The following is a 909,238-nucleotide window of genomic DNA, read 5'->3' on the forward strand; positions in this document are numbered from 1 at the left end:
CGCGAGCACGCCCGCACGATCTACGGCGACCAGCCCGCGTTCGCGGCCCTGCTCGTGGTCGAATTCGACGACGGCACCGAGCTGCGCGTGCGCACCGCGCCCGACGCCTGGCACTCGCATCCGTCGCCCGTGACCGCGAGCGGCATCTACGCGGGCGAGTCGTACGACGCCCGCCGCGAGCTGTCGGGCTGGTCGGAGCCCGGGTTCGACGCGTCCGCGTGGACGCCCGCCGTCGCCGGCCCCGACTTCGTCGTGCCCGAGGCCCGCACCTCGCCGTTCGTGCGGCGCATCGAGGAGCTGCCGGTGCGCGAGGTCATCACGACGCCCTCCGGCGCCACCGTGCTCGACTTCGGGCAGAACCTCGTCGGCCGCCTGCGCATCACGGTGCGCGGCGCGGCTGGCGACACCGTGACCCTGCGGCACGCCGAGGTGCTCGAGCACGGCGAACTGGGCGTGCGCCCGCTTCGTGCGGCCGAGGCGACCGACCACTACACGCTGGCCGGTGGCGGCGAAGAGAGCTGGGAGCCCGAGTTCACCTTCCACGGCTTCCGCTACGCGGAGGTCTCGGGCTGGCCGGGCGAGTTCGACCCGGCCGACGTGTCCGCGGTGGTGCTGCACAGCGACATGGAGCGCACGGGCTGGTTCGACACCTCGCACGACCTGGTGCGGCAGCTGCACGAGAACGTGGTCTGGGGCCTGCGCGGCAACTTCCTGTACGTGCCGACCGACTGTCCGCAGCGCGACGAGCGCCTCGGCTGGACGGGCGACATCCAGGTCTTCGCGCCCACCGCGAGCTTCCTCTACGACGTGCGCGGGTTCCTCGACTCGTGGCTCGTCGACCTCGAGATCGAGCAGGTCGACGGGGTCGTGCCGTTCGTCGTGCCGAACGTGCTCGACGACGACCCGCCCCCGCCGCGGCCTGGGGCGACGCCGCGACCGTCGTGCCATGGGTGCTCGCCGAGCGGTTCGGCGACGAGCAGGTGCTCGCGCGCCAGTACCCGAGCATGGTCGCCTGGACCGAGGCGATCCTCGCCGTCGCGGGCGAGCGGCGCCTCTGGGAGGGGCGGTTCCAGTTCGGCGACTGGCTCGACCCGGATGCCCCGCCGGAGAACCCGTTCAAGGCGAAGACCGACACCGACATCGTCGCGAGCGCGTACCTGTACAAGTCGGTCGACCTCGTCGCGCGGGCGGCCGAGCGGCTCGGCCACTCCGCCGACGCCGAACGATTCGGCCGGCTGCGCGACCAGGTGCGCGAGGCATTCCTCGCCGAGTACGTCACGCCCTCGGGGCGCATGGTCTCCGACGCGCAGACCGGCTACGCGGTGGCGATCGAGTTCGGCATCGCGCACGAGTCGCAGCGCCCCGCGCTCGGCGCCCGCCTCGCCGAGCTCTCCCGACGAGGCGGGTACCACATCGGCACCGGCTTCGTCGGCACGCCGATCATCGCCGACGCGCTCACCCGCACCGGCCACGTCGACACCGCCCGGCGCCTGCTGACCGCGACCGGCAACCCGTCGTGGCTCTACCCGGTGACGATGGGCGCGACCACCATCTGGGAGCGCTGGGACTCGATGCTGCCCGACGGTTCGATCAACCCCGGCGAGATGACCTCGTTCAACCACTACGCGCTCGGCGCGATCGCCGACTGGATGCACCGCGTGCTCGCGGGCCTCGCACCTGCGGCCGACGGCTACCGGGAGCTCCGCATCGCCCCCATGCCGCTCGAGGGCTTCGCGCACGCGTCGGCCGAACACCTCACGCCGTACGGCCTCGCGCGCGTCGCCTGGCGGCGCGACGGCGACGAGATCGCGGTGGATGCCTCGGTGCCGCCGAACACCACGGCGACCGTTCGGCTGCCCGGCGACGACGACGACCTCGAGGTGGGTTCGGGCGCGCACTCCTGGCGCGTGCCGGCCGCCCCGGCGTCCGCCGCGGCACCCGTGGCGGTGTCGCTCGACAGCCCGCTCGCCGACATCGTCGACGACCCCGAGGTGTACGCGACGCTCGCCGCGGCGCTCGACGGCGACGAGCCGGGCAGCTCCGGCTCGCTGCTGCGCAGCGTCAGCTGGGTGCCGGGTCGCGAGCTCGGCGAGGCGATCCGCATGCGCACGACCCCCGACCAGGTCGACGCCGTCGTGGCCGCGTTCGACGCACTCAACCGCGAGCGGGGGCTGGCCGGGTGACCGATACCGCCGTGCGGCGGGGCGGCATCGGGCTCGCCGCACTCGCGACCTACCTCGACGAGCGGCCCGTGCACCATCCGGACGACGGCCGGCAGGCGGCGCTCGCCGCCGTGCTCGGCGTGCCGGCGCACGATCCGCCCGAGGTGCGCGAGGTGGGCGGTTGGCGCACCGACGGCCTGCACGGCGGCGCGCTCGAGTGGAGCGCCGGGTACGGCCCGCCGACCGAGGCCTGGTGGGTCGCGCCCGAGGGCGACGGGCCCTTCCCTGCGGTCGTGCTGCTGCATGCCCACGGCGGCGTCACGCACGTCGGCGGGCGGCCGATGATCGACGTGCCGGGCGACGACGGGCGCATTCGCGCAGCCCGCGAGCGGCTCTACGCGGGGCTCGGCATCGGCAACGCGTTCGCGCAGGCCGGGTTCGCGGTCGTCGCGTTCGACACGTTCGGGTGGGGGTCGCGCGCGGTCCGGCTCCGGCCGGGGTCGTCGACGGCGGCGCTGCTCGAGGCGCTCGAGGCGACGGATGCCGCGAACGGCATGCACCTCGACGGGCTCGCGCTCGGCGACCGCGAGGCATCCGTGCTCGAGCCGTCGCTGGCCCGGGCCGCATCGCTGCTCGGCACGTCGTTCGCCGGCCTCGTCGCGCACGACGACCTCGTCGCGCTCGACGCCGTGCGCTCGCTCCCGATGGTCGACGCCGACCGCATCTCGCTCTTCGGCTACTCGGGCGGCGGGGCGCGGGCCGCATTCCTGTCCGCGCTCGACGGCGGCTTCGACAGCGTCGTGGTCGCGTGCATGATGACCACGTGGCGCGCGCTCGTGCCCGACCACGTCGAGGCGCACTCGTGGCTCGTGAACAGCCCCGGCCTGCCGCGGCACGCCGAGCTGCACGAGCTGCTCGCGGCGCCCGAGCGCCCGCGTCGCCTGGTGCAGTACGGCCTGCACGACCACCTCTTCACGGAGGGCGGGATGCGCGCGGCGCACGTCGCGCTCGAGGCATCCGGCATCGCCTACCGCGGCAGCTTCCACGACGCCGGGCACGAGCTCACGCCCGCGATGCTCGCCGAGGCGGTCGCGTTCGCCGGCTCCGGGGAGCCGCCGCGATGATCGCGCTCCCATGCCCTACACTCGCCGTCAGGTCGACGGGGCCGGAGGGAGGGCGGACGCCATGGCGGTGAGCGTGCGCGACGTCGCCCTCGCGGCATCCGTCTCGGTCGGCACCGTCTCGAACGTGCTCAACCGCCCCGACAAGGTCGCGCCGGCGACCGTGGAGCGTGTCCTCGCGGCGATCCAGGAGCTCGGATTCGTGCGCAACGACGCCGCACGGCAGCTCCGCGCGGGCCGCAGCCGCAGCATCGGCCTCGTCGTGCTCGACGTGCGCAACCCGTTCTTCACCGACATCGCCCGCGGCGCCGAGAACCGCGCCGCCGAAGACGGCATGAACGTGCTGCTCGGCAACTCCGACGAGTCGCAAGCGCGCGAGACCAGCTACCTCGACTCGTTCGAGGAGCAGCGCGTGCACGGACTCGTCGTCTCGCCGCTCGACGAGGACCTCACGCGCTTCGCCCGCCTCGCCGAGCGCGGCACGCCCGTCGTGCTGGTCGACCGCGAGTCGCCCGAGGAGTCGCTGTCGTCGGTCGCGGTCGACGACGTCGAGGGCGGGGCGCTCGCGGTCGAGCACCTGCTGTCGATCGGGCGCCGGCGCATCGCGTTCGTGGGCGGCCCGCACGGCATCCGCCAGGTGGCCGATCGCCTCGAGGGCGCGCGCAAGGCCATCGAGCAGGTGCCGGATGCCACGCTCGAGGTCGTCGCGACCACGTCGCTCTCCGTGCTGGAGGGGCGCCGGGCCGGCGAGGCGCTGCGCGAGCGTGCGGCGGCCGACCGGCCGGACGCGGTGTTCGCGGCGAACGACCTGCTCGCGACCGGCGTGCTGCAGGCCCTCGTGATGATGGGCGGACTCGCGGTGCCCGACGACATCGCGCTGATCGGCTACGACGACATCGACTTCGCGCAGGCGGCGGTGGTGCCGCTCAGCTCGATCCGCCAGCCCGCGGTGCTCATGGGCTACACGGCGGTCGACCTGCTCATGCGGGAGACCTCCGACGCGGCATCCGATTCGGCCCCCGAGCGCCAGCACGTCGTGTTCCGGCCCGAGCTCGTGGTGCGCGAGTCGACCGGCGGCGTCTCCTGAGCCCGACGCGGTGACGCGCCCGCGCCCTCGCCCGCGCCCGCTTCAGGCGGGGGCGGACTGCAGGCGCGCCGAGGCGGTCGCCATGTGGGCGGCCATGGCGGATGCCGCGCGGTCGGCGTCGCGCGCGGCGAGCGCGTCGTACACGGCCCGGTGCTCGGCGAGCGCGGTCGCGGCGTGCGACGGGTCCTGCACCGCCCGGTCGACCCAGACGCGCAGCAGCGAGCGCACGATCTGGAGCAGGTCGAGCAGCACGCCGTTGTCGGCGGCTCGGGCGAGGTCCTGGTGGAAGGCGAGGTCGGCGGCGACGAACGCGTGCAGGTCGTCGGCGGCTTCGGCCATCTCGTCGAGGTGGGCTGACAGGCGCGCGAGCTCGTCGTCGGTGAGGCGCTCGGCAGCGAGGCGCGCGACGTAGATCTCGAGGCCCGATCGCACCTCGAGCAGCTCGCTGGTGCGGTGCTCGCCGATGAGCATGCCCCAGCTGAGGGTCTGGGGGAGCAGCTCGCTCGCGGTGCCGCGCAGGTAGGTGCCCGAACCGGGTCGCACGTCGACGATGCCGAGGATCTCGAGCGCGGCGAGCGCCTCGCGCACGGCCGAGCGGCCGACCTCGAGCGTCGCGGCGAGCTGCCGCTCGGGCGGCAGGCGGGTGCCGGCGGCGATCGAGCCGCTCGTGAACAGCTCGAGGAGTCGCTCGGCGACGACCGCGACCGACGACCGCGCGGGCAGGGCGGTCAGGGCGGCGGTGATCTCCGCGGGGGAGTCGTCACGGAACACGGGCATGCGCACAACCTACCAACCGGTTTCCCGTCGGCCGAGGCGCCGCGCTTGAAATTGGTCAACCGGTTTGCTTGAATGGTGCGTGCCCGCGCACACCGCACCCGGGCACGCACCGACAGGAGACAGCGTTGACTCGACTCTTCAACGAGCCCGACGCGTTCGCCGACGAGATGATCGCCGGGTTCGTGGCGGCCAACCGGCGATACGTCCGCAGCGTCCCCGGCGGGGTCGTCCGCAGCACCCGCTCACCGCAGGGCCAGGTGGCCGTCGTCATCGGCGGCGGCTCGGGTCACTACCCGGCGTTCGGCGGCCTGGTGGGCCAGGGCCTCGCCCACGGTGCCGCGATGGGCAATCTCTTCGCCTCGCCCGCCACCCAGCAGGTGCACCAGGTCGCGCGCGCCGCCCAGCACGGCGCCGGCGTGCTGCTGAGCTACGGCAACTACGCGGGCGACGTGCTGAACTTCGACGCCGCGCAGGAGCAGCTGCGCGCCGAGGGCATCGCCTGCGAGACCGTCACCGTCACCGACGACATCTCGAGCGCGTCCGTCGCCGAGCGCCACAAGCGCCGCGGCATCGCCGGCGACCTCACCGTCTTCCGGGCGGCCGCGGCCGCTGCAGAGGCCGGCCACGACCTCGCCGACGTCGCCCGCGTCGCGCGCCTCGCCAACGAGCGCACCCGCTCCTTCGGCGTCGCCTTCACGGGCTGCACCCTGCCCGGCGCCGACGAGCCTCTGTTCACCGTGCCCGAGGGGCGCATGGCCGTCGGCCTCGGCATCCACGGCGAGCCCGGCATCGACGAGACCGACATCCCCACCGCCGACGAGCTCGCCGAGCGCCTGGTCGGCGACCTGCTCGCCGATGCCGAGCTGCCCGACGGCGTCGACACCCCGCGCGGCGCCCGCGTCGTGCCCATCCTGAACGGCCTCGGTGCGCTCAAGTACGAGGAGCTCTTCGTCGTCTACCGCCGCGTCGCCGAGTTGCTCGAGGTCGCCGGCGTCGAGGTCGTCGACCCGCACGTCGGCGAGTACTGCACGAGCTTCGACATGGCCGGCTGCTCGCTCACCCTGTTCTGGCTCGACGACGAGCTCGCCGAGCTCTGGGAGACGCCGGTCGACACCCCTGCGTACCGGCGCGGCTCGGTCGTGCCCGCCGAACTCGACGACAGCGAAGCGGATGCCCCTGGGTCGACCGACCCCGCCACCCCGGCGATCCCCGACGCGACGCCCGCCTCGCGCGAGGCCGCCCGCACCGTGCTCGCCGCGCTCGAGACCGTCGCGGCCACCGTCGACGCGCACGTCGACGCGCTCGGTCGCATGGACGCGATCGCCGGCGACGGCGACCACGGCATCGGCATGCAGCGCGGGTCGCACGCGGCCGTCACTGCGGCTCGCGAGGCCGTCGAGGCGGGCGCGGGCGCCGGCACGACGCTCGCGCGCGCGGGCGACGGCTGGTCGCACCGGGCGGGCGGCACCTCGGGCGCGCTCTGGGGGCTCGCGCTGCGCGAGGTCGGCGCCGCCCTGGGCGACGAGGCCGCGCCGACGCGCGACGCGGTCGCCGCCGGCGTGACCGCGGCCGACACCGGCATCCGCTCCTACGGCAAGGCCGAGGTGGGCGACAAGACCATGGTCGACGCGCTCGTGCCGTTCGCCGCCGCCCTGCGCCGCGAGGTCGACGCAGGCTCCCGACTCGCCGACGCCTGGGCGACCGCAGCCTCCGAGGCATCCGTCGCCGCAGCCGCCACCGCCGACCTGCTGCCCCGCATGGGACGCGCCCGCCCCCACGCCGAGAAGAGCCTCGGCACCCCAGACCCGGGCGCGCACTCGTTCGCCCTCATCGTCACCGCGGTCGGCGAGATGCTCGCCGCCGCCGCCTCCGCACCACCGAAGGGACCCTCGGCATGACCGACACCGCACCACTCCGCATCGTCATCGGCAGCGACGACGCCGGCTTCGACTACAAGGAGATCCTGAAGCGCGACCTCGAGGCGAGCGACGGTGTCGCGTCGGTCGTCGACGTGGGCGTGGACGCCGACGGCCACACCCCTACCCGAAGGTCGCCGTCGCAGCCTCCGAACTCGTGCGCGACGGCGAGGCCGACCGCGCGCTGCTCATCTGCGGCACCGGGCTCGGCGTCGCCATCGCGGCCAACAAGGTGCCCGGCATCCGCGCGGTGACCGCGCACGACAGCTTCTCGGTCGAGCGCGGGGTGCTCTCCAACAACGCCCAGGTGCTCACGATGGGCCAGCGCGTCGTCGGCATCGAGCTCGCCCGCCGCCTCGTGCGCGAGTGGCTCACCTACCGCTTCGACCCGACCTCGGCGTCGGCCGAGAAGGTCGCCGTCATCGACGCCTACGAGACCACCGGCAGCTGCTGATGCACGCACCCGTCTCGGTCGGCATCAGCCTGAAGATGTACTTCGGGCACGCCGACGGACTGCACTGGCTGCGCGAGGTCGCCGCGCGCGTGCCCGCGCATCCGGCGGTCGCCGACGGGCGGGTCGAGTGCTTCGTCATCCCGTCGTACCTGCAGGTGCCGGCCGCCGTGGCCGCGTTCGCCGGCTCGCCGGTGCGGGTCGGTGCGCAGGACCTCGCGACCGAGGACCGCGGCGCGTTCACGGGCGAGGTCTCGGGTGCCGAGCTCGCCGAGGTGGGCGCGACGTACGTCGAGGTCGGCCACGCCGAGCGTCGGCGGCTGTTCGGCGAGACCGAGGAGGTCGTGGCCGCGAAGACCCGGGCGGCGCTGCGCAACGGCCTCGTTCCCGTGCTCTGCGTGGGCGAGGGCGAGCGGATGCCTCCGGCCGACGCCGTCGCCGAGGTCGTCGGCCAAGTGCAGGGCGCCCTGTCCGGCGCGCCCGCCGGTCGCGTCATCGTGGCCTACGAGCCGGTCTGGGCGATCGGCGCCCCGTCGCCTGCACCTGCCGCCCACATCACCGAGGTCGCGCTCGGCCTGCGCGCCGCGGTCGCCGAGTTCGAGGGGCGCGACGGCTCCGGCGTGATCTACGGCGGCTCGGCCGGCCCCGGCCTGCTCACCGCGCTCGACGGCGCGGTCGACGGCCTGTTCGTGGGCCGGTTCGGCCACGACCCCGACGCCTTCCTCGCCGTGCTCGACGAGGCCGCCGACCTCGCCGCCGCCCGTGCCGCCGCCCGTGCCGACCACCCTTCCCGCGAGTCGCCACGAAATGTCGCTATCGGGCGCCCGATAGCGGCATTTCATGACGACTCGGCGGATGCGGATGCGGATGCGGGTGCGGGGGCGTCCGGGGAGCCGACGAGGGGGTAGTCGGGCGATGATCGGGCTCGGCACGTACGCGTTCTTCTGGCAGCACTCCGATCGGGTGCCCGAGCCGCTCTCCTTGGTCGGCGCGTTCGAGGCGACCCGGGCGCTCGGCGTCGACCTGTTCCAGGTCTGCGACTACGCGCCGCTGCTCGAGCTGACCGAGCGCGAGATCGGCGATGCGGCCCGCGCGGCATCCGACCTCGGGCTCACCATCGAGCTCGGCACCAAGGGCATCGCGCCCGACCACCTCGCGCGCTTCCTGCGCCTCGCCGACGCGTTCGACGCCCGGCTCGTGCGCAGCATGGTGTTCGGCGCCGACTTCCGCCCGACGCTCGCCGAGGCCAAGGAGCTGCTCGCGCGAAGCATCCGCGACTACGAGGCCGCCGGCGTCACCCTCGCACTCGAGACCTACGAGCAGCTGCCCACCGCCGAGCTGGTCGGACTCGTCGAGCGCGTCGGCAGCGATCGCCTCGGCATCTGCCTCGACCCGCCCAACGTGGTCGCGGCGCTCGAACTGCCGCGCGACACGATCGACGCCTGCGCCGCGCTCACCCGCAACGTGCACGCCAAGGACTCGGCCTTCGCCCGCCAGGACGGCTGGGTCGGCTTCACCTACACCGGCACGCCCATGGGCGAGGGCCTGGGCGAGTACCCGTACCTGTTCGAGCAGATCCGCCCGCGCGAGCACGGCATCAACGAGATCGTCGAGCACTGGTTGCCCTGGCAGGGCGACCCCGAGACCACCGTCCGCACCGAACGGGAGTGGACGGCCACCGCACTGGAGTACCTGAGGAGCATGTCATGACCGACACCGTGCAGAACCCCCGCAGTCCGACACCCACACCATCGCCGTGCTCGGCGCCGGCGGCAAGATGGGGATGCGCGTCAGCGACAACCTCGTCGAGACCGACCACACCGTCTTCTACGTCGAGGTCGCCCCGGCCGGGCGCGAGCGCGTCGAGGCGGCCGGGCGCACGCTCACCGACCTGGCCGACGCCGTGCGCGAGGCCGACATCGTCGTCTTCGCGGTGCCCGACCTCGCGCTCGCCCCGGTCACCGCCGAGGTCGTGCCGCAGATGAAGCCCGGCGCGATCGTGCTGACGCTCGACCCGGCGGCCGCGTACGCGGGCCTGCTCACGACCCGCGACGACGTGATCCAGGCGGTCGCGCACCCGTGCCACCCGTCGATCTTCCTGCAGCGCACGACGCCCGAGGAGTACGCCGACACGTTCGGCGGCATCGCGGCCCCGCAGGACGCCATCGCGGCCATCGAGTCCGACGACCCCGCGAAGCAGGCCATCGTCGAGGCGACCGTGCGCGCCATCTACGCGCCCGTCGTCGACGTGCACTGGGTCACGATCAAGCAGCTCGCGCAGCTCGAGCCGACCCTCGTCGAGACGATCGCCTGCATGATCGGCGCGCTGCTCAAGGAGTCGCTCGACGAGGCCGTCAACACGATGGGCGTGCCCGAGGCGGCGGCCCGCAGCATCCTGCTCGGCCACACCCAGGTCGCCCTCGCGAACGGCCTGCGCGGCGACAACCCGTTCAGCGACGCGTGCCTCATCGCGATGGACTACGGCAAGGAGTCGATCATCAAGGACGACTGGAAGAAGGTCTTCCGCGACGACGAGCTCGACAAGAACCTCGCGCGGATGCTCCACCTGGAGCGCATCGAGCGCTGACCCGCTTCACCCGGATCCACCGGCACGTGCCCGTCGTTCGGGCACGTCGAACTCGGTTGGGCACGCTGACTTCGACGTGCCCGAACGAGTTCGACGTGCCGAACCGGAGCCCGACGGCCCCGCGCCTCAGGCGGCGACGTCGAACTCGTGCGTGCCGCTGCCGACCGCCACGGGCTCGGCGCCGGGCAGCTCCACGGTCGCCGTCGCGCCCGTCGGCACGACGACCTGCACGTGCATCCGCCCGCCCTCGATGCGCCAGCCGATGGCCGCGCGCCCGTAGGGCGTCTCGTGCGCGGCCGAGGCGTGGGTAAACCCGCCACCGGGCTGCGGTGCGAAGCGGATGCTGCGGTAGCCCGGCGCCGCCGGCTCGAGCCCGGCGACCACCCGGTGCATCCAGTCCGCCACGGCGCCGAGCGCGTAGTGGTTGAACGATGTCATGCTGCCGGGGTTCACCGTGCCGTCGGGGCGCAGGCTGTCCCAGCGCTCCCAGATCGTGGTGCCGCCCTGGCGCACCGCGTACAGCCACGACGGCGCGCCCTCCTCGAGGAGGAGGTCGTACGCGGCATCCGAATGCCCCGTCTCGGTGAGCGCGTCGCTCACGATGGGCGTGCCGACGAAGCCGGTCGCGATGCGGTGGTCGGCCTCCTCGACCAGTGCGGCGAGCCGGTCGCCCGCAGCGGACCGCAGCGCGTCGGGCACGAGGTCGAACGCGATCGCGAGCGAGTACGCGGTCTGCGCATCGCTCGTCATCCGGCCGGAACCGTCGACGTACGCCGCCGTGAACGCCGCACGCACCTCGGCGGCCAGCGCGTCGAACCGCGCGCGGTCCTCCTCGAGCCCGAGCACCTCGGCCATGCGCGCGACGCGCTCGGCCGAGCGGGCGAAGTACGCGGTGGCGACGAGGTAGCGGTCGGTGCGGGCATCCGCGGGGTCGTGCGGGGGAGCGGCGGGGTCGAGCCAGTCGCCGAGCTGGAATCCGCCCTCCCAGAGCCGGTTCTCGCCGGCGAGCCGCTCCTGCAGCTCGACCCAGCGGCGGGCGCTGTCGAACTGGCGGCGCAGGATGCCGGCGTCGGCGAACCGCTCGTAGAGGGTCCACGGCGTGATCGCGGCCGCGTCGCCCCAGGCGGCGCCGGGCTGGATCGGCGTCCACATGCGCTGCGCGGGGATCACCGGCACGTACCAGGGCACGGTGCCGTCGGGCAGCTGCTCGAGCGCGACGTCCTTCAGCCAGCCCGAGAGCATGCCCGACACGTCGTACAGGAACGACGCGGTCGGCGCGAAGACCTGGATGTCGCCGGTCCAGCCGACGCGCTCGTCGCGCTGCGGGCAGTCGGTCGGGATGTCGAGGAAGTTCCCGCGCATGCTCCACACGACGTTCTCGTGCAGGCGGTTCACGAGCGCGTTCGACGAGTCGAACCAGCCGGTGCGCTCCATGTCGGTGTGGTACACCCGCGCCACGATGTCGCCGTTCGCGACGGCGGCGTCGAGGTCGCCCGGCCACTCGGTCACCTCGGCGTAGCGGAAGCCGTGGAACGTGAACCGCGGCTCCCACTCCTCGGTCCCGCGCCCCGCGAGCACGTACTCGTCGGTCGACTTCGCCGACCGCAGCGGGCGGGTGTAGATCTCACCCTCCTGCAGCACCTCGGCGGTGCGCAGCACGACACGGTCGCCGGATGCCCCGCTCACGCGGATCCGCATGCGCCCCACGAGGTTCTGCCCGAAGTCGAGCACGCGGGCGCCGCTCGGGGTGGTGAGCACCTCGACCGGCACGACCTCCTGCGTGCACCGCACGGGCGGGCCGTCGGGCGCGACGAGCGTCGCCGGGTCGCGGCGCGCGGCGACCACGCGGCCCCACCCGGAGTCGTCGAATCCGGCGCTCGACCAGCCGGCCTCCTCGAGGCGGGCGTCGTGCAGCTCGCCGTCGTAGTTGCCGGTGCGCACGATGGGGCTGGGCGCGGCGCGCCAGGAGTCGTCCGTCGCGATCGTCTCGCGAGACCCGTCGGCGTAGCGCAGCTCGAGCTGCGCGAGCAGCGACAGGTCGTGGCCGTACAGGTTGCGGAACCCGGTGTCCCAGCCGATGCGGCCGCGGTACCAGCCGTCGCCGAGCCACGAGCCGATCGCGTTCTCGCCCGCGGCGACGAGGTCGGTCACGTCGTAGGTGAGGTAGCGCAGCCGCTCGTTGTACGGGGTCCAACCGGGCGACATCGTGTCGGTGCCGACGCGGCGGCCGTTCAGCTCGACCTCGTAGAGGCCGTGCGCGGTGACGTAGAGGCGCGCGGCGACGAGCCCGGGGCGGGCGGTGAACGCGCGGCGCACGATCGACGGGCGGCGCTCCTCGGCGAGCGGGTCCTCCTGTGCGGCCGAGCCCACGGGGTAGGCCACCCAGTCGGATGCCTCGAGCAGGCCGGCCTCGACCGCGCCGGGCTCGCTCCATTCGGAACGGCTGCCGTCGGCGCCGGTGACGCGCACGCGCACGGTCGCGCGCTCGCGGGAGGCGAGGGCGGCGACGGGCCACGGCACGAGGATCTGCTCGTCGCCGGCGATCGGGTCGGAGGTCCAGCCGGTGCCGGCGCCCGGTGCGACGCCGTCGGTGCCGGGTGCGGAGGTGCCAATCGCGCCCGGCACGCCGTCGGCGCCGTCGCGCTCGACGTGCAGTTCGTAGGCCGCCTGGGTCCAGCCGGCCGGGGCCTGCGTCTTCCACGACAGGCGGGGTTCGGGGGTGCCGATGCCGAGCGCTTCGCGGTGGTGCTCGAACGTGGGTGCAGCGACGATGATGCTCATGGGGAGGTCTCCTGGTGCGCGGCCGGCGCGTCGGTGCGGGGCCGGGGTCGCTGCCCATCATGCCAGCCAATTGACACGTTTCAAACTCTGCGCGAGGATTGGTGCGATCAATCGACGAGGGAGTCACGATGCGCATCGCCGTCACGGGCAGTTCCGGCAAGCTCGGGCGGGCGACCGTCGAGCGCCTCCGAGCCGACGGCCACGACGTCATCGGCTTCGACCTCGTCGGCACGCCGGGCTTCGGATTCACCCGCGTCGACCTGCAGGACTACGGGCAGGTGCTCGACGCCCTGCTCGGCGTGACGGCACGCCACGAGGGCCTCGATGCGCTGGTGCACCTCGCCGCGCTGCCGGTGAACGGCCTGGTGCCGGATGCCGCGACCTTCACGAACAACGTCACCGCCACGTTCCACGTGCTGCACGGGGCCGTGCGCGCCGGCATCGACACGATCGTCACGGCCTCGAGCATCACCGCGATGGGGTTCCCCGACTTCGCGCACCTCACCGCGCTGCCCGTCGACGAGTCGTACACGGAGGCCAACAACACGTACGCGCTCGGCAAGGTCGCCGAGGAGGCGATCTCGGCTCAGCTCGTCGGCTGGCGCGAGGGCCTCAGCATCACGGCGCTGCGCTTCACCAACGTGGTCGACCCCGACGAGTACGGCTCGTTCGAGCGCGCCGGCGACCCCGAGTACCGCAAGGACCTCCTGCACAGCTACGTCGATTCGCGCGACGGCGCCGCCGCGGTCGCGCTCGCCCTGCGCCACGCCGCCCCGGGCTTCGAGGTCTACAACGTCGCCGCGCCCGACACGGGCATGACCGTGCCGACCGCCGAGCTCGCGGCCCGCCACTACCCCGACGTCCCCGTCACCAAAGACCTCGGCGAGTTCGAGACGTTCATGTCGATCGATAAGGCGAAGGACCGCCTCGGCTTCGCCCCCGCGCATCTCTGGCGCGACGAGTACGCCCGCTGGAAGGCCGAGCAGTCGACCCCATGAGCGACTCGCCGCGCCGTCAGCGTCTCCCAGCGAGTACGCAAAGTGCGGGAACCCGCGAGGGATTCCCGCACTTTGCGTACTCCGTCGCGCGGGCGAGTGCGCGGGCGCGGGCGGCGCGAAGCGCCGGCTCAGCGCGCGGCGACCGTCAGCGTCGCGATGCGGTACAGGCTGGTCGTCGCCGTGATGAACAGGTCGCGCCCCTCGGCGCCGCCGAACGTCACGTTCGACACGACCTCGGGCACGCGGATGTGGTGCAGGTGCCGCCCCGCCGGCGTGTAGACGTGCACGCCGTCGCCGGCCGAGGTCCAGAGCCGGCCCTCCTCGTCGATCGCGAACCCGTCGGACACGCCCGTCGGCACCTTCGCGAAGTGCGCGCCCGGGCCGGTCACGCGCACGCCGTCGGTCGGGTACGACTGGATGTGCGTGTCTGCCTCGTGCCCGGCGAGCGACCCGGTGTCCGACACGTAGAGCACGCCCTCGTCGGGCGAGAAGCCGATGCCGTTCGGGTGCACGAGGTCGGTGACGACGGGCTGCACGTCGCCGGTCGCCGGGTCGAAGCGGAAGACGTAGCATCCGTCGTATTCCTGCGGCGCCGGGTGCCCCTCGCGTCCGCTCGGGTCGAGTCCGTAGGGCGGGTCGGTGAACCAGATCGAGCCGTCGGATGCCACTGCCACGTCGTTCGGCGAGTTGAATCGCCCCTCTGCCCAGCGGTCGACGAGCGTCTCGGGGCCGTCGGCGCCCTCGCGCTCGATGGCCCGTCGGCCATGGCTGCACTGCACCACGCGGCCCTCGAGGTCGAGCGTGCGCCCGTTCGTGTACTCCGCGCCGTCGCGGAAGACGCTGAGGCGCCTCGTCGCGGCGTCCCACTCGAGGATGCGGTTGTTCGGGATGTCGCTCCAGCGCACGCGTCCGAGTTCGGGCAGCCAGAGGGGACCCTCGGCCCACTCGCATCCGGTCGCGAGCTTCTCGAGCTTCGCCCCGCCCGCGATGAGTCCGATTCCGGTCATGGCCGTTCCCTTCGCACTCGTTCCGGCACACGTTCCGCGCCGGGCATCCGCACCCGCTCGATGTCAGCGTAGCCCGCACCCACTCCCGCGAACCCCGCACCCACCCTGAGAGGACGCACTCCCATGCACCCCCGCTTCGCAACGGTCGAACTGGCCTTCGTCGGGCCCGCCGCTCCGATCCCCGCCGATGTCGAGCCGCTCAGCGTGCGGTTCGTGCACGCCGACGGCGCCACGGTCGACGTGCCGGGCTTCTGGGACGGCGACGACCGCTACCTCGTGCGCTTCGCCCCCGAGACGGAGGGCGCCTGGACCTGGACGAGCCGATCGGATGCCCCCGAGCTCGACGCCCGCACGGGTGGGTTCGACGTCGGGCCCGCCGCGCCGGGAGAGCACGGCCCGGTGCGCGTCGCGGGTCGGTTCCACTTCGCCCACGCCGACGGCACGCCGTTCCGCCCGGTCGGGGCGACCGCGTACAACTGGCTGCACCAGGAGGAGCCGCTGTTCTCGCAGACCGTCGAGGCGGTCGCCGGCGCCGGCATGAACAAGCTGCGCTTCATGGTGTTCCCGCAGGCGGGCGGGTACGTCGAGCGCTTCCCCGACCTGCTGCCGTTCGAGCGGGCCGCCGACGGCGGATGGGACGTCACCCGGCCCGTGCCGGCCTTCTTCCAGCGCCTCGACGGCGCCGTGCGCACGCTCGGCGCCGCGGGCATCCAGGCCGACGTGCTCATCTACAACGCCTACGACTACGGCCGGTTCGGCCTCGATGGGCTCACCGAGGAGCAGGACGCCGTCTACCTGCGGTACCTCGTCGCGCGCCTGTCGGCGTTTCCGAACGTGTGGTGGTCGCTCTGCAACGAGTTCGACCAGCTCGACCGCCCCGATGAGCGGTGGGATGCGGCGGGGCTGCGCCTCGCCGACATCGACCCGCACGATCACCTGCGCTCGATCCACAACCTGGCCCGCCTGTTCGACCACAACCGGCCGTGGGTCACGCACGCGTCGCTCCAGCTCGGGCAGGCGACGGAGGACACCGGGCGCGCCTCGCTGTTCCGCGACGCGTACCGCAAGCCGATCGTGCTCGACGAGATCAAGTACGAGGGCGATGTGCCCGACCGCTGGGGGCACCTCACGGCGCAGGAGCTCGTGCACCAGTTCTGGATCACCACGGTCTCGGGCTGCTACGCCTCGCACGGCGAGAGCTTCGTGATCCCGTCCGGCAGCCTGCACATCGTCGAGGGTGGACCATTCGTGGGAGAGAGCCCGGCGCGCCTCGGGTTCCTGCGCGGCCTCCTCGACGAGGTCGACGGCGCGGGCGTCGACCCGATCGACAACTGGTGGGACGACGCGTTCGTCGCGGGCGTCGACGGCAGCGTCTACTTCCAGTACCTCGGCCGCGAGGCGCCGGGGGAGTGGGCGTTCCGTCTGCCGATCGGCTGGCGCGGCGTGCAGCTCGAGGCGGGCGACCGGTTCGAGGTCGACGTGATCGACACCTGGCACATGACCGTCACGCCCGTCGGCCGGCTCTTCGAGATCGACGAGACGGCGAAGAACGACGCCTGGGCGCGCGCCGCGGACCCGGTCGCGCTGCCCGCGGGCGAGGCGCTCGCGCTCCGCATCCGTCGCATCGTCTGATCGTAATGACGAGCACAGTAGTCATTCGGCGCCAGAGCGACTAGCATACTCGTCATAACGAGGGGAGCCGTCATGGCGAAGACGTTGCCGACGGCGGTCGTCCGGTCGGCTCAGGAGATCGGCGCGGACTTCGCCGCGTGGCGGAAGATCCTCGGCCTGACGGCAGCTCAGGTCGCCGACCGGGCCGACGTGACCCGGGACACGTTGCGGAAGCTCGAGACGGGCGACTCGACCGTGGGATTCCACGTCGTGCTGCGGGTGGCCCGTGCGCTGGGAGTCCTCGATTCGTTCACGTCGGCGGTCGATCCGCTGGACACCGACCTCGGCCGTGCACGGGCGGGTCAGCTCGACCGGAAGCGCGTGCGGTGACCCTGCACGACGAACTCGACGTGCACGTGGAGCTGGCCGGCTCGATGGTGTTCGCCGGCCGCGCGCAGTTCCATCGGGGTCGGGGAGGCTGACCTCCACGACCTTCCAGTACGACTCCGGCTATCTCGGCGACACGTCTGCGTACGCACTCGATCCCGCCCTGCCGCTCGTCAGCGGCACGCAACGCACGAGCGGACTGCCGGGAGCGTTCGCCGACTCCGCGCCCGATCGTTGGGGGCGCAACCTCATCATGAAGCGCGAGCGCGCGATCTCCCGCGACCAGTCGCGTCGACCCCGGACATTCGACGACGCGGACTTCCTCGCCTGCGTCAGCGACGTGACCCGTCAGGGCGCCATCCGATACCGGGCCGCTGCCGATCCGAGCGGCCCGTTCCTCGACCCGGGACACGAGATCCCTCGACTGCTCCGGCTTCCCGAACTGCTCCGGGCCGCCGATGCGGCGGGGGCGGGTGGCGCGGAGGACCTCGAGGCCGTGAAGCTGCTGCTGGGAGCCGGCACGGGATCGCTCGGCGGCGCACGTCCGAAGGCCGCCGTGCTCGGCGACGACGGTCGGCAGTTGATCGCGAAGTTCCCCCACGGCGACGACGCCTGGGACGTCATGGCGTGGGAGGCGACCGCGCTCGCGCTCGCCGAAGCGGCCGGACTCCGCGTTCCCGTGAATCGGCTGGTTCCGGTCGATGGGCGGCACGTGCTCCTGCTCGATCGGTTCGATCGCGACGCCGACGGGCGCCGAATCGGCTACGTCAGCGCGATGACCCTGCTGGAGCGTCGCGACGGCGAGTTCGCCGACTACCTCGAGATCGCGGACCTGCTCGCCGAGGTGAGCGCATCCGCCACCGAAGACGCGCACGAGCTCTTCCGGAGGGTCGTCCTCAGCGTCGCGCTGAACAACACCGACGATCACCTCCGCAACCACGGATTCCTCCACCGCCGAGGAGGCTGGTCGCTGAGTCCGGTCTTCGACGTGAACCCGAATCCGGACCACGAGCAACGCCAGACCACCATCGCCGGCGCCGGCGTCCCCGCAGAGTCCGCGAGCGGGCTCGCCGAGCTCGCGGCCGCGTGCCGCCTCGCGCCGTCCGAGGCCCGATCGCAGGTCCAGGAGGTCGTGGAGGCAGTCGACGAGTGGCGCGAGGTCGCGATCGCGGTCGGTGTGCCGCGGGCTGAGATCGAGCGGTTCGAGGACGCCTTCGACGCGGGGCGGCGTGCGCTCCTCGATGTCTAGCCACTGAGGCTCGCGGGGGCGTTCGCCCGCTACTTCCGGGCCGTCGCGTCGCCGGGTCGGCGGGCCCGGCGCCGGGTCGCGCCCGAACCGCGTGCGCTGCGGGCGGCGGGCTCGGCGGGCGCCGTCCAGACGCGTCGCGGGAGCGGGATCGGCGAGGTGACCGCGACCTCCTCCGAGAACTCGGCGGGCACGGGCGGCTCGGGGCGCGTGCGGTGCGGCTCGGGCGGGTTCGCCGCGACCACCGCGATGGGGCTCGTGACCGCGGGCGCGGGCTGGCGCACGCCGTCGACCAGCCCGGGGGCATCCGCTCGCACCTGCCCGTGGTGGGTGACCGCGAGGCCCCAGCGTGCAGCGGGGTCGCGCACGACGCGGAGGCCCCGGGCGACGATCATCCAGGCGAGGCCGACGGCGCACGCGACGACGGCGGCGACGGATGCGGCGCCCAGCGCCCAGCGCGGCCCGAACTCGTTCGCGATCCAGCCGACGATGGGTGCGCCCACGGGCGCGCCGCCCATGAGGATCGCCATGTACAGGGCCATCACGCGGCCGCGCACGTCGGGGTCGGTCGTGGTCTGCACGTAGCCGTTCGCGGTCGTGAGCAGCGTGACCGCGGTGAATCCGATGAGGATCGTGGATGCCGCGAAGCTCCAGTACGTCGGCATGACGGCGGACGCGAACGCGGCGACGCCGAACAGGCCGGCGGCGACGATGATCACGCGCAGGCGGGCGCGGTCGCGACGGGCGGCGAGCAGCGCGCCGGTGAGCGAGCCGATCGCGAGGATCGACGAGAGCATGCCGTACTCGCCCGCGCCGCGGCCGAACTCGACCGCCATGGTCGAGGAGAAGATCGGGAAGTTCATGCCGAACGCGCCCAGGATGAACACGATCGTGAAGACCACGATGAGGTCGGGGCGGCGCCGCACGTAGTGCAGGCCCGCGGCGAGGTCGCCGCGTCCTCGCTTCCGTGGCGGCCGCGGCCGCAGCTGGTCGACCCGCAGGGCGGCCAGCGCACCGAGCACCGCCAGGAACGTGACCGCGTTCACGATGAACACCCAGCCCGAGCCGATCAGCACGATGAGGAAGCCGGCGACCGCCGGGCCGATCAGGCGGGCGGCGTTGAACGAGGCCGAGTTGAGCGCGACCGCGTTCGACATGTTGTGCTCGGCGACGAGGTCGGCGACGAACGTCTGGCGCGCCGGGGCGTCGACGGCGTTCACGATGCCGAGCGCGAGCGCGAAGGCGTAGAGGTGCCAGATGGTGGCGTGTCCGAAGATGAGCAGCGCGCCGAGCGCGAGGCCGAGCAGCATGAGCGAGGTCTGCGTGACCATGAGGATCTTCCGCCGGTCGAACCGGTCGGCGATGAGCCCGGTGATCGGCACGAGCACGAGCTGCGGACCGAACTGCAGCGCCATGGTGACGCCCACGGCGACGGCGTCGTTGTCGGTGAGCTCGGTGAGCACGACCCAGTTCTGGGTCGTCGCCTGCATCCAGCTGCCGATGTTCGACACGAGGGCCCCGATGAACCAGAGCCGGTAATTGACGCTCGAGAGCGAACGGAACATGGCACTCAATGCGTGACGATCTCCTCCATCAGTTCGACGGCCCGCGCGAGCACGGCGCGGTCCTCCTTCGGCAGGTCCTTCACCCGGGCGGTGAGCCACGCATCGCGCTTGGTCACCGTCTCGCTCACGATCGACGTGCCGGCGTCGGTCAGCGAGATGTTGGTCTTGCGGCCGTCGTCGGGGTCGGCCGAGCGCTCGACGTACCCGGAGTCCTGCAGGCAGTTGACGGTGCGGTTCATCGACGGGGCGGAGACCCGCTCGCGCTCGGCGAGCCCGGTGAGCGTGTGCGCACCGTCGACGTAGAGGGCCGCGAGCACCGCGAACTGCCCGTCGCTCATGCCGTCGTCGGCCTTCTGGGCCCGCAGCCGGCGCGAGAGGCGGAACACCGCCATCCGCAGGTCGGAACCCTGCTCCGCGATCGTCTTCTGCACGAACGCTTAGCCTAGCTCATTAGTCTTGCTAACGAAAGCCAGGCCCTGTCCGCGCGCGCGACCGGGCGCGGGCCCGACAGGGTACCGGGGCGGGTCAACCCCCGGCGCGGGTCCGGCGACCATCGGTAACATCGCCGTAATCGCATCCTGAAAGGCTGCACGAATGGCGACACTCTTTGACGACTACGCCGCGACCCGCAAGGGCAGGCGGAGGCGGAAGGGCGCGACGCCGTGGGACGAGATGTTCCCCTCCGACGAAGTCGGCGTCCGGCCCCCTACCGCCAGATCCACACCGCGCTCGCCCGCATGACGCAGGACGAGCTGCGCGGCCGCACCGAGGCCCTCGCGAGCTCCTACCTCGCACAGGGGGTGACCTTCGACTTCGCGGGCGAGGAACGCCCGTTCCCGCTCGACGCCGTGCCCCGGGTCATCTCGGCGAGTGACTGGGCCGGGGTCGAGGCGGGCGTCAAGCAGCGCGTCACGACCCTCGAGCGGTTCCTCGCCGACGTCTACGGGCCGCAGGCCTGCGTGCGCGACGGGGTGATCCCGGCATCCCTCATCTCGACCTCGAAGCACTTCCACCGCCAGGCGGTCGGCATCGAGACGCCGAACAACGTGCGCGTGCACGTCTCCGGCATCGACCTGATCCGCGACGAGGTGGGCGCCTGGCGCGTGCTCGAGGACAACGTGCGCGTGCCGAGCGGCGTCTCGTACGTCATCTCGAACCGCCGGGTCATGGCGCAGACCCTGCCCGAGCTGTTCGTCTCGATGCGCGTCAAGCCCGTCGGCGACTACCCGAACCGGCTGCTCCAGTCGCTGCAGGCCAGCGCCCCCGAGGGCGTCGAGGACCCGAACATCGTCGTGCTCACGCCCGGCGTCTACAACTCCGCGTACTTCGAGCACACCCTGCTCGCGCGCCTCATGGGCGTCGAGCTCGTCGAGGGGCGCGACCTGTTCTGCTCGGGCGGCCGGGTCTGGATGCGCACGACCGCCGGCCCCACCCGCGTCGACGTCATCTACCGCCGCGTCGACGACGAGTTCATCGACCCGCAGCAGTTCCGGCACGACTCCGTGCTGGGCGCCCCGGGCCTGCTGCTCGCCGCGCGCCTCGGCAACGTGACCATCGCGAACGGCGTGGGCAACGGCGTCGCCGACGACAAGCTGACCTACACGTACCTGCCCGACCTCATCCGCTACTACCTCGGCGAGGAGCCCATCCTTCCGAACGTCGACACCTGGCGGCTCGAGGAGCCCGGCGCCCTCGAGGAGGTGCTCGACCGTCTCGACGAGCTCGTGGTGAAGCCCGTCGACGGCTCGGGCGGCAAGGGGCTGGTGGTGGGGCCGGATGCCTCGAGGCAGGAGCTCGCCACGCTCCGCGCGCAGCTCCAGGCCGACCCCCGCGGCTGGATCGCGCAGCCCGTCGTGCAGCTGTCGACCATCCCGACCCTCGTCGACGACGGCATGCGCCCGCGGCACGCCGACCTCCGGCCGTTCGCCGTGAACGACGGCGACGACGTGTGGGTGCTGCCCGGCGGCCTCACCCGCGTCGCCCTCCCCGAGGGGCAGCTCGTGGTGAACTCCTCGCAGGGCGGCGGATCGAAGGACACCTGGATCGTCGGCGACGGCCCGGCGGCGCCCGTGACCGCGACGCCCGTCCACCGCGACGCCGGCCAGCTCGTCGGCGAGCAGGCCTCGGGCCCCGCGACCGGGGTACTCAACATCCTCGACCTCGAGAACGAGGAGGCCATGGCGCCGATCAGCGGCAACGGCCCGACGATCGAGCCGGCGCACGTCGCCCCGCCGCTGACGAGCGCCCCCGAGGACGAGGACGCCGACGCCCGGCTGCAGCAGCAACAGCAGCAACAGCAGCAGGCCAGGAGTGGAGGTGCGCCATGCTGAGCCGCATCGCCGAGTCGCTGTTCTGGATCGGCCGCTACGTCGAGCGCAGCGACGGCACCGCCCGCATCCTCGACGTGCACCTCCAGCTGCTGCTCGAGGACCCGTGGATCGACGAGGACACCGCGTGCCGGTCGCTCATGTCGGTCATGGGCTCCGAGCCCAACGACGACGTCGAGCTGAACCGCGCCGACGTGATGGACCTGCTGGCCGTGAACCGCGACCACGTGGCATCCATCGCCTACTCGATCGCGAGCGCCCGCGAGAACGCCCGGCGCGCCCGCGAGATCGTCTCGACCGAGCTGTGGGAGTGCCTCAACACCACTAATGCACGGATGCCTCGGACGGTCGCGAGCGACAAGACGCACGAGTTCTTCCGCTGGGTGCGCGACCGCGCCGCCCTCGCCATCGGCGTCGCCAACACCGGCGCGAGCCGCGACGAGGCGTGGCAGTTCTTCTCGCTCGGCCGGGCGATCGAGCAGGCCGACATGACCGCGCGCCTGCTCGCGACGAGGTCGCTGACCGAGGCATCCGGCCCGTCGTGGACCACCCTGCTGCGCAGCTGCGGCGCCTACGAGGCGTACCTGCGCAGCTACCGGGGCATGCCGTCGTCCGAGTCGGCGGCGGAGTTCCTCATCCTCGACCGGCTGTTCCCGCGCTCGATCCTGTATTCGGTGAGCCGCGCCGAGGAGGCGCTGCGCGAGATCGACCCGCGCTCCGGCCGCGTCGGCGTCGAGGACCAGGCGAGGCGCCTGCTCGGCCAGATCCGCGGCGAGCTCGAGTACCGGCCGATCACCGACATCACCGTCGACCTCTCCGGCAAGATGGAGCACATCCAGGAGGTCACCTCGGCGGCGAGCGAGGCCATCCGCAAGCGATACTTCCCGACGAGCGGGATGCCGGTCTGGACGGGGGAGATCACGTGAGCAGGCTCCGCATCGTCCACCGCACCGGCTTCACCTACGAGGAGCCGGCCAGCGCGTCGTACAACGAGGTGCGGCTGCTGCCGCACTCTGGTGGCGAGCAGTTCGTGCTCGCATCCAACCTCGACATCCGGCCCGCCGCGACCCAGCACGCGTACCTCGACTACTGGGGCACGCGCGTGGCGACCTTCGAGGTGCTCACCCCGCACCGCGAGCTCTCGGTCACCGCGTCGAGCCTCGTCGAGGTGCGCCCCGTGCCGCACGAGCCCGTCGACATCGCGTGGGACGACCTGCGCAACCTGTCGACGTCGACCACCGAGTTCGTCGAGCAGATCACCCAGACGGATGCCACGAGGCCGCCGGACGGCGTCGTGGAGCTCGCACGGTCGATCGCCGACCGCGGCGGTTCGGTCGCCGAGACGGCGCTCGCTGTGTCGCGCGCCGTCGGCGAGGCGCTCGAGTACATGCCCGGCGTCACGGGCGTGCACTCCACCGCGACCGAGGCGTGGGACCACCGCAAGGGCGTCTGCCAGGACATCGCGCACGTCACGCTCGGCGCGCTGCGATCGATCGGCATCCCGGCTCGGTACGTGTCGGGGTACCTGCACCCGAACCACGACACCCCGCTCGGCGTGACCGTCACCGGCGAGTCGCACGCGTGGGTCGAGTGGTACGCGGGCGACTGGCGCGGCTACGACCCCACGAACCTCATCGAGATCGGCGAACGGCACGTGCTCGTCGCACGTGGACGCGACTACCACGACGTGGCGCCGCTGCGCGGGGTGTACGCGAGCCCCGGGGCATCCGAGATGTTCGTGACCGTGAAGATCACCCGCGAGGCCTGACCCCTCTCCACCCTTCCCGAGTCGTCATGAACTGCCGCATTGCGCGCGTGCTTTGCGACAGTTGGTGACGACTCGCGGGTGGGGGCGCGGCGCTCTGCGAGGATGAGCGCATGGAGCGGTTCACCGACGCGCACGGCGTGCACATCCACTACGTCCGGCGCGAGGCGGCGGAGCCGCGGGCCGTCGTGCAGTTCGTGCACGGCGTGGGCGAGCACGTCGGGCGTTACGACCTGCTCTTCGATGCGCTGGTGGATGCCGGGTACAGCGTGTTCGCCGACGACCATCGCGGCCACGGGCAGACCGGGTTCGAGCAGCACGGCGGCGACCTCGCCCGCATGGGTCGACCCGGCCCCGGGGGCATCCGCGGCCTGATCGACGCGGTGCACCAGCTCACCGGCATCGCGCGCGAGGCGCACCCCGACCTGCCGCTCATCCTGATCGGGCACTCGCTCGGGTCGCTCGTGTCGCAGATCCTGCTGAACCGGTACCCGCACGACCACGACGCCGTCGTGCTCACCGGCTCGGCGTACCGCACGGTGCTGCACATGGAGTCGGGCGACCTCAACCGCAAGTTCCGGCACCTCGGGCCGACGCCGGTCGAGTGGCTGAGCCGCGACCGCACCGTCGCCGAGGCCTTCATGGACGACCCGTACTGTACGCCCGCGCCCACGCAGCGGCTGTTCGGGCTCGTCGACTCCGCCCGCCTGCTGGGCCGCCCGGCCCGCCACCTGCCGTCGGAGCTGCCGCTGCTGCTCATGGTCGGCGAGCTCGATCCGCTGGGCGGCGAGGACAGCAACGTGCGCCTCGCCGAGGCGTACGCGCGCCGCTCGGGCCTCACCGACGTCGAGCTCATCGTCTACCCGGGCGCGTTCCACGAGATCTTCAACGAAACCAACCAGGCCGAGGTGCGCGCCGACCTGCTCGCGTGGCTCGACGCGCGCTTCCCCGTGCGCGTCTGACCCGCCCGTTCCAGACCCGTCAAGAAGCTGCGCTCTGGCCCCGCTGAGCGCAGTCCATTGACGGGTCTCAGGTGCGGCGCGGTCGCGTTCGGGGATGACCCGTCAAGAAGCTGCGCTCCGAGCGCGGGAAGCGCAGCTTCTCGACGGGTCTCGGGCGCGGCGGGTGAGTGAAACGTTCGAAGGGCGCGGACCCCTTGACAGGGGCGGCGCGGCGGGCGGATGCTGGGGAACGATCGAGTCGTGAGAGCGCTCTCACGAGGCATCCGCCGCACCGACGCGGCCGAACAACGGAGTTCACCGATGACGAATCCCTCGATGACGAGGACCCGCCCGACCACGCCCGACGACCCCCGCCCACCGGGCGCACGAAGCGCACTGCGCGCCGGCCTCGCCGCCGTCGCGGCTCTCGCGCTCGCGACGCTCGCCGCCCAGCCGGCCCATGCCGCGAACGACGTGCTCCACCCGGGCGCCGACCTCTGGGCGAACCCGTCGAGCACGACCTACGAGGCGGCCGAGTCCCTCACCGGCGACGCACGCGACGACGCCCTGCTGCTCGCGGGCATCGGCTCGGCGTCCTGGTTCAACGGCGGCTCGCCCATCGACGTGAAGCAGCGCGTCAAGCAGGCCGTCGTGCACGCGCACGCGGCCGACGAGGTGCCGGTGCTCGTGGCGTACAACATCCCGTTCCGCGACTGCGCGCAGTACTCGGCGGGCGGCGCCACGACCGTCGCCGAGTACGAGGCGTGGATCGACGGCTTCGCCAAGGGCATCGGCAACAAGGACGCCGTGGTGATCCTCGAGCCCGACGGCCTCGGCATCATCCCGTGGTACACCTCGGTCGACGGCGTCGCCGAGTGGTGCCAGCCCGAGGAGGCCGACGAGGCGACCGCCGCTGACGAGCGCTTCGCCATGCTGAACTACGCGGTCGACGCGTTCGCCGCGCTGCCGAGCACGGCCGTCTACCTCGACGGCGTGCACAGCGGCTGGCTGAACGTCGGCGACATCAGCGACCGGCTGATGCGTGCCGGCGTCGAGCGCGCCGACGGGTTCTACCTGAACGCGTCGAACTACCAGTACACGGCGAACCTCGAGGCGTACGGTCGCTGGATCTCGTCGTGTATCGCGATTCTCACCGAACTCGGCGGAGGCGTCGGCGACTGCGGCAACCAGTACTGGAACGGCGGACCGGCGAACGGCTGGACCGGCGTCGCGATGAGCCCGTACGGCGAGTGGAGCTCCGGGGCATCCGACCCGACCCTCGACACCGCCGGCGTCGACTCGCGCTACGCGGCCTCGCTCGGCGACGTCGAGCCGTCGACGCACTACGTGATCGACACGAGCCGCAACGGGGTCGGGCCGTGGCAGGTCGCCGCCGGCACGTACCCCGACGTGCAGGACTGGTGCAACCCGCCCGACCGCGGCCTGGGCCTGCTGCCCACGACCGACACGGGCGTCGACCTGATCGACGCATACCTCTGGATCAAGGTGCCCGGCGAGTCCGACGGCGAGTGCTTCCGCGGCACCGGCGGCCCGGAGGATCCGGAGCGCGGCATGATCGACCCCGCTGCGGGCGCCTGGTTCCCCGAGATGGCGGCCGAGCTGATCGCGAACGCGGCACCGCCGCTCCCGTAGGCAGGGCCGAGCGGATGCCCCGGGCTGCACGCCGCGCCCGGGGCATCCGCCCGCATAGGCTGGGGCGCATGCACGGTGAGTACAAGGTGCCCGGCGGCAAGCTCGTGGTCGCGGACTTCGACGTCGAGGGCGAGGCGATCGCGAACGCCCGCATCTCGGGCGACTTCTTCCTCGAACCCGACGATGCCCTGGACGCGATCAACGGTGCGCTGAACGGCCTGCCCGCGGCATCCGATGCCCGCACCATCGCGGCGGCGATCACCGGCGCGCTGCCCGAGGGCGCCACGCTGCTGGGGTTCAGCCCCGAGGGCGTGGCGGTCGCGGTGCGACGGGCGATGACGGATGCCACGAGCTGGACCGACTACGAGTGGGAGGTCGTGCACGACGCGGCCGTGCCCCCGCGCCTGCACCTGGCGCTCGACGAGGTGCTCGCGAACCGCGTGGGCGAGGGGCGGCGCAAGCCGACGCTCCGCATCTGGGAGTGGGACGAGTCGGCCGTCGTCATCGGTAGCTTCCAGTCGGTGCGCAACGAGGTCGACCCCGAGGGCGCGGCGAAGTACGGCTTCGACGTCGTGCGGCGCATCTCGGGCGGCGGCGCGATGATGATGGAGGGCGGCAACGTCGTCACGTACTCGCTGTACGTGCCCGGTGAGCTCGTGCAAGGCATGAGCTTCGCCGACTCGTACGCGTTCCTCGACGACTGGGTGCTGCAGGGGCTGCGCTCGATCGGCGTCGAGGCGACCTACCAGCCGCTCAACGACATCGCGAGCCCGCTCGGCAAGATCGGCGGGGCGGCGCAGAAGCGCCTCGGCGGCGGCGGGGTGCTGCACCACGTGACCATGGCGTACGACCTCGACAACGCGAAGATGCTCGAGGTGCTGCGCATCGGCCGCGAGAAGATCAGCGACAAGGGCATCGCGTCGGCCGACAAGCGGGTCGACCCGCTGCGCAGCCAGTCGGGCCTCAGCCGCGGTGCGATCATCGACGCGCTGAAGGGCACGTTCACCCAGCTGTACGGGGCGACGCCCGGCACGGTCGCGCCCGACGAGCTCGCCGAGGCGGAGGCGCTCGTCGCCTCGAAGTTCGCGACGGAGGAGTGGCTCAACCGCGTGCCGTAAGATGCCCGCGTGGACTGGTGGGTGCTCCCCGCGATCATCGCGGTGGCCGTGGTGGCGGTGATCGTCGCGACCCGGCTCGGCTGGATCGACTTCTCGAACAAGGCGGGCCGCACCTCCGGCAGCGCAGGGCTCGTCGGCATCGGCGACGAGGTGTTCGCGCCGCGCAAGCACGAGGCGCAGGTCGAGCTCGACCGGCAGACGCTCCTGCCCGCACCGGCGCCGCTCCCCGGCGACGGCGACAAGGGCATCGTCGAGGCGGCGGATGCCGCTGGGCCGGACGCATCCGACGACGACGCCCTGCCGCAGCTGCTGCCCGAACCGCAGCGCCGCGCGGCCGCGCCCGACCGGTTCGCCGGTCGCATCCGCCTCGACGTCGACTGACGGTGAGCGGGGCCCTGCGGCAGACTGGGCGGGTGCCGCTCGACGGGCCCGACCGCATCATCCACGCCGACAACCTCGACGTGCTGCCCGGCCTGCCCGACGGGGCGTTCACGCTCGTCTACCTCGACCCGCCGTTCAACTCGGGGCGTGCGCAGGAGCGCCGGCCGACCACGAACGTGCGCAGCGCGACCGGGTCGGTCATCGGCTTCCAGGGGCAGCGCTACGAGCGCATCCGCGGCGACCTCGTGCGCTACGACGACCGGTTCGACGACTACTGGGGCTTCCTCGAGCCGCGGCTGGCCGAGGCGTGGCGGCTGCTCGCCGACGACGGCACGCTCTACCTGCACCTCGACTACCGCGAGGCGCACTACGCGAAGGTGCTGCTCGACGCGCTGTTCGGCCGCGAGTGCTTCCTCAACGAGATCATCTGGGCGTACGACTACGGCGGCAAGTCGAAGCGGCGCTGGCCGAGCAAGCACGACACGATCCTCGTCTACGTGAAGGATCCGAAGCGCTACTACTTCGACTCGACCGCGGTCGATCGCGAGCCGTACATGGCGCCCGGGCTCGTCACGCCCGAGAAGGTCGAGCTCGGCAAGCTGCCGACGGATGTCTGGTGGCACACGATCGTCTCGCCCACGGGCCGCGAGAAGACCGGGTATCCGACCCAGAAGCCGGAGGGCGTGATCCGACGCATGATCCAGGCGTCGAGCCGCGAGGGCGACTGGGTGCTCGACTTCTTCGCCGGCAGCGGCACGACCGGCGCGGTGGCGGCGGCGCTCGGCCGCCGGTTCGTGCTCGTCGACGAGAACCCCGCGGCGATCGACGTCATGCGCGGCCGGTTCGGCGAGATCAGCGGGGTCGCGTTCGAGGGGTCCGCGGAGGCGGGTTGAGTCCGGATGCCCCGGGGCCGGCGCGCGTCTAGGCTCGTGGGGTGACCGACGCGACGACGCCCGTGACCGCTCCCGACCCCGTGCACGCCGGGGGAGGTGCGGTGGCGTCGCCGCTCGCGGCGGCGAGTGAGGCGGGCGCGGCGATGCTCCGCGCGGGCGGCAACGCGATCGACGCGGCCATCGCGACCGCAGCCGCACTCTGCGTCGCCTACCCGAGCATGGTGCACCTCGGCGGCGACCTGGTCGCGCTGGTGCGCACGCCCGACGGGGCGATCCGTTGCGTGAACGCGACGGGCACCGCACCGCAGGGGCAGACGCGCGAGCGGCTCGTCGAGCGCCACGGCGACGCGCTGCCGCTGCGCGGCATCGACACGATCACCGTGCCCGGCGCGGTGCGCGGGTGGGAGGCGCTCGCCGCGTTCGGCGGACGCGTCGCCTGGGCCGACCGCCTCGCTCCGGCGGAGCGGATGGCCCGCGAGGGCGTGCCGCTGGCGCCGGCGATCGCGCGCGGCATCGAGCGCGGCCGCCCCATGCTCGAGCAGGACGCCGGGTTCCGCGAGGTCTTCCTCTCCGGCTCCGAGCCCGCGCGCGTGGGCCGCCCCCTCGTGCAGGCCGCGCTCGCGGACACGCTGGCCCGCATCGCCGCGAACGGCGCCGACGAGTTCTACTCGGGCGCCGTCGCCCGTCGCTGGGTCGCCGGGCTGGAGGCGCTCGGGTCGGCCATCTCCACCTACGACGCCGCGGCCTACGCGCCCGACGTCGTCGACCCGCTCTCGGCGCAGCACGGCGATCGAACGATCCACACCAGCCCGCCGAACACGCAGGGGTACTCCCTGCTGCGTGCGATGCGGGCGGTGGCGGATGCCGCGTGGCCCGACCCGCTCGGCCGCGACGCCGGCGCGCTGGTCGACGCCTTCCTCGCGAGCAACGACGTGCGCGCCGCCCTCCTGGGCGACCCGCGCTTCGGGGCGCCCGACGGTGCCGCGCTGCTCGCGGCGACCGCCCCGGACCGCGACGCCGACCTCGACCGTCACGCCGACGGCGACACCGTGGGCGTGGCCGTCGCGAGCGCCGACGGCACGGCCGTCTCGCTCATCCAGTCGCTCTACTACGGGTTCGGCTCCGGCATCCTCGAGCCGTCGACCGGCGTCATCTTCCAGAACCGCGGCGCGAGCTTCTCGCTCGACCCGGCGTCGCCGAACGTGGTCGCGCCGGGCAAGCGCCCCCGGCACACGCTCATGCCCGTGCTCGTCACGCGCGCCGACGACGTGGAGTACGTGTCGTCGTGCATGGGCGGGCAGGGCCAGCCGCAGATCCACGCCGAGGTGCTGCTCCGCGCGTTCGCCGGCGCGTCACCGGCCGAGGCGGTCGCCGCGCCCAGGTTCATCGCGGGCGCCGACGGCGACGACGACGGGCGCTCGGTCTCGGTCGAGGCGGACCTCGATCGCCTCGCGCGCGACGCGATCGCGGCAGCGGGGCATCCGCTCGTCGAGGTGCCCGCCCGCAACGACGGTCACGGCCACGCCCACCTGGTGCGCGTCGACCCCGACGGCTTCACCGCCGGCACCGACCCGCGCGCCGACGGCGCGGCGATCGTCGTCTGACGAGCGTCGGCGGGCCGAGTCAGGCCGACGCGCGCAGCACCAGCTCGGTGCTGAGCAGCGTCGTCGGCTCGACGTCGTCGCCCTCGATCAGGCGCACGAGCGTCTTCGCCATGGTCGTGCCCATCTCGAGCGACGGCTGGTGCACCGTCGTGAGGGGCGGCACGGCGGTCGCCGCGTAGTTGTCGTCGTCGAAGCCGACCACGGCGATGTCGTCGGGAATCGACAGGCCCGCCTCGCGGATGGCCGAGTAGGCGCCGATCGCCATCTGGTCGTTCGCGGCGAACAGCCCGTCGATGCGCTCGCCGCGGTCGAGCAGGCGGCGCATGGCGGCCGCCCCGGTGGTGGGGGAGAAGTCGCCGTACTCGACGAGGTCGTCGGCCAGGCGCTCCTCCTGCAGCGCGCGACGCCAGCCGGCGAGCCGGTCGACGCCCGGGGGCATGTCCTGGGGGCCGGCGATCGTCGCGATGCGACGGCCGCCCCGCGCGATGAGGTGCCGGGCGGCGAGCTCGGCGCCGTGCGCGTTGTCGACGTCGACCGTGTGGGTGACGCGCTCGGCCGGGTCGAGCGGCCGGCCGCCGAACACCACGGGCAGCGAGCGGCTGACGTGAGCGTACGAGTGATCGCCCGTGTGGTGCGAGACGACGAGCGCGCCGTCGACGTTGCCCCCGAGCAGGTAGCGCCTCGTCTTGTCGACGGCCTGCTCCGACTCCATGAGCATCGACAGCGTGTACTCGGTGTCCGACAACGCGAGCGCGACGCCCTGCACCAGGGTCGCGAAGAACGGGTCGTTGAACACGCGCGCGGTCGACTCGGGCACGACCAGGGCGATCGCGTGCGTGCGGCGGCTCGCGAGCGAGCGTGCGGCCCGGTTCGGCACGTAGTTGAGCTCGGCGATCGCGGCCTGCACGGCCTCGACGATCTCGGGGGTGACCTTGGGCGAGCCGTTCACGACCCGCGAGACCGTGGCCCGCGACACGCCGGCACGGGCGGCGACCATCTCCAGCGTCGGAGTGGCGCCCGCGGCATCCGCCTGGGTCATGCTCTGCTCCCGCCTCCCGGCACACCGGTGTCGGCCGGGTTGCCCCCCACCGTACTCGCCGTGACGGCCACGGGGCGGGATGCGGCGATGCGCTGCGCGTACCGGAGCGCGGAGTCCTTCGGGGTGCGCACCATCGTCTCGTAGTCGACGTGCACGATGCCGAATCGCTTGTCGTAGCCCCACGCCCATTCGAAGTTGTCGAGCAGCGACCACACGAAGTAGCCGCGCACGTCGGCGCCGTCGTCGATGGCGTCGGCGACCGCGTCGATGTGGGCGTCGATGTAGGCGATGCGGTCGGGGTCGTGCACCGCGCCGTCGGGGGAGACCTCGTCGTCGTACGAGGCGCCGTTCTCGGTGACGTACAGCGGCGGCAGGTTCGGGTACTCCTCGCCGAGGCGCACGAGGAGGGTGCGCAGCCCCTCGGGGTGCACCTCCCAGTCCATGGCCGTGCGCGGCAGCCCGCGCCAGGGCATCGTCACGTACTCGCTGCCGACGAACGGCGAGCGGCCGGGCTTGTCGGTGGGCTTCGCGCCGGGCACGTGGTCGTCCGGCAGCGGCCGGCCGCTCACGCAGTCGTCGTGGTAGTGGTTCACGCCGAGGAAGTCGATCGGCGCCGAGATCACCTCGAGATCGCCCGGCTCGATGACGTCCTCGAGCCCCTGCCCGCGCACGTCCTCGAGCAGGTCGGCCGGGTACGCGCCGCGCAGCATCGGGTCGAGGTACATCCGGTTCCAGATCGCGTCGATGCGCCGGGCCGCCTCGACGTCGGCGAGGTCGCCGGGGTTCAGCGGCACCGCGTTGGTGAGGTTCAGCGTGATGCCGAGCCGGATGTCGCGCCCCGAGGCATCCGCCCGCTCCCGCAGCAGGGAGACGGCCGTGCCGTGGGCGAGGTGCTGGTGGTGCACCGCGGCGAGGCCGGCACGCGGGTCGTTCAGGCCGGGTGCGTGCTCGCCGCCGACGTGGCCGATGAGGGAGGAGCAGAACGGCTCGTTGAACGTGGTCCAGTGCGTCACTCGGTCGCCGAGCACGTCGTAGGCCGCGTCGGCGTAGTCGGCGAAGCGGGCGACGACGTCGCGGTTCGCCCAGCCGCCCTGCTCCTGCAGCGCCTGCGGGAGGTCCCAGTGATACAGCGTGAGCCACGGCAGGATGCCCGCCTCGAGCAGTTCGTCCACGAGACGCGAGTAGAAGTCGAGTCCCTTCGCGTTCACCGAGCGGCCGTCGGGCACGATGCGCGCCCAGCTCGTCGAGAACCGGTACGAGTCGAGGCCCAGCTCTCGCATGAGCGCGACGTCCTCGCGGTAGCGGTGGTAATGGTCGACCGCCCGCTCGGGGGTGTCGCCGTTGGCGACCGCACCGGGCACGCGCGCGTACGCATCCCAGATGGAGTCGAGCTTGCCGTCCTCGTGGGCGGCGCCCTCGATCTGCGCGGCGGCGGTGGCCGAGCCCCAGAGGAACCCGTCGGGGAACGTGCGCGCCATCAGCCCTTCACCGCCCCGGCCATGATGCCCGAGATGAGCTGCTTGCCCGCGACCACGAAGAGGATCAGCAGCGGGATGGTCGCCATCACGGCACCCGCGAGCACGATCGAGTAGTCGATGTAGTAGCCCGACTGCAGCTGGCTGAGCGCCGTCTGCAGGGTCGGGTTGGTCGGGCTCAGCACGATCAGCGGCCACAGGTAGTCGGTCCACGCCATCATGAACGTGAAGAGGCCGAGGATCGCCATCGCCGGCCTGGCCGCGGGCAGTGCCACGTGGAAGAAGGTGCGGATCTGGTTCGCCCCGTCGACCCGCGCCGCCTCGATGAGCTCGTCGGGGATGACGTCGACCAGGTACTGCCGCATGAAGAACACGCCGAACGCGGTGACCAGGGTCGGCACGATGACCGCGCCGATCTCGCCCGTCCAGCCGAGCTCGCGCATGACCATGAACAGCGGGATGATGCCGAGCTGCGTCGGGATCGCCATGGTCGCGATCACGAAGATCATGAGCCCGTCGCGGCCGCGGAAGCGCAGCTTCGCGAACGCGTAGCCCGCGAGCGTCGAGAACGTCACGACCGAGATGGTGATGGTCGAGGAGATGACGATCGAGTTCCACAGCGCGAGCCAGAACGGGATGGCGTCGAGCACCTGCGCCGCGTTGGCGAGGAAGTTGCCGCCCGGGATGAGCGGGAGGGTCTCGCCGCGGGTCGCGTTGGTGCCGCTCGCGACGACGTACGACCACCACAGCGGGTAGGCGCCGCCGATGACGAACGCGGCGAGCAGGCCGTAGGTGAGGAAGCCGGGCCGGCTGCCGAGGCCGGCGTTGCCGGAGCCGCGGCCGCGGCGGGGGCGACCGTACTTGTCGACCTTCTCCCGGCGGTCGGGCGAGACCACGTCCACCTCGACGGCGGGGATGGGCTCGGGGGTTGCGGTGGTCATGCGTCGGCTCCCTTCCGGGCCGCGCGGCGCGCGGCGCGCCGCCCTCCTCGCGCATCGCCGGTGGCGACCCTGCGCGAGAGGAGGAAGTTGACGAGGCCGAAGGCCACGATGAGCAGGAACAGCAGCCAGGCCACGGCGGATGCCTCGCCGAAGTCGCGTCGGAAGAACGCGAGCTCCCACATGAACAGCACGGTGGTCTGGAACTGCCGATCGGCGCCGCCGATGCCGCCGGCGTTCGACACGTCGAACAGGCGCGGCTCGGTGAAGATCTGCAGGCCGCCGATGGTGGCCGTGATCACGACGAAGATGAGGGTGGGGCGGATGCTCGGGATGGTGACCGAGAAGAAGCGGCGCGCCGCACCTGCCCCGTCGATCGCCGCCGACTCGTACAGGTCGCGCGGCACGGCCTGCATCGCGGCGAGCAGGATGAGCGTGTTGTACCCGGTCCAGCGCCAGTTGACCATCGACGCGATGGCGATGTGGCTGAGGAACGTGTCGTGCTTCCACTGCTGGTCGGGGATGCCGACGAGGTTCAGCAGGTTGTTCACCAGGCCGTCGGCCTCGTTGAACACGCTCGAGAAGATGATCGCGACGGCGACCGGCGTGACGACGTAGGGGAGCAGGATGCTCATGCGCCAGAAGGTCTTCGCGCGCAGCCCCTGGTCGAGCAGGTAGGCGAGCAGCAGCGCCATCGCCAGCTGCGGGATCGCGCTCAGCAGGAAGATGCTGATCGTGTTGCGGATCGAGTTCCAGAAGAACCGGTCGTTCAGGATCGCCCAGAAGTTCTCCATGCCGACGAAGTCGCCCTGGCCCTTCAGCAGGTCCCAGTCGAACAGCGAGACCCAGAACGTGTAGGCGAGGGGGAACAGGCCGACGAGGCCGAAGAGGAGGAAGAACGGGGCGACGTAGGCGTAGGGGCTCGCCTTGACGTCGAAGATGCTGATGCGCTGGCGCCAGGTGAGGCGGCTCGCCCGGGGCGGCCGGCCGTCGTCGCCGTCGGAGCCGGTGCCGGTCGGCGGCGTGAGGGTGGAGGTCATCGCGGGTCCTGTCGTGCGGTGCGTGCGATTCGTGGGGCGGGGTCCCCGGGCGCTGTCGTCCCGGGGACCCCGCCGTGGTGGTGCGCGGTCGGTGCTAGCCGACCAGCTCGTTCAGCAGCACGATCGCCTCGTCCCAGGCCTCCTGCGTGGAGACCTCACCGCGGTCGAGCTTCTGCAGCGGCGGTCCGAAGACGTTCTCCTGGATGACGGAGTCGTCCGGACCCTTGAACTGCGCGACCACGCCGACCGAGCGACCCGCGAGGATCTCGCCGACCGGGGCGTCGTTGAAGAACTCGTTCGGCGTCGGGTTCGACGCGAGCTCGTCCTGTGCGGCGACGGTGCTCGGGAACGTGCCGGCCGCCTCGAACTGCGCGACCTGCTGCTCGGGCTGGGTCAGCCAGTCGGCCAGCGCCGCGGCAGCGGCCTGGTGCTCGCTGGTCTCGGGAACGGCGAGGAACGCGCCGCCCCAGTTCGCCGCGCCGCCGGGGAAGACGTCGGCGAAGTCCCAGCCGGTGGTGGCGTCGCCGCCGCCGGCCTCGGTGTTGCCCTGCACGACGCCGAGCATCCAGCCCGGGCAGACGAACGTGGCGAAGGTGCCGTCGACGAACGACTTGCCGCCGTTCCAGTCCCAGGCCGCCTGGGCGGCCGACAGGCCGTCCTCGGTCGCGGAGCCGAGCAGCTCGAAGCGCTCCTGCAGCTCGGCGTTGCCCTCGACGTTCAGCTCGCCGTCGGCGGTGTAGTAGCCCTCGTCGAGCTGGTTCACCATGGCGTTCCAGACGAAGCCGGAGTGGTCGTACCAGGCCTTGCCGGTGGCCTCCTGGTAGTCGCGGCCGACGTCGAAGAAGTGCTCCCAGTCGCCGTCGATGAGCTCGGCCACCTCGGCGCGGTCGCTCGGCAGGCCGGCCTCCTCGAACAGGGCGCCGTTGTAGCAGAGGCCCTCGGGGCCGATGTCGGTGCCGTAGCCGATGACGCGGCCGTCGGCGTCGGTGGCCTGGGCGTACTTCCAGTCGACCCAGTCGCCCGAGCGGTCCTCGATGCCGAAGTCGCGCAGGTCGACGAAGGTGTCGGAGACCTCCATGATCGAGCCGAGCCAGCCCTCCTCGATCGCGACGATGTCCGACAGGCCCGAACCGGCGGCGATCTTGGTGAACGCGTCGGTGCGGGCGTTGCCGCCGGTGTCGATGTTGGTCGCCTCGATCGTGATGTTCGGGTTCTCCTCCATGTACTGCTCGTAGAGGTCGTCGTAGCCGAACGTGCCGAACGTGGTGATCGTCAGCGTGATGGGCTCGTCGCTCGCAGCCTCGTCGGTGCCGCCTCCGTCGGAGGAACAGGCACTGGCGAGGAGGGCGACGGATGCCGCGCCGGCGAGTGCCGCCGCGACCTTCGTGTGGCGTGAGAGCTTCACGGTCACTCCTTTGTGTGTGTGCGTGGGGTCGGAATGCTGCTCGCCTGAGAGCGCTCTCTTCCACATCGTGAGAGCGCTCTCACGCTTGCGGGGACGATGCTTGCACGCCGATTCGGGCGCTGTCAAGAGAGCGCTCTCACGAATCTCGGAATCCGTGTCGATCGTGACCGTTCCGTGACCGGATCCGCCGCTGGGCAGGCGAGCGGATGCCCCTGAGGTGCTGTTCGCCCAGAGCGAACGCGCGACCCGCAGTAGGCTCGTCGGCATGGCCGCCGCTACCCGATCCCGGGCCTCGCGCCAGGGGCGCCGCACCACCACGATCGTCGTCTCCATCGTCGTGGCCGTCGTCGCCGCGCTCGGCGCGGGCGCGCTGTTCGGCGCATTCGGTGGGGCGCTCGGCACCTCCGCCGAGCCGACGCCGACCCCCACACAGGCGCCCCGACCCGAGCCCGCCGCAACGCCCACGGCCGAGGCCGTCGACACGTTCGATCGCCAGGCCAACTCGCTCGACGACCCGAACAGCATCTGGGTCGTGGTCAACAAGCTCAACCCGCTCGAGCCGGCGAACTTCGTGCCCGCCGACCTGGTGCAGGTGCCGGTCGCCCACACCTGGGTGCCCGAGATGCGACAGGAGGCATCCGATGCCATCGTCGCGATGTTCACCGCCGCCACCGACGAGGCCGGCCTCGCGCTCGCCTCGAACTCCGCGTACCGCAGCTACGACGCGCAGGTCGCGATCTACACCGGCAACGACCTGCTCACCGCGCGGCCGGGCTACAGCGAGCACCAGACCGGCCTCACCATGGACATCGGCGCCGCATCGGGCGTGTGCTCGCTCGACGTGTGCCTCGCCGACACCCCCGAGGGCATCTGGCTGCGCGACAACGCCTGGCGGTTCGGCTTCATCCTGCGCTACCCGGCCGACAAGACCGAGGTGACCGGCTACCAGTTCGAGCCGTGGCACTTCCGCTACGTCGGCACCGACCTCTCGACCGAGATGCAGGAGACGGGCGTCACGACGCTCGAGGAGTTCTTCGGGCTCCCGCCCGCCCCGGAATACCCGGCCGATCAGGGGTAGCGTGAGTCGCGGGGACCGATCGGGAGGCGACATGTCCGACGGGATGCACCGCGACCGACGCACCGACTCGCGTCTGGCGATGGGCGTGCTCATCACGAGCCAGTTGCTCGCCGGACTCGGCGTGGCGACGGGCATCGCCGTCGGCGGCATCCTCGTCGAGGACCTCACCGGCGCCGTCGCGCTCGCGGGCCTCGCGCAGACCGCGGTCGTGCTCGGCGCGGGCCTGCTCGCGGTGCCGATGGCCCGCCTCGCCGTTGCTCGCGGGCGACACGTCGCGCTCGGCGCCGGCTACGTGGCCGCGGCCGTCGGCGCTGCGCTCATCGTGCTCGCGGCCGTCACCGGGGCCACGTGGGTGCTGTTGCCCGGATTCGCGGGCATCGGCGCGGCCACGGCGGCCGGCCTCCAGGCGCGGTTCGCGGCCCCAGAGGTCGTGCGTCCCGAGTTCCAGGCGCGCGCGATGTCGATCGTGCTGTGGGCCACCACGATCGGCGCGGTCGCCGGGCCGAACCTGTCCGAGTGGGGCGATGCGGTCGGCCGGGGCGTCGGCCTGCCCGCGTTCGTCGGCCCGTTCGCGTTCTCGTTCGTGGTGTTCGCGCTGAGCGCGGTGATCGTCGCCGCCCTGCTGCGTACGCCGCCAGCCGGCACCCTGCAGGGCGAGGAGCCCGAGGCGGGAGCCGCCGCCGACGACGCCCCCGCGCCGACCGCGTTCCGCGCCCTCCGCACGGCCGTGCGCGAGCCCACCGCGCTGCTCGCGATCCTCGCGATCGTGTGCGCGCACACCGTCATGGTCGGCGTGATGGTCATGACCCCCGTGCACCTGCACGTGCACGGCCTCGGCATCTCGCTCATCGGCCTGGTCGTCTCGATCCACATCCTCGGCATGTACGGCGCGAGCCCGCTCATGGGCTGGCTGGTCGACCGCATCGGCTCGGTGCGCGTCATCGGAATCAGCGTCGTCGTGCTGGCCGTCGCCGTCACGGTCGGCGGTGTCTGGGGCAGCGGATTCATCGGTGCATCCCTCGCCCTCGGCCTGCTGGGACTCGGCTGGTCGGCGGGCCTCATCGGCGGCTCGGCACTGCTCACCCACGCGGTCGACCGGCGCCTGCGCGTACCCCTCCAGGGGGCGACGGATGCGGCTATGAACCTCGCCGCGGCCGCCTCGGCGGCGTTCTCCGGGCTGATTCTCAGCGCCGGTGGGTACGGCGCCGTGAATGCCGTCGCCGCGGTCATCCTGCTGCCGGTCGTGGTCGCCGCGATCCGCGTCGTGGTGCGGAAGTCGCCGGTCAGCAGCTGATTCCAGGGGCGGTCGAGCGGATGCCTCCGAGGCATCCGAATCTCGAACAGTGCTCATGTTCCACTCAGGAAACGTGACGGATTCGCCCAGACGGGGCTGGAACCGTGTCCGGCGGCCCGAATCCGCGCGACGCTGCGCCCCCTCAGCCCCCGATTCCTCTGGGCCCCCGAACCCCCTGGATCTTTCGTGCAGAACACCTCCTTCCACCGTGCCCGCGCACGGGTGGCCGCGCTGCCCGCGACCACCATGCGCCGTGTCGTCCTCTCCACCGCCGCCTTCGGCGCCGTCGCCGCGTGCGCCCTCGGCGCCGTCGTGACGAACGCTTGGGCGGAGCCCAAGTCGCTGACCGCTGCCGCGCAGGCCTCGCTCGAGAACGCCGCGCTCGTCGCATCCGTCACCCCCGCGCCCGCCGAACCCGTCGTGTTCGCCGGTGCGTCGATCGACGAGATCCCCGTCACCGGCGGCACCGAGGTGTCGGTCGAGGGCACCGACCTCACGATGGTCGCCGCGGTCGCCGTCGACGGCGACGAGGTCGCGATCACCGAGCACGCCGACGATGCCATCTCGTTCGAGGTGCCCGCGTCCGACGCCGGCCGCACCGGCGACGTCGACGTCACGTTCCTCGACGAGGACGGCGACGAGGTCTCAGTGGTCGACCCCGCCGCCGTCGTGGACAACTCGGCGTCGGTCGCCGGCACCGAGCTGGTGCAGGAGCTGACCGCCAACGGCGTGCTCGCTCCCGTCGCCGACGAGGCCGAGTCCGATGCCACCGAGGCGACCGCCTCCGCCGCCGGCGAGTCCGAGGCATCCGACGCCCTCGTGCTCACCTACGTGGCCGACCCGGCCATCGAGAAGCAGATGCGCTACGTCATGAAGTACTGGAAGTCGTACAACAGCGCGAAGTACATCGTGATCCCGGGCGCCGACTGCGCGAACTTCACCAGCCAGTCGCTCGCTGCCCGTGGCTGGAAGTTCACGTCCGACTGGTACTACACCGCCGCCGGCTACTCCCCGAGCTGGATCAGCTCGACCGCGATGCGCGACTACCTCGCGACGCAGACCAACCGCGCGACGAACCTCGGCACCGACCGCTCGCAGGTGAAGGTCGGCGACGTCGCCCAGTTCGACTGGGACGACTCGGGCGACCGCGACCACACCACGATCGTCAGCCGCGTCGAGCACACCGACTCCGGCACCAAGGTCTGGGTCGCCGGCCACACCAAGGACTCCGACTACTGGAACGTCGACGAGGCGATCGCCTCCGGCGGCTCCGTCTACTTCTGGAGCATCCACTAGCCCCGGCTACTTCCGCGAGTCGTCACGAAGAGTCGCTTCGGGCACCTGAATTCCGGCACTTCGTGACGACTCGATGCCCGGCGCGGTGGGTCAGACCGAGGCGAGCACGGCACCGGATGCCGCGGGCAGCACCAGGCCCGAGGGCGATACCGACGCACCGGCATCCGTCGCTAGGAGCACGTGGCCCGAGACCGGCACGGTGACCGGAGCGTCACCGAGGTTCGCGGCGACGGCGAGCGCGCCGCGGTGCAGCACGATCCAGCGGTCATTCTCCGAGTACTCGACGCGCACGGTGCCGAAGCGCGGATCGGTGAGCTCGGGCCGCGCCCGGCGCAGCGCGATGAGCTCGCGGGTGAGCGCGTGCGTGCGGGCGTGCAGGTCCCCGCCGTCGTCGCGATCGCCGTACGGCTCCGACCAGTCGAGCTTCGAGCGCGTGAACGTCTCGGGGTCCTGCGGGTCGGGCACGACCGACGGGTCCCATCCCATGCGCGCGAACTCGGCAATGCGGCCTTCCGCGGTCGCGCGGCCGAGCTCCGGCTCCGGATGCGACGTGAAGAACTGCCACGGCGTCGACGCCGCCCACTCCTCGCCCATGAAGAGCATCGGAGTGTTCGGCGCGGTGAGCATGAGCAGTGCCGCGAGCCGCAGCCGGCCCTCGTCGAGCGTCGCCGTGAGGCGGTCGCCGGTGGCGCGGTTGCCGATCTGATCGTGGTCCTGCGCGAACACGACGAGCGCCGACGTCGGCGTGCGCTCGCGGTCGATCGGCCGGCCGTGCGTGCGCCCGCGGAAGCTCGAGAACGTGCCGTCGTGGAAGAACCCGCGCTCGAGCACCTTCGCCAGCGCCCCCACCGAGTCGAAGTCGGCGTAGTAGCCGACGGTCTCGCCGGTGAGGTTCACGTGCAGCGCGTGGTGGAAGTCGTCGCTCCACTGCGCGGTCATGCCGAGCCCGTGCGCGGCGCGCGGGCGGATCATGCGGGGGTCGTTGAGGTCGCTCTCCGCGATGAGCGTGAGCGGGCGTCCGAGCGTCGCCGAGGCGGCATCCGTCTCGATCGCCATCTCCTCGAGCAGGTGCGTCGCGCGGTGGTCGAGGAGCGCGTGCACGGCGTCGAGCCGCAGCCCGTCGACGTGGTAGTCGCGGAACCACATCTGCACGTTGTCGAGGATGTACCGGCGCACCTCGTCGGAGTCGGGCCCGTCGAGGTTGACCGACAGCCCCCACGTGTTCGCCGACGCCTGGTGCAGGTACGGCCCGAACTCGGGCAGGTAGTTGCCGCTCGGGCCGAGGTGGTTGTAGACCACGTCCTGGATCACCGCGAGGCCGCGCCGGTGGCACGCGTCGACGAAGCGCTGGTACGCGGCCGGCCCGCCGTACGTCTCCTGCACCGCGAACCAGGCCACGCCGTCGTAGCCCCAGTTGTGCGTACCGTTGAACGCGTTGACCGGCAGCACCTCGACGAAGTCGATGCCGAGGTCGACGAGGTGGTCGAGCCGCTCGATCGCCGAATCGAGCGTGCCCTCTGGCGTGAACGTCCCGATGTGCAGCTCGTAGATCACCCCGCCCGCGAGCGGCCGGCCGTGCCAGTCGCCGTCGCCCCAGTGGTGCGCGCCCGGGTCGAACACGCGGCTGAGCCCGTGCACGCCGTCGGGCTGCCGGCGCGAGCGCGGGTCGGGCCGCGGGGTGTCGCCGTCGCCCAGCAGGAACCCGTAGTCGGTGCCGGGGGCGGCGGATGCCTCGGCCGACCACCACCCGTCAGCTCCGCCGGTCATCGGCACGCGCTCGTCGCCGGTCACCAGGGTGACCCGCTCGGGCGTCGGCGCCCACACGCGGAACTCGGTCATGTCGTTCCCCTCCAGTGTTCGTCTCGTCGCGCCGACTGCGGGTCGAGCGGATGCCGCGGGGCTGCACCCGCCCCCTCCGCACCGGTCACGCCGGCCCCAGCAGCGCCACCGGGTACGTCGCGAGCAGCTCGCCCAGCGGCACCGCGCCGCCCTCGAACCGGCGCCCGGTCAGCACGTCGACCGTCGGCCCCGAGTGCCGCAGCAGCACCGTGCCCGCCCACGGGTCGTCGCCGCGGGCGGCGAGCCCGACCGGCAGGCGCGTCGCCACCGCGAGCGCCCCGCCGCGGTCGAACGCGATCGCGTGGGCGGCCGCGGGTCCGGTCACGGCCATCGGCGTGTACCGCGTGAACAGCTCCGGACGGTCGCGCCGCAGCCGCAGTACCCGCGAGGTCGCGAGCAGCTTCGCCGCGCCGGTCTCGTCGACCGGTGGCAGCGCGCCCGCGTCGATCTCGGCGAGCAGGCGCCGGCGCTCGCCGAAGTCCACGGGCCGCCGGTTGTCGGGGTCGACGAGGCTCGTCTCCCACAGCTCGCTGCCCTGGTACACGTCGGGCACGCCCGGACCGGCGAGCTGCACGAGCTTCGCCGACAGCGAGTTCGACCAGCCCGGCGCCGAGAGCTCCGCGACGAGCCCCTCGACGATCTCGCGGGCGCGCGGGTCGTCGAAGGCGGCGTCGACGGCACGGTGCATCCGCTGCTCGAAGGCCTCGTCGGGTGCGGTCCAGGTGGTCGAGACGGATGCCTCGCGCGACGCCTTCTCGGCGTAGGCGTGCAGCCGCTCGCGCGACGCGGGCCACGACCCGACGATCGCCTGCCAGAGCAGCGCGTCGAACGGCCCGTCGCCCGTGGGCGCGATCGCGCGCAGTTCGCCGAGCGCCGCCGCCCACCACTCGGGCACCTCGGCGAGCACCGAGAGGCGCGCCCGCACGTCCTCGCCGCGCTTCGTGTCGTGCGTCGAGAGCGTCGTCATCGAGTGCGGCCACTCGGCCTGCCGCCGGGCGAACCGCTCGTGCAGCGTCGGCACGTCGATCGCGAACTCCGACGGGTCGGCGCCCACCTCGGTCAGCGTGCCGAGCCGGGTCGCCCGGTAGAACGCCGTGTCCTCGACGCCCTTGGCCATGACCATGCCGCTCGTCTGCTGGAAGCGCACGGCAGCCGGATGCTCCGGGTCGCCCAGTACCGCCGCGACCGCGTCGATCGTGCCCGCCAGCTCCGGCCGGCGCGAGCGCGCCTCGCGCACCGCGTGCTCCAGGTGTTCCCGCCCGTACGGCAGATACGACCGGTACACCGGGAAGCAGCTCAGTACCTCCGCGACCGCATCCGCGACCACCTCAGTCGACCGAGTACGCAAACTGCGCGAATCGTCGCTGCGTTCTGACACTTTGCGTACTCCGTCGGTCACGGCGTCGTGCGTCGGAGTACGCAAAGTGCGGGAATCCGCGGGCGATTGCAGCGTTCTGCGCACTCTGTCAGCGGGGGAGCGGCCGGGCGCGACGAGCTCGCGCGTGAGGCGCAGCACCTCGGAGCGGAGGATGCCGTCGGCGATCGCACGCTTCGTGCCGTGGATGAGGTCGGGCCAAGCGGGCGCGGGCGTGCCGCCGCGCAGTTCGGTGTCGAGCGCGTCGAGCGCCGCCTCGCCGGCGGGGTCGACGAAGACGCGGTCGATGTCGTCGAGCGCGTCGTAGCCGCTCGTGCCGTCGGCCTCCCAGTGCGGCGGCAGCGGCTCGTCGCCCTCGAGGATCTTCTCGACCAGCACGTACGCGGGCCCCGTCGCCGCGGCGAGGCGGTCGAGGTAGCCGCCCGGGTCGCGCAGCCCGTCGGGGTGGTCGACGCGCAGCCCGTCGGCGAGCCCCTCGCGCAGCCAGCGCACGATCTCGGCGTGCGACTCGTCGAACACCCAGGGGACCTCGACGCGGATCGCCGCCAACGTGTTCACCGCGAAGAACCGCCGGTAGTTGAGGTCGAAGTCGGCGCGCCGCCAGTCGATCAGCTCGTAGTGCTGCCGGTCGTGGACGGCGACCGGGTCGTCGCCTGCGACGGCGGTTCCGGATGCCACGGGGAACCGGTGGTCCCAGTAGTGCAGCTCGAACCGCGGCTCGTCCGCGTCGTCGTGCGCCGGGCCCGGGGCATCCGCCTCGACCAGCCGCAGCGACGCCACGTCCCCCGCTGAACCGAGCACGGGCAGCCGCAGCCGCCCGCCGCCGAACTCCCAGTCGATGTCGAACGCCTCGGCGAAGCGCGACGAGCGCCCGTGCTCGAGCACGTCCCACCACCAGCGCATCGCGGCGGGCGTCGCCACGCCGACGTGGTTCGGCACGGTGTCGACGAGCACGCCGAGGTCGTGCGCGCGCGCGGCCGCGACCGCTCGCGCGAGCCCCTCGGCGCCGCCGCGCGCCGGGTCGACGCGCGAGTGGTCGACCACGTCGTAGCCGTGGTCGCTGCCCGCCTCCGACTCCAGCAGCGGGGAGAGATAGAGCCAGTCGGCGCCGAGCGCGTGCACGTAGTCGGCGATCTCGGCGACCCGGTCGAGGTCGAAGCCCGCGCGTACCTGCAGGCGGTAGGTCGAGACCGGTCGGCGCATCAGTCCTCCGTGGGTGGTTCGGGTGGTTCGGTCGGGTCGACCGCCGCCGGCGTCTCCGGCTCGTCATCGACGGGCGACGGGAACGGCTTCGTCGGGGTGCGGCGCTCGCTCGCGGCATCCGTCGCCTCGACCGCGGCCGATGCCGAACGCGGCGACGCGACCCGGGCCGCCGCCTTCGCCTCGGCCTCCGTGGCGGCCTCGGCGACCGCCTCCGCCTCGGCGGCGGCCTCCCGCTCGGCGGCATCGGCCTCGGCGACCACGGCCGCCTCCGCGGCGGCCTCGGCCTCCGCCTCGCGCTCCTCCTGGCCGGGGTCCGCCTCCTCGGTCTCGATATCGCCGCCTCCGCCACCCAGCATCGCGTCGTACGCGGCGCTCGCCTGCACCGGAATCGCCCCGGTCTGCGCGCTGCGCACCGCGAGCGACGCGGCGACCGAGTGGTCGACCTCCGCCTCCTCGACGGCGTGGGCCCGCATCACGAGCAGCGACTTGCCCACGAGGGTCAACCGCTGGCCGGCGCGCTTGGGCGGGGCATCCGCCGACATGCCCGACGTGTCGAGGATGATGTCCCACTGCCGCCTGGTGCGGGTGGGGATCGTGAACTTCGCCGGCTCGGGGTCGGCGTTGAAGAAGAGCAGGAAGTCGACGTCGGTGATCGGCTCGCCGCGGGCGTCGCGCTCGCGGATGCCGTCGCCGTTGAGGAACGCGCCCACGGTGCGTGCGAGCGGCTTGTCCCAGTCGGCGGGCTGCATGCGCGTGCCGTCGCGGCGCAGCCACACGATGTCGGGCAGCTTCGCGCCCTCCTCGCTGTCGACCGGGCGACCGTCGAAGAACTGGCGGCGGCGGAACGTCGGGTGGTCCTTGCGCAGGCGCGACACCGCGGCGATGAACTCGATGAGCGGTTCGTCGGCGGTGTCCCAGTGCACCCAGCTGAGCTCGTTGTCCTGCGCGTAGACGTTGTTGTTGCCGAGCTGCGTTCGGCCCAGCTCGTCGCCGTGCAGCAGCATCGGCACGCCCTGCGACAGCAGCAGCGTCGCGAGGAAGTTGCGTTGCTGCCGGGCGCGCAGCGTGAGCACCTCGGGGTCGGTCGTCTCGCCCTCGGCGCCCGAGTTCCACGAGCGGTTGTGGGATTCGCCGTCCTTGCCGCCCTCGCCGTTGGCCTCGTTGTGCTTCTCGTTGTACGACACGAGGTCGCGCAGCGTAAAGCCGTCGTGGGCGGTCACGAAGTTGATCGACGCGAACGGCAGCCGGCCGCTGTTCTCGTACAGGTCGGCCGACCCGGTGATGCGCCCGGCGAACTCGCCGAGGCTCGACGGCTCGCCGCGCCAGAAGTCGCGGACCTCGTCGCGGTACTTCCCGTTCCACTCGGTCCACTGCGGCGGGAAGTTGCCGACCTGGTAGCCGCCGGGCCCGACGTCCCACGGCTCGGCGATGAGCTTCACCTGCGACACGACCGGGTCCTGCTGCACGAGGTCGAAGAAGCTCGACAGGCGGTCGACGTCGTAGAACTCGCGCGCGAGCGTGGCCGCGAGGTCGAAGCGGAACCCGTCGACGCGCATCTCGAGCACCCAGTAGCGCAGGCTGTCCATGATGAGCTGCAGCGCGTGCGGATGCCGCACGTTCAGCGAGTTTCCGGTGCCGGTGTAGTCGGTGTAGTACCGCTTGTCGTTCTCCTCGAGCCGGTAGTACGCGGCGTTGTCGATGCCGCGGAACCCGATGGTCGGCCCGAGGTGGTTGCCCTCGGCGGTGTGGTTGTAGACGACGTCGATGATGACCTCGATGCCGGCGTCGTGCAGCGCCCGCACCATCGACTTGAACTCCTGCGCCTGCTGGCCGAGCTCGCCGGTGGAGGAGTACTCGTTGTGCGGGGCGAAGAACCCGATGGTGTTGTAGCCCCAGTAGTTGCGCAGGCCCTTGTCGAGCAGCGTCGAGTCCTGCACGAACTGGTGCACGGGCATGAGCTCGAGCGCGGTGATGCCGAGGCGCTGGAGGTGCTCGATGACTGCGGGGTGCGCGACGCCCGAGTAGGTGCCGCGCTGCTCCTCGGGAATGGCCGGATGCAGCTGGGTGAGGCCCTTCACGTGGGCCTCGTAGATCACGGTCTCGTTGTACGGCGTCTTCGGTGCCCGGTCTCCCGTCCAGTCGAAGAACGGGTTGATGACGACCGAGTGCATGACGTGCTCGGCCGAGTCCTCGTCGTTGCGCGAGTCGGGGTCGCCGAAGTCGTACGAGAACAGCGCCTGGTCCCAGTCGAACGCGCCCGCCATGGCCTTCGCGTACGGGTCGAGCAGTACCTTGTTCGGGTTCGCTCGCAGCCCGCGCTTCGGGTCGTACGCGCCGTGCACCCGGTACCCGTACCGCTGCCCGGGCTGCACGTGCGGCAGGTAGGCGTGCCAGACGAACGCGTCGACGTCCTGCAGTTCGACGCGCGTCTCGGTGCCGTCCGCGTCGAAGAGGCAGAGCTCGACGCGCTCCGCCGCCTCGCTGAACAGGGCGAAGTTGGTGCCGCTGCCGTCGAATGTCGCGCCGAGTGGATACGCGGTTCCGGGCCACGCCTGCATGCAGTCCCCTTCCGATGCAATGCGTCATCATCGCACCCCCGTGTTACGGGGATGTGCGGCGCGCGGTCGTCAGCCCAGCGCGCCGTCGACGATGCGCTTGGCCTCGGCCTGCACCTCGGCGAGGTGCTCGGGCCCGCGGAACGACTCGGCGTAGATCTTGTAGACGTCCTCGGTGCCGCTCGGGCGGGCGGCGAACCAGGCGTCCTCGCTCGTGACCTTGACGCCGCCGATCGCGGCGTCGTTGCCCGGCGCCTTCGAGAGCTTCGCGGTGATCGGCTGCCCGGCGAGCTCGGTCGCCGCGATGGCGTCGCCGTCGAGCTTGCCGAGCGCGGCCTTCTGCGCGGGCGTCGCGGGCGCGTCGACGCGCTGGTAGGCGGGGTCGCCGAAGCGCTCGACCAGCTCGGCGTATAGCTGCGACGGGCTCTTGCCGGTCACCGCGCGGATCTCCGAGGCGAGCAGGCACAGCAGGATGCCGTCCTTGTCGGTGGTCCAGACGGTGCCGTCCTTCCGCAGGAACGACGCCCCGGCGCTCTCCTCGCCACCGAACGCGACCGACCCGTCGATGAGGCCCGGCACGAACCACTTGAACCCGACCGGCACCTCCCAGAGGGTGCGGCCGAGGGCGGATGCCACCCGGTCGATCATCGAGCTCGACACGAGCGTCTTGCCGATGGCGGCGTCCTGCCGCCACTCGGGGCGGTGCGCGTAGAGGTACTCGATCGCGACCGCGAGGTAGTGGTTCGGGTTCATGAGCCCGGCATCGGGGGTGACGATGCCGTGCCGGTCGGCGTCGGCGTCGTTGCCGGTGACGATGTCGTACTCCGCCGCGTGCTCGAGCACCGAGGCCATGGCCGACGGGCTCGACGGGTCCATGCGGATCTTCCCGTCCCAGTCGAGCGTCATGAACGACCAGGTGGCGTCGACCCGGGGGTTCACGACCGTGAGGTCGAGGCCGTACTTCTCCGCGATGGCCTCCCAGTAGTGCACGGATGCTCCGCCGAGCGGGTCCGCCCCGATGCGGATGCCCGACTCGCGGATCGCGTCCACGTCGATGATCGACGCGAGGTCGTCGACGTAGTTGCCGCGGAAGTCGTAGGTCTCGACCGCGCTGGCCTCGCGCATGTTCACGTCGCGCAGGTCGTCTGCGATGATCGCGTTCGCGCGGTCGGCGATCCACTTCGTGGCATCCGAGTCGGCAGGGCCGCCATGCGGCGGGTTGTACTTGAAGCCGCCGTCGGCGGGCGGATTGTGGCTCGGGGTGATGACGATGCCGTCGGCCTCGCCCTCCGCGCGGCGTTCGGGGTCGTTGTTCCACTTCAGGATCGCGTGCGACAGCGCCGGGGTCGGCACGTAGTCGCCGAACTCGTCGACGAGCACGCGCACGTCGTTCGCGACGAGCACCTCGAGCGCGCTGGTCTGCGCCGGGGCGCTCAGCGCGTGCGTGTCCGCACCGATGAACAGCGGACCGGTGGTGCCCTGCGCGGCACGGTACTCGACGATCGCCTGCGTGATCGCGAGGATGTGGTGCTCGTTGAAGGCGGTCTTGAGGCTCGACCCGCGATGGCCGGAGGTGCCGAACGCCACCCGCTGCTCGGGCACCGACACGTCGGGCTTCAGCTCGTGGTAGGCGTGGATGAGGGCATCGACGTCGATGAGATCGGATGCCTGGGCCGGGGTTCCCGCTCGCTCGTGCATGACCTTCATCCTTGCACCGGGGCGCGCGGGCGTCACGCCCTTGCGGGGCATCCGTCCCGCTCCTACCCTCACCGCCCGGAGGCTCAGCCGACCACGCCGTGGAGCAGCGTCGCCACCGTGAAGATCACCAGCCCCGCCAGTGCCCCGACGACGGTGCCGTTGATGCGGATGAACTGGAGGTCGCGCCCCACCTGCAGTTCGAGCTTCTCGCTGGTCTCGCGCGGGTCCCAGCGCTCGACGGTCTCGGTGATGACCCCGGCGATCTCGTGTCGGTAGGTGCGCACGACGTACGCAGCGGCATCGGTCGCCCAGCCGTCGACCTTCGCCTGCAGCGCCGGGTCGGCGGCCAGGCGCACGCCGACCTCGCGCACGGCGGAGCGGAGGCCCTCGCGCAGTTCGCTGGCGGGGTCGGTCAGCGCTGCGTCGAGCGAGGCCCGCACCGACGCCCACGCCTCCGCGGCGAACTCGCGCACGCGCGGGCTGTCGAGCAGGTCGTGCTTCAGGTCCTCGACCCTGCCGATCATGGCCGGGTCGTGCTGGAGCCGGTCGGCCAGCTCCGCCAGGGCGCGGTCGACGGCCGCGCGGAACGGGTGGTCGCGGTCGTCCCGGATGGCCCGAAGCAGGCCGAGCGCCTCGCGCTGCGCGCGGTCGTCCACCAGGCGGTCGACGAACCCGGGCAGCCAGCGGGGGAGCCGGTCGGAGACGGCGGTGCCGAGGGCGTCGGGGTGCGCCTCGAGCCACGCGGTGGCGTGCTCGAGCACCGCGTCGATCGCGTGCCGCTGCTGGCCGGCCGCGACCAGGCGCGCGCCGACCCGACCGATGGCCGGCGCCCACTCGGGCGCGAACAGGTGCCGCCGGGCGAGCTGCTCGATCACGTCCTCGACGTCGTCGTCGGCGAGCAGCGTCAGCACGCCGCGCGCGGCGACGGCCGCCTCGTCCGCGACGCGTCCCGCGTTGGCCGGCTCCCGCAGCCACTCGCCGAGCCGACGGGCGAGGTCGATCGAGCGCACCTTCCCGAGCACGACATCGTCGGAGAGGAACTCCAGCTCCACGAAGTCGCCGAGGGTGCGGCCGATCTCGTCCTTCCGCCGCGGGATGATCGCCGTGTGCGGAATCCGCAGCCCGAGCGGATGCCGGAACAACGCGGTCACGGCGAACCAGTCGGCGACGGCGCCCACCATCGCCCCCTCGGCGGCGGCGCGCACGTAGCCCAGCCACGGCACCTCGTCCTGCAGCGCGAACGCGACCGCGAACACCGCGGCCGCGAGCACGAGCAGGCTCGTCGCGATCCGCTGCATGCGCCGGAGCGCGGTGCGGCGCTCGTCGTCCGTGGGCGGTCGGCGCGCGGCATCCGCTCGAGCGCCTTCGACGTCGACCATCGGCGCCTCCTCTCCCGCCGCGCCCGCTCGTGCGGGGCCCGGCCGTCACCGTCACGCTAGCCCGGTCCCGCCGCTTCGCCGCCCGCGAACGCGTCCGCCGCCGCGCATGCACGGCCACCGCCGCTGGCTAGGCTGACCCCCATGACGGATGCCGCTGCCGACGCCCCCGACGCCTACTCGTACCTCGGGCCGGCGGGCACCTTCACCGAGGCGGCGCTGAAGCAGGTTCCGGATGCCGCGGGGCACCCGTGGAACTCGGTCAACAACGTGGGCGAGGCGCTGGCCGACGTCACGTCCGGCCGGTCGGTGGCGGCGATGATCGCGATCGAGAACTCGATCGAGGGTGGCGTCTCGGCGACGCAGGACGCCCTGGCGACCGTGCCGGGCCTGCGCATCGTCGGCGAGTACCTGGTGCCCGTGAACTTCGTGCTCGTCGCGCGCCCCGGCACGGCGCTCGCCGACGTGCGCACCGTGAACGCGCACCCCGTCGCGTACGCGCAGACGCACGGCTGGCTCGAGCGCGAGCTGCCAGGTCACGCGCACGTGCCGAGCTCGAGCAACGTGCAGGCGGCCGCATCCCTGTTCGAGAACGACGTGGCGGATGCCGCGGTCGCACCGCCCGGCATCGACGCGCACCACCCGGTCGACGTGCTCGCGACCGGCATCGGCGACAACCCGAACGCCGTGACCCGCTTCGTGCTCGTGAGCCGTTCGCGGGCCATCCCGCCGCGCACCGGCGCCGACAAGACGAGCCTCATCGTCGAGCTGCCCGACGACGAGCCGGGCTCGCTGCTCGCGATGCTCGAGCAGTTCTCGACCCGCGGCGTGAACATGAGCCTGCTCGAGTCGCGCCCCATCGGCGACGCGCTCGGCCGCTACCGGTTCGTCGTCGACCTCGACGGCCACCTCGAGGACGAGCGGGTCGCCGACGCGCTCATGGGCCTGCGGCGGTTCAGCCCGAACGTCATCTTCCTGGGCTCGTACCCGCGCGCCGACAAGCAGCCGAACGAGTACCACTCGAAGTACGACGACACGGTCTACGTCGAGGCGCGCGACTGGCTGCGCGGCCTGCTGAGCGGCGAGCCCGAGGCGTAGCGGTCAGTCGAGGTGCTCGCGGTCGACGCGGATCACGACCGCCGAGGCATCCGTCTTCGCCACGATCTTCACGACCTGCCCGAACTCGTCGCCGTCGACTTCGAGCTCCTTCGCGTCGTCCCCGAGGTCGAGGCTGAACGAGCGGCCGCGGAGGTACGCGATGACCGAGCTGCGCTCGGACCCCTCGGCGTCGTCGCGCATCTTGATCACGGTGCGGCCGATCGCCGTGCGGCGCAGCACGCGGTTCTCCCAGGTCACCCGCCGCCACACCTGCAGCCAGCCGAGGAAGCCCTTCGGCTGCAGCACGGCGACGTCGAGCCGGCCGTCGTCGACCTCCGCGTCGGGGATCATCTCGACGTTGCCGGGCAGGTCGCCGAGGTTGGCGATGAGCACCGAGCTCACCCGGGCGCGGTGGGCGTGGTCGTCGTCGAGCCGGTAGTAGACCCGGAACGGCTCGGACTCCGGAAGGGCGCGAACCGCTCCTCGACGTAGGCGAGCCAGCCGACGCGCTTCTTCAGGTCGTCGCTGGTCTTGGCGATCATGTCGGCGTCGATGCCGATGCCCGCCATGACGAGCGAGGCGAACGTCTCGACGTCGCCGTCGGGCCGGGTCACCTCGAGCATGATGACGTCGATCGCGCGGGGCACGCCGTGCAGGGCCGTCTTCAGGGCGCCTTTCGCGTCGTTGACCGGGATGCCGAGCGTGCGGGCGAGCAGGTTGCCCGTGCCGAGGGGCACCGCGGCCATCTCGACGCCCGTGCCGCGCAGTCCTTCGGCGACCGCGCGCACGGTGCCGTCGCCGCCCGCGGCGATCACCAGGTCGACGCCCTTCGCGACGGCCTCCTCGGCCATGCCCCTGCCCGGGTCGTCGGCCTCGGTCTCGATCCAGACGGGCTCGGCCCAGCCGGCCTCGTCGATGGCGGATGCCACGTCGCGACGCAGCGCGTCGACACCCTTCTTGGTGGGGTTGTAGATCACCGCGGCGCGCCGCTGTTCGCCGCCCGCGCTCGCCGCACCCGCACTCATGGCTCAACGGTACGGCATGCCGTGCGCGACATGTGACCCGTGGCGCACCGCGCGCCAGGGGGCCGCGAACCCGCCGGCGGCCCGCCGTTAGACTGGCTCGCGTGATCGACCCCGTGCTGCTCCGCGAGAGCCCAGATGTCGTCAAGCGCTCGCAGGAGGCGCGCGGCGAGTCTCCCGACCTCGTCGACGCGGCCCTCGAGGCCGACGCCGCCAGACGCGCGGCGATCACCGCGTTCGAGGCGCTCCGTGCCGAACAGAACGCGTTCGGCAAGACCGTCGCGAAGGCGCCCAAGGAGGAGAAGGCTGCGCTCGTCGCCCAGGCGCAGGAGCTCGCGGCGCAGGTGAAGGCCGCGAACGCCTCGTCGGGTGAGGCCGAGGAGCGGTTCACGGCCGCGATCGGCGCCATCGGCAACGTCGTCGTCGACGGCGTGCCCGCGGGCGGCGAGGACGACTTCGTGCTGCTGCGCGAGGTGGGGGAGCGGCCCAGGTTCGACTTCGAGCCGCGCGACCACCTCGAGATCGGTGAACTGCTCGACGCGATCGACATGGCCCGCGGCGCCAAGGTCTCGGGCGCGCGCTTCCACTTCCTGAAGGGCGTCGGCGCCCGCCTCGAGCTCGGCATCATGAACATGGGCCTCGCCCGCGCGATCGACGCCGGCTTCACGCCGCTCATCACGCCGACGCTCGTGCGCCCCGAGATCATGCAGGGCACCGGGTTCCTCGGCGCCCACGCCGAGGAGGTGTACCACCTCCCGGCCGACGACCTGTACCTGACCGGCACGAGCGAGGTGGCGCTCGCCGGGTACCACGCCGACGAGATCATCGACCTGTCCGACGGGCCGCTCCGCTACGCCGGCTGGTCGACCTGCTACCGCCGCGAGGCGGGCTCGCACGGCAAGGACACGCGCGGCATCATCCGCGTGCACCAGTTCGACAAGCTCGAGATGTTCTCGTACGTCGACCCGGCCGAGGCCGAGGCCGAACACGAGCGCCTGCTCGCCTGGCAGGAGGGCATGCTGCAGGACCTCGGGCTCAGCTACCGCGTCATCGACGTGGCCGCGGGCGACCTCGGCTCGAGTGCGGCGCGCAAGTTCGACGTCGAGGCGTGGGTGCCGACGCAGGGCGCGTACCGCGAGCTCACGTCGACCTCGAACTGCACGACCTACCAGGCGCGCCGGCTCGACATCCGCCACCGCACCGAAAGCGGCAAGACGGCTCCGGTCGCAACGCTCAACGGCACGCTCGCGACCACACGCTGGATCGTCGCCATCCTCGAGACCCACCAGCAGGCCGACGGTTCGGTCGTCGTACCCGAGGCGCTCCGCCCGTACGTCGGCGGCCTCGAGGTGCTGGCGCCGGTTGCGCGGTAGGGGCGAGCGGATGACATCGCCCTGGTTCGTCGCGCTCGACGTCGACGGCACCGTGCTGCACGAGGACGGCACGCTCGACCTGAAGGTGATCGAGTCCGTGCAGCGTGCCCGCGACGCGGGGCACTTCGTGACCCTCTCGACCGGTCGCTCGTGGAAGCACACCCTGCCGATCCTCGAGCGGCTCGGCATCGAGCCCGAGTACGTCGTGTGCGCGAACGGTGCGCTCGTCCTCCGACGCGACGACGGGCCCGACGGCGAGCGCGACGGCGGCTATCGGCGCGAGCACGTCGAGACGTTCGATCCGGCCGACGTGCTGCGCCGCATCCGCGAGTACCTGCCCGAGGGCAGCTTCATGGTCGAGGACCCGACCGGCTTCCGCCTCTACACGTCGGGCATGGACGACTGGGATCTCGAGGATGCCCGTGAGGTCGACTTCGACGACCTGCTGCACACGCCCGCGACGCGCGTGGTCGTCATCTCGCCCGGGCACGAACTCGACGACTTCCTCGCGATCGTCGAGCAGATGGGCCTGCACCAGGTGAGCTACGCCATCGGCTGGACCGCCTGGCTCGACATCGCCCCCGAGGGCGTGAACAAGGCCACCGCGCTCGAGCGCGTGCGCGAGTGGCTCGACTTCCCGGCCGACCGCGTGCTCGCCGTCGGCGACGGGCGCAACGACATCGAGATGCTCGAATGGGCGGGTCGCGCGGGGCGCGCGGTGGCCATGGGCCAGGCGCCCGACGAGGTGAAGGCGGCCGCGACCGAGGTCACGGACGACATCGACCACGACGGCGTGGTCGCCGCGCTCGACGCCCTGCCGGTTCAGGGGTCTCCCAGAACGGGTTGACAGGCTCGCAACCTGCGTTCGAGTAGAATCGGGCCGTTCGGGAGCGACGACGCCGCCGAGTGCGGCCGCGTCAGCGTGCCCGGCCGGGAGGGCTGTCCGAGCGGCCGATGGAGCTGGTCTTGAAAACCAGTGGGCAGCAATGCCTCGTGGGTTCGAATCCCACGCCCTCCGCCGATACGAACGAGAACGACACGACCAGGAGACCGGGAAGGAGCCGAGTGAACGAGGAGATCAGTCACAGCTCGCGTCGAGCTGCGAAGCACCCCACCGTCGCTCGGCACGGCCGACTCAAGAAGTCGAGCGCCTGGCGCACGCTGCTCAAGGTGACCGCGTCGGTCGCGGCCGTGCTCATGGTCAGTGGCGTGTCGGTCGCGGCATATGCGGCCTGGGACCTCGCCGACACGGTGCAGCCGTCGGTCACCCTCGGCAACGAGGAGGTGCTCGAGGGCGTGCCCGACGTGGGCGCCATCGACGGCGGCGTGAACTTCCTCCTCGTCGGCAGCGACAGCCGTCAGGGCCAGGGCACCGGATTCGGCGACCCGAACCAGGAGACCGCGGTCCTGAACGACGTGACGATGCTCCTCCACATCGCCGAGGACCACACGCACGCCTCGGTCATCAGCTTCCCGCGCGACATGCTCGTCGACCTGGTCGACTGCACGGACCCCGAGACCGGTCAGGAACTCTGGGACCAGTACGACGTCAAGATCAACACCGCGCTCGGCTACGGCGGCATGGCGTGCGTCGTGAGCACCGTCGAGAATCTCACGGGCGTCACGATCCCGTTCGCCGGCGTGGTGCAGTTCCTCGGCGTCGCCGGGCTCTCCGAGGCGGTCGGCGGCGTGGAGGTCTGCGTGGCCGAGCCGATCGAGGACCTCTACACGGGCGTCTTCCTCGACGCCGGCATGCACACGCTCAAGGGCATCGACGCTCTCCAGTTCCTCCGCACCCGTCACGGCGTCGGCGACGGCAGCGACCTCGGCCGCATCTCGAACCAGCAGGTGTTCCTCTCTGCGCTCGCCCGCACGCTGCAGAGCGACGGCACGTTCAGCGACCCCGTGAAGCTGTTCAGCATCGCCAAGGCGGCGCTGGCGAACATGCAGATGTCCGACAGCCTCACCGACCCGGTGCGCATGGTCTCGATCGCCGCGGCGATGAAGAACATCGACCTCGCGCAACTCGCGTTCATCCAGTACCCGACCGGGTACACCGCCAACGGCGGTGCGGTCGTGCCGACCGCGTCGGCCGAGGTCGTGAACCTCGCGCTCCAGAACGACACGCCCGTCGTGTTCGACACCGAGCAGGCCGACGCCAGCTTCGCCTCGCAGAAGGACGAGACGGCATCGCCCTCGCCGAGCGCGGAGCCCACCGAGGAGCCGGCCGAGACCACCGAACCGACCGAGACGGCGGATGCCGGTGGCGAGACCGCGACCGCTGCGCCGGAGCCGACCGCCGAGGCGCTGCCCAGCGACGTCTACGGCCAGACGGCGGCCGACACCCGCTGCTCCGCGGGCCGTACGCTCGCCGACCAGTAGCATCCGCTCGCCCTGCTTCTGCCTCGCCTTCTCCCGACTCGGGTGGGTGGACGCGGCACGAATCGTCGCCCGGGGGCATGTGCGGTTATGATGGCTGGCGTGCATCCGCGCGAGCGCCTGCACGAGGAGACGTCGCATAGTCCGGTCGAGTGCACCACCCTGCTAAGGTGGAGTCCCCGTAAGGGGACCGCGGGTTCAAATCCCGCCGTCTCCGCTCACTGAAACCCCCGGGTCATCCGGGGGTTTCGTCGCTTCCAGGTGCCTGTGCTTCGGGCAGTCCGTCTGCGGGCGATTCCTTCGCCTGAGTGCCGTGGCTTCCGCCCTCAGGCCGAGAGACGGCCCTCGAGCGCGCGGGCGATCGGTCAGCCCGCGCCGCACCGTTGCCAGGTTTGCTGCATGGATGCCGGAGAGAACACTCGCCCCTCACTGGCAGGGCCGGCGGAGCTCAGCGCACGGCTCGGGCGACGCGATCATCGGCGACGGAGATCGTCGACCGGCTCGTGTCCGCCGGGCACCTCGAACGTCGGCGCGACGACAGCGACGGGAGGCGCGTGCGGCTCGTGCCGACTGCGACGACGCGAGCGCTCGTGATGGCCGGCGCAGCCCGATTTGTTTTATCGACACTGTGTTGGGAAAATAGTTCCCATGACCACCGCTGTTGCGGGACGCACCGCTCCCACCACTCCTGCCCGATCGTTCTTCACCCGCGTGCTCGAAGTCTCGCTGCTGCTCGTCGCCGTCGGCGCCGTGGGCCAGGTGACCAGCGCTGCGTACGGTGCGTTCTCCCTGATGCAGGGGGTGCCGGTCGAGGAAGGCTTCGCAGCGCACCACCTGATCGGGTATGCCACCGAGATCGTGGCGGTGGTCGTGGTGCTCGCTCTGATCGCGGCCCGGCCCGGCATCCGGCTCTCCCTGGTCGTGCTCGCGGCCTTCGGGCTGCTGCTGCTGCAGCCGGTGCTCCAGCGACTCGACTCCGCGCTGCTCGGCGCAGTGCACGGACTGAACGCGCTGGCCATCATCGTGCTGTGCTCGGGGGCGGCGACGGCCCTTCGTGCCCGGCGTCGCAGCGTCGCCGCCCGCCCGGTCGAATGAGCCCGCGGATCGCGGAGGCGACCGTTCCGGAGCATCGGGCGGCGGTCGTCGGTCGGCTGCTCGATGCCTGCGGCGTCATCGCCGCGGATCGCGGCATCGACGCCATCTCGCTCGGTTCGGCGGCGGGCGCCGCGGGAATCAGCCGATCGTCGATCTACACGTACGTGGAGAACCGAGACGACCTGATCCGGATGTGGGGCGAGCGCGAGATGCGCAGATTCCTCGCGCAGGTGGATCTCGGCTTCGAGAGGCGGTCGGCGACGCCGGGCCGGGAGCTCGAGCGCCTGCTCTTCGAGGTGCTGACCGAGCTCTCGACACGACCGCAGGTCTCCGCCGCCAGCGAAGCGACGATCAGCGCCGAGTCGAAGGCGCTGATGATGGAGCACCTGAAGCCGCTCGCGGACCGTTTCGAGTACCTGCTCGAAGCGGGGGCGAGCGGCGGTGAGTTCCGCAGCGACGCGGCCGAGTCGCTGGCGTACCTGCTCGCCTGCCTCGACGTCGAGCGCCGCGCGATCGACGACGGGGAGTCTGCCGAGCGTTCGGCCCGACGGCTGGTGCGCTTCGTGCTCGCCGCGCTCCGGCGCCCCGACGATGCGGGGGCGGCGGAGGAGCGTCCGACGCGCTGAGGCCGTCGCGAGGTGCGCGGCGGGCGGGCCGGCCACCTCTCGGAGTCTGGCGCGCCCCGCTCCGATCGGGAAGGATGGCCGAGGATTGACCTCGGGGGACCCCCGAGTGGCACGCGCAGCGGAGGCAGCACCCGTGACGGAAGACCCCCAACCCTCTCGGCGGCAGAGTTCGCCGTGGGGTCGGTTCCGACGGCTCTTTCGACGCGAGACCCTCGGGAAGGACGCTGTCGCCGGCGTCGTGCTGGGAGTCGAGAGCGTGCCCGATGGGCTCGCGAGCGGGCTTCTCGCCGGGGTGAACCCGGTGGCCGGGCTCTACGGCTATCTGTTCGGGATGCTCGGGGCGGCGTTCTTCACGAGCAGCGCCTTCATGGCGGTGCAGGCGACCGGCGCCATGGCGCTCGTCGTCGCCGACACCGAACTCGCTGCACGTCCTGACCCCGACCGTGCGCTGTTCACCCTCGCGATGCTCGCCGGTGTCGTCATGATCCTTGCCGGGGTGCTGAAGGCAGGTCGGCTGCTGCGCTTCGTTCCCACCTCCGTCATGACGGGATTCGTCACTGCCGTGGGCGTCAACATCGTGCTCGGGCAACTGTCGAATCTCACCGGATACGAGAGCGATGCCGCCAACCGGGTCACCCGTGCGCTCGACCTGGTCGTGCACGTGTGGCAGGTCGATCTCCCGACGACGGTCGTCGGCATCGTCACCATCGGTCTCATCGTGTGGCTCACCCGCACCCGCCTGGCGTCGTTCGGTCTGGTGGTCGCGGTCGTCGTCGGCTCGGTACTCGCGTGGGCGAGCACCGAGCTGCTCGGGTGGTCGGTCGCGACGATCAGCAGCATCGCGGACGTGCCCGACGGCCTCCCGGCGCCCGCCCTGCCGTCGCTCGAGGACATCGCCTTCCTCGCGGTTCCCGCCATCTCTCTCGCGTTCGTCGGCCTGATCCAGGGCGCGGCGGTCTCCGCCGGCGTCCCGAACCCCGACGGTCGGCCTGCCGACCCATCCCGTGACTTCATCGGACAGGGCATCGGCAACATCGTTGCGGGCCTCTTCCGCGGCATGCCCGTCGGGGGATCGATGTCCGCCTCCGCCCTCGTCTCCGCCGCCGGTGCCCGGACACGTCTCGCGCTCGTATTCGCCAGTGGCGTGATGGCGGCGGTGATCCTCTTCGCCTCGGGCCTCGTCGCCTACGTGGCGATGCCCTCACTCGCCGCGCTGCTCATCGTGGTCGGGATCGGCGCGGTGAAGCCGGCGAGCATCCACTCCGTCGTCCGCATCGGAGTGCTGCAGACCACGGTGATGATCGTGACGTTCGGACTGACGCTGCTGATCCCATTGCAGTTCGCGGTGCTCGTCGGGGTCGGCCTGGGCATCGTGCTCTTCGTCGTGCAGCAGTCCAACAGGATCAGGGTGCGTCGGATCGTGATCGAAGCAGGCGGTCGGATGCGAGAGCTGGATCCACTCGACGAGGTTCCCGCTCGAGAGGTGGTCATGCTCCAGCCGTACGGCAGTCTGTTCTTCGCGAGCGCACCGGTGTTCGAGTCGCGCCTGCCGCGCGTGACCCCGGATTCGCGCGGATCCGTGGTGGTGTTGCGCCTTCGCGGAGTGGACCAGTTGGGCATCTCGCTCGTCGAGGTGCTTCGCCGCTACGCCGGTGAACTCGACGCCCGCGGCAGCGCGCTGCGCCTGGTGGCGGGCAGCGATCAGGTGGTCTCTCAGCTCAGAGAGGGTGGTGTCACTGCGATCGTCGGTGAGGACGGTGTCTATCGGGGCACCGCGTGGCTCGGCGAGACCCTCCGCGCAGCTCATGAAGATGCGCTGCGATGGGTGGACGCCCGCTCGGCAGCCTAGGCCGCCGTCGGCGCAGCCTTCCGGCCGACGAACGAGGCAGTCGGAAGGCCCACGACGATCTGCAACAGCAGGATGCCGGTGAGTGCGCCCAGGATGGCGGGGTCGTTGTCGAACGCGATGGCGACAGCGGCGAATGCCGGCCCGGAGTTCGAGCACGGCTGGATGAGCGCGGTGGCCCACCTGGTCCGTGTTTTGCCGACGGAGACGGCGTACCCGATGGCGATGACGACGACGGACGTGAGTGCGGCGGCGAGGATCACGAACGATCCGAGCAGATCGATGACGGATTGCCAGCTTCCCAGCAGCGCGCCTGAGAGCACGAGCAGGAAGGTGAGGTTCGAGATCTTGGCGGTGGATGCGACCCACTCGCTCGCCCGGTCGGGGGTCCAGTGGCGCACGAGCACGCCGATCACGAACGGCAGGAGCTGCAGCACCGCGACGGTCAGGATGAGCTCCCCTACGGGGAGCGTCACATCGTCGCCCAGGCCGGCCGCGCCGATGATGAGGTTCGCGGTCGGGGCGAAGGTGAGCGATCCGAGGGCGGCCATGAGCACCTGAAGCACGGCTCCGCTCTGTAAGTCCGCCCTCGCGGTCATCACCAGCTTGGCGCCGAACGGTGCACCGGGGCAGCACCACACCAGCACCATCGCGATGTAGGCGGGGATCGCCAGCCCGAACACCTCCGCGGCTCCCCAGCCGAGCAGAGGCCGGATGAGGAAGCCGACCGCGAGCACGAGGACGACCAGCCAGATCTGCGAGAGCACCGTGCGCAGCTGGGTGAGCGTCGTGTTGAACCCGGCGGTCAGCATCGTGGTGACGATGAACACCATCAGGACGATGTTGAACAACGCGGAGATGACATCCATGCGAGACCTCCCGGATCGACGACGATATGGATACCGTAGCGAGAGACGCCCAATCCGCAACGAATGGAGTGCGCGCTCATGGCCGATCGTCCGAACATCCTCTTCGTTCACGTCGACAACGTCAGCACCGGGGACTTCGGCTGCTACGGGGGCGGCATCACGATCGGTGCGACGACCCCGAACATCGACCGGTTCGCCGGCGGCGGGTTGCAGTTCACGAACTACAACGTCGAAGCCCAGTGCACCCCGACGCGGTCCGCCCTCATGACGGCGCGGCACTCCACGCGCACGGGATGCACATCCGCGCTTCCCGGCAGCGGGCTCGTGGCGTGGGAGGTGACGCTTGCCGAGCCGCTGAAGGCACTCGGCTACCGCAATGCCATCCTCGGCAAGTGGCACTGCGGTGCGGAGCCCGGGCGGTACCCGACCGACCACGGCTTCGACTACTGGTACGGCATCGAGGGCACCTGGGACGAGGCGATGTGGCCCGACGACAAGTTCTTCAAGGCGTCGGGGCTCGAGCCTTCGTACGTGGTCGAGTCGCAGGCATCCGGGGATCTCACGCACGTCAAGGTGCTCGATCGTGAGGTCCGTCGCGACATCGACCTCGACTTCCTCGAACGGGCGCGGACGTGGATGACCGAGGCTCGCGACGCGGATGAACCGTTCTTCCTCTACTTCAACCACTCGACCGTGCACTTCCCCACGCTCGCCCGTGACGAGTTCATCGACTCGTCGGACGGTGGCGAGGTCGCCGACTGCATCCAGATGCTCGACGCGGACTTCGGCACGCTCCTCGGCTATCTCGACGAGCTCGGCATCCGGGAGGACACGATCGTGATCTTCGCCGGCGACAACGGCAGGGACACCACCTTCCACGCCCCGAACAACCAAGGCTCCGAGGGGAACTGGCGTGGCGGCTACTTCTCCACGTACGAGGGGAACAATCGCACGGTCTGCCTCATGCAGTGGCCCGGGCGCATCCGCGACGGCCGCACCGATGAGATGTTCCACGTCGTCGACTGGTTTCCCACGCTCTTCTCATTGCTGGGCGAGCCTGGCTCCGTGCCCGCCGACCGGGTGCTCGATGGGGTCGACCAGGCCGGCTTCCTGCGCGGTGAGACGGATCACTCGAACCGCGAGCATTTCCTGATGTTCTTCGACGAGCTGCAGGTGGGCATGCGGTGGCGGAACTTCAAGGTCCTCACCCATCGCGTCGCGAACGGCGCCGCACCCATCGAGCAGCTCGCAACGCCTCACGTGTACAACCTCACGGTCAACCCCGATGAGAACACCCCGTACAACTACGGCGAGGTGCACAGTTGGGTGCTCTACAAGGTGTTCGCCCGCATCGCGGGCGAGTACCGCGCCTCCCTCGAAGGGGATGCCGTGCCCAAAGGCGCGCCCGTCGACTACGTGCCCGGGCATCGCGACTGAGCCCGCGCGGCGTTCCGCAGCGGCATCCGATCGGGGTAATGACAGGGCCTCCTCGCCGCTGCCCACCCGACCAGCGTGGAGGCATGACCATGCACCTCACCCTCAACAACGGCGTCGTGATGCCGGCCCTCGGCTTCGGCGTCTTCCAGACGCCGCCCGACGAGACGATCGAAGCCGTGCGCACGGCGCTCGAGACCGGCTATCGCCACATCGACACGGCGGCGGCGTACGCCAACGAGCGCGAGGTCGGCGAGGGCCTCCGCCGGTCGGGCGTGCCGCGCGACGACGTGTTCATCGAGACGAAGGTCTGGATCAGCGACTTCGGCTACGACGAGACGCTGCACGCGTTCGACAAGAGCGCCGGCAAGCTCGGCGTGGACACGCTCGACCTGTTCATCCTGCACCAGGCGCTGCCGTCGCGGTTCGACCTCACCGTCGGCGCCTACCGCGCGCTCGAGCAGCTGCTCGCCGACGGGCGGGTCCGGGCGATCGGCGTCAGCAACTTCATGCCCGACCACTTCGCGCGCCTCCTGGCGGAGACCTCGATCGTGCCCGCGGTGAACCAGGTCGAGGTGCACCCGTACTTCCAGCAGCGGGAGGTGCAGGCATCGGATGCCGCGGCCGGCACGATCACGCAGGCGTGGTCGCCCATCGGCGGCATCACCGCGTACCGGGAGGGCGGCGCGAGCGCGTTCGACGACCCCGTGCTCGGCGGCATCGCCGACGCGCACGGCAAGACGCGCGCGCAGGTCATGCTGCGCTGGCACCTGCAGCAGGGTCGCTCGGCGATCCCCAAGTCGGTGCGCCAGGAGCGCATCCGGGAGAACTTCGACGTCTTCGAATTCGTGCTCGCAGGCGAGGAGCTCGCGGCGATCGACGCGCTCGACACGGGCGAGCGTCGCGGACCCGCGCCCGAGGTCATCACACTCGAGACGTTCGGGCGCGAGATCCCCGAGGCCTGACACGGGGCCCGGGTCCGACGCAGGATGGGTGCATGGAACCGATGAGAGGTGCGGCTGCGCGAGGCATCCGCTTCGCCCTGACCGTGCTCGTCGCGGGGTCGGTGGCAGGTGCACTGATCGGATGCTCCGCAGCAGCCCCGCCCGAGCCCGCAGCGCCGACCGCGACCGACGGCGGCCCCGCTCCCGCACCGGCGCCCGCCGTCGGCGAGCCCGTCGACCTGGCGACGGGGCTCGCCGCACCGTGGTCGGTCGCGTTCCTCGCCGACGGCACGCCGCTCGTGAGCGAGCGCGACACCGGGCGCATCCTCGAGCTCTCCGAGACGGGCGAGGCGCGCGAGGTCGGCGTGATCGCGGGCATCCGAACCGACTCGGAGGCGGGCCTGCTGGGTCTGGCCGTCGACGAGGGCGACCGCCTCTACGTGTACTCGACCGGGGCGGCCGGCAACCGCATCCAGCGGTTCGTGCTGCGCGGCGACCCCGGTGGGCTGGCGCTCGGGTCGCCCGAGACGATCCTCGACGGCATCCCGGCGGCGAGCTTCCACGACGGCGGCCGCCTCGCGTTCGGGCCCGATGGCATGCTCTATGCCACCACAGGTGACGCGGGCGACCGGCCGGCGTCGCAGGACCTCGGGTCGCTGGCGGGAAAGATCCTCCGGATGACCCCCGGCGGTGACGTGCCGGCCGACAATCCGTTCGACGGGTCGCTCGTCTACAGCTACGGGCACCGCAACGTGCAGGGCATCGCGTGGGCCGACGAGGGCACGATGTTCGCGTCGGAGTTCGGGCAGGACACGTGGGACGAGCTGAACGTGATCGAGCCCGGCGGCAACTACGGCTGGCCCGACGTCGAGGGAACGGGTGGCGGCGACGGGTTCATCGATCCGGTGCAGCAGTGGAACCCCGACGAGGCGAGCCCGAGCGGCATGGCGCGCGTCGGCGACACGCTCTACCTCGCGAACCTCCGCGGGCAGGTGCTGCGCGCCGTGCCGGTCGCCGACCCGACGCAGCACGAGGACCTGTTCGCGGGCGAGTACGGGCGACTCCGCGACGCGGTCGCCGCGCCCGACGGTTCGCTCTGGGTGCTGACCAACAACACCGACGGCCGCGGCTCGCCCCGCGACGGCGACGACCGCGTCCTGCGGATCGAGGTCGACGGCTGAGCGCGTCGCTGACCGCGGGCAGCGTCAGGAGTTCGCGATGATGAGGCCGCCGCTGACGAGCACGATCACGAGGATCAGCAGGCCGATCGCGACGCCGATCCAGCCGAGGATGACGGCGGCCAGCGCGAGGCCGCGGCCGCGCTCGCCGGTGCGCTTGATCTGCGAGAGGCCCACGTAGCCGAACACGAGGCCGAGGATGCCCGTGAACCAGACTGTCACGAACGCGACGATCGCCCAGACGTTCCAGCTCTCGTTGGCCGGAGCGGGGGTCGGAGATGGAGTGGTCATGTGCTCACGGTACGGGGCCGCGCGCCGCGGCGACAGGGGCTTGCGCGGCGCGCCATCCAGCGCCGAGCCCGGCGAGCGTGCTCAGCCGAGCTTGCGGATGACCGCCGCGAGCTCGTCGGCGAGCGACGACGGGTCCGCGACGGGCTCGCCCCGCTCGGCGGCGCGCGCCCAGCGGAGGCCGACGTAGCGCATGAGTCCCGCGAGCAGGTGGGTCACGAGCTCCGCCTGCTCGGGCACCGCCGCGAGCTCGTCCTCGCCGGCGCCCTCGCGGATCGCGTCCTGGCGGAGGCGCAGCTCGAGGATCTGGCGGAGCTCGTCCTCGACCTGGGTCAGGCGTTCCATCTGCCGGGCGATGAGCATCGGATGCTGCGAGATCGCGGTCAGGCGCCGGATGATGAGCGCGGGGTCCGCCGGCAGCTGGTCGGGGCCGAAGCGCACGAGCCGGGTCGCCTCGGCGAGCAGCGGCCCGTCGGAGACGATGAACTCGCGTGCCGCGCGCTCGTCGATCATCGGTGCGTCACTGCCCAGCAGGGCCGCATCCTTCGTCTTGAAGTGGTTGAAGAACGTGCGCTGGCTGATGCCGGCCGCCTCGCAGATCATGTCGACCGTGACCCGGTCGTAGCCGTGCTCGGTCACGAGGTCGATCGCGGCGCGCTCGATCGCGGCCGTCGTCTCCTCGCTCGCGCGTCGGCGCGGACCGGGCACGGTCGACATGGTCCCCTCCTCGTCTACTCGTACCGTAGCGACTCGATCGGATCCTGGCGGGCGGCACGGCGGGCCGGGAGCACCCCCGAGAGGAACGCGACCAGCATGATCACGACGATCACCGCGATCACGTTCGCCGGCTGGAACAGCAGGATCGTGAGGCCCGGGAGGTCGGCGAGGAGGCTGCCCGAGAGGGCCGACGAGATGGCCGTGCCGAGTCCGATCGCCGCGACGGCGCCGATGGCCGAGCCGAGGAAGCCGATCACGACCGCCTCGAGGCTGAACAGCGAGAACACCTTGCCGTTCGACATGCCCATGGCCTTCATGAGGCCGATCTCGCGGGTGCGCTCCTGCACGCTCATCAGCAGGGTGTTCACGATGCCGAAGGATGCCGCGACCAGCGCGATCACGCTGAACGCGCTGAGCACCCCGATGATGCCGTTGATCACGGTCTGCACGACGCCGAGCTGGTCCTCGACCGTCTGGCCGGCGAGGTCGGCGTCCGCGAGCTGCGCCTTGACGTCGTCGATGTCGGTTGCGGTGACGGCCCCCTCGTCGCCGGTGCCCGCGATGGTCGCGACCGCGATCACGTAGGCATCCGGCTGGCCGGGAATCGCCTGCGCGTCGGCGATCGTGTCGGTGAGCGCCTGGTTCGCGCCGGCGCCGGCGGCGAAGAGGCTCGCGTTGGCGACGCCGACGACCTCGGCCTCGACGACCTGCGCCTGGCGCGAGGCATCCGTGTACCCGAGCTCGACGGTCTCGCCGATCGCGCCCTCGGCGTCGCCGTAGCCGAGCGCCTCGACGTACTCCTCGGGGAGCACCACCTGCGCGTCGGCGGACGACTGGTCGAGCTGCACGCCCGCAGCGAGGTCGCTGCGGCCGATCGACGACGTCGGGTTCACGTCGAGTTCGTACCGGTCGTCGTCCGATCCGCCCGCGGGCGCGACCCAGTCGACGCTCACCTGCCGCACGGGTTCGACCCGCTCGACGCCGTCCATCTCGGCGATCGCGTCGAGGTCGTCGTCGTTCAGCAGCGTGCCCGCACCCAGCGGGTTCGCCTGCGCCGACTGCTGGCGCCCGTCGGGGTCGTAGGCGTTCGGGCCCTCGGTCGTGTCGGTCGACGCGGCGGGGGTGACGAGCACGACGTCGCCGGTGCTGATCGTCGCGACCTGCTTCTCGACGTAGTCGTTCACGCCCGCGCCGAGGGCGGTCGTGAGGGTCAGGGTGAATGCGCCGACGAAGAGGCTCAGCACGGTCAGGGTGGTCCGCAGCTTGCTGCGGAACGCGTTGCGCGTGGCGCTGGTGATGACATCCGCGGTCCTCATCGCTCGCCCCCTCGACGATCAGGCCGTCGGCGATGGTGATGCGCCGATCGCAGCGGGCGGCCAGGTCGTCGTCGTGGGTGACGACGACGAGGGTGATGCCGCGCTCGCGCTGCAGGCCGAAGAGGATGTCCTCGACCTGGGCGCCGGTCGCGGTGTCGAGGTTGCCGGTGGGCTCGTCGGCGAAGATCACATCGGGGTCGTTGACGAGGGCGCGCGCGATGACGACGCGCTGCTTCTGGCCGCCCGAGAGGTCGGTGGCCTTGTTCTTCGCCTTGTCGGCGAGCCCGAGCGACTCGAGCACCGCCAGGCCGCGGCGGGTGCGCTCGCGCGGCGGCAGGCCGGCGACGAGCAGCGGCAGGGTGACGTTCTCGAGCACGGTCTGCTGCGCGGTCAGGAAGAACTGCTGGAACACGAATCCGAAGCGCTCGTTGCGCAGCGCGTTGACCCGCTTGGTGGTCGCGGTCGCGGCATCCTCCCCGTCGACCTCGACGATGCCGGAGGTCGGTCGGTCGAGCAGCGCGAGCAGGTGCATGAGCGTCGACTTGCCCGAGCCGGACTTGCCGACGATGGCGAGCGATTCGCCGCGGCGCACCTCGAGGCTCACGCCCTTCAGTGCGTCGAACCGGGCCTGGCCGGTGCCGTAGGACTTCGTCAGCGCGTCGGCGCTGAGCACCGGCGGGGCGCCGGCGGCGGGTGTGGGGGTCACAGGTTTCCCTTCATCATGTGCAATCTGAAGTGCAGTGACTGCAACAGTGACTGGTGAAGCTGGGAAGAGCCTCGGAGCCCGGCCCTCAGGCGATCGGCGGGTCCGTCCGCTCGACGATCTCCCGCAGTGCCGCGGCCGCGTTGGCACCACGCCCGTCGGCGATCGCCCGTGCCGCTGTCGCGTGCAGTGCGACATCGTGCGGGTCGGGCCGGTCGACGTGCCGCGCGCGGTCCTCGAGCGCCTCGTCGATCACCGCCCCGAGGCGCTGCAGCATGCGGTTGCCCGACAGGCGCAGCAGCTCGCGGTGGAACGCCTGGTCGGCGTCGAGGAAGGCCGGTCCGTCGGCGCGGGCGAGCCGCTCGGCCAGTTCGAGCAGAGCGGATGCCTCGGGGTCGGCCGCGTGTAGCGCCGCCGCCTCGGCCGCCGCCGGCTCCACCGCGAGCCGCAGCGCGACGAGCTCCGCGAGCTGCGTGGCGCGTGCGGCCCCGTCGCCGGCGAGTCGCCAGTGGATCACGCGCGGGTGCAGTACGTTCCACGCCTCCTCGGGCAGCACGCGCAGCCCGACGCGCTGCCGCGCCTCCACCAGATCGAGCGACACCAGCACCCGTACGGCCTCGCGCACGATGCTGCGCGAGACGCCGTGCCGGGCGACGAGTGCGTCCACGGTGAGCACGCTGCCCGCGGGCATCCGCCCGTCGACGATGCGGCGGCCGGTGTCGTCGAGCACCCGCTCGAACGCGCTCATCGCGCGCCGGCCGCCGCCGCGTTCGGGCTGATCACGAGTTCGTCGATGCGCACGTGCGCGGGGAGTCGAGCACGAACATCGCCGCGCGGGCGATGTCGTCGGGCGCGAGCATGCGGGTGCGGGCGTCGGCGTCGGGCACGACCGGGCGCTGGTCGAGGAAGTCGGTGGCCACGTCGCCCGGGCAGAGGTGGCAGGCCTGCACGCCGCGGTCGGCCTCCTCCGAGTTCAGCGAGCGGCAGAGCGAGCCGACGGCGGTCTTGCTGGCGCTGTACGCGACGCCCGCGGCGGGGGCGTGCTGCCAGCCGGCGATCGACGAGATGCACACGATGCGCCCACGGCTCGCGCGCAATGACGGCAGGGCGGCATCGATGACGGATGCCACGCCGGTGAGGTTCGTCGCCACGACCGCCTCGAACTCCGCCAGCGACTGGTCGGCCCAGGCGCGTCGACGCATGTTCAGCCCGGCCGAGAGCACGAGCGCGTCGAGGCGGCCGAACCGGTCGAGCACCGCGTCGCGCGCGGCGGCGACGCCGGAGGCATCCGTCACGTCGAGTCGCACGACGAGCGCTGTTCCACCCGCGGATTCGATCGCCGCCGCGACCTCCTCGAGCTGGGCGGTTCTCCGGCCGCCGACCGCGACCGACCACCCGCTCGCCGCCGCGCGTTCCGCCGTGGCGCGGCCCATGCCGCTGCCCCCGCCCGTGACCCAGAGCACCTTCGCCGTGTTCATGCGCCAATAGTATGCTTTTTCGCGCCGGGCGTCCCGCCCCGCAGCCGTTCGAGGAGGAACCGCATGCATCTGGACCTGACCGACCGCGTCGTCGTCGTGACCGGCGGCGGGCGCGGCATCGGCCGCGTGATCGCGGAGACCTTCGCAGCCGAGGGCGCGCAGGTCGTGGTGATCGACCTCGCCGAGGTGCCCGGCGACGCCCCGTTCGCCTCGCTCGCCGCCGACATCACCGACACCGCGCAGGTGCGGGCGGCCGTCGCCGAGGTCGTCCGCCGGCACGGCCGCATCGACGTGCTCGTGAACAACGCCGGCATCAACGTCGAGGGCCGCGTCGAGGAGCTCGACGACGACGCCTGGCAGCGCTGCCTCGACGTGAACGCCGGCGGCACCTTCCGCATGTGCCGCGAGGTCGCGCCGATCATGCGCGCGCAGGGCGGCGGCCGCATCCTGAACGCCGCCTCCTTCGCCGCGATCATCCCGAGCGTCGGCAGCGCCGCGTACGCCGCCTCGAAGGCCGCGGTGGTGCAATTCACGCGCGTGCTCGCGAGCGAGCTCGGGCCGTGGAACGTGACCGTGAACGCCTACGCGCCCGGCATGATCCCGACCGCGATGAACGGCTTCGCCGCCCTCGAGGGGAGGCGCGCGAGCGCACGCTCGACCAGCTCTCGATCCGCCGCTGGGGCGAGCCCGACGACATCGCGCGCCTGCTCGTGTTCCTCGCCAGCGACGAGGCGGCGTACATCACGGGCACCCTCGTCGACACGAGCGGCGGCAAGTTCGCCACGCAGTCGCCCGGTCGCGCGTACGATGCGGCAGCGGGGGACACGACCGCCCCGCCCGCACGACGGAAGGACTGACCGCATGGATCTCGGACTCACGGGGCGCGTCGCGCTCATCTCGGGCGGCAGCGGCTTCGTGGGGCGCGCGGTCGCCGCGGCCCTGCGCGACGAGGGCGCGGTCGTCGTGCTCGCCGGGCGCGACGAGGACCGCCTCGAGGGCGCGGTCGCCGACCTCGACGCCGGCACGGACCGCATCACCGCCGTCACCATGGACACCCGCGACGAGGCATCCGTCGCCGCCGCCATCGCCTGGGTCGTGCGCGAGCACGGGCGCCTCGACGTGCTCGTGAACACCGCCGCACCGCCGGCCGGCACCCTCGACCCGGCGCGCGACCACGACGCCGCCCAGGTGCTCGACGCCATCGACGGCAAGGCCATGGGGTACCTCAGAACCACGGATGCCGCGCTGGCGCAGATGCGCGCCGCCGGCTGGGGCCGCATCGTGCAGGTGAGTGGCCAGAACGCGCAGTTCACCGCATCGGTCACCTCGAGCGCGCGCAACGCGGTCGTGTCGGTCGCGTCGAAGACGATCGCCGACGAGCTGGTCGGCACCGGGGTCACCGTCAACGTCGTCGACCCGGGACTCATCACCAACACGCCCTCGACCGAGGTGCGCCTCGCTCGTGCCGGCGAGTCGACGCCGCAGCAGGTCGCCGCGGCCGTCGTGTTCCTCGCCTCGGAGCAGGCCGCCGCGATCTCGGGCGTCTCGCTCGCCGTCGGGCATCGGGCGCTCGGCGTGCAGTAGGGCGCCCGCGACGCGCGACGGCGGCGCGATACCCTCGGAGCCATGGATCCCCGAGGGGAGTTCGATCCGGCGGGTGAGGCGGCGGCCGAGGCGGCCCCGCCGGCCGGCGCGATGTCGTCGGCGCGGGCGGCTCCCCGTCGGCTCGCGATCGCGGCACCGTACCTCCGTCTCGCGGCGTGGTTCCAGCTGGCCTGGCTCGCCTGCGGGCTGACCGCGTACTGGGCGGGCGCGCCCGTGCACCTCGGGCTCATCGCCCTGATGATCCCCGTGCTCTGGGTGCCGGCGGCGCTCGCCGCCTTCGCCGACTTCCCGCTGCCCACCGCGGTGCAGGTGCACTACGGCGTCTTCCTGTCGGCAGCGCCGGTGCTCGGCAGTGCGCTGCTCGTCTACGGCCTGGTCCCCGGCTGGGACAAGCTCACCCACCTCGACTCCGGCGTGCTGCTGGTCTGGCTCGGACTGTTCGCCGTCGCCCGGGCCGAGTCGCAGATGCGCGCCGCCGCGCCCCGCTGGGTCGTCTCCGCCGCGGCGATCGTGACGCCGCTCGCGTTCGCGGCGACCTGGGAGATCGGCGAGTTCCTGACGGACTTGCTGTTCGGCACGCAGTCGCAGCTCGGCCTCGCCGACACCGTCGCCGACATGGTCGCCGCAGGAATCGGCGCGCTGCTCGGGCTCCTGCTGGTGATGCTCACGCGCTGGCCTCGGAGCATCCTGCCCCGCTCGTTCGCCGGCGAGGCGCGCCGCGCCGACGCACGCCGCCGCGCCCGAGCCCGCCTGCGCCCCTGACCCGCCCAGACCTTTCCCCGCACCGGCCCGCCGAAATCACACCGGCCCGTGCTGCAGCGCGTGCCCCTGTGATCTCGACGGGCCGCTGCGATCGGCGCACGTCGGCGCCGCCTACGCGAGCGCCCCGGCCGGGTCGCCCAGCACTCCCTCGAACGCGATCTCGGCGGCGCCGATCGCGAGGATGTCGGAGCCCAGCGCGGGCCGGTCGAGGCGAACGGCGTCGACGGATGCCTCGAGCCCGGCGCGCCGCATCGACGCGCGCAGCACGGGGCCGGCGCCGTCGAGCAGCACGCCGAGGAATCCGCCGAGCAGCACGAGGCTCGGGTCGAACAGGTTGACCGCGTTGCCGAGCGCGGTGCCGAGCACGTCGGCCTGCGCCTCGAGCTCGCCCGCAAGCCCCGCGGAGGGCCCCGTCGCGACCGCCGCCTCGAGTCGCGCGAGCGGGGTGTGCCGCGACTCGTCGGCCTCGGAGGCATCCGCCCCCAGGTGCACGAGCAACGCATCTCGGCGCACAAGCGCCTCCAGCGTGCCGGCGAGCCCGGCCGAGTCGCGCGCCGGAGCGTCGCCGACCCGCATGTGCCCGAGCTCGCCCGCGTAGCCGCCCGCGCCGCCGAGCGGCCGCCCGCCCGCGATCACGCCCGCGCCGATGCCGCTCGCACCGCCGTTCACGTAGACCAGGTCGTCGACTCCGCGCCCGGCGCCGAACACGCGCTCGGCCAGCGCGCCGAGCCGGGCGTCGTTCGCGGCCGACGCCGACAGCCCGGTGGACGCCTGGAGCATCGCGGCGAGCGGCGCATCCCGCCACCCGAGGTGCGGCGCGTGGCGCACGAGCCCGTCGTCGGCGCGCACGAGCCCGGGCACCGCGGCGCCGACGGCGGTGACCCGCGTGCCGGCGAACGCGCGCCCCCAGTCGTCGAGCTGCAGCCGCACGACGGCCACCACGTCGTCGGGCGTGGGCAGGGCGATCGGATGCCTCGCGCGAGCGAACACCGCACCGCCGAGGCCGACCAGGGCGAGCTCGACCGCGTCGATCTCGGGGTTCACGGCGACCGCCGCGACGTCGTCACGCGGCACGACGGTGGGAGACGGGCGGCCGGCCCGCGCGGTCGGGGAGGGTTCGCGTTCGTCGACGAGCCCGAGTTCGACGAGTTCGGTCACGAGCGCGCCGATCGTCGACCGGTTCAGGCCGGTCGCCCGGGTGAGCTCCGCACGCGAGACCGCTCCGCCGTGGTGCACGAGGCGCAGCACGGTGGCGAGGTTGTGCCGTCGCACCGACTCGAGGCTGTTCCCGCGCACCGTACCCGCCACCTGCCTCGCCTCCGTCATCCCGCCATTCTGGCCGCCGCCGAGCGCAGCCCCTTGCGAAGCCGAGCCTAGCCGGTTATGTTGTGCATGCCAACAAACTCGACGATGACGCTGGAAGGCGGCACCACCATGGCCCTCGCGCCCACTCGCGACGACAAGTTCTCCTTCGGCCTCTGGACGATCGGCTACAACGGCACCGATCCGTTCGGCGGCCCCACGCGGCATCCGCTCGATGTCGTGCACGCCGTCGAGCGGCTCTCCGAGCTCGGCGCCTACGGCCTCACCTTCCACGACGACGACCTGTTCGCGTTCGGCTCGACCGACGCCGAGCGCCAGACGCAGATCGACCGCCTGAAGGGCGCGCTCGCCGACACCGGCATCGTCGTGCCGATGGTGACCACGAACCTCTTCAGCGCGCCCGTGTTCAAGGACGGCGGGTTCACCTCGAACGACCGCCAGGTGCGCCGCTTCGCGCTCCGCAAGGTGCTGCGCAACCTCGACCTCGCCGCCGAGCTCGGTGCGAAGACCTTCGTCATGTGGGGCGGTCGCGAGGGTGCCGAGTACGACTCGGCCAAGGACATCCGCGCCGCCCTCGAGCGCTACCGCGAGGCCGTGAACCTGCTCGGCGACTACGTGACAGACAAGGGCTACGACATCCGCTTCGCGATCGAGCCGAAGCCGAACGAGCCGCGCGGCGACATCCTGCTGCCGACCCTCGGCCACGCCATCGCCTTCATCGACTCGCTCGAGCGCCCCGAGCTCGTCGGCCTCAACCCCGAGGTCGGGCACGAGCAGATGGCGGGCCTCAACTTCACCGCCGGCATCGCGCAGGCGCTGTACCACGGCAAGCTCTTCCACATCGACCTGAACGGCCAGCGCGGCATCAAGTACGACCAGGACCTCGTGTTCGGCCACGGTGACCTGCACAACGCCTTCTCGCTCGTCGACCTGCTCGAGAACGGCGGCCCCGGCGGCGTGCCCGCGTACGACGGACCGCGCCACTTCGACTACAAGCCGAGCCGCACCGAGGACGAGACCGGCGTCTGGGACTCCGCGGCGGCGAACATGCGCACCTACCTGCTGCTGAAGGAGCGCGCCGCCGCCTTCCGCGCCGACCCCGAGGTGCAGGAGGCGCTCGCCGCCGCGCGCGTGCCCGAGCTGTCGCAGCCCACCCTCGGCGAGGGCGAGTCCTACGACGACCTGCTCGCCGACCGCTCGGCGTTCGAGGACTTCGACGCGAACGCCTACCTCGGCGGCAGGGGCTTCGGCTTCGTGCGCCTCCAGCAGCTCGCGACCGAGCACCTGCTCGGCGCGCGCTGACCGGGCAGGGGCGCACGATGACGCTGGTCGCGGGGGTCGACTCGTCGACCCAGAGCTGCAAGGTGGTGGTGACGGATGCCTCGACGGGTCGGGTCGTCCGCACCGGCCGCGCGACGCATCCCGACGGCACCGAGGTCGACCCCGCCGCGTGGTGGGAGGCGCTGCAGGCGGCGATCGCCGACGCGGGCGGCCTCGACGACGTCGCGGCGATCTCGGTGGGCGGCCAGCAGCACGGCATGGTCGTGCTCGACGACGCCGGCCGGGTCATCCGCCCCGCCCTGCTCTGGAACGACACGCGCTCGGCGCAGGCCGCGGCCGACCTGATCGCCGAGGTCGGTGCGGACGAGTACGCGCGCCGCACCGGTCTCGTGCCGGTGGCCTCGTTCACCGCGACCAAGCTGCGCTGGCTGCGCGACGCCGAGCCCGACGCCGCGGCCCGGGTCGCCGCAGTCGCGCTGCCGCACGACTGGCTCACCTGGCGCCTGCTCGGCTACGGGCCCGAGGGCGACTCGGAGCGCGGCCCCGACCTGGGGGCGCTCGCCACCGACCGCTCCGACGCCTCGGGCACCGGCTACTGGTCGCCCGCCACCGGCGAGTACGACCGCGACCTGCTCGTGCGCGCGCTCGGCCACGATGCGATCCTGCCCCGGGTGCTGGGGCCGGCGGATGCCGCGGGCGCGACACCGACCGGCGTGCTCGTCGGCCCGGGCTGCGGTGACAACGCCGGCGCAGCGCTCGGCCTGGGCGCGCGACCCGGCGACGCGGTCGTCTCGCTCGGCACCAGCGGCACGGTGTTCGCCGTCACGTCGCATCCGATCGCCGACCCCTCGGGCACCATCGCCGGCTTCGCCGACGCGGGCGGCGCGTTCCTGCCGCTCATCGCGACGCTCAACGCCGCCCGCGTGCTCGACTCGACCGCCACCCTGCTCGGCGTCGACCACGACGAGCTCGGCCGACTCGCGCTCGCCGCGCCCGCCGGCGCCGACGGGGTCGTGCTCGTGCCCTGGTTCGAGGGCGAGCGTACGCCCGACCTGCCGACCGCGCGGGCCAGCGTGCACGGCCTCTCGATCGCGTCGACGACGCGCGAGCACCTCGCGCGGGCCGCCGTCGAGGGCATGCTGTGCGGCCTCGCCGAGGGGCTCGACGCGATCCTCGCCGCGGGCGTCGAGGCCCGGCGCGTGCTGCTCATCGGCGGCGCGGCCGCGAACCCCGCCGTGCGCGAGGTCGCCGCCACGGTGTTCGGCGTGCCGATCGACGTGCCCGAACCGGGGAGTACGTCGCCCTCGGCGCCGCCGCGCAGGCCGCGTGGGCGCTCACGGGCGAGCGCCCCGACTGGACCACCCCGGTCGCGGCATCCGCCGCCGCGGCCGGGGTCCCCGCCGTCCGCACCCGTTACCGCGAGGTCGCCGCCGGCGCCGCCACCCTCGTCCGCCCCTGACCCCGGGCTCGGTCCTCCGACCGCCCGTCCCCCCTCCCGAGTCGTCATGAAGTGTCGCTTTCCGCCTGCGGATAGCGACACTTCATGACGACTCGGCGAAAGGTGCTGGGGGAGCGGGGGTGGGGTGCCGGGCGGGACTGCGGGCCGGTGAGCCTGGCCGGCGCGGCGCAGCCTCACCCGTCGAGCAGGCGCAGCAGCGCGGCGTCGGGGCTTCCGTTCGGCTCCAGTACCGCCCCGGCGTCGAAGCGATCGAAGATCTCGGGGTCGACGTAGCTCGCCTTGGCGATGGCGGGGGTGTTGCCGAGCACGACGGATGCCGCCTCGAGCGCCGCGCGCCGGGCCCGCTGCCTGGCGCGAGCGCTGTCGGGCGTGCCGGGGGCGGATGCAGCGGCGAGCGCCTGCGCGGCCGCCACCGTGCCGCGTAGCGTGCGGAAATCTTTCGCCGTGGCATCCGTGCCGGTGCGCGACCGGATGTACCGGTTCACGTCCACGGCCGAGACCATGTGGCGCCCGGCCTCGTCGCGCCACGCGAACAGCCGAGCCGTGCGCGGAGCGTCGACGAGGGAGCCGACGCACGCCGCGAGCTCGGCGTCGACGACCTCCATGCGAGCGCGCTGGCCGCCCTTCGCCCGGTACGACAGGCCGACCGACGAGTCCGAAACCGTGGCGTGCCGCACCTGCAGGGTCGTCGCGCCGCGCGATCCGTTGGCCTCCAGGTACTCCTCCGACCCGACGCGCAGCGCGCCCAGGTCGAGCAGGCGGAACACGGCGGCGAGCACGCGCTCGCGCGGCAGCCCGTCGAGCCGCAGGTCGCGCGTCACGCCCCCGCGGGCGGCGGGGAGCGCGGCGGCGAGCTCGCGCATGCGCGCGAACTTCTCCCGATCCTTCGCGGCTCGCCAGTCGGGGTGGTACAGGTACTGCCGCCGGCCGGCGTCGTCGACGCCGACGGCGAGGATGTGCGCGTTCGGCCGGTCGGCGATCCAGACGTCGCTCCACGCGGGCGGCACGGCGAGGGCTCGCACGCGCTCACGCTCGTCGGCGTCCATGGCGGCGCGATCCGCGCGAACGATGCGCCCGGCGGGCGTGCGGTGGTACCCGCCCGAGTACGGCGTCACCCGCCGCAGCCGCACCATGCGCGGTCAGTGGTCGCGGAGCATCTCGATGAGCTCCTCGTTCTTCAGCTGCGGTGTGTCCGGCATCGGATGCCTCCTCCCCACGCGCGGCCGCACCCCACGTGCGCCGCGGCGACCACGCTACGCGCGACGCCCCACCCGACCGAGGGGCTTGACAGCCCCGCCGCACACCCCTGAGCACTCCCGAGTCGTCATGAAGTGTCGCTTTCACCCTGCGGATAGCGACAGTTCATGACGACTCGGCGAGGGGTCGGGATTCGCGCGGATTGCGTTCCGCATCGGCTCCCGCGGCGACACCGCGTGCCCCTACGATGAGCGCATGACGCAGCCGACCACGCGGGACGACCTCCTCGCCCAGTCCGAACTGCGCCTCTGGGAGCTGCTGCACCACATCGACACGATGAGCGCGTACCAGCGGCGCCACCCCCTCCCCGGCGAGGGCCGTGACCGCACGGTCACCGACGTGCTGGCGCACCTGCGCGCCTGGCACGCGCTGTTCGTGGGCTGGCTCGAGACGGATGCCTCGGGGCGCACGCCCGCCTTCCCCGCCGACGGGTACACCTGGGCCGAGCTCGACGAGCTGAACGTCGAGCTGCGCGAACGGTTCCGGCTCGACGACCTCGACGCCGCGATCGAGGCGCTGCACGCCAGCCACGCGGCCGCCGAGTCGGCGCTCGCGGGCCTCGACGACGAGGTGCTCGCCGACCCCGCGCGGTACCCGTGGCTGCAGGGGCATCCGCTCATCGGCACCGCCCACGAGTGCCTCGGCGGCCACTACGCCTGGGCGCGGGAGGAGCTGCGCTCGCGCTACGACGGCTCGGCCGGCACCCTCGTCGGCGACACCGATGCCGGACCGTTCGTGGGCCAGGAGGGCGAGCCCGCCGCCGACGCGCCCGACGGCCTGCCCGCCGACGCGGCCGAACCCGAGCCCGTCGAGCCCGGGGCATCCGTCACCGAGGCCTGAGTCCGCGCGAGCGCGCGCCTACACCTCCCCCGAACGGGGGTCAATCCCCTTACCGCGCCCGGCCGCCGCGCCTACCGTGACGAGCATGAACATTCTCCTCATCATCGTCGGGATCATCGCGATCGTCCTCCTGCTCACGGGCGGACTGGTCGAGTCGCTGCAGTTCCTGCTGTGGGTCGGCATCGTGCTCGCGGTGATCGCACTGATCGTCTGGCTCGTCAGGTCCCTGGGGGGACGCAACACCGTCTGACGACACCAGCACGGCGCCCGCAACGCGGGCGAGCGAGGGGCGGCCCACTGGGGAAGGCCGCCCTTCGTCGTGTCCGCACGACGTTCGGACTACTCCCCGAAGGGCTCGTCCTCGGCGGGCTCGGGCACGAGCTGCAGGCCGTTGGTGCTGTTCGCGGTGACCATGAGCTGCTCGAGCCAGACGCGGTTCAGCACGGGCCGCCGCGAGCCGTCGAAGACGAACTGCAGCGGGATCGACTCGTGGATCCAGATCGTCGAACGACCGCCGCCGTTCTCGGTGCCGTGGTCCCACGACATGGTGAAGCTCTCGGAGCGACGGAGCTTGTTGGTGATGGCCACCTTGAGGTGCGCCAGGGTGCGGTCGTCGATCGTGATCTCGCGAGTCGTCGCACCGTAGATGAGCTTGCCCATGGAGGAATGCTAATCCCCCGGGGGTACCGGAATACCACCGCTTCGCGCACGAGGGCCAGCACTGAAGACGGATGCCTCGCGCGCGAGGATGCTCGGCCTCGTGGCGCAACGGAGCGCCGGAAACGGAGCAGGAGCATGTTGACCCGGACGATGCGGAACCTGGGGGTCGGAATCGGCCTCGGAGCCGCGATGGTACTGGGGTCGGGGGCGGCTGCATTCGCCTTCGACTGCATCAACGACAGCAGGTCGGAACAGGGCAACGCCAAGGCGGGCGCCAACTCGAAGGTGTGGTTCACGGCGAGCGTCGAGGACTTCCTCGCGTTCGAGCTCGGACTCCCGTCGGACGTCGTGGACTGCACGATGGAGGAGTGGCTCTCGCAGGGCTACCCGGCCACCGTCACCATCATGGCCGGCGGCGCACGCGGGCAGGACGGCGTGATCGCCGGCAAGAACCCGAACCAGAAGGTCGTCACCGACGGCCGCGGCATCGAGCACCTCGAGGCCGCGTACATCCCGGTGATCGAGCCGATCATCGTGGGCTGCTCGCTCTGAGCAGCGCCGCAACCCGAACGGTGCGCCGCGCGGCCATGTCGTGCGGCGCACCTCCATGCCCGGGCGGTGCACAGTCGCGAGACGAGCGACGCGCACACGCATAGACTGGCCGCCATGTCGAGACGGCTGGCCGATGTCGCCCGCAAGGTCGGGGTCAGCGAGGCGACGGTCAGTCGCGTGCTGAACGACAAGCCGGGGGTGTCGGATGCCACGAGGCAGGCCGTGCTCACCGCCCTCGACGTGCTCGGCTACGAGCGCCCCACGAAGCTGCGCGGCGAACGGGCCCGCCTGGTGGGCCTCGTCATGCCGGAGCTGCAGAACCCGATCTTCCCGGCGCTCGCCGAGGTGCTGAGCGGCGGCCTCGCGCAGAACGGCTACACGCCCGTGCTCTGCACGCAGACCGCGGGCGGCATCAGCGAGGCCGACTACGTCGAGCTGCTGCTGCACCAGCAGGTCTCGGGCGTGATCTTCGCGGGCGGTGCCTATGCGCAGGACGAGGCGAACCGCGACCACTACGAGCGGCTGCGCGAGCTGCGACTGCCGACGGTGCTGGTGAACGCCCCGGTCGACGGCATGGGCTTCGCGACCGTCTCGTGCGACGACGCCGAGTCGATGGAGCAGGCGTTCGGCCACCTGGTGCAGCTCGGGCACGAGCGCATCGGCATCCTGCTCGGGCCGCTCGACCACATTCCGAGCCGGCGCAAGCTCCAGGCGGCCGAGCGCATGGCGCGTCGGCACGGCATCGAGCTCGGCCCCGATCGGGTGGCGCACGCGCTCTACTCGCTCGAGTCGGGCCAGACGGCGGCGACGAAGCTGCTGCAGGCGGGCGTCACGGGAATCGTCTGCGCGAGCGACCCGATGGCGCTCGGCGCGGTGCGCGCGGTGCGTCGTGCGGGCCTGCGCGTGCCCGAGGACGTCTCGGTGATCGGCTACGACGACTCGGCGCTGATGAACTGCACCGAGCCGCCGCTCACGACGGTGCGCCAGCCGATCGAGTCGATGGGGCGCATGATCATCGAGCTGCTGATGCGCCAGATGTCGACCGATCGCGAGATCGCCGACGAGCTCTTCTTCGCGCCCGAGCTCGTGGTGCGCCGGTCGACGGCGCCGCCCGCGTCGCACGTCCCGGCCTGACGGATCCCGCCCGTCACGGGCATCGAAGCGCAAGAAATTTACGTAAATCAACGCAAGTTGCTTACGCGCAGTTTCAAAGTTGCGCAACCTTGTTGCTATCCGTACGTTCGGTGCCACGACGCCGGCGTCACTCGGAATCCGAGGCCCGGCACCGCCCGCCCGGACCGAGGAGCACAGCAGCGTGACGATGCCCGCAGTCGAGACCGCACCCGACGCGCCGCAGCCCCACGGCGACGACCTCTGGTGGCGCAGCGCCGTCATCTACCAGGTCTACGTGCGCAGCTTCGCCGACGCGAACGGCGACGGCACGGGCGACCTCGCCGGGGTGCGCGAGCGGCTGCCGTACCTCGCGGCCCTCGGCGTCGACGCGATCTGGTTCACGCCGTGGTACCCGTCGCCGCTCGCCGACGGCGGCTACGACGTGGCCGACTACCGCGACATCCACCCGGCCTTCGGCTCCCTGCGCGACGCCGAGCTGCTCATCGCCGACGCGCTCCGCCTCGGCATCCGCACCATCGTCGACATCGTGCCGAACCACGTCTCGAGCGAGCACCCGTGGTTCCGCGAAGCGCTCGCCGCGGGCCCCGGCGCTCCCGAGCGCGAGCGCTTCTGGTTCCACCCCGGCAAGGGCGAGGGCGGCGCCGAGATGCCCACCGGCTGGGTCTCGAACTTCCAGGGCGAGACCTGGACCCGCACGACGAACCCCGACGGCACGCCGGGGGAGTGGTACCTGCACCTGTTCACCCCCGAGCAGCCCGACCTCAACTGGAACCACCCCGACGTGCGCCGCGAGCACGAGGACATCCTGCGCTTCTGGTTCGACCGCGGCGTCGCGGGCGTGCGCATCGACTCGGCGGGCCTGCTCATCAAGGACCCGACCCTGCCCGAGGTGCCCGAGCGCCCCGCGCCCGGCCAGCACCCCACGGAGGACCGCGACGAGGTGCACGAGGTGTACCGCACCTGGCGCCGCATCGCCGACTCGTACGACGGCGCCCGCGTGCTCGTCGGCGAGGTCTGGGTGCCCGACGCCAAGCGGTTCGCCGACTACCTGCGCCCCGACGAGATGCACACCGCCTTCAACTTCGACTTCATGTCGCGGGCGTGGGATGCCACGGAGCTCCGCACCTCCATCGACCTGATGCTCGACGCGCACGCGCCCGTCGGCGCCCCGAGCACGTGGGTGCTCTCGAACCACGACGTCACCCGCCCGGTCACCCGCTACGGTCGCGAGGACTCGACCTTCGCCTTCGCGAAGAAGCGCTTCGGTACGCCCACCGACCTCGAGCTCGGCACCCGCCGCGCCCGCGCCGCAGCGCTCCTGACCGCAGCCCTCCCCGGGAGCCTGTACATCTACCAGGGCGACGAGCTCGGCCTGCCCGAGGTCGAGCTGCCCCGCGAGCTGCTGCAGGACCCGATGCACTTCCGCTCCGACGGGGTCGACCCGGGGCGCGACGGATGCCGCGTGCCGATGCCCTGGTCGGGCGACGCGTCGCCCTTCGGGTTCGCGCCCGACGGGGCATCCGCCGACCCCTGGCTGCCGCAGCCCGCCGACTGGGCCGCCCGCACGGTCGAGGCGCAGGAGGCCGACCCGGGCTCGATGCTGCACCTGTACCGGGAGGCGCTGCGCATTCGCCGCGCGGAGCCGTCCCTCGGCGACGGTCGCCTGCGCTGGCTCGACGCCGCCCCCGGCGTGCTCGCGTTCGCCCGCCGCGACGTCGTGAACGTCACCAACCTCTCCGACGCGCCGGTCGACCTGCCGGCGCACGACGAGCTCCTCCTGGCCAGCGCCCCGCTCGTGGGCGACCGGCTCCCACCAGACTCCACGGCCTGGCTGCGCGTGCGGCCCGAGTCGTCGAGGTCGCGGCCCGATGCGCCGTGACGCACCCCATCCGCACCACCTGACGAGAACACAGCACCGAAAGGACCGACAATGAAGTCACCAGCCAAGGCCGCGATCGCGGGCTTCGCCGCGCTCGCCGTCGCCGGCGCGCTCGCCGGCTGCAGCGCCGACAGCGCGTCATCCGACGACGGACGCGTCGAACTGCGCGTCGCCACCTTCCCGCCCGGCGCCGACGCCGCCGCCTACGAGGCCTTCGAGTCGCAGGAGGCGCAGTTCGAGGAGGAGCACCCCGACATCGACGTCATCGGCGTCGAGTACGAGTGGGAGGGCCCGACCTTCGCGGCCCAGCTCGCGGGCGGCAGCCTCCCCGACGTCTTCACGGTGCCGTTCACCGACTCGAAGACCCTGCTCGAGAACGGGCAGCTCACCGACGTGACCGCCGAGGTCGAGGAGCTCGGGTACACCGACAAGTTCAACCCGATCATCCTCGCCGAGGTGCAGGATGCCGACGGCAACATCTTCGGCTTCCCGCGGCAGGCCTACGCCATGGGCCTGCACTACAACCGCGCGCTCTTCGAGGCCGCCGGGCTCGACCCCGACAGCCCGCCGACCACGTGGGACGAGGTGCGCGAGGCGGCGAAGGCCATCTCGGATGCCACGGGCAAGGCCGGGTTCATGGAGATGTCGACCAACAACACCGGCGGCTGGCAGCTCACCGCGGCGACCGTCGCGCGCGGCGGCTCGACGCAGGAGGACAACGGCGACGGCACGTACACGTCGACCATCGCGAACGAGGCGACCGCGGCGCAGCTGCAGTTCCTGCACGACCTGCGCTGGGAGGACGACTCGCTGGGCGACAACTACCTGCTCGACTGGGGCAGCATCAACCAGGAGTTCGCCGCCGGCAACATCGGCATGTACTCGTCGGGTTCCGACGTCTACACCGCGCTCGTGCGCGACTTCGGCCTCTCGCCCGACGACTACGGCCTGACCGTGCTGCCGACCGAGAACGGCGGCGGCACGCTCGGCGGCGGTGACATCGCGGTCGTGAGCCCCACGGTCGACGAGGCCACCAAGGCCGCGGCGGTCGAGTGGATCGACTGGTACTACATGCAGAAGCTCCTCGACGAGGACGCGGCCGTGCTCGACGCGAAGACCCTCGCAGACTCGGGCCAGGCCGTGGGCACCCCGGTGCTCCCGGTGCTCGACCGCGCCACCTACGAGGAGTCGCTGGTCTGGATCGAGCCCTACGTGAACGTGCCGCTCGACCAGATGGCGCCGTTCACCGAGGCCATCTTCGAGCAGACCCCGGTGGGTGAGCCGAAGGGCAGCACGCAGGAGATCTACGCACTGCTCGACCCGCTGGTGCAGGCCGTGCTGACCGACGAGAACGCCGACATCGACGCACTGCTCGAGCAGGCCGACGCCGACGCCCAGGCGATCCTCGACCAGGGCTGAGCCACGAGGGCGGATGCCGCTGCGGAACCCTTCCCGTTGCGGCATCCGCCCGCACCACCCGGCGCGCGGGCACCCTGGCCCGCGCGCCGCACCGGGAGCGGAAGGAGCACGGGGATGACGATGACCGAACAGGCGCCGCCCGACGAGGCGGCGCCCCCGGCCGGGCGCCCACCGGTGCGCGACGCGCGTGCGCCGCGGCGCGGCATCCGCTCGTGGATCCGCGGCGGCGGGCTGTCGACGCTGGTCTTCCTGCTGCCGATGCTGTTCGTGTTCGGCGTCTTCAGCTGGTCGCCGATCGTGCAGTCGGTGGTCATGAGCCTGCAGGTGACGAACCTGCTCGACCCGCCGGAGTGGGTCGGGCTCGACAATTACATCGCCGTGCTGAACGACCCGCTGCTCGGCAAGGCGGTGCTCAACACCCTGTACTTCGCGGCGCTCGCGCTGCTGTTCGGGTTCCCGCTGCCGCTGTTCATGGCCGTGCTCATGAGCGAGGTGCGGCGCGGCAAGGGCTTCTACTCGGCGCTCGCGTACCTGCCAGTGGTCGTGCCGCCGGTCGTCGCCGTGCTGCTCTGGAAGTTCTTCTACGCGGGCGGCGAGAACGGCGTCTTCAACACCGTGCTCGGCTGGGTGGGCATCCCGCCCCAGCCCTGGCTGCAGGATGCCGCGACGGCGATGCCGTCCCTCGTCATCGAGGCCACGTGGGCCGCCGCCGGCGGCTCGATCATCATCTACCTCGCGGCGCTGCTCAGCGTGCCGCCCGAGCTGTACGACGCCGCCGAGGTCGACGGTGCGGGCATCTGGAAGAAGGTGTGGCACGTCACCCTTCCGCAGCTGCGGGGCATCCTCTTCATCATGCTCATCCTGCAGGTCATCGCGACCGCGCAGGTGTTCCTCGAGCCGTACCTGTTCACGGGCGGCGGGCCGAACAACGCGACCATCACGGTGCTGCTGCTCATCTACAAGTACGCCTTCCAGAACAGCCTGGGCGGCGACTACGGCGAGGCGACCGCCCTGTCGGTCATGCTCGCGGTGGTGCTCGCGCTCTTCTCCTGGCTGTACTTCAAGCTGACCGACCGGTGGAGCACCTCGTGACGACGACCCAGACCCCCGCCCTGAAGCGCGTCGCCGCGATGCGCGATCGGTTCGCCGACCGCCGCGCCGCCCGCCGCGAGGGCGCCGACGACGACCGCGGCATCGTCTCGGCGTTCGACCTGCGCCGCCGCGGCGTGCGCGCGGGCATGCGGGGCGTGCACGTGTTCCTCTTCGCCGGCCTCGTGATCGCGGGCCTCGGGCCGATCCTCTGGCTCGCGAAGTCGGCCGTCACGCCCACGCAGGACACGCTGACCCAGCCCATGGCGCTCTGGCCGAACGGCATCGACTGGGCGAACCTGTCGACGGCGTGGAACGACATCCACATCGACCAGTACTTCTTCAACACCGTGGCGATCGCGCTCGGCGCCTGGTTCTTCCAGCTCTTCGTCGCGACGACGGCCGGCTACGCGCTCTCCGTGCTGCGGCCGAAGTACGCGCCCATCCTGAACGGCCTCGTGCTGGCGACGCTGTTCATCCCGGCGGTCGTGCTGCTCGTGCCGCTGTACCTCACGATCGTGAACCCGCCGCTCATCGGCCGCGACTTCTCGCTGCTGAACAACTACCTCGCGGTGTGGCTGCCGATGGCCGCGAACGCGTTCAACATCCTCATCGTGAAGCGGTTCTTCGACAACCTGCCGCGCGAGGTGTTCGAGGCCGCCCGCACCGACGGGGCGGGGCCCTTCCGCATGTTCTGGTCGATCGTGCTGCCCATGTCGAAGCCGATCCTCGGCGTCGTCTCGGTGTTCGCGGTGATCGCCGCGTGGAAGGACTTCCTCTGGCCGCTGCTCGTGCTGCCGAACCCGGCGGTGCAGCCGCTGTCGGTGCGCCTGCCGGCCGTGCAGTCGCAGACCGAGCTCGATGTGTTCCTCGCCGCGCTCGCGATCTCGACCATCATCCCGATCGCCATGTTCCTGGTCTTCCAGGGGGTGTTCCTGCGCAGCGCGGGCCTCGGCGGGGCGGTGAAGGGGTGACGGGCGGATGACACGCGCGGGCGCTCGCGCCCGATTGGCGCCGCGCGCCGGTGTCGGATAGACTCTCCGGGTTGCCCGCGGTGATCTGAACGCGGGAAACGCAGCCGGCGCCCGTAGCTCAATGGATAGAGCATCTGACTACGGATCAGAAGGTTGGGGGTTCGAGTCCCTCCGGGCGCGCACTGTGTTGAGACAGTAGCGAAGGGCCCGCGCATCGCGCGGGTCCTTCGTGGTTTCCCGAGAATTCCTGCGTCCTCCGCATTCATATGACGTCGGGTCGGGTTAGGCTTCCTGCACGCACCGCTGTCGCCTCCCGCGACGCGGTGCGTGCGTCGATCGCACCGGTCCAGGCAGGGGGCTTGGGTGGAACAGCGGCAGGTCATCGAGGTGGGGGAGGCGCCCCCGCCCCCATCGCCGACCCCGTCCGCGCGCCGGGCGGGGTGGCTGAGGAGCCCGTCGCCCGCGGTCACGGCGGCCATGCGCCGGGTGCTCGCCGCGCTCACGGCCCTCATGGTCGGAATCGCCGTCGATCACCTCGTCGCGGGCGAGGCGCCCATGCAGACCGTACTCGGGCTCGCCTGCGCCGCCGTCGCGGCGGCCTGCGCGTTCGTCGCACTGCTGGTCGCATCGGCCTCCGACGAGGGGCTCGAGCTGCTGCGGAAGGCGGGGCTCGCGCCGCCGACCCGGGGCGGGCGCGCGGCCATCGTGGCATCCGTCTGGTTCATCGTCGTGGGGCTCTGCGTGCACTTCGCTGGCGAGGCCTTCGCGCCGTTGCCGGGCGGTGCCTGGATCGCCGCGGCGGTATTCGGTTCCGGGCTCGCGGCGCTGACCTACCACGTGCACCATCGCGCGCTCGACCACGACGGCTACCGCACCTTCAACCTCGTGGCCATGGTGCTCGCGGCCGGCAGCCTCGCCGCGATGAGCACGACGAGCCACACCGACTGGTGGGCGCTGAACTTCTCGACGCTCGGCACGGGCGACGACCTCGCGGCGTTCTGCTTCAACGCCTGCATCGTGGTGGCGGGCACCGCGATGGCCGGCCTCGCCCGGGTGCTCACGCACTCGCTGGAGGACCCGCGCTACCGCGCCCGTCGCGGCGGCGTGGTCTTCGTGCGCACCTGCATCGTGCTGCTCGGCGCGTCGCTCGCGGGCGTCGGGCTCGTGCCGATCGACACCGCCACCGACCTGCACAACGCCTTCGCGCTCGGGGCTGCGGTGTGCTTCGCCGTGCCCGCGCTCGCCCTGAAGATCGCGGTTCCCGGAATCTCGAACCGACTCGTCGCCGTCTCGCTGGTGCTGGTCGGGGTCGAGGCCACCGCGATGGTGCTCTACGACGGGCTCGGCCTGTTCAACCTCACGGTCTTCGAGCTGGTCGCGTTCGCGCTCGTGTTCGTGTGGCTGATCGCGGTCGCGGTGCTCACGATGGTCACGGTCGACGCGACCCACGCCGAGCGTGCCGGCGCACGTGCGGAGCGTCGCGTGGCCCGGCCACTGCGCCCGCGCCAGCTACGCACGCTGCGCATGGCTCGGCTGCGGGGTCGGCAGGATCAGGTGCACCGGCGAGCGCGGGCGCTCAGCCGTGCGGCGGGCCGTGTGCCGCGGCCCAGGGTGGTTCGCCCACGGCGGACGCCACGACTTAGCACTCTCGGGTGGTGAGTGCTAATCTGGGAACAAGTTGAGTCGAGCTGACTCAACTTGTTCGGAGTCACCCGACCCCGAACCGTCATCACGACGCAGAGGAGACTGGAGATGGCAACCACCTACGACGCATTCCGCGACCTCGACCGTGTCGCGTCCGCGCTCTTCGACACTCGACGCGGCCCGCGGCGCATGCCGATGGACCTCTACCGCGACGGCGACCACTACGTGCTCACCGCCGACCTCCCGGGCATCGACCCGGGCTCGGTCGACATCGACGTCGACGGCCAGCTGCTGACCATCCGCGCCGAGCGCACCCTGCCGTCCGGAGAGGGCGTGAAGTGGATCACCCGCGAGCGCGAGGCGGCGAGCTTCCTGCGCCAGCTGAACCTCGGCCAGGGCGTCGACACCGAGCGCATCTCGGCCCGCTACGACAACGGCGTGCTGAGCGTGCAGATCCCGGTGAGCGAGAAGGCGAAGCCGCGCAAGGTCGCGGTCGAGACGACGGATGCTTCCGCCAGGGAGGTCACGCCGGTAGAGTCGTGACCCTGATGGGCGACGACGTGGGCACGGGCGAGCAGCTCACCTACGCGCGCAACGACGACGAGAGCCGTTTCGAGATCTTCCTCGGAACGGCTCTCGCCGGCTTCTCCGAGTTCAAGGAGCGCGGCGACCGCATCACGTTCCTGCACACCGAGGTCTTCGACCGGTACGAGGGGCAGGGCATCGGCAGCCAGCTCGCCCGGTTCGTGCTCGACGACGCCGTCGCCCGCGGGCTGCTGATCGTGCCGCGCTGCCCGTTCATCGCCGCGTACCTCCGCCGCCACGAGGAGTACGAGGACCACGTGCGCTGGCCCCCGCGCGCGCCCTGAGCCGCCCGGTCGCGAACGAGTCCGCGCCGCCCCCGTACGGGGACTGTCCGTGGCATCCGCCCGGTCGTAATCTGGCCCCACCGACCCCGGACGGGCGAGGTGCGACCCAGAGCAGCGACGGCGGCGGGCGAGCGATGCCCGCAGACACAGCCGCTCCCGGACGAAAGGGGATCGGGCCCGGTGCCCCGGGCTCGCCGCCGGCTCCGGAGTCGCGGCGGCAGTACCCGTGCCCCTGCGACACGTTGTCATCCGATGGGTCCGCGTTCACCGTCCCGGCTCCCGAAGTTCGGGTCGGGCGCCGGAACCGAGTCCGGGGGAGTCGAGGAGGGGTGAGGGGGTAGGGCCCTCGCCCCTTACTCGACGCGCGCTCAGTCGGTGGCGGCGACGCCGCTGCGCAGCTTGTCGCAGAGCGCGGTGAGCTGCGCGAGTTCGTCTGCGTCGAGCCCGTCGCCCATGTGGCCGGAGATGCTCTCCATGTGCTCGAGCGCCACGCGCCGGAACACCTCGAACCCGCTCTCCGTCAGGGTGACGATCGTGCCCCGCCCGTCGGCCGGGTCGTCGCTCTTCGCGAGGTACCCGCGCGCGGTGAGGCGGTCGACGAGCCGGCTCACGCTCGGCTGGGTGATGAGCACGTGCGTGTTGAGGTCCTTCAGGCGCAGCTGGTGGCCGGGATGCCGCGAGAGGTTGAACATCACGTCGTACTCGTTGAGCGAGATGATCTCCGAGGGGAACTCCGCCTGCAGCCGGCGCATCACCGTGACCTGGGCGCGGAACAGCGACTCCCACGCGGCGACCGCGGTCGTGCGCTTCGACACGGTTCCTCCCCTCGTTGCTCCCACAATAGGCAACGCCGGGCTGGTCGCGCTCTCACCCGTCCGGGTGGCACGAAACGAGGGTGTCGCGGACCCGGTACTGGAGACGGGTGAGGGCCGGTCGTAGAGGCTGACGACCGGCCCTCTCCCTTGCACCAAGAGTGTCCTGCAATCACATTCCGCGCCGCCTGCCACAGCAAACAGGTGGCGCACAACGAATATATAACGGAACGGTAACGGGCGCTAGTTATCAATCTGAGATTTTTCGACGAATCCGGATTCGTGCCCGTCGAGGGGTCCCCGGGCGCCTGGCCGCGATCCGGAAACGATGTGATCGTCCATTAACTTTTTCTTGCGCTCGGGCCGCGGCGCACGGCATGCTTGCCGCAGCAATGACGCGACCCTGGGAGAGATCCGTGGAACTGAGCGCAACGCAGCGTGCGGCCCTGACGACCATCTGCGACACCTTCGCACCCGGCGACGGCAACGGCATCCCGCCCGCGAGCGCGCTCGGCGCGGTCGCGCTCGCCGAGGGCATGGCCGGGTCGAACCCGCGCCAGGCGGAGATCGACCAGCTCGGGCAGATCCTGAAGCTGTGGAACACGCGCAGCTTCGGCATGCTGCTCGGCATCGGTCCGCGCCGGTTCGGCGACCTCTCGCCGGCGCAGCGCGAGACGGCGCTCATCGCGCTCGGCGACTCGAGGCTGCCGCTCAAGCGGGTGCTGTTCCAGAACCTGAAGTCCGCGGCGACGCTCTCGTACTACCTGTCGCCCGGCGCGAACGGCACCTCGCCGCTCTGGAGCGCGATGGGCTACCCCGGTCCGCTGGGGGTGCGGGCGGACGCCCCGGAGCGGCCCCTCTCCCCGGTCACCCCCGCGGCCGACACCGACCTCTCCTGCGACGTGGTCGTCGTGGGCTCGGGTGCCGGCGGCGGCACCGCGGCGGCCGTGCTCGCGCAGGCCGGCTACGACGTGATCGTGCTCGAGAAGGGCGGCTACTTCGACGACCGCGACTTCGACGGCGGCGAGCTGACCGGACTCACCACCCTGTATGCACCGGGCCCGAGCGCGACGGCCGAGGGGCAGCTGAGCCTGCTCTCGGCGCAGTGCCTCGGCGGCGGCACGGTCGTGAACTACTCGACCTCGTTCCGCACCCCAGATCACGTGCGCGCGGAGTGGGCCTCGCTCGGCGCGGCCCAGTTCGCGAGCGAGGAGTTCGACCGGTCCCTCGACGCGGTCTGGGCGCGCATCGGCGCGAACGGCGACTACAGCCGGCCGTCGAACCGCGACCAGATCCTCGAGCGCGGGCTCACGAAGCTCGGCTGGCACGTCGGCTCGCTCGAGCGCAACGTGCGCGCCTGCGACATGGCCATCGAGTGCGGCCGCTGCGGGTCGGGCTGCCGCATCGGCGCGAAGCAGTCGACCACGAAGACGTGGCTGCTCGACGCCGAGCGCGCGGGTGCCCGCCTGTACACCGGGGTCGACGTGCGCGAGGTCACGAAGTCGGGCGGCAGAGCGACCGGCGTCGTCGGTCGCACGGCCGCGGGCCACCGCGTGACAGTGCGCGCGAAGGCGGTCGTCGCGGCCGCCGGCGCGGTGCAGACGCCTGCGCTGCTGCGCCGCTCGGGCCTCGAGAACCCGAACATCGGCAAGCACCTGCGGCTGCACCCGGCCACCGCCGTCTGGGCGGAGTTCGACGAGGAGGTGCGGCCCTGGGAGGGCGGCATGCAGACCCGCTACTCCTCCCAGTTCTCCGACATCGACGGCTCCGGCTACGGTGTGGTCTTCGAGACGGCGGCCGCGAACCCGGCGATCTCGGTCGCCTTCCTCCCGTGGCGCGGTGCGGGCACCCACCTGGAGCGGATGCGACGGCTGGCGCACATGTCGAGCGTCGGCGTCATCACCCGCGACCAGGACTCGGGCGAGGTGAAGGTCGGCAAGGACGGCGAGCCGGTGCTGCACTACACGCTCTCCGACCGCGACGCCGGGCGCATGCGCGCGGGCATCGACGGTGCGGCGAAGGTGCTCGAGGCGGCCGGCGCGAAGTCGATGTTCACGGGTCACCAGGCGGGCATCACCTGGGAGCGCGCGTCGGGCGAGTCGGTGGGCGGCTTCACGTCGCGCGCGCACGCTGCGGGCTACGGGCCGGGTCAGTGCACGATGGCGGCGCTGCACATCATGGGCTCGGCCCGCATGGGCGGCTCGGCGGCCGACACGGCGCTCGACCCCGACGGCGCGACTTGGGAGGTGCCGAACCTCGTCGTGGCGGATGCCTCGTGCTTCCCGATGAGCTCGGGTGTGAACCCCATGGTGACCATCGAGGCGATCGGCCACATGAACGCGACCCGGCTCGCCGGGAGGCTCTAGGCTCTCGGAGGGCGCCGCCGGCGCGGCATCCGTTCACTCGCTGTTCTTTTGAGTCATTCAAAAGAACCGGCTAGACTGGCCGTGATGACGGACGAGCACGGCACTGCACTGCGCGAGGCGGGACTGCGGATCACCGCGGGCCGCGTCGCCGTGCTCGACGGGCTCGCCGCCATGCCGCACGTCGACGCCGACCGGCTGCTGCCGTACGTCGCGTCGCGCGTGCCGACCACCTCGATCCAGTCGGTGCACAACATCCTGACCGACCTGACCGAGGCGCGCCTGATCCGCCGCATCGTGCCCGCGGGCTCCGCCGCGCTGTACGAGCGCCGCATCGGCGACAACCACCACCACCTCGTGTGCCGCAACTGCGGCCGGGTGACCGACGTCGACTGCGCGATCGGGGCGCCCCCGTGCCTCGAGCCGTCGTCGACCGAGGGGTACGAGATCGAGTCCGCCGAGGTCACTTTCTGGGGCACCTGCTCCCAGTGCCTGGCGGATGCCGCGGGCGAGCCTCGCCCGTAGCCACCGACGTCCGGCCGCGCCGCGGCCGGAACATGGACCGAACACAGGAGGAGCCATGACCACCAAGCCGACCACGACCCAGACCGGCGCCCCGGTCCCGAGCGACGAGCACTCGCTCACCGTCGGCAACGACGGCACGACCGCGCTGCACGACCGGTACCTGGTCGAGAAGCTCGCGCAGTTCAACCGAGAGCGCATCCCGGAGCGCATCGTGCACGCCAAGGGCGGCGGCGCGTTCGGCACCTTCGTCGCGACCGGCGACGTCTCGCAGTACACGACCGCGGCGGTCTTCCAGCCCGGCGCCGAGTCGGAGACGCTGCTGCGCTTCTCGTCCGTCGCCGGCGAGCAGGGCTCGCCCGACACCTGGCGCGACGTGCGCGGCTTCTCGGTGAAGTTCTACACGACCGAGGGCAACTACGACATCGTCGGCAACAACACCCCGGTGTTCTTCATCCGCGACGCGATCAAGTTCCCCGACTTCATCCACTCGCAGAAGCGCCTGCCGGGCTCGGGCCTGCGCGACGCCGACATGCAGTGGGACTTCTGGACCCTCTCGCCCGAGTCGGCCCACCAGGTCACCTACCTCATGGGCGACCGCGGCCTGCCGAAGTCGTGGCGCCACCTGCAGGGTTACGGCTCGCACACCTACCAGTGGATCAACGCCGCGGGCGAGCGCTTCTGGGTGAAGTACCACTTCCACTCCAACCAGGGCGTGGAGCGCCTCGACAACGCCGAGGCCGAGGCCATCGCCGGTGCCGACGCCGACCACTACCGCCGCGACCTCTACGAGGCGATCGAGCGCGAGGAGTTCCCGTCGTGGGACGTCAAGGTGCAGGTCATGCCCTACGACGACGCGAAGGACTACCGGTTCAACCCGTTCGACCTCACCAAGATCTGGTCGCACGAGGACTACCCGCTGATTCCGGTCGGCCGCCTCGAGCTGAACCGCAACCCGGAGAACTTCTTCGCCGAGATCGAGCAGGCGGCGTTCTCGCCGGCGAACCTCGTGCCGGGCATCGACATCAGCCCCGACAAGATGCTCATGGCCCGCGTGTTCTCCTACCCCGACGCCCAGCGCTACCGCGTCGGCACGAACTATCAGCAGATCCCGGTGAACGCGCCGCACGCCGCCGACGTGCACTCGTACACGCGTGACGGTGCGCAGCGTCACCACTTCCCGCCGGCGACCGCGCCGAACTACGCGCCGAACTCGTTCGGCGGCCCCGTGGCCGACCCCGAGCTGGCGCGCGCCGGCTCGTGGGAGTCCGACGGCGCGCTCGTGCGCACCGCCGCGACCCTGCACGCCGAGGACGACGACTTCGGCCAGCCCGGCACGCTCTACCGCGAGGTCTTCGACGCCGACGCCAAGGCGCGGTTCCTCGAGACGCTGAGCGGCCAGGCGCAGGCCATCACGGTCGACGACATCCGCGAGCGCTTCTTCGTCTACTGGACGAACGTCGACGCCGACCTCGGTCAGGCGCTGCGCGACGCCTACGCCGGCGACGCCACCGCGGCGGCGTAGCCACCTGCGCGATCAGCCCCGTGCGGCTGCCGTCAATGCGGCGGCCGCACGGGGCATCGCTGCGCCCAGGCCCCACCGCTCGCCGAGCGCCTCGAGCGCGTCGGCGTCCGGCGCGATGATCCGCGCCTCGTCGACGTCGAACCCCAGCGACAGGTCGCGCACGACCTCGACCACCTTCGGGGCCACATCGAGGTAGCCGGATGCCTCGCCGAGCTTCGCGCGCAGCCGGGCGGACATCGCCGAGGAGGCATCCGTCGCCGCCGCCCGCACCCCGTCGAGGTCGCCGAACTCGCCCAGCAGGCTCGCCGCGGTCTTCTCGCCGATGCCGGCGACCCCCGGCAGCCCGTCGGAGGTGTCGCCGCGCAGCGCCGCGAAGTCGGCGTACTGCTCGGGCAGCACCCGGTACTTCTCCACGACGGATGCCGCGGTGAGCACCTCGAGCCGGCTCATGCCGCGCGCCGTGTAGACCACCCGCACGCCCTGCGCGTCGTCGACGAGCTGGAACAGGTCGCGGTCGCCGGTCACCACGTCGACGGGCATCGTCGCCTGCGTCGCGAGGCTGCCGATCACGTCGTCGGCCTCGTGGTCGGGCGCGCCCACGACCGGCACGCCGAGCGCGGCCAGCACCTCGCGGATCACCGGCACCTGCACCTCGAGCGGGTCGGGCACCTCCTCGACCGACGCGCCGGTCTCGACGACCTCGGCGACGCGGTGCGCCTTGTAGCTCGGGATCAGCTCGACCCGCCACTGCGGCCGCCAATCGTCGTCCCAGCACGCCACGAGGTGCGTCGGCTCGTAGTCGCCGACGAGCTTCGCGATGAATTCGAGCAGCCCGCGCACGGCGTTCACGGGCGTGCCGTCGGGCGCCCGCAGCGTGTCGGGCAGCCCGTAGAACGCCCGGAAGTACAGCGACGCGGTGTCCAGGAGCATGAGGCGGTCGGGCATACGCCGATCATGGCAGAGGTCGGGTGCACACTGGAGAGGTGCGAGCGGATGCGACGGTGAGCTGGATCCCGCGGCATCCGACCGATGTCGTGGCGACGCTGTCCCCGTTGCGGCGTGGCCCCGGCGACCCGACGCACCTCGTCGACGACGCGGGCGCCGTGTGGCGCACGACGCTCACCGACGACGGGGCGGCCACCCTGCGGGTCACGCGGCGCGGCGATGCCCTGCGCTGCGACGCGTGGGGTCCGGGAGCACGCGAGGCCGTGGCATCCGCCCCCGCCCTCGCGGGCGGCGCCGACGACCCGACCGGCTTCGACCCTATGACCCCGCTCGTCGCCGAGGCGCACCGCCGCAGCCCCGGCCTGCGGATGCCCCGCACCGGACGCGTCTTCGAGGCGCTCGTGCCCGCCGTGCTCGAGCAGCGGGTCATCACGCTGCAGGCGCACGCGTCGTGGCGGCACGTGCTGCGCCGCTTCGGCGCGGTCGCGCCCGGCCCGACGCCGCGCCCGATGCGGGTCGTGCCGTCGCCCGAGCAGTGGGCGCGCATCCCCTCATGGGAGTGGCACCGCGCCGGCGTCGACCCCGCGCGCTCGCGCACGATCGTGGTCGCCGCCCGCTACGCCGACCGCCTCGAGGAGGCCACGGCGATGGCGCCGGGCGACGCCCTCGCCCGCTTGCGCTACGTGCCCGGCATCGGCGAGTGGACCGCCGCCGAGATCGCCCAGCGCGCGTTCGGCGACCCCGACGCGCTGTCGGTCGGCGACTACCACCTGTCGAACTACGTCGGCCACGCCATGTTCGGCCGGGACATGACCGACGACGAGATGCTCGAGGCGCTCGAGCCGTGGCGCGGTCACCGCCAGCGGGTGGTGCGCCTGCTCGGTGCCGCGGGGGTTCCGGGCAAGCCGCGTCGCGCGCCGCGCGCGGCCTTCGTCGACCACCGCGCGCGCTGAGGCCGATCAGCCCCGGGGCATCCGCCCGACCGCTGCCACCGCGTCGTGCGCGTCGGAGTGCTCGGCGTGCGCATCGAGCCCTGCGCCGCGGAGCAGGGCGACGGATGCATCCGCCTGGCGTGCGCTCGTCTCGATGAGCACGACCCCGCCGGGCGCCAGCCAGTTCGGCGCGGCGGCGGCGATCCGCCGGTGCAGCGCGAGCCCGTCGGCTCCGCCGTCGAGGGCGACCCGCGGCTCGGCGTCGCGCGCCTCGCGCGGCATGAGGGCGACCTCGTCGGTCGGCACGTAGGGCGCGTTCGCGACGAGGCAGTCGACGCGCCCGAGCAGGTCGCGCGGCAGGGGTGCGTCGAGGTCGCCGACGCCGACGACGCCGCCGAAGTCGGCGAGGCTACGCCGCGCGAAACCGGCCGCGACCGGGTCGATGTCCGCCGCGGCCACGCGCACCGCGACCCCCGCCCCCGCAGCTCGGCCGCCGCGGATGCGGCGATCGCCGCCACCCCGCAGCACAGCTCGACGAGCACCGCCGGGCGCCCGTCGACCCCGCGGCACGCCGCCACCGCGAGCTCCGCGAGGAACTCCGACCGTCGTCGCGGCACGAACGCGCCGGGCCCCACGGCCATGCGCCGCCCGCGGAACTCCGCCCACCCGAGCAGGTGCTCGAGCGGTGCCCCGTCGACGCGTCGCCGCACGAGCAGCTCCAGCTCACGGGCATCCGTCGCTGCCTCGACCAGCAGGGCGGCCTCCTCGTCGGCGAACACGCACCCGGCCTGGCGCAGCCGCGCGACGAGCGCCGTCGGCGTGCCGCCCGGCACGTCGGACTCCGTCACCCGCTGGTGTCGATCACGTCGAAGCGGTTGCCCTCGGTGTCCTCGAGCACGATCCAGTCGGCGCCCGGCGGGTAGCGGTCCCAGTCGATGTGGCGCGCGCCGAGCCCGACGAGGCGGTCGATCTCCGCACGCTGGTCGTCGGCGTAGAGATCGAAGTGCATGCGCGGCGGCAGGCTCACGCGCGAGCGATCCTGCGACAGCGCGATCGACGTGCCGGCGTCCGCGCCCGACCGCGGATCGAGGATTACCCAGTCCTCGCGCGGCTCGCGACGCGGTACGTAGTCGAGCGCTGCGCACCAGAACGCCATCGCGCGCTGCAGGTCGTCGACTCCGAGCACGACGGTCCCGATGGTCAGCATGCGGTCACCTTACGCGCGGCCGGACGACCGGGCAACGACCTGCTCGCCGGCTCGCGGGGCGTCCTGCGCGGCGATCCACGCGGCGATCTCGGTGCGCCGGGCCATGCCGAGCTTCGCGAGGATGTGCTCGACGTGCGTCGACACGGTGCTCGGCGAGATCACCAGGCGCCGCGCGATCTCACGGTTGGTGGCGCCCTCGCCGACCAGCCGTGCGACGTCGACCTCGCGGGCGCTGAGCGGGCCGATCCCGCCCTGCGGGGCGTAGGTCGTCGCCGCAGTCGCGATGCGCTCGAGCAGTGGGCTCCCGATCTCGCGTGCCCACTGCAGGCCGGATGCCGCGTGCGCGGCCGCGTCCGCCGGACGGCGCGTGCGTGCGCAGGCGCCCGCCAGGTCCGCCTCCGCCTGCACGCCCTCCCAGACCCGACCGCGTTCCCGCCATCCTGCCACCGCGCGCACGAGCGCCTCGTGCGCCTGCCCGGTGCGCCCCTCGGCGAGCAGCAGCACGCCCTCGGCGTGGTCGAGCACCGGCAGCGTGCCCGGGATCCCCCGGTGCCGCACGAGCGCTCCGGCGGCGTCGAGGAACGTGCGCGCGTCGGCGGCTGCGTGCTGGCCGACCCGAGCGCGCACGCCCGTGAGCACGTGCGGGAACAGGTAGGCCGCGTCCTCGACCTCGAGCGACGCTGCGAGGCCGTCCGCGGTGAGCGCGACGGCGTCGGCGAGTCGCCCCTCGTGCAGCGCGAGCTCGGCGAGCCCCCAGAGCGCGGGGGAGAGCCGCTGCAGTTCGCCCATGCGCTCCCCGATCTCGCGGGCCTCCTCGAGATGCGCGCGAGCCGCGTCGTGGTGCTCGCGCCCGAGCTCGAGGTAGCCGAGCACGTGCAGCAGGGTGATCCGAGTCGTGATTCCGCCCTCGCCGTCGGCGAGCACGCGACGCGCCGTCTCATCGGCTCGTGCCCAGTCGCCCGTCGCCCAGCGCACGTGCGCATCGTGCGCGGCGAGGTAGTGGTGGTCGTTCCAGCTCTCGACGCGCGCCGTGTAGTCCATCCCGCGCGCGATCCACTCGGTCGCGCGCGGGTACTCGACCAGCACCGACGCGCTCGAGCCGACCATGCGGAAGCCCCGCGACGCCTCCGCCTCCTGGCCGACGTCGGCGGCCTCGGCCACGGCCGACTCGATCAGCGCCCAGCCCTCCGCGCGCCCGGCGAACACCAGGTCGCTGCCGAGCGTGGTGTCGATCTGACGGCGGAGCGCCGACACCTCGCCGGCGGGCAGCAGTGCGCGCGCCTGCTTGGCGTAGTCGATCGACGTGTCGAGCAGCCGACTGAGCATGGTGGCCGCGGCGAGCGCCGCGAGCAGGCCCGCGCGCACGTCGTCGCGACCGTCGAGACGATCGAGCGCGGTCTGCGCGAGTCGGCGTCGTGCGGGCAGGTCGTCGCCCAGCAGGTGCCGCACCGCCATGAGCGCAGGCACGAGCCGGGCGGCGGACACCTCGTCGCCGGCCTCCCGGTGGATCGCGATGGCGCTCGCGAACTTCTCGGCGGCGGCACGGTTGTCGTCGACGGCGGCGAGCTCCGCCGCGAGTCGTGCGCGCAGATCGGCGCGAGCCGGCACCGGAGTCGCCGAGGGCATCGTGCGCTCCGCCCGCCGATACAGGTCGACGGCCTCGCGATGGGCCGACACGCGAACGGCGTCCGCCGCCGCCGCGAGCGCGTGCCGGTGCGCCTCCGCCGCCAGCCCGGCCTGCTCGAACTGGTCGGAGACGAACGCGTCGCCGAATCCCGCGTCGAGTGCCGCGCGCGCGACCGATGCGTGCAGGCGACGGCGGTGCAGCGGCGGGATGGCCGCCCGGATCGCGTCTCGGATGAGCGCGTGCCGGAAGTCGAAGCGGCGACCGTCGCCGCCCGGCACGACGAGCTGGGCGGCGGCGAGCTGGGTCAGGCCGTCGTCCACCGCGTCGGGGTCGTGCGACGCGACCGCGGCGAGGAGGTCGACGTCGAACGACCGCCCGATCACGGCGGCCGCGTCGATCAGTTCGCGCGCGACCGGCCCCAGCCGCTCCGCACGGAGGAGCACCGCGTCCGCGACGGTGTCGGGAACGGCCGCGTCGTCGCGCTCGCCGGTCGCGGCGAGCAGTTCCTCGACGTGCAGCGGGATCCCGTCGCCGCGCTCGTGCAGTCGTCGCACCGTCTCCGTGGGGGCGATCCGCCCGGTGATCGACTCGATCATCGCGCGGGTCCCCTCGGTGTCGAGGCGGTCGAGTCGCGCCTCCTCGGCGGCGCGCCGCGCGACCAGGCGTCCGCGCCAGGCCCGCAGGTTCGACTTCGGGTAGAGCTCGTCGCTGCGGTACGTCGCCACCACCAAGCCGCCCGTCGGCACGCCGTCGGCGACGCGTTCGAGCACCTCCAGGCTGAGGTCGTCGGCCCAGTGCAGGTCCTCGATGGCGAGCACGGTCGGCCCGGTGGCGAGGAGGTCGAGGCAGGTGCCCGCGAGCTCACCGACGAGGATGCGGCGATGCCGCGCCGCATCCGACCGCTCGGCATCTGCGCTGCCGGCGAGCAGTTCGCGCAGGCGACGACCGCGCTCGGGGGCGTCGCCCGACTCGGAGCGGGTCAGCGCATCGGCGAGCGCGAGCAGCAGCCCGCCCGCGGCCTCGGCGTCGCGCGGGTAGGCGCCCGCGGCGTGCAGCGCGGTGCCCGCGGGCAGGCGATCGGTCACCTCGCCGAGCAGCCGCGTCTTGCCGATGCCCGCCTCGCCCGCGAACAGCAGCACGTGCCCCCGCTCGCGCGATTCGGCGATGCGGCGCTCGGCGAGTGCGAGGAGGTCGGCCCGGCCGACGAGCACTGGGCAGACCCGAGTCGGCCCACTCATCGGGAGCGACTCGTCTCGGGCGGCATGCGGCCAGTGTACGGATCGGCCGACCTCGCTCGTAGGGCGCCGACACATGATCGGTCGGATGGCCGATGCCTCGCGAGGTGCCCGACGGCATCGTGGGGTGCACGCAGTCAATCGAGATGAGAGCAAGGGAGCGTGCGATGGCACAGTTCATGGACGTGCACGAGGGCTTCGTCGGAGTGACGAAGGAGCAGCTGTCGGCGGCGCACGATGCCGACCTCGCGATCGAGGCGGAGGAGGGCGTGCACTTCGAGCACGCCTGGATCGACGCCGAGACCGGCAAGGTGTGGTGCCTGTCGACCGGGCCGTCGAAGGAGGCCGTGATGCGCGTGCACGAGCGCGCCGGCCACCCGACGGCGGAGGTCTACGAGCTCACCGCCGAGGTCTAGCCGACCCGGTGGCACACCGAGTCGTCATGAACTGCCGCTTCCGTCGACGGATAGCGGCAGTTCATGACGACTCGCGAAACCGAGCGGGCGGAACGGGACCCGAACCCGTTCCGTCCGTTCGCACGCGACGGGCGCGGGCCAGGAGGCGCCGCGCGATCAGAACACGTCGGGGCTGGGGGTCGACGCCTGGCGGATCGACACGTCGGCGTGCCGGTCGAACCGGTAGCCGACACCGCGCACCGTGCGCACGATGTCCTCGTAGTGGGCGAGCTTCGAACGAAGGCGACGCACGTGCACGTCGATCGTGCGCTCGTTCGGCGCGTCGTCGGCGTCGCCCCACAGGCCGTCGATGATCTCGTGGCGGTCGATGGTGCGGCCCTCGCGGAGCACGAGGTACTGCAGCAGCTCGAACTCCTTGTAGGTGAGCCCGGCCGGCTCGCCGTCGAGCAGCACGCGCTTGCGCGAGATGTCGATGATCACGCCGTCGGGGTGGCGGTCGGCGTCGGGCTCGTCGCCGCGCTGCTGGGCGAGCGCGGCCGGCTCCTGCAGGGCGAGGCGCACGACGTCGACGTCGCGGCCGCCGGCGCCCTCGGGCGCGAGTGCGACGGCGGCGTAGGTCTCGGCCGACGGGGAGAGCTGGGCGGTGAGCCGCCGCAGCTCGGCGACGAGCTCGCTGAGGCTGGTGCCGTCGGCGGCGGCCTTGGCCTCGTCGATGCCGACGTAGAACACGAAGCCGCGGGCCTCGGATCCCTCGGGCACGGCGCGGAGGCGCGGGGCGGCCGTGGCGGGTGCAGCGGCGGCGGCGGAAGCGGCCTCGCGGCGGTCGGCGAGTGCGACGGCGGGGCGAACGGCGACGGGAGCGGCGGGCGAGGAGAGCTGGGCGAGAGACATGATCGATCCTTCGGTGATGATGCGGGGCGACCCGGCGCGTGAGGGGCGCTGGAGCGGGTCGGTGTTGCGCGGGCCCCTGGAGCGGGGCGGGGCGGACGTGCCGGTCGGGCGTGTCCGGGAGCAGGCGTCAGCCGGGATCTCGGCGGTGGCTGCGTGCTCGGCGTGGACGAGTGGTCAGCGGCACATTCGACAGCACATGCGCGCGCGGCCGGGCATCATCATGCCGGCATGCCCGATCGCCTCGAAGGAGGTCAGGGTGCGCGTCGTGTCGGTCATGCGGGCAAGTAAAGCGGCAGCGGGGGAGTGTGTCAATTCATGACGCCCGGTCTGCGGGTGCGGGGGCGCAGCGGATGCGGCGGGCGACGCCCATCGTCGGCGGACTGCTCGCCCCGGGGCATCCGATTGCAGAAAGTGCGACGAACCAGAGATTCGGAAAAGTTTCCGCGACCCTATCGCCGGATGCGCCGAAATGGCCGAAGAACCTTCGTGGAGGTGTGCGTCCGGCGCAGGGTGTGCGACGCCGCGCACGGCCGGAACGCGTGCGGTCAGACCGTGCCGTACAGCCGGTCGCCCGCGTCGCCGAGGCCCGGCACGATGAAGCCGTGCTCGTTGAGGTGGTCGTCGACCGCGCCGAGCACCACGGTCACCTCGCGGCCGGCCATCGCCTGCTCGACGGCCTGCAGGCCCTCGGGTGCGGCCAGGATGCACACCGCCGTGACGTCCTGCGCGCCACGCGCGAGCAGGTAGTCGATCGCGGCGATGAGCGACCCGCCGGTCGCGAGCATCGGGTCGAGCACGAAGCACTGCCGGTCGGAGAGGTCGTCGGGCAGCCGCTCGGCATAGGTGGTCGGCTCGAGCGTCTCCTCGTTGCGCGCCATGCCGAGGAACCCGACCTCGGCGCTCGGCAGCAGCGTCGTCATGCCCTCGAGCATGCCGAGTCCCGCGCGCAGGATCGGCACGATGATCGGCTTCGGGTCGGCGATGCGCACGCCCGTCGTCGGCGACACCGGCGTGACGATGTCGACCGGCTCGACCCGCACGTTGCGGGTGCCCTCGTACGCGAGCAGCGTCATCAGCTCGGAGACCAGCGAGCGGAACACCGGCGACGGCGTGTCCTGGTCGCGGAGCACCGTGAGCTTGTGCGTGATGAGCGGGTGGTCGGCGACGTGGACTCGCATGGTCGCCAGTCTAGGCCGCCGCGGCCCGGCGGCGCACGGCGCGGATAGGCTCGGAACCGGGCCGACGACCGGCCGCCGGGACGGCCGGGACGAGGGGAGCGGATGCCGCACGACGCGCGCCACGACGAGTGGATGCGCCTCGCCCTCGACGAGGCCGCCGCCGCCCCCGCCACGAGCGGCGACGTGCCCGTCGGCGCGATCGTGGTCGACGGCGACGGCCGGGTGATCGCCGCCGCCCGAAACGAGCGCGAGGCGACCGGGGACCCCACCGCGCACGCCGAGGTGCTCGCGCTGCGCCGGGCCGCCCGGGCGACGGGCGATCGGCACCTTACGGGCGCCACGCTCGTCGTGACCCTCGAGCCCTGCGTCATGTGCGCGGGCGCCATCGTGGCCGCGCGCGTGCCGACCGTCGTGTTCGGCGCCTGGGATGAGAAGGCGGGCGCCGCGGGCTCCCTCTACGACGTGCTGCGCGACCGCCGCCTCAACCACCGCGTCGAGGTGTTCGCGGGCGTGCTCGAGGACGAGTCGGGCCGCATGCTCCGAGCCTTCTTCGAGGACCCCGCTCGCCGCCCCGAGCGCTGACCCCGCCGGCGCGGGCGCCGGGTCAGGCGGCCGAGGGACGCGCGCGGGCCTCGATCCGGTCGAGGTACTCCTCGAGCAGGGCGGCGGATGCCAGTTGCATCCGCTCGCCGTACTCGGCACGTTCGGCGCGCAGCTGCGCGACGCTGAGCCCGTACTCGGGCAGCTCGTCGCCCCAGAGCGCGATCCAGTCCTCGTGGATCTGCTCGGTCACCTCGGGGTGGAACTGCACCGCGAGCAGCCAGTCGCCGATGCCGAACGCCTGGTTCGGGTACTGCGCCGAGGCGGCGAGCCGCGTCACGCCCTCGGGCAGGTCGAACGTGTCGCCGTGCCACTGCACGACCGGCACGCCGGCCACGTGCCGCACCGGGGAGCGCGCGCCCGCCGGGGTCGGAGCGACCTCGAGCCAGCCGACCTCCTTCGACGGGCCGCGGTACACCCGGGCGCCCATCGCCTGGGCGACGAGCTGCGCGCCGAGGCAGACGCCGAGCACGGGCGCCTCGGCGGCGATGCGGGCCTGCAGCAGCGTCACCTCGTCGGCGAGGTACGGGTAGGCGTCGAGCGCGTACGCCGACTCGTCGCCGCCGAGCACGAGCACGAGGTCGTGCGCGAGCGGATCGACGCCCGCCACCGCGCCGGTGGGCGCGTCCGCGAACACGATGCGGTAGCCGCGGCGCTCGAGCACCGGGCCGAGGTTGCCGAGCCCGATCGCGGTGTCGTGGCGCACGACGAGCACCGTGCGCATGGCGCTCAGTCCAGGCCCTTGATGACGATCACGTCGGTCGCCGGCAGCGCCGCCGGGTCGATCCAGACGTCGGGCTCGAAGTAGATGATCCGCGCGACCGGCACCGCCTCGCGCACCCGCTTCTCGATCGCGTTCGTCGCCGCGGCGACCTCGAGCAGCCGCTGGTCGGCGCGGAACGCGATCTTCGCGGCGACCATGAGCTCGTCGGGCCCGAGGTACAGCGTCTTCATGTGGATGATGCGCTCGACCTCGTCGCCCGCGAGCACCGCCGCCTCGATCGCCTCGAGGTCGGAGGGGTTCGCGCCCTCGCCCACGAGCAGGCTCTTCGTCTCGATGCCGAGCACGATCGCCACGACGATGAGCAGGGTGCCGATGGCGAGGGTGCCGATCGCGTCCCACACGCCGTTGCCGGTGATGACGGTGAGCCCGACGCCGATGAACGCGAGGACGAGGCCGATCAGCGCCGCGACGTCCTCGAGCAGCACGACCGGCAGCTCGGGCGCCTTCGCCCGGCGCACGAACTGGAACCACGACCGGTTGCCGCGCACCTTGTTCGACTCGAGGATCGCGGTGCGCAGCGAGAAGCCCTCGAGCACCATCGCGATGACGAGCACGAGCAGCGGCAGCCACCACACCTCGAGCGGGTGCGGGTCGGCGAGCTTCTCGATGCCCTCGTAGATCGAGAACACGCCGCCGACCGAGAACAGGATGATCGCGACGACGAAGGCGTACACGTACCGCTCGCGGCCGTAGCCGAACGGATGCTCCTGGTCGGCCTTGCGCCGGGCCTGCCGGCCGCCCCAGATGAGCAGCAGCTGGTTGCCCGAGTCGGCGAGGGAGTGCACGCCCTCCGCGAGCATCGACGACGAGCCGGAGACGGCCCACGCGATGAACTTCGTGATCGCGATGCCCAGGTTCGCGAGGAAGGCCGCGATGATGGCTCGGGTGCCGCCGGACGTGCTCATGCGCCAATCCTAGGATGGAGCGGTGACCACCTCCGTCGTTCTGCCCACAATCGCATTCCTGGGCGCCGGGTCCATGGCGCGCGCCGTGCTCGCCGGCCTGCTCCAGCCCGGCGTCGAGGTCGAAGGAGGCGTCCGCGCGACCAACCGCAGCGCGGTCCGCGCGGCCGAGCTCGACGTGCACGAGACGGTCACGGCGTACTCGACCGAGACGGATGCCGGTGCCAATCGCGCGGCCGTCGCCGGCGCCCGCATCGTGGTGGTCGCCGTCAAGCCCGGCATGGTGCCCGACCTGCTCGACGAGATCGCCGACGCGCTCGAGCCCGGCGCGCTCGTCGTGAGCGTCGCCGCGGGCGTCACGGCCCGGACGTTCGAGCGGCACCTGCCCGAGCACGTGCACGTGATCCGCTCGATGCCGAACACGCCGGCGGTCGTCGGCCGCGCCGTGACCGGCGTCTCGGCGGGCACGCGCTCGACCGACGACGACCTCGCGCTCGCGGTCGCCCTCTTCGAGACAGTCGGCGAGGTGCTCGTCGTGCCCGAGTCGCAGCTCGACGCGCTGTCGACCATCTCGGGTTCCGGCCCGGCGTACGTGTTCCACCTGATCGAGCAGCTCACGGCGACCGCCGTCGCGAAGGGCTTCACGCCCGAGCAGGCCGCGCTGATGGTCGAGGGCACGTTCCGCGGTGCGAGCGAGCTGCTCGCGGCATCCGACGACCCGCCCGCCGAGCTGCGCCGGCGCGTCACCAGCCCGAACGGCACGACCGAGCGTGCGATCGCCGTGCTCGAGGCATCCGACCTGCAGGCAGTGTTCGACCGTGCCACCGACGCGGCACTCGCCCGCGCCCGCGAACTCGCCGCCGGGGCCTGAGCCGGCCGCACCGACCCGCTGCGAGGCCGACGGGCGCCCTACTCGAGCGCCGCGAACTTCTCGATGTCGCCCTCGGTGCCAGACACGATGATGAGGTCGTGGTTCGACACCACGGTCTGCTCGGTCGCGTAGGTGAACGGCTTGCCGGGGCTCTTCACGCCGACGACGGTGACGTTGTGCTTCGTGCGCACGCCCGACTCGGTGAGGTTCTTGCCGCGGATCGGCCGGGGCGGGTACATCTTCACGAGCGCGAAGTCGTCGTCGAACTCGATGAAGTCGAGCATGCGGCCGCTGACCAGGTGCGCGGTGCGCTCGCCGGCCTCGGCCTCGGGGTAGATCACGTGGTTCGCGCCGATGCGCTCGAGGATCTTGCCGTGCGACTGGCTGATCGCCTTCGCCCAGATCTGCGGGATCTTGAGGTCGACGAGGTTGGCGGTGATGAGCACGGATGCCTCGACCGACGAGCCCACCGCGCAGACGGCGATCGAGAAGTCCTGCGCGCCGATCTGGCGCAGCGCGTCGATCGACTTCGCGTCGGCGACGACCGCGTGCGTGACGCGCTCCGACCACTTCTGCACGAGCGACTCGCTCGCGTCGATGGCGAGCACCTCGCGGCCGAGGCGGTCGAGCTGCCCGGCCGTCGCGGCGCCGAACCGCCCGAGTCCGATGACGAGCACCGGCGCGTCGTGTCTGATGCGGTCAACCAACGATGGGCCTCTCTTCCGGCCGCTTGAACAACTGCCTCCGCTGGCTCGCGGCGAGGGCTGCGGCCAGCGTCACTGTACCAACGCGACCGGCCCACATCGTGGCGGACAGGATGTACTTCACCGAATCGGGCGACCGCGCGGGCAGGTCGGTGCTCAGCCCGCAGGTCGCGAACGCCGAGATCGTGTCGAAGAGCACGACGTCGAGGGGTTCCTTCGTGATGTGCAGGATCGCGATGGCCGCGGTCGCGACGATGGTCGCGCCCCACAGCACGACGCTGACCGACAGTCGCAGCACGTCGTTCGGGATGCGGCGCTCGAAGACGTTCATCGACTGGTCGCCGCGGGCCTCGGCGAACGCGGCGAGGAACAGCACGGCGAGCGTGGTCACCTTGATGCCGCCCGCGGTCGAGGCCGAGCCGCCGCCGACGAACATGAGCATGTCCATGCCGAGCAGCGTCGATCCGTTCATCTGCGACACGTCGACCGTCGAGAACCCGCCCGACCTGGTCATCATCGACAGGAACGTCGCGGTGATGGGGCGGAACCAGGGTTCCTGCCCGCCGAGCGTCGGCTGGTGGTTCCACTCGAGCACCGCGATGAACACCGCGCCGACGACCAGCAGGCCCAGGGTCGCGACGAGCGTGAGCTTGACGTGCACCGAGAGGCGGGCGCGGACGCGCACCTTGCGGGCCAGCGCGAAGATCACCGGGAACCCGACGCTGCCGAGGAACACGCCGAAGCCGATGACGGTGAGCATCCACACGTCCTCGGCGAACGGCGCCATGCCCTCGACGGTGGGCACGAACCCGGTGTTGGTGAAGGCGGATGCCGCGAAGTAGAAGCCCTTCCAGATCGCCGGCCAGGGCTCCCAGCCGAGGATCAGCAGGTGCGGCACGATCAGCACGGTCAGCACGAGCTCGATCGCGAGCACGCTCACCGCGACCGTCGTGAGCAGGCCGCCGATCTCGCCGAGGCGCACCGCCTGGCTCTCGGCGATCGGCCCGGCATGCGTGCGCATCGGGTTCGTGTCGCTGGCCGCGATGAGCTTCTGCCGGAGGCCCAGGCGCCGCGAGACGACGAGGCCGAGGATCGACGCGAGCGTCAGCACGCCGATGCCGCCGACCTGCAGGCCGATGAGGATGGCCACGTTGCCGAACGTCGACCAGTGCGTGGCCATGTCGACCGTGACGAGCCCGGTCACGCAGATGGCGCTCACCGCCGTGAACAGCGCGTCCGCCAGCGGAGTGGCCGAACGGTCGGCCGCCGAGATCGGCAGGGCCAGCACCGCGGTCAGGATGAGGATGAGGCCCGTGAAGATGAGGATCGCGAATCGTGCGGGCGAGCTCTCCGCGAGGCTCGAGGCGAATCCGCGCACGCGACCGGCACGCGTCCTGCGCTCGCCGACCTCCGTGCGCATCATGTCCCTCCGCGTATCCGCGTCGAGACCGCATCCCCCGGCGGTCTCACCGGTGAGTCATGGTACTCCTCAACGGGAATGACTAGCCTTGACCCATGGCGGACATCTTCGACGTGGTGGCGGATTCGACCAGGCGCGAGATTCTCGGCGTGCTCCGCGAACGAGCGGAGGTCGCCGGCGACGGCGTCGGCGAGCTGAGCGTCTCCGACATCGTCGCGGCGCTGGGGCTCAGCCAGCCGACGGTCTCGAAGCACCTGAAGGTGCTGCGGGAGGCGGGCCTCGCGCAGGTGCGCGAGGAGGGCCAGCACCGCTACTACCATCTGGTCGCCGAGCCGCTCGAGCACATCGAGGACTGGCTGTACCCGTTCCTCGCGGGTTCCGACGCCCAGCGGGTCACCGAGCTCGCGCTGCAGACGCTCAAGGACGAGCAGCGCGCGTTCGCCGAGAAGCTCGGCAAGGCGTATGCCGAGACCGCGCACCAGGTGCGCTCGACCACGCAGCGGGCGAGCACCGCGGTCAAGGGCGCGACCCAGAAGCTCAAGCCCTGACGTGCGGGCGCGAACTGACGGAGGCGATCGGCGATGGCGGGTGACCTGTCCGACGTGCGGTTCCTGACCGTGGCGGAGGTCGCGGCGCTCATGCGGGTGTCGAAGATGACCGTATACCGGCTGGTGCATGCGGGGGAGCTGCCCGCGATCCGCTTCGGCCGCTCGTTCCGCGTGCCCGAGTCGGCGGTCGCCGACGTGGTGCGCGGCGGCGTCGCCGACACTGCCTGAGCGGCGCGATCAGCGGAATCCGCTACACTACCCCGAGGCAATTCGCCTTCAGGCCGCGGCACGCCCGTTGCGGCATGCCCGGCCGGCCCCGAGACGTTCTGTGAGGTATTCCGTGGGTTCTGTGATCAAGAAGCGTCGCAAGCGCATGGCGAAGAAGAAGCACCGCAAGCTCCTTCGCAAGACGCGCCACCAGCGCCGCAACAAGAAGTAGTCGCACGCGACTGCTGCACTCGAGCCCCGAGCCGGAAGGCCCGGGGCTTCGTGCTGTCCGGGAGACGACCCGGACGCGACCTAGAGTGGACGACATGACGACCGACGCGCCCGGCACGGGCATCCGCATCACCCTGCTGGGCAAGCCCGGCTGCCACCTCTGCGACGATGCGCGCGACGTGGTGCAGGCGGTGCGCGACGAGGTCGCGGCGCTGCCCGACGGTCCGGAGGTGGCCTACGAGGAGGCGTCGATCCTCGACGACGAGCGGATGCGGGAGCAGTACGCCGAGCTCATCCCGGTGCTGCTCATCGACGGCGTCGAGCACGCACACTGGCGGGTCGACCCCGTGCGCCTGAAGGCCGCGCTGCTCGAGCGCGCCTGACCGCGGCCCCGCGAGGGCGGCCCTGAGACGAACGTCCCGCAGACGACGACGGGGGCGGTGCCGATACCGGCACCGCCCCCGTACGTTCGATCAGGCGATCAGGCCACGTTGTTCGTCTCGGGCTTGAGGGCCTTCTCCTTGAGGAGCGCGAACTCGGCGTCCGAGATGGTGCCGGCCTCGTGCAGCGCCTTGGCCTTGGCGATCTCGTCGGCCGGGCTGGTCGGCGTGGCGACCTGGCGGATGTAGCTCTCCTGCGCGTCCTGCGCCGCCGCGATCTGCGCGGCCTGGCGCTTGGCCATGCTCGGCCCGCGCGCGATCAGGTACACGAGCGCGGTCAGCAGCGGCACGAAGATCAGGAAGATGATCCACAGCGCCTTCCACCAGCCGTTGAGCTCGTGGTCGCGGAACAGGTCGACCAGGATGGTGAACAGCACCATCAGGTACGCGATCCAGATGAAGATCACGAACGACACCCAGATGATGTCCCAGAACGATTCCCAGAAGCTCATTACGAACCTTTCACGGAGTATGCGTCGGGGGTGGGGTCCCCGCCCAGACCCGACCGTAGCGCGGTTTCCGCCGCCGCGTCTAGGTTCTCGGGGTGGTGTCGCCCGATGGGCGCTCCGGTGGTTCCTGCCCATGCTGGTGCGGATCGGCCGGGGGAGCGGCCGCGGCCTGCTGCTCGCGGAACCGCCGGGCGAAGTACCCGGCGATCGGCACGTCCGTCGACGAGTGGGCGACGATCGAGATCACGATCGCGACGACGATGATGTGGAACATCTCGTCGGCTTCGGGCGCGCCCGACTGCAGCACGAGGATGCCGTAGAGCACCGAGGCGAATCCCTTGGGCCCGAACCACGCGGCGGTGAGGCGTTCCTGCCACGGCATGCCGCTGCCGATGAGCGAGATCTCGACCGCGACCGGCCGGGCGACGATGAGCAGGAGGATCGCGAACACGTACCCGCCGAGCGGCACCTCGGCGAGGAACATCGGCGAGATGAGCGCGCCGAACATGAGCACCGCGAGCAGCTTGATCAGCTCGGAGAACTGCTCGCCGAACTCGCGGTACGCCTCGCGCATCTCGGGGGCGACGCTGGCGATGGTGATGCCGGCCGCGAACGCGGCGAGGTAGAGGTTCGCGTGGGTGAGCTCGCAGATGCCGAGCACGAGCAGGCCGACGGCGACGGGGGTGAGCGAGGCGTACAGCGGGGTGCGCGAGAACATCTTCCGGCGCACGAGCCAGCTGACGATGAGCGGCACCGCGACGCCGATGAGGATGCCGAAGCCGAGCTCCTCGACGAGCTCGAGCGGTTCGGCGTCGGGCCCGCCGACGGCGGCGATGAGGAACAGCACGACCGGCAGCGCGAGCCCGTCGTTGAGGCCCGACTCGACGCCGAGGAGGTGCCGCACGCGGTACGGGATCTCGCCGCGGCCGACGATCGCCGACGCGAAGACGGGGTCGGTGGGTGCGAGCACCGCGGCGACGAGCAGCGCCTGCGTCCAGTCGAGGCCGACCAGCCAGACGCCCAGCAGTGCCGAGATCACGAAGGTCAGGGGCATCCCGAGCAGCAGTGCCCGACCGGGCAGCTTCCAGGCCTCGCGCAGCTCGCGGATGCCGACCTGCTGGCCGTCGGTGAACAGCACCACGAACAGCGCGAGCGACGAGATGATCTCGACCGTGGGGTCGTCGGCGCCGAAGTGCACGAAGCCGGCCATGCCGTCGCCGACGAGGAACCCGGCGACTAGGAAGAGCACCGTGGTCGAGAGCACCGTGCGGTGGGCGAACCCCGAGATGAGGATCGCGATCAGCAGGACGACGGCGAAGACGAGGAGGAGCTCCACCTGCCTACTCCTCCTCGACCCGCATCTCGGGCAGGCGGGCGACGAGCAGCCAGCCGGGGAGGATCAGCACGCAGAGCATCGGCAGCAGCGCGATGTCGCCGACGACCACGATCGCGATGAACAGCGACAGCCAGCCGTCGCGCACCACCACGAGGCAGACGCCGAGCACCGCCGCGGCCATCGCGACCGGCAGCGGGATGGCCGGCACGACCGCGACCGCGAGGATGCCGATCGCGCCGCCGATGAAGATGGTCGGGAAGATGCGTCCGCCGCGGAACCCGGCCGCCGCCGCGATGAGCAGCGCGACGATCTTGACCCCGACGATTCCGGCGAGCTGCCAGGCGTCGTAGTCGGCGGCGTCCTTCGTCAGCTCCTGCAGCTCGTCGAGTCCCTTGAACAGGGTGATCGGGCCGCCGATCGCCCCGAGGAGGCCGAGGATCAGCCCGCCGATCGTGAGCGGGATGATCGGGTTGCGCATCGCGTGGAACACGCGATGGAGCGGGCGCATGCCGTAGACGAGCGCGAGTCCGGCCGCGATCGCCACGAGCAGCACGAGGACGCCCCACAGGAAGTCGATCGCCGCGGGCGCATCGTAGGTCGGCGAGCCGGCGGAGAGGCTGTACGAGCCGAGGAAGTGCATCGTGATCGAGCCGGCGGCCGCGGCGGTCAGCGGCGGGAACATGCGGTCCCACAGCGGGCGCTTCGACGGCACCGCGATCGCGACGCTCGTCACCAGCAGTGCGGCGCCGACGGGGGAGCCGAACAGCGCGCCGACCGTGCCGGCGACGACGATGACGGTGAGCGGCCCGATCGGCAGCTGCGGGAGGAATCGCCTGCCGACCCACGCCGCGAGCGCGACGTTGATCGCGAGCGTCGGGCCCTCCGGGCCGAGGCTCACGCCCATCGACAGCGTGATGATCGCCGCGAGCGCCACTCCCGGCACGGCGGCCATCGCCATGGGGGAGGGGAAGAGCGACTCGGTCGCCGGATCCTCGCCGCCGTGGCCCGGCATGAACCGCACGATCAGGCCGGTCAGGAGCCCCGCGAGCGTGAGCACGCCGATGATCCACAGCGGTGCGTCGCCCGAGACGCCCGCCCAGCCCGGCACGACGTCCCAGAGGAACTCGTCGACCCACTCCGAGACGAGGTCGAGGCCCGCCAGCACGAGCGCGGAGCCGATGCCGATGACGATCGACGGGATCGCGAGCTTCAGCAGCAGCTTCGGGTCGGACCTCCCGGAGCCGTCCGGCGTCTCGGAGGCATCCGCCGCCTGCTGTTCGCGCTGCGCCGGTTGCTCGCCCTGCGCCTCGGGCTCGTTCTGTTCCTCGGCGGCTTGCTCCTCGGCCATGCGCCCTCCCGCAGGTTCGCTCCCGCGGGCAGCCTAGCGGCTACGGCAGCAGGCGCGTGGGGCCGCGGAACAGGTACGTCACCTCACGGATCGACGCCTCGTGCAGCATGAGCATCAGCACGCGCGCGAGGCCCATGCCGAAGCCGCCGTGCGACGGCGCGCCGTAGCGGAAGAAGTCGAGGTAGAACTCGAGCTCCTCGGGCTCGAGGCCCTTCTCCTTCGCCTGCGCGACGAGTACGTCGACGCGGTGCTCGCGCTGCGCGCCGGTCGAGATCTCGACGCCGTTGAACAGCAGGTCGTAGCTGTTGGTGAGCGACGGGTCGCCCTCGTGGCGCATGTGGTAGAACGGCCGGATGTTCGAGGCGTAGTCGGTGAGGAACACGAACTCGTGGCCGAACTCCTCGCGCACGTACGCCGCGATCTGGCGCTCGCCCTCGGGGTCCATGTCCTCGTCCTCGCGGGGCACGACGTAGCCGCGCTCGGCGACGATCTCCTTGGCGCGCGCGAGCGGGATGCGCGGGAACGGCGTGGGCGGCACGGTGACCTCGACGCCGAACAGCTCCTCGATCTCGGCGCCGTGGCGCTCCTTGACCGCGGTGAAACCGGCGACGAGGAGCTCCTCGTGCATGGCCATGACGTCCTCGTGCGAGTCGATCCAGCTCATCTCGGCGTCGACCGACGTGAACTCGGTCGCGTGCCGCGAGGTGAACGACGGGTCGGCGCGGAACGCGGGGCCGACCTCGAACACCTTGCCGAAGCCGGCGACCTGGGCCATCTGCTTGAAGAACTGCGGGCTCTGCGCGAGGTACGCCTTGCCCTCGAAGTACTCGATCTCGAACAGCTCGGCGCGTGACTCGGAGGCCGACGCCATGAGCTTCGGGGTCTGGATCTCGACGAACCCGCGCTCGACCCAGTAGGTGCGCCAGGCGTGCAGCAGCGTGGTCTGCACCTTGAAGATGAGGGCCTGCTTCGGGTTGCGCAGGTCGAGGAAGCGCCAGTCGAGGCGCTTGTCGAGGCTCGAGTCGGCCGCGATGGGGGTCTCGGGCAGCGCCTCGGTGACGACCTCGAGCGTGCCGATCTTCACCTCGAGCCCGCCGAGCTTCACGCGCTCGTCGTGCTTCAGGTCGCCGGTCACGGTGATGAACGAGCCGTGGGCGAGTGCCGAGATCTGCTCGGTGACGGCGAGGCGAGCGGATGCCTCGGGGCCGGCGTCCTCCGCGAGCTCGCGCACGGCGGGGTTCACGAGCTGCACCGCGCCCGACTCGTCGCGCAGGATGACGAACTGCACCTTCTTCTGGTCGCGGACGGTCTCGACCCATCCGGAGACGGTGACGGGGCCGTCCTCGAGGGCGGCGAGGTTCGTGACGAGGGTGCGTGTGCTCACGGCCGACCATCCTACCCGCGCGCGCCTGTGCGCGATTCCCGTGCGCCCGGGCACGTGCCGGTCGACCGGGCACGCCGTATCCGACGTGCCAGACCTCCGGGCACGTGCCGGGCCGACCCATCCGCTCTCGGCGTTCTCATGGGAACGCGCTGCCTAGACTGGATGCCGTGCCGGCCGACCAGATCCATCTCGTGCGCCACGGCGAGGTCTTCAACCCGCAGGGCGTGCTCTACGGCCGCCTCCCCGGGTACGGGCTCTCCTCGCTCGGCCGCCAGATGGCGCAGGCCGCGGCCGACGACCTCGCCGCGCGCGACCGCACGATCACGACCCTGTACGCCTCGCCGCTGCAGCGCACCCAGCAGTCGGCCGAGCCGATCTCGGCGGCGTTCGACCTGGAGCCCGTGCTCGAAGAGCGCGTGATCGAGCCGACCAACCGCTTCGAGGGCAAACGCATGACCGGCTCGGGCGGCGCCCTGCGCGACCTGCGCAACTGGCCGCTGCTCGTGAACCCGTGGGAGCCGAGCTGGGGCGAGCCGTTCGGTTCGATCGCCGATCGGATGCTGGCTGCGATGACGGATGCCGCCGAGGCGACCGATTCCGGCGACATCGTGTTCGTCTCCCACCAGCTGCCGATCTGGATGGTGCACCGCCGCGTGGCGGGCAAGCGCCTCTCGCACGACCCGCGCCGCCGGCGCTGCGCCCTGTCGAGCATCACGACGTTCGAGCGTCGCGGCGGCCGCTTCGTCGAGGTCGGCTACCGCGACCCGGCGGCGCCGCTCGCGGTCGCCGCGACCGACGTGGGGGCGGTGTGATGCGCCGTCTCGCCGCCGTGGCGCTGGCCGCGGCATCCGTCGTCGTGCTCGCCGGTTGCGGCTCCGACCCGCTGGCCGACCAGTACCGCGACGGCAGCGGCAAGAACTACATCGCCGGCGACGGCACCATCACCGAGATCGCGCCGGCCGACCGCGGCGAGCCGATCGCGTTCGCGGGGGAGTCGATCGAGGGCGAGCCGGTCTCGTCGGACGACTACGCGGGCGAGGTGCTGATCGTCAACTTCTGGTACGCCGGCTGCGCGCCGTGCCGCGCCGAGGCGCCCGACCTGCAGGCCGTGAGCGAGGAGTTCGCCGGCCGCGGCGCGGGCGTGCTCGGCGTGAACGTGCGCGACCAGGCGCCGACGGCGGCGAGCTTCGAGGCCGACTACGGCATCACCTACCCGTCGATCGTCGACACGAACGACGGCTCGGTGCAGCTCGCCTTCGCGGGCGACGTGCCGCCGAACGCGGTGCCCACCACGCTCGTGCTCGACGCCGAGGGGCGCGTCGCCGCCCGCATCCTCGGCCAGCTCAACCGGTCGAACCTGCAGACCATCGTCGGCGACGTGCTCGACGAGGGCGCCTGACGTGGGCGGCATCGGCGAGGTCGTGCTGAACGGCCAGCTGCTGGTCGCGATCCCGATCGCCGTCGCCGCGGGCCTCGTCTCGTTCCTCTCCCCGTGCGTGCTGCCGCTCGTGCCCGGGTACCTCGGCTACGTCGGCGGCTTCGCCGATGCGTCGGCGGATGCCTCGACCGAGCGCGCGAACCGGCGGCGCCTGGTGCTCGGCGTGCTGCTGTTCATCGCCGGGTTCACGCTCGTGTTCCTGCTCTTCAACGCCGTCGCGGGCGCGTTCGGGGTGTGGCTCAAGGTCTGGTCCGACGTGATCATCCGGGTCGCGGGCGTGCTGCTCATCGCGATGGGCCTCGTCTTCATCGGCCAGTTCACGTTCCTCCAGCGCACGTTGCGCCCGTCGTGGAGGCCCGCGACCGGACTCGCCGGCGCACCGCTGCTCGGCATCGTGTTCGGCCTCGGCTGGACCCCGTGCATCGGCCCGACGCTCGCGGTCGTGCTCACGCTCAGCGCCGACTCGGCGTCGGTCGGCCGCGGCGCGCTGCTCGGCCTCGCGTACTGCATCGGCCTCGGCATCCCGTTCCTGCTCGTCGCGCTCGGCTTCGGCTGGGTGACCGGGTCGCTCGCGTTCCTGCGCCGCCACATCCGCGTCGTCAACATCATCGGCGGGGCGCTGCTCATCGTGATCGGCCTGCTCATGGTCACGGGCATCTGGAACGCGTGGATGTACGACCTCCAGGCGGTGATCACGAGCTATGACCTCCCCATCTGACGGCGACGGCCGCACCGGTGCACCCGCCACGAGCGACGCCCCCGACGTGGCCCGCCCGAGCGACCACGTCGACCAGCCCGCGCCCCGCCCCGGGGCATCCGTCACCCAACCCCGCCTGGGGCCCGTCGGCTGGCTGCGCTTCGCCTGGCGCCAGCTCACGAGCATGCGCACCGCACTGCTGCTGCTCCTGCTGCTCGCGATCGCCGCGGTGCCCGGCTCGCTCGTGCCGCAGCGCTCGAGCGACCCGAACGGCGTCACGCAGTACTTCGTCGACAACCCCGACCTCGCACCCGTGCTCGACACGTTCCAGATGTTCGACGTCTACTCGTCGGTCTGGTTCTCGGCGATCTACCTGCTGCTGTTCACGTCGCTCATCGGCTGCGTCATCCCGCGCACCAAGCACCACCTCGACGCGCTGCGCGCGCGCCCGCCGAAGACGCCGGCGCGACTGTCGCGACTGGCCGGGTTCACCGAGCGGCGGGCGCCCGGCACCGCGGCCGCGGCGGTCGACGAGGCCGAGCGGATGCTCCGCCAGTCCGGCTACCGCGTCGAGCGGTACGACGTCGGCGACGTGGCATCCGTCTCCGCCGAGCGCGGGTACCTGCGCGAGACGGGCAACCTGGTCTTCCACTCGGCCCTGGTCGGCATCCTCGTCACCGTCGCGGTCGGCGGCGGGTACGGCTTCGCCGGGCAGCGGGTGGTCGTCGAGGGGCAGTCGTTCGTGAACACGCTCGCCTCGTACGACTCGTTCAACCCCGGACGATTCTTCGACGACGGCACGCTCGATCCGTACCGGCTCGGCCTCGACGACCTCGCCGTCGTGTACGAGACCGAGAACGTCGACGCGCTCGGCCAGCCGGTCGACTTCACGGCTTCGGTCACGGTGCAGGCCCGCGCCGGCGAGCCGGAGCCGGGCGAGGTCAAGGTGAACGCCCCGCTGCGCGCGCACGGCACCGACATCTTCCTGCTCGGCAACGGCTACGCCCCGACCATCACGGTGCGCGACGCCGACGGCGAGGTCGTCTTCACCGACGCCGTGCCGTTCCTGCCGCAGGACGCGAACCTCACCTCGCTCGGGGTCGTCAAGGTGCCCGACGGGCTCGACGAGCAGCTCGGCATGATCGCGTTCTTCTACCCGACGCAGGACGTGCTGACGACCGGCGCGTACACGTCGACCTACCCCGACCTCTTCTTCCCGGTGCTCACGCTCAACGTGTACTCGGGCGACCTCGGCATCGACGACGGCGTGCCGACCTCGGTGTACGCGCTCGACACCGACGACATGACCCAGCTCACGGGCGGCGACACGGGCGTCGACTCGATCGAGCTCGCGCCGGGCGAGTCGGCCGAGCTGCCGAACGGCCTCGGCACGGTCGAGTTCGTCGACGCCTCGCCCGCCGGCACCGCCGAGGGCGACACCTCGCAGAGCGTGCTGCGCTTCGCCTCGTTCGACATCCACCACGACCCGACCCAGGGCTGGGTGCTCGTGTTCGCGCTGCTCGCGCTCGGCGGGCTCATGACGTCGCTGTTCATCCCGCGCCGCCGGGTCTGGGTGAAGGCGACGGATGCCACTGAGCCACGCGGCGCCGACGGGGACGCGAGTACTGGCACCGTGCGTCTCGAGTACGCCGGCCTCGCCCGCGGCGACGACCCCGGCCTCGCCGACGCGGTCGCCGAGCTGGCCGACCGACACTCCGGCGCCCTCGGCGGCGGGTCCGCGCAGGACTCCGACAGCGTGCGCGCAGGCGCGCGGACGTAAGGTGGTTGCCGTGACGCTCGACCAGTACTCCGTGCTCGCCCTCTACTCGGCGATGGCCGTGTACGCGCTCGCGTTCATCGCGTACGCGCTCGACCTCGCTCGGCGTTCGGCCGCGGCCGGGGCGACGGCCGCCGACGTGTCGACGACGGTGCCGGCCGCGCAGCGGCGCGAGCGCGCGCTCGTCGGGCGCGCGGGCGCCGACGGTGCGGGCGAAGCGGGCGCCGGGCAGGCGCCGTCGGCCGGATCGAGCACGCCCGCCGACTCCGGGGCATCCGTCGCCTACGGCAAGTCGCCCTCGCTGCGCGTCGCCGTCGCGCTGACCGTCGTCGGCTGGTCGCTGCACCTCGTGGCGACCGTGCTGCGCGGCATCGCCGCCGAGCGCGTGCCGTGGGCGAACATGTACGAGTTCGCGATGACCGGCACGCTCGTGATCGTCACCGTCTACCTCGGCGTGCTGCTGTTCTCGAAGTTCGACCTGCGGTTCCTCGGCACGTTCGTCGTCGGCCTGGTGCTCGTCTCGCTCGGCGTGGCATCCGTCAACTTCTACGTGAGCGTCGTGCCGCTGCCGCCGGCGCTGCAGTCGGCGTGGCTCATCATCCACGTGTTCGTCGCGACCGCCGCCGTCGGGTTCTTCGCGCTCGGCTTCGCGCTGTCGCTCGTGCAGCTCATGCAGTCCCGCCGCGAGGCGGCGATCGAGACTGCGAAGGCGGCGAAGCGCTCGTTCCTCGCGACGCTGCCGAACGCCGACCAGCTCGAGCGCCTGGCCTACCGGGTGAACATCATCGGGTTCATCCTCTGGACGTTCACGCTCATGGCCGGCGCAATCTGGGCCGAGGCCGCATGGGGCCGCTACTGGGGCTGGGACACCAAGGAGGTGTGGACCTTCATCATCTGGGTGGTCTACGCCGGGTACATCCACGCGCGCGCGACGCGCGGCTGGCGCGGCTCGCGGTCGGCGTGGCTGGCGATCATCGGCTTCTCGGCGGTGCTGTTCAACTTCACCGTGGTGAACCTGTTCTTCAAGGGCCTGCACGCCTACTCGGGTCTCTAGGCCCCAGGGCGAGCGGATGCCCCTGGGTGGGCGTCAGCCCGCCGGCAGCAGCGTGACGGGCACGCGCTCGCCGACGCCCGTGTCGAACATGACCACGGGGTTCGCGCCCGAGCAGTCGTAGGGCGCATCGCTGACGGGCGACGCGGCGAGCAGCTCGTTCGCCATCGACGAGTCGCCGATCGGGGTGCCGTCGACCGTGACGTCGGCGAGCAGCGCGTGCACCTCGCTCGTGGTCGTGATGACGCCGTCGGTCGTCGCGTAGTCACCGCTCAGGCTGCCGCCGATCGTGGCCGACGCGGTCGCGCCGTCGACCGCGAGGGTGAGCAGCATGTCGGGCGTGTACGCGAACGTGTCGGCGGTGAGGCGGAGCCCGGACGTGCCGTCGACCTTCATCTCCATGCCGCTCGCCGCGCCGACGACCGAGTAGTACGCCTGCAGGTCGGACTCCGAGAGCACCCAGTCGCCGACGAGACAGTCGCCGTCAGCGCTGCCGTCGGCGTCGCCCGACGCATCTGCGTCTCCCTCGTCCGCGTCCGCGGTCGCGGTCGCCCCGCTCCCGTCGACGGTGGCCGAGACGTCGTCCTCGGGGGCATCCGCTCCACCGCCCGTGCACCCGGTGAGCAGCAGCGCGGCGGCCGCGATCGCGGGCAGCAGCAGGGACGGAATGCGCACGGGGCTCCTCTCGACGCGTGCCAGCGTAGTGCCGCCGCCCCCTCGGCGCACGGACTCCTCACAGCCCTCTGGACGGCCCGCAGCAAGCGCTTGCGAGACATTCTCACCTTGGGAGCGCGCTCATCGCGCGCATCGTCACGTTCCGGTCACGGCTTCGGGACGACGGAGTGGAAGCGCTTGCATTAACCGCGGCACCCGCGCTAGCGTCCTGCTCAATGTCGTTCGGCACGTCGTCAGTGCCGGGAATCGGGAGTCGAAGATGACGCAACGGGCGCTCGCGCGCAGATGGTTCGCCGCAGGCATCACGGGGGCCCTCGCGGCATCCGTGCTCACCGTCCTTCCCCTGGCCGCAGCGAACTCGGCCGAGGGCGACACCTTCGCGGTCGTCGGCTCGCTGCAGAGCGAGCTCGGCTGCCCGGGCGACTGGCAGCCCGAGTGCGACGCGACCGAGCTCGCCGCCACCGACACCCCGGGCGTCTACGCGGCCGAGTTCACCGTGCCCGCCGGCACGTGGGAGTACAAGGTCGCGGCGAACGACGACTGGGCGAACTCCTGGGGGCTGAACGGCGGCGGTGACAACATCCCGCTGTCCGTCGCGGGCGACACCGACGTGCGCATCCTCTTCGACGACGAGGCGAAGCGCGTCGGGCTCGAGCTGCTGAGCACCCGCGCCGGCTACGACGAGGCGACGGATGCCGCGCTGGTGGCCGCCCCCGCACGCCAGCCCGGCAGCGCCGAGAACTTCTACTTCGTGATGACCGACCGCTTCGCGAACGGCGATGCGGGCAACGACACCGCCGGCATCGCGGGCGACCGCCTCGACCACGGCTTCGACCCGACCGACAAGGGCTTCTACCACGGCGGCGACATCCAGGGCATCCGCGACAACCTCGACTACATCGAGGGCCTCGGCACGACCGCGATCTGGTTCACGCCGAGCTTCAAGAACAAGCCCGTGCAGGGCGAGGGCGCGAACGCGAGCGCCGGCTACCACGGGTACTGGATCACCGACTTCACGCAGATCGACCCGCACCTCGGCACGAACGCCGAGCTGGAGGCGCTCATCGACGAGGCGCACGCCCGCGGCATCAAGATCTACTTCGACATCATCACGAACCACACGGCCGACGTCATCTCGTACGCCGAGGGGCAGTACTCCTACATCGACAAGTCCACGAGCCCCTACACGGATGCCTCGGGCGCCGCGTTCGACCCGAGCGCCATCGCCGGCAGCCCCGACTTCCCCGACCTCGACGCGGCCACGAGCTTCCCGTACACCCCGGTCATCGCGCCCGAGGAGGCCGACGTCAAGGTGCCCGCGTGGCTCAACGACCCGACGGTCTACCACAACCGCGGCGACTCGACGTGGGAGGGCGAGTCGGTCACGTTCGGCGACTTCGTCGGCCTCGACGACCTGATGACCGAGGACCCGACCGTCCTGAACGGCTTCGTCGAGGTGTACCAGGACTGGATCGACCTCGGCATCGACGGCTTCCGCATCGACACCGCCAAGCACGTGAACTTCGAGTTCTGGGAGACGTGGTCGACCGAGGTGCTCGACTACGCGCACGCGATCGGCAAGCCCGACTTCTTCATGTTCGGCGAGGTCTACGACGCCGACCCGGCCAAGCTCGCGCCGTACATCCGCGGCACCGACATGAACTCGGTGCTCGACTTCACCTTCCAGCAGCAGGCCGTGAGCTTCGCCGCGGGCAACTCGGCGGGCAACCTCCAGTCGCTCTTCGCGGGCGACGACCGCTACACGACGCCCGACTCGTCGTCGACGGCGCTGCCGACCTTCCTCGGCAACCACGACATGGGTCGCGTGGGCAACTTCCTCGCGAACACGGGCGCCGCGCTCGAGCGGGACGAACTCGCGCACGAGCTGATGTTCCTCACCCGTGGCCAGCCGGTCGTCTACTACGGCGACGAGCAGGGCTTCGCGGGCACCGGCGGCGACAAGGACGCGCGCCAGACGCTCTTCGCGACCCAGGTCGCGGAGTACGCGAACCAGCCGCTCGTGACCGGCGAGAACGCCGGCAGCGTCGACCGGTACGACACGGATGCCCCGCTCTACGAGCACATCGCCGCCCTCGCGGCGCTCCGCGACGCGCACCCCGCGCTCGATCAGGGCGCCCAGATCGAGCGCTTCGTCGCCGACGGCCAGGGCGTCTACGCCTTCAGCCGCGTCGACCGCGACGACAAGGTCGAGTACCTGGTCGCCGTGAACAACGCGGGCACCGACCAGTCGGTCGAGATCCCGACGCTCACCGCGGAGGCCGAGTTCTCGGTGCTCTACGGCGACGGCGCGGCCGTGACGGCGGATGCCGCCGGCGTGGCATCCGTCACCGTGCCCGCCCTCGGCGCAGTTGTCTGGACGGCCGACCGTCAGGTCACCGCGCCCGACGCAGCGGCCGCCATCTCGGTCGACGTGCCCTCGGCGGGCGCCGGCGTCACGGGCAGCACGCCCGTCGCCGCCACGGTCGCCGACGTCTGGCAGGAGACGAGCTTCGCCTGGCGCGTCGCCGGCTCCGACGAGTGGACCCCGCTCGGCACGGCCGAGGACACCACGCCCCGCGTGTTCCACGACACCGATGGGCTCGCGAACGGCACGCTCATCGAGTACCGCGCGGTGGCGACGGATGCCGCGGGCAACCGCGCGGCCGCCTCGACCTACGCGTCGGTCGGCAACGCCGTCTCGCTCGTGGTCGAGGAGGAGCCGGAGACCGGCATCGACCTCGTCACGATCCCCGGCGACCACAACTCCGAGATGGGCTGCCCGGGCGACTGGCAGCCGGGCTGCGAGATCGCCGCGCTGACCGAGCGCGCCGACGGCGTGTACGAGGGCACGTTCGAGATCCCCGCCGGCACCTGGCAGTACAAGGTCGCGATCAACGGCGGCTGGGACCTGAACTACGGCCTGAACGGCGAGCCGAACGGCCCGAACGTGGTCTACACGACCGAGGGCGGGCCGGTGACGTTCTACTTCGACCCGCGCACCAACGTGTTCTCGTCGACCGCCGAGGGCCCGATCGTGACCCTGCCGGGCGACCTGCAGAGCGCGCTGGGCTGCCCCGGTGACTGGCGGCCCGACTGCATGGTGACCTTCGCGCAGGACGGCGACAAGGACGGCGTCTACGAGTTCTCGACCGACCAGCTGCCGACCGGCAACTACCAGGTCAAGGTCGCGCACGGACTCAGCTGGGACGTGAACTACGGCGCCGGGGGCGTGCAGAACGGCCCGAACATCGAGTTCAGCGCCACGACCGGCAAGCTGACCGTCTTCCGCTACACGCTCGAGACCCACGTGCTCGAGGTCGTCGTCGAGGACCCGCCGCTCCAGGGCGTGGGCGCCGAGCGCGCCTACTGGCTCGACGCCGACACGCTCGCCGTGCCGCCGTCGCTGCTCGGCGGCGCCGACGCGGCCGACCTGGCCTGGACGCTCGAGCACGCGGCCGACGCCGGCCTCGCGGTCGAAGGCGCCGCCGTCACGGGCGGCGGCGAGCCGGTCGCGCTCGAGCTCGACCCCGCCGGCATCGGCGACGAGCTCGCGGCGACCTTCCCGCACCTCGCGGGCCACGTGGCGCTGCGCCCGGTCGGGCTCGACCGCGCCGACGTCGCGTCGCTCGTGACCGAGCAGCTGCACGTCGCCCAGCGCGACGGCGATGCCCTCACCGCGTTCACGGGCGTGCAGCTGCCGGGCGTGCTCGACGACCTCTACGCCGACTCCGTGGCATCCGCCCCGCTCGGTGCCGTGGTCGACGGCGACGACGTCACGCTCTCGGTCTGGGCGCCCACCGCGCAGCAGGTCTCCGCCCAGGTCTGGGACGCCGGCACGACCGGTGACCCGACCCTGGTCGAGGCGACCTTCGACGACGCCACGGGCGTCTGGTCGGCCACGGGCGCGCCCATCGCGGTGGGCAGCGAGTACCGCTGGCTCGTCGACGTGTACCAGCCGACGACCGGGGCGATCGAGCAGAACTCGGTGACCGACCCGTACTCGGTCGCGCTCACCGTGAACTCGGCCCGCACCGTGGTCGTCGATCTCGACGACCCGGCCCTCGCGCCCGAGCTGTGGGCCACCACGCCCGCACCGGTCGTCGACCGCCAGGTCGACCGCGCGATCACCGAGCTGCACGTGCGCGACTTCTCGATCACCGACGAGACGGTGCCCGAGGACGAGCGCGGCACGTACCGTGCGTTCACGCGCAACAGCGCGGGCGCCGAGCAGCTGCGCGAACTCGCCGCGGCCGGCATCAACACGGTGCACCTGCTGCCGACGTTCGACATCGCGACCATCGAGGAGCGCCGCGACCAGCAGGCGACCCCCGACTGCGACCTCGAGTCGTTCGGTCCGGCGTCGGCCGAGCAGCAGGCGTGCATCAACGAGATCCGCGACCTCGACGGCTTCAACTGGGGGTACGACCCGTACCACTTCCTGGCGCCCGAGGGCTCCTACGCGGTCGACCCCGAGGGCGGCGCGCGCGTCGCCGAGTTCCGCGAGATGGTCGGCGCGCTGCACGCCACGGGCCTGCAGGTCGTGCTCGACGAGGTGTACAACCACACCGCGGCATCCGGCCAGGGTGAGAAGTCGGTGCTCGACAAGCTCGTGCCCGGCTACTACCACCGCCTGAACGCGTCGGGCGCGGTCGAGACCTCGACCTGCTGCCAGAACGTGGCCACCGAGCACGAGGTCGCCCAGAAGCTCATGGTCGACTCGATCGTGCTCTGGACGACCGAGTACAAGGTCGACGGCTTCCGCTTCGACCTCATGGGGCACCACTCGACGGAGAACATGCTCGCGGTGCGGGCGGCGCTCGACGAGCTCACGCTCGAGGCAGACGGCGTCGACGGCTCGGCCGTGTTCCTCTACGGCGAGGGCTGGAACTTCGGCGAGGTGGCGGACAACGCGCGCTTCGAGCAGGCCTCGCAGGGCCAGCTCGGCGGCACGGGCATCGCGACCTTCAACGACCGGCTGCGCGACGGCGTGCACGGCGGCAGCCCGGTCGCGGGCGACTCGAAGTACGAGCAGGGCTTCGGCACCGGCCTCGCGGGCGAACCGAACGGCCTGCCCGTGCGCGACGGCATCCGCGACCTCGGCCAGCAGACCGATCTCGTGAAGGTGGGCCTCGCCGGCAACCTGAGCGACTTCGAGCTCGTCGGCTCCGACGGCGTGACGAAGACGGGCGCCGAGGTGGACTACAACGGGTCGCCCGCCGGCTACGCCGAGCACCCCGAGGAGGTCATCAACTACGTCGACGCGCACGACAACGAGACGCTGTTCGACCTCGGCGTGCTGAAGCTGCCGCAGGAGACCTCGATGGCCGACCGCATCCGCATGAACACCCTGTCGCTCGCGACGGTGGCGTACTCGCAGAGCCCGTCGTTCTGGCACGCCGGCACCGAGCTGCTGCGCTCGAAGTCGCTCGACCGCAACAGCTACAACTCGGGTGACTGGTTCAACCGCATCGACTGGACCGGCCAGGAGTCGACCTTCGGCTCGGGCCTGCCGATGGAGGCCGACAACGTCGACCACTGGGAGGTCATGGAGGGCCTGCTCGCCGACCCGGCGCTGAAGCCCGCGGCGGACGACATCGCGGCAGCGGAGGCATCCGCTCTCGACCTGCTGCGCGTGCGCTCGTCGGTCGACCTGCTGCGCCTCGGCTCGGCCGAGCTCATCGAGCAGAAGGTCTCGTTCCCGAACAGCGGGGCGGATGCCACGCCGGGCCTGATCGTCATGCTCATCGACGACCTCGTCGGTGCCGACGTCGACCCGTCGGCGAAGGGCGCGCTGGTCGTGTTCAACGCCTCGGGTGAGGCGATCACGGAGCAGGTCGAGGGGCTCGAGGGCCGTTCGTTCAAGCTGGCCAAGGCGCTGCGCGACGGCGCTGACGAGGTCGTGCTCGAGACGAAGTTCACGGCCAAGTCCGGCACGCTGACGATCCCGGCGCGCACCGCGGCCGTGCTCGTCGAGGCGCAGCAGCCGAAGGGTCCGGGAGCGTCGAACGGCGGCGGCAACGGCAACGGCAACGGCAAGGCGGTCGCGAACGGGCAGGCGAAGTCGGGTGCCGGCTCGGTGCAGGCCGCGAGCATCCGCGTCGGCGGGCCGGCCGTGCAGACCGGCGCGACGCTGACCGTGTCCGGCTCCGGCTTCGCGCCGGGTGAGCCCGTGCAGGTCTGGCTCGAGTCGACCCCGCGCCTGCTCCAGGCCGCGGTCGCCGGGGCCGACGGCACGGTCGCGTTCGCGGTCACCGTGCCCGCCGAGACCGAGCAGGGCGCGCACCACGTGCGCCTGATCGGCGTGCAGTCGGGCGCCGAGGCGGTCACGCCCCTGACCGTGACCGGCTCGCTCGGGCTCACGAGCACGCAGCTCGCGCTCGCCGCCCTGTTCGGCGTCGCGCTGCTCGCCGGCCTCGCCCTGCTCGTGGCCCCGCGCATCCGCCCCCGGAGCCGCGCCCGCACCTGACCCCCGCACCCCCCTGCACGCCCGTGCACCCCTGGTGAGACCCGTCGAGAACCTGCACGCTCAGCCCTGAGAACGCAGTTTCTCGACGGGTCTCCCGCCTTCGTGTGCCCAGACCCGTCGAAAGGCTGCGCTTTCGCAGCCCAGAACGCAGGTTCTCGACGGGTCTCCCGCTTGTCAGGACGTGCGGGCGGCGAGCACCGCGTGGCACCGCTCGAGGCGCGCGATCCACCACGCGGTGCGGTCGGCGTCGGCGGCGTAGCGGTCGAGCAGCGCGGCATCCGCTTCGACCCGGCGCACGGCAATCGACCCCTCCTCGGGAGCGAGCGGATGCCCCGTGACATCCGCCGCCAGCAGTGATGCCGTGCCGAGCCCGCAGTCGTACTCGAGTTCGGGGACGGATGCCGCGAGGTGTGCGCCCATCGCGAGCCCGACGCTCGTGTCGAGGGCGCTCGACACCACGACCGGCAGGCCCGCGCGCCGGACCACGTCGAGCGCACGCCGGATGCCCCCGAGCGGCGCCGCCTTGATCACGAGCAGGTCCGCGGCCCCCGCCTCGGCAACCGCGAGCGGGTCCTCGGCCCGCCGCACGCTCTCGTCGGCCGCGATGGGGATGCCCATGTACTTCGTCCGCCGCCGGATCTCCGCGAGCTCCTCCACGCTCGGGCACGGCTGCTCGACGTACTCGAGGTCGAACTCCGCCAGCGCGTGGATCGCGTGCTCGGCCTCGTCGACGTTCCAGCCGCCGTTCGCGTCGAGCCGCACCCGCCCCTCGGGGCCGAGCGTCTCGCGCACCGCGCGCACCCGCGCGACGTCCTGCGCGAGCACCTGGTCGCCCGCGGCGACCTTCACCTTCGCGGTGCGGCAGCCCGGGAACCGCGCGAGCACGGCCGGCACCTCGTCGGCGTCGACGGCCGGCACGGTCGCGTTCACGAGGATGCGGTCGCGGTGCGCCGCAGGCGTCTGGCGCCACCCGAAGTCGATCGCGGCGGCGAGCCAGGCGGATGCCTCCTCGTCGTCGTACTCCGCGAACGGCGCGAACTCGGTCCAGCCCTCGGGCCCCTCGAGCAGCAGCGCCTCGCGCACGTCGATGCCGCGGAACCGCGTCACGAGCGGGAGCGCCACCACCCGCGCGGTCGCGAGCAGGTCGTGCAGGGGCGGCAGTGCATCGTCGCTCATGCCCCGAGTCTGCCACCGCGCCCGCCCCGCGTCTCCGTGCCCGCGCCCGCCGCCCGTGAAGCCGTCCGCCCCTTGCCGCCCGCGGGCTCTCGGGCTCTCGGGCGAAACGTAGGAGAAGTCGCCTCTCGCACGCACCCCGCCCGGCGCGTCGCGCAGAATCTCCTACGCTTCGCACGGAGGCCGGCAGCACGCGACGCTCCCGAATTCGCGGACGTAGGCTGGAGGCATGGGCGAGCAGGTCTCCGAACTCTTCGACGCGGGCGAGTGGGCGGATGCCGCGGCATCCGTCACCGGCGGCGCAGCCTTCACCGACATCACGTACCACCACTCGCGCGACGGCCGCATCGCCCGCATCGCGTTCGACCGCCCCGAGGTGCGCAACGCGTTCCGCCCGCACACGGTCGACGAGCTCTACGCGGCACTCGAGAACGCCCGCACGAACCCGCGCATCGGCGTCGTGCTGCTGACCGGCAACGGACCGAGCCCGCGCGACGGCGGTTGGGCGTTCTGCTCGGGCGGCGACCAGCGCATCCGCGGCCGCGACGGCTACAAGTACGCCGACGGTGTGGAGGCATCCGGCATCGACGCCGCCCGCTCGGGCCGCCTCCACATCCTCGAGGTGCAGCGCCTCATCCGCTTCATGCCGAAGGTCGTGATCGCCGTGGTCCCCGGCTGGGCGGCCGGCGGCGGGCACTCGCTGCACGTCGTCTGCGATATGACCGTCGCGAGCAGCGAGCACGGCCGGTTCAAGCAGACGGATGCCGACGTCGGCAGCTTCGACGCCGGCTACGGCTCCGCCTACTTCGCCCGCCAGATCGGCCAGAAGTTCGCCCGCGAGGTCTTCTTCCTCGCCGAGGAGTACTCGGCCCAGCGCGCCTACGAGATGGGCGCGGTGAACCGGGTCGTGCCGCACGCCGACCTCGAGCGCGAGGCCGTGTCGATGGCCCGCACCATCCTCACCAAGTCGCCCACCGCGATCCGCATGCTGAAGTTCGCGTTCAACGCCGTCGACGACGGACTGGTCGGCCAGCAGGTCTTCGCGGGCGAGGCCACGCGCCTCGCGTACGGCACCGACGAGGCGGTCGAGGGCCGCGACTCGTTCCTCCAGAAGCGCGACCCCGACTGGGCGCCGTTCCCGTGGCAGTTCTGAATCGGATGCCCCTGAGCAGCGCGCCCCACCGAGCCCGCGCGTCACAGGCCAGGCCATGACCCGCCCGCTCGTCGCGGTCGCCGCCGACGACGTCGACGGCCTCGTCGCGGCGGTGCGCGCGGCGATCCACGGGGAGGGGCGGCGGTGTTCCCGGCGCCCTCGGGGCACGCCATGGCGCCGGGCGAGCGGATGCCCCCGGGCGCCGTCGTCGGCGAGGTCGACGACCGGGTGGCTGCCGTGGTCGAGACGAGCGGATCGACGGCCGCGCCCAAGTGCGTCGCGCTCTCGGCCGAGGCGCTGCTCGCGAGCGCAGAGGCGACGCACGAGGCGCTCGGCGGGGCGGGGCGCTGGGTGCTCGCGCTGCCGGGCAACTACATCGCGGGGCTCCAGGTGATCGTGCGCGCGCTCGCCGCGGGCACCGCGCCGCTCGTCGTGCCGGGGGAGCGCTTCGACCCGGTCGCGTTCGCCGCCGCGGCCGCGCCGCTCCGCCGTATGCACGGTCGTGCATACACCTCGCTCGTACCGGTGCAGCTCGCGCGCGTGCTCGACGCCGCGGAGCACGACCGCGGCGTGCGCGAGGCGCTCGCACGCTTCGATCGCGTGCTCCTCGGCGGCCAGGCCGCCCCGCCCGGACTCGTCGAGCGCGCCGCGGCGCTGGGCGCACGCGTGACCCGCACGTATGGCTCGAGCGAGACGGCCGGCGGCTGCGTCTACGACGCGCGCCCGCTGCCGGGCGTGCGCATCCGCATCGCGGGCGGACTCGTCGAGCTCGCGACCCCGAGCCTCGCCCTCGGCTACCTCGACTTCCCTGACGCGCCCGCCGCCTTGGACGAGCCACCGTTCATCACGTTCGACACCGCCCGCACCGCCGCCGCCTTCACGACCGACCACGACGGCACCCGCTGGTACCGCACGGGCGACCTCGGCGACCTCGCCGACGACGGCACGCTCCGCATCCGCGGCCGCGCTGACGACGTCATCGTCTCGGGCGGCGTGAAGGTCGCCCTGGGCGAGGTCGAGCGCACCGTGCGCGCGCTCGACGGCTTCGCGCACGCGGTCGTCGTCGCCGCACCGCACCCGGAGTGGGGCGAGGCCCCCGCGGTCGTCGCCCCGGCGACCGACCCGGCACGTGCCGCGGATGCGCTCGAGCGGCTCGCGGCTCACGTGGCATCCGTAGCCGGCGCAGCCGCCCGCCCCGCGCGCCTCGTCGTGGTCGATGAACTGCCGCTGCTCCCCAGCGGCAAGCCCGACCGACGCGCGCTTGCGGAGCTCATCGCGAACCCATCGCCACCGCCCAGCGCACCCCCGGCCACCGCACTCCCGCCGAACTAGCATGGTCGGGTGGCACGCCCGACCCCCGACTCCCCCAGTCCAAGCGCTCCCAGACGTACGGCCGGTCCGGCAACCCGGCGAAGTCCGGCAGCACGAACCGCCCTGCGCCCGCGCAGCGCCGGGCCACCGCCCGCGACTGGATCTCGGGCGCGCGCCTGCGCACCCTCCCGCTCGCGATCGCGCCCGTCGTGGCCGGCACGGGCGCGGGCATCGTGGCGATCCCCGACGGCCCGTGGCATCCGCTTCGTGCCGTGCTCGCCCTGATCGTCGCGCTCGCGCTGCAGATCGGCGTGAACTACGCCAACGACTACTCCGACGGCGTGCGCGGCACCGACGAGCACCGGGTCGGGCCCGCGCGCCTCACCGGATCGGGCCTCGCGAAGCCACGAGCCGTGCTCGCTGCGGCCCTCGCGAGCTTCGGCGTCGCCGCCCTCGCGGGTCTCGCGCTCGTCGTGCTCACGCAGCAGTGGTGGCTGCTCGCGGTCGGGGCGGTCGCGATCGTCGCGGCGTGGTTCTACACCGGCGGCAGGCACCCCTACGGCTACTACGGGCTCGGCGAGCTGTTCGTGTTCGTCTTCTTCGGCGTCGTCGCGACCGCCGGCTCGGCCTACGTGCAGGCGCTCACCGTCAACCTCGAGGCGTGGGTCACGGGCGCCGGCCTCGGCCTCATCGCCTGCGCGGTGCTCATGGCGAACAACCTGCGCGACATCGGCCCCGACCGGGCGGCCGGCAAGCGCACCCTCGCGGTGCTCGTCGGCAAGGCGTTCGGCCGCGTGCTGTTCGCGGTGTTCCTGCTGGTGCCGTTCCTCGCGGTCGGCTTCCTCGCCCTGTTCTACCCGGCCGCGTGGCTCGTGTTCTTCGCGCTGCTCGCGGCGCTGCCCGCGGTGCTGATCGTGTCGACCGCGCGCACGTCGCGCGAGCTGATCATCGCGCTGCAGCTCGCGAGCGCGACGTCACTCCTCTACGGAGTCGGCCTCGGGCTGGCCTTCGCGCTCTAGCGATCGGCGTCGGTCGACTGCTCAGCGGATGCCCCTGAGCTGCCGGATCCCTCCGGCTCGGCGTCCGCGGCGTCGACCGCCGCGGCGTCGACCGCCGCATCCTCTGCCGCGTCGTCCTCGTGCACGGCCGGCGTCTCGCGGTTGCGTGCTGCGTACAGCTGCTCCGACATGGTGTCGCGCGGGCGCCGCAGGAAGATGACCGAGACGCTGAGGCCGAAGAGGGCCGCGACGAGCGCGGAGATCCACGGGCTCACGCCGGCGATGAGCAGCACGGCAAGCGGAACGGCGAACGCCAGGAGGCGCCAGGCCGTGTAGGTCACCCAGGTCGGGACGGATCGCACGCCCATAAGTGTAGGTCGGCCAAGCTGGCAACCCCTCCACCGAATCCACGCTCCCAGCCCACCCGCAGCGCGGACACCTAGACTGTCGGCATGGCACGCCTGCTCTTCGGACTCGGCATCGTCGCCGTCATCTTCACGGTGTACGCGATCGTCGACTGTGCGATGTTCGACCGCTCGCGCATCCGGGGCATCGGCCGCATCTGGTGGATCATCGTGATCCTCTTCGTGCCGATCATCGGCGGGGTGCTCTGGTTCCTCGTCGGCCGTGGTCGCAAGGGCCGGCCGCCGCGCCGTTCGCAGCGCACGGTCGCACCCGACGACGACGCCGACTTCCTGCGCGGGCTCGACCGCGACGCCGCCCAGGAGGAGCGCATCCGCCGCCTGGAGGAGGAGCTCGCCGAGCTCGACGACCGCACCGACCAGCCCGACCTCCCGACCGACCACCCGGACCACCCCGAGCACTCCGAGCGACGCCGCGACGACGACGGCGACACGCCGCCGAGCAGTCGCCCGAATGCCTGACGCGTCGCCCGCGCCGAGCCCGGCGAGCGACGTCGCACATGCCCTCCTCGAGGGGCTGGTCGCCGCGGGCGTCACCGACCTCGTCGTGAGCCCCGGTTCCCGCTCGCAGGCGCTGGCGCTCGCCGCGGCCGAGCTCGAGCAGCGCGGTCTCGTGCGCCTGCACGTGCGCATCGACGAGCGCGGTGCGGGCTTCCTCGCGGTCGGCCTGGCCCGCGAGTCGGGCCGCCCGGCCGTGGTCGTCACGACCTCGGGCACCGCCGTTGCGAACCTGCATCCGGCCGTGCTCGAGGCGCACCACTCGGGCGTGCCGCTCGTGGTCGTCACCGCCGATCGTCCGGCGGAGTTGCAGTGCGTGCGCGCCAATCAGACGACCGTTCAGCCGGGCATCTTCGCGGGTGCTGTTCGGCTCGAGCACGACGTGGCCGCACCCGAGGGGCTCGCGGGCGAGACGGATGCCGCCCAGGCGATCGCTCGCGACGCGGTCGCCGCGTCCCTCGGGCAGGGCGTCGACGGAACGTTCGTGCCCGACCCGGGACCGGGCCCGGTGCACGTCAACCTCGCCATGCGCGAGCCCCTGTCGGGCGCCCGCACGTCGCTCGCGGGCGGTGTCGAGGCGTCCGGCTCAGGGGCATCCGTCATCGCCGTCGCCCCGCACGCGTCCGCCGCCGTCGGCTCGCACGGCTCGCTCGTCGCCCACGGCCCGCGCACCGTCGTGGTCGCCGGCGCCGGCGCCGGCCCCGCGGCCGAGCAGTTCGCGCGCGACGGTGGCTGGCCGCTCTTCGCAGAGGTCGTGAGCGGCGCGCACTTCGGGCCGAACCTCGTGGTCGCCTACCGCGAGCTGCTGCGCGACGTCGTGTTCGCCGGTGCGATCGAGCGCGTGGTGGTCTTCGGGCATCCGACCCTCAGCCGCGAGGTGCCCGCGCTGGTCGCGCGCGACGACGTCGAGTCGATCGTCGTAGCCCCGTCGGGCATCGAGTGGTACAACCCGGGGCACGGCGTGAATCGCTTCCACCGCGCGGTGCGGGTCGAGCCGCGCCGCCCCGACGCGGAGGAGCGCGCGTGGGTGGGCCGCTGGGTCTTCACGAGCCGACGGATGCTGGAGCCCACGCCGTCCGAGTCGTACGTGCCGTCGGCCGAGCCCACTCCGCACGACCACGACCTCGACCTGGCCGAGCTCGACGAGCGCCGCGCGTACGTGCGCGCGAGCGTCGATGCGATGCGCGAGCCCGTGACCCGGCGCAGCCTCGTCGATGCGGTCTGGAGCGCGACCTGGCCGCACGATCGGCTGGTCTTCGGCGCCTCGCGCCTCGTGCGCGACGCGGACCGTGCGGTGGCCGGCCGCCGCGTCACGGTGCACGCGAACCGCGGCCTCTCGGGCATCGACGGCACCGTCGCGACCGCTGTCGGCGTCGCGATCGCGAGCCAGTTCCCGCCGCCCGGTACTTCCGACGCCCCCGAACCGACCACGGCCCGCGCCGATGACGTGGCCGCACTCGACGCCGCAGCCGCTGGCGGGCACTCCCGCGACGCCACCGCGCACGGGGTGACGCGCGCGCTCATCGGCGACGTGACCCTGCTGCACGACGCGGGCTCGCTCCTCGCCGGTTCGGGCGAGCGGATGCCCCGGATCCAGGTCATCGTCGGCAACGACGGCGGCGGATCGATCTTCGACGCCCTGGAGGTCGCCGGAACGGCCGATCCGGCCGCGTTCGACCGCGTGCAGTTCACTCCGCACGCCGTCGATCTCGCCGCGCTCGCCCGCGCCTACGGCTGGGAGTACGCTCACGCCGACACCGCCGGCGCGCTCGATGCCGCGCTCACCTCGACCCGCCCCGGCCCCGTGCTCATCGAGGTCCCCCTCACCCGCTGACCCCGCGCTCGCCCCACCGAGTACGCAAACTGCGGGAATCCGCCTCTCGTTCCTGCACTTTGCGTACTCGGCACCCGATCCGCCGCCGCACCGAGTACGCAAACTGCGGAAACCTCCCACGGAATCCGGCACTTTGCGTACTCCGTGCGCCCGCCGAACTGCGGACGTCACCCTCCGAATGGCCCCCGAACGGGGGAGACCCACAAAGGTGAGGGAGAGTAGCTTTCGAGGCATGACACTGCTGTCGCACTCTCGTCGTCCTGCAGTCTCCGCCGTCACGGCCGTTCTCGCGGCTGCGGCGCTCCTGTTCGGCGCCGCAGCGCCGGCCATGGCGGCTCCGCCGAGTCCGCCGCCCGTCGAGAAGCTCGTCGCCCTGGGTGACTCATACGCGGCCGGCCAGGGCGCCGGCGTCCCGCTCGACGGGTGCCTGCGCAGCACCGCCGCGTACCCGTACCTGCTCGACGCGCAGGAGGACGGCCCGAAGATCAACCTGCTGCGCCTGGCGGCCTGCTCGGGCGCGACCATCGAGGACGTGATGGACACGCAGCTCCCGCAGGTGAACAAGGGCACGACGCTCGTCACGATCACGGTCGGGGCGAACGACCTCGGCATCGATGCGGTCTACGCGGCATGCACGCCAGACCCGTTCTCCGACCCGTGCACGGCGGCACTGATCGAGGCGTCACAGATCCTCGGGTCCGGCGCGATCGCCACGGACCTCACCGACCTCCTGCTCGCGATCGCGGAGCGTGCTCCGCGAGCTCGGATCGTCGTCACCGACTACCCGATTCCGTTCGTACCCGAGTCGAACCCGTCGGCCCAGACCGTGAACCTCGCGACGCTCGCGCTCGACGAGCAGATCGCGGCCGGCGCCACGGCCGCCGCCGGCCTCGGGGCGAACGTCACGTACTCGAGCCTCGCCTACGCGTTCGCCGGCCACCAGGTCGGCAACGCTGAGCCGTGGCTCGGCGCGAACCCGGGCGACCCGTTCACGTTCCTGCACCCCACGGCACAGGGCCAGGCCGTCTACGCGGCAGCGGTGCTCGGCGCCCTCTGACCCACGCTGGGCGCGCCGGCCAACCACCGAGTACGCAAAGTGCGGCAACTCATCGTGAGTTGCCGCACTTTGCGTACTCGGTGCGTCGCGTCAGCGGTCGAGCGTGCGATGGGCGAGGAGTATGCGCGAGCGCGCGCGTCAGCCGATCGCGTCGACGATCGCTGCGAACTTGATCGTCGACTCGGCGAGCTCCTCGCCCGGGTCCGAGTCGCGCACGATGCCGGCGCCCGCGTGCGCGCGCACCGACCCGTCGGGCCCGATCTGCGCGCAGCGCAGCGCGATCGCCCACTCGCCGTCGCCGTCTGCGCCGATCCAGCCGACGGGCCCGGCGTACCGCCCGCGGTCGAACCCCTCGAGGTCGGCGATCGCGGCCGTCGCCACGTCGGTCGGCGACCCCGCCACCGCGGCGGTCGGATGCATCGCGGCGACGAGGTCGAGCGACGTCGATCCGTCGCCGAGCGTGCCGTCGAGGTCGGTCGCGAGGTGCCACAGGTTGGGCAGGCGCACGGTGAAGGGCTCGGCGGATGCCTCGAGCCGCGACGTGTGCGGCCGCAGCGTCTCGATCGCGCTGCGCACGGCGAACGCGTGCTCGTCGCGGTCCTTGGTCGACGTGGCGAGGCGCAGCTCGGCGTCGTGGTCGCCGTCGGCGCCGACGCCGCGCGACGCGGTGCCGGCGAGCACGCGCGCGCTCACGCCGCCGCGGTCGACGCGCACGAGCGTCTCGGGGCTCGCGCCGACGAGCCCGTCGACGGCGAACGTCCAGGTGTCGGGGTAATCGGTCGACAGCTTCGACACGAGCCGGCGCACGTCGGCGCCCCGGGGCATCCGCCCCCGCAGTTCTCGCGCGAGCACGACCTTCTCGAACTCGCCGCCCTGGATGCGCCGCACGGCGTCGGCGACGGCGGCCTCATACTCCGCGGGCGGCAGCGCGCCGTCGCGCAGCTTGACGCGCCACGGCGAACCGAAGGCGGTGGGGTGGGGGAGCGGCGGCAGCGAACCCGTGCCGCCGTCGATCGGGCGGATGCGGGTGATCCACGCCCGCCCGCCACGACGGCCGGCGACGATGGCCGGCACGACGAGCGCGCTGGGCGACGCGGAGTCGTCGGCGAACGCGAACGACGCGAACGCGACCAGGCCGGAGCCGGGCACGTCGACCGCGTCGGCGACCTCCGCGAGATCCGCGATCGCACGCCACGCGTCGGCGGCATCCGCGAACCGCGATGCCCCGCCGAACTCGAGCCGCAGGGCCTCGCCGATGCCGACGATGCCCTCGCCCTCGCGCAGCCAGGCGAGCGGTGCGGACGCGTCGGTGAGCGGGAGCAGCTCACCCGGATCGACGACGCCCCGTGTCTCGACGTGGAGCCGCGTGCGTGCCGTCGGGTGCGCCGCACCCGCCGTCGCGATGGGGCCCGTGAACGTCACGGAACCAGCCTACGCCGCGGATCTGGGGGCCTGCTCCGAGTGCGTGCCGCTGGAGGCATCCGCTCGCTCATGACCAGCGAGAACGGTCAGCTCGGCACGACCTGCACGCCCCGCCAGAACGCGACGTGCCCGGCCAGGTGCGAGGCCTTGGGGAGCGGCTCGGGGTAGGTCCATGCCGCGTCGGGGTTGTTCGACCCGTCGACGCTGACGTGGAAGTAGTCGGCGGTGCCCTTCCAGTGGCAGACGGTGTGGTTGCGGCTGTCGCTGAAGTACTCGGCGTTGATCGACTCGCGCGGGAAGTAGTGGTTGCCGTCGACGATGACGGTGTCGTCCGACTCGGCGAGCACGGCGCCGTTCCAGATGGCCTTCATGAGTGGTCCTTCCACCAGGGGGAACGTGGAAGGGCGGCGCCGGGTGGCGCGCCCCGAGGCCGACGGCCTCGTTCCATGCAAACGCATGGCAGCTGCCGGGCATTCCGGGCGAGCCTGAGTTTCGCCCGAACGTCCGCTGCGAGGCATCCGAACCGCAATAGGCTGGGGAGGTGATGCGCGCAGACCTCTCCAAGCGGCCCGAGCAGGTGTCGGCCATGTTCGACCAGGTCGCGGAGCGGTACGACCTCACGAACGACCTGCTGTCGCTCGGCAACGCGCCGCTCTGGCGCATCGCCACGACCCGCGCGATCGATCCGCGGCCCGGCGAGCGGGTGCTCGACGTCGCCGCCGGCACGGGCACCTCGAGCGCGAGCATCGCGCGCACCGGTGCGAGCGTCGTCGCCGCGGACTTCTCCCCGGGCATGATCGACGTCGGCATGCACCGGCAGTGGCGGCATCCGAACCTCTCCTTCGTCGAAGCGGATGCCACGAACCTGCCGTTCCACGACGGGGAGTTCGACGCGGTGACCATCTCGTTCGGGCTGCGCAACATCGTCGACCCGAAGGCGGCGCTCGCCGAGTTCCGCCGGGTGACCCGCCCCGGCGGACGCCTCGTGGTGTGCGAGTTCTCGCACCCGCCGGCGAAGCTCATGCGCACCGCCTACGGCATCTACCAGCGCACCGTGATGCCCGCGCTGGTGCGGCTCACGAGCTCGAACGACGACGCGTACGAGTACCTGAACGAGTCGATCGCGAACTGGCCGACGCAGCGCCTGCTCGCCGGCTGGCTGCGCGAGGCGGGGTTCGCGCGCGTGCAGTGGCGCAACCTCACGGGCGGCGTGGTGGCGTTGCACCGGGGCTGGGTGCCGGCGGCGTAGGGGGCCGCGACGCAGCATCCGCAACCCGACCGTGAGCGTCACTCACAGCCCGCGTGGCGGTTCGCGTGCGACGTGATCGGTAGGCTGAGGGGGTGAATCCGAGCGTGCAGGTGCCGCGACGCGGCTCGAAGCTGGCGTCGAGTCTCGGGATCAGCGAACGGATCTTCAGCACGAGCGAGGACCGGGCGATGGCCCGTGCGATCGACGAGGGGCTCGAGCTCGTCGAGGCGGGGCTCGAGCGGGAGGCGCGCTTCGCCGACCCGCTCGCCGACGTCGCGGGCCGCTACCTCCTCGAGGCGGGCGGCAAGCGCGTGCGACCGCTGCTGACGCTGCTCATCGCACGGCTCGGCGACGGCACGACCGACGAGGTGCTCACCGCGGCGCAGGCCATCGAGCTCACCCACCTCGCCTCGCTCTACCACGACGACGTCATGGACGAGGCCGACAAGCGCCGGGGCGTGCCGACCGCGCAGAACGTGTGGGGCAACTCGGTCGCGATCCTCACCGGCGACCTGCTGTTCGCCCGGGCCAGCCAGCTCATGGCGCAGCTCGGCGACCGCGCCCTGAAGCTGCAGGCCGCCACGTTCGAACGGCTCGTGCTCGGCCAGATGCACGAGACCGTCGGGCCCGCCGAAGGCGAGGACGAGATCGAGCACTACATCCAGGTGCTCGCCGACAAGACCGGCGCGTTGATCGCCGCCGCCGCGCGCGCCGGCGTGAGCTTCTCGGGCGCCGACCCGGCCCTCGAGCAGCCCGTCGTCGACTTCGGCGAGCGCATCGGCGTCGCCTTCCAGCTCGTCGACGACGTCATCGACCTCGCGCCCACCGGCGACGACACGGGCAAGATCCCGGGCACCGACCTGCGCGCCGGCGTCGTGACGCTGCCGCTGCTGAAGCTGCGTCGCCTCGCGGCATCCGATGCCGATGCCGCCGCACTGCTCGAACGCATCGAGCTCGACGTGGTCGGCGCGCCCGCGTCGGCCGACGCGCCGGGTGCCGACCAGTCGGTCGTCGCCCGCGCGGAACTGACCATCGCCGAACTGGGCGAACACCCCGTCACGCAGGAGACCGTCGACGAGGCGCAGCGCTGGGCGCGCTGGGCCGTCGAGGCGATCGAGCCGCTGCCGGCCGGCGGCGTGAAGAAGGCGCTGACCAAGTTCGCCGACACCATCGTGGAGAGAACGAGTTGACTCGCAGCAAGTTGCGCCTGGCCATCGTCGGAGCAGGCCCCGCCGGCATCTACGCCGCCGACATCCTCCTGAAGTCTGAGCGGAACTTCGACGTCTCGATCGACCTGTTCGATCACCTTCCCGCGCCCTACGGCCTGGTGCGCTACGGCGTCGCCCCCGACCACCCGCGCATCAAGGGCATCATCACCGCGCTGCGGGACGTGCTCGACCGCGGCGACATCCGCATCTTCGGCAACGTGCGCTTCGGCGACGACATCACACTCGACGACCTCAAGCGGCACTACAACGCCGTGATCTTCGCGACGGGGGCGGTGCAGGATGCCTCGCTGCGCATCCCCGGCATCGAGCTCGAGGGTTCGTACGGCGCGGCCGACTTCGTGAGCTGGTACGACGGGCACCCCGACTACCCGCGGGAGTGGCCGCTCGAGGCGCAGTCGGTGGCCGTGATCGGCAACGGCAACGTGGCGCTCGACGTCTCGCGCATTCTCGCGAAGCACGCCGACGACCTGCTGCCCACCGAGATCCCGGCGAACGTCTACGAGGGGCTGAAGGCCTCGCCGGTGACCGACGTGCACGTGTTCGGTCGCCGCGGCCCGACCTCGGTGAAGTTCACGCCGCTCGAGCTGCGCGAGCTCGGCGAGCTGAACGACGTCGACATGATCGTCTACGACGAGGACTTCGACTACGACGACGCGGCCCGCGCGGCCGTCGCCGGCAACAAGCAGGTCTTCGTGATCGACAAGGTGCTGAACCAGTGGCGCCAGCGCGAGACCGGCCACGCGTCGCGCCGCCTGCACCTGCACTTCTTCGCCAAGCCGCTCGAGGTCGTCGACGACGGCACCGGCCGGGTCGGCGCCTTCCGCTACGAGCGCACGCGCTCCGACGGCGAGGGCGGCGTGGTCGGCACCGGCGAGATCCGCGAGGTGCCGGTGCAGGCCGTGTACCGCGCGATCGGCTACTTCGGCTCGGAGCTGCCGGGCATCCCGTTCGACCGCGACTACGGCGTGATTCCGAACCACGAGGGCCAGGTGCTGCGCCACGACGCCGAGACCGGCGAGTCGGGCCGCATGTACGGCGTCTACGCCACGGGCTGGATCAAGCGCGGCCCGGTCGGCCTCATCGGCCACACCAAGTCGGATGCCATGGAGACGATCCGCCACCTCATCAACGACGTGGGCAACTGGTGGTCGCCCGCCTCGCCCTCCGAGCAGTCGGTCGTCGACCTGCTCGACGAGCGCGGCGTGCGTTACACCGACCTCGCGGGCTGGCACCGCCTCGACCAGCACGAGCTCGCCCTGGGCGAGGCCGAGGGTCGCACCCGCATCAAGGTCGTGCCCCGCGACGAGATGGTCGACATCTCGCTGGGCGAGCTCGCGCTGTAGCCGTTTGCGCTCGACGGTTTCGGGCGTGCCCGGCCGTGCGCTGCGCGCGCTACGCTGCACCTCATGCCCGCCGCCGTCCTGATCGCGCTCGCCGCGCTCGCGGGCGCCGTCCTCGGCTGGTGGCTGCTCGTCCCCTGGGCGGCCCGCAACCTGACCGGGGAGCGGATGCCGCTGAGGCGGCGGATCCCGAGACGGCTGACGCCGCGCCTGGCGGGCCGCCGGCCGCACCCCGCTGGTTCCGTCCGGTCGCAGCCCTCGCGACCGCCGCCGCCTTCGCCGCGCTCGCCTGGTCGCTCGGCCTCATCTGGCTGCTCCCCGCCCTCCTCGCGTTCGCCGCGACCGGTATCGCCATGTCCCTCGTCGACCTCGCCGAGCAGCGCCTCCCGAACCGCATGCTCGGCCCGTCGCTCGTCATCGTCGCCGCGCTCCTCCTCGTCGCCGGCGTCGCCACCGCCTCCTGGTGGTCGCTCCTCTGGGCCCTCGTCGGCGCCGTCGCGATGTTCGCGTTCTACCTGATCATCGCCGTGATCGCCCCGAGCGGCGTGGGCATGGGCGACGTGAAGCTCGCCTTCCTCGTCGGTCTCGTCGTGGGCTACTTCGGCTGGGCGATCTGGGTCCTCGGCCTGTTCCTCGGCGTCTTCGTGGGCGGCCTCGCCGCCGTCGGTGCACTGGTGGCCCGTCGCGTCACCCTGCGCGGCCACATCCCGTTCGGCCCGGCGATGGTGGTCGGGGCGACCTTGGCGTTGTGCGCCCCGGGCATCCTCGCCGGCTGAGCGTAGCGCCCCCAACGGCACCCCCGATGTGGGGGTACCCGTAACAGGGGGTGACTTCAGTACCGTGAAACAGGCCCCCTGGCCCCAAACTTCTTCGCTCGATCACACGAGGTCCCCATGCTCAAGCTGTTCGCGACTCTGCACGTGCTGAGGTCCGTGGTTCGCGATGAGGAACGTGGGAATGCAGCAGAGTACGCCCTGGTTCTCGGCTTGGTTGCGCTCGGCATCATTGTCGGTCTTGGTGGGCTTGCTCTGGCGTTGAACACGTTCTTCATCAACGCCGCGGCCGAGATCCCTAACGACGAGTACCCCCACAAGTGGGGAGTACTCGTCGTGTCTATGCGCCCGTAATGTTCTTCTCGTCGCTCGCGGGGCGGGCGGCGACCCTACTGACCGACTCATAGGAAGCACCCCGAAAATGCTGAAGTTCTTCGTCACCCTCCAGTCCATCGCCAACTCGATCCGCGAGGACGAGAAGGGCAACGCGGCCGAGTACGGCCTCATCATCGCACTGGTTGCGATGGGCATCCTCGTGGGTCTCGGCGCGCTCGCGCTTGCGCTCAACGGCCTCTTCACCAACGTCTCCACCGAGCTCGCGGTCTAGGCACGTCGAACCAACACGATCAATACGTCACTCCGACTTGGAGACCTGCGCTAGTGCAGGTCTCCAAGTCGGTTGCCGACTTGTCGCAACTCGGTCGGAGCGCTGAGGCAGTGGATCGAGCGGAATCGAACGGCGCCGAATCCACCGCTACGGCAACCTGGTCGATCTGGAAGCTGTCGATCCTGGATTGAAGGTTGAGCCCATGCTCCGACGTGAACGAGGTGCCGGCGCCGTTGAGTTCGCACTCGTGTTTCCGGTACTCATCCTGTTGGTTCTCGGAATTGTCGAGCTCTCCCACCTCTACAACGTGCAGATCTCGCTAAGTGGTGCCGCGCGAGAGGCCGCGCGTGTCATGGCGATCGAAGACGACGCGAGCGTCGCGCGCAGCGCAGCAGTGAGCGCAGCGCCGTCGCTGAACCCTGCACTCGCGGCCGGGCAGATCGCGATCACGCCGTCGTCTTGCGAGGACAACCCGGGAGCCCAGGTGCAGGTATCGATCGACTACACCGCGACGCTTCTTACGAACATCCTGCCGGCGCCGATCTCAGTGTCGGCGACTGGCGCCATGCGGTGCGGAGGCTGAACTCATGCGATGGCTCGGATTCCTTGGGAAGCGTGAACGTGGTGCCAGTGCGGTGCTCGTCGGGCTCATGCTGGTCCCTCTCGTCGGGGCTGGGGCCATTGCTGTGGATGTGGGCGCGCTCTATGCCGAGAAAGCGCAGCTCCAGAACGGTGCCGATGCTGCGGCACTGAGCGTCGCTGCGGAGTGCGCAATTGACGAATCCACCTGTGCTGGGCCGGCCGGAGGCATCGCCTCAACGTATGCGAATTCCAATGCGGTGGATGCGCTCGCTACGGCCCTCACCCCCTCCATCAACTTGTCCTCCAATACAGTCACTGTCACAACTGAGACGTTCTCGGAGGATGGGGCGATGCTTCGCCATCCTCTTGCCCAAATGATCGGAATCCCGTCGAGCACGGTGCGTGCGGCGGCGACCGCCGAGTGGGGAACGCCGGTGGTCGGGTCTGTGATCCCGCTGGCCATCGGGCAGTGCGAGTTCGCACTTTCTCCGCCGCAGGAGGGTGTGGCCAATCCCACCCGAATCCTGATTCAGTACGACACCGTCGACCGCAAAGAGTGCGAGGACATCTTCCTCTCGGGAGGGTTCGGTTGGCTTGACACCTCAACCCCGTGTCTTGCGATAGTCGACGTGAACGATCCGTGGGTGGGAAGCGATCCCGGGAACAGCCTCGCGAGTTCTGGCTGTGACGTCGACGCCGACATCGTCCCGCTTCTCGGCACGACAATCCTGATCCCGGTGTACGACGAGATTCAGGGGACCGGCCAGAACGGTCAGTTCCACATCTCAACGTTCGCGGCGTTCCACCTCACGGGATTCAAGTTCAGTGGTCAGAACACGTACACCGACCCACTCGCTCCCGAGTGCAAGGGCAATTGCCGCGGACTCCAGGGCTTCTTCATGAAGTACGTCAGCGTGAGCGATGCCTTCGAACTCGGCGACGGCATCGACGCCGGACTCACCGTCGTACGACTCATCGACTAGAACAACCCGAACACCTGACCGACGAGAACCAGCTGACAACCCGACGTCGGCAGAAAGCGTGACATGAGAATTAGGATCATCGGCGCTGTGATCGCCGTTCTACTCGCAGCGGTCGGCGGATACCTGCTCTGGATGTATGTACAGAGCGCGGATCAGCGGGCAGCCGATGGCGCTGAGTTCGCTCAGGTGTTCGTGGTGACCGAAGAGGTTCCCTCAGGAACGCCCGGCGAACTCATCGGTGACTACGTCGAGATCGATGAACTCCCTCAGCTGGCAATCCAACCCGAGATCGTTACGAACCTGGACGACGTTGCGGGTCTCGTCACGAATGCCGAACTCGTCCCCGGTGAACAACTCATCGAAGCACGCTTCTCGTCTCCTGCCGAGCTCGCAGCCCAAGGCGATGTCGCGCTTCCGGAAGGCTTCCAGGAGGTCACGCTCCCAGTCGAGGTGGCACGTGCAGTCGGTGGGGCAGTCCGGCCGGGATCAACCGTCGGCGTTGTCATTACGGTCGACAAGGATGTAAAGGCCGGGCCCGTTGAAGGCGATGCGCCTGGAGCGCCCACAACGGACGCGGAAGTCGAGGGGACGACTACCAAGTTCACCTTCCACAAGGTGCTCGTGACACGCGTGCAGGCCGGAACAGTCGTGACCACCAACGCGGAGGAAGAAGTCACTACTTCCGACGTCCTCATGGTGACCTTTGCGGCGAGTACTCCGCAGATCGAGCAGCTGGTGTGGGCCGCGGAACTGCAGGACTACAACGACAGCTCCGGAATCTGGCTCACGCTCGAGCCCGAAGACGCCGACGAGAGTGGCTCGCGCGAGGTCACGAGGGACAACATCTTCGAGTGAGCCGATATCTCCTGATCAGCCGCAGCGCGGAGTACGAGACTCGGCTCCGCCGCCTGTTGCGCTCGAAGCTCGAGGCCCTCCCAGGTGAGTATCTGGCGTTCGGACCCGATGAGACGCTCGCGCAGTTGCGGGGATCGCCTCGAGTCGCTCTGCTGGGCCCGCTACTGAACTTCGCAGAGTCCAAGGCAATCGCGTCGGCGCTTCAAGAACGGCACCCAGGCATCGGCCTGATCGTTGTTCGCGAGCAGCGATCCGATCTCGAGGACTGGGTCGATGGTATGGCAATCCACGCGGTTCTCAGCCCGGAAGCCACCGATCAGACGACGGTCGACCTGATTAGTCGGCTTGAGGAGTGGCTCGTCTCGCACGGAAAGCTGACTCCGGTGCGCGAGGAACCGGAAGAGGAGCAATCGCAAGCGGAACCTGATGCCGACGTCACAGGCCTCGGAGAGTTCGGTCTCGGCGCGATCGATGACAGCATCGCTCTCGAATCGACCGCGTCAGAGGGCGACTCGGACGCGGAGGACGAGCCAGCCGACACGTTGATACTTCCCGCTCCCCTCGATGAACACGTGCGCACTGAGGTGATCGCGGTGGTTGCGCCGAAGGGTGGACAGGGCAAGACGACGACCGCCATCAACCTCGCCACGGGACTCGCCGAGGTGGCGCCAAACTCCGTCGTGCTCGTCGATGCCGATGTCCAGTTCGGTGACATCGCCCACGCCCTCAATCTCGATCCGCACTACTCGCTCGCAGACGTGGCCTCCGCAGGCGACGATGAGATGGCGTTGAAGGCCCTCTTCAGCCACCACGAAGACGACTTCTTCGTGGTGCCGGCACCGCCTTCGCCTGAGTTGGCGGATGACATCGACGCCCGCGCGCTCGGTTCGATGCTTCGGAACCTATCCACGATGTTCCGCTACGTCGTTGTGGATACGACGCCCGGGCTTGGGGAACATGCTCTTGCGGCGCTCGAGAATGCAACCGATGGTGTGTTCGTCACGAACATGACCGTGCCCAGCTTGCGTGCTCTTCGCAAGGAGTTCGAGCTTCTGCTCGACCTCGACATCCTCCCTTCGAACCGACACATCGTGATGAACTTCATGGACAAGTCGAGTGGGCTTCTGCAGAAGGATGCCGAGGAGATCATGGGCGCGAAGGTCGACGTGGTTGTTCCGAGGTCGGGGGCGGTCGTGTTCGCAAGCAATCAGGGAGTTCCAGTGATCCACCACGACGTTCGCGATCCGGCAGCGAAGGCACTACGTGAGCTTGTGCAACGCATCGAGCCGTCGGCCGCGCCGAGCCGGCGACGCATCCATCGGAAGACGAGGACCCCATGAGACTCAGCGACCGACTCGATCAGGCGCGCGGCGCGCATCGCGCGAACGAGGAAGCAGGCGAGCAGTCGCCCGCTTCGGAGAACAGTGTCGAGGATGCCGCGACACCGTCTCCTGAGCAGCATTCCCCTGGCTCAGAGGCCGACGCACGAGTCAGCGACCTGCCAGAGTCAACTACGGTCCCAGGATCCGCGACGCCCGGTAGGGAAGATGAGCAGCACTCGTCCACCTGGGAGGCGATGCACGGGGAAACTCGGCAGGCGCCAGTCAGCGACGCCGTCAAGGAACTCAAGGAGCGGGCCGCACAAGAGCTGTTCCGGCGTATCGGAACTCGGCTCAACGACCCGAGTCTCACCGAGGAGCGCCTGCACCAGATGGCGCGGGAGGAACTTTCGCGAATCGTTGCGGCCGAGCAGGTGGCACTCTCCACGGTGGAGCGCAACCGGCTCATCACAGAGATCGGGGCCGACGTACTCGGATTCGGTCCGCTCGAGACGATGCTTGATGATGATGCCGTGACCGAGATCATGGTGAATCGACATGACCAGATCTACATCGAGCGAGCCGGTCGGCTCTACGAGTCGCGGTTGAAGTTCACCGGCGAGCCGCAACTGCGCCGAGTGATCGAGCGCATCGTTTCGCGGGTGGGTCGTCGTATCGACGAGTCGTCGCCGCTCGTGGATGCACGACTGGATGATGGATCGCGTGTCAACGCCATCATCCCGCCTCTCGCCGTGGACGGGTCGTCGCTGACGATTCGAAAGTTCTCGCGTACGCCGCTGACGGTCGACAACCTGATCTCGTATGACACGATGACCCGTGAGATGGCCGACCTGCTCGACGCGGCTGTACGTGGTCGGCTGAGCATCCTCGTGTCGGGCGGCACAGGTACCGGCAAGACCACCCTTCTGAACGTCCTCTCTGCGAACATCCCGAACGACGAGCGGATCATCACCATCGAGGACGCGGTGGAGCTCCAGCTTCAGCAGGAGCACGTCGTGCGCTTGGAGTCACGACCTGCGAACATCGAGGGCCGCGGGGAGATCACCATTCGCGACCTGGTCCGGAACTCGCTGCGTATGAGGCCGGACCGCATCGTCATTGGTGAGGTCCGTGGCGCCGAAGCACTGGATCTGCTGCAGGCGATGAACACGGGCCATGAAGGATCGATCTCGACGATCCACGCGAACTCCCCTCGGGACGCGATTGCACGACTCGAGACGCTGGTACTGATGGCGGGCATGGACCTGCCGCTCCGCGCGATCCGCGAGCAGATCGCGTCCGCCATCGACGTCATCGTGCAGATCTCCCGCATGCGGGATGGCACGCGTCGTGTCGTCAGCGTGACTGAGGTGCAGGGCATGGAGAGCGACGTTGTCACCATGCAGGACGCCTTCGCATTTGACTATGCAGCCGGCATCGACGAGGACGGTCGCTTCCGGGGCCACGCAATCCCGACTGGCGTGCGGCCGCGGTTCGTCGACCACTTGGCGGACTTCGGTATCGAGGTTCCGGCCTCGCTCTTCCAGAGCGCTCCGCCACCTTCGAACTACGGGAGGCGCTGATGTCTGCCGTATACGTACTTGGCCTCCTAGCTGCGCTCTTCGCGCTGCTTGCGCTCGTTGTCTTCGTCATCGCGCCGCCAGCACCCCGCGTGGCGCTCGACAGGCGTTTGGCACCAGGGACGCAGTACGAGAGCCGCCTCACACGGGCCACGAATCGAACCGTACGGACGATCGAGAAGACGATGCGCCGTCGCGAGCGTGGTGCGTTTGGCGAGGAGTCTCTGGAGCTTGCTGGGGTGCGGATGCAACCATCGGCATTCGTCCTCGTCACATTCTCGATCTCGGCACTGCTGGCTGCCATCGGCGTACTGATCGGCTTCGGGACTTGGTGGTCCCTCGTGCTCGGCCTGCTCTTCGCTTGTTTGGGGCCGCTCTTCGCGCGCCTATACCTCGCTCTGCGTGTGTCTTCCCGTCGGTCCAAGTTCGCTGAACAGCTGGATGACACGATGCAACTGCTCGCCGGAAATCTCCGCGCGGGTCACGGCCTGGTGCAGGCAATCGACTCGGTGGCACGCGATGGTGATGCTCCGACGTCAGAAGAGTTTGCGCGCGTGGTCAACCAGTCGCGAATCGGACGAGACCTCAACGATGCCCTCACCGACACGGCCGAGCGGATGCAGTCCGACGACTTCAAGTGGGCGGCCCAGGCGATCGCGATCAACCGCGCAACCGGTGGCAACCTTGCCGAAGTACTGTATGGCGTTGCTGCGACAATCCGAGAGCGAAACGAGATCCGTCTCAAGGTGAAGTCGCTCTCGGCTGAAGGCCGGCTGTCGGCGACGATCCTGTTGATCCTGCCCGTCGCCGTATTTCTTGGTGTGCTGATCATTCAGCCGAGTTACTTCGAGCCATTCTTCACAACCCTGTTCGGGTGGATTGCGCTTGTGGTGGCGGGGGTGCTCATGATCGTCGGTGTCGTGTGGATGCTCGCCGCGGTCCGCGTGCGGTTCTAGGAGTTGACGTGACCGAACTATTGCCTCTCATCGCCATCGGCGCGGTTGCACTGGGTGCCGCACTCCTGGTCTTCTTGGTGTTCGCCTCCCTCCCCCAAAAGGCTGCTGTGCGAGAGCTCCTCGAGCCCTCGCAGGTGCAGCCTCGACGAACCGACGACACGCGGCCGTTCTCTCAGAAGCTTGCCGACACCTTGCCGAACGGGTACACCGGCTGGGTGCAGCGACAGATCATCTATTCCGGCCGCACAGGGGATTGGAGCGTCGGAGGATTCGTGCTGCTCAAGCTCTTTGTCACGGCGTTCGGCGTGCTTGTCGGAGTCGGTGCAATCGTCATCGCTCAGAATGCATTGATGATCGGGGCGGGCGTCGTGATGATGCTGCTGTTCCTTGTGGCACCGGAGGTCATGCTCAACAGCCGCGCCGACGACCGACAGACGGCGATTCAGCGTGCTCTTCCCGACACCCTTGATCAGATGACTATCGCGGTCGAGGCCGGGTTGGGCTTCGAGGGGGCGATGGCGAGAGCTGCTCAGAACGGTTCGGGGCCCCTCAACGATGAACTCGTGCGCACTCTGCAGGACATGACGATCGGTCGTTCCAGGTCGGATGCGTACTCTGCACTGCTTGCACGGACCAATAGCGAGGATCTGCGTCGATTCGTACGTGCGATTCAGCAAGCAGACCGGTACGGCATTTCAGTGGCCGACGTGCTGCGCGTGCAAGCACGTGAAATGCGTGTGAAGCGTCGAGCTAGGGCCGAGGAATCGGCGATGAAGATCCCGATCAAGGTCGTCTTTCCCTTGGTGTTCGCGATCCTCCCCGTACTCTTCATCGTCCTGCTGTTCCCCGCCGTGCTAGGCATCGTTGCCGCCTTTAGCTAGGACACGATCATCCCGGGCGAAGTTTCCTCGGGTTCGTATGGGCCAACGAACGCGATAGCGTGAGTGCGTTCGCGCTCGTCCCCCTGCGGGCGCGGTGGGCTTCGCGATGCTGCGGCCCGATCGACCCTGAGCCGAGGACGAGCATCCCCCATGCGCATCCGAACCGGCGGTGCTGACGACGCCGCCCTGCCCGCAGACGACACGGCAGCGCGAGCCGCCGGCATGCAGCGCGAAGGCGGGGAGCGCGCATGAAGCCGATCGTGCTCGTCACGCGCAACACCGTCTACGACCTGCGCATGCGGCGGCTGTTCGAGGGGAAGCTCCGCTCCATCCCGGGCGAGTTCCTCGGCATCGGCACGTCGCTGGTGCTCGACCGCGTGGGAGACGCCCCGAAGATCGCGCTGCTCGGCCCCGAGCTGAGCCAGACCGAGATCCTCACGCTCGCGACGGGACTCGTCGAACGGCACCCGAGCATCGGGCTCGTCGTCGTCGAGGCGGTACCCAGCGACCCCGAGACCTGGATTGGCCGTGGCATCCACGCGGTCATCTCCGCCACCGCCACCGACCCCGAGAAGCTCGAGCTCATCACGCGGCTGCAGACCTGGCTCAATCTGTACGGCGGCGAGCAGGACCCGAGCGAGTTCGGCGGCATCGACGACGAAGCGGATGCCCCTGAGGCGGCCGTCGCGCCCACTGACGGAGCCGCAGCGGCGACGCCACAGGTCCCCGAGGACGATCGCGTCCAAGAGGTCGTCTGGGTCGCCGAGACCGCCGGGCGCGCGGGCTCGTCGGAGAGCGATGGAGCGGCCGCCCCGGAGCGATCCGCATCACACACGGCGGTGCTCGCACCCGAGCGCCCCGAGTCACTGCCGGCCGACCCCGATGCCCCGCCGCGGCTCGCTCCGCCGCCCCCGCCTCCTGCCAGCTGGGCAGCCGAGCCCAAGCAACAGTCCGTCGCGCTCCCAGTCGCAGCACCCGCCAGCAGCTCCATCGGAACCGAGACATCGGCCGACTCGGATGATCCCACCACCCCAAGCGAGATCATCGTCGTCGCTGCACCGAAGGGGGTCAGGGTAAGACCACCGCGGCGATCAACCTCGCCGTAGGACTCGCCGAGGTCGCTCCGGGCCAGGTGGTGCTCGTCGACGCCGACCTCCAGTTCGGCGACATCGCGAGCGCGCTGAGCCTGCCCGACTCGCGCACCATCGTCGGTGCACTCGACACGCGCGACGACGATGAGCTCGTCGACGGTCTGGTGCGCCACGAGGACGACTTCTTCGTGATGCCCGCTCCGCCCACGCCGGAGGACGCCGAACACGTCACCCCGGCCGATCTCGTCAAGGTCGTCCGTCGACTCAACGGTCGCTTCCGCTACGTCGTCGTCGACACGACGCCCGGCGTCGGCGAGCACAGCCTCGCGCTCATCGCCGCCGCGACCGACGGCGTCTTCATCGCGAACATCAACGTGCCGAGCCTGAACGCGATGCGCAAGGAGCTCCAGCTCCTCGACAGCACCGACGGCATGCCGCCGAACCGGCACATGGTGCTGAACTTCACCGACCGCAAGGCGGGCATCACACCGGCGAAGGCGGCGGAGGTCGTCGGCACGGCGTTCGACATCGAGGTGCCTCGCTCGGTCGCGGTGCTCTTCGCGAGCAACGAGGGCGTGCCGCTCATCCACCACGACGTGCGCGACGCCGCCGCGAAGGCACTGCGCAAGCTTGTGCAGCGCATCAACCCTGCTGCGGTACCGACCCGTCGACGCATCCACCGCCGCTGGCGCGCGCAGTGACACCAGGCTGCGGTTATCCACAGCCCTCGCGACGCCGATGCGAGCCCAGCGACACGCCACGACTACCCTTCCTCGCGTGACGGCGATACTCCTCGGTGGCGGCGCGGTCTTCGGCGCCGTCGCCGGTTGGTGGCCGATCGCCGGCTCCGCCCGCAGCGCCACGCACGGCACCCGTCTGTGGACGCGCCGCGCACGCATCACCGTCACGGTCGCGGCAGCCCTCGGCGGGCTTGCGATCTGCTGGGGCATCGGACTCTCGCCCGCTCTGCTGCCCGCCCTCGTCTTCCTGATCACCGGCACGGCACTGGCAGCGACGGATGCCGCGGAGCGACGCGTCCCGGCAGGAACCGTCTTCAGCGCCAGCGTCCTCATCGCCGGCTCGCTGGTCATCGCCGCGGCGATCGACGGCACGTGGTGGACGCTCCTCTGGGCTGGGCTCGGCGCCCTCGGCATGGGCGCCATTGCCGCCGCCGGCGCGCACTGGCTGCCGCGCATCGTCGCCTGGCGCGACCTCGGCCTCCCGATGCTCGCTGGGCTCGTACTCGGCGCCCTCGGTTGGCAGGCGTGGGTCGCGGGCCTCGCCGGCATGCTCGTGATCGGCTTCCTCGTCGCATCCGTCGCCCGACTGCGCGGCGACAGCACCACGCTCGCCGGCGCCGTGCCGCTCGGCCCGTCGATCATGGCGGCATCGGTGCTCGCCATCGTGCTCGTCTAGCGTCAACCCGCGGCCCGCGCGTGGCATACACCCGCGACCCATAGGCTGAACGCAGGGCGAACGGGGGTGGTCCGGCAGTGAGCAAGGCGAGCGAGCCCGACTGGCAGCCCGACCTGCTCGGCGATCGCTACGAGCAGGTCACGCTGCCGCTCGAGGCCGACGACGAGGGTGACGTCGTCGCAACCCTCGTGCGCTACCGGCCGAAGTTCCGGCTACGGCTCACGCCGGGTGCGGCCGCCGACTGCGACGTGCTCTACGTGCACGGGTGGAGCGACTACTTCTTCCAGACCGAGCTCGCCGAGTTCTGGGCGGATGCCGGTGCGCGGTTCTACGCCCTCGACCTGCGCAAGTACGGGCGGAGCCTGCGCGACGGCCAGACTCCAGGGTTCGTCACCTCGCTCGGCACCTACGACGAGGACATCGAGGCGGCGCTCGGCGCGATGGGGCGACCGGTCGACGGTCCGAAGTCGGCGCGTCCGCTCATCCTGCTCGGGCACTCGACGGGCGGACTCACGCTGAGCCTCTGGGCCGCGCGGCATCCGGGCGTGGCATCCGCGCTCATCCTGAACAGCCCGTGGCTCGAGTTCCAGGCGAGCCGCATCGGGCGCGAGGCGGTCACGCCGCTCATCGACCTGTCGGCGCGCGTCGACCCGCGCGGCGGCCTCCCGAACGTCGACCTCGGGTTCTACACGCGCGCGGTCGCCGAGGAGGAGGGCGGCGAGTGGAGGTACGACCACGCGTGGCGGCCGAACCGCGGGTTCCCGGCGTCGGCGGCGTGGCTTTCGGGCGTGCTCGCCGCGCACGCGCGGGTCGCGGCGGGTATCGACGTCGGCGCACCGGTGCTCACGCTGCTGTCGAAGCGCACGACGATCCTGGCCCGATGGAGCGAGGAGATGCGCTCGAGCGACAGCGTGCTCGTGGTCGACGAGATGGCCGAGCGCGCGCTGCGGCTCGGCCCGTCGGTCACGGTCGAGCGCATCGAAGGCGCCCTGCATGACGTCTTCCTCTCCCGCCCCGAGGTGCGTCGCGACGCCTACGACCGGGTCACCCGCTGGTTGCGCGGATTCGCGCCGGTGTAGCATCCGCTCGCCCTGCCCCACGAACTGGGCGGTGAAGCCGACCGCGCCGGCGATTAGGCTCCCACCATGCCCCGCCTGCCATTCGCGATCGTCGTCGTCGCGCTTGCCGCCATGGTGATCGTGCCAGGCATCGCGAGCCTGTCGCCGACGCCGACGTTCTTCGGCTGGCACATGTACTCCGGGTATCGTGCGCCACTGACGTTTGAGGTCACACACGAAGACGGCACACGAGTTGACGTCCCGTTGAACGATATTGCTGCTGGCCTTCGCGTGGAGGTCGCATACGCAAGAGTCGGGGCAGCGTTCCTATGTGAACGCGACCAATCGGCTACTACCGTTCGAGCCGTTCGAGTTGATGGGTCAGTGGACGTGGAGTACTCATGCAGCGACTTCTGACCAAGGAAGTCGATGCGCGACCTCTCGCGGTGTCTCGCATCGTCGTGGGCCTTGCGGCGATGGGCGTGAGTCTCGAATGGGCGATCCCGCTCCTTCGCTTGACTACCGGCGAGTATCTCAGGACACCCGTGCTTTGGGGAGCGCCAAGCCCGTCCGTTGCATTCGTGCTGTTCATCTACATCATGACCCTTGTAGGTGCGATGGGAATGGCACTGGGTGCACTCGGGAGGGCCGCCCCCTCGATGGTTGGCTTGGCCTGCCTCCTCGCTCTGCTTGCAGATCAGCAGGTCTACAGCAACCATGCGCTCTTGCTGCTCTTGCTTTCCATACTGCTCGCCCTGAGCGACGCGCATCGCACCCTCTCGATCCTGCGCCGGAACCGCGGTCCCGTCCAGGTCGCCTACTGGCCTGCATTCCTCATCCGCGCGCTACTCTCGTCGGTCTACCTCTGGACCGCGATCGCCAAGGTCAACGGCGACTACCTCGCGGGCGACGTCTTCGCTCACTTCGGCAACGACCTCATGGGCCTGCTCGCACCAGTGCTGCCCGCGCTCGCCGTCACGAGCATCGTCACCGAACTCTTCGTCGGCATCGCGCTCTGGGTCCGTCCGCTGTTTCCGCTCGCGCTGCTCGCGGGCATCGGCCTGCACACCGGCATCATCGTGACCCTGCACGACCCGTACCCGCTCGTGCTCTTCGCGATGCTGATGGCGCCGGCCTACCTCCTCGCCGGAGCCGAGTGGGTGCGCGGCGGCGGCGCGCTCGTCGAGCGCGCACAGCTTGCCTGGTCAGCAGTGAAGCGGCGGATGCCTCGCCGGCGAGGCGTCGCGAGCAGCGCCCCACCCGCCTGAGTTGGCCTGCCGGCCCAGCCCTACCGGAAGTTCACGAACTGCAGGTCGACGTCGAAGTCGGCGCCCTTCAGCAGCGCGATGGTGGCCTGCAGGTCGTCGCGGCTCTTCGACGAGACGCGCAGCTCGTCGCCCTGGATCTGCGACTTCACCGACTTCGGCGCCTCGTCGCGGATCAGCTTGCCGATCTTCTTCGCGTGCTCCTGGTCGATGCCCTGCTTGAGCGCGACCTCGAGGCGGTACTCCTTGCCCGACGCGTACGGCTCGCCCGCGTCGAGGCTCTTCAGCGAGATGCCGCGCTTGACGAACTTCGACTGCAGCACGTCGAGCACGGCCTTCACGCGCTCCTCGGAGTTCGCCTTCAGCAGGATCTTCTCGCCGCTGAACTCGACGGATGCCCCCACGCCACGGAAGTCGTACCGCTGGTCGATCTCCTTGCGGGCCTGGTTGACCGCGTTGTCGGCCTCCATCTTGTCGACCTTGCTGACCACGTCGAACGTCGAATCTGCCATGCCCGCCAGTCTAGCCAGCGCCCCTCCCGTGCCAATCGCCCGCCCGTCCGGCGCACGGTCCCCATCGCCTGAGGGCTGTATCTCGATTGAGGGCCGAGTCTTCCGCCGTCAGACCAAGATTCCGCCCTCAGGCCGAACTGGGCTGGCTCCGCGTTGGTGGGGCAACGGGTGCAGCGCCCAGGGGAGGCGGGCGACGGCTCCTGCACAAGCGACGGACGTGCGCCCGGTGGGCGCGGCGAGGGAACGATCGCCCGTGATCGGCATGTCCCCCCGAGGGTCGAGGCATGGCGAACGCGGAGAGCCTGGGCGCACCGCGCTTCCCGGCCGACGACAAGGGAATCGTCCTCGCGCGCAGCATGCGCGAGGTCGGGCAGGAGGCGGAACTGTACGCGGCGGTGCGGCGGGGCGATCTCGTCCGCATCCGGCCGGGCGCGTACCGCGTGCCCACGTCCGCGGACATGCGCATGTCTGCGCCGGAGCGCGACGCGCGTCGCCATCGGTTGCTCGTCCAGGCCGCCGCGATGAAGCTACGGCGCCCCGTCTTCACCGGATACTCCGCGGTCGCCGTCCACGGTCTCCCGATCGTGGGGAAGTGGCCGGACGTGGTCGAGGTGCTCGTGGCGCGGCCGACCGGGAGTCGCCGCCCGGGCATCCGCTACGTAGCGACGAAGACGGAGCCGCCGACGGTCACGGTGAACGGCATCACCGTCGTGACAATCGAACACGCGCTCGTGGGGCTTGCACGCAGCGCTCCGTTGATTGCGGCGCTCACGGCGACGGATGCCGCGTTGTGGCGCCCGCGCGAACGTGGCGCCCGGCCGAAGACGACGATGGCGCGCCTTCTCGAGACGCACGAGGCGATGCTGCCGTACAGGGGCAGCCGGCGTGTCGGAGCGGTGTTCGCGCGCGCAACCGACGGGGCGGAGTCTCCGCTCGAGACCGTCAGCAGGGTCGACTTCGAGGAGCTCGGCTTCCCGCAGCCGGAGCTGCAGCACCACATGGAGCTTCCGGAGCTCAAGCGCGACGCGGACGTCGACTTCTGGTGGCCGGAGCACGGCATCGCCGGCGAGGCGGACGGCGAGGGGAAGTATCGCCGCGAACCCGGAGTGGACGCCACGGTCGAGACGGTGCTCGCCGAGAAGGCGCGGGAGGACGCGATCCGACGCCGGGTGCGCGCGTTCGTGCGTTGGGCCTGGGCGGACGCCTGGGCCCGCGACCCCCTCCGCACGAAACTCGAAGAGGCCGGCCTGCCGATCGTGCGCCGTCCGCCGCGACTCATCCGCATCAGCTGAGCGCGGCGCCGTCCTGAGGGCTGAATCTCGTCTGAGGGCTGAGTCTTACTGGAGGGCTGAATCTATTGGCCTCAGACCAAGAATCGGCACTTAGTCGGGGATGGGGAGTTCGCGGGGGCGGCTGAGGCGTCGGCAGGCGGACGAGCGCGCCACGGACGAGCGCGCGCCCGGGGCCGGCGCTCAGCCTCAGGCGCTCGGGCGCGCCGTGCTCGAGCGCACGATGAGCTCGTAGGGCAGGCGCGTGTCGGCGCGCTCCGGCGGGGCATCCGTCGGCTGCAGCTGCTCGAGCAGGATGTCGACCGCGCGCTCGCCCTGCCGGCGGGGGAACTGGGCGACGGTGGTGAGTCCGAAGAACTCGGACAGGTCGTGGTCGTCGATGCCCGCGATCGACACGTCGCCGGGAACGCTCAGGCCGAGGTCGCGCGCGGCGAGGATCGATCCCATCGCCATCTCGTCCGAGGCGGCGAAGATCGCGGTCGGACGGTCGCGCGGCACCCCGAGCAGCTGCTTCGCCGCGTGGTAGCCGCCCTGGATGCTGAAGTCGGCGGGGGCGAACAGCGCCGGGTCGACCGCGTAGCCCGCGTCGACGAGCGCGGCCTCGTAGCCGAGGCGCCGGTTCGTCGGGAGGTGGAAGTCGAGGTCGAACTCGTGGGTGCCGCCGATGTGCGCGATGCGCGTGTGGCCGAGCGCGAGCAGGTGCTCGGTCGCGAGCCGGGAGATCGCGACGTCGTCGATCGTGAGCGTGCGCACGCCGGGGATCGGACCACCGACGCCGACCAGCGGCTTGTCCATCGCGTGCAGCCGGGTGACCTCCGCCTCGGTCAGCTCGAGCGACACGGCGATGACCGCGTCGACCCGCTGGCGCAGCAGGAAGTGTTCGAACACGCTGGCCCGCTCCGCCCCCTCGCCCGAGAGGTTGTAGAGCGTCAGGTCGTAGCCGTTGCGGAGCAGCGCGTGCTGCGCGCCCTCGAGCACCGACGAGAAGAACCACCGGTTGAGGAACGGGATGACGACGCCGATGTTGCGCATGCGGCCCGATGCCAGGCTCGACGCGTTCGACGAGACGACGTACCCGAGCTCGTCGGCCGCTGCGACGACGCGCTGCTTCGTGGCATCCGATACCGGGCCTCGACCGCTCAGGGCGCGCGACACGGTCGCCGTGGAGACGCCCGCGAGCTTCGCGACCTCCTCGATGCCGGCCATGTGCCCCTCCTGACGGTGACGGCGGCGGTGACGGATGCGGCGCAGCTGCGGGTCACCGACCGGGCACGCTGCGCCAGGGGCATCCTATCGACCCCGGCAATTCGACCGCGGAGGGCGCGGCGCGTTGGCGAACGGGGAGGGGGTGGGGTAGACAGTACGCAGTCGGGGCCTGCCCACCGGGGGCGGCTGGGCCCACCGCCGTACTCGAGAGGACAACGTGTGAAGTGGGTCAAGCGCATTCTCATCACTGCGGTGGTGGTCTTCGCCCTGTTCTACATGATCAGCAGGCCTGAAGACGCGGCCGGAGCGGTGCAGGGCGCCTTCGACGCCGTGTGGGGTGCCATCGAGTCGGTGGGGACCTTCTTCACGTCGCTGGTCTCCTGAGGCCTGGGCGAACGTAGACATGGAGCCGTTCGAGCTCGACCCGAAGGTCGACCGCCACCTGATCGCGGACGAGGGCGAGATCGTCATCGACGAGGTGCGCAAGCACTGGGCGGCGTACCTCGTGCCGGCACTCGAGGTGCTCGGCTCCCTGGTCGTGCTGTTCCTGCTCATCTGGACGCCGCAGCCGATCGACTGGGTGATCTCGTTGCTGAGTGCAGGCCTGCTGGTCCACGGCATCTGGCGCGCGGCGGGCGTGCACATGGACCGGTTCGTGATCACGAACATGCGCGTGTTCCGCGTGCACGGCATCTTCACGCGCAACATCGCGACCATGCCGATCCAGCGAATCCTCGACATCTCGGTGCACAAGCCGCTCATCGGCCGCATGTTCGGCTACGGCCACTTCATCTTCGAGTCGGCGGCGCAGGACCAGGGGCTGCGCGAGATCCGCTTCGTGGGCGACCCCGACGAGCGCGGCCTCACGATCCAGCGCGTCATCGCACGGTCGGGCCTGCGCGGCCGCCCGACGCAGTGGAACGCCTGAAGCGACGGATGCCGCGGGGCGGCGACAGCGCGGAGGCATCCGCTCTGTGGCATCCGCTCGGGGCTGTCGCCCTCGATTTCACGCTGGGCAGCGCGCCGAGTATGCTTGTGTGGCCCCGGTCGCGCTGTTGTGAGGCTGGGCGCACTGGCGAGTTACCCTAGCGGCCAAAGGGATCTGACTGTAAATCAGACGGCTCAGCCTTCGGGGGTTCGAATCCCTCACTCGCCACCATGTGCGGAAAGCTCCGCTGACCGGCCCGAAACCCCTCCCGACCTGCGTCGTGGAGGGGTTGGTCGTCTCACGCGGTGGAGGCCTGACCGATGCGAAATTATCCCGACGAACGCGCGGATCCTTGTGCTACGTTGATGACGGAAGCGCTCCCTGAAATAGCTGGGACTCCGCTCCAACTCGAGAAACCCACGCACTCGTGCGTGGGTTTCTGCGTTGCATGGCATGATCGAACCCGTGCTTCTGGCCTACATCGACGAGATCGGTGAGCCTGGGGCGTTCGTTTCGCGTACGCACGCTCGGTACAAGACCAGCCCGGCGTTCGGATACGCAGGCTTCGTGATTCCCGAGGGCAACGCCCGCCAGTTCGGCCGCGAGTTCACCATCGAGAAGCGACGGCTCTTCAAGACGGAGATCGAGGAGGCGCCCGACCCCGGGAAGTGGGAGCGAAAGGGCGCCGATCTCCTGCGGCCGCGCACGCCAGACACGCATCCGCAGCATACTCGCGTGTTTCGTGGGCTGGTCGCCGGCCTTGAACGACTCGGCGGAGCGTTGTTCTACTACGCCGACCAGAAGCCCATCGGGACCCCGAAGCAGACGCGGTTGGACGTCGGGTCGCGGGAACAGGCGGCCATGAAGGAGACGCTCAACCGCCTGTGCAGACACGCGGACGGCGCCGACGAGAACCTCCTCGTCATGATCGACCAGATCAATGAAGCAGACCGTGCGAAGCGGCTCCCGAACATGTACGGGCACATCCTCTCCCGGGCAGCCGAGCGAGAGGAGATGCTTCGGATCGTCGAGCCTCCGATGCACATCGACAGCGTGCTCAGTTCGAACATCCAGTTCGCCGACTGGGTGGCGGCCGCGGTGTCGCGCTCCATCGACTATCAGTTGATCGAAGACTCTCAGTACGGATGGGTGCCGGGCAGTTTCGGCCGCAGCCTCAGGGGAAAGTTCACCCACGAGTCGAAGCTGCATCTGTGGCATCGCTCCGTTCCCGACCTCAACCACTCGGACATCGTGAAGCGCACACGCCCCCTGTTCCCCGCGGTCGAAGGTCAGACGATCGGCTCGCAGTTCGCACCCCAGCTCGAGAAGGTGCATGAGGCGGCGATACGCGCCGCCAACCGCAAGTAGCAACTCGATCGCGAGAACGCAGCGTGGGCGATCGACCGTCTGAGCCCGTAGCGTGGCAGCATGCCTTCCCACATGGAACTGCTCGAGATCGCGTCGACCGTGGCGCAGCGCGCCGGGGCGTTCGCCGCAGACCGGCGCAGCCACGGCGTGAGCGTCGCCGAGACCAAGTCGTCGCCGATCGACATCGTCACGCAGGTCGACCGCGACACCGAGACGTTCATCCGCACCGCGCTCGCCGACTACCGCCCCGATGACGGGTTCTTCGGCGAGGAGGGCGATGCGGATGCCGGCAGCTCGGGGCTGACCTGGGTGGTCGACCCGATCGACGGCACCGTCAACTTCCTCTACGACATCCCGGCGTGGTCGGTGAGCATCGCGGTCGTCGAGGGCGGTGTCGATCCGGCGAGCTGGACGGTGCTCGCGGGCGCCGTGATCAACCCCGCGGCGGGCGAGCTGTACACGGCCGCGGCGGGGGAGGGCGCGTGGATGGGCGACCGCCCGCTGCACGTGAACGACGGGGTCGAGCTCGACCGGGCGCTCGTCGCCACCGGGTTCGGGTACCTGCGCGAGCGCAAGGAGCGGCAGGGTCGGCTCGTGGCCGAGGTGCTGCCGCGCGTGCGCGACGTGCGGCGCATCGGGTCGGCGGCGCTCGACCTGTCGGCCGTCGGCCAGGGGCGGCTCGACGCGTTCTACGAGACCGGGCTGAACCCGTGGGACCACGCTGCGGGGGCGCTCGTGGCCGCCGAAGCGGGGGCGCGCGTCGGTGGGCTCGCCGGGGCGCCGGCCGGTGCGGACATGCTGATCGCGGCGCCGCCGTCGCTCTTCGACGACCTGGAGCGCACGATCGCGGAGTTCTGGGAGGCGTGACCGGCGCTGCGTGCGGCCGCGAGGCGGGTGTTCAGCAGCCCCATCCGCGCCGTTTCGCAGGAATCCGGAGCGTGTCCGCATTAAGGGGGACGGAATCGGTCCACACGCATGGAAACCGCGACCGATTCCGGTTACCCTTTACCAACCCGTTATTTTGGCGCAGGCCAGAATGAGCACCTCCCCATCGTCCTCACGGACACTGACCTGACCCGACGCCGAAAGGCTCACGTGCCCGAGTTCCCCCTCGTGCCGGACGGTTCTGAGACCGGCACCACCCCCGCAGCGTCGCGCGAGCGACCGCTCACGCGACGGGAACTCCGGGAACAGCAGCGCCGTGAGCAGGAGGCGGCCGAGGCAGCCGCGTACGGGTTCGGCACGCCACTGCTCGATCCGTCGCGGTCGGGCGCTGCTCATGGTTCGCCCGAGATCCGGTCGACGGGTCAGGGTTGGAGCCTCGGCGGGGACGTCGATCCGGTGGAGAGTGCGCCGACGTGGCAGCCCGCGGCTGCGCAGGAGCGGGCACCCGAGCCGCAGGTCGAGCGGATGCCCCCTGAGCCGGCGCCCGCTCCCGAAGCGCCGCGGAACTGGGCCGAGGCGGCCCCGACTCTCGCGCCCGCCGACCAGCCGCTGCGACGTCGACGCGACGCACGCCTGCCCGCGGCCGACGGTGACGCGGCCGCATCCGGACCGTGGAGCCTGGACGCTCCCGAGGCGTCGGCGCCCCAGCCGCAGGCGGCGCCTGAGCCGGATGTCTCGTCGTGGTTCGCCGTGGACGCGGTCGAGCCGGTGGCCGACGAGCGGCCGACCAGTCGTCGTGCGCGTCGCGCCGCGGAGACCCCGGAGTCGGCGGAGCCGAAGCGCTCGGAGTTCCAGCTCTCGGTTCCCGAGCGCATCATTCACGAGCCCCGCGCTCACGAGCCCAGCGCTCCCGAGCCCGCAGCGCCCGAGCTCGCGCTGCCCGGCTTCCCGCCGACGCGCGTGCACGACGAATCGCACGCGCAGATGCAGCAGGGGAGGGACGAGCAGGCCGAGCACGAGCAAGCCGACGAGCTCGCGGACGCCGGAGCATCGCCCTTCGGCGACCTCGTCTTCGACGCCCCCGACGTGGTCGAGTCGCGCGAGACGCGGAGCCCGGGTCGGGGTGGCTTCCTCTCCCGCCTGCTGGGCGGATCGCGCGAGCGCGAGATCCCCGAGCGCCGACGCGGCACGGATCGTGACCGCAACGCCGACGTACCGTCGCCCGACGCGTTCGGCGCCGATACCCCCGGAACCGACGACGACCTCGCCGCCGATCTGTTCGGCTTCCGGTTCGACGAGGACGACCGCGACGACGCCGAGCCCATCGAGCACGCGCAGCCCGCGCGGGTATTCGAGGCGGAGCCGGCATTCGAGGCGGAGCGGACGTTCGAGCCCGAGCCGACGTTCGAGCCCGAGCCGGCGTTCGCGCCGGAGCCGCTCGTCGAGCCGGCACCCGCAGCAGCGCACGACGTCGCGCGCGATCCCGAGCCCGCATCCGTGCCGCAGCCGGAGGCCGACGTCGACCTCACCGGCTCGCTCTTCGCATTCGACGAGCCGCCCGCCCGCGGCACCGCGAGCGCCTGGTCGCTCGACGACGAGGTCGCGGACACCCCCGCGGCCGCGACACCTCGCTCGCACGCGCCGACCCGCTCCGTCTCACGCGCGGGCAGCGCCTCGCGCGCGGCCGCACCCGCACGCGGCATCGCGCGCACGCACCCGAAGGCGAAGCCCTCGCGCGAGGTGCGTCGCGCATCCCGCCGCCGCGCCGCCGCGGCGAAGGGCTTCTCGGTCGTCGCGATGGGGTTCGTCGCGATGATCACGGTCGCCACGTCGCTGCCGGCGAACTCGCTGCTCAGCGCCGAGGAGGTCGCCGCCGCGCAGGTCGCGATCCAGCACGAGGCGGGTCTCGAGCCGCAGGTGATCCACGCGCACGCCGGCGACGGCGACTCGACCGAGTTCACGGTCGACACCGAGAACTACCAGGTCGCGACGATCGCCGAGTACGCGGCCGCGTCGGGCATCCGCGTCGAGAACACGTTCACGAACAACCCGTTCGGCACGATCCAGTGGCCGTTCCCGGTGGGCGTGCACATCGGCAGCTTCTACGGCTACCGCAGCTGCGCCGGCTGTACGACGAACCACCACGGCATCGACTTCAACCCGGGCTACGGCGCCGAGATCCAGGCCATCGCCGACGGCACCGTGAGCGTCGCGCAGAACGGCGGCGGCTCGCTCGGCGTCGTCATGATGATCGACCACGTCATCGACGGCCAGGTCGTCACGAGCGTCTACGCACACATGCAGTACGGCTCCATGCGCTACCAGGTCGGCGACACCGTGAAGGTCGGCGACATCGTCGGCAACGTCGGCTCGACCGGCCTCTCGACCGGCCCGCACCTGCACTTCGAGATCCGCATCGGCGGCGTCGAGGGCTACTGGGTCGACCCGCTGGCCTGGCTCTACGAGAACACCGACTAGGGCCCCGCACCCCGAAGCGTCACCCCTCAGACACGAGAACGCCCGGCAGCCATCAGGCCACCGGGCGTTCGCGATCAGGTGAGGCGGATGCCTCCGGCTACTCCGCCCGCAGCCACACGGTCGTGTCGCCGGGCAACGTGCCGTCGTCGACGGGGCCGGACGCGAGCAGCACGTCTCCCGCGGGAATCGGCACCGCCTCGTCGCCGATGTTCGCGAACACCGCGACGTCGCCGTTGCGGAACGCGAGCACGGATCCCTCCGACGCCGGGAGCCACTCGACCGAGCCGGCGCCGAGCCCGTGCGAGCGGCGCAGCGACAGCGCCGAGCGGTACAGCTCGAGGGTCGATCGGGGGTCGCCCGACTGCTGGTCGCGCGCGTAGTCGGCCCACATGTCGGGCTGCGGCAGCCACGAGGCATCCGCCGGCCCGAAGCCGTACGAGGGAGCGTTCGACTCCCACGGGATGGGCACGCGGCAGCCGTCGCGGCCGTAGCGCTCGCCCTCGGTGCGGAACCAGGTCGGGTCCTGCCGGGAGTCGTCCGGCAGGTGGATGACCTCGGGCAGTCCGAGCTCCTCGCCCTGGTACACGTAGGCCGAGCCGGGTAGCGCGAGCATGACGGCCGTCGCGGCACGGGCGCGGCGCAGGCCGACCTCGCGGTCGGGGAGGCCGGGCGACTTCGGCCCGATGCCGTGGCCCTGCGGGCTGTCGGCGCCGAGCGCGTGGCGCGAGGCGTGGCGCACGACGTCGTGGTTCGAGAGCACCCACGTGCTCGGCGCGCCGACGTCGCCGAACGCGGCGAGCGACGCGTCGATCACGGCGCGCTGCTCCTCGGCGTCCCACGCTGCTTCGAGGTAGGCGAAGTTGAACGCCTGGTGCATCTCGTCGGGGCGCACCCACTTGGCGATGCGCGTGAGCGGGTCGACCCAGGCCTCGGCAGCGAGGATGCGCTCGCCGGGGTACTCGTCGAGGAGCTCCCGCCAGTCGCGGTAGATCTCGTGCACGCCGTCCTGGCCCCAGTAGGGTGCGCCGCCGTCGTGGTCGTGGTCGTCGGCCACGGGGATCTCGTCGTGCGCCGGCTCGGCGTCGAGCGCGGCCGCCGCGCCGCCGCCGCCCATGCTGCCACCCTCGGCGGGCGGGGTGTAGTCGGGCAGCCCGTCGGCCTTGATGAGGCCGTGCGCCACGTCGACGCGGAACCCGTCGACGCCGCGGTCGAGCCAGAACCGCAGGATGCGGCGGAACTCCTCCCGCACCTCCTCGTTGGTCCAGTCGAAGTCGGGCTGCGACGAGTCGAAGATGTGCAGGTACCACTGGCCGGGCGTGCCGTCGGGCTCGGTGACGCGGGTCCACTGGGGCCCGCCGAACACCGACTGCCAGTTGTTCGGCGGCTCGGCGCCGTCGGGTCCCTTGCCGTCGCGGAAGATGTAGCGGGCGCGCTCCGGGCTGCCGGCGGGCGCGGCGAGCGCGGCCTGGAACCACCGGTGCTGGTCGGACGAGTGGTTCGGCACGAGGTCGACGATGACCCGGATGCCCAGTCGGTGCGCCTCGGCCTGCATGGCGTCGAAGTCGGCGAGCGTGCCGAAGATCGGGTCGACGTCGCAGTAGTCGGCGACGTCGTAGCCCGCATCCTTCTGCGGCGAGGTGAAGAACGGGGAGAGCCAGATGGCGTCGATGCCGAGCTCTGCGAGGGCGCCGAGGCGCGAGGTGATGCCGCGGAGGTCGCCGACGCCGTCGCCGTCCGCATCGGCGAACGAGCGCGGGTAGATCTGGTAGATCACCGCGGTGCGCCACCACTCGGGGGTCTGGTCGGATGCCTCGGGGTCGGTGCGCGACGAGCGCGCGGCATCGGTGTGCACGATCATGGCGCCCACTGTACGGCACTTCCATGTCTACGCAAGCGCTTGCAACTCTGGCCCTCCCCGGTTCGGTAACGAACGCGTATCGAAGCGGGAATCTGGATTTGCAGGGGCGGGAAGTGCTGGGTATAACTGGAAGCGCTTGCATCACGCGAGTGTTTCCAACGGAAGAACGGCCTTTCGGCGCGGTGGGACTCGACCAGGACGGAATGCGTTCCGTCACCACCAGGCGATGAGGCCGGATCGAGACGACACCTTGAGAAAGGGACACCGATGAAGGTGAACAAGAAGGGCCTCCTGGCCGGTGGGGCGATCGCCATTGGCGCGACGCTCGTGCTGGCGGGCTGCGCCGGCAACGACACCGAGACCGAGGAGAGCGCTGCCGCCGAGGGCGGTTCGCTCACCGTCTGGGTCGACTCCGAGCGAGTCGACGCCCTGCAGGGTGCGGCGGACGCCTACACCGAGGAGACCGGCATCACGGTCGACCTCGTGGGCAAGGACAACAGCACCATCAAGGACGACTTCATCCAGCAGGTGCCGACGGGCGAGGGCCCCGACATCACCATGGGTGCGCACGACTGGCTGGGCGAGCTCTCGACCAACGGCGTCGTGGCTCCGCTCGAGCTGGGCGACTCGGCCGACGGCTACCTCCCGGTCGCCATCAACGCCGCCACCTACGACGGCACCGTCTACATGCTCCCGTACGCGGTCGAGAACATCGCCGTGCTGCGCAACGCCGACATCGTCCCCGAGGCGGTCGGCAGCTTCGACGAGATGATCGCCGCCGGTGAAGAGGCCGGCCTCGACCAGCCGTTCGTCGTGGAGCAGGGTGCCGAGGGCAACCCGTACCACCTCTACCCGTTCCAGACCGCGTTCGGCGCCCCGGTGTTCGGCAGCGACGAGAACGGCTACAACGCCGACGACCTGCAGCTCGGCAACGAGGGCGGCCAGGAGTTCGCGGCCTGGCTCGCGAGCGAGGGCAAGAACGGCACCGGCAACTTCAACACCGACATCGACGGCGACATCGCCAAGCAGTCGTTCCTCGACGGCACGGCCGCCTTCTGGCTGACCGGCCCGTGGAACGTCGGCAGCGCGATCGACGCCGGCGTGAACGTCGCGATCGACCCGATCCCCAGCCCGACCTCCGACGCGGCCCAGCCGTTCGCGGGCGTCAAGGGCTTCTTCCTCTCCTCGGAGAGCGAGAACAAGGTCGCCGCGACCGACTTCCTCGTGAACTACCTCGGCTCGGAGGACGTGCAGCTCGCGCTGTTCGAGGCCGGCAACATCCTCCCGGCGCTCACCGCCGCCGCCGAGTCGGCGTCGAGCGACGCGATCATCGAGGGCTTCGCGACCGTCGGCCAGGACGCCGTGCCGATGCCGGCCATCCCGGCCATGGGCTCGGTCTGGCAGTACTGGGGCATCGCCGAGGCGAGCATCATCAACGGCGAGGACCCGTCCGCGACGTGGACCAAGCTCGCCGAGGACGTGCAGTCGGCGATCGACGGCTAGTTCCCACCCGCCGATGAGGGGGCGGATGCCACGAGGCATCCGCCCCCTTCGGCACCTGACGAAGCACCGGAACCCGGGGAGTACCAGGCACCATGACCACCACGACCGACGAGGGCGTCGAGCGCGCGGAACGCGCGTCGGGCACGCCGCCCGAGAAGCCCACGAAGCGGCAGCGACAGGCGGCCGGCATCGCCGACCAGGCATCCGGCGGAATCGGCGTGCTGCTGGTGAAGATACTCGCGCTCGGCATCGTCGACGCGATCGCGCTGTACGCGCTGTTCATCCTCGTCGTGAACGCCGAGTGGCTGATCGCCGGCATCGTCGCCGCGGTCGCGATCTTCGTCAACTGGGTCTACTTCTCCCGCAAGCGGCTACCGGCGAAGTACCTGACGCCCGGCGTCATCTTCCTCGCCGTCTTCCAGATCTTCGTGCTGGCGTACACGAGCTACGTCGGCTTCACCAACTACGGCACCGGCCACAACGGCTCCAAGGAGCAGGCCGTCGGCGCGCTCATGAGTGCCGCGCTCGACCGCGTGCCCGACTCGCCCACCTACCCCGTCGCGGTCGTCGACCGGCTCGGCGAGCTGTCGCTCGTGGTCACCGGCCCGAACGGCGGCGTGTTCATCGGCGGCGAGGAGCGACCGCTCGAACCGGCATCCGGCGCCCAGATGGAGGGCGGCGTCGCCGTCGGCGTCGACGGGTACACGACGCTGAGCTTCCAGGAGATCGTGTCGCGCACCGACGAGATCACCGAGCTCGCGGTGCCGTTCTCCGACGACCCGAACGAGGGCGCACTGCGCACCCCCGACGGTCGCAGCGCCTACCAGTACACGTCGTCGCTGGAGTACGACGAGGCCGCCGGCACCATGACGAACCTCGACACCGGCGTCGTCTACACCGACATCGGCACGGGCGCGTTCACCTCCGAGGCGGGTGAGGAGCTGCTGCCCGGTTGGCAGATCACGGTCGGCTTCGACAACTACCTGAAGGCGCTGACCGACACGCGCCTCTCGGGCCCGCTGGCCTACGTGACGACGTGGACGTTCGCGTTCGCGCTCATCTCGGTGGCATCCACCTTCTTCCTGGGGCTGTTCCTCGCGATCGTCTTCAACGACATGCGGATGCGGGGGCGCAAGCTCTACCGCACCGTGTTGATCCTCCCGTACGCCGTGCCCTCGTTCCTGTCGGCACTCGTCTGGGCGGGCATGATGAACGAGAGCTTCGGCTTCATCAACCAGGTCCTGCTCGGCGGGGCATCCGTGCCGTGGCTCACCGACCCGGTCATGGCGAAGGTCAGCGTGCTGCTGGTGAACCTGTGGCTCGGGTTCCCCTACATGTTCCTGGTCTGCACGGGCGCGCTGCAGTCGATACCCGACGACATCGTCGAGGCGGCGACGGTCGACGGCGCGAAGCCGTGGGGCATCTTCCGGCTCATCAAGCTCCCGCTGCTGCTCGTGACGGTCGCGCCGCTCCTGATCGCGTCGTTCGCGTTCAACTTCAACAACTTCAACATCATCTACATGCTCACCAACGGCGGGCCGCGCGACACCGGGGCGCCGATCCCGGTCGGGTTCACCGACATCCTCATCACGATGGTCTACAAGGTGGCGTTCACCGGGCAGATGCGCGACTACGGACTGGCGAGCGCGTACTCGATCCTCATCTTCATCGTGGTCGCGGTGATCTCGATCATCGCGTTCCGACGCACCAAGGCACTCGAGGAGCTGAACTGATGAGTGGGCAGGCTGGCATGACGACGCGGGCGATGACCACGCAGCGACCCGGTGAGGCGGGCTCGACGGGCGGTTCGGATGCCTCCGGCGGAGGTCCGCGCGACACCGCGGGCATTCCGCGGCGACGTCCCTTCCGCTTCGACCGGTGGTTCCTCGCGACCGGGTGGCGGCACGTGGTCGGCATCATCATCACGGCGTTCGCGCTGCTGCCGCTGCTGTTCGTGTTCTCGGCGTCGCTGAACCCGCAGGGAACCCTGACCGGGTCGAACGCGCTGTTCTCGGCGATCGGGCTCGACAGCTACGTGCGCATCCTCACCGACCCGCAGGTGCCGTACGCCACGTGGTTCGCCAACACGCTGATCATCGCGAGCATCACCGCGGTGGCCACCGTGTTCCTGGGGGCGCTCGCCGCGTATTCCTTCTCGCGCATGCGGTTCACCGGCCGCCGGTTCGGGCTGATCACGATCGTGGTCATCCAGATGTTCCCGCAGCTGCTCGCGGTGGTCGCGATCTTCCTGCTCATGAGCTGGATCGGCGACCTGTTCCCCGCGATCGGCCTGAACACGCGGATCGGCCTGATCATGGTCTACCTCGGCGGTGCGCTCGGCGTGAACACGTACCTCATGTACGGCTTCTTCAACACGGTGCCGGCGTCGATCGACGAGGCCGCGAAGATCGACGGCGCCGGGCACGCGCGCATCTTCTTCACGATGATCCTGCGCCTGGCCGCGCCCATTCTCGCGGTGGTCGCGCTGCTGTCGTTCATCACGTCGGTGAACGAGTTCGTGGTCGCGAGCGTGCTGCTCATCGACACCGACCAGCAGACGCTGGCGGTCGGACTCACGAAGCTCGTCTCGAACCCGCGTTACGCCGACTGGAGTGCGTTCTCGGCGGGAGCCGTGATGGCGGCGCTGCCGGTGGTCGCGCTGTTCCTGTTCCTGCAGAAGTACATCGTGAGCGGGCTGACGGCGGGCAGCGTCAAGTAGTTCGCGGGGCTCGGGCGGCGAGCCCGCGGCGAGCCGGCGACCGGCCGGGCGGTCAGGTCGTGGTCGCCCGCGCCAGCTCCGCGAGCACGCCGGCGAGTCGCTCGGGGAAGTCGTGCGGGGTCTCCGCCGGGAGCGCGTCGACTGGCCACCAGCGCACGTCGTCGCTCTCATCGCTCACGATGGGGGTGGCGTCGCTTGCGGTCGTGAAGGCGTAGCCGACGTCCCAGTGGGCGGTGCAGTGGCCGAACCGCGAACTGAGTTCGTGGCGGTGCACGTCGACCGGGCGTGCGCGCAGGGGCTCGAGCTCGTGGAGGCCGCTCTCCTCGCGCGCCTCCCGGAGCGCACCTGCGGCGACGGTCGTGTCCTCGGCCTCGACGTGGCCGCCGACCTGCACCCAGAACTGCCCCTTGCGGTGGTAGCAGAGGAGCACGTTGCGGAGGTCGGGCGAGAACACGAACGCGCTCGCGGTGAGGTGCTCCGGGCCGCCGTCGCGGCGCATGGCGCCGGCGCGGTGCTCGCCGACGAACGCGAGGTAGCGGTCGCGCAGTGCCGCCTGGGCGGGGTCGAGCGGATGCCACGCTTCCAGTGCAGCCTCGATGTCATCGGCGAGCGTCGTGAAGGCGTGGTCGGTCACCCCGCGAGCGTACTGGGAATGCGACGAGTCGACCGAGCCCACGATCAGAACGGCGGCTCGTCGGGGAGCGGCGGGCCCTGTGCCGGCGGGTGCTGTGCCGGCGGGTCGCTCGAGTAGCGGCGCCCGGCGGGGAGCGCCACTCGATCGTGCCGGGGTCCGGTCCCGGAGCGGAACTCCAGCCGGTCTCGTGTTTCAGGTGATGATGCTTCGGGCAGACCATCGCGAGGTTCGTCGCGTCGGTGCGTCCGCCGTGCGCCCAGTCGGTGACGTGGTCGACCTCGCACTGCTCGGCGGCGCGGCCGCAGCCGGGGAAGCGGCAGGTCTCGTCGCGCGTGACGAGCGCCGCGCGCAGGTCGGACGGCACCGCGTAGCGGTCGCGTCCGATCGAGAGGCGCGCTCCCGTCTCGGGGTGGGTCAGGATGCGGATGAAGCTCGGCGCCCGACCCGCGAGCTCGCGCGCAGTGTCGGCATCGATCGGGCCGACGCCGTGCAGCTCGCCCGGCTCGTCGGTGGCGCCGAGCAGCGTCATGACCGGTACCGTCACGAACACCGTGGGCCGGGTGCGCGCGAACCGCGCAGCACTCGGGGTGTTCACGGCGCCGGCGACGCCGGGCTCGTGGGTACCCTCCTGCAGATCATCCGCCCGGCCGGTGAGCAGATCGCTCAGCACGTCGGCACGCAGCTGCGACTCGGTGCGCTGCTCTCCGTCGGGGCGGGCGAGGCTGGCGGCCGCGGCGCGCACGCGGGCGAACGCCTCGGCCGCGGGCGCGGCGGGGAGCAGCGCATGCAGCCACGCCATGCCGTCGCGAGCGGGTTCGAGCGACACCGTGCGGTCGTCGATGGCGCGACGGGTGCGCTCGGCGATCGAGTCGGGATGCATCCGCTCCCGCAGGCGACGCGCACGAGCGTCGAAGCGCGCCGGCGTGAGTCGAGCCGCGAGGGGGAGCGCCACCGACTCGAACTCAGGGCGGGTCCGGGCGGGCAGGCTCAGCGCGTGGTCGATCATCCGCTGCGCGTGGCGGTAGGAGATGGTGCCGGACCGAAGCGATTCGAGCGTCGCCGAGAGGTCGAGCGTGAGCGATTCGCCCTCGTCGATGAGCCGCTCGGCCGAGCGTTCCGGGAGGCGGAGCGCGCACGCGACTTCGGCGACCAGCGAACGTCGTTCGAGTTCGCGCACGCGGTGCTCGGGTCGCGGCGCCCGGTCCGCGGCAGCGGCGGTGACCGCAGCGCGCTCGTCGGCGTCGGCCGCGAGGTCGGCGAGTACCTCTGCACGCTCCGCCTGCAGCGCGGCGATCTCCGCCTCGATCGCGACGAGTCGGTCGAGCGCGCGATCTGGCGTCAAAGCGTCGAACGGGTCGGAGTCGAACGGGTCGGAGTCGAGAGTGGCGGAGTCGGCGCAGGTATCGGGATCGGCACAGGTGGCGGCGCTGGTGGCGGCCCCGGTGTTGGTGTCGGTCTCGGTGTTCGAGTTCGGCGAGTCGCCGGCGGCGTACGGCGCCGCCCAAGTGAGCGGGAGCTCGGGCTGGACGGTGACGGATGCGCGGGGCGGCGCGGCCGGCTCAGCGGCATCCGCTCGCCAACTCGACGACCCGCGCTCGAAGACCAGCCGCACCGGCGACTCGTAGTACCCGCGGCGCGAGCGCGCGAGCGACTCGGCGAGCAGCAGCTCGAGGAACGATACCGAGCGCGCGGCGAACGGCGTCGGCCGCTCGCGCCCGGGCTCGTCCGCTTCCTCCATGCCTTCAGTCAAGTGGCACCCACCGACATTCGGACGGTCGCGACCGGGGGAACGGTGGGCCGGGCGCCGGCCGACGACGGCGCCGAATGGGGCGCGGCGGCGGGCTCAGGGGCATCCGTCGCACCATGACGACGCCGGTTCGGAGCACGGCTCGGGAGGTGATATCCTCTTCTGGTTGCCGACTTGCGGCAGCGCGCCCCGATAGCTCAGTGGTAGAGCACTTCCATGGTAAGGAAGGGGTCGTCAGTTCAATCCTGACTCGGGGCTCGGTTCATTCGCCAGGCGGCGGATGCATCGCGGCGGGGTAGCTCAGGTGGTTAGAGCACACGGCTCATAATCGTGGTGTCGCGGGTTCGAGTCCCGCCCTCGCTACCACAGCGGCACTTAGCGGTCGGCGAGTGCCCATTCTGGCAGCAAGTATCGGTACAGCCGCAGGTCATCGCGCCAACTGCGCCCGCAGCCCGTGCAGGTCGCCCAGCACCCACGCACTCGCGAGGCGCCCCTGCTCGACGGTGAAGAACGCCGCCCCCGAGTACTCGAAGCGCCGCCCGGTAGCGGGCAGCCCGACCAAGTCGCCCGTGTGGGTGCCTGTGTATCGGAGGCGCGCAGCGGCCTCGTCACCCGCCACGACGAGGGTCACGATCTCGTTGGCGAAGTCGCCGGAGCCCGTACGGACGAGATCGCGGTAGGTGCGCCAGCCGTCGCGTCCCCTCGTCTCGAGGCCGAGGGATCCGCGGAAGACGAAGTCGGGGGCGAGTACGACGTCGACGGCGTCGTCGTCCCAGAGGTTCCAGAGGCGCGAATAGAAGGTCTCGATCAGTTCGGCAGACTCCATGTCGGGATCATCGCACCTCGGCTGCCCTTCCTGCGGAAGCGATCGGATGTCGTCAGTTGGCGTCGTCCATGCCCGTGACGTGCACGGCGTAGCCGACGCAGCCGGCGTTGCGCCAGTCGTAGTCGGCGCCGCTCGCGAGGTTCGGACCCCAGAGCGCCAGGTCGTACTCGTCGGAGTACGCGGGCCAGGCAGTGGGAGAGAACTGCGTGCGCAGCCAGCTCGGCGTGAACTCGTAGGCGAAGCCCTGCTCGAGCATGCAGTCCGCAGTGATGCCCTGCTGCGCGAGCCAGATCTCGGCGCCCTCGAGCTCCGATGCAGGCCAGTCGGCGGGCGGCCGCGGGATGGTCGAGATGTCGGTCGACGCGTCGTAGATCGGGTCGTCGGGGCCGACGACGCCGGCGGTTGCGGGCTCGTCGGCGGGCTCCTTCGAATCGGATGCGGCGGAACCGGTGCCCGGTCCCGATGTCGACCGATCCTCGACGGAGGCGTCCTCGACGTCCGACGCGGGGCGCGCAGCCGAACCCGCCTCGGCGGCAGCCGCCTGCGCAACCGCATCGCGCGCCTCGACGAGTGCGAGGCTCGTAGCCGCCGAGACCCCGAGGGTGCTGCCCGCGAGCAGCGCAAGCGCACCACCTGTCACGCCGGCGATCAGCGCGATGCGCGCACGTCGGCTCGGCGGTGCCGCCTCGTCGGCGCGGGCCTCGGCGAGCAGGTCATCGAGTTCGGGCATGTGCGGATCCTTCCGGTCGGACGGGTGCGTGGGGGTGCGCGCGCCCGGTTGCGCGGAACGCGCGGCGGCGCTCGAGCGACGTCGCGGCGCACGCGCCGCAGAGCAGCGCGAGGCCGCCGCCGATGAGCAGCGCGGCTGCGGGCCACCAGGTCGCCGCGTTGAGCACTGGCACGGCCGATGCGCTGACGACGTACAGGACCGGTGCGGCGAGCAGCGGCAGCAGCACGGACGCCGGCACGAGGAGCGCGGCTCCGGCCACTCGCGTGGCCGGCCGCGCGAGCAGCACGAGTGCGAACAGCGACGCGACGGCGAGCGCGCCGATCACGACCGAGTCGCGCGGCACGTAGCCGATGTCGCCGATCAGGAGTGCGCGCACGACGCGGGCGACCACGAAGCCGCCGCCGACCGCGAGCAGCACGCCGACCGCCGCGGTGGCGAGCAGCAGCGCTTCATGGGCACGCAGGCGGATGCGACCGGGCGCGCGCCCCTCCCAGGCGAGACGCTGCCGCCAGGCGACGTCGGCGGGGACGCCGAGCAGCGCCCGCCGGCGAATCGATCGCGCCAGCCGGGCATCCGACACCCCGGCAGACTCGGCCCACGCGGTCTGCTCGTGCAGGTCGGACAGCAGCTCGTCCTGGCGCTCGGCCGCATCGGTGGGGGAAAGCCCGCGGGTGTAGAACGCGACCCAGCGCAGGACGCTCGCCGCGGCTTCGCGCGACCGTCGACCGTCGGCGCTCACGCGAGCCGCGTCCGGGCGCGAGCGGTCGCCGGCGAGGCGGTCTCGGTCGATGCACGCGCGGCACCGTTTGCGGTTGCGGCCGCGGCTGCGGCAGCGGCACCCTCGGCGGTGACGCGGTACAGGCGCCGCCGCGGCCGGCCCTCGCGCTCAGCCGCCTCGGGCTCCTCCCAGTGCGACTCGAGCAGGCCCATCTCGGCCATGCGCGTGAGCGCCTTGTAGAGCGTGCCGTGGGCGGTCAGCGACCTGCCTGAGTCGTCGGCGAGGCGCCGGGCGATGGCGAAGCCGTGGAAGTCCTCGTCGGGTGCGGCGACCGCCAGGTCGAGGATCGCCAGCTCGAGCGGGAGCAGGGTGCCGGGTCGTCTGCGGGGCATGATCGCAAGTATAGGAAGATAGGTTCCGGTAGTGCAACCCGTGCCCGCCCAGCCTGTGGGAAGCACCCGCCGGCCACCGACGCTGGCTACGCTGGCCGGATGCGACGCAGCGACGCCCCGCGAGGAGACCGGCCATGACCGAGAACGTCTGGCCCCCGCCGCCCTACCTCCCGCCGGTCGGCGGCGAGCAGCCGGTGCGACCCGAGCGGGCGCGCAGCTTCGAGGGGCTCACCTACGCGATCGCGCCCGGGTACCGGCCGCTCCGGATGGATGTGCACGTGCCGGACACCGGCCCCGGGGCATCCGCTCGACCGCCCGTCGTGCTCTGGATCCACGGCGGCGCCTGGCTCTACGGCGACCGTCGGCTGCCGCCCGCGGTGTGGCCGCCCGGATCGCTGTTCCAGACCATCGTCGACGCCGGGCTCGCGGTCGCGACCATCGACTACCGGCACGCGGTCGAGGCGCCCTTCCCCGCGCAGCTGCACGACGCGAAGGCGGCGATCCGCTACCTGCGCCGCTTCGCCGACGACCTCGGCATCGACGCCTCGCGCATGGTCGCGTGGGGCGAATCGGCCGGCGGGCACCTCGCCGCGCTGGTCGGCCTCACCGGCGGGCAGCCCGAGTGGGCGGGCGAGGAGGGCGTGCAGGGCGGCGACACGACTGTGCTCGGCGTCGTCGACTGGTACGGGGTGCACGACGGCGAGCGGATGCCCGGAGGCGGCCTGCCCGCGGACCCGGCCGTGACCCCCGCAGACCACGTACGGATCCTCTCCCGGGCGCCCTACCGCACCCTCGTCGACGGGTCGCCGCTCGGCGCCGACGCGCCGCGGCTGGGTTCGCCGGTCGCCCACGTGCATCCGGACGCACCGCCGTTCCTGCTCGTGCACGGCGACGCCGACGACACCGTGCCGATCGCGCAGAGCGAGCTGTTCGCCGACGCGCTCGCCGCGGCGGGTGCGCTGGTCGAGTTCCGGCGCGTGCCTGGCGCCGACCACGTGTTCCTCGGCGCCGACCCCGTGCCGCTCATGCACGAGGCGGTCGCCTGGATCGCCGAGCGCGTGGGCTGACCCCGCCGGGAGTACATCCTGCGCGTCGCCCTGCGTCGGTGGACTTGTGGCAATGAAAGCCGCACGGCATACTGGTTTTGCGGCCCCGCCCAGCTGTGTGCGCGGTTGCAACGAGCGGGGCGCCCGTCGGGGCCGATGGCTCCGCAGGAGACGAGCAGTAAGGACGCCACGCGTGGTGAACGACGGGTACGGGTACGACTCGGCATCGAGGGACGAGGCGGCTGCGATGCTCGCCGGGGCGACCTGGATCGCGTTCCCCGAGGCGATTCCACCGGCGGCGGGGGAACGGCCGGCCTACGCCTTTCGCACGTCGTTCGTCCTCGAGGCACTGCCTCGTACCGCAGCCATCCACGCGACGGCCCACGGTATCTACGAGGTCTTCGTCAACGGTGTTCGCGTGGGCGATGAGGAACTCGCCCCCGGCTTCACCAGCTATCAGGCGACGCTCCACGTCCAGACGCTCCCGATCGCAGACCTGCTCCAAGTGGGGTCGAACGACGTCCGCATCGTCCTCTCGGACGGCTGGTATCGCGGCCGGCACGGCTACAACCGGGTAGCGGATTCCTACGGCACGCGCACGTCGGTGATCGCGCGGATCGACCTCGATGGACGCAACATCCCGACGGACTCGTCGTGGACGGTGTCGACCACCGAGATCGTCGCGGCGGACCTCATGGACGGGCAGATCGTCGACATGCGCCTGATCGATCGTGAGGCGTGGGTCGATTGCGTCGTCTCGGATGACCCATTGACCCAATTGGATGGACGCTTCGCGCGGAATCCCGCCCCGCCAGTGCGCCGGACCTCGACTCACGCGCCGACATCCGTCACGCGCCTCCCGTCCGGGCGCCAGATCGTCGACTTCGGCATCATGCTCAACGGCTGGGTCCGACTCGAGAGCCTCGGGGCGGAAGGCACGACCTCCACGCTGCTCCACGGAGAGGCGCTCGGTGCCGATGGCGACCTCGACATGCAGCACCTGGCCGCAATCCAGTGGCCGGCTGAGACTCGGCTCCCGACCGGTCAGATCGATCGTGTCACTTCGCGCGGGGCTGCAGGCGACGTCTTCGAGCCTCGTCACACCACCCATGGCTTCCGCTACGTCGCGATCGACGGACGTGCGGACGACGTCGCCGCAGACGACATCCTCGGCATCGAAGTGCGCAGCGATCTCGCCACGACGGGTCGGTTCTCGTCGAGCAACGACGACCTGAACCGGCTGCACGAGATCGCCGTGCAGACCTGGCGCGCCAATTCGTGCGATGTGCCCACGGACTGTCCGACCCGCGAACGATTCGGCTACACCGGTGATTACCAGATCTACGCTCACACCGCCGCGTTCATCGATGACGTCGACGGGTTCTCGCGCAAGTGGCTGCGGTCATTGGCAGATGACCAGAAGCCGTCCGGCTGCATCACGAACGTCGCTCCGAATGCAGGCGGCGTCCCCGATCCGATGTTCGTCGCCGACGGCGCCGCCGGTTGGGGGATGCCGCGACCGTCGTGCCGTGGGAGCTCTATCTCGCATACGGCGACGCGCGGGTGCTGGCCGAGAACCTCCCCATGATGACGCGGTGGGTCGACTACGCGGCCGGAATCGCGGCATCCGGTCGCGCCGAGAACCGGGCCGCCGAGCGCCCACAGCCCCTCCCTCACGAGCGCTACCTGTGGGACACCGGCTTCCACTGGGGAGAGTGGGCGGAGCCCGGTGTCTACGGCGGATTCGGGCCCGGCGGTGACCAGTCGATCGTCGCGACTGCCTACCTCTCGCGGTCGGCGCGCATCGTGAGCGATGCGGCGCGCGTGGTGGGCGACGACACGGCGGCCGCCCGCTACGCCGAACTCGCAGCCCGCTGTGCTGAGGCGTGGTTCGTCGAGCACTGGGACGGCAGCAGGCTTCGGATCGAGACGCAGGCGACGTACGTCCGAGGGCTCGCCTTCGGGCTCTTCCCCGACGACGTCGTCCCCGTTGCGGTGGCGCGTCTGGTCGAGCTCGTGCACGCTGCGGACGACCACCTCAGTACCGGATTCCTCTCGACGCCGATGCTGCTGCCGGTGCTCGCTGATCACGGCCACGCCGACCTGGCCTACCGCGTGCTGCTGTCAGAGGGCGAGCCCGGCTGGATGGTGATGCTGCGGCGCGGCGCGACGGCGATCTGGGAGTCCTGGGACGGAATCGCCGACGACGGCACGCCAAAGGACTCGCTCGACCACTACAGCAAGGGCGCCGTCATCACCTTCCTCCACGAGTACAGCGCGGGGCTCAGGAACCTCGCACCAGGCTGGAGCCGCTTCCGCGTGCGGCCGGTGCTCGGCGGGGGTCTGACGCATGCTGCCGTAGCGCATGACGCGTCCCATGGGGCTGTCAGCTCGTCCTGGCGGATCGCCGGCGACCGGTTCGCGCTCGACGTCACCGTGCCCGAGGGTTCGACGGCCGAGATCGTGCTTCCGGACGGAACGGTTCACGACGTCGCAGCGGCGGGATCGCACCGCTTCGAGTGTGCGCTCGACTGACCCGACGAGCCTGCGACGAAGGCCTGCGGTCCGTTCGGAACGCAGGCCCTCAGCGCGGCAGCGTTCAGTCTCCGACGACGATACGGGCGCGGATGACGTTCTCGGAGCGCGCGTGGCGGCTCGTCGCGTCGCCGTCCGTCTGCGCGGCGTAGCGCACGGCGAGGAAGTGCGTGCCGGTGACGTCGAACGTGCGTTCCCACTCGAGTGAGACCACCCGGGATGCCTCGAACTCGAACGGCTCGCCGATGCTCGTGGTTCCGTCCGGGGAGGTCAACACCTCGTAGGCCTCGGCGACGACGCCCTCCACGGCTTCGGCGGTCAGCTGCAGGGTCACCGGCTGCCCGACCCGCACCTCGCAGCGGGTCTCGCCGTTCGCACTGAGACTCGCGACAGGCTGGACCCCACCTCGACCGGACGCCTCCGCGGGGATCGACACCTGACCATCCACGATCGTGTAGTTCGTCGACGGTGACGGCTCGGTTCCCTTCTCGACCCAGGCGGCGAGCTGGCGCAGCGAGGCCTCGAGGGTGCCGAGGTAGGGCACGCTGTGCCCGGGGAACTCCTGCGGTCCCTCATCGCCGTGTAGCGCGTTCTCGTGCACCCAGACCCTGAGCTGGTCGTCGGCCGCCGCGCCCAGTTCCGAGCGGACGAGGCTGCGGTACCAGTCGGCTTGCCACGGGAACGCCTCGCGGTCGAGGCCGGCCTCGATCACGATCATCTTGCCCTGGATGCGGCCGGTCATCTCCACGCCGGTGGCGCCCTTGCTCATGAGCGGACCGAGCAGCATCGGACGCTGGGGATAGAGCGGTTCGCCGTTGTCGTCGCGGAACTGATCCCAGACGGGGAACCCGGGTCCGGGCACCTGGTGGCGGTGGTACGTCTGCACCGCGAGGAAGTTCGAGTTGTCGAGCACGACCTCGTCGCCGACGACGAAGCCGTCGGGCAGGGCGCCGTTCCACGCCTCGATGCGCGCGAGGTCGCCGTCGACGCCGGCCAGGCGCACGGCCTGGCCCGCGGCGTCCCCGCTGACGATCCGCAATTCGGCGCCGAGGATCCAGCCCGTCGCCGCTTCGGCGAGCCGGACCGCCGTGATCCTGCCGGTGGTCCCTCCGGCCTTGAAGGACTCGTCGACGCCACCCGACACGGCATCACCGTCAGCCTGCGTCTCGGGGACGAACTCGACGGCGGTGGTGCGAAGCTGGACGCGATCACGGTGCACGGAGGCGTCCGGGTCGGCGCCGAGGTAGCCGTCCACCGACCAGAAATCGGTGGTGTAGGTCGGGTCTGCGGCGATCACTCCCGGGTAGAGAGCGCTGAAGCCATGCAGGTCCATCGTCGCCCAGCCGAACCACGATCGCGGCGGGAAGCCCATCTTGGTCACCTCATCGAACGCGGCGCGCTCCTCGTCGGTCAGCTCGAGTGCGCCCGGATCACCGCCGGCGTCGTAGGCGTCGACGATCTCGGGGAAACGGTCGCGAAGGATGCGCAGGGCGTGCATGCGCACTGAGAAGACGTTGGGGATCGCCATCGAGCTGCCGATCACGTGCGGCGCGAAGCCGTCCCACGCTCCCACGGTGTTCTCCGCCGAGCCGATGGTGCGGTACCCGCCACCGCTGCCGCCGTAGAGGTAGCCGTAGACGCGGTGCTCACCGAACAGCGCCTGGGCGACGACGCGCGAGAATCGGGCGGACGCGGCATTGGCACGGTACGCCGAGATCGTCGGGTCGACTCCTGAGAACGGGTCGCCGGCCTTCGACCCTCCGCCGTTGGTCTCGACGAAGTAGGCGCCACTGGCGTGCGCGAATGCGACCTTGTTGTACGCGAGGGGAGTCTCTGGACCGAGGTGCTCACTCTGCGGGAACGGGGTGACGTGCTGGAAGAACCGGCCCTCGTACGCCTGGCTCGTCGGGAAGTAGAACGAGAAGAGCGTGTCCGTCGACTGGAACCCGCCGTGGATGTAGCGGTGCGGCACCGGGTGCTCGCGCAGTTCATCGACGTCGACGTACGGGCTCGAGAAGAGTTCGTCGTCGGTGTGGAAGTCCCAGTCGCGCGCGGTCATCGACTCCGACGCGATCGCTGGCAGGCCTTGGTCGATCGTCACGTTGTTTCCCTTCACGAACCATCTCGGGGACGAGGCCGTCGCGACACCGCTGCGGGTGTCCGGGACGCCTGCGTCCGTCCGAAGAGTTGAATCCAGCATGACATGCGGTATTGATCGAAGCAAGCCCATCGTCGACGAAAACCGCGCGACATCCTCATTTCAGCCGCCAGCGCGTGTCGGCCGCGGATATCGTGTACGCATGGCAGCACGGGGACCGTACGCGAAAGGGCGGGCGAAGCGCGCCGAGATCCTCGGAGTCGCCGCCGACGTGATCGCTCGCGAGGGGTACTCCGGCGCCACCGTCAAGCAATTGGCTGACGCCGTCGGGCTGAGCCAGAACGGGCTGCTCCACTACTTCGGATCGAAGGATGCCCTCTTCACTGAGATCCTCCGTTTCCAGGACGATCGCAACGTCGTCGACATCGACCCCGAGCACAGTGACTTCGCCGCCGATCTCGTGGAGCGCATCCTCATCGCGGTGGACCACGAGACGGCGTCACCCGGCATGCCGCAGCTGATGCTCCGCCTCACCGGTGACGCCACCGAGTCCGATCATCCCGCCCACGAGTTCTTCCGATACCGCTACGAAGCCATCCGCCGGATCGTCGTCTCGGCGGTGGAGGAGCTTCGCGCGCGAGGTGAGGTGCCCGACGATGCCGACCCGCAGCGCATCGCTGCGCTCGTCTACGCGGCCTGGGACGGTCTGCGCACCCAGCGGATGTTCGACCCTGAGATCGACGTGCGCGAGAACATGACCTACTTGTTGCAGCGACTCGGGCTCCTCGCGCGGTAATCACTGAGTGCCGGTGTTCAGTGGTCGCCGTCGGATGCGCAAGCCTCCGCATTCGCCACACGGCGCGTAGGCGGAGTTCTGCCGAGCGAGGTATGGTGATACTGCGTTTCGTAAATGAAATGGCGTGTCATCATCAACCGGGGAGGCTTCCTCAATGACCCAGCGCAATCTCGCATTCCTCGAAGGGGCGCTCGCCGACAAGACGGCCATCGTCACGGGCGCGGGGCAGGGCCTCGGGCGCGACATCGCGATCGCCTTGACGCAGGCCGGAGCCCGCGTCGCCGTCGTCGATATCAACCCCGAGACGGCTGCTGCGGTCGCTGGGGAACTCGCCGACTACGGCGCCGCGGGAGTCGCGATCACCTGCGATGTCAGCAAGCGCGACCAGGTCGACGCCACAGTCGAGAAGGTCGTCGCCGAGTTCGGTGGCGTCGACGTCCTCGTCAACAACGCCCAGAACGTGCGAATGGTCCAGAAGCCGTTCATGGAGACCGACGACGAGCACCTGTTGACGCAACTCACCAGCGGTCTTTTCGGCACCTACTACTTCTTGCAGGCCTGCTCTGAGACGCTGAGAGCGCGCGGCGGACGTGTCATCAACCTCGGATCCGGGGCCGGCGTCTCCGGCAACGTGAACCACTTCTCGTACGCGGCGGCGAAGGAGGCGATTCGTGCGACCACGCGCGTGGTCGCACGAGAGTGGGGCAGGGACGGCGTACGGGTGAACGCGATCTGCCCCGCAGCATTCGACACCCCTGCGATGAAGGGCTTCCTCGAGCGGGCGGGCGAGGAACAGCTCGAGGGGATGTTGTCGCAGATCCCGCTTCACCGCTTCGGTGGCGGCGACGAGGTCGCCTCGGTCGCGGTGTTCCTCGCGAGCGATGCGTCGAGCTTCATGACGGGGCACACGCTCATGGTCGACGGCGGATCCAACATGGATGCCGGGCGCTGAGGCGCGGCATCCCGAAGAGAAGGATGAGTCACATGACAGGTCGGGTCGACGGCAAGGTTGCACTGATCACGGGCGCCGCGCGCGGAATGGGGGCCTCCCATGCGCGGCTGTTGCTGGCGGAGGGCGCATCGGTGGTCATCGGCGACATCCTCGATGACGACGGTGCAGCGCTCGCCGCGGAGTTGGGCGAGCGCGTGCGCTACGTGCACCTCGACGTCCGCGACTACGGGCAGTGGGAGGACGCGGTTGCCACAGCGGTCGGCGTATTCGGGGGTCTCGACATCCTGATCAACAACGCGGGCCTCGTCAAGAGCGCACCGATCGACGAGCACTCGATCGAGGACTGGGACCTGGTGATCGCGGTCAACCTGTCGGGTGCGTTCTACGGCATCCGCGCGGCGGCTGAGGCGCTGAAGGCATCGGGTCGAGGCTCGATCATCAACGTGTCATCCGATGCCGGCCTCCAGGGATACGAGAAGATCACCGGCTACAACGCCTCGAAGTTCGGGCTGCGCGGTCTCACGAAGAATGCGGCGCTGGACCTCGGCCGCTACAACATCCGGGTGAACACGGTGCACCCGGGGCTCATCCGGACGCCGATGGTTGCGGGGATCGAGTTCCCCCAGGATCATGTTGCGCTGCACCGCGTCGGTGAGATGGAGGAGCTCAGCAAGCTCGTGCTGTTCCTCGCGAGCGACGAGTCGTCGTTCTCTACCGGAGCGGAGTTCGTGGCGGATGGCGGAGAAAGCGCCGGGCTCGCTCGCTACTGAGCGCGGATGGTGAGGCAATGGGTGGCGTCGGGGCGGAGTCCCCGCCTGTCTCCTGCCGTCACGTGAGGGTGATTGCTCGGAACGCCTCGTCGAGCACTTCTGAGAAGGGCGTGTGCGGATGGCTCGCCGACCACAGTTCGAGCGCAACATCGAGGCATCCGAGGGCTGCCGCGGCGGCCGTGTGGCTCGCGAGCAGCGTGAGGTGAGGTTCGCGCTCTGCGAGCGCAGCAGCCAGTGCTGAACGCCACGAGGTGCGGCGCAGCCACATCGCTGCACTCAGGGAAGGGCTCGTCCAGGTGGTTGCGAGCAGGTCGAGCGCCCGTTCCGACGCCCCGGACTGCGCCTCGACGACGTCGTCGAGCGATCGCCGCAATGCGGTCCACGTGTCCTCGTCGTGCGGACGCTCCCTCAACCTGTCGGCGACCCGGTCCCCGACATTCATCAGTCCTTCGACGACCGCATCCGCCTTCGACCCCACGTGCCGGAGGTACGTGCTGCGGGATACCCCGGTCGCTGCCGCGAGGTCTTCCAGTGTCACGTTCTCGTAGCCGCGCTCGCTCACCAGATCGAGGGTCGCCTGCACGAGGGAGTTCCTCACAGCGGTCTGTGCGATCACGCGGGTGGGTTCGGGCATGGGATGACTCTACGGGGCCGCGTCTCGCAAGGACGGCGGCCCGAGCGCAGGCGGCGCTGCGGTGAGGCGACTGTGCCGCTCGCGAACGGGAGCGGGAGCTCAGCGGAGGCTGAATCCTCGGGGCAGGGGATCGTCGTCGGCGAGGGCGAAGCTGCAGGTGCCGATCGGATGAGCAGTTCCGGCGATCTCGGGGATCACGCCATCGGGGGTCGTCTCGGCGATGCGGGAGTGGAACCGTGTTCCGATGATCGAGTCGTGCGTGAGGCGCTCGCCATCGGTGAGCGCTCCGGTTGATGCGAGCAGCGCGGTCCGCGCTGCCGTTCCGGACCCGCAGGGTGACCGGTCGACCTGCCCGTCGGCGAAGATCGTGACGTTGCGCTGCCAGGGGCCGGTCTCGTTCCTCCCCAGGTCATCGAACAGGACTGTCCCGTAGACCCCGCCGAGTCGAGGGTCTTCGAGTTGTGCGGCGGGGTGGTCGTTGAGTGCCCACTTGATCTCCCGTCCGATGGCGATCAGGTCCGTGACATGTTCCGGCTGCACCGTGAGCCCGACCGAGTCCGCGGCGAGCGTGGCGTAGATGGCACCGCCGTAGACGAGATCGACAGTCACGATGCCGCGGGTGGTCTCGAGGGTGATCTCTCGCTGCAGCACTCGGGACTCCACGCTTCGGAAGATCACGCCGGTGGTTCGTCCTCGTGTGCGTTGCACTCGCGCTTGCACTCGGCCGCTCGGCACGTCGATCGTGACGACTGCTTCGCCGTCGTCGGGAGCAGTGACGCGGCCGGTGGTGACCGCCCAAGCGCCCAGCGCCATGGTGCCGTGCCCACAGGCAGTCGAGAATCCGTCCTTGTGCCAGAAGACGACCCCGAAGTCCGCTCCCGCATCGTCAGGCGGAGTGATGAAGCCGCCGTACATGTCGTCGTGTCCACGTGGTTCGAGACACAGGAATCGGCGGACGCGGTCGGGCTCTCCCGCCGCGGCATGCATCCGCCGCTCGGCCACCGATTCGCCCTCCGTCTCGACCGAGGTGACGATGCGAAACGGCTCGCCCGCGGTGTGCCAGTCCTGTGTGGTGATGCTGGGAGTCATCAGCGGTCGGCCTCCGGGGCGTGAGTGTCGAGCCGGGTGGAGACGGCGGCTGCGATGACCAGATCCTGCCAGGCCATCCCGCAGGTCTTCACCACGCGCGGGGAATCGAAGTTCACCGACGTCGCACCAGACGCGATCGCTCGGATGGTGATCAGCTGGTCCTCGTGCAGATGTCCCTCGGCGATGGCCATGATCACGTCGCCGGCCTCGGCGGTCGCCACCGCGCGTCCCTCGACGATCACCTGACTGCGCTCGAGGAGTCCGCCGGGGAGCTCCCGACGGTGCGGCTCGTGTGAACCGATCGCGATCACGGTCGCCCGCGACGCAACGTCCCCCGAGGTGAGCAGCGGCTCGGTCGCCGTGGTCGCGCACAGCACGATGTCGCACTCGGCGGCGATTCCGGGCGCTGCGGCAACGGCCTCGATGCCTTCGCCTCTCCAGGTCGCGGCGGCCCGGGCGCCCCGGTCGGGAGTCCGCCCGATCACGTGGATGCGGGACAGGGGACGGATGGCGGCCAGGGCTTCGACGTGCCTGCGTGCTTGCGGTCCCGTACCGAACACCGCGAGGGAGGATGCGTCGTCGGGTGTCACCAGGTCGGCCATGGCTGCCGAGACCGCCGGTGTGCGCAGTGATGTGAGTGCCGCACCGTCCAGCACGGCGGTCGGCGACAGAGAGCTGGAATCGAACAGCAGCATCAATCCCTGGATCCGGTGCGGTGCGTGCACGTTCTGCGGATCGGCGACGGTCAGCACCTTGCACCCCGCAAACGATCCGAGCTCACTCGGCATCAACAGGAACTGTCCCCCCACCAGAGGCGGCGACGAGCGCGGCGGCTGCGCGTTCGCATCGACGAGCGCGAGGGCCCGACGTACCGCATCGATCGCGTCGCGCATCGGCAAGGAGGCGCGGATGTCCTCCGCGCCGATGACGCGAATGGAGGGGCGGTCGGACACGGGTGTCACCCTATCGGCGGTCACCTCGGGTGGTGCATGGTTGTTGCGCAATAGTCGGGCGCTCGATTGTCGCACATGAGCCAGCCATCTAGCCTCGGTCGCTGACCGCCGCCGCGCGAGCGGGGCGGAGCGCACACGCTAGCCGTGCGCAGCCCACCGATGAAGTTGGAGGAACCGTGACCCGAACATCCCCTGTGCGCCGCGCCCCTGTCGCGCTCGGCGCCGCAATCGCCCTCGCCGCGGCGATCCTGCCGGCGATCCCCGCAGCGGCCGAGCCCGTTGCCTGCGTGGATCCCGGGTTCGGATCGCCGATGCATGTGACCGCGGACTGCGTCGACCCGACCTACGCGAATCCCGTGATCGACGCGATGACCGACGAGACCTCACCCGTGCCGCACCACCGGGTGGCGGGTCACTTCGAAGGTACCGACATCCAGTTCACGATCTACCTTCACGCCGAAGCGGACAAGGTGAAGTGGGAGGGCCGGTTCTTCCAGTACACGTACCCGACCGTGTTCACGCCAGGCGTGAACTTGGCGGAGGCGACCGATCGCGCGATCGGATTCGCGCTGGCGAGCGGCGGGTACGCCGTGCAGGCGGGGAACACGTCGCTGTCGCTCGGCTACCGCCACGCGGCCGCTGCGGCCAAGTTCGCCGAGACCGTCGCCGCCGACTACTACAGCAGTGACGAACCGATCTACGGCTACCTCTACGGACCCAGCGGCGGGTCCTTCCAGACGGTGGGCGCCGCGGAGAACACCGATGGAGTGTGGCAGGGCTTCGTGCCGATGGTGCAGGCGGTGCCGACGCCCAACAGCTACAACTTCAACGGACGCGCTGCCGCAGAACTCATCCTGGCGGACAAGGCCGACCTCATTCGCGACGCGCTCATGCCGGGCGGCAGTGGCGATCCTCATGCGGTCCTGGACGAAGCCGAGAGCGCGCTGTACGAGGAGGTGGCCAAGCTCGGCATCCCGGTCAAGGCATGGGAGAACCCCGAGTACCTCTTCGGCTACGACGAGCAGTTCTACGGCACCGGGGGCCTCAGCAGCGACGACCCGCTGTCGTACGACCCGACCTACGTCGACGACTTCTGGAACTCGCCTGGATATCTCGGCACGGAGGACTCCCCGCTCGGAGAGCGCGTTCGTGCCGCACTTCTCGAGATGGGCGACAGCGTCGGACATCGCTGGAACATCGCCAAACGGTTCGCCTATCGCTACCAGCTGCCGGCCGACGGCACGGGGTGGATCGCCCTCGACCAGTTCCGCAATCCGGATGGCTCTCCGATCCATCCGCAGCGCGCCGTGGGCGAGCCCGGCTTCTCGGGGTTCGTGTCCGGGTTCGCCGCGTTCGACGGCTCGGTGAACGGAAAAGTGATCGCCGTGTCGAACCTGTACGACACCGACGCCCTGCCGATTCACACCGACTGGTACCGCCAGCGGATCGAGGAGAGTCTGGGCGCCGCAACGTCCGACAACTACCGCCTCTACTTCACCGACCACGCAGACCACCAGGATGCGGTTCCCAGCGGAGAACGAGCGACGTACGCGGTCGACTGGTACGGCATCGTGGAACAGGCGCTGCGGGACATCGCGACATGGGCCGAAGGCGGCGCCGCGGCGCCGGCATCCACCCGGTACACGATCGAAGACGCGCAGATCGTCATCTCCGACAAGGCGCACGAGCGTGACGGCCTGCAGCCCAGCGTCGACATCACCACCGGCGGCGGCCAGATCATCACTGCAAAGGTGGGCCAAGCGGTTCCGATCGTGGCGACTGCTCGCGCCCCTCGAGGCGGTGGGCTGATCATCACCGCGGAGTGGGACTTCGACGGGGACGGCACCTACGATGCCCGGGGAGTCGCCTCCGCGAAGAAGAACGCGACAGTTTCGACGAAGCACGTGTTCAGCGAGCCCGGCACGTATTTCGTGAGCGTGAAGGTCGCAGCCGAACGCAACGGCGATGTCGACGCCGAGTACGCGCTCCTGCAGAACATCGACCGCGTCCGCGTGGTCGTGACCGAGTAGGCGCCGGCTTCGGAGCGGAGGGGTGCTTGCCGGCCGGGGCATCCCTCCGCTCCGCGGTGCCTGCCGATGTCCCGGGGCCGGTTCGGGAACATCGACGGCGCGGCGGTGTGCGCGGCTCGCACGTACTCTGACGGCCGCGCATGACGCAGCGCCCCGAGCTGTTCGCTCGGGGCGCCGCGTGGGGATCTACGCTCGGTCAGTCGTTCTTGCGCCGGCTGAACGGTGCGTTGCGCTCGGTGCGCACCGTGCGCACCGCTTCGGTCCCGCCCACGGCAGAGCCGGGGGTGGCCTCGGTGGCGGACTGCTCGCGGCGCGCGATCACCTCGGCGCTGATCTCCTTGATGCGGCCTTCCAGACGGTGGTAGTAGAGCGCGACGATGCCGACGAGCGCCGCGAAGATGGCCGGGATCCAGCTGGCCAGTGCGACGATCGCCGACTCGGCTTCCGCGGACTGGACGTCGAGGACGCCGTTGTAGCCGGCGATCGCCAGCACCGCACCGCCGATGCCCGACGCGATCGCCTGGCCCACCGTCGAGGAGAACGAGTACAGCGCGCCGCCGACGCTCTCCAGGCGACGGTTGCCCTTCCACTCGTTGTAGGTGGAGTTGTCGATGATGAGGATCGGGGCGAGGAAGTTGACTGGCAGCGCCGCGAGTGCGGTGAGTACGGACGAGACCATGATGATCGGGATGTTGTCGCCGGCGAAGATCATCACCAGGAACCCGATCGCACCCAGGAAGCTCGACACCGCGATCATGCGCGAGACCGAGAACCTGCGGATGAGCGCCGGGAAGAAGAACATCAGCGGGATCAGCGCGACGAACGAGATCGCGACGATCCCCTGCAGGGCCAGGTCGCCCACGATGTAGCGGAAGTAGTACGAGAGCGCGACGTTCGCCGCGTAGATGCCCACCAGCAGGGACATCGCCGAGAGCACCCACATGTACGGGTTCGTGCGCAGGACGAGGAAGATGTCGCGCAGGCGCACGGGCTCGGCGTCCGACTCCGGGGCGTCGGGCCGCTCCTTGAACACCCAGAAGCGCACCAGGCCGATGAGGGTGAACGGCACCGCCATGCAGATCGCGACGAACGACCACGCCGCAGGGTCCTTGCCGGCCGCGCCCACCGCGATCGGCATTCCGACCGTGATGAAGATCGCCACGATCACCGTGATGAGGCCCATCTTCGCCGACACGTCGCCATACTGCGCCCGTCGAGGGAAGACGCGCGCCGTGTACAGCGCGTTGTTCGCGTTGAACAGCGGCATGAACAGCGCGGTGAGGAAGAGGTAGGACGTGAAGATCCAGGCGTACTTGGCGACGTCCCCCAGCGCACCCGGCGTGGAGAACATGAACGCCGTCAGAGCCCAGCACGCGATGACGCTGAGCTCGAACGGGCGCGCCTTGCCCCACCGTGTCTCCGGAGCCCGGTCGACGATCCATCCGCTGAGCAGCGCACCGACCGCATCGATGATCTTCGCGGCGACCAGCAGTCCACCCACGATTGCCGGGTTGAGGGCGAGAGTGTCTGTGGCGTAGATCGTGAAGTAGCCGGTCAGCACGATCAGGGCATTCATCGAGAATGCCGGTGCCGACCAGGGGATCACGCGCCAGATCGAGACGCGGTCCTGCTTGGCGAGCGCCTTCTCTGCCGCGCGATCCTCAGTGGAGGCCTTCGCATCGGATTCCGGGTTGCGTGTCGACGTCATCGTCAAGTCCTGTTCATCCAGTTTGGCCGCGCACACCGCGCGTCGTTGAAAACGGTACGTCATGCGTTATTCGTAGACAAGCCTTCGCCCGAAGATCATGTTCTTTTGCGCAAGAGTGCGTGCGGGTTCCCATCCCGACTCTCTCGCCGTGGCAGGGTTGGTGCGATCCCGTGGCTCTCTCGCGCGCTCGACGAGCAGGCTCGCCGTCTGCCTCACTGCGAGCGGCGGTCGAGCCCGCACTGGGCGTGAAACAAGGAGAAGCACACCGATGACCCGCATCCCCGGAACGCCCGCCGTGTCGTCCAAGTGGCACCTCGGCGAGACGCCGTGGCAGGTGATTCCGCCGGCCTCGCCGCCACACGCTCGCGTGATCATCGACAACGACTTCGCCGGCGACCCCGACGATCTGTATCAGCTCGTCCATCACCTGCTCTCGCCGAGCGTCCAAATCCCGCTCGTCGTCGCCTCGCACCTTCGCCCTGACGACCCGTTCGATCCCAGCGGCCGTGGAGCCGAGAACGCGGAGACCGTCGCGCGTGATCTGTTCGGACGGATGGGGCTCGCCTCGACCGACCGCATCGTGCGCGGGTCCAACGACGCACTCACGGAGTCGACGATTCCGCAGCCGGCGCCCGCCGTCGACGCGATCATCGCGGAGGCGCTGCGCGACGATGAGCGGACGCTCTTCTACGTGGCCGGCGGCGGCCTCACCGACCTCGCCTCGGCGCTGCTGACCGAGCCGCGCATCGCCGAGCGGATGACGCTCATCTGGATCGGCGGCGCCGAGCACGACGGTCTTGCGGTACCGCCGCCGAATGCGATGCCGGTCGAGTACAACCTGCTGATCGACGTCACCGCAGGTCAGGTCGTCTTCGCCTCCGGCATCACGATCTGGCAGATCCCGCGCGACGTCTATCGGCAGTGCCTCGTGTCGGATGCAGAACTGCGCATGCGCGTCGCGGCCACGGGGCCCCTGGGTCGGTACCTGTACGACGAGATCGTCGCTGTGACGGGTCTGGTCGGCTCGCACATGGGCGGTGTGTCCGAGTCCTACGCGCTGGGCGATTCGCCGCTGGTGCTGCTGACCGCGTTGCAGTCCGTGTTCGAGCCCGACCCGTCGTCGAGTCGTCACGTCACGATGCCCACCCCTGCGATCGACGACGACGGCGGATACCACCCGGTCGAGGGCGCTCGCCCGATGCGCGTGTACACGTGGGTCGACACGCGGCTCATGTTCGAGGACATGTACCTGAAACTCGCCGAATTCGGCCGCTGGCAGGACGCCCCGGGCGAAGTCTCCAAGGAAGCGCGATGAACACCGAAACCACTTCCGATCGCACGGTGGGCGCTCTGCGCCCTGTCGACGTACGCGTCGACGACCTCATCTCCCGGATGACCCTGGAAGAGAAGGCCGGCCAGCTCACCCAGTACTTCTACTTCGGAACGAGCGACGCGTTGACGGATGACGAGATCGAGGCGCTCCCCGGCGAGCAGCAGTCGGCCGCTCGACAGTCGAAGCTGGTCACCTCGGCGATCGCATCCGGCCGTGCCGGTTCCGCGTTGTTCGTGTCGGACCCGCAATTGGCAAACCGTCTGCAGCGCTACGCGGTCGACGAGAGCAGGCTGGGCATCCCGCTGATGTTCGGGTTCGATGTCATTCACGGGATGCGCACGATCTTCCCCGTGCCGATCGCTCTCGCCGCGTCGTGGAACCCGGAGACCATCGAGACTGCGCAGGCCGTCGCGGCGCGTGAGGCTCGCGCGCACGGGATCCACTGGGCGTTCGCGCCGATGATCGACGTCGCGCGCGACGCTCGCTGGGGGCGCATCGTCGAGGGCGCCGGGGAGGACCCCTATCTGGCTGCCAAGGTTGCGGCGGCTCAAGTTCGCGGGTTCCAGGGGGATCTCGGCTCCGACCGGATCCTCGCGGGTCCGAAGCACTTCGCCGGGTACGGCGCGGCACGTGGTGGTCGCGACTACGAGGACGCGGAGATCAGCGATTCCGAGTTCTACAACGTCTACCTGCCGCCGTTCCGCGCAGCGATCGAGGCCGGCGCCGGCAACATCATGAGTGCGTACATGGACCTCAATGGAGTTCCCGCAAGCGGTAATCCCTGGCTGCTCACGCAGGTGCTGCGCGGGGAACTCGGATTCGACGGGTTCACCGTCTCCGATGCGAACGCGGTGAAGTCGCTCCAGACGCAGCATTTCGCAGCCTCGTCACACGACGCCGCGGTGCGCGCCGTCAACGCCGGCCTCGACATGGAGATGTGCATGTTCGACCCGGCCTTTGCGAACCTGCCTGCCGCCGTCGCAGCGGGGCAGGTCGACGAGGCGGTGCTCGATGCCGCGGTGCGCCGCGTGCTCACCGCGAAGATCGAGCTCGGCCTCTTCGAGCACCCGTACGTCGACGAGACCGCTGCCGTCGAAGTGCTCGCCGACCCCGCGCATCGCGAACGGGCCAAGGACGCCGCGACGCGGTCGACGGTGCTGCTGAAGAACGACGCGATCCTGCCGCTGGATCCGGCCGCCCGCGAGTCGATCGCAGTGATCGGCCAGCTTGCCGACAGCCCACGCGACACCATCGGGCCGTGGGTGTTCGCCTACGACATCGACGAGACGGTCACGATCCTCGACGGCATTCGCGCCCAGGTCGGCGATGCGGCCACCGTCGCGCATGCGCCCGGCGCGAGCATCCCCGGCCGCCTGTATCCGTCGTTGTTCGACGGGTCCGACCGACACCTCGCCGTCACGCCAGCGGACTACGACGACGACGCCGAGATCGAACGCGCGGTGGCACTGGCGGACGCGTCCGACATCGCCGTGGTCGTCGTCGGCGAGCGACAGAACCAGATCGGCGAGTTGGCCTCGCGCTCGAGCCTGGATCTCCCGGGGCGGCAGCTCGAGCAACTTCAGCGGATCGCTGCGACCGGCACCCCGATCGTGCTGCTGGTGATGTCTGGACGCCCGCTCGACCTGCGCTGGGCCGACGACAACGTCCCCGCGATCGCGCAGGTCTGGTACCCGGGCACCCGAGGCGGCGAGGCCATCGCCGCGCTGCTGTTCGGCGAGGCATCGCCTGCCGGCCGACTGCCATTCACGTGGCCGCGTCACGTCGGCCATGTACCGGTGACGTACGCGCATCTGAACACGTTCGAACCGCAGAATGCCGACAAGCGGTATTGGGACGAGGAGTCGACCCCGCTGTACCCGTTCGGCCATGGACTCGGCTACGGCTCGTTCGAGTACACCGACCTGAGGGTGGACCGAGAAGCCATCCCCATCGGAGGTGCGGTCACCGTCGCGGTCGACGTCACGAACACGTCCGGTCGCGATGCCGATGAGGTCGTGCAGCTCTACCTGCATCAGCGGCACGGTCGGGCGTCTCGTCCAGTGCGAGAACTGAAGGGATTCTCGCGCGTGTCGATCGGCGCCGGGGACACCCGTACCGTCACGTTCGACATCGGCCCCGCCGAGCTGAGGTACTGGAGTGCCGCGACCCGGGAGTGGGTGCAGGATGCAACGGAGTTCGACGTGTGGGTGGGCGGCAGTTCGGCAGCAACGCTCGCGTGCGAGTTCGCGGTGACGGGCATCGCAGCTGAGGGGGCCGTCGAGTAGCGCTCAGCGTGGTCTCGTCGAGCCCCGCACGACGAGCGTGCACGGAAGCTCGATGCGGTCGTGCACGGCGTCGTCGTGGCGGCGCAGTTCGGGGACGAGCTCGATCGCGCGCGCCGCCATGTCGCGCAGCGGTTGGTGGACGCTCGTCAGCGGGGGCCGCGAGCTCGCGGCGCGCGGCTCGTCGTTGAAGCCGACGACGCTGAGGTCCTCGGGGATCCGCTTGCCCGCTCGCGCGGCGGCGCGATAGACCGCCAGTGCCATCTCGTCGTTGCACGCGAACACCCCGACGCGCGACTTGTCGGTCACGAGTTTCATCAGGTCGGCGGTGAGCGGGGAATCGGTCCAGCGCGAGTCGACATGTGCGATCTCCGCGTCCGGGCGGAGCTCGGCGATCGCCTGACGGAAGCCCTCCTCGCGCGCGCGACCGAATCGGTAGCGCGGCACGCCCGTGACCACGGCGAACCGTTCGACGTCGCAGCCGGCCAGGTGTGCGCCGGCGTCGTAGCCGCCCTGCCAGTCGGTGGTTCCCACGCTGGCGAGCTCGCCTTCGGGGTCCGACATCGGGTCGAGCAGCACGATCGGGATGCGCAGTCCGCGGATCTGGGCGAGCTGACTCGCCGTGGGGCGGATGATGCCGATGACGACGCCCGTCGGGCGGCGGGTGGCGACGCGGGTCGGCCAGTCGTCCGAGGGGTCCGGGCGGTCGAGGGTGAGCACCAGGTCGAATCCGAGCCGGAACGCAGCTTCGCGGGCTCCGGTGGTCATCGCGTCGGTCCACGCGTCGTCGAAGCTCCCGAGCACGAATTCTATGAGGCGGGGATCGAGGGTCGTCGGGCGGCCGCGGGGGCCGCTCGAGCGCTCGTAGCCGAGCGTCCGAGCGATCTCCGCGACGCGCTCCCGGGTACCTCGGGTCAGGTCGCCCCTCCCCGAGAGCGCGCGCGACGCCGTGCCGACCGACACGCCGGCGGCCTCGGCGACGTCCTTGAGCGTGACCGTCGTCGCAGGTTCCGACATCCCCACTCCTTCGTGTTTGCGCAAATATCGGCATCGAGGATACCGCGCCGCATGCTCCCGTGGTGGAACCCTCGTCGATCCGCCGTGAATTGCGCAAATTCAGGCGATCGCGTTGTCGCCCTCCAGCGGGCCTGCCTACCATCCTCCCGAACCACCGCGTCAGGAGACAGTCATGGCCGACCTCTCGGCACCTACCGCCCCGCGTTTCGAGCACCGCACGGACGCCGGTCCGGTGCTCGGCATCGCCACCCCGACCCCCGCCTGTCGTGGACGGTCGCGACCGCCCCCGCCGACTACCGACAGGCCGCGTACGAGCTCGACATCCAGCGCGATGGCACGTCGCGACGCTGGGTCGTCGATTCAGATGAACAGGTGCTCGTCGCGTGGCCGGACGCACCACTGGACTCGCGGGAGTCCGCCACGGTCCGAGTGCGCGTGCGCGGTGCGCGCCGGGACGAATGGAGCGAGTGGAGCCCGGCGGCGACCGTCGAGGCGGGGCTGCTCGGCGAGGCGGAGTGGAGCGCGCGATTCATCTCGCCGGTCGGCATCGGCGGTCTCCGCCAGGCAGCGCCCGAACTGCGCGGCAGGATCGACATCCCGGGCAAGGTCGCCAAGGCGCGCCTGCACGCCACCGCACACGGCGTGTACACCGCGCGCATGAACGGCATGCAGGTCGACGACACGGTGCTCGCCCCCGGCTGGACCGCGTACCAGGAGCGACTGCGCACCCGGGTGTACGACGTCACCGACCTCATCCACCAGGGTGCCAACACTCTCGACATCACGCTCGGCAACGGCTGGTGGCGCGGGCGCTTCGGCTTCCTCGGCAAGCGCGCGATCTACGGCGATCGGCTCGCTGCCCTCGCGCAGCTCGAGGTGACGACCGAGGACGGCACCGTGCACGTGCTCGGCACCGACGAGCAGTGGCGGGCACGGGCCACCGGCATTCTGTGCGACGACATCTACGACGGCCAGACCACCGACCTGCGGGTCGACTCGGACGCGCCCTTCGCGCAGCCGGTCGAATCGGTGGAGGCCGACCTCGCCCTCCTGGTGGGCGAGGACGGCCCGCCGATGCGGGTGACCGAGGTCATCCCGGCGGCATCCGTCTCGATCTCGCCGTCGGGCCGCACGGTCGTGGACTTCGGGCAGAATGTGGTCGGCTGGGTGCGCATCACCGCGCGCGGTGCTGCGACCGGCGACGAGGTCGTCGTGCGCCATGCCGAGGTGCTCGAGCGCGGTGAACTCGCGATCGAGCCGCTGCGCAGTGCCAGGGCCACCGACACGTACTACCTGAGCGGAGCCGGGTCGGAGACGCTCGAGCCTTGCTTCACGTTCCACGGCTTCCGCTACATCGACGTGACGGGCCTGGACGACGTGCGCGCCGAGGACTTCGACGCGGTCGTGCTGGGAAGCGACCTCGAGCGCACCGGGTGGTTCACGTCTTCGCACGAACTGCTCGACCGCTTCCACGAGAACGTCGTATGGGGCATGCGCGGAAACTTCCTCGATGTGCCCACCGACTGCCCGCAGCGGGATGAGCGACTCGGCTGGACCGGCGATATCCAGATCTTCGCGCCGACGGCATCCTTCCTCTACGACTCCGCAGGGTTCCTCACATCCTGGTTGGCCGACCTCGCCGCGGAGCAGGACGAGCGTGGCCGTGTGCCGCACGTCGTCCCCGACATCCTGCGCACCGAGCTCTCGTGGTCACCCGGGGCCGCGTGGGGGGACGCCGCAACCATCGTCCCGTGGACGATCTGGGAGCGCACCGGAGACCGCAACGTCCTGGAGCGCCAGCTGCCGAGCATGAAGGCGTGGGTCGACTGCATTCGAGCCGAGGCCGGAGACGACCTGGTGTGGCGCGGCGGCGCGCAGTTCGGCGACTGGCTCGATCCGACGGCACCCGAGGAGGACGCGGCGCGTGCCAAGGCCGATCCGAATGTCGTCGCCACGGCCCACTTCGCCCGGTCCGCGCAGATCGTCGCGTGGGCGGCTGAGGTGGTCGGGGCGGATGGCCTCGCGCAGGAGTACGACGCACTCGCAGCCGCGGTCCGCGCGGCGTTCGTGCGCGAGTTCGTCACGGGGTCCGGGCTGGTCTTCTCAGATGCCCAGACGGTGTACGCGCTCGCGCTTCATTGGAACCTGATCGAGGAGCCGGCGCTGCGCGCGCGAGCCGCGGCCCGGCTCGCAGACCTGGTCCGTGCATCGGGGTTCCGGATCGCCACCGGTTTCGTCGGAACGCCGATCATCTGCGACGCGCTCACGGACACCGGGTATGCCGAGATCGCCCACCGCCTGCTGCTCCAGACCCGGGTTCCGTCGTGGCTGTACCCGGTCACGATGGGCGCCACCACCGTGTGGGAGCGCTGGGACAGCATGCTGCCGGACGGCAGCGTCAACGGCAGCGGTATGACGTCGTTCAACCACTACGCGCTCGGCAGTGTCGTCGACTGGCTGCACCGACGCGTCGCCGGCCTCGCGCCGTCGAACGCTGGCTACCGGACCATCGCCGTCCGTCCGGTGCCGCCGAAGGCGCTCACGCGCGCAGCGGCCAGCCATCGCACGCCATACGGGATGGCGAGCGTGGCCTGGTTGCGCGAGAACGGCGAATGGACGCTGGAGGTCGAGCTCCCCGTCGGCACGACGGGGGTCGTCGAACTGCCGTGGGGTCAGCCGGCGGTGGAGGTCGGACATGGGCGCCACGAGTGGCGCCTCGCCGAACCGTCCATCGAGGCGGTCGCCCCGAAGACCATCCGCGACATCGTCGACGACGAAGCATTGTGGGACCGGCTCGTCGAAGTGTCGTCGGAGATGGGGGTCATCGACTCCGACGTGCGGATCGCCCGTCTGCTCGAACCGATGTACGACCACCCCGCCGCCGCGATCGGCGACGCGGTGTGGACGCGGTTCTGGCCGTCCGACGCGGCCAAGGACGCGCTCGCGAAGATCCTCGACTGACCACCTGACGAAATCGAACCCATGCGTCGCGACACGCCGTCGTGGTGCGACCCGAACAAGGAGACACACATGCCGACATTCCACGCCCGTTCGAACATCGCCGATGTGGTGGCGCAGGCCGACGCCCGGGAGGCGATCCGGGGGATTGCGCCCGAGGTGCTCGACTCGCCGCTCGCGAACGGCGAGACATCCTTCCCGCTCGCGCGCATCCTCGGTGTGATCCTCGATGGCGGCGACCCGCGGATCGCTGAGCTCGTCGCAGCGCTCGGCGGGATCGAGGACCGGACCCCGCGTCCGCCGGTCGGCGAGCCGATCGTCCCGACCTCCGACTACGAGGGCGACGACGTCGCGCCCGCGAGCGCCGACGTCACGCTCCCGGTGGGCGCGGCGGCGAATCGCATGGCCGAGCTCGCGATCGCCGGCCCCAGCCACGGCAACCCGTTCGTCGACGTGGACCTCACCGCGGTGTTCACGTTCGGCGAGCGCGAACTGCACGTCGGCGGCTTCTACGACGGCGACGGCCGATACCTGATCCGCTTCCTGCCGCCGGTTCCGGGTGCATGGACGTTCGTCACCGCGTCGAACGCGCGCTCGCTCGACGGGATCGACGGCGTGCTCGAGATCGTGCCGGGCGACGCCCCGGGCGCCGTGCACGCGGACGGGATGCACTTCGCGCACGCCGACGGGACGCCCTTCGTCCCGGCCGGGACGACGTCGTACGCCTGGACCCACCAGGAGGACGAGCGCCAGGAGCAGACCCTGGCCGCGTTGGCGCAGACATCCTTCAACAAGCTGCGGATGGGCCTGTTCCCCAAGCACTTCATCTACAACGAGAACGAGCCCGAGCGCTTCGTCTTCCCACGTGAGGGCGACGGGTGGGACACGACCCGCTTCGACCTGGACTTCTTCCGCCACCTCGAGAAGCGCATCGACCAGCTCGACGGACTCGGCATCCAGGCGGACCTCATCTTCTTCCACCCGTACGACCGGTGGGGCTTCGCGGAGCTCGGCGCAGCAGTCGACGACCGGTACGTGGCGTACGTCGTGCGCCGCCTCGCCGCCTACCCGAACGTCTGGTGGTCGCTCGCCAACGAGTACGACCTGCTCCTGACGAAGGATGCGGAGGACTGGGATCGCATCGGCACGCTGGTGCGCGAGAACGACCCGTTCGACCACCCGCTGTCGATCCACAACTGGGTCGACATCTGGGACTACTCCTCGCCGTGGGCGACGCATGCAAGCATCCAGTACGGAGAGCTGCTCGGCGGCAAGGTCCGGGAGTGGCGTCGGGCATGGAGCAAGCCCGTGGTGGTCGACGAGTGCGGCTACGAGGGTGACATCGACCAGGGGTGGGGCTTCCTCACCGCCGAGGAGGAGGTCGCGCGGTTCTGGGCCATCGCGATGAGCGGCGGCTACGCGACCCACGGCGAGACGTACTGGGCCGAGGGTGACGTCGTGTTCTGGGCCAAGGGCGGCGAGTTGCGCGGAGCAAGCCCTGCGCGCATCGCATTCCTGCAGTCGCTGATCGCCGACTCGCCGACCGGTCGCCTGGAGCCGCTGCCCTCCGACTTCGACGCCGTCCATGCCGGCGTGGCCGGGGAGTACGTCCTGATCTCCTTCGGTGGGGGCCAGCCCGCGTTCCGTACCGTCACGGTGCCAGACGGCGTGCGCGCCCGCATCGAGGTCATCGACGCGTGGAACATGACGATCGAGCCGGTGGCCGGTCTGCACGAGGGTGCGGTCCGCGTCGAGCTGCCCGGGCGTCCGCACACCGCGATCCGCTGGATCGCCGAGTCGGCTTCGGCCTGACGCACCCACCTCGAAGGTTATTGCGCAACAAGTGCAGGTGAGTTGCGCAATAACCAGAGAGGCCGTTGCACCCCGTTCGAGGCCCTCCGTACGGTCATCACCGGGAACAGCACACACCTGCACCGAGGTTCCTCCGCCGGCATGACGCCGGCGACCATTCCAACAAGGGAGTTGACATGCGAATCACCAAGCGCCGCACCCTCGCGGCCCTCGCACTGCCGGCTGCCGCAGTGATCGCCCTGGCCGGATGCACCGGCGACGACAGCGGCGAGACGACTGGCGGCGACGACACGTACGCGAAGCTGACCCTCGGCATGACCGCCGATCTCACCGGAGGCTGGGACATCGTCGACCAGCCGCCCTATCAGAGCTGGGGCATCGAAGCGGTCTACGAGCCGCTCGTGCGCTGCCTGCCCGGTGGGGAACTCACCGCCGCCGCCGCCGAGTCGTGGGAGATCAGCGAGGACAACCGCTCGTTCACCGCGACGCTTCGTGAGGGCGCCACCTACTCGGACGGCACGCCCGTCGACGCCGAGTCCGTCGCCGCCTCGTACGACGTCGTGAAGGAGACCGCATCCGACCGATACGGCGACATCACCTACGAGATCGCCGATCCGCAGACGATCACCATCTCGTGGCCGGAACCGCAGCCGCTCATGAACGTTCGCGTGTGCTCGCCGTACCTCGCGAGCATCGACTTCATCGAGTCGGATGACCGCGACACGAGCCCCGTCGGCTCGGGACCCTACACCTACGACGCCGCGGCCAGCACGCCCGGCTCCGCCTACACCCTGGTCAAGAACGACGACTACTGGAACACCGACGCCTACCCGTACGAGACGCTCGAGCTGCGTGTGCTCGAGGACGAGACGGCGAGCCTGAATGCGCTGAAGACCGGCCAGATCGACGGAACGATCATCTCGGCGACCACGTATGACGAGGCCGAGAGCTCGGGGATGGAGATCACCGGGGTACAGGCAGGGCTGCTGATGATCCACCTCACGGATCGTCTCGGCGAGGTCATCCCCGCGCTCGGAGATGTGCGGGTGCGTCAGGCCATGAACATGGTGATCGACAAGCAGGCGGTCGTCGACCAGCTGTGGGACGGCCACGCCGAGCCCATCTGGCAGCCGTTCCAGCTCAACAGCCAGGCGATTCTCGACATCGACGAGCCGTACCCCTACGACGTGGAGGAGGCGAAGGCGCTCATGGCCGAGGCCGGCTACGAGGACGGCTTCACGATGACGATCCCCACCATGGAGGGTCAGGGCTGGACGGTCATCATTCCCTACCTGACTCAGCAGCTCGCCGAACTCAACATCACGCTGGAGCAGGATGCGCTGAGCGGCCCTGACGCGATCGCGACGCTTCTGTCCGGCGACTACCCCGTGCCCGTGTGGCAGGTCGGCGGCCAGACGTCGGTCGAGGACATCACCGTGCACGTGCTCGACACCGGATTCTGGAACGTGCTCCACCAGCCGAACGAGACGATCGACGCGCTCTGGGAGGAGATCGTGACCGGCGACGAGGCGCAGCAGATCGCCGCGCAGCAGGAGATCAACCAGTACCTGGTCGACAACGCCTGGTTCGTGCCGATCCTGTCGCCGTACAACTACTACGCCTACAACGCGGACAAGGTCACCGTCACCGACGTCAGCGACCCGAACGGCCTCCACCCGAAGCTGATCGACTTCCAGTAGGCCACCGGCGGTCGAGGTTCAGGTTCCACCATGCTTCTCATGATTCTCAAACAGCTGGCGCGCGCCGCAGGCGTGTTCCTGGTCGTGACCTTCGCGACATTCGCCCTGATGTACGGAAACGGCGAAGGTGTCGCGCGGGCCACGCTCGGACTCAGCGCGAGCGCCGAGGACGTGCAGCGGCGCGTGGTGGAGCTGGGCCTCGACCGCCCCCTCCTCGTTCAGTACCTCGACTGGCTCGGCGGCGTGTTCGCCGGCGACCTCGGGCGGTCGTACTTCACCGGCCTCGATGTGACGACAGCGCTCGAGGTGCGGGTGCCGGTCACCCTGTCGCTCGTCATCGCCACGCTGCTCCTCACGATCGTCGGGAGCGTGCTGATCGGCGTCGCGGCGGCCTACTACGGCGGGTGGATCGACCGGACGGTCCAGTTCCTCGGCGGTGTCGGGGCGGCCATCCCGCCCTTCATCGTCGCCGTCGTTCTGGTCCTCTTCTTCGGTGTGGAGTGGCCGCTCTTCCCCGCAACCGGCTACATACGACCGGAGGAGAGCTTCACCGGCTGGCTCTACTCGATCACCCTCCCGGTCGCGGCGCTGCTGGTCGGCACGATCGCCGGCGGGGCATGGCAGATCCGCGGCGCTGTGCGCGACATGCTGTCACGCGACTTCGTCCGGACACTCCGTGCCCGTGGCATCTCGGAGCGAGCGGTTGTCCTCCGACATGTCCTGCGCAGCGCGTCGGGCCCGGGGATCATCGCTTTCGGACTGCTGGTGATCGGGATGCTCGGCGGCACGATCTTCGTCGAGCGGGTCTTCGCCCTGCCGGGGATGGGGCAGCTCGTCACCCAATCCGCCCAGGCGGGTGACATCCCGATGGTGATGGGGTCGGTCCTCGTCACGATCGTGATCGTCCTCGTCGTGAACGTCGCCGCAGACCTGGCCAACTCCCTGCTCAACCCGAAGGCGAGGAAGCGATGAGCTCCGCACCCGACACCGTCGCGATCGTCACGACCCTCGCGCCCAGGCCGAAGGCCCAGCCGGTGATCGTCCGGATCTTCCGCCACCCGATCGGTGCGATCTGCACCGTCTACGTCCTGCTGGTCGTCGTGCTCGGCCTGCTGGCGCCCGTCCTGTCGCCGTACGACCCGAACTTCACCGATCTCGGCAGCACGAATGCCCCGCCGTTCAGCCCCGATCACATCCTCGGCGGCGACGGTTCCGGCCGGGACGTTCTCGCGCGGCTGCTGTTCGGCGCCCGCGAGATGCTGCTCGCAGTCGTTCTCGTGGTTTCGGTGTCTCTCGTCATCGGCGTGACCGCCGGCCTCGTCGCCGGATACTACCGAGGCGCCGTCGAGCGGGTGGCCGACTTCGTCGCGGATTCGATCATGTCGCTGCCCGGCATCGTCCTGCTCATCGCCCTCTATGCGCGGACCGGTCCCAACATGGTCGTGGCGATGATCATCTTCGGTGTGATCATCGCTCCCACCTACTTCCGGCTCGTACGTGCCGTGGTCGTGACGGTGCGGACCGAGCTGTTCGTGGACGCGGCGAAGGTCGTCGGCCTCTCGGACGTCCGCATCGTCGGGCGACACATCCTGTGGGCGGTCAGCGGTCCCGTGGTGATCCACTCCGCCGGAATCGCCGGGGCAGCGATCGGCATCCAGGCGGGCTTGGATTTCCTCGGGCTCGGCGACCCGCGGATCCCGACGTGGGGTCGGGTGCTCGAAGAGGCGTTCCAGAACATCTACCGCAACCCGCTCGGCGTGCTGTGGCCTGCGCTCGCCATCAGCGTCACGATTCTCGCGTTCGTCCTGCTCGGCAACGCCTTGCGCGACGTCCTCCAGCCTCCGGGCTCGGCCCACGACTTCAAGCGGTCCCGTCGGCGGGCGCTCGCGAGAGACCTGCGCTCGGCCGCGCCTGAGGCCGCCCAGCCGACGGACGATGTCGTGCTGTCCATCCGCGACCTCAGGATGGGATACCCCAGTGGGCCCGACACGGTGCGGGAGGTCCTTCACGGCGTCGACCTCGACCTCCACCGCGGCGAGATCCACGGACTCGTCGGCGAGTCAGGGTCGGGGAAGTCGCAGATCGCATTCTCGATCCTGGGCATCCTTCCCAAGGAGGCGATCGCGCTCGGCGGGAGCATCGTTGCCGACGGTCGGGACCTGCTCCGCGACCGCGAGGCGCTGCGCGCGGCCCGCGGCAGGCGCATCGGCTACATCCCGCAGGAGCCCATGTCGAACCTCGATCCGTCGTTCACGATCGGCGACCAACTCGTGTACGGGCTCCGTGCCGCGCGCAGCATGTCGAAGAAGCAGGCGCGAGAGCGCGTCCACAGCTTGCTCGTGCGTGTCGGAATCCGTGACGCGGACCGCGTGATGAAGCTCTTTCCGCACGAGATCTCGGGCGGGATGGCGCAGCGCGTGCTGATCTGCGGCGCCGTTGCCGCGGACCCCGACATCATCGTCGCGGACGAGCCCACGACGGCGCTCGACGTGACCGTGCAGGCCGAGGTGCTGGAGCTGCTTCGCGAACTCAGCATCGAGCGGGGCCTCGCGATGGTGCTGGTGACCCACAACCTGGGAGTCGTGGCAGACCTGTGCGCGACCGTCAGCGTGATGAGGGAAGGCGAGATCGTCGAGCGCGGCGCGGTCGAGAAGATCCTCGCCGATCCCGAGCACCCCTATACGAAGGAGCTCCTGAGTTCTTCGCAGAGTGTCGAGCTGATGGAGGCGGGATCATGAGCGAGCCGATCCTCGAGGTCGAGGACCTCGTCGTTCGCTTCGGAGCGGGCAAGTCGCAGACCACCGTGATCAAGGGTGTCTCGTTCGACCTGCACGCCGGCGAGACGCTGAGCATGGTAGGGGAGTCCGGCTCCGGCAAGACCACGATCGGGCGGGCGATCCTCGGGCTCGCGCCCGTGTCGGAAGGGCGGATCGCGTTCAAGGGCACCGAGATCCACGCCGCGCGGCGTCGAGACCGCCGCAAGTCGTCGCGCGATGTCCAAGTGGTGTTCCAGGATCCATACTCGAGCCTGAACCCATCGATGCAGATCGAGGACATCCTCGCCGAGCCGCTCGCCGCGGCCGGGATCAGCGGCGGCCGCCAGCGTGTCCGCGGACTTCTGGACGCTGTGGGGCTGCCGTCGGACTCCGTGAACCGCTACCCCCGCGAATTCTCCGGCGGACAGCGGCAGCGCATCGCGATCGCGAGGGCGTTGGCGATGGAGCCGTCGGTGATCATCTGCGACGAGCCCACGAGCGCGCTCGACGTCACGACTCAGGCGAAGGTGCTGCAGCTCTTCAAGGAACTACAGGAGTCCACCGGCGTGGCCTACCTGTTCATCAGCCACGACCTCGGCGTCGTCCACAGCATCAGCGACCGGATCGCCGTGCTGTACCGCGGCGAGATCGTCGAGCTCGGGGACGCGAAGCAGGTCGCGATGGACCCCGCGCACCCGTACACGCGCAAGCTCCAGATGGCAGCACCGGTGGCCGACCCGGTGCTCCAGCGCGAGCGGCGCGAGGCACGCCTCGCCGCGATCGGGGCGGCAACCGATGACTGATGCCGCCGTGGCGCCCAGCACGACGGCCGTGAGCGCCGAGACGCAGCCCATCGTCGCCGGCTTCCACCCCGACCCGACCATCTGCCGGGTGGGAGACGACTACTACCTCGCGCACTCGAGCTTCGAGTACTTTCCCGGCGCGCCCATCTTCCACAGTCGCGATCTGGTGTCCTGGAAGCAGATCGGGAACATCCTCACCCGCAGGTCGCAGTTCCGCGCCGGCACGTCCGGCCCGTCGACGGGCATCTACGGATCGACGCTGCGCCATCACGACGGGCGGTTCTGGTTCGCGACGACGAATGTGAGCGACTTCTCCTCGGGGCAGGTGATCGTGCACGCGACCGATCCCGCCGGCCCCTGGAGTGAACCCGTGTTCGTCTCCGAGGCGATCGGCATCGATCCCGATCTGGTGTGGGACGAGGACGGCACCTGCTACCTCACCTGGCACGTCCTCGATTTCAGCGTGGGTGGGCAGGAGATCCGCCAGGCGCCGATCGACCTGAGCACTGGCCGACTGCTCGAGCAGAGCTACCCGGTCTGGCAGGGAAGCGGGATGCCGATGGCCGAGGGTCCGCACGTCTATCGCATCGGGGAGCACTGGTACATCGTGCTCGCCGAGGGGGTACGGAGCGCGGTCACTGCGTCACGGTCGCGCGCGGACCGAGCCCTCGGGGCCCGTTCGAGTCCTGCAGCTGGAATCCCGTGTTCACGCATCGGAGCAGCGCGCACCCGGTGCAGAACGTCGGCCACGCCGATCTCGTGCAGGGGCCCGACGGGCGCTGGGCCGCGGTCTACCTGGGCGTGCGCCCCCGAGGTTCGACCCCGGGCTTCCACGTGCTGGGACGCGAGACCTTTCTTGCCGGGGTCGACTGGGTCGACGGGTGGCCGGTGTTCGACGAGGCGCGCTACTCGGTGGCGCCCGACGGCGATGGCTTCGTCGACGACTTCACGTCCCGCGAACTCGATCCGCGCTGGGTCGCCGCCGACAGCGAGCCCGGCGCGGTCGCACGGCTCGCTCCTGGTGGCGGCCTGCACTTCTCGGGCTGGGGTGCAGCTACCGACGTGCTGTGCACGCGGGTGAAGGACTTCGCCTGGCAGGCCGACGCGACGGTGGAGACCTCCGGCGCGATCGGGCTCCGGCTCGACGACCGTCATTGGTGTGCCGTCGTCTTCGAGGAGGGCCGGGCGAGGGCGATCGTGCAGATCGGGGACATCCGCCAGCAGTTCGGCGAGCTCGAACTCGGCGGTGAGTCCGCGAGTCTGCGGATCTCGACGACATTCCCGCACTCCGCCCCGGTGCCCTTCGGCTACGCCGGGCCGGACGATGTCGTGCTCTCAGCGCTCCGCGACGGCGAGGCGGTCGAGATCGCCCGCCTCGACGGCCGATACTTCTCCACCGAAGTGGCGGCCGGGTTCACTGGACGCATGCTGGCGGTGGGTGCGCCCTCGCCCGCCGGCATCGTGCGGTCGGTGACGTATCGTCCGACAGCGGGGTGACCGTTCGCGTGGCCTGCGCTTGCGCAAAAGCGCGGGAATCGGCTGACCCGCGACGGTGGGCGTCGTAGTCTGAAACCCCCACCGTTCGCGGCGTTGGTGCGCCTGGGTCTTCCGGCAGCGCGCAGGGGTATGAGAAGGCTCCCAATGTCGCACGACACTCGTGGCGCGCGCACCGGCCAGACCCGGACCATCCGGGTGCGGCGGCACCGAACCCACCATCGCCGAGCAACGGGTCATGCACCGTTCCCGCGCCTCGGCCTCAGTGTGCTGGCCGCGGCGATCTTCGTCTCCATGTCCACGGAGTTCCTGCCCGGCGGGCTTCTCCCCGACATTGCGGAGACGTTCGATCGGCCCGTGACGCAGGTCGGACAGCTCGTCTCGGTGTTCGCGGCCGCTGTCATCGTCACGACGACGCCTCTCGCGATCGCGACCAGGCGGCTGCCGCGCAAGCCTCTCGCGATCGTCGCGCTCGCGGGCATCGCGGGCGCGACGACTTTGACCGCGCTCGCCCCGACCTTCGAGATCCTCCTCGTGGCCCGCGTGCTCGGGGAGTCGCGCACGGCCTGTTCTGGGCAGTCGCGGCTGCCTATGCGGCGGACCTCGTGCCGGCGGCGCAGTTGGGCCGGGCGACGGCGATCACCGCCGCCGGCGGCTCGGTCGCCGGAGTGCTGGGCGTGCCCCTCGGCAACCTGCTCGGGCAGGCGTTCGGCTGGCGGGCGGCATTCGGCGCGCTCGCCGTCGTGGCCGGTGTGGTCGTGGTGCTCATCGTGCTGCTCCTGCCGCCCGTCTCGCCGACCCCCGCTCCGCAGAGGAGTGCGAGGGCCACCCGAACGGACGCTGCAGCGCAGTCGGCGCTGCCCGGCATCCTGCTCGTGTGCCTGATCATCCTCTTCGTCGTGATCGGCCAGACGACGTACGGGACCTACTCGGTGGTGTGGCTCACCGACGTCGCCTCCCTCGAGCCCACAGCCATCCCTCTCTTCCTCTTCGGCACCGGGCTCGCCGCCTTCGTCAGCGTGACGTTGATCGGCCGCCCGGCGGATCGCTTCCCGAACACCACGGTCGTCGCCGGGGTGGCACTGGTCGTGGTGCTCAACGTCGCGCTCCCGCTCGCGGCGGGGTGGGGGCTGGTTCCGCTGATCGTCGTCGCGCTGGGGCAGGCCATGGCCTTCGCGATCGTGCCGCCGCTCCTCCAGATCCGCATCATGCGCCTGACACCGCCCCGCCAGCGATCCTCCGCCGCCGCGCTGCAGACCACGGCCTTCAACATCGCGATCGGCGGGGGCGCCGTCGTCGGAGCGGTCGTCGTGGGCGCCTGGGGGCTCGCCGCGCTGCCGTGGGCGGCCGCACTGACCGTCGCCGTGGGTCTGTGCGTGCTGTGCCTCTCGACCCTGGGCTCGCCGCGCGGCCGAACTCCGGGGAGCAGGCGGCCGCAGACGGGCCGTGAGTCGCTGAACCGAGCGGGATCGGACCGACCTCGCTTTCGACGCGGTCCGGCCGCCATCGTTCGCGCCACCAGATCCGGGTGCGGGACGTTCCAGGCTGGAGCCCTGCGAGAGGGCCGGCCGGGTAGGACTTGCCGGCGACCTTCGGATCTCCTACGAGGTCCGTGTCCATCACTGCGGGGGCGCCGACCGGCTCTTCGAAGCCGGCATCGACGAACGAACACGGGGCAGGTCCGTTCCGCCGAACGCGTGGGCTGAGGCGCCCCAGCGCGAGTCAGTCCTGCGTCTCGACGCCGCCGGTCGCGGTGGACGCCAGCTCAGGGGCATCCGTCTCGCTGCCGTCGGCCGCCGCACCGCGGCCGGACACGCGCGTCGCGCGCTGCTCGGCCTCGAGGCGCTCGGCCTCCTCGCCTCCGATGGCCTCGCCGCGGGCGACCAGGCCGGCCACGTCCGACAGGGGGATCTCCTTGAGGAACAGCGACAGCACGAACGCGATCGCGATGAACGGCAGCACGTACCAGAACACGGGCGCGAGGGCGTCGGCGTAGGCGTTCACGATGCCGTCGCGCACGACCTCGGGCACCTGGTCGAGGGCCTGCGGGTCGAGGGTCGCGGTCGCGTTCGCGGCGTCGGAGGCGGATGCCCCGGCCGACGTGAACACCCCGGTGAGGCCCTCGGTGAGGCGCGTGGTGAAGATCGTGCCGAACACCGCGGTGCCGAGCGCCGCGCCGACCTCGCGGAAGTAGTTGTTGGTGCTGGTCGCGGTGCCGATCTGCGCGGCGGGCACCGCGTTCTGCACCACGAGCACGACGACCTGCATGATGAGGCCGAGCCCGGCGCCGAACACGAACAGGAACACGCAGATCAGCCAGACCGGGGTCTCGGCGGTGAGCGTGGTCATCGCCGCGAGCGCGACGCCCGTGACGAGCGTGCCGAGGATCGGGTAGAGGCGGTACCTGCCGGTCTTCGTGATGAGCAGGCCCGACGCGATCGACGTGCCCATGAGGCCCGCCATCATCGGCAGGAGCAGCAGGCCCGAGACCGCGGCCGAGGTGCCGGTCGACATCTGCAGGAACGTCGGGATGAACGCGATCGCCGCGAACATCGCGATGCCGAGCGACATGCCGATCGCGGTGGCGTTCACGAAGATCGGGTTGCGGAACAGGCCGAGCGGGATGATCGGATCGGCCGCACGCGCCTCGGTGAGGATGAACGCGCCGATGGCCAGCAGCATCCCGAGACCCCAGGCCCACGTGGCGAGCGAGTCCCAGCCGTGGTCGCCGTCGCCGCCGAACTCGGTGAAGAAGATGAGGCAGGTCGTCGCGGCCGACAGGAACAGCACGCCGAGGATGTCGATCGGCGCGGTCGCCTTCTTAGCGGGGAGCTTCAGCGCGACGAGCGCGATGACGAACGCCGCGATGCCGATCGGGATGTTGATGTAGAACGCCCACTGCCAGGTGAGGTGGTCGACGAAGAAGCCGCCGAGCAGCGGGCCTGCGACGGCCGAGATGCCGAAGATCGCGCCGAGCGGGCCGAGGTACTTGCCGCGCTGGTTGGCGGGCACGATGTCGGCGATGATCGCCTGCGAGAGGATCATGAGCCCGCCCGCGCCGAGGCCCTGCATGGCGCGGAACACGACGAAGCTCCAGAAGTCGCCCGCGAAGGCACAGGCGGCGGATGCCACGGTGAACAGCGCGATCGCGACGAGGAAGAGGTTCCGCCGACCGAGCACGTCGCCGAACTTGCCGTAGATCGGCATGACGATCGTGGTCGCGAGCAGGTACGCGGTCGTGATCCAGACCTGGTGCTCGACGCCGCCGAGCTCGCCCACGATGGTCGGCATCGCGGTCGAGACGATCGTCTGGTCGAGGCTCGAGAGGAACATGCCGGCGATGAGGGCGCCGAAGATGATCCAGATGCGCCGCTGCGTGAGCAGGAAGGGCGCGTCGGTGGTCGTGGTCATGCGAGGGTCCGTTCGGGTCGTGCGGCTCGTGTGGTGAGGGCGGTTCGTGTGGTGAGGCTGGTGAGATCGGATGCGACCCGGCGGCGTCGGCGGGAGCGGAAGGTGCGAGCGAGGCGGCGTCAGGGACGCAGCGCGTCGCGGGCGGCGGCGAGCCGGCGCCGGTAGAGGGTGCGGAAGTCGGCCTCCGACTCCTCGAAGAAGTACTCGGTGATGGTCGGGCGCATGAGCGCCTCCAGGACGTGGACGAGGGCTGCGGCTCGCAGGTCGCCCGGTGCGACCCCGGTGCGACGCTCGGTGAGCTCGATGTCCTCGCGCTGGCCCTGGAGGGTCCAGTCGATGACGTGCGTGACGAGTTGCGGCTCGCGCTCGAACGCCCGCGCGATCTCGTGCGCCTCCGAGCGGTCGGTGTCCATGCGCTCCCAACGCGCGACCATGAGCTCGGCGAGGTCGTCGACCAGGTCGCCCGTCGGACCGCCCGCCAGGAACGCCTCGACGAGATCCGAGTCGTCCGTGCGCACCGGCACGCCGACGACGGCGTGCTCCTTCGAGGCGAAGTAGTTGAAGAAGGTGCGCCGCGAGACGCCCGCCTCCGAGCACACCTCCTCGATGGTGAACCCGTGGAGCCCGCGCGCCGCGGTCAGCCGGCGGGCCTCGGCGCGCAGCGCGCGCGAGGTCTCGGCCATGCGACGCTGCTGCGGGGTCGCGATTGCACTCTGGGACACAGAGTGCAGTGTTGCACTTTCAAGCCGAGAGTGCAAACGGCGCCACGGTGTCGCGCGGGGAGTTGCGCAACCGACTGGATCGTGCGCCGCGGACTTGGCAGAGTCGGTGGAGCGTGCGTCCCGCCCGGGTCGCACGCTGCTCCACGGGAAGGCGGCGGCGATGGCGCATCGGGCACTGGTCGTGCGCGGCGGATGGGACGGACATCGGCCGATCGAGGCATCCGACCTGTTCCTGCCGTTCCTGGAGCGCTCCGGCTACGACGTGCGCATCGAATCGTCGCCCGCGGTCTACGCCGACGCCGAGACCATGGCCGAGACCGACCTGATCGTGCAGTGCATCACTATGGGCGAGATCACCCACGAGGAGGTGAGCGGCCTGCGCGACGCGGTCGCCGCCGGCACCGGGTTCACCGGCTGGCACGGCGGTATCGCCGACTCGTTCCGGGCATCGGCCGACTACCTCCAGCTCGTCGGCGGCCAGTTCGCGGCCCACCCCGGCCGCGCGCCCGAACCGTCGGGCGAGCCGCGCGACGACGCGAACTTCCTCGACCACGTGATCGAGCTGACCGACCTCGGCCGCACGCACCCCGTCACGCAGGGCCTCGATGACTTCGCGATCACGACCGAGCAGTACTGGGTGCTGCACGACGATCTCATCGACGTGCTCGCCACCACCACGCACCCGGTGCGGCCCTGGCATCCGTGGCGGCGCCCGCTCACCTCGCCCGCCGTCTGGACCCGCGACTGGGGCGCGGGGCGCATCGTCGTCACGACGCCCGGGCACGACCCGGAGGTGCTCGACGACCCCAACGTGCGCACCGTGATCGAGAGGGGGATGCTGTGGGCGACTCGCACCGCGTCGGCATCGTAGGCCTGGGCAACATCTCGCGGGCGTACCTCGACACCCTCGCCCGGGTGCCGTCGGTGCGCATCACCGCGGTCGCCGACCTCGACCGCTCCCGCGCCGAGGCGGTCGCATCCGCCCTGCCCGAGGCCCGCGCCGCGACCGTCGACGAGCTCGTCGCGAGCCCCGACGTCGACACCGTGCTGAACCTCACCATCCCGGCCGCGCATGCCGACGTCGCACTCGCGGCGATCGCGCACGACCGCGACGTGTACGGCGAGAAGCCGCTCGCGGCCACGCTCGACGAGGCGCGTGCGATGACTGCGGCGGCGGATGCCTCGGGCGTGCGCCTCGGCTGCGCACCCGACACCGTGCTCGGCACGGGCACGCAGACCGCGCGGGCCGCGATCGACGGCGGACGCATCGGGCGTCCGCTCGCCGCGACGGCCGTGATGGTGACGCCCGGTCACGAGCGGTGGCATCCGAACCCCGACTTCTACTATCGGGCGGGCGGCGGACCGCTGCTCGACATGGGGCCGTACTACGTGGCCGCGCTCATCCACCTCCTCGGTCCGGTGCGGCGCGTCACCGGCATGTCGAGCCGATTGCGCGACGAGCGCGTGATCACCGGCGGCGAGCGCGCGGGCGAGCGCATCCGGGTCGAGGTCGCGACCCACGTGTCGGGCGTGCTCGAGCACGACGGCGGTGCGCTCTCGACGCTCACCACGAGCTTCGACGGCACCGCGACGACGGCCGCGCCCATCGAGGTGCACGGCGAGCTCGGCACCCTCTCGGTGCCCGACCCCAACCACTTCGACGGCGAGGTGCGTCTCGCGCCGCTGGACGACGCGGGCACGTGGCATCCGCTCGCCCCCGCCGCGGGCTACGTCGACGCGGCGCGCGGCGTCGGGCTGCTCGACTTCCTGCGGGCGGATGCCTCGCGGCCGGCCAGGGCCGGAGCCGACGTGGCGCTGCACAGCCTGGAGGTCATGACAGCCCTGCTCGAGTCGGCCGAGTCGGGGGAGCGGGCCGTGCTGACGACCACGGTCGAGCGACCGGTTCCCGTGCCGCTCGTGCCCGCCGCGGACTGGCGGCGCTGAGTCCCCTGTCTCTGCCCGTGGCCAGCCCATCGAGTCGTCATGAAGTGTCGCTTTGGGCCGCGAATACCGACATCTCATGACGACTCGCGGAGGGGGCGGGTGGGGGTACGGTCGGGGCATGGCGGTGCCGCGCGATACGGAGACGATCAGTCGCGACGAGGCGCGCCGCATCGCGGTGCGCGCGCAGCTGCTCGACGAGCCGCGCCCGACCGATCTGCTCGACTCGGTGCGGCACCTGACGTTGCTGCAGGCAGACATGACGGCGGCGATCGCGCCCGCGCCCGACCACATGCTCTGGAGCCGCATCGACGGCTACGAGCCCGACGACCTCATCACCGCGCTCGAGGTGGAGCGCGTGCTGGTCGAGCTGGAGGGGATGATCCGTCCGGCCGGGGACCTGCGGCTGTACCTCGACCGCATGCGCGCGTCGCCGCAGGGCGCCAAGGCACGCGACTGGCTGGAGGACAACGCGGAGTTCCGCGGCGACGTGCTCGCGCTGCTCGCCGACGAGGCGCCCCTCACCGCGAAGGAGGTGCCCGACACGAGCGTGATCGACTGGCCGTCGTCGGGGTGGAACGCCAACCGCAACGCCACGATGATGCTCGAGATCCTGGAGCGGCGGGGCGAGGTGGCCGTCTCCTCGCGCCGCGGGGCGACGCGCGTGTGGGACCTCGCCGAGCGCGTGCACCCGGCCGGCATCGAGGCGCTGCCCGAGGCGGAGGCGCTCGCCGAGCGCAACCGGCGGCGCCTGCGCTCGCTCGGGGTCATGAGGGTCGGCGCGTACGGGTCGCCCGGCGAGCCGCTCGACGTGGGCGACGCGGGCGAGGACGTGCGCATCGAAGGCATCCGCGGGCGCTGGCGCGTCGACCCGTCGGCGCGCGCGTCGCTGGCGGAGCATCCGTTCGCCGGCCGCACCGTGCTGCTCTCGCCGTTCGACCGGCTCGTGCAGGACCGCAAGCGCGCCGAGGCGATCTTCGGCTTCGAGTTCGCGCTCGGCATCTACACGCCGGCGCCCAAGCGCCGGTGGGGGTACTTTCCGCTGCCGATCCTGCACGGCGACCGGTTGGTCGGGAAGCTCGACGCGACCGCCGACCGTGCCGCCGGGCGATTCGTCGTCAACGCGATCCACGAGGACGAGCCGTTCGATGGGGCTCTGGCCGCAGCGGTCGACGCCGAGATCGACGCGCTGGCCGAGTGGCTCGAGCTCGAGCGGGGCTGAGGGACCGGCTCCCGTCAGGCGGGGATCGTCACGGCCGTGCCGCTCACCGTGATGCCCCCGCGCTCGGGCACGTGCACGCGCAGTAGGCTCGGCCGGCCCACATGCCGCCCCTGGTGGAGCACGAGGTCGGCGGGCGGGGCGACCGCGCCGGCGTCCCGCAGGAACGCGCCGAGCGCCGCGGCGGCCGCACCGGTCGCCGGGTCCTCGACGATCGTGCCGACCGGGAAGACGTTGCGCACCTCGAACTCGGCGTCGCCCCGGCGATGCGCCACGGTGACCGTCGCCTGCCAGCCCTGCGCGTCCATGAGCGCGCGCATCGCCGCCGGGTCGAACGCGACCCGGTCCAGCGCCGCCACGTCGGAGACCACGATGACCGGGTGCCGGTTGCCCGCGAACGCGATGCGCGGCGGCAGCGCGGGGTCGAGGTCGGCCTCGGTCAGGGCGAGCATGCCGAGCAGCTGCGCCAGCAGCGGGCCGTCGAACGGCTCGACCGCCGGCTCGACGCTCGTGAACGACGCCTCCATGCCGTCGGGCCCGGGCGCGGTCGTGATCGCCACCTCGCCGACGGGGGTGTCGAACGCGAGCCGTCCGGGTCCGTCGCGCTCGGCGAGCACCACGGCCGTGGCCACCGTCGCATGCCCGCAGAACGGCACCTCGGCGACTGGGGAGAAGTAGCGGATGCCGCAGCGCATGCCCTCGTCGTCGGCGCGCGCCGAGGTCACGAACGCCGTCTCCGCGTACCCGACCTCGGCCGCGATCGCGAGCATCGCCGCGTCGTCGAGCCCGCTCGCGTCGAGCACGACGCCGGCGGGATTGCCGCCCGCGGGGTCGGACGTGAAGGCGGCGAGGCGGAGCACGTCGGTCATGACGCCGAGGGTAGCCCGCCGACGTGGGCCGCGGCGCGGGCCGATCGGGAGAACCTGGCCCGGTCGGGCGTAACGTGGGTCGCATGGATCCCGCCGGTCGAGGGCGACGCGGGGGCGCCGGTGCACGCCCGGGCGTCCGGCTCGCGATCGCGGGCACCGTCGTGGCATCCGCCCTGCTCGTCGTCGTCGGCATCGCGCAGCTGCGCACGCTCACCTCGCCGCCGACCGGGCTCGCGGTCTTCGACCGGGAGGCGACGCCCGCCGACCGCCTGGAGGCGCCCGACGGCGAGGTCGACCTCGCCGAGGCGGCGACCCGCAGGCTCGGCGAGCTGCTCGGCTGGACCTTCTTCGGCACCCGCACGACCGACGGCGAGGTGTGCCTCGCGCGCACGGCGCCCGAGCAGGCGGTGCCGTTCGCCATCCGCTGCACGAGCGAGGACGCGTTCGCGGCCGAGGGCCTCACCGAGTGGCTGCGGCTCGACGACGTGCCGCTCGGCGAGCGGGTCGAGGGCGTCACCTTCCGCGAGGTGTTCGCGGTGCGCTGGGCGCCCGATGCGGCCATCGCGTGGGAGATAGTGCCCGCCTCCGAGGCCGAGCGGCGCGTGCGCATCGGCGTCGGGGTCATTCCGCTGCCGTGACGCACCATGACTCCACGCCGCGTTCACCTCGCGTTCGGCCGCGCGTGATGCGCTAGAGTCCCAGTCCGGCGGCCGACGGCGACCGCTCCCGCAGATCGAAGGACCAATCGTGACCACGCGCACGGCCGAACACCCCCGGCCGGATCACTTCCTGCTCCACATCTCCGACACCCACCTGCTCGCGGGCGGCGGCAGCCTCTACGACCGCGTGCCCAGCGAACGGCACCTGCGTCAGCTGTTCGACGAGTTCGAGGCATCCGGTGCCCGCCCCGAGGCCATCGTCTTCACCGGCGACCTCGCCGACCGCGGCGAACCCGACGCCTACGCCCGCCTCCGCCGCATCGTCGAGCCCGCGGCCGAGCGCGTCGGCGCCCAGGTGATCTGGGTCATGGGCAACCACGACGAGCGCCGCGCGTTCCGCCGGGGCCTGTTCGACGAGGTCGGCAGCGAGCGACCCGTCGACCGGGTCACCGACGTGAACGGCCTGCGGGTCATCACCCTCGACTCGACCGTGCCGGGCCACCACCACGGCGAGGTGACGGGCGAGCAGCTCGACTGGCTCGCAGAAGAGCTGTCGACGGATGCCCCGCACGGCACGATCCTCGCCATGCACCACCCGCCCGTGCCGAGCGTGCTCGACCTCGCCGTGAGCGTCGAGCTGCGCGACCAGGCGGCGCTCGCCGAGGTCGTCGAGGGCAGCGACATCCGCTCGATCATCGCCGGGCACCTGCACTACTCGTCGACGGCGATGTTCGCGGGTGTGCCCGTCTCCGTGGCATCCGCCACCTGCTACACGCAGGACCTCAACGTGCCCGTCGGCGGCACGCGCGGCCGCGACGGCGCCCGGGCGTTCAACCTCGTGCACGTCTACCCGAGCACCGTGCTGCACTCGGTCGTGCCGCTCGGCGAGTTCCCGGCGCTCGACTGGATCGACGCCGAGGAGTCGGCTGCGCGCCTCGCGGGCGACGGCATCGAGATCGCCGATGCGGCGACCCCGCCGGCGCCCGTCGAGCCGCCGCTCACGCTGCCGGTCACCGTGCTGTCGTAGCGCCCGTCGGTAGGGGCGATGCCGAGTCGCGGGTCGTCCACAGCGCGCGCGGGCACCCCGCCGCGTCGTGACAGGGTGGTCGGATGCACCGCACCGGACACCGCCGTCACGCCGCCGAGTGGGCCTGGGCCGGCGCCCTGGTGCTCGCGATCGCGGGGTACCTCGCGTTCCTGCCGACCGCGTTCGCCGCGGCAGAGCGCAGCGATGACGCCCAGGTCGCCGCGACCGAGGCGGCGGCCGTCGGGGCGCAGGAACGGCACGCGTTCGCGCTCGAGGCGGAACGTGCCGCGGCGGCGCGCGAGGCGGGGCCGGTGGCCGAACTCGTCGCGCTGCTCGACGACGGCGATGACGATGGAGAGATCGACGTGACGGCGCTCGCGGCGGCCGTCGACGAGCTGCACGCCGCCTGGGCGGGCACCGACCTCGCAGAGATGGCCACGGCTCGCGACGCACTGCGGACCGAGCTCGCGGCGTTCGCGGCCGAGGCGCACGAGCACGCGCTCGCCGCCCTCGACGACGCCGACCTGGCCGACGAGGACCTCGCCGACCGGGTCGCCGATCGGGCCGATCGCCTCGCCGCGGCGGTCGGCGCTCCGCAGACCGTGCTCGCGTACCGGTCGCTGCACGCGTCGATCGACGCGCTGCGGGAGTCGCACGACGCCGCGGTGGCGAAGGCGGAGGCGAAGGCGAAGGCCGAGGCGGAAGCCGCCGCCGCTGCGGCGGCCGCCGCCGCCGCAGGGTCCGGGTGGTCCGGGTCATCCGGTTCGACCGGAGCGTTCGACGCGAGCGACCTCGGCTGCTCCATCTTCAACCCCTGCTACGAGACCAACCCGGTCACGGTCACCGCGCTCGGCAACTACACGCCCGGCTGCTGGGGCTACATGAACGAGATCTACGACCAGTGGTTCGTCTGGGAGGGCGGCCCGGTCACGCTGAACTACTCGTTCGCGTACGACTACGAGAGCGGTGGCGGCGGGATCGTCGTCGTGCGCTGCATGCCGCAGCCCCCGGAGCCCGAGGCCTGAGCGGTTCTGGCTGCGCGCGGCTACTTGACCGGCAGCGTCACCGTCTGCTCGAGCGCGGTGACCTCGAGCGGCTCGGTCGTGGTGACGTAGGTCGGCGTCCAGAACACCGTCGTGTGCGGTGCGTAGTCCGCGGTGCACGCCGTGTCGGCGGGCAGCTCGGGCACGGTGATCTCGACCGCGTTGCCCTCGCCGGCTTCGGCGGTGACCGAGATGTCGGTGCCGACCCACGGGCATCCGGAGCTTCCCCAGATCGTGACGGCGAGCTGGCCGCCCTCCTCGAGCCAGAACACCTGCATGCCCGTCGACTCCGGGTCCTCGCTGGCGCGGTCGTACTCCTCGGGCACGCCGGCGTAGTCCTCGACCGGGCTGGTGCCCGGGTTGCAGGCGGCGAGCAGGAGCAGGGCGCCCGCGGCGATGCCGAGCGCGGCGGTGGTGCGGCGGAGCATCCGTCGGTCCATGCCCGTCAGCGTATCGCCGTGCGCGCTCCGGCGACAGGGGCATCCGCTCGCCCGGCCTCGGCGACCTCCTTCTCCCACGGCGCGGGAATCGGGAAGTACCGCTCGAGGAACTCGATCACGGCGGCCGTGCGCTGCTCGACCGAGATCTCGGGGAAGCTGCCGTCGTTCAGGCAGAACATGTCGTGGTCGCGGCGCTTCAGCAGCCGGCGCATCGCGGGCAGCGCCGTGCGCAGCGTCGTCTCGACGTACTTGACCGTCACGTCGGTCTGCGTCACCGCCCGCCCGGTCATGAGCGCGTAGTAGTGGTACAGCGAGTTGGTGACCGAGATGTCGGTCGCCGAGCGGAACCGGCTCGCGGCGGTGCGGCGGAAGTCGTCGGGGAACTCCGCCTCGAGCTCGGCGAGCACGCTCTTCCGCAGCGGCGCGGCGCAGTGCTCGAGGTGGCGGGTCGTGACCTTGCCGAACCGCTCGCGCAGCAGGCGACGGTTCACCCGGGCCGCGTTCTCGAACCCGCTGCGGCTCGGGTCGGACTCGCCGAGCCCGATGCGCGTGGTCGCCTCGACGAACTTCGTGACGCCGCCGGGGGAGAAGAACACGTCGGGCCGGAGGGGCCTGCCGAAGAACATGTCGTCGTTGGAATACAGGAAGTGCTCGCTGATGCCGGGGATGTGGTGCAGCAGGCTCTCGACCGCGTGCGAGTTGTGCGTGGGCAGCACTGACGGGTCGGGGAACATCGCCTCGCTCGGCACGATCGTCACGCGCGGGTGCTCGGCGAGCCAGCTCGGCGCCCCGGAGTCGGTGGCGATGTAGATGTGCCGCACCCACGGCGCGTAGAGGTACACCGACCGCAGCGCGTACTTCAGCTCGTCGATCTGCCGGAAGCGGGCCTCCGAGTCGTCGCCCGCGCCGACCACGTACTGCTGCATGCGCTTCGCGCGCTCGCGCTGGAACTCGTCGCTCGACCCGTCGACCCAGGAGAAGACCATGTCGATCTCGAAGTGCACGTCGCTCGCCAGCGGCGAGAACATGTGCTCGAGCGTCGGCCAGTCGCGGCCGAACCGGTGCACCGTGTCCTGCACCGCTTCGGCGCGCGGCAGCGTGCGGCGCATCAGCGCGTTCTCGAGCGGCGCGGTGATCTGGTCGTCGCCGAAGCGCCAGAGCTCGAGCTGCACGGCGGTCTCGGCGCCGTAGCGCAGGCGGCCGATCGGCTCGATGCGCGGCCGGTAGAGGCGCATCGCGCTGGCCTTGCGGTGGCCAGAGAGGTGCCCGTCGGCGAGCAGCACGGGCTCGACGTCGGCGACCTTGCGCGGCTCGATCGCCTGCGAGTAGAACGGCTCGTCCCAGAACGCGTCCGCGAGAGCCGCGGCGACCTCGCGGCGGCGGGCCCGGTCGACGGCGACGATCATGCGGTCGTCGTCGCCGCGCACCAGCAGGAACGGGATGGATGCGGCGTCGAGCGCCGACCCGATCGCGAGCAGGTCCTCGACCATCGACTCGTGCGGGGTGAGGTGCCCGTTGCGCAGTGCGTACAGGCCCTTGCGCATCACGATGTCGTCGCGCTCGAAGCGCGGGCGGCGATTGCCCGATCGGATGAGCACCAGCTCGGGGGCATCCACCTGCTGCGGTTCGGGGTCGGTCGTCACTGCACCTCGCGTCCATGGGTCCGGTCGCGCGGCGCGCGAATCGGTTGATTCTACGTCGCCGCGGCGACCGGCCCGCGCCCTGTCGCGCGACCGTCGACGCGCGTAGGCTCGGTGGTGGAGCAGCCATGGAACCCGACGACGAGCTCGACGCCCTGCGTGCGCGCCGGGGTGCGCTCGAGGCCGTGGTCTACGGCACGCCCGACGGGTTCGCGTCGGAGGCCGCCGGGGAGCTGCGCGACGTGCTGGCGCGCATCGCGGAGCTGGAGCGGGGGAGCGCGGCGGCCGTGCCGACAGCAGCGCGCGACGTCGAGCCCGACTCGGGGTCGCTGTTCGACGACCTGCTGGCGGATGCCGCCGGGCCGGTCGAGGCCGTCGAGCGGGCCGAGACGGCCGAGCTGTTGGGGCAATCCGACCAGACGGATGCCCCTGAGACGCCGTCTCCCGTGCCGCGCCGCCGACGAGGCATCCGTCGCGCCCTCATCGGCGGGGTCGCCGCGGTCGTGGCCGCCGCCTGGATCGCCGTGACGCTGACGCCCGCGCAGAGCACGGGGCTGGCGCTGTTCGAGCGCGAGCAGGTGGAAGCAGACCTGCTGCCGATGGCCGCGTTCCTCGGGGCGAGCGAGCGGCAGACCACCCGCCTCGTGGACGAGGAGTTGGGGTACGGGTTCTGGGCGTTCCGCGACCGGTCGGGGCGGGTGTGCCTCATCATGCTGCGGCCCGGCACGATCGACGGCGCCGACGCCGACTGCGCGGAGGAGCGCGCGTTCCTCGCCGGTGGCCTGAGCCTGGTGCTCGCGTACGAGCACGTGCCCGAGCGGATGCGCCCGGCCGGCATGCGCATGGGCGAGGTGCTGCGCATCATCTGGAACCCCGACGCCGACGGCGTCGAGTGGACCATGGACGCCGACGCCTGAGGCAGACTGGGAAGGGTCGACCCCGGGAGGCAGAACGTTGCGACCACTGACCGACGCCGAGATCCGCGACTCGCTCGTGAACGCCGTCGACGACGAGGCGGAGCAGCTGGAGCTGCCCCTCGACTACCCGCTCACCGAGTGGTCGGCGATCGAGTTCCTCGGCTGGCGCGACCCGAGGTTCCGACAGCGCGCCTACCTGGTGACCGTGCGCGAGGACCGGCCCGTCGGCATCGTGCTGCGCGCCGCGACCACCACCATGTCGCGCCGCCACTCGGCGATCTGCAACCTCTGCCACACCATGCAGCCGGCCGACCAGATCTCGCTGTTCTCCGCGCTGCGCGCGGGCGACGCCGGCCGCCAGGGCAACTCGATCGGCACCTACATCTGCGCCGACCTGTCGTGCTCGGGCAACGTGCGCCTGGGCGCCCCGCTCGCGCCGCACGAGGTGCGCGCCCCGGGGCAGATGGAGCGGCGCATCGCCGACACGCTGCGGCGCACCGAGGCCTTCGTCGACGAGGTGCTGGGGGCGGCCGCCGCCGAGCGCTAGGGTGCCGAGTGTGACCGACGAGACGCGCAGGCCGGCCTTCCTCGACTACTGGCGTGCACCGACCGCCGAGACCGTGGAGGCGAGTGCGATCGTCGCCGCCGCGGTCGCCTTCGTGGCCGCAGGACTCGGCATGCTGATCGTCGGCGGGCTCGACACCATCCCGATCACCGGCTGGGGGTCGGTCGCCGAGGTGTCGGCCTTCGCTGCGGCGATCTCCGCGGCCATCGCGTTCGGCATCGGCTACGTCGTGCAGGGCCTGCCGCTGAACCCGGCCTACGCCGAGCGCACGCCGACCTGGGCGCGCTGGGTCGACGCGCTCGCGCTCGCGTTCACGTCGGCGGTGCTGGTGCTGCTGCTCGTCGTCGGGCTCGGGTCGCTGCTCGGCGACGCGTTCCAGGGCGCCACGCTGTACGGCCTCACCGCCGCGCTGCTGGCCGGCGCGATCGCCGCCGTCACCTCGTACTTCACGTACCTGGTGGCCGCGGGGGTGTCGGCGAGCTCGATCGCGACGCTGCTGGCGTTCTTCCTCGTGAGCGGATGCCTCGGGAGCATGCTCACCGCCTCGGATCCGCTCTGGTGGGAGAAGAACCTCTCCGCCCTCGGCACGGTGCGCGACGTCTCCGGCTATGCGTTCGGCATCACGCTCATCCTCGGCGGGCTCGTGGTCACGGCGCTCGCGCGCTACATCGGCGGCGAGCTGCGGCAGTGGTCGACCGAGCGCGGGCTCGACGCGGAGCGGGGCATCCGCACCATCACCGGCGGCCTGGTGCTGCTCGGCATCTTCCTCGCCTGCGTCGGCATCTTCCCGGTCGACCTGCACTTCGGCATCCACAACACGGTGGCGTCGGGCATGGCCGTCGTCTACCTCGTCATCGTGATCGGCCTGCGCTGGTTCCTGCCCGGGTTCCCGAACGCGTTCCTGGTGCTCGGCTACGCGTTCCTCGGCATCATCTTCGTGACCGTGCTGTTCTTCTTCCCGTTCGGGTACTACAACCTGACGGCGGTCGAACTCGTCGCGGCGGGGCTCATCTTCAGCTGGCTGATCATCTTCATCCGCAACATCACCGCGTCGACCACCGACCGGCGGGTCGCCGAGGTGACGCGCGCGGTCGAGGGCGACCCGGCGGCCGCGCCCGTGCACGAGTACGAGGGGTGAGGTCTCCGCTCAGCCCGTGGTCGTCAGCGGCACCGGCTCGAGGGTGGGGCGCTTGGCGGTGCGGCCGTCGCCCGACGAGCGGCCGGTGAGGCGGCGGCCGATCCAGGGCATCACGAACTCGCGGTAGTAGGCGGCGGTGTTGCGGCTGCGACCCGCGGGTGGCGCGGCGGCGACCTCGGCGACGCCCCACTCGCCCGGCACGGGCACGCCGATCGCCGTGAGCACGTTGCTCGCGACCCGGGCGTGGCCGAGCGAGTTGAGGTGGAGCTTGTCGGCCGACCAGTAGCGGATGTCGCGCAGCCCGGCATCCGCCCAGTTGTTCACCGTGGTGACGCCCTCGAGCTCGCCCCAGCCGAATACCTCCTCGGCGAGTGCGTCGCCGCGACGGCCGAACACGCCGCCGAGCGGCAGGTGGTCGGTCGGGTTCGCGCCCGAGAGCAGCAGCACGTGGATGCCCGCCTCGCGCATGCGGTCGACCGCCCCGCGCAGGCGGCCCGCGACCTCGGGCACCGTGATCTTCGGGCGCAGGATGTCGTTGCCGCCGCCGTTCAGGCTGATGACCTCGGGGGCCAGCGCGATGGCCGGGTCGAGCTGCTCGTCGAGGATCGGGCCGAGCTTGCGGCCGCGGATCGCGAGGTTCGCATAGCGCACGGGTCCCGTCGCCTGCGAGGCCGCGTGCTCGGCGAGCCCGAGCGCGACGAAGTCGGCCCAGCCGCGCACCGTGCCGTCGGGGAGTTCGTCGCCGACGCCCTCGGTGAAGCTGTCGCCGATTGCCGCGTAGCTGTGGAACACCCGGCCAGACTAGCCGGACTGCGCCCGCTGCTCGGCGTCAGGCCGACCCGACGTGCTCGACCTCGCAGTCGGAGCCGGGGAAGATGAGGCTCTCGTGGCCGTCGTCGAAACGCACGAGGTACGGCGGTGCCCCGTCGTCGCCCCGCACCTCGAGGATCTCGCCGTGCCGTTCCGCCTGCCCGACCTGCTTGCCGTGGATGATGAGGCGCTCGCCCGTGACCGCATGCATCGTTGCATCCCCCTCCGCCTGCTCTCAGGGTACGCTCGGCGACTCGGCGCGGCCAGACCCCGGAGTCGCCTCGGCGGCGCCCGTCGCGAGGAGCGCCGCCCACAGGTCGGCGCGGGCGTGGAACGTCGAGAGGTCGCGGCCGAGCAGCCGCTCGGCGTGCTGCACCCGCGCGCGCACCGTGTGACGGTGCACCCCGAGGTCGCGCGCGGCGGCGTCGAACTGCCCGTTGCGCTCGAGCCAGGTGCGCAGGGTCGCGACCAGCGCCGTGCCCTCGGCGTCGTCGTGGGCCACGATCGGGTCGAGCGAGGCCCGGGCGATCTCGCGCGCGTCGGTGCCGGCGAGGGACGCGAGCACGCCCTGCCGCGCGATGTCGTCGAAGCGGACGACGCGCGGGTCGCGCGCCTCGGCGGCGCGTGCGTGCGCGCGTCGCGCCTCGTCGTGCCCTCGGGCCAGGTCGTGCCACGGCACGGGGTCGGCGACCCCGATCGCGACACGGAACGTGCGCGAGACCTCGTCGGCGAGCGGCCGGTCGGCCGGGTCGAGGCAGAGCAGGACGCGGTCCTCGTCGCAGGCGAAGAACAGGGCGCCCTCGCGGGCGTCGACCTGCAGCTCGAGCCACTCGACGAGGGCGTCGACCGACTCGGGCGCGGAGGCGACGGCCACGTGCACGGGCCCCGCGGGCAGCGGGCCCCACATCTGGCGGGCGAACGCATCGGGGTGGGTGGTATCGCCGCCGAGCAGCCCGTGCAGGAGCGCGGTGCGGAGCAGCCCGGTCGCCCGGTCGAGGTGGCGGTGCTGCTCGAGCGCGAGGCCGGCCATGGCGATCACGGCGGTCATCACCCCGCGCCCGGCCTGGTCGAGCCGGTCGGCGCCGCCCACGGCGAGCACGCCGCGCAGCGCGCCGCCGATGCCGAGCGTGTGCAGGCTCACGCGTTCGGGCCCGACCTGCACGATCACGCTCGCGCGCTGCCCGCGACGCAGCAGCTCGCGGGCGCCGTCGCGCACGACCTCGATGCCCGCTGCGTCGAGCTCGCCCGCCGGGTACTCGCGTTCGATGCGCCCGCCCGCGCCGACGAGCGCGACCCACGCGCCGAGCTGGCGCGACAGCTCGGCGAGCGTGGCGCTCAGCCCGTCGGGCCGGAGTGCCGCGAGCGCGAGCGCCCGCTGGGCCCCGAGCGCCCACGTGCGGCGTGCGTAGGCCTCGGCGGCGACATCGGCCGCCACGGCACGTTCGATCGCGATGAACGGGGTGGGGTAGGGCACCTCGACGAGCGGCAGGCGGCGCGACCGGCAGGCCGCGACGAGCGACTCGGGCGTGCCGTCGCGCAGCACCTCGGTGCCGAAGCCGAGGCCGACGACGCCGCGCTCGACCAGCCGGGCGACGTAGTCGTCGGCGAAGCCGGACTCGGCGCCCTCGAACTGCCGCCCGGTCGTGAGCAGCAGTCCGTTGCCGTCGAGGAACGGGGTCGGGTCGGCGAGGTCGGACGCGTGCGCCCAGTCGACCGGCGCGTCCAGCGCGCCCGCGCGCAACGCGTCCTCGTCGCCCACGAGCCGGAGGTCGAGCTCGCGGCGGTCGAGCAGGGTGCGCAGGGTGGGATGCATCGCGGGCTCCGGCGGTCGTCGGGCGGGGGCATCCGTACTGTACATCGCGGCGAGCGGTTAGCGCCTCGTTGTACACGGTGGACCGCCTGATTCACCTCGTGCGCGACCTACGATCGGTCGTGCCCGCGCCGACACGACGCAGAAGGAGCCCACGATGACGCTCACCGAACCCCGCACCCCCGAGGCATCCGCCACCCCCGCCACCGGCGGACCCGGCCTGCCGCAGGAGCGGCGCCTCGTCACCCCGATTCCCGGGCCCCGCTCGGCCGAGCTGCTCGCGCGCAAGGCCGAGGCGGTCGCGCGCGGCGTCGGTCACGCCGCGCCCGTGCACGTGGTGGCCGCGGGCGGCGGCGTCATCGTCGACGCCGACGGCAACTCGCTCATCGACCTCGGCTCGGGCATCGCCGTGACGAGCGTGGGCAACAGCAATCCGCGCGTGGTCGACGCTGTCTCGCGCCAGCTCGACGCGTTCACCCACACCTGCTTCACCATCGCCCCGTACGACGGCTACGTGTCGGTCGCCGAGGCGCTCAATCGCCTGACCCCCGGCGGCCACGCCAAGCGCAGCGCCCTGTTCAACTCGGGCGCCGAGGCCGTCGAGAACGCCGTGAAGATCGCCCGGCGCGCGACCCGCAAGCAGGCGGTCGTCGCCTTCGACCACGCCTACCACGGCCGCACCAACCTCACGATGGGCCTCACGGCGAAGAACATCCCCTACAAGCACGGCTTCGGTCCGTTCGCGCCCGAGGTGTACCGGGCGCCGCTGTCGTACCCGTTCCGCGACGGCCGGCTGAGCGGGGCGGATGCCGCTGCCCGCGCCATCCTGCAGATCGAGAAGCAGATCGGGGCCGAGAACCTCGCCGCGCTCATCATCGAGCCGATCCAGGGCGAGGGCGGGTTCATCGTGCCCGCCGAGGGCTTCCTGCCGGCGCTCGCCGAGTGGGCTCGCGCGAACGACGTGGTGTTCATCGCCGACGAGGTGCAGACCGGGTTCGGCCGCACCGGCGCGATGTTCGCGATGGAGCACGAGGGCGTCGTGCCCGACCTGGTCGTCACGGCCAAGGGCATCGCGGGCGGCCTGCCGCTCGCCGCGGTCACGGGCCGTGTCGAGATCATGGACGCGTCCGACCCGGGTGGGCTCGGCGGCACCTACGGCGGCAACCCGCTCGCCTGCGCCGCAGCGCTCGCCGCGATCGACGCGTACGAGCAGGACGGCCTGGTCGAGCGCGCTGCGTCGATCGGCGAGCTGCTGCTCGGCCGCCTGCGGGAACTGCAGGCCGCCGACCCGCGTATCGGCGACGTGCGCGGTCGCGGCGCGATGGTCGCGATCGAGCTCGTCGACCCGCAGACGGGTGCACCGGATGCCACCCTGACGGCGGCCGTCGCGGGCCACGCGATCGCCCACGGCGTCGTCGTGCTCACGTGCGGCACGTACGGCAACGTCATCCGCTTCCTGCCGCCCCTCACGATCTCGGACGAGCTGCTCCTCGAGGGACTGGGCGTGGTCGCCGAGGGGCTCGCCGCATCGATGGAGGTATCCGCATGAGCGCCACCGACAGCACCACCACCGCCACCCGCGAGGCCGCGCTGCTCGCCGGCATCCCGACGCAGCTCTCGATCGGCGGCGAGTGGGTCGACGCCGCCGACGGCGCCACGCTGCCCGTGCACGACCCCTCGACCGGCGAGGTGCTCGTGCGCATCGCCGACGCGGGCGTCGACGACGGCGCCCGCGCGCTCGACGCGGCCGTCGCCGCGCAGGACTCGTGGGCGGCGACCCCGCCCAGGCAGCGCGCCGAGATCCTCCGCCGCGCGTTCGACCTGCTCCAGGAGCGCGCCGACGACTTCGCGCTGCTCATGACGCTCGAGATGGGCAAGCCGCTCGCCGAGGCCCGCGGCGAGGTCACCTACGGCGGCGAGTTCCTCCGCTGGTTCAGCGAGGAGGCCGTCCGCATCCACGGTCGCTACGGCCTCAACCCCGAGGGCACCGGGCACATGGTCGTCTCGCAGCGACCGGTCGGTCCGTGCTTCCTGATCACGCCGTGGAACTTCCCGCTCGCGATGGCGACCCGCAAGATCGCGCCCGCGCTCGCCGCGGGCTGCACTGTCGTGGTCAAGCCCGCCGCGCTCACCCCGCTCACCACGCTCGCGTTCGTCGCGCTGCTCGAGGAGGCGGGCCTGCCCGGCGGCGTGGTCAACGTCATCACTACCTCGCACTCGTCGGCGGTGTCGTCGCCGATCATCGCCGACCCGCGGCTGCGGAAGCTCTCGTTCACCGGCTCGACGCCGGTCGGGCAGGCGCTGCTGCGCGAGGCCGCGAACGGCGTGCTGCGCGTGTCGATGGAACTCGGCGGCAACGCCCCGTTCGTGGTGTTCGAGGACGCCGACCTCGACACGGCCGTCGACGGCGCGATGCTCGCGAAGTTCCGCAACATCGGCCAGGCCTGCACGGCGGCGAACCGGTTCATCGTGCACGAGTCGGTCGCAGACGAGTTCGCGGCCCGGGTCGCCGAGCGCGTGCGCGCGATGCGCGTCGGCCGCGGCACCGAGAAGGGCGTGCAGATCGGCCCGCTCATCGACGACCGGGCGGTCGCCACGACGCGCGAACTGGTGGCCGACGCGGTCGGACGCGGGGCGACGGTGCTCGCCGGCGGCGAGGCATCCGATGGCCCCGGATCGTTCTTCGCCCCCACGGTGCTGTCGGGGGTGGCGGCCGGCTCGCGCCTGCTCGCCGAGGAGATCTTCGGGCCCGTGCTCGGCATCACCACGTTCGCCGACGAGGACGAGGCCGTGCGGCTCGCCAACGCGACCGAGTACGGCCTGGTGTCGTACGTGTTCACGCAGGACCTCGCGCGCGGGCACCGCATGATCGACCGCCTCGACACCGGCATGATGGGCCTGAACGCGGGCGTGGTCTCGAACGCGGCGGCGCCGTTCGGCGGCGTGAAGCAGTCCGGCCTCGGTCGCGAGGGCGGCTTCGAGGGCATCCACGAGTACCTCTCGACGAAGTACACGCTGATCCCCAGCTGACCTCCGGCCGACGACGGGTGCGCCCGTAGACTGTGCGGGTGCCAGTGAACCCCGAGCTGATGGGCCGCGAATTCGCGCCCACCGAGCCCTACCTCGTCGGTCGCGAGAAGGTGCGCGAGTTCGCGCGCGCCGTGTTCGCGACGAGTCCGATCCACTTCGACCCCGAGGCCGCGCGCGCGGCCGGCCACGCCGACGTGGTCGCCCCGCCGACCTTCCCCGTGGTCGTGCAGGAGCACACACTCGCGCAGCTGCTCGCCGAGCCCGACGCCGGCATCGACTTCAGCCGCGTCGTGCACGGCGACCAGCGCTTCAGCTACTCGCGCGCGGTCGTCGCGGGCGACGAGCTGACCGCGACCCTGGCCGTGACGAGCGTGAAGACGCTCGGCGGCAACGCGATGGTCACGGCCGAGTCGACGATGACGGATGCCTCCGGAGACCACGTCGTCACGGCGATCTCCACGCTCGTGGTGCGGGGGGACGACGCATGACCGCCGCATCCGCCGCCGCTGCCCCCGCGACGCCAGACCTGTCCGCGCTCGACGTGGGCGACGTCGTCGCCGAGCGCACCGTGCACGTCACGCGCGACTCGCTCGTGCGCTACGCCGGGGCATCCGGCGACTTCAACCCGATCCACTACCGCGACGACGTCGCCGCATCGGTCGGCCTGCCCGGCGTGCTCGCGCACGGCATGCTCACCATGGGCATCGCGGTGCAGCCGGTCGTCGACTGGGTGGGCGACCCCGCCCGCGTGGCCGACTACCAGGTGCGCTTCACGCGCCCCGTCGTGGTCGACCCCGCCGACGGCGCCGAACTGACGATCGTCGCGAAGGTCGGCCAGGTCGACGCCGAGGCCGGCACTGCGCGCATCGACCTCACGGTCAGCGCCGCCGGGGCGACCGTGCTCGGCAAGGCCCAGGTGCAGGTGCGGGTGGCGTGACCGAGGCCGCGCCCCTCGCCGAGCTGACCACCCTGCGCGTCGGCGGCCCGGCCGCCCGCATGGTCACCGCGACCACCGAGGACGAGCTCGTCGCGCTCGCCCGCGAGACGTGGGAGGCCGGTGGGCCGTGGCTCGCGCTCGGCGGCGGGTCGAACCTGCTCGTCGGCGACGAGGGCGTGCCCGGCACGGTGATCCGCATCGCCACCACCGGCATCGCGACCCGCGCGGGCGACGACCCGCACACCGTGCGGCTGCGCGTGCAGGCGGGGGAGCGCTGGGACGACCTGGTCGCGTACGCGGTCTCGCGCGGCTGGTCGGGCATCGAGGCGCTCTCGGGCATTCCGGGCAGCGTCGGCGCCGCGCCGGTGCAGAACATCGGCGCGTACGGGCAGGAGCTCGACGCCGTGCTCGTCGCGATCGACTTCCTCGCGGAGGACGCGGACGCCCCGCGTCGCATGACCGCCGACGAGCTCGAGCTCGCCTACCGCACGTCGGTGCTGAAGCAGGGGCTGCGCGGCATCGTCGTCGCGGTCGAGCTCGAGCTGCACGACACCTCGCCCGAGCGGGACGTGCTGGGCGGCGCGCTCGGCCGGCCGATCGCCTACCCGCAGCTGGCGAACGCGCTCGGCGTGCAGCTCGGCGACCGCGTGCCGGTCGAGCAGGCCCGCGCCGCGGTGCTCGCGCTGCGCGCCTCGAAGGGCATGGTGCTCGACCCCGACGACCCCGACACGTGGAGCGCCGGCTCGTTCTTCACCAACCCGATCGTGTCCGAGCACGTGGCGCGCACCATACCGTCCGACGCACCGCGCTGGTACGTCGAGCCGGAGGCGCCGCCCGAGGTCGTGCCCCTCACCGCGCTCGACGCGAGCCCGCTCGAGCAGTTCCTCGCGCACCAGGCCGAGGCCGAGGCATCCGATGCCGCCTCCGAGACCGAGACGGCGGGCGTCGACGACGACGTGCACGTGAAGCTCTCGGCGGCGTGGCTGATCGAGCACAGCGGCATCCACCGCGGCTTCGCCCTGCCCGGCTCGCGGGCGGCCGTGTCGAGCAAGCACACGCTCGCCCTGACCAATCGCGGCGGCGCGAGCGCCGAGCAGCTCGTGCAGCTCGCGCGGTTCGTGCGCAGCCGGGTGCAGTCGGAGTTCGGCATCGTGCTCGAGCCGGAGCCCGTGCTCGTCGGCACGGAGCTGTGAGCGTCGCGCGTCGACATCGGACAATGAGCGCGGCTCGAATTCGTCGGCCCCGGTAACGTCACGGTCACACGACACGGGTACCTTCGTCGGGTGAGCTCCATCGACACAGACACCCTGCAGTCCGGCCGAGCCGAGGCGACCGAGTCGGTCGACCGGCCCCTCCGCGCCGATGTGCGACTCCTCGGCGAACTGCTCGGCCGCGTGCTGAGCGAAGCCGGCGGCGAGCAGCTCCTGGCCGACGTCGAGCACCTGCGCGGTCTCGTGATCCGTGCCTACGACGGCGACGCGCCCGCGCTCGAGGAGGCCGAGGCGTTCGTCGACGGCCTCGAGATGGAGCGTGCCGAGCAGGTCGCCCGCGCGTTCACCGTCTACTTCCACCTCGTGAACCTCGCCGAGGAGCACCACCGCGTGCGTGTGCTGCGCGAGCGCGGGGCGAACGGGCCGGATTCCCCTGCCGACTCGATCCCCGGCGCACTCGCGCTGCTGGCCGAAGAGGTCGGCGCCGACGAGGCGAACCGGCGCCTGCGCGAACTGCGCTTCCACCCCGTGTTCACGGCGCACCCGACCGAGGCCCGACGACGGGCGGTCGCCTCGGGCATCCGTCGCGTCGCCGACCAGCTCTCGAAGCTGCACCTCGCGGTCGACGGCACGCCGGCATACGCAGAAGCAGAGCGGCGGATGCTGGAGGAGATCGACATCCTCTGGCGCACCTCCCCGCTGCGCACGACGCGGCCCACCCCGCTCGACGAGGTGCGCACGGTCATGAACGTGTTCGACCAGACGCTGTTCGAGGCCGTGCCGCGCGTGTACCGGCTGCTCGACGACGCGCTGCTCGGCGCCGACGCCGGCGTGAAGCCCGCCGAGGCGACGCCGTTCCTGCGGCTCGGCACGTGGATCGCGGGCGACCGCGACGGCAACCCGTTCGTGACCGCGTCGACCACGAAGGCCGCGGCCGCGATCGCCTCCGAGCACGTGCTGCTCGGCCTCGAGCGCGCCGCGACCCGCATCGGCAAGGCGCTCACGCTCGACACCGGCGACACCCCGCCCGACGCGGCGCTCGCCGAGCTCTCCCGGCGCCAGCAGTCGCTCGCCGAGGAGCAGGCCACCCGCATCGGCACGCGCGCACCCAACGAGCCGCACCGCAAGGCGCTGCTGGTCGTGGCCGAGCGCATCGCCGGCACCCGCCTGCGCAACGCCGACCTCGCGTACTCCGGGCCCGAGGAGCTGCTCACCGACCTGCGGGTCATCCAGGGCTCGCTCGTCGCCGCCGGTGCGGCGCGCAGCGCGAACGGCGAGCTGCAGCACCTCATCTGGCAGGTTCAGACCTTCGGGTTCCACCTCGCCGAGCTCGAGGTGCGCCAGCACTCGAAGGTGCACCGCGACGCACTCGCCGACGTGCGCTCGGGCGGCGAGCAGGCCGAGATGACCGGCGAGGTGCTGCAGGTGTACCGCACCATCGCCTCGCTGCAGCGCCGGTACGGCGTGAACGCGGCCCGCCGCTACATCGTCTCGTTCACCCAGTCGGCCGACGACATCGCGAACGTGTTCGCGCTCGCCGAGGCGGCGCTCGGGCCCGACGAGCAGCCCGTGATCGACGCCATCCCGCTGTTCGAGACGTTCGCCGACCTCGACGCGTCGACCGACATCCTCGACGCGATGATCGAGATCCCGCAGGTGCGGGCGCGGCTCGAGCAGACGGGGCGCCAGCTCGAGGTCATGCTCGGCTACTCCGACTCGTCGAAGGACGTCGGGCCGGTCTCGGCGACCCTCGCGCTGCACGACGCGCAGGCGCGCATCGCCGCCTGGGCCGAGCGCAACGACATCGAGCTCACGCTCTTCCACGGCCGCGGTGGCGCGCTCGGCCGCGGCGGCGGCCCGGCGAACGAGGCCGTGCTCGCGCAGCCCGCGGGCTCGGTCGACGGGCGCTTCAAGATCACCGAGCAGGGCGAGGTCATCTTCGCCCACTACGGCGACCCGACCATCGCCGTGCGGCACGTCGAGCAGATGGCCGCGGCGACGCTGCTCGCGTCGAGCCCGGCGAACGAGCGCACGAACTCGGCGGCCAAGGCCGACTTCGCGGGCCTCGCCGCAGACCTCGACCGGGTCTCGCGGGCGCGATTCTTCGACCTGGTCAAGGCCGACGGCTTCGCGCCGTGGTTCGCGCAGGTCACCCCCATGGAGGAGGTCGGGCTGCTCGCGCTCGGCTCGCGCCCCGCGCGGCGCGGCCTGTCGGTCGAGTCGCTGGAGGACCTGCGGGCGATTCCGTGGGTGTTCTCGTGGACGCAGGCGCGCATCAACCTCACCGGCTGGTTCGGGCTCGGCTCGGCGCTCGCCGCGATCGACGACGACTTCGTGCTGCGCGACGCGTTCGCGCGCTGGCCGCTGTTCCGCTCGATGATCACCAACGTCGAGATGTCGCTCGCGAAGACCGACCGGCGCCTCGCCGAGCGCTACCTCGCCCTGGGCGACCGCGACGACCTCGCGGCGCTCGTGCTCGACGAGATGGACCTCACGCGCGACCAGGTGCTGCGCGTGAGCGGCAACGGCGTGCTGCTCGAGGGCCGACCCGTGCTGAGCCGTGCGGTGCGCCTGCGCAGCCCCTACGTCGACGCCCTGTCGCTGCTGCAGCTGCGCGCCCTGCGCGCCGTGCGGCAGCTGGAGGAGCGCGACCCGACCGACGAGCACCACCGCCTGCTGCTGCTCGCGGTCAACGGCATCGCGGCGGGCCTGCAGAACACGGGCTGACGCCGGCTGACACGGGCCGAGCGGATGCCCCTGGGCCGGCCTTCCCGTCGGCCGACGCGGGTGTGGACAGTCCGTCACATGTCCCCCGAATGGGGGAGGATAGCCGGGTGCCCGTGACCCTGCGCCTGTCCCTCGTCCGTTCGCCGATGGTCTGGTTCGGGGCCGCGATGCTCGGCTTCATCCTGGGCGTGCTCGTGCCCGGGAACCCGTTCGTCGTGGTGCCGCTGCTCGCCGTCGCCGTGCTCGTCGCGGCCATGGTCGTGGTGCGCCTGCTGTTCCCGCCCGTCGTGGTCGATCTCGAGCAGCGCTCGGTGCGACTCGGCGGTGCGGACGTCTCGATCGCCACGATCGATCGCGTGACCCGCCGTGCGGAGCTCTCGTCGGGCGCCGCGTACCTCACGTATCGCCTCCACTCGTCCGACGGGCCGTCGGCCCGGGTGCTCGTCGCGGGCCGGCCGGTGCGCGGTCTCGACGAGGCGGGCGTCCGCGCGCTGCGCGAGGTCATCGCGTTCGCGCCGATCAGGGTGCCCGAGGGTACGGAGCTCACCGACCGGCAGGCCGCGATCGCGGCGAACCTGCAGGGCGACCGCGGCGCGCATCCGGCGGGCCGTGAGGTGCTCCTCGCGGAGCTCGACGAGCTCCTCGCCGGGATGTCGGCGCCCGAGGGTGAGCAGGCGGACGATGACCAGCCTGAAGCTGACCGGCCGGCCGCAGCCGCTCCCGCCGCCGCGCCGCCGGTCGTCTCCGTGCCGCTCGCCCCGCCGGTGCCGCCCGCTGCCGCCGTCGACGCGGTCACGGAGCCGGGGCCGATCCCGGAGCCCGGGCGTCCTGCGCCCACCACGAGCTCGACCGGTGCCGCGACACCGCGCGACGAGCTGTCTCCCGAGGCGGCGGCGTTCGTCGACGCGATCGACGCCGACCAGGAGGATGCGGACGAGGTCATCGCGAACCTCCCGGTCGGGCCCCTCGCCGCGGTCCTGGTCGGCATCCTCGCCATCGTCCTCGGTTCGCTCGCCCTCGCCGGCGGCGTCATCGCCGGTGTGGTCGTCGAGACCACGACGGGCGACCGCACCCAGGGCGACGTGCACGCCGCGATCGTCGCGTGGGTCTTCGGCGGCATCGCCGCGGGGCTCGCCGGTGCGGTCTGCTGGAGCATCGGCGCCGACCTGCGCACCGCGCAGCACCGCCGCGCCGCCGCCGCGTGGCTCGACGAGGCCGATGCCGACCGCCGCGAGCGCGGCCTCGCGCAGGCGTTCTGGCCTGCCGAGGGCGACGCGGCGAACCGCATGCTCACCATCGCCTGGTTCACCGGGCTCGTGGTGGCGCTGGCGGGTGCGCTCGCGCTCGTCGTCCTCCTCATCGAGGGACAGTTCGTCGGCATCGCGTTCGCCGCGTTCGTCGTCGCAGCGGTGAGCGGGGTGCTGGGCGTCCGCGGATGGATCGTCGCGCGACGGCGCAGGTCCGCGGCATCCGCTCGCCTCGCCGTGCTGATCGACCGGCGGATCGAGCTCGAGCAGGCGGTGCTCGGCCCCGCGCGCACGGCCTGACGTTCGACGCGTCCGCGCGGTGCGCGCGGGCACGCTCGATGTGCGCTCATCCGAGCAGGGGCGTAGAGTTCGCGGGGTGATTCCCGAGCACTGGCACCCGCACCACCGTTCCACCGACGATGAGCTCGTCGGCTACCTCGCACCCGTCGACGGCGTCGCCCGCATGACGAGCGTCGACGATGAGGGGTCGGTGGTCGCGATGACGCTGGTCGGCACCGCGCTCGGAGGTGTGACCGGTCCCGGTGTGGCGCGCATGGCGCTCGACGCCCACGGGCTCGAGGTGCTCGAGGAGCGCTGGTGGTGCCGCCTGCCCGAGCCGCTCGCGGGCGAGCGCGTCGATGCCGGCGAGCCCGAGGAGTACTGGGCGTGGCGGCCGGTCGTCATCGCGGAGTCCGCGTCGGCGGAGTGCGTGGTGCGGCTCGCATACCCGGGCGACGACGAGCAGGAGGCATCCGCCGTCGTGCCCGTACCCGCAGCCGGCCTGCTGCGCTTCGAGGAGCCCGAGCCCGCGTTCCAGTAGCCTGCCCGCGACCTGCCGCCTCGCGGGCCGGTAGGTTGTCAGCCATGACCGACGAGGCCTGGCCCACCGACACCGCGACCCTCGAGTGGGCCGACCCCGCGATCGGCCTCGCCTCGCTGCCCGAGCTGAGCGGATTCGACTTCCTCACCGGCATGCTCGAGGGGCGCATCCCGCCGCCGCCGATCGCATCGACCATGGCGCTGCAGCTCGTGTCGGTCGGCGAGGGCACGGTCGACTTCGAGGTGACCCCGCACGCGCGGCACCTCAACCCGCTCGGCATGGTGCACGGGGGCCTCGCCTGCACCGTGCTCGACACGGTGGTCGGATGCGCCGGGCACACCACGCTCCCCGCCGGCGTCGGCTACACCTCGATCGACCTCCAGGTCAGCTACCTGCGCCCGATCATGCCGACCATCGAGCCGCTGCGCGCCGTCGGCCGCGTCGTGAAGGGCGGCCGCCGCGTCATCTTCACCGAGGGCGAGCTGCTCGACCCCGCCGGCAACGCCCTCGCCACCGCGACCAGCTCGCTCCTCGTCATCGACCGCCGCGGCAACTGACCGCGGGCCCGGTGCTCAGTCCCGCGTGACCTCGAGTCGCAGGCGGGAGCCGCGGGTGGCGAGGCCGGCGAGGCCGGCGACGAACAGCAGGCCGCCGACGAGCACGATGCCCCACAGCACGAGGTCGTTCACCGAGAGGCCCCAGAGCCAGGCGGATGCCTCGCGCAGGCGATCCTCGTCGGTCGCGATCCAGAGCAGTGCCAGCGCCGCCGCCGCGAACGCGGCGCCCCAGATCACGCTCGCCCAGCGGATGGCCGGTCGGCGTGGGCCGGTGTCAGCGACCTCATCCGGCGCGCCGTGTTCCTGCGTCAGGTCGTCGTTCACTGGTCGTCCTCCCTCGATGCGTCGCCGGTCGCCACGTCACCGGTGGTCTCGAAGATGTCGATCGTCACCGTGCCCCGGTGCTGGTCGAGGTGCAGGGTGCCGACGGTCGTGGCCGAGCCCGAGACCGGACCCACGACCGTGCGCACGAACTCGGTCGTGGAGGCGTCGCCGTCCGCGCTCAGGAGCACCTGCTCTTCGAGCACCTCGAGGTCCGGTCCCCAGCGCACGAGTTGCACGTCGACGGAGCCGAACGCGCCGTCGAGTTCGAGTGCTGATCCCTCGCGGAGTTCGATCCGCGTCTCCCCGGACGCCTTGTGGATGGTGAGGTCGGTGTCTCGGGCCCGGTCGCTCGCCGCCCAGAGCCAGAGCGTCCCCGCGGCCTGCGAGTACTCGCCGGTGCGGCGCGCGTCGAGCGAGATGTTCGTGTCGGGCCAGAGGGGCAGGCCGCGCACCGGCGTCAGCATCGAGCCGAGCGCGCCGACGAGCAGCAGCACCGAGACGAACGACAGGAAGCCGGCGCGCCGACGGGCGAGTCCGGCGACGACCATCGAGACGCCGCCGACCGCGGCCGCGGCCGAGAGACCGGCGGCGAGCGCGGCGTCGGGCACCGCGACTGCCGCGGCCGCCCCGGCGAGCATGGCCGCGCCGAGCGCCACCGCGACGAACGCGAGGCTCGTGCGCGGGCGCTCGAGCCGCCGCACGCGCCGGCGCTCCGCCGCCTCGGCCGCGAGCGCTCGCGACTGCTCGCGCTGCTCGGCGCGCCACTGCTCCCGCGCCTCGCGGTTCGCGTCGGCCTCCGACCGCTTCCACGCGCGGTGCTCGGCGCGCCACGCCTCGTGCTGCGCTCGCCAGGCGTCGTACTCCGGACCGGCCTGCGCGCCGGCGTAGGCCGGCGGGGCGACCGGCGCCCCGGTCTCCGGGTCGACCGACGTGACCACCGCGCCGGCGGCGGCATCCGCGGACGCCGTCCGCGGTCCCTGCACGTCGCCGCCGGCGGGGAGTTCTCGGTGTGCGATGCCGACACGTGCTCGGCGACCGGTGCGGTGTCCGCGGGCTCGGTCTCAGGGGCATCCGCTGCCCTCGCCCTGGTCGCACCGCGCCGGATCAGCGCGATCACCAGCACGATCGCGCCGATGACGAGCGCGACCGTCGCGGCGAACCGCACGACGTCGGCGAGGACCGAGCCGCCGAGCACCGGGTTCGGCCACCCGCCGAACCACGAGCCGCCCATCCACAGCGGCAGCACGCCGATCAGCACCAGCGCCGTGATGCCGATCGCGGCGGGCATCGCCTCGCCGCGCAGCAGCCGCTCGAGGTGGATGCGCCCGTCGAGGTCGGGCAGCAGCAGCCACGCGACGCCGTACAGCAGCACCGCGGGCGCGCCGAGCACGGCGGCTACGGCGACCACGCCGCGCACGATGATCGGGTCGACCCCGATGCGTGCCGCGACGCCCGCGCAGACCCCGCCGAGCCAGCCGTCGAGCCGCGGCACGCCGAGCCGGCGCAGCCAGCCGAAGAAGCCCGGGTCGTCGTAGCCGTCGGGCCGCGCGGAGGTACCCGTCGGGGCGGGCGCAGCGGCGGTGGGCGGGTCCTCGGGCGGCGCGGTCTCGCCCGGCGGATCGGTCTGCACGTTCGTCATGACTCGATCCTGTCGAGGGCGGGCGAGCCACCGCCATGGGGTACGTCCCTGAGTCGACCCTGATTCCCACAGCCGGGTGCGGTGGGGGCATCGGCGCTCTGATTGGATACCTGCATGTCCTCCGACGCACCGCCCGTCGCCGCGCACGCGCCGGCGGCCGTCGCTCCGCTCACGCGGCCTCGCGACTGCGCGGTGGCGGGGGTCGCCGCCGGACTCGCGCGCCACCTCGGCGTGCCGGTGCTGCCGGTACGCGTCGTGTTCGCTGCGACGACGTTCGTCTTCGGCGCCGGCGCACTCCTGTACCTGTGGCTGTGGGCCTTCACTCCCTGGGATGAGCCGGTCGCCGCGGACGATCCGGCGCCCGGGGCGGCGCCCAGCCGCACCGTGCCGGTGGCGCGCATCCTCGTCGCGGCGGCAGCCCTCGCGCTGCTGGCGGCGGTCGTCGTCGCCGTGGCGGAGTGGGGTGCCCGGTGGCCCCTCGACGCGGGCAAGCCGCAGTGGGCGCGCACCGCGGGCCTCGGCATCGCGCTCGCCGTCGCCGCGGCTGCGTGGTCGGGCTTCATCGACCGCGTCGACCCGCGGCGCGGCCCGCGGAGCGATCGGGCGACCCGCGCAGCCGTGGTGGTGCTCCTCGCGGTCACCGTGATCGTGCCGCCGCTGAGCCCGTGGGCGTCGGTGCAGCCCGCGCCCGCGTTCCTGGTGTCGCTCGCGGCCGCGGTCGGCATCGCGCTCGTCTTCGCACCGCGCCTCGTCGCCCAGTGGCGCGAGCTCGTCGACGCGCGCACCCGGCGCATCCGCGACGAGCAGCGCAGCGAGATGGCCGCGCACCTGCACGACTCCGTGCTGCAGACGCTCGCCCTCATCCAGCACCGCGCCGGCGCCTCGAGCGAGGTCGCCCGCCTCGCCCGCGCACAGGAGCGTGAGCTGCGCGAGTGGCTGCACGCCGGCGACAGCCCGGCCGACAGCGACCTCGGCACCGACCTGCGCGACTTCGCCGCCGCGCTCGAGCTCGACTACCCGGTGACCGTCGACGTGGTCGTCGTCGGTGCGTCGGCCGAGCGGGCGAGCGGCGAGCTCGCCGCCGCGGCGCGCGAGGCGATGCTGAATGCGGCCCGCCATGCCGGTGGCGAGGTGTCGGTGTACGTCGAGGGCACGGCGCACCGCGTCGAGGTGTTCGTGCGCGACCGCGGGCCGGGCTTCGATCCCGCTGCGGTGCCGGTCGACCGGCTGGGCGTGCGCGAGTCGATCATCGGGCGGATGCGCCGTGCCGGCGGCCGCGCCGAGGTGCGCGCCGGGGCGGGTGGCACGGGCACCGAGGTGCACCTCGTGTTCGAGGCGCCGCAGCCTGCGCCTTCCTCGCCGCAGCAGGGAGAGGCCGCGCGTGGCTGAGCGCGCCGACGAGGCATCCGTCACCGTCGTCGTGGTCGACGACCACTCGATCTTCCGCTCCGGCCTGCGTGCCGACCTCGACGGCTCGGTGCGGGTCGTGGGCGAGGCGCACGACGTCGAGTCGGCGGTGGCGGTGGTGACGGATGCCGCGCCCGACGTGGTGCTCCTGGACGTGCACCTGCCCGGGGCATCCGTACCCGACGGCAGCACCGGCGGTGCCGAGGTGATCCGGCGCGCGGCCCCCGCGGTGCCTACGACGCGGTTCCTCGCGCTCAGCGTCTCGGATCGCGCCGAGGACGTCGTCGGCGTCATCCGCGCCGGCGCCCGCGGCTACCTCACGAAGGGCTCGTCCGGAACCGACGTCACCCGCGCCGTGCACGCCGTCGCAAGCGGCGACGCGGTGTTCTCGCCCCGGCTCGCGGGCTTCGTGCTCGACGCCTTCGGCGCCGCCGTCGGCGAGACCGCCCGTGCCGACGACGAGCTCGACCGGCTCTCGGCGCGCGAGCAGGAGGTCATGCGCCTCATCGCGCGTGGCTACGCCTACAAGGAGGTCGCGGCCGAGCTCTTCATCTCGACCAAGACCGTCGAGACCCACGTCTCGGCCGTGCTCCGCAAGCTCCAGCTCTCGAGCCGCCACGAGCTCACCGCCTGGGCGAGCGCCCGCCGCCTCCTCTGACCGGCTCCTACAGCAGGCCGAGCTCCATCGCGCGGGTGACGGCGCGAGTGCGGTCGGAGACGTCGAGCTTCTCGAAGACGTGCTGCAGGTGCGTCTTCACGGTGGCCTCGCCGATGAACAGCTCGGCCGCGATGGCGGGGTTGCTGCGGCCGTCGGCGACGAGGCGCAGCACCTCGAGCTCGCGCGGCGAGAGGCCGGGGGTGTCGGATGCAGCGGGGCCGGCGCCCGTGCGCACGCGCGCGACGAGCTTCGCGGCGATCGACGGAGCGAGCACGGTCTCGCCGGCCGCGACCGCGCGCACGCCGGCGACGATCTCGTCCTGCGGGGCGGCCTTCAGCAGGTAGCCCGAGGCGCCCGCCTCGATCGCGCCGATGATGTGGTCGTCGGTCTCGTAGGTCGTGAGCACGAGCACCCGGGTGGCGGTGCCCGTCTCGGCCGAGGCGGCGAGTATGCGCTCGGTCGCGGCAGCGCCGTCGAGCCCGGGCATCCGGAGGTCCATGAGCACGAGGTCGGGGGAGTGCTCGGCCGCGAGGCGCACGGCTTCGAGCCCGTCGGATGCCTCGGCCACGACCTCCATGTCGTCGAGCGCCGCGAGCATGCCGGCCAGGCCGCCCCGCACGATGGGGTGGTCGTCGGCCACGATGATGCGGATCATGCGGGCACCTCCGCTCCGAGTGGCACGACCACCGTGAGCGCCGTGCCGCCCGCCGGGCCCGGCTCGAGCGATACGGTGCCGCCCACGAGCGCGACCCGGTCGCGCATGCCCGCGACGCCGAAGCCGCCGTCGCCGCCGGGGTCGTCGCCCGGCCCGACGCCGTCGTCGAGTACCGTGAGCACGACCTCGCGCGCGCTCGCAGCGACCTCGATCGATGCGCGCGCGGCGTGCGAGTGCTTCCGCACGTTCGCGAGCCCCTCCTGGGCGCAGCGCAGCAGCACGACCTCGAGTTCGCGGTCGAGTCCCGAGGCATCCGCCGCCGTCTGCACCGCGACGCCCGTCTCGCGGGCGAACCGCTGCCCGAGCCGCGCAAGCGCCTCGGCGAGCGTCGACTCGACCCGCACGGGAGCCATCGACGCCACGAGCGACCGGGCCTCGGTGAGCGCGTCCCGCGCCATCTGCTCGATGAGTTCGACGTCTGCCTCGGCCGCCGCGACGCTCGCCGCCGACCCGCGAGCGAGCTCGTTGCGGGTGCGCTGGGCCACCATCACGAGCCCCGTGAGCGACTGCGCGATGGTGTCGTGGATCTCGCGCGCCAGCCGCTCGCGCTCGGTCGACACGCCCGCGTCGCGGTGCATCGCGGCCAGCTCGCCCTGCGCGGCCTGCAGCTCGTCGAGCAGCCTCGCGCGCTCGGCCCCGTAGGCGGCGATGCGCGAGATCCAGAACCCCAGCGCGAGCGACCCGGCGAGCGAGAGGACGGCGATCGCGAGGCCCAGCAGGAGGCCGTCGAGGCCCGCGCGGATGGCGTAGCCGAGCACGATCGCCGCGGCCGGCAGCAGGTTGGCGAGCACGGCGAGGCGGACGGTTGCGGCGGTCCACCACGCGAACGGGTAGATGAACGCCTGCACGATCGCGTACGACGGTTCGAACGCGACGCCGACCCCGAGCACGGCCGCGAGGGCCGCGGTGGGCCAGAGGTGGTGCAGCTGGGTCGGGCCGGTGAGCCACCGCCTGGCGACGGTCAGGTAGACGACGATGAACCCTGCCGTCGCCCCGATCGCGCCCCACTCCTCGGAGCCGTACGGCGGGTCGATGAACGAGAACGCCACCGCGGCGACGGCCGTAGCCGCCGCCGCGAGGTCCCACCAGCGCTGTCCGCCCATGACCTCAGCCTGTCACGCGTCCCGGCGGATCCAGCGGAACGTCACCCGCGAGATCACGAGTCCGACGACCAACCAGATCAGCAGCGCGATGGCGACGCCGCCCAGGTCCCAGGTGCCGGTCTGCTCGAGCACCTCGAAGTCCTCGGGCAGGAACACGGCGCGCATGCCCTGCGCCATCCACTTCAGCGGGAAGACGCTGGCGATGTTCTGCATCCACTCGGGCAGTTGGTAGAACTGCAGGTAGACGCCCGAGATGAACTGGAGCACCAGCACGATCGGGATCACGACCGCGGTCGCCGACTTGGCCGACCGGGGCACCGCCGACAGGGCCACGCCGAGCAGCGCCGAGGTGGCGATGCCGAGCACGAACACCCACGCGAACGTGACCCACTTCGACGGCTCCGTCGGGAGCGCGACGCCGAAGAAGATCGCGGCCACCGCGAGCAGCAGTGCTGCCTGCATGACGGCGGTCACGAAGACCTGGCCCATCTTGCCGATGAAGAACGCGATCGGCGACAGCGGGGTGCCGCCGAGGCGCTTGAGGGTGCCGTCGCCCTTCTCGCCCGCGATGTCGACCGCGAGGTTCTGCACGCCCGAGAGCAGCAGGCCGGCGGCGAGGAGGCCGGGCAGGTAGTAGGCGGCGAAGCTCACGCCCTCCTGGCCGGGCCCGGGGGTGATGTCGCCCATGGAGCTGAAGGCGGTCGCGAAGATCGCCAGCATCACCACCGGGAACAGGAAGGTGAAGAACACCGCGTCGGGGGTGCGGAAGTACCCCTTGGTCTCGTAGCCGACGCGCGAAGCGCCGGTGGTCATGATGCTCATGATGCTGCGACCTCCTCGGTCTGCTCCTCGTGCGACAGCTCGGCGGCCTCGCCGACGAGTTCCAGGTAGATGTCCTCCAGGCTGGGGCGCACGATCTCGAGGCCCGCGGGCTCGCGCCCGATGCGGTCCACGATCGCGGCGACCAGGGTGCCCGGGGTGTGGGTGCGCTCCTCGCGCGGGGTGCCGTCGGCCTCGTGCCAACGCACGATCGGCACCCGCGCCTCGGCGCCGCCGATCTCGTCGATCGCGCCGATGTCGACCAGCTTGCCGCCGGCGATGACGCCGGCCCGGTCGCTCAGCTGCGCCGCCTCGTCGAGGTAGTGCGTCGTGAGCAGGATGGTCGTGCCCTCGCGCTTCAGGTTGCGGATCAGGGTCCAGAAGTCGCGCCGTGCCTGCGGGTCGAAGCCCGTGGTGGGCTCGTCGAGGAACAGCAGCTCGGGCCGCCCGACGATGCCGAGCGCCACGTCGACGCGTCGGCGCTGCCCGCCGGACAGCTTGGCGATGCGGGTCTTGGCCTTGTGCTCGAGCCCGACCGCGGCGATGACCTCGTCGACGTCGCGCGGGTTCGGGTAGAACCCGGCGAAGTGGGCGAGCTGCTCGCGCACGGTGAAGGCGCCCTGCTCGCCGGTCGACTGCAGCACGATGCCGAGCCGCGCCTTCCAGTCGAGCTTGCCGTGGGCCGGGTCGACACCCAGTACGGATGCCTCGCCGCCGGAGCGCTTGCGGTATCCCTCGAGGATCTCGATGGTGGTGGACTTGCCCGCGCCGTTCGGCCCGAGCAGTGCGAAGGTCTCGCCGCGTGCGATCTCGAACGTGATGTCGTCGACCGCGGCGACGGACCCGTAGTGCTTGGTGAGGCCGCGCACGTACAGCGCCGGTGCCTCGTCTCGGCCGCTCTTCGCGGCATCCGTCTCGTTCATGCTTCCACGGTGGCAGCGACGGATGCCGCCCGGTAGCGCCCGGACGCCGGATTTCCGGCATCCACCGATCGGGGGATGCGGGGTCCGTGGAGGCGCTCAGCCGCTGCGTTCGACCGCGGGTGTGATCGGCGAGCGGATGCCTCGTCGGCGCCGCCTGCGCAGGTCCACGAGCGTCGGCACGGCCACGCCCGCCACGAGCAGCGCGCTGCCGGCGAGCTCCAGCGCGTTGGGCGCCTCGCCCAGCACGAGCCACGCCGAGGCGAGTCCGACGGGCGGCACGAGCAGCGTGAACGGCACGACGTCGGCGGCGGGGTAGCGGCTGAGCAGGGCGTTCCAGATGCTGTAGCCGACGAGGGATGCCGCCCCGGCGGTGTAGGCGACCGAGACGAGCGTCTCCCAGCCGAGCGTCGTGAACGCCTCGCCGACGGCAGCGGGCCCGTCGACGACGAGGCTCGCCGCGAGGGCGGGGAGCGGGACCACGAGCGCCGACCAGACGACCAGGCCGAGCCCGTTCGACGGGGGCGCGCTGCGCGCGACGACGTTGCCGATTCCCCAGCTGAGCGCCCCGGCGAGGCAGAGCGCGAGGGGGAGCAGCGCGGCGATGCCCGCGCCGTCCATGCGTCCGACGCCGACCACGACGAGTCCCGCGAGGCCGACCGCGGCGCCGGCGAGCTGCACGCGGGTGGGGCGTTCGTGCAGCACCATGGCGGCGATCGCGATGGTGAAGATCATCTGGCTCTGGAGCACCACGGGCGCGAGGCCGGTGGGGAGCCCGAGGTGCATGGCGGTGAACACGAAGGCGAACTGGCCGAGGCTCATGAACCCGCCGAGCGCGAGGATGGTGCGCCACGGCACGTCGGGCTTCGGCACGATGAAGACGAGCGGCACGGCGACCGCGGCGAAGCGCAGGGCGACGAGCACGAGCGGCGGGGTGTCGCGCAGCCCGAGGTCGATCGCGAGGAAGTTGACCCCCAGATGACCGCGACGAGCACGGCGAGCAGGGTGTGGCGGGTGGTCATGGTTCCATCGTCGCCCGCCGAATCGTGCAGCACCAGTTCCGATTCTCACCGCGTATCGCGTAGCATCGCTGCATGATCGACCCGCAGGGACTGCGCGCGCTCGTCGGCGTGGCACAGCACGGCAGCGTGGCCGCCGCTGCGGAGGCGCTCGGCTACACGCCGTCGGCGGTCTCGCAGCAGGTGAAGCGGCTCGAGGGCGAGCTCGGCGACGCGCTGCTCGAACGGCGCGGCCGCGGGGTGCTGCTCACCGAGCGCGGGCGCGTGGTCGCCCACGAGGGGCGCGCGGTGCTCGACGCCATGCAGCAGCTCGTCGCCGGCGGTGCGGGCACCGGCACCGGGGCCGCCCCGGTGCGCGTCGCCTCGTTCTCGACCGCCACGCGCGGACTCGTCGGACCCGCCGTGCAGGCGCTGCGCGCGGCCGAGGCGGAGGCCGGACAAGAGGCATCCGTGCCCGTCGACCTGCGCGTCTCGAGCGTCGACCCGTTCGAGGCGGTCGTGCTCGTCGACCGCGGCGACGTCGACCTCGCGATCGTGCACGACTGGGACTCGGTGCCGCTCGTCGTGCCCGACGGGCTGGTGCGCGAACCGGTCTGCCGCGACGTCGCCGACGTGGTGCTCTGGCGCACCCACCCGCTCGCCACCGGGCCGACCGTCGACCGCCACGCCCTCGTCGACGAGGCGTGGGGGAGCACCCCGCGCGGCGCGATCTGCCACGAGGCGCTGCTGCGCCTCTTCGCCGACCTCGGCCGCGTGCCGCGCATCGTCGCCGAGGACCCCGACTTCGCGTCGCTCGCGTCGCTCGCGGCGAGCGAGGTCGCGATCTGCCTCGTGCCGCGACTCGGCCGGTCGCCGCTGCCCGAGGGCGCCGTCGCCGTGCCGCTCGCCGACGGCAGCCAGGTGCGCCAGGTCTCGGTCGTCACCCGTGCCGCGCGCTCGGGCAGCCCCGCGATCCGCAGGGTCGTCGATGCCCTGCGGGTCGCGGCCGCCGGTGCCGGATCGGTCGCGGGAGGCTAGGCCCCGACGAGCAGGTGCGGATGCTGCGCCTCGACCACGTTCGGGTGCGCGCGCAGCCGGCTCTTCAGCCAGTTCTCGCCGAACACGGCGTGCAGCGGGTTCGCCGGGTCGTCGGTCGCGCCCGCGGCCTCCGCGGCGAGCGCCGGCGGCAGCTCGATCGACGGGATGCGCGCGTCGAGCGACGGGCCGTGGAAGTAGGGGATGGAGATGCGCTCGGTGCCGGGCTCGGGCGAGACGACCCGGTGCAGCGTGGCCTTCAGGTAGCCGTCGGTCGCGATCTCGAGCAGCTCGCCGATGTTCACGACGAAGGCGCCGGGCAGCGGGGTCACGTCGATCCACTCGCCGTCCTTCTCGACCTGGAGGCCCGCCTTGCCCTCCTCGACCGAGAGCAGCGTGAGCACGCCGAGGTCCTTGTGCGCGCCGACGCCCTGCGCGGGCTGCTCGGCCTCGACGCCGGGGTAGCGCACGACCTTCAGGTACGGCGTCGACGGCGTGAAGGCGGCGTCGAACGTGTCGGCGGGCGCCCCGAGCGCCTCGGCCCAGGCACGCAGCAGGCGGGTGCCGACCTCGTCGAGGCGCGCGATCCACTCCTCGGCGACCTCGCGCAGCTCGGGCAGCGCCTCGGGCCAGAGGTTCGGGCCCTGCAGCGCCCAGTAGTCGGGCACGTCGTCGCCCGTGGCCACGGCGGGACGCTCGGCGCCGATGTCGATCTGCTCGCGGATGTCGACGCGGCCCTGCGTGCGCTCGCCGCCCATGCGCGTGTACCCGCGGAAGTGCGGGCTGTTGACGTTCTCGATGGCGAGCTTGTGCGACTCGGGCAGGGCGAAGAAGGCGCGTGCGACCTCGTAGGCGCGGTCGATGAGCTCGGCGGGCACGCCGTGGCCCACGAGCGAGAAGAAGCCGACCTCGTGGGTCGCGCGGCGCAGGTCGTCGCGGAACGCGTCCTGCTGGGCGGGCGTGCCGTTCAGCAGGGAGAGGTCGAGTACGGGGATGCCGGTCATGATGACGGTCCTTTCAGGGGTGCCGGGAGAGGGTGCGCCGTCGATGCGGCCCCGGCATCCTGCTGTGTCTGCCTCGTGGCATCCGTTCGGGTGGGAGACCCCGGGAGCGGATGCCGCTGGGCGGACGCGGGCGCGTCGGATGCGGCGTGAGCGGGCTGCGGTCGGCGGCGCGGAAGAATCGCGCCCTGGGGTCGTCGGGGAGACGACCGCCTAGCGGCGACAGCAGCGACAGGAGAAGGTGCTCACGATGAGGTCACGGTAGCACGAGCGACACGGCGATCGCGAACATCACGATCGCGATGAACCCGTCGAGCACGCGCCACGCGCGGGGCTCGCGAGCACGCCGCCGAGCAGCCTGGCGCCGTAGCCGAGCGCGGCGAACCAGACGACGCTGCCGAGCACGGCGCCGAGCGCGAAGGTCCAGCGTTCGGTGCCGTAGGTCGCGCCGATCGAGCCGAGCAGCACGACGGTGTCGAGGTAGACGTGCGGGTTGAGCCACGTGAGCGCGAGGCAGGTGAGCACGACCGGCAGCAGGCGTGCTGCCTGGCGGGTGGATGCGGCGGTGGTGACGGATGCCACTGAGCCGGCGCCGCCCGAGGGCGCGGGCGCCTCCGAGGCATCCGCCCGGTCGTCGACCACGAAGCCCTCGTCGCTGCCGCGGATCGCGCGCCGGGCCGCGAGCACGCCGTACCCGGCCACGAACAGCGCGCCGGCCCACCGCGCCACGTCGACGAGCCACGGCACGGCCTGGATCGCCGCGCCCATGCCGCCGACGCCCGCCAGGATGAGCACCGCGTCGCTCGCCGCGCACAGCACCACGACGGCGAGCACGTGCTCGCGACGGATGCCCTGGCGCAGCACGAACACGTTCTGCGCGCCGATGGCGATGATGAGGGAGAGGCCGAGGCCGAAGCCCGCGGCGAGCACGGTGAGGTCCACGGATGCGACGCTAGGCGTCGACCGGCATGAAATCCAGCTCAGGATTCTCATGCACCATTAGCATCGCTTCATGGAAATTCCGCTCGACCTCGCCCGCACGCTCGCCGCGGTCGTCGACGCCGGCACGTTCGAGGCCGCGGCCGCCGACCTCTCGATCACCCCGTCCGCCGTCTCCCAGCGCGTCAAGCAGCTCGAGCAGCGACTCGGCCGCGTGCTCGTCGTGCGCGCGAAGCCCGTGCGCGCCACCGAGGCGGGCGAGCCGATCGTGCGGCTCGCGCGGCAGCTCGCGCTGCTCGAGCGCGACGCGCTCGCGGCGTTCGGCGGCGACTCCGAGGCATCCGACCGCCCCGCCGTCGTGCCGCTCGCCGTCAACGCCGACTCGCTCGCCACCTGGTTCCTGCCCGCGCTCGCGGGCGTGGAGCGCCGGCACCCGGTCGTGTTCGACCTGCACCGCGACGACCAGGACTTCACCGCGGGGCTGCTCGAGTCGGGCACGGTCATGGGGGCGGTCACCTCGCGGGCCGAGCCGGTGGCCGGATGCCTCGTGCGGCCGCTCGGCGTGATGCGGTACACGGCCGTGGCGACGCCCGACTACGTCGCCCGCTGGGGCGTCGGCGCCGACGGGGCAGCGCTCGCCCGCGCGCCACGCGTCGACCTCGACCGCCGGGACGACCTCCAGGCGCAGTACCTGCACGCCCGCGCCATCGACGCGGCCGGCTCGCCCCGGCACTTCGTGCCCGCCTCGAACGACTTCGCCGCCGCCGTCAAGCTCGGCCTCGGCTGGGGCCTGCTGCCCGGCTTCCAGTCGGACGCCGAGCTCGCCGACGGCAGCCTCGTCGCGCTCGGCGGGCCGCCGATCGACGTGCCGCTGTACTGGCAGCAGTGGAACCTCGGCTCGCCGCTGCTCGACGCCGTGGCCGAGGCCCTCGCAGTGGAGGCCGCTCAGAGGTTGTGACCGACGTCCCACAACCGGTCGGGCCGTCCGTCGATCGCCTCCGACACCGCGAACGCCTGGTCGTCGGAGAGCGAGGCGACGTAGTCGATCACGCCACGGCCGATGCCGAGCGCGCGCAGCGCCGACGCCTCGGGCAGCGGCACGCCCTCCGGCCGGTCGACGCGGATCGCGGCGTACCCGTCGATCGCGATCTCGACGAGCTCGCGCAGCCGCTGCGGCACGCGGTCGCGGTCGTCCTCGTCGTGGAGCCACGCCGTGAGGCCCTTGACCGCGCGGGTGAGCACGCGGCTGAGGCCGCGCTGGTACATCACGATGTCGGAGCGGTCGAGGATGAAGTGCCGGTGCACGAACTTCAGGATCTCGACCTCGTGCCAGGCGCGTCGGTCCAGCGTCACCGGGCCCGCGCGCACGACGTCCGGTGGAGCCGGCTCGACCGACGCCTGCAGGTGGCCGATCCAGCGGTTCGTGAACGACGACAGCGCGCGCTCCGACGCGATCGAGCCGTCGAACGGGCTCGCGAGCAGGCCGTCGACCAGGTCGTCGGCGACCACCCCGACGGCCTCGCGGAAGGCGTCGTCGTCGGCGATCCACGGGTCGCCGCGGCGGAGCTTCCGGCGCAGGCCCTCGAGCGCGCTGCCGGCCGGGGCCGTGCGCCCGCGCAGCGCCTCGTCGTCGAGCCGGCGCAGTGCCACGCCGTCCTCGATCCAGCCGCGGAACTCGCGCGCGACCGCGCCCTGGCCGAGGAGCCCCGCGCGGTGGAAGTCGTCGACGTCGTGGATCGAGTATGCGATGTCGTCGGCGATGTCCATGATCGAGCACTCGAGGGTCTGCTTCAGGGCCGGATGCCCCTGGCGGGCCGCCTGCAGGTCGGCGGCGTCGATGCCGTAGGCCGAGTACTTCGCCACCCGTGGGCCGCGAGGCGTGCGCGTGAGCCCGCGCGGGAGCGGGCCGTCGCCGAGCGCCGCGGCGTCGAGGTGCGCCGTCCACGGGTACTTCGCGACCGCGCTGCGCACCGCGGCGGTGAGGTTCAGCCCGAGCGGCGCGGCCTCGCTCACGTCGAGCGTGGCGAGGATCCGGTAGGTCTGCGCGTTGCCCTCGAAGCCGTCGGGCAGGCCCAGCGTGTCGCGCGCGAGCCGGTCGAGCACGCGCTCGCCGAGGTGCCCGAACGGCGGGTGCCCGAGGTCGTGGGCGCTGGCCGCGGCCTGCACGGCCACCGCGTCGCACCCGTGCTCGACCGCGAACGCGTGCGTCGGGGCATCCGCATCGACCATCGACACGGCGATCGCGCGCGCCACCGCCGTGACCTTGATGGAGTGGCTCAGCCGGTTGTGGATGAGCGGGCCCGCGCCCGGCTGGCCGATCACCTGGGTGACGGCCGACAGGCGCGAGAAATACGGCGAGAAGCGCACGCGCTCGAGGTCGAGGCGGAACTGCGAGTGCTCGCCGACCACGTCGGCGCTGCTCGGCGGCTCCGGGACGATGCGACTCGCGCGCGCCATCGGCGGGGCCTTACGCGAACAGGCGCTGCAGGCGCTGCACGCCCTCGAGCAGGGCGTTGTCGCCGAGCGCGTAGCTGAGCCGGAGGTAGCCGCTCGGGCCGAACGCCTCGCCGGGCACCGCGGCCACCTCGGCCTGCTCGAGCATGAGGTCGGCGAGCTCGAGCGAGCTGGTCGGCGTCGTGCCGCCCCACTCGCGGCCGAGCAGCCCGCTCACGTCGGGGTAGACGTAGAACGCGCCCTCGGGCACGGGCACGGTGACGCCGTCGATCTTCGACAGCTCGGCGACGATCGTGCGCCGGCGGCGGTCGAACGCGCGACGCATCTCCTCGACCGGCTCCTGCGGTCCGTTCAGCGCGGCGATCGCGGCACGCTGCGAGATGTTCGACACGTTCGAGGTGAGGTGCGACTGCAGGTTCGCGGCGCCCTTGATCAGGTCGGCGGGGCCGACCATCCAGCCCACGCGCCAGCCGGTCATGGCGTAGGTCTTCGCGACGCCGTTCACCAGGATGGTGCGGTCGGCCAGCTCGGGCACGGCCTCCACGATCGAGGTCGCGCGCGGCGGCGCGGCATCCGGGTCGCCGTCGATGTCGGCATAGGTGAGGTTCTGGTAGATCTCGTCGGTCACCACGAAGATGCCGTGCTCGAGCGCCCACTCGCCGATCGCGCGGATCTGCTCGGTCGTGTAGACGGCGCCCGTCGGGTTCGACGGCGAGACGAGCAGCAGCACCTTGGTGCGCTCGGTGCGCGCCGCCTCGAGCTGGTCGACCGTGACCCGGTAGCCCTGGTCGGCGCCCGCGAACACGTCGACCTGCGTGCCGCCGGTCAGCCCGATCGCCTCCGGGTACGTGGTCCAGTACGGGGTCGGCACGAGCACCTCGTCGCCCGGGTCGACGAGCACCTGGAACGCCTGGTACACCGCCTGCTTGCCGCCGTTGGTCACGACCACCTGGTTCGGCGCGACCTCGAGGCCCGAGTCGCGCAGCGTCTTCGCGGCGACCGCCTCGCGCAGGTCGGGCAGGCCGGCCGCGGGCGTGTAGCGGTGGTTGCGCGGGTCGCGCACGGCTTCCAGCGCGGCCTCGACGATGTGCTCGGGCGTCGCGAAGTCGGGCTCGCCCGCGGCGTACGAGATGATCGGTCTTCCCTCGGCCTTCAGGGCCTTCGCCTTGGCGTCGACCTTGAGGGTCGCGGACTCGGCGATCGCGGCGATACGGGCGGAGAGGCGGTGCTGCTCGGTCACCCGTCCAGCCTACCGAGCAGCGGATGCCGCGGGCAGGACGGCGAGTCTCGATGACGCACTGCGTCCGGACGGTTCGCCGGGGCGCCCGCCGGTTGCGAGAATGGTCACTCGATGCACACCACCACTCGATCGGATGCCACGGGCAGCCGCCGCCCCCGATGGCGGTCGGTCGCGCTGTGGTCGGCCGTCGCGCTCGTCGCGCTGGTCGTGGTCGTGCTCGCAGCCCAGTGGCTGCGCACCCTCCCGGCGATCGACGAGTTCATCGGCACCTACCCGGGCACGTCGGAACTGCCCGAGGGGGCACCGATCGGCATCCCCGCGTGGCTCGCCTGGCAGCACTTCCTGAACGCGTTCTTCCTCGTGCTGCTCGTGAAGACCGGCCTCGTGCTGCGGGCGAAGCAGCGGCCGAAGGTCTTCTGGCGGCGCGACAACACCCGGGGCATCCGCACCAAGGGCGCCCCGCGCCGCATCGGCATCGACCTCTGGCTGCACCTCTGGGTCGACGCGCTCTGGATGCTGAACGGCGTCGTCTACGTCGTGCTGCTGTTCGCGACCGGCGCGTGGATGCGCATCGTGCCCACGAGCTGGGACATCGTGCCGAACGCGATCTCCGCCGGCATCCAGTACGCCTCGCTCGACTGGCCGGTGCACGACGGTTGGGCGACCTACAACGGGCTGCAGCTGCTGTCGTACTTCGCGACCGTCTTCATCGCCGCGCCGCTCGCGTTCGCCACGGGCCTCCGGCTGTCGTCGGTGTGGCCGCAGGACGCCCCTCGCCTGAACCGCTGGTTCCCCGAGCGGCTCGCGCGCGCCCTGCACTACCCGGTCATGCTCTACTTCCTGGTCTTCACCGCGGTGCACACGGTGCTCGTGCTCACGACCGGCATGCTGCGCAACCTCGACCACATGTACCTCGCGCGCGACACCGAGACCTGGCTCGGGTTCGCGGTCTTCGCCGCGTCGCTCGTGGCGATGGTCGCCGCGTGGGTGCTCGCACGGCCCGCGCTGCTGAAGCGCCTCGCCGCGCGTTCGGGCCAGACCTGGGGCTGAGCCCGCCTCGGTTGGACTGGCCGCGCGGCATCACCTAGACTGTCTGAGGTTGTGAACGCAGCCAAGCTTCTCTGTGCCTGCAATCGGGTGCGAATCCCGGTGTGAAGCGCACGAGGAGCGAAGTCGTTCACACCCCGGCGGTCGCCTCGCACGCGACCGAAGGGCGGTGGCTCAATTGGTAGAGCAGCGGTCTCCAAAACCGCAGGTTGCAGGTTCGAGTCCTGTCCGCCCTGCGAGTCGGCAGGCAATGCCGGCCCATGAAAGGTGTACGAGGTGGCCCGAAAAGTAACCGACGAACCCAGCGAGGACATCGTCGCCAAGGCGAAGCAGGATCGCGCCGCACAGCGCAATCCGTTCGCCCGGATCGCCCTGTTCATCCGACAGGTCATCGCAGAACTGAAGAAGGTCGTCACCCCGACCCGGCGCGAACTGGTGAACTTCACCATCGTCGTGCTGGTGTTCGTGCTCATCATGATGGGCATCGTCTGGGGTCTCGACCAGGTCTTCAGCTGGGTCGTCCTCTACGTCTTCGGTACGCCGGGCGTCTAGATCCGGGCGGCCTGACGCGCGGATCGTTCCGCGCCCGAACCGAAATCGAAGGACTGAGAACACGTGGCAAAGACTGAGCGCGAGGACGTCGACTGGGCGACCGCTGCCGAGCAGTCGTCCGAGGACGACGAGGCCCAGGAGGGCAACTCGCTGCAGCGCGACGAGCAGTCCTCCGAGCCCGCCGAGCACCGCGCGGTGCACATCGTCGACGACGAGGGCAACGACGTCGACCTCGACGCCGTGCTCGACTCGCTCGCCGAGGCGGCGGACCCCGAGGCCGACGCCGTCGTCGACGACGCACTCGACATCGACAGCGCCGAGGAGGCCGAGGCTGCGGCCGAGGCCACCGAGGAGGAAGAGGAAGAGGCGCACGACCCCTACGAGGAGTTCCGCCGCGAGCTGCGCTTCCTCCCGGGCAAGTGGTACGTCATCCACTCCTACGCCGGCTTCGAGCGTCGCGTGAAGGCGAACATCGAGCAGCGTCGCGAGACCATGGCCATGGCCGACTACGTCTACCAGGTCGAGGTCCCCATGGAAGACGTGGTCGAGATCAAGAACGGCCAGCGCAAGATGGTCAACCGCGTGCGCATCCCGGGCTACGTGCTCGTGCGCATGGAGCTCAACGAGGAGAGCTGGTCGGTCATCCGCCACACTCCCGGCGTCACCGGCTTCGTGGGCAACGCGCACAACCCGACCCCGCTCCGCTTCGAGGAGGCCTTCGGCATGCTGAAGAGCCTCGTCGAGCCCAAGGAGGCGCCCGTCAAGGCCGGCAAGGCCGCGGGCGGCACCGCCGCGGCGCGTCCGATCCCCGCCGAGGTCGACTTCGAGGTCGGCGAGACGATCACCATCAAGGACGGCTCGTTCGCGGGCCTGCCCGGTTCGATCAGCGAGATCAAGCCCGAGAGCGGCAAGCTCACGGTGCTCGTCTCCCTGTTCGAGCGCGAGACCCCGGTCGAGCTCAGCTTCGACCAGGTCACCAAGCTCTAGCGGGCACCCGCCGCCGCAGAGCGACCACAGACATCCAGACCACCGCCGCCCGGACAGGCCGGGCGCGCGGGAGAGTGCCCCGCCTGGGGCGTTCGAACAGAAAGAGAGAAAACCATGGCACCGAAGAAGAAGGTCACTGGTCTGATCAAGCTTCAGATCAACGCCGGCGCCGCGAACCCCGCTCCGCCCATCGGCCCCGCACTGGGTCAGCACGGCGTGAACATCATGGAGTTCTGCAAGGCGTACAACGCCGCGACCGAGTCGCAGCGCGGCAACGTGATCCCCGTCGAGATCACCGTGTACGAGGACCGCTCGTTCACGTTCGTGCTCAAGACCCCGCCGGCCGCAGAGCTCATCAAGAAGGCCGCAGGCGTGGCCAAGGGCTCGGGCGTTCCGCACACGACCAAGGTCGGCAAGATCTCGCAGGACCAGGTCCGCGAGATCGCGCAGCAGAAGATGGCCGACCTCAACGCGAACGACATCGACGCCGCGTCGAAGATCATCGCGGGCACCGCTCGTTCGATGGGCATCACGGTCGAGTAAGCCTCGATCAGCGGATGCCTCCGCCAAGCGGCATCCGCTCGTCACCAGACATTTTTCGTGGCAGCGCCGGCCAGGCGCGATGACCACACACTCTTCAAGGAGAACCAACATGGCACAGAAGTCCAAGGCCTACCGGGCCGCGGCCGAGAAGATCGAGGCCGGCAAGTACTACACCCCGACCGAGGCGGTCGCCCTCGCGAAGGAGACCGGCTCGGCGAAGTTCGACTCGACCGTCGAGGTCGCGCTGAAGCTCAACGTCGACCCCCGCAAGGCGGACCAGATGGTGCGCGGCACCGTCATCCTCCCGCACGGCACGGGCAAGACCGCCCGCGTGATCGTGTTCGCGACCGGTGACGCGGCCGAGGCCGCCATCGCCGCTGGTGCGGACGAGGTCGGCGGCGCCGACCTGATCGCCAAGGTCGCCGACGGCTACACCGCCTTCGACGCCGCGGTCGCAACCCCCGAGCTGATGGGCCAGGTCGGCCGTCTCGGCAAGGTGCTCGGCCCGCGCGGCCTCATGCCGAACCCGAAGACCGGCACCGTGACCCCGAACCCGGCCAAGGCCGTGTCCGACATCAAGGGCGGCAAGATCGAGTTCCGCGTCGACAAGCACGCCAACGTGCACTTCGTCGTCGGCAAGGCCGGCTTCACCGCCGAGCAGCTCAACGAGAACATCGCGACCGCCCTCGAGGAGGTCGTGCGCCTCAAGCCGTCGAGCGCCAAGGGCCGCTACATCCAGAAGGGCTCGGTCTCGACCACCTTCGGCCCCGGCATCCCGCTGGACGTCAACAGCATCTAGTCGATCCGTCGACTCGCGCAAGGGCCCGCTTCGGCGGGCCCTTGTCGTATCTGGGGGCTTCCCCGGATCCCTCCCGGAAGCTCGGGGAGTAGGTTCCGGAGCATGGACGTCGCAGTCCTTGCCGGAGTCGTCGCCACGGCGATGTTCGCGATCAGCCACTTCCCGATGCTGCGGAAGGCGATCGTCACCCGAGACCTGCACTCCTACAGCCTCGGCAACCTCGTGCTGCTGAACCTCGCGAACCTGATCTACTCGTTGTACGTCTTCACCCTCCCGGTCGGCCCGATCTGGATCCTGCACAGCTTCTACGTCGCCGTGGCGGCCACGATGCTCGCGCTCTACCTCGGCACCGGGGCCCATCGTTCGGACCGCATCCGGGCACGTGCTCGGCGCGTGCGTCGCGCGTCCGCGCACGACGCCCTGCCCGTGTGACGTGCGCACCGCGGCGGGGCGGTGGGAGGATGCCGTCATGGGGGAAGTCACCGACTACATCGCCTCGCTCGACGGGCAGGACCGCGAGGCCGTGCAGCACGTCTACGACCGCGCGCGGGCGCTCGTGCCCGAGGCGGAGGAGGGCGTCGGGTACGGCATGGCGGCGCTTCGCTACCGGGGCAAGGCGCTCATCGCCGTGCAGGCGGCGAAGGGACACCTCGGCCTGTACCCGTTCAGCCCGGAGGCGGTCGCGGCGGTGGCATCCGATCTCGCCGGGTTCTCGCTCTCGAAGGGCACGATCCGCTTCTCGGCCGATCGCCCCGTGCCCGACGACGTGCTCGATAGGCTGATCCTCACCCGGCGTGAGCAGATCGACGGCGGCTGAGAGGAACGCGTGGCGGCATCGGAGTTTCGTGCACCGGGGTTCGTCGTGGTCGACGGCAGTCGCGCGGGGGACCGGCTCGAGGTGCCTCCCGGCCGCAGCACGATCGGTCGCAAGGGCGACCTCGAGCTGGTGCTCGACGACGCCGGGGTGAGCCGCGTGCACGCGCGCGTCGAGCGCACCGGCGACGCGGTACGGCTCACCGACCTCGGGTCGACGAACGGCACGACCGTGAACGATCGCCCGGTGACGAGCGCGCAGCCCCTGGTCGACGGCGATCGCGTCGGCATCGGTTCGGTCGAGTTGGCGTTCGAGGGTGCCAGGCATCCCGCGACGGGCCCGGGCGACACGAGCGGGCGCGCGGCCCCGCGCACGCCGGCCTCCGGACGCCGGCGGGTGCGGCTCGTGCGCGTGCTGGTGGTCGGCGGCCTCGTCGAGGCGGCGGTCGTCGTCGCGATCGTGGTGGGCATCGTGGCGACCGGCGGCGTGCTCGGCAGCGTGCTGCTCGTGCTCGCGCCGGTGCTGGGACTCGCGGCCGCGGCGGTGTCGATCGTGCGCCAGGAGCGCGCCGGCCGCGCCGCCGAGCGGCACGCGGTGCCCGCGGCTCAGCCCGGCGGGGAGCCGCCCACCGGCCGACCGGACGCGTCCGCGGGCCCGCGCACCGTCGCGACGCCCGGCGGCCCCGCCGTGCCGGCGCCGCCGACCGAGCCGACCACGCGCCCGCGGGCGAGGGGCATGGACTCGACGACCACCGAGGCGCCGCGCATCGACGCGGACACCCCGGCGAGCGGTGCGGTCACGGCCGCGGTCGCGGCGGTCGTCTCCGTCGCGGTCGTGGGACTCGCCGGCGGCCTTGTGGTTGCCCTCGTCGCACTCGTCGTGCAGGCGACCGGGGTGGTCTGAGCGAGCGGATGCTCCGGGGCATCCGCCCGCCCGCGCCTGATGGGGCGCTCAGCCGACGCGGATGAGCTTCTTGTTCACGAACTCGTCGGTCGCGAACCGGCCGAGCTCGCGGCCCGAGCCGGAGCGCTTGATGCCGCCGAACGGCAGCTCCGCGCCGTCGGCGAGCACGAGGTTCACGAAGACCATGCCGGCCTCGATGCGGTCGGCCACGCGGGCGGCCTGCTCGGGATCGGTCGAGTAGACGTACGAGCCGAGCCCGTACGGGGTGTCGTTCGCGATCGCCACGGCCTCCGCCTCGTCGGCGGCGCGGTAGACCTGGGCGATCGGCCCGAAGAACTCCTCGTGGCGGGCGTCGGCGCCGGCCGGCACGTCGGTGAGCACGCCCGGCTGCACGAACGCGCCCGAGCGTGCGCCGCCCGTGAGCGTCGCGCCCTGCGCGACGGCGCGGTCGAGCTGCTCCTGCAGGCGCTCGGCCGCGGTCTGCGACGAGAGCGGGCCGACGGCCGCGTCGGGCGAGTTCGGGTCGACCGCCTCGACGGCGGTGATGGCCGCGGTGAACTTCTCGACGAACGCGTCGTAGTGCTCGTCGAGCACGATGAACCGCTTGGCGGCGTTGCACGACTGGCCCGAGTTGTCGAGGCGAGCGTCGGCGGCGGCCTGCACGGTCGCGTCGAGGTCGTCGGTCGAGAGCAGGATGAACGGGTCGGACCCGCCGAGCTCGAGCACGACCTTCTTGAGGTTGCGGCCGGCGATCTCGGCGACCGCGGCACCGGCGCGCTCGGAACCGGTGAGCGACACGCCCTGCACGCGCGGGTCGGCGATGACCGTCTCGATCTGCGCGTTCGTCGCGTAGACGTTCACGTAGGCGCCGTCGGGGAAGCCGGCGTCGCGCATGATCTGCTCGATCGCGGCGGCCGACTCGGGGCACTGCGGGGCGTGCTTCAGGATGATGGTGTTGCCGACCACCAGGTTCGGGCCGGCGAAGCGGGCCACCTGGTAGTACGGGAAGTTCCACGGCATGATGCCGAGCAGCACGCCGAGCGGGCTGCGGCGCACGACCGCGGTGCCCTCGCCCGCGAGCAGGTCGATCGGCTCGTCGGCCGTGAACTCCTCGGCGTGGTCGGCGTAGTACGTGTAGATGTCGGCCGCGAAGTCGACCTCGCCGAGCGCGTGCTCGAGGGGCTTGCCCATCTCGCGCACGATGATCGCGGCGAGCTCCTCGCGGCGCTCGGTGTGCAGCTCGGCGACGCGGCGCACCAGCGCGGCGCGGTCGGCGAGCGGCGTCTCGCGCGACCAGCCCGTGAACGCGCCGTGCGCCCGGTCGATCGCGCCGGACAGCTCGTCGTCGGTGATGGTCGGGTAGGTGGCGAGGGTCTCGCCGGTCGCGGGGTTGACCACTGCGTAATCGCTCATGCGAACAGCCTAGGTCTGCGGGCGGATGCGGGTGCCCGACGTGTTGGCGGAAATGCGCGCGCGACCGTACAACGTGTACAGCGAAGGTCAGCCGACGCGGATGAGTTTCTTGTTCACGAACTCATCGACGGCGAACCGACCGAGCTCGCGGCCCGAGGCGGAGCGTTTGATGCCGCCGAACGGAAGCTCCACCCCGCCGTGCGCGCCGTTGACGAACACCATGCCCGCTTCGATGCCGTCGGCGACGCGCATGGCCTGTTCCGGGTCGGTCGAGTAGATGTAGGAGCCGAGCCCGAACGGGGTGTCGTTCGCAATGGCCAGGGCGTCTGCCTCGTCGGCGGCGCGGTAGACCTGGGCGATCGGCCCGAAGAACTCCTCGTGGCGGGCGTCGGCGCCGGCCGGCACGTCGGTGAGCACGCCCGGCTGTACGAACGCGCCCGAGCGTGCTCCGCCGGTGAGGGTCGCGCCCTGGGCGACGGCGCGATCGAGCTGCTCTTGCAGCCGGTCGGCCGCGGTCGACGAGGACAACGGACCGATCACGGCGTCGTCGGTGTTCGGGTCCGAGGCCTCGACCGAGGTCGCCCTGGCGGTGAACAGCTCGACGAACGCCTCGTAGTGCTCGTCGAGCACGATGAAGCGCTTGGCGGCGGTGCACGCCTGACCGGTGTTGCCGAGGCGTGCGTCGACCGCGGCCTGCACGGTCGCATCGAGGTCGTCGGTCGAGAGCAGGATGAACGGATCGGAACCGCCGAGCTCGAGCACGACCTTCTTGAGGTTGCGGCCGGCGATCTCGGCGACCGCGGCGCCCGCGCGCTCCGAGCCGGTGAGCGACACGCCCTGCACCCGCGGGTCGGCGATGACCGTCTCGATCTGCGCATTCGTCGCGTAGATGTTGACGTAGGCGCCGTCGGGCAGTCCCGCATCGCGCGTGATCTGCTCGATCGCGGCGGCCGACTCGGGGCACTGCGGGGCGTGCTTCAGGAGGATCGTGTTGCCCCTCCCCAGGTTCGGACCGGCGAACCGGGCCACCTGGTAGTACGGGAAGTTCCACGGCATGATGCCGAGCAGCACGCCGAGGGGGCTCCGGCGCACCACGGCTGTGCCCTCGCCCGAGAGGAGCTCGATCGGTTCGTCCGTCGTGAACTCCTCGGCGTGGTCGGCGTAGTAGCCGTAGATCTCGATGGCGAGCCCCACCTCGCCACGGGCTTGCGCGATGGGCTTTCCCATCTCGCGCACGACGATCGCGGCGAGCTCCTCGCGACGTTCGGCGTGCAGTTCGGCCATGCGATGGGCGGGGCGGTGGAAGACGCAGCGGCGATTTTCGGAGGTGGACCGTACAACGTGTACAGGCGGGCGGCGCGGGGACGCCGGATAGTCTGCGGTGCATGACCGACCGCGCGCCGCTGCGAGGCATCCGCGTCGCCGACTTCTCGCGCGTGCTCGCGGGGCCGTACGCGACCATGCTGCTCGCCGACTTCGGCGCCGACGTGGTGAAGATCGAGTCGCCCGAGGGCGACGGCACCAGGCAGTGGTCGCCGCCCGTGGACGCGCGCGGCGACGCCACCTACTTCGCGGCCGTGAACCGCAACAAGCGGTCGGTCGTGTGCGACCTCGCCACGCCGGAGGGCCGGGCGCGGGCGTGGGAGCTCGCGACGACCGCCGACGTCGTGGTCGAGAACCTGCGGCCGGGCGCGATGGCCTCGTTCGGGCTCGGCGCCGACGCGCTGCGGTCGGCGAACCCGCGGCTCGTCACCTGCGCGATCACTGGATTCGGCAGCGGCGCCGGCGCCGCGCTGCCCGGGTACGACCTGCTCGCGCAGGCGCTGGGCGGGCTCATGAGCATCACGGGGCCGGCCGACGGGGAGCCGGCGAAGGCGGGCGTCGCCCTGGTCGACGTGCTGGCCGGCATGAACGCGGTCACGGGCATCCTGCTCGCGCTGCGCGCCCGCGACGACCCCGACGGCGACGGGCTCGGCCGGCACGTCGAGGTGGACCTGCTGACCGGGCTGCTCTCGGCGCTCACCAACCAGGCCGCGGGCACGCTCGCGACCGGCACGCCTCCCGCGCGCACCGGCAACGCCCACCCGAGCATCGCGCCCTACGCACTGTTCCGCACCGCCGACCGTCCGATCGTGCTCGCGGTCGGCACCGACCGCCAGTTCCGCACGCTCGTGCGGCTGCTCGGTGCACCCGAGCTCGCCGACGACCCGCGCTTCGCTGCGAACCCCGACCGGGTCGCGCATCGCGACGCGCTGACGGCCGTGCTCGAGGAGCGGCTGGTCCGGGCATCCGCCGCGCACTGGACCGACGTGCTCGCCGACGCGGGCGTGCCCGCCGGGCCGGTGCACGACATCGCCGAGGCCTTCGCGCTGGCCGAGCGGCTCGGACTGCCGTCGGTCGTGGAGCTGGCCGGTGAGGACGGGCAGGCGCCGAGTCGCTCGGTCGCGAACCCGATCCGCCTCGACCGCGGGGGCGCCGCCTACCGCACCCCGCCGCCCCGGCTCGGCGAGCACGCGGATGCCGCCTGGCTCGACCCCCGCCCCGATCCGGAAGGACGCACCCCATGACCGATCCCGTCGACGCCGTCTTCGACCTCGACGCGCTGCTCACCGACGAGGAGCGCGGCTGGCGCGACCGTGCCCGCGAGTTCGCGCTTGCGCGGCTCGCCCCGGTCGTCGAAGCGGACTTCGATGCCGGGTTCTTCCGTGCCGAGCTCGTGCCCGAGCTGGGGGCGGCCGGCCTGCTCGGCATGCACCTCACCGGGTACGGCTGCGCGGGCGCGGGGCCCGTCTCGTACGGCCTCGCCTGCCACGAGCTCGAGTACGTCGACTCGGGCTGGCGCACGCTCGTGTCGGTGCAGGGCTCGCTCGCGATGACCGCGATCGCGAAGTTCGGCAGCGATGCGCAGCGCGAGGCCTGGCTGCCGCGCATGGCGACGGGCGAGGCGATCGGATGCTTCGCACTCACCGAGCCCGCGGGCGGCAGCGACCCGGCGGCGATGACGACGCGGGCGCGGTTCGACGGCGGCGAGTGGGTGCTCGACGGGGCGAAGCGCTGGATCGGGCTGGCCAGCGAGGCATCCGTCGCCGTGGTGTGGGCGCGCACCGACGCCGCCGGCGAGGAGGCGCTGGGGGAGGCGCCGGATGCCTCCGGCGACGGGCGCGTGCGCGGATTCGTCGTGCCCACCGACACCGCGGGGTTCACCGCGACGCCGATCGCGGGCAAGCGGTCGATGCGCACGAGCATCCAGTGCGACGTGACCCTCGACGGCGTGCGGCTGTCGGCCGACGCCGTGCTGCCGAGCGCGCGCGGGCTCTCGGCGCCGTTCACGTGCCTCGGCGAGGCGCGCTACGGCATCACGTGGGGAGCGATGGGCGCGGCGCGCGCGTGCCTCGACGCGGCGGTCGCCCGGTCGCGCTCGCGCGAGGTGTTCGGCCGGCCGATCGGGGCGATGCAGCTCACCCAGGCGAAGCTCGCCGACATGCTCGTCGAGTACGAGAAGGGGATGCTGCTCGCCCTGCACCTCGGCCGGGCGAAGGAGCGCGGTGCGCTGACGCCCGAGCAGGTCTCGGTCGGCAAGCTGAACGCGGTGCGCGAGGCGATCGGCATCGCGTCGCAGGCGCGGACGATCCTCGGCGGCGACGGCGTGACCGACGAGTTCCCGGTCATGCGCCACCTCGCCAACCTCGAGTCGGTGCGCACCTACGAGGGCACCGACGAGATCCACCAGCTCGTGCTGGGGCGTGCGCTGACGGGGCTCGCGGCGTTCTGAGCTCGCTCGCCCGAAGCGGACACGGGCGTCCCCCAAATGGGGGTACTCGGACTGCGGCATCCGTATATAGGTTTGCCTAAGTAACCTCTTACGCCTGCGACGGGTCTCGGCGTGCGCCCGGATCCGCGGTTCGACGGCGCTCTGCACACCACCACCATCACCACGAGCGAGGAGCATCTCGTGTCCACAGCGGACCCCACTTCCCCCGATCGGCGCGGAATGGATCGCCGGAGCGTCGTCAAGGCCGCCGCGTGGTCGGTGCCGGCCGTCGCCGTCGCCGCGTCGGTGCCGGCGTTCGCCGCGTCGACGCCCGACGACCCCTGCGTGCCGACGACCTTCCTCGACGGCCTCGAGCCCGGCACCTCGCCGAGCAGCATCTCCTTCTTCCCGTCGACCGTCATGGCGTCGCTGTCGTACACGTCCGACGGGCAGGGCGGCGACAACACCCCCGGCGGAACGGGCCAGGTCCTCACGGCCTCGGGTGCTCCGACGCCGTGGAACTTCCTCGAGCTGGAGATGGTCTCGCAGCTGAACGTCGGCGACTGGGTGGAGCTGACGATCACGTTGAGCCAGCCCGTCGTCGGACTGTCGTTCACGCTCCACGACATCGACTGGGTCGACGGCGCCTGGTACGACACGGTCATCGTCACGCCGGCGGGGTACACGTCGACGCCCGGCGCCAACGTCCAGGGCGCGGGCACCAGTGGCGACCCGTTCCGGCCGATCAACGAGGGCGACAACCCGATCTCGAGCGGCCTCGGTGACGTGACCGTCACCTACCCGCTCTCGGGCCCGATCTCGCAGGTCGTCATCCGCTACCGGGCGGGCATCACCGGCAACTCGGGCAACCAGCACATCGGGCTCGGCGACCTCAGCTTCGAGAACTGCCCGGTGGAGGAGACGCTCCAGGGCACGGCCCTGCGCAGCGCCCCGTCGTCGCAGCCGCGCCCGCGGCACGAGGCCAGCTCCGGCACGCCGAAGTTCGTGCCCTGCGACGGCACGGCCGACAGCTGACCCGAGGGTTCCCTTCACGGCCGAAGCGCCGGGCGGCCGCCCGGCGCTTCGTCGTTGGTGGCTCGGGCCTAGTTCAGCCCGGGGATCACGATCCAGCCCTGCTCGAGCACGAGCCAGGCGGCGATGAGCACGAGCGCGATGATGGTGAGCGTCATGCCGAGGCGGCCCCGGGTGACGAGGGCGACGACGAGCATGACGAGCAGCGCGATGCCGAGCACGAGCGAGCCGAACGGGATGCCCGTGACGAACAGCGACAGCAGGAACAGCGCCGCGACGACGATCTCGATGATGCCGACCACGGCGGAGCCGCGGGCGCGGACGCGCCAGATGCCGTCGATGAGGGCGAGCACGCCGCCGACGAGTGCGATGAGCAGGAGCCAGGACAGGGTGATCACGGTGGTTCCTTCCGGTCAGGGGTAGGCCGGGATGGCGGCCTGGGCCCGTGAGGCATCCGGCCGGGGGTGCTCCGGATGCGGGCCCGTCGACGAGCCCAGCCCGCGAACGGGCCGCCAGTCAGCGTAGGGGCGCCGCGGGCGCGCGTCGATTCCGGGCCGGGGGCTTGTGCGGCCGGCCCGGAATCCGCTATTTCGCGAGAGGAGCGCGCTCGGTGCCCGTTCCAGGGGCCCGAGCTCAGGCCACCAGTGCGTCGGCGCGATCGAGCGCCGAGTCGATCACGTCGAGGCCGCGACGCAGCTCGTCCTCGGTGATCACGAGCGGCGGGGCCACGTGCAGGCGGTTGAAGTGCACGAACGGCCAGACGCCGCCCTCCTTGCACGCGGCGACGACCTTCGCCATCGGCGCGGCATCCGCCCCGCTCGCATTGAACGGCACGAGGGGCTCGCGGGTCGCCGGATCGCGCACGAGCTCGATCGCCCAGAACAGGCCGAGCCCGCGCACCTCGCCGACCGACGGGTGGCGCTCGGCGATCTCCGCCAGGCGCGGGCCGACGACGCGCTCGCCGAGGTCGCGCACGCGCTCGAGGATTCCGTCGCGCTCGAACACCTCGAACGTCGCGACCCCGGGGGCGCAGGCGAGCGGATGCCCCGAGTAGGTGAGCCCGCCCGGGAACGGCACCGTGTCGAAGTGCGACGCGATGCGCTGCGAGATCACGACGCCGCCGAGCGGTGCGTAGCCCGAGTTCACGCCCTTCGCGAAGGTGATGAGGTCGGGGGTCACGCCGAAGTGGTTCACCGCGAACCACTCGCCGACGCGGCCGAAGCCGACCATGACCTCGTCGGCGATGTAGACGATGCCGTACCGGTCGGCGAGGGCGCGCACGCCCTGCAGGTAGCCGGGCGGGGGACGAGCACGCCGTTGGTGCCGACGATCGTCTCGAGGATGATCGCGGCGATCGTCTGCGGGCCCTCGAGCGTGATCACCTGCTCGAGGTGCGCGAGCGCGCGCTCGGTCTCCTGCTCCGGCGTCTCGGCGTGGAACGACGAGCGGTACGGGTACGGGCCCATGAAGTGCGCGACCGAGCCGTCGCTCGGCTCGTTCGGCCAACGGCGCGGGTCGCCCGTGAGCGAGATCGCGGTCGAGGTGCCGCCGTGGTAGCTGCGGTACATCGACAGCACCTTGCGACGCCCGGTGACCTGGCGGGCCATGCGCACGGCGTACTCGTTCGCGTCGGCGCCGCCGTTGGTGAAGAACACCTTGTCGAGGTCGCTCGGCGCGACCTCGGCGATGCGCCGGGCGAGCTCGCCGCGCACGTCGTTCGCCATCGACGGCTGGATCGTCGCGAGCCGCCCCGCCTGCTGCTGGATCGCCGCGACCAGGTCGGGGTGCTGGTGGCCCAGGTTCAGGTTCACGAGCTGGCTCGAGAAGTCGAGGTAGGCGTTGCCCGCGTAGTCGCGGAACGTCGCTCCCTCGCCAGACGCGATCGGCAGCGGGTCGATCAGCGCCTGCGCGCTCCACGAGTGGAACACGTGCCCGCGATCGTCGGCGCGCACGCGCGCGTCGGCCTCGCGATCGGGCAGCGGATGCACCGTGCCGTCGCGCCGGGTGTACGTCGCGCTAGTGACATCCGTCGCCTCAGGTGCATCCGTCGCCGTCATCGTGTCGGTCATCTCAGGGCTCTCGTTCGCTCGGTCGGGGGAACTCAGTGGTTGCTGGGGAAGCCCAGGTCGACCTGGGAGGGTGTGGTCGGGCCAGCGCGTGGTGACGACCTTGGAGCGCGTGTAGAAGCGCACCGACTCGGGGCCGTAGATGTGCGCGTCGCCGAACAGCGAGTCCTTCCAGCCGCCGAACGAGTAGGCGCCGATCGGCACCGGGATCGGCACGTTCACGCCGACCATGCCGACCTCGATGTCGAACTCGAACTGGCGCGAGGTGCCGCCGTCGCGCGTGAAGATCGCGACGCCGTTGCCGTAGCGGTTGGCGTTCACGAGCGCGACGGCCTCGTCGTAGGTGTCGACGCGCACGACCGAGAGCACCGGGCCGAAGATCTCGTCGTCGTACGCCTGCATGCCGGGCTGCACGTGGTCGAGCAGGCTCACCCCGATGAAGAACCCGTCGCCGTCGAAGGCCTTCGTGGTGCCGTCGACGACGACGGTCGCGCCCTCGGCGGTTGCGCCGGTGACGTAGGAGGCGACCCGGTCGCGGTGCTCGCGCGTGATGAGGGGGCCCATCTCGCTCGCGGCATCCGTGCCGTCGCCGATCGTGAGGTCGTCGATGCGTCGCGCGATGCCCGCGACCAGGTCGTCGGCGACGTCGCCGACCGCGACCAGCACCGAGACGGCCATGCAGCGCTCGCCGGCCGAGCCGTACGCCGCCGAGACGGCCGCGTCGGCCGCCGCGTCGATGTCGGCGTCGGGCATGACGACCATGTGGTTCTTCGCGCCGCCGAGGGCCTGCACGCGCTTGCCGTTGGCGGATGCCCGCTGGTAGATCGTCTTCGCGATCGGCGTCGAGCCGACGAAGCTGACGGCGTCGACGTCGGGGGAGTCGAGGATCGCGTCGACCGCGACCTTGTCGCCGTGCACGACGTTCAGCACGCCCGCGGGCAGGCCCGCCTCCTCGAACAGCTTCGCGAGGAGCACCGACGCGCTCGGGTCCTTCTCGCTGGGCTTCAGCACGACGGTGTTGCCGCAGGCGATGGCGGATGCCACCATCCAGAGCGGCACCATGACGGGGAAGTTGAACGGGGTGATCGCACCGACCACGCCCACGGGCTGCTTCACCGAGTGCACGTCGACGCCGCCCGCGACCTGCTCGCTGCGCTCGCCCTTCAGCAGGTGCACGAGGCCGGCCGCGAACTCCACGTTCTCGATGCCGCGGCTGATCTCGCCCGCGGCATCCGACAGCACCTTGCCGTGCTCGCTCGTGACGACCGCGGCGATCTCGGGCGTGCGCTCCTTGAGCAGCTGGCGGAGGCGGAAGAACACGTCGGCGCGCTTGATGAGGCTCGTCGCGCGCCAGGCCGGCAGTGCGGCCCGGGCGGCGGCGATCGCCTGCGCGACCTCGGCCTCGCTCGCCAGCGCGACCTCGTGCTGCACCGCGCCGGTGGCGGGGTTGTAGACGGGGGATCGGCGCTCGGCCGCCCCGGTCTCGGCGCCGTCGATGTGGTGTCGGATGAGGCTCACGGATGCTCCTGTGCGGGGTCTCACGACGCGCGCCCGGACATTCTGCCCGGGCGCCGTCTATGCTGGTGCACCAATACTTACATCGCCGGAGCGTGGTTCACGATGCCAGACCGTCGGGAAGATCCGAACTCCCGCACAGAACGTCCGGGGCTCGCGCCGGTCGGCCACGGGGTGCTGCCGACCGTCGGCGAGCTGCTCGCGCTGCCCGCGCTCGTGGAGGGCATGCCCGAGGTGCTGGTGGGCGAGCAGGCGCTCGAAGCGCCCGTGCGCTGGGTGCACGTCTCCGACTCGGCGGGGGTCGCGCGACTGCTCGAGGGCGGCGAACTGCTGCTGTCGACCGGGTCGGGCTGGCCCGAGGAGCCGGTCGAGCTGTCGGCGTTCATCGCCGGGCTCGTCGATGCGGGGCTGTCGGGCCTCGTGCTCGAGCTCGGCGCGCACTACCACTACGCGCCCGCGGTCGTCGTGCAGGCGGCCGCCACGCACGGACTGGCGCTCGTCGCGCTGCACCGCGAGGTGAAGTTCGTCACGGTCACCCAGGCGGTGCACAGCCGCATCATCTCGGAGCAGACGAGCGCGCTGCGGGCGCTCGACGAACTGCACGCGCTGTTCACGTCGCTGAGCCTCCGCGGCTCGCCCGCCGACTACATCGTGCGCCAGCTCGGGCACGCGCTGCGCTCGACGGTCGTGCTCGAGAACCTCGCGCACGAGGTGGTCGCGCTCGAGCTCGGCGGCGAGAGCGAGGAGGACGTGCTGACCCGGTGGGAGCCGCGCTCGCGACTCGCGCACCGGGCGACCGAGCAGCGATCGGCCCTCGGGCAGGCGGCGCGCTCGCCGGAGGACTGGCTGATCGTGCCGGTCGAGGCGCGGGGCATCCGCTGGGGGTCGCTCGTCGCGCTGCCCGGCCCACCGCACCCGGCCGGCCGGGCGAACGTGCTCGAGCAGGGGGCGATCGCGCTCGCGTTCGGTCGCCTCGGCGACGCGGCGCGCGACACCGATGAGTGGACCAGGCTCGGGCAGCAGCGGCTGGTCGACGAACTGCTCGAGGGGCGCTTCGGGGCGCGCGGGGCCGCGGCGGCGCGGGTCGACGCGGCCGGGCTCCCGGTCGACGGTCGCACCCTGGTCGGGCTCGCCGTGACCGGTGCCGGCGCGGCGGGCCCCGCCGTGGTCGCCGCCGCGCGCGAGCAGGGCGCCGCGGCGCTCGCCGCGGCCCGAGGCGACACCACCGTCGCGATGCTCTCGCTCCCGGGAGCGACTCGCTTCGACGACCAGGTGGCGACCCGGTTCGCGCACGACCTCGCCCGGCTCTCGGGCGCCGAGCCCGAGCGGGTGGTCGTGCACGTGGGCGGGCCGGCGCACGACCTGCCGAGCCTGCTGACGGCCGTGCAGGAGGCGATCGAGCTGTCGAGGTCGCGTCCGAGCCGCCAGCGGGGCCCGCTCGTGAAGCGCGTCGACGACCGACCGCTCGCACGCCTCGTCACGGCGCTGCGCGACGACCACCGCCTGCAGGAGCACTCCGAGCGCATGCTCGCCCCGCTCATCGAGTACGACCTCGCCCGCGGCGGCGACCTGCTGCAGGTGCTCGGGGCGGCGCTGGCGCATCCGGGCAATCGCACGGCAGCGGCATCCGCCTCGCACCTCTCGCGGTCGGTGTTCTACCAGCGCATCGCGCTCATCTCCGACCTGCTCGGCGCCGACCTCGACGACGGCGAGACGCTCACGGCGCTGCACCTCGCGCTGCTCGCGCGGCAGGCGGGCACGGGGCGATGAGTCGACGAGCCGATCGATTTACTTGCTATTGACAAGTTCAGTTGCGAAGAGCAAGCTGTGGGTGTCGGCGATCGCCGGCGACACCACCACAGGTGCGAACACAGGGGGAACCATGACGCACATCTTCGTGAACCTCGCGACCGCCGACCTCGACGGCGCGAAGGACTTCTACACCGCACTCGGCTTCGAGCTGAACCCGCTCTTCACCGACGAGAACGCCGCGTGCGTGGTCGTCGACGAGAACGTCTACTTCATGGTGCTGACGCGGGAGTTCTTCCAGGGCTTCACCGACAAGCACCTCACCGAGCCGAAGACGCACGCGCAGGTGCTCACGGCGCTCAGCCGCGAGTCGCGCGAGGAGGTCGACGCGATCGTCGAGCGCGGGCTCGCCGCGGGCGGCACCGAGCCGCGCCCCGCGGTCGACCTCGGCTTCATGTACTCGCGCGACCTCGAGGACCGCGACGGCAACATCCTCGAGTTCCTCTACATGATCCCCGAGGCCGTCGAGGTCGGGCCGCTCGCGTGGGCGGCCGAGCACGGCGTCGAGGCGCCGGCCTGACGGGCGGGGGTCGCCGATGGCGGTGCGGCAGGCCCGCGGGTTCGGGCAGTACGGCGGGGCGGCCCGCGCGCTCGAGCGCGTCGGCGAGCGCTGGGCGCTGCTCGTCGTGCGCGACCTGCTCGCCGGGCCGCGCCGGTACACCGACCTGAAGGCCGGGCTGCCGCGCATCCCGACGAACATCCTGAGCGACCGGCTGAAGGAGCTGCAGGAGGCCGGCGTCGTGCGCCGCGTGCCGATCGCGCGGTGCGGGCTCGTCTACGAGCTGACCGATGCCGGCCGCGACCTCGCCCCGGTCGTCGCCGCGCTCGAGCGCTGGGGCTGGTCGCAGCTCGGCGACGCGGGCGATGACGAGGCGGTGACGCGCGACGGCCTGGCGTCGGCCCTGCGGGCGGCATTCCGGGCGGATGCCTCGGAGCCGACGCCCGTCCGCACCGTGCTCCGCGTCGGCGAGGTCGAGGTGGCCGTCACCACCTCGGGCGACGACCTCGACGTCGTGCCGATCGGCGACGACGCGCTGCCGCAGCCCCTGCGACCGGACGCGCCGGAGATCGAGACCACGCTGGAGCTCGACCTCGACCCGTCAGGTCTGCGCGCACTGCTCGCGGGCGAGGCGGATGCCCCGGGCATCCGTGTCCGCTCGGGTGACCACGGCGCGCTGGCGGCGTTCGTCGACCGCTTCCGCATGCCGCCGGCGACGTCGCCGGAGCGCGTGTCCCGCTAGACCGGCCCGAGCGCCCGATGCGGGGCATCCGGCAGCTCGATCTCGATGGCGTCGCCCGCGCGCACCACGCCGCCCGCGGCGACGACGCCCATCACGCCCGAGAGCCGGCGCACGGTGCCGTCGTCGTCGACCTCGACGAGACGCTTCATGAGGCCCTGCTGCACGCCGTTGATCTGGTTGCACGGGGTGCGCAGGCCGGTCAGCTCGACCACGGCGTCGGAGCCGAGGCGGATGCGGGTGCCCTCGGGCAGCCCGAGCAGGTCGACGCCGCGCGTGGTCACGTTCTCGCCGAGCGTGCCCGGGTCGACCGCGAACCCGTCGGCCGCGACCTCGTCGAACAGCTCGGCGTGCATGAGATGCACCTGGCGGAGGTTCGGCCGGGTCGCGTCCTTGCGCACGTCGTGCAGGTGCCGCACGGTCGCGCCCGCGTGCGCGTCGCCCTCGACGCCGTGGTTCTCGACGAGGGTGATCTCGTCGCGCAGGGGCTTGGAGAAGTGGTGCCCGGAGTCACGGGCGACGGCGACGACGGTTGCGGTCGGTGCGGCTGCGCTCATGACGTCAGTCTGCCCGAAACGCCCGGCGCACCTCGTCGTGCGGCAGCGCCGGGCTGACGTGCCCGTCGCGGCCGACCAGGTCGCGCGCGGCGACGAGCACGTTCGCGACGGCCTCCTCGGTCGCCTGCACGACGGCCTCGTAGAGCGGGTCGATGTGCCCCAAGGGCACGAAGCGCGCGGACTCGTAGTCGTCGGGTCCGGGGTCGGCGGTCGGCATCGACGAGGTGAACGCGCCCGCGTTGGCGGTCGAGCAGGCGAGGAAGATGTCGCCCGAGAAGTGGCTGCCGCTCGTGCCGGTGCGGGCGAGGCCCAGCGGCACCCGGCGCGCGAGCGCCGTGCACTGACCGGGCAGCAGCGGGGCATCCGTCACCACCACCCCGATCACGCTGCCCGCCCCGGCGCGCGCCCGGGCGCGCTCGCCGTCGCGCACGAACCACTCCACGTCCTCGTACGGATTCGGCGCCGCCGACTCGCGCCCGAGCGGCCGGCCGACGAGCCGCAGCTCCTGGCGCGTGCCGAAGTTCGCCTGCAGGAACACGCCGACCGTGTACCGGTCGCCGCCGTGGTCGATCACGCGCGACGCCGTGCCCGAGCCGCCCTTGAAGCCGTAGCAGTTCATGCCAGTGCCCCCGCCGACGTTGCCCTCGGCGATCGGGCCCGACACGGCCGCCTCGATCGCGGCGACGGCGTGCTCGGGCCGCACGTGCCCGGCGTTGATCTGATTCAGGTAGCCGTCCCAGGTCTCGCCGACGACGGGCAGCATCCACTCGGCGCTGAGCTCGGGGTGCGCGCGGTGCACCCACGTGTCGACCCCGGTGTGCGCCGCGCCGACCGCGTGGCTGTTGGTCAGCGCAATCGGCAGCGCGAGCGTGCCCGACTCCTCGATCCAGCTCCGGCCGGTGAGCTCGCCGTTGCCGTTCATCGAGTACACGCCCGCGGCGCAGGGCACCCCTGCGTCGTCGCGCCCGCGCGGCAGGATCGCGGTCACCCCGGTGCGGGCGACGGATGCCTCGTGCGGCTCGCCCGTGATCAGCGTCTCGTAGCCCACCAGGACGCCCGGCACGTCGGTGATGGCGTTCCACTCGCCCGGGGTGCCGTCGAACGGCACGCCGAGGTCGCGGGCGCGCGGCGACGCGCTCACGCCGGGCATCTGCTCACGCCAGGTACACCTTGCGCAGCGGTTCGCGCACGGTCCACACCGTCTCCATGCCGTCGACGAGGCGCACGATCGAGCCGGCCTGCAGCTCGATCGAGTCGAGTCCCGTGTCGTGCCCGGGCCCGCCCGTGAACTCGACGGTCGCGTCGCCCGCGAGCACGACGAACACCTCGTCTGCCTCGACGTCGCTCATGGCGCCGACCGACATCTCCCAGACGCCGATCGTGACCGGTCCGCCCTCGTCGAGCACGAGGTGCCCGGTGGTCGGCTCGCCCGCCACGACCTGCTCGGCCGGCACCGGCTCGTGCTCGAGGGCGACGGATGCGGCGAAGACGACCAGTCCCGGGTCCAGGCGCGCGGTCACGAGTCGAACCCCAGTCCGAGGGCGTCGAGGGTCTTCAGCAGCACGTTGCGCTTCCCGTCGTTGTGGTCGGCGCGGTCGAGCGACCAGCGCGTGGCGTTGATGCCGATGGCGGCGGCGGGCTCGGGCGGGAACGGCAGCGGCCGCTCGCGCACCATCTGCAGTTCGGTGCGCTCGGTCTGCACGCCGGCGAGCCGGTCGAGCATGACCTCGGCGCCGAACCGGGTCGACGCGACGCCGAGGCCGGTGAAGCCCGCCGCGTAGGCGACGCGCCCCTCGCGGGCGGTGCCGTAGAACGCGCAGAACTGGGTCGACGTGTCGATCGCGCCGGCCCAGCGGTGGGAGAAGCGCAGCCCCTCGAGCTGCGGGAACGTCGTGAAGAAGTGGCTCGCGAGCCGCTCGAACGTCTCGGGCCGGCGCTCGTAGCTCGACCGCACGCGGCGGCCGTAGTGGTAGATCGCGTCGTACCCGCCGAACAGGATGCGGTTGTCGCGGCTCAGCCGGTAGTAGTGGAACTGGTTGGCCATGTCGCCGATGCCCTGCCGGTCGCCCCACCCGATCGACGCGAGCTGCTCGTCGGTCAGCGGCTCGGTCATGAGCGCGTAGTCGTACACGGGCACGGTCATGAGCCGATTGCGCTTCAGCAGGCTCGGGAAGACGTTGGTCGCGAGCGCGACCTGCCCGGCGCGCACCCGTCCGCGCTCGGTGGTGAGGGTGACGGATGCCGCGTCGGAATCGAGCTTCTGCACCGGCGACTCCTCGAACACCTCGACGCCCAGGTCGCGGGCGACGCGTGCGAGCTCGAGGGCGAGCTTCGCGGGGTGCAGGATCGCCGACGTGCGGCGGTGCCAGACGCCCGCGAGGTAGGTGGGGGAGTCGACCGCGGCGCGGATGGCGTCGCCGTCGAGGTAGCTGAGGTCGTCGATGCCGTGCTCGGCGGCATCCGCCATCGACTCGTGCAGCCACTCGACCTGGTGCGGCTCGACCGCCACGTCGAGCGAGCCGTTGCGCTCGAAGTCGAAGTCCATGCCGAGCTCTGCGACGGATGCCTCGATGGCGTCGAGGTTCGCCAGGCCCAGCCGGTCGAGCTCGGCGAGCTCGTCGGGCCAGCGCGACAGGCCGTTCTCGCGGCCGTGCGTGAGGCTCGCCTCGCAGAAGCCGCCGTTGCGGCCCGACGCGGCCCAGCCGATGCGCTTGGCCTCGACGAGCACGACCTTCCGGTCGGGGTCGCGGCGCTTCGCCTCGACCGCGGTCCACAGCCCGGTGTAGCCGCCGCCGACGACGGCGAGGTCGGCCTCGATGGTGCCGACGAGTTGCGGGTGCGTCGGCCGCTCGACGTCGTCGAGCCAGAACACGCGCTGCTCCGACTGCTCCAGGCTGTGCGCCACGACGGATGCCTCGGCCGGTCGGCGTTCGAATACGGTCGTTCCCACGGGTTCGCCTCCAGCGGATGTCTCGGGGTGACTCCATCCTCCCCCGACGCGCGCGGATCGCGCGCGTCGCGAGTGTCGCGACCTGCGCGGAGGGTCGCACGAACCGTCCGGCTGGACGGTGCACGCGACCTCGGGCTCAGCGTCCCGCAGCGCGCAGCATCCGCTCGATCGCGATGACCGCGAGGACGCTCCGCCGCATCGCGGTGGTGGCGCCGAAGTTCACCACGAGGTGGGCGTCCTGCACGGGGTCGTGGAAGACGTGCGTGGCGAGGATGCCGGTGTGGCCGACGGGTCGCGGGTACCGGCGCAGGAACGGGGAGAACTCGCCGAAGCGCAGCTGCATCATGCCGGTGCCGTAGTGGATGCCCGGGCGGAAGCGGTGCTGCATGGTGGTCATCGTCGCGAGCGTCGCCGGGGTGACGAGGCGCCCGCCGTGCAGCGCTTCGCTGAATGCGACCAGGTCGTCGGGGGTGCTCGCGACCCCACCGCCGGCCCAGTCGATGGTCAGGCTGCGGAAGCCGGCGATGTCGGTGCGGCCGAGCCGCACGGGCAGGATGCCGGGGTCGACGTCGACCGGCCCCGGCCCGTCGTTCGCGGCGCGCGAGCGGTAGGGCAGGAACGTGTCGTCCATGCCGAGCGGGGTGAAGACGCGCTCGTGCAGCAGGTCGTGGAAGGCGGTGCCGGTGCGCTCCTCGAGGATGCGGCCGAGCAGCACGTACCCGGTGTCGGAGTAGTGGAACGTCGCGCCAGGGCGCGCGACGGGGTGCTGGCGCTCGCGCGTGACGGCGAGCAGGTCGGCCGGGGCCCAGGAGCGGTCGGGCTCGTCCACCAGCAGGCGGTTCAGGCGCGGGCCGTCGGCGACGCGGTCCTCGAAGTAGTCGGCGACGCCCGAGGTGTGGGCGAGCAGCTGTCGGGGCGCGGCCTCGGCGGCGTGGTCTGTGCCGTCGCTGGTGAAGAGTCCGGCGAGCTCGTCGGCCGGGAGCAGGGTCGTGAGCGGTGCGTCGAGATCGAGGTCGCCGCGCTCGGCGAGCTGCATCGCGACGGTCGCGGTGAAGAGCTTGCCGACGCTCGCGACGTGGAAGCGGCCGGCGGGGTCGCCGACGCGCGCGTCGATGCCGAGACGCTCGGCGCGCACGGCGACCTGGGGCACGCCAGGGCCGGAGTCGTCGCGGGCGTACTTGGCGACGGCGGCGCTCAGTCGCTCGGTGAAGTCCGTGTTCGTGGTCGTCTGCAGGGGCATCCGTCTCACCTCTCGGTATATCACTAGTAGGTATATCCCGTAGAGTAGGCCCATGCAGGGTGGACGTCAATGGGCAACGTGATCCTCGGGCTGCTGCTGCTCGCGCCGCAGACGCTGTACTCGCTGAACCAGCAGTTCCGGCACGGCATCTCGCTCTTCTACCGGGCGAGCTACGGCAGCCTGCAGTCGGCGCTGCGCACGCTCGCGGCGAAGGAGTACGTGACCTACGCCGAGACCGTCGAGGGCGGGCGCAACAAGAAGGTGTACTCGATCACGGATGCCGGTGCCGCGGCCTTCCACGAATGGATGCGCGCGCCCGTCGAGGGCAGCGACATCGAGGTCGCCGCGCTGTCGAAGCTGTACTTCCTCGGCCTGGTCGACGAACCGGGGGAGCGACGTGCCGTGCTCGACGACGTCATCGCCGCGATCGAGCGCGACCGGGCGCAGCTCTCCTCGTTGGATGCCGCCTTGGACGAGATGGACGTGCCGGAGCAGTATCGACGCGTGTTCCACTACCAGCGCAAGGCGCTCGAGTACGGGCTGATGTCGACGGATGCGGCGGAGAGCTGGTTCCGGGCGCTCGCCGAGGAGACGGGGGAGGCCTGATGGAAGTGACGCCCGACGGACGCTTCGCGCTCGAGTTCGACGCGCGCTTCGACGGAGCGGAGCTCGACCGGTCGCAGTGGCTGCCGTTCTACCTGCCGCAGTGGTCGAGTCGTGCGCGCACGGCCGCGCGCTACGAGCTGCGCGACGGGCGGCTCCACCTGCGCGTCGACGCCGACCAGCCGGCGTGGTCGCCTGAGTTCGACGGCGAGGTGCGGGTGTCCAACCTGCAGACCGGGGTGCGCTCGGGGTCGGTCGGGAGCTCGTCGGGGCAGCATCCGTTCCGCGCCGGGCTCGTGGTGCGCGAGGCGCAGCCGGCCGAGTTCACGTACGCGCCGCGGTACGGTCGCATCGAGATCCGGGCCGCCTCCCGCGTGGGGCCGGGCGCGCTCGCCGCACTCTGGCTGATCGGCACCGAGGAACGGCCCGAGCAGTCGGCTGAGCTCTGCGTCTTCGAGATCTTCGGGTCGGATGTCGCGGACGACGGCTCGGCGGTCGTCGGCTGCGGGGTGCATCCGTTCGCCGACCCGACGATCACCGACGACTTCACGCAGGTGCCGTTCGACGCCGACGTGCGCGAACCGCACGACTACGCGGTCGAGTGGACGCCCGACGGCGTCGTCTTCGCGTTCGACGGCCGGGTCGTGAAACGCGTGGCGCAGTCGCCCGACTACCCGATGCAACTCATGCTCAACGTCTACCGGTTCGGGGCGGATGCCCCGGAGGTCGCGCCCGAACTGGTCGTCGACCACGTGCGCGGGTGGCGGTGGCTCGGCGCCTGACTTCGGGCGCCCGAGCGGTCAGGCGCGGGGCGCGTGCGCCTCGAGGAACTCGTAGACCTCGGTCTGGTCGACACCGGGGAACGTGCCGGTCGGCAGCGCCGCGAGCAGGCTCGTGGGGGTGCGGGCGGCCGGCCACGAGGCATCCGCCCACTGCTCTGCCAGCGCGTCGGGCGCGCGGCGGCAGCAGGTCTCGTCGGGGCAGCGGCTCACCGAGCGGTGCGGCGTCTCGCGGCCGCGGAACCACTTGACGTGGCCGAACGGCACGCCGACCGAGACCGAGTACTCGCCCTCCTTGGCCTTCTCGATGCGCGAGGTGCACCAGAACGTGCCCGAGGGGGTGTCGGTGTACTGGTACCAGGGGCTGAATCGGTCGGTCGCGTCGAAGACCGTGCGGGCGGTCCAGTTGCGGCAGACCGTGGTGCCCTCGACCGCGCCGAGGGCGTCGGACGGGAAGCGCACGGAGTCGTTCTCGTAGGCCTTGATGATGGTGCCCGACTCGTGCACCTTCATGAAGTGCACCGGGATGTCGAGGCGCGCCGTGGCGAGGTTCGTGAACCGGTGTGCGGCGGTCTCGTACGAGACGGCGAAGTGGTCGCGGAGCTCCTCCATCGAGATGCGGCGCAGGTTCTTCGCCTCGGTGAGGAAGCGCACGGCGGCCTGCTCGGGCAGCAGGATGGCCGCGGTGAGGTAGTTCGTCTCGACGCGCTGGCGCAGAAACTCGCCGTAGTTTCTCGGCTCGGCGTGGGCGAGCACGTGGCTCGCGAGCGCCTGGAGGATGGGGGAGCGCGAGTCGCGCGACGGCGACTGCGAGGTCGGCAGGTAGATGCGGCCGTTGCGCTTGTCGGTGACCGAGCGGGTGGAGTGCGGGAGGTCGCCGACGTAGTGCAGCGAGTAGCCGAGGTGACTGGCGATGTCGGCGACGAGCTGGTGGGAGACCGGCCCGCCGGCGTGGCCGACGGCCTGCAGCAGCTCGGCAGCGCGCTCCTCGAGCTCGGGGTAGAAGTTGTCGCGGGCGCGCATCTCCTGGCGGAGCTCGGCGTTCGTGCGGCGGGCCTCCTCGGGGGTGGCCGCGCGCTCGCGGTGCAGGCGGTCGATCTCGTTGTGGAGCGCGAGGATCGTCTGCAGCGTCTGGTCGTTCATCCCCTTGGCCACGCGGAACGGCGGCAGGCCGAGCGCCTCGAACACCGGGCCGCGCTGCGCGCGCTCCACGGCGATCTCGAGCGCGTCGCGCGGGCTCGGCGGCTCGGCGCGGAGCAGTTCGTCGACGGTGGTGCCGAGCGCGAGGGCGATCGTGCGGAGCATCGAGAGCTTCGGCTCGCGGCGGCCGTTCTCGATCATCGAGACCTGGCTGGGCGCGCGGTCGACGGCCTGGGCGAGCTGCTCGAGGGTCATGCCGCGGGCGGTGCGGGCCTCGCGGATGCGACGGCCGAGCGTCAGCGCGTCGATCTCGTCGTCGTGCTCGGCGTCGTCGCGGTGGGTCTCGGGGCGCGCCTGGGGCCCTGCGATGCGGGTCGGTGCGAGTGCGCGATCTGCGATGACCATGGATCGATGTTCACACGCGTTCGCAGTGGGTGCAAACAGAAGAAGTGCGAAATTTCTGTGAGCGGTGTGGTGGGGCGGGCGACGGTTGTTGCTCAATCGGCGTGCTCGGCGACGAGTTCGGCGAGCACGTGGCGCGCGCCGGCCGCGATCGGGGGATGGCGTTCGGCGACGTGGGCGAGCTGCGCGAGTGCCTGCAGCAGGGCCCAGCCGCGTGCTCGCGCCCACTCGTGGTCGTCGGCTCCGACGGCGGCGCGATAGGTCTCGCGGGCGTCGGGCTCGAGGAGGTTCCATGCGACCCGGTGCTCGCTCGCCGGGTCGCCGAGGCCCATGGTTCCGAAGTCGAGCACGCCGGCGAGACGACCGTCGGCGACGAGGAGGTTGCCGGGTGAGAGATCGCCGTGGATCCAGGTGCGGTTCGCCGGTGGGCGTGCGCTGCGTGCGGTGCTCCAGATCGCGTCCAGGTCGTGCGCGCCGAGGGCCGCGAGCTGCGTGTTGACGGCCGCGAGCCGCGCGCTGACGAACTCGTCCTCCTCGGCGAGCGGGCGCGGCCACGCGGTGGTCGGCGCTCCGTCTGGGTCGAGGTCGCGCATCGCGCGAGCGAAGGCGGCGAGGTCGCGGGCGAGGTCGTGCTGCCGGGTGCGCGTCGCCGGCGAGGCATCCGCTTCGCCCTCGACCACCGGGTGCTCGCCGACGAGCCATCGGCAGACGGTCCAGTGCCAGGGGTACCCGTCGGCAGGTCGGCCGAGGGCGAGCGGCAGTGGCACGGCGACGGGCAGCTGCGGTGCGATGCGGGGCAGCCAGCGGTACTCGCCTTCGAGGGTGCGGCCGCCCACGGCAGGCGTGGCAGGCGCACGGCGAGGTCGTCGCCGAGACGGTACATCGCGTTGTCGGTGCCCTGCGACGGTGCGGTGACGATCGGCAGGTGCGCCCACTCGGGGAACTGCGCGGCGACGAGGCGGCGCACCAGGGAGGCATCCGTCGGCACCTCGTCGGCGTGGGTGGTACGCATCGGCACACGGTAGCGCAGCGGGGTGTGCGGGGGATCGGCACGTGCCGAAACAGGTGGTGGCGGGGCGCCGGTTCGGGCGCCGGAGCGAGGCGCGCCGGGGCGGCCCGAATGTCGGTGGGTGCTGGTCGAATGAAGACGTGGAAGAGGCGGGCGAGGGCATGCGGGCGACACCGGTTGCGGTGCTGCCCGAGCATGCGTCCGACCCGGCGGCCGGCATGCCGGTCGCGCTTCCCGCACCCGACGAGCTCGACGCCGAGTGGGCGCTGTTCGACCGCGATGTCGAGGCGTGGTGGGAGCTCGAGCGGGCCGACGCCGAGGCCTGCGAGGCCGAGCACGGCGTGCGGCCCGAGCACCTGCTCGACCTCGAGGTCGGCGAGGTCGCATCGCTCACTCGACAGCTCGAGCGTGTCGCCGCGCGGCGCGCGCGGGTGCTCGAGCGGGCCCGACTTCGTGCGCTCGAAGTCGAGGAGGCGCGGGCGACGGAACGCGAGGCGATGGGGCTGCGCGTCGATGCGCCCTCGCGCCGGCGGGAGCTCGCGCACCGGTCGGTGACGGCCGAGGTCGCGTGCGCCACCCGCTCCGCGGAGGGCACGGTGAGCCGATGGCTGGCGGATGCCTCGCGGCTGGCCGACGACGCCGAGGCGACGCTCGACGCGGCGGAGTCCGGGCGCATCACCTTCGCGCACGCGCGCACCATCGCCGACGAGGCGGCGTCGCTGCCCGCCGCCGCTCGCGGCGCGTACGAGGCGGCCGTGCTGCCGCTGGCCGAGCACACGACGCCCGCGCAGTTCCGTCGTCGGGCGCGGCGGATGCGAGAGCAGATGCATCCCGACTCGATCGAGACCCGCGCTGAGGCCGCGGCCGCCGAGCGTCACGTGCGCATCACGCCCGAGCGCGACGGAATGGCCTGGCTCGGCGCCTACCTTCCGGCGCAGTCTGCAGCGTCGATCGATGCGCAGCTCGAGGACCTCGCGGGCGAGTTGGCCTCCGCCGAGGGCGAGCAGCGCACGATGGCGCAGTTGCGGGCCGACGTGTTCGCCGACCTGCTGACCGGCGGAACACTCCCCGATGCGTCCGTGGGGGCACTCCCCGATGCATCTGCGTCGGAGACCTCACGCCGTCGGGGCATCCGACCGACCGTGACCGTGACGGTGCCCGCTCTGACGCTGCTCGGGCGCGGCGACGAGTCGGCGGAGCTGGAGGGGTGCGGTCCGATCCCGGTCGACGCGGCGCGCGAGCTCGCCGGCGAGGCTCCGTCGTGGAAGCGGCTGCTCACGCACCCCGAATCGGGGGCCGTGCTCTCGGTCGGTCGCGAACGCTACGCCGTGCCACCCGACCTGCGTGCGTGGTTGCGGGTGCGCGACGGCACCTGCCGATTCCCGGGCTGCACGAGAACCGCCGCCGGGTGCGAGGTCGACCACACCGTCGACTGGGCCGCGGGTGGTGAGACCCGGCACGACAACCTCGCTCACCTGTGCGCCCGACACCACCACCTGAAACACGAGGGCGGCTGGCGCGTCGAACCGGCGCCGGGCGGGGTGCTGCGCTGGCGAAGTCCGACCGGCCGCGAGTACTCCACCGAGCCCGAGCGCGCCCTGCCTGCTCGCCCGCCCGAACCGGAAGTCCTCGACCCGCCGTTCTGACGTCGGGCCTGCCCGGAGCCGGCGCCGGCGCGGGCGCGCCGTCCACACCGCACGGAAACTCCCCAGGCGCCGTGGTTGACTGTCACTTCCGCGCGCCGGATTCGGCACGCATCCCCGACCGGAAGACCCTCATGCGCCGTACCGCCCTGCTCGCACCGCTCGCACTGGCCACGCTCCTGCTCGCCGGGTGCACCGGCGCGGCCGACACGCAGACGACCGAGGAGGCCTGCGGCGTGCTCAACCAGGCGGCCGACGAGCTCGCCACCGGCATGGGCATCGAGGACGCGTTCGCGGAGGCATCCGCAGACCCCATCGAGGGTGCCGAGCGACTCGGCGCGATCGCCGAGGCGCTCGCGACGACGGCGCAGGACGAGATCGGCAACGCCGACGTGCGCGACGCCGCCCTCGAGTTCTCCACCCAGGTCGGTGCCGTCGCCGATGTCATGGCCGAGGCCGCGAGCGACCCCGAGAGCGTCGACCTCGACGCCTTCACCACCACGCTCGAGGACTTCCAGGCGGCATCCGTCGCCTACGAGGAGATCTGCCCGGCCTAGGCGGAACTCACGAACCCGAGGCGTACACCCGCTCGCCTTCGACGAAGGTCTGCTCCACCGTGGTGAGGCCGATCTCCTCGTCGGGCCCGGCGAACGGGTCGCGGTCGAGCACCGCCAGGTCGGCGTACTTGCCGACCACGATCGTGCCGGTCACCTCGTCGAGGTGGTTCACGTAGGCCGAGCCCGCGGTGTACGCGGTCAGCGCGGTGCCGAGGTCGAGGCGCTGGCCGATGTAGAACGGCTCGTACTCGCCCTCCTCGAGGCCGGGCGCAGACTTCCGGTTCACGGCCGTGTGAATCGCCGACATCGGGTTCGGCGAGGTGACCGACCAGTCGCTGCCGGCCGCGAGCACCGCACCCGAACGCTGCAGGTCGCCGAACGGGTACTGCCACGCCGCGCGCTCGTCGCCGAGGAACGGCAGCGTGAGCTCCACCATCTGCGGCTCGTACGCCGCCCACAGCATCTGCATGTTCGCCACGACGTCGAGCTCGCGGAACCGGTGCAGGTCGTCGGGGTGCACGACCTGGATGTGCGAGATGTGGTGCCGGTGGTCGCTGCGACCGTTGCGGGCGATCGCGTGCTCCACGGCGTCGAGGCACTCGCGCACGGCACGGTCGCCGATCGCGTGGAAGTGCGCCTGGAAGCCCAGCGCGTCGAGTCGCGGCACCGCCTCGTTCAGCACCTCGGGGTCGATGAACGAGATGCCCGAATTGTCAGACGGATGCCCGTGCCCATCGCAGTACGGCTCGAGCATCGACGCGGTGAAGTTCTCCGGCACGCCGTCCTGCATCAGCTTGATGCTGGTCGACGCGAAGCGGCCGCCGCGGTAGGCCTCGCGCTTGGCGACCAGGTCGTCGATCTGCTCGAGCCCGCGCGTGCGGTCCCACCAGATCGCACCGACCACGCGGCCCGTGAGCAGCCCGCGCTCGGCGGCCTGCACGTACGCGGGCCCGGCGTCGCCCGCGTCGCCGTACGAACCGACGATCGCGTCCTGCCACCCGGTCACCCCGAACGAGTGCAGGAACTCCTGCCCCAGCAGCATCGCCTGCTGCAGCTCGTCGTCGGTCGTGCGCGGCAGCAGCCGGTTCACGAGCCCCATCGCACCCTCGTGCAGCGTGCCCGACGGATTGCCGTCGGCGTCGCGCTCGATGCGGCCGTCGGCAGGGTCGGGCGTGTTCCGGTCGATGCCCGCGAGGCGCAACGCCACCGAGTTCACCCACGCGCCGTGGCCGTCGCGGTTCGGCAGGAACGCCGGCCGGTCGGGCACGACGCGGTCGAGTTCGGCCGCGAGCGGCGTGCCACCCGGGAACGCGCTCATCGTCCAGCCGCCGCCGAGGATCCACTCGTCGTCGGGGCGCGCGGCCGCGTACTCGGCGATCATGTCGAGGTACAGCTGCGGCGTGCCGAACACGTGCGCGAGGTTGCACCGCATCAGGTCGAGCCCGCCCCACACGGGGTGCGCATGCGCGTCCTGGAACCCCGGCACGAGCATCCGCCCCGCCAGGTCCACCTGCTCGGTCGTCGGGCCGATCAGCTCGCGCACCTCGTCGTGCCCGACGGCGACGATGCGCCCGTCGGTCACGGCGACCGCGGTCGCCCGCGTGCGCTGGGTGGTGGCCGTGAAGACCGGACCGCCCGAGAAGACGACGTCGGCGTGCTGCATCGATGGTGCTCCGTGTTCCTGGTGGTGCGGTGGTGCGGCGGCGCTAGTTGCCGGTCATGGTGCGCGCGATCTGCGTGGCCGAGTCGCCGGCACGGCGCAGCACGTACGCCACGAAGGCGAGCGCCACGAGCGTCAGCAACAGCATCAGCGTCGAGACCGCGGCGATCTCGGGCCGCAGGCCCGTGCGCACCGCGCTCAGCACGTAGACCGGCCACGGCGTCGCACCCGACACCTGCACGAACGCCGACACGATGGTGTTGTCGAGGCTCAGCGTGAACGACAGCAGGAAGCCGGCGAGCACCGCGGGCATCGCGAGCGGCAGCGTCACCTTGAAGAACGTCTTCAGCGGCGGCGCATACAGGTCGGCGGATGCCTCCTGCAGCTGCGCGTCCAGGCCCGCGAGGCGGGCACGCACGATGTACGACACGACCGCCGTGGCGAACAGCGTGTGGCCGACGACGAGTCGGGCGATGCCGTTGTTGAACAGCGTCAGGCCGAAGTCCTGGCCCAGGGTCACGAGCCACGGCAGCAGCGCCACGGCGTCGACGATCTCGGGGGTGACCGACACCAGCAGCAGCAGCACGAGGAACCAGGCGACCCACTTGCCCGGCCGGCTCGCCATCGCGATGCCGGCGAGCGTGCCGAGCGTGGTCGCGATGGTCGCCGCGATGATGCCCGACTGGATCGAGACCATGACCGCGTTCTGGATCGCCGGCTTCTGGAAGATCGTGAGGAACGCGTCGATGCCGAAGCCGTCCCACGACACCAGCAGGCGGCCCGTGTTGAACGAGTACACGATGATCACGATGATCGGCACGAACAGGAAGCCGAAGACGAGCACGCTCCACACGGTGAGCGCGATGTCGGACGCCGACTTGCGGGCCGGCTTGATCGGGGAGCGGATGCCTCGGCGGCATCCGCCTGCCGCACCGCCGGTCGTTCGTTCAGAGCGGTCATGACTGTGCCTCCGTCGCCGCCGTCGGGATGCTGCGGGTGCTCGGCGCGTTGGCCTCGGCGTCTCCGATGACGAGTCGCGAGCGCATGCGCGACGGCATGGTCACGAGCCAGATCACCAGGCCCGCCACCGCCACGGTCGCCATGATCACGAGGATCAGCAGCACCGCCATCGCCGAGCCGAGCGCCCAGTTCTGCGCCGTCTGGAACTGGCTGGCCACGAGCTGGCCGACCATGTTGCCCTGCGCGCCGCCGAGCACGGTCGCGGTGATGTAGTCGCCCATGAGGGGGATGAACACGAGCAGCACGCCCGCGATGATGCCGGGGCGCGCCAGCGGCACCGTCACCGAGAGGAAGGTGCGGATGCGCCCCGCGCCGAGGTCCTTCGCGGCCTCGCGCATCGGGTCGCCGACGCGGTCGAACGCGACGAACAGCGGCAGGATCATGAGTGGCAGGTAGTTGTACACCACGCCGAGCAGCACGCCGCCGCGCGTGTAGAGCAGGTCCAGCCCGCCGAGCAGGCCCTCCGGGGCCAGCAGGATCTGCCAGCCGATGGTGCGCACCAGGAAGTTCGTCCAGAACGGCACCATGACCAGCGCGAGCAGCAGCCCGCGACGGTTCGGCGGCGCCTTGACCGCCATCCAGTACGCGACCGGTGCGCCGATGACGAGGCAGAGCACGGTGCCCAGCACGCCCACCCACAGGGTGTTCATGAAGGTGGCGAAGAACACCGGCGAGAACGCCTCGACGTACCGGTCGAACGACAGCACGTCGGTGGCGTGCGTGCCGAAGATGCCCGGCTTGTAGCCGAACGAGAAGTAGATCACCATCCCGACCGGGATGATGAAGAACGCGACCAGCCACGCCCAGGCGGGCGTGGCCAGCGCGAACTTCGGACTACGCACCAGCGGCGACCTTCGTCTTGTTCCAGATGTCGACGATCGTCTGCTGGGCCTCGTTGATGGTGGTCTCCTGCATGGTCGCGAGCTGCTCGGCCGTGAAGAAGATGAGCTCCGGGTACTCGATGCCGTACTCCTCGGCCGCGGACTCGATGCCCGCGCCACCGGTGTTGTAGCCGATGTAGTCGAGCTCGAGCAGCGAGTTCTCGGGGGTCAGCACGTAGTTGATGAACGCGTGCGCGGCCTCGGGGTGCGGGGCGCCCGCGGCGATGGCCCAGTTGTCCATCCAGATCTCGGTCGTCGGGGCGGGGAGCACCCACTTCCAGCGGTCGGGGTCGGCCGACTCCATGATGCCCAGGCGCGCGTCGCCGTTCCAGGTCTGCACGAGCGCGGCCGCGTTGGTCGGGATGATCGTGCCGCCCGGGTACGACTCGAAGGTCGAGATGTGCGGGGCGACGTTGTTGACCATGTAGTCCTCGGCCTCGGCGAGGAGCGCCTCGTCGGTCGTGGACTGCGACTCGCCGATCGACCACAGGTAGGCGCCCGCGATCGCGATCGGGTCGTCGAGCATCGAGACGCTGCCGCTGGCCTCGTTCTGCGCGGCGTCGAGGAAGTCGGCCCACGTGGTGAGCTCGCGGTCGATGACCGTCGTGTCGTAGACGAAGCCGGTGGTGCCCCACGCCTTGCAGATCGAGTACTCGTTCTCGGGGTCCCAGGCCAGGCCGAGGAACTCGGGGTCGACGTGCTCGATGTTCGGGATGAGGTCGAGGTTTAGCGGGGTGAACAGGCCGTTCTCGATCATCTGGGGGATGAACGGGCCGGTCGGCACGATGATGTCGTAGCCCGAGGTGCCGTTCGCCGCGATGAGCTTCGAGACGAGCTCCTCGTTCGAGTTGTACGAGTCGAGGCTGATGGTCGGGCCGAACTCGGTCGTGAAGTTCTCGATCACGCCCGGGTCGTCGTAGTCGCCCCAGGTGTAGATGGAGAGCGAGTCCTCGAGCTCGCCGCCCGTTGCCTGCGGGGCCGACGACTCGGCGCCGCCGGGCGTGCACGCGGCGAGGACGCCGGCGCCACCGGCCGCAGCCGCGAAGCTCAGGAACCGGCGACGGTTGAGGTGCTTCGCGATGACGGGCACCTGGCTCGCGGGAGCGAGGATCTTGAGGGGTTCGTTCTCGGCCATGGGGGACACTCCTGGTGATCGGGGCTGCAGGGGACTGGTGGTGCGGTGGTGCTGCTGTGGTGCGGGCTGGGTCGGGTCAGGTGGTCGGGAGCTCGACGTGTCCGCCGGCGTGGGCGGCCTCGTCGAGGGGGAAGAGGTGCACGCTCGACGGGGTCCAGCTGCACCACACGGTGCTGCCGACCGCGAGGCGCGGCGCCTCCGGGCTCGGGCGGCGGGCGATGATGCTCAGGTCGTGCCCGAGCTGCACGAGGTACTGCATGGTCTCGCCGAGGTGCGAGACGCCGATGAGCGTGCCCTCGACCGCGTTCGCGCCGGGCGAGGCCGGGGCGTCGGCGGAGATCGACACGAACTCGGGGCGCACCGCGGCCTGCGCGGGCGCGCCGGCGGTGACGGCGTCGAACGACCGGTCGCTGCGGATCACGCCGTGCGGGGTGTCGACCGCGTCGGCGTCGGCCGCGGCGGTGCCGGGGAAGAAGTTCTGCTGGCCGACGAACGCGGCCACGTACGCCGAGGCCGGCGCGCCGTAGACCGTGTCGGCGTCGGCGAGCTGCTCGATGCGGCCGTCGCGCATGATCGCGATGCGGTCGCTCATCGAGAGCGCCTCGCCCTGGTCGTGCGTGACGAACACGAAGCTGATGCCGAGCTTCGACTGGAGGATCTTCAGCTCGAGCTGCATCTCCTCGCGGAGCTGCCGGTCGAGCGCGCCGAGCGGCTCGTCGAGCAGCAGCACGCTCGGACGGTTGACGAGTGCGCGTGCGAGCGCGATGCGCTGCTGCTGGCCGCCCGAGAGCTGGGTCGGCTTGCGGTCGGCGAACTTGCGCATCTGCACCATGTCGAGCGACTCGATCACGCGCTCGCGGATCTCCGCCTTCGGGGTGCGGGTCTGCTGCATGCCGTACGCCACGTTCTCGGCGACCGACATGTGCGGGAAGAGCGCGTAGGCCTGGAACACGGTGTTGACGTGGCGCTTGTACGGCGGCACGCCGAGCACCGAAGCACCGGAGATGCGGATGTCACCCGCATTCGGCTGCTCGAACCCGGCGATCATGCGGAGGGTCGTGGTCTTGCCGCAGCCCGACGGACCGAGCAGCGAGATGAACTCGCCCGCCTCGACGCGCAGGCTCAGGTCGTCGACGGCCGTGTTCTGGCCGTAGAGCTTCGTCACGCGGTCGATGACGACCGTGCCCGTGGCATCCGTGCCGGTCTCGTCGGGCCGGGGCGCAGGCGCGGCCTGCTCCGACGTGTCTGCCACTGTCACGTGGGGATTCCTCCTTGCATACCGCCACCCGGCATCGGGTGTATCGGGTATTCAATGTCACGCCCGGCGGCCGGGCAATCGCCCGAAGGGCGAATGCGACACATCATCCCACCGGGGGAGCTGGTCGGACGAACCGTCCGGGAGAGCTTTACCGAGGTGTTACACAACGCTGCGGTTTCGGTAGTCGAATGGCGCTATGGCGGCTGACTTCCTCCGTCAATTCGAGAAAGCACGACGGATGCCGCTGTCGAGCGCGCGAACCGCCACGGCGGACAGAGTGCATCGAGGCGACCGGGCCGTCGCCGACCGCGCGAACCGGGCTTCTTCCGCGGCGCAGAAGAACGCACGGACTTCTCCCGGAGATTCCGGTTCGGGCGGTTGCCCCGGGCCGCATCGTGGATGCACCGAACGAACTTCGCGGCACGGCATCCGCCCGACCGCAGTCACCGATGAAGGAGACCCAGATGAGCACCGCACCGCAGCCCGCCCGCCCCGGCGACCAGGCCCAGACCGCCGACGAGCTCCGCCTCGAGTGGGATGCCGACCCCCGCTGGGAGGGCATCCGCCGCGACTACACCGCCGAGGACGTCATCTCGCTGCGCGGTCCGGTGCGCGAGGAGCGCACGCTCGCCAAGCGCGGCGCGCAGAAGCTGTGGGACGACATCCAGCAGAACACCGGCAACGCCTTCTCGCGCATGGAGGACCCGCAGTGGTCGGCCGCGCTCGGCGCCCTCACCGGCAACCAGGCCGTGCAGCAGGTGCGCGCCGGCCTCAAGGCGATCTACCTCTCGGGCTGGCAGGTCGCCGCCGACGCGAACCTGTCGGGCCAGACCTACCCCGACCAGTCGCTCTATCCGGCGAACTCGGTGCCGGCCGTCGTGCGCCGCATCAACAACGCGCTGCTGCGCGCCGGCCAGATCGAGGACGACGGCCGCGACTGGATGGCGCCGATCGTCGCCGACGCCGAGGCCGGCTTCGGCGGCCCGCTGAACGCGTACGAACTCATGCAGGGCATGATCGAGGCCGGCGCGGCCGGCGTGCACTGGGAGGACCAGCTCGCCAGCGAGAAGAAGTGCGGCCACATGGGCGGCAAGGTGCTCGTGCCCACCTCGCAGCACATCCGCACCCTGAACGCCGCCCGCCTCGCGGCCGACGTCTCGGGCGTGCCGTCGATCATCATCGCCCGCACCGACGCGCTCGCCGCGACGCTGCTCACGAGCGATCACGACGAGCGCGACGCGCGGTTCGTCACCGGCGAGCGCACCGCCGAGGGCTTCTACGAGGTGCAGAACGGCATCGAGCCGGTCATCGCCCGCGGCCTCGCCTACGCCGAGTACGCCGACATGCTCTGGGTCGAGTCGGCCGAGCCCGACCTCGACCTGGCCCGCCGGTTCGCCGAGGCCGTGCACGCGAAGTTCCCGGGCAAGCGCCTCAGCTACAACTGCTCGCCGAGCTTCAACTGGAAGAGCCACCTCGACGACGACCAGATCGCGAAGTTCCAGCGCGAGCTCGCGTCGATGGGGTACGCGTTCCAGTTCATCACCCTCGCGGGCTTCCACGCCCTCAACCACTCCATGTTCACGCTCGCCAAGGACTACGGCGAGCGGCACATGAGCGCCTACGTCGAGCTCCAGGAGGCGGAATTCGCCTCGGAGGCGGACGGCTACACGGCCACGCGTCACCAGCGCGAGGTCGGTACCGGCTACTTCGACCGCATCGCGACCGCGCTGAACCCCTCCAGCGCCACCCTGGCCCTCGTCGGATCGACCGAGGAAGCGCAGTTCACCGGCAGCCACTGAGGCTGCAGGTCATTCGAACCTGAGGAGAAGATCATGAACACCACGCCCACGTCGACCCTGGAGCGAACGGATGCCTCGCAGGCACCCGTCGGCTCAGAGGCATCCGGCACCCCCACCCCCGAGCCCCGCCCGGCGACCGGCTCGAGCTTCCAGATCATCCAGCCCCGCATCGAGGTCACGGCCGAGGTCTTCCCGGAGGACGCGGAGATCCTCACGCCCGAGGCGCTGCAGTTCCTCGCCGAGCTGCACGACCGGTTCGCCGGCACGCGTCACGACCTGCTCGCCGCGCGCCTGCAGGGACGGGTCGACGTGGCCAACGGGCGCGACCCGAAGTTCCTGCCCGAGACCGCGTTCATCCGTGACGACGCATCGTGGCGGGTGGCCGGCCCCGGGCCGGGCCTGGAGGACCGCCGGGTGGAGATCACCGGGCCGACCGATCGCAAGATGGCGATCAACGCGCTGAACTCGGGCGCGAAGGTGTGGCTCGCCGACCAGGAGGACGCGACCAGCCCCACCTGGGAGAACGTGATCGGCGGGCAGCGCTCGCTGTACGACTTCCTGCACGGCGAGCTCACCCACACCTCGCCCGAGGGCAAGCACTACGCGGTCACCGCGTCGGAGACCCCGACGATCGTGATGCGGCCGCGCGGCTGGCACCTGGTGGAGAAGCACATGCGCTTCCACGACCGGTCGGGGCGCGACATGAACGCGTCCGGCTCGCTGGTCGACTTCGGGCTGTACTTCTTCCACAACGCCAAGGCGCTCATCGCCGCCGGCCGCGGACCGTACTTCTACCTGCCGAAGCTCGAGTCGCACCGCGAGGCGAAGCTCTGGAACGACATCTTCACCTTCGCGGAGGAGTACGTCGGCATCGAGTACGGCACGATCCGCGCGACCGTGCTGATCGAGACGATCCAGGCCGCGTTCGAGATGGACGAGATCCTGTTCGAGTTGCGCGACCACTGCGCGGGGCTGAACGCAGGCCGCTGGGACTACATCTTCTCGATCGTGAAGACGTTCCGCTCGCGCGGCCGCCGCTGGGTCACGCCCGATCGCAAGACGATCACCATGACGGTGCCGTTCATGCGGGCATACACCGAGCTGCTCGTGCAGACCTGCCACAAGCGGGGCGCGCACGCGATCGGCGGCATGAGCGCGTTCATCCCGAACCGTCGTGACCCCGAGGTGACCGAGGCGGCGCTCGCCGCGGTGAGCGCGGACAAGCGGCGCGAGGCGACCGACGGGTTCGACGGCACGTGGGTGGCGCACCCCGACCTGATCCCCACGGCGCGCGCGGAGTTCGACGCGGTGCTGGGCGACCGGCCCAACCAGGTCGACCGCCTGCGCGACGACGTCGAGGTGACCGCGGCCGACCTGCTCGACATCCCGTCGGCCGGCGGCGAGGTCACCGAGCAGGGCGTGCGCGACAACATCTCGATCGGCATCCGCTACATCGAGTCGTGGCTGCGGGGCACCGGCGCCGCGGCGATCGACAACCTGATGGAGGACGCCGCGACCGCCGAGATCTCGCGCTCGCAGATCTGGCAGTGGCTGCACGACAACACCGTCACGGCCGAGGGCACGCGCATCGACCAGACGTTCATCGTCGGCGCCATGGGCGACGCGGTGCGCGGCCTGCCGCGCTTCGAGGGCGACCGGTTCGACGACGCGATCCAGGTGTTCCGCACCGTCGCGCTCGAGCCGGAGTTCCCGACGTTCCTAACGGTGGGGGCGTACGCGCGGTTCCTGTAGGTGCAGTCTCGCGTGGACCGGCCCGTCTCCTTCGAAAGGAGACGGGCCGGTCCGTCTCGTTGTGGAGAACGACCGAATCGGCCGATCCGGCAGGTAGCGTCAAAGCCCCGATCCCGTCGGGACCCGTGTTCCGATCGAAAGTGAATCCCGCGATGCCGCGTCTGCGTTCCTGGAGTGCGGCGGTCGCTGTGCTCGCGCTCACCCTCGTGCCCGCCACCGTCGCCACTGCGGAGGAGGTCGAGCCGACGGGCGGCTTCACCGGGACCGTAGTCGTGCCGACGCCCGCCGTGCCGGAGGACGTGTCGGTCATCGCGAGCCTGACCACCGGCAGTCAATCCGTCGGCCGGGCCTCCGTGGAGCCCGACGGCAGCTACACGCTCGAGGGCCTGGCCGACGGCTCGTACTTCTTGGAGTTCCACTACCTCGGAGTGGAGCCCGTGCTGTCGGAGTGGCACGGCGGCGTGTACCTGGATGCCGACGCGGTCGCGATCGACGTGGTCGGTGGGGCCCTCACCACCGCCGACGCAACGCTCGAGAACGGCGCCGTCATCACCCTCGATGTGACCGAGGACGGGCAGCCGCTCGGCCCCGTGAAGCGCCCGACCATCCAGTTCCTCGGCACCGGGGAGACCCACGGATCGCAGCCGCCGAACAGGGTGGGCACCCGATGGCTCGAGGACGGCCTGGTGACCTTGCCGATGATTCCCGGGTCCTATCGAATGGACTTCCTGGGCGACCGCTGGTTCGACGCGGGGCTCAGCATCGTCGTGGGCGAGTCGGGCGACGCCGACCTCGTGGTCGCACCGGGGCTTCCCGCGAGCCACGCGGTCGACCTGCAGCGACGCAGCACGGTGTCGGGCAGGATCATGATGGAGACGTCGGACGGGCCGGTGACGCGCAGCGGCCGCGCGACCATCTACGAGGCTTCGAACCCCACCGACCCCTACCCCGACAGCAACTTCACCCTGGAGGACGGGCGGTTCGAGCTCGACGGGCTGGAAGCGGGCGACTACCTCCTGAACTTCAAGGGCGGCATCCAGGCGATCTGGCAGTGGTGGAACGGCGCTCCGAGTCGCGAGACCGCAACGCCCCTGACCGTCGGCGAGGCGGAGCACATCGACCTCGGCGACATCGTGCTCGAGCAGGGCGGGTTCGTGGAAGGTCGGGTCGTCGCTCCGGACGGCGAGGGCGGGTTCCTGACCCCGACGACGACGATCTCGATCTGGGGGTTGGATGAAGCATCCGGCGTCTACTCGCCTGTCTACGAGAACGTGGCGAGTTCCGATGGGAGCTTCGGTGCGAAGCTCTCGCCGGGCACGTACACGGTCTACGCACGGCCGGAGGACCCGCTGCTCAACTCGCAGTGGTACCTGGGGGCGCGCTACTTCGTGCAGAGCCTGGACGTCGAGGTCGTCGCCGGGGAGACGACCGTGCTGCCGGATATGGTGCTCGCCGAGCGCACGATCGACATCTTCGAGCGTGTCGCCGGTGAGAGTCGCTACGAGACCGCGGTCGAGGTCACGCAGACCATGTACGCCACGGGCGAGCGCGCGCCGGTCGTGTACCTGGCCGACGCGCTGAACTTCCCCGACGCGCTCGCAGCCGGACCCGCGGCGGCGACCGTGGGCGGCGCGATCCTCCCGGTGCGTCGGGCCGAGGTGCCCGCCGTCGTCCTGAACGAACTCGAGCGCCTCGATCCGATGCGCATCGTCGTCGCGGGCGGAACCGCGGCGATCTCCGACACCGTGATCGACCAGGTGCGCGACCGGCTCGGCGACGCCGTGCCCATCGAACGCCTCGCCGGCGCCTCGCGCTACCAGACGGCCGATCTCATCGCCCGGGACGCGTTCCGCGACGGAGCCCCGATCGCCTTCGTCGCGACCGGGAGGAACTACCCGGATGCACTCGCCGCCGGTGCGGCGGCCGGCGCCATCGGCGCCCCGGTCATCCTGGTCAGCGGCAGCGCGTCGAGCGTCAGTCCCGACACCACGGCACTGCTCCGCGACCTCGGCGTCCGTCACGTGTACATCGCAGGCGGCACCGCCGCCGTGTCGACGGGCATCGAATCGGAGCTCACGTCCCTGCTGGGAGTGGAGAACGTGGTGCGCCTCGCAGGGGACTCGCGCTACGAGACCGCTGCGGTGATCGGCGCGGAGGTCTTCGAGTCGACCGAGTTCACGCTGCTCGCATCGGGGCGCGGGTTCGCGGATGCGCTCGCGGGCGGGCCCCTGGCCGCCATGCTCGGCGCGCCGCTCTACCTCGCCTCGCCGAACTGCATCGCGGGTCAGGTGCTCGACCAGATCTGGGCGCAGAACACGCAGGGCGTGGTGATTCTCGGCGGCGAGTCCGTGCTCGGCACCCGGGTTGACCAGCTCGCGTCCTGCTAGGCGGCGTTCGCAGGACTCAGCGTCTCGCCCAGGCGGTCGCGCGGCGGGTTGTGGCGGCGAGGTACTCGCGGGGGATGCGGCGCAGGCCCCACCGCGCGCTGCGGGCGGCGGTGCCTGCGCGGCCCCGACGGACGTCGGCGAGGGTGGACGCGGAGAGCCACTCGGCGGTGGCACGGCGGAAGCCCGCGATGTTCTCGCGGATCAGGGGCGGCGTGGCCTCGTCGCCGCGTCGCTCGGCCCATCTGAGCTGGGCGCGCAGCGCGCGCAGGAACGCCTCCGCGCTGTGGAGGCCGCCCGAGTGGTTGCCGGAGTGCCGGCGGTACCCGGCGAGGGGGCGGTCGACGGCCGCGAACCGTCCCTCCTGCAGCAGGCGCAGGGTGAGCTCGACGTCCTCCGCGTGGCGGAACGACTCGTCGAAGCCGCCGACCCGCTCGAACGCATCCCGCCGGACGAGCAGGGTGAGGACGTGGGGCAGCGGCCTCGACCCGCGCAACAACTCCTCGCTGGGCACGTCGGCGAACCCCGACGACGTGGCGGTCTGCGCGCCGTCCGCGTCCATGAACCAGTAGCCGGTGCCGCAGGCCACCCGGTCGCGGGTGCCGTCCACGGCCGAAAGCTGTTCGGCGAGCTTCTCCGGATGCCACTCGTCATCGTCGTCGAGGAACGCGAGCCACTCGCCGGTGGTCGCCGCCGCACCGCGGTTGCGTGCCGCCGAGACGCCCGCCGGGGCCTGCCGCAGGTACGCGACGCCGAGGTCGGCCGCGACGGCCTCGATGGGCGCCGGCGAGCGCGACCCGTCGTCGACGACGACGATCTCGGCGACCGGCACCGTCTGCCGCTGCACCGAGGCGATCGACCCGGCGAGGTAGGGTCCGCCACGATTGGTGGCGATCACCACGCTGACGCGATGGGGATGCACGGCTGCTCAGCCGGTCGTGCGGGTGTCGGATGCCTCGGGCTGCGGTGCACCCGGCTGCGGCGCCTCGGGCGAGGGCCAGGTCGCCGCCGTGCGACGCAGCAGCAGGTACGCGATCACCGTGATCACGACCGTGACGACCGCGGCCGGCAGGCCGCCCTCGGTGCCGAACTCGCCGCCGGTGAGCCAGTCCGGTGCGCCGGATGCGGGCTCGAGGTACACGAGGGCGGCGGACTTCGGCGGGAGCCCGCTCACCGGGATCGCGAAGATGTTGCCCATCGTCCAGTTCCAGCCCGCATGGAAGCCGATCACCCACCAGAGCGAGCCGGTGCGGAGCACGACGAACGATGCGAAGAGCGCGAACCCGAGAATGGTGACGAGCGCGAACGGCTTGCCGAGCACGCCGTGGGGGATGGTGAAGGCGAGGGCGGGCAGCAGAATCGCGAGCCAGCCCCACTTCAGCTTCCAACCCTGATTCTGCAGCAGGAAGCCGCGGGTCAGCAGCTCCTCGTTGCCGCCCTGCACCACCACCGTCGCGGCGAGGGCGAGCACGAGCGGCAGCGCCGACCAGCCGGTGGTGGCGGTGGCGGACGCCTCGACCTGCACGTAGCTGCCGGTGGCCCAGAGGAACAGGATGGGCACGGAGATGACCGCCGCGCCGCTCACGATGCCGACCAGCAGGACGCCCACGCCACGGCCGGGCCGGCCGAGGCCGAGCGAGGCGATGCTGCGGCGCTCGTAGAGCAGGATCCACGCGAACAGCACGAGGATCGACGCGAGGTTCGCGATCGCCTCCTGCACCTGGGACGCGGGGGAACCCGCCTCGACCGGGAACATCGCGGGCAGTCCGGTCCAGAGCGCGCCCTGCACGCCGAACAGGCAACCGAGGAAGATCAGGTACGCGACCCAGCCGCGGGTGACGCGCTTCGCGCTCGCCAGCTCCTGGACGAACGGGGAGGTGCGGATCTGCATGCTCAGGCCTCCGCCTCGACTCGGGACCGCTTCAGCGGGTCGGGCGCGAACACGAGGGTCTTCGCCGAGCCGTCGCGCCAGAGCAGCTTCGCGTACACCAGCACCAGCGTCACGATGAGCACCCGCGAGAGCATGCCCGGGATGCCGCCCTCGGGTCCGTAGGCACCGCCGTTCAACAACTCGTTGCCGATCGACTCCGAGTGCACCCATCCCGGCCACGCCGTGTTGCCGCTCACCGGGAAGCCCCACAGCGCCTGGCTCAGGTTCCACGACGTGTGCAGGAACACCGGCAGCCAGATCGACCGGGTGGCGACGAACGCGACGCCGTAGATCACGCCGCCGAGCGCGGTGCCGAACGCGCCGATGAGCGTCGCGTTCGGATTCGTGAGGTGCGTGGCACCGAACAGCAGCGCCGTTGCGCCGACCGCGATCCAGCGCCCCGCGGGCACTTTCCGCAGCAGGATGACCACACCGCTCAGGAGGAGCACCCGGAACAGGACCTCCTCGAACAGTGCGTACCCGAAGACCTCGCCGACCACGCCGCCGAAGGCCGACCAGTCGGTGGCGGGGGTGGTCACCCGGATCGCCCCGAGCGCGAGCTCGACCACGAACACGAGCGAGATCGCGACGAACGGGATCAGCAGGCCGACCGGGATGTCCAGCGGGGTCCAACGGTTGACGGTGATGCCCATGCTGCGCCAGACGGGACGCCCGTTGCGGGCGTACCAGACGATGGCGAAGACGCCGGAGGCGAGGGCGAGGGCGAGCGTGATCAGGAACGAGGCCATGCGGGGGAACCCTTCGTCGATGGCTCGAACCTAGCGAACGCGAGCATGGTTCGCGTGCGGAATCCGCGGGTGTGGATTCCACGAGAATCGATAGGCTCGCGTCGAGGTGCCCGCTCGGGGCATCCGCTCGCCCTTGCATCACCCCGACGGCATCACCCGACCGAATGGAGCGCTCACATGGACGTCAGCATCACCGCAGGACCCGCCTTCGCAATGGGGACGGTCACGTTGCCCGCGGGAGGGTCGGTGCGTGTCGAGGCCGGCGCGATGGCCATGACCCGCGGCGACATCGAGATCGAGACGTCGACGCGCGGCGGGTTCATGGCGGGCCTCAAGCGCACCTTCGGCGGCGAGAGCTTCTTCGTCAACGACTTCCACTCCGGCTCGGGTGGGCAGGTCGGCGTGACCGCGACCCTGCCGGGTGACATGGCGAAGGTCACGCTCGCGGGCGACACCGCGCTCATGGTGCAGTCGGGGTCGTGGAGCGCGTCCGACCCCGACGTCGAGGTGGACTCGAAGTGGGGCGGCGGCAAGGCGTTCTTCAGCGGCGAGGGGCTCATCCTGCTGCGCTGCTCGGGCGCCGGCGACCTGCTCATGTCGTCGTACGGCGCGATCATCGCGACCGAGCTCGCCGCGGGCGAGACCATGACGCTCGACACCGGACACGTGGTCGCGTTCGACGAGACCGTGCAGTACACGGTGCGCAAGGCGGGCAGCTGGAAGTCGACCCTGCTCGGCGGCGAGGGCCTCGTCACCGACTTCACCGGGCCCGGCCGGGTGTGGCTGCAGACGCGCTCGAGCGTCGACCTCATCGGGTGGATCAAGCGGGTCAACCCGCAGCGCTCGGGCTCCGACCGATAGTCGCTGATTAGCTGCCCGGCGCCGGGACGACCGTCACCTCGACCGGCACGACCGTGAGCTGCAGGCCCACCGGATCGGCGAACCCGGGCTGGAGCGCGTCGAGCAGGTCCTCGGCGGCGGGAGCGTCGCCCGATCCGGTGATCGTGACCTGCACCTGGGAACCGGACACCGCGACGTCCGTGACCTCGAAGCCGCTGTCCTCGCCGAGCCACTCCTCGGTCGTCTTCTGGACGTCGCGCTCGCGCGTCTCGGTCAGCAGGAGCCCCTCGGACGTGAGCATGAGCGGGATGAGGATGATGCCGGCGAGGATCACGAACGGCGCGACCGTCTGGAGGATCTGGCGCGGACGGTTGCGCAGTGCGTGCGGGCGGGCGAACCCCGTGAGCACGAACACGCCCGCCGCGGCGAGGACGATGGCGACGAAGTTGGTGAGGAAGAGCAGGCTCGCACCGGCGGCGTCGTCGAACCGGCCGCCGTTGAGGCTCACGCCGACCACCGCGAGGGGCGGCACCAGCGCGACCGCGATCGCCACGCCCGCGATGCCGCTCGCAACGCGCGAGTTGACCGTCGCGAACGCGCCCGCGGCGCCGGCGGCGAGCGCGATGAGCATGTCGACCGTGTTCGGCGAGACGCGCGAGACGATCTGCGCGTTGGTCGAGAACGAGACCGCGACGGGCGCCCACGCGGCGATGCCGTAGGCGAGCACGACCGCGACGACCGCGCCGGCGCCGACCAGCAGGCCCGACTCGAGTGCGCGCCGCCCCCATCCGTTCACCAGCGCACCGGCGAGGCCGAGGATCGGCACCATGAGCGGGGCGACCAGCATGGCGCCGATGATCACGGCGGTCGAGTCGGCGAGCACCGCGAAGGTCGCGATCGCGACCGAGAGCGCGAGCATGACCCACCAGGTGCCGAGCTTGGTGAGGCGCTCGGGGCGCTCGAAGTAGAGGCCGCCGGCCTGCTCGGCGCGGTCCTTGCGACCGACGTCCGACCCCTCGATCCAGTCCCACAGCACCTCGGGGATCGACAGGCTCGACGGGGCGACGTCCGAATGGCGGGACGCGTGCCGCAGGCTCCACGAGATGAGCAGCAGGCCGACCAGCAGCGCGGCCGTCGCGCCGCCGATGATGACGGTCTGCACGAGCGACGCGGGCACCGTGTATGCCAGCACGCCGACGACGACCGCGATCGCGCCGCCCGCGAGCGACGGCACGGGGTCGCGGTCCTTGCGCCGGATGAGCGCCGCGATGATCGTCACGATGCCGCGGATGCCGACGTACACGCCGATGATGCTGATGGTGAACGCGAGCGAGAGTTCCCCGACGCCCGCGTACGCGAAGAGCACCAGCAGGGCGGCGAACGCCAGCGCGGCGATCCCTCGGAGCGCGGCGAGGAAGCGGTTGATGCGGCGACCGAACCAGCGGCGACCGGTGAGCGCGTAGAAGAGGTCGAGCAGGCCGCTGACCGCGAACAGCGCGATCACGATGCCCGTCACCAGCGTGGTCGTCGCGTCGGGGAGCAGCAGCACGAGCAGGCCGCCGGCGATGCAGACGAGCCCGCGCAGCGCGACGGTGTTCGACAGCGACTCGATCAGGTCGCGCGCCTGGTCGCGCATGCGCGCGTTCGCGCTCGGATTGACCCAGTCGGCCTTGTCGTCGACCTCCACGTGCGTGCCCTCTCCCGAAGCCTGTTGCCGTGGGCTCAGCCTAGGGCGAGCGGATGCCTCTGGCCCGCCGTCGCCCGACGCGCCGCGTTTCTCCCTGAGCGAGCCTCATCTGTGAGTAACCTGCGAATCGCGAGATTCACAGGCGAATCTCAGAATGGAGCACGTTATGGACAGGCAGACGCTGAACAGCCGGGCCGGAACCGTCGGCGGCATCTACGGGATCATCGCCGCGGTGATCCTCATTCTGGGCGCGATCGCCGCGGTGATCGGTTTCATCCAGGCGATCGTCATCGCCGACGACGTCTTCGCGGGCATCCTCGCCGGACTCTTCGCGGCCCTCGCGATCGGCGTCTCGGCCATCGTGTCGTGGGCCGGCGTGCAGATGTTCGCGCTCGTCGCCCGCTACATCGAGTGGCGGTCGGCGGAGTAGCCGAGCGCCCGACGCGAACGCGCAGCGCCCGCCCGGAGTCGTCCGGGCGGGCGCTGCGCGCGCGGGCCGGGACGAGTCACCCGAGGCCGACTCGATAGGCCAGGGCGACGACCTGGGAACGGTCGTGGAGACCGAGCTTGCGCATGGCATTGCGCAGGTGCGTCTTGGCCGTCGCGGGGGAGATCGACAGCCGTCTGCCGATCTCGTCGTTCGAGAGACCCAGTGCGACGAGCCGGACGATGTCGAGCTCCCTCGAGGTGAGGTCGCCCAGCTCCTGCGCCGACCGCGGTTGGGAACGGGACGGTTGCTCACCCTCGACGATCGCGCGGGCCGCGCGTGGCGAGAGCGGGACCTCGTCGCGGAGCACCGCGTGGATCGCCTCGACGAGGGCCGTGGTGGACGCACCCTTTCCGATGAAGCCGTGGGCGCCGGCTTGCATGCACGCACGGACGACCTCCGGGTCCTCGAAGGTCGTGAGGATCAGCACACGAGTGCCGGCGCTCCGCGCGGGTGAGTGATTCGCGCGGCTGCACCCGGCCCCGACAGGCCGGGCATCCGCACGTCCAGCAGCACCACGTCGGGGCGCAACCGCTTCGCCTCCTCGACGGCCTCGAGTCCGTTCCGAGCCTGCCCGACGACCTCGATGCCGGGTTCCTGGCGCAGGAGCGCGCGGAGGGCCTCGCGAATGAGGTCCTGGTCGTCTGCCAGCAGGACGCGGATCGAGCGGGTCGTCATGCGCCCGCCAACGGGATGCGGGCGGCCAGCGTGAACACACCGTCCTCGAGCGTGGCGTCGACGGTGCCTCCCACGGCGGATGCCCGCTCCGCCATGCCGACCAGGCCGAGCCCGTTCGTTTCGGTGTCCGAGGCCGAGTCGGACGTCGGGTTGGCAACCGTGATCACGAGGTCGGTGTCGCGTTGCGCGACCGTCGCCGTCGCGGGTTCACCTGGGGCGCCGTGCTTGTAGGCGTTCACGAGCGCTTCCTCGAGGATGCGGTAGGCGGCGTCGTCGACAGCCGGATCGAGCTCGGGCAGGGCGGCCTCGGCGTGGTACTCGATCGGAAAGCCGCCTGCGGCGAGCGTGCGCACGAGCGCGGGCACGGCGAGCAGTCCGCTGGTCGCCCCTTCGTCGGAGGGCGGTCCTGAGCGGAGGTCCTTCAGGAGCGCCGCGATCTCGGAGAGGATGCGGCCTGCGCTCTGCTCGATGAGCTCGAGCGAGGCTTCGGCTTCCTCGGGCGACTGACGCACCCGACGACGAGCAGCCCCCGCCTGCAGGTTGATGACGGCGACCTCGTGGCCGACGACGTCGTGGAGGTCCCGCGCCGTACTGAGGCGCTGCTCCGCGACCCGGGTCGACGCGAGCGCCTCCCGAGTGCGCTCGGCCTCGGCGGCGCGACGGCGCGTCGACTCCATCAACCGATGGCGCAGCGCAGTCAACCGGCCGGCTGCCAGTGACGTCGCCAGGAATGCGGTGAGCGTGACGGGGTAGATGTTGGGGAAGGTCACATCGCGCTCGACGGCCGCGGTGACGACGAGCAGGAGCTCCACGGCGACCGCCGCGAGGATGGCGGTGCGTGCCGAGACCGTCGCAGCAACGGCGTACATCGCGAAGGGCAACGCCACGAGTACGCCCCAGCCGGGAGGCGACGTCGAGAGCTCGAGCGTGTAGTAGAAGTTCAGTGCCGTGGTGACCGCCAGGAAGACCCACGGCGCCCGGGACCGCAGGAGGGCCGCGCCGAGCGTCAGGACGACGGCGACGATCGCGGTCGGTTCGATGGGAACGAAGGCGGGGTAGCCGTCGATGAACTCGAACAGGCAGAAGGCGAGGATGAGCGCCATCAGCAGCAGCGTGTTCACCCACCACGTTGCTGACGCCGGCCAGGCGCGCGATGGGTCGGGTACGTCATCGGACACCTGCGAAGCGTAACGCGACAGGTGTCGGCTCCTCCCGCCGAAGGATGCCCGTGACCGCGTAGCTACCTCGGACGGGGTAGTGGTCGGGTACCACTGCCGTGGTATTTCCTTCCGGCGGCAACACGGCGGCGCCGGTCGTGGAGGCACGGAATCATGCGGATCCGGTCGGTCACCGGACTCGATGGCAGCGGCATGCCCCGGGTGACGCTCGCCCCGCCGCTCCCTAGCATGAGCCGCGAATGAAACCATTCAACTCACGTTTCACGAAGAGGTGGTCAATGATGACAACGTCCCAATCGGCTCGGACACGGCGGGGTGGGGTGCTCGCAGGGGGACTGTCGCTCCTGCTTGCGGCGACCGCGATCGCCGGTGCGGTGCCAGCGGTGGCCAGCCCCGGGGCATCCGGGCAAGCGCGCCCAGCGGCTTCTGCCGAAGGCTCGGCGTTCGCCCAACAGCTCGAGGAGTCCTACGTGGATCCGGATCGGATCTTCAGCTCCGATGTCCGCTGGTGGCTGGGCGAGGCGGCGCACACCGACGAGACGCTGCTGGAGGAGATCCAGGCGCTCTACGACGGCGGCTTCCGGGGCGTCGAGCTCGCGATGCAGAACGACGGTGCGGCCGACAACGCCGACTACGCGTACGGCTCCGAGATGTGGTCGCACAAGTGGAACCTGATGATGAACAAGCTGCTCGACCTCGGGATGAGCGTGTACCTGACGTCGGGCACGCACTGGGCGACCTCGAACGTGCCCGGGCTCGACCCGACGAGCCAGCAGGCCATGCAGAACCTGACGCTCGGCACCGGGACCGTGGACGCGGGAGCCGACCTGGACGTCGTGCCGGCGCCGGACGAGGGCGATCGTCGTGATGGCGCATCGTTCGTGACGGCGTACGCGTATCGCGTGGTCGAGGGCGACACGGTGGACCCCGACAGCTTCGTCGACCTGTCGGCGTCGGTGTCGCAGGGCGCCGACGTGTGGACGCAGGAACTCGACTGGACCGCCCCGGGCGATGGCACGTACCGCGTGTTCGGCATCTGGACGCAGGGCACGTTCCAGACGTCCAATCCGGCGACCGAGCCGAGCTACGCGACGAACTACTTCGACGAGCGGGGCGTGGAGGCGCTGCGGGAGTTCTGGGAGCAGCACTACCTCGCCGATCCCGAGCTGAGCGCGAAGATCCTCGAGGGCGACGTGCAGCTGTTCATGGACTCGCTGGAGATGAGCACCGGCAGCGGATTCACCTGGTGGGCCGAGGACATGGCCGAGGAGTTCGAGGCGCGGAAGGGCTACGACATCACGCCCCACCTCTTCCTCATCGACGGCATCTCGGCAACGCCCGACGTGCCGTACTACGGGATCGAGGACACCGGCACCTATCGGCTCGACGGCGACGAGGAGGCACGCCAGGGCATCGTCAACGACTACCAGGACGTGCTGACGCAGCTCTACATGGAGCGGATGCTGACACCGCTGAAGGAGTGGCTGAACTCGGTCGGCATCGAGACCCGGGCGCAGATCTCCTACGGCAAGCCGCTGGAGATCTCCGAGCCGATCATGGCGGTCGACTACCCGGAGGCCGAGAACTACAACCAGTACAACCAGGTGGACATCTTCCGGCTCTGGACCGGTGGCGCGAAGCTCGAGAACAAGGTGCTCTCAAGCGAGACGGGTGCGCAGCAGGCGCCGTTCAACGCCACCCCGCAGCAGTTGCTCCGCGACGCCTACTCGCAGTTCGCGGCGGGATTCCAGCGGACGATCTGGCACGTCTGGAGCGCCGGCTACGGATACGGCAACTACACGTGGCCGGGCTACACCACGCTGGGCGGACACACCGGGTTCCACTACCCGGGCACGCGGCACCCGACTTCGGCGGACTACGACGAGTTCAATGCGCACCTGGGCCGAGTCCAGCAGTTGATGCAGACGGGGGCGTCGCGCACGGACGTCGGGTTCATCCACCAGAACTGGACGCACGGTGTGGCCTACCTCACGGACATCGGCGACGACATCAACCGCATGAACTGGCAGTACGCGCATCAGGGCGTCTACTACCGGTCGACGGAGTTGCAGGACAACGGCTACACCTACGACTACTTCAGCCCGAAGTTCCTGTTCGATGACGACGTGTACTTCGATGAGGAGACGCAGACGATCGAGCAGGCCGGGTACAAGGCGCTGGTCCTCTACCAGGACTGGCTCGACGTGGATGCCGCGGAGCGGATCCTGGAGTGGGCGGAGCAGGGCCTGAAGGTCGTGTTCCTCGAGGATGCCGCGTCGCGTACGCCGTTCAACGACGGGCAGTCCGCGGAGCTGGCCGGGATCGTGGCGGAGCTGAAGTCGTTGCCGACGGTGCGGACCGCGTCCGTGGCCGATGACATCGACTACTTCAGCGCCACCCCCGGTGGGTACGAGGACGACGTGATGGAGCAGTTGCAGGACCTCGGGGTGTACCCGACGACCGGGTACTCGGAGTGGAACCACCAGCTGCTCACGCAGACCCGGGTGGACGGTGACGGCAACGAGTACGTGTACGTGTACAACTACTGCCCGAACGACTACCACGACAAGTCCCACAAGGAGGACGTGCAGTCCGAGGACCACGGCACGAACATCCAGACCGACATCGTCAAGGACGGCCTGTTCGTGCCGTACGAGATCGACGCGTGGTCGGGTGAGGTGACCGAGCTCGCGGACTACCGCTGGGTCGACGGGACGACCGTCGTGCCGGTGGACCTGGACTACAACAACGTCGCGTTGCTGGCGTTCGAGAAGGTCGACGAGGGGCAGTTCCACGTGGTGTCCACGACGGCTGATTCGGCGCACGCGGTGCCCGGTGGTGTCGCGGTTCGCGTCACCGAGAGCGGGAAGGTCGCGACGGAGCTGAGCGACGGGAAGCAGTTCCAGCGTTCGGTGCAGGTGCCGGAGGCGTACGACATCACCGATTGGGACCTGACCGTGCAGTCGTGGCGGCCGAACGAGGAAGCCGGCGACCTGGTGCGCACCGAGACGATCGGCGACCTCACGACGGTGAACCGGAAGACGTCGACGGTCGAGACGCCGATCGAGGTCGAGCTGGAGAGCCTGGCGACCTGGGACAACATTCCCGAGGTCGGAAAGGCGGTCTCGGGAACGGGCCACTACGAGGCGACGTTCGACTGGCGGGCCAACAAGGCCTCCGGTGCGTACCTCGACTTCGGTGACACGCTCGAGTCGAGCATGAAGGTCTGGATCAACGGGCAGAAGGTCGGCGGCGACGTCAGCACGAACCCGTCGAAGGTCCGGCAGGACGTCGGTGGTGTCGGCAAGGACACGATCGATGACGGGACGGGCACCCAGGTGCCGCTGGTCGGCGACGACCTCTACTCGGGCGGCGTGAGCTGGACCAAGCCGGTCGTGGACGTCAGCGAGTACCTCGTGCACGGTGAGAACACGATCGTGATCGAGTACAACTCCGTGCTGTCCAACGTGCAGCTCGATCGCGGCGTGATCACCGAGCAGACCCCGCTCGAACGACGCCGTGACACCCGCTGGTGGGGCAATGACCAGGTCTACCTGGACTTCGGCCCGCAGCAGGCGAAGATCGTGCCGTTCGTCGACGTGGAGTACCTGGAGACCCCGCGCGCGCACTCCCGCGCACGCTGACCCTCCACGCACCACAGGTGTCCCCTCGCCCCACGGGCGAGGGGACACTCGTGCGTCTGATGGAATGAACGGCATGACGCAGGTGGACTGGAGCAGCAGGCTGGGACGGATCGGGGTCTGGGCGGGGGTGACCGCGATCGATGCGGACGCCGCGGCGCAGATCGAGGGGCTCGGGTACGGCGCGGTGTGGCAGGGCGGGTCGCCCACGGCCGACCTGCGACGGGCCGAGCAACTGCTCGACGCCACGGAGGCGCTCGTGGTCGCCACCGGCATCGTCAACATCTGGAAGGCCGATGCCCACGAACTCGCCGACGCGTACCACCGCATCGCGGAGCGGCACCCGGGCCGCCTCGTGCTCGGCATCGGCTCGGGGCACCGCGAGGCGACCCCGCACCGCGAACGACCGCTCGACGCCGTGCAGCGCTACCTCGACGTGCTCGACGCGCGGGGCGTGCCGACCCGCGACCGGCTGGTCTCGGCGCTCGGGCCGAAGATGCTCGCGATCGCGGCCGAACGCAGCGCGGGCACTCACCCGTACCTCACCGTGCCCTCGCAGACCGCGGAGATGCGGGCGGCGCTCGGCGAGGGCGTGCTCATCGCGCCCGAGCAGACGGTGGTGCTCGACGAGGACGACGACACGGCGCGGGCCGCCGCACGTGCCTTCCTGCACCGGTACCTCCAGCTGTCGAACTACGCGAACACGATGCGCCGGGCGGGGTTCGGCGACCACGACATCGCCGACGGCGGCAGCGACGGACTCGTCGACCGGATCGTCGTGCACGGGTCGGCTGCGACGGTGGCGGGAGGCATCCGTGCCCATCTCGACGCGGGCGCCGACCATGTCTGCGTGCAGGTGGTGCCGGCGGGCGACGAGCTGCTCCCGCGGCTGGCCGCGCTGGCGAGGAGTTCGCGCCCGAACTCGCGGGAGCGCGGCCGCGCTAACCTGACCCCGACGGCACCGACGAGCGAGCGGGGGCGACATGATCGCGGTGATGGTCGTGCTGGTCGCCGTGATGGTCTGGAGCGCGCTCTCGCGCGTGCTCGACCGGCGGGGCATCACCGCGGCGCTCTTCCTCGCAGCGGTCGGGCTCGGGGTCGGGCTGCTCACGCCGCTGTCCGACATCGAGGTCGACATCGAGATCGCCGAACGCGTCGCCGAGATCGCGCTCGTGCTGCTGCTGTTCAGCGACGCCACCCGGCTCGACCTGCGGGCGCTGCGCCACCAGCTCTCGTGGCCGACGCGCCTGCTGCTCATCGGCCTGCCGCTCACGATGCTCGCCGGCTTCGGCGTCGGGCTCCTGGTCTTCCCGGGCATGGCGCTCGCCTCGGTCGCGCTGCTCGCCGTCATGCTGGCGCCGACGGACGCCGCGCTCGGGCAGAAGGTCGTGACCGACGACTCGGTGCCGCCGCGCGTGCGCCAGTCGCTCGACGTTGAGAGCGGGCTGAACGACGGGCTCTCGGTTCCCGTATTCCTCGTCGTGCTGTCGATCGCCAACGCCGAGCTCGAGTCGGGCGTCGCGAGCGCGATCGCCGGCAGCATGGCCGCGCAGATCGGCTGGGGCCTGCTCGCGGGCGTGTTCGCCGGACTCTTCGGCGGCGCGCTGATCCGCTTCGCCGACGACCGGGACTGGATCACTCCGGCGTGGAAGCAGGTGCTGCCGCTCGCAGCCGCACTGCTCGCGTTCGCGATCGCCGACCAGCTCGGCGGCAGCGGGTTCATCGCGGCGTTCGTCGGCGGCATCGTGTTCGGTCGCGTCGCCGGGCCGGTGCGGTCGGTCGTGACGCTGCTCACCGAGGAGGCGGGCGAACTGGCCGCCGCGGTCACCTGGTTCGCGTTCGGGGCGCTGGCGCTCGTGCTCGCACTGCCGCTGATCACGTGGCAGGTGCTGCTGTACGCGGTGCTGAGCCTCACCGTGGTGCGCATGATCCCGGTGGGGATCGCGCTCGCCGGCGGGGGCATCCGTCTGCCCACCATCGCCTTCATCGGCTGGTTCGGGCCGCGCGGGCTCGCGTCGCTCGTCTTCGTGCTCATCGCCGCGTCGCGCGGGGTGCCCGAGCAGGAACTCGTGCTCACCACGGTCGTGGTGACGGTGGCGCTCAGCATCGTGCTGCACGGGCTGAGCTCGGTGCCGCTGGTCGCGCGGTACCACCGGTGGTCGGCGGCGATGATGGCGGAGGACCCGAGTGCAGCCGAGTCGGTCGCCGCCGACATGCCCCGGACCCGTCGGCAGCTGCCGCCTCGCTGACCTCGAGATCTGGTATGTTCAGAATGTTCTGAACTGTGTATCGGATGCCTCGGAGGTGCGCGTGGACGACGAGCAGGCGCGTGCGTACGCGGGCGAGGTCGGCCTCGTGCTCGCGCAGATGGGCACGACCCCGGCGTTCGGCACGCTGCTCGGCTGGCTCATGATCTGCGATCCGCCGCAGCAGACGAGCGCGGAGCTGAGCGCGGCGACCGGCCTGTCGAAGGCGTCGGTCTCGACCGGAATGCGGGTGCTCCAGCAGTCGGGGCTCGTGCGACGGGTGCCGACCGTGGGCCGCGGGCACGCCTACGAGATCCACGAGGACGCGTTCGCGCTGGCCGTCGACCCGACCGCGAAGATGCGCGACTTCCTCGCGGTGGTGCAGGCCGGGCTCGACCTGATCGGCGACGACGACGCGCCGCGCGCCGCGCGACTCGCGCGCACCAGGGACTTCTACGTGTTCATGATGGCGCGGCTGCCGGAGCTGATGGACGAGTTCCGCGCGAGCCGGGAGGGAACGGAACGATGACGAGGGTGCTCGTGACGACGGTCGGCTCGCGCGGCGACGTGCAGCCGTACGTGGCGCTGGCGAAGGGGCTGCAGGAGGCCGGGCACGAGGTGAAGCTCGCGACCTGCGAGCGGTTCGGGCCGTTCGCCGCCGAGCACGGCGTACCGTTCGAGCCGCTGAGCGACGAGATCCTCCAGCTGCTCGACACCGACGCCGGGCGCGACGCGATCGAGGAGAGCACCGGCCTGTTCGGCATGCTCAAGACCAACGTCAAGCTCGCGAAGGCGGCCGGCCCGATCAACGAGCGGCTCATGCACGACGTGTGGCGGGCCGCGCAGGCCGTGCAGCCCGAGGTGATCGTGTACCACCCCAAGGCGCTCGGTGCCCCGCACGTCGCCGAGCGGCTCGGCGCAGCACCCGTGCTCGGTGTCGTGGTGCCCGCGACCGTGCCGACCGGCGACTTCCCGATCGTCGGCCTGCCGGCCTGGAAGCTCGGCAAGTGGTACAACCGGCTCACCTACCGGCTCGCGGCGCTCGGCTACGCCAACTACGAGAAGATGGTCAACCGCTTCCGCACCGAGACCCTGGGCCTGCCGAAGCGGAAGGGCGCGGCGCTCGCCGCGACGACGGCCGACGGCCGGCCGGTGCCGGTCGTGCACGGCATCAGCGAGCAGGTGCTGCCGCGGCCCGGCGACTGGCCCGGCCACGCGAGCCTCACGGGCTACTGGTTCCTCGACGCAGCAGACGAGTGGACGCCGTCGGCCGAGCTGGTCGAGTTCCTCGAGGCGGGCGAGCCGCCCGTGTACGTCGGGTTCGGCAGCATGGCCGGGCGGTCGCCCGAGCGGCTCACCCGCGCCGTGGCCGAGGCGCTCGAACAGGCCGGCCTGCGCGGCATCATCGCCACCGGCTGGGGCGGCCTCGACGCCGAGGGCCTGCCCGACACCGTGCTGCGCATCGACGAGGCGCCGCACGACTGGATCTTCCCGCGCGTCGCGGCCGTCGTGCACCACGGTGGTGCCGGGACGACCGCGGCCGGGCTGCGCGCCGGGCGACCGACCGTGGTCTGCCCGTTCATCGTCGACCAGTTCTTCTGGGGGCGGCTGGTCGCCGAGGCCGGCGTCGGCAGCGAGCCGGTGCCGCAGAAGAAGCTCACGGGCGAGCGACTCGCGGCAGCGCTGCGCGAGGTCACGACCGACGCCGGCATTCGCGAGCGGGCGGATGCCACGGGGCGGCGCATCCGCGCCGAGGACGGCGTGGCGGCGGCCGTGGCGCAGATCGAGGGGACCCTCGCCGAGGCGTGAGTCGCGGCCCGCCGGGTGGCAGGCTGGGAGCATGCAGCAACGACGCATCGGAGCATTCACCGTCTCGTCGATCGGCCTGGGGGCGATGCCCTCGTCGATGAACGAGGACAAGCGCTATCCCTCCCGCGAGGAGGCGATCGCCACCGTGCAGGCCGCGCTCGATGCGGGGGTGACGTTCATCGACACGGCCGACGTCTACGCGCCCGCCTGGAACGAGATGGGGCACAACGAGCGAATCGTGCGCGACGCGCTGCGCTCGTGGGAGGGCGACACGTCGGGCGTGCTCGTCGGTACGAAGGGCGGCATCACGCGCGGCGAGGGGGAGACCTGGGGTCGCGACGGCTCGTACGAGTACCTGCGCGCCGCCGTGCAGCGCTCGATGGAGGCGCTCGACGTCGAGGTCATCGACTTCTACCAGTACCACCGGCCCGACCGCTGGATGGTCTACGGCGACGTGATGGGCAACCTGCTGCGGCTGCAGCAGGAGGGGCTGATCCGCGCGATCGGCATCTCGAACGCGAGCGTCGAGGAGGTCGCGATCGCCCAGCAGGTGCTCGGCGACGGCAACCTCGCGGCCGTGCAGAACCAGTTCTCGCCCAAGTACCCGGGCAGCTACGGCGAGCTGCGCTACTGCGAGCAGCACGGCATCGCCTTCCTGCCGTGGAGCCCGCTCGGCGGGACGGGTGGCGGCGGACGCGGCGTCGGCGACCGGTTCGGCGTCTTCCGCGAGATCGGCGATGACCACGGCGTGAGCCCGCAGCAGGTCGTGCTCGCGTGGGAGCTGGCGCTGAGCCCCGTGGTCGTGCCGATCCCCGGCGCCCGGCGGCCTGCGTCGATCGCCGACTCCGCGAAGGCGGCGGACCTGACGCTCAGCGCCGACGAGATCGCGCGGTGCTCCGCGGCGGTCGGCATCGTGGACTGAGCGGGTCGGGACGGTTCGGCCCGGGAGCATCCGTCACCAGCGGTTGTGCACCTCCTCGGCGAAGCCGAGGATGTCGTCGAAGGCGATGACCTCGCCGTCGGCGGTGCGGAACGTGCCGAGCCAGTGGCCGAAGCACTGGTCGGTGGCGGATGCCACGAGCCCGAGGTTCGTACGGGTCACCTTGTCGAAGAACGGGGTGAACGTCGCGTCGAGCCCGCCGCCGGTGATGCGCCAGGGTGCGCGCCGGTCGGAGAGGTCGTAGCGCCACTCGAGCTCGTCGTGGATCTTGTGCAGGCGACCGTCGACGAGCACCGAGTTCTCGGTGGCGCCCGTGCCCTCGGTCCAGCGCCCGCCGACCTGGATGCCGATCACCCGGCCGCCGGAGCGGCCAGACCCGGCGCCCCAGTTCCAGCGCACGTCATACGGCCAGCGACCGCGACCGTGGTCGAGCACGGCCCACGACTCGTCGGCGGGCAGCGCGATGGTCTCGCCGTCGAGCGTGACGGTGCCGGTCGCGGGTCTTGCGACATCCTTCACCGTGTACTGGAAGCGGGTGTTGCTCCACGGCACGACGACGGCCAGGCGCTCGTGCCGATCGGGCAGCGCCACGACGACGTCGAACGAGGCCCCATCGATGCGCGCTCGCAGCCGGGTGCCGCCGGCGACCTCGTCGATGTCGATCGCGAGGCCCCTCGCCCGTGCGCGCGCCGGTCCGTCGCCGAGGCTCAGCGGCAGCTCGACGCCGCGCGACGGGATGCTCGTGGTCGCCTTCCCCCAGGTGCGGCCGCTCGCGCGTTCGAGCACCCAGACCTCGTGCACGGCCGCGTAGTCGATCGACGAGACCGTGAGGGCGAGGATGTGCGTCGGCGTCGCGACGTTCCAGTACTCCCAGCGCTTGTTGCGCCCGCGCCCGGCGCCGATGCCCGAGGTGTCGACGAGCGGCTGCCGCGCCCAGCCGACGGCGGCGGGGTGCAGGCGGCCGTTCGGGAGCGTCAGCGTAACGGGGCGGGTGAGTTCGGGGAGGAACGCGGTCCGGGAGTCGCCATCGATCGCCATCAGGCGAGCGTATCGACCGGCGGCACCGCCCGGACCCGCATCTCCTCGAGGTTGGGGAGATGCGCGCGCAGCTCCAGGTCGGCCGCCGCGAGCAGGTGCGCCGCCTCGGCGAGCGAGCGATCGGATGCCTCGACGACGGCGTCGCCCTGCAGGCGGTGACCCACCCAGCGCAGCCGCACCTCGCGCACCGCGGTGACGCCGTCGACGTGGGCGAGCGCGTGCTCGGCGCGGTCGACGAGGTCGGGGTCGATGCGATCCATCAGGCGCGCGCCGACGCTGCGCACCGTGCCCCACAGCAGCACCAGGATCGCCGCCGAGATCGCGAGCCCCACGATCGGGTCGGCGAGGGGGAAGCCGAGCAGCACGCCGACGCCGCCGAGCACGACCGCGAGCGAGGTGAAGCCGTCGGTGCGGGCGTGCACGCCGTCGGCGACCAGCGCGGCCGAGCCGATGCGGCGGCCCGCGCGGATGCGGTAGATCGCGACGGCCTCGTTGCCGGCGAACCCGATGACGCCCGCGGCGATCACCCAGCCGAGGTGGTCGATCGGCTGCGGTGAGACGAGCCGGTCGATCGACTGCCACGCGGCGACGACCGCCGAGAGTGCGACGACGAGCACGATGAACAGGCCCGCGAGGTCCTCGGCGCGGCCGTAGCCGTACGGCTGCCGGCGGGTCGCCGCGCGCCGGCCGAGCACGAAGGCGATCCAGAGCGGCACCGCGGTGAGCGCATCGGCGAAGTTGTGCACGGTGTCGGCGAGCAGTGCGACCGAACCGCTGATGGCGACCACCGCGAGCTGCAGCACGGTGGTCGCGAGCAGCACGACGAGGCTGACCTTGACCGCCCGGATGCCCTGGCCCGACGCCTCGAGCGCATCGTCGACCGAGTCGGCGGCGTCGTGGGTGTGCGGCACGAAGATCTCGCGCAGTGCGCCGCGGAGGCCGCCGTGGTGGTGGCCATGGTCGTGCGGATGCCCGTGGGCGTGGCCGTGCCCGTGGGTCTGCTCGTGCGCGCGGGTCATCGCCCGCGTCCGTCGGCCCGATGGTGCCGCGGCGTGCCGCCGAGTGCGTGCTCCGCCTGGTGGATGGCGTCGGTCACGAGCAGTGCCGCGTGCTCGTCGACGAGGGAGTAGTGCACGCGGGTGCCTTCGTGCCGGGTGGTGACCATGCGCGCGAGGCGCAGCTTGGCGAGGTGCTGCGAGACGGCGGCGGGCGACTTCTCGGCGATCTCGGCGAGTGCGTTGACGGGCAGCTCCCCGTGCTCGCGCAGGGCGAGGATGAGGCGCACGCGCGTGGCATCCGCCAGCATCGCGAAGACCTCGACCGCGAGCTCGACGTACTCGCTGTCGGGCATGCGCCCGCAGCGCGCCGGGTCGCCCGCGGGCGTCGTGCCGGGGGCATCCGTCACCTGCATATCTGCATCCATACGCAGATACTTGCACAGTTCGGTGACCGGCGCAGCCGCGGCATCCGCGTGGGTAGGGTGTGCGGGTGACGATCGAGATCCGACGGGCGGGGCGGGCGGATGCCGCGAGCCTCGCCGAGCTCGCTGCTGAGACGTTCCCGCTGGCCTGCCCGCCGCACGCCACCGCCGCATCGATCGCGGCGTTCATCGCGGAGCACTTCACGGTCGCGCGGTTCGAGGAGTACCTCGCCGACCCGGCGCGGATCCTGCTGGTCGCCGAGGACGACGACGCCTCGCTCGCGGGCGACGCGCTCGCGCCGCGACGGATGCCGGTGGGCTACGCGATGCTCGTCACGGGCGAGCCGGCCGACGCCGACGTGGTCGCGGCCGTCACCGCACGGCCCACGGTCGAGCTGAGCAAGTTCTACACGCGACGCACCGTGCACGGCACGGGCGTCGCTGCACCGCTCATGGGTGCGGTGATCGCCGCGGCGGAGGCGACGGGCGCGGCGACGATGTGGCTCGGGGTGAACGAGGAGAACGCCCGGGCCATCCGCTTCTACGGCAAGCACGCGTTCGCGCGCGTCGGCACGAAGCGGTTCCGGGTCGGGGAGCGGCTCGAGCACGACCTGGTGCTCGAGCGGGTGCTCGCGGTGGCGCCGGGTCGGAGCGTCTGAGTCGATTCCGGGCAGGCCTGCCGGCTCAGGGGCGAGCGCGCATCGGTAGGTCGACCCGCACCGGACCGCGCAACGCCTGCTCGCGCACAGTGACCACGAGGCGGTCGCCCTCGCGTTCGGCGAGTGCTCCGGGCGACGCCGTCGCCGCGTCGAGGTCGAGCGCGCCGCCGTCGGCGTCGAGCGGGACCGCGACGCCGGCGGGAGCGTCGACGAACGCATGTGCGAGGTCGCCGGTGCGCGTCCAACGCACCCATGGCTCGTCGGACGCACGGGCGACGGCGGCGTCGAGGGGGCGGGAGCCGAAGATCGCATCGCCGTGCGCGCGGTTCCACGCGCCGAGGCCGGCGAGGGTCGCACGCTGGAGTTCGGGGAGCTCCCCGGCCGCCGTCGGCCCGACGTTCAGCAGGAGGTTGCCGCCGCGGGCGACGATGTCGACGAAGTAGCGCACCGCGTCCTCGGCCGACAACGACTGCTCGGCATCCTCGAGTCGGTTGTACCCGAACGAGTAGCCGATGCCCCGGCAGTGCTCCCAGACACCCGACTCGAGATCCCGTCCGTACTCGTACTCGCTCGTGCGGAAGTCCCAGTGGGTGCGTCCCCACCGGTCGTTCACGACCCCGTCGGGAGACGCGCGGTAGAACCGGCGGAAGAGCTCGGCGAGCGAGGTCGGGCCGTCCGGCTTTCCGTGGTCCGGCCACTCGATGTCGCCCCAGAGGAGGTCCGGGGTGTAGCGCTCGATGAGGTCGGCGACATGGGCGAACGCGTAGTCGGCGTAGGCCGCGTCGACCGGACGACGTTCGTGGTCGGCGTCAGACGTGATGGCGGGTTGCCCCGTGGCGTGCCAGTCGAGGCCGCCCGAGTAGTAGGTGCCGAACCGGAGGCCGGCGCGGCGCGCGGCATCTCGGAACTCGCCGACCAGGTCACGCCGAGGCCCCCGGCGAACGGTGTTGCGGTCGCCCGTGCCCGGCGCGTCCCAGAGCGTCACCCCGTCGTGGTGCTTGGTCGTGGGTACGACGTACCGCGCCCCGCTGTCTGCGACCAGTCGCATCATCGCGTCGGCGTCGAACCGCTCGGCGCGCCAGGCGTCGAGGAAGTCGTCGTACGGCGCCCCACCGAACACCTCGGCCTGGTGACGCTGCGCCGGGCTTCCTCGATGCGGATGGTGTTGAAGTACCACTCCGCGTACGGGTTGTGCGCGTACCACTGGTGGGAATCGATCGTCCCGAGCGCACCGATCGGCTCGGCCCAGGCCGGAACGGAGTAGGGCCCCCAATGGATGAAGATGCCGAGCTTCGCCTCCGGGAACCAGGCCGGAGTCTCGCGCGCGAACGCGCGGTAGACCTCAGGGTGTTCGGGTTCGTGTGTGGTCATGTCGCAGTTTTCCTCGTGACTCGGGTCATCGGATGTACCGACCGATCAGGTGCGGTATGGCGGCCGATGCTAACACCGGGACGGGCAAGAGATCGGATGTCTCACGCTCACTCGCGTGGGGATCCGCAGAGGTCGCGCGGGATTGCGGCGCGATCGGATCGACGTGTGAGCGAAGTCGGGCCCGTCGGGCGCGATTCCACGCAGGGTGACTGCGTGGGCGGGCCTGGGCCGAGTGGCCCGTTCTGCCGCGGTTTCCGCGGGAGAACGGAGGTTCGGACGGGCGGAGATCCCATGAGAATCACTCAGTAGTAGTGATTGAAAGTGAGCGAACCAATCTATTGCGATCAGGCACAATCGCTCATACGCTCACTCACGAGTCGTGAACTCCGCACCCGAAATCCAAGGAGCATCCAATGCACACACGTCACGCATCGAGGCCGGTCCGCACCGCGGCGGCGGCGTCGATCCTCACCGCGGCAGCCCTCGTCGTGAGCGGCTGCGCGAGCGGCAGCAACAGCAGCAGCACCGACCCCGACGAGCCGGTGACCCTCTCGTACGCGATCTGGGACGGCAATCAGCAGCCGGCGATGGAGGCGATCGCGGCAGCGTTCACCGAGGAGCACCCGAACGTGACGATCGACATCCAGCTGACGGCGTTCCAGGACTACTGGACCAAGCTGCAGACCGCCGCATCCGGCGGTGGGGCACCCGACGTGTTCTGGATGAACGGCCCCAACTTCCAGCTCTACGCATCGAACGGCGTGCTGGCCCCGATGGACGGCCTCGACACGGCGGTCTACCCGAAGGGCCTCGTCGACCTGTACACCTACGAGGGCACCGTGTACGGCGCCCCGAAGGACCTCGACACCATCGGCGTCTGGTACAACACGGAACTGTTCGACGCAGCCGGCGTCGCCTACCCCGAGGCGGGCTGGACCTGGGACGACTTCCGCGAGACCGTCACCGCACTCACCGACCCCGACGCCGGGGTCTGGGGTGTCGTCGCAGCCCCGTACAACCAGATGGAGTACTACAACACCATCTACCAGGCAGGCGGCGAGGTCATCGACGCCGCGGGGACGCAGACCGGGTTCGGTACGCCCGAGGCGCTCGAGGGGGTCACGTTCTGGACGGACTTCATCGAGAACGGCGAGTCGCCGTCCGCACAGCAGATGACCGACACCGAGCCGAACTCGATCTTCCAGTCGGGCCTCGCGGCAATGTTCTGGAACGGATCCTGGGCCGGCGGCGGCTACGCGAGCGACGAGGCATTCGCCGACGCGGTGAACGTCGCCCCGCTCCCGGCCGGACCCGCGGGCAACCAGAGCGTCGTGCACGGCCTCGCCAACGTCGCGTACGCCGACGGCGAGCACCTCGACGTCGCCCTCGAGTTCGCCGAGTTCGCCTCGGGCGAGTTCGCCGCCATCACCCAGGCGGAGAGCGGCACCGTCATCCCCGCGTACGACGGCACGCAGGACGCCTGGGTGCAGGCGCTGCCGCAGTACGACCTGCAGGTCTTCATCGACGCCCTCGACACGGCCGTCCCCTATCCGGTGTCCAAGAACACCTCCGCCTGGGTCAGTGTCGAGGGTGAGGTCATCACCCAGATCTGGGCCGGCAACGTCTCCGCGGAGGAGGGTCTCCAGGACCTCGCCGCGCGAGTCCAGGACGCGCTCGACAAGGAGTGACCTCATGACGAACCTCGCAGCGCGCAAGCGCGCGACGGTCGCCATGTCGGCCCGGGGGAGCGCGAGCTCCCCGGTGCCGGCCGGCGGCCCCGCCGAGCCTCAGCCTCGCCCTGGTGGGCGCTGGTGTTCATCGGCCCCATGGCGATCGGCCTCGCCGCGTTCTACCTGTGGCCGACCGTGCGCACCTTCTTCATGTCGTTCACCGACGCCGGCCCGTTCAGCGGCGGATCCTTCGTCGGCCTGGACAACTACTTCGCACTGTTCCAGGACCCCGAGCTGCTCGGCGCACTGCGCAACACGGCCGTCTACACGATCATCGCCCTCGTGGGCATCCCCATCGCCGTCGCCATCGCAGCGCTGCTGAACACGGCGGGCCTGAAGGGGCGCGGCGTGTACCGCACGCTCTACTTCATCCCGGTGGTCACGATGCCCGCGGCGATCGGGCTCGTCTGGCGGCTGATCTACAACGGTGACTACGGCATCCTGAACCAGGCCCTCGGCATCATCGGCATCGAGGGGCGGTCCTGGCTGACCGACGGGAGCACCGCGCTCGCCGCCATCGTGGTCGTCGGCATCTGGGCCGGCCTCGGAACGGCGATCGTCATCTTCCTCGCCGGGCTCCAGGGCATCCCGAAGTCGCTCATGGAGGCCGCCGAGCTCGACGGCGCAGGGCCCGTGCGGAAGTTCTTCTCGATCACGATCCCGATGCTGAGCCCCTCGATCTTCTTCGTCAGCGTGATCACCGTGATCGGCGCACTGCAGGTGTTCGACCTCATCTACATGATGCTCGGCCGCAACAACCCGGCGCTGCCGGAGATCCGCACCGTGGTCTTCCTCTTCTACGAGGCCGGCTTCGTCGACAACCACCGCGGGTACGCGGCCGCGATCGCGATGGTGCTGCTCGTGATCATCCTCGTGCTGACCGCGATCCAGTTCCGTCTCCAGAAGAAGTGGGTGCACTATGAGTGACGTCGATCTCACCACGCGCGCGATCACGACGGGGAACGATGCGCCCCCAAGGAGCGCAGGCGGCGCGGGCACTGGCCCGTGCACCTGATCCTCATCGTCGGGGCGGTCCTGATGGTGTTCCCGTTCCTCTGGCAGACCCTCACCGCATTCAAGACCTACGCCACGTCGGTGCAGGTGCCCCCGGTGCTGTTCCCGGACCCGTGGACCATCACGAACTTCGTCGAGGTCTTCGACACGCTCCCGTTCGGCCAGATGTTCGTCAACTCCGTGCTGCTGACCATCGGCCGCACGGTCGGGCAGGTGGTGCTGTGCACCATGGCCGGGTACGCGTTCGCGCGGATGGAGTTCCGGGGACGCAACCTCGTGTTCATCCTGTTCCTGTCGGTGCTGATGGTGCCCACGCAGCTGTACCTGCTGCCGCAGTACGAGATCATCGTGCAACTCGGCTGGCTGAACACGCTGCAGGCGCTCATCGTGCCCGGCATCTTCAGCGCCTTCGGGACGTTCCTGATGCGGCAGTTCTTCATGTCGCTCCCCATGGAGCTCGAGGAGGCGGCCCGCCTGGACGGCGCCAACCAGTGGCAGACCTTCTGGAAGGTGATGGTTCCGCTGGCCAAGCCGGGCATCATCGCCCTCACGGTCTTCACGGTGCTGTGGTCCTGGAACGACCTGCTCTGGCCGCTGGTGGTCACCACCGACCCCGAGCGGATGCCCCTCTCGGTGGGCCTGTCGCAGCTGGTCAGCGTCTACAACACCGACTACCCCCTGCTGATGGCGGGCTCGCTCCTGGCGACGATCCCGATGCTCATCACGTTCATCGTGCTGCAGCGGCAGTTCATCGAGGGCATCGCCTTCTCCGGAATGAAGTGACGGTCTGACATGACACCCGCATCGGCCACGGCCCGCGACATCACCGTGGGCATCGTCGGCTTCGGCGCGCGCGCCGCACTCCACGAGGAGGTGCATCGCCCCGGACGCGGCTCGCGCGTCACGGCGGTGTGCGACCTCGCGGAGTCGGCGCGCGCCGCCGCGCAGCAGACGTTCCCGGACGCGCTCGTCACGTCGTCGCTCGACGAGGTGCTGTCGCACGGCGTGGACGCCGTGATGATCCTCACGCCGGACGACACGCACGCGTCGCTCGCGATCCGCGCCCTCGAGCGCGGTGTCGCGGTGTTCCTCGAGAAGCCGCTCGCGATCCGCATCGAGGACGCCGATGCCGTGCTCGAGACCGCGCGTCGAACCGGCTCGCGACTCTACATCGGCCACAACATGCGGCACATGCCGGTGGTCGGCCTCATGCGCCGGCTCATCCGCGAAGGGCGCATCGGAGCGGTCAAGGCCGTCTGGTGCAGGCACTTCGTGGGCCACGGCGGCGACTACTACTTCAAGGACTGGCATGCGGACCGGCGGAGCACGACCGGCCTGCTGCTGCAGAAGGGCGCCCATGACATCGACGTCATCCACTGGCTCGCCGGCGCGTACTCGGACCGGGTCGCCGCAATGGGCGCGCTCGCCGTCTACGGCGACATCGACGACCGCCGGGACCGCTCGGGCGAGCGCCTCGGCGACTGGCTGAGCCTGGACAACTGGCCGCCGACGGCGCAGACCGGACTCCACCCCGTGATCGACGTCGAGGACATCTCGATGATGCACATGCGCCTGGCGAACGGCGTGCTCGCTTCCTACCAGCAGTGCCACTTCACTCCGGACTACTGGCGCAACTACACGATCATCGGCACCGAGGGGCGTATCGAGAACCTCGGAGACACGTCCGGCTCCGTCGTCGGGCTGTGGAACCGGCGCCACCAGAGCTCAAGCGAGCCCGACGAGACGTTCGTCGTGCCGGCGGTCGCGACCTCGGGCCATGACGGCGCGGACGCCCTGCTCGTCGCCGAGTTCGTGCACTTCGTGCGCGAGGGAGGCGCCACCGAGACCTCGCCGATCGCAGCGAGGAGGCCGTCGCTGCTGGCGTGGCCGCGACCGACTCGCTGCGGGGCGACGGCTGCGCCCGCGACATCCCGTCGCTCGCCCCCGATCTCGTCGCCTACTTCGAGCGCGGACAGGTCGAGGGCAGCGCCTCCCGCTGACATGCACGCACCACACGGAAAGAGATCCATGACCGAGCACCACCTTCCCCCGCCCCGGGCGCCCATATGGCGGCCGAGCTCGCGAGCCAGCCGGAGACCTGGACCCGGGCAGCCGGCATGACCGTCGAGCAGCACCGCCTTCCGGCCGGCGGCGCCCGCGTCGCCGTGATCGGCTGCGGCACCTCCTGGTTCATCGCCCAGAGCTACGCCGCCCTGCGCGAGCGCGGCGGGTTCGGTCGCACGGATGCCTTCACCGCATCCGAACTCCCGCAGGACAGAGAGTACGATGCCGTCGTCGCACTCACGCGTTCCGGAACGACGACCGAGGTGCTGCAGGCGGTCGCGCGGCTGCGCGGACGCGTGCCAGTGATCGGCGTCGTCGGCGACGCCGACTCGCCCCTCGTCGACCTGGTGGACGACGTCGTGGCGCTGCCGTTCGCGGACGAGCGCTCCGTCGTGCAGACCCGTTTCGCGACGACCGCGCTCGCACTGCTCCGGGCGTCCCTCGGCGAGCGGCTGGACCGCGTGATCGCCGATGCGGAGACCGTGCTCGCCGAGGAGCTCCCCGAACACCTCGTCGGCGCCGACCAGGTCACCTTCCTCGCCTCGGGCTGGGCAATCGGCCTCGCGCACGAGGCGGCGTTGAAGATGAGGGAGTCGGCGCAGGCCTGGACCGAGTCGTATCCCGCAATGGAATACCGGCACGGCCCGATCTCGATCGCCGCCCCCGGCCGCGTGACCTGGAACTTCGGTTCGGCACCCGACGGGCTCGCCCGCGAGGTCGCGGCCACCGGCGCCACGTTCGAGCAGCGCGACCTCGACCCCATGGCCGAGCTCGTGCGCGCCCACCGGGTGGCCCTCGAACGTGCGCGACGCGCCGGTCTCGACCCGGATTCGCCCCGCAACCTCGCCCGATCGGTCGTGCTGGGCTCATGAGCGCACCGTCTTCGACGACCACCCTGCTCGGCGACGGGCCGGCGGTGCTCGCGTTCGACGTGGGCGGTACGCACGTGAAGTCCGCACTCGTCGACACCCGTGGGCGCATGCTCGGCGTCCGCCGCCACCCCACGGTGCGCGATGCGTCCGCACCGGGCCGGTCGGTGGTCGCCCAGTTGGGGTACCTCGCCGAGGCGCTCCGAGATGCGCATCGCGATGTGCGCCCGCTCGTCGCCGGGGTCTCGGTACCCGGCATCGTCGACGAGCGGACCCACCGGGCCATCTACTCCTCGAACCTGGGTTGGCGCAACGAGCCGCTGTACGACCTGGTTCGCAGTTCCCTCCGGCTGCCGGTCGCGTTCGGTCACGACGTGCGGGGCGCGGGTCAGGCGGAGCTGCGGCTCGGCGCGGCCCGCTCGCGCCGAGACGTGGTGATCGTCACGATCGGAACCGGCATCTCGGCGACCCTGATCGTCGACGGACGCGTCCGCGCCCGCGGCGGCTACGCCGGTGAGATCGGGCACATGCTGAGCGATGCGGCCGGCGCCGAGTGCGCATGCGGCTCGCGCGGATGCCTCGAGACCATCGCGTCGGCATCGGCGATCGCCCGTCGCTACTTCGAGCGCACGGGCGAGGCCGTCGCGGGCGCTCGGGAGGTGCGCGACCGCATGGCGGCGGGCGACCCGCACGCCGCGCGGATCTGGGACGACGCAGTGGATGCGCTCGCCGTGCAGCTGCAACGACTGTCGGTCGTGCTCGCACCCGAGCTGATCGTGGTCGGCGGTGGTCTCGCGGCGGCGGGCGACGCCCTCATCGTCCCGCTGCGCCGGCGCCTCGACGCGTTGATGGCGTCGGAGCGCAGGCCCCGGGTGGTGCGCACCGCGCTGGGCGACGACGCCGGCCTGGTCGGGGCCGCACTCGCGGCGCGCGACCTCGCGACCGGTGCGGCGGCGGGGATGTCGGCATGATCGTCACCGTCACCCTCAACCCGGCCCTCGACCAGACGTGGGAGGTGGACCGTCTCGTCCCGGGGAGAGTCACCGGGTCTCCACCGGTGCCTCCCGCGCCGGCGGCAAGGGCGTGAACGTCGCGCGCGTGCTGCACGCGACCGGGCACGACGTGCTGGTCGTCGCGCCCGTCGGCGGTTCGACCGGCAGCCTGTTCCTCGCGGACCTTGCGATGAGCGGCATCCGGAACCGGGTCGTGCCCACCCGCGCCGAGACCCGACGTTCGATCGCCGCGGTCGACACCGCGAGCGGTCAGGCCACGCTGCTGAACGAACCCGGGCTCCCCCTGCGAGCCGAGGACGCGGACGCCGTCGACGCCCTCGTGCTCACCCTGTCGCCACCAGCCGTCGTCGCGCTCTGCGGGAGCCTCCCCCGGGCTACCCGCCACGGCGCCTCGGACGGCTGGTGGCGGCGCTCCGCGCGCAGGGCACGATCGTCGTCGTCGACACGAGCGGGCCGGCCCTGATGGAGGCGTCGTACGCGGGTGCCGACCTCGTCGCGCCCAACCGCGAGGAGCTCGCGGCGGTTGCGGGCACCGACGACTTCGATGCCGGGATCGACGCCCTGCTGGCGGCCGGTGCAGGCGGCGTCGTCGCAACCGACGGCGCGGCGGGCCTGACCGTCGCGCTGCGCCGGTCCCGGTGCCGGGCTCGCCTCGAGTCGTCCGTCGAGCCTCGGAATCCGACCGGGGCGGGAGACGCCGCCGTCGCCTCACTCGCCGCGCACCTGGCCGATGCGGCGCCCACCGCCGGCGACGACGCTTTGGTGCTCGCGCGACGCGCGGCGGCCTGGTCGGCCTCCGCCGTCACCATGCCGCTCGCCGGCGAACTCGCCCCCGATCACGACGCATGGGCGTCGCGCGTCGTCGTGACCGTCGCTCGAACGGAGCCCGCATGCCCCTGACTCCCACACTCGACATCCTCCACGCGGCGCGAAGCGCCGGCGCGGGCGTGGGTGCGTTCAACGTGGTGCTGCTGGAGACGGCGGAGGCCCTCGTCCGCGCCGCAGAGTGCACGCGCATGCCGATCGTGCTCCAGATCTCGGAGAACTGCGTCGCGTATCACGGCGGCCTGCGGCCCGTCGCACGCGCGACGCTCGCCCTCGCCGACGCGGCGACCGTACCCGTCGCGGTCCACCTGGACCACGCCGAACTGCCCGACCTGGCGTTCGAGGCCATCGATCTCGGGTTCGGATCGGTCATGTACGACGGTTCCCGCCTCGCCGTCGACGAGAACATCGCGACCACGCAGCGGGTCGTCGCGCACGCGCACGCCGCCGGGGTCGCGGTCGAGGCCGAGCTGGGTGAGATCGGCGGGAAGGACGGTGCACACGCCCCGCACGTTCGCACCGATCCGATCGAAGCGGCGTGCTTCGTCGACGCGACCGGTGTCGACGCGCTCGCGGTGGCCGTCGGGTCCTCGCACGCCATGACCGCGCGGACGGCAGCGCTCGACGTCGACCTCATCGCCCGCATCCGCGCCGCGGTCGACGTGCCGCTCGTGCTGCACGGCTCGTCCGGGGTGCCCGACGACACCATCGTCGCGGGCATCCGCGCGGGTCTGGTCAAGATCAACGTGTCGACCCACCTCAACTCCGCGTTCACCTCCGTGGTTCGTGAGATGCTCGACTCCGACGAGACGACCGTCGACCCGCGCCGCTACATCGGGCGTGCCCGCAGCGCCGTCGCCGACGAGGCGGCGCGCATGCTGCGGGTGTTCCGGGCGGCGGGCGCGACGCTGGAAGGAGCTGTCGGCGCGTGAACCGGACCGAACGGCTGACCGCGGTGCTCGACCTGCTCGCAGTGTCGGGGCGGGTCGAGGTCGACGACATCGTCCACCGGCTGGGCGTATCGGTCGCGACCGCCCGGCGCGACCTCGACGCGCTGGCCCAGCAGCAGCTGCTCACGCGCACGCGCGGTGGAGCGATCGCGCATTCGGTGGCGTACGACCTCCCGCTGCGCTACAAGAACCAGCAGCGTCCCGAGGAGAAGCTCGCCATCGCCCGTGCGGCGGTGGCACTCATCCCGCGCGGTGCAGTGATCGGCCTCTGCGGCGGCACGACGACCACCGCGATCGCCGACGCGCTGACCAGCCGCCCGGACATCATGGAGCCCGCCTCCGACCCCGGGCTCACGGTCGTGACCAACGCCATCAACATCGGCATGCTCCTCTCGCCGCGCCCGCAGATCAAGACCGTGATGACCGGGGGCGTCGTGCACGCGCGCTCCTACGAGCTGGTCGGCAGCTACGCGGATGCGGTCATCGGGTCGATCTCGCTCGACATCGCCTTCATCGGGGCGAACGGGCTCGACGCCGAGGTCGGCCCGACCTGCCACGACGAGCAGGAGGCCGCGGTCAACGCGGTGCTCGCGGCGCGCGCCCGTCGGGCGGTCGTGGTCACCGACTCGGCGAAGATCGACCGCCGCGCCTTCGCGACGATCGGTCCGCGCGACCTGTTCTCGACCATCGTCACCGACGACTCGATCACGACCGAGCAGCTGCGGCGGCTCGAGGAGTCGGGGTACGAGGTGATCGTCGCCGGCTAGGCCGCGCGGCGCGACGGATGAACGGGGCGATCGGCATGACAGGCACCACCCGGCCCCCGCCGCGATCGGGATCGATGTCGGGGGCACCGCAGTCAAGGCGGTGCTCGTCGACCGCCACGGCGTGATGCTCGCGGAGGCGCGCCGGCCGACGACCTCGCCCGACCCGGCGGGTGCGGGCGTGCTCGATGTCGCGCACGAGCTCGTGAAGGAACTCGGTGGCGACGGCGACCTGCGGGTCGGCGTGGTCGTGCCGGGCATCGTGGACGAGGCCCGCGGCATCGCGGTGCGCGCGGTGAACCTCGGCTGGGAGGGCCTCGATCTCGCGCGCATGCTCTCCTCGCGGATCGGTCGCGATGTGGCGTTCGGTCACGATGTGCGCGCGGGCGCGGTCGCGGAAGCCAGGTGGGGTGCCGCCTCGGGCACCTCGGGCACCTCGGGCGTGGTCGTCTACGTCGCGATCGGTACCGGCGTCGCAGCGGCGGTGCTCGTGGAGGGCCGCCCGGTCGTGAGCGACGGGTGGGCGGGCGAGATCGGCCAGCTGCCGGTCGCGGACGGTCCACTCGCGACTCGCCGCATGGAGGAGGTCGCGTCGGCGGCCGCGCTCGCCCATCGCGCCGGCCTGCCGAACGGGCGCGCCGTCGCCGAACGCGCCGCCGCAGGAGATCCGCAGGCCCGCGCGGCGTGGGATGACGCGATCGGGGTGCTCGCCGACGCGTTCGCGGCCGTCACCGCGGTGGTCGCGCCGGAGCTGATCGTCGTCGGGGGCGGGCTCTCGCGCTCGGGCGATCAGCTGCTCGTCCCGCTCGCGGATGCGCTGGACGAGCGGCTCGGCACCTTGCGCCGACCGCGCCTGCGTACGGCGACCTTCGGTGAGTACTCCTCGGCGTTCGGAGCCGCAGCGCTCGCGCTCGGGCGCGCGTGACGCCGAATCCCGAGCAGGTCACGAGCGCTTGACCCGCTCGTAGGCCGCGAGCGCGGCCGCCCGGGTCTCCCGCAGGTCGACGATCGGCTCGGGGGAGCCGAACGCACCCGCATCCGGGGCCCACCGCCCCACGTACACGCCGTCGGGGTCGAACTTCTGCGCCTGCAGCTCGGGGTTGAACACGCGGAAGTACGGGGCGGCGTCGGCACCGGACCCGGCGACCCACTGCCAGTTGAACGGGTTGGCCGCGGCATCCGCATCGACCAGCGTGTCCCAGAACCACTCCTCTCCGTGCCGCCAGTGGATCAGCAGGTTCTTCGTGAGGAACGACGCGACCACCATGCGCACGCGGTTGTGCATGACGCCCGTCTGCCAGAGCTCGTGCATACCGGCGTCGACGACCGGGATGCCGGTGCGACCGTGCTGCCACGCCTCGAGGGCCTCTCGGTCGAGGTCGGGCCACGGGAAGGCGTCGAACCGGCGCCGCCAGTTCTCGGTCGCGAGGTCGGGCGAGTGGTACAGCACGTGCCAGGCGAACTCGCGCCAGCCGAGCTCGGAGAGGAACGTCTCGACGCCCTGCGCGGCGGAGGGTCGCTCGCGACGGGTGTCGACGGCCGCATGCCAGATCTGGAATGGACTCAGCTCGCCCCAGCGCAGGCGCGGCGACAGGCGGGAGGTGCCGTCGGCGTCGAGGCGGTCGCGGGCGTCGGCGTAGTCGTCCACGTCGTCGGCGAGGAACGCGCGCAGGCGACGGCTGGCGGATGCCTCCCCGGGCGTCCACGCGGACCGCAGGCCGCCTGCCCAGTCGGGCGCGGTCGGCAGCAGCCCCCAGTCCTCGAGGTCGTCGGACTCGGGGTAGGCGCGGGGACCGGACAGCGTGCGTGGCGCCGGGAACGGCTCGCGCGGCTCGGGGCCCGCCGGCACGCCTTCCAGAACGGGGTGTAGACCGAGAACGGCTCGTCCTGCCCGGTGCGGATCGTCCACGGTTCGAACAGCAGCGACGCCTGGTGGCTCCGGGGCGCGCGGCCGGCCTCGCGGAGCATCCGCTTCACGGTCGTGTCGACCTCGCGCTCGGGGCCGCCGTACCGCCGGTTCCAGACCACCCCGGCCGCGTCCACCTCGTCGGCGAGGGCGGGCACGACCTCGGATGCCGCGCCGCGACGCAGCACCAGCGGCACGCGGCGCGCACGCAGGTCGTCGGCGAGCGACGCGAGGCTGTGGTGCAGCCACCAGCGCGCGGCGCCGCCGAGCGGGCGGATGCCGGGGGACTCCTCGTCGAGCACGAACAGCGCGATGACCGGGCCGTCGGCCGCGGCAGCCTCGCGCAGCGCGGGATGGTCGGCGAGCCGCAGGTCGTCGCGGAACCAGACGATCGTCGGCTGCGTCATGCGGGCGACGATACCGGGCGGGCGTCGGGGTGCGACACGCGTCGCATGCATGCTCGGCGGATGCTCAGTCCAGGTCGGCGACCTTCAGCACGAGCTTGCCGCGCACGTGGCCCGCCTCGACCAGGCGGTGCGCCTCGGCGCCGTCGGCCAAGTCGAGCACGCGGTCGACGTGCACCCGCACCGACCCGTCATCGATGAGGCGCGTGATCACGGCGAGCGTACGGGCGTCGGGCGCCACCGACAGCCCGGTGGCGAGCACGCCGCGCTCCGCGGCATCCGCTTCGAGGCTCGGCCAGCTCTTCGTCGGCACATTGACGACCAGGCCGCCCGGTCGCACCACCTCGAGCGAGCGGGTGCCCACGTCGTCGACCACGTTGCCCATGAGGTCGATCACCGCGTCCTGCTGGCCGGCAACGTGCTCGAAGCGCTCGCTGCGGTAGTCGATGACGCGGTGCGCGCCGAGTGAGCGCACGAACTCGGCGTTCTCGGCCGAGCAGGTCGCGGTCACGCGCACGCCGAAGTACGCGGCGAACTGCACGGCGAAGTGGCCCACGCCGCCCGCGGCCGCGTGGATGAGCATGCGCTGCCCGTCGTGCGCCTTGGCGGTCTCGACCACGGCCGCCCACGCGGTGAGCGCAGCGACCGGCACCGCGGCGGCCTCGGTGAGCGACAGGCTCGACGGCGCGGTGGTCACGCTCAGCGACGAGACGGCGGCGAGCTCGCCGTAGCTGCCGGTCGTGCGGGGCACCCGGGTCATGCCGTACACGCGGGTGCCGGGTTGCAGCGGATGCATCGCCGTCGGCGTCTGCTCGACGACGCCGGCGAAGTCGAGCCCGAGCACGCTCGGCCACGCGTCGATCGCCCCCGAGACGCCCCGGCCCGCGCGCGTCTTCGCGTCGATCGGGTTGACGCCCGCGGCGGCGACGCGCACGAGCACCTCGTCGGAGACGCGCACCGGGTCGGGCACCTCGCCGATTCGCAGCTGTTCGGGATCTCCGGTCGCGTCGATCACCAGTGCCCTCATCGGCGGTTCCTCCGTGTGTTGCGTGGGGTGTGCACGTGGAAACCTAACCGCCGCGCGTTACGGCCGGTCGCGCGTGGTGTTTCGCCCATGAGTCGGTCTGGACGTGCCGCATGCCCCTCGGTAACGTCACCGTACATGCGCATCCTCGTTGCGACGACCGCGAACCTGGGGCACTTCCTGCCGACGGTGGCACTGGCCCGGGCGTGCGCGGCAGCGGGGCACGAGGTGCGGGTCGCCGCGCCCGGCTCGTTCGCGCCGGCGGTCGCAGGCGCCGGGCTCGCATTCGCGCCGGTCGGCGACCCGGACCCCGCCGAGATCGGGCGCACGTTCGGGTCGATCGCGCACCTGCCGATGATGGAGCGCGACGCCCGGGTCGTCGCCGACGTGTTCGGGCGCATCGACGCGCGGGCCGCGCTGCCCGCCATGTCGGAACTGCTCGACGGGTTCCGGCCCGACCTGGTGCTGCGCGACCCGGCGGAGATCGCCTCGCTCGTCGCCGCCGAGGTGCGGGGCGCGCCGCACGCGACCGTCGCGATCGGCACCACGTCGATGCTCGGGCTGTTCGCCGAGCGACTCGCCGAGCCGCTCGCCGAGTTCGAGGCCGAGCACGGGCTCGCGGCCGGCCGGCTCACCGGCGCCGCGGCCGCAGCGCCGCGGTTCACGCGCGTGCCCGCGTCGTTCGACGATCCGCCCGCAGCATCCGACCCGACCGTCGTGCGCTTCCGCGACGGTGATGCGGATGCCGTGCCGGAGGCGGCGCCGCTGCCCGAGTGGGGCGACGCTGGTGCGCCGTTGGTGTACGTCTCGTTCGGCACGGTCGCCGGGAACTTCCCCGACGCGGGAGATCGCTACCGGCGCGCGCTCGACGGGCTCGCCGACGTTCCGGTGCGCGTGCTGCTCACGACCGGCTCGGGGTTCGATCCGGAGGCGCTGCGGCCCTGGCCCGGCAACGCACTCGTGGAGCGTTGGCGTCCGCAGGCCGAGGTGCTGCCGCACGCCGCCGCCGTCGTCGGACACGGCGGATTCGGCACGACCACGGCCGCGCTCGCCGCCGGGCTGCCGCAGGTCGTCGTGCCGCTGTTCGCGTTCGACCAGCACCTGAACGCCGAGCGCGTCGCCGATCGTGGCGTGGGCGTGCGCGTCGCCGACGGGCCAGAGCTCGCCCACGGGCTGCGCGAGGCCGTGGCATCCGTGCTGGGCGACCCGGAGGTCGCGGCCACCGCTCGGCGTGTGGCCGACGAGATGGCGGCGCTGCCGACTGCGCCGGAGGTCGTGCCCGGGCTGCTCGCGGTCGCCGCGGGCCGCGCGGACGCCTAGCCGCGCAGGAAGCTCGCGACCGCGGCGCGCACCGCCTCCGTGTGCGCGGCCTGCCCCTCGTCGCGCGCCGGCACGCGTTCGAGGGGCGCCCCGAGGGCGCCGGCCCAGCGCTCGGCGAGGGCGAGCGGATGCACCGGGTCGCGCGGTGCCCCGACGACGAGCGACTCGATGCCGGCCGCCGTGAGCGAGGCGAGCTCGGCGTCGTCGCGGAACGCGCGATTGCGCGGGATCTCGGTGAGCCGGATGGCCCGGGCGGTCGCCTCGTGCACGCGGAACTGGTGCAGCAGCCCGACGCCGCCCGCGTGCGAGACCGTGTCGACCTTCTGGAACGCGCCCGTGCGGCGGAAGAAGCGCATGCCCTGGTACGGGCCGTACCGGCGCAGCAGCTCGGCGATCACGGGGAACGCCATCAGGTTGTCGGGCAGCGGCCGGTCGGTGAACGAGGGGCGCACGAGCACGAGCCGCTCGACCGGGAGCAGCGCGCCGAGCGCGATGCGCACTGCGAGCGCGGCGCCCAACGAGATGCCGACGATCGTGAAGGGTGCGGACTCGGCCGGCTCGGCCGGGTCGGCCCCGTCGCGGGCGTCGGCCGCGACCTCGGCGGCGAGGGCGTCGAGCGTGAAGCGGTCGGCGGTGCCGATGCGGTCGGATGCCCCGTGGGCGCGCACGTCCGGCGCGACGATGCGTTCCTCGGCGCCCGACACGTCGAGCACGACCGGGCCGAACAGCTCGAGCGGCGTGCGGCGGTCGGACCCGAGCCCGTGCAGCAGCAGCGTCGGCACGGCTCAGGCGGTGCGGCCGGAGCGGAGCATGGCGAGCAGGTCGTCGGCGCGGTCGACGAGCATCGCGATCTGGTCCTCGTCGCGGTCGACCCAGCGGCACTTCGGCTCACCCAGCGGCACGAAGTCCTCGTGCTGCTCCCAGACGACGAGCGTGCGCTCGGCGCCGAGCACGTACTGCTGCCACCACACCTGGCGCAGGTAGTGGCGGGGGATGCCGCGCCAGGCCTTGCCGGTCGTCTTGATCTCAGCGAGTTCCAGCACCCCGTCGTCGGTCACGCGCAGGCCGTCGGGCGTCGCGAGATGCCGCCGGTCGCCCGCGGCGTGGAACAGCAGCGAGCTGCCCCGGATGCCGTGGTGCTCGTGCATCCAGCGCGCGATGACGGGCTCGCGGATGCGGCCGTGGTCGATCGCGCGCCCGCCGGTGAACCCCGACGTGCCGTGCAGCTTCTCCCACGCGAGCTGGCGCACGGCCGTGTGCGACGCCAGCCGGGCCGCATCCGTCGCCGTGATGCCCTGCGACCGCGCCCGCAGCCAGGCCACGCGGTCCTTCGAGTCGGCGACGATGCGCGACTCGTGGGGGTGGCGCGGCCGGCCGGGCTCGGTCGAGACGGCGGATGCCGCGGGCAGCGTGTCGGTCACGCTTCGAGGCTACCCGTGGCATCCGTCGTCGGGGCAGGCGACGCGCGCCGCGATGGCCCGAACGGGCCATGCGGAATGGCCGGATCGCGCGATGAGGCGAGCGGGCGATCGGAGTGGAATCGAGGCATCGACACCGCACGAGACACGGGCGGCACGACACAGGGGAGCTGAGCACGATGATCACCACCACCACCTACGACACCGACACCGCCACCGACACCGCCGAGGTGCGCGTCGCCGCCTCGATGGCCCGCGGCATGCGCTGCGGCTGGTACCGCACGCTGTTCGAGCTCGGTCCGGTCACGGTCGACGCCTTCGCCGACGAGGTCGGCATCGGGCGCGCCGCGGCGACCGGCTGGATCGGCCGCCAGGTCGACGCGGACGTGCTCCGGGTCGTCGGCACGGATGCCACGGGCGAGCCGCTCGTGCTGCTGCCGGGCGAGCACGTGACCGCGCTGCTCGGCGACCGCGGCGAGGACGAGCTCTCGGGCGCACGTGCGATGGCGCTGCACTACCGCGACCGCATGGCACCCGTCGTGCGCGCGGTCGGCGACCACGGCCTGCGCGTGCTCGCCGACGCCGCCTGACGGGCGAGCCCTACACTGGGGGCCGTGGAGCCCGGGGATCAGCTGATCCGCTACGCCGAGGTCGGCGGCCGACAGGTCGCCTGGACCTCGGTCGGCTCCGGCCCGCCGCTCGTGCTCGGCGGCTGGTGGTGCAGCCACCTCGCGCTCGACTGGGAGCAGGCGCAGTTCCGCGACCTGGTCGCGACGCTCGCCGCCCATCGCACGGTGATCCGCTACGACCGGCCCGGCGGCGGCGCCTCCGGGCACGACGACCCGCCGCCCGCCGACCTCGACGAGGAGCTCGCGCTGCTCGAGGGCATCGTCGACGTCGCCGTGAGCGATGCACCGGTCACCATGTTCGGGGTCTCCTCGGGCGGCGCGGTGTCGTCGCGGTTCGCCGCCGCGCACCCCGATCGGGTCGACGCGCTCGTCATGTACGGCACGTTCGCGAACGGCGCCGAGATCGCCCCGCCGCAGGCCCGGCAGGGGCTGCTCGAGGTGATCGGCACGCACTGGGGCTTCGGGTCGCGGGTGCTCGCCGACCTGTTCCTGCCCGAGGCCACGGCCGCCGAGCGCGACGAGTTCGTCGCCTACCAGCGGCGGTCGGCGTCGCGGGAGTCGGCGGCGGCCTCGATGGCGGAGCTGTACGCCTTCGACTCGACCGGCCACCTCGGCCGGGTGCGGGCGCCGACCCTCGTGCTGCACCGCCGCGAGGACCGCGCGATCCCGTTCGCGCTCGGCGCCGACGTGGCCTCGCGCATCCCGGGCGCGGAGCTCGTCGAGCTGCACGGGCTCGACCACTTCCCGTGGCGCGGCGACCGGCGCGCGGTGACGGATGCGGTGCTGCGGTTCCTCGGGGAGGAGGCCGAGCCCGCACCGACGGCCGGCCCCGAGGCATCCGCTCCTGAACCGCCCACGACCGACCTGAGTGCGCGCGAGCTCGAGGTGCTGCGGCTCGTCGCGCGCGGCGACACCGACCAGCAGATCGCACAGGCCCTCGTGCTGAGCCCGCACACCGTGCACCGGCACCTCGCGAACATCCGCACCAAGCTCGGCGTGCCCTCGCGTGCCGCGGCGGCGGCCTGGGCCTCGCGGCACGACCTCATCTGACGAGGCGCGCCCGCCGGGGTGGGCACTTTTCAGGAACGTACGGCTGTCGGCAGTGCAGCTGCCGCAGGTTCTGCGGCGTGCGGCGGCCGCGCCGCAGGAGGTGCGGGCGAGTCGTGCCTGCCCGCAGCCTGTGCGGGGTGGTGCGGACACCTTCCTGAAAAGCGACGCACCACCCCGCGCTTGCGGGTCAGATCTCCTGCACCGATCCGCCCGCGATCCGCAGCCGCCGTTCGGCGCGCCTGGCAACCGCGGAGTCGTGGGTCACGATCACGAGCGTGAGCCCGCGGTCGCGCCAGAGTCCCTCGAGGAGGTCCATGATCTCGTCGCGGGTCTGCTCGTCGAGGTTGCCCGTGGGCTCGTCGGCCAGCAGCACGTCGGGCTCCTTCACGAGGGCCCGCGCGATGGCGACGCGCTGCTGCTGGCCGCCCGAGAGCTCGCTCGGCACGTGCCCGGCGCGCTCGGCGAGGCCGACCTGGGCGAGGGCGTCGGATGCCCGTCGGCGGCGCTCCTCGGCCGGCACGCCCTGCGGCTCGAGCGCCGTCTCGACGTTCTCCTGCGCGGTGAGCGTGGGGATGAGGTTGAAGCCCTGGAAGACGAACCCGATCTCCTTCGCGCGGAGCTTCGCGAGCTTGCGGTCGGGCAGCTTCGACAGCAGGTCGTCGCCCAGCTTCACGTCGCCGGTGGTCGGCCGGTCGAGGGCGCCGAGCATCTGCAGCAGCGTCGACTTGCCCCCGCCGGTCGGGCCCTGGATCGCGACCATCTGGCCGGCAGGGATGGTGAGCGAGACGTCCTGCAGCGCGGTCACGATGCGCGACGACTGCTTGTAGGTCTTGCCGACCTTCTCGAGGGTGTACATGGCGGTTCCCTTCGGGGTGGCCGGGGCGGCCGGGGCGGCCGGGTCGGCCGGTGCGGGGAGGGTGATCGAGGTCGTGCTCGCGGCGCTCATGCGACGCTCCGGAGTGCCTCGGCCGGGCGCAGCCGCGAGGCGCGCCAGCCGCCGATCGCGCCGGCGACCAGGCCGCCGAGCACGGCCAGGCCGACCGCGACGAGCACGACCGACATGGTCACGGGTGCGGTGAGCACGATGTCGGTGGCCGTGGACGTCGCCGCACCGAACGCGCCGCCTCCCGGCCCGGCGATCGCCACGCGCTCGCCGGTCTCCGCCGCGCCGGCCGCAGCACCCTGGCCGCCGCCGAACGCCTGCACCGAGCCCGCCGAACCCGACAGCGTGGGCTGGATGAGCGTGATGACGCCGATGCCGACGAGGCCGATGACGATGCCGAGCGCACCGCCGATGAGGCCCTGCACGAGCGACTCGCCCGCGACCTGGCCGACCACGCGGCGGTTCGACCAGCCGATGGCCTTGAGGGTGCCGAACTCGCGGGTGCGGCGGGTCACGCCCGACACCGTGAAGAGCACGGCGATGAGGAACGCGGCGGCGAGCACCGCGACCGACAGCCACAGGCCGAGCGACGAGACGAGCGTTGACGCCGAGGCGAGCGAGCCGGAGACCGACGACGCGAGGTCCTCCTGGGTGTTCACGGTCGCCTCGGGCAGCGCCTCCTCGAGGCTCGCCTGTACGGCGGTGATCTCGGTCGACGACGCGGCCTGCACGTAGACCGTGGAGACCTGGCCCTCGAGGCCGGCGAGCGCCTGCGCGGTGTCGAGCGGCAGGTACACGTTGGCGCCGGTCGAGGCGTCGGCGGTGTCGGCCGTCACGAGGCCGACGATCTCCATGGTCGTGCCGCCGACGTCGATCGAGTCGCCGACGACGAGCTCGGCGGTCGTGGCGTACGCGGAGTCGAGGAGTGCCACGTCGGCACCCGCATCCGTCGCCTCGAGCCCGCGACCGTCGGTGACGGCGGCCGACGACAGTGGTCCGAGCGCGGATGCCGCGGGGTCGATGCCGAGCACGGTGAACGAGTCGACGTCGAACGCGCTGCCCCCGGCACCGTCCGCGCCGCCGGCCGGTGGAGCCTCGCCGCCCGCCTCGCCGGGCGCGCCCCCGCCGCCCTGCTGCAGCTGCGAGAAGTCGGGCAGCTCGCCCGAGAAGGTCGTGTTCGTGAGCGACAGTGCCGCAGCGGCATCCGCCACCCCCTCGGTCGACAGCGCGGTGTCGAGGGCGGTGTCGTCGAAGGTGGCGGTGCCGATGCCCGCCGTCAGGCGCGAGTCGGAGACCGTGGTCGAGCCCTCGGCGTCGTCGGTCTCGCCGTCCTCGGCGCCGAACTCGAAGCGGCCGCCCCCGGGGCCGCCCTCGCCCGGGCCGGTGGGCGCCTGGGTGACGGTGATGTCGGTGCCGACGCCGTAGACCGACTCGAGCACGGATGCCTGTGCGTCGCGCACGCCCCCGACAGCGCGTTGACGATCATGACGAGGGCGATGGCGAGCGCCATGCCGATCGCCACGATGAGGGTCTGTCTGCGTCGGCCCGCGAGCTCGCGGCGCAGGTAGGTGAGGAACATCGGTCTCCTTCGTGGATGTGGGGCCCGACGGGACAGGGGCTCCCGCCGGGCATCGGCGACGCTAGGCGGCGGCGCTATGGCGGTACTCGGGCCCGGCTATGGGGTCGCTATGGACGTCTCGCGCAACTCCACAGGCGAGCCATAGGCGGGTCATAGGAAGATGCGGATACTGGTGTCATGCCCTCTTCCCTCAGCCGCGAGCAGCCGCACGCCGAACATCGCAGCCCCGCCATCGCCAAGCCCGACGGCAGCCCCGTGCGGGTGCTCGTCGTCGACGACGAGGCGCAGCTGGCCGACCTGCTGAAGATGGCCCTGCGCTACGAGGGCTGGGAGGTGCGCACCGCGGGCGACGGCCAGGCCGCCCTGCGGGTGGCGCGCGAGTTCCGCCCCGACGCGATCGTGCTCGACGTGATGCTGCCCGACATCGACGGGCTCGAGGTGCTGCAGCGCCTGCGCGCCGAGGGCGACGAGACCCCCGTGCTCTTCCTCACCGCGAAGGACTCGCTCGACGACCGCCTCGCGGGCCTCACCGCGGGCGGCGACGACTACGTCACCAAGCCGTTCAGCCTGGAAGAGGTCGTGGCGAGGCTCCGCGGGCTCATCCGCCGCTTCGTGCGCTCGGCCGCGGCGACCGACCCCGTGCTCGCGGTCGGCGACCTCACGCTCGACGAGGACTCCTACGAGGTGGCCCGCGCCGGCGAGGCGATCGAACTCACCGCGACCGAGTTCGAGCTGCTCCGCTTCCTCATGCGCAACCCGCGCCGCGTGCTCTCGAAGGCGCAGATCCTCGACCGGGTCTGGTCGTACGACTTCGGCGGCAAGGCCAGCGTGGTCGAGCTCTACATCTCCTACCTCCGCAAGAAGATCGACGCGGGCCGCGAGCCCATGATCCACACCGTGCGCGGGGCCGGCTACATGATCAAGGCGACGACGTGACGGATGCCACGGGCGGGCGCCGCCCCTGGACCCTCGAGCGCCGCCTGATCATCGCGCTCGTCGCGCTGCTCGCGGCGGTCAGCGCCGTCGTCGGCACCGTGAGCGTGGTGGTCGTGCACACCAACCTCGTCGACCGCGTCGACGACCAGCTCGCGTCGGCGACCGAGCGCGGCCGGGTCGCGATCATCGAGCCGCCGCCCGGCGCGTCCGGCGACGACGACGGCCGCGTGCTCGCCGCCCGCGGGCAGGCCGTCGGCACCATCGCGGGCATCGTGCTCGACGACGAGGTGCGCCAGGCCGCCGTGCTCGAGGAGGACGGCGAGATCGGGCAGCTCGACGCCGACCAGCTCGCCGCGCTGTCGAGCGTGCCCGCCGACTTCCAACCGCACTCGGTCGACCTGGGCGGCGACCTCGGTGCGTATCGCGCCATGGTCGTCGGCACGCCGGGCGGGGCCCGGTTCGTCATCGCGCTGCCGCTCGCGATCGTCGAGGCGACCACGGCGCAGCTCGCGACGGTGATCACGCTCGTCGCGATCGCCGGGCTCGCGCTGGCGGCACTCATCGGCAGCGTGCTGGTGCGGCGCGCGCTGGTGCCGCTGCAGCGGGTCGCCGCCACCGCCGAACGCGTCTCCACGCTGCCGCTCGAGCGCGGCGAGGTCGAGCTCGCCGACCGAGTGCCCGACTCCGACACCGACGAGCGCACCGAGGTCGGGCGCGTCGGTGCATCCTTCAACCGCATGCTCGACCACGTCGGCTCCGCGCTCAGCGCGCGCGCCGAGAGCGAGGCGAAGGTGCGACGGTTCGTCGGCGACGCGAGCCACGAGCTGCGCACGCCGATCGCGTCGATCCGCGGCTACGCCGAGCTCACCCGCCGCTCGACCGAGGAGGTGCCGCCCGACGCGGCGCACGCGCTCGACCGCATCGAGTCGGAGTCGCTGCGCATGTCGGCCCTCGTCGACGACCTGCTGCTGCTCGCCCGCCTCGACGAGGGGCGCGAGCTGCGACGCGACGAGGTCGACCTGTCGGCGCTCGTGGTCGACGTGGTCGGCGACGCGCACGTCGCGGGTCCGGGCCACCGGTGGGAGCTCGACGTGCCCGAGGAGCCCGTGCTCGTCTCGGGCGACCTGTCGCGCCTGCACCAGGTGCTCGCGAACCTGCTCGCGAACGCGCGCGTGCACACGCCGGAGGGCACGGCCGTATCGGTGGCCCTCGCGGTCGACGGGCCGGACGCCGTGGTGACGGTGGCCGACGACGGGCCGGGCATCGATCCCGACCTGCAGCGCACCCTGTTCGAGCGCTTCGCCCGCGGAGACGCCTCGCGCTCGCGCGCGACCGGCAGCACCGGGCTCGGCCTCGCGATCGCCCGTGCCGTGGTGGTCGCGCACGGCGGCACGATCGACGTCGAGTCCGAGCCCGGGCGCACCGTGTTCACCGTCAGGCTGCGGCGGGCGTGAACCGCTCGGCGGGCGTGCCCGTCGACACCCGACCCGCCGCGCGGGCCGGGTCCGTCATCGCCATGACCGGCACGCCGATGCCGTAGGTGACGAAGTCGCCCACCGGGCGCACCGCGACGCCCACGAGCGGGCCGTCGGGGCCGTCCTCGGTGAGGTCGAGCCCGTGGGTGAGGGCGTCCAGCGCCTCGCGGGGCATCCGCTCGGCCGGCACCAGCTCCGCGGTGCCGCGGAAGGTGATCGTCGCGTCGGGCACGCGTACCCACGGTGCGAACCAGACGCGTCGGTGGACCGGCGCGGTCACCGACACGTGCGGGTTGGCCGCGATGTGCCGGGCCTTCCACATGCGCGCGTAGGTCGTGAACCACACCACGCCGTCGGCCACGTGGGGGAGCACCCCCGCGGTGCGCGCCTCGCCGTGCGCGGTGGTCGTGCCCACCACGACGAACGGTCGCTTCGCCAGTTCTCCCCAGACCTGCTCGGTCGTCACGTCTGCCATGTGCCCGTCTCCCTCTGATCATTGGTTGACAATGTCAAGTGACATTGTCAAGTGGCACAATAGGCGGCGTTGGTTGACGTTGTCAAGTAGGCTGGGACGCATGGAACCCACCGCCGTGGCCGGCCGCGAGGCGCTGCTCGCCTCGCTCGAACGGCTCGCGCGCGAGCGCGGGCTCGCCAACGTCGGCCTGCGCGAGGTCGCGCGCGACGCCGGGCTCTCCCACGCGGCGCCAGCGCACTTCTTCGGCTCGCGCGAGGGCATGCTGCGCGCGCTCGCCGGCGAGGGGCTGCGGCTGCTCTACGAGGACGTCTGCGAGGCGCAGGAGACGCCCGGAGCGGTCGGTCGCGAGCGGCTGGTCGTCGACGCGCTCGCGTTCGTGCGCTTCGCCCTGGCGCATCCGGCCCACTTCGACGCGGTCTTCCGCACTCCCGCGGCGCTCCGCGGCGACGCCCAGTTCGAGGCGACGCGCGCCGAGGCGCTCGGGTCGCTGCGCGAGCTGGTCGAGCTCGTGCGTGCCGAGGGCGGGCTCGGGCCGGACGCCGACGTCGACACGGTCGTGCTGCAGCACTGGGCCCTGAGCCACGGGGTCGCGTCGCTCGCGATCGACGGCATGCTCGGGCCCGACGGCGACCCTGCGATCACCGAGGCTGCCGAGCGCATCGTGCGTGGGCACGTCGCCGGGCTGCCGTAGGCGGGCGCGTCGTCCGCCAGCGCCCATCGAGTGTCACCGGCCCTCGTTCGGGGGTGCTTTGTGCTGTTCAGGCGTCGTTATTCCTACGAATCCTGCGTCTCGGAGTTCGTGTTTGTTGTTTGATCCGCGCAACTTTTGCTTGACACTCGATAGAAGCCGCCATACAGTCGCAACATGATCAGCGGGGATCACATCGGGGCATCGTCTCGGCACCATCGCGCGCCGCACGCCCCGTCGCCCCGTCGCATCCGATCGGGGCTCGACCCCGCGAATCACCAGCCGCAGGCCGCCTCCCCGACGCCGGCCGCCTCCCGCCCCGCAGCGCCGTCGCGCGCGTGGGCGCACCGATCTCCCGACCGACCGGAGGCCGGAGCAGGAAGGAGGCGACGACCGCGCCTCCCGACGTGACGACGACCTGCTGCCCGGATCGCCGATGGCACCGGACAACAGGCGTCGCGCATCACCAATCCCAGCGACGACCACACCATCACTGACAGGGCGGAGTGGCGCGTCACCATTGAAAGGAATGCGACATGAAGTCTAGCCGAGTCGGCTTGACGGCCTTGCTCGCGGCAACCCTCTCGATCGGAGCATTCGGAGCCCCGGCCTTCGCCCACGACGGCGTCGACCACTCCGCGGAGCCCGGTGCCGAGGCGGCCCTCGACTGGTCGAACTACGAGAAGATCCTGCTGACGAAGAACGTCGGCGAACCCATCGGCATGTCCGTGATGCCCGACGGGACGGTGCTCCACACCGCACGCAACGGCGACATCCGCCACACCGATCCCGACACCGGGGTCACGCGCCTCATCAACACCATCGACGTCTACGCGAACTCCGAGGACGGACTCCAGACGGTCGAACTCGCTCCCGACTTCGAGGAGAGCGGATGGGTGTACCTCTTCTACGCACCTCGCGTGATGGAGGCGCCGTATCCAGAGACGACTCCGTCGGGCTCCGCACCGAACTCCCTGCCGGAGGGCGAGGACGACAGCTACTGGGACATCTGGAAGGGCTACAACCAGCTGACCCGCGTGCAGTGGGACGCGGGTTCCGGCTCGCTCGACATGTCCACCGAGCAGGTCATCATCAAGGTCGAGGTCCAGCGCGGGCAGTGCTGCCACGTGGGCGGCGACATCGACTTCGATGCCGACGGCAACGTGTACATCTCCACCGGTGACAACACGCCGGCGAGCACGCCCGGTTCCAACGGCTTCGCGCCGAACAACGACGCACCGGGCATGAACCCGGGGTTCGACTCGCGGCGCGGCGCAGGCAGCACCAACGACCTGCGCGGCGCGGTGCTGCGGATCACCGTGCAGGAGGACGGCTCGTACACCATCCCCGAGGGCAACCTCTTCGCGGAGGGCACCGAGAACACCCGCCCCGAGATCTTCGTCATGGGCCTGCGGAACCCGTTCCGCATGACCGTCGACGACGAGACCGGCGCCGTGCGCTGGGGCGACTACGGTCCCGACTCCGGTACGGCGAGCGCGGAGCGCGGCCCGCTGGGCTACGTCGAGTGGCAGAGCACGACCGAGGCGCTGAACGGCGGCTGGCCGTACTGCCACGGTCCGAACGCGAACTACAACGACTGGGACTTCGAGACGGCGACGCCGGGCGAGTTCTTCGACTGCGACGCCGGCGCGGAGAACACCTCGCGCTGGAACACCGGCCTCGAGACCCTGCCGGCCGCAACCGAGCCGCAGATCTACTACGGCGACAACCCGGGCGACCAGCCCTTCGACGAGATGGTGGAGTTCGACGCGCAGGGCGGCCAGGGCCCGATGGGTGGCCCGACCTACCGTTACGACGAGTCGAACCCGCTCGACTCGAAGTGGCCGGAGTACTGGGACGGCAAGGCGTTCTTCTACGAGTTCTCGCAGGACTACATCGCGGCGTTCACCAACGAGGACCCGAACGGTCCGGTGACGCACATCGAGCAGGTGCTGCCGAACGCCGAGCTGACGGCGAACCTCATGGAGATCACCGACAGCCCGATCGACATGGAGTTCGGCGCCGACGGATCGCTGTACATCCTCGACTACGGCAACGGCTTCTTCCGCCAGAACCCGGAGGCGGGCCTGTACCGCGTCGATTACGCGGAGGGCAACAAGAGCCCGACCGCGGTGATCGCGGCGGACCCGATCTCGTCGTCGACCGCTCCGCTCGAGGTGCAGTTCGACGGCTCGGGATCGTCCGATCCCGAGGGGGCCGAGCTCACGTACGACTGGGACTTCGACGGTGACGGCGTCTTCGACGCCAGCGGCGTCGAGGCCTCGACGACGTACACCGAGCTCGCCCAGTACACGGTGCGCCTGCGCGTGACCGACCCGTCGGGCCGCACGGGCATCACGTCGTCGGCCATCACGGTCGGCAACGTCGCTCCGACGCTCACGGCGGATGCACCGGCGAACGGCGGGTTCTTCAACTGGGGCGACGCGGTTCCGTACGCGTTCAGCACGAACGACCCCGAGGACGGCACGGACACGAACTGCGCGCAGCTCTCGTGGACGCTCGGCCTCGGGCACGACACGCACGCGCACCCCGAGGTGCTCGGCAGCGGATGCTCCGGCGCCTGGGCCACCCCGGCTGACGCACCGGAGCACGGCGAGACGGAGAAGCTCTTCGCCGTCATCGTGGCGACGTACACCGACAACGGCAACGGGGACATCCCCGCCGCCCAGGGCGAGACGTCGCTGGTGCTGAACCCGTTCGTGCAGGAGGCCGAGCACGCCGACACCCTCGAGGGCGTCGACGTGGTGGCCGACGAGACCGCCGGCGCGCTGTCGAAGGTGACCTCCTTCGACCCGGGCGACTCGCTCACCTGGGATCCGGTGAACTTCACCGGCATCGAGGGCGTCGAGGTCCGCGGTCAGGGCACGGGAACGATCGAGCTCCGCTGGGGCACGGCCGACGCGACGCCGTTCGCGACGGCGGCGATCGACTCGGCCGGCTGGTCGAGCGTGGCGGCATCCGTCACCGAGTTCCCCGTCGGCACCGGCGTGCTCGTGGTCACGAGCACGGGCGGCGTCGAGCTCGACACGCTCACCTTCCAGGGCGACGGTGTCGCGGACGTCACGCCCCCGAGGCGGCGGTCGCGATCACGCCGGAGGAGCCCGACGGTGAGGGCGGCTGGTACACGGTGCCGGTCACGCTGACGGCGGCTCCGACCGACAACGGCGCGATCGACGACTTCGAGGTCTCCGTCGACGGTGGCGACACGTGGACCAGCCTGCGGTGGCGGTTCTGGGCCTTCGCGCAGCGGTTCGACCCGTACGTGGTCGACACCGAGGGCGAGACCGAGGTGCTGTACCGGGCCTTCGACACCGGCGGGAACGTCTCGGACGTCGAGTCGGTCGTCGTGAAGGTCGACTCGATCGCACCCGACGTGTCCATCACCGGCGTCGCAGACGGCGACGAGCTCGGCTCGTCGGCGACCGTCGGGATCGGCGTGGACTCGAGCGACGAGACGTCGGGCGTCGTGAGCGAGGAGCTCACGCTCGACGGCGAGCCGCTGGAGGAGGGCGACCTCGACCTGTGGACGCTCGAGCTCGGCGAGCACGAGCTGGTCGCCGCGGCCGTCGACGAGGCGGGCAACCGCAGCGAGGTGTCGGTGGCATTCACCGTGACCACGTCGGTCGGCGACCTCGCGTCGAACCTCGAGCGCATCGAGGCCGACGGCGGCATCGACACCCCCGAGGCGGCGCGTCTGCACGCGTTCCTCGCCCAGGCGGAGCGCGCCATCGAGCGCGACCGTGCCGACCAGGCGGCCGCGGCGCTCGAGCGCTTCGCCGCCGCGACCGACGACGAACTGCTCGCACGCGACGCCCTCGCGCTCGCGGAGCAGCTCGGCGGCTGACACCCGGTCCGGGGGCGGGCGTCCCGCCCGCCCCCGGACCCCCACAGACCGCGGGCCGACCGGCCCGTGCCGCCCGGCCGAAGCGACCGGGCAACGACGGAAGGTGCGACCCCCGCACCGATCAAGGAGGATCAGATGTCCATCAAGACCCGAACCCGAGGTGCCCTCGCCGGTGCCGCGGGCGTCGCACTGCTCGCCGGCGGACTTCTCGCCGGTGGTCCGGCGCTCGCCGCGCCCGAGTCCGAGAACGCCAACCCCGCGGCCGACTGCGCGGGCCGCAGCATCCCGGCCTCGAAGGTCTCGTTCCAGATGTTCAGCCAGCTCGGCTGGCAGTTCGCCGAGGGCGACGTCGAGCCCGTGCTCGCAGCGCTGTCGGAGGCCGGCTACAAGAACATCGAGGGCTTCGGCAACCCCGGCAGCTTCTTCAGCACCTACGGCGACCGCACCGCCGACGAGTTCCGGGCGCTGCTGAAGGAGTACGGCCTGAAGATGCCGAGCGCGCACGGCAACACCAACGAGGCGACGTTCGACGAGACGCTCGAATGGGCGAAGGCGGTCGGCCAGAAGTACACCGGCTCGGGCGGCTTCCCGGCACCCGGCATCAACTCGGGCTACGAGAACGTGCTGCTGACGGCCGAGGCGATGAACCGGCTCGGCGAGCGCTCGGTCAAGGCGGGCGTCGGCAAGTTCTTCGGCCACAACCACCAGAGCGAGTTCACGACGACCTACACCGTGCCCGAGACCGGCGAGGTGAAGAGCGCCTGGGAGATCCTGGTCGAGAACACCGACCCGCGCTGGGTCACGTTCCAGGTCGACGTGTTCTGGGCGTCGGACGCCGGCGAGGGCGTCGACGTGCCCGCGCTGCTGGAGAAGTACGGCGACCGCATCGAGCTGCTGCACATCAAGGACGGCGACCTGAACGGCGAGGGCCGGGGCGTCCCGGGCAACGTCGGGCAGGGCGACATCCACTGGGAGCCGATCCTCGAGGAGGCGCTGGGTCACGTGAACCTCTACGTGATCGAGCGCGACGGCGCGCCGAACGACGCGACGTTCCTGACCGAGAGCTTCGACTACCTCACCTGCCTCGAGTACTGACCCGTCGGGAGCGGGGCGGCGGTCGCCGCCCCGCTCCCCGCACCCGCGCCGCCGACGGCGGCGTCCTCACCCCGCAACACTGCAAAGGAGCATCATGAACGACCTCATCGACCAGACCGACGATCCCGGCCTCGGCCGGGGCCTCGGCCTGACCCGACGCCAGCTGCTCGCTGCGACCACCGGCATGGCGGCCGCGGCCGCGCTCGGCGGCGCCGCGCTCGGCACCGGCACCGCGCATGCGTCGCCGGCCAACGGCGCGCTCGTTCCGGCGCCCCGTCGCGGCATCATCCTCTACACGGTGCGCGACGCGATCAGCCGCGACCCGCTGACGACCGACCTGCCGTCGGGCTTCCGCGAGGTGTTCGAGGAGCTGTCGCGCATCGGATACCGGCAGATCGAGTTCGCCGGATACCGCCAGAGCGCCAACGCCGACGGCGGCGACGTGAACAACCCCGAGGGCGCGCACCAGCTGCGCATGTGGCTCGACGACAACGGACTGCAGGCCGAGGGCAACCACGGCCGCATCCCGTCGGAGGTCACACCCGAGACGCTCGCGTCGTTCGACTACGACTGCGAGATCGCGAACATCCTCGGGTTCGGGCACATCGGCACCGGCAGCGACCCGACCCGCAGCGCGCAGAAGGCCGACTGGGACGTCGCCGCCGACGTGTGGAACGCGTTCGGCGAGCGGGCGCGCAGCCACGGGCTGAAGCTCTACACGCACAACCACGACCAGGCGTACGACTTCCTGCTCGACAGCACTCCCGACCCGGTCTCGGGCGACATGACGCGCTCGACCGGCAAGCGGCGGCTCGAGTACTTCCTGGAGATCACCGACCCGAAGTACGTGTACCTGGAGATGGACGTCTACTGGGCGCACGTCGCGCAGTACCGGCACACCGCGTTCACGGCTCCGGACGGTGGCTCGGTGGCGGACATCTTCGACCCCGCGGCCCTCGTGGCGGCGAACACGAAGCGCTACCCGCTGTTCCACGCGAAGGACGGCCGCCGCGACGACAGCCAGACCAACGGCTACGTCATGACGCCGTTCGGCGAGGGCGACATCGACTACGCGACGTTCTTCCGCGCGATCGGCGCGAAGGGCTCGCACAACCCGATGTGGGAGCAGGACACGGCACCCGGCGGCAGTGCGAACCCCGCGCAGTCGCTCGAGTACGCCGGCGTCTCGTACGCCAACCTGGCCGCGCTGCGCGGCTAGCCCCGCGGACGCACCAACACGAAGGGCCCGTCGGAAGACGGGCCCTTCGTGTTGCGCGGCGCGCCGGTCAGGTGCGCGAGGAACGACCCGCGAAGCGCTGCTGGAGCAGCACGGCCACCACGATGATCACGCCCTTCACGACCGCCTGCACCGAGGTGGAGAGGTTGTTCTGCGTGAACACGTTGGTGAGCGTCGCGAAGATCAGCACGCCGAGCACCGTGCCGAAGATCGTGCCGCGACCGCCGACCAGCAGCGTGCCGCCGACGACCACAGCGGCGATCGCGTCGAGCTCGTACAGCGTGCCGTGGGTCGACGTGCCGGCCGTGGTGCGGCCCAGCATCATCAGGGCCGCGACGCCGGCCGCGAAGCCCGCGAGCGCGTAGAGGGCCACGAGGTGGCGCTTGACCCGGATGCCCGCGAGGCGCGTGGCCTCGAAGTTGCCGCCGACGGCCACCGTGCGGCGGCCGAAGGTGGTGCGGCCGAGCAGGAACCACCCGGCGACCGCCGCGATCACGAAGATCCAGACCAGCCAGGCGATGCCGAGGAAGTCGCCGCGGAAGAAGTCGAGGAAGCCCTGCACGTCGACGAGCTGGGTGGACCGGTTCGACAGCAGTTCGGCGAGCCCTCGGGCGCCGACCAGCATGGCGAGTGTCGCCATGAACGGCACCACCTTGCCGTAGGCGATCACGACGCCGTTCACGAACCCGGCGGCGGTGCCGACTCCGAGCGCGACGAGCACCATCAGCAGCCAGCTGGTCTGCTCGGCGGCGGCCTGCACCCACGAGAGCGAGGCCACGACAGTCGCGAGCCCCATCACGGAGCCGACCGAGAGGTCGATGCCGCCCGAGGTGATCACGAAGGTCATGCCGATGCTGATCACGCCGATGATCGACGCGAACCGGATGATGGTGAGGATGTTGTCGAAGCTGGTGAAGCGGTCGCCCGCCGTCACGGCACCCACGACGACCAGGACGGCGAGGGCGATGACGAGGCCGAAGTTGCGCGCCGCCGGGCCATGGATGAGCCGGTGCCAGAGGCTCGGGGCGTTCTCGGCGGCAGCCGGGGCATCCGACTCGGCCGTTGCAGTGCTGTTCTGGTCGCTCATGCGGCGACTCCCTTCATGACGAGGTCGAGCACCCCGTGCTCGTCGATCTCCGTCGCGTCGACGGTGGTGAGGATGTGGCCGTCGGCGACGACGAGCACGCGATCGGCGAGGCCGAGCACCTCGTCGATCTCGCTGGAGACCAGCAGGATGGCGTTGCCCGCATCCGCGAGGCGGCGGATGAGGTTGTAGATCTCGGCGCGAGCGCCGACGTCGACGCCGCGCGTGGGCTCGTCGAGCAGCAGCAGTCGGGTGCCGTGCACGAGCCACCGGGCCAGCAGGATCTTCTGCTGGTTGCCGCCCGAGAGGGTGCCGGCGGCGCGCTCGCCGTCCGGCGGCCGGAGCTCCAGCGCGTCGATCTGCTCCTGGGTCACCTGGCGCTCGGCACGCTCGTTGAGCACCGAGAACCGCGCGAACCGGGTGAACGACGACAGCGTCACGTTCTTGAAGATCGGCTCCTCGAGGATGAGGCCCTGGCTCTTGCGCTCTTCGGGCGAGAGGCCCACGCCCGCGCCCACGGCAGCGGCCACCGAACCCGGCTTCAGGCGCGTGCCGTCGACCTCCACTCGGCCCGACGTCGCCTTGCGGGCGCCGTAGACCGTCTCGAGGATCTCGGAGCGGCCGGAGCCGACGAGTCCGGCGAGCCCCACGATCTCGCCAGCGCGCACCCGCAGGTCGACGCCCTCGAACAGGCCGGCGACGCCGAGTCCGGCGACGTCGAGCACGACCGGAGCGTCGGCGGCGATCGGCGTCCGCTCGGGGAAGACGTTCGCGACCTCCCTGCCGGTCATCAGCTTGATGAGCTCCGGCGTGGGGGTGTCGGCGACCTCGAGGCCGCTCGCCATCGTGCGGCCGTCCTTCAGCACCGTGATGCGGTCGCCGATCTGGTTGATCTCCTCCAGCCGATGGGAGATGTAGATGATCGCGATGCCCTGGGATGTGAGCTCCTCGACGACGCGGAACAGGTTCTTCACCTCGTCGGAGTCGAGCACCGCGCTGGGCTCGTCCATGATGATGAGCTTCGCGTCGTGCGACAGTGCACGCGCCATGCTCACGATCTGCTTGTTCGCCGCCGAGAGCGTGCCGACCTCCGTCGAGGGGGCGAGGTCGGCGTGGCCGAGGCGTGCCAGGAGCTCCTTGGTGCGGCGGGTCGCCGCACGCCGGTGGAGCGCGCCCCAGGTGGCGAGCTCGTGCCCGAGGAAGATGTTCTCGGCGACCGTCAGGCCGTCGACGACATCGAGCTCCTGGTACATCGTGGCGATCCCCATGTCGATCGCAGCGACCGGGTTGGGGATCTCGGTGGTCTCACCCTGCCAGGTGATCTCGCCGGCATCGGGCTGGTGGGCCCCCGCGAGCACCTTGATCAGGGTGGACTTTCCGGCACCGTTCTGGCCGAGGACGCAATGCACCTCGCCGGGCCGGACGTCCAGGCTGACGCCCTGGAGGGCCTTCACTCCGGAGAACTCCTTCGTGATGCCGCTCATCGACAGTAATGACGCGGCACTATCACCTTTGATCATGCGAAAACCATAACAGAACGGCGAGCGGCCCTCCAGAGTCCCTGGCGAAGCCGGGTCGGGTGTCCTTCAGTCTCGCGCGCGTGGTCACGCGCGCGCGAGCAGTGTCCCGAACCTGCCCGCTGATCATGCGGGATCCGCCGCTTCAGCGGTCGTGCATCCGGGACTTACGACGACAGAAGAAAAAAGTTGACTACTGATCGAGCGCTTATGCTACGTTGGCCATGTCAACGTGGACGACAGCTGCTCCTCCGGGACCGCCGCGGTTCACTCCGCGTGACACGTCCGCAACTCACACAGGAACGAGGAGAGAGCACATGCGTACGCGCTTGCGCCGCAACACCTTCGTCGCGCTCGGTGCGATGACGGCGGTCGTCGGCCTCATGGCCGGCTGCACCGCCGCAGAGACCACCGACACCGGCCCGACCAACAACGCCAACAACGAGGAGTCGGGCGAGACCGTTCGCATCGGCTTCTCTGGACCCGCCGCCGACCACGGCTGGCTGGGTGCCATCAACTCCGCCGCGATCGCCCAGGCGGAGACCTACGACGACGTGGAGCTGATCGTCGCCGAGGGCACCAACGACGCCAACCTGCAGATCAGCCAGATCGAGACCTTCATCAACGACGGCGTCGACGCCATCGTGCTGCTGCCCACCGACGGTGCGGCGCTCACCGAGGTCGCGATCAGCGCCATGCAGGCCGGCATCCCGGTCATCAACGTCGACCGCGAGTTCTCGAGCCCCGACGCCGCGCGCGTCACCATCCTCGGTGACAACTACGGCATGGGCGTGAGCGCCGGTACGTACATCTGCGAGCAGGTCGGCGACAACCCCGACGCCGTGGTGGCGGAGATCGCCGGCATCGACTCGCTGCCCCTCACGCAGGACCGCTCGCAGGGCTTCGCCGACGCGCTGGCCGACTGCGGCCTGTCGGTGTCGAACCGCGTCGCAGCGGACTTCACCATCGCCGGCGGCGAGGCTGCGGCCTCGCAGCTGCTCCAGGCGGCACCCGAGATCGACGCCCTCTGGAACCACGACGACGACCAGGGCATCGGCGTGCTCGCGGCCATCGACGCCGCGGGTCGCGACGAGTTCATCATGGTCGGCGGCGCCGGCTCGCTGAACGCCATGGAGGCCATCCAGGCCGGCGACTCGGTGCTCGAGGCGACGGTCATCTACCCCTCGACGCAGGCCGCCGACGGCATCGCGCTCGCTCGCCTCGTCGCCCAGAGCCGTGCGCTCGGCGACCTGGTCGAGCAGGACGTGCCGAACCGGATCGTGCTCTACGCACCGGTCGTGACGGCCGAGAACGTGGAGCAGTACCTCCCGATCGGCTTCGAGTCCTGATCGCCCGCCGGCGGGGTCCTCGGGGCCCCGCCGGTGCCGATCGGGTGCAGGTAGCGAGAGCAACGGACGCCGGGGGAACGCCTCGGCGTCCTCGACCGTCCCGGGTACGAGACGAAACGCCCGGGGAGTCTGGGGAAAGAGATGAGCACACTCCGGGTCGCGATGATCGGCACCGGCTTCATGGGCGCCGCCCACTCGCAGGGCTGGCGCGTCGCGCCGAGGTTCTTCGACCTCCCGGCGGACGTCGAGATGGCGGTGGTCGTCGGACGCGACGAGGGCAAGGCGGCTGCGGCCGCGCGCAAGTGGGGCTGGAAGGAGGCCTCGGGCGACTGGAGAGCCGTGCTCGAGCGGGACGACATCGACGTCATCGACGTGGTGACGCCCGGCGACTCGCACGCCGAGATCGCGACCGCGGCGCTGCGGGCCGGCAAGCACGTGCTGTGCGAGAAGCCGCTCGCCAACACCGTCGAGCAGGCTGCGGAGATGGCCGAGGCGGCCGAGCGTGCCGCTGCGAGCGGAGTGCTCGCCATGGTCGGGTTCACGTACCGTCGTGTGCCCGCGATCGCGCTGGCCCGCGAGCTCGTCGCCTCGGGCCGCATCGGGCGCATCCGCTCGTTCCGTGCCGAGTACCTGCAGGACTGGCTCGTCGACGAGGACGCGCCCCTCACATGGCGTCTCAAGAAGGACCTCGCGGGCTCCGGCGCGCTGGGCGACATCGGCGCCCACGCGATCGACCTCGCGCAGTTCGTCAGCGGCCAGCGCCTGGTGGAGGTGTCCGGCACGACCGAGACCGTGATCCGCGAGCGACCCATCGCCGCGGGCTCGACCGGGCTGTCGGCGACCGTCGGCGACGGCAGGGGGAGGTGACCGTCGACGACGTGGCGCACTTCTCAGGGAGGCTGAGCGGCGGCGCGCTCGGGTCGTTCATGGCCTCGCGCATGTCGACCGGTCGCAAGAACGCACTCCGGCTCGAGATCTCGGGTTCCGACGGCGCCGTGGCGTTCGACTTCGAGGACCTGAACGCGCTGCAGGTGTACGACGGGTCGGCCGACGCCGACCGGCGCGGCTTCACGAAGGTGATCGTGACCGAGCCGCAGCATCCATACATGTCGGCGTGGTGGCCCGCGGGCCACATGCTGGGATACGAGCATGGCTTCGCGCACCAGGCCAAGGACCTGGTCGAGGCGATCGCCGCGGGTGAGCAGCCGCGGCCGTCGTTCGCCGACGGCTACCAGGTGCAGCGCGTGCTCGGCGCGGTCGAGCGCAGCTCGGCGGCGCGTGGACTCTGGACCGGGGTCGAGTGACCTCGCGTCCGCGAGAGAAGGAGGAATCCGTGACACGACCGATCACGCTGTTCACCGGGCAGTGGGCCGACCTGCCGCTCGAGGAGGTCGCCCGACTCGCCTCAGGGTGGGGCTACGACGGGCTCGAGATCGCCTGCTGGGGCGACCACCTCGACCCGTGGCGCTGGAACGACGACGCCTACATCGCCGATCGCCTGGCGCTGCTCGACCGCTACGGCCTGAAGGTGTGGGCGATCTCGAACCACCTCAAGGGGCAGGCGGTGTGCGACGACCCGATCGACGCGCGGCACCGCGACATCCTCTCCAACCGGGTATGGGGTGATGGCGAGCCCGAGGGCGTGCGGCAGCGCGCCGCCGAGGAGATGCAGCACACGGCGCGGCTCGCGGCCAAGCTCGGCGTCGACACGGTCGTCGGCTTCACCGGCTCGTCGATCTGGAAGTACGTCGCGATGTTCCCGCCGGCCTCGCAGGCCATGGTCGATGCGGGCTACCAGGACTTCGCCGACCGCTGGAACCCGATCCTCGACGTGTTCGACGAGGTCGGAGTGCGGTTCGCCCACGAGGTGCACCCGAGCGAGATCGCGTACGACTACTGGACGACGGTGCGCACGCTCGAGGCGATCGGGCATCGCGAGGCGTTCGGCCTGAACTGGGACCCGAGCCACATGGTCTGGCAGGACATCGACCCGGTCAGCTTCCTCTGGGACTTCCAGGACCGCATCTACCACGTCGACTGCAAGGACACGAAGCTGCGCGGGCGCAACGGCCGCAACGGCCGGCTCGGCTCGCACCTCGCGTGGGCCGACCCGCGCCGTGGCTGGGACTTCATCTCCACCGGGCATGGCGACGTGCCCTGGGAGGATGCGTTCCGCATGCTCAACACGATCGGCTACCAGGGGCCGATCTCCATCGAGTGGGAGGACGCCGGCATGGACCGGCTCCGCGGCGCACCGGAGGCGCTCGAGTTCGTGCGCGGCCTCGCGTTCGACGCTCCCGACGCAGCGTTCGACGCCGCGTTCAGCACCTCCGACTGACGAGCTCCGAGCCCGCCCGCGGCGGGCGCGTCCGCCTCAGCGCGACGCGCCCGCCGCGACCATCGACTCGATGTTCGCCGGCGACAGCGCGTAGTGGATCGCGAGCACGCACGCGCCGATGACCGCGGCATCCGCCCCCACCCGCGACTGCGCGATCTGGAGGTGCTCGGTGGCCAACGGCATCGACCGGGTGTAGACGACCTCGCGCACACCCGCGATGAGGTGTTCGCCGGCCTGCGCGAGGCTGCCGCCGATGACGATCACCGACGGGTTGATGAGGCTCACGCAGGTGGTCAGCACCTCGCCGACGTCGCGGCCGGCCTGGCGCACGGCCTGGATGGCGTCGATGTTGCCGCGCTTGACGAGGTCGACGACGTCCTGGCTGGAGTTCGGGTCGAGCCCCGAGGCGCGCAGCGCGCGCGCGATCGCAGCGCCCGAAGCGAGTGCCTCGAGGCATCCGCGATTGCCGCACGAGCACGGGATCTCGGCGCCGCGCGCCACGTAGACGTGCCCGATGTCGCCGGCCGTGCCCTGCGCGCCGCGCTGCAGCACGCCGCCGGCGATGACGCCGGAGCCGATGCCCGTGGCGACCTTCACGAACAGCAGGTGGTCGACCTCGGGCCACGAGCGCTCGCGCTCGCCGAGCGCCATGATGTTGACGTCGTTGTCGACCAGCACGGGCACGTCGAAGACGCCCTCGAACCAGCCGGGCACGTCGAAGCGGTCCCACCCCGGCATGATGGGCGGGTTGATCGGTCGGCCGGTCTCGTGCTCGACGGGGCCGGGAAGGCCGATGCCGACCGCCAGCAGATCGCCCATGGAGCGGCCCACATCGGTCAGCAGAGACTGCGCTTCGGTGGCGATCCAGCCGAGCACGGCCTCCGGACCGTCGGCGACGGGGATGCGTTCGTGCCGCTCGCCGAGGACGGTCCCGGTGAGCGTGCTCACCGCGATGCGCACGTGCGTGGCGCCGACATCGACGCCGAGCACGACGCGCTCGCTCGCGGTGATCGCGAACTGGCTCGACGGGCGGCCGCCCGTCGAGACGGCGTCGCCGACCGAACCGACGAGCCCGAGCTCCATGAGCGTCTCGATGCGCAGCGCCACCGTCGACCGGGCGAGGCCGGTCATGGCGGCGAGTTCGGTGCGCGTCCGTGCGCGCCCGTCGCGGAGAATCTGGAAGAGGTCGCTCGTGACCGTCGAGCCGATTCCGGTGACATCGGTCTCGCTCGGTCCTGCACTTACGTCGGTCACGTTCTCAGTATCCCACGAATCTCGTTCGAAGAGCGCTCTCCTGTTGGCGCAAGCGGCACCCCATTCCGCGGGTCATCGGCGAACCGCCGTGATACCTGCGGCGTCGAGCACGAGGTCGCGCACGGATGCCGCGGGCAGTTCGTCGTCGCCGCGCTCGAGCGTCGCGAGGCCGGGGTCGGAAGAGAGCACCATCGGGGCATCCGCTCGGCCGTCGGGCAGGCGGCCATGGGTACCGCGCACCCACGACGGGTCGAGTGGCACGACGTCCATCGTGTAGCGGAAGCCGAGTGCCTTGCGCGCCAATCCCGCGCCGGCCCGCAGGCGCGCGAACCGATCGGCCGGGTCGAGGAACAGCTCGGCGGGGTCGTAGCCCGGCTTACGGTGGATGTCGACCCCGCGTGCGAATTCCGGGGCCCTAGCGTCGTCGAGCCAGTAGTAATAGGTGAACCAGGCGCCGGGGCGTGCGACCGCCACCAGTTCGCCGGAGCGTTCGTGGGAGAGCCCGTACCGCGCCTGCGCGTCTCGGTCGAGCACCTCGTCGACGCCGTCCAGCTCGGCGAGCACCGCACGGGTGCGGGGCACGTCGGCCGGGTCGGCGACGTAGACGTGGGCGACCTGGTGATCGGCGACCGCGAACGCGCGCGAGGTCGTCGGGTCGAGCAGCTCGCGACCGCGCTGCTCGTGCACCGCGAGGAGTCCGGCGCGGCGCAGGGCGCGGTTGACGTCGACCGGGTGGTCGGCCCGTGTGATGCCGTACTCGGAGACCGCGATCACGGTCGTACCCTCGGCGACCGCCTGGTCGAGCAGGGGGCGAGCGCCGCGTCGAGGTCTGCCGCCGCGCGGTCCGCCTCGGCCGACGCGGGTCCGAACCGCTGCAGGTCGTAGTCGAGGTGCGGCAGGTACGTCATCACGAGGTCGTCGGAGCGCTCGTCGAGCACCAGCCGGGTGGCGTCCACGATCCACTGCGTCGAGGCGAGGGATGCCCCGGGGCCCCAGTACTGGAACAGGGGGAACGGCCCCAGTCGGCGTTCCAGGCGGTCGTGCAGCGCGGCGGGGCGCACGTAGGCGTCGGGCGACTTGCGACCGTCGGCGTGGTACACGGGCCGCGGCGTGATCGTGAGGTCGGTCGACGCGCCCATCGCGTACCACCAGCAGATGTTCGCCGCCGAGAAGCCGGGGCGGTGCCGCCGCGCGGTCTCCCAGACCTTCTCGCCCGCGACGAGCCGGTTGTGCTGGCGCCAGAGCAGCACCTCGCCGAGGTCGCGGAAGTACCAGCCGTTGCCCACGATGCCGTGCTCGGCGGGTGCCGTGCCGGTGAGCATGGTCGACTGCACGCTGCACGTGACCGCGGGCAGCACGGTGCGCAGGGACGCGGTCGCGCCGGCGTCGCCCAGCGCGCGCAGCCGCGGCATGTGCGCCAGCGTGCGCGGGGTCAGGCCGACGACGTCGAGCAGCAGCGTGCGGCTCATGCGACGGCCTCGCCGGGCAGGTCGGACGCCCCGAGCAGGTGCCGCCGCACCCAGGCGAGCTCCCCGGCGACGCCCGCGATCAGGTCGTCATCGCCGACGTCGAGCACGCTCCAGGTGTAGGTCTCGACGTCGAGCTGCACGTCGTCGCCGCCGCCGGGGCCGGCGAGCACGGCGCGGTACGCCGCCTCGAGCACGTCGGTGGTCGTGGCGAGCGGGGCGGGCGCAGGGTGGTGCAGGGGCATGTGGAAGTGGGTGCGCCACGGCCCCGTGCGCGGCAGTTCCGACAGAGCGAGGTCGAGGTCGTCGGCGCGCACCACCTCGCCGCCCGGAGCGCGCAGCCGGGTCTGGTGCAGGTAGCGCGGCTCGGCGAACGCACCGAGCGCGTCGGCGGTCGCGGGGTCGGCGGGATCGTCGGCGTGGAGCGCCGCGGAGGCCTGCACCTTCACGACGCGGAGACCGGCGTCGAGCACCTCGTCGACCGCACGAGCGGGGTCGGCGAACGACACCGCGAGGTGGCAGGTGTCGAGGCAGACGCCGACGTGCTCGGCGTCGATGCCGCCGTGGCCGACCCGCGGGCCGAGCCAGCGGGCGATGTCGCCGACGTCGTCGAGCACGCACCCGGGCTCCGGCTCGATCGCGAGCCGGATGGTCCGGCCGAGCTCCGAGCGGATGCCACCGAGCACGCGACTCACGCGGGTCAGCGCGTCCATGGCGAGGCGGTCCTGCTCGGGGCCCCACGGCTCGCGCCAGCCCAGCGGCAGGGTGGAGATGCTGCCGGTCGCGCCCTCGGGCAGCAGGTCGGCGAGCACCGCGGCGCAGTCGAGCGTGTAGCGCTCGCGTTCCGCGGTGGTCCAGTCGGGCCGGTAGACGTCGTGCTTGACGACGTCGGCGTGGAAGGCGGCGTAGGGGAACGCGTTCAGCGTGCGCACCTCCAGCGACTCGGCGTCGAGCGCATCCCGGAGGCGCCCACGGGCGTGCTCGTCGGTCGCGAGCTCGCGGGCGAGCGCAGCCGGCAGCCAGAGGCCCACGCCGAGCCGAGCGAGGCCGGCACGGCGACGGATCGGGCCGGCATAGCGGTGCAACTGCGCGATCACGCCGTCGAGTGTCTCGGCCGGGTGCACGTTGGTGCAGTAGGAGAGGTCCATCAGGCGGGCACCCCGCGACGGATCGAGTTGCCGGCGAACTCGTCGGACCCGTGCACGGCGTCGCCGTCGGGGCCATCCGCCTCGTCGAGCACCAGCCGCCCGCTCTGTCCGTAGAACGCGACCGGGTTGCGCCAGAGCACCCGGTCGACGTCGTCGTCGGAGAAGCCCGCCGCCCGCATCGCGTGCGCCGACGAGACCGTCGTGAGCGGATCGGAGTGTCCCCAGTCGGCGGCCGAGTCGACGAGCATCCGGGTTGTGCCGTGCCGCCGCAGCACGTCGACCAGGCGACGCTCGTCCATCTTCGTGTCGGGGTAGATGGAGAACGCCATCCAGCAGCCCGAGTCGACGACCTCCTCCACCGTGATCTCGTTCAGGTGGTCGAGCACGACCAGCTCGGGGCGGATGCCGGACTCGCGGACCACGTCGAGCGTGCGCCTGGTTCCGGCGAGCTTGTCGCGGTGCGGGGTGTGCACGAGCACCGGCAGGTCGAACCGCATCGCCAGCTCGAGGTGCTCGGCGAAGACCTCCTCCTCGGCAGCCGTCATCGAGTCGTACCCGGTCTCGCCGACGGCCACGACGCCGTCCTTCGCGAGGTAGCGCGGCAGCACCCGCATGACCTCGCGGCAGCGCGGGTCGTTCGCCTCCTTCGGGTTCAGCCCGATCGTGCAGTGGTGGCGGATGCCGTACTGCGCCGCGCGGTAGCGCTCCCAGCCGATGAGCGCGTCGAAGTAGTCGGTGAAGCTGCCGACGTTGGTGCGCGGCTGGCCGAGCCAGAACGACGGCTCGACCAGGGCGCGCACCCCGGCGTCGCGCATGGCCGCGTAGTCGGCCGTGGTGCGGCTGGTCATGTGGATGTGCGGGTCGAAGATCCTCATCGTGCGTCCTCCCGGATCGTGGTCTGCGGTGGCGCGGACGGTGCCGCGCCGGCGACGCGGAGCATGTCGGCGCTCACCTCGCGGCCCGCCGAGCGCCGTTCCGCGACGAGCGCGGTGGCCATGCGGACCAGCTCGTCGTCGCTGCGTGCGTCGAGGGCGTCGACCGCGTCGATCGGCACGCCCATGAAGAGGAGCTTCAGCACGCCGTGCCGCCAGGCGTGCGGGTCGAGGTGGTCGGCGCCGAAGGGCCCCATCGCGGCGGCGACGAGCCCGGGGTCGTTCGCGCGCAGCGACTCGTGGACCGCTGCGAGGCCGGCGGCGACCACCGGCGGGGTCGGCTCGTCGAGCGTGTTCAGCCCGCGGAGCACGCCGCGGCGCTCGGCCGTGTCGCCGTGGTCGTAGAGGTCGCGCACGATCGCCGCGCCTCGATCGGGCGATGCCGAGGCGACGGCCGTGCGCAGCAGTGCCGCGCGGGCCTCGTCGTCGACGGTGCCGAGCCGCAGCCCCCGGGGTCGTGCTCGGGGTCGAGTGCGCCGCGGCCCACCATGCGCCCGCACGCCGGCGAGAACTCGGCGATGCGCTCGGGCTCGATCGCCACGGCGGCGAGTGCGGTGCGGAACCAGTCGTTCATGCTGCCTCCCAGGCGGCCCGGATGGCTCGGATGCTGCGGGCTGCGGCGCCGGGCGCGTCGTGGCCGTGCCGGGGAGCTCGACGGCCGCGATGCCCGTGTAGCCGGCCGCGGAGAGGGTGCCGAGCGCAGCGGAGAGGTCGAGCTCGCCGTCCCCGAACTCGAGGTGCTCGTGCACGCCGGACCGCATGTCGTCGACCTGGACGTTCGCGAGCAGTCCGCCGGCCTCGCCGAGCGCGCCGACCACGCCGCCGGGTTCGACCGCGACGCAGTGGCCGAGGTCGACCGTGAGCCGCAACGCAGCGGGGTCGCCCGCGGCGGCGCGCACCGCGAGGGCGTCGGCCACGGTCTCGACGAGCATGCCGGGCTCCGGTTCGAGCGCGAGCGCGACGCCGGCGCTCGCCGCGGTGGCCGCCAGCCCGCCCACGCGGGTGACGAGGCGGTCGAGCGCCTCGTCGGTCTCGGTGCCGCGGGGGAGGGTGCCCGACCAGAACGAGACCGCATCGGCGCGCAGCACGCCGGCCAGGTCGATCGCACGCTCCAGCAGCTCCACCCGGGCGGCTCCGTCGGGGTCGAGCAGGTTGGGTCGATGCTTGCGGAAGGGGTCGAGCGTGTACCTCCCGCCGGTCTCGATGACGACCCGCCAGCCCATGTCGTCGAGGCGGAGCCGGAGCTCGCGGGCGCGGTCGCGCGCGTCGTCGGCGAACGGATCGAGGTGCGGGTGCCCGAGCGTGAGCGCGAGCGCGCGGTAGCCGAGCGCGTCGAGCACGTCGAGCGCGTCGTCGAGCGGATGGTCGCCGAATCCGTTCGTGCCGTAGCCGACGACGAACGGGGCGCCCTCGAGGCGGGTCGTCGTGCTCATGTCACGTCACCGCCGGTGCGGCGCCGGGTGAGTGCTCCGAGCACGCCGGCGACGCCGAGCAGAGCTGCGGCGGCTCCCGTTGCTCCGGCACGCGCGGCGAGGGTCGCCTGCAACGGCACCACTGCCGTGAGCGAGGCGCGGGTCGCACTGCGCACGACGGCCGCGGTCGGCTCGTGCGCGGCCCGCAACTGACCGGGCAGCGCCGCCGCCAGGTATGCGGCCACGCCCCCGAGCGTCGCCGCGAGGGAGCTCGCAGCCCGGTCGCACGGGGCATCCGACCGCGCCTCGCTCGCGACCGCGGTTGCGTTCCCGGCGACTGCGCCGATCGCCGCCGTGCCGGTCGCCGCGATCGCGGCACGCGCCGCACCCGGGGTGCCGCCGTGGACCTCGCCGCGTGAGAGCACGGTCACGCCCAGCGTGTGCGCGGCGACGACGACGGCGGCGGGAATCGCCCGCGGAGATGCCGCCGCCCCCATCATCACGTCGAGCCCCCGGCACGCGGCCATCACGAAGGGGCCCGCCGACGTCTGCTTGGCGACGAGGTCGTAGGCGGCGATCGCGCCGACGAGGCATCCGGCCACTGCGCCCGACCTGCGGCCGCCGCCAATTCCCGCGAGCACCACGCCGCCCGCCGCGAGGGCCGCCGCGACGAGGGTCGCGGCCCGCACGCCGATGCGGCCCGACGGGATCGGCCGTTCGGGTCGTTCGACCGCGTCGAGGCGGCGGTCGGCGACGTCGTTCAGCGCCATGCCCGCCGAGTAGAGGGCGACGGATGCCGCGGGGAGCAGCCGCCGGCGTCGCTGCGCGCGCTGCTCGGGTGCCAGGTGCCGCATGCCGACGACGGCGTCGCCGACCACCGTGAGCGCGGCCGGCGCGCGCACGAGTTCGAGCACGACGCCGGGACTCACCGCTCCACGCCCGCGATCGCCTCGGTCGCCCGCACGCCGTTGGCGGCCGCCGTCGCGAACCGGTGCAGTGCCGCCGACTGGGCGTGGAACGCGTGCTCGTCGGAGTCGATCGGATCCTTGAAGAAGTAGCCGAGCTCGCTGATCGCCCCTGCACGCCCGGCCGCCTCCGCGAGTGCGAGCAGGCGCACGAGGTCGATCACGAGCGGCGCCGCGAGCATCGAGTCGTACGCGCTCCAGGTGGTCTGCAGCGTGATGCGCGAGTTGAGGAATCCCTCGGCGTGCACGTGGTCCCACGCGGTCTTGACGTCGCCGAGGTCGGGCACGTTGTCGATGTGCAGCGGTGCCACCACGCCGTCGCCGACGATGCTGCGCAGCCCGCGGGTCTTCGACGCGAGCTTGCTCCGCACGGCATCGGCATCGGCCAGGGTCGCCCCGTCGCCGCCCCCGAGGAGGTTCGCCCCGGCCCAGGACAGCACGCGCATGCCGCGGTCGACGAACATCGGGCCGAGCACGGTGCGCAGCAGGGTCTCGCCGGTCTTGCCGTCGCAGCCGGCGAAGCACGTGCCGCGGTGCTCGGCGCGGGCGCGCACGACGGGCAGGCCGATGCCCGCCGACGGCGTGAACCCGGCGAAGGCGCTGCCCGACTCGATTGCGGCGAGGGCGGCGAGCGAACTCGCGGGGAGCGCGGCGGACGAGGGGTCGGCGAGTCGTTCGGCGAGCACCCGCTCGTCGTGGTGCGCGGGGTCGTCGGCCGGCAGCGGCTCGGTCGACGAGACGTCGACGACGACGACGTGGTCGAGCCGGTTGCGCTCCCGGAAGGAGCGGATGTCGTCGGTCAGCCGATCGAGCGCGGCCCCCTGCGATTCGCCCAGCCCGGCCACGTAGCCGGGGCGGAGCTCGCGCTCGTCGGACGCGAGGTCCTCGGCGACCGCCTCGACGAGGTGCGTCGGCACCATGCCCGACGCCGCGAGCTGCCGCGCGCGGTCGAGCAGCGGCACGGATGCCACGTCGTGTCCGCCGACCACGATGTCCCCGATCTCCGCGAGCGGCGCCTCGGCGAAGGCGGGGCCGGCGGTGACGCAGCCGACCGGCCCGGCGAGGCCGCGTCCGATGGCGTGCACGCCGATGGCGGCGGTCGTGGCGACCGAGCCGCGGGCGCCGATGCACCACATGCCGACCCGGCCCACCGGGGCGTCGGTGCGGGGGCGGCGTCGTGTGCGGGTGGATCGATCTGCATGGCGTGCTCCTCGTGGTCGTTCATCGGTCTCGTCGGATCAGTGATCGGGCGGCCCGGGAGAGGTACTCGCCCAGGGGGCCGGGCAGTTCGCGCTCGGCGGTCTCGGCGGCCCGCTCGGCCTCGCGCCGTGCGGTCTCGCGGGCGGCGTCGCGCGCGCCGGTGCGCGTCACGATCGCGCGCACCTCGGCGATGCCCGGCGAACTCGCGCGCGGGTCGCCCAGCGCGGCGATCAGTCGTGCGCGGTCGGCGCGGTCGGCCCGCTCGAGCGCGAGGTGCACGAGCAGCGTGCGCGTGCCGTCGGCGACGTCGCTGCCTGCGGGCTTGCCGGTGTCCTCCGGGGCGCCGAAGAGCCCGAGGTCGTCGTCGGCGAGCTGGTAGGCCACGCCGAGCCCGTCGCCGACGCGGTCGAGCGCGTCGAGGGCGCCGGAGTCCGCGGTGCCGGCGGCGAGTGCGCCGAGTCGCAGCGGGAGGCGGAAGCTGTACACGGCCGTCTTGAGCCGTGCGGTGCGCAGCGGGTCGGGCGTCTCCGTGCCCGGATCGTCGCCGTGCACGTCGAGCAACTCGCCGGCGACCGTGAGCTCGATGGCTCGAACGGCCTCGAGCACCAGCCGCGCCCGCAACTCCGCTCCCACGGGCAGGTCGGCGAGCAGCCCGAGCGCGCCGGCGATGGCGAGGTCGCCGGCCAGGACGCCGGCGGTGAGCCCGTGGCGTCGAGCAGACGTCTCGCCGAGGCCCGCTGCCGCGGCGTCCCGCTCGGCACGCCCGATGGCGTTCGGTGCACCGTGGCGCACGCGGTCGCCGTCGATGAGGTCGTCGTGGGTGCAGAGCCCCGAGTGGAGCACCTGCACGGCCGCCGCGAGTCCGGCGAGGCAGGCGTGATCGCTGCCGCCGAAGCCGAGGTACCCCGCCGCGAGCAGGCGCGGGCGGAGGTACTTGCCCGCGGCGGAGGCGTCGGCGGCGTCCCGGAGCAGCCGGGCGATGGGTGCACCGCCCGCGGCGGAGCGCGCTCGTGCCCCGGCCCAGTGCCGGGCGACGGCGTCGCGCGCCTCCGGGAGCGCCTCGTCGACGGCGTCGGCGAAGGTCGCGGAGGCGACCGCCGAGCCGTAGGGGAAGCGCCGGTCATGTCTCACCTGTCCTCGTCGACAGTCACGTGGTCTGCGTGGCATCCGTTCGCCCGAGGCATCCGGTCGCCGTGTTCCAAAGATTACGTCTGGCGAAAGTCAACTGTCAATCAATCAGAACTTGCGTGTCACTCGGCGGAACCCGAGAGAAGAAGTTGACATCGGTCAACCATCGCCATATGGTTGACCGTCATCAACTTTCAGGAAGGGGTCACGTGACCGTCACCGCATCCACGCCGGTCGTCCCGGACACCGCGCACGCACCCATGTCGCGCCGCGCCACGCTCAACGCCATCTCGGGGCTCATCCTCGGCATGTTCGTCGCGATCCTCTCCGGCACGGTCGTGTCGACCTCGCTGCCGCGCATCATCTCCGACCTCGGCGGCGACCAGTCGAGCTACACCTGGGTGGTGACCGCCGCGCTGCTCGCGACCACGGTCACGACGCCGATCTGGGGCAAGTTCGCCGACCTGGTGAACCGCAAGCTGCTCGTGCAGCTCGCGCTCGGCCTGTTCGTGCTCGGGTCGGTGCTCGGCGGGTTCGCGCAGGACGCGTCGATGCTCATCGGCTTCCGCGTCATCCAGGGCCTCGGCGCAGGCGGCCTCATGGCGCTCGTGCAGATCGTGATCGCCGACATCATCTCGCCCCGCGAGCGCGGCCGGTGGATGGGGCTGATCGGCTCGGTCATGGCGGTCGCGACCATCGGCGGTCCGCTCATCGGCGGCCTCGTGACCGACGGCATCGGCTGGCGGGCGAACTTCTTCATCGCGCTCCCGTTCGCGATCGCCGCGATCGTGCTCATCCAGGCGACGCTGCACCTGCCCGCCCGCCCGAAGCGGAAGGTGAAGGTCGACTACCTCGGCGCGGTGCTCATCGCGACCGGTGTCAGCCTCCTGCTCGTCTGGGTGACCCTCGGCGGCAGCCAGTTCGATTGGAACTCCGTCGAGTCGTTCGTGATGATCGGCGGCGCCGTGCTCGCGCTGGTGGCAGCGGTCGTCGTCGAGCTCGTCGTCGAGGAGCCGATCGTGCCGCTCTCGCTCTTCCGGAACCGCACCTACGCGCTCTCCGTCGTCGCGAGCCTCTCGGTGGGCGTCGCGATGTTCGGCACGACCATCTTCATCGCCCAGTACATGCAGCTCGCCCGCGGGGCGACGCCGACCGAGTCGGGCCTGCTGACCATTCCGCTGATCATCGGCCAGATGGGCTCGTCGATCGTCGCGGGCCAGCTGATCAGCCGGTACGGGAAGTGGAAGCGCTACATGGTCACGGGCTCGGTGCTCGCGATCGCCGGCCTCCTGCTCATGAGCACGCTGCACTACGACACCCCGTACGGGTTCGTAGCGCTGTTCATGTTCGTGCTCGGGGCGGGCCTCGGCATGGTCATGCAGAACCTCGTGCTGGTCGTGCAGAACGACACCCCGGCGGCCCAGCTCGGCGTCGCGAGCTCGGGGGTCGCGTTCTTCCGCAGCCTCGGCGGCACCGCGGGCGTCGCGGTCATGGGTGCCGTGCTCGGCTCGCGCGTCGCCGACCTCGTTCGCGACGGGCTCGCGGGCCTCGACCCGGAGCAGCTCGCCGGTGCGCAGTCGCTCGCCGACGGCGGCATCCCCGACCTCGCCGAGCTCCCGGGTCCGGTGCGCACCGTCGTCGAGTCCGCCTACGGGCTCGGCGTGGCCGAGGTGTTCCTCATCGCCGTGCCGCTCGCCGTGGTCAGCCTCATCGCGATCTGCTTCCTGCCGAACAAGCCGCTCCAGACGGTCACCGCCGCCGAGCGCCTGACCGCCGAGGCGGAGGCCGCGAGGCCGGGCGAATAGGATGCCGACCATGACCGCCGACACTCCCGAACTCGAGCGCGCCCTCGGCGCCGTCGAGACCCAGCTCGGGGTGCTGTTCAACCGCGTGCGCGTGCTCTGGAAGGAGCAGGCCGCGAGCGTGCACCCCGACCTGCAGCCCGTCGGCTACAAGCTGCTCAGCGCGCTCGTGCGCGGCGGACCGGCTCACGCCGGCGCGCTCGCCGACCAGCTCGCGACCGACAAGTCGGTGGTGAGCCGGCAGGTGCGCATCCTCGCCGATCTCGGGCTCGTCGAGAGCCGGGTCGACGAGCACGACGCGCGCGCCCGTCTGCTGGTCGCGACGTCCGTCGGCGTCGAGCGCGTGCAGGAGGTGCGATCGGGCACGCAGTCTCGCCTGCGGGCGCGCCTCGCCGAGTGGCCCGAGGGCGACGTGGAGCGGTTCGCCGAGCTGCTCGCCCGCATGAACGAGGGGTGAGCGGATGCCCCGGGGCTGCGCCGGCCGTCGATTTGGTGCAGCACGGGGCATCCGTTAGCATTGCCTGAGCCAAAGACCGTCGGTCGTCGGCGCGCGGAAACGCGAGTCGATCGAAGCAGTGCGAAGCACGGGCCCACGCAGGTGACACGAATACGACTTCCGGGAATCATCCCGAATCTCCAGCTCCGTGCGCTTGCGCCGGAGCTTTTCTCATGTGCGCCGCAGGTCGGAAGCCGCATCACACAGCCCGTGGGGTGCGAAGAAGACATAAGGAGTGGCCATGGCGAACAAGGAAGCCTCGGTTGCCGAACTCACGGAGAAGTTCGAGGGTTCGACCGCCGTTCTGCTGACTGAATACCGCGGCCTCACGGTTGCCCAGCTCAAGGAGCTGCGCAACGCCATTCGTGAGGACGCGAGCTACGCCGTGGTGAAGAACACGCTGACCAAGATCGCGGCCAACAAGGCCGGGATCACCGCGTTCGACGACGACCTCCAGGGTCCGTCGGCGATCGCGTTCGTGCACGGTGACCCGGTCGCCGTCGCGAAGTCGCTGCGTGAATTCGCCAAGGCGAACCCCTCCTCGTGGTCAAGGGCGGCTATTTCGATGGCAAGCCCCTGACCGCCGAAGAGGTAGGCAAGCTCGCCGACCTCGAGTCCCGCGAAGTGCTGCTCGGCAAGCTCGCCGGCGCCTTCAAGGCCTCGCTGTTCGGAGCCGCATATCTGTTCAACGCACCGCTGTCGCAGGCCGTTCGCACGGTCGACGCGCTGCGTCAGAAGCAGGAGTCCGCAGCGTAGGCGCGAGCCTCGCATGCGGTGAGTACACCAACAAAGGAGATTAGAAATGGCAAAGCTGTCCACTGAGGAGCTGCTCGAGCAGTTCAAGGGCCTGACCCTCATCGAGCTCTCGGAGTTCGTCAAGGCGTTCGAGGAGACCTTCGAGGTCACCGCCGCCGCCCCCGTCGCCGTTGCCGCTGCCGGTGCTCCGGCCGCCGGTGGTGGCGACGCCGCCGCCGAGGAGGAGAAGGACGAGTTCGACGTCATCCTCGAGGCTGCCGGCGACAAGAAGATCCAGGTCATCAAGGTCGTCCGCGAGCTCACCTCGCTCGGCCTCGGCGAGGCCAAGGCCGTCGTCGACGGTGCCCCCAAGGCGGTCCTCGAGGCTGCCAACAAGGAGACCGCGGAGAAGGCCAAGGAGGCCCTCGAGGGCGCCGGCGCCACCGTCACGCTCAAGTAGTACGCGCCCCCACCAGGGGGCTCGCACGACGCCGAGGGCGTCGCTTCCGGATTCGTCCGGAGGCGGCGCCCTCGTTCGCGTCTCCGGGGCCGTGCAGGCCCGCCGTGGTCGGGCCCACGACCCTCCGGCGTGTCGTCGACACCCGTCGGAGAGCGCTTCCTCAGCACATTCTCAGAAAGCCATTTCTCGGTCACGAATGGGTCACGAGCCCGCATGAATTCTGGGAAAGCGCTTGCGCGAGGCATCCGCCGCTGTTAGAAATGTGCATCAAGTGAGATAGCGCTTTCTCACCGATGATCGACGAAGATGATCGGAGGCCGAAGTTGGCATCAGCACCACCCCGGACGGCTCGGCCGTCCGGCTCGAACCGCCCTCGGGGCATCGACCGGGGGTGCGCGCATGAGCGCCCTCGGCGAGCTCCGGCGCATGAAGCGCACGGGCGACGGCCCCGCGCCGGCAGCGCCCCGCGGGAAGAAGCAGAACAAGGCAGCGTTCCTGTTCCTCGCGCCGTGGTTCCTCGGCCTCTTCCTCATCACCATCGGGCCGATGGTCGCGTCGCTCGTGCTCTCGTTCACGCGCTACAACCTGCTGAGCCCGCCGCGGTTCAACGGCATCGACAACATCGTGCGCATGCTCGAGGACGGCCGGCTGCACAAGTCGATCGAGGTCACGTTCCAGTACGTGTTCATCTCGGTGCCGCTGCAGCTCGCGCTCGCGCTGCTGCTCGCGGTCGTGCTCGACCGGGGCCTGCGCGGCCTGTCGTTCTACCGCTCGGCGTTCTACCTGCCGTCGCTGCTCGGCGCGAGCGTCGCGATCGCGATGCTCTGGCGCCAGATCTTCGGCGTCGACGGCCTGGTCAACCAGGTGCTCGCCTTCTTCGGCATCGAGGGCCAGGGCTGGATCTCGAGCCCCGACACCGCGCTCGGCACGCTCATGATCCTGAACGTCTGGACCTTCGGCTCGCCGATGGTCATCTTCCTCGCCGGCCTCCGGCAGATCCCGGTCATGTACTACGAAGCCGCGTCGGTCGACGGCGCGGGGAAGTGGCAGCAGTTCTGGCGCATCACGATGCCGATGCTCACGCCGATCATCTTCTTCAACCTGATCCTCCAGATCATCGGCGCGTTCCAGTCGTTCACGCAGGCGTACATCGTCTCCGGCGGCACGGGCGGCCCGATCGACTCGACGCTGTTCTACACGCTCTACCTCTACGACCGCGGCTTCGCGAACCTCGACATGGGGTACGCGTCCGCGATGGCCTGGCTGCTGCTGGTCATCATCGCCGCATTCACCGCGCTCAACTTCTGGGCCTCGAAGTATTGGGTCTTCTACGATGACCAGGACTGACACCGTGACCGATCCCGAGCCGCTGACCGAGTCGGTCGTGACGGCACTGCCCGCAGACGACGTGCGGGAGGCCCGGCGCCGCCGCCGGGTGTTCCGGAAGCCGCTGCTCAGCCTGCTGCGCCACGCGGTGCTCATCGCCGCGGCCGTGCTCATGCTCTACCCGGTGATCTGGATGGTCGTGAGCTCGCTCCGGCCGACCGAGGTGATCTTCCGCGAGCCGGGCATCATCCTCGACAGCTTCGAGGTGTCGAACTACGTCGACGGCTGGAACGCGCTGTCGTACCCGTTCAACGTGTACCTGCTGAACTCGGGGCTGGTGGTGCTCGGATGCATCGTCGGCAACCTGGTCTCGTGCTCGCTGGCGGCGTACGCGTTCGCCAGGCTCGAGTTCACGGCCAAGCGCCTGTGGTTCGCGATCATGCTCGTGTCGATCATGCTGCCGATCCACGTGATCATCGTGCCGCAGTACGTGATGTTCTCCCAGGTCGGCTGGGTCAACACGTTCCTGCCGCTGATCGTGCCGAAGCTGCTCGCGACCGACGCGTTCTTCATCTTCCTGATGGTGCAGTTCATCCGCGGCATCCCGCGCGAGCTCGACGAGGCCGCGCGCATCGACGGGGCCGGGCACTTCCGCATCTACCTGCAGGTGATCATGCCGCTCATGGTGCCGGCCCTGGCGACCGCGGCGATCTTCACCTTCATCTGGACCTGGAACGACTTCTTCAGCCAGCTCATCTACCTGACGAAGCCCGACCTCTACACGGTGCCGCTCGCGCTGCGTGCGTTCGTCGACGCCGACAGCGCGACGAACTTCGGCGAGATGTTCGCCATGAGCGTCGTCGCGCTGCTGCCCATCTTCCTGATCTTCCTCTTCGGCCAGCGATTCCTGATCAAGGGCATCGCGACGACGGGGATCAAGTGACCGGCCACGCCGGTCGCGACGGCCGGGCGCCTGGACCCGCCCGGCGTTCCACCCGCACCACACCAACCGCACACACCGAAAGGACGCATCACATGCGAGGCATCACACGCCGCACCACCGTTGCCGCGGCGGCCCTGGGGGCAGCAGCGACGCTCGCCCTCACCGCCTGCGCCGGCGGCGGCTCGGGGGAGCAGGAGCTCTCCGACGAGCCGGTCACCCTCACCTTCACCTGGTGGGGCAACGACACCCGCCACGAGATCACCGAGCAGCTGATCGAGGTGTTCGAGGAGCAGAACCCGAACATCACGGTCGAGCCGCAGTACACCGACTGGTCGGGATACTGGGACAAGCTGTCGACGTCGGTCGCCGCGGGCGACATCCCCGACATCATCCAGATGGACGAGAAGCAGCTCTCCACCTACGCCGCCAACGGCGTGCTGCTCGACCTCGGGTCGCTCGAGGCGCTCGACACGGGCGACTTCCCCGCCGCGGTGCTCGGCACCGGCGCGCTCGAGGGCACGCAGTACGGCATCCCGGTCGGCATCAACTCGTACACCTACATGGCGAACCTCGACCTGCTCGACGAGTACGGCGTCGAGCTGCCCGACGACACCACCTGGACCTGGGACGACTTCATCGCCACCGCCCAGGCGGTCAGCGACGCCAGCGGCGGCGCGGTCGTCGGCTCGCAGTCGTGGGGCTTCGAGGACGGCGGCCTCAAGAACTGGCTGCGCCAGCAGGGCAGCGACCTCTACTCGGCCGACGGCGGCATCGCCGCGACCCCGGAGGACCTGGCCTCGTGGTGGCAGTTCCTGCTCGACTCGACCGACGCGGGCGCACTGCCCGACCCGTCGGCGACCATCGAGCGCGAGGCCGGCGGTCTCGCCGAGTCGTTCACCGCGACCAACGAGTCGGCCTTCGGCCCGTGGTGGTCGAACCAGGTGCAGGCGCTGCGCGACGCGAGCGGCCAGAACCTCGTGGCCCTGCGCGTGCCGGGCTCGGCCGACGGCTCGCCCTACTACAAGCCGTCGATGTTCTGGTCGGCCTCGTCGAAGACCGAGCACCCGGCAGAGGTCGCGCTCTTCCTCGACTTCCTCGCCAACAGCGAGGACGCCGCGGACCTGCTGCTCACCGAGCGCGGCGTGCCCGCCAACGAGGTCATCCGCGCCTACGTCACCCCGCAGCTGGACGACGTGAACAAGTCGGTCGTCGAGTTCCTCGACGCACTCGGACCGGAGGTCGGCGACGCGCCGCCCGCCACCCCTCCGGGCGGCGGCGCGATCGAGGACATCATCGACCAGAACACGCAGAAGGTGCTGTTCGGCGAGCTCACCCCCGAGGAGGCGGCCGACGCCTTCATCGAGGAGCTGCAGCGCGCACTCGACGACGCGATGTGACCTCCCCTGAAGACGGCCCCGGCCGTCTCGGAGCGGCTGCCGCCTTGTCCGTTCGCGGCAGCCGCTCCGGCTCGGATCGCCGCCCCGTGCGGCCCCCACCGGGCTCCCCGGCACTACCTTTGACACGACGAGAACACGCGGAGGACCCGTGACGAACACCTCGCCCCGACCGGTCACCATCGCCCAGGTGGCCGCCTTCGCGGGCGTCTCCCAGGCCTCGGTCTCGCGGGTGCTCAACCGCAACCAGACCGTGGACCCGACGATCGCCGCCAAGGTGCGCGACGCCGTGGAGAAGCTGAACTACTCCCCGAGCCCGGCCGCGCGCAACCTGGTGCGCGGCCGCAGCAACACGATCGCGCTGGTCGTGCCCGACCTGGAGAACCCGATGTTCCAGGGCGTGCTCAAGGGCCTCAGCCGCGCGGCCTACGCCGACGGCTACCGGGTGCTCGTGGCCGACACCGCCGAGCGGGTCGGCGACGAGGAGGAGGTCGTGCTCGAGGCGCGCTCGCGCTGCGACGCGCTCGTGCTCGTCGCCCCCCGCATGTCGAACGAGCGCCTCGAGTCGCTCGTGAGCCGCGTCGGCCCCGTCGTGGTCGTGAACCGCCCCGTCGCGGGCGACCCCGCGGCCGAGCTCTCGGTCGACTACGAGAGCGGCATCCGCGCGCTGGGCGAGCACTTCATCTCGCTCGGCCACACCCGCATCGCGTACCTCTCCGGCCCGCCGCAGTCGTACGCCGACGTGCTGCGGCGCCGTGGACTCGCCGAGCTCGTCGCACGGCACGACGGCTTCGAGGTCGTCGACGTGCCCGCCGGCTCGCAGGTGGAGGACGGCTACCGCGCCGCCGACGCGGTGCTCGCCTCGGGCGCGACCGGCGCCATCGCCTTCAACGACCTCGCCGCGCTGGGCCTGCTCGCCCGCCTGCGCGAGGTCGGCGTCGAGGTGCCGGTCGAGATCTCGGTCGCCGGCATCGACGACATCCCCCTGTCGCGGTTCTCCGCCCCGTCGCTCACGACCATGTCGGTGCCCCGCGTCGAGATCGGCGAACAGGCCTGGCAGCGGCTCAAGGGCGCGATCGCCGGCGCTGCGGCGACGCATCCGCTCTCCTACCGCCCCATCCTCGAGGCGCGCGGCAGCACCGGGCCCGCACCCGAGGCGACCGGCTGGCTGAGCCCCGGCCGCCCGCTGCTGCGCATCGGCGACGGCGTCGTCGCGCGGTACGAGGAGGGCACCGCGATCGACTCCGTGCTGTCGCCGCGCCCGTACCTGCATCCGGTCGAGACCCTCGGCGGCGTGCGCGTGACCGATAGCCACCCGACCGACCACCTGCACCACTTCGGCATCGGCGTGGCACTGCCCGACATCAACGGCACGTCGTACTGGGGCGGTCGCACCTACATCCAGGACGTCGGCTCGGTCATGCTCGAGAACCAGGGCCGGCAGCGCCGCGACGAGCTGCGCGTCGACGGCGAGCGGCTCACCGAGCGCCTCACCTGGATCGACGAGCGCAACGTCGCCCAGCTCAGCGAGGTGCGCACGCTCACCGGCTCGCCCGTGCGGGTCGGCGAGGGCGACGCCTGGGTGCTGCGCTGGCGCACCGTGCTCAAGGCGAACTTCGGTGCGCTCGAGTTCGGGTCGCCCGCCACCAACGGGCGCGAGGGCGCGGGCTACGGCGGCATCTTCTGGCGCTTCCCGGAGTGGAAGGCGATCGTGGTGACCGCCGACGGGCCGGGGAGGAGCTCGGGCACGGCTCGCGCTCGCCGTGGTTCGCCGTGGTCGACCCCGAGCGCAAGGTCACCGTGCTGCTGCACCAGCCCGGGGGCGCCCCGCTGCCGTGGTTCGCCCGCGTCGCCGAGTACGTCGGCATCGGCCCGGCGCTCGCGTGGGACGAGATCCTGCACGTGCCCGAGGGCGGCACCGTCGAGCTCGGACTCGACGCGCTGCTCATCGACCGCGTCATCACCGACCCCGCGGAACTCGCCGACCTTGCGGGCCGGCTCGCCGCGAATGGGTGAGCGGATGCCCCCGGGCGCCGTGCCGCGCATCGGCATCGCCGGCATCCACGGCCACGGGGCCACGCACGTCGTGGAGGCGCTCCGGCTCGAGGGCCTGGGGCGTGCGCGGCTGATCGCGGTCGCCGACCACCGGGCGCCCGAGTCGCCGGTCGGGGAGGCCGCCGTCTTCGCCGACGCCGCGGCGATGATCGCCGACGCCGACCTCGACGTCGTGGTGCTCTCGACCCCGATCCACACCCACGTGCCGCTCGCGCGGGCCGCGCTCGAGGCCGGCGCCCACGTGCTGCTCGAGAAGCCGCCCGCCCCCTCGCTCGCCGAGCTCGCCGAGCTCGACGAGGTCGCGCGGCGGGTCGGTCGCTCGGTGCAGGTCGGGTTCCAGAGCCTCGGGTCGTCCGCGGTCGGCGCGGTGCGCGAGCTCGTCGCCGGTGGCGCGATCGGCGCGGTGCGCGCGTACGGCGCACTCGGCACCTGGGTGCGGCCGGTCGACTACTGGACCCGCAGCGCGTGGGCCGGCCGGCGCGAGCTCGACGGCGTGCCCGTCGTCGACGGCGCGGTGACGAACCCGCTCGCGCACGCGGTCGCGACGGCGCTCGCCGTGGCCGGGGCGCGGTCGGCCGCCGATGTCGCAGGCGTCGAGCTCGACCTCCTGCGGGCGAACGACATCGAGGCCGACGACACGTCGTCGCTCGTCGTCCGGCTCGCGGACGGGCGCACGATCGCGGGTGCGCTCGCCCTCACGGCGTCGGTGCGGAGCGAGCCGTGCGTCACGGTCGAGGGGGAGTCGGGGCGCATCGTGCTCTGGTACACGCTCGACGTCGTGCAGGTCGTGCGCGACGGCGAGCCGTTCCCGGCCACCACGCGGCATCCGCGCACCTCGCTGCTCGCGAACCTCGTCGACCACGCGGTCGACGGCGCCCCGCTGCTCGTGCCGCTCGCGGCGACCGCGGCGTTCACCCGCGTGCTCGACGCGGTGCGCACCGGCTCCGACCCGCGGCGCATCGCCACGGAGCACGTGGAGCGGGTGCGCGACGACGCGGGCGAGCACCTCGTGGTGCGCGATCTCGAGCAGTGGGCGGCACGGGTCGTCACCGAGCAGGCGACGTTCTCCGCCGTCGGCGCACCGTTCGCTCGCTGAGGGCGCGTCGGCCCCGGGGCATCCGCTCGCCGAGCGTTCAGCGCGCCGGCGCGGAGGTGCTGGAGCGCACCACGAGCTTCACGGGCAGGTCGACGTCGTGCGGCGCCTGCTCGTCGTCGCCCTCGCCGAGCAGCGACATGGCCCAGCGCACCGCCTGCTCGCCCTGCTCCACCGGGCGCTGCTCGACGGTCGTGAGGCCGAACATGCCCGCGTTCTCGTGCCCGTCGATGCCGATGATCGAGAGGTCGGCGGGAATGCTCAGCCCGAGCCGGCGCGCGGCGATGTAGGTGCCGAACGCGATCTCGTCGCATGCCGCGAACACCGCGGTCGGGCGATGCGCCGGGTCGCCGAGCAGCTGCAGCGCGGCCGAGAAGCCCTCCGACATCGAGTACTCGGTCGGCAGGTACGGCGCGTCCGCCACGCCCGCCTCGGCCATCGCCTCGCGGAACCCGGTGACCCGGCTGCCCTGCACGCCCTCGCGGTCGCGCTCGGCCTCCTCGCCGCCGAGCAGCACGATGTCGCGGTGCCCGAGGTGCAGCAGGTGCCGGGTCGCGAGGCGGGCGGTCTCGCGGTGGTCGACGGCCAGGCGCACGGCCGCCGACAGCATGGTTCCGCCGATCGTCACCACGGGCCGACCGGTGCGGGCGAGCCGGTCGGACTCGTCGGGGCTCAGGTCGACGTCGACCCCGATGACCGCGTCGACGCGACGGCGCTGCACGTAGTACTCGAAGATGCGCCGGCGCGCCTCCGGCTCGACCGCGAGGTTGTAGAGCACGAGGTCGTACCCGCGCGCCAGCATCGCCCGTTCGAGGCCCTCGAGCACCTCGCCGAAGTACCAGCGGTTGACGAAGCGGATGAGCACGCCGATGGACTTGCTGCGACCCGTGACGAGGCTCGCGGCGTTCGGCGAGGCGATGTAGCCGATCTCCGACGCGGCGGCGACGACGCGGTCGCGCGTGGCCGGCGAGACCGCCCCGCGGCCGCTCAGTGCACGCGACGCGGTGGCTTTCGACACCCCGGAGAGGCGCGCGACATCCGCGATCGACGGCATCGACGCCTCCCTCCCTCGGAAGATGCACGGCCGAGTGTAGCCCCACGACCGGAGGAGCGGAACCGGTTCCACAAAGGAACCTCGGACGTGATCGTTTCGTGACATACCAGTCCTTGTGTCTCCATACCGGCCATGCATACCGTAGGGCTGGAACCGGTTCCGCTGAGAGCGGTTCCCAGGAACTCCAACTCAACGAGGAGATGAGAGATGAGCACCATTCGGAAGCGCCGACTGCTCCTGCCGCTCGCGGTGGCGGCCACGGTCGGCTTCGCGCTCACCGCCTGTACGGGGGACATCGCGAACGAGTCGGCGGAGGACGTCGACTGCTCGGAGTACGAGGAGTACGGCACGTACGAGGGGGCGAGCGTCACGATCGGCGGCACCATCGTCGACATCGAGGCCGACCGGCTCGTCGAGTCGTGGACCGACTTCTCCAACTGCACCGGCATCGAGATCGACTACCAGGGCTCGCAGGAGTTCGAGGCGCAGATCGCGGTGCTCGCCGAGGGCGGCAACGCCCCCGACATCGGGTTCGTGCCCCAGCCCGGACTCGTCGAGCGACTCGCCGACGGCGGCTGGCTGATCCCGGCGTCGGCCGACGTCGAGGCGAACGCCGACGAGTGGTGGACCGAGGACTGGAAGGCCTACGGCACCGTCGATGACGTGTTCTACGGCGCGCCGCTGATGTCCAACATCAAGGGCTACATCTGGTACTCGCCGAGCGAGTTCGAGGAGAACGGCTGGGAGATCCCGGCCACGCTCGACGAACTGCGCGACCTCTCCGACGAGATCGTCGCGGCGGGCGACCACAAGCCGTGGTGCGTCGGCCTCGAGTCGGGCGTCGCGACCGGCTGGCCCGGCACCGACTGGGTCGAGGACTACGTGCTCCGACTCCAGGGCGCCGACTACTACGACCAGTGGGTCACGCACGAGATCCCGTTCAACGACCCCGGCATCGTCGAGGCGTTCGACGAGGTCGGCGAATACCTCAAGAACGAGGACATGGTCAACGGCGGAATCGGCGACGTGTCGACGCTCGTGACCGAGGCGTTCGGCACGGCCGGGCTCCCGATCCTCGACGGCGAGTGCTCGCTGCACCACCAGGCCTCGTTCTACGAGACCTTCTGGAACGCCGAGGGTGGCGACGAGGTCACGGTGGCCTCGAACGGCGACGTGTTCGGATTCATGCTCCCGCCCGAGAACGCCGGCGACCCGCTGGCCGTCACGGGTGGTGGCGAGATCGTGACCGCGTTCACCGACGCCGAGGAGGTCGAGGTGGTGCGCACGTACCTCTCGAGCGACACCTGGGCCAACAATCGCGTGAGCCTCGGCGGCGTGATCAGCGCGAACCTCGGGGTCGACCCCGAGAACGCGTCGAGCGAGCTGCTCGTGCAGTCCATCGAGATCCTGCAGAACCCGGAGACCACCTTCCGGTTCGACGGATCCGACCTGATGCCCGGTGCCGTCGGCGCCGACTCCTTCTGGAGCGGCATCGTCGACTGGGTGACCGGCAGCGACACGCAGTCGGTGGTCGACGCCATCGAGGCGAGCTGGCCGAGCAGCTAGCGCGCCCCGCCGCGTTCGCGGCATGATCGAGGGGGCGGGGTCGTACCCCGCCCCTCGCATCCCCAGATTTCAATGACGAAACGGGAGAGACGGTGACGACCGAAGACCTCGTCGGGAAGATCCTGCAGGTGGTGATGGGCCTCGTCGTGTTCGCGGCGATCGTGGGCCTGCTCATCTTCTTCATCGACAAGGCGCCCAAGAAGGGGCGCGACTACTGGCAACTGGCGGGCTTCCTGCTCCCCGCCCTGATCCTCGTGGCGATCGGCCTCGTCTGGCCGGCGATCCGCACCACGTTCCTGGCGTTCCAGGACAACTCGGGCGCGTGGTCGCTCGACAACTTCGTCTGGATGTTCACGCAGCCGGCGGCGATCCGCACGCTGATCAACACGGTCATCTGGGTGCTGCTCGTGCCGACCTTCGCGACCCTCGTCGGCCTCGCGTACGCGATCTTCATCGACAAGTCGCGCGGGGAGCGGTACTTCAAGGCGCTGGTGTTCATGCCGATGGCGATCTCGTTCGTCGGCGCGGGCATCATCTGGCGGTTCGTCTACGAGTACCGCTCGGGCGACCGCGAGCAGATCGGCATCCTGAACGCCATCGTCGTCGCGTTCGGCGGCGAACCCGTGCAGTGGCTCCAGACCGACCCGATCAACACGATCCTGCTGATCGTCGTCATGATCTGGATCCAGACCGGATTCGCGATGGTCGTGCTGAGCGCGGCGATCAAGGGCATCCCCACCGAGCAGATCGAGGCGGCCCAGCTCGACGGCACGAACGCCTGGCAGCGGTTCCGGAACGTCACCGTCCCGGGCATCCGCGGCTCGATCGTGGTGGTGCTCACGACCATCTCGATCGCGACGCTGAAGGTCTTCGACATCGTGCGCACCATGACCGCCGGAAACTTCAACACGTCGGTCGTGGCGAACGAGATGTACACGCAGGCGTTCCGCGCGAGCGAGGTGGGACGCGGCTCGGCGCTCGCGCTCATCCTGTTCGTGATGGTGCTGCCGATCATCGTCTACAACATCAGAATCCTGCGCCAGCAGAGGGAGATCCGATGAGCACCACCGGAACCTCGTCAGTCCTGCCCCCCGACCGCGGCACGGAGGAGGAGCTCGAGCGCGGGCTCGAGCGGGAGGAGTCGAAGCCCGCACGGGTCAAGAAGCGACTCACCTCGCGCACCGCGACCATCGCGGCGCTCATCATCGCCGTGCTGTGGACCATCCCGACGTTCGGGCTGTTCCTGTCGTCCTTCCGGCCGGCGGAGCTCATCCGCACCACCGGTTGGTGGACCATCTTCCAGAACCCCGGGTTCACGCTCGAGAACTACCAGGACGTCCTGCTCTCGCCGTCGCTGTCGTCGCCGCAGCTGGGCGCGTACTTCGTCAACTCGATCGCCATCGCGATCCCGGCGACGATCTTCCCGCTCGTGTTCGCGTCGATGGCCGCGTACGCGTTCGCCTGGATCAAGTTCCGCGGCGTGCACGTGCTGTTCATCCTGGTGTTCGCGCTGCAGATCGTGCCGCTGCAGATGGCCCTCGTGCCCCTGCTGCAGTTCTTCTCGACCTACCTGCGACCCATGCAGGCGTGGCTGCACGACGTGGTGCCGATCATCCCCGAGCAGAACTACCTGCCGGTGTGGATCGCGCACACGATCTTCGCACTGCCGCTCGCGATCTTCCTGCTGCACAACTTCATCGCGGAGATCCCGAGCGACGTGATCGAGGCGGCGCGTGTCGACGGGGCATCCCACGGCCAGATCTTCTTCCGGATCGTGCTGCCGCTCGCCATGCCGGCGATCGCGTCCTTCGCGATCTTCCAGTTCCTCTGGGTCTGGAACGACCTGCTCGTCGCGCTGATCTTCTCGGGCGGCACACAGGACGTCGCGCCACTGACGCAACGATTGGCCGAGCTCACGGGCAGTCGCGGGCAGGACTGGCAGCGCCTGACGGCGGCGGCGTTCGTGTCGCTGATCGTGCCGCTGATCGTGTTCTTCAGCCTGCAACGGTACTTCGTGCGCGGGCTCCTGGCCGGATCGACGAAGGGGTGACCGCCGTCACGACCTGAACGCATTCCGAACCTGGGCGCGCCCGGCCGCGGTAGGGGAACCCGCGGCCGGGTTCCCTGCTGGTTGCTGCGGGAAATGTACTGTTCAGGACATGAATCCGGCACCGATTCGGGTGTTGACGATCGCTCGACTCCGGGCTAGCGTCGAAGGTGAGCACCACCGCAGGACTTGCCGGCAACAGGGGGCCGGCACCGGGGAAACACGGGCCCGGCCGACGCAGCGACGCGTTTCGGCCGGGCCCATTCCCGTGCCCGTCGGGTACGTGATCGTCCGCGATGCATGCGAATGTGCATGGAAAATGCATGCATAGGTGCATGTATCGCTTAGGGTGGGGTGCATGACACTTCACGGCCAGAGCGGCCCGCCCGGTGGCGGGCCCGGCGGACAGGTCGGGCGCTTCGGCAAGCCCCGCACCCGCATCAGCGCCGCCGACGAGGACGCGCAGCGCGCCGAGAACGCCGAAGCGCCGAAGATCCCGCACCTCGGCCGGCGCATCGCCGCCCTCTTCCGTCCCTACCGTCGCGGTCTCGCTGTGGTCATCGCCCTCGTCTTCGTCGGCGCCGCGCTCAGCGTCGTGCCGCCGCTGCTCACCGAGCAGGCCTTCGACGACGGGCTCTTCCCCGAGGGCGGCAGTGGCCCGAACCTCACCGTGCTCGCCGAGATCGTCGGACTCATGATCGTCATCTTCATCGCCTCGGCGATGCTCGGCGTCTGGCAGACCTGGCTCACCGCGAACATCGGCAACAAGGTCATGGGCGACCTGCGGGTGCGCCTGTTCGAACGGCTCCAGTCGATGGAGCTCGCGTTCTTCACGCGCACGAAGACCGGCGTGATCCAATCGCGCCTGCAGAACGACGTCGGCGGCGTGGCATCCGTGCTCACCAACACCGTCTCGAGCGTGCTCGGCAACACCGTCACCGTGATCGCGGCGTTCGTCGCCATGCTGCTGCTCAGCTGGGAGCTCACGCTCATCGCGCTCGTGCTCATGCCGTTCATGGCGCTCGCCCAGCGGCGCGTCGGACGGGTGCGCGCGAAGATCGCCGCGAAGACGCAGGAGTCGCTGTCGGAGATGACGGCCATCACGCAGGAGACGCTGTCGGTCTCGGGCATCCTGCTGTCGAAGTCGTTCACGCGCCAGGCCGCCGAGACGGCCCGCTACTCCGACGAGAACCGCAACCAGATCAGCCTCCAGGTGCGGCAGGTCATGTCGGGGCAGTGGTTCTTCGCGCTCGTGAACATCTTCCTGTCGTCGATCCCGGCGATCGTGTACCTGGTGTCGGGCTGGCTCATCACGGGCGGCAGCGCCGACATCACGGCCGGCACCATCGTCGCGTTCACGACCGTGCAGGCGCGCCTGCTGTTCCCGATGCTCGGCATCATGCGGGTCGCGCTCGACGTGCAGACCTCCATGGCGCTGTTCGCCCGCATCTTCGAGTACCTCGATCTGCGGCCGGCGATCACGGATGCCCCCGAGGCGATCGACGTCCCCACCGGCGACGCCCTCGGGCGGGTCGAGTTCGACGGCGTCTCGTTCGCCTACCCCGACGCCGCGGGCGACGCGCGCCCCACGATCGACGACATGAGCTTCCGCATCGAGCCCGGGCAGTACGCCGCGTTCGTCGGCCCGTCGGGCGCCGGCAAGACGACCGTGTCGTACCTCGTGCCGCGCCTGTACGACGCGTCCGGCGGCACGGTGCGCTTCGCGGGGAGGAAGTGCGCGACCTGCGCGCCGACTCGCTGCTCTCGCACGTCGGCATCGTCAGCCAGGAGACGTACCTGTTCCACGCGTCGATCTCCGACAACCTCAGGTATGCGAAGCCGGATGCCTCGGATGCGGAGCTCGAACGCGCCGCGCGCGCCGCGAACATGCACGAGACGATCATGTCGTTCCCCGACGGGTACGACACGCTCGTCGGCGAGCGCGGCTACCGCCTCTCCGGCGGCGAGAAGCAGCGCATCGCGATCGCGCGCGTGCTGCTGAAGGACCCCGAGGTGCTCGTGCTCGACGAGGCGACGAGCGCGCTCGACACCATCTCCGAGCGCGTCGTCCAGGACGCGCTCGACGACGCGGCGCGCGGCCGCACCACCATCGCGATCGCGCACCGGTTGTCGACCGTCGTGAGCGCCGACGTCATCTTCGTGGTGGTCGGCGGCCGCATCGTCGAGCGGGGCTCGCACGCCGAGCTGCTGGCCGCCGACGGCGTCTACGCGCGACTCTACGAACGGCAGGCGGAGGGCGCGCCGGTCGCGGACTGACCCTCGGACGGGGTACCTTGCTCCCAGTCGCGCGTGCGCGCGGCGGAGATTGGGGGATTTCCGATGTCAGATCCGCGACCCGAGAAGCGCGTGGCGGCGACGCCGCTCGAGCACGCGCCGGCCGAGACGCCCGCCGGGCCGTCGACCTTCGCGACGCTCGCCGCCGAGTTCTTCGGCACGTTCGTGCTCGTGCTGGGCCTCATCAGCGCAGCGCTGTTCGCCTCCGACTTCGGCGTGGGCGACAACGGCAGCTCGCTCGGCGTCGGGTTCGTCGGCGTCGCGCTCGCCGTGGGACTCGCGGTCGTCGCGGGCGCCTACACCTTCGGGCCGATCTCGGGCGGGCACTTCAACCCCGCCGTGACGCTCGGCCTCGCGGCGGCGGGCCGCTTCCCGTGGCGCGGCACGGTGGGCTACATCGTCGCGCAGCTGCTCGGCGGCGCGGCAGCGACGAGCATCATCGCGCTCATCGGGTCGTCGCAGGCCGGCTGGTTCGACGCGGCCCGCGAGGGAGGGTTCGCGAGCAACGGATGGGACGCGCTCTCGCCGGGCGGCTTCGGCTTCGGCGGCATGGTCGTGGTCGAGATCGTGTTCACCGCGCTGCTCGTCGCCGTCGTGATCGGCGTCACGCACCCGAGCCGCGGCAACCCCGCGTTCGCGGGCCTCGTGATCGGCCTGACGCTGACGCTCATCCACCTCGCGACCATCCCGATCGACAACACGTCGGTGAACCCGGCCCGCTCGATCGCGACCGCGATCTACGGCGGCGGCGACGCGCTGGCGATGCTCTGGGCGTTCATCGTGTTCCCGATCGTCGGCGCGCTGCTCGCGGGCTTCACGTTCCGGCTGCTGTTCGACGGCACCAAGCGGTAGCGGCGCGCGCGGAGACGCGCGCGCTCGTCAGCGGCCGGCTTGCGGCGGTCCGGTCAGATCTCGACCGGGCCGCCGCGATCGTCGAGCAGCCGGGTCATCAGGTCGATCTCGGCCGCCTGGCTGTCGAGGATGGCCTGGGCGAGGCTCGTGACGACGGGGTGGGTCGAGCGCGCCAGCAGCGCCTCCGACATCTCGAGCGCGCCCTCGTGGTGGCGGATCATGAGCGTCAGGAAGATGCGCTCGGCCTCGACGCCCTCGGCGGCGCGCAGCGTCTCGACCTGGTCGAACGTCGCGAGCCCCGGCATCGGGTCGCCAGGTGTGTGCGTCGACGCGTCGTGGTCGGCATGCTCGCCCTCGGCACCCGCCAGCGCGGGTCGGGTCATCCACGTCATCTGCGGCTCGCTGCCGGCCTGCGGCAGGCCCCACTCCTCGAGCCAGCCGTACATCTGGCCGGCCTGCTGCGCCTGCACGGTCGCCATGTCGTAGGCGAGGCGCTCCATGTCGGGGTCGTCGCTGGTGTCGCGGATGATCAGTGCGAGGTCGACGCCCTGGAGGTGGTGCACCTGCATGTCGCGCGCGAACCCGGCCTCGGCGCTGACCGTGGTCGGGTCGGCCTGGCCGAGCGTCGAGATGCGCCCGAGGGCGAACGCCACCGCGACCAGCGCGACCACGACGAGGGCCCCCACGACGAGTGCGCCGACGCGACCGAGGCGGCCGCGCTGCGCGGGCGCCTCGGGTCCGTCGGGCACCGGCCCGGGGGCATCCGTCATCAGGACTCGCGGCCGGGACCGTCGACGCCGCCGGTGCACAGTGCGCCCGGCTCGGGCACGAGGTCGCTGCGCCAGTACTCCTCGAGGTACTCCTCGATGCGCTCGTCGTCGGCCGACTCGACCTGCAGCTGCGTGTTCCAGCCGCTCAGCACGATGGGGGAGGGCAGGCCCTCGAACGGCGACAGGATGACGTAGCTCGACGGCAGCTTCGCGCGCAGCGCGGAGAGCTCGTCGTCGGCGAGCGACGGGTCGTAGGTGACCCAGATCGCGCCGTGCTCCATCGAGTGCACGGCGTTCTCGCTCGGCACCTGCTCGGTGTAGACGCCGCAGTTCAGCCAGGCGGGGTTGTGCTCGCCGCCGGCCGGCGGGGTCTGCGGGTAGTCGACCACGCCCTCGACGTGCAGCGACGTGTTCTCGAAGGTCTGGACGCCCTCGACCTCGGCGCCCGAACCGCCCGCGGTGTAGTTCGCGGCCTGCGGCGTGAGCACGATGGAGGTGACGATGACGGCGACCACGACGACCGCTCCGCCGATCGCGGCGCCGATGCCGATGCGCTTGTTGCGCTTCTGGCGGGCCTGCTCGCGCTTGTAGGCCTCGAGCTTCTTCGCTCGCTGCTCTGCACGCTGCTGCTTGACGGTCGGCTTCTTGCCGGGCGGGGTCGCACTCACGGGTGTGCCTCTCTCGAACCTGGGGGTTGCTCCATTCGAACGTATCGGACACGCGGATTTCTTCCCCGCGGCGGCATCCGCAGTGCATTCACAGGGGCGGGCGGGGCGAGCGGATGACACGTGCCGATCCGTGCCGCTAGAGTCGTAGCCGTGATCCCTTCGCTGTGTTGTCGCTGAACGTCGCTCATCCCGCCGGTCTCCCGGCATGACCGATCGCTCGCCGCATCCGGCCCGCGCCTCCGCAGCGCCCGGCGAGCAGACGTGAAGGACAACGAATGAAGTACGCAGAGAACATCGTCGAGCTCGTCGGCGACACCCCGCTGGTGAAGCTCCAGCACGTCACCGACGGCATCGCCGCGACGGTGCTCGTGAAGCTGGAGTACTTCAACCCCGGCGGCTCGTCGAAGGACCGCATCGCGACGCGCATCATCGACGCGGCCGAGGCCGAGGGCAAGCTGGCGCCCGGCGGCACGATCGTCGAGCCGACCTCGGGCAACACGGGCGTGGGCCTCGCGCTCGTCGCGTTGCAGCGCGGCTACCGGTGCATCTTCGTCTGCCCCGACAAGGTCGGCGAGGACAAGCGCAACGTGCTCACCGCCTACGGCGCCGAGGTGGTCGTGACGCCGACCGCGGTCGCGCCCGACAGCCCCGAGTCGTACTACTCGGTGAGCGACCGGCTCGCCCGCGAGATCCCCGGCGCGTTCAAGCCGAACCAGTACGCCAACCCGAACGGCCCGCGCTCGCACTACGAGACCACGGGCCCCGAGATCTGGCGCGACACCGACGGCACGGTCACGCACTTCGTCGCCGGCGTCGGCACCGGCGGCACGATCACCGGCACCGGGCGCTACCTGCGCGAGGTGTCGGATGACACGGTGCGCATCATCGGCGCCGACCCCGAGGGCTCGGTCTACTCGGGCGGCACCGGCCGGCCGTACCTCGTCGAAGGCGTCGGCGAGGACTTCTGGCCCGACGCGTACGACCCGACCGTGCCGCACGAGATCATCGAGGTCTCCGACGCCGAGTCGTTCGACATGACCCGGCGCCTCGCCCGCGAGGAGGGCATCCTCGTCGGCGGGTCGAGCGGCATGGCCGTCGTCGCGGCGCTGAAGGCAGCGGCATCCGCCCCCGCCGACTCGGTGTTCGTCGTGCTGCTGCCCGACGGCGGCCGCGGCTACCTCGGCAAGATCTTCAACGACAAGTGGCTGCGCGCGTACGGGTTCTCGAACGCGCCCGCCGGCCACACCGTCGGCAACCTGCTCGCCTCGAAGTCGGGCAGCACGCCCGAGCTCGTGTACTCGGCGCCCGACGACACGATCCGCGAGGCGATCGACCGCATGAACGAGACGGGCGTCTCGCAGCTGCTCGTGCTCACCGCCGAGCCGCCGGTCGTGCTCGGCGAGGTCGCCGGTGCGATCCATGACGACGAGCTGCTCGAGCTCGTCTTCTCGGGCCGCGCGAAGCTCACCGACGAGGTGTCGAGCGTGATCGGCCCGAACCTGCCCCTCATCGGCGTGAACGAGCCCGTCGCCACCGCGCGCCAGGCGTTCGGCGACGCGCCCGCGATGCTCGTGACCGACGGCGGGCGCGTGCTCGGCGTCATCACCCGCTCCGACCTCCTCACCTACCTCAGCGCCTGACCGCAAGGAACCACTCACATGACTTCGCTCGACCAGAACCACGGATTCGCCACGCGTGCGGTGCACGCCGGACAGGAGTTCGACCCCACGACCGGTGCGGTGATCCCGCCCGTGCACCTCACCTCGACCTACGTGCAGGACGGCATCGGCGGCCTCCGCGGCGGCTACGAGTACTCGCGCGGCGGCAACCCCACCCGCACGGCGCTCGAGACCCAGCTCGCCGCGCTCGAGGGCGGCACGCACGGCCTGAGCTTCGCGTCGGGCCTCGCCGCCGAGGACGCGCTGCTCCGCGCGGTCCTCGCGCCCGGCGACCACGTCGTCATCGGCAACGACGTCTACGGCGGCACGCACCGCCTCATCAACCGCATCCACGGTGCGTGGGGCATCCGCCACTCGACCGTCGACACGAGCGACCTCGACGCCGTGCGCGCCGCGATCGAGCCGGCCACCAAGGTGCTCTGGGTCGAGACGCCGTCGAACCCGCTCATGAAGATCTCGGACGTCGCGGCCCTCGTCGCGCTCGGCCACGAGGCCGGCGCGCTCGTCGTGGTCGACAACACGTTCGCCTCGCCCGCGCTGCAGCAGCCGCTCGCGCTCGGCGCCGACGTCGTCGTGCACTCGACCACGAAGTACCTCGGCGGCCACTCCGACGTGGTCGGCGGCGCGCTCATCACGAGCGACGACGAGCTCGAGGAAAAGGTGCGCTTCATCCAGTTCGCCGCCGGCGCCGTGTCGGCCCCGTTCGACGCGTTCCTCACCAGCCGCGGCATCAAGACGCTGGCATTGCGGATGCGGCAGCACTCCGCGTCGGCCCAGCAGATCGCCGAGTCCGTGCTCGACCACCCCAAGCTCACGCGCGTGCTGTACCCGGGCCTGCCGTCGCACCCGGGCCACGCGCTCGCCGCGTCGCAGATGTCGGGCTTCGGCGGCATGCTCACGCTCGACTTCGCGGGCGGCGCGGCCGCCGCGCGGAAGTTCGCCGAGACGACGTCGCTCTTCCAGCTCGCCGAGTCGCTCGGCGGCGTCGAGTCGCTCGTGAACTACCCGTCGGAGATGACGCACGCGTCGGTCAAGGGCACGCCCGCCGAGGTGCCCGAGTCGATCGTGCGGCTGTCGGTCGGCGTCGAGGAGACCGCGGACCTGGTCGCCGACGTCGTCGAGGCGCTCGACCGGCTGTAGGGCGGGCGCGGCGCCGCGGCGCGGCATCCGCTCGCCCCTGCTTCGCCCTGCCCCGGGCCGGGCCGCCTGCGCCAGCCTCTGGCGGGTCGCGGGCCGGTGCGGTATGACGGTCACATGAGGGAAGATGCGGTCACCCGCTGGGTGGAGCGGTACCGACGGGCGTGGCTGTCGAACGACCCGGGCGACATCCGCGCGCTCTTCACCGAGCACGCGGAGTACGTGAACACGCCGGGCACCGAGCCGTACCGAGGGCACGACGAGATCGTGTCGTGGTGGCTCGAGGAGGCCGACGGCCCCGACGAGACCACGTTCACGTGGGAGCCGCTGCTCGTCGGCGACACCCGCGCGATCATCGAGGGCCGCACCGTCTACCGGGGCTCGACGGCGTACCGCAACCTGTGGGTGATCGACCTGGCACCCGACGGGCGCGCGACCGCGTTCACCGAGTGGTGGGTCGAGGAGGAGGAGGCCGACGACCTCGAGTTCGACGATGAGGCGGATGCCGCGGGCGACGAGCCCGACGACGGGGACGACGACTTCGGCGACGACGACGATGCCGACGACCTCGACGAGGACGACGACTCCGACGACGACGAGTACGACTGGGACGACGACGAGGAGGAGTCGGCCGACGAGGGCGACGACGGGGACGACGACTTCGACGACGATCTCGACTACGACTACGACGACGACGTGGACGTCGACATCGACGGGGAGGACGCGCCGGACCCGGACGCCTCGCGCTGACGGCCTGCCGACCCCGCCGACCCCGGTTCGCGAGTCGTCACGAACTGCCGCTATCGCCGCGCGGGAGGCGGCATTTCGTGACGACTCGGGGAGGATGGAGACATGACCGCTCCCCTGCGCTCGCTGAACGACGGCAACTCCCTCCCGCAGCTCGGGCTCGGGACCTACAAGTTGAACGACGGCGAGGGCGTCGCCGCCATGGTCGCCGCGCTGGAGTCGGGCTACCGCATGCTCGACACGGCCGTGAACTACGGCAACGAGGAGGCGGTCGGCGCGGCCCTGCACCGGTCGGGCGTCGACCGCAGCGACGTCGCGGTCGTCTCCAAGCTGCCGGGCCGCGACCACGGCTTCGACGAGACGCTCGCCAGCATCCGGGGCTCGCTCGAACGGCTGGGGCTCGACTGGATCGACCTGCACCTCATCCACTGGCCGAACCCGAGCGTCGACCGGTACGTCGACACCTGGCGGGCCATGATCAAGGCGCGCGAGTACGGCATGGTGCGCTCGATCGGCGTCTCGAACTTCACCATCGGCCACCTGACCCGCCTCATCGACCAGACCGGCGTCGTGCCGGCGGTCAACCAGGTCGAGCTGCACCCGTACTTCCCACAAGGTGCGCAGCGGGCGTTCCACGCCGAGCAGGGCATCGTGACCGAGAGCTGGAGCCCGCTCGCGCGCCGTACCGAGCTGCTGGCCGAGCCGGTCGTCACCGAGATCGCCGAGGCGCACGATCGCACGCCGACCCAGGTGGTGCTGCGCTGGCACGTGCAGCTCGGGTCGATCCCGATTCCGAAGTCGTCGGATGCCTCGAGGCAGCGCGAGAACCTCGACGTGTTCGACTTCACGCTGGCGCAGGACGAGGTCGACGCGATCTCGGGCCTCGAGCGCGGCCGGCTGTGGGACGGCGACCCGGAGACGCACGAGGAGATGTAGCGCGGGCGGGGCGCTCGCGGTTCGCGAGCGGTCGCTCTCAGGGGCATCCGCTCGGGTGTCGTGGGCGTCGGCTCCGAGGCATCCGCTGGTCTTGCCGTATGCGTTCGTGAGCGCTAACATCTGATTCCGTTAGCGCTCACGAACCCGCTCGCGCCGCACGACCCACGTCGAAGGAGACCGCATGGCCCCGCCCGCGCCCCAGTACCCCGAGTTCGGGCCGGAGGTCGAGGCGTCCATCGCCGCGGTGCGGGAGGACGTCGCCCGCCTGCACGGCGAACTCACCCGCTACGGGCTCGTGATCTGGACCGGCGGCAACGTGTCGGGCCGCGTGCCAGGCGCCGACCTGTTCGTGATCAAGCCGTCGGGCGTCTCGTACGACGACCTCGCTCCCGACAACATGATCCTCTGCGACCTCGACGGCAACGTGGTGCCCGGCAGCGCCGGGTCGGAGCGCAACCCCTCGAGCGACACCGCGGCGCACGCCTACGTGTACCGGCACATGCCCGAGGTCGGCGGCGTCGTGCACACGCACTCGACGTTCGCGGTCGCGTGGGCGGCGCGCGGCGAGGAGATCCCGTGCGTGATCACGGGCATGGCCGACGAGTTCGGCGGGCCGATCCCGGTGGGGCCGTTCGCGATCATCGGCGACGACTCGATCGGCCGCGGCATCGTCGAGACGCTCACCGGTCACCGCTCGCGCGCCGTGCTCATGCAGAACCACGGGCCGTTCACGATCGGCGTGAACGCGAAGGACGCGGTGAAGGCGGCCGTGATGGTCGAGGATGCCGCGCGCAGCGTGCACTACGCCCGCGAGGCGGGGCCGCTCATCCCCATTCCGCAGGAGCAGATCGACGCGCTCTACGCGCGCTACCAGAACGTGTACGGCCAGGGCGGGGACGCACGGCGATGAGCGCGGCGGAGATGAATCCCCAGCTGGCTTCGCAGATCGCGGAGGGGCGCACCGCGCTCGGCATCGAGTTCGGATCGACGCGCATCAAGGCGTGCCTCATCGGCGACGACCCGACCGACGTGCTCGCCGTCGGCAGCCACGAGTGGGAGAACGCGTTCGTCGACCGCACCTGGACCTACGCGCTCGACGACGTCTTGGCCGGGGTGCAGGCCGCGTACGCCGACCTCGTCGCCGACGCGGAGCGCCGCCACGGGGCCGCGCCGACCACGTTCGGGGCCATCGGCGTCTCGGCGATGATGCACGGCTACCTCGCCTTCGATGCGTCGGGCGAGCAGCTCGTGCCGTTCCGCACCTGGCGCAACACCTCGACCGGCCCGGCCGCGGCCGAGCTCAGCGAGCGCTTCGGCCTCAACATCCCGCTGCGCTGGTCGATCGCGCACCTGCACCAGGCCGTGCTCGACGACGAGCCGCACGTGCCCGACCTCGCGTCGATCACGACGCTCGCAGGGTACGTGCACCGGCGGCTGACCGGCCGCGACGTGCTCGGGGTGGGGGACGCCTCGGGCATGTTCCCGATCGATTCCTCGACGGGCACGTACGACGCGGCGCTCGTCGCGTCGTACGACGAGCTCGTCGCCGAGCGCGCGCCCGGGCTGCGGGTCGCCGAACTGCTGCCGACCGTGCTGCCCGCCGGTGCGGACGCCGGATCGCTCACGCCCGAGGGTGCCGCGCTGCTCGACCCGACCGGTGCGCTGCGGCCGGGCATCCCGCTCTGCCCGCCCGAGGGCGACGCCGGCACCGGCATGGTCGCGACGAACTCGGTCGCGCCGCGCACCGGCAACGTCAGCGCCGGCACGAGCATCTTCGCGATGGTCGTGCTCGAGGGCGCGCTCGCCTCGGCGCACGAGGAGCTCGACCTCGTCACCACGCCCGCGGGCGACCCGGTCGCCATGGTGCACTGCAACAACGGGGCCAGCGAGCTCGCGGCCTGGGTCGGCGTGTTCGAGCGGTTCGCCGAGGCGGCCGGGCAGCCGGTGTCGACGGATGCCGCGTTCCAGGCGCTCTTCCGCGAGGCGCTCTCGGGGGCGGCGGATGCCGGGGGCGTGCTCGCCTACAACCAGCTCGCGGGCGAGCCGATCGCGGGGCTCGCCGAGGGCCGCCCGATGGTCGTGCGCACGCCCGACAGCGACCTCACGCTCGGCAACCTCATGCGCGCCCAGCTCTACGGCGTGTACGGCACGCTCGCGCTGGGCATGCGCGTGCTCGCGGCCGAGGGCGTCGCCATCGACCGCATGTTCGGCCACGGCGGCATCTTCCGCACGGCCGGGGTCGCGCAGCGCTTCCTCGCCGGGGCGCTCGACGCGCCCGTCGCGGTCGGCGAGACCGCGGCCGAGGGCGGTGCGTGGGGCATCGCGGTGCTCGCGCGGTACCTCGTGGAGGCGTCGGCCACCGGGGCATCGGCTACGGGGGCATCCGACTCCGGGGCATCCGGTCCAGGGGCATCCGCCCTCGACCTCGCCGCCTGGCTCGACGAGCGCGTCTTCGCGGACGCCGACGTCGAGACCGTCGCACCCGACCCGGCCGACGTCGCCGGGTTCGCCGCCTACCTCGACCGCTACCGCGCGGGCCTCGCTGCCGAGGCCGCCGCAGTGGAGGCGCTCTGACCCGGGGCGGGTGCGCCGCGGCATCCGCAAGCCCCGTCGCATCCGCCCCGCCCTTCTCTCCCTCGACCCGCACCACCTGACCCGCACCACCCGCACCACCGCCCGCAAGGAGACACCATGACCCGCACCCCGCTCACCACCTCGCTCGACGCGTACGAGGTGTGGTTCGTCACCGGCAGCCAGCACCTCTACGGGCCCGAGACGCTCGAGCAGGTCGCCCAGCAGTCGCGGCAGGTCGCCGAGACGCTGGGGGAGGCATCCGACGTGCCCGTTCGCGTGGTCTGGCTGCCCGTGCTCACCGACGCCGACGCGATCAAGCGGGTTGCGCTCGAGGCGAACGCCGCGCCGAACGTCATCGGCGTCGTCGCCTGGATGCACACGTTCAGCCCCGCGAAGATGTGGATCGCCGGGCTCGACGCGCTGCAGAAGCCGCTCGCGCACCTGCACACGCAGGCGAACGTCGAGCTGCCGTGGAGCGAGATCGACTTCGACTTCATGAACCTGAACCAGGCGGCGCACGGCGACCGCGAGTTCGGGTACATCCAGACGCGGCTCGGCGTGCCGCGCACGACGATCGTCGGGCACGCGAGCGACCCGCGCGTGCAGCAGCGGTTCGCGACCTGGCAGCGGGCGGCGGCCGGGCTGGCCGCGTCGCGGTCGCTCAAGCTCGCCCGCTTCGGCGACAACATGCGCTACGTCGCCGTCACCGAGGGCGACAAGACCGAGGCCGAGCTGCGGCTCGGCGTGCAGGTGAACACGTGGGGCGTGAACGAGCTGGCGGATGCCGTCGCGGCCGCGTCGTCCGCCGAGGTCGACCTGCTCGTGGCCGAGTACGAGGACCTCTACGACGTGGTGCCCGAGCTGCGGGCAGGCGGCGAGCGCCACCAGTCGCTGCGCGACGGCGCGGCCATCGAGCTCGGGCTGCGCGCATTCCTCGAGGAGGGCGGGTTCGGCGCGTTCACGACGTCGTTCGAGGACCTGGGTGCGCTGAAGCAGCTGCCCGGCCTCGCGGTGCAGCGACTGATGGCCGAGGGGTACGGGTTCGGCGCCGAGGGCGACTGGAAGACCGCGATCCTCGTGCGGGTCGCGAACGTCATGGGTGCGGGCCTGCCCGGCGGCGCCTCGCTCATGGAGGACTACACGTACGACTTGACGCCCGGCCGCGAGCTGATCCTCGGCGCGCACATGCTCGAGGTGTCGCCGTCGCTCACGACCGCCCGGCCGTCGCTCGAGATCCACCCGCTCGGCATCGGCGGCAAGGACGACCCGGTGCGCCTGGTGTTCACGGCCGACCCCGGCCCCGCCGTCGTGGTCGCGATGAGCGACCTGCGCGATCGGTTCCGCCTCACCGCGAACGTGGTCGAGAACGTCGCCTTGCCGTCGCCGCTGCCGAAGCTGCCCGTCGGCCGCGCCGTCTGGAAGCCCGCGCCCGACTTCGCGACGAGCGCCGCCGCGTGGCTCGCCGCCGGCGCCGCGCACCACACCGTCATGTCGACCGCCGTGGGCGTCGACGTGTTCCGCGACTTCGCGACCATGGCCGGCGTCGAGCTGCTCGTGATCGAGGAAGGGACCACTCAGCGCGGATTCGAGCAGGAGGTGCGCTGGAACCAGGCGTACTACCGGCTCGCGCAGGGGCTCTAGGCGGGGGAGCGGGGCCACATGACGACGGATGCGGGGAGGCCCGCGGGCTCCGCTGCCGGCGAGGCATCCGTGCCCACCATGTTCGACGTCGCGCGGCTCGCCGGCGTCTCGCACCAGACCGTGTCGCGGGTGCTGAACGGGCGGGCGGACGTCGCCGCGGCCACGCGCGCCCGGGTGCAGCAGGCGATCGCCGACCTGCGGTACACCCCGTCGCCCGCCGCGCGCGCGATGGCGAGCCGACGCTCGCGCTCGCTCGGGCTGATCCTCGCCGGGCGCCCCGATTACGGACCGACGAGCGCGGCCCTCGAGTTCAACCAGGCGGCGTACGCGGCCGGGTACACCGTCAGCCAGGTGAGCATGCGTTCGCTCGAGCCCGCCGCGCTGCGCGAGGCGGTGCAGCGGCTCGTCGTGCAGCGCGTCGAGGCGATCGTGCTCATCTCGGGTGAGCGCGGCGGCGTCGAGGTCGTCGGCTCGCTCGACGTCGGGGTGCCCGTCGTGGCCGTGGCATCCGAGCCCGTCGCCGGCGTGCGCCGCGTCTCGATCGACCAGGCCGCTGGCGCGCGGGCGGCCGTGAACCACCTCGCCGAGCTCGGGCACCGGGAGATCCGGCACGTCGCCGGGCCCGCTCGCTGGATGGACGCGGCCGAGCGCGTGCGCGGCTGGCGCGAGGCGATGACCGCGCGCGGGCTGCCTGTGGTGGAACCGATCGAGGGGGAGTGGCTGCCCGACTCGGGGTACGCGGCTGGCGTGGCGATCGCCGCCGACCGTGCGGCGACGGCCGTCTTCGTCGGCAACGACCAGATGGCGCTCGGCCTGCTCCACGCGCTCCGCGATGCCGGCCGGCGCGTGCCCGACGACCTCAGCGTCGTCGGTTTCGACGACGAGCCCGAGGCCGCGCACTTCGCCCCGCCGCTCACGACCCTCCGCCAGGACTTCGACGCGCTCGGCCGCGACACCATGTCCCTGGTCGCCGCCCTGCTCGCCGCGCCGGCCGCGGCCGGCCCCGCGGCGTCCGTCGCGCCCGCGCTCGCCGAATCCGCGCTCGCCGAACCCGCGCTCGCCGAACCCGCGCTCGCCGAACCCGCGCCGTCCGCCACCGACCCGGCCCCGCGCACCCCGTCGCTCGTGCTGCGCGCGAGCACCGCGTCCCCGCCCCGCCCGCGCTGACCGCCGCCACCGGCACGTGCCGGTAGATCCGGCCCGTTCCGCTCGTTTCGGCACGTTGAGTTCGACGTGCCCAAACGAGTTCGACGTGCCAGGCGGATGCGACGACCGTGCCTCCTGCACAACTGGCACGTCTCGCGACACCGCGTGCGCGGTCCAACGAGTTGCCCGTCCCGCGTCTGGGCTTCGCCACGCTCGCAGCATGGCCGACACGATCTCCTCCGCGCTCGAGCGCCTGGGCGAACCCGACTACGCCACGACCGCACAGCTTCGCTCGGTCGGGGTCGTGCCCGACGACGTCGCACTCGCGGTCCGGCGCGGCAGGCTGATCCGACTGCGTCGAGGCGCATACGTCGACGCGAGCAGGTGGGCGGCCATGCGCCCGGAGGCCCGGCACGCGCAACTGGTGCGCGCGACATCGGATTTCGCGCGAACCCGCACCAGCCCGGTCAGTCATCTCTCCGCTGCCGCCATGCACGGGCTTCCGATCGTGGGCCGAGTGCCCAGAGGAGTGCACGTATGGTCCGGGTCCGCTCGCGGGGGCAGCTCGTCGACCGGCCTCATCAGCCATCGCGCCGGGACGCAACCCGAGACGACGTCGGTCGACGGCATCGCGGTCACATCCCTCGCACGAACGGTGGTCGACGTTGCGAGCACTGAGCAGTTCGGTACCGCGGTCTGCGTGCTGGACTCGGCGCTCGGGCGTCCGATCGGTGGCTCCAAGACGATCCTGACCACCGACATGCTCGTGGCCGAACTCGATCGGGCCGGCCTCACGCACGGTCGCCGTGCGGCCGAGCGGGCGATCGGGTTCGCGGACCAGCGCAGCGGCAGCCCAGGCGAGTCATGGAGTCGTGCAGCGATGCACGAGCTCGGGTTCGTCGTGCCCGACCTCCAGGTGCGCTTCGAACGGGAGCATGGGCACGCCGATGTCGACTACTACTGGCGATCGCACGGAATCGTCGGCGAGTTCGACGGCAACCAGAAGTACGCGAGGGACGAGTTCCTCCGGGGGCGTGCTCCCGCGGACGTGGTCGTTGCGGAGAAACGACGGGAGGATGAGCTCCGCCGCCGTCCCGATGTGCGTGGGTTCGTGCGCTGGGACTGGCGGGTCGCTCGTTCACCGCGGCGACTGGCTGCGCTGCTCGACGGTGCGAGCGTCCCGCGACGGTGATCCGGGCGGCGCAGACATCGGCACGCTGAGATCGGTTCGGCACGCTGAGTTCGACGTGCCAGAACGACTTCAGCGTGCCCGCAGGGGAGACGGGCGCGGCCCGCACCCGGGTGAACGGGTGCGGGCCGTAGCGGGCGAGCGGATGCCGCGGGGCGGCGCGCTTGCGGGAGCGGAGCGGCCCCGCGGGCGGCGTGCCTGCGTCGGCGCCCGCGGAGCGCGCTACGCGCGGCCGGACGCGGTGCGCGAGCGACGCGACAGCGCGTCGACGATGACCGCGAGCAGCAGCACGGCGCCCGTGACCATGAAGCGCACCGACGAGTCGAGGTTCAGGAGCGTGAGGCCCGACGCGATCGACGCGATCACGAGGATGCCGAGCAGCGCCGAGAACGCCGAACCGCGGCCGCCGAAGAGGCTCGTGCCGCCGATGACCGCCGCGGCGATCGCGTTCAGGTTGATGTCGCCGCCGCCCGAGCTCTGGTTCGCCGCCGCGAGGCGCGCCGCGGCCATGAGGCCGCCGACCGCCGCGAACGTCGAGCAGAGCATGAACACCGACAGGTAGATGCGCTTGACCCGGATGCCCGCGCGGCGCGCGGCCTCGACGTTGCCGCCGACCGCGTAGACCGAGCGACCCCAGCTCGTTCGGGTGAGGAAGAAGTTCATGATCACCACGAGGGCGAGGAAGAACACGAACATCACGCTCACGCCGCGGCCGGTGTTGAGGTACCAGACGGCGATGCCGAGCAGTACGAGGATCGCGCCTGCGCGCAGCAGGATCGACAGGAGCGACGCGCTCGACAGGTTCGCCGCGGCGCGCCGCCGGCCCGTGAACCACAGCTGCAGCGCGTATGCCCCTGCGGTCAGCACGACGAGCGCGTAGGCGAGCCACTCGGGCAGGAACATCTGCTGGGCGAACTGCACGAGCCACGAGTCGAACGGGATGTTGATCGACCCGGTGCGGCCGAGCACCCAGAGCTGGAGGCCGAGGAAGCCGAGCAGGCCGGCGAGCGTGATCACGAAGCTCGGCACGCCGAACCGGTTGTAGAGGAGCCCGTAGAAGAGGCCGATGAGGAGGCCGGCGAGGATCGACGCGAGGATCGACACAGCGAGGGGCCAGTCCATCTGCACGAACGTCACCGCGAGGATCGCGGCCGACAAGCCCGACACCGATCCGATCGACAGGTCGATCTCGCCGAGCAGCAGCACGAGCACGACGCCGAGCGCGAGCGTGCCGGTCGCGGCCATCTGGAGGGTGAGGTTCACCAGGTTCGTCGGCGAGAGGAACACCGGGTTCAGCGCCTGGAAGACGCCCCAGATGATGATGAGGCCGATCACGACCGGCAGCGACCCGAGGTCGCCACCGCGCACGCGGTTGCCGAACTCGCGCACCGCGCCGCCGATGCCCTTGTGCTGGATCAGTCGTTCGTCGTGCAGGTCGGCGTACTCCGCCTGGAGCACCTGCGCCTGCTCGCCGGTCGTGGCGGGGGGCTCGTTGGTCGGGGCGTCCGTGCCCGAGCGGTCGGTGGTGCTCATGACTCAAGCTCCTCGTCGAGGTCGTCCCCGGGAACGGGGGTGGCGGCGGTCTTGGCGGCGGCGCGACGGGTGACGGCGTTGTCGGTGGCGCCGGTGATGGCCGAGATGATGGTCTCGCTCGTGACATCCGACACCCGGAAGGTGCCGTTGTTGCGGCCGAGGCGCAGCACGACGACCCGGTCGGCGACGGCCATGACGTCGGCCATGTTGTGGCTGATCAGGATGACGCCGTGGCCGCGGTCGCGGAGGCGCTCGACGAGGTTCAGCACCTCCGCGGTCTGCGCGACGCCGAGCGCGGCGGTCGGCTCGTCGAGGATCACGATGCTGGGCTCGCCGATGAGTGAGCGGGCGATGGCGACGGTCTGCCGCTGGCCGCCCGAGAGGGATGCCACGGCGATGCGCACCGACGGGATCTTGGCGCTCAGCTCGCGCAGCAGGCTCCACGAGCGCTGTTCCATCTCGACCTCGTCGAGGGTGCCGCCGCGGGTGAGCTCCTGGCCGAGCCAGAGGTTCGAGACCACGTCCAGGTTGTCGCACAGCGCGAGGTCCTGGTAGACGGTCGCGATGCCGAGGTCGCGCGAGTCGGTGGGGCTCTGGATGGAGACCGTGCGGCCCTCGAACTCGATCTCGCCCGAGTCCGGCGGGTGCACGCCGGCGAGCACCTTGACGAGCGTGGACTTGCCCGCTCCGTTGTCGCCGACGAGGGCGACGACCTCGCCCTGGTGCACGTCGAGCTCGATGTCCTTGAGCGCCTGCACGGCTCCGAAGCGCTTGCTGACGCCGCGCAGCCGCAGCACGTTCTCGTGCGGGCGGCCGCCGGCCTGCTTGGTGGGTGACGTCACTGTCATGTGTCTCATCCTCGTGACTCGGGTCCCTGTAGGGAAGGGGTGGCGGATGCCCCGCCGGGGCGGTGCGCGCGACGGGTCGGGAGGCGTGCGGCCTCCCGACCCGTCGCGAGGGCGGTACTACTCGATGCCGGCAGCGGCGCAGGCGTCCGCGTACTCGGCGGTGCAGATGTCCTCGACGGTGTAGAACCCGTCGGCGACGACCGTGTCCATGATGTTGTCCACGGTCACGACGACCGGCTCGAGGAGCGTCGACGGCGTGCCGTCCACGTCCACGTCACCGGTGACCTCCTCGCCGTTGGCGAGTGCGACCGCGATCTCCGCAGCGAGCTCGGCCTCGGCCTTGATCGCCTTGTAGATGGTCATGTACTGGTCGCCCGCGACGATGCGCTGGATCGCGGTGATCTCGGCGTCCTGACCGGTCACGACGGGCAGCGGGTCGATGTTCGCCGCACGCATGGCCGCGATCGCGCCGCCGGCCGTGCCGTCGTTCGCGGCGTAGACCGCGACGAGGTCGTCACCGAACTGCGTCAGCTGGCCCGCGACCCACTCCTGGGCCTGGTCGGGGCTCCAGTCGGGGGTGTCGAACTCGGCGACCACGTTCAGGTCGCTGCCGTCGATGACCGAGTGGGCGCCCGCCTTGAAGAGCGTGGCGTTGCCGTCGGTCGGCGAGCCGTTCACCATAAGGATGTCGCCGGAGCCGTTGCCGTCGGCGTCGAGCTTCTCGACGAGCGCGGTGCCCTGCAGCTCGCCCACCTTCTCGTTGTCGAACGAGATGTAGTAGGCCAGGTCGCCACCGGCGATGAGGCGGTCGTACGAGACGACCGGCACGCCCTGGGCGGATGCCGCGTTGACGATGCTCACCGCCGCCTCGGCGTCGACCGGGTCGAGCACCATGACCGACACGCCCTGCGCGAGCGCGGACTCGGCCTGCTGCTGCTGCTTGGCCGCGTCCTGGTCGGCGTTGGAGTAGACGATCTCGTAGTCGCCCAGTTCGGCGACCTTCGCCTCGAACAGCGGGCGGTCGAACGCCTCGTACCGCGTGGTCTTCGACTCGGGGAGCAGGAGCGCGATCGATGCGCCCTCGCCGGCTGCCGCGTCGCTGCCGCCGTCGTCGCTGCCGCCGTCGGTCGCACAGGCCGATAGGACGCCGACCGCGAGCACCGCCCCGGCGGCGAGTGATGCGAGTCTCTTGATGGACTTCCTCATTGAAATACCTCTCACTAGGCCGCCCTCGTCGGCGGTGGTCACCATGTTCGTCCGATCGACACTTTGGCGTCAAGTCTTGAACGCAGCAGTTTGGTAACGGGATGGTCACGGTCAGTTCTCGAACCCAAACGGCGTTCGAGGTTGCTCGGTTGCGCGCGCGGGCATGCCCTGGCGAGCCGCGCCCGGCGACTCAGGCGGGCGTCTTGTCGGCGATCTCGATCGGCATGGGCGCGTTCTCGATTGCCAGCGCGATCGCGCCTCGGAGCGCGGCCCGATCGGCCCACGAGGCCATCACGACCTCGGGGATGCCCTCGGCCGACGCGAGCGCGGACCGTTCGAGCGCATGCCGCAGCGGCGCGAGCAGCGTCTCGCCCGCGAGCCCGAGCTCCCCGCCCACCACGATGCGCTCGGGGTCGAACAGGTTGCTGAGGTTGGCCGCCGCGATGCCGATGTGGCGCCCCGCGTCGGCGATCACGCGCTGCGACGACGCGTCGCCGTCCTCCGCCGCGTGCACGAGGTCGCTCACCCGGTGCATCCCCGCGTCCTCGCGGAACAGGTCGAGCAGCGCGGGCCCGGCCGCGAGCGTCTCGAGGCACCCGCGGTTGCCGCACCGGCAGATCGGCCCGTTCTCGTCGATCGTCACGTGGCCGATCTGCCCGGCCTTGCCGGTGACGCCGTGGAAGGGCGTGCCGTCGATCATGAGCGCAGCGCTGATGTGATGGCCGACGTGGATGAAGGCGGCAGCGGATGCCTCGCGCGCGGCGCCGCTGCGCACCTCGGCGAGTCCGCCCAGGTTGGCCTCGCTGTCGACGAACACGGGCCGGCCGACCCGCGCCTCGAGCGAGCCGCCGACGTCGATGCCCTCCCACCCGCGCAGCAGTCCGGGCGTCGACACCATGCCCGTGCGCCGGTCGACCGGCGCAGGGATGCCGAGCCCGACGGCCAGCAGGTCGGGGATCGTGGTGCCGAGCGAGTCGCACATGTCCCCGAGCAGCAGCACGACGCGGTCGAGCTCGGCGTCGTGCCGGTGGTCGAGCGAGAGCGGCACGTGCGTCTCGGCGACGACCGCGGTGCTCGCGTCGGCGATGGCGATGCGCAGGTGGCGGGAGGAGAAGTGCACGCCCGCGACCAGGCCGATCTCGTGCGAGAGCGTGACCAGCGTGGCGCGCCGTCCGCTCCGCGACGTGACCGACGTGTGCAGCACGCCCGACGCCGACAGCTCCTTGACGATGTTCGACACCGTGGCGGGGGAGAGCCCCGTGGTTCCGGCGAGCTCGACCTGCGTCAACCGCCCGTGATGCCGGAGCGATTCGACGATTCTCGCCCGGTTGGCTTCACGAAGTGAAGTCTGCGAACCCGGCGTCGGGTTTCTGCGCGCCACACGCACACCCTACACACAGTGCGTGCAGGGGATGCATCCTGCGTTGCGGATCACGACTCAGGGACGGGCGCGCGACGACGGCGCACGGCCTCGAGTCCACCGGATGCCGCGAGCAGCGCGACGAGGGTACGGCGCGTGCCCGAGGCATCCGCTTCGTCGTCGCTGCTGCCCTGCTCGTGCGCGTCGTCGAGCGCGGTGCGTTCGAGCGACCGGCGGATCGCGCGCGTCGTTTCGACGAGGTCGTGTCCGTGATCGGTCAGTCGGATGCGCCGGACCCGCGCGTCACCCGGATCGGCGACGCGCTCCGCGTAGCCGAGCGACTCGAGTTCGGCGACGCACTTCGAGACGGCCTGCTGGGTGACGCCCAGATCTCGGGCGAGGTCGCCGACCGCCGGCTCGCCCGAGATCAGCGCCTGGATCACGTAGCCGTGCGAGCGGCGGGCGCCCGGGTGGCCGGACGCGCGCACGCGCGCGAGCACGTGCGCGTCGACGGCGGCGCCGGTGAGTGCGACGAGAGCCGGCAGGTCGATGTCGTCGGGGTCCAGGGGCATGGTGGCATCCTGTCACCGATCCATGCTGGACATCCAGAGTTGTACAACCTAGGTTGTGAGTATGGATGACTCGTCCACACAGGTCCTGCTCCGCTTCTATGATGCGATCGCCTCGGGCGCGTCGGGCGACGCGTTGCGCCCACATCTGGCCGACGATGCCGTGGTCGCGGAGCATCCGAATGCCATCGCGCCCACCGGCGCCGTGCGCGGGATGGAGGAGATGCTGGAGGCCTCCGCACGGGGCGCCGGGCTGCTCGCATGGCAGCGCTACGACGTGCGCGATATCGAGGCGCACGGCGACCGCGTGATCGCGCGGCTGACCTGGTCGGCGGAGGTCCTGCACGACGCCGGTCCGCTGGCGGCGGGCCAAGTGCTCCGGGCGCACATCGCGCAGTTCGCCCGCGTGGCGGACGGCCGCATCAGCGAGCTCGAGACCTACGACTGCTACGAGCCGTTCGGGGGCTGAGTACCGCCGCGTGGACGAACAGGGCAGTGTGACGCCCGAGTGGCTCGCCATCTGACCGTGTGAAGAACTACGGCAGCAGCGCGCAGTCCGGAACGGATGCCGCGAGACGAGCGTCGAGGGTCAGCAGCGAACATTGGGCGGCACGGGCGAGCACGACGTACATGGCGTCATAGGCGCTGACATTGTGCCGCAGGGCATGGGCGGCAGGCAGCATGGACATCATCGGCACCTGCTCGACGTCGAGCGCCTCGAGCTCGCGGAACGCGCGCAACGCCTGCTCGTCGGTGATCTGCTTGCTGAGCGACCATCCGCGGATGACGGAGGCGACCTCGACGGTGAGGTGCTGCGGCGCCAGAAGCTCGTGCCCGTCGATCAGCGCGGCCGCCCGTCGTCCTGCTTCGGTTCCGAACAGGATCTCGGCGACCGCAGATGCGTCGACGACGAGCGTCATCGACCGGGGCGCTGCTCGGCGAGCACCTGTGCTGCCGGCTCGAGCGTGGCGACGCCACGGCTCGCGATCCGCTCCAGCAGTTCGGCTCGGCTCGGACGTGCCGCCAGGCGGTCGAGTTCGCGCAGCAGGTAGTCACTCAGCGAGCGGCCCTCGAGCGCAGCCTTCGCCTTGAGCGCACGACTCGTCTCCTCCGAGACGTTGCGAACCTGGATCGTCGTCATGCAACTAGCATACGGCGCATGCCTACTGCATGCACTTGGATCGTCCTACCCGGTGCGAGACTGGACGCATGGCACTGCACATCACCGGTGACGACGCCGCCGACGAGCTGCTCACGAACGACCCCTTCGCGCTCCTGGTGGGCATGCTGCTCGACCAGCAGGTCGCGATGGAGACCGCGTTCGCGGGCCCGGCGAAGATCAGCGACCGACTGGGCACGACGGATGCCGCGGAGATCGCCGCGGTCGACCCCGACGCGTTCGCGGCCGCGTTCAAGCAGCCGCCTGCGGTGCACCGCTTCCCCGGGTCGATGGCGGGGCGCGTGCAGGCGCTCGCGACGGCCGTGCGCGACGACTGGGGCGGCGAGGCATCCGCCATCTGGACCCAGGGCGACCCGTCGGGTGCCGAGGTGCTGAAGCGCCTGAAGGCGCTGCCCGGCTTCGGCGACCAGAAGGCGCGCATCTTCCTCGCGCTGCTCGGCAAGCAGTGCGGGCTCGAGGCGCCCGGCTGGCGCGAGGCCGCCGGCGCGTACGGCGAGGAGGGCTCGTTCCGCTCGGTCGCCGACATCACGTCGCCCGAGTCGCTCGCCAGGGTGCGCGAGACGAAGCGCGCGGCGAAGGCGGCCGCGAAGGCGAAGTAGGGCTCCTCGAGCGACCCGCCCGTCCGGGGCATCCGACTGTCGGTGGGTAGTGGCAGCATGTCTGCCACAACACAACATCTAGTGGTCGAGCGGATGCCTCCGGGCCGATGCGCGACACGCCGAACGGCACTCCACAGGAAGAATTTCCACGGCCGTGCACAGGTGTGGATAACCGCGAGGATTCCGCGGAAATCCGCTGCTCAGGGGCATCCGTGCTTGTGCACAACCGGTGGAGAACTTGGTGGAAAACTACATCCGTGTAACTACATCATCTTGTGGTCGTTCCCCGGGGTGAACACTAGATGTAGTATCGGTCAGGCAGTTGCGGTACCAGGGGTCGGAGCCCCGTCCGGGGCCCGGAAATCAGAGGGGAACATCAGATGTCGGTGACGGTCTACACCAAGCCTTCGTGCGTCCAGTGCAACGCGACCTATCGCGCGCTCGACAGCAAGGGCATCGAGTACGACGTGCTCGATCTCTCGACCGACGAGCAGGCGCTCGCGCAGGTCAAGGAGCTCGGCTACCTCCAGGCGCCGGTCGTGATCGCCGACGAAGACCACTGGTCCGGGTTCCGTCCCGACAAGATCGCAGAACTCGCCTCCCGGCTCGCGTAACGAGGTCCCACGGGTCGGGAGTCGAATCGCCGGACCCAGCAGACCAGACACGACCGGAGGCGGACATGACGAACCTCGTCTACTTCTCCAGCGTCTCGGGCAACACGCATCGGTTCATCGAGAAGCTCGGCCGTGAGGCCGCGCGCATCCCGCTGTACCCCTCGGACGAGCCGCTGACGGCGGACGAGCCATACGTGCTCGTGCTGCCCACCTACGGCGGCGGCGACGGCAAGGGCGCCGTGCCGAAGCAGGTCATCAGGTTCCTGAACGACCCGCACAACCGCTCGCTGATCCGCGGCGTCATCGCCGCGGGCAACACCAACTTCGGAACGGGCTACTGCATCGCCGGCGACATCATCGCCGAGAAGTGCGCAGTGCCCCTCCTGTACCGACTCGAAGTCTTCGGAACGCCAGACGACGTCAGCGCCGTCAATGAGGGATTGGACGCATTTTGGACAATGCAGCTGCAACCGCAGTGATCGACGCGCCTCGCGCATCGAGTGGCATGGACTACCACTCGCTGAACGCGATGCTGAACCTGTACGGGCCGAACGGGGAGATCCAGTTCGACAAGGATCGCGAGGCGGCCCGCGAGTACTTCCTCCAGCACGTCAACCAGAACACGGTCTTCTTCCACTCCCTGAAGGAGCGGCTCGACTACCTGGTCGAGAAGGAGTACTACGAGGGCGCCGTGCTCGAGCAGTACTCGTTCGAGTTCATCGAGCGCCTGAACGCGCTGGCGTACTCGAAGAAGTTCCGATTCGACACCTTCCTCGGCGCCTTCAAGTACTACACGAGCTACACGCTCAAGACCTTCGACGGCAAGCGCTACCTCGAGCGCTTCGAGGACCGCGTCGTCATGACCGCGCTCGGTCTCGCGCAGGGCGACGAGGAGCTCGCGACCCACCTGGTCGAGGAGATCATCGCCGGCCGCTTCCAGCCGGCCACGCCGACCTTCCTCAACACGGGCAAGGCGCAGCGCGGCGAGCTGGTCTCCTGCTTCCTCCTCCGCATCGAGGACAACATGGAGTCGATCTCGCGCGGCATCAACTCGGCGCTGCAGCTGTCGAAGCGCGGCGGCGGCGTGGCACTCTCGCTCAGCAACATCCGCGAGGCCGGCGCCCCGATCAAGCAGATCGAGAACCAGTCGTCGGGCATCATCCCCGTGATGAAGCTGCTGGAGGACTCGTTCTCCTACGCGAACCAGCTCGGGGCCCGTCAGGGCGCCGGCGCGGTCTACCTCAGCGCCCACCACCCCGACATCATGCGGTTCCTCGACACCAAGCGCGAGAACGCCGACGAGAAGATCCGCATCAAGACGCTGTCGCTCGGCGTCGTCATCCCCGACATCACGTTCGAGCTGGCGAAGAACAACGAGGACATGTACCTCTTCTCGCCGTACGACGTCGAGCGCGTCTACAAGAAGCCGTTCGGCGACGTGCCCATGTCGGAGCACTACCGCGAGATGGTGAACGATCCGCGCATCAAGAAGACGAAGATCAACGCGCGCCAGTTCTTCCAGACCCTCGCCGAGATCCAGTTCGAGTCTGGCTACCCCTACATCGTGTTCGAGGACACGGTGAACAAGGCGAACCCGATCAAGGGCCGCATCAACATGTCGAACCTGTGCTCCGAGATCCTGCAGGTCAACACCCCGACGACCTACAACGAGGACCTGTCGTACGACCAGATCGGCAAGGACATCTCCTGCAACCTCGGGTCGCTCAACATCGCGCTGACCATGGACTCGCCGAACTTCGGCAAGACCGTCGAGACGGCCATCCGCGGGCTCACCGCCGTGTCGAACATGTCGCACATCACCTCGGTGCGCTCCATCGAGGACGGCAACGACAAGTCGCACGCCATCGGCCTCGGCCAGATGAACCTGCACGGCTACCTCGCCCGCGAGCACATCCACTACGGCTCCGAGGAGGGCCTCGACTTCACGAACATCTACTTCTACACGGTGCTGTTCCACGCGCTGAACACGTCGAACCTCATCGCGAAGGAGCGCGGCGAGACCTTCGACGGCTTCGCCGATTCGCAGTACGCCTCCGGCGAGTTCTTCCGCAAGTACACGGATGCCCCGTGGGTGCCCCAGACCGAGAAGGTCGCGCAGCTCTTCGCCGACGCCGACGTGCACATCCCGACCCAGGAGGACTGGCGCGAGCTCGAGGCATCCGTTCGCGAATTCGGCATCTACAACCAGAACCTCCAGGCCGTGCCGCCCACCGGTTCGATCTCGTACATCAACAACTCGACGTCGTCGATCCACCCGATCGCGTCGAAGATCGAGATCCGCAAGGAGGGCAAGCTCGGGCGCGTGTACTACCCGGCGCCGTTCATGACGAACGAGAACCTCGAGTACTACCAGGACGCGTACGAGATCGGCTACGAGAAGGTCATCGACACGTACGCCGCGGCGACGCAGCACGTCGACCAGGGCCTGTCGCTCACGCTGTTCTTCAAGGACACCGCGACGACCCGCGACATCAACAAGGCCCAGATCTACGCATGGCGCAAGGGCATCAAGACCATCTACTACATCCGCCTGCGGCAGCTGGCGCTCGAGGGCACCCAGCTGGACCAGTGCGTCAGCTGCATGCTCTGAGGCCTGATCAGGGATTTTCGAGGACAGGACGCGAACGATGACACTCACCGACAAGGTCAACTCGGCGGCGCACGACCCGGCGCACCAGGGCGGCGTGAAGCTCGTCAGCCAGGTCAACGCGATCAACTGGAACCGCATCCAGGACGACAAGGACCTCGAGGTGTGGAACCGCCTCGTGAACAACTTCTGGCTGCCCGAGAAGGTGCCGCTGTCGAACGACGTGCAGTCTTGGAACACCTTGAACGCGGGCGAGCAGGAGCTCACGATGCGCGTGTTCACGGGCCTGACGCTGCTCGACACCATCCAGGGCACCGTGGGCGCCGTCTCGCTCATCCCCGATTCGCTCACCCCGCACGAGGAGGCGGTGTACACGAACATCGCCTTCATGGAGTCGGTGCACGCGAAGAGCTACTCCTCCATCTTCTCCACGCTCTGCTCCACGGAGGAGATCGACGACGCGTTCCGCTGGTCGGTCGAGAACCCGAACCTGCAGCGCAAGGCCGAGATCGTCATGGAGTACTACCGCGGCGACGAGCCCCTGAAGCGCAAGGTCGCCTCGACGCTGCTCGAGAGCTTCCTGTTCTACTCGGGCTTCTACCTGCCGATGTACTGGTCGAGCCGTGCGAAGCTCACCAACACGGCCGACCTCATCCGCCTGATCATCCGCGACGAGGCCGTGCACGGGTACTACATCGGCTACAAGTTCCAGAAGGGGCTCGAGCGGGTCGACCAGGCCAAGCGCGACGAGCTCAAGGACTACACGTTCTCGCTGCTCTACGAGCTCTACGACAACGAGGTGCAGTACACGCAGGACCTCTACGACGGCGTCGGCCTGACAGAGGACGTCAAGAAGTTCCTGCACTACAACGCCAACAAGGCGCTGATGAACCTCGGCTACGAGGCGATGTTCCCGAAGGAGACGACGGACGTGAACCCGGCGATCCTCTCGGCGCTCTCGCCCAACGCCGACGAGAACCACGACTTCTTCTCGGGGTCGGGCTCGTCGTACGTGATCGGCAAGGCGGTGAACACCGAAGACGAGGACTGGGACTTCTGATCTCCCGATTCTGACCGAAACGGCTGGTGAGAGGCCCGGATTCGCAGGAGTCTGCGGATTCGGGCCTCTCTTGTGCCTTCTCTCGAGAGACAGAGGAGGACAGCAATGAACAGGAATGGCCGTTCGGTGTGGCACGGGGGTGGCACGCGCCCACCTTCGTCGAGAGAGCGGGGTGGCTCGGCATCCGGAAATCGGGTTCGTCGTGCCATCGGGCTCGTGCCATATCGTGCCACTTCATCCTCCAGTGGTCGGGAGAAACTCCTGATCAAAAGGTGTTCAGTGCGCTCCTGGGTATGCAGTGGCACGGAATGGCACGCCTGTCTACGTGAGTCCGCTCGTGACCACGGGAGGGCATGATGAGCCCCGCACGAAGGATCGATTCGTCGACGGCGCGTAGGGAGGCGTGGGGGAGTCTTCGGAAGCTCCCGTCTGGCCGCTGGCAAGCTCGGTATCCCGCCCCGGACGGCGAGACGTACACCGCTCGTACCGAGGACGACAAGCCGCTCACGTTCCTCACGAAGACGGATGGTCGACCGGCACTTCCGACGGTTCCGCACGAACCAGCTCTGGGTGGCCGACTTCACCTACGTGTGGACCTGGTCCGGGTGGGTGTACGTCGCGTTCGTGTTTGACGCGCACTCCCGCCGGATCCTCGGCTGGCGGGCCGCCACGAGCATGACCACACCGCTCGTGCTGGACTGCCTCGAGATGGCGTTGTGGACCCGACGCCGCGAAGGTATCGCCGGTTTCGCCGGGCTGACGCACCACACCGATGCGGGCAGTGTCTACACGTCGATCGCGTTCACCGACCGGCTCGTCGACGAGGGCATCGACCCGTCCGTCGGGTCCGTCGGCGACGCGTACGACAACTCCCTCGCGGAGTCCCAGATCGGGCTGTACAAGTCCGAGCTGATCCATCACGAGGGCCCGTGGCGCGACGTCGATCAGGTCGAGGCCGCGACCGCGGGATGGGTGCAGTGGTTCAACACCGACCGCACCCACGGGTCGATCGATGACCTCACGCCGCTCGAGCTCGAACAGCTCGACTACGCTCGCACCGAACCCCTCGAACGAGCGGGCTGACACCAGCAAAACACTCTCCGGACACGCCGGGGGGACTCATCCGGCGTGGTCTGTGGTGGCATGGATGCGTTAGGTGAATCAGTCCGCAGCCGAGCTGTCGACGACCGCATCCTGGGTCGCGTTCGACCGCAGCGTTGTCTCGTGGGCGAAGACTAGGTACACACTTGCCGTCCAGGTGTAGGCGCGGTCGCGGAGTCCTTCGCCGGTGATGGCGTCAAAGTTCTCGGCGAAGCCTGAACGCTCGCACAGGCGGCGGAACCGGCTGCTGACCTCGTCCGCCAAGGTGTCGTATCCGGAGCGACGCAGACCGTCTTCGATGAGCATGGTGGACGGCGCCCAGATGGGACCACGCCAGTACCCGTCGGGCTCGTACTCCTTGGTGTCCAGTAGCTGTGTGGCAGGCCCCCATTCAGTGAGGTGCGCCCCAATGCCTCGTGCGAGGACGTCGAGCAGTTCCCTCGGGAAGGCGTCGGCAGCGAGTACCGGCAACAGATTCAGAAGGCTCGTGCGCTTGCTCCGCGCGCCGGAGAGCGCCCCGACAGCGAAGAAGCCCTCGTTGTCTGAGAGTTGCGCGAGTAGCGCGGCGCGCAGTCTGGCGCGAGTAGCGCGCCATTCGTCGGCGCCATCGAGTGCGAGCTCATCCGCGAGGTCCGCGAGCACCCCGAGCTGCACGAGAAGGAACGCGGCGAGTTCCGGGGACTCGATGACACGGTCGGTATCGAACGTTGTGGAGTTGTCCCAGCCGCTGTCGTTCCCGTGCTGGTAATAGGGCAGTTCGTGACCCGGGGCGGTGCGGTAGTCGAGCCAGAATCTGGTCCACTTGCTGAGCCGCTCGTACGCCTCGACGAGTTCGTCTCGGCTCAGGGCGCGTGGGGACCGCTCGCGGAGGCGGGAGAACGCCCACCCGTGGATGGGGGGCTTGACGAAGTTGTAGAGGACTTCGGAGTGCGTGACGGAGTCGGGCATGGCACCGGACTCGTCCTGCAGGTCGAACGGGGCGAAGAACTGGTCCAGGGCGAGGTCGGGCAACCCGGGCGCGAGAGCGAGGGCGTTGAAGGCGTGGTCCCAGCTCCACACCTTATCCATCCAGTGCTTGGACATGAGGATAGATTCGCGGCGCAGGAACCCTGCCGGCTCAACGGTCGCCGACCACAGCACATAGGTGGCGAGGGCCACGGCGGGGGTTGCGTCGGTGCGCCAGCCGGCGATGGTGTCCAGGTAGGTGGTGAAGTCGTCGGCGGCGCGGGTGACCACGTCGTCGAATCGTTCGATGCTGGCGTACGGGGTGCGGGCGGCATCGATCTCTTCGATGGCGATCTCCCAGCCGGCGTCGCCGGACGCGGTGAGCGAGCGGGTGCCGGCGCCGAGCGCCTCGGTGCCTGTCGCCTCGAGCGTGCCGCGCAGCGCGTTGACCCGGTACCGGCGGCCGGTTTCATAGGACGTGAAGACGTACGAGCCGTCGATCGGGTCTTTGAAGAAGTAGGTGCCGGTGAATGGGGTCAGTTCATCGGCGGCATCGGACACCTCGAGGTCGGCACCGTCACCGGCGATCCGCACGATGCTGGTCGATTTGAACGCGGCACGCACGCGGGTGCTGTCGCCGCAGTCCCAGGTCAGCACCGACGGGTCGGAGGTGACCAGCGTCTCCAAACGCTTGCCGCCGCGGGTAGGGATGAGCTTGAGGACGGCGTGCATGCCGGTGACGTGGGAGATGAGGTGGATGTCGTCGGCTCGGCGGTGCAGGCCGGTGACGGGCGACAGGTTGAGCCACGAGCCGCGCCGGCTGAATGGGATCTCGCGCACGTCGAACGTGGGCAGTGTCGAAGACAATGCGGTGCCTTTCAGGGAGTGGAGGTCAGTCTTTGACGGCGCCGGCGGTGACACCGGCGGCGACGTAGCGCTGGGCGATGACGAGGAGGATGGCGGCAGGGATGGAGGCGACCACAGCGGTGGCCATGATGGCGTTCCAGTCCTGCGTGTTGTTGCCGATGTAGCGGTAGATGCCGATGGTGATGGGCTGCAGGTCGCCGCCGCGGTTGAGCGTGGAGGCGAAGATGAAGTCCGACCACGCCCACAGGAACGTGAACAGCGACACGGTGACGATGGAGTTGCGGCTGACCGGCAGAATGACGGACCGGAACGTCCGCCAGGGTCCAGCGCCGTCGATCTTCGCGGCGTTCATGAGCTCGTCGGGGATGCCGGCCATGAACGCGGTGAAGATGAGCACACCGAACGGGACTGCCAGTGTCGAGTCGGCGAGGATGAGGCCGGGGATGGTGTTGAGGATGCCCCAGTTGTAGAAGATGAGGTAGAACCCCATCGCCATGATGATGCCCGGGATCATCTGGGCGATGAGCAGGACGAAGTCGATGACCGTCCGTCCCCGCGGTCGGAGCTTCGCGAGCGCGAACGCGGCCGGGGCTGAGACGGCGAGGGTCAGCAAGACCGAGCCGATTCCGATGACGAGGCTCGTGCCAAGGTACGGGAGCTGGTCGGTGAGGACCCGCTCGTATCCGGCGAACGTCGGGTCTACGGGGAACAGGTCCGGCGGGTCTTTGCGGAGATTCTGCGGCTGGGTGAGTGAGACGTTCACCATCCAGTACAGGGGGAACAGCATGATGGCGGTGAGGATCACGCCGATGATGCTGGTGATGACGCGGCGAGTCATGACCGCTCCATTCGCCGCTGCGCGCGGATGTAGATGAGCCCGAAGATGAAGGCGAGGATGATGAGCAGGTTGCCGACCGCAGCCGCGGGGCTCAGGTCAGGAGACCCGCCACCGAATCCGAGCCGGTATGACCAGATGGCGAACGTCGTTGAGGAGTCGCCCGGGCCACCGCGGGTCATGATCCAGATGATGTCGAACACCTTCAGCGTGTACACCAGGCCCAGCAGGATCGTGATTGCCGCGACCGGGCGCAGCAGCGGGAAGGTGATCCGCCAGAAGGTCTGCCATCCATTCGCGCCGTCCAGCGACGCGGCCTCGTAGATGTCGGTCGGGATGTTCTGCAGGCCGCTGTAGAGGATGACCAGGTTGAACGGGATGCCGATCCAGATGTTCGCGATGAGGACTGAAATGAGCGACCACTGCGGTGAGGTGAGCCAGTTGACCTGGCTGAGGCCGATCGCCTCCAGGCCGGCGTTCACGATCCCGGACTCGCTGTTGAGCATCCACGCCCAGATGGACGCGGAGACCAGCAGCGGCAGCAGCCACGGCACGAGGAACAGTGCTCGCAGGGTGGATGAGAGCGGGAACTTCCGGAAGAAGAACACCGCGAGGGCCAACCCGATGGCGAACTGCACGGCGATGGAGCCGAACGTGAAGATCGCGGTGTTGATGAGGGCTGGGACGAAGGTGGCGCTGGTCAAGACTTCGACGTAGTTGTCGAACCACACGAACGGTGCGGTTCCGTCGATGAATGACCGGAGGGTGTAATCGCGCAGGCTCAGGTCGAGGTTGCGGTACAGCGGGTACGCGTAGAACAGCACCAGGTAGATGACGACCGGGGCGAGGAACGCCCAGGCGGTCAGCTGGGCCCTGCGCTTGTGTCGCTTGCGAGCCTGGTCCGAGGGGAGCGCGGGAGTCGGGACGCCCGCGCTCCCCTCGTGCTCAGGAGCTATGCCCACACGCTGCCGCGATTCTGTCCGTGTTGCCGACATGTCGTGGTCCTTCGTTCGATCTGTGTGCGTGCGGGCAGGAGCGGATTACTGGAGCTTCGCCTCGGCGTCAGCCTGAGCGCGGGCCAGGGCGTCGGCGGGGCTTGCCGCACCGCTGAGCGCGTTCTGGACGGCCGTGAACAGCTGCTCCGAGATGATGGGGTACGCCGTGGCGAGGTTGTCCGACGTGCGGGGCTTCGCGTCCGCGACCGCCTGGACCCAACCGGCGAGCGACGGGTCTGCCTCGAGCTGTGCCTCCTGGCCAGCCGCGGTCGGCGCGATGTAACCGAGCGCGTCAGCGCTGGTGTTGCCGTCAGTGAGACACTCCACGATCTTGATGGAGGTGGCGTACCGTGCTGCGTCCTGCTGAACCGGGATGGTCAGGAACTCGCCACCGGTGGGCGCTGGAGCAACCCCGCCGTCGATACCGGGGATCTGGATGGACTCGTAGCCCGCCGCGTCCGCGTCTCCCTTGAACCAGCTGCCGTTCTCGGCGAAAGCGTACTCACCGGTCTTGAACTCGTCCCAGCTGGTGCCCTGCGTGTTCTGCAGGACCGAGTTCGGGGCCAGGCCCTCGTTCACCCAGTTGGTCCACAACTCGAGCGATGCGACGCCTTCGGCCGAGTCGAGCTCGGTGAGGTCAGCGCCCGCGCCCCAGAACCAGGGGAGGAACTGGAAGGTGCCCTCTTCGGTGCCGACGGCGGAGAAGGTGATGCCCTTCTTGCCTGCGGCGACGACCTTATTGAGCGCGTCGGTGAGCGTGGCGTAGTCGGTGACGCTCGCGATGTCGACACCGGCAGCGGTGAGGACCTCGGGGTTGTAGTACAGGCCGAGGGTGTTCGCGCCGACCGGGACGCCGTAGAACTTCCCGTCGATCTCCCCGGCACCGAGGATGTTCTCCTGGATGTTGGAGACGTCCAGGCCGTTGTCCTCGGTCGTGGTCAGCAGCCCAGCTTCGGCGAGCGTGGCGACCTTCGGGTTGTCCACGAGCGCGACGTCGGGGAGGTTGGGGGCCGCGGTGGTGAGGTCCTTGACCGTGTCGCCGGTGTTGCCGACGTTGCGCTTGATGGTGATGCCGAGGTCGGTGGCGCAGGCGTCGATGACCTTCGCCCAGTCCGACGACGCGTCGCGCTCCGGGTACGGGTCCCACAGCTCGTAGGTGTCGCCCTCGGGGGAGGTGGTGCTTCCGCCGGTGCCGCCTCCGCTGCAACCTGCGAGGAGGCCGACGGCGACGGTGCCGATGGCAAGGGCGCTCAGGACGCGCTTGCGGGTGGTGTAGTGCTTCACAGTGATTCCTCTCTGAATGTGAGTGCAGTATTCAGTTGTCGAATCGGTTCGACGATAGGCCGCAAAAAGTCACCCTCGGGTGGGGCTGCGCGGCTACGCCGTACTGCCCCGATTCGTGATCTCCGGTTCTACGAACCTGACGACCGGAGGGGCATAGGTGGGGTCGCTGATGCGTCGAACGAGGTGTTCGATGGCATCGCGCCCAAGTTCGTCGGGGGACGTCTCGACCGCCGTGAACGGCAGCTGGAAGGTCCGGCCGAAGTCGCGCGGGTAGAGGCTGACGACCGAGAGGTCGTTCGGGACACTCACGTTGCGCTCGCGCAGCACCGCGGGCAGTGCCGCGATGGAAGCGTCGTTGTGGACGATGAGTCCGGTCGCGCTGGGACGCGCGTCCAGGATCGCGTTGAGGCTACGTTCGATGGCCGGCTGCTGCGACTCGCCGTAGTAGTGGAACAGCTGCAGCCCGTACCGCGCTGCGCGTTCGAGGGCGCCGTCGCGGAACCGCCACGCGTATGCGCCACCGCGCTCGAAGACGTGCCGAGGCGGGGAGACCAGGATGATCTCTCGGTGGCCGAGGCCGTAGAGGTGGTCGACGAGGAGGCGGCCCGCTTCACCGAAGTCAAGGTCGAAGACGTCGAGCCCGTCCGTGTCACGAGGCAGACCGATGAGCGCGCCCGGCTGGGGGCTGCGCGGAGCGCGTCGAGGCGAGGGTCGTCGTGGGTGACGTCCAGCAGCACGACACCGTCGACCATGTTCGACGACGTGATTCGCTGCACGGCACCCGCGCCGTCGGAGTCGGTGACCATCAGGATGTCGTATCCCTTGGCGCGCGCTGCGTTCGTAATGGCCAGGATGTACTGCAGCATCGCCGGCGGGAACTCGTCCTCGTGGAACTGCAGGAGGAGACCGATGACCATGGTCTGGGCAGTGGCCAGCGCCCTGGCCCCCGCATTCACGGTGAAACCGAGACGGTGGATCGCGTCGTCGATGCGGTCGCGCGTCTCGCGCGAGATCGGCCGGTTGCCTGAGAGCGCGTACGACACGGTCGAGCGAGAGACGCCTGCCTCTCGTGCTACATCACCGATGGTCGCCACGTTGCGCTGCCTTCCTCGTCGAACCGGTTCGACAACTGTACCGCGGTCTGAGGCGCCATGCAACTCAGATGTAGTCGAATCCACGAAACTCCTTCGGGGGAATGGCAGGGGCGCCCACCCTGATGGATGGGCGCCCCTGTGATGGTGCGGTTACTTGACCTTGAGGGTCTGCGTGACCGTCTGGGTGTTCCCGGCGATGTCGGTCGCCGAGACGCGGATCACGTACGTCCCCTTGGCAAGGCCGGTGGGCAGCGCCCACTTGCCCACCCATGCCGTCGACCCGATGGCGGAGTTCGCCGGCGTGGAGCCGACTGCCTTCACCAGCGTGGTGTTCGAGCTGTTGTAGAGGTTCACTGCGATTCGCTGCAGGCCGCCCGCGTCGAGTGCCGTCAGCGAGACGTCACCCGGCTTGTTGGCCTTCACCTCCACGCCCGCCGTGGGCTTGAGCACCACGACGACCGGCTTCACGGTGTCGACGGTGAACTGCCTGGTGACCGTGGACGAGTTGCCCGCGGCGTCCGTGGCCGAGACGCGGATGGTGTAGACGCCGGCGTTCAGGTTCGTCGGCAGCGCCCACTCCCCTGACCATTCATTCGCCCCGATAGGGGTGGCCGCCGGCGTGGAGCCGAGTGCCTTGAGCAGCGTGGTGTTCGACGCGTTGTACAGGTTCGCTGCGACACGTCCCAGTCCGTTCGCGTCAGACACCTGCAGCTTGACGGCACCGACGTTCGCCGGCGTCGTGACCCGGCGCTCGGCCGGGGCGACGATGGACACCGCCGGGCGGGTGGTGTCGACGGTGAACTTCTGCGTGACGGTCTTCGAGTTCCCGGCGACGTCTGTCACCGAGGCTCGAATCGTGTACACGCCGTCGGCGAGGTTCGTGGGCAGCGCCCACTCACTCGTCCAGGTCGTGCTGCCGATGGGCGTGTTCGCCGGCGTGGAGCCGAGCGCCTGGAGCAGCGTGGTGTTCGACGCGTCGTACAGGTTCGCCGCCGCCCGGTTCAGGCCGCCGGCGTCGGACGCGGTCAGCTTGACGACCCCGACATCGGCCGGGCGGGTCACGTGGGTGCCCAGCGGCTTGTCGATGGTCAACTCCGGACGGGTGGTGTCCGCGGCCGGGGCCGACGCCGTGTACGGCGTGACCGACAGCCGGTCGATGTTCGCCGCCCACTTGGATCGGAGCAGCAGCTCCGGCCAGACGTCGGAGGCGAGAGTCTCACCATCGAAGTTCGGCAGTTCCTTGGACGTGAACTTCAGGCTGTTCGCTCCGGCCTTCAGCGTGATGGGTACCGTCAGCTCCCAGAAGTTGTTCTCGTGGAAGCTGTGGGGGAACCAGATGCGCTGCGGCGCCGCACCGTTGACCGAGACGTCCGCGTAGCGTGCCAGCGGGTCCGGATTGTAGTGCGAGGCAGGCGACTGCTCCTCGTTGGAGTAGCGGATCGTGACCGCGTACGTGCCCGCCTCGGAAGCCTGCACGTTCGTGAAGGTCAGCGTGTTCCCGTTGCCGGGGTCACCACCGATGCCGGTCACTGCCTTGCCTCCGGAGGCCAGCGAGAAGGAGGTCACCGCGGCGGAGCCGTTGAGCGTGGCGTTTTCGGCCTCGTAGACCGTCGACGTCAGCGTTCCGGTTCCGGCGCTCGTGCGGACGCGGTCGACGACGAGGTCGCCTGCCGTGCCGGTGATGACGACCTTGTTGATGCCGCCATTGAGGTACACCGGGGCGCTGAGCGAGCTCGCGACGTCAGTGAACAGGTCGAGCCCGTTCACCGACACCTTCGCCGTGCCGGTGCCGCGCACATCGACGGAGAAGGTCCGCTCACCTTCGACCGGTGCGTACACCCAGAAGGTGTTGGCGCCGTTCTTCAGTGAGACGCCACCGGAGCCGGACGGCGCGCTCACACCATAGGCGGCGTGGGCGGCACCGCTGACGGTGGCGTGCTCGGCCTCGTACACGGCCTGCGTCGCAGCCGGGTTCCGCAGCGACAGGTCGATGCGGTCGATGAGAGCCTCACCTACCGTCGACTTCGTGCCGTTGAGCGACTTGGTCGAGATGCTGATGGTGTGAGCACCCTTGGTAAGTTGCAAGGTCGTGGAGGTCTGACCCCACACGATGTACTTGTAGCCGAGCGACAGGTAGATCTCCTGCTCCGCACCACCGTCGACTGTGACGAATACGTTCGTCGGCCCCTGCGCCTGGATGCTCTCCATCGTGTTGAGGGAGTTGGCCAGCACGTCGAGGTCGTAGACGCCATTCTCGGGCACGTCGACCGCGAAGTTCAGCTTCACGTCGGCGTTGGTGTTGAACCCGCGGACCGCGTGACGGTTGGACGTGTAGGTGCCGGAGGTGTTCGTCTGCCCGCCCTCGGGGCCCTGCACACCGTACGCACCGCCCATGTGGGCTGCGTCCTCGGCCTCGTACTTCGCCTTCCACAGTCGCGTGACCGGGGTCTGCACCTGCGCCGAAGCGCCGGGCGTTAGCACGATCTCGTACGCGGATCCGGCGTCCAGGGCCGGGAGGCCGGCGGTGCCGAACTCGAACTGCACCTTGCCGTTGTTCACATCGACGATGGCTTCGCCGATGACATCCGGCTCGGCCGAGTCGCCCAACTGACCGGTCCACGGGATCTCGCGGACGAGGGCGTGCACCTTGTTGCCGAACACGTCGTTGTTCACGCCGTCGAACTCGACGACCGTGGCACCGTTCTGCCCACCGAACAGGAGCTGCGCTCGCTTCTCTTCCGTGTCGACCGTGGCGACACCCTGGAGCGTGTAGCTGACTCCGGGCTGCGGGGGCGTGATCTTCACGGTCTTGCCGGTCATGTTGCTGTACCGGTTGAGGAGCCACCACTGGCCGTTGCCACGGTTGGATTCGACGGCGGTGTCGGAGATGTTGCCGTCGATGTTCCAGTAGGCGAGGTTGCCGTCGACCTTGGAGTCCTCGATGGCGGACACCCACTGGACGATCTCACCCGGGACACCGGTGTGGTAATTGTTCGCGTACTCGTTGAGATTGATGGGCAGCTCGGTGCCCTCGTACTCGGTTCCCTCGAACGCGTTGGCCTCCCAGCCGCGGTACCGCTCCACGGAAGTGCGGATCGTGGCGGGGCTGTCCAGCTCGTGCCAGGTGAACCACTCGGGGACGGTGTCGTTCGCGACAGAGTGCTCCAGGAACTCCCGGTTCCACTCGTACAGAGCGCTGGCGTTGGTCGCGGCGATCTTCGCGCTGGGCATGATGCCCTTGATGAGCGCGTAGACCTCATCCCACTTCGCGAAGAACTCCGCCTTCTCAGCCGGCGTCCCGAACGGGTTGCCACCCACACCCCACTGACCGTTGGACATCATGTTGCCCTCGGGTTCGTTGAACGGGATGAAGACGATGTTGTCCTGGTACTTCTCCTCGAGCTCGAGGACCTGCTGCACCTGCGTGGTGATCTTCGCCTTGTAGTCCGCCCAGCGCGCCGCCGGAGTCTCGCCCGTCACCTGGTACGGGAAGCCGCGATAGATGTCGGTCATGTAGATGAAGGTCAGTCCATCTGACGAGTCGGCGAGCTGCTTAGCGACCTCGAGGGCGTCAGCGCCGGGGTGCTGCGGGCCATCCTGCGCCTTCGTGGACACGGTGCTCAGATTCATCCCGTCGATGACATTCGCCGACGGGACGCCGTCGCCGTAGATGCCGTAGAGCGTGCCCGATGCGCCACCGTGCAGGTTGCCGGTCGTCTCAGCGAGATCGACCACCATCCGCGACTCGACGACGGTGATGTTCGCCGTCACCTCAGCGCCGCCCACGTGACCACGCACCGTGAAGGTACCCGGCTGCGCGTACGCGGACGGGGCGACCGTCTCCCAGGCGATGGCCTGTGGACGGACGATGCCGTCGGAGAAGTCTGCGTTCACCGTCGGGGGCAGCACCGGCGCGGTGCCCGCGAGGGTCTGCAGGTCGAACGTGTTCTTGTGCACGTTGCCCATGGTCGGCGCGCCGCCCACGAGGGTGGCAACCTGCGCGTCCGTCATCGCGACGTCGTAGACCCGGAAGTCGTCGATCTGGCCGTTGAAGAACGGATGTGCGTTCTCCCAGAACGGCTTGCCGAGGAAGCCCGAGTTGGAGTTGCCGGCGGCGTACATCGTCGCGGCGAGGTTGATGTTCGCCGTGGTGGAGCCAACGTTTACGCCGTTGATGTAGAACGTAATGGCCTGACCGGTGATGGTGGTCGTCAGGTTCAACCAGCGGTTCTGCGGCAGGGGGCCCGCACCACTGACGCCGACTTCCGAGTTGTATCCGCCGGTGACAGGCTTGATGGAGGTCTTCACCGCGTTGTCTCCAGCGAATGCCGGGGTGAGGAACGCCGCTGCGCCGCCGTCACGGCCGATGCAGTAGAGCCACTCGAACTGCTGGTTGCCTTCCCACTTCACCCACGTGGAGATGGTCGCGGTGTTCAGGTTCTGGAACAGTCCGTTCGGGATCTCGACGTAGGGAGCCGTCGTGTCACTCGGCTGTCCACCGCGGAGGTCGAGCGCGTCGGTGGACGAGTTGCGTCCCTCGACGATGCTCGATTCGCCGACGTTGACGATCTTGCCGTCCAGGCCGCGCGGCGAGAGGTCATCGACGGTCGCGCCGTCGACCGTGCCCTCGTCGAAGCTGTAGTGCAGCGCGAGGTTCGCGTCGAGCGATTCGACGCCCGCCATCTCCGCGATCTCCGCCTCGGAGAGTGCGCGGTCATAGACGCGGAACTCGTCGATGTCGCCGGAGAAGAACGGGTGCGAGTTCCAGAACGGCTTGCCGATGAAGCCTGAGTTCGCACCCTCGCTGAACGTTGCGGCGATGTCGATGTCGGCGGCGTCGGAACCGACCTTCACGCCGTTGACGTAGTAGCTGATGGTGTCACCGTCGAGCGTCGTGGTGACGAGGTTCCAGGAGTTGGCCGCAAGCTTGCCGTTGCCGGTGACGCCACGCTCTTCGTTGCCGTTGACGGGCTTTACAGCAGTGCGCTGAGCCTGTGCCCATTCGAACGACGGCGACATCATCACCGTCGCGTCGGCGTTCTTGCCCAGGTTGTACAGCCACTGCCAGTCGGCTCCGCCGTCCCACTTCGTCCATGCGGACACCGTGAGCGCGTCGACGCCGTCGAACAGCCCGGCCGGAACAGTGATGTAGGAGGACGTCTCGGAGCCCGCCGCGCCGCCGGTCAGGCTGATGGCCTGCGTGCCCGCGACTCGACCCTCAACGAGCTCGGAGCTCGCCGGGTTCGCCAACTGTCCATCCAGATCACTTGAGGAGAGGTCGTTGACGGTCGAACCCGCCACCTGCCCCGCCTCAAAGTCGTAGTGCAGGATGAGCCCGTCCGTGGGCGCCTCCTGCGCGATCGCAGGTGTGGCTGCGAGCGCCGCCACCATCACGCTGGCGAGGGCTACCCCGCACAGGCTTGTCGTCCTTCGTCGCAGAGACACGATGTCCAACCTCTCTGTGGTCCGTGTATCGGCCCAACGTCGGGCGAATGCTCCGAATCGTCGTCGAACCGGTTCGACACACGGTAGCGGAAAGCTGGTAAGTCGTAAAGGGATTCCTTTTATTTCAAGGAGTGAACGGTTGCACGGCACGGGCGATGTTCAACCGGTTCGACGATGAGCTGACGGGACTAGGTGCCCTACTCATCGGCCGCGTCAGATCCACAGCTCGTCTGGCGCCGGCCGCTCGGACAGCGGCTGACGTCGAGTCCCGCCGACCTGCACCGGCCCCGATTCGCGCGGACGCCAACCCCATTCGCGCGGCATGGCCCGCACGAGTGGGTCCCGCTCACGCGCATTGCTCGCAAGGGGATGCTTGCGGGCTGCTCTTTGGCGAGACCTATAGTCGGAGGCCGTTGGTGCGGCGTGCGGTCCGCTGCCTATCGAATCCGAACCGCACCGGCGGTCCCAGGCGCTCTCGGACCTCCCCGACATCCGGTTCGAAATGGCGCAAGAGCGACACATATCCGAAGTGCTGGTTGTAGGTGAGCGCGTACCCCGCGGAGTCGTTGCGGACGACGCGGTCGGTGGGGCTCTTGGGGATCTCCTCGTAGACGTATCCGTTGACCAGCGCGGCGTCCCGCGTCTCGTCGCCGTAGTCCCACTGCGACAGATGGCGGATTGCGGCCTCGGGTCCGTTCTTGTCGATCATGTCGAGCACGCCGTCGGCTTCCTCGCCCTGCATGAAGACGACGCTCATCCAGCGACGCTCGACGTTGACCTCAGGGTCATGAGGTGTGGCTGTTGCGGTGGTGCGATTGCTCATCGTGGGCTCCCTTCTCCACCTATGAGGTGCGCAGGGTCTACACGCGGCAAAGCCTGGGATTTCGTGTCGGCGTCTGGTCAATTACGCTTGCAATTGCGTGGCTCGCAGTCGACACCATTTCGGCGCGAGTGGCACGCAGATGGCACGAGGATCGCGCCGACCTAGATTTCCTGCATGATTCCGCGGGTAGCGACAAGAACTGGGACTTCTAGTCCTCCACCAGACGTCCCGGGCGGGGTCCGGGCGCGCACAGAGAGGGGGCGGATGCGGCCGGCATCCGCCCCTTCGCGTGCGTGGTGTGCATCCCCGCAACATCGGTCGCACCTCCCGGCTATGGTGGCCGCGTGACCAGGTTCGCGCTCGCCGTGCCCCACTGGGGGCCGTTCGGAGACCCGCGTGAGGCGGCGCGGATCGCGGAGCGAGCGGAGTCGGCGGGCTGGGACGGGTACTTCACGTGGGGAGGGTTCGTCTCCGATGACGCTCCACCGAAGACGTACGACCCGTGGGTGATCCTCGCGGCCGTCGCCTCGGCGACATCGCGGATGCGGATCGGCACCTGCATCGCACCGCTCCCGGCGTTCCAGCCGCACGTCGTGGCGTCGATCGTCGCGAGCCTCGACGTGCTGTCCGGCGGCCGGATGACCCTCGGCGTCGGGATCGGGGACGTGGCGCGGAGCTTCGAGGTGTTCGGCCAGAGCGGCGATCGTCGCACCCGTGCGGCGCAACTCGATGAGGCGCTCGAGGTGATCGTCCGGCTCTGGAGCGGCGAGCGGGTCGTCCACCACGGCGAGCACTACGTCGTCGACGGGCTCACCCTCGCCGCCGTGCCGGTGCAACGACCGCGCGTGCCGATCTGGGTCGGCGGTGACAGCGCCCCGGCGAAACGACGGGCTGCGCGGTGGGACGGCTGGATCGGACCCGACGAGCACCCCGCCGATGCGACGGCGGCCGACCTGCGGGAGGTGCGCAGGGAGCTGTCGAGCTCGACGCACCCGGTGGAGCTCGTGTGGGCGGGCGAACTCGATGACGTCGGAACCGCCGACTGGGCGATGGTTCCGCTTGTGGGATCCCGCGACGCGTGCGAGGCCCTCGTCGAGGCGGGCCCGCGTCGCGGCGCATGGTGATCAGTCGACGACGGCCGTCCACTGGGATGCCCACTGCCTCGCATCGAGGTCGCGCGGCAGGCTGCCGGGTGCGATGCCCGCACGGTGCACGGCACGCTGCGCATCGCGGGCACTCGAGCGGGTCGCATGCTGGACCACCCGTGCGAGCGCACCGCGTCCGCTCAGCGAGCTCCCTGCTCCGCAGTCAGTGCCGGCAGACGTCGGTGCCGCGCTGCTTCGCGCTAGTGACGAGGAGCGGTACTGACACCGTGGCCCACTACCTCGACAGCTCCGCGCTCGTGAAGATGGTCATCAGGGAGGCGGGGAGTCGCCTCCCGCGCTACGCCAGTTCGCGGGGCTCGAACCGACGAATGCTCAGGCTCGAACCGTGGTTGTGGAGCTCCGCACACGAAGCTCCGGTTTCAACTCACGATGTCGAGGGGTCGTCCGTCCGCCTCGGATCCGCTCCAACAACAGCTCGATTGCAATGCTCCCCATGGTCTCGCCGAACTGGGTGACCGTCGAAAGCGAGACGAGCGGGTGACCGGCCACTCGAATATCGTCGTAGCCGATAACCGACACGTCGGCTGACGTGAGGCCGAGGTCGGCGACTGCGCGCAGCGCCTCGATAGCGAGGGTGTCATTGCCCGCGAAGATCGCGGTCGTCTGCGGCCGAGCATGGAGGAGCTCGGTTGCAGCGACGTAGGCCGAGTCGCTCGTTGCGGCGCAGTAGGACACCGAAGGAGCGAGGCCGGCCTCGACAAGTAGGGTCTCGTACGTTTCGCGCCGGACCGTATGAGGCGGTCGTGCGTCGGGGCGCTCCGTTCGCATGCGCAGCGTGAGGTGCGCGATCTCTCGATGTCCCAGGCTGAGGAGGTGGTTGACCGCCAGGCGGGTTCCGGCCTCATCGTCGTTGGTAATGGTGTCGTAGTTCCGTGGGTTGTCGTGCCGTCCGAGCAGCACGACGGGCACGTCCCGCGCGAGCTCTTCGAGCCACTCCGGCGTCACCTCAGGTGAGATGGCGATGATTCCGTCGACCTGCCGGTCTGCCAAGTTCTCGAGAACCGGTGTTCCGCTCATCTCGCCAAGGCCTGGGGCGATCATCAGCTGGTACTTGGTGTTGGACAGCGCGATCGCAGCGCCGTTCATGATCTGGGTGAAGAACTCGCTGTCAAGGTTCGGGATCTCCATGCCGATGCTGAAGCTGGAGCCTCGCATGGCCTGCGCCGCGATGCGTGGGCGATATCCCAGCTCCCGGATGGTCGACTCGACACGTTCGCGCATTTCGGGGCTCACGCCGTAGGCGTTCCGGATCACCTTTGATACCGCGCCCTTTGAAACGCCGGCGGCGCGTGCGACGTCGTCCATCGAGGGTCGTCTGCGCGGCGTCGTCTCGCTGTCCACCTGTCACCTCTCCGTGTCGATCTGATGACAGCGTACCGCTCGAACGTGCATCGGTTTACATCCAACTTGTGTGTACCGGTTGACACTCTTGGGTCAACCCGCTATTTTTGGCGAAGCAGGCAGTCCGGTGATTGTGTAAACCGGTACACAAAGAGTCTGCGTCCATCGCGAAATCTCGCGGCCTTTACAAGGAGGTAATCGCATGTCCCGCATCACCAAGAGGGCAACAGCAGCAATCGCAGTCGCCGCAGTGGCTGGGCTGGCACTCGCCGGCTGCTCCACCGACACATCGAGCGAGGGAGCGGACGGCGAAGTCGTTCTGACGATGTCCGGTTGGGCAGACGACGGCATCGCCGAAGCGCTCATCGCACAGTTCGAAGAGGACAACCCCGGTGTCACCATCGACTACACGGGACTCCCGTGGCCGAACATCCTCACCCAGATCAACACCGAGCTCGTCTCGGGGACAGCGTCCGACATCGTTGTGGTGTTCCCCGGCAACGGCAACCCCATCACCGCGCAGACCCTAGCGAAGGGCAACTACCTCGCCGACCTGAGCGACTCGCCCTGGGTCTCCAACTACAACGAGGCGAACCAGGCCGTGATGGGGGCTGACGGCACGATCCTGATGGGCGCCAACGCGTTCACCATCATCCCCGCCATCTACAACACCCAGGCGCTCGAGGCTGTCGGCGCAACTCCTCCCACCACGTGGAGCGAGGTGCTCGACCTCTGCAAGACCGCGACCGACAACGGGAAGGTCGCCTACGCGCTCGCCGCGGTCGCCGGTGGCAACTACCACACCGTCCCGTACGCGCTGACGGCCACTCTGCTCTACGGCCCCGACCCTGACTTCGTGCCCGACCAGTACGCCGGGGACGCCACGTTCAGCGACTCCGACTGGAACGCGGCGCTCGACCAGTACACCGAGCTCATCGACGCGGGATGCTTCACCGCTGACGCCACGGGAACGGCGCTGGACATCGCGCAGGGTCAGGTTGCGAAGGGTGACGCGCTCGGCATGATCACGGTCAGCCCGCAGATCAGCACGATTCAGGACATGGCACCGGACGGTGCGACCTTCGAGACCGCTGCGTTCCCGTCGACGGACGACCCTGCTGACACCTTCCTCCCGGTCGGACTCGGCGCAGGGTACGGCGTGAACGCGAAGTCCGAGAACCTCGACCTCGCCAAGAAGTTCGTGGACTTCTACCTCTCCGAGGCCGGCCTCAGGATTGCTGTCGACAACGGTTCGATCTACCCGAGCGGTCCCGTCGATGGATACACCCCGCCCGAGACGCTGGCTGGTGTGTCGGACCAGGTCCAGAGCGACAAGACGGTCTCCTTCCCTGATCAGACCTGGCCCAACGCGGTCGTGAACGACGCGTACACCACCGGTCTGCAGACCTTCATCGGCGGCTCGACCACAGCTGCGACGCTCCTGCAGCAGATGGATGCCGCCTGGAACGGCTAGCCCCACCACACAACTAGGGGTCGCGGTGCGATGCTTCGCAGCGAAGTCATTGCACCGCGACCCTTCTCAACGAAGAGACATGAGGAACGACAATGGCCATAGCAACAGCCGTCCGCCTGAATGAGGCGCCGAAGAAGCGCCGCCGCTACCGCGGATTCGCATCCAGCGTCTGGTGGTTCGTCCTCCCGGCTCTCGCCCTGTATGTCTTCGCGGTCGTCTACCCCAGCATCCGTGGCAGCCTGTTCGCCTTCACAGACTGGGACGGCGTCTCGCCGAACCCGAGCTGGGTGGGCCTGGACCAGTTCGCCCGAATCCTCACCGACCCGAATGCGGTCGTCGCGGTGCGCAACACGCTGCTCATCGCGTTCGCGGTCACCATCATCCAGAACGCCATCGGACTGTTGATCGCGCTAGCGGTCAACTCCCAGATCAAGTCTCGCAACGTCCTCCGCGTCATCATCTTCGCGCCGGTGGTCATCACGTCCATCGCCGTCGGCTTCCTCTGGCAGAACCTCTACTCACCGGGCGGCGGCATCAACCAGCTGCTCGAAGCCATCGGGCTGGGCGCGCTCCAGCAGAACTGGCTCGGAGACCCCGACCTCGCGATCTGGTCCATCATCTTCGTCGTCTTCTGGCAGTTCGTCGGCTACTCGATGGTGATCTTCCTCGCCGGACTGCAGGGCATCCCGGAGGAAGTCCTCGAGGCGGCTGCCATCGACGGAGCTGGCCCCGTCCGACGATTCTGGTCCGTCGTCCGCCCCCTCCTGGCGCCGGCCATCACCATCAACGTGATGCTCTCCCTCATCGGTGGGCTGAAGCTCTTCGACCAGGTCTTCGTGATGACCGCCGGCGGGCCTGGCGGCGCGACGAACACCATCTCGACGCTCATCTACTCGAATGCCTTCTCGCTGGGTCGGTTCGGCTACGCCTCCGCACTCGCTGTGGTGTTGTCGATCTTCGTCGCGGTGGCATCCATCATCCAGTACCGACTGCTCGCCCTCCAGGAGCGTTGACATGAGGAAATACACCTGGCGAACCGGCATCCTCGAGGTCGGCACGATCCTCGTCGCCGTGCTCTTCCTCATCCCGATCTACATCCTGGTCAACCTGTCGTTCAAAGCGCCCGGCGACCAGAGCTCAACATTCGCGTTCCCGGAGCAGCCGACCTTCCAGAACTACATCGACGCATGGGGACAAGGCGGACTCGGGAACGCTCTCATCAACAGCGCCATCGTAACGGGCGGCATCGTTCTCTTCACGGTCATCTTCGCCGCGGCTGCCGCCTACCCGCTATCCCGGTTGGGGGCACGCTGGTCCAAGTTCACCTACCTCGTGTTCCTTGCTGGGCTTCTCCTGCCGGCTCAGCTCGCTCTGCTTCCGCTGTATCAGACGATCCGAGACCTCGGACTGCTGGGAACGCTCGCCGGTGTCATCATCGTCGGCGTCGGTGCCAGCATGCCGTTCTCGATTTTCCTGTACGCGGGGTTCATGCGCGCGCTGCCGGCCGAGTACGAAGAGGCGGCAGCACTCGACGGCGCCCACGCGTTCCGAACCTTCTGGTCGGTCGTGTTCCCCCTTGTCCGGCCCATCACCGGCACCATCATCATCCTGACCGCGGTCGCGAACTGGAACGACTTCCTCACGCCGCTGCTGTACCTCTCCGGGAGCGACCAGAAGACCATCACCGTCGCGATCTACGGATTCGTCGGACAGTACGGCGCGCAATGGAACCTCATCTTCGCCGGCATCATCATCAGCATCCTGCCGATCCTCATCGCCTACTTCTTCCTCCAGAAGTACATCGTCCAGGGCTTCGCCGGAGGGCTGAAGGGATGACCGTCGATAGCGTGCCCCTGCCGTACCTCGACCCCACAGTGCGCATGGAAGAGCGACTGGAGGACCTGCTCGCCCGGATGACGCTGGCAGAGAAGGTCGGGCAGATGCTGCAGCTCGACGCGCGAGGCGACCTGGAGGATCTCGTCGGCGGAAAGCTTGTCGGTTCGCTCCTCCATGCATCGCCCGAGCGCATCGTCGAGTCGCGAGCGCTGGTCGAACGCACACGCCTTCGCATCCCGCTCCTCATGGCCGACGACTGCATTCACGGGCACTCGTTCTGGCCCGGCGCGACCATCCTTCCAACCCAGTTGGCGATGGCCTGCACGTGGGACCCGGAGCTCATCGAGCGCGGGGCGCGAATGACCGCCGTAGAAGTGGCCGCGACCGGGTTGCACTGGACGTTCTCACCCGTGCTGTGCATCGCCCGCGACACACGGTGGGGACGCGTCGATGAGACCTTCGGTGAGGATCCCCACCTCATCGGAGAACTCGGTGCCGCGATGATCCGCGGCTACCAGGGATCCGGGCTTGCAGACCCGACTGCGGTCCTCGCCACGGCGAAGCACTTCGCTGGATACTCCGAAACGCAGGGCGGAAGGGACGCGAGCGAAGCGGATCTCAGCCCGCGCAAGCTGCGGTCCTGGTTCCTGCCACCCTTCCAGCGCGCGGTTGATGCGGGGTGCCGAACGTTCATGCTCGGCTACCAGGCCATCGACGGCGTGCCCATCACCGCGAACAAGTGGCTCCTCAGTGACGTCCTGAAAGGCGAGTGGGGATTCACCGGAACCCTCGTCACCGACTGGGACAACGTGGGCCGCATGGTCTGGGAGCAGAAGGTCTGCGCCGACCACATCGAGGCCGCCATCATCGCCGTCCAGGCGGGCAATGACTTCGTCATGACCACTCCGGAGTTCTTCGACGCGGCACAGGAAGCGGTGGCTCAAGGACGGCTCGACCTGGAGCTCGTAGACGCCGCGGTCCGCCGCATCCTCAGACTCAAGTTCGAGCTGGGACTCTTCGACGACGCACGCCTCCCGGATGCTGCACGGCAGTCCGAGATCGGCAGTGAGTCGCACGCTCGCACCAACCTGGAGATCGCCCGCCGTTCACTCGTCCTCCTGCAGAACGACGGAACCCTTCCGCTGCCCGCATCAGACGGTCAGTCGCGCTCCATCGCCGTCATCGGCCCGAACGCGGACGACCAGCACGCGCAGCTGGGTGACTGGGCGGGTGCGTCCGGTCAGATTCCGTGGCTGCCGGACGGGCACCCCCGACACCTGACAACCACCGTTCTCGACGGCGTGCGCAGCGTTGTTCCCGCGGAGTGGACCGTTACGTACGCACGCGGCGCCGACATCGGCCATGAGATCGTTGACCCGGCCGGCGAGGTGCTCCGCGACGGACAGCCTCGCCCGAAACTGTTCATCCCCGCCGCGCCCGACGATGACCAGATCGCCGAAGCGGTACGCGCGGCCAAGGACGCGGACTGGGCGGTCGTCGTGCTCGGCGACACGGTCGCGCTGACCGGCGAGAACAAGTCGACGGCGACTCTGGACCTGCAGGGCGCGCAGATCGCGCTGCTGGACGCGCTCGTGGAGACAGACACCCCCGTCATCGTCGTCCTCATCCACTCCAAGCCGTCCACACTTCCTGCATCGGCGGGTCGAGCGGCGGCCATCGTCGAGGCGTTCAACCCGGGCATGCAGGGCGGCCGTGCCATCGCCGAGCTGCTGCTCGGAGTCATCGAGCCCACGGGGCGCCTTCCCATCACCGTTCCCCGCCACGCCGGTCAACTCCCGGTCTTCTACAACAACGTCCGGGGCCAGCACGGCGAGCGATACGCCGACCTCACGCAGGCTCCGCTCTTCGAGTTCGGCGAAGGACTCAGCTACTCCACGGTCGAATACTCCGACCTGCGACTGGAACACAGCCAGCTCACCTCAGCTGACTCGGCGACCGCGCTGGTCACGATTCACAACACCGGTTCTCGGCCTTCCACCGAGACCGTCCAGGCGTACGTCACCGACGTCGTCACCTCCGTCACCTGGGCAGAGAAGGAACTGAAGGCGTTCACGCAGGTCACCGTGCAGCCGGGCGACTCCGTCGATGTCCGCCTCGTGATTCCGGTCCGTGAGCTGACCATCGTGGACGCGCGCGGCCGTCGCACCGTCGAACCGGGCGACTTCGAGCTGCGGGTCGGACGCAGCTCACGAGACGCCGACCTCCTCACCGCGCCGTTCACCGTCACAGCCTGACACCGACGCCAACCTCACAGAAAGCACGTCATGACGATCCCCGAGGCGCACTTCATCGCCGCGAACATCGAGCCCGACACCGCACCCATCTTCCGCATCGAGTTCGACCTCGAGCCCGGGCACGGCGCTGTCCGGTCGGCGGTGATCTCGTTGAGCGCGCTCGGGATCTGTGAAGCATGGCTCAACGGGCAGGCGATCTCAGACGCCCTCTACACGCCGGGCTGGACCAGCTACGAGTGGCGGGTGCACTACGTCGACCACGACGTCACTGCCCTGGTCGCCGACCGGTCCGTCTTGGGCATCCGGGTCGGAAACGGCTGGTACCGCGGCCGCCTCGGTTGGATCGAGACGGAGCGATACGGCACCGAGATCGCGGCCTACGCGCGGCTCGTCATCGACTATGCCGACGGCCACCGGCAGATCGTCGCGACGGATGCATCATGGACCGTCGGCCCCAGCGAGATCACCGCGAACGACTTCTACGACGGGCAGAGCATCGACGCGCGCTTGCACGATGACCGCTGGATGCAGAGCGGCTTCACGAGCGAAGCATGGGGTGGCGTGCATGTCGTTGCTGACATCCCGTCCCTCGAACTGGATCCCGCCCCGCCCGTGCGGCGTGTGGACACCCTGAGCCCCGTGAGGATCTGGGACAGCTCTTCCGGGAAGACGCTCATCGACTTCGGGCAGAACATCGTCGGGTTCGTCCGACTCCGTGTGCGCGGGACATCCGGCGACCAGCTCACTCTCCGCCACGCCGAAGTCCTCGAAAGCGGCGACCTGGCGGTACGAACCCTCCGTTCTGCGGCCGCGGTCGACAGGTACGTCCTGAGCGGCGGAGACGACGTCTTCGAGCCGACGCTGACATTCCACGGGTTCCGGTACGCGGAGATCACCGGCTGGCCCGAGGACGTGGACCTCGCGCAGGGCATCGAAGCGGTCGTCGTCTCCTCTGACATGGAGCGCATCGGACACTTCGAATGCTCCGTGCCGGAGCTCAATCAGCTGCACGCGAACGTCGTCCGGGGCATGCGTGGCAACTTCGTCGACATCCCGACCGACTGCCCGCAGCGGGACGAGCGGCTGGGGTGGACCGGTGACATCTCCGCATTCGCGCCGACCGCGGCGTTCCTCTTCGACGTGAAGGACTTCCTCACCGACTGGCTCCGCGACCTCGCCCTCGAGCAGAGCGCACGCGACGGCCTGGTGCCATACATCGTCCCCGACATCCTCAAGTACGCGAAGGTCCCGCAGCCCGGAGCCGGCGCGGAGGAGGCGGCAGCGTTCTGGAGTGACGCAGCCGTCTGGGTGCCGTGGGCGTTGTGGCAGGCGTACGGCGACCGTGAGGTGCTCGCCGCCGCCTATGAGTCGATGGTGGCCCACGGACGACGTGTCAGCACGCTCCTGTCCGAGAGCGGGGTTTGGGACAGTGGATTCCAGTTCGGTGACTGGCTCGACCCTGACGCGCCCGCTGACCGGCCCGAGGCGGCGAAAGCCGATGCCGGGGTTGTCGCCACCGCCTGCGCATTCCGTTCCGCCGTTACAATCCGCAAGACGGCGATACTCCTCGGACACACCCACACGGCCGTCGAGTTCGCTCTCATGTCCGAGCGCATCCGCGACGGGTTCCAGGAACAGTACGTGCACGGTGAACGGATCCAGAGCGATTGCACGACCGTGTACGCACTCGCCATCGTGTTCGGCCTGCTCGACGCCGACCAGCTGGAGTGGGCGGGGCGACGGCTGGCGGATCTCGTTGCGGCGAGCGGGTACCACATCTCCACCGGATTCGCTGGCACCCCGTTCATCGCCGAAGCGTTGAGCAGCACCGGACACGTCGCCACCGCGTATCGCCTCCTGCTCCAGAGGGAATGCCCCTCTTGGCTCTACCCGGTCACGATGGGGGCCACCACCATCTGGGAGAGATGGGACTCGATGCTCCCGGACGGGACGATCAACCCGGGCGAGATGACGAGCTTCAACCACTACGCGCTCGGTGCGGTCGCCGATTGGATGCACCGCGTCATCGGAGGCATCGCGCCACTCGAGCCCGGCTACGACTGCATCCTCATCGCCCCCCAGATTGCGGCCGGCATCGACTGGGCGCGCACCAGCCTGGACACCCGGCACGGTCGCGCCGCTGTCTCCTGGCGTCGGATCGGCCACGAAATCGCGTTCGAGATCTCTCTCCCGCAGGGCGCGATTGGGTTGTTCCGATGGGGGTCCTCGCCGGATCGCTCGCTGGCCTCAGGACAGCACGCGTTCCGCGTCTCAACCCGCGCCGTCGCACCCGAGAGTGCGGCATAGGGGTGGATCATGGGGCACTTCGTGACGACCGTGGCCCGAACATGGGCGAGCGCTCTCGTCCCCTGATCCAACCGACGATCGACGCAGCCAGGCATTCGTCACGGTGCCCCGGTGCGCCAACCTGGGGTCAGCGCCGCGGTTCGAGCCCGAACGCCTCGCGCAGCGTGCGGTCGACGAGTGCGGGCACGTCGAGCATGCCGGGGTGCAGTGCATCGAACGTCTGGAGCCCGTCCCACGTGGCGAGCACCACGGCCGCCCGCTGTTCGGGGCTCAGGTCGTCGGCGAGGTCGAGCTTGGCCCGCTGGCGGCGGATGACCCACGCGAACAGCGTGATGAGCCGGTCGTGGCGGCGCTGCAGCGTCTCGCGGGCCGGGTGGTCGCGGGTGCCGGCTTCGGCGGTCAGGGTCGAGAGGAGTTGCACGAGGCCGGGGGTGCCGCGGTTGCTCTCGGCTGCGCTGACGAACGCGTCGACGAGCGCCTCCGGGGTGAGGCGCCTCGGGAAGTCGGCGCGCAGCTGCTGCTGGTCGTGCCACTCGATGACGGCGAGCATCAGGTTGGTCTTGTTGCCGAAGTGGTGCAGCAGGGTCGAGTGATCGACGCCGGCGGCGGATGCGATGCTGCGCAGCGACGCGCCGTAGAACCCCTTCTGGGCGAACGCCTCGGCCGCCTTCGCGACGATCGCCTTCTTCGTCGCGCGGCCGGTGGCGTAGCCGTCTGATCGGGATCCGGGCTCTCGGTCGGGCACGGCGGCTCCTCCTATGTCCACCACGTGGTGGAACTTGCTTTAGACTGTACGACGTGGGCACTGCGAATACGATTCTGCCCCGTCAGGCGATGACGCTCGTCGAGAAGGCGTCGCTGATGTCGGGCGCGAACTTCTGGAACACCGAGTCGATCGATCGGCTCGGCGTTCGCTCGATCATGCTCACCGACGGCCCCCACGGCCTGCGCAAGCAGGTGGCGCGGCCGACCACCTGGGCCTGAACGCGAGCCTGCCCGCCACCTGCTTCCCCACGGCGGCGACACTGGCCAACAGCTGGGACGTCGAGCTGATCGAGCGGGTCGGCACGGCGCTCGGCGCCGAGGCCGCCGCAGAGCGCGTGAGCGTGCTCCTCGGGCCGGGGCTCAACATCAAGCGCAACCCGTTGGCCGGGCGCAACTTCGAGTACTTCTCCGAGGACCCGCTGCTGTCGGGCACGCTCGCCGCGGCGCAGATCCGCGGCATCCAGTCGCAGGGCGTCGCCGCCAGCGCGAAGCACTTCGCGGTCAACAGCCAGGAGACCCACCGCATGTCGATCGACGAGATCGTCGACGAGCGGGCGCTGCACGAGCTGTACCTCGAGGGGTTCCGCATCGCGATCACGCAGGGTGGCGCCTGGACCGTGATGAGCTCGTACAACCGGGTCAACGGCACCTACGCGAACGAGCACGTCGAACTGCTCGACGAGATACTGCGCCGCCGCTGGGGCTTCGACGGTCTCGTCGTCACCGACTGGGGCGGCAACAACGACCGCGTCGCGGGCCTCCGCGCCGGCAACGCGCTCGAGATGCCCTCGACCGACGGCGTCACCGACCGCGAGATCGTGCGCGCCGTCGAGGACGGCACGCTCGACGAGTCGGTGCTCGATGCGCGGGTCGACGAGCTGCTCACCCTGATCGACCGAACCGCTCCGCGAGACGCGGCGCCCGCGGATCTCGACGGCCACCACTCGCTCGCGATCGAGGCGGCGCGCCGGTCGATCGTCCTCGCATCCAACCGCGACGGGATGCTGCCGCTCGGCCGCGCCGCCGGTCGCATCGCCGTCATCGGCGACTTCGCCGCGACGCCGCGCTACCAGGGGGCCGGCAGCTCGCTGGTCAACCCGACCCGTGTCGACACCCCGCTCGACGCGTTGCGGGCCACCGACCTCGACATCATCGGATATGAACCGGGCTTCCGGCGACGCGGTGCCGCGTCCGGCCGTCTCCGGCGGCGGGCGCTGCGCCTCGCCGAGCAGGCGGAGACCGTGCTGCTCTTCCTCGGCCTGGACGAGTCGGCCGAGGCCGAGGCGGTCGACCGCACGCACATGCGCCTCGCGCAGAACCAGCTGGACCTCGCCCGCGAGCTCATCGCACTCGGCCGGAGGGTCGTCGTGGTGCTCGCCGGGGGAGCACCGGTGGAGCTCCCGTTCGCAGACGAGGTGGACGCCATGGTGCTCGGCTACCTCGGCGGACAGGGGCTCGGCCCCGCCATCGCCGACATGCTCACCGGCCGTGCCAACCCCGCCGGCAAGCTCGCCGAGACCTACCCGCTGCAGTACTCCGACGTGCCCGGCGCGGCCTCGTTCGGCCGCACCGAGGCGACCAGCGAGCACCGGGAGAGCATCTACCTCGGCTACCGCTACTACGACAAGGTCGGCGCGCCCGTGCGCTACCCGTTCGGCCACGGCCTGAGCTACACGACCTTCGCGTACTCCGACCTCGGTGCCGACGCGACCACCGCCCGGGTGACGGTCGCCAACACCGGTGCGGTCGCGGGAGACGAGATCGTGCAGGTCTACCTCGAGGCGCCGGATGCCGCGGCCGGCCAGGTCCGCGCGCCGCGCGAGCTCGGTGGCTTCGCGAGGGTCCACCTCGAGCCCGGCGAGCGCGCCACGGTCGAGATCACCCTCGCAGAGCACGCCTTCCAGGTCTTCGACACCGGCATCCACGACTGGCGCGTCGCCCCCGGTGCGTACACGGTGCTCGCCGGCGCGTCGTCCCGTGACATCCGTGCACGCGTCGCCGTCGACATCGAGGGCGAGCGCGTCGACCTCGGCGGGTCGCCGAACTACACGACCGGTCGGGTCACCGCCGTGGACGCCGCGGAGTTCGAGTCGCTGCTCGGCCGACCGCTGCCGCCGGCGACCTGGCCGACCGGCCGGCCGCTGACGCGAGACGACATCATCGCGCAGACCAAGGGGCGCGGCGGGTTCGCGAGCGTGCTGCACGCGCTCATCGAAGGCACGAGCCGCGCGCTGATGGCGCTGGGTCGCCCGCACGCGTCGAACAACGTGCGGTTCGCGTTCGACCTGCCCTTCCGGTCGGTCGAGCGGATGTCGGGTGGCACCGTCGACGCCGCGATGATCGACGGCCTTCTGCTGATGGTCAACGGCCGATTCTGGCGCGGCGCCCGCCGCACCCTGTCGGCCTGGTGGGCGCACCGATCGCGCCCCGCACGCACGGCGCAACGGATGCGCCCCGAAAGTGAGGACTGAGAGTCACATGGCAACCCGGAAAGAGATCCGCGCCGAGGCCCGTGCACGGGTCGCGGAGGAGCGGGCCGCGAAGCGAGCCCGACGCGCTGAACTGAAGGCGATGTCGCCCGAGGAGCGCAAGACCGCGAAGGCCGCCGACCGCGCCGCAGCACGCGAGGCGAAGCGTACGGCGAAGGCCGAGCGCAAGGCCGCTCGGGCGTCGATGACCCGCGCGGAGCGCCGCGAGGCGAAGCGCCGCGAACGCGCCTACCGGCGGATCACGCACCGCCCGCGCCGCCTCGTCGGCTGGGGCATCGCCGCGCTCGCCGTCGTGGGCATCGTGGTGCTCGTCGCACCCTACGTCGCGGGCATCTCCCGCGTCGCATCCATCACCTTCACCGACGACACCCCCGAGGCGGTCGCCGCCCGTGAGGCCGCCGTCCCGGTGGCGGAGGCGATCTCCGACGAGGGCATGGTGCTGCTGAAGAACGACGACGACGTGCTGCCGCTCGCCGACGACACGGTCAACGTCTTCTCCTTCGAGTCGTTCAACCTCCGCCTCGGCGGCGGCGGCTCCGGCGGCGCAGCGGGCGAAGGCGCGCCGACGCTCTACGAGGCGCTCGAAGCACAGGGCGTGCGCTACAACGAAGACCTCTACGCCACGATGGAGTCCGCGGGCGCCGAGCACGAGACCGGCTCCTCGAACGCGTTCGTGCAGATCCTCGGCGCACTCCTCGGCGGCGGCGAGACCGGCGAGCCCGCTCCCGACTACCTGACCGACGAGGTGCTCGAGCAGGCCGCCGAGTTCTCCGACAACGCCATCATCGTGGTCGGCAACTCCGGCTCCGAGGGCTCGGACTTCACCGCCGACACGCTCCGGCTCACCGAGAACCAGGTCGCGCTGCTCGACACGGTGACCTCGGTCATCCCGAACGTCGTCGTGATCGTCAACTCGGGCAACCAGATGGAGCTCGGCTTCCTCGACGAGTACCCCGAGATCAAGGGAGCTGTCTGGATGGGCACTCCCGGCCCGCGCGGTCCCGTCTCGCTCGCCAAGGTCCTCACCGGTGACGTCAACCCGTCGGGTCGCCTCACCGACACCTACGCCTACGACGTCGAGACCGCGCCGGCGACCGAGAACCTCGGCAACCACTCGTACGAGAACGTCGGCCGCGCATTCCTCGACTACGAGGAGGGCATCTACGTCGGCTACCGCTACTACGAGACCCGCTACGAGGACGACGAGGCGTACGACGAGATCGTGCAGTTCCCGTTCGGCTACGGCCTGAGCTACACGAGCTTCGACTGGGCCCCCGAGGTCTCGGTCGGCGACGACGAGGTCACGGTCGACGTGACCGTCACCAACACCGGCGACGTCGCGGGCAAGGATGTCGTCGAGGTGTACTTCTCGGCGCCGTACACCCCCGGCGGCATCGAGAAGTCCGCGATCGAACTCGCGGGCTACGCCAAGACCGAGGAGCTCCAGCCCGGGGCATCCGACACCGTGACCGTGACGTTCGACGTGCGCGACATGGCGTCGTGGGACACTGCTGCCGGCAACTACGTCCTCGAGGCGGGGAGTACGACATCGCGGTCGGCACCGACGTGCACAGCCCGCTGTTCACCGTCACGACCACGGTAGACGACGAGGTCGTCTACGCCACCGACGAGGTCACCGGTGCCGCGCTCGAGAGCCGCTTCGGCTACGTCGAGGGCGACCTCGACTTCCTCTCGCGCGACGACTGGGACGGCACGTACCCGACCACGCCCGGCGACGACACGGTCGCGTCCGACGAACTGCTCGCGCTCATGGACCCCGAGCACGTGCCCTCCACGAGCGGAGACGCGCCGACGTACGGCGCCGACAACGGACTCCAGCTCGCCGACCTCCAGGGCCTCTCCTACGACGACCCGCAGTGGGCGGAGTTCCTCGACCAGCTGACCCTCGACGAGCAGGCCGACCTGTTCTCGTACGGTGCCTACCGCACCGTCGCCGTCGACCGGCTCGGCATCCCCGAGATCACGCTGCTCGACAGCCCAGCCGGGCTCAACTCGCTGTTCAGCCCGCTCGACTCGGCGTTCTACCCGTCGGAGATCGTCATCGCGTCGACCTGGAACGACGACCTGGCCTACTCGGTCGGCGAGGCCGTGGCGGCCGAGGCGACGGCGTACGGCGTCGACGTCTGGTACGCGCCGGGCATGAACCTGCACCGCACCGCGATGGGCGGACGTGACTTCGAGTACTTCTCGGAGGACCCGCTGATCAGCGGCAAGATGGGTGCCGCGATGGTCGCCGGCGCCGAGGACAACGGCGTGCCGACCACGATGAAGCACTTCGTGCTCAACGACCAGGAGGTCAACGCGCGCTCGGGCATCAACGTGTTCGCGTCGGAGCAGGCGCTGCGCGAGCTCTACCTGCGGCCGTTCGAGATCACGGTCAAGGAGGCGGATGCCTCGGGCGCCATGTCGTCCTTCATCAACATCGGCGGCGTGTGGGCCGGCGGGAACGAGCAGCTCCTGCAGGACGTGCTCCGCGGCGAGTGGGGCTTCGAGGGCTTCGTCTCGACCGACGCCGTCCTCGGGGCCTGGATGGACCCGGTGCAGGCGGCACTGCACGGCAACGACCTGATGCTCGCCGCGCTGAACCCGAGCGGTGGCGCGTCGACGATCCGGGCCGCCGCGGAGGAGGACCCGATCGGCGTCGGGACCGCCCTGCGCGACCGCGTCCACGCGGTGCTGTTCACGGTGCTCGCGACGCAGCAGTTCGACTGATCGATGCTCCTCGGGCCGGCGCGGGCATCGCCGCGCCGGCCCGCTCCACCACAAAGGAACCCAGAATGACGACGACGTCAGACACGCCTGCCTTCGACACCTCCGCTTCGCGCACCCTCACCGCGCGGCGACCCGCCCGCCTGCTGTGGTGGGCGCTCGGCCTCACCGGACTCTTCATCGCCATGGGCGTGCTGGTCGCGCTGAATGCAGACGCACCATTCACCCAGCCGCTGGATGACGCGTGGCGCGCACTGGTCGGCGCATCGCCCGACAGTGCCGTCTACCAGCAGCCCCTCGCGATGTTCTTCCAGGAGCTGGGCGAGATTCCGGGGCACGTCGTGACCCTCATCCTGCTGCCGGTGGGGCTCGCGATCGTCGGCCGTTGGCGTTCCGCCCTGTTCTTCGTGTCGGCCGAGCTGACCGGCGTCGGCCTCTACTCGCAGGCGATGAAGAACCTGGTCGACCGCCCGCGCCCCGCCGCCGACGAGGCGCTCGGCCTGTTCGGCCCGCTCTTCCACACGGACCACGGCTCGTACCCGTCGGGCCACGCGATCTCCGCCGCAGTGGTCGCGGTCGGCGTGCTCGCGCTCATCCCGGCCGAGCGCCGCGTCCTGCGCACCGTCTGGGGCGTCTTCGGCGGGCTCATCATGATCGGCATGCTGTGGCAGCGCACCCTGATCAACGCGCACTGGTTCACGGACGCGCTGTTCGGGCTCGTCGCGGGCACCGGTGCGACGCTGCTCATCTGGTGGGCGTTCTGGCCGCTGCTGCAGAAGGACTATGGTCGACCGGTCTGGTTCCTGCGCCGACGGCGCGAGGCCGCGTCCGCCTGACGCGGCCGCGCGGTCACCGCGCATGCGAGACTGACGCGGTGACCGACATCGAGCTCGCGCGCATCGACGGCGGCACCGTGCGGCTGCACGACGCCCGGCGCAAGGTGCGGTGGAGCGTCGAGCTCGAGCCGTTCGAGATCGGGGTGTTCCCGGTCACGCAGGAGCAGCTCGCCGAGCTGCTGGGGGAGACCGCGCACCATCCGCGGCGGCCGGCGACGGATGTCAGCTGGCTGCGCGCGATCCGGCTCTGCAACGCGGCATCCGAGTGGGAGGGCCTCGACCCCGCGTACGCGTTCGACGGCGAGGACGTCACCTGGCACGTCGACGCCGACGGATACCGCCTGCCGACCGAGGCCGAGTGGGAGTTCGCGTGCCGGGCGGGCTCGACCCAGCCCCAGTACGGTCCGCTCGCCGAGGTCGCGTGGACGAGCTCCGACGGCGTGACCGCGCCGCAGGACATCGGCGGCAAGCTGCCGAACCTCAACGGCCTGTTCGACACGCTCGGCAACGTGTGGGAGTGGTGCTGGGACCTGCTCGACCCCGCCCGCTACGACGACTACCGGGTCTACCGCGGCGGTGGCTTCGCCGACGACGCCTGGAGCGTGCGCGCATCGACCCGGCGCGGGGGAGCGCCGCGCATGCACCACGAGGACGTCGGGTTCCGCGTCGCCCGCGGCGGGTTCGACGGCACGGATGCCGCGCAGGGATGGTCTGCGCAGGCCGATCTCGAGCGCGCCGACGTCGACGGGCCGCTCCCGTCGGGCTGGACGCCGCGCCGCTGAGCGCGGGCGCCGACGCGGGGCATCCGCTTGCGGGCCGGCTGATCGGCATGAATGCACTCGGCTAGATGTCAAAAATCGATGCGGCTGATAGTCAATTGTGCGCTAGGAGTCGTTCGTGGTGCAGGAGGTGCTCCGTCAGGTGACGTGGCTTGACGAGGTGGTCAGTGCAGGGCACTGGCGAACGAGGGACGACGACGACGTCGACCTCGTCCTCGAGCGCAGCGATGGCGCCGTTGTCGCGATCGAGGTCAAGGCCGGAGACCATGTCGACGGGCGGCAGGTCGCTCCGATGCGAAAGCTCCGCGATCGGCTTGGGTCGGCCTTCCTTGCAGGAATCGCCTTCCATCTGGGACGCGTGGGCTACGAGCTCGAAGACCGCATCCACTCCCTGCCCGTCGAGCGACTCTGGGTCATGCAATGACAAGACTGGAGTGCCGTTTCTGCGCGTGAGGGCCCGATGTTTCGCCCTCAGACCAAGGAATGGCCCTCAGGCGGTGGGTGAGCGCGCACCGCGGCGCTGAGCGCGGGCGCCGCCGCGAGGCATCCGCTCAGTCCAACGGCACGAGGCCCTGGCGGGCGGCCGCCGTCGCGGCCTCGGCGCGGTTGCGCACGCCGAGCTTGCGGTAGATCGCGCCCGTGTGGTGCATGACCGTCTTCGGGGTGATGCGCAGGTCGGTCGCGATCTCCTTGTTGCGCAGGCCCCGCACGAGGAGGGCGAGCACCTGGGCCTCGCGGGCGGTGAGCGCCTCGGCGGATCGGTTCGGTGCGTCGGCACCGGCCGCGGGCGACGTGTCGTCGATCTCGTCGAGGTAGGTGGCGAGCGCCAGCAGCGTGCCGTCGCGGCCGAGCGTCGCGCCCGCCGCCACGCCCGCGTCGAAACCGGTGCGGCCCAGCTGCATCCGCATCGACTCGAGGGCGCGCCGGTACAGGGCCGCGTGCGCCGGTGCCATGATCGCGAGCAGCGCCTCGGCGTGCGCGGCGACCGCGCCGTGCAGGCGCGCGCCGGTGCGCAGGTCGCCGCGGAGTTCGGCGACCTCCACGGCGAGCATGACCGAGATCGGCAGGCCGTACAGCAGGTCGAGGCGGCGCAGGCGTTGCTGCCGGGCGCGGATCCACCTGGCGGCGGCCGACGCGTCGCCGCGCTGCACGGCGGTGACGGCGAGGGTGGCGAGCACGCCCAGCTCGCGCTGCGCGTCGTCAAGTTCGCGGCTCATCACCAGCGCCGACTCGAGCGGCACGAGCTGTTCCGGGTGCGCCACGGCCGTCGCGGGCAGGGAGTGCAGCACGAGCGCGGCGTGCACGATCGTGCGACGGTCGTCGGTGCGCCGCGCGCGCTCGAGCCCCGCCGTGGCGTACTCGGCCGCCTGCTCGGGCTGCCGGAGGTTGCTGTGCATCGACGCCAGCGAGATCTCGAACCGCCCGGCCCAACGCGTGTGCCCGAGCTCGAGGGCGAGGCGATGCCCCTCGGTGACCGCGGCGACCGCGGCGGCCGCGTCGCCCACGGACGCGTAGGCCACGTACTGCGAGCGGAGCGCCTGCAGGAGCGGCAACTGCTCGTCGCGGGTCTCGCGGGTCTCGCGCGCGAGCTCGACCGCTTCCGCGACCCGCGCGGCGATGAGCTGCGCACGGTCGGCCGACGCCGGCCCCCAGCTCTCGAGCTGCACGAGCCAGAGCAGGGCGTCGCGCCGCGTGCTCGGGTCGCCGACCCCGCTCGCGCAGAGTTCGCCCATCAGGCGTTCGAGCGGCTGGATCTCGCCGCGGCGATGCGCGTCCCAGCCGAGATCGGCCGACAGGCGCAGCGCGGAGCCGGGGGCCCGATCGCCCAGCCAGGTCAGCGCCGCCAGGCACTCGGCGAAGGCGTCACCGAGCGTCTCGCGCGCGGCATCCTCGTCGGCGTCCTCCACCGCGACCGCCGCTCGCCGGGCGAGCCCCGCGTAGTGGGCCGCATGCCGATCGCGCGCCTCCGCGGCGCGGCCGGACGCCTCGAGACGGTCGTCCGCGAAGCCGTGCACCAACCGGCTCAGCCGGAAGTGCCCGTCGTCGTGCCCCGGGTCGAGCTCGACGAGGCGCAGGTCGAGCAGCTCGCCGAGCGCGTCGTAGCAGTGCGAGACGACCCCGTCGCTCACCGCCTCCATGGCCTCCAGCGTGAACGGGCCGCGGAACACGGCGAGCAGCTCGAGCAGGTGCTGCGCCTGCTCCGACGACATGCGCTGGCTGGCGAGCACCAGGTCGCCGACACCCGCGACGTCGGGCCCGGCCCCGAGCGGCGCGGTCAACACGCCGAGCGCGCGGCGCGGGTCGGAGAGCACCGCCTCGAGCACGGCGAGCGACAGGAACGACAGGCGGCACGCGGCGAGCTCGATGGCGAGCGGGTTGCGGTCGACGGAGTCGCAGATGCGGGCGATCAGTTCGTCGGTCTCGGGGGCGTCGTCGATGCCGGCCCCGACGGACGCCGCGGACCGGCGGAAGAGTTCGCTCGCGGCATCCGCCCCCAATGGTTCGAGCAGCAGGCCCGCGCAGCCGTCAGCCCGGAGCTCGGGCACCGACTCGACGAGCACGGTGAGCGCGCCGTCGTGCGCGGCGAGTTCCACGAGCTGCGGCGCCACGGGTGCGAGCCGGTCGCCGCGGTGGAGCACGAGCAGCGATCGACCGCCGCGCTCGGCGGGCGGCGTCACCGGCATCTGCGCCAGCACGTCGCGCACCGCTGCGAGCGCATCGCCCGGGTCGTCGCCGTGCAGTTCGAGCTGACGGATGTCGCTGAAGTCGCGACTCGCGAGCTCGAGCACGCTGCGCATGAGCGCCGTCTTGCCCACGCCGCGCGGGCCGGTCACGTTCAGCACGCGTGCGCCGCCCGGCCGGAGCCCGTCGTGGAGGCGCGTGCGCTCCGTGTCACGCCCGATCAACGGCGCGTTCACGGGTCACCCCACGCGTTTCGGCCGCTGTGCCATGGGTTGATCATGGCAGCCGCCGGGGCGGAATGGAATGGGCGGTTCAGTCCGCGCGCATGCCGGGCGAACCGAGCACGCGCTCGACGGTCAGTTCGAGCACGACCCGCTCGGGGTTCGGGCGCGGCTGCCGGTAGCGGGCGGCGTAGAGCTCGACGGCGAGGGCGACCGACTCGGGGTCGGTCAGGATGCGCACCGGGCCCTCGAACCCGATCCAGCGCCCGCCGTCGACCGACGCGACGGTCGCGCGGCCGCTGCGCTCGGCGTTCAGGAACTTCTGCGAGCCGCGGCTGCCGATCACGCGCACGATGCCGTCGCGGTACGTGATGCCGACGGGCACCGCGTGGATGCGGCCGTCGCGGCCGAGCGTGGACAGGGTGGCGAGGTGGCGTTCGGCCAGGAACGCGAGCGCGGCGTCGGTGATCACCGGGCCACGGTACCCCGTCAGGTGGCCGGCGGTTCGGGCTCGTCGACGCCGAGTCCGACCGCGCGGTGGTCCGGCTCGGTCTCGTCCGGCTGCGCCTCGTCCGGCTGCGCCGAACGCGGTTCCTCGCCTGGCTCGGTCTCGGTGCTCGGCTCCTCGAGTTCCTCGTCGGGCACCGCCTCGGTGTCCGGTTCGTCCGGTGTCTCCTCGGGAGCGGTGTCGTCGGCTCCGGTGGTGTCGGTCATCGCGGCCTCCGTAGTCGTGTTCGGTGCTCCCACCATGCAACGGCGAGTCGCCCTCCGCCAGCGGGTTGACCGACAACGGGTGCGAGGGTACCGGTCGACAGGGTGACTACGACGTCGCGCCGTACCGCTCGATGGCTCCGAGCAGCGCGACGAGCATCGCGTTCAGCGGGGTGGGGACGCCGTGGCGGGCGCCGGCCCGCACGATCGCGCCGTTGCGGGCGTCGATCTCCATCGGCCGCCCCGCCAGGCGGTCGGCGTGCAGCGAGTTGATGCCGTCGCCGGGGCCGGCCCGGTAGGCGGCGACGACCTCGTCGGCGAGGTCGTCGGGCAGGACGGCGCCCTCGGCGCGGCCGACCGCGACCGTCTCGCGGATGATCTCCCGCATGAGGTCGGCGACGGCGTCGTCCTGGGCGATCCGGGGCGGGGCGAGGGTCACCGCGTTGAGCGCGCCGACGGAGTTGACGCAGAGCTTGTGCCAGAGCGCGGAACGCATGTCGTCGGTCGTGCGCACGTCGAGCCCGCACCCGTCGAAGGCCTCGACGAACGCGACGCCGGCCGGCGAGTCCGGTACCGTCAGCACTCCGGGCCCCCGCTGCCGCACTACACCGGGCCCGATGCGCTCGGCCGGGAGGTCGATCATCACCGGGAGCAGTCGGTCACGGTCGACGAACCGCTCGAAGCGCTCGACATGCTCCACGCCGTTCTGGACGATCGCCACCCGCGTGCGCTCGCCCATCAGTCCCGGCAGCCAGCGAGCAGCCCCCTCGGCGTCGTACGCCTTGGTCGTGACCAGCACCCAGTCGACGGGCGCCCCCTCAGCAGGATCGGTGATGACGGATGCCTCAGCGCGCACGACCGACTCGCCGTCGTGCAGCTCCAGCTCGCGGAACGGCGTCCGCACGGCGACGACCACCTCGCGGCCCGCCCCGGAGGCGAGGCGTGCGGCCAGCGCGGTGCCGATGGCCCCGGGCCCGATGACGGCGATCGTGGGTGTGTCGGTGCTCACCGCCCCACGGTACCGGGTCAGGTTGCGCGCAGGCCCGAGATGCGGATGACGCCGGCGCGGAGCCCGTCGTCGGTGAGCTCGGACGTGCGCGTCAGCTCCGCATCCGACAGGTCGTAACTGCCCGAGAGGCGATGTCGAATCGCCGCCTCCTCGCCGTCGTCGCCGATGTCCTTGGCGTGCACCACCACGATGTCGTGCACCGTGCCGTCGTCGGCGGTGACGGTGACCGCCCAGCCGGAGTTCTGCCCGAAGTCGTTCAGGTGCGGACGGGCCACACCGTTCAGCGTGTCTTCCCCCATGGGGTCACTCTACGACTCCGCGCGCGCCGCCGCAGCAGCCCGTTCGACCCACTTCGGCTCGTCGCCGTAGCGCTGGAACGACACCAGCCGGCCAGCGGCGCTGTCGTCGATGACCTGCTGGAGCCGCCGGTCGCGGGTCGCCTGCTGCTTCGCGGTGAGCACCCAGTTGGTCACGGTCTTGCGGTACGAAGGCGTCGCCGCGTTCCAGAAGGCGGTGGCGGGGGCGGATGCCGCGAGCTGCTCGGCGTACTCGGGCGGCAGTTCCGTGAGCAGCGTCTCCGACGAGTACCCGGTGGCCTGGTCGGCACGCCGGCCCTCGAACGCGGCGGTGCCGGCAGGTCGCATCCGCCCCTCTGCCGTCAGCTGCTCGACGAGCGCGATGTTCACGGCCGACCACACGCTCGTGCGCTTGCGCGGGGTCCAGCGCTGGCGCCGGGCGTCGTCGTCGATGCGCTGCCCGACCGAGTCGATCCAGCCGAAGCACAGCGCCTCGGGCACGGCCTCCTCCCACGTGAGGCCACGGTCGGGAACGTGCTTCTTGTAGAGCCCCATCCAGAGCTCGGTCTCGGTCTCGTGGTTCGCCTCGAGCCAGTCGCGGAACTCGGCCGGCCCCGAGAAGAACAGCGCTGGGCGCTCGGGCGTGCCGCCGGGCGTGCCGATCTGGGCGGTCATGCATCGAGTCTTGCACCACCCGCCGACGCCCGCGCCGTTCGGCGCCCGAGTCAGTCCGCGACCGCCGTCGCAACCACGCAGCCCTCCCGGCGGATCGTGCGCACGCGGTAGCGCGTGCCGGTGCTGTCGATACGGGCGCCGCGCAGGCCGAACCGCACCTCGGCGGGATCGACCTCGAGCCCGCGCCCGTCGGCCTTCAGCACGGCCTCGACCCGCGTCCACCGCGCGAGCGGGTCGCCCCGGCCCCCGCCGGTGAGCGCCCGCGCCGCGTCGAGGCGGGGCGACGGGGTGTCCAAGGGCTCGGCGTCGATGCCCACGGGCGAGAACGCGGCCACGGCGAAGGCGCGGCCGGCGGCGTGCGCGATCGAGACGTGCACCGGCCGGCCCGGACCGGTGACCGTCGGGCGCCCGTGCGTGCCGCCGCAGCGGGGGCACGCCGCGTCGATCGTGAACGCGCCGGCCGGAACGCGGGCGAGGCGCGATGCCGCGGTGAGCGCCGCCCGGCGCCCGGCGAGGAAACGGGCGCGCTGTGCGGCGGTCGCGGCGTCGACCCTGCGGCGGTCGGATGCCCCGAGGCGATCGAGGATGCCCGGACCGTCGTCGCCCGTGGCGCTGCGCTCGCCGGAGGCATCCGCTTCGCTGAGGACGACCAGCATGGTCATGGGGGCGAGTCTGCGAGGAGCGGCCCGCGGAGTCAAGCCGATCGAGGCGTCGGTCAGGCCGGCGGGCGGGTCGACTCGCGCACGATGAGTTCGGGCTCGAGCACGAAGTGGTGGGGCTTCTCGCCCGTGACGATCTCCTGGTGCAGCATGCGGAACGTCTGCACGCCGAGCTCGCGGAAGTCGAGTCGCATGGTCGTCAGCGGCGGTGAGAAGAACGCGGCCGAGGGCATGTCGTCGACGCCGACGATCGAGTAGTCGCCGGGGGCGCGGATGCCGCGGCGATCCATCGCGCTCATGAAGCCGAGCGCGAGCTCGTCGTTCGCGGCGAACACCGCGGTGAAGGCGTCGGGGTCGGCGGCGAGCCCCGCGCGGTGGCCCGAACCGGCGTTCCAGTCGGTGGCGTCGCCGGCGACGAGTGGCTCGAGGGCGTCCTCGGCGAGCGCGTCGCGGTAGCCCTGCTCACGGGCCTGGGCCTCGTTGCGGGTGCCGGGGCCGGCGACGTGCAGGATGCGCCGGTGGCCCAGCTCGATCAGGTGCCGGGTCGCCTGGTGGCCCGCGGTGTACGAGTGCATGGTGGCGGCGTGCTCGGGCAGGATCGGGCGCTCGGAGACCACGACGACCGGGGTCGACTGCTCGATGTCGCCCAGCATGGCGTCGGCGTCGCGGATGGGCGTCGACACGATGATGCCGTCGACCGGGATCGACAGGAAGTGGTCGAGCGCGCGGCGCGCCTCGGCCTCCCAGCCGATCGCCTCGAAGTCGAGGTCGAGCTGACTGATCGACAACGTCACCTCCGCCTCGCGCGCGGCGAGGCTGAGGCCCGTGAGCACGCTCGCGGCGCCGTAGTTGAGCGCGCCCATGGTGAGCACGCCGATGGTGTCGGTGCGTGCCGCCCGGAGGTTGCGCGCCGAGAGGTTGCGGCGGTAGCCGAGCTCGTCGATCGCCTCGGCGACGCGTTCGCGCGTGTCGTCGCCGACGTAGCCGGTGCCCGTGAAGTAGCGGGAGACGGTCTGCGTCGAGACGCCGGCGAGTCGGGCGACGTCGGCCATGCTCGGGCGGCGGGTGGTCGTGCGCGCTGCGGGCATGCGGTCCGTTCCGGTCGATCACGGGAATGTAACGATGAGATAACGCTCCCGATCATTCTATAGGTTATCGTTCTCCCATCGAGTTAGGTTATCGATGACTTACCACCGGTCAACCGGTTTGGTCAGACATCGCATCACCGCACACCGCACCGACGCACGACGAAGAAGGTCAAGGATGACTCAGGTACCCGGCCCCGAATTCCGCACGCAGGGGTTCGACGTTCCGACGTGGAGGCTCGGCGCCGCGCCCTGGCAGGCGATCCCGTCGCACGGCCCGGCCCGGCAGCGCGTCATCCTCGACAACGACTTCTCGGGCGACCCCGACGACCTGTACCAGCTCGTCCACCACCTCCTCTCGCCGAACGTCGACGTGCGTGCGGTGATCGGCTCGCACCTGCGCGAGGGCGACCCGTTCGACCCGGGCCCCGACACCGCGCGCAACGCCGTCGCCGTCGCCGAGTACGTGTTCGCGCAGATGGGGCTCGCCTCGACCGAGTGCATCCACGAGGGCGCGAACGCCCCGCTGGTCGACCGCAGCACCCCGCAGCATTCGGCGGCCGCGCAGGCGATCGTCGACGAGGCGATGCGCGACGACGAGCGCCCGCTGTTCTTCCTCGCCGGGGGCGGGCTCACCGACCTGGCGTCCGCCTATCTCATCGAGCCCCGCATCGCGGAGCGCATGACGGTCGTCTGGATCGGCGGGCTCGAGCACGAGGGGCTCGCCTCCCCGCCACCGGACGCGATGCCGATCGAGTACAACCTCCTTATCGACCTCGTCGCGGGCCAGGTCGTCTTCAACGACTCCGACCTGACCATCTGGCAGGTGCCGCGTGATGTGTACCGCCAGTGCCTGGTCTCTGACGCAGAGCTGCGCCTGCGGGTCGCCGCGACCGGGCCGCTCGGCCGGTATCTGTACGACGAGATCGCGCTGGTCATGACGCGCGCGGCCGAGCAGGGACGTGGGCCGGCCGAGACCTACGCGCTCGGCGACTCGCCGCTGGTGCTGCTCACGGCGCTGCAGTCGCTCTTCGAGGCCGACTCGTCGTCGAGCAAGCACGTCGTGCGCCCGACCCCGGCGCTCGCGGACGACGGCACGTACGTCGAGGTTCCGGATGCCCGGGACATGCGCGTCTACACCTGGGTCGACGTCCGGCTCATGTTCGAGGACTTCTACCTCAAGCTCGACGAGTTCAGCCGTTGGCAGGCGGCGGGCTCGTGAGGCGGCGCACCCGACGCGTCGCGACGGGCCCGGGAGCGCCGGGCTCGCACACTGCACATCACAAGGGAACGGAAGCAATGATGCAACTCAATCGATCATGGGGCACCGTGGCCATGGGAGCGGCCGCCGTCATGGTGCTGGCCGGATGCACCGCCGGAGGGTCCGACGACGACGGAAGCACCGAGCTGACCGTCTGGCTGCCCACGCAGGAGGAGACCCAGGCGACCGCGATGGACGGGCTCATCTCGGCCTTCGAGGAGGCGAACCCGGGCATCACCGTCAGCGTCGAGGAGCGGGCCGTCGACCCGCACAAGGAGGCGCTGCGCCAGGCCGCCGGCACCGGCACCGGCCCCGACCTGTACTGGTACTGGGAGGGCTCGGGCCTCGGCGGCGAGCTCGTCGACGTGGGCGTGAGCCTCGACCTCACCGACTACTACGCGGAGTACGGCTGGGAGGACCGGTTCACCCCGGCATCGCTCGGCGGCATCACGCAGTACGGCGGATTCCACGGTGTGCCGTGGACCCAGCAGGGCGAGGGCCTCTACTACAGCAAGTCGCTGTTCGCCGAGGCGGGCATCGACACGCCTCCGACGACCTACGACGAGTTGGTCGAGGCCGCGGATGCGCTGGTCGACGCGGGCGTCGTGCCGATGAGCCTCGGCGGCACCGTGAACTGGCACGTCATGCGCCTGCTCGATGCGCTCATCGAGACAAAGTGCGGCGCCGACGTCGCCGACGAGCTGAACACCGGCGACGGCGACTGGGGTGCCGAGCCCTGCGTGACCGAGGCCTTCACCGAGCTGAAGACCTGGGGCGACCAGTACCTGAGCGACGGGTTCATGGGCATCAGCAACGACGACGCCAGCCAGCTGTTCTACACGGGCGAGTCGGCGATGCAGTTCGAGGGCACCTGGTTCAACGCCAACGTGGTGGAGAACGGCATGGACGCCGAGGACATCGGCATCATCATGTTCCCGACGGGCACCGACCGCCTCTACGGGTTCGGCGAGGCGTACTACATCAGCGCCGAGTCGGAGCACCCGGACGAGGCCGCGCTGTTCCTCGACTTCATCACCTCGACCGAGGGCCAGGAGATCGCCGGTTCCGCGTGGGCGGCGCTGTCGGTCAACGCCGAGGTGCCCGTCTCGACGGAGAACCCGCTGAACGAGGTCTGGGCCGGCCTGTTCAACGAGGCCGCCGGCATCTACACGAACAACGACCAGAACTTCTCGACCGCCGAGACGACCGAGTACTGGCGCATCCAGAACTCGGTGATCACCGGCGACATCGACCCGGCCGACGCCGGGGCGGAGTTCCAGGCCTACCGGGACGCCAACGGGTAGTCCTCGACGGAACCGGCGGGGGTCGTTCCGACGACCCCCGCCGGGCTCCACCAACCACGCGGGCCTGCCCGCATCCGGTCGAAGGAAGCAACACATGTCCACTGTCGCGATCGTCACGCGCGGGCGCTCCGCGCGGCGCGGTGACCCGGGTACGAACCGCCGCACCCCGAAGCACCACCGCCTCACCCTGGCGCTGCCGTACCTCATACCGACCCTCGTGCTCTACGGGTGGTTCCTCGTGTACCCGATGCTCGACGCCGTGCGGCTGTCGTTCTTCGAGTGGTCGGGGTTCCGCACCCAGGAGCAGACCTTCGTCGGCATGGACAACTACGTGCGCCTGTTCACGCAGGACGCCGTGTTCTGGACCGCGCTCGGCAACTCGGTGATCTGGGTGGTGCTGTCGCTGCTGCTGCCCACCGTGATCGCACTCCTGCTCGCGCTCGGCCTGAACCGCAAGATGGTGGGCCGCAACCTGATGCGCGCCGTCTTCTACATCCCCGCGGTGTTCGCCTCGATCACGGTCGCGGCGATGTGGCGGTGGATCTACAACCCCACGCTCGGGTTCGTGAACCAATTCCTCACGGCCATCGGGCTCGAGGACTGGACCCAGTCCTGGCTCGGCGACCCGCAGTTCGCGCTCGGCTCGATCTTCGTCGCGAGCATCTGGCAGGCGGTCGGATTCAGCATGGTGCTGTTCCTCGCCGGCCTCCAGACCGTGCCGGTCGAGCTCATCGAGGCCTCGAAGCTCGACGGTGCGAACGCCTGGCAGCGGTTCTGGGCCGTGACCATCCCCGCGCTGCGGCCGACCACGGTGGTCGTCGTGATCCTCACGATCATCAACGCGCTGAAGGTCTTCGACCTCGTCGTCGGCATGACCGGCGGCGGCCCGGCGCAGTCGACGCAGGTGCTCGCGCTCTGGTCGTACACGCAGTCGTTCACCAACCACCAGTTCGGCATGGGCGGCGCCGTCGCCACCGTGCTGCTGATCGTCACGCTCGCGCTGGTCATTCCGTACATGGCCTGGTCGATGAAGGGGAGGAGCGATGACGCAGACGCTCTCCACGAAGCAGGCGCCGCCGGCGCCGCGGCAGGCCGCCGAGCGGCGCCGCCCGCCCCGCGACTGGGTCGGCATCGGGCTCTGGGTCGCGCTCGCCGTCACGGCGTTGCTGTGGTTCCTGCCGCTCTACCTCATGTTCATGACCTCGGTGAAGTCGAAGCCCGAGCTGAACGCCCTGCCGCAGTGGTCGCTGCCGCAGACCTGGGAGTGGGGCAACTACGCCTCCGCGATCGAGATCGGCGACTTCTGGGTCACTGCCGGCAACAGCCTGTTGATCGCCGCGATCAAGGTGCCGCTGGGTCTCGCCATCGCGGCGGCGACCGCGTTCGCGCTCGCGCGCATCCGCTTCCGCGGCGGTCGCATCCTGCTCATGTTCATCGCGATCGGGTCGATGATCCCGATCCAGATCGGCCTCGGCCCGCTGTTCAGCACGATGCTCGACCTCGGCCTGCTCGACTCGCGCATGGGCCTGATCCTGCCGTACCTCGCGTTCGGCATTCCGTACCAGGTCTTCGTGCTCTACGGCTTCTTCCGGGGAGTGCCCGACGAACTCGAGGAGTCGGCCCGCATCGACGGGGCATCGACGTTCCGCATCTTCTGGCAGATCATCCTGCCGCTGGCCAAGCCCGCGCTCGCGGCGCTGTTCGTGCTCGACTTCGTCGCGACCTGGAACGAGTACGCGATGGCGACGACACTGCTGCGCTCGCAGGACAACTGGACGATCCCGCTCGCGGTGCAGAGCTTCTCGACGCAGCACGGCACCGACTACGGCCCTATGAACGCCTTCATCTTCATGTCGGCGATCCCGGTGCTCATCGTCTACCTGCTCTTCCAGCGGTACTTCGTGCAGGGTGCGCTCGCCGGCGCGGTGAAGGGGTGACGGGCTCGGGCGCGCCCTACCAGGATCCGACACTGGAGCCGGCGGACCGCGCCGCGGACCTCGTCGGGCGGCTGCCGCTTCGCGACAAGGTCGGCCTGCTGTTCCATACGCCGGCCATGTCGGACCTGGATGTGCCCGGTCCGTTCGGCGCACCGTCGACGCGTGACCTGCTCGACCTCGGCATCCGGCACTACAACTTCGCCGACGCGCCGACCGCTGGTGAGATGGCTCGCTGGCACAACGAGATGCAGCGCGAAGCGCTCGCACGCCCGTTCGGCATTCCCGTGCTCATGTCGAGCGACCCGCGTCACGCATTCACCGAGAACCCTGCGATGTCGCACCCGGTGGGTCCGTTCTCGCAGTGGCCCGAGCCACTCGGACTTGCCGCCATCGGGTCGGATGAGCTGGTCGGGGAGTGGGCATCGATCGTGCGCGACGAGTACCTCGCGGTCGGTCTGCGTGTCGCGCTGCATCCGCAGGTCGACCTGGCGACCGAACCCCGCTGGACCCGCGTGAGCGGAACGTTCGGTGAGGACGTCGAGACCGTCGAGCGCCTGCTCGTGCCCTACCTCGAGGGATTGCAGGGTACCGAGCTCGGACCTCGGAGCGTCTCGGCCATGGCCAAGCACTACCCGGGGGCCGGCCCGCAGCGCGACGGCCTCGATCCGCACTTCCCCGAGTCGCGCGAGCAGGTGTACCCGGGCGACCGTTTCCGGCTCCACCTCCGCCCGTTCGCGACGGCGATCGAGGCTGGAGTGACCCAGCTGATGCCGTACTACGGGCTGCCCGTCGGTGCCGGCGTCGAGGAGGTCGGGTTCAGCTTCAACCGCGAGGTGCTCACGGACGTGCTCCGCGACGAGCTGGGCTACGCCGGCATCGTGTGCGCCGACTGGTGGGCGCCGAGCCGCATGCCGTGGGGAGTGGAGCACCTGAGCTACGAGGATCGCCTGGTGCAGGCGATCGACGCAGGCGTGGACCAGTTCGGAGGAGAGTGGCGGGCCGACGTACTGCTCGGCCTCGTCGAGTCCGGGCGGATCTCCGAGCGCAGGGTCGACGTCTCCGTCACCCGGGTGCTGGAGCTCATGTTCCGGCTCGGCGTGTTCGACGAGCCGTTCGTCGATGCGGATGCCGCGGATGCCGCCGTCGGCCGTGCACCGGCGCGCGAGGCCGGCCGGCGTGCACAGGCCGCGGCGCATGTGCTGCTCGAGCACGCGGCCTCCGGACCGGCTCGCCTGCCGCTCGGACGGGGACTGCGTCTGTATGTCGAAGGGATGGATCCGCACGCCGTCGACGAATTCGCCGAGGTCGTCGACGACGCGACGCAGGCGGACGTGGCGGTCGTGCGTCTCGTCGCGCCCTGGGAGGACTTCGGCGATCCGGGCGACCTCAGGTCGTGGTTCCACTCCGGCTCGCTCGACTTCTCGGAGCAGGCCATCGCGCACCTGCGGGCGATCGCGGCGCACGTGCCCGTCGTGGTCGACGTGTACCTCGACCGTCCCGCGATCCTGGCGCCGATCGCGGAGATCGCGACGACGCTGCTCGTGAACTTCGGTGCGACGGATGGCGCGGTCGCCGATGTGCTCTTCGGCGCCGTGCGCCCCGAGGGGCGGCTTCCCGTCGAGGTGCCGCGGTCGATGGAGGCGGTGCGTGCGAGCCGCAGCGACGTGCCGTTCGACTCCGAAGCGCCGCGATACCCGTTCGGGTACGGGCTCGAGCTGGGCTGATTTGGTCAACCGGTTTGCAGCATGGGACGGGACGCGAAATGATGACCAACGGAGGTCACAGCATGAGTGAACGACTGCAGGGCAAGACGGCGATCGTGACGGGCGCCGCGTCGGGCATCGGCAAGCAGGTGGCGCTGCGCTTCCTGCGCGAGGGCGCGCGGGTCGCGTTCGCCGACCGCGACGCCGAGGCCGTGACGGCGCTCGTCGCCGACCTCGGCGAGGGCGCGCGGGCGGCGGTGATGGACATCTCCGACGAGGCATCCGTCGCCCAGGCGATGGAGGCGCTCGTCGCCGACGGGTGGAGCCCCGACGTGGCCGTCGTCAACGCCGGCGTGCAGCTGTTCGGGCACGACGCGAAGGCCGCCGACCTCGACCTCGAGGTGTGGCGACGCACGATCGACATCAACCTGACCGGCAGCTTCCTCACCATCAAGCACGTCGTGCGGGCGATGCTCGCGACGGGCGGCGGGTCGATCATCCTGACCGGCAGCCCCACCGGCGTGCGCGGCGAGGGCGCCGACTTCACCGCCTACAGCGCGTCGAAGGCCGGCATGCACGGGCTCGGGCGCACGGTCGCGGCGGCGTATGCCCGCGACGGCATCCGCGTGAACACCGTGATCCCGGCGTACACCGAGACACCGCTCGTCTCGACGCTCACGGGCGACGACGAGGCGCGCACCGCGATCGTCGGGCGCATCCCGATGGGTCGCGCGGGCAGCGCAGAGGACGTCGAGGGCGTCATGGTCTACCTCGCGAGCGACGACAGCGCGTTCGCCACCGGCGCGGCGTTCGCCGTCGACGGGGGGATGTCGACGCTGTGAGCCGCGAGTGCTGGGCCGCGGGCGAGGAGGCCTGGGGCGACCACGAACCCGAGCCGGTGCTGGTCTCGGTCGGGGACTGGACCCTCGAGGTGCGCGGCGACGAACTCGCCGATCTCGCGTTCGACGGGTCGGCGGTGCTGCGGAGCATCCGTGCCGTCGCCCGCGACCGCGACTGGGGCACGGTGCCGACCGTCGTCGAGGCGCTCGACGTGCGCGACGACGGGTGCGACCTGCGCCTGCGCATGCAGGGGCTCGGCGCCGACATCGCCGCCCGCGTCGAAGTGCGGGTGAACGACGGATGCCTCCGGGTCGGCCTCTCGGCCACTTCACGCACCGAGTTCGCGCGCAACCGCCTCGGGCTCGTCGTGCTGCACCCGCCCGCGCTCGCGGGCACCGCGCTCGACATCGGCGCGCCCGACGGATCGCACCGGCGCACCGCCTACCCCTACCGGATCGCGCCGCACCAGCCCGCGAAGGACATCGCCTCGCTCGCCTGGACCCACGACGGCGTCGCCGTGACGACCCGGTTCGACGGCGACGTGTTCGAGATGGAGGACCAGCGCAACTGGACCGACGCCTCGTACAAGACGTACAGCACGCCGCTCGCGCTGCCGTTCCCGGTGACGCTCGCCGCCGGCACCGTGGTCGAGCAGTCGATCGAGGTGTGCGCCGAGCGGGTCGACGCCGGGGCGCGGGTGACGGATGCCTCGCCGCAGCGCGACCTGCGCCTGACGGTGACCGATCGCGCGGTGCCGCCCGTCACGCTCGGCGCGTCGACCGTGCCCGACGCCGCGTGGGCCGCCGTGGCGCTGCCGCACGGCGTCGCGGGCCTGCTGGTCGAACTCGACGTGCGCACCGCATCGTGGCGTGCCGCGCTCGACCGCGCCCGCCGCGTGGCGCGCGACCTGCCGCTCGACGTGCGCATCACCGCCGACGACCCGGCCGACGTGGACGCGGTGGTCGAGGCCGTCGCGGCGACCGGGCGGGCGACCCGGCTCGGCGTCTTCTCGGGCACGACCCACGTGACCGAGCCGGAGCTGTGGACCGCGCTGACCGCTTCGGCGGCCCGGCACCTGACCGACGCCGGGCTCGTCGGCGGCGCCCGCTCGCACTTCACCGAGCTCAACCGCGAGCACGAGCGCCTGCCCGGCGACCTGCCCGCGATCGCGTTCGCCATGACCCCGCAGATGCACGCCACGGAGCGCGCGCAGCTCGACGAGTCGATCGCCATGCAGGCGCTCGCCGTGCGCGACGCCGGGCGCATCGCCGACGGCCGCCCGCTGCACGTCGGGCCGATCACCCTGCGCTCGCGGTTCAACGCGGTCGCGACGAGCGCGGCAGCGCCGAGCCCCGAGACGACGCTCGCCGACGGCTACGGCGCCGAGCAGGTGCCCGATGCGACCGACCCGCGTCAGGCGTCGCGGGCGCTCGCCGCTTGGGCGGTCGCGAGCTTCGCGGCGATCTGCGCGGGCGGCGCGGCGGGCGCCGGCCCGGTCGCGAGCGTGACCTGGTTCGAGACGCAGGGGCCCCGGGGCATCCGTGACGCCGACGGCTGGTTCCCGGTGGCGCGTGCGATCTCCGCGATCGCCGGGCTGCGCGGTGCGCGGCTGCTGGTGGGGGGCATCGACGGGCGCGACGGCGTGTGGGCGGTCGGCGGGCGGATGCCCGGCGGCGGCGTGCATGTGCTCGCGGCGAACCTCGGAGGCACCCGGTCGACGGGATCGGTCGTCGTGGGCGATCTGCGACTCGCGTACGACCTCGAGCCGTACGGCTTCGCCGAGCTCGCCGGCTGACCCGCGACCTCACCGGCGGCGCACGGAACGTGGGACGATGGAACGGTCACGCCCGCCGCAACCGGGAGGTGCCATGATCCGGGTACACGTGCTCGGCGTCGCGCTCGACGCGTCGGGGCAGCACATCGTGCTGCTCGAACCGCTCGAGGGCGAGGCAGGGGAGGGCCGCGTGCTGCCGATCTGGATCGGGTCGCAGGAGGCCACGTCGATCGTCATCGCGGTCGAGGGCGCACGGGCGCCGCGGCCGCTCTCGCACGACCTCATCACGACGCTGTTCGAGGCGCTCGACGCGCGCGTGGAGCGGGTCGAGGTGACCCGGCTCGACGAGGGCACCTTCTACGCGGAGCTCACGATCGTGACGCCGACCGGCACCCAGGTGCTCGACTCGCGGCCGTCGGATGCCATCGCGCTCGCGGTGCGCGCCGACGCGCAGTTGCTCGTGGCCGAGGAGGTGCTCGACGAGGCCGGCGTGCCGGCCGACATGGTCGACCTCGCGCGCGACGAGGAGAAGCTCGACGAGTTCCGCAAATTCCTCGACACGGTCGACCCGGAGGACTTCGAGGGCTGAGGACAAGACCGGCTCGCCGCATCCGCTGCTCAGTACCATCGGGGGATGCAGCGCGCAGACGTGGTCCGTTCCCTGTTCGACGATGGCTGGAACCGCGGCGACTTCTCGCCCACGGCCGCGTGGCTGGGCGACTACCGCGTGCATGTCGGCGGTCGCACGATGGAGCTCGACGTGCCCGCCACCGACGCGCTGCTCGCGCGCTGGCGCATCGGGTTCCCCGACCTGCGCTTCGAGGTGCACCGCATGGTCGACTCCGGCGATGAGATCGCCGTGCACCTGTCGCTCACCGGCACGCACCTCGGCGAGTGGAACGGCCGCCCCGCCACGGGCAACCGGGTGTCGGTGCCGCACGCGATGTTCTTCCGCTTCGACGGCGACCGCCTCACCGACATCTGGGAGGTCGTCGACACGGGGGCGATGGACGCGCAGCTCGGCGCCTGAAGGCTGAAGCCCCTTCGCGATCAGTACACGAAACGCTGTACTATCGGCGGCATGTCGACCTCGGCCAGCCTGACCCACACCGCGGCGCTCGCTCGTTTCGGGCACGCGCTCGGGGACCCGACCCGCACACGGGTGCTGCTGGCGCTGCGCGATGGGCCTGCGCGCCCGTCGGACTTGGCGGACGCCCTCGACGTGTCGCGGCAGGTGATGTCGAACCAGCTCGCGTGCCTGCGCGGGTGCGGCCTGGTCGAAGCGATCCCGGACGGCCGCCGCACCTGGTATCGGCTGGCGGACGCGCATCTGGCCCCCGCCCTGGACGAGCTCCTGCGCGTCGTCCTGCACGTCGAGCCCGACTGCTGCGACGGCGAGGCGTGCACGTGCTGACCCCGGGCACGGCCGAGCGGTGGGAGCTGCTGCATCGTCGCATCCGACTGATCGTGGCCATCACGATCGGCTACAACCTGCTCGAAGCCGTCATCGCGCTGCTCGCCGGCCACGCCGCCTCATCGGTGGCGCTGATCGGGTTCGGGCTCGACTCGGTGATCGAGGTCCTCTCCGCCGCCGCGGTGGCCTGGCAGTTCACCCGCCGCGAACCCGAACGGTGGGAGCGGCCCACCCTGCGGGTGATCGCCATCGCGTTCTTCGCCCTCGCCGCGTACGTCACGGTCTCCGCGATCCTGACGCTCGTCACCGGAGCCGCCGCCGAGCACAGCACCATCGGCATCATCCTGACCGCGCTGAGCGTCCTCCTCATGCCGGTGCTCTCCCTCGCCGAGCGGCGCGCCGGCCGGGAACTCGGCTCGGCGACCGCCGTCGCCGACTCGAAGCAGACCCTGATCTGCTCCTACCTCTCCGCCGCCGTGCTCCTCGGCCTGGCCTTGAACAGCACGCTCGGCTGGTGGTGGGCCGACCCGCTCGCCGCCCTCGTCATCGCCGCGTTCGCGATTCGAGAAGGGGTCGAAGCCTGGAAGGGCGACGCCTGCGCCACCTCGGTCGGCATGATCCTCGAAGACGACCACGACCACCTCGACCACCACGACGACTGATCGGTTCGCGGCCGAGATCTCGCCTCACAGGGTTCACCGCGCCGGCTGCGGTCAGGCGGCGCGCGCGGCCTCGAGTGCGGCGTCGCCGCTGCGTCGCCGGGCCACGCCCGCGAACGCGAGCCCGAGCCCGACGAACGTCCACACGCCGAGGGCGACGAGCGCGCCCCAGCCGGAGCCAACGTCGATCGCGGCGAGCAACAGCACGTCGCCCGACCCGGTCGGCAGGAACGCCGCCAGGGTCTCGAGCGCGTTCGGCACGGTCGACGAGGTGCCGACGACGAGCGCGACCACCGCCACGAGTGCCGCGAGCGTGCGGCCGACGCCGTCGAACGCGGCCGCCAGCCCGTGGTTCACTACCGCGTAGACCGCGCCGAGGAAGACGCAGGCGGCGCCGAAGCCGATCCAGTACGCCGGGTCGACCGCGAGGAAGCCCGTCACCGCGAGCGCCACGACGAGGCCCTGGCCCGCGCCCAGCGCCGCCGCAGGCCACGCGCCCGCGAGCATCAGCCGGAACGACGACGCCGACCCGAGCAGCCGGGCTGCAGGCACCGACCGCCACGCCAGCGCGATCACGAGGCCGCCGACCCACAGCGCGACGACCGCGAACAGCGGCACCGATTGCGACCCGGCCGCGGGCAGGTCGAGCTCGGCCGAGACGGGCTTCGCGACGACCGCGGACAGCGTCGTGATGTCGTCGTCGGTGTAGGTCGGGATCTGCTCGACCGCCTCGGCGAGCCCGTCGGAGAGCTGCGCGGCCCCGCTGTCGACCTCGGCGGCACCGGATGCGGCGGAATCGGCGCCCTCCGCCACCGAGGCGCCGCCCGCGGCGGACTCGCCGGCCCCGGCCGCCACCTCGTTCGCCCCTGCGGCCGACGCGTCGACGCCCGCCACGAGCCCGGGGATGCCGTTCGCGAGCTGCTGGTTGCCCGCCGCGACCTGGTCGGCGCCCGCCGCGAGGGCCGCCACGTCGCTGTTCGCGGTCTGCAGACGGCCGAGCGCCGCGGTCGCCCGGTCGCACAGGCCGCCCGGGCCGGGCAGCGCGCACAGGTCGGTCACGATCGTGGCGAACTCGGCCGTGGCCCCCGCGAGTGCGGCAGACCCGGCGTCGATCGCCGCCGCCACCTGCGCCGACCCGGCCGCGAGCTGCGCGGTCTGCCCGGGCAATGGCTGCACCGACGTGTCGAGCTGGGCGAGGCCTGCGGCGAGCGACTCCGCGCCGGCGTCGAGCGAGTCGAGCCCGGCCGAGAGCTGCTCGGCGCCCGAGGCGAGCTCGCCGGTGCCCGAAGCGAGCGACGCCGCCCCGTCGGCCAGCTGCGCGGCCCCGTCGGCCGCCTGCCCGATGGACTCGTTGATCTGGTTGAACCCGTCGTACACGTTCGACAGGTACCGCTCGGTGAGCTGCTGGTTGAGCGTCGCGACGGCCTGCTCCACGAGCACCGCCGTGAGTGCGGGGTCGAGGTACGCGGTCGCGGGCGTGGTGGTCACCTCGAGGCTCGCCGGCACGGCGTCGGCGGCCGGCCCCGAGATCGAGGTCGCGTTCGCCGAGAACGACGGCGGAATGGTCACCACCGCCGCGTACGTGCCCGCCTCGAGGCCGGTGCGGGCGTCGTCGTCGTTGGTGAGCACCCAGGTGAAGTTCGGTTCGGCGGGGGTGGGGGTGGCCGTGGCATCCGGTCCCGGATCGTCGGGCGCACCGAGCCCCGCGTCGCCGCCGATGAGGTTCGCCGCGAACTCCCGCCCGAGCGGCACGGTCTGCCCGTTGACGGTCACGGGCTGGTCGTCGTTGACGATCGCCGCGGTGACCCGCTCGAGGTGCTGCGACGGCGCCGACAGCGCCCACGCGAGCAGCACCGCGACGAGCACGGGCAAGAGCAGCAGGCCGACGACGGTCGTCCACGCGGGCCGCTCGACCCCGCGCGTCGCGTCGAACGGCGCCCTCACGAGCGCCCCCACGACTCGGCGAGCTGCGGTGCGCCCGCCAGCTCGAGCGCGACCCGGGCGGCACCCGCGGGCAGCAGGTCGTCGACGTCGGCCGGGTCGTCGCACGCGACGATCAGGGTGAGCGGATGCCCCGTGCGGGCCTCCGCCCCGCGCCGCGCGTCGTCCAGCACGGCGCGCAGCCCGTCGCGCGCGGCCGGGTCGGCCACCCCGTCGACGCCGTCGAGCGCCACGACGACCGCGTCGCCGTCGAGGGCCGTGCGCAGCGCCGCGACCGGGTCGTCGCCGACCAGCTCGGCCACCGACGACCGCCCGCGCACCGACGCCGCCCGCGTCGGCAGCACGAGGTCGGCCACCTTGCAGCGCCCCTCGGCGATGCCCAGCCGACCGGTGAGCGCGAGCAGGAGATCCGTGCGTGAGGCGGGGCTCCCCCGGAGACGACGAGCACGTCGCCCGCGGGCACGCGGAGGTCGAGCGCGTCGGCCTCCAGAGGCATCCGCTCGTGTCGGCACCCCTCGGCCGCGATTGCGAGCCGGTCGCCGGGCTCGGGCCACGACGCCAGCTCGTCCTCCTTCGTGAGCCCCTCGCCCTCGACGTCGAACGACGGCAGCACCCGGTCGAGCCACGCCGGCAGCCACCAGGCGTGCCGGCCGAAGGCCATGAGCACGGCAGGGATCAGGGTCATGCGCACGATGAACGCGTCGATCGCGACGCCCACCGCGAGCCCGAACGCGATCGGCTGCATCGACGCCTCGCCGTTCAGGATGAACCCGCCGAACACGCTCGTCATGATGATCGCGGCGGCCGTGACCACGCGGGCCGACGCGTGGAAGCCGCGCTCGACGGCGGGCCTGGGCTCGTGGTGATGCACCCAGTCCTCGCGCATGCGGCTGACGAGGAACACCTCGTAGTCCATCGCGAGCCCGAACAGCACACCCATCACGATGATCGGCATGAAGCTCGTCACCGACCCGACCGACTCGACGTTCAGGGGGCCCGCGAGGAACCCGTCGACGAACACGAGACTGGTCAGGCCGAACGCCGCGCCGATCGACAGCGCGTAGCCGAGCGCGGCCGTCACCGGCACCACGACGGAGCGGAACACCATCGCGAGCAGCACGAGCGAGAGCCCCACGACGAGCAGCCCGAACGGCAGCATCGAGGCGCCGAGCCGCTCGGAGATGTCGATGCCGAGCGCCGTGTAGCCCGTGACCGCGAGCGACACGGCGTACTGCTCGACGAAGTGGTCGTGCAGGCCGCGCAACCGCTGCACCAGCTGCTCGGTCTCGGCCGAGTCGGGCGCGCCGGTCGGGATCACCTGGATCACCGCGGTGTCGCCGGTCTCGTTCGGGGTCGACAGGGGCACGGATGCCACGCCGGGCACGTCCGCCACCTCGGCGGCGATGTCGTTCACCAGCGTGACCGGGTCGGTCGACTGGATGACCGAGCCGGTGAGGATGAGCGGCCCGTTCGCACCCGCACCGAAGTGCTCGGCGATGAGGTCGTAGGTCACGCGGCCGGGGGAGCCCTCGGGCAGGGACCCCGAGTCGGGCAGTGCGAGCCGCAGCCCGAGCGCAGGGAACGCGGCGAGGGCGAGCAGCCCGGTCACGAGCACGATCGTCACCGGCGGCCACTTCGTGACGGCGCGCACCCAGTGGCCGAAGAAGCCGCCGGGGCGGGTGGCGGATGCCTCGGGCTCGGCGTCGTCGGCGGGGGTGTCGTCGGGCGTCGCGGTGTGGTTCGCCGTGCCGGGGGAGTCCGCCGGCTCAGGGGCATCCGTTTCGCTGTCACCTTCGCTCGCGTCTGCGTCGGGCGCGTGCTTGTGGCCGGGCCGGTCGCGCCGGCGGAGGACGCGCCAGCCGGCGAAGCCGAGCAGCGCCGGGGTGAGGGTGAGCGCGACCGCCGCGGCTGCGGCGACCGCGAGCCCGGCGGAGATGCCGGTGACGGTGAGGAACGGGATCTGCGCGACCGAGAGGCCGAGCAGCGCGATGATGACCGTGGTGGCGGCGAACGCGACGGCAGAGCCGGCGGTCGCGACCGCGCGCGGGGCGGACTCCTCGGGCGGGATGCCGTGCTTCAGCTGGTCCTGGTGGCGGCTCACGATGAACAGCGCGTAGTCGACGCCGACCGCGAGGCCGAGCATGACCGCGAGCAGCGGCGCGGTCGACGTGACCGTCACCCATTGGGTGCCCGTGAGCACGATCGCGACCGCGACGCCGACCCCGGTGATGGCGGTGACCAGCGGCATGCCGGCGGCGACCAGCGAGCCGAACGTCAGCAGCAGCACGACCAGCGCGATGAGCAGGCTCGTCAGCTCGCTGATGCCGATGCCGGGGTCGACCTGCGAGTACAGCGCGCCGCCGACCGCGACCTTCGAGCCGTCGGGGAGCGCCTGCTGCAGCGTGGTGCCCGCGGACTGGAGTGCGTCGGAGGTCGACGGGTCGACCGCCGTCGCGACGACCGAGAGCTGGATCGGCACGAGCACCGCGGAGTCGTCGCTCGCGATGTTCGCGGTCGACGTACCGCCGTACGGGTCGGTCGCGCCCGAGACCTGCGGGATCGCCTCGATGGCGGTGACGGCGTCTTCCACCGCCTGCTGGAAGTCGGCGTCGGTGACGCTGCCGCCGTCGGGCGCGACCGCGACCAGCTGCGCCGACGTGCCCGAGAACTGCGGGAACGTGCGCGAGAGCGAGTCGAGCGCGTCCTGCGACTGCGTGCCGGGGAAGGCGTACGTGTTGTCGGTGCCGACGCCGACGAGCCAGGCGATGCCGAGCAGCGCGGCCAGCACGAGCGCCCAGCCCACGACCACGAGCCGCCGGGCGTGGTAGGCCCAACGGCCGAGTGCGAACAGGGCTGCGGACACGGTCCCGCCCCCAATCGGTCACCTGCGGGGGATTCGTCGAAGCCGAGCGCTCCTCAACCTACGCGGGGTGAGCGGGGCTCTGCAACGGTCGGGTCAGGAGCAGGGGAACCACTCGGCCGCCCGATCGGCGGCGTCGCGGTAGCGCGCGAACCGATCGCGCACGTCGGCGATCGCGTCGGCGAGCGGGAAGATCTCGCGCCGAACGAACAGCGAGTCGTCGATCGCCGCGACCGGGTGCCACCACACACCGTCGGCCGTGATCGTGACCTCGGGCACGAGCGACGCGGCCGTGAACTCGATGCCCTCCTCGGCGACCCCCTGGTGTGCGATGGCGCGGATCACGCGGTGCTCCGGCCGGATGCCGAGGTCGCCGAGGAAGTCGACGAACGGGGCCACCTCGTGGGCCTGCTCTGCCGGCAGCGTCGCGGCCACCTTGACGCCGAACCCCTCGTCGAGGGCGAGGCGGATGCCGGCGACGGCCCGTTCCCACGCGCGCGGCCCGCGGTGCGCGTCGTGCTGGTGCGGCGTGGCCGAGTCGAGGCTGATCTGCAGCATGAGCCGGTCGCGATCCATGCGTCGCAGGCGCTCGAGGCGCTCGCCGCGGAAGAGCATGCCATTGGTCAGCAGCGTCGTCGGCAGCCGGGCGGTGCACGATGCCACGAGATCGTCGATGTCGGGCAGGAGGAACGGCTCGCCGCCGGTGAGGATGAGCTCGCGCACCCCCGCGTCGACCGCCTCGGCTGCCAGGCGGTCGACCCGGTCGGCGCCCAGTGCCCGCCGGTCGGTCTGCGGCGACGAGGCCACGCAGCAGTAGTCGCAGTGCAGGTTGCAGTCGAAGTTCGTGTACATCCAGAGGCGGGTGCCGGGCAGGAGTTCCGGGTCGAGCGAGGCGAGCGGATCGCGCCGCCGGCCGTGCCGCACCACGACCGCGTCGGGTCGTACCTCGACGAGTTCGTTGCCGCTCGAGCGGCACCACGCCGCGACCAGGTCGGTGTTCGCCGCCACCTCTGCGGCGTCCGCGGCGCCCGCCGAGACGTCGAGTTCGACCGGGTGGCCCGCCGGAGTTCCGGCGAGCCGCTCGACCAGGTCGAGGATGAGCGAGTGGTTCACCATCGAGCCGGGATCCCCTGTTCCGCCACCGCCGCGAACAGGCCGGCGTACCCGTCGAGGTTCGGTGGCACCCACGCGCGGAGGCCCTCGAGCTCGAGGATCTCGCGGTGCTCCGGCCGATCCCACTCCATGGCCATGAGGTTCGCGACCCACGCCTCGGCGCGGTCGTCGGCGAGCGCGGGCATCGCCGTGAACGTGCAGTGGCTGTACTCGGGTGAGGTCCAGAACGCCTCGAGGGCACCGGCCATCACGTCGCCGCGCGCGACCGACTCCCACGTGTTGATGCCGATCGCCGCCGCATCCGCCCGGTCGTCGAGCACGGCCCGCATCGCGTCGAGTTCGCTGCGCCCGGTGTCGCCGTGCTTGCCGACATCGCTGTCGATGCGGAGGAACTCGACCTCGTCGTCGGGGATGCCCGCCTCGCGCAGGTAGTGCACGGGAAGGATCGCCGCCTGGGCGGAGTCCCGTGACCCCAGCGCGAGTCGGCGGCCCCGCGTCGCACCGATGCCGTCGTATCCCGCGCCTGCGCGCGAGACGAACACGGTGCGGAACACCAGGTCGGTGTCGCGCGATGCGAGCGCGCGACACGCGCCGTCGGTCTGCGCGACCGTGCGCACGTACGCAAGGTTCGTGTTCCACGCGATATCGACATGGCCCGCGACCAGGCTGTCGACGAGCCGCCCGTAGTTCGAGTAGAGCACGAAGTCGATCGGGGTGCCGGTCGTGGAGAAGTAGTCGCGCAGGCCCTCCCAGATCGTGACGACGTTGGGGGTGTACGCGACCGAGCCGATGACGAGCGGCGTCGGCGTCGTGGCATCCGCTTCGCTCGTCATGCTGCGGCCTCGCCGCCGGCCTTCGCGGGCTCTGCGTCGGCGGGCGGATCGAAGAGCGGACGCCCCGTGATGGCGCGGCCGTAGAACTCGTAGAGCGCGTCGGCGGTCGGCGCCATGACGTGCCCGGCGCGGGCGTCGCGGAAGTAGCGGTCGATCGACAGGTGCTGTGAGAACGCCGCCCCGCCGCAGACCCGCATTGCCGCGTCGGTGATCCGCAGCGCCGCGTCGTTCGACGCGGCCTTGCTGCCCAGCACGAACAGCGGCGTGTCCTCCTCGGGTGAGGCGACCTTGCCGGCGGCCCTGTCGAGGTAGGCGGATGCCGCGGCGAGCTCGATCGACATGCGCGCGAGCTGCGCGCGGATCGTCGGCAGCGCCGAGAGCGTCTGGTCGAGGTGCTGCAGGCGGGCGCCGGTCGTGTGGCGGATCGCCGCGTCGACGGATGCGCGGCTCAGCCCCAGGGAGACGGCGGCGTTGCCGAGGTTGAACCACGGCAGCACGACACCCAGCATGAGGTCCGTGCCCGCGCCGACCTCGCCGAGCCGGATGGAGTCGTCGAGGTCGACGTCGTAGGTCATCGGGCTCGACGCGTTGCCGCGGAAGCCCATGCCCGACCACGGCTGGTCGATGGTCACCCCGGGGGTGTCCGATGCGAGCGCGTAGAGGTCGACGCCCGTGCCGTCGGGGGTCTTCGCCGAGCTCACGTAGACGTCGGCGTACCCGGCCGAGGTGACCCAGCTCTTCTGCGCGACGACGTGCAGGCGCCCGTCGACCTCCTTCGGCTGGGAGACCGGCGACCAGAAGTGCGAGCGTGAGCCCTTCTCCGAGAACGCGAGTGTGCCGAGCGTACGACCCGACGCCATGTCTGCGAGCAGGTCCGGCATGGCGGACGGCACGGCCTGCGACAGCGGCGCGACGGCGGCGAAGTGCATGAGCGTGATCATCGCGGTCGAGCCGCAGGCGCCTGCGATCTCGCCGAGCACGTCGACGAGCTCCTGCGGCCCTCCGCCAAGGCCGCCGACCTCCGGTGGCAGGGTCAGCCCCATGAGGCCCGAGTCGCGCAGCGCCTGCACGGCCTCGTCGGGGAAGCGTCCGCGCTGGTCGACGTCGGTGGCGTGCTCGCGAGCGATCGCGAGCATCGGGTCGAGCCGGTCGTGCAGGTCCATCGGTATCCCTCTCGGTCGTCGGTGTTGCGGGAGTCGCGGTTCAGGTGGTGCGGTCGGATGCCCCGGGGTCGGGCGTCTCGGGATCGCGCAGCGAGCGACGGGCGAGCGCGACCGCCAGCAGCCCGATGCCGAATCCGCCGAAGGCGGCCATCGCGGAGGCGTCGCGGCCGAGCAGTCCGGGCGCCAGGTGCAGCGTGGCGAGCTGCACGAGTGCGGCAAGCGTGAGGCCGGCGCCGGCGATCCAGGTCAGCGCGGGCCGGTGGAACTCCCCGCCGAGCACCGCGAGCACGCCGAACACGACGAGCACGACGGCGCCCCAGAGGCCCACGCGAACGAACTGGGCCTCGGTCGGCAGGCCGGCCCCGAACACGTACAGTGCGACGAGCGCGCTGGCCGCGCCGAGCACCGCGGCTGCGCGGTCCAGGCGCGGCAGCTGAGCGCGTGCGAACTCGGCGTCGCTCATGACAGACTCCGCATCGTCCGGGCGAATCGGGTCTCCGAGCGCAGCCAGATCGGGCGCAGGACGCCGTCGACGCCGTAGCAGCGACCCGCGGCCACCGCGAACAGCGCGAGGTGCGCGAGGAACATGAGGTAGTAGGCCCAGTGCCACTCGTGTGGCGCGTTCAGCACCGACAGAAGGATCGCGACCGTCTGCGCCATGCCGACCACCGCCCAGAGCCGCGTCGCCAGACCGACGAGCAGGAACGCGCCGAGGCCGCCCTCGACGAGCAGGATGATCCAACCGACGAACTCGATGTTCGGCAGGAAGACCGTCTCGACGAACCAGGAGTACGGTGCGAGCACCGGGAACTCGACCGCCTGCCCGGCCCAGAAGTAGAGCCCGTTGTCGGCGGCTCGACCGAAGTCGAGGGGGCGCTTCCAGGCGACGTTCTGGATCCACATGAGGGCCACGCCGACGCGGACCACGGCGATGAGCGTGCGCGACACCGGAGACTCCAGCGGGTTCGCCGGAACGTCGGCCCCGACCGCGGTCATCATCGACCCCCTTCGACGCCCCCAGTCAACTCCGCTCGAGCGACGCGATCAATGCCGATTCCTTACGAACGGCTGACGGCGGGGTCGGGTCGGGTGTGCGTCAGCGTCGCTTGCGCCGCGCGCCCTTCGCGGGGTTGCGCGCGCGCTCGACCTCGATCACCTCGGTCATGAAGGTGCCGGGCTTCTCGGCGAGCCAGTTCTGCTCGACCAGCTGCACGGGGGAGAGCATGGTCTGCGCGCGCACGTTGATCACGACGAGTTCGGGGCGGTACTCGTCGGTCGTGATGCGCCACTCGAGCGACGTGCAGCCGACGAGGTGCTCGCCCAGCGCGACGCCCAGCGCGTTGATGCGCGTGCGCGGGTCGCTGCGCTCGGGCGGGTTGATGCGGCGCCAGCGACCGGCCCAGTGGTCGTACAGGGCGCGCACCTGGCCGGAGTCCGAGACATCGGTGCCCGTGCTCGCGACGAGCTGGAGGTGCGCGTCGATCCACTCCCGCTCCTGCTCCACGAGCTCCGCCAGGGGCGGCAGCACGCTGCGAGAGCGGTTTCCGAAGAGTGGCATCAGCCTATTCTGCCCGTTGCCGGTGAACCGGCCCTGACGCCTTTTCGGGGGGTACCGGAGGGGGTACGCCGCGTACTGCGCGCGGAGTGCGTCGAGCGGATGCCGCCGGGCACTACGCCGACCCGATGCGCACGTCGCCCGACCAGCCGTCGCCGGCCGGGACGCGCTCGGCCGCGATGCGCCCGTCGCGCGCGAACTCCGCCCACGCCGCGCGCAGCGGCGCACCGCCCGCGACCGTGGAGCGGCCGCCTGCGGGACGCAGCAGCGGGGCATCCGCCCACACCGTCGCCGGGAAGAGCAGCGGCACCTCGATGGCGTGCGCCGCGCCGAGCGGGCTGCCGTCGGGTCGGAGCGACACCTGGCCGACCTGCACACGCGCGCCGCCGCGGGCGAGGGTCCGCGCGAAGCGGCGGCCGTCGCGCGAGTACACGGCGCGGGTGAGGATGCGGATGAGGATGGCCCGGAGCATCCGCCCGACCACCGGCCGCTCGGCGAGCGCCCGCAGGCGCGGGTCGACCTCGACGAAGTACGCGGCCTCGTCGCGGTTCCAGGTGACGAGCACGTCGAGGCCCGCGGCGCGGTCGCGCCAGCGGTCGTGCATCTCGCCCGCCGCGGGGAACGGCGCGCGGCCGTACTGCGGGGCGAACGCCATGCTCGAGCGGAGCCCGTCGCCCGCGGCCGCCTCCTTCGCGCGGGCCTGGGCGGCGAGCACGTCGTCGACGGGCATGGTGGCATCGAGCGGGCCGGCCGCCCGGAGCATCCGCTCGTGCATCTGCCCGCGCCCGCCGAGGATGCCGAACGGGGCGCTCTGGATGATCGCGCGCCGCACGAGCCCCTCCGCGCCGTCGGCCGCGATGAGGTGCGCGACCGCGTCGGCGCCGGACGACTGGCCGACGACGGTCACCTGCTCCGGATCGCCGCCGAACGCCGCGATGTGCGCGCGCACCCAGCGGAGCGCCTCGATGAGGTCGAGGAGTCCGAGGTTCGCGGGGCGGCCCGCCTCGTCGTCGCCGACGAAGCCGAACAGGCCGAGCCGGCTCGTGACCGTGACGACCAGCACGCCCTGCTCGCGCACCATCGCCGAGGCGTCGTGACCGGCCATGTCGCCGGCGCCCGAGGCGTACGAGCCGCCGTGCATCCAGACGAGCACCGGCGCCGGGGCATCCGCTCGCTGTGCCGTGCTCGTGATGGTGAGGCGCAGGCAGTCCTCGTCGGGCACGGAGCCGCGCATCGGCTCGCCGACGAACGCGGCGCTCGGGCTCGCAGGCTGCGGGCAGGCGATGCGCTCCTGCTGGAGGCCGGCGCTCTCGGCGGGGTCGGGCGCGACCGGCTCGGGCGGGGCGAAGCGGTCGGCCCGCGCGTAGCGGATGTTGCGGATGCGCACGACGTCGCCGTCGGCCATCGCGGGGAAGGCGCCGAGCGGCGTGTCGACGTCGACGCGCTCGCCGGGCACCGCGGTCGGGTCGGTGCGTTCGGTCATCGGGAGTGCTCCACGGCGACCATGCTAGGCGGGCGCGCGGGTCGTGCCTGGACGGCCGTGGATGACCGCGTCGGCCCGGTGCTGCTCAGGCGCGGGTGCTCAGTTGCAGGTGGCGTCGACCTGGATGCTGTGGCTCTCGCCGCCGAGGTCCGTGAAGGTGCCGTCGACCTGCACCGTGCTCTCGGTGATCGTCACGCCCTCGGTGCCGGTGGCGCTGACGTCGATCGACGGGTCCTCGGGCGCATCGGTGTCGAAGACCGTGATCTCGTAGACCACGCCGTCGCCCGACACGCGGTCCTGCCCGCTGTCGTCGCGCACGTCGACGAGGAGCTGCACGCCCAGGCCGTCGACCGTCGTGAACGACGTCGAGCTGAACGAGTAGACGTCGCTGCCGGTGTTCGCGTAGCCGGTGACGCAGAGGTAGCTCGGGTACTCCCAGGTCTCGCCGTCGACCGTGACCGTCGCCGAGCCCGAGCCCGAGCCGCCGGAGGCGTCGCCGCCGTCGTCCTCGGTGCCCGAGTCGTCCGTGCCGGTGTCCTCGGTCGACTGGCTCGCCGTGTCGTCTTCGGCGGCGCCGTCGGTCGATGGCGACGACGCGCACGCGGAGAGCGCGAGCGCGCCGGCGGCGAGAAGTGCGAGCAGTGCGGAACGACGGCCGTTCATGAGGAACCCCCAAGTTGTTTGCGCCCCACCTTCCCGGCCGGTGGCGGATGCGTCATCAGTGCGTGCACCGACTGCGCCGCCGCGACGCGGCATGATGGCTGCATGAGCGCAGCGTTCCCCGGCATGACCGAGATGCCCGAACCGCAGTACGTCATGAGCGTGAACGGGCGGCGCCTCGCCACCTACCTGTGGGGGCCCGAGGACGGGCCGGTCGTGCTGTGCGTGCACGGGTTCGCGTCGAGCTGCCGCGACAACTGGGTGAGCACCGGATGGGTGCGCGACCTCACGCGCGCCGGGTTCCGCGTGCTCGGCGTCGACCAGCGCGGGCACGGGGCGAGCGACAAGCCGTACGAGTACCGGGCGTACGACATGGACCGACTGGTCGAGGACCTCGACACCGTGCTCGACACGTACCTCCTCGACTCCGTCCTGTACGTCGGCTACTCGCTCGGCGCCCGCGTCGGCTGGCAGTTCGCGGTCGCGCACCCCGAGCGGGTCGAGCGCGCGGTGCTCGGCGGCATCCCCGACGGGCGGCCGCTCGCCCGGCTGCAGATCGAGCAGGCGAGGGCGTACGCCGAGTCGGGCACGCCGGTGGAGGACAAGGTCACGCACAACTACGTCACCCTCGCGGAGCGGGTGCCCGGCAACGACCTGCGCGCTCTCGTCGCGCTCGCCGAGGGCATGCGGCACGGGCAGGCCGACCCCGACCCCGACGACCCGCCGCAGCAGCCGATCCTCTTCGCGACCGGCAGCGAGGACGCCATCCTCGAGCGCTCGCGCGCGCTCGCCGAGGCGACGCCCGCGGGCACGTTCGTCGAGCTGGCCGGCCGCCACCACTTCAACGCGCCCGGGTCGCGCGACTTCCGCCGCGCCGCCGTGGAGTTCCTCTCCGCGGAGTAGCGCGCGTGCCAGGGGAGGGTGCCGTGGGGTTCGACGTTCGGGAGTTCGCGCGCTCGGCGCAGGGGAGCCTGCGCGGGGAGCTCGACCTCGAGGCGTTCGCGGCGCACCCGCTTCCGCCGGCGGTGTCCGACGGCGTCGGCGTGCTCGGTCGACTCGAGGGCGCGACCATGGACGTGCTGCGCAACGTGCTGGTCACCGCGACGCACAAGGACGCGCGCGTCACCGCGTTCCTCGTGACCTGGGCGTACGAGCGGTTCTGGGTGGCCGACGCGTACGCGGCGATCGCGGCGGCATGCGGGCGGTCGGCGGGGGATGGGGCGGCGGCGTCGCGCGGGCCCGGGCCGGTGCGGCGCGCGTTCGCGGGGTTCGTGCAGGGACGGGCGATCGTGGGCGCGCACCTCGCCGCGCTGCTCGTCGACGACGTCGTGCTGGGCGCGATCGCCGCGCGGCTGGTCGAGGCGGCGCGTGCGGGGCAGGACGCCGTGGGCCGAGCGAACGGCGACGGCGGCGCGGGTGGGGCGGATGCGGCGACCGAGGCGTTCGCCACCGCGGTCGAGCGCGTCGGGCGCATCACGGCGAGACACGACGCGTTCCTGCGCGAGGAGGTCGCCGCGCGGCTGCGCGACGACCGGCGGGCGCGGCGGCTCGCGGCACGCGAGCTGCGGCGGTGGCCCCTGCCGCTCGGGTCGGGCGCCGTCACGGCGCGCGAGCGCGACGCGCTGCTCGCGCTCGCGTTCGGCGGGGACGGCGGCCGGGAGGCGGCGGCGGCCGTGGTCGCCGAGGTCGGCACGGTGCCGGGGCTCGACGCGACGGCACGGGTCGTGGCGACACGGCTGGGTGCGACATGGCTGGGTGCGGCGACCACGGGTGCGGACGCGACGCACGCGACCTAGGGTGAGGACAGGGCGCGGCAGCGCCGGGGAAGGCGCCGAGGGGAGGCATCCGAGTGGCCTTCGACATCGATCGCTACACCGCGACGTCGGTGCGGGTCGAGTGGGACGACCTCGACCTCGACGCATTCGCGAGCGATCCGCTGCCGCCCGAGTCGCTGCGCACGCTGCGGTACATGACCGACGTCGAGTACCACACGGTCTGCTACACGCGCGACCTGCTGACGACGCCGTCGCACCGAGAGGCCGACGTGAGCGCGTTCATGACCATGTGGAACCGCGAGGAGTTCTGGCACGGCGAGGCGCTCGCCGCGGTGCTCGCGCGGCACGGCGTCACGGTCGACTACGACGAATTGCGGGCCAAGCGCGTGAAGCTCGGCTGGAAGGACCGCATCGACCCGATCAAGCAGTCCGTCGCCGGGGCGCTCGTCGGCGCCGACTTCGTGGCGGTGCACATGTCGTGGGGCGCGGCGAACGAGTGGTCGGCGATCACGGCGTACCAGCGCATGGCGGAGCTCGAGCAGCATCCGGTGCTCGCGGAGCTGCTGCGGCGCATCGCGAAGCAGGAGGCCCGGCACGTGGCGTTCTACACCTCGCAGGCGAGGCAGCGGCTCGCCGCGAGCAGGCGCGCGCAGCAGGTGACGCGGTTCGCGCTGCAACGGTTCTGGGCGCCGGTCGGGTCGAGCATCATGCGTGAGGACGAGGTGCGGCACGTCATGGGCCAGCTCATGGCCGGGCCCGAGGGGCGGCGGGCGGCGCGCAAGGTCGACGACTCGATCAGCGCGATGCCCGGCCTCGGTGGCCTCACGATCGTGCAGGACGCGCTCGACCGCCTCGGCGTGGCTGCGTAGCCGGGCCGGGACGACGAACGGGGGCGAGGCCCAGCGGCCCCGCCCCCGTCGCCTCAGGGGATTACTTGATGGTGAAGGATGCCGAGGCCGACGTGTCGACCGAGCCGCCGACGGTCACCACGTAGGCGCCCGAGGCGGTCGACCAGTCACCGGCTGCGGTGTCCCAGTACTCGAGCAGGTGCATGTCGGCGAGGTCCTCCGCCGTCAGCGTGACCTGCACGTTCTGGTGCTGGCCCGGCTCGAGCGTGACGCGCTCCCAGCCGACGAGGCGCTTCGAGGGCTCGCCCGTGGCATCCGGCAGCTCGAGGTAGACCTGCGCCACCTCGGTGCCCGCGACGTCACCGGTGTTGGTGAGCTTGAAGCGCACGCGGATCTCCTTGTCGCCCGTGGTCGACTTCGGGGTCACCGTCACCTTGTCGTACGAGAACTCGGTGTAGCTCAGGCCGTGTCCGAACGCGAACAGCGGCTCGATGCCCTGCGCCTCGTACCAGCGGTAGCCCACCTCGAGGCCCTCGCTGTAGTCGACCTGCAGCGTGCCCTCGGCGTCGGCGATGCCCGGGTACTGGGCCTCCGACTGCGCCGTCGGCGTGTCGGCCAGCGACACCGGGAACGTCATCGGCAGCTTGCCCGACGGGTTCACGTCGCCGTAGACGAGACCGGCCAGCGCCGGGCCGAACCGCTCGCCCGAGTGCCAGGCGTGGAACACCGCGTCGACGTCGTCGATCCACGGCATCTCCACGGCCGAGCCCGCGTTCAGCACCGCGACGGTGCTGGGCGCTGCGGCGGCCACCGCGGCGATCAGCTCGTCGCCGTTGCCGTCGAGGCGCAGGTCGGGCAGGTCGGCGCTCTCACCCATGGTGTAGTGCCCGAACACGATGGCCACGTCGGCAGCGGCTGCCACGTCGGCGGCCGCGGCCGCGTCGGCACCGTTGTCGAACACGACGGTTCCGCCGGCATCGGTCACGCGCTCGGTGAGCGAGGTGAGCGGGTCGACGATCTCGTCGCAGTTCAGCACCGTGCCGCCTGGGCCGAACGGGAAGTCCCAGGCGCAGCCGGTCTTCGCGCTCACGCCAGCGGTCGCGGTGGTCGACGCGGTCTGCCCGATGACGGCGACGGTCAGGTCGCCCTCGGCGAGCGGCAGCACGCCGTCGTTCTTCAGCAGCACGGTCGACTGCTCGGCGATCTCCTGGGCCAGCGCCTTGTGCTCCGGCGTGGAGACGTCGGCGACCGGGACATCCGGCACCGGGTTGTCGAACAGCCCGCCGTCGATGTACGAGTGCACGACCCGGAAGGCCGCCTCCTCGATGCGCTCCTGCGTGATGTCACCCGCGGCGAGCGCGGCGTCGAGGCGCTCGGGGCTGAACCAGCGGGGCCGGTTGAGCTCCTGGTCCATGCCGGCGTTGAGCGACGGCGCGGTCGAGTGCACCGAGCCGAAGTCGCTCATGACGTAGCCCGTGAAGGGATAGTCCTCGCGCAGGCTCGTGGTCAGCATCGGGTTCTCGCACGCGTACAGGCCGTTGACCTGGTTGTACGAGCACATCAGGCTGCCCGGGTCGGACTTGCGGACCGCGATCTCGTAGGGGAGGTCGTAGATCTGCTTGAACGTGCGCTCGTCCATGTTCGACGAGCTCGACTGGCGGGCCTCCTCCTGCTCGTTCGCGACGTAGTGCTTGAGGTTCGCGACGATGGGCTTGTCGGGGTTGCCGTCTTCGAGGCCGCGCACGTTGGCGGCCGCCATGAGGCCCGAGAGCACCGGGTCCTCGCCGAAGTACTCCGAGCCGCGGCCCGAGAGCGGGGTGCGGCCCGAGGCGATGCCCGGGCCGAGGATGACGGCGCTGCGCTTGTCGAACGACTCGGCGCCGTGGGCGATCGCCTTCTCCTCGCCCAGCTCGAGGTTCCAGGTCGCGGCGACTGCGATCGGCCCGGGCCACGCCGTGGTGCCGGCCGACAGGTAGACGCCGTCGGGGCCGTTGGCGTAGATCACGAGCGGCGTGCAGGGCACCTGCTCGGGGTAGACGATGGGGTCCTCGCCCGCGAAACCGGGGTTCCAGTTCGTGCGGGTCGGGTCGTTCGCGGGCTGCTCCACCAGCCAGCGGTAGATCTGGTGCTGCTCGCTGGCGTCGAGCAGGGCGTTCGCACGCTCCTCGGAGCTCAGCGAGGTGTCCATCCACGGCACGGTCGAACAGTCGACCTCTTCGGCGGCCGCCGGAGCGGCCGTGGCGGCGAAGAGCATGGGTGCGGCGAGCGCGGATGCCGCGACGGCCGTCACCACCCCTCTCCGTCGGGCGCCGGGCCGTCGGCCCGTCGTCTGCGAATGCGTCATTGCGTTCTTCCTCTCATCGTCGAGAGCCCCGGGATGGGGTCCGATCGGTCGTGATCGCGTCTCACCTCGCCGCGCCGACCCAGACGTGCCCGTCTGAAGTGAAGCGGTTCAATGAAACGCTTCACAGCGTAGGGTGGGTCATGTCGGACGGTCAACCCCCTTCCGAAGATCGGAGCGAAGATGCCCGCGGACACCCCCGAGGCCCTGCGTCGCCACCTCGCGGCGGTGACGGGGGAGCAGGCGACGGATGCCTCCGGGCGGCCGCTCGACGCATCCGGCGACGCGACCGGTGACGGCGTGGGCGGGGCGACGGATGCCTCCGGCGAGCCCGCGGCCGACGGCACGACCACCTGGTGGTACGCGCCCGACCAGTACGAGCTCGGCGTGCTGCACCGCCTCGTGCGCGAGGGGTTCGCGGCCAACCGGTTCGTGCACTACGCGATGAACTTCGGCGCGACGGAACCGGCGACGACGTTCGCCCGCGACCTCGACGCCGACGAGACCGACGTCGAGCTCGCCGCATCCGGCTCGGCCACCGTCGAGGTCGACGGCGTGCGCGTCGAGGCCCGCGGCGGCGCCGGCGAGTTCCACGTGTCGCTGCCGGTCGGGGCCGCGCGCATCGAGGTCGTCGTGCGCACGCCCGAGGGCGTGCCCGCCGCGCTCGCCGAGATCGGCGGCGCCCATGCCTGGCACCTCCGCACCGCCGACGGCCTCGTGCCCGCCGAGCCCCGCCCGGGCACCGCGGCTACCGCCCCGCACGACGCCGGCGAACCGCTGGTCGAGGTGCCCGTGAAGCGGCTCGGGCCCGCCGACTGGGAGGTCGATCCGCCCGCGCTCGGACGCCCGTACGTCGAGAGCGCCGTGCGCCCGCGCATCGGCGTCGGCGAGACCGCCGCCGAGGCGCTCGCCACCAGCGAGGAAGCCCCGACTCCGAGACGCGCATCGAGGTCGTCGAGGCCGCCCCCGGCGTCTGGACCACCTCGCACGAGGTGGCCATGCGATACCTGCACGTCGAGCCGGGCCGAGCGTCGGCGGGCGGACCCGGTGAGCTCAGGGGCATCCGTGTCGAGGCCAGACGGCGACGGATGCCCCGTGCCGGCGCCTTCGCGTGCAGCGACGACGTGTTCACGCGCATCTGGGCGACGAGCGCGCGCACGCTGGAGACCTGCATGCAGTCGCTCATGATCGACGGCATCAAGCGCGACCGCATGCCCTGGATCGGCGACCACGCCCTCGGCATCCTCGCGAACGCGTTCGCCGCGGGCGACGCCGGGATCGCGCGCGACAGCCTCGTCGCGCTCGGCCGCCCGCGGCACGGGTTCGTCAACGGCATCGCCGACTACTCGCTGTGGTGGCTGATCGCCGTGCGCTCGTACGTGCGGCACTTCGGCGACGACGGCTTCGCGCGGCGAGAGGCGGCGCACGTGCGGCGCTTCCTCGAGACGATGGACGCGTTCACCGACGCCGACGGGGTGCTGCGCCCGGTCGCGGGCGAGGACGCGTTCGGGCCGGCGGGGGAGCGCGCGGTGTTCATCGACTGGGGCGTCGCGTTCGACGACGGACGCGACCCGACCGCGCTGCAGGTGCTCTGGTACTGGGCGCTGCGCGATGGCGCCGAGGTGCTCGACCTGGCCGGCGCGGACGACGCGGGCGCGTGGGCGGCGCGGGCCCGTGGCATCCGCTCGGTGCTGTTCGATCGTGCGTGGGACGCGGGCCGGGGCGCCTGGCGCACCTACCTCGACGACGGCTCGCGCGATGCCGGGCACGTCGACACGACCGCCGACGCCGCGCTCGCGGGCTACCCGAACTTCCTCGCGGTGCTGGCAGGGCTCGAGACGGATGCCGCGGAGCGACCCGTCGCCGGGATCGACGGGCGCGCCGCCGCGATCGCCGCGACGGCCACGGGCACTCCGTTCATGCAGGCGTTCGCGCTGCTCGCGCTCGCGCGGCTGGGGGAGCGCGGTGCGTCGGTCGCGCGCATCGGGTCGCTCTGGGGCGGCATGCTCGACGCGGGGGCGATGACCTTCTGGGAGGAGTTCGGCGTCGACGACGACGGCGCACATGCGGCGATGTACGGCCGGCCGTTCGGGCGGAGCCTCGCGCACGCGTGGGCGTCGGGTCCGGCGGCACTGCTGCCGGAGGCGGTGCTCGGCATCCGCCCACTCGAGGACGGGTGGCGGGTCGTGTCGGTCGCGCCCGAGCTCGGTGCGCTGGAGTGGGCGTCGGCGATCGTACCGACGCCGGCGGGCGACCTGTTCGTGCACGCCGACCGTGCAGGGGTGCGGGTGCAGGCCCCGGCGGGGGTGACCGTGCGCACGCCGGGCGGGGAGTTCGCCGGGTCCGGCGAGTGGGCTTCGGATGCTGCAGCGATCGGTATCGCTACCGGCTCGACGCCCGCGTCGTCGACGACCTGACCTCGATGCGGGGCTCGAGCACGACCCGCCGGTGCGTGTGCTCCGACGGCGCGGTGCGGAGCTCCTCGAGCAGCAGTTCCATCGCGGCCTCGCCGATCTCGAGGCCGCGCATCGAGATGGTGGTGAGCGTCACGTCGCCGTCCCACGACTGCGTGTTGTGGTCGCAACCCATGACGAGGAGGTCGCCCGGCACGTCGAGCCCGGCCGACTGCAGGCCGCGGATCGCGCCGATCGCGATCGCGTCGGTCAGGCAGAGCAGCCCGTCTGGTCGCTCGCCGGCCGGTGCCGCGGCGATCGGCGCCACCGCGGCCGCGCCGGCCTCGGGCGTGAGGCCGTCGGTCGTCACCGTGTCGACCGCAACCGCGTCGCCGGCCTCCTCGATGGCGCGGTGGATGCCGCGGCGCCGCAGCTGCACCGGCTGGAACTGGTCGCCCCCGCCGAGCACGGTGATGCGGCGGCATCCGCGCTCGAGCAGGTGGCGGGCGGCGAGGTAGCCGACCTGCTCGTTGTCGACCACGACGCGGCAGGCGTCCTCGTGGCCGTCGTAGTTCATGAGCACGACGGGGCGGCCGTGCGAGGCCATGCGCTCGACGTGCTCCGACGAGTCGACCATGGGCGCGAGCAGCATGCCGGCCACGCGCGCCTCGTCGAAGAAGCCGACGAACTCGCCCTGCGTGTCGTAGCTGTCCTCGCTGCCCGCGAGCAGCAGGTTGTACCCGGCCCTGCGGGCGACCCGCTGGGCGCCGCGCGCGATGTCGACGAACATCGAGTTGCCGAAGGCGATCGCGACCATGCCGATGTTGCTGCTGCGTCCCGTCGCGAGCGTGCTGGCGTTGGCGTTGCGCACGAAGCCCAGCTCGCGGATCGCGTCGTTCACGCGCTCGAGCGTCGCCGGGCGCACGCGGCTGGGGTGGTTCAGAGCGTGCGAGACCGTGCCGAGGGACACGCCGGCGAGGCGCGCGACGTCGGAGATGCGCGCCGGTCGCCGTGGCAACTGGTCGGTCACGGGGCCTCCGGTGAGGGCTGCCGCGCCTCGCGGCGCGGCGGAAAGCGGTGCCCATACTCTAGCCCCGTCGGCGCGATCGACCGGGGAACTGGCCCTCGGAGGTGGGGCGTGGGCGGTCCGGTTCCCGGTCGCCCGCCGCGCGTCGCCCGCCGCGCGTCGCCCGCCACGCGGCGTCCCCCGCTGGTCGGCTCGCCGGCCGTCGGCCTCTCATCGTCCGCTCAGCGCAGGTCGAGCCGCATGAGCACCCGAGGGAACCCGTTCAGCACCGACGTCGTGTCGGCCGCCTTCGTGAACCCGGCGCGCTCGAACAGCGCGCGCGTGCCGACGTACGCCATGGTCTGCTCGATCTTGGCGCCCGCGTTGTCGAGCGGGTACCCCTCGATCGCGGGCGCGCCGTACGACCGCGCGAACTCGACGGCGCCGGCCAGGAGCGGGTGCGAGACGCCCTGCCCGCGATGCCCGGGGCGGATGCGGATGCACCACACCGACCAGACGTCGAGGTCGTCGACGTGCGGGATCTTGCGGTTGCGCGCGAACTGCGTGTCGGCCCGCGGATGCACCGCCGCCCAGCCGACCACCTCGTCGCCGTCGTACGCGAGCACGCCCGGCGGCGGATCTTCGGCGCACAGCTCGCGCACCCGCTCGCCGCGCCCGCGCCCGCCCAGTTCGCGGTGCTCACGGCTCGGGATGCGGTAGCTGAGGCACCAGCACACGTTCGCGTCGGGCCGCTTCGGCCCGACCATCGTCGCGACGTCGGCGAACTCCGACGCCGGGCGCACCTCGATCGCCATGCGGCCAGTGTCGCACCGGCATCCGACACCGGGGGCCTGCCGGCGCGCGTCCCGCCGCTTCGCTGTCCCGCCCGCCCGCTCGCCCGTCAGCCGGCCAGCCGGCCCGCCGCTTCCGCTCGCCGCTCGCCCGCCGGCCCGCCGGCCCGCCGCTTCCGCTCGCCCGGCCGGCCATGGGGCGCAGCCCGCGCGTGCGACCCTCCACCGCCGTGTGCGAAACGTAGGAGATTCGCGCCCGCGCCGGGCGGGAGCTCGGCGTGTAGCGCATCGAGTCCTACGTTCGGCCCGGGTGGCGCGACAGGGTGCGAGCGGACCGTAGGAGATTCGGCGTCGCCGGAGGGCCGGGCACGGCGTGTCGTGCATCGAGTCCTACGTTCTGCACAGGGCGAGCGGTGCGGGCGGAATACGAGCGGGCCGGGTCGCGCTGGACAGGGTGAACGTGCGACAGGAGGCATCCGTGAGCGACTGGAACCAGGGCATCATCGACGAGTTCCGCGACAACGGCGGGTTCGTGAGCACCGCGGGCTTCGGCCGCAACCTCGTGCTCGTGCACCACGTCGGCGCGAAGTCGGGGGTCGAGCGCGTCTCGCCGCTCTTCGCGATCCGCGACGACGCCGGGTGGCTGATCGCCGCGTCGAAGGGCGGAGCCCCGACGCATCCGGCCTGGTTCCACAACCTGGCGGCGAACCCCGACACGGTGGTCGAGGCGCCCGGCGAGGGCGAGGTGCCGGTGACCGCGGTCGAGCTCGAAGGCGCCGAGCGGGATGCCGCGTGGTCGCGGTTCACCGCGAGGAGCGACGGGTTCGCGACGTACCAGGCGCGTACGGACCGCGTGATCCCGGTGGTCGAGCTGCGTCGTCGCTGACGCGGGGCGCCCGCCCGCGGCATCCGCTCGCCCCGTTCGCCGAGTCGTCATGGAATGCCGCATCGCAGGTGCCCGAAGCGGCAGTTCATGACGACTCGAGGAGAAGTGGGGGCGCGCATGCCGGGTGGGGAATGCGTCGGCGACCGGCGCCCGTAGGTCTACAGTCAGGGGGTGAACGCGGGCGGATGCCTCGCGGGGAGGTGACCCGATGGACACGGAGCGTGCCGCGCCCGACGCCGTCGCCGCGCCGACGAAGCCCGCGACCATCTACGACGTCGCCCGGGTGGCGGGGGTCTCGCACCAGACGGTGAGCCGGTACCTCAAGGGGTACGAGGGCATCCGGCCGGCGACGCGCGAGCGCGTGGAGCACGCGCTCAAGGCGCTCGACTACCGCGTGAACCTCGCCGCACGGTCGCTCGCGACGCGCAGGTCGAACCGGGTCGCGGCGCTCGTGCACGACATCGTGCAGGTCGGGCCGAGCAAGACCGCGCAGGGGGCGAGCAGCGGCGCGCACGAGGCCGGATACGTGCTCGACTTCATCGCGCTCGACTTCCGCGACCGCACCGCGATCGACGAGGCGCTCGAACTGATCAACCGGCAGGACCTCGCGGGCGTCGTCGCCCTGTCGTCGACCGACGACATGGCCGCGGCGTTCGCCGCGACCGACTTCCGCATGCCGGCGTACATCGTGCCCGAGGACGAGGACGACGACGACCTCGCCTCGGACGATCCGCTCACCGTGCACGGCCACGGCATGAAGGTGAGCGTCGACCACCTGGTCGAGCTCGGTCATCGGCGGTTCTTCTACATCGCCGGCCCGACGGGCTGGTCGTCGGCGCGCAACCGCACGGCGGCCTACCACTTCGCGCTCGAGCACCACGGCATCACCTCGCTGGGGCAGACGGAGGGCGACTGGTCGCCCGCGTCGGGGTACGACGCGGCGCAGCGGGTCGCGGTGCACACCGACGCCACCGCGCTCGTCGTGGCGAACGACCAGATGGCGCTCGGCGCGATGCTCGCACTCGAGGAGGCGGGCAAGCGCGTGCCCGACGACGTGAGCGTGGTGGGGTTCGACGACATCCCCGAGGCGCGGTTCTTCCGCCCGCCGCTCACGACCGTCCGCCAGGACTTCGACCTGCAGGGGCGCATCGCGTTCGGCCGGCTGCTGCAGCTGATCGACGGGCCGGGCGCGTACACGGCGCCGCCGAACGTTCCCGACCTCGTGGTGCGTCGCTCGACGGCGGCCGCCCTGCGCGCCTGAGGCGGCCGCGCGGCGCTGGACCGGGCGCGCCGGCCGGCGGGCGCGGGCCCAGGGGCATCCGCTCGCTCTCGTCCGGCCCCGCGCGCCTGAGCAGACGGTGCTTTTCAGGAGCCGCCGAGCGACCGGCGACGAACGTTGCGCGGCGAGTGCCCGGCGCGGCGACCTGCGTCCTGAGAAGTGCCGGATGCGGCGAGACGTTGCGCGCGGTCGCGCTCTCCGCCCCGGCAACTCCTGAAAAGTGCCCCACCCGCCGGCGGTGTTAGCGGTAACAACTTGATAACGAGGGACTTGTTAGCGGTAACAAACCGGTGTAGCTTCCCCAGCAGATCGTCACAGTCGACACCCCACCGCACGACAACGGAGTTCTGCAGCGCATGACCTCGCACCAACCGCACCAGCCCACCGGCATCCTCTTCGGAGCCGCCTACTACGCCGAGTACCACGTCGAGGAGCGCACCGCGCAGGACCTCGACCTGATGGTGGAGGCGGGCTTCACCGTCATCCGCGTGGGTGAGTCGGTCTGGTCGACCTGGGAGCCGCGCGACGGCGAGTTCGACCTCGACTGGCTGCAGCCGGTGCTCGACGGGGCGCACGAGCGCGGCATCAAGGTGATCCTCGGCACGCCCACCTACGCGGTGCCGCCGTGGCTGCAGACCGCCTACCCCGAGATCGCGGCCGACACCCGCACCGGCGAGCCCATGCCGTGGGGCGCGCGCCAGGAGGTCGACTACTCCCACCCCGCGTTCCGGTTCCACGCCGAGCGGGTGATCCGCCAGGTCATCGCCCGCTACGCCGACCACCCCGCCGTGATCGGCTACCAGGTAGACAACGAGCCCGGCATGGTGCTCTTCCACAACCGCGGCAGCTTCCAGCGGTTCGTGCGCCGCCTGAAGGCGCAGTACGGCGACGTCGAGACGCTCAACCGCGAGTGGGGGCTCACCTACTGGTCGCACCGGCTCTCCGACTGGTCGGACCTGTGGACCCCCGACGGCAACTCGCTGCCGCAGTACGACCTCGCCTGGCGCCGGTACCAGGCCGACCTCACGACCGAGTTCATCGCCTGGCAGGCCGACATCGTGCGCGAGTACGCGAGCCCCGAGCAGTTCGTCACCACCTGCATCGCCTACCCGCGGCCGGCGCTCGACGACGAAGAGCTCGTCGAGGCGCTCGACATCACCGCCGGCAATCCGTACTACGCCATGCAGGACCACCTCGACGCGACGAAGCAGCTCGACCCGGTCACGCCGTGGACCACCTCGGGCGTCGCCGCGATGTTCCGCCAGGCCGACCGCCTGTTCTCGTCGAAGCAGTCGCGCTTCCTCGTCACCGAGACCGACGCGCAGGCGATCGGCGGCTCCGAGTTCAACCTCCCGCCGTACCCCGGGCAGCTCCGCCAGGCCGCGTTCGCGTTCATCTCCCGCGGCGCGGCGATGATCGAGTACTGGCACTGGCACACGCTGCCGTACGGCACCGAGACGTATTGGGGCGGCATCCTCCCGCACAGCCTCCAGCCGGGCCGGGTCTATCACGAGCTTGCGGCCGTCGGCGCCGACCTCGGCGCGATCGGCGATGCGCTCGACGGGTACGAGCCCGACGGCGACGTGGCGATCCTGTGGTCGAACGACAGCCGCTTCGCGTTCGAGTTCTTCCCCCGCTCGCCACCGCCGACGGCGCGCCCGACCGCCAGTCGTACACGCGCATCTTCGACGCTTTCCACCGCGGCGTCGTCGACGCGGGCGCGCAGGCGCGCGTCCTGCACGCCGCCCAGGCGCACGCGCTCGGCGCCGCCGACCTCGCCGCGAGGTACCCGGTGCTCATCGCGCCGGCGTTCTACGTGGCATCCGATGCCGACCTCGACCTGCTGCGCGAGTACGCCGCCGCCGGCGGCCACCTCGTCGTCGGCATCCGCACCGGCTACGGCGACGAGGAGGCCCGCGCCCGCGTCGAGGTCGCGCCCGCCCGCCTCGCCGAGGCCGCCGGCGTGCACTACGAGGAGTTCTCGAACCTGCAGGCCGACGTGCCCGTGCACGGTGCCGACGACTTCGAGACCGCAGCGGATGCCGCGGGGCGGCTGTGGGCCGACGGACTCATCGCCGACGGGGCCGAGGTGGTCGCGCAGTACGCGCACCCGCGCTTCGGCGACTTCCCCGCCGTCACGACCCACCCGCACGGCGACGGCCGCATCACGGTCGTCGGCACGGTGCCGTCGCCCGCCCTGGCCGCCGACCTCGTGCGCAGCCTCGTGCCCGCGCCGATCGCCGACGAGCTGGCCGCAGGCCGCGCGCTGCCGGTCACGGTCTCGTCGGGCACGCTGCCCGACGGTCGCCGCGCCTGGTTCTCGTTCAACTGGAGCTGGGACGAGACCTCCATCACGCTCTCCCGCGACGCGGTCGACGCCGTCACCGGCACCGCCCACGCCGCGGGCACCGAACTCGCCCTCCCCGCATGGTCGACGCTGACCCTGCTCGACGGGTGACCCACCGGCATCCGCCGGTACCGGAAGACCAGGAACCCCTGGGACACCACAGAACAAGGAAGAGGACATGAGGAACGCACCAAGAACAGCACTGAAGCTGGGCTCCGTCGCCGCTGCCGCAGCACTGCTCCTCACGGCGTGCTCGTCGAGTGACGGGGGCGGCTCCGGCGCATCGGGCGACGCCATCACCGATGAGCAGCGCGAGGAAGCGCTCAACACCCCCACCGAGCTCACGTTCTGGACGTGGGTGCCCGACATCCAGAACGAGGTCGACCTCTTCGAGGAGGCCTACCCCGCGATCAGCGTCACGGTCGAGAACGTCGGCCAGGGCCTCGAGCACTACCAGAAGCTCCGCAGCGCACTCGAGGCGGGGCAGGGCGCACCGGATGTCGCGCAGATCGAGTACCAGTACATCCCGTCGTTCGTGCTGACCGAGTCGCTGCTCGACCTCGAGCCGTACGGTGCCTCCGACATCTCGGGTGACTACGTCGAGTGGGCGTGGAACCAGGTGTCGCCGGCCGACCAGACCTGGGCCGTGCCGCAGGACGTCGGCCCGATGGGCAACCTCTACCGCGAGGACATCCTCGCCGAGGCCGGCATCGACGAGGCGCCCGCGACGTGGGACGAGTACGCCGACGCCGCGCAGGCGGTGAAGGACGAGACGGGCTCGTACATCTCGAACCTCGGCGCGACCCAGGCCGGGCAGATGATCGGCTTCTTCTGGCAGGCGGGCGTGAAGCCCTTCAGCTACGACGGTGCCGAGACCGTGGGGATCAACGTCAACAGTGCGGAGGCCAAGGAGGTCGCCGACTACTGGACCGACCTGATCCAGGCCGACCTGATCTCGACCGACGTCGACTTCAACGACGAGTGGTACCAGGGCCTCGCGAACGGCAAGTACGCGGGCTGGCTCACCGCCGCCTGGGGGCCGATCTTCCTCCAGGGCACGGCCGAGTCGACCTCGGGCCTGTGGCGCGCCGCGCCGCTGCCGCAGTGGTCGGCGGGTGAGGCGGTCTCGGGCAACTGGGGCGGTTCGTCCGACGCCGTGCTCGCGACCAGCGAGAACCCGATCGCGGCCTACGAGCTCGCGAAGTTCATCAACCACGACGAGGAGTCGGCCTTCCGCCTCGCGACGGAGCAGTTCCTGTTCCCGCCGCAGCTGTCGGTGCTCGAGGACCCGGAGTTCGCGGGCCAGCAGCTCGAGTTCTACGGCGGCCAGGAGGTCAACGCGCTGTTCGCCGAGATCTCGGAGACGGTCGACACCGACTTCGAGTGGCTGCCGTTCATGGACTTCGTCTACTCCACCTACGAGGAGACGGTCGGAACCGTGATCGCCGCGAAGGGCGACATCTCGGCCGCACTCGACGAGTGGCAGACCGAGCTCACCGAGTACGCCGAGGCGCAGGGCTTCACCGTCGAGTGAGGCGAGGGCGTGCGGTCGGATGCCTCCGGCCGCACGCCCGCTCCGGGCGCCGGCCGACACCCGGCCGGCGCCCGCCCCGCCCGGAACCGCAGAGAGTAAGGAGCCGTCGTGTCCCACGCACCGGCGCTCGACGATGAGCGCCCCACTGCCGCCGCACCGCAGAAACGTCGCGTGAGCGCGAACCAGCGCAAGCTGAACCGCGCCGCATACCTGTTCATCACCCCGTTCTTCGTCATCTTCGTCGCGATGCTGATCGTGCCGCTCGGCTACGCCGGGTACCTCAGCCTCTTCGAGTCCCGCCTCATCGGCGGCGAGACGTTCGCCGGGTTCGCCAACTACGTCCGCGCCCTGCAGGACCCGGACTTCCTCGCCAGCATCGGCCGCATGGCCCTGTTCTTCGTCGTGCAGGTGCCGATCATGCTCGGGCTCGCACTGTTCTTCGCGCTCGCGCTCGACAGCGGTCGGGCACGCGGGTCGAAGGGCGCGCGCCTGCTCATCTTCATGCCGTACGCCGTGCCGGCGGTGGTCGCCACCCTCATGTGGGGTTACCTGTACGGCCCCGACTTCGGTCCGATCGCGCAGATCGCACGCAGCATCGGGTTCGGCACCCCCGACTTCCTCTCGCCCGAGAACATCCTCGGCTCGATGATGAACATCGTCACGTGGGAGTTCGTCGGCTACAACATGATCATCCTGTACGCCGCGCTCCGGGCGATTCCGTCGGAGCTGTACGAGGCCGCCGAGATCGACGGCGCCGGTCAGTTCCGCACCGCGTGGAGCGTGAAGATCCCGGCGATCCGCTCGGCGATCCTGCTGACGGTGATCTTCTCGATCATCGGCACGTTCCAGCTCTTCAACGAGCCGAGCCTGCTGAACACGATCGCGCCCGACGCGATCACCAATTCGTTCACGCCCAACTACTACGCGTACAACCTCGCGTTCATCAACCAGGAGCTGAACTACGCGGCGGCGATCGCGTTCCTCCTGGGCCTCGTGATCGCGATCGTGTCGTACGTCGTGCAGCTCAACGAGCAACGACGGGCGCGCAAGGAGAGGAGCGGAGCATGACCGATCTCGAGACCCGGGCCGCGGTCACCGTCGGCGCGAAGGGCGGCCGACGCAGCCCGTTCGGCCGCGGCGCCGCGACCGCCCGCCGCTTCGCCCCGGAGCGACGCCGCAACTGGATGCTCACCGTGCTGCTCTGGCTGTGCGTGCTCTACTTCATCCTGCCGCTCTGGTGGCTGCTCGTCTCCTCGACCAAGGACAACTCGGCGCTGTTCTCCACCTTCGGGCTCTGGTTCGGCGGCGAGCTGTCGCTCTGGGAGAACCTGCAGACGCTGTTCACGATCCGCGGCGGCATCTTCACGCGCTGGCTGCTGAACACCGTGCTCTACGCGGGCGTCTCGGCGGTCGGTGCGACCCTGCTCGCGGCCGCAGCCGGCTACGCGTTCGCGAAGTACCGCTTCCCGGGCTCCGCAGCGCTGTTCAGCATCATCCTCGGCGCCATCATGATCCCGCTCACGGCGCTCGCGCTGCCGACCTACCTGCTGTTCTCGCGGGCGGGCCTGACCGACACCCCGTGGGCGATCATCATTCCGTCGCTGGTCAGTCCGTTCGGCGTGTACCTCATGCGGGTGTACGCGGCCGACGCGGTACCCGACAGCATGATCGAGGCGGCGCGCGTCGACGGTGCGGGGGAGTTCCGCATCTTCTGGCAGGTCGGCCTCCGGCTGCTCGGGCCGGGCCTCGTGACGGTGTTCCTGTTCTCGCTCGTGGCGACCTGGAACAACTACTTCCTGCCGCTGATCATGCTGAACAGTTCGGACCTGTACCCGATCACGGTCGGGCTGGCCCAGCTCCAGTCGGCGGCGAGCGCCGGCGGCGGGTCGCAGGCGCTGTTCTCGACGGTGATCACCGGATCGTTCGTATCGATCCTGCCGCTCGTGATCGCATTCCTGTTCCTGCAGCGGTACTGGCAGTCGGGCCTCGCCACCGGCGGAGTGAAGGGATGAGTGCATCGTGACCATCTGGTACGGCGGGGACTACAACCCCGAGCAGTGGCCGCGCGAGGTGTGGGACGAGGACGTCTCGCTCATGCAGCAGGGCGGCATCAGCCTCGCGACCGTGGGCGTGTTCTCGTGGGCCCGGCTCGAGCCGCGGCCGGGCGAGTACGACTTCGGCTGGCTCGACGACGTGCTCGACACGCTGCACGCCGGGGGCGTGCGGGTCGACCTCGCCACGGCGACCGCCTCGCCGCCGCCCTGGCTGGCGAAGCGGCATCCGGAGACCCTGCCCGTCACCGAGCAGGGCGTGCGCCTCGCGGTCGGCAGCCGGCAGCAGTACTGCCCGAGCTCGCCGGTGTACCGGTCGTACGCGAAGCGCCTGGTCGAGCAGTTGGTCGCGCGCTATGCGGGGCATCCGGCACTCGAGCTCTGGCACGTCAACAACGAGTACGGATGCCACGTGAGCCACTGCTACTGCGAGGTGTCGGCCGACGCGTTCCGGGCGTGGCTCGAGGCGAAGTACGGCACGGTCGAGGAGCTGAACCGGGCGTGGGGCACCGCGTTCTGGTCGCAGCGCTACGACGCGTTCGACGAGGTGTCGCCGCCGTCGGCCGCGCCGAGCTTCCGCAACCCGACGCAGCTGCTCGACTTCGACCGGTTCTCGAGCGACGAGCTCATGGCCTGCTACTCGGCGGAGGTCGAGGTGATCCGCGCCGCCTCCGACGTGCCGATCACGACGAACTTCATGGGGTTCTTCAAGCCTGTCGACTACTGGAAGTGGGCGCCGCTCGTCGACGTCGTCTCCGACGACACGTACCCCGACCCGGCCGACCCCCGCTCGCCGGCGTACGCGGCGATGGTGCGCGACCTCATGCGCTCGCTCGGCGGCGGCAAGCCGTGGCTGCTCATGGAGCAGGCGCCGAGCGCGGTGAACTGGCGGGCCCGCAACGCGCCCAAGGCGCCCGGGCAGATGCGCGCCTGGTCGTACCAGTGCGTGGGGCGCGGTGCCGACGGCATCCTCTTCTTCCAGTGGCGGCAGTCGGCCGCGGGCGCGGAGAAGTTCCACTCGGGCATGGTGCCGCACGGCGGCACCGACACCCGTGTGTGGCGCGAGATCGCGCAGCTCGGGGAGAGCTGCGCGACCTGTCGGGCCCCGATGGGGGAGTCGAGGGCGGTCGGGTGCCTGCGGCGGTGGCGATCGCCCTCGACTGGGACAGCTGGTGGGCGATCGAGCAGCCGGCGTCGCCCACGACCGTGCCGTACCTGCAGGTGCTGTTCGCCTGGCACCGTGCGTTCACGTCGCTCGGGCACACGGTCGACTTCGTGCGCGCCGACGGCGACCTGTCGGCCTACGGCCTGGTCGTCGCGCCCGCGCACTTCGTGGCGACCGACGCGCAGGTCTCCGGGCTGGCCGCCTACGCCGACGGCGGCGGCACGCTCGTCGTCGGGTTCGGCACCGGCATCACCGACGAGGACCTGCGCATCCGGCTGGGCGGCTACCTCGGCGAGCCGCTGCGCGAGGCGCTGGGCGTCTGGGTGGAGGAGTTCGCGCCGCCGGCCGGGCCCGATCTCGCGGCGACCGGCGGGGGCGAGGTGCCGCCCGTCGGGCTGTCGGGTGAGGTGCTCGGGGCGGATGCCACGGGCTCGACCTGGGCCGAGGTCGTGCGCGTGACCGACGCCGACGTGCGCGCCACGTTCACCGACGGCGCGCTCGCGGGTTCGCCGGCCGTCACTCGCCGTGCTGCGGGCGACGGGTCGGCCTGGTACGTCGCCACGCTGCCCGACCCGGAGCCGCTGCGCGCGCTCGCCGCGGCGCTCGCCGCGGACGCGGGCGTCACGGCGCCCGAGCCCGCCGCGACCGGCGACGAGGTCGAGGTCGTGCGGCGCGGGGAGCTCACGTTCGTGATCAACCACGGGGCATCCGATGCCCGCGTGCTGCTGACCGGCACCGACGTGCTCACCGGTGCGGACGCCTCCGGCCTGGTGCTCGCGCCGCAGGGGGTCGCGATCGTGCACCCCTGACGTTCGGGGGTCGCTTTTCAGGAACTGGTTGCGACCCCGCGCACGGATGCTGCGTGGGGGCCCGGATCTCGGCCGGAATCGGCCGGATCCGGGCCCGTCACGCCGGGATCCGCCGTCGGGCCGGCTGGGGCTCCTGAAAAGTGACGGTCTTCGACGTCAGGCGGAGGCGCGGCGCTGCATCGCGAGGCGCACGGGGGCGCTCGCGGCGCCGTAGCCGTCGTAGCCGCCGCGGCGCTCGACGAGTTCGAAGAACACGCCGCCGATGGTCGGCGTGTAGAAGTGGATGAACTCGCCGCCCGAGCCGTCGCGGTCGTAGAGCAGGTCGAGCTCGCGCAGCTCGGCGAGCAGGGCCGGGTCGAGGTCGAACTGCGCGGCGAGGTCGTCGTAGTAGTTCGTCGGGATGCGGAGGAAGTCGAGCCCGGCGGCGCGCGCGGCCCGGGCGGCGGCGACCACGTCGTCGCAGCGCACGGCGACGTGCCGGTCGGGCACGGGCGCGGTCGGCGGTGCGAGGTTCATCGGCAGGCGCACAACGCCGTCGGCGGTGCGCATCACCTGGCTGAGCACCAGCCCCTGCGGGCCGGGCACGTCGGCCGACGACTGCGTCGTGAGCGAGAGCACGCTCGACGCGAAGAGCACGGCCTCGTCGAAGTCCTGCCAGCGGTAGCCGACGTTGGCGTGGTCGACCACACCCGACGCGCACGCGTCGGAGCCGGGGGAGCCGCCCTCGAACTCGGTGATCCACGAGGTGTCGGCGGGGCGGTCGCTCCAGTACACGACCGTGCCGTCGGGTGAGGCGACGCCGCGCAGCTCCTGCTCGCCCGCGTAGGTGCGCCGGAACGCCGCGGGCGCGCCGAGGGCCACGGCCCGGTCCACCGCGGCATCCGCGTCGTCGACCATCAGCCCGATGCCCGTGAGCCGCGGCGTCTCGTCGCGCACCTGCTCGTCGAGGATGATGCGCGCCTCGCCGGCGGTCCAGAGGCGCACGCGCTTGCTGCGGTGCCGGCCGCCGAACGCGAAGCCGAGCAGCTCGAGGGTCTCGTCGACGGCGGTGAGGTCGGCGCCGGCGATCTCGACGAAGTCGATGCCGCGCGCGACCTGCGGCTCGCCGAGCAGGTCGTCGGTCCAGCCGTTCGCCGCCGCGGTGCGGTCGGCGAGCCAGGTGAGCGACCGGCGGGCGTGGCCGGCGGTGCGCACGACGTCGGTCTGGCGGAACGTGTCGTTGAACACCTCGAGCGAGAGCGGGCCGGTGTACCCGGCGCGCAGCACGTGCGCGAGGAAGTCGGTCAGCGCGAAGTCGCCCTCGCCGGGGAAGAGGCGGTGGTGGCGGCTCCACGAGAGCACGTCCATGTCGAGCGCGGGCGCGTCGGCGAGCTGGAGGAAGAAGATCTTCTCGCCGTCGATCTCCTCGATGCCCGCGGGGTCGTGCCCGCGGGAGAGGATGTGGAAGCTGTCGAGGCACACCCCGAGATTCGGCCGATCGGCGCGCTGCACGATGCGCCAGGCGTGCCGGTAGTCGTCGACGAATCGGCCCCAGGCGAGCGCTTCGTAGGCGATGCGGATGCCCCGCTGCGCGGCCGCGTCGGCCAGGGCCGCGAGCTGTGCGGCGGCGACCTCGTCGTCGTCGATCGTGGCGGTGCCCGCGTTGCTGCAGACGAGGATGGTGTCCGCGCCGAGCCGCTGCATGACGTCGAACTTCGCCTCGGCGCGGCGGAGGTTGTCGGCGAAGACCTCGTCGGCGACGCCCTCGAGGTCGCGGAACGGCTGGAACAGGTCGATCGAGAGCCCGAGCCTCGCGCAGAGGGCCCGGATCTCCTCGGGGGACTCCATGGCGCCGATGAGGTCGGCGTCCATGATCTCCACTCCGTCGAAGCCGGCGTCGCTGCAGGCATGGAGCTTCTCGACCAACCCGCCAGAGAGGCAGACGGTGGCGATCGAAGTGCGCATGCATGTAATGTACCAGTTCGTACATACCGTGGGCAGGTCGAGTTCCGAGACCGGATCGAGACCTTCCGGGCTGGAGATCGACTTCGCGCGGTGCGTAATGTAATAACTGGTACGTATAACTGCGGCCCGAGGCGCTGCCGCCTCGACCGCCGGAACGGACAAGGGTGTTTCGTGACCGAACCTGAACGACCGCAGGGCAGGGTGCCCGTGCTGCGGCGCATCTCGAGGATCGTCTTCATCGCAGAACTCGCGATCGGGTCGATCGCGCTGCTGGCGATCCTCGCCTTCGTCTTCCTCCAGGCGCTGCAACGGTACCTGCCGATCGAGGGGTTCCCGTGGACGGGCGAGCTCGCCCGGTTCTCGCTCGTCTGGCTCACGTTCTCGGCGGCCGGCCTCCTCGTCACGAGCCGTGGCCACATCGCCCTCGAGGTCGTCGACGTTGCCCGCAACAAGATGCTCGTACGCATCGTGCAGGTGTTCGCGATGCTCGTCGTCGCCGCGACCGGCGTGGGCCTCACGCTCGAGGCGTGGGCGCTCATCGAGACGCAGGGGATCATCAAGTCGCCCGTGCTGCGCATGCCCATGTCGTGGGTCTACGTGCCCGTGCTCATCGGCGCCGCGAGCACCGCCATCCGCGCGACCATCGCCGCGATCGACGTGGCCGTGAACGGCCCCGTCATCAGCACCGACGCGTCCGCCGACGGCGCCGAGCCCGACCGGTCGGCCGGCAACGGCGAGCAGGAGGCGACCGCATGACGCTCGCGCTCCTCGGCCTCGCCATCGCGCTGCTGCTCGTGCTGCGCGTGCCCGTCGCATTCGCCTTCCTCGGGCCCGCCCTCGTCTACCTGGCCATCGAGGGGCAGTCCACAGGGTTCGCCCTCCGCCAGGTCACCAACGCCGCAGCCAGCTTCCCCCTGCTCGCCGTGCCCCTGTTCGTCTTCCTCGGCGCGCTCGCCAACCACGCGGGCATCGCCGACCGGCTGTTCCGGTTCGCACTCGCGCTGCTCGCGCGCCTGCGCGGCAACCTCGGCTACGTCGCGGTCGGCGTGAGCGTCGGGTTCTCCTGGATGAGCGGCTCGGCCGTCGCCGACGCCGCCGCGCTCGGCAAGGTGCAGATCCCGGCGATGCTCCGCGCCGGCTACAGCCGCCGGTTCGCGACCGGCCTCTCCGGCTCGTCGTCGCTCATCGCGCCGATCATGCCCCCGAGCATCCCGGCGGTCATCTTCGCGGGACTCGCCGCGGTGTCGACGGGCGCGCTCTTCGCGGCGTCCGTCATACCCGCCCTGCTCATGGCGGCGGGCCTCTGCGTCGTCGTCTGGGTGCTCGTGCGGCGCAACCCGAAGGTCACCCGCGGCGAGTTCGACCGCGCCGAGCTCGTCGCGTCGCTCAAGGGCGTCGTGCTGCCGCTCATCTCGCCGATCATCATCCTGGGCGGCATCCTCGGCGGCATCTTCACCCCCACGGAGGCGGCAGCGGTCGGCGTCGTCTACATCATCATCGTCGGCATCGTGCAGCGCTCGCTCAGCTGGCGCGGCTTCTTCGAGGCCGTGAAGGAGGCGGTGCTCACCACCGCGGGCATCATGCTGATCGTCGCCTCCGCGTCGCTGCTCGGGTACATCCTCGCGATCGAGCGCCTGCCGCAGCTGCTCGCCGAGTTCTTCCTCGGCATCACCGACAACCCGACGGTGTTCCTGCTGCTCATCGCGATCCTGATGCTGATCCTCGGCACGGTGATCGACGCGACCGCGATCCTCGTGCTCGTCGTGCCGATCCTGCTGCCGCTCGTACGCGACTACGGCATCGACCCGATCGCGGCCGGCGTGCTCATGATCGTCTCGCTCATGGTGGGCCTGCTCACGCCGCCCGTCGGCACCGTGCTGTTCGTGACCGCATCGGTCTCGAAGACGCGCGTCGGCGAGGTGTTCCGCGGCTCGCTGCCGTTCCTCGTCCCGTCGCTCGTGATCATGCTGCTGCTGATCCTCGTGCCCGACTGGGTGATGTGGCTGCCGGGGGTGCTGGGCCTGTGACGATCGATGCGCTGCCCGAGGTGCCGCTGCGGCGGGCCGTGCTGATCGGGCTGATCGGCGAGGGGGTCACCCCGTCGCTCACCCCGCCGATGCACGAGCTCGAGGGTGCGCGCCACGGCATGCACTACGTCTACCGCACGATCGACCTCGCGCCCGGCGAGAGCACCGAGGAGTACGTCGGGCGGCTCCTGGCCGACGCCCGGCGGCTCGGCTTCGACGGCCTGAACGTCACCCACCCCGTGAAGCAGACGGTGCTGCCGCTGCTCGACGAGCTGGCCCCCGCGGCGCGCACGGTCGGCGCCGTGAACACGGTCGTCTTCGACGGCGACCGCATGATCGGGCACAACACGGATGTCACGGGGTTCGGCGCCGCCTTCGACGAGACGCTCGGCGACGCCGACCGCGACCTCGTCGTGCTCGTGGGCGCCGGCGGGGCCGGTGCCGCGGTGGCGAGCGCGCTGGCCGCGCGCGACGTGGGCGAACTGGTCATCGCCGACGCGGCCGCGGGGCGGGCGGCCGCCCTCGCGGCATCCGTCGCCGAGGTCTCGACCGGGCGCGTGCGCGCCATCGGACCCGACGAGCTGGCCGACGTGCTCCCCGGCGCTGACGGCGTGGTCAACGCGACCCCGTTCGGCATGGCCGCGCACCCCGGCGCGGCGTTCGACGTGGGGCTCGTGCCGAGCCGCGCCTTCGTCGCCGACGTGGTCTACCGGCCCGTCGAGACCGAGCTGCTCGTCGCGGCACGCGACCGCGGATGCCGCGTCATGTCGGGTCTCGGCATGGCGATGCACCAGGCGGCCGACGCCTTCGAGATCTTCACCGGAGAACCTGCGGACCGCGAGGCCATGCTCGCGGACCTCACAGCCCTGGTCGCCGTCGAGGCGACCGGGACCCCACCCCCATGGCACCGATGAGAGGAAAGCACACCGTGAATGCACGACGCACCAAGCGAACGACGTGGATCGCTCTGGCGGCGGCGCCGGCACTGTTCCTGCTGGCCGCCTGCTCGAGCGGTTCCGACGGCGGAACCGACACCGGCGACGAGTCGGGCGAGCAGGAGACGATCGAGCTCACGCTCGCGCACAGCTACACCGAGGACCAGCCGCAGCACCGCTGCGGCGCGCAGGTCATCGCCGACGAGGTCGCCGCGGCCGACGTGGGCCTCACGATCGAGATCTTCCCGGCCAGCCAGCTCGGCGGCGACGCCGACCGCATCGCCTCCGTGGCATCCGGCGACATCGACATGGACATCCAGGGCGCCTCGGCGCTCGGCGCGGTGTACGAGCCGATCAGCGTGATGGACGCGGCCTACGTGTTCGACGGGCCCGACCACCTCGCGGCGTTCATGGCGAGCGACGACTCGGCCGTGCTCGTCGAGGGCTTCAAGGAGGCCTCGGGCGTGCAGACGCTCGGCGCCTGGTCGGCCGGCGCGCGGCTCTTCACCGCGAACACGCCGATCCGCACCCCCGAGGACCTCGAGGGCGTGCGCATGCGCTTCCCGGGCTCGCCGCAGTACCTGCTCAACGCGCAGGCGCTCGGGGCGGACGCGACCGAGGTCGCGTACGAGGAGCTCTACCTGGCGCTCCAGCAGGGCACGGTCGACGGGCAGGAGAACCCGATCACCAACATCGTCGCCCAGAACTTCCAGGAGGTGCAGGACTACGTCAGCCTGTCGGAGCACCAGCTCAACACGAACCTCGTCGTGATGAGCCCGATCTACGACGAGCTGAGCACCGAGCAGCAGGACGCGCTGACCGCCGCGGTCGAGACCGCGGTCACCGAGGTGACGGCCTGCGTCGCCGAGGACGAGGAGGTCGTGCTCGACGAGTGGCGCAACGGCGATGACTGGGAGGTCATCGAGGACGTCGACGTCGAGGCCTTCCAGGGCCCCGCGGTCGAGTTCTTCCTCGAGAACTTCGAGGGCGAGTCGCTCGCGGTCTTCGAGGCGATCCGCGCGACCGCCGAGTGATCGGACGCGACTGACGACGAGATGGTCCGCACGGTTCCGACCTGCACCGGCGAGGTGCAGGCGGAACGCCTCGGCACGACCCTGATCCACGAGCACCTGTTCGTGGGGCACCAGGAGCTCGACCTGAACCTGCCCCACCCCGAGTGGGACGAGCAGGATGCGGTGGAGCGGGCCGTGACCGGACTCGAGCGCCTGCACGCGCTCGGCGTGCGGACCGTCGTCGACCTCACGGTGCCGGGGCTCGGCCGCGACGTCGCACGCGTGCGGCGCGTGGCCGAGCGGGTGCCCGTCGAGATCGTGGTCGCCACGGGGTACTACACCGCCGACGTGCTGCCGCATGCGATCCGCCTGCACGGTCCGGGGCGCCTGGTCGACGGTCCCGACCCGCTCGAGCAGCTGTTCGTCGGTGACATCGAACGGGGCATCGCGGGCACGGGCGTCCGCGCCGGCATGCTCAAGGTCGTCACCGACGTCGAGGGGTTCACGCCGGACGTGCGGCGCGTGTGGGAGGCCGCGGCCGCGGCGCACCTGCGCACGGGCGTGCCGATCACGACGCACTCGCACGCGCGGTCGGGCGGGGGACGCGAACAGCAGCGGATGCTCCGCGAGCTGGGCGTACCCCTCGACCGGGTCGTGATCGGGCACAGCGGCGACTCGACCGACCTCGACCACCTGCGCGAGCTCGCCGACGCGGGCTCGTACCTCGGGTTCGACCGGTTCGGCATGGCGCACGTGGCATCCGATGACGACCGCGTGCGCATGCTGCTCGCGCTGCTCGAGCTCGGGTACGCCGAGCGCATCGTGCTCTCGCACGACGCCGCGTTCTTCAGCCGCGTGACGCCGCCGTCGTGGCGCGCCGCGCACGCGCCCGACTGGCACATGGAGCACCTCTTCACGGGCATCCTGCCCCGGCTGCGCGACGCGGGCGTCGACGAGGCGACGATCGAGCAGCTGCTCGTCGAGAACCCGCGGCGCGTGCTCGCGGGGGCGTGAGATGCCGGCGGCCTGCACAGTGCCCGTGCCGCTCCCGGGCGGCGGGGTCGCCGAGAACTAGGGTGGAATCGTGAGCGAACAACCGGTGGTCCGCCAGCGCGATCCCGAGCGCACCCGCGAGGACCTCCTCACGGTCGCCACCGAGGCCTTCGCCGAGTCGGGCTACTCGGGCACCCGCGTCGACGAGATCGCCGAGCGCACCCGCACGACGAAGCGGATGATCTACTACTACTTCGGCGGCAAGGAACAGCTGTACATGGCCGTGCTCGAGCGCGCCTACCGCAGCATCCGCGAGGCCGAGCAGGCCCTGCACGTCGGCGACCTCGAGCCCGTCGAGGGCTTCGCCGGCTCGCCGAGCTCACGTACGACCACCACCTCGCGCACACCGACTTCATCCGCCTGGTGTCGATCGAGAACATCCACCGCGGCAACTTCATCCGCCGCCTCGACTCGCTGCGCGAGCTCAACCAGCCCGCGCTCGGCGTGCTCGACGGCGTGCTCGAGCGCGGCCGCGCCGACGGCAGCCTGCGCGACGACGTCGATGCGCTCGACGTGCACCTCGTGATCAGCTCGTACTGCTTCTTCCAGGTCGCCAACCAGTACACGTTCGGCTACCTGTTCGACCGCGACCTGCTCGCGGCCGACCGCCGCGACCACTACCGCGCGATGATCGGCGACGTGGTCGTCGGCTGGGTCGGCCGCGAGCGCTGAGGTCAGCCGGCGGCGTTGGTCGTCTCGAGCCAGCCGCGCGGGTTCTCCTCGGTCTCGGCGTTGCGGCGCTCGAGCTCGGCCGCGAGCTCCGCCGCCACGTCGGGGTACTTCGCGAGCACGTCGTACGACTCGCTCGGGTCGGCCTCGAGGTCGAACAGCCACGGCCCCTGCGTGAACGGGCTGGCGAACGACGTGCCGCTGATCGTGTAGAGGTACGGCTGCTCCGCGTAGTACTTGAAGCGGCCGTCGCTCACGGCGAGCAGGCTCTTGCTCGCGTAGGAGTAGTAGTACTCGCTGACGGTGTCGCCGGTTCCCCCGAGGACCGAGGCCATGCTCGTGCCGTCGAGCGCGCGGTCGGTCGGCGCGGGGAGGTCGAGCCAGTCGAGCAGCGTCGGCAGCACGTCGGTGCCCATCGCCATGGTGTCGACGGTCCGCCCGCCCTCGAGGCCGTCGGGCCAGTGCACGAGGAAGGGCACGCGCGTGCCGCCCTCGGAGATCATGCCCTTGCGGCCGCGGTGGTCGCCGGCGTCGCCCTGGAACCAGGGCCCGTTGTCGCTCGTGACCATGATGATCGTGTTCTCGAGCTGGCCCGTGGACTCGAGCTCGTCGACGATGCGGCCGATGCCGTCGTCGAGCCCCTCGACGACGTCGCCGTAGAGGCCGGCGTCCGAGCGGCCCTCGTTCTCTTCGGCCGCGAAAAGCGGCTCGTGCGGGAAGTTGTGCGCGAAGTAGAGGAAGAACGGGTCCTCGGTCTCGGCGGCGTCGGCGACGAACTCCACCGCGCGGTCGGTGTAGAGCGCGTCGAGCTCGGTCTGGTCGACGGTCTCGAGCACGACCTCGTCGTTCTCGTAGATCTGGAACGGCACCATGTCGTTCGAGTACCGCGAACCGAGGAACGAGTCGAACCCGAAGTCGTTCGGGAGCGAGCCCTCGGTGTCGCCGATGTGCCACTTGCCGATCATGCCGGTCTCGTAGCCCGAGGCCCGGAGCACGTCGGGGATCGTGATCTCGGCCTGGGTCAGGCCGAAGGTGCCCGACACGACGTTGATCAGGTTGCTGACGCCCTCGCTGGGGAACAGCACGTCGGGCACGGCGGCGCGGGGCGCGAGGCGGCCGGTGAGGAGCGCGGCGCGCGAGGGGGTGCAGACGGCGGAGGGCGAGTGGTAGTTCGTCATGACGACGCCGGCCTCGGCGAGGGCGTCGAGGTTCGGCGTCTCGATAGGGGTGTCGCCCATGAATCCGAGGTCGCCGTAGCCGAGGTCGTCGTAGTGCACGAGGATCACGTTGGGCGACTCGCCGGAGGTCGCCGCCGTCGTGCTGAGGCGGTTGGTGAGGTACTCCTCCTTCAGTGCCTCGTGCTCGGGGGAGTCGTCGGGGCGGTTCGTGAGGAGCTCGAAGGCGATGTAGCCGAGGCCGGCGACGAGCAGCAGCGCGGGAAGCGCGAGCACGAGGCCGGTGGCCTTCAGGATGCGCCTGCCGAGCCCCTTCCGGTGCTTCCGCTTCGCGGTGGCGGGAGCGTCGTGGTCGGGTGTCGACGCAGGGGCGGCGGGCTGGTCGTTCGCCATTGAAGTCGGCCTTTCGGGGTTCGGCACGCGCGAGTGGGGAGCGTGCCGCTGGTTCGGGACCGGACAAGTGTGACCGGTAGGCGCTCCAAAACCAAATTGCCTTCTGGTTTCGCCTCGGACGCTCCGCGAGTCGTCATGAAGTGCCGGAATTCCGGCGCCCGAAGCGGCACTTCATGACGACTCGGCGAGGGAGCAGGGCGCCGCCGAGTCCCGCTGACTGGAACACGCTCCCGCTGGCTGGGACGACGCTGGCCGGGGCATCCGCTCGCCTCGTACGTTCGCCCCAACGGCCTCACGCAATCGATCAAGGGAGATCACAGTGGAACGACTCGTACGATCAGGAATCGGCCTGCTTGCCGCGGCCGCGCTCGGCGCGGGCGTGGTCACCGCGACCGCCGGCTTCGGGGGCAGGCCCCGGCCGCACCCGGCAACGGCAACGGCAACGGCCTCGGCGGCCAGCCGACCACCATCAGCGAGGTCTACCAGGACCCGATCACCGACTACGGCGTCTGTCGCGGCGTCGACCCGGTCTGCTACAACGACTGGGGCAACGGTTGGGAGGAGGGCGACGACGCCCCGCGCATCCTCATCTGGAGCCACACGCCGGGCCCGCGCCACGCGCACCTCGGCGACCGGCTCGGCGAGGGCCTGAACCCGCCGCTGAACGAGACCAACGTCGCCCAGGCGGCACTCGTCGAGTGGGCGGCCGATCGCGGCATCGAGGCCGACTACACCGAGGACCTCGGCAGCTTCACCCGCCTGAACAACTACAACGCGGTCGTGTTCCTCAGCGCGAACCGCGACACGCTCGACGACACCGCGCAGACCAACCTGAAGCAGTTCGTGCGGCGCGGTGGCGGCTTCGTGGGCATCCACAACGCCTTCGGCGCCGAGTACCACTGGCCGTGGTACGAGGGGCTGCTCGGCGGGGCGAACTTCTACGACCACGCGCCGAACCGCGACGGCACCGTCGAGACCATCAACGGCAACGACGTGTCGACCGAGTTCATGCCCGACGAGTGGGAGTTCAAGGACGAGTGGTACAACCTCGTGCCGTACCCGAGCTACGTGAACGTGCTGCTCGAGGTCGACGAGGACACGAGCCTCAACGGACGCGACTCCGGTCACCCCGGGCACGGCGAGGAGCACGCGGTGAGCTGGTGCCACTACTACGACGGCGGCAAGGCGTGGCTCACCACGCTCGGCCACAACGTCGACGTCTGGACGGGCGGCGCCACCAACGACGAGTTCTTCCAGGACCACGTCATGGCGGGCCTCGAGTCGGCGATCGGCATGCAGCCCTTCTGCACCCTCTGACGGTTCGTCCGTCGCACGCGGCCCGGCCCCTGGTTCGATCGGGGGCCGGGCTTCGGCGTGCGCGGGCCCGTAGTCGACGGCGAGTTGCGGGCGGTGCGAGCGGATGCCTCGGGGCCGGTCAGCCCCGCAGGCCCGTGGCGTACGGCATGAGCACGTCGTGCACGCCGCCGTCGACGAGGAGGTCGACGCCCGTCACGTACGACGCGCCCTCGCCCACGAGGAACGCGACGGCGTCCGCGACGTCCTCCGGCGCGCCCATGCGCCCGAGCGGGATGCGGCCGGCGCGGGCCTCGCGCAGCTCGGCGTCGTGCGCCGCGGGGGAGAGCGGGGTGAGGATCATGCCGGGCGACACGCTCGCCGCGCGCACGCCCGCCGGCGCCCACTCGAGTGCGAGCTGGCGCACCATGGCCGACACGGCCGCCTTCGACGCGCTGTACGCGCCGAGGGCGGGCAGCGGATGCCTCGCGGCGATCGAGGAGACCGCGACGAACGCGCCCCGGGTCTCGCGCAGCCACGGGTCGGCGGCGCGGGCGAGCAGCCAGGTGGCGCGCGTGTTCACCGCGAACGTCTCCTCGTAGTCGGCGAGGTCGGTGTCGAGCAGGCGGCCGGGGCGGATGATGCCGGCGTTCGCGACCACGACGTCGAGCCCGTCGAGCCCTTCGGCCGCCGCCCGCACGACCGCGTCGGCGGCGTCGGGCGTGCCGAGGTCGCCGGGGGCGTCGACGGCCCGCACGCCCGACGCGCGGAGGAGTCGAGCACCTCCGAGGCATCCGTCTGCTGCCGATGCCCCACGGCGACATCGGCGCCGTCGGCGGCGAGTCGGCGCGCGATCGCGAGGCCGATGCCGCTGGTCGCTCCGGTGACGAGTGCCTTCATGGGTGCCTCCCGCAGAGGGTGGTCGCGGCGATGCGTCCGAAGACGAGCGCCTTGGTGAGGGCCGAGCCGGTCATGTAGCCGGGGCCGTGGAAGCCGCCCGTGACCTCGCCCGCGGCCGTGAGTCCGCGTATGCGGGTGCCGTCGACGCGGACGACGTCGGCATTCGGCGCGATGCGCAGGCCACCGTAGGTCGACGACATGAGGGTCTTCGCGGGGTAGGCGTGGAACGGCGGGCGGTCGATCGGCGTGGGGGTGCCGCCACCGTTGACGAGGCCCGAACGGCCGGCCGACTCTCCGCGCGCGAGGGCGGCGTTGTAGTCGTCGACCGTACGCGCGAGGCCGTCCGGGTCGATGCCCGCGGCGTCGGCGAGCGCGGTGATCGTGTCGGCGGTGACGATGCGGCCCTTGCGTTCGAGGGCGCGGATGTCGGAGAGCGGCGCGCCGGGCACCGACTTCGCCATGACGCGGGCATCGAAGACCTCGTACCCCATGCCGCCGGGCTGCTCGAGGCAGCTCGCGCCGATGGCCTTGTAGCTGGACGCCTCGTCGGCGAAGCGCTCGCCGCGGGCGTTCACGACGATGGCGCCGAGGTAGAACGCCGAGAGCAGCTCGTGCTCGGCGTCGGTCGTGAGCGGGTGCGAGCCGAACGTGCCGGAGACGAATCCGACGTCGAGCACGTCGGCGCCGAGCCGCCACGCCATGCGCAGGCCGTCGCCGGTGTTGCCGGCACCACCGTAGGGGATCGCGGCGAGCTGCTCGGGGGCGAACCGGCGCAGCAGGTCGGGCGAGCGGCTGAAGCCGCCGGTCGCGAGCACGACGCCGCGCCGGGCCTGGATCACCTGGCCGGTCGGCGCCGCGGCCACGCCGGTCACCCGCCCCGAGGCGTCGACCACGAGCCGCTCGGCCGCGCGGCCGGTCAGCACGTTGGCCTCCGGGTCGTCGGCGAGGCCCGCGGCCAGCACCCGCAGGAGCCCCGCGATGTCGTAGCGGTGGCTGCGGGGCCGGCGCATGCCCGCGCTGATCGTGAGCAGCTCGGGCGCGAACCCGCGGCGCTCCAGCCACGCGCGGCTCGCGTCCTGCTCGGCGACGAGCGCGTCGAGCAGCGCGGAGTCGGCGAAGCCGGCGGCCTCCTCGGCGAGCTCGGCGCGGAATGCGTCGTCGTGGTCGTCGACGCCCGCGTCGCGCTGTGCGGGCGTGCCGGCGAAGGCGAACCATCCGCCGCTCATCGCCGTGCTGCCGCCCAGCTCGGGCCGTGCTTCGAGCAGGGTGACGGATGCTCCGGCCTCGCGCGCGACCGTGGCGGCGACGAGGCCCGCGAGCCCGCCGCCCACCACGACCACGTCGACTGTCATCGTGCGTCGCGCCCGGGGGTGCCGGGGGAATCGCGGAAGTCCGCGAGCTCGACGGTCGCGCCGCGCTCGGCGGCGAGCCGGGCGGCCTCGACGAGGGCGAGCGACTCGGCCGCGTCGGCCGCGCTCGCGATCGGAGCGGTCGCGCCGCGCACGACCTCGACGAAGTGGTCGAGCTGGCGCGAGTACGAGTCGCCGGCCGCCGCCTGCGCGTACCGGCGCTGCATGGGCCTGCGCCACTCGCCCTCGACGCCGGCCGGGTAGCCGTAGGCGGCGAGGTCGGGGATCGAGAGCGCGCCCGCGGTGCCCGTGATGCAGTACGCGTACGCGTCGCGCGTGAACGGGAAATCGGGGATGTCGCCGCTGCCCTGGTCCCACCCCCAGGGCGAGGCGCCGGCGTCGGTCGCGAGGAAGCTCCCGATCGCGCCGCCGGCGAAGGTCAGGTTCACGGCCGCGGTGTCCTCGACGGGCAGGTTGCGGATCGCGTTGCCGGTGGTCGCCTGCACGGCGGTCACCTCGCCCAGGAGGTGCCGCAGCAGGTCGAGGTCGTGGATGAGGTTGATGAGCATGACGCCGGCACCGGGGGAGCGGTGCCACTCCTCGTCGAAGTAGGCGTCGTGCTTGCGCGCGGCCCACATGCCGCTGACAGCGACGATGCGGCCCAGCTCCCCTGCGGCGAGCACCGAGCGGGCGGCCGCGATCGACGGGTGGTGACGTCGGTGGTGGCCGACGAGCAGGGTGCCCGCGGTGCGCGCGACGGCGTCGGCGAGGCGGCGCGCCTCGAGGTACGAGGTCGCGACGGGCTTCTCCACGAGCACGGCGACCCCCGCCTCGAGGCAGTCGATGGCGGTGTCGACGTGCAGCGCGTTCGGGTTCGCGATGACGACGGCGTCGACCGCGCCGGCCGCCAGCAGTTCGTGGTGGTCGGCGAAGGCGGATGCCCCGTCGAACGCGTCCGCGGCACCGGGGCGCGGGTCGGCGACGGCCATGAGTTCGGTCGACGGATGCCGCTGGACCAGCCGTGCGTGCTTCGCACCCATGAACCCCGCGCCGACCAGGCCGACGCGGATCGGGGACGGCTCGACGGTCATCTCGCGGGGATCGGGCGGTGCGCGACGGCGTCGGTCGCGAGCATGCGGTGCGCGGCTCGAATCGCCAGTTCGTAGCCGAACGGCCCGGCGCCCGCGATGACGGCGTCCACGACGCTCGAGATGATCGAGTGGCGGTGCAGGTCGTCGCGACGGTGGATGTTCGTCAGGTGCAGCTCCACGACCGGCGTGCGGAGGATCTTCACGGAGTCGAGCAGCGGCACCGAGCGGAACGACAGGCCCGCGGGGTTCAGCACCACCGCGGCATCCGTTCGGTAGGCCTCGTGCACCCACTCGATCAGCTGGTGCTCGGCGTTCGACTGGCGGAAGCGCAGGTCGACATCGAGCTCGTCGGCGATGCGCGTGCACTCGCCCTCGATCTCGGCGAGCGTCGTGGTGCCGTACAGGTGCGGTTCGCGTACGCCGAGCATGTTCAGGTTCGGGCCGTTGAGGACGTGGAGCGGCGGTTTCATGGGGAGCCCTTCGTTCAGGCGCGTGACGGGACGATCGGGGCGGACGGGCGGGATGCGGCGGTCGATCGCCGCCGCATCCCGTCGTCCTGGTCCGATCAGCCGGAGAACCCGCGGATCGTCTCGTACAGCTCGAGCGTCTCGCCGTCGTAGTACTCGAGGAAGTACTCCTCGGCCATCTCGCGGAACGCGTCGAGGTCGATGTCCTCGCGCTCCACGACCGTGAAGTCGGGGTTCGCGCGGTACTCGTCGAGCAGCTCCTCGGTGTCGGCCTCCTCGCAGCCGCGCACCTCCTCGCGGAGCTCCTTCACGGTGCTGAACAGCAGCTCCTGCTGCTCCTCGCTCATCTTGTCGAGCGTGACGTTCGACACGGTGACCCAGTGCAGGCCGTACTGGTGCTCGTTCAGGCTGAACGTGTTGAGCACCTCGTCGTAGCTGGCGTTGTGCGTCGCGGGGATGGGGTTCTCCTGGCCCGCGGCGATGCCCTGCTGCAGCGAGACGTACACCTCCTCATAGGCGATCGTCACGACGTTGGCCCCCATCGCCTCGGCGTTCGCGAGGAACTGCGGCGAGTCGGGGAAGCGGATCGGCACCGCCGGCAGGTCGTCCGGCGAGGTGATCGGCGCGTCGACCGTCGAGAAGGTGCGCGTGCCGAACAGCCACGGGTCGGCGAACGTGAGGTCCGACGCGGCGGTCCAGTCGGCCTGGAGCTGCTCGCCCTCGGCGCCGTCGTAGAAGGCGTAGAAGTCGTCCAGGCTGTCCCAGGCGTACGCGGCCTCGACGGTGCCGAGCGGCTCCCAGATGGTCGCCAGGTTCGGCGAGCCCTGGAGGTCGATGTCGATGTCGCCGGCCTGCAGCGCCGTGAGGCGCTCGGTGTCGGGACCGAGGGCGCTGGCGGGGAAGAGCTCGACCGTGAGCCCCACGTCCGCGTCCTCGAGACGCTCCTTCAGCAGCTCGACGCCGCAGTAGTAGTTCGGAGCGGTCTCCGGCTGGCTCGTCGCCACCCGGAGCGTGACCTCGGGGTTGGACGCGTCGCCGTCGCCGGGGTCGGTCGTGTCGCCCCCGCCGCTGGCGCAGCCGGCGACGAGCACGACGACGAGCGGGACGGCGGCGGCGGTTCCCAGCCGGGTCGCGCGCTGTGTTCTGCGTTGCATTTTCTCTCTCCTTCTTTGGGTGTGGCCGGCTCGGGAGTCGCCGACCCGGGGTCTAGAAGCCGAGTGCCCTGGGCAGGAACATCACGACGTCGGGGAACAGGTTGATGAGCACGAGCACTGCAGCGAGCGGGATGAGGAACGGCGCGATGCCGCGGATCACCACGTCGACCGGTTCCCTCGTCACGGAGCTCGTGACGTAGAGCACGCTGCCGACCGGTGGGGTGAGCAGGCCGATCATGAGGTTCACGATCGTGATCACGCCGAAGTGGATCGGGTCGATGCCGAACTGGATCGCGACCGGCATCAGCACCGGCACGGTGACGAGGATGATCGCGGTCGCGTCGATGACCGCGCCGAGGATGATGAACAGGAGGTTCAGCAGCAGCAGGAACACCAGAGGGTTGTCGGTGAGCGCGCCGAGCGAGTCGGCCACCGTGTCGGAGATGCGGGCGCGGGCGAGGATCAGCCCGAGCGCCGCCGCCGAGGCGAGGATGATCATGATGCCGCCCGTGATGAGCAGCGTCTCCTTGAGTGCGTGCAGCAGCACCTTGAGGCGCAGCGTGCGGTAGAACGCGCCGAGGATCAGCATCCACACGGTGGCGGTCGCGGCGGCCTCGGTCGGGGTGAACACCCCGGTGAGGATGCCGCCGAGGATGATGACCGGCGTGGCGAGTGCACCGAGCACGCGCACCGACGCCCGCCAGAACCGCCGCGCGTCGAACGGCACACTCGTGAACTCGGGGCGGCGGGCGGTCCAGATCGCGATGTAGATGAGCAGGCCCGTCGCCATGAGGGTGGCGGGGATGACGGATGCGGCGAAGAGGGCGCCCGTCGAGACCGCGGCCGTCGACGCGAAGATGACGGCCGGGATGCTGGGCGGCATGACCGGTGCGATGAGCGACGACGATGCGGTCAGGCCCGAGGCGAAGCCCATCGGGTAACCGGCCCGGCGCATCGCTGGGATCTGGATCTTGCCGAGGCCGGCGACGTCGGCGAGCGCCGAGCCGCTCATCCAGGAGAACCCGACCGCGGTGCCGAGGTTCACGTAGGCGAGGTTGCCGCGCACCCGGGAGAGCGCGGCGAGGCAGAACTCGAAGAGCCGCTCGGCGATGCCGAGGCGGTTCGCGAGCACGCCCACGAGGATGAACAGCGGCACGGCCAGCAGGGGGAAGCTGTTGACCCCGGTGAACGCGGTCGAGACGGTGTAGCCGACCGAGAGGCCCTGCTGCATCGCCCAGACCACGCACGGGCCGAGGATGGCGAGGCCCACCGGCACCCTGAGGAAGAGCAGCACCGCGATGACGAGCGCGAGGATTCCGACGTCCATGGTCAGCGCACCTCCGCCTCTGCCTCGACGGGCGCCGGGTCCTCGCGGTCGGCGATGAAGATGCGGTAGACCGCGCGGATCATGCCCGAGGTGAACCCGAGCAGGGGGATCACGTAGAAGTAGCCGACGGGGATGCGCGTGACCGTCGAGCTGCGGAACATGTTCTGCCCGATCAGCACGTACGCCTCGTAGGCGAGCAGTCCGCAGATCGCGGCGGTCGCGGCGGCGGCGACGACCTTCACGACGACGAAGGCGCGCCCCTTCGCGACGTAGTCGATGATCTGGATGGTGATGTGCCCGTTGTTGCCGACCAGGTAGCCGACGCAGACGAAGGTGAGCGCCACGAGGCTGAATCGGGCGATCTCGCCCGAGCCCGGCCAGCTCAGGACCGGCACGTAGCGCCCGAGCACCTGGGCGAGCACGCCCAGGAAGATGAGCACCAGGAAGGTGCAGCCGAGCGTCACCTCCACAGCCCCGAGTACCCGGAAGAACCGGGGCTCGGGCTTCGCCGGCTTCAGCCGGTGGCCCGCGGCGTCGACGACGGGGTCCTCGGGGGTCATCCAGTTCCTTCCGATCCTGTCCGGATCCCTGGATGCCCTCGTCGGCATGCGTCTCGTCGTCGAGTGGTTCAGGGCCGGCGCCGGCTGCACTGCCGACGGTGCATCCGATCCTGAGGATGCCGACCCCTCGGGACAACACGCAGTCCCAGTGAGTGGAACCAATGTACCGAATCGTTACTTAGGTCTTGCCGTGGCCCCCGATCGCGGCACATACTGCACACATGCGAACCGCTCAATCGGGCGAGCCGGTCTCCGTGCTCGACCGCATGATCGCCATCCTCGAGGTGGTGCGAGCGTCGGACGGATCAACGACGATCACCAGCGTCGCCCGCGAGACGGGCATTCCGAAGTCGACGGCCTCGCGCCTCGTCGGCGAGCTCGTGCGCCAGCGCTACCTCTGCCGCTCCGACCACGGCATCGGCATCGGGCTGCGGCTGTTCGAACTCGGCGCCCGTGCGGCGAGGCCCCGCCGGCTCAGCACCGCGGCGCTGCCCGTGCTCGCCCACCTGTTCAACGCCACCGGCGAGCACCTGAACCTCGCCGTGCCCGAAGGGCCGCACATGGTGTCGGTGCTCGCCGTGCGCGGCCGGCTGCAACCCGCGCCCTCGCGACCCGGGGTGCGCGTGCCGGCCGCCACCACTGCGCTCGGCAAGGCCGTGCTCGCCTTCAGCGACGACGAGCTCGTCGACTCGATCGCCGCCGAGATCGCGCCGCGCTCCCGGCGCACGTTCGCGAGCGAGCTCGCCGATGTGCGGGCCACGTCGATCGCCATCGACCGATGCGGCACGTTCCCGGGCGTCGTCGCACTCGCCAGCCCCATCCTGGCGCCCGACCGGCATCCCGTCGCCGCGATCTCGATCGCCGGGCCCGTCGCCGACATGGACCCCGTGCGCATGGTGCCGCTCGTGCGCCAGGCGGCATCCGCCCTCACCCGCAGACTCTCGCTCCAGACCGCATGAGCGCGACCCAGCCCGCGGAGGTCGGCGAGCCGTTCGGCGTGCTCGACCGCATCACCGCGATCTTCGAGGCGTTCGACGAGGACGACTTCGGGCTCGGCATCTCGGACCTCGCCGCACGCGCCGGGCTGCCCAAGTCGACCGTGTCGCGGCTGGTCGCCGACCTCGTGCGGCAGCGCTACCTCGAGCGCGACGGCAAGCTCGTGCACCTCGGCATCCGCCTGTTCGAGCTCGGCCAGCTCGCCGAGAAGCCGCAGGAGCTGCGCTACGCGGCGCTGCAGACCATGGCCGACCTGCGCAGCGTCACCGGCCACTCGGCACAGCTCGCGATCCGCGAGGGGCGCGACATGGTCGTCGTCGCGGTCATGCGCAGCCGCACCGCGGCCGCGACCGCGGCACGCGTCGGCGTGCGGATCCCTGCGGCCGCGAGTGCGCTCGGGCGCGCGGCGCTGGCGCACGCCCCGGCCGACGAGCTGGCGGCGGTGGCGGGCGCCGACCGGTCGGGCGAGGGCAGCGCGCTGGCCCGCGCGCTCGCCGAGGTGCGCCGTGCCGGCGTGGCGACCGACCTGCGCGGTGCGAACGGCGTGGCATCCGTCGCCAGTCCCGTGTTCGACCCGTCGGGCGCCGTCGTCGCGTCGCTCGCGGTCTGCGGGCCGGCCGAGGCGTTCGAGGCGGAGCGCGCGGCGACGGCCGTGCGCACGGCGGCGCTCACGCTGCGCGGTCGCCTCGGGGCATCCGCTCACCCCCGGTCTGAGCACGGGTGGGGCGGGCCGGGATGCCCACCCACGCGACCACCACGTCGCCGATCAGCTCCCGGCTGCGGTCGCGGTGCTCGGGCGCCGAGAGGTCGCGGCCGAACAGGTAGCCGAACGTGTACTGGTTCGCCACCTGGAAGAAGCAGTACGAGCTGATCACCAGGTGCACGTCGAGGGCGTCGACGTCGGTGCGGAAGCTGCCGTCGGCCCGGCCGCGGGTCAGCACCCGGTCGAGCAGGGTGAGGGCCGGCCGGTTCAGCGTGCGCAGGGCGTCGAGCCGTCGGATGAACGCTCCGCGGTGGATGTTCTCGATCGAGACCAGGCGGATGAAGTCGCTGTGCGCGACGTGGTGGTCGTAGGTCGACTCCGCGATGCGGTGGAGCGCCTGCACGGGTGCGAGGGTGCCGACGTCGAGCGCCTGCTCGGCGGTGCGGATGCTGCGGTAGGCGCGCTCGAGCACCGCCAGGTACAGCTCCTCCTTGCTGCCGAAGTGGTAGTAGATCATGCGCTTGGTGGTGCGCGTGCGCGCCGCGATCTCGTCGACGCGGGTGCCCGAGAAGCCGGCCTCGGCGAACGCCGCGGTCGCGACGTCCAGCAGCTCCGTGCGCGTGCGCTCGGCGTCGCGGCGTCGGGTCTCGGGCACGGTCATGGTCCGGCCGACCGTAGCCGCGGGCCGGGCCGGCGGGCAACGGGAGTCCCGGCCAGTGGGCGGATGCGGCGCGTTTGCGCGGCGGCGGCGGCTCGGAGGCCCACTCGGTGGGCCGATGCATTGCAGGCCCCCCGTACGGGGGATAGCTTGCGTGCCGATCCGAACCGATCAACGACGATCCAAGGAGCCGAACCATGCGAACACCTCACCGAACGGCCCCCGCGCGAGCGACGCGGGGACGAGAGCGAAGCGGACGAGCCTCGGCGCGATCGGGCTGGGCGCCCTGATGGCGGCCGTGCTCGTCGCCGCACCCTCCGACGGATTCGCCGCACCGAGCGACGGACTCACGGGCGTCGACCCGACCATGGCCGACATGCCGACCGTCGGCGGCAACCTGGGCAACCAGCACTACTCGGGCCTGACCCAGATCGACGCCGGCAACCTCGACGAACTCGCCCCCGCGTGGCGCACCCACGTCGAGGCCGTCGAGCCCGCCGGCGACCGCGTCGGCCAGCAGACCACGCCCATCGTGGTCGGCGGCGTCATCTACCTCGACACCCCGAGCGGCGGCGTGATCGCCGTCGACGGCGTCACCGGCGAATCGGTCTGGAAGTGGATGCCGACGGACTTCGGCACCTCGACCACCCGCCGCGGCGTCTCGGCGGGCGAGGGGCGCATCTACACGCTTGCAGGCGGCGACCGGGTCGTCGCACTCGACCAGGCCACCGGCGAGGAGGTCTGGGTCGTGCAGCCCGAGGCGGAGGCCGGCTTCGATCTCGGCCGCATCGACCGGGTCGCGACCGTGTACAGCGACGGCATCGTCTACGCGCACGCCGCGAACGGCGACCGCGCCGCCGTGTTCGCGCTCGACGCGAGCGACGGCAGCTTCCTCTGGCACTTCTTCGGCGGGCCCGATCGCGGCACGATCTTCACCGACGTCAACGGCAACTCGGTCGACGCAGGCGCCACCTGGGGGCCGGTGCTGCCCGACGGCACCGACTGCGCCCTCGAGGGCGGCGCCACGCCGTGGATGCACGGCGCCGTCGACCCGGAGCTCGGCATGTACTACATGACGTTCGGCAACGCGCGCAGCTGCACCTCGTCGCAGAACGGCTCCGAGCGACCCGGCGACAATCTGTTCTCGAGCACCATGGTCGCCGTCGACGCCGAGTCGGGCGAGTACCGGTGGCACTACCAGTCGATCCGCCACGACGTGTGGGACATGGACAACGTGCACCCGCCGACCCTCGCCGACATCGAGATCGACGGCGAGGAGCGCCAGGTGGTGTTCTACGGCAGCAAGTCGGGCCACCAGTTCGTGCTCGACCGCACCGACGGACAGCCCGCCCTGCCGGTGACCATGCAGGAGATGATCACCGACTCGCGGCAGCTCCACGCCGACACCCAGCCGTTCCCCGAGCAGCGCCTGCTGCCCGAGTGCCTCGTCTGGGAGTCGCTCGACCCCGAGAACATCCCGGGCGACCCGTGGCGCGGCGTGCCGAACTACAACGGCTACCAGCCCGACGAGAACGGCGACCTGGTGTTCAACCCCGACAGCTACGTGGCGGAGGACGAGCCGTTCCTGACCTACCCGGAGGGCTCCTCGGGCCACCGCGAGGGCTGCATGTACGACCCGCAGTGGGACGCGCCCATCCTGTCGACGACGAGCCAGAACGGCGGCGGCGACTGGTCGAACAACTCGTACAGCCACTCGACGAACCTCGTCTACTTCCCGTACGGCACCAACCCGGTGGCGCACTGGAACGGCGCCTCGGCGAACGGGCAGCGGGCCATGGGCCAGTACCAGACCGGCGGCATCCTCGCCTACGACGCCTCGACGGGAGAAGTGGCGTGGACCAACCACCTCGGCACGGACATGTCGCACGGCCAGGGGCCGATGACCACCGCATCCGACCTGCTCTTCGCGGGGCAGATCGACGGGCGCCTGCTCGCGATGGACGCGGTCGACGGCGACGTGCTCTGGGAGTTCCAGACCGGCTCGGGCATCAGCGGCGCGCCGGTGACCTACATGGTCGACGGCGAGCAGTACGTCGCCGTGCTCGCGGCCGGGGCCACGAACCCGTACGGCGGCTCGGTCACCCGCGGCGACTCGCTCTGGGCGTTCAAGCTCGGCGGCGACTACGTCACGGCCTCGGGCAGCCAGGAGGGACCGATGACGGCACCGCTGTCGATCCGTCGCCCCGTCAGCGGCGGGCCCGTCGCGGGCGAGACCGTGGAGGACACCGTGCTGCTCGCCCGTTCGAGCCGCACGGCCGACACCGCGTCGGCGCAGGACAGCACCTCGCAGTCGGCCATGCAGCCGACGCATCTGCAGGTGCCGGTCGGCACGACCGTGACATTCCTCAACCCGGGTGCGGAGACGTTCCCGAACTACCCGAACGTGCTCGACCACTGCGCCACGCAGTTCTTCGAGGGGAGTTCAACGTGAAGTTGGCGCCGGGCGAGAGCTACGAGCACACCTTCGATCGCGCGGGGGAGTACTTCTTCAACGACTGCACCGACCCGCGGCCGACCGGCAAGATCGAGGTCGTCCTCGAGCCCCAGGTGCTCGAGGGTGCGCTCCGGTTCACGCCGGGCACGCTCCAGCTCGCATCCGACACCGGCCTGTTCACGGGCGTCGACGGCACGATCACGGCGCGCCTCGAGCTGCCCGCCGGGTACGAGTACGAGAGCGGCGCCGAGCTGATCACGCCGCTGTCGGACTCGCCGCTGCCCGCGACGATCGTGTCGGCCAACAAGAACCGTCTGATCGTGAAGTTCGACAAGTCGGCCGTCGACAACAACGTGCCGACCGGTGAGACCTCGCTCACGCTGCGTGCGAACTTCCTGCACGCGGGCGAGCAGGTCCAGCTGCAGTCCACGGCGACGGTGGTGGTCGTGAAGTAGGGAGCACCCCCGCAAGACCCGTCGAAACCCTGCGCTCTCGCGGCTGAGAGTGCAGGGTTTCGACGGGTCTCGGGTTGGGCGGCGAGCGTGCGGGGGCTGGATAGAGTGAGCGCATGTCGGGAGGCGGCAGGGACGACCGCTCGGTCGCCGAGAAGCTCTTCGCGATCGCCGACGCGTTCGCGGGCGGCGAGGAGCTGACGCTCACCGACATCGCCCGGCGCGCGAATCTGCCGCTGTCGACCACGCACCGCCTGGTCGGCCAGTGGGCCGAGTGGGGCGGGCTCGTGCGCGCCGACGACGGGCGCTACCGGGTGGGCATGCGGCTCTGGCGCCTCGGCGTGCGGCAGCCGACCGCGATGCGGCTGCGCAACGCCGCCATGCCGTACCTCGAGGACCTGCTCGACGCGACGGGCGAGCACGTGCACCTCGCCGTGCGCGACGGGCTGGGCGTGGTCTACCTCGAGCGCCGCAGCGGCGACCATGCGGTCGCGATGGTCTCCGACGTCGGCACGGTGCTGCCGTTGCACGCCACCGGCGTGGGCCTCGCGCTGCTCGCGCATGCGCCCACCGACGTGTACGACGACGTGGTCGCTGCGGGCCTCACGCGGTTCCTGCCGAACACGATCACCGAGGAGCCCGAATTGCGCCGCCGGCTCGCCGAGATCCGCCAGACGGGCATCGCCACGAGCGTGCAGGCGCTCACCCGCGGCGCGTTCTCGGTGGCGGCGCCGGTGCGCGATGCGACCGGCGAGGTGGTCGCGGCGGTGTCGATCATCGCCCACGTCGAGCGGCTGGGCGAGCCGCAGTTCGCGCTCGGCGTGCGCATCGCCGCGCGGGGCATCTCGGCGGCGCTGGGGTACCGGCCGCCGGGCATGTGAGCGGATGCCCCTGAGTCGTCCAGCACGGAAAGCCTTCCACTCAGTGGAAATCGGCTCCCACGAGGCATCCGCCGGAGTCATCATCGACCACGTCCCACCCCGATGATGCGAGAGGCACCGAAGCGCACATGCACCCCAGCGCGAACCAGCCGGAACTGACCCAGGCCGACATCGACGTCGAGATCGCCGAGCGCAGCGCCGCCGAGACGGATGCCGCCGCGGGCGGCGCCCTCCCGTCGCATCCGCGTCGCGACTACCGCCCCTACCGGTCGACCACCCTCCGCCACCCCACCCACGAGCTCGTGCGCGCCGACCCCGAGGAGATCGAGCTCGTCTCGCCCGCGTTCGGCCACACCGACGTGGCGCCCGAGGAGGCCGACATGACGATCCAGCACGCGGGGGAGCCCCTCGGCGAGCGGATCATCGTGACCGGCCGCATTCTCGACGGCGACGGCCGCCCCGTGCGGAACCAGCTCGTCGAGATCTGGCAGGCGAACGCGTCGGGCCGGTACGTGCACAAGCGCGACCAGCATCCGGCTCCGCTCGACCCGAACTTCACGGGCGTCGGCCGCATCGTCACCGGCGACGACGGCTCGTACCGCCTCACGACGATCAAGCCCGGCCCGTACCCGTGGAAGAACCACCGCAACGCGTGGCGCCCCGCGCACATCCACTTCTCGTTCTTCGGCACCGCGTTCACGCAGCGCCTCATCACGCAGATGTACTTCCCCGGCGACCCGCTGTTCGGCCTCGACCCGATCTACCAGTCGATCGTCGACCCGGCCGCTCGCGAGCGGCTCGTCGCCGGCTACGACCACGACGTGAGCGTGCCCGAGTGGGCCACGGGCTACCGGTGGGACGTGGTGCTCACGGGGCCCAAGTCGACCTGGATGGAGCCGGAGGACGCCGACCATGCCTGAGCCTGAGTACCTGCAGACCCCCTCCCAGACCGTCGGCCCGTTCTTCGGCTACGCGCTGCCCTATGCCGGCGGCCCCGACGTGCGCGCCCCCTGGCAGCCCGACGCCGTGCGAGTGCACGGCACCGTGCTCGACGGGGCCGGCGACCCGGTGCCCGACGCGTTCGTCGAGATCTGGGGGCGGATGCCTCCGGCAAACCGTCCACCGAGCTCGGCTCGTTCGACCGCGACCAGCACGGGTTCGCGGGCTTCGGCCGGTCGGCCGCCGACCGCGCGGGCCACTACTCGTTCACGACGATCAAGCCCGGCGCGATGCGCGAGGGCTCGGCGCCGTACCTGCTGGTGGCGGTGTTCGGCCGCGGCATCCTGCAGCACCTGTTCACGCGCGCGTACTTCGGCGACGAGGCGGAGGCGAATGCGGGCGACCCGCTGCTCGGCCGCATCGACGAGGGGCGGCGAGACACGCTGATCGCGACGCCCGACGGCGAGCGCTCGTACCGGTTCGACATCGTGCTGCAGGGCGAGGGTGAGACGGTGTTCCTCGACTACGGTACGGAGATATGACCGCAGCCTCCTGGGGTCTGTTGGACCCGGCCGGTGCCGGCGCCTCGGCGACCGGCGACGACGCGGTGCTCCGGGCGATGGTCGACGTCGAGGCGGCGCTGCTGCGCGCGTGGGGCGACGTGCTCGGCGAGTCGCTCGACGCGGCGGCCGCGGTGCTCGACGCCGACGCGCTCGACCGCACGTCGCTCGTCGAGGGCGTGGCGCGCGACGGGGTCGTCGTGGTCGCGCTCGTGCCGCTGCTGCGCGCACAGCTCGAGGCCGCGGGTGAGCCCGCGGACCGGCTGCACCTCGGCGCGACCAGCCAGGACGTGGTCGACTCGGCGCTCATGCTCGTCGCCTCGCGTGCGCTCGCGTCGGCGCGCGAGTCGCTGCTCGCCACCGGGTCGGCCCTCGCGGCGCTCGCCGCCGCGGGGCACCGCGACCCGCGGGTGGCCCGCACCCTGGCTCGACCCGCGGCCCCGTCGACGCTCGGCGTGCTCGCCGCGGGCTGGCTCGACGGCGTGACCTCCGCGATCGCGGCCCTCGACGCACTCGAGTGCCCGGTGCAGTTCGGCGGCGCGGTCGGCACGGGGGCGGGGGCGGATGCCGCTGCCGGACGCTCCGGTGCGGCCGACGAGGTGCGAGCGGCGCTCGCCGCGCACCTCGGGCTCGCCGACCCCGGCCGCTCGTGGCACACCGAGCGCAGCGCGGCGCTCGCCGTCGCGCACGTCGCCTCGACCGTCGTCGCGGTGCTCGGGCGCATCGGACGCGACGCCACGCTGCTCTCCCGCCCCGAGTTCGGCGAGGTCGTGCTCGCGGGCGGCGGCGGATCGAGTGCGATGCCGCACAAGCGCAACCCCGTCGACGCCGTGGCGCTCACGGCGGCCGCGGTCGAGGCGCCGGGACTCGTCGCCACCGTGACCGCATCGGCCTCGGCCGCCGACGAGCGGCCCGCGGGGGAGTGGCACGCCGGATGGGGTGCGTTCCGACGGCTGCTCGCGCTCGCCGAGTCGGTGTCAGCCGCGTCCGCCCGGCTCACCGGGGGCATGGCGTTCGACGCCGGCCGCGCGGCCGAACTGCTCGCCTCGAGCGGCGTCGGCGATGCGGGCGAGGTCGAGCTCGGGGCATCCGACCGCATCGTCGACCGGGCCGTCGCCCGATTCGCCCACGTCAGAGGAGGAGACGCATGAGCGTGCCCGTGCTGCGCGGATCGTTCGCGCCCGGCACCGTCGCCGCCGGCACCCAGCCGCTGCTGGTGCTGCTGCCGTCGCTCGGCACCACGACCGCGCTCTGGGACGGCGTCGTCGCCCGGCTGCGCGCCGACGCCGCGGGGTCGCGCCTGCGCATCCTGCGCGTCGACCTGCCCGGCCACGGTGCGAGCCCCGTCGTGACCGAGCCGTTCACCGTCGCCGAGCTCGCCGACGCGGTGCTCGCGATCGTCGACGAGGCGGGCGGCGGGTCGTTCCACCTCGCAGGCGTCTCGCTCGGCGGCACCGTCGCGCTCGAGCTCGCCGCCGCCCACCCCGACCGGGTGCGCAGCCTCGTCGACTCCTGCAGCGGGGCCCGCATCGGCACGCCCGAGGGGTGGGCCGACCGGGCCGCGTCGGTGCGCGCGAGCGGCACCGCGTCGCTCGTGACCGGCAGCGCCGAGCGCTGGTTCGCGCCCGGGTTCCTCGGTGCCGACGACGGGGCGGGCTCGCGCGCGCTGCACGCGCTCGTCGACATCGACGACGAGTCGTACGCGCGCTGCGCGGAGGCGCTCGCTGCGTTCGACCGCACGGCCGACCTGCCCGCGGTCGACGTGCCGACCCTCCTCGTGAGCGGCGAGCACGACGCGGTCACGACCCCCGCGTCGATGCAGGCGATGGCCGACGCCATGCCCGACGCCGTGCACGTCGAGCTCGACGGCGTCTCGCACCTCGCCGTGCTCGAGGCGCCGGATGCGGCGGCCGACCTGCTGCTCGGGCTCCTGCTGCGCGCGGAGACCGGCGTCGAGGCATCCGCTGCCCATGCCCGCGGCATGCGGACCCGGCGCGGGGTGCTCGGCGACGCGCACGTCGATCGCGCGATCGCCGGCACGACGCCCGAGACGGCCGCGTTCCAGGACTTCATCACCCGCTACGCCTGGGGCGAGGTGTGGTCGCGGCCCGGGCTGAGCCGCCGCGAGCGGTCGATCGCCACGCTCGCGAGCCTCGTCACCGGCGGCCACGAGGCCGAGCTCCGCATGCACGTGCGCGCTGCGCTCCGGAACGGACTCAGCCCCGACGAGATCTCCGAGGTGCTGCTGCACACCGCGCTCTACGCCGGCCTGCCGCCGGTGAACTCGGGGCTCGCGATCGCGCGCGAGGTGTTCGCGGAGGTCGCCGCCGACGAGGCATCCGATACCGCGCCCGACTCGGCCGACCCCGCCGCCGAGCCGACCGCGCCTGACCAGGACTGACCCGGAGGAACTATGGACAAGACCTATGCGTCGGCCGACGAGGCCGTCGCCGACATCCCGTCGGGGTCGTCGCTCGCCGTCGGCGGGTTCGGGCTCTCGGGCGTGCCGATCGTGCTGATCCGCGCGCTGCTCGCCCGCGACGTCCACGACCTCGAGATCGTGTCGAACAACTGCGGCGTCGACGGCTGGGGCCTCGGGCTGCTGCTCGCCGACGGCCGCATCCGCCGCATCATCGCCAGCTACATCGGCGAGAACAAGGAGTTCGGGCGGCAGTACCTCTCGGGCGAGGTCGAGGTCGAGCTCACCCCGCAGGGCACGCTCGCCGAGCGGCTGCGCGCGGGCGGCGTCGGCGTCCCCGCGTTCTACACCGCGACCGGCGCGGGCACCGCGGTCTCCGACGGCGGGATGCCGCTGCGCTACGCGCCCGACGGCTCCATCGCCCTCGCGAGCGACCCGAAGGAGCTGCGCCCGTTCGACACGTTCGGCGCGAGCCGCGAGTACGTGCTCGAGCAGGCGATCCGCACCGACTACGGCCTCGTGCGCGCCGCAGTCGGCGACCGGCACGGCAACCTGCGGTTCGAGAAGGCCACCCGCAACTTCAACCCGCTCGCGGGCATGGCCGGCAAGGTCACGATCGCCGAGGTCGACGAGCTCGTCGAGCCCGGCGTGCTCGACCCCGACGACATCCACCTGCCCGGCATCTACGTCGACCGCGTCGTCGAGCTCACGCCCGAGCAGTCGGCCGACCTGCCGATCGAGAAGGTCACCGTGCGCACCCGAGGAGGCGTCTGATGCCGCTCACCCGCGACGAGATGGCCGCACGCGCGGCCCGCGAGCTCGAGGACGGCTCGTACGTGAACCTCGGCATCGGGCTGCCGACGCTCATTCCGAACCACCTGCCCGAGGGCGTCGAGGTCGTGCTGCACTCCGAGAACGGCATCCTCGGCGTCGGCCCGTATCCGTGGGAGGGCGAGGAGGACCCGAAGCTCATCAACGCCGGCAAGGAGACCGTCACGGTCGTGCCCGGCGCCGCGTACTTCGACTCGGCGTCGAGCTTCGGCATGATCCGCGGCGGGCGCGTCACGCACGCCGTGCTCGGGGCCATGCAGGTCTCGGCGGGCGGCGACATCGCCAACTGGGCCGTGCCCGGCAAGATGGTGAAGGGCATGGGCGGGGCCATGGACCTCGTCAACGGCGCCGAGCACGTGCTCGTCGTCATGGAGCACGTGGCGAAGAACGGCTCGTCGAAGATCGTGCCGCAATGCACGCTGCCGCTCACCGGCCGCGGCTGCGTCGACCGCATCATCACCGACCTCGCGGTGTTCGACGTGACCGACGCCGGGCTGGTGCTCATCGAGCTCGCGCCCGACGTGACGGTGGAGCAGGTGACGGATGCCACCGAGGCGCCCTTCACCGTCGCCGAGGGGGTCGCGGCATGACCGAGCTGCGCACCGCGGTCATCTGCGCGCCCCTGCGCACGCCCGTCGGGCGCCTCGGCGGGGCGCTCGCGCCCGTGCATGCGCGTGAGCTGGCCGTGACCGTGCTCGAGGCGCTGCTCGAGCGCACGGGTCTTGATCCGGCGGCCGTCGACAGTGTGATCGGCTCGCAGGGCTACCCGACGATGGAGTCGCCGGCGTTCGGCCGGGTCGCCGCCCTCGACGCGGGCTTCCCGGTGACGACGGGCGGCTACCAGCTCGACCGCCGGTGCGGATCGGGCCTGCAGGCCGTGGTCAACGCGGCGATGGAGGTGCAGACCGGGGCATCCGATGTCGTCGTCGCCCTCGGTGCCGAGTCGATGTCGAACGCACCCCTCTATACCGAGGAGGGGCGGCGCGGACTGCCCGCCGGTGGGCTGATGCTGCATGACGCGCTCGCGCGTGGTCGCGAGACCGTCGGCGGCGTGCGGTTCCCGACGCCCGAGGGCAACGTCGGTTCGGCCGAGCTGCTGCGGCGCGAGTACGGCATCTCGCGCGAGGCGCAGGACGCGCTCGCGCTGCGGTCGCACCAGCGGGCCGTGGCGGCGTGGGAGTCGGGCGCGTTCGCCGCCGAGACCGTGCCCGTCACCGTGCCGGGCCGGCGGGGCGACACCGTCGTCGACCGCGATGAGCACCCGCGCGCGGATACGACGCTCGAGGCGCTGGGCGGCTTGCGGGCGATCCTGGGGCGTACCGACCCCGATTCCACCGTCACCGCGGGCAACGCCAGCGGCCAGAACGACGCGGCGGCGGCGTGCATCGTCACGACGCCCGAGCGCGCCGCCTCGCTGGGGCTGACCCCCGTGCTGCGACTCGTCTCGTGGGCCGCCGCGGGCAACGACCCGCTGCGCTTCGGCGTCGCGCCCGTGCCCGCCGCGAACCGCGCGCTCGAGCGGGCCGGGCTCGGCTTCGCCGACCTCGACGTGATCGAGCTCAACGAGGCGTTCGCCGTGCAGGTGCTCGCGTGCCTCGCCGACTGGGGCCTCGACGCCGAGGACCCGCGCCTCAACCCGCGCGGCAGCGGCATCTCCATCGGCCACCCGATCGGCGCGACCGGCCTGCGCATGCTCGCGACCCTCGCCCACGAGCTGCCCGACCTCGACGGCGAGCTCGCACTCGAGACCATGTGCATCGGCGGTGGCCAGGCGCTCGCCGCGGTCTTCGCGCGCGTCTGAGGCGGCGCCGCTCCGCGGCATCCGCTCGCCCGTTCTCGCGTCGGTTGGACACGAGACCCGTCGAAAGGCTGCGCTCTCGCGGCTGAGAGCGCAGGGAATCGACGGGTCTTGGGGTGGGCGACGTATCCGACGATTCCTCTGGTAAGCGGGCCTTGCAATCCGCTACGCTCGGTCGCAACGCGCCGACGCGTGTGCACCACCTCAGGAGTGACGGACCGATCAGGGGCGGCCATGACCGACGAACGTGCACCACTTCCCGACGACAGCGGCGCGACGACGCCCGGCACCACCAGGCGCGGCGCACTGCGCGCGGTCGCATGGTCGGTGCCCGTGATCGCGGTGGCGGCGACCGCGCCGCAGGCGGCCGCCAGCGCGCCGCCCGACGACCCGAACTGTCAGAGGTACATCAACCTGATCGCGTGTCATCGGGACCAGGACGGCGACCTGTACGCAACCATCTGGGCGGAAGTGGTCAACCCGTGCGAAAGCCCCCTCGAGGTGCTGAGCTTCTCCCTGCGGGTGGGCGCCGACGAAATCCTGACCGGGTCGAGCTCGGTCATCCCGCCGTATGGCAGCGAGTACTACGACGTGTACGATCACCTCGTATTCAGCGACGACGTCGTCATCGAGGCGATCGCGGAGACGTCCTACGGCACGCTCTCCCAGTCGACGACACCCGACGCGGTGTGCTAGAGCCTGATTGCGGGGAACGCTCGCATCGGTCGTCGCGTTGTGCTGGGCGGGTGACCATCGCCGACGTGCGATGATCGCCCGGGCACGAGATTCGTCGTGCGCGCCGTTCCGACCCGGGAGATCCCCTGCCTGCCTCGCTCTTCGACCCGATCACGCTCCGCGGCGTCACCGCCCGCAACCGCATCTGGGTGCCGCCCATGTGCCAGTACCACGCGGATGCCCGTGACGGCATGCCGACCGAGTGGCACCACGTGCACCTCGGCGCCCTCGCACGCGGCGGGGCCGGCGCGATCATCGTCGAGGCGACCGCGGTCGTGCCCGAGGGGCGCATCAGCCCCCAGGACCTCGGGCTCTGGAACGACGACCAGCGCGACGCACTTCGCCCGATCGTCGACTTCATGCACGGGCAGGGCGCGCTCGCGGGCATCCAGCTCGCGCATGCGGGGCGCAAGGCGTCGACGTACCGGCCGTGGGCGGACGAGCGCGGATCGGTGCCCGTCGCCGAGGGCGGCTGGGAGGCGTTCGCGCCGAGCGCGGTCGCCTTCGACGGGTACGCGGTGCCGACGGCGCTCACCGTCGACGGCATCGCGGAGGTCGTGGCGGCCTTCGCGGCATCCGCTTGCCGTGCCGTCGACGCCGGGTTCGACCTGCTCGAGCTGCACGCCGCGCACGGTTACCTGCTGCACGAGTTCCTGTCGCCGCTGAGCAACCTCCGCACCGACGAGTACGGCGGCTCGCTCGCGAACCGCGCGCGCATCGTGCTCGAGGTCGTCGACGCCGTGCGCGCCGAGGTGGGGGAGACCGTGCCGCTGCTGGTGCGCTTCTCGGCGACCGACTGGACCGAGGGCGGATGGACGCCTGCGGAGATGGAGCAGGTCGCGCGCTGGGTCGCCGACCGCGGCATCGACCTCGTCGACGTGTCGTCGGGCGGCAACGTCCACGCGCGCATCCCGCTCGGGCCCGGGTACCAGGTGCCGTTCGCGTCGGGGCTGCGCGACGCGACGGGCGTGCCGACCGCTGCGGTCGGGCTGATCGACGAGGCGGAGCAGGCGGCCGAGGTGGTCGCGTCGGGCGCCGCAGACGTGGTGCTCGTCGGGCGCGAGGTGCTGCGCGACCCGAACTTCCCGCTGCGCGCCGCGCGCGAGCTCGGCGTCGCGGTCGACTACACGCCGCCGGCGTACGAGCGCGCCTACCGCTAGGCGGGGCTCAGCGGTTGGGGTTCGTGGCGGCGCCGTCGAGCCAGAGGGTGTCGGATGCGTCGCGATGCGAGCCGTCGGACCCCACGTGCTTCGCCGGCACGATCTTCGGGCCCTTGCTGATCACCTGCGCGAGCGCGTTCGCGTGCCCGTGGCCGAGACCGTACTCCGCCTTCAGCCACGCGACGATCGGGCCGACCTTGGCCCCCTCCTCGAACCCCTGCTCGCGCGCCGCGTCGATCAGCTGGCGCGGCGTGAGCCCGGTCTTCTGCTCGATCGTGTCGAGGTAGGCCTGGTACGACATGGGGTGCTCCTTGCTGGTCGAGTGCGGTGAATTGCGGATGCCGGTCGGCCGGCGCCTCAGCCCGGATGCTCCGGGTCGGCCCAGACCTGCACGATCACGGCCGACGCGTGGATGCACAGCACCTTGAGCCGATCGGTGCCGGCGTTGACGAACCGGTGCCACACGCCCGCGGGCACCGTGGCGGTGTCGCCCGGCCCGGCGACGAGCTCGCGGTCGCCCATCGTGATGCGCGCCGTGCCCTCGAGCACGATCCACGTCTCGGTGTAGGGGTGCCAGTGCAGCCCGGGCCCCTCGCCCGGTTCGTTATCGACCCAGAAGTACGAGACGTTCGCGCCGTGCTCGGCACCGACGAACCGGCGCGTCCGCCCCGTGCCGATGCGCAGCGCGTCGGCGGACACGATTCCGGGCGTCTCGGGCGCGGTCGGTGACGGCTGCTGCGTGATCTCGGTCGTGTACACCATGCACCTCGATTCGATGAGGGGTGCCGCAGACGCGGGCATCCGTTGCGGAAACTACCACTCCGGGGTGCGGGAGCGGCAGGGCTCACGACGAGATCTCGGATGCCGGGGCGTTCAGCGCGCGGAACGGGATCGCCGCTGCGACGTACAGCACGAGGAGGAGCGACCCCGCGAGCACGGCGACCCAGGCGCCGCGCGGGGAGTTCAGCGCGAGTACGCTCCCGGCGATGGCGGGCACCGTCGCGACGATCGCGACGAGGAGGGCGGCCGCGAGCACGCCGCACACCCAGCGGGCCCACGCGCGGCGCCCGCCGATCGCGTACCCCGCGGCGATCGCGCCGAGCGCTACGCCCAGCGCACCGCCGCCGAGGCCCTGGGTGAGGAAGTCGACGAGCGCACCGGGCAGGGCGAGCGGCACGGCCGCGAAGAGCAGGGGAGCGGATGCCGCCCAGCGCAGTGCCCGCCGATGCCGCACCGGATCGGCTGCGGCCGCAGCGCCGAGCGCCACCCCGATGATCGCGCCCGGCAGCAGCAGCGCGAGGAACGTGCCGACCCAGTGCACCGCGGAGATCGCGCCGCTGATCTCGGCCATGTACGCGCGGAACGACGCCGCCCACGCCAGACCGCACACGCCGCCGACGGCGGCCCATGTGCTCACCCGCGCTCGCGTCGTACGCATGCCGTGCCCCTCGCCCGCACTCTACGCCCGCCCCGCCGCCAGGCCCTCCGTGCGGGCCCGGGGCACCCGCCCGGCGCCGTGAAAACGCTCTCTGGACGTCCGCCCGCCGCGGGTCTACGTTGAGCGCATAGACGCGGACACCCCTTCCCTCCTCGGCCGCGAGCGCGAACTCGGACAACTCCTCGCCCTCGTCGCCCACGCGCGCAATCGCGCCGGCGGCGCCCTCGTGGTGCGCGGCGAGCCGGGCATCGGCAAGACCACGCTCGTCGGCGAGCTGGCCCGCCTCGCGCAGGGCGTGCGCGTGATCCGCGCCGACGGGTTCGAGGCCGAGCAGTCGATGCCGTACGCCGCGCTGCAGCGGCTCGGCAATCCGCTCGCGCGCCACCTCGACGCGCTGCCCGCCGGGCAGGCGACCGCCCTCCGCATCGCCGCGGGGCTCGCCGACGGCCCGCCGCCCGACCGCTTCCTCGTCGGCCTCGGCACCCTGTCGCTGCTCGCAGCGGCGGGAGAGCAGCAGCCCGTGCTCTGCATCGTCGACGACGCGCACCTGCTCGACCCGGAGTCGCTCGAGGTGCTCGCGTTCGTCGCCCGGCGCCTCCAGGCCGAGGCGGTGGCGCTGGTGCTCGCGGTGCGGCCCGAGGCATCCGTCGCCCCTGCCCTCGCCGGTGTGCCCGCGCTCGAACTCGAGGGGCTCGACCGGCGGTCGGCCGTGCGGCTGCTGACGGGCGCGGCGAGCGAACCGATCGATCCGTACCTGGCGACGCGCGTGGCCGAGGAGACGGGCGGCAACCCCCTCGCGCTCGTCGACCTCGCCCACGGGTCGCCGAGCGAGCTCACCGCACGGGCCGTCGCCGAGGAACCGGTGCCGATCGGCGAGCGGCTCGAGGCGCACTATGCGCGCCGGTTCGCGACACTGCCCGACGACACGCGGCTCTGGCTGGGCGTCGCGGCGGCCGAGTCCACGGGCGACGGGGCTGCGATCGCGGCTGCGGCTGCACAGCTGGGTCTGGCGACGGATGCCCCCGAGCCCGCCGAGCGGCTCCACCTGGTGTCCGTGCGGGGCGACGTCGCGTTCCGGCACCCGCTCGTGCGCGCCGCCGTCTACGACGCCATGCCGAGCGCAGACCGGCGCCGCGTGCACCGCGCGCTCGCCGACGTGGCGGAGCGTGACGGCCGCGAGGCATCCGCTGCGTGGCATGCCGCCGCCGCCGTCTCGGGCACCGACGAGGCGACCGCCGCTCGGCTCGTGCGCGCCGCCGACTCGGCGGGTGGCCGGGGCGGCACCGCGTCGCGGGCCCGGCTGCTCGCCCGGGCCGCCGACCTGACCCCGCGCGGCGCCGACCGGGACGGCCGGCTGCTCGATGCCGCCGAGGCGGCCGCGGCGGCGGGTGCCGTGCAGCTCGCCCTCGAGCTCGTGGCATCGCTCGACCCCGAGCGTCTCGACGACGTCGGCCGCGGGCGCGTGCTCGCGTTGCGCGCGGTCCTCTCGCTGTTCGTCGGCGACGCGCAGGGCATCACCGGCGGCACGGCGTCGATGCTCGAGGCCGCCGCCCTGTTCCACGCCGCCGACCCCGCGCGCGAGCAGCGCGCGCTCGTGACCGCGTTCGAGCTCTGCCTCACGACCGAGTGGATGATGCGCGATGCGACGCTGGCGGAGGTGGGCGCGCGCGTCGGCGCCGGCGTGGGCGTCGCCGACGGCGCGTTCGACGTGGCGCTCACGGCGATCGAGGCGCACATCCTCGCGCCGTACCGGGAGTCGGCGCCGAAGCTGCGCGCGGCCGTCACCATGCTGGAGGCCGCCGACGACGCGCTGCTGGGGGACTACACGACGTTCACGGTGGCGTCGACCATGGCGCTGTGGGACGAACGGGCCTGCCTCGACCTGCTCCGTCGGGCGGCGCGCGCCGCGCGTGAGGCCGGTGCGCTGCGCGCGCTGGACACGACGCTCTGGGTGCTCGGGCTGATCGAGCTCGCGATCGGCGACGTCGTCGCCTGCGGCCGCACGATCGAGCAGGTGCGCGAGCTGCGGCGCGCCATCGGCTACGACGCCGAGCAGGTGGTCAACGCCGGCTACCTCGCGTGGGCGGGCGCGCCGGTCGAGGTCGTCGAGCAGGTCGCGGAGGGCGCGCGTGCCGGCGGCTGGGGCGGGGTGTGGTCGCTCGCCGAGCACGGCCTCGCCGTGCGCGCGATCGCCGAGGGGCACTACCGGGATGCGTTCGAGCGGCTGCATCCGATGGTCACCGAGCGCGATTTCCTGCAGGTGACCTACCGGCACCTGCCCGACTACGTCGAGGCCGGCGCGCGGGCGGGCAGGGCCGACCTCGTGCGCCCGTCGCTGGCGCGGCTCGAGCACCAGGCCGAGGTGAGCGGCACGCCGTGGATCCGCGGGGTGGCCTCGCGGTCGGCCGCGGTCATGGCGGGCGACGACGAGGCCGAGCGGCTCCACCTCGACGCGATCGCGCACCTGTGCCAGACGCTCGCGGTCGGTGACCTCGGGCGGGCGCACCTCGTCTACGGCGAGTGGCTGCGGCGCATGAAGCGTCGCCGCGAGGCGCGCGAGCAGCTGCGCGAGGCGCTCGCGATCTTCCAGCGGGCGGGTGCGGTCGCGTTCGCCGAGCGCGCCCGCGTGGAGCTCGCGGCCACGGGCGAGCACGTGCCGCACCGTGAGCCCGGCGCCGCGGACGAGCTCACCCCGCGCGAGTCGACCATCGCGGAGCTGGCCGCCGCCGGCCGCACCAACGCCGAGATCGGCGCGACCCTCTTCATCAGCGCCAACACGGTCGACTACCACTTGCGCAAGGTGTTCCGGAAGCTCGGCGTCACCTCCCGACGACAGCTGGCCGAGCGGATGCCCCGGGGCTGACGCCCGCCCCCGTCCATCCGTCCGCGACGACTACGTGCACCACGTGGTTCGGCGACCCGCGCGTGGGGCGCAGCATCGAGGCATCCGCTGCACCAGCTCGCCCACGAGGAGGCCGCCATGCCGTACGTCACCACCGATGACGGTGCCGAGATCTTCTACACCGACTGGGGCTCGGGCGGGTCGCCCGTGATCCTGAGCCACGGCTGGCCGCTGAACTCCGACGCGTGGGCGGCCGCCGCGCGGTTCCTCGCCGACCACGGCCACCGCGCGATCGCTCACGACCGGCGGGGGCACGGACGCTCGAGCCGCACCTGGGACGGCAACGAGATGGACACCTACGCCGACGACCTCGCCTGCCTCATCGACCACCTCGACCTCACCGACCTGACCCTCGTCGGGCACTCGACCGGCGGCGGCGAGATCACGCACTACCTCGGCCGGCACGGCAGCGCGCGCGTCGCGAAGCTGGTGCTCGTGTCGGCGGTGCCGCCGCTGATGCTGCGCACCGACGACAACCCGGAAGGATTGCCGATCGACGTGTTCGACGGGATCCGCGCCGGCGAGGCATCCGATCGCGCCCAGCTCTACCGCGACCTGGCCGACGGGCCGTTCTTCGGCAACAACCGCAACAACGACGTGTCGCAGGGCACGCGCGACGCGTTCTGGCTGCAGTCGATGGCGTGCGGGCACCGCGCCGCGTACGAGTGCATCGCCGCGTTCTCGGCGACGGACTTCCGCGCCGACCTCGCCGCGGTCGACGTGCCGACGCTCGTGATCCACGGCGACGACGACCAGATCGTGCCGTTCGAGGTGGGCGGCAAGCGCTCGGCCGCCATGGTCGACGGCGCGACCCTGCTCGTCTACGAGAACGGCGCGCACGGCCTGCCCGACACCGAGCGCGACCGGTTGCACGCCGACCTGCTCGCCTTCATCGACTCCTGAGCTCCGGCCCCGGGCCGGCGCCCTGAACTCGCAACGCCCCCTGCCACCCACCACCACGAAAAGGACACATCATGACCGAGACGACCCCCGCCGCAGGCAGCCCCGACACCATCGTGCTCGTGCACGGCCTCTGGATGACCCCGCGCAGCTGGGAGGGCTGGAAGGCCCACTTCGAGGCGAAGGGCTACACCGTGCTCACGCCCGCCTACCCCGGGTTCGAGATCGAGGTCGAGGCGCTCCGCGAGCAGCCCGACGTCATCGCGAACCTCACCGTGCCCGAGACCGTCGACCACCTCGCCGGCGTCATCGAGGCGCTGCCGAAGCCGCCCATCATCATGGGGCATTCCTTCGGCGGCACGCTCACGCAGCTGCTGCTCGCACGCGGCCTCGGGGCATCCGCCGTCGCCATCGACTCGGCCCCGACCGAGGGCGTGCGCGTCACGCCGCTGTCGCAGGCGAAGTCGCTGTTCCCGGCGCTCAAGAGCCCGGCGACCCGGCACCAGGCGGTCTCGTTCACGCAGGAGGAGTTCCACTACGCGTTCACGAACACGCTGACGCGCGAGGAGTCCGACGCGGTCTGGGAGAAGTACGCGATCGGCGCGCCCGGCAACTGGATCTGGGCGTACGGCCTGCTCGCGAACTTCACGCCCGGCCACCAGGAGACCTGGGTCGACTACACGGCCGACCGTGCGCCGCTGCTGTTCATCGGCGGCGGGGCCGACCACATCATGCCGCCGTCGGTGAACAAGTCGAACGCGAAGCACTACGCCAAGTCGCCGGCCGTCACCGAGTACTTCGAGTTCGCGGGCCGATCGCACTGGACCTGCGCCGAGCCCGGCTGGGAGGCCGTCGCCGACCACGCGCTCGAGTGGGCGGTGGCGCACGCCCGGCCGGCCGTGGAGGCGGTCGCGTAGGCGGGCTGCGGGTTCGCGGATGCGGAGATCGCAGGCGACACACCGAATCGGATGCCTCGGGAGCGGCGTGTCGGCACGGGTCTCCGCATCCGCGTGCGAATCGTCGGACGGAACGGGCGCCACGCCGTGCGTCGCGGCCCGACACGCCGCGGGAGTCCTTCGTTTCGCACGGTCGACGCCCGCGCAGGCGTCAGCCGGCCGCGACGCGCTCCAGCAGCGCCGAGACGCGCGGGCCCATGACCTCGTCGAGCGAGATGACGGTGCCCGAGCGCTCGACGCCGTCGATCGCCAGGATGTCGGCCGTGATGCGCCGCAGGTCGGAGGTGTCGCGCGCGACGACCTTCAGCAGGTAGTCGGCGTCCCCGGTCGTGGAGTGGACCTCGACCACCTCAGGGATCTGCACGAGGGCGGACTCGGTGGCAGGGGCATCCGCCTGCCTGGCCTCGAGCGAGATGAACGCGGTGAGCTTCAGGCCGAGCGCGGCGGGGTCGATGCGGCGGCTCGTCGCGCCGAGCACGCCGCGGTCTGCGAGGCGGCGCAGGCGCGCGTGCGCGGTGTTGCGGGCGATGCCGAGGCGGCGCGAGAGTGTGAGGATCGTCGCGTCGGGTTCGTCGTCGAGCGCGAGGAGGATGCGGGCGTCGAGCGGGTCGATCTCGTCCATGCTGCGCATTCTGCCGCATCATCCGCTCCGATGTGAGCATCTGTCGCAGTCGGATGCACCTGAGTTGCGACACCCGGCAGGTCGAACCGATGATCGGTGATCATGACGACCGACTCGCGCCCCGCTGCCGACGCCCGCCCCGCCGACGCGCCCGCTGCGCCGGCCGGCGGCCCCGCGGCATCCGTGCGCCACTCGTTCCTCGACGACCTCACCGGCATGGCCACCGGCGTCTTCGTGGCATCACTCGGCCTGTTCCTGCTGAACAGCGCGCAGATGGTGACCGGCGGCACGGCCGGACTCTCGCTGCTGATCGGCTACGTCACGGGCATCCCGTTCGGCATCGTGTTCCTCGGCGTGAACCTGCCGTTCTTCGTGCTCGCGGCCCTGCGGAAGGGCTGGCGGTTCACGGTCAAGACCGCGATCGCGATCGTGGCGGTGTCGGCGCTGTCGTCGTTGCATCCGCTCGCCATGCCCGGGTTCGAGATCGACCCGCTGTACGGCGCGATCGCCGGCAACCTGCTCGCGGGCATCGGCCTGCTCGTGCTGTTCCGGCACGGTGCGAGCCTGGGCGGCTACAACGTCGTCGCGCTGCTCGCGCAGGAGCGCCTCGGCTGGCGCGCCGGCTACGTGCAGATGGCATTCGACCTGGTCACCGTGCTCGCCGCGATCGCCACCATCACCCCGCTGGGGCTCGTGTACTCGCTGCTCGGGGCGGCGCTGCTCAACCTGGTGCTCGCGCTCAACCACCGACCGGGGCGGTACTTCGGGGCGTGAGCGGCTCGGGCGCCTGATGGCGTGACCGGCGCCGGTGCCGGATAGTCGGCGCGGAAATCTCGCGCAACCCCGTGACGCGACCGGGCGCCGGCGGGAGAATCGGGGCATGGCGGATTCCCCGATCGTCCTCGGACCGATGCTGCGCTACACCGACGAGACCTCGGCCGCGGTCTGGGTCGAGACGGCGACGGATGCCACGGTCACCGTCCGCGCCGACGGTCGCGAGTGGCACGCACGAACGTGGGCGGTGCACGACCACCACTACGCGCTCGTCGAGGTGGACGGGCTGGAGCCCGGCTCCAGGCGCGAGTACGAGGTGCTCGTGGACGGTGCGCGGGCGTGGCCCGAGGCATCCGACGCCCCGCCCTCGGTGATCGCGACGCGGTCGACCGACGCCGGCCTGCGCATGGCGTGGGGGTCGTGTCGCACGAGCGTGAGCCACGACGCGTACGGCAACCGGCGGCACGGCGTCGACGCGATGCGGGCGTTCTCGCTCGCCATGGTCGACGACGACGGGCTGCGACCCGACCTGATCCTGCTGCTCGGCGACCAGGTGTACGCGGATGTCACGACGAAGCCGATGCAGGAGTTCATCGCCGAGCGGCGCGACCTCAGCGAACCGCCGGGCAAGGAGCTGCAGGACTTCGAGGAGTACGCGCACCTGTACAAGCTCGCCTGGTCGGACGACGCGAACCGGTGGCTGCTCTCCACGGTGCCGAGCGCGATGATCTTCGACGACCACGACGTGCGCGACGACTGGAACGCCTCGCTCACCTGGAAGCGGAAGATGGAGCGGACGTCGTGGTGGTACGGCCGCATCGTCGCCGGCCTCGCGTCGTACTGGGTGTACCAGCACCTCGGCAACCTGTCGCCGACCGAGCGCGCCGAGGACGAGCTCTGGCAGCGCATCGCCGCCCACGACGGCGACGACGAGCTCGACCTGAGCGACGTGATCGACGCCTTCGCCGCCCGCGTCGATCGCGAGCCGTCGACGTACCGGTTCAGCTTCGCACGCGACTTCGGCGACCTGCGGCTCGTGGTCGTCGACTCGCGCACGGCGCGCGATCTCGACCCCGACCATCGTGCGCTCGTCGGCCACGGCGAGTGGGAGTGGGTCGACGCCCAGCTGCAGGGCGGTTTCCGGCACCTGCTCGTCGCGACCTCGCTGCCGTGGCTGCTGCCGATCGGGCTGCACCACGTCGAGGCGTGGGACGAAGCGGTCTCGCAGGGGGCCTGGGGGCCGACCGCGGCCCGGGTCGGCGAGGTGCTGCGGCAGACGGTCGACCTGGAGCACTGGGGTGCGTGGCAGCACAGCTTCCAGGAGCTGGCACGTGCTGCGACGGAGGTCGCCGACGGCGAGCGGGGGATGCCCCGGAGACCGTGACCGTGCTCTCGGGCGACGTGCACTACTCGTACGTCGCCGAGGTCGAGCGCGACCACGGCAGCCGCATCGTGCAGGCGGTGTGCTCGCCCGTGCGCAATCCGCTGCCGATCGTGATGCGCTGGTTCTCGGTGGTGATGTCGTACGGCGTGGCGAAGCCGTTCGGCGCCGCGGCGGCCCGTTCGGTGAAGGTGCCCGACCCGCCGTTCGAGTGGCGCACGACGAAGGGGCCGTGGTTCGACAACAACCTGTCGGTGCTCGAGCACGGTGCCGACGGGCTCACGCTGTCGTGGCACACGGGTGACACGACCGGGCGTGCGCCCGAGGACCCGGTGCTCCAGGAGGTCGCCCGGGTGCTGGTCGGGCCGCGCGGAGCGCCCGGCTACGTCGAGCCGCCGAGCGTCGGCGACGGCCGCGCGAACGGCGCGGGGCCGCTGTCTCGGGCCGGACGCTGGGTGGGCGCGACCGCGGCCGATGCGCGCTCGCTGGTACGGCGCGGCTGAGGCCCGGTCGGCGTGCTCTGAGCGACGGGGAACGACAGCGACGACAGCAGCGACGAGCGGATGCCCCGGGGCCGCGTGGCCCCGGGGCATCCGTGTGTTCCCCTTGGTGTTCCCCTCGTGTTCCCCCGGTCAGTTGGCGATGCCGCCGCAGAGCACCGGCACGGTGGCCTCGAGCGGGATCGCGCCGCTCAGCGACGAGGCCATGCTCGCGAACGGGTCGTCCGCGTTGAAGGCGTAGGCCCCGTTGCCGTCGAAGTCGATGCCGTGCACGACGACCTGCACGGTGCCGGCGTCGGTGTAGCCCGGCACGTCGGTGAACGTGCGCTGGTAGTACAGGTAGCCGTTCGCGTCGGCGACGGCGAACCGGTCGAGCGCGAGCGCGCTGGCCGGGCTGGTGTCGCCGGTCGACGTGAGCGACGTGACGATGCCGCCGTAGAACGGGATGCCGTCGACCACCGAGACGACGCCGTCGACGCCGGCCGCGCCGGGTCCGGGGCAGGCCATGTCGGTCGCCGGTCCGGGCACGCCGTGCAGGTGCATCGCGTGCGGCAGGTTCGGCGACAGGCCCCACGCCTCGACGGTGACCTGCAGCTTGCCGTTCGGCAGCGCCTTCACGCGCGTGGTGCCGCTGGCGGCGCTCTCGGGCACGGATGCCGGCTGGATCGCGTCCAGGCTGTAGCTGTAGCTCGCCACCTTCGGCGACGGGTTCGTGTCGTGGGCGGCGTTCGCCGCGGTCGCACCGCCGATCGCCAGCGCGATGCCGGCCGTCGCGGCCAGTGCGGCTCGTGTTGCGTTCCTCATCGGGTACTCCTTCGTCCTGCTGAGCGTCGGGCGCCGTGCGCTCTCGCGTCGGGCGGGGCCCGTGACGGCGTCGGATCGGCCGTCAGGGAGGAGTTCGGAGCGGTCGGCCGGGCGGATTGGACGGCTCCTCGAACGGGCGCCCGACCGTAGGCTGAGGCGATGGAGCTGGATGGCCTGGTGGAGCGCGCGGCGGGGCTCGCCGGGGCCGCCGGCGCGGCCGGGGAGGGCGTGCCGTTCTCGGGATCACCGGGGCGCCCGGTGCGGGCAAGTCCACGCTCGCGGATGCGGTGGTTGCGGGCGCCGCGGCCCGGGGCATCCGTGCCGCCCTGCTGCCGATGGACGGGTTCCACCTCGCGGACGTCGAGCTCGAGCGGCTCGGCCGGCTCGACCGCAAGGGTGCGATCGACACGTTCGACGGGTGGGGGTACCTGGCCGCGCTGCGTCGCGTGGCCGAGTCGCGCGAGATCGTCTACGCGCCGGGCTTCGAACGCACGCTCGAGCAGCCGATCGCGGGGGCCGTGCCCATCGAACCCGGGGTGCAGCTCGTCGTGACGGAGGGGAACTACCTGCTGATGCGCGATGAGCCGTGGTCGCTGGTGCCGTCGGTGCTCGCCGAGACGTGGTTCGTCGACGTGCCCGACGATTTGCGGCGCGCGCGGCTGGTCGCACGACACGTCGAGTTCGGCAAGTCGCCCGATGCGGCCGAGGCGTGGGTGCGCGAGGTCGACGAAGTGAATGCGCGCGCGATCATCGCACGTCGTGGGGTGGCCGACCTCGTCGTCCGTGCGGACTGAAGGACCCGGGTGGCACGAAGCCGCGCCCGAGGTCGCCTCGTGCGGAACGTAGGACTCGATGGGCGACACGCCGGGATGGGGTGGCGGCACGCCCGGGATCTCCTACGTTTCGCACAACGCGGTCGGGTGGGCTCGTGCGAAACGTAGGACTCGATGGGCGACACACCGGGATGGGGTGGCGGCGCGCCCCGGATCTCCTACGTTTCGCACGCAGGCTTCCGCGCTCCGTTGCACGGCCGGCTCGCCACGCCTACACGGCCGGCTCGCCACGCCCCCCAACCCGCTCAGCGCGCCAGCGCGGCCTCCAGCCCGTCGAGGATCAGGTCGAGCCCGAAGTCGAACGAGCGGCCGAAGTCGTAGTCGGGCTGCATCACGTACTCGCCCGCGAAGCGCACCATGTGGGGGTACTCGTCAGGCGACATCGGGGTGATCAGCTGGTCGGCGATCTCCGACAGGTCGCCCTCGCGCTCGCCGAAGGGCAGCGCCGCCTCCTGTAGCGCGAACCCGTAGAGGTACGCGTCGAGCACCGCGCCCGCGTGCGCGATGAGCTCGAGCGGGAACCCGGCCTGGAACCACACGGCGAGCACGGCCTCGTGGTGGCCGAGGATGCTCGGGTCGGGGTTCGTGCGCGACTCCATGAGCGGCGGGGCCCACGGATGCCTCCGCAGCACCTCGCGCGCCGACTCGGCCCGCATCCGGATCGCCCGCTTCCACGGCAGGTCGAGCGGCGGGCGGGTGATCTCGTCGAACACCCGGCCGACCATGCCGTCGATGATGTCCTCCTTGTTCGCCACGTAGTGGTAGATCGTCATCGGCTTCGCGCCCAGCTGGTCGGCGAGGCGGCGGATCGTCAGCGCGTCGACGCCGATGCGGTCGGCGAGTTCGACCGCGCCGGCGAGCACCACGTCGCGGGAGAGCGAGCCGCGGGCGGGCGCAGGGGCGGGGGCGGGCGGATGCTCCGCAGTCTCGCGTCCGGACATCTCGTCGCCTCCCTCTTGACGTTCGTACTAAGTACGAGTACCGTCGACACTACCGCATCGTACTTAGTACGAAAAGCGCCCACGAACAGACACCGGAGCCGCACGGCTCGAACCGAAGGAGCACACCATGACCGTGGACACCCGCCACGAGACCCGCGCCGCCGGCGCGAACACCGCGCCCGAGGCATCCGCTTCGCCCCGCACCGCACCCCGCCCCGCCCGCATGCCCGGCACCATGACCGCCGTCGTGCAGCACCGCTACGGCGGCAGCGAGGTGCTCGGCATCGAGCAGGTCGACCGCCCGACCCCCGGCCCGGGCGAGGTGCTCGTGCGCGTGCGCGCCGCCGGCCTCGACCGCGGCACCTGGCACCTCATGGCCGGCCTGCCGTACCTGACCCGCCTCATGTTCGGGTTCCGCAAGCCCAAGTACCCCATTCCCGGCCTCGACGTCGCGGGCAACGTGGCGGCGCTCGGCGAGGGGGTCGACGAGTTCGCCATCGGCGACCGGGTCTTCGGCATCGCGATCAGCAGCTTCGCGGAGTACGCCGTCGCGCCCGTCGCCAAGCTGCAGCGGATGCCCCGGGGCATCGACTTCGACGCCGCCGCCGTGGTGCCGATCTCGGGCCTCACCGGGCTGCAGGCCGTCGAGGCCGCAGGCGTCACCGCCGGGCAGCGCGTGCTGATCACGGGGGCATCGGGTGGCGTCGGCAGCTACGCCGTGCAGGTCGCCGCGGCGGCCGGCGCGGAGGTCACCGCGGTCGCGAGCGCGGGCAAGGCGGAGTACGTCCGCTCGCTCGGCGCCACCCGCGCGATCGACTACCGCACCACCGACGTGACCACGCTCGACGAGCGCTTCGACGCGATCATCGACATCAACGGCAACGCGAAGGTACGCCGTATGCAGCGCATCCTCGCGCCCGAGGGCGCGCTCGTCATGGTCGGCGGCGAGAAGGGCGGCAAGCTGACCGGCGGGTTCCAGCGCCAGCTGAGCGCGCCGCTGCGCAACCTGTTCACCCGCCAGACGATCCGCGGCCTCATGTCGATCGAGTCGGGCGACGACATCGCGCGACTCGCGGGCGTGATCGAGCAGGGGTCGCTGCGCGCACCCGTGTCGGAGGTCTACCCGCTCCGCGACGTGCGCCGCGCGATGGACGACCTGGTCGAGGGGCGCCTCTCGGGCAAGGCGAGCATCCACGTCGCCGACTGAGCGGATGCCGCTGGGCGGGCGCCGACCGGGAACGCCGTGTTCCGGGCCGGCGCCCGTCAGCGTGCGGCGACGGATGCGTCGGGCCGGCGCCCGGCCGCGCTCAGCTCGCCGCGCTCTCGGCCGATCGCGCCGGCGCGCTCAGCGCGCGACGAGCTCAGCGCGCGACGAGCTCCGCGCGCGTGCGCTCGTAGCGCTTCCGGCCGACGGCTCGCCACATCAGGCGCACCGGGCCGGGGAGGTTCTTCCGCACCCAGTCGTCGCCGTCGGGCTGCGCGTCGATGATCGCGCCGAGCTGGTCCCACATGCGGCCCTTCGGGGTGGCCTTGCGGCCGTGCTCCGAGAACCACTCGAGTTCCTTCTGGGTGTACGTGGTCTCGATCACCGGCACGATGTTGGTCTCCTCGTCGGGCAGGTGCACCTCGAGGGCGGCGTTGATGCCGTCGAGCGCGGCGAGCACGTCGGCCGGGTCGCCGGCGGACGCGCGCCAGGACGGCAGCGCCGCGTCGAGCGCCCGCAGCTGCACGAGCATCGCCTGGTGCTGCTCCTTCATGCGCTCGACGTGCAGCGCGCAGCTCGGCGCGCGGGCCTCGAGCGTCGACCAGAGCCTCGCGTCCTCGCCCTCGTGGTGCGCGTGCAGGCCGACCGACATCAGCTCGAGCTGGCTCGCTACGGCCTCGGCGTGGGCGGTGTCGCCCGCGCGCACCCCGCGCACGAGCTCCGGCCCCTCGCCGAACCCGCGCTTGAACATGCGGTGGATCTCCGCCATGCCGCTCGCATCGCAGGTCTTCGCCTCCGGCGCCTCGCCGCTCGCAGGCAGTGGTGTGGCTGGCATGATGCCTCCCCGGTCGCGCCGGGATCGCTCCCGAACGCCGTCCCTCGGCCGCCTCGGGCGGGGCGGGCCGATGCGCACACGATAGCGCCGTGTCGGGTGCGACCGCCAGAGGGCGAGCGGATGCCCCGGGGCCGACGCTCCGCGCGATTGAGCCGGTCGACTTGACCGGTCGGCTCGCGGCGGGGTGTGCTGGACCCATGAGCGCGCACGACCACGACGACCTCGAGTACGACCACCACGGGCACGGCGAACAGGCGCACGGCGGACCGCACCGGCACTCGGGCGACGAGGCATCCGACTGGGACGCGAGCTACGCCGACTCCGAGCAGCGCTGGAGCGGCCGGCCGAACGTGCAGCTCATCGCGGAGCTCGACGGGCAGGCGCCGGGCACGGCGCTCGACGTGGGCAGCGGCGAGGGCGGCGACGCGATCTGGCTCGCGCAGCGGGGCTGGACGGTCACGGGGCTCGACCTCTCGCCGGTCGCGGTCGAGCGTGCGCGGCGGGCGGCGGCCGACTCAGGGGCATCCGTCGAGTGGATCGCGGCGAACATCGCGGACCGGCCGCTGCCGGGCCGCACCTTCGACCTGGTCGCGGGGCACTACCTCGCGCTGCGTCGCGACACGGCGTCCAGCGCGATCGGCGCGATGCTCGACGCGGTCGCGCCCGGCGGCACGCTGCTCGTGGTCGGCCACGGCGAGGAGCATCGGGCGACCGCCCTCGAGCACGGCTTCGACCCCGACGAGTACCTGCAGCCCGCCGACTTCGCGGCCGCGCTCGACGACGGCTGGACGATCGACGTCGACGAGGTGCGCGAACGCTCGGATGCCTCGGACCCGGCGTCGCACCACGTCTCCGACGTCGTGCTGCGCGCACGTCGCGCCTGAGGACGAGCGCCGTGGCGCGGTGCACGGGTCGGCTACGATCCGTACGACCCGGACACGGCGGTCGCGACGGAGCGGCCGGGAGGGAGCACCGATGAGCAGCACGGCGACGACGCGCATGCGGGCGGACGACCTGGACCCCGACCTGCGCCGGCCGTACCGGATGATGCCGCCTGTGGCGGTGCAGCGCGCGTGGCAGCGACGGCTCGCGAACCGCGCCATGCGGCTCGCCCCGGCGCCGCGCCTGAGCGACGGCACGACGTTCGAGGTCGTCGACTTCGACGTGCCCGGCACGGGGGTGCGCGTCTTCACGCCGGCGGGCGGCTCGGGTGGCGCGCTGCTCTGGATCCACGGCGGCGGGTACGTGATCGGTGCCGCCCAGATGGACGACCGGGCGTGCGCGGGGCTGGCGGCGCGGCTCGGCATCACGGTGGTGTCGGTGCAGTACCGGCTCGCCCCGGAGCATCCGTTCCCCGCACCGCTCGACGACTGTCTGGCCGCATGGGAGTGGCTGCAGGCCGAGGCATCCGTTCGCGGAATCGACCCCGAGCGTGTGGCGGTCGGCGGGCAGAGCGCGGGCGGGGGTCTCGCGGCGGCGCTCGTGCAGCGCCTGCACGACCGTGGCGGGGTGCGGCCCGTGGCGCAGCTGCTGTACTGCCCGATGCTCGACGACCGCACCGCCGCGACGCGCGCGCACGACCCGCGCAGGCACTTCGCCTGGACGAACCGCGACAACCTCCTCGGCTGGCGGTCGTACCTCGGCGCGGCGCCCGGCGGCGCCGACGTGCCCGCGTACGCGGTGCCCGGTCGCCGCGCCGACCTCGCGGGCCTGCCGCCCGCCTGGATCGGCGTCGGAGACATCGACCTCTTCCACGACGAGGACGTCGCTTACGCGGAGGCGCTGCGCGCGGCCGGCGTCGAGGTGACGACCGACATCGTGCCGGGCGCGCCGCACGGCTTCGAGACGATCGCGTGGTCGAGCGAGCTCGCGAAGGCGTTCCGCGGGCGCGCCGAGGTGTGGCTCGGCGACCGGCTGGTACGGGCCTAGTCGACTGGCGGGCCGAGCCCGCGATCGCGCGCCTTCGCCACCGCGGCTGCGCGATCGCGCACCTGGAGCTTCGTCAGCACGATGGACACGTGGTTGCGCACGGTCTTCTCCGAGAGCGAGAGTCGTGCGGCGATCTCGTGGTTGCCCCGCCCGACCGCGACGTGCTCGAGCACTTCGTGCTCTCGCTCCGTGAGCTCGGGGAACACCCGTCCGTTGCTCGGCGGGCGCGTCGCGTACGCGGCGACGCGGCGCCCGACCTCGCCGCTGAAGACGCTGCCGCCGCCGGCGACCGTCTGCACCGCACGCACGATCTCGTCGCGGTCGGCGCCCTTCAGCAGGTAGCCGCGCGCTCCGGCGCGCACGGCGTCGAGGAGGGCGTCGTCGTCGGCGTGCATCGTGAGCACGAGCACCCCGGGTGCGCCGTCGCGTTCCGCCAGCCGGCGGAGCATCTCCAAGCCGCCCTCGCGCGGCATCTCGAGGTCGGTGAGCACGACATCGGGCCGGAGCTCGTCGACGAGTGCGCGGAGCTCCGCGCCGTCGGCCGCCTCGCCGACCACCTCCACCTCGGGTGTCGCGGCCAGCGCTGAGCGAAGGCCGAAGCGGAACATCGGGTGGTCGTCGGCGATGACCACGCGCGGCGCGCTCACGCGACCCGCTCCGGCAACGGCTCCGGCAACGGCAGCGCGAGCGTGACGGTCGTGCCGTCCGGCGACGAGCGGATGCCGAGGCTGCCGCCCAGCCGCCGCGCGCGGTCGTGCATCGAGGCGAGCCCGATGCCGGAGCCGGGGGTGGTCGCATCGAATCCGCACCCGTCGTCGGACACCTGCATGACCAGGCCGGCGTGGTCCGACGCGAGCTCGACGACGATCCGCGTCGCCCCGCCGTGCCGCACGGCGTTGGCGACCGCCTCGTTCGCGATGCGGTAGGCGGCCTGCTCGACCTCGAGCGGAACCGCGTCCACGGGCTCCGCGTGCAACTCGACGTCGACACCGGGCGCGATGGATGCGAGGCTGCGGCGCAGGCCCTCCGCGAGGCCGCGTTCGTCGAGCGCGGCGGGTCGCAGGTCGTCGAGCACGCGCCGGACCTCCTCGACCGCGCGCGTGACCTCGCCACGGAGCGCATCGATGATGGCGCCCGCGCGTGCCGGCTCCGACGCACGGATCGCGTCGGCCGCGCCGTCGAGCCCGAGCCGGATGCCGGTGAGCGATGGCCCGAGGCCGTCGTGCAGATCGTGGCGCACGCGTTCGCGCTCGACGTCGCGCGCCCGGGCGCCCGCATCGCGCTGCGCCTCGACCTGCTCGGTGAGGTGCTGGGCACGCACCACGGCCGCGAGCTGGGCCGCGAGGGCACGGAGCATCCGCTCCTCTCTTGTGGTGTATCGGTCGCCTGGCCATCTGGTCGCGACCTGGAGGGTGCCGACGGGAACACCGCCCACCGCCAGCTCGGCCGAGAACCCCGTGGCGCGAAGATCACCCACCGTGGCGGCGACGCCGCCGTGCTCGTCGAGCAGCCGGGCGCCCGGCGCACCGACGGAGCGCACCACGGTCGCGAGCACCGCCCCGAGCAGCTCGCCCTCCTCGTTCGCCGCGACCCGCCTGCCGAGCTCGGCGACGGTGCGCATCGGGTCGGCGCCCGGGGAGGCGTCGATGCCGAGCAGGCGATAGCGCAGGAGCCCGACGGCGATCGCCAGGGGGAGCAGCGAGAGCGTCGCGACCTGGAGCACCTGCATGGCAACGCTGTCTCCCGAGACGTTGACGAGCAGCAGGAGCACCACGCTGCCGAGCAGCCACGCGAGCTGCTGCCGCCTCGGTGCCGGCGCGCGCAGCAGCCGCACGATGGAGAGGATCCACACGACCCCGGCGCCGCCGAGGTACACGACGATCGGCGCGGTGCCGAGCACGTCGTCGAGCCACGACCCCGCCGAGGTCGGAACGAACTGCACGACGAGCCACTGCGCCTGCATCAGCGTCGCTCCGAGCACGACGACGCCGACCGGCCATGCCCACGCTCGCCGGGGGAGCCGTCCCTCCGGGTACACGGCGGGCAGCACGCCGAGCATGGCCAGGAGCGCCCAGCCGCCGACGAGCGTCAGCGCGAGCCCGACCGGTCGACCCGAGTAGTCGTCCGCCCCTGCGTCACCGAGCCAGCCCGCGCCGGCGCACGCCGCTTCGGTCATGGCCGCCTGCGTCAGGGCACCGACGACGACGAGCATCCAGCCGACCGCATTGGCTGGCCGCATCCAGGCGAGCACGCCCCCGATGCACGTCCATCCGAGCGCGACCGTCGAGCTCGCGACGGTCAGTGCGAGCGGGGTCGGTGGGTCCGATCCGCCCGCACCGGTGGCGACGCCGAGCGCCGCGGCCGCCCCGATCGCGAGCGCCACCGTCATCGTGACGGTCAGCACCACCGTCGCTCGCGCGGCCCACATGGAGTCAGTGTGCTGGCCGCAGGGCGTGAGCACCAGTGCGAATGTCCCGGATCGCCGGGCCGTTCCGGCCGGCGCGCCCGGGACGAGCGCATCTGGCACCCGGGTCATCGGGCGCGCGACCGTGTGGCTCTCCGCTCCATCGACTCGAAGGGAATCCCGAATGTCCGAACTCACCGTCGAGGTGGCACCGGCCACCCGCGTCCGCCGCTTCATCACGTTCCGCGTCCTCGCCGTCGCGATCGCACTGCTCTTCCTCGTCGGATTCGGCGTCTGGCTGTCGATCCTCACCCCGTGGCTGGCGCTGCCCGACGAGGTCGATCACGGATGGACGCGCACGCCCGAGCTGCACCGCCTCGCCGACAGCGCGAGCTCCGTGCTGATGGCGGCCATCGCCGCCGCGGCCGTCCTGCTCGCGGTGCGACCGCGCGGACGGTCCGGCGTCACCGCGTGGCTGCTCGGGCTCCTCGCAGTGGTCGGCGTCAACAGCCTCGTCTCGTCTGCGATCCAGGGGCAGGACCTGATCGGTGCCGGCGTCTTCACGCTCGGCTGGCTCGTCGTCGTGGTGCTGCTGCCGTACGCCTTCGCGCCCGACCGTGCGAGCCTGGCGAAGGGTGGGCTTCGCGACGCATCGGCTCCGGGCACCGCGCTCACTCGCGTGTTCGTCGCGGTCGGCGTGGTCGGCGTGCTGATCGCGGTGACGGCGGTCGTCTGGCGGCTGGCCGGCGGCGTGTTCGAGAACCCCCAGGAGGACGACGTGATCGGGTTCGTCCTCTACGGCCTCGCATTCGCCGTCGGGGGCCTGCAGTGCGCACGGGCGCGAGCGGGCTGGCGCACGCTGGCGGTCATCCTCGCGGCGGTCGCGGCGTACTCGGTCGTGGCAGGGCTCTCGCTCGCACTCGGGTAGCGGCGCGGGGCACTCCTGCTCTCGTGGCAGGGGTGCCCCGTCGCCCGCCCCCGTTCCGGGGCCTGTCGCCGCGAGGCATCCGACCCCTACGCTGGGTGCGTCAGCGGACGACGGCGAACGACCGACGGGATCGGGGGATCGGCATGGGCGAGACGACGGTGCGGATGCGACGGGGGCTCGTGCGATGAAGGTCTTCTGGCGCGTGCTGCTCGTGCTCTTCGGGGTCGCGCTCGTCGCGGCCGTCGCCGGCGTGGCGACGCTCGTGCGCGGCTTCCGCACGCAGGACCCGCGGATCATGCAGCCGATGCGGCGCTTCCTCAACGAGACCGTGAACCCCGAGGCGCTGAAGCGCGCAGGGAAGGCGGGCGAGGAGACGGCGGTCATCCACCACGTCGGCCGCACGAGCGGCACCGAGTACTCCACGCCCATCGGCGCGAAGCCCGCCGACGGCGGGTTCGTCGTGGCGCTGCCGTACGGGTCGGATGCGCACTGGGTGCGCAACGTCGTCGCGGCGGGCTCGGCCGTGCTCGAGCTCGACGGCGAGACCCACGTGGTGCACGACCCCGAGATCGTGCCGATCGAGGACACCGCGTTCGCGACCGACGAGGCGTGGATCATGGGCGTGTTCGGGGTGCGCGAGGCGCTGCTGCTGCGCGTCTGAGCGCACGCGGTCGACGAACATCGAACGGCGCGGACGCGCCGAGAAGGGGCGAGCGGATGCCCGAGGGCGACGAGACCACCAAGACCGCGGTCGTGACCGGAGGAGGTCGTGGCATCGGCGCCGCGGCGGTGCGACGGCTGGTGCGCGCCGGCTGGACGGTGACCGCGGTGGTGCGCGACCCCGATCGCGCGGGGGAGGTGCTCGCCGACGTCGAGGGCGTCACGATCGTGCGCGGCGACCTGCACGACGCGGCCGAGCTGCACGAGGTCGCCCGCGAGTTCGACGGACGACCGCTCGACCTGCTCGTCGCGAACGCCGCCCGGTTCGCCCCGTGGGACCAGACGGCGTCGAACGCCGACCTCGACGACGTGCTCGACTCGTTCGAGGTGAACGTGCTCGGCACGTGGCGCACGCTGCAGGCGTTCCTGCCCGCGCTGCGTCGCGCGAAGGACCCGCAGGTGATCGTGGTCGGCAGCGGCGCCGGGTCGCACTCCGACCCGCAGTTCGGCATCACGTCGAGCCCCGGCGCCGCGGGCTACGCGGTGTCGAAGGCGGCGGTGCACGCGCTCGTGCGCAAGGCCGCGACCGAGCTCGCCCCGGAGGGCATCGAGGTGTACGGCGTCGACCCCGGCCTCACCGCCACGGCGCCCGGCATGGAGGAGATGGGCGCCCGCCCGCCGGCGGTGGGAGCGGAGAGCGTGCTCTGGCCCGCGCTGCTGCCCGGCAGCGTCGACCCCGGCACGCTCACCCGCGACGGGCGCGACCTGGGCTGGTGACCGCCCCGCGGCATCCGCTCGACTGAACTCGGGGCCCGGCCGGCTGTGGGCCCGACCTGCGCCGGGTCAGGACGCCGGGGGAGGCGGGTCGACCGTGAGGTCGACGTGCTCGCCGCTCACGAGGATCTCGGCCGACAGGCGCTCGAGGTGCGCGCGGGCGAGGCCGGCGAAGTCGAGCGTGCCGCCTGAGAGCACCCACTGCAGCTGGAGCCCGTCGGAGACGGCGATGCACTCCCGCGCGATCGCCTCGTAGTCGCGGTCAGGGCGGAGGGTGCCGGCATCGACGCCCTCCTGGAAGCGCTGGGTGAGGTCGGCGATGACGCGGTCGTAGCGCGCGACGAAGAGCTCGTGCGCGGCGCTCGTGCGGTCGGCCGCCTCGCCGCCCATGTGTACGAAGAGTTCCATGAGCCCGGGCTGGGTCGTGAACAGCTGCCGGAGCCGATACATCAGGCGCAGTGTCCCCGTGCCGTCGGTGTCGGTCGGGGACTCGAACGCGACGCGCGCCGACTCGTCGAAGCGGCGCTCGGCGACCGCGAGCAGGAGGTGCTGCTTGGTGGGGAAGTGGTGCATGAGGCCCGGCGTCGTGATGCCGACGTCCTTGGCGATGTCGGCGAGCGAGGTCGTCGCGTAGCCGGTCTCCATGAAGCGCTCGGTCGCCCGGTCGATGATGCGCTCGCGTCGCTCGATGCCCGTCGCGTACTTGCCGCGCGGTCCCGTGGCTGCCATGTCGACACCCTAGTCGGGGCATCCGTTTCAATCTCGGATTCAATTGTGAATGCGTATGGTTTTCAGTCGTCGACTGTGACATGCTGGCACCTGAATCAATCCTGAATCGATTCAGTTTTCATCGATCACATCTCCACGGGAGGAACCTGTGTCTCAACGACGTGACCCAGTACGCACGAACCCCCTGGCGGCCGACCCACCGCCCGCGGCATCCGCCACCCGTCGCCGCGCGGTCGGCGCGCTCTCGGCGACGGCGCTCGCAGCCGGGCTGCTCGCCGGCGTGACCGTCACGGCACCCGCATCCGCCTCGACCGCCGACGCGGCCGGGAAGGACTGGGGCTTCAACCCGGTCACGGCGCTCACCGCCGAGACGTTCGCGAACCCGCCCGCCACCGACCTGCCGTGGGCGCGCGTGAACATGCCCGCTGACGCCGACCCGGCGCTGCTCCAGGAGCAGATCGAGCAGGCCGCGGCCGCGAACCTCGGCGGCCTCGAGTACGGCCAGGGCGCCTACCCGAACAATGAGCAGCTCGTCGCCATACTCGAGAAGGCCAACGAGTTGGGCATCAAGGTCAGCCTCAGCCACGGCCCGACCCAGTACCCCGAGGGCTACACGGTCGACGACGACCACGCGCGCAAGACGCTCGTCACGAGCCGCGCGGCCGTGGCCGGCGGCGAGACGTTCGACGGCGCGCTGCCCGCCCCGTCGGCATCGGCGAACCGCACGACCGTCGTCGCGGTGGTCGCCTACGCCTGCGACGGCGCCTGCGACGCGAGCGGCGAGGTCGTGCTCGACCCCGACTCGGCGATCGACCTGACCGCCACGCTCACCGGCACGAACACCGACGGCGTCGAGGGCGGCACGACCGCCGGCGACCTGTCGTGGACGGCCCCCGAGGGCGACGATTGGCAGGTCGTCGTGTTCTGGTCGCGCGGCGTGTTCAACCAGCCCGACCCGTTCTCGAGCGAGGGCACGACCAGCTCGTCGCGAGCATGGAGGCCGCCTGGACGCCCGAGATCGTCGCGCTCATGGAGGAGAACGGCGGCGACCTGTTCTACGACTCGCACTCGAGCGACCGCGGGTCGCCCGACGAGCTGTGGACCAACGACATGGCCGAGGAGTTCTCGGCACGTGCCGGGTACGACCTCACCACGAACCTCGCGGGCCTCTTCCCGGCGCAGTTCAGCTTCACCGATGGCACTGCCGAGCGGGTCTACAACGACCTGATCGAGGTGCGCACCGACCTGTGGATCGAGAACCACATCGAGCCGCTGCAGGAGTGGATCCGCGACTACGGATGGGTGATGCGACTGCAGCCCGAGGGTGAGCGCAATCCCGACATCCCGATCTACGACCAGGCCTACGTGGCGTCCCAGCTCGACCGGCCGGAGCACGAGTCGCTCTTCGCGGTCGACGAGGTCGACAGCTACCTGCCGATCGCCTCGGCGAACCACCTCACGGGCAACCCGTGGTACTCGACCGAGTGCTGCGCCGTGCTGTTCGGCGCGAACTCCGAGAGCCTCGGCAGCGTGCAGGCCCGCATGAACAAGAGCTACGCGGGCGGCATCACGAAGATGGTCTACCACGTGCTGCCGTACGCCGAGAGCGCGAGCAGCCAGTGGCCCGGCTACCACAACTTCGGGGCCGTCGGGTTCTCGAACGCGTGGGGCGACCGGCAGCCGAACTGGTTCGCCGACGGAGCCGAGGTGAACCTCGACCTCGCCCGCAACCAGCAGGTGCTCACGCAGGGCGACGCGAAGGTCGACGTCGCGGTGTACCTGCAGAACTACCTGTACAACCAGCCGTCGACCGTCGACGACGGGTTCCGCATGTGGCGCGACCCCGCGCTCGAGGAGGCCGGCTACACGCGCGACTACCTGAGCCCCCGCCTGCTCGACCTGCCGAACGTCGTCGTCGACGACGAGCGGCTGGCGACCGAGGGCCCGTCGTACGGCGCGCTCATCATCGACTCGACGCTCGAGCCGGCTCGCTTCCCCGACAAGACGGCCATGCCGCTCGACGCCGCCGAGAAGATCCTCGGGTTCGCACGGGACGGCCTCCCGGTCATCGTCGTGAGCGACCCGCCGGACCACACCACGGGCAACACCCCCGAGGACGACGCGGCCCTGCAGTCGGTCATCGCCGACCTGCTCGCGCTCGACAACGTGCACCAGGTCGCCGACGAGGCATCCGTGCCGGCAAAGCTCGCCGAGATCGGCGTCGACCCCGCCGTCGACCCGAGCGAGGAGAGCGGGCTGCTGAGCGTGCGACGCGTCGACGAGGCATCCGGCACCGACTACTACTGGCTCTACAACCAGGGCATGGTCGGGGCGCCGTCGGGCAGCCCGCGCGGCTACCAGCAGAACTTCGAGCCCGGCTGGGCCTGCGTCACGCCCGGTACGTTCACCGCGTGCGTCGACCAGGGCGAGGAGATCTCGCTCGAGGTGGCGCTCGAGGGCGACGGGTACCCGTTCCTGCTCGACGCATCGTCGGGGGAGATCACGCCGATCGGCGAGTACCGGGTGGAGGACGGCCGCGTGGTCGTCGCACTCGAGCTCGGCATCGACGAGGACACCATCATCGCGCTGGCCGACGACCCCGCCCGCTTCGGCGACGCGGCCCCGGCAACCTGGGTGACCTCGACCGAGGCCGACGGCGCCGTGGTGAACGCTGCGGGCGACCTGGTCGTGCGCGCCGACGCGAAGGGCAACTACGCGACGACGCTGAGCGACGGGCGCACCGTGCAGACCCCGGTCGGCAAGGTGGCATCCGACATCGAGCTGACCGAGTGGACCCTCGCCGTCGAGGACTGGAAGCCGGTCAACGACTACGCGACCACCTTCGGCCTCGCCGCGACCGAGACGTCGAAGGACGTCGTCGAGGTCGAGCTCGACGGGCTGCTGCCGTGGCCCGAGATCCCCGAGCTGCAGGATGCCTCGGGCGTCGGCACGTACACGACCACGTTCGAGCTGTCGAAGTGGGGCGGCGCCGACGGCGCGTACCTCGACCTCGGGCGCGTGTTCGACACGTACGCGCTCTGGGTCAACGGCCAGCAGGTGGGCGTCGACCAGCTCGACACCCGCGTCGACGTGAGCGAGTACCTCGTGAAGGGCGAGAACACGGTCGAGGTGCGGGTCGCCACGACCCTGATCAACCGCCTGCGATCGCTCGACTCGGGCGCCGCGGCCCGCACCGCCTACAATTACGGGATGCTCGGGCCGGTCGTGCTCGACACGTTCGCCGAGAAGGCGATCCCCGGCGGGAAGGGGTAGCAGGCACGACATGCGCGGGCCGCCGGGACCCCTCGGTTCCGGCGGCCCGCGCCGTCGCGCGCGGGTCGTCGGAGACCTCCCCATCGGGCGGCCCGAATCGGCGAGAATGGAAGCCGACGTGGAGGTGCGCATGGGTGAGCTGACAGAACCGGCGATGGAGCACGGCCCGGGGCACCACGCCATCGGCTGCCCGGAGTGCTTCGAGGAGCTGCAGCGCAACCAGTTCTGGTGGAAGGCGCGGCCAGACGGCTCGCGGCTGGTGGGGCTCGTGGTCTCGCGCGACGACATGCCGCCCGTCTACGAGCAGCGCATGGACCTCGCTCGGTTCGGCGTCGACATCCTCGACTTCCGCTACCCCGCGCCCGAGACCGAGGAGAACTGGGAGCAGCGGCTCGGCCGCCTGTTCGACACGCTCCAGCCGGGCGACGTGCTGGTCGTCGCGAACGAGCGCGCGCTGGGCCGGCAGTCCGACGAGGTCACGCGGACGATCCGCGCGCTGGCCAAGCACGGCCTCGTCGTGAAGGTCGTGAACCACGGGGCATCCCACCTCGAGAACGCCCAGGTGTGAGCGCGCGGCTTCGCGTGGTCGTGTCGGGCACGCACGCGAGCGGCAAGACGACGCTGATCGACGACTTCGTCGACGCGCACCCCGGCATCGGACGGTGGGGTGATCCGTACGAGTTGGTCGACGACGCCTTCGATGCACCGGATGCCGCGGCCTTCGCCGAGCAGCTCGCGCTGAGCGCGCACCGCCTGCTGCACGACGACGAATCCGGCACGGTCATCGCCGAGCGCGGTCCGATCGACTTCCTCGCCTACCTGGCGGCGCTGGTCGAGCTGGGACGCGCCGCGGCCGGCTCGCTCGACCGCGCCCGCGCGAGAACCGCCGAGGCGATGCAGCGGGTCGACCTGCTCGTCGTACTGCCGCTGCCGTTCCGCGACGACCTGCCCGTCGCCGCCGATGAGGACCCCGAGCTGCGCGCCGCGATGAACGACGCCCTCCTCGACCTCGTAGACGACCCCGCGCTGGTCGGCGACGCGCGCGTCGTCGAGGTGTCCGGCGACCGTGACGCCCGCCTCGCGGCGCTCGAGTCGGCGGTCGCGTCGCTGCTCACCTGAGTCATCCACCGCGGCTTCCTAGACTGGCGGCATGCTCGGGAGCATCGTGCGGGAGATCGTCATCGGCGCGTTCGCCGTCGCGATGGTCGGTTGCGCAACGGCCGCCCCTGAGGGGGCCGTTGCACCGTCGGAAGCGGCCCCGATCGCCGATTCGCCGACCTTCGCCGCAGTCGGCGACTCGATCACCGACGCGAACAGCCCGGACTTCGCGGCGGGCGACCTGGGGTCGGAGTCGTGGGCGACCTACGTCGCCGCCGCCGGGTTCGCGTTCGCGGGCGGGTGGGCCGAGTGGGGCGCGACGACCGAGCGGATGGCGGCATCGGTGCTGCCGGTCGACGCCGACGCGCTCGTGGTGCTCGCCGGCACCAACGATGTCGCGCTCGACGTGCCGTTCGACACGTCGGCGGCGAACCTCGACGTGATCGTCGGCACGGTAGGGATCTCCGAGGTGTTCGTGGTGTCGATCCCGCCGCTCGAGCTGGCGCCGGGGAAGCCGAGACCTACAACGACGCGCTCGCGGCGCTCGCCGAGGATCGCGGTTGGCGCTTCGTCGACGCATCCGCCGGCCTGCGCACCTCGGACGGCGCATTCCGCGACGGCATGAGCTTCGACGGCGTGCACCCGTCGATGCGCGGCGCGGAGGTGCTCGGCGTCGCGATCGCGGAGGCGCTCGGCGAGGAGTGAGGTCTCGCCCAACCGGGTCAGTCGGTCGCGATGCGGCGGTGCAGGTCGTCGGTCGCCCCGGCGGGGACCTCCTCGGTGAGCCACGGGCCCGTGCCCTCGCTCGGGTCGAGGATGCCCTCCTCGAGCCAGGCGTAGTCGCCTGCGAGGAGGTGCTTCGCGAGGCGCTCGTCTGCGGCATCCGTGTTCTGCCAGAGCTCGTCGAGCAGGCGCTCGGTACGATGACGCGACTGGCGGGCGAACGTGTCGGCGAGCTGGAAGGCCGACCGGCCCCGCTCGGGGCGCTCCTCGGCGATCATGGCGGCGCGCACGCACGCGGCGGATGCGGCGAAGAGCTCGGCGCCGATGTCGACGACCCGTGCGAGGAAGCCCTGTTTGCGTTCGAGGCCGCCCTGCCAGCGCGCCATGCCGTAGAAGGTGGCGCGCGCGAGCTTGCGGCTCGTGCGCTCGACGTAGCGCAGGTGCGGCGCGAGCGCGCCGAACTCGTCGTACGAGGTGGGCAGGTCGCCGGGGCCGGTGACGAGCTGCGGCAGCCACTTCGCGTAGAAGCCGCTGGCGGATGCCGCGGCCTTCAGGCGCTTCGACAGGTCGAGGTGCGGGTCGATCATGTCGCCCGCCGCGCGCAGGTGCGCGTCGACCGCCTCGCGCGCGATCAGCAGGTGCATGATCTCGGTCGAGCCCTCGAAGATGCGGTTGATGCGCAGGTCGCGCAGCAGCTGCTCGGCCGGCACGGCGCGTTCGCCGCGGGCGCGCAGCGATTCGGCGGTCTCGAAGCCGCGGCCGCCGCGTACCTGCACGAGCTCGTCGGCGAGCGTCCAGCCCATCTCCGACGCCCAGAGCTTCGCGAGAGCCGCCTCGATGCGGATGTCCTTGCGATCCTCGTCGGCCAGCACGCCGGTCAGGTCGACCACCGCCTCAAGCGCGAACGCGGTCGCGGCCAGGAACGACAGCTTGTGCGCGACCGCCGCGTGCTCGCCGACCGGGCGGCCCCACTGCACGCGCTCGGCCGACCACTCGCGGGCGATCTTCACGCTCCACTTCGCCGCGCCGGCGCAGATCGCCGGGATCGCGAGGCGGCCGGCGTTCAGCGTGGTGAGGGCGATCTTCAGCCCGTCGCCCTCGCGGCCGATGAGGTGATCGGCGGGCACGCGCACGCCCTGCAAGGACGTGAGTCCGTTCTCGATGCCGCGCAGGCCCATGAACGCGTTGCGTCGGTGCACGGTGATGCCCGGGGCATCCGCCTCGACGACGAATGCGCTGATGCCGCCGCGGTGCCCCTCGGACTTCGGCACCCGCGCCATCACGACGAGGAGTTCTGCGACGACCCCGTTGGTGGTCCAGAGCTTCACGCCGTCGAGCACGTACTCCGAGCCGTCGTCGCTCGGCACGGCGGTCGCGCGCAGCCGTGCGGGGTCGGAGCCGACCTCGGGTTCGGTCAGCAGGAACGCGCTGATCGCGCCCGCCGCGCAACGCGGCAGCCACCGGCGTCGCTGCTCGTCGGTGCCGGCGAGCTTCAGCGGCTCGGGCACGCCGATCGACTGGTGCGCCGACAGCAGCGCGCCGAGGCTCGCGTTCACCGAGCCGACCATGACCAGCGCGCGGTTGTACGCGAACTGACCGAGCCCGAGCCCGTCGTACTCGACCGGGATCTTCATGCCGAACGCGCCGATCGCCGCGAGCCCGCGCACGACCTCATCGGGAATCAGCGCATCGCGCTCGATCTGCGTGAAGTCGACGCTGCCGAGGAACGCCTCCAGCTCGGCCAGGAACGCCGCGCCGCGCTCGGCCTGCTCGGACGGCGGTCGAGGGTGCGGATGGATCAGCCCGACGTCGAACTTGCCGAGATACAGGCCCTTGGCGAAGCTCGGCTTCCGCCACTCCTGCTCGCGGGCCGCCTCGGCGACCGCGCGCGACTCCTGCTCGTCGACCGCGCGGGAGTCGTGCTCGCCTGCGGGCCGGGCCGTGGTTGCTCGAGTGGCACTCACGTGAACCTCCTCGTTCACGTTTCACCGTACGCCCGGGCGGCGCGGCGGGGAAGGTCCGGCGGCCGGCAGTGGCCTGCCCGCCCGCTCATGCCTTGACGGGCGCGAGCGGACAGGAGTAGCGTCGAGGGCAGAATTCGATCGATCGATCGAACAACTCCGGGAGGCGCACATGCGTTCCGAGACGACGACGACGGGCATCCGTTACTCGGTGATCGGCGAGACGGGGCCGGCGATCCTGCTGCTGCCGGACCCGTCGACAGGAACGCGGCCCACCTGGCAGTTGCAGGAGACGTACCTTGCACGGCACTTCCGCGTGGTCGCCTTCGAGGCGAGCGGTGCGGAGCCCGTTCACCCGATCGCGCCCGATGCCGGAGTCCGGCTCGCCGACGCCGTCGCGGTCGTCGACGCGTGCGGGGCGGACGCGGTCGTCGTCGTCGGCGCGGCGAGCGGTGCCGCCCTTCCGCTGGAACTCGCGGCGGCGCATCCCGAACGAGTGCGCGGAGCGGTCTCGATCGCGCGCGACCAGCCGGTTCGGCTCGATCAGGTCGCCCCGCCGGCCCTGTTCATCCAGGGCACCGATCACGAGGACGCGTCACCGGGGAGGTGAACCGAACCCTCTCCGACGGGGTCGATTCGCTCGTCCTCCACGGGGCCGGGAGGGCACCGCACGCGACCCGCCCGGTTCGGGTGAACCATGCGATCCGCGCGTTCGCCGATCGGGTGTTCGGCATCCGTCGAGACGAGGCGACCGCTTGGACCGCGCCGGGCCCTGAGTCACGCGTCCTCTACATCTCGTCGCCGATCGGGCTCGGTCACGCCCGTCGCGACCTCGCGATCGCGCGAGCACTGCGGACGCAGCATCCGGATGTCCGAATCGACTGGCTCGCCCAGGACCCGGTCACCCGCGTGCTCGAGGGGGCGGGCGAGCGCCTGCACCCCGCATCCGCGGCGCTCGGCAGCGAGTCGGCGCACATCGAGCGCCGGAGCGAGGACCATCGGCTCGCCGTCTTCAGCGCCATGCAGGAGATGGGGCCGATCCTCCTGCACAACTTCCTCGTGTTCGAGGAGGTCGCGGCTGCGGGCGACTACGACCTGGTCGTCGCGGACGAGGCCTGGGAGGTCGACTACTTCCTCTTCGAGAATCCGCGCCTGAAGCGGGGCGCACTCGCATGGATGACGGACTTCGTCGGGACGATGCCGATCGAGTCGCGCGGCGCGCGCGAGGCGCAGGCGGTCGTCGACGACAACCGCGCGATGCTCGAGCGCGTCGAGCGGAACGGTCGCTTGCGCGACGCTGCAGTATTCGTCGGTGCGACGGACGACATCGTGCCGTACACGTTCGGGCCGGGCCTGCCGAAGATCCGCGAGTGGACCGAGCAGCACTTCGACTTCTCTGGCTACATCACCGGGTTCGATCCGGCGGCGCTCGGCTCGAAGGCCGAGTTGCGCGAGCGGCTCGGCTACCGCGATGACGAACGCGTCGTGATCGCCGCGGTCGGCGGATCGGGCGTCGGCGTCGCACTGCTGCGGCGCGTCGTGGAAGCCGCCGACGCCGTAGCCAGGGCCATCCCCCAGCTGCGCATGATCGTCGTGACGGGTCCGCGCATCGACCCCGCGAGCCTGCCGCAGGTGCCGGGCGTCGAGTACCGCGCGTTCGTCCCCGACCTGCACGAGCACCTCGCCGCTTGCGACCTCGCGATCGTCCAAGGCGGCCTGACGACGACCATGGAGCTGACGGCGGCGAAGGTGCCGTTCATCTATGTTCCGCTGCGCGACCACTTCGAGCAGCGCTTCCACGTGCGCGCGCGACTCGAACGGTACCGCGCGGGGCGTTGCATGGAGTACGAGGATCTCTCGCCCGACGTGCTCGCATCGGCCATGGCCGAGGAGATCGATCGGCCGATCGCGTACCTCGATGTCGAGACCGACGGGGCGGCACGGGCGGCAGCCCTGCTCGACTGCCTCCTCTGACGGGCAATCGGCCGAGCCGGCCGCGTTGCCGGCGGGAGCCCTCGCCTGTCACGGCCCTCAGGCGGGACTACGAGAGATCGACGCGGATGTTCCCGAACGTGAAGCCGGGCAGCGTCGGCACACCGCCGTCGAACTCGAACGGGATCGTCCAGAACGAGACGTGCGTCACGATGAGCCAGGCGGCCACCACGCCGATCATGACGAGCGCGGCGTGATCGAGGATGCGGATCGCCGACGCCTCGTCGGTCGCCCGGCGCAGTACGCGGCCGATCGCGAACAGCACGATGACCGCAATGGCGAGATACGCGATGCCGCTCGGCTGGAGCGACAGCGTGACGCAGTTGACCGCGGCATCCGTCGCCTGGCCGCCGTTGTCGGCTGGGCCTGCGGGGTCGGCGCAGTAGCCCTTCGACGCGGAGCTCAGCACGCTGTACGCGAGTGCGGTGACGAGCCCGGTGATCAGCAGGCGACGGGTGCGCCGGAGGACGGCCGCGCCGGGGAGCGTGCTGAGCGCCGCACCAGGTGCGCGGTCGAGGGTGTCGGGCATCGGGCCTCCTGGTCTCGCGACTTGCGTCGTGGGCACATCGTCGCAGCCCGAGCGACGACTGCACAAGGGCGCCCGGGTCCGGTTAGGCTCGGGGCGATGAACGACCTGACGCTGCGCGTGGTGCTGTGCGTCGTCCTGCTCGGGACGGGCGCCTTCTACGTGTGGATGGCGGGCGCGGCGGCGACCGGCAGGCTGCAACGCAACCGTTCGGCGGGAATCCGCACGCGGGACACGTTGGCGAGCGACGAAGCCTGGCTTGCGGCGCACGTGCGCGCGAGGCGCGCCCACACGCTCGCGGGGATCGCGGCCATCGCCATCGGCCTGATCGTGCTGCTGCCGATGCCCGCGCCCATGACGGCGATCACGGCCCTCGCGGGCGCCGTGATCGTGCTCGGGATCGTGTTGTATGCCGACCGCGCCGGCCGCCGCGCCGCTGCCGACGTGGTTGCGATCGGCCGTGCGTCCGGCTCCTGGGCGGGGCGAACCGTCGACGGAGAGACATACGTCGAGCAGACGCGCTCCGGTCGTCGAATGGACGATTCGACCGGTCGATGAGCATACTCGCGCCGCCTGCTGATCTCGGTCGGCCGCGCTCGGTACAGACGTCCGCTAGCCGACCTGCTCTGCCAGCGCCACGATGATGCCGGCCGGCCCGCGCAGGTAGCAGAGCCGGAACTCGTCCTGGTAGTTCGCGACGCCGCGCAGCGGCTCGCCGCGGAGTGGACGCAGTCGTTCGAGGGTCGCGTCGAGGTCGTCGACGGCGAACATCACGCGGTGGAGGCCGAGCGTGTTGGGCGGCGGCTGCGCCGGTGAGGGGGCGGATGCCTCGGGGTGGTCGTACCGCGTCAGCTCGAGTCGCCCGTGCCCATCGGGCGTGCGCATCATGGCGATCTCGCTGCGTACGCCGTCGAGCCCCACGGTCTGGTCGGCGAAGTCGCCCTCGATCGCGGCGCGCCCCTCGAGCGTCAGCCCGACTGCGGTGAAGAACGCGACCGCCGCGTCGAGGTCGTCGACCACGATGGCGACGTTGTCCATGCGTTGGATGCTCATGGTCGCGAGGCTAGCCGGGGGCGGTGACACAGGCCGGGCACGACGAGGGCGGCGGATGCCCCTTGGCATCCGCCGCCCTGCTCATGCCGTTCAGCCCGCGAGGCGGTTCATGAACGCGTCGCCGCTGTTGCCCGCGCCGTGCGACTTGCCCGGCGTCGACACGCCGTTCACGGTCGACGAGTCGTACGCGAACGTGATGACCGCGGTGGCCAGCGCGTCGGCGTTCACGTCGAGCGCGAAGGCGTTGACGTTGTCGATCGTGTCGCACGGCTCGTGGTAGCACTGGTCGTACGACTCGCCCGCGATGCCGCCGTAGAGCGCGGCCTCCTCGGGAGTCTTCACACCCTCGGCACCGGTGAACAGGCCGCCGGCCGGGATGCCCACCGCGATGAACGGGCCGTAGTCGCTGCGTCCCGAGAACTCCGAGTCCTGATAGGGCAGGCCGCGGCTCTCGTAGAACATCTCGAAGACGTCCTCGATCTCGGCCGAGCCCGGCGGGATGAAGCCTTCGGGTGCGGTGCCGCCGGAGTTGTCGCCGTCGTAGACGCCGAACATGTAGTTCGGCGAGCCGATCATGTCGAAGTTGAGGTAGAGGCCGATGTCCTCGATCTCCTCGTCGCTCAGGTTCTCGACGTAGTACTCCGACCCGAGCAGGCCCTCCTCCTCGGCGCCCCACCACGCGAATCGCACCGCGTTGTTGAGCTTCGTCTTCTGCAGTTGGATCGCCGTCTCGAGCAGGGCTGCGCTGCCGGAGCCGTTGTCGTTGATGCCGGGGCCGTCCTGCACGCTGTCGAGGTGTGCACCCGCCATGACCACGTTCTCGGTGCTGCCCGTCGACGTCTGTGCGAACACGTTGTAGGCGGTGCGGGTCTCGGCCTCGTAGTCGACGGTCACGGTGACGATCGTGCCGGGGCTCGTGGAGTAGAGGTCCTCGCCGACCGCCGAGGTGGTGAACACGGCCGGGATGGTGAGTCCGGTGGCGTCGCCGATCATGTTGAGCAGTCCGTCGCGTCCCGGCTGACCCTCGTTCATGATGATCACGCCCGATGCTCCGGCCGCCTGCGCGTTGAGCGCCTTCAGCGCGAACCCGCAGGTGCCGCGCTGCATGAACGCGATCGCCCCGACGGGGAACCCGATGAAGTCGCCCGGCTCGCACCCGCTCGAGTTGCTGTTGGGCGGCAGGGCCCCGGCGGGGACGTTCACGTCGACCGGGTACAGGGTGCCCGTGGCCGTGCCCTTCGGCGACCCGCTGTCGAACGCGTTCCGCAGGAAGTCGTCGTTGTTGACGTAGTTCGTCGGCAGCGGGCTGATCCTCGCGAGCTCGCTGTTCTCCTCGAAGTAGTCGAAGTCGAACGCCTGCACGGTCGGGTCGTAGCCGGCCCCCTCGAGCTCCTCGACGACATAGTCGACGGATGCCGCATAGCCGGGGCGTCCCGCAGCCCGGTCGCCGTACGTGTCGGCGATGTCCTGGAACGCCTCGAGGTGCTCGTAGACCCCCTCGATCGTCACGGCCTTGGTGAGCTTCTTGGCCGAGTTGATGCTCGGTGCCGCGTAGGCCGGAGCCGCCACCAGTGCGGCCGCCGCGAATGCGCCGACCATGGCGACGCTCAGCATGCGCCTGTTCCTGTTCAATGTGCCCGCCCTCTCTGCCGGCCGCTGCCCTCGGGCCGGACGTCAGTACCTCGGATTCTGGCACTCGGCGACCGGCGAAAACAGATCTAGAAATCGTGCTCGACCGGGCGTAACGTCTATGGCCGCGCGCTGCGCTGAGTCGGGTTGTTGTGTTGCGGATGTTGCGCGTCCGGCGGTCCCGCGCATGTTCGATGCGCGACACGCACCGATCGTGCAACACCGGTGAGTGATCCTCAGCGCACGTGCTGACGGACGGGCACAGCCCGCGGCCGAACGCGTCTGAGCGCCGTTTCTTCGTCGGAGGGCGGAAGATCTCGCCCTCAGGCCGAGGAACGGCCCTCAGGGCGCACGCCGGGCCAGCCGCGCGGGCCCGTCAACGCGACCGCACCGACAGTTCGTGACGACTCGGGGAGGGGGACGAGGCTCAGCCGAGCTCGCGCAGGTGCGCGGTGCGCTCGCTCGGGGTGTCGCCCGTGTTGACGGTGCCCTGCGGCTCCACCAGGATCGCGGCGACCTCGCCGTCGGCCCTCGGGCAGTGCTCGATGCCGCGCGGTACGACGTAGACGTCGCCGGGGCCGAGTGTCACGTCGCCGTCGCGCAGCTGGATGACCAGCTCGCCCGAGATGACGAGGAAGAGCTCGTCGGTGTCGGGGTGCGAGTGCCAGGTGAACTCGCCCTGCACCTTCACGACCTTCACGTCGTAGTCGTTGACGCTGACGAGGCGACGCGGCTGCCAGTGCTCGGTGAACGACGCGAGCGCGTCGTGGATGTTGCGCACCTCGCCGGTCATGCGAGTCCCGCCGCGCCGCTGCCGGGCATCCGCTCGCTCAGCGCCAGAGGACGGCGATGCCCGCGTTCGCGAGCGTCAGCACGCCGATCGACCAGAAGATCGCGGGCGGCACGGAACCGCTCTTGCGCTGGCGGCCGGCGCCGATGCCGAGCAGCGCGCCGATGACCACGAGGATCACGAGCTTCACCGCGAGCTTCGTGTAGTCGAGCTCCCACTCGATGCCCCACGGCGCGGCGAGCGCGATGCCGGCGACCGCGGCGATCGCGAGCCCCCAGTGCATGACGCGGTTGATGCCGCGCTTGCCGAACACCTCGACGACCCAAGCGCCGAAGAGGGTGGCGAACCCGACGAGGTGGATGAGGACGACGATGCCGCGCAGGATCTCCATGGCACTCACGTTAGCGCGCCGGGACGTGCCGCAGGCGGCATCCGCTCGGCTCCGCTCAGGCCTTCGGCGCTGCGACCCGCTCCGGCTCTTCCGCGGCGGCGCGCCCGTTCGCGTCGCCGCGGATGAAGACGAGCATGACCAGCGCCCCCACGAACATGAGGACCGTCGCGGGAGCCACGAGGCCGATGAGCACGTTCGTCGTCTGGACGTTCTGCTCGTCGACCCCGCCCGTTGCGAGCATCGTGGTCGGGTCGGTGAGCGCGTGCAGCACCATCGCCCAGACGATGCTGCCCGTCACCCGCATGACGAGGTACATCATCAGGCCGAAGCAGAAGGTGTAGAACAGGGTGCCCAACACCGTCTGAGGGTCTTGGCCGGTGAAGAAGTTGACGCTGTGCAGGGCCGCGAAGAAGAGCGCCGAGAGGAACGCGACCACCCACTCGTTGTGACCCGCTCGTCGCAGCAGGACCACCACGACGCCGCGCGTGAGCAGCTCCTCCGAGAACCCGACGAAGGCCCCCGTCAGGAACACCGTCGCGATCACCGCCACGGAGTACTGGCTGTAGTCGGTGCCGAAGGCGCGCAGCAGGATCGGGATGAGGATGAGCGCCGGGGCGAACCACATCCACCAGCGGCCGCGCACGGGCTGCCGGCCGAAGAGTGGCACGGGCAGCCAGCGCACGGTGAGTGCGAACACGATCAGCAGGATCGAGCCGATGACGAGGGGCAGCATGATGCCGAAGAACACGCTCGCCGGCGTCTCGAGGGCGCTGTCCACGTCGAGCGCGTCGCCCATGAACGGCTGCGCGAGGAACGGCAGGTACGTGTAGGCGGCCAGGTAGACGGCGACGAAGAGGAGCGCCTTCCACCACCCGCCGCGGTCCCAGAAGGACTTCCACGGGTTGGTGCGTGCGGGGGTGGCCTGCTCGGTCATCGTCTCTCCGCTGGTCGGTGGGCGGGCTGGGATGGCGCGTGCCGGCAGCGGTGCCGACGGGGTCAGGCTAGCGAAGCGGATGCTTCCGGGCGGGGCTCCACACCCGGGTCGCCACGGACTACGCAAGGTGCGGAAACGTGCGGCGGATTCGCGCGCTTCGCGTACGAGGTCGACACTCAGGCGGTCGGCGGCGCAGTAGTTGCGCGCTCGACGAGCGCGACGCGCAGGTCGGGGCCGACGGTCGGCGGCTCCGGGAGTTCCTCGACGGTCGCGAGCGCGAGCTGGGCGAGGAACCGGCCGAGGCCGACGGTGTCGACGCGGATCGTCGTGAGCCGCGGCTCGAGCATGCTCGCGAGCGGGGTGTCGTCGTGGCCGATCACGGAGAGGTCGTCGGGGACCCGCAGGCCGGTGCGGTGCGCGGCGCCGACGAGCGCGGCGGCCACGTCGTCGTTGTAGGCGACGACGGCGGTCACTCCGGCGGCGCGCCAGCCGTCGAGCGCGGCCTCCGCCGAGGCATCCGTCAGCTCGATGTCGGCGGTGGGGAGCGGGTCGAGGGCGAGCTCTGCAGCGGCCGCGGCGGCGATGGTGCGACGCATGGCGACCAGGTCGACGATGCGCGGGTCGGCCGACCCGGCGAACGCGATGCGGCGGTGGCCGAGCTCGACCAGGCGGCGCACCTGGAGCCCCGGACCCTCTTCGTGCCACTCCGCCTGAGGTGGCGCGTCGGGATCGGGGATGATGCGCGTGACACCCGCGGCACGGATGGACTCGACCTGCCCCGGCGCCCAGGGTGCCATCGCGAGCACGACGTCGGGTTGCAGCGTCTCCCAGAGCGGGCGTGCGTGCCCGGTCGGGTGGGGCGTGTACGTGATGAGCGCGTAGCCCGCCTCGTCGAGGGCCAGCGAGGCCTCCTCGATGTTGCGTCGGAGGTTGAAGTCGAGCGGCCAATCGGGGAGAACGAGGAGGACGATTCGGCTGCGGCCGCTTGCGAGAGCGCGGGCCGCGATGTGCGGACGGTAGCCGAGGCGCCGAGCCTCGTCGAGCACGCGCGTGCGCGTGGCTTCGGAGATGGTCTGGCCGGGGGTGTCGTTCAGCACGAAGCCGACGGTTGCGCGCGAGATGCCGAGGGATCGCGCGATGTCGGCAGCGGTCACCCGGCGTGCTCCGGTCGTCTGCGACATCCGTCCCCCGTTCTCGCGAGTGCGGCTTGCGCGCGCTAGTGACTCACGCTAGCATCAGCACCATCCACTAGCACGCGCTAGTAAGCCGGGCGGCGAAACCCGAGCCGTACATCCCCCGACAATGGAGTCCCCATGAACGCACCGAACGACCACGACGGCGAGTCCCTGCCGGCGCCGAGTTCCGCGGCCATCCCGGCCGCGACCGTCGACCCGGAGAGCCTGGCTGAGCAGGCTGCTGCCGCTCCGCGTTCGGGTGACGACCTGCCGAAGGTGAACGCCCGCTACATCTGGTTCATGGTCTTGGCGCAGTTCGGCGTCTTCATGGCCTTCATCACCCCGCTGGCGATCTCGCTGTCGATCCGCGTGAACGAACTCGCGCCGGGTCACGAAGAGGTGCTCGGTTACATCACGGGCGCCGGTGCGCTCTTCGTCATGCTCAGCGCACCGTTCATGGGCATCTGGAGCGACCGCACCCGCACGGCCATCGGCCGCCGCCGTCCGTTCATGATCGGCGGCATGATCGTGGGCGTCGTCTCGCTCGTCGTCATGGCGCTCGCCCCGAGCGTGTTCCTGCTGGGCGTCGGCTGGGTGCTCGCGCAATGGGGCTGGGGCACCACGCTCAGCAACCTGCAGATCTCGACAGCCGACCGCCTGCCCGAGGAGCAGCGCGGCAAGGTCGCCGGCCTCACCGGCTTCGCCACCCAGGTCGCGCCCGTCTTCGGCGTCATCCTCACCGTCGGCGTCACCGGCAACCCGCTGCTGCTCTTCCTCATCCCGGGTGCGGTCGGCGTCGTGCTCGTCACCCTCTTCGTCACCCTCGTGCACGAGGACGACAGCCGCGGGCTGCCGAAGGACACGCTCACCATCGCCGGGCTGCTGCGCAAGTACCTGTACAACCCGGCCCAGTACCCCGACTTCTCGTGGAACTGGCTCGGTCGCTTCCTCTTCTACTTCGGCCTGACGCTGAACACCACCTTCACCGCCTTCTTCTTCGCCAACCGGCTCGGCGTCGACGTGACCGAGGTCGCGGGCATCATCGCGACACTCGGCGGCGTCGGCGTCCTCGCCGTCACGGCCGGCGCACTCGGTGGCGGGTTCCTCTCCGACCGGTTCCGCCGCCGCAAGGTGTTCGTCGTCGCGGGCGGCGCTCTCATGGCCGTCGGCATGCTGCTCATGGCGTTCTCGACCGACCTGCCGCTGCTCATCGCCGGCTCGCTCATCGTGTCCGCCGGCATCGGCATGTTCTCCGCCGTCGACCAGGCGCTGCTGCTCGACGTGCTGCCCGAGAAGGCGACCGACGCCGGTCGCTTCATGGGCATCACCGGCTTCGCCACGTCGATCCCCCAGTCGGCCGCCCCGCTCATCGCGTCATCGATTCTGCTCGTGGGCGTCACCGGCGGCGAGAAGAACTACACCTTGCTCTACGTGATCGCCGCAGCACTCGTGCTGCTGGGTGGCCTGGTCATCCTGCGCATCCGCTCGGTGCGCTGAGGCAGCGGTCCCATGAGCTCCACCGATACGACCTCCCGGCGCACCGCCGGCGTCGACGACCTCGTCGCGCAGCTGACGCTCGAAGAGAAGGCACTGCTCCTCGAGGGCGTCGACTCCTGGCGCACCAACGCGATCCCCCGCCTCGGTATCCCGTCGCTGTTCCTCACCGACGGCCCGCACGGTGTCCGGATGGTGCGGGACGACGGCGGCGCGTTCGGCGTCGGCGACAACCGGCCCTCGACGTCGTTCCCGACGTCGGCGACGGTCGCGCACTCGTGGGACCCCGACCTCGCCCGCCGAATGGGCGCCGCGATCGCGCGCGAGAGCCGCGACTTCGGCGTGCACGTGCTGCTTGCGCCCGGCGTGAACATCATGCGCAATCCGCTCTGCGGCCGGAACTTCGAGTACTACTCCGAGGACCCGCTCGTCTCGGGCGCCTTCGGCACGGCGTTCGTGCAGGGCGTGCAGGGGCAGGGTGTGGCGACCAGCGTCAAGCACTTCGCCGCGAACTCGAACGAGGACTACCGGTTCGTCGGCGACAGCCTCGTCGACGAGCGCGCCCTCCGCGAGATCTACCTGAGGGCCTTCGAGCGGATCGTCCGCGACGCTCGGCCCGCGACGGTGATGTGCGCATACAACCGGCTGAACGGCACGTTCTGCTCCGACCACCGCGAACTGCTCACGGGCATCCTCCGCAACGAGTGGGAGTTCGACGGCGTCGTGATGACCGACTGGGGCGCCATGCACGACCGGGTCGCGAGCCTCGAGGCGGGGTGCGAGCTCGACATGCCCGGCGAGGTCGCCCACAATCGCGCGGCGATCATCGACGCGGTGCGCGACGGGCGGCTCGCACCGGAGGTGCTCGACGAGGCGGTGCGGCGGATGCTGCGCCTGATCGAGCGCGCGACGCCAGACGCCGCCTCGCCCGCCGAGCCGCACGACCCGGTCGCCCACGCGGCCCTCGCCCGCGAGATCGCGATCGACAGCGGCGTGCTGCTGGCCAACGACGGCACGCTCCCACTCGACGCCGGCGCACCTGCCGGGTCGCTCGTCGTCGTCGGCGAGCTGTTCGAGAAGATGCGCTTCCAGGGCGCCGGCTCGTCGCTGATCCTGCCGCCGGAGGTCGTGACCCCGAAGGACGCGTTCGACGCCCGCGGCGTCGACTACGCCTATGCACGCGGCTACCGCACGCTCACCGCCGAGCGAGACCCGGCGCTCGCCCGGGAGGCGGTGGACGCCGCCCGTGTCGCGGAGACCGTGCTCTTCTTCGGCGGGCTCGACGACTTCGAGGAGAGCGAGGGGTTCGACCGCACGCACCTGCGCCTCGGCGAGCCGCAGGTCGCGCTGCTTCGCGAGCTGCTCGACACGGGCGCGCGCGTGGTGCTGGTCCTCTTCGCCGGGGCGCCCGTCGAAGTGCCGTTCGCCGAGGAACTGGCGGCGGTGCTCGACCTCGCACTGCCCGGCATGCACGGCGGCGAGGCCGCAGCCGCGCTGCTGTTCGGGGAGGCGAACCCGTCGGGCAAGCTCACCGAGACGTGGACCCGCACCGCGACCGACGCCAGCTCCGGCGCGGACTACGATCGCGGCGTGATCGCGCGGTACGCCGAGTCGATCTACGTCGGCTACCGATACCACGACGCCGCTGGCACACCGCTCGCCTATCCCTTCGGGCACGGCCTCTCGTACACCGGGTTCGCCTACCGCGACCTCGATGTGCGGGTCGTGGGCGACCGGGTCGAGGTGGGCGCGACGATCGCGAACACCGGCGGCCGCGCTGGCGCCGAGGTCGTGCAGCTCTACGTGGGCAACAACGACGGCGCCGTGTTCAAGGCCGAGCAGGAGCTCCGCGCCTTCGCCAAGGTGCCGGTCGCGGCGGGCGCCGAGGAGCGCGTGACACTCTCGTTCGAGCTCGGCGATCTCGCCTACTGGGATGTCGCGGCGCACGACTGGGTGTTGGAGGACGGCGAGTACGAGATCCGCGTGTCCGCGTCGGCCGCCGACATCCGCCTGCGTGCCCCGCTGACGGTCGACCGCGGCCACACGTCGCGGTCGCCGTATCCGGCAGCGGTCGATGCCGACTATGCCACGCCGCCCGTGGGCATTCCCGCGAGCTTCCCCACGCTGCTCGGCCGGGAGGTCCCCGAGGAGGACCGCTCCGGACGGCTCACGTTCGAGACCCGCCTCGGCGATGCGGGCCGTTCGTTCATCGGCCGGGCCGTGCTGGGGGCCGTCCTGGGCTGCGTGCGCAAGGAGTTCCGGGCCGCGCAGGCGATGCCCGACTCGGCGGAGCGCGACGCCAAGCTCAAGAGCACGCACTTCGTGGTGCGCATGATGCCGAGCATGTCGCTGCGGAGCCTCGCGATGTCGTCCGGCGGGGCGATGCCGTACGGCCTCGCCGCGGGCCTGGCGGAGATCGCCGAGGGTCATCCGCTCCGAGGCATCCGACGCATCTTCGGGCGCCGCCGCGCTGCGACCGCCGACCGGCCGACCACGTAGTACCGACCCGCACGACCGACCCGCACGCACCACCCGGGAGTTGAACCATGGAGATCGCCCGCCTGACCGTCGATGGCCTCGAGACCGGACGCATCGTCGACGAGCCGCCCACGATCGCGTTCGCGCTGGCGTCCACGACGCCGGGCGAGGCGCTCGACACCGCCCACGTGCGCATCGGCGACTGGGAGACGACGACCCGCGAGCAGGTCGGCATCCGCTACGGCGGCACCCTCGAGCCGTACACCGAGTACCCGGTGCGCATCGAGGCGACCGGCATGAGCGGTGCGACCGCGACCGCGCAGACCTCGTTCCGCACCGGGCGGCTGGACCGCGCCTGGGTCGGCCGCTGGATCACCGACGCCGCCTACGAGACCCCCAAGCAGCAGTCGCCGGTGCCCATGGTCTTCCGCACTGCCTTCGACACGACGAAGCCCGTGCGCCGCGCGTGGATCGAGGCGACCGCGCTCGGCGTGTACGAGCTCGAGCTGAACGGCGCGAAGGTGGGCGACGAGTACTTCGCGCCCGGGTTCACGTCGTACGGTCACCGCATCCAGGTGCAGACCTACGACGTGACCGCGCAACTCGCGGCCGGCAACACCCTCGTGGCGACGGTCGCGGGCGGCTGGGCCGTCGGGTCGTTCACCCACAAGCGCAAGAACATGATCTACGCCGACCGCCAGGCGTTCCTCGCCGAGCTGCACCTCGAGTACGAGGACGGCTCGGGCGACATCGTCGCCACCGGCCCCGAGTGGGAGGTCGCGACCGACGGCCCCGTGCGCATGGCCGAGTGGTACGACGGCGAGACCTTCGACGCGACCGTCGAGCCCGACGCGATGACCTGGAAGCGAGCGGATGTCACGGCGCCGCGCGGCACGCCCGAGCTCGTCGCACAGGTCGGCCCGCCGGTCCGTGCGCAGGCCACGATGGCCCCCGTCTCGCGCACGGTCGCCCCGAGCGGCGAGGTCGTCTACGACTTCGGCCAGAACTTCGCGGGAGTCGTCCACGCGCGGCTGCGGGGCCGCCGGGGCCAGGAGGTCGTGTTCCGCCACGCGGAGGTGCTCGTCGACGACGAGCTGTTCACGACGTCGCTGCGCACAGCGAAGGCGACCGCGACCTACACCTGCGTCGACGGCGAGCAGGAGTACTCGCCGCGCCTGACCTACATGGGCTTCCGGTACGTGGGCGTGCGGGGCATCGACCCCGAGGACCTCGAGCTCACCGCGCTCGTGCTGCACTCCGACCTCCCCGAGGTCGGCGAGTTCGAGTGCTCCGACCCGCTGCTGAACCGCCTGCAGGACGCCATCCGCTGGGGTGGCAGGTCGAACTTCGTCGACGTTCCGACCGACTGCCCGCAGCGCGACGAGCGCGAGGGCTGGACCGGTGACCTGGCCGTGTTCGCGTCGACCGCCGCGTTCAACTTCGACATGAGCCGCTTCCTCGACAAGTGGCTGCGCGACGTTTCGGCCGAGCAGGCGCGCGGCGGCGGCATCCCCATGGTCGTGCCGAAGGCCGGCAACCCGTTCCCCACGATGGCGACCTCGGTCTGGGGCGACGTCTGCATCCTGGCCCCCTGGGCCGAGTACCTCGCGCGCGGCGACCTGGGCTCGCTCCGTCGGCGGTACCCGACGATGCGCCGATTCCTGAAGGCCGCCGGCTGGTGGGCGCGGCTCTTCTCGGTGCGCCCCGACCGGCGCCGCGTCTGGCGCTTCCCGTTCCAGTTCGGCGACTGGGCCGCTCCGACCGGCGGCGCGAAGGACTGGCTCGCCCGCGGCAAGTGGATCGGCACGGCGTACTACGCGAACTCCTGCGCGATCGTGGCGCAGATCGCCGACCTGCTCGGCGAGCACGAGGACGCGGCCCGCTACCGCGCGCTCCGAGAGGACATCGCGCGGGCGTACCGCAACGTCTTCACCGACGGCGCGGGCCGCCTGAAGGACGAGTTCCAGACCGGCTACGTGCTGCCGCTGCACTTCGGCCTCGTCGAAGGCGCCGAGCGCGAGGCGATGGCCGACCACCTGGTGCGGCTGGTCGACGAGAACGACGGCCGCCTCTCGACCGGGTTCCCCGGCACGCCCTACATCCTGTTCGCCCTCTCCGACAGCGGTCGCGTCGACGAGGCGTTCCGCCTGCTCCGGCAAACCGGCTGCCCGTCGTGGCTGTACATGATCGAGTCGGGCGGCACGACGATCTGGGAGCGCTGGGACGCGCTGCGCCCCGACGGCACGGTGAACGTGTCCGAGCTGATGGCGGGCGGCTCCGACGAGGAGTCGGGCGGCGGCATGGTGTCCTTCAACCACTACGCCGCCGGCGCGGTGGGTGACTGGCTGTACCGCCGCATCGCCGGCCTCGAGCCCACCTCGGGCGGGTACCGCACGTTCCGCGTGCGGCCGCTGCTCGGCGGCGGGCTGACCTCGGCCCGGGCGAGCACGCGCACCCCGTACGGCGTCGCGTCGTCGTCGTGGACCCTCGACGACGACCGGTTCGCCCTCCGCGTCGAGGTGCCGGTCTCGACCACCGCGACGGTCGTGCTGCCCGACGGCACCGAGCACGAGTGCATGAGCGGCGTGCACGAGTTCGCCTGCGACGCTCCCGGAGACCTCGCGACCGGCGCCCCGGCACTCTCAACGGATCGTGGCTGAGCGCACCGGTGACCGACCAGGTCGTCCCGGAGACGGCCCACGGGATCTTCGACCGTCCGGGGACGCCCGCGTTCGATGCCGGGATCACGCGTCTTCGGCGGGCGCTCGGCGCTCGTGCGGTCGAGCGCCGGCGAGGTGAGACCCGGATCACCGACGAAATCGAACGCCCGGCCCCGGCCGGGGAAGGAGTCACATGACCCGCACCAGAGTCCTCCTCACCGGCGCGACCGGCAACTGGGGCCGCGCCGCTCTCCGCGAGTTCGCTCGGCGCGCCGACCGCGTCGACGTCGTGGCGTTCGCGATGCCGACCGAACGCGACCGCGCCGCGCTCGCCGAGTTCGACGGCATGGACACCCTCGAGGTCGCCTGGGGCGACCTGACCGACCCGGCCGCCGTCGCCGCCGCGATCCGCGGAGTCGACGTCGTGCTGCACGTCGGCGCGGTCGTCTCGCCGCTCGCCGACGAGCAGCCCGAGCTTGCACACCGGGTCAACGTCGGCAGCATGCGCAACATCATCGACGCGGTGCGGGCGCTGCCCGACCCGGCAACGGTCGCGGTCGTGGGCATCGGCACGGTTGCGCAGGCGGGGAGTCGCAACCCGCCGCACCACTGGGGTCGGGTGGGTGATCCGATCCGGGTGTCGCACTTCGACGAGTACGGGCAGAGCAAGGTGATCGCCGAGCGCCTGCTCGTCGACTCCGGCCTGCCGAAGTGGGTGCAACTGCGGCAGACCGGCATCTTCCACCCGGGGATGCTCGAGATCCGCGACCCGATCATGACCCATTCGCCGTTCGGCGGCGTCATGGAGTGGGTGAGCGACGAGGACTCGGCGCGGCTGCTCGCCAACATCTGCGAGCCCGACGTGCCGGCGGAGTTCTGGGGCGGCGTCTACGACATCGGCGGCGGCGACGGATGGCGCCTCACCAACTGGCAGCTCCAGACGGCGCTCGGCGGGGCGATGGGCGTGCGCGACATCCGCCGCTGGTACGACCGGAACTGGTTCGCGACCCGCAACTTCCACGGCATGTGGTACTCCGACAGCGACCGCCTCGAGGAGCTCGTGCCCTTCCGCGAGGACACCTTCGACGACGCGATCGCCCGTGCGATCGCCGCAGCGCCGGCGTCGGTGCGTGCGGCCGGCCGCGTGCCGTCCTGGATCGTGAAGCACCTCGTCATGAAGCCGCTCACCCGGCAGCCGCGCGGCACCATGCACGCGATCGCCGACCGGGACGAGGCCGAGATCGCCGCGCACTTCGGGTCGCTCGACGAGTGGCGCGCCATCGGCGACTGGTCGAGCTTCGAGCCGCCGAATCCGTCGCGCATCCCGACCGAGCTCGATCACGGATACGACGAGTCGAAGGCGCCCGCGGGCTGGTCGGCGCTCGACTACCTCGAGGTCGCCGCGCACCGCGGCGGGTCGCTGCTGAGCGCCGACGTCTCGCGCGGGGACGTCGCGACACCGCTCGCATGGGCGTGCGCATCCGGCCACGAGTTCGCGGCGAGTCCGCGTCTCGTGCTGACGGCCGGGCACTGGTGCCCGGTCTGCGTGACCGACGTCGCCGGCTACGCGCGGCAGGCCGAGGCGAACGCGTTCCTGCGGCAGGTCGTCGATGCCTGAGCAGGCGAGCGGGATGCTCCGGTTGACGGTGGATGCTGCTGCGGCGACGGCGACCGCAATGCGGTACCTCATCCGGCATTGCCACCGACTGGGGCATCGTACTCGAGAACCCACGCCAGCGGCCTCGACTGCGCGAGTCTTCAGGCATGACCGACGGCAGCCTGTCCGATGCGTACACGCAGGCGTTCGACGCGTGGAGCGACGGCGACTGGGACCTGACGATGCCCGACGGGCTCGTCCCCGAACGGTAGGACGTACTCGGTCGGGGCGCGCTCAGACCGGCAGCGGGCGATCGTCGACGACGGTCTTCATGACGAGGGTCGACTCGACGCGGCGCACGCCTGGCAGGGCGGAGAGGCGGTCGTCCCAGAGGCGCTGGTACGACGGCAGGTCGGGCACGGCGACGCGCAGCAGGTAGTCGGGGTCGCCGAAGAGGCGCAGCGCCTGGATCACCTCGGGGATCTCGGCGACCGCCGCGTCGAAGTCGGGCACGGTGGCGCGGTTCGCCTGGTCCATGGTGATGAACACGAGCGCGCCGAAGCCGAGGCCGACCGCGTCGGGGTCGATGACCGCGCGGTAGCCGGTGATCGCGCCCGACTCCTCGAGGGCGCGCAGCCGCCGGTGCGTCGGCGACATGCTGAGCTGCACCCGTTCCGCGAGTTCGGTGAGGCTCAGGCGGCCGTCCTGCTGCAGCTCGGCAAGGATTCTGCGGTCCGTGGCATCCATGGGGTGGATTCTTCCACGATCGGCGCTTCAGGTGGCGATCATCGGCAGCGACTTCCACGCCGACTTCCGTAGATTCCTTCCATCGAGGAGATGGGAGACGCCGTGGACGTGCAACTGCTGGTCGCGTGCTCGGTCATGATGACGCTCATGGTGCTGGTGCCCGGCCCCGACTGGGCGTACCTGATCGCGGCCGGCACGCGCGAGCGCACCATCCTGCCGTCGCTCGTCGGCATCCTCGCCGGGTACCTCGTCGTCGTGGCCGCGGTGGCAGTCGGCGTGGGCGCGGTGGTCGCGGCGCTGCCCGGGTTCATCGCCGCGCTCACCATCGCGGCCTCGGTGTACCTCACCGTGCTGGGCGTGCGGGTGCTGCGTGCGCCGCCCGTCGTGGCAGTCGCAGGCGGGGCGGATGCCACGGGCGGCACGTCGGGCGCGGCGATGACGGGGGGCGGGCAGCCCGAGGCATCCGCTCGCCCCTGGCTTCGCCTGATGCAGGGTGCCGGGGTGAGCGGGCTGAACCCGAAGGGACTGCTCGTGCTCGTGGTGCTGCTGCCGCAGTTCACGGATGCCGCGGGGGCATGGCCGCTGCCGGTGCAGCTGGCGGTGCTCGGGTGGGTGTTCGTCGCCGCGTGCGCGGTCGTGTACTCGGTCGTCGGCTACGGTGCGCGCACGGTCGTGCGGCTGCGTCCGTCGGCGATGCGCGTCGTGTCGCGCGTCTCGGGGGCCGCGATGATCGTGCTCGCGGTGGTGCTCGTGGTCGAGCAGGCGTCGCACGTGGTCGCCGGCTGACCGAGTACGCAGAGTGCGCGAACCCGGCGCGCGATATCGATTTCTGCGTACTCGGTGGGCTCGGCGGGCGACGCTCAGCCGTTCGCGGGCAGCTCGTCGGCGACGGGCAGGATGCGCTGCACGACGTCGGTGAGCGTGACGATGCCGAGCAGCTCGTCGCCGCGCTCGACCACGGCGAGCTGCACCCGCTCGTCGCGCATGCGGCGCAGCAGCTCGTACGCCGGTGTCGCGGCGTCGACCCGGAACGAGGGGCGCGCGAACGCCTCGGCCGGCTCCGCGTCGTCGGCGAGCAGAGTGTCGCGCACGTGCACGACGCGGGTCAGGCGCCCGTCGCCGTCGGCGAGGAGGATGCGCAGGTGGCCCGATGCGAGGGCCGCGGCGCGCACGTCGGCCACCGTGGCATCCGCTTCGGCCGCCGTGGGCGTCGCGTTCGGCGTCGTGATCGCGTCGACCGTGAGTTCCTGCAGCGCGATGACCTCGGAGATCTGCGACTGCAGCTCGGGCTCGAGCACGCCGACCTGGGTCGAGTACTCCACGAGGTTGCGGATGGTGTCGGCGTCGCGCCCGCCCACGGCGGCCCGGTCGACGGGCTCGACCCCGGTCTTGGCGACGAGCACGTTCGCGATGCGGTTCACCCACAGCAGGAACGGCCGGAACACGCGGATGAAGCCGCGCGCGGGCAGCCCGATCAGCTTCGCCGCGGCCTCGGGGTGCGCGATCGCCCACGACTTCGGCGCCATCTCGCCGATGACCAAGTGCAGGAACGTGACGAGGAGGAGCGCGAGCACGAACGCCGCGCCGCCCGCGAGCCACTCGGGAAGCCCCCACGAGGAGAACACCGGCCCGAGCCAGTCGTCGACCGCGGGCTTCGTGACCGCGCCGAGCGCGAACGTGCAGGCCGTGATGCCGAGCTGCGCACCGGCGAGCATCACGGTCAGCTCGTTCATGCCCCGCAGCGCCGCGCGGGCGGCGGCGCTGTCCGCGGCATCCTGCTCCAGCCGGTGGCGCCGCGCACCGATCAGCGCGAACTCGATGATCACGAAGAACGCGCTGAGCGCGATCAGCCCGATAGTGACGGGGACGACGACCCACGCGCTCATCGCTCCACCTCCGCATCGACGAGGAGACCCTGACGACGGATGGCACGTGCCGTTCGATCTCGACGACCTCGACGCGGATGCGCGGAGCGACCGGTTCGTCCTCGGCCAGGTCGGCACCGCTCACGGGCAGCTCGAGCTCGAGGCTCTCACCCGCATCCGGCAGCCCGCGCCCCTCGGCGATGACGAGCCCGGCGATCGTCTCGTAGTCGCCGCGCGGCAGATCGTGGCCGATGAGGCGCGAGACCTCGTCGAGGTGCACGTCGCCGTCCATGACCCACGCGCCGTCGGCGTCGAGCTCGGCGCCCGCCCCGGGCTCATCGTCGTGCTCGTCGCCGATCTCGCCGACCAGCTCCTCGGCGAGGTCCTCGATGGTGATGACGCCGACGAACCCGCCGTACTCGTCGATGACGCACGCGAGCTCGTTGCGCGTGCGCGTCAGCTCCTCGAGCGCGTCGGGCATCGGCATCAGGTCGGGCACCACGAGCGGGTCGCGCATGATCTCGCGCACCGGGCGCGGGTCGCCCGGCTCCGCGCGCATCACGTCGGCGAGGTGCACCACGCCGATCGGCTCCTCGCCGTCGCCGAGCACCGGATAGCGGGTGTGCCCGCTCGCCATGAGCGTGCGCAACTCGCCGATCGCGACCTCGGGGCCGACGACGTCGACCCGCACGCGCGGCACCATGGCGTGCTCGACGTCGCGATGCGGGAAGTCGAGGATGCGGTCGAGCAGGATCGACAGCTCGTCGGGCAGGTCGCCGCTCGCGCGCGAGTCGTCGATGATGTGCTCGAGGTCCTCCGCCGTGGCGCTCGAATCGACGTCGTGCACCGGCTCGACCCGGATCAACCGGAGCACGGCGTTGGACGCCGCGTCGAACAGGGAGATGAGCCAGCCGAAGACGCCGAGGTAGATCTGCGTCGAGCGCGCCAGCCCGCGGGCGAGCGGATCGGGGTTCGCGATCGCCAGGTTCTTGGGGAAGAGCTCGCCGAAGATCATCTGCGCGACCGTCGCGAGCGCGAGGGCGAACACGGTGCCGATCGTGATGCCGACCGCCTGCGGCACGCCCGCGATGCCGAGCATGGTGCCGAGCGATTCGCCGATGAACGGCTCGGCGACGTAGCCCGCGAGCAGGCCGGTGACCGTGATGCCGAGCTGCGCGCCCGACAGCATGAACGAGGTGCGGCGGGTGACGGCCAGCGCGCGCTCGGCGGCCGCGTCGCCCCGCTCGGCCTGGGCGCGCAGGCGTGCACGGTCGACCGACATGTAGGCGAACTCCTGCGCGACGAAGTAGCCGTTCGCGGCGATGATCAGCGCCGTGAGCACGAGGCCCGCGAGCAGCAGGAGCAGTGCGCCGATCACGAGCGTGCCGGTTCGTATCGCGTGGCGGACGGGTACGGACGGTCGACGGGGTTGGGCACGGTGTGCTCGACGCCTCCAGCAGGTCGGTGGTGTCGTCGAGCGTACCGGGGACCGCTTCGAATGCGATGTGAGCGCGCGGCGGACGTACCCTGACCTGATGGATGCCTGCGCCGCGCTCGCCGAGTCGATCGAGCGGCTTGCCGGCCTCGGGCACTCCGATCGGCGGTTCCTGCGGGAGCTCGGCCGCGTCGCCGGGGTGCGCCGCGGGCCGCTCTGGCTGACGGATGCCGCGAGCGGCGGCCGCAATCGTCTCCGTGGCCGGGGGTTCCACCCCGCCGTCGACGACGACACCGACGGGCAGGCCCGGCACTTCGCCGGAACGGTGGCCGTGGCCGCCCGCGTCGGCGGGCCCATCACGAGGTGGCTCACCGTGCACGTGCTGCGCGACGGCCCCGACTCCGCAGACGGCCGGCTGAGCGAGCAGGCGATCGAGTTCGCGCGACTCGTGCGATCGGGCGAGCTCGCCCAGGCGGATGCCTCGGCGTGGGTGCGGCGACGGATCTGCCACCCGGACCGGGCAGCGTGAGGGCGGGCGGATGCCTCGGAGCATCCGCCCGCCCTCACGTGACCGAGTACGCAGAGTGCTGATTCGCGCGTTGCGTTCCCGCGCTCTGCGTACTCGGTCGTTGCGCTACCCGACCGTGAGCGGGTCGGACGCGGTCGTGCCCGCGTCGTTGGAGAACTCGATCACGAACTCGTGCGCGCCCTCGAGGCCGGTGAACGGCACCTCGACGTGCTGCGCCGCGGGCGTCGCCGCCTCGAGCGTGCCCGCCGCCACCTCGACGCCGTCCTGCAGCAGGCGCCACGCGTCGGCGTTCGTGCCCCACCACAGGTCGGCCGAGAGCGTGAACGTCCCGTCGCCGTCGTAGTCGTCGTGCGAGAGCACGGGCTCGCCCGGCGAGGCATCCGTCACCTTCACCCGGATCACCTTGGTCGGCGTCGTGCCCTGCGAGTTCGCGAGCTCGCCGCGGAACTCGTAGGTGCCGTTCGGCAGTCCCTCGATCGGCACGACGGCGTGCTGCGCGGCAAGGGACGCGGGCTCGAGCGGCACCGACGCGATCAGCGCGTCGTCCTGGTAGAGCCGGAACCGGGTGGCGTTCGTGCCCCACCACAGGTCCATGCGCACCTCGAAGTTGCCGTCGTCGAGGCCGTATGCCCACCCGCTGGTCGACGTCAGCGACGCCTTCCCGGGGGCATCCGTCTCGTCGTCGTCGGGCAGCACGTCGGCGAGGCACGCCTCGTACGCCTCGGGCGTGGGCGACCAGCGGAACCAGTCGAACTCGCCGTCGATCTCCTCGGCACCCGTGGCGCCTCGGAAGGCGTACGGGCCGATGTGCGTGAACCCGGTCTCCGACAGCAGGAACGGACGGCCGTAGTCGCTGAACGATGCGCCGTCGTACGAGACGCTCGACTGGATCTTCACGCCGTCGCTGGTCATCCGCAGCCACACGGTGTCGGCCTCGGGTACGGCGGGCGCCGCGGTGTCCTGCCGGTTGCTGCCGTTCAGGTACTGCACCACCTCGAGCGTCTTGCCCGGGGTCGCCCGGCCGAGGTCGAACTTGCCGTAGGCGGTGTCGGATGCGTACAGCAGCAGTCCCGCCTGCTGGAAGCGTTCGGCCACGTCGATCGTCACCTTCGTGGTGACCTGCCACGGCCCCTCGGGCAGCTCCTGCTGGGGGAGCGAGGCGCCCGACACGCCGCTCGGGTACGCCGGGATCGACAGCACGCCGTCGGCGACGACGTGGCGGGCGGTGTCCTCGCGCACGACGCGGTCCCAGACGTTCGACAGCCCGGTGCCATCGAACTCGTCAGAGCCGTCCGCCGCGCACTGCTCGAACACCGGGTTGTCGGGGTCGACGGGCCATGCGACCGGGTCGGGGCCACCCGGGCCCTCGACGCCGGGGCCGGCCTTCGCCCACGCGATGGTCGCGCCGAGGCGGTCGCCCGACTCGTAGAAGAGGTAGCTGAACTCGCCGTCGGTCACGATCTCGGGCGCGGCCGTGCGGCCGACGTCCTCGCCGACGCCGCTCGACTGGTGCAGCAGCTGCGACGGGCCGACCTCGGTGAGCGTCTCGTCGATGGTGCGCGCCATGACCCTGCCCGTGGAGTTGTGGTAGATCACGTACAGCTGGCCCTCGTGCTCGTAGAGGTTGCCGCCCGACACGTTGCCGCTGTCGCCCGACTCCGGGTCGACGAGGGTGCCGGGGCGCACGACCCAGGTCTCGCCGTCGACCGACTCGGCGACCTTCAGGCGCCGGTGGTTGTCGGAGAAGTTCGCCATGTAGAACATGGCGTAGGCGTAGTCGGATGCCTCGTCGGGGTGCTCGAACACGCGCGCGTAGCTCGTCTCGGTCGATCCGCCCATGGCGTTCGTCACGGCGGTGCCGCCGTAGTCGAAGCTCACGCCGTCGGTGCTCGTGGCGTAGCGGGTGATCGAGTTCTCGCCGTGGAAGTAGAGGTAGACCTCGCCGGCCTCCTCGTTCCAGATCGCGTCGGGCGAGGAGACGTGCGACACGTCGTAGTACGGCGCCCACTCGCTCGCGATGATCGGGTTCGCCTCGTACTCGGTCCACGGCCCGTCGAGGCTGTCGGCGTACATCAGCATGATGCCCGCCGGCCTGTCGTGCGGCGCGAGGTAGAGGTACCACTCGCCCAGCGGGTCGTCGAGGTACTCGCCCGCGTGGAACACGCTCGGGAAGATGAACTCGTTCGTCGGGTTGTAGAGCATCTCCGACTTGTCGGTGATGACCCCCTGGTAGACGAACTCGGGAAACGGCTCGACCGCGTTGGCGGGTGCCGTGGCGGCGAGCGGGGCGACCACCAGGGCGGCGATCGCGGCGGTGATGGCGGCGCGGAAGCGCCGGCGTGCAGACATGCATAGCTCCTTCGATACGCGATCCGGATCCGGCAGCGGCGGCCCACAGGACCGACTCGAGCGGATGCCCCGAGGGATCCTCCGGCGGCGGGCGGCGACTTCCGGGGAATCCTGAACTCGGGGTTGCTAATCCGTATTAGCATCCGGTACGGTCAACGCTAATGCGGATTAGCACCGCAGATCAAGACCCCGAAGGATCTCGATGACGACTTCCCAGACCTCGCCGCGGCGCATCACGCAGCGGCGCATCGCCGAGCTCGCCGGCGTGAGCCAGGCGACCGTCTCGCTCGTGCTGAACGAGAAGGCCGACGCGACCTCGCGCATCCCCGAGGAGACCCGCGACCGCGTGCTCCAGGTGCTCAAGGAGACCGGCTACGTGGCCGATCCCGCCGCCCGCCGCCTCGCCGGCCTCGGCAACAAGATCTTCGGCGTCTTCACCTACGAGCCCGCGTTCCCCACCGCGAGCCAGGACTTCTACGCCCCGCTCCTCAGCGGCATCGAGGGCACAGCCGAGGAGCTCGGCTGCGACCTGCTGCTGTTCACGAGCGCCCCGGTCGTCGATGGCACGCGCCGCCTCCTGCACGAGAACAACCGCCTGCGGCTGGCCGACGGATGCCTCCTGCTCGGCGTCGAGATGGACCCCGACGAGCTCGCGCGCCTCGTCGCCGACGGCTTCCCGTTCGTCGCGGTCGGTCGCCGCGACGTCGACGGCGTGCCCTACGTCGCCATCGACTACACGACCGGCGCCGCGGAACTCGTCGGCACCGCGTGGGAGCTCGGCCACCGCCGCTTCGCCTACGTGCACGTCGACAGCACCGGTGAGTCGGTCGTCGATCGTCGCGACGGCGTCGTCGGCGAGCTGGAGCGGCGCGGCGGCGCCGAGTCGGCAGCCGACCTGCTCGCCATCCCCGCCGACGGCGCCGACGACGAGGCCCTGCGCGCCGCATGGCAGCAGGTGCGGGCGAGCGGATGCACCGTGCTCGTCGTCGAGACGCACGAGACCGCCCGGCGCCTCCGCGTCATTGCCGAGGCATCCGGTGTCGCAGTGCCCGACGCCCTCTCGATGATCGTGCTCGGCGACGCGGCCCGCCCGAACGGCGACGCGAACGACTTCACCCGCCTGAGTCCGCCGCGCACCGCGCTCGCGAGCGCCGCGACCAACCTGCTCGCCCGCATGCTCGACCCGCACGACGACGTGCCCGAGGTCGAGCTGCGTCAGACCCTCGCCTGCCCCGTGATGGCAGGCGCCACTCTCGTCGCCCCGGAGGACGCCGCATGACCGCCCGACCCGCAACCGAACTCCACGCCGACGTACTGGTCGTCGGCGGAGGCCTGGGCGGGGTCGCCGCAGCGATCGGCGCGCTCGAGGACGGCCGCACGGTCGTCCTCACGGAGGAGTACCGCTGGCTGGGCGGCCAGCTCACGAGCCAGGGCGTCCCCATGGACGAGCACACCTGGATCGAGTCCTTCGGGGCGACGGCCCGCTACCGGGCCGCTCGCGACGGCATCCGCGACTACTACCGCCGGCACTATCCGCTGACGGATGCCGCGAAGTCCGACCCGCACCTCAACCCCGGCGCCGGTCTCGTGGGCCGCGTCTGCGCCGAACCCCTGGTCGGCGTCGCGGTGCTCGAGTCGATGCTCGCGCCCTACCGGGCCACCGGGCGGCTGCGAATCCTCCAGCCCGCCGTGCCGGTCGCCGCCCACGTGGACGGCGACGTCGTCGAGGCCGTGACCCTGCGCGGCCTCGACGACGGGCACGAGACGGTCGTCTCGGCCGCCTACGTGATCGACGCGACGGAGCTCGGCGACCTGCTGCCGCTCACCGGCGCCGAGTACGTCACCGGGTTCGAGTCGCGCGCCGACACGGGGAGCCCAGCGCCCCCGAGGTGGCGCAGCCCGACAACCAGCAGGCGTTCAGCTGGTGCTTCATCGTCGACCACGTCGACGGCGACCACACCATCGACCGTCCCGAGCAGTACGACCGCTGGCGCACCGCGCAGCCCGACTACTGGGGCGCGCCGATGATCTCGCTCACCGGCCCCGACCCGCGCACCCTCGAGACCGTCACCCGCACGTTCACCCCGAACGCCGAGCCGATCGGCGACCTCGTCGCCGACCAGCGCGAGGACGCCGGCGACCGCGAGCTGTGGACGTTCCGCCGCATCATCGCCCGCCACAACTTCGCGCCCGGCACCTACGAGAGCGACGTGGTGCTCGTGAACTGGCCGATGATCGACCACGTCGACGGCACCATCATCGACGTGCCCGACGACGTGCGTGCGGCCCGCGAGCACGACGCACGGCAGCAGTCGCTGTCGATGCTGTACTGGCTGCAGACCGAGGCGCCGCGGGCCGACGGCGGCACCGGGTTCCCGGGCCTCCGGCTCCGCCCCGACCTCGCGCAGGGGCCCGACGGGCTCGCGATGGCCCCGTACATCCGCGAGTCGCGGCGCATCCTCGCCGAGACCACGGTCACCGAGCTCGACCTGTCCATCGAGGCATCCGGCACCGACGCCCCGGCCACCTTCGACGACTCGGTCGGCGTCGGCATGTACCGCATCGACCTGCACCCCTCCTCCGGCGGCGACAACTACCTCGACCTGCCGTCGCGTCCCTTCGAGATCCCCCTCGGAGCCCTGATCCCCCGCAGGCTGGAGAACCTCCTGCCAGCGGGCAAGAACGTCGGTACCACCCACATCACCAACGGGGCCCTCAGGCTCCACCCGGTCGAGTGGAACATCGGCGAGTCGGCGGGCCGCCTGGCGGCCTTCTGCCTCGATCGTGCGTCCCGCCCCCGCGCGATCCGCACCACACCTGGACTCCTCGAGGAGTTCCAGTCCCTGCTCACACAGCGAGGCGTCGAGCTGCACTGGCCGCACGGCGTCTCCGGCTACTAGGAGAGAAACCACTCATGAGATCAGCAAAGGCGCTGTCGGGTCTCGCACTCGGCGCGGTGGCTGCACTGACCCTGTCCGCATGCTCCGGAGGCGGCGCGGCACCCGATGAGGACATCGAGCTGCGGATGACCGTGTGGACGTCGAACGAGGACCACCTGGCCCTCTTCGACTCGATCGCGGACGCCTACATGGAAGAGCACCCGGAGGTGACCGACGTCACCTTCGACCCGCTGCCGTTCGAGGACTACACCTCGACCGTCACGACCCAGATCGCGGGCGGTCAGGCTCCCGACCTGGCGTGGATCCTCGAGAACGCGGCCCCCGACTTCGTCGACTCGGGCGCGCTCATGCCGCTCGACGAGACGCTCGAGGCCGACCCCGACTACGGGTTCGACGACCTCTCCGAGTCGGCGACGGCGCTCTGGCACGACGACTCGGGCGCGCTCGTCGCGTACCCGTTCTCGACCTCGCCGTTCGTGATGTTCGCCAACGACAGCCTGCTCGCCGAGGCCGGCCTGCCGTCGGCCGCGGAGATGCAGGCGGCCGGCGACTGGAACTGGGAGGGCGTCTCTGCCGCGGGTTCGACCGTCAACGCCGAGACCGGCAAGGCCGGCTTCGTCATCCGCGACTTCGACTACACGACGTGGGACAACCTGGCGTCGGTGTGGATGGGCTGGGGCGCCGCGCCCTGGAGCGCCGACGGCGCGACCTGCACGTTCGACTCGCCCGAGATGGTCGAGGCGTTCGAGTTCCTGCACGACGCCGCGTTCGAATCGACGTCGATGCCCGGCCCCGGCACCACCGCGGACTTCTTCGCGGGCGAGTCGGCCTTCACCGTGACGCAGATCTCGCGGGCGTCGCTGCTCGACGGCTCGTTCGAGTTCGACCTGCTGTCGCTGCCCGAGGGCCCCGTCGGCGAGTACTCGATGGTCGGCCAGGCCGGCATCGGCGTGATGTCGTCGGGCGCGCACGCGCAGGCCGCCGCGGAGTTCCTCGCGTTCTTCACGAACCCCGAGAACTCGCAGCAGCTCGCGCAGTTCTTCCCGCCGCCCCGCAACTCGCAGCTGAACGTCGAGACGCTCGCCGCGACGAACCCGACGCTCACCCCCGAGCAGATCGAGAACGTCGTGATCCCGGGCATCGAGATCGGCGTGACGCGTCCGAGCCACACCGACTCGGCCGAGATCGGCCAGGAGGTGCGCAGCTCGCTCGACGCCCTCTGGGTGGAGGACGCCGACATCGCCGGTACGCTCGCCGACACCTGCACCGCGATCGACCCCCTGCTGGGCTGAGGAAGGAACCCCCTTCGATGGCCGACGCCACCACGGTGACTCCGGGTCGGGCTCACGCCCGGCCCGGGGCCGCCCCCACCCCGCCGAGACGACGCTTCGTGCCGTCGTACGCGCGGCGCGACCAGCTCACGGGCTACCTGTTCGTCGCCCCGCAGGTGCTCGGCATCACGCTGTTCGTGCTGCTGCCGCTCGGCCTCATCGTCTGGTACTCGTTCCACGAGTGGAACGTGCTCGCCGGCACGTTCCGCTGGGTCGGGCTCGAGAACTTCGAGAAGCTCGTCACCGACCCGAAGCTCGCCCCCGTCATGCAGGCGACCGCGGTCTTCTCGATCGGCCTCGTCGTCTTCAACCTGGCGCTCGCCCTGCTGCTCGCGGTGCTGCTCAACCGCAAGGTGCGCGGCATGACGTTCTTCCGCACCGTGTTCTTCTCGCCGGTCGTCGTCTCGCTCGTGGCGTGGACCATCGTCTGGTCGTTCCTCCTGCAGGACAACGGCGGCATCAACGGCATCCTCCAGCTCGTCGGCATCGACGGCCCGAACTGGCTGCGCGAGGGCCCGACCGCCATGGCGTCGGTCATCGTCGTGCAGGTCTTCAAGAACGTCGGCCTCAACATGGTGCTCTTCCTCGCCGCCCTCCAGGGCGTGCCGCAGGAGGTGCAGGAGGCCGCGCGCATGGACGGAGCATCCGATCGCCAGCTCTTCTGGCGCATCACCGTGCCGCTCATCTCGCCGACCATCCTGCTCACCTCGATCATCACGATCGTCGGCTCGCTGCAGGTCTTCGCCCAGATCGCGGTGCTCACGCAGGGCGGACCGGGCATCTCGACCACGGTGCTCGTCTACTACCTGGTGCAACAGGCGTTCGACTTCCACCACTTCGGGTACGGGTCGACGCTCGCCATCCTGCTCTTCGGCATCGTGCTGGTGCTGACCATCGCGCAGTGGCAGCTGCGGAAGAGGTGGGTCTTCTATGAGAACTGACGCCCGACTGCGCACCGCCCCGATGGGCGCACGCAACAACGCCGGCGAGGATGACACCGTGGCCGTGACGGTTCCGCCCGAGACATCCGCCGACGCCCGTGCCGGCCGCCCCGTCGGTCGCCGTCGCCCGGTCGGCAGCCCCTGGCGCAAGGTGCTCTTCTACGGCGCGCTCAGCGTGCTCGCGGTGCCGTTCGTCTTCCCGACCTGGTGGATGTTCACCTCGTCGCTGAAGCCGATCAGCGAGATCTTCGCCTTCCCGCCCGAGCTGTGGCCGTCGAACCCCACGCTCGAGGGGTACGTCGGCGCGTTCACCGAGCAGCCGTTCGCGCTGCAGTACTGGAACTCGATGTACATCGCCGTGCTGGTGACGCTCGGCACGATGCTGTTCTCGTCGATGGCGGGGTACGCGTTCGCGCGCATCCGCTTCCCCGGTCAGGACCTGCTGTTCCTGGTGGTGCTGACGGGCCTGCTCATTCCGAGCGAGGTCACGATCGTGCCGCTGTTCCAGCTCTTCAACTCCTGGGGCATGATCGACACCCACTGGCCGCTCATCCTGGTGACGACGTTCGGCGCGCCGAGCGTGCTCGCGACCTTCATCATGCGGCAGTACTTCATCACCCTGCCGGTCGAGCTCGAGGAGGCCGGACGCATCGACGGGCTGGGACGCTGGCGCATCTACTGGAGCATCGCGCTGCCGCTCAGCCGCTCGGCGCTCGCCGCAGTCGCGATCTTCACGTTCCTGAACGTGTGGAACCTCTACCTCGAGCCGACGGTCTACCTCCAGACGCCCGAGCTGTTCACGCTGCCGCAGGCGCTGACCCGCTACACCGACGCCTACGGAGGCGAGATGTGGAACATACAGCTCGCCGCGGCGACCCTCACCGCGCTGCCCGTGCTGATCGTGTTCGTGTTCGCGCAGAAGCAGTTCGTGGAGGGCCTCGCGCAGACTGGCCTGAAGGGCTGAGGCCCCCTTCGCGAGTCGTCATGAAGTGTCGGAATCTCGCGCGGAAAGCGGCATTTCATGACGACTCGGCGAAGGGCCGGTGGGCAGGGGCGTGGTGGGATGGGGCATGGCATCCGCGACGCGACGACCCGAACGGGCGGCCCGGCACGGGGTCGTCGCGCGGGTGCTGCACTGGCTGACGGTGCTGGCGCTCGTCGCGCAGTACACGGTGGGGTACGCGATGGCCGGCGCCGAGGGGCTGCTCGAGCCGTGGGTCGAGGAGGCGTACGACGGCGACGAGGACCTGCTGCTGCCGGTGCATGTCGCGATCGGATGCAGCATCCTGGCGCTCACCGTCGTGCGATACGTGTGGCGCCGAATCGTCACGCTGCCGCCGTGGCCCGAGACGCTCTCCGCCGCCGGCCGCCGGTTCGCGTCGTGGACCGAGCGTGCGCTCTACCTCCTGCTCATCGTCATGCCGTCGAGCGGACTCGCGCTCGTGCTGCTCTCGGGCGAGGACTTCGAGGTCGCCGCCCGCGCCGAGTGGCAGGCGCCGCTCGACCTCGTCGACGACGACCTGCTCGTCGGCGTGCACGTCGCCTCGCAGGTGCTGCTGCTCGTCGCGATCGCGCTGCACGTCGGCTTCGTGTTGAAGCACCAGTTCGTCGACCGCGACCGCTTCCTGCGGCGCATGCTCTGATCGGTCCGATGCCGCTGGCCGAGGCATCCGCTCGCCCCACCGAACTGGACCCGCGAGTGGTCATGAAGTGTCGGAATGACGCCCGCCGAAGCGGCACTTCATGACGACTCGGTGGAGCACCTATGCGGGGAGGCGGCGGGCGCCGCCACGACGACGCCGAGCGACTCGGCGAGGCCGTGCAGTGCGGGGTTGTCGACCTGGGCGACGAGGAGGGCGGCGGCCTCGGCGGCATCGGTCGAGCCGAGCGCGACCTTGTGCAGCTGGGCGCGGGCGAGCAGCTCGACCATGCCGCGGCGGCCGGCGAATTCCTCGAGCTCGTCGGCGAACGCTGCGGCGTCGGGCAGGCCGCGCGACACGGCGAACGTGCACAGCGCGTCGAGGCCGTGGCCCTGCACCCAGTCGTGCGTGTCGGGGATGCGGCGTGGCGCGCGCGGCGCCGCGGTCAGCAGTTCGAGTGCGCCGGCATCGTCGCCGCGCGCTGCGGCGAGGAGGCCCCGACCACGCAGCGCGTAGCCCTCCCAGCAGGGGTCGCCGATCTGGCAGGCGAGCGCGTACGAGTGCTCGGCCGCATCGGCGCCGCTGTCGAGGTCGCCCTCCTGCAGGTGCACCTCGGCCACCAGCGCCCGCGGGAAGGGGAGGAACGAGGTCCAGCCGATCTCGCGCACGGTCGCGATCGCGAGTTCGAGCTCGGGGCGGGCGAGGTCGGGTTCGCCGCGCAGGAGGTGCACGCGGCCGAGCATCGTCGACGCGTACGCGAGGGCGCGCATGTCGCCGCCGGCGCGGGCGTGCGACTGCGCCGCCTCGAGCGTGGCGCGGGCGTGCGGGTAGTCGCCCTGGTCGGTGCGGCCGATGCCGGCGTACACGTCGATCCAGGCGAGGATGCGCGCATCGCCGTCGGCGAGCCGGCGCGCCGTGGCGAACCATGCCTCCATGCGCGGGTAGTGTGCGCGGAGCGTCTCGACGAGCCCGAGCTCGAGCGCCGCGCGCGCCGCGACAGGCCGCGCGCCGCACTCGGTCGCCATCGCGAACGCCCGGTGCAGCACCGTCACGGCCTCCTCGTCGCTGCCGCGCACGCCGTGCACGAGCGCGAACCCGAGCGAGTACAGCGCCTGGGCGGTGAGCTCGGGGTCGCCGTCGTCGGTGATCACGCGCCGTAGCGCCTCGATGGCGTGGTCGTACGCGCCACCCCAGGATGCCCCGGTGCCGAGGTCGATCGCGGCGAGCAGGTCCGACCGGCTGCTGCGCCCGACCGCTGCCGGGCGCGGGCGCAGCGCCTGGAACAGCGCGGGCGACGGCTCGTGCCCCAGTTCGTCGGCGAACAGGCGCCGGCAGGCGTCGACCCGGGCCATCGCGGCCTCCTCGTCGCCCGCGGCGACGAGGGCGCGCACGAGCAGCTCGTGGGCGCGCTCCTCGAGTGGCGTGGCGGCGACGAGGCGCTCGGCCAGCGCGATGGCGCCGGCGGTGTCGCCCCGGGCGAGTCGGCTGTGCGCGCCCTCCTGGAGGATCGACGCGGTCGTGTCGGCGAGTCGTCGGCGCTCGTTGGCGAGCCACACCTCGAACGACGCTCCGGCGCGCAACGACACCCCCTCGAGCAGCGCGCCGCCGAAGCTCGGCAGCTCGACCGCCTCCGACCACAGGCCGCCGAGCACCACGTCGAGGTCGACGACCGTGTCGGCCGCCGGCTGCCAGCGCACCGGGTCACCGCTGACGTCCGCAGCGCCGCCGAGCGCGCGCCGCAACTCGGAGAGGCTCCAGCGCAGCGCCGCCGCGGGGTCGTCCGCACCGTCGAACAGCAGCTCCATGAGCCGGGCGCGCGGCACGGGGCGGCCGGCGAGCACGAGCACGGCGAGTACGGCCCAGCACTTGGCACCCCGCGGCGCCGGCGCGGCGGTTCCGTCGACGAGGATCCCCGGGCGACCGAGCAGGGCGATGCGAGTGGCCACCGCGACTCCCTCCTGAGGCATCCTCGGGCAATCCTCCCACTCGAGGAGCCCCATCGGGCGGGGCCGTGTGAATGAACGCTCGCATACCCGACGCGCCGTCACACGCCGGCTCACACGCCACGGCACGACTCTGGGGTCACGGCCGAATCCGCCGCATCCGCCCCACAGCCCACCGACCGTGGGCCCCCGAGAGGAACCGCACATGAGTGAACTCGACCTGGCGCTGTCGCCGAGGCATCCGCTCGCCAGCACCGCAGCAGGCGACGACGGCCTCACCGAGACGTTCCGCACGCTGCTCGACGCGCCGTCGCGCCCGGTCGCCGTGCTGACGGGCCGCGACGACCACGGCGTGTGCTGGGGTCTCACCGTGACCGCGTTCACGGTGGTCTCCGATCGGCCGCCGCTGCTCGTCGTCAGCGTGCCCGGCGCCTCCCGTTCGTGGTCGCGCCTGCGCCCGACCGGCCGCTTCGTGCTGAACCTGCTCACCGCCGGCCAGGCGGAGGTCGCCGCGACGTACGCCGAGCCCGGCACCACGGTCGCACCCGGCATCCGGCCCGGCTGCGCCCGCCGCTTCACCCTCGACGGCCTGCCCGTACTGGCAACCACGCGCGGCTCACTGCGCTGCACGACCACCACGGTGGTACGCGGTGGCGAGCAGGACGTGGTGCTGGCGCGCGTCATCGCGGGCAGGGTCGATCGAGCGGATGCCCCGCTGGCCGCGCACGCCCTCGACCTCGCGCCAGAACCGGTCGAGGTGGGATGATGACGCATCGGATCGCACGGGGAGGGCTGCGGTGACCGACCTCCCTCGCGTGCGCCCGGTGAGCGACGGGGTGCGCGATGCCCTGACCGTCGTGATCGCGTACATTCCGTTCGGGCTCGCGCTCGGCGCGACCCTCGCGTCGCTGAATGTGGACCCGTTCATCGCGTGGACCTCGTCGCCGCTCATCGTCGCGGGTGCCTCGCAGCTCGTGTCGGTGCAGCTGCTCTCGGAGGGCGCGGCGCCGGTCATCGTCGTGCTCACGGCATTGGTCGTGAACTCGCGTCACCTGCTCTACAGTGCGTCGCTCGCACCGTACTGGCGCGACTGGGGGCGCGGTACGCGCGCAGCCGGCGCGTACTTCCTCGCCGACCCGATGTACGCGCTCGCGATCGCCCGCTACGAGGGCCGGGCCGAGGACTCGACCGCGCGCCTGCGCTACTACTTCGCCATGTCGCTGACGGCGTGGGCCGGCTGGATGATCCTCACCGGGGCCGGCGTGCTGCTCGGCGCGGTGCTGCCCGAATCGCTGCCGCTCGAACTCGCGGCGCCGCTCACCTTCCTCCTCCTGCTCCTGCCGACCCTCAAGGGCCGCCCCGCTTACGTCTCGGCGGCGACGGCGGGCATCGTGGCGATCATCGCCGCGCCGCTCCCGCTCGGTCTCGGCCTCATCGCCGCGGCGATCGTGGGCATGATCGCGGGCGCACTGACCGAACGGATGCAGTCATGAACGAGTTCCTCACCCTCGTCGTCATCGGCGTCGGCACCTACGCGATGCGAGCGGCGTTCCTCGTCGGCCGCGAGGCGAAGCCCCCGAAAGTGCTCGAGCGGTACCTGCCGCACGTCGCGCCGGCCGTGCTCGCGGCGATCGCCGCGCCCGCGCTCGTCGCCCCGCGCGGCGAGATCTCGCTCACCGAGACGCTGCCCGCCCTCATCGCCGCCGCCGCGACCTGGCTCGTCTGGGGCCGGACGCACCAGATGGCCGTCGCCCTCATCGCGGGCCTCGGCCTCTGGTGGCTGCTCCTCTTCGGCCTCTCCTTCGTCTCCTGACGGATCCGCTACGACGCCACGACGGTGAACGGGGCGGCGAGGAGGTCGTCGGCGCGGGAGGACGGCCCCACGAGGAGCTCGAACGTGCCGGGCTCGACGATTCGGCTGCCTGCGGCATCTACGAGCGTGCAGTCGGCGACGGGCACCTCGAGCGACACGACCCGCGACTCGCCGGGCTCGAGATCGACGAGGCGGAACGCCTTCAGCTCGCGGTCGGCCCAGCTCACCGACGTCACCTGGTCGCGCACGTACGCCTGCACGACCTCGCGCGCCGGCCTCGCGCCGGTGTTCGTCACGCGCACGGTCGCCCGCACGACGTCGTCGGGCCCGAACGAGCCGCCGACGACCCGCAGCGCCTCGTACGAGACGGTCGTGTACGTCAGCCCCTCGCCGAACACGTGCGCCGGGCGCTGCGTGAGGTCGGCGTACCGCGTGCCGTGCTGCCCGCGGATCTGGTTGTAGTACGTCGGCTGCTGTCCGACGTGACGGGCGAACGAGATCGGCAGGCGTCCGCTCGGCTCGACGAGCCCGAGCAGTACCTCGGCAATCGCGCGCCCGCCCTGCATGCCCGGGCTCGCCGCCCAGAGCAGGGCGGCGGCGCGGTCGGCCGACGGCGGCAGCACGAGCGGCTTCGACGCGAGCAGCACGACCACGAACGGCGTGCCCGTCGCGGCGACGGCGTCGAGCAGCGCGATCTGGTCGCCCACGAGCTCGAGCGTCGCGGTCGATCGGCTCTCGCCGACGAGCTCGACGCGGTCGCCCACGACGACGACGGCGACGTCGCTGCGCGCGGCGGCGGCAGCAGCCTGATCGATGAGCGCGGCATCCGGAGCACACGGCACGACCACCGGCGGCCGCGGCTGGCCGTCGGGGAAGGTCGCACCCTCCGGGTCCTCCTCGAGGGTGAGGATGCGGGCGCCCTCGGCGAAATCGACCGACCAGTCGGCGGGCACGGTGTCGCGCAGTCCGTCGACGACGGTCGTGATCATGGCACGCGGATGCCCCTCGGGCAGCCAGTCGGCCTGGCCCGAGTTGCCCGCCCAGTCGCCGAGCTGCGTCTGCGCGTCGTCGGCGAGCGGGCCGATGACGGCGACCCGGCGCGGCGCGCCCTCGTCGACCGCGCGCCCCGAGGCATCCGCTGCCCGACCCGACGCGAGCGGCAGCAGCCCGTCGTTGCGCAGCAGCACGAGCGACCGGCGCGCGGCCTCGAGGTTCAGGGCCGCATGCGGCGCGTTGCCGACCGAGGCGGCGATGCGGGAGGCATCCGGCCGCCTCGGGTCTTCGAAGAGCCCGAACTCGAACTTCAGCAGCAGGATGCGCGAGACCGCCCGGTCGAGGTCGGCCTCGGCGAGCAGGCCCCGCTCGATCGCCTCGATCGCGCCGCGGAAGAACCCGGGCGTCGTCATGATCATGTCGTTGCCGGCCTTCACCGCGGCCGCGGCCGCGTGCACGATGTCGGGCTGCACCTGCTGCTCCCACACCATGCGGCCGACGTTGTCCCAGTCGGTGATGAGGGTGCCGGTGTAGCCCCACTCGCCGCGCAGCACGTCGTTCAGCAGCCAGTCGTTGACCGTGATCGGCACGCCGTCGGTGGTCTGGTAGCCGAGCATGAAGGTGCGGCAGCCCTCCTTCGCCACGCGCTCGAACGGCGGCAGGAACCAGGAGCGCAGCTTGCGGGGGAGAGGTCGGCCTCGGAGGCATCCCGCCCGCCCTGCGTCTCGGAGTACCCGGCGAAGTGCTTCGCGGTCGCGAGGATCGCGGTGTCGTCGTCGGGCCCGCCGCCCTGGTAGCCGCGCACCATCGCCGACGCGAGCTCGCCGATGAGGAACGGGTCCTCGCCGAAGGTCTCGTTGATGCGGCCCCAGCGCAGGTCGCGGGCGATGCAGAGCACGGGCGAGAACGTCCAGTGCACGCCGGTCGCCGACACCTCCTCCGCGGTGGCGCGGGCGACGCGCTCGAGCAGGTCGGCGTCCCACGACGCGGCCATGCCGAGCTGCGTCGGGTAGATGGTCGCGCCCTCGTAGAAGGAGTGGCCGTGGATGCAGTCCTCGCCGACGAGCAGCGGGATGCGCAGGCGCGTCTGAGCGACGAGCTCGTGCGCGAGGGCGAGCCGCTCGGGCGACGCGTGCAGGATCGACCCGACGTGCTGGCGCAGCACCTGCTCCTCGACGTCGTCGCGGGCGTCGAGCTGCAGCATCTGCCCGACCTTCTCCTCGACGGTCATGCGCGAGAGCAGGTCGGCGATGCGGTCGGCGACCGGATGCCTCGGGTCGAGGTAGACGGGGGTGGCGATGTCGGCCGTGGTCACGTGGTGGCTCCGGTCTTGGTCGAGGTGGTCTCGGTGGTCTGGGTCTGGGTCTGGGGCGCGGCGGCCGCCGTGGTGGTGGACGCGTCGGCCGCCGCGGGCTCGGTGGTGGGCACCGACCGCACCGCGGTCACGGTGTCGTTCACGCTCATGCCCTTCTTCTTCATCGCGCGGGCGCGCTCGCCCGCCGACCGCAGTCGGGGGTTCACGTACTCGTCGATGCCGAAGTTGATGAGCGACAGGGCGACGCCGATGGCGGCGATGCAGAGGCCCGGGGGCAGGTACCACCACCACTGGTTCTGGCGGAACGCGCCCTGCGCGCTCGCCCAGTTGAGGATGGTGCCCCAGTTGTAGGTCGTCACCGGGATCACGCCGATGTACGACAGCGTCGTGAGCGCGAGGATCGCGGCGGTCACGGTGCCGACGAAGCTCGCGGCGATGAGCGCCATGAGGTTCGGCAGCATCTCGATGGTGATGATGCGGCGCAGCGGCTCGCCATTGGCGCGCGCGGCCTGGATGAAGTCGCGGTTGCGCAGCGACATCGTCTGCGCGCGCAGCACGCGGGCGCCCCAGGCCCAGCCGATGAGGCCGAGCACGCCGGCGATGACCACGAGCGGCGGATCCTCGAACATCGACGCGACGATGATGATGAGCGGCAGGCCGGGGATCACGAGGAACACGTTCGTCAGCGCCGACAGGCTCTCGCTGCGCCAGCCGCGCACGTAGCCCGAGATCACGCCGACGACGATCGCGATGAGCGTCGCGATGATCGCGGCGAGGAACCCGACGACGATCACGCCTCGCGTGCCGTAGATGACCTGGCTGAGCACGTCCTCGCCGATGTGGGTCGTGCCGAGCCAGTGCTCGGCCGACGGCGGCTGGAACCGTGCGGTGTTGTCGAGCGCGGTCGGGGAGTAGGGCGCGAGCACGTCGGCGAAGATCGCCACGAGCACGAAGAACCCGAGGATCGAGAGCCCGGCGATCGACTTGCCGTTGCGGAACATGGCGAAGGCCGAGCCGAGCTTCGCGCCGAAGCCGGCGCGCTTCGGGGCTCGGGGCGGTCGGATGCCTCGCTGGTGCGGATCGTCGCGGTCGCCGGCACGCCCGCGGGGCGCTTCGTGGCTCGCTCGTTCACGATGGTGTCCATGGATCAGCCCTCCGTCTGGCGGGTACGCGGGTCGAGGAATGCGTAGGCGAGATCGGCGAGGAGGTTCGCCAGCAGCACCGAGATGGTGATCACCAGGAAGACGCCCTGCATCAGCGCGTAGTCCTTCGCATTGGTGGCATCCAGCAGCAGCTTGCCGACGCCCGGGTAGCTGAAGACCATCTCCATCACGATCGTGCCGCCGACGATGAAGCCGATCGACAGCGCGAAGCTCTGGATCTGGGGGAGCACCGCGTTGCGGGCCGCGTACCGCCAGAGCACCCGGTGGCTCGGCATGCCCTTCGCCTCGGCGACCATGACGTAGTCCTCGTCGAGCACGGTGAGCATCATGTTGCGCATGCCGAGCATCCAGCCGCCGAGCGACGCGATGATGATCGTCACCGCCGGCAGCGTGCCGTGGTGGATCACCTGGCCGATGAACTCCGGGCTGAACGTCGGACTCACGCCGACGCCGTAGGCCTTGCCGATCGGGAACCAGCCGAGGTTCACCGAGAACAGCGCGATCGCGAGCAGACCGAGCCAGAAGTAGGGGATGGTGCTGAGGAACGTGGTGATCGGCACGAGCGCGTCGAGCCGGCTGCCGCGCCGCCAGCCGACGATCGCGCCGCCGATGGTGCCGATCGCGAACGACACGATCGTCGCGAAGCCGACCAGGCCGATGGTCCACGGCAGCGACTGGCTGATGACCTCGGTCACCGGGCGCAGGCCGTGCAGCAGCGAGACGCCGAGGTCGCCGCGCAGCAGCAGTGCCCAGTAGTCGAGGTACTGCTGCCAGAGGCTCTTGTCGGTGTCGAGGCCGAGCAGCGAGCGCAGGGCGTCGGCCGCCTCAGGCGTGACGTTGCGGTTGCGGGACAGGTACTGCGTGACCGCGTCGCCCTTCATCATGCGGGGCAGGAAGAAGTTGATCGTGATCGCCGCCCACAGCGTGAAGGCGTAGAAGGCGGCGCGCCCGCCGAGGAAGCGCCACGGCACGCGCGAGCGGCCCTTGGTGACGCGGTGGGCGGTGGTGCCGGCTTCGACGGCGTCGGGCGTGCGCTCCGGGGCATCCGTCGAATTCTCGGTCGGATGCGGGGGCTGGACCGCGGTCATGCTGCACCTCCGTGGTGGCCGGTCGTGGTCGCGAAGAAGTGGTCGGGGTCGGGGGAGGCCGCGCGGAGGGCCTGGGTGTACGGGTCCTGCGGGCGGAGGATCACGTCGTCGGCGGGGCCGCGCTCGACCACGCGCCCCTGGTTCAGCACGAGGATCTCGTCGCTGAAGTGGCGGGCGGTGGCGAGGTCGTGCGTGATGTAGAGCACGCCGAGGCCCTCCTCGCGCTGCAGGTCGGCGAGCAGGTTGAGCACGCCCAGGCGGATCGACACGTCGAGCATCGAGACCGGCTCGTCGGCGACGAGCAGCTTCGGCCGGGAGGCGAGCGCGCGGGCGATGGCGACGCGCTGGCGCTGGCCGCCCGAGAGCTCGTGCGGGCGGCGGTCGATCACGCTGTCGGCGTCGAGGCGCACGCGTTCGAGCAGGCGCCGGACCTCGGCATCCTCCTGTGCCTTCGGCACCACCTTGTCGAGCCGCAGCGGCCGCTGGATGTGGTACCGGATGGAGTGGTACGGGTTGAGCGACGCAAACGGGTCCTGGAAGACCATGCGCAGCTGCTGACGGTAGGCGCGCAGGCCCCTGCCGCGCCGGGGGATGGGGGCGCCGTCGAGGCGCACCTCGCCGCTCGTGGGGGTCTCGAGCTGGGTGAGGATCTTCGCGATGGTCGACTTGCCGCTGCCCGACTGGCCGACCAGGCCGATCGTCTGGCCCGATTCGAGCGTGAAGCTCACGTCGTCGAGGGCGGTGATGTGGCCGGCGCCGCGCACCGAGTACACCTTGGTGACGGCGTCGAACTCGAGGGTGGTCATCGCAGCACCATCCCCTTCTCCCCGGTGAGCCGGGGGAACGACTCGAGCAGGGTCTTCGTGTAGGCGTCCTGGGGGTCGTTCCAGATGCGCTCGGCGGTGGCGAGCTCGACGATCTGCCCGTCGCGCATGATCGCGATGCGGTCGCTGATCTCGAGCAGCAGGGGGAGGTCGTGCGTGATGAACACGACCGAGAAGCCGAACTCGTGGCGGAGCGCCGAGATCTGCTTGAGAATCTCGCGCTGCACGAGCACGTCGAGCGCGGTGGTCGGCTCGTCCATGACCATGAGCTGCGGCCGCAGTGCGAGCGCCATCGCGATCATGACGCGCTGGCGCATGCCGCCGGAGAGCTCGTGCGGGTAGGAGCGGTAGCGCTGCGCGCCGACCTTGACGATCTCGAGCAGTTCGACGACGGCCGCGCGGCGCTCGGCGCTCGTCATGCCCGGGCGGTGCACCTCGAACACGTCGTCGAGCTGCGCGCCGATCGTCGCGACCGGGTTGAGCGAGTTCATCGCGCCCTGGAACACCATCGACACCTTGTCCCAGCGGAACCGGCGCATGGCGTCGGCGTCCAGCGCGTTGACGTCGATGTCGTCGCCGGATGCGTCGTGGAAGGTGACCGACCCGCTCGTGATGACGGCGGGTGCCTTGAGCAGGCGCTGCACCCCGTAGGCGAGCGTCGTCTTGCCGCATCCGCTCTCACCGGCGAGGCCGAGGATCTCGCCGCGCTGGAGGTCGAGGCTGACGTTCCGCACCGCCGCCACGGGCGGGTCGACGTCGTACACGACCGAGAAGTCGCGCACGGACAGCAGGGTGTCGGTCATCGAGTCGTTCCTTTCGTGATGCCTGACAGGTGGGCGGGGCGGATGCCTCGAAGCATCCGCCCCGCCCTCAGGGGGATCAGCCCGCGGGCTGGAGCTCCGTCAGGATCTGCACGATGCCCGGCTGCGTCGGGTCGGCCGAGGCGTAGAGGTTGCCCTCCTCGGGCCAGCCGACGTAGTTGCGGGTGTTGTACTCGCCGAGCAGCGGGTGCGAGCCGAGGGGGATGGCCGGCACGTTCTCGACGAACGCGGTCTGCATGACCTCGAGCGCCGCCTGGCGGTCCTCGTCGGACGAGGCGTTCGCGTAGGTGTTCAGCGCCTCGGTGACGGCAGGGTCGTCGAAGCGGCCGAAGTTGAACTGCGCGCGGTCGTCGACGATCCACTTCGGGTCCATCGTCGAGGTGTACAGGCCGTAGGCGTTGCCCGTGTCCTCGAGCCAGTGGATGATCGCCTGGAAGGTGCCCTCCTGGCGAGCGGCGTCCCAGCCGCCCCAGTCGGGCTGGTCGACGTTGACCTCGATGCCGAGCGCGGCGTCGAGCTCTTCGGCGATGAGCGCCTGCTCGGTGTTCCAGTCGCTCCAGCCGGCCGGAACCGAGATGGAGAACGACACGGCGTCGCCGTCGGGGTCGATCAGCCGCTCGTCGTCCCAGCTGTAGCCGGCGTCCTCGAGGATGCCGCGGGCCGTGTCGACGTCGACCGAGTACTCCTCGCCGGCGTACTCGGGCAGGATCTCCGACTCGAGCAGGCCGCTGAGGCCGGTGACGCTCCAGATCGGCGTGCTCGCACCCTCGCGGGCGATGTCGACGTAGGCCTGGCGGTCGATCGTGTAGGCCAGCGCCTTGCGCAGTGCCGGGTCGTCGAACGGCTCGGTCTGCAGGTTCAGGAACAGCGTGCCGGCACCCGCGGTGGGGGAGGCGAGGAAGTGGTTGTCCTCGTCGGCCGACAGGTAGCTGTCCTCGATCTGCGGAATGAACGCCTGCGCCCAGTCGGCCTCGCCCGAGACGAGCGCGGTGGTGAGGGCCGCGTTGTCGCCGTAGGAGACGTAGTTGAGTGCGGGCACGGCCAGGTCGCCGCCCCAGTAGTCGGGGTTCGCGGTCAGGGTGACCGACTCGGTCGACCAGTTGTCGAGCACGTATGGGCCGGTGCCGACCGCCGTGCCCTCGGCGGTGAGGGGGTCGGTGTTCGGGTCGGCGATGTTCTCCCAGATGTGCTTCGGCACGATCGGGGTGTGCAGCACGCGCGACTGTGCGACGTACTTCGAGTCGGCGAAGGTGAGGGTGATCGCGTCGCCGTCGACGGTCGCGCCCTCGTAGTTCAGGCCCGAGGTGTCGGTGAGGGTGCCGTTCAGATACATGTCGAACGTGAAGACGATGTCGTCGCCGGTGAAGTCGGTGCCGTCGCTCCACGTGACGCCTGCGCGGGGCACCACGGTCAGTGCGGTGTAGTCCTCGTTCCACTCGACCGACTCGGCGAGCCAGGGGGTGGTGCCGAGGTCGCCGGTGGGGTTCACGAGCGCGAGCGGCTCGAAGATGACCTTGGCGTAGCCGTACTTCGAGGCCGACGAGTCGCCGAGGAACGGGTTGTGCGACTCGGTGCTGATGGTGCCGTCGGGCTTGGCGATGGTGAGGGCCGCGCCGCTCGCTGCCGGGGCGCTGCTGTCGGTGTCGCCCGCGGCGCAGCCGGTGAGCGCCAGTGCGGCGACCGCGCCGATGGCGCCGAGGGTGCCGAGGGTGGAACTGAGCCTCATTGCTTCTCCTTCGTGGTGGTGGCAGGGCGCCGGGCCTCCCCGAAGGGTCGACGCCGGCGTCGTGGTGATTGCTGAGTTAACTTACAATCAAGTCAGTAAGTTTTGCAATGCCGCAGAGATCATTGTGCGGTACGGCGCCTGCGTAGACTCTCCACGCAGGTGTTCCCTGTTGAGGAGGTGTCACGATGACGGAGACTGTGAGCGGTCAGCGCCGTCAGCCGCGCTCGCGCCCCGCGACGCTCGCGCGCCGTCGCGACATCCTCGACGCCGCGATCGAGATCTTCGGCAACAAGGGCTTCGCCGGCGGCACGCTGCAGGAGATCGCCGATCAGGTGGGCATGACCCACGCCGGCATCCTCCACCACTTCGGCTCGAAGGACGCCCTGCTGCTCGAGGTGCTCGACCACCGCGACGCGACCGACGTCGAGGGCCTCGAGGAGCAGCACATCCCGGGCGGCATCGAGCTCTTCCGCCACCTCGTGCGCACCGCGATGATCAACGCGCACCGCGCCGGCATCGTGCAGGCCTTCGTCGTGCTCTCGGCCGAGTCGGTGACCGACGACCACCCGGGCCGCGAGTACTTCCTCAAGCGCTACTCGGTGCTGCGCGGCCAGGTCGCCGACGCGTTCCGCGAGGTGTGCGCCGAGCGCGGCGTGGCCGCGGGTGAAACGATCGATCTCGCCGCGGCGTCCATCTTGGCGGTCATGGACGGCCTGCAGGTGCAGTGGCTGCTCGACCCCGACGCGGTCGACCTCGCCCGCGCCTCCGAGTTCGCGATCGAGGCGATCGTCGACTCCGTGGTGTCGCCGGCCCCCTCGCCGCTGGCGTAGCTACCCACCCTCCCGGGGTTCCGCGAGTCGTCATGAACTGTCGGAATCGCCGGGGTCGAAGCGACATCTCATGACGACTCGGCGTCGGGATCCCACCGCACGCCCGTCAGTCACGTGCCGGAACTGCGCACCATCCTGCGCTCTGCCGCTTCATTCATCGACGGTCGGGTCGTTCGCGACGAACTCGGCCAGCACCTCGCGCACGAGCTTCGACGGTCGGATGCCTCGGGCTGCGGCGATCTCCTCGAGCTTCGCTCGCACGTCGTCGGGCAGGCGCACAGACAACGCCCGCGAGTGCGACCCGTCGCCGTTGAGCGACTTGCCACCGGGAACGAGGTTGGCTCGGCGGACGTCCTCGACGATCTCGTCCACGCGCTCGTCGGTGAGCGGCTCCCCGTGGAAGATCACGTCCACGGTCTCGACGGACTCGAACTTCGGCTCATCGGGCAGCGTGAACCGGCGCCGGGTGGGTGCGTTCATCGGTTCCTCCTGTAGTGCGTGGGCATTGCGTGAATGATGGTCCATCCGTCTCGCCGGTCGTCAGGGACGAGGACGATCTCGAGCCCCACGCCATCCCCGTCGATTCCGATGATCCGGATCGCGTCACCCTCCTCAGATCGCGCGACTTCTGTCTCCAGCGCCGCCTTCATCCGTGCAACGGTGACGTGATGTCTTCGCGCCGATCGCGCGACGCGTATTGATTCCTCCACGTTTCGAGCATGTCTGACACCACCGACACTACTCCGAAGCAGAACGATCGCAAGAGACTTGGTCGCTAATCCCGCCCGCGCCTTCCCAGCACCCCGCCGAGCACCGCGTGCAGCAGCGGCACCGCCGACACCCCGACGAGCACCCACCCCCACACGGGCGCCTCGTCCCGCAGCAGCAGCCCGCCCACGAACAGCCCCACGAACACAACCGCCGACACGAGCCGCCGCCCGATCCGCTCGAGCCGCGCCACGCGACGCTCCAGCGCCGGCGTCGCCACCGCGACTCGCCCCTCCTCGAATCGCGTGACCAGCGCATCCACCCGCCCCGGCAGCCGCGCGGCGGTCGTCACCTGCGACCACGCCTCGCGCCCGAGCGCCTGCACGAACCCGCCGCGCTCATCCGCGAGCAACCGAGCCGCATACGGCTCCACCGCGTCCCAAATGTTGAACTCAGGATCCAAAGAGCTGCACATGCCCGACGTCAGCGACATGGCGCGGATGATCAGCAGGAAGTTGTCGGGCAGCTGGAACGGCAGCCCGCGCACGACCTCGCCGAACTCGATCGCGAAGCGGCGCAGCTCGCGCTCGTCGACCTGCTGCAGCTCGGCGAAGCCCATGCCGCCGAAGCGCGCGAACAGCTCGGTCATGGCCCGCTCGAGCTCGGCGGTCTCGGCCGACGGCAGCAGCACGCCGACGTCCTGGATGCTGCGCACCATCCGCTTCCCGTCGCGCGCCGCCACCGCGATGAGCAGCTCCTGCAGCCCGCGCCGCAGCCCGTCGGGCACCTCGCCCATCATCCCGAAGTCGATGAAGGTGAGCTGCCACGCCGGCCCGGCAGCAGCCCTGGCAGACGACTGGGCGGATGCCCCTGAGCCGCCGGCTCGGGCCGCAGACGCCGGCTCAGAGGCATTCGCCCGCCCCTGCACCGGGGTGACGAAGATGTTGCCGGGGTGCGGGTCGGCGTGGAAGTAGCCGTCGCGGAAGAGCTGGTCGAACATGACCGCGGCGAATTCGTGGGCGACGGCCTTCGGGTCGATGCCGGCGGCGATGAGCGCGTCGCGGTCGTTGATCTTGATGGCGGTGACGTCGGCGAGGGTGAGCACGCGGCGCGTGGTGCGCTCCCAGACGACCTCGGGCGCAGCGACGCGCGGATCGTCGGCGAAGGACTCGGCGAAGCGCACGGCGTTGCCCGCCTCGTGCAGGTAGTCGATCTCCTCGAGGCTGGTCGCGGCGAACTCCTCGACGAGCGCGGGCGCGTTGACGCGGCGCGCGACGAACCGCACGCGGCTGAGCCAGCCGGCGATGCGGCGCAGGGCCGCGAGGTCGACGTCGACGATCGTCTCGATGCCGGGGCGCTGCACCTTGACGACGGCGTCGTCGAGTCCGGTGTCGGCGGCGTCCATGGGGGAGAGGCGCGCACGGTGGGCTTGGCCGAGGGATGCCGCTGCCAGCGGATCCGCGTCGAACGACGTGTAGGCGCGCTCGAGTGGCATCCGCAGCTCTGCCTCGGCGAGTGCGCGGAGTTCGTCGAACGTCACGGGCGGCACCTCGTCTTGCAGGCCGGCGAGCTCACGGGTGATCTCGGGCGGCAGCACGTCGAGGCGCGACGACATGTACTGGCCGACCTTGATCATGAGGCCGCCGAGCTCGACCGCGAGGTCGTGGAAGCGTCGGGCGACGCCGGTCAGGCGTGCGGCCCGGCCGTTTGCGGCGAACTTCGCGAGCCCGAACCGCGGCAGCACGAGCTCGAACCACCACGTCTGCACGATGACCCGCGCGGCGAACCGCAGGATCCGCCGGTACCGCCTGCGCGTGTTGGTCACACGGGGCATCCTGCCTGTCTGGGGGCGATGTGTCGAGGACGCCGCGCGACGCGTTGTTGCAGAAGTCGGCAGCTATTCGCGGTAAAATCCCGTATGCCTAATCAAGAGTCAACTTGGAGGAGCGCGACTGACATTGCGGTCCTGGTGCGGTCAGCTCGACGAGCCCGCGGCTTCTCGCAACGTGAGCTCGCCGAGCGTGCCGGTCTCTCACAGAGTCGAGTCGCCGTCATCGAGGGCGCGCGCGAGGATCCGCGCACGTCTACGGCCAGTCGCCTTCTCGCGGCTTCCGGGCATCGACTCTTCGCGGCACCTACCATTCGCGACGATGTCGCGACGATCGCAGCCGAGATTCGGCGGGCGCTCGCAGTCGACGATCTCCAGTCTGCGTTGCGGTTGTTCATTCAGATGAACGACAACCTCGTCGGCGAGCGCGGTCTGCTCCGCGGCGTCCTCGCAGTGACCGAGCCTGAGCTGACCGGCGCGAAGACCTGGGACGCTGCCATCGCCGCGCTCGTCGAGTATCGCCTGAACCAAGATGGAGTGCCGGTACCCGAGTGGACCGGCTCGGCATCGAGGCGTCTCGAGCGGGCCCGCCCGCTGCGGACCGGACCATATGACGTGGTTCCGGCGCGCAGCGATGTCCCCGCCGAGTTCCTCGAACATGGCGTGCTGGTCTGGCGTGACACCCTTGAGAGCGTGTGATTACTCTCGACCGAGGCGACCTCATCGATGGGCTGTGTGCGGGTATCACTCTGATACCACGCGGTAGCATGGTGCCCGACGGAAGGAGTGCGCCGTGGCGATGACCCTGCGACTCGATGAGGCTCACGACGAACTGCTCGCGGAGCTCGCGACGAAGTTCGGGCGCTCGAAGACCGAGGTCGTGCAGATCGCGCTCGACGACTTTGCGGCCCGTGCCGACAAGTCCGCGCGCACGCGTTCGGCATTCGATCGCATCCGAACCCGCGACGCCGACCTGCTCGACCGCCTCGCGCGGTGACCTCGGGCCGGGAGGTCGAGTACCTCGACCCCGAAGACGTCGAGGCGCTGCTCGACGACGAGGGGTTCCACTTCAAGGACGGTGCGCGCGGACGGAACCTGATGCTGTCTGCGCTCGCCGCGCCGATGCCGGTGTTCGGCGAGGAGGTGCATCCGACGCTCGAGGAGAAGGCCGCGGCGCTCCTGCTCGCGGTGATGCGCAACCATCCGCTGGCCGACGGGAACAAGCGACTGGCGTGGTTCGTGACGGTCGCGTTCCTCGAACTCAACGACAGCGACCTCGTGGTCGACGATGTCGCCGAGGCAGACCGGTTCATTCGCGAGGTCGCGGCGGGCGCTGTCGACCTCGACGGGGTGGCGGCGTGGGTTCGCGCCCGCATCCGCCCGCTCGTCTGACACCACCGAGGAGGTCCTCCCGCCGCCTCCTCCCGTAGACGGCGCCTTCCGCGTGCGCAAGGCTGAGCGGCGAAGGTGAGCGAGGGAGCATCCTATGACGATCACGCAGTCCGACCGCAGTACCGGCGACACCCTCGGGTTCGTCGTTTCCGGCGACGTGACGAAAGCTGACTACGACGTCCTGACGCCCGCGGTCGAAGCCGCAGTAGAGGAGCACGGCACGGTGAAGCTGATGCTCGACCTCTCCGACTTCCGCTGGGAGCGGGTCGGCGCGTGGGGTGCCGACCTGCGCTTCGGCCACGAGTTCCATGAGAAGGTCGCGCGCGTGGCCATCGTCGGCCGCGCGAAGTGGGAGGAGCACCTCGTCCACCTCGCCGCCCCGTTCTACGCGCAGGAGGCGGCGTACTTCGACGACCAGAATGCCGCCTGGGCCTGGCTCCGGAGCTGACACCGAGGCGCCGGAGACACGGTGGAGCGGTCCTGGATCTACGAGACCAACGCCGACAACTCCGCGCGGTTCGTGCTCGGCACGGTCGGCCAGAACCCGCTCGTCTGCTTCGGCGTCAACCCCAGCACGGCCGAGCCGGGCGCCCTCGACCAGACCGTCACGAAGGTCGCCGGCTTCGCATCGAGGAACGGCTACGACAGCTGGGTCATGCTGAACCTGTACCCGCAGCGCTCAACCGACCCGAACGGGATGCACCTGCAGCCCGACCCCGACCTGCAGGCGCAGAACGAGCGACAAATCGACGAGTTCATCGGTGGCCGCACGCTGTCCCTGCTCGCCGCGTGGGGTGGTGTCATCACGAAGCGGTCGTATCTGCCGCAGATGCTCGCGAACATCGTGAAGATCGCCGACCGCTCATCGTGCGAGTGGAACTCGATCGGCGACCCCATCGCTGCTGGCCACCCACGTCACCCCTCGCGGCCCGGCTACGCCACGCCATTGCAGAGGTTCGACACTGGTGTGTATCTGCGCCGTCTGAAGTGAGCGGGCGGTCCGTGGCATCCGCATGCCGCTGATGTCACGAGAACGCCCCAGCGCGCCCGCCGCGACGCACGACCACAGGACGTACTGACAGTGCCTGTCTTCGCTCAGGAGAGACGCCTAGCGTGGGCCCATGGACAACCGCACCCTGGTCCGTGAGGCCGCCCGCAACTCGTTCGGCCGTCGCTCCGCATGACCGTCGCGGCACCTCCGCGCACCGCCGAGCGCATCATGTGGGCCGTTGCGGCCGCGTTCTACGTACTCGGCGTGCTCTTCATCACGCTCGTGCCTGTGCCGTGGACGATCCGGAGCGCGCAGGTGGAGCACGGCGTGCTCGACCCGCAGTCGTGGCTGCTCGCCTCCACATGGACCACGGGCTCGCCGCGCGAGGCGATCGCCAACGTCGCCATGTTCGTTCCCGTCGGGTTCCTCGTCGCGCGCGTCGCCGCCTGGCTCGGCGTTGTCGTCGTCATGCTCACCTGGACGATCGAGATCGTGCAGATCCCGCTGCTCGATCGCATCTCGGACCCGCGCGACCTCGTCGCCAACCTGATCGGCGGCCTCGTCGGAGTCGCCCTGGCGCTGGCGACGCGTCGCCGAACCCGCAAGCGGGTTGTTTAGCATCCCGTACAACTTCCGCCGGCCTGTCGTGCGGAGCGAGGCGATGGCTGGGCCGGGCCCCGAAAGGACCCGACCCAACGTGATCGTCAGTCGCGAGTCCTCAGCCATTCCGCGAACTCGCTTGACCGATCGCTTTCCATGGCCTCGGCGAGATCCTCGATGAAGCGGGTCAACTCGGGCGGTGTGTCGGCAGGAATCGTCCTCAATGCGCCATCCGGCGAGAGCTGGCCTGCGAACTCGAACCGGTCGATGTGGACCCAGTCGGCGTGCCAGACCATCTCGTCGTAGGTCGAAGTGCCTTCCGCCAGGAGCTCATCGGTACGCCAGTCGACTACCTCCCATAGGGTTGTCCCGTCCGCGTTGTAGGGGCCAATCTGACCGCCCGAAACAACACGCAAGCCTTCACGCTCACGGGCCTCAACCCAGCTCTCTTCGGCTTCGTCCCATTCGATGTCCGCTGTCTCCAGCTCGACCGCATGCTGGATGAGCACCCGCCCGACGAGCCTCTCAAACGCTTCGAGCTGGCGGGATCGCGTCCTCCCGGCGCCCGCGGCGTCGGCGGTTTCCTTTGGCTGGCGCCCAATCAATCGCCTACGAGCCTCGGCGTAGGGGATGCCCTCACGTGCCGCGAGCTCGCGAACCTTCTTCTTGAACGCAGCGTTCGATGTCATCATCTTCTCCCTTGCGGAGATACAGCGTCTCGCGCCACTGCATCGCCTGAGAGTGGTGATGTCTGTCCCGATCCGATGGACCTTGGCTCAGATGTACTAGGCATTGCGCGAGGCTGGCCATGTACGTCGCGGCAGGCGTGGGAACGCCTGCCCCAACCATACCTGTGCCGGAGTCGCCTGGCGGGGAACTGTTGAGGCTCCGAGGTGAATGGTTCGGAATCACGCCCGACTACTCGAAGTAGTCCTCGTCGATCTCGACGATGTGCACGGTTTGCTTCGTCTGAACACCGATCCCGAACCGGATCATCAACGAGGTCAGCCGTTCGCCGTCGATCAAGATGATCCGTGTCGGCACGGACTCGGCGTATTGGCGCGCCCCCGGACTGAAGCGCCCCGTCGTGATGAAGACGCCGCCGTCGGCCTTTCCGCTAAGCGCGCCGACGAAGCCCTGCACGTCGGGTCGGCTCACTGCGTTGTCGGTGGAGTAACGCTTGGCCTGAACGTAGACGCGGCTGAGCCCAAGAGTGTCTTGGTCGATGACTCCGTCGATACCGCCGTCATTCGACATCGAGGTGACGCGGGCTTGTCCGTCCGCCCCGCCATACCCCATGGCCACAAGCAGGTCGACAACGGTCTGTTCGAAGAACGCAGGAGACTTCGACATGAGTCGCGTCAGGAGTTCGGTGGAAACTTCCTCCTGAATCTGTCTGATGCCTTGGTCGATGAGCTCGGCCGGGTCGAGCGATTCGACATCATTGTTCACCGGCCTTGAAGGCTCTGTGACGACGCGAGATCGACGGTATCCCGTGACGGTTTCCACGTTGCTGCGGGTCACCGCCGGGTAGGTCGCAAGGAGAGTACGGCCTTGCTCGCCGATCACATAGTGCCCCCGTTCGGGGCGTGAAAGCGCGCCGGCCTTTGTGAGATGCGATATCGCCCATCCGACACGGTTCGCGTACATCGGTTGCCCGGTGGTGAGCGTGACATTCCGTTCGGCCTCCGTTAGGCGAACGTCGATTGCAGCTGCATCTGTGATCTCACTGCGGTCGCGGATATGCCCGTCGCTCATGACGCGCAGAATCGGGCCCATGAACTCGTGCCACTTGGGTATCGCCAATGCGTGCTCCTTCGCGTGCGACAGGTCCCGCCATTCTTGCAGGCAGCGTCAGAAGGGGGCGCCCCTCGGCGCGCCAGGGGTTGCGTCAGCCCTGTCTGGAGCTTCGACGTCAGTTAGTACCTGAACCTCCTGTGGTGGGTGGCATCGAACGCGTCACCCCTCCGCAAGAATCCCGTACAACTTCCGCCGCGCCTCCTCGAGCACCTCGACCGCCTGGTCGACCTGCTCGGGCGTGCCCGTGCGCCCGACCTGCGCCGCCGCCTGCGCCAGCTCGATGCCGGCTTTCGGCAGCTTGCCGCCGACGCCGTAGTCGCGCCCGCTCGACGTCTTCCACGGCGGGGTGCGGTCAGCGGATGCCCCCGCCTCGACCTTCCCCGCCTCGGTGAGCGAGTACGTCTTGCGCCCGCCCGACTCCTCGGCGCTGATGAGCCCCTCGTCGGCGAGCAGCTGCAGCGTGGGGTACACGGATCCGGCGCTCGGCTTCCAGGTACCGCCGCTGCGCTGGGCGATCTCGCTGATGATCTGGTACCCGTGCATCGGCTGCTCGGCGAGCAGCGCAAGCACCGCCGTGCGCACGTCACCCTTGCCCATGCGCTGGCCGACCTTCTGCTCGAACATGCCGCGAAGCTGCTCCATGGCCTCCCAGAGATTCGGCCCTTGGCCGCCTCGGCCCCAGCTACCGGATGCTCCGGGGAACCCTTCGCCCGTGAATGAACCGCTCATGATCGACCTCCCGTTGTGCGGGGCCCTGATGGGTCTCGACGATATGTCAACGATATAGCGTTGAACGCCTTTGCAAGAACCGAAATGGTCCGCCGATGCCAGACTCGGGTGTCACGAGACTGTGTGAGTCGATGGGCCAAGGCAACTTGGCGCTCGTGCAAGGGCGCTACTCGCAGAAGTCAACTGGTCACCCGTGGCGGTGGCGATTGCGGCCCGGCCGAGGATCAGGGCTGCCACGGCACCCGGTATCCTGAGCGTCTCAGCCGAATGACGATAAGGATGGGAAGGGGACTATTGGCGGCCGAGTGCGGTGAGCGCCCAATCCGACCTCGCATCGTCACGGGTCTGTCCTATTGCCTTGCCTGAAGTGCGATTCGTGTATTGCCGCCCCAAACAACCTGCTCGTGAGCAAATACGCGGCATGGCTCGATTGGTGCTCTCGCTTGGTGGCAGATACGCCCCATCCGCCGATGAAGTGGTTGATCGTACGTCCTTGAGCACCACTTGCAGTACTCCTTGTTGTAGCTGTCAGGGATCCGAAACTAGCTTTGCGTCCGATCCCGATAGTAGTGTGCATTTGCTTAGTAGTGTGCTTCTGCTTCGATTGACGAAGTTGATGGCGGCGCCGATCGATTCGAACCAAGCCCCAATGCGTGACGGCGCGGGCGCCAACAAGAAGCCCTGAGGAACAAGTCGCCGACCATTGCCACGCGAGACGGTCACCGATAGGAGAGAACGGCATTGTCCTTTGACCTATTGACAGCATTCCTGATGCTAGTCATTCTGCCGGTGGCATGGATGACGTTCCGCACCATCGGGCGTTTCGCGAAGCGCCACGTCCGCCAGTTCCTTGAGGGTGCCCTGTGGCACGTAGGGCGTGGGCTCAGCCGGGATGTTGGCGCGTTGATGAGCCTTCGACAGTATGCGCGACTTCAGCTCGGTGAGAACTGGGGCCGGTACCTGCAGGTACCTGGACAGACCGAGACACTTAGCCTCGAGATCGACACAATTTACGTCCCGCTCGAGCTGGAATCTAGTCTGCTGACGAGCGAACGTTGGTCGACAGAGAACGTCCTGCAGGCGGGATCTCGCCTTGTAGTAATCGGAGACCCTGGCTCAGGCAAGTCAACAATGATGAAGCGCCTACATAGAGGTGTCTGTCACATGGGCCTGGCGCGGCGAGGTAATAAGTCGCCACTGTCAGTCGCGATCGAACTCAAGAATTGTAAGGTCCCGCCGAATCCATCGTCTGACTGGCTCCTAAGCCAGGTTCGGTCGGTTGTTGCTGGCACGCACGGCTTCGACATGCACACACTTTTTGATGTGTACGCGAACTCGGAGGGCGTGGTCGTGCTTCTGGATGGACTAGATGAGGTTGCTAGTACAAACTACACGGCAGTCCGTGACGGAATCCGTGGCCTTAGCGACGAGCTCGTGAGAATGGGCGCGAACAATCAGGTCGTCCTAACGATGCGGTCAGGCTTCTTTCACCAGGTTCGATCTGACTTTGACGAGACGTTTCCAACCACCCTTCGCGTGAAGCCTCTGTCTCCGGCGGAGGTGTACACGTTCCTTGGGCGATGGCCATTCGATAGAGACGCGGAGCGGCGGGCGAACCATATCTACAAGGAGCTGACGGAGACGCCCGCGTTGAGAGACTTGTGCGCAAATCCACTAATTCTGGCGATGTACGTCGCCCGGACGGGGAGACCCTGAACTGAACGCGCCAGACACGCGAACTCAGTTCTACGTGACAGTGCTAGACGAGCTGCTGGCGTACAGGCGTGGAAGGCAACTCCAGTCCTCCACTCGGTCGGCTTTGCTCGAGCAGCGCTGGAACATCGTGGGTGAACTTGCTGCACAGAACATACGCGATGAACGTCAAGATGCAAACTCGATCTCCTGGGCATCGGTTGTCGACGTCGTGGCACGTGTAGCTGCAGTTGAATCCGCTAGGGCAGAGGAACTGCTCAACGAGCTAATTCGGGACACGGGGGTGCTTTCGATAGGTCGCGTGCGTGAGACAGTCCATTTCATGCACCTGACATTCTGTGAGTTTGCCGCCGCGCACTACGTCGCGATGAGTCTTCAGGATGGAATTAGCCGACTTCTAGAGAGTTACTCACGATTTGTAAACTCTGATAAGGCTCAACTGCGAAATAGACTTGACGAGGTGGTGCCGTTCTCTTGTGCACTTACTGCGCCGCGTGACCGGGCTGATGCGCTCTCAAGGGTTCATTCGGTGGTATCCGATCCATTCGTAGTTGCGCGGACGGTTCTGGAGAGCCAGGCATACGAGCATCCGATATTTGCGTCGTGGCTCGACCACGAGTCGCTTCTCTTGACTTCGACAGTCGAGAGTGACTGGGATCGAGTTTGGCTGCGCCGCCTCCAGGTGCTCACACGCGTGCTGCGCGACTCCGAGGAGCACGCACGCGTACTTGGCAAGACCCCCGGGGTGACTGCCAGTGCGGTTCTAGAGGGTCTCGTGCAGGGTTCGAGCGAGAGACTTACACTCCTCTTCGGCGAGGTCGCCCAGAACGACCCGGTCGCTGCATTCAATCTGGCCGAGGATCTAGGTGTCGATTTTGTTCGCGGTGACCCTGAGATACTCGTTTCTGCGTGCGAGAGCCCGGCGTTCCTCGCTCGAGCAGTCGATGTTTCAAGGTCGGCGAAGGATGACGCCTTTCTGTGGGCGGCCATCTTCGTCGAAGCCGCGCAACGGTATCGCATGGTCGCATGGAGGCTTCGGTACACCGCATCGTCGGGTGCGATCCAAACTGCGGCGCATCGTGTTTCGTCCTCTGAGCAGTGGAGTCCGGAATCGCCTGGAAGTGACTTTTATGCTGACTGCCTTACGGTGGCGGTGAATGGTGCGCATCAGTTGAACTCGGAATCCTCCTTGCAGTGCCTACTGCGCCTCCCCGGTCTGGTGCATGTCGGGCGACGGAAAGTGGCTGCATTTTGGCGCAGGGCATCCATAATCGGAACTATTGTTGTATTGCTGACACTTGGTGTGTTCGTCTACCAGGTGGTCGCTTCTAGTCCGGACCTGGATGGCGCCCCGGATTTCTTGCGCTTCTTCTTGCCTGTGCTTGCGTTTGTGTTTTTGGTGCAGCTAGCAACGATGGGCTTGGATGCATACATTGTTCTTCGCAGATCTTGGTTCTCGCGCGTGCGGAACCTCGATTCGTATTGGGACTATCTCGTCAGGCTGCCCTGGTCGGTATTCATGGGGCTTCCGTCCTCAATTCAGCGTCGTCTTCGTACCGAGCGACAGATCCGAGACCTCGAAGCTCTTCGCATGGATGGATAGCAAAAGCAAGTTCTCAGGGTGCGCTTTGGCTGCGTCCAGATCGCGCGGTTGACAGCGATCTCTTGCAGCCGTCAGATGGTGTGGCCTCCGGTGGCCTAAACGATTGGCGAGTGGGCGCACGCCGTTTTGCCGGCGGCAGGGCTCCGGCTCCTCGAGGTCTGCGCCGCGCTCGGCGGAAAATGGGCCTGCCCGAGGGCGATCGAGGGGGACGTCGGCGGCTCCCCGGAAGGCCGTATCGCCTAAGACCCCGACAGCCTCGCAGCGTGTGCCGCTGACGAGGAGTGAGTGTGGCGACGATTGTCAGACGCTCCGCGAGGCGTCGGATGACCTTGTGGACCGCAGCTGAGGCCTAGACATAGTTCCCCCGGGCTCAGTGGCGAAGTTTCTGCGGGAGGTGAGGAGATCATCCAACGCACAGGCCTTCAACGAATCGTGTGGCGATGGTGCAGTTGTCAGACCCCACGGTTGAGGGGCGGCTTGGGCATGCATATCGGAGTCTGAGGACCTGGCACCCGGGGTCTTGTCGTCGTTGATTTTGCCCCTTGAGACGCCGATGAGGGAGTCCCAGCAGTGCAGCGCGACCGGCTGAGTACCTCTCGCTAAAGGGTCGATCGCCAGTCGACGATCTCATTGCCATTGAGTGCGAGCAGAATCTCGGAGTGCGCTTTCGCGCGCGCGCTCGCCTCACGCACGGCCTCGTCCATTGAACTGTGCCTTCGATGGGCGCGTTTGGCCGATGGGCCATACTCCGGCCACCGGGTCCCATCGCGCAGGATGCGGCGAACACGAAGTTGCGCCCCCAGACCCGGCTTGACGACTTCTCCTAGGCACATGAGGTGGAGTGCATGCGAGATCGCGATGTCAACGAGCATCGCAGCAAGCTTTACATTGCGCGTCGTCGTGCTCACCGCGATTGGGTCCAGAACCGCGTCGACTTGGTGTGCGGCGGTGTGCCGTAGTCGAGCTAGCCTATGCACGATTGATTCTGCCGACGAGTTTCCCGGAAATCTTGGGTCGAGTTCTTTCCATGCTGAAGTGACTTCACTCCAGCTCTTGGAGTACCCGACTAGGTCAAGCATCCCTTGCACATCTGCCGTCTGTATGTTGCTTCCACTCCAGGCGAAGAACAGTTCGTGACCGACGAGGTTTCCGTATGAGAACGAGGTCAGGGTCTTGGCGAGATCCTCCACAAGCGATGTGCGAGAAGAGTCATCGAGGTCCCGGAAGCGTCTCGGCAACGTCTGGACGATCCGGTCGGAGTAGGGAACGATGCCGCCGGCAAGTCGCGACGCGGGAATTCTTGCCTGCGTTAGCGCTTCAGACCACTCCACGCCGCGTTCTCGAAGGAATTGCTCGAACGCGGACAGTCCTTGGATGGCGACCGACCTGGCTGCGTTGTCCACTACCGGTGTGGGCACACTGGCTGGCGGCGATGCGATGAAGTCCAGCACCTCATCAAGCCGAGCGAGTCTCTGGAGTAGCTGATCGACCGCGGCCATCGCTTCTATGCCTCGAGCAGGTCAATCATGGCCCGCACGCGGTACCGGACTCTGGCCGAAGTGTTGGTACTCAGTCGGACCGAACTATCGAAGTCGGGGTCCTGAAAGAGCCTCTGAGTACGACCCAAGACGCGCTGCGGACTTGCTTGCTCCAGTTGTGCATCGCTGACAACGTCGATTGCGACCATCTGGGCGTCGTAGACGCCACCGATCATCTGATCACGCCATTGGGACCCGTCGTGCCGCTGAAACGCGTGCACTCCCCACAGCCGCTCCGCCCAGCCGATAGCTCGATAGAAGCGTTCGCTTAGTTCTGCGATGCGAGATGGCCCTGCTTCGTAGTGCTGCTGCATGAATTCATCAAGCGCGTTGCGGAGACTTCCTCCAAATAGGCGCCAACTGGCCGACAACGCAAAGAACCGCAGGACGGTCTCCACGTCAGACATGTCTGCGTATGCTGCCGATTCCTGCGAACTGATCTTGAGCTGCCGATGGAGGAAGGGGTGCTCTGCCAAGCGAATGATCCGGTCGTTGAGCGGGCCGGCGAAAGCTACATTCCGGATCTCTTGGGCATTTAGTGGTTGCCCACCGCGATTCAGGCGAACAAACACCTCATGCTTTACCCAATCCGGCGTCTTTCGAAGGATCGTGACTGCCCGCAGCGGTCGCATGCCAATAGCTGCTGACGCCTCAGCTGTCAGGTCCCGGAATCGCAATCCCTCAAGGTCGGGCCGTAGCTGAAGCTTGGTGAGGGCAAACTCGTTATTCAGGAACTGGGAAATCGCGGTTAGACGCTGCTTTCCATCGATGACTGCAAAGACGCCGCGGGCCTCTTCGGCTAGGTACACCGGCGGTACGGGTACGTTGAGTAGGAAAGACTCAATCAACTGGCTTTGTCGATCGCGATCCCACCTGTTTCTTCGTTGGTACCGCGGGCTGAGGTCAAGTGAGCCTGAAGCGTGCATCGATGCGATATTTAGAAGGGCCATGTCACTTGACTGGACCACAAGGTCATCTGCTCGTGCCTGCGCCATACTCTGCCAATCGACTCGGTTCTTGGAGTGTTCCTGACTGTACTGGAGGACGTCAGGTGAGGTCTCTTGGTCTCCGGTCATTCGCTGGAGTGCTGTAGCTAGGGTCTCCTTCTGTATCCGACGTGGCAGCTAGGGCTGTCTGCGGCCTGGAATACGGCAGTTGAGGTTGCGGTTTTACTTGAGTACACCACACTCAAGTTTGCACAGGAGGACCCCAGGTGCCCAACGACTTCAACCCCGAGACCGGCGGCAACTCGTTCGATGAGTTCCTCGCCCGGTACCTCGCGGGCGAGCAGGCGCGGCAGGCACGGTCGATCGACCTCAGCCGCTTCCTGACCGCGCGCACGCAGGGCACTCTGCAGCGCGCCGGCCGCTTCGCGCTCGAGCGCGGGCAGACCGAGCTCGACGCGCTGCACGTGCTGCGCGTCATCGTCGAGGACGAGACCGTCGCGCAGGCGATCACGCGCATCGGCGTCGACCCCGAGACCATCGTCACGGCGACCGAGGCGCGGCTGCCCGCGGCATCCGACACCGCCGACGTCGACGCGGCCAACATCACCCAGTCCGCGCAGCGCGCGCTGTTCCACGCCTACCAGGTCGCGCGCTCCAGTGGATCGACGTACATCGAGCCCGAGCACCTCTTCTTCGCGCTCGTCATCAACACGGATGCCCCCGCGGGCCAGGTGCTCGCGCGCGCAGGCGTCACGGCCGAGGCGCTCACCCAGGGCGTGCGCGAGACGGTCGCGCCCGACGGCGCGCCGACGGAGCAGGGCGCGAGCTCAGAGGCATCCGCCACCCCCACCCTCGACAGGTTCGGCACCGACCTGACGGCGCTCGCGCTCGACGGCGAGCTCGACCCGGTCATCGGGCGGGCGAGCGAGATCGAGCAGACCGTCGAGATTCTCAGCCGGCGCACGAAGAACAACCCCGTGCTGATCGGCGAGGCGGGCGTCGGCAAGACCGCGATCGTCGAGGGGCTCGCCCAGGCGATCGTCGCGGGTGACGTGCCCGAGCAACTGCTCGGCAAGCGCGTCGTCGCCGTCGACCTGCCCGCCATGGTCGCCGGCACGCGCTACCGCGGCGACTTCGAGGAGCGGCTCACGAAGCTCATGGACGAGATCGCGTCGCAGCAGGGCGAACTCATCGTCTTCATCGACGAGGTGCACACCGTCGTCGGCGCCGGCGGCCCCGGTGACGGCAGCGGCATGGATGCGGGCAACATCCTGAAGCCCCGCCTCGCGCGCGGCGACCTGCACCTCATCGGCGCCACCACGCTCAGCGAGTACCGCAGCATCGAGAAGGACCACGCGCTCGAGCGCCGGTTCCAGCCGGTGCGCGTCGGCGAGCCGTCTGTGGAGGACGCGATCCTCATTCTCCAGGGGCTGAAGCCCGCGTACGAGGAGCACCACGGCGTCGAGTACACGGATGCCGCGCTGCGCGCAGCCGTCGAACTCGGCCACCGCTACCTCACCGATCGTGTGCTGCCCGACAAGGCCATCGACCTCATCGACCAGGCCGGCGCGCGGCTGCGGCTGCGCCTCGGCGCGAAGGTCGACGTGTCGGCGTTGGTCTCGCGGCTCGGCGAGCTCGAGGCCGACAAGAACCACGCCGTGCAGGCCGAGGACTACGAGGCCGCATCGCGGATTCGCGACGAGATCGGCCGCGTGCAGGGCCGGCTCGACGAGGTGACGTCGGGCGAGGCATCCGCTCGCCGTGCCTCTGGCGACGCCGTCATCGACGAGCCCGAGATCGCGGCCGTCGTTTCGCGCGCCACGGGCATCCCGATCAACCGCCTCACCGAGGGCGAGCGCGAGCGCCTCGCCAACCTCGAGGCCGAGCTGCACGCCCGCGTGATCGGGCAGGACGACGCGGTCGCCGCCGTGGCCCGCTCGGTGCGCCGCAACCGCACCGGCATGGGCGACGCGGGCCGGCCCGTCGGCTCGTTCCTCTTCCTCGGACCGACCGGCGTCGGCAAGACCGAGCTCGCGCGCGCACTCGCGGCCTCGCTGTTCGACGACGAGGGCGCCATCGTGCGCTTCGACATGTCGGAGTTCGGCGAGCGCCACACCGTGTCGCGCCTGGTCGGCGCCCCTCCCGGCTACGTCGGCTACGACGAGGCCGGCCAGCTCACCGAGCGCGTGCGCCGCAACCCCTACTCGATCGTGCTGTTCGACGAGATCGAGAAGGCGCACCCCGACGTGTTCAACCTGCTGCTGCAGGTGCTCGACGACGGCCGCCTCACCGACGGCCAGGGCCGCGTCGTGGACTTCCGCAACACCGTGGTCATCATGACCTCGAACCTCGGGTCGGAGTTCCTCGCATCGCGCTCGGGCGCGCTGGGCTTCGTGGCGTCGACGGATGCCTCTGGGTTCGCGTCGTCCTCTGATGTGCGCGCCCGCGTGATGGCGAAGCTGCGCGAGGCCATGCGCCCCGAGTTCCTGAACCGCATCGACGAGATCGTGCTGTTCCAGAAGCTGTCGTCGGCGGAGATCGCTTCGATCGTGGGCCTGATGCTCGAGGCGACGCGTGCGCGGCTTGGCGCGCGCGGGGTCGGCTTCGAGGTGACGGATGCTGCGGTGTCGTGGCTCGCTGCGCACGGGTACGAGCCGGAATACGGCGCCCGTCCGCTGCGCCGCCTCATCCAGCGCGAGGTCGACGACCGCATCGCCGACCTGTTCGTCGCGGGCTCCGTTTCGGATGGCGCCGGCGCCGTCCGCGTCGACGCCCGCGACGGCGCGCTCGTGGTGTCGCCGGCGCCGGCCGCGCCGCTCGCCGCGGCGGCGTAGCGCTCGCGCGCCGCTCCCACCTACCGAGTACGGAAAGTGCCGGTATCCCTGACGGATACCCGCACTTTGCGTACTCCGTCGCGCGTCGCGCGTCGCGCGGAGGCCGCCCCGCGGCATCCGCTCGCTCACCCGCCGTCGCCGGTCCGCAAAGTGCGGGTATCCACGTCGGATACCCGCACTTTGCGGACCCGCGCGCTCGCGTCGCCCGCGGCTGGTGCGCAAAGAGTGGTACTACCCCGCAAATGGCCACGAATTGCGCACCAGCGGTGATCCGCTCGTGGGTCGGCGGCTGATGGCAGGCTGGGCGCATGCGACGCATCGGTGCGATCTTCCAGCCCGCCTTCCCGCCCGAGCGGCTGCGGTCAGCCGTCGAGGCGGCCGACCGCAGCGGGGTGCACGAGCTGTGGGTGTTCGAGGACTGCTTCCGCGAGGCCGCGTTCTCGCAGGCGGCCGCGGCGCTCGCGTGGAGCGAGCGAGTGCGGGTCGGCATCGGCATCGCGCCGATGCCGCTTCGGAACGTCGCGCTCACCGCGATGGAGATCGCCACGATCGAGCGGATGTTCCCGGGCCGCCTGATCCCCGGGCTCGGGCACGGCGTGCTGTCGTGGATGGGCCAGGCCGGCAGCCGCGTCGCCTCCCCGCTCACGCTCATGCGCGAGTACGTGCCCGCGGTGCGGGCGCTGCTCGCGGGAGACGAGCTGACCCTGTCCGGCCGCTACGTGTCGCTCGACGGCGTGCGGCTCGACTGGCCGCCCGCCTCCGCGCCTGCGGTGTACGCCGCCGGCCAGGGGCCGAAGACGCTGCGGCTCACCGGTGAGGTCGCCGACGGCACCGTGCTCACCGAGGGCACGACCCCGACGATGCTGCGCGACGCGATCGAGCTGGTGGAGGCCGGCCGCGAGGCATCCGCTCGTGGTGGTCGCAACGACATCGTCGTCTACCTGCTCGCGGCGTTCGGCGGCGACGACGCCCGGGCGCGCATGGCGGGCGACGCCGAGCGGTGGGGCTTCGACGACGATCCGGCGAAGTTCGTGGCGGGCGACGTCGACGAGGTCGCCGCGGCGGCCGAGCTGCTGTTCGACGTGGGCGCAGACAGCGTGGTGCTCGAGCCGACGCGCGACGAGCCCGACCTGGAGGCGTTCATGGAGCGGGCGGGGCGGGTGGCGAGCGCGATTCAGGGCTAAACCTGATCCGGCGCCTGAGGCGGCGGCGGCACGTTTGGCGCAGGCGCTGGCGTTCGGCCTCGCCGTGACGGTGATGGGGGTGGGCGATGGCCACGAACGACGGGACGCGCGACGAAGGTCGATTCATCATCGATCCGAAGATGCTGTCGAAGATTCAGATCGTCGACGACGAGGGACGGGTGCGGATAGTCCCCGATGGCGTGCTGTACCTCAGCTCGGACAGCGCGCTATACCTCAGCTCAGATAAAGACGGCCCCGCGATCTTCAAGCCGATCGTCCCGGAGACGACCGGCGTCGGCGGCGGCGGGGTGGCGCCCTCGAAGCCTGAGTCGCCCGCGACCGAGAAGGCCGACGGGTCGAGCGAGGCAAAGGCGCCTGAGGCCACTGAGATCACCGCCGGAAGCACCGCATCGACAGTCGATGTGATCGCGGCCCTCGCCGCAGCCCGGCGGACGACGACTGCGGTCGATGCCCAGATCGATGCGCTCGGAGATGCTGGTCTGCGCGAGCGATACGTGTCCGCCCTGATCGCAGAGCAGGAGGACCTGGATGCATCCATCGCATGGGCCGCATCGAGTGACGCGCAGTTGCTAGGCGCCGTTGGCGAGTCGCGACGCGGTGGCATCGCCGAGGAGCTGCTGCGCGCGAAGTACGGTGTGCGCCGGGAGGACGCCGCGCTCGCGTCGAAGCGCGTGGAGTTCGAGGAGCAACGAGTTCGGCTGTTCGAACAGCTCGTCGAGTACTCGAAGGAGTTCATAAAACAGCGCCGCGCATGGCGCAGCCTCAGCAAGTGGGCGCCCTGGCTGCTGCTCCTCATGCTGCTCGCCTCTATCGGCCTATCGATCGCGGTCATCTCGCTGGTCGGCGCCGGGCGAATCGACGGATGGCAGGGCGGACTGCTGATCTTCGTGCTCGCGCTCATGGCGGTCTCACCGGCCACGCTGCTGCTCATCGAGCGTCCGCTGCAGGGGATCGACTCGTGGAAGCCGACCGAGCTCAAGGCGCCATCGACGGGCGCAGGCGGCGAGTCCGACTCCGATGGTGCGGATGCAGACACGGCGGGCGAGGATGCGGAGGGCGACGCGGGCAAGCCGGCCGGCGCGCCCGGCTGACATCGGGCGCGCCACCGGTCACGCGACCGCGGCGGACTCCGAGGCGGCGGGACGCGGGTCGAGGTGCACGCCCGCGAGCATGCAGCGCACCGACCCGCCGGCGAGCTCGATCGTCGGCACGTCGAGCGGGAGCAGCGTGCATGATGCTTCGATCGCCGCGCGCTGGGCCGCGGTGAGGGATGCGACGCCGCGCGCCGACATGGCGAGCAGGCGCCCGTCGGCGCCGGTCAGCTCGATCGCGTTGCCCGCGAAGTCGCGTACCTGCTGCGGCGTGAGTTCGATCACGGTCCGTCCGCGGGCACCCAAGCGATCCAGCACCTGCGCACGCCGTGCCTCGTCGCGGATCATGCTCGAGCCGATCAGCACGAAGTCGGACGCCACGCACATCAGCACGTTGGTGTGGTACACCGTGTTGCCGTCCTCGTCGATCGCGTCGAAGGCCATCGGTTCGAACCCGAAGTTCGTGCAGAAGCGCTCCAGGGCGACGGGGTCGGCGCGGTTCGACCGGCACACGAAGGCGAGGCGGCTCACGTGGTCAAGCACCATCGCCCCCGTGCCCTCGAGGAACACGCCGTCCTCCGCAAGTCCCGAGTAGTCGATGACGTCCTGCACGCGGTACTCGCGCTTGAGCATCTCGATGACGTCCCACCGGCGCTCCAGGCGACGGCTCGGGTTGTACATCGGGTAGATCGCGACGTGGCCGCCGGCGTGGGTCGAGAACCAGTTGTTCGGGAAGACGCTGTCGGGTGTCGCATCCGCATCGTCCTCGAAGAGGTGCACGTCGACGCCATGGGCACGCAGTCGCTCGACCGCCTCGGTCACCTCACGGTAGGCAGATCGCGAGATCACGTCCGAGCGATCGGCGTCGCCGCGAGCCTGGAACGTGTTGTCGGCCTCGGTCTCGGGGTTGGGGCGGAAGCGATGCGGTCGAACCATGACGACCGCGGAAGGGGCGTGCACGTCGTCACACTACCGGCGAGTAGGCGCCGATGAACCCGAACAGGTCCTTCGGGTCTTCGGGCTCGGCGACGAGGTCGATGCGCTGTGCGAAGTCGGTGCCTGCGACGTCGTCGCGCAGGTAGCGCAGTGCCGAGAAGTCCTCGATCGCGAAGCCGACGGAGTCGAAGACGGTGATCTCGTCCGTCGCCGAGCGCCCGGAGGCTTTCCCCGCGAGGACACGCCAGAACTCCACGGGCGCGAACTCCTCGGGCATCTGCTGCAACTCGCCCTCGATGCGGGTCTGCGGCTCGTGCTCGACGAATACCCGGCCCCGCAAGAGGATCTCCGGGTCGAGCTCCGTCTTGCCCGGGCAGTCCCCGCCGATCGCGTTCACGTGCGTGCCGGGCGCGACGTCGACCGACTCGAGCACGCGCGCCTGGGCCTTGTCGGCCGTGCAGGTCGTGATGATGTCCGCGCCCAGAGCGGCATCCGCCCCGCTCGCCGCGACGTGGAGCTCGAAACCGAGGGGGAGCAGGTTGCGCGCGAACTTCGCGATGGCGTCGGGGTCGGTGTCCCAGACCCGCAGCGACCGGATGCCGAGGCGTTCGCGGAACGCCATGGCCTGGAACTCGGCCTGGCTGCCCGTGCCGATCATCGCCATGGTCGTGCTCTCGGGGCGCGCGAGGTGGCCCGCGACCATCGCCGAGGTGGCGGCCGTGCGCAGCGCGGTGAGCAGGGTCATCTCTGCGAGGAAGGTCGGGTAGCCGTTGTGGACGTCGGCGAGCACGCCGAATGCGGTCACGGTCGGGAACCCGCGGGCGGGATTCGACGGATGCCCGTTGACGTACTTGAACCCGTAGGTCTCGCCGTCGCTCGTTGGCATGAGCTCGATCACGCCGAACGGAGTGTGGCTGGCGATGCGCGGGGTGCGCTCGAAGCCCTGCCAGCGTCGGAAGTCGGCCTCGATCGCGTCCATCAGCCCGCGGAGGACTGGGCCGATGCCGCGGCTGCGCACCCAGCGTGCCATGTCGTGCACGTCGACGAATCCGGTCATGCGGCTGCCTCCCGATCGGATGCAAGTGAGAGCAGTGCGTCCAGTTGGCGCGGTGCGGCGGGACGGACGAGGGGAGGTGCACGCCGGCGGCGCGGTACTCCGCGATGCGGGCACGCACGTCGTCGATCGTGCCCGTCGCGGTCAGCCCGGTGACGTAGGACTCGGGGATCGCTCGGGCGAGTGCCTCCTTGCCGCCTGCGGTGAACGCCGCCTCGAACCCGGCGAGATCGTCGCGGTCGATGGTCGGCTCGCCGACGGTGAGCTTGGCGCGCGGCGTGCTGCGATAGGTGAACTTCGTGGCGACCTCCCAGCGCATGGCGTCGATCGCCGCCGCACGGTCGTCCTCGATCGACGTGTTGACCAGCTGAGCGATGCGCAGCCGGTCGGGGTCGCGGCCGGCGCGATCGCTGCCCTCGCGGAGCACGGCGATGGCATTCGCGGCGTACTCGGGCGAGGCGCCGGCATCGAGCAGCGCGCCGTCGCCGATCGCGCCGGCGTTCAGCAGGCCCTTCCGCGTCGTCGCCGCGATCCAGATCGGGATCTCCGGGCGAACGGGCGTGAAGTTCAAGCGGGCGCCCCGCATCTGCACCTGGTCGCCGTCGAGATCGACCGTCTCCCCGCGCAGCAGCCGCCGAATCGCGTCGACGTACTCGTTCAGCGTCGGCAGCGGGTCGGTGAGCGGTACGCCGTTCCGGTCGGCGTGCTTGGCCGTGTACGCGCCGAGCACCAGCACCATGCGTCCGCCCGACAGTTCGTCGAGGGTCGCCGCGGTCTGCGCCATCACCAGCGGACTGCGCAGCTTCACGACCTGGGTCGTGCCGAGCTGCACCCGGGACGTCGACAGGGCCATCGCCGAGAGCGCGGAGGCCGAGTCGCGGTTCGTGAAGAGCGTCTCCGAGAAGAACGCCATGTCGAACCCGTGCGCCTCGGCCGCCGATGCCACGTCGGCGAGTCCGCGCACGTCGACCGAGGGGTCGTAGCCCGTCGCGAGCCCGAGTGCATCATGGGGGAGTGCGGTCATAGTGGTGCGTGTGTCCCTTCAGGGTATTGCGGCGGGATGCTCGAGCACGAGCTTGCCCAGGAGGCCCCCGTGCTCCATGCGGCGCTGTGCGTCGTCGATGTCTGCGATGTCGTAGGTGCCCGCGATGGCGGGCGCGATGCGTCCGGCGCGTACGGCCGGCCAGAGGTCGCGGCGCACGCCGGCCATAGCGTGGCGCCGCTCGTCGGCGGTCAGGCTGCGCAGTGACGAGCCGGTGAGCACCAGGCGACGGCGGATGACGCTGCGCAGGTCGATCTCGACGGTCGAACCGCCGAGCAGGCCCACCGAGAGCCAGCGGCCCCGAGCCGCCAGCGAGGTCGACGCGATGAGGGCGACCTCGACGCCGCCGACGAGATCCATGATGACGTCGACCTCGGGGAGGCAGCCGTCCGCGACCGGCGTTACGAATACCGACTCGGCACCGAGTGCCCGCAGCGGCTCGACCCATTGCGCGTCCCGTACGAGCGCGATCGGCATCGCACCCAGCGCGCGGGCGGCCTGCACCGCGAGGTGACCGACGCCGGAGTTGGCTCCCGTGACGAGCACCCGGTCGCCCGGAGTCACGCCGCCGAGCGCAACGAGGTTCCACCATGCCGTCGCGAGTGCCTCCGGGAGCACCGCGGCGACCGCCGGATCGATGCCGGAGGCGTCGAGCACAAGACCGGGGTCTGCGTCCACCCACGTGCCGTACCCGCCGCTGCCCAGCAGCGCGCAGACTTCGTCACCGGGAGCGAACGTGCCGGTCGGGTCTGCCTCGACACGGCCCGCGCATTCCAGCCCGGGAACGGCGGACTCACCGGGAGGCGGACGATAGTCGCCGTCGCGCTGCAGCAGATCGGCCCGGTTGACACCCGAGTGCGTCGTGCGAATCCGTACGCGGTCCACTACGCCTGCCACCTCGGGTCACGGAACTTCGAAGGCGCGACCGCTCGGCCGTCTCGCACCCGCACGACGCCGTCGCTCAGCACCGTCTCGACGGCGAGCGTCTCGGGGTCGAGCACGAGAAGGTCGGCTGCGGCCCCGGGGCGGACCAGCCCGAGGTCGCCGCGCTGCAGAGCTTCCGCGGGGTTCGCCGTCACGAGCCCGAACGCCTCTTCCAGCGAGAGGATGCCCTCGCTCTCGAGGGCCCGCACCGTGCCGAGCAGGTCGAGGTGCCGGTCGTAGAGCTCGTATGAGCCGTCCGCGATCTCGCGTGGAACGGACGCGTTGCCGTCCGTCGAGAGCGACAGGCGTTCCAGCGGTACTTCGGCATCGAGCAGACGGCGCACCGCCTCGACGGGCGAGAGCGCCCCGGCCACGCGCCCCGGGCGCAGCAGCGGGTTCACGTCGACGCGGCAGCCCGCGCCGCCGAGCCGGATCGCGGCCGCGAGCGTCTGCTCGGTGTAGTTGGCGTGCGTGACCTGCACGATGGGCCGGTCCACGCCGGACTCGACGAGCGCGACCTCGAGGTCGCGGGCTGGGTCATCGCCCATTCCGAGGTGGGCGTGCAGGAGGGCGGCGCCGCCGGTCATGCGGCCCACCCACTCGAGCTCCCGCAAGAGGGAGACGAGCTCTGCGGCATCCGGTGCCGTGGCCAGGTGCTCGCCCAGCGCCACCTTCACGCCGACGAGGTCGGGGATCAGGTACACATCGGAGCGGATTCCTCCGGTCAGCGTCCGCGGCGGCCAGATGAAGCCGCCGGTCATCGCGACGGCGCGAACGCCCTGCTGCCGGTAGGCCCGCGCGAGGGCGAGCAGCCCTTCGAGCGGGCGAGTGAGCGGGTCGACGCCGGGCATCGCCACGCACGTCGTGATACCCGCCTCGAGTACGGCATCGACCGGCAGTTCCGGGATTCGGCTGGCGTAGCCTCCGCCTCCTCCGCCTCCCATGATGTGGAGGTGGCCGTCGACGAGTCCGGGAGTGACGAGCTTTCCGGTGCAGTCGAGCTCGATCGCATCCGGTGCGCCCGGGGGAACGGCCTCAGGGCCGGACGCATGCGGCCCGACCCCGAGGATCGTGCCCGCGGCGGTCCAGACGTCGGCCGGCACGAAGCCGGTCGGCGAAAGCACCGAGCCGCCGCGGAGCACGTGGAACTGCATGGTGGGACTACTCTCCGCCGTTGATGGTGACCGCGTCGACCAGCAGGTCGGACAGGCCCCACGTCTCGCCGATCTCGGCGTAGGTGCCGTCGTCGATCAGCGACTGGAGTGCTGCGGCGACCGCGTCGCGCAGCTCGGTGTTGTCCTTCGCGACGGCGATGCCGACCGGGATCTCCGAGAGCGGCTCGTCGACCAGCGCGTAGGTGTCGGGCTCGAGCTCGCCGGCCATGTACCGCACCGACTCCGCACCGCGGATGGTGGCGTCGGCACGACCCTGCTCGAGCTGGATGAGCGCATCGGCGGTGCTCGAGGCGGGGATGATCTCGATCGGCTCGTCTGCCGCGCAGCGCTCCGCGCTGACCGCGTTCACCGCGTCCTGGTAGCCGACGTCACCCACGTCGATCACGACGCTGCCGCCGCAGAGGTCCTCGACCGTGGTCAGGTCGGTGCGGTCGATCATCGTGAACAGCTGCGGGCCCGTGCGGAAGTAGTCGACGAAGTCGACCGTCTCGCGACGGCTCTCGAGGTCCTGCATCGCCGACTCGACGAGGTCGAGGCGACCGGTGGCGAGCGACGGCAGGTACTGCTCGTACGGCTGCTGCTCGAACACCGCCTCGACGCCCAGTCGCTCGGCGATGGCGCGGGCGAGGTCGATGTCGAACCCCTGGCGGTTCTCGGGGTCCTCGTCACCCTCCGGCAGGAATGCCATCGGGGGTAGACCGGGCTGTTGCCGATGAGCAGCTGCCCGGAGTCGGCGATCGCGGCGGGCAGGCCGAACTCGCTCGCCTCCGTGGTGGTCTCAGGGGCCTCGGCGTCGGTCGTCGCACAGGCGGTCAGCAGGACGCCGACCCCCAAGAGCGCGGCGGCTGTGGCGATGGTGCGCATGTGTTGCTCCTTACTGTGCGGCCCCGCAGGGCGGGCCGCGACTGGTGAGAGTCGGGTGTTGGTGCTGGGTTATGAACACCCTGCACGCGCTCGATCGCCGGAGTCACTCACCATCTTGTCGAGTTTTCGCCTCGTACCTACACTGATGGTCCATCTTCGCACCGAGTCGGGAGTCTCCCATGGTCGTGAGTATCGAGCGCATCGCCCGCCTGCCCGAGTTGCGGTCGCCCATCGTCGCAGGTGCCCGGGGCGCGGAGCGTGAGATCCGGTGGGTGCACGTCTCAGAAGTCGAGGACCCCACGCCGTGGCTGCAGGGCGGCGAGCTCCTGCTGACGACAGGTTTGCGCCTGCACAGCGGCGACGAACTCGCCGCCTTCGTGCGGCGGTTGTCGGACGCCGGCGTCGCGGGGATCGGCTTCGGCATCGGCCTCGAGCACGAGACGGTGCCCGATGAGATGCTCCGCGAGGCAGACGAGCTCGGCATCCCGCTCCTCGAGATTCCCGTCGACGTGCCCTACATCTCGATCTCCGAGGCGGTGTCGAACATGCTCGCGGCGGAGCGGTACGAAGCCATCACGCAGGCGTTCGAGGCGCAGCAGGCGTTGACGAGGGCCGCGCTCGCAGGCTCGGGAGAGACGCTCGTCCACGAGATCTCCCGCCAGCTGCGCGGGTGGGCCGTCAGTACGGACGGCTCCGGCCGCCCTACCGCTGCCTGGCCGAACGCGGCCGCCGCGAATGTCTCCGAACTGCTCCCCGACCTGATGCGCGCCCGTCACCAGGCGTCGCCGACGGCCACCGCGATCGTCGCCGACGGTGCATCCACCGTGATCCACTCGCTCACCACCGACGGGCTTCCCCGGGGCTTTCTGATCGCCGGCGTCGACCGGTCGATGGGCACGTTCGAGCGCCTCGTACTGCAGGCGGCCGTCTCCCTCCTGACGTTGGAGTCGGAGCGTACCCGCGTACTCAACTCGCGTCTCCGGCGTTTGCAGGCAGATGCGCTGCGTCAGCTCCTGCGCAGCAGGAAGCCTCCGTTCGACGCCGGCCGCCAGATCGCCGGCTGGAATCTCGACCCGCTCGAGCTGCGCGTCGCGGTGGTCGCCGTGCCCAACGATGCCGCGCCGACCGCGCTCGACGGACTGTTCGGCGCGCTCGCCGACCACGAGTTGCCGGGCGTCGCATGTCAGGTCTCCTCCGATTCCCGAGGAGCCCAGCTCGCTCTGCTCGTCGGCAGCGACCTCGACCTCGACATGCTCTTCGACGCCGCGGGGCTCCCCGGCAGCACGGTGATCGGCATCGGCGAGTCTGTCGCGGTCGACGAGCTGCACCGCGGGTACCGCACCGCGGTCAACGCTGCCTCCATCGGCCGCCTGGAGCGGCGGCGAACCACTCGCTTCGACGAACTCCCGGCGCTCCAGCTGCTCTTGCGTGGCGAGGAGTCCGCCACGGTCCGCTCGTTCGCCACTCGTGTGCTCGGTCCGTTGGCCGCGCCCGTCACCGATGCGAAGTCGATCGAGTTGCGCCGCACCCTCGACGCGTTCCTCAGCGCGAACGGGCATTGGAACGAGGCCGCCGCTTCCCTCGGTGTCCACCGGCACACTTTGAAGGCACGGATCGGCCGCATCCATGAGTTGACCGGCCGCGATCCCGACTCCGCATACTCGCGGATGGAGCTCTGGCTCGCGGTGGTCGCGGAGGGTGCGATCGAAGCAGACGACTAGGTTTCGACCGGATGCACACCTCGTGCGACCGAATCACGACATTCTGTCGACTGCGCGCGACTCGCTCGATGGGTTTACTGGACTCACCCGAGAGGAGCACGGATGACCGACCCCAACGACCTGCTCGACGTGCGACGGCATCGACGTCGCCACGTCGGACGATGGCTCTGGGCCGTCGTCATCCTCGTGGCCGCCGCGTGGGTGGTGCGCGCCTTCGCCCTCGGTGATATCGAGTGGCCCATCGTCGCCCAGTACTTCACCGCCGACCTGATCCTCCGCGGGCTCGTCAACACGATCGTCATCACCATCACCTCGATGCTGCTCGGCATCGTGCTCGGCGTGATCGTCGCGGTCATGCGGCTGTCGAGCAATCCGGTCGCCCAGGCGGTGGCAGCCGCCTACGTCTGGTTCTTCCGAGGCGTGCCTGTGCTGCTCCAGCTGCTGCTCTGGTACAACCTCGCCCTGGTCTTCCCGACCATCGGCATCCCGGGCATCTGGGAGGAACGCACCATCGTCCTGATGACACCGTTCCTCGCCACACTCCTCGGACTCGGGCTCCACCAGAGCGCCTACACCGCGGAGATCGTGCGTGGCGGCATCCTCTCGGTCGACCGAGGGCAGACCGAGGCCGCGAACTCGCTCGGCATCAGCGGCGTCGCCGTACTCCGGCGGATCGTGCTCCCGCAGGCGATGCGCGTGATCATCCCGCCGCTGGGCAACGAGGTCATCTCGACGTTGAAGACCTCGTCGCTGGCTGCGGTCGTCACCTATGGCGAGCTGCTCCAGAGCGCGCAGCTCATCTACTACGCCAACAACCGCATCATCGAACTGCTCATCGTGGTGACCATCTGGTACCTGATCATCGTGTCGATCCTCGCGGTCGGGCAGTTCTTCCTCGAGCGCAGGGTCGGGCGCGGGTTCGCCCGCCGAACGCCCGGTGTCGGTCGAGCACGCGGTCGCACCGGCAAGGTGCTCGCGGGAAGCGGGAGCGAAGCATGACGCAGGCGATCGTCCAGGCGCGCGGCGTGACGAAGAGCTTCGGACACCTCGAGGTCCTCACAGGTATCGATCTGTCCGTGGGCCGCGGCGAAGTGGTCTGCCTGATGGGGCCGTCCGGGTCGGGCAAGAGCACGTTCCTGCGGTGCATCAACCGACTCGAGAACCCGGACGGTGGGGTGATCGTGGTCGGCGATCACGTCATGGGCTGGCGCGAGTCGGGCGGGGAGCTGTACGAGCTGTCGCCGAAGGAACTCGCACAGCAGCGCGCCGGCATCGGCATGGTGTTCCAGAGGTTCAACCTCTTCCCGCACATGACCGCGCTCGAGAACGTCATCGAGGCGCCGGTGCAGACGAAGCAACTGACGAAGCGCGATGCCGTGGAGCGTGCGCGCACCCTGCTCGAACGGGTCGGGCTCGCGGAGAAGGCCGACGCCTACCCCTCGGAGCTGTCGGGCGGCCAGCAGCAACGCGTCGCGATCGCACGGGCGCTCGCCACAAACCCCTACCTGATGCTCTTCGACGAGCCGACGTCAGCGCTCGATCCCGAGCTCGTCGGCGAAGTCCTCGACGTCATGCGTGGCCTCGCCGCGGAGGGCATGACGATGATCGTCGTCACGCACGAGGCGTCCTTCGCCCGCGACGTGGCCGACCGGATCGTGTTCATGGACGGCGGTCGCATCGTCGAGGAGGGCGCGCCCGACGAGATCCTCGTGCATCCGCAGCATCCGCGCACTAAGGACTTCCTGGCCCGCGTCTCGGGCGCACACGGCCCGGCCAACCACTGAACCCCGACCAGAAAGGTCACGAATGACGTCCTCCACGACTCCCCGCGCCTACGACCTGTGGGGTGTTCCCTTCGACGGCGGCTCCACGCTCGGCCGGCCGGGTTCGCGCTACGCGCCGGCACGCATCCGCGAGTCCCTCGGCTGGATCACGCAGCGCATCCAGGGCGACGAGGTCTACTCGCTCGAGTCGAACTCGGTGCACGTGCTGCGTACCGACATGATCGACGACCGCGGCAACGCTGAGTTGCAGGAGCATGACCTCGAGGCATCCCTTCGGAACTGCTCGCAGGTCGTCTCGGAGTCGCTCGGTCGCGGCCGCGTGCCGATCGTGCTCGGCGGCGACGACTCGCTGCTGTTCCCCGTCGCGCGTGGCATGCACGACGCGCTCGGCGGCCGCATCGGCATCATCCACTTCGATGCGCACCTCGACCTGCTCGACTCGAACCCGCACCAGGGACGGTTCAGCCAGTCCAGCGGCATGCGTCGCAGCCTCGAGCTCGATCGCATCGGGCCCGCCGATTGCATCCAGGTGGCATCGCGTCACTTCAACTTCCCGTCGTCGGGAGCGTTCAAGCACGACCATGGGCTGGCGCACATCACCGCGCGCGAGTTCCAGTCGCTCGGTCCCGCTGAGGCCGCGCGTCAGATCTTGGACCATGTCTCGGGGGCCGACCACTTGTTCCTGTCGTTCGACATCGACGCGATCGACCCGGCATTCGCGCCCGGGTCGGGTGCGCACGAACCCGGCGGGCTGACCTCGGGGAGGCCCTCGAGGTCGTGCGCCTGCTGGCGCCGCACTGCGAGGCGCTTGCGATCACGGAGGTGAACCCGATGGTGGACCTCGCCGACGCGACCTCGACGCTCGCCGCGTACCTTCTGTTCCACTTCGCGGTGTTCGGCTCGCACGGTGCGGTTCCCCAGGTATCCGGCGACACGGCGGCGGTCGAGGCTGCGTCGTGACGGAGCCCGCGGGGTACGACGGGTTCCGCGGTGAGGGCGGGCGCCTCGCCGAGGCGCAGCTCGATCACCTGCAGACGCATCGCACGAGCCTCCTCGGCGACTCGCTGCCCTACATCCACGAGTTCGACAAGGCGCACCTCGTGGCCCTCGCCGAGGCCGACCTGCTGACGTCCGACGAGGCATCGGCGCTGCTTTCCGCGATGCGGGAGATGGAGCGTGAGGGCATTGCAGAGGCGCGGGAGCGCGCGGGCGGCGGCATGCACTCCGCAGAGCACTACCTGATCGGCCGCTTGGGCATCGCGCTGGGTGGGCGGATCAACCTCGGTCGCAGTTCGGGCGACCTGATCGAGGTCGCGCGGCGACTCACGGTGCGCTCGCAGCTCGACGTCCTGCTCGGACGTCTCGCAGGCCTCCGAGCGGCGTTGCTGGCCCTCGCGGAGGCGCACGCCGAGACGGTCATGCCCGGCTACACGCACGGACAGCACGCGCAGCCCACGACGCTCGGCCATTGGGCGGCCATGTTCGAACGCGCGCTGGCACGCGACACGGCGCGCGTGGAGGAGGCGTACGCGCGAGTGAACCTCTCACCCGCAGGCGCCGCGATCATGACCGGGAGTGACTTCCCGCTGGATCGCGCCCGCACTGCGGAACTGCTCGGCTTCGATGCGCCGCTCGCGAACACGATGGACGCAATCCTCAGCCACGACCTCGAGATGGAACTCGCTGCGGTCTACGCGGTCGACGGTGCGACCCTCGGTCGCATGGCGGACGACCTCTTCCTCTGGACCACGGTCGAGTTCGACTTCATCGAACTGCCCGATCGGTTCTGCGGCACCAGCTCGATCATGCCCCAGAAGAAGAACCCCGATGCGCTCGAGGCAGTCAAGTCGGCCGCGGGCCAGTCGCTCGGTGTGCTGGTCTCCATCGTCTCCGCCGAACGGGGGCCCACCGGGTTCCCGATCCTCGAGCGGCGCTCGACCCAGGACGCGCTCTGGGCGACGGCGAAAGACCTCGCGACCAAGGCCGGCGACCTGACCGGGATCATCGCCGACATGTCGGTGCATTCCGATCGCATGGAGCGTGCCGCGGGTTCGCACTGGGCACAGGTCACCGACCTGTCGAGCGCCCTGGTGCGCACGACCGGCATCGATTGGCGGCGGGCACACCAGATCGTCGGGCGATTCGTGCGTGACTGCATCGACGCGGGCGTGACGCCGGGCGCAGCGACGGTTGCGCACTTGGATGCGGTCACAGCTGAGGTGCTCGGTGGGCCGAGCGGACTTTCGGAGGCTGAGTTCGCCGAGGTGATGTCGGCTCGAGCGTTCGTCGAACGCCGGGTCATGTTCGGGGCGCCCGCGCCGTCGGCAGTCCTTCGAGAGGTCACGAGTGCGCGCATCGAACTCAAGGCACTGGTCGCCCGCAACGGCGCGCGCGAGCGGCGTGCCGTGGAGGCACACGTGCTCCTCGAGCAGGAGGTCGACCGTCTCACCGCGTGACGGCGGCGCGGCGTAGCGTGTGAGGCGTGGCCGACGCGGAGAAGTACGACGTCAAGCGGGCGCGGCGCGAGCTCTACGGGGCATCCGCTCGCGATTTCGTGCTCGTGGACGTGCCGCCCATGCGGTACCTCGCCGTCGACGGGCACGGCGACCCGAACACGGCGCGCGCGTACGCCGAGGCGATCGAGGCGCTGTACCCGGTGGCGTACGCGGTGAAGTTCGCCTCCAAGCGTGCGGGCCGCGACTTCGTGGTGGCGCCGCTCGAGGGGCTGTGGCGGGCCGACGACCCGTCGGCGTTCGTGCGCCGCGACAAGAGCGCCTGGAGCTGGACGATGCTGATCGCGCAACCCGACTGGGTGGACGAGCAGATGGTGGCGGATGCCGTCTCCGGCGCCCGCGCGAAGGCCGATCGGCCTGCGCTCGACCTCGTCGAGCTGCGGGAGGTGCGCGAGGGGCGGTCGGCGCAGATCCTGCACGTCGGGCCCTATGACGCAGAGGGACCGACGCTCGCATGGCTGCACGACGAGTGGATGCCCGCGCACGGGCTCACCTTCAACGGCGACCACCACGAGATCTACCTGGGCGACGCGCGGCGCACCGCGCCCGAGAAGCTCCGCACGATCCTGCGGCAGCCGGTGCGGCCAGCCTGAGTGACACCTGTGCAGGATTATTAGCTACAGCTATAATTGGCACATGTCTGATCTGATCCGCACGACCCGAGCCGACCTCGGCTGGTCGGGTGCTGCGCTCGCCGAGCGTCTCGGCGTCACCGTCGGTGCGATCTCACAGCTCGAGCGCTCGGAGCGGGAGGGCACCATCAAGATGGACTCCCTCGAGCGTGCGCTCGCCTCCATGGGTCGGCGGCTCACGCTCAGTGCCCGAGCCGACAGCGCCCTCGGCGACTACACGCCGGCGGCGGTCACCGACCAGGTGAACGACGCGCTCGATGACCGGGACGGCAGTTTCGCGCTGCGGATCATCACCCACGCGGCATCCGTGTTGCGTGATGACGTCGACGGGTTGAGCGACGCGGAGCTGCGTGAGCGGCCGTCGCAGATCAAGGACCAGCGCTGGGAGCAGCTGTTCCGCGCGGTCTACGGGGGTGCGATTCCGCCCGAGCGTCGCCCCGACTGGGCCGAGCCCCAGCGACTCAACCGTCGCTGGTACGTCTCGCGGTTCGCCCGCTTCGCGAGAAGGCGAAAGTGACCACGCCAGAGCGGCTTCGTGCACTGAACATCTTCATCGACGAGAACTCGCTGGCGACGCGATGAAGCGCGAGTTCGACACTTCGACCGTGCGCGAGCTCCTCGATGAGCTCGTTCGGCGGTTGGAGGCGCGCGGCGTCACCGGCAGCATCCGCGTCGGCGGCGGCGCCGCGATGCTGCTGCGATTTCCGGATGAGCCGGATGTGCGTGTCACGAGCGACATCGATGCGTTGATCGAACCCGACGACGAGGTCGAAGCGGTCGTCGCCGAGATGGCCGCCGATCTCGGTCTGCCGTCGCGCTGGCTCAACGCGGCGGGCCGTTCCTGGCTGCGCGTCGAGACAGAGCGAACTGACGATCCTGTATCGGTGACCGTCGCAACCGAGCGCGAGCTCATCGCCATGAAGATGGCCGCGGGTCGCGACAAGGATCTCGTGGACCTGAGTATCGTCGCGCGCCATCTCGGCATCAGCGAACCGGACGAACTCGTTCGCATCGCGTACGACGTCTACGGGGAGGACGCGGTGGAGTTGCCTGACGGACGTGACTCGTATCGGTGGTTCGCCGAAGCGGTGATCGCGGAGGCGAATCGACCTCGGCGCGGGCGCAGGCGACGCTGATCGCGGCCGCTGGTGCGCAGAGTGTGGCGTTCCGGGGAGTTCACCACTGTTCGCGCACCAGCAGCGAGCGACGGGCGCTGCCGATGGTGCGCAAAGTGTGGCGTACCGGGGCGTTCACCACGATTTGCGCACCAGCGGCGGCGGGTGCGGACGCGTCAACGCGAGAACAGGCGCGAGAAGAACCCGGGCTCGGCCGCGTGGCCCTCGCAGCGCCGGCTGCGGGGGACGCCGCGCATGACCTGGTCGACGTGCTGGCCGCATCCGGCCCAGGTGGTCTTGCCGCACTTCCGGCAGGTGACTGCGCTGCACATGTGATGGATCTCTCCGTCTCGTTCGGGGCAGGGTGAAAATACCTAGGGGGTATTGCCTCCCAAGATACCCGAGAGTATCGGATGCCACGAATCGGCGCCCGCGCGACGGTGCTACTCCGGCCCCATCTCACCCGTGACGACGGGGCCGGCGAGGGAGTAGGTCGCCGAGAAGGCGCCGCTCTCGTACGTGCGAGGCGGGCCCGCGAGCGAGTAGGTGGCTGGCATCGCGCCGTCGAAGAGGCGCTTGCCCGAGCCGAGCGCGACCGGATACACCCAGAGCTTCAGCTCGTCGACGACGCCCGCGTCGAGGAGCGTGCGCAGGAGGTCGCCGCTGCCGATCACGTGCACCCGCTCGAAGCGGTCGCGGAGGGCGCCGGCCTGCTCAGCGGCATCCGTCAGCATCTCGGTGCCCGCCCAGGCGGGCTCTGTCAGTGTGCGCGAGGCGACGAACTTCGGCACCGCGTTGAACTTCGCGGCGATGGGATTCGAGTCGCCGAACGCGGGCCAGTAGGCGGCGAAGATGTCGTAGGTGCGGCGGCCGAGCAGCAGCGCGTCGAGGCGCTCGATGTCGGCGAGGATCTCGGCGCCCGACTCGGCCTCGGCGAACGGCGCCTGCCATCCGCCGTGCGCGAACCCGCCCGACGGGTCCTCATCCGGCGCGCCCGGCGCCTGGTACACGCCGTCGATCGTCGTGAACATGCTCGCCATGATGATGCCCATGCGGCGCCCCCTTTGTGACCGAACGGCACGGCCCGATCGGATGCTACGCCCCTCCTCCACAGGGCGCATCGCCTTCAGGTCGACGTCGCGTCGACGCGCCCGGGGTCGCTCAGCTGGCGGACGCGACGAAGCTCCTCTGCGACGGAGGGAGCGAAGCGCATGCATAATGTAAGCATGCCGAACGTGCTGATTCGCGACCTGGCGCCCGAGGTGCATGCGGCGCTCGTCGAGCGTGCCGAGCGGCGCGGACAGTCGTTGCAGCAGTACCTGTCGCAGGAATTGGCGAAGCTCGCCGCCCGGCCGACCGTCGCCGAGCTGTTCGCCGAGATCGAGGCACGGGGTGACGGCGTCGCCCTCGAACGCGCGGACGTGGTCGACGCGATCCGTGCCGGCCGCGAGCGACGCACGTGATCGTGGTCGACGCGTCGGTCGTGGTCGAGGCACTCGTGGGTGACAGCGGGGCGGATGCCACGCGAGCGCTGCTCGCCTCCGACGAGCTCTGGGCGCCCGACCTCCTCGATGTCGAGGTCGCATCCGCGCTGCGCGGGCTGTGGCTCGCGGGCCGCGTCGACGAGGGCCGGCTCGACCGTGCGGTCGACGATCTCGCGCGGCTGCGAGTGGAGCGGCATCCGTCGGCCTCACTCGTGCGTGCGGCGCTCCGGCATCGGAGCAACCTCACGACCTACGACGCCATGTACGTTGCACTCGCCGAGGTGCTCGGGTGCGCACTCGTCACCGGTGATCGGCGGTTGGCGGCAGCATCCGGCATCGACTGCGACGTCGAGGTCGTCTGAGCGCTGCCTCGGCCGAGCAACACCCCGGCTGCGTGCCAACACTGGACGCATCGACCGCGTCGGATGCGCCGTGGGAGCATGGTGGCAACCGAGGGGGCGCGGTGAGCGAGTCGACGAAGAAGCGGTGGTGGATCATCGCGGCGGGGGCCGTCGCGACGGCGTTCCTCGGCGCCTTCGGCGCATGGCTGTGGAACGAGCTCGCCGGCCCGCGGTTGGCCGACGCGTTCGGCGGCGACCCGATCGCCGTGCACGTCTCCGACTGGCAGGACGGATGCAACGCATTCGCGGTGCCCGAGTCGCTGCTCGAGTCGATCCCGGCTGAACCGAGTGATCGTGAACTGTTCGTCGCCGAGATCGACGGCGCCTGGGTGGTCGAGCACGGAGGCATCCCGCTCGCACCGCGAGTGATCGAACTGACCATCCACGGGCTCGACACGGGCGTGGTGACCGTCCACGACATCGACGTGGTCGACTTCGAGGAGGTCGAACTCGACGAGGACGTGGTCGTGGTGCGCGAGTGCATCCCGCACGGCGGGCCCGGCGACGTGTCGCTGCTCGCCATGGATATGAGCAGCACGCCACCGGTCGTGGGACTCAGCGACCCCGAGCTTCGGTTCCCATTCGAGGTCGCCGTCGATGATCCGGAGCACTTCGACCTCGAGGTGCTCAACTCGGGTGACGGATGCTACTGCCGATGGGGGCTCGAGGTGGCGTGGAGCGTGGATGCCGAGGAGCACACTCTCGCCGTCGAAGGGCGCGAATTGGGGGTCTCCACGGCGGTCTACTCCAGCGACTGGGAGGAGTACTGGTTCATCGACGGCGCGTGGAGCACCGACTACTTCAGCGAGTGAAGCCGGCGTGCGTGCCGGAGCGCAGGACCGCCGGCCGAGTACGCGAAATGCGGGAACCGCGGGGAGGTTCCTGCATCTTGCGTACTCCGTGGCCGTGGAGTTGCACCGAGCCGGCGTCAGTCCGTCGGGTCGGCGTGGCGGTGCACCACGCGCCAGGCGCCGTCTTCGCGGCGGTAGACCTGCGTCGAGCGCACGGTCATCGTGCGCGTCTTCCCGTTGACGTCGCAGGTGATGCGCTCGTAGCCCGCGGTGAACGCCATGTCGCCGACGACGTCGGACGAGATGAGCTCGAGCGAGTACGCGGAGCAGTGCGAGAAGGTCGTGGCGAGTTCCTCGAACGCGCCGACGAGTTCCGCGCGGCCCACGGCGTTGCGCCACGCACCGAGCACGCTGACGGGTTCGGTCGAGGACCAGATCGCCCTGCGGGGGCCGTCGTCGCCGTTGAACAACGCCCGCTCCGCTGCCACCAGATCACCGTGCACCCACGAGAGAAATTCCTGATGATCGCTCATGCCCTCAGCATCCTCCCGTGCGCGCGCAGGCACAACCGGGCGCGCGGGCGGGTGCATGCGGCAGGCACTTTTCAGGAAGCCGCGATCGGCTCGCGATACAGATCGGCCCCCGCCCCAACGTCACGCACGATGGCTGCACGATTCGTGCAGGTGTGCATGAATCCGCACTCGGCCACGCGGGCGTTCCTGAAAAGTGACCACACCGGGGAGGCGGGGTGGCGGTCGAAGCGCGGTCAACGGGGCCTGGGCAGGGTGCGGGCGCCGCCGGCCGCGTCCTGGCGTGCGGGAAATCGCTCTCCCCAAAACCGAGCAAGCCTCCGGCATTTGAACCGCTTCAACCAATTTGCATGAACCGCTTCAAATCCGGCCGGCATCTCGCTATGGTGGGCGCTGAACGAGCCTGAATCGATTCAGGCAGCGGAGCGACGCGGCCACCGGCCGCGCCGCCCGCACGCACCGGAACAGCTCAAGGGAGAGTGACGATGTCCACACATCCACGTTGGCGGCACACATGGAGGGCGGGCCTCGTCGGCGTCGCCAGCTGTGCACTGGTCGCCGGAACCGTGACCGCGACTTCCGCGGCCGAGCCGCCGAGCAGCGCGACCACAGCAGCGTCCTCCGCATTCGCGCAGACGCTCGAGTCGGCCTACATCGACCCCGATCGCGTCTTCAGCTCCGACGTGCGGTGGTGGCTCGGCGAGGCGGCCCACACCGACGAGGTGCTGCTCGAGCAGATCCAGACGCTCTACGACGGCGGCTTCCGCGGCGTCGAGCTGTGCATGCAGAACGACAACGCCGCGCCGAACACCGAGTACGCCTACGGTTCCGAGCAGTGGACCCACAAGTGGAACCTGCTCATGAACAAGATGCTCGACCTCGGCATGGCCGTGTACCTCACCTCGGGCACCAACTGGGCGACCTCGAACGTGCCGGGCCTCGACCCGACCAGCCAGGCCGCCATGCAGAACCTCACCCTCGGCACGGGCACGGTCGCGGCGGGCGAAGAGCTCACCGCGCTGCCGGCGCCGGCCGAGGGCGACCGCGAGGAGGGGGCATCCTTCGTCACCGCCTACGCGTACCGGGTCGTCGACGGCGATGCGGTCGACCCCGACAGCTTCGTCGACCTCGAGGGCCTCGTCAGCGAGGGGGCGGATGTCTGGGAGCAGACGCTCTCGTGGACCGCACCCGACGACGGCACCTACCGCGTCTTCGGCATGTGGACGCAGGGCACCTTCCAGGAGGAGAACCCCTCGGCCGAGCCGAGCTTCACGACGAACTACTTCGACGAGCGCGGCGTCGACGCGCTGCGTGCGTTCTGGGAGGAGCACTACCTCGCCGACCCGGCGCTGCGCGAGAAGATCCTCGAGGGCGACGTGCAGCTGTTCATGGACTCGCTCGAGATCGAGACCGGCGAGGGCTTCACGTTCTGGTCGGAGGACATGCTCGAGGAGTTCGAGGCGCGCAAGGGCTACGACGCAACGCCGTACCTGTTCCTGATCGACGGCGCGAGCGCGACGTTCAACATGCCCTACCACTCCGTCGCGACGACCGGCACCTACCGCCTCGACGGCGATGAGAGCCTGCGCCAGCGCATCGTCAACGACTGGATGGACGTGCAGACCCAGCTCTACCGCGAGCGCATGCTGCAGCCGCTCAAGGAGTGGCTCAACTCGGTGGGCATCGAGACGCGCGCGCAGATCTCCTACGGCAAGTCCATGGAGCTGTCCGAGCCGGCGATGGACGTCGACTACCCCGAGGCCGAGAACCTCAACCAGTACAACCAGATCGACATCTTCCGCTCCTGGACGGGCGGCGCGAAGCTCGAGAACAAGGTGCTCTCGAGCGAGACCAGCGCGATTCCGATCGGCTGGAGCGCGACGACGCAGACGCGCCTGCAGGACGCGTACTCGACGTACGCGGCCGGCTTCCAGCGCATCGTCTGGCACGTCTGGGCGGCCGAGTGGGGCTACAGCGCACCCGAGTGGCCCGGGTTCAACCCGTCGCCGCTGCGCTTCCTACGGTTCCCGCTGCTCGGGGCCCGCGACCCGGGCGCCGAGAACTACGACGAGCTGAACGCGCACCTCGGTCGCGTGCAGCAGCTCATGCAGACCGGCACCTCGCGCACCGACGTCGGATTCATCAACCAGAAGTGGATCCACGGCATGGTCTTCGGCGGTGGCACGGGCGACGACAACAACCAGATGAACTGGCAGCTCGCGCACCAGGGCATCAACTACCGCTCGACCGAACTGCAGGACAACGGCTACACGTACGACTACTTCAGCCCGCGGTTCCTGTTCGACGACGACGTCTCGTTCAACGCCGAGACCCAGACGATCGAGCAGGCCGGGTACAAGGCGATCGTGCTGTACCAGGACTGGCTCGACCCCGACGGTGCCGCACGCATCCTCGACTGGGCGAAGCAGGGCCTGAAGGTCGTCATCCTCGAGGATGCCGCGTCGCAGACGCCGTACAACGACGGCCGTGACGCTGAGCTCGCCGCCATCATGGACGAGCTGACGTCGCTGCCGACCGTGCGCACGGCCGAGGTGTTCGACACCCCGGCGGCGGGCTACTTCAGCTCGGAGCCCGGCGGCTACGACGACAACGTGCTGGAGCAGCTGCAGGACCTCGGCGTGCACCCGTACAGCGGCTACGCCGAGGAGAACCACCAGCTCCTCTCGCAGACGCGCCAGGACGACGAGGGCAACCAGTACGTCTACCTCTACAACTACGACGACGGCTCGTACCACCAGTTCAGCCACAAGGAGGAGGTGCGCAACGAGGACCACGGCACGAACATCCAGACCGACATCGTGCAGGACGGCCTCTTCGTCCCGTACACCATCGACGCTTGGACCGGCGAGGTCACCGAGCTGGCCGACTACTCGTGGGAGGACGGCAAGACGATCGTTCCGGTCGACCTCGACTACAACGACATCGCCCTGCTGGCGTTCGAGAAGACGGATGCCGCGCAGCTGCGCGTCGAGTCGACGAACGCCGACTCCGCTGCATCCGTCGGCGGCGACGTGGTGGTGCGCACGACCGGAGGCGGTGCGGTCGAGACCGCGCTGAGCGACGGCCGCGAGTACACCGACCAGGTCGACGTGCCCGCAGCGTTCGACATCACCGACTGGAACCTCACGGTGCAGTCGTGGCGTCCGAACGACACCCTGGGCGACCTCGTGCGCAGCGAGACGGTCGGTTCCTCGAACACGACGAACTACACGACGTCGACCGTGAAGACCGCGATCGAGGTCGAGCTCGAGACGCTCACGACGTGGGACGAGATTCCCGAGGTGGGTCGCGCGGTCTCCGGCGAGGGGCGCTACGAGGCCACCTTCGAATGGGATGCGGATGCCGCGAGCGGCGCGTACCTCGACTTCGGCGACTCGCTGGAGGAGACGATGGCGGTCTGGATCAACGGGCACCACGTGGGCGGCGACGTCAGCACGAACCCGACGAAGGTCGCCAAGAACGTCGGGGGAGTCGGCAAGCCGACCATCGACGACGGCACCGGCCAGCAGGTTCCGCTCGTGGGCGACGACCTCTACACCGGCGGCGTCAGCTTCATGAAGCCGACGGCCGACGTGAGCGAGTACCTCGTCGACGGTGAGAACGAGATCGTCATCGAGTACAACTCGGTGCTGGCGAACGTGCAGCTCGATCGCGGCATCGTGCGCGAGCAGCAGAACGCCAGCAACTGGTGGGGCTACGACGTCGAGTACCTGTCGTTCGGGCCGCAGCAGGCGGTGCTCGTGCCGTTCGCGGAGGTCGTGTACCCGGCCGCCACGTTCGACAACCTCGATGCGCTGATCGATTCGCTCGAGGCATCCGGCGACCTCAACGCCAACCTGGCGGCCAACCTCCGCAAGGCGGCCGACAAGGCCGAGGCCTTCGCGGCGGCGGGCAAGACGCAGGCGGCCGAGAGCCAGTTGCGGGCGCTGCTCAACTCCATCGGCAACGCGAAGGAGGGTCGCGCCTCGGCCGAGGCCGCGGACGACCTGACCCAGCTCGCCGGGGTGCTGCAGCGGATGCTCCGCGCGGAAGGAGGCCCGCAGTAGGGCCTGCGCACAGGCACGGCGGCGGCCGCGGGGAAGCCTCCTCGCGGCCGCCGTCGCGCGTGTCAGCCGGCTGCGGCGACCGCGCGGCGCACGTCCTCGCCGACGAGGTCGGCGTTGATCGCGGTGCCCGCCATCGAGCCAGACGCCATCGCCCACGGCACCGACGACTTCGAGCCGATCACGTTGCCGGCGGCGTAGAGGCCGCGCACGCTGGTCTGCCCGCTGTCGTCGACGAGCGTCCAGCTCACGCCCTGGTCGCGCATGGTGCGCGCCGACAGGTGGCGCAGCACGGCGTCGCTCGGCACCGACTTCGGCGCGACGAACAGCACGTCGACGGCGCGTTCGGTGCCGTCGGCGAAGCGGATGCCCGTGAGCTGCCCCGTCTCGTCGGACAGCACGCGCTCCACCTCGGCCGGTTCGAGGGCGATGTCGCGTGCGTCGAGCTCGCCGCGCACCCGCTCGGTGATGGTCGCGCCGTCGGCGAGGAAGGTCACGTCGCCCGCGACCTGGCGCATGAGCTGCGCCTGGTACGGGTCGGGCCGCGCGGTGCCGAGCACGGCGACGCGGCGGCCGCGCTGCTCCCACCCGTCGCAATAGGGGCACATGAACACGCCGCGGCCCCACTGGTCGGCGAGCCCCGGAATGTCGGGCAGTTCGTCGACGAGTCCCGTTGCGACGAGCAGGCGCCGGGCCGTGTACCGCTCGTCGCTCGAGAGCAGCACCTCGAAGCCGGGCACGTCGTCGGCGAACGACGTGGCGCTGGTCACGGTGCCGGATGCGACGGAGACGTCGTACCGGGTCAGCTCGGCGCGGCCCGCGGCGAGGAGGTCGCCCGGGGGCGTCTCGTCGCGCCCGAGCACGCCGTGCATGTGCACGGCGGTGGCGTTGCGGGGGCTGCCGGCGTCGATCACGAGCACCCGGCGGCGCGCTCTTCCGAGGATGAGCGCTGCGCTGAGGCCGGCGGCACCGCCGCCGACGATGATCACGTCCCAGTCGTGGCGCTGCGGCGCCGTGGCATCCGTCATCGAGGCTCCTCCTCCGCTGATTCCAGCGTACTCGCGGGTCGCGCCCCGGCGCAGTGGGTCACGACCCGCACGCGACCGAGTACGCAACGTGCGGAATCGCCGTCGCGATTCACGCCGTTTGCGTACTCGGTGGGGACGCCGCGCTGCGATCGAGTGCGCGAAGTGCGGGAATGCTCGCGCGATTCCCGCAGTCTGCGTACTCCGCGCAGAGCTGCGGATTGATGCGGTGATGCCGTGATGCGGTGATGCGGTAGCATCGACGCATGCGAACGACTCTCGACCTGGACGCCGGCGTGCTACGCGCTGCGCGCGCGCTCGCTGACCATGAGCGCATCTCGCTGGGGGCTGCGGTGTCGGAGCTCGCGCGGCGTGGAATGGTGACCGGGCCGGGTGCAGTCGCACCCGACGGCTTCCCGATCCTTGCGCAGGGCTCGGCTGACTTCGTGATCACGTCCGACGTCGTCGCTGACTATCGAGACGACGAGGGATGACCGCACCGGCGCGGCTCCTCGATGCGAACGTGCTGATCGCGCTGGTCGCTCCGCAACACGCGCACCATGCAGCCGCGCACCGCTGGTTCGCTGGCGTGGATGCATGGGCGACGACCCCGCTGACGGAGGCTGCGTTCGTTCGTCTGGTTGCGAACCCCGCGGTCACGGGTGCCCCGCACACGCCTGCCGAGGCGTTGGACCTGCTGCGGCGGCTGCGGAGCATTCCCGGCCACACCTTCGTCCAGGATGATGTCTCGCTGGTGGACACGTCGGTCGATCTCGGTGCGCTCGTCGGCTATCGCCAGGTGACGGACTTCCACCTGCTCGCGCTCGCAGCCGCGAACGGCCTCGTGCTGGCAACCTTCGACGCGCGGTTGCGCGCGGCCGTGGCCCCCGATGACCAGGGCTCGATCGAGCTGATCCCCGTCTGAAACGGCGGGCGGCCGACCGCGACCGCAACATGCGGAATCGCCGCCGCGATTCCCACCATCTGCGTACTCGGTGGGGCCGCGGCGCTGCGGGGTGTGCGAGGCTGGCCGCATGCCGGAGTCGCCGGAGGTGCAGGCGCTCGCCGAGGAGGTCGGCGCGCGGCTGGCGGGGCGCTCGTTCGCGGACGCGGACGTGCTCGAGTTCCGCGTGCAGAAGACGCGGGCACGACCGCTGTCGTCGCTCGTCGGCGAGCGGGTCGACCGGGTCGAGCGGCACGGCAAGTTGCTCGACGTCGCCTTCGCGAACGGGGCGCACCTGGTCGTCTCGCTCGGGCGACACGGCTGGGCGAGATGGGGCGGGGCGGATGCCCCTGAGTCGACGGATGCCTCCGAGAAGACGGATGCCTCCGAGACCACGGGTGCCCTTGAGCCGGCCAGCGCCCCGACCGCACCCGACCCCGCAGAACCCCCGCCGCCCGCGCTCGCAGCTCTGACCTTCGACGACGGATCCACCCTCGAACTGACCGACGCCGGCGGCTGGGTCTCGCTCGGCTGCTGGGTGGTCGACGACCCGCACGACGTGCCCGCCGTGGCGAAGCTCGGGCCGGACCCCGCCGACCCCGCCTACGACCGCGACGACTTCGACCGTGCGTTCGGCACGCGCCGCAAGCAGGTGAAGGCGGTGCTGCAGGAGCAGGAGTCGATCGCGGGCATCGGCAACGCGTACTCCGACGAGATCCTCCACGCGGCGCGCGTGTCGCCCGTCGTGCACGCGGCGGCGCTCGACGACGACGAGCGCGACCGTCTCTTCGCCGCGACCGTCGAGGTGGTGCGCGAGGCGATCGCGGCTCGCCGGGGCATCCGCATCGCCGATCTCAAGGCCGCCAAGGTCGCCGCGATGCGCGTGCACGGCCGCGCGGGCGATGCCTGCCCGCGATGCGGCGACGAGATCCGCGACTTCACGTTCGCGAGCACGACCGCGCAGTACAGCCCGACGTGCCAGACCGGCGGCGAGGTGCTCCCGCTGCGCGACGGAGGCGACTAGCGTCGAGGTCGAACCCGCCGCTCCGACGCGGTGGCGAACGCGAGGGGGCGCGGTGGGGGAGTCGAACGGGCAGCTGCCGCGAGGCATCCGCGTCGATCGTATCGGCGAGCACGTGCACCTCGCGCACACCCCGCACGTCAACTGGGTGATCTACGCCGGGCCCGATGGCGTCACCCTCGTCGACTCGGGCTACCTCGGGCAGCGTGACCAGCTCGTCGCCTCGCTGGCAGCGGTCGGATGCCGCCCCGACGACGTCGATGCCGTGCTCATCACGCACGCGCACGCCGACCACCTCGGCGGTGCGGCCTGGCTCGCCGACACGTTCGGTACTCCGGTGCACGCGGATGCCGCGGAGCTGCCGAACCTCCACCGGGACGTGCTCGAGCAGGTCGGTCCGGGCGACGTGGTGGGCAATGCGTGGCGGCCGGGAGTGCTGTCGTGGGCCCTCGCGATCACGCCGCTGCTGCGCGGACGCGCCGACCTCGGCATCGACCGCGCGACCGTGCTGCCCGAGCTCGACGGCGTCGTCGACGTGCCGGGCCGGCCGCACGTGCTGCGCGTCGCGGGGCACACCTCCGGCCACGTCGCGTACGACTTCGCCGACGCGGGCGTGCTGGCGGCGGGCGACGCGCTCGTCACGCGCCACCGCACGTCGCCGGCGGCCGGGCCGCAGCTGCTGCCGTCGATGTTCCAGCACGACCTCGAGTGGGCGCGCGAGTCGGTCGAGCACCTCGGTGCGTCCGATTCGCGCACCCTCGTGCCCGGGCACGGCGAGCCGTGGATCGGCCCCGCGTCGGCCGCGGTCGACGTCGCGCTCGCGGCGGGCGCAGCCTGGTGAGCGCGCCCGACGCGGTGGTCGTGGTCGACGTCGCCAACGTGATGGGGTCGCGGCCCGACGGCTGGTGGCGCGACCGGGCCGGCGCCGCGGCGCGGTTGCTCGACCGGATGCCGGGGCTCGTCGGCGAGGTCCTCGAACTGCCCGACACGGATGCCTCCGCCGAACCCGCGCCCCGAGCCGCGCACATCGCGCGCATCGTCGCCGTCGTGGAGGGCCAGGCCAAGGCGGTCGAGGACGTGACGGGCATCGACGTGGTGCGCGCCCCGGCCGACGGGGACGGCGCCATCGTCGAGGTCGCGCGCGGGCTCGAGGCATCCGCTGCATTCGTCGTCGTGGTGACTGCCGACCGCGGCCTGCGCGCGCGGCTCGGTCCCGACACTCGTGCGGTCGGGCCGACCTGGCTGCGCGACCTGCTGGATCGTTGAGGCGATCGAGCGTCGGTCCCGGGGGCGCATGCGGACGCCGATCGGTGACTCTTCCTCAGTTGCCCTTGTTTTCGGACGGTCGGCTCCGCCACACTGAGCTTCGGGGCGCCCATCGTCGGGCTGCAGGGGGTAACGATGTATCGCAGGGTGTTGTCGACCGTCATCATCGCAGGGCTGCTGGTCACCGGCGCGGCGCCCGCACTCGCCGCTCCGGGCGGTTCGTCGGGCGATCCGGGATCCACGGGCAAGTCGCTCGGCACGGAGAAGGGCAAGGGCAACGGCAACGGCTCGGCCGGCGGTACCGGCACCGGTACGGGGCAGGCGATCGGCAAGGCGCCTGCGCCGATCGTCGCGACGCCCGAGACCCAGCCCGCCTACACCCTGCCCAACTGGGGCGACGGCGTGTGGGGCTCGTCGAAGAACTACGAGACGATCCAGACCGGCGACCTCGACGGTGACGGCGACGCCGAGCTCATCGGCCGCTCCAGCGTCGGCATCGAAGCCTGGGACTTCGACGTCACGATCGGCCAGTGGGAGCCGATCGTCACGTCGAACACGCTCGACTGGTCGGACGATGCCGGCTGGGACCAGAAGCACTACTTCGAGACGATCGGCACGGCCGACGTCGACGGCGACGGCACCGACGAGCTCTACACGCGCACGAAGGACGGCCTCCTCGTCGTGCGGCTGGAGCCCGCGGGGGCGCTGACGGATGCATCGTGGCAGCCGCTCCCCGCGACGGGTGCCTTCCTGTCGGCAAACGGTTGGGACGACCCCTCGCAGTACTCGACCATGCAGGCCGCCGACATCGACGGCGACCATCGGGTCGAGATCTTCGGCCGGGGTGCCAACGCCATCGAGTTCATCGAGTTCGAGAACGGCGGATGGCTCCCGCAGACGCTCGAGCACTTCACGAACGCAGAGGGGTGGGACGCCGAGCAGTACTACAGCACGATCCAGGCCGCCGACCTCGACCACGACGGCAAGGCGGAGGTGCTCGGTCGCGGCGCGGACGGCATCATCGTGTGGGGCCTCGAGGACGGGCCCTGGGTCGAGCAGGCCGCGTCCGGCCCGTTCACCGACGCCGAGGGCTGGAACGAGGTGCAGCACTTCCGCACCATCCAGACCGCCGACCTCGACGGCGACGGCTCCCACGAGGTGATCGGCCGCAACGGCTCGGGCCTCTACGCCTACGGGTTCGCCGATGCGCAGGGCAAGCCGAACGGCGCCACGTGGACGCCGCTGCGGGAGTTGGGCGCCTTCGACAATGCCAACGGCTGGGGCGACGCGTCGAACTACCTCACCATCCAGGCCGCCGACGTGGACGGCGACGGACGTGACGAGATCCTCGGCCGCCAGAACGACACGATGGTCGTCTACGGCATGCAGCCCAACTGGGGCTTCTGGGTGGCCGAGCAGCGCGTCGACGGGCCGGGCTTCACGAACACGCTCGGCTGGAACCACCCGCGGCACTACACGACGATCCAGGCGGCCGATGTCGACGGGGTGACGCTGAACGGCCAGCCCGGCTCTGCCAAGGCGCCGCGCGCCGACCTGATCGGCCGCGGCCCGCACGGCATCCAGACCTACCGGTTCGATGCCGGTTCCGGCAGCTGGACCTCGCCGTCAGCCACCTTCCCGACATTCACGGGCACGGCGCAGACCATCTACGAGACCATCAGTCACGACCTCGACCCGCAGACCGACGACATCCGTTCGATGTACGACGCCGACGCAACGGACATCGGGAACTGGATCAAGGCGTTGGGCAAGGTGCAGCGGGCCGCCAGCTGGCCGCTCGCGACCTTCCGGCAGGTGACGGGGCAGATCAGCGATGAGCTGACGTGGGCCCAGGCGGTCGCGATCGCCACCGCGAACCGGTCCGCCCTGATCTCCGATATGACCGACCTCAAGGGCCTCGACGATACCGCGGGTCACCTCAAGTACGACACATCGAGTTCGAACAGCTCGAAAGTCGTCGCCGACGCGTTGCTGCTGTCCGCCGGCATCGTCGACGCGGCGTCGAATCTGGCCGGACCCGAGGCTCAGGTCACACTCGGAGCGCTGGACGCGATGGTCTCCTTCGCCACCAGCGAGGGTCAGGGGTCGTCCTCGACGTTCGAGGGCACCTACGTCGAGATGAAGGGCGCCGTCGAGGGCTGGTGGGGAGACACGCAGACGGCCAACACGAACGCGAAGGAGGCGATCGTCGCCGACTACGGCCTGCTCAGCGCGGTCGGCGGCTTCTACGAGGACGACGTCTGGATGCAGGTCGCGAAGGGTGATCAGGCATACAACGCCGCCACCGAGGCGAGCGCTCGTGCGTACTCGCTGTGGGTGTGGCAGGTCGTGTCGCCGGTATTGCCCGAGCCGTGCGACTTCGGCCAGATCTGCGCCGGCTGGATCGTCGGCGAGTGCAACGCCGGCGATTGCCTCTACCACCACGAGGGGTACGCGTACACCCTGCGGGTGTCGACGTGCACCACCGCGTCGGACTGTCCGGCATATGAGAAGAGCGCCTTCTCGCAGCAGGTCGCCGTGGGGCAGGCGCTGATCGAGAACTCCCTGCTGAAGCAGCTCGTGGGCGACATATCGGCCTCCTGCATGAGCGGTTGGAATCCGGTCACGTGCGACTACGGCGCTCGTCCGGTCGAGGTGATGGCGGGGCTGGACGGCTGGCAGTACTACTGCAGCGCCTGGAGCGCCGAGCAGGAGAAGTTCCTTCCGGAGGCGTTCTGCGAGAACCTCCTGCTGGTCCGCCACCGGTACGGCTCGCGCGGGTAGCGGCGGGCAGTCCGCGGGCGGGTGCACCCTGCCGCGGACTCGTCCGCGACACTTGTCGTGCACCATCGCGCTGCGGAACACTGGGGACACGTGGCCGGATGTCCGCGGAACCGGGGGAAACGATGCGCCGCACTGTCATCTCGTCCGTCCTGATCGCAGGCGTGCTCGTTTCGATCGCCGCAGCTCCGGCGATGGCCGCGCCCGGTGGGTCGTCCGACGACCCGGGCGCGAAGGGCAAGGCCGTCGGGCAGCAGGGCGGCAACGGCAACGGCAACGGCAACGCCGGTGGGAACGGCAACGGCAACGGCTCCGGCGGCTCCGGCGGCAACGCGCTCGGCGCGGCCCCCGCCCCGACCGTCGCCACGCCCGACACCGAACCCGCCTACACGCTGCCGGCATGGGGCGACGGCCAGTGGGGCTCCTCGGAGAACTACGAGACGATCCAGACCGGCGACCTCGACGGCGACGGCGACGCCGAGCTCGTCGGGCGCTCGGTGCGCGGCATCGAGGCGTGGGACTTCGACCAGACGGCCGGGCAGTGGACTCCCATCGTCACGTCGAACACGATCGGCTGGTCGGACGACGCCGGGTGGAACCAGAAGCAGTACTACGAGACGATCGGCATGGCCGACCTCGACGGGGACGGTCGCGACGAGATCTACTCGCGCAACGCCGAGGGCCTCACGGCCGTGCGCCTCGTGCCGCCCGCGAACTCGCTCGAGAACGCGTCGTGGCAGGACCTCCCGCAACTGCATGAGTACGCGACCTCGGCGGGCTGGGACATCCCGCAGTACTACGCCACGCTGCAGGCCGCGGACCTCGACGGCGACGGCCGCGACGAGGTCTTCGGGCGAGCCGCGGCGGCGGTCATCATCAGCTCGTTCGACGGCACGGGGTGGTCGGTGACGTCGTTCCCCGAGTTCACCGACGCGGGCGGGTGGGACAAGCCGGGCTACTACGACACGATCCAGGCCGCCGACCTCGACGGCGACGGGCGCGCGGAGATCTTCGGGCGCGGCTCCGACGGCGTCCAGGTGTGGGGGCTCGAGGGGGCGACCTGGACGGATCTCGCGGCATCCGGCCCCTTCACCGACTCGGAGCACTGGAGCCGGGCCGAGTTCGCCTCGACCATCCAGGCCGCCGACCTCGACGGCGACGGCGACCACGAGGTCATCGGCCGCGGCACGAGCGGCCTGTACGCCTTCGAGTTCGCCGACGCGACCGGCAAGAAGAACGCCGGCACCTGGACCGAGCTGCCGAAGCTCACTGCGTTCAGCAACGGCAACGGGTGGGCCGGCGCGAACCGGTACGCGACCATCCAGGGCGCCGACCTCGACGGCGACGGCCGCGACGAGATCATCGCGCGCGACAACCTGACCATGGTCGCGTGGGGCTTCACCGCGTCGAGCAAGACCTGGGCGAACGAGCAGTTGGTCGACGGCCCCGGCTTCACCGACACCCTCGGCTGGGACCTGCCGCGCTACTACGAGACGATCCAGGCGGTCGATGTCGACGGGGTGACCGCGAACGGCCAGCCCGGGTCGGCGAACGCGGCCCGTGCCGACCTCATCGGGCGCGGTCCGAACGGCATCCAGACCTACCGCTTCGACGCGAAGGCCGGCAGCTGGACCTCCCCGTCGGCCGCGTTCCCGGTCTTCACCGGCGCCGCGCTCACGGCGTACGAGATCATCAGCCACGGCATCGACGTGACCACCGACGACATCCGCAGCATGTACGACGCCTCCTCGTCGGACCTCGACAACTGGATCAAGGCGGTGCCGAAGGTCACACAGCCCGACGGCATGCCGGATGCCACCTGGAACCAGGTGCAGACGCAGATCATCACCGAACTGACCTGGGCGAAGGCCGCGGCCGACTCGGCCCACAACCTCACCGACCTGATCGACGCGGTGAAGGGGATGAAGGATTCCGACACGACCGCGAAGCACCTCGACTACGTGACCACCCAGGCGAACACGTCGTCGATCATCGCGAACCTGCTCGTGATGCTCGCGGGCTTCGCCGACGCCGCGTCGAACCTCGGCGAGCCGGGCCTGCAGTTCGCGCTCGGTGCGCTCGACGCGGCCGCCTCGTTCGCGGCGTCGGAGGGGCAGAACGCGAGCTCCTCGTTCGAGGGCACCTACCTCGATCTCGAGGGTGCGATCGGGGGCTGGTGGGGCACCGCAGAGACGGCGAACGAGAACGCGAGGGCAGCGATCGTCAGCGACTACGGGCTGCTCAGCACCGTCGGCACGCTGTACGGCAACGGCACCTGGACGCAGTTCGCCGAGGGCGGCCCGGGCTGGGCGGCGGCGGTGAACGCCCACGCGAAGGCGTACTCGACCTGGGTCTGGCAGGCGCTCACGCCGACGCTGCCGAACCCCTGCGGCTTCCTCGAGATCTGCACCGGCTGGGTCATCGCCGAGTGCGAGTCCGACTACTGCCCGTACACGCTCGACGGCACCGACTACAGCCTCTGGGTCACCGCGTGCGACAGCGCGCAGCAGTGCGATTACGTCGACGACGGGTTCGTGCTTCAGATCCAGGTCGCCCCGAAGGTGCCCGAGTCGCTGCTGAAGCAGATCTTCGAGGACCCCACGCCTGCGTGCGTCTCGGGCTGGGACGCGACCACCTGCAATCTCGGGGTCGAACCGTACGAGGTGATGGCCGGGCTCGACGGGTGGCCGTACCAGTGCAGCCTCTGGCGGTCGACGTTCTGGACCGACGGCTGGAACCACGAGTCGTTCTGCACGAACCTCGAGGACGTGCGGGCGCGCTACGGCACCTGGTGACGCGGGGCGGGTGACGGCTTCTGGCATCGCAGCCCTCGGGCAGGATGGAACCGTGCACCGAACCGCCGACGCCCGCGCCGAGCTCGCCGCGCTGTGCGAACGCGGGCTCGCCTGGAACCCGCTCATCACCCCGAGGGCGACGGATGCCTCGGAGCCGCGCCCGGCTGCGGTGCTGGTGCTGTTCGGGGAGCTCGACGACGCGCCCGCGCGGGCCGGCGCCTCGCGCGTCGCGCGCGACCTCGACGTGCTGCTGCTGCGGCGCGCGGCGACGCTGGGCAGTCATGCGGGGCAGGTCGCGTTCCCGGGCGGCCGGCTCGAGGCATCCGATACCGGGGCCATCGACTGCGCCGTGCGGGAGGCGGTCGAGGAGACGGGGCTCGACCCGGCCGGCGTCGAGCCGCTGGGCACGCTGCCGTCCATCTCGATGCCGGTCAGCAACCACGTCGTCACCCCCGTGCCGGCCTGGTGGACCAGACCGTCGGAGGTCGTCGCGGTCGACCACGCCGAGTCGGTCGACGTGTTCCGGGTGCCGGTGGCCGACCTGCTCGACCCGGCGAACCGGGGGAGCACGGAGCACCCCACCGCCGGCGGCGGTCGCTACCGCGCACCCGCGTTCAGCGTCGGCGGCAACGTCGTCTGGGGGTTCACCGCGTTCGTGCTCGCGTCGATGTTCGACGAGCTCGGCTGGTCGGAGCCGTGGGACGCGGGCCGCATCGTCGAGCGCGACGACCTCGATCGCTGATGAGCTCGACGGGCGACGGCGGCGCGCCCGAACCGCCTCCGGGGGTTGACCCGATTGCCGCCCCGTCGGTGCGGCTGGGAGGCTGGCGCCGTGAAGCAGCAGAACCCAGAGACGACCCGTACGACCCGCCTCGTGATCGGCGCCGGCCCCATCGGGTCGGGCCTCGCCCTGCACCTCGCGGAGGCGGGTGACCGCGTGCGGTTGCTCAGCCGGTCGGGCCGCGGCCCGGAGCATCCGTCGATCGATCGCCTGGCCGTCGACGCGACCGATGCGGTCGCGCTCACCGAGGCCGCGGTCGGCGCGGCGACCATCTTCAACTGCGCGAACCCCGGTTCGTACGAGCACTGGGAGAAGGAGTGGCCGCCACTGGCCGCGGCGATCCTGGCCGCGGCCGAGGCATCCGGTGCCGTGCTCGTGACGTTCGGCAACCTGTACGGGTACGGCGCCGCCGACGGGCCGATGACGCGGCACTCGCCGCTGCGGCCGAACGACCACAAGGGTGCGCTGCGGGCGCGCATGTGGGAGGACGCCCGCGCGGCGCAGGAGGCGGGGCGCGTGCGCGTCACCGAGGTGCGCGCCTCCGACTACCTCGGCCCGACCGAGCCGACCACGAACGGCATGCTGCCGCGCTACGCGAACGACACGTTGCGCGGGCGCCCGGCGACCGTCTACACCGACGTCGACCAGCCCCACTCGTGGGCGTACGACGGCGACATCGTCCGCACGCTCGCGGCGGTCGCCGACGACGAGCGCGCGTGGGGCTCGGCGTGGATCGTGCCGACGAACCCGCCGGTCTCGATGCGCGAGCTGCTGCGCGAACTCGGCGCAGTCGTCGACGCGGGCGAGCCGCGACTGCGGCGCGTGCCCCGCTGGCAGGTCGCGGCGCTCGGGGCCATGGTGCCGGTCGTGCGGGAACTGCGCGGCGTCGCGTACCAGTTCGACGCGCCGTTCGTCTCCGACGGGTCGGAGACCACCGCGCGGTTCGGGGTCGAGCCGACGCCGTGGGCGGACGTGCTGCCCAAGACCGCGCGGGCGTGGCACGAGCGGGCGATCGCGGGCTGAGGGTCGGGTTTGGCGGGCGGTGGTCGGAACGGGGCATCCGGCCGTCGCAGAATGGACGGGTGACCCCCTCGATCGCCCTCGGCGACCTCGCCGACCCGCGCGTGCTGCGCCTGCTCGACGACCACCTCGCCGACATGCACGCGACCTCGCCCGCCGAGAGCGTGCACGCGCTCGACGTGTCGGGCCTGCAGGCGCCGGGCATGACGTTCTGGGCGCTCAGCCTCGGCGCCGAACTGGTCGGCTGCGTCGCGCTGAAGGAGCTCGACTCCACGCACGGCGAGCTGAAGTCGATGCGCACCGATGCCGCCGCCCGCGGGCGAGGTCTGGGGCGGATGCTTCTGGAGCACGTGCTCGCCGAAGCCGGGCGTCGCGGCTACTCGCGCCTCAGCCTCGAGACCGGCGCGGAAGACTTCTTCGCGCCCGCGCGCGCCCTCTACGCCCGCTACGGATTCACGGAGTGCGGCCCGTTCGCGGCCTACCGGCCCGACCCGAACAGCGTGTTCATGACGCGGGAGCTGGGCCGCGAATCCATCGGGAACGCATAGGCGCGGCATAGCCGTCGCCCACCGGGGCTTGCGAAGGTGGGGCCACGACACGGGAGGGCGACATGGCTGCACGAGGGAACGACACGCGATCGGATGTGACGGAGGAGGTCGACCCGCGCTGGATCGACGCCGACGGCAACGTCATCGACGAGGACCACCGCGGACTCGTCTACGACATCCGCACGCTCGTCGACCGGCGCCTCGCGCTCGGCATCTTCGGCGGCATCGGCCTGTCGACGCTGCTCGCGGCGTGTGCGCCGGCCGACTCAGGGGCATCCGACCCCACTTCGACGGGCAGCGCGGATGCCTCCGGCGGCACGTCAACCGCGACCGCGACGCCGTCCACCACCGACGGTGACCTCGTGGAGGTGCCCGACGAGACCGGCGGACCGTACCCCGCCGACGGGTCGAACGGGGTGAACGTGCTCGACGACTCGGGCATCGTGCGCAGCGACATCCGCTCGAGCTTCGGGTCGTCGACGACGACCGCCGAGGGCGTGCCGCTCACGATCGAGCTCACGGTGCGCGACGCGTCGACGGGGTCCGCGCTGGTGGGCGCCGGCGTCTACCTGTGGCACTGCGACCGCGACGGCAACTACTCGCTGTACAGCCAGGGCCTCGCGAACGAGGACTACCTGCGCGGGGTGCAGGAGACCGACGCGAACGGCACCGTGCGGTTCACGTCGATCTACCCGGCGTGCTACTCGGGGCGGTGGCCGCACATCCACTTCGAGGTGTACGAGGACGTGGCCACGGCGGTCGCCGCCGGGCCGATCGTGAAGACCTCGCAGCTCGCGCTGCCCGAGGAGGTCAACGACGTCGTCTACGCGACTCCCGGCTACGAGCAGAGCGTGCGGAACGCCTCGCAGGTGACGCTCGCGTCGGACAACGTGTTCGGCGACGACGGCGGCATCCACCAGATCGCGAACATGTCCGGCTCCGTGGCATCCGGCTACACCGCGTCGCTCACGATCGGCGTGTAAGCGCGTCGACCGAGTACGCAAAGTGCGGAAACGCGGCGCGCGTTTCCGCACTCTGCGTACTCCGACCCGCGGAGCTGGCGCGACCGAGTACGCAAAGTGCGGGAACGCGGCGACGATTGCCGCCGTTTGCGTACTCGGTGGGTCGCGAGAGTCAGGCGCCCCGCCACCACCAGGGGGCGCTCACCGCGAGCACGCCGCGGGCGACGGCGTCGGGGTCGCCCGCGGCGCCGCCGAGCAGCCAGTGCTCGATCGCGCCGACGGTGCCGGCCGCGCCGTAGGCGGCGTAGAGGTCGTACAGCGCATCGCCGGTGAGTGCGCCGTCGGGCTCGGGCGCGACCTCGGGGTGCTCGGCGAGGTAGCCCCGCAGCGAGACCTCGACGCGCTCGAGCAGCATCACGCGCACCGGCGAGGCGAGGCGCGGCGACATCGCGTGGAGGTAGACGGCGCGGCGGCCGGCGATGTGCGCGAACAGCGCGTGCTCGGCGGTCTCGAATCGCTCGCGACCCGTGCCGGGCGCCGCCGCGAAGTCGGCAACGGCGGCGTCGAGCTCCGCGCCGAGAGCGGCGGCGAGCAGGTCGGCGACGCTCGGCGCGTGGCGATAGAACGTGTCGCGGCTGATGCCCGCGGCACGTGCCGCGTCGGTGACCGAGACGTCGCTCAGGGGCATTCGCTCGATCAGTTCGAGGACCGAGGCGTGCAGCGATCGCTGCGTACGTGCCTGTCTCGGGTCCATCGCGTCCATCCTGCCCCGGCGCCGGCGTCCGCACCACTGTCGGACAATTGTCAGATAGTAGCGTACGATGTCTGCTCGGTGTGCCCAGCGCGGCGCACATCGACACGAAAGGACCCCACATGCGAGCAGCCGTCTTCCACGCCCAGGAGGATCTCCGGATCGAGGACGTCGCCGAGCCCACCCCCGGACCCGGACAGGTGAAGCTCAAGAACGCGTACGCCGGAATCTGCGGTTCCGACCTGCACGTCTACTACGCCCCCGAGGCCGCCGGCCTCGACCTGGACAACCCGCACCCCGTCACGGGCGCGACCCTCCCGCAGATCCTCGGCCACGAGTTCTCGGGCACCGTCGTCGAGCTCGGCGAGGGCGTCGAGGGCGTCAGCGTCGGCGACCGCGTCGCCGTCTGGCCCATCTACTCCTGCGGCACCTGCGCCGCGTGCGCCAAGGGTGCCGTGAACGCGTGCCGCACCATCGGCTTCCACGGCCTGATGTCGGACGGCGGGGGCATGGCCGAATACACGACCGTGGATGCCTCGAAGCTGCACGTGCTGCCCGAGAACGTCGACCTCAAGCTCGGCGCGCTCGTCGAGCCCATGGCCGTCGCGTGGCACGCCGTCGCGCGCTCCGGCGTGAAGGCCGGCGAGACCGCCCTCATCGCCGGCGCCGGCCCCATCGGCATCGGCGTCTGGTTCGCGCTCAAGGCGCAGGGCGTCGAGCGCGTGCTCGTCTCCGAGCCGAGCCCCGAGCGTCGCGCGGCGATCTCCGCACTCGGCGCGACCGTCGTCGACCCCGTGAACGCGGACCTCGGTGCGGCCGTCGACGCGCTCACCGACGGCAACGGCGTGCAGGCCGGCTTCGACGCCGCGGGCGTCGGCGTCGCCGTCTCGTCGGTGCTCGCGAACCTCGGCCCGCTCGGCCGCATGGTCATCGTCGCGCTGCACGAGCGCACGATGGACTTCTTCCCGACCCAGCTCGTCATGGGCGAGACCGAGGTCGTCGGCGCGCTCGGCTACACCCAGGCCGACTTCGACGCGGTCATCGCCGCGATGGCCGCGGGTCACTACGACACCACCGGCTGGGTCGGCGAGACCGGCCTCGACGGCGTGCTCGACGCGATCGGCGACCTGCGCCAGGGCCGCGGCATGAAGGTGCTCGTCTCGAGCGCCGCGTAGCCGCCCGCACCCCTGCGACGATCGGGCCGCCCCCTCCGTGGGGGCGGCCCGTTCGTCACTTCACTGCTGGTGCGCAAGTCGTGGCTGTGAGACGAAGTCGCCACGGTTCGCGCACCGGCGGCGTGATCGCCTCGCGTTGCAGGTGCGCACAGTGTGGCGGAACCAACGGCTCGCAACACTTTGCGCACCAGCACCGCTCCGGGCGTCGGCCGGGGCGAGACGCCGGCGCGTCAGGCGGTCAGGGCGAGGTCGGCGTCGAGCAGTTCGAGCACGAGGGCGGCGGATGCGGCGGAGGCATCGCCCGTGATCGCTGAGACGACCCACTGGGGAGCGGGGGAGGCGAGCGGTCGCACCGCGAGGCCCGCAGCCTGGGGCTTCGACGCCACGTGCTGCGGGACGAGCGCGATGCCGAGCCCGCGCTGCACGAGGTCGATGAGCGTGTGCACGTCGTTGACCGCACAGCGCACCTGGCGCCCGACGCCGGCGGCTGCGGCCGCCTCGTCGCTCACCGCGCGAACCGCCCACGACTGCTGGAAGTCGACGAAGTCCTCCCCGCGCAGGTCGCTCCATTCGACCACGTCGCGAGCGGCCAGCGGATGCTGCGGGGGCGCGAGCAGCACCATCGGCCGCCGCCCGAGCTCGTGGTGCACGACGCGCGGGCCGAGGTCGTCGCCCGCGACGAACGCGAGGTCGACGGTGCCCGCCTGCACGGCCGCGACGAGGTCGCGGGACCCCGCCTGGGTGAACTCGATGTCGACCAGCGGGTAGCGTCGCCGTACCCGCTCGAGCAGGGCATTCACGTCGACGAAGCCGAGGCACTGCTCGGCGCCGATGTGCAGGCTCCCCGACAGCTCGTGCGTCGTGCGGAGCACCGCGTCGCGTGCGGCCGCCGCCTGCGACAGCATGGTGCGCGCATGGGGGAGGAGCGCCAGCCCCGCCTCGGTGGGCTCGACGCGACGTGTCGTGCGATGGAACAGGGGGTTCCGAGCTCGTCCTCGAGGCTCCGGATCGCCGCGGAGAGGCCGGATTGGGAGACCCCGGCCACGGCCGCGGCGCGGGTGAACTGCTGCTCGTCGGCCAGGGCGACGAGGTACTCCATCTGGCGGAGGTCCATCTATCTACATTCCTTCTGAATCGCATCAGAATAACTTGTTGGACTTCTAGGCTGCCGCGATCTAGCGTGAGAGCGCAAGCCCGGACCCTCGCGAAGGAGCGACCCAGTGAAGACCATCCCCCTCGGCGGAACCGATCTCGCAGTTCCGAACATCGTGCTCGGCCTCATGCGCATCCCCGACATGACCGACGACGCGGTGCGCGAGCTCGTCCGCACCGCGCGCGACGCCGGCATCGACTTCATCGACCACGCCGACGTCTACGGCAACGAGCTGCACGGCTGCGAGCGCCGCTTCGCCGAGGCGATGCAGCTCACGCCGTCGCAGCGCGACGAGGTCACGATCCAGACCAAGGCGGGCATCGTGCGCGAGGGCCCGTATTTCGACTTCTCGTACGAGCACATCATCGAGTCGGTCGAGGGCTCGCTCGAGGCGCTCGGCACCGACCGCATCGACGTGCTGCTGCTGCACCGGCCCGACGCACTGGTCGAACCCGACGAGGTCGCGCGCGCGTTCGACGAGCTCGAGGCCTCCGGCAAGGTGCTGCGGTTCGGCGTCTCGAACCAGACACCGGCGCAGATCGAGCTGCTGAAGAAGTCGGTGCGGCAGCCCATCGTTGCGAACCAGCTGCAGCTGTCGGTCACCCACGCACCGCTCGTGATGCAGGGACTCGCGGCCAACATGCAGGGGCTCGACCAGTCGATCAGCCGCGACTCGGGGCTACTCGACTACTGCCGCCTCAACGACATCACCGTGCAGGCGTGGTCGCCCTTCCAGGCCGGGTTCTTCACCGGCACGTTCCTCGGTTCGCCCGACTACCCCGAGCTCAACGAGGTGATCGACGGGCTCGCCGCCCAGTACGACGTGCCGCCGATCGCCATCGCCACTGCGTGGATCACGCGTCACCCCGCGAACATGCAGGTCGTGCTCGGCACCACCACGCCCGAGCGCGTGGCCGGTGCCGCCCAGGGCTCCGACATTCCGCTCACGCGCGCCGAGTGGTACGAGCTGGTGCGCGCGGCGGGCTACCGCGTGCCCTGATCGGTTTCGGGGGCGGGCGGATGCCTCGGGGCATCCGCTCGCCCTCATCGTGCCGGCGGCTCGACGGTCCAGTCCTCGACGAGCAGGCCGGGCACGCGCGCGAACTCGCGCACGTTGTTCGTGACGAGCGTGAGCCCCGCGCTGCGGGCGTGGCCGGCGAGGAGCACGTCGTAGGCGCCGATCGGCGTGCCCGCCGCCGCGAGCGCCGCACGGATCTCGCCGGCATGCTCGGCGGCGCGTTCCTCGAGCGCGAGCCTCGTGGTCAGCGCGAGCAGTTCCTCGGTCGCGCGCCGGTTGCGCGCCGGGTCGCTCGAGCGCTCGACGCCGTACGCGAGTTCGGCGACGCTGATGGACGACACGGCCATCCGTCCCGCTTGGGCGCGCATGCGCTCGCGCAGCCCCGGCGTGCGATTGCGCAGCGCGAAGATCAGGATGTTCGTGTCGAGCAGGACCCTCGCGCTCACAGGCCGGGCCGCTCCTGCTCGCCCTGATCGCGCTCGGCGAGGAAGTCGTCCGTCACCGTCACGCCGTGGTCGAACCAGAAGTCGATCGCGCCTCCGACGGGGGTGAGGATGCGGGCGTCGCCCACGACCGTCACGTCGACGGCGCGCACGTCATCGGGCAGGGCGACCTCCTTCGGAAGCCGCACCGCCTGCGTGCGGTTCGTGCGGAACACGCTCGCTCGGGTCATCCGCGTCCTCCCGTCGTGTATACGCACAGTATATACGTGCCGTCTCGTGCGCGACGGAGTACGCAAAGTGCGGGAATCGCCGCGGGCAAGCAGCAGTTCGCGTACTCCGTCGATTCGGGCTCGTCGCCTGCCAAAGCGGGGGTTCGCCCCCGGGCCCGGCGACGGCCGCCGACCTAGGCTGGCCGTATCGACCCGAGGAGACGCGCTCATGACGTTCCAGCAGTCCATCCAGACCGTGTTCCGCAAGTACGCGGACTTCGAGGGGCGCGCGAGCCGCTCCGAGTTCTGGTGGTGGGTCGTGCTGTACGCCCTCGCGGTCGCGGCGACCGGCCTGTTCGGCGTCATCCGCTTCGACTACGGCGGCAGCCTGGGGAGCATCCTCACCGGCCTCTGGACGATCGGCACGCTGCTGCCGACCCTCGCCGTGACGGTGCGCCGCCTGCGCGACGCCGACTACCCGTGGGGCCACGTCTTCTGGTACCTGCTGCCGATCGCCGGGCTCATCGTGCTCGCCGTGCTCTGCGCGCAGCCGGCGAAGTCGTATGCCCCGCAGGTGCAGCCCGCCCCGGGCACCGAGCCCCCGGCTCCGCCCGCCCCGCCGGCACCCCCGGCGGCGCCGGCACCCCGCGACGACGCGTAGCCGTCACGAGCCGAGCAGGCGCATCCCGTAGCATCCGTCCCATGACCGAGGAGTGGATCGAGCACCGCAGGGGCGACGGCGAGCTGGTCGGGTGGATGCTGCCTGAGGACGACGGCTTCGTCGTGATCGACCTGCTCGGCCGCCGCGTGACCGACGTCGTCGACTGGGGCACCGCCGAGGAGACCCTCGACGAGGCGGGCCTGCGCTACCTGGCCGAGCCGTACCTGCTCGACCGCGGGGACGACGAGCCGCTGCGCGTGCGCATCGTCGAGGCGAGCCGCGACCGCATCCTCGTCACCGAGGACTTCGGCGGCGCGATCGGCGGGCCGGTCTCGCGCATCGAGCTGCCGTTCCCAGCGCCCGAGACGCTGCGCCTGCGCCTCGGCTGACCTCGATCGGGTGCAGTTCGACGCACGGAATTCGCCGATGCCCCCTTTCGGTCGATCGATCGACCGAGTACGATGACTCCCATCGGCCGGCAACGGGTTCGCGCACAGGACATGCGAGCCGGGTGCGTTCGCCGGCACCACGCCGAGGGGAGCGAACGATGAACAGGGGAACCAAATCTGCGGTGGCGGGGGCCGCCGCTCTGGGGGTCGTGGCGATCATGGCGCCGATGGGCGCGATCGCGGATGACACGGAGGACGTGCCGGTGACGATCTCGGTGCTGGGTTCCGGCCCGAACGCGCTGACACTCAGCTTCACCAAGGAGCAGTTCGCTCCGGGCAATCCGGAGATCGACGGCGCCAGCGCAGAGCCGGGTCAAGTGCTCAACGGGTACCTCGGCCGGATCACCGTCGAGGACTACCGCACCGCCGCCTCCGGAGGCTGGACGCTCACAGCGACGGTGGGCGACTTCGAGGGCTCCGGTGGGGCCGTCATTCCGCGCGGCGATCTCCAGACCTCCGGAGCCTTGTGGGACCCCAGTGCCTCGTACTCCGCCGTGACCGTGTCGACGGCCCCGGAGACCGGAACGGTGCGCTCGGTGGCCCAAGCCGGAGGGGCGGCGACCGACGTGACGTTCGACTTCGACGTCTTCAGCAGGCTCGACATTCCGGGTGCTGCCGTCGCCGGCAGCTACACGAACACGTACACGCTCAACCTCGTGGGCTTCTGAGGCACGGGCGGCGCTCGTGAATGTGCGGCTGCCGCTCGTCGCGCTGCTCGTGACCGCGGGTGCGCTCGTCGCGGCGGTTCCCGCAGCGGGTGACGAGGTGGGCCCGTCGACGCCGATCGCAGGCGGAGTCGGCGTGAGACCCGCGGACGGCGACCGCACGGGCTTCGAACTGGCCGCGGACCCGGCCGGGCGCTACGAGGACACGATCGAGGTGCTGAACCTCGGGGACGAGCCGCGGGACATCGAGGTGAGCGCCTCCGACCTCGAGATGTCGGAGGGCGGCTTGTACGGGCTGCCCGATCCGGGTGATGCCTCCGTCGGCTCAGGCGGCTGGGTGAGCTTCGACGGCGCCACCAGCGTCGTGGTGCGTGTCGGGGCTCGCGAGTCGACACGGGTCGACTTCGCGGTCGACGTGCCGGCCGACGCGCAGCCGGGAGACCACGCGGCCGCCGTGGTCGCCTGGACCGCCGAGGGCACCGAGGTGGGCACCGTCATGGTGCGGCAGCGCGTCGCGATCCGCCTGCTCGTGCGCGTGGCGGGCGAGCAGGCGCCCGAGCTCGAGCTCGAGGATGTCCGCATGGCGTACGCCGGGGCGTTCGACCCGTCGCTCGGCAGGGCGACGGTCGAGTTCACGCTCCGCAACACCGGCAACCTCGCCCTCGCCGCCACTCCCGAGGTCGTGCTCTCGCAGCTCGCCGGCACCTGGACTCGGCACCGGACGGGTGAGCCCACGAACCTCATCCTGCCAGGCGCCTCGGTGGTGCAGTCGATGGTGCTCGAGGAGGTTCCGGCACTCGGGCTGATCGCGGCGGAGGTCACCGTGGCGACCGAGGTCGCGCCGGGAGCGACGGCACCCGGCGCGCTACCGGCGCCGAGCGCTTCGGCTCAGGTGCTCGCCGTGCCGTGGACGATCGTGGTGGGCATCGCCGCGGTGCTGCTCGCGATTGCGCTGACCGTCGTCGCATCCCGTGGCCGCGCCGCGGCGCACGAGCGGCGGATCGAGGAGCGCGTGCGGCGGGAGCTCGAGCACCGCCGCTGAGGTGGCGGCGACCGGGGCCACGGCGACCTGCGCAGTCGTCACCACCTCAGAACTCGCCAGATCGGATGCCGCGGGGCGTCGTGCCCGCGGCATCCGATCGTCTCGTCGCTCAGCCGCGCACGGTCAGGTCGACCCAGACGAGGCGGTGGTCGCTGCTCGGGAACGGGAAGGTGCCCGTGAGCGCCGAGAGCGGGTCGGACGAGACCGGCCAGAACACGCCCGCGTCGTCGACGGCGAGCTTGCGCGAGGGCAGCACGTAGTCGGCGCGCAGGTTGCCCGGGGCCGGGTTGTCGTTGAAGTCGGCCGTGTCGGTCGCCGGGTCGCCGGTGTGGGCGAGGTTCGCGCGGCCCTGCAGGAGCGCCGCCTCGACGCCGCCCTCCGACGTCGGCTTCGGGTCGACGATCCGCGTGTTGTCGAGCAGCTGGTCGATCGCGTCGTCGGTCGAGTCGCCGTCGAACGGGTCGGCGTTCTGGTCGCCCATGATCACGAACGGCTCGCTCGGGTTCAGTCCGCCGGTCGTGCCGGCATCGTCGTACACGTAACGGTTCGCACCGGGCGTCACGTAGTCCGCCCAGAATCGGATCTCGTCGTGGTTCCGGCGGCCGTTGCGGTCCTCCGGGCCGTCGAAGGTCGGGGGCGTCGGATGCGACGCGAGCACGTGCACCGTCTCGTTGCCGATCTCGATCGGCACGTCCCAGTGCGACTTGCTCGACAGGCGCACGACCGCGAGCTCCTCCTCGGTGAACCAGTCGGCCGGGGCATCCGTCGTCGGATCGTCGGGCAGCAGCGCGCCCGGCATGTCTGCCCAGAGGAAGTGCTGGAAGGTGCGGATGTCGTCGGTCGCGATCGGGTACTTCGACAGCACGGCCATGCCGTACTGGCCCGGGAAGAAGCCGAAACCGAAGGCGTCGTCGGCGCCGCCGACCGCGCCGTCGTTGTTCAGGTCGTACCCGCTCGGGATGCCCGTGTTCGACGGGGCGACGAACGCGTACGGGTACTCGACCGGCGCCGCGCCGTTCTGCCCAACCTCGAGGTAGTCGGTGCGGAACAGGTCGATCGCCACCTCACCCGCGTCGTAGTCGAACTCGTTGAGCAGCAGCACGTCCGGGTTCGCACGCTGGATGATCTCGGCGATCACCTCCGCCTGCGCATCGCCGGCCTCGAGGTTCGCGACCAGGTCGCCTTCGTTGAACCGGTTGAGCGAGGCGTTGAACGTGGCAATGCGCAGCGACTCGGCGTGCGGTCCGCCGCGGCCGTGGTCGCCGGCGGCTTCGGGAGCCGCGACTGCGGCGGGTGCGATCGCGACGGCGCCGGCGACGGCGAGGCCGATCGCGGCGGCTGAGGTGGACTTCCTGCGGGTGGACATGCGCTCTCCTTCGTCGGGGTGCGTGCGGTGTCGCCGCTGGTGGCGGCCGTGCGCCCCAAGCTATGCGGTTCCGATGACGAGGGGAAGAACCCCGGGTGACCGGTCGGCGGTCGTCGAGCGGTCGTCGATCGGCCGGCCGCGGTCAGCCCTCGGCGTCGGCGCCGAACGCCCGCAGCTCCTGCGCGCAGCGGCACGCGGCCGCGATCTTCCCCGCCCAGACGAGCGCCTCCTCGCGCGTCGGGACATCGACCACCGTGTAGCCGCCCTCGATGCGCGCGGTCTCGGGGTACGTGCCCTCGGCGACCGTCCCGTCTCCGTGTACGAGCACGGGCGGCACGCCCTCGTCGATGCCGCCCGCGAAGACGAGGACGCCTGCGGCTTCCGCTTCGCGCACCACCGCGTGCGCGGCCTCGCCCACCGCGGGCAGCTCCTCGGGCGACACGTCCATCGCGCCGCTCGGGAACGAGATCAGGTACTTCGTCATCGCACACCCCTGTCGCCGATCGAGACGGAGCCATCCTCCCGCCCGGGTCCGACATCGCACCAGCCCCGCCCGCGAGCCGGCGGGCCGAGGGCAGGTGGGCGGATGCCCCGCCACCGAAGTCGGGGGTCAGCCCCCGCGTGCCTCGCGGCCGGTCTGGCTACCGTCGAAGCAGGCGAGCGAACAGGGCGCTCGAAGAGGGGAACACGAGATCATGGACAGCACGACGACCAGCACGACCAAGCGGGCGACGCGCATCCTGGCGGCGGTCGCGGCCGGGGAGCAGCGACCGTCGCCCTCGCCGGCTGCGGACTCGTGGACCGTCTCGGCCCGCCACAGTCGTTCTCCGACGACGCGACCGTCACCGAGCGGGTGACCGCGATCGAGATCGACGAGCCGGCCGGCTCGGTGGCCATCGAGGCCACGCGGAGTGCGACCGACATCACGCTCGAGCGCACCGTGCGCTACTGGGGTATCGACCGCGACGTCGACGAGACGCACGAGGTCACGGGCGGCACGCTCGTGCTGCACGGCTGCGGCCGCAACTGCACCGTGAGCTACGTGCTCGAGGTGCCCGAGGGGCTCGACGTCTCGGGCCGCACCTCGAACGGCGCGATCGAGTTGACCGGCGTCGCAGACGTCGACGTGGCGACGTCGAACGGGCGCATCGAGCTCGACGACGTGACCGGCACCGTCGAGGTCGAAACCTCGAACGGGCGCATCATCGGCAACGACCTCACCGGCGACGGCGTCGACGCGAGCACCTCGAACGGACCCATCGAGATCGAGCTCGGCACTCCGCAGGACGTCACGGCGCGAACGTCGAACGGACCCATCGAGCTGCGCGTGCCCGGCGGCCCCTACGCCGTCGAGACCGACACCTCGAACGGCCGCGTCGACGTCGACATCGCCACCGACCCGAACGGCGAGTTCACGCTCGACCTGCGCACCTCGAACGGGTCGATCGACGTCACCGAGTCCTGACCCAGGACTGCGAGCGGATGCCATCGCGAGCGGCTCCGCTCTCCGTCGACGGTTCGCGACGTGTGTGACGCCGTGTGAATCACAATTCACTTCCCATCGTCGCGCGGAGCCGCTACGCTGCCCGCATGCCCACCGCACGTGCCGCCCTCGTCACCGCCGCCGGGGGCGGATTCTCGCCCGCGGAGATCGAGCTCGATGACCCGATCGGGCGCGAGGTGCTGGTCGACGTGCGGGCCGCGGGGCTGTGCCACACCGACTTGACGATGTCGCATGCCGATCTCGGCATACCGCTCCCCGCCGTGTTCGGGCACGAGGTCGCGGGCGTCGTCGCAGCGGTCGGTCCGGACGCGACCGGCGTCGCAGTGGGCGACCACGTCGTCGGATGCCTCGTGCAGCACTGCGGCACCTGCGACCGCTGCCGTGCCGGCCGCGCCACGCTCTGCCGCCAACCGGGCGCGACCCTGCGCGACGCCGAGGCGCCGCCTCGCCTTACCCGCGACGGCGCGCCGCTGCACCAGATGGTCGGCATCGGTGGCTTCGCCGAACGCGTGCTGGTCGACGAGCGGCAGCTCGTGGTCGTCTCGCGCGAGCTGCCGTTCGCGCAGGCGGCGCTGCTCGGGTGCGGCGTGCTGACGGGCGTGGGCGCGGTGCGCAACGCCGCACGGGTGCGGGCCGGCGACGCGGTCGCGGTGATCGGCGCGGGCTGCGTGGGGCTCAGCGCGATCGCCGCGGCAGCTGCCGCCGGAGCAGACCGCATCGTCGCGGTCGACCTCGTCGCCGAGAAGCTCGAGGCGGCTCGCTTGTTCGGTGCGACGCACGTGGTCGACTCGTCGGTCGCCGACGACCCGGTGGCGGCGGTGCGCGCGGCGACGGGCGGCGGCGCCGATTCGGTGCTCGACGTGGTCGGCGTGCAGGCGACCGCCGAGCAGGGCCTCGCGATGACCGCACCCGGCGGCGGCCTCTACGTGGTCGGCGTGATGGACCCGACCGCGCGCATCTCGCCCCGCCTGTTCGGCCTCATCTCCGCGCAGCGCCGCATCCAGGGCGTGTACATGGGCGCGGCAGACCCGCGCCGCGACATCCCCGAGATCGCCCGCATGGCCCGCTCGGGCGCACTCGACCTCGGTGCGCTCGTGAGCGCCGAGGTCGGCCTCGACGACATCGACGAGGGGTACCGGATGCTGCGCGACCCGAACGTGGTGCGCGTCGTCGTCGGGTTCTGACGGCGCACGGTCAGCGATGCGCGGGCGCGCCCTCCGGGAGAAACCGCGACGGCACGTCGAAGTAGCGCGGGTCGCACTGGTGCGCGCGGAAGAACGTGAGGATGAACCCCATGCGCTCGTCGAAGTCCTCCCAGATCGGGGCGTCCGAGTGGGTGGCGTCGCCGCCGGGCGACTGGTGGAAGCGCAGGAACAGCAGCACGAGCTCGGGGTCGGCGAGCGCCGCCAGGCTGACCGGGAACTGCGCGCCCGCGAGGTAGCCGGGCGGAGCGACGTCGTCGGTCACGTCGATCGGGCCGTCGGGCGTCTCGAGGTGCACGAACCGGGTCGTGACCAGCCCGAACAGGCCGCCGAGCGGCATCGCCTCGTCGATGAAGCGGTCGACGAGCTCCTGCTCGTGGGCGCCGATGAGCGCATTGCCCAGCAGCACGCGCTCGGCGATCTCGCGTTCGAGCTCGGCGCGATGGTCGGCCGAGCAGGTCGAGGCATCCGCTGCACGTGCCAGCATCGCGGCCCGCTGGTAGCAGCGCACCGCGGCCGCGAGCCCCGGCCGGCCGTCGAAGACCGGGTCGACGAGCGCGCGCCCCATCGCCTCGGGCGTGGCATCGCCGGTGCGCTCGACCTCGGTGAGCCAGCGCAGCAGCGGCGGCGCGACGTCGCGGATGATCGCCAGGTTGCCGGCGGCCACGCCCTCCGAGCCGAGGCCGAACGACGCGCCATCGCCGCGGATCACCGCGCCCGCCGTGCCGCTCGCCCACGCGCCGAACGCGAACCAGTTGAGATTCGCGCGCCCGATCACGTCGGCCAGCGCGAACGCGATCTCGCGGTAGCAGAGCGTGATGAGCCGGTTGCGCGCCGCCGGGTCCTCGGTCGCGACGACTTGCTCGAGCACCGCGGTCGCGGTCTGCGTCGACGTCATGTGCACTCCCGGCGGTCGCCCCGGCCGGACCCGTCGCCCCGGCCTGGCGCCGATGCTAGCGCGGGCACCCGCCCGGCGGCATCCGTGCTCGCCCTGCCGGGTTAGGGTCGAAGGATGAGTCGTACCGTCTGGACCGTCATCGGCGTGATCGCCGCCGTCGCCATCGCCTGGGTGCTGGTGGAGGTCGTGTTCAGCGTGCTGTGGTTCCTCGTGAAGTTCGCGATCGTCGCGGTGGTCGCCGTGATCGTGTTCTTCCTGCTGCGCGCGTGGGCGACGAAGGACCGCGGGGCGCGCTCGATCGAGCGCTGAGCCGAGGCGAGCGCTCAGACGTCGATGCGCAGCCGCACGCCGACGGAGTCGTCGACGTCGAGCCCCTCGGCCTCCTGCACCCACTTCTTGATCGGCACGATGTAGCCGCCGTCCTTCGGCCAGAGCGACGTGGTCCACTCGCTGCCGCCGACGCGCACCGCGACCGGGATCATGCCCCAGCCGTACGTGACTGCGGGCGCGACCTCGTGGATCGCCTCCGCCTCGGCCGGCGGCACCGTCACGAAGTGGAACGGCGCGGGCCCGCGCCAGTACCAGAGCACGCCGCTGAACCTCAGCTCCATGCGCGCCAGCATAGCGGTGCGGCGCTTTTCAGGAACGGCCGGGTGGGCCATGCACGAGATGTGCGTCGGTGGGCGACTTCGCGCCCGAATCGTGCGCTCCCTGGGCTCGCGTGCTGCATTCCACCGGCCGCCTGCGGCCGGCTCCTGAAAAGTGCCGCATCGCGCGCGGTCAGGGGCGGGCGGATGCCTCGTCGGCGGCCAGCACCCGGCGGGCGAGCATCGTCGAACCGGCGACCGCGGCCGGCATCGTGAGCACGGCCCCGCCGGGCAGCATGAACAGCAGCTGCGTGGCCACGCCGAAGCCGAGCATGCGAGCGCGGTGGCCCCGGAGCATCCGTCGCCGTTCGGTGCCGTCGATGCCGCGCGCATCGAACGCGCGGCCCGTGAGCTCGCGCGCCAGCAGACGGCCAGACAGCACGACGCCGAGCACGGCCGCGGTGACCGACCCCACGACGGGCACGAACCCGACCAGCAGCACGAGGCCCGCGTTGAGCGTGCCGACTCCGACGAGCACCGCACCCGACGCCGCGGCCTTCCAGAAGCCCGGGCCCTCGTCGGGCACCTCGCCGCCCTCGTCGATCTCGACGGCGCGCCAGATGCGCTCGTAGAACGGGTCGCCGACGGTGAGGGTCACCGCGGTGAACGTGACGGCCGCGAGCAGGATCGTCGCACCGAAGAGGGCCGCGCCGACCGCGACGCGCAGGGCGATCGCCCAGCCGGCGTCCCAGGCGTCTGCGAACGGGGTCATCCAGGTGACCAGGTCGCCGACGGTCGCGCCGAGGGCGACGAGTGCGGCCAGCACGAGGAGCGCGACGATCGCCGCGGGCACGAGACCGAGTGCCATGGTGCCCGGGCACGTGCGCCACATCGCGAAGCCGCGCAGCAGGTCGCCCGCGCCTGCGAGCAGGGAGCGGATCACGCGGCTGGTTCCGCGGCCGAGTTCGCGACCGGCTCGGTGAAGGCTGCGGCCAGGATGCGCCGCCGCAGCGCATTCGCCCGCTCGGCGAAGCCGCGCTGGCGCCTGACGTACTCGGCCTTGCCCTCGGCCGTCTCGATCGCGACCGGCTCGGCGCCCCACGGGCGCACGTCGTACGGCGACGCCGCCATGTCCAGCCAGCGGATGTCGCGGGCCAGGTCGAACGCGTCGAGCAGCAGCTCGCCCGGCACCAGCGGCCCGAGCTTCACGGCCCACTTGTAGACGTCCATGTTCGCGTGCAGGCAGCCGGGCTGCTCGAGTAGGGCCTGCGTCTCGCGGGTCGGAGCGAAGCGGTTGCGCGGCACCGCCTCGTCGGTGAAGAACCGGAACGCGTCGATGTGCGTGCAGCGCAGGTCGTTCGCCTCGACGACCTCGTCGGTGCCGCGCTTGCCGAGCCGTAGGGGCACGTCGTGGCGGTGCTCGGCCTGCCGGTAGACCATCGCCCACTCGTGCAGGCCGAAGCAGCCGAACGATGCCGGGCGGGCGGCGGTGAGGCGCAGCATCCGCTCGACCGTGCCGAGCAGGCCCGCTTTCTCGGCGGCCATCGCTTCACGGTCGACCACGAGCGAGCCGGGCGCCCTGCCCGTGGCGTACCAGCGCCACTCGGCGCGGGGCGTGTCCGAGGCATCCGCCAGCTCGACCCCGGCACCCGGATGCCACCGCCGCAGCACGCGCGGCGAGTACGAGTAGTACGTGAACAGGAAGTCGTCGATCGGATGCGACTCGCCCGCCGCGACCCTCGCCCGGCGCGCGGCCGTGAGGGCGCCGGCCCGCTCCGCGTGGGCGCGCTCGCGCTCGCGCCAGTCGGCTCCTTCGAGCCGCACGGGCGCGGCCTGCGTCGGGGCCGTCGCGGTCATGCTCACCCGACGAGGATATTCGCCGACCCTGCGCCCGCGCGTGGGGGCGGCGCTTTTCAGGAGGCCCGGCTGGGCGCCCGGTGGATGGCTGCGTGCCGGGCGCGTCGGCGCTCGATTCCGTCCGGATCGGCAGCTCCACCCGCCGGAATCGTGCACCGCCCGCCCGGCGCTCCTGAAAAGCGACGTCCTTCCCCGGAGGGTCGGCGGGCGGTGGGAGGATGGCCGCGTGCTGCTCCAGGAGCTCGTCGACACGGCCGCGGCGGTCGCCGCGACGCGGTCGCGGCTGGCCAAGGTCGACGCGCTCGCCGGGATGCTCGGGAGACTGGGGGTCGACGAGATCGCGCCCGCGATCGGCCTGCTGCTCGGCGCCCCGCGGCAGGGGCGATTGGGCGTCGGCTGGCGCGGGTTCAGCGCGCAGCAGGTGGCGCCGGCCGCCGAGCCGACGCTCGCCGTCGCCGACGTCGACGCGCGGCTCGACCGCCTCGCGGCCGTCGCGGGGAGGGCTCGGCCGCAGCCCGTGCCGCGGAGCTGGGCGACCTGCTCGCCCACGCCACTGCCGCCGAGCAGGACTTCCTCGGCCGCGCCCTCCTCGGCGAGGTGCGCACGGGCGCGCTCGCGGGCGTCGTCACCGATGCGATCGCCCGCGCGTCCGACCTGCCGGGGGAGACCGTGCGCCGCGCCGCGATGCTGTCGGGCGACCTCGGGGAGACCGCACGCCTCGCGCTCGCGGGCGAGCCCGGCGCGGTGGCGGCGGTGGGCCTCGAGGTCATGCGACCGGTGCAGCCGATGCTCGCGGCCACCGCGGCATCCGCTGCGCTCGCGATCCAGGCCGTCGGCGAGGCATCCGTCGAGTTCAAGATGGACGGTGCGCGCATCCAGGTCCACCGCGCGGGCGACGACGTGCGGGTGTTCACGCGCACGCTCGCCGACATCACGCACCGCGTGCCCGAGGTCGTCGAGGTGGTGCGGCGGATGCCCGTGCGCGACGTGATCCTTGACGGCGAGACGCTCGCGCTCGCCGACGACGGCCGGCCGCGCCCGTTCCAGGACACGATGGCGCGCTTCGGCGCCGAGGTCGCGCGCGAGGCGACGCTGCACCCGTGGTTCTTCGACGTGCTGCACGTCGACGGGCGCGACCTCCTCGACGAGCCGCTCGCCACCCGGCTCGCCGAGCTCGCACGCATCACCGGCCCGCACCGGATGCCCGGCGAGGTGACGGCCGACCCGGACGCTGCCGAGCGGGTCGCGGCGGAGGCGCTCGCCGCGGGCCACGAGGGCGTCGTCGTGAAGGCGATCGAGTCGGCGTACGCCGCCGGCCGCCGCGGCTCGAGCTGGATGAAGGTGAAGCCCGTGCACACCTACGACCTCGTCGTGCTCGGCTGCGAGTGGGGGTCGGGGCGCCGCGAGGGCTGGCTGTCGAACCTGCACCTCGGCGCGCGCGACCCCGAGGGCGAGTTCGGCGAGCCCGGTGGGTTCGTGATGGTCGGCAAGACGTTCAAGGGGCTCACCGACGAGCTGCTGCGCTGGCAGACGGAGCGCTTCCCCGAGATCGAGGTGCGGCGCACGGCGCACACGGTGTTCGTCGAGCCGGTCACGGTCGTCGAGATCGCGATCGACGGGGTGCAGCGGTCGAGCCGCTATCCGGGCGGGGTCGCGCTGCGGTTCGCGCGCGTCAAGCGCTACCGCGACGACAAGGCGGCAGGCGAGGCGGACACGATCCAGGCGCTGCGCGGCCTGCTGTGGGGCTGAGGCCGCCGCGAGGCATCCGCTCGCCTCTGTCACGACCCGGCAACGATCTGCTCACGAACGACGGATGCGGCGTGGAGCATCCGCTACCCGAGGAGTAGCGTCGGCCGCGCGAGCACCATGTGACGTTCGTCGAGGGAGATGAGCACATGCGCCTGGGGGTGGCGTCGCGCACGGGGAGCGGCTTCCGCGCGCCCGCGATGCCGCACGGCGAACGGTCAGCGCGTCTTCTTCGGGTCGGTCGAGCGACGCACCACGAGCTCCGGCTGGAACACGGTCTGGCGGGGGATGGACTCGGGGTCGTTCGCCTCCTCGAGCAGCGTGCGCAGCGCGGTGCGGCCGATCATGCCGCTCGGCTGGCGCATCGACGACAGCGGCACGGCCGCGGCGCCGGCGAACGAGATGTCGTCGAAGCCGATGATCGCGATCTCCTCGGGCACGAGGATGCGGCCCTCGACGACGAGCGCCTGCAGCAGGCCGAGCGCGATGAGGTCGTTCGCGGCGAACAGCGCATCCGGACGCTGCGCGCGGGGTCGCTCGATGATGCGGGTGCCAGCGGCGACGCCCTCCGCGACGGTGAGCTCGGTGGTCGCGACGACCTCCAGGTCGACCGGGAAGCCGGCGTTCTCGGCTGCGGCGCGCGCACCGGCGAGGCGGTCGGCGACCTGGTGGATGTCGAACGGGCCGCCCACGTACGCGATGCGACGACGACCGGTATCGATGAGGTGCTCGACCGCCATGCGGCCGCCCGACACGCTGTCGACCGAGACGGAGCTGAAGCGCCCGTCGCCGCTGAAACGATCCACCAGGACGGCGGGGATGCCCCGCTGACGCAGGCGCTCGAGCCTGGTGTGCACGTCGTCGTACGGCGAGATGAGGACGCCCCGCACCTGCTGCTCCTCGAACAGGTCGAGGTAGAGCCGCTCGCGCGCGACGTCCTGGTCGGTGTTGCCGTAGAGGATCGCGATGTTGTGCTTCGATGCCTCGTCCTCGGCGCCGCGCACCACGTCGTTGAAGAACGGGTTCTGGCCGTCGAGCACCACGAAGCCCACGGTCGTGCTCGTGCCGGCGCGGAGCTTGCGGGCGGCATCGTTGCGCACGTACCCGAGCTCCTCGATCGCGCGGTTGACGCGCGCGATCGACTCCGCCGAGACCTCGCCCGGGCGGTTGAGCACGTTCGAGACCGTGCCGACCGATACACCGGCGTGTTGAGCAACGTCCCTGATGCTCGTGGCTGCCATTGCGGTTCCTCGTCGTCGATGAGCTGCGTGGTGGTCGGGGAGGAGGTGACTTGACCTCGGCACCCGCCGTCCATAGAGTAGCCCTGAACTTGATCTGAATCGATTCAGAGACATTTCAACCCGTACACAGCAACACCTCGACGAGGAGGAGCAATGGTGCAGACGAGCACCTCAGCCAGCGCGGCACCCCCGCGCTGGAGCTCTCACGAGTCGTGAAGTCCTTCGGAGCAGTCGTCGCACTGAGCTCCGGCAGCCTCACGCTCGAACAAGGATCCATCCACGCGCTGATCGGTGAGAACGGCGCCGGCAAGTCGACGCTCGTGAAGATCGTCGCCGGCCTCTACCGCCGCGACTCGGGCGACTTCCGCCTGCGCGGCGAGGACGTCGACTTCTCGAACACGGCCCAGTCGAAGGCAGCGGGCATCGCCGTCATCTACCAGGAGCCGACGCTGTTCCCCGACCTGTCGGTCACCGAGAACATCTTCATGGGCCGCCAGCCCACCAACCGGTTCGGCCGCATCGACCGCAAGGCCATGCGCACCGAGGCAGTCGAGATCTTCGAGCGCCTCGGCGTTCGCCTCGACCCCGACCGCCTCACCGAGGGCCTGTCGATCGCCGACCAGCAGATCATCGAGATCGCCAAGGCCATCTCGCTCGACGCGCGCGTGCTCATCATGGACGAGCCGACCGCGGCGCTCTCGGGCGTCGAGGTCGAGCGGCTGTTCGCCGTCGCGCGGAGCCTCCGCGACGAGGGCCGTGCGCTGCTGTTCATCTCGCACCGCTTCGACGAGGTGTTCGACCTGTGCGACACCGTCACGGTCATGCGCGACGGCAAGTACATCGACACCATGCCGATCGCGGAGACGTCGATCGACGAGCTCGTGCGCCTCATGGTCGGCCGCGACGTCACCGAGATGTTCCCGAAGCTGCCCGCCGAGATCGGCGACGACGTGCTCGTGGTCGACGGGCTCACCAGCACGGGCGTCTTCCACGACATCTCGTTCACCGTGCGCTCGGGCGAGATCGTCGGCCTCGCCGGCCTCGTCGGCGCGGGCCGCAGCGAGGTCGTGCGCGCCATCTTCGGCGTCGACCACTACGAGACGGGCAGCGTGCAGGTCAACGGCCAGCCGCTGCGCAAGGGTCGTCCGACCGCGGCGATGGCGCAGGGCATCGCGCTCGTGCCGGAGGACCGCCGCAAGCAGGGCCTCGTGCTCGACCAGAGCGTGACGCGCAACGTCACGCTCGCGATCCGCAAGCGCCTCGCCAAGTGGGGCCTCATCTGGGGCGGCCTCGAGAACGCGTCCGCCGAGATCTGGGCGAGCCGACTCGAGGTCAAGACCGCCGCGCTCGACGCGGAGACCGGCACCCTCTCGGGCGGCAACCAGCAGAAGGTCGTGCTCGGCAAGTGGCTCTCGACCGAGCCGAAGGTGCTCATCGTCGACGAGCCGACCCGAGGCATCGACGTCGGCACCAAGGCCGAGGTGCACCGCCTCATCTCGAAGCTCGCCCAGGAGGGCCTCGCGATCATCATGATCTCGTCGGAGCTGCCCGAGGTGCTCGGCATGGCCGACCGCGTGCTTGTCATGCGCGAGGGCCGCCTCACGGGCGAATTCGATCGAGCGGATGCCACGCCGGAGGCCGTCATGTTCGCCGCGACCGCGGAAGGAGCGGCAGCATGACCGCCGTCGACACCAAGCCGTCCGCCGGCAACGCCTTCGCGCGCAGCATCGGGCACGTGCTCAAGGCCCGCGAGACGGGCATCGCGATCGCGCTGATCGCGGTCATCGTCGTCGCGACGGTGAGCAACCCGAACTTCCTCTTCTCGTCCGACGGGTTCCGCGACCTGCTGCTGACGCCGTCGCTGCTCATGGTCGTGGCCGTGGGCCAGGCGATCGTGATCATCACGCGCAACGTCGACCTGTCGGTCGGCTCGGTCCTCGGCCTCACGGCCTACCTGACCGGCCGCCTGTTCATCGACATCCCGGGCATCCCGCCGATCCTGGTGTTCGTCGCCGGTGTCGGCCTCGGCGCCCTGCTCGGCCTCATCAACGGCGCGCTCGTCGCGTTCGCGAAGGTGCCCGCGCTCGTGATCACGCTGGGCACGCTGTACATCTACCGCGGCATCAACGTGGCGTGGACGGGCAGCGACCGCATCAACGCGTCCGACCTGCCGGCATCGTTCCGCGACCTCGGCACGGGCGAGCTGCTCGGCATTCCACTGCTGACGATCTTCGCGGTCATCGTGCTGGTCGTCGCGGCCTGGTACCTGCGCAACCTGCGCAGCGGTCGCGAGCTCTACGCCATCGGCTCCGACCCGGCCGCCGCGCACCTGTACGGCCTGCGCGTCACCCGCCGCGTGATCGCCGCGTTCGTCGTGAGCGGTGCGCTCGCCGGTGTCGCGGGCGTGCTCTACGCCGCCCGCTACGGCACGGTGAGCTCGAGCGCCGGCCTGGGCCTCGAGCTCCAGGCGATCGGTGCGGCCGTCATCGGCGGTGTCGCGATCTCGGGCGGCGTGGGCACCGTGTGGGGCGCCGCGATCGGCGCCTACCTGCTGCTGACCATCAACCGCGCCCTGCCGATCGTCGGCATCCAGGACTTCTGGCAGCGGGCCGTGGTCGGCGTGCTCATCATCGGCGCGATCGTGCTCGACCGCGTGCTCGCGGTGCGCCAGCATCGACGACTCATCGAACAACGGGAGGAGAAGCCATGACGTCCGCGATCGACACCGAACACGGCCGACGCACCTACTCGGCCCACGCGCACCCGCTGTGGCGTCGCCTGCTCGTCACGCGCGAGTCGGCCATCATCGGGCTGCTCTTCCTCGTCGTGCTCGTCGCCACCATCGCGGTGCCGAACTTCGACAGCCCGCTGACCCTCACGTTCCTGATCCGCGAGATCGCACCGATCCTGCTGATCGCCCTGCCGATGACGCTCATCATCATCACCGAGGAGATCGACCTCTCGGTGGCGAGCATCGTGGGCCTGTCGAGTGTCATCACGGGCCTCGGGGTGCAGGCCGGCTGGCCGCTGCCGTTCGCGGCGGTCGTCGCGATCCTCGTCGGCACGGTTGCCGGTGCCATCAACGGCGCCCTGGTCACGTTCGTCGGCCTGCCGTCGCTCGCCGTCACGATCGGTACGCTCGCGCTGTTCCGCGGCATCGCCGTGGGCCTCCTCGGCACGACCGCGATCAGCGACTTCCCGGAGTTCTGGACCGACCTGACACGCATGAACATCCCCGGCACGCCGATGCCGCTGATCATCGTGCCGTTCCTCGTGCTCGCGATCATCTTCGGGGTGCTGCTGCACTTCACGCCGTTCGGGCGCTCGCTCTACGCGATCGGCCTGAACAAGGAGGCGGCCGCGTTCTCGGGCATCAACGTCGGGCTCACGAAGTTCTGGCTGTTCGTCATGAGCGGCGCGGTCTCGGGCTACGCCGGCGTGTACTTCACGCTGCTGTACAACAACGCCCGCGGCGACAACGCCACCGGCCTCGAACTGCAGATCATCGCCGCGGTGCTCCTCGGCGGCGTCTCGATCTTCGGTGGTCGCGGTGCGCTGCCCGGCGTGATCGCCGGCGTACTGCTCATCGGCACCCTGTCGAGCGCGCTGCGCCTGGCCGGCGTGACCAGCGACATCATCAACGTCATCACCGGTGTGCTCCTCGTGGCATCGGTGGTGTCCGCAAGCTTCCTCGCCTGGCTGCGCACCAAGCGCGTCTCGGCGATCGGGAGGAAGAAGGGCCGAGCTGAGGCATCCGATGGCTGAAGGCCCCCTGTCACCAAGACCGGAACAGTAACGCACCAAGGAAGGAAACAATGATGTTCACTCTCAAGAGGAAGCGCTTCGGCGTCGGGCTCGCGGCGGTCGCCGCGACGGCCGCGCTCGTGCTCACCGGCTGCTCGTCGGACGGCTCGTCGGACGGCGGCTCGTCGGACGGCGGCTCGGACGCCGGTTCGTCGGACGTGTCGATCACGATGCTGCCGAAGAACCTGGGCAACCCGTACTTCGACACCTCCACCGGCGGTGCCGAGGAAGCGGTGTCGGAGATGGGCGGCACGTTCGAGGAGGTCGGCCCGTCGGAGGCGTCGCCGACGTCGCAGGTGCAGTACATCCAGACCGCTGCGCAGCAGGGCGTGGGTGGCCTGATCGTGTCGGCGAACGACCCGGAGGCGATCTGCGACGCGCTCGACGAGGCGCGCAGCGTCGGCGTCAAGGTCGTCACGTTCGACTCGGACACCAACCCCGAGTGCCGTGACCTGTTCATCAACCAGGCCACTGCGGAGGGCATCGCGCAGGTGCAGGTCGACCTGATCACCGAGCAGATCGGTGACGAGGGCCAGATCGCGATCCTGTCGGCCTCGGCCAACGCGACGAACCAGAACGCGTGGATCGAGATGATGGAGGCCGAGCTCGAGGCGAACCACCCGAACGTGGAGCTCGTCGAGGTCGCCTACGGTGACGACGACGACCAGACGTCGTTCGACAAGACCGCTGCGCTGCTGCAGACCTACCCGGAGCTCAAGGGCATCGTGTCGCCGACCACGGTCGGCATCGCGGCCGCGGCTCGCTACCTGCAGACCTCGGAGTTCCAGGGCGAGGTCGCGCTGACCGGTCTCGGCACGCCGAACCAGATGCGCGAGTACGTCGAGGACGGCACGGTCACCGCGTTCGCGCTGTGGAACCCGGCCGACCTGGGCTACCTGGCCGCGTACGCGACCGCCGCGCTCATCTCCGGTGAGATCACCGGTGCCGAGGGCGACACCTTCGACGCCGGCACGCTCGGCTCGTACGAGGTCGGCGCGGACGCCAGCGTGCTGCTCGGCGACCCGTACGTGTTCGACGCGGACAACATCGGCGACTTCGACTTCTAAGCCGAACCGCTGCACCGGAGCGCCCCGACGGACCACGTGTCCGCCGGGGCGCTCCCGTCTGCGCGGGCGGGGCAGGCGAGCGGATGCCACGGGCGGGCGCCCGCGCCCGGCGCGCGCTCCGCGCCGCGAGGCATCCGCTCGCCGTGCCCTCAGTGGTAGCGGCCGCTGTAGGCGTTCAGCGCGGGCTGCCCGCCGAGGTGGGCGTACAGCACGTTCGAGCCCGCCGGGATGTCGCCGTCGCGCACCAGGTCGATGAGGCCGGCCATCGACTTGCCCTCGTAGACGGGGTCGAGGATGACGCCCTCGAGTGAGCCGACCAGGTGCATCGCGGCATCGGTCGACTCGACCGGGATGCCGTAGAAGTCGCCCGCCCAGCCGTCGAGCACGGTGATCTCGTCGTCGCGCAGGTCGCGCCCGACGCCGATCAGTTCAGCCGTGTTGCGCGCGATGCGCCCGACCTGATCGCGGGTCTCGGCGAGCTTCGCCGACGCGTCGATGCCGAGCACGCGCCGACGCGGCCCGCCGAAGTTGTGCTCGAGGTCGGCGAACCCGGCGATCATGCCGGCGTGCGTCGAGCCGGTCACCGAGCACACGACGATCGTGTCGAAGAAGACGCCGAGCTCGCGCTCCTGCGCCGCGACCTCGTGGGCCCAGTTCGCGAAGCCGAGCCCGCCGAGGCGGTGGTCGGATGCCCCGGCCGGGATCGCGTACGGCGTGCCGCCGGCCGCCTCGACATCGGCGATGGCCTCGCGCCACGAGTCCTTGAAGCCGATGCCGAAGCCCGCGGGGAGAGGCGCACGTCGGCGCCCATGAGGCGCGACAGCATGATGTTGCCGACCCGGTCGTTCACCGAGTCGGGCCAGTCGACCCAGTGCTCCTGCACCAGTACGGCTTTCACGCCGAGGTGCGCGGCGACCGCGGCGACCTGTCGGGTGTGGTTCGACTGCACGCCACCGATCGACACGAGCGTGTCGGCCCCCTGCGCGAGCGCGTCGGGCACGAGGTACTCGAGCTTGCGCACTTTGTTGCCGCCGTAGGCGAGGCCGCTCGAGACGTCCTCGCGCTTCATCCAGATGCGGGCGCCGCCGAGGTGGGCGCTGAGCCGGTCGACCGGGTGGATCGGGCTCGGCCCGAATGTCAGTGGGTGGCGGGGGAAGTCGGCGAGTGCCATGGTGCTCCTTCTTCTACGGGGTGGTCCGCGTCGAGCAGGCGCCCGAGCGTGGACCAGTTGTCGCGGGTCGCGATGCCGGCCGCGCCGGCGTCACCGGCGGCGCAGAGGTCGATGATGCGGTCGTGGTCGGCGACCGAGCCGCGACCGGCGAGCGAGGAGAACCGGGCGCGTTCGAGGCGGCGCAGCAGCGGGGTCACCTGCTCGAGCATCGCCGGCAGCAGCGGGTTGGCGCTGGCGCCGACCGCCACCGCGTGGAAGTCGTCGTCGGCACGCACGGCGGCGTCGACGTCGTCGTCGCGAAGCGCCGCGGCGAACCGGGCGTTGGCGTCGCGCATGGCGTCGAGGTCGGCGGCGGTGAGCTGCGGCACGGCCTCGCGCACGGCGAGCTCGTGCAGCGCGGCGGCGATGCGCTGCGCCGCGAGCGCGGTGCGCACATCGAGCGGGGCGACCGTGGTGGCCTTGGCGCGTCGGGTCTGCACGAGCCCGGCGAGCTCCAGCCGCGCGATCGCCTCGCGGATCGGCGTGCGGCTCACGCCGAGCCACTCCTCGAGCTCGGGGTCGCGCAGCCGTGCACCGGGTTCGAGCGCGCCGCTCACGATGGCGTCGCGCAGCTGGCGGTAGGCGTAGTCGCGCAGCGAACTCGGGCGCTCGGCGGGCGCGGGACTCAGCAACATGCAATATATTGCAGCGTTTGAAGGGCTGGCTGTCAAGTCGTGCGCGGGCGGGGGCTCAGCGCCGCCGGCCGGCCCCGGCGGCGATCTCGGCGCCGAGGTTCTCGCGCAGCCAGTCGCACCAGATCGAGACCGTGCGCCACTGGTCGCGCACGATGTCGAGCGCGTCGGGCGTCCACATCCAGTCGGCGGGCGGCTCGGAGCGGCCGATGGCGAGGTGCTTCAGCCGCAGCAGCTCGATGCGCGGGTGGTCGACCGAGTAGCCGCGCGGCGCGGTGCGCAGGGCGTCGTCGCGCATGGGCGAGAACCCGTCGGCCGCCGTCTCCTCGAGCGTCGCCTCGAGGTCGCCCGCGAGCTTCGGGTCGTCCACGATCTCGCGGAACCGCGCGAGCGCCTTCGGCGGCACCTCGAAGCTGCCGCCGCCGACGAGCAGTCCGTCGGCGCTGAGCTGGAGGTAGTGCGCGACCGACGCGCGCGACACGAGCCCGATCTGCACCTTGTACGGCGACTTGTCGGCGCTGAACCGCACGTCGCGGTACGGGCGGAAGATCTTCACCGGGCCGAACTCGACCGCGAGCTCCTCGCCGAGCGCCGCGAACGGCCCCCGTACGCGCTCCTCGTACCTGGCCTTGTGCTCGGCCCACCACGCCTTCGTGTTGTTCGCCGCGAGTTCGGTGAAGAACGCCGGTGCGTCAGGGTCGAGTCCGGTGAATGCCCCCATCCGCCGATCGTAGCGCCGGGATTCACGCGAGTGGTGAGCGATCGTCACCTCGGTGAAACACGGCGGGCGGATGCTGGGCGCAACGCAACAGGCACGAGGGGAGGGCGCATGGACGACGTCACGGTCGCGCTGGCGATCGCGCTCGCGGCGGCATCCGTCACCCTCGGCGCGCTCGCGCACGCGGCGCTCTGCCCCTACGTCACGCGCACGACCCGGCACCGCGCGCTCATGCTGCAGGCCGCCGCGCCGGTCGTCGGCAGCGTGTGCTGGCTCTGCTACGGGGCCGTGCTGCACGCGCGCGTGCAGTGGGCGGTCTTCGCGATGACCCGCTGGGCACGCATCAACGGGTAGTGGTCAGGCGCCGGTGACGGCGATCACCACGAGGGCCGTCACCGCGACCACAGTCGAGAGGATGCCGCCCAGCACGAGCGGTCGCGCCCCGGTCGCGCGCAGCGCACGCACGTCGGTCGAGAGCCCGATCGCCGCCATCGCGGTCGTGATGAGGAACGTCGCGGCCTGCCCGAGCGCCGCCTCAGCGGCATCCGGAATCACCCCCAGCGACGCGATCGCGGCCATCACCAGGAACCCGACGAGGAACCACGGCACCAGCCCGAGCACGCGGCGCACGGTGAGCGGCGGATGCTCCGAGCCCGCCTCGCGCACGGCCCGGCGCCGCACGTGCACGGCCAGCCCGACCGTGATCGGAATGATCATGAGCGTGCGCACGAGCTTCACCACGATCGCGCCCTGCAGCGCGACCGATCCGTACACGGCGGCCGTCGCGACCACCGACGACGTGTCGTTGACCGCGGTGCCGGCGAACAGCGCGAACGCCGCCTGGTCGAGGCCGAGCGCGTGGCCGATCAGCGGGAAGACCGCGACGGCGACCATGTTGAAGAGGAAGATCGTCGAGACCGCGTAGGCGATGTCCGCGCTCGCGGCGCCGATCACGGGCGCGACGGCGGCGATGGCGGATGCCCCGCAGATGCCGGTTCCGACGCCGATGAGCGTGCGCAGGTCGCCCACGACACCGAGCGCGCGACCGACGAGCCAGGCCGCGCCGAGACACGCGGCGAGCGTGATCAGCATGATCGGCAGCGACTCGAGCCCGACGTCGACGATCTGCGCGAGGGAGAGCTGCGTGCCGAGCAGCACGACCGAGAGCTGCAGCACGCGGCTGCCGGTGAACGCGACGCCCGGCTGCAGCACTCGGCCGGGCCGGCGCACGAGCGCGATCGCCAGCCCGATCGCGATCGCGGGCAGTGCGCTGCCGAGGAGCGGCAGCGCCCGCCCGATCAGGGTCGCGACCACGGCGATCGCCAGCGCGAGCGCGAGCCCCGGCAGAAGGCCGACCAGGCGCCGCGCGGTGCCCTCGGACGGTTCGGTCATGGGTCGAGCATCTCGCGAACGCCGCGGAATTGCCCCTGCCGCGCCGCAACCGACCGGCGTAGCCTGCTGGGGTCGGAGGAGGATCGGACATGTCCAACCTGGTGGTGCACTTCGAGATCCACGGGACGGAGCCGCAGCAGCTGATCGACTTCTACTCGAAGCTGCTCGGGTGGACGTTCACGCAGTACGGCGAGATGGAGTACTGGAGCATCGACACCGGCGACGGGTCGATCCGGCCGAGCGAGGGTGCAGCGGGGCACGGCATCAACGGCGGCCTGCTGCGCCGCGAGGGCTCCGCGCCGATGCCGGGCGCCTCGGTGAAGGGGTGCAACCTCGTGATCGCCGTCGACGGTATCGACGGGCTCATGGCCACCGGCGTCGAACTCGGCGGGAGCGTCGCGCTGGCCGCCGAGGACATGCCGGGCCTCGGGCGGCTGGGGTACCTGCTCGACCCCGACGGCAACGTGTTCGGCATGCTCCAGTCGACGCTCTCCGACGGCACCCCGGCCATGTAGTCCGGCCGGCTGGTGCGGCGCAGTCCCGCGGAATGTCGGTGGTGCGGCGGAACATGGAGGCATGGACACCACCACCTACATCACCGGGCGCGAACTGCGCCCCGGCGACATCGTGGTGAACCCGTACGGTGACGCGTTCCCCATCACGAAGGTGCGTGCCATCGGCGCGGGTCGCCGCGTGACCTACGAGCGCAAGGGCGGCAAGGCCGCCAGCTTCACGGTGCCGGCTGACGGCCTGACCCGGGTGTTCCTGCCACGGCGCAGTGCGCTGGCCGGCGCGGACGCCTGATCCGCCGGCGCCCCGCGCGCGGCTGCTTGCAGCCGCAGGGTCTCTCGGCCATGATTCCCACATGGGCGGCACGCGACCGCCGGCGAACAGAGGAGCCATGGCCGATTCCGAGTCCCGCGACGAGACGGGCGGCACGTCCACCGCAGCGGCATCGAAGCCCGCGAAGACGAAGCTGTCGGCGAAGAAGTGGGGCAAGAAGCAGCGCTCGTTGATCGACATCATCGCGGTGTTCGTGCTGTCGATCACCGCCGTGCTCACCGCCTGGTGCGGCTTCGAGGCGTCGAAGTGGGGCGGCGAGATGTCGATCGCGTTCAGCCAGGCGTCGTCCTCCCGCATCCAGTCGACGAACTTCGAGGGCGAAGCGCGCGACGCGCGCATGTTCGACCTCGTCATCTGGGCGTCCTACGTCGAGTCGGTCGCGAACGACGAGCCGGCGCTCACCGCCTACATCGAAGAGCGCTTCACCCCGCACTTCGCCGTGGCGTTCGAAGACTGGGACGCGAGTGGCCGCGAGGAGTCGGGCCCGTTCGTGATGGAGTCGTACGTGCCGCCCGGCACTGTCGAGGCCGCCGAGCTCGGCGAGCGCGCCGACCAGAAGTTCCAGGAGGCGCTCGACAACAACCAGCGCGGCGACAACTATTCTCTGCTGACGGTGCTCTTCGCCCTCGTCCTGTTCCTCAGCGCCATGGCGCAACGCGACATCTCGCCGAAGGCGGCGTGGGGGCTGCTGGGCCTCGCGATGGTGGTCGCGGTGGTGGGCATCGTGATCCTCACCACGTTCCCGATCAAGATCTGAGGCGCGGCGCCCGGTCGGGCGGCGTGGTTCAGGCGCCGGCGCGGGCCTTGGCCTCGAGGCCGTCGAGCACCAGGTCGAGCGCGAAGCCGAACTCGGTCGCGTCGTCGCACCAGCCGATCGTCGAGTCGGGGTCGTCGTGCGCCACCTCGGCGAACATCGCGACGAGGTGCGGCGTGCGCGCGGCGAGCGCCTCCGCCGCGGCTGCATCCGGCTGGCTGTCGTCGGTCACCAGCTCCTGGCTGAACCCGAACATGCGGCTGCCGAGCGCGTGCATCGCGTGGTGGATGAGGTCGTACGAGAACCCGCCCGAGCGCAGCGTGCCGACCACGGCGTCGGCGTAGCCCGCGGTGATCGCGCCCGGGAAGGCCCGCGTCTGCATGATCACGGTGGCCCACGGATGCCGCAGCATGACCTCGCGCGCCGTCAGGATGCGCGCGCGCAGCGACGCCTTCCACTCCGGGTCGCGCTCGGGCACCGCGTAGCCGCCCGTCGCGGCCTCGACCTCGTCGAACACCAGCTCGACCAGGCCGTCGAGCAGGGCGTCCTTGTTGGGCACGTGGTAGTAGAGCGACATCGGCTCGACGCCGAGTCGGTCGGCGAGGCGGCGCATGGTGACGGCCTCGAGGCCCGACTCGTCGGCGAGTTCGAGCGCGTCGCGCAGCACGCGGTCGCGCGTGAGCGGCGCGCGCCTGGTGTCGCGCCCGGCCGTGGACGTCATGGCGACCTCCTTCGTCCCGTACAGCGTACGGCGAGGGGTTGACGACCCCGCTGCGACTCGCTATCTTACAGCGTAAGTCGTACAACGTAAGGTTACGACTCGAGGGGAGCCAGACATGACCACCACCACACGCCGGACCACGTCCGCCGGCACCGCATCCGCCGCCACCGACACCATGCGCGCGGCCGAGTACCGCAGGTTCGGCCCGCCCGAGGTCGTCGCCGTCACGCGGGTGCCGAAGCCGGTGCCCGCGCCCGACGAGCTGCTCGTCCGCGTGCATGCGAGCACCGTGAGCATCGCCGACCACCGCATCCGCAGCCGACGTGTGCCGCGCGGCCTGCTGCCCCTGGTCGCTCCCTCGATCGGCGTGTTCCGCCCGCGCAACCGCGTGCTCGGCATGGAGGCGGCCGGCACGGTCGAGGCCGTCGGCGCCGACGTGACGCGGTTCGCCCCCGGCGACGAGGTCGTGCTCATGCGCGGCTCGCGCTTCGGCGGCCACGCCGAGTACGTGACCGCGCGCGAGGCCGGCACGGTGGCGAAGAAGCCCGCCGCCCTGTCGTTCGAGGAGGCCGTCGCGATCGTGTTCGGCGGCTACACGGCGGTGTCGTACTTCGGCCGTGCCGAGATCGGCGAGGGCACGCGCGTGCTCGTCAACGGGGCATCCGGCGCCGTGGGCACCATGGCCGTGCAGCTCGCCGCCCACCGCGGTGCGATCGTCACCGGGGTGACGAGCGGCCGCAACGCCGAGCTCGTCCGCTCGCTCGGCGCTGCCAGGGTCATCGACTACGAGACCGAGGACTTCGCCGCGGGCGACGACACCTGGGACGTGATCGTCGAGTGCGTCGGAAACGCGCCGTACTCCCGGGTGGCCGGCTCGCTCGCCCCCGGCGGCGCGCTGCTGCTGGTCATCACCGACCTCGCCGGCATGCTCCGCGCCAAGCGCGACTCGCGCCGCAGCGGCGGGGTGGTCACGGCATCGGGCCCGGCCCTCACGCAGGAGCAGTTCGCCGACCTGCTCGAGCTCGCCGCGAGTGGCGCGATCCGCCCGGTCATCGACCGCACCTACGACCTCGACGACATCGTCGAGGCGCACCGCTACGTCGACACGGGTCGCAAGCGCGGCTCGGTCGTCGTGCGGGTGCCCTGACCAGGGCAGAAAGGGCGGGCGGATGCGCCTGGGCGCGCGCCCGCCCGGAGGCATCCGCTCAGCCGTGCCAGAGCCCGAGCTTCGCGGGGTTGCGCATGATCCAGAGGTCGGTGACTCGCTCGCCCGCGACCCGGGTCGAGATGACACTGTCGACCGCGCCGCCGACCGAGACGACGAGCACCAGCCCGCCCGGGCCCTCGCGGAGGTCGAACTCGAGGCCGTCGCCGGCGCGCTTCTCCTGCAGCCCGAGCAGGTAGCGGGCGACGCGGTCGGCGCCGACCACGGGCCGCCGGCCCGCCGAGACGACGCCCCCGCCGTCGGCCCGCAGCACCACGTCGGGGTCGAGCACCGCCGTCAGCGTCGCGAGGTCGCCCGTGCCGGCCGCGGCGAGGAACGCCTGCACGACCCGGTCGTGCTGCTCCCGGGTCGCCGTGCCGTCGCGGCGCTCGCGCACGTGCCGGCGGGCCGACGATGCGAGCTGCCGGCACGCCTCGGGAGAGCGGCCCACGACCTCGCCGATCTCGGCGAACGGCATCGCGAACACGTCGTGCAGCACGAACGCGACGCGCTCGGCCGGGCTGAGCGACTCGAGCACGACGAGCAGCGCCGTGCTGACCGAGTCGTCCAGGGTGACCCGGTCGAGCGGGTCGGGAGCGGGCGTGCTCGCGAGCACCGAGTCGCCCGGCACCGGCTCGGGCAGCCACTCGCCGACGTAGCGTTCGCGGCGCGCGCGGGCCGAGCCGAGGTGGTCGAGGCAGACGCGGCTCGCGGCGCGGGTGAGCCAGGCGGCCGGGTTGGCGATCGCGTCGCGGTCGGCCGCGGGGAGGCGGTACCAGCGGGCGTAGGTCTCCTGCACCGCGTCCTCCGCGTCGGCGACCGTGCCGAGCATGCGGTACGCCAGCCGCATCAGCCCCGCGCGCTCGGCGTCGATCGCGGCGGCGTCGAGGCGCGAGGCATCCGTCTCGCGCGCGCTCGTGCTCGCAGCGGCGCTCGTACGCTCCGACACGTCGCCTTCGGCGGCATCCGTCTCGCTCGGCCCGTGCGCGTCGCCCGGTTCGGTCTCCATCGCCATGTCCTCGTCCCCACCATCCCACCGCGCGCGCCGGCGCGCGAGCGTCGTACTGGTTCGACGACGTAGCGCCCGCGAACGTGAGGTGCGACCGCCGCATCCGCCCCGGCTCAGAATCACCTGTAGCGAATACATGCAACGCCGCGCGACACGCCTCGTCCGTGCATGTTCCGGCCGCCAGATGTCTGATCTGCATGTTCTCGCTACGCGGGCACCTCACGTTCGGCGCGGCTGCGTCGTCGGACATGATGAGGGCGGAGCACCGCCCGCAGACCTTCAGGAGGGCATGATGCGCATCGCAGTCGCCGGCGGAACCGGCACGATCGGATCGGAGGTCGTCGCGGCGATCCGCGCGCGCGGCGACGAGGCGGTGGCGCTGTCGCGCTCGACCGGCGTGGACGTGCGGACGGGCGAGGGGCTCGTCGCGGCCCTCGAGGGCGTCGACGCGCTGGTCGACACGGCGAACGTGAGCTCCCTGTCGGCGAAGGGGTCGACCGCGTACTTCACCGAGACCACGCGTACGATGCTCGCGGCCGAGCGCGAGGCGGGCGTCGGGCACCACGTGCTGCTGTCGATCGTCGGCATCGACGAGGCGCCGCACGGATACTACGCCGGCAAGGTCGCGCAGGAACGCGCGGTCGAGGCGGGCGGCGTGCCGTGGACGACGCTGCGGGCGACGCAGGTGCACGAGTTCGCGGGGCAGATGCTCGACGCGCTCTCGATGGGCGGGCTGCACCTGGCGCCGGTCGCGCGCACGCAGCCCGTGGCGGCGAGCGAGGTGGGGCGGCGACTGGCCGAGTTGGCGGCGGGTGCGCCCGCCGGGCGGGTGCGCGACCTGGCCGGCCCGCGCGAGGAGCGCCTCGACGAGATGACGCGCGCATACGCCCGGGCGCGCGGCCTGCGCGGTCCCGTCGTCTCGGTGAAGCTGCCCGGGAAGCAGTTCCAGTCGATGCGTGCCGGCGCGGCGCTGCCCGGCCGGGACGCCGACCTCGTCGGGCCCACGTTCGACGAGTGGCTCGCGACGCAGGGCGCCGAGGAAGCGGTGCGTTCGCAGCGCGCTTGACCGCATCGGCACGGCGTGGTCGCATGAGGGGATGGCATCGGCGACCCGCGAACGCCCACCGCTGATCGAGGAGGACGCGCTCGACGACCTCGTGCGCGCCGCGATCGGGCGGGTGCGCGGCCGCGTGCTCGAGGTCGGCGCGGGCGAGGGCGAGAACTTCAGCGCGTACGATCCGTCGGTCGAGTGGCTCGGTCTGGAGCCCGACGCGGAGCGGCGCGCCGAACTCGACCGTCGGGCGCACGAGTGGAGCCACCGCGACCGAACGCCGTTCGACGCGGTGTGCGAGTCGATCCCGCTCGCGGACGCATCCGTCGACGCCGTCGTGGGCACGTACATGCTCTGCTCGGTCACCGACATGGCCGCGGCGCTCGCCGAGGTGCGGCGCGTGCTCGTGCCCGGCGGTCGGGTCGTGTTCGCCGACCACGTCGTGTCGCCGCCGCGCACCCTGCACCGCGCCGTGCAGCGCGCCGCGACCCCGTTCACCGTGCGATTCGACGACGGGTGCCACCTCGATCGCGACACGCACGCCGCGCTCGACGCGGCAGGGTTCGTCGCCGATCGCGTGACGGAGGTGCGGGTCGGGCCGATGCTGCGCGTGCCCGTGTTCCTCTTCGAGGGCCACGCGCCCTGACGGCGGGGTCGGGTACGTTGCCCCCGTGATCCACTCGTTCGACGTACCGCTGCCCGACGGCGGCGTGCTCCGCGCCCACGACAGCCGGGCGGATGCCTCGGACGGCCCGGCGCTCGCCTGGCACCACGGCTCCCCGCAGACCGGCGCTCCGCTCGAACCCGTGCTCGCCGCGGCCGCCGCGCGCGGACTCCGCGTGATCTCGTACGCGCGGCCGAGCTACGGCGGGTCGTCCGCCCGGCCCGGTCGCGACGTGGCGTCGGCGGCCGGCGACCTCGCCGCCGTGGCCGATGTCCTCGGCATCGACGCGATCGTCTCGATGGGCGCGTCGGGCGGCGGGCCGCACGCGCTCGCGGGGGCGGCGCTGCGCCCCGACCTCGTGCGCGCGGTCGTGACACTCGCGGGCATCGCCCCGTTCACCGACGCGTTCGACTGGTACGACGGCATGGCCTCGCCCGGCGGGCTGCGTGCCGCCGCGCGCGGGCGCGATGCGCGGGCCGCGTTCGCGGAGACGGAGGAGTTCGACCCGAGCCAGTTCGTCGCGGCCGACTACGCCGCACTCGAGGGCGGGTGGGCGGCGCTCGGCGTCGACGTCGGCCGGTCGGAGGCGTTTGGCGACGACGGGCTCATCGACGACGACGTGGCCTTCGCCACGTCGTGGGGGTTCGAGCTCGACTCCATCGAGGCGCCCGTGCTCGTGGTGCAGGGCGGGCTCGACCGGGTCGTGCCGCCCGCGCACGGTGCCCACCTGGCGGCGGAGCTGCCGAACGCCGAGCTGTGGGTGCGCCCACACGACGGGCACGTCTCGGTGCTCGACGCCGTGCCCGAGGCGATGGACCGGGTCCTCGCGATGCTCGGCTGACGTGTACGGCAGCCCGGTCGCCGTGGAGGGGTCCGGCCGGCCGCCGCGTCAGCCCACGGGCATCCGCCCCGGCTCGGCCCCGCCCCGGCCTCAGCCCAGCGCCGCGACCAGGTCGTCGTGCAGGTCGTCGACGTGCTCGAGGCCGACGGACAGGCGCACGAGCCCGTCGGGAATGGTGGGCGCCTCGCTCGGCCAGCGACGCCGGCGCTCGAGCGTCGACTCGACGCCGCCGAGGCTCGTCGCGTGGATCCAGAGTCGCACCCGGTCGATGAACGCGTCCGCGTCTGCCGCCCCGCCGCGCACCACGAGCGACACGATCGCCCCGAAGCCCGGGTAGCGCACCTCCTCGAGTGCGGGGTGCCCGTCGAGGCGTCGGGCGAGCTCGCGCGCGTTCTGCTGCGCGCGCTCGAGCCGCACCGGCAGCGTGCGCAGGCCGCGCAGGGCGAGATAGCTCTCGAGTGGTGCGGGAATCGCGCCGCCGAGGGCGCGCCGGGCCGCGAGCTGCTCGGCCACCGAGGCATCCGACGCCACGACCGCGCCCATCAGCACGTCGCTGTGCCCGGCGAGGTACTTCGTCGCCGAGTGCACGGCGAGGTCGGCGCCGAGGGCGAGCGGCTGCTGCAGCAGCGGGGTCGCGAACGTGTTGTCGATCGCGACGAGGGCGCCGTGCGCGCGGGCCGCGGCGACCAGCGCGGGGATGTCGGCGAGCTCGAGCGCGGGGTTGGTGGGCGACTCGAACCAGAGCAGGTCGACGCCCGCGCAGGCCGAGGCGACGGCGGCCGTGTCGGTGATGTCGACGAGCACGCAGCGCAGTCGCCCGGCGGCCTCGCGGTCGCGCAGCTGGGCGATGGTGCCCGTGTACGAGTGGCGCGGCACGACGACCGTGCCGCCGTGCGGCACCAGGTCGAGCACGGCCGAGATCGCGGCGATGCCCGAGGCGAACGAGACGCAGGTGCCGCCCTCGAGCGCGCCGAGCACGGTCTCGAACGCGGCCCACGACGGGTTGCCGTAGCGGCCGTACTCGCGCTCGCCCCCGGCGACGAAGGTCGACGCGAGGTGCACGGGCTCGTTGAGCGGCGCGTCCGGGTCGCGCGCGGGCCGGCCCAGGCTCACCGCCAGCGTCTCGGCGTGCGACGAGTGGAACGAGCTATCGGACATCGGTGCCTCCCTCGACCGAGGGTACGTCACCGCTGGTGGTGGCGCTTTTCAGGAACCGCAGGGCGGGTCGCGCCGGAAGCCGCCGAAATGGGCCGGCGTGTGCAGGAGTGTGCCGAATACGGCTCGGTGCGGTGCCGATCGTTGCGCGGGCGCCGCCGGGCTCCTGAAAAGTGACGCTTGAAGACGTTGCTCAGCGGTCGGCGGAGACCTCGGCCTCGGCGTCAGCGGCGGCCGCCGCGCGGCGCCGCACGACCACCCGCTCGGTGACGATCATCGCGGTGACGGCGAGCACCCCGGCGAGGAAGAGCAGCACGATCGGCAGCACGTCGCCCGTCGGCGCCTCGAGCGCGCCGGTCTCCGACTGCCACGGCCACAGCGCGCGCAGCGACCCGGCCATGAGGCCGGTCATGACGGCGAGGGTCGCGGCGTGGTGGTGCGCGAGCAGCCACTGCAGCGTCGACACGAAGGCGGCGAGGCCGACGATCGCGCCGAGCGCGAAGGTGCCGAGGTAGGCGAGGTCGCGGTCGTTCACGGCGTCGAGCGTGGGGGCGTAGATGCCGATGACGACCAGCACGAACGACCCCGAGACGCCCGGCAGCACGAGCGCGCAGACGGCGAACGCGGCGGAGATGAAGACGAGCCAGAGCGACGGGTCGGCGTCGTCGACGGCGGGCAGCCCGGTGAGCAGGAACGCCGCGATCGCGGCGACGACGGCGAGCAGCACCTCGCGGATGCCCCAGCGGCCGACCATGCGCGCCGGCACGACGAGCGACGCGACGATGAGACCGGCGAACACGGCCCGCGTCTCGACGGGGTACTCCTCGATGGTCGGTGCGAGCAGCGCCGACGCGAGCACGATCGCCCCGAGCATGCCGATGCCGAGCGGGATGAGCACGCTCCAGCGCACGAGCCGCAGGTGCTCCCGGGCGCGCGGGCGCAGTTCGGCCCGGAAGACACCGCCGACCGCGAGCAGCACGCCGCGCACGAGGTTGCCGGCCGAGGTGATGATCGTCTCGTAGACGCCCGTGATGAGGGCGACGGTGCCGCCCGACACGCCGGGGATGATCTCGACGGTGCCGATGAGGGCGCCGCGGATGAGGTCGACGAGCCAGCGCAGGGCGGTCATTGCGTTCGGGGGTCCTCTCGGGCGGGGCGCTCGTGGCGAGCGGGGCGCGAGTGCGCCAGCGGCGATTGTAGCGGGGCGCGCTGGTGGCGAGCCGATGAGCGGATGCCACGCCTGCGGCGAGCGACCGATGCTCCGCCTGCGGCGATCCGGGCGACGGATGCTCCGCCGCATCCGCTCACTGCCCGCTACGCTGACCGACCATGACCGGCACGCCGCGCACCGCCCCCACCCTGCTGCTCGACTTCGACGGCACGGTCGCGCTCGGTGACGAGCCCGTGCTCGCCTACGCGCGCGAGCTCGCGCACGCGGCCGACGCGCCGGACCTGGTCGAGCGGGTGCACGGTTTCCTCGCGACGGGCCGCGACGACGTGCACGCGGTCGACGACGGCTACCTGTTCGCGCAGGCGCTCGGGCACGAGCTCGGCCTCGACGGCGCGCGCATCAGCCGTGCGTACCTCGACAGCCGCGCGGGGGTCACCTCGGGAGAGGTGCCCCTGCACGCCGCCCCGGGCCTGCGGGACGCGTCAGACGCCGTGCGCGCGGCGGGCGGCCGGGTCGTGCTGGTCACCAACGCGCCCGCCGACGGGCTCGACGGGCTGCTCGCGCGCATGGGCGTCGCCGACGCGTTCGACGCGGTGGTCGGCGATGCGCGCAAGCCCGGAGGCATGGGCGCGATCCTCGACGAGCTGCTCGCCGAGGGGTGCCCGCCGGCCGCATCGCGTCGGTCGGCGACATCTGGCGCAACGACCTCGAGCCCGCGTTCGAGCGCGGCTGCCGAACGGGGCTGATCGATCGGTTCGGGCTGCGCCGCGGCCCGGCCGACTGGGTCGCCGCCGACCTCGCCGGCCTCGTGCCGCACCTCTCCGACTGGGCCCGCTGAGCGGAAGCGCCGACGGAAAGGCCTGACGGCGGTTTGTAAACATCTGGCTACGAGCGGATGAATCGGGCCGCTTCGCGCCGACCGCGCGGATAGGTTCGAAGAGCCGTCCGGTGCGCTCCACAGCCGCCCCGGACGTGTTCCCCGAACCACAGCAGGCGGCACGCGTGCGCGGCCGCTGTTCATCACGCAGCACTGAGGAAGAGGCACATGAGACACCGCAGATTCATCACCACCGCCGCGATCGCGGCGGGCATCGCGCTCGCCGCCACCGGATGCGCCTCGGGCGACTCCGACACGGGCGAGGACGCCGCTCCCGAGGCCCCCGAGAGCCTCGTGCTCGGTCTCGTGCCCTCGAGCGACGTCGACCAGGTCGTCACCGACGGCGAGGTGCTCGCCGAGCTGCTCTCCGACGAGCTCGGCATCCCCGTCGAGGTCGAGGTGACCGACAACTACGCGGGCCTCATCGTCGCGATGCAGGCCGACCAGGCCCAGATCGGCATGTTCGGCCCGATCGGCATGGTGCAGGCGCAGGACGAGGCGGGCGCGGTGCCCGTGCTGCAGTCGGTGCGCTTCGGCGGCAGCACCTACGTCACGCAGTGGTTCACGAACGACCCCGACCGCTTCTGCCTCGACGACGTCGTGACCGTCACCGACGACGACGGCTTCGACTTCACCTACTGCAACGGCACGGATGCCTCGACCGAGGGCCCGATGGGCGAGGACGCGCTCGCGCTCGTCGAGCAGGACGAGCTCATCGCGTTCGTCGACGAGGGTTCGGCCTCGGGCTACTACTACCCGGCGACCCAGCTCGGCGAGCTCGGCCTCGACCCGTTCGACCTGTCGGGCGCGTTCTTCGCCGGCGGCCACCCGAACGCCGTGCGTGCGGTCTACGACGGCGACGCCGTGATCGGCACGAGCTTCAACGACGCCCGCGGTTCGGTCGTCGAGGAGGCCAACGACGTGGGCGAGACCGTCACCGTGTTCGCCTACTCGACGCTGATCCCGAACGACGGCGTGGCCGTCTCGGGCTCGCTGTCGGAGGAGTGGCAGGAGATGATCACCGACGCGTTCGTCTCGATCTCCGAGACCGAGGAGGGCGCCGAGGCGCTCTACGCGGTGTACGAGATCGACGGCCTCGTTCCGGCCGACCTCGACGCGCTCGACGCGGCGCGGGCGGTCTACGAGAACTTCGGCGACCAGTAGCAGTTCCCATCGGTGATGGCCACGCCGCACGCATGCGGCGTGGCCATCACCGTTCGCACGGCAGGATGCACACATGATCCGATTCAGCGACGTCTCCGTTCGCTACCCGACGGGCACGCTCGGGCTCGACTCGATCGACCTGGAGATCCCCGACGGCCAGTTCGTGGTCGTCGTCGGCCTCTCCGGAGCGGGCAAGTCGACGCTGGTGCGCACGATCAACGGGCTCGTGCCCGTCACGAGCGGCACGCTCGAGGTCGGCGACCGCACCGTGAGCGGCGCGAGCAAGCGCGCGTTGCGCAAGCTGCGTGCCGAGGTCGGCATGATCTTCCAGTCGTTCAACCTCGTCACGCGCACGAGCGTGATGAACAACGTGCTCCTCGGCCGGCTGCACGCCACGTCGACCCTGCGCTCCCTGGTGGGCGCGTGGAAGGCGTCGGACGTCGAGCTCGCGTTCGAGGCGCTCGAGCGCGTGGGCATCGTCGACAAGGCGTACGTGCGCGCCTCCCAGCTCTCCGGCGGACAGCAGCAGCGCGTCGCGATCGCCCGGGTGCTCGCGCAGCAGCCGCAGGTGATCCTCGCCGACGAGCCGGTCGCGTCGCTCGACCCGCCGACCGCGAACCAGGTGATGCGCGACCTGCAGCGCATCAACCGCGAGCTCGGCATCACCACGGTCGTGAACCTGCACTTCCTCGACCTCGCCCGCACCTACGGCCAGCGCATCATCGGCATGCGCGCGGGCAAGGTCGTCTTCGACGGCACCGCCGACCAGGCAGACGACGCGGTGTTCGAGCAGATCTACGGGCGCTCGCTCACCGCCGCGGACGTGCTGCCCGGCGACGAGGCGCCGCCCGTGTCGACCACCGGCGAGGGTCAGGCGCCATGACGTCGACGGCCGCTCCGACGCGCGGGCCCGAGGCATCCGCCCGCCCCCGCAAGCCGGCACCGTCGTGGGCGCTCTGGGCCGGCATCATCGCCGCCGCCGCGATCACGGTCTGGTCGGCACTCGGCATCGAGTTCACGCTCGCGCCGCTGTTCACCGACGCCACGCGCGGCTGGTTCGTGATCCAGGAGTTCTTCGCGCCGAACTGGGGCTTCATCTTCCAGGTCGGCAACGCGTGGCTCGAGACGCTTTCGATCGCCGTGCTCGCGAGCCTCATCGGCTGCCTGCTCGGCCTCATCGCGGCCATGCTCGCGTCGAAGGTGACGCTCGCGAACCCCGTGGCCCACCAGGCCGTTAAGTGGGTGCTGTCGGTGATCCGCTCGATCCCCGACATCGGCTGGGCGTTCCTGATGGTCGCGTTCGTCGGCGTGGGGTCGCTCGCTGGCATCCTCGCGCTCGTGATGTTCAACATCGGCATCATCGCGAAGCTCACCTCGGAGTCGATCGACGCGGTCGATCCCGGTCCGATCGAGGCGGCGGATGCCTCGGGCGCGAACAGCTTCCAGCGGGCGCGCTGGGCGGTCTACCCGCAGGTGCTGCCGAACTTCCTCAGCTACAGCCTGTACGTCTTCGAGCTGAACATCCGCGCGTCGATCGTCATCGGCCTCGCGGGCGCGGGCGGCATCGGCAACGTGCTGCTCGTGCAGCTCGGCCGGTTCGCATGGGAGAACGTGTCGGCCATCTTCATCGCGACGTTCGTGGTGGTGCTCGCGGTCGACCTCGCGTCGCAGGCGATCCGGAGGCGCATCGCATGACCGCCGCAACGCGCCCCACGGCGCCGACCACGAAGCGCCCGACGCCGCCCAGCAAGTGGCCGCACACGATCGGCCTGCTCATCAGCCTCGCCGTCGTGATCCTGGCGGTCTGGCTGGTCGACGCGAACTGGATCCGCCTCGCCGACCTGCCCGCCTCGATCGGCAACTACGTCGTGCTGATGGGGGAGGGACTCACCCACAACCCGCTCGAGGTGCCGTGGAGCGAGTACTGGGTGCTCGCGACCCAGCGCATGCTCGAGTCGATCCAGATGGCGTGGATCGGCACGCTCATCGGCGCGGTGCTGTCGCTGCCGCTCGGCTTCCTCGCCGCGCGCACGGTGTCGCCCGCGGGCGTCGTGTTCGTCACCCGCCAGTTCCTGAACGCGGTGCGCGCGCTGCCCGAGATCATCCTCGCGATCGTGCTGATCATGCCGATCTTCGGCCTCGGCCCGCTGACCGGTGCCCTCGCGCTCGGCATCGGCTCGATCGGCACGCTCGGCAAGCTCACCGCCGAGGCGATCGAGTCGATCGACCCCGGTCCGGTCGAGGCGGCGCTGGCCGCGGGCGCGCGCCCCGTGCAGCGCATGCGCTGGGCGATCCTGCCGCAGGCGCTGCCCGAGATCGTGGCGTTCTGGCTGTACCGGTTCGAGATCAACATCCGCGCGAGCGCCGTGCTCGGCGTCATCGGCGCGGGCGGCATCGGGTCGCTCCTGTCGCAGCTGTTCAACCGGCGCGAGTGGGAGCAGATCGGCATCACGCTGGTCGTCATCATCCTGGTGACCATCGCGGTCGACTCGATCTCGGGTGCGGTGCGTGCGCGCATCATCTCGGGCGGTGGGCGCAGGCTGGCGGCGCGGGAGCGTCACGACGAGGCATCCGCCATCGTCTGAGGCAGCGCCGAGGGCAGCCGAGCGGATGCCCCGAGGTGAGGTAAGCCTTACCTGAAAAGTGCCTCTGACCGGCCGAAACACGCGTCCCGAAGGGCTGGCGATCGGGCGATCGCGGGTCTAGCATCGGGCTCAGGACGCACGCTCGCACCGACATTCGGAGGCCGCCATGACCATGCTCGCCGATCTTCCCGCCGTCACCGAGTGCTCGGTCGAGGGCTGCTCGTACAACGACCACTCGCACTGCCACGCCGCCGCCGTGACCATCGCGGGCTCGAACGGCGACGCGCAGTGCGCGACCTTCATCCCGCTGTCGACCAAGGGCGGGCTCGACAAGGTCGTCACCCACGTGGGCGCCTGCCAGCGCGCCGACTGCGTGCACAACTCGTCGCTCGAGTGCACCGCGCCGGCCGTGCGCATCGGCGCCGGGCAGGACGCGGCGGACTGCCTCACGTACGACGCGCGCTGAGTTCGGCGTGCTGACCTGCCCTTCCGGAGTCGGTCAGGACGCGGTCGGCGCCGCCTTCGCGGGGTGGCATGCGGTGGCGGTCATGCGACCCTCGGGGTCGAGTCGTTCGAGCAGCACGCCCGCGAGCTCGTACAGGCGGTCGAGGTCGTCGGGGCCGAGCGCGTCGAGCACGTAGTGCCGCGCGGTCTCGAGGTGGCCGGGTGCGGCGTCGTCGAGCAGTTCGAGGCCCGCGTCGGTGAGGCGCGCGTTCGTGGCTCGGCGGTCCTCCGGGCAGGGGAAGCGCTCGATGAGCCCGCGCTGCTCGAGGCGCTTGGCGACGTGCGAGAGCCGGGGGAGCGTCGCGTTCGTGCGCGACGCGAGCCGCGTCATGCGCGACGTGCGGTCGGGCGATGACGCGAGCGTCATGAGCACCAGGTACTCGAAGTGCGTGATCTGGGCGTCGCGCAGCAGCTGCGCGTCGAGCACGCCCGGGAGCAGCTCGGTGAGCGCGACGAGGCGCACCCAGGCGGCCTCCTCGGTGTCCGTCATGGCCGGGTCGGTCACGGCTGGGCCGGTCGTCGCAGGGCCGGTCGCCTCGGGCACCGTCGCGCTCGTCGTCTGCAGCTCCATGCCGCCAGTCTAGCGAAAGTTGACGCGTCAACCAATCTGTGTCTACTATTCAGTTGTTCCCACAACCAAATGGACGGAGACCAGCAATGACCACGGTCAGCATCATCGGCAACGGCAACATGGGCCAGGCGATCGGCGCAGTGCTCGCCGACGGCGGCACCAGCGTGCAGTACGTGGGTCGCGAGGCCGGCCCGATCGAGGGCGACATCGTCGTGCTCGCCGTGCCCTACCCCGAGGTCGCCGCCATCATCGCGACCCACGGCGCTGCCCTCGCCGGCAAGGCCGTCGTCGACATCACCAACCCGCTCGACTTCTCGACCTTCGACTCGCTCGTCGTGCCGGCCGACTCGTCGGCCGCGGCCGAGATCGCGGCCGCACTGCCCGACTCGAAGGTGCTGAAGGCGTTCAACACGAACTTCGCCGGCACGCTCGCCGCCAAGACCGTGGGCGGCGTGCCCACGACCGTGCTCGTCGCGGGTGACGACGCCGATGCGAAGCAGGCGCTCGCCGGCGTGCTCGAGGCCGGCGGCCTCACGGTGATCGACGCGGGCGCCCTGTCGCGGGCCCGCGAGCTCGAGTCGATCGGCTTCCTGCAGCTCACGCTCGCGGTGAGCGAGCGCATCGGCTGGACCGAGGGCTTCGCCGTCGCGAAGGCCGCGTAAGGTCCGACCCGGTTCCGGGCGGTGGCGGGCGTCGAAGCGCCCGCCACCGTCACGCGGGCGGTGCGCTCGGCGAGGCCGGCGAGACCGGCGCCTCCTCCGGCGCGCGCAGCTCCACGTCGTCGACGCGGGCGCGCGGCATCGCCACCGCGGCGAGCAGCGTGAGCACGGCCGCCACCATGACCGCGAGGAACACGGCGGATGCCGCCTGCTGGATCGCCTCGGGAGAGTCGCTGCCGAGCCCCGAGCGGGCGATGATGGCGTTCGCCACCGCGCCGAACACGGCCGCGCCGACGGCGCTGCCGATCGAGCGGGTGAACATGTTCGTGCCGGTCACGACCCCGCGCTCGTTCCACGGCACCGACGACTGCGCGGCGATGAGCGTCGGGGTCGCCACGAGGCCCATCCCGACGCCCACGACGAAGCACGCGATGGCCGAGAGCACGGCACTCGGCGAGGCGGCGAAGAGGTACAGCATGGCCGTGCCGACGACCGTGATCGAGAGCCCGATGAACGCGGTCGGTCGGAACCCGATGCGCAGGTAGAGCCGGCCGGACTGCGACGCGGCGATCGGCCAGCCGAGCGTGAGCGCGGCGACGGCGAGCCCGGAGACGAGCGGGGTCACGCCCGCGGAGGTCTCGAGGAAGGTCGGCACGTACGACGTGAGCCCGATGAGGGCGGCGCCCACCCCGAGCCCGATGAGCGAGGTCGTGAGGATGAGCCGGCGCTGGAAGATCCAGAGCGGCAGCACGGGCTCGGCCGCACGACGCTCGATGAACCCGAAGACGACCAGCAGCACCCCGCCGGCGCCGAACGCGACCGCGCTCTGCCACGACAGCCACGCCCAGGCCTGGCCGCCCTCGAGCAGGCCGAGGATCACGAGCGTGAGGCCCACGGTCAGCGTCGAGGCACCGGCGATGTCGAGCCGATGCCGACGCGGCTCGAGCTGCTCGTGGTAGTTGCGGAGGAGCATCCACGCGGCGATGAGGCACAGCGGGATGTTCACGAAGAAGATCCACCGCCACGACAGGTACTCCGAGAACAGGCCGCCGAGGGTCGGCCCGACGACCGACGAGATCGCCCACACGCTCGCGAGGTAGCCCTGCGCCTTCGCCCGCTCGCGCACCGTGTAGATGTCGCCCGCGATCGTCACCGAGATCGGCATCACCGCACCGGCGCCGAACCCCTGGATCGCGCGGAACACGATGAGCGAGCCCATGTCCCACGCGAACCCGCAGAGGATCGAGCCGACGAGGAACACCCCGACGCCGAACAGCATGAGGGGCTTGCGGCCGATCGTGTCGGCGAGCTTCGCGTACACCGGCGTCGAGACGGCCTGCGCGAGCAGGTAGATCGAGAAGAGCCACGGGAACTGCGAGAACCCGCCCAGGTCGTCGACCACCGAGGGCACCGCGGTCGCGAGGATCGTCGCGTCGATCGCGATGAGCCCCGTCGACAGCATCAGGGCGATGAGGATGGGACCGCGATCGGATCGGAAGCCCACGGAAACGGTCTCGGCCATGCGCCCCCTCGTAACGATGCGAACCCTTGGTGCAACGCGACGACGGCACGCGCATTCCCGATGCTACGTGGAGGCCTCCAGGTCCTCCACGCGCACGCGGGGCATCGCGATCGCCGCGCCGACGGTGAGCACCGCGGCGACGAAGGCCGCGAGGAACACGGCGCTCGACGCCTGCTGGATCGCCTCGGGCGACTCGGGCCCGCCCATCGATGCCAGCACGATCGCGTTGGCGATGGTGCCGAACACCGCCACGCCGACCGCGCTACCGATCGAGCGGGTGAAGCGGTTGGTGCCGGTGACGACCGCGCGCTCGTGCCACGGCACCGACGACTGCGCGGCGACGAGCGTCGGGGTGGTGGCGAGGCCCAGGCCGAACCCGACGAACAGGCACGAGATCGCGGTGGTGACGGGGTTGGGCCAGGCGGATGCCACGAAGAGGGCCGCCGTGCCGAACATCGCGACCGCGAGCCCGATGAAGGCGGTCGCACGGAAGCCGATGCGGGTGTAGATCTTCGCCGACTGCGACGACGCGATCGGCCAGCCGATGCTGATGCTCGCGACCGCGAGCCCGCCGATGATCGGGCTCACGCCCGTGGTGACTTCGAGGAAGGTCGGCACGTACGAGGTGAGGCCGATGAGCGCGGCGCCGACGCCCATCGAGATGAGCGACGTGGTGAGGATGAGCCGTCGCGACAGGATCGCGATCGGCAGCACCGGCTCGGCCGCGTGCCGTTCGACGAACGCGAAGACGATGAGCATGACCGCGCCGAACCCGAATGCGGTGAGCGACTGCCACGACGACCAGGCCCACGCCTGCCCGCCCTCGAGCAGGCCGAGGATCACGGCGGTGAGGCCGAGGGTGAGCGTGACGGCGCCGGCGACGTCGATGCGGTGCTGCCGCGGCTCGAGCTGCTCGTGGTAGAGCCGCACGATCATCCAGATCGCGACGATGCACAGCGGGATGTTCACGAAGAAGATCCACCGCCAGGTCGCGAACTCGGCGAACAGCCCGCCGAGCGTCGGGCCGACCACCGATGCGGCCGCCCAGACCGAGCCGAAGTACCCCGTGACCTTGGCGCGCTCGCGCACGTTGTACAGGTCGCCCGCGATGGTCACCGCCATCGGCATGACGGCGCCTGCGCCGAGCCCCTGCACCGCGCGGAACGCGATGAGCGCGCCCATGCTCCACGCCACGCCGCACAGGATCGACCCGACGAGGAACAGGCTGATGCCGACCAGCATGATCGACTTGCGTCCGATCGTGTCGGCGAGCTTGGAGTAGACCGGCACGGTCACCGCCTGCGCGAGCAGGTACGCCGAGAACAGCCACGGGAACGACGCGAACCCGCCGATGTCGGCCACGATCGTCGGCACCGCCGTGGCCAGGATGGTCGCCTCGATCGCGACGAGCCCCGTCGAGAGCATCAGGGCGATGAGCACGGGGCCGCGCTGCCCGCCGAATCCCACGGTGTCCGTCGTCGTCACTGCGCTCCTCGCTCGTCGCCCGTACCGGTCTACCACCGGCGAGGTTGCAGGGGCGTTCGGCTCAGGCTGCAGCGTGCACGAGGCGCTCGACGTACGGCGTCGCGGGTGCCCGTCGCAGGTCGTCGAGCGTGCCGCGCTGGGTCACGACTCCCTGTTCGAGCACGGCGACCTCGTCGGCGATCGCCGCGTCGGCGAGGCTGTGCGTGACCAGGATCGTCGGGCCGGCGAAGCCGCGCACGTGGTCGGCGAGCTCGCGGCGCAGGTCGGCGCGCACCTCGACGTCGAGCGCCGAGAGCGGCTCGTCGAGCAGCAGCGCATCCGGGTCCGCGGCGAGTGCGCGGGCCACGGCGACGCGCTGCTGCTGGCCACCCGAGAGGGCGAGCGGATGCCTCGCGGCGAGGCCGCCCGCCCCCACACGCTCGAGCCAGCGGTCCGCCGCCTCGCGCGACGCGCGGCGCGAGGCGCCCGCCATGCGCGACGCGAACGCCACGTTGTCGCGCACGCTGAGGTGGCCGAACAGCAGGTAGTCCTGGAACACGACCCCGACGCGCCGCGCTTCGGGGGCGAGCGCGCGCCCGGTCGAGGCATCCGCCAGCACCCGATCGCCGAGGCGCAGGCGCCCCTGCTCGAGCGGCACGAGCCCCGCGATCGCGGCGAGCGCGGTCGACTTGCCCGCGCCGTTCGGGCCGAAGAGCGCGAGCGTGCGACCCGGGGCGACGTCGAGGTCGATCGTCACGTCGAGCTCGCCGCGGCGGGCGGTGAGCGTGCCGGCGAGGCATCCGTCGCCGTTCACGCCCGCACCCCCGGAACCCAGCGGTCGCGCAGGAGCAGCAGCACCGCGACCGCGACCGCGAGCAGCACGAGCGCGATCGCGATCGCCTCGTCGGGGTCGGACTGCAGGGCGAGGTAGCTCGCGACCGGCAGCGTTCGCGTGACGCCCGGGAGGGAGCCGGCGAACGTGATGGTCGCGCCGAACTCGCCGAGCGCGCGCGTGAAGCAGAGCACCGCGCCCGCGGCGACTCCCGGCGCGACGAGGGGGAGCGTGACGTGGCGGAACACCTGCCAGCGCGAGGCGCCGAGCGTCGCGGCCGCCTGCTCGACCCGGCGGTCGGCGCCGCTCAGCGCGCCCTCGACCGCGAAGACGAGGAACGGCATCGAGACGAACACCTGCGCGATGATCACGGCGCCGGTCGTGAACGGGATGGTGACGCCCCACGTCTCTGCGAGCCACCCGCCGATGAGTCCGCGGCGACCGAGGAGCAGCAGCAGGGCGATGCCGCCGACGACCGGGGGAGCAGCAGCGGCACGGTCACCGCGGCGCGCAGCAGGCGGCGGAGCGGGGCGGGCGCGTCGGCGCTGTGGGCGAGCAGCATCGCGAGCGGGATGCCGAGGGCGAGGCACGCGACGGTCGCGATCGTTGCCGTGACGAGCGACAGGCGCAGCGCCTCGAGCACCGGGGCGCTCGTGACGAGCGCGGGCAGGTCGGCCCACGGGGCGCGCACGACGAGCGCGACGAGGGGGAGCACGAGCACCGCGAGGGCGAGGATCGCGATCACGACGAGGGAGGCCGGCATGCGGCCGCGTCGGGCGGCGGCGGTGCCGCGGGCGGGGCGGATGCCGTGGGGCCGGCCGGGTCGTGGCGGCGCGCCCGGGCCCGCCTCCGGGTCAGGGCGCTCCGAAGCCGGCATCGGCGAGCACCCCCTGCCCGGTGTCGGAGCGGACGAACGCGATGAACTCGCGCGCGACGGCGCTCTCGGTGGTGCCGACGGCGGCGATCGGGTACGCGTTGACCGCCGCATCCGTGCCCGCGGCCTCGACCTGCTCGACCGCGTCGCCCGCCGCGACCACGTCGGTGCGGTAGACGAGGCCCGCGTCGGCCTCGCCGAGCACGAGGCGCGTGAGCACGGCCTTGACGTCCTGCTCGAGGGTGTCGGGGGCCGCGACGATGCCGGCCGCGTCGAGCACGGTGACGGTCGCCGCGCCGCACGGCACCTCCGGTGCGCAGAGGGCGATCGCGAGGTCGTCGTCGGCGAGGTCGGCGAGGCCCGTGACGCCGCCGGGGTTGCCGGCGGGCACGGCCAGCGCGAGCGCGTTCGTCGCGAACACCTCCGGTTCGGTCGCGGTCGCGTCGGCGTCGACCACTCGTCGCATGGTCGCCTCGTCTGCCGCGGCGAACACGTCGGCAGGGGCGCCCTCGAGGATCTGGCTCGCGAGCGTCGCGCTGCCGCCGAACGAGAGGGCGACCTCGACGCCCGGGTGGTCCGCCTCGAACGCGGCCTCGAGCTGCTCGAAGCTCTCCGTGAGCGAGGCTGCGGCGAACACCGTGATGGTCGCCCCGGGCGGGTCGCCGGGCGTGAACGCGTCGCTCCCGGAGCATCCGCTCAGTGCGGCCAGGGCGACGACGGATGCCGCTGCGGCACCCGCACCCCGACGGTGCCGACGCGTCACGGGCGCTCCGTGCCGGGCACCTCGACGACGACGGTCGTGGCCTTGGCGCTCGCCGCGGCGAGCATGCCCGGGGCGAGGCCGAGCTCGTCGGCGGCCTCGCGCGTCATGAGCGAGACCACGCGGAACGGACCGGCCTGCAGGTCGACCTGGGCCATCACGCCGTCCTTCGTGACGGCGGTCACCAGCCCGACGAAGCGGTTGCGCGACGAGGCGCCCGCGAACGGGAACGCGTCGGCGAGGGCCGCGCCCGGGCCCGACTCGCCGAGCAGCGGCACGAGGTCGGTGCCCGCGATGACCTGCATGCCGTTCGCGGCGCGGTGCACGGGCACGCGGCCCTGGTCGGCCCAGCGGCGCACGGTGTCGTCGCTCACGCCGAGCAGCGCGGCGGCCTCGGCGATGCGGAACTCCTTCATGGCTCGCTCCGATCCGTGGATACGGTCTCTCTCGCTGATTCTAGCCGTGTGTGCGGTGCTTCGGGTCGATCGGCACCGATCCGGCACCCGGCGGGCGCGGGCTTGCGAGAATCAAAGCATGCCTCCCGTCGACCCGGCCTCCCCGCGGTACCAGCGCCAGCGCATCCTGCCCGGGGTGGGCCCCGCGGGGCAGGAGGCGCTCGCCGCCGCCCACGTCGTCGTGCTCGGCGCGGGCGGGCTCGGCAGCGCGGTCGTGCCCGTGCTCGTCGCCGCCGGCGTCGGGCGGGTGACGATCGTCGACGACGACGTGGTCGATGAGACGAACCTGCACCGGCAGATCATGCACGGCCCCGGCGACGTGGGGCGCGCGAAGGTCGAGTCGGCGGCGGACGCCGCGGAGGCGCTCAGCCCCGAGACTCTCGTGCACCCGCACGCCGCGCGCTTCAGCGAGGCGAACGCCGACGCGCTGCTCGAGGACGCGGACGTGGTGGTCGACGGCACCGACGACATCCGCACCCGGTACGTCGCCGTCGACGCGGCGGCGCGCCGCGGCGCCCCGCTCGTGTGGGGCTCGTCGGCGAAGTTCTCCGGCCAGGCCGGGGTCTCGTGGGAGGCGCGGGGCGTTGCGTACCGCGACCTGTTCCCCGAGGCGCCCGCGCCCGACGCGGTGCTGAGCTGCGACATCGACGGCATCCTGCCGAGCGTCTGCACCGTCGTCGGCGGGCTGATGGCCGGCGAGGTGCTGAAGCTCGTGACCGGCATCGGCGAGCCGATGCTCGGACGGGTCGCGACGTTCGACGCGCTCTCGGGCCGCACGCGCGAGATCGTCTACCGGCGCGCGGATGTACCGGAAAGCGAACCGAAACCCGTTGCGCGCGTGGCCGCGCCGGCACCGGCGGCACCGGCGGCACCGGCGGCACCGCCGGCCCACTCCCGCCGGGAGCACGTCGCGCACGACACCCTGAGCGCGCGCGAGCTGGCCGACGAGCTCGCCCAGGGGCATCCGCTCACCATCGTCGACGTGCGCGAGCCCTGGGAGCTCGACGTCGCCCGACTCGACGGTGCCGTGAACATCCCCCTCGGCGAGCTCGCCGCCCGCGTCGACGAGCTCGACCGCGAGGCGCGCATCGTCGCGATCTGCCACCTCGGCGTGCGCTCGCAGCACGCGCTGCACGTGCTCGACCACGCCGGCTTCGAGGACATCCGCCACCTCGACGGCGGCATCGACGCCTGGTCGGCGACCGTCGACCCCGCCCTCCCGCGCTACTGACCGCGGAGTTGGCAGAATCGTGGGCATGAGCCGCATCGGGGTCGACGAGCACGCGGGGTACGTGCGCAGCCTGCTGACCGGACTGTCCGCGAGGCCCGCCGAACGCGTGGCGCTCGCCGACGCCCTCGGTCGCGTGACCGTCTCGCCGACCGCGTCGCCGATCGCGCTGCCCCCGTTCCGCAACGCGCAGATGGACGGCTACGCGGTGCGGGCGGCCGACACGACGGATGCCCCGCTGGCGCTGCCCGTCACCGGCGAGGTCGCCGCCGCGCCCGGCGAGCCCGCCCCGCTCGAGCCCGGCAGCGCGGTGCGCATCATGACCGGCGCGCCCATGCCCGAGGGTGCCGACGCGGTCGTGCGCATCGAGGACACCGATCGCGGCACCGAGCAGGTGCGCATCGGCGCGCCCGTCGCCGCGGGCACCTACGTGCGCGAGGCCGGCTCCGACCTCGCGGAGGGGGACGACGTACTGCCCCCGGGCATCCGCCTCGCCTCGCGCCACCTGGCCGCCGCCGCGGCGAGCGGCCTCACCCACCTGCTCGTCCGCGAGCGCGTCCGCGTCGCGGTCGTCTCCACCGGGTCGGAACTCGTCGAGGCCGGCACCCGCCTCGCGCCCGGCGAGCTGCCCGACGCGAACGGCGTCGCGCTCACCGCGGCCGTGGCGGCGACCGGTGCCGCGGTCGTGCATCGCGGACGCGTGCGCGACGATGTCGATCGGTTCCGTGCCGAGCTCGACGCCGCCGTCGACGTGGGCGCCGAGCTCGTCATCACCTCGGGCGGTATCTCGCAGGGCGCCTACGAGGTCGTGCGCGAGCTGCTCGAGCCGCTCGGCGCGTGGGTCGGGTCGGTCGCGATGCAGCCCGGCGGGCCGCAGGCGGTCGGGGTGTACCGGCGCGTGCCGGTCGTCGCGTTCCCGGGCAACCCGGTGAGCGCGCAGATCTCGTTCGAGGTGTTCGTCGCGCCGGTGCTGCGGGCGATCGCGAAGCTGCCCGCTGCTCGCGAGGCCCGGCTCCCGCTCGCGGAGCCCGTCGACTCGGTCGCGGGCAAGCGCCAGTTCCGGCGCGGACGCCTGACCGCAGACGGCACGGTCGCACCGGTCGGCGGCCCCGGCTCGCACCTGGTCGCGGCCCTCGCGGCATCTGACCTGCTCTTCGTGGTGCCCGAGGACGTCACCGAACTCGCCGCCGGCGCCCTCGTGGATACGGTGGAGCTATGAGCCTCACCCACCTCGACGACGACGGTCGCGCCCGCATGGTCGACGTCGGCGCCAAGGCCGTGACGCGCCGGGTCGCCGTCGCCGAGGGCCGCCTCGACACGACCGCCGAGGTGCTCGCGCTCGTGCGCGCCGACGACCTGCCGAAGGCCGACGTGCTGCCGACCGCGCGCATCGCCGGCATCGCGGGTGCCAAGCGCACGAGCGAGCTCATCCCGCTCGCGCACATCCTGCCGCTCGAGAAGGTGTCGCTCGACTTCGAGCTGGGGGAGACGTCGATCGCGATCCGCGCGACCGTCGCCGTCACGGGCAAGACCGGCGTCGAGATGGAGGCGCTCACCGCTGTTGCGGTCGCCGGCCTCACGCTGCACGACATGATCAAGGCCGTCGACCCGGGCGCGGTGCTCGGCGGCATCCGCCTGGTCGAGAAGACCGGCGGCAAGCGCGGGCACTGGCGGGCGGATGCGGGTGAGCAGGCCGGTTCGGTCAGCGCAGCGGATGCCCCTGAGCCGGCCGAGCCTGCACAGCGAGCGGATGCCCCTGAGCCGGCGCCGCCCGCCCGGCGCACCGCCGAGGTGATCGTGTCGTCGACCCGTGCCGCGACCGGCGTCTACGCCGACGAGACCGGCCCCGTGATCGCCGCGCGCCTCGCCGCCATGGGCTTCGACGTGGCGGAGCCGACCGTGGTCGCCGACGCCGACATCACCCCCGCGATCGCCGCGGCCGTCGCGCGCGGGCCGCGGGTGCTGCTCACGACCGGCGGCACCGGCGTGCACCCGGGCGACCGCACTCCCGAGGCCACCGCGGCGGTGCTCGACCGCGAGCTGCCCGGCATCGCCGAGGCGATCCGCACCGCGGGCCGGGCGAAGACCCCGACCGCGGCCGTCAGCCGCGCCCTCGCCGGCGTCGCGGGCGGCACGATCATCGTGAACCTGCCCGGCTCGCGTGGCGGCGTCGCCGACGGGCTCGACGTGCTGGCCGACCTGCTGCCGCACGTGCTCGACCAGCTCGACGGCGGCGACCACCGCGCCGGCGGCGGGCACGGCTCGCACCACGGAGGCTCCCATGCCTGACGTGTTCGCGTTCGTCACCACCGAGCCCCTCGACCGCGCCGCGATCGAGTCCTTCGTCACCACGCGCCAGGACGGCGCGGTCGTGACGTTCGAGGGCGTCATCCGCGACCACGACCACGGCGAGTCCGTGAGCTCGCTCGAGTACCAGGCCCACCCCGACGCCGAGCGCTTCCTGCGCGAGACGTGCGCCGAGGTCGCGGCCGAGACCGGGCTGCGCGTGGCCGCGGCCCACCGGTACGGCGCGCTGGCGATCGGGGACGTGGCCCTCGTGGCATCCGTCGCCGCCCCCCACCGCGCCGAGGCCTTCGCGGCCTGCGCCGCCCTCGTCGACCGCATCAAGGAGCGCACCCCCATCTGGAAGCGCCAGCACCTCGCGGGCGGCACGACCGAGTGGGTGAACCTGTAGCGCTACCGCCCTCCGCGAGTGCCCCGTCGCTACACTCGACGCATGACCCTCCGGGTGCGTGTCGACCGCGACGCCGTCGCGGCGGTGTGTCGTGCGCGGGGTGTGCGCCGGATGCGAGTCTTCGGCTCTGCGACCGGCGACCGGTTCGATGAGGTGCACAGCGATGTCGACCTGCTCGTCGAGTTCCAGCAAGGGGTGGCTGACCCGTTCGACGCGTACTTCGGGTTGAAGGAAGACCTCGAGGAACTGTTCGGGCGACGGGTGGACCTCGTCATGGCGGACGCGATCCGCAACCCGTACTTCGAGGCAGGTGCGGTCGCGACGGCCGAGGAACTCTATGCGGCCTGAGTCGGCGGCGTTCCTCTGGGACGTGCGCAATGCGGCCGACCGGATCGCCGCGTTCATCGCAGGCATGTCGGCTGAAGAGTACTTCGGCGACGACCTCCGTCGGTCCGCGGTCGAGCGTCAATTCGAGATCACAACCTGGCACCTCAGCGCAGGCTGAAGCCCAGGGGCAGCGGGTCGCCCGGCGCCTCGGTGAAGGTGCAGGTGCCGACGGGGTGGGCGTTGCCGGTGACCTCGGGGATCACGCCGTCGGCGACCGTCTCCGCCACGCGGGCACGGAAGCGCGTGTCGACGATCGAGTCGTGGGTGAGCCACTCGCCGGCGGCGAGCTCGCCCGAGTCGGCGAGGAGGGCCACGCGCGCCGCCGTGCCCGAGCCGCACGGCGAGCGGTCGACCTCGCCGTCGGCGAAGATCGTCACGTTGCGCTGCCACGGACCGTCGTCGGCGCGGCCGAGATCGTCGTGCAGGATCGTGCCGTAGACGCCCGAGAGGCGCGCGTCGTCGAGCCGGGCGGCGGGGTGGTCGTTCAGGGCCCACTTGATCTCGCGTCCGAGGCGGATCAGCTCAGGGGCATCCGCTCGCCGCACCTGGAGGCCGAGCGCGGTTGTCGGCACGCTCGCGTAGACCGCGCCGCCGTACGCGAGGTCGACGTCGACGGTGCCCCGCGAGGTGTCGAGGCGGATGCCTCGTTGCAGCACGCGCGACGGCACGCTGCGGAACACCACGGCGGTCGTGCGCCCCGCCTCGCGCTGCACGCGCGCCTGCACGCGACCGCTCGGCACGTCGATCGAGACGACCGCCTCGCCGTCGTCGGGAGCCGGCACCCGGCCCGTCGCCACCGCCCACGCGCCGAGCGCCATCGTGCCGTGACCGCACGCGGTCGAGAAGCCGTCCTTGTGCCAGAACAGCACGCCGAAGTCGGCGCCCTCGTCGTCGGGCGGCGTCACGAATCCGCCGTACATGTCGTCGTGGCCGCGCGGCTCGAGGCAGAGGAAACGGCGCAGGCGGTCGGGCTCGCCGGTCATCGCATTCGCGCGGCGCTCGGCGACGGTCGCGCCGACGGTGTCGACCGACGTGACGATGCGGAACGGCTCGCCGGCGGTGTGCCAGTCCTCGGTGGTGATCGTGAGGGTCATGCGGGGGTGCCTCCCGTGGGTGCGCCGGCTCGCTCGGCGACCGCCGCGGCGACCACCACGTCCTGCCAGGCCATGCCGCAGGTCTTCACCACGCGAGGCCGGTCGAAGTCGACCGTCGCCTGGCCGGTCGCGAGGTCGCGGGCGGTGAGCAGGCGCGCCTCGTCCAGCGCGCCGTCGGCGATCGCGAGGATCACGTCGCCCGCCTCGGTCGCGGCGACCCGGTGCCCCTCGACCACGACGTGGCTGCGGCCGAGGAGGTCGGCGGGCAGCTCGCGGCGGTGGGGCTCGTGCGAGCCGATCGCCACGACGGTGGCGTGCGCGGGCACGTCGGCGGAGGCGAGCACCGGCCGGGCGGCGGTGGTCGCGCAGACGATGAGGTCGGCCTCGGCGACGATGCCGGGATCGGCGGGCAGCACCTCGAGGCCATCGAACGCCCAGTCGGCCGCGGCCGCGGCGGCGCGCTCGTGGGTGCGCGCGACGACGAGCACCCGTTCGATGGGCCGGATCGCGCGCATGGCCTCCACGTGCGATCGTGCCTGCGGCCCGGTGCCGAACACGGCCAGCGTCGAGGCATCCGTCGGTGTCACCAGGTCGGCGATCGCCGCCGACACCGCCGGCGTGCGCAGCGACGTGAGCGCCGCGCCGTCGACGATCGCCCGCGGCGCGAGCGTTCGCGCGTCGAACAGCAGCATGACGCCCTGGATGCGCTCGGTCGCCTCGGGCGCGCGTTCGGGGTCGGCGACGGTCAGCACCTTGCATCCGGCCACCGCACCGAGCTCGCTCGGCATGAGCAGGAACTGGCCGCCGCTGAGCGGAGCTGCGACCCGGGCCGGCTGCGCGTCGGCGTCGACCAGCGGGAGCGCCCGGGCGATCGCGTCGATCGCGCCGCGCATCGAGAGCGCCCCGCGCACCGCGTCGGCGCCGATGAACGGAGGCGAGCCCTGGTCGACCACGCTGCCAGCGTACGCGGCCGGCCGCCTCACTCCGCCAGCAGCTGCGCCCGCACCTGCGCTCGCAGCACCTTGCCGATGAGCGAGCGCGGCAGGTCGTCGAGCTCGACGACGCGGCGCGGCACCTTGTAGGCGGCGAGGCGCTCGCGGCAGTGGTCGCGCAGCCCGTCGGAGTCGAGGAAGGCGCCCTCGCGCAGCACGACCGCGGCCACCACCTCCTCGCCGCCGCGCGGGCTCGGCAGGCCGACCGCCGCCGATGCCACGACGTCGGGGTGCGTCTCGAGCGCGCCCTCGACCTCGGACGGCGAGACGTTGAAGCCGCCCGTGATGATGAGCTCCTTGATGCGGTCGACGATCGTGATGAACCCGTCGGCGTCGGCGGTGACGATGTCGCCGGTGCGCAGCCAGCCGCCCGGCAGCAGCGCCGCGGTGGTCTCGATCGGTCGCCGCCAGTACCCGCCGAACACCTGCGGCCCGCGGATCAGCAGCTCGCCCGCCTCGCCGAGTCGGCGGTCGACCGACGTGTCGTCCGGGTCGACGATGCGGATCTCGGTGCTCGGGAACGGCACACCCACCGTGCCGGGCCGCCTGGTCGGCCCCATCGGATTGCCGACCGCGAGCGGCGAGGTCTCGGTCATGCCGTAGCCCTCGACGAGGAGGCCCCCGGTGACCTCCTCCCAGCGCGAGATGGTCTCGGCGGGCAGGCTCATCGCCCCCGAGATCGCGAAGCGGACGTGCGACAGGTCGACCTCGCCACGCGACGCCGCGTCGGCGAGCCGGTCGTAGATCGGCGGTACCGCGGGCAGGAAGGTCGGGGGCTCTGCTTCGCGGCGGTCGTGACGAGCCCGACGTCGAACGTGGGGAAGAGCACGAGCTTCGCCCCGATGCTCATCGCGGTCGTGAGGCACAGCGTCATGCCGTAGGCGTGGAACAGCGGCAGCACGCCGTAGAACGTCTCGCCGCCGATCTCGAGCCCGGGCACCCAGGCGACGCCCTGCATGGCGTTCGCACGCAGCGCCCGATGCGTGAGGATCGCCCCCTTCGGCGTGCCGGTCGTGCCGCTCGTGTACTGCAGCAGCGCGGTGTCGTCGATCGCCGGGCCGGGCACGCGCCGCGAGACGCGCCGGTGGTCGAGCAACTGCTTCCAGGCGAGCGGATGCCCCTGGGGCCGCCCCGTCAGCTTGGCGCGCGCCGCCCGTGCCTTCGGGATCGGCAGGCGCAGCGCGAGGCGCGTGCGCAGCGGCATCGCCTTCGTCAGGTCGACGCTCACGACGTGCTCGACGCGCAGGTCGCTCGGGAACCCGGCGATCGTGTCGACCGTCTTGTCCCAGACGATGGCGACTCGCGCGCCGTGGTCCTCGAACTGGTGGCGCAGCTCGCGCGCGGTGTAGAGCGGGTTGTGCTCGATCACGATGGCCCCGAGCCGCAGTGCGGCGTAGAACGCGACGACGTGCTGCGGGCAGTTGGGCAGCACGATCGCCACCCGGTCGCCCGCCGTCACCCCGAGCCGGCGCAGTCCCTCGGCGGCCCGCGCGACCTGCTCGCCGAGCTCGCGGTAGGTCGTGACCGCCCCGAAGAACTCGAGCGCCGGCCGCTTCCCGTGCGCCGTCACGCTCGCCGCGAGCATCTCGGGCAGCGTCTGCGTCGGCTCCTCGATCTCGGGCCGCACGCCCTCCGCGTACGCCGACAGCCACGGCCTGGACTCGAACGGGTTGCTCGTCACATGCCCCATCCTGCCCCGTCGGCCTTCCCCGCGGCAGCATGCGCCGTCGCTAGGGTGACCGGTATGAGCAGCACCGAACCCGGCCGCACGCGCAGCCCGCACGGGCTCGTCCCGATGACGGGGCGCAACCCGAAGGACCCGCACCGCGCGGCCACGCCGCTGGAACTCCTGTACGACCTGACGCTCGTCGTCGCGTTCTCGATCGCCGGGTCCGAGCTCGCGCACAGCCTCTCGGCCGGTCACGTCTGGACGGGCATCGCGGCGTTCCTGTTCTGCATGTTCGCGATCATCTGGGCGTGGATGACGTTCGCCTGGTTCGCGTCGGCGTACGACACCGACGACTGGGGCTTCCGCATCGCGACGATGGTGCAGATGCTCGGCGTCACCATCCTGGCCCTCGGCATCGGCGACCTCTTCGCGGGCTTCGACGAGGGCGTGCTCGACAACGACGTCATCGTCACGGGCTACGTGATCATGCGGCTGTCGATGGTGAGCCTCTGGTTGCGGGCCGCGCGCAACGACCCCGAGCACCGCCGCGTGCTGCTCGGGTACGTCTGGCTCATCTCCGCGGCGCAGCTGGGCTGGATCGTGACGGCGTTCGTGCCGCTGCCGATGCCCGCGGTGCTGGTGCTCATGGGCACGCTCTACCTCGTCGAGGTCGGCGGCTCGGCGCTGCTCGAGCGGCAGGAGGGGCGCCTGCCCATCCACCCCCACCACATCGCGGAGCGCTTCGGGCTGCTCGGCATCATCACGTTCGGCGAGGTCGTGCTCGGCACCACCACGGCGGTCGGCGCGCTCACGACCGAGGTCGGCTGGACCGTCGACGCGGGCGTGCTCGCGTTCTCGGGCATCGCCATGGTGGTCGGCATGTGGTGGGTGTACTTCTCGCTGCCGCACGGCGAGATCCTCGGCAAGCGGCGCGACCTCGGCGTGCGCTGGGCCTACTCGCATCTGGCGATCTACACGACCATCGCCGCGGTCGGGGCCGGGCTGCACGCCGTCGCCTACTACCTGGAGCACCACAGCGAGCTCGACGAGGTCGCGACGACGCTGACCGTCGCGGTGCCCCTCGCCCTCTACGTGCTCGCCGTGTACGGCGCCTTCCACCTGCTCCTGCCCGGGCGCGACGCGGTGCACACCTGGTTGTTGGTCGGCACCGTGGTCACGATCGTCGCCGCGGTCCTGCTCGCGATGGCGGGCGTCTCGATCGCGTGGCCGATCCTCGTGCTCACGGTCGCCCCGTGGATCAGCGTCGTCGGCTACGAGCTGTACGGCGACCGGCACATCAGGCGCGCGCTCGACGCGCTCTGAGGGCGGGCGGATGCCTCTGGGACATCCGCCGTCCACACGGGTGACAGGAGGTCAGGCCGGGCGGTCGGCCGACTCGAGTGCGTCGGGCTCGTCGTCGCGGGCGCGGCCCGAGCCGAGCGAGAGCGTCGCGAGCAGGCCGACCGCGAGGAACCCGGCGGCGGCCAGCGCGGACCAGCGGGTGGCGTCGCTGAACGCCTCGCGCGCGGCATCCGCCGCCTCGGGCGACTGCGCGTCGAGCGACGGGATCGCCGACCCGGCGCTGTCGACCACGAGCGAGACGAGCTGCTCCCGCTCGGCGTCGGGCAGGTCGCCCAGGCGCGAGTCCATCTCGGTGCCGAGCGAGCTGAACAGCACCGTACCGAGGATCGCGATGCCGAGCGCCGAGCCCACCTGCCGCGAGGTCGACTGCGTGCCCGACGCCTGGCCGCTGCTCGAGACGGGCACGTCGACGAGGATCACGCCGGTGAGCTGCGCGGTCGCGAGGCCGACGCCGAAGCCGTAGACGAACAGGCCGATCACGATCTGCCACCACGGGGTGTCGACCGAGATCACCCAGGCGATCAGCAGCAGTCCGACGATCTCGGAGCCGATGCCGACACGCACGACCCAGACGGGCGCGATGCGCCCGCTCGTCGAGCCCGCGACGCCGCTCGCGACGAACGAGCCCGCCGCGAGCGCGACGATGACCCAGCCGGTCTGCAGGGCGTCGTAGCCGAGCACGTTCTGCAGCCAGAGCGGCAGCGACAGGATGATGCCGAACTCGCCGAGCGACACGAGCAGCGCGGCGATGTTGCCGTTGCGGAACGACGGGATGCGGAACAGCGAGAAGTCGAGCATGGTGCTGCGCCCGATGCGCTGCCGGTGCAGTCCCCACCAGATGAATCCCGCGATGCCCGCCGCCGACAGGGCGAACGCGATGGGGATCGGCGAGAGCGCGAAGGGCCACGCCCAGTCGCCGAAGGCGAGGTCCGGCTCGGCGAGCCACCAACCGTAGCTGCGGCCCTCGATGAGGCCGAAGACGAGGCTGGCGGATGCCACGACGGACAGCGCCGCCCCGACGAGGTCGACCTTCACCGGGTGCTCGGCCCGCGACTCGAGCACGAACAGCAGCGCGCCGATCACGACGAGCACGCCGAGCGGCACGTTGATGCCGAACGCCCAGCGCCAGGAGAAGTACGTCGTGAGCCACCCGCCGAGCAGCGGGCCGACGGCCGCCATGCCGCCGATGGTCGAGCCCCACACGGCGAACGCGATGCCGCGGTCGCGCCCGCGGAAGGTCGAGTTGATGATCGACAGCGTCGTCGGCAGGATCATCGCCCCGCCCACGCCCTGCACGACGCGCGAGGCGATCAGCGCGTCGCCCGTCGGCGCGAGCGCCGCCACGACCGACGACAGCGCGAAGATGGTGATGCCGATCAGGAGCATCCGTCGCCTGCCGAACCGGTCGGCGAGCGTGCCGAACACGAGCAGCAGCGCCGCGAACACGAGCGTGTAGCTCTCCTGCACCCACTGCACCTGCGTCGAGGTGAGCGACAGCTCGTCGACGATCGACGGGATCGCCACGTTCACGATGGTCGAGTCGACGATGATGAGGGCGACGGCGACGCTGATGACGACGAGGCCGATCCAGCGGGTGCGGGGGAGGTCACCCTCCGATTATGCGCCCGCGAACGCGCACGACGGCTATCCGCCCGCGAACGGGGGCAGCACGTCGACCGTGCCGGCGAGGGGAGTGGACGGGGCGCGGCTCACGACCCCGTCGACCAGGAACGAGCCGTTCGCCACGACGCGCGCCATCGCGGGGCCGTAGCGCTCCACCAGCGCGTCGCGCAGGTCGCCGACGGTCGCGACGCAGTCGAGCTGCTCCTCCTCGCGCCCGGCCGCCTCGGCCGCGGCCGCGAAGTAGCGCACGGTCACGGTGTCGAGGGCGACGGATGCTTCTGGACGGGCCGATCCGCTCGCGAACGACTCAGCCACCGATGCCTCCCATCGTGCGCACGGGCCGCACGAACGACCGGTCGTCGATGCCGTGCCCGGCCTTCTTGCCCCACATCGCGCCCCGCCAGTACTCGGCGATCGTGGCGTCGTCGGCGCCCGAGCGCAGCAGGCCGCGCAGGTCGGTCTCCTCGTCGCCGAACAGGCACGAGCGCACCGAGCCCTCGGCCGTCAGTCGCGTGCGGTCGCAGGCACCGCAGAACGGACGGGTGACCGAGGCGATGATGCCGACCGTGGCGGGGCCGTCGTCGACGAGCCAGTCCTCGGCGGGCGCGGCGGGGTCGTCGCGGCCGACGGGCGTGAGTGCGAAGCGCGCGCCGAGCACATCGAGCAGCTCGCGCGCATCGACCATGTTCGCGCGCTGCCACGCTTCGTCGGCGTCGAGCGGCATCTGCTCGATGAAGCGCAGCCGGCAGCCGTGGTCGATCGCCCAGGCGAGCAGGGCGGGGGCGTCGTGCAGCGTCTCGCGCATGAGCACGGCGTTCATCTTGATGGGGCCGAGTCCGGCGCGGTGCGCGGCGTCGATGCCGGCGAGCACGGCGGGCAGGCGGTCGCGCCGGGTGAGCTTGGCGAAGTGCGCGCGGTCGAGCGTGTCGAGCGACACGTTCACGCGGCAGAGCCCCGCCTCTACGAGCGGCTGCGCCTTGCGGTCGAGCCCGATGCCGTTGGTCGTCAGGGCGAGCGGCGTGCCCGGTGCGGCCTCGGCCGAGCGCCGCACGATCTCGACGAGGTCGGGGCGGGTGAGCGGCTCGCCGCCCGTGAAGCGCACCTCGCGCACGCCGAGGTCGCGCACCGCGAGGCCGACCAGCCGGGCGATCTCCTCGGCCGACAGCAGCTCGTCCTTCGGAATGACCGGCAGGCCCTCGGCGGGCATGCAGTACGTGCAGCGCAGCGAGCACACCGAGGTGATCGAGACGCGGAGGTCCTGGGCGACGCGCCCGTACCGATCGACGAGCGCGCCGGTCTCGGGGCGGCCGTCCATCGACGGCATCGCTCCGGGGTCGCGGCGCACCCGCGGCAGGCCGAGCGCGATCTGGGTCATGGGTTCCAGCCTACGGGCGGATGCCGCGGGGCGGCGCCCGTGCGTCTTACCGTGCACGAACGTCCCTGCCGTCGTTCTCGCGAGTCGTCATGAAGTGCCGCTTCGAGGCGGGCCGAAGCGACACTTCATGACGACTCGGGGATTGCGTCAGCGGGAGGCGAGCAGCACCGGCACGGTCTGGCCGACGGCGACCTCGGTGACGTCGGCGGGCACCACGGCGAAGCCGTCGGCGGCGGCGAGGCCGGTGACCAGGTGCGAGGCCGATCCGCCGGGGTACGCGGGCACGGCGACGAGCGACGCCACCTGTGCGGTCACCGCGACGGGCATGACCTGCACGCGACCGGCGGGGAGCGCCAGCCCGCGCCCACGACGAGCGGCACGGGCGTCGGTGCGCGGCGACCGAGCAGGCGCAGGATCGCCGGGCGCACGAACATCTCGAACGACACGTGCACGGCCACGGGGTTGCCGGGCAGGCCGAACACCGGCGTGCCGTCGGCGAGGGCGCCGAACGCCTGCGGGCGGCCCGGCTGCATCGCGACCTGCTCGAACACGACCTGCCCGGTCGCGCCGAGCACCGCGCGCACCACATCGTGGTCGCCGACGCTCACGCCGCCCGAGCACACGACCAGGTCGCACTCGGGAAGCCGGTCGAGCCAGGCCCGCACCGCGTCGGGGTCGTCGGGCAGGCGACCCGCGGCGACCACCTCGGCGCCGGCGTCGGCGGCGAGGCCGGCGAGCAGGGTCGAGTTCGAGTCGGGGATGCTGCCGTGGCCGAGCGGCTCGCCCGGCGCGACGAGTTCGCTGCCGGTCGCCGCGATCGCCACTCGCGGGCGTGCGACCACGTCGAGCGCGGCGTGGCCCGCCGCGGCGGCGGCGGAGAGGTGCCGCGGCGCCAGCACGGTGCCCGCGGTGAGCACGGCCGCCCCGCGCCGCGCGTCCTCGCCGGCGCGGCGGATGTGCCGACCCGCGATCGGCTCGACCTCGACGCGCACCTGCTCGGTGCCGCCGTCGGTCGCCTCGACCGCGACCACGGCGTCGGCGCCCGACGGCACCGGGGCGCCCGTCATGATGCGCACCGCCTGCCCGCGAGCGAGCGCCGGATCGTTCGATGCACCCGCCGGCAGGTCGGCCACGACGTCGAGCGTCACGGGGGCCTCGGGGCTCGCGCCGCGGAGGTCTGCGCGCCGCACCGCGTACCCGTCCATCGCCGAGTTGTCGAAGGGCGGCACGTCGAGGTGGCTCACCAGGTCGACGGCGAGCGTGCGCCCCGCGGCATCCGCCAATGCCGGCGTCTCGCGGCGGGTCAGCGGCTCGACGGCGGCGAGCACTCGGGCGAGATGCGCCTCGACGGTGATCATGGCCACCACGCTACCGGCGGCCGTTCCGTCGTCCCGGCGTCGTCGTCCACGCGAGTCGTCACGAAGTGTCGCTTCGGCAGCTCGGATAGCGACAGTTCATGACGACTCGCGAACCCACGCGGGCGGGGATCGGGCGGTGACAGGACGCCAGCGCGGGGCTAGTGTCGCTCTCAGCGGGGAGGGGGCGCGCATGTCGTTCATCACGAGGGGCTTCACCGGGCGCGGGCGCGACCGCGACGATCGGCTGCCGCCGGGACAGACGCTGGCGCGCGACTTCCCGGTGCTGTCGGCCGGGCCCACGCCCGAGGTCGACACCGACGAGTGGGAGTTCACGATCCGCACGGAGTCGGGCGTGGAACACACGTGGGACTGGCAGGGGCTGCTCGATGCCGGCGTCGAGGACGTCGAGACCGACATCCACTGCGTGACGCACTGGTCGAAGCTGGGCACCTCGTGGCGCGGCGTGCCGCTCGACGCGCTGTTCGAGGAGGTCGAGACCGACGCCGGGTACGTCATGGCGCACAGCTACGGCGGCTACACGACGAACCTGCCGCTCGAGGAGGTGCTCGACGGGCAGGCGTGGATCGCGATCGACTACGACGGCGAGCCCCTCGACCCCGAGCACGGTGGCCCGGCCCGGCTGCTCGTGCCGCACCTGTACTTCTGGAAGAGCGCGAAGTGGGTGCGCGGCCTCGTGCTCATGGAGGACGACCAGCCCGGCTTCTGGGAGCAGTACGGCTACCACAACCACGGCGACCCGTGGCGCGAGGAGCGCTACTGGTGATCGCCGCGGTGCCGCGATCGGGCTGGCACGTCGCCGCAGTCGTGGAGGCGTCGCCCGAGACCCCGAGCGCCCGGCGCCTCGTGCTCGACGTGCCGACCTGGCCGGGCAACGCCGCCGGGCAGCACCTCGACGTGCGACTCACCGCGCCCGACGGGTACACGGCGACCCGGTCGTACTCGATCGCCTCGTCGGGCCCCGGCACGCGCGTCGTGCTCGCGGTCGACCGGCTGCCCGGTGGCGAGGTCTCGCCGTTCCTCGTCGACGAGGTGCGCGCCGGCGACGAATTCGAGGTGCACGGCCCGCTCGGGCGTTTCTTCGTGTGGCATCCGATCGAGCCGGGGGAGCGGTTGGCGGATGCCTCGGCCGACGGACCCCGCCCGGTGCAGCTCATCGCCGGGGGCTCGGGCGTCGTGCCGCTCGTCGCGATCGCGGCGGCGCACGGTGCGGCGCACGACCCGACGCCGATGCGGCTGCTCGTGTCGGTGCGCACGCCCGAGGACGCGTTCTTCGGCGACGACCTCGCCGACCTCGCGCGGGCGTCGGACGCGTTCTCGCTCGACTACGCGTACACCCGCCGCGCACCCGACGGCTGGACCGGGCACGTCGGCCGGCTCACCCGCGACGAGGTCGCGGCCGTGGTGCTGCCGGCCGACGATGCACCACTCGTGTACGTGTGCGGCTCGACCGGGTTCGTCGAGCGCGTCGCATCGTGGCTGATCGAGCTCGGCCACGACGCGCGCGCCATCCGCACGGAGCGATTCGGAGGCACCTGATGACCCATCTCGACGGCAACGCCCTCGCGGGCGAGCTCACCAAGTTCTTCGCGTTCGACGTCACGACCGCGCGCGGCCGGTGCGCGAGCTGCGGCACGATCGCCGAGCTCGCGCGCGCCATGCTGTACACGGATGCCGCGGGGCTGGTCGCCCGCTGCGGCACGTGCGACGCGGTGCTCGTCACGGTCGTCGAGTCCGACGACCGCGCGTGGCTCGGCTTCTCGGGCGTCAGCGCGATCGAGCTGCGCCGCTGACCACTTCGCGAGTCGTCATGAAGTGCCGCATCAGGGCACGTCGAAGCGACAGTTCATGACGACTCGCGGAAGGGGCGGCGGGCTGAGCTCGGCGCAGCCCGGAGGCATCCGCTCGCCTACTTCGCGCGCGAACGCGCGACCGGGCGCTGCAGGTGCCCCGACTCCTCGAGCGAACGCCCCCGCGTCTCGGGGATGAACCGCAGCACGAACAGGAACGACAGCGCCGCGAACACCGCGTACATGCCGTACGTGAACACGAGCGAGAGGTCCGACAGCGCCGGGAAGCTGACCGTGATGAGGAAGTTCGCGATCCACTGCGCGGCGGCGGCGAGGCCGAGCGCCTTGCCGCGGATCGAGTTCGGGAAGATCTCGCCGAGCAGCACCCAGACCGCCGGGCCCCACGAGACGCCGAAGAAGATGACGAACAGGTTCGCGGCGACGAGCGCGATCGGGCCGAAGGCGCCCTCGAGCACGGGCGCGCCGTCGATGATCGTCGCCTGGCTGAAGCAGATGGCCATGGTGCCGAGCGAGACCGTCATGCCGATCGAACCGGTGAGCAGCAGCGGGCGCCTGCCGACCTTGTCGATCAGCGAGATGGCGACGATGGTCACGGCGATGTTCACGATCGACGTGAACACCGAGATCGCGAACGACGAGCTCTCGTCGAACCCGACCGACTGCCAGAGCGTGTTCGAGTAGTAGAAGATCACGTTGATGCCGACGAACTGCTGGAACACGCTCAGCGCGATGCCGACCCAGACGATCGGTTTCAGGCCGAACGCCGACCCCTTCAGCGTGGCGAACTTCTCGAGCTTGCGGTCGCGCTCCAGGTCCTCCTGGATGGCGCGCACCTGCTCCTCCGGCGGCGTCTCGCCGCCGATCTTCAGCAGCACCTCGATGGCGTCGCGTTCGCGGTTCTGCAGTACCAGGTAGCGCGGCGACTCGAGCAGCGTGAGGGCGATGATGCCGTAGGCCGCGGCGGGCACGGCCTCGGCCATGAACATCCACCGCCAGGCCTCGGCGCCCAGCCAGAACGGCTGGTCGGCACCGCCCGCGGCCGCAGCGAACACGGCGTCGGAGAGCAGCGCGGCGAAGATGCCGGTCGTGATCGCGAGCTGTTGCAGCGACGCGAGCCTGCCGCGTATCGCGGCCGGGGAGATCTCGGCGATGTAGGCCGGGGCGATGACCGACGCCATGCCGACCCCGACGCCGCCGATGAGCCGCCACGCGATGAGGTCCCACACGCTGAATGCGATGCCCGAGCCGATCGCCGAGACGAAGAACAACGTGGCCGCGAGCACCATCGAGGGGATGCGACCGAACCGGTCGGCCACGCGACCGCCGAGCCACGCGCCGAACGCGCAGCCGAGCAGCGCGCTCGCGACGGCGATGCCGGTGGTCGTGGCGGTCAGCCCGAACTGGGCCTGGATCGGCTCGACCGCGCCGTTGATCACCGACGAATCGAATCCGAAGAGGAATCCGCCCACCGCACCCGCCGACGCGAGCCAGATGACCTTCCCCCGGTTGACACTGCGGACCTCGGCCATGAGGACCCCCTCCCGATGACCCGACTCTAGCGCGGCGGATGCCGCGGGACCAGGTTGCTCCCGCGGCATCCGCGTGTCGTGTCGGCCGGGTCCTCGGACCGCACCCGATCAGGCGTTCACCGGCGCGTTCGAGCCGATCACCGCCTGGATGTCGTCGGCATCGATGGGCATGCCGGCCGACGCGATGAGATCGGCCATCGTCCAGTCGGCGTCGGGGTCGGTGCCGTTCGGGCGCACGAACATCGACTCGCCGTCGACGACCGCGTGCGCGGGGGTCCAGAGCGGGTGCCGGTGGATGTACGAGTACGGGTCGCCCCGCAGCAGCCCCGAGAACACGGCGGCGACGATCGTGCCGCCGACCGGTCCGAGCCGCTCGCCCTGCTCGAGCGTCTCCGCCTCCTTGAGGATGTACACCCAGAGCGACTCCTCCATCGGGTCGAGGCCGGTCATCGGCGTGATGCCGAGCGCCGTGGCGACCTCGCTCGCCGGCGGCAGCTCCATGCGCCAGCCGCGCCGGATGTTCAGCATGGCCAGCGGGTTCGGGATCGGCCCGTTCGGGATGGTGAAGACCGAGCGCGACATGTGCGTGTCGATCTTGTGCGCGAGCTGCGGGAACCGCGGGGCGAACGACGACGGGAAGTCGAAGAACCAGTCCCACTGGATCGTGCAGTTCTTCCCCAGGATCTTGAACCCGCCGAGGTCCGCGGGTGGGACCGCGGGCATCGGGTCGTCGGCGTTGGCGAAGATGGGGCGCCGGTCGGTGTCGTCGTTCAGCCCGAACACGATGTTCAGCAGGTACTGCGCTCGGATCATCGAGTGCCCGAAGCGGTACGCCGCCGCGGCGAACTCGATCGGCATGAACGGGTTCACCGACCAGTTGTAGACGTCCTTCAGCCCGTAGACGACCTCGGAACGCCCGGTGCCCGGCACCTCGACGACGTCGAGCGCCCTGCGGAAGGTCGCCTCGGGCACGATGCGACGCACGAAGTCGTTCCAGACCATGTACTGGTACGCCCACACCGTGTAGCGCTGCGCCTCCTCGAACAGCTGGCGGCCGGTCTTCTGCGCCGCGCTCGGCGTCGCCCGCAGCCGGTCGAGGATCGCGTTGTGCAGCTTGATGAACGTGAGCTGCAGCTGCGACACGATGACGTTCTCGTCGTTGCGCGGGTCGCCGATGATCGCGATGTCGTCGCGCGTCCTCGGCAGGTCGGGCTCCGGGTGATCGGGGTTGGCCCCGCGGCCCGTGGCGAGGTAGCCGGTGAACCCGTCGTCGAGCTTGCGGATCTTGTCGTACATGTACGGCTGGTCGTCGGGACCGCGGCCGTACAGGCTGTCGAGGTCGAACCGGGGCGAGCGGAAGTTCTTCAGCCCGTTCGGGTCGTTGCTCTTCGTCAGGCTCGACTGCGGGTCGAACGTGATGTCGTGGTCGATGAACTGGCCGAAGTACGTGTAGCCGACGGGCGTGGCGCTGTCGGCCGGCTCGTCGTCGCCGAACATCTCGATCGCGAAGTCGGAGATGGCGGCGTCGCGCTCGGCGTCGGTCGCGCCGGGCGGCTGCCAGACGGAGAACCCCTGCCCGAACAGGCGGCCGAACCGGCCGTCGTGGCTGCGGGAACGGGGCACGGTGATCGGCACCGGGGAGTGGGCGGTGGCGTGACGCATGGCGATCCTCCTGAAGCTGCGTCGGTGTGTCGCGATGTGCGAGTCCGGGCCGCGGAGCCGTCGAAGGGGAACGCATCGTGTCCGCCGAACGGCGGATGCCAGCAGGTTAGGACCGCCGCCGGTCGGAGAGGTCAGGGGGAGCACCGAACTCGTGCGCCGCCCGGCGTGGCGGCGTGCCGGATGCGGTCGGCGGCCGCGTCAGAACCAGATGCCGAGGTGGGGTGTGCGCTCGGCGGCGAATACGCGGTCGGCCGTCGCCACGACGTCGGGGTCGCCGTCGAGCCGGCCCGCCGACGCGAGCACCGACGGGCGGGTCGCACCGAGCGTGATCGCGCCGAGCTCCTCGATGCCGAGGCGGATGCCCGCGGGCTCGTCGGTCGCGTGCACGAACGCGCGCCCCGAGGCATCCGTCTCGAGCACCCAGCTGCCGTGCGCGTACCCGAGCTGGTCGTCGACCGCGAGCACGAGGCGCGACGGGGCCGAGTACGTGCGCGCCGAGAGCGTGGTCGGCACGTCGAGCACGCGCAGCCAGAGGTGGTCGCCGTACTCGCTGGTCGTGATCGCGCGCGGGTCGGAGACCATCCAGCGCAGCGGCTCGTCGATGGAGCGGAGGTGCGCGCGCACCTCGTCGACGAAGTCGTGCTCGAGCACGAATCGCCAGAGCGCGCGGTACGCCTCGTCGGTCTCGGCGAGCAGCTGGTCGACGACCACGGTGCCGTGGTCGGGCTCCGAGCGCTTCACGGCGTAGACGACGAAGCCGCGCGGATGCCCCTCGGCATCGTCGTACCGGGCCGCACGGATGCCGCGGGAGCCCTCGCTGGTCGGGTCGGTGAGGCCGAGCATCCGGTCCCACAGCCCGGGCCAGCGGTCGACTTCGCCGGGGGTGCGCAGGAGGGCGCGCCGGGCGATGGCCTCGACCTCGTCGCGGATCGCTGCGGGGGAGCGGAAGTGCACGCTGCCGGCCGGCGGGGGACCGGCCCAGCCGACCCGGCGGCGGTCGACCGAGACGGTGGTGGCCGGTGCCGCGGGCGCGAAGCCGAACCGGCCGTAGATGGTCGCCTCGCTCGCCGTGAGGATCGCGGCGGGGGCGCCCACGGCCACCGCCGTGCGCAGCTCGCCCTCGAGGAGGGCGCGCGCGATGCCGCGGCGGCGGTGCGTGGGGGCGACGGTGACCGAGCTGATCGCCCAGGCGTCCATGGTGCGCTCGCCGGGAACGGTGAGCTGCGCGACCCACGAGCTGACGGTCGCGACCGGCACCTCGGGCTCGGCCGCGGCGCCGTCGTACACGCCCGTGGTGCGGCGGTAGCCGACGCGTTCGCGCGCCGACTCGGCGCGGTCGGGCGTCGGGGCGGGGGCGTGGAAGCCGCGCTCGTCGGCGCCGAGCCAGTGCGCGAAGGCGTCGGCGTCGGCGGTGTCGACCAGCGCGTAGCGCAGGCCGCGATCGGCGAGCACGGCGGTCGATGCGGTGTCGGCGGGGAGGGTCTGGTACGGCTCGCTCACCTGCTCAGGATATGGGCGTGCGACCGGTTCGGCGAGGTGGGAGGATGGTCGGACGATGACCGAGAAAGCGTATTCCGAAGTGGGGGCGGCCGTCGACGGGCAACGCCCCGTCCGCAGCATCCTGCGACTGCTCGACCTGCACCGCAAGCGGGTGATCCTCGCGGTCGGCGCCTTCGCGATCAAGGACACCCCGCTCTGGTTCCTGCCCGTGATCACCGCGGCCATCATCGACGTGGTCGTCGCCGGCGGCCCGCTGTCGACCCTCGCGATCTGGGCCGCGGTGGCCGTCGTGCTGCTGCTGCAGAACTACCCGTTCCACGTGCTCTACATCCGCCTGTTCATGAGCTCGGTGCGCTCGATCGGCGCCGACCTGCGCAACGCGCTCGCAGCTCGCCTGCAGGCGCTGTCGATCGGCTTCCACTCGCGGTCGAACTCGGCGGTCGTGCAGACCAAGGTCGTGCGCGACGCCGAGAACATCGAGGTCATGCTGCAGCAGGTCGGCCAGCCGCTGCTGTCGGCGATCATGGTGCTCGTCGGCGCGGTCACCATGACCGCCATCACCGTGCCCGCGTTCCTGCCCGTCTACGCGCTGACCATCCCGCTCGCGGTGCTGCTGCGGCAGATGCTGAAGCGCCGCTCGTTCCAGCGCAACGAGGACTTCCGGCGCGAGGTCGAGGGGTTCTCCGCCCGCGTCGGCGAGATGGCGACGCTGCTGCCCATCACCCGCGCGCACGGGCTCGAGCAGACCGCCGTCAGCCGTATCGCGACCGGTGCCGAGGGGGTGCGCACCGCCGGCTACCGCCTCGACGTGCTGAACGGCCGGTTCGGATCCATCTCGTGGGTGAGCCTCCAGCTGCTCGGCGTGGTCTGCCTCGTGCTCGCGGCGTGGATCTCGATCTCCGGCTGGCTGCCGATCTCGGCCGGCGAGGTCGTGCTGCTGTCGTCGTACTTCACCCTGCTCACCGGCGCGGCCACCAACATGCTCATGCTGCTGCCGATCATCGCCCGCGGCACCGAGTCGGTGCGCTCGATCGCCGAGGTGCTGCAGGAGCCCGACCTCGAGCGCAACGAGGGCAAGCGCCCCGTGGCATCCGTCACCGGCGCCATCGCGCTCGACCGGGTCTCGTTCCGATACGACGACGCGGATGCCCCGGCGCTGGCCGACATCGACCTCGCGATCGCCCCCGGCGAGACCGTCGCCTTCGTCGGCTCGTCGGGGTCGGGCAAGTCGACCATGCTGAACCTCGTGCTCGGGTTCCTCCGGCCCACGAGGGGCCGCGTGCTGCTCGACGGGCAGGACATGGACGAGCTCGACCTGCGCACCTATCGACAGTCGGTGTCGGTCGTGCCGCAGGACTCGGTGCTGTTCGAGGGCACGATCCGCGACAACATCGCCTACGGGCTCGGCGACATCGGCGACGAGCGCATCCTCGCCGCGCTGCGCGACGCGAACGCGCTTGAGATCGTCGAGATGCTGCCCCAGGGCTGGGACACCGTCGTCGGCGAACGCGGCGCCCGGCTCTCCGGCGGGCAGCGCCAGCGACTCTCGATCGCGCGGGCGCTCGTGCGCGACCCGCGCGTGCTGCTGCTCGACGAGGCCACGAGCGCGCTCGACCCCGAGTCGGAGGCGAAGATCCAGGTCGCCCTCGGGCGGCTCATGCACGGGCGCACGACCCTCGTCGTCGCACACCGGCTCTCGACGATCCGCTCGGCCGACCGCATCGTCGTGCTCGAGCGCGGACGCATCGTGGAGGTCGGCTCGCACGACGAGCTGCTCGCGCTGGACGGGCGGTACGCCGAGCTGCACCGCGTGCAGTCGCGCTGACCCGCCGGGCGCTCGCGGGGCGGGCGGCGGGCTCACGGGCATCCGCTCGCCTGCGCCGCAGGGACCCGCTCAGGGTGCGTCGAACTCGCCCAGGTGCCGGTGCACCGCCGAGACCGTGACCGAGCCCTCGCCGACCGCCGACGCGACCCGCTTGATCGACCCGCGCCGCACGTCGCCGACCGCGAAGATCCCGGGCACGGATGCCTCGTGGGCCGACGGCTGCCGCTCGTACGGCCAGAGGCGGCGCCCGCCCTCGGCGACCACGTCGGGGCCCGTGATGATCGAGCCCCAGCGGTCGCGCAGCACCGCGTCGCCGACCCAGTCGGTGCGGGGCCGGGCGCCGATCGTGATGAACACCGCACCGGCCGGCACGGTCGTGCGCGCGCCGGTGCCGGTGTGCTCGAGGTCGATCGCCGCGAGGCGACCCTCGTCGTCGGGGTGCGCCGCAGCGATGCGCGACTCGGTGCGGATCTCCACGCCCACCGCCGCGAGCTGCTCGATGAGGTACTGCGACATGCTGTCGGCCAGTGACGTGCCGCGCACCACCAGGCTCACGGACCGGGCGTATCGGGCGACGTGCAGTGCGGCCTGGCCGGCCGAATTGCCGCCGCCGACGATGAGCACGTCGCGGCCCGTCTGCGCGCGCGCCTCGGCGGCCGAGACGCCGTAGAACACGGTCGCGCCGATGAACGGCTCGAGCGACGGCACCGCCAGGCGGCGGTACGAGACGCCCGTCGCGAGGATCACCGAGCGCGCGTGCACCACGCCCGGCTCGGCGCCCGGGCCGGCATCGACCGTCAGCGCGAACCGGCGCGGGTCGCTCGTGTCGAGCCCCGTCACCGGGCGCGCGTGCGCGAACCGGGCGCCGAACATCCACGCCTGCTGGTACGCGCGCTGGGCGAGGTCGGAACCCGCGACGCCGCGCGGGAACCCGAGGTAGTTGCGGATGAGCGAGCTCGACCCCGCCTGCCCGCCCACCGACTCGCCCTCGAGCACGAGCGTGTCGAGGCCCTCCGAGGAGGCGTACACGGCCGCGGCGAGCCCGGCGGGGCCGGCGCCCACGATCGCGACGTCGACGACCTGGTCGGGCAGGCTCGTCTCGAGCCCGTGCGCGGCCGCCAGCTCGGCGTCGCTCGGGTCGACGAGCACGCGCCCGTCGGCTGTGCGCACCAGCGGCACGCCCGAGTACGCCACGTCGGAGTCGTCGAGCAGCTTCGCCGCGTCGGGATGGTCGGGCGCGAGCCGGTCGTGGTGCACGCCGCCGCGCAGCAGCAGGTTCGCCAGCGCGTGCGTGCGGGGCTGCGCGTCGTCGCCGATCACGGTGAAGCCCGGATGCCGCGCGTCCGCACCGCGCGCGAACTCCTCGAGGAACTCGGCGATCGCACGGTGGAACCGCTCGTCGGGGCTGTGCCGGGGCACCACCACGTAGGTGTCGATCTGCACGCCCGAGAGCAGGCGTCGCACCTGCGCGGCGGTCGTCGGGTCGGCCCATCCGCCCCACCGCATCAGCAGGCCGCGGCGCACGTCGGGGAAGGCCTCCTTCGCGATCGTGAAGACGGTGCTGCCGTCCTCGGCGTGCATCGGGTCGTCGGCGAGCACGAGCGCGAGGTCGTCGCCCGCGTCGCGGAGTTCGGCGATGCGGGCGGCCGCGTCGTCGACCGCGACCGGTTCGATGCGGTAGTCGGACGAGTAGCGGCGGTCCAGCTCGTCGCACACGACGGCGCGTGTCGCGGGTGCCGCCGCGACGAGCAGGACGGGAACGGGCACGGCGCCCGGGGTCGTCATGCCGGGGAGTGTATCGCCGCCGATCCCCGCCGCGACAGGGCCGATTCCCCGAGAGTGGCTCGGTTTCGCACTGGACAGGCCGCCGCGACCCCCGCCAGACTCGGTGGCATGAACCCGGCACCAGACGGGATTCGTACTCCCGACCAGCGCCTGCGCGTGTTCGTCAGCTCCACCCTCAAGGAACTCGCGCCCGAGCGTCGCGCTGCCCGCCGGGCCATCGAGCAGCTGCACCTCGCTCCGGTCATGTTCGAACTCGGCGCCCGCCCGCATCCGCCCCGCGACCTCTACCGGGCGTACCTGCGGCAGAGCGACATCTTCGTCGGGCTCTACGGCGACCAGTACGGCTGGGTCGCCCCCGACGAGCAGGTCTCCGGGCTCGAGGACGAGTACCGGCTCGCCCCGCCGGACCTGCCGAAGCTCATGTACGTGCGTCGCAGCGGCACGCGCGAACCGCGTCTGGCCGAGATGCTCGCCGACATGAAGGACGACGACCGCACCTCCTACGTGTACTTCGACGACGCCGACGAACTGGGCGAGCTCGTACGCACCGACCTCGCCACGCTGCTGGCCGAGCGGTTCGTGCACGCGGCCGCCGCGGTGCGCGCCGACGACCCGCCGCCGCCCGCCGCGCCGCTGCCGACGACCCGCATGCCGATCATCGGCCGGGAGGACGAGCTCGCGCTCGTCGCGTCGTTGCTGGCGCGCGACGACGTGCGCCTCGTCACGCTCACCGGTCCGGGCGGCATCGGCAAGACCCGACTCTCGATCGACGCGGCCCGAACGGCCGGGGAGCGGTACGACGACGGCGTCGTGTTCGTCGATCTCGCGGCCGCGACGGATGCCCCGGGCGTCGAGTCCGCGCTCGCCGCGGCGCTCGGCGTGCGCGATGCCGGCGACGGGCCGATCCGCGAGAAGGTGCACGTCGCGCTCGGCGAGCGACGACTGCTGCTCGTGCTCGACAACGTCGAGCAGGTGGTCGACGGGGCCGCCGACGTGCTCGTGCCGCTGCTCGCGCGGGCGGGGCGCGTGACCGTGCTCGCGACGAGCCGCATCCTGCTGCGCCTCCGCGGCGAGCACGCGGTCGAGGTCGGTCCGCTGGCGGTGCCCGACGCGGTCACCGACGACCCGCTGGAGGCGGCCGAGCACCCGGCGATCGCGCTGTTCACGCTGCGCGCCCGCGCCGTGAAGCCCGACTTCGAGCTCACCGACGAGAACACGGCGGCGGTCATCGCGATCTGCCGGGCCCTCGACGGCGTGCCGCTCGCGATCGAGCTCGCTGCCGCCCGCGTGCGGCTGCTCACCCCGGCCGACCTGCTCGACCGGCTCGACCGGAGCCTCGCGGTGCTCGCCGGTGGCGCGCGCGACCTGCCCGCCCGGCAGCGCACCATGCGCTCGACGATCGACTGGAGCACGCAGCTGCTCACCGCCCCGCAGCGGGCGCTCCTCGCCCGGCTCGGCGTGTTCGCCGGCCCGTTCTCGTTCGAGGGGGCCGAGTGGATGGCCGACGACGTGCCCGATGCGCTCGTGCTCGACGACCTGGGCGCCCTGGTCGATGGCAGCCTCGTGCACCAGCGGGAGCGCGCCGACCACGCCGCGTTCCGCATGCTGGTGGTGGTGCGCGAGTACGCGCACGAACTGCTCGCGGCCGAGGCCGACGACGCCGTGCAGCGCGCCCGCGAGCGCCACGCCGACTGGGTGCTCCGGCTCGCCGACGAGGCCGAGCTCGCGCTCGAGGGCGATGCCCAGCTCGACTGGATGCAGCGGCTCGCCGACGCGACCGGCGACATCCGCGCCGCCGTGCGGTTCCTGCTCGACGAGCGGCGGTGGGAGCCGGTCGCCGAGCTGACCTGGGACCTGTTCGTCTACTGGTGGATCGGCGGGCACCTCGGCGAGGTGCGCGGGTGGATGGACGAGGTGCTCGACCGCGCCGAGACGCTCGACGACCGCACCCGCGCCATCGCCCTCTACTTCACCCGCGCGATCGGCTTCTGGCAGGACGAGACGGGCGACATCGCCGCCGACCTCGACGAGAGCGCGCGCCTGTTCCGCTCGGTCGGCGAGCCGAGCGGCGAGGCGCTCGCGCTCATCTCCTCGGCACTCGCCGTGCTCGGGGCGCCGCAGCCCGACGTGGCGCGCGCCGACGGGGCGCTCGCCACGAGCCTCGAGCGGTTCCGCGAGGCGGGCGACCGCTGGGGCGAGGCGATGGCGCTCGTGACGCTCGGACGGGTCGCGATCTTCCGGCAGCAGGTGCCCGACGCGATGGCGCGCTTCGACGAGAGCCTCACGGTCTCGCGCCGGCAGGACGACCGGCTCGGCGAGGAGATCGCGTTGCACCACCTCGGCTGGGCCGACCTGCTCGTCGGCGACCCCGCCGGCGCGGGGGAGCGGTTCACGCAGAGCCTCGCGCTGGCCGTCGAGCTCGCCCACGACGAGGGCATCGCGTACGGCCTCGAGGGCGAGCTCGCGGTCGCCGCCTCGACCGGTCGCATCGCCCGGGCGGGCGTGCTGCTCGGGGCATCCGAGGTCGTGCGCGAACGCACCGGCCTGTACAACGCGCAGTCGTTCAGCTTCCACCGCCCGATCGTCGACGGTGTCCGCGCGACCGCGGCGGGCGACCTGCTCGAGCGGGCGCGGCTGGCCGGGCGGGAGATGCGCGTGGACGACGCCGTCGCGATCGCGCTGGAGGATCGCGACCCGGAGCTGCCCGAGGAATCCGCTTCGACCGCCCCCGACGCAGTCGGCGAGGCCTCCCGTGACGCCCCCGCCCGTCGTCGCCGACGACCGCGTGCTGACCTACACCCGCGTGCTCGCGGTCGTGATCGTGCCCTTCCTGGTCGTCGCGGCGGTGCTGCTCTACGTGTTCCCCGGCTCGACCGACGTGACCTTCTCGTGGACCGTCGTGCCGGCGCCGAGCGCGATGTTCCTCGCGTCGGCGTACATCGGGGGCATCTGGTTCTTCCTGCTCGTCCTGCGCGTGGGCCGCTGGCACCGGGTGCGCCACGGGTTCCCTGCCGTGCTCGTGTTCGCCACGCTCGCGGGCGTCGCGACCTTCCTGCACTGGGATCGCTTCCACTTCGGGCACGTCTCGTTCATCACGTGGGTCGTGCTGTACGTCACGACGCCGTTCCTCGTCGCCGCGGCGATGCTGCTGCAGCGCGGGCAGGACCCGGGGACTCCCGAGCAGCGCGACGTCGACATTCCGAGGGGCTGGCGGATGCTGCTGGTCGTCGTCGGCCTCGCCGCGACCGTCACCGGGCTGTTGCTCTTCGTCGTGCCCGACCTGCTCGTCGACGCGTGGGGGTGGGAGCTCACGCCGCTCACCGCGCGTATCGTGGGCACCGTGCTGACGCTGCCGGGGATGGTCAACGTGTGGATGCTGCGCGACGCCCGCTGGTCGGCGTACCGGTGGGTGTTCCAGGCGCAGCTCGTGAGCCTCGGGGCCATCCTGCTCGCCGTCGCGCTCGCCTCCGGTGACCTGCTCTGGGATCGCCCGGCCGCGTGGATCGTCACCATCGGATTCGCCGTCTCGTTCGTCGCGTACCTCGCGTTCTACGTGGTGTTCGACCGCCTGGCCCGCCGAGCCGCGGGCACGGCGTCGTGACCCCGCTCGCCGCGCTCGAGGAGATCGCGTTCCTGCTGGAGCGCGACCTCGCCTCGTCGTATCGCACGAAGGCGTTCCGCGGTGCGGCCGCGGCGATCGACGGCGTCTCCGACGAGGAGCTGCGCGCGCGGGCGGCCGAGGGGTCGCTGAAGCGCATCGCCGGTGTCGGCGACCGGACGGCCGGCGTGATCGCCGAGGCGCTCGCCGGCGAGGTGCCCGAGTACCTGCGCGACCTGCGGGAGAAGCTGGGGCAGGCGGTGCCGGATGCCACGGGGCTGCACGCCCGCCTGCGCGGCGACCTGCACTCGCACAGCGAGTGGTCCGACGGCACGACGCCCATCGCCACGATGGCGCGCGCCGCCGACCTCGTCGGGCTCGAGTACCTCGTGCTGACCGACCACTCGCCGAGCCTGCGCGTCGCGAACGGGCTGTCGGCCGAGCGGCTGGCCGAGCAGCTCGACGTCGTGGAGGCGTTGAACGCTTCGCGCGCGGGCGACGGTGGTGCGCGGGTGCTCTCCGGCATCGAGGTCGACATCCTCGAGGACGGCTCGCTCGACCAGACCCCTGCGGTGCTCGCGCACCTCGACGTGGTCGTCGCGAGCGTGCACTCGAAGCTGCGCTCCGAGCGTGCGGTCATGACCGAGCGGATGCTGCGTGCCATCGAGCATCCGTTCACCAACGTGCTCGGGCACTGCACCGGCCAGAAGGTCGAGGGCGGCCGGGTGCGCCCGCCGTCGGAGTTCGACGCCGAGGCCGTGTTCGCCGCGTGCGCCGAGCACGACGTCGCGGTCGAGATCAACTCGCGGCCTGAGCGGCGCGACCCGCCCGACGAGCTGATCGCGCTCGCGATCGAGGCCGGATGCCTCTTCAGCATCGACTCCGACGGCCACGCACCCGGGCACCTGTCGTTCCTCGGCCTCGGGGCGGCGCGCGCCGAGGCGGCCGGCGTCCCCGAGGACCGCATCGTCACGACCTGGCCGGTCGAGCGCCTGCTCGAGTGGTCGCGCGCGGGGCGCACCGCGGCCTGACGGGCGCGGTGTGCCTGACGTTCGGCCGGGCGGAAACGTTGGCTGGCGCATCCGCCACCGCGTTCGGGAGGATGTCGGCATGCCCACACGTGTGCTCGCCGCTGCCGTCGCGCTGGTCCTCGCCGCATCCCTCGCCGCCTGCGCATCGCCCGGCTCGGGCCTCGGTACCGACATGGGCGGCGACGGCATCCCCGAGCCGATCCCCGCCGGCGACGTGATCGGCCAGGGCACCGTGCTGCAGGAGGGCGACAGATCCGCCCAGTTCTGCATCGGCGCGGTCATGGAGTCGTACCCGCCGCAGTGCAGCGGCATGCCGCTTTCGGCATGGACGTTCCCGGAGGGCACGTTCGAGGAGGCGTCCGACGTGCGCTGGGGCACGTACGCGGCGGTCGGTCGGTGGGACGGCGAGTCGTTCGAGGTCACCGGCGAGGTCGTTCCGCTGGCGCTCTACTCGCCGCCCGCGATGATCGACGAGCGGCTCGACGAGGCGAACGCCGGTGCGGGCGACGAGGCGACGCTGACCGAGATCCAGGACGAGATCGCGGGCTTCGGCAACGACAGCATCCTCTCGACGTGGCAGCAGAACGGCTACGTCGTCGTGCAGGTCCGCTACGACGACGGCACCCTGCAGGGCTGGCTCGACCAGCGTTACGGCCCCGACCTGGTCGCCGTGCAGTCCGCGCTCGTCGACGCCTGACGCGCCGCCGCGCCGCCGGACGCTCGGGCCCGTACGCTGCCCTGTCGCCCGTCGTCGCTCCGTCACCTCCGTGCCGTCGCTGGTGCGCAATGCGTGGTCATCCGGCCTCATTCACGCACTCTGCGCACCCGCGGCTGAGACGGCCGGTCGCCGCTGGTGCGCAAAGCGTGGTTCCGGCGTGGGGAGACCACCGTTTGCGCACCAGCGAGCGGGGGCGGAGTCGGCAGGGTGCGGCAGGGGAGTGGTGAGCGGGGCGTCAGGCGGGGACGGATGCCGCGAGGTGCGGCGCGACCGCTGCGCCGAACGCGTCGGCGGTGCGGCGCGCGACCTCGTCGAACGGGGTGGCCCAGATGTCGGCGTTGAAGAGCTCCACCTCGATGTCGCGGTCGTAGCCGGTCGCCTCGACCGCGGCGGTGATCGTCGCGAAGTCGATCACGCCGTCGCCGGGGTAGTGGCGGCCCATGAGCACGTCGGCCGGCAGCGGCGTGGCCCAGTCGCACACCTGGTAGGTGGCGATGCGGCCCGCCGCACCCGCACGGGCGATCTGCGGCAGCAGCTCCGGGTCCCACCAGACGTGGAACGTGTCGACGACCGCGCCGACCACGTCTGCGTCGAAGTCGTCCGCGATGTCGAGCGCCTGGCCGAGCGTCGACACGACGCACCGGTCGGACGCGTACATCGGGTGCAGCGCCTCGATCGCGAGCGTCACGCCCGCAGCGGCGGCCGCCGGGGCGAGCTCGCCGACCGCGTCGCGCACGCGCTCGCGCGCGCCCACGACGTCGCGCGAGCCCTCGGGGAGCCCGCCGCCGACGATCACGAGCACCGCGGTCGACCCATCGGCGCCCGCGGCGGCGAGCGTCGCCGTCTCCTCGATCGCACGCAGGTTGTCGTCGATCGACGCTCGGCGCTCCGCCCCCTCGGGCATCGTGAAGAACCCGCTGCGGCAGTGGGTCGAGAGGCGCAGGCCCGAGTCGGCGAGACGTGCCGCCGACTCGGCGAGGCCGAGCTCCTGCACGGGCTCGCGCCACGTGCCGATCGACGCGTAGCCCGCGCCGAGCACGGCGTCGATCGCCTCGGGCAGCGACGCGTGCTTGATCGTGCCCTGGTTCATCGAGAGGCGGGGATGCGCGCTCATGCGAGCACCTCCGCGGGCTCGGCTGCGGCCTCGGCCGGGGCATCCGTCGCCTCGAACACGCCGTTCAGCGTGAGCAGCGAGTGCCAGCGGGCCGCCGCGAGCTCGGGCCGCTCGAAGGCGCCGCTCGCGTTCGCGAGCCGCACGATCTCCGACAGGTGCGGGAGGCTGCGCGCGGCATGCAGGCCGCCGACCATCTGGAACGCGGCCTGGTGGCCGTTCAGCCAGGACAGGAACGCGACACCGGTCTTGTAGTAGAACGTCGGCGCGGCGAAGATCTGCCGCGACAGCGCCTCGGTCGGCTCGAGGATGCGCCGGTACTCGACCGGGTCGTTCGCGTCGAGCGCCTGGATCGCCGCCGACGCGTGCGGGGCGATCGCGGCGAACGCGCCGAGCAGCGCGTCGGAGTGCCCCTGGTCGTCGCCGGCGATGAGCCCGACATAGTTGAAGTCGTCGCCCGTGAACATGCGCGCCGACTCGGGAAGCCGGCGGCGCACCGCGATCTCGGCGTCGGCGTCGAGCAGGCTCATCTTCACGCCCGACACCTGCTCGGCGGATGCCTCGATGATGTCGACGAGCGTGTCCGAGGCGGCATCCGTGTCGGTCGACCCGAAGTAGCCCTCGAGCGACGGGTCGAACGCGGTGCCGAGCCAGTGCAGCACGACGGGCGCACCGGCTGCGGCGAGTACCTCGCGGTACACGCGGCGGTAGTCGTCGGCCGACTGCGCGGCGCGCGCGAGGTGGCGGCTGGCCATGAGCACGGCGCCCGCGCCCGCGTCCTCCGCGTGGTGCAGCTGCTGCTTGTACGCGTCGATCACGTCGTCGAGCGAGACCTGCTCGGCCTCGAGGTGGTCGGTGTTCACTCCGACGACGAGCGCGCCGCCCGCCGAGGCCGCCTCAGCGGCGCTGCGGGTGATGAGCTCGCGCGTCGCGGCCGGGTCGAGGCCCATGTTGCGCTGCGCGGTGTCCATCGCGTCGGCCACGCCGAGCCCCCACGAGTACACGTGGTGGCGGTAGGCGAGCGTCGCGTCCCAGTCGATCTCGGCGGGCTGGCCGGGGGTGTTGTCGGCGTGGGGCTTCGGCACGACGTGCGCGGCCGCGTAGGCGACACGTGAGCGCAGCGGATGCCTCGGGCGGGCGAAGTCCGGCGCCGCGGCGAGCTCGACCGCGGAGGTCGTGCCGTCGGGGGCGAGCAGGGTGAGGGCGGTCACGGTCACGCCCCCGCGCCGGAGAGCTCGGGCTCAGCGGCATCCGCTGCGCTGTCGGGGGCACCCGAGACGGTCACCTCGGGCACCTCGATGCGGCGGCCCTCGGCGCTCGAGGCCAGGCCGGTCTCGGCGAGCAGCATGCCCCGGGCGCCTGCGAGGAAGTCGTAGTGGTTCGGGGCGTCCTCGACGACGTGGCGGATGAAGTCCTCCCACTGCACCTTGAAGCCGTTCTCGAACACCTCGGTCTCGGGGGTCTCGAGCCAGGTCGACGCGTAGTCGATGGTGTCGGGGATGTCGGGGTTCCAGACCGGTTTGGGCGTTGCGTTGCGCGGCTGGATCTTGCAGCCGAACAGCCCGACGACCGCCGAGCCGAGCGTGCCGTCGACCTGGAACTCGACGAGCTCGTCGCGGTTGACGCGGGTGGTCCAGCTCGAGTTCAGCTGGGCGGTGATGCCGCCCGCGAGCTCGAAGATGGCGTACGCGGCGTCGTCCGCGGTGGCGGCGTAGGGCTCGCCCTGCTCGTCGACGCGCCGGGGGATCTCGGTGACGGCCTTGGCGTAGACCGACTCGACGCGGCCGAACAGGTTCTCGAGCACGTAGTTCCAGTGCGGGAACATGTCGACGATGATGCCGCCGCCGTCCTCCGACCGGTAGTTCCAGCTCGGGCGCTGGGCCGGGTGCCAATCACCCTCGAACACCCAGTAGCCGAACTCGCCGCGCACCGACAGGATCTGGCCGAAGAAGCCCGAGTCGATGAGGCGCTTCAGCTTGCGCAGGCCCGGCAGGTACAGCTTGTCGTGCACGACGCCGTTCTTGACACCGGCCTCCTCGGCGAGGCGGGCGAGCTCGAGTGCGTCCTCGAAGCTCTCGGCGGTCGGCTTCTCGGTGTAGATGGCCTTGCCGGCGGCGATGGCCTTCTTGATCGCGGGGAAGCGCGCCTTGGTCACGAGGAAGTCGGCGTAGATCTGCCAGCGGGCGTCGGCGAGCGCGGCGTCGAGGTCGGTCGTATAGTGCTCGATGCCGTGGCGGGCGGCGAGCTCGGCGAGCTTCGCCTCGCTGCGGCCCACGAGCAGCGGCTCGACCTGCACCTTGGTGCCGTCGGCGAGCTCCACGCCGCCCTGCTCGCGGATCGCGAGGATCGACCGCACCAGGTGCTGCCGGTAGCCCATGCGCCCGGAGGCGCCGTTCATGATGATGCCGATCGTCTGCTCTGCCACGGGGTGTCCTTCGTCTCTCGTGATGGCCCCGCGATCGTGGCGGCAGTGGTGCGCCGCATCGATGCGGGAAAGCGTTTACCACAGTGTAGGGCAGGTGGTCGGGCGGCGCAAGCGTCGCACGGGTCGAGGAAAACCTAACGAACGCTCGGGTTTCTGCTACGATGCGTGTGAATCGTTTCACTGCCTGCCCGGCGCAGCGCCGGCAGCCGACCGACAACGGAGTTCACGTCATGACCTCGATTTCCGACCGGAGCACCCCCGGCGCCGCCCGGCGACAGCCCAACCCGTGGTGGGTCGCCGTGATCGCCGGCATGGCCTCGTTCATCGACGCGGGCGCCATCGTCGCGACCGGCACCGCACTCGTGCTCTTCCAGGACGGACTCGGCGTCACCGACGCGCAGATCGGCCAGTTCTCGGCGCTGCTCACCCTGATGATCGCGATCGGCGCGTTCACCGGCGGCCGACTCGGCGACCGCTTCGGCCGCCGCCGCGTCTTCACGGTCACGCTCATCGTGTTCGCGATCGGCGCCGGGCTCAGCGCGATGGCGTGGGACCCCGCGGTGCTCTACCTCTCGCTCGCCCTGCTCGGCTTCGGCGCGGGCGCCGACCTGCCGGTCTCGATGGCGATGATCGCCGAGAGCGCGCCCGACGAGAAGCGCGGCAAGATGATCACGTTCTCGCACGTGCTCTGGATGGCCGGCATCCTCGCCATCATCGTCATGGGCATCTTCATCGGCGGCATGGGCACGACCGGCGGCCGCATCCTCTACGGCTTCCTCACGGTCGTCGCGGTGCTCGTGCTCGTGCTGCGCATCACGCTGCCCGAGTCGGCGAAGTGGCAGGCCGCGCACGATCGCCGCACCTCCGCGATCGAGACCGCAGCCGCCAACGGCACGACCGCCGAGGCCGACCCCGGTGCGCTCCGCAGCCTGTTCCGCGCGCCCGTGCTCGTGCCGCTCATCGCGGTCGGCCTGTTCTACGCGCTCGTGAACGTCGCCGCGAACACGAACGGCCAGTTCAGCACCTACCTCTACGTGAACGTCGCCGGCTCCGACGTCTCGACCGCCTCGGCGCTCAGCCTCATCGCGTTCGGCGTCTCGCTCGTCGGCATGCTCACCCTCATGCGGCTCGTGGACACCCGTTGGCGCATGCGCGCGTTCGCGGTCGGCGCGGTCTTCGTGCTCGCCGCCATGGCCGTTCCCGCGATCTTCGGCGTGACGCTGTTCACGCTCGTGCTGAACGGCATCCTCTTCGCCATCGGCGGCGCGATCGCCGGCGAGCCGATGTTCAAGGTCTGGGCGCAGGAGCTGTTCTCGACCCTCGCCCGCTCGGGCGCGCAGGGCGTCATGATCGCCTTCACCCGAGTCGTCGCCGCCGGCGTCGCGCTCGTCACACCGGCGATCATCGCGGCCGGCCCGCAGGTGCTCTACTGGTTCCTCTTCGCCACGAGCGGCATCGCCCTGGCCATGGGCGCGTTCTGGATCGCACGCATGCCGCGCGTCGACCTCGCCGAGGAGGCGGATGCGGCTGAGCCGGCGTCCGCCTCGGAGGCATCCGTCACCGATGCCGACGCCGCCGACGCGGTCGAGGCGCCCACCCGCTGACCGCCCGGCGGTACGCTCCGAACCGGGCCCCCGGGCCTTCAAGCACGCACGACCCCCGGCGACGGGGCGGAAGGAATCCGACGATGGATCAGACCGCAGCACGATGGACCGCGCGCATGATCGCGCCCGACGACGAGTTCGGCGGCGCACCGCTGCTGCGGCGCGAGGTGACGCTCGACACCGGCCACGGCGCGGTCGAGGAGGCGACGCTGCGGTACAGCGCGCTCGGCGTGGTCGAGGCGTGGCTGAACGGGCGGCCGGTGTCGGCCGACCTCCTCACGCCCGGCTGGTCGAGCTACGAGTGGCGGGTGCGGTTCGCCGAGACCGACGTCACCGCGCTCGTCGCCGACGGCGCCAACGTGCTCGGGCTCGCGCTCGGCAACGGCTGGTACCGCGGCCGCCTCGGCTGGGCGGGCAACCGCAATCTCTACGGCGACGAGCTCGGCGCGCTCGCGGAGCTCTCCGTGCGCTTCGCAGACGGGCACGAGCAGGTGATCGGCACGGATGCCTCGTGGCAGGCCGGCCCCGGCGCGACGCTCGCGAACGACCTCTACGACGGGCAGACGATCGACGCGCGCCTGCGCGACGACGCCTGGCTCGGCGCCGGGTTCGACGGCGCGGGGTGGGTCGGCGTGCACGAACTCGACTTCGACCTCGAGAAGCTCGAGCCGTACGTCGGCCCGCCCGTGCGGCGGGTGCAGGAGCTCGCCCCGGTGTCGGTGACGACCTCGCCGTCGGGCGCGGTGCTCGTCGACTTCGGGCAGAACCTCGTCGGGTTCGTGCGGGTCGCCGTGCGCGGCGAGGCCGGCGCCGAGGTCGTGCTGCGGCACGCCGAGGTGCTCGAGCACGACGAGCTGGGCACGCGCCCCCTGCGGTCGGCGCGCGCCACCGACCGGTACCTGCTGAGCGGCGGCGACGACGTGTTCGAGCCGACGCTGACCTTCCACGGGTTCCGCTACGTCGAGGTGTCGGGCTGGCCCGGCGGCGTCGACGCGATCGCCGAGGGGGCGCTCACCGCGATCGTCGTGAGCAGCGACCTGCGCCGCATCGGGCGCATGCAGACCTCGAACCCGCTGCTCGACCGGCTGCACGAGAACGCGGTCTGGGGCATGCGCGGCAACTTTCTCGACGTGCCGACCGACTGCCCGCAGCGCGACGAGCGCCTCGGCTGGACCGGCGACATCGCCGCCTTCGCGCCGAGCGCGGCCTTCCTGTTCGACGTGCGGGACTTCCTGCGCGACTGGCTCGTCGACCTCGACCTCGAGCAGCGCCACGCCGACGGCATCGTGCCGCTCGTCGTGCCCGACGCGATCAAGTACTTCGAGCTGCCGCCCGAGTTCCCGACGCCCGAGGCGATGGCCGTCTGGAGCGACGCCGCCGCATGGGTGCCGTGGGCGGTGTACGAGGCCTACGGCGACGAGCGCGTGCTGCGCGAGGCGTTCCCGGCGATCGCGGCCCACCTGCGCCGGGTGCGCGGGCTGCTCGATGAGTCGGGCGTGTGGGGGCAGGGCATGCAGCTGGGCGACTGGCTCGACCCGGATGCCCCGCCGGAGGCGCCGCACCAGGCCAAGGCCGACGGACACGTCGTGGCGACGCTCGCCGCGTACCAGTCGGCGACGATCGCGGTCGACGCCGCGCACGTGCTCGGCGACGCCGACGCGCAGGCCGAGTTCGCGGCCCTCGCCGACACGCTCCGCGCGGGCTTCCACGCGGAGTACGTGCGCGACGGGGTCATCCACTCGGATGCATCCGCCGTCTACGCCCTCGCGATCGTCACGGGCATCGTCGACGGCGCCGACCTCGAGTTCGCCGGGAATCGGCTCGCGGAACTCGTCGCCGAGAGCGGCTACCGCATCTCGACCGGGTTCGCGGGCACGCCGTTCGTGACCGACGCGCTCACCTCGACCGGGCACCTCGACGCCGCGTACCGCCTGCTGCTGCAGACCGAGTGCCCGTCGTGGCTGTACCCCGTGACCATGGGCGCGACCACGATCTGGGAGCGCTGGGACTCGATGCTCCCCGACGGCACGATCAACCCGGGGGAGATGACGTCGTTCAACCACTACGCGCTCGGTGCGGTGGTCGACTGGATGCACCGGGTCGTCGGCGGCCTCGCGCCGCTCGAGCCGGGCTACGCGCGCATCCTGGTCGCGCCGCAGCCTGGCGGCGACCTCACCTGGGCGGAGACGTCGCTCGAGACGCCGCGCGGGCTCGCGCGCGTGCGGTGGGACCTCGCCGACGGGCGGCTCGACGTGGTCGCGACCGTGCCCGAGGGTGCCGAGGCGGTGCTGCGCCTCCCCGGAGCATCCGACGAGACCGTGGGCGCGGGCGTGCACGAGCGATCGGTGGCGTTCGCGAGCTGAGCCCGCCCGCTCAGTCGGTGAGGCGGGGGTGCTGTCGCGCACGATCACCTCGGTCGGCACCGGGGCGCCCGACTCGTCGTCGGATTCGGCGAGCGCGAGGCGCAGCGCGCGCTCGCCGACCTCCTCGAGGGGAGGCGCACCGTGGTGAGCGTCGGGGTGACGTCGCGCACGGTCGGGATGTCGTCGAACCCCGCGACCGCGACCTCGCGGCCGGGCGCGAGCCCCGAGTCGCGCAGTGCCGACATGGCGCCCATCGCCATCACGTCGTTCAGGGCGAACACGAGCTGCGTGTCGCCGAGCCCCCGCTCGATGAGCTCGCGCATGCCCGCGTAGCCGCCGTCGCGCGTGAACGCGCACCGCGCGGTGCGGTCGGCGGGGAGGTCGGACCCGCCGGCGACGAGGCCCTCGGTGAACCCTGCGATGCGGTCCTCGGCGGTGCGCAGGCCCTCGGGGCCGGTGAGGGCGCCGAAGCGCACGTAGCCGAGGTCGAGCATGCGGGTCGCGAGCGCGCGGGCACCCTCACGGTTCTCGAGGGTGACGGTGCGGAACGGGGAGTCGGTGGCGGTGATGAACACGACGCGCCCGCCGGTCTGCTCGTAGGCGGTGAGCTCGGCGCGCAGCGCCTCCGCGGCCGGGTCGTCGGCGCGGCGCGACGAGGCGAGGATCATGACGCGCGGGCGCTGGCCGCGCATCGCACGCACCAGCTCGAGTTCGCGCGCCGAGTCGCGCTCGGTCTCGGCCATGGTCACGATCAGCTGCTCGGTGTCGGCCTGGCCGACGACGCCCGCGGCGATCGAGGAGAAGTACGGGTCGGCGATGTCGGCGACGAGCAGCGCGACCGTGGTGGTCGTGCCGCGGGCGACGGCCTGGGCCGAGAGGTTCGGCGTGTAACCGAGGCGCGCGGCGGCCTCGAGCACCTTCTGGCGGTACGCCTCGTTGACCTTGCGCGTGCTGCCGTTGAGCGAGCGCGACGCCGTGGCGAGCGAGACCCCGGCTTCGCGGGCCACGTCGTGCAGCGTGGCGGGCGTGCTGCGGCTGGTCTGGCTCACGTCGGCTCCCGTTCTGGCGCCCGCGGGCGACCCCGCGGTGCCTCGACCCTACCGCCGCGCGGCGTCCGGGCGGTGGAGGCGCGGCCGGAAGTGAGATAACGTTTTCCCAAGCGGTGCTGCGGCTCGCGGCATCCGCTCGGCCAACCACCGGTAAACGATTTCTCGAAACGGGCGCCGCCGCCCGAGGCACGACCCGACACGAACGCGAAGGACGAGATGGCAACCCAGGAACGCTACGGACTCATCGGCACCGGATCGCGCGCCGGCATGTACGTGAACGCGCTGACCGGCACGCAGTTCGGCGTCGAGCCGCTCGACGACGTCGCCACGCTGGTCGCCTGGTGCGACGTGAACCCGGGCCGCCTCGACGTGTACGAGCGCGAGGTCGTGGCATCCGGCCACCCGGCCCCGAAGCGCTACGCCGCGGACGACATCGAGCGGATGGTGCGCGACGAGCAGCTCGACCGCGTCGTGATCACCACCCCCGACTTCACCCACGCCGAGTTCGTGACCCGAGTGCTGCGGGCCGGCGCCGACGTCGTGGTCGAGAAGCCGCTGACCATCGACGCCGAGGGCGTGCGTGCGATCGGCGAGGCGATCGCCGAGACCGGCCGAGAGGTCATCACGACGTTCAACTACCGCTACAGCCCGCGCAACTCGGCGCTGCGCCGCCTCATCGGCGACGGCGCCATCGGCGAGGTGACGAGCGTGCACTTCGAGTGGGCGCTCGACACGGTGCACGGCGCCGATTACTTCCGTCGCTGGCACCGCTACAAGCGGAACTCCGGCGGGCTCCTCATCCACAAGGCCTCGCACCACTTCGACCTCGTCAACTGGTGGATCGGCGCCGCCCCCGTGCGTGTCTTCGCGAGCGGCGGCCTGCGCTTCTACGGCGCCGACAACGCCCGGGCCCGCGGGCTCGGCGAGCGCCCCGAGCGCGGCACCGGCACGACCGGCGACCCGTTCGCCCTCGACCTGTCGCTCGACGCGCGCATGAAGGAGCTCTACCTCGACAACGAGGGGCACGACGGCTACCTGCGCGACCGCGACGTGTTCGACGAGGGCATCACGATCGAGGACAACCTCTCGGTACTGGTCGACTACGACTCGGGCGCGACGATGAGCTACTCGCTGAACGCCCACAGTCCGTGGGAGGGCTACCGCGTGACGGTCAACGGCACCGAGGGTCGCGCCGAGCTCGAGGTCGTCGAGCGCGGCGCCGTGCTCGTCGGCGAGGACGGCCGGGTCGTCGTGGACCCCAGCATGCACCCCGGATACTCGCCGGAGGACGAGGTGCGTCCCGACTCCGAGCGCCTGGTGCTGCAGCGGCACTGGGAGGGCGCGCAGGTCGTGCCGATCCCCGAGGGCATCGGCGGGCACGGCGGCGGCGACGCGTTCCTGCTCGAGCACCTCTTCCACCGGGTGCAGTCGGATGCCCCGCTGGGCCGCATCGCGCGCTACGCCGACGGCGTGCGCGCGGTCAGCGTCGGCATCGCGGGCAACCGCTCGCTCGAGACGGGCCTGCCGGTGCGCATCGCCGACCTGGAGCTCGGCGCGGGCTGAGCCTGCTCCCCGGTGGGCAGGGCGAGCGGATGCCCCTGAGCCGGCGCCCGGGCCTACCCGCCGGAGCCCGCGACCAGCGCGATCGCGCCGCCCACGAAGACGACGATCGCGACGAGCGCGATGCCCGCGAGCGGCACCCAGAAGGCGCGCTTGCGCAGCACGAGCAGGGTGACGGTCACGGCGAGTCCGAGCACGCCCACGACGATGGGGCCCCAGATGGCGACGTTCAGGCCGACGTCGAACAGCGCGCATGATCCGTTGACGCAGCTCGGCGCACCGAGCGCGAACAGCGACCCGATGAACACGCCCGTGATCGCGACGCCGATGAGCAGCAGCACGAGCACGATCGACAGCACGAGGTCCCAGACCCGCACGGGGCGCACGCGCTTCGTGCGCCCGTCGGGTGCGACCTCGGCGGCGGCGTCGGCGGGCGCGTTCGCCTCGGCGCTCCGCGCGTCGAGGGTGCGCGAGTCGGCGTCCGTCGAGCCGGTGTCCGTCGATCCGGTGCCGCGGGAGCCGGCGTCGCTCGAGCGGGACGTCGCCGGGCTCGTCGCGCTCGACTCGGTCGGCCGGGCGCCGTCGCCGGTCTCGTCGTCCCGTCGGGATGGGGTGCCGTCGCTCACTCGCTGCTCCGTTCCGGCGCCGCACCGGCGCCACGGGTCTTCATCCTGCCGCCCCGCGACGCGCCGGGTCAACGCCCTTGCGCCGCGCGCCGATCGGTGATCGGGCTCGCCGGGAGCCGGCGCCGGCGGTCGTGATCGGGCGGCCGGAGGCATCCGCTCGCCCGCGCACTCACCCCTCGATCGTGGCCGCGCCCCTCGGGTAGGCGAGCAGCAGCGCGCCCGAGACGATCCAGCTGGCGCCGACCCCCGCGACGAGCCAGCCGGCACCGAGCGACACGGCGGCCACGCCGGCGACGCCGGCGCCCGCGGCCGCGGCGGCCGCGCGCAGCCCGCCGCCGACCGTGAACACCTGGGCGCGCACCGCGCGGGGGCTCTGCAGGGTGCGCAGGCGCAGCATCGCGGCCGTCGAGGCTGCGGTGAACACGCCGGAGAGGCCGATCATGACGATGGTCCACCAGGCGCCGACGTCCACGATCGCGATGATGGTGAGCACGCCGGTGGCGGCGAACCCGGTGCCCATCGAGAACTCGGGGGAGCGGGTGTCGGGGCGCCACGAGATCCAGAGCGAACCGACCAGTGCGCCGACCGCGAAGGCCGAGACGATCACGGCGCCGCCGTCGGGGTCGTTCGCCCGCTCGATCGACAGCGCCACCACGGCGATCGCGAGCGCGCCGCCGCCGAACTGGCTGAGCGTGCCCGAGGCGGTGACGACGGCGAGCGGGCGGTGCCGGGCGATCCAGGTGAGCCCGTCGCGCATCGCGCGCCACGGCGAGCCGGTCGACGCGTTGCGGGGGCGCAGGTGCGTCGCGAGCGCGAAGCCGGCGCCGAGCGCGGCGGAGCCGGCGACCACGAGCATCGCGATGCGGGCCGAGCCGAGGGCCGCGGTGGCGGCGACGGTGCCCGGGCCGATCACGGCGCCGATGTTGTACGACAGCGCGTCGAGGGCGAAGGCGCGTCGCTCGTGGGGGATCTCGTCGGTCACGAAGCTCGACAGCCCGCCCATGGTGAACGGCGAGACGGTGCCCGCGACGATCAGCGCGGTCGCGACGAGCCAGATCGGCGCGTCGCCGAGGAACGCGGCGATGCCGTACGCGATCGCCGCGAGGAAGCCGGCCGCCGCGACGAGCCGGCGCGGGTGCGCCGAGCGGTCGAGCGCGACGCCCGCGAGCGGCGCGGCGAGGATGCTCGGTGCCAGCGAGGCGGCCACGAGCGCGCCGCCCAGGGCCACGTCGCCGAGCTGCTCGACGGCGAGGATCGGCACGCCCACGCCGACGCCGCCGATCGCCAGGCGAAGCGGCGTCGCGGTGGCGAGGTAGGTGCCCGCGCTCATTCGGTGCTCACGAGGCGTGGAGCCTACCCGCCCGCGGGCGCCGATGCACACCCGGGGTCACGGCAGCGTCAGCACCCCGTCGACGCGGCGCGGGATGCCGAGCGGGTTGTCGTCGCGGAGGGCGGCGGGCAGCGCGGCATCCGGCGCCGACTGGTAGGCGACTGGACGCAGGAAGCGCCGCACCGCCGTCGCGCCGACCGACGTGTGGATCGACGTGGTCGACGGCCACGGCCCGCCGTGCTGCTGCGACCAGTTGACCGCGACACCCGTCGGCCAGCCCGCGAACAGCACGCGGCCCGCGATGTCGGCGAGCACGTCGACGATCGCCGCGACGTCCTCGTCGGGCTCCGCGTGCACGGTCGCGGTGAGGCTGCCGCCCACGGCGCGGATGGCGGTGAGCGCCTCGTCGACCGACCCGTAGCGCACGACGAGCGTGGTCGGTCCGAAGCACTCGGCGAGCAGGCCCTCGGGGTCGGCGAGCACCGCGGCGGACGTGGTCTCGAGCACGACCGCGCTGCCCGTGCCGACGGACTGCTCGGGCGTGCCCGACACGACCGTGACGTCGTCGCGCCCGGCGAGCGTGCCGAGTCCGTCGGCGAACGCCCCCGCGATCGAGTCGGTGAGCATGGGCACCTCTGCCGCCTCGCCGACGGCGGCGGCGACGCGGGCCGCGAAGTCGGACCCGTCGGGCACGAACACCACGCCGGGCTTCGTGCAGAACTGCCCGGCGCCGAGCGTGAACGAGCCCGCGAGCCCGGTCGCCAGCTCGTCGGCGCGCGCGAAGAGGGCAGCCTGCGTCACGAGCACGGGGTTGATCGCGCTGAGCTCGCCGTAGATCGGGATGGGATCGGGGCGACCGACCGCGAGGTCGAACAGCGCGCGGCCGCCGTGCAGCGACCCGGTGAAGCCGACGGCGCGGATCGACGGCTCCTGCACGAGCGCGACGCCCGCAGCGCGACCCTCGACGAGCGCGAACACGCCGTCGGGCGCACCGGCGGCCCGCAGGGCGTCACCGACCAGTTCAGCGGTACGACGCGAGAGCCGCGGGTGCGCCGAGTGCCCCTTCACGATCACGGGGCAGCCGACCGCGAGCGCCGAGGCGGTGTCGCCGCCCGCGACCGAGAACGCGAACGGGAAGTTCGACGCGCTGAACACCGCGACCGGGCCGAGCGGGCGCAGGAGGCGCCGCAGGTCGGGCGTCGGCGGCGCAGCCTCCGGGTTCGCGTGGTCGATGATCGCCTCGAGGTACGAGCCCTCTTCGACGACCGCGGCGAACATGCGCAATTGGCCCGTGGTGCGGGCGACCTCGCCGGTGAGGCGCGGCACGCCCAGGTGCGACTCCTCGTCGGCGATCGCGACGAGCTCCTCGACGTGCGCGTCGAGTACGTCGGCGACCGCGCGCAGCCACACGGCCCGGTCGGCCGCGGGGGCGTCGGCGGTGCGTGCGAACGCCGCCTGGGCGGCATCCGTCACCTGTCGCAGTTGCTCGGGCGTGGTGTCCATGGGTCCTCCGGTGGTGCGGTCGGGGCGGTCGAAGTGGGTGCGAGGGGCGGCGGATGCCGCGGGGCGGCGTTCAGGCGAACCGCAGCCCGAGCCCGGGCGCGGGGTCGAACGCGAGCCGCGCGCCGTCGACGCTGACGGGCGCGGGGTCTGCGAGCACGCCGAGGGCGGTGAAGGTGGCGTCCTCCACGTCTTCGACGAGCGTCGGGCGGGGGAGCGTGAGGGCGAGCTGGCCGGAGAGCTCGAACAGCAGGTGCGGGGCGACCTGCACGCCGTACTCGTCCGCGAGCGCGGCGATCTCGCGGAACGGCGTGACGCCGCCGACGCGCACGATGTTCGGCTGGGCGACGTCGACGACGCCGGCGTCGAGGAACTCGGCGAAGCGGTAGCGGGTGTGCACGTTCTCGCCGAGGGCGATCGGCACGTCGGTGCGGCGGCGCAGCTCCGCGTGGGCGGGCAGGTCGTCGGCGCGCAGCGGCTCCTCGATCCACGCCGGGCCGAACGTTGCGAACGCCTCCAGCGCGGTGGTGGCCTGATCGAGGCTCCAGCGCTGGTTGGCGTCGATCATGAGGCGCCGGCCGGGGCCGAGCACGTCGCGCAGCGCGGCCAGCCGCTCGACGTCGCGCGCGAGGTCGGGGCTGCCGACCTTGACCTTCACGGCGTCGTAGCCGACCGCGACCCAGCGCTCGGCCTGCGCGACGAGCTCGTCGAGCGGGTAGTGCAGGTTCACGCCGCTGCCGTACACCTCGGCCGTCTCCTGCGTGCGGCCGACGAGGCCGACGACGCTCGCGTCGGCCCGGCGACCCGCGAGGTCCCACAGCGCGAGGTCGAGGCCAGCCATCGCGATGGTCGTGACCCCGCCGCCGCCGGCCTCGTGCAGGTGGCGCCAGAGTTCGGGCCACAGCCCCGTGGCATCCGCGGCCCGCCCCACCGCGAACGAGGCGATGTCGTGGTCGAGCATGGCCTGCACGGATGCCGCGCCGATCGTGGGCGTCCACGAGAAGCCGTACCCGGTGGCGCCGTCGCTGTCGGTGACGACCGTCTCGATGACGCTCAGCTCGGTGACGTCGGGCCCCCACGGGCGCGACAGCGGCACGCGGACCAGCCGCGTGGCGAGCGACGCGATAGTGGCGGTCACGCCGAGGCCAGCTCCGCCACCAGCGCGCGGCCGCGGTCGAGGATCGCGCCCAGGCGCGCCTCCTGCTCGGAGGTCGGGTCGACGAGCGGTGGGCGCACCGAGCCGACCTCCATGCCCTGCAGGCGGAGGCCGGCCTTGATCAGCGAGACGCCGAAGCCGGGAGTCTCGTCGCGCAGGTTCACGAGCGGCACGTAGAACTCGCGCAGCAGGTGCAGGCGGGTGGCCTCGTCGCCGTCGGTGTAGGCGCGGTAGTGCGCCGCCGCGAGCTCGGGGATCATCGCGAACGCGGCCGACGAGTACAGCGGCACGCCGATGCCGCGGAACGCGGCCTGGCTGAGCTCGGCGGTGAGCAGGCCGTTGAAGAAGTGCAGCTCGCGGCCCGACTCGCCCGCGGCGAGCACGATCTCCTGGGTGAGGCCGATGTCGCCCGTGCCGTCCTTGAAGCCCGCGATCTTCGGGTTCGCGGCGAGCCGGCGCATCGCGTCGGCCGTGAAGCGCGCCGTCGCGCGGTGGTAGACGATGACCGGGAGCGGGCTGGCTGCGGCGACCTGCTCGACCCACGCGACCAGGCCGTTCGTCGTGCCGCCGACCAGGTACGGCGGCAGCAGCAGGATGCCGTCGGCACCCGCATCCGCCGCATTGCGTGCCTGCTCGATCGCCTGCCCGAGTGCGCCGCCCGCGCCCGCGATCACCGGGACGCGTCCGTTCACGACCTCGACGGCCGTGCGCACGACCTGGTCGACCTCGCCCGTCGAGAGCGCGTGGAACTCGCCCGTGCCGCACGCCGGGAACACGCCGCCGGGGCCGTGCTCGAGGCGCGAGCCGACGTGCTCGGCGAGCAGGTCGAGGTCGGGCGCGCCGCCTGCGCCGAACGGGGTGACGGGGAAGAAGAGGACGCCGTCGAAGGCGAGGGGCGAGGTCACGGTGCTCCTGTGGTCGTGGGGGTGGGGCGGGCGGATGCCTCGGGGCCGGCGGGCACCTCGGCGGCGAGCTCGTCGCGCCAGCGGCGCTTCGGGGTCCAGCCGAGCAGCGACTCGGCCTTCGCGACCGAGAAGACCGGGGCGTCACCGGTGAGCGCGTCGCCCGCCTCGCCGAGCGCGGGCAGGTACTCGCGCCAGAGCTCGGCGACGGGGCGGGTGGCCATGGCGTCGGCGGCGCCGACGAAGAACGTCTCGCCCTGGGGGAGCTCGGGGGCGGCGTGCAGCCAGGTGTCGACGAAGCCCGCGGCATCCCGCGCGTCGACGTAGTTGAAGAGGCTGACCGCCGCGAGCGCCGGGTCGGCGAGGCGCTCCGCGACCGTGTGGCCCTGCTGGGTCAGGGCGCCCTGCCACTCCTCGGGGGAGATGACGTAGCAGGGGCGGAACGCGCCGAAGACCGGCCCGTCGGTGCCGGCCGCGCGGCCGAACATCGCGACCTCCTGCTCGATGACGACCTTCGAGAGCGCGTACGCGTTCCACGGGGAGACCGGGTGCGCCTCGTCGAGCGGGGCGTACCGCGCGCGCCACGACGGGATGCCGTAGCCGAGGATCGTGGGGCTCGAGGCGGCGAGCACGCGGGTGGCGCCGTGTGCTGAGGCTGCCGCGAGCACCCCGTAGCCGAGCGTGGTGTTCGTGACGATGATGTCGCGCTCGGGGGCGCTGAACGGCACCGCGATGCCGGCGAGGTGCACGAGCGCGTCGGGCCGCAACTCGGCGAAGAGCGCATCGGTCGCGGCCTGGTCGGCGAGGTCGACGAGGTGCTCGGATGCCGCGGGCTCGGGCGTCGGCACGCGATCGACCGCCGCGACCTCGTGGCCGGCGTCGGTGAGCCCGCGCACGACGCTGCGGCCCAGTCGCCCGGCGGATCCCGTCACGACGACGCGCATCGAACCTCCACGGTTGAGAAATCGTTTTCTCGTGGGAGTCTAGGAGATTCCGGGGTTCTCGACAACTCGCGGGCTATGATCGGGGAAACGATTTCTCGGAGGTGCCATGAGCGAGCGCACGCGGCAGGTCACCATCGTCGACGTCGCCAGGCACGCGGGCGTGTCCCAGGCCTCGGTCTCGCGGGTGCTCAACGGCAAGGCCAACGTCGACCCGACGATCGCGAGCGCCGTGCACGCGGCCGTGGCCGAGCTCGGCTACGAACCCAGCCTCGCAGCCCGCAGCCTCGTGCAGGGCCGCAACCACACGATCGGCATGATCGTGCCCGACCTCGAGAACCCGCTGTTCCAGGGCATCCTCAAGGGGCTGACCCTGGCCGCCGACGCCGACGGGTACCGCGTGCTGGTCGCCGACACCGACGAGCGCGCCGAGTCCGAGGAGGCGGTCGCGCTCGAGGCGCGTCGCCGCTGCGACGCGCTCGTGCTCTGCGCGCCGCGCATGCCCGAGGCGAAGCTGCGCCAGCTCGTCGCGCGCGTCGCCCCCGTGGTCGTGGTGAACCGCCCGCTCGACGCGGCTGGCGTGCCATGGGTCGGCGTCGACTACGCCCGCGGCATCCACGACCTCGTCGACCACCTGGTGGCCCTCGGCCACCGCCGCATCGTCTACCTCGCCGGCCCCGCGTCGAGCGTCTCGAACGTCGAACGCGAGCGCGGCCTCGCGGCGGCGCGCGAGACCTTCCCGTCGCTCGAGGTCGAGATCCTCCCCGGCGGCTCGCGCCTCGACGACGGCGCCGACGCGGCCGGTGCCGTGCTCGCGGCCCGCGATCGCGGGGCGACCGCCGTGCTCGGCTTCAACGACCTGGTCGCGCTCGGCCTGCTGCACCGGCTCGCCGAGCTCGGGGTCTCGGTGCCCGGGGAGCTCTCGGTCGCCGGGTTCGACGACTCCCCGTTCGCGCGCTACTCCACGCCGCCGCTCACGAGCATGTCCGTGCCGCGCGGCGAGCTCGGCGCCCAGGTCTGGCAGCGCCTCGCGACGCTCGTCGCCGGCGGACGCTCGGAGCACACGCTGCTCTACCGCCCGCGCCTCGAGGTGCGCGCGAGCACCGGGCCGGTGCGCGCGGGCGCGGGAGTTGATCGCGCGTGAGCCCCGCGACGGACCCGATCGACCCGGCGGCCGCCTCCGTCGGGCCGCCCGATGCGGCCGGTGCACCTGCGGGGCCGCCGGACGTGGCCGGCGCGCCTGCGGGAGCCGGCGACGCCCCGGTCGCGGCCGACCGCGCCGTCAAGCGCCGCCGCTTGCTCGACCTGCTCGACGAGCGGGGCGCCGACCGCCTGTTGCTCACCTCGGCGACCGCCCTGTCGTGGTACCTCGACGGCGCACGGGTGCACGTCTCGCTCGCGGGCGACCCCATCGCGGCCGTCGTCGTTGGGCGCGATGTCGACGAGTGGCTGGTCTTCGCCAACGAGGCCGAGCGGATGCTCGCCGAGGAGCTGCCGCACGACCCCGCCGCGACCCTGACGCGGGTGCCGTGGCACGAGCCGCTCGTGGCCGATTCGCCTGGCGCGCTGCGCGAGGCCGACGTCGCCGCCGAGCTGCGCGCCGCCCGCGCGTCGCTCCTGCCGGGCGAGCTCGCCCGCTACCGCGCACTCTGCCGCGAGGTGGCCGAAGTGCTGACGGATGCTGCGTCCGGCGCCCACCCCGAGCAGACCGAGCGCGACGTCGCCGCGACGCTCGCCGCCGGTCTCGCCGCACGCGGCATAGACCCCCTGGTCACGCTCGTCGCGGGGCGGTCGCGGCTGGCTCACCGGCATCCGCTGCCCACCGCCGCCCCGATCGGCGACCGCGCGATGCTCGTCGTCTGTGGACGCCGCCACGGGCTCATCGCCAACGCGACCCGTTGGCTGCGCTTCGGCGCCGCCCGCCCCGAGGAGGCCGACGCCGAGCGGCGCATCCTCGAGGTCGAGGCGGCCTTCCTCGACGCGACCGTGCCGGGCGCCGCGCTCGGCGACGCGTTCGCCGCCGGCATCGCCGCCTACGGCGCGAACGGCTTCGCCGCCGACGAGTGGCGCAACCACCACCAGGGCGGTGCCGCCGGCTACTCGGGCCGCGACCCCCGCGCCGTGCCCGGCATCGCCGACCTCGTGCAGCCCGGCCAGCCGTTCGCCTGGAACCCCACCGCCCCCGGCGCGAAGGTCGAGGACACCGTGCTCGCAGGCTCCGACGGCGTCGAACCCCTCACCGTTGACCCGCGCTGGCCAACGATGCGCGTCGCGGGCCGCATCCGCCCCGTCGAGCTCGAAGTCGGCACCTAGAGTCTGGTGCTCACGGCTTCGTGCTGACCTGGGCCGACTCGAGTGCGCTGAATGCGGTGCGGAGCAAGGTCGCGGCGTCGACGCTGCTGGTCGCATGCGCCCAGGTGGTGAGTGCGATGTCGAAGCAGCTGAGCGATGCCTGCACGATTGCCTCAGCGCGGAGCACCGCCTCGCTGCCGCCGATCCGTTCCGCGACGAGCGGGGTGAGCAGCCGTGCCCAGGCCAGATGCTTCTCGAGGTTTCGTGCGCGGAGCGCCGGCGTGGTGCCGAGCACGCGCATCGCGCGCTTGCCGCGCACGTCATCGCGGCCCGGCGTGGCGAGCAGCGATTCGTAGGCGACGCGAAGGCCGTTCCACACCGGCTCGCCAGCGGGGCGTTCGGCGAAGCGGTCGCGCACGAACTCGCCCCAGCCCACGGGTTCCGCGATGACCGCGTCTTCCTTCGCGGGGAAGTATCGGTGGAAGCTCCGCGCCGAGATGCCGGCTGCTGCGGCGATCTGCTCGACGGTCACGTGCTCGAACCCGTGCTCGTCGAACAGGTCGACCGCGACCTCGGAGATGCGGGCGCGCACGGCGTCGCGGGCGATCTCCCGCATGCCGCTTCCGGGCTTCGATGCATTCACGCCGCAAGCATACAGCGCCAGGTATGGCAGTCTCTGACAGATGAGGCGTATAGTGTCACAAGTTCATTCACGAAGGGACCCTCATGGAACAGCGCATCCTCGGTCAGCAGGGGCTGACCGTCTCCGCCATCGGCTACGGCTCGATGGGCACCGCGGTCGGGTACGGACCGACCGACGACACCGAGTCGATCACCGCGATCCGCACGGCGCACGACCTCGGCGTCACCCACTTCGACACCGCCGAGATGTACGGCTGGGGCGCCGGTGAGGAACTCCTCGGCCGAGCCCTCGCCCCGATCCGAGACCAGGTGACGATCGCGACGAAGTTCGGATTCACGCCGTCGTTTGCCCCGAACTCGCAGCTCGATCACATCCGTGACGTCGTGGACGGCAGCCTGCAGCGACTCGGCGTGGACCACATCGACGTGCTCTACCAGCACGTGGACGACCCCGCCGTCCCCGTCGAGGAGGTCGTCGGCGTGATGCGCGAGTACGTGCAGGCCGGAAAGGTCAGGTACCTGGGGCTGTCCAACACGACCCCCGAGCATGTGCGCCGCGCGCACGCCGTGCATCCGATCTCGGTCCTGCAGACCGAGTACTCCGTCTTCCAGCGCAGTGCCGAAGCGTTCTTCCCCGTGCTCGAGGAACTCGGCATCGGACTCGTCGCCTACTCGCCGCTGGCGCGTGGCTTCCTCAGCGGTGCGGTGAAGCCCCGCACCGAGTATGGCCCGACCGACTTCCGCCAGCACATCCCGTACTGGGCGCCCGAGCACTTCGACGCCAACGTCGCCATCGTCGGCGAGCTCACCGAACTCGCCGAGTCCAAGGGCGCCACCCTCGCTCAGCTCTCGATCGCCTGGCTCCTCGCTCAGAAGGGCTCCATCGTGCCGATCCCCGGCTCACGCAATCCGAAGCGCGTCGCACAGAACATCGCCGCCGCAGAGCTCGAGCTCACGCCCGCCGACCTCGATCGCATCGCGCAGATCGCACCCGACGGCGGGATCACGGCATAGCCTCACCCGCCGCTCGCAGCCGACATCCCGCATCCGCGCCGTCGGGATCGACGCAGGACACGGCACGCACTGGCATCGGCACCTCCGACTCCGCCGATCGCCCGCCGGAGTCGTGGGCGAACGCACCGATCGCACGCCGACTGACGTCGACCGAGTACGCAAAGTGCGGGAACTCCGCGCGAGTTCCCGCACTTTGCGTACGCCTTGGCAGGAGCCGCGCACGACCGAGTACGCGAACGGCGCGAATTCGTCGCGCGATTCCGCAGCTTGCGTACTCGGTCGCGGAGCGTGGTCAGCCGGCGACGAGCGCGCCGTCGCGGGAGACGGCGACCTGCTCGTCGCGCGGCACGACCTTGACGCGCTCGCGCGCGACCCGGCCCGCGAACGCCTCGCCCAGCGAGCGCTCGTGCGCGTCGAGGGCGAGCCAGCCGGTCCAGGTCGTGAAGCGGATGCCCCTGGCCTCGAGCAGCTCGAGCACCTCGTCACCGTCCGCGGCGGCCACCGTCGGCGCGACGCCCGGTGCGGCGAGCACGCCCGCGCGCGCGTCGGCGACGAGGTGGGTCACCGTCTCGAGCGCGTCGCCCTTCGTGTGGCCGATGAGGCCGACGGGGCCCCGCTTGATCCAGCCGGTCGCGTAGAGGCCGGGAACGGCCGAGCCCGTGGCATCCGTCACCCGCCCCTCGTCGTTCGAGATCACGCGCGCCTCAGAATCGAACGGCACGCCCGGCAGCGGCGAGCTCGCGTACCCGACCGCGCGGTACACGGCCTGCACGGGCACGTCGACGAACTCGCCGGTACCCGCGACCGATCCGTCGCCCACCGGACGGGTGCGCTCGAACCGCACGCCCTCAACGCGCTCGGCGCCCAGCACCTCCACGGGCGCGTGGAAGAAGTGCAGGTGCAGCCGGCGCGACGCGGTCGGCTCGTCGCCCTCGGCGCGGCGCCAGCCGTCGAGCGTGCGGGTCATGATCTTGACCTGGTTGTTGGTGGCGACGAGCTGCGCGGCGTGCGGGTCGCGCTCGGCGCGCGCGAAGTCGTCGTCGTACACGACGATGTCGACATCGGGCACGTGCCCGAGCTCGCGCAGCTCGATCGGCGTGAACTTCACCTGCGACGGTCCGCGGCGGCCGAACACGTGCACGTCGGTGACGGGCGAGGCGAGCAGCCCGGCGTGCACGTTCGCCGGGATGTCCGTCGAGAGCAGGTCGGCCGGATGCTTCGCGAGCACGCGCGCCACGTCGAGCGCCACGTTGCCGTTGCCGATGACCGCGATCTGCCGGGCGTCGAGCGGCCAGTCGCGCGGCACGTCGGGGTGCCCGTCGTACCAGGCGACGAGGTCGGCCGCGCCGTACGACCCGGGCAGGTCGATGCCGGGGATGTCGAGCGGGGCGTCCTGCAGCGCGCCCGTCGCGAAGATCACCGCGTCGTAGCGCTCGCGCAGTTCGTCGACCGTGACGTCGCGTCCCACCTCGACGTTGCCGATGAGGCGGATCGTGCCCTCGTCGAGCATCTCGTGCAGCGAGTTCACGATGCCCTTGATGCGCGGGTGGTCGGGCGCGACGCCGTAGCGGATCAGGCCGTACGGCGCGGGCAGCGACTCGAACAGGTCGATCGCGACCTCGCCGCCGGCCTCGTCGACCTGGCGGCGGAGGATGTTGCCCGCGTAGATGCCGGCGGGACCGGCGCCGACGATCACGACGCGGAGGGAGAGGGTCATGTCAGGTGGCCTTTCGGTGGAGGGAGGTTCGGGGGTTCGGTCGGGGAGGGTTCAGGGGTTCGTTCGGTTCGAAAGCAGGCGACGGATGCCTCGCCGGCACGCCGCGCCGGTCACGACGCGCCGCCCGGAGCCAGTCCGCGCCCGCGCAGCACCCGTCGCTGCACCGGCGCGAGCAGGGCGAGCTCCACGGCGATGCCGATCGCGAGGATGACGAGGATCGCGCCGAGCACGCCCGCGAGGTCCGTCACCTCGCGACTCTGCTGGAGCAGCGCGCCGACGCCGGTGCCGAGCGAGCCGCCGACCGCGATGATCTCCGCGGCGAGCACACCGCGCCACGAGAACGCCCACCCCTGCGAGATGCCGGCGAGGTAGCCGGGCAGCGCGGCCGGGAAGACGATGTCGATCGCCTGCCGGAACCGGCCCGCGCCGAGCACGCGGCCGACCCGACGCAGCTGCGGCGGCACCTGATCGACGCCGGCGACGAGGCCGAGCGCGATCGACGGCACGCCGCCCATCAGCACGACGAACGTGACGAGCGCGTCGCTGAGTCCGAACCAGAGGGTCGCGGCGGGCACCCACGCGACCGACGGCAGCACCATGAGTCCCGAGACGACGGGTCCGACCGCTCGGCGGATCGGTCGCACCTCGGCGAGCAGGAGTCCCAGCGCGGTGCCGACCACGAGCGCGAGCGCGTACCCGACGAAGGCGCGCCCGACGCTCGTGGCGACGGCCGCGGGCAGCGTGCCCGACGCCCAGGCGGCGCCGACCGCGCCCGCGACGGCGGCGGGCGACGGCAGCACGTCGGGGGAGAGGTCGAGCAGCACGACGGCTGCCTGCCACGCGACGACGAGCAGCACGACGAAGACGACGGGCGGCAGTGCGGTGGCGAGCGCCCGTCGCACCGGGCTCCGTCGGGCGGGTGCGCGCGTCTGCAGCCGGTCGAGGCCGGCCTCGAGGCGGCGGTGGTCGTCGGCCGCCGGGGCCTCGACCACCGGAGGCTCCGACGACAGGGGCTGCGGCTGCACGGTCTCAGGCGGCATTGCGGCGGATCTCCCTGCGCAGGTGCTCGGTGATCTCGGTCGCGAGCGCGCCGACCTCGGGCGACTCGATGCGCCGCCCGTGCGTGCGCGCGACGCGCCACTCGCGCACCACGCGGCCCGGCCGGCTGCCGAGCAGCACGACGCGCTCGCCGAGGCGCGCCGCCTCGCGCACGTTGTGCGTGACGAACACGATGGTGCGGCCGGTCGCGCGCCAGACGCGCTCGAGCTCGTCGTGCAGCACGTCCCGGGTGATCGCGTCGAGCGCCGCGAACGGCTCGTCCATGAGCAGCACCGGGCGGTCCTGCGCCAGCGCGCGGGCGAGGGCGACGCGCTGCCGCATGCCGCCCGAGAGTTCGTGCGGGCGCCGCTCCGAGGCATCCGCCAGGTTCACCAGGTCGAGCAGCTCGAGCGCGCGCGTGCGGCGCTCGGCACGGCCCACGCCGCGCAGCTTCAGCGCGAGCTCGACGTTGCGCCGGGCGCTGAGCCACGGCAGCAGCGCGGACTCCTGGAACATCGCGGCGGCGCCATCGGCCGGGATCGACACGGTGCCCGAGGTGGGGGCGTCGAGGCCGGCGAGCAGGCCGAGCAGCGTCGACTTGCCGCAACCGGATGCCCCGAGCAGGCACAGGAACTCGCCGCGCGCCACCTCGAGCGAGACGTCGTCGAGCACGAGCGGGCCGTCGCCGTAACGCTGGGCGACGTGCTCCACGCGGATCGCGACTGGTGCCGGCGACACCTGGCGCGCCGGCGCGCCCCCGTCGAAGCTGGGCGCGAGGCGCACGCCCGCCGCGGTGGCGGGGGTGGACGCGGACGCGGCCTCGGTCGACGGGGTGCCCATGGTCAGCTCCGCACGGTCCCCGCGGCGAGCGTCGCGCCGTCGGCCGGGTGGATGACGAGGAACGAGCCGCCGGCGCGGTGCAGCGCGTACGGCTCGAGCGGCAGCGGTGCGGAGAGCACGAGGCGCGCGCGGCCGATGTCGTTCACGGCCAGCGCGTCGGCGGGCTCGTGGGCGAGCGTGTCGAGGTCGCGCCGGGAGCGGATCTCGGCGACGATCGCCTGCACGGTCGTCGTGCCGTGCTTCACGAGCACGCGGGCCCCCTGCGCGAGCGTGCGCGCGTCGAGCTGGAACAGGTCGGCATCGATCTCGCGACGGCCCTCGGGGAGGGTGCCGGCCTCGGCGAGCAGCGTGCCGCGGGCGAGGTCGACGTCGTCGGCCAGCCGCAGGGCGACCGACTGCGGGGCGGCCGCGGCGTCGGCGGGGGCGCCGGCGACCTCGACGCCGGTGACCGTGGTCTCGATGCCCGACGGGAAGACCTGCACGCGGTCGCCCACGCGCACGGTGCCCGACGCGATGCGGCCGGCCGCGGCGCGGTAGTCGCGGTGGGCCTCGGCGGTCGCGGGGTCGCCGGCGAGGTCGGGCGCGAGGCCGCCCTGCGGGCGCAGCACGAGCTGCACCGGCAGCCGGAACGCCTCTGCGTCGGCCTCGAGCCCGTCGAGCGGCGGCAGCGTCTCGAGCAGCTCGAGCAGCGACGGTCCGTCGTACCAGGGCGTGCGCGACGACCGGTCGACGACGTTGTCGCCGTCGAGCGCCGAGACGGGCAGCACGTGCACGTCGGCCAGCCCGAGTTCGCCCGCGATGCGGCGCACGTCGTCGGCGACGCGGGTGAACGCGCGCTCGTCGAAGCCGAGCAGGTCGATCTTGTTCACCGCGACGACCACGTGCGGCACGCGCAGCAGGGCGACGACCGCGAGGTGCCGCCGCGTCTGCTCGAGCACGCCGTTGCGCGCGTCGACGAGCACGACGACCGCGTCGGCCGTGGTCGCGCCCGTGACCATGTTGCGCGTGTACTGCACGTGCCCGGGGCAGTCGGCGAGGATGAAGCTGCGCTGCCCGGTCGAGAAGTAGCGGTAGGCCACGTCGATCGTGATGCCCTGCTCGCGCTCGGCGCGCAGGCCGTCGGTGAGCAGCGCGAAGTCGAACCCGGTGCCCTGGCCGAAGCCGCGCTCGCGCGAGGTGCGGGCGACCTGCTCGAACTGGTCGGCGAGGATCGCCTTCGAGTCGTGCAGCAGGCGCCCCACGAGGGTGGACTTGCCGTCGTCGACGCTGCCGGCGGTCGCGAAGCGGAAGAGCGAGGTCGCGCCGGCGGCGCGGTCGAGGGCGGGGCCGGCGCTCGCTGGGGCATCCGTCGCGCTCGCGGGGGCGAGCAGCTGCGTGGCATCCGTCATCAGAAGTACCCGTCCTTCTTGCGGTCCTCCATGGCCGCCTCGGAGAGGCGGTCGTCGGCGCGCGTCGCGCCGCGTTCGGTGATGGTCGTCGCGGCGACCTCGCGCACGATCGCGTCGAGGTCCGCGGCATCCGACTCGACGGCCCCCGTGCAGCTCAGGTCGCCGACCGTGCGGTAGCGCACCGTGCGCCGCTCGACGGTCTCGCCCGCGCGGGGCGCCGACACGTCACTCACCGCGAGCCACATGCCGTCGCGCGCATACACCTCGCGCTCGTGCGCGAAGTACAGCGGTGGCAGGGCGATGCGCTCGCGCGCGATGTAGCGCCAGACGTCGAGCTCGGTCCAGTTCGAGATCGGGAAGGCGCGCACGTGCTGCCCGACCGTGTGCCGGCCGTTGTAGAGGCTCCAGAGCTCGGGCCGCTGGTTGCGCGGGTCCCACTGGCCGAACTCGTCGCGCAGCGACAGGATGCGCTCCTTCGCCCGCGCCTTGTCCTCGTCGCGGCGCGCGCCGCCGAAGACCGCGTCGTGTCGCCCGGCGGCGATCGCGTCGAGCAGCGGCAGCGTCTGGAGCGGGTTGCGCGTGCCGTCGGCGCGCTCGGCCAGCCGCCCGTCGTCGAGGTAGTCCTGTACCCGCGCCACCTCGAGGCGCACCCCGAGGCGCGCGGCCGTCTCGTCGCGGAAGCGCAGCACCTCGGGGAAGTTGTGCCCGGTGTCGACGTGCAGCAGCGGGAAGGGCACCGTGCCGGGCCGGAACGCCTTCGCGGCCAGGTGCAGCACCACCACCGAGTCCTTGCCGCCCGAGAACAGCAGCACGGGCCGCTCGAACTCGGCGACCACCTCGCGGATCACGTGGATCGCCTCGGCCTCGAGCGCGTCGAGCGCGTCCAACCCGGCGGGGGCAGCGGATGCCGCGGCATCCGTCGTCGTCAGCGTGTCGGTCATAGGTGCAACCCGCATTCCGTCTTGGCGAGGCCGGCCCAGCGGCCCGACCTCGGATCGTCGCCTTCGGCGACGGGCTTCGTGCACGGCTCGCACCCGATCGACGGGTAGCCGTGCGACATGAGGAGGTTCACGGGCACGGCGTGCGCGCCCGCGTACTCGAGGAGGTCGTCGAAGCTCCACGCCGCGACCGGGTTCACCTTCACGAGTCCGTTGCGCTCGTCGTAGGTCACGAGCGGCGTGCCCGTGCGGGTCGGCGCCTCGTCGCGGCGCACGCCCGTGAACCACACCTCGTAGCCCGCGAGCGCCCGCTGCAGCGGGGCGACCTTGCGTCGCGCGCAGCACAGCGCCGGGTCGCGGGTGAACAGCTCCGCGCCGAACTCGGCGTCCTGCTCGGCGACCGTCTGCTCGGGCAGCACGTCGACGACGCGCACGTCGAGCTGCCGGGCGACCTCGTCGCGCGTGACGCGCGTCTCGGTGAAGTGGTACCCGGTGTCGAGGAACAGCACGTCGACGCCGGGCAGGTGCTGCGAGACGAGGTGGGGGAGCGCGGCGTCGGCCATCGAGCAGGCGACGGCCGCGGCATCCGTCGCGAAGTGCCGGGCGACCCAGGCGACGACCTCGGCGGGGGAGGCTTCGTGGTCCGTCAGGCTGCCGAGCTCGGCGTTCCCTGCCTCGGCGAGGGCGCGCAGCTCGTCGGGCGAGCGGCGGGCGGGCGCGTCGTGGGTCGAGCGCCGGGCGAATGCCCCGGGCGCAACGCCGGCCCCGGAGGCATCCGCTGCCATGGTCGAGACGGTGACGGATGCCTCCGGCGCCACGCCGACTCCACGGGCATCCGCTGCCGTGCTCCCCAGGTTGCGCGCGCTCATCGCAGCGACTCCTCGTCGGCCCGGTGCGCCCACTGCGCGAACGTCTCGTCGGCCGCCTGGTCGCGCTCGTCGAGGAAGCGCGTGACGACCCGCTCGACGTAGTCGGCGATGCCGTCGGCGGCGACCTTGAGGCCGCGCACGGTGCGGCCGAGGCCGGCCTCGTCGCGGTCCTGCGAGGCGAGCCCGCCGCCGAGGTGCACCTGGTAGCCGGGCACCTGCTCGCCGTCGATCGTGACGAGCTGGCCCTTCAGCCCGATGTCGGCCGTCTGGATGCGCGCGCACGAGTTGGGGCAGCCGTTCACGTGCAGGCTGATCGGGTGCGGCAGGTCGAGCTGGTCGAGACGCTCCTCGAGCTCGAGCACGGCGGCGGTCGCGTGGCCCTTGGTCTCGACGATCGCGAGCTTGCAGAACTCGATGCCCGTGCAGGCGATGGTGCCGCGGCGGATCAGGCTCGGGCGTGCCTGGAGCCCGAGCGCGTCGAGGCCGGCGATGAGCGACTCGACTCGGGTCTCGGGGATGTCGAGCACGACGACCTTCTGGTGCGGGGTCGTGCGCAGGCGGCTCGACCCGTGCGCCTCGACGAGCTCGGCGAGCGCCGTGAGCGTCTCGCCCGACACGCGCCCGACGATCGGGGTCGCGCCGACGTAGAACCGGCCGTCCTTCTGGCGGTGCACGCCGACGTGGTCGCCCGTCGTCGTCGGCGTGGGCGCGGCGGGGCCGTCGGGCAGGGCGTGCCCGAGGTACTCGGTCTCGAGCACCTCGCGGAACTTCTCGGTGCCCCACTCGGCGAGCAGGAACTTCAGGCGCGCCTTGTTGCGCAGCCGCCGGTAGCCGTAGTCGCGGAAGATCTGCGCGACCCCGTGCCAGGCGTCGGCCACCTGCTCGGGCGCGACGAACACGCCGAGCCGCTCCGCGAGCCGCGGCGCCGTCGAGAGGCCGCCGCCGACCCACAGGTCGTAGCCGACGCCGAGCGTCGGGTGCTCGACCGCGACGAACGCGACGTCGTTGATTTCGTGGACGACGTCCTGGCTCGGGTGGCCCGTGATCGCCGACTTGAACTTGCGCGGCAGGTTCGTGAGCGACTCGTCGCCGATGAAGCGGCTCGTGATCTCGTCGATCTGCGGGGTCGGGTCGATGAGCTCGTCGGCGGCGATGCCCGCGACGGGCGACCCGAGCACCACGCGCGGCACGTCGCCGCACGCCTCGGTCGTGCCGAGGCCGACCGACTCGAGCCGGCGCCAGATCTCGGGCACGTCCTCGACGCGGATCCAGTGCAGCTGCACGTTCTGCCGGTCGGTGAGGTCGGCGCTGCCGCGCGCGAACTCCGTCGAGATGCCGCCGATCACCCGCAGTTGCTCGGTGGTGAGCTGCCCGCCGTCGATGCGCACGCGCAGCATGAAGTACTCGTCCTCGAGCTCGTGCGGCTCGAGCGTCGCGGTGCGACCGCCGTCGATGCCGGGCTTGCGCTGCGTGTACAGCCCCCACCAGCGGAACCGGCCGTGCAGGTCGGTCGGGTCGATCGACGCGAACCCGTCGCGGGCGTAGGTGGTCTCGATCCGCTCGCGCACCGCGAGCCCGCCGTCGACCTGCTTCCACTCCTCGTTCGCGTTGAGCGGCGCCGTGCCGTCGACCTTCCACTGCCCGTTCGGGCGGCTCGCGGGTCGCGGCGGGCGGGCCTGGCGGGCGGGTCGTTCGGCGGGCGCGGACCCGTCGGCGGGCGCCTCGCGCGAGCTGCGCGGCGTGCGCCCCGCGGCATCCGTCGTCTCGATCGTCACGATCACCCCTCCTCGCTGCGGCCCCCGATCGGGGGTGCGTGCCCGACGGTACGGAAGGTCGAGCGGATGCCGGTAGGGCGCCGCGTCACGCTGGGTCACGTGGGGTCATGCAACGCGTAACACTCGCGTCATCGGGGTGCGTCAGTGGACGTGCGCAGCGCCCGCGGTGTATCGGTCGAGCACGATCGCGACGAGCTCGGCGGGGGCCGGGGCGTCGTGGCGCAGCAGGGGCGCGGCCATGACGTCGGGTGCGCTCGCGGCCGCGAGGTCCTGGAAGTAGCCGGGCGCGAGCAGGTAGCTCGCGACGGCCACGCGGGCGTCCGGGCCGGCGCCCTCGCGCGCTGCCCGCACCGCCCCGCCCAGCCTCGGCTCGGCGGCCGACAGGAACCCGATCGCGCCCTCGTGCGGTGCGAGACCCGTCGAATGACTGCGCTCTGGCACGCCAGAGCGCAGCTTTCCGTCGGGTCTCGCAACCTGGGGCGCGGCTGCCGCTCGGGCGAGGCGAGCGGCCATGTCGCGACACGCGTCGACGGCGCGGGCGTCGCTCGAACCTGCGGCGGCGAGCACCACGCGGTCGTCGTCGCGGGCACCCGCCTCGGCGAGGCGGCGGCGCAGCACCGGTACGAGGCGGTCGTCGGGACCGAGCGCCTCGGCGACCGCGACCGGCCGGCCGCCCGCGCGCGCGTCGGCCGCCGCGTCGGCGAGGTCGACGTGCACGTGGTATCCCGCCGAGAGCAGCAGCGGCACGAGCACCGCGGGTGTCTCGTCGGGCAGCGTCGCGAGCGAGGTGGGCACGTCGGGCTGCTCGACGTCGACGTGGCAGAGGCGCAGCTCGGGGGCATCCGACCCCCACCGCTCGCCCGCCGCAGCGGCGACCGCGTCGAACAGCGCCCGCACCGCGGTGCGCCCCTCAATCGACGACGTGCCGTGCGACACGGCGACGAGCGCGGGCGGGCGTGACTTCACGCGCCCATGCTCGCACCCCGCGCGCGCGGACCCTCGGATGTCTCCCCGCGTGACGCCCGCGCCCGCCGCCCGCACTCCCGCACGACCGAGTACGCAGAGTGCGGAAACTCCGCGTGAGTTTCCGCACTCTGCGTACTCCGTCGCAGCCCCAGCGCTCGGCGGGGTACGCAAATGGCGGGAATCCGCGGCGCGTTCCCGCAGTTTGCGTACTCGGTGGGCGCGATCAGTCGTCGGAGAGGGCGGCGCCCGCGGCGCCCAGCTCCTCGCACTCCGCGAGGTCGCCCTCGAAGAACCAGATGGCGAACTCGTCGGCGGGTTGCACGAGCCTGGAGGCGCCCAGCGCCTCGACGCGCACCGCGACCGGGTTCCACCCCTGCGACCCGCACTCGACCATCTCGGCACCGCCGTCGTAGCGGATGGCCGCGGTGTACGCCTGGGACATGCCGGCGGGCACCACGAGCCCGCCGAGGATCTCGAAGCCCGCGTCGAACGTCTCGTCGGCCTGCGAGAGTGGCTCGGGCCCGTTCGGGTTCACGTGGTCGACGCGGAGACCGAGCAGGTTGCCGCTGCCCATGCCCTCGAGCCACACCTCGCGCACGGTCACGTCGACCCAGCCGCCGTTCACGACCTGCACCCGGAGCTCGCAGCTCATGCCCGGCGTGAGCTCGGCCATCGGCTGCAGGAACTCCTCGTTCCACGGGTCCGACGTCAGGTGCACCGCGCTGCCGTCGCACCGCAGCGGCTCGGCGTCGTACACGACGCGCACTCCGCCGAGCGCGCTTGCGCCGAGGGCGGCCCAGGCGGCCCAGCCCGCGAGGGCGACGACGGCGATCGCGGCGACGATCCAGCCGGCGACCGCTCCGGCCCGTCGGCGCGGCGGAGCAGGCGGAGCGGCGTCGGCGCCGCCCGGTTGCGCCTCGTGCGCCGGCGCGCCGATCATGGTCATGCGCTCATCATGGCAGCGGCCCCTCCGCTCGGCGGGCATTGCGCACAGGGCGGAGACGTGTACGCTGGATAGCGCTTTCCCACACGAGCGGCGCGAACCAGGCGCAGGATCGACGACGAACCGAGGAGCCCGATGCCCGACCTCCGCATCGACCAGTCCGACGACCGCCTCACGATCACCGACCCGGGCGCCGACGACGGCGGCGTCACCCTCGCGGAGTACGTCTTCCGCCCAACGCACCCGACCTACGAGTCGCCGCGTCCGTACCTCAGCCCGATTCGCACGCGCGCCGGGCGCACCGTGTCGCTCTACCGCCCGCACGACCACGTCTGGCACAAGGGCATCGCCTGGTCGCTCCCCGTCGTCGGCGACGAGAACTTCTGGGGCGGCCCCACCTTCGTGCGCGGCGAGGGCTACGTGCAGCTGCCCAACAACGGCACGCAGCGCCACGACGGCTTCGAGCGAGCGGATGCCTCCGGCAGCAGCCCGCGCGCCGTCGAACGCCTGACCTGGGTGACCGAGGCGGGCGAGGCGATCTTCGACGAGGAGCGCACGCTCGCCGCATCCGTCATCGCCGACGACGCCTGGCTGCTCGGCTTCGCGACCCGCCTGACGAACCGCACCGACCGCGCGATCCCGATCGGTTCGCCCACCACGAGAGGGCGCGAGAACGCCGGATACGGCGGCCTGTTCTGGCGCGGACCCCGTTCGTTCACCGGCGGGCAGCTGCTCGCCCCGGGCGTCACCGGCGGTGACGAGCTCCGCGGCACGCGCGCGCCCTGGATGGGCTTCACCGGGAAGCACGACGAGATCGACGCGGCCTCGACCGTCGTGTTCGTCGACGACCCCGGCAACCTCCAGCACCCGACGCAGTGGTTCGCGCGCAGCGAGGAGTTCGCGTGCATCTGCCCGGCGCCGTTCTTCAGCGAGGAGCACGAGATCGCTCCCGACGACGCGATGACGCTGCGCTACGGGGTGGTCGTCGCCGACGGGGCATCCGACCCCGAGCGCGCCGGAGCGCTCGCGTGGGCCGCCGGCGAACGCCTCGACGACCTGCTGGGGCAGCGATGACGACGGATGCCCCGGGCGCACCCCGCCCCGACTTCCCCGGCGGCACGTCGGTCAGCCGGCTCGACGTGTACGACGGCGTCGCGCCCGACGGGCTCGCGGGCGGCACGCCGCACCTGCACACGGTCTCGAGCGAGGCGTACGTGGTCGTCGCCGGCGAGGGTGCGGTGCAGACGATCGACGCGAGCGGGTTCCGCGAGACGCCGCTCGCACCGGGCGACGTGGTCTGGTTCTCGCCGGGCGTGATCCACCGCGCGATCAATCGAGGCGGGCTCTCGGTGCGCGTCGTCATGCAGAACGCCGGGCTGCCCGAGGCGGGCGACGCGGTCATGACCTTCCCCGACGACGTGCTCGCCGACGCCGACGCGTACGCGGCGGCCGCGGCACTGCCCGGGGCGGATGCCCCCGAAGCCGACCGACTCGCCGCCGCGATGCGCCGCCGGGACCTCGCCGTTGCCGGGTTCGCCGCGCTCCGCACACCCGAGGGCGACGTGGATGCCGAGGCGCTGCGGCGCCTGTACGCGCGTGCCGGGGCGCTGGTCGCACCGCGTGCGGCCGCGTGGCGCGCGCTCTGGGAGGCATCCGTCGCCCGCATCGCCGCCGCGACCGACGCGCAACTGGCCGCGCTCGCCGCCGGCGACTCCGCCCACCTCGCCGACGGCCGCGTCGCGACCCGCCCGGCCGAGCCCGCGTTCGGCATGTGCGGGCGCCTGCACCGCTACGAGCCCGGCGACCTCGTCGACCTGAGCGGGCTCGCGCCCACCGACGCACCCGATGACCTCTCCTCCGAAGGGAACCCCGCATGACCACCACCTCGCTCCGCGCCGCGATCGTCGGCACCGGCGCCATCGCCCACGCTCACGCGGAGTCGCTGCGCGAGCTCGGCGTGCCGATCGTCGGCGTCGCCGACCAGGTGCGCGAGGCCGCCGAGGGGTTCGCCGAGCAGTTCGGCGCCGAGGCCGTCTACGAGGACCTCGGGACCATGCTCGCCGAGGCGCGGCCCGACGTGTTGCACGTCTGCACGCCGCCCGTCGTGCATGCCGAGCAGGCGGTCGCGGCGCTCGATGCCGGGGTGCACGTGGTCTGCGAGAAGCCCGCCGCGCTCTCGCTCGCGCAGCTCGACGAGATGACCGCCGCCGCGGAGCGCAACGACCGCCGCCTCGTCGTGGTGTTCCAGCAGCGCACCGGCACCGCGGCCGCGCACGTGCAGTCGCTCCTGTCATCGGGCGCGTTCGGCCGCACGCTCGTGGCGACCTGCCAGACGCTCTGGTACCGCGACCCGGCGTACTTCGCGGTGCCGTGGCGCGGCAAGTGGGCGACCGAGGGCGGCGGGCCGACGCTCGGCCACGGCATCCACCAGATCGACCTGCTCGCCTGGCTGCTCGGCGACTGGACCAGCGTGCGCGGCGACCTCTGGCGCCTCGACCGCGAGACCGAGACCGAGGACGTCTCGACCGCGACCGTCGGCTTCGCGAACGGCGCCGTCGCGCAGGTCATCACGAGCGCGGTGTCACCGCGCGAGACGAGCTCGATCCGCATCGACACCGAGAAGGCGACCATCACGGTCGACCACCTCTACGGGCACGGGCACGACCACTGGCGCATCACGCCCGCGCCGGGCATCGACGAGGCCGAGGTCGCGAGCTGGGTACTGCCGGGCGTGGAGGAGCCGAGCGGGCACCTCCCGCTGCTGCGGGACGCGTACGCCGCGTTCGCCTCGGGCGACGAGCTGCCCGCCACCGCGACCGCCCCGGGCCGCTCGTTCGAGCTCGTCACCGCGATCTACTCGTCCGCCGCGCACGACGGCGCACTCGTCACGCCCGAGTCGCTGCGCGAGGACGCGGCACGCCTGACGAGCCTCGAGAGCCCGGTGACCGAGCGCCGCCCGGGCGCCTGAGCGCGGCCGCAGCACGTGGCCGCCCGCGGCTCAGTTGCCCCAGAATGCCCCCGTGAGCCCCGCGCCCCGGAAGTACGCGCCCACCTCGGCGGGCTCGCGCCGGGTGTACCCGCGCTCGAGGCGTCCCGAGTACCAGTCGGACGCGAGGTTCCAGAGCCGATCGAGGCCGAACACCGAGCCGCGCGCGTTGCCGGTGCGGGCGAGCCAGTCGTCGACGCAGCGCTCGTCGCAGAAGATGCGCTGGTGGCTGCAGGTGTGGATCACGTCGTCCCACACGTGCGCGACCGGCACGAGGAAGTGCGCCACCTGGTCGCCCTCGGGTGGCGCCTCGTCGTCGACCACCCACGCGTGCGCCCGCCCGCACGCCGGGCACGTGGTCGCCACCAGCGACGGCGACGCCCCGGGCACGAGGTTCGGAATGGAGAACGCGTCCCACGCGCATCCGCCCCACCACAGCGTGTCTGCGCTCTTCACCGAGAACCCGAAATCGCGGGTCGCGAACGGATGCGCCAGGGCGATGCGCCCCTCGGCGTCGAGCGCGAGGTGGCGATGCTCGGCCAGCTCTCGGATGCCCTGCCGCACCTCGTCGGGCGTCGCCCCGAGGTCGGCCGCGAGCTCCTCGGCCGTGCCGACGCGCCCCTCCTCGGCGAACGAGTGGTAGATGCGGACGCGGAGCGTCTCGAGATCGATCATGATCGCCTCCCTCTGGTGTTCCTACCACCGACGACCGCTGTCGCGCATCGGGGATCCGCCGGGCCGTCCCGCCTGCGGTGCTCCGGGTTCCCACCCGTGGCGGCGTCCGCAGCGCGAGGGGTGCAGAATACGAACGAGCGCGAATCCCCGACGCGCGAGGAGGTGCGGCCGATGCCGAACGCGGTGATCCTGTCCGGGCACGGACGCTACGACGACCCCTTCCACCCGTTCATCGACACGTCCCAGGCGCTCGCCGACCTGCTCGTCGACGAGGACCTCACGGTCGAGATCGTGCACGACACGGATGCACGGCTGGCGGCCGGTCTCGCCGGCGTCGACCTGCTCGTCGTGCACACCGGCGACCCGTGGCGCTCGCTCGTCGACGCGACCCTGCTGCCAGAGCGCGAGCGCCGCACGCCGGCGCCCGACGTGCTCGCGGCGGAGCGCGCGAACCTCGCCGAGGCGGTCGAGCGCGGCATCGGCCTGCTCGGCATGCACGCGGCATCCGCGTCGCTGCGCGACCTGCCGCAGTGGCACGAACTGCTCGACGGCGAGTGGGACGCCGAGTTCTCGTTCCACCCGCCGCTCGGCACGGCGTCGGTGCAGGTCCACGTCGGTGCGCACCCGGTGGTGGCCGGCCTCGCCGACTTCGAGCTGTACGACGAGAAGTACACCGACCTCGCGATCGGCGAGCACGTGGTGCCGCTGGTCGAGCACACCTACGACGGCGAGCAGCATCCGCTCGTGTGGGCGCGCGAGATCGGCCGCACGCGGCTCGTCTACGACGCGTTCGGCCACGACATGCGCTCATACGACAGCCCCGAGCATGTCACGCTGCTGCGCAACGCCGTGCGCTGGCTGCTCGAGGAGCGCCCGTGAGCCGCCGCATCGTGCTCGCCCCCGACTCGTTCAAGGGCACCGCGTCGGCCGCCGACGCCGCAGCGGCGCTCGCCGCGGGCTGGGCGCGCACCGCCCCCGACGACGAGGTGCTGGCCCGCCCGATGGCCGACGGCGGTGAGGGCACGGTCGACGCGCTCGCTGCCGCCGACCCGGCCGCCGAGCGGATGCCCGTGCGCGTGACCGGGCCCGACGGCCGCCCGGTCGACACGAGCTGGCTGCGCCTCACCGGCGCCGACGGTGAGCGCCTCGGCGTGGTCGAGCTCGCGAGTGCGTCGGGCATCACCCTGCTCGATCCGCTCCAGCCGCTCGACGCGCACACCATCGGCTTCGGGGAAGCGATCGCCGCCGCCCTCGATGCGGGCGTCGACCGCCTACTGCTCGCGATCGGCGGCAGCGCCTCGACCGACGGTGGGCTCGGCGCCCTCACCGCGCTCGGTGCCAGGGCGACGGATGCCTCCGGGCAGCCGGTCGCGCCCGGCAACCGCGGCTTGGGCGACCTCGACGCGATCGAGCTGTCGGGCCTGCGGCCCCTGCCGCCCGGCGGCGCCGTGATCCTGAGCGACGTGACGAACCCGCTGCTCGGGCCTGCGGGCGCGGCAGCCGTGTTCGGCCCGCAGAAGGGCGCCGACGCCGACACCGTCGCGCTGATGGACGCACACCTCGCCCGCTTCGTGCGCGTGCTGCGCCACGGCTTCGAGGCGGCGGATGCCCCGAGGCCGGCGCCCGCCCCCGAGACGCCCGGCGCGGGTGCGGCCGGCGGCGCCGGGTACGGGCTGCTCGCATGGGGCGCGACCGCGGTGAGCGGCGCCGCCGCCGTCGCGGAGGCGATCGGGCTGGCCGCGGCGATCGACCGCGCGGACGTGGTCGTGACCGGCGAAGGCAGGTTCGACGGTCAGTCGGAGGCGGGCAAGGTGCCGTCGGAGGTGCGGGCGACCGCGCTGGCCGCGGGCGTGCCGGTCGCCCTGGTCGCGGGCGCGATCGCCGCGGAGACCGGCGACTTCGTCGCATCCGTCTCGCTCACCGACCTGGCCGGCAGCGGTGACGAGGCCATGGCCCGCACGCTCCACTGGCTCGAGGAGGCGGGCGCGCGGCTCGCCGGCGAGGTCGCCGCGGGCTGAGCACGGGCCCCGAGGCATCCGTCGCCTGAACCGGCCATGACGGGCGCCGATACCTCGACGGGTTTCGGCGCGCGCCGCGGCGGCGCTAGACTGGCGGAACGCATCGAATCGATTCGAGATCGCGGCAGATCCGGTCGATCCGACTCCGGCGGCGCGCACGCGGCCCGCCATTCCTCACCTTCCGCCCCAGACGGTGCCCGACGGCGCGCATCGCTCGTGACCCTTCGAACAGGAACGCAGTGACCGCGACGAGCCCCATCCCCATCGTCATGCCGAGCGATGCGCGCACCCCGCACGCGGGTGACGCGCTGACGCGCCGCCAGCGGCTGACGTACATCTTCGTGCTCGGCGCGCTGACCGCGCTGGGCCCGTTCACGATCGACCTCTACCTGCCGGCGTTCCCGGCGCTCGAGTCCGACCTCGGCGTGACCGCGGCGGCCGTGCAGCTCACGCTCACCGGCACCATGCTCGGCTTCGGGTTCGGCCAGCTCGTCGTCGGCCCGTGGAGCGACAAGATCGGGCGGCGGCTCCCGCTCATCCTCGCGACCGTGCTGCACGTGCTCTCGTGCGTCGGCGCGGCGCTGTCGCCCGACATCTTCTGGCTCGGCGCCTTCCGCCTGCTGATGGGCTTCGGCGCGGCCGCCGGCGCGGTCGTCGCGATGGCGATGGTGCGCGACCTGTTCGGCGGCAAGCCGCTCGTGCGCATGCTCTCGCGTCTCGCGCTCGTGTCGGGTCTCGCGCCCGTGATCGCGCCGGTGATCGGCTCGCAGCTGCTGCTCATCACCGACTGGCGCGGCATCTTCTGGGTGCTCGCCGGCTACGGCGCGGCGGTGCTCGTGGCGGTGCTCGTGCTGCTCGTGGAGACGCTGCCGAAGCAGCGCCGCCACCAGCCGGGCCACTCCACGATGGGGCAGCGTTACAAGGCCCTGTTCACCGACCGCATCTTCATCGGCGTGGCACTCATCGGCGGCATGAACTTCACCGGCCTGTTCGCCTACCTGTCGGCATCGTCGTTCGTATTCCAGGACGTCTACGGCTTCGACGCGCAGCAGTACGGCCTGCTGTTCGCCGCGAACTCGATCGGCGTGGTCGCGGGCGTGCAGACCTCGTCGCGCCTCATGTCGAAGCTCGACGTGGGCCCGCAGTGGATCCTCGCGACGACCACGATCGTGCAGCTCTCGATGGCGATCGCGATCGTCGTGCTCGACCAGGCGGGCGCCGGGCTGTGGGGCGTGATCATCCCGCTCTGGTTCTTCATCGCCGCCTGCGGCTTCAACTTCCCGGCCGTGCAGGTGCTCGCGCTCGCGCACCACGGTTCTGAGGCGGGCACCGCCGCGTCGCTGCTCGGCGCGCTGAACTTCGGGCTCGCGGGCCTCATCTCGCCGCTCATCGGCCTGCTCGGCGTGGGTTCGTCCACCCCGATGGGCGCGGTCATGGGCATCGCGATCGTCGTGGCGATCCTCGTGCTCTGGATCGTGGTGCGCCCACGCACCGTGCCGCCTCTCAGCGACTGACCTCATTCCACGCGATAGCGTGGACCGATGGGGGAGAGCGAGCGAGCGGATGCCGCGGCCGAAGCCGAGGCGCGCAGCGTCGGGCGACGCGTCCCCCTCTTCAGCGGCATCGCCGCCGTGCTGCTCGCGGCCGGGCTCGGCCTGCTGATCGCCGGGCGCTTCGACGGGCTGCCCGTCGAGATCGACGAGGAGTGGGCCGAGGAGATCCTCGAGATCCGCGGCCCAGTCGGCATCTGGCTCGCGACGGCCATGGACTGGCTCGGCGGCGGAATCGTCGGCGTGTTCGTCGTGCCGCTCGTCACGATCGGCCTGCTGCTCCTGCTGCGCCGGCCGTGGGGTGCGGCGTACTTCCTCGCGGCATCCGTCGCCAGCGCCGGCCTGGTGCAGCTGCTCAAGCAGCTCTTCGGCCGCGCCCGCCCCGAGGACATGCTCGTCACGAGCGATTTCGGCTCATTCCCGTCGGGGCATGTGGCGAACGCGGCGACGATCGCGGTCACCCTCGGGGTCATCGTGCCGCGGGTCTGGGTGTGGGCGGCGGGTACTGCGTACGTCGTGCTCATGCTGGTCAGCCGTACGTACCTCGGCGTGCACTGGTTCACCGACACGATCGGGGGACTGCTGGTCGGCGCGGGCGTCGCGCTCATCCTGTGGGCGCCGTTCGCACGGCCGCTCGAGCGCGAGCGGCAGGCGTGGCATCCGCCCGGCTCCCGCACGACGACCGCCGCCTGACCGCTCCCGGCCGCCCCGCCGGCGCAGACGCGTACGCTGGGAGGGTGACTTCCGCGCCGCTGACCGAGGGCGAACTCGTCGACATCCGGGCGCAGTTCCCGATCCTCGCCACCGAGGTGCACGGGCATCCGCTCGCCTACCTCGACTCCGCCGCGACCGCGCAGAAGCCGCTGCGCGTGCTCGACGCCGAGCGCGCCTTCTACGCCGAGGCGAACTCCGCGGTGCACCGCGGCGCGCACACGCTCGCCGCCGAGGCCACCGAGCGCTACGAGGAGGCCCGCCGCACCGTCGCCGGCCACCTCGGGGCGAGCGAGCACGAGGTCGTCTTCACGGGCAACGCGACCGAGGGGCTCAACCTGCTCGCGACCGCCATCGGGCACGCGAGCACGGGTCGCGGGGCGGGCGCCGACTACCCGGCGCACGCGCTCGCCGAAGGCGACGAGATCGTCGTCACCGAGCTCGAGCACCACGCCAACCTCATCCCGTGGCAGGAGCTCGCGGCCCGCACCGGCGCGCGCCTGAAGGTCGTGCCCGTCGACGACGACGGGGTGATCGAGGCGGATGCCGCAGCCGACGTGATCACCGACCGCACCCGCATCCTCGCGGTCGCGCACGTCTCGAACGCGACCGGTCGCGTGTCGCCGCTCGACGCGCTCATCGCACCGGCCCGCGCGGTGGGCGCGCTCGTCGTGCTCGACGCCTGCCAGTCCGCGCCCCACCTCGCGCTGCGCCCGGCCGAACTCGGCGTCGACGCGGCCGTGTTCAGTGCGCACAAGGTGTACGGGCCGAACGGCATCGGCGTGCTCTGGGGTCGCCGCGAGCTGCTCGACGCGCTGCCGCCGCACCTCTACGGTGGCTCGGCCATCACGACCGTGACGCTCGAGAAGGCGCACTTCCTGCCCGCGCCCGCGCGGTTCGAACCCGGCACCCCGCGCATCGCACAGGCGATCGGCCTCGCCGAGGCGCTGCGCTTCGTCGACGAGATCGGCCTCGACCGCATCGCGGCGAGCGAGCACGCCCTCGCCGAGCGGCTGCACGACGGGCTCGCCGGCATGCCGGGCATCCGCGTGCTGGGCGGCCCCGGGGCCGACGGCCGCGTCGCGCTGGCGAGCATCGACGTCGACGGCGTGCACGCGCACGACGCCGGCCAGGTGCTCGACGACCTCGGCATCGCGGTGCGCGTCGGCCATCACTGCGCGCAGCCGCTGCACCGACGCCTCGGCCTCACCGCGAGCCTGCGCATCAGCGCGGGCGTGCACACCACCCCCGACGAGATCGACCGGGCGCTCGACGCCGTCTCGGGCATCCGCAGCTTCTTCGGCGTCGCCGGGAGCGCGGCATGAGCGGCCTCGACCAGCTGTACCAGCAGATCATCCTCGACCACTCGAAGCGACCCCACGGCGTGGGGCTCGAGGAAGGCGAGGAGACGAGCCACCAGCTCAACACCACGTGCGGCGACGAGGTCACGCTCGCGCTGCGGCGCGACGACGCCGGCCGGGTCGTCGAGGTCGGCTGGACCGGGCAGGGGTGCTCCATCTCGCAGGCGAGCGCGTCGATGCTGGCCGCGCTGCTCGAGGAGGAGCCGACCGGCATGGCAGACGACGAGCTCACGTCGCTCATCGAGGAGTTCCGCACGGTGCTGCGTTCGCGCGGCACGCTCGAACTCGACGAGGAGCGCTTCGGCGATGCGGCCGCACTGGGCGGCGCGTCGCGCTACGTCGCGCGCGTGAAGTGCGCGATGCTGCCGTGGGTCGCCGCGGAGGACCTCGTGCAGCGGCACGCGGCGCGCGGCTGATCGGAAGGGAACAGCACATGGGGGCCGAGCAACGCAACTGGGCGGGCAACCTCGCGTACGGCGCCGAGCGGGTGGCGACGCCCGGCTCGGTCGACGAACTCGCCGACGAGGTGCGCGCCGCGGCCGACGCGGGCACGGGCATCCGTGCGCTCGGCACCCGTCACTGCTTCAACCGCATCGCCGACACGGACGGCCTGCTCGTGTCGACGGCCGGCCTGCCGGCCGAGGTCGCGATCGACGCCGAACGCCGCGTGGTGCGCACCTCCGGAGGCATCCGCTACGGCGACCTCGGCAGCCAGCTGCAGCACACGGGCTGGGCGCTGCCCAACCTCGCCTCGCTGCCGCACATCTCGGTCGCGGGCGCGATCGCGACCGGCACGCACGGGTCGGGCGACCGCGTCGGCACCCTGTCGAGCGCGGTCGCCGGGCTCGAGCTCGTCACGGCCGCGGGGGAGCGCGTCCTGCTGCGTCGCGGCGACCCCGACTTCGCCGGCGCGGTGGTCGGGATCGGTGCGCTCGGCGTCGTGACGCACGTCGAGCTCGACATCGTGCCGACGTTCGACATCGCGCAGACCGTCTACCAGCGCGTGCCGCTCGACGCGGTGCTCGCCGACCTCGACGCGGTCACCGGCGCCGGCTACAGCGTCTCGATGTTCTTCACCTGGCGCGACCCGGACGCCGTCGACCAGGTGTGGCTGAAGCGGCGGGCGGATGCCTCGGGGCAGGCGCCCGACGAACTGCTCGGCGCGCGCCAGGCGACCGTCAAGGTCGACCCCCTCGGCAACCCCGACGCCGAGCACTGCACCGACCAGCTCGGCGTTCCCGGGGCGTGGCTCGACCGGCTGCCGCACTTCCGCCTGGGGTTCACGCCGTCACGCGGCGAGGAGCTGCAGGCCGAGTTCCTGGTGCCGCGCCGCAACGCGGTGGCGGCCATCGAGGTCGTGCGCACGCACGCCGCGGCCATCGCGCCGCTCCTGTTCGCGAGCGAGGTCCGCACGATGGCGGCCGACGACCTGTGGCTCTCGCCCGCGGCGGGCACCGACGCGGTCGGCATCCACTTCACGTTCCGCCAGGAGCAGCCCGCGGTCGACGCACTCGTGCACGAGCTCGGGGAGGCGCTCGCGCCGTTCGACGCGCGCCCGCACTGGGGCAAGCTCTTCGACGTCGATTCCGCCGCGCCCCGCATGGCCGAGCTCTACCCGCACTGGGGCGACTTCGCCGCGCTGCGCGAGCGCTACGACCCGAGCGGCGCGTTCCGCAACGACTTCCTCGCGCGCCTCGGCCTCTGAGCACTAGCGTCGAGGCATGCCCACCGACGTCATCGACTCCGAGGTGCTGCGCGCCGCGGTCGACGAGGCGGCGGCCGCGTGCGCCGCGTCGGGCGTCGAGGTGCGTCCGGCTGCGGCATCCGACCTCGACGAGGTCATCGGCGTGTTCACCGCGACCTGGGGAGCCGGCCGCAGCCCCGACTGGCCGCACCTGCGCGCGATGCTGGAGGCGGGTGCGACGGTGCTCGTCGCACGTGACGGCGACGGTGCGGTCGGCGCGACCTACGGGTTCGTCGGCTGGTCGGGCGGCATCCACCTGCACTCGCACATGAACGCGGTGCTGCCGCGGGGCCGCGGGCGGGGCATCGGCGTGTCGCTGAAGCTCGTGCAGCGGGCGCTGTGCCTCGAGCACGGCGTCGACGAGATGCGTTGGACGTTCGATCCGCTGATCCGCCGCAACGCCCGGATGAACCTGGTGCGGTTGGGCGCCGAGGTGGTCGAGGTGCTGCCGGACTTCTACGGCGAGCTGCGCGACGCGATCTCGGGCACCGACCACAGCGACCGGCTCGAGGTGCGCTGGCGGCTGGCCGCGCCCCGGGTGCTGCGCGCCCTCGCGCGCGAGCCGCAGCCCGACTGGCGGGGCGACACCGGGTTCGCGCTGGTCGCCGACTACGAGGCGTTGCGAGCGGATGCCCCCGAGCAGGCCGCCCACCACCGCGACGACGCTCGACGGGCCTTCGCCGCCGCCGTCGACGCGGGCCTCCGCCCCGAGCTCGACGCGGCGGGCGACTACGTGTTCACCGACGACGACCCCGACCGGGTATCGAGCCCCGGCGACACCCCGACGGAAGGGCGCTGATGCGCATCGAACAGATCGAACTGCACCGGGTCGCCATGCCGCTCGTGCGCCCCTTCGAGACGTCCTTCGGCACGCAGTCGGCGCGCGACGTGCTGCTCGTGCACGTGCGCAGCGACGTCGGCGACGGCTGGGGGAGTGCGTGGCGGGCGCCGACCCGCTCTACAGCTCGGAGTACGTGGAGGGCGCCGCGCACGTGCTGCGCACCTACCTCGTGCCGGCGCTGCTCGCGCAGGACGCGGTGACGGCCGAGTCGGTCGCCGAGACCCTCGCGTTCGTCGCCGGGCACCGCATGGCGAAGGCCGCGCTCGAGGCGGCCGTGCTCGACGCGCAGCTCCGCGGCGAGGGCATGTCGATGGGCACCTACTTCGGGGCCGAGCGCGAGTGGGTCGACTGCGGCGTCTCGGTGGGCATCGCCGGCTCGATCGACGAGCTGCTCGACGAGGTCGCCGGCTACGTCGAGGAGGGCTACCGGCGCATCAAGCTCAAGGTCAAGCCGGGGTGGGACCTGCTGCCCGTGAACGCCGTGCGGGAGGAGCTCGGCCGCGACCGCCTGCTCCAGGTCGACGCGAACAGCGCGTACCGCGCGCACGACATCCCGCTGCTCGCCGAGCTCGACGCGTTCGGGCTCGTGCTGATCGAGCAGCCGTTCCCCGAGGAGGACATCGCGACGCACGCGGCGCTCGCCGCCGAGATCGAGACGCCGGTCTGCCTCGACGAGTCGATCCTCGACGCCGACGTCGCCCTCGACGCGATCGAGCGCGGCGCGACGAGCATGATCAACATCAAGGCCGGCCGCGTCGGCGGCTACCTCGAGGCCGTGCGGGTGCACGACCTGTGCCGTGCGGTCGACGTGCCGGTCTGGTGCGGCGGCATGCTCGAGACCGGCGTCGGCCGGGCGGCGAACGTGGCGCTCGCGGGCCTGCCGGGGTTCACGCTGCCCGGCGACACGTCGGCGTCGCGCCGCTACTTCGCCGATGACCTCACCGAGCCGTTCGAGCTCGGCACGGGGAGCACCGCGGGCAGCTGCGCGTGCCCGACGGCCCTGGCACGGGCGTGACGGTGCGCGACGAGCTGCTGCGGGCGTGGGCCACGCGCGAGCCCGAGGTGCTCAGGCGGTCGTGAGCATCCCCTCGATGGTGCGCGACAGCAGCGCCGGCACGTCGATCGCATCGCGATCGTAGAGCCACTGCCATTGCAGGCCGTCCCACAGCGCGATCGTCCAGAGCGCCGCGCGCGCCGAGTCGAGGTCCGCCCGGGTGGCGCCGGCGGCCCGCGCGTCGGCGAACTCCGCAGCGAAGCCGGCGCGCGCGGCGTCGAAACGTCGGCGGAAGTAGTCGTGGGCCGGATGCGACGCGGATGACGCCTCGCTCGAGAGCACGGCGTACACCTCGACCAGGCCGGGCTCGCCGGCGTTGCGCCGGGCGCCCTCGACCGCGCCGCGCAGCTGCTCGACGCCGCTCGCATCCGGGTTGGCGCCGTACAGTTCGGCGACGCGACGGTCGCGATGCACGAGCACCGCGGCGAGCAGTTCGTCCTTGCTGGAGAAGTGGTGCAGCAGCGTCGACTTCGCCATGCCGGCGGCGTCTGCGATCTCACGCAGGCTCGCGTCGTGGAACCCGTTCGCGGCGAAGTGTGCGGTCGCGGCCTCGACGAGCGCGGCCCGGCGGGCGCGACCCGTGGCGTAGCCGCTCTCGTCGCCGACGAGGCGTGCGAGCGCCTGGGCGCCGGTCTCGTCGACGCTGCCCGGCGGAACCGGCGTGCTCGAGCCCGTTGCGCCCGTGCGTCGCCAGCCCAGGTAGGCCTCGAGTTCTCCGCCCACGTCGATGCGGGGGTCGTAGAGCGAGATGAGCTGCAGTCCGTCGGAGACGGCGGCCAGGCTCGCCGCGGCGCCGTCGTCGACGTCGAGCCCCTCCCGCGACCGGGCGCGCAGGTCGGCGTACCGATCGCGCATGCGCGCGTGGGCGGGATGCCCGATCGCGGTCGCCTCACCGGCGAGCACCGTGAACAGCTCGACGTAGCCGGGCGTGGCGGCGTTGTGGCGCGCGAGCGCCGGCAGCATCGCCTCGCCGTCGTCCATCCGGCCCGTCTCCTCGAGCCAGCGCTCGTTGTCGGACTCGAGCCGAGCGACGACCGCATCGAGGATGTCGGCGGTGGTGCGGAAGTGCCGCTGCACGCCGGGGTGGGAGAGGTCGGCGGCGCCGGCGATGTCGCGCAGCGAGACCGAACGGAACCCGCGCTCGGCGAACAGGTCGCGCGCCGCGTCGAGGATGCGGTCCCGGGTGACGGCGCTCTTCGCGTAGCGCCGTCGGGTCGGGGTGACGTCGGCTGTCACGATGCCTCCGTCCTCGCCTCGCGGTGTCGGATCGAGCCTATCGAGAAGAAAAGTTACCAGTCGGTCGGGTTTCTGGGTTACGCTCATTCCGCCGGGTCGATGGCGACTCGGGAAAGGACACACCCCCTGATGACAGAGCAGTCTGCTGCGGCACTGGGCCGCGAGCCCGAGTCCGTCCTCGCCGAGGCATCCGCCGACCCGTCCGGTCGGGCCCCCGGTCGCGAGCCGCGTTCCTACGCGCCCACCCTCGCGCTCGCCAACTTCGGCATCTACATCGCACTGCTGACGCCCGTGCTCGTCTCGATGGCGTTCAAGCTGCAGCACATCACGGCCGACGCGACCGAGGCGACGAGCGCCCTCGGGCTGGTGCTCGGCGTCGGCGCCGTCTTCGCCCTGGTCGCCAACCCGCTCGTGGGCCGGCTCTCCGATCGCACCTCGTCCCGGTTCGGCATGCGCCGGCCGTGGATCGTGGGCGGTGCGGCCACCGGGTTCCTCGCGTTCGCGCTCATCGGCGTCGCCGAGTCGGTGTGGATCGTGCTGATCGGGTGGTGCATCGCGCAGGCCGGCATGAACGCGGTGCTCGCCGCCGCGAACGCCACCCTGCCCGACCAGGTTCCGGCAGAGCGTCGCGGCAAGGTGTCCGGCCTGGTGGGCATCACGACGCCGCTCGGCATCCTCGCCGGCAGCTTCCTCGTCAACTTCCTGAACGACGATCTCGCCCGGTTCCTCGTCCCCGCCGCGATCGGCCTGGTGCTCGCCGTGCTGTTCGCCGTCACGCTCCGCGACCGCCGCCTCGCCGCACCGCCGTCGCAGCGGTTCGGCATCCGCGAGTTCCTCGGCTCGTTCGTGTTCGACCCGCGTCGCCACCCCGACTTCGGCTGGACGTGGATCACGAAGTTCCTGGTCATGTTCGGGTACGCCGGCATCGCCACGTTCCTGCCGTTCTACCTGACGGAGCGGTTCGCGCTCGGGGAGCAGGAGGCGATCGGGGTCATCCTCATCGCGAACCTCGCCTCGATGGCCATGATGGCGATCTCGAGCCCGATCGGCGGCATCCTGTCCGACAGGTTCGGCAAGCGTCGGCCGTTCGTCACGGCGGCCGGGCTCATCATGGTGGCAGGGCTCGTGCTCCTCGCATTCGCGCCGAGCGTGCCCGTGCTGATCGTCGCGCAGGCGGTCATCGGCCTCGGGGCGGGCGCGTTCTTCTCCGTCGACCTGGCCCTCGCGACGCAGGTGCTGCCCAACCCCGACGACACCGCCAAGGACCTAGGCGTGCTGAACATCGCCAACGCTCTCCCGCAGTCGATCGCCCCGGCGATCGCGCCGGCGATCATCGCGTTCGGTGCGACCACCGCGCTCGGCGGCTACACCGTCTTCTACCTGTTCGGAGCATTCGTCGCCCTCGCGGGCGCGGTGCTCGTCTACCGCATCAAGGGAGTCAAGTGACATGACCGACACCATCACCGGCCGAACCGCCGATGGAGCGACGGCGTCGCATCTCGACGCTTCGCTGCCCGTCGAGGAGCGCGTCGGGCTGCTCCTGGCGCAGATGACGCTCGAGGAGAAGGCAGGACTGTTCTTCCAGAGCATGATCGCGATGGGGGAGGGTGGCGAGCTCGCCGGCCCGAACCCGGTGTTCGGGCTGCCGTCGACCGAGGAGCTCGTGCTCGACCGCGGGATGACGCACTTCAACCTCCTCGGCGCGGCGCCCGACGGTCGCACCATGGCGGAGTGGCACAATCGCCTCCAGCAGCTCGCGGCCACGAGTCGACTCGGCATCCCGGTGACGATCTCGACCGACCCGCGGCACTCGTTCAGCGACAACCCGGGGGCCGCGATGATGGCCGGCCCGTTCTCGCAGTGGCCGGAGGCGATCGGCCTCGCGGCGATCGGCGACGAGGCGCTCGTCGAGCGGTTCGGCGACATCGCGCGCCAGGAGTACACCGCAGTCGGCATCCGCGTCGCGCTGCATCCGCAGGTCGACCTGGCGACCGAGCCGCGCTGGTCGCGGCAGGTGGCGACGTTCGGTGAGGACGCGGAGCTGTCGGCACGCCTCGGCGCCGCCTACATCCGCGGCTTCCAGGGTGCCGAGCTCGGAGCCCACTCCGTCGCGACCATGGTCAAGCACTTCCCGGGCGGTGGGCCGCAGCGGGACGGCGAGGACCCGCACTTCGCGTACGGGCGCGAGCAGGTGTACCCGGGCGGTCGGTTCGAGCATCACCTCGCGCCGTTCGAAGCCGCGTTCGATGCGGGCGTCAGCCAGGTGATGCCGTACTACGGCATGCCGATCGGCACCGAGTACGAGGAGGTCGGGTTCGGCTTCAACAAGTCGGTCGTCACGGGCCTCCTGCGCGAGCGCTACGGCTTCGACGGCGTCGTCTGCACCGACTGGGGCCTCATCACCGACGGTGAGATCATGGGCCAGCCGTTCCCGGCCCGTGCCTGGGGCGTCGAGCACCTCTCGCCGCGCGAGCGCATGCGGAAGGTGCTCGAGGCCGGCGTCGACCAGTTCGGCGGCGAGGCGTGCCCCGAGCTACTCATCGACCTCGTGCGCTCGGGCGAGGTGACCGAGGAGCGCATCGACGTCTCGGCCCGCCGCCTGCTGCGCGAGAAGTTCCGGCTGGGGCTCTTCGACGCTCCCGACGTCGACGTCGAGGCCGCATCGACGGTGGTCGGCGCGCCGGAGTTCCGCGCCGCCGGCGAGGCGGCGCAGCGCGCGTCGGTGACGGTGCTGGAGAACGGTTCGGATGCCTCGGGCGCGACGCTCCCGCTCCGTCGCGGTCTCCGCCTCTACGTCGAGGGCATCGCGCCGGACGTCGCCGCGGAGTACGGCACGGTGGTCGAGTCGCCGGCCGACGCCGACGTGGCGATCCTGCGACTCCAGGCGCCGTGGGAGCAGCGCGAGACGATGTTCGAGAACTTCTTCCACGCCGGTTCGCTCGACTTCCCGGTCGAGATCGTCGAGCACGCGCGCGCGGTGGCGGCGGCGGTGCCCACGGTCGTCGACGTGTTCCTGGACCGCCCGGCGATCCTCACCCCGTTCGCCGGGGACGTGGCGGCGCTGGTGGCGAACTACGGCGCGAGCGGCCGTGCACTGCTCGACGTCCTCGTCGGCGACGCTCGCCCGCAGGGCTCGTTGCCGTTCGACCTGCCGCGTTCGATGGCGGCCGTGGAGGTGAGCCGCCCCGACGTGCCGTTCGACACCGCCGACCCGCTCTACCGGTTCGGCCACGGACTGCGGTACGCCGAGTGATCGGATGCTCCGCCCGGTCGTGCGGCCGGGCGGAGCCGCCACTCCCGTAGAATCCTGCATTCTGTGCACATTCTCGGGTTCGCTCGCCCCGACCCGCGCTTGACTGGACGCATGGCCTCGAAGACCTCCGTCCCCCGCACCATCGCCCGCGTGCTGCTCGGCGGCACGCTCGTGTTCGCCGGCGCGACGCACCTCACGGTCGCGCGTGAGGAGTTCCGCGCCCAGGTGCCGCCGTGGGCGCCGATGGACGCCGATGGCGTCGTGGTCGCCTCGGGCGTGGCCGAGATCGGGCTCGGTGCTGCGCTCGTCGCGCTGCCGAAGGAGCGGCGCCGCATCGGCTGGGTCGCAGCAGCGTTCTTCACCGCGATCTTCCCCGGCAACATCGCGCAGTACACCGAGCGGCGCGACGGGTTCGGCCTCGATACCGACCGCAAGCGGTTCGTGCGGCTGTTCTTCCAGCCGCTGCTCGTCGCCTGGGCCCTCTGGTCGACGGGCGCGCTGAAGCGCGGCTGACGCGAGCGGTCGTCCGCGACGCGGTCAGCGGGTGCGCTCGCCGGAGAGCAGCGGCTGGCGCGCCTCCTCGTACCCGAGGTGGTTCGGCTCGACGTCGCGCCCCGCGCGCAGCAGGTCGTCGGGGCACCAGCCGGTGATCGCGCCGACCGCGAGCAGGGTCGCGCAGATCGCCGCGGGAATCGCGCACCACGGGCTGTCCCAGACGCTGATCGCGACGGCGCCGACGAACACGGCGCCGAGTGCGCGCACGACACGGTCGACCGGGCGGGCACCGCAGCTCGTCGAGCGCAGCGCGCGCACCAGGCGGCTCACGCCGACGCTTCGCGTGCGGCCCGCTGGGCCTCGACCTCGGCGCGCACCTGGTCCATGTCGAGGGCGCGCACGCCGGCGATGACCTGGTCGAGCTGCGGGGCGCCGAGCGCGCCCGGCTGGGCGAAGACGATGATGCCGTCGCGGAACGCCATGAGCGTCGGGATCGACGTGATGCGGAAGCCGGCCGCCAGTGCCTGCTCGGCCTCGGTGTCGATCTTGCCGAAGACGATGTCGGGGTGCTGTTCCGCGGCGCGCTCGAACACGGGCGCGAAGGCGCGGCACGGGCCGCACCAGGCGGCCCAGAAGTCGAGCAGCACGATCTCGTTGTCGCGGATGGTCGAGGTGAGGTCGGCCGCGGTGATGGTCGTGGTGGGCATGGCGGCTATCCTAGCAGATACCCCTGGGGTATGTTCACGCGAACAGCTCCCGGTCGAGCACGCCCGCCGCGAGCTCGCCGATCGCCGCGACCGACCGCGAGTGCACGAGGTCGTCGTCGATCGCGTACCACGTCGACGACAGGGCGCACCACGCCACGAGCCAGCGCAGCATGCGGCGCGGCGCGAGCCCCGAGGCATCCGTCACCACCTTCAGCGTCGCCTCGAGCCGCCCGCGCGCGAGCGGGATGAGGTGACCCGGATTGCAGAACAGGTTGCAGTAGTCGAACGCGCGGTCGCCGAGCAGCCCCTTGGGGTCGATCGCGAGCCACCCCGACGCACCGAAGTCGAGCACGTTGCCGTGGTGCAGGTCGCCGTGCAGCGCGACGACCTCGACCTGCTCGTCGAGCAGCTCGGCGGCGATGTCGGCGCCACGACGATGGAACGCCCCGAGCACGTCGGACTGCGGCGACAGGTCGCGGAACCACTTCGCGAGCGGCACCAGGTGCTCGCCGGCGACGGGGCGCACGGCATCGGATGCCGCGTGCAGCCGCGCCGCGGTCTCGCACAGCACGCGCGTGGCCGCCTCGTCGCGCCCGGCCTCGACCATCGTCACCAGGTTGCGCCCGCCCGTCGCGCGCACCACGAGCAGCGCGTCGTCCTCCACCCGCAGCACGGGCGCCGCGCCCGCCCCGCCCCACGCCGCGAGCACCGTGCCGCCGCGCCGCTCCTCGTCGCTGCGGCTCACCTTGAGCATCGCCACGACGCCCTCCTCGGTGCGCACGGGCAGCAACCGGCTCGTGCGGGTCTCGAACGGCAGGCCGTCGGCCGCGAGTCGCCAGCGGTCGAGCCACGACTCCAGCACCACGTCGGCGGCGCGCATCGGCGGGCCGACGCGGCCGCGCAGGGTCGTGGCGCCGACCACGGCAGGTCGCTCTGGGGACGCGGAAACCGCCATGCGCCCAGTATCCCGCCGGTTCCGTAGGATCGGGCCGTGACCGCGCCAGGAACCCCGCAGACCGAACGACCCGTGATCCGCCCGTACCGCCCGGCGGACGAGGACGCCGTCTCGGAGGTCTGCGTGCGCACCGCGCTCGCGGGCGACGACGCGCGCGGCGCGTACTCCGACGACGACCTCATGCCCGACGTCTACGCACGCCCCTACCTCGCGTACGCACCCGACCTGGCGTTCGTCGCCGACCTCGAGGGCCGGGTCGTCGGGTACGTGCTCGGCGTCGCCGACACGGCTTCGTTCGTCGACTGGTGGCGGGGCGAGTGGCTGCCCGCCTTCGACGCGCGGCACCCCGAGGCGCGGACGCCCACCGCCGCCGAGCCCGCCTACACCGAGGCGCAGCTCATCGCCGACGGGCGTCGCCCCGAGCGCATGCGCATCGCCGAGCTCGACGCCTACCCGGCCCACCTGCACATCGACCTGCTGCCCGAGGCGCAGGGCCACGGGCTGGGGCGCCGGCTCATCGCCACCCTGCGCGAGGCGCTCACCGCGCGTGGGGTGCCAGGCGTGCACCTGTCGATGGACGCGGCGAACGTCGGTGCGCGGGCGTTCTACGACCGCCTCGGCTTCGTCGAGCTGCCGTCGAGCACGCCGGACGCGCCGCTGCTCGGCATCGCGACCGGGTAGGCAGCCTGGCCGGTTGGGGGCGAACCCGCGCCCGCTCAGTGGCGGCGCGGCCGCTTCTCGAACCAGTACAGCAGCTCGGGGTTCGCCGCCCGCAGGTCGTCGATCGCGACCGGCTCGTCGTGCCGGTGCTCGGGCACCTCGAGCGTCGGTGCGACGCGGTCCATCGCCGCTGCATCCCAGAAGTCGCCCCGCATGCGCACGAGCGCGCGGCCGTCGCGGTCGACGACGAACAGCTGCGGGGTCGTGTCGGGCGTCGCCCCCGCGTAGAGGTCGAGGCGCACGACGTGGTCGATGTCGCGCCGCTGCGCGTGTCGCAGCACCCCGAAGAACCCGCGCTCGGTGATGCCGGTCGAATCGACCCAGATCGCCACGCGGCGGAACATGATCCACACCGCGGCGAGCAGCGCTGCCACGAGCACGGCGCCCACGACCACGGGCACCCAGTCGCCCTCGGGGAGGGCCGTCCAGAGCAGCACGCCGACGACCGGGATGCCGATGCCGGCGATGGGCGTCGTGATGCCGCGGATCACTGCGGATCGCGGCCGGAGGGTCTGCACGCGCACCGGGCGGTGGACCGCCGGCAACTCCGTGTCGAGTGCGCTCGCGGCACCCGCTCGTACCGCCCGCGCGCCCCCGACATCCATGGGTTCGATCCTGCCCCGCGGGCGTGCCGTGCCGCTATCCGCATTAATGGGGACAGGAGCATGCGCGCACGGCGCGCCGGCGTCGTCGGGGCGTCGTCGGGGCCCCGGCCGCCGGGGATCAGACGAGCCGGACGGCCGCCCAGCTCACCGCGGGCAGCGGCAGCACGAGCGTCGAGCCGTCGACGACGGCGCCGTCGATCGGGCGCACGCCGACGCGCTCCGGGTCCTCGAGCGTGTTCGCGGCGTACCGGTCGTCCTCGTGCAGCAGGTGGGTCTCCGCGAGGGCGAGGTCGCGGCCGAACCGGGCGGCGAGCGGGCCGAGGTCGACGCGCAGCTCGGAGGCATCCGTCGTCGAGCGGTTCACGACGAACAGCGAGACGCCCTCGTCGTCGAGGGTCGCCACCGCGTTCACGTTCGCGACCTCGCCGAGCTTCGCGCTCGTGAACGTGCCCGCGTCGACGGGCACGCGCAGCGCGGTGCCGCTCGCGAGGCGCGAGGTGATCGAGAACGGGAAGAACGTGGTCTGCCGCCAGGCCGGGCCGCCGGGCTCGGTCATGATCGGCGCGATCACGTTGACGAGCTGCGCGAGCGATGCCGAGCGCACGCGGTCGGCGTGCTGCAGCAGCGTGATGAGCAGGTCGCCGAAGACGACGGCGTCGAGCGCGTGGTACCGGTCCTCGAGCAGACGCGGGGCGACCGGCCAGCCGCGCTCCTCCGGCTTGTCGTTCTGCCCGCCTTCCTCGTTGTGCAGGTACCAGACGTTCCACTCGTCGAACGAGATCATGATGCGCTTCTCGCTCTGCTTCGACGCGGCGACCGAGTCGGCGATCGCGACGACCGACTCGATGAACTTCGCCATGTCGACGCCCGACGCGAGGAACTCCTGCGCGTCGCCGCCCAGCTCCTGGTAGTACGAGTGGCACGAGATGAAGTCGACGTCGTCGAAGCTGTGCTCGAGCACCGTGCGCTCCCACGACCCGAACGTGGGCATGCTGCGCCCCGACGACCCGCACACGACGAGCTCGATGCCCGGGTCGAGCATGCGCATGGCCTTCGCGGTCTGCGAGGCGAGCTTGCCGTAATCATCGGCGTTCTTGTGGCCGATCTGCCAGGGCCCGTCCATCTCGTTGCCGAGGCACCACATCGTGACGGCGAAGGGCTCCGGATGCCCGTTGGCCGCGCGCTGGTCCGTCCACGCGGTCGTCGCATCGGAATTGGCGTACTCGAGCACGTCGAGCGCCTCCTGCGTGCCGCGCGTGCCGAGGTTGACCGCGAGCATCAGGTCGCTGCCGACCCGGTCGAGCCACTGCTGGAACTCGTGCAGGCCCACCTCGTTCGTCTCCGTCGAGTGCCAGGCGAGGTCGAGCCGGCGCGGCCGCTGGTCGACCGGGCCGATGCCGTCCTCCCAGCGGTAGCCCGAGACGAAATTGCCGCCCGGGTAGCGGATCGTCGAGACGCCGAGCTCCTTGACCAACTCGACGACGTCGGTGCGGAACCCGTCGGCATCGGCGGCGGGGTGCCCCGGCTCGAAGATGCCGTCGTAGATGTGGCGACCCAGGTGCTCGACGAAGCCGCCGAAGATGCGGCGGTCGATGTCGGCGACGACGTGGTAGGGGTCGAGGCGGGCGGTGGCGTCGGTCATCTGCGTTCCTTCGGTGAACCTGGGTGGTCGCGGGTCAGGCGGTGGGTGCGTGGGCGAGCACGGGGGCAGCGGATGCCTCGGGGCCGGCTCCGGCCGCGGGCATCCGTGCGAACAGCACCTCCTGTGCGCCGAGCGTACGCGAGCCGATCGTCGCGCCCGACTCCCAGTCGTCGCCGTCGAGCGTGACCTCGGCTGGCTCGTGGCCGTGGTTGATCACGGTCACGAGATCGCCGCGGCGGGCGACCTCGACGCCTGCGGGCAGGCCCGTGAGCACGGGCTCGACGCCGGACGCCGCGACGACGAGGCCCGCGACCGCGTCGATGCCGGCCGCGTCGGGCACGGTCGCGACGTACCAGGCCTCGCCGGCCGCGTGCCGGTTGCGCGTGAGCGCGGGCCGACCGTCGCCGAACGTCGCGGCCACGTCTGCGGTGGTCGGGTGCACGGTCTCGGCGACGAGCGTGGCGGCTGCTTCGACGCCGGAGATGCGGAGGGGAGCGTCTCGCGCGCGGCATCCGCCTGCCGCCTGCCCTGCGCACCGACGCCGCTGCCGCCGGTCGACGCGCCGCCGAGCGCGCCGAAGTCCTCGAACCGCACGCCGAGCGCCTCGCCCAGTTGCGTGACGAACCCGCCGTCGCGGAACTGGTCGTGCTCGTCGACCACGTCGCTGAACGGGCCCGCGAGCAGCGTGCCGCCGCCCTCGACGAACCGCAGCAGCGCGTCGGCGCCCGCGTCGCGCAGCAGGTACAGCGCTGGTGCGACGACGAGGTCGTACCCGTCGTCGACCTGCTCGGGCGGCACGATGTCGACCATGATGCCGCGGGAGTGGAAGGCGCCGTACCACTCGCGGCACACGGCGAGGTAGTCGACCTCGGTCGGGTGGTCGCGCTCCTCGACGGCCCACCAGTTCTCCCAGTCGAACGCGAGCGCGACCCTGGCGTCACGGCCCGGCGGAGGCAGCTCGGGCAGCGCCGCGAGGCGGGCCCCGAGCTCGGTCACCGCCTGCCACGTCGCCGTGTCGGTGCCGGCGTGGGGGAGCATCGCCGAGTGGAACTTCTCGCTGCCGGCGCGCGACTGCCGCCACTGGAAGAACATGATGCCGTCGGCGCCGCGCGACACCGACTGGGCGGTCTCGGCCATCAGCTGCCCGGGAGCCTTGCCCGGGTTCGAGGGGCGCCAGTTGACCGCATCCGTCGCCTGCTCCCAGAGCAGCCACGGCACGCCCGGCTTCAGCGAGCGGATGAGGTCGCGCTGGAACGCCGAGTCGCGCACGCGCGTCGGGCTCGACGGGTCGGGGTAGCAGTCGTCGGCGATCACGTCCATGTGCGGCGCCCAGGCGGCGTAGTCGGCCGGCTTGAACGGGCCCATGAAGTTGGTCGTGATCGGCTGGGTCGCGCCCGCGGCGAGCAGGATCTCGCGCTCCATCAGGTAGCACTCGAGCAGCATGTCGGAGGTGAAGCGGCGCCAGTCGAGCATCGACGACGGGTTGTGGCTGTAGGGCGCGAGCCGCGGCGGGAAGACCTCGTCGAAGTCGCCGTAGCGCTGCGACCAGAAGCTCGTGCCCCAGGCGTCGTTCAGCGCGTCGACGGTCTCGTACCGGTTGCGCAGCCAGTCGCGGTACGCGTCGCGGGCTGAGTCGGAGAAGTCCATCGGGAGGTGGCAGCCGAACTCGTTCCCGACGTGCCACATGACCACGGCGGGGTGGTCGACGTAGCGCCCGGCGATGCGGCGCACGAGCTCACCGGCGAGGCGCCGGTACGTCGGCGACGACGGGGCGAAGTGCTGGCGGCTGCCCGGCCAGTAGGTCGCACCGCTCTCGTCGGCGGGCAGGGTCTCGGGGTAGCGCGCGCTCACCCACGGCGGCGGCGAGGCGGTGGCCGTGGCGAGATTGACGCGGATGCCCCCGCGTGCAGCTTCTCGATCACGGTGTCGAGCCACGCGAAGTCCCAGACGCCCTCGGCCGGCTGGATGCGTGACCAGGCGAAGATGCCGAGGCTCACGATGTTGACGCCCGCCTCCTGCATGAGGCGCACGTCGTCGTCCCAGACCTCCTCCGGCCACTGGTCGGGGTTGTAGTCGGCGCCGTACAGCACGTCGAGGCTCCTTCGCGGGGTGCGGTGGGTGGTGGTTGGGGCGGATGCGGCTCAGCCGACGCGGTGCCGAGGGCGCTCGGGGATCGCGACGACCGCCAGCGCGGCGCAGCCCAGCGCGGGGATGACGAGCGGCACGAGCGCCCACGTCGCGACGCCGACGAACACGCCGGTCGCGGCCAGGTAGAGCGCGCCGGGCACGTCGTCGGCGAGGCTGCGGGGAGGGCGCGGAGCGCGGCGCGCCATCCGGCCTGCGGCGACCACAGTCCCGCGGTGGCGAGCAGCACGACCGAGAGCGCGAGCAGGCCGACCCAGCCGACCACGGCCATCAGTGCGCCGCCCGGCAGCAGGCCAGAGCTCGCGATGACGATGTCGAGCGCGAGCACGGCAGCGAGCAGTGCGGCCCCGGCGCCGATCGCGAGTCCGCCCGGCAGTGCCATGCGCACGTCGCGGAAGAACAGCCCCAGCGACGAGCCCTCGGCGCCGATGTAGCGGCGCAGGTGGCGGGTGCCGGCCGCGAGCGCGGCGGGCAGGGTCACCACGAGGATGCCCACCAGGGTGACGAGCACCCCCACGAGCAGCACCTCGCCGAGCAGCGCGAACTTCGCGGTCGCGCCGGGGAACCGGGCGACCGTGTGGACGTCGCGCGTCGGCCCGCTGCCGTCGCGCTCACCGCGACGGGCTGCGGCCTCGGCGCGGCGCGCCGCGCGTTCCTCGTTGCGGTCCATCGTCTGCTCCATCGTCAGCCTGCCATGCGCGTCGCGGCGCGTCAGCCCTTGAGGCCCTGGGTGGCGACGCCGTCGACCAGGAAGCGCTGGAAGACCACGAAGAACACGAGGATCGGGATCAGGGCGACGAACGATGCGGTGACGGTTGCGCCGTAGTCCGACGACGAGGTCTGGTCGTTGTAGAGCCGCAGCGCGATCGGGAGGGGGTAGTTCTCGGGGCTGGTGAGGTACAGCAGGGGTCCGAGGAAGTCGTTCCAGGCCCAGATGAAGCTGAAGATCGCGCAGGTGATGAGCGCGGGCTTGATCAGCGGCACGATGATGGCCCAGAAGATGCGGACGTGCCCGGCGCCGTCGATGCGTGCCGCCTCGTCCATGTCGCGCGGCATCTGCCGCATGAACTGCACCAGCAGGAAGACGAAGAACGCCTCGGTGGCGAGGAACTTCGGCAGGATCAGCGGCCAGAACGTGTCGACCATGCCGAGGTTGTTGAACAGCAGGTACTGGGGGATGATCACGACGTGGAACGGCAGCAGCAGCGTGCCGATCATCGCGGCGAACAGGATCGCCAGGCCCTTGAACTGGATGCGCGCGAACGCGTACGCGGCGAGGGCCGACGAGATCACGGTGCCGACGACCGCTGCGGTGGCGAGCACGAGGGAGTTCCAGTAGAACTTCCACATCGGCACGCCGGCGATGCCCTCGAGCACCTTGAGGTAGTTCTCGCCCGTGGGGTTCTCGGGGATCAGGCCCGTGTTCTGCCCGAACTCGGCGTTCGGCTTGAACGTGGCGAAGAACAGCCACACGAGCGGGTACAGCACGAGCGCCGTCAGTGCGATGAGCACGACGAACCAGATGACGGTCTGCCAGGTCTTGCGCTTGACCCTGCGGCGCGGGGTCGTGTCGCGGCCCCGGGCACCGGTGGTGTTCGGGTCGAGCTGGTGCTCGAGCTCCTGGACTGCGGGCTCTCCGAAGCTTGAGGTGCTCATCGGTTGTCTCCCGAGTAGTGGACCCAGCTGCGCTGGGTGCGGAACAGGATGAAGGCGATGATCGCGACGACCACGAGCAGCACCCAGGCGATCGCGGCGGCGTAGCCCATCTGCCCGTCGCTGAAGCCGCGCTTGTAGAGGTACAGGGTGATGAAGTTCGTCATGCCCGCCGGGCCGCCGGAGCCGTTCGAGATGATGTACGCCGACGAGAACACCTGGAAGGCGCCGATCAGGCCGAGCAGCAGGTTGAAGAAGATGACCGGGGAGAGCATCGGGATGGTCACCGCGCGGAACCGCTGCATCGCGTTCGCGCCGTCCATCTCGGCGGCCTCGTAGAGCTCCTTGGGGATCTGCTTGAGGCCGGCGAGGAAGATGACCATGGTGGCGCCGAACTGCCACACGGCGAGGATGATCATCGCCGGGAGCACGAGGTCGGGGTTGCCGACCCAGCCGCCGAGCTCGAGTCCGAAGAAGCTCAGCGTGTTGTCGACGGGGCCGTCGGTGGAGAACAGTGCACGCCACACGATCGCGACCGACACCGACGCGGCGATCAGCGACGGGGCGTAGAACGCGGAGCGGAAGAACCCGGCGCCCTTGTCGCGGTAGTTCAGCAGCAGTGCGGTGGCCAGGGCCGCGGCGAGCATGACCGGGGTGCCGACGAGCACGTAGATCAGGGTGATCTGGGCCGACTGGATGAACTGGGGGTCGTTCGTGAACAGCCGGATGTAGTTGTCGAAGCCGATCCAGCGCGGCGGCTGGAAGATGTTGTACCGGGTGAACGACAGGTACAGCGAGTAGATCATCGGGATGATCGTGAGGCCGAAGAAGCCGATCAGCCAGGGGCTGAGGAACCCGTATCCCGCGAGCGTCTCGCGCCACTGCCGGCGCCGCTGGCCCGGACGCTGGGCGGGGGCTTCGCTGGTGCGGCGCGGCATCAGCCTGCCCTTGGGAAGGCGCCGGCCGGTGACGAGCGCCCTCGTCGATGTGGTGGTCACGTCATTGCTCCCGATACTGCGTGGATGGGGTTCGGTGCCCGGGGGTCCGGATCACGTGGATCCGGACCCCGGAGCGAGTGCGTCAGCCGAGGATGACGTCCATCTCGCCGAAGAACTGGCTCACGGCCTCGTCGACGGTGATGGTGCCGAAGCCCAGCTCGGTGCCGAGCTGGCGGAACTTCTCCTCCAGCGTGCCGTAGCCGTTGATCGGCACGGGCGGGGCGTCGCCGAGGCGGTCGGCGATCGACGCCTCGTAGTCGGCGATCTGCTGGCTCAGCGGGTCGAGCTCGGCGGCCGCGAGGGCGGTCTCCGAGGCCGGCAGGCCGCGGTTGGTGCCGAAGATCTCACCCGACGCCGGGCTGTTGATGAGGAAGTTCACCAGCGTGGCCGACGCCTCGGGGTGGTCGGTGTTCGCGGCGATCGAGTGCAGCATCGACGGCTTGAGGTACAGGTCCTGCGAGCCCTCGACGGTCACGGGGGGAGCGACCAGGCCGAGCTCGGGGTAGCCCTCGCCCAGCTCGGCGAGGTAGCCGCCGCCGAAGTTGTCCCAGGTGAGCTCGCTCACGGTGAGCGCGGCGCCGAAGCCGGAGAGCGGGGCGACCTCCTCGAGGGTCTGCTGGCCGATCACGGTGCCGTCGTCGCGGATGCCCGCGCCCGACTCCCAGAACTCGGCGAGGCGCGCCTCGTCGAAGCCGGCCTCGCCCTCGTCGCTGAACAGGTACGAGCCCTCGGAGCGCAGCTGCACCTCGAAGTTCTGGATGCGACCGGTCCAGTCGGTGCCGCCGTAGACGTCACCGCCGCTGGCGTCGGTGACCTCCGCCATCCAGGAGTTGTAGTCGTCCCAGCTGCCGCCGGCGAACTCGTCGACGCCGACCTCGCCGAGCAGGGTCGGGTTGGTGTACATGCCCCACGCGTTGGTCGAGGTCGGGATGCCGTAGGTCGTGCCGCCGACGACGCCGATCGAGAGGATGTTCTCGGGCAGCGGGTCGGACTCGATGATGCCGCCGATGTACGGGTCGAGGTCGAGCAGCAGCCCGTTCTCGGAGTACTGGCGCAGGTACGAGTAGTCGAACTGCATCACGTCGGGCAGGTTGCCGCCCGCGGCCTCGGTCTGGCGCTTCTCCCAGAACTCCGGGTAGCCGAGGAAGGTCGAGTTCACCGTGATGTTCGGGTACTCGGCCTCGAACGCGTCGATGACCTCGTTGTAGAGCTCGGCGCGAACGTCGTTGCCCCAGAACGCGAGGTCGAGGGTGACCTCCTCGTCGGGGTCGAGTTCGCCCGCCGACTCGGATCCGCCGGCGCAGCCGGCGAGGGCCAGTGCGGCGCCGGTCGCGAGTGCGACTCCGGCGAATGCCCGCTTCTTGCTGAACATCGTTGTCCTCTCCTGAACGTCCTCGTCCGATTGTCCGCCGAGACGTTCGTTGTCCGTTTGGTTGCGGTGTCGCGCCCGGCCCTGGTGCGGATGGGAAAGCGCTTGCCCAGCAATCTAGCGTGCAAAAAAACGTTTCGCAAGGGGCGGCGTGTCGAGATTTGGACGTTTCAATAACGACGAGGTCACGATTCCGGGCTCCTGGCACCCGTCGACTGTGACCGGGCACAGTCTACGTTCGAATGCGGATGCCGCCCGCCCCCGCGGGCGATGGCCGAACGCTGACGCTCGGTCAGCCGCGTGCGCTCGCACGCTGCCGCTCGCCGACTCGGTCGGCCGCGAGCGTCCGCCCGCTACCGCTCGCAGACCAGCCGGTCGCCGACGACGCGCAGTCGTGCGACGTGCACCGTGCTGCGGCGCTGGTGCGCGGCATCCGCTTCGGCGATCTCCGATCCGTCCCACCACGGGTGGGTGAAGTAGTACAGCCGCGCCTCGTCGCCGCGCACGACGACCATGCCGTGCCGCCCGATCTGCATGCCGGCGCTCGCCGGCCCCGACTCGCCGAGGATCACGTCGTCCGGGCCGCCCTGGCGCTGCCACGCAACGGCATCGGGGGAGTGGTGCACGGCCATCCCGCGCCACTCGTCGGTGAGCATCCACCACCGGCCGCCGAGCGCGAACACGTACGGCCCCTCGTGCGCCCGGCCGCCGATGGCGGTGCCGCCGGGCTGCCAGGTCGCAAGGTCGGGGGAGACTGCGACCTTGGTGACCGAGTCGGCGGCCTCGTCCTTGTACCAGAGGCGCCAGAGTCCGTCCGGGCAGTGCGCGACCGCGGCGTCGATCACGAGGTTGCTGTCGAGCGCGAGCGGTGCGCGCCGCTCCCAGTGCACGAGATCGTCGGAGACGTACTCGACGATGCGCCGCGCGTGCCCCGCCCACTCGGTCGGCACGCCCCCGATCTCGGTGAGGTACATGCGCCAGCGCGCGCCGTCGTGGATGACGTCGGGTGCCCAGTGGGTCTCGGTGACGACTTCGGGCGGGGCGCCCTCGCGCAGTTCGAGGCCGCCGCGGGTCGACTCGAGCGTGCCCCGGTACTCCCAGTGCCGGCCGTCGTCGCTCGTCGCGACCCCGATGCGGCTGCCGTGCACCCACGCGACGCCGGGGCCCGGGTCGGGGTGGTTCGCGCGGCGCTGCGTGTAGTGCATCCACCATGTGCCCGCCGCGTCGACCACCACGGTCGGGTCGGTCGCCCCGTCGTACACCGGGTCGCGGTAGATCTCGCCGGGTGCGGCGGCGTCGGGCTCGATCATGGTGCCTCCGGTGGCTCAGCCGGCGACGGTCGAGGCGCGCACAATGAGCTCGGGCTGGTAGACGACGTGGCGCTCGATGTCGTCGGCATCGCCGGCGATCAGCGCCTGCAGCAGCTCGGCGGCCGTGCGGCCCATGTCGCGCGCGGGCTGGCGGATCGACGTGAGCGGCACCGTCGCGATCGCGGCGAACTCGATGTCGTCGTAGCCGACCACGGCGATGTCCTCGGGCACGCGCACGCCCTTCGAGATGAGCCCGTGCAGCAGTCCGATCGCGAGGTGGTCGTTCGAGACGACGAGGCCGTCGGGGCGGTCCGCAGGGTCGCGCGCGGCGATCTCCTCGCCGAACGCGAGGCCCTTCTCCGAGGTCGAACTCCGGGTCCAGATCGGCTCGAGCGAGGCATCCGTCACCTGCCCCACCGCATCGCGCGCACCCTGCAGGCGCTCGCGCACCTGGCGTACCTCCTCGCGCGCCCCGACGAACGCGAGGCGACGTCGGCCGATCTCGAGCAGGTGCTCGGTGGCGAGTCGGCCGCCGGCGACGTCATCGAACGAAACGGATGCCAGCTCGCCGGCGTCGTCCACGGCGTCGACCATCACCACGGGGATGCCGCGCCGCCGCAGCCGCTCGAGCCACGGCCCGGTGTCGGCGAACGGGCTGACGAGCGCGCCCTCGACCTGCACGCGCTCGAACAGCTCGAGGTGGTCGCGCTCCTTCGCGGCGTCGTCGCTGCTGTTGCCGACGAGCACACGGAGGCCCGCAGCGGATGCCGCGTCCTCGGCGCCCGCCACGAGCTCGGCGAAGTACGGGTTGGCGATGTTGATGACCGTCATGCCGAGCAGCCCGCTGCGCCCCGCGCGCAGCTGGCGGGCGGCCTGGAGCGGCACGTACCCCAACTGGTCGGCCGCGTCGCGGACGCGATCGGCGAGCGCCGCGCTCACGAGGTGCGGCCGGTTGAGCGCGTTCGACACGGTGCTGATCGAGACGCCGGCGCGCGCGGCGACATCGCGGATGCCCACTCGCCTCATCGCTCGCCCGTCTCTTCCGAACCGCCCCGCGCGCCTCGCGGGAGTGCCCCCATCGTAGGAGATCGCGCGCGCCGCGCCGTCAAGCCGTCGGAGGTGCTCCCTCGGCGGGCGCGTGACCTGGTCGCATGGTTGGTGGTCACCGACCAGGTGTCACTTCAGAGAGACTTCAGCATCTGAATGGCGGGACTTCCGCCCGCGGCATCCGATAACTATTGTTTATCGATAGATTAGTTCCGTTTATCGATAGGGCAAAAGCATGCAGTGTACGACGATCATCGTCCTGAAGGTTCTCATGGCCGTCCAGCTCGCACTCCTGCTGTGCTGTCAGGTGTTCGTCGTCCCGGCCGTTGCCACGCAGTCCGCCGTGCGCTACGCCGATATCGCGTACCTCGAGATCCCCGGCATCATCGTCGGCATCCTCTTCCTCACGTGCGTCCAGGTGGTGATGCTCTGCGTGTGGCGCCTGCTGTCGCTCGTGAGCGAGGACGCCATCTTCCGCGAGAGCGCCTTCCCCGCAGTCGACCTGAGCCTCGGTGCCGTGGCCTTCGCCACGTTCCTAGTGCTCGTCGCCTTCGTCACGCTGAGCTTCACGGGAACCCTCACTCCCTCGATCACCCTCCTACTCGTGCTCGGGGTTATCGTCGGCGGCGGGCTGTCGCTCCTCATCTTGGTCCTCCGTGGGTTGCTGATGAAGGCGCTGCAGTTGGAGCACGACCTGTCGGAGGTGGTCTGAGTGGCGATCATCATCAACCTCGACGTCGAACTCGCTCGGCGGAAGATGTCGGTCGCCGAGTTCGCCACCGCGATCGACATCACCCCGGCGAACGTCTCGGTCCTGAAGAATGGGCGCGCGAAGGCGGTGCGGTTCACGACGCTCGACGCGATCTGCCGTGTTCTGGAGTGCCAGCCCGGCGACATCCTTGAGTGGGTGCCGGACGAAGCGGACGTCCCGGCAGCAGCAGACGGGGCCGAAGCGTGAGCGCTGCCACGCAGACGCGGCCCGCTCCGGCGTGGAGCACGCGGGCGATCGCGCACCTGCTCGACAACCACACCTGTCCCCGGTGCGGCGAGGGTGAGGTGCGTGCGAACCGGTGCGGGCGGTGCGGCGCCGACTACGCCGAGCTCGGCACTGAACTCTGGGAGGCGTCGCAGCGCGCGGCCGAGGCGCTGGGCGACCGCCAGGCCGTGCTCGACCGGGTGCCCGTCATCGCGCGGGACGCCGTCCCGGCATCCGTCCCGCCCGTCGCATCCGTGCCGAGCGACGCCGTGCCGCGCACGACGCCCGAGGCGGCTCCATCCGCCACGGTCCAGTCGGTGCTCGCCGTCGCCGGAGCAGGACTCGTCGCCGTCGCCGCCGTCGTGTTCGCGTTCTTCAACCCGGACCTTGCGGGATCGGGCGTGCGAGCGGTCATTCTCGCCCCGATCGCCGCCGCGTTCCTCGGCGCCGCCGTCGTGCTGGTGCGTCGCGACCTGCGCTTCTCGGCCGAGGCCGTCGGCGGGCTCGGCCTGGTGTTCACCGCACTCACCGTCGCCGCGTCGATTCCGCTGCTCCCCGCGGCGGTTGACCCGTGGGTGGCGATCGCGATCGCGACCCTGGCCGGCGCCTGGCCGATGGCGCTGCTCGCGGTCCGGCTGCGACTGCGTGTGTGGGTCTGGAGCTCGCTCACGGCGTTGGCATTCGTGCCACTCCTACTGGGGTTCGCCTCTCCCGAGCCGGCGGGGGTGATCGCGGGCACGCTCACGTCTGCGGCCGCTGCCGCGGCGCTGGTCGCATGGGCCGTGCGGCTCCGGTCCCGCGTCGGCACGGTGCTCACGGCCGAGATCGTGACGCTCACCGTGCTGCAGGCCGCCTTCGCCGTCGTCGCGCTGATCCAGTCGGTGTACGTGCCGGGTGCCGTGCCGACCGTGCCCGCGTTCACCGTCAGCGCGTCCGCCCTCGTCGTGGCCGTGATCGCCGTGGCATCGGCCCGCCCGCCCGCGGGCGGCTTCTGGAGCTTCGTCGCGGGCGCATCCGCAGTGCTGTCCGCGGTCACGGCGGCCGTGGGCGTCTTCGCCGAGCGGGTCCCCTCCGTGTGGCTGTGGGCGCTCGTGCCCTCGGCCGCCGTGGCCACCCTCGTGGCGATCGGCGCCGCCCGCCCGCTGCACCGCCGGGTGCGAGCGCCGTTCCTTCTCGGCGGGGCCGTCACCGCGGTCGGCACCGCCGCGGCGCCCCCGACTGCCATCGCCCTCGCGGCGCTCATCGCGGTCGTCTCGCTGGGCGATCGGGCGAGGACGATCGCCGTCGACCCGGTCGAACCCCCAATCGCCGTCGCGATGGCCGCGCTGGCCCTCGGGCTCGGCGTGCTCACCTGGACGACCCGCGCGACGGGAGAGGCGCGTGATCCCGGCCGGGCGGGTGCGGGGAGTCCGGTCCCGCACCAAGCAGTGCGGAGCCTGCGGCTGAGTCCCCCACCGTCGCACCACGCGCGCTGGGCACCGCCTGGCTCGGCTACCTCGGGCAGTGGTACGGCGTGCTCGCGCTGCTGCTCGCCATGACGCTGCCCGCTGTGTCGCCCGGGGCCGGCATCGCGCTCGGCCTGGCGCTCGGCGTCGCGCTCGCGGTCGTCGCGACGCGCACGCCCCTCCGTGCCGCGGGGCTCGCGCGTCGCCTGCCGGTCGTGGTCGGGGCGCACCTGGTGGTCCTCCTCGCCGCCGCGCTGTCGTGGCAGCATCCCGAGACCACCGTCTGGGCGGGCATCGGGGTCGTCGGCGCCGTCGCCGTCCTCGCCGGGACCGTCCCCGCGTCCGCGCGGTTCGTGCACACCGGCGTCGGGTTCGCCTACGCGCTCGTCGTGCTCGCGACCGCGCTCGGGCGTGCGGATGTCACGGCGATCGCGGTGCTGAGCCTCACCACGAGCGCTGCCGGTGTCGGCGCGATCGTCGCCACGTTCCTGCGGCGCGTCCCGCCGCGATCGTGGGTCGCGATCCTGGCCGTCACGGCCGTGCCGTTCGTCGTCGGTGTGGCCCTGGTGCTGGTCGAGCGCAGCGGGTGGACGGCGCTGTCGACCGGAGTGATCCTGCTGCTGGCCGTCGCGCTCACCGTCACCCGACGCGCCGGCCTCGGCACGTTGCTCCGCTCGGCCGCCGCGGGCCTCGTCGTGCCCTCGGCGGCGGTGGTCGTCGTGTGCCTGGGCGCGCAGTTCCTCGAGACGAGTGGGTCACCCGTAGTGCTGCCCGTCGTCGCGGTCCTCGTCGCCGTGGTGCTCCCGTCGACCGCGGCGATCCGGGCGGCCCTCGAGCCACGTGTCGGTGCTCGTGATGCGGCCGCGGCCCGCCTCGCGATCGAGGGCTCGTCCCTTGCCACCGCCGCGATCGCCGTCGTGCTGGCCCTGACGCGAGAGGCGGCCGGCGCGCCCACCGCACTCGTCGTGCTGCTCGTACTGGGTGTCGGGTTCGCGGCTCAGGCGCACTTCACCATCCGTCGGTACGGCTGGTGGCTCGCGGGCGCTGCGTTCACGGGCGCGCTCTGGAGCCTGTGGTCGCTCGTCGGCGTGAGCTCGGTGGAGGCGCACCTGCTGCCTCCGGCGCTCGGCGCGGCCCTCGTCGCGGTCGTGCGCACGGCGCGGGGCGCACGGGCGACCGGGCTGTTCGCCGCCGGGCTGCTCGCGGCGATCGCGCCGCTCTTGGTCGTCCTGGCCGTGGCCGGGAGCGGCGCTGCCCACCCGTGGCGCGCCTACGGCCTGGTCGCCGCCGCGTGGGCGCTCGTGGGCACGAGCGCATTGCTCGGCCGCGCAGACGGCGAGCGGATACTCCGCCTCGACGCGCTGCGCCCCGCCATCCTCGCCGCCGCCGTCGTCGCGGCTGCCGCGGCGCCCATCGAGGGAGCCCGTTGGGGCCTCGGGCTCGATGCGGCGCCGGGAACGCCGGCCGTCGCCTGGGCGCTCGGCCTCGGCACGGTGGCGGCGGCCGCCGCCGCGACGGCCGCGCGCATGCTCCGAACGGGCGCGCCCGCCGGCTCTCGGCTGCGGCGCACGCGCTGGCTCGCCGCCCCTGCCGTGCTCACGGCGGCGGCCGGCGTCTGGCCGACGATCGAGCCGGCCTGGTCCGCGATCTGGACGATGTGGGCGCTGCTTCTGGCGCTGCTCGTCGTACTGGTGGTCGCGGCCGACCGGGCGATCCGCGGGGGCACGTTCCTGCCCCCGGTGTGGTTCCTGTTCGCGGTCGCCTTCGTGACGGCCGTGGTCGCCTGGAGCCCCCGCGAACTCCGCGTCGAGTGGTTCTCCCTCCCACTCGGAGGCTTTCTCGTGCTGGCCGGGGCGCTCGGGCTGCGGGCTGCCGCCGGCGGCTCCGACGGGGAGCTCCGGTCCCTCTCTTCGTGGCCCGCAGGCCGGGCCGGCTCCTGGCCGCTCCTCGCGCCCGGCATCGTCGTGACCCTCAGCGCCTCGGTCGCGGCCACCTACACCGACCCGCAGACTTGGCGGGCGATCCTCGTGATGGTGCTCGCGCTCGCCGCGATCCTCGTCGGGGCGAGCCTGCGGCTCGCCGCCCCGTTCGTGATCGGCGTCGTGGTGCTGCCGATCGAGAACGTGCTGGCGTTCCTGGTGCAGATCGGCCGCGGCATCGAGTCCATGCCGTGGTGGATCACCCTGTCGGTGGTCGGCGCGGTGCTGCTCATCATCGCGGTGACGTACGAGCGACGTGCGGGCGAGAGCGCCGGGTTCGCGGCACGACTCGGCGACCTGCGCTGAGACGTGTGCCCGCCCCGTAGCCTCGCGTCCGGGCCACACCCTCGCTGAGGGCGACTCCTTGCGCTGAGGGCCGAAGCTTCCGCCCTCAGCCCGAGGAACGGCCCTCAGGCGGTGGGTGGTGTGCGCGAGGCCGCCCGCCACGCCGCGATGAAGGGTGGGAGGTGCATGGTGAGCGTCGCCCAGAACACGTCGTCGTTCATCGCGCGATAGCCCGAGTGGGAGACGATGTTGCGCGTCGTCGCGATGCCGCGTTCGACCTCTGTCGGCACCTCGCTGAGGAACGGTCGGAACTCGTCCTCCTCGAAGAGTGCCGCGGTGCGGATGATCGCCATCGAGCCGGACGCGTACGCCGGGGAGTTGTGCTCGAACGCGGCGCGCCCACCCGCGGTCGCGTGGCGCAGGAACGTCTCGATCGCGTCGAGGCTCTCGCTGAATCGCGCGCGAGCAGCTTCGAGTGCCGAGGCATCCTCCCCGGTCCGTGGCCGTCGCACGAACCGGCGCTCGCGGCTCTCGTCGCTCACAGCACCACGAGTTCGGCATCGTCGAGGAACGCTGGGCGGCCCGCATCGTCGACCACGACGTCGACCGGGAAGCCGGTGAGCGCCTCGACGGCGTTCTGGAACATCGCGATGTCGAAGTACCCGCGCTCGTCGTCGACGCGGGCGAGCAGGTCGATGTCGGAGGTGAAGTGGTCGGTGCCCCGCGCAATCGAGCCGAAGACCCGGATGTCGCGAAGACCGTGGCGCTCGCCCGCCGCGACGATCTCATCAGCCGACTCCTCGAGCGAGAGGCTCGGCCGGTAGTCCGCTGCGCGGAGCAGCCGCTCGAGGACTTCCCCGCTGACCACACGCCGACCCGATTCGATGGCTGCGACGTTGGGCTGGCTCATGCCGGCGGCGCGCGCGAGTTCCGTCTGCGACATGCCTCGGTCCGCGCGCGCGGCGGCGACCAGCGCGCCCGCGCGCGCAGTGTCGAACCGATCGGCCATGGACCATACCTCCGTGATATAGCCTAGCTCTCGATGGAGAGCGTCACCAAGAATCGCCAGTCGGTGGCCACCTTGCGCACGCTGATCGCGCGCGCCTACGGTGCCGACCGCGTGCCGACCGGCGACGAGTTCGCCGACGAGATCACCGAGGGATGGTTCAACGTCGCGTACTGCATCACGCTGGGCGACGGGGAGCGGGTCGTGCTGAAGATCGCGCCGCCCGCCGGCGTCGCCGTGCTCACGCGCGAGGTCGGCATGATGCGCGCCGAACTCGAGGCGATGCGGCTGGTGTCGACCCGCACGTCGGTGCCGGTGCCGCGGGTCGACCACATCGACCTCACGCACGAAGTCGTCGACGCCGACCTGTTCTTCATGGAGTACGTCGACGCCGACAACTTCGGGTTCGCAGCCGCCGACGGCCGGCTCAGCGCCGAGGTGGTGGCGACCGCCACGCGCGAGCTCGGTGCCATGAACCGGGAGATCAACTCCATCGTCGGCCCGCACTTCGGGCCGCTCCTCGGCCCAGGAGCGGCAACGTGGCGCGAGGCGTTCACCACCATGGTCGAGGACACGCTCGTCGACGGCGAGCGGGTCGGCATCGACCTCGGACGGCACCCCGATGCGTTCCGGGCGGTGCTCGCCGACCATGCCGACGCGCTCGACGGCGTGACCGTGCCGCGCCTGGTCGAGGTCGACCTCTGGACCAAGAACTCGATGATCCGCGACGGGCGCATCGTCGCGATCCTCGACCACGAGCGCGCGATCTACGGTGACCCGCTGATGGAGGCGGGCCTGACCGGGCTCGACATGCCTGCATTCGGCGATCCGTCCGACTTCATGACGGGCTTCGGCCTCGGCGCACTCGACGCCGACCAGCGCACCCGACGTCGCCTCTACTCGCTCTACCTGGCGCTCATCATGGTCGTCGAGACGAAGTATCGCGGCCACACCGACACCGAGGTCTACGACTTCGGCCGCCGTGAGCTCGACGCCCTGATGGAGCGGTTCGCCGCCGGCGAGGGATAGCGGAGCCTGCCGGGCGAGGGTCGCGGGCCAAGGCGCCAGAGGTCTGTGGAGCACTCACGGTCGAGCCGATTGCTCGTCAGTAGCATGCTCGGAGTTCCGGCTACGCGGGGACGCTGATCATCGCGCAACGAGTGATCGCGCGGAGCGCATCGAGGAGTGCACGCCACATGGCCGAAGTAGAGATCACGTCAGAGGAGTTGCTGCGCCGCGTCGACGAGTGGGGGCGGCGAGACAATCTCGATCAGTACGGATTCGTCGGCGGCCGGTTGACGCAGGGCTGGGCGACGCGGGTCGTGTCGACGATCCGCGGCAGCTACACCGACAAGGTGCTGTTCCACACCTCCGAGCGCGACCGGCGCGGCATCGGGGTGAGCGTCGGCGGGTCGGTGCGAGTGATCGCCCGCACGCAGTTCGACATCGTCGATCCGCTCGGCCCCGTGATCGTCTCCGACCGCGTCCTCCCGGCAACCATCGACGACCCGGTCGAGTGGGTGTCGTGGGCCGTCGACGCGATCGAGACGGCCGAGCAGCGCGACGAGGGCCGCCAGCCGCTCCCGGACGACGCCTTCTGGGAGCTCGTGCACGAGTTGGGCGGTGAGGTCGGCGAGGCGTCCGCGGAGCGGCTCGCGCGCCTGCTCGCAGACCTCTCCGATCACATGCCCTACGACTTCATGGATGCGCTCGATCGCAAGCTGTTCGAGCTGGACGCGCCCGGCAACACGGTTGGTCTCACCAGCGACCCGACGGAGATCGACCACGATGCGTCGCTGATGTACCGCTGCGAGATCATCGCCCGCGGTCGTGCCGCGTTCGAAGCCCATGTCCGCGACCCGCGGCCGGGCGTCCCGGGCGTCGACGGGCTCTCGACTCCGGAGCTGCTCTACGTCTACGAGGACGCCACGGGTCAGCCGCTCCCGGTTCGGAGTTGGCCGATCTCGACCGGGACGAATCCGCAGTTCTGGCCCGATGCCGAGCCGCTTCGCCCGTCTCGCAGGCGCGTCGACGACCGGCCCGCGCCCGGCCCGTTCTCCGCCCGGGTGCAGCTGGAGAGCATCTTCGGCGGCGGCAAGAGCGGATGGCCGCGCGGCTTCGTGGCGTTCGTCACGGGGCCGAGCCACGTTCGCGAGTTGCTCGGCAGTGTCGTCGACCACACGGAGGAGGGGCGCAGCAGCAGGTGTCCACGCTCATCGGGACGCGCCTGGCTGCGGGGGAGACGATCAACACCGTGATCGTGACCGACGACTACGGCACCATCGCGAGGGGTCAGCCGATCGTCACGCTGCGCCGCCCGAGCAGGCTGGACATGGACGACTTCCTGTCGAGGTTCCACCGCGGGGAGCGCGTGGGCTAGCGACGCGCATCGCCCCTGTTGTGCGGAAGCCGGCTGTGGGAGGATGCGCGCAGGAGCGCAGCGGTCGCCGTTCGACCGCTCCGGGGCGGGGCGTCACCTCGACCCGAGGACGTCGCGACGACATGGCACAGGGGCTCGCGCGACCGACCGCTTCCTCGAGATCAAGGGAGATATCGATGGGTACGGAGAACCTCGCGATCGTGGTCGGCTCGTACGACGATGCATCCGCTGCATCGGACGACTACCGGGCGCTTCGCAACGGGCAGGACTCGGGCGGCTACGAGATCAGGGGCGCGGTCGTGCTCACCCGCGACAAGGACGGCGGGGTGCGGGTCGAGGAACACGGTGACAAGACGGTCGGTCACGGCGCGGCCTGGGGTGCCGGCGCAGGAGTCGTGGTGGGCCTGTTCGCGCCGCCGCTGCTCGCGGCGACGGCGGTGGGCGCCGGCATCGGCGCGATCCTCGGCAAGATCCGGAAGAACCGCGACGAGAAGCAGTTCGGCGTCGACGTCGACGAGTACCTCGCGCCGGGCACGTCCGCGGTCGTCGCCGTGGTCGACGACAAGTGGGCCGACAAGGTCGAGAAGGCGCTCATCCGCTCCGAGAAGCGCATCAACAAGGCGATCGACTCGGACGACTACGAGAAGCTTCGCAAGGCGATCGACGACTCGGCCGACGACATCGTCGAGCAGCTGAACGCGTAGACGGGAAAGCGGAGCCAGAAGTCCGGAAAATGGCGGAGGATAGGGGATTCGAACCCCTGAGGGCTTGCACCCAACACGCTTTCCAAGCGTGCGCCATAGGCCACTAGGCGAATCCTCCAGGGCGGGCGTGAACCCGGCCGCCGACCATCCTAACCGACCACCGGCCTCCGGCCCGCATCGAGCGGGACCGGGGTCCGGGTGAGCGGATGCGCCGTTCGCCCTCGGCACCCGCTTGAGCTCGCGGTACCCTGATTCCATGTCACTGCTCGAGCGCATCGTCGTGGACCCCGATGTCGTCCACGGTCGCCCGGCGATCCGCGGGACGAGGGTGCGCGTGTCGGACGTCCTTGCGCTCCTCGCCGCCGGCGCGCCGGAGTCGGAGATTCTCGAGGACTACCCGTACCTGACCGCCGAGGACATTCGTGCGTGTCTCGAGTACGCCGCCGCGCAGGCCGACCACACGATCGTGCTCGCGTCCTGACGGTGCGCTTCCTCGTCGAGGACGGCAACAGGCTCATCGAGTTGCGCTGATCCGGTGATCGAGCGGCGCCCGAAGACACAGGGCGAGCGGATGCGACGAGCTATCGCAGCGCGCCCACCGCCTCGCCCACCGTGGTGTCGCCCGACACGAGGTCGAACTGCCAGCGCACGCCCGCGCCCGACACGAGCAGCTCGGCGATGACGGCGGCCACGTCGTCGCGCGGAATCTCCCCGTACGAGACCGACTCGCCGATCGTCACCGCACCCGTCGCGGGCTCGTTGGTCAGGCGCCCGGGGCGCACGATGGTCCACTCGAGCGAGGTCTCGCGCAGCCGGGCATCCGCCTCGCTCTTGGCCCGCAGGTAGATCTGGAAGATGTCGTCGGAGTCGGCCTCGTAGCGGTCCGCGCTCATGGCCGAGATCTGCACGAGGCGGGGCACGCCGGCCTGCACGGCGGCGTCGGCGAGCAGCACGGATGCGTCGCGGTCGACGGTGCCCTTGCGCTCGGGCGTGCTGCCGGGGCCGGCGCCCGCCGCGAAGACCGCGGCGTCGGCGCCCGCGAGCACGCGCGCGAGCGCGTCGGCGTCGGTGGACTCGAGGTCGAGCAGCACGGGCTGGGCGCCCGCGGCCACGACATCGGACTCGTGCGACGGGTTGCGGATGAGGGCGACCGGCTCGTGCCCGGCGTCCGCGAGACGACGCTCGAGGAGCAGGGCGATCTGGCCGTGGCCGCCGGCGATGACGATGCGCATGCCGCCAGTCAACGACGCGCCCGCCTCGCGCGCAACCGCCTCCGCCTTCGGCGAACAGCACGCTCCGGCTCGGGTAGACTGGTCCTCGGCTCCCCGCGTGGCGCCATCCAGGCCAACTCCCCCAGGGCGGAGACGCAGCAAGGGTAACCGGGCTCTGGCGGGTGCGCGGGGAGTCTTCGCATGTCCGGGCGCCTTCGAGCACACGACGACGGATGCCCCGGGGCATCCGCTCACTCGCCCTGACGGCGCTCCGGCCCCGCCCTGTCGGCCCGCGCGGAACATCCCTAGGCTGGAGCCGTGGCGCACAGCATCTACATCGGATCGGCTGAGGGAAACACGGGGAAGTCGACCATCGCGCTCGGCGCGGTCGACACCCTGAGCAGGCGGGTGGGACGGGTCGGCGTCTTCCGTCCGGTCGCCCGATCGACGAGCGAGCGCGACTACGTGCTCGAGCTGCTGCTCGCGCACGAGGCGGTCGACACGGGCTACGACGAGGCGATCGGCGTGCGCTACGACGACGTGCACGCCGACCCCGAGCGGGCGCTCGCCACCATCGTGCGGCGGTACAAGGCGGTCGAGGCCGGGTGCGACGCCGTCGTCATCGTCGGCTCCGACTACACCGACGTCGGCAGCCCCACCGAATTGAGCTACAACGCCCGCATCGCCGCGAACCTGGGCGCCCCGATGCTGCTCGCCGTCGGCGGGCGCATCCCGCAGGACACCGACGACGGCGACCGCCTCGGCTACGTCGACGCGCGCACGCCCGCCGAGGTCGCCCAGCTCACCGAGCTCGCGCTCGAGGAGCTGCACGACGAGCACGCGACGCTGCTCGGCATCATCGTGAACCGCGCCGACGAGGAACGGCTCGACGAGGTCGTCGCCGCGGTGCGCGAGGTCGTCGGCGAGGTCGCCGACCCGGCCGTGTGGGCGATCCCGGAGGACCAGTACCTCGTCGCCCCGACCATGGGCTCGATCATGACCGCGGTCGACGGTGCGCTGTACGCGGGCGACCCGCAGCTGCTGAACCGCGAGGCCCTCGGCGTCGTGGTCGCCGCGATGAGCCTCGTGAACGTGCTGCCGCGGCTGATCGAGGGCTCGGTCGTGGTCATCCCCGCCGACCGCGCCGACGTGCTGCTCGGCGTGCTCACCGCGCACTCGTCGGCGACGTTCCCGTCGATCTCGGGGGTCGTCCTCAACGGCGGGTTCGAGCTCCCCGAGCAGATCGAGCGCCTGGTCGAGGGCCTGCACACCGACCTGCCGATCATCCGCACCGACCTCGGCAGCTACGACACGGCCGTGCGCATCACCCATACCCGCGGCCGCCTCGCCGCCGAGTCGCAACGCAAGCGCGACACCGCACTGCGCCTGTTCGAGCACCACGTCGACACGGCCGAGCTGCTCGACCGCCTCGACGTGAGCCACGCCGACGTCGTCACCCCGCTCATGTTCGAGTACGGGCTGCTCGAGCGCGCCCGCCAGGCCGACAAGCACATCGTGCTCCCCGAGGGCGACGACGACCGCATCCTCCGGGCCGCGGCCACGCTGCTCGCGCGCGGGGTCGCGCGCCTGACCATCCTCGGCGAGTCGATCGAGGTGCGCTCGCGCGCACTCAGCCTGGGCCTCGACATCTCCGGCGCCGAGGTCGTGAGCTCCCATGACGCGGTCCTGGGCATGAAGTTCGCCGAGGAGTACCACCGGCTGCGCCAGCACAAGGGCATCTCGCTCGAGCAGGCGCGCGAGACCGTCACCGACGTCTCGTACTTCGGCACGATGATGGTGCACCTCGGGCTCGCCGACGGCATGGTCTCGGGCGCAGCCCACACGACGGCGCACACCATCCGCCCGTCGTTCGAGATCGTGAAGACGAAGCCCGGCGTCTCGGTCGTGTCGAGCGTGTTCCTCATGGCGCTCGCCGACCGCGTTCTGGTCTACGGCGACTGCGCCGTGAACCCCGACCCGACCGCCGAGCAGCTCGCCGACATCGCGATCTCGTCGTCGCAGACCGCCGCGCAGTTCGGCGTCGACCCGCGCGTGGCGATGCTGTCGTACTCGACGGGCACGTCGGGCGCCGGCGCCGACGTCGACAAGGTGCGCACGGCGACCGAGCTGGTGCGCGAGCGCATGCCGCACCTGCTGGTCGAGGGGCCGATCCAGTACGACGCGGCGGTCGACGCGGCCGTCGCGGCGAGCAAGCTGCCCGACTCCGCCGTGGCGGGGCGCGCGACGGTGTTCATCTTCCCCGACCTCAACACCGGCAACAACACGTACAAGGCCGTGCAGCGCTCGGCCGGCGCCGTTGCGATCGGCCCTGTGCTGCAGGGCCTCAACAAGCCCGTCAACGACCTCTCGAGGGGGCGCTCGTGCAGGACATCGTGAACACCGTGGCCATCACCGCCATTCAGGCGGCCGAAGCGGATGCCCCGGTGGCGTCGTGACCCCGATCCTCGTCGTCAACTCCGGCTCGTCGTCGTTCAAGTACCAGCTGATCGACGTCGAGGAGTCGCGCACGCTCGCGTCGGGGCTCGTCGAACGCATCGGTGCCGAGACCGGCGGGCGTGCGAAGCACACCGTGCACCCGGCATCCGGCGACCCCTCGACCACCGAGCTCGAGCGCGAGATCGCCGACCACACCGCCGGGTTCCAGGTCATGCTCGACGCGTTCGCCGCGCACGGCCCGGCGCTCGCCGACCACGCGCCGATCGCGGTCGGCCACCGCGTCGTGCAGGGCGGCGCGCGCTTCTTCGAGCCGACCGTCATCACCGACCTCGTGCGCATCAACATCGACGAGCTCTCGGCGCTCGCACCGCTGCACAACCCGGCGAACCTCGCCGGCATCGTCGCCGCGCAGCGCGCGTTCGCCGACGTGCCGCACGTGGCCGTGTTCGACACCGCGTTCCACCAGACGCTGCCGCCCGCCGCCTACACCTACGCGATCGACGCCGAGGTCGCCGAGAAGCACCGCGTGCGCCGCTACGGCTTCCACGGCACCTCGCACCGGTTCGTGTCGCGCGCCGCCGCGGAGTTCCTCGGACGACCGGTGGGCGAGCTCAAGCAGATCGTGCTGCACCTCGGCAACGGGGCATCCGCCTGTGCCGTCGACGGCGGCCGCTCGGTCGAGACGAGCATGGGCATGACCCCGCTCGAGGGGCTCGTCATGGGCACCCGCTCGGGCGACATCGACCCGGCCGTGCTGCTGCACCTCTCGCGCCGGGCGGGCATGTCGATCGACGAGCTCGACACGCTGCTCAACTCGCGCAGCGGCATCCTCGGGCTGTCGGGGCACGGCGACATGCGCGACCTGCACGCCGCGATCGACGCCGGCGACGAGCGGGCGCAGGTGGCGTTCGACGTGTGGGCGCACCGGATCCGCGGGTACGTGGGGGCGTACGCGGCCCAGCTCGGGCGGGTCGACGCGATCGTGTTCACCGCCGGCGTGGGGGAGAACGACGACCGGGCACGTGCCGCGGTGCTCGCCGGGCTCGAGGGGTTCGGCGTCGTGCTCGATGCGGCCCGCAATGCCGAGCGGGTGCCGGGCGCGCGGCGCATCTCGGCCGACGATTCGCGCGTCGAGGTGCTCGTCGTGCCCACGAACGAGGAGCTCGAGATCGCCCGGCAGGCGCACGAGGTGGTCGCGGGCTGAGCACGGCGAGCGGATGCCCCTGGGCGACCGCCCCGTACCGATAGCGTGTCCGGTGTGGAGCGCAGCCTTCGAGATCGCATGCGACGTCGTCGGCGCGCCGACGAGTCGACGAGCCAGCTGCCGTTCTGGGTGGGCCCCGCGATCGCGCTCGTACTCGTGCTGATCGTGCAGGCGCTCGTGGTGAAGCTCTACGCGGTGCCGAGCGGGTCGATGCAGGAGACGCTCGACGTCGGCGACCGCATCCTCGTCGAGCGCATCGTGCCGACGCCGCACGAGCGCGGTGACGTCATCGTCTTCGAGGCGACGCCCGAGTGGGGCAGCCTCGGGCCCGTGACCGACGTGTTCGACGGTGCGCTGCGCGTGATCGGCACCGTCACCGGACTCGGGCCGGGCGCGCCGTACTCGCTCGTCAAGCGCGTCATCGGGATGCCGGGGGAGGAGGTCGCGTGCTGCGATGCCGAGGGCCGTGTGACGGTCGACGGCGAGCCCCTCGACGAGCCGTACCTCTTCGAGGACCCGCCCTTCGAGGCGGGCTCCCTCGACTGCACGACCCAGCCGATCTCGACCCGCTGCTTCGGGCCGATCGCCGTGCCCGAGGGGAGTTCCTGGTGCTCGGCGACCACCGCGGGTCGTCGGCCGACTCGGTCATCGCGTGCCGCGGCGCCCCCGAGGCCACCGCCTGCGCGAGGTTCGTGCCCGAGGAGAACGTGGTCGGTCTCGCGTTCGCCCGCGTCTGGCCGCTGACCCGCATCGGCCCGATCGACTGACCCGTCTCGTGTCCGAGTCCGCCCCTCCGCGCCCCGCGCGCCCTCCATTTCCGTCTGAGGGCGATTCCTTGAGCTGAGGGCGAAAGCTTCGGCCCTCAGCCAAGGAATCGCCCTCAAGCGCCGATCGTGTGCCGGCCGTGCGGCGGCGGCGCGAGTTTCGGCGCGCTCAGCGTCGCCTGCGCAGGCGACCGAGGCCCACGAGCACGCCCAGGACCAGGCCGGCCGCGGCGATCGCCAGCGCGATGCAGGCGAACACGAGGTAGCGGATCTCGGTCGCCTGCCCCTCCCAGCCCCGGCTGTCCGACCATGCGAGGCTGACGCGCACCCACACCGCCGCGACTACGAGCCCGAGCAGCGCCACTCCCGCCCCGAGCAGCCAGCGCATCAACGTCCGCATCGCGGCCCGCCTCCCTCCAGCCTGCGAATCAGAGTCGCGCATGGATGATCTCGGCGATGCCGTCGGGGTAGAACGGGTGGGGTGTCTCACGGATCGGCACCCAGCGGACCGGGCTGCCCTCATCGAGCACGTGCAGGCGGGCGTCGAGGGGGATCCGGTCGATCTCGTCGGACTCGACCGCGTAGACGTGGGCGATCTCGTGGCCAGGTCGTCCCTCGTACGTGAAGATGTTCTGCACGACGTCGAGCAGCTCGACCCGGCCCAGTTCGACGCCGAGCTCCTCGACGAACTCGCGGCGCAGTGCCTGCTCGGCGGTCTCTCCGAACTCGATGCCGCCGCCGAGCGCGCGGTGGAACGACGCATCCTTTACGCGATCCCTCCCGTCGAGCACCAGGACGTGCCCGTCGCGAACGGGGAGCCCCACGGCTATGTTCCGGATCGTCGGCATGGGAGCGATGCTAGTGCGGACGAGCACCCCGGTCCGCCGGCGCACGGAACCTGCCTGAGGGCCGTTTCTTGTCTGAGGGCGAGAGCTTCAGCCCTCAGCCCGAGGAACGGCCCTCAGACAAGAAACGGCCCTCAGGCGTGATTCGGCGCAGGCTCAGGCGGGCGCGGAGAGCCGTGCCGCGCGCGCCTCGAGGTACGCGTCGAGCGCCTCGCGGCTCGTGCGCCGCGGCACGTAGCCGAAGCGCGCCTTGAGGGCGTCGTTCGCGAGCACCGGGCGGTAGCGCAGGAAGTCGAGCTGCTCGGGGCCGTGCACGGTCAGCTTCAGCGCGTGCCCGACGCGAAGGCCGAGCGACAGCACCCACGCGGGCAGCCGCAGCGTGCGCTTGCCCATGGCTGCCGCGATCTCGCTCACCGTGACGACGCCGTCGCCCGCCACGTTGTACGCGCCCGCCGGCCCTCCGCCGGCGACCGCGTGCACCATCGCGCCCACGACGTCGTCGACCCAGGCGAATACGAACGGGCTCGCCGCGCCGCGGATCTCGAGCGGCCGGTCGGCCTCCCAGAGCGCAGTGATCTGGTTGCCGACGGTCGGCCCGAGGATCGTGCCGATGCGGAAGATCACCTGCTCGAGCTCGGGGTGGGAGGCCCGCGCCTCGGCGAGCAACTCCTCGACCAGGCGCTTGTGCCGCGAGTACGGGAAGGTGTCGTTGCCGCGCAGCGGGTCGGTCTCGCGCAGCGGCATCGGGTTGTCGGCGTAGTAGCCGTAGGCAGCACCGCTCGACGAGACGACGACCCGCCGAACGCCCGCCTCGAGGCACGCGTCCAGCACGTGACGCGACCCCTCGACGTCGACCGCGTACTCCTGCTCCACCGTCGTCGCGGCCCCCGGGTTCACGATCGACGCGAGGTGCACCACCGTGTCGATGCGGTGCTCGCGGAACTGCGGCGCGAGCGACCCGGGCGACGTCACGTCGCCGTGCACGACCACGGCGCCCGGCACCGGCGCGCGCGGCGGCCGCAGGTCGCCCGAGACCACGACCTCGACGTCGGGGTGCGCGGCGAGCGCCGCCACCACGTTCGACCCGAGGAATCCGCTGCCACCGGTCACGTAGACCCGGCGACCACCAGACACGGCGGCGCTCACGCGGTCACGCCCGACGAGGCATCCGCCGCCTGCTTCTTCTTCGTGTGCCGCGCCCAGAGGCTCGCGACGACGAGGCCGGCGACGATGTCCCAGATGCCCCACCAGCCGGCGACGATCGCCATGCCGCCGAGGCCGCCGAAGAACGTGAAGACGAGGCCGAGGCCGAGGCCGGCGTTGCGGATGCCGACCTCGAACGTGATGGCCTTGCGCTCGCGCACCGCCAGGCCGCCGACGCGGGCGCTCGCGTAGCCGATCGCCAGAGCGATCGCGTCGTGCAGCGTGACGGCGAGCAGCACCACGCCGATCCACGCGATGAAGTACTCGAAGTTGCCGACGAGCGCGGCGACGATGAAGCCGAGCAGGCCCAGCAGGCTCACCCAGCGCATGGTCGGCTGCACCTTCGCGGCGAACCGCGGCCACACCGTGCGGATCGTGAGCCCGAGCGCGAACGGCAGGCCGATCACGAGCAGGATCTCGAGCATCATCTGCCAGCCGTTCAGGCTGACGGCGCGCATGAGCTCCGAGCCGGTCGGGTGCAGGTTGCCCCAGAACGACAGGCTGAGCGGCAGCAGGAAGATGTAGAGCACGTTCGCGACTGCGGTCATCGAGACGCTGAGCGCCACGTTGCCGCCCGAGCGGTACGTGAGCACCTGCGACACGTTGCCCGGCGGGCAGCACGCGACCAGGATCATGCCGAGCGCGATCGAGCCCTGCACGTTCAGCAGCAGCGTGAGGCCGAAGGTGATCGCAGGCAGCAGCACGATCTGCGCGATGAGCGCCACGATCATCGGCTTCGGCGCCTTCGCGACGGCGCGGAAGTCGTCGATCGACGTGTCGAGTGCGATGCCGAACATGATCAGCCCGAGCACCACGCTGAGCGCCACGAGCGAGCCGGGCGCGAAGTTCAGCATCACCTCGTCGATGTTCATGCGCGTGCTCCGGCCTTGGCGGCGGCCCGGGCAGGGGCGGTGACGGATGCCGCTGAGCCGGTCGTCCCACCCGCCGCATCCGCAACCACCGAAGGCGCCTCCCCGAACGCCGCGAGCGAGCGGCGCACCACGCGCCGGTACGCGTCCTTGTTCACGTAGTACGACATGCGCTCGAGCGCCAGGTAGTGGTACCCGCCGGTGAGGTCGGGCCACTGCCCCGAGGCATCCGCTCGCAGCTTCGCGGCCTTGAGCGGGTCGCGCGCATCGGCTGCGAAGTACGCGGCGACGAGCTCGGCCTGCTCGGCCCGGCCCTGCCAGCCGATGCCGGATGCCTCGATCATGCCGAGCACCGCGAGCCCGTTGAAGCTCGGCGGGAAGATGTTGAGGTAGAGCTTCGGCGAGAAGCCCTCCCAGTTCAGGTCGGCGCGGTCGACGAATGGGTAGTCCAGCGTGTAGCCGGTGGCGAGCATGATCAAGTCGTAGTCGCCGTGGGTGCCGTCGCGGAAGTGCACGCGCTCGCCGTCGAAGCGCTCGATGTCGGCGCGGATCGACAGGTCGCCCTGTCCGAGGTGGTTCAGGATCAGCGTGTTCACGATCGGGTGCGACTCGTACAGCTTGTAGTCGGGCTTCGGGAAGCCGTAGCGGGTCGGGTCGCCCGTGAAGGCGCGCAGCACGGGGGTGTCGACGGCCTGCTTGATGCGGGCGGGCAGCGGGCGCCCCTGGTTGAGCGTGTCGCTGGGCTTGCCGAACAGGTAGCGGGGCACGAAGTAGTAGCCGCGGCGCACCGACATGTCGACGGATGCCGCGCGGTGCACGGCGTCGACCGCGATGTCGCAGCCCGAGTTGCCGGCGCCGATGATGAGCACGCGCTTGCCCTCGAAGAGCTCCGGATGCTTGTAGGCGCTCGTGTGCAGGATCTCACCGGTGAACTCGCCGGGGAACGTGGGCACGTTCGGGTGGGCCAGCGTGCCGTTGGCGATCACGACGCCCGTGTACTCGTCGGTCGTCTCGCCGTCGGGGCCGGTCGCGTGCACGAGCCAGCCGCCGTCGGGCGTGCGCTCGACGCGGTCGACCCGCGTGTCGAAGCGGATCAGCTCGCGCAGGCCGAAGTGTTCGGCGTAGTCGTCGAAGTAGCGGCGCAGCTCGCGGTGGCTCGGGTAGTCGGCCGTCGAGCGCATCGGGAACTCGGCGAACTCGGTGGTCGTGCGGCTCGAGATGAGGTGCGCCGACTCGTACATCGTGCTGCGGGGGTTGTCGATGTTCCAGAGCCCGCCGACGTCGGAGGACGACTCGTAGCCGACGACGTCGAGGCCCCGGCGCTGCATGGCGCGGAGGCCCGCGAGGCCCGACGGGCCTGCGCCGATCACGGCGTAGCGGGGAGTGGTGGTGGGCATGGGGTGGTGCTCCTTCGTACCCGCGACGCCGTTGGGGGTACGCGGCGCCGCGCCCGCACAGCATACGCGAGCGCCGCTCGGGATTCGAACCGCCGTTCGAGGCTGGGGAGGGGGTGCGCGGGCGGTTCGGAACCCGGCCCTCGTGTCGTGGGCGCCGACTAGTCTGGTCGCGTGGTCACCGCCCTCTATCGCCGCTACCGGCCCGAGACGTTCGCCGAGATGATCGGCCAGTCGCAGGTGACGGAGCCGCTCATGACCGCGCTCCGCACCGACCGGGTGAACCACGCCTACCTCTTCTCCGGCCCGCGCGGGTGCGGCAAGACGACGTCGGCGCGCATCCTCGCCCGCTGCCTGAACTGCGCCGAGGGCCCCACCGACACCCCGTGCGGCACGTGCCCGAGCTGCGTCGAGCTCTCGCGCTCGGGCGGCGGCTCGCTCGACGTGGTCGAGATCGACGCTGCCAGCCACAACGGCGTCGACGACGCCCGCGACCTGCGCGAGCGCGCGGTGTTCGCGCCGGCGCGCGACCGGTACAAGATCTTCATCCTCGACGAGGCGCACATGGTGACGCCGCAGGGCTTCAACGCGCTGCTGAAGCTCGTCGAGGAGCCGCCCGAGCACGTGAAGTTCATCTTCGCGACGACCGAGCCCGAGAAGGTGCTCGGAACGATCCGCTCGCGCACGCACCACTATCCGTTCCGCCTCGTGCCGCCGGGCCCCATGCTCGAGTACGTGCAGCAGCTCGCCGACAGCGAGTCGGTGCAGGTCGACGCCGGCGTGCTGCCGCTCGTGGTGCGCGCGGGCGGCGGCTCTCCGCGAGACACGCTCTCGCTGCTCGACCAGCTCATCGCCGGCTCCGAGGGCGACCGGGTCGACTACGAGCGCGCCGTCGCGCTGCTCGGCTTCACGCACGGCGCCCTGCTCGACGAGGTCGTCGACGCCATCGCCGCTCGTGACGCCGCCGCCGCGTTCGCCGCCGTCGACCGGGTGATCCAGACCGGGCAGGATCCGCGCCGCTTCGTGGAGGACCTGCTCGAGCGCCTCCGCGACCTCGTCGTCGTCGCCGCGTCGACCCCCGAGGGCGCGGCCGCGGTGCTCCGCGGCATCCCCGAGGACGAGATCGCCCAGATGGGCCGCCAGGCAGCGACGTTCGGCCAGGCCGAGCTCTCGCGCACGGCCGACATCGTGAACGCCGCGCTCACCGAGATGACCGGGGCGACCTCGCCGCGCCTGCACCTCGAGCTCATGCTCGCCCGCGCCCTGGTGCCCTCGAGCGACGACAGCTCCCGGGGAGCCCTCGCCCGCGTGGAACGGCTCGAGCGGCGGGTGGGGGTGACGGATGCCTCCGGCGACCAAGCCGCACCGCACGCCGCCGCCGACGCGCCGGCGCCCGCGCCGCGCCCCGCGCGCGCCGAGGCGCCGTCGCATCCCGCGCCCGCGCCCGCGCCCGCGCCCGCCGAGCCCGCCTCGTCGCCGGCTCCGGCGCGTCCGGCCGCATCCGCGGCTGCCGAGCCTGCTGCGCCCGCTCCCGCAGAGCCGGCACCGACCCCGCCCCCGGCCCCCGCGCCGAAGCCGACCGGGCCGGTGACGCTCCAGCAGATTCGCGACGAGTGGCCGCAGGTGCTCTCGGCCGTGCAGGCCGTGCGCCGCAGCGCCTGGATGGTGCTGTTCACCGCGCAGGTGCGCGAGTTCCGCGACGGTCGGGTGCTCGTGCTCGGGTTCCCGAGCCAGAGCGACGTCGAGCAGCTCAAGCAGCCCTCCGCGCCCGGCCAGGGCGTGGGCGACCTGCTCAAGCGCGCCGTGCACGATCGCCTCGGCGTCGAGGTCGCCCTCATCGCCCGAGTCGACGGTGCCGACGAGCCGCGAGCCGCGGCGCCTGCCGCCGAGCCCGCCCCGGCGCGGGTCGCGGAAGCGCGAACGGCCACGAGCACTCGCGCCGAGCGACCTGCTCCCAAGTCCGCACCGCCGAGCGCCCCGGCGAAGTCTGCGCCGCCGAAGCCGCGCGACGCGCCCGTCACGGCCGCGCCGGTCGACTCGTGGGACGTCGTGTCGATCCCATCCGACGACGACGCCCCGCCTCCCGACGACGAGGAACCGGCGCTTCCGCCCGACGATGCCGCGCCCGAACCGGCCCCGGCACCCGAACCGTCTCCCGCTCAGGACGCCGCTCCTGCGCCGGACCCGGCACCCGCGCCCACGCCCGCGGCGCCCACGCGGCGCCCCGAGGCATCCGCCCCCGCCACCCGCGGCGGAGCGCAGCGCTACGGGGAGGCCGTCGTACGCGAGGTGCTCGGCGCCACCTTCATCGAGGAGCAGCAGCTGGGCGAGCCGCGCTCCGGCACGGTCGGGGGAGCTGAGGATGTACGAGGGCATCGTGCAGGACCTCATCGACGAGCTCGGCCGCCTGCCCGGCATCGGGCCGAAGTCGGCGCAGCGCATCGCGTTCCACATCGTGCAGACCGAGAGCTTCGACGTGTCGCGGCTCGCCGAGATCCTCACCGAGGTGCGCGACAAGGTGCGCTTCTGCGAGATCTGCGGCAACGTCGCCGAGCAGTCGACGTGCGCCATCTGCCGCGACCCGCGCCGCGACCCGGCCGTCATCTGCGTGGTCGAGGAGGCGAAGGACGTCGTCGCCATCGAGCGCACCCGCGAGTTCCGCGGCCGGTACCACGTGCTCGGCGGCGCGATCAGCCCGATCGACGGCATCGGCCCCGAGGAGCTCCGCATCCGCCAGCTCATGGAGCGGCTCGCCGACGGCGTCGTGCAGGAGGTCATCATCGCGACCGACCCGAACCTCGAGGGCGAGGCGACGGCGACCTACCTCAGCCGCATGCTCACCACCCTCGGCATCCGCATCACCCGGCTCGCCTCGGGCCTGCCGGTCGGCGGCGATCTCGAGTACGCCGACGAGGTCACCCTCGGCCGCGCCTTCGAGGGCCGCCGCGTCGTCAGCTGACCTGCATCCGCCCGTTCAGCGGTCGAGCTGCAGGCGGTGCCACGCGAGGGCGGTGAGTGCGCCGAACCCCAACGGCACGATCGCGACGAGCGCGAGCTGACCCGCCGAAACGGTCCCCGGCTCGATCGCCCAGAGCGCCGGCGCCGTGAACGGGAACCACGCGCCGACCCCCACGACGGCCATGACCTGGCTCACCACCACGATGCCGATCGTCGTCGCGATGCCCGGCAGCAGCCCGCGCCCGAGCGTCGCCGCCCACGCGGCGGGGGTGGCGATGCACCCCGTGAGCAGGCCGAGCAGCACCTGGCGGCCGAGGGCTGTGGCGGATGCCTCGTCGAGCGCGCCCGTACCCGAGACCGCGCCGACCAGCCAGACCGCCGCCCCGAGCACGACCGCGGTCGCCGCCACCCAGGCGAGGAAGACCACCAGCTTCGCCACCGCGACCGCCGCCCGCGACACGGGTAGCGCGAACAGTCCGGCCACCGTGCCCTCGGCGAACTCGCGCCCGAACAGCCAGCTGAGCGCGACGCCCATCGCCACCAGCGCGCCGGCGCTCGTCACCTGCGCGGCCATGGCCGACACCGCAGCCCACCCCTCGAGGTCGGCGACGATGCCGAGCTTCGCGACCACCTGCGGGTCGCCCGCGCGCACCGCGAGCGTCATGCCGCCGACGATGAGCGCGAGGCCGACGACGAGCAGCAGCGTGGTCCAGCGCAGCACGCGCGACGCGAGCGCCTTCCGCGCCTCGACGCCGAACGCCACGCCGATCACGACGCGCGCTCCACGTCGTCGGCGAGCACCAGCTCGAAGAACTCGCGCTCGGGGTCGCGGCCGCCCGGCTGCATCCGCCCGATGATGCGCCCCGCGTTCATGACCGAGATGCGGTCGGCGACTCGCGCGACCTCGTCGAGGTGGTGGCTGGACACGAGGATGCCCGCGCCGGCGTCCGCACGCCGCCGCAGTGCCGAGCGCAGCATCAGCACGCCCGAGGGGTCGAGCCCGTTGCCCGGCTCGTCGAGCACGATCGCTTCGGGGTCGTGCTGCAGCGCCGCCGCGAGGCCCACGCGCTGCCGGTTGCCGAGCGAGAGACGGCGGGCGAGCACGTCGGCGTACGCCTCGAGCCCGAGCTCGACGATCGCCCCGTCGACGACCGCTGCGACCTCGGCCCGCGCCACCCCGCGCAGCCGTGCCGCGGCCTCGAGGTTCGCCCGCGCCGTCAGCTCCGGGTACGTCGGCGGCGTCTCGACGAGGTGACCCACGCGGGCCCAGGCGTCGCGCCCGGCGCGCGAGAGCTCGCCGCCGAACAGGCGTACCTCGCCGCGGTCCGGCCGCAGCATGCCGAGCAGCAGTCGCATGAGCGTGGTCTTGCCGGCCCCGTTCAGCCCGACCAACGCATGGATCTCGCCGGGCTCCACCGTGAGGTCGACCCCGTGCACCCCCGCGCCGCCGCGATAGACGCGGTACACACTGCGCGCCTCGATCGCGGCAGGGCTCGTCACGACGACGCCCCCGATCGCTCCGGACGCGCATCGCGCCCTCGCATCCGGCCGCCCAGGGGCATCCGCTCGCTCACTCGTCACATGTTCCTCACCCGCACCCCCGCTCGCAACACCCGAGACCCGTCGAGAAGCTGCGTTCCCGGCGCTGGGAACGCAGCAATTCGACGGGTCTGGGGCAACGCAGCGGGCCGTCGTCACATGGACGGGCCCGTATGCGGGCGACCGTATGATGGTCGCGGCGAATCCCGCCGACGCAATCCACCCGGGAGTACCAGCACCGTGAGCCTGATCGTGCAGAAGTACGGCGGGTCGTCCGTCGCCGACGCGCAGAGCATCAAGCGCGTGGCGAAGCGCATCGTCGAGACGCGCAAGGCCGGCAACGACGTGGTCGTCGCCGTGTCCGCGATGGGCGACACGACCGACGAGCTGATCGACCTCGCCAACGAGGTCACGCCGATCCAGGCGCCGCGCGAGCTCGACATGCTGCTCACGGCCGGGGAGCGCATCTCGATGGCGCTGCTCGCCATGGCGATCAAGGCGATGGGCTACGACGCCCGCTCGTTCACCGGCAGCCAGGCCGGCATGATCACGGATGCCACGCACGGCGCCGCCCGCATCGTCGACGTCACCCCGGTGCGCCTGCGCGAGGCCCTCGACGAGGGCTCGATCGTCATCGTCGCCGGCTTCCAGGGCTTCAGCCGCGACACCAAGGACATCACGACCCTCGGCCGCGGCGGCTCCGACACGACCGCCGTCGCGCTCGCCGCAGCGCTCAGCGCCGACGTCTGCGAGATCTACACCGACGTCGACGGCATCTTCACGTCCGACCCCCGGGTCGTGCCGCTCGCCCGCAAGATCGACCGCATCACGAGCGAGGAGATGCTCGAGCTCGCGGCATCCGGCGCCAAGGTCCTGCACATCCGCGCGGTCGAGTACGCGCGCCGCCACGGCGTGACCCTGCACGTCCGGTCGTCGTTCAGCAACAACGAGGGCACCATCGTCTACGACCCGACGAGCCTGCCCGAAGGGGAAACCATGGAACAGCCCATCATCTCCGGCGTCGCCACCGACCTGAGCGAGGCCAAGATCACCGTCGTCGGCGTGCCCGACGTGCCCGGCGCCGCCGCGAAGATCTTCCGCATCGTCGCGAAGACGAACGCCAACGTCGACATGATCGTGCAGAACGTCTCGGCCGCCGCGACCGGCCGCACCGACATCTCGTTCACGCTGCCCAAGCCCGAGGGCCAGGGGCGCTCACCGCGCTGCGCAACGAGCAGGACGAGCTCGGCTTCGAGAGCCTGCAGTACGACGACCAGATCGGCAAGCTCGCGCTCGTCGGCGCCGGCATGCGCACCAACTCGGGCGTCTCGGCGAAGCTCTTCGAGGCGCTCTACGAGACCGGCATCAACATCGAGATGATCTCCACCAGCGAGATCCGCGTGTCGGTCGTCACGCGCGCCGACATGGTGAACGAGGCGGCCCGCGCGGTGCACACCGCGTTCGGGCTCGACAGCGACATCGAGGCCGTCGTCTACGCCGGCACGGGCCGCTAGGCCATCGACACGAGGACAATGGGAGCCATGGCAGCAAGCAACGCAGTGCACATCGGCGTCGTCGGCGCGACCGGCCAGGTCGGCAAGGTCGTGCGACGACTGCTCGAGGAGCGCGACTTCCCCGTCGCGTCGATCCGCTACTTCGCCTCGGCGCGGTCGGCGGGCACGACCCTGCCGTTCCGCGGTGAGGACATCGTGGTCGAGGACGCCGCGACGGCGGACCCGACCGGCCTCGACATCGCCATCTTCTCGGCCGGCGCGACCCTCTCGAAGGCGCAGGCGCCGCGGTTCGCCGAGGCCGGCGTGACGGTCATCGACAACTCGTCGGGCTGGCGCATGGACCCCGACGTGCCGCTCGTCGTCAGCGAGGTCAACCCGCACGCCATCGACGAGGCGCGCAAGGGCATCATCGCGAACCCGAACTGCACCACCATGGCCGCGATGCCGGTCATGAAGGCGCTGCACGAGGCCGCGGGCCTCGAGCGCATGGTCGTCTCGACCTACCAGGCGGTCTCGGGCGCGGGGCTCGCGGGCGGCGAGGAGCTGCTGGAGCAGGCGAAGGCCGCGATCGAGCAGGACACCCTCGGCCTCGTGCACGACGGCGCCGCCGTGACCATGCCCGAGCCGGTGAAGTTCCCGAAGCCGATCGCGTTCGACGTGGTGCCCCTCGCCGGCTCGATCGTCGACGACGGCGACGAGGAGACCGACGAGGAGAAGAAGCTCCGCAACGAGAGCCGCAAGATCCTCGAGCTGCCGGGCCTGCGCGTCGCGGGCACCTGCGTGCGCGTGCCGGTCTTCACCGGGCACTCGCTCTCGATCGCGGCCGAGTTCGCCAACCCCATCACGCCCGACCGTGCCCGTGAACTGCTGGCGGATGCCCCTGGCGTGGCGCTCTCCGACGTGCCGACGCCGCTCGAGGCGGCCGGCAATGACCCGTCGTACGTGGGCCGCATCCGCCAGGACCAGTCCGCGGTCGACGGCAAGGGCCTGCTGCTGTTCATCTCGAACGACAACCTGCGCAAGGGCGCGGCGCTGAACGCGGTGCAGATCGCGGAGCTCGTCGCGGCGCGGCAGGCGGTTCCCGCCGGCGCCTGAGTCGCTGGGGCGGGCGGGCGCCCGGCCTCAGTCGGCGTCGGGGTGGAGCATCCGCCCCGCGATCTCGTGGTGCGCGAGCCTGCGCAAGGCGAGCACGACGGGCTCGTAGAGCGCGGTGCCGAGCACGGTGTACTCGATGGATGCCGCGGGGTCGTCGCCGGGCAGCCGGTCGAGGTCGTACCGCGCGATGTCGTGCAGCGAACGCGCGTACGCCTCGAGGCGCTCGTCGCTCATCGGCAGTCCGGCGTCGGATGCTGCGGCCAGCGCCTGCTCGAGCTGCGCCATGCCCGCGTAGGTCGGATGCACCCGCCAGCGGAGCCGCTCCATGGCCTCGCGCGCGAGCGGGTAGGGGTCGGCGTCGCCGGGATCGGGTGCGGTCGTGGCCGGGGGAGCGCTGACACGGCGCATCCGAGTGTCTCGTAGAGGTCGTCGCCCGGGTCGTCGACGAGCTCGAGGATGGTGCGGGCCTGCTGGAGGCTGAGCCCCACCGTGCCGGTGAGCGCGCGGACCAGCCGCACCCGGCGCACGTGCGTCGCGTCGTAGTCGGCCTGCGTCGCCCCGCGTGCCTCGCCCGCGTGCAGCAGCCCCTCGCGCAGGTAGTACTTGAGCGTCGCGACGGGCACGCCCGTGGTCGCGCCGAGCTCGGAAATACGCATGCATCCCCTTGTGTTGGGTAGTGGAAGTATCCAATACTGGATACCACCACTATCCAACCATGTCGGGAGTCGTCATGTCCTCCGAAACGCTGCTGCTCGCGGGAATCCTCCTGCTCGCGCTCGTCACCGTCGAGTCCGGCGGGTACTTCCTCACCCGGGTCGTGCGGGGCCACGCGCCCGCGAACGACCTCCAGAGGGGTTCTTCCGCGCCGGTCACGCGCACGCGGCCGTGCTGCTCGTGCTCTCGCTCGCGATCCTCGCGATGATCGACGCGGCGCCCTACGAGGGCCTCCTCGCGTGGTTCGCCCGCACCGCGGTGCCGATCGCGGCCATCCTCATGCCCGCCGGGTTCTTCCTCTCGGTCACCGGACGCGACCCGGCCAAGCCGAACGGCCTCATCTGGCTGCTCTGGGCCGGCGCGATCGTGCTGACGGCGGGCCTCGTCACCGCCGGGGTCGGGTTGATCCTCGCGGCGGTCGCCGCGTGAGACGGGCGGGTGCCGCCGACGGGCGCCGCCCGGGGGCATCCGCTCGATTCGGGCACGGGGCCCGCGCTCATTAGACTGTGCGTCGTGCAATCCGAGGAGACCGTCGACGTCGTGCTGATCGGCGGGGGCATCATGAGTGCCACCCTCGCCACGCTCATCCGGGAGCTGCAGCCCGACTGGTCGATCCTCGTGCTCGAGCGCCTCGGCAAGGTCGCGCAGGAGAGCTCGAACCCGTGGAACAACGCGGGCACCGGCCACGCCGCGCTCTGCGAGCTGAACTACATGCCCGAGCAGGCCGACGGCACGGTCGACCCGGCCAAGGCCGTCAGCATCAACGAGCAGTTCCAGGTCAGCCGCCAGCTCTGGGCCCACCTGGTCGGCACGCGTGCGCTGCCCGAGCCGTCGAAGTTCATCAACCCCACCCCGCACATGACCTTCGTGCACGGTGCCGCGAACGTCGAGTACCTGCGCCGGCGCTACGAGGTGCTGAAGGACGAGCCGCTGTTCGCGGGCATCGAGTTCACCGACGACATCGACGTCATCGCCGAGTGGGCGCCGCTGCTGGCCAAGAAGCGCAACCCGCGCCAGAAGGTCGCCGCGACGCGCATCGTCTCGGGCACCGACGTCGACTTCGGCGAGCTGACCAAGCTGCTGTTCGCGCACGTCGAGTCGCACGGCGCGACCATCCGCCTGAACCACGAGGTGCAGGGCATCAAGCGCCGCAAGGACGGCTCGTGGCGCCTCAAGGTGCGCCACACGGTCGGCAACAACCCGCACGTCGTGAACGCGAAGTTCGTCTTCGTCGGCGCCGGCGGCGGTGCGCTGCCGCTGCTGCAGCAGTCCGGCATCCCCGAGATCCGCGGCTACGGCGGGTTCCCCATCTCCGGGCAGTTCCTGCGCACCCGCAACCCCAAGATCGTCGCGCAGCACGACGCCAAGGTGTACGGCAAGGCCGCGGTCGGCGCCCCGCCGATGTCGGTGCCGCATCTGGACACGCGCGTGGTCGACGGCGAGGCATCCGTCATGTTCGGCCCCTACGCGGGGTTCACGCCCAAGTTCCTCAAGCGCTCGACCTGGTTCGACCTGCCGTTCTCGGTGCGCTGGCACAACCTCGGCACCATGCTCCAGGTCGCGTTCCGCAACTTCGACCTCGTGAAGTACCTCCTCGGCGAGCTCCTGGCGAACCGCGAGCAGAAGATGGACGCGCTGCGCGTCTTCATGCCCACCGCGAAGTCGCGCGACTGGGAGCTCATCACCGCCGGCCAGCGCGTGCAGGTCATGAAGCACGACCCCGAGAAGGGCGGCGTGCTCCAGTTCGGCACCGAGGTCATCACGGGCGCCGACGGCACGATCGCCGGGCTGCTGGGTGCATCGCCGGGTGCCTCGACGGCCGCGCCGATCATGTTCGACGTGCTCAAGAAGTGCTTCCCCGAGCGGTGGGATGCCTGGGAGCCGATGATCCTCGTCATGGTGCCGAGCTTCGGCTCGCGCCTCTCCGACGACCCGAAGAAGGCCAAGGCCTCGCTCGCGCGCACAGCGAAGGCGCTGCAGCTCCCCGCATAGTCCGCGCGTCGCTGTGGGCGTGCTACAGTCGCCTCCGTCATGAAGTGAGCACGCCACGACCGTCCCGCGCCTGAGGCGCCGTCGACGCGTGGTGTGCGCTCCACTCGCTGATCGCTGATCGCTGATCGCGGTTCGACGGTCGCGCGCCACCCTCGACGGCACGTGCCCGGCGGGAATCCTCGCTCCCGGGCCCACGCTCCGGGACCTCGCCGGAGGGGTCTCGCATGACCGTACGCATCCACCATTCCGACCACCTGCGCGCCGACGGCCTGTCGGTCGCCTTCGCCGACCGGCGGGTGTTCGCCGACGTCTCCCTCTCGGTCGCCCCGGGCGCCCGCATCGGCCTCATCGGCGAGAACGGGGCCGGCAAGTCGACGCTGCTGCGACTGCTGCGCGGCGGGGCGGATGCCTCGGGGAGCGGCACTGCCGACGGCATCGTCACCCGGCCGGCCCGCACCGGGCTGCTGCTCCAGGAGGTGCCGTTCGCGCCCGACCAGCCGATCGACGCGGTGCTCGAGGACGCGCTCGCCCAGGTGCGCGCCATCGAGCACGAGCTGGAGGCGGCGGCCGCGGCGCTCGCCGACGGGTCGGCCGCACCCGCGGGCTCCCGCGCGTCCGACCCGGCATCCCGCTACGCCGGCGCCCTGGCGGCGGCCGAGCGCGCCGACGTCTGGAGTGCAGGGTCGCGCCGTGACGCGCTGCTCGATGGGCTCGGGCTCGCCGGCGTGCCGCGCGATCGTCGCCTCGGGAGCATCTCGGGCGGCCAGCGCAGCCGGCTCGCGCTCGCCGCCCTGCTGCTCGCCCGGCCCGACGCCCTGCTTCTCGACGAGCCCACGAACCACCTCGACGACGATGCAACCGGGTTCCTCGCCGCGCAGCTGCGCGCGTGGCACGGACCGGTGCTGTTCGCCAGCCACGATCGCGCGTTCCTCGACGAGGTCGCCACGGGCCTCGTCGACCTCGACCCGACGGTCGGGCCCACCGGCAGCAGTGGGGCCCGCGCCTTCGGCGACGGCTTCAGCGCGTACCTCGACGTGCGCGCCGCCGACCGCGCACGGTGGGAGCGGCGGTTCGCCGACGAGCAGGCCGAGCGGATCCGCCTGCGCGCCGTCGTCGCCGAGACGTCGGGGCGGGTGCACCGCGACCGGCCGCGTCGCGACAACGACAAGTTCGTGGGGCACTTCCTCGGAGCGAGACAGGATGTCGCGGTCGCCCGACGCATCCGCGACGCCGAGGGGCGGCTCCGCGACCTGGAGCGCGATGCAGTGCGCCGGCCGCCGTCGCCGCTCGCGTTCACCGGCATCCTCGGTGGGGCGCACGCGCCAGCGTCATCGGGGCCGCTGCTCCAGGCCGACAGGGTCGGTGTCGACGCGCGGCTCGACGCCACGTCGCTGTCGCTCGCCGCCGACGCGCGACTGCTCCTCACCGGCGGCAACGGCTCGGGCAAGTCGACGCTGCTCGGGCTGCTCGCCGGTCGCATCGCGCCCGACCGGGGCACGGTGCAGCGTCGTCGCGGGCTTCGTCTCGGGCTGCTGGAGCAGGACGTGCGGTTCGCCGACCCTGCGGCCTCGCCCCGCACGATCTACGAGGTCACGCTCGGCGAGCGTCGCGCCGAGCAGGTGCCGCTCGCCTCGCTCGGCCTGCTGCGTCCGCGTGACGAGTCGCGCCCGATCGGCGCGCTCTCGGTCGGCCAGCAGCGCCGGCTCGCGCTCGCCTTGGTGCTCGCCCGGCCGCCGCACGCGCTCCTGCTCGACGAGCCCACGAACCATCTCTCGCTCGCCCTCGCGACCGAGCTCGAGGACGCGCTCGGCACGTTCCCGGGCGCGGTGGTGGTCGCGAGCCACGACCGGTGGCTCCGGAGGCGCTGGACGGGGGAGCGGCTGCACCTGACGAGTGGGCGCGTGGCGGAGGCATCCGCCTGACCCTTCCGGCCCGCAGTGTGACGTGCGGCGCGTCCGGCTGGCGTTCGGATCGAACATGTGTTCGAATGTCGGCATGCGCTGGAACGGTCAGGAACTCGGGGTCGAGGATGCCGCGGCGCTGCCCGGCCTCGGCAGGCTCGACGGGTTCGTGCGCAGCGTGCAGACCCCCGAGTTCGCCGGCATCACCTTCCACGAGGTGCTCGCGAAGTCGGCGTTGAACAAGGTGCCGGGCCCGAGCCGCATGCCCTTCGGCTGGACCATCAACCCCTACCGCGGCTGCAGCCATGCCTGCGCCTACTGCCTGCATCCTGAGACACTGATCCTGATGGCGGATGGTCGACACAAGCCGCTCTCGTCGATCCGCATCGGCGATCGCCTCATCGGCACCGAGCGCCGCGGCGCTTATCGGCGGTACGTGGAGACCACCGTTTCTGCCGTCTGGTCGACCAGGAAGCGCGCCCATCGCGTGCGATTGGCCGATGGTACCGAGGTGATCGGCAGCGCCGACCACCGCTTCTTGACCGACCGCGGCTGGAAGTTCATCCGCCCGCCAGAGTCTGGGCAGCGCCCGCACCTGACGACGAACAACCGCCTGCAGGGCTTCGGTCTCGGCGTCGCGCGAACGCACCACGGCGGCGAGGACTATCGCCGCGGGTACCTCTGCGGCATGATCCGGGGCGACGCGATGATGCTCCGTCGCGAGTACTCGCGGACTGGCGGAAAGGGAAGCTTCGTCGCCAGCAGGTTCCGCCTCGCTCTTGCAGACGGCGAGGCTCTCGAGCGCTCCCGCACGTTCCTTGCCCGTGAAGGCATCGACACGGTGCAGCGGCCGTTCGCGGTGGGGTCGGCCAGCCGCCGCCCGATGACGGCGATCTTCACCTCGAAGCGCGCCCACTACGACCGAATCCTCGACCTGATCGCCTGGCCCGCGGAGCCGTCCGACACGTGGCATCGAGGGTTCCTCGCCGGAGTCTTCGACGCCGAGGGCAGCTGCTCTCGAGGCATTCTGCGGATCTCCAACTCCGACGAGGCGATCCTCGAGGCGACCCGCCGAGGACTCGCCGTCCTCTCGCTCGACGCCGTCACGGAGCCCGCGCGCGAGAACGGCGTTCGTACCATCCGCCTCCGCGGGGGTCTCACGGCCCGCCGCCGGTTCTTCGACGAGGTGCGCCCCGCGATCACGCGCAAGCTCGACCTGGTGGGCGATGCGGTCACGACGCACGCCGACCTTCGCGTCGTCGGCATCGACGACCTCGGCGAGACCGTCGACATGATCGACATCACGACCGGCACCGGCGACTTCATCGCGAACGGGGTCGTCTCCCACAACTGCTTCGCCCGGCCGACGCACGAGTACCTCGACCTCGACGGCGGCGACGACTTCGACCGGCAGATCGTGGTGAAGGTCAACGTCGCCGACGTGCTGCGCAGGGAGCTCGGGCGGGCGAGCTGGCAGCGGCATCCGGTCGCCCTCGGCACCAACACCGACCCGTACCAGCGCGCGGAGGGTCGGTACGCGCTGATGCCGCGCATCATCGACGAGCTCACTGCGAGTCGTACGCCGTTCAGCATCCTCACCAAGGGAACGCTGCTGCGGCGTGACCTCGAGCGGTTGGCGGATGCCTCGCGGCACGTGAGCGTCGACATCGCGATGTCGATCGCGATCTACGACGACGCGTTGCAGCAGTCGGTCGAGCACGGCACGCCGACGGCTCCCGCGCGGCTCGCGACCGTGCGCGCCGTGCGCGAGGCGGGACTCGACTGCGGGGTGTTCCTGATGCCGATCCTGCCGTACCTGACCGACACGCGGGCGCATCTCGACGAGGCGCTGCGGCGCGCGAGCGAGGCGGGCGCGACGAGCGTGGTGCACACGGCGCTGCGCCTGAAGCCGGGCGTGAAGGAGTGGTACTTCGAGTGGCTCGCGCGCGATCACCCCGAGCTGCTGCCGAAGTACCGGGCGATGTATCCGGGCCGGGTGGCCGACGCGCCGAAGGACTACCGGCGCTGGCTCGCGGCGCGCATACGGCCGCTCATGCGCGCCCACGGGCTCGCCCGCGGCGAGGAGAGCCCGGTCACCGGCGGCCCGGCGCACAACGCGCCGCAGAGTAGCACCGCGTCGGCCCTGTGGGAACCCGATGTGCGCGGGGGTTCGGTACCGCCTACGCTGTTCTGAACCCACCCGAATGCGGTCCGGATGCTCCCCCAGGGCAGACGCCGCGCAGATCCGACCGGAACACATGATCGATCGCGTCCCGGCCGCCGAACCCGTGTTCGCGCGCGCCGTCAGTTCGGCCTCCCTCGCCGCATCCGCCGCGTGCGTGGGCATCATGATCGTCATCGCCGCGCTGTCCGCCGTGTTCCGCTCCGGCGAATGGGCGCAGGTCGCCGTCGCCGCCGTCGGGTGGTTCCTCGCACTCGGCGTGGCGGTCGCGCTCGTCGCCGCGCGCCCCAGCACCGGTCACCGGGTGGTACTGCTCGTCGTCGGTGCGACCGTCGTGTTCGCGTCGACCGAGGCCGTCATGACGCTCGACACCGCGATGACCGACACCAACACGCTGCGCACGGCGCTCCCGGGCGTCGCCACGTTCCTCGCGCTCGGCGCGATGCGCCGACCGGCCGCATCGATCGCGTGGATCACCGCCGGCTACCTCGTCACGGGCGGTGCGGTGTTCGCCGCGGCGCGCGTCGGCGGGCACGAGTTCGCGGTGAACATCGGCACGGTCGCGGTCTTCGCGGTCGTCATCGCGCTCCGGGTGCTGCAGCTCGTCGTCGCGGTGCGGCGGCCCGCGGCGACCGACGCGTCGCGGCGCACGCGAGCCGAGCAGGCCGTCACCCGGCTGCACGAGCGCTGCCTCGACGGCCTCGCCCTCGTCGCCGAGAACCCGCCCGGCCGCCTGGCGCGCCGTACCCGTGCCCGCATCGCCGCATCGGGCACGGGCCCGCACTGGCCGACGTCCGCACCGACCGCCGCCGCGGCGGACCCGGCCGGCGGTCGGCTCGCGTGGGCCCTCCTGTGCGGAGGGGCGCTCCTGGCCCTCGTGATCGCCGCCGTGGTCACCGCGGGCCACGGCGACGAGATCCGCCTGCCGAGCGCGGCCGCGCTCGCGTTCGTGCTCCTGGCCGCAGCGTGGGCGGTCGCCATCGCCGGCGCCGCCCGCCGCGGGCGCATCGCACCGGAACGCTACGCGCTCGCGGTGGCGCTCGCCATGGCGGCTGCGGTCGCCGAGAACGTGAGCACGCTCGGGGCGAACAGGCTCTTCTACGACGACTTCGGCACGGCGCTCGCCGGCCTGCTCATCGTGCTGCTCGCGCCGTTCGCGTCGTGGCGCACGGCGACCGCGGTCGGCGCCGTCGCCGTGGTGGCGGCCTCCGCGCTCGCGGTCGGCTCCGCCGCGTTCGTGGACATCGTGGCGCCGCTGCCGACGTTCTCGGTCGTGGCGGCGGCTCCGGTCCTCGTCGCCGTGGCGGCGGCCATCGCGTTCTCGTCCACGTTCGCGCGCATGGTTCGGGCGCGCGACCACGAACTCCTCGCCACCGAGTTCGCGCGTCGCCGGGAGGCGCGCGGCCGCGAACGGGGCGCACCCGCGTCCGTCGGCGCCGGTGACTGCGCCGATCGCATCGACGTGCTCGAGGCCGAAGCGCTGCCACTGCTGGGGCGCGTCGCCGGGACCGGCGAACTCACGCCGGGCCAGGTCGACCGTGCCCGTCGCCTGGCCGCGCGCCTGCGCGTGGCATCCGCATGTCGATCGGATGCCACCTGGCTCTCCGATCTCGCACGGCTCGCGAGCGGCGAATCCGGGCGCATCCGCGTCGCCGACGACTGCGGCCTCGCCGACCGGCTCGACGAGACGCAGCGCGACAGCCTCGCCTCGCTCCTCGAGTCGCTTGCCCGGCTCTCGCGCCGCGGATCCGTGCGCGTGCACGTCGTCGCCCCGGAGCCGGGGGAGTGGACGCTGACCGTGCAGGCGCCGCGACCGGTCGACCCGGAGGCGACCTCGCGGGTCGTGGAGCCGATGGTGCAGGCCCTTCGCGGCGCCTACGATCGGGCCGCGCTGATCGCCGACCCCGACGGCCTGCGCGTGGTGCTGCGCCACTGCGAGATCCCGGAGCGCACCGGTCCGCTGCGGCAGGTGGCGACGGCTGCGCCCGTCGCGCCGGCATTGGCGCACGTGGCGCCCGAACTGCGATAATCGGGCCCACGCACCTGCCGGACCCGCCGGCGATCCACCCGATGCCGCGCCGGACCGTCGCGTGCGGCGCACACGGAGACATCCCATGTCCATCGGCATCCCGCGCGAGCAGGTCGCTGAGGTGTTCGGGCGGGCGCTGACGGTGAGCATGCGGTGGGGGCGTACGCCGCGCTGGGCGCCGCATGGACGATGGCGCTGCTGTCGGCGCTCCTTTCCGGCGCGGCGGGGGCGTGGGCTTCGGTCGGCGTGCTCACCGGCCTGGCCGCGACGCTCGCGCTCGTGGTGGCGCGACCGTCGGTCTGGACGAGCGTGCTGCACCTGGTCGTGGGCGGCATCGCGACCTACGTCGTCGCCGTGCTCGTGCTCGCCGACTTCCCGCTGCCCGACTTCGCGAGCACCATGATGGTCGCGGTGCCGTGGATCGTCATCATCCTCTCGGGCACGCCCCGCCCCCGCTCGGCGGTCGCGGCCTGGTGGGCGGCGCTGGCCTACGTCGTCGGGCTCGTGTCCCTCGCGGCGGCGACCACGGTCGTCGGCCTGCCCTGGAGCCTCAACGTGCCCGCGACCGTGGCCCTGGCGCTCGTGCTGACCGTTCGCGTCTACGACGCCCGCAACCTCCGGTCGGGTCGGCGCGAGGCGGCGGGCCTCCACCGCGCGCAGCGACGCGTCCGCGAGATCGAGATCCGCCGCGAGTTCGAGTCGCGCGCGACGGAACGGCTCCACGACACCGCGCTCAACCACCTGCTCGCGTTGGGCGGCCGCGGTTCCGGGCCGCTCGATCCGGCACTGCGATCCGCGATCCTGCACGACCTGGAACTGATCGTCGGCCGCGACTGGAGCGAGGAGGCGCGTGAGCCCGGCCGCTCGGTGCTGCAGTCTGCGGTCTCGATCGCGCAGCGGCACGGGCTCGACGTGCGGGTCTCCGGCACCCCGGAGGCGATCGACCGGCTGCACCCGGAGGCGATGGCGGCGCTGCGCGATGCGATCACCCAGTGCCTGGTCAATGTCGCCGACCACTCCGGCGCGCACGAGGCGGAGGTGTCGGTCGCGACCGACGGTTCCGAGCTGACCGTGGCCGTCGTCGACGACGGCAGCGGGTTCGACCCGGAGGCCGTGCCGGAGGACCGCCTCGGCATCCGCGCCTCCGTGCGCGGACGCATCGAGCGGGTCGGCGGCGAGGTGCAGCTCTGGTCGACGCCGGGCGTCGGCACCACGGTACTGCTCGCCGTTCCGGAGGCGACACGGTGAGGGGCGCGCGCCTGCGGCTCACCCAGCAGTCGGTCGACCCCGTCGCATCCGTCGCGACCTGGGGCATCGCGATCCTGCACGCGAGCCTCGCCGTCGTGGGGATCGTCGCGGTGGTCCTCATGCATCTCGACGAGATCGTCGCCCCGGTGCTGTCGGCGATGTCGATCGGGTTCACCGCGGCGGCGGCGGCCGGCGTGATCGTCTGGACCTCGCCGCGCATGGCGCCCATGTCGAACGAGCGGCTGTGGGTCGTCATGGCGCTCGCGATCGGCGCGGCGATCGCCGAGAGTGCGAGCACCGCCGGGGCGAACCGGCTCCTCTCCGACGACGTCGGGCCCATGGTCGTCGGGCTCATGCTCATCGCGCTCGCGCCGTACTGCACCTGGCAGTCGCTGCTGACCGCGTGCGGCGTGTCCGCAGGCATCCTCGGCATCCTGACCCTCGAGTCGGGCCAGTACTCGAGCATCGAGGCGTCGCCGCCGGTCTTCATGGTCGTGGCGGCGCTGCCGGTGCTGGTGCTGGGCGCCGCCGCAGCCGGGTACTCGCGCGCGGTCGTGGCCGAGGTGCTCGCGTTCGACCGCAGCGCCGCGGTCGCGGTGCTCGCACGCGACCGGGAGGTGCGCGCCGGCATCGCGCGGTCGGTGCAGGAGGGCCGGGTCACGGTGCTCGGTCGCGACGTGCTGCCGCTGCTCGCCGAGGTGACCGCGACCGGCAACGTCACGCCCGCGCAGGCCGACCGTGCTCGCGAGCTGGCGCACCAGCTCCGCTCCGCGCTGGTCGCAGGGGCGGATGCCACCTGGCTCGACGACCTCGTCGGGTACGAGCTCGGCCGCGGCTCGACGCGCATCAGCGTGGACGACCCGCACGGCGCGGCCTCCCGGCTGCCCGAGCCGCAGCGGGCGACGGTGGCCGCGGTGGTCGCCTGGCTCGCGGGCGGGCAGGTGGCGAGCCATTCGCTCGAGCTGCGGGTCCAGGACGAGGACTCCGGATGCCTCATCGCGGCGACGGCGACCGGCCTGCCGGCCCGAGCCGGACTCCGGGCCGACGCCGACAACCTGCTCGCCGTCGCGCGCATGAACTTCGACCGCGCCCAGATGCAGGTGCGCGACGACTCGATCCACCTGGAGCTGGCGTATGCGGGCTGATCCCGGAGACGAGGGCCGACCCGTTCCGCGGGCGACGATCGCGGTGCTCGACGACCACCAGATCGTGCTCGACGGGCTCGTCGCCTGGGTGGAGCGCAACGCACCCGACCTCGAGGTGGCGGTGCGTGCGACGACCTGGCTCGAGCTCGTGCGCTCGCCGCGGTTCCCCGTCGACCTGGTCGTCATGGACTTCCAGCTCGCCGAGCCCGTGTCGATCGAGTCGCGCGTCCGTGCCTGCCGGGCGGCCGGAGCCGCGGTGATCGTCGTCAGCGCGCTCGACTCCCGCGAGGCGCGCGACCGCGCGATCGCCGCCGGCGCGGCCGCGTTCGTCGCCAAGTCGGCGAGCGGGACCCTCGTGCTCGAGGTGGCCCGGCTCGTGCTCGCGCGTCGTCGCGGGGCCACGTCGGCCGTGGTCGCACCCGCGGCCGGCCGCGCGGGCGAGGCGACCTTCGCGCCGTGGCTCGGCGTCGACGAGGCGCACGGCACGGCGTCCGACGATCCCGCGCCGCCGCCCGCGCCGGCGCTCAGCAGCTCGGAGCTCACCGCCGTGCGCCTCTACGTCGGCGGGCGCTCCACCGCCGAGACCGCCGACGCGATGGGCGTGAGCTATGAGACGGTGAAGACGTACCTGCGGCGGGTGCGCGAGAAGTACGCGCGCCAGGGCCGCCCCGCGAGTCGCAAGAGCGACCTCACCCGCCGCGTGGCGGAGGACGGACTCCTCGAGTAGATGGCGAAGCTGTACTTCCGCTACGGCGCGATGAACTCCGGCAAGAGCACCGCGCTGCTCCAGGCCGCCTTCAACTACGAGGAGCGCGGGCACCGCGTGCTGCTCGCGAAGCCGGCCGTCGACACGAAGGGCGCCGAGCACATCGTCTCGCGCCTCGGCGTCACCCGTGAGGTCGACTTCGTGTTCGCGCCCGACGCCGACGCGTTCGCGTTGTTCGAGCACCACCGCGCCGCATCCGTGGCCCGTGGCGGCCACGACGTGAGCTGCCTCCTCGTCGACGAGGCGCAGTTCCTCACGTCGCGCCAGGTCGACGACCTGCTGCGCGTCGCCCTGCTCGACGACGTGCCCGTGCTCGCCTACGGCATCCGCACCGACTTCCAGACCGTCGCGTTCCCCGGCAGCCGGCGCCTCCTCGAGGTCGCGCACAGCCTCGAGGAGCTCAAGACGATCTGCCGCTGCGGGCGGAAGGCCATCTTCAACGGCCGCCTCGTCGACGGGCGCTACGTCTTCGACGGCGACCAGGTCGCGATCGACGGCGTCGAGGTGACGTACGAGTCGCTGTGCGGCGTCTGCTACCTGCAGGAGTCCGGCGGGGTGCTCGACGGCGCCTGAAGCCGGGGGTTGTGCGACCATGGCTCCCATGCGCGAAGCCCCGGTCCGGCACGAGACCGTCCCGGCGCGCTTCGCCGAGGGGCGCCGTATCGACGGCGTCGACGCGGCGCGGGGCATCGCCCTGGTGGGCATGTTCATCGCGCACCTCGCCCCCGCAGCGGCCACGGGGACGCTCGAGGCGACCCTTCTGAGTGTCGCGGACGAACGGCCCCGGCTGCTGTTCGCGCTCGCCGCGGGCATCGGACTGGGCCTGCTGACGGGCGGGGTGCGCCCGACCGACCCGTCCGACCGCGCCGAGCAGCGCCGCCAGCTGGCCGTCCGGGCAGCGCTCCTGCTGCTGCTCGGCCTGCTGCTCATGTACGTGCTGCAGCCGCTGGCGTCGGTGATCCTCGACGAGTACGGCATCGCGTTCCTGCTGCTGCTCCCGCTCCTCTTCCTGCCCCGATCGGTCCTGCTGGGGCTGGGCGCGGGACTCCTGGTGATCGCGCCCGGCCTCGCGGTCGCGCTCAGTGCGACCGACGCGGTGCAGGACGCGCGGCGCGGCCGCACCTTCCTGCTCACGGATTGGTTCATCGCCGGGTCGTACCCGGTGATCATCTGGGTGCCGGTGATGCTGGTCGGACTCGCGGTCGCCCGCTACGGGCTGCAGCGTCCGGCCACGGTCGCGATCACGGGGCTGGTCGCGCTGGCGACGGTGGTCGTCTACCTCCCGGGCAACGCGCTGCTCGACGCCGGCGCAGGAACCGCGGCCGACGCGTTGGGCACCTCGCTCGTGACCGTGGCGAACGTGGGGGCGGGCCTCGCGCTCACCGCGGCGCTCGTCGCCGTCACGCAGTGGGGCACGGATGCCACGACGCGCGTGGCCCGCATCCTGCTGTCCCCCCTGTCGGCGATGGGTGCGATGCCGCTGACCATCTACACGGCGCACATCGTCGTCATCTCGCAGGCGATCCGCATCGAGGGCGGGGTGCCCGACGACGACTCCTGGGGGCTCCTCGCCTTCACCGTCCTCGGCTCGATGGCGTTCGCGCTCGCCTGGCGGGCGTGGGTCGGTCGGGGCCCGCTCGAAGCCCTCTTCCGCTGGATCAGCGGCCGCGATCGCCCGGCCGCGTGAGCGATGTGCGCGCGGCCCTCGCGTAGGAGAGAATTGAAGCCGCTCTAGAGGAGGAACATTGAGAATCTCGGTGATCGGCTGCGGCTACCTGGGCGCGGTGCACGCGTCCGCGATGGCGGAGCTCGGACACGATGTGATCGGCATCGACGTCGACGAGGCGAAGATCGCCAGGCTCGCCGCCGGGGCTCCGCCGTTCTACGAGCCCGGGCTCCCCGAGATCCTGACCTCCGCGACGGCGAGCGGCCGGCTGCGCTTCAGCACCGACTCCGCCGCCGCCGCCGATGCCGACGTGCACTTCATCGCCGTGGGCACGCCCCAGGTCCAGGGCGGCCACGCTGCCGACCTCACCTACGTCGACGCGGCGGTCGACGGGCTCATCCCGCACCTGAAGCCGGGCAGTCTCGTGGTCGGCAAGAGCACGGTGCCCGTCGGCACGGCCGCACGACTCGCCGAGAAGGTCGCCGCGGGCAGCGAGGCGAGCCTCGCGTGGAACCCGGAGTTCCTGCGCGAGGGCTTCGCGGTGGAGGACACCATCCGTCCCGACCGCCTCGTCTACGGCGTGGCCGACCAGCGCGCTGCGGACCTCCTCGACGAGGTCTACGCCCAGGCGCTCGAGGCGGGCACGCCGCGCATCACGACCGACTTCGCCACCGCGGAGCTGGTCAAGGTGTCTGCCAACGCCTTCCTCGCCACCAAGATCAGCTTCATCAACGCGATGGCCGAGATCGCCGAGTCGACCGGGGCCGACGTCACCGCGCTGGCAGACGCGATCGGCCACGACGCGCGCATCGGCCGTCGCTTCCTGAACGCCGGCGTCGGGTTCGGGGGCGGATGCCTCCCGAAGGACATCCGCGCGTTCAGCGCGCGCGCCGAGGAACTCGGCCGCGGCGAGTCGGTGGCGTTCCTCAAGGAGGTCGACGCGATCAACCTGCGTCGCCGCCAGCGCGTCGTCGACCTCGCGGTCGAGGCGCTCGATGGCCGTATCCACACCGCGAAGATCGCGGTGCTCGGGGTCACGTTCAAGCCCGACTCCGACGACGTGCGCGACTCGCCCGCGCTCGACGTCGCGGTGCAGCTGAAGGGGCTCGGCGCCGACGTCGTCGCGACCGACCCGCAGGGCATCGAGAACGCCCGCGCGAGGCATCCGCAGCTCGAGTACGCGGACTCGACCGATGACGCGCTGCGCGACGCCGACCTGGTCGTGCTCGTCACCGAATGGCGCGAGTACCGCGACCTCGACCCCGAGTCGGTGGCCGCGCTCGTGGCCTCGCCGGTGATCATCGACGGCCGCAACGTGCTCTCGCCGGCCGACTGGCGCGACGCCGGCTTCGCCTACCACGGCATGGGTCGCCCCTGAGCCGCCGCACCGCTCCGTAACGGTTCGGATTACACTGGCCCCAGAACAGGGGTATTCTCGTGCGCCCGCGACGCGTGCGTGCGACGATTGCAGAACCCGCGCGCACGAGCCGAGCCCGAACCTCGGCGACGTTCGACGTCTCGCGCGCGGTCCGTGCCGAGAGCGGGAGGAGTCGGTCGCGTGACGACGACGAACCAGCGACTGGGGGCGGCGAGCCGCCTCGAGCGCTGGCAGCGCGACTACGCGGCACGGCTCTTCGCGACCGACCTCGTCGTCATCGTCGCCGCGGTGTTCGGCTCCCAGTTCCTGCGTTTCGGTGAGAACGCGGCCGCCCAGCGCATCGCCGAGCAGTCGATCAGCTACACGCTCGTGTCTCTGGTGCTCATCACGGTGTGGATGGTCTCGCTCGACCTGTTCGCGACCCGCGACCACACGATCATCGGGGCCGGCTCGACCGAGTACCGGCGGCTGGTCGACGCGACCATCCGCGTGTTCGGCATCCTGGCGATCGTCGCCTTCCTCGCGCAGTCGCAGATCGGTCGCGGCTACGTGCTGATCGCGCTGCCCGGTGGCCTGCTCCTGCTGCTCGCGAGCCGGTGGGCCTGGCGCCAGTGGCTGGTGCGGCGACGTGCAGCGGGCCGTTACAGCCGGCGCGTGCTGCTGGTGGGGGAGCGGGCGAAGGCCGCCCACGTCGCACAGCAGATGGGCCGTGCACCCACCGGCGGGTTCCGCATCGTCGGCGCGGTCACCGACCACGGATCGGTCGACCACGACCTGGGCGAGGGCATCCCGGTGCTCGGCGGGTTCGCGAACGTGCTCGACGCGCTCGAGGAGTCCGACGCGGACACCGTCATCTACGCCGGCTCCGACCTCGTGCCCCCCGAGCAGCTGCGCGAACTCGGCTGGGACCTCGAGGAGCGGCAGGTCAGCCTGGTCATGGCGCCCGCGCTGGTCGACGTCGCCGGTCCGCGCATCCACGCCACGCCGGTCGCGGGGCTCCCGCTCATCCACGTCGACTACCCGCGCTTCGTCGGCCGGAAGTACGCGACGAAACGCGTCTTCGACCTCGTCGTCGCATCGCTCGCGCTGCTCCTGCTGAGCCCGGTCTTCCTCGTGCTCACCGTGCTGGTGCGACGCGACAGCGCCGGCCCGGCCTTCTTCGCGCAGGAGCGCGTGGGCCTCAACGGCACGACCTTCCGCATGCTCAAGTTCCGCTCGATGGTCGACGACGCCGAGGGGCAGCTGCCGGGGCTGCTCGACAAGTCCGACGGCAACGACGTGCTGTTCAAGCTGCGCTCCGACCCCCGGGTCACGCGCGTCGGCGCCGTGCTGCGGCGGTACAGCCTCGACGAGCTCCCGCAGCTCGTGAACGTCATCCGCGGCGAGATGTCGCTCGTCGGGCCGCGCCCCCGCTCCCGCGCGAGGTCGAGCGCTACGGGCGCGCCGCCGAACGGCGCCTGCTCGTGCGCCCCGGCATCACCGGGCTCTGGCAGGTGAGCGGTCGTTCCGACCTGTCGTGGTCGGACAGCCTGCGGCTCGACCTGTTCTACGTCGAGAACTGGTCGCTGACGGGCGACGTCATCGTGCTCGCCCGCACCGTGCGGGCGGTGCTGAGCTCGCGCGGCGCGTACTGAACAGCATCCGCTCCGTCCCCCGAACAGGGGAGGGGTCGTTCGGTGGATACACGGCCCAAGCGCAGCCATCAGGGCTACGATTGCGCTCGTGTCACTGAATCTCGACGAGGCGGAGGTTCCTCCTCGCAAGCGCACCGGCCTGCGCGTCACGCTCATCACGCTGGGGGCGATCCTCGGCGTGATCGCCATCGGCATCGCCGTCGTCGCGATCTACCTCGGCACCATCGCCCGCACCTGGGACGAGCAGACTGCGAAGCTCGCGGAGGAGGACACGTTCCCCGAGGAGTCGTTGCGTCCGCCGATCATCGAGGACGGCGACGCCGCGAACGCCGTCAACATCCTGCTGCTCGGCTCCGACACCCGTGACGCCGTCGGCGACGACATCTCCGACCTGCCGGGCGGCCAGCGCTCCGACACGATCATGGTCGTCAACATCTCGGGCGACCGCGAGAACGTCACCGTCATGTCGATCCTGCGCGACAGCTGGGTGGAGGTGCCCGGCCACGGTCCCGCGAAGATCAACGCGGCGCTCTCGTGGGGCGGCGTGCCGCTCACCGTGCAGGTCGTCGAGGGACTCATCGGCGCCCGTATCGACGACGTCGCGATCGTCGATGCGGAGAGCTTCAAGGGCCTCACCGACGCGCTCGGCGGCGTCGACATCAACAACCCCATCGCGTTCCAGTCCACGCACATGGACCACTTCTTCCCGCAGGGCATGCAGCACCTCGACGGCGAGCTCGCGATGGCGTACGCGCGCGAGCGCAAGGCCTACGCCGACGGCGACTACCAGCGCGTGCGCAACCAGCAGCTGTTCCTCAGCTCGGTCATGGACACGGCGCTGAGTGCCGACACCGCCCTCAACCCGGGCCGCGTCGCCGACATCGTGGGTGCCGTCTCCCCGTTCGTCACGGTGAGCGAGGGGCTGAACGCGGTCGCGGTCGGCGGGCTGGCGCTCGAGATGACGTCGATCCGCAAGGACGACATCACGTTCTTCACGATGCCGACGTCGGGCATCGGCGTCTCGGCCGACGGCCAGTCGATCGTGCTGGTCGACGAGGCGCGCATCCCCGAGATGCAGGAGGCGTGGGCCGACGACGACGTCGCCGAGTTCGCCGAGCTGGTCAAGTCGGGCGGCTGACGCCCTTCAGTCCGATTCGGGGCGAGCGGATGCCGCGTGGCGGGCCTCGACCCGGTCGAGCACGAGCCCGAGCACGCAGCCGATCGCGACCCCGATCGAGTTCGAGACGACGTCGCGGACGTCGCCGGTGCGCTCCGGGAGGAACTCCCGCTGGAACAGCTCGGCGGAGATGCTGACGACCATGCCGCAGGCGAGGGCGACCACGAGGTGCACCCACGGGTTCCGCAGGACCCGAAGCCGGCTCAGCACCCACCAGAGGATGAGTCCGAGCGGCAGGAACAGCAGCACGTTCGAGACGACCTCGATCGCGATGAGCGTGGTCCGCGAACCGACCCCGACGCTGAGCATGGCGTCGAGCAGGAAGACGAAGCGGGTGCCGCGGTCGCCCTCCACGGGGTACGGCCAGCCGAGGGTCGTCACGAGCAGTGCGAGGTAGGCCACGACCAGCACGGCCGTGAGCCACGGCCGCCGGCGGAACCACCCCACGCGCACAGCCTAGGCGCAGCGCCGCGTCCGGGGAAACGACGAGACCCCCTCCGCAGAGGGGGTCTCGATTCGGTCGGGGTGACAGGATTTGAACCTGCGACCTCTTCGTCCCGAACGAAGCGCGCTACCAAGCTGCGCCACACCCCGATTGGCCCTGAGGCCTCAACAAGGATAGCCGATAATCCGAGTGCTCCCGACCACGTGGCGGCTCCGCGCTACGGCGCCGGCACCAGCGTCAGCAGCGTCGCCTCCGGCGGGCACGCGAATCGCACCGGCGCGGTGATGGCGGTGCCGAGTCCCGCGGAGACGTTGAGGTACGCCGTGTGCAGTCCGTGTCCCCAGAGGCTCAGTCCGCGCGCCTGCGAGCGCGGGATGTCGCAGTTGGTCACGAGGGCGCCGTACCCGGGCACGCGCACCTGGCCGCCGTGGGTGTGGCCGGCGAGGATCAGCTGTGCGCCGTGGTTGACGAACGAGCCGAGCACGCGGCGGTACGGGGCGTGGGTCACGCCGATCGTCACAGTCGGACGATCTGGGGTGTCGTCGTCGTCCGACCACGAGTCGTCGCCCCAGGGGTCGCCCTCGCGCAGCTCGTCGATCGCCGCGGTGATCAGGTCGAGCCGGTCGTATCCCTTGTGGGCGTCGTCGACGCCGAAGAACTCGAGGTGGGTGCCCCGCAGCTCCATGGCGGCGGCGGCGTTGTCCAGGTCGATCCAGCCCAGCTCGTCGAAGAACGCGTGCAGGGCATCGATGTCGAGCCGAGCGGCGCGGGGACCCCCGACCCGCGACGGGCCGGCGAAGTACCGGAACGGGTTCTTGAGGGTCGGGCCGAAGTAGTCGTTCGATCCGTTGACGAAGACGCCCGGTATTCCGGCGAAGGGCTCGAAGGCCCGGCGGATGCCCTCGAGGCCGCGCGCGTGGCCCAGGTTGTCCCCGGTGTCGACCACGAGGTCGGGCTGGAGGGCGGCGAGGCTGCGCACCCACTCCTGCTTCTCGCGCTGCCAGGGTGCCATGTGCAGGTCGGAGACGTGCAGCACGCGCAACGGCTCGGCTCCGGCGGGGAGCACGGGCACCGTGACCTCGCGCAGGGTCCACCGGGTGCGTTCGACGAGCGAACCGTACGCGAACGCGGCGAGGCCGGCCGCACCGACGAGGGTCAATGCGGCCGGGACTCCGCTGCGTCGGGGAGCGGTCACCCGCCGCCGCCGCCGTTGGTGCCGTTCCCGTTGCCGGTCCCGCCGCCGTCGTCGTCACCGGGTCCGGTGTCGACGAAGCGGCCGATCACGATCGTCACGCGCGACCCCTGGCGGGCGTTCTCGCCCCCACTCGGATCCTGCGAGATCACGACGCCGTCCTGCGAGGGATCGGACACGTCCTCCTCGCGCACGCGCACGTTGTAGCCGTTGAGCTGGTCGCGCGCCGCGTCCTCGGTCATGCCGACGACATTCGGCACGGCGCCGACGTTGCCGTTCGACACGTTGACCGTGATCATCGTGCCGCGGCCGGCCTGGCCCTCGGGGCTGATGCTCGAGACGCGGCCCTTGGGCTCGCTCGAGTCCTCCTCGACGCCCGCCTGGTAGACGAAGCCCGCCTCCTCGAGCGCGGCCTGCGCCGCCTCGGGGGTGAGGCCGATGACCTGCGGAATGTCGATCAGCACCTGCTTGAAGAACTCCGCGTTGGCCTCGGGGAACGCTTCGCCGCCGTACTTGGCGTCCGCGACCGTCATGATGTCCTTCCACATGCGGTGACGTGCGGTCGCGGCGGGGCCGGAATCCCAGTAGATGTTGCGCAGGGCGACCTGGCGGCCCGCCGGAGCGGTCACGTGCCCGACCCAGACGGCCGTGGCGACCTTCGTGCTCGCGCCGTTCATCCAGGTGTCCTTGGAATCGTCGGTCGTTCCGGTCTTGCCGATGTGCGGCACGCCCGAGTAGGTGTTCGACGCGACAGCCGTCCCGTCGCCCGTGAACGTCTCCTGCATCGCGTACTGCATCGCTGCGGCGACGTCCGCAGTGACCGACTGGGTGCACTGGGGCTCTGGCGAGTAGATCGCCTCGCCCTCGGCGTCGCGGATCTTCTTGATGGCGTTCGGCTCGCAGGTCAGCCCATTGTTCGCGATGCCTGCGTACGCCTCGGCCATCGTCAGCGGCGCGATCTCCTGGGTGCCGAGCACATCCGACGGGTTCATCTGCAGCGGGTTCCCGTCGGCACGGTGCACGCCGAACGCCTGCGCGGTCTCCTTGACCCCGCAGAGGTCGAGCTGCTGCGCCATGGCCACGAAGCTCGTGTTCACGGACCACTTGGTCGCGTTGACTGCATTGGTCGCGACGCGCCCGTCGTCGTTCTTCGGATCGAACGAGCCGACGAAGTTGCCGTCACACGTGTTGGTGAAGCTCGTGAACGCGCGGCGCTGGCCGTTGAACGACTCCAGCAGCGAGTGACCTTCGTTCAGCCACTCGGCGAGCGTGAACACCTTGTACGTCGATCCGGGCTGGAACCCGCTCGATCCGCCGTACTCGTAGTCGGTGTTGTAGTTCACTGCGGAGTACTGCGGGCCCTTCGCGAGCACGCTCGGGTCGTTCGAGAAGGTCTTGTTCTGGGTCATCGCCAAGATGTCACCCGTACCAGGCTGAACGCTCACCGCGGTCGAACCGACGTCGAATCGCGCATCGACGGACGGCACGTTTGCCTTCATCGTCGCCACTGCCGCGTTCTGGAGGCTCGTGTCGATGGTGGTGTAGATGTTCAGGCCCCCTTCTGGAGGAGCTGGAGGCCCTCGTTGACGTCCTCCGTCTCGGGATCGTCGAGCTTGTTCTTGATCTCCCAGGTCACGTAGTCGCAGAAGAACCCGAGGTCGCCCGCCGACTGGCATCCCGTGCTCGGCTCCGTGATGGTCGGTGCGACGGGCGTCTCGACCGCCTCGTCGTACTCGGCCTGCGTGATCTTCGAGTACTCGAGCATCTCGCCGAGGATGTAGTTGCGGCGGTCCATGTTCGCCGCGTACGGCACGGACTCACCGTCCGCGTTCACCGTCTCGGCACCGTTGGTCTCGCTGTCGGGGTAGTCTAGTCGGAACTTCTCGGGGTTGTTGACGATCGCGATCAGGCTCGCCGCCTCGGCGAGCGACAGGTCCTTCGAGGACTTGTCGAAGTAGTACTTCGCCGCCGACTCGATGCCGTAGACGCGGCCGCCGAAGTGCGCGATGTTCAGGTAGCCGAGCAGCACCTCGTCCTTCGAGAACTGCTTCTCGAGCGAGATCGCGTAGCGGATCTCCTTGAGCTTGCGCTCGGGGGTGGTCGCGGTCGCCTCCTGGTACGCGGCCTGCTCCTCCTCGGCGGTGGTCGCCTCGGCGATGCCCTGCTGGATGAGCACGTTCTTCACGTACTGCTGCGTGATCGAGGACCCGCCCTGCACGTCGCGGTTCAGCACGTAGGTGCTGACCGCACCTCGGATGGTGCCCTGCAGGTCGACGCCGCCGTGCTCGTAGAAGCGCGGGTCCTCACCGGAGATCGCGGCGTCCTTGACGTACTGGCTGATGTCGTCCCAGGCGACCTCCTCGCGGTTCTGGTCGAAGAACGAGGCGATGGGCCTCCACTCCTCGCCGTACTTGGCGTAGACGGTCGACTTCTGGGAGAGGTCGTCGATCTCGAGGTACCCGGGGAGGTTCTCGAACATGCTGATGGAGCTGTTCGCCGCCATGCCGGTCACGGCGAGGGCAGGGGTCACCGTGGCGGTCACGAGCACACCCGCGAGCGCGCTCAGGCCGAGGAGGCCGAGCACGCCTCCGGCGGCACCGCTCAGGGTACGTTTTTGGGCAGACATATAGTGGAGCCTAGCGGCGGAGGCTGGCAAACTGCTCCACCGACCCGCGCCTGCGGAAGACCCACGACGAAGGAGCGAGATGCCCGCCTGGGAGTACGTCACGACCCCCCTGCTCATCCACAACACGGCCGCGATCCTGAACAACTGGGGGCGCGACGGCTGGGAGCTCGTGCAGGTCGTATCGGGCCCCGAGGGCGGGCTCGTCGCCTACCTGAAGCGTCCCGTGGGCGGCGGCGACTCGCAGGCCGCATCGGCCGGTGCCGCAGCCGCCGCGGAGGCCGCGAAGCAGTTCGAGGGCGAGCAGTGACCGGAACCGTTGCCGCCCGGCTCGCCGAGCTCGGGCTCGAGCTCCCCGCGGTCGCGGCGCCCGTCGCGGCGTACGTGCCCGCCGTCGTGAGCGGAAACCTCGCGTTCACGTCGGGCCAGCTGCCGTTCGTCGACGGGGCGCTCCCCGAGACCGGCAAGGTCGGCACGGGGGAGGGGCAGGTCGATGCGGATGCCGCGAAGGGCTACGCCCGCACCTGCATCCTCAACGCGCTCGCGGCGGCCGAGTCGGTCATCGGCTCGCTCGACCGGATCACGCGCGTCGTGAAGGTCACCGGCTTCGTGGCATCCGACCCGTCGTTCACCGGGCAGCCGGGCGTCATCAACGGGGCGTCGGAGCTGTTGGGCGAGGTCTTCGGCGAGGCCGGTCGCCACGCGCGCTCGGCCGTGGGCGTGCCCGTGCTGCCGCTCGACTCACCGGTCGAGGTCGAACTCGTCGTCGAGTTCGCGTAGCGGCGCGAGCCGCGAGACGAGCGGGGAGGGCGGACGCCGGCTCGCGGCATCCGCCCCACCGCTCGGTTCAGCGCACCTGGGCGCTGATGATCTCCATGATCGACGTGTCGGCCAAGGTCGTCGTGTCGCCGACTTCGCGGCCCTCGGCGAGGTCGCGCAGCAGGCGCCGCATGATCTTGCCCGAGCGCGTCTTCGGCAGCTCGTTCACGATGAACACCTGACGGGGCCGGGCGATCGCGCCGATCTCCTTGGCGACGTGCGCCCGCAGCTCCTGGCTCGTCGCTTCGGTGTCACTCGCGGCCGAGACCTGGCGGTCCTTCAGGATCACGAACGCGACCACGGCCTGACCGGTCGTCTCGTCGGACGCGCCGACGACCGCGGCCTCCGCGGTGAGCGGGTGCGCCACGAGCGACGACTCGATCTCCGCGGTCGAGAGGCGGTGGCCCGAGACGTTCATGACGTCATCGACGCGGCCGAGCAGCCAGATGTCGCCGTCCTCGTCGCGGCGCGCGCCGTCGCCGGCGAAGTAGCGGTCGCCGAACTTGTCCCAGTACGTCTCCTGGAAGCGCTGCGGGTCGCCCCAGATGCCGCGCAGCATGCTCGGCCACGGCTCGGTGACCGTCAGCAGGCCGCCGTTCGTGCCGTCGACGGGCTCGCCCTCGTCGGTCAGCACGTCGATCGAGATGCCCGGCACGGGCACCTGCGCGCTGCCGGGCTTCAGGTCGGTGATGCCGGGCAGCGCCGAGATCATGATCGCGCCGGTCTCGGTCTGCCACCAGGTGTCGACCACCGGGATCGATCCGCCGCCGATGACATGGCGGTACCAGATCCAGGCCTCGGGGTTGATCGGCTCGCCCACCGAGCCCAGCACGCGCAGGCTCCGCAGGTTGAACGACTGGGGGATCTGCCGGCCCGCCTTCATGAAGGAGCGGATGGCCGTGGGTGCCGTGTAGAAGATCGTGACGCCGTACTTCTCGATGATCTCCCACCAGCGACCCGCGTGCGGGGTGTCGGGCGTGCCCTCGTAGATGACCTGCGTGGCGCCGTTCGCGAGCGGACCGTAGACGACGTAGGAGTGGCCGGTGATCCAACCGACGTCGGCGGTGCACCAGTACACGTCGGTCTCGGGGTGCAGGTCGAACACGTTCCTGTGCGTGAAGGCGGCCTGGGTGAGGTACCCGCCCGACGTGTGCAGGATGCCCTTCGGCTTCCCGGTCGTGCCGGAGGTGTAGAGGATGAACAGCGGATGCTCCGCATTGAACGCCGGCGCCATGTGCTCGTCCGACGCATCGGCCGCCAGCTCGTGCCACCAGTGGTCGCGGCCCTCGACCCAGTCGACCTCGTTCTCGCCGCGGCGCACGACGAGCACGTGCCCGACCGATCCGGCCGACTTTGCGACGGCCTCGTCGACGGTCGGCTTCAGCGGGAAGACCTTGCCCTTGCGGTATCCGCCGTCGGCGGTGATGACGACGGATGCCTCGGCGTCGTCGATGCGCGAGGCGAGGCTGTCGGCGCTGAACCCGCCGAACACCACCGAGTGGATGGCGCCCACGCGTGCGATCGCGAGCATCGCGATGACGGCCTCGGGGATGAGCGGCATGTAGACGGCGACGCGGTCGCCGGGCTTCACGCCGAGCCCGATGAGCACGTTCGCGGTGCGCTTCACCTCGGCGGTGAGCTCCGCGTAGGTGATGCTGCGGCTGTCGCCCGGCTCGCCCTCGAAGTGCAGCGCGACGCGGTCGCCGTTGCCGGCCTCGACGTGGCGGTCGAGGCAGTTGTAGGCGACGTTCAGCTCGCCGTCGTCGAACCACTTGGCGAACGGCGGGTTCGTCCAGTCGAGCGTGCGGGTGAAGGGAGTGCTCCAGGTGAGGAGCGAGCGGGCCTGGTCGGCCCAGAAGGCGAGCCGGTCGGCGGATGCGGCCTCGGCGAGCTCGGGGCCCGCGACCGCTTGGGCGGCGAACTCGGGGCTCGGCCGGAATCGGCGGATCTCCTCGAGACTGTGATCGATCTGGACGTTCATGTCGTTCGGTCGCTCCTTCGCGAACGGGGATCATCGGTGGGTTTCGCCTGCCCGGTACGACCCTATCCCTCGCGCCACCCGGCTGCGGAATCGTGCAATCTGTCCCCCGAGTGCCTCCGAATCGTGTCCCCCATCTGTGCCTCAGCCCAGAGAAATCTGCACGTCCCCACAAATGAGGACAAAAGGTACTTGCGCATGGACTTCTGGCCCCTAAACTGGGGCGTGCCTGAACGAGTTTCATGGCCTGCGATGTTGTGATTCCCCCCAATCGCGCATTGCCGAGGCGGCACCTGTTCCCCCCAATGGGTGCCGCCCCCTCCTTTTAACGGGTCGTGTCGCAACGTGGCGAGCGGGCCCGCACTCCTCCACAGGGCTCCCGAGCGGTTCGCGCCGGTCGAGCCCATGATCGGCCGATCGGAACCCCGGCCGACTGCCTACCGTCGTCGGCATGGCGGCACACCCTCCCACTCCGTACATCGCCCGGCCGTCGTGGTCGGCGCCGGCGTCCCCCGTGCCCGTGCCGGTGCCCGACTCCGGCGGCGCGCTGATGCTGCGTCCCGGCAGGTACAGCGGTGCGGATGCCTCCCAGGCGACGTGGGCGGCGGAGCCGATCGACCTCGCGGTGCTCGGCCCCCTCGCGCCCCACGCCGAGGGCGCGACGGACCTCTTCGTCAACGGCGACCGCGGGCTCTGGGTCGACCGCGGTCACGGCATCGTGCGCGACCCGGCATGGGAGGCCGATGAGCGAATGGTGCGCGCGCTCGCGGTCTCGCTCATCGCGCACGGCGGACGCCACGTCGACGAGGCGACGCCTGCGGTCGATGCGCGCATCGGCGGGGGCATCCGAGTGCACGCCGTGCTGCCGCCGGTCGCCACCGCCGGCACGCTGATCTCGGTGCGGGTGCCCCGGCACGGTGCGCCGAGCCTCGACGACCTCGTGCGCGGCGGGCTGTGCGACGAACCGGTCGCCGACCGGCTGCGCGCGGCCGTTGCCGAGCGCGCGAACCTGCTCGTCACGGGCGCCGCGGGCGCGGGCAAGACCACCCTTCTGGGCGCACTGCTCGCCGAGGCGCCGGCGGACGAGCGCATCGTGCTCATCGAGGACGTCGCCGAGCTCCGCGTGCGGCACCCGCACGTCGTCGCGCTGCAGGCGCGGCAGGCGAACCTCGAGGGCGCGGGCGGGGTGGGTCTCGACGCACTGCTGCGCGAGGCCCTGCGGATGCGCCCGGACCGCATCGTCGTCGGCGAGTGCCGCGGGGCGGAGCTGCGCGAGCTGCTGTCGGCGCTCAACACCGGCCACGACGGCGGGGCGGGCACCCTGCACGCGAACGCGCTCGCCGACGTACCGTCGAGGCTCGAGGCACTCGGCGCCGCAGCGGGCATGACGCCGGACGCCGTCGCACGGCAGGCCGCGAGCGCGTTCGACCTGGTCGTGCACGTGCAGCGCAGCGCGACGGGCCGTCGCATCGGCGGTGTGGGGCGACTGCGGTTCGAGGCGGGTCGCCTGCAGGTTGTACCGGTCACGCCCGAGGCGGAATCGTGATCGGGGCGTCGTCGCTCGCGGTGCGGCGGCGGAGGCCCGCGCCGGGCAGCGAGGTCGACGAGGTCGCGGGTATCGCGCATCGGCTCGCGGTGCTGCTCGCGGCGGGCGTCGCGCCGGCCGCGGCCCTGGCGCACCTCGAGGGCGCCGCTCCGGTCGTGCTCCCACCGGCCGCCGCCGCGGCTCGCTCGGGCGGCGACGTCTCGGGCGCGCTGGTCGCCTCGGCCGACGGGCTTCCCCGCACTCGCGGCTCGGCTGGCGGGCGATCGCCGCCGGCTGGTCCGTCGCCGAGCGCTCGGGCAGTCCGCTCGCGCAGATGCTCCGTGACACGTCGACGAGCCTGCGCGACGTCGCCGAGCTCCAGCGCGAACTCGACGCCGCGCTCGCCGGTCCGCGCGCGACCTCGCGCCTCGTCGCGCTGCTGCCGCCCGTCGGCATCGCCTTCGGCGCCGTGCTCGGCTTCGACACCGTCGGAGTGCTCCTCGGCTCCGCGCTCGGCATCGTGTGCGCGATCGCGGGAGTCGTGCTGCTCGTCGTGGGGCACGCCTGGAGCCGAGCGCTCGTCGGGCGCGCGGGCCGGCCGGAACCGGCCCCCGGGGTCGCGCTCGACCTGCTCGCGGTCGCGCTCGCGGGCGGCGCCAGCGTGCCGCGGGCCCGCGAATCCGTGGCATCGGCACTCGACTCCTGCCTGCCCGAGGCGCGCGCCGACGGCGACGCCGACGAGGTCGTCGCGCTCAGCCGCCGTGCGGGCGTGCCGGTCGCCGAGCTGCTGCGGGCCGAGGCCCACCGGCGGAGGCTGGCCGCCCGCGGCGCGGGTCGCACGCGCGCGGCCTCGCTCGCCGTGCACCTGATGGTGCCGCTCGCGATCTGCACGCTCCCGGCGTTCGTGCTGCTCGGCGTGCTGCCGATGCTCGTGTCCGTCGTCGCCTCGACGGTCGCGGACCTCGCGTGAGCGTCACGGCCCCCGCACCTGCTCGTGCCACCCGACCGGGCGCCAGCCCGACGAAGAGAGAGGAGAACGGATGCACGGACACGACGACGGAGGTGCGCCCGGCGGCGGCTCACCCGACGAGCGCGCCCGACACGTCGAGTCGAGGGGCCGCGCCGCGGTCCTGCTGCGGCGACTCGCGGGGAGCGCGGCGCCGCGACTGCGGAGTACGCGGTCGCGACGATGGCGGCGGTGGGCTTCGCGGGCCTGCTCGTCATCATCCTGCGCGGCGACGAGGTGCGCGGCATCCTCACCGACCTCGTGCGCAATGCGCTCACGGTGGGCTGAGCTCGCCGGCCGCTCCGACCGGGGGAGCGTGACGGCGGAACTCGCCGCCGCGCTCCCCGCGGTCGCGCTCGTGCTGGCGATCTGCCTCGGCGGGGTGGCGCTGCTCACCCGGCAGGCGGTGCTGGCCGATGCGGCGGCCGACGCGTCACGTGCCGTGGCGCGCGGCGAGGCCGACGCCCGCGCCGCCGCGATCATCGCGCGGGTGGCGCCGGGCGCCGGCATCCGACTCGAACGCTCGGACGGGTTCGTGTGCGTGCACGTGCGCGACCCCGCGCCGGTGGCCCTGCTGCCGCTCGACGCCTCGGCCCGCGCCTGCGCGCTCGAGGGCGGGTGGTGACGATGGGCGGGAGCGAGCGCGGTGCGGGCTCGGTGCTCGCGCTCGCCGTGGTCGCGGCGACCGTGGCGCTCACCGTGCCGGTGCTCGGCGCCTGCGCGTTGCTGCTCGGCGGTCAACTCGCGGCGAACGCGGCCGACGCGGCTGCGCTCGCCGCGGCAGACGTCGCGTCGGGCGCATCGCCCGGCGAGCCCTGCGCACGAGCGGTCGACGCTGCGGAGCGCAACGGCGCCGTGCTCGAGGCGTGCGCCGTCGACGGTGCGATCGCCGACGTGCGGGCGAGCGTCACCCTCGCGGGCGTCGCCCAGGCCGCACGGGCCCGGGCCGGGCCGCCGGCTGAGCGACCCGTGCCGTGAGGTGCTTCAGGTCAGTCGAAGACCGTCTCGATGAAGCGATAGGAGACGGACGACGGACGGTTGGCGTGCTCGGCGTCGAACTCGACACCGGAGCCTCTCGAGTAGACGTAATGCTTGCCACCCGACTCGGCCGGAATCTCCAGCCGGGGGTTCGGATCGCCGGAATCGAGGAACGAGACCGTGATGGTCTTGCCCTCCAGCGGCCCGTCGGTCAGCTTCGCCGTGTACGTGCCTGCGGTTGACGTGTCCATGTCGCCATTGTCCTCCGCCCCCACGAGTCCGCAAGGGGTCGCTCTCGGCGTGTATGTGTATGGTGTGCGATGAACGGGAGGGGTACTCCCGCGAAAGGAGTCCGGTGCCGGGCAAGAAGCTGGTCATCGTCGAGTCGCCGACCAAGATGAAGTCCATCGCCACCTATCTGGGCGAGGGCTACGAGGTGCTGTCCTCGGTCGGTCACATCCGCGACCTCGTCGAGCCGAAGAACCTCCCGCCCGAGCTCAAGAAGGGCTCGATGGGCAAGTTCTCCGTGGACGTGGAGAACGGCTTCGAGCCCTACTACGTCGTCTCCGACTCCAAGAAGAAGACGGTCGCCGAGCTCAAGCGCGCACTGAAGGGCGCCGACGAACTCCTGCTCGCCACTGATGAGGACCGCGAGGGCGAGGCCATCGCGTGGCACCTCCTCCAGGAGCTGAAGCCCAAGGTGCCGGTGCGCCGCATGGTCTTCCACGAGATCACGAAGGACGCGATCCTCGCCGCGAAGGACCACACCCGCGAACTCGACACCGCACTCGTCGACGCGCAGGAGACCCGCCGCATCCTCGACCGCCTCTACGGGTACGAGGTGTCGCCGGTGCTCTGGCGCAAGGTCGGCCCCGGCCTCTCCGCCGGTCGCGTGCAGTCCGCCGCGACCCGCCTCGTCGTCGAGCGCGAGCGCGAGCGCCTGGCGTTCGTCGCGGCGTCGTACTGGGACCTGACCGCGACCTTCGCGGAGTCGGATGCACCCGACGCGACCGCGTTCGAGGCGCGCCTGGTGCGCCTCGACGGCGCCCGCGTGGCGACCGGCCGCGACTTCGACGACGCGGGCCGGCTGAAGAACGACGCGGTCGTCCTCGACGAGGCATCCGCTCGTGCCCTCGCCTCGGCCCTGCGCGCCGACACCGTGCCCTCGACCGTCGCGAAGGTCGAGTCGAAGCCGTACTCGCGGAAGCCCGCGGCCCCGTTCACGACCTCGACGCTGCAGCAGGAGGCCGCGCGCAAGCTGCGGTTCTCGGCCCGCCAGACCATGTCGGTCGCCCAGTCGCTCTACGAGAACGGCTACATCACCTATATGCGCACCGACTCGCCGTCGCTGTCCAAGCAGGCGACGGATGCGGCGCGGGCGCAGGCCGTCGCCCTCTACGGCGCCGACTCCATCCCGTCGTCGCCGCGCGTGTACAAGGGCAAGAGCAAGAACGCGCAGGAGGCGCACGAGGCGATCCGCCCGTCGGGCGACACGTTCCGCACGCCGGCCTCGCTCCAGTCGACGCTGCGCGGCAACGACTTCAAGCTGTACGACCTCATCTGGAAGCGCACGGTCGCCTCGCAGATGGCCGATGCGAAGGGCAAGACGGCATCGCTCACGATCGCGGTCGGCCCGACGGCGGCCGACACCGCGGTGGCGGCGGATGCCCCGGAGACGACCACCGCCCGCCCCGACATCGCGAACGCGACGGCCGAGTTCAGCGCGAGCGGCACCGTCATCACCTTCCGCGGCTTCCTCGCCGCCTACGAGGAGGGCAAGGACGAGGAGCGCAACGCCGACGAGGGCGGCAAGAACGCGAAGCTCCCGCCGCTCGAGGAGGGCCAGGTCATCGCGCTGGCGAACCTCGAGTCGAAGGACCACGAGACCAGCCCGCCGCCGCGCTACACCGAGGCGAGCCTCGTGAAGCGGCTCGAGGAGCTCGGCATCGGCCGCCCGTCGACCTTCGCGTCGATCATCTCGACCATCGTCGACCGCGGCTACGTGACGCCGCGCGGCCAGGCGCTCGTGCCGAACTGGATCGCCTTCTCGGTCGTGCGCCTGCTCGAGGAGCACTTCACCGACCTCGTGCAGTACGACTTCACCGCCGAGATGGAGGAGGACCTCGACCGCATCGCGGGCGGCGACGCCGACCGCGTCGACTGGCTCAAGGGCTTCTACTTCGGCACCGACGACTACCTCGGGCTCCGCCAGATCATCGACAACCTGGGCGACATCGACGCGCGCAGCATCAACTCGATCCCGATCGCCGACGACATCACGCTGCGCATCGGGCGTTACGGCCCGTACCTCGAGACGCCCGACACCGAGGGCGGGCCGGATGCCACGCCCAGGCGCGTCAACATCCCCGCCGAGCTCGCGCCGGACGAGCTCACCGAGGCGAAGGCGCGCGAACTCGTCGACGCGCCCGTGCAGGGCGACCTCGTGCTGGGTGTGAACCCGGAGAACGGCAAGCAGGTGGTGGCGAAGGACGGCCGCTTCGGCCCGTACGTGACGGAGCTCGAGCCGGAGCCCGAGGCGACCCCGAGGCATCCGTCGACCCGAAGACCGGCGAGGTCACCGAGGCGCCGAAGAGGAAGCCGGCGAAGAAGGCCGCGGCGCCCAAGCCGCGCACGGCCTCGCTGTTCAAGTCGATGGACCTCGCCACGATCGACCTCGACACCGCGCTGCGCCTGCTCGACCTGCCGCGCACCGTGGGCGAGGACCCGGAGTCGGGCGACGCGATCACCGCGCAGAACGGTCGCTACGGGCCCTACCTCAAGAAGGGCACCGACACGCGCTCGCTGCCGAGCGAGGACGCGATCTTCGACATCGACCTCGCCGGGGCGCTCGAGCTGTACGCGCAGCCGAAGTACGGCAACCGTCGGGCGTCGAGCGCGCTCAAGGAGTTCGACGCCGACCCCGTGAGCGGCAAGCCGATCAAGGTGAAGGACGGCCGCTTCGGGCCGTACGTGACCGACGGCACGACCAACGCGACGATCCCGCGCGGCGACACCGTGGAGGACATCACGTTCGAGCGCGCCGCCGAGCTGCTGCAGATCAAGCGCGACAAGGGCCCGGCGAAGCCGCGCACCTCGCGTGCGAGCACCGCGAAGAAGGCGCCGGCGAAGAAGAAGGCGCCGGCCAAGAAGCCCGCGGCCAAGAAGTCCTCGTCGTGACCTCGGCCGCGCGCGGCCTGTTCGTCACGCTCGAGGGCGGCGACGGGTCGGGCAAGTCCACGCAGGCCGAGCTGCTCGCCGAGCGGCTGCGCGCGTCGGGTCGCGAGGTCGTGCGCACGCGCGAGCCGGGCGGCACCGACGTGGGGCTCGAGATCCGCGAGCTCGTGCTGCACCATCGAGGCGACATCGCGCCGCGCGCCGAGGCGCTGCTCTACGCGGCCGACCGCGCGCACCACATCGCGACGCTCGTGCGGCCCGCCCTCGAGCGCGGGGCGGTCGTGCTGCAGGACCGCTACCTCGACTCCTCCGTCGCCTACCAGGGCGCCGGGCGCGTGCTCGACGCCGACGAGGTGCGGCGGCTGTCGCTGTGGGCGACCGACGACCTGCTGCCCGACCTGACGATCCTGCTCGACCTCGACGAGGCGGCCGCGCGTGCGCGACTCGACGGGGCGCGTACGCGGTACGACCGGCTCGAGGCGGAAGGTGCGTCCTTCCACGCACGCGTGCGGGCGGCGTACCTGGAGCTCGCCGCGGCCGAGCCCGAGCGGTTCCTCGTGCTCGACGCGACCCTGCCGGTCGAGGAGCTCGCGACGGCGATCCGCGACGCGGTGGCGGGCCGGCTCGTCGGCGGCGACGGGTAGCGTGAACGGCGTGAGCGTGTGGACCGAGCTGACCGGGCAGGATGCCGCGATCGACGTGTTCCGTGCCGCGGCCGGGGCCGCCCCGGCCGGCGACGACGGCATGACGCACGCCTGGCTCATCACCGGGCCGCCCGGCTCGGGGCGCTCGAACCTCGCGCTCGCGTTCGCGACGGCGCTGCTCTCGGGTGAAGCCGACGGCGAGCCGACGACGATCGCGCAGGTCGACGCGGGGTCGCACCCCGACCTGCACGTCGTCTCGACGCAGGGCGTGATCATCTCGATCGACACGCTGCGCACGGTGGTTGAGCGCTCGCACTACTCGCCGTCGGTCGCGCCGTACCGCGTGGTCGTGATCGAGGACGCCGACCGCATGACCGAGCGCTCGTCGAACGTGCTGCTGAAGGAGCTCGAGGAGCCGCCGCCGCGCACGGTGTGGATACTCTGCGCGCCGAGCGAGGCCGACCTGCTGCCGACGATCCGGTCGCGCGTGCGCACCGTGCGGCTGCGCGTGCCGAGCGTCGCGGACGTCGCCGACCTGCTCGTGCGGCGCGACGGGGTCGACCCGGCGCTCGCCGAGCGCTGCGCGCGGGAGGCGCAGAGCCACATCGGCATGGCGCTCCGGCTCGCGACGAGCGAGGAGGCACGTGCCCGCCGCGAGGAGACGTTGCGCGCGGCGCTCGGCGTGCGCTCGACGCGCGACGCGGTGCTCGGTGCGGCGCGCATGCTCGAGATCGCCGGCGACGACGCGAAGGCCATCACCGCCGAGCGCGACGCCGAGGAGCGCGAGCACGCACTGCGCTCGCTGGGCGTCGCGCCGGGCCAGGCCGTGCCGGCCGCGCTGCGTTCGCAGATCAAGGCGCTGGAGGACGACCAGAAGCGGCGCGCCACGCGGAGCCTGCGCGACGGCATCGACCGCATCCTCGTCGACCTGTCGTCGCTGTACCGCGACGTGCTGCTGCTGCAGGTCGGCGCCGAGATCGACCTGGTGAACGTCGAGCTGCGGCCCGAGCTCGACCGCGCAGCCGAGGCGGCGAGCCCCGCGCAGACCCTCGCCACGCTCGACGCGATCGCCCTGGCGCGCGAGCGCATCGAGGGCAACGTCGCGCCCGCGCTCGCGCTCGAGTCGATGCTCGTGTCCGCCGTGCGCGGCCGCGCGGAGGCGAGGCGATGAGCGCGCGCCGGCTGACGGGCGCGGTCGCCCTCGCGGCATCCGTCGCCCTCGTGCTCTCTGGCTGCATCGCGTGGCCGTTCGGGGTGCAGCGGAGCATTCCCGCGCCCGTGCCGACGACGATCGCGAGCGACCTCGAATCGTTCTACTCGCAGGAGCTCGAGTGGAGTCGCTGCGGCGACGGCATGTGGTGCGCGACGGCCCAGGCGCCGCTCGACTGGGACGAGCCGGAGGTCGGGAGCGTCGAGCTGGCGCTGGTGCGCCACCCGGCGACGGGGGAGAAGGTCGGGTCGCTGCTCGTGAACCCGGGCGGGCCCGGAGCGTCGGGCGTCGACTTCATCGCCGACTCCATCGACTATGCGGTCGGCGACTCCGTGCAGGCGGCCTACGACGTCGTCGGGTTCGACCCGCGCGGGGTCGGGCAGTCGACCGCGGTCGAGTGCTTCGCCGACGCGGAGGACAAGGACGCGTACCTGTACAGCATCGCCGAGAGCGAGCGCGGCACCGACGCCTGGATCGCCGAGGCCCGCGCGGAGCAGGAGGACTACTCCGCGGCGTGCGCCGAACGCAGCGGCGAGCTGCTCGCGAACATCGACACCGGCTCGGCCGCGCGCGATCTCGACCTGCTGCGCGCCCTGCTCGGCGACGAGGAGCTGTACTACCTCGGCTACTCGTACGGCTCGACGCTCGGCGTGACCTACGCGGGCCTGTACCCCGAGCGCATCGGGCGCATGGTGCTCGACGCGGTGCTCGACCCGAGCACGCCGGCGTTCGAGATCACGAAGACCCAGGCGATCGGGTTCGAGCGAGCGCTCTCGTCGTACCTCGCCTGGTGCCTGTCCGGTGCGGAGTGCCCGTTCACCGGCTCCGTCGACGAGGCTGCCGCCACCGTACGCGCCCTGCTCGACTCGGTCGAGGCGAGCCCGATCCGCGCCGACGACGGGCGGATGCTGGGCGCGAACACGCTCGTGACCGCGATCATCTACCCGCTCTACGACGAGGCCTCGTGGCCGTTCCTCGACATCCTCTTCGAGCAGGTGATGTTCGGCGGCACCGAGGCGGCGTTCCTCTCGGCCGACGCGTACAACGGCCGCGACGCGGACGGGAACTACGTCGACAACTCGAGCGAGGCGTTCCACGCCATCAACTGCATCGACCACGCCGGGGACCCCGACGACGTCGACGGCATGCGCGCGCGGGTCGCCGAGCTGGAGGAGCTCGCGCCGGTGTTCGGCACGTACTTCGGGTACGGCGACCTGTCGTGCGCGGGGTGGCCGGCGCCCCCGATCGACTCGGACGAGGTCGTGACCGCGCCGGGTGCGCCGCCGATCCTCGTCGTGGGCACGACGAACGACCCGGCGACGCCGTACGAGTGGGCGGTGGCGCTCGCCGACCAGCTCGACACCGGCGTGCTCGTGACGTTCGAGGGGAGGGGCACGCGGCGTATCCGTCTCGCGACCCGTGCATCGTCGACGCGGTCGAGGGATACCTCGTCGACGGGGTCGTTCCGGTCGACGACACCCGCTGCTGACGATCGGCGACCCTGCATGACGCTCGGTCTCGCTGCAATGTTGCAGCAGGTGCAATACTGACGGGATGGCTGTCGACACGACCGAACCCGGGCTCCGAGAGCGCAAGCGGCGAGCGACGCGTCACGCGATCCAGCTGGCGGCCCTCCGGCTGACGCTGGAGCACGGCTTCGACCGGGTGACGGTCGAGGAGATCACGCGGGCGGCCGACGTCTCCCCGCGCACGTTCTTCAACTACTTCCCGTCGAAGACGGCCGCCCTCACCGGCGACGTGCCCACCTTCCCGGATGGCGCCGCGGAGGTGTTCGCGAGTGCGGGCCCCACCGGGCGGCTCGCGGACGACCTCGGCGAGCTCTTCGCCGCGGTGGTCGCGGAGCAGGCCGACGACCTGGAGGTCGTCGCGCTCCGTCGAGACGTCATGCAGGAGCATCCGCAGCTCATGGAGGGGCAGTTCGCCGGGCTGATGGCGTTCGAGGACCGCCTGCGCGCGCTCGTCGCACGCCGACTCGAGGTCACCGATCCCGGTCTCGCCGCCGACCCGGCTGCGCGAGACGATCGCACCATGCTCGTGGCGATGACTGCGGTCGGCGTGATCACCTACGCGTGGCGCAGCTGGGCCGAGCAACTCGACCCGCAGCGGCCGCTCGAGGCCCGCATGCAGGAGGCGTTCCGGCGCGTGTACGAAGTACTCGCGGAAACCCGCTAACATGGTCTCTCGTGCCCGTCGCTTCTCGCGCCGGAAGCACGCCGCCTTAGCTCAGTCGGCAGAGCGATTCACTCGTAATGAATAGGTCGTGGGTTCGATTCCCACAGGCGGCTCCACTGCCCCCGTCCGGTCCGTCCGGGCGGGGGCTTCGTCGTTGGTCACGCCGTGACGACGTCCCACTCGCCGAAGCGGGCGAAGCCGGCCGCGCGGGCGAGCGCGGCGGAGGCGGCGTTGCCGGTCTGGTGCCGGTATTGCGGCTCGTGGCCGCGGGCCAGCGCCTCGGCGGCGAGCGCCTGCACGAGGCGTCGACCGAGACCGCGCCCGCGGTACTCGGGCAACGTGATGACGCCGATGTCGGCCACCGTCGACTCGCGCCACGGGTACATGCTCGCGACGGCGACCAGGCGATCGTCGACGAAGGTGCCGAGCGCCACCCAGTGGTCGAGCTCGACGTACGCCTCGTCCAGGTCGTCCTCGGGGGCGTCGGCGGAGAAGCGCGCGAACTCAGGGGCATCCGCTGCCGTCAGCACCCGCGTGCCGGGCGCCGGGGGCAGTGCGGTGACGGCCCGCTGCGCCTCCTGGGGGAGGTAGGAGACGAGATCGGCGCCGTTGAGCTCGAGACCGGCCTCCGCGATCCGCGCGCGCAGCGCATCGCGTCCGACCGCCTCACCGTCAGCGACGCCGAGACGCTCAGCAGTGGCCGGCGAGACGGTCGCGACGAGCGGCCCATCGACCACGTCGAGCAGGGTCAGCAGCAGGTCGCTGCGCAGCCCCGGGCCGACGACGACGCGGTACGAGTCCGATGGGCCCGGCGAGGCACCCGTGAGGCCCCAGAAGTCGGTCACGGTGGCGGAGAACGCGAGTGGCACGCATCCACCCTGCCACCCGCGAGCCGCAGGCGCAGCGATACGCTCGACGAATGACCGATCGACTCCGCTGGGGCATCCTGGCTACGGGCGGCATCGCCCATCTCATGACCTCCGACCTCGTGGCCAACGGCTTCGACGTGCGGGCCGTCGCCTCCCGCCGGCCGGAGGCGGCCGAGGCGTTCGCCGCCGAGTTCGGCATCCCGACGGCGCACGGCAGCTACGAGGCGCTCGCCGCCGACCCCGACGTCGACATCGTGTACGTCGCGACCCCGCACCCCATGCACGTCGAGAACGCGCTGCTGCTGCTCGAATCGGGCAAGCACGTGCTGGTCGAGAAGCCGTTCACGCTGAACGCTCGCGAGGCGGCCGCGATCGCGGGCCTGGCGAAGGCGCGTGGTCTCCTCGCCATGGAGGCGATGTGGACCCGGTACCTGCCGCACATGGAGCGCATCCGCGAACTGATCGCCGACGGCGCGCTGGGGGAGGTGCGCACGCTCATCGCCGACCACACCCAGCGCATCACCGACGACCCGACGCACCGGCTCAACGCGCTCGAGCTCGGCGGCGGCGCCCTGCTCGACCTCGGCATCTACCCGGTCTCGTTCGCGTGGGATCTCTTCGGCGAGCCCGAGACGATCCAGGCGACGGCGACGTTCAAGCCGACCGGCGCCGACGCGCAGGTCGCCACGATCTTCGGGTACGCGGGCGGGCGCGTCGCGACCACGCTCTCGGCGAGCGACACCCGGGGCCCGAACGTCGCCACGGTCATCGGCACCGAGGCGCGCATCGACATCGACGCGGTCTGGTACACGCCGACGAGCTTCCGCCTGATCGACTCCGACGGCGCCGTCGTCGAGGAGTTCTCGCAGGAGGTGAACGGGCGCGGCATGCACTTCCAGGCGGAGGCCGCGGAGCGGCTCGTCGCGTCGGACGAGCTCGGCGGCGACGTGCTGCCGCTCGACGAGACGGTCGCGATCATGGGCACGCTCGACCGCGTGCGTGAGCTGATCGGACTGCGCTACCCCGGCGAGTAGGCGCCGGCCGCGTCCACCCGACTCACGGGCGCGGCTGCGTACAATGCCGGGGTGTCGACCGACCCCGAGACCCCCGACGCCCCAGACGGCGCGGCCGAGCCGACCCCGCACGCCGCGGGCGGCGAGGGGCGGGCGACGGATGCCCCTGACGGCGCCACGGCCTCGACCGACGCGGCTGCGGGGGAGACCACGACGACGGATGCCCCTGGCGGCACGCACCCGAAGCGCACGCGCCTCGCGCTCTGGGTGACCGCGGGCGTCGTCGCGTTCGCGCTCGCCGGCTGGGGCGCGGTCGCCGCTGGCTCCGCGGTCGCGAGCGGGAGCCCGGCGCCGACCCCGACGCCCACCGCGACCCCGACGCCCACGCCCACCGTCGACCCCGGACGCCCCGCGCCCACCGCCGAGGCGACGACCGCGAAGATCCGCACCTGCATGGTCGGCGCAGCGGCGACCGACGCCCGCCTCGGCGCGATGCAGGCGCACGTGCGCAACGCGAACACCGGCGAGGTGCTCTACGACCGCGGCGGCGGCACCGCCTCACGCACCGCGAGCGTCATGAAGGTGCTGACCGCGGCGGCGGCGCTCGACGTGCTCGGCCCCGACTACCGGGCGACCACCACGGTCGTGCGCGGCAGCGAGCCCGGCTCGGTGGTGCTCGTCGGCGGCGGCGACCTCACGCTCTCGGCCACGCCCAGCGGCACGCAGACCGTCTACCCGGGCGCGGCGCACCTCGACGACCTGGCCGCTCAGGTGCGCGCCGCGTGGGACGCCGACCCCGCCAACCCGCCGCTCACGAAGCTCGTGCTCGACGCGTCGTTCTTCGGCGGCGACGAGTGGCACCCGACCTGGAACCCACTCGAGCGCGAGCAGGGCTACATGTCGCAGATCACGGCCCTGCAGGTCGACGGCGACCGCGCCAGTCCGTTCGCCGAGACGTCGTGGCGCAGCCCGGACCCGATCGGTCGTGCGGGCGACGCCTTCGCCGGCGCGCTCGGCGGCATCGGAACGATCGAGCGCGGCACCGCGCCCGCCGACGCGCAGACGCTCGGCACGGTCTCGTCGCCGACCGTCGCGGAGCTCGTGAACAAGTCGCTCATCGTCTCCGACAACACGGTCGCCGAGATGCTCGCCCGGCACGTCGCGATCCGCACGGGCACCGGCAACGACTTCGCGGCGATCGACGCCGGCGTGCGCGAGGGCCTCGCAGCGTACGGCATCGACACCGACGACATCACCGTCACCGACGGCTCGGGCCTCAGCGACGACAACGCGGTGCCGCCGGCGTACCTCACCGAGCTGTTCCGCAAGATCGAGGCGCGCGAGCAGGGGCTCGGCGTCGTCCGCGACGGCCTCCCGGTCGCGGGCGTGCAGGGTTCGCTCGCGTACGGCGACCGCTTCTTCGGCGACAACGCCGTCGCGCGTGGCGCGGTCTGGGCGAAGACCGGCTGGATCGAGACCGGCTACACCCTCTCCGGCATCATCCACGCGCAGGACGGCACGCCGCTCACGTTCGCCATCTACGCCCTCGGCGACGCGCCCGGCGCCATCCCGCCGTCGTCGCGCGAGGCGATCGACACCCTCACGACGGCGTTCTTCCGCTGCGGCGACAACCTCTCCAACGGATGAGGGGCGGTCGAGCGGATGCCGCGGGCGGGCGCGCGCCCGCATCCGGCACACACGACCCGGAACTCGTCGACCTCGCTGCGCAGCTGGTCGGGATCGACTCGGTGAACCCCGACCTCGACCCGACGGGTGCCGCCGAGGTCGCACTCGCGCACGCGCTGCGCGACCGCCTCGTGGCATCCGGCTTCCAGACCACCCTGATCGGCCCGGGAGCGCGCCCGAGCCTGATCGCCCGGAAGCCGGGCACCGGCGCCGGCCGCACGCTGCTGCTGAGCGGTCACCTCGACACGGTCGGCGTGCGCACCTATGCCGACGGGCCGTTCGCACCGCGCGTCGACGGCGACCAGCTCTGGGGTCGCGGCGCCTACGACATGAAGGGCGCGCTCGCCGCGGGCGTGCTCGCAGCCGAACGGGCGACCGCGGGCGACGGGCTCACCGGCGACGTCGTGCTCGCGTTCGCCGCCGACGAGGAGTTCGGCTCGATCGGCACCGCGGCGGTGCTCGCCTCGCTCGACGCGGCCGAGATCGACGGCGCGCTCGTGCTCGAGCCGACCGGGCTCGAACTCGGCGTGGCGCACCGCGGCTTCGCGTGGTTCGCGCTCGAGGTGCACGGGCGCGCCGCGCACGGCTCGCAGCCCGAGCAGGGCGTCGACGCGATCGCGGGCATGCTGCGACTGGTCGACGCGCTCGACGCCGACCCCGCGCCGTGCGCGCCGGAGCAGGGGCATCCGCTGCTCGGCACCTCGACCCTGCGGGTCGCCACCCTCGACGGCGGCGTCGACGCCGCGACCGTCGCGCCGCACTGCCGCGCGACCATCGAGCGCCGCACGCTGCCGGGCGAGACCCCGGCGGTCGTGCGCGCCGCGCTCGAGGCGACGCTCGCGCGCGCGGCCGGGTCGGACGTGTCGTTCCAGCTGACCGAGCTCGTCTCGCGCCCCGCCTTCGAGGCGCCCGACGGGTCGGCCGTCGTCGCGGCCGTCGACCGCGCGGCACTCGCCGAGGTCGGCGCCGAGCCCGACCGTCGCGGCGACCCGTGGTGGACCGAGGCGGCGCTGTTCGCCGACGCGGGCATCGACGTCGCGCTCTACGGGCCTGCCGGAGGAGGCGCGCACGCCGACGCAGAGTGGCTCGACCTGCCGTCGGCAGTGACGCATGCGCGGGTGCTCGAACGCGTGCTGCGCGAATTCTGCGGCTGAGCGGCCGGCCCTGCGCGCACCGGGCCCGCCGGTCCGCGACGGTGGGATGATCGAACCAGGAGGTTCGAACATGACGCGAGCGCTACTCATCATCGACGTGCAGAACGACTTCACCGAGGGCGGTGCGCTCGGGGTCGACGGCGGTGCCGCCGTGGCATCCGGCATCACCCGGTTCCTCGCCGAGCACGGCGACGACTACGACCTGGTCGTCGCGTCGCGCGACTGGCACGACGGCGACAACGACAACGGCGGGCACTTCGCGGGCGACGCCGAGCCCGACTTCGTCGACACCTGGCCCGTGCACTGCGTCTCGGGCACGACGGGCGCCGAGTACCACCCCGACCTCGACGTCTCGCGCGTCGACGTGCACATCCGCAAGGGGCAGGGCGCGCCCGCGTACTCGATCTTCGAGGGCACGGATGACGACGGCACGCCCTTCCCCGAGTTGCTCACCCGCCACGGGGTGACCGAGGTCGACGTCGTCGGCATCGCCACCGACTACTGCGTGCGCGCGAGCACGCTCGACGCGCTCGAGCACGGGCAGCACGCGCGCGTGCTCACGGGCCTCGTCGCGGGCGTGGCCGCCGAGTCGAGCGAGGCCGCGATCGCCGAGATGGGGCATGCGGGTGCCGAGATCGCCGGCAGCGAGGCATCCGGCACCGCCTGACCGCGGTTCGGCGAGCCCCGCGCGACCCGCCAGAATGGACGCATGACTCGCACCGTCCAGCTCCGCCGCTACACCCTCGTCGAGGGCGAGTACGACGCCTTCGTCGCCTGGTGGCACGGCAGCATGCCGAAGGTCCGCCCCGCCGCCGGGTTCCGCATCGAGTTCGCCTACGGGCTGCCCGAGCGCAACGAGTTCGTGTGGGCGGTCAGCGCCGAGGGCGACCGCGACGCGTTCCTCGTGCTCGAGCAGGCCTACATGGCCTCGGATGCGCGCGCCGAGGTGTTCGCGGGTGTCCCGCAGCGCGTCGCGGTCTACGACATCGAGTTCGTCGACGTCGAGGCCTGAGCCCGGCCGTCGCGCGTACCCGCGGGGCTACGCTGGTCGCGTCACGCAGACGGGGAGGTCGCGACATGGATGAGCGGGCACTGCTGGAGGGCACGCCGGATCGGCTGTTCATCGCGGGGGAGTGGGTGGCCGCAGAGGGCGGGCGCGCGCTCGACGTGCACGATCCGTCGACGGGCCGGGTGATCCGGTCGATCGCGGATGCCTCGCCGGCCGACGCCGTGCGCGCGCTCGACGCCGCGGTCGCCGCCCAGGACGCGTGGGCCGCGACAGCGCCCCGGCAGCGCGGCGAGCTGCTGCGCCGGGCGTGGGAGCTCGTCACCGAGCGCGCCGACGACCTCGCGCTGCTCATGACGCTCGAGATGGGCAAGACGCTGGCCGAGTCGCGAGGCGAGGTGACCTACGGCGGCGAGTTCCTGCGCTGGTTCTCGGAGGAGGCGGTGCGCATCCATGGCCGGTACGGGCTGAACCCCGAGGGCACGGGGCGCATGATCGTGTCGCAGCGGCCCGTCGGCCCGTCGTACTTCATCACCCCGTGGAACTTCCCGCTCGCGATGGCGACCCGCAAGATCGCCCCCGCGCTGGCGGCCGGCTGCACCGTGGTCGTGAAGCCCGCGCAGCTCACGCCGCTCACGACGCTCGCGTTCACCGCCATCCTCGAGGAGGCGGGCCTGCCCGCGGGCGTCGTGAACGTCATCACGTCGTCGAGCTCGTCGGCGGTGACCGAGCCGATCCTCGCCGACCGTCGGCTGCGGAAGCTCTCGTTCACCGGCTCGACCGAGGTCGGTCGGAAGCTCATCGCGCAGGCCGCCGACGGCGTGCTGCGGGTCTCGATGGAACTCGGCGGCAACGCGCCGTTCGTCGTGTTCGAGGATGCCGACCTCGACACGGCCGTCGACGGCGCGATGCTCGCGAAGTTCCGCAACATCGGCCAGGCCTGCACGGCCGCCAACCGGTTCATCGTGCACGAGTCGGTCGCCGACGAGTTCGCCCGGCGCGTGACCGAGCGGGTCTCGGCCATGCGGGTCGGCCGCGGCACCGACGAGGGCGTGCAGATCGGCCCGCTGATCGACGAGGACGCGGTCGGCAAGGCCGAGGCGCTCGTGCAGGACGCGGTCGGGCGAGGGGCATCCGTCACCACCGGCGGCAGCCGCATCGCCGGGGAGGGCACCTACTTCGAGCCCACGGTCGTGACCGGCGTCGTCGCGGGCAGCGAGATCCTCCGCAACGAGATCTTCGGGCCGGTGCTGTCGATCACGACGTTCGCCGATGAGGACGAGGCCGTGCGGCTCGCGAACGACACCGAGTTCGGGCTGGTCTCGTACGTCTACACGACCGACCTGGCGCGCGGGCACCGCATGATCGACCGGCTCGACACCGGCATGATGGGCCTCAACGCGGGCGTCATCTCGAACGCCGCCGCGCCGTTCGGTGGGGTGAAGGCCTCCGGCATCGGCCGCGAGGGCGGGTTCGAGGGCATCCACGAGTACCTGTCGACCAAGTACACGATGCTCCCCGCCTGAGCCGCGCCGCGGCGGCGCGCGTAGGGTGGGAGCATGGGCACCGAGGCCGTGATCGTCGACGTGATCCGCACCGCCAGCGGGCGGGGCAAGCCGGGCGGGCAGCTCTCCGGGGTGCATCCGGTCGACCTGCTCGCGGGCGTGCTCGACCACCTCGTCGCCCGCAACGACCTCGACCCGGCGCTCGTCGACGACGTGATCGGCGGCTGCGTCAGCCAGGTCGGCGAGCAGTCGTACAACGTCACCCGCAACGCGCTGCTCGCGGCGGGATTCCCCGAGCACGTGCCCGGCACCACGGTCGACCGCCAGTGCGGGTCCAGCCAGCAGGCCGCGACCTTCGCCGCGCAGGCGGTCATCGCCGGGGCCGCCGACATCGTGATCGCCTGCGGCGTCGAGTCGATGAGCCGCGTGCCGCTCGGCTCGTCGACCACCGGGCAGGACCCGTTCGGCACCCGCATGCACGCCCGCTACCCCGAGGGGCTCGTCGGCCAGGGCGTGTCGGCCGACCTCATCGCCCAGCGGTGGGGGTTCGGCCGCGACGAGCTCGACGCGTTCGCGGCCGAGAGCCATCGAAGGGCGGCGGATGCCGCGGGGCGCGGCGACTTCGACCACGAGATCGTGCCCGTGCGAGGCGTCGACGCGCTCGTCGACGAGACCGTGCGCCCCGGCACGACGACCGAGGGGCTCGCCGGCCTCGCGCCCGCGTTCCGCACCGACCGGCTCGCCGAGCGCTTCCCCGACCTCGATTGGCGCATCACGGCCGGCAACTCGTCGCCGCTCACCGACGGTGCATCCGCCGCCCTCATCATGAGCGCCGAGCGCGCCGCCGCGCTGGGCCTGACGCCCCGGGCCCGCTTCCGCGCCTTCAGCGTGACCGGCAGCGACCCGTTGCTGATGCTCACGGGCGTGATCCCCGCGACCGCGCGCGTACTCGAGCGCGCCGGTCTCACCCACGACGACATCGACGTCTACGAGGTGAACGAGGCGTTCGCGTCGGTGCCGCTCGCGTGGCTCGCCGACACCGGCGCCGACCCGGCGAAGCTCAACCCGAACGGCGGGGCCATCGCACTGGGCCACGCGCTCGGCTCGTCGGGCACGCGGCTGCTCGCCACGCTGGTGTGCGAGCTCGAGCGGCGCGACGCGCGCCTCGGCCTGCAGACCATGTGCGAGGGCGGCGGCATGGCGAACGCGTACATCGTCGAACGCGCCTGAACGGTACGATCGGCACCGACGTAGTACTGCCACGGCGCCGGAGCCATGGCACGACGCCGACGCGACCGGGTCGGCGCACCCACGAACCACGAGAGGACAGCGCATGGAGCTGAGCGGAGCATCCGCCATCGTCACGGGAGGTGCGTCCGGCCTGGGGCGCGCCACGGCCGAGGCGCTCATCGACGCCGGGGCATCCGTCGTCATCGTCGACCTGCCCGGCGGCCGCGGCGAGGAGGCCGCCGTCGAGCTGGGGGAGCGCGCGACGTTCGCGCCCGCCGACGTCGCCGACGAGGCGCAGGTCGCTGCCGCGGTCGATGCCGCCGTCGCGCTCGGCCCGCTGCGGGTCGCGGTCAACTGCGCGGGCATCGCGACCGCCGGCCGCACGGTCGGCCGCGACGGGCCCCTCGCGCTCGCCGACTTCGAGCGCACGATCCGGGTGAACCTCATCGGCACGTTCAACGTCACGCGCCTCGCCGCCGCGGCGATGGCCGCCACCGACCCTGTGACCGCGCAGTCGCTGCCCGGCGTGCCCGAGACCGCCGAGCGCGGCGTGATCGTGAGCACCGCCTCGGTCGCCGCGTTCGACGGCCAGATCGGCCAGGCCGCCTACTCGGCCTCGAAGGGCGGCGTCGCGGCCATGACCCTGCCGCTCGCGCGCGACCTGTCGAAGCTGCTCATCCGCGTGGTCACGATCGCCCCGGGCATCATGCGGACGCCCATGATGGCGGGCATGCCCGACGACGTGCAGGCCTCGCTCGCCGCGCAGATCCCGCACCCGTCGCGCCTCGGCACGCCCGCCGAGTACGCGGCCCTCGCGATGCACGTGGTCGCCAACCCGCTGCTCAACGGCGAGGTGATCCGGCTCGACGGCGCCATCCGCATGCAGCCGAAGTAGGCGAGCGGATGCCTCGTGGCGGCGCGCGCCCCGAGGCATCCGCTCGGCTCTCGGCCCGTGGTCAGGCGATCGCCCGCTCGCGGCCGGCGCGGTACGCCTTGATGGCCCCGTCGACCACGTCCCACATGGTGACGCCCACGATCGCCACCACGATGACGGTCATCGTGACCCCGCCCGCGTCGCCCCACGGCCAGCCGATCGCGGCGAGGAACTCGGGGTTGAACAGGCGCTCGGAGAGCAGCAGCCAGAGCGCCGGAACCGTGAATGCGATGTTCAGCAGCAGGTTCGCGAACGCGAGCCACCAGTTCCAGCCCCACGCGTAGATCGCGCCGGCGAATGCCATCTCGAGCACGAGGAGCCCGAGGAACCACGGGATCCAGAAGCTCCACAGGTCGGGGTCGAGCACCGGGAACGACTCGCCGTCGATCGTCACGCCGAGCTGCCCCCAGACGATGAACCCGGCGAAGATCGCGAGGAACACGACCGAGGCGATCAGGTCGGGCAGGCGCTTCGCGCGGTGCTCGTCGCGCACCTGGGGGAGGTTCGCGAGGCTCCACTCCTGGCCGGGCGTGTGGTCGGGGGAGCGTTCGAGGATGGCGAAGACGAGGGTCGTCCAGAACGCGAGGTGCGCCGCGGTGCTCAGCAGCACCCCGAACGTCGCGCCGAAGACCTCGCCGACCGACGCACCCGCGAGCAGCTGCGCGAGCACGCTCGCCGCGGCGACGATGGGCAGCACGACCGCCATCAGTACCTTCACGAGCCGCAGCCAGGTCAGGTAGTAGCGCGGGCCGATGAGCTGCAGCGGCCGGTCGAGGTAGTCGGCCGCGAGCACGCTCGGGTCGCCGAGCTCGAGCAGGGTGCGGCGTTCGGCGTCGGCGGCGTCGACGCCCTCCTCGACGAACGCGTCGCGTTGGTCGGCGATGCGCTCGCGCAGCTCCCGGTCGAGGTCGGTGCGCTGGCGCTGGGGCACGTTGCGCACGGTCGCCCAGACGTAGCGGTCGGTCAGGGTCGTGGTGGTCATGATGCGTCTCCCTCGGTCAGGCGCGCGAGCGCCTCGTCGATGCGGTGCCAGTCGCCCGCGAGCACCTCGGCGAGCCGCTCGCCGGCGGGGCTCGTGCGGTAGAACTTGCGCGGGCGGGTCTCGTCGGTGTTCCACTCGCTCGTGAGCAGCCCCTGCTTCTCGAGCCGGCGCAGCAGCGGGTAGAGCGTGTTCGCGTCGACCGCGAGGTCGAGCCCCGCGAGCGATTCGAGCAGGGCGTAGCCGTAGTCGGGCGTGCGCAGGCGCAGCAGGCACGCGAGCACGGTCGTGCCACGGCGCAGCTCCTGGAGGTGCGTGGCGGTGGCGTCATCCGTTGTCATGTCACACACCATACTGTGTGACACACACTATTGCAACAGCGCCCGAGCGGATGCTCCGCTACTGACCCGCGTGCGCCTCCAGGAAGGCGTACACCTCGGCGTCGTCGACGCCCGGGAACCGGCCCGACGGCAGCGGGGAGAGCACGTGCGCGTGCAGGCGGGCGCTCGGCCACGCCTTGCCGTCCCAGCGGTCGGAGAGCTCGGCCGGCGCGCGGCGGCAGCACGTGACGTCGGGGCACCGCGACTCGACGCGCACCGTCGTCTCGCGGCCACGGAACCACTTCGCGTCCTGGAACGGCACGCCGATCGTGATCGAGAACTCCGCGGCATCCGTTCGCCCCGTCTGCGTCGCGCACCAGTACGTGCCCGCCGGGGTGTCGGTGTACTGGTAGTTCTCGGTCGTGCGGTTGGTGCGATCGAACGCACTCCGCGCGCTCCACTGCTTGCACACCCACTGGCCCTCGATCGAGCCGGTCACGTCGGCCGGCAGCGGGATGCCGTCGTTCTCGTACCCCTTCTGCAGCGCGCCGTCGCCGTTCACCCGCAGGAAGTGCAGCGTCATGTCGAGGTGCGAGGTGCCGAGGTTCGTCAGGCGCAGCGCCGCCGCCTCGTGGGTCACGCCGAACGCGTCGCGGAAGTCCTCCACCGCGAGGCGCTTCTCGCGCTTGGCCTCGGTGAGGAACTTCACGGATGCCTCGCGGGGCATGAGGCAGCACGCCGCGAAGTAGTTGATCTCGAGGCGCTGCCAGAGGAACTCGGCGTAGCTGCCCGGGCGCTCGTGCCCGAGCAGGCGGTGGGCCATCGCCTGCAGCGCCATCGAGCGCAGGCCGTGACCGCCGGGAATCGAGGCGGGCGGCAGGTAGATGCGGCCGTTGGCCAGGTCGGTGATCGACCTCGTGGCATCCGGCAGGTCGTCGACGTAGATGAGCCGGAACCCGAGCTGCTCGGCCATCACGCTCACCTCGCGGTGGGTGAGCGCCCCCTGGCGGTGGCCGGAGGCGGCGACGCGCTGCTCGGCGAGCTCCTCGATGTCTGGTAGGTAGTTGTCGCGCTCGCGCATGCGGGTGCGCAGCTCGGTGTTCGCCCGCCGTGCCTCCTCGGGCGTCGCGATCGCCTCGCTCGCGCGCCGCTGCAGCTCGCGGTGCAGGCCGACGATCGACTCGAGCGCCTCGTCGCTGATGCCCTTGCCGGGGCGCACCGAGGGCAGGCCGAGCATGGCGTAGAGCGGGCTGGCCTGCGCACGGGCGAGTTCGATCTCGAGCGCGGCCCTGGGGTTCGGCGGCTCCGGCGAGAGCAGCTCGGCGAGCTCGACGCCGAGCGCCGCCGAGAGGGCGTGCAGCACCGAGAGCTTGGGCTCGCGCTTGCCGTTCTCGATGAGGGAGAGCTGGCTGCCCGCGATGCCGACCTGCTCGCCGAGCTGGTCGAGGGTGAGCCCGCGTTCGCCGCGGAAGTGGCGGATGCGCTGCCCGAGGGTGGTGAGGTCGGTTCCTGCCTGCATGCGTTAACCATACGGAAAGAAGTGCGATTCTTTCATGCCGGTTCGCGGCTCGTCGCGCGTGTTCTTCGCGCATTCTGGACTCACGCCACCACCCGCCAGACCATCGGAGGCTCGCGATGACCATGGAACTCTCCCTCGAGAACGCGGCGGCAGGCCGCGCGCACCGCACCGGCACCACCGATCGCGCGCTGCGCGAGTGGGTCGCGGAGATCGCCGGCCTCACCCAGCCCGACGAGGTCGTCTGGTGCGACGGGTCGCTGCAGGAGGCCGACCGGCTCACCAAGCAGCTCGTGAACGAGGGGAAGCTCATCCGCCTGAACCCGGAGTGGCGTCCCAACAGTTACCTCGCGCGCACCGACCCCGGCGACGTCGCCCGGGTCGAGGACCGCACGTTCATCTGCTCCGAGCTCGAGGAGGACGCGGGGCCCACGAACAACTGGCGCGAGCCGGCCGGGATGCGCGCCGAACTGGCCGGCGTGTTCGCGGGGTCGATGCGCGGCCGCACCATGTACGTCGTGCCGTTTTCGATGGGCCCGCTCGGCGGGCCGATCTCGCAGCTCGGCGTCGAGATCACCGACTCGCCCTACGTCGTGCTGTCGATGGGCGTGATGACCCGCATGGGCGAGCGCGTCTTCGAGATGATCGAGCAGGGCACCCCGTGGGTGCGCACGGTGCACTCGGTCGGCTACCCGCTGGTCGACTCCAAGGGCTTCCGCCGTGCCGACGCCGACTGGCCGAGCAACCCCGAGAAGTACATCGTGCAGTTCCCCGACACCCGCGAGATCTGGTCGTTCGGGTCGGGCTACGGCGGCAACGCGCTGCTGGCGAAGAAGTGCTTCGCGCTGCGCATCGCGAGCGTCATGGCGCGCGACGACGACTGGCTCGCCGAGCACATGCTGCTCATCAAGATCACCTCGCCCGAGGGCAGCGTGTACCACGTGGCCGCCGCGTTCCCGTCCGCGTGCGGAAAGACGAACCTCGCGATGCTCCGCCCGACCATCCCCGGCTGGACGGTCGAGACGGTCGGCGACGACATCGCCTGGATGCGCCCCGGCCCCGACGGCCGGCTCTACGCCATCAACCCCGAGGCGGGCTTCTTCGGCGTCGCCCCGGGCACCGGCGAGACCACGAACCCCACCGCGGTGCAGACGCTCTGGGGCAACACGATCTTCACCAACGTCGCGCTCCGCGACGACGGCGACGTCTGGTGGGAGGGCCTGACCGACGAGGCACCCGACCACCTCATCGACTGGCAGGGCAACGACTGGACGCCCGACTCGGGCCGCCCGGCGGCGCACCCGAACTCGCGTTTCACGGTGGGCGCGGCGCAGTGCCCGTCGATCGCCGACGACTGGGAGGCGCACGAGGGCGTGCCCGTCGACGCGATCCTCTTCGGCGGACGCCGCGCGACGAACGTGCCGCTCGTGGCCGAGGCCCGGTCGTGGAAGCACGGCGTGTTCATGGGCTCGACCATCTCCTCGGAGAAGACGGCGGCGGCCGAGGGCACCGTCGGCGAGCTGCGTCGCGACCCGTTCGCCATGCTGCCGTTCTGCGGCTACAACATGGCCGACTACTGGGGCCACTGGGTGAAGATGGGCCGCATCCTCGGCGACCGGGCGCCGAGGATCTTCCAGGTCAACTGGTTCCGCAAGGACGCCGACGGCTCGTTCCTCTGGCCCGGATTCGGCGAGAACGCCCGCGTGCTCGAGTGGATCGTCGGCCGCATCGAGGGCGACGCCGAGGCGGAGGACACCCCGATCGGCCGCATCCCCGCCGAGGGCGCCCTGAACGTGGACGGGCTCGACCTCGACGAGGGCGTGCTCGACCACCTGTTCGAGGTCGACCGCGACTCGTGGCTCGCCGAGTGCAACCTCACCGAGGAGTACTACGCGAAGTTCGGCGACCGCGTGCCCGCGGCCCTGAACGCCGAGCTGGCGAGCCTCCGCTACCACCTCAAGCAGTCGTAGTCCCGCATCACGCGATCGAGCCCGTGCCCCGTCGAGGGCACGGGCTCGTCGCCTGTCCGGTCGCCTCAGGCGGAGAGACGGGCGAGCTCCTGCTCGATGACGGATGCCGCGTCGTCGACCAGCTCCTCCGAGATCACCACGCTCGGCAGGAAGCGCAGCACGCTGTCCCAGGAGCCGGCGTCGAGCGGGATCACACCGTTCGTCGTCGCGTGGCGGAGCACCGACGTGAGCGCCGCCGCGTTCGGCTCGCGCGTGCCCGGCACGACGAGCTCGACGCCCCACATCGCGCCCTTGCCGCGCACCTCGCCGACCACGGAGTACCGCGACGCCCAGTCGCCGATGCGCTCGGCGAACACGCGCTCGACGCGCTGCGCCTCGGCGATCAGCCCGTCGCGCTCGATGACCTCGAGCGTCGCGAGCGCCGCCGCGGTCGAGACGGGGTTGCCGCCGAACGTGCCGCCGATGCCGCCGGGCTGCACCGCGTCCATGATCTCGGCGCGGCCGGTGACCGCGGCGAGCGGGAAGCCGCCCGCGATGCCCTTCGCGGTCGTCACGAGGTCGGGCACGACGCCGAAGTGCTCGATCGAGTACCACGCGCCGCTGCGCGCGATGCCGGCCTGGATCTCGTCGGAGACGAACACGATGCCGTGCTCCGCGCAGTACGCGGCGAGCGCCTCGAGGTAGCCCTCCGCGGGGATCACGATGCCGCCGTCGCCCTGGATGGGCTCGACGAACAGCGCGGCCAGCTCGGTCGGCCCGATGTGCGTGTCGATGTAGTCGATCGTGCGCGCCGCGGCATCCGGGCCGCTCAGGCCGTCCTTGAACGGGTAGCTCGACGGCACCGAGTACACCTCGCCGGGGAACGGGCCCATGCCCGCGCGCTCCGGCCACGGGCGGTAGGTCATCGCCATGGTGAGGTTGGTGCGGCCGTGGAACGCGTGCGCGAGCGACGCGATCGCCCGGCGGCCGGTGTAGCGGCGCGCGATCTTGACCGCGTTCTCGACGGCCTCGGCCCCCGAGTTCACGAGGATCGAGTGCTTCTCGAAGTCGCCCGGCGTGAGCTCGGCGAGCTTCTCGGCGACCAATACGTAGTTCTCGTACGGGGTCACCGTGAACAGCGTGTGCGTGAGCTTCGACGCCTGCGCGGCCGCGGCCGCGGCGACGTCGGGGTGCGCGTGCCCGATGGTGGTCACGCCGATGCCGCAGCCGAGGTCGATCAGGCGGTTGCCGTCGACGTCGACCAGGATCGCGCCCGAACCGTGGTCCATGAAGATGTCGGCGAGGGTGCCCGCACCGCGGGAGACGCTGCGCCGACGGCGCTCGAGGAGCTCGCGCGAACGCGGCCCGGGCAGCTCGGTGACGAGGCTGCGCTGCTGGGGAACGGTGAAGTCCATGACACGAGGGTACGTGCTGCGCGTTACAGCCGTGTGCAGGTGCGCGTGGCCGAGAACTCGACGAGCGGATGCCCCGGGGCCGGCGCGTCAGACCAGCAGCTGGTGCTTCGCGAGCTCGCGGTACAGCGGCGTCGTCTCGACGAGCTCGGAGTGCGTGCCCTCGCCGACGACCTCGCCGCCGTCGAGCACGACGATGCGGTCGGAGTCGACGACGGTCGAGAGCCGGTGCGCGATCACGATCAGCGTGCGACCCTCGGCGACCGCGTCGATCGCCTCGCGCATCATGCGCTCGTTCACGCCGTCGAGCGACGAGGTCGACTCGTCGAGCAGCAGGATCGGCGGGGCCGCGAGCAGCGCGCGGGCGATCGCGAGGCGCTGGCGCTCGCCGCCCGAGAGCATGATGCCGTCCTCGCCGACGGGTGCCGAGAGGCCGGCCGGGTCGCGCTCGAGCACCGCGCCGAGGTTCACGGCCCGCAGCACCGCGACGCACTCGTCGTCGGTCGCGTCCGGGCTGCCGAGCGTGAGGTTGTCGCGGATCGTCCCGGCGAGCACGGGTGCGTCCTGCTCGACGTAGCCGATCTGCGCGCGGAGGTCGGCGCGGTCGATCGCGCGCAGGTCGAGCCCGCCCATGCGCACGACGCCCGCGGTGGGGTCGTAGAAGCGCTCGATGAGCGCGAACGTCGTCGACTTGCCCGCACCCGACGGGCCGACGAGCGCGACGCGTCGCCCGCGCGGCACCTCGAACGAGACGCCGCGCAGCACGTCGCGCGCCTCGCCGGAGCTCGCGGCACCGTCGGCCGAGCGGGGCGCCGAGACCTCGGGCGCCGCGTCGCCCTCGGGGGCATCCGCCTCGCCCTCCGCCGCCCGTGAAGCGTACGCGAACCGCACGCCCTCGAACGCGATCGCCGGTGCGTCGGGCGCCGCCGACGCGTTCGCCGGGCCGACCACGACCGCCGCAGGGCCGCCGTCGCGGTCGTGCGCGTCCTCGTCGGGCAGGTCGAGCACCTCGCGGATGCGGCCGAGTGCGCCGAGCGCCTGGTTGACCGAGGTGACCGCGCCGAACGCCTGCCCGAGCGGCAGGATCAGCATGAACAGGAAGATGATGAACATCACGAGGTTCGCGACGCTGGTAGCGCCCGACGCCACACGGATGCCGCCGACGCCGATCACGACCAGCAGCGACAGCTGCATCGCGATGCCCGCGATCGGCACGATGAGCGCCGAGATCTTCGCGACCTTCACGCCCTCGCGGTACGCGCCGTCGGTCTCCGCCTCGATCGCGGCCGTTTCGCGCTCGGTCGCGCCCGCCGCGCGGATGGTGCGCACGGCGCCGATCGCGCGCTCGACCGCCGCGGCGACGTCGCCGATCTTGTCCTGCGCCCGCCGCGAGGCGTCGCGCACCCGCAGCGACAGCAGCGAGACGGTCGCGATGGCGATGCCGATGACGATGACGGTGAGGCCGAGCAGCACCGCGTCGAGCACGATCATCGCGATGAGCGCGCCGAGGAACGTCACCGCACCGCCGACCGCCTCGACGAGCCCCTGGGTGAGCACCGCGCGCAGCAGCGTCGTGTCGCTGCCGACGCGCGAGACGAGGTCGCCGGTGCGGCGGGTGTCGAACTCCGAGATCGGCAGGCGCAGGATCTTCCGCGCCAGGTGCATGCGGCTCGAGCGCACGACGCCCTCACCGGTGCGCTGCAGCAGGTAGTGCTGGTAGCCGCTGAGGAGGGCGCTCACGACGACGAGCACGACGAGCACCCAGACGAGCGGCCCGACCGGCACGCCCTCCTCGACCACCGTGATGACCTGGCCCACGAGCAGCGGCTGCGCGAGCGTCGTGAGCGCGCCGAGCACGCTCAGCACGAGGATGAAGCTCAGGATGCCCCGGTGCTCGAACAGGTACGGCAGCAGTTGCCCGAACGTGGCGCGGGGGCCGGCGGTCTCGCGGCCGCGGCCGCGTCCCCTGCCTCGGCCGGTCGCCGACGATCGGGAGCGGCGGACCGGAGCATCGGTGGGGGAAGCCATGACTACCTTTCTAGGGCACGGTTGCCGCGAGCGTGCTGGGAGCGGTTCAGGCGAGGGCGACGGATGCCCCGGGGCTGCCGAGCACCGATGCCGCGAGCGCGTGCCCGGCGACGCAGGCGGCGCGCGGGTCGGCGCCCGCCATGGTGGCGACCAGGAACCCGGCGGCGAACGCGTCGCCCGCGCCGGTCGCGTCGCGCACGTCGTCGACCGCTGTCGCGGGCACGTGCAGGGCCGGCCGGCCGGGGCGGAGCACCTCGGCAGGGTGGGGGCCGCGCTTCACGACGGTGAGCGGGGCGAGCGGCTCGGGGCGTGTGGCGGCGGGGTCGGCCGCCGACCCGATGCCGAGCAGTGCGGCCTCATCGGCATTCGCGAACACGATGTCGGGCCCGATCCGGGTGACGAGTGCGAGGAAGTGCGAGACGCCGAGGGCGTCGATCAGCCCGGTCGACGATACGTCGAGCGAGACGCCGACGCCCGACTCGCGGGCGGCGTCGGCGAGCGTGACCACGGCCGAGCGCGCGGGCTCCCGCTCGAGCCCGTACGCCGGCACGTGCAGCCAGCCCGCGCCGTCGAGCACGGAGGGGTCGATCGGTCGGCGGAGCTCGGCCGCAGCGCCGCGGTCGGGGTACATGGTGCGCTCGCCGTCGGGGTCGACGAGCAGCACGACGGTGCCGGTCGTGCCCGCGCGCTGGAGGCGCACATCGACCCCGGTCGACGCGAGCCCGTGCGCGAGCCCGTCGCCCGCGGCATCCGCCCCGACGCAGCCCACGAAGCGCGCCGGTGCGCCCGTGCCCGCAGCGAACGCGGCCACGTTCGCCGCGCTGCCGCCGCGCGAGCGCACGATGCGCGCCGCCGTGTCGGTCGCGTGCCGCGTCGGTTCGGCGAGCCACACGACGACGTCCTCCACGAGGTCGCCCGCGACGACCAGCACGCCCGGCTCAGCCGGCGACGGCACGCGCGATCTCCCCGCCGAGCGCCACGTTGCCGCGGTACACGGCGAGGTTCGCCTCGAGGCTCGCTCCGCCGGTCGCGCGCTGCACGAAGTCGAGCAGGAACGGCGTCGTGTCGTGCCCGGCGATGCCCGCCGCATCCGCCGCCGCCAGCGCCTCGGCGAGCACGCGCTCGTGCAGGTCGGGGTCGAGCTGCTCGTCCTCGGCCACGGGGTTCGCGACCAGCACGGCCGCCGGGAGGCCCAGCGCGTCGCGCGCCGCCGCGACTGCTGCGACCTCGTCGGGGGTCTCGACCCGGTGCTCGAGCGTGTAGCCCGAGTCGGCCACGTAGAAGCCGGGGTAGGCCGTCGTGCGATACCCCACTACCGGGATGTTCAGCGTCTCGAGCCGCTCGAGGGTCGCCGCCACGTCGAGGATCGACTTCACGCCCGCGCTCACGAGCGTGATCGGCGTGCGCGCGAGGGTCGGCAGGTCGGCCGACTCGTCGAAGGTCTCGCTCGCCCCGCGGTGCACGCCGCCGAGCCCGCCGGTCGACATGACGCGGATGCCCGCCGCATGCGCGAGCCACGCAGTCGCGGCCACCGTCGTTCCGCCGCTCAGCCCGCGCGCGGCGGCGACGGGCAGGTCGCGCACGCTCAGCTTCACGACCCACTCGTCGGCGCAGAGCCGCTCCATGGTCGGCCGGTCGATCCCGACGTGCGCGACGCCGTCGACCACGCCGATCGTGGCCGGCACGACACCCGCGGCCCGCAGCTGCTCCTCGGCGGCGAGTCCGACCTCGAGGTTCCGCGGCCGCGGCAGCCCGTGGGTGAGGATCGTGGTCTCGAGGGCGAGCACCGGAGCACCGGATGCCACGGCCTCGCGCACCTCGTCGGACAGGACGACACCCGGGCTGGTCTCACTCACCCCGCCATCGTATTCCGGCGCCACGATCCCCGAGTCGTCATGAGATGTCGCTATTCCGTGCGTCGAAGCGACACTTCATGACGACTCGGCGGCCCGGGCGGGGGATCCGTTGCGCGGGGGCGGACGATGTCGCCCGCCTCGACTACAGTTCTCCCGTGCCCGCACCCGTCATCACCGCCCGCGATCTCCGCAAGCAGTACGAGGACGTCGCCGCCGTCGACGGCATCTCGTTCGAGGTGTCGCCCGGCGAGTCGTTCGGCCTGCTCGGCCCGAACGGCGCCGGCAAGTCGACCACCATGCGCATGGTCGGCGCCGTCTCGACGCGCACGAGCGGCGACCTCGAGATCCTCGGGCTCGACCCGAACGCGCACGGCCCCGACATCCGCTCGCAGCTCGGCGTGGTGCCCCAGTCCGACAACCTCGACACCGAGCTGCGCGTGCGCGAGAACCTGCTCGTCTACGGCCGCTACTTCGGCCTGCCGCGGCGGCAGGTCGCCGAGCGCGCCGACGAGCTGCTCGCGTTCGCCCAGCTGCAGGAGAAGTCGAAGGCGAAGGTCGACGCGCTCTCGGGCGGCATGAAGCGCCGGCTCACCATCGCCCGCGCGCTCATCAACGACCCGCGCATCCTGCTGCTCGACGAGCCGACGACGGGCCTCGACCCGCAGGCGCGGCACATTCTCTGGGACCGCCTGTTCCGGCTCAAGGAGCAGGGCACGACGCTCGTGCTCACGACCCACTACATGGACGAGGCCGAGCAGCTCTGCGACCGCCTCATCGTGGTGGACCACGGCCGCATCATGGCCGAGGGCACGCCCGCCGAGCTCATCCGCGCGCACTCGTCGCGCGAGGTGCTCGAGCTGCGCTTCGGCGCCGACCGCAACGCCGAGGTCGCCAAGCGCCTCGAGGGCGTGGGCGACCGCATCGAGGTGCTGCCCGACCGCATCCTCGTCTACAGCGCGAACGGCGAGGCCGAACTCGTGCGCATCACCGAGGCGGGCATGCACCCGATCACGAGTCTGGTGCGCCGGTCGAGCCTCGAGGACGTGTTCCTCCGCCTCACGGGCCGGAGCCTCATCGAATGAGCGCCGAGTCCCCCCGGCAGCAGGCGACGGATGCCCCTGAGACCACCCGTCCCGAGACCGCACGCGCGCTCGCCGCGGGCGCGCGTCCGCGACGCTTCGGCGCCTGGTACATCGCCGAGCACCGGTTCCGCGTCATGCGGTCGTACCTGCAGACCATGCTCGCGACGGGCATCGGCAGCCCGATCATCTACCTGTACGGGCTCGGGGCCGGCCTCGCGTCGCTGATCGACGCCCCGGTCGCCTCGCAGCCAGGGGCCGAGGGCGTGCCGTACCTCGTGTTCGTCGCGCCCGCGCTGCTGGCGTCGGCCGCCATCACGGTCGCGACCGAGGAGTTCTCGTACCCGATCATGCTCGGCTACAAGTGGAACCCCACGTTCACGGGCATGCACGCGTCGCCCATCCGGCCGGGCCAGATCGTCGACGGCATCGTCATCTCGGTGACGGTGCGCATCCTCGCCACGAGCGCGGTCTACTACCTGTTCATGCTGCTGTTCGGCGCGGTGCCGTCGCCGCTCGGGTACCTCGCCGTGCTCGCAGCGACCCTCGGCGGGCTCGCGTTCGGGCACCTGCTCATGGCCTACGTGTCGACGCTCGAGCAGGACACGGGGCAGATCGCGCTCGTCATGCGCTTCCTCGTGCTGCCGATGACGCTGTTCTCGGGCACGTTCTTCCCGCTCAGCCAGCTGCCCTGGTTCCTCCAGCCGATCGGCTGGGTGTCCCCGCTCTGGCACGCCACCGAGCTCAGCCGCGTCTTCGCGTACGGCTACCCCGAGCCGCTCTGGCTCACGGTCGTGCACGTGGTCGTGCTCGTCGCGATGGCGGCGGTCGGCTGGATCGCATCGCGGCGCATCGCCGCACGGAGGCTGGGACGATGACCGCACCCGCGACCACCACCGACGACCGCACCGCTCCCAGCGGCGGGCGGGGCGTCGCCTCCCTGTACGCGGGCAACTCCCGCGCCGTCATGGCGCGCGGCTGGCGCGCGACCCGAAGCTCGAACTGGATGATCGTCGTCTCGGGCTTCTTCGAGCCGATCTTCTACCTGCTGTCGATGGGCATCGGCCTCGGCGCCCTCGTCGGCGAGGTCGCGACCGCGGACGGCGACGTCTCCTACGCGGCGTACATCGCACCCGCCCTGCTCGCGGTCGCCGCGATGAACGGCGCGATCTACGACTCCACCTGGAACGTCTTCTTCAAGATGAACTTCGCGAAGCTCTACGAGGGCATGCTCGCGACCTCGCTCGGCCCGCTCGACGTGGCGCTCGGCGAGATCTCGCTCGCGCTGCTGCGCGGCGCGTTCTACGCCTCGGGGTTCCTCGTCGTCATGCAGGCGCTCGGGCTGAACCTGTCGTGGTGGGCGCTGCTCGCGCTTCCCGCGGTGCTGCTCATCGCGTTCGGCTTCGCGAGCCTCGGCATGGCGATCACGAGCTACATGAAGACGTTCCAGCAGATGGACTGGATCAACTTCGTGCTGCTGCCGATGTTCCTGCTGTCGGCCACGTTCTTCCCGATCACGGTCTACCCGCAGGCCGTGCAGTGGATCATCCAGGCCATGCCGCTCTGGCACGGCGTCGAGCTCGTCCGTGGCCTCACGACCGGTGCCGTGCACTGGGGCCTGCTCTGGCACGTGCTCTACTACGCCGTGATGATCGTGGTCGGCGTCGTGTTCACGACGAAGCGGCTGCGCGCGCTGTTCCTCGACTGAGGTCGCGACCCGAGCGATCGGGCGAGGCGAGCGGATGCCCCGGGGCATCCGCTCGCCGTGTCTCAGCCCCGGACCGCGCGCAGCGCACGCACCGTGGCGACCGCAGCCTCGGCCGCCTCAGCGCCCTTGTCCTCCTTCGAGCCGGGGAGCCCGGCGCGATCGAGGCCCTGCTGCTCGTCGTCGAGGGTGAGCACGCCGAAGCCGACGGGCTTGCCGGTGTCGAGCGCGACGCGGGTGAGCCCGTCGGTCGCCGCCGACGAGACGTACTCGAAGTGCGGGGTGCCGCCGCGGATGATCACGCCGAGCGCGACCGCCGCGTCGGCACCGGCTTCGAGGGCCGCCTTCGCGACGACCGGCAGCTCGAAGCTGCCCGGCACGCGCACGAGCGTGTGCGACGCGCCGGATGCCTCGAGCGAGCGCACCGCGCCGGCGATGAGCCCGTCGGTGATCTCGTCGTGCCAGCTGCCCGCGACGATGACGACCGACAGGCCGGTGCCGTCGGCGTCGAGGGTGGGGGAGCCTGCTCCGCTCATGATGCGCGTCCTTCCAGGAGGTGGTGTGCCGCCGGCTCGGTGAGGTCGGCGGTGTCGATCGCGTGACCCATGCGGTCGCGCTTGGTCTCGAGGTACGCCTCGTTGAGGGCCCCGACCCCGACGAGGAGCGGCACGCGCTCGAGCACGGCGATGCCCTGCGTCTCGAGCTGGCGCACCTTCTCGGGGTTGTTCGTGAGCAGCCGTACGGCGTCGAGGCCGAGCTCGTGCAGGATCGCGGTCGCCGCGCCGTAGTCGCGGGCGTCGGCGGGCAGGCCCAGCGCGAGGTTCGCGTCGAGCGTGTCGAGGCCGTCCTCCTGCAACCGGTACGCGCGCAGCTTGTTGATCAGGCCGATGCCGCGGCCCTCGTGGCCGCGCAGGTAGACGACCACCCCGCCGTGCTCCTGCACCGCCGCGAGCGCGGCGTCGAGCTGCGGGCCGCACTCGCACTTCAGCGACCCGAGCGCCTCGCCGGTCAGGCACTCCGAGTGCACGCGCACGAGCGCGCCGGGCGACGACGGGTCGCCCGCGATGATCGCGACGTGGTCGGCTCCGGTGTTGCGGTCGCGGTACGCGCGGATGCGGAACGGGCCGTGCTCGGTCGGCACGGTCGTCTCGACCTCGAAGAGCACGCGCGGCGACTCGGGCGGGTCGACGACCGAGCCGCCCTCCGCGGCGTCGCAGATCGCCGCCGCGTCGGGCTCCTCCCGCAGGAACCGGATGAGCGCCGCCACGGTCGTGACCGGCAGCCCCTCCCGCTCGCCGAGCTCGATGAGGCCGGGCAGGCGCATCATCTCGCCGTCGTCGGCGACGATCTCGCCGATCGCCGCGACGGGCGCGAGGCCCGCGAGGCGCATGAGGTCGACCGCGGCCTCGGTGTGGCCCGCCCGCTCGCGCACGCCGCCCGCGACCGCGCGGAGCGGCACGATGTGCCCGGGGCGGATGAGCGAGGCCGGCGTGGCGTCCGGGTCGGCCAGCACGCGCAGCGTGTGCGCGCGGTCGGACGCGCTGATGCCCGTCGTGACGCCGTCGGCCGCGTCCACCGTGATCGTGTACGCCGTGCGCCGCGGGTCCTGGCTGTCCGTCGTCATGAGCGGCAGGTCGAGCCGGTCGGCGAGGTCGTTCGGCATCGGCGCGCAGAGGTAGCCGCTCGTGTGGCGCACCATCCAGGCGATCCACTCGCGGCTCGCGAGCTGCGCCGAGATGATCGCGTCGCCCTCGTTCTCGCGGCCCTCGTCGTCGGCGACGAGCACGGGCTTGCCGGCGCGCAGCGCGGCGAGCACCTCGGGCAGTTCGGCGAGGCTCATGCGGCACCTCCCATCGGCGCGGGCGCAGCGGGGGTCGCCACGGACGACGGCAGGTCGTCGTGGGCGCCGAGGCGCAGCATCCGCTCGACCTGCCGGGCGAGGATGTCGGTCTCGAGGTTGACCCGATCGCCCACGACCCGGTCGCCGAGCGTCGTCGCCGCGAGCGTCTCGGGAATGAGCGAGACCTCGAACCAGTCGTCGCCGACCGCGCTGACGGTGAGCGAGACGCCGTCGAGCGCGACCGAGCCCTTGTCGACCACGAGCCGGGCGTGCTGCGGGTCGATCGCGAACCGCAGCACGCGCCACGCCTCTCCGGGCCGCACGTCGACGACCTCGGCGGTGCCGTCGATGTGGCCCTGCACGATGTGGCCGCCGATGCGATCGCCCACCTTCGCGGCGCGTTCGAGGTCGACCCGGTCGCCCTCGCGCACGTCGGCGAGCGTCGACATCGCGAGCGTCTGCGCCATGACGTCGGCCGTGAACGACTCGTCGTCGCGGTCGACGACCGTGAGGCAGACGCCGTTCACCGAGATGGAGTCGCCGTGGCGCGCATCGGAGACCGCGAGCGGTCCGTGCACGGTGAGCCTTGCGGCGTCGGCGGTGTGCTCGACCCGCGTGATGCGGCCGATCTCCTCGATGATGCCCGTGAACATGTCAGGTCCTTCCGGTCGGGCCGTCCGCGGCGGCGCTCGGCCGGGCGGAGGTGGGGCGGGCGACGACGAGCACGTCGTCGCCGAGTCGTGCGACGTGGGTGGGGGCGAGGCGCCGGGCGCCGGCGATGGTGCCGATGCCGAGGTCGCCGACGGCGAGGCGCGGCCCGCCGAGCAGGGCGGGCGCGAGGTAGACGACGACCTCGTCGACGAGTCCGGCCGCGAGGAACGCGCTCGCCAGGGTCGGCCCGCCCTCGACGAAGAGCGAGCGGATGCCGCTGCGCTGGAGCGCGCCCAGGTCGGCGACGAGGTCCGCGCCGTCGTGGCGGACCGCGGGGTGCGGGCCGTGCAGCACCGCCGCGTCGGCCGGCAGTTCGCGGCGGCCGAAGACGACCGGCACGGGCTGGTCGGCGCGCAGCCCGCCGTCGGCGTCGCGTGCGGTGAGCGCGGGGTCGTCGGCGAGCACCGTGCCCGTGCCGACCGCGATCGCGTCGGCCGCGGCCCGGCGGGCGTGCACGTCGGCACGCGCCTCGGGGCCGGTGATCCAGCGGCTCGTGCCGTCGGCGGCCGCGACGCGCCCGTCGAGGGTCGACGCCCACTTGACGGTCACGAACGGGCGGCCGTGGCGCTCGGCGAACAGCCAGTCGGCGATGAGGGCTTCGGCCTCGCCGGCGAGCAGGCCCGAGGCGACGTCGACGCCCGCGGCCGCCAGGCGCGCGCCGCCACCGGAGGAGTGCAGGCCCGGGTCGTCGACGGCGTACACCACACGCGCGACGCCCGCGGCGAGGAGCGCCTCTGCGCAGGGACCCGTGCGCCCGGTGTGGTTGCAGGGCTCGAGCGTCACGACGGCGGTCGCACCGCGTGCGGCGCCGGGCGCGAGCTGCGCGAGCGCGTCGACCTCGGCGTGCGGCGTGCCCGCGCCGCGGTGCCAGCCCTCGGCGAGCACGTCGCCCGCGGGGGAGAGCAGCACGCAGCCGACCCGGGGGTTCACGCCGCGGGCGGGGCCGCGGGCGGCGAGCTCGAGCGCGCGCCGCATCGCCGCGGTCTCGGCCGAGTCCCGCGAGACGGCGTCGGCGCGCGACGGCACGGCGGCGTTCGCCGGTGCGCGGTGCGCTGCGCTCGTGCTGCCCATGTCCCGTTTCCGTCCTCGCGGACTCCGGGGCTCGGCAACGCCGATCAGGCCGCCGGCGCGGACGCCTGCGGCACGTGCTGCCTCCCATCCGGACTTTCACCGTCGGTACCGGAATTCCACCGGTTCGGCCTCGCACCCGATCCAGTGGAGATCGAGTGCTCGGTTCGCGGACTGTCACCGCCGGCTCGGACTTTCACCGACCCCGGAGCACGTTTTCTTGCTTCGAGTGTAGATCAACGCACGCGCACGCGTGCTATTCCCGGGCCGGGCCCCGGCGCACCGCGCGGCTCAGGCACCCGCGACGAGGCCGGGCAGGGCGGCCAGCCCGGTGATGCGCCGCACGCCGAGCGCGGCCGCTTCGGCGGCATCCGCTTCGCCCGGTTCCACGCCGAGCCGGTCGAGCCAGACGCCCGCGAGCCCGGCCCGAGCGGCCCCGATCGCGTCGGTGCGCAGGCGGTCGCCGACGTACAGCGCACGTTCCGGCGTCGTGTCGAACCGCTCGCACGCGTGGGCGAAGATCGCCCCGTCGGGCTTCGTGACGCCGAGGGCGCCCGACGCGACGAGGTGCTCCATGCGCGCGTCGAGTCCGACGGCGGCGAGCTTGGTCGCCTGGAAGTCGGCCTCGCCGTTGGTGATGATGCCGAAGCGGATGCCCGGCGCCAGCGCCTCGAGCGCATCGAGCGCCGGAAGCGAGTCCTCGTGCAACGTCCACGCGGCGCGGTACCGCGCGAAGTACGCCGTGAACCAGTCGTCCGCCCCGCCGTCGTCGAGGTCGTGCCCGTGCGCCGCCGCGAACGCGCGGGCCCGTGCCCGCCGCTGGCCGGCGAAGTCCGTCTCGCCCGCGAGGTAGCGGTGGTAGTGCTCCTCCTCGAGGTCGCGCCACAGGCGCTGCGCGCCGGCGTCGTCGAGCAGGTCGTACGGGTGGGACCGGGCGTGCGCGAGGATGCCCGCGTCGACCGCCGCGCGGTGGTCGAGCAGCGTGTCGTCGAGGTCGAACAGCACGACCTCGACGGGTGCCGCGGCCGTCACCGCGCGTCCAGCTCGGCCGGCCAGCGGCCCGGAGTCGACTCGGAGCCGCGGCGTGCGACCGCGTGCCACGCGGGGAACGACGTGCCGTCGCGCAGCTGCACGGGCCTGCGGTCGGCAGGGTCGAACGCGAAGCCCGCAGCCCGCGCGACCCGCGCCGACGCCACGTTGCCCGCGACCGCCTCCCACGACACCCGGTCGGCATCGAGTCCGTCGGGGGCGAACGCGAAGCCGACCACGCTGCGCACCGCCTCGGCCATGATGCCGCCGCCGCGGTGCTCGCGCCCGAGCCAGTAGCCGACGCTCGTGCGCGCCGTGCGCAGCCCCACGACCCCCAGCAGCTGGGGTCGGTCGTGCCGGCGGATCGCCCAGGTGCGCTCGGTGCGACCGGCCCAGCCGCTCGGCACGAACTCCTCGACGAATGAGACGGCGTGCCGGCGCTCGTACGGCCACGGCGTCGTCACCGTGTGCTCGAACACCGGATCGGTGCAGTACCGCGCGATGTCGTCCACGTCGTCCGCGGTCGGCTGGTCGAGCACCAGGCGTTCGGTGCGCAGCACCACCGGGCCGGCGGGACTCATCGGCGGCGGATGAAGCCGACCGCGTCGTACACGCGGTCGAGCGTCTCGCGTGCCACGGCCTCGGCCTTCTCCGCGCCGACGGCGAGCAGCCGGTCGAGCTCGGCCGGGTCGGCCATGAGCTCGAGCGTGCGGGACCGCACGGGCTCGAGCCGGGCGACGACGAGGTCGGCCAGCTCGACCTTCAGGTCGCCGTAGCCGCGCCCGGCGTACTCGGCCTCGAGCTCGGCGATCGACTTCCCGCTCACGGCCGAATGGATGTCGAGCAGGTTCGAGATGCCGGGCTTCGCGGCCCGGTCGAAGCGGATCTCGCGCTCGGTGTCGGTCACCGCGGAGCGGATCTTCTTCGCCGTGCGCTTGGGGTCGTCGAGCAGGTTCACGAGGCCCGCATCCGACGCGGCCGACTTCGACATCTTCGACGTCGGGTCCTGCAGGTCGTAGATGCGCGCGGTCACCTCGGGGATGTACGCCTCCGGCACCCGGAACGTCTCGCCGAACCGGCTGTTGAACCGGCCGGCGAGGTCGCGCGTCAGCTCGAGGTGCTGCCGCTGGTCGTCGCCCACGGGCACGAGTGCCGTGTCGTAGAGCAGGATGTCGGCGGCCATGAGCACCGGGTAGGTGAACAGGCCGACCGTCGTGGCATCCGTGCCCTGCTTCGCGGACTTGTCCTTGAACTGGGTCATGCGGCTCGCCTCGCCGAAGCCCGTGATGGTCGACAGCACCCAGGCGAGCTCGGCGTGGGCGGACACGTGCGACTGCACGAACAGCGTCGACTTCTCGGGGTCGATGCCCGACGCGATGTACTGGGCGGCGGTGCGGCGCGCGCTCTCGCGCAGGGCGGCGGGGTCCTGCGCCACGGTGATGGCGTGCAGGTCGACGACGCAGTAGTAGGCGTCGTAGCGCTCCTGCAGCGCGACCCAGTTGACGAGGGCGCCGAGGTAGTTGCCGAGGTGCAGCGAGTCGCCCGAGGGCTGCATCCCGGAGAAGAGCACGGGGGTGGTGTCGGTGGTCATGGTTTCGTCCTTGCGGGTCAGATGGCGTAGTCGACGACGACGGGAGCGTGGTCGGACCATCGCTCGTCGTAGGCCGCGGCGCGGTCCACCGAGTAGTCGACGACGGATGCCGCGAGCGGGCCGGTCGCGAGGTGGTAGTCGATGCGCCACCCCGAGTCGTTGTCGAATGCCTTGCCGCGCCACGACCACCAGGTGTAGGGCCCCTCGACCTCGCCGTGGTGGCGGCGACCCACGTCGACCCAGCCGAGCCCGGCGCCGGCGTTGTAGTCGTCGTCCTCCTCGGAACCGACGAAGCGGTCGAAGTAGGCGCGCTCGTCGGGGAGGAACCCGGCCTTCTTCCGGTTGCCCTTCCAGTTGCGGATGTCGAGCGTGCGGTGGCCGACGTTCAGGTCGCCGACCACGACCGCGTGCTCCGTGTGCGCCGCGAGCCGGGGGAGTCGCTCCTCCATCGCGTCGAGGAACCGGTACTTCTCGACCTGCTTCGGGGTGTCGGCCTCGCCCGAGTGCACGTAGGTGCTGACGACCGTGATCGACGAGCCGTCGAAGTCGTAGTCCGCCTCGAGCCAGCGCCCGGCCGAGTCGAACTCGTCGGGGCCGAGGGCGACGCGGTGGATGCGGGCGGGCCGGCGGCTCGCGAGGGCGACGCCTGCGCGGCCCTTCGCGCTCGCGGGGTCGTGCAGCACGTCCCACTCGTCGCCCAGCAGGCCCGTGAGGTCGTCGGTCGAGGCGCGCACCTCCTGGAGTGCCAGGATGTCGACGTCGCGTTCGGCGAGCCAGTCGCCCATGCCCCGCCGGAACGCCGCCCGGATGCCGTTGACGTTGACGCTGGCGACGCGGACGGGCTTCGTGGGCATGCCGAGAATTCTATGGGAGGCGGGCGACATCCTCGGCGTCGAAGCGGGCCTGCAGGTCCTCCAGGCGCAGCTCGGCCTTCGCGAGCCGTCGCCGGGCCCGAGGCCGACGGAAGAAGCTCGCCGCCTGCACCTCCTGCTCGGCCTCGCGGATCGAGATGCGCGCCGCGAGCAGCCGGGCGTTGCGCTCGCGCTCGCGGCGCTCCTGCTCGAGCTGCTCCGGCGTGACACGCCGCAGGGTCTCGTTGCGGTCGGCCGCGGAGACCGAGATCCACGACGCGGCGACCAGGGTGATGATGCTCGTCAGGTTGAACCACAACAGCAGCGCGATGAACACCGTGAAGGTCGCCAGCAGCGGGTTGCGGGTCGCGGCGCCGAGCACGGTTCCACCGAGCGACTGGATGACGCCGAGGGCGATCGCGCCGAGGATCGACCCCGGCCAGAGCCGACGCCACGGCACCGCCGCACCGGAGAGGAAGCGGAACATCGTGGCGAGCACGCCCGTGTTCAGCACGAGGATCGCGACGACGCCGCCGAGTCGCACGACCAGGCTGGTCCAGCTCGACGCGAGCTCGAGCCCGAGCACGTCGCGCACCCACTCGAACGCGGTGGTGGTCGCAACGCTGAGGCCGGCCGTGAGCACGAGCACCGCGCCGAAGAGGATCGCCATGACGAAGTCGCGGGCCTTCAGCAGCAGGTAGGCGCGCGAGTCGCGCGACAGCCCGAACATCGACCGCACGGCGATGCGCGAGTAGGTGATCCAGCTGACCGCGGTCCAGAGCAGACCGCCGAGGGCGATCGCACCCGCGATGGTGAACAGGTTGAGGCTGCTGGAAGCGAGGGTCGCGAGCTCGTCCGCGTCGATGACCCCGGTGACGTCGTCGGCCGAGATCAGTCCCGGCACGTACGCGTTGATGAGCTCGACGAGCGCGGTGAACAGCTCGGGATTGGAGGTCAGCCAGAGCCCCGCGACCGAGAACGCGACGAACACGGCGGCGAACACCGCGAACAGGGCCATGTAGCTCATGCCGGCCGACATGAGGAAGCCGTTGCGCCAGAGGAAGTTGCGCCAGACCCGCACCGGGAAGATCTCCATGGTGCGTCGGGTCAGGGTGGTGACCGCGCTCACCGGCTCCTCGAACCGGTCGCGGAGGGCGACCGTGACCGCCTCGAGGCGGCCGCGGGTCTCGCCGACGCCCTCCTCGAACTCCTCGCGAGGGTCGCCCGAACCGCGCGAGGCGACGGCACTCCGCCCGTAGCGGTTCGCGCGCTCGCTCACCTGCGGCCCCCGGTCGTCCGTGCCGGGCGGCTAGGGCTTGCCCCGCATGATCGCCTGCTTGACCTCGGAGATCGCCTTGGTGACCTCGATGCCGCGCGGGCAGGCGTCGGAGCAGTTGAAGGTCGTCCGGCAGCGCCAGACGCCCTCCTTGTCGTTGAGGATGTCGAGGCGCACCTGGGCGGCGTCGTCGCGAGAGTCGAAGATGAAGCGGTGCGCGTTCACGATCGCGGCCGGGCCGAAGTACTGCCCGTCGGTCCAGAACACCGGGCACGAGGTCGTGCACGCGGCGCAGAGGATGCACTTCGTGGTGTCGTCGAACCGCTCGCGGGCGACGACGTCCTGGATGCGCTCCTTGCCGGGCTCGGGCGTGCTGCTCGCCTGCAGGAACGGCTGCACCTCGCGGAACGAGGCGAAGAACGGCTCCATGTCGACCACGAGATCCTTCTCGAGTGGCAGGCCCTTGATCGCCTCGACGTAGATCGGCTTCGAGATGTCGAGGTCCTTGATCAACGTCTTGCAGGCGAGGCGGTTGCGGCCGTTGATGCGCATCGCGTCGGACCCGCAGATGCCGTGGGCGCACGAGCGGCGGAACGTGAGCGAGCCGTCCTGCTCCCACTTGATCTTGTGCAGCGCGTCGAGCACCCGGTCGGTCGGGTACATCTCGACGTCGAAGTCCTGCCAGCGCGGCTCGGTGTCGGCGTCCGGGTCGAACCGGCGGATGATGAAGGTGACGGTGAAGGACGGAACGGCGGTCTCGGTCGCCTCGGGCGCGTCCGTGGTTGCGGTCGACACGATCAGTACTTCCTCTCCATCGGCTGGTAGCGGGTGATGGTCACGGGTTTCCAGTCGAGCGAGATGTGGTCGTCGGCCTTCGACGAGTGCGGGTCGCCCGTGAGGTACGCCATCGTGTGCTGCATGTAGTTCTCGTCGTCGCGATCGGGGAAGTCGTCGCGCATGTGGCCGCCGCGGCTCTCCTTGCGGTTGCGGGCCGAGTAGACGACGACCTCGGCGAGGTCGAGGAGGAAGCCGAGCTCGACGGCCTCGAGGAGGTCGGTGTTGAAGCGGGTGCCCTTGTCGTGCACCGCGATCTTCGTGTACCGCTCGCGCAGGTCGGCGATCACGTTCGTGACGTGCTCGAGCGACTCGTCGGTGCGGAACACCTGCGCCGAGCGGTCCATCTCGTCCTGCAGTTCCTTGCGGATCGCGGCGATCCGCTCGGTGCCGGTCGACGCGCGCAGCTGGTCGAGCATGCCGCGAACGGCGCTCGCGGGGTCGTCGGGCAGCGGCACGAACTCGGCGGTCTTGACGTACTCGACCGCGTTGCGGCCGGCGCGCTTGCCGAAGACGTTGATGTCGAGCAGCGAGTTGGTGCCGAGGCGGTTCGAGCCGTGCACCGAGACGCACGCGCACTCGCCGGCGGCGTAGAGGCCGGGCACCACGGTCTCGTTGTCGCGCAGCACCTCGGCGCTCACGTTGGTGGGGATGCCGCCCATGGCGTAGTGCGCGGTCGGCATGACCGGCACGGGCTCGTACACCGGGTCGACGCCGAGGTAGGTGCGCGCGAACTCGGTGATGTCGGGCAGCTTCGTCTCGAGCACCTCGGCGCCCAGGTGCGTGCAGTCGAGCAGCACGTAGTCCTTGTGCGGGCCGGCGCCGCGCCCCTCCGCGACCTCCTGCACCATGCAGCGGGCGACGATGTCGCGCGGGGCGAGGTCCTTGATGGTCGGCGCGTAGCGCTCCATGAAGCGCTCGCCCGACGCGTTGCGGAGGATCGCGCCCTCGCCGCGGGCGCCCTCCGTGAGCAGGATGCCGAGCCCGGCGAGGCCGGTCGGGTGGAACTGGAAGAACTCCATGTCCTCCAGCGGCAGGCCCTTCCGCCAGATGATGCCGACGCCGTCGCCGGTGAGCGTGTGCGCGTTCGAGGTGGTCTTGTAGATCTTGCCGAAGCCGCCGGTGGCGAAGATGATCGCCTTGGCCTGGAAGACGTGCAGTTCGCCCGACGCGAGGTCGTAGGCGACGACGCCCGAGGGCTGCTCCACGCCGTCGACCTCGGTCATGACGACGTCGAGCGCGTAGTACTCGTTGTAGAACTCGATGCCGTGCTTGACGCAGTTCTGGTACAGCGTCTGGAGGATCATGTGGCCGGTGCGGTCGGCCGCGTAGCACGCACGGCGCACGGGCGCCTTGCCGTGGTCGCGGGTGTGGCCGCCGAATCGTCGCTGGTCGATCTTGCCCTCGGCCGTGCGGTTGAACGGCAGGCCCATGTTCTCGAGGTCGATGACCGCGTCGATGGCCTCCTTCGCGAGGATCTCCGCCGCGTCCTGGTCGACGAGGTAGTCGCCACCCTTGACGGTGTCGAAGGTGTGCCACTCCCAGCTGTCCTCCTCGACGTTCGCGAGGGCGGCGGCCATACCGCCCTGCGCGGCGCCCGTGTGCGAGCGCGTCGGGTACAGCTTCGAGATCACCGCGGTCTTCGCATTCGGCCCGGCCTCGATGGCCGCGCGCATGCCGGCGCCGCCGGCGCCGACGATCACGATGTCGTACTGGTGGTAGTGGACGCCGTCGACCACGGTCGAGTCGGCGGTGGCGTTCGCGGGGTTCACAGGTCTCCTAGGCCGCGGGGCAGAACGAGGGGAGCAGCTCGGCGGGCGAACCGGCCGGGCACGGGTCGAAGGTGAAGATCACGAGCGTGCCGAGCACGAGCAGTACGACGACGGCCCCGCCGAGGGCGACCTTCAGCGTCGTCTGCACCTTCCCGGGGTTCGTGTAGTCGTTGACGAGCGTGCGCATGCCGTTTGCGCCGTGGATGAGCGCGAGCCACAGCAGCAGGCAGTCGTACCACTGCCAGAAGGGGCTCGCCCACTTGCCGGCGACGAAGCCGAAGTCGATGGCCTTGACGCCCTCGCCGACCAGCAGGTTGACGAACAGGTGGCCGAAGATCAGCACGACGAGGAGGACCCCCGAGACGCGCATGTAGATCCAGCCCCACTTCTCGAGGTTGACGCCTCGGCGTGCGGGCCGGCTGGGGGAGCGGGGGCTTCGATCGTGGTCATGGTCGTGCCCCTCCTAGTGGCTGAAGACGTTGATCAGGTGCCGCGGGGTGAACCCGAGCATCGTGATCACCCAGAGTGCGATGACGATGTAGAACAGCAGCCGCTGGTGGCGGGTCGCCCAGGCCCAGAAGTCGACGAGGATGATGCGCAGTCCGTTGAACGCGTGGAAGACGATCGCACCGACCAGCGCGACCTCGCCGAGCCCCATGATCGGGGTCTGGTACGCGCCGATGACCACGTTGTAGGCCTCGGGGCTCACGCGCACGAGGGCGGTGTCGAGGATGTGCACGAGCAGGAAGAAGAAGATCGCCACGCCGGTGATGCGATGCAGCACCCACGACCACATTCCCTCGTTGCCCCGGTACAGCGTTCCGCCGGGCCGGGGACGCTTCGCCGGCTGCTCGGGTGCTGTCAGGGTTCCTGTCGCGGATTCCGACATGAAACGACCCTCCCTGGCTGTGGTGGATGCCCGGAAACGGGCGTCGAACGCGCGCGGCGTTCAGGGCCGAGTCTAGTCCCGCCGCTGAGGCGGTCGCCGGTTAGGTGACCCTAACCCTGTGCAGTCGGCAGGCTCGCCGCACGACGGGCGAGGACCGCGTCGTAGTGGGCGAACAGCTGCGCGCAGACCTGCTCCCACGACCGCTCGCGCACCGCGCGACGCCCCGCTTCACCGATGCGTGCACGTCGTGCAGGGTCGGCGACGAGGCCCGCGACCGCCGCGGCGAGCGCGTCGTCGTCCTCGGGCGCATAGAGCAGGCCCGTGTGGCCGTGCTCGACGAGGTCGATCGGGCCGCCGGCGCGCGGCGCGACCACGGGGCATCCGCTCGCCTGCGCCTCCTGGATCGTCTGCCCGAAGGTCTCCTCGGTGCCGGTGTGCACGAACACGTCGAGCGCCGCGTAGGCGGTGCGCAGGTCGTCGCCCGTGAGCTGGCCGAGGAACGTGGTGGGCACGCCGTGCAGCGCGCGGCGCACGTCGGCCGCGGCCGGGCCGTCGCCGACGATGACGACGCGGATGCCCCGCATGCCGCGGAGCGCTCGCAGTCGCTCGACGCGCTTCTCCGGTGCCAGCCGGCCGACGTAGCCCACCAGCACCTGTCCGTCGGGCGCGAGTGCCCGGCGCAGCGCGCGCGTGCGGTCGTCCGAGCGGAGGTTCGGGTGGAAGCCGTCGAGGTCGACGCCCCGCCCCCAGCGCGCGAGGCGAGGGACGCCCAGGTCGGTCAGCTCGGCGAGCGCGACGCTCGACGGTGCGAGGGTGAGGTCGGCCTGCTCGTGCATGCGCCGCACCCAGGCGCGTGCGAGACGTGCGGCGCCGCGACCCCAGCGGTGGCGGAGCGCGTAGCCCGCGACATCCGTCTGGTAGACCGCGACCGTCGGCACGCCGAGACGGCGCGCGGCGGCGATGCCCTCGGCGCCGAGCAGGAACGGGGACGCCGCGTGCACGAGGTCGGGGCCGAACGCCTCGAGCGTGCGCTGCACGCTGGGCCCGGGCAGCCCGACGGGGAACTTCCGGTACGCGACCGCGGGCACTCCCACTACCGGGAAGCCGGCGTAGCTGCCGTCGCCGTCGGTGGGGGCGATGACTACCGCCTCGTCGCCGCGGTCCCGCAGGGACTCGAGCACCCGGCAGACGCTCGTCGTCACGCCGTTGACCGTGGGAAGGAAGCTCTCGCTGACCACCGCGACTCTCACGTTCGCGACGCTACGGAGCCTCGGTGGCGACCGGTCGAACACGTCATGAACGCGAAACGGCGACGGGGTAGCCTGACCGGCATGACGGAGACCACTGCGCTCGAGCGCTTCTACAGCGTGATCCCCGCCGGCGGCATCGGCTCCCGCCTGTGGCCCCTCTCGCGGGCCGACGCCCCGAAGTTCCTGCACGACCTGACGGGCTCGGGCCAGACGCTCCTCCGCGACACCTGGGACCGGCTCGCACCCATCGCCGGCGACCAGCGGATCATGGTGGTCACCGGGCGCGCGCACCGTGCCGCGGTGGAGGGCCAGCTGCCCGCGCTCACCGACGAGAACATCGTGCTCGAGAGCGAGCCGCGCGACTCCTCGGCGGCGATCGGCCTGGCCGCCGCCATCCTCGAGCGGCGCGAGCCCGGCGTGATCATCGGATCGTTCGCGGCCGACCACGTGATCGGCCAGCGCGAGGGATTCCGCGCCGCGGTGCGCGAGGCCATCGCCGCCGCCGACGCGGGATTCATCACGACGATCGGCATCCGCCCCACCGAGCCCGCGGTCGGGTTCGGCTACATCCACGCGGGCGACGCGCTCGACGTATCCGATGCGCCGCACGCGCTCGCCGTGACGGAGTTCGTCGAGAAGCCCGACCTCGAGACCGCGAAGGCGTACGTCGAGGGCGGGGCGCACCTCTGGAACGCGGGCATGTTCATCGCGCGGGCCGACCGGCTGCTGGAGGAGCTGCACCGGTCGCAGCCCGAGCTGCACGACGGGCTCGTCGAGCTCGCCGCGGCCTGGGACGACCCCGTCACCCGCGGGCCTGCCGTCGACCGCATCTGGCCGACGCTGACGAAGATCGCGATCGACTACTCGGTCGCCGAGCCGGCAGCGGATGCCGGGAGGCTGGCGGTCATCCCCGGCTCGTTCGACTGGGACGACGTGGGCGACTTCGCCTCGCTCGCGAAGCTCAACACCGCGGGTCGGGCGAGCGACCTCGCCATCCTCGGCGAGCACGCCCGCGTGCTGGCCGATGCGTCGAGCGGCATCGTGGTGAGCCGCTCGAACCGCGTGATCAGCCTGATCGGCGTGCAGGACATCGTGGTGGTCGACACCCCCGATGCACTGCTGGTGACCACGAGCGAGCACGCGCAGCGGGTCAAGTCGGTCGTGGACGCGCTGCGCATGGGCGGCTCGGGCGACGTGCTCTGACCCCCGATCAGGGGCCTGATCGGGTCGTGCGCGCGTGCTCATCTGAGCACAATGTCGCGGCTTCATAACCTTTCACGCGCGGGCCATGCGCGACACAGAGCCGTAACGCAACATTGAGTAACGTGACAGCCACGAGCCCCGCGTGCGTCGGGGCGTACCCCCGCACTTGGAGGACACAGTGACCATCTCGATCCGGAAGGCCGCCCTCGGCGGCTTCGCGACGCTCGGCGCCGTCGTGCTGCTGGCCGGCTGCGCTTCTGCTCCCGAGGAGGAGACCGGCGGCGAGGCCGCCGAGACCGTCGACTACCTGCCCTGCATCGTCTCCGACTCGGGCGGCTTCGACGACAAGTCGTTCAACCAGCTCTCCTACGAGGGCGTCGAGGAGGCTGCCGGCGAGCTCGGCGCCGACTTCATCGACGTCGAGTCGAACGCCGAGACCGACTACGAGCCCAACCTCGAGAACCTCGTCGCGCAGGGCTGCGACACGATCGTCAGCGTCGGCTTCGCGCTCTCGGCCCCGACCGTCGACATCGCCACCGCGAACCCGGACCTCGAGTTCGTGCTGGTCGACGACGCGGCCGACAACGACTTCGACGGCAACAAGGACGCCGAGAACGTCAAGCCGCTGCTCTACGACACCGCCCAGGCCGCGTTCCTCGCGGGCTACCTGGCCGCGGGCTACTCGGAGGCCGGCAAGGTCGGCACCTTCGGCGGCATGGAGTTCCCGACCGTGACGATCTTCATGGACGGCTTCAAGCAGGGCGTCGACTACTACAACGACGAGAAGGGCGCCGACGTCGAGGTCGTCGGCTGGGACGGCTCGACCGGCTCCTTCACCGGTGGCTTCGAGGCCAACCAGGACGCCAAGAACGTCGCGCAGAACATCATCGACCAGGGTGTCGACGTGCTCCTGCCCGTCGGCGGCCCGATCTACCAGTCGGCCATCGCCGCGATCGACGACTCCGGTCAGGACATCGCCCTGATCGGCGTCGACGCCGACTTCTACGAGAGCGACCCGACGACGCAGCCGTACGTGCTCACGTCGATCCTCAAGGGCATGAAGGTCTCGACCTACGAGGCCGTGCTCGCCGCGGGCCAGGACGCGTGGGACCCGGAGACCTACATCGGCACGCTCGAGAACGACGGTGTCGGCATCGCGCCGTACCACGACTTCGAGGACGCCGTGTCCGATGAGCTCAAGCAGGAGGTCGAGGACCTGAAGGCCGGCATCATCGACGGCTCGATCGAGGTCACCTCGTACCTCGCGGGCTGACCCGAGGAGCATCACGACGGGGAGGACGGCCATGCGGCCGGCCTCCCCGTCGTGTCTCCGGCGCCGGCCCCACCGATGCGCATCCGAGCACGTCGACCTGCATCTGCGCGCATCCGTGCGAATCCCCGCGACCCCCTGCCGCCCGAGGCGGCACCGTCAATAGGATCGGAACATGAAGCTCGAACTCCGAGGCATCACCAAGCGCTTCGGCTCGCTCGTCGCCAACGATCACATCTCGCTCACCGTCGAGCCGGGAGAGATCCACTGCCTCCTCGGCGAGAACGGCGCGGGCAAGTCCACCCTGATGAACGTGCTCTACGGCCTGTACCGGGCCGACGAGGGGGAGATCCTCCTCGACGACCGGCTGCAGCACTTCGAGGGCCCGGCGACGCGATGACGGCCGGCATCGGCATGGTGCACCAGCACTTCATGCTCATCCCGGTCTTCACGGTCGCCGAGAACGTCATGCTCGGCCACGAGGAGACCGGCTTCGCCGGGCGGCTCGACCTGCCGGCGGCACGCGCGAAGGTGCGCGAGATCTCGGAGCGGTTCGGCTTCCACGTCGACCCCGACGCGGTCGTCGAAGACCTGCCGGTCGGCGTCCAGCAGCGGGTCGAGATCATCAAGGCGCTCTCCCGCGACGCGCGCGTGCTCGTGTTCGACGAGCCGACCGCGGTGCTCACCCCGCAGGAGACCGACGAGCTGATGGGCATCATGCGCCAGCTCAAGGAGACCGGCGCCTCCATCGTCTTCATCACCCACAAGCTCCGCGAGGTGCGCGAGGTCGCCGACCGCATCACCGTCATCCGCCTCGGCAAGGTCGTCGGCGAGGCCGAGCCGACCGCGTCCAACGCCGAGCTCGCGTCGCTCATGGTCGGTCGTGCCGTCGAGCTCACGGTGCAGAAGGACGCGCCGAAGCTCGGCGACGAGGCGCTGGTCGTGAAGGACCTCACCGTCAGCGACCCGTCCGGCCTGGTGCTCGTCGACGACGTGTCCTTCGAGGTGCGCGCGGGGAGATCCTCGCGGTCGCCGGCGTGCAGGGCAACGGGCAGACCGAGCTCGCCGAGGCGCTCCTCGGCCTGCAGGAGCACGTGACCGGGTCGATCATGCTCGACGGCAAGCAGCTGGTCGACGCGTCCGTACGCGACACGCTCGACGCCGGCATCGGGTTCGTGCCCGAGGACCGCAAGGTCGACGGCCTGGTCGGCGAGTTCACGATCGCCGAGAACCTCATGCTCGACCGCAGCTTCGGCGAGCCGTTCGTCAAGGCCGGCACGCTCCAGCTCAAGCACCGCGACGAGTTCGCGCGCGAGAAGCTCGCCGAGTTCGACGTGCGCGCGCCGGGCATCGAGACCCCGGTCGGCCGCCTCTCCGGCGGCAACCAGCAGAAGGTGGTCGTCGCCCGCGAGCTCTCCCGCGACCTCCGGCTGTTCGTGGCCGCGCAGCCCACCCGCGGCGTCGACGTCGGTTCGATCGAGTTCATCCACAAGCGCATCGTCGAGACCCGCGACGCGGGCGTCCCCGTGGTCGTCGTCTCCACCGAGCTCGACGAGATCGAGGCGCTGGCCGACCGCATCCTCGTGATGTACCGCGGCAAGGTCGTCGGCATCGTGCCGTCCGACACGTCGCGCGACGTGCTCGGCCTCATGATGGCCGGCGAGCACCCCGAAGGAGCTGCCGCATGAGCACGGCCAAGAGTCCCGAGACCGAGCTCCCGCCCCCGTCGGCAGACGACCCGCACGCCCCGCGCGGCGTCGACCGCTGGCAGAGCGCCTGGCGCAACGTCGTCACCGGCAACGCGCTCATCTCCGTGCTGTCGGTGCTGCTCGCGATCATCGCCGGATCGATCATGATCGCGTTCACCGACGAGCAGGTGCAGGAGGCGGCCGGGTACTTCTTCTCGCGCCCCTCCGACACCTTCGAGGCGATCTGGAACGCCGTCTGGGGCGCGTACACGGCGCTCTTCCAGGGCGCGGTCTACAACTTCCAGGCGGACAGCTTCGCCGCCGCCATCCGCCCGCTCACGCAGTCGCTGAACTTCGCGACGCCGCTCATCGTGGCCGGCCTCGGCGTCGGCCTCGCGTTCCGCGCGGGCATGTTCAACATCGGCGGGCAGGGGCAGATGCTCATGGCGGCGGCCGCCGCCGGATGGGTGGGCTTCAGCCTCGACTCGCCGTGGCCGATCCAGATGATCATCGCGGTGCTCGCGGGTCTCGCCGCCGGTGCGGTCTGGGGTGGCATCGTCGGCGTGCTCAAGGCGAAGACCGGCGCCCACGAGGTGATCGTGACGATCATGCTCAACTACGTCGCGTTCTACCTGCTGTCGTACATGCTCTCCACGCCGGGCCTGCTGCAGGCGCCGGGCTCCAGCAACCCGAAGACCCCGCCGATGGACCCGGGGGCGATCTTCCCCGAGATCCTCGGGCCCCGCTTCAACCTCCACCTCGGGTTCATCCTGTCGCTGGCGGCGGTCGCCTTCGTCTGGTGGCTGCTCAACCGCTCGAGCATGGGCTTCCGGTTCCGCGCCGTCGGCGAGAACCCGGCTGCGGCCCGTGTCGCGGGCATCAACGTCGGTGGCGTGTACATCACCGTCATGGCCATCGCGGGTGCGCTCGTGGGCCTCGCGGGCGTCGACCAGGTGCTCGGCACCACGACCAGCGGCTTCAGCGTCGGCATCGACGCGGGTATCGGCTTCGACGCCATCACCGTGGCCCTGCTCGGGCGCTCGACGCCGCTCGGCATCCTCGCCGCGGGCATCCTCTTCGGCGCGTTCAAGGCCGGCGGCTTCGCGATGCAGGCGTCCGAGGGCGTGCCCGTCGAGATCGTGCTCGTCGTCCAGTCGCTGATCGTGCTGTTCATCGCCGCACCCCCGCTGGTGCGTGCGATCTTCCGCCTGCCCCAGCCCGGTCAGCCCACGCGCAAGGAGCGCAAGGCCAAGAAGGCCCGCGCGGCCGCCGGCGCCGATACCGGCACCACGACGAAGGGGTGGACCAGTGACCGCCACCGCACCCGCACCCGCCGCCGCGGCGCCCAGGAACAGCACCGGGTCTCCGTGGTCAGCTGGAAGGTGCCGATCACCTTCGGCGTCTTCACGGTGCTGCTCGCCATCCTCTACGCGCTCACGCCGCACGAGGGTGACACCACGTTCCGCCTCGCGGTCGGCTCGGACTTCTTCGCGCTGCCCGACCTCGTGCTCCCGTCGTCGGCCACCGCCTGGGCGACGGTCGTGGTGATGGCCCTGGCGACCGGCGTCAGCGTCGGCATGACCCTGATCCGCCGGAAGACGCCGTTGTGGCTCGTGATCGTCTACACGATCGCGGTGCTCGTGGGCTTCCTCGCGTGGGCTGCGGCCGGCGGCACGGTGCCCATGGTGGGCCTCCTCGGAGGCGCGCTCGGCCTCGCCGTGCCGATCATCTTCGGCGCCCTGGGCGGGGTGATCGGCGAGCGCGTCGGCGTGGTGAACATCGCGATCGAGGGCCAGCTGCTCGCCGGCGCGTTCTCGGCCGCGGTCGTCAGCTCGATCACGGGCGTGCCGCTCGCCGGCATGGTCGCGGCCATGGTCGCGGGCATGCTCGTCGCACTCGTGCTGAGCGTCTTCGCCATCACCTACTACGTGAACCAGGTCATCGTCGGCGTCGTGCTCAACGTGCTGGTCATCGGCGTCACGAGCTTCCTGTTCTCGCAGGTGCTCGCGCCCAACACGGCCCTGCTGAATTCGCCCACGCGGTTCCAGACGCTGCCGATCCCGGTCCTCGGCGACATCCCGCTGATCGGGCCGATCTTCTTCCGGCAGACCCTCGTCGTGTACATCATGTACATCGCCGTGTTCCTCGTCTGGTGGGGCATGTTCCGCACCAAGTGGGGCCTGCGCCTCCGCGCGGTCGGCGAGCACCCGCAGGCCGCCGACACGGTCGGCATCAAGGTCGCCGCGACCCGGTACTGGAACATGCTGCTGGCGGGCGCGATCGCCGGCATCGGCGGCAGCTTCTTCACGCTGGTCTCGGTGCCCGCGTTCAACCGCGAGATGACGGCGGGTGCCGGCTTCATCGCGCTGGCGGCGGTCATCTTCGGCAAGTGGGATCCGATCCGGGCGACGCTCGCCGCGCTGCTGTTCGGCTTCGCGTCGAACCTGCAGGGCATCCTCGGCGTCATCGGTTCGCCGGTGCCGAGCCAGTTCATGCTGATGCTGCCGTACCTGGTGACGATCTTCGCGGTCGCCGGCCTGGTCGGCCGCTCGCGTCCGCCCGCCGCATCCGGCATACCGTACGAGAAGCAGTGACGACATGACCCTCCCCGATGCCTCGGCCGTCGACTGGACGGCGCTGCGGCAGGCCGCATCCGCCGCCATGTCGAAGGCGTACGTGCCCTACTCGAAGTTCCCGGTCGGTGCGGCGGCCATCGCCGACGACGGCCGCATCGTGAGCGGCTGCAACATCGAGAACGCCTCGTACGGCGTCACCCTCTGCGCCGAGTGCTCGCTCGTCTCCGAGCTGATCATGAGCGGCGGGGGCGGCTCACGGCGTTCGCGTGCGTCGACGGCAACGGCGCAGTGCTCATGCCGTGCGGTCGGTGCCGACAGCTGCTGTACGAGCACTCGGCCGAGGGGATGCTGCTGGACACCGTCTCGGGCATCCGCACGATCGACGCGGTGCTGCCCGACGCGTTCGGCCCGCGGCAGCTCGACGAGTACCGGTCGGCCGGCGAGGCGTAGCCCGCCGCCGACGACACACCGGCGTCCGTGGTGACGCCAGCACCACACGAAGGAGCACCACCGTGGCATCCGTCGAGGCGTTCGACGCCGTCGATCTCATCCGCACCAAGCGCGACGGCGGCGAGCTGTCGGGCGACGCCATCGCGTGGCTCGTCGACGCCTACACGCGCGGCTACGTCGCCGACGAGCAGATGTCGGCCATGACCATGGCGATCTTCCTCAACGGCATGAGCCGCACGGAGATCCGCGACCTCACGATGGCGATGATCGCGTCGGGGGAGCGGATGGACTTCTCCGGCCTCGGCAAGCCGACGACCGACAAGCACTCCACCGGCGGCGTCGGCGACAAGATCACGCTGCCGCTCATGCCGCTCGTCGCGACCTTCGGCGTCGCAGTGCCGCAGCTGTCGGGGCGGGGGCTCGGGCACACCGGCGGCACGCTCGACAAGCTCGAGTCGATCCCGGGTTGGCGCGCGACGCTGTCGAACGAGGAGATGTTCGCCCAGCTGCGCGACGAGGGCGGCGTCATCTGCGCGGCGGGCTCCGGGCTCGCCCCCGCCGACCGCAAGCTCTACGCGCTGCGCGACATCACCGGCACGGTCGAGGCGATCCCGCTCATCGCGTCGTCGATCATGTCGAAGAAGATCGCCGAGGGCACGGGAGCGCTCGTGCTCGACGTGAAGTTCGGCTCGGGCGCGTTCATGCGCGAGACCGAGCGCGCCCGCGAGCTCGCGCAGACCATGGTCGAGCTGGGGGCGGATGCGGGTGTCGCGACGTCCGCGCTGCTGACGAACATGCACGTGCCGCTGGGCCGCACCATCGGCAACGCGAACGAGGTGCGCGAGTCGGTCGACGTGCTGGCGGGCGGCGGCCCGGCCGACGTGCGGGAGCTGACGGTCGCGCTCGCGACGGAGATGCTGGCGCTGGCCGGGAAGGACGACGTCGATGTCGCGGCGGCGCTCGACGACGGGCGGGCGATGGACACCTGGCGCCGGGTCATCCGTGCGCAGGGCGGCGACCCCGACGCACCGCTGCCCGAGGCGCGCGAGCAGCACGTCGTGACGGCCGACCGCGACGGCGTGCTCGTCGAGCAGCAGGCGCTGCCGTTCGGCGTCGCGGCGTGGCGACTCGGCGCGGGACGTGCCCGCAAGGAGGACCCGGTGCAGCACGCCGCCGGCATCGAGCTGCACGCCAAGCCGGGCGACGTCGTGCGCGCCGGCGAGCCGCTGTTCACCCTCTCGGCCGACGAGCCCGAGCGGTTCGCGCGAGCGCTCGAATCGGTCGAGGAGCCTGGCGCATCGGCGACCCCGGCGACCCGGTCGACGACGGCGGCCCGCTCGTGCTGGAGCGCATCACGGCCTGAGCGGCCACGCGCGACGCGCCCGGCCGGGCCCCTCCGCTGCGAGATTGCCGAGACTTCCGGCGGGACGCGCCGCTAGATTGGGAGCGTGAACACGACATCGGCGGAGTACCGCCTCGAGGGCGTTGGCGTCGACATCCGCACGCTGCCGAAGGTCTCGCTGCACGACCACCTGGACGGCGGGCTTCGCCCGCAGACGATCATCGAACTGGCCGATGACATCGAGCTCGAGCTGCCGACCACCGACGCCGCCGCGCTTGGCGAGTGGTTCGCCGCGCAGGCGAACTCCGGCTCGCTCGTCGAGTACCTGAAGACGTTCGACGTCACGACCGCGGTCATGCAGACCCGCGACGGCCTCACGCGCGTCGCACGCGAATTCGTCGAGGACCTCGCCGCCGACGGCGTGGTGCACGGCGAGATCCGCTGGGCGCCCGAGCAGCACCTCGCCCGGGGGCTGACGCTGGACCAGGCCGTGGAAGCGGTGCAGGAGGGCATCGACGAGGGCGTCGACGCCGTGGCGCGCGCCGGCCACGACCTCACCATCGGCCAGCTGGTCACCGCGATGCGGCACGCCGACCGGGCGCTCGAGATCGCGGAGCTCGCGGTGCGCCACCGCGACCGCGGCGTCATCGGCTTCGACATCGCCGGTGCGGAGGCGGGCTTCCCCGCCGGGCGCCACCGCACGGCCTTCGACTACCTGGCCGGGCAGTTCTTCCCCGTGACCGTGCACGCGGGCGAGGCCGACGGACTCGAGTCGATCCGCGGGGCGCTCGTCGACGGCCGCGCCCTGCGCCTCGGGCACGGCGTTCGCCTGGCCGAGGACGTCACGATCGAGCGCCAGGACGACGAGAACACCTACGTCACCCTCGGCCGCCTCGCCCAGTGGGTGCGCGACCGCGAGATCCCGCTCGAGACGAGCCCGTCGTCGAACATCCAGACGGGTGCGATCGCCGCGTGGGGCGACGAACTCGTCGACCACCCGTTCGACCTCCTCTACCAGCTCGGGTTCCGGGTCACCGTGAACACCGACAACCGCCTCATGAGCGCGACGACCCTCACCCGGGAACTCGCGATCCTCGCCGACGCGTTCGGCTACGACCTCGCCGACCTCGAGACCTTCCAGCTGCACGCCGCAGCGGGCGCGTTCCTGCCGGTCGACGAGCGCGAGGCACTCGCCGAGCGCATCGTCGCCGGGTTCGCGGCCTGAGCGTGCGATCCGACGACCGACCCGGAGCTGCACGGATGCCACTTCCGCCACTGCCCGACAGCGCGATCGCCATCGCGGTCGACGCCGACGACTGGCGCGCCGCGGTGCACGCGGCGGGATCCGCCCTGGCCGCGTCCGGCGCGACGACCGACGCCTACGCCGACCGCATGGTCGACGTCATCGAGGAGTACGGCGCCTACGTCGTCGTGGCGCCGGGCCTCGCGCTCGCGCACGCCCGACCGGGGCCCGAGGTGCTCGCCGAGGGCATCAGCGTGGTGACCCTCGCGCACCCGGTCGCGTTCGGGCACGCGCACAACGACCCCGTGCAGGTCGTCGTGGGCCTCGCGGTGCGTACCGCCGAGGGGCACGTCGCATCGGTCGCCGAGCTCGCCAACGTGTTCAACGACGACGCCGTCGTCGCGTCGATCGCGCGCGCCACCGATCCGGGCGAGATCCGCGCGCTGCTCGGTGCGCCGGCCGCGGACGACGCGGGCGGGGGCGCGGCGTGAGGATCGTCACGGTCTGCGGCGTCGGCATCGGGACCTCGGCCATCCTGAAGACCAACGCCGAGCGTGCGCTCGACCGGCTCATGCTCGAGGCCGACGTTACGGCGAGCGACGTCGACGGCGTCGCCGCGGCCGCGCGGGACGCGCAGGTCGTCCTGACGTCGCCGGAACTCGTCGACCGCGTCCGCACCGCGACGGCCGGCCTGCACGCCGAGATCGTCGTCGTGCAGAACTACTTCGACGTCGACGAGATCGCGTCGGTGCTCGAGTCGTCCATCGGCTGACCCCCGTTGCGGCGTGCGCGGCGCGCCCAGGCCAGCACTGCGAGCGCCGCGAACGGCGTCGCGAAGGGGAGGGCCGGCGCGAGGAGCGCGCCGAACGCGGCGACCGCGAGGCCGGAGACGCCGGCCACGGTGATGCGTGCGGCGCCCGCGACGGGCACGACGGTCCAGACGAGGCATCCGGTCGCGAGCCCCAGGGCGACCATGCCGGGCAGGATGTCCGACGCGGCGCCGGAACGGGCGACCGAGCCTTCCAGCAGCAGGTGCAGCGCCGGCGTCAACAGCACGAACGCGAGCGCGGCGAGCGGCAGCAGCACGCTTCGCACGGGTGTCGCGGAGCGGCGCACGCCGACGATCAGCACCGCGACGATGACCGGCACGGCAGCCATGCCCGCGACCGCGAGGCCGACCGCCATCGCGCCCGTCCCGTCGAGCCCGCCCGGCACCATGGCGCCCGCGAGGGCGAGGAGGATGCCGGCGGCTCCGCCGACCAGGCCCGTCCAGGAGAGGAGCGCCACCGGGAGCCACGCCCGCTCGGGCACGGGGCCTGGCGCGGGGCGGCTGCGGTGCTCGGCGTGCCGGAGGGTCTCCACGAGCAGGATGGCGGCCGGCGGGATGAGCGAGAACGCCGGGTTCGCGCCGGCGAGTCCCGCGAGGGGGCGAGCACGATGCCCACCAACGCGGAGATGCCGATGCGGACGCCCGTCCGGGGCATCCGCTCGCGACCCACCCCGTCGAGCAGGATGCCGATCGCGAGCGCGCCGAGGAGCCAGCCGAAGGCCACGAGCGGCACGATGATGCGCGTGAGCGGCGGATCGGGCAGGCCCGCGTCGGCCGCATCGATGCCCTGCGAGAAGCCGATCGCGGCGAGCGTCGCGCACACGTAGCCCACCGAGCCCACGACGGCCACGGCGATCGCGCGCAGGCCGCCGAGCAGCCCGCCCGCTGCGAGTGCCGTCACGAACGCGCAGACCGTCAGGGTCGGCACGACCCACCAGAAGAGCACGGTCAGCGCCACCGCGAGCGAGTCGGGCGGCGCGGGCGTGAACACCTGGGCGACCCAGCCGGCCGCCGCCACCGCCAGCGCGGTCGCGGCCAGTTCGGCGGGGAGACGACTCGTCGGCGGCATCCGCTCGCCCCTCAGCCGAGCAGGGCGCGCATGCCCTGCTCCAGCGCGGCGACCCGCGCAGCCGCGGTCGCGCGTCGCTCGGCGGCGTCGCCGGACTCGGACGAGGCGTCGAGGTACGCCTTCAGCTTCGGCTCGGTGCCGCTCGGGCGCACCATGACGCGAGAGCCGTCCTCGAGGCGGATGCGCAGCACGTCGCTCGGCGGCAGGTCGCCGAAGCCGTCGGAGAAGTCGTCGATCTGCTCGACCCGCACCTCGCCGATGCGAGCGGGCGGGTCGGCGCGCAGGCGCGCCATGAGCTCGCCGATGCGCGACAGGTCGCTGAAGCGCAGCGACACCTGCCCGGATGCGAACGCGCCGAACCGGTCGGCGAGCTCGTCGAGCCGATCCGCCACCGTGCGGCCGTCGGCCGCGAGCTCGGCGGCGAGCGACAGGAACGCGACCGCCGCGGAGATGCCGTCCTTGTCGCGCACCGTGCCCGGGTTCACGAGGTAGCCGAGCGCCTCCTCGTAGCCGAAGACGAGGTCGGGCGCGCGCGAGATCCATTTGAAGCCCGTGAGCGTCTCGCGGAAGTCGAGCCCGTACTCGCGGGCGATGACGCCGAGCGCGGGGAGGAGACGATCGAGCAGGCGAGCGTGCCGTCGGCGCCGCGGTCGCCCGCGGCATCCGCCGCCGCCAGCTCGGCCTGCCGCCAGCCGAGCAGCTGGCCGATCTCGTTGCCCGTCAGCTTGCGGTACCCCGCCTCGTTCGACGGGTCGGGGATCGCGATCGCCAGGCGGTCGGCGTCGGGGTCGTTCGCGATGACCAGGTCGGCCCCGACGTCGCGGCCGCGCGCGAGCGCGAGGTCCATCGCGCCCGGCTCCTCCGGGTTGGGGAAGGCAACGGTCGGGAACGCGGGATCGGGATCGATCTGCTCGGCGACGACCGCCGGCTCGTCGAATCCTGCCGTCTGGAGCACGCGTCGGGTGACCTCCCAGCCGACGCCGTGCATGGCCGTGTAGACCGTCACCGGCTGCGCCCGGGGCGGCAGCGCGACGGCGGCGGTGGCCGCGACGTACGCGTCGACGACCGACTCGTCGGCCGTCTCGAACTCGCCGCGGGGCAGCAGCGGCACCTGCGTGCCCGCCGCGACGTGCAGGATGTGGTCGGCGATCTCGCGATCGACCGGCGAGACGATCTGCGAGCCGTGGTCGTCGCCGCCGAGGTAGACCTTGTAGCCGTTGTCGTTCGGCGGGTTGTGCGAGGCGGTCACCATGACGCCCGCGCTCGCGTCGAGATGGCGCACGGCGAACGCGAGCACCGGGGTCGGCAGCAGCCGCGGCAGCAGGATCGCCCGCACCCCCGCACCGGCGAGGATCGCCGCCGAGTCCTCGGCGAACACGCGCGAGTTGCGACGGCCGTCGTAGCCGATGACGGCGGACGGGGTCTCGCCGTCGGCCGCGCGCTCGGTCAGGAACGCGGCGAGGCCCGCGGCGGCCTGCGACACGAGCACGCGGTTCATGCGGTTCGGGCCGGCCGCGATCTCGCCGCGCAGGCCCGCGGTGCCGAAGTCGAGCCGCGAGTCGAAGCGATCGTGCAGCTCGGTCTCGGCCTCGGCGTCGCCCTCGCGCGCGCCCGCGAGCAGCGCCTCGAGCTCGGTCCGCGTCTCGGGGTCGGGGTCCTGGTCGAGCCACGCCTCGGCGCGCGCGATGAGTCCCTCTGCGATGTCCGCCACGGTCACAGCTCCGCGACGATCCGGGCCAGCAGCGAGGAGATGACGGGCTCCGCCTCGCGGCCGGCCTCGATGACCTCCTCGTGGCTGAGCGGCGTGGTCTGGATGCCCGCGGCGAGGTTCGTGATGAGCGACATGCCCAGGATCTCCATGCCCGCCTGCCGCGCCGCGATCGCCTCGAGCGCGGTCGACATGCCGACGATGTCGCCGCCGATCGCCTTCGCCATCTGCACCTCGGCGGGCGTCTCGTAGTGCGGGCCGCGGAACTGCGTGTACACGCCCTCGTCGAGGCCCGGGTCGATCGCGTGCGCGACGTTGCGGAGGCGCTGCGAGTACAGGTCGGTGAGGTCGACGAACGTGGCGCCCTCGAGCGGCGAGTCGGCCGTGAGGTTGATGTGGTCGCGGATCAGCACCGGCGTGCCGGGGGACCAGTGCTCGCGGATGCCGCCCGCACCGTTGGTGAGGATCATGACGGATGCCCCGGCGGCCGCCGCCGTGCGCACCGAATGCACCACGCGGCGCACGCCGTGCCCCTCGTAGTAGTGCGTGCGGGCGCCGATCACGAGCGCACGCTTGCCGCTCGGCAGGAGGACCGAGCGCAGCGTGCCGACGTGCCCCTCGAGGGCCGGCTTGCCGAAGCCGGTGATGTCGGTCGCCGGGATGGTGTGGGTCGTCTCGCCGATGAGGTCGGCCGCCTTGCCCCAGCCGCTGCCGAGGGTCAGCGCGATGTCGTGGCGCTCGACCCCGGTGGCCTCCGCGAGCTCGGCCGCGGCGGTGCGGGCCACCTCGAACGGATCTGCGGACGGGTCGTCGAGCGGGTTCGGTGCGTGCATGGTGCCATGCTACTGAGCACCCCCGTTCGGGTGTCGCGCATCTGCTCGCATGAGCATCGGCGGTGACGGATGCTGCGCCCTGGGCGGCATCCGCCCGTTTGCCCGCCTTTCCGCGGCTGCGCCAGAATGGAGCCCATGGCCTACGAGTTCGAGCGCACCCAGCGGATCGCAGTGCTCGGGGGTGGGCCCGGCGGGTACGAGGCCGCCCTCGCGGCAGCCCAGCTCGGTGCCGAGGTCACCCTCGTCGAACGCGTCGGCGTCGGCGGCTCGGCCGTGCTCACCGACGTGGTGCCGTCGAAGTCGCTCATCGCGACCGCGGAGGCGTCGAACGCCGTCAAGGAGGCCGCCGACCTCGGCGTGCAGTTCTACGCGCGCGGCGAGTCGGGCAAGCCCATCCGCCCCGAGGTCGCGATCAACCTGTCGGCCGTGAACAAGCGGCTGCTCGGGCTGGCGAGGCAGCAGTCGGAGGACATGCGCGCGAACCTGCTCGACGCGGGCGTGCGCATCGTGCAGGGCGAGGGCCGCCTCGACGGGCGCGACGCGGTGACCGTGTCGACCGCGCCCGGCGACGAGGGCACCGACTTCGACCGCATCGAGGCCGACACCATCGTCGTGTCGGTCGGTGCGAGCCCGCGCGTGCTGCCGACGGCGGTGCCCGACGGTGAGCGCATCCTCACCTGGACGCAGCTGTACCAGTTGCAGACGATCCCGAAGCACCTCATCGTGGTCGGCTCGGGCGTGACCGGCGCCGAGTTCGCGTCGGCGTACCGGGCGCTCGGCGCCGAGGTCACGCTCATTTCGAGCCGCGACCAGGTGCTGCCCGGCGAGGACGCCGACGCGGCAGCGGTGATCGAGAAGGTGTTCAAGCGCAACGGCATGCACGTGCTGAACAAGTCGCGCGCCGAGTCGGTCGTTCTCGACGGCGAGGGCGTCGTCGCGACCCTCACCGACGGGCGCACGGTCGAGGGGTCGCACTGCCTCATGGCGGTCGGATCGATCCCGAACACGAAGGACATCGGGCTCGCCGAGGCGGGCGTGCAGCTGACCGGGAGCGGGCACATCCGGGTCAACCGCGTGGCGCGCACGTCGATCCCGAACATCTACGCCGCGGGGGACTGCACGACCTTCCCGCCCCTCGCGTCGGTCGCGGCGATGCAGGGTCGCACCGCGATCTTCCACGCGATGGGCGACATCGTGAACCCGCCCGAGGAACGCAACATCACGTCGAACATCTTCACGCAGCCCGAGATCGCGACCGTCGGCTGGAACCAGAAGCAGATCGACGACGGCATCGCCCAGGGCCTCATCTACAAGCTCCCGCTCGCGTCGAACCCGCGCGCGAAGATGATGGGCATCCGCGACGGCTTCGTGAAGCTGTTCGCCCGCACCGGCTCCGGCACCGTGATCGGCGGCGTCATCGTCGCGCCGAAGGCGTCGGAGCTCATCCTGCCGCTCACGATCGCCGTGGAGCAGCGGCTCACGGTCGACGAGGTCGCCGAGGCGTTCCCCGTCTACCCGTCGCTGTCGGGCTCGCTCACCGACGCCGCGCGCGCCCTGCACATCGTGCAGTAGTCGCCGCGGCGGCGAGGGCGCCGGCGGCGCGGGTCAGGCGTCGCCGATGGCGAGCAGCAGGTGGCCGCTCGAGACGGTCACGCCGACCTCGGCGTTGACGACGCTGACCACGCCGTCCTTGTGCGCCGCGATCGGCTGCTCCATCTTCATGGCCTCGAGCACGAGGATCAGGTCGCCCTTCACGACGGCCTGGCCGGGCTCGACCGCGACCTTGACGACGGTCGCCTGCATGGGCGCCTTCACGGCGTCGCCGCCGCCCGTGTCGACCGCGTGGCCCGCGGAGCGGCGACGAGGTGCGGGGCCTGCGGTCGGCTGCAGCGACGTGGCGGCGAAGCGCTTCGGGATCGACACCGCGATGCGGCGGCCGTCGGCCTCGACCACGACCTCCTCGCGCGCAGCGGGACCGGCGGGCTCGGCGAGCTCGCCCGACCACGGCTCGATGCGGTTGTCGTACTCGGTCTCGATCCAGCGCGTGTACACGGAGAAGGGCTCGCCGTCGGAGGGCGCGAACGCGTCGTTGCGCACGATGTCGCGGTGGAACGGCAGCACGGTCGGCAGCCCGGCGACCTCGAACTCGTCGAGGGCGCGGCGGGCGCGCTCGAGAGCGTGCTCGCGCGACGAGCCCGTGACGATGAGCTTCGCGAGCAGCGAGTCGAACGCGCCGGAGATCTCGTCGCCCGTGGTCACGCCCGAGTCGATGCGCACGCCGGGGCCGCCCGGGAAACGGAGCTGGTGCACGGGGCCGGGTGCCGGGAGGAAGTTGCGGCCCGGGTCCTCGCCGTTGATGCGGAACTCGAACGAGTGGCCGTGCGCGACCGGGTCGTCGTAGTCGAGCACGCCACCCTCGGCGATGCGGAACTGCTCGCGCACCAGGTCGAGGCCGGTGACCTCCTCGGAGACCGGGTGCTCGACCTGCAGGCGCGTGTTGACCTCGAGGAACGACACGGTGCCGTCGGCGCCGATGAGGAACTCGCAGGTGCCGGCGCCGAGGTAGCCGACCTCGCGCAGGATCGCCTTCGACGACTCGTACAGCAGTCGCGTCTGCTCCTCGGTGAGCCAGGGCGCGGGCGCCTCCTCGACGAGCTTCTGGTGCCGCCGCTGCAGCGAGCAGTCGCGGGTGGAGACCACGACGACGTTGCCCTGGGCGTCGGCGAGGCACTGGGTCTCGACGTGGCGCGGCTGGTCGAGGTACTTCTCGACGAAGCACTCGCCGCGGCCGAAGGCTGCGACGGCCTCGCGGGTGGCCGAGTCGAACAGCTCGGGCACCTCCTCGCGCGTGCGGGCGACCTTGAGGCCGCGTCCGCCGCCGCCGAACGCGGCCTTGATCGCCACGGGCAGGCCGTGCTGGTCGACGAACTCGAGCACCTCGGCGGCGTCCGCCACGGGGTTCAGGGTGCCGGGCGCGAGCGGCGCGCCCACCTTCTCGGCGATGTGCCGCGCAGAGACCTTGTCGCCGAGCTGCTCGATCGCGTCGGGGGAGGGGCCGATCCAGACCAGGCCGGCGTCGATGACCGCGCGGGCGAAGTCGGAGTTCTCGGCGAGGAAGCCGTAGCCAGGGTGCACCGCGTCGGCGCCCGAGCGTCGTGCGACCGACAGGAGCTTGTCGATCACCAGGTAGGTCTCGGCGCTCGTCGCGCCCTCGAGGGCGTACGCCTCGTCGGCGAGCTTGACGTGGCGCGCGTCGCGGTCCTGGTCGGCGTAGACCGCGACCGAGGCGATGCCCGAGTCGCGGGCGGCACGGATGACACGGACGGCGATCTCGCCCCGGTTGGCGATGAGGACCTTGGTGATACGCGGCATGATTCCCCAGCCTATTGGCGCGAGACGCCGCATCTTTGGTGACGGCGCACAAGAAACCCGGCGAAGCGTGGGCGGCGGGCCACAACGCGTGCGGCCCACGGTGTCAGGACCGAGCGGATGCCGCGTGCGGCATGTGCGGCCTCGTCAGCGCCGGTTCCAGAGCGAGGTCCACTCGACCCCGAGCTCGCGCACCAGCTCGCGCAAGGTGGAGAGCGAGAGCCCCACAACCGTGCTCGGGTCGCCCTCGACGCGCGTGATGAACGGCCCGCCGAGCGAGTCGACGGTGAACGCGCCCGCGACCGCGAGCGGCTCGCCGGTGGCGACGTAGGCGTCGACCTCGTCGTCGGTGAGGTCGGCGAAGGCGACGGATGCCACCGACGGGCGCCCGACCGCCGCGCGCGCGACGCCGCCCCGGTGGTCGATCAGCCAGTGCCCCGACCAGAGGTCGCCCGTGCGGCCGCGCTGCGCCCGCCAGCGCGCGGCCGCGACCTCGGGGCGGTGCGGCTTGCCGTGGATGACGTCGTCGACGAGGAACGCGGAGTCGCCGCCGAGGATGAGCCCGTCGATCGGGGCGCCGTCGGGCCCCGTGGCATCCGCACCCTCGCCGTCACCGGACCCCGTGCCGAGCAGCGCCTCGGCCTTCGCGCGAGCGAGCAGCTGCACCATGCGGTCGACCGGCAGCGGCCCCTCCTCGGCCTCGGTGCGGGCGACGAGCGCCTCCTCGTCGACCCCGGGCGGGATCGCGACCGGCTCGATGCCGGCCTGTCGCAGCAGCTGGAGCCGCGCGGGCGAGGTCGAGGCGAGGTACAGGCGCATGGGTCCATCCTGCCGTCTCCGTGAGACGCTTGACGGATGGCACGCACCCTCGAGCTCGACGTCGGACCGGTCGCACACGGGGGCGTGTTCGTGGCCCGTCACGAGGGTCGCGTCGTGTTCACGTCGGACGCGCTGCCGGGGGAGCGCGTGCGCGCGCAGGTGGTCGACGACCGGCACGACCGGTACTGGCGCGCCGAGACGGTCGAAGTGCTCGAGGCGTCCGCCGACCGTCGTGAGCACGTGTGGGATGCCGCCTCGATCGCGCGCGCCCCGGCCGAACGCGCGGGCGGCGCCGAGTTCGGGCACATCCGCCTCGCCCGCCAGCGCGAGCTCAAGGCCGACGTGCTGCGCGAGGCGTTCGAGCGCTTCGCCCGACTCGAGCAGGCGCCCGTGGTCGAGGCCGTCGAGCCGGGGGCGGACGCGCCGCCCGGGGCATCCGACGACGGCACCGCCTGGCGCACCCGGGTGCGCCTGCAGGTCGCGCCCGACGGCACGATCGGTCCGTTCGCGGCCCGCTCGCACGACGTCGTGCCGGTCGACGCCCTGCCGCTCGCCGCACCGGCAGTCGCGGACACGGCGCCGCTCGGCCAGCGCTTCCCCGGTGCCGCCCACGTCGACGTCGTGGCCCCGAGCAGCGGCGGCGCGCGCGTCCTGGTCGCGGAGCGCGATCGCCGGGGCAAGCCGAAGCGGCCGCCGCGGGGCGAGCTCTCCGAGGTCGTCGAGGGCCGCGAGTTCACGCTCGAGCAGGGCGGGTTCTGGCAGGTGCACGTCAACGCGGCCCGCACGCTCTACCGGGCGGTGCAGGACGCGATCGACGAGGCCGCGTTCGATCCGCGCGCGGCCAACCTGGACCTCTACGGCGGCGTCGGGCTCCTCGCCGCCGCGGTCGGCGACCGGTTCGGCGAGACCGTGCGCATCACGACCGTCGAGGCCGACGAGCGCGCCACCGACCACGCCGCCGCGAACCTCGCCGACTGGGTGGGGGCATCGGCCGTGACCGCGCGCGTCGACCGGTTCGTGCAGGGCCTCGTGGCGACCGCCTCGCGTGCGGAGCGCGACGCGCTGGCACGGTCCACCGTCGTGCTCGACCCGCCGCGCTCGGGCGCGGGGCGCGCGGTCAGCGAGGCGCTCGGGGAGCTGCGCCCGCGCCAGCTCGTCTACGTGGCCTGCGACCCGGTCGCGCTCGCGCGCGACGTGGGGTACCTGCGGGAGGCGGGCTACGAGCTGGAGGAGCTGCGCGCGTTCGACCTGTTCCCGAACACGCACCACGTCGAGGCGGTGGCGCGACTCGGCAGTATCGTTGCCTAGGTGCGACGCGAGCGAGGGGTGGGCGTGGAAGCAGGCGAACGGGGCACTGACGTGGCGGATGCGCCGCGCGTGGCGATCGTGGACGACCACGAGGCCGTGCGACTCGGCCTGCGCGCGGCCTGCACCGAGGCCGGGTACGACGTCATCGCCACCGCGGCGACCGTGCCCCAGCTGGTCGAACGGCTCGGCGGCGAGTCGTGCGACGTCGTCGTGCTCGACCTGTCGCTCGGCGACGGCACGTCGGTGACCGACAACGTGCTCGCCGTGCGAGCGACGGGATCCGCGGTGCTCGTGCACTCGATCGCCGACCGCGTGGCGAGCGTGCGCGAGTCGCTCGCCGCCGGCGCCGCGGGCGTCATCCCGAAGTCGTCGCCCATGGACGTCGTCATCCGGTCGATCGCGACGGTCGCGAACGGCGACGTGCTCAACAACCTCGAATGGGCGAGCGCGATCGAGGCGGACTCCGAGTTCGCCAAGGCGCAGCTCGGTCGCCGGGAGCGCGACGTGCTGCACCTGTACGCGTCGGGCCTGCCGCTGAAGATGGTCGCGCTCCAGCTCGGCATCGCGCACTCGACGGCGCGCGAGTACCTCGACCGCATCCGCGCGAAGTACGTCGAGGTCGGGCGTCCGGCGCCGACGAAGGTCGACCTGCTCCGCCGCGCGGTGGAGGACGGCATCCTGCCCGGCCTCGATCCCGAGGGCGGGGATGGCCGCGGCTGAGTCGCCCCTCGCGCGCCTGAGCCCGCGCCAGCGCACGGCCGTCACCCGTGCGCAGATCGAGACCGTCGCCGCGCGGGCCCTCGGGTTGTTCGGCCTGGTCTTCGCCGCGCAGACCGCCCCGATCGCCCTCGCGCAGAACCCGGCCCTGTTCGTCGGCGCGGGCACCGTGCTCATGGCGGTGCTCTACGGCGGCGTCGCCTCGCTCGCCATCGCGAGCGTCACCAAGATCGCGGTGCAGCGGGTGAGTCTGCTGTTCGCGGTCGCCTACGCGGCCTCGGTGCTCGCCTGGAACCTGCTCGTGGCCGACCCCGCCGCGCTCGACGGCAGCGCGCCGTGGATCTACTACCTCTGCACGGTCGCCACCACCGCGGCGTGCATCGCGCTGCCCCTCTGGGGCGCCGTCGCGTACACCGTGCTCGTGCCGATCGCCTACGGCGTCGTGCGCGCGGGGCCGGCCGGCGGCGACGCGGGCATCCTGATCGCGGCGCTGGACGCCACCTACGCGATCATCCTGGGCCTCGTCGTGCTCATCATCATCACCATGCTGCGTCAGGCGTCGCGCGCGGTCGACACGGCGCAGGAGGGTGCGCTGCGTCGCTACGACATCGCCGTGCGCCAGCACGCGAACGAGGTCGAACGCGTGCGCATCGACGCGCTCGTGCACGACAGCGTGCTCACGACGATGCTGACCGCAGCAGCCGCCGAGGACGCCCAGGAGCGGGCGCGCGCGGCGCGGATGGCCCGCGATGCAGTCGCCCGGCTCGCGGAGGCCGGCGCCCCCGGGGTGCCCAGCGCGGTCGAGCGCGTCGAGCTGACGGTGCTCGTGCGCCGGCTCCGCGCGGCGCTGTCGACGTTCGCCACGCCGTTCCAGATCCGCGTGGTGCACGCGACCGGCGTGCACCTGCCCGTCGAGGCGATCGAGGCGATCTACTCGGCCGCGGTGCAGGGCATGGTCAACAGCATCCAGCACGGCGACGTCGACGAGGGGCGGCCGATCCGTCGGTCGCTGCGCGTGCGGGGCGTGGGCCGTGCGGGCTCGGTCGTCGAGATCGAGGACGACGGAGTCGGGTTCGAGCGGAGCCTCGTGCCGTCGGGCCGGCTCGGCATCCGCATGTCGATCGAGGAGCGCATGTCGAGCGCGGGCGGCACCGCCCGCGTCGCGAGCTGGCCCGGGGAGGGCACGCGCGTGGTGATCTGCTGGCCGGCCGAGCTCGACGAGACGGAGGGCGCATCGTGATCGCGGTCCCACGCTGGCTGCTCGTGGCGCTGGGGGCGCTGTTCTCCGGGTACCACATCGTGCTCGGCGTGACCTCGCTCGACGTGCCCGCCTCGCCCGTGCCCACGATCGTGGCGCTCGTGCTCTACGCGTTCGCGACCACGATCAGCCTGTGGCCGGCGAAGCAGATGCGGATGCCGCAGTGGATGGCCGTGTTCGACCTCGCCGTCGCGGTGGCCCTGCCGCTGCTCGTCACGAGCCAGCTCGACCCCGCGGCCCCGAGCGGCTACGCGACCTGGTACGTGGCTGCGGTCGGCACGCTCATGACCATCGTCGCCGCCCGGCGCCGGCTCATCGCGGGCTGGGCGGGCGTCATCATCCTCGCCGTGCAGACCGTCGCCTGGGCCGGGCCGATGGCGCTCGGCACCCTCGGCGTCATCGGCAGCATCGTCTGGGTGGCGATCACGCACATGCTCACCTCGGCGCTCGCCAAGGCCGCGCGCGACACCCGGGCGTTCGCGCGCGCCGAGCGCGAGGCGGCCGACTGGCAGGCGGCGCAGGACGCGCACCTGTTCGAGGGGCGCCTGCGCATCGCGCAGACCAGTCGCATCGCGGCGCCCATGCTGCGACGCATCATCGAGCGCGGCGGCGACCTGACCGATGCGCAGCGCCGCGAGTGCCGCATGCTCGAGGCGGCGATCCGCGACGAGATCCGCGGGCGGATGCTGCTCGACGACGACGTGCGCGACCGCGTGCGCGAGGCCCGCGAGCGGGGCGCCATGGTCTCGCTGCTCGACGAGGGCGGCATCGACGAGATGCCCGACGAGGCGCGCGAGGCGGTGCTCGCGCAGCTCGCGGAGGCGATCGCGGCGAGCCGTGCCGATCGCATCGTGGCGCGCACCGCAGCGGCCGGCGGGCCGACCGCGGTCACGGTCGTGGGCGTCCTCGCGGCCTCCGCCGGAGCGCTCGTCGACGAGGACGACGACGAGGTCGAGTTCTGGCTCGAGATCCCGCGGGAGCAGCCGCAGCGGGCGAGCACCGGCGGCGAGGCGACATCCGGGCAGTAGGAAGGGGGCCGGCCCCCAGCCGACCCCCTATCCGAATCCGAGTCGGGGAGACAACCCGAATATCTCCCGGACTCGCCCCCTGACATTCGCCTCGATACCCTGGTCGGCGAATAGGTGGCGGTGTTCCTCGATGGGAATCACCTGTCGATACTCATCCTGAAGGTTGGCGTGCAGACGGGAAAGTCAGCATTTAGGGGGACACGAGGGGGACCGGCGGGGGACACCCGCGTCGGTCAGCCCCGGAACGACCGCCAGCCGCCCGGTTCGGCGACCACCGGCTGCCGCAGTCGGGCGCGCGGATGCGACCATTGGTCGCGCACCCGCACGGGCTGCGCGTGCCGCTCGGCCTGTTCGGCGCGGATGGCGGCTGCGACGACCGCGACGGCGGCCGCGGCCTCCTCGGCGGACACGTCCGGGGTGAGCACGCGCACGTCGGCCGCGTCGAACTCCTGGTCCGGCGGCGGGGTGATCTGGGCCATGGTCGACTTCCTCCGGGCCTACAGGGGGATGTTGCCGTGCTTCTTGGGCGGCAGGCTCGCGCGCTTGGTGCGCAGCGCACGCAGCGCCTTCGTGACCGTCACGCGCGTCGCGGCGGGCTCGATCACGCCGTCGAGCTCGCCGCGCTCGGCGGCGAGGAACGGCGAGGCCACGTTGTAGGTGTACTCGTTGGCGAGCTTCGTGCGCACCGCAGCGACATCCTCGCCCGCCTCCTCGGCGCGCTTGATCTCGCCCCGGTAGAGGATGTTCACGGCGCCCTGCCCGCCCATGACCGCGATCTCCGCGGTCGGCCAGGCGAAGTTCAGGTCGGCGCCGAGCTGCTTCGAGCCCATGACGATGTACGCGCCGCCGTACGCCTTGCGGGTGATGACGGTGACGAGCGGCACCGTCGCCTCCGCGTACGCGTAGAGCAGCTTCGCGCCGCGGCGGATGACGCCCGTCCACTCCTGGTCGGTGCCGGGCAGGTAGCCGGGCACGTCGACGAGGGTCAGGATCGGGATCGAGAACGCGTCGCAGAACCGCACGAAGCGGCTGGCCTTCTCGCCGGCCTCGATGTTGAGGGTGCCCGCCATGGCGCTCGGCTGGTTGGCGATGATGCCCACCGAGCGACCCTCGACACGGGCGAACCCGATGAGGATGTTCGGCGCGAACAACGGCTGCACCTCGAGGAACTCGCCGTCGTCGACGATGCCGGCGATGACGTCGTGCATGTCGTAGGGCTGGTTCGGCGAGTCGGGGATGAGCGTGTTCAGTCGGCGGTCGCCGTCGGTCGTCTCGAGCTCGACCTCGCTGTCGTAGACCGGCGCCTCCGACTGGTTGTTGTCGGGCAGGTAGCCGAGCAGCGTGCGCACGTAGTCGAGCGCGTCGGACTCGTCGCTCGCGAGGTAGTGCGCGACGCCGGAGACCTTGTTGTGCGTGAGCGCGCCGCCCAGCTCCTCGAAGCCGACCTCCTCGCCCGTGACTGTCTTGATGACGTCGGGGCCGGTGACGAACATGTGGCTGGACTTGTCGACCATGACGACGAAGTCGGTGAGCGCGGGGAGTACACGGCGCCGCCCGCCGCCGGGCCCATCACGATAGAGATCTGCGGGATGACGCCCGAGGCGGCCGTGTTGCGGCGGAAGATCTCGCCGTACTTGCCGAGCGCGACCACGCCCTCCTGGATGCGCGCGCCGCCCGAGTCGAGGATGCCGATGATCGGTACGCCCGTCTTGATGGCGAGCTCCATGACCTTGATGATCTTCTCGCCGGCGACCTCGCCGAGCGATCCGCCGAACACGGTGAAGTCCTGCGAGTACACCGCGACCTGGCGGCCGTGCACGGTGCCCGTGCCGGTCACCACGGCGTCGCCGTAGGGGCGCTTCGCGTCCATGCCGAAGGCGTGCGTGCGGTGGCGCACGAACTCGTCGAGCTCGACGAACGAGCCCGGGTCGAGGAGCTCCTCGATGCGCTCGCGCGCCGTCATCTTGCCCTTGGCGTGCTGCTTCTGCCGGGCGACTTCACCGGCCGCGGTCACGGCCTCGTGGAAGCGCTCCTTCAGGTCGGCGAGCTTGCCTTCGGTGGTGGAGAGATCGGGTGCGGCAGGGGTCTCGTCGGTCACGCGGTTCACTCTACCGGCCAGCCTCCGGGCGAAACCGTTGACGGAATCCCACAAAAGCGGGGCGTGCGGCTGGTGGCATCCGCCTGTCGCGGCCGTGCCCGGGCGCTAGCGTATGCGTCAGGAGGTCGCATGGAATTCCCGCTCGCACGCGCCGCGGTGCCCCGGTTCCTCGCACTCGACGAGGCCGGCTCGACGAACGACGAACTGGCCGCGCGCGCCCGCTCCGAGGCATCCGACTGGCCCGACCTCTCGGTGCTCGTGACCGACGACCAGACGCGCGGTCGCGGGCGGCTCGGCCGCACCTGGCTGGCGCCGTCGGGCAAGTCGCTCGCGATCTCGATCCTGCTCAGGCCCCGGATGCCCGATGGTGGCGAGCTGCCCCCGGACGCCCTCGGGTGGCTGCCGCTCCTCGCCGGCGCCGCGATGACCCGCGCGGTGCGCGCCGCGGTGCTGCCCGCGGGCGCGGCGACGACCGAGCCCGACGAGTCGTCCGTGATCGACGGCGACGGCACGGGCGGGGTGGACGTGTGGCTCAAGTGGCCGAACGACGTGCTCATCTCGGGCTACAAGGTCTGCGGCATCCTCTCCGAGCTGCTCGCCGACGAGCATGCGGTGCTCATCGGATCGGGCCTGAACGTCTCGCTCGACGAGCACGACCTGCCGACGCTCACCTCCACCTCGCTCTCGCTCGTGACCCACGCACCGGTCGACGCCGACGCGGTGCTCGCCGACTACCTCACCCGGTTCGCCGGCCTCTACCGCGGCTTCCTCGAGGCGGGGGCGGATGCCTCGGCCAGCGGCCTCGCGGACGAGGTGACCGAGCTCTGCGGCACGCTCGGCACGCGCGTGCGCGTGGAGCTTCCGGGCGGAGCCGAGCTCGTCGGGGTCGCATCCGCTCTGGACGATGCGGGTCGCCTGGTCGTGCGCGACGAGTCGGACGACGGCGCCGAGCGGGCCGTCGCGGCCGGCGACGTGACCCACCTGCGGTATTAATGGGCGTATGGCGATGACGGACCCGACGCACCCCGGGGTCCCGCGGAGCCCCCGCCCGAGCGGGTGGTCGCGCGCGTGCGGCGCCACGCGCGCATCCTCACCGTGCCCGTGCTCGTGCTGCTCGCCGTGAGTGCTGCGACCGGATTCGCGATCGGCAACCTGCCCGAGGTCTGGATGGAGTTCGCGCTGGTCGGCATCGGCGCGATCGTGGTGTTCGTCTTCTCCGTGCTGCCGTACCTGGCGTGGCTGACCCGCCGCTACACGATCACCACCCGCAGGCTCATCCTGCGCGGCGGTCTGTTCGTCGCCACCCGGCAGGAGCTGCTGCACTCCCGCGGCTACGACGTGACCGTGCGGCGCAACTGGTTCCAGTCGATCTTCGGCTCGGGCGACGTGCGCATCAACACCGGCCACGAGACGCCCGTCGTGCTCTCGGACGTGCCGAACCCCACCCTCGTGCAGCGCGTGCTGCACGACCTCCAGGAGCAGACGAACACCCTCGTCGCCGAGCGGCGCCGGCTCGAGCAGTCGGCGGCCACGGGGCCGCAGGTCGCCTGGGGCGGGCGTTAGCGGGCGCGTGCCGGACTCCCGACCGGTCGCCGCTCAGCCCTCGACGATCTCCCGGAGTCGCGGGCCGAGGTATGGGGTCAGCGTATGCGCGAACGTCGCCGTCAGGTGGCGCCCGTCGCGTGTGACGATGACGTTGCCGACCACGGGCGAGCAGGTCTCCGGGCCGCACATGTAGTCGACCAGGTCGATCAGGTGGGCATTCGGATCCGCGGCGGCAGCGCCGGCGAGCCCGCCGTCCGGGAGCGCCTCGGCGCGAGGGCGGGTGCACTCCGCGGCAGCGTCGAGCCCGTGTGCGGCGACGCACTCGATGATGGACCGGCTGAAGAGCGGGTTGTCCTGGATCGCTATGACCGGAACGTCCCGATCCCGGACGGACCACGCCTCGAGCAGGCCGTCGACACGTACCGACAGGGCGTCCGCCCGGGCGACCCCGTCGAGCCGGGCGCCGCGGGAGTGCGTCACGATGACGGCGTCGTAATCGCTCTCGGCGATATGGTCCATCGCTGCGCCGACCCACGTTCGGCAGTTCTGCGATGAACGTTCCGATGGTTTGAACTGCGGCGCCGTCGTCAGGTAGCACCCGGAGTGACCGGCGACGTCGATCGACCAACCGTACTCGTCGGCGATGCGCTCGTAGACTCCGATGAGGGTGTTGTTGTGCGAGTCACCGATGGCGAGCAGATGCCGGGTGGGCTCGGTCGACCCCACCGTGCAGAGCGTGAGCTCCCCGGTGTCTCCGCGGGCCCAACACTCCGGGCGATTGTCGTCGTCGCCTTCGATGCCGTCGATCGCCGGTACCAAGGTGCCGGCGAGATCCGGGTTGTGACACGGGTCGAGTACGGGATCGAGGGCAGCGGCACCGAGGCAGGCGGGTGCATCGGCTTGCAGCGCCTTCGCTTCCGCAAGGGCTCGGTCGCGCTGCGCGGCCTGAGCGCTCACACCAAGTGCCGCGGTGAGTACGGTGGCGAGTACGACCGAGAGCGGGAGCAGGACGGTACGCCGCACGCCCATGGTCGGCCGGAGGGCGAGGATCGGCTCGACGACCCAACGCTGGGTCGCGAGAGCGAGGGCGCTCGCCAGGAGCAGCACGGCCATCGCGCCGAGCGGACCGACCGCTTCCCTGTCCCGCAATGCGAGGTAGCCGATCAGCACAGGCCAGTGCCAGAGATACAGCGGGTAGGAGATACGGGCGAGCAGCCGCACCGAACGGAGTTCGAGCGCGCGGTCTGCCCCGAAGCGGGTCGGGCTGCCCGCGGCGAGCACGACGAGGATCGCGCCGCCGATCGGCACGAGAGCGGGTACGGATGGGAAGGAGGACGCACCGTCGACCAGCCAGCCCGAGGCGAGGACGAGAATGAGGCCCAACCAGCCGATCACCGTGCGCAGTCCTTCGCGCAGGGGTGGCCTTCGTCGGTAGCCGATCGCGAGGAGGGCACCGGCGGCGAACTCCCAGAACCTCGCGAAGCTGTCGAAGTAGGCGACCTGGGCGTCGCGCGCGTTCGACCAGACCGCGTAGGCGAACGACGCGACAGCGAGTGCGGCGACGCACATCGCCAACACGCGTCGCGCGGAGTCGGGGCGGATCAGCATCGTGATCAGCGCCACTGCAGCCGGCCACGCGAAGAAGTACTGTCCTTGGATCGAGAGCGACCAGAAGTGCTGGAACGGGCTGGTATCGGGTCCTGCTGCGCCATAGGCGAGTTGGGAGCGGATGAGTTCCCAGTTCTCCAGGTACAGCGCCGATGCGATCAGTTCCGTGCCGTTCTGGATCCAGGTATTGGCCGGCAGGAGCAACACGACCATCACACCCGTCGCGACCAGCACCACAACGGCGGCCGGGACGAGGCGGAGAAGCATCCGGCCGTAGCGCCGTCCGAGCTCGATACTGTTGCCTCGGGCCGCCGAACGCGCGAGCGACGCGGTCAGCAGGAAGCCGGACACGAACAGGAAGACGTCGACGCCGCCCGAGACACGCCCTGCACCGAAGAGGTGGAACACCACCACAAGGGTGAGGGCGACGCCACGGAGGCCATCGATCTCGGAGATCCAGTTGGGGTTCGGGTGCGGGGGTCTGCGGCGGATCGGGGGTAGCCCACCGCATCCGTCATCGTCGGCATGTCGGGAGCGCCTCGGGCTTCGGGGTCGGGAACCCGACGAGTATACGCACCCGGAACTGAGCGGGCGGGTCGTGCCGGACGTCAGCGTCCGTCGGATGCGGGCGCGGTCGCCTCCCCGGGCTCCTCGAAGAGCGCGCGCTCGGCCTCCTCGACGCGCGCCAGCTCGGACAGCCCGTCGGCGCGGTGGTGGCCGAAGACCCACCAGCGGTAGAGCGCGAAGCGGAAGAGCGTGCCGAGCCCGAGGCCGATGACGTTCGACGCGATGTTGTCGGCCAGCAGGCTCGTGAAACCGAGCACGTGGTGGCTGACCCAGAGGCAGATGAGGGCGATGGCCATGCCGCCGAGCGAGACGATCAGATACTCCGCGAACTCCCGCAGGTAATTCCTGCGGCGGTGCTTGCGGAACGTCCAGTACCGGTTGCCGAGCCAGTTGAAGACGATGGCGATGCTCGTCGAGATCGTCTTCGCGCCGAGCGCCGACTGCGCCCAGCCGTCGTCGCCGAGCAGGCCCAGCCGCAGCAGGTTGAAGACCGCCACGTCGATGACCAGTCCAACGAGGCCGACGACGCCGAACTTCAGGGCGTACGTGATCACTCCGTGCCACAGGCGCTCGAGCGCGGAGCGGACGGAGGCGGGCATGTGCGACATCCTAGGCGGCCCGATCGCGTCGATAGACTGGGGTGCTTGTCGGCGGCGCGGAAGGAGCGACGTGAGAGTCGGAGTGATCGGTGGCGGACAGCTGGCGCGGATGATGATCCCCGCGGCGGTCGAGCTGGGCGTCGAGATCCGGGTGCTGGCGGAGGGGAGGGGATGTCGGCGGCGCTCGCGGCGACCGCCGTCGGCGACTACCGCGACCGGGACACCGTGCTGGCGTTCGCCCGGGACGTCGACGTGGTGACGTTCGACCACGAGCACGTGCCGCAGGACGTGCTCCACGCACTCGTGGACGCCGGTGCGGCCGTGCACCCCGGTCCGGAGGCACTGGCCGTCGCGCAGGACAAGCTCGTCATGCGGGAGCGCCTGTCGGAACTTGGACTGCCGGTGCCGGACTGGGCCCGCGTCGAGACGGCCGACGAGCTCGAGGACTTCATCGCCGAGCACGGCGGCAGCGCGGTCGTGAAGACCGCGCGCGGCGGCTACGACGGCAAGGGCGTGCGGGTCGTGCGCGCCGCCGCGGAGGTGGCCGAGTGGTTCGCCACGCTCGCCGAGGACGGCAACGCGGGTGCGCTCCTGGTCGAGGAGCTGGTCGACTTCCGGCGCGAGCTCGCGCAGCAGGTCGCGCGTCGACCGAGCGGGCAGATCGTCGCCTGGCCGGTCGTCGAGACCGTGCAGGTCGGCGGCATCTGCTCCGAGGTCATCGCACCCGCGCCCCACTCCGCCGGCCGTATCGCCGACCTCGCCGAGGACATCGCGGTCCGTGTCGCCGAGGGCCTCGGCGTCACCGGCATGCTCGCGGTCGAGCTGTTCGAGACCGTCGACGGCCGCGTGCTCATCAACGAGCTCGCGATGCGTCCGCACAACAGCGGCCACTGGAGCATGGACGGCGCGACGACCGGCCAGTTCGAGCAGCACCTCCGGGCGGTGCTCGACCTGCCGCTCGGTGCCACCGGGTGCCGCGAGCCGTGGTCGGTCATGGTGAACGTGCTGGGCGGCCCGGCCGAGGGGAGATGGTCGACCGGTATGCGGCGATGCTCGCGTCGCATCCGACCGCCAAGGTGCACAACTACGGCAAGTCGCCGCGGCCCGGCCGCAAGATCGGCCACGTCACCGTGTCGGGCGACGACCTCGACGAGGTCGTGTACCAGGCGCGCGCGGCCGCGGCGGTCTTCGCCGACTGACGCGAGCCGCGCAGGCGATCCACGGAATTCGCCCGTACGATCGTCGCGTGGCAGAAGCAGCGAACGCGCCCGTCGTGGGCGTCGTGATGGGATCCGACTCCGACTGGCGCGTCATGCAGGCGGCCTCGGAGGTGCTCGACGAACTCGGCATCGCGCACGAGGTCGAGGTCGTCTCCGCGCACCGCACGCCGGAGAAGATGATCGCCTACGGCAAGGAGGCGTACGCCCGGGGCATCCGCGTCATCATCGCCGGCGCCGGCGGCGCCGCGCACCTGCCCGGCATGCTCGCGAGCGTCACGACCCTGCCCGTCGTGGGCGTGCCCGTGCCGCTGTCGACGCTCGACGGACTCGACTCGCTGCTCTCGATCGTGCAGATGCCGGCCGGCGTGCCCGTCGCGACCGTCTCGATCGGCGGCGCGAAGAACGCCGGGCTGATCGCCGCGAAGATCCTCGCGACGGCCGATCCGGAACTCACGCAGCGCCTCGCGGAGTACGCCTCGGCGCTGGCCGCGCTCGTCGAGGAGAAGAACGAGCGCCTCAAGCAGGCGCGATGACCCTCACCGCCAGCCCGATCCGGTTCCCCGACCCGTCGTCGCGGCCGCTTATGACGCGGCGCGGCTGGTGGCTCGTCGTGCTCAACGTGCTGATTCCCGGCTCCGCCCAGGTGCTCGCGGGCAATCGACGGCTGGGCCGCTTCGGACTCGGTGCGACGCTCGCCCTCTGGACGCTGGTCGCGGTGACCCTCGTGGCCTGGTGGTTCTGGCCCACCGTCGTCTACACGATCGCAAGCAACTCGTTCGCGCTCTGGGGCATCGCGGCGCTCCTGGCGTTCTACGCGGTCGTCTGGGTGGTGCTGACCCTCGACACCCTCCGCCTGGTGCGACTCGTCAAGACCGCACCGATCGCCCGCCCCGCGATCGCGGTGCTCGGCATCGCGGTCATGGTGGGGCTCTCGGGCACCGCCGCCTACGGGGCGTACGTCGCGACGACCGCGAGCGGCTTCCTCTCCACGGTGTTCGTCGCCGGGCCGCCCGAACTCGCGATCGACGGCAAGTACAACTTCCTGCTGCTGGGCGGTGACGCCGGACCCGATCGCGACGGGCTCCGCCCAGACAGCATCTCGGTCGTGAGCGTCGACGCCGAGACCGGGCAGGCCGTCACGATCGGCCTGCCCCGCGACCTGCAGTACGCGCCGTTCTCCGAGGGGTCGCCGATGGCCGCCGTCTACCCCGACGGCTACGGCGCGAACGGCTGCGACGTCGACGTCTGCCAGCTCAACTCCATCTACACCGAGGTCGAGCTGAAGAGCCCGGAGATGTACCCGAACGCGGTCGCCGAGGGCAGCGAGCCGGGCATCGAGGCGATGCGCGACGCGGCCGAGGGCATCACGGGCCTGCCGATCCAGTACTACGTGCTCATCGACATGCAGGGCTTCGCCGAGCTCATCGACGCACTCGGCGGCGTGACGGTCGACGTGCCGCAGGACATCCCGATCCACGCCGACGAGACGTTCACGACGGTCGCCGAGTGGATCCCCGCGGGGAGCAGCACCTCGACGGCAACTACGCGCTCTGGTACGCGCGCTCCCGCCACGGCACGAGCGACTACGACCGGATGCTCCGCCAGCGCCAGATCCAGGAGGCGATGCTGCGCCAGTTCACCCCGGCGAACGTGCTGACGAAGTTCCAGGACGTCGCGGCGGCCGGCTCGCAGGTCGTGAAGACCGACGTGCCGCAGAGCATGCTCGGCTACTTCGTCGACCTCGCGTCCAAGACGCAGGAGCTGCCCATCGTCGACCTCGAGATGGTGCCCGCGAGCGGCATCGAGCCCGAGGACCCCGACTACGAGTACATCCGACAGCTCGTCGACGAGGCGGTGTTCCCGCCCGAGCCCGAGGAAGGCGAGGGCTGACGGATGCCGCGCCGCGGCGCGTCGGCTACAGGTCGGCGTGCAGTTGCCAGACGCGCTCGCCGACGTCCTGCCAGGTGAACATGCGCGCGCGGTCGGTGCCCGCGATGGCGAGCGACTGCCGCAGCGCGGCGTCGCTCGCGAGGCGGGCGATCGCGTCTGCGACGGCGATCCGGGAGGTCGCGTCCACCGGAACGCCCGCGTCGGCAGCGGCCTCGTGATGCACGGGCGCGTCCGCGTGCACGACCGGGACGCCGAGGCTCAGCGCCTCGATGACGGCGGTCGCATCGTGGGCGTCGAGGCGCAGGTCGACGAACGCGACGGCTCCGGCGAGCAGCGCCGCGAGCGCTGCGGGGCCCGGCTCGGCGATGGTGCGCGTGCGGACGGAGGTCCCGTTCCGTCCGGCGTCGGCTCCGTCGCGCGGTGACACGTCCTCCGGCGTCACCAGCACGAGGTCGATGCCCCGCGACTCCGGAAGGTCCAGCGCGTCCTGCAGCGACGCGACCGTGTCGTCGTCCGGCGATGCGCACGCGACCACGTAGGTGCCAGGCTGCAGGTCGAGCGAGGCGCGGATCCGATCGGCATCCGACGGGACGACCAGACCGGCACGGGGTGCGCTGCCGATCACGCGCACGCGGTCGCCGAGGTCGGCGAACTCGGCGAGCCGCTCCGCGAGGGCGTGCGAGGGCACGACCACCGCGTCGGCGTGCTTCGTCGCTCGGCGCAGCGCGGCACGCTGCCACGCGACGGCGACCGAGCCGAGCCGCTGCGGGTCGGTCCAGGCGAAGAGGTCGTGCACCGTCACCACGACCTGGGTGCCGTCGAGCGCCCGATCGTGCCGCTTGAGCGGCGCGAGCAGGCTGGGCGAGTGCAGCATCCCGCCCGGGCCGCCGATGCCGAGCTGCCAGGCCGCGGCCAGCTCCCGACGCTGCAGGGTCGTGGTCGTGAGGTCGCCCAGGTCGGGGACGGCGGTGCGCACCCGGCGGAGGTCGCGTCCCGGGACCGAGGACACGATGCCCTCGATGCTGCACCCGGGCGGCGTCGAGGCGACGAGGGCGCGTGCGAGGTCGGTCGTGTACCGGACCAGCGGTCCGCCTGTCGCAGCGGCGATCGGGTCGACGACGAGCTGCAGCCGAGTCGTCATGCGCGCCTGAGGAATCGGCCGAGTCGGGCGGGCACGGGGCCGCGGATGCGAAGGAACCCGTGCACGCCGCCGGCGGCGATCGCGACCGCGTGTCGGAGGCGCTCGGGACCGCTCAGGACCGCATCGATGCCCGGCCCCGTCTGGCGCTTGACGACCGCGAGCGTCCACCGCCGATGGGTGCGGAAGTAGCGGAAGATCAGGTCGATGTTGTTGCGGGTGATGTAGTACTGGCGGAACGGCGAGTGGTACTGGTACTCGTAGGTGCCGTTGCGGTTGCGTCGGCGCACGCCGAACGGCCGGTACGGCACCATCTCGCCGAGCTCATGCGCGATGTCGGTGCCGTCGGCGACGGCGATGCGGAACCCGCGCGAGCGGACCCGCAGGCAGAACTCCGTGTCCACGCAGTCGATGACGAGCCGCTCATCGAACAGGCCGGACCGCTCCAGGCACTCGCGCGAGATCACGAAGCCCGATTGGATGGCCTCGGGAACGAGACCGAGCCCCTCGGGAGATCGCCAGGTCGGGATGGACGGCGCGCCGTTGACCGCGTCGGCGCAGACGATGCCGAGCCGGGTCACCGCGTTGGCCCGCGCGAAGGTGTCGATGCAGGCGGCCACGTAGCCGGTCGGCAGCAGCGTGTCCTGGTCGGTGTTGACGACGAAGTCCGCGCCGTCGGCGAGGGCACGGCGCACGCCGGCGTTGAGGGCTGCGGCGATGCCGGAGTTGCGCTCGAGCCGGGTGACCTCGACGCCGGCATCGGCGAGTTCGGCGGCGACGCCGTCCGCGACCTCGCCCGACCCGTCGTCCACGGCGTAGACGGCGTCGACCTGCGCGGCGAGCGCGGAGATGTTGCCGACGACGCGGTCGTCGGGTCGGAACAACGGCACGACCGCGACGACGCGTGGAGTGCTGCGGCTCCCGGTCGTCCGGCTCCCGCGGGTCGTCTTCGGCTCTGGCACTACGCTAGTTTAGGTCGGTCGTCGAGAGGATCGGTGCGAACCACGTGAACGAAGCCGCTGGCCCAGGCTGGGCAGATGACGCCGCCGGCGTCGAGTTGAGCCCCGAGGAACGGGCCGCCGAGGAGCGCCTCGCGCTCGTCGACCGGATCACCGGGCTCGAGGCGCAGGTGGCGGAGTTGCAGAGCGCGCCGCTGCTGTCGCCGACCGAGACCGTGGCACTCGAGCGCAACGTCGCGGCCATGCAGGGCTCGACCACGTGGCGCGTCGGCCGGGCCGTCATGTTCCCGGTCCGGGCGCTGCGCTACGCGAAGCGGCGGTTCCTGAGTTGAACGACGCTCCGAGTCGGATCGAAGCCTGGATCGACGCGGCGGGGCACGCCACCGAGGACGTCGACGAGATGATCGCCTCCGTGCTCGCCGCCGGCGTCCCATCGGACGCGGTGCGGGTGGTCGCCACGGAGGACGAGCCGTCCGCCCGCGAGGATGGAGTACGCGTCGTCCCGGCCGACGTCGATGTGCTGAACCGTGAGTGGCGTGCATCCGATGCCGAGTTCCTCATGCTCATCCGCCGGGGGCGCGTCGAGCCGGAGGCGATCGAGCGCGTGACCGCGTTCCTCGACCGCTTCCCCGGCGTGCACATCGCGTACGGCGACTCAGTCACCACACAAGGTTCGAGCCCGCTCACGCGTCCCCGGTTCTCGCCGATCCGCCTCCGCAGCAACGACTATCTGGGACCGATCGTCGTGGTGCGACGATCCGTGCTCGAATCGCTGGACGGTTTCCGGCCCGGGGCCCGACGTGCACAGGTCCTCGATCTCGTGCTGCGGGCCGACGAAGCCGGTCTCCCGATCGCGCTCGTCCCGGCCGTCCTCGCGCGGGAGGACCTGGCCGACGTGGACTTCGCCTCGAGCGCCGACGCCCAGGAGCGCGTGGTGCGCGACCACCTCGAGCGCTGCGGCGTCGTCGCGGAGATCGAGCGCGTACGGCCGTTCACGCGTCGTCTGCGGTACCGCATCGAGGGCGACCCGACGGTCTCCGTCGTCATCCCCACCCGCGGCGGTTCCGCGCACGTGGCGGGTTCCGACCGGGTGCTGGTCGTCGAGGCGATCCGCGGCATCGTCGAGCGCTCGACCTATCGGAACCTGGAGTTCGTCGTCGTGTGCGACCGGGAGACGCCCGAGCACGTCGTCGCCGAGCTCCGCGCGCTCTGCGGTGATCGGCTCCGCATCGTGCTGTGGGACGCGCCGTTCAACTTCAGCGCGAAGATGAACCGCGGCGCCGTCGCGGCGACGGGAGAGTACCTGCTCCTCCTCAACGACGATGTCGAGGTCGTCACGGACGACTGGATCGAGTCGATGCTCGGGCTCGCCCAGCAGCGCGGCGTCGGCATGGTCGGCGCGATGCTGTACTTCGAGGACTCCACCGTCCAGCATGCCGGTCAGGTCTACACGGGCGGTGTCGCCGGCCATGCGGCGTTCGGCTGGCCGGGTGGGCGCGACGACGCGCTCGGCTCCCTGGCGACGGACCACGAGGTCTCGGGGGTCACCGCCGCGTGCGCGTTGGTGCGGCGCGAGGTGTACGACGAGGTCGGCGGCTTCACGCTCGCGCTCCCGGGCAACTACAACGACGTCGACCTGAACATGAAGATCCGTCAGACCGGACGGTCGATCGTGTTCACCCCGTGGGCGCGGCTTTACCACTTCGAGTCGAAGTCGCGCGACCCGCGCATCCTCCCGACCGACATCGAGACGCTGCAGTCACGATGGCTGCGGCGGATGCAGGTCGAGATGTACTCGCGCATGCTCTGACGGGCGGCGTGGTCGCCTCGCCGGGATTCAGCCGGAGAGGGCGCCTGAGGACGCGGCAGCGTGCAGCGCCTCGCGCCATGGGCGCATCGGCGTGAGGCCCGCGCTCGCCCACGCGTCGTGGCCGAGCACCGAGAACGCCGGGCGGGGTGCAGGCCGGACGAATGCCGTGCTGTCCGTCGGCGTGATCCGCTCCGGGTCGAGCCCGGCCTCCTCGAGCACGGCGCGAGCGAACCCGAACCAGGAGGTGCGACCGCCGTTGGTGCCGTGGTAGACGCCGCCCGGGGCATCCGAGTCGAGCAGCTCGACGGTCTTCGCCGCGAGGTCCGCGGTCCAGGTGGGCTGACCGACCTGGTCGTCGACGACGCTCCAGGCGTCCTTCGACTCCGCGAGACGCAGCATCGTCTTGGCGAAGTTCGGCCCGTGTGCCCCGTAGAGCCACGCTGTGCGGATGACGAACGCGGCGTCGCCGCCATGCTCGAGGACGAGGCGCTCGCCCGCCGCCTTGGTGCGTCCGTAGGCCGAGATCGGTGCGTGCGGCGTCTCCTCGGCGTAGGGCTCGGTGGCGGAGCCGTCGAAGACGTAGTCGGTCGAGTACTGCACGATGCGGGCGCCATGGCGAGCGGCGGCGGCGGCGAGGTTGCCGGCACCGGTCGCGTTCACCGCGTACGCGACATCCTCGTGCTCCTCGGCGTCGTCGACCTTGGTGTAGGCGGCTGCGTTGACGATGACGTCGTGACCGGCCACGGCGTCGAGCACGGCTGCCGCATCGGTGACGTCGAGGTCGCCGCGTCCCAGCGCGGTCACCTCGCGGTCGGCCAGGGCCGCCTGGAGGTCGGTCCCCAGCATCCCGGTGGCTCCGGTGACGAGGTAACGGCTCACGTCACTGCCCCTGGGCGGTGTAGCGGGCCTCCGTGGCATCCTTCTGCGGCGCCCACCAGGCCTCGTTGTCGCGGTACCACTCGATGGTCGCGGCGAGGCCGGCCTCGAAGTCCGAGTACCGCGGCGTCCAGCCGAGCTCGGTGCGCAGCTTGGTCGAGTCGATCGCATAGCGCAGGTCGTGCCCGGGGCGGTCCTTCACGTGCTCGTAGGCGTCGGCCGGCTGGCCGAGCTGCGTGAGGATCAGCTCGACGACGTCCTTGTTGTTGCGCTCGCCGTCGGCGCCGATGAGGTACGTCTCGCCGATCTCGCCGCGCTCGAGGATCGCCAGCACGGCCGACGAGTGGTCGTCTGCGTGGATCCAGTCGCGCACGTTCTCGCCCGTGCCGTAGAGCTTCGGTCGCTGCCCGCGGAGCACGTTCGTGATCTGGCGGGGGATGAACTTCTCGACATGCTGGTAGGGCCCGTAGTTGTTCGAGCAGTTCGAGATCGTGGCCTGCACGCCGAACGAGCGCACCCAGGCGCGCACCAGCAGGTCGCTGCCGGCCTTGGTCGACGAGTAGGGGCTCGACGGGTTGTACGGGGTCTCCTCCGTGAAGCGTGCGGGGTCGTCGAGCTCCAGGTCCCCGTAGACCTCGTCGGTGGAGATGTGGTGGTAGCGGGTGCCGTGGCGGCGCGCGGCCTCGAGCAGCGTGTAGGTGCCGATGATGTTGGTGTCGAGGAACGGTCGTGGGTCGTCGAGCGAGTTGTCGTTGTGGCTCTCGGCCGCGTAGTGCACGACCGCGTCATGCTCGGCGAACAGGCGGTCGACCAACTGGGCGTCCACGATGTCGCCCCGGATGAACCGGAAGCGGTCCTCGGGCAATCCCTCGAGCGAGGCCAGGTTGCCCGCGTACGTCAGCACGTCGAGCACCGTCACGTCGTGGTCGGTGTGCTCGATCAGGTGGTGGACGAAGTTGGAGCCGATGAAGCCGGCACCGCCGGTCACGAGGAGTCTTGACACCCGAACATCCTACCGATGCCGGAACACGGTCGCGCCGGCGCCCCGACCCGGGGCCGGCACCCGAGCGTCCGCTTCAGTGCGTCGGCTGCGAGCGCAGGTAGGCGTGGAACTCGTCCTTGAGGCCGATCATCGATCGATACTGGTTCGTCTCGTCGGCCACGAATGCGAACGGGGCGTCGGACTTGCGCAGCGTCCACCCCAGTCGAGTCGCGCGGTCGCTCATCCAGAGGTCCTCGATGAAGCTGTACCGATCGGGGAGGTGGTCGAAGAACGTGGGGTCCGAGGCGATCGAGCCGTCGATGATGCAACCGCCGGTGCCCACGTAGTTCGCGTCGTCGCCGGCGTCGAGCGGCGAGCGGTCCCAGTACGACGACTCGGTTCGCCATGCGTACACCCCGGCGATCGAGCGTGGCCGGTGGTCTGCGAGCAGCGTCGACATGAACTCCGGCTCCGTCACCTGGTCGTCGTCCAGCAGCACGACCGGGGCGACGCGGTCGCCGACGAGCTTGCGCACGACCATGAAGCGCGCGACGCCGCCCACGTTGACCGGGGAGGTGAACGTCTCGACCGACCGGAGCGCCCCCATGGGATGGAACGCGGCCAACTGGCGGCGCAGGAGCGCGGCGTTCGACCCGCGGTTGTTCCAGAGCACGAGCCGGATGCCGTGCGGCAGGTCCTGGGCGTCGAGCTCGCGGAGCAGGTGGGGAACGCGCTCCGGTCGGTTCCAGAGGCACATCACGACGAGGAGCGCGTCGGGATCGACACGTCCGACGCGCCGACGCAGCCGGAAGCCGCCGCGAGCGTAGAGGGCGCGTGCCGCGGTCCGAAGGTACCGCTCCGACCGTCGTCGGATACCGGTTCGGAGCGCATGCACGGTGGGAGAGTATAGGTGACCGTCCCCGTCGCCCCGAATCGGCTGGGGACAGCGGATCCGGGCGGTCGTTCCGCAACCGCGCACCAGCGTGCCACGCGGGTGCGCGGTTGGTAGGATGCCTCGGTGCAGATCCGCGAACTCGAGATCCCCGACAGCTACGAGATCACCCCGAAGCAGTTCGGCGACGATCGGGGAGTGTTCCTCGAGTGGTACCGGTTCGACCGGCTCGAGGAGGCGATCGGGCACCCGCTCTCGCTCGCCCAGGGCAACACCTCGGTGTCGAAGCGAGGCGTCGTCCGCGGCATCCACTTCGCGGACGTCCCGCCGAGCCAGGCGAAGTACGTCACCGCGACGCACGGCGCGGTGCTCGACTTCGTGATCGACATCCGCGTCGGCTCGCCGACGTTCGGGAAGTGGGACTCGGTGCTGCTCGACGACGTCGATCGTCGCGCCATCTACATCGCCGAGGGTCTCGGCCACTGCTTCGTCGCGCTGACCGACGACGCGACCGTCAGCTACCTCGTGACCTCGACCTTCAACGCCGAGCGCGAGCACGGGATCGATCCGCTCGACCCCGACGTCGGCCTGGTGTTCCCGGACGCCGCGGGGGAGCCGCTGCTGTCGCCGAAGGACACCGCGGCGCCGAGCCTGGCGGAGGCTGCGGCATCCGGGCTCCTGCCGACCTGGGACGCTGCACGCGCCTACTACGACGTACTGAACAAGGGAGTCTGACGCATGCGCGGAATCATCCTGGCGGGTGGATCGGGTACCCGGCTCTGGCCGATCACCAAGGGCATCTCCAAGCAGTTGATGCCGATCTACGACAAGCCGATGATCTACTACCCGCTGTCGACACTGATGATGGCGGGCATCCGCGACATCCTCATCATCACGACGCCCGAGTACAACGACCAGTTCCGCGCCCTGCTGGGCGACGGCGCCGACCTCGGGATCACCATCGAGTACGCCGTGCAGCCCTCGCCCGACGGCCTCGCGCAGGCGTTCATCATCGGCGAGGAGTTCATCGGCGACGACAGCGTGGCGCTGGTGCTCGGCGACAACATCTTCCACGGCTCCGGCCTCGGCACAGCGCTGCGATCCCACACCGACATCGACGGCGCCGTCATCTTCGCCTACCAGGTGAGCGACCCGACCGCCTACGGCGTGGTCGAGTTCGACGACGACTTCCGTGCGATCTCGATCGAGGAGAAGCCGTCCGAGCCGAAGAGCGATTACGCGGTGCCCGGCCTCTACTTCTACGACAACGACGTGGTCGAGATCGCCAAGACGATCGAGCCGAGCGCGCGCGGCGAGTTGGAGATCTCCACCGTCAACGAGCGCTACCTCGAGCGCGGCACGCTGCAGGTGCAGGTGCTCGATCGCGGGACGGCGTGGCTCGACACGGGCACGTTCGAGTCGATGATGCAGGCGTCGGAGTTCGTGCGCGTCATCGAGGATCGCCAGGGGTTCAAGATCGGCTGCATCGAGGAGATCGCCTGGCGCGCCGGATGGATCGACGACGCGCAGCTTGCGGCGCTCGCGGCGCCGTTGGTGAAGAGCGGGTACGGGGCGTTCCTGCAGCGACTGCTCGACGACGCATGAGCCGGGTCCGCACGGTCGCGACAGGGGTCGCGACCCGGATACCGCGGATCATCGGCTCCCGCTGGTTCCTCGTCGCGGTCGTCGCGGCCTACGTCGCAGGAGCCGCGCTCATTGCGCTCGCGGCCAGGCCGTTCCTGCTCTACGACGAGTTCTACCACTTCCGCATCGCGGAGCTCTACACCGGCCAGTGGTCGCCGTGGATCGCCGACGGGAGCGGTGTGACGGGGCTGGGCGACGTCGAGCGGCTCTCGTCGTACCTCTTCCACTGGCTGATGAGCTTCCCGCTTCGAGTCGCGCAGGCG

At 71.5% G+C, this 909,238-nt stretch carries 809 protein-coding genes, 10 tRNA genes, 1 other RNA gene, 58 pseudogenes and 1 riboswitch (2 of these 879 cut by a window edge); of the genes and pseudogenes, 518 read left to right on the plus strand and 360 right to left on the minus strand.

Going from position 1 to position 909,238, the window contains the following annotated elements; all coding sequences use genetic code 11:
• The 4 genes and pseudogenes from QUE38_RS09175 to QUE38_RS09190 all read left to right on the plus strand — a co-directional run.
• A pseudogene (locus QUE38_RS09175) lies at positions 1–834 on the plus strand (family 78 glycoside hydrolase catalytic domain); its annotated part reaches 216 nt to the left of the window's first position; the annotation flags it as partial.
• 116 nt (positions 835–950) lie between these two features.
• Positions 951–2,183 (plus strand): alpha-L-rhamnosidase-related protein, encoded by a 1,233-nt coding sequence (locus tag QUE38_RS09180; RefSeq protein WP_286307602.1) that lies wholly within the window; start codon positions 951–953, stop codon positions 2,181–2,183.
• On the plus strand, positions 2,180–3,286 hold the full coding sequence (locus tag QUE38_RS09185; protein WP_286307604.1) for a dienelactone hydrolase family protein: 1,107 nt from the start codon (positions 2,180–2,182) through the stop codon (positions 3,284–3,286). The genes QUE38_RS09180 and QUE38_RS09185 overlap by 4 nt, the downstream gene beginning before the upstream one ends.
• A 61-nt stretch (positions 3,287–3,347) precedes the next feature.
• Complete coding sequence (locus tag QUE38_RS09190; protein WP_286311738.1) at positions 3,348–4,370, plus strand: LacI family DNA-binding transcriptional regulator; 1,023 nt, start codon at positions 3,348–3,350, stop codon at positions 4,368–4,370.
• A 42-nt stretch (positions 4,371–4,412) separates the two neighbouring features.
• Here the strand turns inward: QUE38_RS09190 and QUE38_RS09195 are convergent, their stop codons facing one another.
• Entirely contained in the window at positions 4,413–5,147 is a 735-nt protein-coding gene (locus QUE38_RS09195; protein WP_286307606.1) for a FadR/GntR family transcriptional regulator, read from the minus strand.
• 125 nt (positions 5,148–5,272) lie between these two features.
• Here QUE38_RS09195 and QUE38_RS09200 point away from each other — a divergent pair, with 125 nt between their 5' ends.
• The 5 genes and pseudogenes from QUE38_RS09200 (at position 5,273) to QUE38_RS09220 (ending at position 10,101) form a co-directional block, all read left to right on the plus strand.
• Positions 5,273–7,045 (plus strand): dihydroxyacetone kinase family protein, encoded by a 1,773-nt coding sequence (locus QUE38_RS09200; protein ID WP_286307608.1) that lies wholly within the window; start codon positions 5,273–5,275, stop codon positions 7,043–7,045.
• Positions 7,042–7,517: pseudogene (locus tag QUE38_RS09205) on the plus strand (ribose-5-phosphate isomerase). The gene QUE38_RS09200 and the pseudogene QUE38_RS09205 overlap by 4 nt, the downstream one beginning before the upstream one ends.
• A complete protein-coding gene (locus QUE38_RS09210) occupies positions 7,517–8,422 on the plus strand; it encodes a triose-phosphate isomerase family protein (protein ID WP_286307610.1) in 906 nt (301 codons plus the stop codon). The pseudogene QUE38_RS09205 and the gene QUE38_RS09210 overlap by 1 nt, the downstream one beginning before the upstream one ends.
• A 7-nt stretch (positions 8,423–8,429) precedes the next feature.
• A complete protein-coding gene (locus QUE38_RS09215; RefSeq protein ID WP_286307612.1) occupies positions 8,430–9,224 on the plus strand; it encodes a sugar phosphate isomerase/epimerase family protein in 795 nt (264 codons plus the stop codon).
• 67 nt (positions 9,225–9,291) lie between these two features.
• Positions 9,292–10,101 (plus strand): phosphogluconate dehydrogenase C-terminal domain-containing protein, encoded by an 810-nt coding sequence (locus tag QUE38_RS09220; RefSeq protein WP_286311740.1) that lies wholly within the window; start codon positions 9,292–9,294, stop codon positions 10,099–10,101.
• A 126-nt stretch (positions 10,102–10,227) separates the two neighbouring features.
• Here the strand turns inward: QUE38_RS09220 and QUE38_RS09225 are convergent, their stop codons facing one another.
• A complete protein-coding gene (locus QUE38_RS09225) occupies positions 10,228–12,882 on the minus strand; it encodes a glycoside hydrolase family 78 protein (RefSeq protein WP_286307614.1) in 2,655 nt (884 codons plus the stop codon).
• Positions 12,883–13,010: 128 nt separating this feature from the next.
• Here QUE38_RS09225 and QUE38_RS09230 point away from each other — a divergent pair, with 128 nt between their 5' ends.
• Complete coding sequence (locus QUE38_RS09230; RefSeq protein ID WP_286307618.1) at positions 13,011–13,880, plus strand: NAD-dependent epimerase/dehydratase family protein; 870 nt, start codon at positions 13,011–13,013, stop codon at positions 13,878–13,880.
• Positions 13,881–14,008: 128 nt separating this feature from the next.
• On the opposite strand, the gene QUE38_RS09235 is transcribed toward QUE38_RS09230, so the two are convergent.
• On the minus strand, positions 14,009–14,887 hold the full coding sequence (locus QUE38_RS09235) for an SMP-30/gluconolactonase/LRE family protein (protein WP_286307619.1): 879 nt from the start codon (positions 14,885–14,887) through the stop codon (positions 14,009–14,011).
• Positions 14,888–15,010: 123 nt separating this feature from the next.
• Between QUE38_RS09235 and QUE38_RS09240 the strand changes: the two genes are divergently transcribed.
• The 4 genes and pseudogenes from QUE38_RS09240 (at position 15,011) to QUE38_RS09250 (ending at position 18,134) form a co-directional block, all read left to right on the plus strand.
• Positions 15,011–16,519: an apiosidase-like domain-containing protein gene (locus QUE38_RS09240; protein WP_286307621.1), complete on the plus strand. Its 1,509-nt coding sequence runs from the start codon at positions 15,011–15,013 to the stop codon at positions 16,517–16,519.
• Positions 16,520–16,591: 72 nt separating this feature from the next.
• Entirely contained in the window at positions 16,592–16,888 is a 297-nt protein-coding gene (locus QUE38_RS09245; protein WP_286307624.1) for a helix-turn-helix domain-containing protein, read from the plus strand.
• Between the two features lie 88 nt (positions 16,889–16,976).
• A pseudogene (locus QUE38_RS17590) lies at positions 16,977–17,108 on the plus strand (type II toxin-antitoxin system HipA family toxin); the annotation flags it as partial.
• Between the two features lie 30 nt (positions 17,109–17,138).
• Positions 17,139–18,134: a type II toxin-antitoxin system HipA family toxin gene (locus tag QUE38_RS09250; protein ID WP_286307626.1), complete on the plus strand. Its 996-nt coding sequence runs from the start codon at positions 17,139–17,141 to the stop codon at positions 18,132–18,134.
• 29 nt (positions 18,135–18,163) lie between these two features.
• Here QUE38_RS09250 and QUE38_RS09255 read toward each other — a convergent pair whose 3' ends face one another.
• A complete protein-coding gene (locus QUE38_RS09255) occupies positions 18,164–19,696 on the minus strand; it encodes an MFS transporter (RefSeq protein WP_286307628.1) in 1,533 nt (510 codons plus the stop codon).
• Positions 19,697–19,701: 5 nt separating this feature from the next.
• Positions 19,702–20,127 carry a MarR family winged helix-turn-helix transcriptional regulator gene (locus QUE38_RS09260; RefSeq protein ID WP_286307630.1) on the minus strand — a complete coding sequence of 142 codons (426 nt, stop codon included), beginning with the start codon at positions 20,125–20,127 and terminating at the stop codon, positions 19,702–19,704.
• A gap of 163 nt (positions 20,128–20,290) precedes the next feature.
• Here QUE38_RS09260 and QUE38_RS09265 point away from each other — a divergent pair.
• From QUE38_RS09265 to QUE38_RS09305, 9 genes and pseudogenes are all read left to right on the plus strand, one after another.
• A pseudogene (locus tag QUE38_RS09265) lies at positions 20,291–22,026 on the plus strand (circularly permuted type 2 ATP-grasp protein).
• The gene (locus QUE38_RS09270) at positions 22,020–22,949 is read left to right on the plus strand and encodes an alpha-E domain-containing protein (RefSeq protein ID WP_281883128.1); all 930 of its coding nucleotides are present in this window, start codon (positions 22,020–22,022) and stop codon (positions 22,947–22,949) included. Before QUE38_RS09265 ends, QUE38_RS09270 begins: the two are co-directional and overlap by 7 nt.
• Positions 22,946–23,791 (plus strand): transglutaminase family protein, encoded by an 846-nt coding sequence (locus QUE38_RS09275; RefSeq protein WP_286307636.1) that lies wholly within the window; start codon positions 22,946–22,948, stop codon positions 23,789–23,791. The genes QUE38_RS09270 and QUE38_RS09275 overlap by 4 nt, the downstream gene beginning before the upstream one ends.
• A gap of 110 nt (positions 23,792–23,901) precedes the next feature.
• Positions 23,902–24,750 (plus strand): alpha/beta fold hydrolase, encoded by an 849-nt coding sequence (locus tag QUE38_RS09280; protein ID WP_286307638.1) that lies wholly within the window; start codon positions 23,902–23,904, stop codon positions 24,748–24,750.
• Between the two features lie 315 nt (positions 24,751–25,065).
• Positions 25,066–26,382 (plus strand): glycoside hydrolase family 6 protein, encoded by a 1,317-nt coding sequence (locus QUE38_RS09285; RefSeq protein ID WP_286307639.1) that lies wholly within the window; start codon positions 25,066–25,068, stop codon positions 26,380–26,382.
• A gap of 68 nt (positions 26,383–26,450) precedes the next feature.
• A complete protein-coding gene (locus tag QUE38_RS09290; RefSeq protein WP_286307642.1) occupies positions 26,451–27,500 on the plus strand; it encodes a lipoate--protein ligase family protein in 1,050 nt (349 codons plus the stop codon).
• A gap of 9 nt (positions 27,501–27,509) precedes the next feature.
• On the plus strand, positions 27,510–27,881 hold the full coding sequence (locus QUE38_RS09295; protein ID WP_286307644.1) for a hypothetical protein: 372 nt from the start codon (positions 27,510–27,512) through the stop codon (positions 27,879–27,881).
• 32 nt (positions 27,882–27,913) lie between these two features.
• Positions 27,914–28,774, plus strand: a complete 861-nt coding sequence (locus QUE38_RS09300) for a DNA-methyltransferase (protein WP_286307646.1) — start codon at positions 27,914–27,916, stop codon at positions 28,772–28,774.
• 41 nt (positions 28,775–28,815) lie between these two features.
• On the plus strand, positions 28,816–30,378 hold the full coding sequence (locus QUE38_RS09305) for a gamma-glutamyltransferase family protein (protein WP_286307648.1): 1,563 nt from the start codon (positions 28,816–28,818) through the stop codon (positions 30,376–30,378).
• A 19-nt stretch (positions 30,379–30,397) separates the two neighbouring features.
• Here QUE38_RS09305 and QUE38_RS09310 read toward each other — a convergent pair whose 3' ends face one another.
• The 5 genes from QUE38_RS09310 to QUE38_RS09330 form a co-directional block, all read right to left on the minus strand.
• A complete protein-coding gene (locus QUE38_RS09310; RefSeq protein WP_286307650.1) occupies positions 30,398–31,417 on the minus strand; it encodes a LacI family DNA-binding transcriptional regulator in 1,020 nt (339 codons plus the stop codon).
• A complete protein-coding gene (locus tag QUE38_RS09315) occupies positions 31,414–32,895 on the minus strand; it encodes a glycoside hydrolase family 1 protein (RefSeq protein WP_286307652.1) in 1,482 nt (493 codons plus the stop codon). The genes QUE38_RS09310 and QUE38_RS09315 overlap by 4 nt, the downstream gene beginning before the upstream one ends.
• On the minus strand, positions 32,895–33,833 hold the full coding sequence (locus QUE38_RS09320) for a carbohydrate ABC transporter permease (protein ID WP_286307654.1): 939 nt from the start codon (positions 33,831–33,833) through the stop codon (positions 32,895–32,897). The genes QUE38_RS09315 and QUE38_RS09320 overlap by 1 nt, the downstream gene beginning before the upstream one ends.
• Entirely contained in the window at positions 33,830–34,870 is a 1,041-nt protein-coding gene (locus QUE38_RS09325; RefSeq protein ID WP_286307656.1) for a carbohydrate ABC transporter permease, read from the minus strand. Before QUE38_RS09325 ends, QUE38_RS09320 begins: the two co-directional genes overlap by 4 nt.
• 94 nt (positions 34,871–34,964) lie before the next feature.
• Positions 34,965–36,275 carry an ABC transporter substrate-binding protein gene (locus tag QUE38_RS09330; RefSeq protein ID WP_286307659.1) on the minus strand — a complete coding sequence of 437 codons (1,311 nt, stop codon included), beginning with the start codon at positions 36,273–36,275 and terminating at the stop codon, positions 34,965–34,967.
• 265 nt (positions 36,276–36,540) lie between these two features.
• Between QUE38_RS09330 and QUE38_RS09335 the strand changes: the two genes are divergently transcribed.
• The 3 genes from QUE38_RS09335 to QUE38_RS09345 all read left to right on the plus strand — a co-directional run bounded on the left by QUE38_RS09335 (position 36,541) and on the right by QUE38_RS09345 (position 39,943).
• Entirely contained in the window at positions 36,541–37,353 is an 813-nt protein-coding gene (locus tag QUE38_RS09335) for a M15 family metallopeptidase (RefSeq protein WP_286307660.1), read from the plus strand.
• Between the two features lie 31 nt (positions 37,354–37,384).
• Positions 37,385–38,647: an MFS transporter gene (locus QUE38_RS09340; RefSeq protein WP_286307662.1), complete on the plus strand. Its 1,263-nt coding sequence runs from the start codon at positions 37,385–37,387 to the stop codon at positions 38,645–38,647.
• Between the two features lie 186 nt (positions 38,648–38,833).
• Positions 38,834–39,943 (plus strand): amidase domain-containing protein, encoded by a 1,110-nt coding sequence (locus QUE38_RS09345; protein ID WP_286307663.1) that lies wholly within the window; start codon positions 38,834–38,836, stop codon positions 39,941–39,943.
• A gap of 90 nt (positions 39,944–40,033) precedes the next feature.
• Here QUE38_RS09345 and treZ read toward each other — a convergent pair whose 3' ends face one another.
• The 5 genes from treZ to QUE38_RS09370 form a co-directional block, all read right to left on the minus strand.
• Positions 40,034–41,782, minus strand: a complete 1,749-nt coding sequence (gene treZ, locus QUE38_RS09350; RefSeq protein WP_286307666.1) for a malto-oligosyltrehalose trehalohydrolase — start codon at positions 41,780–41,782, stop codon at positions 40,034–40,036.
• An 85-nt stretch (positions 41,783–41,867) separates the two neighbouring features.
• Positions 41,868–44,360 (minus strand): malto-oligosyltrehalose synthase, encoded by a 2,493-nt coding sequence (locus tag QUE38_RS09355; protein ID WP_286307668.1) that lies wholly within the window; start codon positions 44,358–44,360, stop codon positions 41,868–41,870.
• Positions 44,360–46,918, minus strand: coding sequence for a glycogen debranching protein GlgX (gene glgX, locus QUE38_RS09360; RefSeq protein ID WP_286307670.1), 2,559 nt, complete (start codon positions 46,916–46,918; stop codon positions 44,360–44,362). Before glgX ends, QUE38_RS09355 begins: the two co-directional genes overlap by 1 nt.
• 69 nt (positions 46,919–46,987) lie before the next feature.
• Entirely contained in the window at positions 46,988–48,613 is a 1,626-nt protein-coding gene (pgm, locus tag QUE38_RS09365; RefSeq protein WP_286307672.1) for a phosphoglucomutase (alpha-D-glucose-1,6-bisphosphate-dependent), read from the minus strand.
• 83 nt (positions 48,614–48,696) lie between these two features.
• Entirely contained in the window at positions 48,697–49,992 is a 1,296-nt protein-coding gene (locus QUE38_RS09370) for a DUF445 domain-containing protein (protein ID WP_286307675.1), read from the minus strand.
• 141 nt (positions 49,993–50,133) lie between these two features.
• On the opposite strand from QUE38_RS09370, the gene pheA reads away from it, so the two are divergent.
• The gene (gene pheA, locus QUE38_RS09375) at positions 50,134–51,087 is read left to right on the plus strand and encodes a prephenate dehydratase (protein WP_286307677.1); all 954 of its coding nucleotides are present in this window, start codon (positions 50,134–50,136) and stop codon (positions 51,085–51,087) included.
• A 3-nt stretch (positions 51,088–51,090) separates the two neighbouring features.
• Here pheA and QUE38_RS09380 read toward each other — a convergent pair whose 3' ends face one another.
• On the minus strand, positions 51,091–51,588 hold the full coding sequence (locus QUE38_RS09380; RefSeq protein WP_286311742.1) for a diacylglycerol/lipid kinase family protein: 498 nt from the start codon (positions 51,586–51,588) through the stop codon (positions 51,091–51,093).
• Complete coding sequence (locus tag QUE38_RS09385; RefSeq protein WP_286307680.1) at positions 51,486–52,112, minus strand: diacylglycerol/lipid kinase family protein; 627 nt, start codon at positions 52,110–52,112, stop codon at positions 51,486–51,488. The genes QUE38_RS09380 and QUE38_RS09385 overlap by 103 nt, the downstream gene beginning before the upstream one ends.
• A gap of 101 nt (positions 52,113–52,213) precedes the next feature.
• On the opposite strand from QUE38_RS09385, the gene serS reads away from it, so the two are divergent.
• From serS to QUE38_RS09425, 8 genes are all read left to right on the plus strand, one after another.
• Complete coding sequence (gene serS, locus QUE38_RS09390) at positions 52,214–53,482, plus strand: serine--tRNA ligase (protein ID WP_286307682.1); 1,269 nt, start codon at positions 52,214–52,216, stop codon at positions 53,480–53,482.
• Positions 53,483–53,492: 10 nt separating this feature from the next.
• The gene (locus tag QUE38_RS09395) at positions 53,493–54,329 is read left to right on the plus strand and encodes an HAD family hydrolase (protein ID WP_286307684.1); all 837 of its coding nucleotides are present in this window, start codon (positions 53,493–53,495) and stop codon (positions 54,327–54,329) included.
• An 86-nt stretch (positions 54,330–54,415) separates the two neighbouring features.
• A tRNA-Ser gene (locus tag QUE38_RS09400) sits at positions 54,416–54,500 on the plus strand.
• A gap of 47 nt (positions 54,501–54,547) precedes the next feature.
• A complete protein-coding gene (locus QUE38_RS09405; RefSeq protein WP_286307685.1) occupies positions 54,548–55,864 on the plus strand; it encodes an LCP family protein in 1,317 nt (438 codons plus the stop codon).
• A gap of 125 nt (positions 55,865–55,989) precedes the next feature.
• Positions 55,990–56,078 (plus strand) — tRNA-Ser (locus QUE38_RS09410).
• 431 nt (positions 56,079–56,509) lie between these two features.
• Positions 56,510–56,956 (plus strand): hypothetical protein, encoded by a 447-nt coding sequence (locus tag QUE38_RS09415; RefSeq protein ID WP_286307687.1) that lies wholly within the window; start codon positions 56,510–56,512, stop codon positions 56,954–56,956.
• Positions 56,953–57,582: a TetR/AcrR family transcriptional regulator gene (locus QUE38_RS09420; protein WP_286307689.1), complete on the plus strand. Its 630-nt coding sequence runs from the start codon at positions 56,953–56,955 to the stop codon at positions 57,580–57,582. The genes QUE38_RS09415 and QUE38_RS09420 overlap by 4 nt, the downstream gene beginning before the upstream one ends.
• A 133-nt stretch (positions 57,583–57,715) precedes the next feature.
• A complete protein-coding gene (locus QUE38_RS09425; protein ID WP_286307691.1) occupies positions 57,716–59,431 on the plus strand; it encodes a SulP family inorganic anion transporter in 1,716 nt (571 codons plus the stop codon).
• Here the strand turns inward: QUE38_RS09425 and QUE38_RS09430 are convergent.
• Positions 59,428–60,297: a bile acid:sodium symporter family protein gene (locus tag QUE38_RS09430; protein ID WP_286307693.1), complete on the minus strand. Its 870-nt coding sequence runs from the start codon at positions 60,295–60,297 to the stop codon at positions 59,428–59,430. The genes QUE38_RS09425 and QUE38_RS09430 overlap by 4 nt on opposite strands.
• Before the next feature lie 78 nt (positions 60,298–60,375).
• Here QUE38_RS09430 and QUE38_RS09435 point away from each other — a divergent pair, with 78 nt between their 5' ends.
• The 3 genes from QUE38_RS09435 to QUE38_RS09445 all read left to right on the plus strand — a co-directional run bounded on the left by QUE38_RS09435 (position 60,376) and on the right by QUE38_RS09445 (position 63,856).
• Positions 60,376–61,734 (plus strand): sulfatase-like hydrolase/transferase, encoded by a 1,359-nt coding sequence (locus QUE38_RS09435; protein ID WP_286307695.1) that lies wholly within the window; start codon positions 60,376–60,378, stop codon positions 61,732–61,734.
• An 89-nt stretch (positions 61,735–61,823) separates the two neighbouring features.
• On the plus strand, positions 61,824–62,696 hold the full coding sequence (locus QUE38_RS09440; RefSeq protein WP_286311744.1) for an aldo/keto reductase: 873 nt from the start codon (positions 61,824–61,826) through the stop codon (positions 62,694–62,696).
• 32 nt (positions 62,697–62,728) lie between these two features.
• Positions 62,729–63,856 carry a PQQ-dependent sugar dehydrogenase gene (locus tag QUE38_RS09445; protein WP_286307698.1) on the plus strand — a complete coding sequence of 376 codons (1,128 nt, stop codon included), beginning with the start codon at positions 62,729–62,731 and terminating at the stop codon, positions 63,854–63,856.
• 24 nt (positions 63,857–63,880) lie between these two features.
• Here the strand turns inward: QUE38_RS09445 and QUE38_RS09450 are convergent, their stop codons facing one another.
• The 6 genes and pseudogenes from QUE38_RS09450 to QUE38_RS09475 form a co-directional block, all read right to left on the minus strand.
• The gene (locus QUE38_RS09450) at positions 63,881–64,144 is read right to left on the minus strand and encodes a DUF4190 domain-containing protein (protein WP_286307700.1); all 264 of its coding nucleotides are present in this window, start codon (positions 64,142–64,144) and stop codon (positions 63,881–63,883) included.
• An 81-nt stretch (positions 64,145–64,225) separates the two neighbouring features.
• Positions 64,226–64,858, minus strand: coding sequence for a TetR/AcrR family transcriptional regulator (locus QUE38_RS09455; RefSeq protein WP_286311745.1), 633 nt, complete (start codon positions 64,856–64,858; stop codon positions 64,226–64,228).
• Positions 64,859–64,872: 14 nt separating this feature from the next.
• Positions 64,873–66,174, minus strand: coding sequence for an ABC transporter permease (locus tag QUE38_RS09460; protein WP_286307702.1), 1,302 nt, complete (start codon positions 66,172–66,174; stop codon positions 64,873–64,875).
• Positions 66,175–66,400: 226 nt separating this feature from the next.
• Positions 66,401–67,075: pseudogene (locus QUE38_RS09465) on the minus strand (ABC transporter ATP-binding protein); the annotation flags it as partial.
• Positions 66,966–67,625, minus strand: coding sequence for a FadR/GntR family transcriptional regulator (locus QUE38_RS09470; protein WP_286307703.1), 660 nt, complete (start codon positions 67,623–67,625; stop codon positions 66,966–66,968). The pseudogene QUE38_RS09465 and the gene QUE38_RS09470, both read right to left, overlap by 110 nt.
• A 31-nt stretch (positions 67,626–67,656) precedes the next feature.
• Positions 67,657–68,355 carry an SDR family oxidoreductase gene (locus QUE38_RS09475; RefSeq protein ID WP_286307704.1) on the minus strand — a complete coding sequence of 233 codons (699 nt, stop codon included), beginning with the start codon at positions 68,353–68,355 and terminating at the stop codon, positions 67,657–67,659.
• Between the two features lie 63 nt (positions 68,356–68,418).
• On the opposite strand from QUE38_RS09475, the pseudogene QUE38_RS09480 reads away from it, so the two are divergent.
• From QUE38_RS09480 to QUE38_RS09495, 4 genes and pseudogenes are all read left to right on the plus strand, one after another.
• Positions 68,419–68,919: pseudogene (locus QUE38_RS09480) on the plus strand (SDR family NAD(P)-dependent oxidoreductase); the annotation flags it as partial.
• Positions 68,916–69,212: an SDR family oxidoreductase gene (locus QUE38_RS09485; protein WP_286311747.1), complete on the plus strand. Its 297-nt coding sequence runs from the start codon at positions 68,916–68,918 to the stop codon at positions 69,210–69,212. The pseudogene QUE38_RS09480 and the gene QUE38_RS09485, both read left to right, overlap by 4 nt.
• A gap of 88 nt (positions 69,213–69,300) precedes the next feature.
• Positions 69,301–69,939: pseudogene (locus QUE38_RS09490) on the plus strand (SDR family NAD(P)-dependent oxidoreductase); the annotation flags it as partial.
• 42 nt (positions 69,940–69,981) lie between these two features.
• Entirely contained in the window at positions 69,982–70,722 is a 741-nt protein-coding gene (locus tag QUE38_RS09495) for a hypothetical protein (protein WP_286307706.1), read from the plus strand.
• A 111-nt stretch (positions 70,723–70,833) separates the two neighbouring features.
• Here QUE38_RS09495 and QUE38_RS09500 read toward each other — a convergent pair whose 3' ends face one another.
• Positions 70,834–72,048, minus strand: a complete 1,215-nt coding sequence (locus tag QUE38_RS09500; protein ID WP_286307707.1) for an ROK family transcriptional regulator — start codon at positions 72,046–72,048, stop codon at positions 70,834–70,836.
• A 108-nt stretch (positions 72,049–72,156) separates the two neighbouring features.
• On the opposite strand from QUE38_RS09500, the gene xylA reads away from it, so the two are divergent.
• Entirely contained in the window at positions 72,157–73,347 is a 1,191-nt protein-coding gene (gene xylA, locus QUE38_RS09505) for a xylose isomerase (protein ID WP_286311751.1), read from the plus strand.
• A 17-nt stretch (positions 73,348–73,364) separates the two neighbouring features.
• A pseudogene (xylB, locus tag QUE38_RS09510) lies at positions 73,365–74,785 on the plus strand (xylulokinase).
• A gap of 173 nt (positions 74,786–74,958) precedes the next feature.
• Here the strand turns inward: xylB and QUE38_RS09515 are convergent.
• Positions 74,959–75,918 carry a DNA topoisomerase IB gene (locus tag QUE38_RS09515; protein WP_286307708.1) on the minus strand — a complete coding sequence of 320 codons (960 nt, stop codon included), beginning with the start codon at positions 75,916–75,918 and terminating at the stop codon, positions 74,959–74,961.
• A 319-nt stretch (positions 75,919–76,237) separates the two neighbouring features.
• Here QUE38_RS09515 and QUE38_RS09520 point away from each other — a divergent pair, with 319 nt between their 5' ends.
• On the plus strand, positions 76,238–76,882 hold the full coding sequence (locus QUE38_RS09520) for a ClbS/DfsB family four-helix bundle protein (RefSeq protein WP_286307711.1): 645 nt from the start codon (positions 76,238–76,240) through the stop codon (positions 76,880–76,882).
• A gap of 85 nt (positions 76,883–76,967) precedes the next feature.
• Positions 76,968–77,132 carry a hypothetical protein gene (locus QUE38_RS09525; protein ID WP_281882987.1) on the plus strand — a complete coding sequence of 55 codons (165 nt, stop codon included), beginning with the start codon at positions 76,968–76,970 and terminating at the stop codon, positions 77,130–77,132.
• Between the two features lie 89 nt (positions 77,133–77,221).
• Here the strand turns inward: QUE38_RS09525 and QUE38_RS09530 are convergent, their stop codons facing one another.
• Complete coding sequence (locus QUE38_RS09530; RefSeq protein ID WP_286307718.1) at positions 77,222–77,542, minus strand: DUF7882 family protein; 321 nt, start codon at positions 77,540–77,542, stop codon at positions 77,222–77,224.
• A gap of 135 nt (positions 77,543–77,677) precedes the next feature.
• Between QUE38_RS09530 and QUE38_RS09535 the strand changes: the two genes are divergently transcribed.
• From QUE38_RS09535 to QUE38_RS09580, 10 genes are all read left to right on the plus strand, one after another.
• Complete coding sequence (locus QUE38_RS09535) at positions 77,678–78,094, plus strand: hypothetical protein (RefSeq protein ID WP_286307720.1); 417 nt, start codon at positions 77,678–77,680, stop codon at positions 78,092–78,094.
• A 114-nt stretch (positions 78,095–78,208) separates the two neighbouring features.
• Positions 78,209–79,228, plus strand: a complete 1,020-nt coding sequence (locus tag QUE38_RS09540; RefSeq protein WP_286307722.1) for a LacI family DNA-binding transcriptional regulator — start codon at positions 78,209–78,211, stop codon at positions 79,226–79,228.
• 187 nt (positions 79,229–79,415) lie between these two features.
• Complete coding sequence (locus QUE38_RS09545) at positions 79,416–81,107, plus strand: glycoside hydrolase family 13 protein (RefSeq protein WP_286311754.1); 1,692 nt, start codon at positions 79,416–79,418, stop codon at positions 81,105–81,107.
• Positions 81,108–81,158: 51 nt separating this feature from the next.
• Positions 81,159–82,526, plus strand: coding sequence for an ABC transporter substrate-binding protein (locus QUE38_RS09550; RefSeq protein WP_286307724.1), 1,368 nt, complete (start codon positions 81,159–81,161; stop codon positions 82,524–82,526).
• A 114-nt stretch (positions 82,527–82,640) separates the two neighbouring features.
• A complete protein-coding gene (locus tag QUE38_RS09555; RefSeq protein WP_286307726.1) occupies positions 82,641–83,618 on the plus strand; it encodes a carbohydrate ABC transporter permease in 978 nt (325 codons plus the stop codon).
• Between the two features lie 38 nt (positions 83,619–83,656).
• Entirely contained in the window at positions 83,657–84,589 is a 933-nt protein-coding gene (locus tag QUE38_RS09560; protein WP_286311756.1) for a carbohydrate ABC transporter permease, read from the plus strand.
• 107 nt (positions 84,590–84,696) lie between these two features.
• Positions 84,697–84,769: transfer RNA gene (locus tag QUE38_RS09565), tRNA-Arg, on the plus strand.
• Between the two features lie 183 nt (positions 84,770–84,952).
• A complete protein-coding gene (locus QUE38_RS09570) occupies positions 84,953–86,248 on the plus strand; it encodes a hypothetical protein (RefSeq protein WP_286307728.1) in 1,296 nt (431 codons plus the stop codon).
• Positions 86,249–86,341: 93 nt separating this feature from the next.
• Positions 86,342–86,776: an Hsp20/alpha crystallin family protein gene (locus QUE38_RS09575; RefSeq protein WP_286307731.1), complete on the plus strand. Its 435-nt coding sequence runs from the start codon at positions 86,342–86,344 to the stop codon at positions 86,774–86,776.
• A 5-nt stretch (positions 86,777–86,781) separates the two neighbouring features.
• Positions 86,782–87,102 (plus strand): GNAT family N-acetyltransferase, encoded by a 321-nt coding sequence (locus QUE38_RS09580; protein ID WP_286307733.1) that lies wholly within the window; start codon positions 86,782–86,784, stop codon positions 87,100–87,102.
• A 368-nt stretch (positions 87,103–87,470) separates the two neighbouring features.
• Here QUE38_RS09580 and QUE38_RS09585 read toward each other — a convergent pair whose 3' ends face one another.
• Entirely contained in the window at positions 87,471–87,917 is a 447-nt protein-coding gene (locus tag QUE38_RS09585; RefSeq protein ID WP_286307735.1) for a MarR family winged helix-turn-helix transcriptional regulator, read from the minus strand.
• A 413-nt stretch (positions 87,918–88,330) separates the two neighbouring features.
• Between QUE38_RS09585 and QUE38_RS09590 the strand changes: the two genes are divergently transcribed.
• From QUE38_RS09590 to QUE38_RS09600, 3 genes are all read left to right on the plus strand, one after another.
• Positions 88,331–90,280 carry an FAD-dependent oxidoreductase gene (locus QUE38_RS09590; protein WP_286307737.1) on the plus strand — a complete coding sequence of 650 codons (1,950 nt, stop codon included), beginning with the start codon at positions 88,331–88,333 and terminating at the stop codon, positions 90,278–90,280.
• Between the two features lie 84 nt (positions 90,281–90,364).
• A complete protein-coding gene (locus QUE38_RS09595) occupies positions 90,365–90,802 on the plus strand; it encodes a Fur family transcriptional regulator (protein WP_286307739.1) in 438 nt (145 codons plus the stop codon).
• A 55-nt stretch (positions 90,803–90,857) separates the two neighbouring features.
• Positions 90,858–92,324, plus strand: a complete 1,467-nt coding sequence (locus QUE38_RS09600; protein ID WP_286307741.1) for a catalase — start codon at positions 90,858–90,860, stop codon at positions 92,322–92,324.
• A 12-nt stretch (positions 92,325–92,336) separates the two neighbouring features.
• Here QUE38_RS09600 and QUE38_RS09605 read toward each other — a convergent pair whose 3' ends face one another.
• Entirely contained in the window at positions 92,337–93,269 is a 933-nt protein-coding gene (locus QUE38_RS09605) for a 5'-3' exonuclease (protein WP_286307743.1), read from the minus strand.
• A gap of 56 nt (positions 93,270–93,325) precedes the next feature.
• Here QUE38_RS09605 and QUE38_RS09610 point away from each other — a divergent pair, with 56 nt between their 5' ends.
• Entirely contained in the window at positions 93,326–94,222 is an 897-nt protein-coding gene (locus QUE38_RS09610) for a DNA-3-methyladenine glycosylase family protein (protein ID WP_286307745.1), read from the plus strand.
• A 6-nt stretch (positions 94,223–94,228) separates the two neighbouring features.
• On the opposite strand, the gene QUE38_RS09615 is transcribed toward QUE38_RS09610, so the two are convergent.
• The 3 genes from QUE38_RS09615 to QUE38_RS09625 form a co-directional block, all read right to left on the minus strand.
• Positions 94,229–94,666, minus strand: coding sequence for a class I SAM-dependent methyltransferase (locus QUE38_RS09615; RefSeq protein WP_286307747.1), 438 nt, complete (start codon positions 94,664–94,666; stop codon positions 94,229–94,231).
• A gap of 379 nt (positions 94,667–95,045) precedes the next feature.
• Positions 95,046–95,408, minus strand: a complete 363-nt coding sequence (locus tag QUE38_RS09620; RefSeq protein ID WP_286307748.1) for a VOC family protein — start codon at positions 95,406–95,408, stop codon at positions 95,046–95,048.
• A 9-nt stretch (positions 95,409–95,417) separates the two neighbouring features.
• A complete protein-coding gene (locus tag QUE38_RS09625) occupies positions 95,418–98,246 on the minus strand; it encodes an ATP-binding protein (protein ID WP_286307750.1) in 2,829 nt (942 codons plus the stop codon).
• A 191-nt stretch (positions 98,247–98,437) separates the two neighbouring features.
• On the opposite strand from QUE38_RS09625, the gene QUE38_RS09630 reads away from it, so the two are divergent.
• Positions 98,438–98,686, plus strand: a complete 249-nt coding sequence (locus QUE38_RS09630; RefSeq protein WP_286307753.1) for an SCO4226 family nickel-binding protein — start codon at positions 98,438–98,440, stop codon at positions 98,684–98,686.
• Between the two features lie 156 nt (positions 98,687–98,842).
• Here the strand turns inward: QUE38_RS09630 and QUE38_RS09635 are convergent, their stop codons facing one another.
• Together QUE38_RS09635 and upp are read right to left on the minus strand one after the other, a co-directional pair.
• Complete coding sequence (locus QUE38_RS09635) at positions 98,843–99,577, minus strand: winged helix-turn-helix domain-containing protein (protein WP_286307755.1); 735 nt, start codon at positions 99,575–99,577, stop codon at positions 98,843–98,845.
• Between the two features lie 545 nt (positions 99,578–100,122).
• Entirely contained in the window at positions 100,123–100,755 is a 633-nt protein-coding gene (upp, locus tag QUE38_RS09640) for a uracil phosphoribosyltransferase (protein WP_286307758.1), read from the minus strand.
• Positions 100,756–100,857: 102 nt separating this feature from the next.
• Between upp and tadA the strand changes: the two genes are divergently transcribed.
• Positions 100,858–101,337, plus strand: a complete 480-nt coding sequence (gene tadA, locus QUE38_RS09645) for a tRNA adenosine(34) deaminase TadA (RefSeq protein ID WP_286307760.1) — start codon at positions 100,858–100,860, stop codon at positions 101,335–101,337.
• 22 nt (positions 101,338–101,359) lie between these two features.
• On the opposite strand, the gene QUE38_RS09650 is transcribed toward tadA, so the two are convergent.
• On the minus strand, positions 101,360–102,079 hold the full coding sequence (locus tag QUE38_RS09650; RefSeq protein WP_286307761.1) for a glutamine amidotransferase-related protein: 720 nt from the start codon (positions 102,077–102,079) through the stop codon (positions 101,360–101,362).
• Positions 102,080–102,084: 5 nt separating this feature from the next.
• Positions 102,085–103,044 (minus strand): cation diffusion facilitator family transporter, encoded by a 960-nt coding sequence (locus QUE38_RS09655; RefSeq protein WP_286307763.1) that lies wholly within the window; start codon positions 103,042–103,044, stop codon positions 102,085–102,087.
• A gap of 73 nt (positions 103,045–103,117) precedes the next feature.
• Between QUE38_RS09655 and proC the strand changes: the two genes are divergently transcribed.
• Entirely contained in the window at positions 103,118–103,912 is a 795-nt protein-coding gene (gene proC / locus QUE38_RS09660; protein ID WP_286311757.1) for a pyrroline-5-carboxylate reductase, read from the plus strand.
• A 38-nt stretch (positions 103,913–103,950) separates the two neighbouring features.
• Here proC and QUE38_RS09665 read toward each other — a convergent pair whose 3' ends face one another.
• Positions 103,951–104,619 carry a potassium channel family protein gene (locus tag QUE38_RS09665; RefSeq protein ID WP_286307765.1) on the minus strand — a complete coding sequence of 223 codons (669 nt, stop codon included), beginning with the start codon at positions 104,617–104,619 and terminating at the stop codon, positions 103,951–103,953.
• Positions 104,612–106,036 carry a TrkH family potassium uptake protein gene (locus QUE38_RS09670; protein ID WP_286311758.1) on the minus strand — a complete coding sequence of 475 codons (1,425 nt, stop codon included), beginning with the start codon at positions 106,034–106,036 and terminating at the stop codon, positions 104,612–104,614. Before QUE38_RS09670 ends, QUE38_RS09665 begins: the two co-directional genes overlap by 8 nt.
• 95 nt (positions 106,037–106,131) lie before the next feature.
• On the opposite strand from QUE38_RS09670, the gene QUE38_RS09675 reads away from it, so the two are divergent.
• The 4 genes from QUE38_RS09675 to QUE38_RS09690 all read left to right on the plus strand — a co-directional run bounded on the left by QUE38_RS09675 (position 106,132) and on the right by QUE38_RS09690 (position 107,405).
• A complete protein-coding gene (locus QUE38_RS09675; protein ID WP_286307768.1) occupies positions 106,132–106,584 on the plus strand; it encodes an ArsR/SmtB family transcription factor in 453 nt (150 codons plus the stop codon).
• A gap of 33 nt (positions 106,585–106,617) precedes the next feature.
• Entirely contained in the window at positions 106,618–106,812 is a 195-nt protein-coding gene (locus tag QUE38_RS09680; RefSeq protein ID WP_286307770.1) for a helix-turn-helix domain-containing protein, read from the plus strand.
• A 112-nt stretch (positions 106,813–106,924) separates the two neighbouring features.
• Positions 106,925–107,023, plus strand: coding sequence for a 30S ribosomal protein bS22 (locus QUE38_RS09685; RefSeq protein WP_003792170.1), 99 nt, complete (start codon positions 106,925–106,927; stop codon positions 107,021–107,023).
• Between the two features lie 94 nt (positions 107,024–107,117).
• Positions 107,118–107,405 (plus strand): glutaredoxin family protein, encoded by a 288-nt coding sequence (locus QUE38_RS09690; protein ID WP_286307773.1) that lies wholly within the window; start codon positions 107,118–107,120, stop codon positions 107,403–107,405.
• 98 nt (positions 107,406–107,503) lie between these two features.
• Here QUE38_RS09690 and QUE38_RS09695 read toward each other — a convergent pair whose 3' ends face one another.
• From QUE38_RS09695 to aspS, 4 genes are all read right to left on the minus strand, one after another.
• Positions 107,504–107,914, minus strand: a complete 411-nt coding sequence (locus tag QUE38_RS09695; protein ID WP_286307775.1) for an SHOCT domain-containing protein — start codon at positions 107,912–107,914, stop codon at positions 107,504–107,506.
• A 79-nt stretch (positions 107,915–107,993) separates the two neighbouring features.
• Entirely contained in the window at positions 107,994–109,247 is a 1,254-nt protein-coding gene (locus tag QUE38_RS09700) for a cation:proton antiporter (RefSeq protein ID WP_286307777.1), read from the minus strand.
• A 4-nt stretch (positions 109,248–109,251) separates the two neighbouring features.
• Complete coding sequence (locus QUE38_RS09705; RefSeq protein WP_286307779.1) at positions 109,252–110,595, minus strand: ion channel protein; 1,344 nt, start codon at positions 110,593–110,595, stop codon at positions 109,252–109,254.
• Between the two features lie 40 nt (positions 110,596–110,635).
• Entirely contained in the window at positions 110,636–111,979 is a 1,344-nt protein-coding gene (gene aspS / locus QUE38_RS09710) for an aspartate--tRNA(Asn) ligase (protein WP_286307781.1), read from the minus strand.
• Between the two features lie 167 nt (positions 111,980–112,146).
• Here aspS and QUE38_RS09715 point away from each other — a divergent pair, with 167 nt between their 5' ends.
• From QUE38_RS09715 to ccsB, 5 genes are read left to right on the plus strand one after another with little or no spacing between them, the layout of a single operon-like run.
• Entirely contained in the window at positions 112,147–112,791 is a 645-nt protein-coding gene (locus QUE38_RS09715) for a histidine phosphatase family protein (RefSeq protein ID WP_286307782.1), read from the plus strand.
• Positions 112,791–113,378, plus strand: a complete 588-nt coding sequence (locus QUE38_RS09720) for a TlpA family protein disulfide reductase (RefSeq protein ID WP_286307784.1) — start codon at positions 112,791–112,793, stop codon at positions 113,376–113,378. The genes QUE38_RS09715 and QUE38_RS09720 overlap by 1 nt, the downstream gene beginning before the upstream one ends.
• Before the next feature lies 1 nt (position 113,379).
• Entirely contained in the window at positions 113,380–114,135 is a 756-nt protein-coding gene (locus QUE38_RS09725) for a cytochrome c biogenesis CcdA family protein (protein ID WP_286307786.1), read from the plus strand.
• A 46-nt stretch (positions 114,136–114,181) separates the two neighbouring features.
• Positions 114,182–115,894, plus strand: a complete 1,713-nt coding sequence (gene resB / locus QUE38_RS09730) for a cytochrome c biogenesis protein ResB (protein ID WP_286311760.1) — start codon at positions 114,182–114,184, stop codon at positions 115,892–115,894.
• Position 115,895: 1 nt separating this feature from the next.
• On the plus strand, positions 115,896–116,945 hold the full coding sequence (gene ccsB, locus QUE38_RS09735) for a c-type cytochrome biogenesis protein CcsB (protein WP_433996892.1): 1,050 nt from the start codon (positions 115,896–115,898) through the stop codon (positions 116,943–116,945).
• Between the two features lie 33 nt (positions 116,946–116,978).
• On the opposite strand, the gene QUE38_RS09740 is transcribed toward ccsB, so the two are convergent.
• Entirely contained in the window at positions 116,979–117,617 is a 639-nt protein-coding gene (locus tag QUE38_RS09740) for a hypothetical protein (protein WP_286307788.1), read from the minus strand.
• 259 nt (positions 117,618–117,876) lie between these two features.
• Here QUE38_RS09740 and pulA point away from each other — a divergent pair, with 259 nt between their 5' ends.
• Positions 117,877–124,083: a pullulanase-type alpha-1,6-glucosidase gene (gene pulA, locus QUE38_RS09745; RefSeq protein WP_286307790.1), complete on the plus strand. Its 6,207-nt coding sequence runs from the start codon at positions 117,877–117,879 to the stop codon at positions 124,081–124,083.
• A 174-nt stretch (positions 124,084–124,257) separates the two neighbouring features.
• On the opposite strand, the gene QUE38_RS09750 is transcribed toward pulA, so the two are convergent.
• Positions 124,258–125,259, minus strand: a complete 1,002-nt coding sequence (locus QUE38_RS09750; RefSeq protein ID WP_286307793.1) for an o-succinylbenzoate synthase — start codon at positions 125,257–125,259, stop codon at positions 124,258–124,260.
• A 226-nt stretch (positions 125,260–125,485) separates the two neighbouring features.
• Between QUE38_RS09750 and QUE38_RS09755 the strand changes: the two genes are divergently transcribed.
• The 3 genes from QUE38_RS09755 (at position 125,486) to QUE38_RS09765 (ending at position 128,739) form a co-directional block, all read left to right on the plus strand.
• Positions 125,486–126,409: a 1,4-dihydroxy-2-naphthoyl-CoA synthase gene (locus QUE38_RS09755; protein WP_286307795.1), complete on the plus strand. Its 924-nt coding sequence runs from the start codon at positions 125,486–125,488 to the stop codon at positions 126,407–126,409.
• Positions 126,410–126,553: 144 nt separating this feature from the next.
• On the plus strand, positions 126,554–127,741 hold the full coding sequence (locus tag QUE38_RS09760; protein ID WP_286307796.1) for an AMP-binding protein: 1,188 nt from the start codon (positions 126,554–126,556) through the stop codon (positions 127,739–127,741).
• On the plus strand, positions 127,693–128,739 hold the full coding sequence (locus tag QUE38_RS09765) for a 1,4-dihydroxy-2-naphthoate polyprenyltransferase (protein ID WP_433996970.1): 1,047 nt from the start codon (positions 127,693–127,695) through the stop codon (positions 128,737–128,739). Before QUE38_RS09760 ends, QUE38_RS09765 begins: the two co-directional genes overlap by 49 nt.
• On the opposite strand, the gene QUE38_RS09770 is transcribed toward QUE38_RS09765, so the two are convergent.
• On the minus strand, positions 128,736–129,080 hold the full coding sequence (locus tag QUE38_RS09770) for a DUF4229 domain-containing protein (RefSeq protein ID WP_286307799.1): 345 nt from the start codon (positions 129,078–129,080) through the stop codon (positions 128,736–128,738). The genes QUE38_RS09765 and QUE38_RS09770 overlap by 4 nt on opposite strands.
• A 90-nt stretch (positions 129,081–129,170) precedes the next feature.
• Here QUE38_RS09770 and QUE38_RS09775 point away from each other — a divergent pair, with 90 nt between their 5' ends.
• From QUE38_RS09775 to QUE38_RS09785, 3 genes are all read left to right on the plus strand, one after another.
• The gene (locus QUE38_RS09775; RefSeq protein ID WP_286307801.1) at positions 129,171–129,602 is read left to right on the plus strand and encodes a PLD nuclease N-terminal domain-containing protein; all 432 of its coding nucleotides are present in this window, start codon (positions 129,171–129,173) and stop codon (positions 129,600–129,602) included.
• Complete coding sequence (gene menD / locus QUE38_RS09780) at positions 129,595–131,472, plus strand: 2-succinyl-5-enolpyruvyl-6-hydroxy-3-cyclohexene-1-carboxylic-acid synthase (protein WP_286307803.1); 1,878 nt, start codon at positions 129,595–129,597, stop codon at positions 131,470–131,472. The genes QUE38_RS09775 and menD overlap by 8 nt, the downstream gene beginning before the upstream one ends.
• A gap of 232 nt (positions 131,473–131,704) precedes the next feature.
• Complete coding sequence (locus QUE38_RS09785) at positions 131,705–132,529, plus strand: SGNH/GDSL hydrolase family protein (protein WP_286307805.1); 825 nt, start codon at positions 131,705–131,707, stop codon at positions 132,527–132,529.
• 138 nt (positions 132,530–132,667) lie between these two features.
• Here the strand turns inward: QUE38_RS09785 and QUE38_RS09790 are convergent, their stop codons facing one another.
• Together QUE38_RS09790 and QUE38_RS09795 are read right to left on the minus strand one after the other, a co-directional pair.
• A complete protein-coding gene (locus QUE38_RS09790) occupies positions 132,668–133,951 on the minus strand; it encodes an isochorismate synthase (protein WP_286307808.1) in 1,284 nt (427 codons plus the stop codon).
• Positions 133,952–134,037: 86 nt separating this feature from the next.
• A complete protein-coding gene (locus QUE38_RS09795; RefSeq protein WP_286307810.1) occupies positions 134,038–134,322 on the minus strand; it encodes a DUF427 domain-containing protein in 285 nt (94 codons plus the stop codon).
• Between the two features lie 173 nt (positions 134,323–134,495).
• Between QUE38_RS09795 and QUE38_RS09800 the strand changes: the two genes are divergently transcribed.
• The 19 genes from QUE38_RS09800 (at position 134,496) to QUE38_RS09890 (ending at position 151,138) form a co-directional block, all read left to right on the plus strand.
• Positions 134,496–135,200 (plus strand): class I SAM-dependent methyltransferase, encoded by a 705-nt coding sequence (locus tag QUE38_RS09800; RefSeq protein WP_286311765.1) that lies wholly within the window; start codon positions 134,496–134,498, stop codon positions 135,198–135,200.
• A 92-nt stretch (positions 135,201–135,292) separates the two neighbouring features.
• The gene (locus QUE38_RS09805) at positions 135,293–136,390 is read left to right on the plus strand and encodes a polyprenyl synthetase family protein (protein WP_286307812.1); all 1,098 of its coding nucleotides are present in this window, start codon (positions 135,293–135,295) and stop codon (positions 136,388–136,390) included.
• Entirely contained in the window at positions 136,387–137,772 is a 1,386-nt protein-coding gene (locus tag QUE38_RS09810) for an FAD-dependent oxidoreductase (protein WP_286307814.1), read from the plus strand. Before QUE38_RS09805 ends, QUE38_RS09810 begins: the two co-directional genes overlap by 4 nt.
• 119 nt (positions 137,773–137,891) lie before the next feature.
• The gene (locus QUE38_RS09815) at positions 137,892–138,545 is read left to right on the plus strand and encodes a prepilin peptidase (protein WP_286307818.1); all 654 of its coding nucleotides are present in this window, start codon (positions 137,892–137,894) and stop codon (positions 138,543–138,545) included.
• A gap of 117 nt (positions 138,546–138,662) precedes the next feature.
• Positions 138,663–138,896 (plus strand): Flp family type IVb pilin, encoded by a 234-nt coding sequence (locus QUE38_RS09820; protein ID WP_286307819.1) that lies wholly within the window; start codon positions 138,663–138,665, stop codon positions 138,894–138,896.
• 67 nt (positions 138,897–138,963) lie between these two features.
• Positions 138,964–139,149: a Flp family type IVb pilin gene (locus QUE38_RS09825; RefSeq protein WP_286307821.1), complete on the plus strand. Its 186-nt coding sequence runs from the start codon at positions 138,964–138,966 to the stop codon at positions 139,147–139,149.
• Between the two features lie 202 nt (positions 139,150–139,351).
• A complete protein-coding gene (locus tag QUE38_RS09830) occupies positions 139,352–139,732 on the plus strand; it encodes a TadE/TadG family type IV pilus assembly protein (protein WP_286307823.1) in 381 nt (126 codons plus the stop codon).
• 4 nt (positions 139,733–139,736) lie between these two features.
• Complete coding sequence (locus QUE38_RS09835) at positions 139,737–140,714, plus strand: TadE/TadG family type IV pilus assembly protein (RefSeq protein WP_286307825.1); 978 nt, start codon at positions 139,737–139,739, stop codon at positions 140,712–140,714.
• A gap of 63 nt (positions 140,715–140,777) precedes the next feature.
• Complete coding sequence (gene cpaB / locus QUE38_RS09840) at positions 140,778–141,569, plus strand: Flp pilus assembly protein CpaB (protein ID WP_286307827.1); 792 nt, start codon at positions 140,778–140,780, stop codon at positions 141,567–141,569.
• On the plus strand, positions 141,566–142,909 hold the full coding sequence (locus tag QUE38_RS09845; protein WP_286307829.1) for an AAA family ATPase: 1,344 nt from the start codon (positions 141,566–141,568) through the stop codon (positions 142,907–142,909). The genes cpaB and QUE38_RS09845 overlap by 4 nt, the downstream gene beginning before the upstream one ends.
• A complete protein-coding gene (locus tag QUE38_RS09850) occupies positions 142,906–144,471 on the plus strand; it encodes a CpaF family protein (protein ID WP_286307830.1) in 1,566 nt (521 codons plus the stop codon). Before QUE38_RS09845 ends, QUE38_RS09850 begins: the two co-directional genes overlap by 4 nt.
• Complete coding sequence (locus tag QUE38_RS09855; protein ID WP_286307832.1) at positions 144,471–145,424, plus strand: type II secretion system F family protein; 954 nt, start codon at positions 144,471–144,473, stop codon at positions 145,422–145,424. The genes QUE38_RS09850 and QUE38_RS09855 overlap by 1 nt, the downstream gene beginning before the upstream one ends.
• Positions 145,425–145,432: 8 nt before the next feature.
• Positions 145,433–146,305, plus strand: a complete 873-nt coding sequence (locus tag QUE38_RS09860) for a type II secretion system F family protein (protein ID WP_286307834.1) — start codon at positions 145,433–145,435, stop codon at positions 146,303–146,305.
• Positions 146,306–146,553: 248 nt separating this feature from the next.
• Positions 146,554–147,411 (plus strand): hypothetical protein, encoded by an 858-nt coding sequence (locus tag QUE38_RS09865; RefSeq protein ID WP_286307837.1) that lies wholly within the window; start codon positions 146,554–146,556, stop codon positions 147,409–147,411.
• Between the two features lie 26 nt (positions 147,412–147,437).
• On the plus strand, positions 147,438–148,097 hold the full coding sequence (locus tag QUE38_RS09870) for an AAA family ATPase (RefSeq protein ID WP_350227463.1): 660 nt from the start codon (positions 147,438–147,440) through the stop codon (positions 148,095–148,097).
• Between the two features lie 76 nt (positions 148,098–148,173).
• Complete coding sequence (locus tag QUE38_RS09875) at positions 148,174–148,812, plus strand: hypothetical protein (RefSeq protein ID WP_286307839.1); 639 nt, start codon at positions 148,174–148,176, stop codon at positions 148,810–148,812.
• Between the two features lie 77 nt (positions 148,813–148,889).
• Positions 148,890–149,891, plus strand: a complete 1,002-nt coding sequence (locus tag QUE38_RS09880) for an alpha/beta hydrolase (protein ID WP_286307841.1) — start codon at positions 148,890–148,892, stop codon at positions 149,889–149,891.
• A gap of 66 nt (positions 149,892–149,957) precedes the next feature.
• Positions 149,958–150,287 (plus strand): hypothetical protein, encoded by a 330-nt coding sequence (locus QUE38_RS09885; protein ID WP_286307843.1) that lies wholly within the window; start codon positions 149,958–149,960, stop codon positions 150,285–150,287.
• Entirely contained in the window at positions 150,272–151,138 is an 867-nt protein-coding gene (locus QUE38_RS09890; protein ID WP_286307845.1) for an HTTM domain-containing protein, read from the plus strand. Before QUE38_RS09885 ends, QUE38_RS09890 begins: the two co-directional genes overlap by 16 nt.
• Positions 151,139–151,158: 20 nt before the next feature.
• Here QUE38_RS09890 and QUE38_RS09895 read toward each other — a convergent pair whose 3' ends face one another.
• Positions 151,159–151,656, minus strand: a complete 498-nt coding sequence (locus QUE38_RS09895; RefSeq protein WP_286311768.1) for a YajQ family cyclic di-GMP-binding protein — start codon at positions 151,654–151,656, stop codon at positions 151,159–151,161.
• Between the two features lie 275 nt (positions 151,657–151,931).
• Here QUE38_RS09895 and QUE38_RS09900 point away from each other — a divergent pair, with 275 nt between their 5' ends.
• On the plus strand, positions 151,932–152,939 hold the full coding sequence (locus tag QUE38_RS09900; RefSeq protein ID WP_286307847.1) for a hypothetical protein: 1,008 nt from the start codon (positions 151,932–151,934) through the stop codon (positions 152,937–152,939).
• Between the two features lie 186 nt (positions 152,940–153,125).
• On the opposite strand, the gene QUE38_RS09905 is transcribed toward QUE38_RS09900, so the two are convergent.
• A complete protein-coding gene (locus tag QUE38_RS09905; protein WP_286307848.1) occupies positions 153,126–154,142 on the minus strand; it encodes a LacI family DNA-binding transcriptional regulator in 1,017 nt (338 codons plus the stop codon).
• 219 nt (positions 154,143–154,361) lie between these two features.
• On the opposite strand from QUE38_RS09905, the gene QUE38_RS09910 reads away from it, so the two are divergent.
• The 6 genes from QUE38_RS09910 to QUE38_RS09935 all read left to right on the plus strand — a co-directional run bounded on the left by QUE38_RS09910 (position 154,362) and on the right by QUE38_RS09935 (position 159,801).
• Positions 154,362–154,526, plus strand: coding sequence for a hypothetical protein (locus QUE38_RS09910; RefSeq protein ID WP_286307850.1), 165 nt, complete (start codon positions 154,362–154,364; stop codon positions 154,524–154,526).
• 19 nt (positions 154,527–154,545) lie between these two features.
• Positions 154,546–155,070, plus strand: a complete 525-nt coding sequence (locus QUE38_RS09915) for a PH domain-containing protein (protein WP_286307852.1) — start codon at positions 154,546–154,548, stop codon at positions 155,068–155,070.
• 146 nt (positions 155,071–155,216) lie between these two features.
• A tRNA-Tyr gene (locus QUE38_RS09920) sits at positions 155,217–155,301 on the plus strand.
• 222 nt (positions 155,302–155,523) lie between these two features.
• Positions 155,524–156,438 carry a DUF3800 domain-containing protein gene (locus tag QUE38_RS09925; protein WP_286307853.1) on the plus strand — a complete coding sequence of 305 codons (915 nt, stop codon included), beginning with the start codon at positions 155,524–155,526 and terminating at the stop codon, positions 156,436–156,438.
• Between the two features lie 60 nt (positions 156,439–156,498).
• A complete protein-coding gene (locus QUE38_RS09930; protein ID WP_286307856.1) occupies positions 156,499–157,305 on the plus strand; it encodes an inositol monophosphatase family protein in 807 nt (268 codons plus the stop codon).
• Between the two features lie 228 nt (positions 157,306–157,533).
• Entirely contained in the window at positions 157,534–159,801 is a 2,268-nt protein-coding gene (locus QUE38_RS09935; RefSeq protein WP_286307858.1) for a M23 family metallopeptidase, read from the plus strand.
• 97 nt (positions 159,802–159,898) lie between these two features.
• Here QUE38_RS09935 and QUE38_RS09940 read toward each other — a convergent pair whose 3' ends face one another.
• Positions 159,899–161,659 carry a glycoside hydrolase family 13 protein gene (locus QUE38_RS09940; protein WP_286307861.1) on the minus strand — a complete coding sequence of 587 codons (1,761 nt, stop codon included), beginning with the start codon at positions 161,657–161,659 and terminating at the stop codon, positions 159,899–159,901.
• A gap of 267 nt (positions 161,660–161,926) precedes the next feature.
• On the opposite strand from QUE38_RS09940, the gene QUE38_RS09945 reads away from it, so the two are divergent.
• The 3 genes from QUE38_RS09945 to QUE38_RS09955 all read left to right on the plus strand — a co-directional run bounded on the left by QUE38_RS09945 (position 161,927) and on the right by QUE38_RS09955 (position 165,881).
• Complete coding sequence (locus tag QUE38_RS09945; RefSeq protein ID WP_286307863.1) at positions 161,927–163,162, plus strand: sugar ABC transporter substrate-binding protein; 1,236 nt, start codon at positions 161,927–161,929, stop codon at positions 163,160–163,162.
• 92 nt (positions 163,163–163,254) lie between these two features.
• Positions 163,255–164,895, plus strand: coding sequence for an ABC transporter permease subunit (locus QUE38_RS09950; RefSeq protein ID WP_286307865.1), 1,641 nt, complete (start codon positions 163,255–163,257; stop codon positions 164,893–164,895).
• A gap of 32 nt (positions 164,896–164,927) precedes the next feature.
• On the plus strand, positions 164,928–165,881 hold the full coding sequence (locus QUE38_RS09955; protein ID WP_433996971.1) for a sugar ABC transporter permease: 954 nt from the start codon (positions 164,928–164,930) through the stop codon (positions 165,879–165,881).
• 52 nt (positions 165,882–165,933) lie between these two features.
• On the opposite strand, the gene QUE38_RS09960 is transcribed toward QUE38_RS09955, so the two are convergent.
• Positions 165,934–166,515 carry an NUDIX hydrolase gene (locus QUE38_RS09960; RefSeq protein WP_286307869.1) on the minus strand — a complete coding sequence of 194 codons (582 nt, stop codon included), beginning with the start codon at positions 166,513–166,515 and terminating at the stop codon, positions 165,934–165,936.
• Positions 166,481–168,253 (minus strand): HNH endonuclease signature motif containing protein, encoded by a 1,773-nt coding sequence (locus QUE38_RS09965; protein ID WP_286307871.1) that lies wholly within the window; start codon positions 168,251–168,253, stop codon positions 166,481–166,483. Before QUE38_RS09965 ends, QUE38_RS09960 begins: the two co-directional genes overlap by 35 nt.
• Positions 168,254–168,448: 195 nt before the next feature.
• Here QUE38_RS09965 and QUE38_RS09970 point away from each other — a divergent pair.
• Together QUE38_RS09970 and QUE38_RS09975 are read left to right on the plus strand one after the other, a co-directional pair.
• Positions 168,449–168,520, plus strand: a tRNA-Thr gene (locus QUE38_RS09970).
• Positions 168,521–168,551: 31 nt separating this feature from the next.
• Positions 168,552–168,628 (plus strand) — tRNA-Met (locus QUE38_RS09975).
• Positions 168,629–168,689: 61 nt separating this feature from the next.
• On the opposite strand, the gene QUE38_RS09980 is transcribed toward QUE38_RS09975, so the two are convergent.
• Genes QUE38_RS09980 through QUE38_RS09995 form a run of 4 tightly spaced genes read right to left on the minus strand, consistent with a single transcriptional unit; the run spans position 168,690 to position 170,928 of the window.
• Positions 168,690–169,088 carry an ester cyclase gene (locus tag QUE38_RS09980; RefSeq protein WP_286307873.1) on the minus strand — a complete coding sequence of 133 codons (399 nt, stop codon included), beginning with the start codon at positions 169,086–169,088 and terminating at the stop codon, positions 168,690–168,692.
• A gap of 52 nt (positions 169,089–169,140) precedes the next feature.
• The gene (locus QUE38_RS09985) at positions 169,141–169,818 is read right to left on the minus strand and encodes a hypothetical protein (protein ID WP_286307875.1); all 678 of its coding nucleotides are present in this window, start codon (positions 169,816–169,818) and stop codon (positions 169,141–169,143) included.
• The gene (locus QUE38_RS09990) at positions 169,802–170,557 is read right to left on the minus strand and encodes a hypothetical protein (protein WP_286307877.1); all 756 of its coding nucleotides are present in this window, start codon (positions 170,555–170,557) and stop codon (positions 169,802–169,804) included. Before QUE38_RS09990 ends, QUE38_RS09985 begins: the two co-directional genes overlap by 17 nt.
• Complete coding sequence (locus tag QUE38_RS09995; protein ID WP_286307878.1) at positions 170,554–170,928, minus strand: PadR family transcriptional regulator; 375 nt, start codon at positions 170,926–170,928, stop codon at positions 170,554–170,556. Before QUE38_RS09995 ends, QUE38_RS09990 begins: the two co-directional genes overlap by 4 nt.
• A gap of 134 nt (positions 170,929–171,062) precedes the next feature.
• Between QUE38_RS09995 and QUE38_RS10000 the strand changes: the two genes are divergently transcribed.
• The 3 genes from QUE38_RS10000 (at position 171,063) to QUE38_RS10010 (ending at position 174,509) form a co-directional block, all read left to right on the plus strand.
• Positions 171,063–171,995: an alpha/beta hydrolase gene (locus tag QUE38_RS10000; RefSeq protein ID WP_286307880.1), complete on the plus strand. Its 933-nt coding sequence runs from the start codon at positions 171,063–171,065 to the stop codon at positions 171,993–171,995.
• 172 nt (positions 171,996–172,167) lie between these two features.
• Entirely contained in the window at positions 172,168–173,562 is a 1,395-nt protein-coding gene (locus QUE38_RS10005) for a family 78 glycoside hydrolase catalytic domain (protein ID WP_286307882.1), read from the plus strand.
• Entirely contained in the window at positions 173,538–174,509 is a 972-nt protein-coding gene (locus QUE38_RS10010) for an alpha-L-rhamnosidase-related protein (protein ID WP_286311770.1), read from the plus strand. The genes QUE38_RS10005 and QUE38_RS10010 overlap by 25 nt, the downstream gene beginning before the upstream one ends.
• Before the next feature lie 64 nt (positions 174,510–174,573).
• On the opposite strand, the gene QUE38_RS10015 is transcribed toward QUE38_RS10010, so the two are convergent.
• Positions 174,574–176,739, minus strand: coding sequence for a hypothetical protein (locus tag QUE38_RS10015; RefSeq protein WP_286307884.1), 2,166 nt, complete (start codon positions 176,737–176,739; stop codon positions 174,574–174,576).
• Between the two features lie 139 nt (positions 176,740–176,878).
• Here QUE38_RS10015 and QUE38_RS10020 point away from each other — a divergent pair, with 139 nt between their 5' ends.
• The 3 genes from QUE38_RS10020 (at position 176,879) to QUE38_RS10030 (ending at position 179,125) form a co-directional block, all read left to right on the plus strand.
• On the plus strand, positions 176,879–177,403 hold the full coding sequence (locus tag QUE38_RS10020; protein WP_286307886.1) for a TetR/AcrR family transcriptional regulator: 525 nt from the start codon (positions 176,879–176,881) through the stop codon (positions 177,401–177,403).
• A 154-nt stretch (positions 177,404–177,557) separates the two neighbouring features.
• A complete protein-coding gene (locus QUE38_RS10025; RefSeq protein ID WP_286307888.1) occupies positions 177,558–178,355 on the plus strand; it encodes an SDR family NAD(P)-dependent oxidoreductase in 798 nt (265 codons plus the stop codon).
• 32 nt (positions 178,356–178,387) lie between these two features.
• On the plus strand, positions 178,388–179,125 hold the full coding sequence (locus tag QUE38_RS10030) for an SDR family oxidoreductase (RefSeq protein WP_286307890.1): 738 nt from the start codon (positions 178,388–178,390) through the stop codon (positions 179,123–179,125).
• 58 nt (positions 179,126–179,183) lie between these two features.
• Here QUE38_RS10030 and QUE38_RS10035 read toward each other — a convergent pair whose 3' ends face one another.
• The 3 genes from QUE38_RS10035 to QUE38_RS10045 all read right to left on the minus strand — a co-directional run bounded on the left by QUE38_RS10035 (position 179,184) and on the right by QUE38_RS10045 (position 181,801).
• Entirely contained in the window at positions 179,184–179,759 is a 576-nt protein-coding gene (locus tag QUE38_RS10035; RefSeq protein ID WP_286307891.1) for a TetR/AcrR family transcriptional regulator, read from the minus strand.
• 99 nt (positions 179,760–179,858) lie between these two features.
• Positions 179,859–180,848 (minus strand): proline racemase family protein, encoded by a 990-nt coding sequence (locus tag QUE38_RS10040; RefSeq protein WP_286307893.1) that lies wholly within the window; start codon positions 180,846–180,848, stop codon positions 179,859–179,861.
• The gene (locus tag QUE38_RS10045; RefSeq protein WP_286307895.1) at positions 180,848–181,801 is read right to left on the minus strand and encodes an ornithine cyclodeaminase family protein; all 954 of its coding nucleotides are present in this window, start codon (positions 181,799–181,801) and stop codon (positions 180,848–180,850) included. The genes QUE38_RS10040 and QUE38_RS10045 overlap by 1 nt, the downstream gene beginning before the upstream one ends.
• Before the next feature lie 311 nt (positions 181,802–182,112).
• Between QUE38_RS10045 and QUE38_RS10050 the strand changes: the two genes are divergently transcribed.
• Complete coding sequence (locus tag QUE38_RS10050) at positions 182,113–183,831, plus strand: PKD domain-containing protein (RefSeq protein ID WP_286307897.1); 1,719 nt, start codon at positions 182,113–182,115, stop codon at positions 183,829–183,831.
• A 196-nt stretch (positions 183,832–184,027) separates the two neighbouring features.
• Here QUE38_RS10050 and QUE38_RS10055 read toward each other — a convergent pair whose 3' ends face one another.
• Positions 184,028–185,539, minus strand: coding sequence for an MFS transporter (locus tag QUE38_RS10055; protein ID WP_286307900.1), 1,512 nt, complete (start codon positions 185,537–185,539; stop codon positions 184,028–184,030).
• Positions 185,540–185,807: 268 nt separating this feature from the next.
• Here QUE38_RS10055 and QUE38_RS10060 point away from each other — a divergent pair, with 268 nt between their 5' ends.
• Together QUE38_RS10060 and QUE38_RS10065 are read left to right on the plus strand one after the other, a co-directional pair.
• Complete coding sequence (locus QUE38_RS10060; RefSeq protein ID WP_286307901.1) at positions 185,808–186,854, plus strand: nucleoside hydrolase; 1,047 nt, start codon at positions 185,808–185,810, stop codon at positions 186,852–186,854.
• Positions 186,851–189,157: a glycoside hydrolase family 3 N-terminal domain-containing protein gene (locus QUE38_RS10065; protein WP_286307902.1), complete on the plus strand. Its 2,307-nt coding sequence runs from the start codon at positions 186,851–186,853 to the stop codon at positions 189,155–189,157. The genes QUE38_RS10060 and QUE38_RS10065 overlap by 4 nt, the downstream gene beginning before the upstream one ends.
• Before the next feature lie 3 nt (positions 189,158–189,160).
• Here QUE38_RS10065 and QUE38_RS10070 read toward each other — a convergent pair whose 3' ends face one another.
• Positions 189,161–190,171 carry a LacI family DNA-binding transcriptional regulator gene (locus QUE38_RS10070; RefSeq protein WP_286307904.1) on the minus strand — a complete coding sequence of 337 codons (1,011 nt, stop codon included), beginning with the start codon at positions 190,169–190,171 and terminating at the stop codon, positions 189,161–189,163.
• Positions 190,172–190,222: 51 nt separating this feature from the next.
• On the opposite strand from QUE38_RS10070, the gene QUE38_RS10075 reads away from it, so the two are divergent.
• The 9 genes and pseudogenes from QUE38_RS10075 to QUE38_RS10110 all read left to right on the plus strand — a co-directional run bounded on the left by QUE38_RS10075 (position 190,223) and on the right by QUE38_RS10110 (position 203,400).
• The gene (locus QUE38_RS10075) at positions 190,223–193,132 is read left to right on the plus strand and encodes an alpha-L-rhamnosidase (protein WP_459076950.1); all 2,910 of its coding nucleotides are present in this window, start codon (positions 190,223–190,225) and stop codon (positions 193,130–193,132) included.
• Between the two features lie 69 nt (positions 193,133–193,201).
• Entirely contained in the window at positions 193,202–194,941 is a 1,740-nt protein-coding gene (locus tag QUE38_RS10080) for a DUF5605 domain-containing protein (protein WP_286307908.1), read from the plus strand.
• A 176-nt stretch (positions 194,942–195,117) separates the two neighbouring features.
• Positions 195,118–196,641, plus strand: a complete 1,524-nt coding sequence (locus QUE38_RS10085; RefSeq protein ID WP_286307910.1) for an ABC transporter substrate-binding protein — start codon at positions 195,118–195,120, stop codon at positions 196,639–196,641.
• Between the two features lie 39 nt (positions 196,642–196,680).
• On the plus strand, positions 196,681–197,613 hold the full coding sequence (locus QUE38_RS10090) for an ABC transporter permease (RefSeq protein ID WP_286307912.1): 933 nt from the start codon (positions 196,681–196,683) through the stop codon (positions 197,611–197,613).
• On the plus strand, positions 197,610–199,379 hold the full coding sequence (locus QUE38_RS10095; protein WP_286307914.1) for a dipeptide/oligopeptide/nickel ABC transporter permease/ATP-binding protein: 1,770 nt from the start codon (positions 197,610–197,612) through the stop codon (positions 199,377–199,379). Before QUE38_RS10090 ends, QUE38_RS10095 begins: the two co-directional genes overlap by 4 nt.
• Entirely contained in the window at positions 199,376–200,200 is an 825-nt protein-coding gene (locus QUE38_RS10100) for an ATP-binding cassette domain-containing protein (protein ID WP_286307916.1), read from the plus strand. The genes QUE38_RS10095 and QUE38_RS10100 overlap by 4 nt, the downstream gene beginning before the upstream one ends.
• Positions 200,193–201,697: pseudogene (locus tag QUE38_RS10105) on the plus strand (family 43 glycosylhydrolase). Before QUE38_RS10100 ends, QUE38_RS10105 begins: the two are co-directional and overlap by 8 nt.
• Before the next feature lie 291 nt (positions 201,698–201,988).
• Positions 201,989–202,183: pseudogene (locus tag QUE38_RS17595) on the plus strand (MFS transporter); the annotation flags it as partial.
• A 116-nt stretch (positions 202,184–202,299) separates the two neighbouring features.
• Positions 202,300–203,400 (plus strand): MFS transporter, encoded by a 1,101-nt coding sequence (locus QUE38_RS10110; RefSeq protein ID WP_350227464.1) that lies wholly within the window; start codon positions 202,300–202,302, stop codon positions 203,398–203,400.
• 16 nt (positions 203,401–203,416) lie between these two features.
• On the opposite strand, the gene QUE38_RS10115 is transcribed toward QUE38_RS10110, so the two are convergent.
• Together QUE38_RS10115 and QUE38_RS10120 are read right to left on the minus strand one after the other, a co-directional pair.
• Positions 203,417–205,105 (minus strand): MDR family MFS transporter, encoded by a 1,689-nt coding sequence (locus QUE38_RS10115; protein WP_286307918.1) that lies wholly within the window; start codon positions 205,103–205,105, stop codon positions 203,417–203,419.
• 119 nt (positions 205,106–205,224) lie between these two features.
• On the minus strand, positions 205,225–205,827 hold the full coding sequence (locus tag QUE38_RS10120; RefSeq protein ID WP_286307920.1) for a TetR/AcrR family transcriptional regulator: 603 nt from the start codon (positions 205,825–205,827) through the stop codon (positions 205,225–205,227).
• Positions 205,828–205,987: 160 nt separating this feature from the next.
• Between QUE38_RS10120 and QUE38_RS10125 the strand changes: the two genes are divergently transcribed.
• From QUE38_RS10125 to QUE38_RS10135, 3 genes are all read left to right on the plus strand, one after another.
• Positions 205,988–206,698: a ThuA domain-containing protein gene (locus QUE38_RS10125; protein ID WP_286307922.1), complete on the plus strand. Its 711-nt coding sequence runs from the start codon at positions 205,988–205,990 to the stop codon at positions 206,696–206,698.
• Positions 206,668–207,771 (plus strand): Gfo/Idh/MocA family protein, encoded by a 1,104-nt coding sequence (locus tag QUE38_RS10130; protein WP_286307924.1) that lies wholly within the window; start codon positions 206,668–206,670, stop codon positions 207,769–207,771. The genes QUE38_RS10125 and QUE38_RS10130 overlap by 31 nt, the downstream gene beginning before the upstream one ends.
• A gap of 118 nt (positions 207,772–207,889) precedes the next feature.
• Positions 207,890–208,990, plus strand: a complete 1,101-nt coding sequence (locus tag QUE38_RS10135) for a DNA glycosylase AlkZ-like family protein (protein WP_286307926.1) — start codon at positions 207,890–207,892, stop codon at positions 208,988–208,990.
• A gap of 14 nt (positions 208,991–209,004) precedes the next feature.
• On the opposite strand, the gene QUE38_RS10140 is transcribed toward QUE38_RS10135, so the two are convergent.
• A complete protein-coding gene (locus tag QUE38_RS10140; protein WP_286307928.1) occupies positions 209,005–209,856 on the minus strand; it encodes a PhzF family phenazine biosynthesis protein in 852 nt (283 codons plus the stop codon).
• Positions 209,857–209,939: 83 nt separating this feature from the next.
• Between QUE38_RS10140 and QUE38_RS10145 the strand changes: the two genes are divergently transcribed.
• The 3 genes from QUE38_RS10145 to QUE38_RS10155 all read left to right on the plus strand — a co-directional run bounded on the left by QUE38_RS10145 (position 209,940) and on the right by QUE38_RS10155 (position 212,567).
• Complete coding sequence (locus tag QUE38_RS10145; protein WP_286307932.1) at positions 209,940–210,494, plus strand: hypothetical protein; 555 nt, start codon at positions 209,940–209,942, stop codon at positions 210,492–210,494.
• A 109-nt stretch (positions 210,495–210,603) separates the two neighbouring features.
• Positions 210,604–211,542 carry a phosphodiesterase gene (locus QUE38_RS10150; protein ID WP_286307934.1) on the plus strand — a complete coding sequence of 313 codons (939 nt, stop codon included), beginning with the start codon at positions 210,604–210,606 and terminating at the stop codon, positions 211,540–211,542.
• A gap of 83 nt (positions 211,543–211,625) precedes the next feature.
• Positions 211,626–212,567: a hypothetical protein gene (locus QUE38_RS10155; RefSeq protein WP_286307936.1), complete on the plus strand. Its 942-nt coding sequence runs from the start codon at positions 211,626–211,628 to the stop codon at positions 212,565–212,567.
• Positions 212,568–212,587: 20 nt separating this feature from the next.
• Here the strand turns inward: QUE38_RS10155 and QUE38_RS10160 are convergent, their stop codons facing one another.
• Together QUE38_RS10160 and QUE38_RS10165 are read right to left on the minus strand one after the other, a co-directional pair.
• Complete coding sequence (locus tag QUE38_RS10160) at positions 212,588–213,025, minus strand: hypothetical protein (RefSeq protein ID WP_286307938.1); 438 nt, start codon at positions 213,023–213,025, stop codon at positions 212,588–212,590.
• Positions 213,026–213,030: 5 nt separating this feature from the next.
• Complete coding sequence (locus tag QUE38_RS10165; protein ID WP_433996972.1) at positions 213,031–214,641, minus strand: stealth family protein; 1,611 nt, start codon at positions 214,639–214,641, stop codon at positions 213,031–213,033.
• Between the two features lie 152 nt (positions 214,642–214,793).
• Here QUE38_RS10165 and QUE38_RS10170 point away from each other — a divergent pair, with 152 nt between their 5' ends.
• From QUE38_RS10170 to QUE38_RS10180, 3 genes are read left to right on the plus strand one after another with little or no spacing between them, the layout of a single operon-like run.
• Positions 214,794–215,582: a hypothetical protein gene (locus QUE38_RS10170; protein ID WP_286307940.1), complete on the plus strand. Its 789-nt coding sequence runs from the start codon at positions 214,794–214,796 to the stop codon at positions 215,580–215,582.
• Between the two features lie 37 nt (positions 215,583–215,619).
• Complete coding sequence (locus tag QUE38_RS10175) at positions 215,620–216,129, plus strand: FBP domain-containing protein (protein ID WP_286307942.1); 510 nt, start codon at positions 215,620–215,622, stop codon at positions 216,127–216,129.
• 10 nt (positions 216,130–216,139) lie between these two features.
• Complete coding sequence (locus QUE38_RS10180; protein WP_286307943.1) at positions 216,140–217,285, plus strand: DUF443 domain-containing protein; 1,146 nt, start codon at positions 216,140–216,142, stop codon at positions 217,283–217,285.
• 9 nt (positions 217,286–217,294) lie between these two features.
• Here QUE38_RS10180 and QUE38_RS10185 read toward each other — a convergent pair whose 3' ends face one another.
• From QUE38_RS10185 to QUE38_RS10195, 3 genes are read right to left on the minus strand one after another with little or no spacing between them, the layout of a single operon-like run.
• On the minus strand, positions 217,295–218,077 hold the full coding sequence (locus QUE38_RS10185; RefSeq protein WP_286307946.1) for an SGNH/GDSL hydrolase family protein: 783 nt from the start codon (positions 218,075–218,077) through the stop codon (positions 217,295–217,297).
• Positions 218,078–218,114: 37 nt separating this feature from the next.
• On the minus strand, positions 218,115–218,306 hold the full coding sequence (locus QUE38_RS10190) for a DUF1918 domain-containing protein (protein ID WP_286307948.1): 192 nt from the start codon (positions 218,304–218,306) through the stop codon (positions 218,115–218,117).
• 24 nt (positions 218,307–218,330) lie between these two features.
• Positions 218,331–219,908 (minus strand): PucR family transcriptional regulator, encoded by a 1,578-nt coding sequence (locus QUE38_RS10195; RefSeq protein WP_286307950.1) that lies wholly within the window; start codon positions 219,906–219,908, stop codon positions 218,331–218,333.
• A 154-nt stretch (positions 219,909–220,062) separates the two neighbouring features.
• Here QUE38_RS10195 and gabT point away from each other — a divergent pair, with 154 nt between their 5' ends.
• From gabT to QUE38_RS10240, 9 genes are all read left to right on the plus strand, one after another.
• The gene (gabT, locus tag QUE38_RS10200; protein ID WP_286307952.1) at positions 220,063–221,454 is read left to right on the plus strand and encodes a 4-aminobutyrate--2-oxoglutarate transaminase; all 1,392 of its coding nucleotides are present in this window, start codon (positions 220,063–220,065) and stop codon (positions 221,452–221,454) included.
• Positions 221,451–222,935, plus strand: coding sequence for an NAD-dependent succinate-semialdehyde dehydrogenase (locus QUE38_RS10205; RefSeq protein ID WP_286307956.1), 1,485 nt, complete (start codon positions 221,451–221,453; stop codon positions 222,933–222,935). Before gabT ends, QUE38_RS10205 begins: the two co-directional genes overlap by 4 nt.
• Positions 222,936–222,973: 38 nt before the next feature.
• The gene (locus QUE38_RS10210; RefSeq protein ID WP_286307958.1) at positions 222,974–223,423 is read left to right on the plus strand and encodes a MaoC family dehydratase N-terminal domain-containing protein; all 450 of its coding nucleotides are present in this window, start codon (positions 222,974–222,976) and stop codon (positions 223,421–223,423) included.
• The gene (locus tag QUE38_RS10215) at positions 223,420–223,872 is read left to right on the plus strand and encodes a MaoC family dehydratase (RefSeq protein WP_286307960.1); all 453 of its coding nucleotides are present in this window, start codon (positions 223,420–223,422) and stop codon (positions 223,870–223,872) included. The genes QUE38_RS10210 and QUE38_RS10215 overlap by 4 nt, the downstream gene beginning before the upstream one ends.
• The gene (locus tag QUE38_RS10220; RefSeq protein WP_286307962.1) at positions 223,869–225,065 is read left to right on the plus strand and encodes a UDP-N-acetylmuramate dehydrogenase; all 1,197 of its coding nucleotides are present in this window, start codon (positions 223,869–223,871) and stop codon (positions 225,063–225,065) included. Before QUE38_RS10215 ends, QUE38_RS10220 begins: the two co-directional genes overlap by 4 nt.
• 90 nt (positions 225,066–225,155) lie before the next feature.
• Positions 225,156–227,810, plus strand: coding sequence for a phosphoenolpyruvate carboxylase (locus QUE38_RS10225; RefSeq protein ID WP_433996894.1), 2,655 nt, complete (start codon positions 225,156–225,158; stop codon positions 227,808–227,810).
• 107 nt (positions 227,811–227,917) lie between these two features.
• Positions 227,918–229,357, plus strand: a complete 1,440-nt coding sequence (locus tag QUE38_RS10230; protein ID WP_286307964.1) for a hypothetical protein — start codon at positions 227,918–227,920, stop codon at positions 229,355–229,357.
• Between the two features lie 76 nt (positions 229,358–229,433).
• Positions 229,434–229,877: a hypothetical protein gene (locus QUE38_RS10235; protein WP_286307966.1), complete on the plus strand. Its 444-nt coding sequence runs from the start codon at positions 229,434–229,436 to the stop codon at positions 229,875–229,877.
• Positions 229,878–229,921: 44 nt separating this feature from the next.
• Positions 229,922–230,434 carry a PaaI family thioesterase gene (locus tag QUE38_RS10240; RefSeq protein ID WP_286307968.1) on the plus strand — a complete coding sequence of 171 codons (513 nt, stop codon included), beginning with the start codon at positions 229,922–229,924 and terminating at the stop codon, positions 230,432–230,434.
• A gap of 15 nt (positions 230,435–230,449) precedes the next feature.
• Here QUE38_RS10240 and QUE38_RS10245 read toward each other — a convergent pair whose 3' ends face one another.
• The 3 genes and pseudogenes from QUE38_RS10245 to QUE38_RS17600 form a co-directional block, all read right to left on the minus strand.
• On the minus strand, positions 230,450–230,758 hold the full coding sequence (locus QUE38_RS10245; protein ID WP_286307970.1) for a hypothetical protein: 309 nt from the start codon (positions 230,756–230,758) through the stop codon (positions 230,450–230,452).
• The gene (locus tag QUE38_RS10250) at positions 230,755–231,741 is read right to left on the minus strand and encodes a hypothetical protein (RefSeq protein ID WP_286307972.1); all 987 of its coding nucleotides are present in this window, start codon (positions 231,739–231,741) and stop codon (positions 230,755–230,757) included. The genes QUE38_RS10245 and QUE38_RS10250 overlap by 4 nt, the downstream gene beginning before the upstream one ends.
• 410 nt (positions 231,742–232,151) lie before the next feature.
• Positions 232,152–232,397 (minus strand): annotated as a pseudogene (locus QUE38_RS17600) (PspC domain-containing protein); the annotation flags it as partial.
• Positions 232,398–232,511: 114 nt separating this feature from the next.
• On the opposite strand from QUE38_RS17600, the gene QUE38_RS10260 reads away from it, so the two are divergent.
• Both QUE38_RS10260 and QUE38_RS10265 read left to right on the plus strand, forming a co-directional pair.
• Positions 232,512–233,786 carry an ATP-binding protein gene (locus tag QUE38_RS10260; protein ID WP_286307976.1) on the plus strand — a complete coding sequence of 425 codons (1,275 nt, stop codon included), beginning with the start codon at positions 232,512–232,514 and terminating at the stop codon, positions 233,784–233,786.
• Entirely contained in the window at positions 233,779–234,462 is a 684-nt protein-coding gene (locus QUE38_RS10265; protein WP_286307978.1) for a LuxR C-terminal-related transcriptional regulator, read from the plus strand. Before QUE38_RS10260 ends, QUE38_RS10265 begins: the two co-directional genes overlap by 8 nt.
• 7 nt (positions 234,463–234,469) lie before the next feature.
• Here QUE38_RS10265 and QUE38_RS10270 read toward each other — a convergent pair whose 3' ends face one another.
• The 5 genes from QUE38_RS10270 to QUE38_RS10290 form a co-directional block, all read right to left on the minus strand.
• Positions 234,470–235,117 carry a response regulator gene (locus QUE38_RS10270; RefSeq protein ID WP_286307980.1) on the minus strand — a complete coding sequence of 216 codons (648 nt, stop codon included), beginning with the start codon at positions 235,115–235,117 and terminating at the stop codon, positions 234,470–234,472.
• The gene (locus QUE38_RS10275) at positions 235,114–236,280 is read right to left on the minus strand and encodes a sensor histidine kinase (protein ID WP_286307982.1); all 1,167 of its coding nucleotides are present in this window, start codon (positions 236,278–236,280) and stop codon (positions 235,114–235,116) included. Before QUE38_RS10275 ends, QUE38_RS10270 begins: the two co-directional genes overlap by 4 nt.
• A gap of 12 nt (positions 236,281–236,292) precedes the next feature.
• Entirely contained in the window at positions 236,293–237,093 is an 801-nt protein-coding gene (locus QUE38_RS10280) for an ABC transporter permease (RefSeq protein ID WP_433996895.1), read from the minus strand.
• Positions 237,094–237,098: 5 nt separating this feature from the next.
• Positions 237,099–238,022, minus strand: a complete 924-nt coding sequence (locus QUE38_RS10285) for an ABC transporter ATP-binding protein (protein ID WP_286307987.1) — start codon at positions 238,020–238,022, stop codon at positions 237,099–237,101.
• Between the two features lie 96 nt (positions 238,023–238,118).
• Complete coding sequence (locus QUE38_RS10290; protein ID WP_286307989.1) at positions 238,119–239,090, minus strand: EamA family transporter; 972 nt, start codon at positions 239,088–239,090, stop codon at positions 238,119–238,121.
• 23 nt (positions 239,091–239,113) lie between these two features.
• Here QUE38_RS10290 and QUE38_RS10295 point away from each other — a divergent pair, with 23 nt between their 5' ends.
• Positions 239,114–240,055 carry a LysR family transcriptional regulator gene (locus tag QUE38_RS10295; RefSeq protein WP_286307990.1) on the plus strand — a complete coding sequence of 314 codons (942 nt, stop codon included), beginning with the start codon at positions 239,114–239,116 and terminating at the stop codon, positions 240,053–240,055.
• Here the strand turns inward: QUE38_RS10295 and QUE38_RS10300 are convergent.
• Positions 240,052–241,056, minus strand: coding sequence for an isopenicillin N synthase family dioxygenase (locus tag QUE38_RS10300; RefSeq protein WP_286307992.1), 1,005 nt, complete (start codon positions 241,054–241,056; stop codon positions 240,052–240,054). The genes QUE38_RS10295 and QUE38_RS10300 overlap by 4 nt on opposite strands.
• A gap of 253 nt (positions 241,057–241,309) precedes the next feature.
• Positions 241,310–242,046 (minus strand): annotated as a pseudogene (locus tag QUE38_RS10305) (LysE/ArgO family amino acid transporter).
• A 19-nt stretch (positions 242,047–242,065) separates the two neighbouring features.
• Between QUE38_RS10305 and QUE38_RS10310 the strand changes: the two are divergent.
• Entirely contained in the window at positions 242,066–242,950 is an 885-nt protein-coding gene (locus tag QUE38_RS10310; protein WP_286307993.1) for a LysR family transcriptional regulator ArgP, read from the plus strand.
• On the opposite strand, the gene dgt is transcribed toward QUE38_RS10310, so the two are convergent.
• Together dgt and QUE38_RS10320 are read right to left on the minus strand one after the other, a co-directional pair.
• Positions 242,938–244,449: a dGTP triphosphohydrolase gene (gene dgt, locus QUE38_RS10315; RefSeq protein WP_286307995.1), complete on the minus strand. Its 1,512-nt coding sequence runs from the start codon at positions 244,447–244,449 to the stop codon at positions 242,938–242,940. The genes QUE38_RS10310 and dgt overlap by 13 nt on opposite strands.
• A gap of 10 nt (positions 244,450–244,459) precedes the next feature.
• Positions 244,460–245,686, minus strand: coding sequence for a pyridoxal phosphate-dependent aminotransferase (locus QUE38_RS10320; RefSeq protein WP_286307996.1), 1,227 nt, complete (start codon positions 245,684–245,686; stop codon positions 244,460–244,462).
• Positions 245,687–245,797: 111 nt separating this feature from the next.
• On the opposite strand from QUE38_RS10320, the gene QUE38_RS10325 reads away from it, so the two are divergent.
• The 9 genes from QUE38_RS10325 (at position 245,798) to QUE38_RS10365 (ending at position 251,331) form a co-directional block, all read left to right on the plus strand.
• Entirely contained in the window at positions 245,798–246,736 is a 939-nt protein-coding gene (locus tag QUE38_RS10325) for a hypothetical protein (protein ID WP_286307998.1), read from the plus strand.
• Positions 246,737–246,896: 160 nt separating this feature from the next.
• Positions 246,897–246,969 (plus strand) — tRNA-Trp (locus tag QUE38_RS10330).
• A 40-nt stretch (positions 246,970–247,009) separates the two neighbouring features.
• Entirely contained in the window at positions 247,010–247,285 is a 276-nt protein-coding gene (gene secE, locus QUE38_RS10335; protein WP_286308000.1) for a preprotein translocase subunit SecE, read from the plus strand.
• A gap of 63 nt (positions 247,286–247,348) precedes the next feature.
• The gene (gene nusG / locus QUE38_RS10340; RefSeq protein WP_286308002.1) at positions 247,349–248,272 is read left to right on the plus strand and encodes a transcription termination/antitermination protein NusG; all 924 of its coding nucleotides are present in this window, start codon (positions 247,349–247,351) and stop codon (positions 248,270–248,272) included.
• Positions 248,273–248,386: 114 nt separating this feature from the next.
• On the plus strand, positions 248,387–248,815 hold the full coding sequence (rplK, locus tag QUE38_RS10345; protein ID WP_281882791.1) for a 50S ribosomal protein L11: 429 nt from the start codon (positions 248,387–248,389) through the stop codon (positions 248,813–248,815).
• A gap of 109 nt (positions 248,816–248,924) precedes the next feature.
• Positions 248,925–249,614: a 50S ribosomal protein L1 gene (rplA, locus tag QUE38_RS10350; protein ID WP_281882790.1), complete on the plus strand. Its 690-nt coding sequence runs from the start codon at positions 248,925–248,927 to the stop codon at positions 249,612–249,614.
• Between the two features lie 102 nt (positions 249,615–249,716).
• Entirely contained in the window at positions 249,717–250,046 is a 330-nt protein-coding gene (locus tag QUE38_RS10355; protein ID WP_286308012.1) for a hypothetical protein, read from the plus strand.
• A gap of 37 nt (positions 250,047–250,083) precedes the next feature.
• A complete protein-coding gene (locus QUE38_RS10360) occupies positions 250,084–250,431 on the plus strand; it encodes an iron chaperone (protein ID WP_286308013.1) in 348 nt (115 codons plus the stop codon).
• Positions 250,432–250,476: 45 nt separating this feature from the next.
• On the plus strand, positions 250,477–251,331 hold the full coding sequence (locus tag QUE38_RS10365) for an FHA domain-containing protein (RefSeq protein WP_286308014.1): 855 nt from the start codon (positions 250,477–250,479) through the stop codon (positions 251,329–251,331).
• A 48-nt stretch (positions 251,332–251,379) separates the two neighbouring features.
• Here the strand turns inward: QUE38_RS10365 and QUE38_RS10370 are convergent, their stop codons facing one another.
• On the minus strand, positions 251,380–252,744 hold the full coding sequence (locus QUE38_RS10370) for an NAD-dependent succinate-semialdehyde dehydrogenase (RefSeq protein ID WP_286308016.1): 1,365 nt from the start codon (positions 252,742–252,744) through the stop codon (positions 251,380–251,382).
• A gap of 87 nt (positions 252,745–252,831) precedes the next feature.
• Positions 252,832–254,031: pseudogene (locus QUE38_RS10375) on the minus strand (NAD-dependent succinate-semialdehyde dehydrogenase); the annotation flags it as partial.
• 98 nt (positions 254,032–254,129) lie between these two features.
• Here QUE38_RS10375 and QUE38_RS10380 point away from each other — a divergent pair.
• The 3 genes from QUE38_RS10380 (at position 254,130) to QUE38_RS10390 (ending at position 257,530) form a co-directional block, all read left to right on the plus strand.
• Positions 254,130–255,311, plus strand: coding sequence for a CaiB/BaiF CoA transferase family protein (locus QUE38_RS10380; protein ID WP_286308017.1), 1,182 nt, complete (start codon positions 254,130–254,132; stop codon positions 255,309–255,311).
• A complete protein-coding gene (locus QUE38_RS10385) occupies positions 255,308–256,516 on the plus strand; it encodes an acyl-CoA dehydrogenase family protein (protein WP_286308019.1) in 1,209 nt (402 codons plus the stop codon). Before QUE38_RS10380 ends, QUE38_RS10385 begins: the two co-directional genes overlap by 4 nt.
• Positions 256,517–256,696: 180 nt before the next feature.
• The gene (locus QUE38_RS10390) at positions 256,697–257,530 is read left to right on the plus strand and encodes a hypothetical protein (protein ID WP_286308021.1); all 834 of its coding nucleotides are present in this window, start codon (positions 256,697–256,699) and stop codon (positions 257,528–257,530) included.
• Between the two features lie 68 nt (positions 257,531–257,598).
• Here the strand turns inward: QUE38_RS10390 and QUE38_RS10395 are convergent, their stop codons facing one another.
• From QUE38_RS10395 to QUE38_RS10405, 3 genes and pseudogenes are all read right to left on the minus strand, one after another.
• Complete coding sequence (locus QUE38_RS10395) at positions 257,599–257,925, minus strand: hypothetical protein (protein WP_286308022.1); 327 nt, start codon at positions 257,923–257,925, stop codon at positions 257,599–257,601.
• A gap of 235 nt (positions 257,926–258,160) precedes the next feature.
• Positions 258,161–259,596: pseudogene (locus QUE38_RS10400) on the minus strand (aminotransferase class III-fold pyridoxal phosphate-dependent enzyme).
• 32 nt (positions 259,597–259,628) lie between these two features.
• Positions 259,629–261,111: pseudogene (locus QUE38_RS10405) on the minus strand (CoA-acylating methylmalonate-semialdehyde dehydrogenase).
• A 171-nt stretch (positions 261,112–261,282) separates the two neighbouring features.
• On the opposite strand from QUE38_RS10405, the gene QUE38_RS10410 reads away from it, so the two are divergent.
• The 3 genes from QUE38_RS10410 (at position 261,283) to QUE38_RS10420 (ending at position 264,158) form a co-directional block, all read left to right on the plus strand.
• A complete protein-coding gene (locus QUE38_RS10410; RefSeq protein ID WP_350227465.1) occupies positions 261,283–262,878 on the plus strand; it encodes a PucR family transcriptional regulator in 1,596 nt (531 codons plus the stop codon).
• A gap of 112 nt (positions 262,879–262,990) precedes the next feature.
• Positions 262,991–263,437 carry a VOC family protein gene (locus QUE38_RS10415; RefSeq protein WP_286308027.1) on the plus strand — a complete coding sequence of 149 codons (447 nt, stop codon included), beginning with the start codon at positions 262,991–262,993 and terminating at the stop codon, positions 263,435–263,437.
• Between the two features lie 16 nt (positions 263,438–263,453).
• Positions 263,454–264,158 (plus strand): winged helix-turn-helix transcriptional regulator, encoded by a 705-nt coding sequence (locus QUE38_RS10420; RefSeq protein ID WP_286308029.1) that lies wholly within the window; start codon positions 263,454–263,456, stop codon positions 264,156–264,158.
• On the opposite strand, the gene QUE38_RS10425 is transcribed toward QUE38_RS10420, so the two are convergent.
• From QUE38_RS10425 to QUE38_RS10445, 5 genes are all read right to left on the minus strand, one after another.
• A complete protein-coding gene (locus tag QUE38_RS10425) occupies positions 264,155–264,712 on the minus strand; it encodes an MOSC domain-containing protein (protein WP_286308030.1) in 558 nt (185 codons plus the stop codon). The genes QUE38_RS10420 and QUE38_RS10425 overlap by 4 nt on opposite strands.
• 4 nt (positions 264,713–264,716) lie before the next feature.
• Positions 264,717–265,862 (minus strand): DmpA family aminopeptidase, encoded by a 1,146-nt coding sequence (locus QUE38_RS10430; RefSeq protein WP_433996896.1) that lies wholly within the window; start codon positions 265,860–265,862, stop codon positions 264,717–264,719.
• A 4-nt stretch (positions 265,863–265,866) separates the two neighbouring features.
• Complete coding sequence (locus QUE38_RS10435; RefSeq protein WP_286308034.1) at positions 265,867–266,232, minus strand: cupin domain-containing protein; 366 nt, start codon at positions 266,230–266,232, stop codon at positions 265,867–265,869.
• Positions 266,229–267,662, minus strand: a complete 1,434-nt coding sequence (locus tag QUE38_RS10440; protein ID WP_286308036.1) for an NAD(P)/FAD-dependent oxidoreductase — start codon at positions 267,660–267,662, stop codon at positions 266,229–266,231. Before QUE38_RS10440 ends, QUE38_RS10435 begins: the two co-directional genes overlap by 4 nt.
• A gap of 136 nt (positions 267,663–267,798) precedes the next feature.
• On the minus strand, positions 267,799–268,902 hold the full coding sequence (locus QUE38_RS10445) for a serine hydrolase domain-containing protein (protein ID WP_286308038.1): 1,104 nt from the start codon (positions 268,900–268,902) through the stop codon (positions 267,799–267,801).
• 69 nt (positions 268,903–268,971) lie between these two features.
• On the opposite strand from QUE38_RS10445, the gene QUE38_RS10450 reads away from it, so the two are divergent.
• Complete coding sequence (locus QUE38_RS10450; protein WP_286308040.1) at positions 268,972–269,508, plus strand: PadR family transcriptional regulator; 537 nt, start codon at positions 268,972–268,974, stop codon at positions 269,506–269,508.
• On the plus strand, positions 269,508–270,287 hold the full coding sequence (locus tag QUE38_RS10455) for a glycoside hydrolase family 16 protein (RefSeq protein WP_286308042.1): 780 nt from the start codon (positions 269,508–269,510) through the stop codon (positions 270,285–270,287). The genes QUE38_RS10450 and QUE38_RS10455 overlap by 1 nt, the downstream gene beginning before the upstream one ends.
• A gap of 18 nt (positions 270,288–270,305) precedes the next feature.
• On the opposite strand, the gene QUE38_RS10460 is transcribed toward QUE38_RS10455, so the two are convergent.
• Together QUE38_RS10460 and QUE38_RS10465 are read right to left on the minus strand one after the other, a co-directional pair.
• The gene (locus QUE38_RS10460) at positions 270,306–271,829 is read right to left on the minus strand and encodes a helix-turn-helix transcriptional regulator (RefSeq protein ID WP_286308043.1); all 1,524 of its coding nucleotides are present in this window, start codon (positions 271,827–271,829) and stop codon (positions 270,306–270,308) included.
• Positions 271,830–271,921: 92 nt separating this feature from the next.
• Positions 271,922–272,662, minus strand: a complete 741-nt coding sequence (locus tag QUE38_RS10465; protein WP_286308045.1) for a phosphotransferase — start codon at positions 272,660–272,662, stop codon at positions 271,922–271,924.
• Positions 272,663–272,975: 313 nt separating this feature from the next.
• Here QUE38_RS10465 and QUE38_RS10470 point away from each other — a divergent pair, with 313 nt between their 5' ends.
• Together QUE38_RS10470 and QUE38_RS10475 are read left to right on the plus strand one after the other, a co-directional pair.
• On the plus strand, positions 272,976–274,481 hold the full coding sequence (locus QUE38_RS10470; protein ID WP_286308047.1) for an HNH endonuclease signature motif containing protein: 1,506 nt from the start codon (positions 272,976–272,978) through the stop codon (positions 274,479–274,481).
• Positions 274,482–274,612: 131 nt separating this feature from the next.
• Positions 274,613–275,035 (plus strand): hypothetical protein, encoded by a 423-nt coding sequence (locus QUE38_RS10475; protein WP_286308049.1) that lies wholly within the window; start codon positions 274,613–274,615, stop codon positions 275,033–275,035.
• Between the two features lie 7 nt (positions 275,036–275,042).
• Here QUE38_RS10475 and QUE38_RS10480 read toward each other — a convergent pair whose 3' ends face one another.
• The 5 genes from QUE38_RS10480 to QUE38_RS10500 all read right to left on the minus strand — a co-directional run bounded on the left by QUE38_RS10480 (position 275,043) and on the right by QUE38_RS10500 (position 280,989).
• A complete protein-coding gene (locus QUE38_RS10480) occupies positions 275,043–276,698 on the minus strand; it encodes an amidohydrolase (RefSeq protein WP_286308051.1) in 1,656 nt (551 codons plus the stop codon).
• Positions 276,699–276,741: 43 nt separating this feature from the next.
• Positions 276,742–277,539, minus strand: a complete 798-nt coding sequence (locus QUE38_RS10485; protein ID WP_286308053.1) for an ABC transporter permease — start codon at positions 277,537–277,539, stop codon at positions 276,742–276,744.
• Positions 277,540–277,651: 112 nt separating this feature from the next.
• Entirely contained in the window at positions 277,652–278,560 is a 909-nt protein-coding gene (locus QUE38_RS10490; RefSeq protein ID WP_433996973.1) for an ABC transporter permease, read from the minus strand.
• A complete protein-coding gene (locus QUE38_RS10495) occupies positions 278,550–279,731 on the minus strand; it encodes a polyamine ABC transporter substrate-binding protein (RefSeq protein ID WP_286308058.1) in 1,182 nt (393 codons plus the stop codon). The genes QUE38_RS10490 and QUE38_RS10495 overlap by 11 nt, the downstream gene beginning before the upstream one ends.
• Before the next feature lie 76 nt (positions 279,732–279,807).
• Entirely contained in the window at positions 279,808–280,989 is a 1,182-nt protein-coding gene (locus QUE38_RS10500; protein ID WP_286308060.1) for an ABC transporter ATP-binding protein, read from the minus strand.
• 464 nt (positions 280,990–281,453) lie between these two features.
• Between QUE38_RS10500 and aceA the strand changes: the two genes are divergently transcribed.
• From aceA to QUE38_RS10515, 3 genes are all read left to right on the plus strand, one after another.
• Complete coding sequence (aceA, locus tag QUE38_RS10505; protein ID WP_286308062.1) at positions 281,454–282,788, plus strand: isocitrate lyase; 1,335 nt, start codon at positions 281,454–281,456, stop codon at positions 282,786–282,788.
• A 33-nt stretch (positions 282,789–282,821) separates the two neighbouring features.
• Positions 282,822–284,540, plus strand: a complete 1,719-nt coding sequence (aceB, locus tag QUE38_RS10510) for a malate synthase A (RefSeq protein ID WP_286308064.1) — start codon at positions 282,822–282,824, stop codon at positions 284,538–284,540.
• Between the two features lie 152 nt (positions 284,541–284,692).
• Positions 284,693–286,927, plus strand: a complete 2,235-nt coding sequence (locus tag QUE38_RS10515; RefSeq protein WP_286308065.1) for a cell wall-binding repeat-containing protein — start codon at positions 284,693–284,695, stop codon at positions 286,925–286,927.
• Between the two features lie 16 nt (positions 286,928–286,943).
• Here the strand turns inward: QUE38_RS10515 and QUE38_RS10520 are convergent, their stop codons facing one another.
• From QUE38_RS10520 to QUE38_RS10530, 3 genes are read right to left on the minus strand one after another with little or no spacing between them, the layout of a single operon-like run.
• Positions 286,944–287,846, minus strand: coding sequence for a glycosyltransferase family 2 protein (locus QUE38_RS10520; RefSeq protein WP_286308067.1), 903 nt, complete (start codon positions 287,844–287,846; stop codon positions 286,944–286,946).
• A 6-nt stretch (positions 287,847–287,852) separates the two neighbouring features.
• A complete protein-coding gene (locus QUE38_RS10525) occupies positions 287,853–288,815 on the minus strand; it encodes a CPBP family intramembrane glutamic endopeptidase (protein WP_286308068.1) in 963 nt (320 codons plus the stop codon).
• A gap of 2 nt (positions 288,816–288,817) precedes the next feature.
• The gene (locus QUE38_RS10530) at positions 288,818–289,603 is read right to left on the minus strand and encodes a CPBP family intramembrane glutamic endopeptidase (protein WP_286308069.1); all 786 of its coding nucleotides are present in this window, start codon (positions 289,601–289,603) and stop codon (positions 288,818–288,820) included.
• Positions 289,604–289,780: 177 nt separating this feature from the next.
• On the opposite strand from QUE38_RS10530, the gene QUE38_RS10535 reads away from it, so the two are divergent.
• A complete protein-coding gene (locus tag QUE38_RS10535; protein ID WP_286308072.1) occupies positions 289,781–290,464 on the plus strand; it encodes a TIGR00266 family protein in 684 nt (227 codons plus the stop codon).
• 7 nt (positions 290,465–290,471) lie between these two features.
• Here QUE38_RS10535 and QUE38_RS10540 read toward each other — a convergent pair whose 3' ends face one another.
• Positions 290,472–292,130 carry a DUF389 domain-containing protein gene (locus tag QUE38_RS10540; RefSeq protein WP_286308073.1) on the minus strand — a complete coding sequence of 553 codons (1,659 nt, stop codon included), beginning with the start codon at positions 292,128–292,130 and terminating at the stop codon, positions 290,472–290,474.
• A gap of 166 nt (positions 292,131–292,296) precedes the next feature.
• Here QUE38_RS10540 and QUE38_RS10545 point away from each other — a divergent pair, with 166 nt between their 5' ends.
• Entirely contained in the window at positions 292,297–292,560 is a 264-nt protein-coding gene (locus tag QUE38_RS10545) for a hypothetical protein (RefSeq protein WP_286308075.1), read from the plus strand.
• 76 nt (positions 292,561–292,636) lie between these two features.
• Here the strand turns inward: QUE38_RS10545 and QUE38_RS10550 are convergent, their stop codons facing one another.
• The 3 genes from QUE38_RS10550 to QUE38_RS10560 all read right to left on the minus strand — a co-directional run bounded on the left by QUE38_RS10550 (position 292,637) and on the right by QUE38_RS10560 (position 294,473).
• Positions 292,637–292,927, minus strand: coding sequence for a response regulator transcription factor (locus QUE38_RS10550; protein ID WP_286308077.1), 291 nt, complete (start codon positions 292,925–292,927; stop codon positions 292,637–292,639).
• Positions 292,928–293,040: 113 nt separating this feature from the next.
• Positions 293,041–293,295, minus strand: a complete 255-nt coding sequence (locus QUE38_RS10555) for a response regulator transcription factor (protein WP_286308080.1) — start codon at positions 293,293–293,295, stop codon at positions 293,041–293,043.
• Positions 293,292–294,473: a sensor histidine kinase gene (locus tag QUE38_RS10560; RefSeq protein ID WP_286308081.1), complete on the minus strand. Its 1,182-nt coding sequence runs from the start codon at positions 294,471–294,473 to the stop codon at positions 293,292–293,294. The genes QUE38_RS10555 and QUE38_RS10560 overlap by 4 nt, the downstream gene beginning before the upstream one ends.
• Before the next feature lie 470 nt (positions 294,474–294,943).
• Here QUE38_RS10560 and QUE38_RS10565 point away from each other — a divergent pair, with 470 nt between their 5' ends.
• From QUE38_RS10565 to QUE38_RS10585, 6 genes and pseudogenes are all read left to right on the plus strand, one after another.
• The gene (locus QUE38_RS10565) at positions 294,944–298,117 is read left to right on the plus strand and encodes a glycosyl hydrolase (protein ID WP_286308083.1); all 3,174 of its coding nucleotides are present in this window, start codon (positions 294,944–294,946) and stop codon (positions 298,115–298,117) included.
• Between the two features lie 73 nt (positions 298,118–298,190).
• A pseudogene (locus QUE38_RS17605) lies at positions 298,191–298,955 on the plus strand (TIGR03620 family F420-dependent LLM class oxidoreductase); the annotation flags it as partial.
• Positions 298,956–299,097: 142 nt separating this feature from the next.
• The gene (locus QUE38_RS10570) at positions 299,098–300,363 is read left to right on the plus strand and encodes a cation:proton antiporter (RefSeq protein WP_286308085.1); all 1,266 of its coding nucleotides are present in this window, start codon (positions 299,098–299,100) and stop codon (positions 300,361–300,363) included.
• Between the two features lie 61 nt (positions 300,364–300,424).
• A complete protein-coding gene (locus tag QUE38_RS10575) occupies positions 300,425–300,889 on the plus strand; it encodes a GbsR/MarR family transcriptional regulator (RefSeq protein WP_286308088.1) in 465 nt (154 codons plus the stop codon).
• Positions 300,886–302,169: a glycosyltransferase gene (locus tag QUE38_RS10580; RefSeq protein WP_286308090.1), complete on the plus strand. Its 1,284-nt coding sequence runs from the start codon at positions 300,886–300,888 to the stop codon at positions 302,167–302,169. Before QUE38_RS10575 ends, QUE38_RS10580 begins: the two co-directional genes overlap by 4 nt.
• 31 nt (positions 302,170–302,200) lie before the next feature.
• Positions 302,201–303,091 carry an aldo/keto reductase gene (locus QUE38_RS10585; RefSeq protein WP_286308091.1) on the plus strand — a complete coding sequence of 297 codons (891 nt, stop codon included), beginning with the start codon at positions 302,201–302,203 and terminating at the stop codon, positions 303,089–303,091.
• A gap of 33 nt (positions 303,092–303,124) precedes the next feature.
• On the opposite strand, the gene QUE38_RS10590 is transcribed toward QUE38_RS10585, so the two are convergent.
• From QUE38_RS10590 to QUE38_RS10600, 3 genes are read right to left on the minus strand one after another with little or no spacing between them, the layout of a single operon-like run.
• Positions 303,125–304,147 carry a DUF2804 domain-containing protein gene (locus tag QUE38_RS10590; RefSeq protein ID WP_286308093.1) on the minus strand — a complete coding sequence of 341 codons (1,023 nt, stop codon included), beginning with the start codon at positions 304,145–304,147 and terminating at the stop codon, positions 303,125–303,127.
• Positions 304,147–305,166: a cation diffusion facilitator family transporter gene (locus QUE38_RS10595; protein ID WP_286308096.1), complete on the minus strand. Its 1,020-nt coding sequence runs from the start codon at positions 305,164–305,166 to the stop codon at positions 304,147–304,149. The genes QUE38_RS10590 and QUE38_RS10595 overlap by 1 nt, the downstream gene beginning before the upstream one ends.
• Positions 305,163–305,570 (minus strand): ArsR/SmtB family transcription factor, encoded by a 408-nt coding sequence (locus tag QUE38_RS10600; protein WP_433996897.1) that lies wholly within the window; start codon positions 305,568–305,570, stop codon positions 305,163–305,165. Before QUE38_RS10600 ends, QUE38_RS10595 begins: the two co-directional genes overlap by 4 nt.
• Positions 305,571–305,635: 65 nt before the next feature.
• Between QUE38_RS10600 and QUE38_RS10605 the strand changes: the two genes are divergently transcribed.
• Positions 305,636–306,226, plus strand: coding sequence for a GNAT family N-acetyltransferase (locus QUE38_RS10605; RefSeq protein ID WP_286308098.1), 591 nt, complete (start codon positions 305,636–305,638; stop codon positions 306,224–306,226).
• 25 nt (positions 306,227–306,251) lie between these two features.
• Here the strand turns inward: QUE38_RS10605 and QUE38_RS10610 are convergent, their stop codons facing one another.
• Both QUE38_RS10610 and QUE38_RS10615 read right to left on the minus strand, forming a co-directional pair.
• Entirely contained in the window at positions 306,252–307,346 is a 1,095-nt protein-coding gene (locus tag QUE38_RS10610; RefSeq protein WP_286308100.1) for an alpha-L-fucosidase, read from the minus strand.
• Positions 307,274–307,597, minus strand: coding sequence for an alpha-L-fucosidase (locus QUE38_RS10615; protein WP_286308102.1), 324 nt, complete (start codon positions 307,595–307,597; stop codon positions 307,274–307,276). The genes QUE38_RS10610 and QUE38_RS10615 overlap by 73 nt, the downstream gene beginning before the upstream one ends.
• A gap of 413 nt (positions 307,598–308,010) precedes the next feature.
• Between QUE38_RS10615 and QUE38_RS10620 the strand changes: the two genes are divergently transcribed.
• The 11 genes and pseudogenes from QUE38_RS10620 to QUE38_RS10670 all read left to right on the plus strand — a co-directional run bounded on the left by QUE38_RS10620 (position 308,011) and on the right by QUE38_RS10670 (position 317,751).
• Positions 308,011–309,285: an ABC transporter substrate-binding protein gene (locus QUE38_RS10620; protein WP_286308104.1), complete on the plus strand. Its 1,275-nt coding sequence runs from the start codon at positions 308,011–308,013 to the stop codon at positions 309,283–309,285.
• A 123-nt stretch (positions 309,286–309,408) separates the two neighbouring features.
• Positions 309,409–310,254: a carbohydrate ABC transporter permease gene (locus QUE38_RS10625; protein WP_286308107.1), complete on the plus strand. Its 846-nt coding sequence runs from the start codon at positions 309,409–309,411 to the stop codon at positions 310,252–310,254.
• A 78-nt stretch (positions 310,255–310,332) separates the two neighbouring features.
• Positions 310,333–311,124: a carbohydrate ABC transporter permease gene (locus QUE38_RS10630; protein WP_286308109.1), complete on the plus strand. Its 792-nt coding sequence runs from the start codon at positions 310,333–310,335 to the stop codon at positions 311,122–311,124.
• A gap of 9 nt (positions 311,125–311,133) precedes the next feature.
• A pseudogene (locus QUE38_RS10635) lies at positions 311,134–312,341 on the plus strand (Gfo/Idh/MocA family protein).
• Between the two features lie 66 nt (positions 312,342–312,407).
• Positions 312,408–313,277 carry an SIS domain-containing protein gene (locus QUE38_RS10640; RefSeq protein ID WP_286308111.1) on the plus strand — a complete coding sequence of 290 codons (870 nt, stop codon included), beginning with the start codon at positions 312,408–312,410 and terminating at the stop codon, positions 313,275–313,277.
• Positions 313,274–314,245: an ROK family protein gene (locus tag QUE38_RS10645; RefSeq protein WP_286308113.1), complete on the plus strand. Its 972-nt coding sequence runs from the start codon at positions 313,274–313,276 to the stop codon at positions 314,243–314,245. Before QUE38_RS10640 ends, QUE38_RS10645 begins: the two co-directional genes overlap by 4 nt.
• Before the next feature lie 112 nt (positions 314,246–314,357).
• Positions 314,358–314,750: a PfkB family carbohydrate kinase gene (locus QUE38_RS10650; RefSeq protein ID WP_286308117.1), complete on the plus strand. Its 393-nt coding sequence runs from the start codon at positions 314,358–314,360 to the stop codon at positions 314,748–314,750.
• Positions 314,690–315,187, plus strand: coding sequence for a PfkB family carbohydrate kinase (locus QUE38_RS10655; protein WP_286308118.1), 498 nt, complete (start codon positions 314,690–314,692; stop codon positions 315,185–315,187). Before QUE38_RS10650 ends, QUE38_RS10655 begins: the two co-directional genes overlap by 61 nt.
• Entirely contained in the window at positions 315,178–316,044 is an 867-nt protein-coding gene (locus QUE38_RS10660) for a class II fructose-bisphosphate aldolase (protein WP_286308120.1), read from the plus strand. The genes QUE38_RS10655 and QUE38_RS10660 overlap by 10 nt, the downstream gene beginning before the upstream one ends.
• The gene (locus tag QUE38_RS10665) at positions 316,041–316,829 is read left to right on the plus strand and encodes a DeoR/GlpR family DNA-binding transcription regulator (protein WP_286308121.1); all 789 of its coding nucleotides are present in this window, start codon (positions 316,041–316,043) and stop codon (positions 316,827–316,829) included. The genes QUE38_RS10660 and QUE38_RS10665 overlap by 4 nt, the downstream gene beginning before the upstream one ends.
• Positions 316,830–316,929: 100 nt before the next feature.
• The gene (locus QUE38_RS10670) at positions 316,930–317,751 is read left to right on the plus strand and encodes an ROK family protein (protein WP_286308123.1); all 822 of its coding nucleotides are present in this window, start codon (positions 316,930–316,932) and stop codon (positions 317,749–317,751) included.
• An 18-nt stretch (positions 317,752–317,769) separates the two neighbouring features.
• Here the strand turns inward: QUE38_RS10670 and QUE38_RS10675 are convergent.
• Together QUE38_RS10675 and QUE38_RS10680 are read right to left on the minus strand one after the other, a co-directional pair.
• A pseudogene (locus QUE38_RS10675) lies at positions 317,770–319,139 on the minus strand (cryptochrome/photolyase family protein).
• Positions 319,140–319,203: 64 nt separating this feature from the next.
• Positions 319,204–320,163, minus strand: coding sequence for an NADP-dependent oxidoreductase (locus QUE38_RS10680; protein WP_286308125.1), 960 nt, complete (start codon positions 320,161–320,163; stop codon positions 319,204–319,206).
• A 135-nt stretch (positions 320,164–320,298) separates the two neighbouring features.
• On the opposite strand from QUE38_RS10680, the gene QUE38_RS10685 reads away from it, so the two are divergent.
• Positions 320,299–321,480, plus strand: coding sequence for a glycosyltransferase (locus tag QUE38_RS10685; RefSeq protein ID WP_286308127.1), 1,182 nt, complete (start codon positions 320,299–320,301; stop codon positions 321,478–321,480).
• Here the strand turns inward: QUE38_RS10685 and QUE38_RS10690 are convergent.
• Both QUE38_RS10690 and QUE38_RS10695 read right to left on the minus strand, forming a co-directional pair.
• Positions 321,477–322,262: an alpha/beta fold hydrolase gene (locus QUE38_RS10690; protein ID WP_286308129.1), complete on the minus strand. Its 786-nt coding sequence runs from the start codon at positions 322,260–322,262 to the stop codon at positions 321,477–321,479. The genes QUE38_RS10685 and QUE38_RS10690 overlap by 4 nt on opposite strands.
• 3 nt (positions 322,263–322,265) lie before the next feature.
• The gene (locus QUE38_RS10695) at positions 322,266–322,901 is read right to left on the minus strand and encodes a YqaJ viral recombinase family protein (RefSeq protein ID WP_433996898.1); all 636 of its coding nucleotides are present in this window, start codon (positions 322,899–322,901) and stop codon (positions 322,266–322,268) included.
• Positions 322,902–323,077: 176 nt separating this feature from the next.
• Between QUE38_RS10695 and QUE38_RS10700 the strand changes: the two genes are divergently transcribed.
• Both QUE38_RS10700 and QUE38_RS10705 read left to right on the plus strand, forming a co-directional pair.
• A complete protein-coding gene (locus QUE38_RS10700; protein ID WP_286308132.1) occupies positions 323,078–323,488 on the plus strand; it encodes a hypothetical protein in 411 nt (136 codons plus the stop codon).
• Positions 323,489–323,512: 24 nt separating this feature from the next.
• Positions 323,513–324,577, plus strand: coding sequence for an alpha/beta fold hydrolase (locus QUE38_RS10705; RefSeq protein ID WP_286308134.1), 1,065 nt, complete (start codon positions 323,513–323,515; stop codon positions 324,575–324,577).
• Between the two features lie 187 nt (positions 324,578–324,764).
• Here the strand turns inward: QUE38_RS10705 and QUE38_RS10710 are convergent, their stop codons facing one another.
• Positions 324,765–325,433, minus strand: coding sequence for an ABC transporter ATP-binding protein (locus QUE38_RS10710; protein WP_286311778.1), 669 nt, complete (start codon positions 325,431–325,433; stop codon positions 324,765–324,767).
• Between the two features lie 86 nt (positions 325,434–325,519).
• Positions 325,520–326,920 (minus strand): ABC transporter permease, encoded by a 1,401-nt coding sequence (locus QUE38_RS10715; protein WP_350227466.1) that lies wholly within the window; start codon positions 326,918–326,920, stop codon positions 325,520–325,522.
• 296 nt (positions 326,921–327,216) lie between these two features.
• Between QUE38_RS10715 and QUE38_RS10720 the strand changes: the two genes are divergently transcribed.
• Entirely contained in the window at positions 327,217–327,975 is a 759-nt protein-coding gene (locus QUE38_RS10720; RefSeq protein WP_286308135.1) for a response regulator transcription factor, read from the plus strand.
• Positions 327,972–329,429: a sensor histidine kinase gene (locus QUE38_RS10725; protein WP_286308137.1), complete on the plus strand. Its 1,458-nt coding sequence runs from the start codon at positions 327,972–327,974 to the stop codon at positions 329,427–329,429. The genes QUE38_RS10720 and QUE38_RS10725 overlap by 4 nt, the downstream gene beginning before the upstream one ends.
• Here the strand turns inward: QUE38_RS10725 and QUE38_RS10730 are convergent.
• Positions 329,410–329,925, minus strand: coding sequence for a pyridoxamine 5'-phosphate oxidase family protein (locus QUE38_RS10730; RefSeq protein ID WP_286308139.1), 516 nt, complete (start codon positions 329,923–329,925; stop codon positions 329,410–329,412). The two genes, QUE38_RS10725 and QUE38_RS10730, sit on opposite strands and share 20 nt — an antisense overlap.
• Positions 329,926–330,025: 100 nt before the next feature.
• Here QUE38_RS10730 and QUE38_RS10735 point away from each other — a divergent pair, with 100 nt between their 5' ends.
• The 5 genes from QUE38_RS10735 to QUE38_RS10755 all read left to right on the plus strand — a co-directional run bounded on the left by QUE38_RS10735 (position 330,026) and on the right by QUE38_RS10755 (position 336,792).
• On the plus strand, positions 330,026–330,616 hold the full coding sequence (locus QUE38_RS10735; protein WP_286308140.1) for a TetR/AcrR family transcriptional regulator: 591 nt from the start codon (positions 330,026–330,028) through the stop codon (positions 330,614–330,616).
• Between the two features lie 554 nt (positions 330,617–331,170).
• Entirely contained in the window at positions 331,171–333,777 is a 2,607-nt protein-coding gene (locus QUE38_RS10740; RefSeq protein ID WP_286308143.1) for a PQQ-dependent sugar dehydrogenase, read from the plus strand.
• On the plus strand, positions 333,762–334,478 hold the full coding sequence (locus QUE38_RS10745; protein WP_286308145.1) for an FIMAH domain-containing protein: 717 nt from the start codon (positions 333,762–333,764) through the stop codon (positions 334,476–334,478). Before QUE38_RS10740 ends, QUE38_RS10745 begins: the two co-directional genes overlap by 16 nt.
• Before the next feature lie 135 nt (positions 334,479–334,613).
• Complete coding sequence (locus QUE38_RS10750; RefSeq protein ID WP_286308146.1) at positions 334,614–335,573, plus strand: sugar phosphate isomerase/epimerase family protein; 960 nt, start codon at positions 334,614–334,616, stop codon at positions 335,571–335,573.
• Positions 335,574–335,667: 94 nt separating this feature from the next.
• Positions 335,668–336,792 (plus strand): sugar phosphate isomerase/epimerase family protein, encoded by a 1,125-nt coding sequence (locus QUE38_RS10755; RefSeq protein ID WP_286308148.1) that lies wholly within the window; start codon positions 335,668–335,670, stop codon positions 336,790–336,792.
• A gap of 67 nt (positions 336,793–336,859) precedes the next feature.
• On the opposite strand, the gene QUE38_RS10760 is transcribed toward QUE38_RS10755, so the two are convergent.
• Complete coding sequence (locus QUE38_RS10760; protein WP_286308150.1) at positions 336,860–337,897, minus strand: ABC transporter permease; 1,038 nt, start codon at positions 337,895–337,897, stop codon at positions 336,860–336,862.
• A complete protein-coding gene (locus tag QUE38_RS10765) occupies positions 337,894–339,378 on the minus strand; it encodes a sugar ABC transporter ATP-binding protein (RefSeq protein ID WP_286308151.1) in 1,485 nt (494 codons plus the stop codon). Before QUE38_RS10765 ends, QUE38_RS10760 begins: the two co-directional genes overlap by 4 nt.
• Positions 339,379–339,728: 350 nt before the next feature.
• Here QUE38_RS10765 and QUE38_RS10770 point away from each other — a divergent pair, with 350 nt between their 5' ends.
• The 3 genes and pseudogenes from QUE38_RS10770 to QUE38_RS10780 all read left to right on the plus strand — a co-directional run bounded on the left by QUE38_RS10770 (position 339,729) and on the right by QUE38_RS10780 (position 343,098).
• Positions 339,729–340,760 (plus strand): substrate-binding domain-containing protein, encoded by a 1,032-nt coding sequence (locus QUE38_RS10770; protein ID WP_286308154.1) that lies wholly within the window; start codon positions 339,729–339,731, stop codon positions 340,758–340,760.
• A 141-nt stretch (positions 340,761–340,901) separates the two neighbouring features.
• A pseudogene (locus QUE38_RS10775) lies at positions 340,902–342,064 on the plus strand (Gfo/Idh/MocA family protein).
• A 29-nt stretch (positions 342,065–342,093) separates the two neighbouring features.
• Positions 342,094–343,098 (plus strand): sugar phosphate isomerase/epimerase family protein, encoded by a 1,005-nt coding sequence (locus tag QUE38_RS10780; RefSeq protein ID WP_286308155.1) that lies wholly within the window; start codon positions 342,094–342,096, stop codon positions 343,096–343,098.
• Between the two features lie 36 nt (positions 343,099–343,134).
• On the opposite strand, the gene QUE38_RS10785 is transcribed toward QUE38_RS10780, so the two are convergent.
• From QUE38_RS10785 to QUE38_RS10825, 9 genes are all read right to left on the minus strand, one after another.
• Positions 343,135–344,307 (minus strand): ROK family transcriptional regulator, encoded by a 1,173-nt coding sequence (locus tag QUE38_RS10785; protein ID WP_286311780.1) that lies wholly within the window; start codon positions 344,305–344,307, stop codon positions 343,135–343,137.
• Between the two features lie 117 nt (positions 344,308–344,424).
• Positions 344,425–345,126 (minus strand): alkaline phosphatase family protein, encoded by a 702-nt coding sequence (locus QUE38_RS10790; protein WP_286308157.1) that lies wholly within the window; start codon positions 345,124–345,126, stop codon positions 344,425–344,427.
• Entirely contained in the window at positions 345,123–345,821 is a 699-nt protein-coding gene (locus QUE38_RS10795) for an alkaline phosphatase family protein (RefSeq protein ID WP_286308161.1), read from the minus strand. The genes QUE38_RS10790 and QUE38_RS10795 overlap by 4 nt, the downstream gene beginning before the upstream one ends.
• Positions 345,818–346,966: a metabolite traffic protein EboE gene (gene eboE, locus QUE38_RS10800; protein WP_286308163.1), complete on the minus strand. Its 1,149-nt coding sequence runs from the start codon at positions 346,964–346,966 to the stop codon at positions 345,818–345,820. Before eboE ends, QUE38_RS10795 begins: the two co-directional genes overlap by 4 nt.
• Positions 346,966–347,841, minus strand: a complete 876-nt coding sequence (locus tag QUE38_RS10805; RefSeq protein ID WP_286308166.1) for a TatD family hydrolase — start codon at positions 347,839–347,841, stop codon at positions 346,966–346,968. The genes eboE and QUE38_RS10805 overlap by 1 nt, the downstream gene beginning before the upstream one ends.
• Positions 347,838–349,331, minus strand: a complete 1,494-nt coding sequence (locus QUE38_RS10810) for an EboA domain-containing protein (protein WP_286308168.1) — start codon at positions 349,329–349,331, stop codon at positions 347,838–347,840. The genes QUE38_RS10805 and QUE38_RS10810 overlap by 4 nt, the downstream gene beginning before the upstream one ends.
• Entirely contained in the window at positions 349,328–350,239 is a 912-nt protein-coding gene (locus QUE38_RS10815; RefSeq protein WP_286308171.1) for an SCO3242 family prenyltransferase, read from the minus strand. Before QUE38_RS10815 ends, QUE38_RS10810 begins: the two co-directional genes overlap by 4 nt.
• Positions 350,236–351,426, minus strand: a complete 1,191-nt coding sequence (locus QUE38_RS10820) for an inositol-3-phosphate synthase (protein WP_286308173.1) — start codon at positions 351,424–351,426, stop codon at positions 350,236–350,238. Before QUE38_RS10820 ends, QUE38_RS10815 begins: the two co-directional genes overlap by 4 nt.
• 70 nt (positions 351,427–351,496) lie before the next feature.
• The gene (locus tag QUE38_RS10825) at positions 351,497–352,606 is read right to left on the minus strand and encodes a polyprenyl synthetase family protein (protein ID WP_286308175.1); all 1,110 of its coding nucleotides are present in this window, start codon (positions 352,604–352,606) and stop codon (positions 351,497–351,499) included.
• Between the two features lie 257 nt (positions 352,607–352,863).
• Between QUE38_RS10825 and QUE38_RS10830 the strand changes: the two genes are divergently transcribed.
• The 9 genes and pseudogenes from QUE38_RS10830 to QUE38_RS10870 all read left to right on the plus strand — a co-directional run.
• Complete coding sequence (locus tag QUE38_RS10830) at positions 352,864–354,408, plus strand: MDR family MFS transporter (protein WP_286311782.1); 1,545 nt, start codon at positions 352,864–352,866, stop codon at positions 354,406–354,408.
• Between the two features lie 10 nt (positions 354,409–354,418).
• Positions 354,419–354,862, plus strand: coding sequence for a MarR family winged helix-turn-helix transcriptional regulator (locus QUE38_RS10835; protein ID WP_286308177.1), 444 nt, complete (start codon positions 354,419–354,421; stop codon positions 354,860–354,862).
• A gap of 280 nt (positions 354,863–355,142) precedes the next feature.
• Positions 355,143–355,657 (plus strand): annotated as a pseudogene (rplJ, locus tag QUE38_RS10840) (50S ribosomal protein L10).
• 46 nt (positions 355,658–355,703) lie between these two features.
• A complete protein-coding gene (rplL, locus tag QUE38_RS10845; RefSeq protein WP_286308179.1) occupies positions 355,704–356,096 on the plus strand; it encodes a 50S ribosomal protein L7/L12 in 393 nt (130 codons plus the stop codon).
• A gap of 399 nt (positions 356,097–356,495) precedes the next feature.
• Positions 356,496–357,443, plus strand: a complete 948-nt coding sequence (locus QUE38_RS10850; RefSeq protein WP_433996899.1) for a carbohydrate ABC transporter permease — start codon at positions 356,496–356,498, stop codon at positions 357,441–357,443.
• Entirely contained in the window at positions 357,430–358,365 is a 936-nt protein-coding gene (locus QUE38_RS10855) for a carbohydrate ABC transporter permease (protein WP_286308181.1), read from the plus strand. Before QUE38_RS10850 ends, QUE38_RS10855 begins: the two co-directional genes overlap by 14 nt.
• A gap of 92 nt (positions 358,366–358,457) precedes the next feature.
• Positions 358,458–359,762: an ABC transporter substrate-binding protein gene (locus QUE38_RS10860; RefSeq protein WP_286308184.1), complete on the plus strand. Its 1,305-nt coding sequence runs from the start codon at positions 358,458–358,460 to the stop codon at positions 359,760–359,762.
• 229 nt (positions 359,763–359,991) lie between these two features.
• Positions 359,992–361,775, plus strand: a pseudogene (locus QUE38_RS10865) (DUF6807 family protein).
• 85 nt (positions 361,776–361,860) lie between these two features.
• Positions 361,861–362,910, plus strand: a pseudogene (locus tag QUE38_RS10870) (Gfo/Idh/MocA family protein); the annotation flags it as partial.
• Positions 362,911–362,947: 37 nt separating this feature from the next.
• Here the strand turns inward: QUE38_RS10870 and QUE38_RS10875 are convergent.
• Positions 362,948–363,961, minus strand: a complete 1,014-nt coding sequence (locus tag QUE38_RS10875) for a LacI family DNA-binding transcriptional regulator (protein WP_286308189.1) — start codon at positions 363,959–363,961, stop codon at positions 362,948–362,950.
• 207 nt (positions 363,962–364,168) lie between these two features.
• On the opposite strand from QUE38_RS10875, the gene QUE38_RS10880 reads away from it, so the two are divergent.
• From QUE38_RS10880 to QUE38_RS10900, 5 genes and pseudogenes are all read left to right on the plus strand, one after another.
• A complete protein-coding gene (locus tag QUE38_RS10880; RefSeq protein WP_286308191.1) occupies positions 364,169–365,527 on the plus strand; it encodes an ABC transporter substrate-binding protein in 1,359 nt (452 codons plus the stop codon).
• A gap of 92 nt (positions 365,528–365,619) precedes the next feature.
• Complete coding sequence (locus tag QUE38_RS10885) at positions 365,620–366,588, plus strand: carbohydrate ABC transporter permease (protein ID WP_286308193.1); 969 nt, start codon at positions 365,620–365,622, stop codon at positions 366,586–366,588.
• On the plus strand, positions 366,585–367,577 hold the full coding sequence (locus QUE38_RS10890; RefSeq protein ID WP_286308195.1) for a carbohydrate ABC transporter permease: 993 nt from the start codon (positions 366,585–366,587) through the stop codon (positions 367,575–367,577). The genes QUE38_RS10885 and QUE38_RS10890 overlap by 4 nt, the downstream gene beginning before the upstream one ends.
• A 355-nt stretch (positions 367,578–367,932) precedes the next feature.
• Positions 367,933–369,851: pseudogene (locus tag QUE38_RS10895) on the plus strand (ABC transporter ATP-binding protein).
• A 63-nt stretch (positions 369,852–369,914) separates the two neighbouring features.
• Positions 369,915–370,721, plus strand: coding sequence for an aquaporin (locus QUE38_RS10900; RefSeq protein WP_286308197.1), 807 nt, complete (start codon positions 369,915–369,917; stop codon positions 370,719–370,721).
• A 53-nt stretch (positions 370,722–370,774) separates the two neighbouring features.
• Here the strand turns inward: QUE38_RS10900 and QUE38_RS10905 are convergent, their stop codons facing one another.
• Positions 370,775–371,491 (minus strand): DUF305 domain-containing protein, encoded by a 717-nt coding sequence (locus QUE38_RS10905; RefSeq protein ID WP_286308198.1) that lies wholly within the window; start codon positions 371,489–371,491, stop codon positions 370,775–370,777.
• Positions 371,491–372,159 (minus strand): DUF3105 domain-containing protein, encoded by a 669-nt coding sequence (locus QUE38_RS10910; RefSeq protein WP_286308200.1) that lies wholly within the window; start codon positions 372,157–372,159, stop codon positions 371,491–371,493. The genes QUE38_RS10905 and QUE38_RS10910 overlap by 1 nt, the downstream gene beginning before the upstream one ends.
• A gap of 275 nt (positions 372,160–372,434) precedes the next feature.
• Between QUE38_RS10910 and QUE38_RS10915 the strand changes: the two genes are divergently transcribed.
• The 9 genes from QUE38_RS10915 (at position 372,435) to QUE38_RS10955 (ending at position 383,211) form a co-directional block, all read left to right on the plus strand.
• On the plus strand, positions 372,435–373,799 hold the full coding sequence (locus tag QUE38_RS10915; protein ID WP_286308202.1) for a cystathionine beta-synthase: 1,365 nt from the start codon (positions 372,435–372,437) through the stop codon (positions 373,797–373,799).
• An 18-nt stretch (positions 373,800–373,817) separates the two neighbouring features.
• The gene (locus tag QUE38_RS10920; RefSeq protein ID WP_286308204.1) at positions 373,818–374,978 is read left to right on the plus strand and encodes a cystathionine gamma-synthase; all 1,161 of its coding nucleotides are present in this window, start codon (positions 373,818–373,820) and stop codon (positions 374,976–374,978) included.
• A gap of 114 nt (positions 374,979–375,092) precedes the next feature.
• Positions 375,093–375,725, plus strand: coding sequence for a nuclear transport factor 2 family protein (locus tag QUE38_RS10925; protein WP_286308206.1), 633 nt, complete (start codon positions 375,093–375,095; stop codon positions 375,723–375,725).
• 102 nt (positions 375,726–375,827) lie between these two features.
• Positions 375,828–376,658, plus strand: a complete 831-nt coding sequence (locus tag QUE38_RS10930; RefSeq protein WP_286308207.1) for an aldo/keto reductase — start codon at positions 375,828–375,830, stop codon at positions 376,656–376,658.
• Positions 376,659–376,839: 181 nt separating this feature from the next.
• Positions 376,840–377,568: an L-ribulose-5-phosphate 4-epimerase gene (locus QUE38_RS10935; protein ID WP_286308209.1), complete on the plus strand. Its 729-nt coding sequence runs from the start codon at positions 376,840–376,842 to the stop codon at positions 377,566–377,568.
• An 11-nt stretch (positions 377,569–377,579) separates the two neighbouring features.
• Positions 377,580–379,232: a xylulokinase gene (locus QUE38_RS10940; protein ID WP_286308212.1), complete on the plus strand. Its 1,653-nt coding sequence runs from the start codon at positions 377,580–377,582 to the stop codon at positions 379,230–379,232.
• A gap of 117 nt (positions 379,233–379,349) precedes the next feature.
• A complete protein-coding gene (araA, locus tag QUE38_RS10945; protein WP_286308213.1) occupies positions 379,350–380,873 on the plus strand; it encodes an L-arabinose isomerase in 1,524 nt (507 codons plus the stop codon).
• An 18-nt stretch (positions 380,874–380,891) separates the two neighbouring features.
• Positions 380,892–382,040: a LacI family DNA-binding transcriptional regulator gene (locus QUE38_RS10950; RefSeq protein WP_286308216.1), complete on the plus strand. Its 1,149-nt coding sequence runs from the start codon at positions 380,892–380,894 to the stop codon at positions 382,038–382,040.
• Between the two features lie 199 nt (positions 382,041–382,239).
• The gene (locus tag QUE38_RS10955) at positions 382,240–383,211 is read left to right on the plus strand and encodes a type IV toxin-antitoxin system AbiEi family antitoxin domain-containing protein (protein ID WP_286308218.1); all 972 of its coding nucleotides are present in this window, start codon (positions 382,240–382,242) and stop codon (positions 383,209–383,211) included.
• Positions 383,212–383,430: 219 nt separating this feature from the next.
• Here QUE38_RS10955 and QUE38_RS10960 read toward each other — a convergent pair whose 3' ends face one another.
• The 5 genes from QUE38_RS10960 to QUE38_RS10980 form a co-directional block, all read right to left on the minus strand.
• Entirely contained in the window at positions 383,431–384,741 is a 1,311-nt protein-coding gene (locus QUE38_RS10960; protein ID WP_286308220.1) for a sugar ABC transporter permease, read from the minus strand.
• A complete protein-coding gene (locus tag QUE38_RS10965) occupies positions 384,738–385,589 on the minus strand; it encodes an ATP-binding cassette domain-containing protein (RefSeq protein WP_286308222.1) in 852 nt (283 codons plus the stop codon). The genes QUE38_RS10960 and QUE38_RS10965 overlap by 4 nt, the downstream gene beginning before the upstream one ends.
• 117 nt (positions 385,590–385,706) lie before the next feature.
• Positions 385,707–386,795 carry a sugar ABC transporter substrate-binding protein gene (locus QUE38_RS10970; protein ID WP_286308223.1) on the minus strand — a complete coding sequence of 363 codons (1,089 nt, stop codon included), beginning with the start codon at positions 386,793–386,795 and terminating at the stop codon, positions 385,707–385,709.
• A gap of 190 nt (positions 386,796–386,985) precedes the next feature.
• On the minus strand, positions 386,986–388,083 hold the full coding sequence (locus QUE38_RS10975; RefSeq protein WP_286308225.1) for an ROK family transcriptional regulator: 1,098 nt from the start codon (positions 388,081–388,083) through the stop codon (positions 386,986–386,988).
• Between the two features lie 143 nt (positions 388,084–388,226).
• Positions 388,227–388,727, minus strand: coding sequence for a MarR family winged helix-turn-helix transcriptional regulator (locus tag QUE38_RS10980; RefSeq protein ID WP_286308227.1), 501 nt, complete (start codon positions 388,725–388,727; stop codon positions 388,227–388,229).
• Positions 388,728–388,788: 61 nt separating this feature from the next.
• Between QUE38_RS10980 and QUE38_RS10985 the strand changes: the two genes are divergently transcribed.
• Entirely contained in the window at positions 388,789–389,193 is a 405-nt protein-coding gene (locus tag QUE38_RS10985) for a nuclear transport factor 2 family protein (protein ID WP_286308228.1), read from the plus strand.
• Between the two features lie 67 nt (positions 389,194–389,260).
• Here the strand turns inward: QUE38_RS10985 and QUE38_RS10990 are convergent, their stop codons facing one another.
• Positions 389,261–389,644, minus strand: coding sequence for a type II toxin-antitoxin system VapC family toxin (locus QUE38_RS10990; RefSeq protein ID WP_286308229.1), 384 nt, complete (start codon positions 389,642–389,644; stop codon positions 389,261–389,263).
• Positions 389,641–389,865 (minus strand): FitA-like ribbon-helix-helix domain-containing protein, encoded by a 225-nt coding sequence (locus QUE38_RS10995; protein ID WP_286308231.1) that lies wholly within the window; start codon positions 389,863–389,865, stop codon positions 389,641–389,643. Before QUE38_RS10995 ends, QUE38_RS10990 begins: the two co-directional genes overlap by 4 nt.
• Before the next feature lie 68 nt (positions 389,866–389,933).
• On the opposite strand from QUE38_RS10995, the gene QUE38_RS11000 reads away from it, so the two are divergent.
• The 6 genes from QUE38_RS11000 to QUE38_RS11025 all read left to right on the plus strand — a co-directional run bounded on the left by QUE38_RS11000 (position 389,934) and on the right by QUE38_RS11025 (position 395,868).
• Positions 389,934–390,503: an HhH-GPD-type base excision DNA repair protein gene (locus tag QUE38_RS11000; protein ID WP_286308234.1), complete on the plus strand. Its 570-nt coding sequence runs from the start codon at positions 389,934–389,936 to the stop codon at positions 390,501–390,503.
• A gap of 380 nt (positions 390,504–390,883) precedes the next feature.
• Positions 390,884–391,117, plus strand: coding sequence for a glutaredoxin-like protein NrdH (gene nrdH / locus QUE38_RS11005; RefSeq protein ID WP_281882691.1), 234 nt, complete (start codon positions 390,884–390,886; stop codon positions 391,115–391,117).
• Between the two features lie 65 nt (positions 391,118–391,182).
• On the plus strand, positions 391,183–391,596 hold the full coding sequence (gene nrdI / locus QUE38_RS11010) for a class Ib ribonucleoside-diphosphate reductase assembly flavoprotein NrdI (protein WP_286308241.1): 414 nt from the start codon (positions 391,183–391,185) through the stop codon (positions 391,594–391,596).
• Between the two features lie 26 nt (positions 391,597–391,622).
• Positions 391,623–393,728: a class 1b ribonucleoside-diphosphate reductase subunit alpha gene (nrdE, locus tag QUE38_RS11015; protein WP_286308243.1), complete on the plus strand. Its 2,106-nt coding sequence runs from the start codon at positions 391,623–391,625 to the stop codon at positions 393,726–393,728.
• A 37-nt stretch (positions 393,729–393,765) separates the two neighbouring features.
• Positions 393,766–394,785 carry a class 1b ribonucleoside-diphosphate reductase subunit beta gene (nrdF, locus tag QUE38_RS11020; RefSeq protein ID WP_286308245.1) on the plus strand — a complete coding sequence of 340 codons (1,020 nt, stop codon included), beginning with the start codon at positions 393,766–393,768 and terminating at the stop codon, positions 394,783–394,785.
• A 525-nt stretch (positions 394,786–395,310) separates the two neighbouring features.
• On the plus strand, positions 395,311–395,868 hold the full coding sequence (locus QUE38_RS11025; protein WP_433996900.1) for an IS3 family transposase: 558 nt from the start codon (positions 395,311–395,313) through the stop codon (positions 395,866–395,868).
• Positions 395,869–395,946: 78 nt separating this feature from the next.
• Here QUE38_RS11025 and QUE38_RS11030 read toward each other — a convergent pair whose 3' ends face one another.
• From QUE38_RS11030 to QUE38_RS17610, 5 genes are all read right to left on the minus strand, one after another.
• Entirely contained in the window at positions 395,947–397,671 is a 1,725-nt protein-coding gene (locus QUE38_RS11030; RefSeq protein WP_286308247.1) for an amylo-alpha-1,6-glucosidase, read from the minus strand.
• Positions 397,672–397,723: 52 nt separating this feature from the next.
• Positions 397,724–398,536 (minus strand): carbohydrate ABC transporter permease, encoded by an 813-nt coding sequence (locus tag QUE38_RS11035; RefSeq protein WP_286308250.1) that lies wholly within the window; start codon positions 398,534–398,536, stop codon positions 397,724–397,726.
• Positions 398,533–399,495, minus strand: coding sequence for a carbohydrate ABC transporter permease (locus QUE38_RS11040; RefSeq protein ID WP_286308254.1), 963 nt, complete (start codon positions 399,493–399,495; stop codon positions 398,533–398,535). Before QUE38_RS11040 ends, QUE38_RS11035 begins: the two co-directional genes overlap by 4 nt.
• A gap of 78 nt (positions 399,496–399,573) precedes the next feature.
• The gene (locus QUE38_RS11045) at positions 399,574–400,812 is read right to left on the minus strand and encodes a sugar ABC transporter substrate-binding protein (RefSeq protein WP_286308256.1); all 1,239 of its coding nucleotides are present in this window, start codon (positions 400,810–400,812) and stop codon (positions 399,574–399,576) included.
• 93 nt (positions 400,813–400,905) lie between these two features.
• The gene (locus tag QUE38_RS17610) at positions 400,906–401,631 is read right to left on the minus strand and encodes a substrate-binding domain-containing protein (protein ID WP_350227644.1); all 726 of its coding nucleotides are present in this window, start codon (positions 401,629–401,631) and stop codon (positions 400,906–400,908) included.
• Here QUE38_RS17610 and QUE38_RS17615 point away from each other — a divergent pair.
• Positions 401,529–401,840, plus strand: a complete 312-nt coding sequence (locus QUE38_RS17615) for a hypothetical protein (protein ID WP_350227656.1) — start codon at positions 401,529–401,531, stop codon at positions 401,838–401,840. The genes QUE38_RS17610 and QUE38_RS17615 overlap by 103 nt on opposite strands.
• Here the strand turns inward: QUE38_RS17615 and QUE38_RS17620 are convergent.
• From QUE38_RS17620 to QUE38_RS11060, 3 genes and pseudogenes are all read right to left on the minus strand, one after another.
• A pseudogene (locus QUE38_RS17620) lies at positions 401,823–401,990 on the minus strand (LacI family DNA-binding transcriptional regulator); the annotation flags it as partial. The gene QUE38_RS17615 and the pseudogene QUE38_RS17620 sit on opposite strands and share 18 nt — an antisense overlap.
• A 66-nt stretch (positions 401,991–402,056) precedes the next feature.
• Positions 402,057–407,297, minus strand: a complete 5,241-nt coding sequence (locus QUE38_RS11055; RefSeq protein ID WP_286311786.1) for a LamG-like jellyroll fold domain-containing protein — start codon at positions 407,295–407,297, stop codon at positions 402,057–402,059.
• A gap of 451 nt (positions 407,298–407,748) precedes the next feature.
• Positions 407,749–408,174 (minus strand): hypothetical protein, encoded by a 426-nt coding sequence (locus QUE38_RS11060; protein ID WP_286308258.1) that lies wholly within the window; start codon positions 408,172–408,174, stop codon positions 407,749–407,751.
• A 344-nt stretch (positions 408,175–408,518) separates the two neighbouring features.
• Here QUE38_RS11060 and QUE38_RS11065 point away from each other — a divergent pair, with 344 nt between their 5' ends.
• Positions 408,519–409,298 carry an LLM class flavin-dependent oxidoreductase gene (locus tag QUE38_RS11065; RefSeq protein ID WP_286308260.1) on the plus strand — a complete coding sequence of 260 codons (780 nt, stop codon included), beginning with the start codon at positions 408,519–408,521 and terminating at the stop codon, positions 409,296–409,298.
• A gap of 354 nt (positions 409,299–409,652) precedes the next feature.
• On the opposite strand, the gene QUE38_RS11070 is transcribed toward QUE38_RS11065, so the two are convergent.
• Positions 409,653–410,645 carry a LacI family DNA-binding transcriptional regulator gene (locus QUE38_RS11070; RefSeq protein WP_286308262.1) on the minus strand — a complete coding sequence of 331 codons (993 nt, stop codon included), beginning with the start codon at positions 410,643–410,645 and terminating at the stop codon, positions 409,653–409,655.
• Between the two features lie 238 nt (positions 410,646–410,883).
• On the opposite strand from QUE38_RS11070, the gene QUE38_RS11075 reads away from it, so the two are divergent.
• The 5 genes from QUE38_RS11075 to QUE38_RS11095 all read left to right on the plus strand — a co-directional run bounded on the left by QUE38_RS11075 (position 410,884) and on the right by QUE38_RS11095 (position 418,553).
• Positions 410,884–412,155 carry an ABC transporter substrate-binding protein gene (locus tag QUE38_RS11075; RefSeq protein WP_286308264.1) on the plus strand — a complete coding sequence of 424 codons (1,272 nt, stop codon included), beginning with the start codon at positions 410,884–410,886 and terminating at the stop codon, positions 412,153–412,155.
• Between the two features lie 92 nt (positions 412,156–412,247).
• On the plus strand, positions 412,248–413,168 hold the full coding sequence (locus QUE38_RS11080) for a carbohydrate ABC transporter permease (RefSeq protein WP_286308266.1): 921 nt from the start codon (positions 412,248–412,250) through the stop codon (positions 413,166–413,168).
• A gap of 1 nt (position 413,169) precedes the next feature.
• The gene (locus tag QUE38_RS11085) at positions 413,170–413,991 is read left to right on the plus strand and encodes a carbohydrate ABC transporter permease (RefSeq protein ID WP_286308267.1); all 822 of its coding nucleotides are present in this window, start codon (positions 413,170–413,172) and stop codon (positions 413,989–413,991) included.
• Positions 413,988–416,246, plus strand: a complete 2,259-nt coding sequence (locus QUE38_RS11090) for a glycoside hydrolase family 3 N-terminal domain-containing protein (RefSeq protein WP_286308269.1) — start codon at positions 413,988–413,990, stop codon at positions 416,244–416,246. Before QUE38_RS11085 ends, QUE38_RS11090 begins: the two co-directional genes overlap by 4 nt.
• 30 nt (positions 416,247–416,276) lie before the next feature.
• Positions 416,277–418,553, plus strand: coding sequence for an alpha-L-rhamnosidase (locus QUE38_RS11095; protein WP_286308271.1), 2,277 nt, complete (start codon positions 416,277–416,279; stop codon positions 418,551–418,553).
• Positions 418,554–418,680: 127 nt separating this feature from the next.
• Here the strand turns inward: QUE38_RS11095 and QUE38_RS11100 are convergent, their stop codons facing one another.
• Complete coding sequence (locus tag QUE38_RS11100) at positions 418,681–419,298, minus strand: TetR/AcrR family transcriptional regulator (protein WP_286308273.1); 618 nt, start codon at positions 419,296–419,298, stop codon at positions 418,681–418,683.
• 53 nt (positions 419,299–419,351) lie between these two features.
• On the opposite strand from QUE38_RS11100, the gene QUE38_RS11105 reads away from it, so the two are divergent.
• From QUE38_RS11105 to QUE38_RS11135, 7 genes are all read left to right on the plus strand, one after another.
• Positions 419,352–419,537: a hypothetical protein gene (locus QUE38_RS11105; RefSeq protein WP_286308275.1), complete on the plus strand. Its 186-nt coding sequence runs from the start codon at positions 419,352–419,354 to the stop codon at positions 419,535–419,537.
• Positions 419,538–419,605: 68 nt separating this feature from the next.
• Complete coding sequence (locus tag QUE38_RS11110; protein WP_286311789.1) at positions 419,606–421,789, plus strand: glycoside hydrolase family 3 C-terminal domain-containing protein; 2,184 nt, start codon at positions 419,606–419,608, stop codon at positions 421,787–421,789.
• Between the two features lie 7 nt (positions 421,790–421,796).
• Positions 421,797–423,410, plus strand: a complete 1,614-nt coding sequence (locus QUE38_RS11115; RefSeq protein WP_286308277.1) for a glycoside hydrolase family 3 C-terminal domain-containing protein — start codon at positions 421,797–421,799, stop codon at positions 423,408–423,410.
• Entirely contained in the window at positions 423,374–424,540 is a 1,167-nt protein-coding gene (locus QUE38_RS11120; protein WP_286308279.1) for a glycoside hydrolase family 3 protein, read from the plus strand. Before QUE38_RS11115 ends, QUE38_RS11120 begins: the two co-directional genes overlap by 37 nt.
• A 65-nt stretch (positions 424,541–424,605) precedes the next feature.
• Positions 424,606–425,373, plus strand: a complete 768-nt coding sequence (locus tag QUE38_RS11125; protein ID WP_286308281.1) for a phosphatase PAP2 family protein — start codon at positions 424,606–424,608, stop codon at positions 425,371–425,373.
• 38 nt (positions 425,374–425,411) lie between these two features.
• Complete coding sequence (locus QUE38_RS11130) at positions 425,412–426,155, plus strand: formylglycine-generating enzyme family protein (protein ID WP_286308283.1); 744 nt, start codon at positions 425,412–425,414, stop codon at positions 426,153–426,155.
• Positions 426,156–426,270: 115 nt separating this feature from the next.
• On the plus strand, positions 426,271–426,576 hold the full coding sequence (locus QUE38_RS11135) for a DUF4143 domain-containing protein (RefSeq protein ID WP_286308285.1): 306 nt from the start codon (positions 426,271–426,273) through the stop codon (positions 426,574–426,576).
• Between the two features lie 127 nt (positions 426,577–426,703).
• Here QUE38_RS11135 and QUE38_RS11140 read toward each other — a convergent pair whose 3' ends face one another.
• The 8 genes from QUE38_RS11140 to QUE38_RS11175 all read right to left on the minus strand — a co-directional run bounded on the left by QUE38_RS11140 (position 426,704) and on the right by QUE38_RS11175 (position 433,493).
• Complete coding sequence (locus QUE38_RS11140; protein WP_286308286.1) at positions 426,704–429,070, minus strand: LuxR C-terminal-related transcriptional regulator; 2,367 nt, start codon at positions 429,068–429,070, stop codon at positions 426,704–426,706.
• Between the two features lie 76 nt (positions 429,071–429,146).
• Complete coding sequence (locus tag QUE38_RS11145) at positions 429,147–429,527, minus strand: PPOX class F420-dependent oxidoreductase (RefSeq protein ID WP_286308288.1); 381 nt, start codon at positions 429,525–429,527, stop codon at positions 429,147–429,149.
• 17 nt (positions 429,528–429,544) lie between these two features.
• Positions 429,545–429,769: a hypothetical protein gene (locus QUE38_RS11150; protein WP_286308290.1), complete on the minus strand. Its 225-nt coding sequence runs from the start codon at positions 429,767–429,769 to the stop codon at positions 429,545–429,547.
• A 106-nt stretch (positions 429,770–429,875) separates the two neighbouring features.
• Entirely contained in the window at positions 429,876–430,775 is a 900-nt protein-coding gene (locus QUE38_RS11155; RefSeq protein WP_286308292.1) for a 2-dehydropantoate 2-reductase, read from the minus strand.
• A 17-nt stretch (positions 430,776–430,792) separates the two neighbouring features.
• The gene (locus QUE38_RS11160) at positions 430,793–431,074 is read right to left on the minus strand and encodes a hypothetical protein (protein WP_286308295.1); all 282 of its coding nucleotides are present in this window, start codon (positions 431,072–431,074) and stop codon (positions 430,793–430,795) included.
• Positions 431,075–431,083: 9 nt separating this feature from the next.
• The gene (locus tag QUE38_RS11165; protein WP_286308298.1) at positions 431,084–431,746 is read right to left on the minus strand and encodes a YdeI/OmpD-associated family protein; all 663 of its coding nucleotides are present in this window, start codon (positions 431,744–431,746) and stop codon (positions 431,084–431,086) included.
• A gap of 50 nt (positions 431,747–431,796) precedes the next feature.
• Entirely contained in the window at positions 431,797–432,408 is a 612-nt protein-coding gene (locus QUE38_RS11170; RefSeq protein WP_286308299.1) for a 4'-phosphopantetheinyl transferase family protein, read from the minus strand.
• Between the two features lie 53 nt (positions 432,409–432,461).
• Positions 432,462–433,493 (minus strand): LacI family DNA-binding transcriptional regulator, encoded by a 1,032-nt coding sequence (locus QUE38_RS11175; protein ID WP_286308301.1) that lies wholly within the window; start codon positions 433,491–433,493, stop codon positions 432,462–432,464.
• A gap of 175 nt (positions 433,494–433,668) precedes the next feature.
• Between QUE38_RS11175 and QUE38_RS11180 the strand changes: the two genes are divergently transcribed.
• The 11 genes and pseudogenes from QUE38_RS11180 to QUE38_RS11230 all read left to right on the plus strand — a co-directional run bounded on the left by QUE38_RS11180 (position 433,669) and on the right by QUE38_RS11230 (position 444,385).
• On the plus strand, positions 433,669–434,712 hold the full coding sequence (locus tag QUE38_RS11180) for a nucleoside hydrolase (RefSeq protein ID WP_286308303.1): 1,044 nt from the start codon (positions 433,669–433,671) through the stop codon (positions 434,710–434,712).
• Positions 434,713–434,789: 77 nt separating this feature from the next.
• Positions 434,790–436,055, plus strand: coding sequence for an ABC transporter substrate-binding protein (locus tag QUE38_RS11185; RefSeq protein ID WP_286308305.1), 1,266 nt, complete (start codon positions 434,790–434,792; stop codon positions 436,053–436,055).
• A gap of 475 nt (positions 436,056–436,530) precedes the next feature.
• Positions 436,531–437,004 (plus strand): annotated as a pseudogene (locus QUE38_RS11190) (carbohydrate ABC transporter permease); the annotation flags it as partial.
• Positions 437,005–437,098: 94 nt separating this feature from the next.
• Complete coding sequence (locus QUE38_RS11195) at positions 437,099–437,992, plus strand: carbohydrate ABC transporter permease (protein WP_286311791.1); 894 nt, start codon at positions 437,099–437,101, stop codon at positions 437,990–437,992.
• A gap of 116 nt (positions 437,993–438,108) precedes the next feature.
• On the plus strand, positions 438,109–439,716 hold the full coding sequence (locus QUE38_RS11200; protein ID WP_286311793.1) for a glycoside hydrolase family 3 protein: 1,608 nt from the start codon (positions 438,109–438,111) through the stop codon (positions 439,714–439,716).
• A gap of 62 nt (positions 439,717–439,778) precedes the next feature.
• Complete coding sequence (locus QUE38_RS11205; RefSeq protein WP_286308307.1) at positions 439,779–440,537, plus strand: SDR family NAD(P)-dependent oxidoreductase; 759 nt, start codon at positions 439,779–439,781, stop codon at positions 440,535–440,537.
• Positions 440,534–442,330, plus strand: a complete 1,797-nt coding sequence (locus QUE38_RS11210) for a hypothetical protein (RefSeq protein ID WP_286308309.1) — start codon at positions 440,534–440,536, stop codon at positions 442,328–442,330. Before QUE38_RS11205 ends, QUE38_RS11210 begins: the two co-directional genes overlap by 4 nt.
• A 73-nt stretch (positions 442,331–442,403) precedes the next feature.
• Positions 442,404–442,898, plus strand: coding sequence for a bifunctional nuclease family protein (locus tag QUE38_RS11215; RefSeq protein ID WP_286308311.1), 495 nt, complete (start codon positions 442,404–442,406; stop codon positions 442,896–442,898).
• A 45-nt stretch (positions 442,899–442,943) separates the two neighbouring features.
• A complete protein-coding gene (locus tag QUE38_RS11220; protein ID WP_286308313.1) occupies positions 442,944–443,339 on the plus strand; it encodes an ester cyclase in 396 nt (131 codons plus the stop codon).
• A gap of 51 nt (positions 443,340–443,390) precedes the next feature.
• Positions 443,391–443,723, plus strand: a complete 333-nt coding sequence (locus QUE38_RS11225) for an ArsR/SmtB family transcription factor (RefSeq protein ID WP_286308315.1) — start codon at positions 443,391–443,393, stop codon at positions 443,721–443,723.
• Positions 443,720–444,385: a cation transporter gene (locus tag QUE38_RS11230; protein WP_286311795.1), complete on the plus strand. Its 666-nt coding sequence runs from the start codon at positions 443,720–443,722 to the stop codon at positions 444,383–444,385. Before QUE38_RS11225 ends, QUE38_RS11230 begins: the two co-directional genes overlap by 4 nt.
• Positions 444,386–444,436: 51 nt before the next feature.
• Here QUE38_RS11230 and QUE38_RS11235 read toward each other — a convergent pair whose 3' ends face one another.
• The 11 genes from QUE38_RS11235 to QUE38_RS11285 all read right to left on the minus strand — a co-directional run bounded on the left by QUE38_RS11235 (position 444,437) and on the right by QUE38_RS11285 (position 455,993).
• A complete protein-coding gene (locus QUE38_RS11235) occupies positions 444,437–446,326 on the minus strand; it encodes a hypothetical protein (protein WP_286308317.1) in 1,890 nt (629 codons plus the stop codon).
• A complete protein-coding gene (locus QUE38_RS11240) occupies positions 446,323–446,496 on the minus strand; it encodes a hypothetical protein (protein ID WP_286308319.1) in 174 nt (57 codons plus the stop codon). The genes QUE38_RS11235 and QUE38_RS11240 overlap by 4 nt, the downstream gene beginning before the upstream one ends.
• Positions 446,439–449,186 carry an MMPL family transporter gene (locus tag QUE38_RS11245; RefSeq protein WP_286308321.1) on the minus strand — a complete coding sequence of 916 codons (2,748 nt, stop codon included), beginning with the start codon at positions 449,184–449,186 and terminating at the stop codon, positions 446,439–446,441. The genes QUE38_RS11240 and QUE38_RS11245 overlap by 58 nt, the downstream gene beginning before the upstream one ends.
• Before the next feature lie 93 nt (positions 449,187–449,279).
• Complete coding sequence (locus QUE38_RS11250; protein WP_286308323.1) at positions 449,280–450,299, minus strand: Rv1681 family radical SAM protein; 1,020 nt, start codon at positions 450,297–450,299, stop codon at positions 449,280–449,282.
• Positions 450,293–451,129 carry an Rv1680 family SBP-like protein gene (locus QUE38_RS11255; RefSeq protein WP_286308326.1) on the minus strand — a complete coding sequence of 279 codons (837 nt, stop codon included), beginning with the start codon at positions 451,127–451,129 and terminating at the stop codon, positions 450,293–450,295. The genes QUE38_RS11250 and QUE38_RS11255 overlap by 7 nt, the downstream gene beginning before the upstream one ends.
• On the minus strand, positions 451,126–452,292 hold the full coding sequence (fadE16, locus tag QUE38_RS11260; RefSeq protein WP_286308328.1) for an Rv1679 family acyl-CoA dehydrogenase: 1,167 nt from the start codon (positions 452,290–452,292) through the stop codon (positions 451,126–451,128). Before fadE16 ends, QUE38_RS11255 begins: the two co-directional genes overlap by 4 nt.
• A 40-nt stretch (positions 452,293–452,332) precedes the next feature.
• Complete coding sequence (locus QUE38_RS11265) at positions 452,333–452,755, minus strand: Rv1678 family membrane protein (protein ID WP_286308330.1); 423 nt, start codon at positions 452,753–452,755, stop codon at positions 452,333–452,335.
• Entirely contained in the window at positions 452,752–453,288 is a 537-nt protein-coding gene (locus QUE38_RS11270; protein ID WP_286308331.1) for a TQO small subunit DoxD, read from the minus strand. The genes QUE38_RS11265 and QUE38_RS11270 overlap by 4 nt, the downstream gene beginning before the upstream one ends.
• A 100-nt stretch (positions 453,289–453,388) precedes the next feature.
• Positions 453,389–453,850, minus strand: coding sequence for a DUF3806 domain-containing protein (locus tag QUE38_RS11275; protein WP_286308333.1), 462 nt, complete (start codon positions 453,848–453,850; stop codon positions 453,389–453,391).
• A gap of 112 nt (positions 453,851–453,962) precedes the next feature.
• The gene (locus QUE38_RS11280) at positions 453,963–455,330 is read right to left on the minus strand and encodes a carboxylesterase family protein (RefSeq protein ID WP_286308335.1); all 1,368 of its coding nucleotides are present in this window, start codon (positions 455,328–455,330) and stop codon (positions 453,963–453,965) included.
• A 99-nt stretch (positions 455,331–455,429) separates the two neighbouring features.
• On the minus strand, positions 455,430–455,993 hold the full coding sequence (locus QUE38_RS11285; RefSeq protein WP_286308337.1) for a hypothetical protein: 564 nt from the start codon (positions 455,991–455,993) through the stop codon (positions 455,430–455,432).
• A 102-nt stretch (positions 455,994–456,095) separates the two neighbouring features.
• Here QUE38_RS11285 and QUE38_RS11290 point away from each other — a divergent pair, with 102 nt between their 5' ends.
• The 3 genes from QUE38_RS11290 to QUE38_RS11300 are packed head-to-tail and all read left to right on the plus strand — an operon-like array spanning position 456,096 to position 458,634.
• A complete protein-coding gene (locus QUE38_RS11290) occupies positions 456,096–456,893 on the plus strand; it encodes an alpha/beta fold hydrolase (protein ID WP_286308339.1) in 798 nt (265 codons plus the stop codon).
• Positions 456,894–456,916: 23 nt separating this feature from the next.
• Positions 456,917–457,786 (plus strand): hypothetical protein, encoded by an 870-nt coding sequence (locus tag QUE38_RS11295; RefSeq protein WP_286308341.1) that lies wholly within the window; start codon positions 456,917–456,919, stop codon positions 457,784–457,786.
• A 53-nt stretch (positions 457,787–457,839) separates the two neighbouring features.
• A complete protein-coding gene (locus tag QUE38_RS11300; RefSeq protein ID WP_286308342.1) occupies positions 457,840–458,634 on the plus strand; it encodes a ferritin-like domain-containing protein in 795 nt (264 codons plus the stop codon).
• A 61-nt stretch (positions 458,635–458,695) separates the two neighbouring features.
• Here the strand turns inward: QUE38_RS11300 and QUE38_RS11305 are convergent, their stop codons facing one another.
• Positions 458,696–460,903, minus strand: a complete 2,208-nt coding sequence (locus QUE38_RS11305; RefSeq protein ID WP_286308344.1) for a beta-glucosidase — start codon at positions 460,901–460,903, stop codon at positions 458,696–458,698.
• A gap of 234 nt (positions 460,904–461,137) precedes the next feature.
• Between QUE38_RS11305 and QUE38_RS11310 the strand changes: the two genes are divergently transcribed.
• Both QUE38_RS11310 and QUE38_RS11315 read left to right on the plus strand, forming a co-directional pair.
• The gene (locus QUE38_RS11310) at positions 461,138–462,142 is read left to right on the plus strand and encodes a hypothetical protein (protein ID WP_286308348.1); all 1,005 of its coding nucleotides are present in this window, start codon (positions 461,138–461,140) and stop codon (positions 462,140–462,142) included.
• Entirely contained in the window at positions 462,043–463,371 is a 1,329-nt protein-coding gene (locus tag QUE38_RS11315) for an alpha-L-rhamnosidase-related protein (protein ID WP_286308351.1), read from the plus strand. Before QUE38_RS11310 ends, QUE38_RS11315 begins: the two co-directional genes overlap by 100 nt.
• On the opposite strand, the gene QUE38_RS11320 is transcribed toward QUE38_RS11315, so the two are convergent.
• On the minus strand, positions 463,337–464,377 hold the full coding sequence (locus QUE38_RS11320; RefSeq protein ID WP_286308354.1) for a LacI family DNA-binding transcriptional regulator: 1,041 nt from the start codon (positions 464,375–464,377) through the stop codon (positions 463,337–463,339). The genes QUE38_RS11315 and QUE38_RS11320 overlap by 35 nt on opposite strands.
• A 218-nt stretch (positions 464,378–464,595) precedes the next feature.
• Positions 464,596–465,168, minus strand: a complete 573-nt coding sequence (locus tag QUE38_RS11325) for a GNAT family N-acetyltransferase (protein ID WP_286308357.1) — start codon at positions 465,166–465,168, stop codon at positions 464,596–464,598.
• Positions 465,169–465,622: 454 nt separating this feature from the next.
• Between QUE38_RS11325 and QUE38_RS11330 the strand changes: the two genes are divergently transcribed.
• From QUE38_RS11330 to QUE38_RS11370, 9 genes and pseudogenes are all read left to right on the plus strand, one after another.
• A complete protein-coding gene (locus QUE38_RS11330; protein ID WP_286308359.1) occupies positions 465,623–466,030 on the plus strand; it encodes a nitroreductase/quinone reductase family protein in 408 nt (135 codons plus the stop codon).
• 208 nt (positions 466,031–466,238) lie between these two features.
• Positions 466,239–467,291: a LacI family DNA-binding transcriptional regulator gene (locus tag QUE38_RS11335; RefSeq protein WP_286308360.1), complete on the plus strand. Its 1,053-nt coding sequence runs from the start codon at positions 466,239–466,241 to the stop codon at positions 467,289–467,291.
• Between the two features lie 476 nt (positions 467,292–467,767).
• A pseudogene (locus QUE38_RS11340) lies at positions 467,768–468,790 on the plus strand (beta-galactosidase); the annotation flags it as partial.
• Between the two features lie 113 nt (positions 468,791–468,903).
• Positions 468,904–469,767 carry a beta-galactosidase trimerization domain-containing protein gene (locus QUE38_RS11345; RefSeq protein WP_286308361.1) on the plus strand — a complete coding sequence of 288 codons (864 nt, stop codon included), beginning with the start codon at positions 468,904–468,906 and terminating at the stop codon, positions 469,765–469,767.
• A 67-nt stretch (positions 469,768–469,834) separates the two neighbouring features.
• Positions 469,835–471,190: an extracellular solute-binding protein gene (locus tag QUE38_RS11350; protein WP_286308362.1), complete on the plus strand. Its 1,356-nt coding sequence runs from the start codon at positions 469,835–469,837 to the stop codon at positions 471,188–471,190.
• A gap of 108 nt (positions 471,191–471,298) precedes the next feature.
• Complete coding sequence (locus tag QUE38_RS11355) at positions 471,299–472,258, plus strand: carbohydrate ABC transporter permease (RefSeq protein WP_286308363.1); 960 nt, start codon at positions 471,299–471,301, stop codon at positions 472,256–472,258.
• A complete protein-coding gene (locus QUE38_RS11360; RefSeq protein ID WP_286308364.1) occupies positions 472,255–473,202 on the plus strand; it encodes a carbohydrate ABC transporter permease in 948 nt (315 codons plus the stop codon). Before QUE38_RS11355 ends, QUE38_RS11360 begins: the two co-directional genes overlap by 4 nt.
• Positions 473,203–473,284: 82 nt before the next feature.
• Positions 473,285–474,271 (plus strand): annotated as a pseudogene (locus tag QUE38_RS11365) (beta-galactosidase); the annotation flags it as partial.
• A 113-nt stretch (positions 474,272–474,384) separates the two neighbouring features.
• Positions 474,385–475,215 carry a beta-galactosidase trimerization domain-containing protein gene (locus QUE38_RS11370; RefSeq protein ID WP_286308365.1) on the plus strand — a complete coding sequence of 277 codons (831 nt, stop codon included), beginning with the start codon at positions 474,385–474,387 and terminating at the stop codon, positions 475,213–475,215.
• 156 nt (positions 475,216–475,371) lie between these two features.
• On the opposite strand, the gene QUE38_RS11375 is transcribed toward QUE38_RS11370, so the two are convergent.
• On the minus strand, positions 475,372–477,159 hold the full coding sequence (locus QUE38_RS11375; RefSeq protein ID WP_286308366.1) for a sugar phosphate isomerase/epimerase and 4-hydroxyphenylpyruvate domain-containing protein: 1,788 nt from the start codon (positions 477,157–477,159) through the stop codon (positions 475,372–475,374).
• 171 nt (positions 477,160–477,330) lie between these two features.
• Here QUE38_RS11375 and QUE38_RS11380 point away from each other — a divergent pair, with 171 nt between their 5' ends.
• The 7 genes and pseudogenes from QUE38_RS11380 (at position 477,331) to QUE38_RS11410 (ending at position 482,859) form a co-directional block, all read left to right on the plus strand.
• A complete protein-coding gene (locus QUE38_RS11380) occupies positions 477,331–477,915 on the plus strand; it encodes a TRAP transporter small permease (protein WP_286308367.1) in 585 nt (194 codons plus the stop codon).
• Positions 477,912–479,186 carry a TRAP transporter large permease gene (locus tag QUE38_RS11385; RefSeq protein ID WP_286308368.1) on the plus strand — a complete coding sequence of 425 codons (1,275 nt, stop codon included), beginning with the start codon at positions 477,912–477,914 and terminating at the stop codon, positions 479,184–479,186. Before QUE38_RS11380 ends, QUE38_RS11385 begins: the two co-directional genes overlap by 4 nt.
• Positions 479,183–480,100: a shikimate dehydrogenase gene (locus tag QUE38_RS11390; protein ID WP_286308369.1), complete on the plus strand. Its 918-nt coding sequence runs from the start codon at positions 479,183–479,185 to the stop codon at positions 480,098–480,100. Before QUE38_RS11385 ends, QUE38_RS11390 begins: the two co-directional genes overlap by 4 nt.
• Positions 480,101–480,114: 14 nt before the next feature.
• Complete coding sequence (locus QUE38_RS11395; protein WP_286308370.1) at positions 480,115–481,155, plus strand: DctP family TRAP transporter solute-binding subunit; 1,041 nt, start codon at positions 480,115–480,117, stop codon at positions 481,153–481,155.
• Between the two features lie 21 nt (positions 481,156–481,176).
• Entirely contained in the window at positions 481,177–482,148 is a 972-nt protein-coding gene (locus QUE38_RS11400; RefSeq protein WP_286308371.1) for a phosphotriesterase family protein, read from the plus strand.
• A gap of 85 nt (positions 482,149–482,233) precedes the next feature.
• Positions 482,234–482,350: pseudogene (locus QUE38_RS11405) on the plus strand (TetR/AcrR family transcriptional regulator); the annotation flags it as partial.
• 191 nt (positions 482,351–482,541) lie between these two features.
• Positions 482,542–482,859, plus strand: coding sequence for a hypothetical protein (locus tag QUE38_RS11410; protein ID WP_286311796.1), 318 nt, complete (start codon positions 482,542–482,544; stop codon positions 482,857–482,859).
• A gap of 2 nt (positions 482,860–482,861) precedes the next feature.
• Here the strand turns inward: QUE38_RS11410 and QUE38_RS11415 are convergent, their stop codons facing one another.
• Positions 482,862–484,424 carry a sulfatase-like hydrolase/transferase gene (locus QUE38_RS11415; protein ID WP_286308372.1) on the minus strand — a complete coding sequence of 521 codons (1,563 nt, stop codon included), beginning with the start codon at positions 484,422–484,424 and terminating at the stop codon, positions 482,862–482,864.
• Positions 484,425–485,141: 717 nt separating this feature from the next.
• Between QUE38_RS11415 and QUE38_RS11420 the strand changes: the two genes are divergently transcribed.
• Entirely contained in the window at positions 485,142–485,741 is a 600-nt protein-coding gene (locus QUE38_RS11420; RefSeq protein ID WP_286311798.1) for a ThuA domain-containing protein, read from the plus strand.
• A gap of 118 nt (positions 485,742–485,859) precedes the next feature.
• Here the strand turns inward: QUE38_RS11420 and QUE38_RS11425 are convergent.
• The 7 genes and pseudogenes from QUE38_RS11425 to QUE38_RS11455 form a co-directional block, all read right to left on the minus strand.
• A pseudogene (locus QUE38_RS11425) lies at positions 485,860–486,617 on the minus strand (SDR family NAD(P)-dependent oxidoreductase).
• Positions 486,614–487,969 (minus strand): FAD-dependent oxidoreductase, encoded by a 1,356-nt coding sequence (locus QUE38_RS11430; protein ID WP_286308373.1) that lies wholly within the window; start codon positions 487,967–487,969, stop codon positions 486,614–486,616. The pseudogene QUE38_RS11425 and the gene QUE38_RS11430 overlap by 4 nt, the downstream one beginning before the upstream one ends.
• A complete protein-coding gene (locus QUE38_RS11435; protein WP_286308374.1) occupies positions 487,966–489,057 on the minus strand; it encodes a Gfo/Idh/MocA family protein in 1,092 nt (363 codons plus the stop codon). Before QUE38_RS11435 ends, QUE38_RS11430 begins: the two co-directional genes overlap by 4 nt.
• Positions 489,054–489,527: a type II 3-dehydroquinate dehydratase gene (locus QUE38_RS11440; protein WP_286308375.1), complete on the minus strand. Its 474-nt coding sequence runs from the start codon at positions 489,525–489,527 to the stop codon at positions 489,054–489,056. Before QUE38_RS11440 ends, QUE38_RS11435 begins: the two co-directional genes overlap by 4 nt.
• 95 nt (positions 489,528–489,622) lie before the next feature.
• The gene (dctP, locus tag QUE38_RS11445) at positions 489,623–490,678 is read right to left on the minus strand and encodes a TRAP transporter substrate-binding protein DctP (protein ID WP_286308376.1); all 1,056 of its coding nucleotides are present in this window, start codon (positions 490,676–490,678) and stop codon (positions 489,623–489,625) included.
• A 52-nt stretch (positions 490,679–490,730) separates the two neighbouring features.
• The gene (locus tag QUE38_RS11450; RefSeq protein ID WP_286308377.1) at positions 490,731–492,005 is read right to left on the minus strand and encodes a TRAP transporter large permease; all 1,275 of its coding nucleotides are present in this window, start codon (positions 492,003–492,005) and stop codon (positions 490,731–490,733) included.
• Between the two features lie 2 nt (positions 492,006–492,007).
• A complete protein-coding gene (locus tag QUE38_RS11455) occupies positions 492,008–492,565 on the minus strand; it encodes a TRAP transporter small permease (RefSeq protein ID WP_286308378.1) in 558 nt (185 codons plus the stop codon).
• Between the two features lie 221 nt (positions 492,566–492,786).
• Between QUE38_RS11455 and QUE38_RS11460 the strand changes: the two genes are divergently transcribed.
• A complete protein-coding gene (locus QUE38_RS11460) occupies positions 492,787–493,524 on the plus strand; it encodes an IclR family transcriptional regulator (RefSeq protein WP_286308379.1) in 738 nt (245 codons plus the stop codon).
• Positions 493,521–494,168, plus strand: a pseudogene (locus tag QUE38_RS11465) (IclR family transcriptional regulator); the annotation flags it as partial. The gene QUE38_RS11460 and the pseudogene QUE38_RS11465, both read left to right, overlap by 4 nt.
• 61 nt (positions 494,169–494,229) lie before the next feature.
• Here QUE38_RS11465 and QUE38_RS11470 read toward each other — a convergent pair.
• The gene (locus QUE38_RS11470; RefSeq protein WP_286308380.1) at positions 494,230–494,925 is read right to left on the minus strand and encodes a TetR/AcrR family transcriptional regulator; all 696 of its coding nucleotides are present in this window, start codon (positions 494,923–494,925) and stop codon (positions 494,230–494,232) included.
• A gap of 286 nt (positions 494,926–495,211) precedes the next feature.
• On the opposite strand from QUE38_RS11470, the gene QUE38_RS11475 reads away from it, so the two are divergent.
• The 12 genes from QUE38_RS11475 (at position 495,212) to QUE38_RS11530 (ending at position 507,152) form a co-directional block, all read left to right on the plus strand.
• Positions 495,212–497,374, plus strand: a complete 2,163-nt coding sequence (locus tag QUE38_RS11475; RefSeq protein ID WP_286308381.1) for a pyrroloquinoline quinone-dependent dehydrogenase — start codon at positions 495,212–495,214, stop codon at positions 497,372–497,374.
• On the plus strand, positions 497,371–497,832 hold the full coding sequence (locus QUE38_RS11480; protein ID WP_286308382.1) for a cupredoxin domain-containing protein: 462 nt from the start codon (positions 497,371–497,373) through the stop codon (positions 497,830–497,832). The genes QUE38_RS11475 and QUE38_RS11480 overlap by 4 nt, the downstream gene beginning before the upstream one ends.
• A 113-nt stretch (positions 497,833–497,945) precedes the next feature.
• Positions 497,946–498,710 carry an IclR family transcriptional regulator gene (locus QUE38_RS11485; RefSeq protein WP_286308383.1) on the plus strand — a complete coding sequence of 255 codons (765 nt, stop codon included), beginning with the start codon at positions 497,946–497,948 and terminating at the stop codon, positions 498,708–498,710.
• Between the two features lie 128 nt (positions 498,711–498,838).
• On the plus strand, positions 498,839–499,630 hold the full coding sequence (pcaH, locus tag QUE38_RS11490; protein ID WP_286308384.1) for a protocatechuate 3,4-dioxygenase subunit beta: 792 nt from the start codon (positions 498,839–498,841) through the stop codon (positions 499,628–499,630).
• 171 nt (positions 499,631–499,801) lie between these two features.
• Positions 499,802–500,191, plus strand: coding sequence for a protocatechuate 3,4-dioxygenase subunit alpha (gene pcaG, locus QUE38_RS11495; protein WP_350227645.1), 390 nt, complete (start codon positions 499,802–499,804; stop codon positions 500,189–500,191).
• Positions 500,188–501,360, plus strand: coding sequence for a lyase family protein (locus QUE38_RS11500; RefSeq protein WP_286308385.1), 1,173 nt, complete (start codon positions 500,188–500,190; stop codon positions 501,358–501,360). Before pcaG ends, QUE38_RS11500 begins: the two co-directional genes overlap by 4 nt.
• A complete protein-coding gene (pcaDC, locus tag QUE38_RS11505) occupies positions 501,357–502,610 on the plus strand; it encodes a bifunctional 3-oxoadipate enol-lactonase/4-carboxymuconolactone decarboxylase PcaDC (RefSeq protein ID WP_286308386.1) in 1,254 nt (417 codons plus the stop codon). Before QUE38_RS11500 ends, pcaDC begins: the two co-directional genes overlap by 4 nt.
• A gap of 12 nt (positions 502,611–502,622) precedes the next feature.
• Positions 502,623–503,402: a CoA transferase subunit A gene (locus QUE38_RS11510; protein WP_286308387.1), complete on the plus strand. Its 780-nt coding sequence runs from the start codon at positions 502,623–502,625 to the stop codon at positions 503,400–503,402.
• Positions 503,402–504,049: a CoA transferase subunit B gene (locus QUE38_RS11515; protein ID WP_286308388.1), complete on the plus strand. Its 648-nt coding sequence runs from the start codon at positions 503,402–503,404 to the stop codon at positions 504,047–504,049. The genes QUE38_RS11510 and QUE38_RS11515 overlap by 1 nt, the downstream gene beginning before the upstream one ends.
• On the plus strand, positions 504,046–505,260 hold the full coding sequence (locus QUE38_RS11520) for an acetyl-CoA C-acetyltransferase (RefSeq protein ID WP_286308389.1): 1,215 nt from the start codon (positions 504,046–504,048) through the stop codon (positions 505,258–505,260). Before QUE38_RS11515 ends, QUE38_RS11520 begins: the two co-directional genes overlap by 4 nt.
• A gap of 231 nt (positions 505,261–505,491) precedes the next feature.
• Positions 505,492–505,953 carry a hypothetical protein gene (locus QUE38_RS11525; protein WP_286308390.1) on the plus strand — a complete coding sequence of 154 codons (462 nt, stop codon included), beginning with the start codon at positions 505,492–505,494 and terminating at the stop codon, positions 505,951–505,953.
• 125 nt (positions 505,954–506,078) lie between these two features.
• A complete protein-coding gene (locus QUE38_RS11530) occupies positions 506,079–507,152 on the plus strand; it encodes an NADH:flavin oxidoreductase/NADH oxidase (protein ID WP_286311800.1) in 1,074 nt (357 codons plus the stop codon).
• Positions 507,153–507,159: 7 nt separating this feature from the next.
• Here the strand turns inward: QUE38_RS11530 and QUE38_RS11535 are convergent, their stop codons facing one another.
• From QUE38_RS11535 to QUE38_RS11545, 3 genes are all read right to left on the minus strand, one after another.
• The gene (locus QUE38_RS11535; protein ID WP_286308391.1) at positions 507,160–507,453 is read right to left on the minus strand and encodes a DUF4287 domain-containing protein; all 294 of its coding nucleotides are present in this window, start codon (positions 507,451–507,453) and stop codon (positions 507,160–507,162) included.
• Between the two features lie 56 nt (positions 507,454–507,509).
• A complete protein-coding gene (locus QUE38_RS11540) occupies positions 507,510–507,914 on the minus strand; it encodes a cupin domain-containing protein (protein ID WP_286308392.1) in 405 nt (134 codons plus the stop codon).
• An 82-nt stretch (positions 507,915–507,996) separates the two neighbouring features.
• Positions 507,997–508,590, minus strand: coding sequence for a hypothetical protein (locus QUE38_RS11545; protein ID WP_286308393.1), 594 nt, complete (start codon positions 508,588–508,590; stop codon positions 507,997–507,999).
• 127 nt (positions 508,591–508,717) lie between these two features.
• Here QUE38_RS11545 and QUE38_RS11550 point away from each other — a divergent pair, with 127 nt between their 5' ends.
• The 3 genes from QUE38_RS11550 (at position 508,718) to QUE38_RS11560 (ending at position 513,309) form a co-directional block, all read left to right on the plus strand.
• Positions 508,718–511,453: a helix-turn-helix transcriptional regulator gene (locus QUE38_RS11550; protein WP_286311802.1), complete on the plus strand. Its 2,736-nt coding sequence runs from the start codon at positions 508,718–508,720 to the stop codon at positions 511,451–511,453.
• A gap of 117 nt (positions 511,454–511,570) precedes the next feature.
• Positions 511,571–512,395, plus strand: coding sequence for an alpha/beta fold hydrolase (locus QUE38_RS11555; protein ID WP_286308394.1), 825 nt, complete (start codon positions 511,571–511,573; stop codon positions 512,393–512,395).
• 71 nt (positions 512,396–512,466) lie between these two features.
• Entirely contained in the window at positions 512,467–513,309 is an 843-nt protein-coding gene (locus tag QUE38_RS11560; RefSeq protein ID WP_286308395.1) for an alpha/beta hydrolase, read from the plus strand.
• Positions 513,310–513,499: 190 nt separating this feature from the next.
• On the opposite strand, the gene QUE38_RS11565 is transcribed toward QUE38_RS11560, so the two are convergent.
• Complete coding sequence (locus QUE38_RS11565; RefSeq protein WP_286308396.1) at positions 513,500–513,970, minus strand: Lrp/AsnC family transcriptional regulator; 471 nt, start codon at positions 513,968–513,970, stop codon at positions 513,500–513,502.
• Between the two features lie 102 nt (positions 513,971–514,072).
• Here QUE38_RS11565 and QUE38_RS11570 point away from each other — a divergent pair, with 102 nt between their 5' ends.
• The 3 genes from QUE38_RS11570 (at position 514,073) to QUE38_RS17625 (ending at position 516,628) form a co-directional block, all read left to right on the plus strand.
• Positions 514,073–514,744 carry a YitT family protein gene (locus QUE38_RS11570; RefSeq protein ID WP_286308397.1) on the plus strand — a complete coding sequence of 224 codons (672 nt, stop codon included), beginning with the start codon at positions 514,073–514,075 and terminating at the stop codon, positions 514,742–514,744.
• Between the two features lie 106 nt (positions 514,745–514,850).
• Positions 514,851–516,128, plus strand: coding sequence for a DUF7800 domain-containing protein (locus QUE38_RS11575; RefSeq protein WP_350227467.1), 1,278 nt, complete (start codon positions 514,851–514,853; stop codon positions 516,126–516,128).
• On the plus strand, positions 516,125–516,628 hold the full coding sequence (locus QUE38_RS17625) for a hypothetical protein (protein WP_350227468.1): 504 nt from the start codon (positions 516,125–516,127) through the stop codon (positions 516,626–516,628). The genes QUE38_RS11575 and QUE38_RS17625 overlap by 4 nt, the downstream gene beginning before the upstream one ends.
• A gap of 129 nt (positions 516,629–516,757) precedes the next feature.
• Here QUE38_RS17625 and QUE38_RS11580 read toward each other — a convergent pair whose 3' ends face one another.
• Positions 516,758–517,429, minus strand: a complete 672-nt coding sequence (locus QUE38_RS11580; RefSeq protein WP_286308398.1) for a hypothetical protein — start codon at positions 517,427–517,429, stop codon at positions 516,758–516,760.
• A gap of 242 nt (positions 517,430–517,671) precedes the next feature.
• Between QUE38_RS11580 and QUE38_RS11585 the strand changes: the two genes are divergently transcribed.
• The gene (locus QUE38_RS11585) at positions 517,672–518,223 is read left to right on the plus strand and encodes a nucleoside/nucleotide kinase family protein (protein ID WP_286311804.1); all 552 of its coding nucleotides are present in this window, start codon (positions 517,672–517,674) and stop codon (positions 518,221–518,223) included.
• 284 nt (positions 518,224–518,507) lie between these two features.
• On the opposite strand, the gene QUE38_RS11590 is transcribed toward QUE38_RS11585, so the two are convergent.
• On the minus strand, positions 518,508–519,203 hold the full coding sequence (locus tag QUE38_RS11590) for a TetR/AcrR family transcriptional regulator (RefSeq protein ID WP_286308399.1): 696 nt from the start codon (positions 519,201–519,203) through the stop codon (positions 518,508–518,510).
• A 127-nt stretch (positions 519,204–519,330) separates the two neighbouring features.
• Here QUE38_RS11590 and QUE38_RS11595 point away from each other — a divergent pair, with 127 nt between their 5' ends.
• Positions 519,331–520,410, plus strand: coding sequence for an NAD(P)-dependent alcohol dehydrogenase (locus QUE38_RS11595; RefSeq protein WP_286308400.1), 1,080 nt, complete (start codon positions 519,331–519,333; stop codon positions 520,408–520,410).
• Positions 520,411–520,564: 154 nt separating this feature from the next.
• Here the strand turns inward: QUE38_RS11595 and QUE38_RS11600 are convergent, their stop codons facing one another.
• On the minus strand, positions 520,565–521,242 hold the full coding sequence (locus QUE38_RS11600; protein ID WP_286308401.1) for a hemerythrin domain-containing protein: 678 nt from the start codon (positions 521,240–521,242) through the stop codon (positions 520,565–520,567).
• A gap of 197 nt (positions 521,243–521,439) precedes the next feature.
• Between QUE38_RS11600 and QUE38_RS11605 the strand changes: the two genes are divergently transcribed.
• Complete coding sequence (locus QUE38_RS11605; RefSeq protein WP_286308402.1) at positions 521,440–522,126, plus strand: class I SAM-dependent methyltransferase; 687 nt, start codon at positions 521,440–521,442, stop codon at positions 522,124–522,126.
• 91 nt (positions 522,127–522,217) lie between these two features.
• The gene (locus QUE38_RS11610; RefSeq protein ID WP_286308403.1) at positions 522,218–523,171 is read left to right on the plus strand and encodes an alpha/beta hydrolase; all 954 of its coding nucleotides are present in this window, start codon (positions 522,218–522,220) and stop codon (positions 523,169–523,171) included.
• On the opposite strand, the gene QUE38_RS11615 is transcribed toward QUE38_RS11610, so the two are convergent.
• Together QUE38_RS11615 and QUE38_RS11620 are read right to left on the minus strand one after the other, a co-directional pair.
• Positions 523,168–523,818 carry a response regulator gene (locus tag QUE38_RS11615; RefSeq protein ID WP_286308404.1) on the minus strand — a complete coding sequence of 217 codons (651 nt, stop codon included), beginning with the start codon at positions 523,816–523,818 and terminating at the stop codon, positions 523,168–523,170. The genes QUE38_RS11610 and QUE38_RS11615 overlap by 4 nt on opposite strands.
• The gene (locus tag QUE38_RS11620) at positions 523,815–525,599 is read right to left on the minus strand and encodes a sensor histidine kinase (RefSeq protein ID WP_286308405.1); all 1,785 of its coding nucleotides are present in this window, start codon (positions 525,597–525,599) and stop codon (positions 523,815–523,817) included. The genes QUE38_RS11615 and QUE38_RS11620 overlap by 4 nt, the downstream gene beginning before the upstream one ends.
• A gap of 160 nt (positions 525,600–525,759) precedes the next feature.
• Between QUE38_RS11620 and QUE38_RS11625 the strand changes: the two genes are divergently transcribed.
• The 3 genes from QUE38_RS11625 to QUE38_RS11635 all read left to right on the plus strand — a co-directional run bounded on the left by QUE38_RS11625 (position 525,760) and on the right by QUE38_RS11635 (position 527,940).
• Positions 525,760–526,503, plus strand: coding sequence for a hypothetical protein (locus QUE38_RS11625; RefSeq protein ID WP_286308406.1), 744 nt, complete (start codon positions 525,760–525,762; stop codon positions 526,501–526,503).
• A 184-nt stretch (positions 526,504–526,687) separates the two neighbouring features.
• On the plus strand, positions 526,688–527,164 hold the full coding sequence (locus QUE38_RS11630; RefSeq protein ID WP_286308407.1) for a PNPOx family protein: 477 nt from the start codon (positions 526,688–526,690) through the stop codon (positions 527,162–527,164).
• 56 nt (positions 527,165–527,220) lie between these two features.
• The gene (locus QUE38_RS11635; protein WP_286308408.1) at positions 527,221–527,940 is read left to right on the plus strand and encodes an SDR family NAD(P)-dependent oxidoreductase; all 720 of its coding nucleotides are present in this window, start codon (positions 527,221–527,223) and stop codon (positions 527,938–527,940) included.
• 66 nt (positions 527,941–528,006) lie between these two features.
• Here QUE38_RS11635 and QUE38_RS11640 read toward each other — a convergent pair whose 3' ends face one another.
• Positions 528,007–528,666 carry a TetR/AcrR family transcriptional regulator gene (locus QUE38_RS11640; RefSeq protein WP_286308409.1) on the minus strand — a complete coding sequence of 220 codons (660 nt, stop codon included), beginning with the start codon at positions 528,664–528,666 and terminating at the stop codon, positions 528,007–528,009.
• A 148-nt stretch (positions 528,667–528,814) separates the two neighbouring features.
• On the opposite strand from QUE38_RS11640, the gene QUE38_RS11645 reads away from it, so the two are divergent.
• The 5 genes from QUE38_RS11645 (at position 528,815) to QUE38_RS11665 (ending at position 533,662) form a co-directional block, all read left to right on the plus strand.
• On the plus strand, positions 528,815–529,894 hold the full coding sequence (locus tag QUE38_RS11645; RefSeq protein ID WP_286308410.1) for a hypothetical protein: 1,080 nt from the start codon (positions 528,815–528,817) through the stop codon (positions 529,892–529,894).
• The gene (locus QUE38_RS11650; RefSeq protein ID WP_286311806.1) at positions 529,777–531,939 is read left to right on the plus strand and encodes a glycosyl hydrolase; all 2,163 of its coding nucleotides are present in this window, start codon (positions 529,777–529,779) and stop codon (positions 531,937–531,939) included. Before QUE38_RS11645 ends, QUE38_RS11650 begins: the two co-directional genes overlap by 118 nt.
• 130 nt (positions 531,940–532,069) lie before the next feature.
• Positions 532,070–532,507, plus strand: coding sequence for a recombinase family protein (locus QUE38_RS11655; protein WP_286308411.1), 438 nt, complete (start codon positions 532,070–532,072; stop codon positions 532,505–532,507).
• Positions 532,504–533,058 (plus strand): AAA family ATPase, encoded by a 555-nt coding sequence (locus QUE38_RS11660; protein ID WP_286308412.1) that lies wholly within the window; start codon positions 532,504–532,506, stop codon positions 533,056–533,058. Before QUE38_RS11655 ends, QUE38_RS11660 begins: the two co-directional genes overlap by 4 nt.
• Positions 533,059–533,089: 31 nt before the next feature.
• Positions 533,090–533,662: an SGNH/GDSL hydrolase family protein gene (locus QUE38_RS11665; RefSeq protein WP_286308413.1), complete on the plus strand. Its 573-nt coding sequence runs from the start codon at positions 533,090–533,092 to the stop codon at positions 533,660–533,662.
• Positions 533,663–533,759: 97 nt separating this feature from the next.
• Here the strand turns inward: QUE38_RS11665 and QUE38_RS11670 are convergent, their stop codons facing one another.
• Positions 533,760–535,724, minus strand: coding sequence for an acyl-CoA dehydrogenase family protein (locus QUE38_RS11670; RefSeq protein WP_286308414.1), 1,965 nt, complete (start codon positions 535,722–535,724; stop codon positions 533,760–533,762).
• A 169-nt stretch (positions 535,725–535,893) separates the two neighbouring features.
• Between QUE38_RS11670 and QUE38_RS11675 the strand changes: the two genes are divergently transcribed.
• Both QUE38_RS11675 and QUE38_RS11680 read left to right on the plus strand, forming a co-directional pair.
• Positions 535,894–536,331 carry a hypothetical protein gene (locus QUE38_RS11675; RefSeq protein ID WP_286308415.1) on the plus strand — a complete coding sequence of 146 codons (438 nt, stop codon included), beginning with the start codon at positions 535,894–535,896 and terminating at the stop codon, positions 536,329–536,331.
• An 80-nt stretch (positions 536,332–536,411) separates the two neighbouring features.
• Positions 536,412–537,695 (plus strand): glycosyltransferase, encoded by a 1,284-nt coding sequence (locus tag QUE38_RS11680; RefSeq protein ID WP_286308416.1) that lies wholly within the window; start codon positions 536,412–536,414, stop codon positions 537,693–537,695.
• A gap of 67 nt (positions 537,696–537,762) precedes the next feature.
• On the opposite strand, the gene QUE38_RS11685 is transcribed toward QUE38_RS11680, so the two are convergent.
• Positions 537,763–538,242, minus strand: coding sequence for a hypothetical protein (locus QUE38_RS11685; protein ID WP_286308417.1), 480 nt, complete (start codon positions 538,240–538,242; stop codon positions 537,763–537,765).
• 96 nt (positions 538,243–538,338) lie between these two features.
• Between QUE38_RS11685 and QUE38_RS11690 the strand changes: the two genes are divergently transcribed.
• Complete coding sequence (locus tag QUE38_RS11690) at positions 538,339–538,797, plus strand: SdpI family protein (RefSeq protein ID WP_286308418.1); 459 nt, start codon at positions 538,339–538,341, stop codon at positions 538,795–538,797.
• 54 nt (positions 538,798–538,851) lie between these two features.
• On the opposite strand, the gene QUE38_RS11695 is transcribed toward QUE38_RS11690, so the two are convergent.
• The 6 genes from QUE38_RS11695 to QUE38_RS11720 form a co-directional block, all read right to left on the minus strand.
• A complete protein-coding gene (locus QUE38_RS11695) occupies positions 538,852–539,292 on the minus strand; it encodes a VOC family protein (protein WP_286308419.1) in 441 nt (146 codons plus the stop codon).
• Positions 539,293–539,382: 90 nt separating this feature from the next.
• Positions 539,383–540,906, minus strand: a complete 1,524-nt coding sequence (locus QUE38_RS11700; RefSeq protein WP_286308420.1) for a M28 family peptidase — start codon at positions 540,904–540,906, stop codon at positions 539,383–539,385.
• A 442-nt stretch (positions 540,907–541,348) separates the two neighbouring features.
• Positions 541,349–541,714 (minus strand): cupin domain-containing protein, encoded by a 366-nt coding sequence (locus QUE38_RS11705; protein ID WP_286308421.1) that lies wholly within the window; start codon positions 541,712–541,714, stop codon positions 541,349–541,351.
• A 37-nt stretch (positions 541,715–541,751) separates the two neighbouring features.
• On the minus strand, positions 541,752–542,102 hold the full coding sequence (locus tag QUE38_RS11710; protein ID WP_286308422.1) for a Fe-S protein: 351 nt from the start codon (positions 542,100–542,102) through the stop codon (positions 541,752–541,754).
• Between the two features lie 55 nt (positions 542,103–542,157).
• Complete coding sequence (locus tag QUE38_RS11715; protein ID WP_286308423.1) at positions 542,158–543,036, minus strand: CPBP family intramembrane glutamic endopeptidase; 879 nt, start codon at positions 543,034–543,036, stop codon at positions 542,158–542,160.
• Between the two features lie 176 nt (positions 543,037–543,212).
• Positions 543,213–544,217, minus strand: coding sequence for a LacI family DNA-binding transcriptional regulator (locus tag QUE38_RS11720; RefSeq protein WP_286308424.1), 1,005 nt, complete (start codon positions 544,215–544,217; stop codon positions 543,213–543,215).
• A gap of 132 nt (positions 544,218–544,349) precedes the next feature.
• Between QUE38_RS11720 and QUE38_RS11725 the strand changes: the two genes are divergently transcribed.
• The 4 genes from QUE38_RS11725 (at position 544,350) to QUE38_RS11740 (ending at position 552,461) form a co-directional block, all read left to right on the plus strand.
• A complete protein-coding gene (locus tag QUE38_RS11725) occupies positions 544,350–545,708 on the plus strand; it encodes an MFS transporter (protein ID WP_286308425.1) in 1,359 nt (452 codons plus the stop codon).
• 12 nt (positions 545,709–545,720) lie between these two features.
• Positions 545,721–548,204 carry a beta-glucosidase family protein gene (locus QUE38_RS11730; protein ID WP_286308426.1) on the plus strand — a complete coding sequence of 828 codons (2,484 nt, stop codon included), beginning with the start codon at positions 545,721–545,723 and terminating at the stop codon, positions 548,202–548,204.
• Between the two features lie 47 nt (positions 548,205–548,251).
• Positions 548,252–550,843: a family 78 glycoside hydrolase catalytic domain gene (locus QUE38_RS11735; protein WP_286308427.1), complete on the plus strand. Its 2,592-nt coding sequence runs from the start codon at positions 548,252–548,254 to the stop codon at positions 550,841–550,843.
• A gap of 193 nt (positions 550,844–551,036) precedes the next feature.
• Positions 551,037–552,461, plus strand: coding sequence for an NAD-dependent epimerase/dehydratase family protein (locus tag QUE38_RS11740; protein ID WP_286308428.1), 1,425 nt, complete (start codon positions 551,037–551,039; stop codon positions 552,459–552,461).
• 273 nt (positions 552,462–552,734) lie between these two features.
• On the opposite strand, the gene QUE38_RS11745 is transcribed toward QUE38_RS11740, so the two are convergent.
• Positions 552,735–553,187, minus strand: a complete 453-nt coding sequence (locus tag QUE38_RS11745) for an Lrp/AsnC family transcriptional regulator (RefSeq protein ID WP_286308429.1) — start codon at positions 553,185–553,187, stop codon at positions 552,735–552,737.
• Between the two features lie 90 nt (positions 553,188–553,277).
• On the opposite strand from QUE38_RS11745, the gene QUE38_RS11750 reads away from it, so the two are divergent.
• Positions 553,278–553,973 (plus strand): LysE family translocator, encoded by a 696-nt coding sequence (locus QUE38_RS11750; protein ID WP_286308430.1) that lies wholly within the window; start codon positions 553,278–553,280, stop codon positions 553,971–553,973.
• 74 nt (positions 553,974–554,047) lie between these two features.
• Here QUE38_RS11750 and QUE38_RS11755 read toward each other — a convergent pair whose 3' ends face one another.
• Positions 554,048–555,073, minus strand: coding sequence for a hemolysin family protein (locus tag QUE38_RS11755; RefSeq protein ID WP_286308431.1), 1,026 nt, complete (start codon positions 555,071–555,073; stop codon positions 554,048–554,050).
• A gap of 82 nt (positions 555,074–555,155) precedes the next feature.
• Positions 555,156–556,334 (minus strand): annotated as a pseudogene (locus tag QUE38_RS11760) (hemolysin family protein); the annotation flags it as partial.
• Positions 556,335–556,587: 253 nt separating this feature from the next.
• On the opposite strand from QUE38_RS11760, the gene QUE38_RS11765 reads away from it, so the two are divergent.
• Positions 556,588–557,016, plus strand: coding sequence for a hypothetical protein (locus QUE38_RS11765; protein WP_286308432.1), 429 nt, complete (start codon positions 556,588–556,590; stop codon positions 557,014–557,016).
• 105 nt (positions 557,017–557,121) lie between these two features.
• Here the strand turns inward: QUE38_RS11765 and QUE38_RS11770 are convergent, their stop codons facing one another.
• Positions 557,122–559,365, minus strand: coding sequence for a beta-xylosidase family glycoside hydrolase (locus tag QUE38_RS11770; protein WP_286308433.1), 2,244 nt, complete (start codon positions 559,363–559,365; stop codon positions 557,122–557,124).
• 202 nt (positions 559,366–559,567) lie between these two features.
• On the opposite strand from QUE38_RS11770, the gene QUE38_RS11775 reads away from it, so the two are divergent.
• From QUE38_RS11775 to QUE38_RS11800, 7 genes and pseudogenes are all read left to right on the plus strand, one after another.
• Positions 559,568–560,644, plus strand: coding sequence for a LacI family DNA-binding transcriptional regulator (locus tag QUE38_RS11775; RefSeq protein WP_286308434.1), 1,077 nt, complete (start codon positions 559,568–559,570; stop codon positions 560,642–560,644).
• Positions 560,641–561,132, plus strand: a pseudogene (locus tag QUE38_RS17630) (FAD-dependent oxidoreductase); the annotation flags it as partial. The gene QUE38_RS11775 and the pseudogene QUE38_RS17630, both read left to right, overlap by 4 nt.
• Positions 561,133–561,254: 122 nt before the next feature.
• Positions 561,255–562,265 carry an FAD-dependent oxidoreductase gene (locus tag QUE38_RS17635; protein ID WP_350227469.1) on the plus strand — a complete coding sequence of 337 codons (1,011 nt, stop codon included), beginning with the start codon at positions 561,255–561,257 and terminating at the stop codon, positions 562,263–562,265.
• Positions 562,266–562,279: 14 nt separating this feature from the next.
• Positions 562,280–563,557: an ABC transporter substrate-binding protein gene (locus QUE38_RS11785; protein ID WP_286308435.1), complete on the plus strand. Its 1,278-nt coding sequence runs from the start codon at positions 562,280–562,282 to the stop codon at positions 563,555–563,557.
• 17 nt (positions 563,558–563,574) lie between these two features.
• Complete coding sequence (locus tag QUE38_RS11790) at positions 563,575–564,537, plus strand: carbohydrate ABC transporter permease (RefSeq protein WP_281882462.1); 963 nt, start codon at positions 563,575–563,577, stop codon at positions 564,535–564,537.
• 58 nt (positions 564,538–564,595) lie between these two features.
• The gene (locus tag QUE38_RS11795; RefSeq protein WP_286308436.1) at positions 564,596–565,501 is read left to right on the plus strand and encodes a carbohydrate ABC transporter permease; all 906 of its coding nucleotides are present in this window, start codon (positions 564,596–564,598) and stop codon (positions 565,499–565,501) included.
• A 106-nt stretch (positions 565,502–565,607) separates the two neighbouring features.
• Positions 565,608–566,180 (plus strand): cytochrome b, encoded by a 573-nt coding sequence (locus QUE38_RS11800; RefSeq protein ID WP_286308437.1) that lies wholly within the window; start codon positions 565,608–565,610, stop codon positions 566,178–566,180.
• 98 nt (positions 566,181–566,278) lie between these two features.
• On the opposite strand, the gene QUE38_RS11805 is transcribed toward QUE38_RS11800, so the two are convergent.
• Positions 566,279–568,123, minus strand: coding sequence for a BTAD domain-containing putative transcriptional regulator (locus QUE38_RS11805; RefSeq protein WP_286308438.1), 1,845 nt, complete (start codon positions 568,121–568,123; stop codon positions 566,279–566,281).
• Positions 568,124–568,325: 202 nt separating this feature from the next.
• On the opposite strand from QUE38_RS11805, the gene QUE38_RS11810 reads away from it, so the two are divergent.
• Genes QUE38_RS11810 through QUE38_RS11820 form a run of 3 tightly spaced genes read left to right on the plus strand, consistent with a single transcriptional unit; the run spans position 568,326 to position 569,933 of the window.
• A complete protein-coding gene (locus tag QUE38_RS11810; protein WP_286308439.1) occupies positions 568,326–568,886 on the plus strand; it encodes a flavin reductase family protein in 561 nt (186 codons plus the stop codon).
• A 31-nt stretch (positions 568,887–568,917) separates the two neighbouring features.
• Positions 568,918–569,613, plus strand: coding sequence for an AzlC family ABC transporter permease (locus QUE38_RS11815; RefSeq protein ID WP_286308440.1), 696 nt, complete (start codon positions 568,918–568,920; stop codon positions 569,611–569,613).
• A complete protein-coding gene (locus QUE38_RS11820; RefSeq protein WP_286308441.1) occupies positions 569,610–569,933 on the plus strand; it encodes an AzlD domain-containing protein in 324 nt (107 codons plus the stop codon). Before QUE38_RS11815 ends, QUE38_RS11820 begins: the two co-directional genes overlap by 4 nt.
• 8 nt (positions 569,934–569,941) lie before the next feature.
• Here the strand turns inward: QUE38_RS11820 and QUE38_RS11825 are convergent.
• The 6 genes and pseudogenes from QUE38_RS11825 to QUE38_RS11850 all read right to left on the minus strand — a co-directional run bounded on the left by QUE38_RS11825 (position 569,942) and on the right by QUE38_RS11850 (position 577,863).
• Positions 569,942–572,241: pseudogene (locus QUE38_RS11825) on the minus strand (exo-beta-d-1,3/1,6-glucosidase).
• Positions 572,238–573,242: an ABC transporter permease gene (locus QUE38_RS11830; RefSeq protein ID WP_286308442.1), complete on the minus strand. Its 1,005-nt coding sequence runs from the start codon at positions 573,240–573,242 to the stop codon at positions 572,238–572,240. The pseudogene QUE38_RS11825 and the gene QUE38_RS11830 overlap by 4 nt, the downstream one beginning before the upstream one ends.
• Positions 573,243–573,388: 146 nt before the next feature.
• On the minus strand, positions 573,389–574,492 hold the full coding sequence (locus QUE38_RS11835; RefSeq protein WP_286308443.1) for an ABC transporter permease: 1,104 nt from the start codon (positions 574,490–574,492) through the stop codon (positions 573,389–573,391).
• Entirely contained in the window at positions 574,489–575,298 is an 810-nt protein-coding gene (locus QUE38_RS11840) for an ABC transporter ATP-binding protein (RefSeq protein WP_286308444.1), read from the minus strand. Before QUE38_RS11840 ends, QUE38_RS11835 begins: the two co-directional genes overlap by 4 nt.
• Positions 575,295–576,119, minus strand: a complete 825-nt coding sequence (locus tag QUE38_RS11845; RefSeq protein ID WP_286308445.1) for an ABC transporter ATP-binding protein — start codon at positions 576,117–576,119, stop codon at positions 575,295–575,297. The genes QUE38_RS11840 and QUE38_RS11845 overlap by 4 nt, the downstream gene beginning before the upstream one ends.
• A 76-nt stretch (positions 576,120–576,195) precedes the next feature.
• Positions 576,196–577,863, minus strand: a complete 1,668-nt coding sequence (locus QUE38_RS11850; RefSeq protein WP_286308446.1) for an ABC transporter substrate-binding protein — start codon at positions 577,861–577,863, stop codon at positions 576,196–576,198.
• 185 nt (positions 577,864–578,048) lie between these two features.
• Between QUE38_RS11850 and QUE38_RS11855 the strand changes: the two genes are divergently transcribed.
• On the plus strand, positions 578,049–578,693 hold the full coding sequence (locus tag QUE38_RS11855; RefSeq protein WP_286308447.1) for a TetR/AcrR family transcriptional regulator: 645 nt from the start codon (positions 578,049–578,051) through the stop codon (positions 578,691–578,693).
• A gap of 150 nt (positions 578,694–578,843) precedes the next feature.
• Here QUE38_RS11855 and QUE38_RS11860 read toward each other — a convergent pair whose 3' ends face one another.
• On the minus strand, positions 578,844–579,173 hold the full coding sequence (locus QUE38_RS11860) for a ribbon-helix-helix protein, CopG family (RefSeq protein ID WP_286308448.1): 330 nt from the start codon (positions 579,171–579,173) through the stop codon (positions 578,844–578,846).
• 295 nt (positions 579,174–579,468) lie between these two features.
• The gene (locus QUE38_RS11865) at positions 579,469–581,235 is read right to left on the minus strand and encodes an ABC1 kinase family protein (protein ID WP_433996902.1); all 1,767 of its coding nucleotides are present in this window, start codon (positions 581,233–581,235) and stop codon (positions 579,469–579,471) included.
• Positions 581,236–581,319: 84 nt separating this feature from the next.
• On the opposite strand from QUE38_RS11865, the pseudogene QUE38_RS17640 reads away from it, so the two are divergent.
• The 7 genes and pseudogenes from QUE38_RS17640 to QUE38_RS11895 all read left to right on the plus strand — a co-directional run.
• Positions 581,320–581,454, plus strand: a pseudogene (locus QUE38_RS17640) (helix-turn-helix domain-containing protein); the annotation flags it as partial.
• 177 nt (positions 581,455–581,631) lie between these two features.
• Entirely contained in the window at positions 581,632–581,928 is a 297-nt protein-coding gene (locus tag QUE38_RS11870) for a hypothetical protein (RefSeq protein WP_286308450.1), read from the plus strand.
• A gap of 94 nt (positions 581,929–582,022) precedes the next feature.
• The gene (locus QUE38_RS11875; RefSeq protein ID WP_286308451.1) at positions 582,023–582,226 is read left to right on the plus strand and encodes a hypothetical protein; all 204 of its coding nucleotides are present in this window, start codon (positions 582,023–582,025) and stop codon (positions 582,224–582,226) included.
• Positions 582,223–582,621, plus strand: coding sequence for a type II toxin-antitoxin system death-on-curing family toxin (locus QUE38_RS11880; RefSeq protein ID WP_286308452.1), 399 nt, complete (start codon positions 582,223–582,225; stop codon positions 582,619–582,621). Before QUE38_RS11875 ends, QUE38_RS11880 begins: the two co-directional genes overlap by 4 nt.
• A 94-nt stretch (positions 582,622–582,715) precedes the next feature.
• Positions 582,716–583,069, plus strand: a complete 354-nt coding sequence (locus QUE38_RS11885) for a SpoIIAA family protein (RefSeq protein WP_286308453.1) — start codon at positions 582,716–582,718, stop codon at positions 583,067–583,069.
• Positions 583,070–583,090: 21 nt separating this feature from the next.
• Positions 583,091–583,612, plus strand: coding sequence for a DUF1643 domain-containing protein (locus QUE38_RS11890; protein ID WP_286308454.1), 522 nt, complete (start codon positions 583,091–583,093; stop codon positions 583,610–583,612).
• Positions 583,613–583,801: 189 nt separating this feature from the next.
• Positions 583,802–584,230, plus strand: a complete 429-nt coding sequence (locus tag QUE38_RS11895) for a VanZ family protein (protein WP_286308455.1) — start codon at positions 583,802–583,804, stop codon at positions 584,228–584,230.
• An 86-nt stretch (positions 584,231–584,316) separates the two neighbouring features.
• On the opposite strand, the gene QUE38_RS11900 is transcribed toward QUE38_RS11895, so the two are convergent.
• From QUE38_RS11900 to QUE38_RS11910, 3 genes are all read right to left on the minus strand, one after another.
• A complete protein-coding gene (locus QUE38_RS11900) occupies positions 584,317–584,901 on the minus strand; it encodes a hypothetical protein (RefSeq protein ID WP_286308456.1) in 585 nt (194 codons plus the stop codon).
• A 229-nt stretch (positions 584,902–585,130) separates the two neighbouring features.
• On the minus strand, positions 585,131–586,018 hold the full coding sequence (locus QUE38_RS11905; protein ID WP_286308457.1) for a restriction endonuclease: 888 nt from the start codon (positions 586,016–586,018) through the stop codon (positions 585,131–585,133).
• 153 nt (positions 586,019–586,171) lie between these two features.
• Positions 586,172–586,741, minus strand: coding sequence for a PadR family transcriptional regulator (locus QUE38_RS11910; protein ID WP_286308458.1), 570 nt, complete (start codon positions 586,739–586,741; stop codon positions 586,172–586,174).
• A 1,134-nt stretch (positions 586,742–587,875) separates the two neighbouring features.
• Between QUE38_RS11910 and QUE38_RS17645 the strand changes: the two genes are divergently transcribed.
• Positions 587,876–588,457 (plus strand): NACHT domain-containing protein, encoded by a 582-nt coding sequence (locus QUE38_RS17645; protein ID WP_350227646.1) that lies wholly within the window; start codon positions 587,876–587,878, stop codon positions 588,455–588,457.
• Positions 588,458–588,560: 103 nt separating this feature from the next.
• Positions 588,561–590,057, plus strand: a complete 1,497-nt coding sequence (locus QUE38_RS11915) for an NACHT domain-containing protein (RefSeq protein ID WP_286308459.1) — start codon at positions 588,561–588,563, stop codon at positions 590,055–590,057.
• Between the two features lie 599 nt (positions 590,058–590,656).
• Here QUE38_RS11915 and QUE38_RS11920 read toward each other — a convergent pair.
• Both QUE38_RS11920 and QUE38_RS11925 read right to left on the minus strand, forming a co-directional pair.
• A complete protein-coding gene (locus tag QUE38_RS11920) occupies positions 590,657–591,508 on the minus strand; it encodes a hypothetical protein (protein ID WP_286308460.1) in 852 nt (283 codons plus the stop codon).
• 53 nt (positions 591,509–591,561) lie between these two features.
• Positions 591,562–592,671, minus strand: coding sequence for a DUF262 domain-containing protein (locus QUE38_RS11925; RefSeq protein WP_350227470.1), 1,110 nt, complete (start codon positions 592,669–592,671; stop codon positions 591,562–591,564).
• Positions 592,672–592,808: 137 nt separating this feature from the next.
• Between QUE38_RS11925 and QUE38_RS11930 the strand changes: the two genes are divergently transcribed.
• The 3 genes from QUE38_RS11930 (at position 592,809) to QUE38_RS11940 (ending at position 597,672) form a co-directional block, all read left to right on the plus strand.
• A complete protein-coding gene (locus QUE38_RS11930; protein WP_286308461.1) occupies positions 592,809–595,376 on the plus strand; it encodes an ATP-dependent Clp protease ATP-binding subunit in 2,568 nt (855 codons plus the stop codon).
• A 308-nt stretch (positions 595,377–595,684) separates the two neighbouring features.
• Complete coding sequence (locus tag QUE38_RS11935) at positions 595,685–596,560, plus strand: LLM class flavin-dependent oxidoreductase (RefSeq protein ID WP_286308462.1); 876 nt, start codon at positions 595,685–595,687, stop codon at positions 596,558–596,560.
• Between the two features lie 86 nt (positions 596,561–596,646).
• Positions 596,647–597,672, plus strand: a complete 1,026-nt coding sequence (locus QUE38_RS11940) for a hypothetical protein (RefSeq protein WP_286308463.1) — start codon at positions 596,647–596,649, stop codon at positions 597,670–597,672.
• A gap of 18 nt (positions 597,673–597,690) precedes the next feature.
• Here the strand turns inward: QUE38_RS11940 and ctlX are convergent, their stop codons facing one another.
• From ctlX to QUE38_RS11970, 7 genes and pseudogenes are all read right to left on the minus strand, one after another.
• Complete coding sequence (gene ctlX / locus QUE38_RS11945) at positions 597,691–598,608, minus strand: citrulline utilization hydrolase CtlX (RefSeq protein WP_286308464.1); 918 nt, start codon at positions 598,606–598,608, stop codon at positions 597,691–597,693.
• A 28-nt stretch (positions 598,609–598,636) separates the two neighbouring features.
• Positions 598,637–599,665 carry an ornithine cyclodeaminase gene (locus QUE38_RS11950; RefSeq protein ID WP_286308465.1) on the minus strand — a complete coding sequence of 343 codons (1,029 nt, stop codon included), beginning with the start codon at positions 599,663–599,665 and terminating at the stop codon, positions 598,637–598,639.
• 136 nt (positions 599,666–599,801) lie between these two features.
• Positions 599,802–600,686: pseudogene (locus QUE38_RS17650) on the minus strand (LLM class flavin-dependent oxidoreductase); the annotation flags it as partial.
• Positions 600,687–600,704: 18 nt separating this feature from the next.
• Positions 600,705–601,382, minus strand: coding sequence for a zinc-binding dehydrogenase (locus tag QUE38_RS11960; protein ID WP_286308467.1), 678 nt, complete (start codon positions 601,380–601,382; stop codon positions 600,705–600,707).
• A 45-nt stretch (positions 601,383–601,427) separates the two neighbouring features.
• Positions 601,428–601,601, minus strand: a pseudogene (locus tag QUE38_RS17850) (alcohol dehydrogenase catalytic domain-containing protein); the annotation flags it as partial.
• Entirely contained in the window at positions 601,589–602,782 is a 1,194-nt protein-coding gene (locus QUE38_RS11965; protein WP_286308468.1) for an amidohydrolase family protein, read from the minus strand. The pseudogene QUE38_RS17850 and the gene QUE38_RS11965, both read right to left, overlap by 13 nt.
• A 7-nt stretch (positions 602,783–602,789) precedes the next feature.
• Complete coding sequence (locus QUE38_RS11970; protein WP_286308469.1) at positions 602,790–603,491, minus strand: transporter substrate-binding domain-containing protein; 702 nt, start codon at positions 603,489–603,491, stop codon at positions 602,790–602,792.
• Positions 603,492–603,846: 355 nt separating this feature from the next.
• On the opposite strand from QUE38_RS11970, the gene QUE38_RS11975 reads away from it, so the two are divergent.
• From QUE38_RS11975 to QUE38_RS12015, 9 genes are all read left to right on the plus strand, one after another.
• Positions 603,847–605,388 carry a PucR family transcriptional regulator gene (locus QUE38_RS11975; RefSeq protein ID WP_286308470.1) on the plus strand — a complete coding sequence of 514 codons (1,542 nt, stop codon included), beginning with the start codon at positions 603,847–603,849 and terminating at the stop codon, positions 605,386–605,388.
• Positions 605,389–605,490: 102 nt separating this feature from the next.
• Entirely contained in the window at positions 605,491–606,387 is an 897-nt protein-coding gene (locus tag QUE38_RS11980; RefSeq protein WP_286308471.1) for an amino acid ABC transporter permease, read from the plus strand.
• Positions 606,384–607,172 (plus strand): amino acid ABC transporter ATP-binding protein, encoded by a 789-nt coding sequence (locus QUE38_RS11985; RefSeq protein ID WP_286308472.1) that lies wholly within the window; start codon positions 606,384–606,386, stop codon positions 607,170–607,172. The genes QUE38_RS11980 and QUE38_RS11985 overlap by 4 nt, the downstream gene beginning before the upstream one ends.
• Positions 607,173–607,194: 22 nt before the next feature.
• Positions 607,195–607,998 (plus strand): arginase family protein, encoded by an 804-nt coding sequence (locus tag QUE38_RS11990; RefSeq protein ID WP_286308473.1) that lies wholly within the window; start codon positions 607,195–607,197, stop codon positions 607,996–607,998.
• A gap of 5 nt (positions 607,999–608,003) precedes the next feature.
• A complete protein-coding gene (locus tag QUE38_RS11995; protein WP_286308474.1) occupies positions 608,004–608,132 on the plus strand; it encodes a hypothetical protein in 129 nt (42 codons plus the stop codon).
• Positions 608,129–609,628 carry an argininosuccinate lyase gene (gene argH, locus QUE38_RS12000; RefSeq protein ID WP_286308475.1) on the plus strand — a complete coding sequence of 500 codons (1,500 nt, stop codon included), beginning with the start codon at positions 608,129–608,131 and terminating at the stop codon, positions 609,626–609,628. The genes QUE38_RS11995 and argH overlap by 4 nt, the downstream gene beginning before the upstream one ends.
• 26 nt (positions 609,629–609,654) lie before the next feature.
• Complete coding sequence (locus tag QUE38_RS12005) at positions 609,655–610,278, plus strand: GyrI-like domain-containing protein (RefSeq protein WP_286308476.1); 624 nt, start codon at positions 609,655–609,657, stop codon at positions 610,276–610,278.
• 43 nt (positions 610,279–610,321) lie between these two features.
• The gene (locus tag QUE38_RS12010; protein ID WP_286308477.1) at positions 610,322–610,834 is read left to right on the plus strand and encodes a helix-turn-helix domain-containing protein; all 513 of its coding nucleotides are present in this window, start codon (positions 610,322–610,324) and stop codon (positions 610,832–610,834) included.
• Between the two features lie 88 nt (positions 610,835–610,922).
• Positions 610,923–611,453 carry a hypothetical protein gene (locus QUE38_RS12015; protein ID WP_286308478.1) on the plus strand — a complete coding sequence of 177 codons (531 nt, stop codon included), beginning with the start codon at positions 610,923–610,925 and terminating at the stop codon, positions 611,451–611,453.
• 155 nt (positions 611,454–611,608) lie between these two features.
• On the opposite strand, the gene QUE38_RS12020 is transcribed toward QUE38_RS12015, so the two are convergent.
• Both QUE38_RS12020 and QUE38_RS12025 read right to left on the minus strand, forming a co-directional pair.
• Positions 611,609–611,764 (minus strand): hypothetical protein, encoded by a 156-nt coding sequence (locus QUE38_RS12020; protein ID WP_286308479.1) that lies wholly within the window; start codon positions 611,762–611,764, stop codon positions 611,609–611,611.
• Positions 611,765–611,875: 111 nt separating this feature from the next.
• Positions 611,876–612,484, minus strand: a complete 609-nt coding sequence (locus QUE38_RS12025) for a dihydrofolate reductase family protein (protein ID WP_286308480.1) — start codon at positions 612,482–612,484, stop codon at positions 611,876–611,878.
• Between the two features lie 174 nt (positions 612,485–612,658).
• Here QUE38_RS12025 and QUE38_RS12030 point away from each other — a divergent pair, with 174 nt between their 5' ends.
• The 3 genes from QUE38_RS12030 (at position 612,659) to QUE38_RS12040 (ending at position 614,129) form a co-directional block, all read left to right on the plus strand.
• Entirely contained in the window at positions 612,659–612,895 is a 237-nt protein-coding gene (locus QUE38_RS12030) for a FitA-like ribbon-helix-helix domain-containing protein (RefSeq protein WP_286308481.1), read from the plus strand.
• A complete protein-coding gene (locus QUE38_RS12035) occupies positions 612,892–613,278 on the plus strand; it encodes a type II toxin-antitoxin system VapC family toxin (protein ID WP_286308482.1) in 387 nt (128 codons plus the stop codon). The genes QUE38_RS12030 and QUE38_RS12035 overlap by 4 nt, the downstream gene beginning before the upstream one ends.
• 101 nt (positions 613,279–613,379) lie before the next feature.
• Positions 613,380–614,129 carry a hypothetical protein gene (locus tag QUE38_RS12040; RefSeq protein ID WP_286308483.1) on the plus strand — a complete coding sequence of 250 codons (750 nt, stop codon included), beginning with the start codon at positions 613,380–613,382 and terminating at the stop codon, positions 614,127–614,129.
• Between the two features lie 116 nt (positions 614,130–614,245).
• On the opposite strand, the gene QUE38_RS12045 is transcribed toward QUE38_RS12040, so the two are convergent.
• Complete coding sequence (locus tag QUE38_RS12045) at positions 614,246–614,641, minus strand: YybH family protein (protein WP_286308484.1); 396 nt, start codon at positions 614,639–614,641, stop codon at positions 614,246–614,248.
• Between the two features lie 563 nt (positions 614,642–615,204).
• Between QUE38_RS12045 and QUE38_RS12050 the strand changes: the two genes are divergently transcribed.
• Positions 615,205–618,705, plus strand: a complete 3,501-nt coding sequence (locus QUE38_RS12050; RefSeq protein ID WP_286308485.1) for a glycosyl hydrolase — start codon at positions 615,205–615,207, stop codon at positions 618,703–618,705.
• A gap of 62 nt (positions 618,706–618,767) precedes the next feature.
• Here QUE38_RS12050 and QUE38_RS12055 read toward each other — a convergent pair whose 3' ends face one another.
• The gene (locus QUE38_RS12055; RefSeq protein ID WP_286308486.1) at positions 618,768–619,730 is read right to left on the minus strand and encodes an NAD(P)/FAD-dependent oxidoreductase; all 963 of its coding nucleotides are present in this window, start codon (positions 619,728–619,730) and stop codon (positions 618,768–618,770) included.
• A gap of 263 nt (positions 619,731–619,993) precedes the next feature.
• Between QUE38_RS12055 and QUE38_RS12060 the strand changes: the two genes are divergently transcribed.
• The 11 genes from QUE38_RS12060 (at position 619,994) to QUE38_RS12110 (ending at position 631,865) form a co-directional block, all read left to right on the plus strand.
• On the plus strand, positions 619,994–620,221 hold the full coding sequence (locus QUE38_RS12060; protein WP_286308487.1) for a hypothetical protein: 228 nt from the start codon (positions 619,994–619,996) through the stop codon (positions 620,219–620,221).
• On the plus strand, positions 620,218–620,652 hold the full coding sequence (locus QUE38_RS12065) for a TA system VapC family ribonuclease toxin (protein ID WP_286308488.1): 435 nt from the start codon (positions 620,218–620,220) through the stop codon (positions 620,650–620,652). Before QUE38_RS12060 ends, QUE38_RS12065 begins: the two co-directional genes overlap by 4 nt.
• A gap of 109 nt (positions 620,653–620,761) precedes the next feature.
• Positions 620,762–621,694 (plus strand): DNA-formamidopyrimidine glycosylase family protein, encoded by a 933-nt coding sequence (locus QUE38_RS12070; protein WP_286308489.1) that lies wholly within the window; start codon positions 620,762–620,764, stop codon positions 621,692–621,694.
• A 52-nt stretch (positions 621,695–621,746) separates the two neighbouring features.
• Entirely contained in the window at positions 621,747–622,532 is a 786-nt protein-coding gene (locus QUE38_RS12075) for an MBL fold metallo-hydrolase (RefSeq protein WP_286308490.1), read from the plus strand.
• Positions 622,529–622,957 carry a hypothetical protein gene (locus QUE38_RS12080; RefSeq protein WP_286308491.1) on the plus strand — a complete coding sequence of 143 codons (429 nt, stop codon included), beginning with the start codon at positions 622,529–622,531 and terminating at the stop codon, positions 622,955–622,957. The genes QUE38_RS12075 and QUE38_RS12080 overlap by 4 nt, the downstream gene beginning before the upstream one ends.
• A gap of 135 nt (positions 622,958–623,092) precedes the next feature.
• Positions 623,093–625,741 carry a hypothetical protein gene (locus QUE38_RS12085; RefSeq protein ID WP_286308492.1) on the plus strand — a complete coding sequence of 883 codons (2,649 nt, stop codon included), beginning with the start codon at positions 623,093–623,095 and terminating at the stop codon, positions 625,739–625,741.
• 122 nt (positions 625,742–625,863) lie between these two features.
• Entirely contained in the window at positions 625,864–628,533 is a 2,670-nt protein-coding gene (locus QUE38_RS12090; RefSeq protein ID WP_286308493.1) for an FG-GAP repeat domain-containing protein, read from the plus strand.
• 52 nt (positions 628,534–628,585) lie between these two features.
• Entirely contained in the window at positions 628,586–629,275 is a 690-nt protein-coding gene (locus QUE38_RS12095) for an NUDIX hydrolase (protein WP_433996904.1), read from the plus strand.
• Between the two features lie 90 nt (positions 629,276–629,365).
• Positions 629,366–630,337 (plus strand): NAD-dependent epimerase/dehydratase family protein, encoded by a 972-nt coding sequence (locus QUE38_RS12100; RefSeq protein ID WP_286308494.1) that lies wholly within the window; start codon positions 629,366–629,368, stop codon positions 630,335–630,337.
• 59 nt (positions 630,338–630,396) lie between these two features.
• Positions 630,397–630,882, plus strand: a complete 486-nt coding sequence (locus QUE38_RS12105) for a GNAT family N-acetyltransferase (RefSeq protein WP_286308495.1) — start codon at positions 630,397–630,399, stop codon at positions 630,880–630,882.
• 62 nt (positions 630,883–630,944) lie between these two features.
• On the plus strand, positions 630,945–631,865 hold the full coding sequence (locus QUE38_RS12110) for an intradiol ring-cleavage dioxygenase (RefSeq protein WP_286308496.1): 921 nt from the start codon (positions 630,945–630,947) through the stop codon (positions 631,863–631,865).
• A gap of 151 nt (positions 631,866–632,016) precedes the next feature.
• Here QUE38_RS12110 and QUE38_RS12115 read toward each other — a convergent pair whose 3' ends face one another.
• A complete protein-coding gene (locus QUE38_RS12115) occupies positions 632,017–632,532 on the minus strand; it encodes a hypothetical protein (protein ID WP_286308497.1) in 516 nt (171 codons plus the stop codon).
• 185 nt (positions 632,533–632,717) lie between these two features.
• On the opposite strand from QUE38_RS12115, the gene QUE38_RS12120 reads away from it, so the two are divergent.
• Positions 632,718–633,770, plus strand: coding sequence for a 2,3-butanediol dehydrogenase (locus tag QUE38_RS12120; protein WP_286308498.1), 1,053 nt, complete (start codon positions 632,718–632,720; stop codon positions 633,768–633,770).
• Positions 633,771–634,000: 230 nt separating this feature from the next.
• Here the strand turns inward: QUE38_RS12120 and QUE38_RS12125 are convergent, their stop codons facing one another.
• The gene (locus QUE38_RS12125; RefSeq protein ID WP_286308499.1) at positions 634,001–634,675 is read right to left on the minus strand and encodes a LysR substrate-binding domain-containing protein; all 675 of its coding nucleotides are present in this window, start codon (positions 634,673–634,675) and stop codon (positions 634,001–634,003) included.
• Positions 634,567–634,884: a LysR family transcriptional regulator gene (locus QUE38_RS12130; RefSeq protein WP_350227471.1), complete on the minus strand. Its 318-nt coding sequence runs from the start codon at positions 634,882–634,884 to the stop codon at positions 634,567–634,569. Before QUE38_RS12130 ends, QUE38_RS12125 begins: the two co-directional genes overlap by 109 nt.
• 106 nt (positions 634,885–634,990) lie before the next feature.
• Between QUE38_RS12130 and QUE38_RS12135 the strand changes: the two genes are divergently transcribed.
• Positions 634,991–635,923, plus strand: a complete 933-nt coding sequence (locus QUE38_RS12135) for an aldo/keto reductase (protein WP_286308500.1) — start codon at positions 634,991–634,993, stop codon at positions 635,921–635,923.
• A gap of 44 nt (positions 635,924–635,967) precedes the next feature.
• On the opposite strand, the gene QUE38_RS12140 is transcribed toward QUE38_RS12135, so the two are convergent.
• Both QUE38_RS12140 and vapB read right to left on the minus strand, forming a co-directional pair.
• Positions 635,968–636,387 carry a type II toxin-antitoxin system VapC family toxin gene (locus QUE38_RS12140; RefSeq protein ID WP_286308501.1) on the minus strand — a complete coding sequence of 140 codons (420 nt, stop codon included), beginning with the start codon at positions 636,385–636,387 and terminating at the stop codon, positions 635,968–635,970.
• Complete coding sequence (gene vapB / locus QUE38_RS12145; RefSeq protein WP_286308502.1) at positions 636,384–636,614, minus strand: type II toxin-antitoxin system VapB family antitoxin; 231 nt, start codon at positions 636,612–636,614, stop codon at positions 636,384–636,386. The genes QUE38_RS12140 and vapB overlap by 4 nt, the downstream gene beginning before the upstream one ends.
• Positions 636,615–636,822: 208 nt before the next feature.
• Between vapB and QUE38_RS12150 the strand changes: the two genes are divergently transcribed.
• The 4 genes from QUE38_RS12150 to QUE38_RS12165 all read left to right on the plus strand — a co-directional run bounded on the left by QUE38_RS12150 (position 636,823) and on the right by QUE38_RS12165 (position 639,410).
• The gene (locus QUE38_RS12150; protein WP_286308503.1) at positions 636,823–637,254 is read left to right on the plus strand and encodes a DUF805 domain-containing protein; all 432 of its coding nucleotides are present in this window, start codon (positions 636,823–636,825) and stop codon (positions 637,252–637,254) included.
• Positions 637,255–637,295: 41 nt separating this feature from the next.
• Positions 637,296–637,643, plus strand: coding sequence for a hypothetical protein (locus tag QUE38_RS12155; protein WP_286308504.1), 348 nt, complete (start codon positions 637,296–637,298; stop codon positions 637,641–637,643).
• Positions 637,644–637,801: 158 nt separating this feature from the next.
• Positions 637,802–638,371, plus strand: a complete 570-nt coding sequence (locus QUE38_RS12160; protein ID WP_286308505.1) for a hypothetical protein — start codon at positions 637,802–637,804, stop codon at positions 638,369–638,371.
• 16 nt (positions 638,372–638,387) lie between these two features.
• Entirely contained in the window at positions 638,388–639,410 is a 1,023-nt protein-coding gene (locus QUE38_RS12165) for a hypothetical protein (RefSeq protein ID WP_286308506.1), read from the plus strand.
• Positions 639,411–639,519: 109 nt separating this feature from the next.
• Here QUE38_RS12165 and QUE38_RS12170 read toward each other — a convergent pair whose 3' ends face one another.
• Entirely contained in the window at positions 639,520–640,776 is a 1,257-nt protein-coding gene (locus QUE38_RS12170) for an endonuclease/exonuclease/phosphatase family protein (protein WP_286308507.1), read from the minus strand.
• A gap of 142 nt (positions 640,777–640,918) precedes the next feature.
• Positions 640,919–641,260, minus strand: coding sequence for a YciI family protein (locus QUE38_RS12175; RefSeq protein WP_286308508.1), 342 nt, complete (start codon positions 641,258–641,260; stop codon positions 640,919–640,921).
• A gap of 312 nt (positions 641,261–641,572) precedes the next feature.
• Here QUE38_RS12175 and QUE38_RS12180 point away from each other — a divergent pair, with 312 nt between their 5' ends.
• A complete protein-coding gene (locus tag QUE38_RS12180; RefSeq protein ID WP_286308509.1) occupies positions 641,573–642,241 on the plus strand; it encodes a DUF4097 family beta strand repeat-containing protein in 669 nt (222 codons plus the stop codon).
• A gap of 125 nt (positions 642,242–642,366) precedes the next feature.
• Positions 642,367–643,464 (plus strand): zinc-binding dehydrogenase, encoded by a 1,098-nt coding sequence (locus QUE38_RS12185; RefSeq protein WP_286308510.1) that lies wholly within the window; start codon positions 642,367–642,369, stop codon positions 643,462–643,464.
• 10 nt (positions 643,465–643,474) lie between these two features.
• Here QUE38_RS12185 and QUE38_RS12190 read toward each other — a convergent pair whose 3' ends face one another.
• Entirely contained in the window at positions 643,475–644,380 is a 906-nt protein-coding gene (locus QUE38_RS12190; protein ID WP_286308511.1) for a hypothetical protein, read from the minus strand.
• Positions 644,381–644,494: 114 nt separating this feature from the next.
• On the opposite strand from QUE38_RS12190, the gene QUE38_RS12195 reads away from it, so the two are divergent.
• Positions 644,495–644,689, plus strand: coding sequence for a hypothetical protein (locus QUE38_RS12195; RefSeq protein ID WP_286308512.1), 195 nt, complete (start codon positions 644,495–644,497; stop codon positions 644,687–644,689).
• 14 nt (positions 644,690–644,703) lie between these two features.
• Here the strand turns inward: QUE38_RS12195 and QUE38_RS12200 are convergent, their stop codons facing one another.
• The 3 genes from QUE38_RS12200 to QUE38_RS12210 form a co-directional block, all read right to left on the minus strand.
• The gene (locus QUE38_RS12200; RefSeq protein WP_286308513.1) at positions 644,704–644,991 is read right to left on the minus strand and encodes a DUF1905 domain-containing protein; all 288 of its coding nucleotides are present in this window, start codon (positions 644,989–644,991) and stop codon (positions 644,704–644,706) included.
• Between the two features lie 169 nt (positions 644,992–645,160).
• Entirely contained in the window at positions 645,161–645,910 is a 750-nt protein-coding gene (locus QUE38_RS12205) for an EI24 domain-containing protein (protein WP_286308514.1), read from the minus strand.
• Positions 645,907–646,824 carry a 3-methyladenine DNA glycosylase gene (locus tag QUE38_RS12210; RefSeq protein ID WP_286311814.1) on the minus strand — a complete coding sequence of 306 codons (918 nt, stop codon included), beginning with the start codon at positions 646,822–646,824 and terminating at the stop codon, positions 645,907–645,909. The genes QUE38_RS12205 and QUE38_RS12210 overlap by 4 nt, the downstream gene beginning before the upstream one ends.
• Positions 646,825–647,050: 226 nt before the next feature.
• Between QUE38_RS12210 and QUE38_RS12215 the strand changes: the two are divergent.
• Positions 647,051–648,573: pseudogene (locus tag QUE38_RS12215) on the plus strand (ATP-dependent DNA ligase).
• Between the two features lie 215 nt (positions 648,574–648,788).
• On the opposite strand, the gene QUE38_RS12220 reads toward QUE38_RS12215, so the two are convergent.
• Entirely contained in the window at positions 648,789–649,811 is a 1,023-nt protein-coding gene (locus QUE38_RS12220; RefSeq protein WP_286308515.1) for a LacI family DNA-binding transcriptional regulator, read from the minus strand.
• A gap of 212 nt (positions 649,812–650,023) precedes the next feature.
• Here QUE38_RS12220 and QUE38_RS12225 point away from each other — a divergent pair, with 212 nt between their 5' ends.
• From QUE38_RS12225 to rhaS, 4 genes are read left to right on the plus strand one after another with little or no spacing between them, the layout of a single operon-like run.
• Positions 650,024–651,490 (plus strand): sugar ABC transporter ATP-binding protein, encoded by a 1,467-nt coding sequence (locus QUE38_RS12225; RefSeq protein WP_286308516.1) that lies wholly within the window; start codon positions 650,024–650,026, stop codon positions 651,488–651,490.
• Positions 651,487–652,521 (plus strand): ABC transporter permease, encoded by a 1,035-nt coding sequence (locus tag QUE38_RS12230; protein WP_286308517.1) that lies wholly within the window; start codon positions 651,487–651,489, stop codon positions 652,519–652,521. Before QUE38_RS12225 ends, QUE38_RS12230 begins: the two co-directional genes overlap by 4 nt.
• On the plus strand, positions 652,518–653,576 hold the full coding sequence (locus tag QUE38_RS12235; protein ID WP_286308518.1) for an ABC transporter permease: 1,059 nt from the start codon (positions 652,518–652,520) through the stop codon (positions 653,574–653,576). The genes QUE38_RS12230 and QUE38_RS12235 overlap by 4 nt, the downstream gene beginning before the upstream one ends.
• A gap of 53 nt (positions 653,577–653,629) precedes the next feature.
• Positions 653,630–654,682 carry a rhamnose ABC transporter substrate-binding protein gene (gene rhaS, locus QUE38_RS12240; RefSeq protein WP_286308519.1) on the plus strand — a complete coding sequence of 351 codons (1,053 nt, stop codon included), beginning with the start codon at positions 653,630–653,632 and terminating at the stop codon, positions 654,680–654,682.
• A 149-nt stretch (positions 654,683–654,831) separates the two neighbouring features.
• Here the strand turns inward: rhaS and QUE38_RS12245 are convergent.
• From QUE38_RS12245 to QUE38_RS12255, 3 genes and pseudogenes are all read right to left on the minus strand, one after another.
• A pseudogene (locus tag QUE38_RS12245) lies at positions 654,832–655,853 on the minus strand (1-aminocyclopropane-1-carboxylate deaminase).
• Positions 655,820–656,527 (minus strand): GntR family transcriptional regulator, encoded by a 708-nt coding sequence (locus QUE38_RS12250; RefSeq protein WP_286308520.1) that lies wholly within the window; start codon positions 656,525–656,527, stop codon positions 655,820–655,822. The pseudogene QUE38_RS12245 and the gene QUE38_RS12250 overlap by 34 nt, the downstream one beginning before the upstream one ends.
• 55 nt (positions 656,528–656,582) lie before the next feature.
• Positions 656,583–657,245 carry a DUF2461 domain-containing protein gene (locus QUE38_RS12255; RefSeq protein WP_286308521.1) on the minus strand — a complete coding sequence of 221 codons (663 nt, stop codon included), beginning with the start codon at positions 657,243–657,245 and terminating at the stop codon, positions 656,583–656,585.
• Positions 657,246–657,353: 108 nt separating this feature from the next.
• Here QUE38_RS12255 and QUE38_RS12260 point away from each other — a divergent pair, with 108 nt between their 5' ends.
• Entirely contained in the window at positions 657,354–657,596 is a 243-nt protein-coding gene (locus QUE38_RS12260) for a hypothetical protein (RefSeq protein WP_286308522.1), read from the plus strand.
• Positions 657,597–657,599: 3 nt separating this feature from the next.
• On the opposite strand, the gene QUE38_RS12265 is transcribed toward QUE38_RS12260, so the two are convergent.
• Positions 657,600–658,634, minus strand: coding sequence for a YeiH family protein (locus QUE38_RS12265; RefSeq protein ID WP_286308523.1), 1,035 nt, complete (start codon positions 658,632–658,634; stop codon positions 657,600–657,602).
• A gap of 89 nt (positions 658,635–658,723) precedes the next feature.
• Here QUE38_RS12265 and QUE38_RS12270 point away from each other — a divergent pair, with 89 nt between their 5' ends.
• The 3 genes from QUE38_RS12270 to QUE38_RS12280 all read left to right on the plus strand — a co-directional run bounded on the left by QUE38_RS12270 (position 658,724) and on the right by QUE38_RS12280 (position 660,234).
• Positions 658,724–659,149 (plus strand): VOC family protein, encoded by a 426-nt coding sequence (locus QUE38_RS12270; protein WP_286308524.1) that lies wholly within the window; start codon positions 658,724–658,726, stop codon positions 659,147–659,149.
• A 61-nt stretch (positions 659,150–659,210) separates the two neighbouring features.
• Positions 659,211–659,438, plus strand: coding sequence for a hypothetical protein (locus QUE38_RS12275; protein WP_286308525.1), 228 nt, complete (start codon positions 659,211–659,213; stop codon positions 659,436–659,438).
• A gap of 97 nt (positions 659,439–659,535) precedes the next feature.
• Positions 659,536–660,234: a hypothetical protein gene (locus QUE38_RS12280; protein WP_286308526.1), complete on the plus strand. Its 699-nt coding sequence runs from the start codon at positions 659,536–659,538 to the stop codon at positions 660,232–660,234.
• Between the two features lie 28 nt (positions 660,235–660,262).
• Here the strand turns inward: QUE38_RS12280 and QUE38_RS12285 are convergent, their stop codons facing one another.
• Entirely contained in the window at positions 660,263–660,952 is a 690-nt protein-coding gene (locus QUE38_RS12285) for a TetR/AcrR family transcriptional regulator C-terminal domain-containing protein (RefSeq protein ID WP_286308527.1), read from the minus strand.
• A gap of 115 nt (positions 660,953–661,067) precedes the next feature.
• Here QUE38_RS12285 and QUE38_RS12290 point away from each other — a divergent pair, with 115 nt between their 5' ends.
• Positions 661,068–662,099: an NAD(P)-dependent alcohol dehydrogenase gene (locus QUE38_RS12290; RefSeq protein WP_286308528.1), complete on the plus strand. Its 1,032-nt coding sequence runs from the start codon at positions 661,068–661,070 to the stop codon at positions 662,097–662,099.
• Positions 662,100–662,157: 58 nt separating this feature from the next.
• On the opposite strand, the gene sigJ is transcribed toward QUE38_RS12290, so the two are convergent.
• A complete protein-coding gene (gene sigJ, locus QUE38_RS12295; protein WP_350227472.1) occupies positions 662,158–663,165 on the minus strand; it encodes an RNA polymerase sigma factor SigJ in 1,008 nt (335 codons plus the stop codon).
• A gap of 289 nt (positions 663,166–663,454) precedes the next feature.
• On the opposite strand from sigJ, the gene QUE38_RS12300 reads away from it, so the two are divergent.
• Genes QUE38_RS12300 through QUE38_RS12310 form a run of 3 tightly spaced genes read left to right on the plus strand, consistent with a single transcriptional unit; the run spans position 663,455 to position 665,721 of the window.
• Complete coding sequence (locus QUE38_RS12300) at positions 663,455–664,231, plus strand: SDR family oxidoreductase (RefSeq protein ID WP_350227473.1); 777 nt, start codon at positions 663,455–663,457, stop codon at positions 664,229–664,231.
• Between the two features lie 31 nt (positions 664,232–664,262).
• A complete protein-coding gene (locus QUE38_RS12305) occupies positions 664,263–664,862 on the plus strand; it encodes a class I SAM-dependent methyltransferase (RefSeq protein WP_286308529.1) in 600 nt (199 codons plus the stop codon).
• Positions 664,863–664,887: 25 nt separating this feature from the next.
• Complete coding sequence (locus QUE38_RS12310) at positions 664,888–665,721, plus strand: alpha/beta fold hydrolase (RefSeq protein ID WP_286308530.1); 834 nt, start codon at positions 664,888–664,890, stop codon at positions 665,719–665,721.
• A gap of 90 nt (positions 665,722–665,811) precedes the next feature.
• On the opposite strand, the gene QUE38_RS12315 is transcribed toward QUE38_RS12310, so the two are convergent.
• Together QUE38_RS12315 and QUE38_RS12320 are read right to left on the minus strand one after the other, a co-directional pair.
• A complete protein-coding gene (locus tag QUE38_RS12315) occupies positions 665,812–666,879 on the minus strand; it encodes a trans-sulfuration enzyme family protein (RefSeq protein ID WP_286308531.1) in 1,068 nt (355 codons plus the stop codon).
• A 190-nt stretch (positions 666,880–667,069) separates the two neighbouring features.
• On the minus strand, positions 667,070–668,005 hold the full coding sequence (locus QUE38_RS12320; protein ID WP_286308532.1) for a DUF368 domain-containing protein: 936 nt from the start codon (positions 668,003–668,005) through the stop codon (positions 667,070–667,072).
• Between the two features lie 200 nt (positions 668,006–668,205).
• Here QUE38_RS12320 and QUE38_RS12325 point away from each other — a divergent pair, with 200 nt between their 5' ends.
• The 6 genes from QUE38_RS12325 to QUE38_RS12350 all read left to right on the plus strand — a co-directional run bounded on the left by QUE38_RS12325 (position 668,206) and on the right by QUE38_RS12350 (position 673,139).
• Positions 668,206–668,793 (plus strand): HAD family hydrolase, encoded by a 588-nt coding sequence (locus QUE38_RS12325; RefSeq protein ID WP_286308533.1) that lies wholly within the window; start codon positions 668,206–668,208, stop codon positions 668,791–668,793.
• 299 nt (positions 668,794–669,092) lie between these two features.
• Positions 669,093–670,088, plus strand: a complete 996-nt coding sequence (gene phnD / locus QUE38_RS12330) for a phosphate/phosphite/phosphonate ABC transporter substrate-binding protein (RefSeq protein WP_286308534.1) — start codon at positions 669,093–669,095, stop codon at positions 670,086–670,088.
• Between the two features lie 73 nt (positions 670,089–670,161).
• A complete protein-coding gene (phnC, locus tag QUE38_RS12335) occupies positions 670,162–670,971 on the plus strand; it encodes a phosphonate ABC transporter ATP-binding protein (protein WP_286308535.1) in 810 nt (269 codons plus the stop codon).
• Positions 670,968–671,783 carry a phosphonate ABC transporter, permease protein PhnE gene (gene phnE / locus QUE38_RS12340; protein WP_286308536.1) on the plus strand — a complete coding sequence of 272 codons (816 nt, stop codon included), beginning with the start codon at positions 670,968–670,970 and terminating at the stop codon, positions 671,781–671,783. Before phnC ends, phnE (QUE38_RS12340) begins: the two co-directional genes overlap by 4 nt.
• Entirely contained in the window at positions 671,780–672,673 is an 894-nt protein-coding gene (gene phnE / locus QUE38_RS12345) for a phosphonate ABC transporter, permease protein PhnE (protein ID WP_286308537.1), read from the plus strand. Before phnE (QUE38_RS12340) ends, phnE (QUE38_RS12345) begins: the two co-directional genes overlap by 4 nt.
• A gap of 166 nt (positions 672,674–672,839) precedes the next feature.
• Complete coding sequence (locus tag QUE38_RS12350) at positions 672,840–673,139, plus strand: DUF1540 domain-containing protein (protein WP_286308538.1); 300 nt, start codon at positions 672,840–672,842, stop codon at positions 673,137–673,139.
• Between the two features lie 33 nt (positions 673,140–673,172).
• On the opposite strand, the gene QUE38_RS12355 is transcribed toward QUE38_RS12350, so the two are convergent.
• Positions 673,173–673,748: a MarR family winged helix-turn-helix transcriptional regulator gene (locus QUE38_RS12355; RefSeq protein WP_350227474.1), complete on the minus strand. Its 576-nt coding sequence runs from the start codon at positions 673,746–673,748 to the stop codon at positions 673,173–673,175.
• A gap of 86 nt (positions 673,749–673,834) precedes the next feature.
• Here QUE38_RS12355 and QUE38_RS12360 point away from each other — a divergent pair, with 86 nt between their 5' ends.
• Positions 673,835–674,410 carry an NADPH-dependent F420 reductase gene (locus QUE38_RS12360; RefSeq protein WP_286308539.1) on the plus strand — a complete coding sequence of 192 codons (576 nt, stop codon included), beginning with the start codon at positions 673,835–673,837 and terminating at the stop codon, positions 674,408–674,410.
• Between the two features lie 49 nt (positions 674,411–674,459).
• Here QUE38_RS12360 and QUE38_RS12365 read toward each other — a convergent pair whose 3' ends face one another.
• The 6 genes and pseudogenes from QUE38_RS12365 to QUE38_RS12390 all read right to left on the minus strand — a co-directional run bounded on the left by QUE38_RS12365 (position 674,460) and on the right by QUE38_RS12390 (position 680,275).
• Positions 674,460–675,929 (minus strand): MDR family MFS transporter, encoded by a 1,470-nt coding sequence (locus QUE38_RS12365; protein WP_286308540.1) that lies wholly within the window; start codon positions 675,927–675,929, stop codon positions 674,460–674,462.
• A 63-nt stretch (positions 675,930–675,992) separates the two neighbouring features.
• A complete protein-coding gene (locus tag QUE38_RS12370; RefSeq protein ID WP_433996906.1) occupies positions 675,993–677,414 on the minus strand; it encodes an MFS transporter in 1,422 nt (473 codons plus the stop codon).
• Between the two features lie 61 nt (positions 677,415–677,475).
• Positions 677,476–678,207 carry a sulfate/molybdate ABC transporter ATP-binding protein gene (locus tag QUE38_RS12375; RefSeq protein ID WP_286308542.1) on the minus strand — a complete coding sequence of 244 codons (732 nt, stop codon included), beginning with the start codon at positions 678,205–678,207 and terminating at the stop codon, positions 677,476–677,478.
• A pseudogene (locus tag QUE38_RS17855) lies at positions 678,204–678,988 on the minus strand (ABC transporter permease). Before QUE38_RS17855 ends, QUE38_RS12375 begins: the two are co-directional and overlap by 4 nt.
• Positions 678,989–679,079: 91 nt before the next feature.
• Positions 679,080–679,862, minus strand: a complete 783-nt coding sequence (gene modA, locus QUE38_RS12385; protein ID WP_286308543.1) for a molybdate ABC transporter substrate-binding protein — start codon at positions 679,860–679,862, stop codon at positions 679,080–679,082.
• Positions 679,859–680,275: a TOBE domain-containing protein gene (locus tag QUE38_RS12390; RefSeq protein WP_286308544.1), complete on the minus strand. Its 417-nt coding sequence runs from the start codon at positions 680,273–680,275 to the stop codon at positions 679,859–679,861. Before QUE38_RS12390 ends, modA begins: the two co-directional genes overlap by 4 nt.
• Positions 680,276–680,393: 118 nt before the next feature.
• Between QUE38_RS12390 and QUE38_RS12395 the strand changes: the two genes are divergently transcribed.
• The 6 genes from QUE38_RS12395 to QUE38_RS12420 are packed head-to-tail and all read left to right on the plus strand — an operon-like array spanning position 680,394 to position 684,742.
• Positions 680,394–681,545 carry a ThiF family adenylyltransferase gene (locus QUE38_RS12395; protein WP_286308545.1) on the plus strand — a complete coding sequence of 384 codons (1,152 nt, stop codon included), beginning with the start codon at positions 680,394–680,396 and terminating at the stop codon, positions 681,543–681,545.
• A 25-nt stretch (positions 681,546–681,570) separates the two neighbouring features.
• A complete protein-coding gene (locus QUE38_RS12400) occupies positions 681,571–682,761 on the plus strand; it encodes a molybdopterin molybdotransferase MoeA (RefSeq protein WP_286308547.1) in 1,191 nt (396 codons plus the stop codon).
• Complete coding sequence (gene moaCB / locus QUE38_RS12405) at positions 682,758–683,831, plus strand: bifunctional molybdenum cofactor biosynthesis protein MoaC/MoaB (RefSeq protein ID WP_286308548.1); 1,074 nt, start codon at positions 682,758–682,760, stop codon at positions 683,829–683,831. The genes QUE38_RS12400 and moaCB overlap by 4 nt, the downstream gene beginning before the upstream one ends.
• Positions 683,824–684,237, plus strand: coding sequence for a molybdenum cofactor biosynthesis protein MoaE (locus QUE38_RS12410; protein ID WP_286308549.1), 414 nt, complete (start codon positions 683,824–683,826; stop codon positions 684,235–684,237). Before moaCB ends, QUE38_RS12410 begins: the two co-directional genes overlap by 8 nt.
• Positions 684,238–684,279: 42 nt before the next feature.
• The gene (locus QUE38_RS12415; protein WP_286308551.1) at positions 684,280–684,585 is read left to right on the plus strand and encodes a nucleotidyltransferase family protein; all 306 of its coding nucleotides are present in this window, start codon (positions 684,280–684,282) and stop codon (positions 684,583–684,585) included.
• Positions 684,575–684,742 carry a ribonuclease HepT family protein gene (locus QUE38_RS12420; RefSeq protein WP_286308552.1) on the plus strand — a complete coding sequence of 56 codons (168 nt, stop codon included), beginning with the start codon at positions 684,575–684,577 and terminating at the stop codon, positions 684,740–684,742. The genes QUE38_RS12415 and QUE38_RS12420 overlap by 11 nt, the downstream gene beginning before the upstream one ends.
• Here QUE38_RS12420 and QUE38_RS12425 read toward each other — a convergent pair.
• The 3 genes and pseudogenes from QUE38_RS12425 to QUE38_RS12435 all read right to left on the minus strand — a co-directional run bounded on the left by QUE38_RS12425 (position 684,729) and on the right by QUE38_RS12435 (position 688,400).
• Positions 684,729–685,718, minus strand: coding sequence for a proline racemase family protein (locus tag QUE38_RS12425; protein ID WP_286308554.1), 990 nt, complete (start codon positions 685,716–685,718; stop codon positions 684,729–684,731). The two genes, QUE38_RS12420 and QUE38_RS12425, sit on opposite strands and share 14 nt — an antisense overlap.
• Positions 685,715–686,671 carry an ornithine cyclodeaminase family protein gene (locus QUE38_RS12430; protein ID WP_286308555.1) on the minus strand — a complete coding sequence of 319 codons (957 nt, stop codon included), beginning with the start codon at positions 686,669–686,671 and terminating at the stop codon, positions 685,715–685,717. The genes QUE38_RS12425 and QUE38_RS12430 overlap by 4 nt, the downstream gene beginning before the upstream one ends.
• A 26-nt stretch (positions 686,672–686,697) precedes the next feature.
• Positions 686,698–688,400, minus strand: a pseudogene (locus QUE38_RS12435) (long-chain-fatty-acid--CoA ligase).
• A 54-nt stretch (positions 688,401–688,454) separates the two neighbouring features.
• On the opposite strand from QUE38_RS12435, the gene QUE38_RS12440 reads away from it, so the two are divergent.
• Positions 688,455–689,702, plus strand: coding sequence for a low temperature requirement protein A (locus tag QUE38_RS12440; RefSeq protein ID WP_286308557.1), 1,248 nt, complete (start codon positions 688,455–688,457; stop codon positions 689,700–689,702).
• Positions 689,703–689,753: 51 nt separating this feature from the next.
• On the opposite strand, the gene QUE38_RS12445 is transcribed toward QUE38_RS12440, so the two are convergent.
• The 5 genes from QUE38_RS12445 to QUE38_RS12465 all read right to left on the minus strand — a co-directional run bounded on the left by QUE38_RS12445 (position 689,754) and on the right by QUE38_RS12465 (position 694,097).
• A complete protein-coding gene (locus QUE38_RS12445) occupies positions 689,754–691,328 on the minus strand; it encodes a DHA2 family efflux MFS transporter permease subunit (protein WP_286311820.1) in 1,575 nt (524 codons plus the stop codon).
• A 57-nt stretch (positions 691,329–691,385) separates the two neighbouring features.
• The gene (locus QUE38_RS12450; RefSeq protein WP_286308558.1) at positions 691,386–691,679 is read right to left on the minus strand and encodes a MoaD/ThiS family protein; all 294 of its coding nucleotides are present in this window, start codon (positions 691,677–691,679) and stop codon (positions 691,386–691,388) included.
• The gene (gene moaA / locus QUE38_RS12455; protein WP_286308559.1) at positions 691,672–692,739 is read right to left on the minus strand and encodes a GTP 3',8-cyclase MoaA; all 1,068 of its coding nucleotides are present in this window, start codon (positions 692,737–692,739) and stop codon (positions 691,672–691,674) included. Before moaA ends, QUE38_RS12450 begins: the two co-directional genes overlap by 8 nt.
• A gap of 147 nt (positions 692,740–692,886) precedes the next feature.
• A complete protein-coding gene (locus tag QUE38_RS12460; RefSeq protein ID WP_286308561.1) occupies positions 692,887–693,066 on the minus strand; it encodes a hypothetical protein in 180 nt (59 codons plus the stop codon).
• Positions 693,051–694,097, minus strand: a complete 1,047-nt coding sequence (locus QUE38_RS12465) for a molybdopterin molybdotransferase MoeA (RefSeq protein WP_286308563.1) — start codon at positions 694,095–694,097, stop codon at positions 693,051–693,053. The genes QUE38_RS12460 and QUE38_RS12465 overlap by 16 nt, the downstream gene beginning before the upstream one ends.
• 190 nt (positions 694,098–694,287) lie before the next feature.
• On the opposite strand from QUE38_RS12465, the gene QUE38_RS12470 reads away from it, so the two are divergent.
• Genes QUE38_RS12470 through QUE38_RS12480 form a run of 3 tightly spaced genes read left to right on the plus strand, consistent with a single transcriptional unit; the run spans position 694,288 to position 695,908 of the window.
• Entirely contained in the window at positions 694,288–694,881 is a 594-nt protein-coding gene (locus QUE38_RS12470) for a sulfite oxidase-like oxidoreductase (RefSeq protein WP_286308564.1), read from the plus strand.
• Positions 694,878–695,654, plus strand: a complete 777-nt coding sequence (locus tag QUE38_RS12475) for an FAD-binding oxidoreductase (RefSeq protein WP_350227475.1) — start codon at positions 694,878–694,880, stop codon at positions 695,652–695,654. The genes QUE38_RS12470 and QUE38_RS12475 overlap by 4 nt, the downstream gene beginning before the upstream one ends.
• A complete protein-coding gene (locus QUE38_RS12480; protein ID WP_286308566.1) occupies positions 695,654–695,908 on the plus strand; it encodes a DUF6510 family protein in 255 nt (84 codons plus the stop codon). The genes QUE38_RS12475 and QUE38_RS12480 overlap by 1 nt, the downstream gene beginning before the upstream one ends.
• A 116-nt stretch (positions 695,909–696,024) precedes the next feature.
• On the opposite strand, the gene QUE38_RS12485 is transcribed toward QUE38_RS12480, so the two are convergent.
• The 3 genes from QUE38_RS12485 to QUE38_RS12495 all read right to left on the minus strand — a co-directional run bounded on the left by QUE38_RS12485 (position 696,025) and on the right by QUE38_RS12495 (position 700,617).
• Entirely contained in the window at positions 696,025–697,455 is a 1,431-nt protein-coding gene (locus QUE38_RS12485; protein ID WP_286308567.1) for a sugar porter family MFS transporter, read from the minus strand.
• A gap of 108 nt (positions 697,456–697,563) precedes the next feature.
• Complete coding sequence (locus QUE38_RS12490; protein ID WP_286308568.1) at positions 697,564–699,117, minus strand: peroxidase family protein; 1,554 nt, start codon at positions 699,115–699,117, stop codon at positions 697,564–697,566.
• Positions 699,118–699,315: 198 nt separating this feature from the next.
• Positions 699,316–700,617 (minus strand): GNAT family N-acetyltransferase, encoded by a 1,302-nt coding sequence (locus QUE38_RS12495; protein WP_286308571.1) that lies wholly within the window; start codon positions 700,615–700,617, stop codon positions 699,316–699,318.
• Positions 700,618–700,672: 55 nt separating this feature from the next.
• Between QUE38_RS12495 and QUE38_RS12500 the strand changes: the two genes are divergently transcribed.
• Entirely contained in the window at positions 700,673–702,442 is a 1,770-nt protein-coding gene (locus QUE38_RS12500; protein ID WP_286308572.1) for an ABC transporter ATP-binding protein, read from the plus strand.
• Positions 702,443–702,511: 69 nt separating this feature from the next.
• Here the strand turns inward: QUE38_RS12500 and QUE38_RS12505 are convergent, their stop codons facing one another.
• Positions 702,512–704,227, minus strand: coding sequence for an NAD(P)/FAD-dependent oxidoreductase (locus QUE38_RS12505; protein ID WP_286308573.1), 1,716 nt, complete (start codon positions 704,225–704,227; stop codon positions 702,512–702,514).
• Positions 704,228–704,335: 108 nt separating this feature from the next.
• On the opposite strand from QUE38_RS12505, the gene QUE38_RS12510 reads away from it, so the two are divergent.
• The 4 genes from QUE38_RS12510 (at position 704,336) to QUE38_RS12525 (ending at position 709,553) form a co-directional block, all read left to right on the plus strand.
• Positions 704,336–707,701 carry an ATP-binding protein gene (locus tag QUE38_RS12510; protein ID WP_286308575.1) on the plus strand — a complete coding sequence of 1,122 codons (3,366 nt, stop codon included), beginning with the start codon at positions 704,336–704,338 and terminating at the stop codon, positions 707,699–707,701.
• Positions 707,655–707,828 (plus strand): hypothetical protein, encoded by a 174-nt coding sequence (locus QUE38_RS12515; protein ID WP_286308576.1) that lies wholly within the window; start codon positions 707,655–707,657, stop codon positions 707,826–707,828. Before QUE38_RS12510 ends, QUE38_RS12515 begins: the two co-directional genes overlap by 47 nt.
• A complete protein-coding gene (locus tag QUE38_RS12520) occupies positions 707,825–708,856 on the plus strand; it encodes a PHP domain-containing protein (protein ID WP_286308578.1) in 1,032 nt (343 codons plus the stop codon). Before QUE38_RS12515 ends, QUE38_RS12520 begins: the two co-directional genes overlap by 4 nt.
• 79 nt (positions 708,857–708,935) lie before the next feature.
• On the plus strand, positions 708,936–709,553 hold the full coding sequence (locus QUE38_RS12525; RefSeq protein WP_286308580.1) for a hypothetical protein: 618 nt from the start codon (positions 708,936–708,938) through the stop codon (positions 709,551–709,553).
• 256 nt (positions 709,554–709,809) lie between these two features.
• Here the strand turns inward: QUE38_RS12525 and QUE38_RS12530 are convergent, their stop codons facing one another.
• Genes QUE38_RS12530 through QUE38_RS12540 form a run of 3 tightly spaced genes read right to left on the minus strand, consistent with a single transcriptional unit; the run spans position 709,810 to position 713,083 of the window.
• On the minus strand, positions 709,810–710,688 hold the full coding sequence (locus QUE38_RS12530) for a sugar phosphate isomerase/epimerase family protein (protein ID WP_286308582.1): 879 nt from the start codon (positions 710,686–710,688) through the stop codon (positions 709,810–709,812).
• Positions 710,685–711,896, minus strand: coding sequence for a dihydrodipicolinate synthase family protein (locus tag QUE38_RS12535; protein ID WP_286311824.1), 1,212 nt, complete (start codon positions 711,894–711,896; stop codon positions 710,685–710,687). The genes QUE38_RS12530 and QUE38_RS12535 overlap by 4 nt, the downstream gene beginning before the upstream one ends.
• A 2-nt stretch (positions 711,897–711,898) precedes the next feature.
• Complete coding sequence (locus QUE38_RS12540) at positions 711,899–713,083, minus strand: Gfo/Idh/MocA family protein (RefSeq protein ID WP_286311825.1); 1,185 nt, start codon at positions 713,081–713,083, stop codon at positions 711,899–711,901.
• A 257-nt stretch (positions 713,084–713,340) separates the two neighbouring features.
• On the opposite strand from QUE38_RS12540, the gene QUE38_RS12545 reads away from it, so the two are divergent.
• Both QUE38_RS12545 and QUE38_RS12550 read left to right on the plus strand, forming a co-directional pair.
• Positions 713,341–714,714, plus strand: a complete 1,374-nt coding sequence (locus tag QUE38_RS12545; RefSeq protein ID WP_286308584.1) for an MFS transporter — start codon at positions 713,341–713,343, stop codon at positions 714,712–714,714.
• Positions 714,715–714,797: 83 nt separating this feature from the next.
• The gene (locus tag QUE38_RS12550; protein ID WP_286308586.1) at positions 714,798–717,077 is read left to right on the plus strand and encodes an alpha-L-rhamnosidase; all 2,280 of its coding nucleotides are present in this window, start codon (positions 714,798–714,800) and stop codon (positions 717,075–717,077) included.
• Positions 717,078–717,121: 44 nt separating this feature from the next.
• Here the strand turns inward: QUE38_RS12550 and QUE38_RS12555 are convergent, their stop codons facing one another.
• A complete protein-coding gene (locus QUE38_RS12555; RefSeq protein WP_286308587.1) occupies positions 717,122–718,126 on the minus strand; it encodes a LacI family DNA-binding transcriptional regulator in 1,005 nt (334 codons plus the stop codon).
• A 216-nt stretch (positions 718,127–718,342) separates the two neighbouring features.
• On the opposite strand from QUE38_RS12555, the gene QUE38_RS12560 reads away from it, so the two are divergent.
• The gene (locus QUE38_RS12560; RefSeq protein WP_286308589.1) at positions 718,343–719,689 is read left to right on the plus strand and encodes a Gfo/Idh/MocA family protein; all 1,347 of its coding nucleotides are present in this window, start codon (positions 718,343–718,345) and stop codon (positions 719,687–719,689) included.
• Between the two features lie 53 nt (positions 719,690–719,742).
• Here the strand turns inward: QUE38_RS12560 and QUE38_RS12565 are convergent, their stop codons facing one another.
• The 6 genes from QUE38_RS12565 to QUE38_RS12590 form a co-directional block, all read right to left on the minus strand.
• Entirely contained in the window at positions 719,743–720,312 is a 570-nt protein-coding gene (locus tag QUE38_RS12565; RefSeq protein WP_286308590.1) for a hypothetical protein, read from the minus strand.
• A gap of 169 nt (positions 720,313–720,481) precedes the next feature.
• Positions 720,482–721,642 (minus strand): MFS transporter, encoded by a 1,161-nt coding sequence (locus tag QUE38_RS12570; protein WP_286308591.1) that lies wholly within the window; start codon positions 721,640–721,642, stop codon positions 720,482–720,484.
• Positions 721,643–721,699: 57 nt separating this feature from the next.
• A complete protein-coding gene (locus tag QUE38_RS12575; protein WP_286308593.1) occupies positions 721,700–723,145 on the minus strand; it encodes an aldehyde dehydrogenase (NADP(+)) in 1,446 nt (481 codons plus the stop codon).
• Between the two features lie 70 nt (positions 723,146–723,215).
• Positions 723,216–724,280 (minus strand): mandelate racemase/muconate lactonizing enzyme family protein, encoded by a 1,065-nt coding sequence (locus QUE38_RS12580; RefSeq protein WP_286308595.1) that lies wholly within the window; start codon positions 724,278–724,280, stop codon positions 723,216–723,218.
• Positions 724,277–725,203: a 5-dehydro-4-deoxyglucarate dehydratase gene (locus QUE38_RS12585; RefSeq protein WP_286308597.1), complete on the minus strand. Its 927-nt coding sequence runs from the start codon at positions 725,201–725,203 to the stop codon at positions 724,277–724,279. Before QUE38_RS12585 ends, QUE38_RS12580 begins: the two co-directional genes overlap by 4 nt.
• A complete protein-coding gene (locus tag QUE38_RS12590) occupies positions 725,200–726,144 on the minus strand; it encodes an NAD-dependent epimerase/dehydratase family protein (protein ID WP_286308598.1) in 945 nt (314 codons plus the stop codon). Before QUE38_RS12590 ends, QUE38_RS12585 begins: the two co-directional genes overlap by 4 nt.
• Before the next feature lie 106 nt (positions 726,145–726,250).
• Here QUE38_RS12590 and QUE38_RS12595 point away from each other — a divergent pair, with 106 nt between their 5' ends.
• Both QUE38_RS12595 and QUE38_RS12600 read left to right on the plus strand, forming a co-directional pair.
• Positions 726,251–727,285: a LacI family DNA-binding transcriptional regulator gene (locus QUE38_RS12595; RefSeq protein WP_286308599.1), complete on the plus strand. Its 1,035-nt coding sequence runs from the start codon at positions 726,251–726,253 to the stop codon at positions 727,283–727,285.
• A gap of 191 nt (positions 727,286–727,476) precedes the next feature.
• Positions 727,477–728,454 (plus strand): M24 family metallopeptidase, encoded by a 978-nt coding sequence (locus QUE38_RS12600; RefSeq protein WP_433996974.1) that lies wholly within the window; start codon positions 727,477–727,479, stop codon positions 728,452–728,454.
• A 10-nt stretch (positions 728,455–728,464) separates the two neighbouring features.
• Here the strand turns inward: QUE38_RS12600 and QUE38_RS12605 are convergent, their stop codons facing one another.
• Entirely contained in the window at positions 728,465–729,076 is a 612-nt protein-coding gene (locus QUE38_RS12605; RefSeq protein ID WP_286308601.1) for a TetR/AcrR family transcriptional regulator, read from the minus strand.
• A gap of 83 nt (positions 729,077–729,159) precedes the next feature.
• Between QUE38_RS12605 and QUE38_RS12610 the strand changes: the two genes are divergently transcribed.
• Entirely contained in the window at positions 729,160–730,089 is a 930-nt protein-coding gene (locus QUE38_RS12610; protein WP_286308602.1) for an aldo/keto reductase, read from the plus strand.
• A 292-nt stretch (positions 730,090–730,381) separates the two neighbouring features.
• Here QUE38_RS12610 and QUE38_RS12615 read toward each other — a convergent pair whose 3' ends face one another.
• The 9 genes from QUE38_RS12615 to QUE38_RS12655 form a co-directional block, all read right to left on the minus strand.
• Positions 730,382–731,806, minus strand: a complete 1,425-nt coding sequence (locus QUE38_RS12615; RefSeq protein WP_286308604.1) for an FAD-dependent oxidoreductase — start codon at positions 731,804–731,806, stop codon at positions 730,382–730,384.
• A gap of 110 nt (positions 731,807–731,916) precedes the next feature.
• Complete coding sequence (locus tag QUE38_RS12620) at positions 731,917–732,798, minus strand: ABC transporter permease (protein WP_286308605.1); 882 nt, start codon at positions 732,796–732,798, stop codon at positions 731,917–731,919.
• Positions 732,799–732,835: 37 nt separating this feature from the next.
• Positions 732,836–733,684 (minus strand): ABC transporter ATP-binding protein, encoded by an 849-nt coding sequence (locus tag QUE38_RS12625; protein WP_286308607.1) that lies wholly within the window; start codon positions 733,682–733,684, stop codon positions 732,836–732,838.
• A gap of 2 nt (positions 733,685–733,686) precedes the next feature.
• A complete protein-coding gene (locus QUE38_RS12630) occupies positions 733,687–735,072 on the minus strand; it encodes a sulfate adenylyltransferase subunit 1 (protein WP_286308608.1) in 1,386 nt (461 codons plus the stop codon).
• A complete protein-coding gene (gene cysD / locus QUE38_RS12635; protein ID WP_286308611.1) occupies positions 735,072–736,013 on the minus strand; it encodes a sulfate adenylyltransferase subunit CysD in 942 nt (313 codons plus the stop codon). Before cysD ends, QUE38_RS12630 begins: the two co-directional genes overlap by 1 nt.
• On the minus strand, positions 736,010–736,879 hold the full coding sequence (locus tag QUE38_RS12640) for a phosphoadenylyl-sulfate reductase (protein ID WP_286308613.1): 870 nt from the start codon (positions 736,877–736,879) through the stop codon (positions 736,010–736,012). The genes cysD and QUE38_RS12640 overlap by 4 nt, the downstream gene beginning before the upstream one ends.
• Positions 736,876–738,648 carry a nitrite/sulfite reductase gene (locus tag QUE38_RS12645; RefSeq protein ID WP_286311827.1) on the minus strand — a complete coding sequence of 591 codons (1,773 nt, stop codon included), beginning with the start codon at positions 738,646–738,648 and terminating at the stop codon, positions 736,876–736,878. Before QUE38_RS12645 ends, QUE38_RS12640 begins: the two co-directional genes overlap by 4 nt.
• Before the next feature lie 147 nt (positions 738,649–738,795).
• Positions 738,796–739,620, minus strand: coding sequence for a sirohydrochlorin chelatase (locus QUE38_RS12650; protein WP_286308615.1), 825 nt, complete (start codon positions 739,618–739,620; stop codon positions 738,796–738,798).
• 223 nt (positions 739,621–739,843) lie between these two features.
• Entirely contained in the window at positions 739,844–740,566 is a 723-nt protein-coding gene (locus QUE38_RS12655; RefSeq protein WP_286308618.1) for a hypothetical protein, read from the minus strand.
• A 132-nt stretch (positions 740,567–740,698) separates the two neighbouring features.
• Here QUE38_RS12655 and QUE38_RS12660 point away from each other — a divergent pair, with 132 nt between their 5' ends.
• Genes QUE38_RS12660 through QUE38_RS12670 form a run of 3 tightly spaced genes read left to right on the plus strand, consistent with a single transcriptional unit; the run spans position 740,699 to position 743,531 of the window.
• Positions 740,699–741,637 (plus strand): DUF6807 domain-containing protein, encoded by a 939-nt coding sequence (locus QUE38_RS12660; protein ID WP_286308619.1) that lies wholly within the window; start codon positions 740,699–740,701, stop codon positions 741,635–741,637.
• On the plus strand, positions 741,634–742,440 hold the full coding sequence (locus QUE38_RS12665; RefSeq protein WP_286308621.1) for a cupin domain-containing protein: 807 nt from the start codon (positions 741,634–741,636) through the stop codon (positions 742,438–742,440). Before QUE38_RS12660 ends, QUE38_RS12665 begins: the two co-directional genes overlap by 4 nt.
• A complete protein-coding gene (locus tag QUE38_RS12670; protein WP_286308623.1) occupies positions 742,437–743,531 on the plus strand; it encodes a Gfo/Idh/MocA family protein in 1,095 nt (364 codons plus the stop codon). The genes QUE38_RS12665 and QUE38_RS12670 overlap by 4 nt, the downstream gene beginning before the upstream one ends.
• A 30-nt stretch (positions 743,532–743,561) precedes the next feature.
• Here the strand turns inward: QUE38_RS12670 and merB are convergent, their stop codons facing one another.
• Positions 743,562–744,224, minus strand: a complete 663-nt coding sequence (merB, locus tag QUE38_RS12675; protein WP_286308625.1) for an organomercurial lyase — start codon at positions 744,222–744,224, stop codon at positions 743,562–743,564.
• 171 nt (positions 744,225–744,395) lie between these two features.
• Here merB and QUE38_RS12680 point away from each other — a divergent pair, with 171 nt between their 5' ends.
• From QUE38_RS12680 to menC, 9 genes are all read left to right on the plus strand, one after another.
• Complete coding sequence (locus QUE38_RS12680) at positions 744,396–745,103, plus strand: ThuA domain-containing protein (protein WP_286308627.1); 708 nt, start codon at positions 744,396–744,398, stop codon at positions 745,101–745,103.
• Positions 745,100–746,242 (plus strand): glycerate kinase, encoded by a 1,143-nt coding sequence (locus QUE38_RS12685; RefSeq protein WP_286308629.1) that lies wholly within the window; start codon positions 745,100–745,102, stop codon positions 746,240–746,242. The genes QUE38_RS12680 and QUE38_RS12685 overlap by 4 nt, the downstream gene beginning before the upstream one ends.
• 269 nt (positions 746,243–746,511) lie before the next feature.
• Positions 746,512–747,756: a multidrug effflux MFS transporter gene (locus tag QUE38_RS12690; protein WP_286311828.1), complete on the plus strand. Its 1,245-nt coding sequence runs from the start codon at positions 746,512–746,514 to the stop codon at positions 747,754–747,756.
• A 27-nt stretch (positions 747,757–747,783) separates the two neighbouring features.
• On the plus strand, positions 747,784–748,485 hold the full coding sequence (locus QUE38_RS12695; RefSeq protein ID WP_286308631.1) for a phosphatase PAP2 family protein: 702 nt from the start codon (positions 747,784–747,786) through the stop codon (positions 748,483–748,485).
• A 44-nt stretch (positions 748,486–748,529) separates the two neighbouring features.
• Positions 748,530–749,828: an aminotransferase class V-fold PLP-dependent enzyme gene (locus QUE38_RS12700; protein WP_286308633.1), complete on the plus strand. Its 1,299-nt coding sequence runs from the start codon at positions 748,530–748,532 to the stop codon at positions 749,826–749,828.
• A complete protein-coding gene (gene sufU / locus QUE38_RS12705) occupies positions 749,825–750,280 on the plus strand; it encodes a Fe-S cluster assembly sulfur transfer protein SufU (protein WP_286308634.1) in 456 nt (151 codons plus the stop codon). Before QUE38_RS12700 ends, sufU begins: the two co-directional genes overlap by 4 nt.
• 17 nt (positions 750,281–750,297) lie before the next feature.
• Positions 750,298–751,569, plus strand: coding sequence for an FAD-binding protein (locus QUE38_RS12710; protein ID WP_286308635.1), 1,272 nt, complete (start codon positions 750,298–750,300; stop codon positions 751,567–751,569).
• Positions 751,570–751,585: 16 nt separating this feature from the next.
• On the plus strand, positions 751,586–752,407 hold the full coding sequence (locus QUE38_RS12715; RefSeq protein WP_286308637.1) for a GNAT family N-acetyltransferase: 822 nt from the start codon (positions 751,586–751,588) through the stop codon (positions 752,405–752,407).
• A 139-nt stretch (positions 752,408–752,546) separates the two neighbouring features.
• Positions 752,547–753,464, plus strand: a complete 918-nt coding sequence (gene menC, locus QUE38_RS12720) for an o-succinylbenzoate synthase (protein ID WP_433996908.1) — start codon at positions 752,547–752,549, stop codon at positions 753,462–753,464.
• Positions 753,465–753,515: 51 nt separating this feature from the next.
• Here the strand turns inward: menC and QUE38_RS12725 are convergent, their stop codons facing one another.
• Positions 753,516–754,739, minus strand: a complete 1,224-nt coding sequence (locus QUE38_RS12725; protein ID WP_286308639.1) for a TetR/AcrR family transcriptional regulator — start codon at positions 754,737–754,739, stop codon at positions 753,516–753,518.
• A gap of 129 nt (positions 754,740–754,868) precedes the next feature.
• Between QUE38_RS12725 and QUE38_RS12730 the strand changes: the two genes are divergently transcribed.
• The 3 genes from QUE38_RS12730 to QUE38_RS12740 all read left to right on the plus strand — a co-directional run bounded on the left by QUE38_RS12730 (position 754,869) and on the right by QUE38_RS12740 (position 758,505).
• The gene (locus QUE38_RS12730) at positions 754,869–756,185 is read left to right on the plus strand and encodes an MFS transporter (protein WP_286308642.1); all 1,317 of its coding nucleotides are present in this window, start codon (positions 754,869–754,871) and stop codon (positions 756,183–756,185) included.
• A 1-nt stretch (position 756,186) separates the two neighbouring features.
• Positions 756,187–757,992, plus strand: a complete 1,806-nt coding sequence (locus tag QUE38_RS12735) for a glycoside hydrolase family 3 protein (RefSeq protein WP_286308646.1) — start codon at positions 756,187–756,189, stop codon at positions 757,990–757,992.
• A gap of 111 nt (positions 757,993–758,103) precedes the next feature.
• Positions 758,104–758,505: a DoxX family protein gene (locus tag QUE38_RS12740; protein WP_286308648.1), complete on the plus strand. Its 402-nt coding sequence runs from the start codon at positions 758,104–758,106 to the stop codon at positions 758,503–758,505.
• A 24-nt stretch (positions 758,506–758,529) separates the two neighbouring features.
• Here QUE38_RS12740 and QUE38_RS12745 read toward each other — a convergent pair whose 3' ends face one another.
• From QUE38_RS12745 to QUE38_RS12755, 3 genes are read right to left on the minus strand one after another with little or no spacing between them, the layout of a single operon-like run.
• Positions 758,530–758,817 (minus strand): YgaP family membrane protein, encoded by a 288-nt coding sequence (locus QUE38_RS12745; RefSeq protein WP_286308649.1) that lies wholly within the window; start codon positions 758,815–758,817, stop codon positions 758,530–758,532.
• Positions 758,814–759,194 carry a thioredoxin family protein gene (locus QUE38_RS12750; RefSeq protein WP_286308651.1) on the minus strand — a complete coding sequence of 127 codons (381 nt, stop codon included), beginning with the start codon at positions 759,192–759,194 and terminating at the stop codon, positions 758,814–758,816. Before QUE38_RS12750 ends, QUE38_RS12745 begins: the two co-directional genes overlap by 4 nt.
• A gap of 34 nt (positions 759,195–759,228) precedes the next feature.
• Positions 759,229–760,149 (minus strand): aminoglycoside phosphotransferase family protein, encoded by a 921-nt coding sequence (locus QUE38_RS12755; RefSeq protein WP_286308654.1) that lies wholly within the window; start codon positions 760,147–760,149, stop codon positions 759,229–759,231.
• A 36-nt stretch (positions 760,150–760,185) separates the two neighbouring features.
• On the opposite strand from QUE38_RS12755, the gene QUE38_RS12760 reads away from it, so the two are divergent.
• Positions 760,186–760,830 (plus strand): GNAT family N-acetyltransferase, encoded by a 645-nt coding sequence (locus QUE38_RS12760; RefSeq protein ID WP_286308656.1) that lies wholly within the window; start codon positions 760,186–760,188, stop codon positions 760,828–760,830.
• A gap of 35 nt (positions 760,831–760,865) precedes the next feature.
• On the opposite strand, the gene QUE38_RS12765 is transcribed toward QUE38_RS12760, so the two are convergent.
• The 11 genes and pseudogenes from QUE38_RS12765 to QUE38_RS12820 form a co-directional block, all read right to left on the minus strand.
• Positions 760,866–761,474, minus strand: coding sequence for a hypothetical protein (locus QUE38_RS12765; RefSeq protein ID WP_286308658.1), 609 nt, complete (start codon positions 761,472–761,474; stop codon positions 760,866–760,868).
• A gap of 118 nt (positions 761,475–761,592) precedes the next feature.
• On the minus strand, positions 761,593–763,116 hold the full coding sequence (gene arfA / locus QUE38_RS12770) for an arabinosylfuranosidase ArfA (protein ID WP_286308660.1): 1,524 nt from the start codon (positions 763,114–763,116) through the stop codon (positions 761,593–761,595).
• 34 nt (positions 763,117–763,150) lie between these two features.
• Entirely contained in the window at positions 763,151–763,339 is a 189-nt protein-coding gene (locus tag QUE38_RS12775) for a hypothetical protein (RefSeq protein ID WP_286311895.1), read from the minus strand.
• 129 nt (positions 763,340–763,468) lie between these two features.
• A pseudogene (locus tag QUE38_RS12780) lies at positions 763,469–763,558 on the minus strand (hypothetical protein); the annotation flags it as partial.
• Positions 763,559–763,734: 176 nt separating this feature from the next.
• Positions 763,735–765,137: pseudogene (locus tag QUE38_RS12785) on the minus strand (beta-galactosidase); the annotation flags it as partial.
• On the minus strand, positions 765,110–765,943 hold the full coding sequence (locus QUE38_RS12795; RefSeq protein WP_286308662.1) for a hypothetical protein: 834 nt from the start codon (positions 765,941–765,943) through the stop codon (positions 765,110–765,112). The gene QUE38_RS12795 and the pseudogene QUE38_RS12785, both read right to left, overlap by 28 nt.
• Before the next feature lie 29 nt (positions 765,944–765,972).
• On the minus strand, positions 765,973–766,917 hold the full coding sequence (locus QUE38_RS12800) for a carbohydrate ABC transporter permease (RefSeq protein WP_286308664.1): 945 nt from the start codon (positions 766,915–766,917) through the stop codon (positions 765,973–765,975).
• Positions 766,914–767,912: a carbohydrate ABC transporter permease gene (locus tag QUE38_RS12805; RefSeq protein ID WP_286308665.1), complete on the minus strand. Its 999-nt coding sequence runs from the start codon at positions 767,910–767,912 to the stop codon at positions 766,914–766,916. Before QUE38_RS12805 ends, QUE38_RS12800 begins: the two co-directional genes overlap by 4 nt.
• A gap of 82 nt (positions 767,913–767,994) precedes the next feature.
• The gene (locus tag QUE38_RS12810; protein WP_286308667.1) at positions 767,995–769,284 is read right to left on the minus strand and encodes an ABC transporter substrate-binding protein; all 1,290 of its coding nucleotides are present in this window, start codon (positions 769,282–769,284) and stop codon (positions 767,995–767,997) included.
• A 350-nt stretch (positions 769,285–769,634) separates the two neighbouring features.
• On the minus strand, positions 769,635–770,591 hold the full coding sequence (locus QUE38_RS12815; RefSeq protein WP_286308669.1) for a glycoside hydrolase family protein: 957 nt from the start codon (positions 770,589–770,591) through the stop codon (positions 769,635–769,637).
• Positions 770,592–770,606: 15 nt separating this feature from the next.
• On the minus strand, positions 770,607–771,617 hold the full coding sequence (locus QUE38_RS12820; RefSeq protein WP_286308670.1) for a LacI family DNA-binding transcriptional regulator: 1,011 nt from the start codon (positions 771,615–771,617) through the stop codon (positions 770,607–770,609).
• Between the two features lie 292 nt (positions 771,618–771,909).
• Here QUE38_RS12820 and QUE38_RS12825 point away from each other — a divergent pair, with 292 nt between their 5' ends.
• The 4 genes from QUE38_RS12825 to QUE38_RS12840 are packed head-to-tail and all read left to right on the plus strand — an operon-like array spanning position 771,910 to position 776,344.
• Positions 771,910–772,350 (plus strand): DUF2975 domain-containing protein, encoded by a 441-nt coding sequence (locus tag QUE38_RS12825; protein WP_286308671.1) that lies wholly within the window; start codon positions 771,910–771,912, stop codon positions 772,348–772,350.
• Complete coding sequence (locus tag QUE38_RS12830; RefSeq protein ID WP_286308673.1) at positions 772,351–772,596, plus strand: helix-turn-helix domain-containing protein; 246 nt, start codon at positions 772,351–772,353, stop codon at positions 772,594–772,596.
• Entirely contained in the window at positions 772,593–774,152 is a 1,560-nt protein-coding gene (locus tag QUE38_RS12835; protein WP_286308674.1) for a hypothetical protein, read from the plus strand. The genes QUE38_RS12830 and QUE38_RS12835 overlap by 4 nt, the downstream gene beginning before the upstream one ends.
• Entirely contained in the window at positions 774,149–776,344 is a 2,196-nt protein-coding gene (locus QUE38_RS12840; protein WP_286308675.1) for an SCO7613 C-terminal domain-containing membrane protein, read from the plus strand. The genes QUE38_RS12835 and QUE38_RS12840 overlap by 4 nt, the downstream gene beginning before the upstream one ends.
• Positions 776,345–776,448: 104 nt before the next feature.
• Here the strand turns inward: QUE38_RS12840 and QUE38_RS12845 are convergent, their stop codons facing one another.
• Complete coding sequence (locus tag QUE38_RS12845) at positions 776,449–776,865, minus strand: ribonuclease HepT family protein (protein ID WP_286308677.1); 417 nt, start codon at positions 776,863–776,865, stop codon at positions 776,449–776,451.
• Positions 776,862–777,332 carry a helix-turn-helix domain-containing protein gene (locus QUE38_RS12850; RefSeq protein ID WP_286308679.1) on the minus strand — a complete coding sequence of 157 codons (471 nt, stop codon included), beginning with the start codon at positions 777,330–777,332 and terminating at the stop codon, positions 776,862–776,864. Before QUE38_RS12850 ends, QUE38_RS12845 begins: the two co-directional genes overlap by 4 nt.
• 33 nt (positions 777,333–777,365) lie before the next feature.
• On the opposite strand from QUE38_RS12850, the gene QUE38_RS12855 reads away from it, so the two are divergent.
• The 4 genes from QUE38_RS12855 (at position 777,366) to QUE38_RS12870 (ending at position 780,413) form a co-directional block, all read left to right on the plus strand.
• On the plus strand, positions 777,366–778,358 hold the full coding sequence (locus QUE38_RS12855; protein ID WP_286308680.1) for a phosphotransferase family protein: 993 nt from the start codon (positions 777,366–777,368) through the stop codon (positions 778,356–778,358).
• 167 nt (positions 778,359–778,525) lie between these two features.
• The gene (locus QUE38_RS12860; protein ID WP_286308682.1) at positions 778,526–779,587 is read left to right on the plus strand and encodes a DUF4240 domain-containing protein; all 1,062 of its coding nucleotides are present in this window, start codon (positions 778,526–778,528) and stop codon (positions 779,585–779,587) included.
• The gene (locus QUE38_RS12865) at positions 779,584–779,709 is read left to right on the plus strand and encodes a hypothetical protein (protein ID WP_286308683.1); all 126 of its coding nucleotides are present in this window, start codon (positions 779,584–779,586) and stop codon (positions 779,707–779,709) included. The genes QUE38_RS12860 and QUE38_RS12865 overlap by 4 nt, the downstream gene beginning before the upstream one ends.
• A gap of 176 nt (positions 779,710–779,885) precedes the next feature.
• Positions 779,886–780,413: a DUF1269 domain-containing protein gene (locus tag QUE38_RS12870; RefSeq protein WP_286308685.1), complete on the plus strand. Its 528-nt coding sequence runs from the start codon at positions 779,886–779,888 to the stop codon at positions 780,411–780,413.
• Between the two features lie 30 nt (positions 780,414–780,443).
• On the opposite strand, the gene QUE38_RS12875 is transcribed toward QUE38_RS12870, so the two are convergent.
• Positions 780,444–780,531: transfer RNA gene (locus QUE38_RS12875), tRNA-Ser, on the minus strand.
• 138 nt (positions 780,532–780,669) lie between these two features.
• Here QUE38_RS12875 and QUE38_RS12880 point away from each other — a divergent pair.
• The gene (locus tag QUE38_RS12880) at positions 780,670–780,894 is read left to right on the plus strand and encodes a DUF433 domain-containing protein (RefSeq protein WP_286308686.1); all 225 of its coding nucleotides are present in this window, start codon (positions 780,670–780,672) and stop codon (positions 780,892–780,894) included.
• A 100-nt stretch (positions 780,895–780,994) separates the two neighbouring features.
• Here the strand turns inward: QUE38_RS12880 and QUE38_RS12885 are convergent, their stop codons facing one another.
• A complete protein-coding gene (locus tag QUE38_RS12885; protein ID WP_286308687.1) occupies positions 780,995–781,645 on the minus strand; it encodes an NAD(P)H-binding protein in 651 nt (216 codons plus the stop codon).
• 84 nt (positions 781,646–781,729) lie between these two features.
• Here QUE38_RS12885 and ffs point away from each other — a divergent pair.
• The 4 genes and pseudogenes from ffs to lepB all read left to right on the plus strand — a co-directional run bounded on the left by ffs (position 781,730) and on the right by lepB (position 786,029).
• Positions 781,730–781,826, plus strand: an RNA gene (gene ffs, locus QUE38_RS12890) — signal recognition particle sRNA small type.
• Positions 781,827–781,942: 116 nt separating this feature from the next.
• Positions 781,943–784,080, plus strand: a pseudogene (gene pta, locus QUE38_RS12895) (phosphate acetyltransferase).
• A complete protein-coding gene (locus QUE38_RS12900) occupies positions 784,077–785,285 on the plus strand; it encodes an acetate/propionate family kinase (RefSeq protein WP_286308689.1) in 1,209 nt (402 codons plus the stop codon). The pseudogene pta and the gene QUE38_RS12900 overlap by 4 nt, the downstream one beginning before the upstream one ends.
• A 78-nt stretch (positions 785,286–785,363) precedes the next feature.
• Positions 785,364–786,029: a signal peptidase I gene (lepB, locus tag QUE38_RS12905; RefSeq protein ID WP_286308690.1), complete on the plus strand. Its 666-nt coding sequence runs from the start codon at positions 785,364–785,366 to the stop codon at positions 786,027–786,029.
• A 189-nt stretch (positions 786,030–786,218) separates the two neighbouring features.
• On the opposite strand, the gene QUE38_RS12910 is transcribed toward lepB, so the two are convergent.
• From QUE38_RS12910 to QUE38_RS12930, 5 genes are all read right to left on the minus strand, one after another.
• Positions 786,219–786,449 (minus strand): hypothetical protein, encoded by a 231-nt coding sequence (locus QUE38_RS12910; RefSeq protein WP_286308691.1) that lies wholly within the window; start codon positions 786,447–786,449, stop codon positions 786,219–786,221.
• A 28-nt stretch (positions 786,450–786,477) separates the two neighbouring features.
• Entirely contained in the window at positions 786,478–786,897 is a 420-nt protein-coding gene (locus tag QUE38_RS12915) for an NUDIX hydrolase (protein ID WP_286308692.1), read from the minus strand.
• Between the two features lie 153 nt (positions 786,898–787,050).
• Entirely contained in the window at positions 787,051–788,040 is a 990-nt protein-coding gene (locus QUE38_RS12920) for an NAD-dependent epimerase/dehydratase family protein (protein ID WP_286308693.1), read from the minus strand.
• Entirely contained in the window at positions 788,037–788,969 is a 933-nt protein-coding gene (locus tag QUE38_RS12925; protein ID WP_286308694.1) for a bile acid:sodium symporter family protein, read from the minus strand. The genes QUE38_RS12920 and QUE38_RS12925 overlap by 4 nt, the downstream gene beginning before the upstream one ends.
• Entirely contained in the window at positions 788,966–790,363 is a 1,398-nt protein-coding gene (locus QUE38_RS12930) for a flavin-containing monooxygenase (RefSeq protein ID WP_286308695.1), read from the minus strand. Before QUE38_RS12930 ends, QUE38_RS12925 begins: the two co-directional genes overlap by 4 nt.
• A 171-nt stretch (positions 790,364–790,534) precedes the next feature.
• Here QUE38_RS12930 and QUE38_RS12935 point away from each other — a divergent pair.
• Positions 790,535–792,133: pseudogene (locus QUE38_RS12935) on the plus strand (DNA polymerase III subunit gamma and tau); the annotation flags it as partial.
• Between the two features lie 589 nt (positions 792,134–792,722).
• A complete protein-coding gene (gene recR / locus QUE38_RS12940; protein WP_286308696.1) occupies positions 792,723–793,319 on the plus strand; it encodes a recombination mediator RecR in 597 nt (198 codons plus the stop codon).
• A gap of 15 nt (positions 793,320–793,334) precedes the next feature.
• On the opposite strand, the gene QUE38_RS12945 is transcribed toward recR, so the two are convergent.
• On the minus strand, positions 793,335–794,090 hold the full coding sequence (locus QUE38_RS12945) for an ABC transporter permease (protein ID WP_286308697.1): 756 nt from the start codon (positions 794,088–794,090) through the stop codon (positions 793,335–793,337).
• Positions 794,087–794,785: an ABC transporter ATP-binding protein gene (locus tag QUE38_RS12950; protein WP_286308698.1), complete on the minus strand. Its 699-nt coding sequence runs from the start codon at positions 794,783–794,785 to the stop codon at positions 794,087–794,089. The genes QUE38_RS12945 and QUE38_RS12950 overlap by 4 nt, the downstream gene beginning before the upstream one ends.
• A 312-nt stretch (positions 794,786–795,097) precedes the next feature.
• Between QUE38_RS12950 and QUE38_RS12955 the strand changes: the two are divergent.
• Positions 795,098–796,371 (plus strand): annotated as a pseudogene (locus tag QUE38_RS12955) (aspartate kinase).
• A gap of 27 nt (positions 796,372–796,398) precedes the next feature.
• Positions 796,399–797,466: an aspartate-semialdehyde dehydrogenase gene (locus QUE38_RS12960; protein WP_286308699.1), complete on the plus strand. Its 1,068-nt coding sequence runs from the start codon at positions 796,399–796,401 to the stop codon at positions 797,464–797,466.
• 27 nt (positions 797,467–797,493) lie between these two features.
• Here QUE38_RS12960 and QUE38_RS12965 read toward each other — a convergent pair whose 3' ends face one another.
• Both QUE38_RS12965 and QUE38_RS17665 read right to left on the minus strand, forming a co-directional pair.
• Positions 797,494–797,874 (minus strand): hypothetical protein, encoded by a 381-nt coding sequence (locus QUE38_RS12965; protein ID WP_286308700.1) that lies wholly within the window; start codon positions 797,872–797,874, stop codon positions 797,494–797,496.
• Between the two features lie 53 nt (positions 797,875–797,927).
• Positions 797,928–798,122, minus strand: a pseudogene (locus QUE38_RS17665) (MerR family transcriptional regulator); the annotation flags it as partial.
• 229 nt (positions 798,123–798,351) lie between these two features.
• Here QUE38_RS17665 and QUE38_RS12970 point away from each other — a divergent pair.
• The 13 genes and pseudogenes from QUE38_RS12970 to QUE38_RS13030 all read left to right on the plus strand — a co-directional run bounded on the left by QUE38_RS12970 (position 798,352) and on the right by QUE38_RS13030 (position 815,259).
• The gene (locus QUE38_RS12970; RefSeq protein ID WP_286308701.1) at positions 798,352–798,609 is read left to right on the plus strand and encodes a hypothetical protein; all 258 of its coding nucleotides are present in this window, start codon (positions 798,352–798,354) and stop codon (positions 798,607–798,609) included.
• A 132-nt stretch (positions 798,610–798,741) separates the two neighbouring features.
• Positions 798,742–800,172: a malate:quinone oxidoreductase gene (locus QUE38_RS12975; protein WP_286311829.1), complete on the plus strand. Its 1,431-nt coding sequence runs from the start codon at positions 798,742–798,744 to the stop codon at positions 800,170–800,172.
• 224 nt (positions 800,173–800,396) lie between these two features.
• The gene (locus QUE38_RS12980; protein WP_286308702.1) at positions 800,397–802,094 is read left to right on the plus strand and encodes an ABC-F family ATP-binding cassette domain-containing protein; all 1,698 of its coding nucleotides are present in this window, start codon (positions 800,397–800,399) and stop codon (positions 802,092–802,094) included.
• Between the two features lie 73 nt (positions 802,095–802,167).
• A complete protein-coding gene (locus QUE38_RS12985) occupies positions 802,168–804,267 on the plus strand; it encodes an intein-containing Rv2578c family radical SAM protein (RefSeq protein ID WP_286308703.1) in 2,100 nt (699 codons plus the stop codon).
• A 64-nt stretch (positions 804,268–804,331) separates the two neighbouring features.
• The gene (locus QUE38_RS12990) at positions 804,332–806,284 is read left to right on the plus strand and encodes a hypothetical protein (protein WP_286308704.1); all 1,953 of its coding nucleotides are present in this window, start codon (positions 804,332–804,334) and stop codon (positions 806,282–806,284) included.
• 153 nt (positions 806,285–806,437) lie between these two features.
• Positions 806,438–807,532 carry a sensor histidine kinase gene (locus QUE38_RS12995; protein WP_286308705.1) on the plus strand — a complete coding sequence of 365 codons (1,095 nt, stop codon included), beginning with the start codon at positions 806,438–806,440 and terminating at the stop codon, positions 807,530–807,532.
• Positions 807,529–808,677: a hypothetical protein gene (locus tag QUE38_RS13000; RefSeq protein ID WP_286308706.1), complete on the plus strand. Its 1,149-nt coding sequence runs from the start codon at positions 807,529–807,531 to the stop codon at positions 808,675–808,677. Before QUE38_RS12995 ends, QUE38_RS13000 begins: the two co-directional genes overlap by 4 nt.
• A 43-nt stretch (positions 808,678–808,720) precedes the next feature.
• The gene (locus tag QUE38_RS13005; protein ID WP_286308707.1) at positions 808,721–809,404 is read left to right on the plus strand and encodes a helix-turn-helix transcriptional regulator; all 684 of its coding nucleotides are present in this window, start codon (positions 808,721–808,723) and stop codon (positions 809,402–809,404) included.
• Positions 809,405–810,016, plus strand: coding sequence for a thymidine kinase (locus QUE38_RS13010; RefSeq protein WP_286308708.1), 612 nt, complete (start codon positions 809,405–809,407; stop codon positions 810,014–810,016).
• Between the two features lie 28 nt (positions 810,017–810,044).
• The gene (locus QUE38_RS13015) at positions 810,045–811,130 is read left to right on the plus strand and encodes a heparan-alpha-glucosaminide N-acetyltransferase domain-containing protein (RefSeq protein ID WP_286308709.1); all 1,086 of its coding nucleotides are present in this window, start codon (positions 810,045–810,047) and stop codon (positions 811,128–811,130) included.
• 58 nt (positions 811,131–811,188) lie between these two features.
• The gene (locus QUE38_RS13020; protein ID WP_286308710.1) at positions 811,189–812,487 is read left to right on the plus strand and encodes a UDP-glucose dehydrogenase family protein; all 1,299 of its coding nucleotides are present in this window, start codon (positions 811,189–811,191) and stop codon (positions 812,485–812,487) included.
• A 288-nt stretch (positions 812,488–812,775) separates the two neighbouring features.
• Positions 812,776–814,121 (plus strand): annotated as a pseudogene (locus tag QUE38_RS13025) (sugar transferase).
• A gap of 88 nt (positions 814,122–814,209) precedes the next feature.
• A complete protein-coding gene (locus tag QUE38_RS13030) occupies positions 814,210–815,259 on the plus strand; it encodes an LCP family protein (protein ID WP_286308711.1) in 1,050 nt (349 codons plus the stop codon).
• Positions 815,260–815,265: 6 nt separating this feature from the next.
• Here QUE38_RS13030 and QUE38_RS13035 read toward each other — a convergent pair whose 3' ends face one another.
• From QUE38_RS13035 to QUE38_RS13055, 5 genes are all read right to left on the minus strand, one after another.
• Entirely contained in the window at positions 815,266–815,745 is a 480-nt protein-coding gene (locus tag QUE38_RS13035) for a VanZ family protein (protein ID WP_286308712.1), read from the minus strand.
• Between the two features lie 73 nt (positions 815,746–815,818).
• Positions 815,819–815,892, minus strand: a tRNA-Pro gene (locus QUE38_RS13040).
• Positions 815,893–815,960: 68 nt separating this feature from the next.
• Positions 815,961–816,938 carry a metallophosphoesterase gene (locus QUE38_RS13045; protein WP_286308713.1) on the minus strand — a complete coding sequence of 326 codons (978 nt, stop codon included), beginning with the start codon at positions 816,936–816,938 and terminating at the stop codon, positions 815,961–815,963.
• A complete protein-coding gene (locus QUE38_RS13050) occupies positions 816,935–818,344 on the minus strand; it encodes a PASTA domain-containing protein (RefSeq protein ID WP_286308714.1) in 1,410 nt (469 codons plus the stop codon). The genes QUE38_RS13045 and QUE38_RS13050 overlap by 4 nt, the downstream gene beginning before the upstream one ends.
• 140 nt (positions 818,345–818,484) lie before the next feature.
• Positions 818,485–819,561 carry a transglycosylase domain-containing protein gene (locus QUE38_RS13055; RefSeq protein WP_286308715.1) on the minus strand — a complete coding sequence of 359 codons (1,077 nt, stop codon included), beginning with the start codon at positions 819,559–819,561 and terminating at the stop codon, positions 818,485–818,487.
• Positions 819,562–819,640: 79 nt separating this feature from the next.
• Here QUE38_RS13055 and QUE38_RS13060 point away from each other — a divergent pair, with 79 nt between their 5' ends.
• Positions 819,641–819,868 carry a DUF4177 domain-containing protein gene (locus tag QUE38_RS13060; protein WP_281882184.1) on the plus strand — a complete coding sequence of 76 codons (228 nt, stop codon included), beginning with the start codon at positions 819,641–819,643 and terminating at the stop codon, positions 819,866–819,868.
• Positions 819,865–820,338: a RidA family protein gene (locus QUE38_RS13065; protein ID WP_286308716.1), complete on the plus strand. Its 474-nt coding sequence runs from the start codon at positions 819,865–819,867 to the stop codon at positions 820,336–820,338. Before QUE38_RS13060 ends, QUE38_RS13065 begins: the two co-directional genes overlap by 4 nt.
• A 67-nt stretch (positions 820,339–820,405) precedes the next feature.
• Here the strand turns inward: QUE38_RS13065 and acs are convergent, their stop codons facing one another.
• The gene (gene acs / locus QUE38_RS13070; RefSeq protein ID WP_286308717.1) at positions 820,406–822,358 is read right to left on the minus strand and encodes an acetate--CoA ligase; all 1,953 of its coding nucleotides are present in this window, start codon (positions 822,356–822,358) and stop codon (positions 820,406–820,408) included.
• A gap of 448 nt (positions 822,359–822,806) precedes the next feature.
• On the opposite strand from acs, the gene QUE38_RS13075 reads away from it, so the two are divergent.
• The 5 genes from QUE38_RS13075 (at position 822,807) to QUE38_RS13095 (ending at position 825,864) form a co-directional block, all read left to right on the plus strand.
• Entirely contained in the window at positions 822,807–823,901 is a 1,095-nt protein-coding gene (locus tag QUE38_RS13075; protein WP_286308718.1) for a TadA family conjugal transfer-associated ATPase, read from the plus strand.
• A 313-nt stretch (positions 823,902–824,214) separates the two neighbouring features.
• Positions 824,215–824,850 carry a type II secretion system F family protein gene (locus QUE38_RS13080; RefSeq protein WP_286308719.1) on the plus strand — a complete coding sequence of 212 codons (636 nt, stop codon included), beginning with the start codon at positions 824,215–824,217 and terminating at the stop codon, positions 824,848–824,850.
• 219 nt (positions 824,851–825,069) lie between these two features.
• Positions 825,070–825,174 (plus strand): DUF4244 domain-containing protein, encoded by a 105-nt coding sequence (locus QUE38_RS13085; RefSeq protein ID WP_433996910.1) that lies wholly within the window; start codon positions 825,070–825,072, stop codon positions 825,172–825,174.
• Between the two features lie 28 nt (positions 825,175–825,202).
• Entirely contained in the window at positions 825,203–825,511 is a 309-nt protein-coding gene (locus QUE38_RS13090) for a TadE family type IV pilus minor pilin (RefSeq protein WP_286308720.1), read from the plus strand.
• Between the two features lie 2 nt (positions 825,512–825,513).
• Positions 825,514–825,864, plus strand: coding sequence for a helicase (locus tag QUE38_RS13095; protein WP_286311830.1), 351 nt, complete (start codon positions 825,514–825,516; stop codon positions 825,862–825,864).
• 11 nt (positions 825,865–825,875) lie between these two features.
• Here QUE38_RS13095 and QUE38_RS13100 read toward each other — a convergent pair whose 3' ends face one another.
• Complete coding sequence (locus QUE38_RS13100; protein WP_286308721.1) at positions 825,876–826,115, minus strand: hypothetical protein; 240 nt, start codon at positions 826,113–826,115, stop codon at positions 825,876–825,878.
• Between the two features lie 59 nt (positions 826,116–826,174).
• Here QUE38_RS13100 and topA point away from each other — a divergent pair.
• From topA to QUE38_RS13130, 6 genes and pseudogenes are all read left to right on the plus strand, one after another.
• Positions 826,175–829,041, plus strand: a pseudogene (topA, locus tag QUE38_RS13105) (type I DNA topoisomerase).
• The gene (tmk, locus tag QUE38_RS13110; protein WP_286308722.1) at positions 829,038–829,682 is read left to right on the plus strand and encodes a dTMP kinase; all 645 of its coding nucleotides are present in this window, start codon (positions 829,038–829,040) and stop codon (positions 829,680–829,682) included. Before topA ends, tmk begins: the two are co-directional and overlap by 4 nt.
• Before the next feature lie 10 nt (positions 829,683–829,692).
• Positions 829,693–830,853 (plus strand): DNA polymerase III subunit delta', encoded by a 1,161-nt coding sequence (locus tag QUE38_RS13115; protein WP_286308723.1) that lies wholly within the window; start codon positions 829,693–829,695, stop codon positions 830,851–830,853.
• Between the two features lie 182 nt (positions 830,854–831,035).
• Positions 831,036–832,381: pseudogene (locus tag QUE38_RS13120) on the plus strand (alpha/beta hydrolase).
• A gap of 65 nt (positions 832,382–832,446) precedes the next feature.
• A complete protein-coding gene (locus tag QUE38_RS13125; RefSeq protein ID WP_286308724.1) occupies positions 832,447–833,085 on the plus strand; it encodes a TetR family transcriptional regulator in 639 nt (212 codons plus the stop codon).
• 40 nt (positions 833,086–833,125) lie between these two features.
• Positions 833,126–833,201 (plus strand) — tRNA-Thr (locus tag QUE38_RS13130).
• 42 nt (positions 833,202–833,243) lie between these two features.
• On the opposite strand, the gene QUE38_RS13135 is transcribed toward QUE38_RS13130, so the two are convergent.
• Positions 833,244–833,954, minus strand: coding sequence for a GNAT family N-acetyltransferase (locus QUE38_RS13135; protein ID WP_286308725.1), 711 nt, complete (start codon positions 833,952–833,954; stop codon positions 833,244–833,246).
• A 50-nt stretch (positions 833,955–834,004) separates the two neighbouring features.
• Between QUE38_RS13135 and QUE38_RS13140 the strand changes: the two genes are divergently transcribed.
• The 8 genes from QUE38_RS13140 to QUE38_RS13175 all read left to right on the plus strand — a co-directional run bounded on the left by QUE38_RS13140 (position 834,005) and on the right by QUE38_RS13175 (position 842,443).
• Positions 834,005–834,988 (plus strand): Gfo/Idh/MocA family protein, encoded by a 984-nt coding sequence (locus tag QUE38_RS13140; RefSeq protein ID WP_286308726.1) that lies wholly within the window; start codon positions 834,005–834,007, stop codon positions 834,986–834,988.
• Positions 834,989–835,039: 51 nt separating this feature from the next.
• Complete coding sequence (locus QUE38_RS13145; RefSeq protein WP_286308727.1) at positions 835,040–836,614, plus strand: D-alanyl-D-alanine carboxypeptidase/D-alanyl-D-alanine-endopeptidase; 1,575 nt, start codon at positions 835,040–835,042, stop codon at positions 836,612–836,614.
• The gene (locus QUE38_RS13150; protein WP_286308728.1) at positions 836,611–837,807 is read left to right on the plus strand and encodes a M20/M25/M40 family metallo-hydrolase; all 1,197 of its coding nucleotides are present in this window, start codon (positions 836,611–836,613) and stop codon (positions 837,805–837,807) included. Before QUE38_RS13145 ends, QUE38_RS13150 begins: the two co-directional genes overlap by 4 nt.
• A gap of 70 nt (positions 837,808–837,877) precedes the next feature.
• Positions 837,878–838,474, plus strand: a complete 597-nt coding sequence (locus tag QUE38_RS13155) for an isochorismatase family protein (RefSeq protein WP_286308729.1) — start codon at positions 837,878–837,880, stop codon at positions 838,472–838,474.
• A 42-nt stretch (positions 838,475–838,516) separates the two neighbouring features.
• Positions 838,517–838,819 carry a hypothetical protein gene (locus QUE38_RS13160; RefSeq protein ID WP_286308730.1) on the plus strand — a complete coding sequence of 101 codons (303 nt, stop codon included), beginning with the start codon at positions 838,517–838,519 and terminating at the stop codon, positions 838,817–838,819.
• A gap of 65 nt (positions 838,820–838,884) precedes the next feature.
• The gene (locus QUE38_RS13165; RefSeq protein WP_286308731.1) at positions 838,885–840,339 is read left to right on the plus strand and encodes an NAD-dependent succinate-semialdehyde dehydrogenase; all 1,455 of its coding nucleotides are present in this window, start codon (positions 838,885–838,887) and stop codon (positions 840,337–840,339) included.
• 33 nt (positions 840,340–840,372) lie between these two features.
• Positions 840,373–841,548 carry a thiolase family protein gene (locus QUE38_RS13170; protein ID WP_286308732.1) on the plus strand — a complete coding sequence of 392 codons (1,176 nt, stop codon included), beginning with the start codon at positions 840,373–840,375 and terminating at the stop codon, positions 841,546–841,548.
• A 103-nt stretch (positions 841,549–841,651) separates the two neighbouring features.
• On the plus strand, positions 841,652–842,443 hold the full coding sequence (locus tag QUE38_RS13175; protein WP_286308733.1) for an SDR family NAD(P)-dependent oxidoreductase: 792 nt from the start codon (positions 841,652–841,654) through the stop codon (positions 842,441–842,443).
• A 61-nt stretch (positions 842,444–842,504) separates the two neighbouring features.
• Here the strand turns inward: QUE38_RS13175 and QUE38_RS13180 are convergent, their stop codons facing one another.
• Genes QUE38_RS13180 through QUE38_RS13190 form a run of 3 tightly spaced genes read right to left on the minus strand, consistent with a single transcriptional unit; the run spans position 842,505 to position 845,300 of the window.
• Positions 842,505–843,464, minus strand: a complete 960-nt coding sequence (locus tag QUE38_RS13180) for a permease prefix domain 1-containing protein (RefSeq protein ID WP_286308734.1) — start codon at positions 843,462–843,464, stop codon at positions 842,505–842,507.
• Positions 843,461–843,802, minus strand: a complete 342-nt coding sequence (locus tag QUE38_RS13185) for a PadR family transcriptional regulator (RefSeq protein ID WP_286308735.1) — start codon at positions 843,800–843,802, stop codon at positions 843,461–843,463. Before QUE38_RS13185 ends, QUE38_RS13180 begins: the two co-directional genes overlap by 4 nt.
• 58 nt (positions 843,803–843,860) lie before the next feature.
• Positions 843,861–845,300 (minus strand): helix-turn-helix domain-containing protein, encoded by a 1,440-nt coding sequence (locus tag QUE38_RS13190; protein WP_286308736.1) that lies wholly within the window; start codon positions 845,298–845,300, stop codon positions 843,861–843,863.
• A gap of 116 nt (positions 845,301–845,416) precedes the next feature.
• On the opposite strand from QUE38_RS13190, the gene QUE38_RS13195 reads away from it, so the two are divergent.
• Positions 845,417–847,267, plus strand: coding sequence for a phosphoenolpyruvate carboxykinase (GTP) (locus tag QUE38_RS13195; protein ID WP_286308737.1), 1,851 nt, complete (start codon positions 845,417–845,419; stop codon positions 847,265–847,267).
• Positions 847,268–847,332: 65 nt separating this feature from the next.
• On the opposite strand, the gene QUE38_RS13200 is transcribed toward QUE38_RS13195, so the two are convergent.
• The 4 genes from QUE38_RS13200 to QUE38_RS13215 form a co-directional block, all read right to left on the minus strand.
• Positions 847,333–848,661, minus strand: coding sequence for an aminotransferase class III-fold pyridoxal phosphate-dependent enzyme (locus QUE38_RS13200; protein WP_286308738.1), 1,329 nt, complete (start codon positions 848,659–848,661; stop codon positions 847,333–847,335).
• An 87-nt stretch (positions 848,662–848,748) separates the two neighbouring features.
• Positions 848,749–850,686: an ABC transporter ATP-binding protein gene (locus QUE38_RS13205; protein WP_286308739.1), complete on the minus strand. Its 1,938-nt coding sequence runs from the start codon at positions 850,684–850,686 to the stop codon at positions 848,749–848,751.
• 46 nt (positions 850,687–850,732) lie between these two features.
• On the minus strand, positions 850,733–851,641 hold the full coding sequence (locus tag QUE38_RS13210; protein ID WP_286308740.1) for a carbohydrate kinase family protein: 909 nt from the start codon (positions 851,639–851,641) through the stop codon (positions 850,733–850,735).
• On the minus strand, positions 851,625–852,542 hold the full coding sequence (locus QUE38_RS13215; RefSeq protein WP_286308741.1) for a pseudouridine-5'-phosphate glycosidase: 918 nt from the start codon (positions 852,540–852,542) through the stop codon (positions 851,625–851,627). The genes QUE38_RS13210 and QUE38_RS13215 overlap by 17 nt, the downstream gene beginning before the upstream one ends.
• 155 nt (positions 852,543–852,697) lie before the next feature.
• Between QUE38_RS13215 and QUE38_RS13220 the strand changes: the two genes are divergently transcribed.
• Genes QUE38_RS13220 through QUE38_RS13230 form a run of 3 tightly spaced genes read left to right on the plus strand, consistent with a single transcriptional unit; the run spans position 852,698 to position 855,329 of the window.
• Complete coding sequence (locus QUE38_RS13220; RefSeq protein WP_286308742.1) at positions 852,698–853,624, plus strand: ABC transporter ATP-binding protein; 927 nt, start codon at positions 852,698–852,700, stop codon at positions 853,622–853,624.
• Complete coding sequence (locus QUE38_RS13225; protein ID WP_286308743.1) at positions 853,621–854,499, plus strand: ABC transporter permease; 879 nt, start codon at positions 853,621–853,623, stop codon at positions 854,497–854,499. Before QUE38_RS13220 ends, QUE38_RS13225 begins: the two co-directional genes overlap by 4 nt.
• Positions 854,496–855,329: an ABC transporter permease gene (locus tag QUE38_RS13230; RefSeq protein ID WP_286308744.1), complete on the plus strand. Its 834-nt coding sequence runs from the start codon at positions 854,496–854,498 to the stop codon at positions 855,327–855,329. The genes QUE38_RS13225 and QUE38_RS13230 overlap by 4 nt, the downstream gene beginning before the upstream one ends.
• 62 nt (positions 855,330–855,391) lie before the next feature.
• Here the strand turns inward: QUE38_RS13230 and ribH are convergent, their stop codons facing one another.
• The 14 genes from ribH to QUE38_RS13300 form a co-directional block, all read right to left on the minus strand.
• Positions 855,392–855,862, minus strand: coding sequence for a 6,7-dimethyl-8-ribityllumazine synthase (gene ribH, locus QUE38_RS13235; protein WP_286308745.1), 471 nt, complete (start codon positions 855,860–855,862; stop codon positions 855,392–855,394).
• Positions 855,859–857,166, minus strand: coding sequence for a GTP cyclohydrolase II (gene ribA, locus QUE38_RS13240; RefSeq protein ID WP_286308746.1), 1,308 nt, complete (start codon positions 857,164–857,166; stop codon positions 855,859–855,861). Before ribA ends, ribH begins: the two co-directional genes overlap by 4 nt.
• Positions 857,163–857,819 carry a riboflavin synthase gene (locus QUE38_RS13245; RefSeq protein WP_286308747.1) on the minus strand — a complete coding sequence of 219 codons (657 nt, stop codon included), beginning with the start codon at positions 857,817–857,819 and terminating at the stop codon, positions 857,163–857,165. Before QUE38_RS13245 ends, ribA begins: the two co-directional genes overlap by 4 nt.
• Position 857,820: 1 nt before the next feature.
• Positions 857,821–858,948, minus strand: coding sequence for a bifunctional diaminohydroxyphosphoribosylaminopyrimidine deaminase/5-amino-6-(5-phosphoribosylamino)uracil reductase RibD (gene ribD / locus QUE38_RS13250; RefSeq protein WP_433996911.1), 1,128 nt, complete (start codon positions 858,946–858,948; stop codon positions 857,821–857,823).
• A gap of 70 nt (positions 858,949–859,018) precedes the next feature.
• A riboswitch (FMN riboswitch) is annotated at positions 859,019–859,163 on the minus strand.
• A gap of 73 nt (positions 859,164–859,236) precedes the next feature.
• On the minus strand, positions 859,237–859,977 hold the full coding sequence (locus QUE38_RS13255; protein WP_286308748.1) for an HAD family hydrolase: 741 nt from the start codon (positions 859,975–859,977) through the stop codon (positions 859,237–859,239).
• Entirely contained in the window at positions 859,974–860,555 is a 582-nt protein-coding gene (locus QUE38_RS13260; RefSeq protein WP_286308749.1) for a GNAT family N-acetyltransferase, read from the minus strand. Before QUE38_RS13260 ends, QUE38_RS13255 begins: the two co-directional genes overlap by 4 nt.
• Positions 860,552–861,565 carry a tryptophan--tRNA ligase gene (gene trpS / locus QUE38_RS13265; protein ID WP_286308750.1) on the minus strand — a complete coding sequence of 338 codons (1,014 nt, stop codon included), beginning with the start codon at positions 861,563–861,565 and terminating at the stop codon, positions 860,552–860,554. The genes QUE38_RS13260 and trpS overlap by 4 nt, the downstream gene beginning before the upstream one ends.
• Positions 861,566–861,582: 17 nt before the next feature.
• Positions 861,583–862,419: an exodeoxyribonuclease III gene (locus tag QUE38_RS13270; RefSeq protein ID WP_286308751.1), complete on the minus strand. Its 837-nt coding sequence runs from the start codon at positions 862,417–862,419 to the stop codon at positions 861,583–861,585.
• A gap of 10 nt (positions 862,420–862,429) precedes the next feature.
• Positions 862,430–863,695: a YihY/virulence factor BrkB family protein gene (locus QUE38_RS13275; protein ID WP_286308752.1), complete on the minus strand. Its 1,266-nt coding sequence runs from the start codon at positions 863,693–863,695 to the stop codon at positions 862,430–862,432.
• A 30-nt stretch (positions 863,696–863,725) separates the two neighbouring features.
• Positions 863,726–864,487, minus strand: a complete 762-nt coding sequence (locus QUE38_RS13280; protein WP_286308753.1) for a succinate dehydrogenase iron-sulfur subunit — start codon at positions 864,485–864,487, stop codon at positions 863,726–863,728.
• Between the two features lie 2 nt (positions 864,488–864,489).
• Entirely contained in the window at positions 864,490–866,298 is a 1,809-nt protein-coding gene (gene sdhA, locus QUE38_RS13285) for a succinate dehydrogenase flavoprotein subunit (RefSeq protein WP_286308754.1), read from the minus strand.
• 7 nt (positions 866,299–866,305) lie between these two features.
• On the minus strand, positions 866,306–866,668 hold the full coding sequence (locus tag QUE38_RS13290; protein ID WP_286308755.1) for a succinate dehydrogenase/fumarate reductase transmembrane subunit: 363 nt from the start codon (positions 866,666–866,668) through the stop codon (positions 866,306–866,308).
• Positions 866,669–866,761: 93 nt separating this feature from the next.
• Positions 866,762–867,187, minus strand: coding sequence for a succinate dehydrogenase, cytochrome b556 subunit (sdhC, locus tag QUE38_RS13295; RefSeq protein WP_286308756.1), 426 nt, complete (start codon positions 867,185–867,187; stop codon positions 866,762–866,764).
• Positions 867,188–867,297: 110 nt separating this feature from the next.
• Positions 867,298–868,437 carry a glycosyltransferase family 4 protein gene (locus tag QUE38_RS13300; protein WP_286308757.1) on the minus strand — a complete coding sequence of 380 codons (1,140 nt, stop codon included), beginning with the start codon at positions 868,435–868,437 and terminating at the stop codon, positions 867,298–867,300.
• A gap of 81 nt (positions 868,438–868,518) precedes the next feature.
• Between QUE38_RS13300 and QUE38_RS13305 the strand changes: the two genes are divergently transcribed.
• From QUE38_RS13305 to QUE38_RS13350, 10 genes and pseudogenes are all read left to right on the plus strand, one after another.
• A complete protein-coding gene (locus tag QUE38_RS13305; protein WP_286308758.1) occupies positions 868,519–869,640 on the plus strand; it encodes a mannose-1-phosphate guanylyltransferase in 1,122 nt (373 codons plus the stop codon).
• A gap of 178 nt (positions 869,641–869,818) precedes the next feature.
• Positions 869,819–870,913, plus strand: a complete 1,095-nt coding sequence (locus QUE38_RS13310) for a BMP family lipoprotein (protein ID WP_433996912.1) — start codon at positions 869,819–869,821, stop codon at positions 870,911–870,913.
• A 172-nt stretch (positions 870,914–871,085) separates the two neighbouring features.
• Positions 871,086–872,598: pseudogene (locus QUE38_RS13315) on the plus strand (ABC transporter ATP-binding protein).
• Positions 872,595–873,866, plus strand: a pseudogene (locus QUE38_RS13320) (ABC transporter permease); the annotation flags it as partial. The pseudogenes QUE38_RS13315 and QUE38_RS13320, both read left to right, overlap by 4 nt.
• Before the next feature lie 414 nt (positions 873,867–874,280).
• Positions 874,281–875,192 carry an ABC transporter permease gene (locus QUE38_RS13325; protein ID WP_433996975.1) on the plus strand — a complete coding sequence of 304 codons (912 nt, stop codon included), beginning with the start codon at positions 874,281–874,283 and terminating at the stop codon, positions 875,190–875,192.
• Between the two features lie 4 nt (positions 875,193–875,196).
• Positions 875,197–875,624, plus strand: a pseudogene (locus QUE38_RS13330) (cytidine deaminase).
• 62 nt (positions 875,625–875,686) lie between these two features.
• Positions 875,687–876,987 (plus strand): annotated as a pseudogene (locus QUE38_RS13335) (thymidine phosphorylase).
• A gap of 85 nt (positions 876,988–877,072) precedes the next feature.
• On the plus strand, positions 877,073–878,191 hold the full coding sequence (locus QUE38_RS13340; RefSeq protein WP_286308759.1) for an adenosine deaminase: 1,119 nt from the start codon (positions 877,073–877,075) through the stop codon (positions 878,189–878,191).
• A gap of 35 nt (positions 878,192–878,226) precedes the next feature.
• The gene (locus QUE38_RS13345; RefSeq protein ID WP_286308760.1) at positions 878,227–878,700 is read left to right on the plus strand and encodes a PTS sugar transporter subunit IIA; all 474 of its coding nucleotides are present in this window, start codon (positions 878,227–878,229) and stop codon (positions 878,698–878,700) included.
• Positions 878,697–878,981, plus strand: coding sequence for a PTS sugar transporter subunit IIB (locus tag QUE38_RS13350; protein WP_286308761.1), 285 nt, complete (start codon positions 878,697–878,699; stop codon positions 878,979–878,981). Before QUE38_RS13345 ends, QUE38_RS13350 begins: the two co-directional genes overlap by 4 nt.
• Here QUE38_RS13350 and QUE38_RS13355 read toward each other — a convergent pair.
• The 4 genes and pseudogenes from QUE38_RS13355 to QUE38_RS13370 all read right to left on the minus strand — a co-directional run bounded on the left by QUE38_RS13355 (position 878,930) and on the right by QUE38_RS13370 (position 882,648).
• The gene (locus QUE38_RS13355; RefSeq protein ID WP_286308762.1) at positions 878,930–879,367 is read right to left on the minus strand and encodes a hypothetical protein; all 438 of its coding nucleotides are present in this window, start codon (positions 879,365–879,367) and stop codon (positions 878,930–878,932) included. The genes QUE38_RS13350 and QUE38_RS13355 overlap by 52 nt on opposite strands.
• Positions 879,334–880,107, minus strand: coding sequence for a hypothetical protein (locus tag QUE38_RS13360; RefSeq protein WP_286308763.1), 774 nt, complete (start codon positions 880,105–880,107; stop codon positions 879,334–879,336). The genes QUE38_RS13355 and QUE38_RS13360 overlap by 34 nt, the downstream gene beginning before the upstream one ends.
• Before the next feature lie 11 nt (positions 880,108–880,118).
• Positions 880,119–881,824 (minus strand): annotated as a pseudogene (locus QUE38_RS13365) (phospho-sugar mutase).
• Positions 881,821–882,648 carry a purine-nucleoside phosphorylase gene (locus tag QUE38_RS13370; protein WP_286308764.1) on the minus strand — a complete coding sequence of 276 codons (828 nt, stop codon included), beginning with the start codon at positions 882,646–882,648 and terminating at the stop codon, positions 881,821–881,823. The pseudogene QUE38_RS13365 and the gene QUE38_RS13370 overlap by 4 nt, the downstream one beginning before the upstream one ends.
• Positions 882,649–882,783: 135 nt before the next feature.
• Here QUE38_RS13370 and QUE38_RS13375 point away from each other — a divergent pair, with 135 nt between their 5' ends.
• Complete coding sequence (locus QUE38_RS13375) at positions 882,784–884,220, plus strand: NAD(P)H-quinone dehydrogenase (protein WP_286308765.1); 1,437 nt, start codon at positions 882,784–882,786, stop codon at positions 884,218–884,220.
• A gap of 33 nt (positions 884,221–884,253) precedes the next feature.
• Here the strand turns inward: QUE38_RS13375 and QUE38_RS13380 are convergent, their stop codons facing one another.
• Both QUE38_RS13380 and QUE38_RS13385 read right to left on the minus strand, forming a co-directional pair.
• On the minus strand, positions 884,254–886,020 hold the full coding sequence (locus tag QUE38_RS13380) for an acetyl/propionyl/methylcrotonyl-CoA carboxylase subunit alpha (RefSeq protein ID WP_286308766.1): 1,767 nt from the start codon (positions 886,018–886,020) through the stop codon (positions 884,254–884,256).
• Positions 886,021–886,164: 144 nt separating this feature from the next.
• Positions 886,165–886,836 (minus strand): Maf family protein, encoded by a 672-nt coding sequence (locus QUE38_RS13385; RefSeq protein WP_286308767.1) that lies wholly within the window; start codon positions 886,834–886,836, stop codon positions 886,165–886,167.
• A gap of 36 nt (positions 886,837–886,872) precedes the next feature.
• On the opposite strand from QUE38_RS13385, the gene QUE38_RS13390 reads away from it, so the two are divergent.
• From QUE38_RS13390 to QUE38_RS13405, 4 genes are read left to right on the plus strand one after another with little or no spacing between them, the layout of a single operon-like run.
• Positions 886,873–888,144, plus strand: coding sequence for a class I SAM-dependent RNA methyltransferase (locus QUE38_RS13390; protein ID WP_286308768.1), 1,272 nt, complete (start codon positions 886,873–886,875; stop codon positions 888,142–888,144).
• Between the two features lie 51 nt (positions 888,145–888,195).
• Positions 888,196–888,864: a response regulator transcription factor gene (locus QUE38_RS13395; protein WP_286308769.1), complete on the plus strand. Its 669-nt coding sequence runs from the start codon at positions 888,196–888,198 to the stop codon at positions 888,862–888,864.
• Positions 888,851–890,101 (plus strand): sensor histidine kinase, encoded by a 1,251-nt coding sequence (locus QUE38_RS13400; RefSeq protein WP_286308770.1) that lies wholly within the window; start codon positions 888,851–888,853, stop codon positions 890,099–890,101. The genes QUE38_RS13395 and QUE38_RS13400 overlap by 14 nt, the downstream gene beginning before the upstream one ends.
• Complete coding sequence (locus QUE38_RS13405) at positions 890,098–891,147, plus strand: hypothetical protein (RefSeq protein WP_286308771.1); 1,050 nt, start codon at positions 890,098–890,100, stop codon at positions 891,145–891,147. Before QUE38_RS13400 ends, QUE38_RS13405 begins: the two co-directional genes overlap by 4 nt.
• A 233-nt stretch (positions 891,148–891,380) precedes the next feature.
• Here the strand turns inward: QUE38_RS13405 and QUE38_RS13410 are convergent, their stop codons facing one another.
• Positions 891,381–891,626, minus strand: a complete 246-nt coding sequence (locus QUE38_RS13410) for an acyl-CoA carboxylase epsilon subunit (RefSeq protein ID WP_286308772.1) — start codon at positions 891,624–891,626, stop codon at positions 891,381–891,383.
• Positions 891,627–891,644: 18 nt separating this feature from the next.
• Positions 891,645–893,254: pseudogene (locus QUE38_RS13415) on the minus strand (acyl-CoA carboxylase subunit beta).
• A gap of 120 nt (positions 893,255–893,374) precedes the next feature.
• On the opposite strand from QUE38_RS13415, the gene QUE38_RS13420 reads away from it, so the two are divergent.
• On the plus strand, positions 893,375–894,238 hold the full coding sequence (locus QUE38_RS13420) for a biotin--[acetyl-CoA-carboxylase] ligase (protein WP_286308773.1): 864 nt from the start codon (positions 893,375–893,377) through the stop codon (positions 894,236–894,238).
• Between the two features lie 63 nt (positions 894,239–894,301).
• Entirely contained in the window at positions 894,302–894,808 is a 507-nt protein-coding gene (locus QUE38_RS13425) for a PH domain-containing protein (protein WP_286308774.1), read from the plus strand.
• A gap of 33 nt (positions 894,809–894,841) precedes the next feature.
• Here the strand turns inward: QUE38_RS13425 and QUE38_RS13430 are convergent, their stop codons facing one another.
• Together QUE38_RS13430 and QUE38_RS13435 are read right to left on the minus strand one after the other, a co-directional pair.
• Entirely contained in the window at positions 894,842–896,806 is a 1,965-nt protein-coding gene (locus QUE38_RS13430; RefSeq protein WP_286308775.1) for an acyltransferase family protein, read from the minus strand.
• Between the two features lie 200 nt (positions 896,807–897,006).
• Entirely contained in the window at positions 897,007–897,573 is a 567-nt protein-coding gene (locus tag QUE38_RS13435; protein WP_350227476.1) for a GtrA family protein, read from the minus strand.
• A gap of 100 nt (positions 897,574–897,673) precedes the next feature.
• On the opposite strand from QUE38_RS13435, the pseudogene QUE38_RS13440 reads away from it, so the two are divergent.
• The 5 genes and pseudogenes from QUE38_RS13440 (at position 897,674) to QUE38_RS13460 (ending at position 900,674) form a co-directional block, all read left to right on the plus strand.
• Positions 897,674–898,763, plus strand: a pseudogene (locus QUE38_RS13440) (5-(carboxyamino)imidazole ribonucleotide synthase).
• A gap of 86 nt (positions 898,764–898,849) precedes the next feature.
• Positions 898,850–899,317, plus strand: coding sequence for a 5-(carboxyamino)imidazole ribonucleotide mutase (gene purE / locus QUE38_RS13445; RefSeq protein ID WP_286311834.1), 468 nt, complete (start codon positions 898,850–898,852; stop codon positions 899,315–899,317).
• Positions 899,318–899,703: 386 nt separating this feature from the next.
• Positions 899,704–900,204: pseudogene (locus QUE38_RS17910) on the plus strand (LCP family protein); the annotation flags it as partial.
• 86 nt (positions 900,205–900,290) lie between these two features.
• Positions 900,291–900,362 (plus strand): annotated as a pseudogene (locus QUE38_RS17915) (hypothetical protein); the annotation flags it as partial.
• 45 nt (positions 900,363–900,407) lie between these two features.
• On the plus strand, positions 900,408–900,674 hold the full coding sequence (locus QUE38_RS13460; protein WP_286311897.1) for an LCP family protein: 267 nt from the start codon (positions 900,408–900,410) through the stop codon (positions 900,672–900,674).
• A gap of 25 nt (positions 900,675–900,699) precedes the next feature.
• On the opposite strand, the gene QUE38_RS13465 is transcribed toward QUE38_RS13460, so the two are convergent.
• Entirely contained in the window at positions 900,700–901,815 is a 1,116-nt protein-coding gene (locus QUE38_RS13465) for a glycosyltransferase (RefSeq protein ID WP_286308777.1), read from the minus strand.
• Complete coding sequence (locus QUE38_RS13470) at positions 901,812–902,774, minus strand: glycosyltransferase (protein ID WP_286308778.1); 963 nt, start codon at positions 902,772–902,774, stop codon at positions 901,812–901,814. The genes QUE38_RS13465 and QUE38_RS13470 overlap by 4 nt, the downstream gene beginning before the upstream one ends.
• A 44-nt stretch (positions 902,775–902,818) precedes the next feature.
• Between QUE38_RS13470 and QUE38_RS13475 the strand changes: the two genes are divergently transcribed.
• Both QUE38_RS13475 and QUE38_RS13480 read left to right on the plus strand, forming a co-directional pair.
• Entirely contained in the window at positions 902,819–903,103 is a 285-nt protein-coding gene (locus tag QUE38_RS13475) for a hypothetical protein (protein ID WP_286308779.1), read from the plus strand.
• The gene (locus QUE38_RS13480; protein WP_286308780.1) at positions 903,100–904,581 is read left to right on the plus strand and encodes a glycosyltransferase family 2 protein; all 1,482 of its coding nucleotides are present in this window, start codon (positions 903,100–903,102) and stop codon (positions 904,579–904,581) included. The genes QUE38_RS13475 and QUE38_RS13480 overlap by 4 nt, the downstream gene beginning before the upstream one ends.
• Positions 904,582–904,608: 27 nt before the next feature.
• On the opposite strand, the gene rfbD is transcribed toward QUE38_RS13480, so the two are convergent.
• The 3 genes from rfbD to QUE38_RS13495 form a co-directional block, all read right to left on the minus strand.
• Positions 904,609–905,460 carry a dTDP-4-dehydrorhamnose reductase gene (rfbD, locus tag QUE38_RS13485; RefSeq protein ID WP_286308781.1) on the minus strand — a complete coding sequence of 284 codons (852 nt, stop codon included), beginning with the start codon at positions 905,458–905,460 and terminating at the stop codon, positions 904,609–904,611.
• 1 nt (position 905,461) lies between these two features.
• On the minus strand, positions 905,462–906,460 hold the full coding sequence (gene rfbB / locus QUE38_RS13490; protein ID WP_286308782.1) for a dTDP-glucose 4,6-dehydratase: 999 nt from the start codon (positions 906,458–906,460) through the stop codon (positions 905,462–905,464).
• Between the two features lie 73 nt (positions 906,461–906,533).
• A complete protein-coding gene (locus tag QUE38_RS13495; RefSeq protein ID WP_286308783.1) occupies positions 906,534–907,334 on the minus strand; it encodes a glycosyltransferase family 2 protein in 801 nt (266 codons plus the stop codon).
• A 123-nt stretch (positions 907,335–907,457) separates the two neighbouring features.
• Here QUE38_RS13495 and QUE38_RS13500 point away from each other — a divergent pair, with 123 nt between their 5' ends.
• The 3 genes in view from QUE38_RS13500 to QUE38_RS13510 are tightly spaced (at most 3 nt apart) and all read left to right on the plus strand, a layout consistent with a single transcriptional unit that may run on beyond the window.
• Complete coding sequence (locus QUE38_RS13500; RefSeq protein WP_286308784.1) at positions 907,458–908,066, plus strand: dTDP-4-dehydrorhamnose 3,5-epimerase family protein; 609 nt, start codon at positions 907,458–907,460, stop codon at positions 908,064–908,066.
• A gap of 3 nt (positions 908,067–908,069) precedes the next feature.
• Positions 908,070–908,936, plus strand: coding sequence for a glucose-1-phosphate thymidylyltransferase RfbA (rfbA, locus tag QUE38_RS13505; RefSeq protein WP_286308785.1), 867 nt, complete (start codon positions 908,070–908,072; stop codon positions 908,934–908,936).
• Positions 908,933–909,238: the start of a glycosyltransferase family protein gene (locus tag QUE38_RS13510; RefSeq protein WP_286308786.1), read on the plus strand. The gene runs 1,203 nt beyond the window's last position; 306 of the gene's 1,509 nt are visible here — the first part of the coding sequence; its start codon is at positions 908,933–908,935; the stop codon falls past the right edge of the window. Before rfbA ends, QUE38_RS13510 begins: the two co-directional genes overlap by 4 nt.

This window comes from Agromyces mangrovi (assembly GCF_030296695.1).
Taxonomy (GTDB): Bacteria; Actinomycetota; Actinomycetes; order Actinomycetales; family Microbacteriaceae; genus Agromyces; species Agromyces mangrovi.

What these genes read in the sequence shown, in the direction of transcription:
- QUE38_RS09190 (WP_286311738.1), top strand. Translation starts at nt 3,348, where the DNA reads ATGGCGGTGAGCGTGCGCGACGTCGCCCTCGCGGCATCCGTCTCGGTC.
- QUE38_RS09195 (WP_286307606.1), bottom strand. Translation starts at nt 5,147, where the DNA reads ATGCCCGTGTTCCGTGACGACTCCCCCGCGGAGATCACCGCCGCCCTG.
- QUE38_RS09210 (WP_286307610.1), top strand. Translation starts at nt 7,517, where the DNA reads ATGCACGCACCCGTCTCGGTCGGCATCAGCCTGAAGATGTACTTCGGG.
- QUE38_RS09215 (WP_286307612.1), top strand. Translation starts at nt 8,430, where the DNA reads ATGATCGGGCTCGGCACGTACGCGTTCTTCTGGCAGCACTCCGATCGG.
- QUE38_RS09220 (WP_286311740.1), top strand. Translation starts at nt 9,292, where the DNA reads ATGGGGATGCGCGTCAGCGACAACCTCGTCGAGACCGACCACACCGTC.
- QUE38_RS09225 (WP_286307614.1), bottom strand. Translation starts at nt 12,882, where the DNA reads ATGAGCATCATCGTCGCTGCACCCACGTTCGAGCACCACCGCGAAGCG.
- QUE38_RS09230 (WP_286307618.1), top strand. Translation starts at nt 13,011, where the DNA reads ATGCGCATCGCCGTCACGGGCAGTTCCGGCAAGCTCGGGCGGGCGACC.
- QUE38_RS09235 (WP_286307619.1), bottom strand. Translation starts at nt 14,887, where the DNA reads ATGACCGGAATCGGACTCATCGCGGGCGGGGCGAAGCTCGAGAAGCTC.
- QUE38_RS09240 (WP_286307621.1), top strand. Translation starts at nt 15,011, where the DNA reads ATGCACCCCCGCTTCGCAACGGTCGAACTGGCCTTCGTCGGGCCCGCC.
- QUE38_RS09245 (WP_286307624.1), top strand. Translation starts at nt 16,592, where the DNA reads ATGGCGAAGACGTTGCCGACGGCGGTCGTCCGGTCGGCTCAGGAGATC.
- QUE38_RS09250 (WP_286307626.1), top strand. Translation starts at nt 17,139, where the DNA reads ATGAAGCGCGAGCGCGCGATCTCCCGCGACCAGTCGCGTCGACCCCGG.
- QUE38_RS09255 (WP_286307628.1), bottom strand. Translation starts at nt 19,696, where the DNA reads ATGTTCCGTTCGCTCTCGAGCGTCAATTACCGGCTCTGGTTCATCGGG.
- QUE38_RS09270 (WP_281883128.1), top strand. Translation starts at nt 22,020, where the DNA reads ATGCTGAGCCGCATCGCCGAGTCGCTGTTCTGGATCGGCCGCTACGTC.
- QUE38_RS09280 (WP_286307638.1), top strand. Translation starts at nt 23,902, where the DNA reads ATGGAGCGGTTCACCGACGCGCACGGCGTGCACATCCACTACGTCCGG.
- QUE38_RS09285 (WP_286307639.1), top strand. Translation starts at nt 25,066, where the DNA reads ATGACGAGGACCCGCCCGACCACGCCCGACGACCCCCGCCCACCGGGC.
- QUE38_RS09290 (WP_286307642.1), top strand. Translation starts at nt 26,451, where the DNA reads ATGCACGGTGAGTACAAGGTGCCCGGCGGCAAGCTCGTGGTCGCGGAC.
- QUE38_RS09310 (WP_286307650.1), bottom strand. Translation starts at nt 31,417, where the DNA reads ATGACCCAGGCGGATGCCGCGGGCGCCACTCCGACGCTGGAGATGGTC.
- QUE38_RS09315 (WP_286307652.1), bottom strand. Translation starts at nt 32,895, where the DNA reads ATGGCGCGCACGTTCCCCGACGGGTTCCTCTGGGGCTCGGCCACCGCC.
- QUE38_RS09320 (WP_286307654.1), bottom strand. Translation starts at nt 33,833, where the DNA reads ATGACCACCGCAACCCCCGAGCCCATCCCCGCCGTCGAGGTGGACGTG.
- QUE38_RS09325 (WP_286307656.1), bottom strand. Translation starts at nt 34,870, where the DNA reads ATGACCTCCACCCTCACGCCGCCGACCGGCACCGGCTCCGACGGCGAC.
- QUE38_RS09335 (WP_286307660.1), top strand. Translation starts at nt 36,541, where the DNA reads ATGGCCGCCGCTACCCGATCCCGGGCCTCGCGCCAGGGGCGCCGCACC.
- QUE38_RS09340 (WP_286307662.1), top strand. Translation starts at nt 37,385, where the DNA reads ATGTCCGACGGGATGCACCGCGACCGACGCACCGACTCGCGTCTGGCG.
- treZ (WP_286307666.1), bottom strand. Translation starts at nt 41,782, where the DNA reads ATGACCGAGTTCCGCGTGTGGGCGCCGACGCCCGAGCGGGTCACCCTG.
- QUE38_RS09355 (WP_286307668.1), bottom strand. Translation starts at nt 44,360, where the DNA reads ATGCGCCGACCGGTCTCGACCTACCGCCTGCAGGTACGCGCGGGCTTC.
- glgX (WP_286307670.1), bottom strand. Translation starts at nt 46,918, where the DNA reads ATGCAGGCGTGGCCCGGAACCGCGTATCCACTCGGCGCGACATTCGAC.
- pgm (WP_286307672.1), bottom strand. Translation starts at nt 48,613, where the DNA reads ATGCACGAGCGAGCGGGAACCCCGGCCCAGGCATCCGATCTCATCGAC.
- QUE38_RS09370 (WP_286307675.1), bottom strand. Translation starts at nt 49,992, where the DNA reads ATGGTCGACGTCGAAGGCGCTCGAGCGGATGCCGCGCGCCGACCGCCC.
- pheA (WP_286307677.1), top strand. Translation starts at nt 50,134, where the DNA reads ATGACGGATGCCGCTGCCGACGCCCCCGACGCCTACTCGTACCTCGGG.
- QUE38_RS09385 (WP_286307680.1), bottom strand. Translation starts at nt 52,112, where the DNA reads ATGAGTGCGGGTGCGGCGAGCGCGGGCGGCGAACAGCGGCGCGCCGCG.
- QUE38_RS09395 (WP_286307684.1), top strand. Translation starts at nt 53,493, where the DNA reads ATGACATCGCCCTGGTTCGTCGCGCTCGACGTCGACGGCACCGTGCTG.
- QUE38_RS09415 (WP_286307687.1), top strand. Translation starts at nt 56,510, where the DNA reads ATGACCACCGCTGTTGCGGGACGCACCGCTCCCACCACTCCTGCCCGA.
- QUE38_RS09420 (WP_286307689.1), top strand. Translation starts at nt 56,953, where the DNA reads ATGAGCCCGCGGATCGCGGAGGCGACCGTTCCGGAGCATCGGGCGGCG.
- QUE38_RS09430 (WP_286307693.1), bottom strand. Translation starts at nt 60,297, where the DNA reads ATGGATGTCATCTCCGCGTTGTTCAACATCGTCCTGATGGTGTTCATC.
- QUE38_RS09435 (WP_286307695.1), top strand. Translation starts at nt 60,376, where the DNA reads ATGGCCGATCGTCCGAACATCCTCTTCGTTCACGTCGACAACGTCAGC.
- QUE38_RS09440 (WP_286311744.1), top strand. Translation starts at nt 61,824, where the DNA reads ATGCACCTCACCCTCAACAACGGCGTCGTGATGCCGGCCCTCGGCTTC.
- QUE38_RS09445 (WP_286307698.1), top strand. Translation starts at nt 62,729, where the DNA reads ATGGAACCGATGAGAGGTGCGGCTGCGCGAGGCATCCGCTTCGCCCTG.
- QUE38_RS09450 (WP_286307700.1), bottom strand. Translation starts at nt 64,144, where the DNA reads ATGACCACTCCATCTCCGACCCCCGCTCCGGCCAACGAGAGCTGGAAC.
- QUE38_RS09455 (WP_286311745.1), bottom strand. Translation starts at nt 64,858, where the DNA reads ATGTCGACCGTGCCCGGTCCGCGCCGACGCGCGAGCGAGGAGACGACG.
- QUE38_RS09460 (WP_286307702.1), bottom strand. Translation starts at nt 66,174, where the DNA reads ATGAGGACCGCGGATGTCATCACCAGCGCCACGCGCAACGCGTTCCGC.
- QUE38_RS09470 (WP_286307703.1), bottom strand. Translation starts at nt 67,625, where the DNA reads ATGAGCGCGTTCGAGCGGGTGCTCGACGACACCGGCCGCCGCATCGTC.
- QUE38_RS09475 (WP_286307704.1), bottom strand. Translation starts at nt 68,355, where the DNA reads ATGAACACGGCGAAGGTGCTCTGGGTCACGGGCGGGGGCAGCGGCATG.
- QUE38_RS09495 (WP_286307706.1), top strand. Translation starts at nt 69,982, where the DNA reads ATGGATCCCCGAGGGGAGTTCGATCCGGCGGGTGAGGCGGCGGCCGAG.
- QUE38_RS09500 (WP_286307707.1), bottom strand. Translation starts at nt 72,048, where the DNA reads ATGACGGAGGCGAGGCAGGTGGCGGGTACGGTGCGCGGGAACAGCCTC.
- xylA (WP_286311751.1), top strand. Translation starts at nt 72,157, where the DNA reads ATGGCCCTCGCGCCCACTCGCGACGACAAGTTCTCCTTCGGCCTCTGG.
- QUE38_RS09515 (WP_286307708.1), bottom strand. Translation starts at nt 75,918, where the DNA reads ATGGTGCGGCTGCGGCGGGTGACGCCGTACTCGGGCGGGTACCACCGC.
- QUE38_RS09520 (WP_286307711.1), top strand. Translation starts at nt 76,238, where the DNA reads ATGACGCAGCCGACCACGCGGGACGACCTCCTCGCCCAGTCCGAACTG.
- QUE38_RS09525 (WP_281882987.1), top strand. Translation starts at nt 76,968, where the DNA reads ATGAACATTCTCCTCATCATCGTCGGGATCATCGCGATCGTCCTCCTG.
- QUE38_RS09530 (WP_286307718.1), bottom strand. Translation starts at nt 77,542, where the DNA reads ATGGGCAAGCTCATCTACGGTGCGACGACTCGCGAGATCACGATCGAC.
- QUE38_RS09535 (WP_286307720.1), top strand. Translation starts at nt 77,678, where the DNA reads ATGTTGACCCGGACGATGCGGAACCTGGGGGTCGGAATCGGCCTCGGA.
- QUE38_RS09540 (WP_286307722.1), top strand. Translation starts at nt 78,209, where the DNA reads ATGTCGAGACGGCTGGCCGATGTCGCCCGCAAGGTCGGGGTCAGCGAG.
- QUE38_RS09545 (WP_286311754.1), top strand. Translation starts at nt 79,416, where the DNA reads ATGCCCGCAGTCGAGACCGCACCCGACGCGCCGCAGCCCCACGGCGAC.
- QUE38_RS09550 (WP_286307724.1), top strand. Translation starts at nt 81,159, where the DNA reads ATGAAGTCACCAGCCAAGGCCGCGATCGCGGGCTTCGCCGCGCTCGCC.
- QUE38_RS09555 (WP_286307726.1), top strand. Translation starts at nt 82,641, where the DNA reads ATGACGATGACCGAACAGGCGCCGCCCGACGAGGCGGCGCCCCCGGCC.
- QUE38_RS09560 (WP_286311756.1), top strand. Translation starts at nt 83,657, where the DNA reads ATGCGCGATCGGTTCGCCGACCGCCGCGCCGCCCGCCGCGAGGGCGCC.
- QUE38_RS09575 (WP_286307731.1), top strand. Translation starts at nt 86,342, where the DNA reads ATGGCAACCACCTACGACGCATTCCGCGACCTCGACCGTGTCGCGTCC.
- QUE38_RS09580 (WP_286307733.1), top strand. Translation starts at nt 86,782, where the DNA reads ATGGGCGACGACGTGGGCACGGGCGAGCAGCTCACCTACGCGCGCAAC.
- QUE38_RS09595 (WP_286307739.1), top strand. Translation starts at nt 90,365, where the DNA reads ATGACGGACGAGCACGGCACTGCACTGCGCGAGGCGGGACTGCGGATC.
- QUE38_RS09600 (WP_286307741.1), top strand. Translation starts at nt 90,858, where the DNA reads ATGACCACCAAGCCGACCACGACCCAGACCGGCGCCCCGGTCCCGAGC.
- QUE38_RS09605 (WP_286307743.1), bottom strand. Translation starts at nt 93,269, where the DNA reads ATGCCCGACCGCCTCATGCTCCTGGACACCGCGTCGCTGTACTTCCGG.
- QUE38_RS09620 (WP_286307748.1), bottom strand. Translation starts at nt 95,408, where the DNA reads ATGCTGACCATCGGGACCGTCGTGCTCGGAGTCGACGACCTGCAGCGC.
- QUE38_RS09630 (WP_286307753.1), top strand. Translation starts at nt 98,438, where the DNA reads ATGGCACAGTTCATGGACGTGCACGAGGGCTTCGTCGGAGTGACGAAG.
- QUE38_RS09635 (WP_286307755.1), bottom strand. Translation starts at nt 99,577, where the DNA reads ATGTCTCTCGCCCAGCTCTCCTCGCCCGCCGCTCCCGTCGCCGTTCGC.
- upp (WP_286307758.1), bottom strand. Translation starts at nt 100,755, where the DNA reads ATGCGAGTCCACGTCGCCGACCACCCGCTCATCACGCACAAGCTCACG.
- tadA (WP_286307760.1), top strand. Translation starts at nt 100,858, where the DNA reads ATGCCGCACGACGCGCGCCACGACGAGTGGATGCGCCTCGCCCTCGAC.
- QUE38_RS09650 (WP_286307761.1), bottom strand. Translation starts at nt 102,079, where the DNA reads ATGCGCACGGTGCTCGTCGTGCGCCACGACACCGCGATCGGGCTCGGC.
- QUE38_RS09655 (WP_286307763.1), bottom strand. Translation starts at nt 103,044, where the DNA reads ATGAGCACGTCCGGCGGCACCCGAGCCATCATCGCGGCCTTCCTCGCG.
- proC (WP_286311757.1), top strand. Translation starts at nt 103,118, where the DNA reads ATGGCGCGCGCCGTGCTCGCCGGCCTGCTCCAGCCCGGCGTCGAGGTC.
- QUE38_RS09670 (WP_286311758.1), bottom strand. Translation starts at nt 106,036, where the DNA reads ATGCGCACGGAGGTCGGCGAGCGCAGGACGCGTGCCGGTCGCGTGCGC.
- QUE38_RS09675 (WP_286307768.1), top strand. Translation starts at nt 106,132, where the DNA reads ATGGCGGACATCTTCGACGTGGTGGCGGATTCGACCAGGCGCGAGATT.
- QUE38_RS09680 (WP_286307770.1), top strand. Translation starts at nt 106,618, where the DNA reads ATGGCGGGTGACCTGTCCGACGTGCGGTTCCTGACCGTGGCGGAGGTC.
- QUE38_RS09690 (WP_286307773.1), top strand. Translation starts at nt 107,118, where the DNA reads ATGACGACCGACGCGCCCGGCACGGGCATCCGCATCACCCTGCTGGGC.
- QUE38_RS09695 (WP_286307775.1), bottom strand. Translation starts at nt 107,914, where the DNA reads ATGAGCTTCTGGGAATCGTTCTGGGACATCATCTGGGTGTCGTTCGTG.
- QUE38_RS09705 (WP_286307779.1), bottom strand. Translation starts at nt 110,595, where the DNA reads ATGGCCGAGGAGCAAGCCGCCGAGGAACAGAACGAGCCCGAGGCGCAG.
- QUE38_RS09720 (WP_286307784.1), top strand. Translation starts at nt 112,791, where the DNA reads ATGCGCCGTCTCGCCGCCGTGGCGCTGGCCGCGGCATCCGTCGTCGTG.
- pulA (WP_286307790.1), top strand. Translation starts at nt 117,877, where the DNA reads ATGACGCAACGGGCGCTCGCGCGCAGATGGTTCGCCGCAGGCATCACG.
- QUE38_RS09750 (WP_286307793.1), bottom strand. Translation starts at nt 125,259, where the DNA reads ATGAGCGACGATGCACTGCCGCCCCTGCACGACCTGCTCGCGACCGCG.
- QUE38_RS09755 (WP_286307795.1), top strand. Translation starts at nt 125,486, where the DNA reads ATGGGCGAGCAGGTCTCCGAACTCTTCGACGCGGGCGAGTGGGCGGAT.
- QUE38_RS09775 (WP_286307801.1), top strand. Translation starts at nt 129,171, where the DNA reads ATGGCACGCCTGCTCTTCGGACTCGGCATCGTCGCCGTCATCTTCACG.
- menD (WP_286307803.1), top strand. Translation starts at nt 129,595, where the DNA reads ATGCCTGACGCGTCGCCCGCGCCGAGCCCGGCGAGCGACGTCGCACAT.
- QUE38_RS09785 (WP_286307805.1), top strand. Translation starts at nt 131,705, where the DNA reads ATGACACTGCTGTCGCACTCTCGTCGTCCTGCAGTCTCCGCCGTCACG.
- QUE38_RS09795 (WP_286307810.1), bottom strand. Translation starts at nt 134,322, where the DNA reads ATGAAGGCCATCTGGAACGGCGCCGTGCTCGCCGAGTCGGACGACACC.
- QUE38_RS09800 (WP_286311765.1), top strand. Translation starts at nt 134,496, where the DNA reads ATGCGCGCAGACCTCTCCAAGCGGCCCGAGCAGGTGTCGGCCATGTTC.
- QUE38_RS09820 (WP_286307819.1), top strand. Translation starts at nt 138,663, where the DNA reads ATGCTCAAGCTGTTCGCGACTCTGCACGTGCTGAGGTCCGTGGTTCGC.
- QUE38_RS09825 (WP_286307821.1), top strand. Translation starts at nt 138,964, where the DNA reads ATGCTGAAGTTCTTCGTCACCCTCCAGTCCATCGCCAACTCGATCCGC.
- QUE38_RS09830 (WP_286307823.1), top strand. Translation starts at nt 139,352, where the DNA reads ATGCTCCGACGTGAACGAGGTGCCGGCGCCGTTGAGTTCGCACTCGTG.
- QUE38_RS09835 (WP_286307825.1), top strand. Translation starts at nt 139,737, where the DNA reads ATGCGATGGCTCGGATTCCTTGGGAAGCGTGAACGTGGTGCCAGTGCG.
- cpaB (WP_286307827.1), top strand. Translation starts at nt 140,778, where the DNA reads ATGAGAATTAGGATCATCGGCGCTGTGATCGCCGTTCTACTCGCAGCG.
- QUE38_RS09850 (WP_286307830.1), top strand. Translation starts at nt 142,906, where the DNA reads ATGAGACTCAGCGACCGACTCGATCAGGCGCGCGGCGCGCATCGCGCG.
- QUE38_RS09855 (WP_286307832.1), top strand. Translation starts at nt 144,471, where the DNA reads ATGTCTGCCGTATACGTACTTGGCCTCCTAGCTGCGCTCTTCGCGCTG.
- QUE38_RS09865 (WP_286307837.1), top strand. Translation starts at nt 146,554, where the DNA reads ATGAAGCCGATCGTGCTCGTCACGCGCAACACCGTCTACGACCTGCGC.
- QUE38_RS09885 (WP_286307843.1), top strand. Translation starts at nt 149,958, where the DNA reads ATGCCCCGCCTGCCATTCGCGATCGTCGTCGTCGCGCTTGCCGCCATG.
- QUE38_RS09890 (WP_286307845.1), top strand. Translation starts at nt 150,272, where the DNA reads ATGCAGCGACTTCTGACCAAGGAAGTCGATGCGCGACCTCTCGCGGTG.
- QUE38_RS09900 (WP_286307847.1), top strand. Translation starts at nt 151,932, where the DNA reads ATGGCGAACGCGGAGAGCCTGGGCGCACCGCGCTTCCCGGCCGACGAC.
- QUE38_RS09905 (WP_286307848.1), bottom strand. Translation starts at nt 154,142, where the DNA reads ATGGCCGGCATCGAGGAGGTCGCGAAGCTCGCGGGCGTCTCCACGGCG.
- QUE38_RS09915 (WP_286307852.1), top strand. Translation starts at nt 154,546, where the DNA reads ATGGAGCCGTTCGAGCTCGACCCGAAGGTCGACCGCCACCTGATCGCG.
- QUE38_RS09925 (WP_286307853.1), top strand. Translation starts at nt 155,524, where the DNA reads ATGATCGAACCCGTGCTTCTGGCCTACATCGACGAGATCGGTGAGCCT.
- QUE38_RS09930 (WP_286307856.1), top strand. Translation starts at nt 156,499, where the DNA reads ATGCCTTCCCACATGGAACTGCTCGAGATCGCGTCGACCGTGGCGCAG.
- QUE38_RS09940 (WP_286307861.1), bottom strand. Translation starts at nt 161,659, where the DNA reads ATGATCGTGCACACCGATGCCGCGCGCTCGTCGCGCACCGACCCCGAG.
- QUE38_RS09945 (WP_286307863.1), top strand. Translation starts at nt 161,927, where the DNA reads ATGAAGGTGAACAAGAAGGGCCTCCTGGCCGGTGGGGCGATCGCCATT.
- QUE38_RS09950 (WP_286307865.1), top strand. Translation starts at nt 163,255, where the DNA reads ATGACCACCACGACCGACGAGGGCGTCGAGCGCGCGGAACGCGCGTCG.
- QUE38_RS09955 (WP_433996971.1), top strand. Translation starts at nt 164,928, where the DNA reads ATGACCACGCAGCGACCCGGTGAGGCGGGCTCGACGGGCGGTTCGGAT.
- QUE38_RS09965 (WP_286307871.1), bottom strand. Translation starts at nt 168,253, where the DNA reads ATGGAGGAAGCGGACGAGCCCGGGCGCGAGCGGCCGACGCCGTTCGCC.
- QUE38_RS09980 (WP_286307873.1), bottom strand. Translation starts at nt 169,088, where the DNA reads ATGGAGTCTGCCGAACTGATCGAGACCTTCTATTCGCGCCTCTGGAAC.
- QUE38_RS09985 (WP_286307875.1), bottom strand. Translation starts at nt 169,818, where the DNA reads ATGCCCGAACTCGATGACCTGCTCGCCGAGGCCCGCGCCGACGAGGCG.
- QUE38_RS09995 (WP_286307878.1), bottom strand. Translation starts at nt 170,928, where the DNA reads ATGCCCCGCAGACGACCCGGCACCCTGCTCCCGCTCGAGCTGGCGATC.
- QUE38_RS10000 (WP_286307880.1), top strand. Translation starts at nt 171,063, where the DNA reads ATGACCGAGAACGTCTGGCCCCCGCCGCCCTACCTCCCGCCGGTCGGC.
- QUE38_RS10015 (WP_286307884.1), bottom strand. Translation starts at nt 176,739, where the DNA reads ATGGGCTTGCTTCGATCAATACCGCATGTCATGCTGGATTCAACTCTT.
- QUE38_RS10025 (WP_286307888.1), top strand. Translation starts at nt 177,558, where the DNA reads ATGACCCAGCGCAATCTCGCATTCCTCGAAGGGGCGCTCGCCGACAAG.
- QUE38_RS10030 (WP_286307890.1), top strand. Translation starts at nt 178,388, where the DNA reads ATGACAGGTCGGGTCGACGGCAAGGTTGCACTGATCACGGGCGCCGCG.
- QUE38_RS10035 (WP_286307891.1), bottom strand. Translation starts at nt 179,759, where the DNA reads ATGCCCGAACCCACCCGCGTGATCGCACAGACCGCTGTGAGGAACTCC.
- QUE38_RS10040 (WP_286307893.1), bottom strand. Translation starts at nt 180,848, where the DNA reads ATGACTCCCAGCATCACCACACAGGACTGGCACACCGCGGGCGAGCCG.
- QUE38_RS10050 (WP_286307897.1), top strand. Translation starts at nt 182,113, where the DNA reads ATGCATGTGACCGCGGACTGCGTCGACCCGACCTACGCGAATCCCGTG.
- QUE38_RS10055 (WP_286307900.1), bottom strand. Translation starts at nt 185,539, where the DNA reads ATGACGTCGACACGCAACCCGGAATCCGATGCGAAGGCCTCCACTGAG.
- QUE38_RS10060 (WP_286307901.1), top strand. Translation starts at nt 185,808, where the DNA reads ATGACCCGCATCCCCGGAACGCCCGCCGTGTCGTCCAAGTGGCACCTC.
- QUE38_RS10065 (WP_286307902.1), top strand. Translation starts at nt 186,851, where the DNA reads ATGAACACCGAAACCACTTCCGATCGCACGGTGGGCGCTCTGCGCCCT.
- QUE38_RS10070 (WP_286307904.1), bottom strand. Translation starts at nt 190,171, where the DNA reads ATGTCGGAACCTGCGACGACGGTCACGCTCAAGGACGTCGCCGAGGCC.
- QUE38_RS10075 (WP_459076950.1), top strand. Translation starts at nt 190,223, where the DNA reads ATGCTCCCGTGGTGGAACCCTCGTCGATCCGCCGTGAATTGCGCAAAT.
- QUE38_RS10080 (WP_286307908.1), top strand. Translation starts at nt 193,202, where the DNA reads ATGCCGACATTCCACGCCCGTTCGAACATCGCCGATGTGGTGGCGCAG.
- QUE38_RS10085 (WP_286307910.1), top strand. Translation starts at nt 195,118, where the DNA reads ATGCGAATCACCAAGCGCCGCACCCTCGCGGCCCTCGCACTGCCGGCT.
- QUE38_RS10090 (WP_286307912.1), top strand. Translation starts at nt 196,681, where the DNA reads ATGATTCTCAAACAGCTGGCGCGCGCCGCAGGCGTGTTCCTGGTCGTG.
- QUE38_RS10095 (WP_286307914.1), top strand. Translation starts at nt 197,610, where the DNA reads ATGAGCTCCGCACCCGACACCGTCGCGATCGTCACGACCCTCGCGCCC.
- QUE38_RS10100 (WP_286307916.1), top strand. Translation starts at nt 199,376, where the DNA reads ATGAGCGAGCCGATCCTCGAGGTCGAGGACCTCGTCGTTCGCTTCGGA.
- QUE38_RS10115 (WP_286307918.1), bottom strand. Translation starts at nt 205,105, where the DNA reads ATGACCACGACCACCGACGCGCCCTTCCTGCTCACGCAGCGGCGCATC.
- QUE38_RS10125 (WP_286307922.1), top strand. Translation starts at nt 205,988, where the DNA reads ATGGCGCATCGGGCACTGGTCGTGCGCGGCGGATGGGACGGACATCGG.
- QUE38_RS10135 (WP_286307926.1), top strand. Translation starts at nt 207,890, where the DNA reads ATGGCGGTGCCGCGCGATACGGAGACGATCAGTCGCGACGAGGCGCGC.
- QUE38_RS10140 (WP_286307928.1), bottom strand. Translation starts at nt 209,856, where the DNA reads ATGACCGACGTGCTCCGCCTCGCCGCCTTCACGTCCGACCCCGCGGGC.
- QUE38_RS10145 (WP_286307932.1), top strand. Translation starts at nt 209,940, where the DNA reads ATGGATCCCGCCGGTCGAGGGCGACGCGGGGGCGCCGGTGCACGCCCG.
- QUE38_RS10155 (WP_286307936.1), top strand. Translation starts at nt 211,626, where the DNA reads ATGCACCGCACCGGACACCGCCGTCACGCCGCCGAGTGGGCCTGGGCC.
- QUE38_RS10160 (WP_286307938.1), bottom strand. Translation starts at nt 213,025, where the DNA reads ATGGACCGACGGATGCTCCGCCGCACCACCGCCGCGCTCGGCATCGCC.
- QUE38_RS10170 (WP_286307940.1), top strand. Translation starts at nt 214,794, where the DNA reads ATGGAACCCGACGACGAGCTCGACGCCCTGCGTGCGCGCCGGGGTGCG.
- QUE38_RS10190 (WP_286307948.1), bottom strand. Translation starts at nt 218,306, where the DNA reads ATGCATGCGGTCACGGGCGAGCGCCTCATCATCCACGGCAAGCAGGTC.
- QUE38_RS10195 (WP_286307950.1), bottom strand. Translation starts at nt 219,908, where the DNA reads ATGCATCCCACCCTGCGCACCCTGCTCGACCGCCGCGAGCTCGACCTC.
- gabT (WP_286307952.1), top strand. Translation starts at nt 220,063, where the DNA reads ATGACGCTCACCGAACCCCGCACCCCCGAGGCATCCGCCACCCCCGCC.
- QUE38_RS10205 (WP_286307956.1), top strand. Translation starts at nt 221,451, where the DNA reads ATGAGCGCCACCGACAGCACCACCACCGCCACCCGCGAGGCCGCGCTG.
- QUE38_RS10215 (WP_286307960.1), top strand. Translation starts at nt 223,420, where the DNA reads ATGACCGCCGCATCCGCCGCCGCTGCCCCCGCGACGCCAGACCTGTCC.
- QUE38_RS10240 (WP_286307968.1), top strand. Translation starts at nt 229,922, where the DNA reads ATGACCGACGAGGCCTGGCCCACCGACACCGCGACCCTCGAGTGGGCC.
- QUE38_RS10260 (WP_286307976.1), top strand. Translation starts at nt 232,512, where the DNA reads ATGTCCTCCGACGCACCGCCCGTCGCCGCGCACGCGCCGGCGGCCGTC.
- QUE38_RS10270 (WP_286307980.1), bottom strand. Translation starts at nt 235,117, where the DNA reads ATGATCCGCATCATCGTGGCCGACGACCACCCCATCGTGCGGGGCGGC.
- QUE38_RS10275 (WP_286307982.1), bottom strand. Translation starts at nt 236,280, where the DNA reads ATGGGCGGACAGCGCTGGTGGGACCTCGCGGCGGCGGCTACGGCCGTC.
- QUE38_RS10280 (WP_433996895.1), bottom strand. Translation starts at nt 237,093, where the DNA reads ATGACCACCGGCGCTTCGCGCGTCGGCTACGAGACCAAGGGGTACTTC.
- QUE38_RS10285 (WP_286307987.1), bottom strand. Translation starts at nt 238,022, where the DNA reads ATGAACGAGACGGATGCCGCGAAGAGCGGCCGAGACGAGGCACCGGCG.
- QUE38_RS10295 (WP_286307990.1), top strand. Translation starts at nt 239,114, where the DNA reads ATGATCGACCCGCAGGGACTGCGCGCGCTCGTCGGCGTGGCACAGCAC.
- QUE38_RS10300 (WP_286307992.1), bottom strand. Translation starts at nt 241,056, where the DNA reads ATGACCGGCATCCCCGTACTCGACCTCTCCCTGCTGAACGGCACGCCC.
- QUE38_RS10310 (WP_286307993.1), top strand. Translation starts at nt 242,066, where the DNA reads ATGGAAATTCCGCTCGACCTCGCCCGCACGCTCGCCGCGGTCGTCGAC.
- dgt (WP_286307995.1), bottom strand. Translation starts at nt 244,449, where the DNA reads ATGGCGCGCGCGAGTCGCATCGTCCCGGAGCCGCCGAGCAGCGCCGAC.
- QUE38_RS10325 (WP_286307998.1), top strand. Translation starts at nt 245,798, where the DNA reads ATGCACACCACCACTCGATCGGATGCCACGGGCAGCCGCCGCCCCCGA.
- rplK (WP_281882791.1), top strand. Translation starts at nt 248,387, where the DNA reads ATGGCACCGAAGAAGAAGGTCACTGGTCTGATCAAGCTTCAGATCAAC.
- rplA (WP_281882790.1), top strand. Translation starts at nt 248,925, where the DNA reads ATGGCACAGAAGTCCAAGGCCTACCGGGCCGCGGCCGAGAAGATCGAG.
- QUE38_RS10355 (WP_286308012.1), top strand. Translation starts at nt 249,717, where the DNA reads ATGGACGTCGCAGTCCTTGCCGGAGTCGTCGCCACGGCGATGTTCGCG.
- QUE38_RS10360 (WP_286308013.1), top strand. Translation starts at nt 250,084, where the DNA reads ATGGGGGAAGTCACCGACTACATCGCCTCGCTCGACGGGCAGGACCGC.
- QUE38_RS10370 (WP_286308016.1), bottom strand. Translation starts at nt 252,744, where the DNA reads ATGAGCGATTACGCAGTGGTCAACCCCGCGACCGGCGAGACCCTCGCC.
- QUE38_RS10380 (WP_286308017.1), top strand. Translation starts at nt 254,130, where the DNA reads ATGACCGACCGCGCGCCGCTGCGAGGCATCCGCGTCGCCGACTTCTCG.
- QUE38_RS10385 (WP_286308019.1), top strand. Translation starts at nt 255,308, where the DNA reads ATGACCGATCCCGTCGACGCCGTCTTCGACCTCGACGCGCTGCTCACC.
- QUE38_RS10415 (WP_286308027.1), top strand. Translation starts at nt 262,991, where the DNA reads ATGACGCACATCTTCGTGAACCTCGCGACCGCCGACCTCGACGGCGCG.
- QUE38_RS10420 (WP_286308029.1), top strand. Translation starts at nt 263,454, where the DNA reads ATGGCGGTGCGGCAGGCCCGCGGGTTCGGGCAGTACGGCGGGGCGGCC.
- QUE38_RS10425 (WP_286308030.1), bottom strand. Translation starts at nt 264,712, where the DNA reads ATGAGCGCAGCCGCACCGACCGCAACCGTCGTCGCCGTCGCCCGTGAC.
- QUE38_RS10430 (WP_433996896.1), bottom strand. Translation starts at nt 265,862, where the DNA reads ATGCCCGGCGTGAGCGCGTCGCCGCGCGCCCGCGACCTCGGCGTGCCG.
- QUE38_RS10445 (WP_286308038.1), bottom strand. Translation starts at nt 268,902, where the DNA reads ATGCCCCTGCAGACGACCACGAACACGGACTTCACCGAGCGACTGAGC.
- QUE38_RS10450 (WP_286308040.1), top strand. Translation starts at nt 268,972, where the DNA reads ATGGGCAACGTGATCCTCGGGCTGCTGCTGCTCGCGCCGCAGACGCTG.
- QUE38_RS10455 (WP_286308042.1), top strand. Translation starts at nt 269,508, where the DNA reads ATGGAAGTGACGCCCGACGGACGCTTCGCGCTCGAGTTCGACGCGCGC.
- QUE38_RS10460 (WP_286308043.1), bottom strand. Translation starts at nt 271,829, where the DNA reads ATGGTCATCGCAGATCGCGCACTCGCACCGACCCGCATCGCAGGGCCC.
- QUE38_RS10475 (WP_286308049.1), top strand. Translation starts at nt 274,613, where the DNA reads ATGCGCCGTACCGCCCTGCTCGCACCGCTCGCACTGGCCACGCTCCTG.
- QUE38_RS10480 (WP_286308051.1), bottom strand. Translation starts at nt 276,698, where the DNA reads ATGCAGCACGCCGACGTCGTCTTCTCGGGCGGTCCGGTCTTCACGGCC.
- QUE38_RS10495 (WP_286308058.1), bottom strand. Translation starts at nt 279,731, where the DNA reads ATGGCCGAGAACGAACCCCTCAAGATCCTCGCTCCCGCGAGCCAGGTG.
- aceA (WP_286308062.1), top strand. Translation starts at nt 281,454, where the DNA reads ATGAGCACCGCACCGCAGCCCGCCCGCCCCGGCGACCAGGCCCAGACC.
- aceB (WP_286308064.1), top strand. Translation starts at nt 282,822, where the DNA reads ATGAACACCACGCCCACGTCGACCCTGGAGCGAACGGATGCCTCGCAG.
- QUE38_RS10515 (WP_286308065.1), top strand. Translation starts at nt 284,693, where the DNA reads ATGCCGCGTCTGCGTTCCTGGAGTGCGGCGGTCGCTGTGCTCGCGCTC.
- QUE38_RS10525 (WP_286308068.1), bottom strand. Translation starts at nt 288,815, where the DNA reads ATGCAGATCCGCACCTCCCCGTTCGTCCAGGAGCTGGCGAGCGCGAAG.
- QUE38_RS10530 (WP_286308069.1), bottom strand. Translation starts at nt 289,603, where the DNA reads ATGGCCTCGTTCCTGATCACGCTCGCCCTCGCCCTCGCCTCCGGCGTC.
- QUE38_RS10535 (WP_286308072.1), top strand. Translation starts at nt 289,781, where the DNA reads ATGGACGTCAGCATCACCGCAGGACCCGCCTTCGCAATGGGGACGGTC.
- QUE38_RS10545 (WP_286308075.1), top strand. Translation starts at nt 292,297, where the DNA reads ATGGACAGGCAGACGCTGAACAGCCGGGCCGGAACCGTCGGCGGCATC.
- QUE38_RS10555 (WP_286308080.1), bottom strand. Translation starts at nt 293,295, where the DNA reads ATGACGACCCGCTCGATCCGCGTCCTGCTGGCAGACGACCAGGACCTC.
- QUE38_RS10570 (WP_286308085.1), top strand. Translation starts at nt 299,098, where the DNA reads ATGATCGCGGTGATGGTCGTGCTGGTCGCCGTGATGGTCTGGAGCGCG.
- QUE38_RS10580 (WP_286308090.1), top strand. Translation starts at nt 300,886, where the DNA reads ATGACGAGGGTGCTCGTGACGACGGTCGGCTCGCGCGGCGACGTGCAG.
- QUE38_RS10585 (WP_286308091.1), top strand. Translation starts at nt 302,201, where the DNA reads ATGCAGCAACGACGCATCGGAGCATTCACCGTCTCGTCGATCGGCCTG.
- QUE38_RS10590 (WP_286308093.1), bottom strand. Translation starts at nt 304,147, where the DNA reads ATGGCGATCGATGGCGACTCCCGGACCGCGTTCCTCCCCGAACTCACC.
- QUE38_RS10595 (WP_286308096.1), bottom strand. Translation starts at nt 305,166, where the DNA reads ATGACCCGCGCGCACGAGCAGACCCACGGGCACGGCCACGCCCACGGG.
- QUE38_RS10600 (WP_433996897.1), bottom strand. Translation starts at nt 305,570, where the DNA reads ATGGATGCAGATATGCAGGTGACGGATGCCCCCGGCACGACGCCCGCG.
- QUE38_RS10615 (WP_286308102.1), bottom strand. Translation starts at nt 307,597, where the DNA reads ATGACCACACACGAACCCGAACACCCTGAGGTCTACCGCGCGTTCGCG.
- QUE38_RS10620 (WP_286308104.1), top strand. Translation starts at nt 308,011, where the DNA reads ATGCACACACGTCACGCATCGAGGCCGGTCCGCACCGCGGCGGCGGCG.
- QUE38_RS10640 (WP_286308111.1), top strand. Translation starts at nt 312,408, where the DNA reads ATGGCGGCCGAGCTCGCGAGCCAGCCGGAGACCTGGACCCGGGCAGCC.
- QUE38_RS10645 (WP_286308113.1), top strand. Translation starts at nt 313,274, where the DNA reads ATGAGCGCACCGTCTTCGACGACCACCCTGCTCGGCGACGGGCCGGCG.
- QUE38_RS10660 (WP_286308120.1), top strand. Translation starts at nt 315,178, where the DNA reads ATGCCCCTGACTCCCACACTCGACATCCTCCACGCGGCGCGAAGCGCC.
- QUE38_RS10680 (WP_286308125.1), bottom strand. Translation starts at nt 320,163, where the DNA reads ATGAGGGCACTGGTGATCGACGCGACCGGAGATCCCGAACAGCTGCGA.
- QUE38_RS10685 (WP_286308127.1), top strand. Translation starts at nt 320,299, where the DNA reads ATGCGCATCCTCGTTGCGACGACCGCGAACCTGGGGCACTTCCTGCCG.
- QUE38_RS10700 (WP_286308132.1), top strand. Translation starts at nt 323,078, where the DNA reads ATGATCACCACCACCACCTACGACACCGACACCGCCACCGACACCGCC.
- QUE38_RS10710 (WP_286311778.1), bottom strand. Translation starts at nt 325,433, where the DNA reads ATGTACACCCTCGAGAAGGTCGGCAAGACCTACAAGCAGTCGTCGCGC.
- QUE38_RS10720 (WP_286308135.1), top strand. Translation starts at nt 327,217, where the DNA reads ATGCCCTCTTCCCTCAGCCGCGAGCAGCCGCACGCCGAACATCGCAGC.
- QUE38_RS10730 (WP_286308139.1), bottom strand. Translation starts at nt 329,925, where the DNA reads ATGGCAGACGTGACGACCGAGCAGGTCTGGGGAGAACTGGCGAAGCGA.
- QUE38_RS10735 (WP_286308140.1), top strand. Translation starts at nt 330,026, where the DNA reads ATGGAACCCACCGCCGTGGCCGGCCGCGAGGCGCTGCTCGCCTCGCTC.
- QUE38_RS10750 (WP_286308146.1), top strand. Translation starts at nt 334,614, where the DNA reads ATGTCCATCAAGACCCGAACCCGAGGTGCCCTCGCCGGTGCCGCGGGC.
- QUE38_RS10755 (WP_286308148.1), top strand. Translation starts at nt 335,668, where the DNA reads ATGAACGACCTCATCGACCAGACCGACGATCCCGGCCTCGGCCGGGGC.
- QUE38_RS10760 (WP_286308150.1), bottom strand. Translation starts at nt 337,897, where the DNA reads ATGAGCGACCAGAACAGCACTGCAACGGCCGAGTCGGATGCCCCGGCT.
- QUE38_RS10765 (WP_286308151.1), bottom strand. Translation starts at nt 339,378, where the DNA reads ATGAGCGGCATCACGAAGGAGTTCTCCGGAGTGAAGGCCCTCCAGGGC.
- QUE38_RS10770 (WP_286308154.1), top strand. Translation starts at nt 339,729, where the DNA reads ATGCGTACGCGCTTGCGCCGCAACACCTTCGTCGCGCTCGGTGCGATG.
- QUE38_RS10795 (WP_286308161.1), bottom strand. Translation starts at nt 345,821, where the DNA reads ATGAGCCGCACGCTGCTGCTCGACGTCGTCGGCCTGACCCCGCGCACG.
- eboE (WP_286308163.1), bottom strand. Translation starts at nt 346,966, where the DNA reads ATGGACCTCTCCTACTGCACCAACGTGCACCCGGCCGAGACACTCGAC.
- QUE38_RS10805 (WP_286308166.1), bottom strand. Translation starts at nt 347,841, where the DNA reads ATGAGGATCTTCGACCCGCACATCCACATGACCAGCCGCACCACGGCC.
- QUE38_RS10810 (WP_286308168.1), bottom strand. Translation starts at nt 349,331, where the DNA reads ATGAGCACGACGACCCGCCTCGAGGGCGCCCCGTTCGTCGTCGGCTAC.
- QUE38_RS10830 (WP_286311782.1), top strand. Translation starts at nt 352,864, where the DNA reads ATGTCGCGCCGCGCCACGCTCAACGCCATCTCGGGGCTCATCCTCGGC.
- QUE38_RS10835 (WP_286308177.1), top strand. Translation starts at nt 354,419, where the DNA reads ATGACCGCCGACACTCCCGAACTCGAGCGCGCCCTCGGCGCCGTCGAG.
- rplL (WP_286308179.1), top strand. Translation starts at nt 355,704, where the DNA reads ATGGCAAAGCTGTCCACTGAGGAGCTGCTCGAGCAGTTCAAGGGCCTG.
- QUE38_RS10850 (WP_433996899.1), top strand. Translation starts at nt 356,496, where the DNA reads ATGAGCGCCCTCGGCGAGCTCCGGCGCATGAAGCGCACGGGCGACGGC.
- QUE38_RS10855 (WP_286308181.1), top strand. Translation starts at nt 357,430, where the DNA reads ATGACCAGGACTGACACCGTGACCGATCCCGAGCCGCTGACCGAGTCG.
- QUE38_RS10860 (WP_286308184.1), top strand. Translation starts at nt 358,458, where the DNA reads ATGCGAGGCATCACACGCCGCACCACCGTTGCCGCGGCGGCCCTGGGG.
- QUE38_RS10875 (WP_286308189.1), bottom strand. Translation starts at nt 363,961, where the DNA reads ATGCCGTCGATCGCGGATGTCGCGCGCCTCTCCGGGGTGTCGAAAGCC.
- QUE38_RS10880 (WP_286308191.1), top strand. Translation starts at nt 364,169, where the DNA reads ATGAGCACCATTCGGAAGCGCCGACTGCTCCTGCCGCTCGCGGTGGCG.
- QUE38_RS10890 (WP_286308195.1), top strand. Translation starts at nt 366,585, where the DNA reads ATGAGCACCACCGGAACCTCGTCAGTCCTGCCCCCCGACCGCGGCACG.
- QUE38_RS10900 (WP_286308197.1), top strand. Translation starts at nt 369,915, where the DNA reads ATGTCAGATCCGCGACCCGAGAAGCGCGTGGCGGCGACGCCGCTCGAG.
- QUE38_RS10905 (WP_286308198.1), bottom strand. Translation starts at nt 371,491, where the DNA reads ATGACGGATGCCCCCGGGCCGGTGCCCGACGGACCCGAGGCGCCCGCG.
- QUE38_RS10915 (WP_286308202.1), top strand. Translation starts at nt 372,435, where the DNA reads ATGAAGTACGCAGAGAACATCGTCGAGCTCGTCGGCGACACCCCGCTG.
- QUE38_RS10920 (WP_286308204.1), top strand. Translation starts at nt 373,818, where the DNA reads ATGACTTCGCTCGACCAGAACCACGGATTCGCCACGCGTGCGGTGCAC.
- QUE38_RS10925 (WP_286308206.1), top strand. Translation starts at nt 375,093, where the DNA reads ATGAGGGAAGATGCGGTCACCCGCTGGGTGGAGCGGTACCGACGGGCG.
- QUE38_RS10930 (WP_286308207.1), top strand. Translation starts at nt 375,828, where the DNA reads ATGACCGCTCCCCTGCGCTCGCTGAACGACGGCAACTCCCTCCCGCAG.
- QUE38_RS10935 (WP_286308209.1), top strand. Translation starts at nt 376,840, where the DNA reads ATGGCCCCGCCCGCGCCCCAGTACCCCGAGTTCGGGCCGGAGGTCGAG.
- QUE38_RS10940 (WP_286308212.1), top strand. Translation starts at nt 377,580, where the DNA reads ATGAATCCCCAGCTGGCTTCGCAGATCGCGGAGGGGCGCACCGCGCTC.
- araA (WP_286308213.1), top strand. Translation starts at nt 379,350, where the DNA reads ATGACCCGCACCCCGCTCACCACCTCGCTCGACGCGTACGAGGTGTGG.
- QUE38_RS10950 (WP_286308216.1), top strand. Translation starts at nt 380,892, where the DNA reads ATGACGACGGATGCGGGGAGGCCCGCGGGCTCCGCTGCCGGCGAGGCA.
- QUE38_RS10955 (WP_286308218.1), top strand. Translation starts at nt 382,240, where the DNA reads ATGGCCGACACGATCTCCTCCGCGCTCGAGCGCCTGGGCGAACCCGAC.
- QUE38_RS10960 (WP_286308220.1), bottom strand. Translation starts at nt 384,741, where the DNA reads ATGAGCACCACCGACCGCTCGGGCACGGACGCCCCGACCAACGAGCCC.
- QUE38_RS10965 (WP_286308222.1), bottom strand. Translation starts at nt 385,589, where the DNA reads ATGACAGTGACGTCACCCACCAAGCAGGCCGGCGGCCGCCCGCACGAG.
- QUE38_RS10970 (WP_286308223.1), bottom strand. Translation starts at nt 386,795, where the DNA reads ATGAGGAAGTCCATCAAGAGACTCGCATCACTCGCCGCCGGGGCGGTG.
- QUE38_RS10980 (WP_286308227.1), bottom strand. Translation starts at nt 388,727, where the DNA reads ATGCCCCTGGACCCCGACGACATCGACCTGCCGGCTCTCGTCGCACTC.
- QUE38_RS10985 (WP_286308228.1), top strand. Translation starts at nt 388,789, where the DNA reads ATGGATGACTCGTCCACACAGGTCCTGCTCCGCTTCTATGATGCGATC.
- QUE38_RS10990 (WP_286308229.1), bottom strand. Translation starts at nt 389,644, where the DNA reads ATGACGCTCGTCGTCGACGCATCTGCGGTCGCCGAGATCCTGTTCGGA.
- QUE38_RS10995 (WP_286308231.1), bottom strand. Translation starts at nt 389,865, where the DNA reads ATGACGACGATCCAGGTTCGCAACGTCTCGGAGGAGACGAGTCGTGCG.
- QUE38_RS11000 (WP_286308234.1), top strand. Translation starts at nt 389,934, where the DNA reads ATGGCACTGCACATCACCGGTGACGACGCCGCCGACGAGCTGCTCACG.
- nrdH (WP_281882691.1), top strand. Translation starts at nt 390,884, where the DNA reads ATGTCGGTGACGGTCTACACCAAGCCTTCGTGCGTCCAGTGCAACGCG.
- nrdI (WP_286308241.1), top strand. Translation starts at nt 391,183, where the DNA reads ATGACGAACCTCGTCTACTTCTCCAGCGTCTCGGGCAACACGCATCGG.
- nrdE (WP_286308243.1), top strand. Translation starts at nt 391,623, where the DNA reads ATGGACTACCACTCGCTGAACGCGATGCTGAACCTGTACGGGCCGAAC.
- nrdF (WP_286308245.1), top strand. Translation starts at nt 393,766, where the DNA reads ATGACACTCACCGACAAGGTCAACTCGGCGGCGCACGACCCGGCGCAC.
- QUE38_RS11025 (WP_433996900.1), top strand. Translation starts at nt 395,311, where the DNA reads ATGGTCGACCGGCACTTCCGACGGTTCCGCACGAACCAGCTCTGGGTG.
- QUE38_RS11035 (WP_286308250.1), bottom strand. Translation starts at nt 398,536, where the DNA reads ATGACTCGCCGCGTCATCACCAGCATCATCGGCGTGATCCTCACCGCC.
- QUE38_RS11055 (WP_286311786.1), bottom strand. Translation starts at nt 407,297, where the DNA reads ATGGTGGCGGCGCTCGCAGCCACACCTGCGATCGCGCAGGAGGCGCCC.
- QUE38_RS11060 (WP_286308258.1), bottom strand. Translation starts at nt 408,174, where the DNA reads ATGAGCAATCGCACCACCGCAACAGCCACACCTCATGACCCTGAGGTC.
- QUE38_RS11070 (WP_286308262.1), bottom strand. Translation starts at nt 410,645, where the DNA reads ATGGACGACGTCGCACGCGCCGCCGGCGTTTCAAAGGGCGCGGTATCA.
- QUE38_RS11075 (WP_286308264.1), top strand. Translation starts at nt 410,884, where the DNA reads ATGTCCCGCATCACCAAGAGGGCAACAGCAGCAATCGCAGTCGCCGCA.
- QUE38_RS11080 (WP_286308266.1), top strand. Translation starts at nt 412,248, where the DNA reads ATGGCCATAGCAACAGCCGTCCGCCTGAATGAGGCGCCGAAGAAGCGC.
- QUE38_RS11085 (WP_286308267.1), top strand. Translation starts at nt 413,170, where the DNA reads ATGAGGAAATACACCTGGCGAACCGGCATCCTCGAGGTCGGCACGATC.
- QUE38_RS11090 (WP_286308269.1), top strand. Translation starts at nt 413,988, where the DNA reads ATGACCGTCGATAGCGTGCCCCTGCCGTACCTCGACCCCACAGTGCGC.
- QUE38_RS11095 (WP_286308271.1), top strand. Translation starts at nt 416,277, where the DNA reads ATGACGATCCCCGAGGCGCACTTCATCGCCGCGAACATCGAGCCCGAC.
- QUE38_RS11115 (WP_286308277.1), top strand. Translation starts at nt 421,797, where the DNA reads ATGGCAACCCGGAAAGAGATCCGCGCCGAGGCCCGTGCACGGGTCGCG.
- QUE38_RS11125 (WP_286308281.1), top strand. Translation starts at nt 424,606, where the DNA reads ATGACGACGACGTCAGACACGCCTGCCTTCGACACCTCCGCTTCGCGC.
- QUE38_RS11150 (WP_286308290.1), bottom strand. Translation starts at nt 429,769, where the DNA reads ATGACCGACACCACCGGAGCCGACGACACCGCTCCCGAGGAGACACCG.
- QUE38_RS11160 (WP_286308295.1), bottom strand. Translation starts at nt 431,074, where the DNA reads ATGGGGGAAGACACGCTGAACGGTGTGGCCCGTCCGCACCTGAACGAC.
- QUE38_RS11165 (WP_286308298.1), bottom strand. Translation starts at nt 431,746, where the DNA reads ATGACCGCCCAGATCGGCACGCCCGGCGGCACGCCCGAGCGCCCAGCG.
- QUE38_RS11170 (WP_286308299.1), bottom strand. Translation starts at nt 432,408, where the DNA reads ATGACCATGCTGGTCGTCCTCAGCGAAGCGGATGCCTCCGGCGAGCGC.
- QUE38_RS11175 (WP_286308301.1), bottom strand. Translation starts at nt 433,493, where the DNA reads ATGCCCGCAGCGCGCACGACCACCCGCCGCCCGAGCATGGCCGACGTC.
- QUE38_RS11180 (WP_286308303.1), top strand. Translation starts at nt 433,669, where the DNA reads ATGACTCAGGTACCCGGCCCCGAATTCCGCACGCAGGGGTTCGACGTT.
- QUE38_RS11185 (WP_286308305.1), top strand. Translation starts at nt 434,790, where the DNA reads ATGATGCAACTCAATCGATCATGGGGCACCGTGGCCATGGGAGCGGCC.
- QUE38_RS11195 (WP_286311791.1), top strand. Translation starts at nt 437,099, where the DNA reads ATGACGCAGACGCTCTCCACGAAGCAGGCGCCGCCGGCGCCGCGGCAG.
- QUE38_RS11200 (WP_286311793.1), top strand. Translation starts at nt 438,109, where the DNA reads ATGTCGGACCTGGATGTGCCCGGTCCGTTCGGCGCACCGTCGACGCGT.
- QUE38_RS11205 (WP_286308307.1), top strand. Translation starts at nt 439,779, where the DNA reads ATGAGTGAACGACTGCAGGGCAAGACGGCGATCGTGACGGGCGCCGCG.
- QUE38_RS11215 (WP_286308311.1), top strand. Translation starts at nt 442,404, where the DNA reads ATGATCCGGGTACACGTGCTCGGCGTCGCGCTCGACGCGTCGGGGCAG.
- QUE38_RS11220 (WP_286308313.1), top strand. Translation starts at nt 442,944, where the DNA reads ATGCAGCGCGCAGACGTGGTCCGTTCCCTGTTCGACGATGGCTGGAAC.
- QUE38_RS11225 (WP_286308315.1), top strand. Translation starts at nt 443,391, where the DNA reads ATGTCGACCTCGGCCAGCCTGACCCACACCGCGGCGCTCGCTCGTTTC.
- QUE38_RS11250 (WP_286308323.1), bottom strand. Translation starts at nt 450,299, where the DNA reads ATGGTGAACCACTCGCTCATCCTCGACCTGGTCGAGCGGCTCGCCGGA.
- QUE38_RS11255 (WP_286308326.1), bottom strand. Translation starts at nt 451,129, where the DNA reads ATGACGAGCGAAGCGGATGCCACGACGCCGACGCCGCTCGTCATCGGC.
- fadE16 (WP_286308328.1), bottom strand. Translation starts at nt 452,292, where the DNA reads ATGGACCTGCACGACCGGCTCGACCCGATGCTCGCGATCGCTCGCGAG.
- QUE38_RS11265 (WP_286308330.1), bottom strand. Translation starts at nt 452,755, where the DNA reads ATGAGCGACGCCGAGTTCGCACGCGCTCAGCTGCCGCGCCTGGACCGC.
- QUE38_RS11270 (WP_286308331.1), bottom strand. Translation starts at nt 453,288, where the DNA reads ATGACCGCGGTCGGGGCCGACGTTCCGGCGAACCCGCTGGAGTCTCCG.
- QUE38_RS11275 (WP_286308333.1), bottom strand. Translation starts at nt 453,850, where the DNA reads ATGCCACTCTTCGGAAACCGCTCTCGCAGCGTGCTGCCGCCCCTGGCG.
- QUE38_RS11280 (WP_286308335.1), bottom strand. Translation starts at nt 455,330, where the DNA reads ATGACCGAACGCACCGACCCGACCGCGGTGCCCGGCGAGCGCGTCGAC.
- QUE38_RS11285 (WP_286308337.1), bottom strand. Translation starts at nt 455,993, where the DNA reads ATGAACGGCCGTCGTTCCGCACTGCTCGCACTTCTCGCCGCCGGCGCG.
- QUE38_RS11290 (WP_286308339.1), top strand. Translation starts at nt 456,096, where the DNA reads ATGAGCGCAGCGTTCCCCGGCATGACCGAGATGCCCGAACCGCAGTAC.
- QUE38_RS11310 (WP_286308348.1), top strand. Translation starts at nt 461,138, where the DNA reads ATGCCCGCGGACACCCCCGAGGCCCTGCGTCGCCACCTCGCGGCGGTG.
- QUE38_RS11315 (WP_286308351.1), top strand. Translation starts at nt 462,043, where the DNA reads ATGCCCCGTGCCGGCGCCTTCGCGTGCAGCGACGACGTGTTCACGCGC.
- QUE38_RS11325 (WP_286308357.1), bottom strand. Translation starts at nt 465,168, where the DNA reads ATGGCGATCGAGGTGCGCCCGGCGTCGGAGTTCGCCGACGTCGCGACG.
- QUE38_RS11335 (WP_286308360.1), top strand. Translation starts at nt 466,239, where the DNA reads ATGGACACGGAGCGTGCCGCGCCCGACGCCGTCGCCGCGCCGACGAAG.
- QUE38_RS11350 (WP_286308362.1), top strand. Translation starts at nt 469,835, where the DNA reads ATGAGGAACGCACCAAGAACAGCACTGAAGCTGGGCTCCGTCGCCGCT.
- QUE38_RS11360 (WP_286308364.1), top strand. Translation starts at nt 472,255, where the DNA reads ATGACCGATCTCGAGACCCGGGCCGCGGTCACCGTCGGCGCGAAGGGC.
- QUE38_RS11375 (WP_286308366.1), bottom strand. Translation starts at nt 477,159, where the DNA reads ATGCGCACTTCGATCGCCACCGTCTGCCTCTCTGGCGGGTTGGTCGAG.
- QUE38_RS11385 (WP_286308368.1), top strand. Translation starts at nt 477,912, where the DNA reads ATGACGCTCGCGCTCCTCGGCCTCGCCATCGCGCTGCTGCTCGTGCTG.
- QUE38_RS11400 (WP_286308371.1), top strand. Translation starts at nt 481,177, where the DNA reads ATGGTCCGCACGGTTCCGACCTGCACCGGCGAGGTGCAGGCGGAACGC.
- QUE38_RS11415 (WP_286308372.1), bottom strand. Translation starts at nt 484,424, where the DNA reads ATGGCGAACGACCAGCCCGCCGCCCCTGCGTCGACACCCGACCACGAC.
- QUE38_RS11430 (WP_286308373.1), bottom strand. Translation starts at nt 487,969, where the DNA reads ATGACAGTCGACGTGGTCGTGGTGGGCGGCGGGCTCGCGGGCCTCGTC.
- QUE38_RS11435 (WP_286308374.1), bottom strand. Translation starts at nt 489,057, where the DNA reads ATGACCGTCGAGCCGTCCCCGATCCGCGTCGGCCTGGTCGGCGCGGGG.
- QUE38_RS11440 (WP_286308375.1), bottom strand. Translation starts at nt 489,527, where the DNA reads ATGAAACCGCCGCTCCACGTCCTCAACGGCCCGAACCTGAACATGCTC.
- dctP (WP_286308376.1), bottom strand. Translation starts at nt 490,678, where the DNA reads ATGCAACGCAGAACACAGCGCGCGACCCGGCTGGGAACCGCCGCCGCC.
- QUE38_RS11450 (WP_286308377.1), bottom strand. Translation starts at nt 492,005, where the DNA reads ATGGACGTCGGAATCCTCGCGCTCGTCATCGCGGTGCTGCTCTTCCTC.
- QUE38_RS11455 (WP_286308378.1), bottom strand. Translation starts at nt 492,565, where the DNA reads ATGACCCCCGAGGACCCCGTCGTCGACGCCGCGGGCCACCGGCTGAAG.
- QUE38_RS11460 (WP_286308379.1), top strand. Translation starts at nt 492,787, where the DNA reads ATGCGAACCGCTCAATCGGGCGAGCCGGTCTCCGTGCTCGACCGCATG.
- QUE38_RS11470 (WP_286308380.1), bottom strand. Translation starts at nt 494,925, where the DNA reads ATGACCGTGCCCGAGACCCGACGCCGCGACGCCGAGCGCACGCGCACG.
- QUE38_RS11475 (WP_286308381.1), top strand. Translation starts at nt 495,212, where the DNA reads ATGGCGGCCGTGCTCGTCGCCGCACCCTCCGACGGATTCGCCGCACCG.
- QUE38_RS11485 (WP_286308383.1), top strand. Translation starts at nt 497,946, where the DNA reads ATGTCGGGAGGCGGCAGGGACGACCGCTCGGTCGCCGAGAAGCTCTTC.
- pcaH (WP_286308384.1), top strand. Translation starts at nt 498,839, where the DNA reads ATGCACCCCAGCGCGAACCAGCCGGAACTGACCCAGGCCGACATCGAC.
- QUE38_RS11500 (WP_286308385.1), top strand. Translation starts at nt 500,188, where the DNA reads ATGACCGCAGCCTCCTGGGGTCTGTTGGACCCGGCCGGTGCCGGCGCC.
- pcaDC (WP_286308386.1), top strand. Translation starts at nt 501,357, where the DNA reads ATGAGCGTGCCCGTGCTGCGCGGATCGTTCGCGCCCGGCACCGTCGCC.
- QUE38_RS11510 (WP_286308387.1), top strand. Translation starts at nt 502,623, where the DNA reads ATGGACAAGACCTATGCGTCGGCCGACGAGGCCGTCGCCGACATCCCG.
- QUE38_RS11515 (WP_286308388.1), top strand. Translation starts at nt 503,402, where the DNA reads ATGCCGCTCACCCGCGACGAGATGGCCGCACGCGCGGCCCGCGAGCTC.
- QUE38_RS11520 (WP_286308389.1), top strand. Translation starts at nt 504,046, where the DNA reads ATGACCGAGCTGCGCACCGCGGTCATCTGCGCGCCCCTGCGCACGCCC.
- QUE38_RS11525 (WP_286308390.1), top strand. Translation starts at nt 505,492, where the DNA reads ATGACCGACGAACGTGCACCACTTCCCGACGACAGCGGCGCGACGACG.
- QUE38_RS11535 (WP_286308391.1), bottom strand. Translation starts at nt 507,453, where the DNA reads ATGTCGTACCAGGCCTACCTCGACACGATCGAGCAGAAGACCGGGCTC.
- QUE38_RS11540 (WP_286308392.1), bottom strand. Translation starts at nt 507,914, where the DNA reads ATGGTGTACACGACCGAGATCACGCAGCAGCCGTCACCGACCGCGCCC.
- QUE38_RS11545 (WP_286308393.1), bottom strand. Translation starts at nt 508,590, where the DNA reads ATGCGTACGACGCGAGCGCGGGTGAGCACATGGGCCGCCGTCGGCGGC.
- QUE38_RS11555 (WP_286308394.1), top strand. Translation starts at nt 511,571, where the DNA reads ATGCCGTACGTCACCACCGATGACGGTGCCGAGATCTTCTACACCGAC.
- QUE38_RS11560 (WP_286308395.1), top strand. Translation starts at nt 512,467, where the DNA reads ATGACCGAGACGACCCCCGCCGCAGGCAGCCCCGACACCATCGTGCTC.
- QUE38_RS11565 (WP_286308396.1), bottom strand. Translation starts at nt 513,970, where the DNA reads ATGGACGAGATCGACCCGCTCGACGCCCGCATCCTCCTCGCGCTCGAC.
- QUE38_RS11570 (WP_286308397.1), top strand. Translation starts at nt 514,073, where the DNA reads ATGACGACCGACTCGCGCCCCGCTGCCGACGCCCGCCCCGCCGACGCG.
- QUE38_RS11575 (WP_350227467.1), top strand. Translation starts at nt 514,851, where the DNA reads ATGGCGGATTCCCCGATCGTCCTCGGACCGATGCTGCGCTACACCGAC.
- QUE38_RS11580 (WP_286308398.1), bottom strand. Translation starts at nt 517,429, where the DNA reads ATGAGGAACGCAACACGAGCCGCACTGGCCGCGACGGCCGGCATCGCG.
- QUE38_RS11590 (WP_286308399.1), bottom strand. Translation starts at nt 519,203, where the DNA reads ATGTCCGGACGCGAGACTGCGGAGCATCCGCCCGCCCCCGCCCCTGCG.
- QUE38_RS11595 (WP_286308400.1), top strand. Translation starts at nt 519,331, where the DNA reads ATGACCGTGGACACCCGCCACGAGACCCGCGCCGCCGGCGCGAACACC.
- QUE38_RS11600 (WP_286308401.1), bottom strand. Translation starts at nt 521,242, where the DNA reads ATGCCAGCCACACCACTGCCTGCGAGCGGCGAGGCGCCGGAGGCGAAG.
- QUE38_RS11605 (WP_286308402.1), top strand. Translation starts at nt 521,440, where the DNA reads ATGAGCGCGCACGACCACGACGACCTCGAGTACGACCACCACGGGCAC.
- QUE38_RS11610 (WP_286308403.1), top strand. Translation starts at nt 522,218, where the DNA reads ATGAGCAGCACGGCGACGACGCGCATGCGGGCGGACGACCTGGACCCC.
- QUE38_RS11620 (WP_286308405.1), bottom strand. Translation starts at nt 525,599, where the DNA reads ATGTGGGCCGCGCGAGCGACGGTGGTGCTGACCGTCACGATGACGGTG.
- QUE38_RS11625 (WP_286308406.1), top strand. Translation starts at nt 525,760, where the DNA reads ATGTCCGAACTCACCGTCGAGGTGGCACCGGCCACCCGCGTCCGCCGC.
- QUE38_RS11630 (WP_286308407.1), top strand. Translation starts at nt 526,688, where the DNA reads ATGAAGGTCTTCTGGCGCGTGCTGCTCGTGCTCTTCGGGGTCGCGCTC.
- QUE38_RS11635 (WP_286308408.1), top strand. Translation starts at nt 527,221, where the DNA reads ATGCCCGAGGGCGACGAGACCACCAAGACCGCGGTCGTGACCGGAGGA.
- QUE38_RS11640 (WP_286308409.1), bottom strand. Translation starts at nt 528,666, where the DNA reads ATGGCAGCCACGGGACCGCGCGGCAAGTACGCGACGGGCATCGAGCGA.
- QUE38_RS11650 (WP_286311806.1), top strand. Translation starts at nt 529,777, where the DNA reads ATGGCCGAGGAGTTCTCGGCACGTGCCGGGTACGACCTCACCACGAAC.
- QUE38_RS11655 (WP_286308411.1), top strand. Translation starts at nt 532,070, where the DNA reads ATGGGTGAGCTGACAGAACCGGCGATGGAGCACGGCCCGGGGCACCAC.
- QUE38_RS11665 (WP_286308413.1), top strand. Translation starts at nt 533,090, where the DNA reads ATGCTCGGGAGCATCGTGCGGGAGATCGTCATCGGCGCGTTCGCCGTC.
- QUE38_RS11675 (WP_286308415.1), top strand. Translation starts at nt 535,894, where the DNA reads ATGCGTTCCGAGACGACGACGACGGGCATCCGTTACTCGGTGATCGGC.
- QUE38_RS11685 (WP_286308417.1), bottom strand. Translation starts at nt 538,242, where the DNA reads ATGCCCGACACCCTCGACCGCGCACCTGGTGCGGCGCTCAGCACGCTC.
- QUE38_RS11690 (WP_286308418.1), top strand. Translation starts at nt 538,339, where the DNA reads ATGAACGACCTGACGCTGCGCGTGGTGCTGTGCGTCGTCCTGCTCGGG.
- QUE38_RS11695 (WP_286308419.1), bottom strand. Translation starts at nt 539,292, where the DNA reads ATGAGCATCCAACGCATGGACAACGTCGCCATCGTGGTCGACGACCTC.
- QUE38_RS11700 (WP_286308420.1), bottom strand. Translation starts at nt 540,906, where the DNA reads ATGCTGAGCGTCGCCATGGTCGGCGCATTCGCGGCGGCCGCACTGGTG.
- QUE38_RS11705 (WP_286308421.1), bottom strand. Translation starts at nt 541,714, where the DNA reads ATGACCGGCGAGGTGCGCAACATCCACGACGCGCTCGCGTCGTTCACC.
- QUE38_RS11710 (WP_286308422.1), bottom strand. Translation starts at nt 542,102, where the DNA reads ATGGAGATCCTGCGCGGCATCGTCGTCCTCATCCACCTCGTCGGGTTC.
- QUE38_RS11715 (WP_286308423.1), bottom strand. Translation starts at nt 543,036, where the DNA reads ATGACCGAGCAGGCCACCCCCGCACGCACCAACCCGTGGAAGTCCTTC.
- QUE38_RS11720 (WP_286308424.1), bottom strand. Translation starts at nt 544,217, where the DNA reads ATGTCGCAGACGACCGGAGCACGCCGGGTGACCGCTGCCGACATCGCG.
- QUE38_RS11725 (WP_286308425.1), top strand. Translation starts at nt 544,350, where the DNA reads ATGAACGCACCGAACGACCACGACGGCGAGTCCCTGCCGGCGCCGAGT.
- QUE38_RS11730 (WP_286308426.1), top strand. Translation starts at nt 545,721, where the DNA reads ATGAGCTCCACCGATACGACCTCCCGGCGCACCGCCGGCGTCGACGAC.
- QUE38_RS11735 (WP_286308427.1), top strand. Translation starts at nt 548,252, where the DNA reads ATGGAGATCGCCCGCCTGACCGTCGATGGCCTCGAGACCGGACGCATC.
- QUE38_RS11740 (WP_286308428.1), top strand. Translation starts at nt 551,037, where the DNA reads ATGACCCGCACCAGAGTCCTCCTCACCGGCGCGACCGGCAACTGGGGC.
- QUE38_RS11745 (WP_286308429.1), bottom strand. Translation starts at nt 553,187, where the DNA reads ATGGATGCCACGGACCGCAGAATCCTTGCCGAGCTGCAGCAGGACGGC.
- QUE38_RS11750 (WP_286308430.1), top strand. Translation starts at nt 553,278, where the DNA reads ATGGGAGACGCCGTGGACGTGCAACTGCTGGTCGCGTGCTCGGTCATG.
- QUE38_RS11755 (WP_286308431.1), bottom strand. Translation starts at nt 555,073, where the DNA reads ATGAGCGCGTGGGTCGTCGTCCCCGTCACTATCGGGCTGATCGCGCTC.
- QUE38_RS11765 (WP_286308432.1), top strand. Translation starts at nt 556,588, where the DNA reads ATGGATGCCTGCGCCGCGCTCGCCGAGTCGATCGAGCGGCTTGCCGGC.
- QUE38_RS11770 (WP_286308433.1), bottom strand. Translation starts at nt 559,365, where the DNA reads ATGTCTGCACGCCGGCGCTTCCGCGCCGCCATCACCGCCGCGATCGCC.
- QUE38_RS11775 (WP_286308434.1), top strand. Translation starts at nt 559,568, where the DNA reads ATGACGACTTCCCAGACCTCGCCGCGGCGCATCACGCAGCGGCGCATC.
- QUE38_RS11785 (WP_286308435.1), top strand. Translation starts at nt 562,280, where the DNA reads ATGAGATCAGCAAAGGCGCTGTCGGGTCTCGCACTCGGCGCGGTGGCT.
- QUE38_RS11790 (WP_281882462.1), top strand. Translation starts at nt 563,575, where the DNA reads ATGGCCGACGCCACCACGGTGACTCCGGGTCGGGCTCACGCCCGGCCC.
- QUE38_RS11800 (WP_286308437.1), top strand. Translation starts at nt 565,608, where the DNA reads ATGGCATCCGCGACGCGACGACCCGAACGGGCGGCCCGGCACGGGGTC.
- QUE38_RS11810 (WP_286308439.1), top strand. Translation starts at nt 568,326, where the DNA reads ATGAGTGAACTCGACCTGGCGCTGTCGCCGAGGCATCCGCTCGCCAGC.
- QUE38_RS11820 (WP_286308441.1), top strand. Translation starts at nt 569,610, where the DNA reads ATGAACGAGTTCCTCACCCTCGTCGTCATCGGCGTCGGCACCTACGCG.
- QUE38_RS11830 (WP_286308442.1), bottom strand. Translation starts at nt 573,242, where the DNA reads ATGTTCCGCAACGGCAAGTCGATCGCCGGGCTCTCGATCCTCGGGTTC.
- QUE38_RS11835 (WP_286308443.1), bottom strand. Translation starts at nt 574,492, where the DNA reads ATGACCGCGGTCCAGCCCCCGCATCCGACCGAGAATTCGACGGATGCC.
- QUE38_RS11840 (WP_286308444.1), bottom strand. Translation starts at nt 575,298, where the DNA reads ATGACCACCCTCGAGTTCGACGCCGTCACCAAGGTGTACTCGGTGCGC.
- QUE38_RS11845 (WP_286308445.1), bottom strand. Translation starts at nt 576,119, where the DNA reads ATGACCGACACCCTGCTGTCCGTGCGCGACTTCTCGGTCGTGTACGAC.
- QUE38_RS11850 (WP_286308446.1), bottom strand. Translation starts at nt 577,863, where the DNA reads ATGAGGCTCAGTTCCACCCTCGGCACCCTCGGCGCCATCGGCGCGGTC.
- QUE38_RS11855 (WP_286308447.1), top strand. Translation starts at nt 578,049, where the DNA reads ATGACGGAGACTGTGAGCGGTCAGCGCCGTCAGCCGCGCTCGCGCCCC.
- QUE38_RS11860 (WP_286308448.1), bottom strand. Translation starts at nt 579,173, where the DNA reads ATGAACGCACCCACCCGGCGCCGGTTCACGCTGCCCGATGAGCCGAAG.
- QUE38_RS11865 (WP_433996902.1), bottom strand. Translation starts at nt 581,235, where the DNA reads ATGCCCCGTGTGACCAACACGCGCAGGCGGTACCGGCGGATCCTGCGG.
- QUE38_RS11870 (WP_286308450.1), top strand. Translation starts at nt 581,632, where the DNA reads ATGAACGACAACCTCGTCGGCGAGCGCGGTCTGCTCCGCGGCGTCCTC.
- QUE38_RS11885 (WP_286308453.1), top strand. Translation starts at nt 582,716, where the DNA reads ATGACGATCACGCAGTCCGACCGCAGTACCGGCGACACCCTCGGGTTC.
- QUE38_RS11895 (WP_286308455.1), top strand. Translation starts at nt 583,802, where the DNA reads ATGACCGTCGCGGCACCTCCGCGCACCGCCGAGCGCATCATGTGGGCC.
- QUE38_RS11900 (WP_286308456.1), bottom strand. Translation starts at nt 584,901, where the DNA reads ATGACATCGAACGCTGCGTTCAAGAAGAAGGTTCGCGAGCTCGCGGCA.
- QUE38_RS11910 (WP_286308458.1), bottom strand. Translation starts at nt 586,741, where the DNA reads ATGAGCGGTTCATTCACGGGCGAAGGGTTCCCCGGAGCATCCGGTAGC.
- QUE38_RS17645 (WP_350227646.1), top strand. Translation starts at nt 587,876, where the DNA reads ATGAAGCGCCTACATAGAGGTGTCTGTCACATGGGCCTGGCGCGGCGA.
- QUE38_RS11925 (WP_350227470.1), bottom strand. Translation starts at nt 592,671, where the DNA reads ATGACCGGAGACCAAGAGACCTCACCTGACGTCCTCCAGTACAGTCAG.
- QUE38_RS11935 (WP_286308462.1), top strand. Translation starts at nt 595,685, where the DNA reads ATGCGACGCATCGGTGCGATCTTCCAGCCCGCCTTCCCGCCCGAGCGG.
- QUE38_RS11940 (WP_286308463.1), top strand. Translation starts at nt 596,647, where the DNA reads ATGGCCACGAACGACGGGACGCGCGACGAAGGTCGATTCATCATCGAT.
- ctlX (WP_286308464.1), bottom strand. Translation starts at nt 598,608, where the DNA reads ATGGTTCGACCGCATCGCTTCCGCCCCAACCCCGAGACCGAGGCCGAC.
- QUE38_RS11950 (WP_286308465.1), bottom strand. Translation starts at nt 599,665, where the DNA reads ATGACCGGATTCGTCGACGTGCACGACATGGCACGCTGGGTGCGCAGC.
- QUE38_RS11965 (WP_286308468.1), bottom strand. Translation starts at nt 602,782, where the DNA reads ATGCAGTTCCACGTGCTCCGCGGCGGCTCGGTGCTTTCGCCGACCGGC.
- QUE38_RS11970 (WP_286308469.1), bottom strand. Translation starts at nt 603,491, where the DNA reads ATGGCATTCCTGCCGGAGGGTGACGAGGACCCCGAGAACCGCCAGGGG.
- QUE38_RS11975 (WP_286308470.1), top strand. Translation starts at nt 603,847, where the DNA reads ATGGTCGTGAGTATCGAGCGCATCGCCCGCCTGCCCGAGTTGCGGTCG.
- QUE38_RS11980 (WP_286308471.1), top strand. Translation starts at nt 605,491, where the DNA reads ATGACCGACCCCAACGACCTGCTCGACGTGCGACGGCATCGACGTCGC.
- QUE38_RS11985 (WP_286308472.1), top strand. Translation starts at nt 606,384, where the DNA reads ATGACGCAGGCGATCGTCCAGGCGCGCGGCGTGACGAAGAGCTTCGGA.
- QUE38_RS11990 (WP_286308473.1), top strand. Translation starts at nt 607,195, where the DNA reads ATGACGTCCTCCACGACTCCCCGCGCCTACGACCTGTGGGGTGTTCCC.
- QUE38_RS11995 (WP_286308474.1), top strand. Translation starts at nt 608,004, where the DNA reads ATGGTGGACCTCGCCGACGCGACCTCGACGCTCGCCGCGTACCTTCTG.
- QUE38_RS12010 (WP_286308477.1), top strand. Translation starts at nt 610,322, where the DNA reads ATGTCTGATCTGATCCGCACGACCCGAGCCGACCTCGGCTGGTCGGGT.
- QUE38_RS12020 (WP_286308479.1), bottom strand. Translation starts at nt 611,764, where the DNA reads ATGTGCAGCGCAGTCACCTGCCGGAAGTGCGGCAAGACCACCTGGGCC.
- QUE38_RS12025 (WP_286308480.1), bottom strand. Translation starts at nt 612,484, where the DNA reads ATGGGCATCATCATGGCGAGCATGTTCACGACGATCGACGGCGTGTAC.
- QUE38_RS12030 (WP_286308481.1), top strand. Translation starts at nt 612,659, where the DNA reads ATGCCGAACGTGCTGATTCGCGACCTGGCGCCCGAGGTGCATGCGGCG.
- QUE38_RS12045 (WP_286308484.1), bottom strand. Translation starts at nt 614,641, where the DNA reads ATGAGCGATCATCAGGAATTTCTCTCGTGGGTGCACGGTGATCTGGTG.
- QUE38_RS12055 (WP_286308486.1), bottom strand. Translation starts at nt 619,730, where the DNA reads ATGACGGATGCCACGGCGCCGCAGCGCCACGACTGGGACGTGATCATC.
- QUE38_RS12060 (WP_286308487.1), top strand. Translation starts at nt 619,994, where the DNA reads ATGCGAACGACTCTCGACCTGGACGCCGGCGTGCTACGCGCTGCGCGC.
- QUE38_RS12065 (WP_286308488.1), top strand. Translation starts at nt 620,218, where the DNA reads ATGACCGCACCGGCGCGGCTCCTCGATGCGAACGTGCTGATCGCGCTG.
- QUE38_RS12070 (WP_286308489.1), top strand. Translation starts at nt 620,762, where the DNA reads ATGCCGGAGTCGCCGGAGGTGCAGGCGCTCGCCGAGGAGGTCGGCGCG.
- QUE38_RS12085 (WP_286308492.1), top strand. Translation starts at nt 623,093, where the DNA reads ATGTATCGCAGGGTGTTGTCGACCGTCATCATCGCAGGGCTGCTGGTC.
- QUE38_RS12090 (WP_286308493.1), top strand. Translation starts at nt 625,864, where the DNA reads ATGCGCCGCACTGTCATCTCGTCCGTCCTGATCGCAGGCGTGCTCGTT.
- QUE38_RS12110 (WP_286308496.1), top strand. Translation starts at nt 630,945, where the DNA reads ATGGCTGCACGAGGGAACGACACGCGATCGGATGTGACGGAGGAGGTC.
- QUE38_RS12115 (WP_286308497.1), bottom strand. Translation starts at nt 632,532, where the DNA reads ATGCCCCTGAGCGACGTCTCGGTCACCGACGCGGCACGTGCCGCGGGC.
- QUE38_RS12120 (WP_286308498.1), top strand. Translation starts at nt 632,718, where the DNA reads ATGCGAGCAGCCGTCTTCCACGCCCAGGAGGATCTCCGGATCGAGGAC.
- QUE38_RS12125 (WP_286308499.1), bottom strand. Translation starts at nt 634,675, where the DNA reads ATGCTGTCGCAGGCGGCGGCCGCACGCGACGCGGTGCTCCGCACGACG.
- QUE38_RS12130 (WP_350227471.1), bottom strand. Translation starts at nt 634,884, where the DNA reads ATGGACCTCCGCCAGATGGAGTACCTCGTCGCCCTGGCCGACGAGCAG.
- vapB (WP_286308502.1), bottom strand. Translation starts at nt 636,614, where the DNA reads ATGACCCGAGCGAGCGTGTTCCGCACGAACCGCACGCAGGCGGTGCGG.
- QUE38_RS12150 (WP_286308503.1), top strand. Translation starts at nt 636,823, where the DNA reads ATGACGTTCCAGCAGTCCATCCAGACCGTGTTCCGCAAGTACGCGGAC.
- QUE38_RS12155 (WP_286308504.1), top strand. Translation starts at nt 637,296, where the DNA reads ATGACCGAGGAGTGGATCGAGCACCGCAGGGGCGACGGCGAGCTGGTC.
- QUE38_RS12160 (WP_286308505.1), top strand. Translation starts at nt 637,802, where the DNA reads ATGAACAGGGGAACCAAATCTGCGGTGGCGGGGGCCGCCGCTCTGGGG.
- QUE38_RS12170 (WP_286308507.1), bottom strand. Translation starts at nt 640,776, where the DNA reads ATGTCCACCCGCAGGAAGTCCACCTCAGCCGCCGCGATCGGCCTCGCC.
- QUE38_RS12175 (WP_286308508.1), bottom strand. Translation starts at nt 641,260, where the DNA reads ATGACGAAGTACCTGATCTCGTTCCCGAGCGGCGCGATGGACGTGTCG.
- QUE38_RS12185 (WP_286308510.1), top strand. Translation starts at nt 642,367, where the DNA reads ATGCCCACCGCACGTGCCGCCCTCGTCACCGCCGCCGGGGGCGGATTC.
- QUE38_RS12190 (WP_286308511.1), bottom strand. Translation starts at nt 644,380, where the DNA reads ATGACGTCGACGCAGACCGCGACCGCGGTGCTCGAGCAAGTCGTCGCG.
- QUE38_RS12195 (WP_286308512.1), top strand. Translation starts at nt 644,495, where the DNA reads ATGAGTCGTACCGTCTGGACCGTCATCGGCGTGATCGCCGCCGTCGCC.
- QUE38_RS12200 (WP_286308513.1), bottom strand. Translation starts at nt 644,991, where the DNA reads ATGGAGCTGAGGTTCAGCGGCGTGCTCTGGTACTGGCGCGGGCCCGCG.
- QUE38_RS12210 (WP_286311814.1), bottom strand. Translation starts at nt 646,824, where the DNA reads ATGACCGCGACGGCCCCGACGCAGGCCGCGCCCGTGCGGCTCGAAGGA.
- QUE38_RS12220 (WP_286308515.1), bottom strand. Translation starts at nt 649,811, where the DNA reads ATGGCAGCCACGAGCATCAGGGACGTTGCTCAACACGCCGGTGTATCG.
- QUE38_RS12230 (WP_286308517.1), top strand. Translation starts at nt 651,487, where the DNA reads ATGACCGCCGTCGACACCAAGCCGTCCGCCGGCAACGCCTTCGCGCGC.
- QUE38_RS12235 (WP_286308518.1), top strand. Translation starts at nt 652,518, where the DNA reads ATGACGTCCGCGATCGACACCGAACACGGCCGACGCACCTACTCGGCC.
- rhaS (WP_286308519.1), top strand. Translation starts at nt 653,630, where the DNA reads ATGTTCACTCTCAAGAGGAAGCGCTTCGGCGTCGGGCTCGCGGCGGTC.
- QUE38_RS12250 (WP_286308520.1), bottom strand. Translation starts at nt 656,527, where the DNA reads ATGTTGCTGAGTCCCGCGCCCGCCGAGCGCCCGAGTTCGCTGCGCGAC.
- QUE38_RS12255 (WP_286308521.1), bottom strand. Translation starts at nt 657,245, where the DNA reads ATGGGGGCATTCACCGGACTCGACCCTGACGCACCGGCGTTCTTCACC.
- QUE38_RS12260 (WP_286308522.1), top strand. Translation starts at nt 657,354, where the DNA reads ATGGACGACGTCACGGTCGCGCTGGCGATCGCGCTCGCGGCGGCATCC.
- QUE38_RS12265 (WP_286308523.1), bottom strand. Translation starts at nt 658,634, where the DNA reads ATGACCGAACCGTCCGAGGGCACCGCGCGGCGCCTGGTCGGCCTTCTG.
- QUE38_RS12270 (WP_286308524.1), top strand. Translation starts at nt 658,724, where the DNA reads ATGTCCAACCTGGTGGTGCACTTCGAGATCCACGGGACGGAGCCGCAG.
- QUE38_RS12275 (WP_286308525.1), top strand. Translation starts at nt 659,211, where the DNA reads ATGGACACCACCACCTACATCACCGGGCGCGAACTGCGCCCCGGCGAC.
- QUE38_RS12280 (WP_286308526.1), top strand. Translation starts at nt 659,536, where the DNA reads ATGGCCGATTCCGAGTCCCGCGACGAGACGGGCGGCACGTCCACCGCA.
- QUE38_RS12285 (WP_286308527.1), bottom strand. Translation starts at nt 660,952, where the DNA reads ATGACGTCCACGGCCGGGCGCGACACCAGGCGCGCGCCGCTCACGCGC.
- QUE38_RS12290 (WP_286308528.1), top strand. Translation starts at nt 661,068, where the DNA reads ATGACCACCACCACACGCCGGACCACGTCCGCCGGCACCGCATCCGCC.
- sigJ (WP_350227472.1), bottom strand. Translation starts at nt 663,165, where the DNA reads ATGGAGACCGAACCGGGCGACGCGCACGGGCCGAGCGAGACGGATGCC.
- QUE38_RS12300 (WP_350227473.1), top strand. Translation starts at nt 663,455, where the DNA reads ATGATGCGCATCGCAGTCGCCGGCGGAACCGGCACGATCGGATCGGAG.
- QUE38_RS12305 (WP_286308529.1), top strand. Translation starts at nt 664,263, where the DNA reads ATGGCATCGGCGACCCGCGAACGCCCACCGCTGATCGAGGAGGACGCG.
- QUE38_RS12315 (WP_286308531.1), bottom strand. Translation starts at nt 666,879, where the DNA reads ATGTCCGATAGCTCGTTCCACTCGTCGCACGCCGAGACGCTGGCGGTG.
- QUE38_RS12320 (WP_286308532.1), bottom strand. Translation starts at nt 668,005, where the DNA reads ATGACCGCCCTGCGCTGGCTCGTCGACCTCATCCGCGGCGCCCTCATC.
- QUE38_RS12325 (WP_286308533.1), top strand. Translation starts at nt 668,206, where the DNA reads ATGACCGGCACGCCGCGCACCGCCCCCACCCTGCTGCTCGACTTCGAC.
- phnD (WP_286308534.1), top strand. Translation starts at nt 669,093, where the DNA reads ATGAGACACCGCAGATTCATCACCACCGCCGCGATCGCGGCGGGCATC.
- phnC (WP_286308535.1), top strand. Translation starts at nt 670,162, where the DNA reads ATGATCCGATTCAGCGACGTCTCCGTTCGCTACCCGACGGGCACGCTC.
- phnE (WP_286308536.1), top strand. Translation starts at nt 670,968, where the DNA reads ATGACGTCGACGGCCGCTCCGACGCGCGGGCCCGAGGCATCCGCCCGC.
- phnE (WP_286308537.1), top strand. Translation starts at nt 671,780, where the DNA reads ATGACCGCCGCAACGCGCCCCACGGCGCCGACCACGAAGCGCCCGACG.
- QUE38_RS12350 (WP_286308538.1), top strand. Translation starts at nt 672,840, where the DNA reads ATGACCATGCTCGCCGATCTTCCCGCCGTCACCGAGTGCTCGGTCGAG.
- QUE38_RS12355 (WP_350227474.1), bottom strand. Translation starts at nt 673,748, where the DNA reads ATGGAGCTGCAGACGACGAGCGCGACGGTGCCCGAGGCGACCGGCCCT.
- QUE38_RS12360 (WP_286308539.1), top strand. Translation starts at nt 673,835, where the DNA reads ATGACCACGGTCAGCATCATCGGCAACGGCAACATGGGCCAGGCGATC.
- QUE38_RS12365 (WP_286308540.1), bottom strand. Translation starts at nt 675,929, where the DNA reads ATGGCCGAGACCGTTTCCGTGGGCTTCCGATCCGATCGCGGTCCCATC.
- QUE38_RS12390 (WP_286308544.1), bottom strand. Translation starts at nt 680,275, where the DNA reads ATGAAGGAGTTCCGCATCGCCGAGGCCGCCGCGCTGCTCGGCGTGAGC.
- QUE38_RS12395 (WP_286308545.1), top strand. Translation starts at nt 680,394, where the DNA reads ATGCCTCCCGTCGACCCGGCCTCCCCGCGGTACCAGCGCCAGCGCATC.
- QUE38_RS12400 (WP_286308547.1), top strand. Translation starts at nt 681,571, where the DNA reads ATGAGCCGCATCGGGGTCGACGAGCACGCGGGGTACGTGCGCAGCCTG.
- moaCB (WP_286308548.1), top strand. Translation starts at nt 682,758, where the DNA reads ATGAGCCTCACCCACCTCGACGACGACGGTCGCGCCCGCATGGTCGAC.
- QUE38_RS12410 (WP_286308549.1), top strand. Translation starts at nt 683,824, where the DNA reads ATGCCTGACGTGTTCGCGTTCGTCACCACCGAGCCCCTCGACCGCGCC.
- QUE38_RS12415 (WP_286308551.1), top strand. Translation starts at nt 684,280, where the DNA reads ATGACCCTCCGGGTGCGTGTCGACCGCGACGCCGTCGCGGCGGTGTGT.
- QUE38_RS12420 (WP_286308552.1), top strand. Translation starts at nt 684,575, where the DNA reads ATGCGGCCTGAGTCGGCGGCGTTCCTCTGGGACGTGCGCAATGCGGCC.
- QUE38_RS12425 (WP_286308554.1), bottom strand. Translation starts at nt 685,718, where the DNA reads ATGACCCTCACGATCACCACCGAGGACTGGCACACCGCCGGCGAGCCG.
- QUE38_RS12440 (WP_286308557.1), top strand. Translation starts at nt 688,455, where the DNA reads ATGAGCAGCACCGAACCCGGCCGCACGCGCAGCCCGCACGGGCTCGTC.
- moaA (WP_286308559.1), bottom strand. Translation starts at nt 692,739, where the DNA reads ATGACCCAGATCGCGCTCGGCCTGCCGCGGGTGCGCCGCGACCCCGGA.
- QUE38_RS12460 (WP_286308561.1), bottom strand. Translation starts at nt 693,066, where the DNA reads ATGCCCGTCGCGGTGACCGCACAGGTGGCGTCGCTCGTCGCCGTGCCC.
- QUE38_RS12465 (WP_286308563.1), bottom strand. Translation starts at nt 694,097, where the DNA reads ATGATCACCGTCGAGGCGCATCTCGCCCGAGTGCTCGCCGCCGTCGAG.
- QUE38_RS12470 (WP_286308564.1), top strand. Translation starts at nt 694,288, where the DNA reads ATGTCGTTCATCACGAGGGGCTTCACCGGGCGCGGGCGCGACCGCGAC.
- QUE38_RS12480 (WP_286308566.1), top strand. Translation starts at nt 695,654, where the DNA reads ATGACCCATCTCGACGGCAACGCCCTCGCGGGCGAGCTCACCAAGTTC.
- QUE38_RS12485 (WP_286308567.1), bottom strand. Translation starts at nt 697,455, where the DNA reads ATGGCCGAGGTCCGCAGTGTCAACCGGGGGAAGGTCATCTGGCTCGCG.
- QUE38_RS12490 (WP_286308568.1), bottom strand. Translation starts at nt 699,117, where the DNA reads ATGCGTCACGCCACCGCCCACTCCCCGGTGCCGATCACCGTGCCCCGT.
- QUE38_RS12500 (WP_286308572.1), top strand. Translation starts at nt 700,673, where the DNA reads ATGACCGAGAAAGCGTATTCCGAAGTGGGGGCGGCCGTCGACGGGCAA.
- QUE38_RS12505 (WP_286308573.1), bottom strand. Translation starts at nt 704,227, where the DNA reads ATGACGACCCCGGGCGCCGTGCCCGTTCCCGTCCTGCTCGTCGCGGCG.
- QUE38_RS12510 (WP_286308575.1), top strand. Translation starts at nt 704,336, where the DNA reads ATGAACCCGGCACCAGACGGGATTCGTACTCCCGACCAGCGCCTGCGC.
- QUE38_RS12525 (WP_286308580.1), top strand. Translation starts at nt 708,936, where the DNA reads ATGCCCACACGTGTGCTCGCCGCTGCCGTCGCGCTGGTCCTCGCCGCA.
- QUE38_RS12530 (WP_286308582.1), bottom strand. Translation starts at nt 710,688, where the DNA reads ATGAGCGCGCATCCCCGCCTCTCGATGAACCAGGGCACGATCAAGCAC.
- QUE38_RS12540 (WP_286311825.1), bottom strand. Translation starts at nt 713,083, where the DNA reads ATGAACGGCGCCTCCGGGCGCATGGGCTACCGGCAGCACCTGGTGCGG.
- QUE38_RS12545 (WP_286308584.1), top strand. Translation starts at nt 713,341, where the DNA reads ATGACCTCGATTTCCGACCGGAGCACCCCCGGCGCCGCCCGGCGACAG.
- QUE38_RS12550 (WP_286308586.1), top strand. Translation starts at nt 714,798, where the DNA reads ATGGATCAGACCGCAGCACGATGGACCGCGCGCATGATCGCGCCCGAC.
- QUE38_RS12560 (WP_286308589.1), top strand. Translation starts at nt 718,343, where the DNA reads ATGGCAACCCAGGAACGCTACGGACTCATCGGCACCGGATCGCGCGCC.
- QUE38_RS12570 (WP_286308591.1), bottom strand. Translation starts at nt 721,642, where the DNA reads ATGAGCGCGGGCACCTACCTCGCCACCGCGACGCCGCTTCGCCTGGCG.
- QUE38_RS12575 (WP_286308593.1), bottom strand. Translation starts at nt 723,145, where the DNA reads ATGGACACCACGCCCGAGCAACTGCGACAGGTGACGGATGCCGCCCAG.
- QUE38_RS12590 (WP_286308598.1), bottom strand. Translation starts at nt 726,144, where the DNA reads ATGCGCGTCGTCGTGACGGGATCCGCCGGGCGACTGGGCCGCAGCGTC.
- QUE38_RS12595 (WP_286308599.1), top strand. Translation starts at nt 726,251, where the DNA reads ATGAGCGAGCGCACGCGGCAGGTCACCATCGTCGACGTCGCCAGGCAC.
- QUE38_RS12610 (WP_286308602.1), top strand. Translation starts at nt 729,160, where the DNA reads ATGGAACAGCGCATCCTCGGTCAGCAGGGGCTGACCGTCTCCGCCATC.
- QUE38_RS12615 (WP_286308604.1), bottom strand. Translation starts at nt 731,806, where the DNA reads ATGACCCTCTCCCTCCGCGTCGTGATCGTCGGCGCCGGTCCCGCCGGC.
- QUE38_RS12625 (WP_286308607.1), bottom strand. Translation starts at nt 733,684, where the DNA reads ATGGGCACCCCGTCGACCGAGGCCGCGTCCGCGTCCACCCCCGCCACC.
- QUE38_RS12630 (WP_286308608.1), bottom strand. Translation starts at nt 735,072, where the DNA reads ATGACGGATGCCACGCAGCTGCTCGCCCCCGCGAGCGCGACGGATGCC.
- cysD (WP_286308611.1), bottom strand. Translation starts at nt 736,013, where the DNA reads ATGACCGACACGCTGACGACGACGGATGCCGCGGCATCCGCTGCCCCC.
- QUE38_RS12640 (WP_286308613.1), bottom strand. Translation starts at nt 736,879, where the DNA reads ATGAGCGCGCGCAACCTGGGGAGCACGGCAGCGGATGCCCGTGGAGTC.
- QUE38_RS12655 (WP_286308618.1), bottom strand. Translation starts at nt 740,566, where the DNA reads ATGACCATGATCGGCGCGCCGGCGCACGAGGCGCAACCGGGCGGCGCC.
- QUE38_RS12660 (WP_286308619.1), top strand. Translation starts at nt 740,699, where the DNA reads ATGCCCGACCTCCGCATCGACCAGTCCGACGACCGCCTCACGATCACC.
- QUE38_RS12665 (WP_286308621.1), top strand. Translation starts at nt 741,634, where the DNA reads ATGACGACGGATGCCCCGGGCGCACCCCGCCCCGACTTCCCCGGCGGC.
- QUE38_RS12670 (WP_286308623.1), top strand. Translation starts at nt 742,437, where the DNA reads ATGACCACCACCTCGCTCCGCGCCGCGATCGTCGGCACCGGCGCCATC.
- merB (WP_286308625.1), bottom strand. Translation starts at nt 744,224, where the DNA reads ATGATCGATCTCGAGACGCTCCGCGTCCGCATCTACCACTCGTTCGCC.
- QUE38_RS12680 (WP_286308627.1), top strand. Translation starts at nt 744,396, where the DNA reads ATGCCGAACGCGGTGATCCTGTCCGGGCACGGACGCTACGACGACCCC.
- QUE38_RS12690 (WP_286311828.1), top strand. Translation starts at nt 746,512, where the DNA reads ATGCCGAGCGATGCGCGCACCCCGCACGCGGGTGACGCGCTGACGCGC.
- QUE38_RS12695 (WP_286308631.1), top strand. Translation starts at nt 747,784, where the DNA reads ATGGGGGAGAGCGAGCGAGCGGATGCCGCGGCCGAAGCCGAGGCGCGC.
- sufU (WP_286308634.1), top strand. Translation starts at nt 749,825, where the DNA reads ATGAGCGGCCTCGACCAGCTGTACCAGCAGATCATCCTCGACCACTCG.
- QUE38_RS12710 (WP_286308635.1), top strand. Translation starts at nt 750,298, where the DNA reads ATGGGGGCCGAGCAACGCAACTGGGCGGGCAACCTCGCGTACGGCGCC.
- QUE38_RS12715 (WP_286308637.1), top strand. Translation starts at nt 751,586, where the DNA reads ATGCCCACCGACGTCATCGACTCCGAGGTGCTGCGCGCCGCGGTCGAC.
- QUE38_RS12730 (WP_286308642.1), top strand. Translation starts at nt 754,869, where the DNA reads ATGACAGAGCAGTCTGCTGCGGCACTGGGCCGCGAGCCCGAGTCCGTC.
- QUE38_RS12735 (WP_286308646.1), top strand. Translation starts at nt 756,187, where the DNA reads ATGACCGACACCATCACCGGCCGAACCGCCGATGGAGCGACGGCGTCG.
- QUE38_RS12740 (WP_286308648.1), top strand. Translation starts at nt 758,104, where the DNA reads ATGGCCTCGAAGACCTCCGTCCCCCGCACCATCGCCCGCGTGCTGCTC.
- QUE38_RS12750 (WP_286308651.1), bottom strand. Translation starts at nt 759,194, where the DNA reads ATGCCCACCACGACCATCACCGCGGCCGACCTCACCTCGACCATCCGC.
- QUE38_RS12755 (WP_286308654.1), bottom strand. Translation starts at nt 760,149, where the DNA reads ATGGCGGTTTCCGCGTCCCCAGAGCGACCTGCCGTGGTCGGCGCCACG.
- QUE38_RS12765 (WP_286308658.1), bottom strand. Translation starts at nt 761,474, where the DNA reads ATGGATGTCGGGGGCGCGCGGGCGGTACGAGCGGGTGCCGCGAGCGCA.
- arfA (WP_286308660.1), bottom strand. Translation starts at nt 763,116, where the DNA reads ATGACCGACGCCACCGCCCGCCTCGACCCCTACCACGTCGTCGCCGAC.
- QUE38_RS12795 (WP_286308662.1), bottom strand. Translation starts at nt 765,943, where the DNA reads ATGGAGCAGACGATGGACCGCAACGAGGAACGCGCGGCGCGCCGCGCC.
- QUE38_RS12800 (WP_286308664.1), bottom strand. Translation starts at nt 766,917, where the DNA reads ATGAGCACCTCAAGCTTCGGAGAGCCCGCAGTCCAGGAGCTCGAGCAC.
- QUE38_RS12810 (WP_286308667.1), bottom strand. Translation starts at nt 769,284, where the DNA reads ATGTTCAGCAAGAAGCGGGCATTCGCCGGAGTCGCACTCGCGACCGGC.
- QUE38_RS12815 (WP_286308669.1), bottom strand. Translation starts at nt 770,591, where the DNA reads ATGATCGAGCCCGACGCCGCCGCACCCGGCGAGATCTACCGCGACCCG.
- QUE38_RS12820 (WP_286308670.1), bottom strand. Translation starts at nt 771,617, where the DNA reads ATGAGGCGAGTGGGCATCCGCGATGTCGCCGCGCGCGCCGGCGTCTCG.
- QUE38_RS12825 (WP_286308671.1), top strand. Translation starts at nt 771,910, where the DNA reads ATGGCCGTCCAGCTCGCACTCCTGCTGTGCTGTCAGGTGTTCGTCGTC.
- QUE38_RS12840 (WP_286308675.1), top strand. Translation starts at nt 774,149, where the DNA reads ATGACGCTGCCCGCTGTGTCGCCCGGGGCCGGCATCGCGCTCGGCCTG.
- QUE38_RS12850 (WP_286308679.1), bottom strand. Translation starts at nt 777,332, where the DNA reads ATGGCCGATCGGTTCGACACTGCGCGCGCGGGCGCGCTGGTCGCCGCC.
- QUE38_RS12855 (WP_286308680.1), top strand. Translation starts at nt 777,366, where the DNA reads ATGGAGAGCGTCACCAAGAATCGCCAGTCGGTGGCCACCTTGCGCACG.
- QUE38_RS12860 (WP_286308682.1), top strand. Translation starts at nt 778,526, where the DNA reads ATGGCCGAAGTAGAGATCACGTCAGAGGAGTTGCTGCGCCGCGTCGAC.
- QUE38_RS12870 (WP_286308685.1), top strand. Translation starts at nt 779,886, where the DNA reads ATGGGTACGGAGAACCTCGCGATCGTGGTCGGCTCGTACGACGATGCA.
- QUE38_RS12880 (WP_286308686.1), top strand. Translation starts at nt 780,670, where the DNA reads ATGTCACTGCTCGAGCGCATCGTCGTGGACCCCGATGTCGTCCACGGT.
- QUE38_RS12885 (WP_286308687.1), bottom strand. Translation starts at nt 781,645, where the DNA reads ATGCGCATCGTCATCGCCGGCGGCCACGGCCAGATCGCCCTGCTCCTC.
- lepB (WP_286308690.1), top strand. Translation starts at nt 785,364, where the DNA reads ATGCGACGTCGTCGGCGCGCCGACGAGTCGACGAGCCAGCTGCCGTTC.
- QUE38_RS12910 (WP_286308691.1), bottom strand. Translation starts at nt 786,449, where the DNA reads ATGCGGACGTTGATGCGCTGGCTGCTCGGGGCGGGAGTGGCGCTGCTC.
- QUE38_RS12915 (WP_286308692.1), bottom strand. Translation starts at nt 786,897, where the DNA reads ATGCCGACGATCCGGAACATAGCCGTGGGGCTCCCCGTTCGCGACGGG.
- QUE38_RS12925 (WP_286308694.1), bottom strand. Translation starts at nt 788,969, where the DNA reads ATGAACATCGACGAGGTGATGCTGAACTTCGCGCCCGGCTCGCTCGTG.
- QUE38_RS12930 (WP_286308695.1), bottom strand. Translation starts at nt 790,363, where the DNA reads ATGCCCACCACCACTCCCCGCTACGCCGTGATCGGCGCAGGCCCGTCG.
- recR (WP_286308696.1), top strand. Translation starts at nt 792,723, where the DNA reads ATGTACGAGGGCATCGTGCAGGACCTCATCGACGAGCTCGGCCGCCTG.
- QUE38_RS12960 (WP_286308699.1), top strand. Translation starts at nt 796,399, where the DNA reads ATGGCAGCAAGCAACGCAGTGCACATCGGCGTCGTCGGCGCGACCGGC.
- QUE38_RS12965 (WP_286308700.1), bottom strand. Translation starts at nt 797,874, where the DNA reads ATGCGCCGTGTCAGCGCTCCCCCGGCCACGACCGCACCCGATCCCGGC.
- QUE38_RS12975 (WP_286311829.1), top strand. Translation starts at nt 798,742, where the DNA reads ATGAGTGCCACCCTCGCCACGCTCATCCGGGAGCTGCAGCCCGACTGG.
- QUE38_RS12980 (WP_286308702.1), top strand. Translation starts at nt 800,397, where the DNA reads ATGACCGTACGCATCCACCATTCCGACCACCTGCGCGCCGACGGCCTG.
- QUE38_RS12985 (WP_286308703.1), top strand. Translation starts at nt 802,168, where the DNA reads ATGCGCTGGAACGGTCAGGAACTCGGGGTCGAGGATGCCGCGGCGCTG.
- QUE38_RS12990 (WP_286308704.1), top strand. Translation starts at nt 804,332, where the DNA reads ATGATCGATCGCGTCCCGGCCGCCGAACCCGTGTTCGCGCGCGCCGTC.
- QUE38_RS13010 (WP_286308708.1), top strand. Translation starts at nt 809,405, where the DNA reads ATGGCGAAGCTGTACTTCCGCTACGGCGCGATGAACTCCGGCAAGAGC.
- QUE38_RS13015 (WP_286308709.1), top strand. Translation starts at nt 810,045, where the DNA reads ATGCGCGAAGCCCCGGTCCGGCACGAGACCGTCCCGGCGCGCTTCGCC.
- QUE38_RS13050 (WP_286308714.1), bottom strand. Translation starts at nt 818,344, where the DNA reads ATGACCCAGAACAAGACCTTCTCGAACGACCCGAGCGTGCTCGCGAAG.
- QUE38_RS13055 (WP_286308715.1), bottom strand. Translation starts at nt 819,561, where the DNA reads ATGTCTGCCCAAAAACGTACCCTGAGCGGTGCCGCCGGAGGCGTGCTC.
- QUE38_RS13060 (WP_281882184.1), top strand. Translation starts at nt 819,641, where the DNA reads ATGCCCGCCTGGGAGTACGTCACGACCCCCCTGCTCATCCACAACACG.
- acs (WP_286308717.1), bottom strand. Translation starts at nt 822,358, where the DNA reads ATGAACGTCCAGATCGATCACAGTCTCGAGGAGATCCGCCGATTCCGG.
- QUE38_RS13075 (WP_286308718.1), top strand. Translation starts at nt 822,807, where the DNA reads ATGGCGGCACACCCTCCCACTCCGTACATCGCCCGGCCGTCGTGGTCG.
- QUE38_RS13080 (WP_286308719.1), top strand. Translation starts at nt 824,215, where the DNA reads ATGCTCCGTGACACGTCGACGAGCCTGCGCGACGTCGCCGAGCTCCAG.
- QUE38_RS13085 (WP_433996910.1), top strand. Translation starts at nt 825,070, where the DNA reads ATGGCGGCGGTGGGCTTCGCGGGCCTGCTCGTCATCATCCTGCGCGGC.
- QUE38_RS13095 (WP_286311830.1), top strand. Translation starts at nt 825,514, where the DNA reads ATGGGCGGGAGCGAGCGCGGTGCGGGCTCGGTGCTCGCGCTCGCCGTG.
- QUE38_RS13100 (WP_286308721.1), bottom strand. Translation starts at nt 826,115, where the DNA reads ATGGACACGTCAACCGCAGGCACGTACACGGCGAAGCTGACCGACGGG.
- QUE38_RS13125 (WP_286308724.1), top strand. Translation starts at nt 832,447, where the DNA reads ATGGCTGTCGACACGACCGAACCCGGGCTCCGAGAGCGCAAGCGGCGA.
- QUE38_RS13140 (WP_286308726.1), top strand. Translation starts at nt 834,005, where the DNA reads ATGACCGATCGACTCCGCTGGGGCATCCTGGCTACGGGCGGCATCGCC.
- QUE38_RS13150 (WP_286308728.1), top strand. Translation starts at nt 836,611, where the DNA reads ATGAGGGGCGGTCGAGCGGATGCCGCGGGCGGGCGCGCGCCCGCATCC.
- QUE38_RS13155 (WP_286308729.1), top strand. Translation starts at nt 837,878, where the DNA reads ATGACGCGAGCGCTACTCATCATCGACGTGCAGAACGACTTCACCGAG.
- QUE38_RS13160 (WP_286308730.1), top strand. Translation starts at nt 838,517, where the DNA reads ATGACTCGCACCGTCCAGCTCCGCCGCTACACCCTCGTCGAGGGCGAG.
- QUE38_RS13165 (WP_286308731.1), top strand. Translation starts at nt 838,885, where the DNA reads ATGGATGAGCGGGCACTGCTGGAGGGCACGCCGGATCGGCTGTTCATC.
- QUE38_RS13170 (WP_286308732.1), top strand. Translation starts at nt 840,373, where the DNA reads ATGGGCACCGAGGCCGTGATCGTCGACGTGATCCGCACCGCCAGCGGG.
- QUE38_RS13175 (WP_286308733.1), top strand. Translation starts at nt 841,652, where the DNA reads ATGGAGCTGAGCGGAGCATCCGCCATCGTCACGGGAGGTGCGTCCGGC.
- QUE38_RS13180 (WP_286308734.1), bottom strand. Translation starts at nt 843,464, where the DNA reads ATGACCACCACGACCCTGACCGACCGCTACGTCTGGGCGACCGTGCGC.
- QUE38_RS13185 (WP_286308735.1), bottom strand. Translation starts at nt 843,802, where the DNA reads ATGACAACGGATGACGCCACCGCCACGCACCTCCAGGAGCTGCGCCGT.
- QUE38_RS13190 (WP_286308736.1), bottom strand. Translation starts at nt 845,300, where the DNA reads ATGCAGGCAGGAACCGACCTCACCACCCTCGGGCAGCGCATCCGCCAC.
- QUE38_RS13195 (WP_286308737.1), top strand. Translation starts at nt 845,417, where the DNA reads ATGACCATGGAACTCTCCCTCGAGAACGCGGCGGCAGGCCGCGCGCAC.
- QUE38_RS13200 (WP_286308738.1), bottom strand. Translation starts at nt 848,661, where the DNA reads ATGGACTTCACCGTTCCCCAGCAGCGCAGCCTCGTCACCGAGCTGCCC.
- QUE38_RS13205 (WP_286308739.1), bottom strand. Translation starts at nt 850,686, where the DNA reads ATGGCTTCCCCCACCGATGCTCCGGTCCGCCGCTCCCGATCGTCGGCG.
- QUE38_RS13225 (WP_286308743.1), top strand. Translation starts at nt 853,621, where the DNA reads ATGAGCGCCGAGTCCCCCCGGCAGCAGGCGACGGATGCCCCTGAGACC.
- QUE38_RS13230 (WP_286308744.1), top strand. Translation starts at nt 854,496, where the DNA reads ATGACCGCACCCGCGACCACCACCGACGACCGCACCGCTCCCAGCGGC.
- ribH (WP_286308745.1), bottom strand. Translation starts at nt 855,862, where the DNA reads ATGAGCGGAGCAGGCTCCCCCACCCTCGACGCCGACGGCACCGGCCTG.
- ribA (WP_286308746.1), bottom strand. Translation starts at nt 857,166, where the DNA reads ATGAGCCTCGCCGAACTGCCCGAGGTGCTCGCCGCGCTGCGCGCCGGC.
- QUE38_RS13245 (WP_286308747.1), bottom strand. Translation starts at nt 857,819, where the DNA reads ATGTTCACGGGCATCATCGAGGAGATCGGCCGCATCACGCGGGTCGAG.
- ribD (WP_433996911.1), bottom strand. Translation starts at nt 858,948, where the DNA reads ATGGGCAGCACGAGCGCAGCGCACCGCGCACCGGCGAACGCCGCCGTG.
- QUE38_RS13260 (WP_286308749.1), bottom strand. Translation starts at nt 860,555, where the DNA reads ATGAGTCCCGCCGGCCCGGTGGTGCTGCGCACCGAACGCCTGGTGCTC.
- trpS (WP_286308750.1), bottom strand. Translation starts at nt 861,565, where the DNA reads ATGACCACCGACACCACCCCCGTGCTCTTCTCCGGGATGCAGCCCTCG.
- QUE38_RS13270 (WP_286308751.1), bottom strand. Translation starts at nt 862,419, where the DNA reads ATGCCCACGAAGCCCGTCCGCGTCGCCAGCGTCAACGTCAACGGCATC.
- QUE38_RS13290 (WP_286308755.1), bottom strand. Translation starts at nt 866,668, where the DNA reads ATGCGCGTCTCGGGGGTCCTCCTCGTCGTGCTGATCTTCGGCCACCTG.
- sdhC (WP_286308756.1), bottom strand. Translation starts at nt 867,187, where the DNA reads ATGTCGGAATCCGCGACAGGAACCCTGACAGCACCCGAGCAGCCGGCG.
- QUE38_RS13305 (WP_286308758.1), top strand. Translation starts at nt 868,519, where the DNA reads ATGACGGAGACCACTGCGCTCGAGCGCTTCTACAGCGTGATCCCCGCC.
- QUE38_RS13325 (WP_433996975.1), top strand. Translation starts at nt 874,281, where the DNA reads ATGGTGGGCCTCCTCGGAGGCGCGCTCGGCCTCGCCGTGCCGATCATC.
- QUE38_RS13345 (WP_286308760.1), top strand. Translation starts at nt 878,227, where the DNA reads ATGCCACTTCCGCCACTGCCCGACAGCGCGATCGCCATCGCGGTCGAC.
- QUE38_RS13355 (WP_286308762.1), bottom strand. Translation starts at nt 879,367, where the DNA reads ATGGCTGCCGTGCCGGTCATCGTCGCGGTGCTGATCGTCGGCGTGCGC.
- QUE38_RS13360 (WP_286308763.1), bottom strand. Translation starts at nt 880,107, where the DNA reads ATGCCGCCGACGAGTCGTCTCCCCGCCGAACTGGCCGCGACCGCGCTG.
- QUE38_RS13370 (WP_286308764.1), bottom strand. Translation starts at nt 882,648, where the DNA reads ATGCACGCACCGAACCCGCTCGACGACCCGTCCGCAGATCCGTTCGAG.
- QUE38_RS13375 (WP_286308765.1), top strand. Translation starts at nt 882,784, where the DNA reads ATGGCCTACGAGTTCGAGCGCACCCAGCGGATCGCAGTGCTCGGGGGT.
- QUE38_RS13380 (WP_286308766.1), bottom strand. Translation starts at nt 886,020, where the DNA reads ATGCCGCGTATCACCAAGGTCCTCATCGCCAACCGGGGCGAGATCGCC.
- QUE38_RS13385 (WP_286308767.1), bottom strand. Translation starts at nt 886,836, where the DNA reads ATGCGCCTGTACCTCGCCTCGACCTCGCCCGCGCGGCTCCAGCTGCTG.
- QUE38_RS13390 (WP_286308768.1), top strand. Translation starts at nt 886,873, where the DNA reads ATGGCACGCACCCTCGAGCTCGACGTCGGACCGGTCGCACACGGGGGC.
- QUE38_RS13400 (WP_286308770.1), top strand. Translation starts at nt 888,851, where the DNA reads ATGGCCGCGGCTGAGTCGCCCCTCGCGCGCCTGAGCCCGCGCCAGCGC.
- QUE38_RS13410 (WP_286308772.1), bottom strand. Translation starts at nt 891,626, where the DNA reads ATGGCCCAGATCACCCCGCCGCCGGACCAGGAGTTCGACGCGGCCGAC.
- QUE38_RS13420 (WP_286308773.1), top strand. Translation starts at nt 893,375, where the DNA reads ATGGAATTCCCGCTCGCACGCGCCGCGGTGCCCCGGTTCCTCGCACTC.
- QUE38_RS13435 (WP_350227476.1), bottom strand. Translation starts at nt 897,573, where the DNA reads ATGTCGCACATGCCCGCCTCCGTCCGCTCCGCGCTCGAGCGCCTGTGG.
- purE (WP_286311834.1), top strand. Translation starts at nt 898,850, where the DNA reads ATGGGATCCGACTCCGACTGGCGCGTCATGCAGGCGGCCTCGGAGGTG.
- QUE38_RS13460 (WP_286311897.1), top strand. Translation starts at nt 900,408, where the DNA reads ATGCTGCGCCAGTTCACCCCGGCGAACGTGCTGACGAAGTTCCAGGAC.
- QUE38_RS13465 (WP_286308777.1), bottom strand. Translation starts at nt 901,815, where the DNA reads ATGACGACTCGGCTGCAGCTCGTCGTCGACCCGATCGCCGCTGCGACA.
- rfbA (WP_286308785.1), top strand. Translation starts at nt 908,070, where the DNA reads ATGCGCGGAATCATCCTGGCGGGTGGATCGGGTACCCGGCTCTGGCCG.